The sequence below is a fragment of the Aeromonas sp. 2692-1 genome (genome assembly GCF_013085505.1).
Classification (GTDB): Bacteria; Pseudomonadota; Gammaproteobacteria; order Enterobacterales; family Aeromonadaceae; genus Aeromonas; species Aeromonas hydrophila.
This window is the reverse complement of the sequence record NZ_CP038513.1, coordinates 3,755,305-4,674,329: the sequence shown is the minus strand read 5'-3', so window position 1 is coordinate 4,674,329 and position 919,025 is coordinate 3,755,305. Positions and strand designations below refer to the sequence as shown.

Annotated in this window: 790 protein-coding genes, 23 tRNA genes, 3 other RNA genes, 34 pseudogenes and 2 riboswitches (1 of these 852 running past the window's edge); of the genes and pseudogenes, 382 read left to right on the top strand and 468 right to left on the bottom strand. The window is 61.0% G+C overall.

Annotation, left to right across the window (positions count from 1 at the left end):
- Positions 1-635 carry the 5' portion of a glycerophosphodiester phosphodiesterase gene (locus tag E5E97_RS21765; protein ID WP_171281075.1) on the bottom strand. 85 nt of this gene lie to the left of the window's left edge, so the window shows 635 of its 720 coding nt (coding positions 1-635); it begins with the start codon at positions 633-635; its stop codon lies beyond the left edge, outside the window.
- Positions 636-657: 22 nt separating this feature from the next.
- On the bottom strand, positions 658-3,936 hold the full coding sequence (gene mscM / locus E5E97_RS21760; protein WP_017409215.1) for a miniconductance mechanosensitive channel MscM: 3,279 nt from the start codon (positions 3,934-3,936) through the stop codon (positions 658-660).
- 155 nt (positions 3,937-4,091) lie between these two features.
- Here mscM and E5E97_RS21755 point away from each other — a divergent pair, with 155 nt between their 5' ends.
- On the top strand, positions 4,092-5,423 hold the full coding sequence (locus E5E97_RS21755; protein ID WP_041213679.1) for an MATE family efflux transporter: 1,332 nt from the start codon (positions 4,092-4,094) through the stop codon (positions 5,421-5,423).
- 76 nt (positions 5,424-5,499) lie between these two features.
- On the opposite strand, the gene E5E97_RS21750 is transcribed toward E5E97_RS21755, so the two are convergent.
- Together E5E97_RS21750 and E5E97_RS21745 are read right to left on the bottom strand one after the other, a co-directional pair.
- Entirely contained in the window at positions 5,500-6,324 is an 825-nt protein-coding gene (locus E5E97_RS21750) for a M23 family metallopeptidase (protein ID WP_171281074.1), read from the bottom strand.
- A 43-nt stretch (positions 6,325-6,367) separates the two neighbouring features.
- Positions 6,368-7,222: a hypothetical protein gene (locus E5E97_RS21745; protein WP_171281073.1), complete on the bottom strand. Its 855-nt coding sequence runs from the start codon at positions 7,220-7,222 to the stop codon at positions 6,368-6,370.
- 176 nt (positions 7,223-7,398) lie between these two features.
- Between E5E97_RS21745 and E5E97_RS21740 the strand changes: the two genes are divergently transcribed.
- On the top strand, positions 7,399-8,175 hold the full coding sequence (locus E5E97_RS21740) for a BPSS1780 family membrane protein (protein ID WP_171281072.1): 777 nt from the start codon (positions 7,399-7,401) through the stop codon (positions 8,173-8,175).
- A gap of 82 nt (positions 8,176-8,257) precedes the next feature.
- On the opposite strand, the gene E5E97_RS21735 is transcribed toward E5E97_RS21740, so the two are convergent.
- The gene (locus tag E5E97_RS21735) at positions 8,258-9,157 is read right to left on the bottom strand and encodes a LysR family transcriptional regulator (protein WP_016351639.1); all 900 of its coding nucleotides are present in this window, start codon (positions 9,155-9,157) and stop codon (positions 8,258-8,260) included.
- 126 nt (positions 9,158-9,283) lie between these two features.
- Between E5E97_RS21735 and E5E97_RS21730 the strand changes: the two genes are divergently transcribed.
- The 4 genes from E5E97_RS21730 to oxyR all read left to right on the top strand — a co-directional run bounded on the left by E5E97_RS21730 (position 9,284) and on the right by oxyR (position 13,775).
- Positions 9,284-10,144 (top strand): Vmh family MBL fold metallo-hydrolase, encoded by an 861-nt coding sequence (locus E5E97_RS21730; protein WP_171281071.1) that lies wholly within the window; start codon positions 9,284-9,286, stop codon positions 10,142-10,144.
- An 80-nt stretch (positions 10,145-10,224) separates the two neighbouring features.
- Complete coding sequence (locus tag E5E97_RS21725) at positions 10,225-10,860, top strand: DsbA family protein (RefSeq protein WP_171281070.1); 636 nt, start codon at positions 10,225-10,227, stop codon at positions 10,858-10,860.
- A gap of 222 nt (positions 10,861-11,082) precedes the next feature.
- Entirely contained in the window at positions 11,083-12,723 is a 1,641-nt protein-coding gene (locus E5E97_RS21720; RefSeq protein ID WP_171281069.1) for a methyl-accepting chemotaxis protein, read from the top strand.
- Between the two features lie 155 nt (positions 12,724-12,878).
- Positions 12,879-13,775: a DNA-binding transcriptional regulator OxyR gene (gene oxyR / locus E5E97_RS21715; RefSeq protein WP_029299361.1), complete on the top strand. Its 897-nt coding sequence runs from the start codon at positions 12,879-12,881 to the stop codon at positions 13,773-13,775.
- A gap of 75 nt (positions 13,776-13,850) precedes the next feature.
- Here the strand turns inward: oxyR and E5E97_RS21710 are convergent, their stop codons facing one another.
- Positions 13,851-16,340 carry a penicillin-binding protein 1A gene (locus tag E5E97_RS21710; RefSeq protein ID WP_077095994.1) on the bottom strand — a complete coding sequence of 830 codons (2,490 nt, stop codon included), beginning with the start codon at positions 16,338-16,340 and terminating at the stop codon, positions 13,851-13,853.
- Positions 16,341-16,626: 286 nt separating this feature from the next.
- On the opposite strand from E5E97_RS21710, the gene tapM reads away from it, so the two are divergent.
- From tapM to E5E97_RS21580, 26 genes and pseudogenes are all read left to right on the top strand, one after another.
- Positions 16,627-17,697, top strand: coding sequence for a PilM family type IVa pilus assembly protein TapM (gene tapM / locus E5E97_RS21705; RefSeq protein ID WP_216368130.1), 1,071 nt, complete (start codon positions 16,627-16,629; stop codon positions 17,695-17,697).
- Complete coding sequence (gene tapN, locus E5E97_RS21700) at positions 17,685-18,263, top strand: PilN family type IV pilus biogenesis protein TapN (protein ID WP_011706969.1); 579 nt, start codon at positions 17,685-17,687, stop codon at positions 18,261-18,263. The genes tapM and tapN overlap by 13 nt, the downstream gene beginning before the upstream one ends.
- Positions 18,260-18,859: a PilO family type IV pilus biogenesis protein TapO gene (gene tapO / locus E5E97_RS21695; protein ID WP_171281067.1), complete on the top strand. Its 600-nt coding sequence runs from the start codon at positions 18,260-18,262 to the stop codon at positions 18,857-18,859. The genes tapN and tapO overlap by 4 nt, the downstream gene beginning before the upstream one ends.
- Entirely contained in the window at positions 18,856-19,386 is a 531-nt protein-coding gene (locus tag E5E97_RS21690; RefSeq protein ID WP_011706967.1) for a pilus assembly protein PilP, read from the top strand. Before tapO ends, E5E97_RS21690 begins: the two co-directional genes overlap by 4 nt.
- 14 nt (positions 19,387-19,400) lie before the next feature.
- A pseudogene (locus E5E97_RS21685) lies at positions 19,401-21,602 on the top strand (type IV pilus secretin PilQ).
- Between the two features lie 191 nt (positions 21,603-21,793).
- The gene (gene aroK, locus E5E97_RS21680) at positions 21,794-22,312 is read left to right on the top strand and encodes a shikimate kinase AroK (protein ID WP_005298388.1); all 519 of its coding nucleotides are present in this window, start codon (positions 21,794-21,796) and stop codon (positions 22,310-22,312) included.
- Positions 22,313-22,326: 14 nt separating this feature from the next.
- Complete coding sequence (gene aroB, locus E5E97_RS21675) at positions 22,327-23,409, top strand: 3-dehydroquinate synthase (protein WP_171281066.1); 1,083 nt, start codon at positions 22,327-22,329, stop codon at positions 23,407-23,409.
- Positions 23,399-25,006 (top strand): SPOR domain-containing protein, encoded by a 1,608-nt coding sequence (locus E5E97_RS21670; RefSeq protein ID WP_171281065.1) that lies wholly within the window; start codon positions 23,399-23,401, stop codon positions 25,004-25,006. The genes aroB and E5E97_RS21670 overlap by 11 nt, the downstream gene beginning before the upstream one ends.
- Before the next feature lie 70 nt (positions 25,007-25,076).
- Positions 25,077-25,949: a Dam family site-specific DNA-(adenine-N6)-methyltransferase gene (locus E5E97_RS21665; protein ID WP_011706963.1), complete on the top strand. Its 873-nt coding sequence runs from the start codon at positions 25,077-25,079 to the stop codon at positions 25,947-25,949.
- Positions 25,942-26,340, top strand: coding sequence for a hypothetical protein (locus E5E97_RS21660; protein WP_171281064.1), 399 nt, complete (start codon positions 25,942-25,944; stop codon positions 26,338-26,340). Before E5E97_RS21665 ends, E5E97_RS21660 begins: the two co-directional genes overlap by 8 nt.
- Before the next feature lie 119 nt (positions 26,341-26,459).
- On the top strand, positions 26,460-27,134 hold the full coding sequence (gene rpe / locus E5E97_RS21655) for a ribulose-phosphate 3-epimerase (RefSeq protein ID WP_016351625.1): 675 nt from the start codon (positions 26,460-26,462) through the stop codon (positions 27,132-27,134).
- Positions 27,121-27,789, top strand: a complete 669-nt coding sequence (locus tag E5E97_RS21650) for a phosphoglycolate phosphatase (RefSeq protein ID WP_045789226.1) — start codon at positions 27,121-27,123, stop codon at positions 27,787-27,789. Before rpe ends, E5E97_RS21650 begins: the two co-directional genes overlap by 14 nt.
- A gap of 39 nt (positions 27,790-27,828) precedes the next feature.
- Entirely contained in the window at positions 27,829-28,833 is a 1,005-nt protein-coding gene (trpS, locus tag E5E97_RS21645) for a tryptophan--tRNA ligase (RefSeq protein WP_005298400.1), read from the top strand.
- A 123-nt stretch (positions 28,834-28,956) separates the two neighbouring features.
- On the top strand, positions 28,957-29,172 hold the full coding sequence (locus tag E5E97_RS21640) for a hypothetical protein (protein WP_011706959.1): 216 nt from the start codon (positions 28,957-28,959) through the stop codon (positions 29,170-29,172).
- A 20-nt stretch (positions 29,173-29,192) separates the two neighbouring features.
- Positions 29,193-29,774 carry an aminodeoxychorismate synthase component II gene (locus E5E97_RS21635; RefSeq protein WP_171281063.1) on the top strand — a complete coding sequence of 194 codons (582 nt, stop codon included), beginning with the start codon at positions 29,193-29,195 and terminating at the stop codon, positions 29,772-29,774.
- A gap of 277 nt (positions 29,775-30,051) precedes the next feature.
- Positions 30,052-31,269 carry an aspartate aminotransferase family protein gene (locus E5E97_RS21630; protein ID WP_011706957.1) on the top strand — a complete coding sequence of 406 codons (1,218 nt, stop codon included), beginning with the start codon at positions 30,052-30,054 and terminating at the stop codon, positions 31,267-31,269.
- Between the two features lie 75 nt (positions 31,270-31,344).
- Positions 31,345-32,364 carry an arginine N-succinyltransferase gene (gene astA, locus E5E97_RS21625; protein WP_011706956.1) on the top strand — a complete coding sequence of 340 codons (1,020 nt, stop codon included), beginning with the start codon at positions 31,345-31,347 and terminating at the stop codon, positions 32,362-32,364.
- A 70-nt stretch (positions 32,365-32,434) separates the two neighbouring features.
- Positions 32,435-33,904 carry a succinylglutamate-semialdehyde dehydrogenase gene (astD, locus tag E5E97_RS21620; protein ID WP_171281062.1) on the top strand — a complete coding sequence of 490 codons (1,470 nt, stop codon included), beginning with the start codon at positions 32,435-32,437 and terminating at the stop codon, positions 33,902-33,904.
- Positions 33,905-34,013: 109 nt separating this feature from the next.
- Complete coding sequence (locus tag E5E97_RS21615; protein ID WP_011706954.1) at positions 34,014-34,811, top strand: DUF1338 domain-containing protein; 798 nt, start codon at positions 34,014-34,016, stop codon at positions 34,809-34,811.
- A gap of 230 nt (positions 34,812-35,041) precedes the next feature.
- Positions 35,042-35,464 carry an ABC transporter ATP-binding protein gene (locus E5E97_RS21610; protein ID WP_171281061.1) on the top strand — a complete coding sequence of 141 codons (423 nt, stop codon included), beginning with the start codon at positions 35,042-35,044 and terminating at the stop codon, positions 35,462-35,464.
- A gap of 231 nt (positions 35,465-35,695) precedes the next feature.
- Entirely contained in the window at positions 35,696-36,562 is an 867-nt protein-coding gene (locus E5E97_RS21605) for a hypothetical protein (protein ID WP_171281060.1), read from the top strand.
- 547 nt (positions 36,563-37,109) lie between these two features.
- Positions 37,110-37,769 carry a hypothetical protein gene (locus E5E97_RS21600; RefSeq protein WP_171281059.1) on the top strand — a complete coding sequence of 220 codons (660 nt, stop codon included), beginning with the start codon at positions 37,110-37,112 and terminating at the stop codon, positions 37,767-37,769.
- Positions 37,770-38,382: 613 nt separating this feature from the next.
- Positions 38,383-38,628 (top strand): hypothetical protein, encoded by a 246-nt coding sequence (locus E5E97_RS21595; protein WP_139737944.1) that lies wholly within the window; start codon positions 38,383-38,385, stop codon positions 38,626-38,628.
- A 412-nt stretch (positions 38,629-39,040) separates the two neighbouring features.
- Positions 39,041-39,340 (top strand): hypothetical protein, encoded by a 300-nt coding sequence (locus tag E5E97_RS21590; RefSeq protein ID WP_171281058.1) that lies wholly within the window; start codon positions 39,041-39,043, stop codon positions 39,338-39,340.
- A gap of 60 nt (positions 39,341-39,400) precedes the next feature.
- Positions 39,401-39,688, top strand: coding sequence for a hypothetical protein (locus tag E5E97_RS21585; RefSeq protein WP_171281057.1), 288 nt, complete (start codon positions 39,401-39,403; stop codon positions 39,686-39,688).
- Positions 39,689-39,986: 298 nt separating this feature from the next.
- The gene (locus E5E97_RS21580; protein ID WP_171281056.1) at positions 39,987-40,337 is read left to right on the top strand and encodes a hypothetical protein; all 351 of its coding nucleotides are present in this window, start codon (positions 39,987-39,989) and stop codon (positions 40,335-40,337) included.
- Between the two features lie 412 nt (positions 40,338-40,749).
- On the opposite strand, the gene E5E97_RS21575 is transcribed toward E5E97_RS21580, so the two are convergent.
- A protein-coding gene (locus tag E5E97_RS21575; RefSeq protein ID WP_099368947.1) for an IS3-like element ISKpn10 family transposase occupies positions 40,750-41,837 on the bottom strand; the annotation gives its coding sequence in 2 pieces (ribosomal slippage) (positions 40,750-41,585 and positions 41,585-41,837; 1,089 coding nt in all).
- Positions 41,838-42,016: 179 nt separating this feature from the next.
- The gene (locus tag E5E97_RS21570; protein WP_171281055.1) at positions 42,017-42,613 is read right to left on the bottom strand and encodes an HAD family phosphatase; all 597 of its coding nucleotides are present in this window, start codon (positions 42,611-42,613) and stop codon (positions 42,017-42,019) included.
- A 177-nt stretch (positions 42,614-42,790) separates the two neighbouring features.
- Here E5E97_RS21570 and E5E97_RS21565 point away from each other — a divergent pair.
- A pseudogene (locus E5E97_RS21565) lies at positions 42,791-44,154 on the top strand (MDR family MFS transporter).
- A gap of 153 nt (positions 44,155-44,307) precedes the next feature.
- Here the strand turns inward: E5E97_RS21565 and E5E97_RS21560 are convergent.
- The 54 genes from E5E97_RS21560 to E5E97_RS21300 all read right to left on the bottom strand — a co-directional run bounded on the left by E5E97_RS21560 (position 44,308) and on the right by E5E97_RS21300 (position 78,863).
- The gene (locus E5E97_RS21560; protein WP_171281054.1) at positions 44,308-46,674 is read right to left on the bottom strand and encodes a GDSL-type esterase/lipase family protein; all 2,367 of its coding nucleotides are present in this window, start codon (positions 46,672-46,674) and stop codon (positions 44,308-44,310) included.
- A 372-nt stretch (positions 46,675-47,046) separates the two neighbouring features.
- The gene (locus E5E97_RS21555) at positions 47,047-47,628 is read right to left on the bottom strand and encodes a YmfQ family protein (RefSeq protein ID WP_171281053.1); all 582 of its coding nucleotides are present in this window, start codon (positions 47,626-47,628) and stop codon (positions 47,047-47,049) included.
- Entirely contained in the window at positions 47,613-48,680 is a 1,068-nt protein-coding gene (locus tag E5E97_RS21550; protein ID WP_171281052.1) for a baseplate J/gp47 family protein, read from the bottom strand. Before E5E97_RS21550 ends, E5E97_RS21555 begins: the two co-directional genes overlap by 16 nt.
- Positions 48,670-49,122 carry a phage GP46 family protein gene (locus E5E97_RS21545; RefSeq protein WP_171281051.1) on the bottom strand — a complete coding sequence of 151 codons (453 nt, stop codon included), beginning with the start codon at positions 49,120-49,122 and terminating at the stop codon, positions 48,670-48,672. The genes E5E97_RS21550 and E5E97_RS21545 overlap by 11 nt, the downstream gene beginning before the upstream one ends.
- Positions 49,123-49,128: 6 nt before the next feature.
- Positions 49,129-49,671 carry a phage baseplate assembly protein V gene (locus E5E97_RS21540; RefSeq protein WP_171281050.1) on the bottom strand — a complete coding sequence of 181 codons (543 nt, stop codon included), beginning with the start codon at positions 49,669-49,671 and terminating at the stop codon, positions 49,129-49,131.
- Entirely contained in the window at positions 49,665-50,744 is a 1,080-nt protein-coding gene (locus E5E97_RS21535) for a phage baseplate assembly protein (protein WP_171281049.1), read from the bottom strand. Before E5E97_RS21535 ends, E5E97_RS21540 begins: the two co-directional genes overlap by 7 nt.
- Positions 50,737-52,143, bottom strand: a complete 1,407-nt coding sequence (locus E5E97_RS21530) for a DNA circularization protein (RefSeq protein ID WP_171281048.1) — start codon at positions 52,141-52,143, stop codon at positions 50,737-50,739. Before E5E97_RS21530 ends, E5E97_RS21535 begins: the two co-directional genes overlap by 8 nt.
- Before the next feature lie 11 nt (positions 52,144-52,154).
- On the bottom strand, positions 52,155-53,819 hold the full coding sequence (locus E5E97_RS21525; protein ID WP_171281047.1) for a tape measure protein: 1,665 nt from the start codon (positions 53,817-53,819) through the stop codon (positions 52,155-52,157).
- Between the two features lie 153 nt (positions 53,820-53,972).
- Positions 53,973-54,335, bottom strand: coding sequence for a phage tail assembly protein (locus E5E97_RS21520; protein ID WP_171281046.1), 363 nt, complete (start codon positions 54,333-54,335; stop codon positions 53,973-53,975).
- 2 nt (positions 54,336-54,337) lie between these two features.
- Positions 54,338-54,694: a phage tail tube protein gene (locus tag E5E97_RS21515; protein WP_171281045.1), complete on the bottom strand. Its 357-nt coding sequence runs from the start codon at positions 54,692-54,694 to the stop codon at positions 54,338-54,340.
- A 10-nt stretch (positions 54,695-54,704) separates the two neighbouring features.
- A complete protein-coding gene (locus E5E97_RS21510; RefSeq protein ID WP_171281044.1) occupies positions 54,705-56,195 on the bottom strand; it encodes a phage tail sheath subtilisin-like domain-containing protein in 1,491 nt (496 codons plus the stop codon).
- Between the two features lie 2 nt (positions 56,196-56,197).
- A complete protein-coding gene (locus E5E97_RS21505; RefSeq protein ID WP_171281043.1) occupies positions 56,198-56,377 on the bottom strand; it encodes a DUF2635 domain-containing protein in 180 nt (59 codons plus the stop codon).
- Between the two features lie 8 nt (positions 56,378-56,385).
- Positions 56,386-57,003: a hypothetical protein gene (locus E5E97_RS21500; RefSeq protein ID WP_171281042.1), complete on the bottom strand. Its 618-nt coding sequence runs from the start codon at positions 57,001-57,003 to the stop codon at positions 56,386-56,388.
- A complete protein-coding gene (locus tag E5E97_RS21495) occupies positions 57,000-57,557 on the bottom strand; it encodes a phage virion morphogenesis protein (protein ID WP_171281041.1) in 558 nt (185 codons plus the stop codon). Before E5E97_RS21495 ends, E5E97_RS21500 begins: the two co-directional genes overlap by 4 nt.
- Positions 57,557-57,991 carry a gp436 family protein gene (locus E5E97_RS21490; protein ID WP_171281040.1) on the bottom strand — a complete coding sequence of 145 codons (435 nt, stop codon included), beginning with the start codon at positions 57,989-57,991 and terminating at the stop codon, positions 57,557-57,559. Before E5E97_RS21490 ends, E5E97_RS21495 begins: the two co-directional genes overlap by 1 nt.
- A 3-nt stretch (positions 57,992-57,994) precedes the next feature.
- Positions 57,995-58,483: a hypothetical protein gene (locus E5E97_RS21485; protein ID WP_171281039.1), complete on the bottom strand. Its 489-nt coding sequence runs from the start codon at positions 58,481-58,483 to the stop codon at positions 57,995-57,997.
- Positions 58,484-58,517: 34 nt separating this feature from the next.
- Entirely contained in the window at positions 58,518-59,030 is a 513-nt protein-coding gene (locus E5E97_RS21480; protein WP_171281038.1) for a tail needle knob protein, read from the bottom strand.
- 3 nt (positions 59,031-59,033) lie between these two features.
- Positions 59,034-59,288 (bottom strand): hypothetical protein, encoded by a 255-nt coding sequence (locus tag E5E97_RS21475; RefSeq protein ID WP_171281037.1) that lies wholly within the window; start codon positions 59,286-59,288, stop codon positions 59,034-59,036.
- Between the two features lie 91 nt (positions 59,289-59,379).
- The gene (locus tag E5E97_RS21470) at positions 59,380-60,279 is read right to left on the bottom strand and encodes a Mu-like prophage major head subunit gpT family protein (protein ID WP_171281036.1); all 900 of its coding nucleotides are present in this window, start codon (positions 60,277-60,279) and stop codon (positions 59,380-59,382) included.
- 6 nt (positions 60,280-60,285) lie between these two features.
- Positions 60,286-61,245 carry a phage protease gene (locus tag E5E97_RS21465; protein WP_171281035.1) on the bottom strand — a complete coding sequence of 320 codons (960 nt, stop codon included), beginning with the start codon at positions 61,243-61,245 and terminating at the stop codon, positions 60,286-60,288.
- Positions 61,246-61,613: 368 nt separating this feature from the next.
- A complete protein-coding gene (locus E5E97_RS21460; protein WP_171281034.1) occupies positions 61,614-62,405 on the bottom strand; it encodes a phage minor head protein in 792 nt (263 codons plus the stop codon).
- The gene (locus tag E5E97_RS21455; RefSeq protein WP_171281033.1) at positions 62,398-63,963 is read right to left on the bottom strand and encodes a DUF935 domain-containing protein; all 1,566 of its coding nucleotides are present in this window, start codon (positions 63,961-63,963) and stop codon (positions 62,398-62,400) included. The genes E5E97_RS21460 and E5E97_RS21455 overlap by 8 nt, the downstream gene beginning before the upstream one ends.
- On the bottom strand, positions 63,960-65,561 hold the full coding sequence (locus E5E97_RS21450) for a terminase family protein (RefSeq protein WP_171281032.1): 1,602 nt from the start codon (positions 65,559-65,561) through the stop codon (positions 63,960-63,962). The genes E5E97_RS21455 and E5E97_RS21450 overlap by 4 nt, the downstream gene beginning before the upstream one ends.
- On the bottom strand, positions 65,561-66,145 hold the full coding sequence (locus tag E5E97_RS21445; protein WP_171281031.1) for a DUF3486 family protein: 585 nt from the start codon (positions 66,143-66,145) through the stop codon (positions 65,561-65,563). The genes E5E97_RS21450 and E5E97_RS21445 overlap by 1 nt, the downstream gene beginning before the upstream one ends.
- A gap of 2 nt (positions 66,146-66,147) precedes the next feature.
- A complete protein-coding gene (locus E5E97_RS23730; RefSeq protein ID WP_301270963.1) occupies positions 66,148-66,279 on the bottom strand; it encodes a hypothetical protein in 132 nt (43 codons plus the stop codon).
- Positions 66,276-66,509, bottom strand: coding sequence for a hypothetical protein (locus E5E97_RS21440; protein WP_171281030.1), 234 nt, complete (start codon positions 66,507-66,509; stop codon positions 66,276-66,278). Before E5E97_RS21440 ends, E5E97_RS23730 begins: the two co-directional genes overlap by 4 nt.
- A 17-nt stretch (positions 66,510-66,526) precedes the next feature.
- Positions 66,527-66,823, bottom strand: coding sequence for an ArsR family transcriptional regulator (locus E5E97_RS21435; RefSeq protein WP_171281029.1), 297 nt, complete (start codon positions 66,821-66,823; stop codon positions 66,527-66,529).
- An 11-nt stretch (positions 66,824-66,834) separates the two neighbouring features.
- Complete coding sequence (locus E5E97_RS21430; RefSeq protein ID WP_005301745.1) at positions 66,835-67,158, bottom strand: DUF2730 family protein; 324 nt, start codon at positions 67,156-67,158, stop codon at positions 66,835-66,837.
- Positions 67,148-67,390, bottom strand: a complete 243-nt coding sequence (locus E5E97_RS21425; RefSeq protein WP_042007613.1) for a TraR/DksA family transcriptional regulator — start codon at positions 67,388-67,390, stop codon at positions 67,148-67,150. Before E5E97_RS21425 ends, E5E97_RS21430 begins: the two co-directional genes overlap by 11 nt.
- On the bottom strand, positions 67,387-67,998 hold the full coding sequence (locus tag E5E97_RS21420; RefSeq protein WP_171281028.1) for a hypothetical protein: 612 nt from the start codon (positions 67,996-67,998) through the stop codon (positions 67,387-67,389). The genes E5E97_RS21425 and E5E97_RS21420 overlap by 4 nt, the downstream gene beginning before the upstream one ends.
- Positions 67,983-68,291 (bottom strand): hypothetical protein, encoded by a 309-nt coding sequence (locus tag E5E97_RS21415; RefSeq protein WP_042007617.1) that lies wholly within the window; start codon positions 68,289-68,291, stop codon positions 67,983-67,985. The genes E5E97_RS21420 and E5E97_RS21415 overlap by 16 nt, the downstream gene beginning before the upstream one ends.
- 1 nt (position 68,292) lies before the next feature.
- The gene (locus E5E97_RS21410; RefSeq protein ID WP_231555552.1) at positions 68,293-68,811 is read right to left on the bottom strand and encodes a glycoside hydrolase family 108 protein; all 519 of its coding nucleotides are present in this window, start codon (positions 68,809-68,811) and stop codon (positions 68,293-68,295) included.
- 183 nt (positions 68,812-68,994) lie between these two features.
- Entirely contained in the window at positions 68,995-69,468 is a 474-nt protein-coding gene (locus E5E97_RS21405; RefSeq protein WP_171281027.1) for a Mor transcription activator family protein, read from the bottom strand.
- A gap of 91 nt (positions 69,469-69,559) precedes the next feature.
- The gene (locus E5E97_RS21400; protein WP_171281026.1) at positions 69,560-70,030 is read right to left on the bottom strand and encodes a hypothetical protein; all 471 of its coding nucleotides are present in this window, start codon (positions 70,028-70,030) and stop codon (positions 69,560-69,562) included.
- Between the two features lie 23 nt (positions 70,031-70,053).
- Positions 70,054-70,686, bottom strand: coding sequence for a gp16 family protein (locus E5E97_RS21395; protein ID WP_171281025.1), 633 nt, complete (start codon positions 70,684-70,686; stop codon positions 70,054-70,056).
- Positions 70,676-71,203, bottom strand: coding sequence for a hypothetical protein (locus tag E5E97_RS21390; RefSeq protein WP_171281024.1), 528 nt, complete (start codon positions 71,201-71,203; stop codon positions 70,676-70,678). Before E5E97_RS21390 ends, E5E97_RS21395 begins: the two co-directional genes overlap by 11 nt.
- Positions 71,193-71,450 (bottom strand): hypothetical protein, encoded by a 258-nt coding sequence (locus tag E5E97_RS21385; protein WP_171281023.1) that lies wholly within the window; start codon positions 71,448-71,450, stop codon positions 71,193-71,195. Before E5E97_RS21385 ends, E5E97_RS21390 begins: the two co-directional genes overlap by 11 nt.
- Positions 71,447-71,695 carry a hypothetical protein gene (locus E5E97_RS21380; RefSeq protein ID WP_171281022.1) on the bottom strand — a complete coding sequence of 83 codons (249 nt, stop codon included), beginning with the start codon at positions 71,693-71,695 and terminating at the stop codon, positions 71,447-71,449. The genes E5E97_RS21385 and E5E97_RS21380 overlap by 4 nt, the downstream gene beginning before the upstream one ends.
- Positions 71,671-71,922: a hypothetical protein gene (locus E5E97_RS21375; RefSeq protein WP_171281021.1), complete on the bottom strand. Its 252-nt coding sequence runs from the start codon at positions 71,920-71,922 to the stop codon at positions 71,671-71,673. The genes E5E97_RS21380 and E5E97_RS21375 overlap by 25 nt, the downstream gene beginning before the upstream one ends.
- A 39-nt stretch (positions 71,923-71,961) precedes the next feature.
- Positions 71,962-72,026: hammerhead ribozyme type II (locus E5E97_RS21370), an RNA gene on the bottom strand.
- Positions 72,027-72,203, bottom strand: coding sequence for a hypothetical protein (locus E5E97_RS21365; RefSeq protein ID WP_171281020.1), 177 nt, complete (start codon positions 72,201-72,203; stop codon positions 72,027-72,029). It lies immediately after the preceding RNA gene.
- Positions 72,204-72,219: 16 nt separating this feature from the next.
- Positions 72,220-72,284, bottom strand: an RNA gene (locus E5E97_RS21360) — hammerhead ribozyme type II.
- The gene (locus E5E97_RS21355) at positions 72,283-72,495 is read right to left on the bottom strand and encodes a hypothetical protein (protein ID WP_171281019.1); all 213 of its coding nucleotides are present in this window, start codon (positions 72,493-72,495) and stop codon (positions 72,283-72,285) included. Before E5E97_RS21355 ends, E5E97_RS21360 begins: the two co-directional genes overlap by 2 nt.
- A gap of 108 nt (positions 72,496-72,603) precedes the next feature.
- Positions 72,604-73,299 carry a DUF2786 domain-containing protein gene (locus tag E5E97_RS21350; protein ID WP_171281018.1) on the bottom strand — a complete coding sequence of 232 codons (696 nt, stop codon included), beginning with the start codon at positions 73,297-73,299 and terminating at the stop codon, positions 72,604-72,606.
- Positions 73,299-73,529, bottom strand: a complete 231-nt coding sequence (locus E5E97_RS21345; protein ID WP_171281017.1) for an ANR family transcriptional regulator — start codon at positions 73,527-73,529, stop codon at positions 73,299-73,301. Before E5E97_RS21345 ends, E5E97_RS21350 begins: the two co-directional genes overlap by 1 nt.
- Positions 73,522-73,806 (bottom strand): hypothetical protein, encoded by a 285-nt coding sequence (locus tag E5E97_RS21340; RefSeq protein WP_171281016.1) that lies wholly within the window; start codon positions 73,804-73,806, stop codon positions 73,522-73,524. Before E5E97_RS21340 ends, E5E97_RS21345 begins: the two co-directional genes overlap by 8 nt.
- Positions 73,796-74,158: a hypothetical protein gene (locus E5E97_RS21335; RefSeq protein WP_042007636.1), complete on the bottom strand. Its 363-nt coding sequence runs from the start codon at positions 74,156-74,158 to the stop codon at positions 73,796-73,798. The genes E5E97_RS21340 and E5E97_RS21335 overlap by 11 nt, the downstream gene beginning before the upstream one ends.
- A gap of 8 nt (positions 74,159-74,166) precedes the next feature.
- Positions 74,167-74,787: a DUF3164 family protein gene (locus tag E5E97_RS21330; RefSeq protein WP_171281015.1), complete on the bottom strand. Its 621-nt coding sequence runs from the start codon at positions 74,785-74,787 to the stop codon at positions 74,167-74,169.
- A gap of 15 nt (positions 74,788-74,802) precedes the next feature.
- On the bottom strand, positions 74,803-75,126 hold the full coding sequence (locus E5E97_RS21325) for a hypothetical protein (RefSeq protein WP_171281014.1): 324 nt from the start codon (positions 75,124-75,126) through the stop codon (positions 74,803-74,805).
- Positions 75,123-75,338 carry a hypothetical protein gene (locus E5E97_RS21320; protein WP_171280854.1) on the bottom strand — a complete coding sequence of 72 codons (216 nt, stop codon included), beginning with the start codon at positions 75,336-75,338 and terminating at the stop codon, positions 75,123-75,125. Before E5E97_RS21320 ends, E5E97_RS21325 begins: the two co-directional genes overlap by 4 nt.
- Positions 75,338-75,610, bottom strand: a complete 273-nt coding sequence (locus E5E97_RS21315; RefSeq protein WP_171281013.1) for a hypothetical protein — start codon at positions 75,608-75,610, stop codon at positions 75,338-75,340. The genes E5E97_RS21320 and E5E97_RS21315 overlap by 1 nt, the downstream gene beginning before the upstream one ends.
- 3 nt (positions 75,611-75,613) lie before the next feature.
- Positions 75,614-76,546, bottom strand: a complete 933-nt coding sequence (locus E5E97_RS21310; RefSeq protein WP_171281012.1) for an AAA family ATPase — start codon at positions 76,544-76,546, stop codon at positions 75,614-75,616.
- A 59-nt stretch (positions 76,547-76,605) separates the two neighbouring features.
- A complete protein-coding gene (locus E5E97_RS21305) occupies positions 76,606-78,627 on the bottom strand; it encodes a transposase domain-containing protein (RefSeq protein WP_171281011.1) in 2,022 nt (673 codons plus the stop codon).
- 11 nt (positions 78,628-78,638) lie between these two features.
- Positions 78,639-78,863 carry a helix-turn-helix domain-containing protein gene (locus E5E97_RS21300; RefSeq protein ID WP_103259275.1) on the bottom strand — a complete coding sequence of 75 codons (225 nt, stop codon included), beginning with the start codon at positions 78,861-78,863 and terminating at the stop codon, positions 78,639-78,641.
- Between the two features lie 149 nt (positions 78,864-79,012).
- On the opposite strand from E5E97_RS21300, the gene E5E97_RS21295 reads away from it, so the two are divergent.
- Positions 79,013-79,753, top strand: coding sequence for an XRE family transcriptional regulator (locus E5E97_RS21295; RefSeq protein ID WP_171281010.1), 741 nt, complete (start codon positions 79,013-79,015; stop codon positions 79,751-79,753).
- Positions 79,754-80,015: 262 nt separating this feature from the next.
- On the opposite strand, the gene nifJ is transcribed toward E5E97_RS21295, so the two are convergent.
- The 8 genes and pseudogenes from nifJ to pnuC form a co-directional block, all read right to left on the bottom strand.
- Complete coding sequence (gene nifJ, locus E5E97_RS21290) at positions 80,016-83,561, bottom strand: pyruvate:ferredoxin (flavodoxin) oxidoreductase (protein ID WP_171281009.1); 3,546 nt, start codon at positions 83,559-83,561, stop codon at positions 80,016-80,018.
- Between the two features lie 487 nt (positions 83,562-84,048).
- A pseudogene (locus tag E5E97_RS23790) lies at positions 84,049-85,837 on the bottom strand (hypothetical protein).
- A gap of 409 nt (positions 85,838-86,246) precedes the next feature.
- Positions 86,247-87,887: an alpha-glucosidase gene (locus E5E97_RS21280; RefSeq protein WP_171281008.1), complete on the bottom strand. Its 1,641-nt coding sequence runs from the start codon at positions 87,885-87,887 to the stop codon at positions 86,247-86,249.
- Between the two features lie 200 nt (positions 87,888-88,087).
- Positions 88,088-88,489 (bottom strand): DUF1622 domain-containing protein, encoded by a 402-nt coding sequence (locus E5E97_RS21275; RefSeq protein WP_016351614.1) that lies wholly within the window; start codon positions 88,487-88,489, stop codon positions 88,088-88,090.
- A 67-nt stretch (positions 88,490-88,556) separates the two neighbouring features.
- A complete protein-coding gene (gene yqfB / locus E5E97_RS21270; protein ID WP_101150250.1) occupies positions 88,557-88,874 on the bottom strand; it encodes a N(4)-acetylcytidine aminohydrolase in 318 nt (105 codons plus the stop codon).
- A gap of 43 nt (positions 88,875-88,917) precedes the next feature.
- Positions 88,918-89,589 (bottom strand): Crp/Fnr family transcriptional regulator, encoded by a 672-nt coding sequence (locus tag E5E97_RS21265; RefSeq protein ID WP_162518647.1) that lies wholly within the window; start codon positions 89,587-89,589, stop codon positions 88,918-88,920.
- Between the two features lie 127 nt (positions 89,590-89,716).
- Positions 89,717-90,442: a nucleoside phosphorylase gene (locus E5E97_RS21260; protein ID WP_171281007.1), complete on the bottom strand. Its 726-nt coding sequence runs from the start codon at positions 90,440-90,442 to the stop codon at positions 89,717-89,719.
- Positions 90,439-91,161: a nicotinamide riboside transporter PnuC gene (gene pnuC, locus E5E97_RS21255; protein WP_011706944.1), complete on the bottom strand. Its 723-nt coding sequence runs from the start codon at positions 91,159-91,161 to the stop codon at positions 90,439-90,441. The genes E5E97_RS21260 and pnuC overlap by 4 nt, the downstream gene beginning before the upstream one ends.
- Positions 91,162-91,423: 262 nt before the next feature.
- Here pnuC and E5E97_RS21250 point away from each other — a divergent pair, with 262 nt between their 5' ends.
- The gene (locus E5E97_RS21250) at positions 91,424-93,256 is read left to right on the top strand and encodes an SLC13 family permease (RefSeq protein ID WP_041218664.1); all 1,833 of its coding nucleotides are present in this window, start codon (positions 91,424-91,426) and stop codon (positions 93,254-93,256) included.
- Positions 93,257-93,498: 242 nt separating this feature from the next.
- On the opposite strand, the gene E5E97_RS21245 is transcribed toward E5E97_RS21250, so the two are convergent.
- From E5E97_RS21245 to lolB, 15 genes are all read right to left on the bottom strand, one after another.
- Positions 93,499-93,582: transfer RNA gene (locus E5E97_RS21245), tRNA-Leu, on the bottom strand.
- Positions 93,583-93,590: 8 nt separating this feature from the next.
- A tRNA-Met gene (locus E5E97_RS21240) sits at positions 93,591-93,667 on the bottom strand.
- A gap of 36 nt (positions 93,668-93,703) precedes the next feature.
- Positions 93,704-93,778: transfer RNA gene (locus E5E97_RS21235), tRNA-Gln, on the bottom strand.
- A 45-nt stretch (positions 93,779-93,823) separates the two neighbouring features.
- Positions 93,824-93,900: transfer RNA gene (locus tag E5E97_RS21230), tRNA-Met, on the bottom strand.
- 38 nt (positions 93,901-93,938) lie between these two features.
- Positions 93,939-94,013 (bottom strand) — tRNA-Gln (locus E5E97_RS21225).
- A gap of 41 nt (positions 94,014-94,054) precedes the next feature.
- Positions 94,055-94,129, bottom strand: a tRNA-Gln gene (locus E5E97_RS21220).
- Positions 94,130-94,275: 146 nt separating this feature from the next.
- Positions 94,276-94,350 (bottom strand) — tRNA-Gln (locus E5E97_RS21215).
- 8 nt (positions 94,351-94,358) lie between these two features.
- Positions 94,359-94,435, bottom strand: a tRNA-Met gene (locus E5E97_RS21210).
- Between the two features lie 235 nt (positions 94,436-94,670).
- On the bottom strand, positions 94,671-95,762 hold the full coding sequence (gene ychF / locus E5E97_RS21205; RefSeq protein WP_016351608.1) for a redox-regulated ATPase YchF: 1,092 nt from the start codon (positions 95,760-95,762) through the stop codon (positions 94,671-94,673).
- Between the two features lie 234 nt (positions 95,763-95,996).
- A complete protein-coding gene (gene pth, locus E5E97_RS21200; RefSeq protein WP_005298460.1) occupies positions 95,997-96,593 on the bottom strand; it encodes an aminoacyl-tRNA hydrolase in 597 nt (198 codons plus the stop codon).
- 197 nt (positions 96,594-96,790) lie between these two features.
- On the bottom strand, positions 96,791-98,782 hold the full coding sequence (locus tag E5E97_RS21195) for a bifunctional UDP-sugar hydrolase/5'-nucleotidase (RefSeq protein WP_171281006.1): 1,992 nt from the start codon (positions 98,780-98,782) through the stop codon (positions 96,791-96,793).
- A 102-nt stretch (positions 98,783-98,884) separates the two neighbouring features.
- Positions 98,885-99,832, bottom strand: a complete 948-nt coding sequence (locus tag E5E97_RS21190; RefSeq protein WP_005298464.1) for a ribose-phosphate pyrophosphokinase — start codon at positions 99,830-99,832, stop codon at positions 98,885-98,887.
- A 309-nt stretch (positions 99,833-100,141) separates the two neighbouring features.
- A tRNA-Gln gene (locus E5E97_RS21185) sits at positions 100,142-100,216 on the bottom strand.
- Positions 100,196-101,065 (bottom strand): 4-(cytidine 5'-diphospho)-2-C-methyl-D-erythritol kinase, encoded by an 870-nt coding sequence (gene ispE, locus E5E97_RS21180; protein ID WP_101150292.1) that lies wholly within the window; start codon positions 101,063-101,065, stop codon positions 100,196-100,198. Before ispE ends, E5E97_RS21185 begins: the two co-directional genes overlap by 21 nt.
- A 26-nt stretch (positions 101,066-101,091) precedes the next feature.
- On the bottom strand, positions 101,092-101,676 hold the full coding sequence (gene lolB, locus E5E97_RS21175) for a lipoprotein insertase outer membrane protein LolB (RefSeq protein WP_011706937.1): 585 nt from the start codon (positions 101,674-101,676) through the stop codon (positions 101,092-101,094).
- 121 nt (positions 101,677-101,797) lie between these two features.
- On the opposite strand from lolB, the gene hemA reads away from it, so the two are divergent.
- The 7 genes and pseudogenes from hemA (at position 101,798) to E5E97_RS21140 (ending at position 108,900) form a co-directional block, all read left to right on the top strand.
- Positions 101,798-103,057 carry a glutamyl-tRNA reductase gene (gene hemA, locus E5E97_RS21170; protein ID WP_016351604.1) on the top strand — a complete coding sequence of 420 codons (1,260 nt, stop codon included), beginning with the start codon at positions 101,798-101,800 and terminating at the stop codon, positions 103,055-103,057.
- A 51-nt stretch (positions 103,058-103,108) separates the two neighbouring features.
- Positions 103,109-104,197: a peptide chain release factor 1 gene (prfA, locus tag E5E97_RS21165; protein WP_011706935.1), complete on the top strand. Its 1,089-nt coding sequence runs from the start codon at positions 103,109-103,111 to the stop codon at positions 104,195-104,197.
- A pseudogene (gene prmC, locus E5E97_RS21160) lies at positions 104,197-105,044 on the top strand (peptide chain release factor N(5)-glutamine methyltransferase). The gene prfA and the pseudogene prmC overlap by 1 nt, the downstream one beginning before the upstream one ends.
- A 43-nt stretch (positions 105,045-105,087) precedes the next feature.
- On the top strand, positions 105,088-105,471 hold the full coding sequence (locus E5E97_RS21155) for a SirB2 family protein (RefSeq protein WP_017409175.1): 384 nt from the start codon (positions 105,088-105,090) through the stop codon (positions 105,469-105,471).
- An 11-nt stretch (positions 105,472-105,482) separates the two neighbouring features.
- Entirely contained in the window at positions 105,483-106,283 is an 801-nt protein-coding gene (locus E5E97_RS21150) for a SirB1 family protein (protein ID WP_010633228.1), read from the top strand.
- Between the two features lie 175 nt (positions 106,284-106,458).
- Positions 106,459-107,313, top strand: a complete 855-nt coding sequence (kdsA, locus tag E5E97_RS21145) for a 3-deoxy-8-phosphooctulonate synthase (RefSeq protein WP_106553115.1) — start codon at positions 106,459-106,461, stop codon at positions 107,311-107,313.
- Positions 107,314-107,619: 306 nt separating this feature from the next.
- On the top strand, positions 107,620-108,900 hold the full coding sequence (locus E5E97_RS21140; RefSeq protein WP_171281005.1) for a dicarboxylate/amino acid:cation symporter: 1,281 nt from the start codon (positions 107,620-107,622) through the stop codon (positions 108,898-108,900).
- 131 nt (positions 108,901-109,031) lie between these two features.
- Here the strand turns inward: E5E97_RS21140 and grcA are convergent, their stop codons facing one another.
- Complete coding sequence (gene grcA / locus E5E97_RS21135; protein ID WP_011706929.1) at positions 109,032-109,412, bottom strand: autonomous glycyl radical cofactor GrcA; 381 nt, start codon at positions 109,410-109,412, stop codon at positions 109,032-109,034.
- Positions 109,413-110,267: 855 nt separating this feature from the next.
- Here grcA and ung point away from each other — a divergent pair.
- Both ung and E5E97_RS21125 read left to right on the top strand, forming a co-directional pair.
- Positions 110,268-110,936: a uracil-DNA glycosylase gene (ung, locus tag E5E97_RS21130; protein ID WP_011706928.1), complete on the top strand. Its 669-nt coding sequence runs from the start codon at positions 110,268-110,270 to the stop codon at positions 110,934-110,936.
- Between the two features lie 158 nt (positions 110,937-111,094).
- Positions 111,095-111,643, top strand: a complete 549-nt coding sequence (locus E5E97_RS21125; RefSeq protein WP_011706927.1) for a hemerythrin domain-containing protein — start codon at positions 111,095-111,097, stop codon at positions 111,641-111,643.
- 51 nt (positions 111,644-111,694) lie between these two features.
- Here the strand turns inward: E5E97_RS21125 and E5E97_RS21120 are convergent, their stop codons facing one another.
- Positions 111,695-111,877, bottom strand: coding sequence for a DUF3545 family protein (locus E5E97_RS21120; RefSeq protein WP_016351599.1), 183 nt, complete (start codon positions 111,875-111,877; stop codon positions 111,695-111,697).
- Positions 111,878-112,037: 160 nt separating this feature from the next.
- Complete coding sequence (tal, locus tag E5E97_RS21115; RefSeq protein WP_016351598.1) at positions 112,038-112,988, bottom strand: transaldolase; 951 nt, start codon at positions 112,986-112,988, stop codon at positions 112,038-112,040.
- Between the two features lie 744 nt (positions 112,989-113,732).
- Between tal and E5E97_RS21110 the strand changes: the two genes are divergently transcribed.
- Positions 113,733-115,175: a sodium:alanine symporter family protein gene (locus tag E5E97_RS21110; RefSeq protein WP_171281004.1), complete on the top strand. Its 1,443-nt coding sequence runs from the start codon at positions 113,733-113,735 to the stop codon at positions 115,173-115,175.
- Positions 115,176-115,417: 242 nt separating this feature from the next.
- On the opposite strand, the pseudogene E5E97_RS21105 reads toward E5E97_RS21110, so the two are convergent.
- The 3 genes and pseudogenes from E5E97_RS21105 to E5E97_RS21095 form a co-directional block, all read right to left on the bottom strand.
- Positions 115,418-117,390 (bottom strand): annotated as a pseudogene (locus E5E97_RS21105) (DUF3488 and DUF4129 domain-containing transglutaminase family protein).
- Positions 117,377-118,363, bottom strand: a complete 987-nt coding sequence (locus E5E97_RS21100) for a DUF58 domain-containing protein (RefSeq protein ID WP_171281003.1) — start codon at positions 118,361-118,363, stop codon at positions 117,377-117,379. The pseudogene E5E97_RS21105 and the gene E5E97_RS21100 overlap by 14 nt, the downstream one beginning before the upstream one ends.
- Positions 118,363-119,283 carry a MoxR family ATPase gene (locus E5E97_RS21095; protein ID WP_171281002.1) on the bottom strand — a complete coding sequence of 307 codons (921 nt, stop codon included), beginning with the start codon at positions 119,281-119,283 and terminating at the stop codon, positions 118,363-118,365. The genes E5E97_RS21100 and E5E97_RS21095 overlap by 1 nt, the downstream gene beginning before the upstream one ends.
- A gap of 191 nt (positions 119,284-119,474) precedes the next feature.
- On the opposite strand from E5E97_RS21095, the gene ampC reads away from it, so the two are divergent.
- From ampC to yidZ, 4 genes are all read left to right on the top strand, one after another.
- Entirely contained in the window at positions 119,475-120,623 is a 1,149-nt protein-coding gene (ampC, locus tag E5E97_RS21090) for an FOX/MOX family class C beta-lactamase (protein WP_171281001.1), read from the top strand.
- A 721-nt stretch (positions 120,624-121,344) separates the two neighbouring features.
- The gene (locus E5E97_RS21085) at positions 121,345-121,668 is read left to right on the top strand and encodes a Bor family protein (RefSeq protein ID WP_102988206.1); all 324 of its coding nucleotides are present in this window, start codon (positions 121,345-121,347) and stop codon (positions 121,666-121,668) included.
- Positions 121,669-121,698: 30 nt separating this feature from the next.
- Entirely contained in the window at positions 121,699-122,652 is a 954-nt protein-coding gene (locus E5E97_RS21080) for a hypothetical protein (RefSeq protein WP_171281000.1), read from the top strand.
- A 176-nt stretch (positions 122,653-122,828) separates the two neighbouring features.
- Positions 122,829-123,800 (top strand): HTH-type transcriptional regulator YidZ, encoded by a 972-nt coding sequence (yidZ, locus tag E5E97_RS21075; RefSeq protein ID WP_044800523.1) that lies wholly within the window; start codon positions 122,829-122,831, stop codon positions 123,798-123,800.
- A 265-nt stretch (positions 123,801-124,065) separates the two neighbouring features.
- Here yidZ and E5E97_RS21070 read toward each other — a convergent pair whose 3' ends face one another.
- Positions 124,066-124,257: a hypothetical protein gene (locus E5E97_RS21070; RefSeq protein WP_171280999.1), complete on the bottom strand. Its 192-nt coding sequence runs from the start codon at positions 124,255-124,257 to the stop codon at positions 124,066-124,068.
- 94 nt (positions 124,258-124,351) lie between these two features.
- Here E5E97_RS21070 and dtpB point away from each other — a divergent pair.
- Positions 124,352-125,856: pseudogene (gene dtpB / locus E5E97_RS21065) on the top strand (dipeptide/tripeptide permease DtpB).
- 46 nt (positions 125,857-125,902) lie between these two features.
- On the opposite strand, the gene ruvX reads toward dtpB, so the two are convergent.
- Together ruvX and E5E97_RS21055 are read right to left on the bottom strand one after the other, a co-directional pair.
- A complete protein-coding gene (gene ruvX / locus E5E97_RS21060) occupies positions 125,903-126,325 on the bottom strand; it encodes a Holliday junction resolvase RuvX (protein ID WP_011706917.1) in 423 nt (140 codons plus the stop codon).
- A gap of 46 nt (positions 126,326-126,371) precedes the next feature.
- Entirely contained in the window at positions 126,372-126,926 is a 555-nt protein-coding gene (locus E5E97_RS21055; protein WP_016351591.1) for a YqgE/AlgH family protein, read from the bottom strand.
- Positions 126,927-127,044: 118 nt separating this feature from the next.
- On the opposite strand from E5E97_RS21055, the gene E5E97_RS21050 reads away from it, so the two are divergent.
- Positions 127,045-128,670, top strand: coding sequence for a methyl-accepting chemotaxis protein (locus tag E5E97_RS21050; protein ID WP_171280998.1), 1,626 nt, complete (start codon positions 127,045-127,047; stop codon positions 128,668-128,670).
- Positions 128,671-128,781: 111 nt separating this feature from the next.
- On the opposite strand, the pseudogene gshB reads toward E5E97_RS21050, so the two are convergent.
- The 5 genes and pseudogenes from gshB to metK all read right to left on the bottom strand — a co-directional run bounded on the left by gshB (position 128,782) and on the right by metK (position 133,159).
- Positions 128,782-129,734 (bottom strand): annotated as a pseudogene (gene gshB / locus E5E97_RS21045) (glutathione synthase).
- A 114-nt stretch (positions 129,735-129,848) separates the two neighbouring features.
- Positions 129,849-130,579 (bottom strand): annotated as a pseudogene (gene rsmE, locus E5E97_RS21040) (16S rRNA (uracil(1498)-N(3))-methyltransferase).
- Between the two features lie 63 nt (positions 130,580-130,642).
- The gene (locus E5E97_RS21035) at positions 130,643-131,326 is read right to left on the bottom strand and encodes an endonuclease (protein ID WP_139707011.1); all 684 of its coding nucleotides are present in this window, start codon (positions 131,324-131,326) and stop codon (positions 130,643-130,645) included.
- 78 nt (positions 131,327-131,404) lie between these two features.
- Positions 131,405-131,938: a SprT family zinc-dependent metalloprotease gene (locus E5E97_RS21030; RefSeq protein ID WP_171280997.1), complete on the bottom strand. Its 534-nt coding sequence runs from the start codon at positions 131,936-131,938 to the stop codon at positions 131,405-131,407.
- Positions 131,939-132,007: 69 nt separating this feature from the next.
- On the bottom strand, positions 132,008-133,159 hold the full coding sequence (gene metK, locus E5E97_RS21025) for a methionine adenosyltransferase (protein ID WP_011706910.1): 1,152 nt from the start codon (positions 133,157-133,159) through the stop codon (positions 132,008-132,010).
- A gap of 342 nt (positions 133,160-133,501) precedes the next feature.
- On the opposite strand from metK, the gene tkt reads away from it, so the two are divergent.
- Together tkt and E5E97_RS21015 are read left to right on the top strand one after the other, a co-directional pair.
- Positions 133,502-135,493, top strand: a complete 1,992-nt coding sequence (gene tkt / locus E5E97_RS21020) for a transketolase (RefSeq protein ID WP_016351585.1) — start codon at positions 133,502-133,504, stop codon at positions 135,491-135,493.
- 410 nt (positions 135,494-135,903) lie between these two features.
- Positions 135,904-136,305: a hypothetical protein gene (locus tag E5E97_RS21015; RefSeq protein WP_171280996.1), complete on the top strand. Its 402-nt coding sequence runs from the start codon at positions 135,904-135,906 to the stop codon at positions 136,303-136,305.
- Positions 136,306-136,449: 144 nt separating this feature from the next.
- Here E5E97_RS21015 and E5E97_RS21010 read toward each other — a convergent pair whose 3' ends face one another.
- Complete coding sequence (locus E5E97_RS21010; protein WP_171280995.1) at positions 136,450-137,715, bottom strand: RidA family protein; 1,266 nt, start codon at positions 137,713-137,715, stop codon at positions 136,450-136,452.
- 825 nt (positions 137,716-138,540) lie between these two features.
- Between E5E97_RS21010 and hchA the strand changes: the two genes are divergently transcribed.
- Entirely contained in the window at positions 138,541-139,404 is an 864-nt protein-coding gene (gene hchA, locus E5E97_RS21005) for a glyoxalase III HchA (RefSeq protein ID WP_171280994.1), read from the top strand.
- 130 nt (positions 139,405-139,534) lie between these two features.
- On the opposite strand, the gene E5E97_RS21000 is transcribed toward hchA, so the two are convergent.
- Together E5E97_RS21000 and E5E97_RS20995 are read right to left on the bottom strand one after the other, a co-directional pair.
- Positions 139,535-140,638: an anhydro-N-acetylmuramic acid kinase gene (locus tag E5E97_RS21000; RefSeq protein WP_171280993.1), complete on the bottom strand. Its 1,104-nt coding sequence runs from the start codon at positions 140,636-140,638 to the stop codon at positions 139,535-139,537.
- A gap of 340 nt (positions 140,639-140,978) precedes the next feature.
- Complete coding sequence (locus tag E5E97_RS20995; RefSeq protein ID WP_065478772.1) at positions 140,979-142,289, bottom strand: peptidoglycan DD-metalloendopeptidase family protein; 1,311 nt, start codon at positions 142,287-142,289, stop codon at positions 140,979-140,981.
- Between the two features lie 114 nt (positions 142,290-142,403).
- Between E5E97_RS20995 and tyrS the strand changes: the two genes are divergently transcribed.
- The gene (gene tyrS, locus E5E97_RS20990) at positions 142,404-143,603 is read left to right on the top strand and encodes a tyrosine--tRNA ligase (RefSeq protein WP_005303305.1); all 1,200 of its coding nucleotides are present in this window, start codon (positions 142,404-142,406) and stop codon (positions 143,601-143,603) included.
- Positions 143,604-143,681: 78 nt separating this feature from the next.
- On the opposite strand, the gene ygjK is transcribed toward tyrS, so the two are convergent.
- The 4 genes from ygjK to E5E97_RS20970 all read right to left on the bottom strand — a co-directional run bounded on the left by ygjK (position 143,682) and on the right by E5E97_RS20970 (position 149,178).
- A complete protein-coding gene (gene ygjK, locus E5E97_RS20985) occupies positions 143,682-146,162 on the bottom strand; it encodes an alpha-glucosidase (protein ID WP_171280992.1) in 2,481 nt (826 codons plus the stop codon).
- A 184-nt stretch (positions 146,163-146,346) separates the two neighbouring features.
- Positions 146,347-147,159: an AraC family transcriptional regulator gene (locus tag E5E97_RS20980; protein ID WP_171280991.1), complete on the bottom strand. Its 813-nt coding sequence runs from the start codon at positions 147,157-147,159 to the stop codon at positions 146,347-146,349.
- 11 nt (positions 147,160-147,170) lie between these two features.
- Positions 147,171-147,707, bottom strand: coding sequence for a YbhB/YbcL family Raf kinase inhibitor-like protein (locus E5E97_RS20975; RefSeq protein ID WP_171280990.1), 537 nt, complete (start codon positions 147,705-147,707; stop codon positions 147,171-147,173).
- 214 nt (positions 147,708-147,921) lie between these two features.
- Positions 147,922-149,178, bottom strand: coding sequence for an adenylosuccinate synthetase (locus E5E97_RS20970; RefSeq protein ID WP_005303296.1), 1,257 nt, complete (start codon positions 149,176-149,178; stop codon positions 147,922-147,924).
- Positions 149,179-149,365: 187 nt separating this feature from the next.
- Here E5E97_RS20970 and E5E97_RS20965 point away from each other — a divergent pair, with 187 nt between their 5' ends.
- Positions 149,366-150,274, top strand: coding sequence for a LysR family transcriptional regulator (locus tag E5E97_RS20965; protein WP_011706900.1), 909 nt, complete (start codon positions 149,366-149,368; stop codon positions 150,272-150,274).
- Between the two features lie 70 nt (positions 150,275-150,344).
- Here the strand turns inward: E5E97_RS20965 and E5E97_RS20960 are convergent, their stop codons facing one another.
- Both E5E97_RS20960 and E5E97_RS20955 read right to left on the bottom strand, forming a co-directional pair.
- The gene (locus tag E5E97_RS20960) at positions 150,345-151,733 is read right to left on the bottom strand and encodes a TAXI family TRAP transporter solute-binding subunit (protein ID WP_171280989.1); all 1,389 of its coding nucleotides are present in this window, start codon (positions 151,731-151,733) and stop codon (positions 150,345-150,347) included.
- A gap of 262 nt (positions 151,734-151,995) precedes the next feature.
- The gene (locus E5E97_RS20955; RefSeq protein ID WP_171280988.1) at positions 151,996-153,132 is read right to left on the bottom strand and encodes a MalY/PatB family protein; all 1,137 of its coding nucleotides are present in this window, start codon (positions 153,130-153,132) and stop codon (positions 151,996-151,998) included.
- Between the two features lie 161 nt (positions 153,133-153,293).
- On the opposite strand from E5E97_RS20955, the gene E5E97_RS20950 reads away from it, so the two are divergent.
- Positions 153,294-154,466 carry an MFS transporter gene (locus E5E97_RS20950; RefSeq protein ID WP_005303290.1) on the top strand — a complete coding sequence of 391 codons (1,173 nt, stop codon included), beginning with the start codon at positions 153,294-153,296 and terminating at the stop codon, positions 154,464-154,466.
- 68 nt (positions 154,467-154,534) lie between these two features.
- On the opposite strand, the gene E5E97_RS20945 is transcribed toward E5E97_RS20950, so the two are convergent.
- Together E5E97_RS20945 and E5E97_RS20940 are read right to left on the bottom strand one after the other, a co-directional pair.
- Positions 154,535-155,419, bottom strand: a complete 885-nt coding sequence (locus E5E97_RS20945) for a LysR family transcriptional regulator (RefSeq protein ID WP_171280987.1) — start codon at positions 155,417-155,419, stop codon at positions 154,535-154,537.
- A gap of 99 nt (positions 155,420-155,518) precedes the next feature.
- The gene (locus E5E97_RS20940; RefSeq protein ID WP_171281254.1) at positions 155,519-156,292 is read right to left on the bottom strand and encodes a YciK family oxidoreductase; all 774 of its coding nucleotides are present in this window, start codon (positions 156,290-156,292) and stop codon (positions 155,519-155,521) included.
- A gap of 214 nt (positions 156,293-156,506) precedes the next feature.
- Here E5E97_RS20940 and sohB point away from each other — a divergent pair, with 214 nt between their 5' ends.
- Entirely contained in the window at positions 156,507-157,514 is a 1,008-nt protein-coding gene (sohB, locus tag E5E97_RS20935; protein WP_171280986.1) for a protease SohB, read from the top strand.
- An 86-nt stretch (positions 157,515-157,600) separates the two neighbouring features.
- Here the strand turns inward: sohB and astB are convergent, their stop codons facing one another.
- On the bottom strand, positions 157,601-158,938 hold the full coding sequence (astB, locus tag E5E97_RS20930) for an N-succinylarginine dihydrolase (RefSeq protein ID WP_049047435.1): 1,338 nt from the start codon (positions 158,936-158,938) through the stop codon (positions 157,601-157,603).
- Positions 158,939-159,299: 361 nt separating this feature from the next.
- On the opposite strand from astB, the gene topA reads away from it, so the two are divergent.
- Together topA and E5E97_RS20920 are read left to right on the top strand one after the other, a co-directional pair.
- On the top strand, positions 159,300-161,921 hold the full coding sequence (topA, locus tag E5E97_RS20925; RefSeq protein ID WP_171280985.1) for a type I DNA topoisomerase: 2,622 nt from the start codon (positions 159,300-159,302) through the stop codon (positions 161,919-161,921).
- Positions 161,922-162,035: 114 nt separating this feature from the next.
- On the top strand, positions 162,036-162,203 hold the full coding sequence (locus tag E5E97_RS20920; RefSeq protein WP_005303277.1) for a hypothetical protein: 168 nt from the start codon (positions 162,036-162,038) through the stop codon (positions 162,201-162,203).
- Between the two features lie 15 nt (positions 162,204-162,218).
- Here the strand turns inward: E5E97_RS20920 and E5E97_RS20915 are convergent, their stop codons facing one another.
- From E5E97_RS20915 to E5E97_RS20865, 11 genes and pseudogenes are all read right to left on the bottom strand, one after another.
- Positions 162,219-162,575, bottom strand: a complete 357-nt coding sequence (locus E5E97_RS20915; RefSeq protein ID WP_171280984.1) for an MGMT family protein — start codon at positions 162,573-162,575, stop codon at positions 162,219-162,221.
- Positions 162,576-162,642: 67 nt separating this feature from the next.
- Positions 162,643-164,196, bottom strand: a complete 1,554-nt coding sequence (locus E5E97_RS20910; protein WP_171280983.1) for a PAS domain-containing methyl-accepting chemotaxis protein — start codon at positions 164,194-164,196, stop codon at positions 162,643-162,645.
- 216 nt (positions 164,197-164,412) lie between these two features.
- Positions 164,413-166,280, bottom strand: a pseudogene (locus E5E97_RS20905) (beta-N-acetylhexosaminidase).
- A 159-nt stretch (positions 166,281-166,439) separates the two neighbouring features.
- The gene (locus E5E97_RS20900) at positions 166,440-167,312 is read right to left on the bottom strand and encodes a BadF/BadG/BcrA/BcrD ATPase family protein (protein WP_171280982.1); all 873 of its coding nucleotides are present in this window, start codon (positions 167,310-167,312) and stop codon (positions 166,440-166,442) included.
- A complete protein-coding gene (locus E5E97_RS20895) occupies positions 167,305-169,038 on the bottom strand; it encodes a glycoside hydrolase family 9 protein (RefSeq protein ID WP_171280981.1) in 1,734 nt (577 codons plus the stop codon). The genes E5E97_RS20900 and E5E97_RS20895 overlap by 8 nt, the downstream gene beginning before the upstream one ends.
- 102 nt (positions 169,039-169,140) lie before the next feature.
- A complete protein-coding gene (locus E5E97_RS20890; RefSeq protein WP_016351558.1) occupies positions 169,141-170,133 on the bottom strand; it encodes an ABC transporter ATP-binding protein in 993 nt (330 codons plus the stop codon).
- 11 nt (positions 170,134-170,144) lie between these two features.
- A complete protein-coding gene (locus E5E97_RS20885) occupies positions 170,145-171,167 on the bottom strand; it encodes an ABC transporter ATP-binding protein (protein WP_011706885.1) in 1,023 nt (340 codons plus the stop codon).
- Positions 171,164-172,084: an ABC transporter permease gene (locus tag E5E97_RS20880; protein ID WP_016351557.1), complete on the bottom strand. Its 921-nt coding sequence runs from the start codon at positions 172,082-172,084 to the stop codon at positions 171,164-171,166. Before E5E97_RS20880 ends, E5E97_RS20885 begins: the two co-directional genes overlap by 4 nt.
- Before the next feature lies 1 nt (position 172,085).
- Entirely contained in the window at positions 172,086-173,069 is a 984-nt protein-coding gene (locus tag E5E97_RS20875) for an ABC transporter permease (RefSeq protein WP_011706883.1), read from the bottom strand.
- Positions 173,070-173,188: 119 nt separating this feature from the next.
- A complete protein-coding gene (locus E5E97_RS20870; protein ID WP_076360291.1) occupies positions 173,189-174,874 on the bottom strand; it encodes an ABC transporter substrate-binding protein in 1,686 nt (561 codons plus the stop codon).
- Positions 174,875-175,277: 403 nt separating this feature from the next.
- Positions 175,278-178,715: an ATP-binding protein gene (locus tag E5E97_RS20865; protein ID WP_171280980.1), complete on the bottom strand. Its 3,438-nt coding sequence runs from the start codon at positions 178,713-178,715 to the stop codon at positions 175,278-175,280.
- Between the two features lie 249 nt (positions 178,716-178,964).
- Here E5E97_RS20865 and E5E97_RS20860 point away from each other — a divergent pair.
- Together E5E97_RS20860 and E5E97_RS20855 are read left to right on the top strand one after the other, a co-directional pair.
- Positions 178,965-179,040 (top strand) — tRNA-Gly (locus E5E97_RS20860).
- Between the two features lie 55 nt (positions 179,041-179,095).
- Positions 179,096-179,169, top strand: a tRNA-Cys gene (locus tag E5E97_RS20855).
- 62 nt (positions 179,170-179,231) lie between these two features.
- Here the strand turns inward: E5E97_RS20855 and E5E97_RS20850 are convergent.
- Positions 179,232-179,525, bottom strand: a complete 294-nt coding sequence (locus tag E5E97_RS20850; RefSeq protein WP_011706880.1) for a hypothetical protein — start codon at positions 179,523-179,525, stop codon at positions 179,232-179,234.
- Positions 179,526-179,739: 214 nt separating this feature from the next.
- Here E5E97_RS20850 and E5E97_RS20845 point away from each other — a divergent pair, with 214 nt between their 5' ends.
- The 10 genes from E5E97_RS20845 (at position 179,740) to E5E97_RS20800 (ending at position 187,832) form a co-directional block, all read left to right on the top strand.
- Entirely contained in the window at positions 179,740-179,940 is a 201-nt protein-coding gene (locus tag E5E97_RS20845; RefSeq protein WP_011706879.1) for a YbfA family protein, read from the top strand.
- A 187-nt stretch (positions 179,941-180,127) separates the two neighbouring features.
- Complete coding sequence (locus tag E5E97_RS20840; RefSeq protein ID WP_171280261.1) at positions 180,128-181,090, top strand: IS1595 family transposase; 963 nt, start codon at positions 180,128-180,130, stop codon at positions 181,088-181,090.
- Positions 181,091-181,338: 248 nt separating this feature from the next.
- The gene (locus E5E97_RS20835) at positions 181,339-181,602 is read left to right on the top strand and encodes a DUF2282 domain-containing protein (RefSeq protein WP_011706878.1); all 264 of its coding nucleotides are present in this window, start codon (positions 181,339-181,341) and stop codon (positions 181,600-181,602) included.
- A gap of 71 nt (positions 181,603-181,673) precedes the next feature.
- Positions 181,674-182,522: a DUF692 domain-containing protein gene (locus tag E5E97_RS20830; RefSeq protein ID WP_171280979.1), complete on the top strand. Its 849-nt coding sequence runs from the start codon at positions 181,674-181,676 to the stop codon at positions 182,520-182,522.
- A complete protein-coding gene (locus E5E97_RS20825) occupies positions 182,515-183,270 on the top strand; it encodes a DNA-binding domain-containing protein (protein WP_171280978.1) in 756 nt (251 codons plus the stop codon). Before E5E97_RS20830 ends, E5E97_RS20825 begins: the two co-directional genes overlap by 8 nt.
- Before the next feature lie 5 nt (positions 183,271-183,275).
- On the top strand, positions 183,276-183,719 hold the full coding sequence (locus E5E97_RS20820; RefSeq protein ID WP_171280977.1) for a DoxX family protein: 444 nt from the start codon (positions 183,276-183,278) through the stop codon (positions 183,717-183,719).
- Positions 183,720-183,798: 79 nt separating this feature from the next.
- Positions 183,799-184,263, top strand: a complete 465-nt coding sequence (locus tag E5E97_RS20815) for a GNAT family N-acetyltransferase (protein ID WP_171280976.1) — start codon at positions 183,799-183,801, stop codon at positions 184,261-184,263.
- A 90-nt stretch (positions 184,264-184,353) separates the two neighbouring features.
- Positions 184,354-185,655 carry a PAS domain-containing methyl-accepting chemotaxis protein gene (locus E5E97_RS20810; protein WP_171280975.1) on the top strand — a complete coding sequence of 434 codons (1,302 nt, stop codon included), beginning with the start codon at positions 184,354-184,356 and terminating at the stop codon, positions 185,653-185,655.
- A 95-nt stretch (positions 185,656-185,750) separates the two neighbouring features.
- The gene (locus E5E97_RS20805; protein WP_171280974.1) at positions 185,751-186,371 is read left to right on the top strand and encodes a DUF3332 domain-containing protein; all 621 of its coding nucleotides are present in this window, start codon (positions 185,751-185,753) and stop codon (positions 186,369-186,371) included.
- Positions 186,372-186,458: 87 nt separating this feature from the next.
- Positions 186,459-187,832 carry an HD-GYP domain-containing protein gene (locus E5E97_RS20800; protein WP_011706871.1) on the top strand — a complete coding sequence of 458 codons (1,374 nt, stop codon included), beginning with the start codon at positions 186,459-186,461 and terminating at the stop codon, positions 187,830-187,832.
- Positions 187,833-187,902: 70 nt separating this feature from the next.
- On the opposite strand, the gene E5E97_RS20795 is transcribed toward E5E97_RS20800, so the two are convergent.
- The 6 genes from E5E97_RS20795 to E5E97_RS20770 form a co-directional block, all read right to left on the bottom strand.
- A complete protein-coding gene (locus E5E97_RS20795; RefSeq protein WP_017409127.1) occupies positions 187,903-188,961 on the bottom strand; it encodes an FUSC family protein in 1,059 nt (352 codons plus the stop codon).
- Positions 188,962-189,024: 63 nt separating this feature from the next.
- Complete coding sequence (locus E5E97_RS20790) at positions 189,025-190,770, bottom strand: bifunctional molybdopterin-guanine dinucleotide biosynthesis adaptor protein MobB/molybdopterin molybdotransferase MoeA (RefSeq protein WP_171280973.1); 1,746 nt, start codon at positions 190,768-190,770, stop codon at positions 189,025-189,027.
- Positions 190,767-191,405, bottom strand: a complete 639-nt coding sequence (mobA, locus tag E5E97_RS20785; RefSeq protein ID WP_171280972.1) for a molybdenum cofactor guanylyltransferase MobA — start codon at positions 191,403-191,405, stop codon at positions 190,767-190,769. The genes E5E97_RS20790 and mobA overlap by 4 nt, the downstream gene beginning before the upstream one ends.
- The gene (locus E5E97_RS20780) at positions 191,377-192,072 is read right to left on the bottom strand and encodes an energy-coupling factor ABC transporter ATP-binding protein (RefSeq protein WP_005303221.1); all 696 of its coding nucleotides are present in this window, start codon (positions 192,070-192,072) and stop codon (positions 191,377-191,379) included. Before E5E97_RS20780 ends, mobA begins: the two co-directional genes overlap by 29 nt.
- A gap of 115 nt (positions 192,073-192,187) precedes the next feature.
- Positions 192,188-192,889 (bottom strand): ABC transporter permease, encoded by a 702-nt coding sequence (locus tag E5E97_RS20775; RefSeq protein ID WP_016351543.1) that lies wholly within the window; start codon positions 192,887-192,889, stop codon positions 192,188-192,190.
- 67 nt (positions 192,890-192,956) lie between these two features.
- Positions 192,957-193,799, bottom strand: coding sequence for a substrate-binding domain-containing protein (locus E5E97_RS20770; RefSeq protein ID WP_171280971.1), 843 nt, complete (start codon positions 193,797-193,799; stop codon positions 192,957-192,959).
- Positions 193,800-194,047: 248 nt separating this feature from the next.
- Between E5E97_RS20770 and E5E97_RS20765 the strand changes: the two genes are divergently transcribed.
- Both E5E97_RS20765 and E5E97_RS20760 read left to right on the top strand, forming a co-directional pair.
- A complete protein-coding gene (locus E5E97_RS20765) occupies positions 194,048-195,403 on the top strand; it encodes a sigma-54 dependent transcriptional regulator (RefSeq protein WP_029299487.1) in 1,356 nt (451 codons plus the stop codon).
- A gap of 31 nt (positions 195,404-195,434) precedes the next feature.
- Positions 195,435-197,528, top strand: coding sequence for a cache domain-containing protein (locus E5E97_RS20760; RefSeq protein ID WP_171280970.1), 2,094 nt, complete (start codon positions 195,435-195,437; stop codon positions 197,526-197,528).
- Positions 197,529-197,662: 134 nt separating this feature from the next.
- On the opposite strand, the gene E5E97_RS20755 is transcribed toward E5E97_RS20760, so the two are convergent.
- Positions 197,663-198,529, bottom strand: a complete 867-nt coding sequence (locus E5E97_RS20755) for a helix-turn-helix transcriptional regulator (RefSeq protein WP_171281253.1) — start codon at positions 198,527-198,529, stop codon at positions 197,663-197,665.
- 15 nt (positions 198,530-198,544) lie between these two features.
- Complete coding sequence (locus E5E97_RS20750; RefSeq protein ID WP_171280969.1) at positions 198,545-199,402, bottom strand: formate dehydrogenase accessory sulfurtransferase FdhD; 858 nt, start codon at positions 199,400-199,402, stop codon at positions 198,545-198,547.
- 241 nt (positions 199,403-199,643) lie between these two features.
- Between E5E97_RS20750 and E5E97_RS20745 the strand changes: the two genes are divergently transcribed.
- From E5E97_RS20745 to E5E97_RS20705, 9 genes and pseudogenes are all read left to right on the top strand, one after another.
- Entirely contained in the window at positions 199,644-200,966 is a 1,323-nt protein-coding gene (locus E5E97_RS20745; protein WP_171280968.1) for a HEPN domain-containing protein, read from the top strand.
- Between the two features lie 413 nt (positions 200,967-201,379).
- Positions 201,380-201,958, top strand: a complete 579-nt coding sequence (locus tag E5E97_RS20740) for a DUF3305 domain-containing protein (RefSeq protein ID WP_171280967.1) — start codon at positions 201,380-201,382, stop codon at positions 201,956-201,958.
- On the top strand, positions 201,951-202,553 hold the full coding sequence (locus E5E97_RS20735) for a DUF3306 domain-containing protein (protein WP_171280966.1): 603 nt from the start codon (positions 201,951-201,953) through the stop codon (positions 202,551-202,553). The genes E5E97_RS20740 and E5E97_RS20735 overlap by 8 nt, the downstream gene beginning before the upstream one ends.
- Positions 202,554-202,657: 104 nt before the next feature.
- Positions 202,658-204,400 (top strand): 4Fe-4S binding protein, encoded by a 1,743-nt coding sequence (locus E5E97_RS20730; RefSeq protein WP_171280965.1) that lies wholly within the window; start codon positions 202,658-202,660, stop codon positions 204,398-204,400.
- A 10-nt stretch (positions 204,401-204,410) separates the two neighbouring features.
- Positions 204,411-205,031, top strand: a complete 621-nt coding sequence (locus E5E97_RS20725) for a molecular chaperone (RefSeq protein ID WP_171280964.1) — start codon at positions 204,411-204,413, stop codon at positions 205,029-205,031.
- A 69-nt stretch (positions 205,032-205,100) separates the two neighbouring features.
- A pseudogene (locus tag E5E97_RS20720) lies at positions 205,101-205,303 on the top strand (transcriptional initiation protein Tat).
- A gap of 23 nt (positions 205,304-205,326) precedes the next feature.
- A complete protein-coding gene (locus E5E97_RS20715) occupies positions 205,327-208,218 on the top strand; it encodes a formate dehydrogenase subunit alpha (RefSeq protein WP_216368129.1) in 2,892 nt (963 codons plus the stop codon).
- A 4-nt stretch (positions 208,219-208,222) separates the two neighbouring features.
- The gene (gene fdh3B / locus E5E97_RS20710; RefSeq protein WP_011706855.1) at positions 208,223-208,846 is read left to right on the top strand and encodes a formate dehydrogenase FDH3 subunit beta; all 624 of its coding nucleotides are present in this window, start codon (positions 208,223-208,225) and stop codon (positions 208,844-208,846) included.
- Positions 208,843-209,814 carry a formate dehydrogenase subunit gamma gene (locus E5E97_RS20705; protein ID WP_043163617.1) on the top strand — a complete coding sequence of 324 codons (972 nt, stop codon included), beginning with the start codon at positions 208,843-208,845 and terminating at the stop codon, positions 209,812-209,814. The genes fdh3B and E5E97_RS20705 overlap by 4 nt, the downstream gene beginning before the upstream one ends.
- A gap of 65 nt (positions 209,815-209,879) precedes the next feature.
- On the opposite strand, the gene E5E97_RS20700 is transcribed toward E5E97_RS20705, so the two are convergent.
- Positions 209,880-210,860 (bottom strand): HAMP domain-containing sensor histidine kinase, encoded by a 981-nt coding sequence (locus E5E97_RS20700; RefSeq protein ID WP_253265117.1) that lies wholly within the window; start codon positions 210,858-210,860, stop codon positions 209,880-209,882.
- Complete coding sequence (locus E5E97_RS23620) at positions 210,860-211,009, bottom strand: response regulator (RefSeq protein WP_253265116.1); 150 nt, start codon at positions 211,007-211,009, stop codon at positions 210,860-210,862. The genes E5E97_RS20700 and E5E97_RS23620 overlap by 1 nt, the downstream gene beginning before the upstream one ends.
- 240 nt (positions 211,010-211,249) lie before the next feature.
- On the opposite strand from E5E97_RS23620, the gene E5E97_RS20695 reads away from it, so the two are divergent.
- Entirely contained in the window at positions 211,250-212,965 is a 1,716-nt protein-coding gene (locus E5E97_RS20695) for an NAD-dependent malic enzyme (protein ID WP_011706852.1), read from the top strand.
- 69 nt (positions 212,966-213,034) lie between these two features.
- On the opposite strand, the gene E5E97_RS20690 is transcribed toward E5E97_RS20695, so the two are convergent.
- Together E5E97_RS20690 and E5E97_RS20685 are read right to left on the bottom strand one after the other, a co-directional pair.
- Positions 213,035-213,376, bottom strand: a complete 342-nt coding sequence (locus E5E97_RS20690; RefSeq protein WP_042065701.1) for an RT0821/Lpp0805 family surface protein — start codon at positions 213,374-213,376, stop codon at positions 213,035-213,037.
- A complete protein-coding gene (locus E5E97_RS20685; RefSeq protein WP_171280963.1) occupies positions 213,373-214,599 on the bottom strand; it encodes a hypothetical protein in 1,227 nt (408 codons plus the stop codon). Before E5E97_RS20685 ends, E5E97_RS20690 begins: the two co-directional genes overlap by 4 nt.
- Before the next feature lie 305 nt (positions 214,600-214,904).
- Between E5E97_RS20685 and E5E97_RS20680 the strand changes: the two genes are divergently transcribed.
- A complete protein-coding gene (locus tag E5E97_RS20680) occupies positions 214,905-216,143 on the top strand; it encodes a uracil-xanthine permease family protein (RefSeq protein WP_016351527.1) in 1,239 nt (412 codons plus the stop codon).
- 86 nt (positions 216,144-216,229) lie between these two features.
- On the opposite strand, the gene E5E97_RS20675 is transcribed toward E5E97_RS20680, so the two are convergent.
- The 4 genes from E5E97_RS20675 to pykF form a co-directional block, all read right to left on the bottom strand.
- The gene (locus E5E97_RS20675; RefSeq protein ID WP_171280962.1) at positions 216,230-217,237 is read right to left on the bottom strand and encodes a beta-propeller fold lactonase family protein; all 1,008 of its coding nucleotides are present in this window, start codon (positions 217,235-217,237) and stop codon (positions 216,230-216,232) included.
- A 64-nt stretch (positions 217,238-217,301) separates the two neighbouring features.
- Positions 217,302-218,135, bottom strand: a complete 834-nt coding sequence (locus E5E97_RS20670) for a hypothetical protein (protein ID WP_171280961.1) — start codon at positions 218,133-218,135, stop codon at positions 217,302-217,304.
- Between the two features lie 212 nt (positions 218,136-218,347).
- Positions 218,348-221,671 carry a mechanosensitive channel MscK gene (mscK, locus tag E5E97_RS20665; RefSeq protein WP_171280960.1) on the bottom strand — a complete coding sequence of 1,108 codons (3,324 nt, stop codon included), beginning with the start codon at positions 221,669-221,671 and terminating at the stop codon, positions 218,348-218,350.
- A 149-nt stretch (positions 221,672-221,820) separates the two neighbouring features.
- A complete protein-coding gene (pykF, locus tag E5E97_RS20660; protein WP_010633307.1) occupies positions 221,821-223,233 on the bottom strand; it encodes a pyruvate kinase PykF in 1,413 nt (470 codons plus the stop codon).
- A 304-nt stretch (positions 223,234-223,537) separates the two neighbouring features.
- Between pykF and E5E97_RS23615 the strand changes: the two are divergent.
- Positions 223,538-223,749 (top strand): annotated as a pseudogene (locus E5E97_RS23615) (hypothetical protein).
- Between the two features lie 74 nt (positions 223,750-223,823).
- Here E5E97_RS23615 and E5E97_RS20655 read toward each other — a convergent pair.
- From E5E97_RS20655 to rdgC, 5 genes are all read right to left on the bottom strand, one after another.
- A complete protein-coding gene (locus E5E97_RS20655; protein ID WP_171280959.1) occupies positions 223,824-225,005 on the bottom strand; it encodes a M28 family metallopeptidase in 1,182 nt (393 codons plus the stop codon).
- 400 nt (positions 225,006-225,405) lie between these two features.
- Positions 225,406-227,049, bottom strand: a complete 1,644-nt coding sequence (gene ybaL / locus E5E97_RS20650; RefSeq protein ID WP_017409102.1) for a YbaL family putative K(+) efflux transporter — start codon at positions 227,047-227,049, stop codon at positions 225,406-225,408.
- 386 nt (positions 227,050-227,435) lie between these two features.
- Positions 227,436-229,214, bottom strand: coding sequence for a gamma-glutamyltransferase (gene ggt / locus E5E97_RS20645; RefSeq protein WP_171280958.1), 1,779 nt, complete (start codon positions 229,212-229,214; stop codon positions 227,436-227,438).
- A gap of 137 nt (positions 229,215-229,351) precedes the next feature.
- Positions 229,352-230,314 (bottom strand): IS1595 family transposase, encoded by a 963-nt coding sequence (locus E5E97_RS20640; RefSeq protein ID WP_171280261.1) that lies wholly within the window; start codon positions 230,312-230,314, stop codon positions 229,352-229,354.
- A 119-nt stretch (positions 230,315-230,433) separates the two neighbouring features.
- Positions 230,434-231,345: a recombination-associated protein RdgC gene (rdgC, locus tag E5E97_RS20635; protein WP_011706841.1), complete on the bottom strand. Its 912-nt coding sequence runs from the start codon at positions 231,343-231,345 to the stop codon at positions 230,434-230,436.
- Between the two features lie 180 nt (positions 231,346-231,525).
- On the opposite strand from rdgC, the gene E5E97_RS20630 reads away from it, so the two are divergent.
- From E5E97_RS20630 to E5E97_RS20610, 5 genes are all read left to right on the top strand, one after another.
- Positions 231,526-231,954: a GNAT family N-acetyltransferase gene (locus E5E97_RS20630; protein ID WP_171280957.1), complete on the top strand. Its 429-nt coding sequence runs from the start codon at positions 231,526-231,528 to the stop codon at positions 231,952-231,954.
- A gap of 101 nt (positions 231,955-232,055) precedes the next feature.
- Entirely contained in the window at positions 232,056-233,282 is a 1,227-nt protein-coding gene (locus E5E97_RS20625; protein WP_171280956.1) for an exonuclease SbcCD subunit D C-terminal domain-containing protein, read from the top strand.
- An 82-nt stretch (positions 233,283-233,364) separates the two neighbouring features.
- Complete coding sequence (locus E5E97_RS20620) at positions 233,365-233,547, top strand: exonuclease SbcC (RefSeq protein ID WP_171280955.1); 183 nt, start codon at positions 233,365-233,367, stop codon at positions 233,545-233,547.
- Positions 233,544-237,296 carry an AAA family ATPase gene (locus E5E97_RS20615; protein WP_171280954.1) on the top strand — a complete coding sequence of 1,251 codons (3,753 nt, stop codon included), beginning with the start codon at positions 233,544-233,546 and terminating at the stop codon, positions 237,294-237,296. Before E5E97_RS20620 ends, E5E97_RS20615 begins: the two co-directional genes overlap by 4 nt.
- 174 nt (positions 237,297-237,470) lie before the next feature.
- A complete protein-coding gene (locus E5E97_RS20610; RefSeq protein ID WP_139704852.1) occupies positions 237,471-238,112 on the top strand; it encodes a polymer-forming cytoskeletal protein in 642 nt (213 codons plus the stop codon).
- 41 nt (positions 238,113-238,153) lie between these two features.
- Here E5E97_RS20610 and E5E97_RS20605 read toward each other — a convergent pair whose 3' ends face one another.
- The gene (locus E5E97_RS20605) at positions 238,154-238,702 is read right to left on the bottom strand and encodes a cytochrome b (RefSeq protein ID WP_029299539.1); all 549 of its coding nucleotides are present in this window, start codon (positions 238,700-238,702) and stop codon (positions 238,154-238,156) included.
- Between the two features lie 219 nt (positions 238,703-238,921).
- Between E5E97_RS20605 and E5E97_RS20600 the strand changes: the two genes are divergently transcribed.
- Entirely contained in the window at positions 238,922-239,740 is an 819-nt protein-coding gene (locus tag E5E97_RS20600) for an ABC transporter substrate-binding protein (protein ID WP_171280953.1), read from the top strand.
- A gap of 61 nt (positions 239,741-239,801) precedes the next feature.
- On the top strand, positions 239,802-240,764 hold the full coding sequence (locus E5E97_RS20595; protein WP_171280952.1) for a GGDEF domain-containing protein: 963 nt from the start codon (positions 239,802-239,804) through the stop codon (positions 240,762-240,764).
- A 78-nt stretch (positions 240,765-240,842) separates the two neighbouring features.
- On the opposite strand, the gene crr is transcribed toward E5E97_RS20595, so the two are convergent.
- The 4 genes from crr to cysK form a co-directional block, all read right to left on the bottom strand.
- Positions 240,843-241,352: a PTS glucose transporter subunit IIA gene (gene crr / locus E5E97_RS20590; protein ID WP_005303134.1), complete on the bottom strand. Its 510-nt coding sequence runs from the start codon at positions 241,350-241,352 to the stop codon at positions 240,843-240,845.
- 43 nt (positions 241,353-241,395) lie between these two features.
- Positions 241,396-243,123, bottom strand: coding sequence for a phosphoenolpyruvate-protein phosphotransferase PtsI (gene ptsI, locus E5E97_RS20585; RefSeq protein ID WP_011706834.1), 1,728 nt, complete (start codon positions 243,121-243,123; stop codon positions 241,396-241,398).
- A 44-nt stretch (positions 243,124-243,167) separates the two neighbouring features.
- Positions 243,168-243,425 carry an HPr family phosphocarrier protein gene (locus E5E97_RS20580; protein ID WP_005303128.1) on the bottom strand — a complete coding sequence of 86 codons (258 nt, stop codon included), beginning with the start codon at positions 243,423-243,425 and terminating at the stop codon, positions 243,168-243,170.
- 442 nt (positions 243,426-243,867) lie between these two features.
- Positions 243,868-244,836 carry a cysteine synthase A gene (cysK, locus tag E5E97_RS20575; RefSeq protein ID WP_011706833.1) on the bottom strand — a complete coding sequence of 323 codons (969 nt, stop codon included), beginning with the start codon at positions 244,834-244,836 and terminating at the stop codon, positions 243,868-243,870.
- Between the two features lie 167 nt (positions 244,837-245,003).
- Between cysK and E5E97_RS20570 the strand changes: the two genes are divergently transcribed.
- From E5E97_RS20570 to E5E97_RS20560, 3 genes are read left to right on the top strand one after another with little or no spacing between them, the layout of a single operon-like run.
- Complete coding sequence (locus tag E5E97_RS20570) at positions 245,004-245,846, top strand: MoxR family ATPase (RefSeq protein WP_171280951.1); 843 nt, start codon at positions 245,004-245,006, stop codon at positions 245,844-245,846.
- 3 nt (positions 245,847-245,849) lie between these two features.
- Positions 245,850-247,013 (top strand): VWA domain-containing protein, encoded by a 1,164-nt coding sequence (locus E5E97_RS20565; RefSeq protein WP_171280950.1) that lies wholly within the window; start codon positions 245,850-245,852, stop codon positions 247,011-247,013.
- Positions 247,014-247,068: 55 nt separating this feature from the next.
- On the top strand, positions 247,069-248,190 hold the full coding sequence (locus E5E97_RS20560; RefSeq protein ID WP_106553054.1) for a beta-ketoacyl-ACP synthase III: 1,122 nt from the start codon (positions 247,069-247,071) through the stop codon (positions 248,188-248,190).
- 63 nt (positions 248,191-248,253) lie between these two features.
- Here E5E97_RS20560 and tsaA read toward each other — a convergent pair whose 3' ends face one another.
- Positions 248,254-248,961, bottom strand: a complete 708-nt coding sequence (gene tsaA, locus E5E97_RS20555; RefSeq protein WP_065476496.1) for a tRNA (N6-threonylcarbamoyladenosine(37)-N6)-methyltransferase TrmO — start codon at positions 248,959-248,961, stop codon at positions 248,254-248,256.
- Between the two features lie 247 nt (positions 248,962-249,208).
- Here tsaA and E5E97_RS20550 point away from each other — a divergent pair, with 247 nt between their 5' ends.
- Positions 249,209-250,189 carry an NAD-dependent epimerase/dehydratase family protein gene (locus E5E97_RS20550; RefSeq protein WP_171280949.1) on the top strand — a complete coding sequence of 327 codons (981 nt, stop codon included), beginning with the start codon at positions 249,209-249,211 and terminating at the stop codon, positions 250,187-250,189.
- Between the two features lie 70 nt (positions 250,190-250,259).
- Here E5E97_RS20550 and E5E97_RS20545 read toward each other — a convergent pair whose 3' ends face one another.
- From E5E97_RS20545 to cydD, 4 genes are all read right to left on the bottom strand, one after another.
- A complete protein-coding gene (locus E5E97_RS20545) occupies positions 250,260-250,652 on the bottom strand; it encodes a DUF488 domain-containing protein (protein WP_171280948.1) in 393 nt (130 codons plus the stop codon).
- A 22-nt stretch (positions 250,653-250,674) separates the two neighbouring features.
- Positions 250,675-251,046 carry an Rcs stress response system protein RcsF gene (rcsF, locus tag E5E97_RS20540; RefSeq protein WP_010633326.1) on the bottom strand — a complete coding sequence of 124 codons (372 nt, stop codon included), beginning with the start codon at positions 251,044-251,046 and terminating at the stop codon, positions 250,675-250,677.
- 253 nt (positions 251,047-251,299) lie between these two features.
- The gene (cydC, locus tag E5E97_RS20535; protein WP_171280947.1) at positions 251,300-253,045 is read right to left on the bottom strand and encodes a cysteine/glutathione ABC transporter ATP-binding protein/permease CydC; all 1,746 of its coding nucleotides are present in this window, start codon (positions 253,043-253,045) and stop codon (positions 251,300-251,302) included.
- Entirely contained in the window at positions 253,038-254,807 is a 1,770-nt protein-coding gene (gene cydD, locus E5E97_RS20530; protein ID WP_171280946.1) for a cysteine/glutathione ABC transporter permease/ATP-binding protein CydD, read from the bottom strand. The genes cydC and cydD overlap by 8 nt, the downstream gene beginning before the upstream one ends.
- Before the next feature lie 201 nt (positions 254,808-255,008).
- Between cydD and E5E97_RS20525 the strand changes: the two genes are divergently transcribed.
- Both E5E97_RS20525 and E5E97_RS20520 read left to right on the top strand, forming a co-directional pair.
- Positions 255,009-255,082: transfer RNA gene (locus tag E5E97_RS20525), tRNA-Gly, on the top strand.
- Positions 255,083-255,176: 94 nt separating this feature from the next.
- Positions 255,177-255,251, top strand: a tRNA-Gly gene (locus E5E97_RS20520).
- 146 nt (positions 255,252-255,397) lie between these two features.
- Here E5E97_RS20520 and arcA read toward each other — a convergent pair.
- Complete coding sequence (arcA, locus tag E5E97_RS20515; protein WP_011706824.1) at positions 255,398-256,117, bottom strand: two-component system response regulator ArcA; 720 nt, start codon at positions 256,115-256,117, stop codon at positions 255,398-255,400.
- Between the two features lie 376 nt (positions 256,118-256,493).
- Between arcA and E5E97_RS20510 the strand changes: the two genes are divergently transcribed.
- Positions 256,494-256,910 carry a DUF3293 domain-containing protein gene (locus E5E97_RS20510; RefSeq protein WP_060390062.1) on the top strand — a complete coding sequence of 139 codons (417 nt, stop codon included), beginning with the start codon at positions 256,494-256,496 and terminating at the stop codon, positions 256,908-256,910.
- Between the two features lie 42 nt (positions 256,911-256,952).
- Positions 256,953-257,432, top strand: coding sequence for a putative 4-hydroxy-4-methyl-2-oxoglutarate aldolase (locus E5E97_RS20505; protein ID WP_043127489.1), 480 nt, complete (start codon positions 256,953-256,955; stop codon positions 257,430-257,432).
- Positions 257,433-257,437: 5 nt separating this feature from the next.
- Here E5E97_RS20505 and E5E97_RS20500 read toward each other — a convergent pair whose 3' ends face one another.
- On the bottom strand, positions 257,438-257,914 hold the full coding sequence (locus E5E97_RS20500; RefSeq protein ID WP_024943683.1) for a hypothetical protein: 477 nt from the start codon (positions 257,912-257,914) through the stop codon (positions 257,438-257,440).
- Positions 257,915-258,086: 172 nt separating this feature from the next.
- Here E5E97_RS20500 and E5E97_RS20495 point away from each other — a divergent pair, with 172 nt between their 5' ends.
- Positions 258,087-258,485 (top strand): META domain-containing protein, encoded by a 399-nt coding sequence (locus E5E97_RS20495; protein WP_171280945.1) that lies wholly within the window; start codon positions 258,087-258,089, stop codon positions 258,483-258,485.
- Between the two features lie 96 nt (positions 258,486-258,581).
- On the opposite strand, the gene aceK is transcribed toward E5E97_RS20495, so the two are convergent.
- Positions 258,582-260,309, bottom strand: coding sequence for a bifunctional isocitrate dehydrogenase kinase/phosphatase (gene aceK / locus E5E97_RS20490; RefSeq protein WP_171280944.1), 1,728 nt, complete (start codon positions 260,307-260,309; stop codon positions 258,582-258,584).
- Positions 260,310-260,504: 195 nt separating this feature from the next.
- Between aceK and E5E97_RS20485 the strand changes: the two genes are divergently transcribed.
- From E5E97_RS20485 to E5E97_RS20460, 6 genes are all read left to right on the top strand, one after another.
- Positions 260,505-261,197 carry a tRNA/rRNA methyltransferase gene (locus tag E5E97_RS20485; protein ID WP_171280943.1) on the top strand — a complete coding sequence of 231 codons (693 nt, stop codon included), beginning with the start codon at positions 260,505-260,507 and terminating at the stop codon, positions 261,195-261,197.
- Positions 261,198-261,457: 260 nt separating this feature from the next.
- Positions 261,458-263,917 carry a bifunctional aspartate kinase/homoserine dehydrogenase I gene (thrA, locus tag E5E97_RS20480; protein ID WP_171280942.1) on the top strand — a complete coding sequence of 820 codons (2,460 nt, stop codon included), beginning with the start codon at positions 261,458-261,460 and terminating at the stop codon, positions 263,915-263,917.
- Positions 263,918-263,919: 2 nt separating this feature from the next.
- A complete protein-coding gene (gene thrB / locus E5E97_RS20475) occupies positions 263,920-264,900 on the top strand; it encodes a homoserine kinase (protein ID WP_171280941.1) in 981 nt (326 codons plus the stop codon).
- Positions 264,897-266,171: a threonine synthase gene (thrC, locus tag E5E97_RS20470; RefSeq protein ID WP_171280940.1), complete on the top strand. Its 1,275-nt coding sequence runs from the start codon at positions 264,897-264,899 to the stop codon at positions 266,169-266,171. The genes thrB and thrC overlap by 4 nt, the downstream gene beginning before the upstream one ends.
- A gap of 92 nt (positions 266,172-266,263) precedes the next feature.
- Positions 266,264-266,689 (top strand): SgcJ/EcaC family oxidoreductase, encoded by a 426-nt coding sequence (locus E5E97_RS20465; RefSeq protein WP_171280939.1) that lies wholly within the window; start codon positions 266,264-266,266, stop codon positions 266,687-266,689.
- 380 nt (positions 266,690-267,069) lie between these two features.
- Positions 267,070-268,641 carry an ATP-binding cassette domain-containing protein gene (locus tag E5E97_RS20460; RefSeq protein WP_171280938.1) on the top strand — a complete coding sequence of 524 codons (1,572 nt, stop codon included), beginning with the start codon at positions 267,070-267,072 and terminating at the stop codon, positions 268,639-268,641.
- Positions 268,642-268,703: 62 nt separating this feature from the next.
- Here E5E97_RS20460 and E5E97_RS23430 read toward each other — a convergent pair whose 3' ends face one another.
- The 3 genes from E5E97_RS23430 to E5E97_RS20450 are packed head-to-tail and all read right to left on the bottom strand — an operon-like array spanning position 268,704 to position 271,718.
- The gene (locus E5E97_RS23430; RefSeq protein WP_216368128.1) at positions 268,704-269,567 is read right to left on the bottom strand and encodes a hypothetical protein; all 864 of its coding nucleotides are present in this window, start codon (positions 269,565-269,567) and stop codon (positions 268,704-268,706) included.
- Positions 269,549-270,796, bottom strand: a complete 1,248-nt coding sequence (locus E5E97_RS23425) for a DEAD/DEAH box helicase (protein ID WP_253265163.1) — start codon at positions 270,794-270,796, stop codon at positions 269,549-269,551. Before E5E97_RS23425 ends, E5E97_RS23430 begins: the two co-directional genes overlap by 19 nt.
- Positions 270,789-271,718 (bottom strand): DUF1837 domain-containing protein, encoded by a 930-nt coding sequence (locus E5E97_RS20450; protein WP_080688898.1) that lies wholly within the window; start codon positions 271,716-271,718, stop codon positions 270,789-270,791. The genes E5E97_RS23425 and E5E97_RS20450 overlap by 8 nt, the downstream gene beginning before the upstream one ends.
- Before the next feature lie 543 nt (positions 271,719-272,261).
- On the opposite strand from E5E97_RS20450, the gene E5E97_RS20445 reads away from it, so the two are divergent.
- From E5E97_RS20445 to tsgA, 3 genes are all read left to right on the top strand, one after another.
- Entirely contained in the window at positions 272,262-272,642 is a 381-nt protein-coding gene (locus E5E97_RS20445) for a hypothetical protein (RefSeq protein WP_171280937.1), read from the top strand.
- A gap of 285 nt (positions 272,643-272,927) precedes the next feature.
- The gene (deoD, locus tag E5E97_RS20440) at positions 272,928-273,629 is read left to right on the top strand and encodes a purine-nucleoside phosphorylase (protein WP_005303072.1); all 702 of its coding nucleotides are present in this window, start codon (positions 272,928-272,930) and stop codon (positions 273,627-273,629) included.
- Positions 273,630-273,682: 53 nt separating this feature from the next.
- Positions 273,683-274,846, top strand: a complete 1,164-nt coding sequence (gene tsgA, locus E5E97_RS20435) for an MFS transporter TsgA (RefSeq protein WP_124243595.1) — start codon at positions 273,683-273,685, stop codon at positions 274,844-274,846.
- 78 nt (positions 274,847-274,924) lie between these two features.
- Here the strand turns inward: tsgA and E5E97_RS20430 are convergent, their stop codons facing one another.
- The 5 genes from E5E97_RS20430 to E5E97_RS20410 form a co-directional block, all read right to left on the bottom strand.
- Complete coding sequence (locus E5E97_RS20430) at positions 274,925-275,602, bottom strand: Crp/Fnr family transcriptional regulator (RefSeq protein WP_171280936.1); 678 nt, start codon at positions 275,600-275,602, stop codon at positions 274,925-274,927.
- A gap of 190 nt (positions 275,603-275,792) precedes the next feature.
- On the bottom strand, positions 275,793-279,062 hold the full coding sequence (locus E5E97_RS20425; protein ID WP_171280935.1) for a transporter substrate-binding domain-containing protein: 3,270 nt from the start codon (positions 279,060-279,062) through the stop codon (positions 275,793-275,795).
- A 163-nt stretch (positions 279,063-279,225) separates the two neighbouring features.
- Entirely contained in the window at positions 279,226-279,993 is a 768-nt protein-coding gene (locus E5E97_RS20420; RefSeq protein ID WP_011706806.1) for a class III extradiol ring-cleavage dioxygenase, read from the bottom strand.
- Positions 279,994-280,378: 385 nt separating this feature from the next.
- Complete coding sequence (locus E5E97_RS20415; protein ID WP_044800446.1) at positions 280,379-280,849, bottom strand: FKBP-type peptidyl-prolyl cis-trans isomerase; 471 nt, start codon at positions 280,847-280,849, stop codon at positions 280,379-280,381.
- 157 nt (positions 280,850-281,006) lie between these two features.
- On the bottom strand, positions 281,007-282,161 hold the full coding sequence (locus tag E5E97_RS20410; RefSeq protein ID WP_171280934.1) for a Na/Pi cotransporter family protein: 1,155 nt from the start codon (positions 282,159-282,161) through the stop codon (positions 281,007-281,009).
- Between the two features lie 248 nt (positions 282,162-282,409).
- Between E5E97_RS20410 and E5E97_RS20405 the strand changes: the two genes are divergently transcribed.
- Complete coding sequence (locus E5E97_RS20405) at positions 282,410-282,790, top strand: hypothetical protein (RefSeq protein ID WP_171280933.1); 381 nt, start codon at positions 282,410-282,412, stop codon at positions 282,788-282,790.
- A 98-nt stretch (positions 282,791-282,888) separates the two neighbouring features.
- Here E5E97_RS20405 and E5E97_RS20400 read toward each other — a convergent pair whose 3' ends face one another.
- The 6 genes from E5E97_RS20400 to E5E97_RS20380 form a co-directional block, all read right to left on the bottom strand.
- The gene (locus tag E5E97_RS20400; RefSeq protein ID WP_044800444.1) at positions 282,889-284,232 is read right to left on the bottom strand and encodes an APC family permease; all 1,344 of its coding nucleotides are present in this window, start codon (positions 284,230-284,232) and stop codon (positions 282,889-282,891) included.
- A complete protein-coding gene (locus E5E97_RS20395; RefSeq protein WP_162837661.1) occupies positions 284,232-284,381 on the bottom strand; it encodes a hypothetical protein in 150 nt (49 codons plus the stop codon). Before E5E97_RS20395 ends, E5E97_RS20400 begins: the two co-directional genes overlap by 1 nt.
- Before the next feature lie 358 nt (positions 284,382-284,739).
- A complete protein-coding gene (locus E5E97_RS20390) occupies positions 284,740-286,083 on the bottom strand; it encodes an APC family permease (protein WP_171280932.1) in 1,344 nt (447 codons plus the stop codon).
- On the bottom strand, positions 286,080-286,205 hold the full coding sequence (locus tag E5E97_RS23725) for a hypothetical protein (protein ID WP_254902341.1): 126 nt from the start codon (positions 286,203-286,205) through the stop codon (positions 286,080-286,082). The genes E5E97_RS20390 and E5E97_RS23725 overlap by 4 nt, the downstream gene beginning before the upstream one ends.
- Before the next feature lie 235 nt (positions 286,206-286,440).
- Positions 286,441-287,730: a 4-aminobutyrate--2-oxoglutarate transaminase gene (gene gabT, locus E5E97_RS20385; RefSeq protein WP_171280931.1), complete on the bottom strand. Its 1,290-nt coding sequence runs from the start codon at positions 287,728-287,730 to the stop codon at positions 286,441-286,443.
- A gap of 149 nt (positions 287,731-287,879) precedes the next feature.
- Positions 287,880-289,343 (bottom strand): NAD-dependent succinate-semialdehyde dehydrogenase, encoded by a 1,464-nt coding sequence (locus E5E97_RS20380; protein WP_017410731.1) that lies wholly within the window; start codon positions 289,341-289,343, stop codon positions 287,880-287,882.
- A gap of 310 nt (positions 289,344-289,653) precedes the next feature.
- On the opposite strand from E5E97_RS20380, the gene puuR reads away from it, so the two are divergent.
- On the top strand, positions 289,654-290,265 hold the full coding sequence (gene puuR, locus E5E97_RS20375) for an HTH-type transcriptional regulator PuuR (RefSeq protein WP_171280930.1): 612 nt from the start codon (positions 289,654-289,656) through the stop codon (positions 290,263-290,265).
- Between the two features lie 51 nt (positions 290,266-290,316).
- Positions 290,317-291,594: an FAD-binding oxidoreductase gene (locus tag E5E97_RS20370; RefSeq protein ID WP_135319287.1), complete on the top strand. Its 1,278-nt coding sequence runs from the start codon at positions 290,317-290,319 to the stop codon at positions 291,592-291,594.
- A gap of 95 nt (positions 291,595-291,689) precedes the next feature.
- Here the strand turns inward: E5E97_RS20370 and E5E97_RS20365 are convergent, their stop codons facing one another.
- From E5E97_RS20365 to E5E97_RS20355, 3 genes are all read right to left on the bottom strand, one after another.
- Positions 291,690-292,169 carry a hypothetical protein gene (locus E5E97_RS20365; protein WP_171280929.1) on the bottom strand — a complete coding sequence of 160 codons (480 nt, stop codon included), beginning with the start codon at positions 292,167-292,169 and terminating at the stop codon, positions 291,690-291,692.
- Positions 292,166-292,414 (bottom strand): hypothetical protein, encoded by a 249-nt coding sequence (locus tag E5E97_RS20360; protein WP_171280928.1) that lies wholly within the window; start codon positions 292,412-292,414, stop codon positions 292,166-292,168. The genes E5E97_RS20365 and E5E97_RS20360 overlap by 4 nt, the downstream gene beginning before the upstream one ends.
- An 83-nt stretch (positions 292,415-292,497) precedes the next feature.
- The gene (locus E5E97_RS20355) at positions 292,498-292,872 is read right to left on the bottom strand and encodes a winged helix-turn-helix domain-containing protein (protein ID WP_171280927.1); all 375 of its coding nucleotides are present in this window, start codon (positions 292,870-292,872) and stop codon (positions 292,498-292,500) included.
- A 969-nt stretch (positions 292,873-293,841) separates the two neighbouring features.
- Here E5E97_RS20355 and E5E97_RS20350 point away from each other — a divergent pair.
- Positions 293,842-294,183 carry a DUF805 domain-containing protein gene (locus tag E5E97_RS20350; RefSeq protein ID WP_011706795.1) on the top strand — a complete coding sequence of 114 codons (342 nt, stop codon included), beginning with the start codon at positions 293,842-293,844 and terminating at the stop codon, positions 294,181-294,183.
- A gap of 69 nt (positions 294,184-294,252) precedes the next feature.
- Here the strand turns inward: E5E97_RS20350 and E5E97_RS20345 are convergent, their stop codons facing one another.
- On the bottom strand, positions 294,253-294,753 hold the full coding sequence (locus E5E97_RS20345) for an SRPBCC domain-containing protein (protein WP_011706794.1): 501 nt from the start codon (positions 294,751-294,753) through the stop codon (positions 294,253-294,255).
- 186 nt (positions 294,754-294,939) lie between these two features.
- Between E5E97_RS20345 and E5E97_RS20340 the strand changes: the two genes are divergently transcribed.
- Both E5E97_RS20340 and E5E97_RS20335 read left to right on the top strand, forming a co-directional pair.
- A complete protein-coding gene (locus E5E97_RS20340; protein ID WP_171280926.1) occupies positions 294,940-295,362 on the top strand; it encodes a GNAT family N-acetyltransferase in 423 nt (140 codons plus the stop codon).
- A gap of 416 nt (positions 295,363-295,778) precedes the next feature.
- Positions 295,779-296,189 carry an H-NS family nucleoid-associated regulatory protein gene (locus tag E5E97_RS20335; protein ID WP_017410727.1) on the top strand — a complete coding sequence of 137 codons (411 nt, stop codon included), beginning with the start codon at positions 295,779-295,781 and terminating at the stop codon, positions 296,187-296,189.
- A 580-nt stretch (positions 296,190-296,769) separates the two neighbouring features.
- Here E5E97_RS20335 and E5E97_RS20330 read toward each other — a convergent pair.
- The 9 genes and pseudogenes from E5E97_RS20330 to nadK all read right to left on the bottom strand — a co-directional run bounded on the left by E5E97_RS20330 (position 296,770) and on the right by nadK (position 308,743).
- Entirely contained in the window at positions 296,770-297,876 is a 1,107-nt protein-coding gene (locus E5E97_RS20330) for a 3-deoxy-7-phosphoheptulonate synthase (protein ID WP_171280925.1), read from the bottom strand.
- A gap of 260 nt (positions 297,877-298,136) precedes the next feature.
- Positions 298,137-298,943, bottom strand: a complete 807-nt coding sequence (locus tag E5E97_RS20325) for a siderophore-interacting protein (protein ID WP_042065747.1) — start codon at positions 298,941-298,943, stop codon at positions 298,137-298,139.
- A 171-nt stretch (positions 298,944-299,114) separates the two neighbouring features.
- A complete protein-coding gene (locus tag E5E97_RS20320; RefSeq protein ID WP_171280924.1) occupies positions 299,115-300,488 on the bottom strand; it encodes an efflux transporter outer membrane subunit in 1,374 nt (457 codons plus the stop codon).
- Positions 300,485-302,428, bottom strand: a complete 1,944-nt coding sequence (locus E5E97_RS20315) for a MacB family efflux pump subunit (protein ID WP_171280923.1) — start codon at positions 302,426-302,428, stop codon at positions 300,485-300,487. The genes E5E97_RS20320 and E5E97_RS20315 overlap by 4 nt, the downstream gene beginning before the upstream one ends.
- A complete protein-coding gene (gene macA / locus E5E97_RS20310; RefSeq protein WP_171280922.1) occupies positions 302,425-303,588 on the bottom strand; it encodes a macrolide transporter subunit MacA in 1,164 nt (387 codons plus the stop codon). The genes E5E97_RS20315 and macA overlap by 4 nt, the downstream gene beginning before the upstream one ends.
- Before the next feature lie 214 nt (positions 303,589-303,802).
- Positions 303,803-304,243 (bottom strand): universal stress protein, encoded by a 441-nt coding sequence (locus E5E97_RS20305; protein WP_171280921.1) that lies wholly within the window; start codon positions 304,241-304,243, stop codon positions 303,803-303,805.
- 360 nt (positions 304,244-304,603) lie between these two features.
- Positions 304,604-305,496: pseudogene (locus tag E5E97_RS20300) on the bottom strand (DHHA2 domain-containing protein).
- A gap of 586 nt (positions 305,497-306,082) precedes the next feature.
- Positions 306,083-307,747, bottom strand: coding sequence for a DNA repair protein RecN (recN, locus tag E5E97_RS20295; RefSeq protein WP_011706784.1), 1,665 nt, complete (start codon positions 307,745-307,747; stop codon positions 306,083-306,085).
- A gap of 111 nt (positions 307,748-307,858) precedes the next feature.
- Positions 307,859-308,743 carry an NAD(+) kinase gene (gene nadK / locus E5E97_RS20290; RefSeq protein ID WP_005303013.1) on the bottom strand — a complete coding sequence of 295 codons (885 nt, stop codon included), beginning with the start codon at positions 308,741-308,743 and terminating at the stop codon, positions 307,859-307,861.
- Positions 308,744-309,012: 269 nt separating this feature from the next.
- Here nadK and grpE point away from each other — a divergent pair, with 269 nt between their 5' ends.
- The 8 genes from grpE to E5E97_RS20250 all read left to right on the top strand — a co-directional run bounded on the left by grpE (position 309,013) and on the right by E5E97_RS20250 (position 319,959).
- The gene (gene grpE / locus E5E97_RS20285; protein WP_011706782.1) at positions 309,013-309,588 is read left to right on the top strand and encodes a nucleotide exchange factor GrpE; all 576 of its coding nucleotides are present in this window, start codon (positions 309,013-309,015) and stop codon (positions 309,586-309,588) included.
- Positions 309,589-309,891: 303 nt separating this feature from the next.
- On the top strand, positions 309,892-311,820 hold the full coding sequence (dnaK, locus tag E5E97_RS20280) for a molecular chaperone DnaK (protein WP_011706781.1): 1,929 nt from the start codon (positions 309,892-309,894) through the stop codon (positions 311,818-311,820).
- 254 nt (positions 311,821-312,074) lie between these two features.
- Positions 312,075-313,217 (top strand): molecular chaperone DnaJ, encoded by a 1,143-nt coding sequence (gene dnaJ, locus E5E97_RS20275; protein ID WP_011706780.1) that lies wholly within the window; start codon positions 312,075-312,077, stop codon positions 313,215-313,217.
- 263 nt (positions 313,218-313,480) lie between these two features.
- Positions 313,481-314,971 carry a carbohydrate porin gene (locus E5E97_RS20270; protein WP_139388930.1) on the top strand — a complete coding sequence of 497 codons (1,491 nt, stop codon included), beginning with the start codon at positions 313,481-313,483 and terminating at the stop codon, positions 314,969-314,971.
- 115 nt (positions 314,972-315,086) lie between these two features.
- Positions 315,087-316,043: an aminoimidazole riboside kinase gene (locus E5E97_RS20265; RefSeq protein ID WP_171281251.1), complete on the top strand. Its 957-nt coding sequence runs from the start codon at positions 315,087-315,089 to the stop codon at positions 316,041-316,043.
- Between the two features lie 83 nt (positions 316,044-316,126).
- Positions 316,127-317,491 carry a sucrose-specific PTS transporter subunit IIBC gene (locus E5E97_RS20260; RefSeq protein WP_171280920.1) on the top strand — a complete coding sequence of 455 codons (1,365 nt, stop codon included), beginning with the start codon at positions 316,127-316,129 and terminating at the stop codon, positions 317,489-317,491.
- Entirely contained in the window at positions 317,491-318,906 is a 1,416-nt protein-coding gene (locus tag E5E97_RS20255) for a sucrose-6-phosphate hydrolase (RefSeq protein WP_171280919.1), read from the top strand. The genes E5E97_RS20260 and E5E97_RS20255 overlap by 1 nt, the downstream gene beginning before the upstream one ends.
- A gap of 27 nt (positions 318,907-318,933) precedes the next feature.
- Positions 318,934-319,959, top strand: a complete 1,026-nt coding sequence (locus tag E5E97_RS20250) for a LacI family DNA-binding transcriptional regulator (RefSeq protein WP_171280918.1) — start codon at positions 318,934-318,936, stop codon at positions 319,957-319,959.
- 76 nt (positions 319,960-320,035) lie between these two features.
- Here the strand turns inward: E5E97_RS20250 and E5E97_RS20245 are convergent, their stop codons facing one another.
- The 3 genes from E5E97_RS20245 to E5E97_RS20235 all read right to left on the bottom strand — a co-directional run bounded on the left by E5E97_RS20245 (position 320,036) and on the right by E5E97_RS20235 (position 321,945).
- The gene (locus E5E97_RS20245) at positions 320,036-320,764 is read right to left on the bottom strand and encodes an MgtC/SapB family protein (RefSeq protein ID WP_024945078.1); all 729 of its coding nucleotides are present in this window, start codon (positions 320,762-320,764) and stop codon (positions 320,036-320,038) included.
- A 204-nt stretch (positions 320,765-320,968) separates the two neighbouring features.
- Positions 320,969-321,343 carry a hypothetical protein gene (locus tag E5E97_RS20240; RefSeq protein ID WP_017410711.1) on the bottom strand — a complete coding sequence of 125 codons (375 nt, stop codon included), beginning with the start codon at positions 321,341-321,343 and terminating at the stop codon, positions 320,969-320,971.
- A gap of 416 nt (positions 321,344-321,759) precedes the next feature.
- A complete protein-coding gene (locus E5E97_RS20235) occupies positions 321,760-321,945 on the bottom strand; it encodes a DUF2892 domain-containing protein (RefSeq protein ID WP_045789347.1) in 186 nt (61 codons plus the stop codon).
- Between the two features lie 88 nt (positions 321,946-322,033).
- Between E5E97_RS20235 and E5E97_RS20230 the strand changes: the two genes are divergently transcribed.
- From E5E97_RS20230 to E5E97_RS20210, 5 genes are read left to right on the top strand one after another with little or no spacing between them, the layout of a single operon-like run.
- A complete protein-coding gene (locus E5E97_RS20230) occupies positions 322,034-322,351 on the top strand; it encodes a helix-turn-helix transcriptional regulator (RefSeq protein WP_171280917.1) in 318 nt (105 codons plus the stop codon).
- A complete protein-coding gene (locus E5E97_RS20225; RefSeq protein ID WP_171280916.1) occupies positions 322,348-322,761 on the top strand; it encodes a YeeE/YedE family protein in 414 nt (137 codons plus the stop codon). The genes E5E97_RS20230 and E5E97_RS20225 overlap by 4 nt, the downstream gene beginning before the upstream one ends.
- A gap of 13 nt (positions 322,762-322,774) precedes the next feature.
- A complete protein-coding gene (locus E5E97_RS20220; protein WP_171280915.1) occupies positions 322,775-323,221 on the top strand; it encodes a YeeE/YedE family protein in 447 nt (148 codons plus the stop codon).
- Positions 323,222-323,257: 36 nt separating this feature from the next.
- Positions 323,258-324,295 carry an efflux RND transporter periplasmic adaptor subunit gene (locus E5E97_RS20215; protein ID WP_171280914.1) on the top strand — a complete coding sequence of 346 codons (1,038 nt, stop codon included), beginning with the start codon at positions 323,258-323,260 and terminating at the stop codon, positions 324,293-324,295.
- On the top strand, positions 324,288-327,485 hold the full coding sequence (locus E5E97_RS20210; protein WP_171280913.1) for an efflux RND transporter permease subunit: 3,198 nt from the start codon (positions 324,288-324,290) through the stop codon (positions 327,483-327,485). Before E5E97_RS20215 ends, E5E97_RS20210 begins: the two co-directional genes overlap by 8 nt.
- 60 nt (positions 327,486-327,545) lie before the next feature.
- Here the strand turns inward: E5E97_RS20210 and E5E97_RS20205 are convergent, their stop codons facing one another.
- Complete coding sequence (locus E5E97_RS20205; protein ID WP_171280912.1) at positions 327,546-329,975, bottom strand: diguanylate cyclase; 2,430 nt, start codon at positions 329,973-329,975, stop codon at positions 327,546-327,548.
- Between the two features lie 444 nt (positions 329,976-330,419).
- Between E5E97_RS20205 and E5E97_RS20200 the strand changes: the two genes are divergently transcribed.
- From E5E97_RS20200 to E5E97_RS20190, 3 genes and pseudogenes are all read left to right on the top strand, one after another.
- Positions 330,420-331,436 carry a lipoate--protein ligase A gene (locus E5E97_RS20200; protein ID WP_171280911.1) on the top strand — a complete coding sequence of 339 codons (1,017 nt, stop codon included), beginning with the start codon at positions 330,420-330,422 and terminating at the stop codon, positions 331,434-331,436.
- A gap of 188 nt (positions 331,437-331,624) precedes the next feature.
- A pseudogene (locus tag E5E97_RS20195) lies at positions 331,625-333,318 on the top strand (aspartate aminotransferase family protein).
- A gap of 228 nt (positions 333,319-333,546) precedes the next feature.
- Positions 333,547-334,335 carry a hypothetical protein gene (locus E5E97_RS20190; protein ID WP_171280910.1) on the top strand — a complete coding sequence of 263 codons (789 nt, stop codon included), beginning with the start codon at positions 333,547-333,549 and terminating at the stop codon, positions 334,333-334,335.
- A gap of 106 nt (positions 334,336-334,441) precedes the next feature.
- Here E5E97_RS20190 and E5E97_RS20185 read toward each other — a convergent pair whose 3' ends face one another.
- The 9 genes from E5E97_RS20185 to E5E97_RS20145 form a co-directional block, all read right to left on the bottom strand.
- Positions 334,442-334,804 (bottom strand): copper-binding protein, encoded by a 363-nt coding sequence (locus E5E97_RS20185; protein WP_171280909.1) that lies wholly within the window; start codon positions 334,802-334,804, stop codon positions 334,442-334,444.
- A 58-nt stretch (positions 334,805-334,862) separates the two neighbouring features.
- On the bottom strand, positions 334,863-337,991 hold the full coding sequence (locus tag E5E97_RS20180) for an efflux RND transporter permease subunit (protein WP_171280908.1): 3,129 nt from the start codon (positions 337,989-337,991) through the stop codon (positions 334,863-334,865).
- Between the two features lie 73 nt (positions 337,992-338,064).
- Positions 338,065-339,582, bottom strand: a complete 1,518-nt coding sequence (locus E5E97_RS20175) for an efflux RND transporter periplasmic adaptor subunit (RefSeq protein ID WP_171280907.1) — start codon at positions 339,580-339,582, stop codon at positions 338,065-338,067.
- A 283-nt stretch (positions 339,583-339,865) separates the two neighbouring features.
- On the bottom strand, positions 339,866-340,303 hold the full coding sequence (locus E5E97_RS20170) for a hypothetical protein (RefSeq protein ID WP_171280906.1): 438 nt from the start codon (positions 340,301-340,303) through the stop codon (positions 339,866-339,868).
- A gap of 180 nt (positions 340,304-340,483) precedes the next feature.
- Complete coding sequence (locus tag E5E97_RS20165) at positions 340,484-343,612, bottom strand: efflux RND transporter permease subunit (RefSeq protein WP_171280905.1); 3,129 nt, start codon at positions 343,610-343,612, stop codon at positions 340,484-340,486.
- Between the two features lie 9 nt (positions 343,613-343,621).
- Positions 343,622-344,821 (bottom strand): efflux RND transporter periplasmic adaptor subunit, encoded by a 1,200-nt coding sequence (locus tag E5E97_RS20160; protein ID WP_043166963.1) that lies wholly within the window; start codon positions 344,819-344,821, stop codon positions 343,622-343,624.
- Positions 344,822-345,159: 338 nt separating this feature from the next.
- Complete coding sequence (gene xthA / locus E5E97_RS20155) at positions 345,160-345,966, bottom strand: exodeoxyribonuclease III (protein WP_044800416.1); 807 nt, start codon at positions 345,964-345,966, stop codon at positions 345,160-345,162.
- A 111-nt stretch (positions 345,967-346,077) separates the two neighbouring features.
- Positions 346,078-347,040, bottom strand: a complete 963-nt coding sequence (locus tag E5E97_RS20150) for an ion channel (RefSeq protein ID WP_171280904.1) — start codon at positions 347,038-347,040, stop codon at positions 346,078-346,080.
- A 54-nt stretch (positions 347,041-347,094) separates the two neighbouring features.
- On the bottom strand, positions 347,095-348,741 hold the full coding sequence (locus E5E97_RS20145) for a tetratricopeptide repeat-containing response regulator (protein WP_016351441.1): 1,647 nt from the start codon (positions 348,739-348,741) through the stop codon (positions 347,095-347,097).
- Positions 348,742-349,066: 325 nt separating this feature from the next.
- Here E5E97_RS20145 and E5E97_RS20140 point away from each other — a divergent pair, with 325 nt between their 5' ends.
- Positions 349,067-350,272 carry an MFS transporter gene (locus E5E97_RS20140; RefSeq protein ID WP_171280903.1) on the top strand — a complete coding sequence of 402 codons (1,206 nt, stop codon included), beginning with the start codon at positions 349,067-349,069 and terminating at the stop codon, positions 350,270-350,272.
- A gap of 155 nt (positions 350,273-350,427) precedes the next feature.
- Here E5E97_RS20140 and E5E97_RS20135 read toward each other — a convergent pair whose 3' ends face one another.
- Positions 350,428-351,468, bottom strand: coding sequence for an FAD:protein FMN transferase (locus tag E5E97_RS20135; RefSeq protein ID WP_171280902.1), 1,041 nt, complete (start codon positions 351,466-351,468; stop codon positions 350,428-350,430).
- Positions 351,469-351,797: 329 nt separating this feature from the next.
- On the opposite strand from E5E97_RS20135, the gene azu reads away from it, so the two are divergent.
- Together azu and E5E97_RS20125 are read left to right on the top strand one after the other, a co-directional pair.
- A complete protein-coding gene (gene azu / locus E5E97_RS20130) occupies positions 351,798-352,238 on the top strand; it encodes an azurin (RefSeq protein ID WP_016351438.1) in 441 nt (146 codons plus the stop codon).
- Positions 352,239-352,438: 200 nt separating this feature from the next.
- Positions 352,439-352,642 (top strand): hypothetical protein, encoded by a 204-nt coding sequence (locus E5E97_RS20125; protein WP_011706750.1) that lies wholly within the window; start codon positions 352,439-352,441, stop codon positions 352,640-352,642.
- 16 nt (positions 352,643-352,658) lie between these two features.
- Here E5E97_RS20125 and E5E97_RS20120 read toward each other — a convergent pair whose 3' ends face one another.
- On the bottom strand, positions 352,659-353,114 hold the full coding sequence (locus E5E97_RS20120) for a PD-(D/E)XK nuclease superfamily protein (RefSeq protein WP_124252374.1): 456 nt from the start codon (positions 353,112-353,114) through the stop codon (positions 352,659-352,661).
- A 108-nt stretch (positions 353,115-353,222) separates the two neighbouring features.
- Complete coding sequence (locus tag E5E97_RS20115) at positions 353,223-353,783, bottom strand: HutD family protein (protein WP_124252373.1); 561 nt, start codon at positions 353,781-353,783, stop codon at positions 353,223-353,225.
- A 282-nt stretch (positions 353,784-354,065) separates the two neighbouring features.
- On the opposite strand from E5E97_RS20115, the gene E5E97_RS20110 reads away from it, so the two are divergent.
- Together E5E97_RS20110 and E5E97_RS20105 are read left to right on the top strand one after the other, a co-directional pair.
- The gene (locus E5E97_RS20110) at positions 354,066-355,034 is read left to right on the top strand and encodes a nucleoside hydrolase (protein ID WP_039213403.1); all 969 of its coding nucleotides are present in this window, start codon (positions 354,066-354,068) and stop codon (positions 355,032-355,034) included.
- 122 nt (positions 355,035-355,156) lie between these two features.
- Complete coding sequence (locus E5E97_RS20105; RefSeq protein WP_171280901.1) at positions 355,157-355,492, top strand: DUF3634 family protein; 336 nt, start codon at positions 355,157-355,159, stop codon at positions 355,490-355,492.
- A 62-nt stretch (positions 355,493-355,554) separates the two neighbouring features.
- Here the strand turns inward: E5E97_RS20105 and E5E97_RS20100 are convergent, their stop codons facing one another.
- Both E5E97_RS20100 and E5E97_RS20095 read right to left on the bottom strand, forming a co-directional pair.
- The gene (locus tag E5E97_RS20100; RefSeq protein WP_171280900.1) at positions 355,555-356,754 is read right to left on the bottom strand and encodes a cytochrome c; all 1,200 of its coding nucleotides are present in this window, start codon (positions 356,752-356,754) and stop codon (positions 355,555-355,557) included.
- Positions 356,751-358,676 carry an FAD/NAD(P)-binding protein gene (locus E5E97_RS20095; RefSeq protein WP_171280899.1) on the bottom strand — a complete coding sequence of 642 codons (1,926 nt, stop codon included), beginning with the start codon at positions 358,674-358,676 and terminating at the stop codon, positions 356,751-356,753. Before E5E97_RS20095 ends, E5E97_RS20100 begins: the two co-directional genes overlap by 4 nt.
- 608 nt (positions 358,677-359,284) lie before the next feature.
- On the opposite strand from E5E97_RS20095, the gene cyoA reads away from it, so the two are divergent.
- From cyoA to E5E97_RS20065, 6 genes are all read left to right on the top strand, one after another.
- Positions 359,285-360,355, top strand: coding sequence for a cytochrome o ubiquinol oxidase subunit II (gene cyoA / locus E5E97_RS20090; RefSeq protein ID WP_171280898.1), 1,071 nt, complete (start codon positions 359,285-359,287; stop codon positions 360,353-360,355).
- On the top strand, positions 360,355-362,331 hold the full coding sequence (gene cyoB, locus E5E97_RS20085; RefSeq protein ID WP_005302935.1) for a cytochrome o ubiquinol oxidase subunit I: 1,977 nt from the start codon (positions 360,355-360,357) through the stop codon (positions 362,329-362,331). The genes cyoA and cyoB overlap by 1 nt, the downstream gene beginning before the upstream one ends.
- Positions 362,332-362,335: 4 nt before the next feature.
- On the top strand, positions 362,336-362,947 hold the full coding sequence (locus E5E97_RS20080) for a cytochrome o ubiquinol oxidase subunit III (protein ID WP_005302934.1): 612 nt from the start codon (positions 362,336-362,338) through the stop codon (positions 362,945-362,947).
- Positions 362,947-363,276, top strand: coding sequence for a cytochrome o ubiquinol oxidase subunit IV (locus tag E5E97_RS20075; RefSeq protein ID WP_005302933.1), 330 nt, complete (start codon positions 362,947-362,949; stop codon positions 363,274-363,276). Before E5E97_RS20080 ends, E5E97_RS20075 begins: the two co-directional genes overlap by 1 nt.
- An 11-nt stretch (positions 363,277-363,287) precedes the next feature.
- Positions 363,288-364,184, top strand: coding sequence for a heme o synthase (gene cyoE, locus E5E97_RS20070; RefSeq protein ID WP_005302932.1), 897 nt, complete (start codon positions 363,288-363,290; stop codon positions 364,182-364,184).
- Between the two features lie 167 nt (positions 364,185-364,351).
- On the top strand, positions 364,352-365,713 hold the full coding sequence (locus E5E97_RS20065) for an MFS transporter (protein WP_171280897.1): 1,362 nt from the start codon (positions 364,352-364,354) through the stop codon (positions 365,711-365,713).
- A gap of 98 nt (positions 365,714-365,811) precedes the next feature.
- Here E5E97_RS20065 and E5E97_RS20060 read toward each other — a convergent pair whose 3' ends face one another.
- The 7 genes from E5E97_RS20060 to E5E97_RS20030 form a co-directional block, all read right to left on the bottom strand.
- Complete coding sequence (locus E5E97_RS20060; protein ID WP_171280896.1) at positions 365,812-367,491, bottom strand: alpha/beta hydrolase; 1,680 nt, start codon at positions 367,489-367,491, stop codon at positions 365,812-365,814.
- 232 nt (positions 367,492-367,723) lie between these two features.
- Positions 367,724-368,578: a taurine dioxygenase gene (gene tauD, locus E5E97_RS20055; RefSeq protein WP_171280895.1), complete on the bottom strand. Its 855-nt coding sequence runs from the start codon at positions 368,576-368,578 to the stop codon at positions 367,724-367,726.
- Positions 368,575-369,405 (bottom strand): taurine ABC transporter permease TauC, encoded by an 831-nt coding sequence (gene tauC, locus E5E97_RS20050; protein WP_017765674.1) that lies wholly within the window; start codon positions 369,403-369,405, stop codon positions 368,575-368,577. The genes tauD and tauC overlap by 4 nt, the downstream gene beginning before the upstream one ends.
- Positions 369,402-370,169: a taurine ABC transporter ATP-binding subunit gene (gene tauB / locus E5E97_RS20045; protein WP_017765673.1), complete on the bottom strand. Its 768-nt coding sequence runs from the start codon at positions 370,167-370,169 to the stop codon at positions 369,402-369,404. Before tauB ends, tauC begins: the two co-directional genes overlap by 4 nt.
- A gap of 23 nt (positions 370,170-370,192) precedes the next feature.
- A complete protein-coding gene (tauA, locus tag E5E97_RS20040; protein WP_171280894.1) occupies positions 370,193-371,167 on the bottom strand; it encodes a taurine ABC transporter substrate-binding protein in 975 nt (324 codons plus the stop codon).
- Positions 371,168-371,535: 368 nt separating this feature from the next.
- Positions 371,536-372,690, bottom strand: coding sequence for a YdcF family protein (locus E5E97_RS20035; protein ID WP_171280893.1), 1,155 nt, complete (start codon positions 372,688-372,690; stop codon positions 371,536-371,538).
- 191 nt (positions 372,691-372,881) lie between these two features.
- Positions 372,882-373,286, bottom strand: a complete 405-nt coding sequence (locus E5E97_RS20030) for a hypothetical protein (RefSeq protein WP_171280892.1) — start codon at positions 373,284-373,286, stop codon at positions 372,882-372,884.
- A 40-nt stretch (positions 373,287-373,326) separates the two neighbouring features.
- Between E5E97_RS20030 and E5E97_RS20025 the strand changes: the two genes are divergently transcribed.
- Positions 373,327-374,414, top strand: a protein-coding gene (locus tag E5E97_RS20025; RefSeq protein WP_099368947.1) for an IS3-like element ISKpn10 family transposase whose coding sequence is annotated in 2 segments (ribosomal slippage) — positions 373,327-373,579 and positions 373,579-374,414 — 1,089 coding nt in all. Because the reading frame shifts where the segments join, the coding sequence is not laid out codon by codon here.
- Between the two features lie 38 nt (positions 374,415-374,452).
- Here the strand turns inward: E5E97_RS20025 and E5E97_RS20020 are convergent.
- From E5E97_RS20020 to E5E97_RS19770, 52 genes are all read right to left on the bottom strand, one after another.
- The gene (locus E5E97_RS20020) at positions 374,453-376,573 is read right to left on the bottom strand and encodes a hypothetical protein (RefSeq protein WP_171280891.1); all 2,121 of its coding nucleotides are present in this window, start codon (positions 376,571-376,573) and stop codon (positions 374,453-374,455) included.
- A 2-nt stretch (positions 376,574-376,575) separates the two neighbouring features.
- The gene (locus E5E97_RS20015) at positions 376,576-377,157 is read right to left on the bottom strand and encodes a YmfQ family protein (protein ID WP_171280890.1); all 582 of its coding nucleotides are present in this window, start codon (positions 377,155-377,157) and stop codon (positions 376,576-376,578) included.
- Positions 377,142-378,209, bottom strand: coding sequence for a baseplate J/gp47 family protein (locus E5E97_RS20010; protein WP_171280889.1), 1,068 nt, complete (start codon positions 378,207-378,209; stop codon positions 377,142-377,144). The genes E5E97_RS20015 and E5E97_RS20010 overlap by 16 nt, the downstream gene beginning before the upstream one ends.
- Positions 378,199-378,651: a phage GP46 family protein gene (locus E5E97_RS20005; RefSeq protein ID WP_171280888.1), complete on the bottom strand. Its 453-nt coding sequence runs from the start codon at positions 378,649-378,651 to the stop codon at positions 378,199-378,201. The genes E5E97_RS20010 and E5E97_RS20005 overlap by 11 nt, the downstream gene beginning before the upstream one ends.
- Before the next feature lie 6 nt (positions 378,652-378,657).
- A complete protein-coding gene (locus tag E5E97_RS20000; RefSeq protein WP_171280887.1) occupies positions 378,658-379,212 on the bottom strand; it encodes a phage baseplate assembly protein V in 555 nt (184 codons plus the stop codon).
- Entirely contained in the window at positions 379,206-380,285 is a 1,080-nt protein-coding gene (locus E5E97_RS19995; protein WP_171280886.1) for a phage baseplate assembly protein, read from the bottom strand. Before E5E97_RS19995 ends, E5E97_RS20000 begins: the two co-directional genes overlap by 7 nt.
- Complete coding sequence (locus E5E97_RS19990; RefSeq protein ID WP_171280885.1) at positions 380,278-381,684, bottom strand: DNA circularization protein; 1,407 nt, start codon at positions 381,682-381,684, stop codon at positions 380,278-380,280. The genes E5E97_RS19995 and E5E97_RS19990 overlap by 8 nt, the downstream gene beginning before the upstream one ends.
- 11 nt (positions 381,685-381,695) lie before the next feature.
- Positions 381,696-383,447 carry a hypothetical protein gene (locus tag E5E97_RS19985; protein WP_171280884.1) on the bottom strand — a complete coding sequence of 584 codons (1,752 nt, stop codon included), beginning with the start codon at positions 383,445-383,447 and terminating at the stop codon, positions 381,696-381,698.
- 139 nt (positions 383,448-383,586) lie between these two features.
- On the bottom strand, positions 383,587-383,958 hold the full coding sequence (locus tag E5E97_RS19980) for a phage tail assembly protein (RefSeq protein ID WP_171280883.1): 372 nt from the start codon (positions 383,956-383,958) through the stop codon (positions 383,587-383,589).
- Between the two features lie 2 nt (positions 383,959-383,960).
- Positions 383,961-384,317 (bottom strand): phage tail tube protein, encoded by a 357-nt coding sequence (locus tag E5E97_RS19975; protein WP_171280882.1) that lies wholly within the window; start codon positions 384,315-384,317, stop codon positions 383,961-383,963.
- A gap of 10 nt (positions 384,318-384,327) precedes the next feature.
- A complete protein-coding gene (locus E5E97_RS19970) occupies positions 384,328-385,818 on the bottom strand; it encodes a phage tail sheath subtilisin-like domain-containing protein (protein WP_171280881.1) in 1,491 nt (496 codons plus the stop codon).
- A 2-nt stretch (positions 385,819-385,820) separates the two neighbouring features.
- Entirely contained in the window at positions 385,821-386,030 is a 210-nt protein-coding gene (locus E5E97_RS19965; RefSeq protein ID WP_042007585.1) for a DUF2635 domain-containing protein, read from the bottom strand.
- Between the two features lie 8 nt (positions 386,031-386,038).
- A complete protein-coding gene (locus E5E97_RS19960; RefSeq protein WP_171280880.1) occupies positions 386,039-386,656 on the bottom strand; it encodes a hypothetical protein in 618 nt (205 codons plus the stop codon).
- Entirely contained in the window at positions 386,653-387,210 is a 558-nt protein-coding gene (locus E5E97_RS19955) for a phage virion morphogenesis protein (protein WP_042007589.1), read from the bottom strand. Before E5E97_RS19955 ends, E5E97_RS19960 begins: the two co-directional genes overlap by 4 nt.
- Positions 387,210-387,644 carry a gp436 family protein gene (locus E5E97_RS19950; protein ID WP_171280879.1) on the bottom strand — a complete coding sequence of 145 codons (435 nt, stop codon included), beginning with the start codon at positions 387,642-387,644 and terminating at the stop codon, positions 387,210-387,212. Before E5E97_RS19950 ends, E5E97_RS19955 begins: the two co-directional genes overlap by 1 nt.
- A gap of 3 nt (positions 387,645-387,647) precedes the next feature.
- Entirely contained in the window at positions 387,648-388,184 is a 537-nt protein-coding gene (locus E5E97_RS19945) for a hypothetical protein (protein ID WP_171280878.1), read from the bottom strand.
- A gap of 34 nt (positions 388,185-388,218) precedes the next feature.
- The gene (locus E5E97_RS19940; RefSeq protein ID WP_171280877.1) at positions 388,219-388,731 is read right to left on the bottom strand and encodes a tail needle knob protein; all 513 of its coding nucleotides are present in this window, start codon (positions 388,729-388,731) and stop codon (positions 388,219-388,221) included.
- 3 nt (positions 388,732-388,734) lie between these two features.
- Positions 388,735-388,989 carry a hypothetical protein gene (locus E5E97_RS19935; protein WP_171280876.1) on the bottom strand — a complete coding sequence of 85 codons (255 nt, stop codon included), beginning with the start codon at positions 388,987-388,989 and terminating at the stop codon, positions 388,735-388,737.
- 90 nt (positions 388,990-389,079) lie between these two features.
- Positions 389,080-389,979: a Mu-like prophage major head subunit gpT family protein gene (locus E5E97_RS19930; RefSeq protein ID WP_171280875.1), complete on the bottom strand. Its 900-nt coding sequence runs from the start codon at positions 389,977-389,979 to the stop codon at positions 389,080-389,082.
- Between the two features lie 6 nt (positions 389,980-389,985).
- A complete protein-coding gene (locus E5E97_RS19925) occupies positions 389,986-390,942 on the bottom strand; it encodes a phage protease (RefSeq protein ID WP_171280874.1) in 957 nt (318 codons plus the stop codon).
- 369 nt (positions 390,943-391,311) lie between these two features.
- Positions 391,312-392,103 carry a phage minor head protein gene (locus tag E5E97_RS19920; RefSeq protein ID WP_171280873.1) on the bottom strand — a complete coding sequence of 264 codons (792 nt, stop codon included), beginning with the start codon at positions 392,101-392,103 and terminating at the stop codon, positions 391,312-391,314.
- Positions 392,096-393,661 carry a DUF935 domain-containing protein gene (locus tag E5E97_RS19915; RefSeq protein WP_171280872.1) on the bottom strand — a complete coding sequence of 522 codons (1,566 nt, stop codon included), beginning with the start codon at positions 393,659-393,661 and terminating at the stop codon, positions 392,096-392,098. Before E5E97_RS19915 ends, E5E97_RS19920 begins: the two co-directional genes overlap by 8 nt.
- Positions 393,658-395,247 (bottom strand): terminase family protein, encoded by a 1,590-nt coding sequence (locus E5E97_RS19910; protein ID WP_171280871.1) that lies wholly within the window; start codon positions 395,245-395,247, stop codon positions 393,658-393,660. The genes E5E97_RS19915 and E5E97_RS19910 overlap by 4 nt, the downstream gene beginning before the upstream one ends.
- Positions 395,247-395,825 (bottom strand): DUF3486 family protein, encoded by a 579-nt coding sequence (locus tag E5E97_RS19905; RefSeq protein WP_171280870.1) that lies wholly within the window; start codon positions 395,823-395,825, stop codon positions 395,247-395,249. The genes E5E97_RS19910 and E5E97_RS19905 overlap by 1 nt, the downstream gene beginning before the upstream one ends.
- A 144-nt stretch (positions 395,826-395,969) precedes the next feature.
- The gene (locus E5E97_RS23720) at positions 395,970-396,101 is read right to left on the bottom strand and encodes a hypothetical protein (RefSeq protein ID WP_301270962.1); all 132 of its coding nucleotides are present in this window, start codon (positions 396,099-396,101) and stop codon (positions 395,970-395,972) included.
- Entirely contained in the window at positions 396,098-396,331 is a 234-nt protein-coding gene (locus tag E5E97_RS19900; RefSeq protein WP_171280869.1) for a hypothetical protein, read from the bottom strand. The genes E5E97_RS23720 and E5E97_RS19900 overlap by 4 nt, the downstream gene beginning before the upstream one ends.
- Positions 396,332-396,348: 17 nt before the next feature.
- Entirely contained in the window at positions 396,349-396,645 is a 297-nt protein-coding gene (locus E5E97_RS19895) for a hypothetical protein (RefSeq protein WP_005301742.1), read from the bottom strand.
- An 11-nt stretch (positions 396,646-396,656) separates the two neighbouring features.
- Positions 396,657-396,980 carry a DUF2730 family protein gene (locus tag E5E97_RS19890; RefSeq protein WP_005301745.1) on the bottom strand — a complete coding sequence of 108 codons (324 nt, stop codon included), beginning with the start codon at positions 396,978-396,980 and terminating at the stop codon, positions 396,657-396,659.
- Entirely contained in the window at positions 396,970-397,212 is a 243-nt protein-coding gene (locus tag E5E97_RS19885; RefSeq protein WP_042007613.1) for a TraR/DksA family transcriptional regulator, read from the bottom strand. Before E5E97_RS19885 ends, E5E97_RS19890 begins: the two co-directional genes overlap by 11 nt.
- Positions 397,209-397,820: a hypothetical protein gene (locus E5E97_RS19880; protein ID WP_171280868.1), complete on the bottom strand. Its 612-nt coding sequence runs from the start codon at positions 397,818-397,820 to the stop codon at positions 397,209-397,211. The genes E5E97_RS19885 and E5E97_RS19880 overlap by 4 nt, the downstream gene beginning before the upstream one ends.
- Entirely contained in the window at positions 397,805-398,113 is a 309-nt protein-coding gene (locus E5E97_RS19875) for a hypothetical protein (RefSeq protein ID WP_171280867.1), read from the bottom strand. Before E5E97_RS19875 ends, E5E97_RS19880 begins: the two co-directional genes overlap by 16 nt.
- Before the next feature lies 1 nt (position 398,114).
- Complete coding sequence (locus E5E97_RS19870) at positions 398,115-398,633, bottom strand: glycoside hydrolase family 108 protein (protein ID WP_231555552.1); 519 nt, start codon at positions 398,631-398,633, stop codon at positions 398,115-398,117.
- A gap of 178 nt (positions 398,634-398,811) precedes the next feature.
- Entirely contained in the window at positions 398,812-399,216 is a 405-nt protein-coding gene (locus E5E97_RS19865) for a hypothetical protein (RefSeq protein WP_171280866.1), read from the bottom strand.
- Positions 399,216-399,635 carry a Mor transcription activator family protein gene (locus E5E97_RS19860; RefSeq protein WP_005301765.1) on the bottom strand — a complete coding sequence of 140 codons (420 nt, stop codon included), beginning with the start codon at positions 399,633-399,635 and terminating at the stop codon, positions 399,216-399,218. The genes E5E97_RS19865 and E5E97_RS19860 overlap by 1 nt, the downstream gene beginning before the upstream one ends.
- 94 nt (positions 399,636-399,729) lie before the next feature.
- On the bottom strand, positions 399,730-400,362 hold the full coding sequence (locus E5E97_RS19855; RefSeq protein WP_171280865.1) for a gp16 family protein: 633 nt from the start codon (positions 400,360-400,362) through the stop codon (positions 399,730-399,732).
- On the bottom strand, positions 400,352-400,870 hold the full coding sequence (locus E5E97_RS19850) for a hypothetical protein (protein WP_171280864.1): 519 nt from the start codon (positions 400,868-400,870) through the stop codon (positions 400,352-400,354). Before E5E97_RS19850 ends, E5E97_RS19855 begins: the two co-directional genes overlap by 11 nt.
- The gene (locus tag E5E97_RS19845) at positions 400,860-401,105 is read right to left on the bottom strand and encodes a hypothetical protein (protein WP_171280863.1); all 246 of its coding nucleotides are present in this window, start codon (positions 401,103-401,105) and stop codon (positions 400,860-400,862) included. Before E5E97_RS19845 ends, E5E97_RS19850 begins: the two co-directional genes overlap by 11 nt.
- Positions 401,102-401,350 carry a hypothetical protein gene (locus E5E97_RS19840; RefSeq protein ID WP_171280862.1) on the bottom strand — a complete coding sequence of 83 codons (249 nt, stop codon included), beginning with the start codon at positions 401,348-401,350 and terminating at the stop codon, positions 401,102-401,104. Before E5E97_RS19840 ends, E5E97_RS19845 begins: the two co-directional genes overlap by 4 nt.
- Entirely contained in the window at positions 401,326-401,577 is a 252-nt protein-coding gene (locus tag E5E97_RS19835; protein WP_017410079.1) for a hypothetical protein, read from the bottom strand. The genes E5E97_RS19840 and E5E97_RS19835 overlap by 25 nt, the downstream gene beginning before the upstream one ends.
- Before the next feature lie 39 nt (positions 401,578-401,616).
- An RNA gene (locus E5E97_RS19830) (hammerhead ribozyme type II) lies at positions 401,617-401,682 on the bottom strand.
- A complete protein-coding gene (locus E5E97_RS19825; RefSeq protein WP_171280861.1) occupies positions 401,681-401,977 on the bottom strand; it encodes a hypothetical protein in 297 nt (98 codons plus the stop codon). The genes E5E97_RS19830 and E5E97_RS19825 overlap by 2 nt, the downstream gene beginning before the upstream one ends.
- 1 nt (position 401,978) lies before the next feature.
- Positions 401,979-402,200 carry a hypothetical protein gene (locus E5E97_RS19820; protein WP_171280860.1) on the bottom strand — a complete coding sequence of 74 codons (222 nt, stop codon included), beginning with the start codon at positions 402,198-402,200 and terminating at the stop codon, positions 401,979-401,981.
- Positions 402,201-402,308: 108 nt separating this feature from the next.
- On the bottom strand, positions 402,309-402,773 hold the full coding sequence (locus E5E97_RS19815) for a hypothetical protein (protein WP_171280859.1): 465 nt from the start codon (positions 402,771-402,773) through the stop codon (positions 402,309-402,311).
- On the bottom strand, positions 402,773-403,003 hold the full coding sequence (locus E5E97_RS19810) for an ANR family transcriptional regulator (protein ID WP_171280858.1): 231 nt from the start codon (positions 403,001-403,003) through the stop codon (positions 402,773-402,775). Before E5E97_RS19810 ends, E5E97_RS19815 begins: the two co-directional genes overlap by 1 nt.
- Positions 402,996-403,289, bottom strand: coding sequence for a hypothetical protein (locus E5E97_RS19805; protein WP_171280857.1), 294 nt, complete (start codon positions 403,287-403,289; stop codon positions 402,996-402,998). The genes E5E97_RS19810 and E5E97_RS19805 overlap by 8 nt, the downstream gene beginning before the upstream one ends.
- Positions 403,279-403,614: a hypothetical protein gene (locus tag E5E97_RS19800; RefSeq protein WP_171280856.1), complete on the bottom strand. Its 336-nt coding sequence runs from the start codon at positions 403,612-403,614 to the stop codon at positions 403,279-403,281. The genes E5E97_RS19805 and E5E97_RS19800 overlap by 11 nt, the downstream gene beginning before the upstream one ends.
- A gap of 8 nt (positions 403,615-403,622) precedes the next feature.
- Positions 403,623-404,243, bottom strand: a complete 621-nt coding sequence (locus tag E5E97_RS19795) for a DUF3164 family protein (RefSeq protein WP_171280855.1) — start codon at positions 404,241-404,243, stop codon at positions 403,623-403,625.
- A 15-nt stretch (positions 404,244-404,258) separates the two neighbouring features.
- Positions 404,259-404,582 (bottom strand): hypothetical protein, encoded by a 324-nt coding sequence (locus E5E97_RS19790; RefSeq protein WP_005301790.1) that lies wholly within the window; start codon positions 404,580-404,582, stop codon positions 404,259-404,261.
- Complete coding sequence (locus tag E5E97_RS19785) at positions 404,579-404,794, bottom strand: hypothetical protein (RefSeq protein ID WP_171280854.1); 216 nt, start codon at positions 404,792-404,794, stop codon at positions 404,579-404,581. The genes E5E97_RS19790 and E5E97_RS19785 overlap by 4 nt, the downstream gene beginning before the upstream one ends.
- Positions 404,794-405,726, bottom strand: a complete 933-nt coding sequence (locus tag E5E97_RS19780; protein WP_171280853.1) for an AAA family ATPase — start codon at positions 405,724-405,726, stop codon at positions 404,794-404,796. Before E5E97_RS19780 ends, E5E97_RS19785 begins: the two co-directional genes overlap by 1 nt.
- Positions 405,727-405,785: 59 nt before the next feature.
- Positions 405,786-407,765 carry a transposase domain-containing protein gene (locus tag E5E97_RS19775; protein WP_253265113.1) on the bottom strand — a complete coding sequence of 660 codons (1,980 nt, stop codon included), beginning with the start codon at positions 407,763-407,765 and terminating at the stop codon, positions 405,786-405,788.
- Positions 407,766-407,817: 52 nt separating this feature from the next.
- Positions 407,818-408,078 carry a helix-turn-helix transcriptional regulator gene (locus tag E5E97_RS19770; RefSeq protein WP_080602740.1) on the bottom strand — a complete coding sequence of 87 codons (261 nt, stop codon included), beginning with the start codon at positions 408,076-408,078 and terminating at the stop codon, positions 407,818-407,820.
- Positions 408,079-408,222: 144 nt separating this feature from the next.
- Between E5E97_RS19770 and E5E97_RS19765 the strand changes: the two genes are divergently transcribed.
- The 3 genes from E5E97_RS19765 (at position 408,223) to E5E97_RS19755 (ending at position 411,556) form a co-directional block, all read left to right on the top strand.
- Entirely contained in the window at positions 408,223-409,038 is an 816-nt protein-coding gene (locus tag E5E97_RS19765; protein ID WP_216368126.1) for a S24 family peptidase, read from the top strand.
- Positions 409,039-409,719: 681 nt separating this feature from the next.
- Positions 409,720-410,931, top strand: a complete 1,212-nt coding sequence (locus E5E97_RS19760) for a NupC/NupG family nucleoside CNT transporter (protein WP_171280851.1) — start codon at positions 409,720-409,722, stop codon at positions 410,929-410,931.
- Between the two features lie 181 nt (positions 410,932-411,112).
- Positions 411,113-411,556, top strand: a complete 444-nt coding sequence (locus tag E5E97_RS19755; protein WP_171280850.1) for an inhibitor of vertebrate lysozyme family protein — start codon at positions 411,113-411,115, stop codon at positions 411,554-411,556.
- Between the two features lie 69 nt (positions 411,557-411,625).
- Here the strand turns inward: E5E97_RS19755 and E5E97_RS19750 are convergent, their stop codons facing one another.
- From E5E97_RS19750 to E5E97_RS19735, 4 genes are all read right to left on the bottom strand, one after another.
- Entirely contained in the window at positions 411,626-412,168 is a 543-nt protein-coding gene (locus tag E5E97_RS19750) for a beta/gamma crystallin-related protein (RefSeq protein ID WP_171280849.1), read from the bottom strand.
- 197 nt (positions 412,169-412,365) lie between these two features.
- Positions 412,366-412,608 (bottom strand): DUF3297 family protein, encoded by a 243-nt coding sequence (locus E5E97_RS19745; RefSeq protein ID WP_005302916.1) that lies wholly within the window; start codon positions 412,606-412,608, stop codon positions 412,366-412,368.
- 102 nt (positions 412,609-412,710) lie between these two features.
- Complete coding sequence (locus tag E5E97_RS19740) at positions 412,711-412,890, bottom strand: hypothetical protein (protein WP_171280848.1); 180 nt, start codon at positions 412,888-412,890, stop codon at positions 412,711-412,713.
- Positions 412,891-413,068: 178 nt separating this feature from the next.
- Positions 413,069-413,356: a hypothetical protein gene (locus E5E97_RS19735; protein ID WP_171280847.1), complete on the bottom strand. Its 288-nt coding sequence runs from the start codon at positions 413,354-413,356 to the stop codon at positions 413,069-413,071.
- 181 nt (positions 413,357-413,537) lie between these two features.
- Between E5E97_RS19735 and E5E97_RS23610 the strand changes: the two are divergent.
- Positions 413,538-413,699 (top strand): annotated as a pseudogene (locus E5E97_RS23610) (metal-dependent hydrolase); the annotation flags it as partial.
- Between the two features lie 160 nt (positions 413,700-413,859).
- On the opposite strand, the gene E5E97_RS19730 reads toward E5E97_RS23610, so the two are convergent.
- The 10 genes from E5E97_RS19730 to E5E97_RS19685 form a co-directional block, all read right to left on the bottom strand.
- Positions 413,860-414,222: a hypothetical protein gene (locus tag E5E97_RS19730; protein ID WP_171280846.1), complete on the bottom strand. Its 363-nt coding sequence runs from the start codon at positions 414,220-414,222 to the stop codon at positions 413,860-413,862.
- Between the two features lie 59 nt (positions 414,223-414,281).
- A complete protein-coding gene (locus tag E5E97_RS19725) occupies positions 414,282-415,112 on the bottom strand; it encodes a hypothetical protein (protein WP_171280845.1) in 831 nt (276 codons plus the stop codon).
- A 162-nt stretch (positions 415,113-415,274) separates the two neighbouring features.
- A complete protein-coding gene (locus E5E97_RS19720) occupies positions 415,275-415,973 on the bottom strand; it encodes a hypothetical protein (RefSeq protein ID WP_171280844.1) in 699 nt (232 codons plus the stop codon).
- Positions 415,974-416,842: 869 nt separating this feature from the next.
- Entirely contained in the window at positions 416,843-417,151 is a 309-nt protein-coding gene (locus tag E5E97_RS19715; RefSeq protein ID WP_133164095.1) for a hypothetical protein, read from the bottom strand.
- A gap of 519 nt (positions 417,152-417,670) precedes the next feature.
- Positions 417,671-418,477: a tryptophan synthase subunit alpha gene (trpA, locus tag E5E97_RS19710; RefSeq protein WP_171280843.1), complete on the bottom strand. Its 807-nt coding sequence runs from the start codon at positions 418,475-418,477 to the stop codon at positions 417,671-417,673.
- Complete coding sequence (gene trpB, locus E5E97_RS19705) at positions 418,474-419,682, bottom strand: tryptophan synthase subunit beta (RefSeq protein ID WP_171280842.1); 1,209 nt, start codon at positions 419,680-419,682, stop codon at positions 418,474-418,476. The genes trpA and trpB overlap by 4 nt, the downstream gene beginning before the upstream one ends.
- 47 nt (positions 419,683-419,729) lie before the next feature.
- Positions 419,730-421,226: a bifunctional indole-3-glycerol-phosphate synthase TrpC/phosphoribosylanthranilate isomerase TrpF gene (trpCF, locus tag E5E97_RS19700; protein WP_171280841.1), complete on the bottom strand. Its 1,497-nt coding sequence runs from the start codon at positions 421,224-421,226 to the stop codon at positions 419,730-419,732.
- Positions 421,226-422,239, bottom strand: coding sequence for an anthranilate phosphoribosyltransferase (trpD, locus tag E5E97_RS19695; RefSeq protein WP_171280840.1), 1,014 nt, complete (start codon positions 422,237-422,239; stop codon positions 421,226-421,228). Before trpD ends, trpCF begins: the two co-directional genes overlap by 1 nt.
- A gap of 10 nt (positions 422,240-422,249) precedes the next feature.
- Entirely contained in the window at positions 422,250-422,849 is a 600-nt protein-coding gene (locus tag E5E97_RS19690) for an aminodeoxychorismate/anthranilate synthase component II (protein WP_171280839.1), read from the bottom strand.
- The gene (locus E5E97_RS19685) at positions 422,842-424,476 is read right to left on the bottom strand and encodes an anthranilate synthase component 1 (protein WP_171280838.1); all 1,635 of its coding nucleotides are present in this window, start codon (positions 424,474-424,476) and stop codon (positions 422,842-422,844) included. Before E5E97_RS19685 ends, E5E97_RS19690 begins: the two co-directional genes overlap by 8 nt.
- A 437-nt stretch (positions 424,477-424,913) precedes the next feature.
- On the opposite strand from E5E97_RS19685, the gene E5E97_RS19680 reads away from it, so the two are divergent.
- The 7 genes from E5E97_RS19680 (at position 424,914) to E5E97_RS19650 (ending at position 430,525) form a co-directional block, all read left to right on the top strand.
- Complete coding sequence (locus tag E5E97_RS19680; protein WP_171280837.1) at positions 424,914-425,795, top strand: PHP domain-containing protein; 882 nt, start codon at positions 424,914-424,916, stop codon at positions 425,793-425,795.
- A gap of 102 nt (positions 425,796-425,897) precedes the next feature.
- Positions 425,898-426,518, top strand: coding sequence for an L-threonylcarbamoyladenylate synthase (locus E5E97_RS19675; protein WP_016351379.1), 621 nt, complete (start codon positions 425,898-425,900; stop codon positions 426,516-426,518).
- A gap of 34 nt (positions 426,519-426,552) precedes the next feature.
- Positions 426,553-427,422 (top strand): ScpA family protein, encoded by an 870-nt coding sequence (locus E5E97_RS19670; RefSeq protein WP_253265162.1) that lies wholly within the window; start codon positions 426,553-426,555, stop codon positions 427,420-427,422.
- Between the two features lie 35 nt (positions 427,423-427,457).
- Entirely contained in the window at positions 427,458-428,054 is a 597-nt protein-coding gene (gene scpB, locus E5E97_RS19665; RefSeq protein ID WP_171280835.1) for an SMC-Scp complex subunit ScpB, read from the top strand.
- Positions 428,047-428,970: a 23S rRNA pseudouridine(2605) synthase RluB gene (gene rluB, locus E5E97_RS19660; protein WP_026458107.1), complete on the top strand. Its 924-nt coding sequence runs from the start codon at positions 428,047-428,049 to the stop codon at positions 428,968-428,970. The genes scpB and rluB overlap by 8 nt, the downstream gene beginning before the upstream one ends.
- Positions 428,971-429,170: 200 nt before the next feature.
- Positions 429,171-430,043: an acyl-CoA thioesterase II gene (tesB, locus tag E5E97_RS19655; protein WP_011706717.1), complete on the top strand. Its 873-nt coding sequence runs from the start codon at positions 429,171-429,173 to the stop codon at positions 430,041-430,043.
- Positions 430,044-430,156: 113 nt separating this feature from the next.
- A complete protein-coding gene (locus E5E97_RS19650) occupies positions 430,157-430,525 on the top strand; it encodes a glyoxalase superfamily protein (RefSeq protein ID WP_171280834.1) in 369 nt (122 codons plus the stop codon).
- Positions 430,526-430,573: 48 nt separating this feature from the next.
- On the opposite strand, the gene E5E97_RS19645 is transcribed toward E5E97_RS19650, so the two are convergent.
- The 3 genes from E5E97_RS19645 to E5E97_RS19635 all read right to left on the bottom strand — a co-directional run bounded on the left by E5E97_RS19645 (position 430,574) and on the right by E5E97_RS19635 (position 433,345).
- Positions 430,574-431,752 carry a dicarboxylate/amino acid:cation symporter gene (locus tag E5E97_RS19645; protein ID WP_049048841.1) on the bottom strand — a complete coding sequence of 393 codons (1,179 nt, stop codon included), beginning with the start codon at positions 431,750-431,752 and terminating at the stop codon, positions 430,574-430,576.
- A 195-nt stretch (positions 431,753-431,947) separates the two neighbouring features.
- Positions 431,948-432,541: a bifunctional 2-polyprenyl-6-hydroxyphenol methylase/3-demethylubiquinol 3-O-methyltransferase UbiG gene (locus E5E97_RS19640; RefSeq protein ID WP_253265112.1), complete on the bottom strand. Its 594-nt coding sequence runs from the start codon at positions 432,539-432,541 to the stop codon at positions 431,948-431,950.
- Positions 432,542-432,703: 162 nt separating this feature from the next.
- Positions 432,704-433,345, bottom strand: a complete 642-nt coding sequence (locus E5E97_RS19635) for a TetR family transcriptional regulator (protein WP_171280833.1) — start codon at positions 433,343-433,345, stop codon at positions 432,704-432,706.
- A gap of 143 nt (positions 433,346-433,488) precedes the next feature.
- On the opposite strand from E5E97_RS19635, the gene E5E97_RS19630 reads away from it, so the two are divergent.
- From E5E97_RS19630 to E5E97_RS19520, 23 genes and pseudogenes are all read left to right on the top strand, one after another.
- Complete coding sequence (locus E5E97_RS19630) at positions 433,489-434,682, top strand: efflux RND transporter periplasmic adaptor subunit (RefSeq protein WP_043160773.1); 1,194 nt, start codon at positions 433,489-433,491, stop codon at positions 434,680-434,682.
- 17 nt (positions 434,683-434,699) lie between these two features.
- Positions 434,700-437,849, top strand: coding sequence for an efflux RND transporter permease subunit (locus E5E97_RS19625; protein WP_029299709.1), 3,150 nt, complete (start codon positions 434,700-434,702; stop codon positions 437,847-437,849).
- Positions 437,842-439,251 carry an efflux transporter outer membrane subunit gene (locus E5E97_RS19620; RefSeq protein WP_171280832.1) on the top strand — a complete coding sequence of 470 codons (1,410 nt, stop codon included), beginning with the start codon at positions 437,842-437,844 and terminating at the stop codon, positions 439,249-439,251. Before E5E97_RS19625 ends, E5E97_RS19620 begins: the two co-directional genes overlap by 8 nt.
- 779 nt (positions 439,252-440,030) lie before the next feature.
- Positions 440,031-441,115 (top strand): annotated as a pseudogene (rfbB, locus tag E5E97_RS19615) (dTDP-glucose 4,6-dehydratase).
- Positions 441,115-441,978 carry a glucose-1-phosphate thymidylyltransferase RfbA gene (gene rfbA, locus E5E97_RS19610; protein ID WP_118880828.1) on the top strand — a complete coding sequence of 288 codons (864 nt, stop codon included), beginning with the start codon at positions 441,115-441,117 and terminating at the stop codon, positions 441,976-441,978. Before rfbB ends, rfbA begins: the two are co-directional and overlap by 1 nt.
- A gap of 11 nt (positions 441,979-441,989) precedes the next feature.
- The gene (gene rfbC / locus E5E97_RS19605; RefSeq protein WP_017410382.1) at positions 441,990-442,541 is read left to right on the top strand and encodes a dTDP-4-dehydrorhamnose 3,5-epimerase; all 552 of its coding nucleotides are present in this window, start codon (positions 441,990-441,992) and stop codon (positions 442,539-442,541) included.
- A gap of 2 nt (positions 442,542-442,543) precedes the next feature.
- Positions 442,544-443,371, top strand: a complete 828-nt coding sequence (locus E5E97_RS19600) for an NAD(P)-dependent oxidoreductase (RefSeq protein ID WP_171280831.1) — start codon at positions 442,544-442,546, stop codon at positions 443,369-443,371.
- Positions 443,371-444,858 carry a lipopolysaccharide biosynthesis protein gene (locus E5E97_RS19595; RefSeq protein WP_171280830.1) on the top strand — a complete coding sequence of 496 codons (1,488 nt, stop codon included), beginning with the start codon at positions 443,371-443,373 and terminating at the stop codon, positions 444,856-444,858. Before E5E97_RS19600 ends, E5E97_RS19595 begins: the two co-directional genes overlap by 1 nt.
- A 3-nt stretch (positions 444,859-444,861) precedes the next feature.
- Positions 444,862-445,368 (top strand): DapH/DapD/GlmU-related protein, encoded by a 507-nt coding sequence (locus E5E97_RS23715; RefSeq protein ID WP_171280829.1) that lies wholly within the window; start codon positions 444,862-444,864, stop codon positions 445,366-445,368.
- A gap of 2 nt (positions 445,369-445,370) precedes the next feature.
- On the top strand, positions 445,371-445,952 hold the full coding sequence (locus E5E97_RS19585) for a DapH/DapD/GlmU-related protein (protein ID WP_253265111.1): 582 nt from the start codon (positions 445,371-445,373) through the stop codon (positions 445,950-445,952).
- Complete coding sequence (locus E5E97_RS19580) at positions 445,952-446,833, top strand: glycosyltransferase family 2 protein (protein ID WP_171280828.1); 882 nt, start codon at positions 445,952-445,954, stop codon at positions 446,831-446,833. Before E5E97_RS19585 ends, E5E97_RS19580 begins: the two co-directional genes overlap by 1 nt.
- A 9-nt stretch (positions 446,834-446,842) precedes the next feature.
- The gene (locus E5E97_RS19575; RefSeq protein WP_253265110.1) at positions 446,843-447,820 is read left to right on the top strand and encodes an EpsG family protein; all 978 of its coding nucleotides are present in this window, start codon (positions 446,843-446,845) and stop codon (positions 447,818-447,820) included.
- Entirely contained in the window at positions 447,804-448,886 is a 1,083-nt protein-coding gene (locus E5E97_RS19570; RefSeq protein ID WP_242522858.1) for a glycosyltransferase, read from the top strand. The genes E5E97_RS19575 and E5E97_RS19570 overlap by 17 nt, the downstream gene beginning before the upstream one ends.
- A gap of 3 nt (positions 448,887-448,889) precedes the next feature.
- Positions 448,890-449,489 carry a DapH/DapD/GlmU-related protein gene (locus E5E97_RS19565; protein ID WP_171280827.1) on the top strand — a complete coding sequence of 200 codons (600 nt, stop codon included), beginning with the start codon at positions 448,890-448,892 and terminating at the stop codon, positions 449,487-449,489.
- Complete coding sequence (locus E5E97_RS19560; RefSeq protein ID WP_171280826.1) at positions 449,479-450,477, top strand: hypothetical protein; 999 nt, start codon at positions 449,479-449,481, stop codon at positions 450,475-450,477. The genes E5E97_RS19565 and E5E97_RS19560 overlap by 11 nt, the downstream gene beginning before the upstream one ends.
- Position 450,478: 1 nt before the next feature.
- Positions 450,479-451,927, top strand: a complete 1,449-nt coding sequence (locus E5E97_RS19555) for a mannose-1-phosphate guanylyltransferase/mannose-6-phosphate isomerase (protein ID WP_171280825.1) — start codon at positions 450,479-450,481, stop codon at positions 451,925-451,927.
- The gene (locus tag E5E97_RS19550; RefSeq protein WP_171280824.1) at positions 451,927-453,354 is read left to right on the top strand and encodes a phosphomannomutase; all 1,428 of its coding nucleotides are present in this window, start codon (positions 451,927-451,929) and stop codon (positions 453,352-453,354) included. Before E5E97_RS19555 ends, E5E97_RS19550 begins: the two co-directional genes overlap by 1 nt.
- 58 nt (positions 453,355-453,412) lie before the next feature.
- A complete protein-coding gene (locus E5E97_RS19545) occupies positions 453,413-454,684 on the top strand; it encodes a sugar transferase (protein WP_242522859.1) in 1,272 nt (423 codons plus the stop codon).
- A gap of 6 nt (positions 454,685-454,690) precedes the next feature.
- Positions 454,691-455,593: a dTDP-4-dehydrorhamnose reductase gene (rfbD, locus tag E5E97_RS19540; RefSeq protein WP_171280823.1), complete on the top strand. Its 903-nt coding sequence runs from the start codon at positions 454,691-454,693 to the stop codon at positions 455,591-455,593.
- A gap of 261 nt (positions 455,594-455,854) precedes the next feature.
- Complete coding sequence (locus E5E97_RS19535) at positions 455,855-456,937, top strand: LPS O-antigen chain length determinant protein WzzB (RefSeq protein WP_253265109.1); 1,083 nt, start codon at positions 455,855-455,857, stop codon at positions 456,935-456,937.
- A gap of 97 nt (positions 456,938-457,034) precedes the next feature.
- Positions 457,035-458,750, top strand: a complete 1,716-nt coding sequence (locus tag E5E97_RS19530) for a PglL family O-oligosaccharyltransferase (RefSeq protein WP_171281243.1) — start codon at positions 457,035-457,037, stop codon at positions 458,748-458,750.
- Positions 458,751-458,901: 151 nt separating this feature from the next.
- Positions 458,902-459,555, top strand: coding sequence for a YceH family protein (locus E5E97_RS19525; RefSeq protein WP_171280822.1), 654 nt, complete (start codon positions 458,902-458,904; stop codon positions 459,553-459,555).
- A gap of 215 nt (positions 459,556-459,770) precedes the next feature.
- Positions 459,771-463,613 carry a DEAD/DEAH box helicase gene (locus E5E97_RS19520; protein ID WP_171280821.1) on the top strand — a complete coding sequence of 1,281 codons (3,843 nt, stop codon included), beginning with the start codon at positions 459,771-459,773 and terminating at the stop codon, positions 463,611-463,613.
- A gap of 133 nt (positions 463,614-463,746) precedes the next feature.
- On the opposite strand, the gene E5E97_RS19515 is transcribed toward E5E97_RS19520, so the two are convergent.
- Positions 463,747-464,640, bottom strand: a complete 894-nt coding sequence (locus E5E97_RS19515; RefSeq protein WP_171280820.1) for a DNA replication terminus site-binding protein — start codon at positions 464,638-464,640, stop codon at positions 463,747-463,749.
- 520 nt (positions 464,641-465,160) lie between these two features.
- On the opposite strand from E5E97_RS19515, the gene E5E97_RS19510 reads away from it, so the two are divergent.
- From E5E97_RS19510 to E5E97_RS19480, 7 genes are all read left to right on the top strand, one after another.
- Positions 465,161-465,370 carry a DUF1127 domain-containing protein gene (locus E5E97_RS19510; RefSeq protein WP_171280819.1) on the top strand — a complete coding sequence of 70 codons (210 nt, stop codon included), beginning with the start codon at positions 465,161-465,163 and terminating at the stop codon, positions 465,368-465,370.
- A 275-nt stretch (positions 465,371-465,645) separates the two neighbouring features.
- Complete coding sequence (gene astE / locus E5E97_RS19505) at positions 465,646-466,671, top strand: succinylglutamate desuccinylase (RefSeq protein WP_146061371.1); 1,026 nt, start codon at positions 465,646-465,648, stop codon at positions 466,669-466,671.
- Positions 466,672-466,952: 281 nt separating this feature from the next.
- Positions 466,953-468,044, top strand: coding sequence for a pyruvate dehydrogenase (acetyl-transferring) E1 component subunit alpha (gene pdhA / locus E5E97_RS19500; protein WP_016351338.1), 1,092 nt, complete (start codon positions 466,953-466,955; stop codon positions 468,042-468,044).
- Positions 468,041-469,027, top strand: coding sequence for an alpha-ketoacid dehydrogenase subunit beta (locus E5E97_RS19495; RefSeq protein ID WP_043158947.1), 987 nt, complete (start codon positions 468,041-468,043; stop codon positions 469,025-469,027). Before pdhA ends, E5E97_RS19495 begins: the two co-directional genes overlap by 4 nt.
- Complete coding sequence (locus E5E97_RS19490; protein ID WP_171280818.1) at positions 469,024-470,124, top strand: dihydrolipoamide acetyltransferase family protein; 1,101 nt, start codon at positions 469,024-469,026, stop codon at positions 470,122-470,124. The genes E5E97_RS19495 and E5E97_RS19490 overlap by 4 nt, the downstream gene beginning before the upstream one ends.
- A gap of 204 nt (positions 470,125-470,328) precedes the next feature.
- Positions 470,329-470,538: a cold-shock protein gene (locus tag E5E97_RS19485; protein ID WP_005331438.1), complete on the top strand. Its 210-nt coding sequence runs from the start codon at positions 470,329-470,331 to the stop codon at positions 470,536-470,538.
- 121 nt (positions 470,539-470,659) lie between these two features.
- Positions 470,660-470,965 (top strand): hypothetical protein, encoded by a 306-nt coding sequence (locus E5E97_RS19480; RefSeq protein ID WP_171280817.1) that lies wholly within the window; start codon positions 470,660-470,662, stop codon positions 470,963-470,965.
- Here E5E97_RS19480 and E5E97_RS19475 read toward each other — a convergent pair.
- Positions 470,952-471,200: a TIGR02647 family protein gene (locus E5E97_RS19475; protein ID WP_039213759.1), complete on the bottom strand. Its 249-nt coding sequence runs from the start codon at positions 471,198-471,200 to the stop codon at positions 470,952-470,954. The two genes, E5E97_RS19480 and E5E97_RS19475, sit on opposite strands and share 14 nt — an antisense overlap.
- 250 nt (positions 471,201-471,450) lie before the next feature.
- On the opposite strand from E5E97_RS19475, the gene E5E97_RS19470 reads away from it, so the two are divergent.
- Both E5E97_RS19470 and E5E97_RS19465 read left to right on the top strand, forming a co-directional pair.
- On the top strand, positions 471,451-472,008 hold the full coding sequence (locus E5E97_RS19470) for a hypothetical protein (protein WP_171280816.1): 558 nt from the start codon (positions 471,451-471,453) through the stop codon (positions 472,006-472,008).
- Positions 472,009-472,101: 93 nt separating this feature from the next.
- The gene (locus E5E97_RS19465) at positions 472,102-472,494 is read left to right on the top strand and encodes a DUF2750 domain-containing protein (protein WP_005302792.1); all 393 of its coding nucleotides are present in this window, start codon (positions 472,102-472,104) and stop codon (positions 472,492-472,494) included.
- Between the two features lie 114 nt (positions 472,495-472,608).
- On the opposite strand, the pseudogene E5E97_RS23785 reads toward E5E97_RS19465, so the two are convergent.
- The 5 genes and pseudogenes from E5E97_RS23785 to E5E97_RS19440 form a co-directional block, all read right to left on the bottom strand.
- Positions 472,609-474,617, bottom strand: a pseudogene (locus tag E5E97_RS23785) (extracellular solute-binding protein).
- Positions 474,580-475,469: pseudogene (locus tag E5E97_RS19455) on the bottom strand (EamA family transporter). Before E5E97_RS19455 ends, E5E97_RS23785 begins: the two co-directional pseudogenes overlap by 38 nt.
- Before the next feature lie 127 nt (positions 475,470-475,596).
- Positions 475,597-476,343, bottom strand: coding sequence for a DNA-binding transcriptional regulator YciT (locus tag E5E97_RS19450; RefSeq protein WP_011706659.1), 747 nt, complete (start codon positions 476,341-476,343; stop codon positions 475,597-475,599).
- Between the two features lie 92 nt (positions 476,344-476,435).
- Positions 476,436-478,868 carry a formate C-acetyltransferase/glycerol dehydratase family glycyl radical enzyme gene (locus E5E97_RS19445; RefSeq protein WP_171280815.1) on the bottom strand — a complete coding sequence of 811 codons (2,433 nt, stop codon included), beginning with the start codon at positions 478,866-478,868 and terminating at the stop codon, positions 476,436-476,438.
- A gap of 52 nt (positions 478,869-478,920) precedes the next feature.
- Positions 478,921-479,817 carry a glycyl-radical enzyme activating protein gene (locus E5E97_RS19440; RefSeq protein ID WP_171280814.1) on the bottom strand — a complete coding sequence of 299 codons (897 nt, stop codon included), beginning with the start codon at positions 479,815-479,817 and terminating at the stop codon, positions 478,921-478,923.
- 128 nt (positions 479,818-479,945) lie between these two features.
- Between E5E97_RS19440 and fsa the strand changes: the two genes are divergently transcribed.
- Together fsa and E5E97_RS19430 are read left to right on the top strand one after the other, a co-directional pair.
- On the top strand, positions 479,946-480,596 hold the full coding sequence (gene fsa, locus E5E97_RS19435) for a fructose-6-phosphate aldolase (RefSeq protein ID WP_024944821.1): 651 nt from the start codon (positions 479,946-479,948) through the stop codon (positions 480,594-480,596).
- A 99-nt stretch (positions 480,597-480,695) separates the two neighbouring features.
- The gene (locus tag E5E97_RS19430) at positions 480,696-480,884 is read left to right on the top strand and encodes a hypothetical protein (protein WP_024942451.1); all 189 of its coding nucleotides are present in this window, start codon (positions 480,696-480,698) and stop codon (positions 480,882-480,884) included.
- Here E5E97_RS19430 and E5E97_RS19425 read toward each other — a convergent pair.
- Entirely contained in the window at positions 480,881-482,077 is a 1,197-nt protein-coding gene (locus E5E97_RS19425; protein WP_139390641.1) for an HD-GYP domain-containing protein, read from the bottom strand. The genes E5E97_RS19430 and E5E97_RS19425 overlap by 4 nt on opposite strands.
- A 174-nt stretch (positions 482,078-482,251) precedes the next feature.
- On the opposite strand from E5E97_RS19425, the gene rsuA reads away from it, so the two are divergent.
- Positions 482,252-482,944, top strand: a complete 693-nt coding sequence (gene rsuA, locus E5E97_RS19420) for a 16S rRNA pseudouridine(516) synthase RsuA (protein WP_016351327.1) — start codon at positions 482,252-482,254, stop codon at positions 482,942-482,944.
- An 11-nt stretch (positions 482,945-482,955) separates the two neighbouring features.
- Here rsuA and E5E97_RS19415 read toward each other — a convergent pair whose 3' ends face one another.
- Positions 482,956-483,861 carry a DMT family transporter gene (locus E5E97_RS19415; protein ID WP_139390640.1) on the bottom strand — a complete coding sequence of 302 codons (906 nt, stop codon included), beginning with the start codon at positions 483,859-483,861 and terminating at the stop codon, positions 482,956-482,958.
- A gap of 225 nt (positions 483,862-484,086) precedes the next feature.
- On the opposite strand from E5E97_RS19415, the gene E5E97_RS19410 reads away from it, so the two are divergent.
- Positions 484,087-485,724 carry a peptide ABC transporter substrate-binding protein gene (locus tag E5E97_RS19410; protein ID WP_171280813.1) on the top strand — a complete coding sequence of 546 codons (1,638 nt, stop codon included), beginning with the start codon at positions 484,087-484,089 and terminating at the stop codon, positions 485,722-485,724.
- Positions 485,725-485,734: 10 nt separating this feature from the next.
- Positions 485,735-486,277, top strand: coding sequence for a phosphodiesterase (gene yfcE, locus E5E97_RS19405; RefSeq protein WP_118880854.1), 543 nt, complete (start codon positions 485,735-485,737; stop codon positions 486,275-486,277).
- Positions 486,278-486,334: 57 nt separating this feature from the next.
- Here yfcE and E5E97_RS19400 read toward each other — a convergent pair whose 3' ends face one another.
- The 3 genes from E5E97_RS19400 to flgA form a co-directional block, all read right to left on the bottom strand.
- Entirely contained in the window at positions 486,335-486,748 is a 414-nt protein-coding gene (locus E5E97_RS19400; RefSeq protein WP_044800363.1) for a flagella synthesis protein FlgN, read from the bottom strand.
- Complete coding sequence (gene flgM / locus E5E97_RS19395; protein WP_011706648.1) at positions 486,748-487,068, bottom strand: flagellar biosynthesis anti-sigma factor FlgM; 321 nt, start codon at positions 487,066-487,068, stop codon at positions 486,748-486,750. The genes E5E97_RS19400 and flgM overlap by 1 nt, the downstream gene beginning before the upstream one ends.
- 90 nt (positions 487,069-487,158) lie before the next feature.
- Positions 487,159-487,764: a flagellar basal body P-ring formation chaperone FlgA gene (flgA, locus tag E5E97_RS19390; protein WP_339354941.1), complete on the bottom strand. Its 606-nt coding sequence runs from the start codon at positions 487,762-487,764 to the stop codon at positions 487,159-487,161.
- 222 nt (positions 487,765-487,986) lie between these two features.
- On the opposite strand from flgA, the gene E5E97_RS19385 reads away from it, so the two are divergent.
- The 14 genes and pseudogenes from E5E97_RS19385 to mgtE all read left to right on the top strand — a co-directional run bounded on the left by E5E97_RS19385 (position 487,987) and on the right by mgtE (position 502,388).
- On the top strand, positions 487,987-488,898 hold the full coding sequence (locus tag E5E97_RS19385) for a chemotaxis protein CheV (protein ID WP_011706646.1): 912 nt from the start codon (positions 487,987-487,989) through the stop codon (positions 488,896-488,898).
- An 18-nt stretch (positions 488,899-488,916) separates the two neighbouring features.
- Positions 488,917-489,741, top strand: coding sequence for a protein-glutamate O-methyltransferase CheR (locus E5E97_RS19380; protein WP_011706645.1), 825 nt, complete (start codon positions 488,917-488,919; stop codon positions 489,739-489,741).
- A gap of 63 nt (positions 489,742-489,804) precedes the next feature.
- Entirely contained in the window at positions 489,805-490,203 is a 399-nt protein-coding gene (gene flgB / locus E5E97_RS19375) for a flagellar basal body rod protein FlgB (RefSeq protein ID WP_011706644.1), read from the top strand.
- Positions 490,203-490,622, top strand: coding sequence for a flagellar basal body rod protein FlgC (gene flgC / locus E5E97_RS19370; protein ID WP_011706643.1), 420 nt, complete (start codon positions 490,203-490,205; stop codon positions 490,620-490,622). The genes flgB and flgC overlap by 1 nt, the downstream gene beginning before the upstream one ends.
- A 15-nt stretch (positions 490,623-490,637) precedes the next feature.
- Complete coding sequence (locus tag E5E97_RS19365) at positions 490,638-491,366, top strand: flagellar hook assembly protein FlgD (RefSeq protein ID WP_011706642.1); 729 nt, start codon at positions 490,638-490,640, stop codon at positions 491,364-491,366.
- A gap of 10 nt (positions 491,367-491,376) precedes the next feature.
- A complete protein-coding gene (gene flgE, locus E5E97_RS19360; protein WP_011706641.1) occupies positions 491,377-492,711 on the top strand; it encodes a flagellar hook protein FlgE in 1,335 nt (444 codons plus the stop codon).
- A gap of 135 nt (positions 492,712-492,846) precedes the next feature.
- The gene (flgF, locus tag E5E97_RS19355) at positions 492,847-493,593 is read left to right on the top strand and encodes a flagellar basal-body rod protein FlgF (RefSeq protein ID WP_011706640.1); all 747 of its coding nucleotides are present in this window, start codon (positions 492,847-492,849) and stop codon (positions 493,591-493,593) included.
- 14 nt (positions 493,594-493,607) lie between these two features.
- Complete coding sequence (gene flgG, locus E5E97_RS19350; protein ID WP_011706639.1) at positions 493,608-494,396, top strand: flagellar basal-body rod protein FlgG; 789 nt, start codon at positions 493,608-493,610, stop codon at positions 494,394-494,396.
- Positions 494,397-494,410: 14 nt separating this feature from the next.
- Positions 494,411-495,082 (top strand): flagellar basal body L-ring protein FlgH, encoded by a 672-nt coding sequence (gene flgH, locus E5E97_RS19345; RefSeq protein WP_011706638.1) that lies wholly within the window; start codon positions 494,411-494,413, stop codon positions 495,080-495,082.
- An 8-nt stretch (positions 495,083-495,090) separates the two neighbouring features.
- Positions 495,091-496,188, top strand: a complete 1,098-nt coding sequence (locus E5E97_RS19340; RefSeq protein ID WP_011706637.1) for a flagellar basal body P-ring protein FlgI — start codon at positions 495,091-495,093, stop codon at positions 496,186-496,188.
- A gap of 44 nt (positions 496,189-496,232) precedes the next feature.
- Positions 496,233-497,324, top strand: coding sequence for a flagellar assembly peptidoglycan hydrolase FlgJ (gene flgJ / locus E5E97_RS19335; protein ID WP_024944830.1), 1,092 nt, complete (start codon positions 496,233-496,235; stop codon positions 497,322-497,324).
- Between the two features lie 3 nt (positions 497,325-497,327).
- Positions 497,328-499,327 (top strand): annotated as a pseudogene (locus E5E97_RS19330) (flagellar basal body rod C-terminal domain-containing protein).
- Positions 499,328-499,331: 4 nt separating this feature from the next.
- Positions 499,332-500,540 (top strand): flagellar hook-associated protein FlgL, encoded by a 1,209-nt coding sequence (flgL, locus tag E5E97_RS19325; RefSeq protein WP_011706634.1) that lies wholly within the window; start codon positions 499,332-499,334, stop codon positions 500,538-500,540.
- Between the two features lie 214 nt (positions 500,541-500,754).
- Positions 500,755-500,924: riboswitch (M-box (ykoK) riboswitch) on the top strand.
- Positions 500,925-501,044: 120 nt separating this feature from the next.
- On the top strand, positions 501,045-502,388 hold the full coding sequence (gene mgtE / locus E5E97_RS19320) for a magnesium transporter (RefSeq protein ID WP_043167491.1): 1,344 nt from the start codon (positions 501,045-501,047) through the stop codon (positions 502,386-502,388).
- Between the two features lie 64 nt (positions 502,389-502,452).
- Here mgtE and ppx read toward each other — a convergent pair whose 3' ends face one another.
- The 3 genes from ppx to E5E97_RS19305 form a co-directional block, all read right to left on the bottom strand.
- Positions 502,453-503,943: an exopolyphosphatase gene (ppx, locus tag E5E97_RS19315; RefSeq protein WP_029299818.1), complete on the bottom strand. Its 1,491-nt coding sequence runs from the start codon at positions 503,941-503,943 to the stop codon at positions 502,453-502,455.
- A complete protein-coding gene (gene ppk1, locus E5E97_RS19310; protein ID WP_016351316.1) occupies positions 503,933-506,002 on the bottom strand; it encodes a polyphosphate kinase 1 in 2,070 nt (689 codons plus the stop codon). The genes ppx and ppk1 overlap by 11 nt, the downstream gene beginning before the upstream one ends.
- A gap of 75 nt (positions 506,003-506,077) precedes the next feature.
- The gene (locus E5E97_RS19305) at positions 506,078-506,590 is read right to left on the bottom strand and encodes a glycine cleavage system protein R (protein ID WP_016351315.1); all 513 of its coding nucleotides are present in this window, start codon (positions 506,588-506,590) and stop codon (positions 506,078-506,080) included.
- A 211-nt stretch (positions 506,591-506,801) separates the two neighbouring features.
- Here E5E97_RS19305 and E5E97_RS19300 point away from each other — a divergent pair, with 211 nt between their 5' ends.
- The 5 genes and pseudogenes from E5E97_RS19300 to E5E97_RS19280 all read left to right on the top strand — a co-directional run bounded on the left by E5E97_RS19300 (position 506,802) and on the right by E5E97_RS19280 (position 512,826).
- Positions 506,802-507,674 (top strand): DUF2726 domain-containing protein, encoded by an 873-nt coding sequence (locus tag E5E97_RS19300; protein ID WP_171280812.1) that lies wholly within the window; start codon positions 506,802-506,804, stop codon positions 507,672-507,674.
- Between the two features lie 278 nt (positions 507,675-507,952).
- Positions 507,953-509,373, top strand: a pseudogene (locus tag E5E97_RS19295) (sigma-54 dependent transcriptional regulator).
- Positions 509,374-509,479: 106 nt separating this feature from the next.
- Entirely contained in the window at positions 509,480-510,514 is a 1,035-nt protein-coding gene (locus E5E97_RS19290; RefSeq protein ID WP_011706627.1) for a sensor histidine kinase, read from the top strand.
- Positions 510,515-510,575: 61 nt separating this feature from the next.
- Positions 510,576-511,918: pseudogene (locus tag E5E97_RS19285) on the top strand (sigma-54-dependent transcriptional regulator).
- Between the two features lie 146 nt (positions 511,919-512,064).
- Complete coding sequence (locus tag E5E97_RS19280) at positions 512,065-512,826, top strand: Nif3-like dinuclear metal center hexameric protein (protein WP_171280811.1); 762 nt, start codon at positions 512,065-512,067, stop codon at positions 512,824-512,826.
- Between the two features lie 118 nt (positions 512,827-512,944).
- On the opposite strand, the gene purN is transcribed toward E5E97_RS19280, so the two are convergent.
- Together purN and purM are read right to left on the bottom strand one after the other, a co-directional pair.
- Positions 512,945-513,583, bottom strand: a complete 639-nt coding sequence (gene purN, locus E5E97_RS19275; protein WP_171280810.1) for a phosphoribosylglycinamide formyltransferase — start codon at positions 513,581-513,583, stop codon at positions 512,945-512,947.
- A gap of 32 nt (positions 513,584-513,615) precedes the next feature.
- Positions 513,616-514,653 carry a phosphoribosylformylglycinamidine cyclo-ligase gene (purM, locus tag E5E97_RS19270; RefSeq protein WP_171280809.1) on the bottom strand — a complete coding sequence of 346 codons (1,038 nt, stop codon included), beginning with the start codon at positions 514,651-514,653 and terminating at the stop codon, positions 513,616-513,618.
- Between the two features lie 175 nt (positions 514,654-514,828).
- On the opposite strand from purM, the gene upp reads away from it, so the two are divergent.
- The 3 genes from upp to hda all read left to right on the top strand — a co-directional run bounded on the left by upp (position 514,829) and on the right by hda (position 517,544).
- Complete coding sequence (upp, locus tag E5E97_RS19265; protein ID WP_005302745.1) at positions 514,829-515,455, top strand: uracil phosphoribosyltransferase; 627 nt, start codon at positions 514,829-514,831, stop codon at positions 515,453-515,455.
- Between the two features lie 143 nt (positions 515,456-515,598).
- Positions 515,599-516,627, top strand: a complete 1,029-nt coding sequence (locus tag E5E97_RS19260) for a DUF2066 domain-containing protein (RefSeq protein ID WP_171280808.1) — start codon at positions 515,599-515,601, stop codon at positions 516,625-516,627.
- Between the two features lie 215 nt (positions 516,628-516,842).
- Positions 516,843-517,544, top strand: coding sequence for a DnaA inactivator Hda (gene hda, locus E5E97_RS19255; RefSeq protein WP_016351307.1), 702 nt, complete (start codon positions 516,843-516,845; stop codon positions 517,542-517,544).
- A gap of 112 nt (positions 517,545-517,656) precedes the next feature.
- Here hda and aceA read toward each other — a convergent pair whose 3' ends face one another.
- From aceA to E5E97_RS19240, 3 genes are all read right to left on the bottom strand, one after another.
- On the bottom strand, positions 517,657-518,970 hold the full coding sequence (gene aceA, locus E5E97_RS19250) for an isocitrate lyase (protein ID WP_011706620.1): 1,314 nt from the start codon (positions 518,968-518,970) through the stop codon (positions 517,657-517,659).
- 73 nt (positions 518,971-519,043) lie between these two features.
- Positions 519,044-520,651: a malate synthase A gene (gene aceB, locus E5E97_RS19245; protein ID WP_171280807.1), complete on the bottom strand. Its 1,608-nt coding sequence runs from the start codon at positions 520,649-520,651 to the stop codon at positions 519,044-519,046.
- Positions 520,652-521,366: 715 nt separating this feature from the next.
- Positions 521,367-521,513, bottom strand: coding sequence for a hypothetical protein (locus E5E97_RS19240; RefSeq protein WP_162837656.1), 147 nt, complete (start codon positions 521,511-521,513; stop codon positions 521,367-521,369).
- Positions 521,514-521,831: 318 nt separating this feature from the next.
- Here E5E97_RS19240 and E5E97_RS19235 point away from each other — a divergent pair.
- Positions 521,832-522,808 (top strand): annotated as a pseudogene (locus tag E5E97_RS19235) (IS1595 family transposase).
- Positions 522,809-522,854: 46 nt separating this feature from the next.
- Here the strand turns inward: E5E97_RS19235 and E5E97_RS19230 are convergent.
- Positions 522,855-522,931, bottom strand: a tRNA-Pro gene (locus E5E97_RS19230).
- A 273-nt stretch (positions 522,932-523,204) separates the two neighbouring features.
- Here E5E97_RS19230 and tadA point away from each other — a divergent pair.
- The 9 genes from tadA to E5E97_RS19185 all read left to right on the top strand — a co-directional run bounded on the left by tadA (position 523,205) and on the right by E5E97_RS19185 (position 534,264).
- Entirely contained in the window at positions 523,205-523,744 is a 540-nt protein-coding gene (gene tadA, locus E5E97_RS19225; RefSeq protein ID WP_158196973.1) for a tRNA adenosine(34) deaminase TadA, read from the top strand.
- A 206-nt stretch (positions 523,745-523,950) separates the two neighbouring features.
- Positions 523,951-526,188, top strand: coding sequence for an ABC transporter permease subunit (locus E5E97_RS19220; protein ID WP_073350862.1), 2,238 nt, complete (start codon positions 523,951-523,953; stop codon positions 526,186-526,188).
- A gap of 32 nt (positions 526,189-526,220) precedes the next feature.
- Positions 526,221-527,870, top strand: coding sequence for a phosphate ABC transporter permease PstA (pstA, locus tag E5E97_RS19215; RefSeq protein ID WP_011706616.1), 1,650 nt, complete (start codon positions 526,221-526,223; stop codon positions 527,868-527,870).
- Positions 527,871-527,979: 109 nt separating this feature from the next.
- A complete protein-coding gene (pstB, locus tag E5E97_RS19210; protein ID WP_011706615.1) occupies positions 527,980-528,798 on the top strand; it encodes a phosphate ABC transporter ATP-binding protein PstB in 819 nt (272 codons plus the stop codon).
- A gap of 99 nt (positions 528,799-528,897) precedes the next feature.
- Positions 528,898-529,608 carry a phosphate signaling complex protein PhoU gene (gene phoU, locus E5E97_RS19205; protein WP_005334097.1) on the top strand — a complete coding sequence of 237 codons (711 nt, stop codon included), beginning with the start codon at positions 528,898-528,900 and terminating at the stop codon, positions 529,606-529,608.
- A gap of 192 nt (positions 529,609-529,800) precedes the next feature.
- Positions 529,801-531,120, top strand: coding sequence for a hemolysin family protein (locus tag E5E97_RS19200; protein ID WP_011706614.1), 1,320 nt, complete (start codon positions 529,801-529,803; stop codon positions 531,118-531,120).
- A gap of 19 nt (positions 531,121-531,139) precedes the next feature.
- Positions 531,140-531,682: a hypothetical protein gene (locus tag E5E97_RS19195; protein WP_024944846.1), complete on the top strand. Its 543-nt coding sequence runs from the start codon at positions 531,140-531,142 to the stop codon at positions 531,680-531,682.
- A 269-nt stretch (positions 531,683-531,951) separates the two neighbouring features.
- Positions 531,952-532,854 carry a homocysteine S-methyltransferase family protein gene (locus E5E97_RS19190; RefSeq protein WP_011706612.1) on the top strand — a complete coding sequence of 301 codons (903 nt, stop codon included), beginning with the start codon at positions 531,952-531,954 and terminating at the stop codon, positions 532,852-532,854.
- A gap of 9 nt (positions 532,855-532,863) precedes the next feature.
- Complete coding sequence (locus E5E97_RS19185) at positions 532,864-534,264, top strand: basic amino acid/polyamine antiporter (protein ID WP_171280806.1); 1,401 nt, start codon at positions 532,864-532,866, stop codon at positions 534,262-534,264.
- Between the two features lie 84 nt (positions 534,265-534,348).
- Here the strand turns inward: E5E97_RS19185 and E5E97_RS19180 are convergent, their stop codons facing one another.
- Positions 534,349-535,188, bottom strand: a complete 840-nt coding sequence (locus E5E97_RS19180; protein WP_045527431.1) for a sterol desaturase family protein — start codon at positions 535,186-535,188, stop codon at positions 534,349-534,351.
- A gap of 229 nt (positions 535,189-535,417) precedes the next feature.
- On the opposite strand from E5E97_RS19180, the gene E5E97_RS19175 reads away from it, so the two are divergent.
- Both E5E97_RS19175 and E5E97_RS19170 read left to right on the top strand, forming a co-directional pair.
- Positions 535,418-536,185 (top strand): ABC transporter substrate-binding protein, encoded by a 768-nt coding sequence (locus E5E97_RS19175; protein WP_043119166.1) that lies wholly within the window; start codon positions 535,418-535,420, stop codon positions 536,183-536,185.
- A 250-nt stretch (positions 536,186-536,435) separates the two neighbouring features.
- On the top strand, positions 536,436-536,897 hold the full coding sequence (locus E5E97_RS19170) for a DUF2059 domain-containing protein (protein WP_029299858.1): 462 nt from the start codon (positions 536,436-536,438) through the stop codon (positions 536,895-536,897).
- A gap of 60 nt (positions 536,898-536,957) precedes the next feature.
- Here the strand turns inward: E5E97_RS19170 and E5E97_RS19165 are convergent.
- The 3 genes and pseudogenes from E5E97_RS19165 to E5E97_RS19155 all read right to left on the bottom strand — a co-directional run bounded on the left by E5E97_RS19165 (position 536,958) and on the right by E5E97_RS19155 (position 539,522).
- Positions 536,958-537,700, bottom strand: a pseudogene (locus E5E97_RS19165) (amino acid ABC transporter ATP-binding protein).
- Positions 537,684-538,643 (bottom strand): amino acid ABC transporter permease, encoded by a 960-nt coding sequence (locus E5E97_RS19160; protein ID WP_041213497.1) that lies wholly within the window; start codon positions 538,641-538,643, stop codon positions 537,684-537,686. The pseudogene E5E97_RS19165 and the gene E5E97_RS19160 overlap by 17 nt, the downstream one beginning before the upstream one ends.
- A 90-nt stretch (positions 538,644-538,733) precedes the next feature.
- A complete protein-coding gene (locus tag E5E97_RS19155) occupies positions 538,734-539,522 on the bottom strand; it encodes a transporter substrate-binding domain-containing protein (protein ID WP_016351298.1) in 789 nt (262 codons plus the stop codon).
- A gap of 501 nt (positions 539,523-540,023) precedes the next feature.
- On the opposite strand from E5E97_RS19155, the pseudogene E5E97_RS19150 reads away from it, so the two are divergent.
- Positions 540,024-541,162: pseudogene (locus E5E97_RS19150) on the top strand (diguanylate cyclase).
- A 4-nt stretch (positions 541,163-541,166) separates the two neighbouring features.
- Here E5E97_RS19150 and E5E97_RS19145 read toward each other — a convergent pair.
- The 8 genes from E5E97_RS19145 to E5E97_RS19110 all read right to left on the bottom strand — a co-directional run bounded on the left by E5E97_RS19145 (position 541,167) and on the right by E5E97_RS19110 (position 549,802).
- On the bottom strand, positions 541,167-542,495 hold the full coding sequence (locus tag E5E97_RS19145; protein ID WP_011706603.1) for an MFS transporter: 1,329 nt from the start codon (positions 542,493-542,495) through the stop codon (positions 541,167-541,169).
- A 27-nt stretch (positions 542,496-542,522) separates the two neighbouring features.
- Complete coding sequence (gene uhpB / locus E5E97_RS19140) at positions 542,523-544,043, bottom strand: signal transduction histidine-protein kinase/phosphatase UhpB (protein WP_171280805.1); 1,521 nt, start codon at positions 544,041-544,043, stop codon at positions 542,523-542,525.
- Positions 544,040-544,630 (bottom strand): transcriptional regulator UhpA, encoded by a 591-nt coding sequence (uhpA, locus tag E5E97_RS19135; protein ID WP_011706601.1) that lies wholly within the window; start codon positions 544,628-544,630, stop codon positions 544,040-544,042. The genes uhpB and uhpA overlap by 4 nt, the downstream gene beginning before the upstream one ends.
- A 189-nt stretch (positions 544,631-544,819) precedes the next feature.
- Complete coding sequence (rnk, locus tag E5E97_RS19130) at positions 544,820-545,215, bottom strand: nucleoside diphosphate kinase regulator (RefSeq protein ID WP_011706600.1); 396 nt, start codon at positions 545,213-545,215, stop codon at positions 544,820-544,822.
- A 231-nt stretch (positions 545,216-545,446) separates the two neighbouring features.
- A complete protein-coding gene (locus tag E5E97_RS19125; RefSeq protein ID WP_171280804.1) occupies positions 545,447-546,178 on the bottom strand; it encodes an ABC transporter substrate-binding protein in 732 nt (243 codons plus the stop codon).
- An 80-nt stretch (positions 546,179-546,258) separates the two neighbouring features.
- The gene (locus E5E97_RS19120; RefSeq protein ID WP_171280803.1) at positions 546,259-546,942 is read right to left on the bottom strand and encodes a hypothetical protein; all 684 of its coding nucleotides are present in this window, start codon (positions 546,940-546,942) and stop codon (positions 546,259-546,261) included.
- A 50-nt stretch (positions 546,943-546,992) separates the two neighbouring features.
- Positions 546,993-548,387 (bottom strand): alkaline phosphatase, encoded by a 1,395-nt coding sequence (locus E5E97_RS19115; RefSeq protein ID WP_171281241.1) that lies wholly within the window; start codon positions 548,385-548,387, stop codon positions 546,993-546,995.
- A gap of 23 nt (positions 548,388-548,410) precedes the next feature.
- Positions 548,411-549,802: an alkaline phosphatase gene (locus tag E5E97_RS19110; RefSeq protein WP_171280802.1), complete on the bottom strand. Its 1,392-nt coding sequence runs from the start codon at positions 549,800-549,802 to the stop codon at positions 548,411-548,413.
- 332 nt (positions 549,803-550,134) lie between these two features.
- On the opposite strand from E5E97_RS19110, the gene ylqF reads away from it, so the two are divergent.
- Both ylqF and E5E97_RS19100 read left to right on the top strand, forming a co-directional pair.
- Positions 550,135-551,085, top strand: coding sequence for a ribosome biogenesis GTPase YlqF (gene ylqF / locus E5E97_RS19105; RefSeq protein ID WP_171280801.1), 951 nt, complete (start codon positions 550,135-550,137; stop codon positions 551,083-551,085).
- Between the two features lie 371 nt (positions 551,086-551,456).
- Positions 551,457-552,605 carry an MFS transporter gene (locus E5E97_RS19100; RefSeq protein ID WP_017409872.1) on the top strand — a complete coding sequence of 383 codons (1,149 nt, stop codon included), beginning with the start codon at positions 551,457-551,459 and terminating at the stop codon, positions 552,603-552,605.
- 179 nt (positions 552,606-552,784) lie between these two features.
- Here the strand turns inward: E5E97_RS19100 and E5E97_RS19095 are convergent, their stop codons facing one another.
- From E5E97_RS19095 to dinG, 3 genes are all read right to left on the bottom strand, one after another.
- Positions 552,785-553,681 carry a histone deacetylase gene (locus tag E5E97_RS19095; protein ID WP_171280800.1) on the bottom strand — a complete coding sequence of 299 codons (897 nt, stop codon included), beginning with the start codon at positions 553,679-553,681 and terminating at the stop codon, positions 552,785-552,787.
- 84 nt (positions 553,682-553,765) lie between these two features.
- Positions 553,766-554,425 (bottom strand): DUF2057 domain-containing protein, encoded by a 660-nt coding sequence (locus E5E97_RS19090; RefSeq protein ID WP_065478240.1) that lies wholly within the window; start codon positions 554,423-554,425, stop codon positions 553,766-553,768.
- A gap of 173 nt (positions 554,426-554,598) precedes the next feature.
- On the bottom strand, positions 554,599-556,671 hold the full coding sequence (dinG, locus tag E5E97_RS19085; RefSeq protein WP_171280799.1) for an ATP-dependent DNA helicase DinG: 2,073 nt from the start codon (positions 556,669-556,671) through the stop codon (positions 554,599-554,601).
- Between the two features lie 381 nt (positions 556,672-557,052).
- Between dinG and E5E97_RS19080 the strand changes: the two genes are divergently transcribed.
- The 3 genes from E5E97_RS19080 to E5E97_RS19070 all read left to right on the top strand — a co-directional run bounded on the left by E5E97_RS19080 (position 557,053) and on the right by E5E97_RS19070 (position 560,646).
- Positions 557,053-558,108, top strand: a complete 1,056-nt coding sequence (locus E5E97_RS19080) for a porin (RefSeq protein ID WP_039215927.1) — start codon at positions 557,053-557,055, stop codon at positions 558,106-558,108.
- A gap of 230 nt (positions 558,109-558,338) precedes the next feature.
- Positions 558,339-559,280 carry a hypothetical protein gene (locus E5E97_RS19075; protein WP_171280798.1) on the top strand — a complete coding sequence of 314 codons (942 nt, stop codon included), beginning with the start codon at positions 558,339-558,341 and terminating at the stop codon, positions 559,278-559,280.
- A 175-nt stretch (positions 559,281-559,455) separates the two neighbouring features.
- Entirely contained in the window at positions 559,456-560,646 is a 1,191-nt protein-coding gene (locus tag E5E97_RS19070; protein WP_106552881.1) for an amino acid aminotransferase, read from the top strand.
- A 77-nt stretch (positions 560,647-560,723) separates the two neighbouring features.
- Here the strand turns inward: E5E97_RS19070 and E5E97_RS19065 are convergent, their stop codons facing one another.
- The 3 genes from E5E97_RS19065 to E5E97_RS19055 all read right to left on the bottom strand — a co-directional run bounded on the left by E5E97_RS19065 (position 560,724) and on the right by E5E97_RS19055 (position 563,355).
- On the bottom strand, positions 560,724-562,232 hold the full coding sequence (locus E5E97_RS19065) for a helicase HerA-like domain-containing protein (RefSeq protein WP_171280797.1): 1,509 nt from the start codon (positions 562,230-562,232) through the stop codon (positions 560,724-560,726).
- Between the two features lie 116 nt (positions 562,233-562,348).
- Positions 562,349-562,843, bottom strand: a complete 495-nt coding sequence (locus E5E97_RS19060; protein ID WP_171280796.1) for a DUF2062 domain-containing protein — start codon at positions 562,841-562,843, stop codon at positions 562,349-562,351.
- Positions 562,837-563,355, bottom strand: a complete 519-nt coding sequence (locus E5E97_RS19055) for a DUF2062 domain-containing protein (RefSeq protein WP_011706585.1) — start codon at positions 563,353-563,355, stop codon at positions 562,837-562,839. The genes E5E97_RS19060 and E5E97_RS19055 overlap by 7 nt, the downstream gene beginning before the upstream one ends.
- Here E5E97_RS19055 and E5E97_RS19050 point away from each other — a divergent pair.
- The 12 genes and pseudogenes from E5E97_RS19050 (at position 563,293) to E5E97_RS18995 (ending at position 574,317) form a co-directional block, all read left to right on the top strand.
- The gene (locus E5E97_RS19050; RefSeq protein WP_171280795.1) at positions 563,293-565,584 is read left to right on the top strand and encodes a DNA internalization-related competence protein ComEC/Rec2; all 2,292 of its coding nucleotides are present in this window, start codon (positions 563,293-563,295) and stop codon (positions 565,582-565,584) included. The two genes, E5E97_RS19055 and E5E97_RS19050, sit on opposite strands and share 63 nt — an antisense overlap.
- Positions 565,585-565,782: 198 nt before the next feature.
- Positions 565,783-567,552, top strand: a complete 1,770-nt coding sequence (gene msbA, locus E5E97_RS19045) for a lipid A ABC transporter ATP-binding protein/permease MsbA (protein WP_011706583.1) — start codon at positions 565,783-565,785, stop codon at positions 567,550-567,552.
- The gene (gene lpxK / locus E5E97_RS19040; RefSeq protein WP_171280794.1) at positions 567,552-568,553 is read left to right on the top strand and encodes a tetraacyldisaccharide 4'-kinase; all 1,002 of its coding nucleotides are present in this window, start codon (positions 567,552-567,554) and stop codon (positions 568,551-568,553) included. The genes msbA and lpxK overlap by 1 nt, the downstream gene beginning before the upstream one ends.
- A 121-nt stretch (positions 568,554-568,674) precedes the next feature.
- Positions 568,675-568,863, top strand: a complete 189-nt coding sequence (locus tag E5E97_RS19035; protein WP_171280793.1) for a Trm112 family protein — start codon at positions 568,675-568,677, stop codon at positions 568,861-568,863.
- Positions 568,860-569,621 carry a 3-deoxy-manno-octulosonate cytidylyltransferase gene (kdsB, locus tag E5E97_RS19030; RefSeq protein ID WP_039213717.1) on the top strand — a complete coding sequence of 254 codons (762 nt, stop codon included), beginning with the start codon at positions 568,860-568,862 and terminating at the stop codon, positions 569,619-569,621. The genes E5E97_RS19035 and kdsB overlap by 4 nt, the downstream gene beginning before the upstream one ends.
- 212 nt (positions 569,622-569,833) lie before the next feature.
- Positions 569,834-570,478 carry a UvrY/SirA/GacA family response regulator transcription factor gene (gene uvrY, locus E5E97_RS19025; RefSeq protein ID WP_011706579.1) on the top strand — a complete coding sequence of 215 codons (645 nt, stop codon included), beginning with the start codon at positions 569,834-569,836 and terminating at the stop codon, positions 570,476-570,478.
- Between the two features lie 188 nt (positions 570,479-570,666).
- Positions 570,667-572,516, top strand: a pseudogene (gene uvrC, locus E5E97_RS19020) (excinuclease ABC subunit UvrC).
- A 304-nt stretch (positions 572,517-572,820) separates the two neighbouring features.
- Positions 572,821-573,375, top strand: coding sequence for a CDP-diacylglycerol--glycerol-3-phosphate 3-phosphatidyltransferase (gene pgsA / locus E5E97_RS19015; RefSeq protein WP_011706577.1), 555 nt, complete (start codon positions 572,821-572,823; stop codon positions 573,373-573,375).
- A 181-nt stretch (positions 573,376-573,556) separates the two neighbouring features.
- A tRNA-Gly gene (locus tag E5E97_RS19010) sits at positions 573,557-573,632 on the top strand.
- Positions 573,633-573,666: 34 nt separating this feature from the next.
- Positions 573,667-573,740, top strand: a tRNA-Cys gene (locus E5E97_RS19005).
- 41 nt (positions 573,741-573,781) lie between these two features.
- A tRNA-Leu gene (locus tag E5E97_RS19000) sits at positions 573,782-573,868 on the top strand.
- A gap of 89 nt (positions 573,869-573,957) precedes the next feature.
- Positions 573,958-574,317, top strand: coding sequence for a hypothetical protein (locus tag E5E97_RS18995; protein WP_171280792.1), 360 nt, complete (start codon positions 573,958-573,960; stop codon positions 574,315-574,317).
- Here E5E97_RS18995 and E5E97_RS18990 read toward each other — a convergent pair.
- Positions 574,281-575,368, bottom strand: a protein-coding gene (locus E5E97_RS18990; protein WP_099368947.1) for an IS3-like element ISKpn10 family transposase whose coding sequence is annotated in 2 segments (ribosomal slippage) — positions 574,281-575,116 and positions 575,116-575,368 — 1,089 coding nt in all. Because the reading frame shifts where the segments join, the coding sequence is not laid out codon by codon here. The genes E5E97_RS18995 and E5E97_RS18990 overlap by 37 nt on opposite strands.
- Positions 575,369-575,649: 281 nt before the next feature.
- On the opposite strand from E5E97_RS18990, the gene E5E97_RS18985 reads away from it, so the two are divergent.
- A complete protein-coding gene (locus E5E97_RS18985) occupies positions 575,650-576,018 on the top strand; it encodes a hypothetical protein (RefSeq protein ID WP_171280791.1) in 369 nt (122 codons plus the stop codon).
- A 121-nt stretch (positions 576,019-576,139) separates the two neighbouring features.
- On the opposite strand, the gene E5E97_RS18980 is transcribed toward E5E97_RS18985, so the two are convergent.
- Entirely contained in the window at positions 576,140-577,429 is a 1,290-nt protein-coding gene (locus tag E5E97_RS18980) for a PAS domain-containing methyl-accepting chemotaxis protein (protein ID WP_171280790.1), read from the bottom strand.
- A gap of 554 nt (positions 577,430-577,983) precedes the next feature.
- Here E5E97_RS18980 and E5E97_RS18975 point away from each other — a divergent pair.
- Positions 577,984-580,065 carry a methyl-accepting chemotaxis protein gene (locus E5E97_RS18975; RefSeq protein ID WP_253265103.1) on the top strand — a complete coding sequence of 694 codons (2,082 nt, stop codon included), beginning with the start codon at positions 577,984-577,986 and terminating at the stop codon, positions 580,063-580,065.
- 176 nt (positions 580,066-580,241) lie between these two features.
- Here E5E97_RS18975 and E5E97_RS18970 read toward each other — a convergent pair whose 3' ends face one another.
- The 3 genes from E5E97_RS18970 to E5E97_RS18960 are packed head-to-tail and all read right to left on the bottom strand — an operon-like array spanning position 580,242 to position 585,387.
- Positions 580,242-582,233, bottom strand: a complete 1,992-nt coding sequence (locus tag E5E97_RS18970; protein ID WP_171280789.1) for an MtrB/PioB family decaheme-associated outer membrane protein — start codon at positions 582,231-582,233, stop codon at positions 580,242-580,244.
- Between the two features lie 11 nt (positions 582,234-582,244).
- On the bottom strand, positions 582,245-583,216 hold the full coding sequence (locus E5E97_RS18965; protein ID WP_016351216.1) for a DmsE family decaheme c-type cytochrome: 972 nt from the start codon (positions 583,214-583,216) through the stop codon (positions 582,245-582,247).
- Positions 583,217-583,272: 56 nt separating this feature from the next.
- Positions 583,273-585,387, bottom strand: coding sequence for an OmcA/MtrC family decaheme c-type cytochrome (locus E5E97_RS18960; RefSeq protein WP_171280788.1), 2,115 nt, complete (start codon positions 585,385-585,387; stop codon positions 583,273-583,275).
- A 247-nt stretch (positions 585,388-585,634) separates the two neighbouring features.
- On the opposite strand from E5E97_RS18960, the gene E5E97_RS18955 reads away from it, so the two are divergent.
- The 4 genes from E5E97_RS18955 (at position 585,635) to nrfD (ending at position 588,692) form a co-directional block, all read left to right on the top strand.
- On the top strand, positions 585,635-586,246 hold the full coding sequence (locus E5E97_RS18955) for a c-type cytochrome (protein WP_021469996.1): 612 nt from the start codon (positions 585,635-585,637) through the stop codon (positions 586,244-586,246).
- Positions 586,247-586,395: 149 nt separating this feature from the next.
- Positions 586,396-587,025 (top strand): cytochrome c nitrite reductase pentaheme subunit, encoded by a 630-nt coding sequence (nrfB, locus tag E5E97_RS18950; RefSeq protein ID WP_171280787.1) that lies wholly within the window; start codon positions 586,396-586,398, stop codon positions 587,023-587,025.
- Entirely contained in the window at positions 587,022-587,690 is a 669-nt protein-coding gene (locus E5E97_RS18945) for a 4Fe-4S dicluster domain-containing protein (RefSeq protein ID WP_171280786.1), read from the top strand. Before nrfB ends, E5E97_RS18945 begins: the two co-directional genes overlap by 4 nt.
- 48 nt (positions 587,691-587,738) lie before the next feature.
- Positions 587,739-588,692, top strand: coding sequence for a cytochrome c nitrite reductase subunit NrfD (gene nrfD, locus E5E97_RS18940; protein ID WP_171280785.1), 954 nt, complete (start codon positions 587,739-587,741; stop codon positions 588,690-588,692).
- A 75-nt stretch (positions 588,693-588,767) separates the two neighbouring features.
- Here nrfD and lpxH read toward each other — a convergent pair whose 3' ends face one another.
- Genes lpxH through E5E97_RS18925 form a run of 3 tightly spaced genes read right to left on the bottom strand, consistent with a single transcriptional unit; the run spans position 588,768 to position 590,690 of the window.
- Positions 588,768-589,493: a UDP-2,3-diacylglucosamine diphosphatase gene (gene lpxH / locus E5E97_RS18935; RefSeq protein WP_171280784.1), complete on the bottom strand. Its 726-nt coding sequence runs from the start codon at positions 589,491-589,493 to the stop codon at positions 588,768-588,770.
- Positions 589,490-590,203 (bottom strand): DUF4269 domain-containing protein, encoded by a 714-nt coding sequence (locus E5E97_RS18930; protein ID WP_171280783.1) that lies wholly within the window; start codon positions 590,201-590,203, stop codon positions 589,490-589,492. The genes lpxH and E5E97_RS18930 overlap by 4 nt, the downstream gene beginning before the upstream one ends.
- Complete coding sequence (locus E5E97_RS18925; RefSeq protein WP_005302674.1) at positions 590,193-590,690, bottom strand: peptidylprolyl isomerase; 498 nt, start codon at positions 590,688-590,690, stop codon at positions 590,193-590,195. Before E5E97_RS18925 ends, E5E97_RS18930 begins: the two co-directional genes overlap by 11 nt.
- A gap of 190 nt (positions 590,691-590,880) precedes the next feature.
- Between E5E97_RS18925 and cysS the strand changes: the two genes are divergently transcribed.
- Entirely contained in the window at positions 590,881-592,257 is a 1,377-nt protein-coding gene (gene cysS, locus E5E97_RS18920; RefSeq protein ID WP_171280782.1) for a cysteine--tRNA ligase, read from the top strand.
- 554 nt (positions 592,258-592,811) lie between these two features.
- On the opposite strand, the gene E5E97_RS18915 is transcribed toward cysS, so the two are convergent.
- From E5E97_RS18915 to E5E97_RS18905, 3 genes are all read right to left on the bottom strand, one after another.
- Entirely contained in the window at positions 592,812-593,348 is a 537-nt protein-coding gene (locus tag E5E97_RS18915) for a hypothetical protein (RefSeq protein WP_171280781.1), read from the bottom strand.
- Positions 593,349-593,553: 205 nt separating this feature from the next.
- A complete protein-coding gene (locus E5E97_RS18910; protein ID WP_171280780.1) occupies positions 593,554-595,359 on the bottom strand; it encodes an ATP-dependent endonuclease in 1,806 nt (601 codons plus the stop codon).
- A gap of 495 nt (positions 595,360-595,854) precedes the next feature.
- Positions 595,855-596,385: a hypothetical protein gene (locus tag E5E97_RS18905; protein WP_171280779.1), complete on the bottom strand. Its 531-nt coding sequence runs from the start codon at positions 596,383-596,385 to the stop codon at positions 595,855-595,857.
- Between the two features lie 1,301 nt (positions 596,386-597,686).
- Between E5E97_RS18905 and E5E97_RS18900 the strand changes: the two genes are divergently transcribed.
- The 3 genes from E5E97_RS18900 to E5E97_RS18895 all read left to right on the top strand — a co-directional run bounded on the left by E5E97_RS18900 (position 597,687) and on the right by E5E97_RS18895 (position 599,688).
- The gene (locus E5E97_RS18900; protein WP_171280778.1) at positions 597,687-597,995 is read left to right on the top strand and encodes a hypothetical protein; all 309 of its coding nucleotides are present in this window, start codon (positions 597,687-597,689) and stop codon (positions 597,993-597,995) included.
- Between the two features lie 208 nt (positions 597,996-598,203).
- A complete protein-coding gene (locus tag E5E97_RS23710) occupies positions 598,204-598,329 on the top strand; it encodes a hypothetical protein (protein WP_301270961.1) in 126 nt (41 codons plus the stop codon).
- 345 nt (positions 598,330-598,674) lie between these two features.
- Positions 598,675-599,688, top strand: a complete 1,014-nt coding sequence (locus E5E97_RS18895; protein WP_042862974.1) for a sensor domain-containing diguanylate cyclase — start codon at positions 598,675-598,677, stop codon at positions 599,686-599,688.
- A 62-nt stretch (positions 599,689-599,750) separates the two neighbouring features.
- On the opposite strand, the gene E5E97_RS18890 is transcribed toward E5E97_RS18895, so the two are convergent.
- The 7 genes from E5E97_RS18890 to E5E97_RS18860 form a co-directional block, all read right to left on the bottom strand.
- Positions 599,751-600,497 (bottom strand): ABC transporter substrate-binding protein, encoded by a 747-nt coding sequence (locus E5E97_RS18890; protein ID WP_011706560.1) that lies wholly within the window; start codon positions 600,495-600,497, stop codon positions 599,751-599,753.
- 100 nt (positions 600,498-600,597) lie between these two features.
- Positions 600,598-601,344 carry an ABC transporter substrate-binding protein gene (locus E5E97_RS18885; RefSeq protein ID WP_171280777.1) on the bottom strand — a complete coding sequence of 249 codons (747 nt, stop codon included), beginning with the start codon at positions 601,342-601,344 and terminating at the stop codon, positions 600,598-600,600.
- Between the two features lie 73 nt (positions 601,345-601,417).
- Positions 601,418-601,915: a GDYXXLXY domain-containing protein gene (locus E5E97_RS18880; protein ID WP_171280776.1), complete on the bottom strand. Its 498-nt coding sequence runs from the start codon at positions 601,913-601,915 to the stop codon at positions 601,418-601,420.
- On the bottom strand, positions 601,912-602,919 hold the full coding sequence (locus tag E5E97_RS18875) for a DUF4401 domain-containing protein (protein WP_171280775.1): 1,008 nt from the start codon (positions 602,917-602,919) through the stop codon (positions 601,912-601,914). Before E5E97_RS18875 ends, E5E97_RS18880 begins: the two co-directional genes overlap by 4 nt.
- Positions 602,912-603,850 (bottom strand): DUF2157 domain-containing protein, encoded by a 939-nt coding sequence (locus tag E5E97_RS18870; protein ID WP_162516490.1) that lies wholly within the window; start codon positions 603,848-603,850, stop codon positions 602,912-602,914. The genes E5E97_RS18875 and E5E97_RS18870 overlap by 8 nt, the downstream gene beginning before the upstream one ends.
- A 202-nt stretch (positions 603,851-604,052) precedes the next feature.
- Positions 604,053-604,610 carry a TMEM165/GDT1 family protein gene (locus E5E97_RS18865; RefSeq protein WP_010633534.1) on the bottom strand — a complete coding sequence of 186 codons (558 nt, stop codon included), beginning with the start codon at positions 604,608-604,610 and terminating at the stop codon, positions 604,053-604,055.
- A gap of 256 nt (positions 604,611-604,866) precedes the next feature.
- A complete protein-coding gene (locus E5E97_RS18860; RefSeq protein WP_005302642.1) occupies positions 604,867-605,196 on the bottom strand; it encodes a translation initiation factor in 330 nt (109 codons plus the stop codon).
- 119 nt (positions 605,197-605,315) lie between these two features.
- On the opposite strand from E5E97_RS18860, the gene E5E97_RS18855 reads away from it, so the two are divergent.
- From E5E97_RS18855 to E5E97_RS18845, 3 genes are read left to right on the top strand one after another with little or no spacing between them, the layout of a single operon-like run.
- On the top strand, positions 605,316-605,543 hold the full coding sequence (locus E5E97_RS18855) for a FeoA family protein (protein ID WP_005302641.1): 228 nt from the start codon (positions 605,316-605,318) through the stop codon (positions 605,541-605,543).
- 55 nt (positions 605,544-605,598) lie between these two features.
- On the top strand, positions 605,599-607,872 hold the full coding sequence (gene feoB / locus E5E97_RS18850) for a Fe(2+) transporter permease subunit FeoB (RefSeq protein ID WP_171280774.1): 2,274 nt from the start codon (positions 605,599-605,601) through the stop codon (positions 607,870-607,872).
- Positions 607,869-608,111, top strand: a complete 243-nt coding sequence (locus E5E97_RS18845) for a FeoC-like transcriptional regulator (RefSeq protein WP_011706553.1) — start codon at positions 607,869-607,871, stop codon at positions 608,109-608,111. The genes feoB and E5E97_RS18845 overlap by 4 nt, the downstream gene beginning before the upstream one ends.
- A gap of 119 nt (positions 608,112-608,230) precedes the next feature.
- Here E5E97_RS18845 and E5E97_RS18840 read toward each other — a convergent pair whose 3' ends face one another.
- From E5E97_RS18840 to E5E97_RS18825, 4 genes are all read right to left on the bottom strand, one after another.
- Positions 608,231-608,710 carry a WbuC family cupin fold metalloprotein gene (locus E5E97_RS18840; protein ID WP_171280773.1) on the bottom strand — a complete coding sequence of 160 codons (480 nt, stop codon included), beginning with the start codon at positions 608,708-608,710 and terminating at the stop codon, positions 608,231-608,233.
- A 135-nt stretch (positions 608,711-608,845) separates the two neighbouring features.
- Positions 608,846-610,117, bottom strand: a complete 1,272-nt coding sequence (gene glgC, locus E5E97_RS18835; protein WP_011706551.1) for a glucose-1-phosphate adenylyltransferase — start codon at positions 610,115-610,117, stop codon at positions 608,846-608,848.
- Between the two features lie 282 nt (positions 610,118-610,399).
- Positions 610,400-611,539 carry a type IVa pilus ATPase TapW gene (tapW, locus tag E5E97_RS18830; protein WP_011706550.1) on the bottom strand — a complete coding sequence of 380 codons (1,140 nt, stop codon included), beginning with the start codon at positions 611,537-611,539 and terminating at the stop codon, positions 610,400-610,402.
- 60 nt (positions 611,540-611,599) lie between these two features.
- Entirely contained in the window at positions 611,600-611,956 is a 357-nt protein-coding gene (locus tag E5E97_RS18825; protein WP_005302630.1) for a DMT family protein, read from the bottom strand.
- Between the two features lie 113 nt (positions 611,957-612,069).
- Here E5E97_RS18825 and E5E97_RS18820 point away from each other — a divergent pair, with 113 nt between their 5' ends.
- The 3 genes from E5E97_RS18820 to E5E97_RS18810 all read left to right on the top strand — a co-directional run bounded on the left by E5E97_RS18820 (position 612,070) and on the right by E5E97_RS18810 (position 614,681).
- Positions 612,070-612,801, top strand: a complete 732-nt coding sequence (locus E5E97_RS18820) for an ABC transporter substrate-binding protein (RefSeq protein WP_043119150.1) — start codon at positions 612,070-612,072, stop codon at positions 612,799-612,801.
- A 100-nt stretch (positions 612,802-612,901) separates the two neighbouring features.
- Positions 612,902-613,909, top strand: coding sequence for a vitamin B12 ABC transporter permease BtuC (gene btuC / locus E5E97_RS18815; protein WP_171280772.1), 1,008 nt, complete (start codon positions 612,902-612,904; stop codon positions 613,907-613,909).
- The gene (locus tag E5E97_RS18810; protein ID WP_171280771.1) at positions 613,896-614,681 is read left to right on the top strand and encodes an ATP-binding cassette domain-containing protein; all 786 of its coding nucleotides are present in this window, start codon (positions 613,896-613,898) and stop codon (positions 614,679-614,681) included. Before btuC ends, E5E97_RS18810 begins: the two co-directional genes overlap by 14 nt.
- 21 nt (positions 614,682-614,702) lie before the next feature.
- On the opposite strand, the gene aac(6') is transcribed toward E5E97_RS18810, so the two are convergent.
- Together aac(6') and E5E97_RS18800 are read right to left on the bottom strand one after the other, a co-directional pair.
- Positions 614,703-615,161 carry an aminoglycoside 6'-N-acetyltransferase gene (gene aac(6'), locus E5E97_RS18805; RefSeq protein WP_171280770.1) on the bottom strand — a complete coding sequence of 153 codons (459 nt, stop codon included), beginning with the start codon at positions 615,159-615,161 and terminating at the stop codon, positions 614,703-614,705.
- A 6-nt stretch (positions 615,162-615,167) separates the two neighbouring features.
- On the bottom strand, positions 615,168-616,232 hold the full coding sequence (locus tag E5E97_RS18800; RefSeq protein WP_042067836.1) for a 3-deoxy-7-phosphoheptulonate synthase: 1,065 nt from the start codon (positions 616,230-616,232) through the stop codon (positions 615,168-615,170).
- Positions 616,233-616,387: 155 nt separating this feature from the next.
- On the opposite strand from E5E97_RS18800, the gene E5E97_RS18795 reads away from it, so the two are divergent.
- The gene (locus E5E97_RS18795) at positions 616,388-616,768 is read left to right on the top strand and encodes a diacylglycerol kinase (RefSeq protein ID WP_011706544.1); all 381 of its coding nucleotides are present in this window, start codon (positions 616,388-616,390) and stop codon (positions 616,766-616,768) included.
- A 203-nt stretch (positions 616,769-616,971) separates the two neighbouring features.
- On the opposite strand, the gene serA is transcribed toward E5E97_RS18795, so the two are convergent.
- The 4 genes from serA to E5E97_RS18775 form a co-directional block, all read right to left on the bottom strand.
- Positions 616,972-618,204, bottom strand: a complete 1,233-nt coding sequence (gene serA, locus E5E97_RS18790) for a phosphoglycerate dehydrogenase (protein ID WP_024946386.1) — start codon at positions 618,202-618,204, stop codon at positions 616,972-616,974.
- Between the two features lie 236 nt (positions 618,205-618,440).
- Positions 618,441-619,094, bottom strand: coding sequence for a ribose-5-phosphate isomerase RpiA (gene rpiA, locus E5E97_RS18785; protein ID WP_139388065.1), 654 nt, complete (start codon positions 619,092-619,094; stop codon positions 618,441-618,443).
- Positions 619,095-619,278: 184 nt separating this feature from the next.
- Positions 619,279-619,878 (bottom strand): 5-formyltetrahydrofolate cyclo-ligase, encoded by a 600-nt coding sequence (locus E5E97_RS18780; protein ID WP_011706539.1) that lies wholly within the window; start codon positions 619,876-619,878, stop codon positions 619,279-619,281.
- 132 nt (positions 619,879-620,010) lie between these two features.
- On the bottom strand, positions 620,011-621,345 hold the full coding sequence (locus E5E97_RS18775) for a Na+/H+ antiporter NhaC family protein (RefSeq protein ID WP_171280769.1): 1,335 nt from the start codon (positions 621,343-621,345) through the stop codon (positions 620,011-620,013).
- Between the two features lie 312 nt (positions 621,346-621,657).
- On the opposite strand from E5E97_RS18775, the gene dapB reads away from it, so the two are divergent.
- The 5 genes from dapB to E5E97_RS18750 all read left to right on the top strand — a co-directional run bounded on the left by dapB (position 621,658) and on the right by E5E97_RS18750 (position 631,036).
- On the top strand, positions 621,658-622,470 hold the full coding sequence (dapB, locus tag E5E97_RS18770) for a 4-hydroxy-tetrahydrodipicolinate reductase (RefSeq protein WP_011706537.1): 813 nt from the start codon (positions 621,658-621,660) through the stop codon (positions 622,468-622,470).
- Between the two features lie 688 nt (positions 622,471-623,158).
- Complete coding sequence (gene carA / locus E5E97_RS18765; RefSeq protein WP_073350785.1) at positions 623,159-624,295, top strand: glutamine-hydrolyzing carbamoyl-phosphate synthase small subunit; 1,137 nt, start codon at positions 623,159-623,161, stop codon at positions 624,293-624,295.
- A gap of 16 nt (positions 624,296-624,311) precedes the next feature.
- The gene (gene carB / locus E5E97_RS18760) at positions 624,312-627,548 is read left to right on the top strand and encodes a carbamoyl-phosphate synthase large subunit (protein WP_103828716.1); all 3,237 of its coding nucleotides are present in this window, start codon (positions 624,312-624,314) and stop codon (positions 627,546-627,548) included.
- Positions 627,549-628,031: 483 nt separating this feature from the next.
- Positions 628,032-629,690 (top strand): 2-isopropylmalate synthase, encoded by a 1,659-nt coding sequence (gene leuA, locus E5E97_RS18755; RefSeq protein ID WP_171280768.1) that lies wholly within the window; start codon positions 628,032-628,034, stop codon positions 629,688-629,690.
- Positions 629,691-629,851: 161 nt separating this feature from the next.
- The gene (locus tag E5E97_RS18750) at positions 629,852-631,036 is read left to right on the top strand and encodes a DUF1615 domain-containing protein (protein ID WP_162852060.1); all 1,185 of its coding nucleotides are present in this window, start codon (positions 629,852-629,854) and stop codon (positions 631,034-631,036) included.
- 56 nt (positions 631,037-631,092) lie between these two features.
- Here E5E97_RS18750 and E5E97_RS18745 read toward each other — a convergent pair whose 3' ends face one another.
- The 3 genes from E5E97_RS18745 to E5E97_RS18735 form a co-directional block, all read right to left on the bottom strand.
- Complete coding sequence (locus E5E97_RS18745; RefSeq protein WP_168756321.1) at positions 631,093-631,656, bottom strand: hypothetical protein; 564 nt, start codon at positions 631,654-631,656, stop codon at positions 631,093-631,095.
- Positions 631,657-631,798: 142 nt separating this feature from the next.
- Positions 631,799-632,665, bottom strand: a complete 867-nt coding sequence (locus E5E97_RS18740; protein ID WP_171280767.1) for a nuclease-related domain-containing protein — start codon at positions 632,663-632,665, stop codon at positions 631,799-631,801.
- Positions 632,666-632,888: 223 nt separating this feature from the next.
- A complete protein-coding gene (locus E5E97_RS18735) occupies positions 632,889-633,845 on the bottom strand; it encodes an autotransporter domain-containing protein (protein ID WP_171280766.1) in 957 nt (318 codons plus the stop codon).
- A 221-nt stretch (positions 633,846-634,066) separates the two neighbouring features.
- Here E5E97_RS18735 and E5E97_RS18730 point away from each other — a divergent pair, with 221 nt between their 5' ends.
- From E5E97_RS18730 to E5E97_RS18700, 7 genes are all read left to right on the top strand, one after another.
- Positions 634,067-635,650 (top strand): CHASE4 domain-containing protein, encoded by a 1,584-nt coding sequence (locus E5E97_RS18730; RefSeq protein WP_171280765.1) that lies wholly within the window; start codon positions 634,067-634,069, stop codon positions 635,648-635,650.
- A gap of 230 nt (positions 635,651-635,880) precedes the next feature.
- Entirely contained in the window at positions 635,881-636,531 is a 651-nt protein-coding gene (locus E5E97_RS18725; RefSeq protein WP_011706529.1) for a DedA family protein, read from the top strand.
- A 99-nt stretch (positions 636,532-636,630) separates the two neighbouring features.
- Complete coding sequence (speG, locus tag E5E97_RS18720) at positions 636,631-637,164, top strand: spermidine N1-acetyltransferase (RefSeq protein ID WP_016351180.1); 534 nt, start codon at positions 636,631-636,633, stop codon at positions 637,162-637,164.
- A 251-nt stretch (positions 637,165-637,415) separates the two neighbouring features.
- Entirely contained in the window at positions 637,416-638,711 is a 1,296-nt protein-coding gene (locus tag E5E97_RS18715) for a DEAD/DEAH box helicase (protein ID WP_171280764.1), read from the top strand.
- A gap of 99 nt (positions 638,712-638,810) precedes the next feature.
- Positions 638,811-639,449: a DUF2913 family protein gene (locus E5E97_RS18710; protein WP_171280763.1), complete on the top strand. Its 639-nt coding sequence runs from the start codon at positions 638,811-638,813 to the stop codon at positions 639,447-639,449.
- 270 nt (positions 639,450-639,719) lie between these two features.
- A complete protein-coding gene (locus E5E97_RS18705; RefSeq protein WP_171280762.1) occupies positions 639,720-640,763 on the top strand; it encodes a M35 family metallo-endopeptidase in 1,044 nt (347 codons plus the stop codon).
- 64 nt (positions 640,764-640,827) lie between these two features.
- Complete coding sequence (locus E5E97_RS18700; protein WP_041217824.1) at positions 640,828-641,262, top strand: hypothetical protein; 435 nt, start codon at positions 640,828-640,830, stop codon at positions 641,260-641,262.
- 19 nt (positions 641,263-641,281) lie between these two features.
- Here E5E97_RS18700 and E5E97_RS18695 read toward each other — a convergent pair whose 3' ends face one another.
- Positions 641,282-642,277 carry a questin oxidase family protein gene (locus tag E5E97_RS18695; protein ID WP_171280761.1) on the bottom strand — a complete coding sequence of 332 codons (996 nt, stop codon included), beginning with the start codon at positions 642,275-642,277 and terminating at the stop codon, positions 641,282-641,284.
- A gap of 66 nt (positions 642,278-642,343) precedes the next feature.
- On the opposite strand from E5E97_RS18695, the pseudogene soxR reads away from it, so the two are divergent.
- From soxR to E5E97_RS18665, 6 genes and pseudogenes are all read left to right on the top strand, one after another.
- Positions 642,344-642,810 (top strand): annotated as a pseudogene (gene soxR / locus E5E97_RS18690) (redox-sensitive transcriptional activator SoxR).
- A gap of 68 nt (positions 642,811-642,878) precedes the next feature.
- Entirely contained in the window at positions 642,879-643,457 is a 579-nt protein-coding gene (locus E5E97_RS18685; protein ID WP_171280760.1) for an O-methyltransferase, read from the top strand.
- Between the two features lie 9 nt (positions 643,458-643,466).
- A complete protein-coding gene (locus E5E97_RS18680) occupies positions 643,467-643,877 on the top strand; it encodes a nuclear transport factor 2 family protein (RefSeq protein ID WP_017410892.1) in 411 nt (136 codons plus the stop codon).
- 267 nt (positions 643,878-644,144) lie between these two features.
- Positions 644,145-644,918, top strand: coding sequence for an amino acid ABC transporter substrate-binding protein (locus E5E97_RS18675; RefSeq protein ID WP_171280759.1), 774 nt, complete (start codon positions 644,145-644,147; stop codon positions 644,916-644,918).
- Positions 644,919-644,975: 57 nt separating this feature from the next.
- Positions 644,976-645,632 (top strand): amino acid ABC transporter permease, encoded by a 657-nt coding sequence (locus E5E97_RS18670; protein ID WP_017410894.1) that lies wholly within the window; start codon positions 644,976-644,978, stop codon positions 645,630-645,632.
- The gene (locus E5E97_RS18665; protein WP_171280758.1) at positions 645,629-646,390 is read left to right on the top strand and encodes an amino acid ABC transporter ATP-binding protein; all 762 of its coding nucleotides are present in this window, start codon (positions 645,629-645,631) and stop codon (positions 646,388-646,390) included. The genes E5E97_RS18670 and E5E97_RS18665 overlap by 4 nt, the downstream gene beginning before the upstream one ends.
- Positions 646,391-646,476: 86 nt before the next feature.
- Here E5E97_RS18665 and E5E97_RS18660 read toward each other — a convergent pair whose 3' ends face one another.
- Together E5E97_RS18660 and gltB are read right to left on the bottom strand one after the other, a co-directional pair.
- Entirely contained in the window at positions 646,477-647,892 is a 1,416-nt protein-coding gene (locus tag E5E97_RS18660) for an FAD-dependent oxidoreductase (RefSeq protein ID WP_029300081.1), read from the bottom strand.
- 12 nt (positions 647,893-647,904) lie between these two features.
- Entirely contained in the window at positions 647,905-652,362 is a 4,458-nt protein-coding gene (gltB, locus tag E5E97_RS18655; RefSeq protein ID WP_171280757.1) for a glutamate synthase large subunit, read from the bottom strand.
- 613 nt (positions 652,363-652,975) lie between these two features.
- Between gltB and E5E97_RS18650 the strand changes: the two genes are divergently transcribed.
- From E5E97_RS18650 to E5E97_RS18600, 10 genes are all read left to right on the top strand, one after another.
- Positions 652,976-653,911: a TIGR01212 family radical SAM protein gene (locus E5E97_RS18650; protein ID WP_171280756.1), complete on the top strand. Its 936-nt coding sequence runs from the start codon at positions 652,976-652,978 to the stop codon at positions 653,909-653,911.
- 403 nt (positions 653,912-654,314) lie between these two features.
- On the top strand, positions 654,315-656,459 hold the full coding sequence (locus E5E97_RS18645) for a type I secretion system permease/ATPase (protein WP_017410900.1): 2,145 nt from the start codon (positions 654,315-654,317) through the stop codon (positions 656,457-656,459).
- On the top strand, positions 656,452-657,870 hold the full coding sequence (locus E5E97_RS18640; protein ID WP_011706512.1) for an HlyD family type I secretion periplasmic adaptor subunit: 1,419 nt from the start codon (positions 656,452-656,454) through the stop codon (positions 657,868-657,870). The genes E5E97_RS18645 and E5E97_RS18640 overlap by 8 nt, the downstream gene beginning before the upstream one ends.
- Positions 657,871-657,905: 35 nt before the next feature.
- Entirely contained in the window at positions 657,906-659,234 is a 1,329-nt protein-coding gene (locus tag E5E97_RS18635) for a TolC family outer membrane protein (RefSeq protein WP_011706511.1), read from the top strand.
- Between the two features lie 158 nt (positions 659,235-659,392).
- Positions 659,393-660,115: a transglutaminase-like cysteine peptidase gene (locus E5E97_RS18630; protein ID WP_024945793.1), complete on the top strand. Its 723-nt coding sequence runs from the start codon at positions 659,393-659,395 to the stop codon at positions 660,113-660,115.
- 3 nt (positions 660,116-660,118) lie between these two features.
- Entirely contained in the window at positions 660,119-662,044 is a 1,926-nt protein-coding gene (locus E5E97_RS18625; protein WP_076361422.1) for an EAL domain-containing protein, read from the top strand.
- A gap of 264 nt (positions 662,045-662,308) precedes the next feature.
- Positions 662,309-673,168: a retention module-containing protein gene (locus E5E97_RS18615; RefSeq protein ID WP_301270959.1), complete on the top strand. Its 10,860-nt coding sequence runs from the start codon at positions 662,309-662,311 to the stop codon at positions 673,166-673,168.
- Positions 673,141-674,448 carry a calcium-binding protein gene (locus tag E5E97_RS18610; RefSeq protein ID WP_171279648.1) on the top strand — a complete coding sequence of 436 codons (1,308 nt, stop codon included), beginning with the start codon at positions 673,141-673,143 and terminating at the stop codon, positions 674,446-674,448. The genes E5E97_RS18615 and E5E97_RS18610 overlap by 28 nt, the downstream gene beginning before the upstream one ends.
- A gap of 87 nt (positions 674,449-674,535) precedes the next feature.
- Positions 674,536-675,093, top strand: a complete 558-nt coding sequence (locus E5E97_RS18605; protein ID WP_171280755.1) for a hypothetical protein — start codon at positions 674,536-674,538, stop codon at positions 675,091-675,093.
- 56 nt (positions 675,094-675,149) lie between these two features.
- Positions 675,150-675,854 carry an SIMPL domain-containing protein gene (locus tag E5E97_RS18600; RefSeq protein WP_171280754.1) on the top strand — a complete coding sequence of 235 codons (705 nt, stop codon included), beginning with the start codon at positions 675,150-675,152 and terminating at the stop codon, positions 675,852-675,854.
- A 157-nt stretch (positions 675,855-676,011) separates the two neighbouring features.
- On the opposite strand, the gene E5E97_RS18595 is transcribed toward E5E97_RS18600, so the two are convergent.
- Together E5E97_RS18595 and E5E97_RS18590 are read right to left on the bottom strand one after the other, a co-directional pair.
- Positions 676,012-677,099, bottom strand: a protein-coding gene (locus E5E97_RS18595; RefSeq protein WP_099368947.1) for an IS3-like element ISKpn10 family transposase whose coding sequence is annotated in 2 segments (ribosomal slippage) — positions 676,012-676,847 and positions 676,847-677,099 — 1,089 coding nt in all. Because the reading frame shifts where the segments join, the coding sequence is not laid out codon by codon here.
- Positions 677,100-677,301: 202 nt separating this feature from the next.
- Positions 677,302-678,678 carry an amino acid permease gene (locus tag E5E97_RS18590; protein ID WP_171280753.1) on the bottom strand — a complete coding sequence of 459 codons (1,377 nt, stop codon included), beginning with the start codon at positions 678,676-678,678 and terminating at the stop codon, positions 677,302-677,304.
- Positions 678,679-679,040: 362 nt separating this feature from the next.
- Here E5E97_RS18590 and E5E97_RS18585 point away from each other — a divergent pair, with 362 nt between their 5' ends.
- On the top strand, positions 679,041-679,328 hold the full coding sequence (locus E5E97_RS18585) for a hypothetical protein (protein ID WP_017407966.1): 288 nt from the start codon (positions 679,041-679,043) through the stop codon (positions 679,326-679,328).
- 90 nt (positions 679,329-679,418) lie between these two features.
- Here the strand turns inward: E5E97_RS18585 and E5E97_RS18580 are convergent, their stop codons facing one another.
- Positions 679,419-680,231, bottom strand: a complete 813-nt coding sequence (locus tag E5E97_RS18580; RefSeq protein ID WP_005302533.1) for a pyruvate, water dikinase regulatory protein — start codon at positions 680,229-680,231, stop codon at positions 679,419-679,421.
- 308 nt (positions 680,232-680,539) lie between these two features.
- On the opposite strand from E5E97_RS18580, the gene ppsA reads away from it, so the two are divergent.
- Together ppsA and E5E97_RS18570 are read left to right on the top strand one after the other, a co-directional pair.
- Positions 680,540-682,918, top strand: coding sequence for a phosphoenolpyruvate synthase (gene ppsA / locus E5E97_RS18575; RefSeq protein ID WP_171280752.1), 2,379 nt, complete (start codon positions 680,540-680,542; stop codon positions 682,916-682,918).
- A gap of 304 nt (positions 682,919-683,222) precedes the next feature.
- Complete coding sequence (locus tag E5E97_RS18570; RefSeq protein ID WP_171281239.1) at positions 683,223-684,200, top strand: AraC family transcriptional regulator; 978 nt, start codon at positions 683,223-683,225, stop codon at positions 684,198-684,200.
- A gap of 95 nt (positions 684,201-684,295) precedes the next feature.
- On the opposite strand, the gene E5E97_RS18565 is transcribed toward E5E97_RS18570, so the two are convergent.
- From E5E97_RS18565 to E5E97_RS18540, 6 genes are all read right to left on the bottom strand, one after another.
- Positions 684,296-686,677: a glycoside hydrolase family 3 protein gene (locus E5E97_RS18565; protein ID WP_171280751.1), complete on the bottom strand. Its 2,382-nt coding sequence runs from the start codon at positions 686,675-686,677 to the stop codon at positions 684,296-684,298.
- 422 nt (positions 686,678-687,099) lie between these two features.
- The gene (locus tag E5E97_RS18560) at positions 687,100-687,558 is read right to left on the bottom strand and encodes a hypothetical protein (RefSeq protein WP_011706502.1); all 459 of its coding nucleotides are present in this window, start codon (positions 687,556-687,558) and stop codon (positions 687,100-687,102) included.
- Positions 687,559-687,575: 17 nt separating this feature from the next.
- Positions 687,576-689,450: a S8 family serine peptidase gene (locus E5E97_RS18555; RefSeq protein ID WP_171280750.1), complete on the bottom strand. Its 1,875-nt coding sequence runs from the start codon at positions 689,448-689,450 to the stop codon at positions 687,576-687,578.
- A gap of 477 nt (positions 689,451-689,927) precedes the next feature.
- On the bottom strand, positions 689,928-690,467 hold the full coding sequence (locus E5E97_RS18550; RefSeq protein ID WP_171280749.1) for an isochorismatase family protein: 540 nt from the start codon (positions 690,465-690,467) through the stop codon (positions 689,928-689,930).
- 15 nt (positions 690,468-690,482) lie between these two features.
- Positions 690,483-690,857 (bottom strand): hypothetical protein, encoded by a 375-nt coding sequence (locus tag E5E97_RS18545; protein WP_171280748.1) that lies wholly within the window; start codon positions 690,855-690,857, stop codon positions 690,483-690,485.
- Between the two features lie 199 nt (positions 690,858-691,056).
- Positions 691,057-691,806 (bottom strand): NYN domain-containing protein, encoded by a 750-nt coding sequence (locus E5E97_RS18540; protein WP_253265102.1) that lies wholly within the window; start codon positions 691,804-691,806, stop codon positions 691,057-691,059.
- Between the two features lie 469 nt (positions 691,807-692,275).
- Between E5E97_RS18540 and E5E97_RS18535 the strand changes: the two genes are divergently transcribed.
- The gene (locus E5E97_RS18535) at positions 692,276-693,106 is read left to right on the top strand and encodes a MetQ/NlpA family ABC transporter substrate-binding protein (RefSeq protein WP_171280747.1); all 831 of its coding nucleotides are present in this window, start codon (positions 692,276-692,278) and stop codon (positions 693,104-693,106) included.
- 70 nt (positions 693,107-693,176) lie between these two features.
- Here the strand turns inward: E5E97_RS18535 and E5E97_RS18530 are convergent, their stop codons facing one another.
- The gene (locus E5E97_RS18530) at positions 693,177-693,923 is read right to left on the bottom strand and encodes a phosphatase PAP2 family protein (protein WP_011706498.1); all 747 of its coding nucleotides are present in this window, start codon (positions 693,921-693,923) and stop codon (positions 693,177-693,179) included.
- A gap of 322 nt (positions 693,924-694,245) precedes the next feature.
- Here E5E97_RS18530 and E5E97_RS18525 point away from each other — a divergent pair, with 322 nt between their 5' ends.
- From E5E97_RS18525 to dedD, 7 genes are all read left to right on the top strand, one after another.
- On the top strand, positions 694,246-695,376 hold the full coding sequence (locus tag E5E97_RS18525) for a 4-phosphoerythronate dehydrogenase (protein ID WP_139748793.1): 1,131 nt from the start codon (positions 694,246-694,248) through the stop codon (positions 695,374-695,376).
- Positions 695,377-695,518: 142 nt separating this feature from the next.
- On the top strand, positions 695,519-696,535 hold the full coding sequence (locus E5E97_RS18520) for an aspartate-semialdehyde dehydrogenase (protein ID WP_016351142.1): 1,017 nt from the start codon (positions 695,519-695,521) through the stop codon (positions 696,533-696,535).
- A 275-nt stretch (positions 696,536-696,810) separates the two neighbouring features.
- On the top strand, positions 696,811-699,009 hold the full coding sequence (locus tag E5E97_RS18515; protein WP_171280746.1) for a FimV/HubP family polar landmark protein: 2,199 nt from the start codon (positions 696,811-696,813) through the stop codon (positions 699,007-699,009).
- A gap of 179 nt (positions 699,010-699,188) precedes the next feature.
- Positions 699,189-699,998: a tRNA pseudouridine(38-40) synthase TruA gene (gene truA, locus E5E97_RS18510; RefSeq protein ID WP_024944513.1), complete on the top strand. Its 810-nt coding sequence runs from the start codon at positions 699,189-699,191 to the stop codon at positions 699,996-699,998.
- Positions 699,999-700,117: 119 nt separating this feature from the next.
- Positions 700,118-700,981, top strand: a complete 864-nt coding sequence (gene accD, locus E5E97_RS18505; RefSeq protein WP_011706493.1) for an acetyl-CoA carboxylase, carboxyltransferase subunit beta — start codon at positions 700,118-700,120, stop codon at positions 700,979-700,981.
- Between the two features lie 2 nt (positions 700,982-700,983).
- Positions 700,984-702,243 (top strand): bifunctional tetrahydrofolate synthase/dihydrofolate synthase, encoded by a 1,260-nt coding sequence (gene folC, locus E5E97_RS18500; protein ID WP_171280745.1) that lies wholly within the window; start codon positions 700,984-700,986, stop codon positions 702,241-702,243.
- Between the two features lie 74 nt (positions 702,244-702,317).
- The gene (gene dedD, locus E5E97_RS18495; RefSeq protein WP_171280744.1) at positions 702,318-703,118 is read left to right on the top strand and encodes a cell division protein DedD; all 801 of its coding nucleotides are present in this window, start codon (positions 702,318-702,320) and stop codon (positions 703,116-703,118) included.
- A 57-nt stretch (positions 703,119-703,175) separates the two neighbouring features.
- Here dedD and E5E97_RS18490 read toward each other — a convergent pair whose 3' ends face one another.
- The 3 genes from E5E97_RS18490 to E5E97_RS18480 all read right to left on the bottom strand — a co-directional run bounded on the left by E5E97_RS18490 (position 703,176) and on the right by E5E97_RS18480 (position 706,514).
- Positions 703,176-703,520, bottom strand: a complete 345-nt coding sequence (locus E5E97_RS18490) for a TusE/DsrC/DsvC family sulfur relay protein (RefSeq protein WP_011706490.1) — start codon at positions 703,518-703,520, stop codon at positions 703,176-703,178.
- Positions 703,521-703,540: 20 nt separating this feature from the next.
- Complete coding sequence (yccS, locus tag E5E97_RS18485) at positions 703,541-705,694, bottom strand: YccS family putative transporter (RefSeq protein ID WP_171280743.1); 2,154 nt, start codon at positions 705,692-705,694, stop codon at positions 703,541-703,543.
- A gap of 163 nt (positions 705,695-705,857) precedes the next feature.
- The gene (locus tag E5E97_RS18480; protein WP_016351136.1) at positions 705,858-706,514 is read right to left on the bottom strand and encodes a Bax inhibitor-1/YccA family protein; all 657 of its coding nucleotides are present in this window, start codon (positions 706,512-706,514) and stop codon (positions 705,858-705,860) included.
- Positions 706,515-706,697: 183 nt separating this feature from the next.
- Here E5E97_RS18480 and E5E97_RS18475 point away from each other — a divergent pair.
- Positions 706,698-706,785: transfer RNA gene (locus tag E5E97_RS18475), tRNA-Ser, on the top strand.
- A gap of 69 nt (positions 706,786-706,854) precedes the next feature.
- Here E5E97_RS18475 and E5E97_RS18470 read toward each other — a convergent pair.
- Together E5E97_RS18470 and E5E97_RS18465 are read right to left on the bottom strand one after the other, a co-directional pair.
- Entirely contained in the window at positions 706,855-708,069 is a 1,215-nt protein-coding gene (locus E5E97_RS18470; protein ID WP_171280742.1) for an MFS transporter, read from the bottom strand.
- A gap of 84 nt (positions 708,070-708,153) precedes the next feature.
- On the bottom strand, positions 708,154-708,933 hold the full coding sequence (locus E5E97_RS18465) for a membrane protein (RefSeq protein WP_011706486.1): 780 nt from the start codon (positions 708,931-708,933) through the stop codon (positions 708,154-708,156).
- 380 nt (positions 708,934-709,313) lie between these two features.
- Between E5E97_RS18465 and E5E97_RS18460 the strand changes: the two genes are divergently transcribed.
- The 4 genes from E5E97_RS18460 (at position 709,314) to E5E97_RS18445 (ending at position 716,373) form a co-directional block, all read left to right on the top strand.
- A complete protein-coding gene (locus E5E97_RS18460; RefSeq protein ID WP_101150900.1) occupies positions 709,314-710,939 on the top strand; it encodes an MCR-3-related phosphoethanolamine--lipid A transferase in 1,626 nt (541 codons plus the stop codon).
- Between the two features lie 477 nt (positions 710,940-711,416).
- Entirely contained in the window at positions 711,417-713,966 is a 2,550-nt protein-coding gene (gene mprF / locus E5E97_RS18455) for a bifunctional lysylphosphatidylglycerol flippase/synthetase MprF (RefSeq protein WP_171280741.1), read from the top strand.
- A 9-nt stretch (positions 713,967-713,975) separates the two neighbouring features.
- Entirely contained in the window at positions 713,976-714,662 is a 687-nt protein-coding gene (locus E5E97_RS18450; protein WP_101150897.1) for an AcvB/VirJ family lysyl-phosphatidylglycerol hydrolase, read from the top strand.
- Positions 714,663-714,819: 157 nt separating this feature from the next.
- Positions 714,820-716,373, top strand: coding sequence for a PAS domain-containing methyl-accepting chemotaxis protein (locus tag E5E97_RS18445; RefSeq protein ID WP_171280740.1), 1,554 nt, complete (start codon positions 714,820-714,822; stop codon positions 716,371-716,373).
- Between the two features lie 65 nt (positions 716,374-716,438).
- Here E5E97_RS18445 and E5E97_RS18440 read toward each other — a convergent pair whose 3' ends face one another.
- The gene (locus tag E5E97_RS18440; RefSeq protein WP_171280739.1) at positions 716,439-718,022 is read right to left on the bottom strand and encodes a GGDEF domain-containing protein; all 1,584 of its coding nucleotides are present in this window, start codon (positions 718,020-718,022) and stop codon (positions 716,439-716,441) included.
- Between the two features lie 86 nt (positions 718,023-718,108).
- Between E5E97_RS18440 and E5E97_RS18435 the strand changes: the two genes are divergently transcribed.
- The 6 genes from E5E97_RS18435 (at position 718,109) to maiA (ending at position 723,697) form a co-directional block, all read left to right on the top strand.
- Positions 718,109-718,768 carry a TIGR01621 family pseudouridine synthase gene (locus E5E97_RS18435; protein ID WP_171280738.1) on the top strand — a complete coding sequence of 220 codons (660 nt, stop codon included), beginning with the start codon at positions 718,109-718,111 and terminating at the stop codon, positions 718,766-718,768.
- Positions 718,765-719,433 carry an HAD family hydrolase gene (locus E5E97_RS18430; protein ID WP_171280737.1) on the top strand — a complete coding sequence of 223 codons (669 nt, stop codon included), beginning with the start codon at positions 718,765-718,767 and terminating at the stop codon, positions 719,431-719,433. The genes E5E97_RS18435 and E5E97_RS18430 overlap by 4 nt, the downstream gene beginning before the upstream one ends.
- A 237-nt stretch (positions 719,434-719,670) precedes the next feature.
- Positions 719,671-720,768, top strand: coding sequence for a 4-hydroxyphenylpyruvate dioxygenase (gene hppD / locus E5E97_RS18425; RefSeq protein ID WP_171280736.1), 1,098 nt, complete (start codon positions 719,671-719,673; stop codon positions 720,766-720,768).
- Between the two features lie 47 nt (positions 720,769-720,815).
- Positions 720,816-721,976: a homogentisate 1,2-dioxygenase gene (locus tag E5E97_RS18420; RefSeq protein WP_171280735.1), complete on the top strand. Its 1,161-nt coding sequence runs from the start codon at positions 720,816-720,818 to the stop codon at positions 721,974-721,976.
- A gap of 11 nt (positions 721,977-721,987) precedes the next feature.
- The gene (locus E5E97_RS18415; RefSeq protein WP_171280734.1) at positions 721,988-722,986 is read left to right on the top strand and encodes a fumarylacetoacetate hydrolase family protein; all 999 of its coding nucleotides are present in this window, start codon (positions 721,988-721,990) and stop codon (positions 722,984-722,986) included.
- A gap of 72 nt (positions 722,987-723,058) precedes the next feature.
- Entirely contained in the window at positions 723,059-723,697 is a 639-nt protein-coding gene (gene maiA, locus E5E97_RS18410) for a maleylacetoacetate isomerase (protein WP_043119137.1), read from the top strand.
- Positions 723,698-723,775: 78 nt separating this feature from the next.
- Here maiA and E5E97_RS18405 read toward each other — a convergent pair whose 3' ends face one another.
- The 6 genes from E5E97_RS18405 to E5E97_RS18380 all read right to left on the bottom strand — a co-directional run bounded on the left by E5E97_RS18405 (position 723,776) and on the right by E5E97_RS18380 (position 729,947).
- The gene (locus tag E5E97_RS18405) at positions 723,776-724,399 is read right to left on the bottom strand and encodes a glutathione S-transferase family protein (protein ID WP_171280733.1); all 624 of its coding nucleotides are present in this window, start codon (positions 724,397-724,399) and stop codon (positions 723,776-723,778) included.
- Positions 724,400-724,520: 121 nt separating this feature from the next.
- Complete coding sequence (locus E5E97_RS18400; protein ID WP_011706473.1) at positions 724,521-725,021, bottom strand: thioredoxin family protein; 501 nt, start codon at positions 725,019-725,021, stop codon at positions 724,521-724,523.
- 179 nt (positions 725,022-725,200) lie between these two features.
- A complete protein-coding gene (gene asnB, locus E5E97_RS18395) occupies positions 725,201-726,865 on the bottom strand; it encodes an asparagine synthase B (RefSeq protein ID WP_171280732.1) in 1,665 nt (554 codons plus the stop codon).
- A 193-nt stretch (positions 726,866-727,058) separates the two neighbouring features.
- The gene (locus E5E97_RS18390; RefSeq protein WP_171280731.1) at positions 727,059-727,427 is read right to left on the bottom strand and encodes a cupin domain-containing protein; all 369 of its coding nucleotides are present in this window, start codon (positions 727,425-727,427) and stop codon (positions 727,059-727,061) included.
- Positions 727,428-727,553: 126 nt separating this feature from the next.
- Complete coding sequence (locus tag E5E97_RS18385) at positions 727,554-729,128, bottom strand: cation:proton antiporter family protein (protein WP_171280730.1); 1,575 nt, start codon at positions 729,126-729,128, stop codon at positions 727,554-727,556.
- Positions 729,129-729,197: 69 nt separating this feature from the next.
- Positions 729,198-729,947 carry an HAD-IIA family hydrolase gene (locus tag E5E97_RS18380; protein ID WP_011706469.1) on the bottom strand — a complete coding sequence of 250 codons (750 nt, stop codon included), beginning with the start codon at positions 729,945-729,947 and terminating at the stop codon, positions 729,198-729,200.
- 214 nt (positions 729,948-730,161) lie between these two features.
- On the opposite strand from E5E97_RS18380, the gene E5E97_RS18375 reads away from it, so the two are divergent.
- Positions 730,162-731,181, top strand: a complete 1,020-nt coding sequence (locus E5E97_RS18375; protein WP_171280729.1) for an adenosine deaminase — start codon at positions 730,162-730,164, stop codon at positions 731,179-731,181.
- 86 nt (positions 731,182-731,267) lie between these two features.
- Here the strand turns inward: E5E97_RS18375 and E5E97_RS18370 are convergent, their stop codons facing one another.
- From E5E97_RS18370 to E5E97_RS18360, 3 genes are all read right to left on the bottom strand, one after another.
- Positions 731,268-732,389 carry an alkene reductase gene (locus E5E97_RS18370; RefSeq protein ID WP_076361013.1) on the bottom strand — a complete coding sequence of 374 codons (1,122 nt, stop codon included), beginning with the start codon at positions 732,387-732,389 and terminating at the stop codon, positions 731,268-731,270.
- 188 nt (positions 732,390-732,577) lie between these two features.
- Complete coding sequence (locus E5E97_RS18365; protein WP_011706466.1) at positions 732,578-734,113, bottom strand: TerC family protein; 1,536 nt, start codon at positions 734,111-734,113, stop codon at positions 732,578-732,580.
- Between the two features lie 313 nt (positions 734,114-734,426).
- Complete coding sequence (locus tag E5E97_RS18360) at positions 734,427-735,353, bottom strand: cation diffusion facilitator family transporter (protein WP_011706465.1); 927 nt, start codon at positions 735,351-735,353, stop codon at positions 734,427-734,429.
- Between the two features lie 169 nt (positions 735,354-735,522).
- Here E5E97_RS18360 and E5E97_RS18355 point away from each other — a divergent pair, with 169 nt between their 5' ends.
- The 4 genes from E5E97_RS18355 (at position 735,523) to E5E97_RS18340 (ending at position 741,734) form a co-directional block, all read left to right on the top strand.
- Positions 735,523-738,582, top strand: a complete 3,060-nt coding sequence (locus tag E5E97_RS18355) for an FAD-binding and (Fe-S)-binding domain-containing protein (RefSeq protein ID WP_171280728.1) — start codon at positions 735,523-735,525, stop codon at positions 738,580-738,582.
- A complete protein-coding gene (locus tag E5E97_RS18350) occupies positions 738,582-739,070 on the top strand; it encodes a hypothetical protein (RefSeq protein WP_166463908.1) in 489 nt (162 codons plus the stop codon). The genes E5E97_RS18355 and E5E97_RS18350 overlap by 1 nt, the downstream gene beginning before the upstream one ends.
- 126 nt (positions 739,071-739,196) lie before the next feature.
- Entirely contained in the window at positions 739,197-739,658 is a 462-nt protein-coding gene (locus E5E97_RS18345) for a hotdog fold thioesterase (protein ID WP_073350701.1), read from the top strand.
- Positions 739,659-739,838: 180 nt separating this feature from the next.
- Positions 739,839-741,734, top strand: coding sequence for a DEAD/DEAH box helicase (locus tag E5E97_RS18340; protein ID WP_171280727.1), 1,896 nt, complete (start codon positions 739,839-739,841; stop codon positions 741,732-741,734).
- 372 nt (positions 741,735-742,106) lie between these two features.
- Here E5E97_RS18340 and E5E97_RS18335 read toward each other — a convergent pair whose 3' ends face one another.
- On the bottom strand, positions 742,107-743,429 hold the full coding sequence (locus E5E97_RS18335) for a Na+/H+ antiporter family protein (RefSeq protein ID WP_024944876.1): 1,323 nt from the start codon (positions 743,427-743,429) through the stop codon (positions 742,107-742,109).
- Between the two features lie 259 nt (positions 743,430-743,688).
- Positions 743,689-744,348 carry a ribonuclease T gene (gene rnt / locus E5E97_RS18330; protein ID WP_171280726.1) on the bottom strand — a complete coding sequence of 220 codons (660 nt, stop codon included), beginning with the start codon at positions 744,346-744,348 and terminating at the stop codon, positions 743,689-743,691.
- Between the two features lie 148 nt (positions 744,349-744,496).
- On the opposite strand from rnt, the gene E5E97_RS18325 reads away from it, so the two are divergent.
- The gene (locus tag E5E97_RS18325) at positions 744,497-746,470 is read left to right on the top strand and encodes a methyl-accepting chemotaxis protein (protein WP_171280725.1); all 1,974 of its coding nucleotides are present in this window, start codon (positions 744,497-744,499) and stop codon (positions 746,468-746,470) included.
- A 68-nt stretch (positions 746,471-746,538) separates the two neighbouring features.
- On the top strand, positions 746,539-747,414 hold the full coding sequence (locus E5E97_RS18320) for an OmpA family protein (RefSeq protein ID WP_024944879.1): 876 nt from the start codon (positions 746,539-746,541) through the stop codon (positions 747,412-747,414).
- 65 nt (positions 747,415-747,479) lie between these two features.
- On the opposite strand, the gene gloA is transcribed toward E5E97_RS18320, so the two are convergent.
- From gloA to rsxA, 8 genes are all read right to left on the bottom strand, one after another.
- Entirely contained in the window at positions 747,480-747,893 is a 414-nt protein-coding gene (gene gloA, locus E5E97_RS18315; protein WP_011706456.1) for a lactoylglutathione lyase, read from the bottom strand.
- A gap of 132 nt (positions 747,894-748,025) precedes the next feature.
- Positions 748,026-748,667, bottom strand: a complete 642-nt coding sequence (gene nth, locus E5E97_RS18310) for an endonuclease III (protein WP_017408071.1) — start codon at positions 748,665-748,667, stop codon at positions 748,026-748,028.
- A 14-nt stretch (positions 748,668-748,681) separates the two neighbouring features.
- Complete coding sequence (locus E5E97_RS18305; RefSeq protein ID WP_024944880.1) at positions 748,682-749,440, bottom strand: electron transport complex subunit E; 759 nt, start codon at positions 749,438-749,440, stop codon at positions 748,682-748,684.
- A gap of 16 nt (positions 749,441-749,456) precedes the next feature.
- Positions 749,457-750,089, bottom strand: a complete 633-nt coding sequence (rsxG, locus tag E5E97_RS18300) for an electron transport complex subunit RsxG (protein WP_016351104.1) — start codon at positions 750,087-750,089, stop codon at positions 749,457-749,459.
- Between the two features lie 34 nt (positions 750,090-750,123).
- Positions 750,124-751,176, bottom strand: coding sequence for an electron transport complex subunit RsxD (gene rsxD / locus E5E97_RS18295; protein ID WP_029302759.1), 1,053 nt, complete (start codon positions 751,174-751,176; stop codon positions 750,124-750,126).
- Positions 751,177-751,179: 3 nt separating this feature from the next.
- A complete protein-coding gene (gene rsxC / locus E5E97_RS18290; RefSeq protein WP_171280724.1) occupies positions 751,180-753,738 on the bottom strand; it encodes an electron transport complex subunit RsxC in 2,559 nt (852 codons plus the stop codon).
- Positions 753,739-753,744: 6 nt separating this feature from the next.
- Positions 753,745-754,308 carry an electron transport complex subunit RsxB gene (gene rsxB, locus E5E97_RS18285; RefSeq protein ID WP_011706450.1) on the bottom strand — a complete coding sequence of 188 codons (564 nt, stop codon included), beginning with the start codon at positions 754,306-754,308 and terminating at the stop codon, positions 753,745-753,747.
- 4 nt (positions 754,309-754,312) lie between these two features.
- Positions 754,313-754,894, bottom strand: coding sequence for an electron transport complex subunit RsxA (rsxA, locus tag E5E97_RS18280; protein WP_005302262.1), 582 nt, complete (start codon positions 754,892-754,894; stop codon positions 754,313-754,315).
- Between the two features lie 112 nt (positions 754,895-755,006).
- Here rsxA and E5E97_RS18275 point away from each other — a divergent pair, with 112 nt between their 5' ends.
- Together E5E97_RS18275 and E5E97_RS18270 are read left to right on the top strand one after the other, a co-directional pair.
- Positions 755,007-755,903, top strand: a complete 897-nt coding sequence (locus E5E97_RS18275) for a DMT family transporter (protein WP_043123731.1) — start codon at positions 755,007-755,009, stop codon at positions 755,901-755,903.
- Between the two features lie 50 nt (positions 755,904-755,953).
- Positions 755,954-756,151 carry a hypothetical protein gene (locus E5E97_RS18270; RefSeq protein ID WP_016351100.1) on the top strand — a complete coding sequence of 66 codons (198 nt, stop codon included), beginning with the start codon at positions 755,954-755,956 and terminating at the stop codon, positions 756,149-756,151.
- 57 nt (positions 756,152-756,208) lie between these two features.
- Here the strand turns inward: E5E97_RS18270 and E5E97_RS23700 are convergent, their stop codons facing one another.
- Entirely contained in the window at positions 756,209-757,507 is a 1,299-nt protein-coding gene (locus tag E5E97_RS23700) for a PAS domain-containing methyl-accepting chemotaxis protein (protein WP_171280723.1), read from the bottom strand.
- Between the two features lie 326 nt (positions 757,508-757,833).
- Here E5E97_RS23700 and fabV point away from each other — a divergent pair, with 326 nt between their 5' ends.
- Both fabV and E5E97_RS18255 read left to right on the top strand, forming a co-directional pair.
- Positions 757,834-759,027, top strand: coding sequence for an enoyl-ACP reductase FabV (fabV, locus tag E5E97_RS18260; protein ID WP_171280722.1), 1,194 nt, complete (start codon positions 757,834-757,836; stop codon positions 759,025-759,027).
- A gap of 163 nt (positions 759,028-759,190) precedes the next feature.
- Positions 759,191-760,666: a YfcC family protein gene (locus tag E5E97_RS18255; protein WP_171280721.1), complete on the top strand. Its 1,476-nt coding sequence runs from the start codon at positions 759,191-759,193 to the stop codon at positions 760,664-760,666.
- A 65-nt stretch (positions 760,667-760,731) separates the two neighbouring features.
- Here the strand turns inward: E5E97_RS18255 and E5E97_RS18250 are convergent, their stop codons facing one another.
- On the bottom strand, positions 760,732-761,946 hold the full coding sequence (locus E5E97_RS18250; protein WP_011706443.1) for a pyridoxal phosphate-dependent aminotransferase: 1,215 nt from the start codon (positions 761,944-761,946) through the stop codon (positions 760,732-760,734).
- A 379-nt stretch (positions 761,947-762,325) separates the two neighbouring features.
- Here E5E97_RS18250 and E5E97_RS18245 point away from each other — a divergent pair, with 379 nt between their 5' ends.
- A complete protein-coding gene (locus tag E5E97_RS18245; RefSeq protein ID WP_017408079.1) occupies positions 762,326-762,538 on the top strand; it encodes a DUF1653 domain-containing protein in 213 nt (70 codons plus the stop codon).
- 56 nt (positions 762,539-762,594) lie between these two features.
- Here the strand turns inward: E5E97_RS18245 and E5E97_RS18240 are convergent, their stop codons facing one another.
- The 11 genes from E5E97_RS18240 to E5E97_RS18190 all read right to left on the bottom strand — a co-directional run bounded on the left by E5E97_RS18240 (position 762,595) and on the right by E5E97_RS18190 (position 777,397).
- Positions 762,595-762,858, bottom strand: coding sequence for a GrxA family glutaredoxin (locus tag E5E97_RS18240; protein ID WP_010633640.1), 264 nt, complete (start codon positions 762,856-762,858; stop codon positions 762,595-762,597).
- Positions 762,859-763,000: 142 nt separating this feature from the next.
- Positions 763,001-764,437, bottom strand: coding sequence for a D-alanyl-D-alanine carboxypeptidase/D-alanyl-D-alanine-endopeptidase (gene dacB / locus E5E97_RS18235; protein ID WP_039214542.1), 1,437 nt, complete (start codon positions 764,435-764,437; stop codon positions 763,001-763,003).
- Positions 764,438-764,568: 131 nt separating this feature from the next.
- A complete protein-coding gene (locus tag E5E97_RS18230; protein WP_171280720.1) occupies positions 764,569-766,329 on the bottom strand; it encodes a DEAD/DEAH box helicase in 1,761 nt (586 codons plus the stop codon).
- Between the two features lie 114 nt (positions 766,330-766,443).
- Positions 766,444-767,481 carry an HlyD family secretion protein gene (locus tag E5E97_RS18225; RefSeq protein ID WP_171280719.1) on the bottom strand — a complete coding sequence of 346 codons (1,038 nt, stop codon included), beginning with the start codon at positions 767,479-767,481 and terminating at the stop codon, positions 766,444-766,446.
- A gap of 3 nt (positions 767,482-767,484) precedes the next feature.
- On the bottom strand, positions 767,485-767,823 hold the full coding sequence (locus E5E97_RS18220) for a DUF3302 domain-containing protein (protein ID WP_011706438.1): 339 nt from the start codon (positions 767,821-767,823) through the stop codon (positions 767,485-767,487).
- Between the two features lie 289 nt (positions 767,824-768,112).
- Positions 768,113-769,534, bottom strand: a complete 1,422-nt coding sequence (locus E5E97_RS18215) for a carbon starvation protein A (protein WP_029300373.1) — start codon at positions 769,532-769,534, stop codon at positions 768,113-768,115.
- Between the two features lie 140 nt (positions 769,535-769,674).
- Positions 769,675-770,379, bottom strand: coding sequence for a two-component system response regulator BtsR (gene btsR / locus E5E97_RS18210; protein WP_171280718.1), 705 nt, complete (start codon positions 770,377-770,379; stop codon positions 769,675-769,677).
- 57 nt (positions 770,380-770,436) lie between these two features.
- A complete protein-coding gene (locus E5E97_RS18205) occupies positions 770,437-772,107 on the bottom strand; it encodes a sensor histidine kinase (RefSeq protein ID WP_171280717.1) in 1,671 nt (556 codons plus the stop codon).
- Positions 772,108-772,460: 353 nt separating this feature from the next.
- Positions 772,461-773,696 (bottom strand): HD-GYP domain-containing protein, encoded by a 1,236-nt coding sequence (locus tag E5E97_RS18200; protein ID WP_011706434.1) that lies wholly within the window; start codon positions 773,694-773,696, stop codon positions 772,461-772,463.
- A 109-nt stretch (positions 773,697-773,805) separates the two neighbouring features.
- Positions 773,806-776,469, bottom strand: coding sequence for a bifunctional acetaldehyde-CoA/alcohol dehydrogenase (gene adhE / locus E5E97_RS18195; RefSeq protein WP_016351087.1), 2,664 nt, complete (start codon positions 776,467-776,469; stop codon positions 773,806-773,808).
- A gap of 295 nt (positions 776,470-776,764) precedes the next feature.
- Positions 776,765-777,397 carry a 2OG-Fe dioxygenase family protein gene (locus E5E97_RS18190; RefSeq protein ID WP_029302770.1) on the bottom strand — a complete coding sequence of 211 codons (633 nt, stop codon included), beginning with the start codon at positions 777,395-777,397 and terminating at the stop codon, positions 776,765-776,767.
- A gap of 269 nt (positions 777,398-777,666) precedes the next feature.
- On the opposite strand from E5E97_RS18190, the gene E5E97_RS18185 reads away from it, so the two are divergent.
- From E5E97_RS18185 to E5E97_RS18155, 7 genes are all read left to right on the top strand, one after another.
- Positions 777,667-778,302 (top strand): YchE family NAAT transporter, encoded by a 636-nt coding sequence (locus tag E5E97_RS18185; protein WP_016351085.1) that lies wholly within the window; start codon positions 777,667-777,669, stop codon positions 778,300-778,302.
- Between the two features lie 279 nt (positions 778,303-778,581).
- Complete coding sequence (locus E5E97_RS18180; protein ID WP_011706430.1) at positions 778,582-780,201, top strand: ABC transporter substrate-binding protein; 1,620 nt, start codon at positions 778,582-778,584, stop codon at positions 780,199-780,201.
- Between the two features lie 97 nt (positions 780,202-780,298).
- A complete protein-coding gene (gene oppB / locus E5E97_RS18175) occupies positions 780,299-781,219 on the top strand; it encodes an oligopeptide ABC transporter permease OppB (RefSeq protein ID WP_011706429.1) in 921 nt (306 codons plus the stop codon).
- Positions 781,220-781,233: 14 nt separating this feature from the next.
- Positions 781,234-782,145, top strand: coding sequence for an oligopeptide ABC transporter permease OppC (gene oppC / locus E5E97_RS18170; protein ID WP_011706428.1), 912 nt, complete (start codon positions 781,234-781,236; stop codon positions 782,143-782,145).
- Between the two features lie 141 nt (positions 782,146-782,286).
- Positions 782,287-783,267 carry an ABC transporter ATP-binding protein gene (locus tag E5E97_RS18165; protein ID WP_017408089.1) on the top strand — a complete coding sequence of 327 codons (981 nt, stop codon included), beginning with the start codon at positions 782,287-782,289 and terminating at the stop codon, positions 783,265-783,267.
- On the top strand, positions 783,268-784,263 hold the full coding sequence (oppF, locus tag E5E97_RS18160) for a murein tripeptide/oligopeptide ABC transporter ATP binding protein OppF (protein WP_011706426.1): 996 nt from the start codon (positions 783,268-783,270) through the stop codon (positions 784,261-784,263).
- 294 nt (positions 784,264-784,557) lie between these two features.
- Positions 784,558-785,502 (top strand): TerC family protein, encoded by a 945-nt coding sequence (locus E5E97_RS18155; RefSeq protein WP_171280716.1) that lies wholly within the window; start codon positions 784,558-784,560, stop codon positions 785,500-785,502.
- Positions 785,503-785,571: 69 nt separating this feature from the next.
- Here the strand turns inward: E5E97_RS18155 and alr (E5E97_RS18150) are convergent, their stop codons facing one another.
- On the bottom strand, positions 785,572-786,798 hold the full coding sequence (gene alr, locus E5E97_RS18150; protein ID WP_011706424.1) for an alanine racemase: 1,227 nt from the start codon (positions 786,796-786,798) through the stop codon (positions 785,572-785,574).
- Between the two features lie 189 nt (positions 786,799-786,987).
- Here alr (E5E97_RS18150) and E5E97_RS18145 point away from each other — a divergent pair.
- A pseudogene (locus E5E97_RS18145) lies at positions 786,988-787,442 on the top strand (isoprenylcysteine carboxylmethyltransferase family protein).
- A gap of 75 nt (positions 787,443-787,517) precedes the next feature.
- On the opposite strand, the gene E5E97_RS18140 reads toward E5E97_RS18145, so the two are convergent.
- From E5E97_RS18140 to E5E97_RS18125, 4 genes are all read right to left on the bottom strand, one after another.
- On the bottom strand, positions 787,518-788,777 hold the full coding sequence (locus E5E97_RS18140; RefSeq protein WP_024944897.1) for a dicarboxylate/amino acid:cation symporter: 1,260 nt from the start codon (positions 788,775-788,777) through the stop codon (positions 787,518-787,520).
- A 205-nt stretch (positions 788,778-788,982) separates the two neighbouring features.
- The gene (locus tag E5E97_RS18135) at positions 788,983-789,459 is read right to left on the bottom strand and encodes a hypothetical protein (protein WP_171280715.1); all 477 of its coding nucleotides are present in this window, start codon (positions 789,457-789,459) and stop codon (positions 788,983-788,985) included.
- 133 nt (positions 789,460-789,592) lie between these two features.
- Positions 789,593-789,669: transfer RNA gene (locus E5E97_RS18130), tRNA-Pro, on the bottom strand.
- A 232-nt stretch (positions 789,670-789,901) separates the two neighbouring features.
- On the bottom strand, positions 789,902-791,245 hold the full coding sequence (locus E5E97_RS18125; RefSeq protein ID WP_005302169.1) for a dihydroorotase: 1,344 nt from the start codon (positions 791,243-791,245) through the stop codon (positions 789,902-789,904).
- Positions 791,246-791,324: 79 nt separating this feature from the next.
- On the opposite strand from E5E97_RS18125, the gene E5E97_RS18120 reads away from it, so the two are divergent.
- A complete protein-coding gene (locus E5E97_RS18120; RefSeq protein WP_029302773.1) occupies positions 791,325-792,209 on the top strand; it encodes a 6-carboxytetrahydropterin synthase in 885 nt (294 codons plus the stop codon).
- Between the two features lie 75 nt (positions 792,210-792,284).
- On the opposite strand, the gene E5E97_RS18115 is transcribed toward E5E97_RS18120, so the two are convergent.
- On the bottom strand, positions 792,285-794,285 hold the full coding sequence (locus E5E97_RS18115) for a methyl-accepting chemotaxis protein (protein ID WP_227656830.1): 2,001 nt from the start codon (positions 794,283-794,285) through the stop codon (positions 792,285-792,287).
- A gap of 262 nt (positions 794,286-794,547) precedes the next feature.
- On the opposite strand from E5E97_RS18115, the gene hinT reads away from it, so the two are divergent.
- The 9 genes from hinT to secF all read left to right on the top strand — a co-directional run bounded on the left by hinT (position 794,548) and on the right by secF (position 802,681).
- Entirely contained in the window at positions 794,548-794,898 is a 351-nt protein-coding gene (gene hinT, locus E5E97_RS18110) for a purine nucleoside phosphoramidase (RefSeq protein ID WP_010633658.1), read from the top strand.
- Positions 794,898-796,319: a COG3014 family protein gene (locus E5E97_RS18105; protein WP_171280714.1), complete on the top strand. Its 1,422-nt coding sequence runs from the start codon at positions 794,898-794,900 to the stop codon at positions 796,317-796,319. Before hinT ends, E5E97_RS18105 begins: the two co-directional genes overlap by 1 nt.
- A 68-nt stretch (positions 796,320-796,387) precedes the next feature.
- Positions 796,388-796,786, top strand: coding sequence for a YcfL family protein (locus E5E97_RS18100; protein WP_010633660.1), 399 nt, complete (start codon positions 796,388-796,390; stop codon positions 796,784-796,786).
- Positions 796,786-797,382, top strand: a complete 597-nt coding sequence (lpoB, locus tag E5E97_RS18095) for a penicillin-binding protein activator LpoB (RefSeq protein WP_005302153.1) — start codon at positions 796,786-796,788, stop codon at positions 797,380-797,382. The genes E5E97_RS18100 and lpoB overlap by 1 nt, the downstream gene beginning before the upstream one ends.
- Positions 797,372-798,226, top strand: coding sequence for a phosphotransferase (locus tag E5E97_RS18090; protein ID WP_171280713.1), 855 nt, complete (start codon positions 797,372-797,374; stop codon positions 798,224-798,226). Before lpoB ends, E5E97_RS18090 begins: the two co-directional genes overlap by 11 nt.
- Before the next feature lie 61 nt (positions 798,227-798,287).
- Positions 798,288-799,145, top strand: coding sequence for a DUF6279 family lipoprotein (locus E5E97_RS18085; RefSeq protein ID WP_043123699.1), 858 nt, complete (start codon positions 798,288-798,290; stop codon positions 799,143-799,145).
- A gap of 52 nt (positions 799,146-799,197) precedes the next feature.
- Complete coding sequence (locus tag E5E97_RS18080; protein ID WP_253265101.1) at positions 799,198-799,704, top strand: hypothetical protein; 507 nt, start codon at positions 799,198-799,200, stop codon at positions 799,702-799,704.
- Between the two features lie 147 nt (positions 799,705-799,851).
- Positions 799,852-801,654, top strand: coding sequence for a protein translocase subunit SecD (gene secD / locus E5E97_RS18075; RefSeq protein ID WP_171280711.1), 1,803 nt, complete (start codon positions 799,852-799,854; stop codon positions 801,652-801,654).
- Between the two features lie 112 nt (positions 801,655-801,766).
- Positions 801,767-802,681, top strand: a complete 915-nt coding sequence (gene secF, locus E5E97_RS18070; RefSeq protein WP_024944906.1) for a protein translocase subunit SecF — start codon at positions 801,767-801,769, stop codon at positions 802,679-802,681.
- Between the two features lie 64 nt (positions 802,682-802,745).
- Here secF and E5E97_RS18065 read toward each other — a convergent pair whose 3' ends face one another.
- On the bottom strand, positions 802,746-803,348 hold the full coding sequence (locus E5E97_RS18065) for a DUF924 family protein (protein ID WP_171280710.1): 603 nt from the start codon (positions 803,346-803,348) through the stop codon (positions 802,746-802,748).
- Positions 803,349-803,606: 258 nt separating this feature from the next.
- On the opposite strand from E5E97_RS18065, the gene E5E97_RS18060 reads away from it, so the two are divergent.
- From E5E97_RS18060 to E5E97_RS18050, 3 genes are all read left to right on the top strand, one after another.
- Complete coding sequence (locus E5E97_RS18060; protein ID WP_016351068.1) at positions 803,607-804,524, top strand: DUF808 domain-containing protein; 918 nt, start codon at positions 803,607-803,609, stop codon at positions 804,522-804,524.
- Between the two features lie 180 nt (positions 804,525-804,704).
- Entirely contained in the window at positions 804,705-806,483 is a 1,779-nt protein-coding gene (locus E5E97_RS18055) for a M3 family oligoendopeptidase (RefSeq protein ID WP_171280709.1), read from the top strand.
- 93 nt (positions 806,484-806,576) lie between these two features.
- Positions 806,577-808,385, top strand: a complete 1,809-nt coding sequence (locus E5E97_RS18050) for a M3 family oligoendopeptidase (RefSeq protein WP_171280708.1) — start codon at positions 806,577-806,579, stop codon at positions 808,383-808,385.
- Positions 808,386-808,437: 52 nt separating this feature from the next.
- Here E5E97_RS18050 and E5E97_RS18045 read toward each other — a convergent pair.
- A pseudogene (locus tag E5E97_RS18045) lies at positions 808,438-809,852 on the bottom strand (nucleobase:cation symporter-2 family protein).
- 469 nt (positions 809,853-810,321) lie between these two features.
- On the opposite strand from E5E97_RS18045, the gene ycfP reads away from it, so the two are divergent.
- Positions 810,322-810,861 carry an alpha/beta hydrolase YcfP gene (gene ycfP, locus E5E97_RS18040; RefSeq protein WP_016351064.1) on the top strand — a complete coding sequence of 180 codons (540 nt, stop codon included), beginning with the start codon at positions 810,322-810,324 and terminating at the stop codon, positions 810,859-810,861.
- 78 nt (positions 810,862-810,939) lie between these two features.
- Complete coding sequence (locus E5E97_RS18035) at positions 810,940-812,232, top strand: NAD(P)/FAD-dependent oxidoreductase (protein ID WP_039213461.1); 1,293 nt, start codon at positions 810,940-810,942, stop codon at positions 812,230-812,232.
- Positions 812,233-812,337: 105 nt separating this feature from the next.
- Here E5E97_RS18035 and E5E97_RS18030 read toward each other — a convergent pair whose 3' ends face one another.
- The 3 genes from E5E97_RS18030 to E5E97_RS18020 are packed head-to-tail and all read right to left on the bottom strand — an operon-like array spanning position 812,338 to position 815,406.
- Complete coding sequence (locus E5E97_RS18030) at positions 812,338-813,138, bottom strand: hypothetical protein (RefSeq protein ID WP_171280707.1); 801 nt, start codon at positions 813,136-813,138, stop codon at positions 812,338-812,340.
- A gap of 45 nt (positions 813,139-813,183) precedes the next feature.
- Complete coding sequence (locus tag E5E97_RS18025) at positions 813,184-814,263, bottom strand: HBL/NHE enterotoxin family protein (RefSeq protein WP_016351061.1); 1,080 nt, start codon at positions 814,261-814,263, stop codon at positions 813,184-813,186.
- Positions 814,264-814,287: 24 nt separating this feature from the next.
- Positions 814,288-815,406: a hypothetical protein gene (locus E5E97_RS18020; protein WP_171280706.1), complete on the bottom strand. Its 1,119-nt coding sequence runs from the start codon at positions 815,404-815,406 to the stop codon at positions 814,288-814,290.
- A gap of 438 nt (positions 815,407-815,844) precedes the next feature.
- Between E5E97_RS18020 and E5E97_RS18015 the strand changes: the two genes are divergently transcribed.
- A complete protein-coding gene (locus E5E97_RS18015; protein ID WP_011706400.1) occupies positions 815,845-816,162 on the top strand; it encodes a heavy metal-binding domain-containing protein in 318 nt (105 codons plus the stop codon).
- Between the two features lie 100 nt (positions 816,163-816,262).
- Here the strand turns inward: E5E97_RS18015 and E5E97_RS18010 are convergent, their stop codons facing one another.
- Positions 816,263-816,400, bottom strand: coding sequence for a hypothetical protein (locus tag E5E97_RS18010; protein ID WP_171280705.1), 138 nt, complete (start codon positions 816,398-816,400; stop codon positions 816,263-816,265).
- Positions 816,401-816,433: 33 nt separating this feature from the next.
- Between E5E97_RS18010 and E5E97_RS18005 the strand changes: the two genes are divergently transcribed.
- The gene (locus E5E97_RS18005; protein WP_171280704.1) at positions 816,434-817,036 is read left to right on the top strand and encodes a hypothetical protein; all 603 of its coding nucleotides are present in this window, start codon (positions 816,434-816,436) and stop codon (positions 817,034-817,036) included.
- A 217-nt stretch (positions 817,037-817,253) separates the two neighbouring features.
- On the opposite strand, the pseudogene E5E97_RS18000 reads toward E5E97_RS18005, so the two are convergent.
- Positions 817,254-818,095, bottom strand: a pseudogene (locus E5E97_RS18000) (patatin family protein).
- A gap of 265 nt (positions 818,096-818,360) precedes the next feature.
- Here E5E97_RS18000 and E5E97_RS17995 point away from each other — a divergent pair.
- A complete protein-coding gene (locus E5E97_RS17995; RefSeq protein WP_171280703.1) occupies positions 818,361-819,374 on the top strand; it encodes a S66 peptidase family protein in 1,014 nt (337 codons plus the stop codon).
- Positions 819,375-819,463: 89 nt separating this feature from the next.
- Here E5E97_RS17995 and E5E97_RS17990 read toward each other — a convergent pair whose 3' ends face one another.
- Entirely contained in the window at positions 819,464-821,725 is a 2,262-nt protein-coding gene (locus E5E97_RS17990; protein ID WP_171280702.1) for an LTA synthase family protein, read from the bottom strand.
- Positions 821,726-821,979: 254 nt separating this feature from the next.
- On the opposite strand from E5E97_RS17990, the gene E5E97_RS17985 reads away from it, so the two are divergent.
- Entirely contained in the window at positions 821,980-823,068 is a 1,089-nt protein-coding gene (locus tag E5E97_RS17985; RefSeq protein ID WP_171280701.1) for a hypothetical protein, read from the top strand.
- 93 nt (positions 823,069-823,161) lie between these two features.
- Here the strand turns inward: E5E97_RS17985 and lysC are convergent, their stop codons facing one another.
- Both lysC and argA read right to left on the bottom strand, forming a co-directional pair.
- Positions 823,162-824,514: a lysine-sensitive aspartokinase 3 gene (lysC, locus tag E5E97_RS17980; protein WP_171280700.1), complete on the bottom strand. Its 1,353-nt coding sequence runs from the start codon at positions 824,512-824,514 to the stop codon at positions 823,162-823,164.
- An 89-nt stretch (positions 824,515-824,603) separates the two neighbouring features.
- Positions 824,604-824,828: riboswitch (Lysine riboswitch) on the bottom strand.
- Between the two features lie 107 nt (positions 824,829-824,935).
- Positions 824,936-826,263: pseudogene (gene argA, locus E5E97_RS17975) on the bottom strand (amino-acid N-acetyltransferase).
- A gap of 259 nt (positions 826,264-826,522) precedes the next feature.
- Between argA and msrA the strand changes: the two are divergent.
- On the top strand, positions 826,523-827,155 hold the full coding sequence (msrA, locus tag E5E97_RS17970) for a peptide-methionine (S)-S-oxide reductase MsrA (protein ID WP_171280699.1): 633 nt from the start codon (positions 826,523-826,525) through the stop codon (positions 827,153-827,155).
- A gap of 340 nt (positions 827,156-827,495) precedes the next feature.
- Here msrA and E5E97_RS17965 read toward each other — a convergent pair whose 3' ends face one another.
- Genes E5E97_RS17965 through E5E97_RS17955 form a run of 3 tightly spaced genes read right to left on the bottom strand, consistent with a single transcriptional unit; the run spans position 827,496 to position 828,728 of the window.
- A complete protein-coding gene (locus E5E97_RS17965) occupies positions 827,496-827,831 on the bottom strand; it encodes a DUF3802 family protein (RefSeq protein ID WP_024944925.1) in 336 nt (111 codons plus the stop codon).
- 55 nt (positions 827,832-827,886) lie between these two features.
- Complete coding sequence (locus E5E97_RS17960) at positions 827,887-828,375, bottom strand: GNAT family N-acetyltransferase (protein WP_171280698.1); 489 nt, start codon at positions 828,373-828,375, stop codon at positions 827,887-827,889.
- Positions 828,372-828,728, bottom strand: coding sequence for an MmcQ/YjbR family DNA-binding protein (locus E5E97_RS17955; protein ID WP_016351046.1), 357 nt, complete (start codon positions 828,726-828,728; stop codon positions 828,372-828,374). The genes E5E97_RS17960 and E5E97_RS17955 overlap by 4 nt, the downstream gene beginning before the upstream one ends.
- 106 nt (positions 828,729-828,834) lie before the next feature.
- Between E5E97_RS17955 and E5E97_RS17950 the strand changes: the two genes are divergently transcribed.
- Together E5E97_RS17950 and E5E97_RS17945 are read left to right on the top strand one after the other, a co-directional pair.
- Complete coding sequence (locus E5E97_RS17950; protein WP_171280697.1) at positions 828,835-829,617, top strand: alpha/beta fold hydrolase; 783 nt, start codon at positions 828,835-828,837, stop codon at positions 829,615-829,617.
- Between the two features lie 153 nt (positions 829,618-829,770).
- Positions 829,771-830,166: a VOC family protein gene (locus tag E5E97_RS17945; protein WP_171280696.1), complete on the top strand. Its 396-nt coding sequence runs from the start codon at positions 829,771-829,773 to the stop codon at positions 830,164-830,166.
- Between the two features lie 74 nt (positions 830,167-830,240).
- On the opposite strand, the gene E5E97_RS17940 is transcribed toward E5E97_RS17945, so the two are convergent.
- On the bottom strand, positions 830,241-830,555 hold the full coding sequence (locus tag E5E97_RS17940; RefSeq protein WP_080761621.1) for a ribbon-helix-helix domain-containing protein: 315 nt from the start codon (positions 830,553-830,555) through the stop codon (positions 830,241-830,243).
- A gap of 66 nt (positions 830,556-830,621) precedes the next feature.
- Complete coding sequence (locus E5E97_RS17935; protein ID WP_075384208.1) at positions 830,622-831,599, bottom strand: LysR family transcriptional regulator; 978 nt, start codon at positions 831,597-831,599, stop codon at positions 830,622-830,624.
- A gap of 60 nt (positions 831,600-831,659) precedes the next feature.
- Here E5E97_RS17935 and E5E97_RS17930 point away from each other — a divergent pair, with 60 nt between their 5' ends.
- From E5E97_RS17930 to E5E97_RS17910, 5 genes and pseudogenes are all read left to right on the top strand, one after another.
- A complete protein-coding gene (locus E5E97_RS17930) occupies positions 831,660-833,357 on the top strand; it encodes an L-lactate permease (RefSeq protein WP_171280695.1) in 1,698 nt (565 codons plus the stop codon).
- A gap of 13 nt (positions 833,358-833,370) precedes the next feature.
- Positions 833,371-834,162, top strand: coding sequence for a (Fe-S)-binding protein (locus E5E97_RS17925; protein WP_171281238.1), 792 nt, complete (start codon positions 833,371-833,373; stop codon positions 834,160-834,162).
- On the top strand, positions 834,155-835,591 hold the full coding sequence (locus tag E5E97_RS17920) for a LutB/LldF family L-lactate oxidation iron-sulfur protein (RefSeq protein ID WP_171280694.1): 1,437 nt from the start codon (positions 834,155-834,157) through the stop codon (positions 835,589-835,591). The genes E5E97_RS17925 and E5E97_RS17920 overlap by 8 nt, the downstream gene beginning before the upstream one ends.
- Position 835,592: 1 nt before the next feature.
- Positions 835,593-836,236: pseudogene (locus E5E97_RS17915) on the top strand (lactate utilization protein C).
- Positions 836,236-839,028 (top strand): FAD-binding and (Fe-S)-binding domain-containing protein, encoded by a 2,793-nt coding sequence (locus E5E97_RS17910; RefSeq protein ID WP_171280693.1) that lies wholly within the window; start codon positions 836,236-836,238, stop codon positions 839,026-839,028. Before E5E97_RS17915 ends, E5E97_RS17910 begins: the two are co-directional and overlap by 1 nt.
- Before the next feature lie 145 nt (positions 839,029-839,173).
- Here the strand turns inward: E5E97_RS17910 and E5E97_RS17905 are convergent, their stop codons facing one another.
- From E5E97_RS17905 to E5E97_RS17890, 4 genes are all read right to left on the bottom strand, one after another.
- Positions 839,174-840,505, bottom strand: a complete 1,332-nt coding sequence (locus E5E97_RS17905) for a YaaC family protein (protein ID WP_171280692.1) — start codon at positions 840,503-840,505, stop codon at positions 839,174-839,176.
- A gap of 297 nt (positions 840,506-840,802) precedes the next feature.
- Positions 840,803-841,870 carry a lipocalin-like domain-containing protein gene (locus tag E5E97_RS17900; protein ID WP_171280691.1) on the bottom strand — a complete coding sequence of 356 codons (1,068 nt, stop codon included), beginning with the start codon at positions 841,868-841,870 and terminating at the stop codon, positions 840,803-840,805.
- Entirely contained in the window at positions 841,867-844,314 is a 2,448-nt protein-coding gene (locus E5E97_RS17895; RefSeq protein ID WP_171280690.1) for an FtsX-like permease family protein, read from the bottom strand. Before E5E97_RS17895 ends, E5E97_RS17900 begins: the two co-directional genes overlap by 4 nt.
- Before the next feature lie 21 nt (positions 844,315-844,335).
- Positions 844,336-845,016 carry an ABC transporter ATP-binding protein gene (locus E5E97_RS17890; RefSeq protein ID WP_101617691.1) on the bottom strand — a complete coding sequence of 227 codons (681 nt, stop codon included), beginning with the start codon at positions 845,014-845,016 and terminating at the stop codon, positions 844,336-844,338.
- 197 nt (positions 845,017-845,213) lie between these two features.
- Between E5E97_RS17890 and E5E97_RS17885 the strand changes: the two genes are divergently transcribed.
- On the top strand, positions 845,214-845,681 hold the full coding sequence (locus E5E97_RS17885) for a DUF4357 domain-containing protein (protein WP_016351033.1): 468 nt from the start codon (positions 845,214-845,216) through the stop codon (positions 845,679-845,681).
- Between the two features lie 124 nt (positions 845,682-845,805).
- Here the strand turns inward: E5E97_RS17885 and E5E97_RS17880 are convergent, their stop codons facing one another.
- The 10 genes from E5E97_RS17880 to E5E97_RS17835 all read right to left on the bottom strand — a co-directional run bounded on the left by E5E97_RS17880 (position 845,806) and on the right by E5E97_RS17835 (position 855,797).
- Positions 845,806-846,993, bottom strand: a complete 1,188-nt coding sequence (locus E5E97_RS17880; protein WP_016351032.1) for a Bcr/CflA family multidrug efflux MFS transporter — start codon at positions 846,991-846,993, stop codon at positions 845,806-845,808.
- A 51-nt stretch (positions 846,994-847,044) separates the two neighbouring features.
- Positions 847,045-848,328, bottom strand: a complete 1,284-nt coding sequence (locus tag E5E97_RS17875; RefSeq protein WP_171280689.1) for a hypothetical protein — start codon at positions 848,326-848,328, stop codon at positions 847,045-847,047.
- A 179-nt stretch (positions 848,329-848,507) separates the two neighbouring features.
- The gene (locus tag E5E97_RS17870; protein WP_171280688.1) at positions 848,508-849,068 is read right to left on the bottom strand and encodes a hypothetical protein; all 561 of its coding nucleotides are present in this window, start codon (positions 849,066-849,068) and stop codon (positions 848,508-848,510) included.
- Positions 849,069-849,115: 47 nt separating this feature from the next.
- The gene (locus E5E97_RS17865; protein WP_171280687.1) at positions 849,116-850,540 is read right to left on the bottom strand and encodes an NAD(P)/FAD-dependent oxidoreductase; all 1,425 of its coding nucleotides are present in this window, start codon (positions 850,538-850,540) and stop codon (positions 849,116-849,118) included.
- Between the two features lie 97 nt (positions 850,541-850,637).
- Entirely contained in the window at positions 850,638-851,462 is an 825-nt protein-coding gene (locus tag E5E97_RS17860; protein WP_171280686.1) for an FTR1 family protein, read from the bottom strand.
- Positions 851,462-854,443 carry a YncE family protein gene (locus E5E97_RS17855; protein WP_171280685.1) on the bottom strand — a complete coding sequence of 994 codons (2,982 nt, stop codon included), beginning with the start codon at positions 854,441-854,443 and terminating at the stop codon, positions 851,462-851,464. Before E5E97_RS17855 ends, E5E97_RS17860 begins: the two co-directional genes overlap by 1 nt.
- A gap of 4 nt (positions 854,444-854,447) precedes the next feature.
- A complete protein-coding gene (locus tag E5E97_RS17850; RefSeq protein WP_171280684.1) occupies positions 854,448-854,897 on the bottom strand; it encodes a hypothetical protein in 450 nt (149 codons plus the stop codon).
- Positions 854,898-855,014: 117 nt separating this feature from the next.
- Positions 855,015-855,500: a YqhA family protein gene (locus tag E5E97_RS17845; protein WP_011706364.1), complete on the bottom strand. Its 486-nt coding sequence runs from the start codon at positions 855,498-855,500 to the stop codon at positions 855,015-855,017.
- 143 nt (positions 855,501-855,643) lie between these two features.
- A tRNA-Asn gene (locus E5E97_RS17840) sits at positions 855,644-855,719 on the bottom strand.
- 2 nt (positions 855,720-855,721) lie between these two features.
- Positions 855,722-855,797 (bottom strand) — tRNA-Asn (locus tag E5E97_RS17835).
- A gap of 495 nt (positions 855,798-856,292) precedes the next feature.
- On the opposite strand from E5E97_RS17835, the gene dauA reads away from it, so the two are divergent.
- The 7 genes from dauA to E5E97_RS17800 all read left to right on the top strand — a co-directional run bounded on the left by dauA (position 856,293) and on the right by E5E97_RS17800 (position 865,043).
- Positions 856,293-858,089 carry a C4-dicarboxylic acid transporter DauA gene (gene dauA / locus E5E97_RS17830; protein ID WP_171280683.1) on the top strand — a complete coding sequence of 599 codons (1,797 nt, stop codon included), beginning with the start codon at positions 856,293-856,295 and terminating at the stop codon, positions 858,087-858,089.
- Positions 858,090-858,272: 183 nt separating this feature from the next.
- Positions 858,273-858,360 (top strand) — tRNA-Ser (locus E5E97_RS17825).
- An 83-nt stretch (positions 858,361-858,443) separates the two neighbouring features.
- Positions 858,444-859,754, top strand: a complete 1,311-nt coding sequence (locus E5E97_RS17820) for a site-specific integrase (protein ID WP_148140660.1) — start codon at positions 858,444-858,446, stop codon at positions 859,752-859,754.
- Between the two features lie 291 nt (positions 859,755-860,045).
- Entirely contained in the window at positions 860,046-861,206 is a 1,161-nt protein-coding gene (locus E5E97_RS17815; RefSeq protein WP_005346570.1) for a site-specific integrase, read from the top strand.
- Positions 861,207-861,498: 292 nt separating this feature from the next.
- Positions 861,499-862,197: a hypothetical protein gene (locus tag E5E97_RS17810; protein ID WP_005346571.1), complete on the top strand. Its 699-nt coding sequence runs from the start codon at positions 861,499-861,501 to the stop codon at positions 862,195-862,197.
- A complete protein-coding gene (locus tag E5E97_RS17805) occupies positions 862,188-863,897 on the top strand; it encodes a relaxase/mobilization nuclease domain-containing protein (RefSeq protein WP_241658066.1) in 1,710 nt (569 codons plus the stop codon). The genes E5E97_RS17810 and E5E97_RS17805 overlap by 10 nt, the downstream gene beginning before the upstream one ends.
- A 153-nt stretch (positions 863,898-864,050) precedes the next feature.
- Entirely contained in the window at positions 864,051-865,043 is a 993-nt protein-coding gene (locus E5E97_RS17800) for an AAA family ATPase (protein WP_113740743.1), read from the top strand.
- A 563-nt stretch (positions 865,044-865,606) separates the two neighbouring features.
- Here the strand turns inward: E5E97_RS17800 and E5E97_RS17795 are convergent.
- The 4 genes from E5E97_RS17795 to E5E97_RS17780 all read right to left on the bottom strand — a co-directional run bounded on the left by E5E97_RS17795 (position 865,607) and on the right by E5E97_RS17780 (position 871,223).
- The gene (locus E5E97_RS17795) at positions 865,607-867,253 is read right to left on the bottom strand and encodes a hypothetical protein (protein WP_216368125.1); all 1,647 of its coding nucleotides are present in this window, start codon (positions 867,251-867,253) and stop codon (positions 865,607-865,609) included.
- A gap of 129 nt (positions 867,254-867,382) precedes the next feature.
- Positions 867,383-868,873, bottom strand: a complete 1,491-nt coding sequence (locus E5E97_RS17790) for a peptidoglycan-binding protein (protein WP_171280682.1) — start codon at positions 868,871-868,873, stop codon at positions 867,383-867,385.
- A gap of 16 nt (positions 868,874-868,889) precedes the next feature.
- Positions 868,890-870,320: an ATP-binding protein gene (locus tag E5E97_RS17785; RefSeq protein WP_171280681.1), complete on the bottom strand. Its 1,431-nt coding sequence runs from the start codon at positions 870,318-870,320 to the stop codon at positions 868,890-868,892.
- A 6-nt stretch (positions 870,321-870,326) separates the two neighbouring features.
- Complete coding sequence (locus E5E97_RS17780) at positions 870,327-871,223, bottom strand: hypothetical protein (RefSeq protein ID WP_216368124.1); 897 nt, start codon at positions 871,221-871,223, stop codon at positions 870,327-870,329.
- A 40-nt stretch (positions 871,224-871,263) separates the two neighbouring features.
- On the opposite strand from E5E97_RS17780, the gene E5E97_RS17775 reads away from it, so the two are divergent.
- Positions 871,264-872,351, top strand: a protein-coding gene (locus E5E97_RS17775) for an IS3-like element ISKpn10 family transposase (RefSeq protein ID WP_099368947.1) whose coding sequence is annotated in 2 segments (ribosomal slippage) — positions 871,264-871,516 and positions 871,516-872,351 — 1,089 coding nt in all. Because the reading frame shifts where the segments join, the coding sequence is not laid out codon by codon here.
- Here E5E97_RS17775 and E5E97_RS17770 read toward each other — a convergent pair.
- From E5E97_RS17770 to E5E97_RS17760, 3 genes are all read right to left on the bottom strand, one after another.
- Complete coding sequence (locus tag E5E97_RS17770) at positions 872,315-874,018, bottom strand: Hsp70 family protein (protein ID WP_253265099.1); 1,704 nt, start codon at positions 874,016-874,018, stop codon at positions 872,315-872,317. The genes E5E97_RS17775 and E5E97_RS17770 overlap by 37 nt on opposite strands.
- Entirely contained in the window at positions 874,015-874,386 is a 372-nt protein-coding gene (locus tag E5E97_RS17765) for a hypothetical protein (RefSeq protein ID WP_171281236.1), read from the bottom strand. The genes E5E97_RS17770 and E5E97_RS17765 overlap by 4 nt, the downstream gene beginning before the upstream one ends.
- Before the next feature lie 991 nt (positions 874,387-875,377).
- Entirely contained in the window at positions 875,378-875,980 is a 603-nt protein-coding gene (locus E5E97_RS17760; RefSeq protein WP_171280680.1) for a helix-turn-helix domain-containing protein, read from the bottom strand.
- Positions 875,981-876,023: 43 nt separating this feature from the next.
- Between E5E97_RS17760 and E5E97_RS17755 the strand changes: the two genes are divergently transcribed.
- Positions 876,024-876,719 carry a B3/4 domain-containing protein gene (locus E5E97_RS17755; protein WP_171280679.1) on the top strand — a complete coding sequence of 232 codons (696 nt, stop codon included), beginning with the start codon at positions 876,024-876,026 and terminating at the stop codon, positions 876,717-876,719.
- Between the two features lie 150 nt (positions 876,720-876,869).
- On the opposite strand, the pseudogene alr (E5E97_RS17750) reads toward E5E97_RS17755, so the two are convergent.
- The 10 genes and pseudogenes from alr (E5E97_RS17750) to E5E97_RS17705 form a co-directional block, all read right to left on the bottom strand.
- Positions 876,870-877,981: pseudogene (gene alr / locus E5E97_RS17750) on the bottom strand (alanine racemase).
- Positions 877,982-878,455: 474 nt separating this feature from the next.
- The gene (locus E5E97_RS17745) at positions 878,456-880,087 is read right to left on the bottom strand and encodes a methyl-accepting chemotaxis protein (RefSeq protein ID WP_171280678.1); all 1,632 of its coding nucleotides are present in this window, start codon (positions 880,085-880,087) and stop codon (positions 878,456-878,458) included.
- Between the two features lie 111 nt (positions 880,088-880,198).
- Positions 880,199-881,407 (bottom strand): EAL domain-containing response regulator, encoded by a 1,209-nt coding sequence (locus E5E97_RS17740; protein ID WP_101149539.1) that lies wholly within the window; start codon positions 881,405-881,407, stop codon positions 880,199-880,201.
- Positions 881,408-881,409: 2 nt separating this feature from the next.
- Entirely contained in the window at positions 881,410-882,486 is a 1,077-nt protein-coding gene (locus E5E97_RS17735) for a chemotaxis response regulator protein-glutamate methylesterase (RefSeq protein WP_130632193.1), read from the bottom strand.
- On the bottom strand, positions 882,483-883,346 hold the full coding sequence (locus tag E5E97_RS17730) for a protein-glutamate O-methyltransferase CheR (protein ID WP_171280677.1): 864 nt from the start codon (positions 883,344-883,346) through the stop codon (positions 882,483-882,485). The genes E5E97_RS17735 and E5E97_RS17730 overlap by 4 nt, the downstream gene beginning before the upstream one ends.
- 2 nt (positions 883,347-883,348) lie before the next feature.
- Positions 883,349-883,876: a chemotaxis protein CheW gene (locus E5E97_RS17725; protein WP_011706355.1), complete on the bottom strand. Its 528-nt coding sequence runs from the start codon at positions 883,874-883,876 to the stop codon at positions 883,349-883,351.
- Between the two features lie 9 nt (positions 883,877-883,885).
- Positions 883,886-885,562, bottom strand: coding sequence for a methyl-accepting chemotaxis protein (locus tag E5E97_RS17720; protein WP_101615428.1), 1,677 nt, complete (start codon positions 885,560-885,562; stop codon positions 883,886-883,888).
- A 43-nt stretch (positions 885,563-885,605) separates the two neighbouring features.
- Entirely contained in the window at positions 885,606-887,762 is a 2,157-nt protein-coding gene (locus E5E97_RS17715) for a chemotaxis protein CheA (protein WP_171280676.1), read from the bottom strand.
- Positions 887,749-888,069: an STAS domain-containing protein gene (locus E5E97_RS17710; RefSeq protein WP_171280675.1), complete on the bottom strand. Its 321-nt coding sequence runs from the start codon at positions 888,067-888,069 to the stop codon at positions 887,749-887,751. The genes E5E97_RS17715 and E5E97_RS17710 overlap by 14 nt, the downstream gene beginning before the upstream one ends.
- Positions 888,066-888,434: a response regulator gene (locus E5E97_RS17705; RefSeq protein WP_024941904.1), complete on the bottom strand. Its 369-nt coding sequence runs from the start codon at positions 888,432-888,434 to the stop codon at positions 888,066-888,068. Before E5E97_RS17705 ends, E5E97_RS17710 begins: the two co-directional genes overlap by 4 nt.
- Before the next feature lie 731 nt (positions 888,435-889,165).
- Here E5E97_RS17705 and hybO point away from each other — a divergent pair.
- The 11 genes from hybO (at position 889,166) to E5E97_RS17650 (ending at position 900,327) form a co-directional block, all read left to right on the top strand.
- A complete protein-coding gene (hybO, locus tag E5E97_RS17700) occupies positions 889,166-890,299 on the top strand; it encodes a hydrogenase 2 small subunit (protein WP_011706350.1) in 1,134 nt (377 codons plus the stop codon).
- Positions 890,300-890,301: 2 nt separating this feature from the next.
- The gene (hybA, locus tag E5E97_RS17695; RefSeq protein ID WP_171280674.1) at positions 890,302-891,327 is read left to right on the top strand and encodes a hydrogenase 2 operon protein HybA; all 1,026 of its coding nucleotides are present in this window, start codon (positions 890,302-890,304) and stop codon (positions 891,325-891,327) included.
- Positions 891,320-892,507, top strand: coding sequence for a Ni/Fe-hydrogenase cytochrome b subunit (gene hybB / locus E5E97_RS17690; protein ID WP_011706348.1), 1,188 nt, complete (start codon positions 891,320-891,322; stop codon positions 892,505-892,507). Before hybA ends, hybB begins: the two co-directional genes overlap by 8 nt.
- Positions 892,504-894,207 (top strand): hydrogenase 2 large subunit, encoded by a 1,704-nt coding sequence (hybC, locus tag E5E97_RS17685; protein ID WP_171280673.1) that lies wholly within the window; start codon positions 892,504-892,506, stop codon positions 894,205-894,207. Before hybB ends, hybC begins: the two co-directional genes overlap by 4 nt.
- A complete protein-coding gene (locus tag E5E97_RS17680; protein ID WP_171280672.1) occupies positions 894,207-894,737 on the top strand; it encodes a HyaD/HybD family hydrogenase maturation endopeptidase in 531 nt (176 codons plus the stop codon). The genes hybC and E5E97_RS17680 overlap by 1 nt, the downstream gene beginning before the upstream one ends.
- On the top strand, positions 894,719-895,267 hold the full coding sequence (gene hybE / locus E5E97_RS17675) for a hydrogenase-2 assembly chaperone (protein ID WP_171280671.1): 549 nt from the start codon (positions 894,719-894,721) through the stop codon (positions 895,265-895,267). The genes E5E97_RS17680 and hybE overlap by 19 nt, the downstream gene beginning before the upstream one ends.
- Positions 895,268-895,374: 107 nt before the next feature.
- Entirely contained in the window at positions 895,375-897,006 is a 1,632-nt protein-coding gene (locus E5E97_RS17670; protein ID WP_171280670.1) for an ABC transporter substrate-binding protein, read from the top strand.
- 11 nt (positions 897,007-897,017) lie between these two features.
- On the top strand, positions 897,018-897,995 hold the full coding sequence (locus E5E97_RS17665) for an ABC transporter permease (RefSeq protein WP_171281235.1): 978 nt from the start codon (positions 897,018-897,020) through the stop codon (positions 897,993-897,995).
- Positions 897,985-898,797 (top strand): ABC transporter permease, encoded by an 813-nt coding sequence (locus tag E5E97_RS17660; RefSeq protein WP_171280669.1) that lies wholly within the window; start codon positions 897,985-897,987, stop codon positions 898,795-898,797. Before E5E97_RS17665 ends, E5E97_RS17660 begins: the two co-directional genes overlap by 11 nt.
- 100 nt (positions 898,798-898,897) lie before the next feature.
- Positions 898,898-899,686 (top strand): ATP-binding cassette domain-containing protein, encoded by a 789-nt coding sequence (locus E5E97_RS17655; RefSeq protein WP_171280668.1) that lies wholly within the window; start codon positions 898,898-898,900, stop codon positions 899,684-899,686.
- Complete coding sequence (locus E5E97_RS17650) at positions 899,686-900,327, top strand: ATP-binding cassette domain-containing protein (protein ID WP_171280667.1); 642 nt, start codon at positions 899,686-899,688, stop codon at positions 900,325-900,327. Before E5E97_RS17655 ends, E5E97_RS17650 begins: the two co-directional genes overlap by 1 nt.
- A 406-nt stretch (positions 900,328-900,733) precedes the next feature.
- Here E5E97_RS17650 and hypB read toward each other — a convergent pair whose 3' ends face one another.
- A complete protein-coding gene (gene hypB / locus E5E97_RS17645; RefSeq protein ID WP_216368146.1) occupies positions 900,734-901,558 on the bottom strand; it encodes a hydrogenase nickel incorporation protein HypB in 825 nt (274 codons plus the stop codon).
- Here hypB and E5E97_RS23570 point away from each other — a divergent pair.
- Complete coding sequence (locus E5E97_RS23570) at positions 901,439-901,816, top strand: hypothetical protein (RefSeq protein ID WP_339354938.1); 378 nt, start codon at positions 901,439-901,441, stop codon at positions 901,814-901,816. The genes hypB and E5E97_RS23570 overlap by 120 nt on opposite strands.
- On the opposite strand, the gene hypA is transcribed toward E5E97_RS23570, so the two are convergent.
- From hypA to E5E97_RS17580, 13 genes and pseudogenes are all read right to left on the bottom strand, one after another.
- Positions 901,794-902,135 (bottom strand): hydrogenase maturation nickel metallochaperone HypA, encoded by a 342-nt coding sequence (gene hypA, locus E5E97_RS17640; RefSeq protein WP_029300530.1) that lies wholly within the window; start codon positions 902,133-902,135, stop codon positions 901,794-901,796. The genes E5E97_RS23570 and hypA overlap by 23 nt on opposite strands.
- A 69-nt stretch (positions 902,136-902,204) precedes the next feature.
- On the bottom strand, positions 902,205-903,209 hold the full coding sequence (gene hypE, locus E5E97_RS17635; RefSeq protein ID WP_171280665.1) for a hydrogenase expression/formation protein HypE: 1,005 nt from the start codon (positions 903,207-903,209) through the stop codon (positions 902,205-902,207).
- Positions 903,206-904,318, bottom strand: a complete 1,113-nt coding sequence (hypD, locus tag E5E97_RS17630) for a hydrogenase formation protein HypD (RefSeq protein WP_171280664.1) — start codon at positions 904,316-904,318, stop codon at positions 903,206-903,208. Before hypD ends, hypE begins: the two co-directional genes overlap by 4 nt.
- A complete protein-coding gene (locus tag E5E97_RS17625) occupies positions 904,312-904,563 on the bottom strand; it encodes a HypC/HybG/HupF family hydrogenase formation chaperone (protein ID WP_043133618.1) in 252 nt (83 codons plus the stop codon). The genes hypD and E5E97_RS17625 overlap by 7 nt, the downstream gene beginning before the upstream one ends.
- A 5-nt stretch (positions 904,564-904,568) precedes the next feature.
- Positions 904,569-907,007 carry a carbamoyltransferase HypF gene (gene hypF / locus E5E97_RS17620; RefSeq protein ID WP_171280663.1) on the bottom strand — a complete coding sequence of 813 codons (2,439 nt, stop codon included), beginning with the start codon at positions 907,005-907,007 and terminating at the stop codon, positions 904,569-904,571.
- Positions 907,004-908,901 (bottom strand): annotated as a pseudogene (gene selB / locus E5E97_RS17615) (selenocysteine-specific translation elongation factor). Before selB ends, hypF begins: the two are co-directional and overlap by 4 nt.
- Before the next feature lie 4 nt (positions 908,902-908,905).
- Positions 908,906-910,342: an L-seryl-tRNA(Sec) selenium transferase gene (gene selA, locus E5E97_RS17610; protein WP_171280662.1), complete on the bottom strand. Its 1,437-nt coding sequence runs from the start codon at positions 910,340-910,342 to the stop codon at positions 908,906-908,908.
- Between the two features lie 269 nt (positions 910,343-910,611).
- Positions 910,612-910,703: transfer RNA gene (locus tag E5E97_RS17605), tRNA-Sec, on the bottom strand.
- Between the two features lie 193 nt (positions 910,704-910,896).
- Positions 910,897-911,405 (bottom strand): annotated as a pseudogene (gene hycI, locus E5E97_RS17600) (hydrogenase maturation peptidase HycI).
- Positions 911,405-911,818: a formate hydrogenlyase maturation HycH family protein gene (locus E5E97_RS17595; RefSeq protein ID WP_011706331.1), complete on the bottom strand. Its 414-nt coding sequence runs from the start codon at positions 911,816-911,818 to the stop codon at positions 911,405-911,407. Before E5E97_RS17595 ends, hycI begins: the two are co-directional and overlap by 1 nt.
- Positions 911,811-912,626 carry an NADH-quinone oxidoreductase subunit B family protein gene (locus tag E5E97_RS17590; RefSeq protein ID WP_108572525.1) on the bottom strand — a complete coding sequence of 272 codons (816 nt, stop codon included), beginning with the start codon at positions 912,624-912,626 and terminating at the stop codon, positions 911,811-911,813. Before E5E97_RS17590 ends, E5E97_RS17595 begins: the two co-directional genes overlap by 8 nt.
- On the bottom strand, positions 912,626-913,183 hold the full coding sequence (locus E5E97_RS17585) for a formate hydrogenlyase complex iron-sulfur subunit (RefSeq protein ID WP_005351513.1): 558 nt from the start codon (positions 913,181-913,183) through the stop codon (positions 912,626-912,628). The genes E5E97_RS17590 and E5E97_RS17585 overlap by 1 nt, the downstream gene beginning before the upstream one ends.
- A gap of 9 nt (positions 913,184-913,192) precedes the next feature.
- Positions 913,193-914,862, bottom strand: a pseudogene (locus E5E97_RS17580) (NADH-quinone oxidoreductase subunit C).
- Here E5E97_RS17580 and E5E97_RS23565 point away from each other — a divergent pair.
- Positions 914,749-915,009 (top strand): hypothetical protein, encoded by a 261-nt coding sequence (locus E5E97_RS23565; protein ID WP_253265166.1) that lies wholly within the window; start codon positions 914,749-914,751, stop codon positions 915,007-915,009. The pseudogene E5E97_RS17580 and the gene E5E97_RS23565 sit on opposite strands and share 114 nt — an antisense overlap.
- Here the strand turns inward: E5E97_RS23565 and E5E97_RS17575 are convergent.
- From E5E97_RS17575 to E5E97_RS17565, 3 genes are read right to left on the bottom strand one after another with little or no spacing between them, the layout of a single operon-like run.
- Positions 914,991-915,944 carry a respiratory chain complex I subunit 1 family protein gene (locus E5E97_RS17575; protein ID WP_171280661.1) on the bottom strand — a complete coding sequence of 318 codons (954 nt, stop codon included), beginning with the start codon at positions 915,942-915,944 and terminating at the stop codon, positions 914,991-914,993. The two genes, E5E97_RS23565 and E5E97_RS17575, sit on opposite strands and share 19 nt — an antisense overlap.
- Before the next feature lies 1 nt (position 915,945).
- Positions 915,946-917,817 (bottom strand): hydrogenase 4 subunit B, encoded by a 1,872-nt coding sequence (gene hyfB / locus E5E97_RS17570; RefSeq protein ID WP_171280660.1) that lies wholly within the window; start codon positions 917,815-917,817, stop codon positions 915,946-915,948.
- Positions 917,817-918,482: a 4Fe-4S dicluster domain-containing protein gene (locus E5E97_RS17565; protein WP_171280659.1), complete on the bottom strand. Its 666-nt coding sequence runs from the start codon at positions 918,480-918,482 to the stop codon at positions 917,817-917,819. Before E5E97_RS17565 ends, hyfB begins: the two co-directional genes overlap by 1 nt.
- Positions 918,483-919,025 lie beyond the last annotated feature (543 nt).

The following is a 919,025-nucleotide window of genomic DNA, read 5'->3' as shown; positions in this document are numbered from 1 at the left end:
CCGATGGCGGCCAGCATCGCCTGATCGGCGGGTTCATCGACCGTATAGACCAGCACCTTGAGCCCGCGGTCGTGGGCATCCTGCACCAGCGACTGATCGACAAAATCTACGTCGCAGTTGAGCGACCAGGCCCCCAGCTCGGCTGCAAACTTGGCGAGGGTGAGGGGAATGGTGGAAGTCAGTGCCCCCAACCGGATGTCGGGGCGCAGGGCGGCAAAGCGGGCGAGCTCCGGGTGGTGGAAGGAGGAGACGACCCACTGCGTGGGCGCGAAGCCAAGCTCTGCCTCGGCACGTCGGGTCAGTCGGGCCACCTCGTCGGCTGTTTGTGCTCCTTTCAGCTCGATGTGCAGCTCGGCCTGGCCGGCAATCGCCTCCATCACCTGCCACAGGGTCGGGATCCCTTCTCCCTCACCGGCATCCAGGCTCGCCAGATAGGCGCGCGACTGGGCCGTCAACACGCCGCTGCCGTCGGTGCAGCGCTCCAGCCGCCGGTCATGGAACACCCACAGCTCGCCGTCGGCCAGCTGCACGTCGATCTCGATGGCCCCGGCGCCCAGCGCCAGTGCCAACCGGATGGCCTTGAGGGTATTTTCCGGCGCCAGTCCGCTGGCACCGCGATGGGCAATGATCTGCATGATGTACTCCTGTGGTGCCTGCTCAGGCCCGGCTCAGACGAATGTCGATCTGCTGGTGCGGCAGCCCCAGCCCCTGTTGCTGCAATTTCTCCAGCACCAGCGAGTGAACCTCGTGGGTGATGGGCATGCGGTGGTCCATGCTGTTCACGTAGAGCCGGATCTCGTAGATCAGCGCCGAGTCGGTGAATTCGATCAGGAACACCTCGGGGGAGGGGGTCTCCAGCACCAGGGTGGAGGCTCGGATCGACTCTTCCAGAATGGTCTGTATCTTTCTGGGCTCCTGGGTCAGGCCGATGCGGATGCGCAGCCGTACCCGGGTGATGGCGTCTGACAGCGACCAGTTGATGAACTGTTCGGTGATGAAGGCCTTGTTGGGGACGATGATCTCCTTCCTGTCCCAATCCACTATGGTGGTGGCGCGGGTCTTGATCTTGGTGACGGTGCCGGTCAGCTCGCGAATGGTGACGGTGTCGCCGAGCCGGATCGGTTTTTCGAACAGGATGATGAGACCCGACACGAAGTTGGCGAAGATCTCCTGCAGCCCGAAACCCAGACCCAGGGAGAGGGCCGCCACCATCCACTGCGCCTTGGACCAGTCGATGCCGAGGATGGAGAAGCCGGTCAGCGCCCCCACTACCAGCACTATGTACTTGGTCACCGTGGTGATGGCAAAGCCGGTGCCGGGGGAGAGGCTCAGGTGCTGGAGCAGAGTCAGCTCCATCAGGCCCGGCAGGTTGCGGGCGGTGACCACGGTCAGGATGAAGGTAAACACCGTCAGCATCAGATCCTGCAAGGTGATGGCGGAGAGCTGTTCGATGCCGCCAATCTTGCTGCTCACCTGCCACACCTCGATGCTGCGCAGGAAGCTGAACGCCGAGTTGAGTTCAGACCACTGCACCACCACCAGCATGGTGAAACCCAGCATCAGCAGGGTGCGCACCAGCCCGAGCGACTGGGCGCTGATGGTATCCAGATCCAGCTCGGTGTCTTCCACCACGTCCGGGATCTCGGAGCTGAGCTCGTCATGCCCCTCTTCCCGGCCTCGTTGGGCCAGGATCTCGGCCCGCTTGCTCTTGGCCCGCTCGAAGGCGAGGCGGCGGCGCTGGATCAGCATCCAGCGGTGCGCCAGATAGTAGACGAGCAGGCAACCCAGCCCCATCAGCAGACTCAGCTCCAGCTGGCGCAGCAGGATGCGGGAGGTATAGAAGTAGCCGAGTAGGGAGCCGATCACCGCCAGCAGCGGGGCCAGCATCAGGCTGTTCCAGATGAAATGGTGCAGCAGGTGCGGCTTGGTCATGTCGGCCTGGCCCCAGGTGAGCGGCAGCCGCTCCCGGTTGAGGCGGGCGAAGAACAGCAGCAGCCAGAGGGCGCCGACGATGAAGGCCAGCCGGCCGAGGGAGTCGTAGAAGGCGTGCTCCTGATAGCTGTTGGCCATGCCCTGCACGAAGAAGCTCGGGATGATCACCAGCAAGAGGGTGCGAAACTGGCTCCACACCTTCTGCACCCGCTCTTTCTGCCAGCGGAAATGGAGGATCAGGATCCCCTTCTCCAGCGTCAGGTGACGTGCCATCAAGAGTGCCAGCAGCAGGAACCAGATCTCGCCAAGGCCGCGGGCCACCGCCACCGCGAACGGATATTGCCAGGCGCCGTCGAGCAGGCCGCGCACCATCAGCACCATGGCGGGCAGCGGCAGGGAGGCGAGCAGGGAGCGCATCAGCAGCCGGCTGGTGAGGCTGAACTTGTCCTGGGTTACCTTGCCGATGCGGGGCGCTATGTGCTGGCTGTAGTGAGTCAGGTGGCGAGCCAGTTTGAACCAGCACCAGGCCAGCACCAGGATGCCGATGCCGGCGAAGGTGAGGGTGATGGGGTTGTTCTCGGCGATGGCCTGGGGCAGTTGCAGCCAGTTGACCGGGTTGAGGGCGAGGCCGAGGGCCGCCGGCACCCCGAGCAGCACGGCCGGGGTGAGCGGGCGCACGTCCGGCATCCAGAACAGGTGGCTGGCGCTGAGCTCGCGGATCTCGTCGATCTTGCTGTTCTGGCGGCTGTAGAGCAGCTTGAGCCGGGTCTGCTCCTGAATGAGGCTGTCAGAGGCGTCGTTGAGCCGGGTCAGCAGCTGGCGACGGGCCTTGAGTAGATTGTCGAGCACCGCCTGCTGGGCGCGATCGAGGGCCACTTCGTCGGTGGCCAGCAGCTGATCGCGCATCTGGCGCGGATCCTTGAGCGCGTCCTGCTCGGTCTCGTACTGGTACTTGGCCATGCGGGCGTTGACGATGGCTGACTCCAGCTTGTCGAGGGGGAAGTAGGCGGGCAGATCCGAGAGCTTGCTGCGCAGGTTCTCGCCGTAGGCGTTGCTGATCTGCAGCCACTCCAGTTGCTCGCGCACCGAGTTGACCAAGTCGTTCAGGCTCGAGAGGTTCTTGTCGATCACCCGCTGCTCATCCTGCACCCGCTCTATCTGATCCTCCAGCGCGCCGAGCTGGATGGAGAGCGCCTGGTTCTGCTGTTGCTGCTCCAGCAGCAGCGGCATGTCGGAGGTGAGCTGCTTGCGCAGCCGCTCGCTCTCCGCCAGCGCCTGCTCTGTCTTGTCGCGGCGCAGCTGGTTCTGCTGGTTGAGCAGGCTGGTCTGCCACTCATCCTCGTCGGTGATGGCGAGGTTGAGCTCCTGCAGCCTGAGCTTGCCGAGATCGTTGCGTTGCTGGGCGGAGAGCTGCTCCAGCTCCAGCATCTGGATCCGGTCGGAGAGGCTCTGCTCCTTGAGGCGGGTGACCAGCTGCTGGGCATCCTGCAGGCGATCCGATTCGCTGCTGAAGCTGAGCCGGTCGAGCAGGGCGCGGGTCTGCTGCAACTGCTTGCGCAGTTCGTCGACCCGCAGGTGATACTCCTGGCCGGTGCTCTCCAGCTGGTTGAGGCTGTCCATCACCCCCTGGCGCTCCTTGCGCAGGTTGAGCTGGCGGTTGCTGCTCAGGCCGATGGCCTGGCGCAGCGCCTCCTCCTTCAGGGAGGAGAGGGCCGGGCGAGGCTGGGGCTGGTAGTTGTGCAGGCTCTCCTTGAGGCGGGCCGACTCCTTGGGATAGTCGATGAGGATCTGCTGATAGGCCTTGCCCTGCTCGCGATAACGCTGGGCCTCCCGGGCAAACTGCAGTGCCTGCTGGTAACTTTCCCGCAACTTCTGGTTTTCCGGGGTGTCGGTCTTGGGCACGCTCTGCAGCAGCTCTTCCACCTGGGTGATGGCGTCATCGGCCTGGGCAAGGGGAGTGAGGAGAGTGAGAGAGAGCAGCAGGCAGAGCAGGCGTTGCAACATGGCGCACGTTTCCGTTCAGGTGAGGTCGCCCTAGCCTAAAGCAGGGGCCGGAGCGGGTAAAGTTTTCCATATTAATGATTTGTAACATAAATAACGGGCGTTCCCGGCCCGCTTTGGCTATCATTCTGGCCGTTTTTCCCTCCGTTGAGCATTTTATGTCCGCAGTCGATCTGGGCACGGCCCCTCTTTCCCGCCTGTTCTGGCGCTACGTCACCCCGACCGTGGCCGCCATGCTGGTCACCGGCATCTATGTCACCATAGACGGCATCTTCGTCGGCCATATTCTGGGTCAGGACGGGCTGGCCGGCATGATGCTGGCGTACCCCATCTGCGCCGTGCTCTATGCGGTGGGGGCGCTGATCGGCATGGGCTCCTCGGCGCTCGCCTCGTTTTATCTGGGCAAGGGGGAGCAGGCGAGGGCCCGCCACATCGTCGGCAACGCGCTGGTGATGGTGCTCATCGCCTCTGGGCTGCTCGCCTTCATCGGCATCCGTTACGGCGAGGCCATGCTGATCTGGATGGGGGCGGAGGGAGTCATCTTTGACGCCGGTTTCGCCTATTTGCAGTGGTATGCCTGGCTCGGAGTGTTTGCGGTGCTCTCCATGGCGTTTACCGCCCTGCTGCGCAACGACGGGCGACCCGGCCTCACCACCTGGATCCTGGTGGGGGGCGGCGTGCTCAACGTGCTGCTCGATTACCTGCTGATGGCGGTGATCCCCTGGGGGCTGGCGGGGGCCGCCATTGCGACCATGCTCTCCCAGGCGGTGACCGGCGGCCTCTGTCTGTGGCACTTCTTCACCCCGCGCAGCCAGCTGCGCATTGGCTGGGACACCCTGCGACCCGACTGGCGGTTGATGGGGGAGACGCTGCGACTCGGGGTGTCGAGCTTTCTGATGTACCTCTACCTGTCGGTGGTGCTGGCGCTGCACAACAAGGCGCTGCTGGCGGTGGGCACCTCGCTGCACGTGGCGGCCTACGGCGTCATCAGCTACAGCGAGGCCTTCTTCTATCTCATCTTCGAGGGGATCGCCATGGGCATCCAGCCCATCGCCAGCTTCAACGCCGGGGCGGGCAACTGGGCACGGGTGCTGCGGGTGCGCAACCTGGCGCTGGGGGTGACCCTGCTGGTGGCCCTGTGCGGCATGCTGCCGCTCTATCTGTGGCCAGAGGGGGTGGTCTACCTGTTTGCCGGGGACAACGCGGCCCTCTTGCCGGTGGCCAGCCTCGGCATCTGGCTCTACTTCTGGGGCTTGCCGATGGAAGGCCTGCTGCTGGTGGGAGCCACCTACTTCCAGGCCATCAACCGGGCCCGTATCGCCTCCCTGCTTACCGGCGGCAAGCTGGTGCTGATCGGCGGCTTCCTGTGGGGCTTCTCCTCCCTGTGGGGGGTATCCGGCGTCTGGCTGGCGCTGCCCACCTGCAGCACCCTGCTGGTACTGGTGATGTGGCGAGCCATGGGCAAGGAGGCGCGCCAGCACGCCGCCTGACATGTGGTCAGTCGGCCATCAAAAAGGCAGCCCAGGCTGCCTTTTTCGTTTTGAGCGCCCCTGACAGGCCAGCGGTTCAGGGCTTGAAGGCGCCGATGAAGATGGCGGGATCGATGCGGGCGTCGTTGAGGCTGACATTCCAGTGCATGTGGGGACCGGTGGCACGGCCGGTGGCGCCGACCCGGCCGACGATGCCGCCGCGGGGCAGGCTCTGGCCCAGCTTCACGTCGACCTTCGACATGTGGCAGAACATGCTGATGAGGCCCTGACCGTGATCGACGAACACCGTATTGCCGTTGAAGAAGTAGTTGCCGATCAGGATCACCTTGCCCGCCGCCGGCGACTTGATGGGGGTGCCGGCACCGACCGCGAAGTCGAGGCCGGAGTGGGGGTTGCGCTCCTCGCCGTTGAAGAAGCGGCGCAGTCCGAACGGGCTGGAGAGCGGGCCCTCTACCGGCTTGTCGAACAGCAGATTGCTCGGCTGGGCCGGGCTGAAGGTCTGGTAGGCGCGGGTCTGCTCCGCCAGTTCGCGGTTGATGCGGGTCATGTCTTCGGCCAGCGGGTTGACCTGGCGGCTGTTCTTGAGCTTGATGTGTTGCTCCCGGTAGTGCTTGGTGCCGACCGTGAAGCCGAGGGTGCGGCCATCGCTCACCTGCAGCTGGTGGGGGCCGGGCTGGCTCTTGAGGGGGATGCCGACGATGGCAATCCAGCGTTTGCCCTCTTCACGCACCACCAGCACCGGCTTGCCCTGATAGCGGGCGGTCGGGGCCTGCGCCTCGCTGCCGAGCGCCACCACGGCGACGCCCCCCGGCACCGGGTGGTTGAGCAGGCGACTGATGAAGCCCTCGGCGAGGGCGGACTGGCTGGCCAGCAGCAACAATAGACAACAAACGACTCTCATGATGATTCCTGACTGGGTTGACTAAAACGAAACGGTAACGAAATCAGGACGCTGGCTGGAAGCGCTGGTAGATGGCCTCCATCTGGACCGACACCTCCTGGCGCACCAGGTCCAGCTCCAGCATGTCTTGTACCACCTTGAGCTGATCCGGATTGAGGAAGCTGCGGCTGCTCTCCAGCACCCGCTGGGTATAGGCGCGCTGGTTCTCCAGATAGGTGCCGGCATCGCCGCTCTCCTGCTGGGCCAGCTGCTGGTTCGCCTCGCTCAGCAGACGCGTCAGGGATTGGCGCTGGGCCGGTGCCAGCAGCTCGCCGTGCTCCGCCAGGCGACCCTGGATCTCCAGCAGGCGGTTGGTATCGCCCGAGTAGATCTCCTGTTCGAGCCGGGTGCGGGTATCCTCCCCCAGCAGGTTGCTGAGGTTGCCCCAGATGCGCTGGCTCTCCTGCTCATAGGCATCGGGATGGTCGAAGCCGAGGCGATAGAGCTCGCGCAGTTGCTCCTGGACCTGGCCGCGCACGTCTTCCACTATGTCGAGCCGGTCGAAGACGGTGGTGAGCTGGCTGCCCTGTTCGGCGTCATAGAGCCGCTCGATCAGCACGGAGCCTTCGCTCGACTGGCTCCACTGGCTGATGGCGGCTTCCAGCTCGGGGTTGGGAGGCAGCACCTCCTGGGCGGGGGCGGGCTCGTTCTGGCTGCCCTTGCCGGGCAGCTTGGCCAGCAGGCTCTGCCCGGTGCTCTGGCCGCTGTTCTGGCTGGTGGCCGAATCGCATTGTGACGGGCTGTTGGTGGGGCTGGCGGTGTCGGATCCCGGCTGAGGTTTGACAGGGTCGGCCTGCCACTGCCAGAGGTTGAGCAACAGGGAGGCCAGCAGAATTGGCGCCAGGTGAGATGTACGCATCTTGGATTCTCTTGAATAAGTGAATGCCCCTTGCAAAGGGGTCTCTTATGATAACCGTAACGTCTGATACAAGCAGCCATGACGTGCAAAACCGGCCTCGGCGGTGACCCGCCATTGAGTCGGTCGGCCCATGGCTCTAGAATCGGCAACCAGCCGTTTTGAACCGAGGAAATGTTATGAATGGATTGTCCCCCCTGCGCGCAGAACCTGCTCGTCACCCCATTGGGCGTGGCTGGGTCTGGGTGCGATCCGGTTTCGATGTCTTCAACAAGGGGATGGGGGTCAGTGTCGCCATGGTCCTCATCTGGTTTGCGGTCGGTCTGCTGCTGGAGCGTCTGCCGGCGGGCAGCCTCATCTCCCAGCTGCTTTACATGGTCTGGGGGGCCGGCTGGGTGGCGGTGGCCCGTCACGGTTATGAAGGCAATCCGCTGCGCTTCGCCGATTTCTTCTCCGGCTTTCGCCACAAGCTGACCCCGCTGATGCTGGGAGGCCTGCTGGTGCTGGCCCTGTTCAGCCTGATCGGTCTCATCTGCCTGGGGCTGCTCTCCATGTGGGGGCTCACCTCCCTGCTGACCCAGGATCCGGAATCTCTGGTGGTCACTGCAGCCCAGGCCCAGGGCCTGCTGCTCTGTCTGCTGCTGGGGCTGGCACTGCTGATCCCGGTGCTGATGGCCATCACCTTCGCCCCCGCCCTCATCTTTTTCCACGATGTGGGGATCCTGCAGGCCGCCAAACTGAGTTTCAAAGGCTGCCTGACCAACATGTGGCCCTTCCTCTGGTGGGGACTGATCGCCGCCATCCTGATGCTGTTTGGCGCGGCGCTGATGCTGGTGGGTCTGCTGGTGGTGATCCCGGCGCTCAACTACTCCATCTATGTGGCCTACCGGGATATCTATCTGGACGTGACGCAGGATACGCCTGCCGAAGCCCCGCTGACCGGCTTCGAAGCCTGACGCCAGCGGATTGGTGTGACATATGCGCGAAAGGGGCCTGCTGGCCCCTTTCGCATGTTTGCGTTGTTTCTTGTTCCCGCCACTACTCTCGCCACATGGGGTCGACGGCCATGCGTTCCACCAGAAAGTCGAGGAAGCTGCGTAGCAGCGGTGACATCTGCTTGCGGGTGCCGTAGACGGCGTAGACGCCGAGTCGCTTGGGTTGCCACTGCGCCAGCAGCGGCACCAGGGTGCCGGTGTCGAGGTGGGGTTGGACCGAGTAGCGGGGCTGCAGGCTGATGCCGGCCCCCTCCAGGGTCGCCTCCAGCAGCAGGTTGGAGATGTTGGCGCTGAGGTTGCCGCTTACCGGCACCGATTCGGGTCCGTCCGGTCCCTGAAACTCCCACAGGCTCTTGCCGAAATAGGTGTAGGTGAGGCAGTTGTGCAGGGCGAGATCCTGCACCTTGTGCGGGGTCGGGTGTCTGGCCAGATAGGCCGGGCTGGCGCAGACCACCGAGTGACAGGTACCGAGCCGGCGGGCCACCAGGTTGGGGTCGAGGTCATTGGTGATGCGAACGGCGAGATCGATCCGCTCCTCCACCAGATTGACGGTGCGGTCCAGCAGCAGGATGTCGATGGCGGTGCCCGCATAGCGCGCCAGGTAGTCGTTGGCGGCGCCCACCAGCAGGGCTTCCGAGAGTGAGTAGCTGCTGGTGATGCGCAGTTGCCCCTTGGGGGCCTCGTCGCCGCGCACGGCGATCTGCTCCATCTCTTCCCCCAGTGCCAGCATGGCCCGGGCCCGGTTCAGCGCCTCTTCCCCAGGGCCGGTCAGACTGAGCCGGCGAGTGGTGCGGTGCAGCAGCCGTGCCCCCATCCACTGCTCCAGCTCCGCTAGGTAGCGCGTCACCATGGCGCGCGACATCTCCAGTTTCTCCCCGGCGCCGCTCAGGCTGCCCTGTTCGACTACGCTGACAAAGACCCGCAATGCGGTCAGTCGATCCATTTCAGGCTCTCTATATGCTCGATTAATGCAACAGTTATGCGCTTATTATGCTGTATTTGTACCGTAACTGATCCAATAAACTGTGTCCATCTGATGAACCCCTGATGACTTGATGAGGAATACCCGATGAACAACACCCTGATCCGCAACCTGACCCTGGCCACCACCCTGCTGAGTGGTGCCGCCATGGCCGCCCCGCTCACCGTGACCGTCTACAACCCGGGCGAGAAGGCAATCTTCCCGGTCTCCTCCTCCCTGGTGACCGGTGACAAAGAAGCGATCCTGATCGATGCCCAGTTCGACGTGCAAAACGGCCAGGCGCTGGTGGACATGATCAAGAAGAGCGGCAAGAAGCTGACCACCGTCTATATCAGTGCCGGTGACCCCGACTTCTACTTCGGTCTGGAGCCCATCAAGGCAGCCTTCCCGGACGTCAAGGTACTGGCAGACCAGCATGTGGTCGACCATATCAACCAGACCAAGGACGCCAAGCTGAGCTACTGGAGCCCCATCCTCGGCAAGGGTGCACCGAAGAGCCTGACCGTGCCGCAAGTGATGACGGCCAGCCATCTGACACTGGATGGCGAGAAGATCGAGATCAAAGAGATTAACACCCCGAATGCCTACCTGTGGGCACCGTCCATCAAGACGGCGTTTGGTGGCGTACCGGTCTACAGCGGCGTGCACGTGTGGATGGCTGACAGCCAGACCAAAGCGGCTCGCAGCAACTGGGTCAAGGCGCTGAACAATCTGCTGGCGCTGAAGCCCGAGCGCGTGGTGCCGGGTCACTTCCTGGGGACTGCTCCCAAAGGCAGCACCGCCGTGACCTTTACCCGTGACTACGTAGAGCGCTTTGAGCAGGAGCTGGCCAAAGCCAAGAACTCCGGCCAGCTGATTGAAGCACTGAAGAAGGCTTACCCGTCCCTGCCGGTCGACGACGGTCTGGCCATCGGTGCCAAGGTCAACACCGGCGAAATGAAGTGGTAAACCCCTGACGCCTACTTCCCTGTGTTTTTTTACCGGGCCCAAGGGCCCGGTTTTTTTAGCCGAATGAACGAGTGAATCACATGAACGAAACGACTCTGCATTATGTATACGATCCCCTCTGCGGCTGGTGCTACGGCGCTGCCCCGCTGTTGAAGGCTGCGGCTGCCATCCCGGAACTGCGCATCGAGCTGCATGCCGGTGGTCTCTGGCTTGGCGGGCGCAGGCAGGCGATGGGCCAGGCCCTGCGCGATTACGTCCGTCCCCATGACGAGCGGATCCAGGCGCTGACCGGCCAGCCTTTCGGCGAGCGCTATTTCAACGAGCTGCTGCTGCGCGATGGTCTGCTGCTCGATTCGGAGCAGCCCATCCGCGCCATCCTGGCGGTGACGGCCCTGGGTGGCAACGGTCTGAGCCTGCTGCACCGCATCCAGCAATCCCACTATCGCGATGGCATCTGGATCGGTTCTCTCGAGCATCTGACCAGCCTGGCGGCGGAGCAGAACATTGGCGCGGATGATTTTGTGAAGGCCTATCAGCAGGCCGATTTGGCGAGTCATCTGGCCGACAGCCAGCGTTGGATGCGCCATCTCGGCGGGCAGGGCTACCCGACCCTGGGGCTGGTGCAGGGCGACAAAGTGACCCCCTTGTCCGCCTCCTCCTTCCTGGGTGAACCAGAGGCGTTTGTTCGCCAGATCCAGCTCATGATGAATTGTTGAGCGAACAGCAGGTCGTATCCGGTGGCGGATGTGCAGCGCCCGAGGTGCTCGTTGCAGATTTTTCCTACCTGTCTGGCACTCATGCTATCCCCAGGCGAGACGATATATTCAGTAGCGGACAGTTTGAAAATCATCCGCTTGCGATCATCGCGCTATGCTCTATGGGGATAGCCCGGGCGTTTGAGGCCACGGGCTTGCGTCTAGCCGCCAAGGATACCAATCATGTTCAAAAATATGTCTATAGGTCAGAAGTTGAGCGCCGGTTTTGCCGTATTGGCCCTGCTAGTGGTGGGGCTGGCGTGGTTCTCCATCACTCAGCTGTCCCATCTTTATGCCGATACCGCCACCATCTCGGGCAACCTGTTGCCATCGACCCGTTATGCCAGCCAGATGCATGTGGCCATTCTCGATGCCCGTCGTTCCGAACTGGCGCAGGTGATTGGTGGCCTCAACAAGGATGCCCAGGAGGTGAGCGAACGTACCGTCACCTTCAACAAGGCCAAGCAGGAGTTTGACGCGGCGGCGCAGAAGTATGGCTCGTTGCCCTTCAGCACCGATGAGGAGAAGCAGACTTATGAACAGCTGGTGGCCGCTGGTGCGAAGTACTTCTCGGTACACGAGCAGCTGATTGCGGCTTTTGCTAGCGGCGATCTGGAAAAAGTGAAGAGCCTGCGCAAGAACGAGACTCGTGCCGCACTGGAAGAGGCGGGGGCCAAATCCTACCGTCTGCGCGAGATCAACAACGAGCTGGCTGACAACATGGTGAAGTCGGTGGCCGACCTTTACAGCAGCTCGCGCACCATGAGCATCGTGGTGAGCCTCATCACAGTGCTGTTCGTGGTGGTGGTGGCCTGGCTGCTGACCGGTCAGGTCCGCAATCCGGTGATGGCGCTGCTGGAGCAGACCCGCAAGGTAGCCGCTGGCGATCTGGCGGCTCATCTTGACGCCAGCCAGTTCAACAACGACGAGCTGGGGCAACTGGCCAAGGGCTTTGGCGAGATGCAAAAGAACCTGCGTACCCTGGTCAGCGAAGTCTCCGGCTCCGTGGTGCAACTGAGCTCGGCGGCCGAAGAGATCAGTGCGGTGGCGCGTCAGTCCGCCAACAACATGAACAGCCAGCAGCACGAGCTGAATCAGCTGGCCACCGCCATGAACGAGATGCAGGCCACGGTGCAGGAGGTGTCCCGCAACACCAGCGATGCCGCCAGTGCCGCCAGCGCCGCCAGCAGTACCGCCGAACTGGGGGCTCGCACCGTCAACGACTCCATCAAGCGTATTGAGCAGGTGGCCGGTGCCATCGAGAGCACCGCCGTGGTAATCCGTCAGCTTGGCGACGACAGCCGCAACATCGGCATGGTGCTGGAGGTGATCCGCGGGATCGCCGAGCAGACCAACCTGCTGGCGCTCAACGCCGCCATCGAGGCGGCCCGGGCCGGCGAGCAGGGCCGCGGCTTTGCGGTGGTGGCCGACGAGGTGCGTACCCTGGCGAAGCGGACTCAGGATTCCACCTCCCAGATCAACACCATCATCGCTGAACTGCAGCAGCGGGCCGAGCAGGCCGGCACCACCATGCAGCAAAGCCAGGACATGATGAATTCCACCGTGAGCACGGCGCGGGAGGCCGGGGCCTCCATCTCCGAGATCAGCGGCTCGGTGGAGAGCATCTCCCACATGAATATCCAGATCGCGACCGCCACCGAAGAGCAGGGGGCGGTGAGTGAAGAGCTCAACCGCAATGTGGTCAATATCAGTCATGCCTCCGAGGAAGTGGCCGCCGGTGCAACCCAGATGGCACAGGCTTGTAACGACCTCAATCACCTGGCGACCCAGTTGCAGGAGATGGTGCGCCGCTTCCGGGTGTAAGGCGGGTTGGATGCTCGCTGCTGCGGGCCCGGATCCTGGATCCGGGCCCGCCTTGTTTTATCGGTCTGTCGACTTTCCCTCTTGCACCATCCCTTGTTCGCTCCGCCGTTCTTGGGCATGCTAATGGACCCATTGGTTGGCAGGATTCTGGATGTATGAACCTTCGCGATCTCGAGTATTTGGTGGCGCTGGAAGAGGAGAAGCACTTTCGCAAGGCGGCGGAGCGCTGCTTCGTCAGTCAGCCCACCCTGAGCGGCCAGCTGCGCAAGCTGGAGGATGAACTCGGGGTGATCCTGATCGAGCGTACCTCGCGCAAGGTGCTGTTTACCCCAGCTGGCGATGCCATGGCTCAGCAGGCCCGCAAGGTGCTCAAAGAGGTGCGCGAGCTCAAGAGCATAGGCCAGCACTTTGCCGAGCCCATGTCCGGTGAAATCCACATCGGCTTCATTCCTACCGTCGGCCCCTATCTGCTGCCTCACATCATTCAGGATCTGCGCGAGCACTTTCCCAAGCTGGAGTTCTACCTGTATGAAGAGCAGACCCAGGTGTTGCTCAAGCGGCTGGAAGAGGGGGAGCTGGATTGCCTGATCCTGGCCGAATTGGAGGGGATGGAGGGGTTTGGTTCGATCCCGCTCTATCAGGAGCCCATGTGGCTGGCGGTGCCCCAGCAGCATCCGGAGGCCAAGGCCAAGGCTGTGCCGCTCAGCAATCTCAAGGGCAAGAAGTTGCTGATGCTGGCCGATGGTCACTGTCTGCGGGATCAGGCGATGGGATTCTGCTTCGCCGCCGGTATCGGCGAGGATCAGCGCTTCAAGGGCACCAGTTTGGAGACGCTGCGCAACATGGTGGCTGCCGGCAGCGGCATGACGCTGGTACCCAGGCTCGCCGTGCCCGCCAACGCCGAAGAGGGCGGCGTCAGCTATCGACCTGTGATAGACCCCGTGCCTGGGCGCACCATAGCGCTGCTCTATCGCCACTACTCGGTGCGCCGTCCCTGCTTCAACGAGCTGGCCGCTCGTATCTCGCGCTTGATGCAGAGCCTGCTTGGCTAACTGAGCATCTTCACTGCAGGGCCACAAAAAAGAAAACCGGCGCATTGCGCCGGTTTTTTTATCTTCTGCTGTGGTTTAGAAGATATCGTCGGTGGAGACGGGGCCATCGGTGGGCGAGCCCTCACCGCCGTACACCTGATTGCCATCCGAGCTCTGTGTCGCGTAGCGGGTCGGCTCGGTGCCTTCCTTGAAGAACTCTTCCATGCTGCTGCCGTCGGTCCGGTTGGTCAGCAGGCCGGTCTCACGATCGATCCGCACCGTGATGATCCCTTCCGGTACCGGCATCTTGCGCTCAGGCACCTGCTTGAGCGCCGTCTTCATGAAGTCGATCCAGATGGGCTGCGCGGCACCGCCGCCAAATTCTGCCCGGCCCAGACCACGCTGGTGGTTGTCAAAACCGATCCAGGAGGTGGCGACCAGATTCGGGGTATAGCCGGAGAACCAGGCATCACGGGATTCGTTGGTGGTCCCGGTCTTACCGGAGATATCGTGGCGCTTGAGGTCGCGCGCCGCCCGCCAGCCGGTACCGCGCCAGCCATTGCCACCCCAGATGGCCGTGGTCAGGGTGTCGGTCACCAGGAAGGTGCTCTGGGCACTGATGGTCTGCGGTGCCATGTTGCCGGGAACGACCGGATCGATGGGGCACTGGGCTTTCCAGTCCGGCGCCGTATTGGCATAGGCATCCGCACTGTCGAGACCGGCGGCAGCCAGCACGCCACAATCACGGCAGGCGGCTGCCGGGTTGGCCTGATAAAGAGGTGCGCCGAAGCTGTCGGTGACTTCGGTGATGAAGTAGGGGGTGACCTGGAAGCCGCCGTTGGCCATGACCGAGTAGCCGCGCACCACTTCCAGCGGGGTAAACTCGGCAGCACCCAGGGCCAGCGATTCGTTGGGCGAGATGGTATCACGCGCAAAGCCGAAGCGGGTCAGGCCGTCGATGTAGGTATCCAGCCCGATGGCGCGCATCAGGCGCACCGACATCACGTTCTTCGACTTGGCGAGGCCAAGGCGCAGGGAGGTGGGGCCTTCATAGATGGCCGGGGAGTTTTTGGGCTGCCACATGGGGCCCTTGGAGGGGTCCCACTGGTTGATCGGCGCATCGTTGATGAGGGAGGCCAGGGTGTAGCCCTGTTCCAGCGCGGTGGCATAGAGGAAGGGCTTGATGTTGGAGCCTATCTGGCGGCGTGCCTGATCGACCCGGTTGAACTTGGAGAGCTCAAAGCTGAAACCGCCGACCAGCGCCTCGATGGCACCATCCTGCGGGTTCATGGCCACCAGGGCGGCGTTGACCTCAGGGATCTGGGAGAGCAGCAGCTCTTCACCTTTTTCCCGAACCCAGATCTGGGCGCCCACTTTCAGCATGTCGCGGGCCGAGCGGGGCGCAAAGCCCTGGCGATCGTCGGTGATGAAGGCACGTGCCCACTTGATGCCGTTCCAGCCAAGCTCAGCCTGTTTGCCGTTCTTCAGCACTATGGTCGCACTCTTGTCAGCCAGTTTGGTGACGACGGCGGCCATCAGCGGCTCATAGGTGGGCTGCTTGGCCAGATGGGCCATGATCTTGTCATAATCCCAATCGGCTTCGCCCGCTTTCCACAGCTGGGCGGTCACGCCCTTGTAGCCATGGCGGGTGTCATAGTCGAATACGCCGTCGAGCAAGGCCAGCCGGGCGGCGCGCTGGCGCTTGGCGGTGACTGTGGTGTAGACGTGCAGACCCATGGTGTAGGCATCTTCACCAAACTGCTCCACCATCTTCTGGCGCACCATCTCCCCCAGATAAGGGGCATTCAAGGTGATCTCGGCACCGTGATAGCGGGCCTTGACCGGCATCTTGGACGCTTCGTCAAACTGGGCCTGGGTGATCTTGCCGGTTTCCAGCATGCGGCCAAGTACCACGTTGCGACGGGCAAAGGCACGTTCCGGCGAGCGGATCGGGTTCAGCATGGACGGCGCCTTGGGCAGACCGGCGATGATGGCGATCTCGTCCAGCGTCAGGTCCTTGACCTCCTTGCCAAAGTAAACCTGGGCGGCGGCACCGACCCCGAATGCCCGGTAGCCGAGCGGGATCTTGTTGAGATAGAGTTGCAGGATCTCGTCCTTGGAGAGATTCTGCTCGATGCGCCAGGCCAGGAAGACCTCTTTTATCTTGCGCACCAGCGTCTTTTCATTGCTCAGGAAGAAGTTGCGGGCGACCTGCTGGGTGATGGTACTGGCGCCCTGGCGGGCCTGACCGGAGACGGCCCAAACGGTGGCGGCGCGAATGATGCCGATGGGGTCGATCCCCGGGTGCTCATAGAAACGGGCATCTTCGGTCGCCAGGACCGCATCGATCATGGACTGGGGAATTTCATCCAGATGCAGCGGGATGCGACGAATTTCGCCAAATTGGGAGATCAATTCCCCATCCCGGCTGTACACCTTCATCGGGGTGGCCAGCTTGACGTCGCGCAGCGCGGTCACATCCGGCAACTGGGGCTTGATGTAGAAGTAGATACCGATGAGGCTGGCAACACCCAGCACAGCACCCAGCATCATGACAATAAACAGGCGTACGAGCCATTTCAGCATGGAAGAACTACCAATCGTCTTAAAATTAGCCAACGGGCGCAGAGTATAGCCCTTTTGCCTCCGGAAATTCGAGGTTTTCCTGACGGCTGCCCGGCTCCTCGAGAAGAGGCGGGAGGTTAGCATTCTGCGGCTCAATAACCAAGGGGAGGCGAGGGGCGGCCGGAAAGCGAGTTGTATCACTTTTCGGCATAAACTTTATGACATTGATAGATAGAGCATTTAGGATGAGTTAAGTCATCATCTTCTGATTAGCTGTCCTACAATCAATCCTAAAACCCAATAACGCATGGATGTGTATATGTTTGGGCTATTCAACAAAGGTTCTCTGCTTCCTCTGGCGGGTATTGATTTTGGCAGCCAGACCATCAAGGCCGTGACCATTACCGGTCGTCCCGGCAAGCTGCATCTCGAATCGGTGGCCGAAGTCGCCACTCCCAAAGGCACTCTGGTCGATTATCAGCTGCAGGATATCGAGCGGGTCAGCCAGTCTCTGAAGGCCCTCAAGCGCCTCATCTCGGGCAGCAGCCAGTATGTTGCGACGGCCGTCACCGGTTCCAACGTGATCACCAAAGTCATTCAAGTGGATGCCGCACTGGGTGAAAAGGAGCTGGAGAACCAGGTTCAGCTCGAGGCCGAACAACTCATTCCCTTTCCCCTAGATGAAGTGAGCCTGGATTTTGAAATTCTGGGCAAGGTCAATGATCAGGAGCGCCGCGAAGTGTTGCTGAGTGCGGCCCGCACCGAGAGCGTGAGCGGGCGGGTGACCGCGCTGGCGGAAGCCGACATGACCACCAAGGTGGTGGATGTGGGCGCCCACGCACTGGGCCGCGCCGTGCTTGCCTGCCTGCCGGAGCTGCAGGAGTGGGAGAAACCGGTCGGTGTGATCGATATCGGAGCGAGTGCCATGACCTTTGCCGCACAGGTAAAAGGAGAGGTTATCTACTCACGCCTGCAAAACTTCGGTGGCGATCAATATAGTCAGGCGCTGGCCTCTTTCTACAACCTGTCGCTGGATGATGCCGAGCAGGCCAAGTTGCAAGGCAAGCTGCCAGTTGATCACGAACTGGATGTGTTGCTACCCCATATGAATGCCCTGCTGCAGCAAGTCAGGCGGAACGTGCAGCTGTTTTGCAGCTCTTCCGGGCACAGGGAGCTTTCCAGACTGGTGCTCACCGGTGGTGGCAGCCTGCTGCCCGGGCTGGCGGCCCAGGTCGGCAGCGAGTTGAACTGTGAGGTATTGCATCCTGATCCCTTTGCCCTGTTCGGCAAGCCGAAAGGGGAGGGGGCGGTCCACGGTGCCAAGTTCATGACGGCGCTGGGTCTGGCATTGAGGAGCTTCACGCCATGTCAAATATAAACCTCCTGCCCTGGCGCGAGGCCAGAGCCCAGCGGCAGAAGAAGCAATTCGGGGTCATGCTGGGAATCTTCATGGCCATCACGGCTTCACTTGGCTTTGCCGCCGACTGGCTGGTGGAGCAGCAGATAGGCCATCAGCAGCAGCGCAACCAGCGTTTGCAGCAGGAGATGACCATCCTTGATGCCCAGCTTGGCGAGATCCGCCTGCTCAAGGAGCGACGCAAGGAGTTGATCGATCGCATGCAATTGATCGAACACCTGCAGATGCGCCGCAATCTGCCGGTTCGCCTGTTCAACCAGTTGCCTTCGCTGGTTCCCAACGGGGTTTACCTCAATACGCTTGCCTTGCAGAACAACCAAATAGATGTGAATGGCAAGACCGAGGCCTATGGCAGGGTAGCCAGCATGATGCGTCGTATCGATGGCTCCGGCTGGCTGGGGCAGTCGCAGATCAGCACGATTTTTGCGGCCGATGTGGCGCCAGTTTCGCTCAGCCAGTTCTCCATGATGTTCCAGGTCGCGGGTGCGGCAGGTGCCACGGTCGATGTGGCTAAGGGGCAACAATGAATCTACAACAGTTCAACGAACTGGATCTCAACAATATAGCCAGCTGGCCCAAGTTGGCGAAGGGGATTTTCATCCTGTTCTTCTGTGCCTTGCTGGGGGGGGCCATCTATTACTACGTGATTGCCAACTCACTGACCCTGTTGACCCAGGAGATCAACAAGGAAGCCGAGCTCAAGGCGCAGTTCGAGAGCAAGGCGATGCTGGCTGCCAACCTCGGTGCATACAAGACTCAGATGGTGCAGCTCGAACAGCTGGTGGATACCCAGCTCAAGCAGTTGCCGAATACTCACGAAGTGGCCGGATTGCTGGATGACATCAGTTTCATTGCTACCGACAATGGGCTCAAATTGAATCGCATCAATTGGGAGCCCGAGATCAAACACGAGTTCTCCACCGAGCTGCCCATGCGAATCGAAGTGGTGGGTACTTATCATGAGATAGGCAAGTTCACGGCCGACATGGCGGCCTTGCCGCGTATCGTCATCCTGGAATCGTTCACGCTGGGACAGGGCAAGGAGCAGGGTGACATGATTGCCATGTCGATGCTGGCCAAAACCTACAAATACAATGGCAAAACCGTGGGGCAGACCAAATGAAGCTACTCTGCGTGCTGTTGCCTGCCCTGTTGTTGACCGCCTGCGGTGGGCAGGACGACATGGACAACTATGTGGCCGCAACCAAGGCCAGAAAACCAGTACCCATCGAGCCTCTTCCCGAAATCAAGCCCTTTTCCCCCATGGCTTATCACCTCAGCGATCAGCGCAGCCCCTTCATCGCCCCCCAGCCTGAAACCAGCAGTGCCAAGGTGGATGCCAAGGTGAAGCCGGATTGCGCCCAGATCGTTGCCAACAGGGAGAAAGAAGTACTGGAGCGCTATTCATTGGCCAGCCTGAGTATGCAGGGCTCACTTGGCAAGCAGGGACAGTTGTGGGCCTTGATCAGGACTCCTGATGGTCAATCCATCCGGGTGGGTCTCAATCAACACATGGGACTGGATCAGGGACGGGTGATCAGGATCACTGACACCTATGTGGATTTGATTGAGACTATACCGGATGGCAAAGGATGCTGGGTGACCCGAGAAACTCAGCTGGGCATGGCCAATCTTGAAGCAAAACGATAATCAGGGATGATGCGATGAAAACAACAATAGGTATGGTAGCCCGAGTTACCCTGCTGTTTTGCGCCGGAGCATGGAGCCAGGCCTGGGCCGTGGCAACCCTGCAGGAGGTCAAGGTCAATCCGCTGATGGCGGACCAGCTGTTGCTGGAGTTGAGTTTCAGTGAACCGGTCAGCGGATTTACCGATCGTCTCTCCTATGAACCCAACCAACTGCTGCTGCATGTGCCGGGGGCGGTGGGTGCGCTCAACGTGAACCCGTTGCCCATCAAGCAGCAAGGGGTGGACAACCTCAAGGTTGAGGGCAAGGGAGCAGGTCTCGATATCAAGATCGCCCTCGATCAACTGACCCCCTATCAGGTGCATCAGCAGGGCAACAAGTTGTTGGTGGCACTGGGAGAAAAAGCAGCCATGCCGCTGCCAGCCACCACAGCATCCTCCGGGCTGGTGGCCCCCCAGCCGACCTCGTCTGCACTTATCAATACCCAGCCGGCAGCCTCGTCCGCCCTGATCAACAGTCAGCTGCTTGCTCGCCAGAGCGCTCCAGTGGCAGCGCCCGTGGCCAGCAAGCCTGTCTTGCCATCACCACAGACGGCGGCCAGCGGTGCCTACTTCAATTCCGTGAAGGGGGTCGACTTCAGGCGTGGCAAGGACGGGCAGGGAGAATTTCTGGTGACGCTGGACAACAGCTCCGCCGCCGTTGACGTCAGCAGCCGTGGTCAGACGGTGCTTGCCAAGTTTCACGGTACCCGGGTACCGGACGATTTGCTTAATCTGATCAACGTGTAGGATTTTGCGACCCCTGTCTCTCAGGTTGAGGTGTTCCGCCAGGGTAACGACACCCTGTTCGAACTCTCGGTCAACGGCCAGTTTGACTACCGTTATGATCAGGCGGACAAGATGTTCATCGTCGAGGTGAAAAAGCGCACCGCGGCGACTGCCGGCAAGCAGTATCAGGGCAAACCCATCTCTCTCAACTTCCAGGATATCCCGGTGAGAACCGTGCTGCAGCTCATCGCGGATTTCAACAACCTCAATCTGGTGACCACGGATTCGGTGTCGGGCAACATCACCCTGCGGCTGGACGGGGTGCCCTGGGAGCAGGCACTCGACATCATCTTGAAGGTGCGGGGGCTCGACAAGCGGCTGGACAACAACATCCTGCTGGTCGCGCCGGCCGAAGAGATTGCCGCCCGCGAGAAACAGCAGCTGGAGAGCCGCAACCAGGTCGCCGATCTGGCCCCGCTTTATACCGAGTATCTGCAGATCAACTATGCCAAGGCATCCGAAGTGGCGGCGCTGCTCTCGTCCGAGAGCACCAAGCTGCTCTCTTCCAAGGGGGCGGTGAGCGTCGATGAGCGGACCAACGTGCTGGTGGTCAAGGACACTGCCGACGTCATCAGCAACATCAAGCGGATGCTGGATATCCTGGATATTCCGGTCAAGCAGGTGGTGATCGAGGCGCGCATGGTGACCATTGATGACGGTTTTGACGAGGCGCTCGGGGTGCGTTGGGGGGTAACCAAGAATGACGGTCACGGCAACAGTACCTCGGGCACCATCGAGGGCAATGACGGTTCCGGCAACAACAATGGCGGCTCGACCATCACCCGACCAGGGGTTGACGATCGGCTGAACGTCAATCTGCCGGTGACCAATGCGGCCGGTACCCTGGCCTTCCAGGTGGCGCGGCTGGCGGATGGTACCTTGCTGGATCTCGAGCTGTCGGCATTGGAGAAAGAGAGCAAAGCCGAGATCATCGCCAGTCCCCGGGTCACCACGGCCAACCAGAAACCGGCGCTGATCGAGCAGGGTACCGAGATCCCCTATGTGGAGTCCTCTTCCAGCGGGGCAACCTCGGTCACCTTCAAGAAGGCGGTGCTGAGCCTCAAAGTGACGCCGCAGATCACCCCCGACAACAGGGTGATCCTGGATTTGACCGTGACCCAGGATACCAAGGGTGAAACCGTGCCGACCGGTACCGGTGATGCCGTCTCCATCAACGCCCAGTCCATCACCACCCAGGTGCTGGTCAACAATGGCGAGACCCTGGTGCTTGGTGGCATCTATCAACAGACCATTAAGAGCGACGTCAGCAAGGTGCCCCTGCTGGGCGATATCCCGGGTCTGGGGGTGTTGTTTCGCAAGACAACCAGCGAGAACAAAAAGCGTGAGCTGCTGATTTTCGTGACGCCGAAGATAGTCACCGACGCCTTCTGAAGACTTTACATGTGAAGGTAAAACACATATAACCTTACGCCCCAATGAGGCTGGGGCGTAAGGGCTGCGGTTGCCAGTCCTGATTTCTATTGAGATAATCCCCCTTCTGATCCATCGCAAGATAAGGTTCATAGGTACCCCGGTCGAGAGTTTGTCGGGGTCGTACAGTTTGTAATTACTAACGAAAAGACATGGCTGAGAAACGCAATATTTTCCTGATAGGTCCCATGGGTGCGGGCAAGAGCACCATAGGTAGACATCTGGCAGAACAACTGCATATGGAGTTTTTCGACTCAGATCATGAGATTGAGCGCCGCAGTGGTGCCGATATCGGCTGGGTGTTCGATGTTGAAGGCGAAGAGGGTTTCCGGATCCGCGAAGAGAAGGTCATCGGTGACCTTTCCGAACAGCAGGGTATCGTGCTGGCGACGGGTGGCGGTGCCATCAAAAGCCGTGAAACACGCAACAAGCTCTCTGCTCGCGGCATCGTGGTGTACCTCGAAACCACCATTGAGAAGCAACTGGCTCGTACGCAAAGAGACAAGCGTCGCCCCTTGCTGCAAACCGAAGAGCCGCCGCGCGAAGTACTCGAGCGTCTGGCACAAGAACGCAACGCCCTGTATGAAGAAGTGGCTGACTTTGTCATCCAGACTGATGACCAGAGCGCTAAAGTTGTTGCCAATCAAATCGTTAAGTTGATCGGCATGTAATATAGAGGACGTCCATGGAAAGGTTGAAGGTCGAACTGGGTGAACGCAGCTATCCCATCGAGATAGCCGCAGGTCTGTTGCAGCACGCAGAGGTGCTGACGCAAACCATCAAGGGTAAGCGGGTCATGATTGTGACCAACACAGTGGTTGCGCCCTTGTATCTTGAGCGGATTGTCCAGTTGCTGTCGGGCTATCAGGTTGAACACCTGATCCTGCCTGATGGCGAGGCCTACAAGACCCTGGCTACCTTTGAGCGGATCATGTCCGCTCTGCTGGAAACCAACCATGGTCGTGATACCACTCTGATTGCCCTGGGTGGCGGTGTGATAGGGGACGTTGTCGGCTTCGCTGCTGCAAGCTATCAACGTGGCATTCCGTTCATTCAAGTGCCTACCACACTGCTCTCCCAGGTTGATTCCTCCGTTGGTGGCAAGACTGCCGTCAACCACCCCCTCGGCAAGAACATGATCGGGGCCTTCTATCAGCCCAGGCACGTCGTGATCGATACCGAGTGCCTCCAGACCCTGCCTGCCCGCGAATTTGCCGCCGGCATGGCCGAGGTGATCAAATACGGCATCATCTGGGATGTCGAATTCTTCTGCTGGCTCGAAGCCAACATGTCCCGTCTGCAGGCGCAGGAGCCGGCTGCGCTGGCCTATGCCATCCGCCGCTGCTGCGAGATCAAGGCCGATGTGGTTGGCCAGGACGAGACCGAACACGGTGTGCGTGCCCTGCTTAATCTGGGCCACACCTTTGGCCATGCCATTGAAGCCGAGAAGGGCTATGGCAACTGGCTGCACGGCGAAGCCGTGGCGGCAGGCACCATGCTGGCCGCCAATACCGCCCTGGCCCGTGGGGACGTGACCGAGCAACAGGTAGACCGTATCCGGGCCTTGCTGCTGGCAGCCAATCTGCCGGTGACGGCGCCGCCAGAGATGGATTTTTCGGCCTTCATTCGCCACATGCGCCGCGACAAGAAGGTGCTGGAAGGCAAATTGCGTCTGGTACTGCCGGTCGGCATTGGTCATGCCCAGGTGGTGGCCGATGTCTCCGATGCTGAACTGCTGGCGGTGATCGAGTCTGGTCGTGACGAATAAACTGCTGAAATTTCCCTCCCAGCGGCAGCTGGTTGACCGGCTGCTGCATCTGATTGAATTCAATCATCCTTTTATCTTTCTCTCCGGCAAACCCGGCAGTGGTCGCGGCACGCTGTGCGAATCCCTGCTGGGAGCGCTGCCGGAAAAAGTGCGGGTCGTCAGCCTGATCGGCAGCCCCGCCATGAAGATGGTGGACGTGCGCCAGCTGCTGCTGCCCCAGGTGGTGGCCCGGCCGTTGTTCAACCCGCAGGATGCGCTGGCAGACAGCTTTTTCCGCATGCTGGAAGGCAAACCCGCCACCCTGTTGCTGCTGATCGAGCGGGCCGATGAGCTGCCTGCCGAGCTGGTCGGCGAGTTGTGGAGCCTGTGTCGTCACAACGATACTCTGAAGATCCCCCATCAGTTGGCCATCGTGCTCTCCGGCAGTGACGTCTGGTGTCGCAATCAGAAGGCGCAGCTGAAAGGGCGGTCGATGCCCGCGCTGGAGCTGGAAGTCGCGCCGCTTGGCGCGCCCGAACAACGCATCTTCTTGTATGAGAAGGCCAAAGAGCTCAAGATCCCGACAGCCCTCTTGCCCAAGCCGAAAGTGGAAGAGATCCTGAAAGTGGCAAATGGACATCCGTCCACCATCATGCAGTTACTGGAGGATATCATGACCGACAGAAGGCCCAAGAAACGTCAGGCCGAGTTGCCCGTCAAGAAGATTGCGACCCTGCTGGCCCTGTTGGCCGGCGGTCTGCTGGCGCTGAGTTATCTGCTGCCCGCCCTGTTTGGCGGCGACAGCAAGAGTACCGCCCCCGAGCCCACCCAAACCACGGCATTGCCCATCCCCGTCTCGGGTGGCGATCCGCTGACCATCGGCGGCAGCAATACCAGCCAGAACGGTAGCCAGAGTACGGCCAGTGATGGTGCCGCCAGCAATCCCGGCGGTGTGGTCCGCGACTGGCAGCCGGATGCCAAGGTATTGCCCAAGGCGGTGGAGAGCGACACCGTGACCACCGAATCGACCAACTACGAAGGACGCCGGGTGGTGATCTCCGACGAGGTGGTCGAGAAGCTGATGAAGCAGCCCAACGTCAGCGGCGCCCTGCCGACTGCGGTGGTGGATGAGCTGACCGGCGCCGATTCGCAAGCGGCGGCCACTCAGGGGACCTCTGCCGAGCAGGCTGTTACACCCAATGCCACTGCTCAGACTGCCCAGCCGGCAAACACCGCCAAGGCCCAACCCACGCCAGCGGCCAGCAAGCCGGTGGCCAAGCCAGTCGCGGTTGAACCGGTGGCGGCACCAGCTCCCAAGGTGGCGCTGACCCCCGCTGCCACTCTGAACAAGAAGCCAAGAAACCACTACAGCATCCAGCTGATGGGCGCGAGCAACACCAAGGCGGTGGACAAGTTCGTGGCCGAAAATGGTCTGGCTGGCAAGATCTGGGTCTATCAGACCAAGTTCCGCGGCAGCCCCTGGTACGTGGTGCTGCAGGGGGACTACGCCAGCAGCAACCAGGCCAAGGCCGCCATTCGCAAGCTGTCGCCCGCCTTGCTGAAGGGTCAACCCTGGCCCAAGTCGTTTGCGCAGGTACAAAAAGAGTTGAAGCAATAGCCATTTTGGCCGGGAAGGGGGTAGAATCGTCCCCCTTTTTTGGTCGATGCCTTCTTAACACCGGATTTCCATGAAAAAAACACGCGCTTTTTTAAAATGGGCCGGGGGAAAATACTCCCTGGTTGAAGAGATTGCCGAGCGTTTGCCGGCCGGGCGTGTGTTGCTGGAGCCCTTCGTCGGGGCCGGGTCCGTGTTTCTCAACACCGACTACGACGCCTATGTGCTCAACGACATCAATCCGGATCTGATCGGTCTTTACAATCATCTCAAGTTGACGCCGGATCGGTTCATCGCTGAGTCGCGCAAGCTGTTCGTGACCGAGCACAACCACAAGGCGGCCTACTACCGGCTGCGTACCCAGTTCAACCAGACCGACACCAGCTTCGAGCGCGCCCTGCTGTTCCTGTTTCTGAATCGACATGGTTTCAACGGCCTGTGCCGGTACAACAAGAAGGGGGGCTTCAACGTCCCGTTCGGTTCTTACAAGAAGCCCTATTTCCCGGAAAAAGAGCTGTGGGCCTTCGCCGAGAAGGCGCAGAAGGCGACCTTCATCTGTGAAAGCTATGCCGATGCCATCCAGCGTGCGGAAGAGGATTGGGTGATCTATTGCGATCCCCCCTATGCTCCGCTTTCCACTACCGCGAGCTTCACCACCTATTCGGCTGGTGGTTTCACCCTGGACGATCAGGCCGTGCTGGCCAGGCTGGCCCGCCACACCGCGGCGCGCAAAGGGGTGCCCGTGCTCATCAGCAACCACGACATCGAGCTGACCCGCGAGCTCTATCGCGGCGCCCGCCTCGACGAAATCCTGGTCAAGCGCACCATCAGCCGCAACGGCGGCACCCGCAACAAGGTGGCCGAGTTGCTGGCGCTCTATCCGCCCGGCATCGAGCCGGAGCAGGGCTACTACCCGAGCGACGCCGAACTGGCGCCACTTGGCTGACACAGACGGCACCTCGGGGTGCCGTTTTTTATATCTGCTGCGGCCAATGGTGGCGTTCGCTTTTTCCGTACCGCGTGTGGGCCGTTTTCAGTGCCTGTGTGCGGTGATGATGGCGTCCGCTTTTTCCGTACCATGTGCGGGTCGTTTTCAGCATCCGTTTGTGGTGATGATGGTGTTCGCTTTTTCCGTACCGTGTGCGAGTCGTTTTCAGCATCCGTTTGCGGTGATGAAGGTGTTCGCTTTTTCCGTACTGCGTGTGGGGCGTTTTCAGTGTCTGTTTGCGGTGATGGTGGTGTTCGCTTTTTCCGTACCGTGTGCGGGTCGTTTTCAGCGTCCGTTTGCGGTGATGATGGTGTTCGCTTTTTCCGTACCGTGTGCGGGCCGTTTTTAGTGCCTGTTTGCGGTGATGATGGCGTTCGCTTTTTCCGTACCGTGTGCGGGTCGTTTTCAGCGTCCGTTTGCGGTAAAATTGCGCCGCTTTTTCTGCCACGCTGCCAATGGATGACGCTGATGAAAGACTTTCTGATTGCCCCCTCGATCCTCTCCGCCGACTTTGCCCGTCTGGGGGACGATGTCGCCAAGGTGCTGGCCGCCGGTGCCGACGTGGTCCATTTCGACGTGATGGACAACCATTATGTGCCCAACCTGACCATAGGCCCCATGGTCTGCCAGGCCCTGCGTGACTACGGTATCGAAGCCCCCATCGACGTGCACCTGATGGTCAAGCCGGTGGATCGCATCATTCCCGACTTTGCCAAGGCGGGTGCTTCCCTCATCACCTTCCACCCGGAAGCGTCCGACCACGTCGACCGCTCCCTGGGCCTCATCAAGGAGCAGGGCTGCCAGGCCGGCCTGGTACTGAACCCGGCCACGCCGCTCACCTGCCTGGAGTACGTGATGGACAAGCTGGATGTGATCCTGCTGATGTCGGTCAACCCGGGCTTTGGTGGCCAAAGCTTTATTCCAGGCACCCTCGACAAGCTGCGCCAGGTGCGTCGCCTCATCGACGAGAGCGGCCGCGACATTCGCCTCGAGATCGACGGTGGGGTCAAGGTCGACAACATTCGTGAAATTGCCCAGGCTGGCGCCGACATGTTCGTGGCCGGCTCGGCCATCTTCAGTCGTCCGGACTACAAGGCGGTGATCGACGAGATGCGGGCGGAGCTCTCTCATGTCAAACGCTGAACGTGATTTTGACTTGGTGCTGTTCGATCTGGACGGCACCCTGATCGACAGCGCCCCGCAACTGGCGCTGGCGGTCAACCGTACGCTGACCGAACTCGGGCTGACCGAGGCCGACGAGGCCGTGGTGCGGACCTGGGTCGGCAACGGTGCCGACAAGCTGATCCAGCGCGCGCTGGACTATCGCGCAGCGCCCGAGCTGTTTGCCAGCGCCCGTCCGCTGTTTGACCGTCACTATCAGGCTTGCCTGCTGGAAGGGCTGGCCATGTATGACGGGGTCGAGCAGAGCCTGCGCCGCCTGCAGGCGCTGGGTTACCAGCAGGGGATCGTGACCAACAAGCCGAGTCACTTTGTGCAGCCGATCCTCGATGCCCTCGGCATCGGCGACTGTTTCGCACTCTGGCTGGGGGGCAACTGCGTGCCCGTCAAGAAACCGAGCCCGGAGCCGCTGCTGCTGGCCTGCCACGAGCTGGGCGTCAGCCCGTCGCGCACCCTGATGGTGGGCGACTCCGAAAATGACGTGCTGGCTGCTCAGGCTGCCGGCATGAAGGTGGTGGGACTGACCTATGGCTACAACTACGGCCGTCCCATCGCAGATTCCCGCCCGGACTGGGTATGCGAACAGTTTGCCCAGCTCGACGCGCTGCTGGCCGAATAAGCTGGCCAGGCAGGCCGAATAACAAGGATCAACACTCTGATGACTAAACCTATCGTATTGAGCGGGGCCCAACCATCGGGCCAGCTGACCATCGGCAACTACATGGGGGCCCTGCGTCAGTGGGTCAACATGCAGGATGACTTCGACTGCCTCTACTGCATCGTCGATCTGCACGCCATCACCACCCGCCAGGATCCGGCCGCCCTGCGCAAGGCCTGTCTGGACGCCGCCGCCCTCTATCTGGCGGTCGGCATCGACCCGGCCAAGAGCACCGTCTTCATCCAGTCCCACGTGCCGCAGCACGCCGAGCTTGGCTGGATCCTGAACTGCTACACCCAGATGGGCGAGCTGTCGCGTATGACCCAGTTCAAGGACAAATCCGCCCGTTTCGAGAACAACGTCAACGTCGGCCTGTTCGGTTATCCGGTGCTGATGGCTGCCGACATCCTGCTCTATCAGGCCAATCAGGTGCCGGTGGGCAACGATCAGAAGCAGCATCTGGAGCTGACCCGCGACATCTGCACCCGCTTCAACAACCTCTACGGCGAGGTGTTCACCCTGCCGGAGCCCTTCATTCCGACCGAAGGCGCCCGGGTGATGAGCCTGCAGGATCCGACCAAGAAGATGTCCAAGTCGGATGACAACGAGGCCAACTTCATCGGCCTGCTGGAAGATCCCAAGCAGATCGTCAAGAAGATCAAGCGCGCGGTGACCGACTCCGACGAGCCGGCGGTGGTGCGTTTCGATCCGGAAAACAAGCCGGGGGTCTCCAACCTGCTGACCCTGATGTCCGGGGTGACCGGTCGCTCCATCCCCGAGCTGGAACAGCATTTCGAAGGCAAGATGTACGGTCACCTCAAGACCGAAACCGCCGAGGCCGTGGTTGCCCTGCTGGAGCCGATTCAGGCCCGCTTCCACGAGCTGCGTCAGGATGAGGCTCATCTGCAGGCCATTTTGGCGGCCGGTGCACAAAAGGCGCGGGAAAGGGCTGAAAAAACCCTGGCCAGCGTATATGATGTAGTCGGCTTCGTTCCTCGAGCCTGACATACTGGGAAGGTGTAGTTGAAGAGAGCTGGGTATTTGCCTGGCTTTCTTTGTTTTACCCGACCTGCTATTCGTTATTTCATCTTCCAATTTCAAACGCGGGCGTCTGCCCCAAGAGTTAGCATGTCTGTCGAATCAAATACCACGATTGAAGAGTTGGGTGACAAGGGTCACTGGCTGCGCAAGTTTCGCAAGGCCAAAAACCTCAATACCCTGCAACTGATGGTCTCCAATGCCATCGACAAGCACCACAAAACCCCTGCCATCGCCGCCGCCATCTACCTGGCCGAGTGCCAGCGCGAGCGTGAAATGGAACAGGGTCGCTATCTGGATCGTTAATTCTCTGCCCTGGTTGACCCATGCTGTTGTTGATCGATAACTACGACTCCTTTACCTGGAATCTGGTGCAATATTTTGGCGCCCTGGGACAGGAGGTAGTGGTGAAGCGCAATGACGAGCTGACGCTGGACGCCATTGCCCGGCTCTCTCCCCGTTATCTGGTGATCTCTCCCGGTCCCTGCACCCCCAATGAGGCGGGTATTTCGTTGGCGGCCATCTCCCGTTTTGCCGGCCAGCTCCCCATTCTCGGCGTCTGCCTCGGTCACCAGTCGCTGGCGCAGGCCTTCGGTGCCAGTGTGGTGCGCGCCCGTCAGGTGATGCACGGCAAGACCTCGCTCATTCGCCATCGCGGCGAGGGGGTATTCAAGGGGCTCAACGATCCGCTGCGGGTCACTCGTTATCATTCGCTCATCGTGGAGCGCGACACCTTGCCCGATTGCCTCGAGATCACCGCCTGGAGCGAACATGCCGATGGCAGCCAGGACGAGATCATGGGCCTGCGCCATAAGCAGTTGAATATAGAGGGTGTTCAGTTCCATCCGGAGAGCATTCTGAGCGAGCAGGGTCATCAGTTGCTGGCCAATTTTTTGGCTAATCCCTGAATAGTTGTGATCGGCCTCCCAGAATTGAAAGGAGGCCAAAAATATTTTCCCTGACACTTTATTCACCTCCCTCCCTGTCCAAATTATCTCTTGCCAACACCCCCTGAGCCGTTATGCAATGCGGTTGCCTAAAATCTCACGGGCAGTCGAACATTGTTCCCTGTAACGCGCTTTGTTGCAGACTTTTAGCTTTTTTTCTGTGACAATGCCGATGTGTTTACATGGATTTAACTTTTGGGCGGTGGATTATTCTGTCGCCAGATCGAAGGAGAGCAATATGTCAGAGTTGTTGGCAGTGACACGTGAAGTGTTTGATGAAGTGATGGTTCCCAACTATGCGCCCGCCAAGATCATCCCGGTGCGTGGTGAAGGGTCACGTGTCTGGGATCAGGAAGGCCGTGAGTATGTGGATTTCGCCGGCGGGATCGCCGTCAATGGCCTGGGCCATTGCCATCCCAAGCTGGTCGAGGCCCTGAAAACCCAGGGCGAGAAGCTGTGGCACCTCTCCAACGTGATGACCAACGAGCCTGCCCTGCGCCTGGCCAAGAAGCTGGTCGCCGCTACCTTCGCCGACAAGGTTTATTTCTGCAACTCCGGTGCCGAAGCCAACGAAGCCGCCCTCAAGCTGGCCCGTCGCTACGCCATCGAGAAGTTCGGTGCCCACAAGACCCAGATCATCGCCTTCCACCAGGGCTTCCACGGTCGTACCTTCTTTACCGTCAGCGTCGGCGGCCAGGCTGCCTACTCCGATGGTTTCGGTCCCAAGCCCGCAGACATCACCCACGTGGCCTACAACGATCTGGCGGAGCTGGCTGCCGTCATCTCCGACAATACCTGCGCCGTGGTGATGGAGCCGCTGCAGGGCGAGGGCGGCATCATTCGTCCCACCGACGAGTTTGCCAAAGGAGTGCGCGAGCTGTGCGACAAGCACAACGCCCTGCTGATCTATGACGAAGTGCAATCCGGCGTCGGTCGTACCGGCGATCTGTTTGCCTACATGGGTCTGGGCGTCACGCCGGATATCCTCACCAGCGCCAAGGCACTGGGCGGCGGCTTCCCCATCGGTGCCATGCTGACCACCACCGACATCGCCTCCCACCTGAAAGTGGGCACTCACGGCTCCACCTACGGTGGCAACCCGCTGGCCTGCGCGGTGGCCGAGGCGGTGATCGACGTGGTCAACACCCCGGAAGTGCTCAATGGCATCAAGCAGCGCGAACAGCTGTTCCGCGAAGGGATCGAGGCCATCAATGCCAAGTACCACTGCTTCAGTGAAGTGCGCGGCAAGGGTCTGCTGCTGGGCGCCGTGCTTAACGACGACTACAAGGGCCGCTCGCGCGACTTCCTGCTGGCCTCCATCGACCAGGGTCTGATGGCGCTGGTCGCCGGCACCAACGTGGTGCGTTTTGCGCCGTCCCTGGTTATTCCGGAAGCGGACATCAAGGAAGGGCTGGTACGGTTCGAAAAAGCGGTTGCCCAGGTGGTTAACGCCTGATCCAAATTGAGGTGGGGAGCCCTCCCGGCAGGAGCCGGGACCCCACCTGTCGTCAATGAAAGGGAGTTGTCATTTATGTTGGTTATCCGTCCCATCGAGCAAAAAGATTTTGCCGGTCTCAAGACCTGTGCCATTGAATCCGGCACCGGCATGACCTCGTTGCCCGTCAACGATGAACTGCTGCAGCGCAAGATAGACGCTTCCACCCAGACCTTTTCGGACAAGCCTGCGGGCAAGGGTGACTGCCTCTATTTCTTCGTCGCCGAGGATCTGGAGACCGGCGAAATGGTCGGTACCTGCGCCATCGATGCGGCCGTGGGCCTGTCCCAGCCGTTCTACAACTATCACATCGGCAAGGTGGTGCACTCTTCCCCCAAGCTCGGCATCTACAACGTCGTGGAAACCCTCACCCTCTCCAACGACTACACCGGCAATTCCGAGCTCTGCACCCTGTTTCTGCGCGAATGCGCCCGCGAGGGGCTCAACGGCCGTCTGCTCTCCAAGCACCGCTTTCTGTTCATGGCCGAACACCCCGAGCTGTTTGACGAGACCGTCTTCGCCGAGATGCGTGGCGTCTCCGATGCCGATGGTCACAGCCCCTTTTACGAGTGGCTGCAAAAGCATTTCTTCTCGATGGATTTTCCCACCGTCGATTATCTCACCGGCATCGGCAAGAAGCGCTTCATCGCCGAGCTGATGCCCAAGTACCCCATCTATGTCAATCTGCTGAGCAACGAGGCGCGCGCCGTCATCGGTCAGACCCACGAGAAGACCCGCCCGGCCATCAAGATGCTGCAGGACGAAGGGTTCGTGAATCGCGGCTATGTCGACATCTTCGATGCTGGCCCCACCGTCGAGTGCGACGTGAAGAACATTCGCAGCGTGCGCCGCAGCCAGAAGCTGCGGGTGCTGGTGGGTGAGCCCATCGGCGGCAAGACCCATCTGGTCTGCAATACCCGCTACGAGCACTACCGCGCCTGCTACGGCAATATCCGGGTCGATCTGGACAAGCACGAAGCCATCATCCCGCCCAAGATGGCGGCCGCACTCAAGGTGCAGGATGGCGACATGGTGCGCGCCGTCGATCTCGATTGAGCCATATCAGCAGTAAAACCGCATATGAAACAGGCAGCCAAGGCTGCCTGCGAACCACAGGGAGTGAAGGATGAGCCAGTTAGTTCAGTTTATTGACGGTCAGTGGCTGGCCGGTGCAGGCAAGCCGTTCGAGTCAAAGGACCCGGCCAAGAATCAGGTGATCTGGCAAGGGGAGGCCGCCAGCGCCGCCCAGGTAGAGGCCGCCGTCAAGGCCGCCCGCCATGCCTTCTATCATTGGTCCGATCTGGCCCTCGGCGATCGTCTGGCCATCGTGCGCCGCTATGCCGACCTGCTCGGCGAGCACAAGGAGGCGCTGGCGCTGACCATCGCCCGCGAAACCGGCAAACCGCTGTGGGAGACCCGCACCGAAGTGGCCGCCATGCAGGGCAAGATCGCCATCTCCATCCGCGCCCATGACGAGCGTACCGGCACGGTGGAGAACCCCATGCCGGGCGCCAAGGCGTTCGTGCGCCACAAGCCCCACGGCGTCGTGGCCGTGTTTGGCCCCTACAACTTCCCGGGCCACCTGCCCAACGGCCATATCGTGCCGGCGCTGATCGCCGGCAATACCGTGGTGTTCAAGCCTTCCGAGCTGACCCCCATGGTGGCCGAGGCCATGCTGAAGATCTGGCAGGAGGCGGGGCTGCCCAAGGGCGTGCTCAACCTGGTGCAGGGCGAGGTCGACACCGGCAAGGCGCTGGCCGGCAATCCGGACATCGACGGTCTCTTCTTCACCGGTTCGTCCCGTACCGGCCACTTCCTGCACCAGCAGTTTGCCGGCCAGCCGGGCAAGATCCTGGCCCTGGAGATGGGTGGCAACAACCCGCTGATCGTGAAAGACGTGAGCGACATCGACGGCGCCGTCCATGCCATCGTGCAGTCCGCCTTCATCACCTCCGGCCAGCGCTGCACCTGCTCGCGCCGCCTGTTTGTCGAGCGCGGCGAGCGGGGTGATGCCCTGGTCAAGCGCCTGGTAGAGGTGGTTGGCCAGATCAAGGTCGGCCTCTATGACGCCGCCGAGCAGCCGTTCATGGGCGCCATGATAAGCGAGCGAGCAGCGCTCGGCATGGTCGAGGCCCAAGCCAACCTGCAGCGCCTCGGTGGCGAGAGCCTGCTCATCCTCACGCACCTGGACGCGGGCACCGGCTTCGTTTCCCCGGGCATCATAGACGTGACCGCGGTCAGCGCGCTGCCGGACGAAGAGTACTTCGGCCCGCTGCTGCAGCTCATTCGTTACGACGACTTTGATGCCGCCATCGATCAGGGCAACGCCACCAGCTTCGGCCTCTCGGCCGGCCTGCTCGGTGACAACGAGGCGGACTGGAACCACTTCTTCAAACGCATTCGCGCCGGCATCGTCAACTGGAACAAGCCCATCACCGGCGCCTCCAGTGCCGCGCCGTTCGGTGGCATCGGCGCCTCCGGCAACCACAGGGCGAGCGCCTACTACGCCGCCGACTACTGTGCGTACCCGGTGGCTTCCGTCGAAGACAGCAAGGCCGCCATGCCGGATCAGCTGTCTCCCGGCCTGACGTTCTAAGCAAGGCAAAGGCGGGCGCTCTCTGCGTTGGAGCCAGCGCCTGACCACGACAATAAAAGGGGCACTGAACTGGTGCCCTTGTCTGTACCCGCAATCAAAGGAAAGAGAGATGCAAAAGGATATCGACACCCTGTTCGGTCATTTGTGGGATAACTACATTCAAGTCACCCCGAGTGCCCACAAGGTTCATCAACTGCTGGGTGGCGGCGAGCCCATCGTCAACGACCACGTGGCGTTTCGCACCTATAACCTGCCCAAGCTGGGGTTGGAGAAGCTGGCCGCCCACTTCCTGGCGCTCGGCTACGAGCAGAAGGGCGAGTACGTGTTCAAGGCCAAGAAGCTCTACGCCAAGCACTTCGAGCATAAAGACCCGGATGCGCCCAAGGTGTTCATCAGCGAGTTGAAGGTGGAAGAGCTCTCCGACGCGGCCCAGGCCATCATCCACAAGCTGGCGGCTCAGGTGCCCGATCACCTGACCGACACCCAGGCCTTTCTCTATGCCGGTGCCCCCTGGCAGGTCTCCTGGGCCGATTACCAGACCCTGCTGGCGGAGAGCGAGTATGCGGCCTGGATGGCGGCCTGGGGTTATCGCGCCAACCACTTCACCGTCAACATCAACCGCCTGAAGGACTTTGACACCATCCAGCAAGTCAATGCCGCCCTCAAGGCCGCGGGCTTCGTGCTCAATGGCGTGGGTGGCGAGGTAAAAGGGGATCCGCAGGTGATGCTGGAGCAGTCGTCCACCATGGCCGACAAGGCGGACGTGGCCTTCACCGACGGCGTGCGCACCATCCCGAGCTGCTTCTACGAATTCGCCCTGCGCTACCCGCAGGCCGACGGCGTGCTCTACCCGGGCTTCGTCGAAGCCTCGGCCGACAAGATCTTCGAATCCACCAACGCCATGTAATGGCCGCCATGAAAACAACGCCCCGCCTGGGGCGTTTTTATTTTGGGTTAAATACGGTCAAATTATTGCTGTTGTGTGGTGCCCTGTCGGGCTAAGCGCTTGCCCAAAGGAACAAATAGAGGCATTTTGTATGCATTATTGAAAACGATATTCCATTAAACAGATGATGCCAAACTTAAATGCTGAACTGTGTCTATAGCCTATGACTGATTTTTAACTGAGGGTATTTTATGAGATTTTTAATCATCCCCTTTATGGGGGCAGGAAAAATCAAGTTTGGCATGACTCCTGAACAAGTGAGATTATTATTAGGGGGAGTGTTTAATTCTTTTAAAAGAACGGAGGATTCAGTGTTTCCATGTGATTACTTTGAGAATTTAGGCGTGTTCGCATATTACAACTCCTCCGGAGTTTTGGAGGCGATAGAGTTTACTGAACCAGCGGTTCCAGAGTTTGAAGAAATGGACTTGCTAAAAATTCATTTCAAGGATTTGATAAAGTATCTTTCAGATAAAGACAAAGGCCTAGAAGTAGAGTCTGAATCGCTAACATCCCATGTGTTGGGTATAGGTGCATACGCTCCTGATGCAGATGACAATACGTCATCATCTACTGAAAGTATTATTGTCTTTGAAAATGGCTATTATGATTGATTAGAGTCAATTGATATTTCGATAAGAATTTGTTTCCTGTGGCTATTAAGATGAGTGTAAAAGTTAGCCAGGCTGTAATCAATATGTTCATGTTACAGATTTTTACTTGGAGGATAGATGAAGAGTAGGCGAAGGAACATCGAATTAAGAACCATGAGTAGTATGCTTGCCCATTTCTCTAAAACGTATCAAACAACATTTCCCTCATTGGCATAAACAGGAACTAATTCCTTGGTAAATAATGAAAAATATTTCATCGATGAGGTTGAAAATGGAATGGGACGTTGCCTTGTGTTGACAGCTCCTTGGTCGGATAGTTTTAAATCAATAATCGATAAAGAAAACATTTCAGTACTCCGTTTAAGTCAATCCGCTGGCTGGAGTGGAAATGACATTTCATTTATTAGTGATTTGACGTGTCTTTCTGGTGTTGAAATTTATTCTTGGGGTGTCAAGGATATCACTCCATTAGAGTCTATCAGTAATCTTGAATATTTAGGGTTACAGTGTGAGTTTACGAAGGCCCCAGACTTTTCCAAGCTAAAAAAATTAAAAGTATTTAAGGCGTTGTGGAGGCCTAAAGCGAAGACGATTTTCTCTTGTGATGAATTGAATCTGCTAAATATTGTTAACTATCCGTCAGAAAACTTGACAGAGCTTAATAGGATGCCTTTATTAAGACGTCTACAACTAACCTCCAAAAAAATCAAATCATTGTCAGGAATAGAAGAACTTAGCTCGTTATCTATTCTAGATTTGGCCTATTGTCCCAGGTTAGAAGATCTTTCTGGCATAGATAAGTGTCAGCAGATAGAGATTGTAGAAATTGAAAACTGTAAAAGAGTTTATGATATAGCTATTCTGAGTGAGCTAAAAAACCTCAAAGAGATTGTATTAATTGACTGTGGGAAAGTTAAATCTTTGAGGCCACTTGCATACAGCCAATCATTGGAGAGTATCACCTTTATAGGGGACACAACCATTGAAGATGGAGATCTGACTTCCTTATTGGATATTCCAACGCTAAAGAAAATGTGGTTTGCTAATAAACGTCACTACACCCATACCCGAGAACAGGTGATGGAAGTGTTATCTTGAGTTATCAATCATGAATGATATTTATGCATTTTTTTAAGGGTGGCCTACAACCCGGCAGAAAAGTTATGTATGTCAAGATTGCTCACAATTTTATCTTGCCGATTATCTGCTGAGCATGTTGCCAGCACTCGAACTGGTATCAGATACCTTGTCAATGACGTTGTTCGGAAAATAAGAATAACCGTGATTATGCAAGGTGCCTTCGTATCAGCTTGCTGGGGAGGAGCTACTAGTGTTGCAGTCAAGGAAGAGAAACCAGCTGAGTTGAAAAGAAGTACACTGAGATGCGACTATGAGTACTTAAAATAAGTTTCTCTATCTGATTCAGGATACGGACACCGATAGTGAAAAGAAAGACATCAGCGGTCAGTGACTTAATGAAAGTAGTGCTTCCCATGGAGTCAATTCTCAACTTGAAGATGATGGCTCATCAACTGAATTTGGAGCAATATCCAGGGAAGGAAAAATCCACTTTGAAGAAGACATACGCCAACCCGGGTATGAACTGCCAGATCAAAAAGGCCAAACAATATAGGTTTGTATGAATATGAAACTGACAGAATTTAGTTTGTGGGCATTTAAACTTGAACTTGGTTTGGCACGAAAATTCACGCTGTTTAGCAGATGTGTTTGTGCCCATTTTGAGCGCCACTTTGTTCCTATAGAAACAGATGGTATTTATAGGGTTGTTGTAAAACTTTGTGGGCCAGATGAAAGAGTTGGTACCACTGAGTCAAGTAGTTCAGTGATTAAGTATTATAAGACGTTCGATTTTGACTATTTTGAGGGGTTGAATATAATCGCCAAGAAAAGGTTTCTTCTTGATGCACTATATAGCTCACTTATTTCATTGTGCGATATGGAAGGATGGCCGAAGAGCTCCTTTCATGAAGCGTACGAGAGAGTTATTCGAGAAAATTTCGTCAATATATATACCATTAAAAGTAAATTGAGTCGGAATAAAAACATGTCAGCTGAGTTGGTGGGAAGTCATGATGAAGAAATATTTAATTGCTTCATTGTGATAAAAGATAAGGATGGTAGAGCACTTATTAAGGAACATCTCTTCTCTGAAGAGCCGGATGAATTTATATTTAATGCTCGTATTGGTGATATTAGATGGGTTGACAAAACGACCGTTCGGTATCAATCAAAGGATAAAAAAGAATTAGGTCTGTTTGATGTTGGATATGTAACCTCCGATTAAATGACATTGCAAAGAGTTGCGATGATTGTGTAGATATAGTTATCAATGAAGTAGTTCACGAAAAGAAAGATCACTGTGATAATGGCAAGATGTCTCCATTCCCCATTGCTGGGAGCTGTAGTCGAGTTGGTTGGGTGTTGTTGAAAATCTGGTTGATGCCTGACTGTATAGCATTCAGCGTGATGTATGAGGCACTGCCCTTGAGTAGTATCGGCAGAGCTTCCCTCTCCTAGGGCTGGATTCAGGAGCCAAGATCCTTCATATTGGTTCCATCAACACCAAGGCTACCGAATCAACGGCCAGTGCTGTTAAAGTTACCACCAAGGCAGAGGAGGCTCTGGGGGTTGTAAGGGGGGAAGACAAAATTGGAACAATCTCCACTCGCACCACAAAAATACAACTCGATTAGGTGGTCAACCAGGTGAGCCTGGAGTTAAGATTACATACAAAGATGGCACTGAGTTCGATGTGACAATAACTCGTTAAAGAAACGGAAGTAAATTCCTACAAACCAGATCGTACGAGACCTAAACGGAATGAAGATGTTTTAGTACGAAAAGAGCCCCAACCCAGGAAGAACTAGGTTGGTTTAGGAGTGTTGACGGGTAAGGCTATGATTGATTCAAAAACAGGTGAGCGAATAGTTGTATTGATCAACGATGATTCAGGTCCATACATCAGAGTATCAACTTGGAATGATGCCGATGGGTTGGAGGATTTATTGTCAGGAAAATATGATGTCCTTTATGAAATGAAAACTCCTGAAGAATTTAAAGCTGACGGAGGAAAAGAGTATTATTTTGGCAATGCTGCTGATCCCGATAAGCTTCAAAGAATTCTTGATGATATTAACCTGTAGTTATTCAAGCCCATATCTTTGATATTTTAATATACAGCTTGCTGAATCACTCTTTCTCACACTTCACTGAAAACCCTGTTGTAAAGGGAATAGGTGGAAAAATACAAGTAATCCCTGATAGTGAATCTCATATCCATACAGGCAGAGTTTCCCTCTCCCAAGGCTGGATTCAGGAGCCAAGATCCTTCATATTGGCTCCATCAACACCAAGGCTACCGAATAAACGGCGAGTGTAGCTAACGTTGCCAGCAATACATAGAGGCGATGGGGGTTGCAAAGAAGGTGCGTTGCAACATGAGATATTGGGCCTGGGATAAATATCAGAACGGTAAAATCAGTGATAATACTGGGGGTCATGAACAGGCCCCATGGCGATCATGACAATAGATGGCCCACTTGAATGACGAGGCTGGTGAATACATTGATTACTAATATTAATGTTGTAAACACGATGGATGTTTCAAAAGAAAACGAAACGTACAATCTCAGTGAAAATTCTCAAATGGTTAATTTGAAGGTAGCTGCTGTTCGATGGCAGCTACCTTCTCGAAATCGCCTTGAAGCGCGAATTATAGTTTTAAGATTTATTTTTAGTATTATTGTAAAGAAAATACCTGTATTTAAATTGTGGTGTGTTGTTGGTGACTCAGTTTGGCAAAGTGATACACGGATTATAAGACACAAGAAACTTTTTAAGAGATTAAAGGAATGAGGGGGAGAGATAAGCCACGCCGCTCACTTTTTGGAAGAACTAGTAGAATCAGACAGAAAGTTGAAGTTATTTGGTGCTGCTCAATTATCTGAGTTGTCAATTGAATCAGTGGTGAGTTTGATGGAGGAGGAATCATGTTCCTATCTTATTGCTGTGCCAGAAGAATTTGAAATTCATGCGTTAATATGCCGAGGGTGGAATACTAGTGAATTGATAGATACAAGGTTATTGCACGAGATTGTTGAAAGTAATGGTCTAGTTCTTAAAATGGTTGGTGCTTTTGATGATCCAAAGTCAGGGTTCGTCGGAATAGGGAAGCCAGAGCTGGTGAAGGTGTTAGTTGCGTAATGTTATAAAGAAGGCAAGGAAGACAGCAGGAAGCTTATATAATAAATAAGAAAGGTATGGTGACGAATTTCGCCTTTGTGGGTATTTGATGTGCAAATTTTTATACAGACATGGGTAGATCTAAAATCTTGACTGTGTGGGTAGTCGAGATTTTTGAAGAGAGTATGCAGAAGTGCATTGATTTATAGTTTTATTTTTAATATGTTCATAAGCATAGATAATGATCTTGGAAAAATTAGAACTCTTCTTAAATGTGATGTCAGGATGTTTTGGGTGGTGTCGAAATTAGGGATTGATTATGTCTTATCGTGATGCACTGAATGAGGCTATTCAGCATTGGAACTCAGATTCCATAGAGGATGAGTGGTTTTTTGAAAAGTTTAGAGATGATACCATCGGTAAAATGAGTCCATCTGAAGCATTTTGTTTTATAAATGAAACTATCGACTTTTTAATCAGGGAAGATAATGAGTCTACCGCTTGCGAAATATTGCAAACAATTATTGGTCTTGCAAGAAAAAGCCAAACAACTGAAGTGCCGAACGCTCTTGTCGAGAATAGGGAGGTAATTGAAAGTCAGTTTTGTCAGAGAGGTGAGTACTCAAAAGGTAAGCTTGCAGAGCTGTTTAGGTATTATAGAATTTCGTGATAGAATGATGAAGCGTCAACCTTTCATAACGAGAGCAGCTTTCCGACTAGCTGACGAAAATGTAAGGGAACGTTCTGAGGTCATCTGGTTTTATGAACATGAAAATACTCATTATTTCCCAGAGATTTAGACGCATTTTATAGTGCGTGTAGTAGTGTGAAGTTATTTTTTAGTCGTGACTATGTCATGGATAAAGTTAGTCTGGATAGGTTTGTTTTATCTAATCCACTAATACTGCCAGAAGGATGGGAGCAAGACTTACCTGGACATGACAGTTCAGATGCATGGTATATCATCGCGAAAGCGGAGCCTAAATAAAAATGTCGATTGACCTATATAAAAGTTGTATTGGTACAATGAGCACAGGCCTAGGGGTAATCCCCCCATTTTTAGGGGCATTCAAAAGTAGAGGTCATGCGGCCTGTGCCAGACGCTGTTTCGGCGTGTAGCCACCCAGCGCCATATTGGGCCGCTCATGGTTATAAACCCACAGCCAGTTCGTGGCAAACTCCTGTAGTTCATTCAGTGACTCAAACAGGTAATGGCCCAGCCAGTCGTAGCGCACCGTGCGGTTAAACCGTTCGATGTAGGCATTCTGCTGCGGATTTCCTGGCTGGATATAGCCCAGGGTTATCCCCTCCTGTTTCGCCCATCGCTTGAGCTCTTCGCTGATGTATTCCGGGCCATTGTCACATCGGATAATGGCGGGCTTACCTCGCCACGTGATCACCTGCTCCAGCGCCCGTTTGACTCGTGAGGCGGGTAAGGAGAAATCCACCTCGATGCACAGCGCTTCACGATTGAAGTCATCGATCACATTAAACAGCCGCACCGAGCGGCCATCGCTGAGCTGGTCATGCATAAAGTCCATCGACCAGCACTGATTAGGCTGGTCGGGAACCGCCAACGGCTCTGGCTTAGCCCGAACCAACCGTTTCCTGGGTTTTATCCGCAGATTGAGCTCCAGCGCCCGATAGATCCGGTATACCCGTTTGTGATTCCAGCCAAAGCCTTGGACGTTGCGCAGGTACAAAAAGCATAACCCGAAGCCCCAGTTGCGCTGGCTGGCCGTGATACGTAGCAGCCAATCGGCAATTTCCTGGTTTTCATCGACCAGCACGGGCTGATAGCGATAGCAGCTTTCACTGACCTTGAAGATCCGGCAAGCCAGACGGATGGATATGGCGTAGTGAGTCACGGCTTTGGTCGCCATCTCCCGGCGGGCAGATGGCGTTACCACTTTTTTGCCATGGCCTCGGTGATGATCTCTGCCTTGAGGCGCTCCTCGGCGTACATCTTCTTGAGGCGGCGGTTTTCGTCCTCCAGCTCCTTGAGTCGAGCCATGAGGGAGGCATCCATCCCCCCGAATTTGGAACGCCACTTGTAGAAGGTGGTCGTGCTGATGCCATGCTCGCGGCAGAGCTCCGGGACGGGAGCTCCAGCCTCAGCTTGTTTGAGGATGGCGATGATCTGGGTATCGCTAAAGCGTGATGTTTTCATGTAGAACCTCCTGCGTTCAAGGTACGGGAAAATTCTACTTATGAGCACCCTGGTTTTTCGGGGGGATTACCTAGGTATCATCCGCATCACATGGCCTTGAGAACATCCAGCCAATGGTTCGAGATATAGAAGCGCCTCCTTTGCGGAGGCGTTTTCATTGGTGGCAGGGGCAGTGTGGCCTAGCGCAGGTAGAGCTCTCCCTCCAGTGCCAGCACCGTCTCCATCCCGGCGGCGCGGCCGGCCTGCAGGCCAATCTGGGTATCTTCGAACACCAGGCAGTTGGCGGGGTTGGCGCCGAGCAGCTCGGCCACTTTCAGGAAGGTGTCGGGATGGGGCTTGTGGTTGTCGATGTCATCGGCACTGACCAGCACGGGAATATAGGCATCCAGACCGGTGTTTTTCAGGATGTGCAGGGCATGCTCGCGCGATGAACCCGTGCCTATGCCCATCGGAACCTTGCCGTGGCAGCGCTTGACCAGCTCCCACATGGCGGGAAACACGCTGACCTTGTCGATATGCTCCAGATAGAGCGCCACCTTGCGCCGGGTGAAGGCGTCCACATCGATATCCAGCCCATGCTGCTCGGCCAGGATGGCGACTATCTTGCGGGTGGGAATACCGCCGAATTCATTGAGCTGGGCACGATCGAAGGGCAGACCGAACTCGGCGCTGGTCTCCTCCCAGGCATCCAGATGCAGGGGCATGGAGTCGACCAGGGTGCCGTCCATATCGAAAATCAGGGCATCGTATTGCTCAAACCGGAACTGCTCGGACATGGGGCTGCTTCCTCTTGGGGGGTGAACAGCCAGCCTACCAGAATGCAGGAGGCAATGCCGCGACCGGGGTCATGCTTGCCGCTCAGGGGCGGTTTTGGCCATCGGCTGATGATTTATGAGACAATAATAAGTTCTGCGTTGCAGATCCCGGCATTTTCAAATGAGCGAGCCCGTCATATGTCCCCAAAAACCATCTTCTCGAGCGTGGCCCTGGTGATCGCCCTGGGTTCACTGGAAAAGAGCATAGTCACCACCCCCTTGCCCATCATCGGGGCCGAGCTGAACGCCGGCGCCGCCCTCACCTGGGTGGTCACCGCCTACCTGCTGGCGGCCACCGCCGCCCTGCCCATCTACGGCAAGCTGAGCGACATGTTCGGCCGGGTGCGCATGCTCAACATCGGCATCGGCCTGTTTCTGGCCGGCTCCGTGGCCTGCGGCCTGGCTCAGGATCTGCCGACCCTGCTGGCTGCCCGCGTGCTGCAAGGCTTGGGGGGGGCGGCCTGATCGCGCTCGCCTTCACCGTCATCGCCGACAGCATACCGCCGCGGGAGGTGGGCAAGTATCAGGGCTACATCTCGGCGGTCTATGCGGTCTCCAGCATCGCCGGGCCCCTGCTCGGCGGCTACTTTACCGAGCAGCTCAGCTGGCGCTGGATCTTCTGGATCAACCTGCCGCTCGGGGCGCTCGCGCTCTGGCTGGTGAACCGCAACCTGGGCCACCTCAATGTGCGCCGCCACAGTCGCTTCGACTGGAAGGGAGCGGCGCTGCTGATCACCGTCACCACCCTGAGCCTGCTGTTGCTCTCGCCGGAGACGGCCCTGCCCGCCATCTGGCTGGCGGCGGGACTGGCGCTGGCCCTGCTGCTGCTCATTCTGGTGGAGCGGCGCGCCCACGATCCCATACTGCCGGCCCATTTGGCCCGGCTGCCCGGTTATCTGGTGAGCGTGCTGCTGGCGCTGGTCTCACAGTTGCTGATGTTCGCCGTGCTGGTCTATCTGCCGCTGCAGATGCAGTGGCAGAAGGGAATGGGGGCCAGCGAGAGTGGCCTCTACATGGTGATCTTCATGGTTTGCATCACGGCGGGGGCCTTCGTCGGCGGCAAGCTGATCGGCCGCACCGGTTACTACCGGCGCTTCGTGGTGGTGGGCTTCGCCCTGTCGGCGCTGGCGCTCTGGCAAATCCACTTCGACGTCTGGGCCAGGCTGGGACTGGGGTTTGCCGGATTGGGGCTGGGGCTGGTGCTGCCGGCGCTGTCGGTGGTGGTGCAAAACGCCCTGCCACGGGAAGATCGCGGCATCGGCATGTCGCTGTTCAACTTCGGTCGCGAGCTGGGGGGGGCGGTCGGGGTGGCCATCTGCTCCGTGCTGTTTCACTCCGCTCTGCCGGCGGGCAGCAGCCACAACCTGGCCAGCTTGAGCCCGGCCGAGCTGGCACCCGGTTTCAGCGCCACCTATATCGGCATGGCGCTGATCGCCACCGCCGCGCTGCTCATCACCCTGCTGGCGTTGAAACGCCACGAGCTGGCCAGCATCCACGCCTGATGGCGTCACGGCGTCACGGCGTCACGGCGACATGGCAACAGGGCTCCCCATGGGGAGCCCTGTTTGTTGGTTGTAGCCGCGCGGGCAAAATGATCACTGGGGGCTAGAGGATTGATCAACTACTTCAGTGATCAATCCTCTAGCGTTTGGGGGTTACTTGGTGATGTATACGCCATCAAAAGGGATGCGTACCGTACTGGCGGGGACGGCGTAGATAGTCACCTGACCATTGGGGTCAATGGCCAAGTTGCAGAACCCAACAGGGCCTGCAGCGCTCTGCGCTGGCAGCGAGAAGAATTGATACCGTCCGTTCGATAGCTCCTTGTCGATATTGAACAGCACGGTACCGTTGGCCGGGATAGAGGTGATAGCCAGCCCACCAGAGAACGACAAGCAGCCATTCTCAATAGAGATCGAGGGGAACTCTGTTGCGCCAGTGGCAAACGCCGCAGCCCATCGGGCAGGAAGCGTAGTAGCGCCAGACTGACGCATAGACACAGGATTGATCGCCCCCATCACAGCCATGGCAGTCCCCATCCCCATCATCATGCGGCCATATGCAGTGGGATGAATATTGTCCATCAGGACGGAATCAGCCCCTGCAATAGAAAGCCACTTGGCAGAGATAACGCCCTGCATCTTTGGCGGAGAAGAGGTAATCATGGCCCCCTTTGCCGCCATGCTGCGTATCAAAGATGCCTTGTAAGGGGCTGCTGATGCGTCATTGTGGGCATCAAAACCAGTCTGACCATAAGGGGCTGCTTCTGCGGCTGAATACCAGGTAGTGGGTAGGCCAACAATCAACTTCACCCCATTTGCATTACAACGATCGGCAATGGCCTCCATATTGGCGATAAAGGTAGCCACCGGAATGGCCCCCTGGATATCGTTGATACCGAGCTGGGCAATACAGATATCGTAACCAGAGATTCCCACCGCCTCGAAACGGGCACGCTGAGCAGTAGAAGTATCGCCACTCTCGGCCAGATTATTCAGTTCATACACCTGGCAGCCTGCCGTGGCCAGGAACTGTTTCATATAGTCAAGCTGACTGCAGGGAACATCCGCATCAGAGGTGGAATCCCCCAATGCGATAAGACGCAAGGGTCGAGCCCCAGACATGCGGCTGTTTGTCAGCTTGAAAAGCCCCCCAAATGTCACTGCAGAGGTGCGATTATCCGCCCCAAAACAGATAGCGGAAATGGGTTCACCTGCATCGAAAACCCCCAGAGATACCTCGTTGACATGCACCGAGAATTTGCGATTAGTGATCATGCGAACGGACATCAAAGCCGAGTTAAACTGGCTTCGAGTGTTCTGGTAAGGGGTCGGCAGATTGATGGTAGACAAGGCCCCATTTTTATCGAGCACGGTGACTTGGTCTGCCAGATTCTGGATGACAACGCTGCGCCCATTTGGCGTCAGCACACCAAACATCAACCGGCCAGTCGTCGCTGCACAGTAGCAGCCAATTTCATCACCAATCTTGCAGGGTATGGCGGCCACACCGACTTGCGAGGTAGCAGAGAGCGGAACGGTCACCGTATCAACGGTGGAAGAGAGTGACAGAGCAGCTCGGCCGGCTTCAAGGCGATAGCCTGTGAAGTACGATCCCTGAATGGTCTCAGGGATTTCGACTGAACCATCCGTTTGCAGCAAGGAAGGCATCACTTCTGACGGCTTACGGTACTGGTGCATGCCGTGATAGAAGGTGTATTGCTGGCTACCAATGCGGAGCGGCAATTCACGATTTACCTTCAGGCCTTTGGTGATCAGTTCAGTCCATGTGCCTGCGATATGAAAAGACACCCCCTCATCAACGACCATCTCGATGCCAGAGAGATCCACGGCCTCAGAAAAGCCGTCGATGAAGTAAACCCCTGTTCCTGTTTTCGGGAAACGGGCGGCACCACCAACCGCACGGAGGTGGGTCATGTAGGCAGAGACAGCGTTAAAGTTATTGGTACCAGTGGCGCCGTCATAATCATCAGCCCCCTTGAAGGTGTAGATGTTCATCTCTTGCCTGGTGCCGAGACCGACACTCAGCCAGTTGCCAGCAGGACTGATCCCGCCAGTATCTTCAGGAGTGCTGTTCGGCGGGATAACAAGGCCACCAGAAGGGATAGTGCCGAGCCAGGTGTAACACTGACCCTCCGTCTCGAACCAAATGGCCTGAGTTGAGGATGTGATGGTGGCGCCTTCTTCGAAGGATCCAGCAACCAGAGTTAACCCCTGATCAAAGATGCTGCGTTCCCAAATGTGACGCAGGTTGACGTTCTTGGAGACCATCCATTCAGACAAAGCCGTGGCAATCTGATCGTCATCGGCCTTGTCAGGGGAAACCCCCATCATCTCCAGAATAGCGATCAACTCATTGGTCACCGTATTAAACCAATCACCACCAGGAACGGTGGGAACTTGACCTAACCCGCCTTCAGTGAAGTATTGCCTGATAGCTGACACTACAGGCTTTCGGGTAGGTTGAACATCAACACCAGTTCCAGTATCAGGCCAGTACATAATAGTTACACCTTTAGTTAACAATGCGGTAATGGGTAGAGGGTATGGGTCTACATCTACTAGGAATTCTTTTTATTAATTTTGATGCCACATCTAAGTGGTGATGCGACATTGCTTAGTACTGAAAAATGGTCCCCATCAGATAGTTGGCTTGTAGTTAAATGGACTTCCGCATAAGCAGCTTTCACTCTCAAGGTTTCTGTAGAAAAAACACTGAAAGCCATTATTTTCAAAAATTTCCGTCGATCAATTTTCACTTTCCACACCGTCAATCCATGCAAGCAATCAGTATCAAAAGAGTTTTTATGCTTACCGATAGCAATTCGAAAGACGGATGATAGTGTAATAGCCTTACTACCCTCAAGTTTTCTGCTAAGAGGTATAGTTGAAGTAATAGTAAAACCCTGCAAGCTTCAGTCTGTTCAATACACACTCCAGCACCAGCGAGGCATTACCCCGCAGAGGGGTCAGCACATCATCCAGAACGGTAAAGCGGTCCTCTGGTATGCCGTACACATCCACCCTCAGTACGAAGCGAGCAGATGATGGGTAAAGTGGGTAATTGACGTCCCTGAGTACGTGGTGAGGCCACTGCTCATGCACCTTGATGGTGAAACCTAGCGCTGCCGCTATCTGCTCGATCATCCAAATCTGCAAACCACCCTTGCGGTGATACTTCTCGACGACGGCAGCACGACGTCGTTCGAAAGACTGTTCCGTGGCTTCACATTCCGGCAGGCCCAGATACTCTTCCCACTCAGGCAGTAGTTGAACGGTGGTCTCTGGCCTCATTTCAAGCAGCAACTGGTCAGCGCTTAACTCCAGCTCGGCCAGACGTCTGGCAAATGCCTGCACATACTTCGGCAGCGCAGCATCAGGATCACGCGGCCATGCTCGGCCACGCGGAATTTGTTGAAGAAGCGCATCACCCCATTGCTCTACAGAGTGGGCCATGTCACTACCCCAACTGTATTGAGCTCATCCACTGCTGCAGGAACGTCTGCAGTCAGATCGAGGGTGTAGTCCTTTACTCCAGATGCCGAACCGATAGCCGTTCTTACCTTCGACAACAGCAAAGGCTGACCAGGCTGCAGGGTGCGCCCATAGCCACGCAGGTTGCTGACAATGGCAGCTCGAATATCAGCGTTATCCGGGATCGGCGTGATAGTCAGATTGGTTTCTTTCAACTGCAGATCGAGCGGGATTGGCTCGATACCACCAGGCCGGCCAACAGGCACACCCGTGGCTGGATCGGAATGCCGGAACAAGTAGCCCATCATGGATAAGCGATCGGTCGGTGTTGGCAAGATATCTAACCGGTCATCGTAAACCCAGCTGATACCTACCGTGCCACCGCCCTGCCAAACGTCATAGGCCCACGCTCTGGTTACGCCAGGCACTTCACGCATCCAAGCCACATAATCGGCGACAGCGCCCCCCATTGGCGGGTTGCGCTTGCGGAACAACAAGCGCTCCAGCAGTTCTGAAATGGGCTCGATATCGGCCCCACCGCTGATATCGCCACTGACACCATTGGACTGCAGACCGGCCACTGGCGTGACCAAGGTCAGCACTTCTCCTGATACCAGGTTACCGGCGGCACCGGCAGCAGACGCTTGCACTTGAACATTGACTGTTCCGCTGCTGGGGCTGGCACTGGTAGTCACCACATATTGCCGACCGTCCTTGTGTTGCAGCACGGTACCGACAGGGGCGGGTACATTGCCAGACAGCACGGCTGGGCCAGCTGCATAGGTAGCCTGTTTGCGGATGACCCCTTCGAACTGGGCCGTCTCGATGATGGTCTGATCATCAGATTCCGTCGTCGGGATGATCTGGCGCACGATCCACATCTGGTGATCGTAGACATCGCGAAGGCCTGCACTGACAGCGGTATTCAGCGCCTGCTCGATGCCGAACTTTGGCAGCACGGTATCTAGGCTGGATTCGATATCCAACAGACCACTGGCATTGATTTGGCGCAGGGTGGGAACGCTATATGGCATTGGCTTGCGCCTCCCAACGCTGTTTGATGCTAAGGCTCATCTTGCTGTCATCCGGACGGGTGATGGCGATATCGAGCTGCAGCATCTGGAATTGTGGAATAGACCCGGTAACGGTGACGAGCTTGGCATAATCGGGTTTTAAATGGCGATCGAGGGCTGTTTGCGCATAGGTCACAGCCAGATTGCGCACATCAGTGGTGAGTTTTGATCTGTCGAGCAGCCAGAGCTTGCTGCCCCATGGCTCGTCGGAAAAGGTATCACCTGGCCAGCCACGGCGATCGTTGGTTCCATCAGGCAGCACGTCAGATTCTTCGGCACGGGCATCAGTGAAGAGGACCTGCAGCACCATGGTTTCGAGGCCATCATCCTGACGCAAACCGGCCGAGGTTATTTCGATATCGCCTCGGCCGGTCTCATTGTTCCAAATGATGGCTGTTGTCATTGCCCCTCACACGGGGGCGCCAACCCCCTCTTCATGGTCATGGTCCTTGAGCGATATGCTTCCTACCTTCACATCGGTATCAGATGTGATAGGTCCAGTCGCATGTAATGGCCCTTGGACTTCGGTATCAGGGGATATAATGGTGAGTTTTTCAGTGGCGTGAATAATGACGGTTTTCGCTGTTAACTCAGCGAGCCCATCCTTATGTAAGGTGAGGTTGTGACCCTCTAGATGGTATAGGCAAGAGTCTCCTTCCTCCAAGTCTTTTGGCCGCTTTCCCTTGTGCTCTACCGCAATAGCCACCAATCCAGCACGGGCGCCACCAACACCCAATACGATGGCCTCAGACCCGACCGGTGGCACGCTGGTGTGGCCATAGTTCTGGAAGCGCTCGATATCATCTGCGGTCTCATCAGCCAATACCTTGAGCTGCAGCCCCTGCCGCTGTAGGGCATCATTGACCATGGTCACGATGGCACGATCGGCAATCAGGCGAAGGCGACGCTGTAACGGGGCCAGCAGCTTTTGCACATCACGAAGACTTACCATGTGGTCACCTCTTTGGTCTGCTGTTTGACTACCTCGGCAGGGATCAACATGGCCTCACGCGGGGTGAGATTGATGATGGACTCTCTGCCTGCCTGGTCGTCTTCTATCAGCGTGATGGAGACGATAAGCCAGCTTTCATTCAGCCCTTGTATATCGTCCTTGATGGGGCACATCCGGTTGATGCGCCAGAGTGGGCCCTGGTCGCCTTCCATGCCTTTGGTGCGCCACCCGGCGACGGTGATCTCGGTCTGGGTACCCTCTCCGATACTGCGCTGTTTTTGCCACTGGCCGCGTTTACTGGCGCCAGCCACGGTAGTGACATCCTCGGCGATAATGATGCGCGGGCGATAGCGTGGAACTGCTGGGTCAGTAATGACGGCCTTCTGACCGCCGATAGTAGCGGGGGCAAGATTGTCCCAGGTTGCACCACCTGCATAACTGCTGCCCTTGACGATCCATTCTGATGCCCGGTCGCGCATGCTGAAATTACCACGCGCAGCCAGGATGTTCCCCCCCAGGATGAGGCTGGCCCCCATCGCCAGATCGCTGGCCTGAGTCAACACCAGCTGCCCACGTTCATTGGTAGTGAGCAGCACAGCACGCTGCTTGGCCAAGCGGTCAAGCAGCTCGAAACAGGTTTCGCCCTGCTCGATAGTGACCTTGGCAAACACGTCACCCAGATCGCATTCGACCACCACCTCGATTCCGAATGGGGCACTGATGTCACGGGCAACCTTGTCCAGCTTGATGTTGGTCCATGATCCCGCCTTGTAGATTGCCGAGCAGTCCACCAGGTCGCTGGTCTTGCTACGCCCACTGACCACCCACTCCACCTCTTTGGCATCGTAACTGGGAGTGAAGTCGTCCACATAACCGGTCAGCACCAGGTCAGGGCCGATGGCCACGGTGCAAGCACTGCCCTCGCGGATCACCATGGCCTTGGCATCATCCCATTTACGGGTCAGCCTCAGCTCAAAATCACCGGCAATGTCGCGCAGGCTGCGGGTGATGCGCACCTTCTGCCAGCCGTCATAGAGCTGGCCATCTACGCGCAAGGTAATGGGTTCAGCCATTGCTCACCTCGTCGATCACCTGAATGGTGGTGCTCGGCGTAATGAAGGCCGGGTCACGCAGCTTGTTACCCAATACCAGCTGATCTCGGTACTCAATATTGCCATACTGCTGCCATGCCAGCAGCGCTGATGCAGTAGTGGATGACAAGGCTATCTCGCGACGACGTGGCAACTTGGCCCCGCGTTCTCGGCTGTCATTGAGCAGTGCAAGACGAAGATCCCGCAGGGCGCGCCAGATATTGCGCTGCTCATCTTCGACAGCCTCCATAGCCAGTTCTGCCAACCGATTGGCCCAGTAGTTGGCCAGTTGCTCCAGATCATCGGCAGTGAGCAACAGGTTGCGATCTGCCCCGACTACGCCATTCATCACCATTGGCCTGCTCAGTTGGTTACCCACCTGATCACCTGTCAATGACTGGCCTATGGTGACAGTCCCATCAGCGGGCGCCGTGAAATCCCGCTCGCTTCCAAAATTGGCGCTGGCAATGGCACTGGCAGCCGCTGTTGCAGCTGCACGCTCGATCAAGGCAGTAAAGGCTTCACCATTGGCCATGGCGGCGTCGCGCTCTGAGGGAGTATCGATAGTGGATACGGATGATGCAGAGCCGGCGACGGCATCAGTCAGGATCCCTGTCGGCAGTCCACCAGTGATGGCCAGTTCTGCGCGCATACCTTCCCAGCGACGGCTGACCAGGTCATAGACAGAGAGCGCGCGGATAGGGTCGGTGACGACACCCTTGATATCTTCAACGATCCCGGTCACCTCTCGGGCTAGTTCGCCAGGGTAGGCCAGCAAGGAACCCACACTATCCTTGGCCCGCATCAGGCGATCGGTCCACTCGCGGAACTGGTCAGGCAGGGATGGCAAGCCACGGGTCAACTCATCCAGATCATCCAGGAAGGTATCGACCATGGGGCCCATGTTATCGATACCCGCCAAGAAGCGGTCCAGAAAGGATTGCTCGGTAGCGCCCTGAGCAGCATCAGCTGCATTGCCCAGAGTGGCCGCGGTATCGATGGCGGCAGAAGGGAATAACCTGGTGCCGGCTTCCCATACAGTGAAGGTGACATAGGCGACGCCATCTTCTTCGTTGTCCAGGCGGTGGCTGACTTCGCCTACCTGCACCGTGCGCACGCCCCACCAGGGATGGATCATCTCTCCGGGGCCGGGTTGGTTCAGGGCATCCAGCAAGCTGCGCAGCTGTGCCAGATAATCCTTTCCGACCAGCTTGCCGGTGATCTGCTCGTTGGTCAGCACGGCGCCATTGTCTTCGGTCCAGCCACTTTCACGCTTTGGGTATTCGCGGGGGATGGCGCGGCGGCCACCCTTTCCATCCACGGTGTTCAGCAGGAACTCCACGCCCCGAATGGAGGCGGTCAAACGCTCTTCAAAGCTCATGCAAAGCCTCCTTATGGCATCAGTGACGGGCCGTTATCCACGCGCACCTGGAGGCCTGGGGCAGTATCACGGGTACGGACGGTAATGCGATCATCCCTGACGTTGATATCAAGGGTGCCAGACAAATTATCCGGGCGCGGGCTGGCGCTTATGTCCCTGGTAAAAAAGGCCTTCATTTCATCAAACACATCGAGAATACCTGGTGCAGGAGAAATGCCATCTGCATTCAGGTTAAACAAGCCATTACCCTTATTAGCCAGCTCCTTTGCTCGCTCCTCCTGACGACTCCACGATGGCAACCCGCCAAGTTCAGGAATAAGCGAGACACCGTACAGCGCTGTTCCTCCAGCGATCAGCTTCTGAACGTTAAGAACACTCTTATTGCCAGCCTGATTACCTGCTGGAGTCAAAGATCCATCTCCAAATCCAGAACCCGGCATATTGACCACATAGACCGGAGTTGCTCCCAGATCGGCCATGGCATCACCGATACCACCTGCACCGCCCTTTCCTTTCTTGAAAATGGCACCTGCAGCCCAACCACCGGCAGCCATGGCACCTTTGGCAACCGGCGCCAGCAATCGACCGCCTTTGTTGAGCAGATAGATGCTGCCCAGGATCTTGGCCAGATTCTCATACCCTCCAACCATGTCAGCGATGCCATTGGCTGTCTCACCAACAGACTTGAGAACAGGGATCAGCTCGGCGCCAAGTTCCTTGGCATCACGGATTGCCTCAGCAGCGGCCTTAAATGAATCAACCAGATTTCCACCAATCTTTTCTACCAGTTCATCGTATTCTCCGGTCTTCTTCATCTCGTCAAGCTGCTTGAGCAGCGACCCAAGCTCCTGCTTGAGCACGGTAAAGGCGCCACTATCCATCACATCGGTTTTGAACATGGTCCAGCTGTCGCCCATATTGGAGATCATGCCGTTCCAGCTCTCCATCTGGGTTTTCGCTGCCCCCTTCGATGCCAGACCCATCTGGTCGATAAGATCCTTGATCGCTTTCCTGGTCAACTGACCTTTACTGGCCATGTCCTGCAATTGCTGGTTGGTGTAACCAAGGCCGTTATTCTTGCCAAGCTCCTTGCTGGCCTTCTGCAGGTAGTCCCAAACTGGCACGCCACGTTCCAGCAGTTGCAGCGCCTCTTCGCCCTGCAGCTTTCCTTTCGTCCATGCCTGACCAAGCGCCAATGAAATGCCATCCATCGTTTCGGCTGTTCCGCCCATCATGGCGGCCTGATCGGCAATGGCCTGCATGGTGCCATCCATCGGATCGAGGCCAAACGCCTTCAATCTGACGAATGATTGGGTCACCTCGTTGACGGCATAGGGGGTGTCTTGGGCGAACTGCTTGACCCAACTCATTGCCTTGGCGCCACCTTCCGGCCCCCCTTGCAATTTATTGAGCATGATCTGATACCGCTCGAACTCGGCAGCGGTCTTAATAAAGGTACGCTCAAAGGCGATCGCAGAGGCAGCACCAGCCAATACCAACCGATTGCCAAAGGTATCAATGCCCTGACTGGTAGCGGCCATGGTCGAGTTCATCATCGCCAGTGCACTCTTGCTTTGGGCGGCAAACTGACTCATTGACTGACCATATTGACGGGCCTTGGCGGCCATATTGCCAGCCAGATTGATGACGATATCGGTGACAAGTTTATTGGCCATGATGACCTCTATTTACGACGTGGTGGTGATGGCGGGCGGCTAAGTTGCTCATGGATCTTTAGCAAGCGACGGATGGAGTAACATTTCAGCTCGCTGATAGGGAGGCGATTCCCCATGAAAAAGAGAAACGCCTCCAATGGTTCAGCCAGCTGCTTAAACTCGCCCCCGCTTGGCAATCTCCTCCAGCACCAGTCGATCAAGCTCTGCTGCTTTGTTTTGCAGCAATGTCAGATCATCACGATGAAGATTGCGCAGCTGTTTCATATTCAACGGGCCTTGAATTTCGCCAATATATTCAACTTGGCGGCACAGCATATTAAGGCCCATGCGAACATCAGATGTATAAGCGGCAACTTTACCGCTCGCCAATTCAACAACCTGCTCAGCTTCAAGTTGCGAATCAATAATGTCACTGGCTGTTAATTCGCGCAGGCCAACTTCTTTTTCATAAGTAGCCTCACCATCAGCATCAGTGACTTTATAACCATGTTCAAGATTGAAGGTCATTACAGCCATAATTAAACCCTTACAATCTTGCGACCCATAAAGCTGGTTTTAATATCGCCAGACTCTTCATTAAGCGTTGCCTGACCGCATACGCAACCTGTCATCATATAGCTGACACCGTTATCACCATCCCAAACCAATTGGGCATTTCTGATGGATTTGATATCGATGATATCGACATCTTCATCAGCGGCGATGGACAGGTTCTCAATCTTTGGCGGCAAATACTTTTTTGATTCACCCCATACCACACCTGGGCCGACATGCTGAGTCCAGTCGTTACCGCCCGGATCCAGAGTAGAACCGCCTTTGGTCTTGATTTGCTTGCCATTCACACGAATGGTCACTTCACCCAGGATTTGTCCCATGGTGGTCTCCTTACAGTTTGAACTGGATCAGGGCTGCGAAGACGCGCAGCTGGTTGACAACGTCCGGGTGGCAGACGCAGTTGAGGCGGTTGCGATCGCTGGTGTCGCGGGTGACATCCAGGGTCTCTTTGAACAGATCAAAGTTTTCCATCAGGCCCGCACTCACCCAGCCGAGCGCCACTTCCAGAATGGCCTCCTTCATCAGCTTCGGTGTCACCACCGGCTGCGCCGGGTCGAGCAGCGGCAGTACGTCATCAGCGGCCAGCTTATGGCGCGGGTAGCGGTTGGTGACCATCACCTTGATGTCGTAACGCATCTTGCCCAGGGTGGCCGGCGTGGTGATGTCCAGGTAGCTGGGGTCAGGATCGCCATAGCTGTTGAGCTGATACATCGAGATCTCGCGCTCGATGGCCACCACCTCGCCGGGCTGGATCTGATGGGTGGCGATGCCGGACTTGAGCAGGTTGTTGCGCTCGTCGAACGCAAAGCGGTCGGCCTTGGCCGGGGCTAGGATGCCGGGCAGCACCAGGGTCTGTAGCGGCCGCGCCGGATCGATGGCCAGGTGATAGGCCGCGATGCCGCAATAGCTGGCCGCCCACTCCCAGACCGGGCTCGGCGACTTGCTGGTACCCATGCAGGAGATCAGGAAGTCGTTGCGGGCCTCGCCGAAGGTGATGGTTTCGCCGTAGGTACCACGGAACGCGGTATAGGCGATGGCCTCGCTCATCTTGAGCGGGCCCCAACGTTCGAGCAGCTCGTCACGCAAGGTGTTGAGGCTGGTCGTGTCGTTGAACGGCATCATGATGTGGTTGTACCACTCATCTGGCATCGCGCTGATGACGGCGGCCATGTCGGGGGCGCCAGATCCACCGGTCATGTCCACGGTGGTGATGGTCACTCCTGGCGGCAGCTGCTCGCCGGCGTTGTAGTTGTAACGCAGGTCGATGCTGTTGCCGGTCAGCCCCTTCCACTTCGCAGTGATGTTGACCTTGGCAGTGTCGGTGCCATCCACGGCGGCGGTCACCGGTAGGTTCTTGGCGGCGGTGATGGCGGCGGCCACGTTGGTGGCGATGGTGGCAGCAGTGGCGGCAGCAGCCACACCCACCTGCAGCAGCTGGCCGGCGATCAACAGATAGATGGTGCCGGCCTGAGTGGCGGGGCCGGTTAACTTGAACGAGCCGGCAGCCGCCGCGCCGGCGCTGATATCGCCGATTGGCAAGGCGAAGGTGCGGGTGTAGCTGTTGGCCTTGCGATAGCGCTTGGCGGCCAGCGCCATCATGGAGCCGACGCCGAACAGAGCATCAATGGCTGACTCGCTGACCGGCACCTCGACTACCTGCAGCGGCGTGGCGGTACCGGCGTCGCCGCCAGCATCGATCATCTGGCCGAACAGCATCACGTTCTGATCCTGGGCAATGTTGCCGCTCAGGGCCTGGCTGTTGTCGATATCGATATAGACGAGCGGCACGCGCACGTCATTGGGAATAGTTCCGAGAGCCATGGTCACTTCTCCGCTTTCTTGTTGGTGGCCTTGGCGGCCGGTTTCATGTTGACGACATCGCCGTCGGCGAGCCTTTTCAGCCAGAAGCTGGTGCGCGGTACCCGCTCACCCTCTGCGGCCAGCTTGCTGCCATCCGGCTTGCGAATGATCAGCCCTTCTTTCGGTTTCAGGTACAGTTCCACGATTGCTCCTAAGCAGTGGGGCCAGGCAGGTTGATCATTGCCTCGCAGACAGGGGCGCCATTGGCCAACTCGGCCTTGAAATTGAAGCGCAGAAAGTCGTCCAGGGTTGCTTCGTCGATGGGTTCATCCAGTGGCCATTCCTGGCGCCAGGTCACCGACCAGATGGCCAGCCCGAGCTTGTCGATGGCGGTGGTGTAGAGGTTGTCAGCCCGCACCGATTCTGGTGCCGAGCTGGCGCCGGTACCGACCCAGCCGCCCTTTAGCATCAGCGCCTTGGCCAAGCGGCAGGCGATCACCTCTGCCCGCTGATCTTTGGCATAGGCAAACTGTTCTGCGCAGAAGACGAAGGCGACGAACTCGACGATGCCGATCAAGCGGCTGCCCTGGTTCTGCATGGCCACTACGCGCTGGGCGCAGATGCGGATGCCACCTTCCTTGCCACTCATCCAGCGCTTAATATCGTCCGCCTCGTTGAAGCGGCCGATGTGGCGCTCCACAGTCTGAACCCGGTCAATCAGACGATTGGCGCCGGCGCCGGTCGCCTCCAGGTAAGGCTTGAGGTACTGCACCACCGCCTCGCAGGCACTGACAGTGCTGCCGATGGTGCCAAAATCCGGGCGGCTCATAGGCCTGCCTCCTTCATCACGTCTTGCCAGAAGTCGCCGATGACGGCGAGCAGCTCGGTCTGGTTGTCACTGGAGAGCCCCAGAAACTCGCGCTGGGGGATCTCCATCTGGCGGGTGAACGATCCCACCGACTGATACACCGGGAAGGCCAGCGCCTTGCCGAACGCCTGGGTGATACGGCGCAGATGCGCTGGCACCTGCACGGCACCGCTGAACCCATCTTGATGCACCCCGGAATAGGCCAGCGCAGAGCCAACCCGCACGCTGTTGCGCTGCACTTGGTACTCGATGCTGTCGAGTAGATCGCCATCGCCCTGCAGCAGGCTCTGGTTGCCGTGGCGGGTCTTGGCATAGTCCGTTGACCAGGGTTCCCAGGGTGTGCCATCCGGCGCGGTCTTCTCGTCGCTGATGCGGCGGCGGGTCTGGCTCTCGACCACGGCACCGATGCTTTCGAGCAGCTCGGCCTTGTGGTCGCTGCGGCCCAGGGTATCGAGCAGGTGCTGATAACGGGCCAGCTCTTCGCCCCTGGTTGAGACCTCAACCGAGATCGCCATCACAGCACCCCTTTCAGGCTGTTGCGGGTAAACAGGCGCTCGTTGTCCTGAACCAGCTCCACCTTGCCGACCGCGCCCTCGGGCGGCATGTCAGGGGTGGGCAGGCCCAGATCCACCTTGCCGGCCGCAATCTCTTTGATCTTGGCGATAGCCCGGTCGTAGCGATCCTGCAGCAGGTCAGTGACCTGGTTATCCCGATCGCCCAACCAGTAGAAGGAGATGACCACGGCCTGACGCTTGAGCAGGTCCGGCACGGTCGGCAGCGGCAGCACAAAGCGACGAGACAGGTAGCCGTTGATCTCGTCATCGGCGGTGGCCAGCGCCTCATCGATCCAGGTGTCGTTGAGGGTGTCGGTCGAGCGGTCGAGGGCGAAGTTGTAGAGCATGCCCTCGTCACGGTCGATCAAGTCCTGCTTCGTCGCGTAGATGGCCATGGGTTAGTCCTTGGTCACTTCGCTGTCGGGTACCACGGTCAGCCAGGATTCCTGGTGAACGCGCTGGGCATCTTCCGGGGTCAGGTAGCAGCACGGGATCTCGCAGTCGTGGTCGTGCGGCACATCGGCCTTGGCAGTCACCACAAACACGCGGGTCACACCGGAATGCAGGAAATGGATGCCGCAGCGCCAGAAGCCTGCCGGCGACTTGGCCTTGACGTCGAACTGGCCGAGCAGCCAGTCAGGCAGATCGCTGGCCATGGCAGCGCTCAGATTCGCCCCCGGCGAGCTGGAGGCGCCGATGGCGTTGGTGCCACCCTGGTCACCGGTGTTCTGGGTGGTCGCTGCTGCAGCGGCGGCCTCGGCGGCCTGGCCTACCGGCCCAGCACCTTGTTTCTGTTCGGTTTGCGCTTGCACCAGCTCGGTACCCGCGCCCACTGCTGCCGCTGCCAGCGGCAGGCTTTTGTCGTCTGCTTTCTTGCGAGGTGCCATTTCAATGCTCCTGTAAAGGGTCAATACAGGCGGGTTACACCGCCGATATCACTGTTTCAGTGGTGATTTGCTCGGCGATCAACAGCACGCCGGTCAGGTTGAAGGTGCCACCATTGCTGCGGATCACCGGCTTAGTGCCGCTCAGCGCGATAAAGCCGTTCTTGTCGATAGAGAAGAAGGTCGCCAGGGTGATGACATCACTGGTGACGGCGACATCACGACTGGCCACCAGGCGGTTGCCATTGGTGCCGACAAAATCGAGCTGCATGGATCGGTTGGTACTGCCGCCGGTCCAGCTGCCTTCCAGGTTGAGCTTAAAAGCCACACTGGCGTTGTCGTTGTAGACGTTCAGCTTGTCGCTGGTCGTGTTGAAAAACGGGGCCAGCGTGCCAGCAGCAGGCGCCGGCAAGGCTTTGAGCAAGGCAACCAGATCGCGGTTGGTATCACCAGGGATAGAGACACCGGTCAAGCCAGACCAACGCACTTCGCTTTTCTTGCGCGCCGGCAACGGTGTGCTGGGGCCCTTGAGGAAGCTGTCGCCAAACATGGGTTATCCCTCCACCACAACCAGCGGGCCGCCAGGCTGTTCCAGCGCACGGGCATAGATATTCTGGGCCGGGTCAAAGCTCCAGCTTTCACGCTTTTCGCGTTCCAGCGTCAGGCCAACCATTTCAGTGGGCGCCGGCAGGGTATTGCCAGTGCGGAAAATCACCAGCTGGCCGGTCTTGTTTTCCATGGTGCCGCTGACAGCACTGGAGACCAGCACCCAGGCGGTCGTGCTCAGCGTCTTGGTGGTCGTGGCCATGGGGTTCTCCTGGTTGAGTAAACAGTCGGGGCTTCAACGCTATGGTGTTGCCAGCTCCACCCCGACTGAGTTGGTTACATCAGATGACCGGTCACACCAGATACGGGCTGACCACGATCTCGACGTTGTTGAAGTAGATGTTGCTCTGACCGTTATCGAGGAACTCACGCTTGATCAGCTTGCGGGCTGCCGCTTCGTTGCTCGGGCCGACGACCAGCACACGGGCCATGGTGCCGATGGGGGTGCCATTGGACTTCTTCATGCTGGCCAGCTTGGTCTTGGCCGCTTCGAAGTTCGCTTCATCCAGCGCTGCCTTGGAGCCGATGGCGGTCTGCGGGAAGCCGAAGCCATAGCCATGGCGACCGTCAACACCCGCCGCGAACTTGTTGTTGAACCAGGTGTATTCGCTGGTTGCATTCATGGTCTGGAAGTCGAAGGCACGACGTTCCTGGAACACAATGGGCTTGACCACCTGCATGTCATCGATGACGAACCACGGGGAACCGGTATCAGTACCAGGGTTACCCACCACGTTGGAGAAGGTGGTGGCTTGGGTGGTATCCAGCGGGTGGTCGGTGTCGAAGAAATATTGGCCGTCATAGCAGAGGGTAGTGAAACCCGCCGCCAGCAGGGCATAGACGTTCTTGTCGGGGAACAGCGCCGCTTCACGGCCGAAGTTTTCGGAGATGACCGAATACTTGCCGATCTGGTCGTCTTCCACGTCTTCACGCTTGATGACGATGGAGGATTCGAAGGTCTTGTTGAGGATCTGATAGCCATGGCTGCCGACTTCAACCAGTTGGCGAGTGGTCAGCCATTCCTGGATCGCGGGCAAGTCTTTCAGCCAACCATAGAAATTGGAACTGCCAGCGCTCGGCACCTGAGTGGCCACGCGATTCCATTGCGGGGTAATCGCACCCAGACCACGGGTATAAGAGGCGGACATGGAGACGGTCAGCGCCTCCAGAATTTGCGCTTCGGTAAATGCCATGATGGATTACTCCCCTTGTTTGGCTTTCATGGCTTGCTTGGCAGCCAGGAATTCTTCGGGCTTTTGGCCCATCTTGCGGCACAGAGCCAATTCGTCGGTACTCAGGGCCCCGTTGTTTTGCTGGGTGGTAGTGGTCACCTGGCTGGCATCGGCGATGACCGGCGCGGCCTCGACGAACTTCTTGAACTGCTCGATCCCACCTTCCTGGCGGCACATGCCCAGGAACATCTCTTTGTTGGCCGGGGCGATCTTGCCGGCGGCGATGGCGTCATCGACCATGGCGCCCAGCTTGGCGTCGTCAGCTTCTTTCACCTTGTCCTCGGCGGTGGTGGCGCGGTTCAGGGCCAGCTCGTAGGTCTCTTTCGGGACGAACTTGTTCAGGTCAGGGCCGGCAGCTGCACGGTTCAGGGCCAGCTGATGATCGGCCTTGAGGGTATTGATGGCGGTGAGCGCGGACGCGGTATCCGCATCAGCACCCAGACCCAGGGCCTGGGTCAGTTCAACGGGCAAGGGCATTGGAGTTTCCTCACGGTTCAGGGCAGGGAGTTGATCGAGGTTTGGCTCGTTGGTCAGGCCAACGCTGGCGATGCTCAGCACGGTGCCGGCGTCGTCGAAGGTGAAGGCCGGGGAGTAGAAGGCGTATTCCTTCTTCTCCAGCATCTCGCGCCCTTCGCTGTTCCAGTCCACCATGCCCCACACTTCGCCGCCGATGTTCTGCAGGGCGAGGATCCAGCCAACGGCCGGGGCTTTCTCGCCCTTGGGGCCTTTGATGTGGGTGGCGTGCTCAACGTCGAACGGACGCTTCTTGGTGAACGAGGCCACCACGGCATCCGGGTTGCTGTTGTTCCAGGTACGCCCATCATTGCCGCCGAACACCCCAGGGGGGATCAATGGCAGCCAGACCTTTTCTTCACGCACGGTTTGGCGAGAGAGGTCAAAGCAGAGGGCAAGATAGGTCTTGGACATGATCGCTCCGTCACATAACAACCTCCCGCCAGGTGGCTGAGTGGGTTGAATGAACAAGTTGTGTAGACGAATCGATGATGCGGGAGTGAGCCCCGGCGAGTGTAATGACGGTTTTCGCTGTGAATGGATGGGACGGGATGGCAGAGGGAGGCAGTTCACCAGCAGGGAGAGGAAGCGCTGGCAGAGACGTCAGGATGATGACCGGACATCAACAGGGTACACAGGATCGCGAACGGGGAGAAGCGTCACATTGGATGATGAAGCGAAATTGCAGGTTCGACACCCACTACAACCATCTTTAAACACCCTTTAAATCGCGTCAGATTGAGCGGTGGACTTCACAGTCATGCGCTGGTAGCCAAAAACGCTCACAGCGGCGCTGAGAGCGTTTGACGAAGGGTTTGTTCTTTGGCTGCCAAGTCTGCTTTCAGGGCTTGCTGTCGGGCCTTGCCTGGATTGTAGTTCCACCCCGGCTCGATACCGCTCGGGAGCACCTCCACTTCCCCAGTGCGCTTGTTCACCCATTCCCGGTTGCCATCGTTCGGGGCGGCGAACTGATAGCCCTGGGTGCCTTCGAGCTTGGCGTATTCGAACTTGCTGATCTGGCGCACCCAGCAGTGACATCCCCAACCGTTCGGCGGCATATGGGTTTGCCACCAGGGATCGTCCACCGGCAGGGTGATGCCGTTCCAGCTCACATGCAGGGCGCGGTGCTCGCGGGCGGGGCCAAGCTGATAAACCAGGTAGGGCATGGCCCGCTTGGTGCGCTCGATGCGCTGCCACTGGCCAGCAGCGCGGGCGGTGCGCATGTTGGTGCGGTAGATGGTCTTGATGCGCCCCTCGCTGCCGAGCTGCACCTGCTTGGTTTCGCCGGTTGCAGGGTCGTCCATCTGCTGGATGCCCCACCACCCGGATTTGACCAGCAGCGGCTTGATGGCGGCGGCGAACTGCTGATAGGTCTGCCCCTGCTCCAGCGCCTGCTCGACCAGGGCCCGCACTTCGACCAGCAGATCGGCGTTGAGCATCTTGGCCACGGTGAAGGCGTTGGCATGCTCTTCCTTCCACACGTCGCGATAGTCAAAGCCGGGCTGCAGCCCCTTTTTCTTGAACCAGTCCAGCGCCTCTTTGGGCGGAAAGGCCGAGGCCTTGGGCTCAGGCATCTTGCACATCCCCCATGCCACGCAGGCGGAAGGTGTAGTCGGCCAGCTGCTGGGTGAACTGCTCGGCGCTCAGGGTCTCCTGCAGAGTCAGCAGGCCCGCGTTGAACTCCTCAAAACTGGTCGCAGTCTTGGCCAGCTCGATGATCGGGTTCATGAAGTCCTCGCCGCCCACCTCGACCCAATCGCTCATCCCCTCCTCGGTCAGCTGGTCGATGACCTGCTCGCTTGGCTGCTGGATCCGGTTGATGGCCAGACGTTGTTGCTGTCTGTTCATGGCCAGCGGCTGCACGGCCTGCACCTGCATGGCACTCAGCGGTTGCAAGGTGACTTCATTCGGCTTGGGCGCCCCCAGGCCGAACTTGTCTTGCATGGCGCTCTCGCTCACCTTCATGCCACGGTCAATCAGCGGCATCAGGCTATCGACCATCATCTTGAGGTCTTCCGGCTCCGGCACCCGGATGCAGACGCGCGGGTATACCGTCTGCACGCCCCAGTTCAGCACGATGAACGGCTTGACCAGGTACTCGTTGATGGTGGATTCCAGCTGACGGGCATCCCACTTGGCGATGTCCAGCCGCACCTCGTTATGCACCGTGGCCTGGGCGCGGCTGCTGCCATCGTCGGTGGTCATGGTCTGACCCAGCACCGCCTTGCTGGTCTGCTCGTCTGCCCAGCGGGCCATGTTCTCGAACAGGGTATCGCCGCCGTTGCCCTTCGCCGTTTCGACCAGCTCGACCATCATGCTGTCGGGGATCACCGCACCAGCGTCGCTGGCGATGGTGGCGATGGCGTTCTTGAGGGTGGCGATTTGCTCATGGGTCGCGTTGGCCCCGTACTTGCCCACCCGAATGGGGATGCCAAACACCTCGGCAAACGCCCACCAGTCCCGCACCGTGAAGCTTTTCAGCATGTACATCACGGCGCAAAGGCGGGTCAGGCCGTTGCGCCAGATGCTGCCAGACTTGGTGCGCGGCAAGTGCACGATGAACTTGTATGGCTCCAGCGGCTTGCCCTGGGGGGCATCGTCACTGATAAGCAGGATCTTGCTCAGGGTCTCGGCATCTGGCCGCAGATAGCGGGGGTCGACCCACTTGTAATCCTTCGGCACCCAGGGGGTGACGCTGGTGTCCCACAGGATCTGGCACACCCCCATACCCTTGCCAAGGCCATCGAGCAGGTCGAAGAACAGCTCTGGGATCTGGTCGCTCTCCATCAGCAGGCGCACTTCGTCGGCCAGCTTCTTGTCGAAGGCATCATCACTGGCGGCTTCGACCGTGGGTGGCAAGGCCGCCACGGCCAGCTTGCGGGTACGCAGCACGGATGCGTAATGGAGATCCCGCTCTTCAATCTCTTCGGCCAGGGTCATGTAATCCTGGGGGTTGTTGCCATCGACCACCGAGCGCAGCAGGCCAGCCAGACGCTGGGGGGTTATGGTGCTGGCCACGCTGTTGGGGCGCGGGTTGCGCACGCTGGTGGTGTGGGCCAGCGCGATATCTTCACCGAGCGCCGGCTTGTCGGGTTTGATGGGGTTGCCCCGGCTATCAACAATCGTGGTCACAGTAATCCGCCTCCGTTACGCAGGCCACGGGTCAGGGCCATCTGCCGCTGTCCGTCCTGGTCTTTCTGGGGGGCACCCACCTTGGCGATGCGGTGCAGTTCGTAGATATGGTTCTCTGCCAGGCTGGCCAGATAGGCCAGGAAGATGGCCACCGCCGAGTCTCCGTGGCGCTTGTTGCCATCACTGCCCTGGGTGCGGCTGTCGTCGATGCCGGGGGTGCCCCGGTAGATCTGGATCTGTCCCAGGTCGGTGATGATGTCTTCGTGGCGCGGTAGCTCCAGCTCGTCATCTTCAAACGCTGCCTTGAAGCGCGGCATGTTCTCGCGGTAGAAGCCGACCGACAGCATCACCTGCACCACCTCTTGGCCGTAGCGATAGGCGGCCTGTTCGGCCAGGTACTGGCCGTTGCCACGGGCATCGAGCCAGACGCCATCCCGGCGCGGCAGGCGATCGCAGATGAAATAGAGCGCCTGCTCCTGCTGTTTGAACGGGGTGTTCTTGAGCTCGACGGTGAACGGTACCCGGCGGCGGGTATCCGGCATCACCTCAATGGGGGCGAACACCGTCAGGTCACCCGAGCGGGCGAAGTCTTCTCCCAGGGCGTGGCGATGACTGCGATCCAGCTTCATCAGCTCGGGGAAGACTTCGGCCTCCAGCCACTCCTTCATCTCGGCGTTGCGCTCCGATTCACCGGCACGGTTGAAGGCGTCCGAGCCGGTAAAACGCAGCACAGGCCCATCTACCCGGCAGGCCCGTTCCCGCAGTCCACGGGGCAGGTAGGCACCACCGCCGCTCTTGGGCTCGCAGTAGTATTCCTCCCGCGCGTCCTCTTCGGTGGCGCAGTCTGAAAGCAGCTCTTGCAGCCACTTGCGCTCGCCCTCTTCGCTCCACTCTTCCTTCTTCTTGACCTGACAGATCCGCTTGTAAAGTCCTTCCTTACAGGCGGTTCCGATATCAATACGGTGGATGGAGTAGCTTGGCCGTTTGCCTGCACGGGTTTCGGTGATCAGGGTATTGAAGAGGTTCTCGATGCCATTATGGGTCGAGATCATCCGCACCTTGCTGCCCCACATGGTCAAGGCGTTGGCGGCTTTCTGGATGGCGGCGAGGTCTTTATGGAAGGCTGCCTCATCGATCACCACGTTGCCCTGCATCCCCCGCAAGTTGCTGGGGTTCGAGCTGAGCGCCTTGATCTTGAAGCCGCTGGCGAAGTTGATGACATAGACCAGGATGTCTTTGTCTTCATCGACCAGTACCTCTTCGCCAATCTCGCTGGCCGCATAGTCATAGGCCTTGGCCCACATCGAACAAGCATCGATAAACTCGCGGGCCATATCCTTGGTGGTGCCGACATAGAAGGTATCGCAACCGCCAGCGGCGGTAGACATGGAGCCATTGAGCGCGGCATCAGCCGCCTCTGCCCAGGTAAGGCCAGTTCGCCGTGACTTCTCGGCAATCTTGATTTTTGCCTCATCAGCAATCCAGCGTTTCTGATAGGGCAGCAGCACTTCACCTGGATCGAACTGGCCGCCGATAATGGCGGCCGCTGACTGGTTAACGAGCTGATTTTCTGATTGGGTAAGGTGCTTGTAGTCCATCACGCAATCCCCAAAATCTGGCGCCGGATCTCGGCAGCGGTCTCTGCGGTCAGCCCTGCCGACTTCACAATCTTCTCTGCAGCGGTGGCGGCCTCGGCGGCGAACGCGGCGCGGATCTCCTTCTCGACCTTGTGGCTGGTCATGGCGGCGGCTTCGACGCGCTGGATCACCAGGGCGAGTTGCCCCAGCGATTTTGGGTCGATCATCTTGCCGTCTTCGCCTTCGCTGGCGTCCATCATCTTCATGGAGGTTTCGAATGCCATGGTGCGCACGAACTCCTGCAGCATCTTGCCCAGCTCGGAGGTGGGGGCCTGACCGAGCCTGGCCGTCCACACCTCGGCCACTTCGCGGGCCTGTGCCATGCGGCTGCCGGCCTCTTCCATCCGCTTGAAGTAACGGTTCAACCCGGTGCGGCTGATCTGCTCTTCCGGCGGCAGGCCAGCTTCCAGGATGAGCTGGTTCACCTCTTCCAGGATGGCCTTCTGTGACATGGAGCCAGAGCGCAGCATGGCCGCCAGTTGGCTGCGGATATCCTCCGGCAGCTGCTGGATCTTGCTCTTGGTGTTCTTGGTCTTAGTGGTCATGGTTACCCCAGCAGCTTGTCAACGAGCGGGGCTGTGCAACCCCAGAGCGCAGAGACGGGATCACCGAGCATGACCAGCGTCAGCAGATAGCCGGTCACCATCATGGCGGCGATATCCAGCAGGCGGCCTTTCATGCGTGGCCCAACCGGCGAGCGCGGCGGGTTGCCCGCTTAGCCTTGGCCAGACGTTGGGCCCGCTTGACGGACGGCAGCCCACCGTTGAAGGCGGGGCGGTAGCGGCTGGCGCGTTCCACCTGCCGGATGAGGGTCTCGATAGACGGGGATACCAGCGTGGGCCAGTCACGGATCGTCATGGCGCTCAGGCCACCCAGCATCAGCCCCACCAGGGCGCTTTTCATCTTCATCAGTAGCTCCCTCATGGTCACACCGGACGCGGTTTCTTGACGCCATCGACCACGGTCTGGCCAGTGGCCACGTCGTCACCCCGGCCGGTCAGCTTGGCCACCAGGGTCTTGCCCACTTCATCCACCGTCAGCAGGCCCTGCTCCTCCAGCCAGCGGATATGGTTACGCACCACATCGCGGCTGCAGCTGTGGCCATACTCTTCCAGGCACGAATCCAGGATCGATTCGTTGGCCGAGTAGCCGGCCATTTCCCGCAAGCTGCGCAGGATCAGCAGGCGCTGATCCGACACCACAAATTCTCTCATCGACGTCATATAACCCCCGTTTATTTCTCGTTTAAACGCTGTTCGAGCAGCAGGTTGATCTGGTGATTGGTGGGCTTGAGCTGGGCGGTGAGGGCCTTGATGTCACCCCGCAACCCTTCGAGCTGAATGCCCAGCTCATAGAACTGCTCCTGGGTCGGCAGATTGTCGACGCGACTTTCGAGGCTGGTAACGCGGGTGGTCAGCTCGTCCATGGCAGTGCTCACTTCTTTCAGTTCTTCGCGGCGGGCAAAGGTCTTGCTTAGCCACAACATGACGATGGTGGCCAGTATCGCCACCCCGGTGGTGATGACTCCCCACCACTTCGGGATCCAGTCAAACTCCATGGCGATGCCTCCCCATGCTTTCGCTCCAGCTCTGACAGGGGACGCAGCGCACGGCGTCTGGCGCTGCCTCCAGCCGCTCACTGGCAATCTGCTCCCCACAGCTCAGGCAGAAGCGGTTGCCGGCAGCGTCCTGGTCTGGGGTTTCGGTACCGCGTCTGGCCAGCTGGTTGGCGATGGCTCTGTCGCGACTCTCTTGTTCTTGTTGTTGGGCACGGTCAAACAGGTCGGTCATTTGGCCCTCGTCAGCAGGTTGGAGACGGTGCTGGTGATGACGGCGCCAACCTTCTGGCCGCTGGCCTTGGGATGGGGGGCGAAGCCGTCGAGGGTGCGCAGGCCGAGATAGGCCCAGGCCGGGGTCAGCAGCAACAGCACCATGTCAAAATCAGGGCCATCGCCATAACCAAACGCTTTGAGCACGCTGAACAGCACCACGTAAATGGCCGATACCTGCCAGCTCTGACGCGCCATCAGCGGGCGGGTGTGGCGCACGTACTCATCCTTGTTGCCATCCCCTTCCCGGATGGTCTGCTGGGTAGTGGCCTGCTCGGCCTGGCTGTCTGCCAGCTGCAGCTCCTGGCGGCGGGTCTGCTCTTTCTCCAACTCGTTCTTGAGCTTTTGCAGCTCGACCAGCGCAGTCGGATCGGTGATGCGGCCGAGCTGTTCTTCGATGCTGGCTTGCTGCTGGGCGGCGGTCAGGCCGATGCCGGAGACCTGCTCGACCATGTCGGCCACCTTGTTGGCGGTATCGCTGCCGCCAAACAGGCCGGAAACACCCCTGATCAAGGCGGGCCCCTGCTGCACCGCCAACGCGGCCAGGGCGGGGATTAACGGGAATGGCATGAGGATTCATCCTTTTTGAAGAGGGCCCGCAAATTGGCGCAGTGCACCGCCACCTTGTCGTTGCAGGTCGTGAGTATTTTGAAACGGTGACGATTCCGGGCGGCGTAGATCTCGGCGGGGGTCACGGAGCACCAGCCCTTGGCGAACTGGCTTTGCATGGTGCCATCGCGGCTATGCAGCGGGACGGTACGATCGATGTCGCACTCGGCCACGCCCTGTTCTGCCATGGCCCGCTCCAGTTCCAGCCGCTTGTTGCGGCCATGGTCAAAACTCCACTGCCAGTTGCGGCCCATATCAGGCCACCTTGCGATAGTCAGGATTGGCGCTACCTTCAACCACCTGCCAGCAGGCATCGGATAGATGCGCCAGGCGGTTATGCCAGCCTTCGAAGAAGCGGCCTTGAGACGGGTTCTTGAGCAGGATCCGGCCATAGAAGCGGGCTCGGCGCAGCAGCAGGCGGGCCAGTACCCACTCGGGGTCCATCGCAACGATGGCCGCCTTGGTCTTGGGACCGATGATGCCGTCATCCTTCACGCCCATGACTTCCTGCAGCATCTTCACCGAGCTGAGCCAGCCGTGCTGAACTGCGCCATCGAACACGGCCAGGGAGATGCCGGCCGGCAGTTCGGCACAATAGGCTTGCCGCCAGTAATCGCGGTGGTAGAGGAAGATGGCCCGATCGAGGGTCAGGTTCTTGATATCTTCGTTGGGATAGGCTCGCTTGCTGATGCCGGCTTTGGTTTCACCGCCCCTGTCTTTGGGGTCGTTGACATACCCCATATCCGGGCGCAGGCCACCTTCTTTATCCAGCACGAATTGGATCGCGTGCTGAAATGCCAAGCTATATGGCTGTGAGAATTGAATGACGTTCGACATATCCACCTCGCGGTTAATATGTCGAGTGTGCTTTTTATTAAATCCGTCATTGTAGAGACGGACTTCTCTATAAAACAAAGCGGCCACTTGGGCCGCTTACTTCGTGATTATTATTACTGATTAATAGGCTCTGCCATTTCTGCGGCCATGTCCATCAGCTACCGCATCCAGACCTGCAAACATATCTCCCTGTATTTTCCGCATTTCAGATCGGCGCATCCTGGCCAATACGAATTGAATCTCACGGGTTGAAACACCGAATTTACGCGACAGCTCGAACACGTTGTTACCGGTGAATTCCTTCCATATCTGGATCGAGCGCAGCACGGTCGCCAGCGTCTTGCCATTCGGTACATAGAAGGGGGCTCCGCCAAAGGTACGGCAGAACTCGGAGAGCATGATGAAAGGCAGCATCTTGTCATCGCGATGCTTGTCTACCACTGATTCAATGGTATCGAACATGCCGCGCAATTGTTCGCTCCATCCTGGTGCGGTCTCGTCACTCAGCATGCGATAGGTTTCTGGATCGATGGCATTCAGGTCAACGCCGATGCCAAACAGGTCAATGGTCTGCTTGTCGTGTGTCTCTTTCATATCGCCTCCGAGCGCCAGATAAAACAACACCCAGCTTGGCTGGGTGTCATCATGATAACGCAGTGGATCTGGTCGCCCAATTGTAGGGCTACTACTCCAGGTTGACGATAAACTGCACCCTGTCATCGCTGTACCAGGTAATGCGGTAAGGCAAGATTCTCTCTGATACCGTGGCATGGCATAGCCGCATAGCACCATAGTCTGCACTTTCAGGCCGTTGGGCAGGGTTAGCGACTGCCGCGCCATTCAGCAATTTGCCAAGTACCTGCATGACCTCCGGCGCATCACATGCAGGCAAAGCCTCTTGTCGCATTGAGTTAAAAGTCATGCCACCGACCAATACTACGACTACAGCCAAGCCAATCCAGCGATTGCTCGGTGCCGGCGCTTGGGCAGCAGGCTCCAACTTGTTGCGCTTGTAGAGGTAGAAAGGGAAAGCGATGATCCAGATAACCGCCACGAACACTGCCCATCCAGCAGGATTACGCGCCCCCTTGTTGTGTGAATCGAACAGCACCCAGACCGCACAGGCCAGCACCACCAAACCGATCAATAACGTCATAACACCTCCAAAATAAAGACCCATTATTGGGCCTTGTTGTTCAATTCGTCTATGGTCTTGTTTCCATCTAGAACCATTATCCTCGGCGGCCGTTGGCCGGGGTTCTCATAGGCATCGCGGATCAGGTCATACCCCGGCATGGCATCTTGCCGGTGGCTCAGGGTTTCCGGTACCGATTCACCTCGGGCGAGGATGGCATCGGTCATCAGGCGAATATGCCACTTCTTCAACGCCTCCAGCACCCGCTCGGCCTGCGCCGAGGTAAGCCATTCAGCCCGACTGATGCCCACGCCGCCGTTGGCGCTGGCCGTCATGCGGCGGATAAAGCTGCCAAGAGCATCTTCAGAACCGTCATGCAGCAGGCCGTCCTGCTTCATGGTGATCCAGATGGCCCTCAGCTTGCGCACCTCCGGCGCTTGCACCTTGGCCGAACTGGGCGGGGAGCGACGCCCGGCAACCTGAGCGCCCCCCTTGACCTTGAACCCCAGCCCCTTCATGGCGGTGATGACGGCTTCCAGCTTGCTGGCGCTCATGCCCTTGGCAGAGCGGGCGCCGGTGACCTGCTCCAGCAGGGCGCGATATTCCTCTTCATCCAGCCCCAGCTCACGGCGGCCGACTTGCACCAGTTTCAGCAGACGTTTGGTATCAGGCTGCATGGGATACCTCCTGACGTGGCTTGAGGTGATACCATGACTGCATCAGTGCAATCCAGGCATGGCGGTGATCGGCATCGATATCAGCCATGCTCACAAAACGGGGCTTACCCTCTACCTCTCGGCGCTTGACCCGCAGCTGTTTGGGGATGGTCTCACTACTGATGCGCGAGACATCCAGCTCGAAGCCCTCTGCCACGGCCTTTTCAATAAGCCAGCGCAACCATGAGTAGTTGTTGCCGGCGCCATATACCTCTTTCGCCAGCATCCCGATATAAACGGTGCCTTGGTTCTGCTCCAGATAACGCTGAATGCGGCGAACCGTCATCAGCCCGTCATACGTTATCAGAGAACGTGGCTCGATCAGCCCTTTATCAATCAAGGTTCGGATCCACCTCAGCATCTGCCGTTCAGAACACTCTCCCAATGCCTCGGCCAGCATGGCCGCGCTCTTGTGGCGGTAATCAGGAACCTGCTTAATCTTCTGTGCCATTGCTTCCAAGCTGTGTTTATTCGTCATTGTCTTGCTCCTCATCCGCATCGCTCACTGAGAGCGCGGCGACGTAAATTTTGTTGGTCTTTGGCGGTTTTCCCTCGCGCCAGCGGGGCACAGTGCGATCAAGCCAGGTCATGGCGGCCACATCGGCTTGACGCTCCAGCTCGGCCAGATCCCGCTTTTTCATCCCCTTGGTCTTTCTCTTGGAGTAGCAAGGGTGGTTCGCTTTTACGTAATCCACCTGGCGGCGTTGGTAGGCGGTCAGCTTCATGCGGCTTTCCTCTGTTTGCGCTGAGCGGCTTTTTCCGCTTCACAGGCTTTGCAGTAGTGCTGCAGGCCGTCTAGTGAGTAGACGTGGTTCCACACTGACCAGAAGGCGGTATCTTGCGGCCAGTATTCGTTGCAACCGCTGCAGAGCTTTTCCAACCCCATCTCGGGGTCCAGCCTCGCCTTGCCAGAGGCCAGCCGCTTGGCCAGTGCACCAGGCTTCATCAGTGGCGTGTATTCACCGTGCATACGGCCCCCTTGCCATCCCACTGCAGGCGATCGGCCTCCAGCTCTGCCAGCAACTGCTCGGCGCCGCGCAGGGCATCAACGGCAATGTCGTTGGCGTGGTACTTCCTTGCGCCCCGTGACAGGGCAGTAAACCGGCGCTGCAGCACCAGCTTCTCTTTCCATTCCAGCGCGATGGCCATCTCGCCATAGAGCCGGTTTAACAGGTTGTTCAGCACATTTCGGGTCATAGCGTCCTCGCGTATCGTGAGTGGGTTATGACCGGGCCCGGTCGGCTGCTCATCAGTGCCCAGCCACCACGCTGGGCAGACGGGGGCGAGCCCCCGTTTCGCTATTACTCCACTGCCAGGTCCTTTGCTGTCTGCTCAATTTTCTGGCTAAGTTCCTCCAGGAAAGCTCTATTGCATTCATCCTCATCAATCCAAAAATCTGACATTTCCATAACCTTTTTCTGCATTGCCTTCAGGCTTCTGCGATGGTGCTGAACCATCTGTTTCATTGATGCACTCATATATCCTCCGTCACTAAATTGGCTGCTCATCAGTGCCCAGCCACCACGCTGAGCAGACGGGGGAAGGCCCCCGTTTCGCTTACTTTCTCAGCGCCTTACGCGCCTTGTTGACGATGGTGGTCAGCATGGCCAGGCGGGAGCGGTGCTTCGCGGCTTGGCCGTACTGGTTGATGAAGTCGATGGCCAGTTGTGCATCGGTCAGCGCCTGCTGCGGGTTGCTGCGCAGCTGGCATTCAAGGGTGCTTTTGCCATCGTCCACGCTGGTATTGAGCAGGTATTTCACGTTCGACATATCGGGTACCTCAGTTGACCAGGAACAGGCCGGTGAACAGACCGGCGACAAAGGCCCCATAGGACAGGGCCATCACATTGACCAGCACCCAGAAGGCGGCTTCGCCGTTCATGCGGCCCCCAGCTTGGCTTGTTCCTGGCCGCCGACACCGGCATTCAGCTCCACCTGCTTCGCGGCAATCCAGCCATGCAGCGACGCGGACTGATCGCGCTTAGTCGCCTTGGCAGCGCGGCTCTCACCTGCGCTAAGGTTCGGGTGATGCTTCTCGATGTACTGGGCAACCAGCTGGCTTTCCTGCTCGGTCGGCACCAGGGCGGTGATCTTGTGATACACCCCGTTGCACCAGCCCTCGCAGAACAGATCGGCGCGGGCCGTCTTGGTGCTGGTCTTCATGCGCTTGCTCAGGCTGCTGATGTACTCGGCTCTGGCTGCCTTGAGCTGGCTAGCCAGCACGGTGTAGACGTAGCCTGCGATCTCAACCCGCTCCGCTGGGCCGATGAACATCACCTCGGCGGTGTTGCGCCCCCATGTCAGTTGCTCATGGCACATGATCGCTTCGACCCCGAACGCTTGGCGCACCAGACTGACCAGCAAGAGACTCCATTTCGGCTGGCGTTCGCTGTTGTTGGCAGCCTTCACCTTGTTGGCGTCGATGCCACTCAGGGCAACGTCTTCGCTGGAGAGCTGATGCTCGGCCATCAGTGCCTGCACCTTCTTCATCGCGTTGGCGGATTCGTGCTGGTTGCCCCGCTCCACCATGGCCATCAGCTTCTTTATCTTGGCCAGAATGCGTTTGTCGCTCATCACGCCTCCCGCTTGCCGAAACGGTGGATGCAGGTCATGCACAGGTCTATGCGGGACTGGGCCCAGTGCTGGTTGGTGATGTTCTTGGCCGCCTTCTTTGCCATCACCCACAGATCCAGGGCGATGATATAGCGCCCCTCACGCTCGAACTCGGCGGCGCGGGTAGCCAGCGCCAGATAACCGTTCGGATTGCGGGCGATCTCGTCGCCCTTCAACACTGCATTAGCCATGGTGTAACTCCTGTTCAAATCGGGTTTGTTGCTTGTCGTACACGGTGACGATGGAGCCGTTCTTCAAGATGAAGTAGGCATCGTCACATTCGAGGTTCCGGCGCGGGCTCCATCCCGCCTCGCGCTGCCGGATCCGCCGCAGCTGGCGTTTGCTTGGGCGCCAAGCCCGTGACAGGGCGCCCAGCATCTCCAGTTCGCTGCGGCCGGTACGTTGCACCCAGCGCTCGATGGCGTGGCGGGTGACGTACAGCGGGCCATAGCGGGTTTCAAACTCCATCGTCTAAGGCGCTTTCAACGGTGCGCATCAGTTGAGCCACAGGGTTGTTGGGGTCAACAATCTTGCGGTCACTGGGCATGTTCACTTCGGTCCATACCCGCAGCAGCTCCATGCCGCCACGGTCGGCCAGATACTCTTCTGCAGCGGCAAGCGGCATGGACAGGTCTTTGTATTCGTCCGCGTTGTGCGGCGTGGCATCCATCAGTCCTGCCACCCACTGCAGGGCATCACGCACGCCATGCTCGTAGGTGGATTCCTCATAGTCGGTGCCGTTCTCGTCGCAGCGGTCAGCCAGCAGGGTGGCCAGCATCAGCTGCTGCAGAAACTCTGGGGTCATGGTGGTCATCTTCATGGCGGGCCTCACAGCTTCGACCAGTCGATGACGATGGCCTTGTAGGCCCCGGTACCGGTCTTCTCGTAGAACCGGATGTACTCGGCCTTGCCTACCACGGTGATGGCGTCGGCGATGGCCTGCATGGCCTCCTTCCATTTGGCATCCTGAATGTCCAGCTTGCGCAGGGAGAGCACTTGGTTGACGTCAACATGGCCGCCCTTGTTGACGCGGAAGGCATGATCCACCAGGGCGCGGATCTCGTTGCTGCTGCCCTCGCTCCAGCGGCCGATGCAGCCGTCGATCAGGGTCTTGGCGGTCTGCAGGCGCTCGTCAAACTTGCGGTGTTCGCCGATGGCCCGCACCACCTGGAAGCGGCCATCAAAACTGGTGAGGGTGACGTTGCCCTTGGTGCCACCGTACTGCACGCCGTATTCGGCGGCAGACAGATCCATGAAGGATTCAATCTCCTGGGCGATGCTGGCCTTGCGGGCCAGCAGGCGCAGCTTCTCTTCGTGCGCGTCGGTGCACAGGCGAGTCACCAGATCATCGCGCAGCAGATCGAGCGGGGCGATCAGGGACTCCGGTACGAAGTGGCCAAGGGCGTTTTTGCGCAGGTTTTCGGTCTTGTTATCAGTGGCGATAGTCATTGCTGTTTGCTCCTATTAAGCGGGGAAACCGGCAGCGCGGTGGTGCAGGTACTCGACGGCGGTCATGTTGCCGGTCAGTTCGAAGTCGTCGCGGCTCGGCTCGTCATGCCAGTGGACGATGCAACCGCCGAGGCGGGCGGCGTAGGCACGGCGGCGCAGCCCGTTGACCTGCTCGTTCAGCTCGATAGCCCCCTGTTTCAGCTCGTCGGTGGGGTAAGCGATCTCGATCATCGGGCGTACCTGGGCTGCCTTCACGGCCAACACTTGGCAGCCGTTCTTGCGCAGTGTGGCGATGACACGCTGGGCGATGACGCCGATGCTGTTGGTGCGAATGTTCATGCGTTCTCTCCTTGTGAATCACGGTTCAGCGGCGCCCAGGTGAGGTGCAGCCGGTCTTGCTCAAAAATCTCCTGACGGCCGGTGTTGTCTTGCATGGTCACCTCACCGTTATTGCTATCCACCATCACCCCATAGCGGCCGCTCAGCAGATGGATGTGGGTCCAGTTGTTGACGACGACATAGCAGGTATCTGGTTGCGGCTTGGCATTCATCACACGCTCTCCATGTGGTGCTTCACGCGGCAGTTGAACTTGATGAGCGCGTCATAGGCTGCGTTCATGTCTTCCGCTTCCGGGATGCCGGGGACCAGCAAGGTTTTGTTGTCGTATGCATGGCGGGCCAGCACCCCGACGCTCTCCTTGAGGCGCTCCACTTCGGCAGTTGAGGCATCCACCACGCAGTAGATAGGCAGGGCATCATCCGGAGTTTCATCACCGAACCCGATATGGCCGCTGGCATAGGCAAAGCTGTGGAAGTTCTTCATGGCTTACTCCCCCTCCAGCTTGTTGAAGGTGTGCAGCAGGATCTGCTCGGTCAGCGGTTCACCGCCCGAGTACATCACCGCGAGTTTCAGGTTCTTGCTGACCAGGCGCAGGGCCCCAGGGCGTTCGCTGATGCGCAGCAGCAGATCCAGCTCGGCCGCGCCGGTGATGTTCCAGGCACTGGCAAAGGCGAGCACATCGGCCTTCTTGGCCTTGGTAAGGGCGCGCTTCATGGCGATGCGGGAAAACAGGCGGGCGAAGTCTTCCGAGCGTGGTCCTCCAGTGAGCTGGGTGTACACCCGGCTGTTGCCGACCAGCACCAGGCCCACTTCGACCTCTTCAGCCAGGATGCGCAGCTCTTCCAGGGTGGGGCGGTCTACGTGGTCCGCTTCGTCCACCACGATCAGCCCCTTGGTGTTGCGCAGGCGACGGCGCAGGGCGCGGGCCAGGGGGCCACGCAGGCGCGGGGCGTTGTCCATACCCAGCTCCATAGCCAACTCGTAGAGGCATTCGGTCATGGTGGCGCGACTCGGACTGGTGGTGATCACCCAGACGTTGTTGTTGTTGCGCTGGAACTCGCGCAGGGCGGTGGTCTTGCCCACGCCAGATATGCCGTGAATGATGACGATGCTCTGGGTGGTCAGCGCATATCCCATGTCGGCCATGATCTGCTTGGCTGTTTCGGTCATCACAAAGCCGGGATCGCGGGGGGCATCGGCGCGCTGTTCACGGGCGGTCAGCCAGTTGGCCAGCTTCTGGATCATGGCGGTCGGATCGGCCTTGTAGTTGCCGTTCAGCAGCTGGTTGACGGTCGAGCCGGAGACGCCGATCTCTTTGGCGATCTGCGCCTGGGTCACCACGCTCTGTTCCAGCAGGGCCTTGACCCGTGCCACCACTTCCTGGTTGCTGTTTTGTTCGAGAGTGACTACGTTTGACATGTTGAACTACTCCTTTCAGGCGGCCCCAAAAGGCCGCTTTTTTCTTGGTTAAATGCCGGTTAAAGGCTGTTTTTCTTCATCTGTTCGGCCATCTTCGCGACGCTCGCTTGATAGCGGGCCTCGTAGTCGATGACTGGTGCAGCTTCTGACTGTTGTTGGGTGGCCATGGCCGGCGCTGGCTGGACTGCGAGCGCGGCATTGCCGAGGGAAACGGGGCGCACCATTTCGACCACCTTGGTCTCGGGAGCCGGTTCGTCGCTGACGCTGGGCAGCAGGGCGGCGGCCTCCAGCGCAGACATGCTTTGCTGGGCCAGCGCGGCAGCCTTGACGGCCTTGGTGTGCTGGGTGCGTTTGCGCTTGTGCTCGCGGGCCTGCTGGGTATCGCCAAAGGCCACTTTCTCCAGGCACTCCGCTTCGCAGATATGCAGGCCGTTGAGGGTGGTGACGATCACCGCTTCATGCAGGCGCTGCGGGTCGAACCGTGCCACTACTTTCTGCCCGGCGTACTCGGCCAGATCGGCGTGGTAATAACGGTTGCTGCGGCTGGCGATGGCGCCGCCGGCTTCGAGCCGGATGGTGCCGTGCTGGCTGACGCGGGTTGCCTCTGCCTGCAGCAGCAGCATGGTGAGCTGTTCGCTGCTGGCCTTGCGGATGGTGGCCTGGGCATAGCTCTGCTCGAAGGCCTGATCAAAGCTCATCACGCCCCGGCAGGCTTCGGTCTGGCGACCCAGCTTGCCGTTGTAGATAGCCACGCCTTCGGCCACTACGCGCAGGAACTCGGCTGCATCTACCGCCCGTTCACCATAATTGTCTGGCTTGGCCATGGGGTTTGGGCCGGTGTAGCAACCTGCCAGCGCGGGATGCTTGTCGATGATTTCGTCTAGGCCGCCCACACCGAAGGCGCGTTCAATCGGCTTGGCCTGACCGTGCCCCTTGCCCAGCAGCACGCTGGACCAGTGCAGCTTGATGCCAAGCATGGGGATCATGCCCATGGGCTCATCCGGCTTGACCTTGAAGCGGTAGCGGTTCGGCACACCACCGGTCATCCATTTGTTGGCGGCGGCGCGGGTGTTATCGATGGTGATCTCGCGCGGGATGCCGTATTGGCTGCACACGTCCATCAGGGACAGGCGAATGCTGTCTGTGTTCTCGCTGATGTCGGTGCGCCAGCCCACGATCTTGCGGCTGTAGATGTCTTGCCAGAACCAGGTCTTGGGGCGGATCACTTCGCCGTTGAACCACTTCACGAAGACGTTGTGCAGGTAGCCGTCGCCGTTGATCCACTCCATGGCATCCAGCCCTTCGATGGTGCGCTCCTGCGGTGGGTAGAGCTGCATCAGCGCATGCTCACCTTCGCGCAGCATCACCTGCTGGGCGTGGGGCACTTCCATATCCATGCGGCGCATCAGGCTGTCGAGGCTCGGCACGACCAGATCACGCTCACGGGCTGTCAATTTCAGACGTTCGTAACAGGCGGCGGCAGTTGGCCGTTCGCGGCGCAGGTAGTCTGCCTTGAATACCTCCCAGGCCAGGGCGCTTACCGGTGCCAGTTTCCCTGCACGATTTTCAGTCGCTGATTGCTGGTGTTTTGGCAGCAACACAGCCAGCCAGTCGCTGTCGTCGAAGCCTTTTACCATGGCGCAATAGCGGCGCAGGGTCGGCAGCGCGATGTCGAACTCATCAGAAATATGCTGGTAGGCCTGCATCAAGGTGCTGCCACTGGCAACCAGCGCATGCACCGCCTTAACGGCAGCAGCACGGGCCATGGCCTTGGCGTGGGCCTTGTCGTTGGCCTTCTTCCAGTTGGCCCACAGCTGCTCTTTGCAGTAGCGCGGCGCTTGTGGCTTTGGCAGATCCAGCGTCATGCCGCCGACCACCACCTTGCCGGCCTTGCGCAGCAGGGCGGCTTGAACGACCGGCGGCAGGATGCTGATGTGGTACTCGAACGCTTTGGAACCAGCCTTCTTGCGCTTCTTGTCCAGGTCGCCTGAACAAAGCCGATCCAGCTTGGCTCTTGATTTGTGAACATCTGTCGGCATCACGGCGAGACCGACGCAGTCTTTTGCGGTTACCCATTCCATAGCGATCTCCTTTACGCGCACTTGCTTTCGTAACGGGATGGCCAGATTTGGTCAGGGGTGGTGCCTATAGCCGAAGCGACAATGCGCTCGTATTTCGGGCATCTGAAGCGGAAGACATTTCGGAGAGTGGAAGGTGCAAGGTCATGCTCTCTGGCCAACTTCGCCAGATTCGTACCTGCTTTTGCCAGAGCGCATTTCACATCAGCGCTATGCCAGTCTGTATTGCCGTTGATCATTTTGATACCCTCAGAAAACTACACCATCGCGCAACTTTCTAGCGCTACGTGGACGTGTAACACATCATTGATCAGAAAAATTCGCAAATCAAGTAGGGTGCGAATTTTTACAAAGTTAATTGCGCAGATAAGCAGGCACGAGATTCAAAATGAAATCAGATACTTACGAAGAAAAATCCCAGTGGGGTGAGAAAAATGCGCAAGGAATTTTTGATGAGGCGCGAATAATTCTTTTCAGAGACAGGTTGAAAGAGGCCATCGGAGAGGAAACGGTGCGCAGTTTTTCGCGCAAATGTGGATTATCTGAGGCCACCTTGAGGGATTATTTGAAGGGATCCAGCTATCCGACCCTGGACAGGCTCAACAAGATAGCGATTACCTCAGATCGCAAGATGGCGTGGCTCATTGGTGAAGAGTCAGGGGTACAAGAGAGCGTTGCAAAGTACGTTGTCTCTGATGTGTTTCTGGATGAGTTTGCATTGATACCTGGCTATCGGGTGCAGGTGTCAGCAGGCCACGGCGCATTGTCTCAGGGAGAGACAGAGCCATATCGTCACTTGGCCTTTCGCAGGAAATGGCTGAAATGGCGTGGATTTAATGAGAAGGAGCTGGTGATCGTCTGGAGCAAGGGCGACAGCATGGAGCCTACCATCAGTAACAACGATACTCTGGTAGTCCACCTGGGTAGAACGCGCCCAGTTGATGGCCACATCTACGTAGTGCGCAATGATGACCAGCTCTGGGTCAAGCGCCTGCAGGTGCTGCCGCACGCTTGGCTGCTCATCAGCGATAACTCGCTGTACAAAGAGATCGAGGTTCCGAAGGACGAGCAGCACACCTTCGAAGTGATCGGGCAGGTCGTCCATATCTCCCACGACGTTGGAGAGTGATGAAGCAGATTTAAAGCCGGTTTAAACGGCGCGTTATCAAATCTACATTGATCAATTCAATCGCGATTTTTCGCCGCTTTCGGATCCGTTGATCATTTTGTGGATCAGTACCAACGAAAACGGCCTGCAGAGTTTTGATCGCTCTACAGGCCGCGTCTCTTCTGGTTTCTCGATCCCATCTATTCCCTCAAGATCCCATTTATTCCCTAACCATTCCCAGTGATCAATTCACTAGAGTCCATACATTGGTGGATTTGCGTTGCTACTCCTGGGCTGGCGCCTCCTTGCCGGCCAGCTGGCTCAGCCAGGCGAAGCGGCGGTTGGCGTCCAGCTCCGCCTCCCGATAGAGCTGGCTGGCGATTTCCGGCAACTGGCGTTCCAGTCGCTTGAAGCGGGGCTCCTGCTGCAGGGTCTCGGCCAGCGATGCGCTGGGGGCCCGGGAGTCCAGCGCCAGCGGCGCCTTGCCCTCCTCGCTGCGGCGCGGATCGTAGCGGTAGAGCGGCCAGAAGCCGGTGGCGGTTAGCTGCTTCATCTGCTCGTGGCTCTGGGCCAGATCGTAGCCGTGCTCCTCGCAGGGGCTGTAGGCGATGATGAGCGACGGGCCCGGGTAGGCTTCGGCCTCCTGAATCGCCTTCACCGTCTGGTTCATCTGGGCGCCAAGGGAGATCTGCGCCACGTAGACGTGACCGTACATCATCACGTTGGCGCCAAGATCCTTGCGCCCCTTGCGCTTGCCCTGCTCGCCAAACTTGGTGATGGCGCCGAGCGGGGTGGCCTTGGACTGCTGGCCGCCGGTGTTGGAGTAGCACTGGGTATCGAGCACCAGCACGTTGATGTTCTCCCCCAGGCTCAGCACGTGATCCAGCCCGCCGTAGCCGATGTCGTAGGCCCAGCCGTCGCCGCCGATGAGCCAGACCGATTTCTCCACCAGGTAGTCCGCATCACGGGCCAGCTCCTGGGCCGCGGCATCGGTGCGCCCCTGCAGCAGGTCGCGCAGCTGCTCGATATGGGCGCGCTGCTCGGAGACCGGCAGGCTGGCATCTTGCAGCCCTTGTTGCAGTTCGGCCGGGACGGCGTCCCCCAGGCTCGCCAGCAGGCGGCGTACCCGCTCGCGATGCTGATCCACGGTGAGCCGAAAGCCCAAGCCAAACTCGGCGTTGTCCTCGAACAAGGAGTTGGCCCAGGCCGGTCCGCGCCCGTCCGCATTGGTGGTGTAGGGGGTGCTGGGCAGGTTGCCGCCATAGATGGAGGAGCAACCGGTGGCGTTGGCGATGAGTAGTCTGTCCCCGTAGAGCTGGGTCAGCAGCTTGATGTAGGGGGTCTCGCCGCAGCCGGAGCAGGCGCCCGAGTATTCGAACAGCGGCGAGATGAGCTGGGAGGTGCGGATGTCGATGCGCTCCAGCTGCTCGGCAGTGCGCTCTGGCAAGTCCAGGAAGAAGTCGTAGTTGGCCTTCTGGGCCTCGAGGTGATCCAGCCTGGACTCCATGTTGATCGCCTTGCGGCTCGGCTCGGTGCGATCCTTGGCAGGGCACACCTCGACGCAGAGGTTGCAGCCGGTGCAATCCTCAGGCGCTACCTGCAGTACGTATTGCTGGCCGCGCATGTCGCGGGCCTTCACATCCAGTGCATCCAGGGTGGCGGGGGCCCCTTCCAGCGACGCTTTGTCCACTACCTTGGCACGGATGGCGGAGTGGGGGCAGGCCGCCACGCAGTAGTTGCACTGGGTGCAGAGGTCTGCCTGCCAGATGGGCACCTCCTTGGCGATGTTGCGCTTCTCCCAGCGGGTGGTGCCCACCGGCCAGGTGCCGTCCGGCGGGAAGGCGGAGACCGGCAGGCTGTCACCCAGCCCCGCCAGCATGGCGGCGGTGACGGTCTGCACGAAGTCGGGGGCCTTGGCCGATACCACGGGCGGGCGCTGGTGGCTGGCGGGGTCAAGTGCCTGCAGCGGCACCTGCACGAGGGCCTCGCAGGTAGCGGCCAGGGCCTGCCAGTTGCGCTCCACCAGTGTCTGCCCCTTGCTGCCATAGCTCGATGCGATGGTCTGGCGCAGCAGCTCGGTCGCCTCTGCCGGCGGTATGATGGCGGTGAGCTGGAAGAAGGCCATCTGCATCACGGTATTGATGCGATTGCCTAGCTGGCACTCGCGGGCAATTTTGGCGGCGTTGATGGTATAGAGGCGCGCACGCTTCTGGAGCAGGGCCTGTTGCACCTCCTGGGGCAGCCGCTGCCAGATCTGCCCGGCGTCGTAGGGGCTGTTGAGCAGGAAGATGCCGTCGGTCCTCAGCCGCTCGGCCATCTGGTACATGTCGATGAACTGCCACTGGTGGCAGCCGATGAAGTCCGCCTCGTCCACCAGGTAGGCCGACTGCAGCGGCCGCTCGCCGACCCGCAGGTGGGAGACGGTGAGCCCACCCGCCTTCTTGGAGTCGTAGACGAAGTAGCCCTGGGGGTAGAGGTCGGTGTGGTTGCCGAGGATCTTGATGCTGTTCTTGGCCGCCGATACTGTGCCGTCGCTGCCAAGGCCGTAGAACAGTGCCTCCAGCTTGTGCTGGTTGCCAAGGCCTGGGCTCGAATAATCGAGGGCCGGCAGCGGCAGGGAGAGGCCGGTGACGTCGTCGAAGATGCCGACGGTGAAGCGCGGCCGTGGGTTATCCAGCGCCAGCTCATCGAAGATGGCCTGCACGCAGGCCGGGTTGAACTCCTTGGAGGAGAGGCCGTAGCGCCCGCCAATGACCCGCGGCAGGCTGGCGCGATCCCCACGGCTGACCGCCTCGGCCAGCGCGCTCATCACGTCCAGATAGAGGGGCTCGGCCAGGGCGCCCGGTTCCTTGGTGCGATCCAGCACCGCTATCTTGCGGGCGCTCTGCGGAATGACCGCCAGCAGGTGCGCGGCCGAGAAGGGGCGGTAGAGCCGTACCTTCACCAGCCCCACCTTCTCGCCCTGTGCAATCAGCCGCGTGATCACCTCCTCGCAGGTGCCGATGGCGGAACCCATCAGCACCAATACCCGCTCGGCCTCTGGGTGACCCACATATTCGAATGGCCGGTAGTGGCGGCCGGTGCGTTCACCGAAGGCGTCCATCGCCTCGCTCACATGGCGATACGCATCGTCATACCAGGGGTTGGTGGCCTCCCGGCACTGGAAATAGGTGTCCGGGTTGGCGGCGGTGCCGCGAATGACCGGTTTGTCGGGGGTCAGCGCCCGCTCCCGATGGGCACGGATCGCCTCGGCCGGCAGCAGGGCGCGCAGGATGTCGTCATCGAGCGGCACTATCTTGGTGATCTCATGGGAGGTGCGAAAGCCGTCGAAGAAGTGGATGAAGGGCAGTCGGCTGTTGAGGCTGGCTACCTGAGCGATCAGGGAGAAGTCCTGGGCCTCTTGCACATTGCTGGCGCAGAGCAGGGCGCAACCGGTCTGGCGCACCGCCATCACGTCGGAGTGATCGCCGAAAATCGACAGGGCATGGGTCGCCACGGTGCGCGCCGCCACGTGCAGCACGAAGGGGATGAGCTGGCCCGCCAACTTGTAGAGGTTGGGGATCATCAGCAGCAGTCCCTGGGACGAGGTAAACGAGGTCGCCAGCGCCCCGGTCTGCAGCGCGCCGTGGACGGCGGCGATGGCGCCCCCTTCCGACTGCATCTCGACCACGCGCGGCACGTCGCCCCACAGGTTCAGGCCCCGCTCGCTCGACCAGGCCGATGCCTGCTCCGCCATGCTGGAGCTGGGGGTGATGGGATAGATGGCGATGACTTCGCTGGTGCGGTAGGCCACCGAGGCGACCGCGTTGTTTCCGTCTGTGGTGATCATGAATTGCCCACTTGCTATGCCAGTTTGAATGACGGCTGCGATCAGCCGGCCATGGATAGGTCGTCGCCATAGTAAGAGTGGAAATAAACGCGGAACAAACGGGATAAATAATCAGGCCGAAGGCAGCGGCGGCGCGGGATGGCGGCCCACCGCCGGTGATGGGAGCAAGCCGAAAGATGGTCGGGCGGGATGGTTGTTGAGGGTAATTCGATTAACTGGATCGGCCGCAAAACGGGTCGATCCGGCCCCGTCAATAAATAATCAAGCGGCAAATTAATTTGCGCCGTCGGGCGACACGAGAGTGTTTCATGGCCGGGATGACAGGGTCATGGTGCGGGAGGGCCTTTCACATCAGCCATAAAAAGGGCTCCCAAAGGAGCCCTTTTGAATCGCCTTGGCGGCTCTCTGCCACCACTATTTCCCTTGCACCTGGCCTCGGGGAATGGGCCAGTCAGATGCATTGCCGGCCCGTGCGAGGGGGGTAGCCCTACTCGTGGTGCTGGGTGATGCAATCCAGCCCGCCGCTGCCGCGCAGCAGGGCTTCTGCCTGGTTGAACTCCTCCCGTTTGTTGCTGGCAGCCTGACCCACGAAATAGGGGGTGAGCCCGGCCACCTCGCGTTGCAGCCAGGCGGCGAATGCCTGATTGAGGGGGACGATGCTGGCGGCATTGGTGATGTAGAAGGGCTGCTGGCGGGTACCCATGATGCCGTTCATCCAGTTCACCGGCCGCTTGCCCACGCTGAACACGCCGGGGGTGGCGATGGGGGTCAGGCCGGCATCGCTCAACTGCTGGCGGATGAGGGCGTGGATCTTGTGCCAGCGTTCGCTCTGCTGGCGCAGGTCGGTCACGCTCTGGCGAAGTGCTTGCCGCTCGCTCTCGCTCAGGCTGCCGGCCTCGGCCAGCACCTGTTCGATCAGCGCTGCGCTGGCTGCATGATCGTTCAGCAAGATGCGACCGTCGGCCAGCGGGCGCATGGCCATGTCGAGGTGGAAACCGGGCTGGGCCAGGATCACCAGATCCCGTTCGGCCACCTTGAGATCCTGCGCCATCAGGCGCTGGCTGATGGCCATCATGGCGAGGAAGCGGCGGGTCTGGTGATCTTGTCGGCGCCAGCCAGCGCTGTTCGCTGGTAGCCGCCTGCCTGCAACATGTGACCCAGCCGGGCCAGAGTGGCGGCATCGGCCGCCAGCGTCGGCAGCGCCTGGGCTATCTGCTCATCGCCGAACTCGGAGTGAAGCTCGGCGGTCACCACCAGGCTGGCGTACTCCTGCTTGAGGCGGGTCAGCAGATCGAAGGAGGCCGGCAGCGGTTGGCCATGGATGGCGCGATAGCGCTCGGCAATCCGTTCCCCTTGCTGCGGGCTCAGAAACATCCGCTGCCCCGCCGCCTCCCGGGTTGACCCATCCACTTCGTACTTGGCGAGCTCGGCCTTGGCGCGCGCGGTCCTGGCAAAGGCGTGACGCTGTGGCTCATTCAGCCCCTGCGGCAGCAGGTTGGCGGCCTCCAGCAGGATGAGGTCCACCTCGGTGTCATGGCCCTTCTGGAAGGTATAGGGGCTGCCCAGCCACTCCTCTTCGTTCAGGTGCAGCCGAAACTCGCCGTCGCGCTCCATCTTCTCCTGCAGGGCGGCGATGCGCTCACTGTCCAGCCGGCTGTGGTGCAGGGTGGTCTGCAGCAGGGCATCGCGGCCGATCAGGGCATAGGGGGTGCCGTCGGCCCGCTGGCCGGTCAGCATGTTGCCGCCATCGATGATGGAGAAGGTGGGGATGAGCTCGCGCCCCTGCGCCTCGGCGAAGGTGTTGGCCTGGGAGAGCATGTAATCATCCAGCCCCTGGGAATCCTGGCTGCCGAGGCTGTGATGGCCCTCCTGCTCGGCCTCCGGGCTCTGCCCGGTCAGGGCGGTGACGAAGGCGTGGTAGCTATCCTTGTCGGCCAGCGGCGCCCGGGGCGGAAGATGAGGGCGCCATCGCGCGACAGCCACATGTTGTCCTCGGTCCAGGTGTACATGTCAGCGTGGGTGCTGACCGAAAAGCCCTGCTCCCTGCCGATCTGCTCCAGCTCCGCCACCAGTTCCGGTTCGGTCTGGAGGGGCAGGTGGAGCTGGTGGATCCGGTTGCCCAGATCGTCCTGGGCCAGCTGGAAACTGCGATCGAGGGCAGGGGAGTGCTGGCCGTCGGTGAGGGTCGGATCGTCCGGGAAGATCAGAGGGGCCGCCATGGCCGAGTGGAACCAGAAGAGGGTGGAGAGGGCGAGTGCCACGCCGGTTTTGCGCATGATGATTTCCTGTTGTTATGGCGGGAGAGTGCCCGCGAGCCTGAACGTCGGCGTGCGGCGTTGTGCCGCACGCTTCGGATGGAAACCATAAGGAGCCGGCGAAGAACCACAAGGGCGCAAATCTGAATTGACTTTTAACCCTGACTAAACAGCGTTTAATATCGCCGATTGATGATAAAAACGTCGTTTTTGATGGCGGTTATTGCCAATAAAAACAGGATGTTGAACTATTTCAATTGTCGATAGCGAGCCGTGGTTGGATACCGCCTGGCAAGGCGGTGCGGGCCTGAAAACGCGAAGTTTTTAAGTGAGTAAATCGCCGGGGCGTATTGACCGCCGAGGGGAGGGAAATCATCAGGGGGCAGGGGCCCCCCGTGGCGGAGGATGGCGCGAGGGATAGCGTTGCCCGTTACTCCCGTGCTGGCAGCAGCCAGGCGGCCGCCTGATAGGGGGCGAAGGTGGCGGTGGGCTGCCCCGGGTAGTTGCTCATCAGCAGGGTGGCACCTGCTTCCACCTGGTCAAGGTGCGGCATGACCAGGGGGCGCTCGGTGAGGTTGGCGAGCAGCAGCAGGGTGTGCCGCTCCGCGCTTGCCGGATCCTGCCAGCGGCGGCGATAGCCGATGCGATCGGGGTCATCCCCATCCAGCAGTTCGAAATTGCCGTGGCGAACGACAGGGTGGGCCTTGCGCAGGGCGATGAGCTGGCGATAGCAGTGAAACGGCGAGTCGGGACGGGCCAGCTGCTCGGCGGCGTTGATTTCAATGTGGTTGGCGTTGAGGGCAATCCAGGGCGTGGCCGTGCTGAATCCGGCGTGGGGGCCTGCGTCCCACTGCATCGGGGTGCGGGCGTTGTCGCGGCCGATGGTATCGAGTCGCCGACTCAGCTCGGCAGGCTCCAGCTCCGCCTGGCTGGCGCAGTAGTTGATGGCCTCCACGTCGCGCAGCTCGTCCGGCTGCCAGTGACGGTTGGTCATGGCGAGCTCCTCCCCCTGATAGATGAAGGGGGTGCCCTGCATCAGGTGCAGCACCATGGCCCACAGCTTGGCGCTGATTTCACGCCATTCGGGTCTGTCATCGCCAAAGCGGGAGACGGCGCGGGGCAGGTCGTGGTTGCCGAGAAACAGGCTGTTCCAGCCTCGGCCGTGCAGCCCCTGCTGGTGGCGGGCCATGGCCCGTTTGAAGGCGAGCGGGTCGAAGCGGGAGGTCCACTTGTCACTGCCGAGCCCCAGATGTTCGAAGTTGAACACCATGCTGAACTCGCTGCCATCAGGGGCTGAGTAGCACTGCATATGGGCGAGATCCGCTCCCCAGGTCTCCCCCACCGTGATGATCCCCTGGCCGCCGAAGCTCTCGGCATTGAGCTCGCGAATATAGTCGTGCAGGCGGGGACCGTTGCTCATGGCAAGTCGGTCCCACTCCTTGCTCACCATGTCGATCACATCGAAGCGAAATCCCTTGATTCCCTTGCCCAGCCAGAAGTTGATCACCTCTGCCATTTCGGCCCGCACAGCCGGGTTGTCCCAGTCCAGATCGGCCTGACTCGCATCGAAGTTGTGCAGGTAGTAGCGATCAAGCGCCGGCACATACTGCCAGCCGCTGCCGCCAAAAATTGAGGTAATGGGGTGAGCATCGACAAAGGCTTGATCCCGGAATACGTAATAGCCCTGATAGTGGGGATCGCCGGCCAGCGCCTGCACAAACCACTCGTGCTCGGTGGAGGTGTGGTTGGCGACGATATCCATCATGATGCCGATACCGTGAGCGGCTGCCTCGGCTACCAGCTGCTCCATCTCGGCCAGGGTGCCGAAGGCGGGGTCGATGGCGCGGTAGTCCGCCACGTCATAACCGTTGTCCCGCTTGGGGGAGCGATAGAGGGGGGTGAGCCACAGCATATCGACCCCCAGGGTGGCCAGATAACCGAGGCGCTGACGAATGCCGTTGATGTCGCCCATGCCGTCGCCATCGCTGTCCTGAAAGCTCATGGGATAGATCTGGTAGATAACGCAACTATCGAGGTCGATGTCGGGTGTGTGGAGAGGTTGCGGGTTCATCAGCGTGGCCGGTTGGGGGAAGCGATGGTTTATCTTACGCAGATGCGCGGGCCCTCGACAGGGCGGAGAAAGGCTTGAAAAGGGTTCCATAGTTGGCTGATTGCCAAAAGTGAGGGGAGGGTCACAACTGGGCCATCCCGAACCATGGTGGTGGTCGGGATGGCACGACACTCAGCGATGATGCTGTGCAAAGAAACGGGTTATTGAGCCGCCTTGGCCTGCTCGCTGCGCTGCTCCTGCTGGCGCTCTGCCTTGTCTTGCTGGCGTTCCGCTTGGGCTTCCAGCTCCTTGCCGAGGAAGTAGTTCAGGAAGGTGCGGATCACCGCGATGATGGCGAGGCGGATCAGCTCCTCCTTGCTCGGCGCCACCGTGGTGGCCAGGATGTCGGCGGCGAGCTGGAACTCCAGCGCCAGAATGAGCCAGCTGCCGAAACAGAGCCGGATATGGGGAAAGCCGGGCTCGTGATCCCGTACCCGCGCCGCCAGCCAGAGGGTCTTGCCCAGCCCAATCACCACGCAGGCAATGGAGATGATCTCCAGCAGCAGCTGGAACAGCTCGACCCCGTGCATCATGCCTTCTCGCAGGCTCGCTATCTCAAACACTCGGGTCACCTCCCTGATTCAAAAGAGGACACTATTAACACATCACTCGGCAAAGACCAAATCCGGCTCAATCAAGCAGTTTGAATTCAATGACATAGAGCGGCGGCAGGGCGGGGTAGATGTTGCGGATGACCTGTTTGAGCTCGGGGAGGGTCATGTTCTCCTGGCGGGCGTGTTCGTCGTTCAGTTCATCGAAGGCGACTGCCTTGACCGAGAGCACCTCTATGGTGCCAAAGGGCTGGTGCTCCGGGTTGGTAAACAGCGCCAGCCGCTGGCCGGGTTGCCAGTTGGCCTCGCTCTCGTCGCGGATGGTGATGGTCTTGCGGCCGGCCTGGATGTCGGCGACGAAGCGGCTGAAGAAGGTGAACTCGGGATGGGTAGACATGGCACTCTCCTGACAGGGTGAATCGAAATGGGATGAAGGGAAATCAAAGGTCGAGATAGGCGCGCAGCCTGGCCAGATCGGCGATGACCGGGCCGTCGCTGCCGTCGGCGACTATGCCCTGTTCGATCAGCTCCTTGAGGGCGCGCCGATAGACCCGCTCGGTGGTACCGAAGCGCGCCGCCTCGTGGGCCCGCTTGCGCGAACCCAGCATGGGGGTGCGCTGGCGCTCGCGCCACAGCTCGAAGGCGATGTTGTAGGCGATGGGGTGCAGCAGCCGGCTGGTGGTGATGTCCAGGGTATCCAGATAGTCGCTGGCGAGCGCCGCGGCGAAGAAGAGGGTCAGCTCGGGCTCGGCCAGCAGCCGTTTGGCCAGCTTGTCGGCGCAGATGACGGCGGCGTCCAGCTCGGTCTCGGCCACCACGCTCCACTGCACCGGGGTGGCGCTGAAGAACTCCATCTCTCCGAAGATCTGCTGGTGGCACTCAATCTCGCCGAGTTGAAACAACCGCCCTGAGTGGACCGCGCTGTTGAGGGAAATCCGCCCCTGCGCCACCAGATAGAGCTGCTCGCACCGCTCCCCTTGGCGCATGATGGGCTCACCGGGCAGATAGCGGCGCGAAAACAGGGTGCAGTCTGCCAGCGCCGCGGCAAAGCGCGGTTCGAGTGCGGCAAGCTCGGCGTGAAAGCGACCGAGCGGATAGGGTTGTTGCTGCATGGTGAAGGCCCGGCTTGACGAGGGCCATGAGGCTAGCAAGAGCGCAGGCGGGATGCCAGCTTTGGCGCCTCTGAATGTGCCGGGCTTAACGTTTTGCCGGGGCCGTTGCGGCCCCGGCAGACCCGGTCTATTGCGTCAGGGCGTGGAGGGCGGCGGCGATAGCCAGCCGCTCGCCGGTCATCATGGCGGCTTCGCTGGCCGCGTAGTCGCTCACCCCCGCTTGCACGTCCTGCTCGAAGGCCACCACGTTGCAGAGCACGGCGGCCACCCGCACCTTGCGCAGGCGCCCCACGGCGAGCAGGGAGGCGGTCTCCATGTCCGCCCCGAGCACGCCACGGGCGTGCCAGTAGCGACAGACGTCCTGCTCGTCATCCCGATAGAAGCTGTCGTGGGAGCGTACCAACCCGTGCCAGTGAGGCTGGCTGCTGGCGCCGAGATGGGCGAGCAAGGCAGCTTGCAGGCGGATGTCGGCGCAGGCGGGGTACTCGGGGGGCAGGTAGGCCAGCGAGGCGCCTTCGCTGCGCACCGCGCCCTCCACCACGATGAGATCCCCCAGCGCGATCTCATGCTGCAGGGCGCCGGCAGATCCGACCCGGATGAGCGAGCGGGCGCCCGCCTGCACCAGCTCCTCCAGCGCGATGACGGCGGAGGCGCCGCCGATGCCGGTGCTGCATACCGTGACGGGCAGCCCCCGGTAGCGGCCGTTGATCAGGCGAAACTCCCGGTGCTGGCCCAGCACGTCACACTCGTCGAGCTGGCCGGCGATACGGTCGACCCGGGCCGGGTCGCCGCACAGCACCACCCGTTCGGCGATCTGGTCCGGGCGACATTGCAGATGGGGCAGCAGGCTCATGCGATCGCTTCCTGTTGCGGGCGCTTGGCGCTGACCATCCACAGGCGAGTGCCGTTGGCGGCGATAAACAGCAGGATCAGGTACTCAAGGGACATGGCATAGACCCCCTGGGCGGCATAGACGCCGATGCTGATGATGTTGATGACCACCCAGAGGATCCAGTTCTCCACGTACTTGCGGGTCATCAGGATCTGGGCCACCACGGAGAGTACCGTCATGCTGGCATCCCAGAAGGGGAAGGCATCGGGGGAGGGCTCAGGAGTGGCGAGATTGGCGCCAAACAGGTTGAGCAGGGCGACCGAGGTGCGGGCCAGGGCGGCGAACACCGGGTCGATGTAGAGGGTCAGCAGGGCGATGGCCAGCACGCTCACGGCGGCGGTGGCGATGAGCTTGGACTTGCTGAGCCAGCGGATCTGCAGGGTGTCCCCCTGGGCGTTGGCCGGGCGGGTCCAGGCGTACCAGCCATAGAGGTTGGCGCAGAAGAAGAACAGCTGCAGCAGCAACAGGCCGTAGAGCTGGATCTGGAAGAAGATGATGGCGAACAGGCTGACGTTGATGAGCCCGAACAGGTAGTTGATGGTCTTCTCCTGGCTGGCGCACCAGATGCAGGCCAGCCCGAACAGGGTGCCGACGGCTTCAATCCACGACATGGCGTAACCACCGCCCAGCGGTATGGTCACCAGGGTGTGATTGATGCTGAACCACTCGAATATGCTCATTTTCGTTTCCTTTGAAAATTGGGGGCGTTAACCGGGCCTATTCTAGGGGCGATGGGGGGAGGCTGGCAGGACTTTTGTCCGACCCGGGCCGAGCCACCTCAAAGAATGGACAAACAGCAGGGGCAACTTTAGGCCCCCGATGGCGCCCTGATATGCGATGATGCCCTGCCCCTTTATTGATATGTAACAAATCGGGGAGAAATGAGCTGTGGTCTGATGGAATCCGCTCCGGCCGGGGTGGAGCTGAACAAAAGGAGCAAGTGTGAATTCCGAGTTGGTCTGGGTCCTCTGCATGCTGGTGGGCGCCATTTATCTGTTTGTGAGCAACAAGGTCCGCATGGACGTGGTTGCCTTGCTGATCATCATATTGTTCGTACTGAGCGGCACCCTGACCCTGCCGGAGGCGCTGGCGGGGTTCAGCGATCCCAACGTCATCCTGATTGCCGCCCTGTTCGTGGTGGGGGAGGGGCTGGTGCGCACCGGCATTGCCTATCAGGTGGGGGATGCGTTGGTGAAGGTGGCTGGCAGCAGCGAGACCCGATTGCTGGTACTGCTGATGGTGGCGGTCGCCCTGCTGGGGGCCGTGATGAGCAGCACCGGGGTGGTGGCCATCTTCATCCCGGTGGTGCTGAGCGTGGCGAACCGGATGGGGATCCCGGCCGGCCGGCTGATGATGCCGCTCGGCTTTGCCGGCCTCATCAGCGGCATGATGACGCTGGTGGCGACGCCGCCCAACATGGTGGTCAACAGCGAGCTGATGCGCCACAACATCCATGGCTTCGGCTTCTTCGGCTTCACCCCCATGGGGGTCATCATCCTGGGGATGGGGATCCTCTACATGCTGCTGATGCGCACCTCCCTGGTGCGTGAAGGGGAGGAGGGCAAGAGCAAGCAGATCGGCCGTAGCACCATGCGCGATCTCATTCGCGACTACCGGCTGGCCGGCCGGGCGCGCCGGCTGGCGATCCGGCCCGATTCACCGCTGATCGGCCAGACTCTGGACGAGCTGCAACTGCGGGCCCGCTACGGGGCCAACGTCATCGGGGTGGAGCGCTGGCGCAAATTCCGGCGGGTGATGGTCACCGTCTCCGGAGTGACCGAGTTCCAGGCCAAGGATGTGCTGCTCATCGACATGTCCGACCCCGAGGTGGACGTGCGCGAGTTCTGCAGCGAGGCGCGGCTCGAGCCCATGATCCTGCGCGGCGAATATTTTTCTGATCAGGCGCGGGAGGTGGGCATGGCGGAGGTGTCGCTCATCCCGGAATCCCGCCTGCTTGGCAAGAGCATCCGCGAGGTGGCGTTTCGCTCCCACTATGGCCTCAACGTGGTGGGGATCCGCCGCGCCGGTGAGGCGCTTGGCGGCAAGCTGGTGGACGAGGCGCTGCAGTTGGGGGATACCCTGCTGGTGGTGGGCAACTGGAGCCTGATCCGGCTGCTGCAGACCCACAGCCGCGACTTCCTGCTGCTGGGGCTGCCGGCCGAGGTGGACGAGATGGCGCCGGCCCGCAGCCAGGCCATTCACGCCCTCATCTGCCTCGGGGTGATGATCGCCCTGATGGTGACCGATCCGGTGCCCAACGTGATCGCGGCGCTGATCGCCTGCCTGCTGATGGGCAAATTCCGCTGCATCGACATGGAGAGCGCCTACAAGTCCATCCACTGGCCGACCCTGATCCTCATCGTCGGTATGCTGCCCTTCGCGCTGGCGCTGCAAAAGACCGGCGGGGTGGATCTCATCGTCGGCGCGCTGATCTCGGCGGTAGGGGAGATGGGGCCGCGGGTGATGCTGGCCAGTCTGTTTGCCCTGTGCGCCATCATAGGGCTGTTCATCTCCAACACCGCGACGGCGGTGCTGATGGCGCCCATTGCGCTGGGCACGGCGCAGCAGATGGGGATCTCGCCCTATCCGTTCGCCATGACCATCGCCATCGCCGCTTCGGCGGCCTTCATGACGCCCGTCTCCTCGCCGGTCAACACCCTGGTGCTGGGCCCCGGCAACTACCGGTTCGTGGATTTCGTGCGCATCGGCGTGCCCTTCACCCTGCTGGTGATGGTGGTGAGCGTCATCGCCATTCCCTGGTTCTTCCCGTTCTGACGACAGCAAACGACATGGCGGCCTGTGGGCCGCCTTTTTATTGCCCGCAATGCTCTGACATGAAAAGGGATGTATAAACCGGGAGCCGGGCATCAGCGCCGTCGTAGAGGAGAGCACAAGGCGCAGCCGTTGATACATGGGCGGTATTGCAGACGTGCGATGGCATGGAGAGGGGAAGAAGAGTGGCAAACGCCAGATACAAAAAAACCAGCCTGAGCTGGTCTGTTTGGTACTGCTTTTGATGGTGCGGAAGGAGAGACTCGAACTCTCACGCCTAGGGCGCCAGAACCTAAATCTGGTGCGTCTACCAATTTCGCCACTTCCGCAGGAGTAATGGTGGCTATGACGGGATTCGAACCTGTGACCCCCGCATTATGAGTGCGATGCTCTAACCAACTGAGCTACATAGCCGTCTTGTGCACGACTCGCGTCGAATACAAGCAAAAATGGCTGGGGCACTAGGATTCGAACCTAGGTATGGCGAGATCAAAACCCGCTGCCTTACCGCTTGGCGATGCCCCAACAGTGTTCTTTGCAATCAGATGATTGAAGGAACGTTTTCAAAAATGGTGGCTATGACGGGATTCGAACCTGTGACCCCCGCATTATGAGTGCGATGCTCTAACCAACTGAGCTACATAGCCGTTTGTTGTCAACCACGGTGTGGAAGAGAACAGAATAATGGCTGGGGTACTAGGATTCGAACCTAGGGATGGCGAGATCAAAACCCGCTGCCTTACCGCTTGGCGATACCCCAACAGCGATGCCTGACAGAGACTATCAAACATCTTTTAAAAATGGCTGGGGCACTAGGATTCGAACCTAGGTATGGCGAGATCAAAACCCGCTGCCTTACCGCTTGGCGATGCCCCAACAGCGATGCCTGACAGAGTCTATCAAACATCTTTTAACAGTGGCCGGGATACCAGGATTTGAACCTGGGCACATTGACGAGTTCAACACCCATCACTGCTTCCCTTGACCTGTCACCGACACTTGAATGTCGACAACTGAAATAATGGCTGGGGTACTAGGATTCGAACCTAGGGATGGCGAGATCAAAACCCGCTGCCTTACCGCTTGGCGATACCCCAACTAGAGATGGTGGCTATGACGGGATTCGAACCTGTGACCCCCGCATTATGAGTGCGATGCTCTAACCAACTGAGCTACATAGCCAACCTTGCTTCCAGTGCCTCGTTGCCTCGTCACTGTGCGGGCCGAATTATGCGTATCTGGCTCTGGGGCGTCAACCCTTTTTTTGTTTGAAAAACCGAATTTGGGTGCGTTTGGCGAGTTATTGGTCGCTGTCGTGCAAAAGCCCAACAATCTGGTTTTTTTTACGACATTTGCCAGCAGATACGAGCCTTGGCCAGTTAAAAAAGAGGCCAGCAAATGCTGGCCTCTCATGGGATTAGACGTTGAACAGGAAGTTCATGATATCGCCGTCTTTGACGATGTACTCTTTCCCTTCGGCGCGCATCTTGCCCGCTTCCTTGGCACCTTGCTCACCCTTGTAGGTGATAAAGTCTTCGAAGGCGATGGTTTGGGCACGAATAAAGCCTTTTTCGAAGTCGGTGTGGATCTTGCCGGCCGCCTGCGGAGCGGTGGCGCCGACCGGGATGGTCCAGGCACGCACCTCTTTCACACCGGCGGTGAAGTAGGTTTGCAGCTTGAGCAGCTCGTAACCGGAGCGGATCACCCGGTTCAGGCCCGGCTCTTCGATGCCAAGGTCAGCCATGAACTCGGCGCGGTCGGCATCGTCCAGCTCGGCGATGTCAGCCTCGATGGCGCAGCAGACGACCACCACAACCGCGTTCTCGGCGGCGGCGATTTCGCGCACCTTGTCGAGGTAGGGATTGTTCTCGAAGCCATCTTCCGCCACGTTGGCGATGTACATGGTGGGTTTGAGGGTCAGGAAGTTGAGGTGGCTGACGGCGGCCAGCTCATCCTTGTCCAGCTTCATGCCGCGGATCATCTGGCCGTTTTCCAGTGCCACCTTGATCTTCTCCAGCACTTCCACTTCCAGCTTGGCATCCTTGTCGCCGCCCTTGGCGCGCTTGGACTGGCGGTTGATGGCGCGCTCGCAGGCATCCAGGTCGGAGAGAGCCAGCTCGGTGTTGATCACCTCGATGTCGTCGGCCGGGGAGACCTTGCCGGCGACGTGGACGATGTTCTCGTCGTCAAAGCAGCGCACCACGTGACCGATGGCCTCGGTTTCACGGATGTTGGCCAGGAACTGGTTGCCGAGGCCCTCGCCCTTGGAGGCACCGGCCACCAGGCCGGCGATGTCCACGAATTCCATGGTGGTCGGCACAACGCGCTGCGGATTGATGATGGCCGCCAGCTGATCGAGGCGGGGATCCGGCATCGGTACCACGCCGGTGTTCGGCTCGATGGTGCAGAACGGGAAGTTGGCGGCTTCGATGCCGGCCTTGGTCAGCGCGTTGAACAGGGTGGATTTGCCTACATTGGGCAGGCCCACGATACCGCATTTAAAACCCATGGATTGTTACCTTACGTGATGGATGCTGTGTGAGGGCCGCAGAACCTGTCCACGCTCTTGCTGCGAGGCTGTGATCAAGGCTCATGTGCTGCTCGGAATCCTCACGTATGACTATACGCTCCGGTTCCTGCGCTGCGCTTTACCTTGCTGACAACCTCTCGTTACAGAGCGTGAACAGGTTCTTGGGCGACCCCGTCATATTGTGCGAGCCTGACCCAGGTCAGGCATCTGTATTCAGACTTTCTCGGCCTTGAAGCTGTGCAGCCGGTTCATGGCCTTGGTCATGTCCTGCTTGAACAGAATGTCGGTGGCGCGCAGGGACTCGTCCAGTGCGGCGTCGATCAGGCTCTGTTCACTGCTGGGGGCCTTGGTCAGCACGAAACCGGCGACCAGCTCCTTGGCGCCCGGGTGACCTATCCCCAGCCGCAGCCGGAAGAAATTATTGTTGTTGCCCATCCTGGCAATGATGTCCTTGAGGCCGTTGTGGCCACCGTGGCCGCCGCCCTGCTTGAATTTGGCGATGCCGGGGGGCAGGTCCAGCTCATCGTGGGCCACCAGCATGGCTTCCGGTTCGATCTGGTAGAAGCGGGCCAGCGCGGCCACTGCCTTGCCGGAGAGGTTCATGTAGGTGTTCGGGATGAGCAGGCGCACATCCTGGCCATCCACCTGGATGCGGGCGGTGTGGCCGAAGAACTTGGGCTCTTCGCGCAGGCTGACGTTGTGCCAGCGTGCCAGTTGCTCCACATACCAGGCCCCGGCGTTGTGGCGGGTCTTGGCATATTCCGGGCCGGGATTGCCCAGACCCACGATCAGTTTGATTTGGCTTGTCACGCTTGATTTCTTCACTCGCTGCTTGCAATGGGCCGACTGCCCAGGGCAATGGGACGCAATATTCTAGCCGCCGACTGGCGATCACTCAACCAAAGCTCGGCCAGCACCGGGGAAAAGCGGGAGAACCGGCGGCCAACGGCAGCAAAACGGGCCCCTGCGTGGGGCCCGTGGTGTGGCTTGCCGGTGGCAGAGTCGACTTATTGGGCGGCACGCACCAGGGTGACCGTCTCTTCCGCCAGCGCCGTCAGGGTCGGGCGCTGCTCGCGCACATACTGCACGAAGGAGGCGGCGTCGGTGCCGCAATCCATGCCGCTTGCCTTGCAGTCAAGCTGATGGCCGGCGGTGTAGCGGGCGCTGAGCTGATCGCCGCTCTGCTCCACCCGCTCGACCGGGAACGCCGTCAATTTGCCATCCTGCCAGGCGAGATCCTGGCGCTCGGCATGCTGGGCCTGGGCGCGGGCCAGCGCCTGCCAGCCGTCGTTGCCGTTGGCGCTGTAGGCATTCATCACCACCCGGTAGCGCGTCGCATCCACCAGATCCTGCCACTGGCCGTCAGCGTCCTGCCACTGTAGCTGGGTCAGCGTGCCGCGCTTGCCCGGCGTGGTCTCGGTGAAGGTGTAGCGCAGGTGACCACCGTAGGGGAACTTGCCGGCGTGGGCGCTGGCGGGCAGGGTGGCGGTGATGGTCTCGGTCAAGAGGGCGCGCACGTCGGCGCCGGTCAGGGTGAGCACCGAGAGCTGGTTCTTGAACGGCAGCAGGGTGAGCGCCGCATCCCCTTCGCGCAGCTCGCCGGCCGGCAGATCGGCGCGCACGCCGCCCACCGCCAGCAGGGCGAAGTGGACCGGGCCGCCGGTCAGCGCCTGCACCGTCGGGGTATTGGCCCAGTAGTACTGACCCTCGGCCACCAGCGGGGCGACGTCGGAGCCGTGGCTGTCGCTGCCGTTGTCGCCGGGGCGACGGGCATTTTGCAGGGCGGTCGGCAGGGTGGCGATGACGGGGCCGAAGGCCTGCTCGAGGGCGGGCTTGTAGTGGCTGTCGATGATGCCGCGCAGGCGGGGATCCTCATCCACTGTCACCAGGTTGGGCTGGGCGTCGATGAACTTGGCTGCCTGCTTGCTGCGGGGCTCGTCCAGTGCCTGCTTGCGAGCGGGATCGGCGAAGAAATCGCGACTGGCCAGCAGCTGGTTCTGGCCCTTGCAGGCGATGACCCGGCCCTGGGCATCGAAGCTCACCTGGGCCAGTCCGATGGCCTGGGCATAGGAGCCGGCCTGTACCACGCAGGTCATGCCGACCCCGTCCGGGTTGGTGACAAGCGCCGCGTATTCGCCGGTGTTGCCCCAGCCGATGTTGCGAAAATCGCCGAGCAGGCTGTGGGAGTGCCCACCGACGATGGCGTCGATGCCGTTCACCTTGGCGGCCAGCGCCAGATCCCGCTGGTTGCCGATGTGGGTGAGCGCCACGATCTGGTTGATGCCGTGCTGGCGCAGCAGGTCCACCGTGGCCTGGGCCGAGGTGATTTCGTTGCCGAAACGCAGCTTGCCAACGTTGGGGGAGATGTTGGCCATGTCCTCCAGCACCAGTCCCATCACGGCGACCAGCTGCTTGCCCTGGGGCAGGTTGTTGAGATCGCTGACCGGGCTCTTCTGGTTGCCGTCGAAGGCGTAGATGACGAACGGCTTGAGATTGGCGGCGTGGCGCAGATCCGGATCGTCGCGGGTATCCAGGTTGGCGGCCAGCACCGGGAAGTTGACTCCCTGGATGAAGCGGGCGAGTTTCTGGTTGTCGAGATCGAACTCGTGGTTGCCAAGGGCCATGGCGTCGAGGCCGAACTGGCTCAGCAGCTCGGCGTTGGCCATCCCCTCGTTGAGCTTGAAGTAGCCGCTGCCCTGCCAGGCATCGCCGCCGTGCAGCAGCAGGATCGGCTGGTTCTTGGCTAGCGCATCGGCCTGGAAGGATTTCGCCATGGTGAGCAGGCGCGGATAGCCGCCGAAGCGGGTGTAGAGGGTGTCGGTCTCCCCCTGCTTGCCAAAGATGGGCCCCTTCAGCTCGGCGTTGACCGGGTCAAACTGGGAGTGAGTGTCGTTCATGTGAGCCAGGGTCAGCACGAAGGGCTGGCCTTCATTGCCGGGCTGACAGGCGAACAGGAAGCTGCAGAAGGCAAGGAGCAGCAGCGGGCGCAAGCGATTCATGGAACAATCCTTAACCTGCGACGGGGCAGGGCAGTACCGGGTGTAACTGGGACTAAAAAGACAAAAACCGCCAGCTGGCGGTTTTTGTCACAACAGGGTCTATCAATGCTCAAACATGGCAGAGATGGACTCTTCGTTGCTGATGCGGCGAATGGCTTCGGCCAGCACGGAAGAGAGCGTCAGCTGCTTGACCTTGTCGACCGCCTTCATCTCCGCGGTGAGCGGGATGGAGTCGGTGATGATCAGCTCGTCGATCACGGAGTTCTTGATGTTCTCCACGGCGGAACCGGAGAAGACCGGGTGAGTGGCGTAGGCGAATACACGCTTGGCGCCGCGCTCCTTGAGGGCTTCTGCGGCTTTGCACAGGGTGCCGCCGGTGTCGATCATGTCGTCGACAATGATGCAGTCGCGGCCGGCCACGTCACCGATCAGGTGCATGACCTGGGAGACGTTCGGGCGGGGACGACGCTTGTCGATGATGGCGATGTCGGTATCGTCCAGCAGCTTGGCGATGGCACGGGCACGTACCACGCCGCCGATGTCCGGCGACACGACCACGGGGGATTCGAGGTTCTTGGACTTCATGTCTTCCAGCAGCACCGGGCTGCCGAACACGTTGTCGACCGGGACGTCGAAGAAGCCCTGGATTTGTTCGGCATGCAGGTCAACGGTCAGCACGCGATCCACACCGACGCTGGAGAGGAAGTCGGCGACGACCTTGGCGGTGATGGGAACACGGGCGGAGCGGACGCGGCGGTCCTGACGGGCATAACCAAAGTAGGGAATAACGGCAGTAATACGGCCAGCTGAAGCACGACGCAGAGCATCCACCATCACGATCAATTCCATCAAATTGTCGTTGGTCGGGGCACAGGTGGATTGAATGATGAAGATATCGCCACCACGTACATTCTCGTTGATCTGTACGCTGATCTCGCCGTCGCTAAAGCGACCTACGGCAGCATTGCCGAGTTTGATAAACAGGCGATCTGCGATCTTCTGGGCTAGTTCCGGCGTTGCGTTACCAGCAAACAGCTTCATGTCAGGCACGGTTTGAAACCTCGGGGTTGCATCCAGTATGTGGGGAGTCTTATTCAGACCCTTATCGTTTTGGGGCAAACGATTTATCAAGTTGACGGGTCAGACCACTATAGGCTGCTTTCAGGCCAGGTGCCCACGTTGCATGCGGCAAGTCGGTTGAGCGTCGTGCTGGTCGACGCCCCGTCATCCATGATGACCAGTGACCTCCCGACAACGAGAGGGTAACGATGGGTGCTGCAACCGGCGAGGGGGAGTGTGCACTCCCGGCAAGACTGCTGCGGCAGGTGAATCGATATACCCTGTTCGATGTTCAGGAGATGGCTGGGGTACTAGGATTCGAACCTAGGAATGGCGAGATCAAAACCCGCTGCCTTACCGCTTGGCGATACCCCAATCACTGACTTGTTGCAATGCAGCAAAGAGTGGTGATATGTTCTCGCCCTTGGCGACAAACCCATCCCATCCTTTCGGCACTTTTGCCAACACTTCCCGAGCAGCCACTTCGTCTTCAAACTGAGCAAAGACGCAGGCTCCTGTGCCCGTCATTCTTGACGGCGCGTATTCTAGCAACCAGCCGAGCGCATTGGCAACCTCGGGGTGGCGCTTTTTCACCAGCAATTCGCAATCGTTTTTCCACTCCCCTTCCAGCAGATTGTGCAATGCCATTTTCGGGGTATCTCTGGGCAGGTCCGGATCCTGGAACACGGCGGCGGTCGCCACATGGCAATCGGGCTTGAGCACCAGATACCAGGCACTCGGCAGCTCGACCGGCTGCAACCGCTCACCGACCCCTTCGGCAAAGGCCGCCTTGCCGCGCACGAACACCGGCACGTCGGCGCCCAGCTGGACGCCGAGCTCGGCCAGCTCGTCTTCACTCAAGCCGGCCTGCCACAGGTGGTTGAGGGCGACCAGGGTAGTGGCGGCGTCCGACGAACCGCCGCCGATGCCGCCGCCCATGGGCAGCACCTTCTCCAGCCGGATATGGGCTCCCTGCGGGCTTGGCAGCCTGGCCTGCAGCAGGCGGGCGGCGCGGATGATCAGGTTCTGCTCATCGGGCACGCCGGGAATGGCCGGGCTCAGGGTGAGCAAGTCGGTATCGGTGAGCGGCTCGAACTCGAGCCAGTCGCCGTGGTTGAGGAAGATGAACAGGGTCTGCAACTCGTGGTAGCCGTCCGGGCGACGGCCGTTGACGTGCAAAAAGAGATTCAGTTTGGCCGGAGCCGGCCAGCGCATGGCGCTCATGGGGGAGTCCTTGTCGATGGCCGCCATCAGCGGGTGATGGTCCACTGGTTGATCTGCAGCTTGAGGCGGCTGCCCTGGCCGGTCATGGTGAGCAGGTGCGGCAGGCGGTAGCCGTCCTGATCCCGGTAATCGCCATAGACGATCTGCCACTGACCGTCCCGCACGCTGGCCAGACTGCGGTCGGGGTTGAGCTCGAATTCGGCCTGACCCGGCAGGCCCTTGATCCACTCCGGCAGCCCGGCCACCGGAATGTTCCAGCCGGTGAGCTGATAGATGAGCGCCTCGGCATCCTGGCTCTGGTGCGGGTTGCCCTCGTTGTCGATCAGGGTGATCTCGCCCTTGCTGCGGGAGAGCTCGAGGATGTGAGTGCCGATCAGGCTGGTGAGGTTGAGGCGGTAGTCGTCGCCATCCTGCTGCCAGTTGACCCGGGCGCTGCCCTTCTGCTGGGCGGTGATGATGGCCATCTTGCCCGACAGCTGCCAGTGGCTGAGCTGCTCGAGGCGGGTACGTTCCTGCTGCCAGTTGACCTGATCACGCTGGGGTTGGGTAGTGGCGCAACCGGCCAGCAACAGCAGGCAGCCAAGGGTGAAAAGACGCAACAACAAGGTCATGCTCCGGAAAAGGTGATTTGCCACAGTATACGGGGCGGCCGTATCGCTTTTAAAGACTTACCCTTTCTCGTACAATTGGCAGCCTTTACTCCCAGCGCACAGATACGATCCACGCCCACTCATGAGTTTGCTTGCCCTCGGAATCAACCACAACACCGCCAGTGTCGCCTTGCGGGAGCGGGTCGCCTTCGGCCCGGACTGCATCGATCGCGCCTTGCGTGAGCTGGTCGCCCAACCCGGTGTAAGCGAGGCGGTGATCGTCTCGACCTGCAACCGCACCGAGCTTTACTGCAGCCTGGCGCAGGGGCAGGGCGAGCAGGTGTTGCAGTGGCTGCAGCGTTTCCACGGTCTGGATGCGGCCGAGGTGGTCTCCGCCATCTACCAGCATCAGGACGAGGAGGCGGTCCGCCACCTGATGCGGGTGGCCTGCGGGCTCGACTCCCTGGTGCTGGGGGAGCCGCAGATCCTGGGGCAGATCAAGCAATCCTACGCCCATGCCCAGCAGTCCGAGGCGGTGAAGGGATCGCTGGAGCGGCTGTTCCAGAAATCCTTCTCGGTGGCCAAGCGGGTGCGTACCGATACCGAGATTGGCGCCAGCGCCGTGTCGGTGGCCTTTGCCGCAGTGAGCTTGGGGCGGCGGATCTTCTCCGATCTCTCCCAGACCAAGGTGCTGCTGGTCGGTGCCGGCGAGACCATCGAACTGGTGGCCCGCCACCTGCGCGAGCAGAACGTCACCCAGATGATGGTGGCCAACCGCACCCTGCAGCGGGCCCAGTTGCTGGCCGAGGAGTTCGGTGCCCAGGTGATGACGCTCGAAGAGATCCCGGATTACCTGCACGAGGCGGACATCGTCATCAGCTCCACCGCGAGCCCGCTGCCCATTATCGGCAAGGGCATGGTGGAGCGCGCGCTCAAGGCTCGCCGCTTCAAGCCCATGTTCCTGGTGGACATCGCCGTGCCCCGCGACATCGAGGCGGAGGTGGACGAGCTCTCGGACGCCTATCTCTACACGGTGGACGACCTGCAGGGCATCATCGAGCAGAATCTCGAGACCCGCAAACGGGCCGCCGCCGAGGCCGAGCTCATCGTGCAGGAAGAGCGCGACGACTTCATGGGCTGGTATCGCAGCCAGCACTCGGTGGATCTCATCCGCGATTACCGCCACCAGTCCCAACAGGTGGCCGACGAAGAGCTGCAGCGCGCCCTGCTGGCCCTGCAGCAGGGCGAGAATGCCGAGCAGGCGCTCAAGGCGCTGGCCCACCGCCTCACCAACAAGTTGATCCACGCACCGACCCAGGCCCTGCGCCATGCCGCGGCCCAGGGGGATCACCACCAGCTGGCCCAGTTGCGCCAGGTGCTGGGGTTGTCACAAGAGTCATAGTTTTGGGGCGACCAGCCGGTCGTCCCGTCCTCCATCGAGAACACAAGATTTATGAACCCGTCACTGATCAGAAAGCTGGAAGGCCTCATCGAGCGCCACGAAGAAGTACAGGCCATGCTCGGCGAGCCGGACGTGGCCGCGGATCAGGATCGCTACCGCGCCCTGACCCGGGAATATGCCCAGCTGGAAGATATCGTTCACGCTTTCCAGCAATTCCGCCAGGCCGAAGAGAACCTGGACGCCACCCGCCAGATGCTGGAAGAGGATGATGCCGACCTGCGCGAGATGGCGCAGGAGGAGCTGCCGCTGGCCAAGGCGACCTTCGAGGAGCAGGAGCAGGCGCTGCAGGTGATGCTGCTGCCGCGCGACCCCAAGGATGACAACAACTGCTATTTGGAGATCCGCGCCGGTGCCGGTGGTGACGAGGCGGCGATCTTTGCGGGCGATCTGTTTCGCATGTATTCGCGCTACGCCGAGCGCCAGGGCTGGCGGGTTTCCATCGTCAGCTGCAACGACGGCGAGCATGGCGGCTACAAGGAGGTAATTGCCAAGGTGGAGGGCGAGCACGTCTACGGCCGCCTCAAGTTTGAATCCGGCGGTCACCGGGTGCAGCGGGTGCCGGAAACCGAATCCCAGGGCCGGGTGCACACCTCCGCCTGTACCGTCGCCGTGTTGCCGGAAGTGCCGGAAGCCGAGCAGATCGAGATCAACCCCTCGGAGCTGAAGATCGACACCTTCCGCGCTTCCGGGGCCGGCGGTCAGCACGTCAACAAGACCGACTCCGCCATCCGCATCACCCACCTGCCCACCGGGCTGGTGGTGGAGTGCCAGGATGAACGCTCCCAGCACAAGAACCGCGCCAAGGCGATGTCGGTGCTCTCCGCCCGTCTGCAGGCGGCCGAGGATGAGCGCCACCGCGCCGCCGAGCAGAGCACCCGCCGCAACCTGGTGGGGTCGGGGGATCGCTCCGAGCGTATCCGCACCTACAACTACCCGCAGGGGCGCCTCTCCGAGCACCGCATCAACCTCACCCTCTATCGTCTCGGCGAGATCATGGAGGGGGATCTGGACTGCGTCATCAGCCCGATGATCCAGGAGTACCAGGCCGATCAGCTCGCCTCCCTGGCCGAGAGCAACTGATGCAGATCCAGCAGGCTCGCGCCCACATCATGGCGACCCTGGCAGGGGGGAATCCCCCCGCGCCGATGCCGATGCGCTGCTCTGCCATCTGCTGGAGTGCCGGCGCAGCTACCTGATGACCTGGCCGGAGCGCGAGCTCGATGCCGCCCAGCAAGCGACCCTGCAGGGCTGGCTCGAACGCCGTCTCAATGGCGAACCCATCGCCCACCTGATCGGCGAGCGGGAGTTCTGGTCGCTGCCGCTCAAGGTGAGCCCGGCCACCCTGATCCCGCGCCCCGATACCGAGGTGCTGGTCGAGCAGGCGCTGGCGCGGCTGCCAGCAGGCCCCTGCGCCGTACTGGATCTGGGCACCGGCACCGGCGCCATTGCACTGGCGCTCAAGTCGGAGCGACCGGATGCCGATGTATGGGCGGTGGACAGGATGCCGGCAGCCGCCGACCTGGCCCGGGCCAACAGCGCCGCCCTCGGTCTGCCCATCGAGGTGCGCGATGGCAGCTGGTTTGAGCCGCTGGTCGCGCCCTCGTCAAGCAAGGCGCCGCGCTTTGCCATGATCGTCTCCAACCCGCCCTACATCGACGGGGCGGATCCCCATCTCGATGAGGGGGACGTGCGCTTCGAGCCCCGCTCCGCCCTGGTGGCGGATGAGCAGGGACTGGCCGACATCCGGCTGATCGTGGCGGGCGCGCCGGCCCATCTGCTGCCGGGCGGCTGGCTGTTGCTGGAGCATGGCTGGCAGCAGGGGGAGGCGGTGCGTCAACTCCTGCTGCAACAGGGCTACCTTCAGGTGGAAACCGTGCGTGATTACGGCGATAACGAGCGGGTGACCCTGGGGCGGCTGGCTCAGTGATGATGACGGGCAGGCCGGACCTGCCTTTGTTCAAGGACACGTTATGTATTTTGCTATCAAACATCTGCACCTGCTGCTGATAGGCCTGGCGGTGCTGATGTTCATGTTGCGCTTCTATTGGCTGCAGACCGGCTCGAGCCGCGCCGCCAGCGCCCGTACCCTCAGGTTGAGCGGCTGGCTCAACGGCCTGGTGGTGCTCTCCGGCGTGCTGCTATGCATGGTGCTGGATCTCAACCCGCTCAACAACGCCACCCCCTGGCTCAGCGAAAAGCTGACCGCCATCCTGGTGGTGGCCTTTCTGGCCATGATGGCACTGCGCCTGGCCCGCAGTAACGGCATCCGCTGGTTTGCGTTTCTGGGAGCCCTCGGCTGGGTCTTCTTCATCGCCAAGCTGGCCGTCTACAAGCAGGCCAGCCTGTTCGGTTAAGGATGATGACGATGATACGCGTAGACGAATGGACCGATTTCGAAGCCCATGACATCGCCGAGCTGGCGCTGTCGGTGAGCGACGAGATCCATGGCATCAGCGGCCGCGGGACGGCGGAGCTGGCCCGGCTCGACGCCTGGCTGGACGAGGCCATCGAGGAAGGGGATTGCGACCAAGTGCGCCGCCAGCTGCTGCAGGGCTTCTATCAGACTCTGGGCTTTCACGGCGACTGGCAGGACTACTTCTCGGTGGCCAACTGCGATCTAGCCCAGGTCCTGGCCCGCAAGCAGGGCATTCCGGTCAGCCTTGGCATCCTCATCATTCAGCTGGGGCGCAAGCTCGGGCTGGATGTGGAGGGGATCTGCTTCCCCGGCCACTTCCTGGTGAGCTTCGCCGGCAGCGAGGGGGAGGTTTATGTAGACCCCTTCACCGGCGACGAGCTGAGCCTGCACCACATCGAGCTGCTGCTGCGCGGGGCCCTCGGCAACCTGGCCACCCTCAGCTCGGATCACCTGCAGCCTGCCGGCCAGTGGGAGATCATCGAGCGGCTGCTCAACGTCAGCAAGGGCGCTTTGCTGCGGGAAGACCGGATGACAGAGGCGCTGCGCTGCAGCGAACTGCTGCTGCGGATGAAGCCCGGCGACCCGCTGGAGACGCGGGATCGCGGCTTCATCTACGAGCAGCTCGACTGCCCGCGCTTTGCCGCCGACGATTTTGAATACTTTATTGAACAGTGCCCGGACGATCCGGTGGCCGACGTGCTCAAGGCCCAGCTGGCCGCACTGGATCTGAGCCCCAAGCCCCTCCACTGAGAGGCGGGTAACGGCCTCGCTGCATGGCGAGGTCCTGGCCGAATGAAGAGTCCCATGCCGTTGCATGCAAGGCCTGGGAGATGCAACCGACGAGTATCGAGGCCATGCTGCCCTGGGCAGCGCGGCCGGATGTGAATTCAAGCCCTGCAAGCCCTTTTACCTAAGGAAGCCTGAGATGGAACAGAAGAATATCAAGGTCAATGGCATCGACGTCGCCAACGACAAACCGTTCGTGTTGTTCGGCGGCATGAACGTGCTGGAATCGCGCGACATGGCGATGGCGGTGTGCGAGAAGTACGTGGAAGTGACCTCCAAGCTGGGTATCCCGTTCGTGTTCAAGGCGAGCTGGGACAAGGCCAACCGCTCCTCCATCCACTCCTACCGCGGTCCGGGTCTGGAAGAGGGGATGAAGATCTTCCAGGAGCTGAAAGCGACCTTCGGCATGCCGGTCATCTCCGATCTGCACGAGCCCCATCAGGCCAAACCGGTGGCCGAGGTGGTCGACGTCATCCAGCTGCCCGCCTTCCTGGCGCGCCAGACCGATCTGGTGGAGGCCATGGCCCGCACCGGCAACGTCATCAACATCAAGAAGCCGCAGTTCCTGAGCCCAAGCCAGATGAAGAACATCACCGACAAGTTCGAGGAGTGCGGCAACGACCGTCTGATCCTGTGTGAACGCGGTGCCAACTTCGGTTATGACAACCTGGTGGTGGACATGCTGGGGCTGGGGGTGATGAAGAAGAGCACCGGCGGCTACCCGGTCATCTTCGACGTGACCCACTCCCTGCAGTGCCGCGATCCCATGGGCGCTGCCTCCGGTGGTCGCCGCGAGCAGGTGACCGAGCTGGCCCGTGCCGGCATGGCGGTCGGTCTGGCCGGTCTGTTCATTGAGTCCCACCCGGACCCCAAGATTGCCCGTTGCGACGGTCCGAGCGCGTTGCCGCTGGAGAAGCTGGAAGGCTTCCTCAAGCAGATGAAGGCCATCGACGATCTCATCAAGGGTTTCGAGCCGCTCGATACTTCCAACTAAGTCCGGCTTTGCTTGCCCAATAAAAATGCCCCGCACTGCGGGGCATTTTTGTTTGCGGTCTGTTTTTATTTCTCTGGCCAGCATAAATCAATCACAGAGTAAATACAGCCAGGTTTCCGTGGTGTTAATGTTGTTAAATCTGTTGTGTGATTGATGTCTATTAATTGCTTTTTTTAACATGGGAAAGTAGCCCCTGTTGTGATGAGGGAACGGCACGAACCGGGCGAAATAACACTATTTCGTCACGGATTGCTGCATGCGTATTTCTGCCATGACACATCTCATTAAATTGACAGGACGTTAAGAATGCAGAAAAGAATAGTCAGCAGCCTGTATTTTCAGGTGTTGTTAGCGATCACCCTCGGGGTCATTCTGGGACATATATATCCCGACCTCGGTGCGGACATGAAACCGCTGGGGGATGGTTTCGTTAAATTAATCAAAATGATCATCGCCCCGGTTATATTCTGCACGGTGGTGACCGGTATTGCCGGCATGGAGAGCATGAAAGCGGTGGGTAAAACCGGCGCCATCGCGCTGCTCTATTTTGAAGTGGTCAGCACCATCGCCCTCATCATCGGGCTGTGCGTGGTCAACCTGCTGCAACCGGGGGCGGGCATGAACGTCGACCCCGTCACGCTGGACGCCAGCGCCATCTCCGCCTACGCCGAGCAGGCCAAGGCACAGGGCATCATCCCCTTCCTGCTGGACGTGATCCCGGGCAGCGTGGTCGGCGCCTTCGCCAGCGGCAACATTCTGCAAGTGCTGTTATTTGCGGTGCTGTTTGGCTTCTCCCTGCACCATATCGGCGAGAAGGGCAAAGTGATATTCAATGTCATCGACAGCTTCTCCCAGGTTATTTTCGGGATCATCAACATGATCATGCGGCTGGCACCGGTTGGGGCATTTGGCGCGATGGCCTTTACCATCGGAAAATATGGTATCGGCTCGCTGGTTCAGCTCGGACAATTAATTGCCTGTTTCTACATGACCTGCCTGTTGTTCATTTTCCTGGTGCTGGGCAGTATTGCCAGAGCGAATGGTTTCAGCATCCTGCGCTTTATTTCCTATATCCGGGAAGAGCTGCTGATCGTGCTGGGAACTTCCTCTTCTGAATCCGTATTGCCGCGCATGCTGGTGAAGATGGAGGCGCTCGGCTGCAAGAAGTCGGTGGTGGGGCTGGTGATCCCGACCGGTTACTCCTTCAACCTGGATGGCACCTCCATCTATCTGACCATGGCGGCCATCTTCATCGCCCAGGCCACCAACACCCCGCTCGATCTGTTCCAGCAGATCACCCTGCTGGTGGTGCTGCTCATCTCCTCGAAGGGGGCCGCCGGGGTGACCGGTAGCGGCTTCATCGTGCTGGCGGCCACCATCTCGGCGGTGGGCCACCTGCCGCTGGCCGGGCTGGCGCTGATCCTCGGCATTGATCGCTTCATGTCGGAGGCCCGCGCCCTGACCAACCTCATCGGCAACGGGGTGGCCACCCTGGTGGTGGCCCGTTACTGCGATCAGCTTGATGAGCAGCAGATGCACGAGGCGCTGAGCAACCCGCCGCAAGCCGTCAAGCTGGATCAGCATTGAGCCGCCGATCCCCGCACCGTGCGCTGCCAGTCTGTCGTTCAAGGGCGGCGAGCGCGGGTGGGTGAATTCAAACCATAAAAAAAACGGCCCGTTTGGGCCGTTTTTCATGATACCGGTTGCTGCAGAGCGACTTACAGGCTCTGGGTGAAGGTGCGGGTCACCACGTCACGCTGCTGTTCCGGGGTCAGTGCGTTGAAGCGCACGGCGTAGCCGGAGACACGGATGGTCAGCTGCGGGTACTTTTCCGGGTTGGCGATGGCGTCTTCCAGGGTCTCGCGACGCAGGACGTTGACGTTCAGGTGCTGGCCACCTTCGACAGCCGGCTCGGCTTGTACCGGCAGTTCACGGTATTCGAACTGGCCCAGGTCAGAGACGCTGACTTCCTGATCGGCGGCGAAGGTGTCGCCTTTGGCGCAGATGCAACGAGCCTGTTGCTTCTCTTCGTCCAGCAGCCAGAACGAGTTCAGCAGAGCGGCGTTGGCAGACTGGGTGATTTGGATGCCCTTGATCATGGTATGACTCCTCATAGGAAAGCGGATTCAACTGTAAGGAAATTACCCTGATGTATTTAAACCACCGGGATGATTTAAAGGGCCCTTGCCTTACACCTTTACTTTGTTGGGTCATATATACCACGATGGTAATATTACGAAAATTGATCCAAATCAAAAAATACGCAGTTTGCGCGAGCTGGAAGGGATTAAATTATTGAGATTAATCAAAAAGAGGTCATTTTTCTGATTATGTAAGATATCTGAATTATGCATCTTCTATTAATTAAATCTAGTAATTTAACTACATGTTTTAAGGTTTGTGTCATGCATGAGCCGATCTCATCTCCCCTGTGGGGGCATCGGGGCCAAGCCTGCGGTGAAGGTGGCGGGGCCAGGTTTGCCCTCCCTCTGCTGCTCAGACATCTATATAAGGTTGCCTTGGCATAAGGCTGTCTCAGCCGAGCCGCCGATTGCCACGGTCAAGGTGACCCCGCGGCCCACAGTGGCCGGGAGAGCTGGGTGCGCGGAAGGTTGTCATACCGTTGCCATGCAGTTGCCATTCGGGGGCGAGGGGACTCGGTAGAGGGTGCCAAGGTTGCGTCCCGGGGGCTGGCCCCCTATCCTGAGCGCCTTGCCGCATTAATGAGGGCATGGTGACGCCAGCACTGGGCCCAGCACCATGTCCTGCCGCATTCAGCGAGGATGGCGGCGTGCTGGCTCGCATGGCTCGCATGGCCCGGCATGGGCCAAGCCGCATGCCGCAAAACCCGCCGTATTCATCGAGGATGGTGGCGCGCCGACCCGCATCAGGCGGTGTGACCCTGCACGGGGTAACAGGGCGTCCATCCGGACAGATTCAATGAGGAGATTGGGGTGCAGACCTGGACTGATGTAATTGGCTCCGAGAAGGAGCAGGACTATTTCAAGGCGACCCTGGCGACCGTCAGGAGTGAGCGGGAGGCGGGCAAGGTGATCTATCCGCCGGCGACCGACGTGTTCAATGCCTTCAAGCTGACCGAGCTGGATCAGGTCAAGGTGGTGATCCTGGGTCAGGATCCCTATCACGGCCCCAATCAGGCACACGGCCTCTGCTTCTCGGTATTGCCCGGGGTGCGCACGCCCCCCTCGCTGGTCAACATCTACAAGGAGATGCAGCGGGATCTGCCGGGTTTTGTCACACCCAGTCACGGCTTTCTGGAGTCCTGGGCCAAGCAGGGAGTGCTGCTGCTCAATACCGTGCTGACGGTCCAGGCGGGCCAGGCTCACTCCCATGCCCATCTGGGCTGGGAGACCTTCACCGACCGGGTCATCGAGCAGATCAATGCCAGCTGTCAGGGGGTGGTCTTCCTGCTGTGGGGGGCCCATGCCCAGAAGAAGGGTCGCTTCATCGACAGGCAGCGTCATCACGTGCTGAGCGCGCCGCATCCCAGCCCGCTCTCTGCTCATCGCGGCTTCATCGGCTGCGGCCACTTCTCCGAAACCAACCGGTTGCTGAGTCAACAGGGGATGAGCCCCATCAACTGGCACTCGGTCTGCGAGTGAGGGACCCAGCGGCTGGCGAGCGGGGGCATGAACAGGGGGGCGGCATTGTGCGTTACCCGCTGTTTTGTCTGCAGATGACTTGATTGAGTGCAAAGTTGGCGCGATAAATGACCGTATACTCGAAACAGGATCGTCTCATTTCAGCGCAAGGAGTGCCCATGCTAGCCAGTCTGCACAAGGACCATCTCAACATCGCCAGGTTGCTGGATCTGCTCAAACACAAGCTCGCCGCCATTCGCGACGAACAGCGGGTCAGCTATTTCCTGATCCGCGATGTGGTGGATTACCTGAGGGAGGTGTCGGACAAGTATCACCATCCGAAGGAAGACATCATTTATGACTACTACCTCAAGTACCGGGTAGTGGAGGGGGACGTCGCCAACCGGCTGCAGGCCGAGCATGCCAAGTTGCTGGAAGCCGGTGCCGAACTCAAGGAGATGGTGGAGATGATCCTGATGGATGCGGTGATCCCGCTCGATCAGTTCACCGCCAAGCTGGAGCAGTTCGTGGCGCTGCAGGAGGCGCACATGAACTACGAGGAGGGGGTCATCTTCCCTCATCTGCGCGATTCGCTGACCGAGGATGACTGGCGTCACCTCGAACAGATCTGGCAGAACCGCGCCATCGGGGATCCGCTGTTCGGGCCCGAGATCAGCCAGCACTTTCAGGCTCTGGCCAAGCGTCTGTCGTTGCCGCTCTCTTCCTGAGGGGCGACACGCTCTTAAAAAACAAGGCCCCGGTTAACCGGGGCCTTGTTTTTACAGTTCGATCTCGTCTGAGAGACCTTCGTAGGCGATGTCGATGGATTGCAGCTCCTTCTGCAGGCGGTGCTTGTCTTTCAACGCCTCAATCTCACGCCATTTACGTTTCTTTCCCGTTGTCCCGCGGCTACGTGAACCGAGCTCAACTACATCGTCATATTCGAAGTTGAACATTTCCATGGCTCCCTCCTTGGTTATTCTCGTTTTCACCATCCGTATAACATAACGGCATTGAAAATAAAACGTTTTCGTGACGAACACATGACAAGGGTCCAGCGCCCATAAAAAAACCGGGTTCCCTTGCGGGAACCCGGTTTTCATCGGCTCATGACGGCTCTCATCAGAGGCGGCTGGCCAGCATGGTTTCCAGCTTGCCCTGGTCGATGGCAAACATGCGGATGCCTTCGCCCAGCTTCTCGTGGGCCATGGCGTCCTGGTTCAGTTCCCAGCGGAATTCGGCTTCGGTCATCGGAGCCGGTTTGGCTTTGCGCTCGCCGGTGTAGTTCAGCTTGCGAACCACGGCGCCTTCGGTCTTGCTCAGCTCTTCCAGCAGGGCCGGGCCAATGGTCAGACGGTCGCAGCCGGCCAGTTCCAGGATCTCGCCGGTGTTGCGGAAGCTGGCGCCCATGACCACAGTCGGGTAGTCGTGCTGCTTGTAGTAGTCGTAGATGGAGGTGACGGAAACCACGCCCGGATCTTCGCTGGCGGTGTAGTCACGGTTGTGCTTGGCCTTGTACCAGTCGAGGATGCGACCGACGAACGGGGAGATCAGGAAGGCGCCGGCTTCGGCACAGGCACGGGCCTGGGCGAAGGAGAACAGCAGGGTCAGGTTGCACTGGATACCCTCTTTCTCCAGCACCTCGGCGGCACGGATGCCTTCCCAGGTGGAAGCCAGCTTGATCAGGATGCGATCGTTGCTGATACCGGCTTCGTTGTAGAGACGGATCAGTTTGCGGGCCTTGGCGATGCTGGCCTGGGTATCGAAGGAGAGACGGGCATCCACTTCGGTGGAGATGCGGCCCGGGACGATTTTCAGCACTTCCAGGCCGATGTTGACTGCCAGCTTGTCGCCCGCGTCGATGATTTGCTGTGCCTTGTCCTGGCTCTGGGCTTTGGCCCAGTTGATGGCGTCTTCGATCAGCGCCGCGTATTCGGGGATCTCGGATGCCTTCAACACCAGAGAGGGGTTGGTGGTGGCATCGATGGGCTGGTAGCGCTTGATGGCTTCGATATCACCGGTGTCGGCGACAACTGTGGTCAGGGCTTTCAGCTGGGTTAATTTATCGGCCATGGTAAATATCATCTCTTTATGAGGGCGCACTCTTCTTGCAAAGGGTGCTGGCTCGGGGGTGGCGGGCGTGAGACGACAGTTCTGAAATAAAATTACAAAATCCCGGCGGCTCAGGCTCAGAAAAGCGCGATGGGTGTGTCCCATCGTCATTGCCTGCCTAATTAATACGGATGTGGCTCATCCTGCAATAGGGGGGGCTGTATGCTTATCAGCCACTCCCTGGCCGCGGTGGGAAAGAGTGGCTAAAAGTATTTGATAAAAAACGACTTTTATCCTTTTTGCCGGAGTGAATTTAGCGGCCGCCAAAAACAACTTTTTTGGTTGATTATCGGTTTTGTGGCATCGATCACACAAATTGTCCGATCAGCCTCTTGAAATTTTATTACGTGTAAAACGTTTGGCGAAACAAAGGGGTTTTGGCTGCCCGGATGGGTAAACGCTTGCGTAATGGTTTGCCCCCTTCTCTGCTTGCTCTACCTCTATGTAGATAATTGCCAAAAAGTGCTCTTTTGGGTCTAATTTGTCGGCTGATTGATTGGATTCTCAGTTTTGTTGAAATTTTGCGAGTTAAATGAAGCTTTAATGCACTGGATCGCTCGTTTTTTGTTTCCGCAGTGATCCCGATCACTATTCTGAACTCCCTCGCTATGCTAGATTCCGCCCCTTTAGTGAACCGCAAATTCAGAAACAGACAGCAAGGGGTCAGCGCAGACTGACCATGGATGTGATAACAACGAGAGAAATATGGACACCTTGATCGCAATGATTAACGACCTGATGTGGGGAGCCGTGCTCATCTACCTGCTCATCGGCGTCGGCATCTTCTTCACCTTCCGCCTGGGTTTTATCCAGATCCGCCACTTCGGCCACATGTTCTCCGTCTTGCGCAACAGCCGCAAATCAGACAACGCCGGCATCTCCTCCTTCCAGGCCCTCTGTACCAGCCTTGCCGCCCGCGTGGGTACCGGCAATCTGGCCGGGGTGGCGGTGGCCATCTATCTGGGTGGCCCGGGTGCCATCTTCTGGATGTGGCTGATCGCTTTCATCGGCATGGCGACCGCCTTCGTCGAGAGCACCCTGGCCCAGCTCTACAAGGTCAAGGATGAGGACGGCAACTACCGTGGCGGCCCCGCCTACTACATGGAGAAGGGGCTCGGCATGCGCTGGATGGGGGTGTTGTTCTCGCTCTGCCTGATCCTGGCGTTCGGTCTGGTGTTCAACGCGGTACAAGCCAACTCCATCAGCCTGGCGATGAACGTGGCCTTCGGCATCCCCGACTGGGTCAGCGGTCTGGCACTGGTGGTGCTCTCCGGTCTCATCATCTTCGGCGGCATTCGCGGCATCGCCCGTTTCGCCGAGCTGGTCGTGCCCTTCATGGCGCTGGCCTACATCCTGATGGCGCTGTTCGTGGTCGCCATGAACACCAGCGAGCTGCCGGGGGTGTTCAGCCTGATCATCAAGTCCGCCTTCGGTCTTGAGCAGGCCGGCTCCGGTGCGCTGGGCTACGCCATCTCCCAGGCGATGATCAACGGCATCAAGCGCGGTCTCTTCTCCAACGAAGCCGGTATGGGCTCCGCTCCCAACGCCGCCGCGACCGCAACCCCCTATCCGCCGCACCCGGCCTCCCAGGGTTATGTGCAGATGCTGGGGGTGTTCCTCGATACCATCGTCATCTGTACCTGTACTGCCGCCATCATCCTGATGTCCGGCCAGTTTGAACCGGGCTCCGGCATCACCGGGGTGGAGCTGACCCAGCGGGCGCTCTCCTCCCAGATCGGTGGCGGTGGCAACATCTTCATCGCCGCGGCCATCTTCTTCTTCGCCTTCACCTCCATCGTGGCGAACTACTCCTACGCCGAGACCAACCTGGTGTTCCTCGAGCACAACCACAAGGGCGGTCTGATGCTGTTCCGGATGTTCGTGCTGGGCATGGTGATGTTCGGCTCGGTGGGCGAGCTGCCGACCGTGTGGGCCATGGCGGACGTCTCCATGGGGCTGATGGCCATCGTCAACCTGGTGGCGATTCTGCTGCTCTCCGGGGTGGCCATCAAGCTGGCGCGGGACTACAACGACCAGCTCAAGCTGGGCAAGGTGCCCACCTTCGACGCCAACAAGTACCCCGAGATCCGCAGCCAGCTGGAAGAGGGGATCTGGGACAATCCGGCGCAAAACAGCAAGCAGGCATAAGCCTCGCAGTCGCCGTTGTCTGACAACAAGGGGAGCCACTGGCTCCCCTTTTGTTTGGGCGCCGTTTTCACCGCCGTCAGCTGTGGGTATCCCAGCGCCGGCAGATCTGGCGCAACCGTCGCCGCATCTTGTGCAAGGTGTGTTGACGCTGCACTGCCGTCAGTGGCGGGCATCCCAGCGCCGACATATCTGGCGCAGTCGTCGCCGCATCTTGTGCAAGGTGGGTTGACGCTGCACTGCCGTCAGTGGTGGGTATCCCAGAGCCGGCAGATCTGGCGCAGTCGTCGCTGTAGCTGGCGCAAGGTACGGTGACGCTGCACCGCCGACAAGGGGGCATAACGCCATCGCCGGTAGAGCCAGGCCCCCTGTTGCAGCGGCCGCGCCAAGGCAGGTCTGAGGCCGGCGAGGCGCTCGCACCAGCTGGCCAGGCTCTCCCCCGCCAAGGGCTGCCAGCCATGGCGGGCGGCGCGCCGGCGCAGGGGTTGCCATAGCCGCAGGGGCAGCGGAGCCGGGCCGTGCCAGATCAGCAGGCCGCCTACGAGGCTGGCCACCCCCAGCAGGGCGGCCAGGATCAGCCAGTGGGTATGGCCGGCCAGCACCGGCCAGCGTTGCCCCAGCTGCTGCCACAGGCTGGCGGCATCATAGTTGAGCACCCAGCGGGTCCATTGGTAATCGAGATTGGCCCCCCACCAGCGCAACTGGTTGAGCAGGGCCCAGTTGCGATAGCGCTGCAAGGAGAGCGGGTCGGCGGCGGCGAACTCGCCGCCAAGGGCCGCCGGCATGCCCCCCTCGATGCGCTGGGGGGCCACTGCGGCGGTGGGATCGAGCCGCTGCCAGCGGTTCTGCTTATCCAGATACTCCACCCAGGCGTGGGCATCGAACTGGTGCACCTCCAGGTAGTTGCCCCTCGGATTCCACTCGCCACCGAGGTAGCCGGTCACCAGCCGGGCCGGGATGCCGGCCGCCCGCAGCACGAAGGCGGTAGCCGTGGCGTAGTGACCGCAAAAGCCGCGCCGGCTCTCGAACAGAAAGTCATCCACCCCGTCTTGCCCCAGCCGCGGCGGCTGCAGGGTGTAGTAGAAGTCGCCCTGGTGAAACTCGCCCAGCAGGGCGGCGGCCAGCGCCTCTGGCGCCGGATGGCGGGCCTTGAGCGCCAGGGCGTGGGCCCGGGCCTTGGGGTTGCCGCCGGCGGGCAACTGCAGGTTGAGGTGACGGGCAGCGTCATCGGCTGGTGGTGCCATGGCGGCCGTGCTGACCCGGTAACTGACGCGGCCATCCCCCGATCCTGGCGATAGAGGGTGGCGAGGGGGCTCAAGATGACCGGGCCGCTCAACACCTCGGGGTTGGCCTGGGCCAGGGTCCAGCGCAGGCGCTGGGGCTCGGCGATCACCTGATAGCTGCCGGCCGGCAGCGGGGTCGTCGGGTTGGCCGCCGGCAGCATCTGCACGGATTGGGATTGTTGCCAGCGGCGCACCTGCTCGCTGAGCAACCAGCGCCGGCCATCGAACAGCTCCTGGCGCATCAGCGGGAAGTAGCGCTCCTTCGGCGGGGGCGGCGCAGCGGCGAAGGTGATGCGAAAGGCCAGCTCGGAGGAGTTGACCAGCTCGCTGATGTCGCCGGGGGCCACCTCCTCCGAGAGGCCGGAGAGGGCGCGGCTGCTGCTCGGCATCTGCCACAGTGGCGCCAGCCTTGGCAGCAGCAGAAACAGGGTGAGCAGCAGGGGGATGGCCAGCAGCAGGATGAGCCCGGCACGGCGCCACAGCCGCTGGCCGAGGGGCTGCACCGCCGCCAGCAAGGTGGTGACCGCCAGCCAGAGCGCCCCCGTCATCGCCAGGGCCCACCCCATGCTTTGCCGTTGCACCAGCGCCAGCGCGACGAGAAAGAAGGCGAGCAGCAGCACCTGCTCCACATCCCGCTCTCGCCGGACCTCGATGAGCTTGAGGCCGTAGCCGAGCCAGAGCAGGTTGATGAGGGCCGGCAAGGTGCCGAGCTGGCGCCACTGCCAGCCAAGCAGCGCCACGCCCAGCATGGCCAACAGTGCCAGCGCGGTAGCGGGCGGCGGGCGCCAGCCCCGCCACAGCATCATGGCCCGCACGCCCAAGGTGAGCAGTGAAACGGCCACCACCCAGAGTTGCAACTGGGGCCAGAGTGCGGGGATCAGCAGCAGTTGCAGCAGGGCGAGCAGCGGCAGCAGGCGCCGGTTATCGAGCAGCATCGAGGTCGACCTCCTGCTGCGACTCCACGGCATCGACGCGGGCCAGCGCCAGCCGGCAGCGCTGCAAAAAGTTAGCCCCGCTGTCCGGCCCGAGCGTCCGGCCCGCCAGCGTCAGGCTGAAGGGTATGCCCCGCTTGGCGTAGTCATCACACCACCAGGCGAGCACCGCCAGCCGCTGCTCCAGATCCCGGCCGCCGACCCGCTGCAGGCTGAGGTGAGTATCATCCTGTCCCGGCTCGCAGAACTGCTTCACCAGCAGGCCGCGTCCCTGGGCGAGCTGCTTCCAGGCGACCCGGCTCAGCGGCTCCCCGCTCTGGTGGGCCCGCAGCATGTCGAAGTCCCCCATCGAGGCCGGGGTGGGCTGTCCCCGATTGCCCGCCGCATCGGCTGTTGCCTCCCCGCGCAAGGGGCCATACTCGGGGGCCGGCGCGAGCCAGCCCTCCAGCTGCAGGTCCAGCAGCGTCCAGCAGCGAAACAGGCCGAGGGGGTAGCGGCTCTCCACCCGTAGCCTCTCCAGCGGCAGGCGTCCGCGCCGGGGACCCAGCACCGGCAGGAGCAGGGGTTGCGGCACCGCATCCACCTGCGCCAGCCAGAGCCGCCCTTCATTAAGGGAAAATTGCAGAGCCTGCAGCGGCCGTTCGCTGCGCACCGTGATGGGCATGGGCAGGGGGCTGCCCGCCTCTCCCAGTACGGCGGGCCCCCCCAGCAGAGACAGCCCCAGCAGGTTGCGGTGGGTGAGCCACATGGTGACCATGAACAGGCTGCCGAGGCCGTAGGCCACCAGCAACACCAGGTTGTTCTGGTAGTTGGTGCCGAGCAGATAGATGGCCAGCATCACCAGTAGATACCAGAGACCGAGCCGGGTGGGCAGGATGAACAGGCAGCGCCCCTGCAGGGTGATCTGGCGGGTTGGCGGGATGCGCCGGGCCAGCCAGCCTTGCTGCCACCTGGTCCTGCGCTGGCGCCAGTTCATCAGGGGCGATCCGGATCGACCCGGGCCAGCAGGCGCTGGCTCAGCGGGCAGGCTTCGCCACGCTGCACCCCGAAGCTGCCCCTGAGCCTGTGTTCGGCCACGTAGGGGAAGACCGCCTGCACATCCTCCACGCTGACGAAGCGGCGGCCCGCCACCAGCGCCCAGGCCCGGCTCACCGCCAGCAGGGTCTGGGCGGCGCGGGGTGAGAGAGGTTGTGGCAGGTCGGCGTCGAAGCGGCTCTGCTGCACCAGTGCCAGCAGGTAGTCGAGGCTGGCATCTGAGAGGTGGATCTGCGCCGCCTCGGCCTGCAGGGCGGTCAGCTCGGCGGCGCTCAGCTGCCGCTCGAGGGGCGCGCTCTGGCTGGCCCCGCGCAGCAGTCGACGCTCTGCTTCCGGGGTGGGAAAACCGAGGGAGAGGCGCACCGCGAAGCGATCGAGCTGGGATTCCGGCAGGGGATAGGTGCCCGCCTGATCCGCAGGGTTCTGGGTGGCGATGACGAAGAAGGGGGAGGGCAGCGGGTGGCTCTCTCCCTCTATGCTCACCTTGCCTTCGGCCATGGCCTCCAGCAGGGCGCTCTGTACCTTGGGGCTGGCGCGGTTGATCTCGTCCGCCAACAGTACCTGGGTGAAGACGGGGCCCGGGTGAAAGCGAAACTGCTGCTGGTGGGGATCAAAAATCTGCAGCCCCAGCAGGTCGGCCGGCAGCAGATCGGCGGTGAACTGCACCCGCCGGCAGTCGAGCCCCAGCACCTGCGCCAAGGCGTGGGCCAGGGTGGTCTTGCCCATGCCGGGCAGATCCTCGATCAGCAGGTGGCCGCGGGCCAGCAGGGTCACCAGCGCTATCTTGAGCTGCAACGGCTTGCCGAGGATCACCTGCTCCAGTGCCGTCAGCAGCCGGGTTATCTGTGGTTGTGTCTGCACGTGCGCCTCCCTGTGTGATGCCGCCCCTACAGCTTATACGCCCGTTGTCGGGCAGGGGAGGACAAGTCATGGATAACCCATTGAATCTGGATGATTTGGTGGGCGACTTCACACAGACTTCACCCCGGTTCATGCTTGGCACACGTTGGCCGGTTAGGCTGGCAGCTCCTGAACATACTGAGATTCTTGCTATGAAACAGACCAGAGCCCTGCCACTGCTGGCCCTCGGCACCCTGCTGCTTGCCCCGCTCTCCCTGGCGGCCCCCGTCGATCCGCTGAAGGCTGTGGTGGATGACGCCATCCGTCCCGTGCTCAAGCAGCACAGGATCCCTGGCATGGCGGTCGCCGTGCTGAAAGGGGGGCAGGCCCACTACTTCAACTACGGGCTGGCCGATGTGGCGACCGGGACCAAGGTCAATGAGCAGACCCTGTTCGAGATTGGCTCGGTCAGCAAGACCTATACCGCCACTCTTGGCGCCTACGCCGTGGTCAAGGGGGGCTTCAAGCTCGATGACCAGGTGAGCGGGCACGCGCCCTGGCTCAAGGGCTCCGCCTTCGATGGCATCACCATGGCGGAACTTGCCACCTACAGCGGCGGGGGGTTGCCGCTGCAATTCCCCGACGAGGTTGATTCGAGCGATACCATGCGGGCCTATTACCGGCACTGGACCCCGGCCTATCAGCCGGGCAGCCATCGTCAGTACTCCAATCCCAGCATCGGCCTGTTCGGCCATCTGGCGGCGAGCAGCCTGCAGCAGCCGTTTGCCCAGTTGATGGAGCAGACCCTGCTGCCAACACTCGGGTTGGAGCACACCTATCTGCAGGTGCCCGAGGCCGCCATGGCTCGCTACGCCTTCGGCTACTCGAAAGAGGACAAGCCCATCAGGGTCAACCCTGGCATGCTGGCGGACGAGGCCTACGGCATCAAGACCGGCTCGGCGGATCTGCTCGCCTTCGTGAAGGCCAACATCAGCGGGGTGGATGACAAGGCGTTGCAACAGGCGATCGCCCTGACCCACACCGGTCTTTACCGGGTAGGGGAGATGACCCAGGGGCTGGGCTGGGAGAGCTACGCCTACCCGGTCAGCGAGCAGACGCTGCTGGCGGGCAACTCCCCGGCGGTGAGCCTCAAGGCCAATCCGATCGCGCAGTTCGATGCGCCAGTAGCGCCCGGGGCTATGCGCCTCTACAACAAGACCGGTTCGACCGGTGGCTTTGGTGCCTACGTGGCCTTCGTGCCCGCCAAAGGGATTGGCATCGTCATGCTGGCCAATCGCAACTACCCCATCGAGGCCAGAGTCAGCGCGGCCCATGCCATTTTGAGCCAGCTGGCGCCCTGAGCTGGGGCTGTGAAGGGCAACCGGTTCGATTGGTGCTGGGGATGGATACTGAACAACGCCGGGCGGGTCCCGGCGTTGTTGCCTTATGGCCGCACCCTGTCGGGGCACCTTGAACCTGCTTTTCCGGTTTGCCCGCCCTCCTTGAAGCGCATTTCCATCACGAGATGAGCCCGATTTTATTGTTGCGCCATTCGGTGCGATATTTGTTGCGCAACAATATGGTGCATCAACATATTCACGCAGTCTGATAAATGGCATGCAAGAATATGTTCCAAATGAAGCAATGTGACGATTCGCCTATTCAATAAATATAAAGATGCCACCTCGCAGCCAGTGATCTGGTGGTGGCTGTCGCCGCAGTATTTGTCACACAAACGTGCAACATCATGTCTGAAATGGAATGTTTTGACTTCTCTTTTTGTTATAGACGGCGACAGGGCACAACGACATACTTGTCGCCATCATAAAAATATATTTTGCCGCGTGTGGATATATACCGGCATACAGGCTGAACCGCTATTCTCTTACATCTCTTTTTTAATAATGGTCACATGCCGACAGCATGCTGATGGCCAGTGTCGTCTGTATCTGAAAAACAGCTATTTGATAATTAACTTGATTGTATTGTGCGATGCTATCGCATCTATTGGTGTACCTGTCACCGGGTATCTATCTGTAAAGCTTGGTATCTCCTCCTGACCTCACATGAAAGGTTGTATGAATGTTTGTTGGCAAATATTCCGTTGTCCTGTTTCTGGCGCTCCTGAGTGGTGGCTGTGCCAAGCAGGTCATTGATGTGAATGCCTCGCAGCGGTTCGAGCTTGGCGCTGCCAGGCCGGTCAATTCCACCGAGATAACCAGCCACTTTTTCTTTTCCGATATCGACCTTGGCTTGAATGAAAAAGTGGATGCGGCAGCTATTTGTCATGGTGTCGAAAATATCATCAGCATTGAGACAAACGTTAGCTTTCTGGATTCCATGCTCAGTGGCATTACTTACGGTTTTTATACTCCACGATCGGCCAGGATCTATTGCGCCGCGTGATGACGATATAACAAAAAAGGAGAAAGGCTTGTGAAGAAGATCAACGGTCTGCTGCTGGCCGGCATCTGTGCCGGTTCACTTTATGGATGCGGCGGGAGTGACGATAAAGGGGCTGATCCAGCCAATTCGGTACCGCCGGGCAAATCATTCGAGGTGGAACATGTGACTGTGCCCAACGCCGTGCTCTATCAGGCGAATTACATGAGCGCCGATGGTAAGGCCGGTCCGAGCGGTTATGCCTTGCAGTATGAAAAACGAGATGGCGGGACTTACCCGCGCTGGAGTGCCTGGGCCAATAACGGCGTGGTCGCCAGTTGGTGGTGGTTGAACGACGGGGATGAGACAACGACCAGCAAGCCGGCCAGCGCTCGGCTTCATCGTACGAGTTACCTGGAGAGAGACAATGGCATTGCGGCAGCCCAGGCTATCCGGCAGGCCGATGTCGTTTACGAGCGTACCGTGCATGCGCAACCACAGATTGTCACTGAACATCCGGTGGTCGGGGTGGCCAGCAATATCGAGCTCAATCTCGCCGCAACCGGGACCGATAGCTATCCCGCCTGGTCGGGCAAGGTCGCGCTGACCGAGCTCAAGACCCGGGGGGGCAATACGGGCAGCTGGCATGCAAACAACGGATATGGCACCGAGTTGCTGGGTAATGTGGAGAGCACGCGCAATGGCGACAAGGTGACCATCACGATGGAGCTGCTGGCCGCCGGATGCACGCTGACGGGGGAGGGGATCTCATCCGGCCATACTCGCTTCGATCGTCTGCAGTTTACCGGTTTTGAGCGGTGCCGATTTGATTCCGCCAAGGGGGCGGATTGGACGGCCGTGGATTATCACCATAACGCCGCGCTGGCCAAGGCTAAAGAGAGTGCCCTCGGTTATGTCGCCACTTTCAAAAGTGACCATGGCTCCCGGCTGCTGGTGGTGGGCTTTCCCGAGCTGGATGGCCTGGTATGGCTGGTCAATCCGCGCTGACTGGGCGTAAAACTGCCGATTGTTGAGGGTTGGAGGTGGGCGCTATCGCATCGCGATGATCGGCCATGTACCCTGTGAAGGGAGCCTCCGGCATATTTGGTGCGCCGCAAGCTGCGGCGCGGCGCACGCAGCCCGGATGAGCGGTGCAGTGACAGGAGGCCTTGAGGAGGGGAAGCATGCGAACACTGAGTGAGCTCGACTTGAATCTGCTGGTGGTGTTCAAATACCTGATGGCGGAGCGCAGCGTGGCGGGCACGGCCAAACAGCTCAGTGTGACGCCTTCCACGGTGAGCAAGGCGCTCGCCAAGCTGCGGGAGTGGTTTGCCGACCCGCTGTTCGTGCGTGGGCGCAAGGGGTTGCAGCCCACCAACCTGGCGTTGACCCTGGAAGAGGAGCTGACGGTCTGGTTCCAGCTCACGGAGCGGATCGCCGCCCTCAACAGCGAAGCGATCCCCGATGGCGCCCGCTTCAATCTGGTGATGCAGTCCCCCTTCTACAACAGCCTGTTGAGCGATCTGCCCATGACCATTCATGGGACCTATCCCAACTCCGTGGTCAAGATGCTGGGCTGGAATCGCAACTCGCTGGATGACATCGTCAACGGCGATGCGGATCTCGGCGTCTGCGTGCGGGAGAGCTACAGCCGCTCCCAGCTCAAACTTCGCAATCTGCCTTATTACATCGACCATGAGGTGCTGTTCTGCGACAGGCCCGTGGTTTTCCTGCGCAAGGATCACCCGCTGTTGCAGCAGGAGTGGTCACTGGAGCACTTTCTGGATTGCCCTCACAGCAGCGTGGTGCTGGAGGTACTGGAGACCTGGGGGCTGGATCTGCTGCTGGAAGACGAGGGGCTGGCACGCCGAGTGCCGGTGATGGTCTCCAGCTTCGAGCAATCCCTGCACATTGCCTCCCAGGCCGACAATGACCTGATCGCCGTGGCTCCCTCCTATTGCGCCGGTTATGCGGCCAAATATCACCCCAATCTGATGACCATGCCGCTCCCTCTGCCAGAGGCGCTCTATCAGCAACTGGAGTTGACCTTCATCCTGCTCTGGCACAAGCGCCACAACCAGGATGCCAAGGTGATGTGGCTGCTCAACGAGATCCGGCGGCTCTACCACCGGGAATCGAGCCCCCTGGCGCCCTGAACCTGGCGGCGTCTCGGACGCCACACGGTTTTCCCCCAGGCGCCATAGCAAGGCTCACACGCCCATGCCGTGAGCCATCTGAAGACACCTCATGCACACAACGGCAGCGAATGCACGTCTCGAGTGAACCTCTTTTCACGAGAAAAACTTATTCCCGCGCATTAGAAAATGTCACATAAACCATAGTTACAAGTGTGATCTGTGGTTAATTTGCTTAAATTGCGGTGGATTATCATAAATAGTGACGGTAGCTCGGCTTTTTAATTTAAAGCGAAAATGCCGGGCCATTTTGATGAAAGCGTGTCGCGACAGGAAAGAAAGGTCCGTTCGATGCCCGGTTGTGTGTCTGCCCGCCGACGATCAGGCAGGCAGTCATGGCGGCGCCGATGACCTGGCCGGAGAGATGGACTGTGTTGAAGCTGGTTGTCCACCCTGGCGCAACATGCACCTTGTTCACGTCGCTCGATCCACAGCAACAAGTTTGTGACCCAGGCCGGGTAGGCTGCGGGCCCTTGATAAATAACAAAATACATACAGACAGGTAGGTTAGCATGCGTCCATCGGCCCCGACCGGGTTGTTGCAACAGCCCAAACCCTTTTTCATGATCTTCTTCGTCGAACTCTGGGAGCGCTTCGGTTATTACGGCGTCCAGGGGATCCTGGCGGTGTTCTTCGTCCAGCAACTGGGATTTTCACAGGAGCAGTCGTTCATCACCTTCGGTGCCTTCTCGGCGCTGGTATATGGCCTCATCTCGGTGGGCGGCTATGTGGGTGACCATGTGCTGGGCACCAAGCGCACCATGGTGCTGGGGGCCATAGTGCTGGTCATCGGCTATTTCATGACCGGCATGTCCATCTACAATCCCGACCTCATCTTCTATGCACTGGGCACCATCGCGGTCGGCAACTGCCTGTTCAAGGCCAACCCCGCCAGCCTGCTCGCCAAGTGCTATGAGCGCGGTGATCCCCGGCTGGATGGGGCCTTCACCCTGTTCTACATGTCGATCAACATCGGCTCGCTCATCTCGCTGTCGCTGGCGCCGGTCATCGCGGATCACTATGGCTATACGGTGACCTACAACCTGTGCGGGGTGGGCCTGGTCATCGCGCTGCTGACCTTCTTCGCCTGTCGTCACATGGTCAAGGACATCGGCTCCGAGCCCGACCATCTGCCGCTCGATTACGGCAAGCTGCTGCTGGTCTTGCTGGGGTCGGTGGCGCTGGTCTTCTTCTGCGCCTGGCTGATGCACCACGTGGTGATCGCCAACATGGTGCTGATGACGGTGACCCTGGCCGTGGTGATCTTCTTCTTTCGCGAAGCCTTCAAGCTCGATGCGGTGGCCCGCAACAAGATGTACGTGGCCTTCGTGCTGATGCTGGAAGCCGTGGTGTTCTACGTGCTCTACGCCCAGATGCCGACCTCGCTCAACTTCTTTGCCATCAACAACATGCATCACGAGATGCTGGGGATGAGCGTCAACCCCATCAGCTTCCAGGCGCTCAACCCCTTCTGGGTGGTGGTGGGCAGCCCGGTGCTGGCGATGATCTATACCCGGCTGGGCAGCAAGGGGCGGGATCTCACCATGCCCCTCAAGTTCACCCTGGGCATGCTGTTCTGCTCCCTCGGCTTTCTCACTGCGGCGGCGTCCGGCATCTGGTTTGCCGATGCACAGGGGCTCACCTCACCCTGGTTCATGGTGCTCATTTATCTGTTCCAGAGTCTGGGAGAGCTGATGATCAGCGCCTTAGGGCTGGCGATGGTGGCGGCATTGGTGCCGCAGCGGCTGATGGGGTTCATCCTCGGGATGTGGTTCCTGACCCAGGCGATGGCCTCTTTGCTGGGGGGATATGTGGCGACCTTTACCGCCGTGCCGCAAGGGGTCACCGATCCGCTGCAGACCCTGCCCATCTACACGGACGTGTTTGGCAAGATTGGGCTGGTGACGCTGCTGGTGGCGGTGGTGATGGCGCTGATGGTGCCCTGGCTCAACCGCATGATGCATGCCGGTCAGGGTGAAGAAGGGGGGATCTGCTCGCGCAACAGGCCAAGGCCTGATGCAGGCATGGGGAGGGGCAGGATTGACCTGCCTCTTCCCCGTCGGTCAACCGTACTGCTCTTCCATCCAGGCTTCCAGAATGAGCTGGGCGGAGACTCCGTCCACGCTGCCTTTCTCCAGCGCCCGATAGCCTCCCCGCTCGAACAGACGTGCCCGCGCATCCGTGGTGGTGAGCCGCTCGTCCTTGAACTCCACCTGCTTGCCGAAGCGGCCGTGCAGCCGGTTGCCGAATTTGCGGGCCCGCACCGTGATCTCCTGCTCGGTGCCGTCCATGTTGAGCGGCAGGCCGACAACCAGCAGGTCCGGTTGCCACTCCTTGAGCAGCTTGTCGATGTCATCCCAGTTGGGGATGCCGTCGTTGGCCTTGATGGCGCGCAGGGGCTGGGCCGTGCCGGTAAGCTCCTGACCGATGGCCACCCCTATGCTTTTGGTGCCGTAGTCAAAGCCCATGATACTGCGTGATGACATTGCATTGATTCCTCAAAATGCCTCGCGAAATGCGTGGCAAACGGCATCAGCTGTGGCCGATGTCGCTGGATAGATGGATGGGATTGACCCCTATGCTGGCGGCGGCCTGCTGCCAGCGCTGATGGATCGGGGTCTTGAACACCAGATCCGGATTGGGCGGTATCACCAGCCAGGCACCGTCGACCAGCTCCTGTTCCAGCTGGCCGGCGCTCCAGCCGGCATACCCGAGCGCCACCAGCCAGTGGGCGGGGGCCTCCTCGGTGCCCAGGGTTTCCAATATATCCTTGGAAGTGGTGACCATGAGCTCATCCCCCACCTGCAGGGTGGAGTTGAAGCCGGGTCGGAAGCTGTGCAGCACGAAGCCGCGGTCGGCGTGCACCGGCCCTCCCTGCAGCACCGGCTGCTTGAGCTCGGGGCTGGGGGGCGGCGCCAGTTTGAGCTGGGTCAGCATGGCATCCAGCGACATGTCCACCGGGATGTTGACCACCAGCCCCATGGCACCCTCTTCGCTGTGTTCGCACAGGTAGACCAGCGAACGCTCGAAATAGGGATCGGAGAGGCTCGGCATGGCGAGCAGGAAGTGATTTTGCAGTGTTTGCATATGGGCCAAATATTGCAAAGGTATTTGGGTCAATTATGGCAGTTCGCCGAGGCGGGCAAAACCGCTTTTTACCGCTTGCGGGCCGGTTCCCCGCCAGAGTCAGGATGGAGATAACACCATGGAAGGTATTTCGATCAGACAGAAGTTGATCCTGGGCTGTGTGGTACCCCTGCTGGCACTGGTGCTGCTGGTGATCGGGGCTGTCCAGGCGATGTCCCAGCTGATGGCTGGCATGAACAGCATGTATCAGGGGGAGGTGGTGCAGCTCAAGGAACTCAAGCAGATCGCCGATCTCTACGCGGTCAAGGTGATCGATGCGGCCAACAAGGCCAATGTGGGGGGCTTTGACCCCGCCAGATCGCGTGCGGACATGAGCGCCGCCCAGCAGGAGATCAAGCGCATCTGGCAGGGCTACCGCAGCCAGCCGATGAGCCAGGCGGAGCAGCGGGAAGCCGACCAGATGCAGGGGCTGTTTGCGGCGGCAGACCAGGAAATTGAGGCGGTGATGCAGATCCTGGCGGACATGCAGGGGAGCAATCAGGGTCAGCTGGCCGCCCATATCATGCCGCTCTATCGGGTGATCGACCCGGTCAGCGACGGGATCAGCGCCCTGGTGGAGTATCAGCTGAAGGAGGCCGAGAAGAGCATGACCGAGCTCAACGGGCTCAGGGTGCAGCTCAACCGGTTGTTTGTCTTGCTGCTGGTGGTCGGCGGCGCCTGCATCCTGTTCTTCGGGGTGTGGGCCGGGCGCAGCGTCAGCCAGCCCCTGGCTGCCATGGGCGGGATCTTGCGCGGCATGCAGACGGATCTCGATCTGAGCAAGCTGGCACCGGTGCTGCGCAAGGACGAGATGGGCGGGCTGGCCCACTCCCTCAACGACGTGATCTGCCATTTTCGCGAGCTCATCACCCAGATCAACGGCATGGCGGAGCAGCTTGCCAGGGAGTCGGCCCAGCTGGCCCATATCGGCGTCGAGAGCCGCCAGCGCTTCGCCCAGCAGCAGGCCGAGACCGATCAGACCGCGACGGCCATGAACCAGATGAGCGCGACCGTGGCAGAAGTGGCCAACAGCTCCAACAACGCTGCCGATGCGGCGCACCATGCCGACGGGAGTGCCCGGTACGGTCACCAGATAGTGGCGGACGCCATCCAGTGCATGTCCGGGTTGTCGTCCCAGATCCAAAACACCGCCGCCATGATCACCCAGCTGGCCGATGACAGCCGCAATATCAGCAGCGTGATGGATGCCATTCGCGGCATCGCCGAGCAGACCAACCTGCTGGCGCTCAATGCCGCCATCGAGGCGGCGCGGGCCGGTGATCAGGGGCGGGGGTTTGCGGTGGTGGCCGACGAGGTGCGCACCCTGGCCCAGCGTACCCAGCGCTCCACCGAGGAGATCGGCAAGACCATCGTCAAGTTGCAGCAGGGGGCCACCCAGGCGGCGTCCAGCATGGAGCTGGGACTGGATCAGGTGGAGCAGTCCAACCGCACCGTGCTGGCCTGCGGTCAGGCGCTCGGTGAGATAGTCAGTTCGGTCAACGTGATCAACGAGATGAATACCCACATCGCCACGGCGGCGGAGGAGCAGAGCAAGGTGGCCGAGGACATCAGCCGCAACGTGGTCAATATCGCCCACATCGCCAGCGAATCGACACAGGCCGCCTCCCAGTTGAACCAGAGTTGCCACGAGCTGGAACAGCTATCCTGCGAACTCAAGGTGAAGGTGGGGCAGTTCCGCTGCTGACGGGAAGAGGCAGGAAAGAGCAAAGGCAGGATGGAAAAGAGGCGGCCCGGGGCCGCCTCTTTTTATTACCGTTCGCTCACTAGAGCGGGCAGCAATTTAACTGTGGCTGGCTCAGGCCTTGGCCAGCCGACGCTCGATGGCATCCATCAACATGCCGGTGATGTGCACGTCGAAGGCCGCTTCAATCTCGCGGATGCAGGTCGGGCTGGTGACGTTAATCTCGGTCAGCCGATCGCCGATGATGTCGAGGCCGACGAAGATGAGCCCCTTCTCTTTCAGCGTCGGACCCACCGCGCGGGCGATGGCCCAGTCGACTTCGCTCAGGGGGCGTGCCTCGCCACGGCCGCCGGCCGCCAGGTTGCCACGGGTCTCCCCTTGCGCCGGGATGCGGGCCAGGCAGTAGGGCACCGGCTCACCGTCCACCACCAGCACCCGCTTGTCGCCATCCTTGATGGCGGGCAGATAGGTCTGCGCCATGCAGTACTGGCTGCCGTGCTCGGTGAGGGTCTCGATGATGACGCCGACGTTGGCGTCATCTTCCTTCATGCGGAAGATGGAGGCGCCGCCCATGCCGTCCAGCGGCTTGAGGATCACGTCCTTGTGCTTCGCGTGGAAGGCGCGCAGCTTGTCGGCACGGCGAGTGACGAGCGTGGTCGGGGTGTGCTCGGCAAACCAGGCGGTGTAGAGCTTCTCGTTGGCGTCGCGCAGGCTCTGCGGCTTGTTGACGATGAGGCAGCCTTCATCCTCGGCCCGCTCCAGCATGTAGGTGGCGTAGATGAACTCGGTGTCGAAGGGGGATCCTTGCGCATCAGGATCACGTCCAGGCTGGAGAGCGGCTGATCCACCACCTCGCCCAGGCTGTACCAGTCGGCATAGTCATATTTGACGGTGAGCGGGCGCATGGTACCGAAGGCGCGACCGGCCTCCATGTAGAGGTCTTTCATCTCCAGATAGAACAGCTCGTAGCCGCGCTTTTGCGCCTCTTCGAGCATGGCGAAGCTGGAGTCCTTCTTGATGTTGATGGCCGAGATGGGGTCCATCACGATGCCGAGTTTAATGGTCATCCGCTGTTCCTTCTTAATGGCTCGATAGGGTTGTAGGGTCGATTAGCGCAGCGTAATCAGCCGCTTGAGGCTGCATCGAGGTTGCCATGGGGCTGCTCGATGCGGTCTATGGTATCAAGCGAGATCACCGAAGCGGCACTGCAGCGCAGTAATCGCCGTCAGGGCGGCGGTTTCGGTGCGCAGCACCCGCGGCCCCAGCAGCATCTCTTTGAAATCTTCCTGCACGGTACGGGCGATCTCGTCGCTCGACAAGCCCCTTCCGGGCCGATCAGCAGGCGCACGCCGTGCTCAGGGATGGGCAGGGTGTTGATGCTGTAGGGCGCGCGCGGGTGCAGGTTGAGCTTGAGCTCCTGAGTCTCTTCCGCCAGCCAGGCGTCGAGCTCCATCGGCATGCGCACCTCGGGCACGGTATTGCGGCCGCACTGCTCGCAGGCGCTGATCACCACCTTCTGCCACTGCTCGCGTTTTTTCTCCAGCCGATCGGCCGGCAGCTTGACGCCGCAGCGCTCGGAGAAGAGCGGGGTGATGCAAGTGACGCCCAGCTCCACCGATTTCTGGATGGTGAAGTCCATCTTGTCGCCGCGGCTGATCACCTGACCGAGGTGGATAGCCAGCGGGGATTCCACCGAGCGGGTGTCGCAACTGTCGATGGTCACTTCCACCGACTTCTTGCCCACATTGGCGATGGTGGCGGGGTACTGGTTGCCGTCGCCGTTGAACAGCTCGAGCTGCTGACCCGGCTGCATGCGCAGCACCCGGCCGATGTGGTTGGCACCGTCTTCCGACAGGGCGAGGGTCTGGCCCACCTGCAGGGCGGCCGGTTCATAGATACGTGGAATGCGCATGGCTCAGTGTCAGTCTCTGGTTCAAGAAGAGGGAGTTTAAATCCCTTGTGTCCATAGATGGGGTTATCGGCACTGCTTTTCAATAAAGGGGTTGGTATTGCCCTGCAGCTTGCCGATGCGGCGGTTGCGCTCGCACTCCCAGCCGTCGGCCGGGTACTGCCTGTCCCAGGCTTCGAACAGTTTACGCTGTTGCGCCGCGAGACGCAGCCCATACTGCTGGCTCATGTAGAGGTAGGCGCGGGCGATCTGGCCGCGTACCGGCCCCTTGGGCGGCTGCACCTGGCGATTTTTGAAGTCCACCAGCATCCGGCACTGGCCGTACTGATCCGGGGTGCCATTCCAGTCGGAGAAGCGGAAGTTGGCCCGATCACCGTTCACCTCGCCGATGGCGGGGAAGAGGTTGTGCATGTCCCCCTCCATCTGGTTGAACTCGTCGCTCTTGCCGCAATTCTTGCGACCGCCCTGCTGCCAGCACTGCAGCTGGTGGCCGAACTCCCAGGCCGGCACCACGTGCTCCCACTCGATGCGGGCGGCGCGCTTGGGCTGCTTGCGCGGCTCATAGCCGCAACTGGCCAGATCCGGGCTCATTTTCTTGCCCTGATAGTCAATCTTGCAGCCGCAATAGAAGGTGACCGGGTGATCCTGATAGAGGCGGTTCAGATCCTGTTTGGCGGCGCGAAAAGTCTGGGCATGCAGGGGCAGACTGACCAGCAGGGTCAGGACGAGAGAGAGCAGGGGACGAAACATGGTGATCCTTGGCAAATGAGATTGTTGGCGGAAAAAAGCAGAGAGGCACCCTAGCACAGGGACGCGACACCGGCTGGCTTACTGCGACGAGCCAACTCGTTCCAGCGGCTGCTTGCAGCGGCGGCAGTGATAGCGGGCTTCGCCGCGCACCACCTTGTTGTGGCGGCGTACCGACAGCTGATGCTGCTGGCAGAGGCAGCGATAGGGGATGGTGCGCTGGGCCAATACCGCCAGATCGAAGCTGTGGGTAGTTCTGGGCTCAAGGCCGAACACCTCCCGCATCACCGATTGCCACTGGCGGCCGTGGGGCAGCACCCGCGATCTGCCACGGCCTTCGCCCCACAGCGCATAGACCAGCAGGTGGGCCACCTCGTGGGGCACCACCTCGGCCAGAAACGCCTGCTGGTTGGCCTGATAGAGTGCCGGGTTGAAGCGCAGCTCCCAGGTTTGCAGCCGCGCCGACCCTGCCGCCCGACCGCGCATGTTGCAATGGACTTGCGGGCGGGGAAAGGGGCGGCCAAGGCGTGCTTCGGCCTGCACAAAACAGGCGTCGACACGGGCGAGCAACTGCTGGTGCAGGGCGAGATCGAGGCGGGTAGCGGTGACGGACATCGGGTTCTCGGCAAATGGCGGACAAGCAAAAGGGGAGCCAGGCTCCCCTTTATACCACAAGCGTGACGCTTACAGACCGGCGGCGGAACGCAGCAGTTCGGCCTTGTCGGTCTGCTCCCACGGGAACTCGTTGCGACCGAAGTGACCGTAGGCGGCAGTGGCCTGGTAGATCGGGCGCTTCAGATCCAGCATCTGGATCAGGCCGTACGGACGCAGTTCGAAGTGCTCGCGTACCAGCTTGACCAGCAGATCCTCGGCGACCTTGGCAGTGCCGAAGGTTTCGACGCTGATGGAGGTCGGCTCGGCCACGCCGATGGCGTAGGAGATCTGGATTTCACAGCGATCGGCCAGACCGGCGGCGACGATGTTCTTGGCCACGTAGCGGGCGGCGTAGGCAGCGGAGCGGTCAACCTTGGACGGATCCTTGCCGGAGAAGGCGCCACCACCGTGACGGGCCATGCCGCCGTAGGTGTCGACGATGATCTTGCGACCGGTCAGACCGCAGTCACCCATCGGGCCGCCGATGACGAAACGGCCGGTCGGGTTGATGAAGTATTTGGTGTCCTTGTTGACCCACTCGGCCGGCAGCACCGGCTTGATGATCTCTTCGCGTACCGCTTCCACCAGATCCTTGTGGCTGATGGATTCGGCGTGCTGGGTAGACAGCACCACGGCATCCACACCGATGATCTTGCCGGCGTCGTCGTAGGCGAAGGTCAGCTGGCTCTTGGCATCCGGACGCAGCCACGGCAGGGTGCCGTTCTTGCGCACTTCAGCCTGACGCTTCACCAGCAGGTGAGAGTAGGTGATGGGGGCTGGCATCAGCACGTCGGTTTCGTTGGTGGCGTAGCCGAACATCAGGCCCTGGTCGCCCGCGCCCTGCTCCAGCGGATCGCTGCGATCAACGCCCTGGTTGATGTCCGGGGACTGCTTGCCGATGGCGTTCAGCACGGCGCAGGAGTCGGCGTCGAAGCCCATGTCGGAGTGGGTGTAGCCGATGTCGCGCACGGTGTCGCGCACGATCTGCTCGATGTCTACCCAGGCGGTGGTGGTTACTTCACCGGCCACCATGACCATGCCGGTCTTGACCAGGGTCTCGCAGGCGACACGGGCCTTGGTGTCTTGCTTGAGGATGGCGTCCAGGACCGCATCGGAGATCTGGTCCGCAATCTTGTCGGGATGGCCTTCGGAGACCGACTCGGAAGTAAACAGCTTTGCCATGATGGGATTCTCAGCTTGTCTGGGGTTATCGCCGCAGCAATAACCGGGTGATGATAGGATGATTGTAGAGGTATCTACATCTGGACGTCCATTTTAGTTAGCGCCCCCCTCGATTGCCAGCACTATTTTGGTTTTACCGCCCCCCGGCCGAACAAGATCCGCGCTTTACCCCATTTGGGGTGTAAAGCGGTTACGACTCAATCGTTTGCCCCGTCAAGAAAAGCGATTGAGCTCCCAAAGCCACTTTATTCGCCCAGATAATATTTGCACGCCGCGTCCCCTGCTGGGACAATAACGCGCCTTAATCTTGGCCATCAAATGAAGCAATCGCAGGAGATACAGATGCCTTCTCGTAAAGAGCTTGCCAATGCCATTCGCGCATTGAGTATGGATGCCGTTCAAAAAGCCAACTCCGGTCACCCGGGCGCCCCCATGGGAATGGCGGATATCGCCGAAGTGTTGTGGCGCAGCCACCTCAAACATAACCCGAACAACCCCAAGTGGGCCGACCGCGACCGTTTCATTCTCTCCAACGGCCACGGCTCCATGCTGCTGTACTCCCTGCTGCACCTCTCCGGTTATGACCTCTCCATCGACGATCTGAAAAACTTCCGCCAGCTGCACTCTCGCACCCCGGGTCACCCGGAGTACGGTTACGCGCCGGGCGTTGAAACCACGACCGGTCCGCTGGGTCAGGGCATCACCAATGCCGTCGGCATGGCGATCGCCGAGAAGGCCATGGCCGAGCAGTTCAACCAGCCGGGTCACGACATCGTCGACCACTACACCTACGCCTTCATGGGCGACGGCTGCCTGATGGAAGGTATCTCCCACGAAGCCTGCTCCCTGGCCGGTACCCTGCAACTGGGCAAATTGATCGCGTTCTGGGATGACAACGGCATCTCCATCGACGGTCACGTGGAAGGCTGGTTCACCGACGACACCGTCAAGCGCTTCGAAGCTTACGGCTGGCACGTGATTGCCGCCGTTGACGGCCACAGCCCGGAAGCGATCAACGCTGCCATCGAAGCCGCCAAGGCCGAGACCGGCAAGCCGACCCTGATCTGCTGCCGCACCATCATCGGTTACGGTTCCCCGAACAAGTCCGGTTCCCACGACTGCCACGGCTCACCGCTGGGCAACGACGAGATCGCCGCCGCCCGTGCCTTCCTGAAGTGGGACCACGCGCCGTTCGTTATCCCGTCCGACATCGCTGCCGAGTGGAACGGTCAGGAGAAGGGCGCCAAACTGGAAGCCGACTGGGCTGCCAAGTTCGCCGCCTATGAAGCTGCTCACCCGACCCTGGCTGCCGAATTCAAGCGCCGTACCGCTGGCGAGCTGCCGGCCAACTGGGCCGCTGAATCTGCCAAGATCATCGAAACCCTGCAAGCCAACCCGGCCAAGATCGCGACCCGCAAAGCCTCCCAGAACTCGCTGGAAGCCTTCGGCAAGCTGCTGCCGGAGTTCATGGGCGGTTCTGCCGACCTGGCTCCGTCCAACCTGACCATGTGGTCCGGCTCCAAGTCCCTGACCAACGACGATGCCTCCGGCAACTACATCCACTATGGTGTACGCGAGTTCGGCATGTCCGCCATCATGAACGGTATCGCCCTGCACGGTGGTTTCATCCCCTACGGCGCCACCTTCCTGATGTTCATGGAATACGCCCGCAACGCCCTGCGCATGGCCGCCCTGATGAAGCAGCGTGCCATCTTCGTTTATACCCACGACTCCATCGGTCTGGGTGAAGATGGCCCGACTCACCAGCCGGTCGAGCAGATCGCCTCCCTGCGTCTGACCCCGAACATGAGCACCTGGCGTCCGTGTGACCAGGTTGAATCCGCCATCGCCTGGAAGCACGCCATCGAGCGTACCGACGGCCCGACTGCGCTGATCTTCTCTCGTCAGAACCTGGCCCAGATGGACCGCAGCGCCCAGCAACTGGCCGATACCGCCAAGGGTGGCTACGTGCTGAAGGATTGCGCTGGCAAGCCTGAGCTGATCCTGATCGCCACCGGTTCCGAAGTGGAACTGGCCGTTGCCGCCTATGAGCAGCTGACTGCCAAGGGCCGTGCCGTGCGCGTGGTCTCCATGCCGGCCACCGACGTGTTCGATGCCCAGTCTGCCGAGTACAAAGAGTCCGTCCTGCCGGCCTCCGTCACCAAGCGTGTGGCCATCGAAGCCGGCATCGCCGACTACTGGTACAAGTACGTCGGTTTCGGCGGCAAGATCATCGGCATGACCACCTTCGGTGAGTCCGCACCGGCCGAGCTGCTGTTCAAGGAATTCGGCTTTACCGTGGAAAACGTGGTTGCGACTGCTGAATCCCTGTAATCGCTGAATATTGGGTCAAGCTGACTCAATAGCCGGAACGGTAAAACGCCCTCCATCGCAAGATGGGGGGCGTTTTTTATGGCTGCTTGGGGATGGCGAAATAGCGTGTGAGCCGATACGGGAGGTATTCAGATCGATTACTTGATCAATCTCGCTTTTTCTTTTGAATTTGCTTTCAAGTTTGGCGTCATACGATACCATGCTGGGCGGCTTACCCCCGTCATTACAAGGCATAAACCAATATTCGGTAGCGTCCATTGAACAAGCCTGGTGGGCAACGTTCGGGCTATTTGATGGTTGCTGGCTGCTTGGTGTCATGCAGCAGGGTTGTCGGGATGGCGGTCAGTTTTTCATGAAGAGTTCTTGATTATAAAAATGTCATGTGACGTATATCTGAAATGGAGTTTCCCATGTCTTGTTCCATTGTCATCAATCAGTCAGCACAGAAACTACAAGTCAATAAGGACAGCTACGATCTGGGAAGAATATCGAACGTACAGGTTCAGGTCCTTTCCTGGAAAGACAAAATACTCAATATGATGATATTGGGGGCCATTGCTTCCAGTTTACTTTTCATATTCGTGCCAACGGATGCACAAGGTCAGGTTATTACATGGATTCTTCCTGCTATTGCATTTTTGATTGGTGCATGTCTGGCACTGGTGATAAGTACCAAGTATGAGTTCAGGTTGGAATTCAGACATTCTGATGAGGTAGGGGTGCAATGGTTCACGGCAGCCAAGAGTCGAGCCGAGGGTGACTTTACATTGTTCAAACAGTGGGAAGCTGAACTCAAGCACCATATTCGATAGCGTGTTATTGGCCCGCAGGTTCGATTAGCGAAGCGTCATCGAACGTTCGCGCATCTGTGTCGATGCCATAAAAATAATATCCTTCCTGTTACCAAAAAAGAGACCGGCATATAGCCGGTCTCTTTTTATTATTCAGGGCATGTCTTATGCCTGCGGCGGGGTGCTTTCCGCGTTGGACATCACCGCATCAATCTGCACCAGGGCGCCGGCGGGCAGCTCGCTCACGCCAATCACGGTGCGGGCGGGCAGATAGGCCGGGAAGTATTTGGTGTAGATGGCATCTACCTCCGCCAGATCCGCGATGTTCTTCACCTGGATATTGACCTTGACGATATCGTCCATCACGTGGCCGATGCTCTCGACGATGGTCTTGATATGGCCGAGGCATTGGGCGGTCTGCTCCTTGACACAACCAGTCAGGATCTTGCCGGTGGCCAGGTCAACCGGCAGCTGGCCGGCGATGTGGTTGTAGTGGGAGAAGGCGACGGTCTGGGTGTGCAGCGGGCTTCTCGGCGCCTTGTCGGTATTGCGGGCGCTGATCACCAGATTGTGTCTGTCTTCCACCAGCTGTGGCGGGGTGCCGTCACCGTGGGAGATGACCGCATCCATCTGCACCCGGGCGCCCAGCGGCAGGGCGGAGGCCACGATCACGCTGCGGGCCGGCAGATAGGCGACGGCACGGGCAATGGCGGAGTCCGGGAAGAAGGTGGTGTAGACCTCGTTGACGGCGTCCAGATCGGCCAGGCTGGTCAGATAGACGGTGACCTTGACGATATCGTCAAACGGCACATCGATGCTCTCCAGCACGTGCTTGATGTTGCGCAGGCACTGGCCAGCCTGCTGCTGGATACCACCGGCGACCAGCTGGCCCGACGCGGCATCGACCGGCAGCTGGGCACCGATATTGTTGTAGTGGGAGAAGGCGACGGTATGGGTCGAGAGCGGATCCTGCAGCGCCTTGTCGCTGTTGCGGGAGAGCTTCAGCAGCGGGCAGGGGGCTTGCGGGAAGGTGCCTTCACCGTTGGAGATGAGCGCGTCCATCTGCACGGCGGCGCCGAGCGGCAGACCGGCCACCGCCAGCACGGTGCGGGTCGGCAGCAGGTGGGGGAAGAACTCGCCATAGACGGCGTTGACCGCGTCGAGATCGGCCATCTCTTTGAGAAATACCGTGATCTTGACCACGTCATCCATCACATGATCGATGCTCTCGACGATGGCCTTGATGTTGGTGAGACACTGTCTGGCCTGCGCCTTGATATCCCCTGCGACCAGCGCGCCCGTTTTCGGGTCGACCGGCAGTTGGGCAGAGATATTGTTGTAGTGGGAGAACGCCACGCTCTGGGTACTGGGGCTCAGATCCTGCGGTGCATTGGCGGTATTTCTGGCTGACTTGATGATGGTACCACTCATGGCGATACTCCTTTTTCGTTTTTGATGTAGGGTCAGGCCGCGTTGATCTTCCCTGGCCGAATGCGTCACGCAGGGCGATACCCATGATGGCGGCAACAGTTGCCCGTTCCCGCCGCAGGGCGACGGGGCAGGGGACCATGGTCATCACTGTGTAAAGCCTTGTGCCGGTGCCGCCGGCGCGTGCAAACGGATAAGGGAGAAATAAATCGGCTTGATGATTCAGACGGGAGGATTCTAGGGGGCGTTCGCCAGCGGATGCAAACCGGGATCCGGTTTCTATGAGGTGGCTCAACAGAGTGAAATATATTCACTTTGCTATTCAATGCATGACCAGAAAGAGCAATAAAGGTGATGGGGCTCCCACTTTTTGCCATGCAGGCGGCTGATGGCGCCTTTATTTGCGCCGATTCAGGTTACCAGCTGTAAATCCCAGGTTAATGATTCTGACCAACTTGCAGGATATTATCCCGGTTTTGCATAGCTATTTATTTTTCGGCTTGGTGAAGGGCTTTTCATAAGGCCAAAAATATGCCTGAAGTGAGCCGCAAGAGAGCCATTGAAATAACATTCAGCCCATCTGCATGGCAATAAGCTGGGGTGGCAAGAGCGGATGGAAATGAGGGGCGCCGTTCACTGCCGGATGCGGCAACCAGGCGGGCAGGACGCCCCCCTGTATATGCCATATATTTTCAGCGCTGCGAACAGGGCCTGGCAGCGTGAGCGCCGTGCGTCAGCGCCCTGTCAGAGGGAAGGGCACAGCTCATTTACCCGGCCCCTGACAGTCAATATTGTGAGAGCGAGTCAACCCATGATGGAGAGCGTGCCATGACCGAGAAGCTGATTGACGACAAGCAACCGACCCCGGATCCGGCGGAGCAGAATGCCTTTTTCCCTTCCCCCTATTCATTGAGCCAGTTCACTTCGCGCAAGTCGGATCTGGCGGGGGCTGATTATCCCGCCCCCTATCGCGGTGGCCGCTGGAAGATCCTGCTGATCGGGGCCGATGAGCGCTATCTGCCCACCGACAACGGCACCCTGTTCTCTACCGGCAACCATCCGGTGGAAACCCTGCTGCCCATGTATCACCTCGACAAGGCGGGCTTTGCCTTTGAGGTGGCCACCCTGTCGGGCAATCCGGTCAAGTTCGAGTGGTGGGCCATGCCGACGGAGGATGAGGCGGTGGTGGGGCTCTATGGCAAATACCAGGGGCAGTTCCGCCAGCCCGCCAAACTGGCGGATCTGCTGGCGCGGGTGCAGGCTCCCGATTCGGACTACCTCGGCGTGTTCATTCCCGGCGGGCACGGCGCCCTGATGGGGCTGCCCGAGAGCGCTGAGGTCAAGGTGTTGCTGGAGTGGGCGATGGCCCACGAGCGTTTCATCATCACCCTCTGCCACGGGCCGGCGGCCTTGCTGGCGGTGGCCAATCCGCACACCTTCGCCGGCTACCGGATCTGCGCCTTCCCCGATGCGCTGGATGAGCAGACGCCGGCGATCGGCTACATGCTGGGTCGGCTCACCTGGAAGTTTGGCGAGCGGCTCAAGGGGATGGGGTTTGAAATCGTCAACAGCGGCATCTCGGGGGCGGTGTGTCGGGATCGCAATCTGCTGACCGGTGACAGCCCGCTGGCCGGCAATCCGCTCGGCAAGCTGGCCGCCACCACCCTGCTGGAGGCGGTGAGCCGCCGATAGCGTCACGCCCTGGCAAGAGGGGCTGGCAGAGCAGAACAGGCAGGAAATCAGGCAAGAAATAAAACCGCAGGGCCGTCGCGTGACGGCCCTGCTTTATTGGGTCTGGACCAGGCTTGGTTTCAGGCCTGGCTCAGGCGGGATAGAGGGCACCCAGCACGGCGGGGCGGCTGGCACCGGTGACGGCCGGCAGGTTGCCGGGTTGGCGGTGAATAAAGCGCTGCGCCAGCCAGGCAAACGCCGCGCCTTCCATCCAGTCGGGGGCGATTCCCAGCTCGGCGGTGTTGGCAATGCGCCAGCCGGGCAGCAGGCTGGCCAGCTCCGCCAGCAGCGGGGCGTTATGGGCGCCGCCGCCGCAGACATAGAGCTCGGGTCGGCTCTGCGCATCCGCCAGTGCGGGCAGCTGGCGGGCGATGCTGTGGCAGGTAAGCGCCTGCAGGGTGCGCTGCACATCCGCCGGGGCGTATGCGCTGCCTGCCAGCTCGCCATCGAGCCAGTCGAGGGTAAACATCTCTCGCCCGGTGCTCTTGGGGTGGGAGGCAGCAAAGTAGGGGTGAGCCAGCAGTTGCTCCAGCAGCTCGGGGATAAGCCTGCCGCTGGCCGCCCACTGGCCGCCGGCATCGTAACCGGCACCCTGGGGGTGATGGCGGCGATACCAGCCGTCGAGCAGGGTGTTGGCCGGGCCGGTATCGAAGCCATAGACGCCGTCCGCCTGGCCCGGCAGCACCGAGATATTGGCGATGCCGCCGAGGTTGAGCACCACCCGCAGGGCGCCGGGGCGCGCAAAGAAGGCCTGATGGAAGGCGGGCACCAGCGGCGCCCCCTGGCCGCCGAGGGCCATGTCCATGGTGCGAAAGTCGGCCACCACATCGATGCCGGTCAGCGCCGCCAGCAGGGCCGCGTTGCCGATCTGCAGGGTAAAGCCGAGCTGAGGGCGGTGGCGGATGGTCTGGCCGTGGCTGCCGAGGGCGCGAATATCCTTGGGCTCAAGCCCCGCCTTGGCCAGCAGGGCGTGGGTGGCGGCGGCAAACTCGCGGGCGACCAGGTTGTCGGCCACCCCCATGCGGTCGATCTCGTTGTCGCCCGGGGTGCAGAGGGCGTGCAGCTCGTGCGCAGTGGGCCAGGGGTGGCTGAGGGCCGCCTCGACCCGCAGTTCATCCCCCTCGATCAGCACCAGCACGGCGTCGATACCATCCATGCTGGTACCGGACATCAAGCCTATATAGCGTTCAGTCATGGGGTTTCCTTACTTGCAGGTCGGGAAAAAGTACGTGAGAGAGGAAGCGGCCCCAATCCCATGCCGTATTCTGGTACCTGACATCAAGCCTATATAGCGTTCAGTCATCAGGTTTCCTTACTTGCAGGGCGGGAAAACGTACGTGAGAGAGGGAGCGGCCTCGATCCCATGCCGTATTCTGGTACCGGACATCAAGCCTATATAGCGTTCAGTCATGGGGCATCCTTACTTGCAGGTCGGGAAAAAGTACGTGAGAGAGGGAGCGGCCTCGATTCCATGCCGTATTCTGGTACCCGGCATCAAGCCGATATAACGCTCGCTCATGACTGCTCCTTGTGGGTCAATTGCCGCCGTTGGCCCGCTTGTTCTGGGCCAACTGCAGCTCCGGGCTGTCCAGCTTGGCCAGCTGGGGCATGGCCTGCGCCTTGAAGTTGGCCAGCGCCCGTCCGCTCAGCGTCTCCGCCTGTGGCAGGTTGAGGGTGCGCGGGTTCTTGTGCACGCCGCCCACCACGAATTCATAGTGCAGGTGCGGCCCGGTGACCCGTCCGGTCCCCCCCAGATTGCCGATGGTCTGGCCCTGCTTCACGCGCTGCCCCTTGTTGACGGTGCGCTTGGAGAGGTGCAGGTACTTGGTCACGTAGTTGCCGGCGTGCTTGATGAAGACGTAGTTGCCGTTGAACTGGTTGTAGCCGGCGGCCACCACGCTGCCTGAGCCCGCCGCCATGATGGGGGTGCCCACCGGCGCCACGTAGTCGATGCCGTTGTGGGGGCGTACCTTGCCGGTGACCGGGTGCAGCCGGCGCGGATTGAAGTTGGAGCTGATGTATTTGAAGTTGACCGGCGCGCGCAGGAAGCTCTTGCGCATCGCCTTGCCATCCGGGGTGTAGTAGTTGCCGTCCTCGTTCAGCACGGCGCGATAGGTGGCACCCTGGTTGACGAACTCGGCGGCCAGGATGTCGCCGGAGGCAACCCGCTCGTCATCCTGATACTTCTCTTCGTAGACCACCCGGAAGCTGTCGCCCGGCTGCAGGTCCTGGGCGAAGTCGATGTCCCAGCCGAAGATGGCGGCCAAGTCCATGATCTGATCCTCGGTCATGCCGGCGTCGACGGCGGCGCCCCAGAAGCTGGAGCGGATCTCGCCCTTGGCCACCTGTTCGCGGGTGTCGAGTTCGAGCTTGACCGGTCTGGCCACGAAGCTGTCGGCCTTGCGGCTTACTTTCAGCGCTTGCTCCAGGCTGTGGGGGTAGTAGAGGCTGTGCAGCTCGCCGCCCTTGGTGAGCTTGAAGGTGAGCTCCTGGCCCGGCTTGAGCAGGCGCAGGGTATCCGTGCCCTCGAGCTGATCGATGAGGTGCAGATCCGTGGTGCTGAGGCCGAGGCGCTGGAAGATGACCCCCATGTTGTCACCGCTGCGTACCTTCACCTGCTTGGTGATGTAGCTCGGCTTGGGCGGGGCGACGGGCTTGGCTTCGGCCAGCAGCGCCTCCTCGTCGACCTGCTGCTCCATGGCCAGCTCGTTGCCGTTGTCATCGACCCGGGTGGCGACCGCCTGTTCGCTGGGCCAGGCCGCCAGCATCATCACCATGATGCTCAGGATCAGCACCATCTTGCGGTGCCAGTGAGGGAGAGAGTTGAAGGCGTGCCAAATGACCATGAGAAGCAGACGAAGTTGAGCCGGGAAGAATGTCGGAGTTTACCGCCTTTCCAATTGGCCCGCCATTCCAGTAATATGTCTGGCCCTGTGGAATCGTGATTGGAGAGTCAAAAAATGTCCCAGCTCGAGGTGGCGCTAGCCGAGATCAAGCGCGGAGCGGAAGAAATTCTGGTGGAAGAAGAACTGGTCGCCAAGTTGAAGGAAGGGCGCCCGCTGCGCATCAAGTTGGGGATGGACCCGACGGCTCCCGACATTCATCTGGGTCATACCGTGATCCTCAACAAGCTGAAGACCTTCCAGGATCTGGGCCATGAAGTGATCCTGCTGATCGGTGACTTCACCGCCATGGTGGGTGACCCCTCCGGCAAGAACGCCACCCGTCCGCCGCTCTCCGAAGAGGCCATCAAGCACAACGCCCTCACCTATGCCGAGCAGGCGTTCAAGATCCTCGATCCCGCCAAGACCCGCATCGAGTACAACTCGACCTGGCTGAGCGAGCTGGGCGCGACCGGCATGATCAAGCTGGCGGCCAAGCAGACCGTGGCCCGCATGATGGAGCGCGACGACTTCAAGAAGCGCTACAGCAACGGCCAGTCCATCGCCATTCACGAATTCCTCTATCCGCTGCTGCAAGGCTATGACTCGGTCGCGCTGAAGGCGGACGTTGAGCTCGGCGGTACCGATCAGAAGTTCAACCTGCTGATGGGTCGCGAGCTGCAAAAAGATGCCGGCATGGCGACCCAGTGCGTGCTGATGATGCCGCTCTTGGTGGGCCTGGACGGCGTCAAGAAGATGTCCAAGTCCGCTGCCAACTACATCGGCGTACACGACGCCCCGGGCGAGATGTTCGGCAAGATCATGTCCATCACCGACGATCTGATGTGGAACTACTACGAGCTGCTCTCCTTCCGTCCGCTGGCTGAAATTGAAGAGTTCAAGGCGGGCATTGCCGCCGGCACCCTCAACCCGCGTGACGTGAAGATCTGGCTGGCCAAAGAGATCATCGCCCGTTATCACGACGAGGCGGCGGCTGAAGCGGCCCACGAAGATTTCACCCAGCGCTTCTCCAAGAACGCCATTCCGGACGAAATGCCGGAAGTCGAGCTGGCACTGGAAGGCGAAGGGCTGGCCATTGCCAACCTGCTCAAAGACGCCGATCTGGTGGCCACCACCTCCGAAGCGCTGCGGATGATCAAGCAGGGCGCGGTGAAGGTTGATGGCGAGAAGCTGGACGATGGCAAGGCACTCATCGGTGCCGGTACCGCCGTCTACCAGGTCGGCAAGCGCAAGTTTGCCCGGGTGACCGTCAAGTAAGTCGCCACCTTTGGCGCCGCCATAAGAAAGGCCTCCCTTGCGGAGGCCTTTTTGTTGGCTCATTTCTGCTGATAGGGATCAGCCCTCTGTTTTCAGAAAGTTGCGATAGAGCATGTAGAGGTGGGCCGAGCTCCAGCTGAAGTTGCTGGCCCCCTGCATGGCGCCGGTCTCCGGGTTGTAGTTCTCGCGGATGGGGCCGCTGCCCGCCAGCCCCTCGGCGTTGGCAAACAGCTTGTTGACGAGCTGTTGGGCATCGCTGCGATAGCCGTAGTTCTCCAGCCCCTTCACCTCGAAGTAGAACTGATCCAGCCAGACCCGGCCGCGCCAGTAGATGTCGGGATCATAGGCCGGGTTGGTCAGCGCCGCCGTGCCGAGCGGCACCTTGGTGTTGAACTCCTTGGCATTGAGCATCACCTCGCGCACCCGCGCCGCTTTTTCTTTGTCCGCCACCTCGGCCCAGAGCGGGCTCCACCCTTCCGGGCCACGGCCGCGGGCGGTCAACAGCTTGCCTACGCAGCCGTTGGCGTCCGGCAGATCCCCCTGGGCTATCTGGCGGTCGTAATAGAAGCCGGAGGCCTCATCGAACAGGCAGCTGTTGATATAGCCGGCCAGCTGGGTCGCCCCTTCGCGATAGCGGCTCGCCTCGTCCGGCTTGCCGAGCAGTTCGGCCATGTCGGCCAGGATGCGTTTCTCCTTGGCGAGGAAGGCGTTGAGCTCCACCGACTCCTGATCGATGGAGAAGCCGATGAGGCTGCCGTCGTCCTGATGGTTTTCGAAGAAGAAGACGTTCCAGTCCTGGCGCGCCTTGGCCATGTCGCCGCCATAGGTCTTGTCGGCATAGCGCTTGAGCTGGTCCGGCTCGATAAAGCCGAAGCGGGCGGCGTTGTCCATGCCGGACTCCCAGCCGGCCCCGTGCTGGGCGCCGATATCCATGTCGGCGTAGCCGCCAACGCTCAATACCTGCTGATAGAGCGCCATGCCGGCGCAGCCATACCAGCCATCTCCCTCATCGGTACAGCTCGACAGCTCCAGCCCGACCGGTGCCCCCGTCGGGTACTGCACCTTGAAGGTGATGTTGCCGAATTCGTCGTTGTGCTCGACGTGGCGGGTGGCGCCATATTCGATGATGCCGTTGCGGTTGTTGTCCCGCGCCCGATACCACCAATCGTGATAGGCCTGGATCTTCGGATACATCTCGGCGATGAAGGCCTTGTCCTGGGTGGCGCTGTAGATCTCCCAGATGGCCCAGGCGGAGAGGGGCGGCTTGGTATCGCGCTCGTTCCAGTTGCCACCGTCGCCACCGCGATCGGCGAGCTTGTTGTAGAAGACGGCGTCGATCACCATGCCGGCATCCTGCGGCCGGACCGGGTCATCGGCCTGGATCTGGTAGTCATACATGGCGCGCACGTTGTTCTTGGCTACCTCGGGGTTGAAGTGGGCCATGGCGTAGGCGTGCTTCCAGCTGTCCCAGGCCCAGACCCCGTCGAACCAGCGGGCGGTGTTGGAGGGGGTCACCCCGTCGTGCAGGATGGCGCCGGCGGGGGAGCGCCAGTTGCCATTGAGGGTCTCCATCGCCTTGACCGCGATGCGCCGCTCCGATTCCGGGATCCCCTGATTGGAGAGGCCGCGCGCCAGGTAATCCTCCCAGCGGCGGATGGAGTTGTCGAAATGGCTGGCGGGATCGGCCAGCAGCGCCTGGCGGCTCTGCTCGAAACGACTCGCTTCAGCACTGCTGTGGACATAGCTCTGCAGGGTGTAGATATCCTGCTGGCCCTTGGCGGCCAGGGTGAGGCTGGCCTCGCTCACGTAGCCGAGCCCCTGCTCGTCGAGGGTGGTGCGACTGGGCAGGGTGCGATCGATGCGGTAGCTGGCGCTGCCGCTCTGCATGATGTTCCAGGTGCTGCGCAGTTTGCCGAACTGGAATGCCACGCCGCGCTCGGTCTGGCTGATGGTGCGGGTCCAGGCGGGGTACTGCTCGGCGACCGTCTTGTTGGCATCCCACTGGTTGAGCAGCTCCCCCTGCCAGTTGAGCTTGAGGGTGAGGGGGGCGTCAGTGTGGTTGATGAGGCGGGTGCGAACCAGCGCAGTGCGGGCATCGCCATAGCGCAGCTCCAGCTCCAGGGTGAAGGGGTCAAATTCGAAGCGCTGCACCAGCGCCCCCGGGATGGCGTACAGCGCCTGCTTGCTGGCGCTGGTGAGCGGGAAGGCGCGGCCGCTCTCGTCGCTCAGGGTCAGCTTGTCCAATTCGCTGGCGAAGAACAGGCTGTACTCCTCGGCGATGACCATGGGGCCGGTAAAGCCACCCCACTCGCAGTCGCTGGCGGGCAGCAGGAAGCCGTGCCAGGCGCCGAGATCGAGCAGCGGGTTGTATTTGAGGTTGGCGTAGCTGTCAAAGTCACGGAACTGGAGCGGGGTGCCGCTGCGGTCGATCACGTTCTGATACTGGTTCGCCAGGGTGGCGCTGGGGGTGGCCGGGCTGCTGGAGTCATTGCCGTTGCAGGCAGTGAGGCCGAACAGGGCGACGCTCAGGGTGACGGGTAGTAAACTTTTACGAAACATCTCTCGCTCCAATGACAGTTTTTGTAGGTTAAGGAAGGTGTTTTTTAGTGTTTGTTTTAGTGAAAGCGTTTGCGAGAGCCATTATAGGGTGATTTTGACGGGATTATTGGCGCTGCGTCACAGTGCCGGAGGGGCTGGTGTGAGCCGGATCACCCGGTTACACGAGGTTACATAGTTCGATATTTTAGTAACTGTTTACTTGTCTGGCGGCAGTCAGCGAGAGGGAGGAGGGGCAGGTACGCAGGTATTGATAGGGGGTCAGGCCGAACTCCTGCTTGAAGCGGGCGGCAAAGCGGCTGGGGGAGTCGTAGCCACAGGCGAGGGCCGTCTCCAGCGGCGCCAGCCCCTGCTGTAGCAGGGTGAGGGCGTGGCTCATGCGCACCTGGGTTAGCAGCTGGCGAAAGCTGCGCCCCTCGGCGGCCAGCTTGCGCGCCATGGAGGCGCGGCTCATGGCGAAGTGCGGTGCGACCCCCTCCAGTGTGTGATCGGCGCCCGGCTCCACCCCAAGGTAGCGGGCCAGCCGCTCGCCGAGGGTCATGGTGTGGGCGGGAAACAGCAGGTCGAGCCCGCCGGCGGCCTGCAGCTCGGCATAGAAGCCCTGCAGCAGCTGGGCCTGGGTGGCCTCATGGAGTCGCCGATCCGCCATGGAGCAGACCAGCTCGAAACAGAAGGCCAGCGCCGGACTGACTGTCAGGCGCGGCTCCCTGAGCGGGCCGGCCTGGGCGGCGCTGAGCCATTCGACGGGGGGCGGGGTCAGCAGGGTCAGCGCGCGGGAGCGAAACTTGCCCTGCTCCGGCTGGTTGACGAAGGTGAGCTGGTGACCGGCCGGGATCAGCAGCCAGCTCGCCTGATCGAACGCCAGGCGCTTCTCCTGCCACCACAACTGCTTGTGACCCTGCTCCACCCAGATGATGGTGGGGGCGTAGATGAGCACCCGGTGCAGCGGCTGCTGGCGGATCCCGAGATAGTGGTGCAGTTGCAGCAGCGGCGTGCTCATCCGGCTGGCTCCTAGGGGGTGACGAAGGTGGCGGTCAGGGTGGCCTTGCCAAGGACCATGCTGTTGAGCATGTAGCCTACCATGGCGGGCGGGGTGTCTGCCTTCACCTCCAGGGGCTGGGGCAGGGCCCAGGCGGTGAACTGGTAGCGGTGCATGCCGTGGCCGGCGGGCGGGCAGGGGCCGCCGTAGCCCTGGCTGCCGAAGTCGGTCTTGAGCTCCAGCCCCTGCTTGAGCTTGCCGGAGGCATTGCTCGGCAGCTCGCTCTGACTGGCCGGCAGGTTCACTACCAGCCAGTGCCACCAGCCGCTGCCGGTGGGCGCGTCGGGGTCATAGGCGGTGATGGCGACGCTCTTGGTGCCGGCCGGCAGGTCCTTCCAGCTCAGCTGGGGCGAGCGGTTGTCACCGCTGCAGCCAAAGCCGTTGAAGCTGAAGGCCTTGTCCATCAGCTGGCCTTCGTGGATGTCGCTGCTCTTTAGGGTCATGGCACTGGCGGGCAGGGCCGCCACGCACAGCAGGGAGAGCAGGGTGGTACGCTTGGCAATCTTCATGGTGAGGCTCCTCGGTGGATGATGGGATCAGTCTAGCGAAGAGGGGGAGAAGGTGAGTGACTCAACCGCTCAAAGTGGCCGTCTTGCTGCCATGATATGAGTCTTTACGTTGATCTTTAATGAGGGCGGTGAAAGAGATGTGGTGCGCCCGGGCATAAAAAAACCGGCATCCTGGATGCCGGTTTTTTACTGTGCTGACAGCTGATCGCGCGACTTAGCGCAGGATCATCTCGTCACGGCCCGGGCCGACGGAGACCATCGGCACCGGTACGCCCAGCAGCTCTTCGATGCGCAGTACGTACTGCTGAGCCGCTTTGGGCAGCTCGGCGAAGGTACGGCAGCCGGTGATGTCTTCGCTCCAGCTTTCCATCACTTCGTAAACCGGCTTCAGACCGGCAGTTTGCGGCCAGATCGGGTTCTCGGTGTGGGCACCTTCGTAGGCGACGCAGATCTTCAGATCCGGCAGACCGGTCAGGCAGTCCAGCTTGGTCAGCGCCACTTCGTTGGCAGCCTGCAGCTCGACACCGTTCTTGGTGGCGACGGCATCGAAGTAGCCGACATCGCGGGGACGGCCGGTGGTGGCGCCGAACTCGTTGGCGATCTTGCGGAACTCGTCCTGGTTCTCCATGGCGGTCAGCAGGGTGCCGGTACCGACGGAGGTGCTGAACGCCTTGGCGACGGCGATGACGCGCTCGGGACGCAGACCCGGCAGGCCGCCACCGATGCCGGCATAGGCGCCGGACACGTGGGAGGAGGTCACCCAGGGGTATTCGCCGTAGATCAGGTCACGGCCGGCGCCCAGCTGGGCTTCGAACAGCAGGGTCTTGCCTTCGGCCTGCAGCGCTTTGAGCGGCATGCTGACGTTGCAGACGGAGTCGATCCAGGGGGCGGACACTTCCAGCAGCCAGTCGGCCATCTCCTGAGCGGTCTGGTTGAATTCGAAGGTCGGGTAGAGCGCTTTGAGCTGCGGCAGTTTCCAGTCGAGGAAGAATTGAATGCGCTCGACCAGTACTTCCGGCTGCTTCAGCCAGCCCACCAGGATCGCTTTCTTCATGACGCGATCGCCATAGGCGGGAGCGATGCCCTGACGGGTGGAGCCGTAGGCACCGTCGCCCAGGCGCTGCTCTTCCAGGGTATCTTCCATGGCGTGCAGCGGCAGGCAAAGGGTGGCGCGATCAGAGATGGCCAGCTTGGGAGTGACGCCGGAGGCTTTCACTTCGTCCAGCTCGACGGTCAGTTTCTCGGGGCTGATCACCATGCCAGGGCCGAGCACGACCAGGCAATCCGGGTTGAACACACCGCTCGGAACCTGGTGCAGCTTGAAGGTGCCAAGGTCGTTGACGACGGTATGGCCGGCGTTGTTGCCGCCCTGGAAGCGAATGCTGGCGCCTGCTTGGCCTGCCAGATAATCCACGATGCGGCCTTTGCCTTCATCACCCCAGTTGGCACCTACGACTACGATAGACGACATGACTCTTTCTCCTAAGACGTTAGGCGATCATCCTAGGAGGCTCAGGAGGATTAGAAAAATTAATTATCTTTATAATTCCGATAAGAGAGTCATATAATTGCGGTGAATTTATCGGCAAACCGCCCCGCCGCCGTGCCAACATCCCCCTTAGGGGCCCGTGCGGCCGTGGCGGTACAAGAGGATCCCCATGCTGGATATTCACTGGCTGCACACCTTCGTCACCCTGGCCCGGCTGCAGCACTTCGGCCAGACCGCCACCGAACTGCACATGACCCAGCCCAATGTGAGCCTGCACCTCAAGAATCTGGAGCAGGCGACCCGGGTCAAACTCATCGAGCGCAGCCCGTTTCGGCTGACCCAGGCCGGCGAGCGGCTGCTGCAAAGTGCCGAACGCGCCATCGCCGAGCTGCAGCTCTGCCAGTCCGATCTCAACGCCCTCAACCAGTTGAGTCAGGGAACGCTGGCCATCGCCGCCAGCGACATCATCTCGCGCCTGTTGCTCATTCAGCCCTTTCAGCGCTTCAAGCAGGAGTTCCCCGGCATCGACCTCACCCTGTTCAACACCACCTCGGATCAGGCGGCTGAGCTGGTCAAGGCGGGCAAGGCGGATCTGGGCTTCGTGATGGCGCAAAAGCGCAGCGAGCCGTTGTTCTACACCGAGTTGCAGCAGGTGACCTGGTGCGCGCTGGGCCACGGTCTCGCTCGCTGGCAGGCGCGGGCAAAGGCGGGGGAGAGCGATCCCCTCGACGAGCCGACCCTGATCCTGCTGGGCCACGACACCCGTACCCGGGCGCTCATTGACCCCTCTTTGCCGCTGCTCGGTCTGCCCAGCTGCCGCATCATGGAAGTAGGCAGCGTGGACGCCCAGCTCGACTGGGCCGAGGCGGGTTTCGGGGTGGCCATAGTGCCGGACTTTTCCATTCACCCGCGGCTCAAGCTGACCGCCCCGGTGACCCGGCTCACCGATTTCCCCGGCACCAGCTTAGGGTACGTGGTGCGCCAGAACCAGGTGCTGTCGCGCGCCATCAAGCAACTGCTGCACTGGGTGGAGCAGGAGATCCAGCGCCCGCAGCCGTTGCCGGACGCCAGGGCTTGAGCCCACCCAATATCGAAACAAAAAGAGGCCACCCTTGGGTGGCCTCTGTCGTTGTGGCTGTTTGGCGGCCTTACTTGGCTGGCACGCCGTCCCCGGTCGGTGAGGCGGCGCTTGGTGTGGCCGGTGCCGGTGCTGTTGATGCCGGTTCGGCGGGGGCCGGCGAGGCGGGTTGTTCCCCGCTCATCACGGCAGAGGGGCTGGGTGCGGCCGTGCCCGTCAGCGTGCCGCCCTGCTCCACGGCGGCCCCTTCGAGCACGCTACTCGCACTCGGCTCAGTGGCGACGGCTGCCGAGGGGGTCGGCAGCAGGGCGCCAGGGGTCTGCCCGGACGAGGTGGCGGGCGTACCTTCCGGGGAGGGGGCGCCCGTCTCGCCGGCGGGTTGTGCCGCGTCCTCACCGGCGGGGTGTTCCACTTCGGTGGGCTGCGCCGCTGAGGTTGCCAGGGCTTCCGAGGCCGCCGGAGCCGGGTTCAGGGCTTCGGGCAGCAGGGCGGGCGGGGCATCCGCCATGCCGGCGTGGCGCGGTACTTCCGCCTCGCCCTGCATCCCCTCCAGGGTGAGGGCGGTGAGAGCCGGATGGAGGCGGGTGAACTGCTTGAGTCGCCCGCTCAGCACGTCGCGCACGGTGCGCACCTCGCCCTCCGGCAGGCTGGCCAGCGCCACCAGCTCGGCGGTGACGGCGAAGGTGTTGACGCCGCTGGGCTGGCCCGGGTAGAGGTTGGCGCCGATGCGGCTGCGCTGATAGTAGGGATGCTGTTTGAGCAGCGCGTCGACCTGCTCCCCTTCGATGGGGATGAGGCGCGCCTTGCAGCGACCGGTGAGATCGCCAATGGCCTGGTTGGGGTGGCCCGCCACCACGAAGGCGGCGTCCAGGGTGCCGTCACAGAGCCCCTCCAGCCGGTTGTTGGCCGCGGCGGGGATGACGGGGGCAAAGCTCTTGGCCTGCCAGCCCATGGCATCGAGCAGGGCCTGGCTGGTGATGTGCTCGCCGGAGCCCGGGTTGCCCAGATCGACCCGTTTGCCCTCGATGTCGGCCAGGGTGTTGATGTTGCTGTTGGCGCTGGCGAGCAGGGTCAGCGACTCCTGATGAAGCCGATAGAGGCTGCGCAGCTGGTCGTCGGGCGCCTGACCCATGAAGGGGCCGGTGCTGTGGGCGGCGTGGTGCACCACATCGGACTGCACCAGCGCCAGCTGCACTTTCCCTTGATGCAGGGCCTTCAGGTTGGCAAGGGAGCCGGAGGTGCTCTGCACCGAGCAGTGCAGGCCATGGCTGGCCGTCTCTTCATTGAGCAGCCGGCAAATGGCGCCACCGGTCGGGTAGTAGACGCCGTTGAGCGGCCCAGTACCGATGGTGAGATAGGCAGGCGTGGCTGCCTGCAGGGGCAGCGCCAGGGCCGCTGCCAGCCAGGGCAGGGTGCGGCGAAGCAGAGTCGGCAGAGGGTGCAAGGCTGGTTGGGGCATAGTGAACCGGATCAATGGCTGATAAAAGGGATGGGCTGGCCCATCCCGGTTGGCATTCGGCCGCGCCAGCTGCTGGCGGCGGCACTGCACCGTATTCGGCGCCATCGACATCCCGGGTTGCGGGGCCGTGGCGGCATGTTGCGAAAATATACCCTATTGCGATCGGATACGGATCTGGCTGACTTCAATATATTGCGGGGCCGGCTGCTGCCGGCCCCGCCACTGCCCATATGGTGAGGCCATGGAGGGAGAAAACGCGTGATCAGCGCGCCAGAATGGCCTTCTCCATGCGGGCCAGCGCCTCGACGAGGCGGGCCCGGGTGCAGCCGAAGTTGAGCCGCACGAACTGGCCGTCACCAAACTGGGCACCGGGGGAGAGCCCCACCCCGGCCTGCTCGAAGAAGGCGATGGGGTCGTCCAGCCCGAGTGCGCTCATGTCGATCCAGGCCAGGTAGGTGGCCTGGTGGCGCGCCAGCTTGATGCCGGGCCAGCGGGCGACCGCCTGCTCGATCAGGGCCAGGTTGGCGGCCAGGTAGTCGAGCTGTTCGCTGAGCCACTGCTCGCCGCCTTCGTAGGCCGCCTCTGCCGCCACGAAGCCCAGCAGGTTGACGTCGGCACTGATGCCGCGCATCGCCTGCTGCAGCTTGAGGCGCAGACGGGCATTGGGCACCACCGCGAAGGAGCAGCAGAGCCCGGCGATGTTGAAGGTCTTGCTCGGGGCCATCATCACTGCCGAGCGCTCGGCCGCCGCCGGGCTGATGGCGCCGTAGGGGATGTGGCGGGCGTCCTTGTCCAGCAGCAGGTCGCAGTGAATTTCATCGGAGCAGATCACCAGATTGTGGCGCTCGGCGATGGCGTCGATGGCCAGCAGCTCCTCGCGGGTGAACACGGTGCCGCCCGGGTTGTGCGGGTTGCACAGCAGCAGTAGATCCGCCGCCGGCGCCTGGCGCTCCAGCTCCTCGATATCCAGTACCCAGCGACCGGCCTCTTCCACCATGGGCACGGTGAGCAGCGGCCGGTCGTTGAAGCCCGGCGCCTGCAGGAAGGGGTAGTAGACTGGCTTGGGGGTGATGATGCCACGGCCGTGCTGGCTCCAGGCCTTGCAGGCGAGGTTGAGACCGGGCACCACTCCGGGCAGGAAGACGATCCACTCGGGCTGGATGGTCCAGCCATAGCGGCTGGCCAGCCGCGCGATGATGAGTTCGATCAGCCGGGGAGAGGGACGCGAGTAGCCGAAGATGCCGTGGGCGACCCGCGCAGTGAGGGCCTCGATGACGGCAGGGGGGGAGACGAAGTCAGTGTCGGCAACCCACATGGGCAGCACGTCCTGTTCCTTGTACTTGTCCCATTTCAGGCTCATGGTGCCGCTGCGATCTATTTCCCGGTCAAAATCAAACATGTGAAATCCTTATGCTGGCCAGTGGGCTTTCACTGTACGGGGTCGGGGACGGGGTCGCAAGCCTTGAGGTGGCTCTTGATAATGACATAAAATAAGCGACGCCATTTCATGCACTTGCCGAATTTTGGCCAGTTTTCTTCCCTCCAATCAGTGGTAATTCTATGCGCTTGCTGACCGCCGCTCGCAACAGGACGGACCCCGTCTCTCTCTCTTTTCTGGCCGTGACCTTTATGACCGGGGTGGCGGTGGCACTGCAGGTGCCCACCTTGAGCCTGTTCCTGGCCGAGGAGGTGCAGGTGCGTCCCTTCCTGGTGGGGCTCTTCTATACCGTCAACGCGGTGATCGGCATCCTGATCAGCCAGTGGCTCGGCCATCGCTCCGACAACAAGGGGGATCGCAAGCGGCTGATCCTGCGCTGCTGCTTCGCCGGCGTGGTGCTCTCCCTGCTGTTTGCCTGGAACCGGCAGTACTGGCTGCTGGTGAGCCTGGGGGTGTTGCTGGCAAGCCTGGCGGCGACCGCCAGCCCCCAGCTGTTCGCGCTGGCGCGGGAATACGCCGACAGCCGCAACAAGCGGGCCGACATGTTCAGCTCGGTGCTGCGGGCCCAGTTCTCGCTGGCCTGGGTGATCGGGCCGCCCATCGCCTTTGCGCTGGCCATCGGTTATGGCTTCGAGGTGATGTACCTCGCTTCCGCAGTGGCCTATCTGCTCTGCGCCTTCGTGGTGTGGCGCTGGCTGCCCTCGTTGCCGCTGCCGGTGATGGATAGCGAGGTGGAGCGGGTCAGCAGCTGGCGGGATCCGTCGGTGCGGGCGCTCTTCATCGCCTCCACCCTGATGTGGACCTGCAACAGCATGTACCTCATCAACATGCCGCTCTACATTACCCGCGAACTGGGGCTGGAGGAGAAGCTGGCCGGGGTGCTGATGGGCACGGCGGCGGCCCTCGAGATCCCCTTCATGCTGCTGGCGGGCCACTACACCCAGCGTTTTGGCAAGCGCCCCATGATGCTGCTGGCTGTGCTGGCCGGGGTCGGCTTCTACGTGGGGCTGGTGACCCTGTCGAGCCAGCATGCCCTGATTGCGCTGCAACTGCTCAACGCCATCTTCATCGGCATCGTCGCCGGCATCGGCATGTCCTATTTCCAGGACCTGATGCCGGGTCGCGCCGGGGTGGCGACCACCCTGTTCGCCAACAGCATCCGCACCGGCTCCATCATGGCGGGGGCGATAGCGGGGACTGTGGCGGAGATCTGGAGTTTCCACGGGGTCTTCATGGTGGCCATGGGCCTGGCGCTACTGGCATTGGCCGCCTGCTGGCGGGTGCCGAACGTCTGAAACTGGAGGGGTTGAGCGGGCGAGCCGGTCGGCCCCGCCTCAATGTCTGATGGCGGCGGGGAGGCGCTCTAGCGGTCGTTGTCGTTCTGGTATTCGTTGCGCAGGCAGCGCAGCAGCAGCTCGGTGGCCGGGCCCAGCGCATCGGCCGACGGAGTCAGCAGATAGGTATAGAGATGGCGCTCGTTGCCGCTCGCCAGATCCAGCGGTACCAGGGAGCCGCTTGTCAGCTCTTCCTGCACCAGGTGGCGCGGCAGCCAGGCGTAGCCGAGGCCGAGCTTGAGCATGGCGATCACCTCGTGGTAGTGGGTTGCCTTCCAGCCGGTGTCGTCCGCGTCGTTCCAGTCCACCGAGCGGTGAATGGGGGGATGCAGGCTGATCTGGTTGTGGCTGGCCAGCTCCTCGGCGGCGATGGCGCCGCCCTGGGTGGCGAGCGGGTGCTCGGCCGAGCAGAGCGGCAGCAGGCACACCTCGTCCAGCGGCAGGCCGGTGCGATCGTGAGGCAGATGCTCGGAGAGCATCAGATCCCCCACCTGCAGGGCGTTGAAGTGGCAGTGGATGCGCTCGTGCAGATTGACCCGGCAACCCCGGCTGCGGGGATAGAAGTGGGCCAGCGCCCGATAGAGTCGCTCGCGCGGTTGCAGTACCGACACATAGAGGTTGATCTGCGGCTCCCACTGCCGCTCCAGGTTGTTGGCCAGGTTCTCCAGCTCTTCCACCTGCTGGCTGAGCTGACGGGCCCGCTTGAGGAAGATCTCCCCCGCCGGCGTCAATACCGCCTTGCGCCCTCTCACCTCCAGCAGAGCCACACCCAGACTCTGCTGCAGCTTGGCTACCGCATGATTGAGAGAGGATTGGCTCTTGTTCAGCGCCTCGGCGGCCTGGGCGTAGCCGCCACAGTCCACCACGGCCTGAAAGATCCGCCATTGCTCAAACGTGCTCTTGGGACGAAACATATCTCAACCTGATAAGGGAGCGGATGTTGCAACAGGGTGCCGACGGCACCCTATTGAATGTAACCCCATGCGGCGCAGGGTTGCGGTTATTTTGTTGATTTATTTGGGCTGGGCCACAAAGGTCTGGCCGGTTTTGCCCCGGCTGTCCGCGCCCATCAGATAGAGATAGAGCGGCATCAGGTCGGCGGGGGTCTTGAGGTTCATCGGATCTTCGGCCGGGAAGGCGCTGGCCCGCATCTTGGTGCGGGTGCCGCCCGGGTTGAGGGTGTTGACCCGCACGCCGGTATTTTCAAGTTCGTCCGCCAGCACTTCCATCATCCCTTCGATGGCGAACTTGGAGATGGCATAGGTACCCCAGTAGGCGCGGCCCTTGCGGCCCACACTGGAGGAGGTGTAGACGATGGAGGCATCGCCCTGCTCCTTGGCGGTCTGACGGATGAGCGGCAGCAGCGCCTGGGTCAGCAGGAATTCCGATTTGACGTTGACCTGCATCACCTCGTCCCACTCCTGCTCCTGGATGTGTTCGAACGGTGACAGGGTGCCGAGCAGGCCGGCGTTGAACAGCACGCCGTCGAGGCGGCCGAACTGCTGGGCGAAGGTCTCGGCCATGCCAAGGTAGTGGCTCTTGGTCGCCCCTTTCAGATCCACCGGCACGATGGCGGGCAGCGGGTGGCCGGCGGCCTCGATCTGGTCGTAGACCGCCTCCAGCTTGGCGCTGGTGCGGCCGAGCAGGATCACGGTGGCGCCGTGGGCCGCATAGGTGAGCGCCGCTTCGCGGCCGATGCCGTCACCGGCACCCGTGACCAGAATGACCTTGTCCTTGAGCAGATCCCGGGGGCCTGATAGTTGAACATGACAACTCCTGTTAACAATTCGTGGCAGATGCGCGCGGCAAATAGAGGGGCAAGTGTACTGATCCCGCACGGCGTTTGACCAGTATGAGATGGCAAAAATGTGAATAAATCAGAGGGGTTGTGATTGTCGATTGGCATTTTTGACGGGTTGACGCAGAGTTTTTGCGCACACCGGGCAAACTCCCTAGAATGTGAAAAAATCGTCCCCCCGGGGCACACCAGTGGAGCATCAAGTGGCATTTTTGACCGAATACGGCCTGTTCCTGGCCAAGACCCTCACCCTACTGCTCGCCATCGGCGCCGTCATCCTGATGGTGGTGAGCAGCCGTCAGCCCAAATCCCGCAAGGGGGAGCTGGTGGTGACCGATCTCTCCAGCGAGCTGGAGCAGGGACGTCACCAGTTGCAGGCTGCGCTGGCCGGCAAGGCGGAGCGCAAGCAGCTGGAGAAGGCGCGCAAGGCCGAGCACAAGGTGCGGGCCAAGAGCGAAGATGCGCGCAGCCGGCTGTTCGTCATCGATTTTCACGGCAGCATGGATGCCAAGGAGGTGGCCTCCTTGCGTGAAGAGGTGAGCGCCGTGATAGGGGTGGCCCAGCCGGGGGACGAAGTGCTGCTGCGGCTCGAATCCGGCGGCGGCGTGGTGCACGGCTACGGCCTAGCTGCCTCCCAGCTGCAGCGGCTGCGGGATCGTGACATCAAGCTGACGGTGGCCATCGACAAGGTGGCAGCGAGCGGCGGCTACATGATGGCGTGCGTGGCGGATCAGATCCTGGCGGCGCCGTTCGCCATCGTCGGCTCCATCGGGGTGATCGCCCAGCTGCCGAACTTCAACAAGCTGCTCAAAAAGCACGACATCGAGTTCGAGATGCACACCGCCGGTCAGTACAAGCGCACCATCACCATGTTCGGCGAGAACGACGAGCAGGGGCGCGAGAAGTTTCGCGAAGAGCTGGGCGCCATCCACGAGCGCTTCAAGGCATTCGTGGCCGAGCACAGACCCAACCTCGACATCGCCAGCGTCACTACCGGCGAACACTGGCTGGCGAGCCAGGCCAAGCAGCTCGGGCTGGTGGACAGCCTCTGCACCAGCGATGACTATCTGCTGGCCCAGGCCAGCCAGCACAAGGTGGTCGGCATTCGCTACAGCAAGCCAAAAAGCCTGACCCAGAAGCTCGGCCAGCAGGCCGCCGTGGCGCTGGAGTCCGGTCTTGGTCGGCTGTGGCAGCAGAGCCCCTGGCGCTGAGTCACGGCAACGTAAAACCCAATAAAAAAAGCCGGGCACTTGCCCGGCTTTTTCATTGCATCGGCGCTGCAGGCCGATGGTGCGTCTCAGCGCTGGAACGGGTAGACGGAGCCGAGTTTGAGGATCTGGGTCAGCTCGTCCAGCGCGGTGCGGGACTCCATGACCAGCGCCGGATCCCGCAGGTCGTCCAGTGCCAGGCTGTCGCGGTAGTGACGATCGACCCAGCCATCGAGGCGGGCAAACTGGCTGTCGCTGATGAGGCAGGCCGGGTTGACCGCGGCGAGCTCGGTGTCGTTCATCGCCACTCTCAGCCGCAGACAGGCGGGGCCGCCGCCGTTGCGCATGCTCTGCTTAACATCCATGTAGTGCACCCCCTTGATCGGGGTCCCCAGGGTCACCAGCTTGGCCAGATAGGCCGATACCGCCGGGTTGTCGCGACATTCGGTGGGGGCGATGATCGCCATCTCGCCGGAAGGCAGGGTGAGGATCTGGGTGTTGAACAGATAGGACTTCACCGCATCCTGCACCGACACCTCGGCAGTCGGCACCTCGATAAAGTGCAGCTCGCCGTCGCCGAACTTGGTGCGCACCTCGGCCAGCGCCGAGGCGGTGTTGAGGAACGCCTGCTGGTGGAAGAACAGCACGTTCTGGTTGCCCACCGCGATCACGTCGTTGTGGAACACCCCCTGATCGATGACGTCCGGGTTCTGCTGGATGAACACCGCGCTCTCATCCCCCAGGCCGTGCAGGCGGGCGATGGCCTGGCTCGCTTCCAGGGTCTGGCGGGCCGGGTAGCGTTTGGGGGCGGGCTGGGAGACGTCGAAGGCGCTGCGGCCATAGACGAACAACTCGACCCCGGATTCGCCATAGGCACGGCACAGCCGGGTGTGGTTGGCGGCCCCTTCGTCACCGAAGTGGTCGTTCTCCGGCAAGTGCTGGTGGTGATAGAAGTGGCGGTCGTTGTTGAACACGGCGCGCAGGATGCGGCCGGTCACCTCGGGTTCGAGGGAGCGGTGAAACTTGTTGGTCAGGTTGGCGGGGGTGAAGTGGATGCGGCCATCCTGGGTATCGGCACTCGGGGAGACGGTGGCGGCGTTGGCGGTCCACATGCTGGAGGCCGAATAGCAGGCGGCCAGCACGGCGGGTGCCTGCTTGGCGGCCTGGGCCAGCACGCTGGCATCGTTGCCGGTGAAGCCCAGGCGGCGCAGGGTGGCGAGATCCGGTCGCTCCTGCGGGGCCAGCACTCCCTGGGTCATGCCGAGCTCGGTCAGTGCCTTCATCTTGCGCAGACCCTGCTTGGCCGCCTCCTTCGGATTGGACGCCTCCTTGGCATTGTTCTGGGAGGCGACGTTGCCATAGGACAAGCCGGCATAGTTGTGAGTCGGGCCGACCAGGCCGTCGAAGTTGACCTCGAAGTGCTTCATTGAGTACATCCTTTCGATTTTTATATGGGTAGCGGTTCCTTCCGCGCACAATGCTGCGGGATGCAGCCATTATAAGGAGATTTTGTCTTTTGTAACAAGCTGATAACGAAACTGGTTTGTTATGTTACAAGAGCGGTTGGTTATGTCGTTTCAAATATAAAAAGAGGGTGGATATAGCATAAAAATAAAAAAGCGGTTGCTTCCCGCGGCTCGGCTTCGCATTAATAAATAAAGAAACAAAGTGGTTCGGGCTGCCGGGCAAATTTGCTCACAAGATTGCTTTTTCCCGTCAAATCTCTTATACAGCCCCACAAAACCGCACACCAACCCCGTCGGGTGCAATGAGGATAATAGTTACAGCATGGGCAAATCACTGGTCATAGTGGAGTCTCCGGCCAAGGCCAAGACCATCAACAAATATTTGGGCAAGGACTACGTGGTGAAATCCAGCGTCGGTCACGTGCGCGATCTGCCCACCAGCGGCAGCGCCAGCAACGAGCCCAAAAAACCTGTCATTCGCGGCATCAAGCTGAGCGAAGCAGAGAAGGCTGCCAAGGATCGCAATGCCCTGTTCTCACGGATGGGGATCAATCCGACCGCAGGCTGGCAGGCCAACTACCAGATTTTGCCCGGCAAGGAAAAAGTGGTCAGCGAGTTGCAGAGTCTGGCCGAGAAGGCCGACACCATCTATCTCGCAACCGACTTGGATAGAGAGGGAGAAGCGATCGCCTGGCACCTGCGCGAGATCATCGGCGGCGACGACAGCCGCTACAAGCGCGTGGTGTTCAACGAGATCACCAAGACCGCCATCCAGGAGGCGTTTGCCCAGCCATCCGAGCTGAACATTCACCGCGTCAATGCCCAGCAGGCCCGTCGTTTCCTCGACCGGGTGGTGGGCTACATGGTCTCCCCGCTGCTGTGGAAGAAGCTGGCCCGCGGCCTCTCCGCCGGTCGGGTACAGTCCGTCGCGGTGCGTCTCATCGTCGATAAAGAGCGCGAGATCAAGGCGTTCGTGCCGGTCGAGTTCTGGGATCTCAACGCCGATCTGCTGACCGCCGAGAAGAGCGATCTGCGGATGGAAGTGGTCAGCCGCAACGGTGCCGACTTCAAGCCGGTGACCCAGGCCGAGACCTTCGCCGCCGTGGCCGCCCTGGAAGGGGTCGACTACAAGGTGGTGAACCGGGAAGACAAGCCGACCGGCTCCAAGCCGTCCGCCCCCTTCATCACTTCTACCCTGCAGCAGGCGGCCTCCACCCGGCTGAGCTTCGGGGTCAAGAAGACCATGATGATGGCCCAGCGTCTCTATGAAGCGGGTTACATCACCTATATGCGTACCGACTCCACCAACCTCAGCAAAGAGGCGGTCGAGGCGGTGCGGGAATACATCGGCGAGCAGTATGGCGCCGCCTACCTGCCGAGCGATCCAAACCTGTACGGTGCCAAGGCCAATGCCCAAGAGGCCCACGAGGCGATCCGTCCCTCCAGCGTGCTGGTGACCGCCGAGATGCTGGAAGGGATGGAGCCGGACGCCATGCGGCTCTATGACCTCATCTGGCGTCAGTTTGTCGCCTGTCAGATGACGCCGGCCCAGTACGACTCCTCCACCCTGACCGTCAAGGCGGGCGAGTTCGAGCTCAAGGCGCGCGGTCGCACCCTGCGCTTCGCCGGTTGGACCAAGGCGCTGCCGCCCATGGGCCGCAAGGGCGAAGACAGCCAGTTGCCGGCGGTGACCGTCGGCGAGATCCTCAAACTCGTCAAGCTGGATCCGCGCCAGCACTTCACCAAGCCGCCCGCCCGCTTCACCGAAGCGGCGCTGGTACGCGAGCTGGAGAAGCGCGGCATCGGCCGTCCGTCTACCTACGCTTCCATCATCTCCACCATCGTCGATCGTGGCTATGTGCGGGTCGAGAGCCGTCGTTTCTTCGCCGAGAAGATGGGTGAGATCGTCACCGACCGTCTGGTCGAGAACTTCGTCGAGCTGATGAACTACGAGTTCACCGCCAAGATGGAAGACAAGCTCGATGGCATCGCCGAAGGGAGCCTGGAGTGGAAGAAAGTGCTGGACGCCTTCTACGCCGAGTTCACCCAGGAGCTGGAGAAAGCGGACAAGGCGCCGGAAGAGGGGGGCATGCGTGCCAACCAGATGGTGCTGACCGACATCGACTGCCCGGATTGCGGCCGCAAGATGGGCATCCGTACCGCCACCACCGGGGTGTTCCTCGGCTGTTCCGGCTACGCCCTGCCGCCCAAAGAGCGCTGCAAGAAGACCATCAACCTGGTCTCCGCCGACGAGTTCGTTTCTGCCACCGACGGTGAAGAGGCCGAGACCGAGGCGCTGCGTGCCAAGCACCGCTGCACCATTTGTGGCACCGCCATGGATGCCTACATCATCGACGACAGCCGCAAGCTGCACGTCTGTGGTCGCAACCCGGATTGCGATGGCTACGAAATCGAAAAAGGCCAGTTCAAGCTCAAGGGCTACGAAGGGCCGAGCATCGAGTGTGACCGCTGCGGCTCCGAGATGCAGCTCAAGAACGGCCGCTTCGGCAAGTACATGGGTTGCACCAACGACACCTGCAAGAACACCCGCAAGATCCTGAAAAACGGTGATATCGCGCCGCCGAAGGAAGACCCGGTCCCGCTGCCGGAGCTCAAGTGCACCCAGTCCGACGCCCACTTCGTGCTGCGTGACGGGGCGGCCGGCCTGTTCCTGGCTGCCAGCAACTTCCCGAAATCCCGCGAGACTCGTGCGCCACTGGTGGAAGAGCTCAAGCGCTTCAAGGAGCGTCTGTCGCCCAAGCACCAGTATCTGGCCGATGCCCCGGCGTCAGATCCTGACGGAAACCCCGCCATCGTGCGCTTCAGTCGCAAGACCAAGGAGCAGTACGTGATGACCGAGGTCAACGGCAAGGCGACCGGCTGGACGGCGCACTACGACAACGGCAAGTGGCAGGAGAGCCTGGCCAAGTCGAAGAAGGCGTGATTGCGCGCAGTTCACACTCTGATGAAAGAGGCCCCTTGCAGGGGCCTTTTTGTTTTCGGATGGCGGTATACTGAAACCGCTGCAAGGATGGCAGCGCTGGACACGGAGGTTGTGATGGAGATTAACGAGATCCGGCCGGGAATGACCTGTCTGACCCGGGAAGGAACCGCCTATGTGCTGGAAGTAGACAAGCAGAGTCTGCTGGTGCTGTTGCAGCGGGAGTACGAAACCATCCCGGTGCAGGTGCGCAGCGACGAGATCCTGGCCCCCATCACCCGGTGAGGCGGGCCGCCATCGTCAAAAGGGCAGGAGAAACAGCAGCTCGGCGAGGTCGGGCTGCCACTGCCACTCCCGCATCCTGACCCGCCCGCCAATCACGGGCACCCCCTCTTCCTGCAGCAATCCCGCCTGTCTGTCAAAGCCTGCCGACCCCTTGGGCAGTGAAATGGTGCCCGCCGCGCCCAGTACCCGGTGCCAGGGCAGCACCTTGTCGGTCTCCCGCAGTACCTTGCCCACCAGCCTGGCCCGACCGGGCAACCCTGCCAGATCGGCCACCTGGCCGTAACTCACCACGCGACCGGCCGGGATCAGGGCAAGGATCGCCTCGATGTGGGCAACCTTGTTCAGCGGGGCAGGGGTCGATTCCATTCTCATCCGGATCACTCGTCAATAACGACAGAAGCGCCATTGTGGCGCTTCTGTCGGGTGGCTGGCAAATGGGTTAGCCGAAGGTCTGGCTGAGCCCTTTGAGCTGCTTGGCCCGCTCCAGCAGCTCCTGACTGGAGTCGTCGACCTCCTGCATCTTCTGGCTGTTGGCGTGGGAGTACTCGGAGATCTGGTTGATGCTGCGGCTGATGTCCTCCACCACCGTCTGCTGCTGCTCGGCGGCGGCGGCGATCTGGGTGGAGAACTCGGTGACCAGCTCGATCTCCTGCAGCACGGTATGCAGGCTGCTGGAACCCTGGCGGGTCATCTCGGCGCATTCGCGGGTCTGCTGCAGGTTCTCCTGCATCATCCCCTTCCAGCGGCCCAGGGTGTGCTGGATCTGCTGGATGCTGCCCTGGATCTGCTCGGTCGCCTTGTGGGTGCGGGTCGACAGGGTACGCACCTCGTCGGCCACCACCGCAAAGCCGCGCCCCTGCTCGCCGGCCCGGGCCGCCTCGATGGCGGCGTTGAGCGCCAGCAGGTTGGTCTGGTCGGCGATGCCCTGGATCTCCCCCATCACGCTGCCGATCCGCTCCGACTCGCTGGCCAGCTCCACCGCCGAGTGGAAGGCCTGCTCCGCCTGTCTGGCGAGTTGCTCGATACGCTGCTCGGTCTGGGCCAGCTGCTTGTCCGTGTGCTGGCAGCGGCTGCGGGCCTCGCTGACCTGGCCGTTGGAGTCCTGGATGTTGCGGGCAATCTCGTGGGCCGTGCTGGCCATCTGGGTCATGGCGGCGGCCATCTGCTGGGTCTGGGCATCCTGCTCGTTGATGTCGAGGCAGGCCTGATGGGAGGCCTGTTTCAGGTTGGTAGCCAGGGTCTGCAAGGGATTGGTCGCATCGTTGACCCGACCCAGCACGGTGCGGATGCGGGCCTGCAGCATCTTGATGTGAAAATCGGCGATGGCGCCGGGGCCGTCACCGGAGTAGACCAGCCGGGTCAGACTGTCGTATTCGCGGCCCAGCTGCTGCAGATAGAGCGGCAGGGCGAAGAGCTCGCGCCAGTAGGCGCCGCCGATGAGCAGCAGGGGCAGCAGCATCAGCAGGGCGGCCATCGGGCCCTGACTGCTGGCGGCCCAGCCCAGCAGGCCGAGCAGCAACAGCGCGAGCAGCGGCAGACGGGCGCGGGCGAGGGAGGGGAGGCGGCTGCTGGTGCCGCGCTCCGCCTTGAGCAGGGCCTGGTAGGTCTGGCTGGCGATGCGCTTGAGCTGGGGATCCGGCTTGCAGCGTACCGACTGGTAGCCGCTGATCCGGTTGCCCTCGTAGATGGGGGTCACATAGGCATCGACCCAGTAGTAGCGGCCATCCTTGCAGCGGTTCTTCACCATGCCGCGCCAGGGTTTGCCCTCCTTGAGGCGGGCCCAGAGATCGGCGAAGGCGGCCTTGGGCATGTCGGGGTGGCGTACCAGGTTGTGATTGTGGCCGACCAGCTCCTCGACGGGGTAGCCGGCGATGCGGCAGAAGGCGGGGTTGGCGTAGGTGATCACCCCGCGCAGATCCGTGGTGGAAACCAGTTGTTCGTCGGCAGGAAACTCCACTTCGCTGTCCAGGGTATGGACGTCTCTGCGGGCCATAGGAATACGCTCCGATGTTCTTGTTGATAACTTTGTCGTTGTTATTGTGGCAGATCTGGAGGTGGCTGCAGGCTCGCGCCAGCAGGCGGCAGACCGGCTTCATAGGGGGCTGAATTTTGCCAACAATGGCGGATGAATGGTAGGGGCAAGTTGATGTTTTGTTGGCGAATCGTAAAAAAAAGGCGGCCATCGGGCCGCCAAGGAAAAAAGATAACACTACCTCTGTGGTACCCGGTAACGCACCTGAAGCTGGTCGAGGATCTGCAGCTGGCCCGGCAGACGGGCGGCGAAGTGCTCCCACGCCTTGCGGGCGGGGTCGCTCCAGGCCACCTCGGCGGTCGCCAGCATGCGCGGGAACAACATATAGTCGAGGCGATCGCGAGAGGTGATCAGCTCCGACCATAAGGGGCTCAGCACCCCCAGGATGTTATCGTTGGCATGGAAATCGGCTGGGGCCGGGTCACATGCGTAGACCTGCGCCAGATTGAGGGTGCCCGCCCAGTAGAGGCCGGGTTCATGGATGTCCTGGCTCCAGGCGAGATCCAGATAGAGGTGCTGGGCCGGTGCCATCACCACCGGATAGCCCGCCGTCGCCGCATCGAGTCCGGCCTGGAAGCTGGTCCAGGCGAAGATGGTGGCGTCCCGGCTCACCTTGTCGCCGTGCAATATCTCCTCCCAACCCAGCATCCGCTTGCCCTTGCCGGCCAGGTACTGCTGGCAGTGGCGCAGCAGGTGGCCCTGCAGCTCGCGGCAATCCTGATACCCCTGCTGCTTCATCAGCTGCTGGCAGGCGGGGCTGTCGGTCCAGACCCCGGCGGGTACCTCGTCCCCCCCATGTGCACCAGCGGCCCCGGGAACAGTTCGCACACCTCGTCCATCACGGCTTCCAGGAAGCGGTAGGTGCCGGGCAGCGCCGGGTTGAGCACGTTGTCGTCAAAATATTGCACCGACAGGTAGCGGGAGCGGTCGGCCTCCTCCACCAGCAGCTCGGGCAGCGCCTTGATGGCGGCGTGGCAGTGACCCGGGATGTCTATTTCCGGAATGATGGTGATGCCGAGCCCGGCGCCGTAGGCCACCAGCTCGCGCACCTCGCTCTGGGTGTAGTAGCCGCCGTAGGGCTCGGGGCCACCGCTCAGCTGGGGCCCCACCGGCAGGGCGTGGCCGCGCCAGGCGGCCAGCTCGGTCAGCTGGGGGAAGGCCTTGATCTCGAGTCGCCACCCCTCGTCATCGGTCAGGTGCCAGTGGAAGCGGTTGAACTTGTAGAGGCTCATCAGCTTGAGCAGGCGCTTGAGGGTGGCGAGGGAGTGAAAGTGGCGGGCACAGTCGAGAAAAATGCCGCGAAAACCGAAGCGCGGTGCATCGCTGAGCTCGATGCAGGGCAAGCTCTCGCCGTGCTGCAGATACCACTGGGCCAGGCTGACGAGGCCGTGGCGCCAGCCTGCCTCGCCGCTGGCGGCAATCACTATCTCCTCCGGGGTGATGGTCAGCCGGTAGGCCTCCGGGCCCAGCCCGCTTTCAACCAGCCGGATCTCGGCGTCGTGATCCTGCGCCAGCGCGAGCCCGGTCAGTTCGTTGAAGTGGGCCAGCAGCGGGCCGAGCAGGGGGCTCGGGCCGCTGACGTGGGCGCGCTCCGCCAGCCGGAAGTTGCCCTCTAGCAGCAACAGCCGATCCGGCTGGGGCACGATGCCGGCGAGGGGCTCCACCTCGGGCAGATCCGGCGCCGCAGCGGCGGATTGCGGCAGGCCCAGCTCCTCGCCGGTCAGCGCCACCGGCATCAGCTGGGGGCCGCCGCTGGCCTGGGGCAGGCTCAGAAAGAAGCCGCGCGGCATGTCGGAGAGGCGCTTGATGGGGGTGTTGCGACAGCAGAAGCACAGCTCGCTGGCCCCCGTTTGCGGGATCAAGACCTTGTAGCTGCCGCTCTGGCGCTCCAGCTCCCCCCCCTCTACCGAGCCGGGGTCGATGTGGCGGGCCAGGCAGAAGTGGAGTTTCCAGGGGGCATCCGGCAGCTGGCTCAGGCTGAAACGAAACCAGACGTCATCGCCGTCGCGTCGGTCGACCTGGGTGTGGATCAGGGGTGCAGACATGAAAATTCCTCTGATGGAGTGAAGGGGACGAACAGCCAGACAGCGTCCTTGTGGTATTGGTCAACCCCGGCCGGGAGCCGCAGGGCTGACATGGGCACCCCCGCAGCGGGCAGACCGGGGTCAGGCCCGCACTTTGGGGTGGGGTGGATGGGGACAGATTCAGGGATGCAGACACGGGTAGGCCTCCGATCGGGCAAACAGGATGGCCCCCTCCAGCGCGTCGGCAGCGGGACTGACCAGCGGCAGGTGCGCCAGGCGGGGGGCGAGGCGCATGCCGATGCCGCCGAGCAGCGCTATCCGGTCGGCACCCAGCTGGCGCATCCCCTCCAGCAGGGTGGCCAGCTGCTGGCAGGTCTCATCCAGCAGCTGGCAGGCGAGCTCGTCGCCGTCGCTGGCGGCATCGAACACCCAGGGGGCGAAGCGGCCGTAGTCGGCGGGAATGGCGTGGGCGGCCCAGCGCACCACCTCGGCCTGATCCCGCTTGAAGTGATCGAGCAAGCGGATGGCCAGCGTGCTGGGGGGCAGGATGCCGTCGTGGCAGAGCAGGGATTGCTGGATGGCGCGCAGCCCCAGCCAGGCGCCGCTACCCAGATCCGAGATGGGAAAACCGCGGCCGGAGCAGGTGTGCAGCTGGCCGTGGCGATAGATGAGCCCGGCCGAGCCGGTGCCGGCGATGAGGATGGCCCCCTCTTCACCGCCAAAAGCGCCCAGGCAGGCACCGAAGGCGTCGGAGGTGAGCCGCACGCTCGCAAAGGGGAAGGGCATGGTCAGCATGGCGTGATAGCAGTCGGCCAGCTCGGCGGAGGCGAGCGCCAGCCCGATCCCCATCCATTGCTGGGCATCCTCAGCCAGGCCGGCCTCGATACGGGCCTGCTCGATGGCGGCCAGCACGTTGCCGTGGGCGAGCGCGATGCCGAGCTCCAGATTGGAGCCGGCGGCGCGCCCCTCGCCGAGCAGCTTGCCGGCCCGATCCCGAATGCGGGCACGGGTGTGGGTGCCGCCGCCATCGACCCCGACCCAGTACTCAATCATGTCGACCTCCATTTCCCTGCGCATTCTGCCAAGTGATGGCCAGAGCAAACCAGGCTGCATGCGGGATCCACTGCTCGCCCCAGCGCCAGTTCTGATCCAGCCGATCCTTGTACGCCGCTGGAATGAATGCGATCTCCGCCTCGTCATCGAAGCCGGCGGTGATGCCGTTGCAGATCCCCCCCAGCGCGTTGGGATAACCGGCGGTGTAGGCGGGGTTGTTGCTGCCATGGCCCGCCAGCATGCAGGCATTGAAGGGATTCTGCCCCAGGATCCAGTCGAGCTGGTGCTGGCCGAAGGTGAGCAGCGGCTTGCGCTGACGCGGCAGCTGGGCAGCGGCGGCAAACGCCATGGCGGCCAGCGACGCGAGACGAGCGTTCTCCCCCTGCCACCAGTAACCCGACTCGTTGTGATGGGGCATGAAAAAGCTCACCCGGGGCGTCTCATCGACCCCCTTCACATACTGGCGGGCGAGGGTGAAGGGGTTGCCGGGGCGGGCGCAAAGCGCCAGCTCGGCGGCCAGCGTCTGCTCGATGACGCGCTGGGCCGTCCCCTGGCGCGCCGGGTCCGGCTCGATGGCGAGATACTCCAGCAGCGCCAGCACCGGCAGGCCCGCCTCGGCGGCGTGGTAGTAGGGGCGTGAGCCATCCTCGTTGGCCGACCAGTAGTGACCGAGATCAGGATGAGGGCGCTGGCGGGCGCACAGCTTGTCGGCTCGCACTCTGGCCTCTGCCAGCCATTCGGGGCCCAAGGTGCGGGTCAGTTCGATGGCGGCCAGCAGGGCGCAGTAGTCGTCGATGATGTTCTCGACCCCGTCATCCAGATAGGCGAGGTTGTGCTCACGCAGATGCAGGTAGCCGCGGCGGGCCGCCTCGGCGTAACGGCTGGCATCAAAGTCGCCGCTGACGCTCTCGCGGGCGGCGCGGGCCAGCGCCGCGATGGCCATGCCGCCCCCTTGTCGAAAACCGGCCTGCCAGCTGGCTGATTTGATCCCCTGTTGGGTGGCGTAGGCGCACAGCTCGCGCTGGGCGGGATCCTTGCTCCACTTGTCGAACAGGGTCATGTAGAAGAAGCCCGACTGATCCTGCATCCGGCAGAGAAAATCCGCGCCGTGCAGCGCCTCGTCGTTGAGCCGTTTGCAGAGGTTGACCCCGTCGATGTCCTGGCGCGGGGCCAAGAGCTCCCGGCACTTGAGCAGGGCCCAGATCACCATGGGGGTCTGCTGGGGGTTGAGGTAGTTGGCGTAGGAGAGGTGGCTCAGGTACTTGCTCACATCCCCGCTGGCGTCATACCAGCCGCCGTGCACGTCTTTACGCTGGTCGCTGCCAAACAGGCGGGCGCTGCGGTCGGCCCGATCGAAGGCGCCGCTGGCGCGCTGCCCCTTGAAGTAGTGAATGACGTCGGAGAGGCAGCGGCTGGCCAGCAGATCCTGGCCGATGGTGAAGGGGGCGGTGTGCACGATGCGCTCCTTGGCGCCCGTCTGGATGAGGGCCTCCAGCCGGTAGTGGCCGGGCTCTTTGACGGCGGAGAAGTCGGCGCGCCAGTAGTGGCGCCCCTGCCAGCCCTCGACCTGGCCGGCCGGCTGCAGCGGGACTTCCAGCAGGATGCGCTCGTCATCCTGGCGCAGCAGCCTGAGGTGGCCGCGGATATCGAGGTCGGTGTCGCTCTGCAACAGGGCGATCTTCTCCCCGTCGCACTGGTAACCCACCTGATTGATCAAGAGTTCCATCAACGTCTTACTCCTGTGGCTCGCCTGGCGTGGCGAGGCACATTGCGGGGCCCTGACGGCCCCGTTGCGAGGCGTGGTCAGACGCCGTGTCCGGCCGGTCTGTCATTGGTAGAGGTAGCAGCGCACGAAGTGGTTGTCGGCGAGCTTGCTGACGGGGGGCAGGGTCTCCTTGCAGCGGGGCATCGCCTGATTGCAGCGCCCGGCAAAGGGGCAGCCGCAGGACTCCGGCGTCCAGAGCGGGATCTCCCCCTTGCGGCCCCCCTCCAGCTCTGCGTGGATGCTCTTCTCGGGGTCGGGTACCGCCGAGATGAGCAGCTGGGTGTAGGGGTGCTGGGGGTGGTGCAGGATCTCGTCCACCTCGCCCCACTCCACCATGTGGCCCACGTACATCACCGCCAGATCTTCGGCCACGTAGCGGGCGGTGGCGATGTCGTGGGTGATGTAGAGCATGGAGACCCCGAGCTCATCCTTCATCTGCTCCATCAGGTTGAGGATGCCGATGCGAATGGAGACGTCGAGCATGGAAGTGGGCTCGTCCGCCAGCACCACTTCGGCCTCCACCGCCAGGTTGCGGGCGATGTTGACCCGCTGGCGCTGGCCGCCGGAGAGCTGGTGCGGGTACTTGGCTGCGGTGGCCTTGGCGGGGGTGAGCCCCACCTTCTCCAGCAGGCCATAGACCATGTCGGGCAGATCTTTCTTGTCGATCACCTTGCTGTGCAGCAGCAGGGGGCGGGCGATGTGGTGGTAGATGGTATGGGTCGGGTTCAGCGAACCGAACGGATCCTGCCACACCATCTGCACGCTCTGGCGGTAGTCGAGCAGGGCGGTGCCCTTGTTGAACTCCTCGAGGTCGCGGCCGCGATAGAGGATGCGGCCGCCGGAGAGCTTGTACATCTTGGCGATGATCTTGGCGATGGTGCTCTTGCCGGAGCCGGACTCCCCCACCACCGCCAGGGCGCGGCCCCGGTGCAGGTTGAAGGTGATGTCCGAGAGGGCCCGCATCTTGCCGCTCTTGATGGCGTTGGAGTTGACGGGGAAGTCCTTGTAGAGGTGCTGGACTTCGATGATGGGGGCGTCGGTTTGGGCGATTTGCATGACAGACATCCTTAACAGCCAGCGGCCTTGTCCAGATAGATCAGGGGATCTTGTTGCTCATCCTGCGCCTCATAGAGGTGGCAGGCGGTTTGTTGGCCGGGGCGGATCTCGGCCAGTTTGGTGTACTGCTGGCGGCAGCGCTCGTGCACCCTGGCGCAGCGGGCCTGAAAGCGGCAGCCCACCGGCACCTCCAGCAGGTTGAGCGGGGTGCCCGGGATCCCTTCCAGCACCGTCTTGGGCCCGTGCAGGGGCGGGAAGGAGTTGCCAAGCCCCTTGGTATAGGGGTGCAGCGGCGCGGTCAGGATTGCCTTGGCCGGCGCCACCTCCACCAGTTCACCGGCATACATGATGCCGATGCGATCGCAGAACTCGACCATCAAGGAGAGGTCGTGGGTGATGAACAGAATGGAGAAGTTGAACTTCTCTTTGAGCGCATAGACCTTCTGCAGGATCTCCCGCTGCACCACCACGTCGAGCGCCGTGGTCGGCTCGTCCATGATGAGCAGCTCAGGGTTGAGCGCCATGGCGATGGCGATCACCAGCCGCTGGCGCATGCCGCCGGAGAACTGGTGCGGGTAGTCCTTGAGCCGGCTCGGGTGGATGTCGACGATGGCGAGCAGCTCCTGGGCGCGCTTGATCGCCTCGTAGCGGGTCAGCCCCGGGTTGTGGGCCAGCAGCACGTCGCAGAACTGCTCCTCCATGCGCAGCACGGGGTTGAGCGCATTCATGGCGGACTGGAACACCACGGATACCTGCTGCCAGCGGTAGGATCGCAGCCGTTCGTCGCCGTAGTGGAGTATGTTCTCCCCCTTGAACAGGATCTCGCCGCCGCTGATGTAGGCTGGCGGCTTGTGCAGCCGCGCCACCGAGAAGGCGACGGTGGACTTGCCGCAGCCCGACTCGCCGGCCAGGCCGAACACTTCACCGGGGGCGATGTCGAAGCTGACCGAGTTGACGGCGCGCACGTCGCCGTTCTCGGTGATGTAGTCGACGCAGAGGTTGCGTACCGACAGCAGGGGTTGTTGCGATCTCATGCTGTCTTCTCCTGTACGGCCGGCACCGGCGTGGTGACGGGGGCGGCGAGTTTCTTCCAGCGATTGAGCCCCTTGTGGGAGCGCAGCTGCGGGTTGGCGATTTCATCGATGGCGAAGTTGAGCAGGGCCAGGCCGGCACCGAGCGTTGCGATGGCGAAGCAGGGGGCCAGGATCTCCCACCAGGCGCCGACCAGGATGGCGCTGGAGGTCTGGGCGTTGTAGAGCATGATGCCCCAGCTCACTACGGTGGGGTCGCCCAGGCCCAGGAACTCCAGGGTCGCCTCGGTAACGATGGCGTAGATGATGGAGCCGATGAAGCTCACCCCGATGATGGAGATGAGGTTCGGCAGAATTTCCACCAGGATGATGCGCCAAGCCGGCTCGCCCAGCACCTCGGCGGCGATGACGAACTCTTTTTCGCGCAGCGCCAGAGTCTGGGCCCGGATGACGCGAGCGCCATAGGCCCAGGAGGTAAAGCCTATGATGAGCGCGATCACCGTCGGTGACGCCTCCCCGATAAAGCTTGCCAGCACCAGTAGCAAGGGGAGGTTGGGGATCACCAGCACCACGTTCATCAGGAAGGTGAGGCACTCGTCTATGACGCCGCCGAAGTAGCCGGCGGTGATGCCGACCGTGATGGCGAGAGCGCACACCAGAATGCCGGCACCGAACCCCACCATCAGGGAGATGCGGGCGCCGTTGGTGAACTGGGCCCAGATGTCGTGACCCATGCGGGTGGTGCCCATCACGTACTCGGTACTGGGCGGCTGGTGCGGGCGGGAGACCCGCTTGGTCGGCTCGTAACTGGCCAGCAGCGGGGCGAACAGCGCCATCAGCACGAAGCTGACCACGATGAAGAGGCCGCAGGCGGCCTTCTTGTTGCCCAGCAGGATTTTCAGAATAGTCGGCATGCGCATCTTATTTGCCTCCGGTACGCAGACGGGGATCCAGGAAGACGTAGAGCACGTCGGCCAGGAAGTTGAAGCTGAGCATGGTGATGGTCATGATGAGCAGCTGCCCCTGAATGAGCGGGTAGTCGCGGGCCAGAATGCCCTGATAGAGGGTCAGACCCAGTCCCGGGTAGTTGAAGATCACCTCGGTGATGAGGGATCCGCCGATGACGAAGCCCAGCGCCATGGAGAGGGCGGTGACGCTCGGCAAGATGGCGTTGCGGGCGCCGTAGTTGAAGATCACCCGGTTGCTGGAGAGCCCCTTGGCCTTGGCCATGGTGATGTAGTCCTCGCCCAGCAGGTTGATCATGTTGTTGCGCATAGTGATGAGAAAGCCCCCCACCTGCACCATGGCCAGGGTGCCCACCGGCATGATGGCGTGGGTCAGGATGCTCTTGATGTGCTCCCAGCCCCAGTCAGGCTTGATCTCCGGGCTGTAGGCGTAGCCAATCGGCAGCCATTCCAGACTCACCCCGAACAGGAAGAGCGCCAGCAGCGAGATGACCACCGGCGGAATGGCCTGCATCACCAGGGTGAGCGGGGAGAGGAAGCTGTCCATGCGCCCACCCCGGTGCCAGGCGGCGAAGATGCCGACGATGGAACCGATGGAGAAGCTCAGAATGGTGGAGGTGCCCACCAGGAACAGGGTCCAGCCGATGGCGCGGCCGAGCACGTCGGCGACCGGTTGGGGGTAGTAGCGCACCGAGGTGCCGAGATCCCAGGTGAAGACACTCTTCACATAGGTGAGAAATTGGGTGCCGATGGGGCCGTCCACGAACCCGAAGGTAGCCTTGAGGGCTTCCAGGGCGGCGGGTTCCATCATGGCGCCGGCCCGGGCAAACATGACGGAGACGGGATCCCCCGGCATGGCTCTGGGTAGCAGGAAGTTGATGGTGGCGGCCACCAGAAAGGCGACCAGATAGAAGGAAAAGCGTCTCAGTATGAATCCCATGATGATACCTTTTACTGCTGGTCCGCCCCGCGCCGGGCATAGTTACCCCAACCCCGGCAGAGCCGGGAAAAAAGGGGGATGGGCGGGGAAGAGGGCCCCCCGCAGGGGGCCGGGATTGATTAGCTGTTCGGCTTGAGTGACAACACGTGCAGCAGACGCTCCGGGGTGTCCGGGTGAACCTGCGGCTTGGCGACCGGGTTGTCGGCACTGAACCAGCCGTGGAAACGCTTGGTGCTGTATTCGTACCAGGTCGGGTTGTTGAATACCGGGATGATGGTCTGGTTGGCACCGACCTTGTCCTGGATCTCGAACATGATCTCCTTCTGCTTGGCGGCATCGGCGGTCTGGGTAAAGTCGTCGATCAGCTTGTCCAGCGCCGGATCCTTGTAGCGGGGCGCCGCAAAGCGGTTGCCGCGCTCACCCATGTTGCGGGAGTGGAAGGCCGTCTCGAAGTACTTGTGCGGGTTGGCGCCGGCAAAGTAACCCTGCAGGGCGACGTCGAAGTCACCGGTGATGAGGTTTTCAGTCCAGACGGTGGCTTCCGGGGTGGCGGTCTTGGCGTTCAGGCCCAGTGCCTGCAGCCCTTCCACGCCGATCTGGGCGGTGTTGACCCAGTCGGTCCAGCCGTTCGGTACCAGCACCTTGAACTCGATCTTCTGGCAGGTGGGGGTGTCGAGGAACTTGTCGCCGTCACAATCCTTGTAGCCGGCCTGTTTCAGCAGGGCCTTGGCGCCTTCCAGATCGAACTTGTTGTACTTGCCGTACTTCTTGTCCACTTCCGGGTTGTTCCAGGAGTCAAAGGCTTTGCCGAGCCCTGACGGGTACTCGTTGACGGTGGGGTAGCCGTAGCCAGCGATATCCACCATGGACTGGCGATCCATCGCCATGGAGAAGGCGCGACGGAAGTTGATGTCGTTGAAGGCTTCGTGGTTGCCCGGTTTCTTGGCCTGGAAGTTGACGTTGAACGCCACCGTGCCGGAGGCCGGGAACCAGTACTTGTTGTTCTTCGGATCGTTGCCGACGTAGAGGCGCTCGATGTCCGGCACGAAGGAACCGAACCAGTCCACGTCACCCTTCATCACAGCGGCCAGTACCTGGTCGTTGGTGGCCATCTGCGGCATGCGCAGGCAGTCGATGGAGAGGTTGGCGTTGTCCCAGTAGTGCGGGTTGCGGCACTGGGTGTAGAGCTGGGCGGAGAAGTTGTCCACTTCGGTGAAGGGACCGGTGCCGACCGGCTTGTCGTTGGTGAAGGCGACCGGATCTTTCACCGATTTCCACTGGTGCTCAGGCACGATGGGTACCAGTACCAGATCGTTCACCACGTTGGTGTTGACGTCGGTCAGCTCGAACTTGACCTTGTTGGGTGCCAGCTTCTCGACGCTCTTGATCTGGGTCCAGATTGAGCGCTCGTCCAGCGCCTTGTTGGCCTTGACCAGATTGAAGGAGAACAGGATGTCATCGGCGGTAAAGGGCTGACCGTCCGACCACTTCACGCCGTCACGCAGATCGAAGGTGACGGACTTGAGGTCCTTGCTGAACTCGTAGTGGGTGGCCAGACGATAGACGGGTTTGCCACCCTGCATATCGTTGAAGATCACCAGCGGTTCATAGATGAAGTGACGAGTGGTGTGCAACAGACCCGCTTGCAGGAAGGGGTTGAAGTTCTTGACCCACGCGGTCTCCTGTTGTGCGACCAGGGTCAGCACCGTCTTGTTGTCGGCCGCCATGGCGTTGCCGGCAGCGCCGGCAAGCATCATGGTGCCCAGCATTACAGCAGTAGAGATTTTGGATACTTTGGCAAGCATATTATTTCCTTTCTTATTTATATTCCTTGTTTGGATTTGAGCACCGACTTCGCATGCTGGGGAGGTCGGCCCTCAATGTTGGCCAGGTTTTGCACCCTTGTAGTTGTGTCATCCAACGTCCCTAGCAAAGCAGAGTTAACAGGAAAACAACAACTGTTCAGATCGTCGATATCGTAAAAATCGACGCCTTCACGTCAATTTCGTCAAAACAGCTTTTAACTCGATTTAAATCATCAGGTTATGTTAATTGCTTTGGCGTAATAAGTCCCTGTCAATCGACCTTCCATGACAATTGTGTGAATTGGATCGGCTCTCGTTTTGACGTATGGCAGAAGGCTTAATTCTGCACAAAAAAAAACCGCCCCGACAAGTGTGAGCCAGGGCGCAGATTGGGCGGTGGATATCAGGGCTTGCGGTTGGCGAGCTGACGCAGGGTCTGGGCGCTGTGGTGCAGCTGCTGGCGCTGGGCCTCGTTGAGCGGCGCGTGGCTCAGCACATACTCGGCGGTGGCGACCACCGTCTTCCAGCGCGGCGCCTTGGGCAGGGTATCCAGGCTCAGGTACTTGTCGAGGGTGCGGGTCTGCGGGCTGGAGCGGTCCATGTAGACCCGCCACAGCTTGCTCTTCTCGGCCAGCACTATCTTGCCCTTGCCGGTGCTCTGCTGCCAGGCATCCAGGGTGAGCCGCATGGTGTCCACCAGGGCGCGGCGCAGGGGCTCGTCATCCTGCTGGCGGATGAGGTCGTCGGCCAGCGAGCGGAACTCCCCGCCCAGCCGGCTCAGCTCGCCCAGCAGCTGGCCATCCTCGATGATGGCCTGGCGTGACAGGCTCTTGAGGGCGTTCTCCAGCGCCATCACCCGGTTCTCGTCCTGCCGCAGCTCGGTGCTGAGGGTGAGGGCGAAGGCGGCCTGGCCCCCCAGGCTGATGGGCAGGGCGCGGGCATTGAGTTCGTCTTTCTGGCCGGCCACCAGAAACGCCAGCTGCTGCTCCCCCCGATCGTGCAGATCGGGCCACTGGCTGGTCAGCGGGCTGGCCAGCCAGTCGTCCAGCGGTTGCCCCTCCATGGCTTCCGGCTCCTGGCCCAGCAGGCGGGCCAGCGCCCGAGAGGCGAACAGCACTGTGCCCTGACCATCGATGAACACCATGGGGTCGGCCCCTTCGCCGAGCAGGGCCAGCAGCCGCTCCTGATCCTGATGCAACTGCTCTTGCAGCAGCAGACGGTGCTCTATCTCCTGCTTGAGCAAGCGGTTCTCCACCAGCGAGGCGCGCCCGGCGCTCGCTTCCAGCAGGGCCCTGACCCGGGCGAACAGCTCCTCCTTGCAGAAGGGCTTCACCAGATAGTCGTTGGCGCCGGCGTTGAAGCCCTCCTCGATGTCCTTGGGCTGGTTGAGGGCGGTGAGCAGCAGTACCGGCAGCTTCTCCTTCGGGTGCTGCTGGCGCAGCCGGCGGCAGACGTCGAAACCGGAGAGGGTGGGCATCATCACGTCCAGCAGGATGAGGTCGACCGGCTCCTGAGCCAGCTTGGCCAGCGCATCGTGGCCGTCGCTGCTGGGTAGGATGCGATAACCGCAGGGCTGCAGCAGGTGGCGCAGTATGTGCAAATTGATGGGCTCGTCGTCCACCACCAGGATGAGGGGGGCATCCTCGGGGGGAGGCGGGAGGTCATCGCTCTCCCAGTCCGGCAGGATCAGCGGCTGCTGGCGCACCAGCTGGTGTTCGATCTGGCGGCTGTCGAGGGTCAGGCTGCCCGCCTTGCCGCTGGCGAGCGGCAGGGTGAAGGCGAAGGTGGAGCCGACGCTCGGCTCGCTCTCCACGAACAGCTCGCCCCCCATCAGGTGCACCAGCTGGCGGGTGATGGAGAGGCCGAGGCCGGCCCCCTGCTTGCTGACCTCCGGGCTCATCTGCACCAGCGGTTCGAAGATGTGCTCCAGGTGATCCGGGGCTATGCCGATGCCGGTGTCGGTCACCTTGATACGCAGGAAATTGCCCTCCACCAGGGCGCTCAGTACCACCTTGCCCTGCGGCGTGTATTTGATGGCGTTGCCCACCAGGTTGTAGAGCACCTGTTCGAGCCGCTGCTCGTCGGCCAGCACCGGCGGCAGCTCCACCGGGCTGATGTCCACCAGGGTGAGCGGCTTGGCCTGCACCAGGTGCTGGCAGAGATCCAGCACCAGCCTGATGACTCCCTTGGAGGAGACCGGCTGGGGGTGGATCTCCAGCTGGCCGTAACGCATCTGGTGGTAGTCGAGCAGATCGTCCACCAGTCGGGCCAGGCCGTCGGCGCTCTTGATGATGAGCCCCAGCTGTTTTTGCTGCCCTTCGGTCAAGTCCTGCTGGCTGGCAAGCATCGACTCGGCCATCCCCTTGATGCCGTGAATGGGGGTGCGCAGCTCGTGGGAGGTGTTGGCCAGCAGCTCATCCTTGAGTTTGTCCGCCTGCTGCAGACTGAGGTTCTGCTTGTGGGTCAGCTTGACCTGCTGCTGCAGCTCCTGGGTCTGGCGCTCGATGAGTTCGATCTTGTCCTTCACCGAGCGCTGCATGTGGCGAAACGCCTGGGCGAGCCGGTCGATGTCGTCGTCGGTGCGTTCGATGGCGATGGGGTGATCCAGCGCACCGTCGGCCACCTGTTCGGCGGCGGCGGTGAGGGAGCGCAGCGGCGCCGTGATGGAGTGGGAGAGCCAGCGGGAGAAGAGGATCAGCAGCAGCAGGGAGCCGGCCCCCAGCAGGATCACCAGCGTCTCCAGCTGGCGGATGGGGCGATAGGCCTCGCTGGTGGAGATCTCGGCGATGAAGGCCCACTCGGTGTCGAATACTTTCACCTGGGTGTAGGCGGCCAGCACCTCGTCATCGTGGTAGGAGCGAAACAGCCCGACCCCCTGCTCGCCGGAGAGCGCCTTGACCACCAGCGGGGTCTGCAGCGGCCGGAAGTTGGGGCGAAAGCTGTTCTCCACGCTGAATTCAGGCGCCAGCCAGGCGTTGGCGCGCATCCGCTTGTCCGGGCCGATGAGGATGGTCTCGCCGGTCTCGCCCAGCCCTTCCCGCTCCGCCATGATCTGGTTGAGCTTGTCAGGCAGCAGCTCGAAGATCACCACGCCGCGCACATAGTCGTATTGCATCACGGGGGCGGCCATGTAGGCGACCACCTGGCCGGTCAGCTCGTTGCGGCCAAAATCGGTGAACTCGAAGATCTGCTGTGGCTTCTGGCCGCCGTCGAGGCGCCGCTTGATCTTGGCGAAGGTACTGCCAAGGCCGCTCGACTGGTAGGGGCCGGAGAGCAGGTTGGTGGCGAAGTTGGCGTGCTTGGTGACCGAATAGACCACGTCGCCGTTGAGATCGATGAGAAAGATGTCGCTGTAGTTGGACTTGCGCACCATGTCGGCGTAGCCGCGGTGAAAGCGCTGGTGCACCCGGCCGTACATCTCGTCCGCCAGGATCAGGGCGCTGATGGAGGGTTCGATGTCGCTGGTGCTGTCGGGTTTTTGCAGCTGATCCCAGGAGCCCGGCACATAGCGGGCCTGGGCACGGGCGCGGGCCTCCTGCGGTGTGGTGCCGAGTTTCTCGAAGGCACCGGTGAAGCCATAGAAGCGACCGATACTGTTGCCGGCAAAATCCTGCTGGGAGAAGTTGATGATCTGCTCTTTGAGGTTGCCGAAATAGTCTTCCAGCTGGTTCTTCTTGATGTTGCGAACGGAAACCAGATGGTTGGAAGTCTGGGTGGTGAGATCCTTGCCGTGGCTATAGAGGAAAAACAGGGTGACGACCAGGAAGGGCACCATGGCTAGCATGAAAAATGCCAGCATCAGCTGCGGCCTGAGCCCACGGGGCTTGAAGATCCATTTCATCGGGTGATTTTCAATTGAGAATCCGGTTACTAACCGCAGCAAGTCTCTGACTAAAGGCTAATCATTTCAATGACTTTATCTCAAATTCGCCTGTGGGGTCACAGCCTGGTGCGGATTTTTTGGGCAAGCCGTCTAAACCCTGAGCAAACAGCACGGGAAAGGGGCCAAAGTGCGAAAAAAGGGTTGTGCCCGCGCTCGGGGTACGTATAATGCGCCTCGTTGTCAGGCAACTGGCAGCAAGCAGTACAGGCGGGAATAGCTCAGTTGGTAGAGCACGACCTTGCCAAGGTCGGGGTCGCGAGTTCGAGTCTCGTTTCCCGCTCCAATCTTCCATGGCACCAATCATGGATATCACTTTCAAGGCAATGCCTTGTCAGCATGGCGCGTTAGCAAAGCGGTTATGCAGCGGATTGCAAATCCGTTTAGTCCGGTTCGACTCCGGAACGTGCCTCCATCTTCTCTTCGTTTCATTTCTTAAAGCATTTCATCACACCAGCCCGGTGTGGATCACTCTGATCAATATCCTTGCTGCAACAACAGCTGCTCACAGCCCTGTTGCTGCCACTCCCGTTCCAGATAGCGGTTGACCTGCGTCAGGTCCTGTCCCCGGTATTGAAACTGCACTTCGGCCGAGTGTTCGGTCACATCCATCATCTTCTGTTTCAACTGGCCGCATTGCCACATGCTGACGGTCGGTGCTCCCTTGTAGGCCAGCGTGATGCTGTCGGCCTGGTTGAGCTGCCAATCCTGCCATTCCGACCAGAGCAGCAGACCCAGTATCCCTATGATCGCCATTTCTGCGGGTTTCATCGCACCGACTCCATCTTGAGTGCCAACTCATTAAATCTGGTCGACGGGAGCTGCTTTGCCAGCTTTTGTTGCTTGTAAGTTAATGGATGTAACCCAATTTCACTTTAAGGCTTTTAAGGGATCTTTTTGCAAAAAAATGGGAATCTTGGTGTAGTAATCCTACAAATTGTGGAGTAATCTTTGCTCAGTGGTCTTACCAGTAAGGAGTTCTATCATGTTTCATCCCTATTCCCTGACTCAGATAATTCTTCGTCGCATCTATGTGCTGCTGGTGGGTATGCTGGCTTTCCCCGTGATGCTGTTTCGCAGTGATCGGGCCCGTTTCTACAGCTATCTGCACCGGATCTGGAACAAGACCAGCACCAAGCCGGTATGGCTCAAGATGAGCGAGCGTGGCGAGCGGATCTTCTACTAAGTCAGGTTTCAATTGAAAAAGACAGCTGCGGCTGTCTTTTTTGTCATTAAGTATCGGCCGCCGATGCCCGCACGGTTGTATCGTGCCAATCAGACCCCGCCCTGTGGCGGGGTTTTTTATGGCTCAGTCCCAGTTATGTGTTGAAAGGCTAACCTTGAAGTAGGTCATCACCTTGAGGGCCGCCATCATGGATACCCAAGCCTTTCAACATCTACTGTCCCTCTTCCCATTGCTCACTTTGCGTCAGCGTCGTCTCGCGCAACAGGAACTCACCACCCCTCACCCCATCACCTCGTTGGCCGCTCAACTTCCCGCATGCCAATGCTGCCCTCACTGTCAGGCCGAGGCCACACTGCTGGCCCCCTGGGGCTGGTCTCGAGGGCTGCGCCGTTATCGCTGCAAGCAGTGTTTGCGCACCAGTTCCGTGCTCACGAACACGCCTCTCGCCCGACTTCGCAAGCCACAATGCTGGGAAGATTATGCACAGGCCCTCATCGACGGTCTGACCGTCCGGCAGGCGGCGCTCCGCTGTGGGGTCGGTAAAAACACCGCCTTTTTGTGGCGTCACCGCTTCCTGAAGGCCATGGCTAGCCACCAGGCGGTACGGGAAGAGGGTATTGTCGAGGTCGATGAGACCTTCTTCCTGGAATCCTTCAAAGGCCAGCGCGGATTGCCCCGCCCGGCCCGCCATCGTGGAGGTAAAGGCCGTACCCGAGGCACAGGACCGGATTACATCCCGGTGATGGTGGTGCAAGACAGAGCAGGCCACCTGGCTGACTTCCAGTTGGAACGGCTGAATGCCAGGGCGGTGAAGGCAGTGCTTCAACCGCTTATCGCCCCGGATGCCGTCCTGTGCAGCGATGGTGCCGGGGTGTATGCGAGTTTCAGCAAGGGGCAAGGGATAACACACCAAGTGGTGCGCAATCGAGCGGGAGAGCGGGTGGTGGGTGCATATCACATCCAACATGTGAACGGGTACCACAGGCGATTGAAGGAGTGGATGGAGCGGTTCCATGGGGTCGCGACCCACTATCTGAGGAATTATCTGGGTTGGCGAAGGATGTTGGAGCGCTATGGGCGGGAAGTGAATATCTCACGTTGCTTGCATGAGGCGCTGGGGCGCCCCATGCAACACGTAATTGGGACATAGCCTTTTTTATTGTCTGCATCCCTGGGATTGGCGGCGGCAGGGTGGCGCAGTGCACATTTTCATGGCGAAAGTTCATTTGAAAGGAGAATGGAATAACCCTTTTAAAACAATCTTTTGCCAATTGTGTTTTTTATAGATGTGCCGATTTTGCATTTTTTTTGAAATCAATTCGCCGGCGCTCCGGTTCTATGGAGGGCATCCGGTCGTGACCGATCGGGCACATCACACACAATCAGAAGGAACAGAGAATGAACGTCAAAAAGAGCACTGCCATCGCCTCCGCCATGACCGGTCTGCTGGCCCTCGGCGCCCAGTTTATCGCCGCACCGGCCATGGCGGCCGATGAGAAGGAGAAGTGCTACGGAGTGGTGAAGGCGAGCAAGAACGACTGCGCGACCAAGACCAGTTCCTGCGCCGGTACCGCCAAGATGGATGCCCAGGGTGACGCCTTCGTGGTGGTGCCCAAGGGGCTGTGCGAGAAGCTGGCGGGCGGTTCGCTGCAACCCAAGTAAGGCTGGGTGCCACGGTGTTACCCCAGGGGCACCGTGGCCTTCTTTTGGCTGGTTTGCAGCGAGGCTTTGCGATGAACCCCTTGATTGGTATTGGATTGCGCACGCCCCATTACGACGAGATATTGCGCACCCTGCCGGCGGTTGGCTGGCTGGAGGTGCACAGCGAAAATTACTTTGAACGTCACAGCCGGGGTTTTCAGGTATTGAGCGAGCTGGCTAGGCACTATCCTGTCAGCCTGCACGGCGTCGGTATGTCGCTGGGCTCGGCCGATGCACTCGACCTTGAACACCTCGCCAGCCTCTCGGCCTTGGCCCGCGCCATCAAACCGGTGCGCATTTCGGAACACCTCAGCTGGGGCTGCATTGGGGGGCGCCACTTCAACGATCTGCTGCCGGTCCCCTATACCCGGGAGGCCTTGCTCACCATGAGCGACAAGATCATGCAGGTGCAGGATGCACTCGGCTGCCGGCTGCTGATCGAGAACCCCTCTTCATACCTGCAACTGGCGGGAGAGATGCCGGAGTGGGAGTTTCTGGCGGAACTGCAGCGACGCAGCGACTGCGCCATCCTGCTCGATCTCAACAACCTCTACGTCAGTGCCTTCAACCACGGCTTTGCATGCAGCGACTATCTGGCTGCCATCGACATCGCTACGGTGGGCGAAATTCACCTGGCCGGTTTTACCGATCAGTCTCTGCCACAGGGGCATCTTTACATCGATACCCACAGCGCGCCGGTGAGCGAGCCGGTGTGGGCCCTCTATGAGGAGATCTGCCACAAGCGCGCCATTCCCACCCTGATCGAGTGGGACCTCGAGATCCCGCCGCTCCCCGTGCTGTTGGCAGAGGCCGAGCGCGCGAGCGCCATGCTGGACGCCGCCATGGCCACCCATCTTGTGCCGGAGGCCGCCCATGTCTGAGCTGGCTTGCCGGCAGCAGGAGTTTGCCGAGGGGCTGCTTGGCCAGAGCGAGGCCATCCTGCCCCATATCCACTCCCGTCTCTTTGCGGCGGATGCCGTGCTGCAGGTCTATCGCAACCACTTCATCCTGAGCCTTGGCGAGGTGCTGGTGGGCAGCTATCCAGCCGTCAAAGCCATGGTGGGGGAGGCGTTTTTCGACGCCGCGGCGCGCGGCTTCGTGCTGGCAGAGGCCCTCTGCGAAGGGAGCGTGATGCACTACGGCGCCGGCTTTGGCGACTGGCTTGCCCGGCTGCCGACCACCGCTGAACTGCCCTGGCTGGGGGAGCTGGCCCGCTTCGAGTGGGCACTGGAGCGCACCAGTCTACTGGCTGCCGAGAAGCGCCGCTGGCCGGCGGAACGGGTGGCCGCCCTGCCACCAGCAGCCTGGCAGACGCTGGTGCTGATCCCGGCCTGCGATCTGTCTCTGTTCGACAGTCCGCGCCCGGTTGATGCCCTCTGGCAGATGGCCCTGCACGAGGGCGAGACAGTGCAGGATCTGGCGGCTCCCACCTGGCTCGCCCTCAAGAAACAGCCCGATTGCCGGGTATTGCCGCTGAGCCTGAGCGAAGGAGAGTGGCGCCTGCTGGATGGCTGCCGCCGGGGCATTGCTCTTTCTGCCCTGCTGGCGCAGGACTCGCAGGCTGCAGAGTCTCTGACCCGCCTAGTCACCCTGGGCCTGCTGGTCGATGTGACCTCAACGCTGGAGTAAATTCGATGACAAATCACAAGTGGACACTGATGCAACCGGTGGGCCCCGCCGTTCCCTGGTGGCTGAGCGGCGCCCTGTTGCTGCTGGCCAGGTGCTGGGTGGCGGTGGCCTTCTTTCGTTCCGGCTGGCTCAAGCTGAGCGCCTGGGACAGCACCCTCTATCTGTTCGAGTTCGAGTATCAGGTGCCCCTGCTGCCCTGGCAGTGGGCGGCCTGGCTTGGCACGGCCACCGAACTGCTGCTGCCGGTGCTGCTGCTGGTCGGGCTCTTTACCCGGTCGGTCGCCGCCCTGTTGTTTGCCTTCAACATGGTGGCGGTGATCTCCTATCCCACCCTCTGGGCCGGCGGTTTTTACGATCACCAGCTGTGGGGCTGGATGCTGCTGACCCTGGTCGTCTGGGGCGCGGGGCCGCTGGCCTGGGACCAGTGGCGCCTTGCCAGGCGGGCGTGAAGTCCCCACACTGGCGCTTTGATCAGGTGCCCGCGGGGGGGCCTGTTCACCTCAACGAGTGTCACAAGGAGAAGCGCCGATGATCATTCGTCAGGCAACGCAGGCAGACATTCCCGCGCTGGTGACCCTGCGCATGGCACTGTTTTGCGAGGTGGGGGAGCTGAGCGAACCGCTGGCCGACCTCGATCTCTGGCAGGCGACCAGCCGCTACTTCAGCACGTCGCAGGCAGAGGAGAGCGCCCGCTCCTGGGTGGCGGAAGTGGATGGCGAGGTGGTGGCGAGTGCGACCCTGGCCCTCTTCGTGCGCCCGCCCTATCCCGGCAACCTGGCGGGGAGGGAGGGCTATCTGCTCAACATGTATACCCTGCCGCCCTACCGCCGACAGGGGCTGGCCGGCGCCCTGCTGGGTCAGATGGCGGACTATGCCAGGGCGCAGCAGCTGGGCCGGGTCTGGCTGCATGCCAGCGACGAGGGACGCCCGCTCTATGAACGGATCGGTTTTGTGGCCAATCCGGCTTATCTGGAGTGGCCCGTTACCGGCTAGCCCATTGCGATTCAGACGCTGAAACGCTAGAAACCTTGACTAAGATCAATTCAGGCGGGGCGCGTACCCTGATGACGAGGTAAAGACAAGATGTTCAATCTTAAACTCAAAGCCGAACTTCAGGCTTGTCAGGAGCAGTTGGCGCAGGCACAGACCTTCATTGATGCGGTCAAGGGCGGGGTGGCGGTGATCACCTTCACGCCCGAGGGGCAGATCCTGGAGGCCAATCCCCTGTTTCTCGGGGTGGTTGGTTACAGTGAGTCTGAGGTCGTGGGTCAGCCACACCGGATCTTCTGTGACGGTCTGTATGCCCAGTCAAATGCCTATCAGCAATTCTGGGAACAGCTGCGGCAGGGACGCAGCCACAGTGGTGTCTTTCGGCGGTTGAACAAGCAGGGTCGCACGCTGTGGCTGGATGCGACCTACTTTCCGGTCAGACAAGATGGGCGGGTAGTACGGGTGATCAAGGTCGCTTCCGACATCACCCACAGCCATGAGCAACTGCTGAGCCAGGAGGCGACCTCGAGCGCTCTCGATCGTTCTCAAGCCATCATAGAGTTCACCCCCAGAGGGGAGATTGTCGGCGCCAACCAGAATTTTCTCTCCTGCATGGGCTATTCGCTGTCGCAGATAAAGGGCCAGCATCACAAGATCTTCTGCGATGAGAGCTTCTATCGGGAGCAGCCGCACTTCTGGGAGGATCTGGCCAGGGGCCAGGTAAAGTCCGGACTGTTCCTGCGCCGTACCAGCCATGGCAACGACATCTGGCTGGAGGCGAGCTACAACCCCATCAAGGATGAAGAGGGCAAGGTCATCAAGGTGATCAAGTTTGCCAGCGATGTGACCGAGCGAATCCTGCGGGCACAAGCGGTGAGCGATGCCGCCCGGGTGGCACACTCCATCTCGCAGGATACGACTCGGGCGGCGGCAACCGGTACCGCCTTGCTCAACTCATCGGTGACGCTCTCCACCGCCATTTCGGAGCAGGTGGGCAGGATGGCAGAGCTCATCGGGCTGCTCAACGAGCAGTCAAAGAGTATCCAGTCCATCGTTTCCACCATCAGCAGCATTGCCGAGCAGACCAATCTGCTGGCCCTCAATGCCGCCATCGAGGCGGCTCGGGCCGGGGATCAGGGACGCGGTTTCGCGGTGGTGGCCGACGAGGTGCGCCAGCTGGCGGCACGCACCACCCTCTCTACCAGCGAGATTGACGGCGTGGTGCAGAAAAACCGTGAACTGACGGCGCAGATCACCAACAACATCAATGAGGTTGCCCTGAGTGCTCAGCGCGGCAAGGAACAGATTGTCGAGGCGAGCAGCGTGATGACCCAGATCGAACAGGGGGCGAGCAATGTGACTGAAACCGTCTCCGGTCTGGCCATCGGTGCCTGAGTCTGTTCCAGGCAGCCGCCCGTGGGTGGCTGCCTGATATTTGTGCGAACGACTCGTCAATCTGAACCCCCGCTGTATCGCTCCCTGCTTGTGAATTGCCCGCTGGCGGCGGCCTGTTTAGGCTTGCCGCCTCATTATTTCTGGAGCAAGCGAAGACGATGGCAACGAGAAGAAAGGGCAGGGCACTGGCGCTGCTGGCGGGCATGGTGGCAAGCGTGGGGCTGAGCGGCTGCATGGGGCAGATGGGGCTCTCCTCCATGGTGACCAAGGGCAACCTCAGCGTGGTGGACAACCGTTACGGCCGGGCCGGGGTCTTCGTCCTGCTCTCGCCGGTCTACGGCCTGGCGGCCACCGCCGATCTGTTCGTGTTCAACACCATCGAATTCTGGTCTGGCAAGAACCCCATCACCGGCAAGTCGCCGGCGCTGGTGGATCAGAAACTGGACGCCCTGATCAAGGTCAACCAGCACCTGGATCCGTCCCTCAACAAGGTGCCGCTGGCCATGCTGCCGCAAGGGGTGCGCGAGGTGGAGGTGAGCTACCCAGACGAGCGCACCGCCCAGATGGAGGTGCACTACCTGGACGGGCGCAGCAGCCTGATGCGTGGCGAGAAGCGCGGCGAGCTGCTGGACATCTACTTCGACGGCCGGCTGGTGTCGACCCTGACCCCGGCCCAGCTGGAGGAAAAAGCCCGGACTGGCAGTGCCGAGGCGTAAATTCATCTGAATCCAGATCTATTCCTCTCTGGATAAGGTATATCTAGTCAGCAGGCAAGATCGCCATGATGTCCAAGGGAGCAGGCTATGACGGTGAATGGATTGCGGTTGGCAGAGTTGATTGGTTCCCTCAGTCATGCACTCGACATGACCGAGGGGCAACCAAGAGGGCACTGCATTCGCTGTTGCTGGATAGGTTCCCGACTGGCCGAGCGGTTGGCGCTGGATGCCCGGCAGCGCCATGATCTCTATTACATGCTGCTGCTCAAGGATCTGGGGTGCAGCAGCAATGCGGCCCGTATCTGCGAGCTCTATCTCACCGACGATCTTCACTTCAAACGCGACTTCAAGCTGGTGGATGGCTCCCTCTCCGAGGTGGTCAACTTCGTGCTGGGCCACACCGGCTTGCAGGCGGATCTGCTGGGGCGTTTTCGCAGCCTGTTCCATATCTTTCGCAACGGCGATCAGATTGCCAACGAACTGATCCAGACCCGTTGTCATCGGGGGGCGGACATTGCTCGCCAGTTGCGGTTCAGTGAAGAGGTTGCCGCCGGCATCCTCTCTCTGGACGAGCACTGGAACGGCAAAGGTCGACCGTTGCAACTGGCCGGTGACGCGATTCCGCTCTTCTCCCGTATTGCCCTGCTCTGCCAGGTGGTGGATGTGTTTCACGCCGCAGCTGGTCCAGATGCAGCCCTCAAAGAGCTGCGTGAGCGCAGCGGCAGCTGGTTTGATCCTCAATTGGTTAGCGAGTTTGAAGCGTTGGCGGATGACGACTTCTGGCAAGGACTGGCGGACCCCGGTTTGGCCGAGTGGGTGTTCGTTCACCCGGCCGGGCAGGGTGAAGTCGCTCTGGATGAAGATTATCTGGACGAGATCGCGGCGGCGTTCGGCCAGGTGGTGGACTCCAAAAGTCCCTACACCGCCGGTCATAGTGGCCGGGTGGCGCTCTATACCGACATCCTCGCCACCCAGATGGGCCTGTCCGAGCAGCGAAGACGCTGGCTCAAGCGCGGCGCTTTGCTCCACGACGTGGGCAAGTTGGGGGTAAGCAACGCCATTCTCGACAAGCCGGGCAAGCTGGATGCGCAGGAGTGGGCCGCCGTGCAGATGCATGCTGCCTATACCGAGGAGATCCTGAGTCGCATCGGGGCGTTCGAGGAGCTGGCGCAAGTGGCGGGTGCCCATCATGAGCGACTCGATGGCAAGGGTTACCCCAAAGGATTGAAAGGGGACGAGATAGCCTTGGAGACCCGCATCATCACCACGGCCGACATTTTTGATGCCATCACTGCCAAAAGGCCCTATCGCGGTGCTATCCCGGTGCCCCAGGCGCTGGAGATGATGGCCGAGACGTTGGGGTCAGCGATTGATCCGGACTGCTTTGCTGCCCTGCAGGCGGGGATCCAGGATTTTTCCCTCTACCTCCCGCTTGAGCAGCCGCTGGCAAACGCCAGTTAATGGCGGCGCCATATCAGGCCTCAAGTCATTGGCCTTTTAACGACAACGCCCCGCTTTGCGGGGCGTTTTGCTATGGGTGGCTCTGGCTGCGGGGCGGGTGCATCACTAGGCCCAGCAGCCGGCGCAGGTGGGTGAGCTGCTCGGTGAGCTGCAGGTTGAGCCACAGATAGCCGCTGATGGCGGCCTCGCCGCCGGCGTCGATCCGCACTCTACCGGCCGCCTCCTGCAGACGGCTGATGGCCAGCTCCGAGCCCTGCAGTTCGCCGCTTTTGAGCATCAGCGCCAGCTCGCTCATCAGCGCCTCGGTCGCCTGCTGGCAGGCGCGCAGCTCCGGGGTGCTCTGCATCAGAAAGTGGCTCTGGCGATCGCGCCAGTAGGTGTTGGCCAGCATCTCCAGGGTGCAGAGGGTGTTGCGCATGGTGGTCTGGATCGCTTCGAACAGGGCGCTGCCAAGGCGGGTCTCCTTGACGGCCGGGGTCAGCAGGGGGCGCAGACTCACCATCTTGGAGAGCAGTCTGGCGTGGCTGTGGGCGAGGCGCGGCCGCTCCAGCACGTTGGGGGAGAGGTGGGTGTGATAGAGCCGCTGGGCCTGCTGCAGGGTGTCGTGCATCTGCAGTCGCCAGTGGCTGTAGGCGCGCTGGGGATAGATGCTGCAAAACAGCAGCGCCAGCAGGGAACCTAGGATCACGTCGGCACTGCGCCACAGGGCGGTTTCGATGTCGCCGGGCATGGCCCCCATGGTGACGCCGAGGGTGATGCCGATGAGCAGCCCCACGTAGGGGCGCTTGCCGAGTGCCAGATAGCCGCACAGAAACATGATGCAGCCGCACCACAGCAGCATCAGCGGCAGGGAGTAGAGCTCGAGATAGAGCGCCACCACCCCGCAGCTGGCGCCGAAGATGGTGCCGACCACCCGCTGCAGGGCGCGCGACAGTACATTGCCCCAGAACGAGATGGGGCCCATCACCACCACCAGGGTGATGAGGGGCCAGGTGCTTTCCGGCAGCTTGAGCTCGCGGGTCAGCAGAAAGGTGAGCATGAAGGCGAGCGCGATGCGCAGGCCGTGGACGATGCGGTAGTGACCGTAGATCAGCAGATCGAGCCGGGAGAGGGGGGCATTCAGGCGCAAGGGACAAGCCTCGGATTCATGGGGGCAACCACCCCGCCACGCCCGGCGGGGTGGAGACCGGTATCAGGCCACTCGTCCCTGGAGTGGGTGGATCCAGACCCGCTCGCCGACCGCGATGGCCGGCTGGGCGGGGACGATTTCAATCAGGCAGTTGGCATCGCTCATGGAGCTGAGGATGCCGGAACCCTGCGGCCCGGTGGTGCGCACCCGCAGCACGCCGCTGGCGTCCTGATGGAAGATGCCGCGCAGGAACTCGGTGCGCCCGGGTCGGCTCTTCATCTGCTGCTCGGCCAGTGCCGACAGGCGCAGCGGTTGCCACACCCGGCCCTGCAGGCGGGCGATGGCGGGCTCGACGAATTGCAGGAAGCAGATCATGGCGGCCACCGGGTTGCCGGGCAGGCCGAAGAAGGGGGTCTGCCCCAGCTTGCCGAAGGCGAGCGGACGGCCCGGCCGCATCTGGATGCGCCAGAAGGCGATCTGGCCAAGCTCGGCGAGCACCTGCTTGATGAAGTCGGCATTGCCCACCGACACCCCGCCCGAGCTCAGCACCAGGTCGGCATCGACCGCGGCCTGTGCCAGCTGTTGGCGCAGGATGACTGGATCATCGGGGATGATGCCAAGGTCCATCACCTCGCAGCCAGCCCCGGCGATGAGCGCCATCAGGGTGAAGCGGTTGCTGTCGAAGATGTGGCCGGGGGCGAGCGTCTCGCCCGGTGCCTGCACCTCGTCGCCGGTGCTGAACAGCGCCACCTTGAGCGGTGCGCGCACGCTGAGCCGGGCTTGACCAAGGGATGCTGCAAGCCCGAGCTGAGGGGCACCGAGGCGGGTGCCGGCCGGGATGGCGACCGCCCCCAGCGCCAGATCTTCGCCGGCCTGACGCACGTTCTGCCCCGCCTTGATGGGGGCGCTGACGCTGACCCATTCACCATCAAGCTCGGTCTCTTCGCGCATCACCACGGTGTCGACGCCGGGGGGCAGCGGGGCGCCGGTCATGATCTGCACCGCCTGTCCGGCCAGTACCGGCTCGCTGCGCGGCTGGCCCGCCAGCACTTCTCCCACCAGTTGCCAGCGGCCGGCGGCGAGATCGTCGCTGCGCAGGCCCATGCCGTCCATCGCCGAGTTGGCGTGGGGCGGCACATTGATGGGGCTGACGAGATCCCCCGCCAGCACGGCGCCGTGGCAGCGGGCGAGCGGCAGGTCGATGCTGCGGGTAGAGGGGGCGAGTGCATCAAGAATGGCCTGACGCGCCCCCTCGACCGACAGAAAGCCGTTGCCAGCCTCCTGTTCCCGCGTCTGACTCTCTTTGAGCCAGTGGCAGACGAAGTCGGCGATGGCGTCCAGATCATTGATGTCGAGCCGGGGCAGGGCGGTCTCTGCGGGCTGGTCACTGGCCACGGCGATGATGTCGCGATCACTCGGGAACAGCAGCGGCTTGCCGATGGCGGCGCGGTGCAGCTCGATTTTCGGGAAGTGCTCGTGCTTGAACCCTTCCACCAGCAGCAGGTCGAGGCTGCGCTGATCGAAGCTGGCCAGCAGCTCGCGAAAATCGGCCTCACCCAGATCGGTCTCAACGATGCGGGCGTGACGGCGGCGGGAGGCCACCATCATCTGGCTGGCGCCGGCCTGGCGCAGGCGGTGGCTGTCTTTGCCCGGCTGGTCGATGTCAAAGTCGTGGTGGGCGTGCTTGAGCACCCCGAGGCGCAGACCGCGTCTCACCAGCAGGGGGATGAGCTGCTCGAGCAAGGTGGTCTTGCCGGTGCCGCTCCAGGCGGCAAAGCCGAGCAGGGGCAGGGTGGGGGCCGGGGTCATGAGGTGGCTCCTTGTTCGGTCGCGGAGTCTGGCAGGCGCGCCTCGTAGGCGGCCAGCTCGTCCGGGCTGTTGAGATTGATGAAGGCATCCGGCTGGTCGGCAAAGCTCACCACCGCCATCTGGTGGCGGGCAAACCAGATATCGATTTTGCGCTCTCCCTCGGCCAGCGCGGCGGACAGGGAGGGGAGCAGGGATTTGTGCAGCAGGGCCACCACGGGTTGCAGCCAGTCGCCGTCATGGGCCACCACCAGTTCGGTCGCCGGGGTGAGGGCGGCGCGAAAGCGCGCCATCAGATCGCGGGGCAGGGCGGGGCCGTCGCAGGGCACGAACAGCACCCAGTCGTGACGGGCGGCGGCAAGGCCCGCCTGCATGCCTGCCAGCGGGCCGAGATAGTCGGGGTTGTCGTCGCCGATGACCGGGGCCAGCGCCTGGTAGCGGGCCTGGCTGCGGTTGGCGTTGATCAGGATCTGGTCCACCTGGGGGCGCAGTCGGTCAAGCACGTGGTCGATGAGCGGGCGGCCCGCCAACTCGACCCAGCCCTTGTCGGCGCCCCCCATGCGGGTGGCGCGGCCGCCGGCCAGCACCACGGCGGAGACGGGAAAGCGGTCAGTACGAGGTTCGCTGTTTGAGGTCATGTCGCTCGATGATTTTCAAAGGAGTGGGTTCGTGCAGCCGGCCCCGGGCGAGGGTCCATTGCCGCTCGCACAGGTCGGTCAGATCGTTGCTCTGGTGGCTGATGATGACCAGGCCGCTGCCCTGTTCCCGCAGATCTTGCGCCATGGCGGCCATCAGGGCAACCGAATGTGCATCCAGATTGGCGGTGGGCTCGTCCATCAGCAAAAAGGCGGGCTGCAGCGCCCAGGCGCGGGCCATGGCCAGACGCTGACGCTCGCCGCCAGACAAAATGCTGATGTGCTCCCGTGCCAGGCTCTCCAGTTCGACCCGGCGCAGCGCCTCGAACACCCGCACCTCGTCGGCGGCGCGATGGCCGAGGGCCCAGGCCACGTTGTCGTGCACGCTGCGATCAAACAGGTAGGGGGTCTGGTGCAGGTAGGTGACCCGGCCCGGCCCCGGATCGCGCTTGAGCCACTGGCCGAGCTTGCCGCGCCAGCCAGAGGGGAGGTTGGTGTGGCCCCGGGTCGGGGTGAGCAGGCCGGCCAGGATCTTGAGCAATGTGGTCTTGCCCACCCCGTTCGCGCCGCGCAGCCAGATGGCGTCGCCGGCCGCGATGGAGAGCTGCTCAATCTGGAACAGGTCGCGCTCGCCAAAGCGCATCATCAGCTGGTGGGCGGTCAGGGCCATGGCGTACTCCGGTGGAGGGACGGTGGGGGCATGGTCGGTTCTTCACATAACCGTGACCGCGACAGCGGTGGGGTCAGCAGCATTTGGTTATGGATGACAGTGCGCTGCGCCATGGTCAGTTCTTCAGATAGCTGTGACCACGGCACGCGGTCAGCAACAGGTTGAGCAGCAGGGCCAGGGCCAGCAGCACTATGCCGAGCGCCACCCCCTGGGTGAAGGCCCCTTTCTGGGTCTCCAGCGCGATGGCGGTGGGAATGTTGCGGGTGAAGTGCAAAATGTTGCCCCCCACCATCATGGAGCAGCCCACCTCGGTGACGATGCGGCTGAAAGCGCCGATCACTGCCGCCAGCAGGCCGAAGCGGCACTCGCGCATCAGCCCGAGCAGCGCCCTGGGCCAGGAGAGCCCCAGGGTGCGGGCGGTCTCCCAGGCGCGCCGATCGCTCTGCACGAACGCGGCGTGGGCCATGGTGGCGATCACCGGAAAGGCGATCAGCATCTGCCCCACCACCATGGCCTGCTGGGTGAACAGCATCTTCCAGTCGCCGAAGGGGCCGGCCCGCGACAGCAGCATGTAGAGCAAGAGGCCAATCACCACGGTCGGTACCGATTGCAGGGTATTGATGCAGGAGAGCCAGAGCCAGCGGGCCGGGATCGGCAGATAGGCCAGCGCGAAGCCGAGCAGCAGGGCCGGCAGCAGCACCAGCCCGAGCGCCAGGCCCGACACCGAAAAGGAGACCCCCACCACCTGCCACAGTTCGGCGTCACCGCTGAACAGCAGCGCCAGCGCCGCCAGTGTGGTCTCGATCAGAGTCGGCACCGGGCGCCTCCGTCACTCAGGGGGGCGAGGGGCGCCAGGGGCAGATCGAACAGGGTCGGGCTTGGCATCACTGCGGCTTGGCGTCGGCCACGAACAGCGGCTGGCCGGCCACCTTGAAGTCACCGATAAGCTGCTGGCCGTGCTGGGAGACCAGCCAGTTCTTCAGGGTGCGGGCCCCTTCGGTGTTGAGATCCGGGTAGCGCTTGGGGTTGACCAGGATCACCTGGTAGGGGTTGAACAGGCGCTTGTCCCCCTCCAGCAGCACGGCGAGATCCAGCTTGCTCTGGTAGGCGAGCCAGGTGCCGCGGTCGGTCAGGGTGTAGGCACCCAGCTCGGAGGCCATGGTCAGGGTCGGCCCCATGCCCTGGCCGATGGACTTGTAGCCGGCGAACTCGGGCTTGACGTCGGCCGCCTGCCACAGGGTCTTCTCCTTGATGTGGGTGCCGGACTCGTCCCCGCGGGAGATAAAGGTTTGCCCCTTGTCCTTGATGGCCTCCAGCGCCTTGGCGGCATCGTGCAGCTTGGCCAGACCCGCCGGGTCTTTGGCCGGGCCGACGATGACGAAGTCGTTGTACATCAGGTGCTCCGGCTCGATGCCAAAGCCAGCCTCGACGAAGGCCTTCTCGGCAGAGGGGGCGTGGGTCATCACCAGATCCGCGTCGCCGTTCTCGCCCATCTTCAGGCTCTGGCCGGTACCGGCCGCCATCACCTGCACCGGGTAGCCGGTCTCCTTGGTGAACTGGGGCAGCAGCCAGCCCAGCAGGCCGGACTGTTCGGTGCTGGTGGTGGTGGCGAGGCGGATGGGCGCCTTGGTCTCGGCATGGCTGGCAGCGCTCCAGAGCGGCAGGCTGAGCAGCAGGGCGGAGGAGAGGGCAAGGGCGAGGCGTTTGCGCACTGTGGCTGTGATCATGATGTCAGGGTACCCGGTGATGGAGAGAGGGCAGGACTAAGCAAGCAGGGTGCCAAGCTGGTCGTATGCCTTGTTCGGCGGGGTTTTTAATGTGAAAACAGTCGGTTAAGCGCACTAATTGCGTGATGGCACCGTCGCTTTTAATAAACGGAGTTGGCACTTGGGGCCGGTTAGCGACAAAATGTCCCACAGTTTATAAGGTCGGTGGGACAATCCCGGAACCTTGTCGAATCTGAGGTACTTTTTTCATGACTGCACCCGCCAGCCGCTGGTCCGCCCTCTCCTTGCTCATCGTCGATGACGAACCCGGCATGCGCAGCTTCCTCGCCAAGGCGCTGGCTCGCCGCTTCGCCCAGATAGAGACGGCCGCCAGCGTGGAGGAGGCCGAAGCCCTGCGCTGCCGCCTGCATTTTGATCTCATCATCGCCGACATCCGCCTGCCGGGGCGCTCCGGCATCGAGTGGCACGAGGCCATCGACCCCGCCACCCGGCGCAGCGACATCATCTTCATGACCGGTTTCGGCGACATGGAGACCGCCCTCAAGGCGCTGCGGCTCGGCGCCAGCGACTTCATTCTCAAACCCTTCAACCTGGATCAGATGGTGCAGGCGGTGGACCGGGTCATCGAGCGCCGCCAGATGGAGCGGGAAAACCTGCTGCTGCGCCGGGAGGTGAGCAAGCTGTTCCCGCCCACCCTGATCGGCGACAGCGCTAAGACCCGCGAGCTCAAGACCCTGATCGCCCGGGTCGCCCCCTCCAACGCCGCCGTGCTGGTGGAGGGGGAGTCCGGCACCGGCAAGGAGCTGGTGGCCCGCGCCCTGCACCAGCTCTCTGGCAGGATGGGGGCCTTCGTGCCGCTCAACTGCGCCTCCATCGCCCCCGAGCTGCTCGAAAGCGAGCTGTTCGGCCACGTGCAGGGGGCCTTTACCGGCGCCCGCAAGGGGCGCGACGGCCTGTTCCGGGTCGCCCACCAGGGCACCCTCTTTCTGGACGAGATCGGCGAGATGCCGCTCGCCATGCAGGCCTCCCTGCTGCGGGCGCTGGAGCAGAAAGCTATCCGCCCGGTCGGCGCCGAGCGGGAGCTTTCGGTGGACGTTCGCATCGTCGCCGCCACCAACCGCAACCTGAAGGCGGAGGTGGAGGCGGGCCGTTTTCGTGAAGACCTCTTCTATCGCCTCAACGTGGTGGCGCTGCCGGTGGCCCCCCTGCGCGAGCGCATCGACGACATCCCCGCCCTGGTGCACCACTTCACCCGCCAGCTCACCGCCGAGATGGGCATGGGCGCCCTGCACTGGACCCACGAGGACGTGGTGGCCATGCAGGCCTACCCCTGGCCCGGCAACGTGCGCGAGCTGCGCAACCTCATCGAGCGCTGCCTGCTGCTGGGCAAGCCGCCCGCCGAATACTGGCAGAGCGCCAAGCCGGCCGAGTCGGCGCGGGGTGAGGAGGGCTATCCGCTGGAGTGGGCGCTGGCCGAGGTGGAGAAGGCGCACATCCTGCAGGTGGTGGCGAGCCATGATGGCAACAAGTCGGCCGCCTCCCGGGTGCTCGGGGTGGCGCGCAAGACCCTGGAACGCAAGTTCAAGGAGTGGGCCATCGAATGAGCCGGCTCGCCCGTTGCCACCGGAGTGAGTCATGAAGCTGGCGCAGATCCCGGGGTTGCTCAGAACCAAGGTACGCTGGCGTCTGCTGCTGCTCACCTCGGTGCCCATCATGCTGACCCTGGCCGGCATGATAGGACTGACCCTCTACTGGACCCTCACCTACAGCTGGCAGAACCTGCTCACCACGGTGCGCAGCGACCTGGGCGTGGCCCACCATGCGGTGAGCGTGCAGCAGCAGCGCCAGGCCGAGCACCTCGAGCACCTGCGCGATGCCTGGGCCTTCCAGCTGCAGTTGCGTGAATCCCCCGCCCGTTTGCGCCAATGGGTGATGCCGCTTGCCGCCAACTACGGCCTCGATTTTTTGCGTCTGCGCAGCGGCAGCGAGCTGGATCTGCTGCCAGCGCAGGATCGCGCGGCCCTCGCCGCCGGGCGCAGCATCAGCCACTTCGTGGTCTGGTCGCGGGAGCAACTGCTGACGCTCTCGCCGGCACTGGCCAGCCGCGCCGTGCTGGAGCGGGAGTATGATCCGGTGGCGGGGCAGGAGACCCGCGGCCTGGTCAGCCTCTCGCTGACCCCGGTGATGGGGCGGGACGGCAACCTCTGGGGCGTGCTGGAGGGGGGCGAGCTCATCAACGGCAGCACCCGGCTGGTGGACGAGCTCAAGGGCCAGGTGTTCGCCAAGAACACCCTGCCGGCCGGCAGCATCGGCACCGTCACCCTGTTTCTCGGCGATCTGCGGGTGAGCACCAACGTGCCCGCCAGCAGCAGTCGCCAGCTGGGGCGGGCGGTGGGCACCCGGGTGTCGGCACCGGTGCGCGAGCAGGTGCTGGGACGCGGTGAGCCCTGGATTGATCGCGCCTTCGTGCACGACGCCTGGTATGTGTCGGGCTACGAGCCGCTCTTGGGCGCCAATGGCGAGCGCATCGGCATGCTCTATGTCGGTTTTCTCGAGTGGCCCATCATCCGCACCTACCTCACCAACCTGCTGGAGCTGGGCTCCGGCGTGGTGGTGTTGCTGCTGCTCTCCGGCCTGCTGGTCTATCGCGGCGCGCGGGACTTGTTCACCCCCATCGAGCGGATGCACAAGGTGGTGCGCCAGGTGCAGGCGGGTCAGCCGGCCCGCATCGGCGTGCTGGCCCTCGACCCCGACCACGAGCTGGCCCAGCTCGGTCGCCAGTTCGACGCCATGCTGGATCAGCAGGCGGCGCACCAGCAGCAGCTGGCCCGCAGCGCCGACCAGCTGGAGCAGAAGGTGGCCGAACGTACCCAGAGCCTTGAGCAGAAGACCGCCGAGCTCGAGCACCACATCCACATGCTGACCCAGGCCCGCCAGCAGTTGCTCATCAGCGAGAAGCTGGCGGCCCTCGGCGAGCTCTGTGCCGGGGTGGCCCACGAGATCAACAACCCGCTGGCGGTGATCCTCGGCAATGTGGAGCTGATGAAACTGGAGCTGGGGGAGGCGGCCGCGCCGGTGAGCGAGGAGCTGGCGCTGGTGCTGGCCCAGATCGAGCGAATTCGCGCCATCACCCGCAGCCTGCTGCAATATTCCCGCCCCGGAGATTACGAGACGGCGCCGGTGTGGCAGCACCTCACCCCCATCATCGAGGAGAGCCTGACCCTGGTGCGCTCTGCCCTGCGCCAGCAGCAGGTGAACCTGGTGGCCGCTCTCAGGGCCCAGCAGCCCATCGAGGCGGATCGCCAGCAGCTGCTGCAGGTGCTAATCAACTTGCTGGTCAACGCCAGCCATGCGCTGGGGGAGCAGGGGGAGATCCGGGTCGAGAGCCGCGACTGGCTGGATGACGCCGGGGCCCTGCAGGGGGCCGAAGTACGGGTCATCGACAACGGCAGCGGCATCGAGGCGGCCATCATCGACAAGATCTTCGACCCCTTCTTCACCACCCGCGCCACCGGCACCGGGCTGGGGCTGGCCCTGAGTCACCGCATCATCAGCCGCTGGGGCGGGGAGCTGTTGGTGGATTCCACCCCGGGGCAGGGCAGCTGCTTTACCATCCGCCTGCGCAGCCACGCCCGGCTGGCCAGTGGCTGCGAGCGCGCCCGACTGGAGGGGTGGCGCATCGCCCTCAACGCAGAGGGGCGTGATGTCGGTGGCGACCACCCGTCTTAACCACGCCAGCCACAAAAAAGCCCGCCGAACTTGAAGGGCGCGTATTGTCCTCAATGGGGTGCCGCAATTCAGAGTGAGGCACAAAAAAGCCCGCCAATACTGGCGGGCTTTTTTGCAGGTAGGTGAGGGGATACTTACTGTGGGCTCCACACCAGCTTGCCGCTCTGGGTCAGGTCATAGCCGCCGAGGCGGGCTGCCAGCTCGCGCCCCTCGGGGGATTGCAGCCAGCCGATCAGCTGCTGCAGCAGGGTGCGAAAGAAGACCCCCTGCGGCATCACCAGATCGAAGCACTCTTGGGAGAGCGGCATGAAATCGAGGCCGAATTCGGTGGCGGTGCTCTGGGCGCCGGGCCCGACATCGGCATCGCCGCGGCTGATGGCGGCGGCCAGCTCCCGCTCGCTGTTGACCTCGAGGGTGCGCTCCAGCCGGGTCAGCGACTCGCCCTGGGTTTGCAGCCACTCCTGCAGGGCGCGCTGGCTGCCGGCCCCCTCCTGGCGCATGGCCCAGCGCCAGTCGAGCGCCTGTCTCGCCTCTTTCGGTTGCAAGCCCCGGCGCAGCACCAGCCCCTGCACCCGCCGAAATCCATGAACGATCACCCATTGCCGGTGGCCCTGATACTGCTGCACCAGCGCGGGATGGCGCAGGTGCGCCTCCTCGGCCTGCCCCCAGTGGATGGCGCAGAGATCCACATGGCCGCGGGCCAGCATCGCCAGCCCCTGCCGGGTGCCGCACGGGGTGTAGCCCACCAGTGCCTGGGTGCCGAGCTGCCGGGCCAAGCGGCTGCTGGCATAGTGCAGCAGCACGTCGTCGGAGCCCGCCAGCAGCAGCCGGTCGTTCATCACCCCCTCGTGGCAGCTGCCAAGCAGCCAGCGATCGAGCAGGGATCGCGGAAACAGCCACTTGCCGGTCGCCTTGGTGGCGGGGATGCGCGCCTCGTTGGCGAGCTGGTAGACCTTCTTCTCGTTGAGATCGAGGTACTCGGCCACCTGCTTCACATTCATAAATTCGTTCATGGCTTAATCTCGCATCCCGCGACCGGCTGAACCGGGCGCCAGCACCGGCGGCTTCTCGTCCAGCACCATATGGTCGTGGCCGCTAAAGACCTCGAAATGGCGCCCCTTGGCGCGGGCAATCATGGTGATGCCGAGCTGGCGGGCCAGATCCAGCCCCATCTGGGTGACGCCGGAGCGCGACAGCAGCACCGGAATGCCCATCTGCGCCACCTTGATCACCATCTCCGAGGTGAGCCGCCCGGTGGTGTAGAAGATCTTGTCGTGGCCACTCTCGCCGCGCATCCAGAGCTCGCCCGCCAGCGTATCCACCGCATTGTGGCGCCCTACATCCTCGACAAAGGAGAGGATTTCGCTGCCGCGACAGATGGCGCAACCATGGACGGCACCGGCCATCTTGTAGGTTTCGTTATGGGCCGACAGCGCCTTGAGCAGGGCGTAGAGGGTGCTCTGTTTAAGCTCGGGCGCCGCCAAGACCACCCCTTCGAGCTTCTTCATCACGCTGCCATACATGGTGCCCTGACCGCAGCCGGAGGTGACCGTCTTCTTCTCCAAGGATTTGTCGAGATCGGCGGCCTGCTGGCTGCTCACCACAGCGGCGGCCTCGCTCTCCCAGTCGACAATCACCGACTCGATGGCTGCAATATCCTCGATAAAGCCCTGATTTTTCAGATAACCCAGCACCAGCGCCTCGGGGCGGGCCCCCAGCGTCATCAGGGTGACTATCTCCTTCCAGTTGAGGTAGACCGTCAGTGGCCGCTCACAGGCGATTTGGCGGGTTTGCAACTGCCCCTGCTCATCCATCACCTCGACGGCCATGGTGAGCTGGGCGGCAGCATTGCTTTTGATAAAGGTCGGTGTCATGGGCCCCTCGCGACCGGTTGCCGGGATCTAAGGGGAGGGATACAGCAAGTTTTGTTCCAGATTATTTGGATAGGGGGAATAAGGTTTTGTGTTACATAACAGAATATGGATATCGTGCTTGTAAATTGGCTGGACAAATGGTGGTCAGCGAAAGAATATATGCTCCAAAAATTCAATTAATACTTTAAATGTCACTTGAGGTTTTGCAACCTAAATTTAAGTGAAAATAGAGGTGGCTTTGATGAGTGAAAAATATTGTGCTTTCGACAATTACGAGTTTTTTGGTGAGTTTTTTATGCAAGAAAATACGGAGGACATGAGGTTTCCTGCAAAAATAAGATATTCTCCACAGAATGGTTTGCAATTAGAGTACAGTCTTTCAAATAGTAGTTTTCCTAGTGCGTGCGACCGATTGTTTGGGGTTTTAAGTAATGGTAAGAAATGTACTCTAGTAGGAAATTTTGATTTTGAAAGCGGAATGCACTACATGGGCTCTGTTTTTGTAAAATCAGGAGTGCATGGATTCTTATACTTAATGATTGGAGATTTCGTTGACTCATGGCAAACGTTTGAATGCGCGCTGTTTACATTTAATGGTATGCAGGAGTTTATTCATCCACAAGGATTTGTTACGCAACTAAAGTATCAAGAGGAACCTATTGTAGAAGTCGATGGTGATGGGTGGAATATCAAGGTTGAAAATACTGCCACTTACTCTATGGTCGGTAATCAGATAATAAATCTTATCTATTCTCGAGATGAAGAAGCAACAGAAAAACTGGCGGCTGCATTAGATAAAATAAAAGAGGAGCATCCTACCTCGTACTTTAATTTGAGAAAAACGCTTAAATATTATGTTCGTTACACAACAGATATTCAACAAGCAGCCGACAGACTTATAAGTGACATAACGAAAATATCCTCTTTATTTTCTATTCTAATGTCTCGCCCGGTATTTCCTGATGAGATAACGTTGAAATTGACAGGGAAGGACTACACACTAAATGTACTTAATAGCTTGGTATTGGAAGGCCGTACAGTTGAGTTAGCTACGAAAGAGATTAATCATAGATTTATCCCTATCAATTGGAAGCAGATTGATATGAAAATCGTGCTTTCAAACTGGCTTGATGTTTATGATGATTTTCAAGTGCTGTCTGTGTCACATCAATATGAAACTGGCTTTAGAACTCTTCATTATGCTCAAAGCGATATAATTCTTTATTCAACTCAATTAGAAGCTATAAATGTTGATTTGGGTGGTGGCTCATCTGAAAAATATGTAAAACCGTTTAATGTATATGCATCATCGGAACTAAAATCTCAATTGGTTAAACTTTTTGAGAAAACTGGGGAGACGGACTTGGGACGTGCAATTGCCTCTTTACGTAATGAATTAGCTCATGTTGGGCGCCCGAAAGTAATGATGAAGAAATTAAATATTGACGATTATGTTGATATTGGCCAAATTCTTAGACTTGTAGTTATTTCACACTTATTTGCAAAGTTGGGTATTCACCAAGAACAAATACACCAGTATCAGGGACGTTTGAGTCATAGCTGAAAATGGAAAAAGTTATATATTGAGATGTATATTCTTCGTTTGGATAAATCGTAAATAACAGTTCCTAATATCTCGTATTTCGAGCTAAATAGTAGGTTGGTGCTGAACGAAGTGAAGCCCAACGTTTACCGCGTGATCTTGTTGATATAGGCAATTATCTGACCACTCGGTTTTTGCCAACACCAAGCTGGATTGGGATGTAGGAAAATTGGTTTTGCTTTACATGTTGAGTTTCGCTGCGCTCAGCGCCAACCTACATCTCGCACAACGCCCCATCAACCAGCAAACCTGCCTTGGCCCCACTCTTGCTATGTCTTATCCCATTGATGGCCGTGGCCGCCATGAATCTCCTGCCGTGATCCGCCCCGAACAGGGTGGATCACGGGGGAGGGCGGCCCGGCAGAGACCTTCTGATGGGAGCCGCGAAAGTGCAAGACACAACCAATATTTTCTCCCCGCAGCGCTGGCTGCAGCTGGAGTTGAATGCCATCGACAGCCAGGTGGGCCGCTGGCAGAGCCGCCGTTTCGAAATTGCGGCGCTCCATCCCGCCGAGCCTGAGGCTGCTGGCGCCTTGCCCCTCACCCTGTTTCGCGATGAGCGGGGGGATTATCGCTTCAATCTGAGCTCCGGCTCGCCCCGCCTCTTTGTCACCGGAAGCCGCGTGGACAATGGCTTTGTGGCCGATGGCCTCACCCTGAGTCAGACCGTGGCCGCCGCCTATATGGATGGCGAGCGGCAGGTGCTCTCCTGCCCGCTGCCCGAGGCGCTGCAAGCCTGGGTGGAGGCCTTTATCGGCCGTCACGGCGAGCTGCTGGAGGCCCGTCGCAAGGGCAAGAAGGGCAAGGGGCGGGCGCAGGATCAGCTCGGTGTCGATAGCCAGGATCAAGCCAGCTGCGGCGCCGTCAAGGCCACCGGCCCCGATGGTCGCGAGCGTGGCAGCGACGCCGGAGCCTGTGCCGGAAACAAGGCCGGAAACAGCGCCCATGAGTGAGTTCCTCAAGCGCTGGTCGTCTCGCAAGAGCGAGGCGCGCAAGCATCAGGCATTGCAGCCACGAGAAGAGGTCACTCCTGAGGCGCTTGCGACCCCCATCGAAGGCAGTGGTGAAGGTGAAATCCCAGATACTGCGCCTGATAGCCCCGTAGTCAGCACTGACAAGGGGAGAGATGTTCCTCTCCACCTCGAAGGGGACAAGCCGCGTGGATCAGAGCTCAAGACGGCCCCTTCAGAGAAGCCGGCACTCCCCGACAAGGAGGCGCTGCGCGCCATGTTTCGCAGCCACAAGCCGGATGGGCTCGACGACTACACCCAGGATTTCAGCCAGCCCGAATTGCTGCCCGCGGCCCTGACCGCCGGCCTGCGCAACTGGCTGGTGGAGCAGGCGACGGCGCCGGATGGGGAAGCGCCTCACTCAACCGCTGCCGCACCCGAACCGGCGACGGTGGCCGTCACGGCCATACCCGGCGAGCCGCAAGGGTTGGCTGATAACCATTCTCAAAACCCCACCGACGATCGGGACATTTTGGTTGACCATGATGGACAAAATGTCCCAGTAAAGGGTGGGGGAATGGAGCATTTGGGATCCTGACTCCCTGCCAGTCACTTTTTTCCTGGGGGAGTTGGCTCGGCTCTTGCTCTCCCAGCTGACCAACAAGCACGCCATCCCACGAGGTGGCGCGCACAGGAGTGCATGTGAGCATCGAACAACCCATAACAACATCCGTCGCAACTCTGACCGCCGATGGCGTGGCCGCGCGCAACGAACGTGCCCGCGCCCATGCCCTGCAGCATACGGTCAAGACCGACAACCTGATCCCAACCACCGTCTCCTACCAGAGTCAGGGGCGCTTGCTACTGGTCGGCCCGGAAGATCGTATTCGCCGCGCCGCCAGCCTGCTGCCCCCAGGCGTGATGCCGACCCTGCTGGTGACCGAATCCGTTTTTGACGCCGAGGCGGCGGATCTCGAGGCCATCTTCGAGGCTACCGCCACCCTGGATGCCCTGACCCTGCGCGAGCCGAGCCTGACAGGGTATCTCGGTCAGTTCCAGCTCACCGGCCTCAATGGTCAGGGTGAGCGTATTTCTCTGGCTGCACTCTGTTTTCCACAACAAGCGGCTGCTGCTAGTGAACAGCCACGCGTACCGCGCTTTGATCTGGTGGCCGATCTGGGCCGCGTCCCGCTGTTTGCGCTGGAGCGCCCGCCGGTGGGTTATCTGCATCTGGCAGATGATGTTGGCTTGGCCGAGCGGCTTGCCGAGATCTGTGCGCTGACCGGTATCTTCGACAAGCCGCGCTATTTTCGCCTCGACCCCGAGGCCTGCGCCTTTACCGCCCGTGGCGTGCCCGGTTGCAGCCGCTGCCTCGATGTCTGCCCGACCGATGCCCTCAAGCCCATCAATGGTCGCATCCAGATCGATCCCCATCTCTGTCAGGGCTTTGGCAGCTGTGCCACGGCCTGTCCGACCGGGGCGATTGCCTATCACCAGCCCGATGCCAATACCAGCGGCGACTATCTGCTGCGATTGCTTAAGCACTACCGGGAGGCGGGGGGCGACGCGCCGCAACTGCTGATCGCCGGTGAAAACGAGCGCGAATGGGTGGAGGCCGAACTTACCCGCCTGCCTGCCAACTGGCTGCCGATCTGGGTGGAGGAGAGCGCGAGTTTAGGTGTCGAGAGCTGGTTTGCCGCCCTCGCCTATGGCGCCAGCGCGGTGCGCATTGCGCTCGGTGACGATGCTCCCGAGAGCGTTTGCGTGCTGGTTGAGCGGGAGCTGGCGAGCGCCGCTGTGCTCTTGACCGGCGCCGGTCTTGCTGCCGATCGCATCGGCCTGTTTAACCCGGATGTCGAACTAGGTAAGCCGATTTCCGGCCAGCCAGCCGCAGCCCTGCTGGACAAGCCGCTCAAAGGAGATAAACGGGAGAACCTGTTCGCCGCCTTCGATGCCCTCTGGCAAGCCAATGAGGGGAGCCGCGAGCCGCTGGCGGTGCCCCACGGCGCTCCTTACGGCAGCGTGGAGCTCAAAGACGCTGACTGCACCCTCTGCATGGGCTGCGTGGCGGTCTGCCCGAGCCGCGCCCTGCATGCGGTGGGGCACACACCCGGCCTCAACTTTATCGAGCAGGACTGCATCCAGTGCGGCATGTGCGAAAAGGCGTGCCCCGAGCAGGCCATCGTGCTGATGCCCCGTCTGCAACCGGTGCCCGAGGCGCGCCGCGCCGTGCAGAGCCTCAAAGCCGAAGAGGCGGCCTGCTGCATTCGCTGTGGCAAGCCGTTCGCGCCGGCCTCCCTTATCCGCCGCATCCAGCAAAAGCTGGCCGGTCACTCCCACTTTCAGAACGAGGCCGCCCAGCGGCTGCTGATGTGCGAGGAGTGCCGGGTCAAGGATGTGTTTGCGGCGCTGGCGGCGGATCCCGTCTCCCAGCTCAAGGTGTGAGGGGGCTCTGATGACTGAACAACGCAATGACTACCCGGAGGCGCCGGCAATGACCGACCTGGATCGCAATAGCGCCGACATGTACGCCCTGCTGGCGAGCCTCTGGCGCGCCGCCCCCCGTGGCGAACAGCTCGCCTGGCTGCAAGGCCTGCAGGCCATGCCGGGCCCCTTTGCCAGAGGGCTGGGGCTGGTGCAACTGGCGGCCAGCAGCCACCACGAGCACGAGCTTGCCGAGGAGTATCAGGATCTCTTTATCGGGCTGGGGCGCGGGGAAATCGTGCCGTTTGCCTCCTGGTATCTCACCGGCTCGCTGATGGAGCTGCCGCTGGCGGTGCTGCGCGCCGATCTCCAGTCGCTCGGTTTCGAGCGCCAGAGCGGAGTGTGCGAGCCGGAAGATCACCTGGCCGCCCTCTGCGAGGTGATGGCGGTGTTGATTGCCGAGCAGCACCCGGAGCGTAACCGCTTCTATGAGCGCCACCTTGCCCCCTGGGTACTGGCCTGCTGCCGCGATCAGCAACAGGCGAAAGGGGGCAGCTTCTACCGGGCGGTCGGGGCGCTTGCCGAAGACTTTTTCAAACTGGAACAGGAACTGCGCCTGCCCTTTGGCAGCCCGGTGGTGACGCAGCCATGACGCTGCGTCACCCACTCATAGCAAAACCGGCTCACCGCAGCCGACCATAACAACAGAGGTCACAGAAAGATGAGCGATGAACAGCTGAAAGACCCGTCCCGCCGCAATCTGATCAAGGGGTGGGGGTGGTTGCCACCATCGGCGTGCTGGCCGGTGCCACTGGCCGGGTGGTGGGCAAGGAGGTACTGACCCACGACACCGAACCCGACAAGGGCTATCGGGAGACCCCCCACGTTCACGACTTTTATCGCACCCTGCGCGGCACCGACTGAGCCGACTCAGTGAAGGAGAACTCATGAAACTGACGAAACGTGCCGAGCAGCCCCAGGCGGGCGAGCAGGTCAGCTTGCAAAGCAATGCCGCCGCATCTCGCGGCCAGGGGCTGACCCGTCGCGCCTTTATGGTCAATTCCGGTCTGGTGGCCGGCGGTGCCGTGGCCGCCGGCTGGCTGGCGCCGGCCATGATGCAACGGGCCGAGGCCAAAACCGTGGCGGCTGACGTGCCGGTCGAGGTAAAGCGCACCATCTGCTCCCACTGCTCGGTGGGCTGCGGCGTCTATGCCGAGGTGCAAAATGGCGTCTGGACCGGTCAGGAGCCCGCTTTCGATCACCCCTTCAACTTGGGCGGTCACTGCGCCAAGGGGGCGGCCCTGCGCGAGCACGGCCACGGCGAGCGTCGCCTCAAGTACCCGATGAAGCTGGTGGGCGGCAAGTGGCAGCGCCTGAGCTGGGAGCAGGCCATCGAAGAGGTGGGCAATGAAGTGCTGCGTCTTCGCAAGGAGTCCGGCCCCGACAGCGTCTACTGGCTCGGCTCCGCCAAGCACTCCAACGAGCAGGCCTACCTGTTTCGCAAGATGGCGTCCCTGTGGGGCACCAACAACGTGGATCACCAGGCGCGCATCTGCCACTCCACCACGGTGGCCGGGGTCGCCAACACCTGGGGCTACGGCGCCATGACCAACAGCCTGAACGACATGCACAACAGCAAGTCGATCATGTTTATCGGCTCCAACCCGGCGGAGGCCCACCCGGTCGCCATGCAGCACATCCTGCTGGCGAAAGAGCGCAACGGCTGCAAGATTTTGGTGGTTGACCCGCGCCGCACCCGCACCGCCGCCAAGGCGGACATGTATCTCTCCCTGCGTCCGGGCACCGACGTCGCCTTTATCTGGGGCATGCTCTGGCACATCTTCAAGAACGGCTGGGAAGACAAGGAGTTCATCCGCACCCGCGTCTACGGCATGGACGAGGTGCAAAAAGAGGTGGCGCGCTGGACCCCGGCGGAAGTGGAGCGGGTGACCGGTCTCAACGAACAGCAGGTTCATGGCGCGGCCAAACTGCTGGCCGACAACCGCCCCGGCTGCGTGGTCTGGTGCATGGGCGGTACCCAGCACACCACCGGCAACAACAACACCCGCGCTTACTGCATCCTCGAACTGGCCCTCGGCAACGTGGGCAAGAGCGGGGCGGGCACCAACATCTTCCGCGGTCACGACAACGTGCAGGGTGCCACCGACTTTGGCGTCACTTCCGACTCCCTGCCCGGTTACTACGGGCTGGAAGAGGGCTCCTGGAAGCACTGGGCCCGGGTGTGGGACGTCGATTACGAGTGGATCAAGGCCCGTTTTGACAACAAGGCCTACAACGGCAAGCTGCCGATGAACAACAACGGCATCCCGGTTTCCCGCTGGGTGGATGGGGTGCTGGAGAACGCCGATCTCATCGAGCAGGGCTCCAACATCCGCGCCATGTTCTACTGGGGCCATGCGGTCAACTCCCAGACCCGCGGCCCCGAGATGAAGAAGGCGATGCAAAAGCTCGACATGATGGTGATTGTCGACCCGTATCCCACTGTCGCCGCCGTCATGAACGATCGCACCGACGGCGTCTACCTGCTGCCGGCCACCACCCAGTTCGAGACCTATGGTTCCGTCACCGCCACCAACCGCTCCATGCAGTGGCGCGACAAGGTGGTCGAGCCGCTGTTCGAATCCAAGGTGGACCACGAGATCATGTATCTCTTGAGCAAGAAGCTCGGCTTTGCCGATGAGCTGTTCAAACACATCAAGGTGGAGAACAACGAGCCGCTCTTGGAAGACATCACCCGCGAATATAACCGCGGCATGTGGAGCGTGGGCTACACCGGCCAGAGCCCGGAGCGGCTCAAGGCGCACCAGCAGAACTGGCACACCTTCCACAAGACCAATCTCAAGGCCGAGGGCGGCCCGGTCAGTGGCGAAGTGTACGGTCTGCCCTGGCCCTGCTGGGGCACCCCGGAGATGAAGCACCCCGGCAGCCACATCCTCTACGACACCAGCATTCCGGTCTCGGAAGGGGGCGGCGGTTTCCGCGCCCGCTTCGGCATCGAGTATCAGGGCGTCTCGCTGCTGGCCGAAGACTCCTGGCCGAAGGGAAGCGAAGTGGAAGACGGCTATCCCGAGATCACTGCCGACCTGATGAAGCAGCTTGGCTGGTGGGATGAGCTGACCGAGGCCGAGAAGAAAGAGGCCGAGGGCAAGAACTGGAAGACCGATCTCTCCGGCGGCATCCAGCGGGTGGCCATCAAGCACGGCTTCGTCCCTTACGGCAACGCCAAGGCGCGCTGCGTGGTGTGGACCTTCCCGGATCAGGTGCCCAAGCACCGCGAGCCGCTCTACACCCCGCGCCGGGATCTGCTGGCCGACTACGCCACCTGGCCCGATGCCAAGAGCCTGTGGCGCCTGCCGACCCAGTACGCCTCGGTGCAGGAGAAGGACGTGAGCAAGGAATTCCCCATCATCCTCACCTCCGGCCGTCTGGTGGAGTACGAGGGGGGCGGTGACGAGACCCGCTCCAACCCTTGGCTGGCCGAGTTGCAGCAGGAGATGTTCGTCGAGATGAACCCGGCGGATGCCAACGACGTCGGCGTGCGCGACGGTCAGGATGTATGGGTCGAGGGACCGGAAGGGGGCCGGGTCAAGGTGAAGGCGCTGGTGACCCCGCGGGTCAAACCGGGGCTCGCCTTTATGCCATTCCACTTCGGCGGCCACTTCGAGGGCAAGGATCTGCGATCCAAATATCCGGAAGGGTCTGACCCCTATGTGCTGGGGGAATCGGTCAACATAGTCACCACCTATGGTTATGACCCGGTCACCCAGATGCAGGAGACCAAGGTCACCCTGTGCCGTTTTCGCCAAGTAGGAGCCTGATCTCATGGCCAGAATGAAATTCATGTGTGACACCAAGCGCTGCATCGAGTGCAACGGCTGTGTGACGGCGTGCAAGAACGAGAACGACGATGCCCTCGAGTGGGGCATCCAGCGCCGCCGGGTGGTAACCCTCAACGACGGTCTGCCGGGGGAGACCTCCATCTCGGTCGCCTGCATGCACTGCACCGACGCCCCCTGCATGGCGGTCTGCCCGGCCGACTGCTTCTATCACACCGACGACGGCATCGTGCTGCACAACAAGGATCTCTGCATCGGTTGCGGCTACTGCCTGTTTGCCTGCCCGTTCGGTGCCCCCCAGTTCCCGAAAACCGCCGCCTTCGGCGATCGGGGCAAGATGGACAAGTGCACCTTCTGCGCCGGTGGCCCGGAAGAGGATCACAGCGAGGCGGAGCGCCAGAAGTACGGTGCCAACCGCATCGCCGAGGGCAAGCTGCCGATGTGTGCCGAGCTCTGCTCCACCAAGGCGCTGCTGGCGGGGGATGCGCAGGTTATCTCCGATATCTTCCGCGAGCGGGTCGCCTATCGCGGCGCCAAGGAAGCAGGCTGGGGCAGCGGTGAAGAGCTGTTTTACGACGCCAGCAAGGCGGGCAAGGGAGGGGCGGCATGAAAACCTGGCTAATGGCCCTGTTTGCTGCCCTGCTGCTGGTGAGTACCGCCAGCTTCGCCGACGCCGAGAAAGAGGCGGTCGGCTTTGCCGGCGCCGACTACTGGCGGGCGGTGAAGGATGGGCAGGAGGGGGTGACCACCTCCCGCTCGCCGGAGCACGGGGTGCTCATCTCGGTGCCGGGCCAGCTCTGGTTCGAGGTGAAGACCAAGTGGGTGTCGCCGCTCGGTGCCATCGCCATCTTCGGCTCCTTGGCCATGTGCGGCCTGATGTACTGGGCGGTGGGGCCGACCAAGCTCTCCAAACCGCGCACCGGGCGCAAGCTCAAGCGCTGGAGCCGGCTGGATCGGGCGCTGCACTGGAGCACGGCGGGCATGTTCCTGACCCTGTCCGGGTCGGGGCTGGCCATCATCTACGGCAAGCACTTCATCAAGCCGGTGGTGAGCATCGGGGTGTGGGAGAACTGGATCTGGTTCGCCAAGGTGTTCCACAACTACGTGGGGCCGCTCTTCTTCCTCTGCCTGATGGGAGTGCTCATCAAGTGGTTTCGCCACAACATCGTCAACATGGTGGACGTGCGCTGGTTCATGAAGGCGGGCGGCATGCTGGGGCCCCACAAGGGGAGTCACCCCTCGGCGGGCTTCTCCAACGGTGGCGAGAAGGCCATTTTCTGGCTGCTGATCTGGTTTGGCGGCATCGTGGTGGCGACCGGGCTGTTTCTGGACTTCCCCATCTTCGGCCAGCTGCGTCGCCAGATGGAGTGGGCCAGTTTCATCCACATCGTCGGCGCCCTCATCCTCATCTGCGGCTTCATCTTCCATATCTACATGGGCCTGTTCCAGCTGGAAGGGGCGCTGGAGGGGATGATCAGCGGCGAGGTGGACGAAACCTGGGCCAAGGAGCACCACGATCTCTGGTATGAAGAGGTGAAGCACCAGCTCGACGAGCCCAAGGCAGGCAAGTCAGGCTGAGGCTGACCGCGACATCAGGATGAAAGAGAAGGGGCGCTGCGGCGCCCCTTTGTTGTGTCTGCCGCTCAGAGCGGCGGCTGCAGCGGCAGCCGGATGCGGTAGCAGAGTCCCTCGCCGGGCGGGCTGGTGACGGCAAGCTGACCGTGCAGGTTGTTCTCCACCAGGTTGTGGATGCGACAGGCGCTCAGCCCGCAGTGGCGGGCGTCACCGCGCAGGGTGGTGAAGAAGGGCTCGAACAGGTGGGCCAGCTGTTCGGCCGCCATGCCGGGGCCGTTGTCCCGGTAGATCAGCAGCAGCTCGCTGCCGGCGCGTTCCACCTGCAGGGAGAGGCGGTGCTCCCCCGGCCCCTTGAAGGCGTGCTCCATGCTGTTCTTGATGAGCTCCTGCACCAGGTCGAGAAACAGCGACTCGGGGGCGGTCAGGGTGACCTCCTCGCCACCCAGATCGGCGTTGACCCTGGCGATGAGAAACTCGGGGGTGAAGGCCTGCAGCAGCTTGCGCAGGCTCTTCTGCACGGCGAAAGGGGTAGCGGGCAGCTCGGTCTGATCCCGGGTCAGCTCCTTGAAGCGGGTCACCAGCAGGGCGACCCGGCGCAGGCTGGACTCCACCAGCTCGGTGCCCTCCTTGATGTCGGTGAGCTGCTGCTGGAGCAGGCGCTGCCCCAGCATGCCGTTTTGCACCGCGCTGGCCAGCAGATCGCCGGCGCCGTGAATGAGGCTGGAAGCGGTGATGCCGATGCCGATGGGGGTGTTGATCTCGTGGGCAATGCCGGCGGTGAGCTGAAACAGGCTCTGGTAGAGCTGCACCTTGGCCTGCTGACGCCCCAGCTCCTTGAGGCGCAGCTGGTTTTGCACCCGGGCCAGCACCTCGAGCTGGTGGAACGGCTTGGAGACATAGTCGCAGCCGCCGGCCTGAAAGGCCTGCTCGAGCGCCCCGATCCCGCTGTTGGTGCTGATGAAGAGCACCGGCAGGCACCACTGGCCCGGCAGCTGCTTGATGCGGCGGCACGCCTCATAACCGTCCATCACCGGCATGTTGATGTCCATCAGCACCAGATCGGGGGGAACTCGGTAGCGGCATCCACCGCCTGCAGGCCGTCGGTGGCCTCCCGCACCCGGTAACCCGCCTCTTCCAGCAGACTGCGCAAGATGTAGCGGTTGGATGCCATGTCATCGACGATCAGGATTTCACTCATCTGTTTGTTCTCTCCTGCCCCCGGGAACCTCTCCCTGCCGGTGGCCTGCTGTTGAGCATAGTTGGCCGCTCTCTGTGGCGCGTGGCCGGTATGAGACCATCATCCGCCTCGGCGCGGATTTTGGCCGCAGGGTATGCCCAAGCTCACAAAACTAAACAGGCAAACGTCATATGATTGATTTCATTATGAGTCTTGCTCTCCTGCCGAACGGCAATTTCACGTAAATCAAAGAGAATGACTATGGCTACCGGACAATATCTGCTGTGGAAAGATGCACAGGGACAAGATTTTCGCCCCGTTGCACTGACTGGCACCGATCTGCTCAACGATCGCAATCTCAACAAGGGCACCGCCTTTACCGAACAGGAGCGCGCCGACTTCGAGCTCGACGGCCTGTTGCCTCCCCAGGTGCAAACCTTCGAAGCCCAGCTGGATCGGGTCTATCAGGGCTTTCTGAGCGCCTGCAGCGACATCGAGAAGTATCAGAACCTGCGGGCATTGCAGGATCGCAACGAGACCCTGTTCTATGCCCTGCTGGCGCGCCATGTGGAGGAGATGACCCCCATCATCTATACCCCGACCGTGGGCAAGGCGTGTCAGGAGTTCAGCCACCGCTACCAGAAGGCGCGCGGTCTCTACATCACCCCGAAGAACGTCGATGACATGGGCTCCCTGGCCCGTCAGCTGGATGCCAAATCGGTGCGCATCATCGTCGTGACCGACAGCCAGGGGATCCTGGGGATCGGTGACCAGGGGGTGGGCGGCATGGGCATTCCCATCGGCAAGCTCTCCCTCTATACCCTGGCCGCCGGCATTCACCCCGCCTGCTGCCTGCCCATCGCACTCGACGTGGGCACCGACAATCAGGCGCTGCTGGATGATCCCATGTATCTGGGTCAGCCCCACAAGCGCATTCGCGGCAAGGAGTACGACGACTTCATCGACAAGTTCGTGGCCGGGGTCAAGCGCCACTTCCCGAACGCCGTGCTGCAGTGGGAGGACTTCAGCAAGTCCAACGCCTTCAACAACCTCTCCCGCTATCAGCAGTCGCTGCCGTCGTTCAACGACGACATCCAGGGTACCGGGGCCGTGGTGCTGGCGGGCATCATAGGGGCGGTCAAGGTCAAGGGAGAGACCCTGGGCCAGCAGAATTACCTGGTCTATGGCGCCGGTGCCGGCGGGGTCGGGGTGGCGGATCAGATCTGCGCGGGCATGATCCGCGAAGGGCTGGATCCGCAGGCGGCCCGCGATCGCATCTATATCCTGGATACCCAGGGGCTGGTGTGTGACAACCGCGAGGGGCTCGACGAGTACAAGCGCCGCTACGCCAAGCCGGGCCTGCTGCTGGCCGGCTGGGACACCGAGGTGCCCGGCAAGGCCAACCTGACCGACGTGCTGCGTCACGTGCCGATCACCGTGCTGCTCGGCACCAGCGGCTCGGGCGGCGCCTTCAAGGAGGAGCACGTGCAGCTGATGCAAAAACACTGCGCGCGCCCCATGGTGTTCCCGCTCTCCAACCCGACCGCCAACTGCGAGGCGCTGCCGGACGACATCTATCGCTGGAGCAAGGGCAAGGCTATCGTCGCCACCGGCAGTCCGTTCAAGGATGTGCACTACGAGGGTCAGGAGTTCCGGGTCGGCCAGGGCAACAACGTCTTCATCTTCCCGGGGGTGGGTCTGGCGGCCATCGTCAGCCAGATCCGCGAGATCACGCCGGACATCTTCACCACCGCCGCCTTTGCGCTGGCGGAGTGCGTGAGCGAGGTGGACCTGGCCAAGGGGGCCGTCTATCCGCGCATTCGCGAGCTGCGCAACATCTCGGTGCACGTGGCGACGGCGGTGCTCAAGGACATAGTGCGGCGGGATCCTTCCCACCCGCTGATCGGTCAGGATCTGCAGCAGCACATCCTCAACCACATGTGGGAGCCGGTCTACCTGCCCTATCGCCGGGTATGATGGCTGCAAGCTTGCACTTGCAATAGAAGAGGGGTGGCCATGGCCACCCCTTTTTTGTTACCTGAGCTGTCAGCTGCGCAGCGGCAGCCAGTGCCCCGCCTTGCTGCGGCAGGCGGTGTCCTGCCACTGCTGGCTGGTCTGGCCTATATAGAGCTGCTCACGGTAGTCGCGGCACCAGAGGCCGTTGGAGTGGCGAAAGGTACGCAGCGGCGTGACGCTGCCTGAGTGGCGGTTGGCGGAGTTGAACCAGGTGAGGCTCTGGCCCTTGGGGCGGGTTTGCAGCGCCTCGGCCAGCGCCTGATTGGCGAGCGTCACATCCTGCTTGTCCATCTGGTGATAGAGCGGGGTGGCTGGCTGGGTGGCACAGGCGGACAACCACAGCGCCAGGCAGATCAGCAGATAACGGCTCATGGTTGCACCTTGCTGTTGAACCCTTGCTGGATCAGCGCTTGCTCCTGCGCATCGGTCAGTGTCTGGCCGCGATCGTCTATCGTGCCGTCGCCCCGGATCTCGTTGCCGCTGGCATCCACGGCATCTACCCCATTGTCGTCGACCGTACCATCACCCCGGATCTCGTTGCCATTGGCGTCGACGGCGTCTACCCCGTTGTCGTCGACCGTGCCGTCGCCCCGGATCTCGTTGCCATTGGCATCGACGGCGTCTACCCCGTTGTCATCGAGGCCGTTGCCGAGGCCACGCCCGCCACCATGACGATCTCCGCCGGCGTGGCGGTCCCCTCCGCCATGCTGCTCACCACCGGCATGCCGATCGCCCCCTGCATGCTGCTCGCCGCCGGCATGTTCCCCACCGTCGTGGTCGTCATCGCCATGGCTGCTGTCGCTGCCGCCATCGTGACTGCTTCCACCACTGCTGCCGCCGCCATCGTGACTGCTTCCACCGCTGCTGCTGCTTCCGCCACTGCTGCCGCCGCCATCGCTGTCGCTGCCTCCACCGCTGTCACTGCCTCCACTACTGCTACCGCCTCCGCCGCTGCTTCCTCCACCACCGTTTCCACTGCCATCGCCATCCTTGTTGTGAACGATCAGCCCATTGGCGACATAGCTGTGGCTGCCATCCAGGATCAGATTGAACAGTGCGGTGGTGGGCGGGGCGTCAAGCCAGCAGAGGGACTCCACCAGTAGCGGGGTGGAGTGAGGGGCCAGCGCCAGGTTGCCTGCGCTGCCGTGCTCCGACCAACCCAGCAGATGCATGCCGGTAAAGAGCGGCAACACGGCGAGGGTAGGGTTTTCGGTGCGGGTCATGGCCGGGGCGATGGCCGCCCAGCCGCGGGTGGTCAGCAAGGGGTGTTCGGCGGTGAAGAAGGGGGCCAGCCGGTTGAGCCCGTATAGTCTGCGCGCTCCCAGCGGTACCCGCTCGATCGCCAGGATCCGGTTGCTGCGGCCATATTGATCCCGCACCCGTTCACCGACCCGCAGGGTCTCGATGGGACGCTCCTCCCCATCGGCCATCAGGATGCGGGTGCCGGCCACGAAACAGGACTTGGCATAGGCCTGATTCAGCTGCCATTGATGGTGGCTGAAGTCATAGCTCAGCGGGGTGGCAAACAGGGCCAGGGCGATGGCCGAGCCTACCAGCAGTCGACGCTGGCTGGGCTTGAAAGCGGGCAGTGACATGGGGGACTCCTTGTCCGGCTGGGTTCACGCCATCAAGTATAGAGGGGGCCGGTGGCGGGGCAGGGGCAACACCTGACAACAAAACAGCGTGGAAAAACGATTGGCGTCGGCCATAAAAGTGCGTAAAATCGCTTCCTCGATGCTTGTAGCAACGAATCCCGCCTAAAAAGCCAGTTTCATGCCATCCCCAAGCAGTAAGAGGCAACAAATGAAGCCGAATGGCTCATTCAGTGCCTTGAAAAAGTCTTGTGATAACTGAAAAGTGTCAAATATCCCTGTCAGTTATCAAAAAATTAAGGACATCCATGTTTTCCTTAGTCAAGCAAAGTGTCGCCGGGCTGCAAATCCTGTTTGTCGCCTTCGGTGCCATGGTTCTGGTGCCCCTGCTCACCGGACTGAACCCCTCCATGGCCCTGCTTGGCGCCGGTGTGGGCACCCTGCTGTTCCAGCTCTGCACCCGCCGCCAGGTCCCGATTTTCCTCGGTTCCAGCTTTGCCTTCATCGCCCCCATCATTTACGCCACCCAGACCTGGGGCCTGCCCTCCACCATGTTCGGTCTGTTTGCCGCCGGTTTCATGTACTTCATCCTGGCCGCGCTCATTCGTGTGCGTGGGATGGGTTTCGTGCACAAGCTGCTGCCGCCGGTGGTGATTGGTCCGGTGATCATGGTGATCGGTCTGTCGGTCGCCCAGGTGGCCTGCAACATGGCGATGGGCCGTGCCGGCGGTGAGCAGGTCGTGCCAGCCTCGGTTGCGCTGACCCTGGCCGGCATCTCGCTGGCGGTCACCCTGATTGCGGCGGTGTTCTGCAAGGGCTGGATCAAGCTCATCCCCATCCTCTCCGGCGTCATCGCCGGTTATGTGGCCGCAGTGCTGATGGGGCAGGTGAGCTTCGATGGCATGGTGAACGCCCCCTGGTTGGCGCTGCCCCACTTCGTGACCCCCGAGATCAACTGGGCCGCGGCGCTGTTCATGCTGCCGGTGGCCATCGCCCCCTGTATCGAACACATCGGCGGCGTGCTGGCCATCGGTGGTGTGACAGGCAAGGATTACACCAAGAACCCGGGTCTGCACCGTACCCTGGCCGGTGACGGCATCGGCGTCTGCTTCGCCGGTTTCATCGGTGGTCCCCCCGTCACCACCTATGCCGAAGTGACCGGCGCCGTGATGATCACTCGCAACTTCAACCCGGTCACCATGACCTGGGCCGCGGTGTTCGCCATCATTCTGGCCTTCTTCGGCAAGTTCAACGCCCTGCTCACCTCCATCCCGATGCCGGTGATGGGCGGTATCATGCTGCTGCTGTTCGGATCCATCGCCGCCATCGGTCTCAAGACCCTGGTGGAGTCCAAGGTGGATCTGGGGCTGTCGCGCAACATCGCCATCGTGGCCGTGACCCTGACCGTGGGTGTCGGTGCGCTGGAAATGAAGATCGGTGACTTCGCCCTGGCTGGCGTGGGCCTGGCCTCGGTGGCCGCCATCCTGCTCAACCTCATCCTGCCCCAGCACTCCGAAGAGGGTGCCATGGAGAGCGCCAAGGATTAAATCCCTGCGTTGACTTGCATTGAGATGATGAAAAAGAGGCCACCCCAGGGTGGCCTCTCTGTTTTGCCGGTGCGAGTGCTAAGGGCTTAGGGCGCCAGCGTCAATACCCGCACCCACATGGCCCCTTCGCCCACCGGCTGGCGTGACTGCAGGGTCAGGGCGCCGCTGGCCGGATCGATGCGGTGCAGCGCCAGCTGGTGGGAGGCTTGCCCTGCCGCCAGCAGCCAGCAGCCCTGCCCGTCGATGGCAAAGCCGCGCGGCATGGTTTCGGTGGGGAAGTGGCCGACCACCCCGAGCTCGCCATCCGGCGCAATGGCAAACTGGGTCAGCAGGCTGCTGGCCCGCTCGCTGCTGTAGAGAAAGCGTCCATCCGGCGTCACGTGCAGATCCGCGCCCCAGTACTCCCCCTGATAACCGGCGGGGAGCATCTCCAGGCTCTGGCACAGTGTGATTTCGCCATCGGCGCTGCGCCGGTAGCGATTGATGGTGCAGTCGAGTTCGTTCAGGCAATAGAGGTCGCCATTGCTTGGGTGCAGCGCCAGATGGCGCGGGCCGGCGCCGCTGGCGGTCTGCAGATCTCCCCGCGGATGGGGGCGCAGCCGACCCTCCCGACAGAGCACAAAGCGGCGGATACGGTCCTCCTTGAGGCAGGCGACCAGCACCTCCTGCTCGCCCTGGTTATCGGTGGCCAGCAGGGTGACCGAGTGGGCGGCCTGCAAGCCGTCGAGCTGCTGGTGGGGCGGCGCTGCCCGACCGGTGCTTCCGATGGCAGAGACGGTGACATGATCGAAGGCATAGGAGGCCGCCAGCAGGAAGCGGCCGTCGGCCGAGATGACGGTGTGGGAGGCGCTGCCCGCGAGCGGCGTCGAGCTCGGCTCGCTGAGCCGGCCATCCACGCCAATCCGGTAGCTGATGAGCGCAAAATCGGGCCGCACGGCGGCATGGAGCCAGTGCCCGTCCGGGCTGATCACCAGCGGCTGGACCTGGCCCGGGGTGTCGACAACCTGCAATAACGCGAGCTCCCCGCTCCCGGCCAGGGCGAACACATGGATCTGCTGGCTGGCGGGGCTCGCCACATAAACGACCTGCTGCATCTGCTCTCTACTCCTTGTCATGGGCAACGGCGGTCATCTTATCCTCTTTCGGGCCCGTTCTGGCCTACTCTTTTGCCCGCCCCGGGCAGACCACCTGACGGGCCTTGAGGTGGTAGAGCTCCACCTGCGGGTGGCTGAAGAAGCCCACTTCCCACGGATTCTTCTGCACGAAGGCGGCGCGGATGGGCTCGAACAGCGGGTGATCCTGCGGGATCTGGTAGGCATCGGCGGCGATGATGGTGTAGTTCCATTCGATGGCGCGGGTGTAGGTAAACACCGCCCGTGAGTCGATGGCGAAGTGGCAGCGCCCGTCGCGCTTGAGCAACTGCGACTTGAAGGTCTCGGGGAAGGTGATGAAGAAGATGTCGTCCTCATCGGAGGAGAGAAACGCCAGCACTGTGGTGTGCGGCTGGGACTGGGCCCGGGTCACCAGCACCCCGATCTTGTTCTCCACTTCGCGCAGGTCAGGCACCGGCAGGCCTGTGAGCGGGGTGACCGGCAGCTCGCGAGCGGGGCGTTCATCGGCCGGATGCTGATAGTCCGGCCGGGCGAAGCCATAGACCACCCGGTTGCCGTACCAGAGCTCGAACTGCCGCGGGGTGACCTGCACCTTGTCCGGGGCGGTGCGTGTTATCACCCCCTTGTAGGAGACGCGGTAGACGCTCAAGGAGGCATCGTACTCGTCGACCCCGGTGCGGTTGTCCAGATGCAGGGTGATCTTCTCCCCCACCGCCAGCTGATGCCCCTTGGGGAAGCTCAGCAACAGCTCGTCGCCGGCCTGGATCTCGACCCCGCAGATGTAGACGCCGGTCTCCTTGCTGGCGGGGTCGACATAGGTGGCAGCCACCCCGAGCAGGGGAGAGCCGAGAAAAGAGAGCAGAGAGGATTGGGAACTCATTGGCGCACCTTGGCAAATGTGGGGGTTTGCCCCTCAGTGTATCGCGGCCGGCCCGGATTGGCAGACCCCCTCACTGGGGGAGGTAAGCGCTTCAGGCTAGCGGCAAACGGCGTCCCATTCTGGCCGGCCCGTCACAAAGCCAGCTTGGGCGGCCGGCGGCCGACCATAAAAAAGGCCCCTTGCGGGGCCTTCGAGTGGGATGGCGTGCAGCCTTAGACGGGCTGGGCACCCGGCAGGGCGGGAGGCTGGGCGGAGTCTGACTCCACCTTCTGCTCTTCGCCCTTCATGTTCTTGATGTAGACGTCCATCTGGTTGAACGCGATTTCGATGCCGTTGGCCTTGAACAGGGCGTCGATCTTGCGGTTCAGCTCGTCCACCGCCGGGTTGCGATCGCCGAGCTCGCTCACGAAGAAGCGCAGCTCGTGATCCAGGGTACTGGGGCCGAAGGTGAGGAAGTAGACGATGGGGGCCGGGTCTTTCAAGACGCGGCTGTTGTCGTCCGCCGCCTGTTTCAGCAGGGTACGGGTCAGCTCCAGATCCGAACCGTAGGCCACCCCTACCCGCACGATGACCCGGGTGACGGTGTCGCTCAGCGACCAGTTAATCAGCCGTTCGGTCATCAGCACCTTGTTGGGGATGATCACCTCCTTGCGGTCGAAGTCGGTGATGGTGGTGGCGCGGATGCGGATCTTGGAGACGGTACCGGAGAAGGTGCCGATGGTGACGGTGTCGCCGATCCGTACCGGACGCTCGAACAGGATGATGATGCCGGAGACGAAGTTGCCGACCACCTCCTGCAGACCGAAGCCGATACCGACCGTCAGACCGGCGGCGAGCCACTGCAGCTTGTCCCACTGCATGCCCATCAGGGAGAGGGCGGTGAGGGTTCCGACCCCGATCAGCACATAGTTGAGCATGGTGGTGATGGCGTAGGCCGTGCCCTGAGCCAGGCGCAGCTTGGAGAGCACCAGCACCTCCAGCAGACCCGGCAGGTTGCGAGCCAGCGACCAGGCCGCCCCCAGCATGAAGATGGCGGTCAGCACATCGCTCAGACTGACGGGGTAAAGCACCGCATTGGCACCGGAACCCACGCTCTTGTGCCACAGCACCATGCTGTCGAGGTAGGAGAAGACCGCCACCAGATCGGACCAGAGCCAGTAGAAGGCGACGCCGAACACCAGCAGCAGCACGGTGCGGGTCAGACGCAGGGACTGCTGGCTGACATCCTCCAGATCCATGGGCTGCTCTTCGATGGACTCACCCCCTTCCGCATCTTCCGAGGACTTGTGCTCGCGCTTGGCCACCGCACGGCGATAGGCCAGACGGCGGGCCGCCAGCTCCAGCCCGCGCAGGGCGGTGCGGTAGACCAGGCTCCAGATGATGATGAGGTAGAAGGATTCGATCAGCCGGCCGGTCAGCTTGAGGGCGGTGTAGTAGTAGCCCAGTCCCACCAGCACCATCAGCGCCACCGGTGCCAGCGCCAGGGCGATGGCGGTGATGGACTGCTGCATGCTTGCCTCGCCCTTGATGCGGGCGCGGGAGATGGGGAACACCAGATAGGCGGCCAGCCCCAGCAGGGCCAGGGTCAGCGCCTGACCCACCACGTCGTTGCCCAGCGATGAGGGTTCTACCACCGCCTTGGTCGACAGCATGATGAGCGGCAGCAAGGGCACCCACAGGTAGCGCATGCTGGTGCGCTTGGCCTGCAGTTCGGCTCTGGCAATGCGGAAATGGGTCTCGGCAATGCCGCCCGGCCGCATCACCGCCAGATAGACGCTGAACACCAGGTAGCCGAGCGCCAGGTTGAGGGTGATCTGGAAAATCAGCTTGGGACTGAGCAGGCCGCAGTAAGTGAGCCAAAGACCGGCGGCCAGAATGAACAGGCTGCCCGGCAGGCGCTGCAGCACGGTAAACAGCAGGGCACGCGGGGTGTGCCACTGGCTGTCCTGGCGAAAACGCCCCAGATCCTTGGTGATCTTCTTCTGCCGCTCCACCAGCGCCGGGCGCTTCCAGATCAGCAGACCGCCCACCAGCAGCAGCGGGAAGGCGAGCAGGGAGACCGGCAGCAGCATCTCGCCCCAGCCGCTCCAGTCCGGTTTCAGCACCCAGTCGGAGGCCTGCTTGTAGGCCTGGGCCGGCCAGCTGATGAACCACTTGCCATCGATGGGCTTGTTGCTGCTCACCCAGAAGATGTGCTGCTGCAGGGTAAATTCGATGGAGGAGTAGATCCGCGCCAGCTGCTGCTGGGTCAGCTGCAGGCTGATGGCGTTGGTCAGCTGGGCATCCAGCTGGCGGTTGAGCTGGTCGAGCAGGCTGATGCGGGTATCGAGCAGCTTGGAGAGGCTGGTTCTGTCCTCCTCGCTTACCGGCTCGCTGCTGTTGGCGATCAGGTTGTCCAGATACTGGGTCTTCTGGAACAGCTGGTCGCGCTGCTGGCTCAGCTCGAACTGGGCCAGGTGCAGGTCGGCGATCTGCTCTTCCAGGTTCTTCACCAGCGTGGAAGGCGACGACTCCAGCTGTTGATAGAGCTGGTAGAGAATGCGTGACAGCAGCAGGTTGCCCTTGAGCATCTGCACCTGTTCGTTGAGGTTGCGCTCGGTCTGGGTGCCGCGCTCCAGCCAGCTCTTGGCCTGCAGGTTCTTCTGCACCAGCGAGTTGAGGTTGGTGGTGGCGCTGACCAGCTGCTGGCTGAGCTGATGGTTGAGCTCCTGCTCTTTTTGTACCAGCGGGTTGTCATCTGCGGCGACCAGCTCGCCGGTCTGCTCGGCGGTCTTTTCGGTGTCACCGAGGCGCTTGGCACTGCTCTGCTCTTGCAGCAGTTGCAGTTTCTGCTCTTCGCTCGCGAGGCGGGCGCTCTGGTAGTCGCGCTGCTTGACCGCCAGATCCTGCATGCTGGTGCGGTTGTCCAGCTGCTGTTGCAGGTTGGCCAGTTGCAGCTCCTGGAGGGCCAGCTCGGCGCCCAGCTTCATCTTCTCGGCACCGCTCACCCCGTCACCGGCATTGAGGCGGGTACGGATCTCCTGGCTGCGCTGATAGGCGCGGCTCATCAGGGCCTGGGCCCGTTCCGGCAGGGTTTGCAGGCTGGTGATCTGGCTGCCGATGGTGCCGAGGGCTTCCTGGGCATCCTGCATGTTGGCCATGACATCGGGCTGGCGACTCTCCAGCTCGCTCAGGCTCATGCTGGCGTATTCACTCTTGATCTGCTCGGCACTCTTGTTCTGGGTCAGGGCATCGAGCTTGGCGCTGATGTCCCTGAGCTCGGCCGGCAGGGAGCGGATACGCTCGCTCTGGCTCTTAGCCTTGCTCTTCTCCTTCTCGATGCTGTCGAGCAGGGTGAGGGTGTCGGTCAGGAATTTCTGGTCGGCCTGCTGGCTGACGGTGAGGGTATCAGACTTGCCAAGGGCATCGAGTGCCCGCTGCACACTGGCACGTGAGGGCACATCCTGCGCCATGACCTGCGGGGCGCAGAGGCTGACGAGTAAGCAGAGCAGCGGCAACAGGGTGGCCGAGGCTCTTTTGAAGCGTGTTGAGAGCATAAAACTTCCGGGTTATTACGCGATATTTGGGAGATTTCCCACTTGGATTAAATCCGCGTGGATTCTAACACCGGGCAGGAATGGGCAGCAGGGGGGCAGATAAAAAAAACGGCGCCCGCAGGCGCCGTTTTCAGCTTGTTCAGTTCCGATTAAAGAACGTGAACAGAAGCGGTGTTGGTGGTGCCGCTCGGTACCAGAGCACCGGAGACCATGACAACCACGTCACCTTTCAGACCCATGCCGCTGGCCAGCGCCGCTTCTTTACCGATGCGATAGAAATCGTCGGTGGAGGCGATGCTGTCAACCACGTGAGCAACCACACCCTTGGTCAGTACCAATTGGGCAGCGGTCTTCTTGTTGGTGGTGATGGCCAGGATCCAGGCTTTCGGGAAGTACTTGCGGATGGCCTTGGCAGACTTGCCGCCTTCGGTGGCAACCACGATCAGCGGGGCGTCCAGCTTCTCGGAGGTCTCTACCGCGCCTTTACATACCGCTTCGGTGATGCGCAGCTTGTTGCTGTCGTTGGCAGCAGACAGGTTGGACGGCATCACGGCATCGGTACGCTCGCAGATGGTGGCCATGATGGTCACGGCTTCCAGCGGGTATTTGCCCTTGGCGGACTCACCGGACAGCATGACTGCGTCGGTACCGTCCAGGATGGCGTTGGCCACGTCGCCGGCTTCGGCGCGGGTCGGACGCGGGTTCTTGATCATGGAGTCCAGCATCTGGGTGGCGGTGATGACCACTTTGCGGGCTTTGTTGCACTTCTCGATGATCATCTTCTGGGCGAAGATAACTTCTTCAACCGGGATTTCGACACCCATGTCGCCGCGGGCAACCATGATGCCGTCGGAAACAGCCAGGATCTCGTCGAAGTTGTCCAGGCCTTCCTGGTTTTCGATCTTGGAGATGATCTGGATGTTTTCGCCACCGTGGGCTTTCAGGTGCTCACGGATTTCCAGCACGTCTTCTTTCTTGCGAATGAAGGAGGCGGCAACGAAATCAACGCCTTGCTCGCAACCGAAGATCAGGTCGCGCTTGTCTTTCTCGGCCAGGGCCGGCAGCTTGATGGAGACGCCCGGCAGGTTGATGCCCTTGTTCTCGCCCAGATCGCCGTTGTTCAGTACTTTACAGATGACTTCGCGCTCGGTGATCTCGATGACGTCCAGACCGATCAGGCCATCGTCAACCAGGATGCGGTTGCCGACGCGCAGGTCGTTGGCGAAACCGGCATAGGTCACGGCTACTTTGTCTTTGTTGCCAACCACGGTCTGGTCGGTGGTGAAGGTGAAGGTCTGGCCAGCGACCAGGGCAACGTCGTTGCCGCCTTCCAGCTTGATGGTACGGATTTCCGGACCCTTGGTGTCCAGCAGAATGGCTGCGTGCTTGCCGGTTTCGGCCATGACAGCGCGCAGGTTGCTGATGCGACCACCGTGCTCGGCGTAGTCGCCGTGGGAGAAGTTCAGGCGCATGACGTTCATGCCGGCGTCCAGCATCTTGGCCAGCATTTCTTTGGATTCGGTCTTGGGACCGATGGTGCAGACGATTTTGGTCTTTTTCATGTCAGTCTTCATGGTTAAGGAGTTTCCGCCGTGCAATATACACCAGTTTTTGGATACTTTTTATGATCCAGAAACAACGTTTTGACCAGATAACGTTTTCTTTTCAGGGATAACGTTTTCCTCTTGGCTACTTTTTAGGGCATAAATTAACTGGTCCGCGCAGATTTGGCATAAATGTCGCCATATGTATCTCGGCGCCGGCCCGCCTCGTCAGATGTTGTAAAATGACGATCCCGTCCCGTCATCAAGCCGTCATCGGTCCTCGACAAGAATAGACACTCTGCTGCCACCGGAGTGCTGCAAGATGGCCCCTTATCTGTTGCTGTTGTCCGTTGCTCTGCTGGGGGTGCAGGCGCTGCCCGCCAGCTGCTGGCCGGCGGATCCCGCTCCCCGCGATGGCGCGCTGCGCACCTTCGAGCGCCTTGAAATGCACCAGGCCCAGGCCGCCACGGCCCGCGCACAGCAAGGCTTGCCGCACCCCACCCCCCGCTTGATGGGGCGTATCGACAGCCCTGAGCGGCAGACGCAGAGACGCAAGAGGGAGGCCTGGCCTCCCTCTTGTTTTGGGTGCGTCACCTCGCCTTGGCGGCTCAGTTTATCTTGCCCATCTCGATGGCGAAGCTGGTGGCCAGCTGGGCGAACTTGAGGGCGTGGGCAGCCGAGGGATCAGAGTTCTGCAAGGTGTCCTGGGCGGTGTGGATGTTGGGGTTGTAGTCGTTGAAGCGCGACTCGAACGGCATGGCGGCCGGGTAGCCCTGATTGTGCCAGGAGGCGTGATCCGAGCAGCCGTAGCCGCAACTGTCATAGCCGTAGCGGATCTGGGGCAGATAGGCGTCGAGCAGCTGGGCCAGATAGCCGGTCAGCCCCTTGTCGGTGTAGTCGGTCATGAAGACGATATCTTCCGCCGAGCCCTGGTAGTTGGTCATGTCCAGCTGCAGCGCCGCCAGCACCTTGGTGTTGGCCGCCTTGTAGCGGGTGGCGATGTCCTTGGAGCCGCGCAGCCCCACCTCTTCTGCCGCATAGCCGATGAACTGCAGGGTGCGCTCCGGCTGGCGGCCCTGCTCGGCGATGACTCGCAGCACCTCGGTCAGGGTGGCGATGCCGGAGGCATCGTCATCGGCGCCGGGGGCCAGGGTGCGGCTGTTGGGGGCCGAGCCCGCGGTGGAGTCGAGGTGACCGCCGAGCACCACCACTTCGTCCGGGTAGCGGCTGCCCTTGAGGGTCAGCACCACGGATTGCTGCGGATAGCCGCTGTGCTTGACCCGGCTGACGCTGGCCCAGGGCAGGGTGGCGCTCAGGGTCTGCCACTGGCCGGCTACCCAGTCCGCCGACTGCACCCCTGTGGTGGTGGTGTAGTAGCGGTTGCGCCAGCTGGCGAGCTGGCTGATGGTGCCGACTATGTTGCCCTGATCCAGATAGGGCAGCAGCCGGTTGACGCTGGCCCCCTGGGTCAGCGGCGGGGCGCTGAACAGGTTCTGGCTGATGGGTTGGGCCATGCTCTGCAGGGCGTCGGCCAGGGTGCTGTGCACCACATAGCCGCCGCAGCGCTGGTGCCCTTCGTGCATCAGGTGGGAGAGGGTGCCAAGCTCGCTCGCCTCGACCTGGGCCAGCTGGACCGGGGCGCCGCTGGCGCTGAACAGGGGGGCCAGCCTGGCCTTGACCTGTTTGAGTTCGACGCCGCTGTCGGCACCGACCGTGATCCAGACGGGCTCGGCGGCCTGCACGGCGAGGGGCAGCAGGGGAAGCAAGAGGGCGGTCAACAAGGGTTTCATAGCGGATCCTTCCAGGGTGAGTTGCAGGCATGTGTGCCAAGTGGGTGTCATAAGACGACTGGCCCAGTCTAGCCAAAGGGAGAAACCGGCGAATTTGCCCATCTGGCGCGACCCTACCCCCGTCCGGTGGGGGCCGCTGCAGGATCTGCTGTCTACTGCGCCCCGCTGGGGGTAACCGCTGGAGCTTTGTGCTGGCGAGGGGAAGCTGCGTAGCGTGCCTGCCGCAGAGGCGGCGTGTGGCCCTGACCTGGGGGGCTGACAAAGGGAGTCAAATTGTGCCATATCGGCGCGAAATGCCGGTGGTTATGGGTGGGGAGGGGCCTGGGTACCCAGAAGCGCGGGTGGACAAAGGGGCATAAAAAAGAGGGGCCAAGGCCCCTCTGGTTCACTGGATGGCGGTTTATGCGGTGGCCTGTGCCAGCATGCCGAGGGCTATCTCCCGCTCGCCCATGATCACCTTGTCCGCTCCCTGCTTGGTGAGGAAGCTCACCTCATCGTCGCTGTGGGCGCGGGCGATCACCCGGATCGCCGGGTTGATGAGCTTGGCCTGGGCGATGGCTTCGCCGGCTTCGAAGCTGTTGGGGATGGCCACCAGCAGCCAGCTGGCGTCGGTGATGGCGGCGCGGCACAGCACCTCGTCATCGGCCACGTTGCCGTTGACGTGGGGAATGTCGGCCTGACGCAGGCTCTCCAGCCGGTGCGGATCCTGCTCGATCACCACCAGCTCGCGTCCGGCCTGCTGCAGGCCGCTCACCAGCAGGCGGCCGACCCGGCCATAGCCCACCAGTATGGTGTGGGCCTTCATCTCCACCGCCGGGCATTTGCACTCGGCCAGCACCTTGGCGTTGTCGGCGTCCGGGTGTTTCTCCAGGTAGCGCTCGACGGCGTTGAACACCAGCGGGTTGAGCATGATGGAGAGGCTGGCACCCACCAGGATCAGGTCGCGGGCCCCTTCCGGCACCAGCTTGAGCACGATGGCCAGCCCGATGAGGATGAAGGAGAACTCGCCGATCTGGGCCAGGCTGGCGGAGATGGTGAGGGCGGTGCGCCGGCTGTAGCGGAACAGTCGCACGATGGCGTAGGCCGCCGCCGACTTGCCGAACATGATGATGAATAGGGTGGCCAGCACCGCCAGCGGCTCGGTCAGCAGCACCGCCGGGTTGAACAGCATGCCCACCGAGACGAAGAACAGCACGGCGAAGGCGTCCTGCAGCGGCAGGGTGTTGTTGGCGGCGCGGTGGCTCAGCTCGGAGCGGTTCATGACGATGCCGGTGAAGAAGGCGCCGAGGGCGAAGGAGACGCCGAACAGCTTGACCGCGCCGAAGGCGATGCCGAGCGAGCAGGTCAGCACCGCCAGGGTGAACAGCTCGCGCGAGCCGGTGCTGGCGGTGTGGGCCAGCAGCCAGGGGATGAAGCGGCTGCCCACCACCATCATCAGCGCCACGAACAGGCTCACCTTGCCGAGGGTCCAGCCCAGATCCAGCGCTATGCTCTGCCAGCTCAGGGTCTGTTCGCCGAACTGGATGTCGGCGATGATCGGCAGCATCACCAGCGCCAGCACCATCACCAGATCCTCGACGATGAGCCAGCCGATAGCGATGCGCCCCTGCAGGGTTTCCAGATTCTGGCGGCTCTCCAGCGCCCGCAGCAGTACCACGGTACTGGCGGTGGAGAGGGCGAGGCCGAACATCAGGCCGGCGACCGGATCCCAGCCCAGCAGGGAGGAGAGCCCCATGCCGAGCAGGGTGGCGACGGCGATCTGGGCAATGGCGCCAGGGATGGCAATCCGTTTCACCGACATCAGGTCACGGAAGGAGAAGTGCAGCCCCACCCCGAACATCAGCAGGATCACCCCCAGCTCCGCCAGCTCGGGCACCAGCTTCATGTCGGCCACATAACCCGGGGTGAAGGGGCCCGAGATCACCCCGGCCGCCAGATAACCCACCATGGGGGAGATCTTGAGGCGCTGGGCAAACATGCCGAGGATGTAGGCCAGCACGAAGCCGCCGACCAGAGTGGTAATCAGGGGAAGGGAGTGGTCCATGTCGTCACCTCGCTAATGGCAGTCAGGGGGCTACCAGATCACCGCGCGGGCGAAGAGGGCAGCTGTCAATGAGCAGGGGGCGAAAGAGACAGATGCTGGCCGCATGCACAGAGGGTGTGTCTGGGGGACAACAGTTGCCGTTTCTGTTGAAAAATAATACGTTTTTGGTAGAAAAACAATATTTATCCACATTTAAGACTTAATTTGCGATTAAAACTGTATAAGTGGCTGTTTTGAGGTGAAAGCGCGCTTCTCTGGCGGTCAGGCTGGCAACAGTAATCAATCGACGATGGTTTTCTCCGGCACAACTGGGGGAGGGAGAGCACAAAAAAGCGGCCGACTGGCCGCTTCGCTGCGTGGGGTTCCGAGTGCAGATGTAGCCGAGCTCACTGGCCCTTGGCGATCCCCTCCCGGCGCGGATCGGCGGCGCCCAGCCAGCCGCTTGCGTTGCGCTGCACGCCCTGCAGGCCCGAGGTCTGCTCGCTCAGCACCACCTCGTGTCCCTTCGCCTTGAGCGCCTCGATCACCGCGGCCGGGGTGTGACCCGCCTCCAGCTCGGTGGGGCCGTTGCGACTGCCAAAGTTGGGCAGATTGATCGCCTGCTGCAGGTTGAGCCCCCAATCCTGGGTGCCCAGCAACGTCTTGCCCACGTAGTTGATGATGGCGGAGCCCCCCGGCGAGCCCAGGCTCATCTCCAGCTCGCCGCTGTCCTTGTCAAACACCAGCAGAGGGGACATGGAGGATCGCGGCCGCTTGCCCGGCTCCACCCGGTTGGCCACCGGCAGTCCGGCGGCGTCCAGCGAGGTGAAGGAGAAGTCGGTGAGCTGGTTGTTGAGCAGGTAGCCGTTGACCATCAGCCGCGAGCCGAAGCCGTCTTCGATGGAGCTGGTCATGGAGACCGCCATCCCCGCCTTGTCGACGATGGAGACGTGGCTGGTGGAGGGGAGCTCAGGGGTGGCATCCAGGCCGCGAGCCGGCGCCAGCGGTGGGGTGCCCGCTTTGGCCAGGCCCATGGAGCGCTCGCCGATGAGGGCGCCGCGGCGGGCCAGATAGTGCTTGTCGAGCAGGCCGCTGACGGGGACCGCCACATAATCGCTGTCCGCCACGTACTGGTTGCGATCCGCAAAGGCGAGCCGCGCCGCCTCGCTGTAGAGGTGGATCGCCTCGGCGGAAGCGGCCGGCTGGCCCTGCTCCCCTGGCACCGGTTTGAGGGCCGCCATGTCGCGGCTCTCCAGCATGCCGAAGATCTGGCCGAGTGCAATGGTGCCGGACGAAGGGGCTGGGAAGCCGCACACCCGGCTCTGGCGATAGTCAAAGCAGAGGCCGTCGCGCAGCTTGGCGCGGTAGCTGGCAAGATCGACCGCGCTCAGCACCCCGGGGTTGGTCGGGTGGGCGTGCACCTTGGCCACCATGGCCTCGGCCAGCGGGCCGCGATAGAAGGCGTCCGCCCCCTGGCTTGCCAGGGTTCGCAGCACCTTGGCCAGCGCCGGGTTGGTCAGTCGGGTTCCCGCCGGTTTGGGGCTGCCGTCGGCCTGATAGAAGTAGGCCCGCGCGTCCGGGTCCTTGGCAAGGTAGGGGTCCTTGGCCAGCAATGCGGCCAGCCGCGGGCTTATCACGAATCCCTGCTCCGCGAGGGTGATGGCGGGCTCGAACAGTGCAGCCCAGGGCAGCTTGCCGTAACGCTGGTGGGCCAGCGCCAGTGCCCGCACCGTGCCGGGGGCACCCACCGAGCGCCCGCCCACCACGCCGTCGTAGAAGGCCATCGGCTTGCCATCCTTCATGAACAGCTGATCGGTGGCGGCGGCGGGGGCTGTCTCGCGGCCATCCACCGCCGCAACTTTCTGGCCATCCCACACCAGCATGAGGGAGCCGCCGCCGATGCCGGAGGATTGCGGCTCCACCAGGGTCAACACCAGTTGCACCGCGATGGCGGCATCCACTGCGCTGCCACCGGCCTGGATCATCTGGTAGCCCGCTTCCACCGCCAGCGGGTTGGCGGCGGCCACCATGAAGTCGCGGCCTTGCCAGCCCTGCTTGTCCTGCCAGCCGCTGGCGGCCTCAGGCGCGATCAAGGCGTGGGTGGGGGGCGCTTGCAGGCTCTGCTGAGCGGCGCAGCCGGCCAGCAGAGCGAGGGCGATGGCCAGGCCCAGTGGTTTGCGCAACATGACACTCTCCTTGTCTGTTTTATGAGCATGAGTGGGAACTATGTCACGATTGGCGCTAATGACTCAAGTTGTTGAATCAGATCAACAAGTTACTCATCTATCAACAAGACGCATCGGGCGAGCGCCCATAAAAAAGGCTATGTCCCAATTACGTGTTGCATGGGGCGCCCCAGCGCCTCATGCAAGCAACGTGAGATATTCACTTCCCGCCCATAGCGCTCCAACATCCTTCGCCAACCCAGATAATTCCTCAGATAGTGGGTCGCGACCCCATGGAACCGCTCCATCCACTCCTTCAATCGCCTGTGGTACCCGTTCACATGTTGGATGTGATATGCACCCACCACCCGCTCTCCCGCTCGATTGCGCACCACTTGGTGTGTTATCCCTTGCCCCTTGCTGAAACTCGCATACACCCCGGCACCATCGCTGCACAGGACGGCATCCGGGGCGATAAGCGGTTGAAGCACTGCCTTCACCGCCCTGGCATTCAGCCGTTCCAACTGGAAGTCAGCCAGGTGGCCTGCTCTGTCTTGCACCACCATCACCGGGATGTAATCCGGTCCTGTGCCTCGGGTACGGCCTTTACCTCCACGATGGCGGGCCGGGCGGGGCAATCCGCGCTGGCCTTTGAAGGATTCCAGGAAGAAGGTCTCATCGACCTCGACAATACCCTCTTCCCGTACCGCCTGGTGGCTAGCCATGGCCTTCAGGAAGCGGTGACGCCACAAAAAGGCGGTGTTTTTACCGACCCCACAGCGGAGCGCCGCCTGCCGGACGGTCAGACCGTCGATGAGGGCCTGTGCATAATCTTCCCAGCATTGTGGCTTGCGAAGTCGGGCGAGAGGCGTGTTCGTGAGCACGGAACTGGTGCGCAAACACTGCTTGCAGCGATAACGGCGCAGCCCTCGAGACCAGCCCCAGGGGGCCAGCAGTGTGGCCTCGGCCTGACAGTGAGGGCAGCATTGGCATGCGGGAAGTTGAGCGGCCAACGAGGTGATGGGGTGAGGGGTGGTGAGTTCCTGTTGCGCGAGACGACGCTGACGCAAAGTGAGCAATGGGAAGAGGGACAGTAGATGTTGAAAGGCTTGGGTATCCATGATGGCGGCCCTCAAGGTGATGACCTACTTCAAGGTTAGCCTTTCAACACATAACTGGGACTGAGCCATAAAAAAACCGCCCGGAGGCGGTTTTTTGCAATCAGGCTGAGCCAGTTCGCTTAGATGGACTGCTCTTCACCGCCCAGGGCGGCAAACAGGGCCGGGATGAACTGGGCCAGCTCGGCGGTGACCAGGGCGAAGTCGGCATCCAGACGGGCGGCCGGATCTTCGCTGGTGACGTCGTCGTTCTGCTCGCGCAGCTCTTCGCTGAATTTCAGGCGCTTGATGGAGAGATCGTCCCCCAGCACGAAGCTCAGGGTTTCGCCCCAGTTGAGGGCCAGCTTGGTGACCAGCTTGTCGTTGGCCAGGTGGTTCTTGATCTCGTCCGTCATCAGATCCTGCTGCTTGCAGCGGATGATGCCGCCGTGCTCCATGGCGCTGCGCAGCTCGGCCTCGTCCTCCAGGGTGAAGGAGGCGGGCAGGTTGCCCTCGTTCAGCCACTCGGTCATGGTGATCTCGGGCGGGTTCTTGAGGGCCACCGGCACCACCGGCAGGGTGCCGATGGATTTGCGCAGCAGGGCCAGCAGGTCATCCGCCTTCTTGGCGGATCCCGCGTCCACCACCATCAGGTTGTCGGCCGGATTGATCCAGGCGAAGGTCTGGCTGGTGCGGCTGAAGGCACGCGGCAGCAGGGTATGGAGGATCTCCTCTTTCAGTGCTTCCTTCTCTTTCTTCTTGAGGGCGCGGCCCTGCTCGAACTCGATCGCTTCTACCTTCTCCGCCAGCATCTCCTTGACCACGGTGCCGGGCAGCATCTTCTCTTCCTTGCGGGCACAGATGAGGATGTGGCCGGCGGCGGAGTGGGTCAGGGTGGAGCCGAATTTGCCAAGGGGCTTGACCCACCCGAACCGGGAGATGTCCTGGCTGCCGCACGGGGTGAAGGCACAGGCTTCCAGCTGGGTTTCCAGCTGCTCGACGGTCAGCTCGAAGGGGCGGGTAAAGCGATAAATCTGCAGGTTTTTAAACCACATGGCGTCCTCGGTCTCATAGATTGTCCGGCGGGCATTGTACTAGAGAGGCGCTTTGTGATCAGCCAATCATTCTTGTTAAATAAAGGGCGATCGACTTCACAGGGAGTCATATTCGTCCCCAAAGCCGTCATCAAACTCCCCTAGACTGCGGATGTTCAGGTTGTTAACAAGGATACCAATATGCTGAGGGCGAGTCGGTCCGACGACATGGACGAGATCGTCGAAATCTGGTTGCTGGCCTCCCTGCAGGCCCACGACTTTGTCGATGCCTCCTGCTGGTGGCAGGCTCAGGAAGATCTGCGCACCCGCTATCTCGATCATGCCAGCATCTGGGTGTTCGAGGAGCGCGGCGAGCTACTCGGTTTTATGGCGCTGGTGGATGACTATCTGGCGGCCCTGTTCGTGCGCCCCGACCGCCAGGGGCGGGGGGTGGGCCATGCCCTGCTGCAGGAGGCCAAATCCAAGGGGGCCCGACTGCATGCGCGGGTGTTCGTGGAAAACGATCTGGCGGTGCGCTTTTATCGTCGCCACGGTTTCGTGATCGAGGGGGAGGTGGCCGATCCCCTCACCGGTCATCCCCAGTACCAGATGTGCTGCGAGCCCGCCTGAATCTGCCGGCCGCGCCGGGTATGGCTTGAAAAAGGGAAGGCATATCCTCATCTTGTCTGCATCGGGTGCCGCTGACACCTCCTCCATACGAGCCGTTTTTCATGAAGATCCTGCATACCGCCGACTGGCATCTTGGCCATCAACTCCATGGTCACGATCGCCGTTTTGAACACGATGCCTTTCTCGACTGGCTGGCCGACACCATCAAGCGCCGCGACATTGACGCCCTGCTGGTGGCGGGCGACCTGTTCGATACCGCCAATCCTCCCGCCAGCGCCTGGCAGCAGCTCTACCGTTTTCTGGCGCGGCTGCGCGCCGAGCACCCGGCACTGGAGATGGTGCTGATCGGCGGCAACCACGACTCTCCCTCCAAGCTGGATGCCCCCCACGAGCTGCTGCGCGCCTTCGACCTGCATCTGGTGGGCAGCATCAGCCGGGACGACGAGGGGCGCCTCGAGACCGAGCGTCTGCTGGTGCCGCTGCGAGGCAAGGATGGCGAAGTGGCCGCCTGGTGCGCCGCCGTGCCGTTTCTGCGCAGCAGCGATCTGCGCCCCGACGGGCTCAGCGAGGGACAGGACAGACTGATCGAAGGGGTACGCCAGGTCTATGAGGCGGTGCTGAGCGAGGGGCGTGCGCGCTGCCATCCGGATCAGGCCCTTATCGCCATGGGCCACGCCTATCTGGCGGCGGGCCAGCTCTCCGAGCTCTCCGAGCGGCGGGTGCTCGGCGGCAACCAGCATGCCCTGCCTGCCGAACTGTTTGCCGCCGCCGACTACACGGCGCTGGGTCACCTGCACCTGGCCCAGAGCCCGGCCGAGGGGGTGCACTACAGCGGCTCGCCGCTGCCGCTCTCGCTGGCCGAGGCGAACTACAACCATCAGGTGCTGGAGGTGACGTTTGAGGGGGGCAAGCTGGCCCGCCTTGAGCGGATCCCGGTGCCCCGCGCGGTGGAGATGATCCGGCTGCCCCAGAGCGGCCTCGACGAGGCGCTCCAGGCCATCGAGGCGCTGACGCTGCCCGCTTGCCCGCAGCAGGCGCAGCCCTTCCTCGAGGTGCGGCTGCTATTGCCCAAACCCGAGGCCCGCATCCGCGAGCGCGTGCTGGCCGCCATCGGCGACAAGCCGGTGCGCCTTGCCCGCATCACGACCAGCTATCAGGGCTCGGGCCAGGGGCTGGCGGATGGTGCCGGCCAGTGCCGGCTGGATGAGCTCTCCCCCACCGAGGTGTTTCGCCTCTGCTATCAGCGTCAGTTTGACGGGGAGCCGGAGGCCGAGCTGGTGGCGTCGTTTGAAGAGATCCTGGAGCAGGTGAAGGAGTCCAGCCAATGAAAATCTTGACCCCATCCGATGAGAATCTGGTCAGAGCCAACCTGTCAGCGCAGCAAGCGGCACGGATGAAGGAGTGCAACGCATGAAAATCTTGTCGCTGTCAGGGGAGAATCTGGCCAGCCTGACCGGCCCCTTTACCATCGATTTTGCCGGTGGTGCCCTGGGGGCCGCCGGCCTGTTTGCCATCACCGGCAATACCCGGGCTGATGTGGGCAAGAGCACGCGCGATATCGGGTCGGTATGGATGGAGGTGTGTGGCGTATGAAGATCCTCTCTTTGAGTGGTGAGAACCTCGCCAGCCTGACCGGTCAATTCACCATCGATTTTGCCGGTGGCGCCCTGGGGGCTGCCGGCCTGTTTGCCATCACCGGCAATACCGGCGCCGGCAAGAGTACTCTGCTCGATGCCATCTGTCTGGCGCTCTACGACGAGATGCCGCGCTTTATCGCCAATCGCAAGAACGTGGCCGAAGTGGGTCGCCTGGATGACGAGGAGAAGCTCAAGGCCAACGACGTGCGCGGCATCCTCAGCCGCGGCCATGCTAGCGGTTTTGCCGAGGTGCAGTTTCGCGGCTGTGACGGCCGCATCTGGCTGGCCCGCTGGGCGGTGCGCCGGGCCCGCAACCGCGCCGAGGGGCGCTTTCAGGCCCAGGAGCGCAGCCTGACCGACGTGGCGTCTGGCCAGGTGTTCAGTGGCAGCAAGCGGGAGCTGCAGGATCGCATCGACGAGCTGGTGGGGCTCTCCTGGGAGCAGTTTCGCCGCGCCGTCATCCTGCCGCAGGGGGAGTTTGCCACCTTCCTCAAATCGAGCGCCGACGAGCGTTCAGCCCTGCTCGAACGGATGACCGGCACCGAGCTCTACTCCGCCATTTCGGTCCAGACCCATGAGCGGGCGCGGGAGGAGCAGCAGAAACTGGCCGCCATCAGCCAGCGGCTCGGCGACGTGGCGCTGATGGACGAGGCGACCCGCGAGCAGTGGGTGAGCCAGCAGGTCAGCCTCGCCACCAGCCTCAAGCACGAGCAGCAACAGCAGCAACTGATGCAGGACTTGCGCGATCTCAACGGCCGCATCGCCGCCCAGTTGCAGGCCTGTCAGGAGGGAGAGGCGGCCCTTGCCGCGGCGGAGGCGGCCCATGGTGCGGCCGCCCCCGAGCGGGAGGAGTTCGCCCGCGCCGAGCAGGCCCAGGTGGCCCGCGCCGATCACGACGAGCTGGCTCGCCTCACCCTGGAGGTGCAGCAGCAGGAGAAGGCGCTGGCCGAGCTTGGTCCCGAACTTGGCAAGCTGGAGGAGCAGACCCAGCAGAGCGCCCTCACCGAACAGCAACTGCTGGCGGAGAAGATCGCCGCCGAGCGCGAGTGGGGCGCCCTGCAACCCGAACTCAAACGGGCGCAGGAGCTCGACACCCGCATTCGGGAAAAGCAGCAGCAATTGCAGAAGATCCAGCAGGAGGGGGCGCAGGAGCGGGAGGTGCAGCTCACTCTGGAACAGGGCTGGCGCCAGCAGCGTCAGCAGGTGGAGCAGCTCAAGGCCCAGCACCTGCAGTGGGGCGCCTGGCTTGAGGAGCACAAGGAGCTGGCGCCGGTGGCCCGCCAGTGGCAGCCCCTGCTCACCGCCATGCAGGATTGGGCCGAGGATGCCGACAGGCTGCAACAACTGCTCACCTTGCGCGAACACAAGCTGCGCGCCCTCAGGCAGTTGCAGCACCAGCTGGAGCAGGGGCAGCAGGAGCGCGACTACAGGCAGCGCGAGCAGGAGCGGCTGCAGCAGCAACAGCACGAGCTGCAGGAGCAGCAGTGGGAGGGGCGTCTGGCCAAGGCGCAGGAGCAGTGGCAAGGGCAGACCGAGCAGCTGGGCCAGCTGCGCCAACTGCTGGAGCTGGCCGACTATGGCCGCAATCACGGCGAGCAGCATGGTCGCCTGCAGCAGGAGATTGCCCAGCTGGAGCAGGCGCTCGGCAAGCTGGCCATCCTCGGCGACGAGCTGACGCCAGCCCGCGAGCGGCTCGCCCTGCAACGGGACGAGGCGCGCCACGCGCTGGAGCAGTCCCGTGCCATCGCCAGTTTCGAGCAGCATCGCCACATCCTGCGCGACGGTGAACCTTGCCCGCTTTGCGGCGCCGAGGAGCACCCCTATCACCAGAGTCAGCCACAGGTGGCGGGTATTCTGGGGCAGTTGGCGGAGCGCGTCCGCAGCCTCGAGCTCGAGTGGGATCGGCTCAATCACCAATACATTCAGTGCGAGAGCGAACGCCAGGAGCTGGCTCGCCAGCTGGCGGTGCGCCAGCAGCATCTGCCTGAGCTGGAGACGCGCGCCGAACAGCTGACCCAGCGCTGGCAACAGCTCGGCGGTGCCGAACTGCTGGGCCATCCGTTGCCGCTGCGTCAGAGCCCGATCGAGTGGAACGAATTGATGAGTACCCTGCTCGGCCGCGGCCAGAGTCTGGAGCAGGGGCTGGCCCGCAGCCAGCAGCAACTGCGCGAGGCCCAGCTCGGCCAGCAGCAGTTGCAGGCCGTGCGCCAGCAGCTGAGCCAGCTGGCTAGCCAGCACCAGCAGTTCGAGCAGCAGTGGCAGGAGGCCGATCGCCAGCGCATCGCCCTGGAAGGGGAGATGAAGGCGATGGGCGAGCAGGAAACGACCCTGCGCCAGCGCCTCGAGCAGGGGGGCAGCCGGCTCGACGAGCAGATGGGAGGCCAGCCCTGGCGTCAGTGGCTGGGCAGCCAGCAGTGGCACGAGTGGCAGCGGGCCTGCGAGGCCTGGCTGCACGGCCAGAGCGAGTGGGAGCGGCTGACCGGCGAGATTGCCAGCCTCACCCCGGCCCTGAGCGCCCAGGAGGCGCGTCTGCAGACCCAGCGTGAGCTGCTGCACAAGCTCGAACGCGACTACAAGGAGCATGAACAGCAACGACAGGGGCTGGTTACCAGCCGTGCCACCTGTCTGGGGGGTGAGGAGATTGCCCTGGTCGAGAGCCGCTGGCAGCAGCGGCTGCAGCAACTGGCGAGCGAGCTGGAGACGATGCAGGGGGCGGCCCGCGCCCTGCGCGAGCGCCAGACTGAGCTCAAGACCCGTCTCAGCCATCTGGAGCAGGAGAAGCAGGTGAGCAGCCGGCGGCGACGGGAGGTGCTGGGGCGCTGGGCTGCCCACGCCAGCAGCCTCGGCATCGCCGAGTATGACCTGCGCCGCCTGCTGGCCATGAGCCCGGATGAGCTCAAGGCGCGCCGCGCCGCCTTGCAGGCGCTGGAGGATGCCCGCGCCGAGGCGCGTACCCGTTTGACCGAGCGGCAGCGGGCGCTGGCGCTGGAGGAGAGCAAGCGGGATCGTTACCGCGAGCATCACCCCGAGCTGGCCGCGTTGGCGCCACAGGAGCTAGCCAGCCGGCTGACGGCGCTGGAGGCGCACTGCCGCGCCCTCGACGAGCAGCTGTTCCAGTGCAAGAGCACGCTGGCCCAGGCCGAGGCGGCAGCCCTTAAAGCGGGCACCTTGCAGGAGGAGCTGGCCGCCCAGCAGGCGGTGGCGGATCACTGGCAGCGCCTCTCCGATCTTATCGGTTCGGCCAGCGGCGCCAAGCTGCGCACCTTCGCCCAGAGCCTCACGCTGGAGCGGCTGCTGCTGGAGGCCAACGCCCAGCTCGCCGAGCTCTCCCCCCGCTATCGACTGGAGCGGGTGCCTGGCACCGATCTGGCGCTGCAGGTGGTGGATCTCGACATGGGGGACGAGGTGCGCTCGGTGGACTCCCTCTCCGGCGGTGAAAGCTTCCTGGTGTCGCTGGCGCTGGCGCTGGCCCTCTCCAGCCTGTCGTCGCGCCAGACCCAGGTCGAATCGCTGTTCATCGACGAGGGCTTCGGCACCCTCGATCCCGACAGCCTGGATCTGGCGCTCTCAAGCCTTGACTCCCTGCAGGCGGCCGGCCGCCAGATCGGGGTCATCTCCCACGTGCAGACCCTGGTGGAGCGGATCGGCGTGCAGGTGCGGGTGGAGGCCCTCGGCGGCGGCGAAAGCCGGGTGGTACTGCCCTGAGTCCTGCTTCGGTTTGCTGATGAATCACGGCCCCGCCTTCTGGCGGGGCTTTTTTGTTTCAGAGTTTCGGCAATCTGGTCGCTTGAGCTAGGTCCATGCCCGCGTATTGCGGGAAACGAGAGTGAGGGGTTGACCCCGGTCTTGCATCCATCTGCCCGCAAGAGGGAATGGTCAATGACATTGATGCCTGAAAGGATCCTGGCTCGCATCGCGATGCGGCCACGCAGTGACGCGCTGTATCTCATTTGGTTCTGCTGGGGCTTGGCGTTGCTGCTCTATGTAGCGGGATCTGCATATTACAAATTACCCATAGTGCCGTTGCTACTGATGGTGCTGCTGTTGATGGTGGAGAAAACCAAGATGTTTGGACGAAAGCGCAATGAGTCTGAGGTGGTCGGGGCGGGGAGCACGACCACGGTGATCGCCAAGGGGGCCCGTTTCAAGGGCGAGTTGCAGGTGGAGGGCAATCTGGATGTGTATGGCCAGTTCGTCGGGACGCTGCAGCTGAACGGCGGGACAGTACGCATCATGGAAGGTGGCCGGATTGAAGGGGATGTCAGCGCCGCCCACGTGATCATCAATGGCACCCTGGATGGCACCTGTGCCTCGAGCGAGGTGGAGATCCTCGAAAACGGCAAGATGAAAGGGTTGTTCAAGGGTGGGAGCCTCTCCATCCGCAAGGGAGGCCAGTTTGTCGGCCAGTCCCAGTCTCAAGAGGAGCAGAAGGGCGAGAGCAAGGGCAACGTCAAGCAACTGCAGCCTGAAGGTAAAAGCAAGGCTGCCGATGCTGCCGAAGTCGTGGCCAAACAGGCCTGATCCAAAGAGGGGCGAGTACGCCCCTCTTTGCTGGCAAGGGATTAACTGCGCCGCTCGGGCAGCATATTGGTCAGGGTGTTGTCCTTGAGCACATGGTGATGGTAGATGGCTGCCGCCGCGTGCAGGGCAATCAGGGCATAGCCAATGTTGGCCAGCGTCTCGTGCAGCTCCTTGATGGTGCCCTTCAGGCCGTCGTCGGGGGCGATGAGGGCGGGGAGCTCCAGGCCGAAGAAAGGAATGGGCTTGCCGCCCGCGCTCAGCAGCAGCCAGCCCAGCAGCGGGGTGAGGATCAGGAAGCCATAGAGCGCCAGGTGGGCGAGCTTGGCCAGCGTGAGCATCAGGGGGGAGAGCTCGGGCACGATACGCGGTGAGGGGCTACCCACGCGCACCAGCAGGCGCACCACCACCAGCGCCAGGATCAGCAGGCCTACCATGAAGTGAAACTCTTTCATCAGGTCGCGACCGGCCGACCCTTTGGGGAAGATGTCCCTGAACTCCATCAGCGCATAGACGGCGATCATCAGCAGCAGGGTCAACCAGTGCAGCCCTATGCTCAGGCTGCCATAACGTTGTTCGGTATTTTTCAACATGCTCATATCCTTCTCGGGGCTCGCATTGCATCAAGGGTGGTCGCAGCGGGCATCCTGCCCCCGCACCATTCCTTTTCATGTTACCGCGCAGATGTGTCAAAACCTTGATCTCGGGGTGTTTTTTAACATCTTATTTGCAACTCGCCCGACACGTTCTGTGCCGAGTCTATGCTTCTGATCAACGGGGCCATGCCGGCCAGGGTGGTGAGGGGTTGCATCATGAAGCATCTGAGAGTGGGCGTGCTGGCAGGCTTGATGCTGCTGGCCATGCTGCTGGGGATGACGGGGGTCGGCGAGGAACGGCTGGCTGCGGCAGAGCCTGGCCGACCGACCCATTTTTCGGCCTATCTTGGTTTGTTGCCAGGGCTCATCGATTCCAACGGCACCGGTCCCTTCGTCGACCTGGTCAAGGCCATCGCCGGGCTGGATGACGGGGTGGAAGTGAGCGTGATGGTCTACCCCATGTCCCGTGCCACTCGCAGCGTGGTGGTGGGGGAGGCGGACTTCAACCTGCCGGCGCTGCGAAATCCTTACATCGACGAGTCCATGCTGCCCTATCGCTTCAGCTCGGTGACCTTTGGCAAGGTGACCCACGTGCTCTACAGCAACAGTGCGGCGCCCATTACTCCCGCCATGGTGCTGGGTTACGAGTACACCAAGCGGGATCTGCTCATCGAGGGGGTGACCGACTTCTGGCCCTTCTCGGTCAAGCGCTCCCTCTCGCTCGAGCAATCCCTCGGCAAGTTGAGCCGGGGCCGCATTGATGCTTTTCTGTGGGCGCAGGAGGAGGCGGATTTCACCCTGCGCAAGATGGGGCTGACCAATATCCATCGGGTCTATTTCGGCGAGTTTGACGATGTGTTCATCATCCCCAAGGGGCCGAAAGGGGATGCGGTGGACCGCTTCCTGACCCAGTCCATCGAGCGGCTCAGGGCCTCCGGTCAGCTCGACAAGATCTACTCCGCCATTCACGGCCCCTATCAGGAGTGGCAACCGGGAGAAAATGCTGCGACCAAGGAGGTCAGAGCCGCGCAATGAGCGCTTTACCCGCGATCAGCGCTCACTTACCTTTGAACGATACCTTGGTAAGGGAGTTACCTTGAACATCACCGATCCTGTGATCCTGACCGAGCTGCAGCAGATCCTGTTTCGCTCCTTCGACGTGATCCCGTTTCCGATCCTGATATCGGAATCCGCCTGCAGCGAGACGCTGGGCAGCATACCCACCCGACTGTCGGAGATCCCGGCCCGCCATCACAGGTTCGTGAACCGGGCCTTCGTGACTCAGCTGGGCTACGACCTGACGGATCTGCCCGACATGGCCAGCTGGTTTGCCACCGTCTATCGCGATGAAGAGAGCAGGGCCCAGGCGATTGAGCGCTGGAACCAGGCGGTGATGACCAGCCTGGCCAACGGCGCGGCGGTGGCCGAGATGAACGCCAGTCTCTACTGCAAGAGCGGCCAGCAGCGCTGGTTTACCATCACGGCCCAGCTGACGGCGGATGCCATGCCGGGTTGGCACATAGTGACGCTGCGCGACATCCACGACCTGCACTGCATGATAGAGGAGGTGAGCCGGCTCTCCTGCACCGATCCGCTGACCGAGCTCGGCAACCGGCGTGCCGCCGGCCAGCAGTTGCAGGCGCTATGGCTGCAGGGGGAGCCCTTCTCGGTGATCCTGTGCGATATCGACCACTTCAAGCAGATCAATGATCGCTACGGCCATCCCGCCGGGGATGCGGCGTTGTGCGAGGTGGCCCGCATCATGACGCGTCAGCTGCAGCCCGCAGAGCATCTGGCCCGCTGGGGTGGGGAGGAGTTTCTGTTGATCCTGCCAGGGGTGGATGCCGAACAGGTGGTCGAGCGAGCCGAGCAGTTGCGCCGGCAGTTTGTCGGCCATGTGGTCGCGTGGGAGGGGCAGAGTTTTTCCCTGACGATGAGTCTGGGTTGTGCCACCCAGGAGGAGGGACAGGGCATCGACAGCCTGCTACAAGTGGCGGACAAGGCGCTCTACCAGGCCAAGAGCAATGGCCGCAACCGGGTGGTATTTGGCAGGGCCTAGCCGGAAAACGCCCATAAAAAAACCGAAGCCAGGGCTTCGGTTTTTTGTTGCGGCGACGGGCGCTGGGCCCATGCGGCATTATTTCTTGATGCGGATCACCGGGGTCTCGCCCACGGTCACGGCACCCGTCATCTTCACCAGCTCTTTGATCTCGTCCATGTTGGAGATGACCACCGGAGTCAGGGTAGATTTGGCTTTGGCTTCCAGAACGGCCAGATCGAACTCGATGATGGTGTCACCGCGTTTGACCTGTTGACCTTCCTGGGCAATACGCTTGAAGCCTTCGCCTTTCAGTTCAACGGTGTCGATACCGAAGTGAACGAACAGCTCGATACCAGAGTCGGATTCCAGCGAGAACGCGTGGTTGGTCTCGAAGATCTTGCCGATGGTGCCGTCGCACGGCGCAACCATCTTGTTGCCAGCCGGCTTGATGGCGATGCCGTCGCCGACGATCTTCTCGGCGAAGACTACGTCGGGCACATCTTCGATCGGTACGATTTCGCCTGACAGCGGGGCAAAAATTTCGATGCCGCCGGTATCAGAACTGTCATCGGAAACCAGTTTCTTCAGTTTATCAAACAGACCCATAGTAAAAGCTCCTAGAGATGATTGTCGCTGTTTGCAGCCGATCTTAGCAGACTGCCTTCTGCTTAATAAAGTTATCTACACAGGCTTCGATTTCGGCGGCGGTGGCAAAGCTCAGCGCTTGATCAGCCATGGCCTTCACATCTTCGAAGTTGGTGTTGCGGATAAGCTTCTTGATACGCGGTACAGAGATGGCGCTCATGGAGAACTCATCCAGACCCATACCCAGCAGCAGCAGGGTGGCACGCTCGTCACCAGCCAGTTCACCACACATACCGGTCCACTTGCCTTCGGCGTGGGATGCATCGATAACCATCTTGATCAGCGTCAGGACGGAGGGTGACAGCGGGTTGTACATGGCGGAAATCATCTCGTTACCACGGTCGACAGCCAGGGTGTACTGGGTCAGGTCGTTGGTACCGATACTGAAGAAATCCACTTCCTTGGCCAGATGATGAGCCATCACGGCAGCGGCCGGGGTCTCGATCATGATACCCACTTCGATGGATTCATCAAAGGCTTTGCCTTCGGCACGCAGTTCGGCTTTCAGCGTCTCTACGGTAGCCTTCAGGCTGCGGAACTCTTCGACAGAGATGATCATCGGGAACATGATGCGCAGTTTGCCGAAGGCAGACGCACGCAGGATGGCCCGCAGCTGAGCGTGCATGATGTCGGCGCGATCGAAGAAGATCCGCACGGCACGCCAGCCCAGGAAGGGGTTCATCTCTTTCGGGAAATTCATGTAGGGCAGTTCTTTGTCGCCGCCGATGTCCATGGTGCGCACGATGATCGGCTGATCCGGCATCGCTTCGGCCACTTCTTTGTAGGCTTTGAACTGCTCGTCTTCGGTCGGCAGCGCGTCACGGTCCATGAACAGGAACTCGGTACGGTACAGACCCACGCCTTCGGCACCATTACGGATGGCACCTTCGGTATCCTTGACGGTACCGATGTTGGCGCACACTTCGACCTGATGGCCATCGAGGGTGATGGCAGGCAGATCTTTGAGCTTGGCCAGTTCATCTTTCTCGGCCTGGAACTGGGCCTGGAATTGCTTGGCTTCGTTCAGCTGTTCGGCAGTCGGATTGATGATGATCTGGTTGTTGATCGCGTCCAGCACCAGCACGTCACCATTCTTGACGCGCTCGGTGATGTCGTTGGTACCCACGATGGCCGGCAGCTCCAGGGAGCGGGCCATGATGGAGGTGTGGGAAGTACGGCCACCGATGTCGGTGACGAAACCCAGCACGTATTTCAGGTTGATCTGAGCGGTTTCGGACGGGGTCAGGTCTTTGGCGACCAGGATCACCTCTTCGTCGATGGTGCTCAGGTTGACAACGGCGATGCCCAGTACGTTCTTGACCAGACGGGTACCGATGTCACGGAAGTCGGTGGCGCGCTCGCGCAGATAGGGGTCATCCAGCTCGGCCATCATCTTCGCGTACTGCTCGATGACCTCGTAGATGGCCTTGTCAGCGGTGGCCTTGTTGTCTTTGATGAAGGATCTGATATCCCCTTCCAGCTCTTCATCTTCGAGCAGCATGATGTGGCCTTCGAAGATGGCCTCTTTTTCTTCACCGAAGGTGCGACCGGCCATCTCTTTGATGGCTTCCAGCTGTGCGGCTGACTTGGTGCGGGCTTCGAGGAAGCGGTTGATTTCGGCATCAATCTGTTCGGCAGCGATTTTGCCCTGATTGATAACGATTTCATCTTCTTTCAGAAGAAGCGCCTTGCCGAATGCGATACCGGGGGACGCAAGAATGCCAGATATCATAATCCTTCCTATTAAAACGACTGTGGGGGAGGAATAAAGCTGGATTACTCCAGCTCGTCCATCAGGGCAACCAGCTTCTCAACGGCTTTCTGAGCGTCCGGGCCGTCGGCCTGGATGGTCACGTTGGTGCCTTTGGTCAGGCCCAGGGTCTGCAGCTTGAACAGGCTCTTGGCGCTGGCGGATTTGCCACCGGAGACCACAGTGATCTCGCTTTGGAATTCTTTGGCTTCTTTCACGAACTGAGCTGCCGGACGGGTGTGCAGGCCGTTTTCAGCAGTAATAACAACAGACTTCTCGTACATGGTTTCACCCCATATTATTGATATTTTTTGGTGTGAGGGATGCTTTTGACGCTTCCTTCTCGCACCGTGTCAGTATGGATATGTTGTAAAGTAACGAAATCAGACCTGCAATGGTTTAATCCAGGTCAATTTTCTGTGCAGTATTCGGTGTCTGCCTCAACTCTTTTCCGTTATCGCTCTACAAGCCGCGTCAATGCTGGCTTGAAATTATTTTATAACGAAAAATAACACTTTGTTACTTTGTGATACCTAGTCGGCAAACACCTCGTGACGCGGCACAGGATATGAGATTTATCACAGAATGTCTGCTTTTTTTGTCGCTGGGTTGCTTGTTATTTTACCCCGAAAAATAAGGGGTCGACTGGCGCTGCCAAGTGCTCAGTCTAGCTCATAAAGAAACGGCGCTCCTGGGAGCGCCGTTGTTTTGAAATAATCCGATCACTTATTGCTGCAGTTCCTGCTCGCTGAACACCCCGGCAAACAGGGCGCTGGAGAGGTAACGCTCGGCGGCGCTCGGCAGAATGACGACGATGGTCTTGTCGGCAAACTCCGGGAGCTCGGCGAGGCGGGCTGCGGCCACCACGGCGGCGCCTGAGCTGATCCCGGCCAGGATCCCTTCCTCTTCCATCAGGCGGCGAGCCATCTCGATGGCGTCATCGCTGTTCACCTGCTCGACGCGGTCCAGCAGAGTCAGGTCCAGGTTGCCCGGGATGAAGCCGGCACCGATACCCTGGATCTTGTGGGGGCCCGGTTTGATTTCAAGACCGGCCAGACGCTGGCTGATCACCGGCGATTCGCTCGGCTCGACGGCGACGGAGACCACCGCCTTGCCCTTGGTCTGTTTCAGGTAGCGGGAGACACCCGTGATGGTGCCGCCGGTACCGACCCCAGCCACGAACACATCCACCTGACCATCGGTGGCATCCCAGATCTCGGGGCCAGTGGTCTTCTCGTGGATTTCCGGGTTGGCGGGGTTTTCAAACTGTTGCAGCAGCACGTATTTGCCCGGCTCGGATTCGAGGATCTCGTTGGCCTTGGCAATGGCGCCCTTCATGCCCAGCGGCCCTTCGGTCAGCACCAGATTGGCGCCGAGTGCCTTGAGCAGCTTGCGGCGCTCCAGGCTCATGGTGGCCGGCATGGTCAATGTGATGGGATAGCCACGGGCGGCGGCCACGAAGGCCAGAGCAATACCCGTGTTACCGCTGGTGGGTTCGATGATCTCCTTACCCTTGGTCAGGACGCCGCGTTTCTCGGCATCCCAGATCAGGTTGGCGCCGATGCGGCACTTGACGCTGAAGCTCGGGTTACGGCTCTCAATCTTGGCCAGCACGCGGCCCTTGGTAACACGGTTGAGACGAACCAGCGGGGTGTGACCTATGGTCTGGCTGTTGTCCTCAAAAATTTTGCTCATGGTGCTATCCCTGTTTGTTACGGCGATGAAACAAGATTACCCTGTGGTTTCTGAATGAGAAGTGACGATTTGTTATAACAATATGTTATTACAAGATATAGAGCTTATTCTTTCTTATTGAGGCCTCGATCTCAAAAAGGTCTCTCATCGTCAAAGGAATAGACGTTATGGGATTTGCAGGAAGCGATCGCTATCTCGCCTCTGAATCGCTCAAGATGGCGGTCAATGCCGCCATCGTGCTGGAAAAACCCTTGCTTATCAAAGGGGAACCCGGCACAGGCAAGACCGAGCTGGCCGAAGCGGTGGCCCGCCATCTGGGCACCGAGCTGATTGCCTGGCACATCAAATCCACTACCAAGGCCCAGCAGGGGCTCTATGAGTACGATGCGGTGGCCAGGCTGCGCGACTCCCAGCTCGGCGACCCCAGGGTAGGGGAGATCAGCCACTACATCCGTCGTGGCAAGCTGTGGCAGGCCTTCACCGCCGACCAGCGCCCGGTGCTGCTCATCGATGAAATCGACAAGGCGGACATCGAGTTCCCCAACGATCTGCTGCAGGAGCTCGATCGGATGGAATTTGACGTCTACGAGACCGGCGAGCGAGTCAAGGCCCAGCAGCGGCCGGTGGTCATCATCACCTCCAACAACGAGAAGGAGCTGCCGGACGCCTTCCTGCGCCGCTGCTTCTTCCACTACATCCGCTTCCCCGACAAGGCCGAGATGCAGGCCATCGTCAAGCTCCACTACCCAAACCTCAAGGAGAGCCTGCTCGGCGAGGCGATGGATCTCTTCTTCGAGCTGCGCGAGGTAGAGGGGCTGCGCAAGAAGCCCTCCACCTCGGAGCTGCTGGACTGGATCCGGCTGCTCTTGGCCGACGACATCGCCCCCGAGGCGATGCGCACCCGCGAGCCCGGCAAGCTGGTGCCCGCCCTCTACGGCGCCCTGCTCAAGACCGAGCAGGACCTGCATCTGTTCGAGAAGCTTGCCTTTCTGGCCAGACGCGGCAGCTGACTCATGCTGATCGACTTTTTTACCCACCTGCGCCGCCACAAGCTCCCCTGCAGTCTGCGTGAACTGCTGGACTTGCACGCGGCGCTGGCAGCCCGGCTGGCCAGCCTCGACATGGACGAGTTCTACCAGCTCTCCCGCTGCCTGCTGGTAAAAGACGAGGCTCACTACGATCGCTTCGATCGTGCCTTCGCCGAGTACTACGAGGGTCTGGACGCCATTCCCCTGCTGCCGGAGAGCCTGCCCGAGGAGTGGCTGCGCAAGGAGTTCGAACGACTGTTGAGCGCCGAGGAGAAGGCGTTGCTCAAATCCCTCGGCGGACTCGACAAGCTGCTGGAGACCGTCAACCAGCGGTTAAGCGAGCAGAAGGAGCGTCACGCCGGCGGCAACAAGTGGGTCGGTACCGGCGGCAGCAGCCCGTTCGGTCACGGCGGTTTTCACCCGGAAGGAGTGCGCATGGGGGGAGAGGGCCAGCATGGCAAGGCCGTCAAGGTGTGGGAGGCAAGGCATTACCGCAACTTCAGCGACGATTCACCGCTTGGGCAACGGGCCATCCAGCTGGCGCTGCGCAAGCTCAGGCGCTGGGTGCGCAAGGGCAACCCCGACGAGCTGGATCTCGACGACACCATCCAGAGCACGGCCAGACAGGGCTGGCTCGATGTGAAGCTCAAACCCGAGCGCCACAACGGGGTCAAACTGCTGGTCTTCTTCGATGTGGGGGGCTCCATGGATGCCCACGTGGCCGAGGTGCAGCGGCTCTTCTCGGCCTTGCGCCACGAGTTCAAGCATCTGGAGTACTTCTATTTTCACAACTGTCTCTACGACTTCGTCTGGCAGGACAACGCCCGCCGGCACGAGGAGCGCTTCGATACCCTGCGCCTGCTGCGCACCTACGGCAGCGACTACAAGGTGATCCTGGTGGGGGATGCCACCATGGGCCCCTATGAGATCACCTGGCCCGGCGGCAGCGTCGAGTATTGGAACGAGGAGGCCGGCCAGGTGTGGCTGGCCCGCCTGCAGCAGTACTTTCCCAAGCTGGTGTGGATCAATCCCACCCCGCGCCGGGAGTGGCTCTGGCACCCCTCCATCAAGCTGATGAACGAATTGATCGGTGGGCGCATGCACCCTCTGACCCTGGCGGGTCTGGCTGCGGCCATCGACCAGCTGTGACCCTCTCTACCCGAACAGACCAACAAGCCGGGAGTGAACCCGGCGAGGAGCAAAGATGACCTCTATCGTGATCAGTGGCTCAGGCCTCTATACCCCTCCCTTTGCCGTCAGCAATGAAGCACTGGTGGCCGCCTTCAACCAGTATGTGGATCTCTACAACGAGGAGAACGCCTCCGCCATCGACGCCGGCCAGCTCCCCGCCAAGCAGCACTCGAGCAGCGAGTTCATCGAGAAGGCCTCCGGCATCAAGAGCCGTTATCTGGTGAGCAAGGAGGGGGTGCTGGATCCCGACATCATGCAGCCGCTGCTGCCCGAGCGACCCGATGACAAGCCCTCCATCATGGTGGAGATGGCGGTGGCCGCCGCCGAGCAGGCACTGATCGCCGCCGGTCGCGAGCCCGGCGAGATCGATCTGGTCATCGTCGCTGCCTCCAACATGCCGCGCCCCTATCCGGCCCTCTCCATCGAGCTGCAGCACTATCTGGGTGCGGGCGGCATGGCGTTTGACATGAACGTGGCCTGCTCCTCCGCCACCTTCGGCATCAAGACCGCCGCAGACATGCTGGCGGCCGGTAGCGCCAAACTGGCGCTGGTGGTCAATCCGGAGATCTGCTCTGGGCACCTCAACTTCCGCGATCGGGACAGTCACTTCATCTTCGGCGACGCCTGTACCGCCGTGCTGCTGGAGCGGGAGGCCGATTGCAAGGTGGCCAACCCCTGGCAACTGGTGGCCAGCAAGCTGGTGACCCAGTACTCCAACAACATCCGCAACAACTTCGGCTTCCTGAACCGGCTCAGCCCGCGCACCCGCTACGGCGACGACAAGCTGTTCCGCCAGCAGGGGCGCAAGGTGTTCAAGGAGGTGCTGCCGCTGGTGTGTGACCAGATTGCCGGCCAGCTTGACGAGCAGGGCTGGGCAGCAGATTCCCTCAGCCGGCTCTGGCTCCATCAGGCCAACCTCACCATGAACCAGTTCATCGCCCGCAAGCTGCTTGGCCACGATGCCAGCCAGCAGGAGGCGCCGGTCATTCTCGACAGCTACGGCAACACCAGCTCTGCGGGCTCCATCATTGCGTTCCACCTTCACAACGGCGACCTTCCCGCCGGGGCGCGCGGCGTGCTCTGCTCGTTTGGGGCCGGTTACTCCATCGGCAGCCTGTTGCTCACCCGTTTGTAAGGGTGGCCTAGCCGCGGCAAGCAACAAAAAACCACCCGGGCGGGTGGTTTTTTTATGGCTGGCTCACTGGGTCGGTTCGATGGCGAGCACCAGGCAACTGGGCTCGCTGATACGAAAACGCACGTTGCAGTCAAACAGCCTGACGCCGTACTCCTTGTCATCCGGCTTGCCCTTCTTGTAGGCGGGGCGGGGATCCTGGGCCAGCACTTCGCTCACCAGCAGGCGCAGCTCGGGGTGGGCCTTGAGCCAGGGTTGCAGCTGCTGCTCCGCCTCGGGGCTGAAACTCACCGCCAGCGGCGGGGTGGGGGCATCGGGGGCGAAACCGCCGCGGGCATCCGGCAGGCTGTCGGCATAGGGGATATAGGGCTTGATGTCGACGATGGGGGTGCCATCGAGCAGGTCCACCGCCCCCAGTTCGAGCCAGAGTTTGCCGCGCTCACGGCCGACCCCGTGCAGTTCGACCACCGAGAGGCCGAGCGGGTTGGGGCGAAAGGTAGAGCGGGTGGCAAACACCCCGACCCGCTCGTTGCCGCCCAGGCGCGGTGGGCGCACCGTCGGGTGCCAGCCCTGCGCCATGGTCTGGTGAAACACGAAGCTGAGCCAGAGGTGGGAGAACTGCTCGATGCCGCGCAGCACGTCCGGCTGATCGTAGGGGGGCAGCAGCTCGAGGCGGGCGCGGGCCGATTTGACCAGACCGGGCTGGCGCGGGATGGCGAACTTCTCCTTGTAGGGAGAGCGGATGATACCCAGGGTGTCGATTTCGAACTTCATGGCGGATCCTGACTGAAAACCCCGGCAATGTAGCACAGCGGCCCTCAAAACGCAGGCTTGCCCGCCAGCCGGTGGCCGCCTGCTTGCCGTGATCCCGCTCCCATCCCGGCCGCTTCGGGGCTGTATCGCGCCGCCAAGTTGCGTAGGGTGGGCGCAGGATGAGTGAAAGGCGCGTCCGCCAGCAGGGCGGCTCGCTACAACCGGCGTGACCGCAGGAGAGGGGCCGCGCCGCACAGGAGAGACAGGGATGAAACTGCTGATCATCGGCGGCACCGGATTTCTGGGGCGCCATCTCACTGCGCTGGCGCTGGACTGGGGCCACGAGGTGACCTTGTTCAATCGCGGCCGACGCCAGCATCCGGACTGGCGCGAGCTCAGCCAGCTACAGGGGGACCGGGATCAGGACCTGACCCCGCTGCATCGCTATCAGGGAAGCTGGGATCTGGCCATCGACACCTGCTGCTATCGTCCCGAACAGGCGGTTAGCCTCTCGGCCGCCCTGCTCGGGCGCTGCGAGCGGTTGATCTTCATCTCCACCATCAGCGTCTATCGCGACTTCGCCCAGCCCGGGCAGGACGAGTCGGCGCCGCTGCACGCGATTGCCGAGGGGGAGATGCCGGAAGATTACGGCCCCCTCAAGGTGCTGTGCGAGGCCACGTATCGGGCCCGTTGGAGCGAGCGACTCTGCGTTTTGCGCCCAGGCGTCTTGTGCGGCCCTCATGACCCCACCGGCCGGCTGGCCTGGTGGGTGAAACGGGTGCAACAGGGCGGCCCCTGGCTGCTGCCGGGGCAGGGGGAAGACCATCTGCAATATCTGGACGTGCGCGACTGCGCCGAGTTTGTGCTGCGGGCCGCCGAGCAGCAATTGAGCGGCATCTTCAATCTGGTCAAGCCCGGTATCGCACTGAACGACTGGGTGGATCGTCTGGCCGCCAGGCTGGCTCCCGCCACTGCGATCGTGCCCGAATGGGCACCCTGGCCCGCACTGCTGGCCGCCGGGGTGGAGCCCTGGCAGAGCTATCCGACCCTGTTGCCCAATGAGCAGCCCGAGTATGCCGGTTATGGCCGCATCAGCGCCGAGGCGGCCATCGTGCAGGGCCTCAACTTTCGGCCGCTGGAGGAGACGGTGGCGGATGTGGCCGAGTGGCTGGCCGGCGCGCCGGACGCCGCGGTGGCCGCTGGCATCACGGCCGAGCAGGAGACGCGGCTGCGTCAGCTTGTCCGCTAGAGGCCGGCAAATGCGGCTTCAAAGCAAAAGGGCATCGAGAGATGCCCTTTTCTTTTCGGCGTGAGCGCAGCTACTCGGTGCGCATGGCGGCGCCGGCGGCGGTCAGTTGCTCGCGCAAGATGGCGCGATGACAGCGGGACTCCTGCTCGCAGTAACAGCCCACCGACAGGTTGGTGGTGTGGGAGAGGGCGGCCAGCAGCGCCAGATCGTGCCTGGCGGCCGGGGTCGCCAGCTCGGCCTTGTACTGTTTGCAGAAGGCGCTCCACTGGGCGGGCGTCTGGGCAGCCTGGCCCAGCTTCATGGTGTCGTTGCTGGGGGCGAGATTGGGGAACCAGACGTCGTACCAATCCTGGCTGGCAAACTCGGTTTTGGGCACGCCGCGGGGCGGGCGGCGCACGGTGCCGATCCGCAGCCCCTCGTCGGGCAGGCGGGGCGTGCCGAGGCGAACGATGGCCAGTGCCATGCAGGCTCCTTGCAGTTGACGCTTATTTCTCGGTGGCGACTTTCAGCGCCTGGCCGTAGCAGATCACCTGCTTCAGGCAGCCCGGGGTGTCGCTGAATTCGGCGCACTTGTCGAAGGTGACGCCGTTGCCGCCCATGTCGGCCACGCGGCGGCGGGCCAGGGTTCGGGCCTCGCCGGCGTTGGGGATCGGCTGCTTGGCATCGCTCTGGCAGGACTCCCCTTCGACGGTGCCGAGATAGAGGTAGTTGAGATCGGCCAGCTGGCCCTGTTCATAGATCTGAACGCTGCCCGGCTTGAAGTACTCGTCGAAGTTCTCTTTGTCCAGATTGCTGTTGAAGGCAAAGTCGGCGCAGCCGGAGGCAATCAGGGGCATCATCAGGATCAGGCGTTTCATCGTCTCGTATCTTGTGTCGGTGATGAGGACAGTAGCAAGGCGCAGGCGCTCCATGTCGGCATCTTGTGGAATAACGAAGGGGCCATTATAGGGGCCAGTCGACGGTGTCGACCAGCCCCATTTTTAGCCGTATGGGCGGGGTGTGACCAGGATACGGCCGTGTGTTGTCCGTGCAGCTTCACGCTGCCGGCAAAGATGACTGGCCTGGTGTCATGAGAGAGGGGAGCAGCGGGCGCCCCTCTCTCGTTGCTCATCAGGCCGGTGCCAGCCGCTGATGCAGGCTGCGGTAGTAGTCGTCCGCCAGCAGCGTCTGATGGGGGGCGCAGAGGCGGATCTGCCCCTCTTCCATCAGGGCGATCCGGTCCATCTGCTCCAGCCCCAGCAAACGGTGGGAGATGAGCAGCAGGGTGCGATCTGCCCCCAACCGGAACAACAGATCCATGATCTCCCGCTCGGTCTGGCTGTCGAGCCCCTCGGTCGGCTCATCCAGCAGCCAGAGCGGCGCGTCGTGCAGCAGGGCGCGGGCGATGCCGATGCGGCGGCGCTCGCCACCGGAGAGCGGCCGGCCGCCATCCCCCAGCCAGGCATCGAGCCCGCTGTCGCTGTGGCCGTTGTCATCTTCCAGCAGATTGGCAAGGCCGACCTGGGTCAGCACCTGCACCAGCTGCTCGTCACTGGCATGGGGGGTGGCCAGCTTGAGGTTGCCGCGCAGGGTATCGGCAAACAGGTGCACCCGCTGGCTCACCACCGAGAGGGAGGCGCGCAGCGCCCCTTCGTTGTAGTCGGTGAGCGGCTTGCCATCGAGCAGGATCTTGCCGGCCTGCGGGTTCCATTCGCGGGTCAGCAGTCCCATCAGGGTGGATTTGCCGCAGCCGGTCTGGCCCAGCAGCGCCAGCTTTTCACCGGCCTGCAACTGCAGGGTGCAGCCGCGCAGCACCGGCTGCGGGTTGCCTGGGTAGCTGAAATAGAGGTCGCTTATCTGCAGCGCACCCTGTGGCGCGTGTCGCTCTTCGTGGCCCCACTCGGGGGCCTTGGCCTCCTGCAGGATCTCGTTGAGGCGGCGGGCCGAGGTGAGGCTGGTGGAGAGGTGCTGGAAGGCACCGGCCAGCGGCATCAGCGCCTCGAAGCTGGCCAGGGTGGCGAACACCATCAGCGCCGTGATGGGATCCGGCGCGGCGCCTGCTACCCCGTGACCGGCCAGCCACAGCATCAGGGTGAGGGTCCAGCCGCTCAGCAGTTGCACCGAGCAGTTGGCCAGCCCGCTCACCCGGGCCATGCGGGCCTGGGCCTGGATCAGCGCTTGCTCGGCCTGCTGCAGCTCGTCGCGCGCCTGGGGGGCGGCGGCAAACATCTGCAGTTCGGCCTGACCATCCAGATAGTCCACCAGACGGGTACGCAGGTTGGACTTTTCGGCGATCAGCTGGCGACCGGGCTGGCGGCCGAGGAAGTAGAACACCAGCGGCAGGGCCAGCATGCCGAACAGCAGGATGGCGCCCAGTATCAGCGCCAGGTCGGCATCGAACAGCGAGAGGAAGAACACCAGGCCGGCGGTGCTGAGCAGGGCCGCACCGATGGGGGTGACCAGCCGCAGGTAGACGTGGTCCATGGCGTCGATGTCGGCCACCAGCCGGTTGAGCAGGTCCGCCTGGCGAAAGCCCGCCAGGGCGCCGGTGGAGAGCGGCGAGAGCTTTTGCCAGAACCAGACCCGCAGCCGGGTCAGCACCCGGAAGGTGGCGTCGTGGCTCACCACCCGCTCACCCCAGCGGCCGGCGGTGCGGATGATGGAGAAGAAGCGTACCCCGCCAGCCGGCGTCATGTAGTTGAAGGTGTCGCGACTGGCGACCGCCATCCCCGCCACGGCGGCGGCGGAGAGGAACCAGCCGGAGAGCGACAGCAGCCCCATCCCGGCGACCAGGGTCACCAGGGCCAGCAGCAGGCCGAGGGAGAGGCTCAGCCAGTGTTGGCGATAGAGGCGCAGAAACGGCAAGAGATCAGTCATCGAGAGAACCCTCGTTACGTTGGGAGAGCAGGCGGGCGAACGGCCCCTGCGCGGAACTCAGTTGCTGGAAGCTGCCTTGCTCCACCAGCTTGCCACGCTCTAGCACCAGGATCTGATCCATCTTGGTGAGCTGGTCGATGCGGTGGGTGATCATCAGCAGGGTCTGGCCTGCTGCGGCTTGTTCGAGCGTGGTCATGATGGCTCGCTCGGAGTGGCGATCCAGGCTGGCGGTCGGCTCGTCCAGCACCATCAGCTGGGTGGATTTGAGCAGGGTTCGAGCCAGGGCGAGGCGCTGGGCCTGGCCGACCGAGAGGCCGCCGGCCTGATCCCCCACCGCATAATCGAGCCCCTTCTCCATGGCAAACTCCCACGCCTGAGCCCGTTTCAGGGCCTCCTCCAGTTCGCTGTCACTGGCGGAGGGGTTGGCCAGCAACAGGTTGTCGCGCAGCGAGGCATGGAACAGCTGCGGGTTCTGGGAGAGCCAGCCCAGTTGGCGGCGCCACTGGCTCATGTCGAGGCTGGCCAGCTCCTGGCCGTTGACCTTGAGCTCGCCGCGATAGGGGGCAAAGCCGAGCAGGGCATTGACCAGCGAGCTCTTGCCGGCGCCGCTGATGCCGATGAGGGCGGTGCGCGAGCCGGACGCCAGGGTGAAGTCGATGGGGCCGACCAGCACCTTGCCCTCGGCGCTCAGCACTTCAAGGCCTTTGGCTTCTACCTTGATGGGTGCGTCGGCATGGAACGGCGCATGGCCTGAGGCGGGTTCCGTCACCTCGGCTTCGAGGAACTCCAGCAGCTGTTCGGCGGCGCCGATGGCCTGCGCCTTGGCGTGGTAATGGGCGCCGAGTTCCCGCAGCGGGGCATAGAACTCGGGGGCCAGAAACAGCACGAACAGGCCGGTAAAGAGGGTGACTTTGGTGCCATAGTGGCCGAAGTTCAGGTGATCGATATAGGAGAAGCCGAAGTAGACGGCCACCAGCGCTACCGAGAGGGCGGCGAAGAACTCCAGCACGGCGGTGCTGAGGAAGGCAAGGCGCAGCACCTCCATGGTGCGTTCGCGAAAATCTTCCGACGCATCGCGAATGGCATCCCCTTCCGCCTGGGTGCGCATGAAGAGCTGCAGGGTGCGCAGCCCCTTCAAGCGATCGAGGAAGTGGCCGGAGAGGCGGGCCAGCGCCTGGAAGTTGCGGCGGTTGGCATCGGCGGCGCCGACCCCCACCAGGATCATGAAGAGGGGAATGAGGGGCGCCGTGCCCAGCAGGATAAGGCCAGCGGCCCAGTTGACCGGGAACACGGCCACCAGGATCACCACCGGAATGAACACGGCAATCGCCATCTGCGGCAGGTAGCGGGAGAAGAAATCCTGCATGTTTTCAATCTGCTCCAGCAGTAGGCTGGCCCAGCTGCCGGCCGGTCGACGCTGGATGTAGGCCGGCCCCAACCGGCCGAGGCGGGTGAGCACCAGCTCGCGGATGGCCTGGCGCACCGCGCTGCCGGCCTTGAAGCTGGCCACCTCGCGACCATAAGCCAGTGCGGCCTTGGTCAGGGTCACCAGCAGCAGGGTGATGAAGAGGGGAATGGATTGCGCCGGCGTGGTGCCTTCGATGATGAAACCGTGCAGCAGGGTGGCCAGCAGCCAGGCCTGCGCCACCATCAGGATGCCCTGACCCAGGCCAAAGCCGATGGAGAGGCCGATCCAGCGCCGGCCGTGGCTCGATTGATTGCGCAACCAGCCATAGAGTCGTTTTTGCGTTTTTTTATCCATTACCACCATCCTCGCGTCGAGTGGCGCAAGACTATCCTCGCCCCCCAGGCTTGGCAACCTTGTAAATTCCGGCTTGTGAAAACGGTTGATTGAAAAATCGGCTTGCTGCTCATTAGTTGGTCGAACAGATTGATTTACGGTAAAAAACCGTATCGAGGTGATTGCGCTCGGCGGCAAAATGCATATAGTAGAGGCCCTGACGCGGGTGTAGTTCAATGGTAGAACGGTAGCTTCCCAAGCTGCATACGTGGGTTCGATTCCCATCACCCGCTCCAAATTCCAGATAACGGTCAAGGCCGTTGTCACCTCAGCCGAAACGGCTGTCTGTCGTGGGGTTTCCCCATCACACCAAGCAAGTTTTGATGCCAGGCGGGCATCGTATAATGGCTATTACCTCAGCCTTCCAAGCTGATGATGCGGGTTCGATTCCCGCTGCCCGCTCCAGCCTTCATGCAAAAAGCCCACTCCTGCGAGTGGGCTTTTTGTTGTCTGTTTTTTGATGCCGGCGAGAGTGCCAGATCTGCCAAGCTGAAAGGTGCAGAAATGGAAAAGGCGCCATCGGCGCCTTTTCAACTCGGGGAGAGGGAGGATTACTCCTGCTCCAGCTCGCCGCAGAAGCGATAGCCTTCGCCGTGGATGGTGGCGATGATCTCGGGGGTGTCGTTGACGCTCTCGAAGTGCTTGCGGATGCGGCGGATGGTGACATCCACGGTACGGTCGTGGGGCTTGAGCTCACGGCCGGTCATCTTCTTGAGCAGCTCGGCACGGGTCTGGATCTGGCCCGGGTTTTCGCAGAAGTGCAGCATGGCGCGGAACTCGGAGCGCGGCAGCTTGAACATGTCGCCAGCCGGGCTGACCAGGGCGCGGCTGTTGATGTCCAGAGCCCAGCCGTTGAACAGGTAACGCTCCACCAGCTTCTTCTCTTCACCACCGGCGGCCACGTTCATGGTGCGGCTCAGCAGGTTGCGGGCACGGATGGTCAGCTCACGGGGGTTGAACGGCTTGGTGATGTAATCGTCGGCACCGATCTCCAGACCCAGGATCTTGTCCACTTCGTTGTCACGACCGGTCAGGAACATCAGGGCGATGTTGTCGTCCTCACGCAGCTCGCGTGCCAGCAGCAGGCCATTCTTGCCCGGCAGGTTGATGTCCATGATCACCAGATTGATGGTGTGGGAAGTCAGAGCCTGATGCATCTCGTCGCCATTGTTGGCTTCGAGCACGATATAGCCCTCTGCCTCGAAGATGCTTTTCAGGGTATTGCGAGTGACCAGTTCGTCTTCGACGATCAGAATGTGTGGTGTTTGCATGAGTATTCCCAGATTCTTATCAGTTAGTTATCTAAATTTTAACACTCTTTGGCGTTACCCGACCGGTCCTGAAAATTTATTACGTCATCCTGGGTATGAATGTCAGGTCGGATTATCGCGAATTTGGCATCAGCGTTGGCAAACATCCCTGTGCCACACATAGGCTCTCAATAAGTCTGATCGAGAGAAGCCTGGAAAGGTAGTCCATTACAAAAGTGGCTGCATTTTATCAGTTAACAGGCGCATAACAACACTCTTTGCCGTCAGATAGCAACTTTTTAACTCTGGTTTGATATAGGTCAAACCCTGAGTTCACAGCATGATACTTGGGGTTGCCCCCATTTTCGCCCCTATAAAATGTAATGGAATGTAACATGTGGTTGACATGAATTTGTGGGAAAACTACAGAAAAATCTGCTTTATTGCACCCTTTTCGGCGCCGAAATGGCCTGCCTACGCCATTGTGACGGCCTGGAATCCTGCCAGCCGCCAGCTGGGAATGCGTCGCAATACCCGCCGTCAGCGGGCCCTGTGGCGGGCCATTGCGGCGGTTCCTCGCTGGCTGGTGATGGGGCCCTGCCGGGGCAGTTCGCTGGATGAAAGCTGGCAGGAGTCGTCGCTGCTGCTGGCCTCCACGCGCAGCGAGGCCATCCGGCTGGCGGCCCGCTTTGGCCAGAATGCCATCTACTGGGTGGAACAGGGGGAACTGTGGCTGCTGCCGGTGTTGCTGGCGGGAGAGCCACACCATCTGGGCAGAATTGAATCCCACTGGATTGTCAGGGACTCTGCTTGATGAAAGAATGAGCGAATTCATGTCCATGGAAGGAGACTTATGATGCTGGATCTACTGCCCGATCTCTGTGACGAGTACGGTGATGCCCTGCAGGTGGCGGAGCCGCTGTTTCAAAATTTTGGTGGCAAGGCGCTGTTTCACGGCCAGGCGGTCACCCTCTCCTGTTATGAGGACAACAGCCTGGTGCGGGAGCTGGTCAACCGGCCGGGGCAGGGGCGGGTGATGGTGATCGATGGCGGTGGCTCCCTGCGTCGCGCCCTGCTCGGTGATCAGCTGGCGATCAAGGCGGCGGAGCAGGGCTGGGAAGGCATCGTGATCTACGGCGCCGTGCGCGACGTGGGCACGCTGGCGACACTGGCGCTGGGGGTCAAGGCATTGGGGCCCTGTCCGGTCAAAACCGAGAAGCGGGGACAAGGGGAACTGGATGCCGTGGTGTCGTTTGCCGGGGTGACCATACATCCGGGTGACTACGTCTACGCCGATCTCAACGGCGTGCTGGTGAGCGCCACCCGGTTGATCTGATCCCGCTAGAAGTTGAAGCCGACCCCGACGCTGAGGGATTGTTCGGTGCTAAAGGCGCTGACGCCGTAGTTGGCGGTGATGGCCAGTTGCGGGGTCAGCAGCAGGCTGGTGTTGAGCTCCAGCAGGGTGCTGGGCTTGTTCACTTCCAGCTGTTTGAGCTGGCTGCCGATGTTGAGCATGGGGGAGAGCTGATAGCGCACCCCCGAGCTCAGGTTGTAGCCGGATTGCTCGCTGCTGGGGCCGATGGCCGGGCCTGCTTCCATGTAGAGGCTGACGCCATCGTGCAGCGGATACTGATAGCCGGTATTGATGAGCCAGAGATCGAAACTGTCGTTGTGATGAGTCTGATTGCCGAGCAGCACGCCGGAGTAACTCTTGACGTAGAGCTGGCTGTTGGCGTCGTTCTTGAGGAAATCCCAGTCGGCGGCCTGGGCGGTAAGGCTGAGGCATGAGACGAGTGCGATGACGGATGATTTGACCATTCTTTTCCCCTCCCTGGGTCCGGAACAGGAATACAAGCATGGCACATGCCAGCTGGTAGTAAAGGGAACCCCGATCACAATAAAACAGTTTTGATTTGCTCCGCTCTCATGATACACAGGCCCCCATCACCATGTTTCTTCCCCTATTTTGCTGATATCAAGAGGTGAACCCATGAACAAAAAACTGACTCTGCTGGCCGTACTGGCCCTGGGAGGCTGCGCCATGGCAACTGGTTCCAAGCTGACTCAACTGCAAGCTTCCACCTGGCAACTGCAAGGGGCGAGCGGCGACACCTTTACCCTGCAAGTCGCCGGTGACAAGGTTGCGGGCAAGGGCGGCTGCAACCGCTATTTCGGCGCCATCACCGAGCAGGGTGACGGTGTGCTGGCGCTGGGCCCCATGGGTTCGACTCGCATGATGTGCATGGGCGATCTGGCCGGCAAGGAGATGCTCTATCTGCAGAAGCTGGAGAAAGTGGCGAGCTTCCAGATCAGCGGTCAGCAGCTGGTATTGAGCGACGCCAACAAGGCGGCGCTGCTCACCTTCGACGCCATGCCTGCCGCCAAGTAACTGACGTTTTTGTCAGGGGCTGTCGTAGCGCGAGCTGACGGCCCAACGCAAAAGGGACGCCACGGCGTCCCTTTTGCAACTGGGCTCCCGGATGGGCTAGCCCCCACGCTGAAACTTGAAGCGTTTCTTGCGCCGGTAGGGATAGACATCCTCGAACACCCCCTCCTTGATGTTGCTCTGCAGCATCTTCCAGTAGTTGGCATCGAACAGCTCCTTGTGCAGCTGCATCATGATTTCGCGCACCTGGGGTTTTTGCAGCAAGAAGGTGGCGAACTCTTCGGGGAAAATGTCGTTGGGGGCCACCGAGTACCAGGGTTCTGCGCTCCACTCATCCTCGGGGTAGCGCGGCGGCGGGATCTGGCGGAAGTTGCACTCCGTCATGTAGCAGATCTCGTCGTAGTCGTAGAACACCACCCGACCGTGACGGGTGACCCCGAAGTTCTTGAACAGCATGTCGCCCGGGAAGATGTTGGCCGCCGCCAGCTGCTTGATTGCGTTGCCGTACTCCTCCAGCGCGAGCCGGGTCTGCTGCTCGTCCGCCTTGTCCAGATAGAGGTTGAGCGGGATCATCTTGCGCTCGGTGTAGAGGTGCTTGATCACCAGCTTGTCGTCGGTGAGGGTCAGCGCAGACGGGGCCACCGTCTTGAGCTCGGCCAACAGCTCCGGCGAGATGCGATCGAGGGGAAACTCGAAGTTGGTGAACTCCTGGGTATCGGCCATGCGGCCCACCCGGTCGTGCTGTTTTACCAGCCGGTACTTCGCCTTCACCTGCTCGTGGCTCACATCCTTGGGGGGCGTGAACTCGTCCTTGATCACCTTGAACACCACGTCATAGGAGGGGAGGGTAAACACGCTCATCACCATCCCCTTGATGCCGGGGGCGATGACGAACTGCTCCCGGCTCTGGGCCAGGTGCTGCTGATAGTGGCGATAGAGCTCGGTCTTGCCGTGCTTCTGGCAACCGATGGCGTTGTAGATTTCATAATCGGGCTTGTGGGGCATGATCTGGCGCAGAAACAGCACGAACAGCGCCGGCACGGGGGCATAGACCATGAAGTAGGCGCGGGCGAAGCCGAACACGATGGAGGCCAGCTCCGGCTCGAAGATGACGGTGTCCACATAGATGCTCTGGCCGGTACTGAGCAGCGGCAGGATGAAGGGAAACACCTGCCCCTTGACCCGGATCAGCCCCACCAGATAGGCCCCCTTGTTGCGGTAGAACACCTCCTTGAGCAGCTCGATGGCGAACGGTTCATCGTGCAGGATGGCCGGCCCGTTCTCGGCAAGATGGCGCTGGATGTCGACAATATCCCGCTGTTTGTCCTCATAGGGCAGGGTGAAGCTGTAATCCCCCAGCAGCTGGCTCAGGGTCTGCGGCAGGTGGGCGAGATCGGTGCGATAGATGCGCAGCAGGGCGCTCAGGTCGGGGTGTTCTCCCCGGCTGCGAAATGGATGGATATAGAGGTTCTCGTCGCGGATGTTGCGATGGCGGAAGATGCGGCGATAGACGGAGTTGAAGAAGGACTCCGCCACCTCGAAGTTTTCGCACTTGGGCAGCAGATCGCTGAACGCCCCCTTCACCTGCTTGAGCAGTGCCTGGCTTGGCAGGGTCGCCCCCATCATCTGCTTGATCAGCGCCGTGGTGGCGCCGACGTGATGATCGTAGAGGCGAATGCGCTCGCGCCCGGCGAGCTGCACCCCCAGCCAGTCGCTGTTCTCGAAGCGACTCTTGCTGCCCTGGGTTATCTCGAGAAACCGGCTGTAAAACGACTCGAAGCGTTGCAGAATCGTCTCGGCGACGGCCTGTTCCAATGGCTGCTGCATCTCTCTCTTCCTTGTGATCTGTCGGGCCGATGGTGCCTGGGATTGGCTGCAATTTGTTCACATTCCCGGCCACTATGGCAACATTCAAACGTCTGTTCAAGTGGCAATTTTCGGGTGAAAACGGTAGATTGCGCCCCTGTTTTGCCGATGATCCGCTGCCGTTTGCGCGTTCGGCCCTGCCCAGGAGAAAACCCGATGAAACTCTATTTTGTGCTGGTGGCCCCCGCCCGCCCGGCCAACGTGGGTGCTGCCGCCCGCGCCATGAAAACCATGGGCTTTGATGCCATGCGACTGGTGGCAAGCCGGGTGCACGAAGAGGAGGAGGCGAGCTGGGTGGCCCATGGTGCACAGGAGGTCCTGACCCAGGCCGAGGCGTTCGACACCCTGGAAGAGGCGCTGGCCGACATGGATCTGGTGGTGGCCACCACCGCCCGCCAGCGCGGCCGTTATCAGCACTACCTCACTCCGGCCGAGATCCGTGACCAGATCAAGGCCAAGCCGTCGCTGGACAAGGTCGCCATCGTGTTTGGCTGCGAGGAGTCTGGGCTCTCAAACGATCAGCTGGCCCAGGTCGACCTCATCAGCTATCTGCCGCTCAAGGTGAGCTACCCGTCCCTGAACCTGGGGCAGGCGATCATGCTGTATGCCTACGAGCTGAGCCAGTTGCTCGATGAACCCGAGGTGCTAGCAGAAAATGTTGATAACGCCGGCCAGGTTCGGGTGCTGAAAAGCAAAACAGCAGAAATTCTCGGTGATCTCGGTGTATCGCAGGATGAAAAACTGCATCAATGGGTGATGGACCGAGTGCCCATGCTGCCGCAGCGGGATTTGAATATGCTCCATCTGCTCTGCAAAGACCTTGCCCGCAAACTTGGCAAAGAGGTTTAGGTTGACAGCCCTGCGCCCGGCGCGGTATTGCTAAAAGCCAGCTTCGTTCAAGAGTGTTCGTCATGCAGTTATTCACCAACGTCATCACCACCACCATTATTACCGGTACCACCACAGGTGGCACTGGGGCCGGTTGATGCGCTGACGAACAAGCACAGAAATCAGAAAAGGCCCGTACCCACCCAGTACGGGCCTTTTTGTTGGATGATTTTCAGAGCCATTTTCGGGCAAATTTGCAAGGATCACAGGGAGAGAAAGCGATGAGAGTGTTGAAGTTTGGCGGGTCGTCACTGGCCGATGCAGAGCGTTTTTTACGGGTCGCCGATATCGCGGTGAATACCCACGGCCAATCCCAGGTTGCCCTGGTGCTGTCGGCACCGGCCAAGGTGACCAACCACCTGGTGGCGCTGGTGGAGCAGACCAGCCGCGGCATGGATGCCAGCAGCACATTGTTCGAGATCAACGGCATCTTCTCCCGCCTGCTGGCAGGTTTGAAGGCGGCCTATCCTGCGCTGGATGACAAAGCGCTGCAGGCTCGTCTGACCAGCGAACTGGATCAGGTGGAGCGGCTGATGCAAGGCATCCGCCTGCTGGGGCTCTGCCCGGACAACGTGCAGGCCCGCATCCTGAGCCGGGGCGAGAACCTCTCCATCGCCTTCATGCACGAGCTGCTGCGAGTGCGCGGCCTCGAGCTGGACGTCATAGTGCCGGAGCAGCTGCTGGTGACCGACGGCGGCTATCTGGAGGCTCACGTCGACATCGAGGCCTCCCGCCTGCGCTTCGCAGCCAAGGGGTTGCGTAGCGACTGCCTTTACCTGATGCCGGGCTTCACCGGCGGCAGCGACAAGGGCGAAACCGTACTGCTCGGTCGTAACGGGTCGGATTACTCCGCCGCCGTGCTGGCCGCCTGTGTCGATGCCGAGTGCTGCGAGATCTGGACCGACGTCGAGGGCTGTTACAACTGTGACCCGCGCCTGGTGCCGGATGCCTATCTGCTGAAAACCCTCTCCTACAAGGAGGCGATGGAGCTCTCCTACTTCGGTGCCAAGGTACTGCACCCGAAAACCATCGCGCCGGTGGCCCAGTTCCACATTCCCTGCCTCATCAAGAACAGCTTCAACCCGCAGGGGCCGGGCACCTTGATTGGTGTCGAGCAGGGGGATGACGACCTGAAAGTGAAGGCCATCTCGGATCTCTCCGGCATGTACATGTTCAACGTCTCCGGCCCCGGCATGAAGGGCATGGTCGGCATGGCCGGCCGCATCTTCTCCGCCGTCTCCCGCACCGGGGTCAGCATCGTCCTCATCACCCAGTCATCCTCCGAGTACAGCGTCAGCTTCTGTATCCACAGCTATGACTGCGACAAGACCCGCAAGGTGCTGGAGCGCGAGTTCGAGCTGGAGTTCAAGAACCAGCTGCTGGATCCGCTCGAGATCATGCAGGATCTGGCGATCATCTCCCTCATCGGTGACGGCATGCGCACCTCCAAGGGGATGGCGGCCCGCTTCTTCACCTCGCTGGCGCAGGCCTCCATCAACATCGTCGCCATCGCCCAGGGCTCGAGCGAGCGCTCCATCTCGGCGGTAGTGCGGGATCGCAAGGTGGCGGAAGCCATCAAGGCCTGCCACCAGAACTTCTTCGGCAGCCAGCAGTTCATCGATCTCTTCGTGGTTGGTGTCGGCGGTGTCGGCGCGGCCCTGGTGGATCAGATTGCCCGCCAGCAGCCGGTATTGGCCGAGCAGGGCACCGGCCTGCGGGTGGTGGGCATCGCCAACAGCCGCCAAATGGCGGTCAACAAGGATGGGCTGAACCTCGCCAACTGGCGTGAACAGCTGGTGGAAGCCCGTGACAGCTTCAGCCTGGAAGCGGTGCAAAAGCTGGTGGAAGAGAGCCACCTCATCAACCCGGTGATCGTCGATTGCACCTCCAGCGAGGCCGTCGCCGTCCAGTACGCCGACTTCCTCGCCGCTGGTTTCCACGTGGTCACCCCGAACAAGAAGGCCAATACCGGGTCGCTGGATTACTACAAGGCGCTGCGCCGCACCGCCCGCCAGACCCGCCGCAAGTTCCTGTACGAGACCAACGTGGGCGCCGGCCTGCCGGTCATCGAGAACCTGCAAAACCTGATCAAGGCAGGCGACAAGCTGCGTGCCTTCGACGGCGTGCTGTCCGGTTCGCTCTCCTTTATCTTCGGCAAGCTGGACGAAGGGATGGCCTTCTCCGACGCCACCAAGATTGCCCGTGGCAACGGCTTCACCGAGCCGGATCCGCGCGACGATCTCAACGGCATGGACGTGGCCCGCAAGCTGCTGATCTTGGCCCGCGAGGCCGGCATGGCGCTGGAGCTCTCCGATGTAGAAGTGGAGCAGGCGCTGCCGCCGGGCTTTGATGTGAGCGGCGATGTGGAAGCCTTTATGGCCCGCCTGCCGGAGGCTGACGGCTGGTTCCGCGACCAGTTTGCGGCCGCCCAAGCTCAGGGCAAGGTGCTGCGCTACGTGGGTTCCATCGAGGGTGGCAAGTGCAAGGTCGCCATCAAGGCGGTCGGCGCCGACGAACCGCTGTTCAAGGTCAAAGACGGGGAGAACGCGCTCGCCTTCTTCTCTACCTACTACCAGCCGATCCCGCTGGTGCTGCGCGGCTATGGCGCCGGTACCGAAGTGACCGCTGCGGGCGTCTTTGCCGACGTGCTGCGCACCCAGAACTGGAAGCAGGAGTTGTAAGCATGAGTTCAGACATGTACCAGGGCAGCAGCGTGGTGGCCTATGCCCCCGCCTCCAGCGCCAACCTGAGCGTGGGATTCGATGTATTGGGGGCGGCGCTCGCCCCCGTGGATGGCTCTCTGCTCGGGGATCGCGTCCAGGTCAAGGCGGCCGATGTACCGTTTGCCCTCTCCTCCGTGGGCCGCTACGCCCACAAGTTGCCGGCTGACCCGAAAAAGAACATCCTCCATGACTGCTGGCTCGCCTATGGTGAGGCGCTGGAGAAGCGGGGCCTTGGTCTCAAGCCGCTCGAAATGGTGCTGGAGAAGAACCTGCCGGTGGGCTCGGGTCTGGGTTCCAGCGCCTGCAGCGTGGTGGCGGCACTGGAAGGCCTCAACGCCTTTCACGGCGCGCCCCTCAATGAACACGACCTGCTGCTGCTGATGGGGGAGATGGAAGGCAAGATCTCCGGCTCCGTTCATTACGACAACGTCGCCCCCTGCTATCTGGGCGGCATGCAGCTGGTGCTGGAAGAGCACGGCGTCATCAGCCAGGGTATTCCGGTGTTTGAGCAGTGGTACTGGGTGGTCTGCTACCCGGGCACTGTGGTTTCGACCGCAGCCGCCCGCGCCATTCTGCCGGCCCAGTATCGCCGGCAGGATTGCCTCACCTATGGCCGCCGGCTGGCCGCTTTCGTGCACGCCAGCTACACCGGGCAGGAGGGGCTGGCGGCGAGCGTATTGAAAGACGTGATTGCCGAGCCCTACCGCGCGACGCTGATCGAAGGTTTCAACGAGGTGCGGGCCCAGGCCGCCCAGAACGGGGCGCTGGCCACCGGCATCTCGGGCTCCGGCCCCAGCGTCTTCGTGGTGATGAAGGATCTGGCCCAGGCCGAGCGGATGAAAGATTGGATGGATGCACATTTCGTGCAGAACGAAGATGGATTTGCCCGGGTTTGCAAACTCGACATGGCCGGGGCACGGGTAACAGGAAGCGAGCTATGAATCTTTACAATATCAAGGACAAGAGTGAACAGGTGAGCTTCGCCCAGGCGGTGCGTCAGGGTTTGGGCCGCGAACAGGGTCTGTTCTTCCCCGAGCAGCTCGAGCCGCTGGCCGATGTGGATGCTCTGCTGGATCTGCCGCTGGTGGAGCGCTCCGCCCGCATCCTCAGCCACCTGCTGGGGGACGAAGTGCCCGCGCCTCAGGTGCATGAGCTGGTGAAGGCTGCTTTCACCTTCCCGGCGCCGCTAGTGAAACTCAAAGATGGCACCTATGCCCTCGAACTGTTCCACGGCCCGACCCTGGCGTTCAAGGACTTTGGTGGCCGCTTTATGGCTCAGTGCCTCGCGGCCTTTAGAACCAACGACAAGATCACCATACTCACTGCCACCTCTGGCGACACCGGCGCCGCCGTGGCCCACGCCTTCTACGGGCTGGAGGGGATCGAGGTGGTGATCCTCTACCCCAAGGGCAAGATAAGCCCGCTGCAGGAGGCGCTGTTCTGCACCCTGGGGGGCAACATCCGCACCATCGCCATCGACGGCGACTTCGATGCCTGCCAGGCGCTGGTGAAGCAGTCCTTCGATGATGAGGCGCTGAAAAAGGCGATTGGTCTGAACTCCGCCAACTCCATCAACATCAGCCGCTTGCTGGCCCAGGTTTGCTACTACTTCGAAGCCGTGGCCCAGCTGCCGAAAGCCGATCGTGCCAAGGCGGTCATCAGCGTGCCGTCCGGCAACTTTGGCAACCTCACCGCGGGCCTTATCGCCAAGGCGCTGGGGCTGCCGGTGAAGCGCTTTATCGCCGCCACCAACGCCAACGATACCGTGCCGCGCTACCTGAAAACCGGCCAGTGGGAGCCGCACCAGACAGTGGCGACCCTGTCGAATGCCATGGATGTGAGCCGCCCCAACAACTGGCCTAGGGTGGAAGAGCTGTGCCGTCGCAACGGCTGGGCGCTGGAGACCCTGGGTTCTGGCATGCGCAGTGATGCCGAAACTCGAGACTCACTCAAGCGCCTGCACCAGCTGGACTATCTGTGCGAACCCCACGGGGCGATTGCCTGGGATCTGCTGGGCGAACAGCTGGCTGAGGACGAAGTGGGGGTGTTCCTCTGCACCGCTCATCCGGCCAAGTTCAAGGAGTCGGTGGACGAGATCCTGGGGCTGGACGTGCCGCTGCCCGGTCCGCTCGCCAAGCACGCCGTGCTGCCGCTCCTGTCCCACAACCTGCCGGCGGAGTTTGCCCCGCTAAGATCCTTCCTGCTCGGTTAAGTTGATTGCCAATCCCCCGAGCTCGGGGGATTTTTCTATCCGTTGCTTTTTATCCGTGACAGGGCGGGCAGGCCGCCCCATAAGGAGTGAAGATGAATCAGCATCCCCTTCGAACCCTCATCGAGACCTGCGACGCCGCCATCTCCCGGCGCGATTTCGACGCCCTGATGGCCTTCTACGCCGAGGACGCCGCCCTGGTGGTCAAGCCCGGCATGATGGTGCGCGGCATTCCCGCCATCCGCCGCGCCTTCACCGCGATCTCGGATTACTTTCAGGGGCAGCTCAAGGTGGAGCAGGGCGCCATGGAGGTGATCGAGGGAGCCGACAATGCGCTGGTAATCATGGAGACCCGGCTCAATTACCCCGATGGCCAGGGGGGCCTGACTGATGAAACCCGCCGCGCCACCTATGTGTTTCGCAAAGAAGCCGATGGACAGTGGCGCTGCACCATAGACAACTCCTATGGCACTGCGTTGCTGACAGCGGTGGGGGTCGACGTCCGGCCTTCTACTGATTAGATCCGTGGCAACTCATCTCGGACGGGATGTTTTTTATTTCCGATCATCCTGAACTGCGGCCCAATTGCGGCCCGATGATCGCGATAGTCCTCGAACGGCTGGTTGCGATAACAGGATTGGCGGTCCGGTTAAGTGGTTGACCAACCAGCATTCGTCGGGTTAGCCTCTTGGCTCCTTTGATATATGAGTACGTCCTCCGATGCGCATTTAACCTGTCCGCACCCCGCTTTTGATTCCTCTCCCGCCAGGGAGATCGGGTGCGTCTTACCGTGACAGGTTGATGCTGATTCCTTGTTTGTTTTCCCGTTTGTGGACACGTGTCCCTGTCATTTGGCTTGGCTCTTGGCCTGCGGCTCCCGCATTGGCCCACAGGAGTTCAGATGACCCATATCGCATGTCATATCAACGCCTTGCAGCTGCCCTTCGGCGCCTGCAGTGTTCCCCTTACCTTCACTTTGCCCGCAGCGGGCTGCACCCTGATCGGCCGTAACGGCATCGGCAAGAGCCTGCTGCTGGAACTGCTGGCAGGCCAGCGCCGCGCGGTTTCTGGCACGATCGAGTGGCTGACCCCCATCAACTGGTTGTCCCAGTTTGCGCCCGCGCAGGCTCATGACGGCGCAGCCAGCGTGGCCGACCTTATCGGTTGGGGCGAGCCGCTGCGGGCCCTTGAGCGCATCGAGCAGGGGAGCTGCGCCTTGGACGATTTCGAGCGGCTGGCTGATCGCTGGAACCTGCGCAGCGATCTTGCCGACCTGCTGGCAGAGGCTGGGCTCAGACTCGATGCCCATGCCCCGGTCAGTACCCTGAGCGGCGGCCAGCTCACCCGTTTGCGCCTGCTGGCGCTGTTTGCGAGATCTGCTCACTTTCTGCTGCTCGATGAGCCGGACAACCACCTGGATGCCAGTGGCATCGCGTGGCTGAGCCAGCGATTGGCCAGCCACAGCGGTGGCTATCTGCTGGTAAGTCACGACCGGCGGCTGCTCAATCAGGGGAGCCAGCTACTGGAGCTGGGGGAGCAGGGGCTGCAGAGTGCCAGCCTCTCGTTTGAGGTGTTTTTGGCGCAGCAGACCGAGTTGCAGGCTGCCCGCAGCGCCCGGCTGGCGCAGGCGGAGCGCCGTGAAAAAGCGGCGGCGCGCAGCGTGCAGAAGGTGCGCGAGCAGGCGGCCAGACGAGCCAGTCAGGGGCGGCGCGAGCGCGGCTCCCAGGCCAAGATCCTGCTCGATTTCAAAGCGGAACAGGCGGGTAAATCCCTTGGCAAGGTGCTGGATCGCCACGAGCGGGGCCACAGTGCCCAGGTGGAGGCACGCGCCGAGGCTGCGGCCGCGCTGGCGGCGGTGCAGCCGCTTGTCATGCAGTGGCCGGCGGAAAGCGATCGCAAGGGGGCGGCCCAGCCGCTGGTGATCACGGCGGCGCGCCACACACGCTGGCATGATCAGCAGGTAGATCTGGTGCTGCAACGGGGGGCTCGCTGTCTCTTGGCCGGTGGCAACGGCAGCGGCAAGTCGAGCCTGCTGCAGATGCTGCGCGGTGAGCTGGTGCCCGAGGCGGGCAGCTTTCGCATCAATGGTCGGCTGGCGTGTCTTGATCAGGGGCTCAGCCTGATTGCGCGAGATCTCAGCCCGCTGGCCAACCTGCTGGCAGTGGCGCCGACACTCTCTGAAAGCGACGCAAGAACCCGGCTGGCGGGCATCGCACTGCGCGGCGATCGCGCCTTGATGCCCTGCCATGGTCTGAGCGGTGGCGAGCGGCTAAAACTGGGCCTCTTGATGGTGCTGGTGCAACTGCCCGACCTGTTGCTGCTGGACGAGCCGGACAACCATCTGGATCATGCCTCGCGCCAGCTGCTCACGCAGGTGCTGGCCGACTACCCGGGCACCCTGCTGCTGGTCTCCCACGATCCCGACTTTGTGGCCGGGGTGGGAATTGAAAGGGAGTATTGGTTGGAGGGATAGGGGGCTAAATCGTGAGCCAGCCACCTAATGGCTGGCTCAGAAAGAAAAATACTTAAAGTTTGTTATTTAGGATGAGATATTCCATCAAAAAAGTGCCTTAATATATACAGGTCAAATGAGTCTAGATTTTGTGTTTTACTTGAAATGTTTTCTAAGCCTATAGAATTTAGTTTATCTAGCACATCGTGTATAGGTGTATTTATATCTTCCAAATCAACAATTCCAGAATAATGAATCTTCTTCGATATCATCCTAGGTAGCCCATACTCTTCCAGAATATATACATTTGGGGGAAGGAATGCATGCGAAACATTGGCTACAAATGAAGATATATCAACCCCATGTTTAGGGTATAGCTCTTGATATATTATATTCACTTCATTCAGTAAAGATGATAGTTTAAAACTGGCTTTCCGCTCATAATCAAAAAATTCATCAATACTTATGTCATGGTCACTTAATTCATCTAAGAGTTTGTGAAAGTCAAAAGACCAGTTATTTGCAATAACTTTGATGAATTCTACGAACTTTTTATATGGAGCACCTATATAGCCAGGAATGATCTCAAGAACCTTGTATAAAGACCAATCCCATTGTTCAGGATTCTTACTATTAAGATATCCTAAGCCATTAAAATTTTGTGGTGAATCAGAGAGCGCTCTCGTCACGCTCAATACAACAGATGTATCACTATCAGTAAAAACATTATTACTTTGTATTCTTTGAAATGACTCCTCGCCTAATATGTCAGCCATTTCCTCTCTATATTCAATTATTTTAGCAATTTGTTCAGGGGTTAACTTTTGTGATATTGAATCATCTAAGCTTGCTGCTAATTCATTTGAGTATTCAAGCTCTAAAATATTTTCTTGTTCCTTTGGTGGCTCTTCTAATAGATATATATTACCTATAAAATGGCGAAACATCCTCCCCCTCGACCTATTATATTTTTATACGTAAAGTCGGTTAATTTAGGCTGGCCATTTTTATTTTTCCATAAAACGACATTCTCGGCAGATGTGTTTACTCCTTCTATTATTGAAGATGTTGAAAGTAGCATGTCTAAACCATTGTCTTCTTCGAATAGTTTAACTTGTATCTGGCTAAGAGATCTATGCAGTTGACCATTGTGAACACCGCAACCTCTCTTTACTAAGCTGGTTAGACTCCAGTTTCTACTATAGTTTTTGGTAAGCCAGGATGAAAAATCGCTTAACAGCTTACTGCATGAATTATCAATTGAATCAATAATGAGATTTGATACTTCGCCTATACTTGAATAAGTGCCAGCATAAATTAGAGTTTTCCCAGATGATTCAGATATTATTTTTAAAAGGGCATCACTTTTTGAAAACTTACAATCTTTAATATCTTTATATAGCTCATGTTTTTCAAGAAAAACAGTGTTGAAATCTAAACTAATAAAATCCATCCCATCGGTAAAAATATTATCCCTTAAATGTTTAATGTTTGGTGCTAAAAAATAGCGTTGCTTCGCTATTTTACTTAGGTTGATAATCGCTCTAAGCAATGATGGTGAACGTTCCTTGTCATGCTTTTTACTAGCTTTGTAAAACTCATCTATTATCAATATGTCAATATTTTCAATTGTATTGATGTAGCTGAAAACTCTTTCTTGTGGAAATATAAATATATTTTTATCTGCAAGTTGAACATCTGTTGTTGTAATTATTTTATATTCTCTAGAAAACTTCCGATGCATCCTTCTTCGAGTTTCATCAGTTAATGCAATTGTTGGTACAATGACAACAACATTTTTGGGTTTTCTTATTGCAATAAATGAGTCGACTACAAAGCTTTTACCAAAACTAGTTGGTGCGCTTACAGCGATACTATTGCCATTTATTAGTTTCTTAAGTAATAGTGATTGTTCTCTATGTAAAGTTGCACTTGAGCCACCTATATCTACTTTGAATGATTCGTAAATGAACTTCTCTTGCCAAGATGCGTGTTCTAATTGCAGGTAGGGGTATAGGCCTACACTTCTAATAAAGTGATTTAATGGTGCAGGGAACGTCCCATTTGTTCTTTTTAATTCTGCAAGGAATTTTATTACTTGATTTCTTGCTTCATCAATATCTCCAGCATTGATTAGGTCATTGATTTTATGCAGTGCATCAAAATTATCAATCATCACTGGCAGCCTCCTTGTACCGAATTACGTCACCTACAAATCTATCGACTATTTTAGCTTTGTTTGGTACGGGAAATAATATTAAGTGAAAAGTTACCGACTCGTATAGGTGAATGGATGATAATTGTTTTATATGTTTTTTAAAGTATGAGGTTGCTCGTTCTATATGATAGTTAACTATGTTTTTTTTATATTCATGGTTTAAAGATGAACAAGAGGAGGTTATTTCGCACTCGTGAAGCAATAAAATTGGCACATGAAGTCTTGGCTTTATATTATCAATCGAAGCTCTATTGCTTAGCGCGAGTTTTATCTCATGACATAACGCATCATCTGTAACCAACTTATTGATGTCGCTTACATTAGTGATTATAGAGTTTTCTCGTTTTAGTTTATCAGTATTCAAGGAATTCCCAACTGATTTTACAATTTCACCTAGCCTTGAGTCATTAATGTCATTGAAAAATTTGGCCTCACCAAACCAAATAGTAAAGTCATTGTTGCTGTCAATAACTAGATGAACACTATCTGCACCTTTAGCATTATCCTGAGAGTTTTGTTTGTAAAATATTTTTGGTACTACTGGTAATGCACCATAATAATGTTTCATGATACCATATAGTACAATTTCTGCTAATTCGCTCCCTTTGCCAATATCATTTTCAGAGTCGGTAAGTCGTAGGCTTCGAGCCGCTTCAACCAGTTTAGTATGAGATTGATCTACCAAGCACTCTCTTTCAGAAAAAGACAATGATGTCTCAGCAATATTGTCCCAAATAAAACTATGAAATTTACTATGTCGCCATTTACCATCTTGGTAGTCATTAATCAAAGATAAAACTTTTTTGTTTTTAATTGGCTCCAAGTCGTCATCTAAGCATAAATTTATAAAGTCATCTTCAATGACAACATCAAATTCCATAGCAGCTCTCTTCATGTTACGGTTTAATTATAAAATTAATGTATATTTATCTCTATATAGGATTAGCATCAACTTATATAGACGCTACCGCCCGTGGATTACAGCTTCCAATATGCTCCATTGACCAGCGAGGGCTGAGGCCCATCACTGATGAATAGGCACCGGATGGATATGTTAAGCCAATCGAATCTGGTCTCACCAGTCAAAAATTGACGTAACTATCAGGAATATCTGCGTTTTATGCGCCAGCTCAAAAAATGGCAGAGACAGATAGCGGGATTCCTATGGCCCTTGATTTGATTGGGGTCGGCGAGCATCGCGGGGCCGATGGGGTTGGCTTGCTGTTGAGGCGGAGCTGGCCGGGGAGGATCCCGCTTAGCCAATCGGCGCTATAGTGCGGCTATGGTGCCCTGTGCTCCGTGGCCCTGGCTGGCGAGGCGGGGGATCTGCGGCAACAATCAGCTGTTGTCATAACAGTTACTTGCAATCAGATCATCATGCAAACGGGTCACCATGCCAACACATCACAATAAGGAACGTCATATGAAGCGTATTGCTATCCTGTTCGGTCTGCTCTGCGGCAGCGTGCTGCTGGCCAATCCGGTCTTTGCCAACGACACCGCCCAGTTGCAGTGCGAGGCGCAGGCTGCAGCCAAAAAGCTTAATGGCGCCGCCAAGACCAGCTTTGTCGGCAAGTGTGTGAAAGATGCCGCTGGCGCCGCAACCGGCGAGTGCGAGAAGGCGGCCGCCGACAAGAAACTGGCCGGAGCGGCCAAGAACAGCTTTATCCAGAAGTGCGTGAAGACGGGCGCGGCAGTGGATCCGGCGGCCAAGTGCGAGAAGGCGGCGGCCGACAAGAAGCTGGCTGGCGCGGCCAAGAACAGCTTTGTCCAGAAGTGCGTGAAGGATAGCGCCGCCAAGTAAGGCATTTTCTCATCCGGTGTGTTTGCGGGGGGCCATCAGGCCCCCCGCGCTTTTTGGGACGCAGGGGCGTTATCGCTGGGTGGGTGACGCAGCGCTTGCCGCAGGGGCCGGGTTGGGTTGTGCGGGGGCAGATAAGTGGCGGCCAAGGGGGGCTAGCGGGGGTGGCCTTGGAGAAGTTGCCGGAACTGGGATCTCGATCGGGGCAACAGGACTTTTGTCCTGCAAGGGGCGAGGGGGCGGGGGCTAGGATGCCCTCATCCACACGAGTCAAACTGGAGCACAACAATGACCGCTCATATCAATGCCAACCCGGGCGATTTCGCCGAGACCGTCATCATGCCGGGGGACCCGCTGCGGGCCCGCTATATCGCCGAGACCTTTCTGACCGATGCGCGCGAGGTGACCAATGTGCGCAATATGCTGGGCTACACCGGCTACTACAACGGCCAGCGTATCTCGGTGATGGGCCACGGCATGGGGATCCCCTCCATGGTGCTCTACGCCCACGAGCTGGTGAACGACTTCGGGGTCAAGCGGATCATCCGCATCGGCAGTCTGGGGGCGACCCAGCGCCACGTGCAGATGCGTGACGTCATTCTGGCGCAGGCGGCGGGCACCGACTCCCCGACCAACGCCAAGCGCAGCGCCGGTTACCAGATGGCCACCTCGGCCGACTTCGCCCTGCTGCACAAGGCGTTCACCAAGGCGCAGGAGAAGGCCATTCCGGTCAAGGTGGGCAATATCTTCACCGGCGATCTCTATTACGATCCGGACGAAAACCTCATTCCGGCGCTGGAGAAGTTCGGCGTGCTCGGCATCGACATGGAGGTGGCCGGTCTCTACGGGCTGGCCCATCAGCAGGGGATCGAGGCGCTCGCCATCCTGACTGTCTCCGACCACTGCCTGACCGGTGAAGAGACCACCGCCGAGGAGCGGCAACTCTCCTTCAACCAGATGATCGAGCTGGCGCTGCACACCGCGCTGTAAGCGCCGCGGCCCGCCCAACCCTGCACGCACCCTGACCCCAAGAGAGATCCAATATGAACAATAAGCTCTCCCTCACTGCCATCAGCTTCCTGGCCAACTTCGTGATGGCCGGTTTTGCGACCCAGTTCGGCATGCTGATCGACCCCATCGCCGCCAAGTTTGGCGCCGACGTCAATCAGGTGGCCTCCATCTTCTCCCTGCTCAACGGCGGGGCGCTGGCGGGCACCATTGCCGCCTTCTTCCTTATCGAGAAGGTGGGCCTCAAGCGGATGACGCTGATCTGCTACGGCCTGATCGCGCTGGCGGCGGCCTCGCTCCATCTGACCGGCTCGCTCTATGTAGTGATGGCGGCCATGACGGTGATCGGCCTGTGTGGCGGGGTGGGGCTCTGCATTGCGGGGACTCTGGTGGTGAGCGTCTGGCAGGCGCGGATGCAGAGCACCATGCTGGTGGTGCAGGATGCCACCTTCAACGTGGCCGGGGTGGTATTCCCGCTTATCACTACCTACACCCTGACTCACGCCATGGCGTGGAGCTGGAGCTATCTGGCGGTGGGCGTGGTGGCGCTGGCGACCATGCTGGTGGCGGTGCTGACCAACTTCCGCAGTTGCGAGGCGGGCGGCGAGAGCGCTGGCAACGAGCACTCGGAGTGGAACCTTGGCATCATCAGCGGCGGGCTGGGGCTATTTCTCGGCATGCTGGCGCTCTACACCTTCCTCACCTGGGCGCCCATGTTCGTGAAGAACAAGTTCGGCATCCCCTTCGAGGAGGCGGGCAACATCATCACCCAGTACTGGACGGCGGCCCTGCTTGGCGCGCTGGTCTCCACCGCCATCGTGACCCGCGTTGCGATCCGCACCTTCCTCCTGGTGATCATCACGCTGGCGATGGGGATGACGGCGCTTATCGTCACCACCGACAACCTGAGCCAGCTGCCCTACCTCACCTATGGTTACGGCTTTGTCTGCGCGGCCCTCTACAACGCCTTTATCGCCTACGGGGTGTCGTTTGTGCGGCAGGCATCGAGCAAGAACGTCTCCTACATCCTTATCAGCGGCAGCGCGGGGGCCATGTTCAGTCCGGCCATCAGCGCCCTGTTCGAGCAGGTGATCGGCTTGCAGGCGGTGATGTACGCTATCCCGCTTATTTATGGCGTGATCCTCGCCATGCTGGTCGCGTCTCTGCGCATGGCCCGGCCGCAGCCTTGTCTGGCCTGAGCGGGGGAGTAAACAGCAAGAGGGGCGGTATAAACCGCCCCTCTTTTTTGTCTTTAACCGACAACTGATGCCTGCGACTTATGGCTGCTCCAGAAAGGCCCTGAGCCCCGCCAGATCGCGGATCTGCAACCCCTCCTCGCCACGCTCCACCAGTCCCTTATCCATCAGCTCTTTCACCGCCCGCCGGTAGACCCTGTCCGTGGTGCCGAAGCGTTCCGCCTCCTGATACCCCTTGCGAAATCCGTTCACCGGGTTGTCGTGGCAGTGGCTGTGATAGAGGTCGAGGGCGATGTTGTAGCTGATGGGGTAGAGCATCCGGCAGGTGAAAATATCCACCGTGTCCTGATAGTCGATGGCAATGGCGGTGGCAAAGAAGAGCGCCACCTTGGGGTGGGCGACCAGCGCCTGCTCCAGCTGCTCGCCGTCGATGCGGGCCACTTCCAGCGACTCCTCGGCGATGATGTCGAGCTGGCAGCGGTAGCCGGTGAAGAACTCCATCTCGCCAAACAGCTGGTGGTCGCACTCCAGGGTGCCGAGCTGAAAGCGGCGGCCATTCATGGCGGTGTGGCCCATGGCGATGCGGCCGCTCTTGACCAGCACCAGATCCCGCAGCGGTTCGCCCTGGCGCATCAGGGGCTCCCCCTCGGGGATGAGACGCCGCTCCGTGATGCAGGAGCTGACCACCTGTTCGATGAGATCGTGGCCGGCTTGCCAGTGGGGCTGAAAGCGCCCCTTGAGAAGGGGTTTGAGTTGCATGGGGTTCCGGGTCGTCGCCAAACACAAACGGCTATTACACACCCTGCCGCAGGCTAACTCCAGCCCGAAGGCGCTGAGGGCCGGCGCGAGCATGCGAGGGTGTGACGGGGATCGGGCTGGCAGGAGTGGGGTGGATACGGCTGGAGCGGATAGGGTTGGAGCACTGCCCCGCGCCATCCGGCCCAGATAATCAGACCGGGCTCAGGGCGCCGGCGCCGCTCTGCTCAAGGCTGGCCAGAGCCGTGCGCAGCCGGGCCAGGCCGATGGGCTTGTAGAGGCACTCGTCCATGCCGGCGGCCAGGCAGCGCTCCCGCTCGCGCGCGGTGGCGTGGGCGGTAAAGCCCCAGATGGGCAGGGTGTGGCCGCGGGCGCGCAGGCGGCGGGTCAGCTCGAAGCCATCCATCAGCGGCATCTGGCAGTCGGTGATGATGAGAGAGAAGTCCTGATTCTGGATGGCCCGCAGCGCCTCGGCGCCGTTGCCGCGCACGCTCACCTCGTGGCCCAGGTGTTTGAGCTGCTGGCGCAGCAGCACCTGGTTGGCGTGGTTGTCGTCCACCACCAGCACCCGCAGCCGGCCGGCGGCGGCCGGGGGTGAGGGGCGCTTGGGTGAGGGCACCATGGCCGATTCGGCATCGAGCGGCGCAGGCAAGGGTTCGCACTCTAGTGCTGGCGCCAGCGGGGTGAGCGGCAGCCGGATCCTGAGTTCGGTGCCGGCGCCAAGCTCGCTGCTGACCGCTATCTTGCCCCCCATCAGCTGGCACAGCATGCGGGCGATGTTGAGACCCAGACCCGTGCCGGCGAACTGGTAGGGGTCGTGGGCGCGGTAGAAAGGGTTGAACAGCCCGGGCAGCTTGTCGGGGGCGATGCCCACCCCGCTGTCGCGAATAAGCAGGTGCAACTGGGGTTGCTCCGCGCTCCCCACTAGGCTGGCCTGCAGGCTCACTTCCCCCCGCTCGGTGAACTTGATGGCGTTGCCGAGCAGGTTGAAGACGATCTGGCGCAGGCGCGGCCCGTCGATCAGCACCCGTGGCAGGGGATCCAGCTCGACCCGGTAGTTGAGCCCCTTCTGTTCGGCCATGCCCGCAAAGGCGCGGGCCACCGATTGCAGCAGCGGCGCCAGCTCGCACGGCTCGGGGGCCAGGGTCAGCTGGCCCGACTCGATGCTGGAGATGTCCAGCACGTCGCCGATGAGATCCAGCAGGCCGTTGGCGGATTCGGAGGCGATGCGCAGTTGCTCGCCGGTGTAGGTGGCGAGGGCGGGATCCTGGCTTGCCAGCTCCAGCATGCCGAGGATGGCGTTCATGGGGGTGCGGATCTCGTGGCTCATGGTGGCCAGAAAGTCGCTCTTGGCGCGGCTGGCGCGGTCGGCCTGCTCCTTGGCGCGGCGCAGCGCCTCCTCCATGGTCTTGCGCTCGGTGATGTCGATCCAGCCGTTGATCACCCCGCTGATGGCGCCGCGGTAGTCAAAGTAGGGCACCATCCAGTGGTAGACGAACTGGCGCGGGCCGCGCTGGCTGAAGATGCGATCCGACAAGATGGGGCTGCCGCTTTGCAGCACCTGCTGAAAATCCTGCTCCAAAGTGGTGATGGCCTCGGCGCCCAGCAGCCCCTTGAGCCCCTCGGCAAACGAGGTGCCGAGCACCCGCTCGATGGGGGCGTTGAGGATGGCCAGGTACTTGCTGTTGCAGAGGATCACCTTGCCGCGCTTGTCGCGCACCACGATGGGGTGGGGCAGACTCTCGCCGAGCGCCTCGATGAAGCGCACGTGCTCCTCCAGCTGGCGGCGGGAGGCCTGCTCCGAGCGGGCCAGCCGGTTGAGCATGCGGTTGCGGTAGAGCAGCAGCAGGGCGACGGCGAACAGCCCGGCCAGCAGCAGGTAGAAGTAGGGGGCGTTGCGCTCCATGAAGGTGGGGGCCGGCAGTTTGCGGTTGCGCCACTGGTAGCTCATGGTGGCCAGCTCGTTGGGGGCGATGGAGAGGATGGTCTTGTCGATGACATCCATCAGCATCCGGTTGCCCGGCAGGCTGGCAAAGCCCATCCGGATGGGCTGGTTGTCGGCGGGGCCGGCGATGCGGATCTGGCTGAGCCGGCCGCACTCCACCGCATGCTGGGCAAAATAGAGCGGCACGATGGCGGCGTCGAGCCGGCCGTCGTCGACCGCCGCCATCGCCTCGTCGGCGCTCTCCAGATAGCTGACCCGGCTGTTGTCGAGCCGCCGGGCGATGGGGTTGTAGTGGGTGCTGCCCACCCGCTTGCCGGCGAGCTGCGCCAGATCGCCGCTCAAGGCATCCCCCTTGCGGGCCACCAGCACATAGATGTCGTCGGTGGCATAGGGCAGGGAGGGGCGCAGCCGGTAGCTCTCGGCCACCGGGCGGGAGATGGCGCCGATGAGATCCAGCTCGCCCCTGAGCAGGGCCTCGTTGCGCGCCAGCTCCGAGCCATAACTGACGAACTCGAAGCGCAGGCCGGAGCGCCGGCTGATCTTCTCCAGCATCTCCACCGACATGCCGGTGAGCTGGTTGTCGTAGTCGCGCACCCCGTAGGGATAGAGATCGTCCATCAACCACACCCTGACCGGGCCGGCCGTCGCCAGCCAGGCGAGCTCCTCTGCGCTGTAGAGCTCGCTGGGGCGCTCGACGATGTCGCGGATGGGGCCGTTCCACTGGCTGAAGATGAGGCTGTGGGTGATGTCGCTCACCCCCGCCAGGGCGTGATTGAGCAGCGCCAGCAGCCGGGGGCTGTCGGCGGAGACCGCAAATCGAAAGCCGTCCGCCGCGATGGCGGGCTGCGCCTGGCTACGCTGCCGGATCTTGTCGAAGCGCTCGCTGTTGAGGTAGTGCAGGGAGTGGGGATCGCTTAGCAGCAGTGGCTCGCGACCGAAGAAGACCGCATCGAAGGCCGCCACGTTGGAGGGGTAGTTGACCAGCACCAGATCCGGGTAGTAGCGCTTGAAGGCGGCCTCGTCCACATACCCCTGCACGGTGGCGACCCGCTGGCCCGGCAGCAGCAGCGGGCCCTGTTCGGCGGCGAGCGCCGAGAAGACGGGGGCACTGCTGAAATAGCGCTGGCTGAGGGCGATGCCCGCCTGGTCGGGGCCGCTCAGGCTGAGGTTGCCGAGATTGACGAGGTCAAGCTCCCCCGCCCGCAGCGCCGCCAGTGCGCTGCGCTTGTCGTCGAACACCCGCAGTTCGACCGGCTTTTGCAGGGTCTTGGCGACGATGTCGAGATAGTCGGCGGAGATCCCCTCAAAGTGCTCGTCCGGCCCGATCATGGCGAACGGGCGGTAGTCGTGGCGCAGCACACCGACGCGCAGCAGCTGGTGCCGGGCCAGCCACTGCTGTTCGGCCGCCTGCGTGGGGGCCGGGCTGCTCTGCAGGTAGTGACGGCTGTGCAGGGTGAGCGCCTGGGCGCAGAGGGGAAACAGCAGGCAGAGCAGCAGCAGGGGTCGAATAAGGTTCATTGCCGGCTTGTGCCCCTCCCGCTGGTCAGATGGTGATCGAAAGCGGCGATTCTACCGAAGAGCGGCGGACAATGAACCTTTATTCAGCAGTTTGTCAGTGCCGGCGCCATAAAAAATGGCGGGAAGCGACCCGCCATCTTGCGTTGTCTGGCACTGCCAGGGCTCAACCGAAGCGGTAGGAGCCCATGTAGAGGCTGCCGCCATCCCAGCTGTCGTGCAGCTTGACCGGCTTGTCTTGGCCGGCGGCGCCGAGCGCCACGAACAGCGGGCGCAGGTGATCGTCGTGGGGATGGGATTCCACCGCCCCCGGCGCCCGTGCCCGGTAATCTTCCAGCGCGGTCCGGTCACCCTCGCTCATGGTCAGCTCCAGCCAGTTGACGAAGCTGCGGGCCCAGCCCGGCACCGGCGAGTTTTCCGGCCCCAGCGCCCGCAGGTTGTGGGTGATGGCGCCGGAGGCCAGGATGCCGATCCCCTGGGCGCGCAGCTGTTGCAGCGCTTCCCCCAGTTGCCACAGCTGGCGCGGGGTGAAGCTGGCCGGGATGGAGAGCTGCACCAGCGGGACGCTGCTGGCGGGATCCATCAGCGAGAGCGGTGACCAGACCCCGTGATCCAGTTCGCGGCGCACCGGCTCGGCGGGCAGCCCCGCCAGCAGCAACTGATCGCTCACCGCCTCCTGCAGCCAGAGCGGGCTGCTGGCCGGCCAGCGGATGTGGTAGAGCGGCTCGGGGAAGCCGTAGAAGTCGTACATCAAGGCCGGATTGGGCTCGACGTTGATCTGCAGCTCGCTGCGGGTAAACCAGTGGGCCGAGATGACCACCAGCCCCTTGAGATCGCCAAGGCGCAGATTTTTGAGGAAATGGGTCGCCGGCTGGTCGCGCAGAACCAGATCCGGGGCGCCATGGGAGATGAACCAGACGGGGGCGATAGACATGACAGACTCCATATGCGTTGTGCCGGTGCGCGGCGCACCGAAAACTGTGGGTCAGGGCGACATGCCACTGACGATATGGTCATTATCTGCCCCGATAATGAAGTTAACAATCCAGCTTTATGAATAAGCACTGTTCACTATTGGTTGATAGTGATAGGTGGGAAGGAGGGGATCACCAATAACAAGGCCGGCGTAGTGGCCGGCCTTGAGAAAGGCTGAAAGCGTCTTGCCCCACAGCCATCAGTTCATCTTGATGCGGATTTTATCCCTAACAGCGCCACCTCGCAGGTCAGCACGGGTGCTGGGTGGGATCTGACCGGTTTATTGAATACCCAGCAGTTCCACGTCGAAGATCAGCACGGGCGCTGGGTGGGATCTGACCGGTTTACTGAATACCCAGCAGTTCCACATCGAAGATCAGCACGGATCCCGGCGGGATCTTGCCGGCGGCGCGATCGCCGTAGGCCAGGTTGGCAGGGATGTAGAAGCGGGTCTTCTCCCCTTCCACCATCAGCTGTACCCCTTCTGTCCAGCCGGCGATCACCTGATTGAGGCCAAACTCGATGGGCTCGCCGCGGGCGACCGAGCTGTCGAAGACGGTGCCGTCCAGCAGCTTGCCTTCATAGTGCACCTTCACCTTGCTGCTGGCGGTGGGGTGAACGGTGCCGGTGCCCGGGGTCAGCACCTCATACTGCAGGCCGGAGGCGGTGGTGGTCACCAGGGGTTTTTCCTTGTTGGCGGCGAGGAACTCGGCGCCCTTGCGCACGTTTTCCACGGCTTGCTTCTTGTTGTTGCTGCTCGAGTAGAAGTAGTAGGCGACGCCGGCAACCAGCAGCGCGATCAAAACGAATTTCATCGGGTATCCCTATGTCGTGAAATGCCGAGAGGGCAGTGAGAGCGGCATCTTATCCCAGCCGGGGGGCGAGGGCGAGCCGGCGGGCGGCAAGATGTGACTGGACGGGCAAAGCTAGAGCCGGGGCCGAGGGACGCAGCGCATCCCCCGGCCCCCGTCGTTACTTGGCGGCCACCATCATCAGGGCGGGCAGGGCGAAGAAGAGGCCCGCCACGTAACCGAGCGCCAGCAGCTTGTTCTCGCTGCCGACCCGGGCAAGCCCCTCGGCCGCCTTGACCGGCAGCTCGCGCAGGAAGGGCACCCCGTAGATGAGCACCACGGCGAACAGGTTGAACAGCACGTGCACCAGGGCGATGGTCAGCGCCAGCTTGGCTCCGGCGCCGCTGATGGCGGTGGCGGCCAGCAGGGCAGTGATGGTGGTGCCGATGTTGGCGCCCAGGGTGAAGGGGTAGAGCTGACGGGTGCTGAACACGCCGCCGCCGGCCAGCGGGATCATCAGGCTGGTGGTGGTGGAAGAGGACTGCACCATCACGGTGACCAGGGTGCCGGAGGCGATGCCGGTCAGCGGACCGCGGCCCAGCGCACGGTGCAGCAGATCCCTGGCACGGCCCACCAGCACCCGCTGCAGCACCTTGCCGAGCCAGGTGACGCAGCCGAGGATCAGCAGGATGCCGATGCAGATGGTGGCGATGGCGGGCCCTTTGCCCGGCAGGAAGGCCACCAGGCCGTCGATGAAGGTGAGGGCCGGGGAGAGCAGCGGTTTCATGAAGTCCATCCCCTGCATCGACATGTCGGCGGAGCCCGCCAGCAGGTCGGCCAGCGCCTCGGCGCTCTTTTGCAGCAGGCCGAACATCAGCTCCAGCGGCAGGAAGATGAACACCGCCAGCAGGTTGAAGAAGTCGTGCACGGTGGCGGCGGCAAAGGCGCGGCGAAACTCGCCCCGATCCCGGATATGGCCGAGGGAGACGATGGTGTTGGTGATGGTGGTGCCAAGGTTGGCGCCCATCACCATGGGGATGGCCATGCCGATGGGCAGGCCGCCGGCCACCAGGCCGACGATGACCGAGGTGACCGTGCTGGAGGATTGCACCAGGGCGGTGGCCAGGATGCCGAGCAGCAGGGCGACGAAGGGGTTATTGGCGAAGGCGAAGATCTGGGCCGCGCCATCGGCACCGCCGGAGAAGCCCTTGAAGCCGTGGGAGACGGCGCCGACAGCAACCAGGATCAGGTAGATCAGAGTGATGACAGCGAGCCAGTTGAACAGTGGGCCGGTACGACGGGTCTGCTGTTGTGCGAAAGATGGGGTGCTGTGCATGAAGCCTCTTGGGACAGTCTGCGTGAAAATGGACGGGCGCATTAGACCAAGGCTCCATGACAGAAATATGACAAAGTGACACTTTTGTGATGCTTTGATGACATGAAAGGCGGGGCCCATTGGACAGGAGATGTCGGAGCAGGCCGGGATCCCGGCCGGTTTGGCCGCAGATCCCCCGCGCGGCTTGCAGCCGGGAGTCAGGGCGCTATGCTGCCCCCTTTCCTTCCCTCAACGAGAGTGATGTTGTTATGCGTGCATGGGTGCTGTGTCTGTCCCTGGGTCTGCTGTCTGCCGGTGCGCAGGCGAGCGTGTTCAAATCCGAGTGCAACCTCGACAAGGCGGTGAAGAACGAGGCGCTCAACGCGACCCTGGGGGTCAAGGGCAACTGCGATACCGACAAGCTGGTGCGCCAGCAGAAAGAGAAGGCCAAGGCCGAGGTGAAGAAGAACACCACGGACGTGCTGGACCAGAAAACCGCTGGCCTCAAAGAGGGCAAGAGCCAGCTGCAGGGGACCCAGCAGAAGGTCAATCAGGCCGGTCAGCAGCTCAAGCGGACCCAGCAGGATGTGAAGGCGGTGGCCAAGGATCCGCTCAAGGCGGCCGCCACTGCGGTGATCAATCAGGGCTGATCAGCCTGCCTGCTTTGGGCGGGGCCGCGAGCGCGGCGTGCGCAGCAAGAAGGGGAGCCATGGCTCCCCTTCTGCATTTGTGCTTATTCTTGCCGCCCTTACTGGGTATCGGCCGCCTCTTCGTACTGACGGAAGGGGATGCGGAACACCGCGAGGCGCAGGAACAGATAAGTGACCCCGAGGCCGGCCCAGATAAGGCCCAGCTCCAGCGAGCTTTGCTCCAGGTTGATCCAGAGCGCGCCTATGGTGGCGGCGCCCAGCAGCGGCAGCACCAGGAACAGCAGGTGCTCCTTGAGGCTCTTGTTGCGCTTCTCGCGCACCCAGAACTGGCCGATGACCGACAGGTTGACGAAGGTGAAGGCCACCAGGGCACCGAAGTTCACCAGCGCCAGCGCCATGTCCAGATCGAACGACACTGCGGAGAGCGCCAGGGCGCCCACCATCAGCACGTTGATGGCCGGGGTGCGGAATTTCGGGTGGATGTAGCCGAACACCCGCTCCGGGATCATCCGATCGCGCCCCATCACGTAGAGGATGCGCGACACGCCAGCGTGGGCAGCCATGCCGGAGGCCAGCACCGCGACCGTGGTGCACACCAGTACCACGCTCTGGAACAGGGTGCCGCCGACGTAGAGGGCGATCTCCGGCAGCACGGCGTCCGGCTCCTTGAAGCGGGCCAGATCCGGGAAGTAGAGCTGCAGGAAGTAGGAGACGGCCACGAAGATGATGCCGCCGATCAGCGCGGTGAGCACGATGGCGCGCGGGATCACCTTGCCGGCGTTGGGGGTCTCTTCGGAGAGCGAGCTCAAGCCGTCAAAGCCCAGGAACGAGAAGCAGAGGATGGTCGCGCCGGTAAACAGCGGCACCATGCCGGCCGACTCGAAGTGGAACGGCCGGCTGCTCAGCAGGGTCGCCGCCCCTTCACCGTGATAGATGCCCCAGCCCATCAGACCGAGGAAGACGGTGATGATGGCGAGCTGGATGAAGACGATGACGCCGTTGAAGTTGGCCACCAGATTGATGCCGCGCAGGTTGAGGAGGGTCATCACGGTCACCAGACCGAAGATGAAGATCCAGGGTTCGACGCCGGGGAACATGGCGGTCAGGTAGATCTTGGCCAGCAGGATGTTGATCATCGGCATGAACATGTAGTCGAGCAGGGAGGACCAGCCGACCATGAAACCGATGTAGGGGTTGAACACCTTCTGGGCATAGGTATAAGCCGAGCCCGCCGAGGGGAAGCGGCGCACCAGATGGCCGTAGCTGAAGGCGGTCAGCAGGATGCCGCCGAGCGCCAGCAGATAGGCGGTGGCGACGCGGCCTTCGGTAATGTCACCGACGATGGCAAAGGTATCGAATACCGCCATGGGTGTGAGGTAAGCCAGACCCATCACCACTACCTGGAAGAGGGTGAGCGTCTTGAGCAGCTTGGCACCGGCCATCACGCTTTCTCCTCTGCGATCGCCAGGTCGGCGAAGGGGGACGGGATCAGGGACGCAGCGCGTCGCTGGACACAGGGGACGCCGGTCTGCGGCACAGACGGGTGGCGTACGCCGGCGGGCACCGGCAGGAAAGCAGTGAAATGCCCCATGTTTTTCCTCACAACGTCGGGAGATTGCCTGGCAATCTCGATATCAATTCCGGTACAAAGTCCGGCCTCTTGGTGAATGTGGTTTTCCCCTAAAAAACGAAGAACCGATGCTGCAAAAAACATCGGCTCTCAGGGGCGGCGTATTGTGCCCTCAGGGGGGGGAGGACACAAGCAAAAAAGCCCCGGTCGGGGGATTTTGTTGGCCTGGGTCAGGTCGGGCTGCGGCACCGGGCTGGCAGCCAGTGTTGACGGGGGCTGCAGCGACGCAGGTCACGCGCGAAAAAGGCTGTTGCGCAGGGCTGACAGGGGTAAAAAAAAAGCGCCCGCAGAGGGCGGGCGCTATGAACACAAAGAAGGCTTAAGAGGCGTCGGTTTCGGGCCGGCGAAGCTGGACCCGGAACACGGTGAGGCGCAGCAGCAGATAGAGGGCGCCGAGTGCGGCCCAAATCAGCCCCAGTTCGAAGGAGGCCGGCTCCAGGTTGAGCCAGAGCACGCCGATGCAGGCGGCTCCGCACAGGGGCAGCAGCAGGAACACCAGATGGTCCCGCAGCGTCTTGTTGTGACCGAGCTTGAGGTAGAAGTGGGCGATCACCGCCAGGTTGACAAAGGTGAAGGCCACCAGGGCGCCGAAGTTGATCAGCGCCAGCGCCATCTCCAGGTCGAACGACACCGCCGAGAGGGCCAGTACCCCCACCAGCAGCACGTTCAGGGCCGGGGTCTGCCAGGTCGGGTGAACGTAGGCGAAGAAGCGGCTCGGCAGGGCGCGATCCCGTCCCATCACGTAGAGCAGGCGCGACACGCCGGCGTGGGAGGCGAGCCCCGAGGCCAGCACCGCCACCGTGGTGCAGACCAGCACCACCGCCTGGAACAGCTTGCCGCCCACATAGAGGGCGATCTCCGGCAGCACCGCATCCGGCTGCTGGAAGCGGGAGATGTCCGGGAAGAACAGCTGCAGGAAGTAGGAGACGGAGATGAACAGCACACCGCCGATCAGCGCCGTCAGCACGATGGCGCGGGGGATCACCCGGGAGGCGTCCGGGGTCTCTTCGCTCAATGTGGTAATGGCGTCAAAACCGAGGAACGACAGGCAGAGAATGGAGGCGCCGGTCAGCAGGGGGGCCACATTCATGTGCTCGGAGAAGAAGGGACGGCTGCTCGCCACCGTGCCGAGCCCCTCGCCATGGTAGACACCCCAGGCGATGAGGCCGATGAAGACGGCGATGATGCTGAACTGCATGATGACGATCAGGCTGTTGAAGTTGGCCACCAGCTTGATGCCGCGCAGGTTGAGCAGGGTCATGACGGTGGCCAGACCGAGAATGTAGGTCCAGGGTTCCACGCTCGGGAACAGGGCCTCCATGTAGATCTTGGCCAACAGCATGTTGATCATTGGCATGAACATGTAGTCGAGCAGGGAGACCCAGCCCACCATGAATCCCACGTAAGGGTGAAACACCTTCTGGGCATAGGTATAGGCGGAGCCTGCCGAGGGAAACTTGCGTACCAGGTGGCCGTAGCTCATGGCGGTGAACAGCATACCGATGAGGGCGAACAGGTAGGCGGTGGGCACATGGCCTTCGGTGATCTCGGTGACGATGCCGAAGGTGTCGAACACGGCCATGGGGGTCAGGTAAGCCAGCCCCATGATGACCACGTGCCACAGTTTGAGGCTTTTTTTCAGGCCGACGGGTTGGGCATTCATTGTGCTTTCCCCTCAATCCGGGCCGAAGGGATCAGGCTGACGGTATCAACCTGGGCATAGGGGGCGCCAGAGACGCGGCGCAGACCGGCGTGGGCCGGCAGGAAAGCAGTGAAATACCCCATGGTGTTCCTCACTAGAGAAGCGGGTGTCGTGAGATGGCAACCCATCTCGCTATCATTTCCGGTCGGTTCCGGCCTCGTTGTGGATTTGTTTGCCGCAAAAAAAGAACCTGACTCAGCAAGTGGTCGGTCCTTTGTTGCGGCGGCGCATTGTGCATTCGTGTTGCCCCCTTGACAAGCATATCAAGGGGGCAAAAACGCATTTTTTTGCACTGATGAGCGGATGTTACGGTTCTGATCAGCCCTGGGCTGCCAGCAGGGCCTGTTCGAGCAGATCCAGCCCCTCGTCGATGAGGGCCGGCGAGGCCGTCAGCGGCGCCAGGAAGCGGATGACGTTGGCGCGCACACCGCAGGCCAGCAGCACCAGCCCACGCTTGCCCGCCTCGGCCACCAGCCGCTTGGTGAGGTCGGCATCCGGTCTGGCCGCATCGCGCTGCTTGACCAGCTCCATGGCCACCATGGCGCCGGGGCCACGGATGTCGCCGATGCAGTCAAAGCGCTCCGCCAGCTGTTGCAGGCGGGCCTTGATCTGCTCGCCCTGAGCCTGGGCACGTTGGTTGAGTTGCTCCTCTTCGATCACCTCCAGCACCGCCAGGGCGGCGGCGCAGGCGATGGGAGAGCCGGCATAGGTGCCGCCCAGACCACCCGGCTTGGCGGCGTTCATCACCTCCGCCTTGCCCACCACGGCGGAGAGCGGGAAGCCGCCGGCCAGGCTCTTGGCCAGGGTCATTATGTCCGGCTCGATGCCGGCATATTCGGTGGCGAAGGTCTTGCCGGTGCGACAGAAACCGCTCTGGATCTCGTCACAGATGAGCAGGATGCCGTGCTGATCGCAGATGCTGCGCAGGCGCTGCATGAAGCTGGCGGAGGCGGGGTAGAAGCCCCCTTCACCCTGCACCGGCTCGATGATGATGGCGGCCACCCGGGTCGGCTCGATATCCGAGCTGAAGCAGAGATCCAGCGCAGCCAGCGCATCGGCCTCGCTCACCCCCAGATAGTCGCTCGGGAAGGGCAGGTGATAGACCTCTCCCGGGAAGGGGCCGAAGCCGGTCTTGTAGGGCACCACCTTGCCGGTGAGCGCCATCCCCATCATGGTGCGGCCGTGAAAGCCCCCCTTGAAGGCGATGGTGCCGCTGCGGCCGGTGTGGGCGCGGGCGATCTTGATGGCGTTCTCCACCGCCTCGGCGCCGGTAGAGAGAAACAGGGTGCGCTTCGGGGTGGGGCCGGGCACCAGGGCATTCAATTTCTCCGCCAGCTCGATATAGCCGGGGTAGGGGGTGACCTGGAAGCAGGTGTGGCTGAATTTTTCCAGCTGCGCGCGCACCGCCGCCACCACTTTCGGGTGGTTGTGGCCGGTGTTGAGCACGGCGATGCCGGAAGCAAAATCGATGTAGCGGTTGCCCTCCACATCCCACAGCTCGGCGTTTTGCGCCCGCTCGATAAACACCGGCAGCAGGGTACCGACGCCGTTGACCACGGCCGCTTCGCGGCGCGCTTGCCACGCCTTGTTTGATGCTGACTGACTCATCTTTCCTCCCTGAGGGGCCGGGGGCCCCTGTCTCAATGTGGCGAGGCCCCCTTGGGAGCACTCACTTCGTCCTTGTGAATTGATATGGCTGCGCCGACGGGGGACGGGCCCCTGTTGCAGGCCCGGCCGCCGGCGCAAGATGTGACTGCCTAGCGGATGCCGCCGAAGCAGAGGTATTTGGTCTCGAGGTACTCCTCCAGCCCCTCGGCTGCCCCTTCACGACCCAGGCCCGACTCCTTGATGCCGCCAAAGGGGGCCAATTCGGTGGAGATGATCCCCTCGTTGATGCCGACCATGCCGTATTCGAGCTGCTCGGCTACCCGCCAGACGCGGGCGATGTCGCGGCCATAGAAGTAGGCGGCGAGGCCATAAGGGGTGTCGTTGGCCAGGGCGATGGCCTCGGCTTCGGTCTCGAAACGCACCAGCGGCGCCACCGGGCCGAAGATCTCCTCCTGCAGGATGGGGTTGGCTTTATCGACCTTGCCCAGAATGGTGGGCTGGTAGAAGAGCGGGCCGGCGGGGTGGGCTTCGCCCCCCAGCAACAGCTCGGCGCCGGCGGCGGTGGCCTGTTTGACCAGCTCGGCCACCTTGCTGGCGGCGGCCGGGTTGATGAGCGGGCCTATCTGGGTGCCCTCGCTCATGCCGTCGCCCACCTTGAAGGCCTTGACTGCGGCGGTGAGCTTCTCGGCGAAGGCGTCGTAGATGCCGGCCTGCACCAGGATGCGGTTGGCGCAGACGCAGGTCTGGCCGGCGTTGCGGTATTTGGAGGCGAGCGCGCCGGCGATGGCGGCGTCGAGATCAGCGTCGTCAAACACGATGAAGGGGGCGTTGCCACCAAGCTCCAGCGACAGCTTCTTCATGGTGTCGGCGCATTGGCGCATCAACAGCTTGCCGATGCGGGTGGAGCCGGTGAAGGAGAGCTTGCGCACCGTCTTGTTGTTGCACAGCTCGTTGCCCACTGCCGCAGCCTGATGGCTGGTGACGATGTTGATGACCCCGGCCGGGATGCCTGCCTGCTCCGCCAGTGCCGCCAGCGCCAGCGCGCACAGTGGGGTCTCGGCAGCCGGCTTGATGACGATGGTGCAACCGGCGGCCAGCGCCGGACCCGCCTTGCGGGTGATCATGGCGATGGGGAAGTTCCAGGGGGTGATGGCGGCGACCACCCCGACCGGCTGCTTGATGGTGGCCAGCCGGCGGTCGCTGGAGAAGCCCGGAATGGTGCGGCCGTAGGCGCGTTTGCCCTCTTCCGCGAACCACTGGATGAAGCTGGCGCCATAGGCCACTTCCCCCTTGGCCTCGGCCAGCGGCTTGCCCTGCTCGCAGGTCATGATGCGGGCCAGCTCTTCCTGGTTGGCCATGATGAGCTCGAACCAGGCGTAGAGTCGGTTGCTGCGCTCCTTGGCGGTGAGCGCGGCCCAGCCGGGCTGGGCCGCGTGGGCGGCGGCGATGGCGCGGCGGGTATCGCCCTCGTCCATGTCGGGCACCTGGGTAATGACCTGACCGGTGGCCGGGTTGTGCACCTCGAACCGGCGTCCGCCGCCGGCTTCACACCAGCGGCCATCTATATAGGCAAGGGATTTTATCAGGGAGAGTGCGGGTTGTGATGCTGACATAGATAGCAAGCCTCGATTGTGGGTCAGGGGGCCGGCTCATCCTGTGCCGCCACCGTATAGAATAATAAGCACAGGAAGACCATAAATTGAGCTGAAATGTTTTTCAAGTGTTAAATATATTTGAGTAAACTGTGTCTCGCGTGCTAGAAATGGAGCTGTTGGAGCGATTTTACCGGTTTTTGCGGTGCAGGGTGTGCAAAATAATGAACGGCATGCACTGTGCAGGATAACAAACAGGCCGGTTGGATTGACTCGCTATTTTAACCGGGTGCCCAGCTGGCATCTGACAGGCACACAGGGAGGTGGCCGAATGCAGCAACCACAGGGCGAGACGCGCTGGCAGTCCATGACCGACAACCCCATGACGGACAAGGGGGGCGCGCAGAGCATGGGCGAGCGTCTGGCGGCCACCCGCCGGCGGCTCGGGCTCTCCCAGCGGCGGGTCGCCGAGCTGAGCGGGCTGACCCATGGCGCCATCTGCATGATAGAGCAGGACAAGGTGAGCCCCTCGGTGGCCTCTTTGCAAAAACTGCTCAGCGTCTATGAACTGCCGCTGTCGCGCTTCTTCGCGGAAGAGGAGGGCGGTACGCCGAGCGTGGTGATCAAGGCCGAGCAGCTGATCGAGCTGGGCAGCCAGGGGGTCTCCATGAAGCTGGTGCACAACGGCAACAACCGCCGCCAGCTCGGCTTCATGCTGGAGACTTACGCCCCCGGTACCGACACCGGCGGCCAGGTCACGCATCTGGGGGAGGAGGTGGGTACCGTGCTGGAGGGATCTGTGGTCCTGACGGTGGCGGGCCAGGCCTATCCGCTCAGCGCCGGGGACAGCTACGTGATCGACACGGGCGAGCCCCACAGTTTCAGCAATCCGTCGGGGCAGGTGTGCCGCATCGTCAGCGCCCACACCCCGGCCAACTTCTAGTGCCGAGACATCGTCTCGTTTGGGAAAAGAACCGGTAAGGAAACAGGGATCATGACCGAACATGTAAACAGTTACTACGCAGCCAGTGCCAACAAACACGCGCCCTATCCGACGTTGACCGAACAGCTGGAGTGTGACGTCTGCGTCATCGGGGCGGGTTATACCGGCCTCTCCAGCGCGCTGCACCTGGTGGAAAAGGGTTATTCGGTGGTGGTGCTGGAGGCGGCCCGGGTAGGTTTTGGCGCCAGCGGTCGCAACGGCGGCCAGATCGTCAACTCCTACAGCCGTGACATCGACACCATAGAAGCGAACTGCCCGCCGGATCAGGCCAGGCTGCTCGGTTCCATGCTGTTTGAAGGGGGCCAGATCATCCGCGAGCGGATCAAGCGCTACAACATCCAGTGTGATCTGCAGGAGGGCGGGGTGTTCGCCGCTGAGACCGAGAAGCAGCTGCACGAGCTCAAGGCGCAGCAGGCGCGCTGGGAGAAGTGGGGCAACGACAAGCTGGAGCTGCTCGATGCCGACGGCGTGCGCGAGGTGGTGGCGAGCGATCGCTACGTCGGCGCCCTGCTCGACAAGAGCGGCGGCCACATCCACCCTCTCAACCTGGCGCTGGGGGAGGCGGAGGCCATCCGCTTGCAGGGGGGCAAGATCTTTGAGCAGTCCGCCGTCATCAGCATCACCCCGGGCACGCCTGCGCTGGTCAAGACCGCCAAGGGGGCGGTAAAGGCGCGCTTCGTGGTGGTGGCCGGCAACGCCTATCTCGGCAATCTGGTGCCCGAGCTCGCCGGCAAGAGCATGCCCTGCGGCACTCAGGTGATCGCCACCGAGGTGCTGGGAGAGGAGCGGGCCCGCTCGCTGCTGCCGCAAAACTACTGCCTGGAAGATTGCAACTATCTGCTCGACTACTACCGTACCTCCGGTGATCACCGGCTGATCTATGGCGGTGGCGTGGTTTATGGGGCGCGAGATCCGGCGGACATCGAGCGGCTGATCATCCCCAAGATGCTGAAAACCTTCCCGCAACTGGCGGACGTCAAGGTGGAGTACACCTGGACCGGCAACTTCCTGCTCACCCTGTCGCGCCTGCCGCAGTTTGGTCGCATCGGCCCCAACATCTACTACATGCAGGGTTATAGCGGCCACGGTGTTACCTGCACCCATCTGGCGGGCAAGTTGCTCTCCGAGGTGTTGAGCGGCCAGGCGGAGCGCTTCGATGCGTTCGCCAAACTGCCGCACTACCCCTTCCCGGGTGGCCGCCTGTTCCGGATCCCCTTCACCGCCGCCGGTGCCGCCTGGTACACCCTGCGCGACCGGCTGGGGGTGTGATTGCCAGGCAGTCCATAGCAGCAACAAGGCCACCCCGGGGTGGCCTTGTTGTTTGGCAACTGAGAGATTTGTGAGCCCTGGCGGCGAGTCAGTGGTTACTGCGCTCGCAGCGGGGTGGCCGGCCAGAACTTGTGGTAGAAGTCGAGCCAGCCCTCGAAGTGGCCCTGCAATAGCTCGGGGTGGGGCGAGTGCTGGAAGATGGCGATCTGCTCTGGCGTGATCATCTGCCAGCCGTAGTTGAGGGGCATGCTGAAGGTGCCCTCCACCTGATTGATGTCGCTCAGCGCCGATTGCTTGTCGGGCCGCTCGATGAGGGTGCGATCCGTCACCAGGAAGATGAGCTGGTTGCCGAGCACCGCCTGATAGGCGCTCACCATCCACTTCGCCTTGGTGTAGCGGTCGCGCTCGATGACGGTGAACTTCCCCGCCCGGCAGACGGCGTAGTAATCCGCCTCCTTGGAGGAGAGGTGCATCTCGTAGTTGCAGCCCAGGCTGTTGATGAGCACCAGGCCCACCAGCACCATGCCGGTGGCGCTGAGCCCGAAGAGCAGGCGGATCAGAGCGGCGCGTCTCATGGCTTCTTCTCCTCGAATTTGGCCTGATCTTCCCCGACCATCAGCCAGATCTCGCCGGCAGCCGGAGTGGGCAGACGGGATGCCGCTTTCTGGGTTCGGCAGAGCGTGCCCTGACCGACCGGTTCGCAGCGCACCGAGACCCAGGTCGCGCTCAGGTAGAGACCGGTGAGCAGCAGCAAGGCGAGAAACAGCCCCATCACCCCGAGCAGCAGCCGTTGTTGCCAGCGTGGCAAAGGGATGGGCACGGCATCCCGGGAAGCGGCAGCGGGCACGGCGGCGACAGGCTCGCCCGCCTCCGGCAACGGCGCTGGGTCGGCAGCAGGTTCGCTCAGGGAGGGGGGCTGGTCGTGGGGATAGCCTCCTGCATGGCGGCGGGCGACAACATCAACAGATAGCCCTGGCGGGGCAAGGTGCGGATCACCGCCTCCTGCTCCGGGGTATCCAGATAGCGGCGCAAGTTGGCAATGGCCACGGGGAGAGAGCTGGCGCTCACCGGTCGTCCGTCCCAACCGATGGCGAGCAGGGTCTCCTTGCTGTGCAGGCTGCCGGCATGGGTCAGGAAGAAGTGCAGCAGTCGTGCCTCCGCGGCAGACACACGCACGCTGGTTGGGTTCCCATCATGGGAGCGGGTCAGGGTGAGCTGTTTCGAATCCAGAACAAAGCGACCGAAGGCATGCAGGTGAGGGGCGTGATCCGGATCCATGGCGCGGTGATCGTCTCGCAGATGATGTTGCTTATTAACAGGTAGAGAGTGAAATCTGACGGGGGCGCCACCCCTTGTCAAGGGATAGATGGGAGTCGCAGAGGCTGGCTCCCCACGAGTGTGAGAGGCAGGGGGCAGGCACCGGATGAACAGCTGCTCGCTCCGCGGCTGGATGGTGCCGCTCAATGGACTACATACATGCCGAGCAAGGTGCCAGCACCACTGAAGTGACACGCGAAGAAGGTGTCGTCGCTATGCCAGACGCTTAAAAAGGCGTGCTTGCCATGCTCATTTTGCCAACCATCGACCAGCTGAAATACATATTCAGCCGGTGTGGCAGTAGTTTCAGTTTATCGTTCACCATTTAATTCATTGCGATTGAATGGATTGTTGCTGTCATCATTTCTTTTATTTTTATGATGATGATCAGAGTAATAACCGAGGGCGCCGGCAGCCTCGAATCAGTGGCGCCAACAAGCGCATGATGGCTCTTTATATTCTGGCAGCGGGTGCTGGGAAGGCTTGATGAGATCATCAATGCCAAACGTGTACGCATATTTAAACCCTGTGAGCCTGAAGGGGTTATAACCTGATGTTGTGGCCTGCAGAGTAACAGCCCGGTCCAGTCGAACGCCAACGAAAGATCATTATTAAAAACCATTAAAGTGCATAAAATCAATCAGTTATGTGAATTCCGCTCCATTGCAGTACCAAGTCTGGCGGTGCTGCCGTGTCAGGCGTTGCTGGCCAGCCGGCTGCGGGAAGTGGAGGGCTGGTGCAGTATTGGTAACCAGTGTGCAATGCGAGGTCGCCCGTTAATAGTTTTTAATAATGTTTATTGTATTGCCGGATAGCAGCTCATCAATATATTTTCAAGTTGACTCGATTTGACTCGAATGTTGAAAAATAACGGCAAGAGCAGATTGCCCTTCAACCCATCAGCTATCTGGCAATGCCAAGAGGTAAATAATGAACTGGTATTTCAATGCGTTTAAAAACTATTTCAATTTCAGCGGGCGGGCATCCCGCCAGGAATATTTCATGTTCCTGCTGATCAATACCGTGATATGTGTTGCCCTGTCGCTGGCGTTCAACGCCCCTGAGCAGCTCAATTATCCCTTGGGTGTATATGGCTTGCTGACGCTGATCCCGACCGTGGCGCTGGGGGTGCGCCGCTTGCACGACACCAATCGCACCGGCTGGTATCTGCTGGTGGGGGCCATTCCGGTGTTGGGTTTCCTGATCCTGCTCTTCTTCAAGCTGCAAAAAGGCTCGACTCTGCCCAACCGCTACGGGGCCGCCCTGCTGTAAGCCCGTCTGCACCGACCTTGCATAAAGAAGAACACCGCCAGCTGGCGGTGTTCTTCTTTATATGGGCTCTTATTGAGCCAGGGATTTCAGTTGCTGCTTGTCCGGCGGGTTGTTCCAGTCGATGGGGCCGTGGGTGAAGCGGTATTGCAGGCGGGGCAGGCTGGTTTCCAGCCACTCTTCGCGAAAGTAGGCGTAGCCCTGATCCCAGTCCGGGTCGTTGGCCCAGCCGGTTTGCAGGAAGTAGAGCCGGGTGCCCTGGCCTTCCGGCACGAACCGCAGGCTGACCTGGGTCTTCTGCAGGCGAATGTGGGGCAGGGAGGGCGGGAAATTCCAGCTGAAGCTGAGCAGGTCGTGGGGCATGACGGCCATCACCCGGCAACCTTCGCTGCCACGTTCACCCAGCGGGGCATCGGGTCTGAAATAGATTTCGAAGGGACCATTTGGTTCGGGCACCATCAGGCACTCCGGCGCCAGAAAACTGCGCAGGCCACTCTCGGTTGTCCAGGCGCGCCAGACATCGTCGATATGGGCCGGAACAAAGATGTTGCCTTCTATCTGCTTGTTATCCATAAATCAGCGAGCCTCAAACCATCCATACATGGGACTCAGGCAGTATAGTCCCATGGCTTATGAAATGGACAGAGGTGTGTCACACCCCTGCCATTGCCGAGAGACTATTATGCCCGTGCGATTTGACATGGTGCCTGTGTTCCATTGAGAGTGGGGTCAGGCAGTCACAATGACAAGGACGCTTTGATGATCAGAGTCATGCAAGAGACGGATATTCCCCAGCTGGCGCTGCTGTTTCTCAAAGGGCGGCGGCAAACTTTTCACTGGGTCGATCCCGCTCATTTTAGGCTGGAAGATTTTGACGAGCAGACCCGGGGCGAGCAGATCTGGGTAGCCGAGCAGGGGGGAGCGCCTTGCGGGTTTGTCTCCATCTGGGGAGATGAAAGCTTCGTTCACCACCTCTATGTCTCGGCCGACTGGCATGGGCAGGGGGTGGGGCGGGCCCTGCTGAGTCACGGGTTGGCCTCTTTTCAAAAGCCCGCCTCGCTCAAGGTGGCGACCCACAATACGGCGGCGCTGGCCTTTTATCATCGATTGGGATGGCAGAATACGGCAGAAACCGGTCACTGCGAGATCACCGGCCCCTGGCGGCGGTTGATCCTGGAATAGGGCGCCAGCGCCCTGCGACTGATCAGATCATGGTTGCAGAGCTGTATTGCCGGCAGTAACGAGCGGATGCTGCCGGTAATATATAGTGTCAATCGTCTACCTTGAGTCTCATGTGGGTGAGTCAGGTTTTAACAACCGTGGCCAATTGTAAAAATAGCGGTCGCAACTGTGATGGAAAATATAGCGAGGCACATCTGCGCTATTTGCCATACCCGGTATGGGGAATTGCATGGCAAAAGATGAGCTGGTGTGACGTAATGGGTAATGGCTGAATAAAGTCAGCGGTATATTCAGCCGCTCTTTTTTGTTAAGAAAGTGACAGCGGCTATAAAATCATTATGTTGTCATCAAACAGCCGTGCTATTCTCAAGCTGTGTTATCCCTGTGACAAACAAAAATAATTCTGTGAGGAAGTAATGAACGAGTTTCTGAAAGTTCTGCTGAACATTCGCAGCCTGCGCGCTGCCATCCGTGAATTGCCGTTTGAACAGCTGCAAGAAGCAAAAGAAAAGTTCGAGCTGGTATATAACGAGCGTGCCGAGTCTGTTGAACAAGAGCGTGCCGAACAGGAAGAGCGTCAGCGCAAGCTGAGCGAGTTCACTGAAATGCTGCAGCAGGCCGGTATCGATCCCCGTGAGCTGCTGAACAGCGCCGCCGCCCCGGCTGCCGCTGCTGGTGCGACTAAGAGCAAGCGCGCCCCGCGTCCTGCCAAGTACAAGTACCAGGAAGATGGCCAGGAGAAAACCTGGACTGGTCAAGGCCGCATGCCGAAAGCCATTGCCGAACAAGTGGCACTGGGCAAGGATCTGAATGATTTCCTGATCTGATCCACGGGATCAGTCATGAATGATGCCGCCCATGAGGCGGCATTATTATTTGTGTTCACCAAAAATATCTTCTGTCAATTCCCCAACTCCCCTGATACGACCTTCTTGTGTCGCATTCAGACCAACACTCTGCACGTCAATTGGTCGCCCCATGATTGAATGATTAATTGGATATGGTCGTACTGATGGCTCCCGTGCGCGCTTTTGTTGTCACGTGATCATCGGAATGCCAGCCATATCTGGACTCATATAGCCCGTCAGGTATTAGCTGGCTGGCGATGCGGCAATGGAAAAAGCATTAAGTCAGTCGCAAGGCGTGCCTCTTTTTTGCTCCGCAACTCGCCGGATTTTACGGCGTGGTTATCCACCCTGACCGGGGGAGACTGCTGGTCTGTGGCCAGCAGTGGGTAATAACTGAGCCAATATATTATTAATGTCAGCCGGATCCGAATGTCAGCGTACTTTGCATGGAAAAAGAGTGAGCGGGTCATTTAATCGGTAGACCAGAGCGGTCGACAGGGCAGGAATATCGGCAAAATAATAAGGCTCCCGTTGTGGGAGCCTTATTGCTGATGGTCGTTCAACTGGCCAGCTGGGCATGCCAGTGGGCGGTGTCGGGTTGTGCCCGATCAGGGTGCTGGCGCCGTGTCTCGACGGCCTCTGCCAGCATGGCGAGCAGGGTCTGGGTATCGTCCCAGCACAGGCAGGCGTCGGTGACCGACTGGCCATACATCAGCTCGGCCAGCGGCGCCGGTTTCTGGCTGCCCCCCTGCAGGAAGCTCTCGACCATGACGGCGGCGATGGCGTCGCTGCCTTCCCCCAGCTGGCGGCAGAGCTCTCCTGCCACCCGGATCTGGTTCTTGTGCAGTTTCTGGCTGTTGCCGTGGCTGCAATCCACCATCAGTCGGGGCGTGAGCCCCTGCCGTGCCAGGCGCTCGGCCGCCTCTTCCACATCGCTCTGGTGATAATTGGGGCGGGTTCCGCCGCGCAAGATGATGTGGCCGGCCGGGTTGCCCTCACTCTTGATCACCACCATGCCGCCCTGGCTGCCGGGGGCGGTAAACAGGTGGGATGCTTCGCTGGCCTGGATGGCATCGATGGCTACCCGGATGTTGCCATCGGTACCATTCTTGAAGCCGATGGGACAGGGCAGGGCCGAGGCCAGCTGCCGGTGCACCTGTGATTCCGTGGTCCGTGCGCCGATCGCTCCCCAGCTGATGAGATCGGCCAGGTAGAGGAAGCTGGTGGTATCGAGAAACTCGGTGGCGGTAGCCAGCCCCAGTTGATTGATGTCGAGCAGCAGTTGGCGTGCCAGTTGCAGGCCATGGCCTATGTCGTTGCTGCCGTCCAGATGAGGATCGAACACCAGCCCCTTCCAGCCCACCGTGGTGCGGGGCTTCTCGAAATAGGTGCGCATCACTATCTGCAGCCGATCCCGATAGTCGTGGGCCAGCACTGCCAGCCGCCGGGCGTAATCGAGGGCGGCGAGGGGATCGTGAATGGAGCAGGGACCGATGACCACCAGCAGGCGATCGTCATCCCCGCTCAGGATCTGGCGAACCAGTTGACGGTGCTGAGCGATCCGGGTTGCCAGGTCGGCGGGACAGGGGTGAAGTGCCAACAGGTCGGCAGGAGTGGGGAGAGCCTCCACCGCGAAGGCGCGCATTACCGAGTTCAAGACTGCCATCTGGATTACCTTGCTGTGCAAATGGAGTGAATGACGTGCACTCCACACCGGGACCCGGGCGAGGGAGCTGCAATGGGGCGTCATCACCTGTTATTGTTGAGAGTGATTGTCATTATCTTGTTGTCGGCCACAAATGCAAGCACAACCGAGCGGCATACCAGAATGGGGGGGAGAACAGGTAGGGTGGCATCGCACCAATGGCAATCAAGCCCATGGCCGGCAGACCATGAGCTTGATATTTCAGGACAAAATCAGCTGATTCAGCTGTCCATCACGTCGTGACGAGCGTGGTGATAGGCCTCTTCATCCTTGCCGTGGCGCCAGTAGGGCACGGCGTAGACCCGGGTGCGATCCACCTCGAGTGTACGCCGAACGTGGCGGCGCATGGGGACCACCAATCCCTCTTCCCCGCCGAACCAGAAGTAGCTCTGTTGCTCTTCCAGCGGCAGGGCGGTGAAGTACTCCACCAGCGGCGCCGTCTCTTCGGGGGAACCGACAAACCAGCGCAGGGTCACCCCGGCGGGCAGCGACAGATCCTGCACATCTTCCTGATAGGGCACCAGCAGGGCGATGTGGCCGCGGGCATCGGCGGGCATTACCTCGGCCATGGCGCTGATGGCGGGCAGGGCGGTGAGATCTCCCACCATGTAGTAGTGGCTGGCAGGCTGCAACATGGGGTCCGGACCACCTGGGCCTGAGATGGCCAGCAGGTCGCCTGGCTTGACCTCGTTGGCAAAGCGGCTGGCGGGGCCGCCATCGCCGTGCAGGGCGAAGTCGATATCCAGCTCCAGCGCCTCGCGGCGAAACGCGCGAATGGTGAAGGTACGCATGATGGGGCGCTGGCTCGGATCTTCCCAGCGCGGCCCCTGCGGGGTGGGGGTGGGCAATACGGCATGGGCCTGGCCCGGCTGGGGCAGCATGATCTTGATATGGGCGCCGCCACAGGTGAAGGGGTAGTCAGCGAGCTCCGGGCTGGTCAGGCAGATCCGGCGCAGGTGCGGGCTCACATCCTGAATGTGCTTGACCGTGAGCAGACGGGGACGATTGACCGGGGCGGACTGGGACATGGGCATACTCCTGACTGATAATGGCGCCCATTTTTCATTAAATGAAAATTATTATCAATTGCTTTGTGCGCCAGCAGCCAGACCCTGGCCGAGGGGAAAAGGCACACAAGGGGAGAAGTAAGGGGGATGCCTCATGCCCTCGCACGGTACGAGGGCATGAGACAAGGCAGGTCAGCTGCGATCGCTGCCCCCCAGCGCCTTGTAGATCCTGGCCATGGTGTTGAGCTGCTCCTTCTGCTGGCCGAGCAGGGCGAGCTCGGCATCCCACAACCGGTTCTGCTCATCCAGCCAGGGTTGCACCCCGGTGGCGCCGGCCTGGTAGCGGGCTCTGGCCAGCCGCTCCGCCTCTTTGGCAAAGTCCAGCTGCTCAGCCAGGTAGTTCAGACGCTGCTCGCCGTGGTGGCGGGCGGCCAGACCATCCTCCACCTCCACCAGCGCGCTGTAGAGCTGCTTGCGAAACTCCGCTTCGGCTATCTGGTAATCGAGGCTGGAGCCCGCGATGGCGAGCCGGGTCTTGTTGTACTCGAGGAAGGGCAGCGCCAGCGTGGCGCCCAGGGTACCCACCGGGTTTTGCAGCACCTGGGTCAGGGTGTCCGAGCTGCTGCTGGCCCCGCCGGTCAGGCTAAAGGTGGGGTAGAAACCGGTGCGGATCTCGTCCCCCTTCGCCAGGGTCTTGCGCAGGCGCAGCTCGGCGGAGCGCACGTCGGGCCGCCGCGCCAGCACATCGGCCGGAATGCCGACCGCCAGCGTGGGGATGGGGGCCGTCGGCAGCGCCTTGGGTTCGAACGCCAGCGAGCCGCTGCTGCGACCGAGCAACAGCCGCAGGGCATTGCGGGCCTGCTCCTGCTGCATCAGGAGCGAGCTGAGCTCCGCCTGCTTGCCGGCTTTCTGCTGGCTGGCCTGCACCAGATCGAGCCGGGTCACGGCGCCGGCCCGGTACTTGGCCTGGGTCAGCTGCTCGGCGCGCTCATAGTTGGCGAGCTGCTGCTGGCCGAGGGTGATGGCCGAGCCGAGATAGGCCAGCTGCCAGTACTGCTCCAGCGCCTTGCCGATCAGCATCAGGCGGGTGGCCGCCAGATCCTGGGCGGAGGCCTCGGCCTCCCAGCTCGCCTGATCCCGCACCGAGGCGAGCCGGCCCCACAGATCCACCTCGTAGCCGAGGGTGAGGGTGGGGCCCATGCTGCCGCTGGCCTTGCCGCTCTTCAGATCCTTGGTGCCATTGCCGCTGATGCCGGCATTGACCGAGGGAGTCAGGTTGGTGTCGGCCAGATCGGCGCCGAGCAGGGCACTGCGCAGGCGCAGGCCGGCTACCTGCATGTCCGGGTTGGCGGCCAGCACGGCCTCGATCAGCCGATCCAGCTCGGGGTCGTGGAAGCCTTGCCACCAGGGTCCGGCCTGCTGCCGGGTGAGGCCGTCGTCCGGCTGTTGCCAGTGGTCGGCCAACGCCAACTCTTGCCGCTGATAGCTGCTCTGCTGGCTGCAGGCGCCGAGACCGAGCGCCAGGGTGAGGCAGAGCCCCAGTTTGGATAAGTGGTACATCGTCATTCCCTCGCCAGCGCCTCGACCGGGTCGAGCCGGGCGGCATTGCGGGCGGGCAGGTAGCCAAACAGGATCCCGATGAGCGAGGAACAGCCAAACGCCATCAGGATGGAAAAGAGCGAGAAGTGCATCTGGATGCTCTCCACGAACAGGGAGAAGAGCAGGCCGATGAAGAGGGAGACGCCGACCCCGAGCATGCCGCCCAGCAGGCTCACCATCACCGCCTCGATCAGAAACTGCTGCAGTATGTCCGACTGGCGGGCGCCGACCGCGATGCGAATGCCGATCTCGCGGGTTCGCTCCACCACCGACACCAGCATGATGTTCATCACCCCGACGCCGCCGACGATGAGGGAGATCACCGCGATGGCGGAGACCAAGAGCGTCATGGTGGCGGTGGTCTTCTCCACCGACTTGATGATGCTGTCGCTGCTGAAGGTGAAGAAGTCCTTCACCCCGTGGCGCTGGGTCAGCAGCTCGATGGCGGCCTGTTCGGCCAGCGCCGGTTGCACTCCGTCCTTGACCCGGATGGTGAGCTGGCTGAAGTGGTTCTGGGAGATGAGACGGCTCATCACGGCGCTGTAGGGCAGCCAGACGTTCACCGACTGGCTGCTGCGGCCAAACCCGGTCTCCTCTTCCACCACACCGATGATGCGCACCGGCAGGGTGCCGACCAGTACCACCTGGCCGACGGGATCCTGCTTGCCGAGCAGACTCTCGATGGTCTTGCCGGCCACCACCGCCACCGCCGCCCGGTTCTGGATGTCGCGCTCGTCGAACAACCGGCCGTTGGTGAGCTTCATCCCCTTGACCCGGAAGAAGTCGTTGCCGACCCCCACTATGCTGCCGCTGCTGGTCTTGTTGCGATAACGCAACTGGCCGGGAGCGGCTATCTGGGGACTGGCCCCTTCCAGATAGGGCTGACCGAGCAGGGCGTCGAGATCCCGCTTGTTGAGGGTCTGGATGCTGGCCGCCTTCTCGTCCCCCCAATCCTTGCCGGGGAAGATGTCGATGGTGTTGGTGCCCATGGCGTTGATCTGATCGATCACCTTGGCGCGGGCCCCCTGGCCGAGCGCCACCACGCTCACCACGGCGGCGATGCCGATGATGATGCCAAGCATGGTGAGGAAGGTGCGCATGCGGTGGGCCAGCATGGCGTGCAGCGCCATGCGCGCCGCTTCCCGGTAGCGATCCCAGTCGTGGCCTGCCCCTTCCTTGCCGGCAGGGGCGGCGGTCGGGGTCACGGGGACGGCCGCCGGCTTGCGGCCGCTGTCCTCCTGCACCCGGCCATCTTTCAGGGTGATGATCCGGTCGGCGTGGCTGGCCACCTCCATGTCGTGGGTCACCAATATGATGGTGTGGCCCTGGGCGTGGAGCTCCTTGAGGATGGCCATCACCTCTTTGCCGCTCTGGCTGTCGAGGGCCCCGGTCGGTTCGTCCGCCAGGATCACCTCGCCGCCGTTGGCCAGCGCCCGGGCGATACTGACCCGCTGCTGCTGGCCGCCGGAGAGCTGGCTCGGGGTGTGATGGCTGCGATCGCTGAGCCCCAGCCGGGTGAGCAGCGTCTGGGAGCGGGCCTGGCGCTCGGCCCGCGGCGTACCGGCGTAGACGGCCGGGATCTCCACATTGGCGGCGGCATTGAGGTGCGGCAGCAGATGGTAGCGCTGAAAGATGAAGCCGAAGTGGTGGCAGCGCAGCCGGGCGAGGGAGAGGGCATCCAGGGTCGCGGTATCCTGGCCGCGGAACAGGTACTGGCCGCTGCTCGGTCGATCGAGGCAGCCCAGCAGGTTCATCAGGGTCGACTTGCCGGAGCCGGAGGCACCGACGATGGCGATCATCTCCCCCGCCTCGATGGTGAGGTCGAGCGGATGGAGCACGGTCACTTCCTGCTCCCCGCTCTGGTAGCGGCGCTCGATCCCCTTGAGCTGGATCAGCGGCTCGCTCACAGCATGATCTCCACGTCATTGTTGCTGGCCGGCTTGCCCTGGCCCAGGGTGACCTTCTCCTGCTCGCTCAGGCCGCTGACCACTTCGATCTTGATGTCGTCCTTCATGCCGGTCTTGATGCGGCGGGTCTCCTTCTGATCGTCTTCCTTGAGCAGGGTGACTTCGTACTCGTTTTCACCGAGCTTCTTGCCAAGGGCGGTCTGCGGAATGGTCAGCACCTGCTTGCGCTCGCCGAGCACGATAGTGACCTGGGTAGTCATGGCGACCCGCAGGGTGTGATCCGGGTTGGGCACGTCGAACAGGGCGTAGTAGTAGACGGCGGCGTTGCTGGTGGCCGTGGTGCTGGTGGCCTGCTCGTTGATGTTGGTGGGGGCGAGCTCGACGGTGCGCAGGGTGTCGTGGTAGCGGGTATCCGGGTCCCCCATCAGGGTGAAGTAGACCGGCATGCCGGCCTTGACCCGAGTGACGTCCGCTTCCGAGATCTGCGCCTTGACCGTCATGGTCTCCAGGTTGGCGAGCTTGAGCAGGGTTGGCACCGTCTGGCTGGCAGCCAGGGTCTGACCCTGACGGGTCACAATGCTGACGACGGTGCCATCCATGGGTGCCTGAATGCGGTTGTAGCCGAGCTCGGTCTTGGTGCGCTCCACCTTGATCTGGGCATTCTCGACCTCGGCCTGAGCGCTTTGCAGCTCGGCTTTGGTCACGGCCAGGAGGGCTTCGGCGCTCTCCAGATCGGCGCGCGAGCTTGCCTCCTGCCTGAACATCTGTTGCTGACGGCGCCAGCTCAGCTCGTTCTGCTTGAGCTGGGCCTGCTTGATCTTGAGCTGGGCGCGGCGACTGGCGAGATCCGCCTCGGCGGTCTTGAGGTTGTTCTGGGCGATCAGCGGGTCTATCTCGGCCAGCAAATCCCCCTGCTTGACCTTCTGGCCCGCCTCCACCGCGAGATAGGTGACCTGGCCGGAGACCTGGGCACCGACGTCCACCTGCTCGATGGCCTGCAGTACCCCGCTGGCCAGCACGGTCTGTTCCACATCCTGACGGGTCACCTGGGCGGTCAGCACCGGCTCGGGCGCCTTGCTCGGCCAGAGCAGCCAGCCGATGGCGAGCAAGAGGACGAGGGCGAGCAGGGCAATTTTTCTCTGCTGGGGAGTTATGTTCATGTTTCACCTGAAAGAAGCGAACGAAGGCGTGCAAGGGCAATATCCTGCAGCAAACGAGGCTTAAAAAACAGCGATGAATATGTAAGGAAACATGTAGATAGCCTTGTCATTAGGCCGGGGAATGAGGAGGGCAAGCAGGGGATGGCGGGGTAAAAAGGACCCCGAAAGAGAGGTGGCAACAGGGTGCCCACCTCGCGGGTGGGCACCCCGGTCATCAACCGACGGCTTTGAGCTGCTCGCTGTAGGGCTCGTGGCAGATCTGGATGTCGATCGGCAGCTTGTAGATGAGCAGGCGGGCCAGGGAGCCTTCCATCCAGTGGTGGCGGCTGCCGATCAGCAGCAGATCGGTCGGGTGGGCGGCCAGCCAGCGTTTCAGGTCGGGCACCACGTCATCGACCACCAGACACTGGTAATCCACCGGGTGCTGCAGGGTGGTGATGAGTTCGCTGATGATGGCCTTGGCATCCAGCGTGCCCTGGGCGCTGCGCTCCTCTTCCGACAGCGACAGGCTCTTGCGGCGCATCTTGCTGCTGTGGGTCAGGTGCAACAGGGTCAGCTCGCCCCCCATGGCTTGTGCCAATTGACTCGCTTTGGCCAGCGTCTCCTGCTCGTAATCCTTGCCTTCCAGCAACAGCACAATATTGGTTGAGGTCATAAGCAGTTCTCCCTTGGCATGGCGCGGGTCACCCGGGACAAACGGCCTGTCCCATACCACTGTGTGCCCGCTATGTGTCGCATAGCACGAACCTGGCTCTCTGTGCGGCAGGCGTCACCTCGTGTCGGTGATGCATCGCCAGGCCATGTTCGTTTACATCATCATAACAGACTGAGTTGAATGGAAAATGAAGGAAAACCGGGTTTTGGCGGGAAAATGGGGGACGGGGCGGTAAAAGTGTGAGCAAAGCATGAGTTGCCTGGCCGGGAAGCGCCGTGAATGGGCCAGTGAGGCAGGTGGTGAAGGGGCTGAAAAGAGGAGAGGGCGGCGAGCCGGCAGAGGCCGACCCGCCGGCTGGGGTCAGAGCTGCTCGCCGGAGAGATAGCGGGTCAGCCAGGGTAGCCCCTCCTTCTTGCGGCTGACGGCGCCAACCAGATGCGTCGGCTGCTCGGGCAGAATGCCGTTGCTGGCGAAGTAGAGCTGGCTGCCCCCTTGGCCAGATCGGTCAGCATCAACACATAGGCATCCAGCTCGTCCTGCATCAGGCGCTCTTGCATGGCTTGTTCCAGCTCGGCCTGGCGGCTGTGCAGCTGGGTGGGATCCATCACGCAGATCTGGCTGACATAGAGCTGGTAGCCGGCGATCTGGTAGGCCTTCTCGTCGGCGGCAAGCAGCTCGGTCATGGGGGCGTCACCGAGCTGGGTGCGCCGTTCCAGCAGGGTCTGGGCAAAGGGCTCCAGCGCCAGATCGGCCAGCGGCAGCAGGGCATGAACGGCGGCGCGGTCGCGTGCCGTGGTGGTGGGCGAGGTGAGGCTGAAGGTATCGCTGATGATGGCCCCCAGCAGCAGGCGAGCCTGGGCGCGGGAGAGGGTGTCATAGCCCATCAGCTCCAGCAGCACGGTGGCGCTGCACCCGACGGCCCGGATCCAGGCATCGAGCGGGCCCCGGGTGATGAGGGTACCGATGCGATGGTGATCGATGAGGCCCTGCACGTCCGCCTCGGCCAGCCCTTCGGGGCCCTGCTCCAGCTCGCTGAAATCCACCAGGAACACCTCCTTGTTGGCCACGCTGCCCTGCAGCAGAGGCGGGGCGGCAACGCCGGCGGTTTCCAGAATGAAGCGGGTTTCCGCAATGGGTTCACCGAGGGCATAGGCCTGGGCCGCCCGACCTTGACGATTGAGCCAGTCGGCGGCAACCAGAGCGGTACAGATACTGTCGCTGTCGGGATTCTTGTGACCAAAGACGTGGAGCATGGTGCCATTCCTGCGGTTGATGACGTACCTGAGGCAAGATCAGGTATGCGGGGCAAATGGGAAAACAGGGGCTGGCCCCCGCTCTGGTTTCACTCTATGCGCCGTCCCCTCTGATGGCAACCGGCGCAGGCCGCTCTACGGCAGGCGAAACCCTGTGGTCAAAGGGGCGCACACTCCTGCTGCTGAATCGTCTGGGGGCAGGACTGGGAGACAGACCAGGGCGGCAGATTAGGGCAGGGAGGCAAACCCGGACAGGGAGACAAGCTGGAGGAGATGGCCGCGTGGCAAGCGCCGGCGGGCTCGCCCATGGCCGCAAGGTTCACGCCGCAGGAGTTGGAGAGGAGAAGGCGGGCAAGCAAAGAGATGAGACTGTGGCTCGGGTTGGTTAGCGACAAGGATGCTCCAACCCCAGCCCAACCAGGCAGGCCGTGACCATCCAAACCGCCGGGGTGACCCTTCAGGATGCAGCAACGGCGGCATGGTGATGATGCTCCAGTAGCCGCAAACCGCCGTCACCAGCAGGCGAGGTGACACGAGGTACCCGATGCTCACCGTGGACCCCGCATGCAGATGGCTGACCTGTATCTTAGCAGGCCAGCAATTCGCGGGCGTTGGCCAGGGTATTGTCGGTGATCTGGTCTCCCCCCAGCAGGCGGGCCAGCTCGTTGAGACGGGCCCCTTGATCGAGCGCCTGCATCTGGGTTTCCGTGGTCTTGCCGTCGGTGTGCTTGCTGACCACCATGTGCTGATGGCCCTTGCCTGCCACCTGTGGCAGGTGGGTGACCACCATCACCTGGGTGGATTCACCCAGCTGGCGCAGCAGGCGCCCCACCACGGCAGCAGTCGGGCCGCTGATCCCCACGTCCACCTCGTCGAAGATCAGGGTGGGGGTGGAGACCTTGCGGGCGCTGATGACCACGATGGCCAGGCTGATGCGCGACAGCTCACCGCCGGAGGCCACCTTGCCGAGCGGCTGGATGGGCTGGCCCGGGTTGGTGGTGACCATGAACTCCACCCGATCGATGCCAAGGGGCGAGAGGCTGCTCTGGGCATCGGGGCGTACCTCGATGGCAAAGCGGCCATCCGGCATCGCCAGCTCGTGCATGCTGGCACTCACCTTGGCGCCGAGCTCCTCGGCGTAGCGCTGGCGACTCTGGCTCAGGGCCTCGGCGGCTTGCACAAAGGCCAGGCGGGCCTCGGCCAGCTCGTCTTCCATCCCCTCCAGGCGCTCCTCATCGGAGTTGAGGCGTGCCAGATCGGCGGCCAGCTCCTGGTGGTGCAGAGCCAGCTCGGCCGGTTTGACGTGGTGCTTGCGGGCGAGATTGATGGCCTTGGAGAGGCGGGCTTCCAGCTCGTTGAAACGCTCGGGATCCAGCTCCAGCCGGTCCAGATAATTGCGCAGCTCGCTGTGGCTCTCCTGTACCCCGATCAGCGCCTCGTTGAGCATGCCGAGCACGTCGCCAAGCCGACTATCCATGGCGACCAGGCTCTCGGCCCGATCGACGACGGTCTGCAGCAGGCCGGCGATGGTGGTCTCCTCGTTGTCATAGAGCAGGTCGAGACAGGCGCCGCACTCCTGCATCAGTTCGGTGCCGTTGGCCAGGCGCTGGTGCTCCTCTTCAATCTCTTCAAACTCCCCCGGCTGCAGGGCGAACTCGTCCAGCTCCTGCACCTGATATTCGATAAGCTGGCGACGGGCCTCCCGCTGCTGCTGCTCGGCTTTGAGCCGGTTGAGTTCGTTCTGCAACTGGCGCCACTGCTGGTAGTGGCGGCGCACCTCATCGAGCAGCAGATGGTGGCCGGCGTAGCCATCGAGCAGGGCGAGCTGGTAGTCGGGTTTGAGCAACATCTGGTGGGCATGCTGACCGTGCACGTTGACCAGCAGCTGGCCCAGGTTCTTGAGCTGGGTGAGGGGGACGGGCACGCCGTTGATGTAGCTGCGCGAGCGCCCCTCGGCGGAGATGACCCGCCGCACGATACACTCCCCTTCGTTTTCCAGCTCGTTGGTGGCGAGCCAGGCGCGGGCGGCCGGGTTGCCGTCCAGCAGGAAGCGGGCGCTGACCTCGCTCTTGTCGCTGTCCGGTCGCACCATGCCGGCCTCGGCCCTTTCCCCCAGGCACAGGCCCAGGGCGTCGATGGCGATGGATTTACCGGCCCCGGTCTCACCCGTGATGCAGGTCATGCCCGGTTGCAGATCGAGTTCGAGAAACTTGACGATGGCGAAGTTGTTGACGGTCAGCTGGGTCAGCATGGTTTCATCCTGTATGGGCCAACATTACTGTGTATGCATCCAGTATATACTGGTTTTCCATACAGTAAAGAGTCGACCAGCAACAGGATGCGCAGGAACGTAAAGCGAGCGTCAGAACAGCTTGCTGCCCCAGCCAAGCTTGTTGCGCAGCACGTGGAAGTAGCTGTAGTCGAGCGGATGCACCAGATGCAGCTTGTGGCTGCTCTTCTTGATGAGGATCTCGTCCCCCGGGTGGACCGCCAGGGTCACCTGACCGTCGCAGCTCACCTGCATGGCGTCGTCCTGATTGTCCGGTGAGACCAGCAGCCGCACTTCGCTGTCGGCGTCCAGCACGATGGGGCGGCTGCTCAGGGTGTGCGGGAACATGGGCACCAGCGTGATGGCGTTGAGTTTGGGGGTGAGGATGGCACCCCCCGCCGACAGGGAGTAGGCGGTGGAGCCGGTGGGGGTGGCCACTATGATGCCGTCCGAGCGCTGGCTGTACATGAAGCTGCCGTCGATGTAGACCTCGAACTCGATCATGTGGGCAATCTTGCCCGGGTGCAGCACCGCCTCGTTGACCGCCAGGTTGTTGGACTTGCGCTCGCCATGGCGATAGACCGCCGCCTCCAGCAGGAAGCGGTGCTCGCTCTTGTAGTGGCCGCACAGCACCTGCTCCAGCGGCAGCAGGTAATCCTGCGGCGAGAGATCGGTGAGAAAACCGAGGTTGCCCCGGTTCACCCCGATCACCGCCACGTCAAAGCGCGACAGTACCCGCGCGGCCCCCAGCATGTTGCCGTCGCCGCCGACCACGATGGCGAGATCCGCCTGCTGGCCCAGCTGCACCAGGTCCATCACGTTCTCGTCCATGATGCCGAGGGCATGGGCCACCCGGCTCTCCACCAGTACCCGAAAGCCGCGGGTGGTCAGGTATTGATGCAGGCCGGTCAGGGTCTGGTTGGCCCCTTCGTGGTGGGGTTTGCCAATCAGGGCGATGGTTTTGAACGGAGAATCCATAGTCTGTCGGGTCTGGGATGAGTATTGGGGGGAGTATACCGCGCTTTGGGGGGGATTTGTCTGCCACCGGCTGGTCCGGCCGCAGCGGATGCGGGGAAAAAGCCCCAAATTGCCCGCCGCTGCACGCTCTTGGCGATAATGGCGCCCTTTTCCCCTTGAAAGCCGGGGATCCATCCCCATAATAGCGCCAACATAGTCGGCCCATTGCCGCCCGGTCGCTCAACCGGGTGGTCGGGCCCTCAATAAGTAACCCCGGAATTGGAGATGTCATGAACCACGAAGAACAAAAGGTTGAAGCGATGGAGCAAGTGGAAGCCCAGCCAGTCGAGCCGACCGATGTAGACAGTGAAGTGACAGCCGAGCAGGCCCGCATTGCCGAGCTTGAGGCACAACTGGATGCCGCCCAGCAAGCCTCCCTCGAGGAGCGCGAGCGTGCCATTCGTGCCGTCGCCGAGATGGAAAACCTGCGTCGCCGTGCGGCCCAGGACGTGGAGAAGGCCCACAAGTTCGCGCTGGAGAAGTTCGCCGCCGAGCTGCTGCCGGTACTGGACAACCTGGAGCGTGCCATCGAGCTGGCCGACAAGGAAAACGAGGCGCTCAAGCCGATGATCGAAGGGGTCGAGCTGACCCTGAAGTCCATGCAGAGCTCGGTCGGCAAGTTCGGCCTCAATCCGCTGGACCCGCTCAATCAGCCGTTCGATCCCAATGCCCATCAGGCGATGAGCATGATCGAGAACGCCGAGCTTGCCCCCAACACCGTCATTGCGGTGATGCAGAAGGGTTACGAGCTCAACGGCCGCGTCATTCGTCCGGCCATGGTGATGGTTTCCAAGGCCCCGGCCTGAGCCTCATCGCTGTGCTGAGCCCGCCGCTCGGCGGGCTTTTTATTGGCAAGTGCCCCGGCCGCGTGGTCGCCGGGTGCACTGATAGCCGGTCTTCATCCTGCCAACGGTAATGAATGAAGGCAGGTTTTTTCAGGGCGGGGCTTGAAGCAGCGGCTTGCGACCCCATATAGGATGCAAGGCCACGGCGGCACAAAAAATTTGATGCCGGGAGCTTGAAAGCCAGATTGGCAGCCCCCACCTAGCCGTTAACGCATTAAGGCGAGCCCCTCGCCAGTTTATTCAAAGTATTTGGAGATTCGTCAAATGGGTAAAATCATCGGTATTGACCTGGGTACTACCAACTCCTGCGTCGCTATTCTGGATGGCGACCATGCTCGCGTGATCGAGAACGCGGAAGGCGACCGTACTACTCCGTCCATCATTGCCTATGCCGATGACGGCGAAATCCTGGTTGGTCAGCCGGCCAAGCGCCAAGCCATCACCAACCCGAAGAACACGCTGTTCGCTATCAAGCGTCTGATCGGCCGTCGTTTCGAAGATGACGAAGTACAGCGCGATCTGGAGATCATGCCGTACGCCATCGCCAAGGCTGACAACGGTGACGCCTGGGTAGAAGTCAAAGGCAAGAAAATGGCACCGCCGCAGATCTCTGCTGAAGTGCTGAAGAAAATGAAGAAGACCGCCGAAGATTATCTGGGCGAGCCGGTGACCGAAGCGGTCATCACAGTGCCGGCCTACTTCAACGATGCCCAGCGTCAGGCTACCAAGGATGCCGGTCGCATCGCCGGTCTGGATGTAAAACGCATCATCAACGAACCGACTGCCGCGGCTTTCGCCTACGGCGTGAACAAGGTCAAGGGTGAGCGCAAGGTTGCCGTCTATGACCTGGGTGGCGGTACTTTCGACATCTCCATCATCGAGATCGACGAAGTCGAAGGCGAGACCACCTTCGAAGTACTGGCGACCAACGGTAACACCCACCTGGGTGGTGAAGACTTCGACAACCGCGTCATCAACTACCTGGTTGAAGAGTTCAAGCGCGAGCAGGGCATCGACCTGCGCAAGGATCAGCTGGCTCTGCAACGTCTGAAAGACGCCGCCGAGAAAGCCAAGATCGAGCTCTCTTCCGCTCAGCAGACCGACGTGAACCTGCCGTACATCACTGCAGATGCCACCGGTCCGAAGCACATGAACATCAAGGTGACCCGCGCCAAGCTGGAATCCCTGGTGGAAGACATGGTGAAAGACTCCCTGGAGCCGGTCCGTGTCGCTCTGAAAGACTCCGGTCTGGCCGTTGGCGAGATCGACGACGTCATCCTGGTAGGCGGTCAGACCCGCATGCCGATGGTGCAGAAGGCCGTTGCCGACTTCTTCGGCAAAGAGCCGCGCAAAGACGTCAACCCGGACGAAGCCGTGGCCATGGGTGCTGCCATCCAGGGTGCCGTACTGTCCGGTGACAAGACCGACGTACTGCTGCTGGACGTGACCCCGCTCTCCCTGGGTATCGAAACCATGGGTAGCGTGATGACTGCGTTGATCGAGAAGAACACCACCATCCCGACCAAGAAGTCCCAGGTGTTCTCCACTGCCGAAGACAACCAGTCTGCCGTGACCATTCACGTGCTGCAGGGTGAGCGCAAGCGCGCCAGCGACAACAAGTCTCTGGGTCAGTTCAACCTGGAAGGCATCCGTCCGGCACCGCGTGGTCTGCCGCAGATCGAAGTGACCTTCGACATCGACGCCAACGGCATCCTGCACGTCTCCGCCAAAGACAAGGAGACCAACAAGGAGCAGAAGATCACCATCCAGGCCTCCTCTGGTCTGTCTGATGACGAGATCGAACGCATGGTACGCGAAGCCGAAGCCAACGCGGCCGAGGACAAGAAGTTCGAAGAGCTGGTGCAGACCCGCAACCAGGCTGATGGTCTGGTCCACTCCGTCCGCAAGCAGATCACCGAAGCCGGTGAAGCCCTGCCTGCCGACGACAAGACCAAGATCGAAGCCGCGCTGAGCGAGCTGGAAAGCGCCATCAAGGGTGACGACAAGGCTGCCATCGAAGCCAAACAGCAGGCACTGCTGGAAGCGTCCCAGAAGCTGATGGAAATTGCCCAGCAGCAGGCTCAGGCGCAAGGCGCCGCCGGTGCTGATGCCGGTCAGTCTTCTTCTTCCGCCAAGGCTGACGACGACGTGGTCGACGCCGAGTTCGAAGAAGTGAAAGACGACAAGAAGTAAGCCCGACCCAGATGGGCGAAGCAGGCTTCGCCCATCGGCTCAGAATCTGTTCACGGCCTGTCGCGAGAGGCCGTCAGCAAGGTAAAGAGCAGCGCAAGAACCGGAGTGTATGTGAATACATGAGGATTCTGAGCAGCACATGAGCCTTGATCACGGCTTCGTAGTAAGAGTGTGAGCAGATTCGTCAATGAATTTACGGGCGTTGGGTGACCAACGCCCGTCTGCGTAACTGCTGATATAGCAACAGGATGAGTATGTCGAAGCGCGATTTCTACGAAGTGCTCGGGGTATCCAAGGATGCCGACGAACGCGAGATCAAGAAGGCGTACAAGCGTCTGGCCATGAAGTATCACCCTGACCGCAACCAGGGTGATGCCGGGGCCGAAGAGAAGTTCAAAGAGGTCAAGGAAGCCTACGAGATCCTGACCGATGCCAATCTGCGTGCCCGCTATGACCAGTACGGTCACGCCGGTGTGGATCAGAGCCAGGGTGGCGGTGGCCACGGCGGCTTTGGCGGCGGCGCCGATTTCGGCGACATCTTCGGCGACGTGTTTGGCGATATTTTTGGTGGCAGCCGTGGCGGCGGCCGTCGTGGCCCGGCCCGTGGCTCCGACCTGCGCTACACCATGGAGCTGACGCTGGAAGAGGCGGTACGCGGGGTCTCCAAGGAGATCAAGGTGCCGACCCTGGTCCACTGTGAAGTCTGTAACGGCTCCGGTGCCCACACCGGCAGCTCGGCCCAGACCTGCCCGACCTGCCACGGCTCCGGCCAGGTGCAGATGCGTCAGGGCTTCTTCGCGGTGCAGCAGGCCTGTCCGCACTGCCATGGTCGCGGCAAGATCATCAAGGATCCGTGCCGCAAGTGTCATGGCGAGGGTCGCTACCAGAAGACCAAGACCCTGTCGGTCAAGATCCCGGCTGGTGTCGACACCGGCGATCGCATCCGTCTCTCCGGCGAAGGGGAAGCGGGGGAAGCCGGTGCACCGGCGGGCGATCTGTACGTACAGGTACACGTCAAGGAGCACGAAATCTTCGTGCGTGACGGCAACAACCTTTACTGTGAAGTACCCATCAGCTTTACTGCGGCAGCCCTGGGCGGCGAGATCGAAGTGCCGACCCTGGATGGCCGGGTCAAGCTCAAGGTCACCCCGGAGACCCAGACCGGCAAGATGTTCCGCATGCGGGGCAAGGGCGTTAAGTCAGTGCGCTCCGGCCAGGTGGGGGATCTGATGTGCAAGGTGGTGGTGGAGACCCCGGTCAAGCTGACCGAGTCCCAGAAAGAGCTGCTGCGCCAGCTGGACGAGTCCTTCAGCGGCGCCGCTGCCAAGACCCACAAGCCGAAATCGGAAGGCTTCTTCGAAGGGGTGAAACGCTTCTTCGACGATCTGACCAGCTGATTTTCGCGACCCAGATATAAGGAGCCGGCCCTGCGCCGGCTCTTTTTTTGCCTCTGTTTTAGCAAGATCCCCGCTTATTGAGTGGATCCCGATGAGGGATCTTCCTCACAACTTCCGCCAATTCCTGCTGTACGAATGTTACCCCGCTCACATTGCAGCTGAAACGGTTTAGCTGGCGTATTGAGTTAGCTAAATTGGTTTAGCTATGCTCTCGTCGTCGATAACAACAGGCCCGACCGGGCAACAGATGACAGGTGAGGACGATGACGATGTGCAAGAACAAGTTGGCGCTGGCGGTAGCGCTGGGATTGGGGATGAGCAGCCCGCTGTGGGCGGCGGATGGCGGTATCGAGGCCCGTCTGGCGGCGCTGGAGGCGCGGGTGCAGGCAGCCGAGGCGCGCGCCACCGCCGCCGAAGCTCGGGCCGATGAGGCCCAGAGCAAGGCAAACGAAGCCCGCGAGACGGCCGTGGTGGCCAAGGCCCAGAGCGAGAAGGTGGACAAGCAGACCGCCGGGGCCCAGGGCTTCGAGTTCCACGGCTATGCCCGCTCGGGCCTCTTGGTCAACGGCAATGGCAACGGGGGCCGCGGCGGCCCCTATATCACCCCGGCCGGCTCGGTGGGAGGCGCCGTGGGTCGCCTTGGCAACGAGGATGACACCTACATGGAGGCCAATCTGCTGAAGACCCAGACCTTCGCCGATGGCAGCTGGGCCCGCTACAAGCTGATGCTGGCGGACGGGGTGGAGACCAGCAACGACTGGACCGCCAGCGATTCGAGCCTCAACACTCGTCAGGTGTTTGCCGAGATCGGCAATCTGGCGAGCTTCGACGGCCCCTTCAAGAATGCGGTGCTGTGGGCGGGCAAGCGCTTTGACCGGGACAACTTCGACATCCACTGGCTCGACTCGGACGTGGTGTTCCTGGCCGGTACCGGCGGTGGCGTCTACGACGTGCAGCTGGCCGACAGCTGGAAGGCCAACTTCTCTCTCTACGGGCGCGACTACGGCGACATCAGCGCCAGCGGCCTCTCCGATATCGAGAGCTACATCCTCACCATGAACAACCGCGTTGGCAACTGGCAGTGGATGGTGAACGGCCTCTCCGCCAAGGACAACGAGACCCGCATCAACGATGGCGGCGCGGGCAGTGAAGCGGCGAACAAGGGGGCGCACACCCTGCTGGCCTACCACGCCGACAGCTTCTTTGGCATCAACCCCGGCTTCTCCAAGGCGGCGGTGCTGTATGGCCATGGCCTGGGGGCCGAGCTCAAGGGGCTGGGCTCCGACAGCGAGCTGCTGCCGGACGCCGATGCGGTGCGGGTTGCCGTGTTTGGCGCCACCGATCTCGCTCCGCGCTGGCGTATCGCCCCGGCCCTGCTGGCCGAGCAGAGCAAGGATCGCTACGTGAAGGGGGACGAATACCGCTGGGTGACCCTCAATGGCCGGCTGGCCCAGGTGCTGAGCCAGAACGTCGAGCTGGTCTACGAGGCCACCTGGCAGTACATGGATCTGGATCCCAAAGGCTACAAGGGTCGCCAGGCGGTGAGCGGCGACTTTACCAAGCTCACCTTCGCCCCCACCTTCAAGGCGCAGACCGCCGGTTTCTTCGAGCGGCCCGAGCTGCGGGTGTTCGCCACCTGGATGGACTGGTCCTCCGAGCTCGACCACTACGCCAGCAACGATGCCATGGGCCAGAGCAACTTCACCGCCGGCGGTGAGTGGAACTTTGGCGTGCAGATGGAAACCTGGTTCTAGTTCGTTATCCCGATCACAAAAATGGCAGCCGGTGCCGGGATCTGTTGGTTGGCTAAAACGGTTTAGCTGATAATGCCAGCCAACAGAACAGAGTCCGGGTTTGGCAGTCGATCCGATGCAGCAGTGGAGTAGCAAGGTGACGAATCGTGTGTGGGTAATGGGGGATGCAGTGGTGGACTTGATCCCGGAAGGGGAGAGGCACTACCTCCAGTGTCCGGGTGGCGCGCCCGCCAATGTGGCGGTTGGCGTGGCGCGGCTTGGTGGTGAGGCGGCCTTTATCGGCCGGGTCGGCGCCGATCCCTTTGGCCGCTTTATGGCCGGGACCCTGAAAAGGGAGGGTGTCGACATTCGCCACCTGAACCAGGATCCGGCCCATAACACCTCGACCGTGCTGGTGGAACTGGATGAAGAGGGGGAGCGCAGCTTCACCTTCATGGTGCGCCCCAGTGCCGACCAGTTCCTCGAACCGGCTGACTTGCCCCGCTTCGAGGCAGGTCAGTGGCTGCTCACCTGCTCCATTGCGCTCGCCAACGAGCCGGTGCGCAGCAGTTGCCTGCAGGCCATGGCGACCATCAAGGCGGCCGGGGGGCGGGTCTGCTTCGACCCGAACCTGAGGCCCGAGGTGTGGGGCAATTCGGCCGAGATGCTGCCCGTGGTGCGCGAGGCCATGGCCCTCGCGGATGTGGTCAAGCTCTCGGTGGAGGAGCTGCAACTGCTGAGTGGCCTGGACGATCTGGCCGCGGGGCTCGCCACCATAGCGGGGCCGGCCCTGGTGCTGGTGACCCGGGGGGCGGCCGGTGTGGTGGCCCGTCTGGGTGGCGAGTTGCTGGAGTGGGTGGGGCCGAAAGTGACCCCGCTCGACACCACGGGGGCGGGGGACGCCTTCGTCGCTGGTCTGCTGGCGGCCCTGGCTGGGCGTTCGTCGCTGCCGACGCTGGCCGAGCTGCCTGCCATCCTGGCTCAGGCCCACGGCTGTGGGGCGCTCGCCACCACCGCCAAGGGGGCGATGACGGCACTACCGACCCGCACCGAACTGGATGCCTTTTTGCGATCAGGCGCAAGCGGCTGTTGATCCGCGGCTAGAAGCCCGGCTCGACAGCCCCTACTCTCATGTGACAAGGGCCCGCCAGCGCGGCGGGTCATAAGAGGAAGAATATGAATATCAGTGCGATAGCCAAGGATCTGGTGCCCCTGCTCGGGGGCAGGGAGAACATCGTCAGCGCCGCTCACTGCGCCACCCGGCTGCGGCTGGTGCTGGCGGACGACAGCAAGGTGAACAAGGCCGCCATCGACAAGCTGGAGGGAGTCAAGGGGTGCTTCAGCAACGCGGGCCAGATCCAGGTGATCTTCGGCACCGGCCTGGTCAACAAGGTCTATGCGGAGTTCGTGGCGCTGACCGGTACCGGCGCCGCCAGCAAGGCGGAGCTGACCGACATGGCGGCGGCCAAACTCAACGTGGCCCAGCGGCTGGCGCGAACCCTCTCCAACATCTTCGTGCCGATCATTCCGGCCATCGTCGCCTCGGGCCTGCTGATGGGGCTACTCGGCATGGTGCGCACCTACGGCTGGGTCAATGCCGACAGCGCCCTGTTTGTGATGCTCGACATGTTCAGCTCGGCGGCCTTTATCATTTTGCCGATCCTGATCGGCTTTACGGCGGCGCGGGAATTTGGCGGCAATCCGTACCTCGGGGCGACCCTCGGCGGCATCCTCACCCACCCGGCGCTGACCAACGCCTGGGGGGTCGCCGGTGGCTTCAAGACCATGGACTTCTTCGGGCTGGACGTGGCGATGATCGGCTACCAGGGCACCGTCTTCCCAGTGCTGTTGGCGGTCTGGTTCATGTCTCACCTGGAGAAGCAGCTGCGCAAGCGCATCCCCGATGCACTCGATCTCATCCTCACCCCGTTTTTGACCGTCATCATCACCGGCTTCGTGGCGCTGCTCTTCATCGGCCCCGCCGGGCGGGTGCTGGGGGATGGCATCTCGTTCGGCTTGAGCGCCCTCTATGAGCAGGCGGGCTGGCTGGCGGGGCTGGTATTTGGCGGCACCTATTCGCTGATCGTCATCACCGGCATCCACCACAGCTTCCACGCCATCGAGGCGGGGCTGCTGGCCAATCCGCAAATTGGCGTCAACTTCCTGCTGCCCATCTGGGCCATGGCCAACGTGGCGCAGGGCGGGGCTTGCCTCGCGGTCTACTTCAAGACTCGGGATGTGAAGATCAAGGCCATCACGGTGCCGGCTGCCATGTCCTGCCTGCTCGGTATCACCGAAGCGGCCATCTTCGGCGTCAACCTGCGCTATATCAAGCCCTTCCTGGCCGGTCTGTTTGGCGGGGCCTGCGGCGGCGCCTACGTGGTGGCGGCCAAGGTGGGCATGACGGCGGTGGGGCTGACCGGTATTCCCGGCATGGCCATCGTCCAGCCCATGAGCCTCATTCACTACATCATCGGGCTGGTGATCGCCTTTGGCGCCGCTTTCGTCGCCTCTTACCTGCTCAAGTACAAGGTGGAGTGATGAAGGACGTTGCACTGCTCAACCAGATTGTCCGGTCGCTGCTGGCCGGACAGCTCAAGGCGGCGGCCGATCCCCATCGGCCGCGCTGGCACCTGGCAGCCCCGGTGGGGCTGCTCAACGACCCCAACGGCTTTATCGAGCACGGCGGGCGCTACCACCTCTTCTACCAGTGGAATCCGCTCGGCTGCGAGCACCGCAACAAGGGCTGGGGGCACGTCACCTCCACCGATCTGCTGCACTGGCAGCACGAGCCGGTGGCGCTGCTGCCAACCGAGGCCTATGAGAGCCACGGCTGCTACTCGGGCTCGGCGGTGAGCGACGAGCAGGGGCGCCTGACCCTCATCTATACCGGCAACGTCAAATACCCGGATGGCAGCCGCACCGCCTATCAGTGTCTGGCCCGCGCCGACGGTGAGGGGGGCTTTGCCAAGCTGGGCCCCGTGCTGGATCTGCCCGAAGGCTACAGCGGCCATGTGCGCGACCCCAAGGTGTGGCACGACGGCCAGCAGTGGCTGATGGTGCTGGGGGCCCGCACCCTGGATGACAAGGGTGAAGTGCTGCTCTATCGCGGCGACGCGCTGGATGCCTGGACGCCGGTGGGCCCCATCGCCGGCAGCGGGCGCGGAGGGCTCGATGAGTTTGGCTATATGTGGGAGTGTCCGGACCTCTTCCCCCTGGCAGATCGTCATGTGCTGATCAGCTGCCCACAGGGGATTGCCCCCCGGGGAGAGGATTATCGCAACCTCTACCAGTGCGGCTGGCTGGCGGGTGACTTCGACGGCGAGCACTTCGCGCACGGGGATTTCCACGAGCTGGACCGAGGCTTCGAGTTCTATGCCCCCCAGACCACCCAGGACAGCCAGGGGAGGCGCCTCTTGTTCGGCTGGCTGGGACTGCCGGAAGAGAACGAGATGAGCCAGCCCACCATCCCCTATGGCTGGCTGCACCAGATGAGCTGCCCGCGGGAGCTGTTCTGGCAAGGCGACTGGCTCTGCCAGCGGCCGGTGGCAGAGCTGGCGGCACTGAAGGGGGAGCAGACCCGCTTCGAGGGGACGCTCGGCGAATTTCCGGGGCTGGCCATCGACTCGGCCTGGCTCGATCTGGCGCTGTGCGCCGAGGGGAGCCTCTGGTTTGGCGCCGTGGCCGAGCTGTGCTGGCAGCCAGGGCGCCTGGTGCTGCGCCGTCTGAATTGGCAGAGCGGGGCGTGGGAGGAGCGATGCTGCCCCTGGCAGGGCGGCGGCATCACCGTCTTGTGCGATCGCTCCAGCCTCGAGTGTTTCGTCGATGGCGGCCGCCATACCCTGTCGGCGCGCTACTTCCCGGGACCGGGGCCGCAACTTGCGCCGGGCAAACCGGTCGCGGGCGGCAAAATTTGCCTCGATCACTGGCCGCTGGCGGCCTGCCTAGTACAATAGCCCGGTGTCAGTTTGCCGGGAGGCCAGGTGGAGAAGAAGAAACGGATCACGATTGCCCAGATAGCCGAGTTGGCGGGGGTGTCCAAGGCGACCGCCAGTCTGGTGCTCAACGGCAAGAGTGCGGAGTACCGCATCGCCGATGACACCCGCAAGCGGATCCAGGCGGTGGCGGACGAGTGCCACTACCAGCCGAGCTTTCATGCCCGCGCCTTGCGCGAGACCCGCAGTTACACCTGGGGGCTGGTGATCCCCGACCTCACCAACTTCGGCTTTGCCAGCATCGCCCGTGCCCTCGAGGTGCACTGCCGGGAGGTCGGGATCCAGCTGCTCATCGCCTGCTCCGAGGATGATCCCACTCTGGAGCAGCGGGTGGTGGACAACCTCATCAGCCGCCAGGTGGACGGTCTCATCGTCGCCTCCAGCGGCCACAGCGACGATATCTATGCCCGCATTCACGACCGGCTGCCGGTGGTGCAGCTCGACCGTCACATCGGCGAGTCACGCCTGCCCATGGTGATCTCCGATGCCTGCAAGGCCACCGCCGAGCTGGTGCAGGAGATGGCCGGCCAGTGCGGCGAGGAGATCTACTACTTCGGCGGCCTGCTGGATCTCTCCCCCAGCCGCCACCGGCTGGCGGGCTATGAGCTTGGGCTGCACCGCGCCGGGCTGGAGGCGGACCCGACCCGGGTGCGCCACCGCGACTACCAGCCAAGCTCGGGCTATCAGTTGATGGCCGAGCTGGTGGCCGAGCTCGGCGCGCCCCCCAAGGGGCTCTTCACCGCCTCCTTCACCCTGCTGGAGGGGGTGCTGCGCTACCTCAACGAGGCGGGGCTGATGGAGACGGGCATGCGGCTGTGTACCTTCGATGATCACGACCTGCTCGACTGCATCCCCATGCACATCGACTCGGTGGCTCAGGATTGTCCGGCCCTGGCGCGGGCGACCTTCGAGCTAATGCAAAAGCTTATTGCGGGCAACCCGCCGCCCCAGACCGCCCAGGTGATCAATCCGCGCATCCGCTGGCGCAGTCAGCGGGCTGCCCGGGTCGCCTGATCTCCCCGCATCCTGAAATGCAAAAGCCCCGCCGGCAGTGGCGGGGCTTTTGCGTTTTCAATGGCGGAGTCTGGTGTCAGTCGGTGGTACTGGCGCGCCAGAACACCTGCTTGATGTGGGGGTGAATGCCGAGCTTCACCATCAGGGCGTCGAGCTCGTCGCCATCGATGGAGGTGGCCAGCAGCACCGCCGAAATTTCCAGATCCCGCTCGCCGAAGGGCTCGATGTCGAGCTCGCTCAACGGGTAGTTGGCCTGCTCCAGCATCTCTTCCAGCCAGTGCAGCACCTCCTTCTGGTACTCGCGCTGGGTGAGGGCGGTGACCCGGTAGGTCACCTCGGTGTCGGTGTTGTCCACCGGACGGCGGTTGATCTGGTTGACCAGCGGGCGCAGCAGGGTGTTGGCGGCCAGCACGAACAGGGCGCCGAGGATCGCCTCCATGGCCAGTCCGGCCCCGCTGGCAGCGCCAACCGCCGCCACGCCCCACAGGGTGGCAGCGGTGTTGATGCCGCGGATGTTGCCGGATTCACGCATGATGACGCCGGCGCCGAGAAAGCCGATACCGGAGACGATGTAGGCCACCACGTGCACCACCCCATAGGTGCCGCCGTGCAGGTCATAGATGCGCTGGGCCAGGTTGACGAACAGGGCCGCGCCCACCGCTACCAGCACGTTGGTGCGCAGGCCCGCGGTGCGCTGGCGATACTGGCGCTCCAGCCCCACCAGGCTGCCCAGCACGAAGGCCAGCAGCAGGCTGGCCAGGGTGTCGAGCAGAGAGATCATGTCGAATTGCTGCCACATTCTCATGGCGTACTCCTTCTGTTGCAGATGGCCTTTCTGAAGGCGGGCGAGGGGACGGTACCCCCCGCCAACGGCCCCGTGCGTGCAGGCCATGAGTTGACGAGAAACACGCACGAGGCGCCCGGCCCGTCCATCCAGGATGGCGGGCAGGGCGGTGAAACGGATTGAAAGGGGCCAGCATGGCTGGCCCCGGATATCAGTCGTGCACGATCAATTGAGCACGAGTTCGGGGTCGCGGCGGGGATGCAGCTCCCAGCGAACCGGGTGATGTACCCCCACCTGATGCACGAACTGCACCAGATAGCGACGCTGGGGCGGGGTACAGTGCAGGTTGAGCACCAGCTCCCGCCCGCCGCTGCGACCGGGTCGCAGGGACTGCAAGGGTTGCAGGCCCGCCGGTTGCAGGGTGTGGTTCACCAGATCCAGCACCTGCTCCATGTCGGCCCGATCCTCGCAACGGATCTGCAGCCGGTAGTGGTGCTGGCGTCGTTTGCCGCGCAGCCAGAGCGGCAGCAAGCCGCGGCCCAGTCTGCTCAGCAGGGGGTGAGTCCGGTTGGATACGGACAGAGTTGAAACAAAACGCATAGCAGCCTCCTTGTGGGAAGCAGAAACTATGCAGGCAAGGTGTCATGGCAAAGCCAGGTCACCTGACGTCAAGTGTAAAAAAGAGAAGAGGGGAGTGGATTTCCGCTTCTCGCAGGGCTGCGAGCATGCGGCAGAGGAAGACCTGCGGCTAGCTCGCGACCCGGGTACCGACGACGAGGGTCGGTCTACAACTGTCACTTGATGAGTTGCCCACTGATGGTCTCCGCTGTTGATTGACGGCCTGATGGTACTCATCCAGAGCGGTGAGGTAAAGCCTCATCACTCTTTCAGCAACATTTAGATACAAGTTTGTCAATAATCGGGGCCGGCTGGCTACCACCAGGACGCTGAAAGCGCGGTGAGCACTCTCACCGCTCTCGTTCCACCTTCTGCTTTCCCCATCGTTACTCGTTACGCTATTTCAGCCCCAGCCGCTTGAGGAGCATCGCGGCCGGACAGAAACCGGTGAAGGCGCTCTGGATCAGATTGACCCCGACAAAGACGCTCAGCCAGACAAAGCCCGGGTGTACCCAGGTGGTGAGCAGCAGCGAGAGCAGCAACATGCAGCCCGCGACGACTCTGACTCCGTTATCTACCGTCATGACCTTCTCCTTAGTTAATTTAGATATTGCTAATTTAGTGTCACTTTATACAATAGAACCAAATATCAGCAATTGCTAATTTACTCCCATGAGCCAATTCGACGAGATGAACAGACACGCGACAGCCGCCGCCTCCCTGCTCAAGGCGTTGGCTCATCCCGAGCGGCTGCTGGTGCTCTGCCAGTTGGTGGAGGGGGAGAAGGGGGTCGGGGAGCTGCTGGCCCACAGCCAGCTCGGCCAGTCGGCCTTCTCCCAGCAACTGTCGGTATTGAAGCGCCAGGGCCTTATCCGCTCGCGCAAGGTCTCCCAGCAGATCTACTACTCGCTGGTGAGCGAGGCCGCCGTCGATGTGCTGGCGGCGCTGCAAACCCATTTTTGTCCCTCAGAACATAAGGAATCTCGATGATGGAAAGCCAATGGTTGCTCTCTCTGGGCGGTGGCATGCTGGTGGGGCTCGCGGCCCTGATCCTGATGCTGTTCAACGGCCGCGTTGCCGGGATCAGCGGCATTCTGGCCGGTGCGCTGCAACACAGGGCGCCCTGGCGGCTGCTGTTCTTGCTGGGACTGGGGGCGGGCGCCTGGCTGGCGCTGAGCCTGGGTTGGGCCAGCATGCCCGCATTCAGCACCTTGCCCGGCTGGCCGCTGGTGTTGCTGGCCGGGCTGCTGGTCGGCATCGGCACCCGCCTTGGCAATGGCTGCACCAGCGGCCACGGTATCTGCGGCATGGGGCGGCTCTCCCTGCGCTCCGTCGTCGCCACTCTCACCTTCATGGCGGCCGGCTTCATCACCGTCTTTCTCACCCACCATTTTTTATAACAGGTTGATCATCATGGCATTGTTGACAAGTTTGCTCGCGGGTCTGCTGTTTGGTCTGGGTCTTGCCATCTCCGGCATGATAGATCCGGCCCGGGTCATCGGGTTTCTCGACCTGGCGGGCCACTGGGATCCCAGCCTGGCGTTCGTGATGGGCGGGGCATTGCTGGCGTTCATGCCGGGTTACTTCCTGCAGGTCAAACCGCTCAAGCGTAGTTTGCTGGGGGAACCCATGGCCAGCGTGCCGGCTCCCAAACTGGATCGCCGCCTCATCGGGGGCTCTGCCCTGTTCGGTATTGGCTGGGGTCTGGCGGGGATCTGCCCGGGGCCAGGCTTGAGTCTCATTTCCAGCGGCCAGCCCATGGTACTGTTGTTCGTTGCCGCCATGGTGGCCGGGATTTTGCTTGTTGATCGGGTTTGGGTGAAGGTGCGGGAGAAGCGCTGCCACCCCCGCTCTGTCTGAACGGATTGCCCCTGCTGTCGGGGAAGGAGAAATATCATGGAACAGATCCGCGTGCTGGGGGCCACTATGCTGGCCGTGGTCTCCGTTCTTGTCTCTCCGATAACATCGTCTGCAGAGGTGAATGGTGATGCAACCCTGACCCTTGCCCCTCTTCAGGTGACCGACTGGCTCACCCTGGATGGCACTGTCAGTGCCATCCATCAGGGGACGGTGGCGGCCCAGACCAGCGGCCGGGTCTCCCGCATGCTGGTGGATGTGAACGATGAGGTCGCCGCCGGGCAACCCCTGCTCGAGATCAGCGGCAAGGAGCAGTTTGCCGCCGTCACGGGGGCGCAGGCGCGACTGGCGCGGGCGCAGGCCCAGCAGGTGGAGGCAGAGCGCCAGCTTGCCCGCTTTCAGGCGCTGATCGCCAAAGGGGTGATCACCCGCGCCCAGCTCGACAGTGCCCAGGCGACTGACCGGGCCGCCCGCGCCGAGGTGAACGCCGCCGATGCTGCCCTCACCCAGGCCCGCGAGGCCTACGGCTATACCCGCATTCTGGCCCCTTACGCCGGAGTGGTGACCAAGCGACTGGTGGAGCTGGGGGAGACGGTGGCTCCCGGTACCCCGCTGCTCTCCGGCTTCTCCCTTGATGCGCTGCGGGTGGAGGTAGAGCTGCCCCAATCTGCGCTCGCCCTCGCCAGTCAGCCAGCGGATGTGCAGGTGCTGCTGCCCGATGGCAACACCGTTACCCCCCTCAAACTGACCCGCTTCAACTATGCCGACAGCCAGAGCCACGCCTTCAGGCTGCGCCTCGACCTGCCGCCGCAAACCGCCGGGGTATTGCCCGGCATGTGGCTCAAGGTGCAGCTCAAGCAGGGTGAGCGCCAGCAGTTGCAGGTACCGGAGCAGGCCCTGCTCAGGCAGGGGGAGTTCAGCGGTCTCTACCTCAAACAGGGGGATGGCTGGGCGCTGACGCCGGTGCGGGTGGGTCACTGTCAGGGGGCGCAGTGCGACATTCTGGCTGGCGTCCAGAGTGGCGATCAGGTAGCGGCGGATGGCTGGGCTCGCCAGCAGGCGGTGGCCCATGAGTAACGATATTGACGGCAACAAAGGCAAGCTGGGGCCAGCGGGCCGACTGGCGGCGCTGTTTCAGGGCTCGGCCATCACCCCGCTGCTGGCGCTGGTGGGGCTGTTGCTCGGTCTGTTTGCGGTGCTGGTGACCCCCAAGGAGGAGGAGCCGCAGATCGATGTCACCTTTGCCGATGTCTACATCCCCTTCCCGGGCGCCACGCCGGCAGAGGTGGAGTCTCTCGTCACCACCCCTGCCGAGCAGGTGGTCTCCCAAATCAAGGGGGGCGATACCCTCTACTCCTTCTCTCGCCCTGATGGTGCCCTGCTGGTAGTGGTGTTCAAGGTAGGGGTGAGCCGCGAACAGGCCATCGTCGATCTCAACAACCAGCTCGACTCCAACCGCGACTGGCTGCCACAGGGGATCGGGGTCGGGCAACCACTGGTAAAACCGAGAGGGATCGACGATGTCCCCATCGTCAGCCTCACCCTGTGGAGCAAGGAGTGGCAAAAACAGCTGGGCGCCGCCGAACTGACCCGGGTCGCCCACGAGCTGGAGACCGAACTCAAGCGACTGCCCGGCACCCGCGATATCTACAGTCTGGGCAGCCAGCGTGCCGTGCTGCGGGTGATGCCGGATCCGGCGGCTCTCAGCGCCCATGGCATCAGCTGGGGCGAGCTGAACCAGCGGCTTGCCGCCGCCAATCAGGTAGGCACGACACAGGCCATCGAGCAAGACAACCGGGAGATCAAGGTGCAGGTGGGGCAGTTCCTGCAAAGTGAGCAGGAGGCCCGCGAGCTGGTGGTGGGGCTGCAGGGCGACAAGCCGGTCTATCTCGGTGATGTGGCGAGCGTGTCGCTCGGGGAGGAGACCCCGGTACAGCGCAGCTGGATGGGGCTGGGGCAGGCCAGTTATCCGGCGGTGACGCTGGCCATCGGCAAGCAGCCCGGCCAGAACGCGGTCGAGGTGGCCAAACGAGTTGAGGCGCGGGTCGAGAGCCTCAAGAATCGACTCATCCCTGCTGGCGTCGAGGTGACGGTGACCCGTGACTACGGCGTCACCGCCGAGACCAAATCCAACACCCTGATCGGCAAGCTGATTTTTGCCACCACGGCGGTGGTGCTGCTGGTGCTGGTGAGCATGGGCTGGCGCGAGGCGCTGGTGGTGGGGGTTGCCATCGTCATCACCCTGGCGCTGACCCTGTTTGCCAGCTGGGCCTGGGGTTTTACCCTCAACCGGGTGTCGTTGTTTGCGCTGATCTTCTCCATCGGCATTCTGGTGGATGACGCCATCGTGGTGGTGGAGAACATCCACCGCCATCGTGGGCTGGGCAAGGGTTCCCTCAAGGAGCTCATTCCGGGGGCGGTGGACGAGGTGGGCGGGCCGACCATACTGGCGACCCTGACCGTCATCGCGGCCCTGCTGCCGATGGCCTTTGTCAGCGGCCTGATGGGCCCTTACATGAGCCCCATCCCCATCAATGCCAGCATGGGGATGCTCATCTCCCTGCTGGTGGCCTTTATCTTCTCCCCCTGGCTAGCGAGCCACCTGCTCAGGAGCGAGGGACATGTCGCCCACGGTGAGGCCAAGGCCGGCCTCTTCCAGCGGCTGATGACCCCCTTCCTGATCGGTGACGGTGCCAAGAAATCCAGACGCAAACTCTGGCTGGCCATCCTGCTGCTGGTTGCGGGCGCCGCCGTCATGCCCATGGTGCAGTGGGTGGTGCTCAAGATGCTTCCCTTCGACAACAAGTCGGAATTCCAGCTGGTGCTCGATATGCCGGAGGGGGCGACCCTGGAGCAGACCGAGCGCACCCTGCTGGCGGTCGGGCGAGAGCTTGCCAACGTGGAGGAGGTGAAGGATTACCAGGTCTACGCCGGTACCGCCGCACCCATCAACTTCAACGGGCTGGTGCGCCACTACTTTATCCGCAGCGGCGCCAACGTGGGGGATATTCAGGTCAATCTGGTGGACAAGCATGAGCGTCATCGCAGCAGCCACCAGATTGCCCAGTCGGTGCGGGCACCGCTGCAAGCTATCGCCAGCGCGGCGGGGGGCAACCTGAAAGTCGTCGAGGTGCCGCCCGGTCCGCCGGTCTGGTCCCCCATCGTCGCGGAAGTGTATGGCCCGACTCAGGCCACCCGCGAAGCGGCTGTGCGCGCCGTACAGGCCCGTTTTGTGGCCACGGCGGATCTGGTGGACGTGGATATCTATCTGACCGACCCGCAGCCCAAGTGGCGGCTGGTGGTGGATCGCAGCAAGGCGGCCCTGCTCGGTGTCGATCTCGGGGATCTGGTGAACACCCTCAATGGCGGGGTGGGTTATCAGGATGCCAGCTGGCTGCAGGGGCACGGCGCCAAGTATCCGGTGCCAATCCGCATCGAACTGGCTCCCGGCGACAAGCGTGATCTGGCCGGTGTTCTGGCGCTCAAGGTGCGCAACCAGAGCGGCCAGCTCATCAGGGTATCCGAGCTGGTGAGCCGCCGCGATGAGGTGGCTCCCGGCTACATCATGCACAAAAATATGCGCCCCATGGTGATGGTGGTGGCCGACATGGGCGGCCATACCGACAGCCCGCTCTACGGCATGTTTAGCGCTGGCGCCGATATCGATCTGCCCCAGTATTACGTGCAGCAGCCCGACAAGCTGGGAGAGGTAGCGCTGTTGTGGGACGGGGAGTGGAAGATCACCTACGAGACCTTCCGCGACATGGGGCTAGCCTACGGGGTGGGGATGATCCTCATCTACCTGCTGGTGGTGGCCCAGTTCCGCTCCTATCTGGTGCCGCTCATCATCATGGCCCCCATTCCGCTCACCCTTATCGGGGTGATGCCGGGCCACGCCCTGCTGGGGGCCCAGTTTACCGCCACCTCGATGATCGGGATGATCGCGCTCGCCGGGATCATCGTACGCAACAGCATCCTGCTGGTGGACTTTATCGAACAGCAGCGGGCGAGTGGCGTGGTGTTCGAGCAGGCAGTGATTGCGGCGGCGCAGGTGCGGGCCAAACCCATTATGCTGACCGCGTTGGCGGCGATGATCGGGGCCCTGTTCATCCTCGATGATCCCATCTTCAACGGGCTGGCCATCAGCCTGATTTTCGGGATCCTGGTCTCCACCTTGCTTACTCTGGTGGTGATCCCGCTGCTCTACTACAGCCTGATGTCGCGCCGTGAGGGCGCGATCGCGGCAGACCAGCCGGGCGCACAATGACAGAAGGGCCACTTCGGTGGCCCTTCTCGTTTCACACGTTCAGGTGGCTGGGGCGCTGGGTCAGCGTCCTTTCATCAGCGGGAAGTAGCGCCGGTCGGCCTGGCTCATGTGGCCGACGACCAGCTCCTGAATGATGAAGTTGAGCAACTCGTCGTTGCCCAGGGTACCCGCCCTGGCGGCGGTCATCAGCTGGCTGGCTTTTTGCAGCAGTAGCTGGTGGTCTTGCTGGTGGCTGGCCAGCTCCGGATAGCCGAGTTCGGCCAGCATCTGCTCTTCAAAGGCGAAGTGGTGGCGGGCCACGTCGAACAGGCTCTCCATGCACTCCAGGAACAGGGCCGGGTGCTCCTGGTGATCCTTCATGTGTTCCAGCAGCCGGTTGGTCAGCACGAACAGCTGACGATGCTCGGCATCGATACGGGGGTGGCCGCATTCGTGGCTGCTCTGCCACACCAGCGAGCCCTGCTCCGGATCCAGTCCGGCGGTGAACAGACAGACCCGGCCCCGCCCTCTGCCCTTGGCCTGATACATGGCCTGATCGGCGTGGTGCATCAGGGTCTTGGGATCGGTGCCGTGCTCCGGATAGAGCGCCACCCCTATGCTGCTGGAGATGCGCAGCTCCTGCTCCTCGTCGATGCGAAACGGATGGCGCAGGCTCTGGTGCAGATGGTCGGCCACCGCCAGCGCCTCGTCCCCGGTGTCGGGCAGCAGGATCACGAATTCGTCCCCTCCCAGCCGTGCCACCAGATCCCGCTCCCGCACGCAGTGGCGCATCCGTTCCGCCACCATGTTGAGCAGCACGTCACCGGTCTCGTGGCCGAAGGTGTCGTTGATCGGCTTGAAGTGGTCGAGATCGATGAACAGCAGAGCCAGCTGCGCTTCGCCCTCCATGGCCTCCTTCAACCGCTGCTGCAGCAGCCGGCGGTTGGGCAGGTTGGTGAGGGGATCGTAGAAGGCGAGCCGGCGCATCATCTCCTCGCGGGCGGCCCGCTCGGTGATGTCACGGGTTACCCCCAGAATCGCCTCCGGCTCTCCCTGCTCGTTGCCGTGCAGGGTGGTGACCGTTTCGGTAGCCACCAGATGTCCCTCTTTGTGACGCAGCTGGGTACGAATGACGCAGCGGGTCTGCTCGTGGTCGCCGCGTTGCCAGGCGGCGAGGGAACCGCTCAGCTCGGCGCGCAGCTGCTTTCTGGATGTCTCCGGAATAAGCTGCCTGATGGGGAGGGTCAGCACGTCGATCGCCTCGTAACCGCTGAGCGGCAAGATGGCCGGGCTGACGTAGCGAAAGCGCAGGGTGGCGGTGTCCATGGTCCAGATGACGTCAGCGCTGTTCTCCGCCACGAAGCGGTAGTGCTGCTCGCTCTGGGCCAGCTCGCGGGTGAGCCGCTGGCGGTCGCGCGCCTCCTGGCGCAGGCGCAGGTAGAGGTAGCAGAAGATGCCGAGCAGGGTCAGCAGGGAGAAGGTCACCAGCATGGCCACCGCCACGCTCTTGTCGAGCAGTTGGCGCTGCTGGCGGATCCGCTCCCGATCCGGGTTGTAGAGGAAGTGTTCCAGATCGGGTAAGGCCGAGAGCAGGCCAGCCTCGAGGTAGCTTCTGGCGATCTGCTGCCAGCGCTCCGGCTGCATGTAACCGGGCTCGACCAGATCTGGCTGCATCAGTTCCCGGGTGGCACTGGCTTCGAACTCCAGCTGCTCGCGGCCATAACCGCTCGGGTACTGCTCCATGATCCAGTTGATGATCTCTGCCGGATTTTCCATGGCATAGCGCCACCCCTTGAGGCTCGCCTGCTGAAAGGCGTAGACCCGCTCCGGCCGGTTGTTCAGCTCACGCTCCGAGGTGAACAGGTTGTCACCGTAGAAATCGAAGTCGATGCTGCGGGGGGAGAAGACCCGATAGGGGATCCCCATCCTAGTCAGATAGAAGGGCTCGGTGGTGCTGTAGGCACTGATGGCGTCCACCTGGCCGGCGAGCAGCGCCTTCAGCCCCTGTTCATAAGGCAGCTTGCTCCAGCTGCCCGGCGGGGCATGGCGATTGAGGTAGATCTGCAGCTCCTGGGAGCCGGGCTCCAGCATCAGCCGTTTGCCCGCCAGATCCGCCGGTTGGCGAATGTCGGGCCGCTCCAGGGTGAGCAGCACCAGCGGGGAATGCTGCAGCATGGAGGCCAGCACCACAACTTGCTGGCCACTGGCGCGTGCCAGCAGCAGATCGCTGCCGCTGACCCCGTACTGGGCATTGCCCGACATCACCTCGTTGACCACATTGGTGCCGGTGACGGCGGGTCGCAAGGTGACATCCAGCCCGGCATCTCGATAGAAGCCTCTGGCCTGGGCCGCGTAATAACCGGCAAACTGGAACTGATGTTGCCAGGGCAGTTGCACCACTATCTTGTCCACCGCCTTGGATGGCAGGGAGAAAAGGGTGCAAAACATCGCTGAACCAAGCATTGGCAGATACCAGCGCAGGCGATGAAGGGAGGAATTTACGACACTCATACTCATTCCTCTCGGGAGACGGGGGTCAGTCCTAGAGTCAAACAATTCCTTGTTGCCCGCAAGGGGGCGAAAGGGCGCTGGAATGGGGCATACATGACAGAAAAAAAGATTTCTGTGTCACTCATCACATTTGGCTTTCCTGCTCGGTATTTTTGGCAATTATGCGAATAATTACGGAGCCATATGACCAATAAAAACGGTCGCATTTTAATCGTATTTGCCAGTCGTTTACCTCAATATCAGTAAGTGATTACTTAATTTTCAGCGCAATGCGTCAGCCTGTGTCGCCGTATCAACGGATACATTCATGTTGCTGTCAGATTGTGTCGATCTTTTATTTGTTACGTTATCAGTCAGTAACAGGCCAAAACAGGCAGAAGGGGGCCGGATCCTGTCGACCCCGGTGTTATGATAGCGACTCTTCCATCCCGATGAGGCCTTCTCATGTCCCGATTGCGTCTGTTGCTGTCCGACTCTCACGACCCCCTGTTCAACCTGGCGGTGGAGGAGTGCATCTTCCGTCAGATGGATCCGAACCAGCGGGTGCTGTTCCTGTGGCGCAACGCCAATACCGTGGTGATCGGCCGGGCTCAGAATCCCTGGAAGGAGTGCAACACCCGCCGCATGGAGGAGGACGGGGTGACGCTGGCCAGGCGCAGCAGCGGCGGCGGCGCCGTGTTTCACGACCTTGGCAACAGCTGCTTCACCTTCATGGCGGGCAAGCCGGAGTACGACAAGAGTATCTCCACCGCCATCGTGCTGGACGCGCTCACGCGGCTCGGAGTCGAGGCCTTCGCCTCCGGGCGCAACGATCTGCTGGTGGCGACCCCGGACGGGGAGCGCAAGGTGTCGGGCTCGGCCTATCGGGAGACCCATGATCGCGGTTTTCACCACGGTACCCTGCTGCTGGACGCAGACCTCGGCCGGCTCGCCAACTACCTCAATCCCGACCCCAAGAAGCTGGCGGCCAAGGGCATCAGCTCGGTACGCAGCCGGGTGGCCAACCTCTGCGAGCTGCTGCCGGGCATCGATCACCAACAGGTAAGCGAGGCGCTGCAGGAGGCCTTCTTCAGCCACTATGGCGAGCGGGTACAGCCCGAGCATATCTCCCCTGAGCAGATGCCCGATCTGCCCGGCTTTGCCGATACCTTCGCCCGCCAGCGCAGCTGGGAGTGGAACTTCGGCCATGCCCCCGCCTTCAGCCATCAGCTGGACGAGCGCTTCGGCTGGGGCGGGGTGGAGCTGCATTTTGACGTGGAGAAGGGGGTGATAGGGCGGGCGCAGATCTTCAGCGACAGCCTGGATCCGGCGCCGCTCGATGCGCTGGCCGCAAGGCTGCCCGGCACGGCCTACCGCGCCGATGCCCTCGATGACTTGCTGCGCCAGTGGCGCAGCAAGTTTGCGGCCCGCCAGACCGAGCTGGAGGAGCTCTCTCGCTGGTTGCTGGCGGCGCTGCGCTGACGTTTTTCTCGCCGATGGGGCGGGTGGATCACAAAATCAAAAGAGGCGCCCGAAAGGCGCCTTTTTGCCAGCCACCGTCCGCCCTCATGCATGACAAAAAGTAGGGGAGGCCATTAGATATTGTCGCTGTTTCAAACGGCGACCCGGGGGTATAAGGACTGCACATTTGCTGTACTAATGGTATAAAAATGAGTGACTTGGTCTATTTGAAAGATGAAGGCGTCAACGCCATCCACCCCGAATTCGAACGTCGTTTTGCCACAGTCAAAGCCAACTTCTTCTCGCGCAACCCCGATCTCTGGCCGGTCTTTCGTGAACCCGGTTTTGCCACCCTCAACGAGTTCCGCGCCCGTGGCCTGGCCCCGGCGGCGCGGCTCAATGCCTGGCCCGATGGCCGCGCCCGCCTCGCCGACTTGTGCGAGACCATGCCGGTGCCGGCCACCATGCGCATCCCGGGCGAGCCGATGGCCGAGCTGCTGTTTGCCGGCGCCCTGTCCAAAGACTGGGAGAACCCCTCCAGCGTCGAGAACGTCATCACCATGTCGGCGGATCCCGCCATCTACGGCGCCCAGATGGGGATCCTCGCCAACCCAAACCTGGTCTACTCCGAGTATGCCGGGGTGGCCGAGGAGCTGGAGAAGAAGGTGGTGCGCCAGATAGCACTGCTGGCGGGTTACGATCCAGCCCGCGCCACCGGCATCTTCACCCAGGGGGGACCTTCTGTAACCTCTACGGCTACCTGCTCGGCATCCGCAAGAGCCTGCCGGAGGCCAAGCACAAGGGGCTCGGTCACTATCAGGACTACCGCATCATCAACTCTCAGGGCGGCCACTACTCCAACATCACCAACCTCTCCCTGCTCGGGGTCGACATCGAGAACAAGACCATCCGCATCCAGGTCGGCGAGAACAACGACATCGATCTCGACCACCTGGAACGCACCCTGACCGCCTGCTTTGCCCTGAAACACGTGGTGCCCACCATCATGCTCACCATGGGCACCACCGACACCTTCGGGGTGGACCAGGTGAAACCCGTGGTCGAGCTGCGAGATCGCCTCTGCGAGCGGTTCGAGGTGACGGTCAAGCCGCACATCCACGTCGATGCCGCCATCGGCTGGTCGATGATCTTCTTCCTCGATTACGACTTTGCTGCCAATCCGCTCGCCATCAACAGCGCCACCCTGGCGGGGATCGAGCGCAACGTGGCGCGCTTTGCCGAGCTGAAATATGCCGACTCCTTCACCGTCGACTTCCAGAAGTGGGGCTATGTGCCCTACACCTCCAGCCTGGTGATGATCAAGGAGCAGGACGACCTCAAGGCGATGGAGAACGACCCGGAGAACTTCTCCTACTTTGAGCGGGACATTCAGGGGCAGACCCACCTGCAGTCCACCATCGAGTGCTCCCGCGGGGCGAGCGGCCTGTTTGGTGCCTATGCGGCGCTCAACTACCTGGGGGTGGAGGGGTATCGCACCGTGCTGGCCCACTGCCTGCAAAACGCCAACTACTTCCGCTTCCGGTTAAGCCAGCTCGGCAACGTCAAGCTGGTGGCCCAGGAGAACCAGGGGCCGAGCGTGGGCTTCAAGATCTACAACCCCGAGTGGGTGCAGGACCCCGACGCCGAGTTCGCCTTCGAGCTGGCGCGCAGCCCAGATGCGGCCTACAAGGCGCGCTTGCAGCGCAACACCGACTACCACCGCAGCCTGTTTACCGGGCGCGGCAAGGTGGGTCTCTACACCAACTGGGTGGAGGCCATCGCTCACTCCGACTATGACGCTCGCGGCAAGTACTCCTACATCGCCGGGGAGAAGGCGGTGTTCATGAACCCGGCCTGCGGCCGCGAACAGATCGACGCCTTTATCGATCATATCCGCGGTTGATGATGCAGCAGTGACGGGGCGCAGGCGGGTTTCCCCCTGCACCCTGTTTTTTTGATACGCCAACCAATTGAATCAAAAGGGCTTGCTTGCGAATGCCCTGGGAAGTGTGAGGCGCTGCACGTTGTGCCCCTCTGTCTCCCTTTCTGACTTTTATCCCCCTGTTTTTTCCGTACGGTATGGACTCCAACGGGTTGATTTTCAGCCGTGGACATCAACAAAGGAGTCGTTATGGACAAGCACAGACGCAGAGTCACCCTGGGGCTGTTGAGTGCCCCCCTGGTCGCCACCCTCGCCGGCTGCAACAGCAGCAATGACAGCCAGGGGAGTGCGGCGGATTTTCGCACCACCCTGACCGACCGGCTGAGCGCCGAGCTGCACGACGAGCAGACGGCCCGCCAGCTGGCCCCCTTCATCGAGGAGGCCTGCTTCAACATGACCCCGTCCCGGGTCGCCATCGACCAGGCCCATTGCGTCATCGCCTTTGCCTTTGGCAATCGCCCCAACGCCTCGGGCAACCCGAATGAGCTGGCCGAGCCCGGCCCCATGAACGAGGTGCTGGCCGCCTGCTGCGCGGCCCTCTATCGGCAAAAGCCGGTGCCCATGTACGTGCAGTGGGAGATCGCCCGCTTCCTCGACTCGGCCCGTTATCCGGACATTCCAGCCCGGGATGTCATCTCCATCGAGCCTTACTGGGATGATGAGGGCAAGCTGGTCTACCTCAGCACGGACGGGGTGGTGGAGGCCATCGTCAGGGATTATGCCGGCGGAGAGGCCGCCGCCCTCGGCACGGCGGCCGTCATCGGTCACCGCGACCACGTCAAACGCTGCATCATCACCTGCCGTGCCCGCAAGGTGACGAGCCATGCCCCGGAGGGGATCGAACTGCCCGTCTGGTATGACGAGCAATCCGATCAACCCTGGACCCGTCGCCGCGACCTCTATGTATTGCAGGACATGTCTGTTCAGTTGCTCGGGATAGCTCAGGCGAATATCGCTCAGGCTTATCCGAACGGCTGAAGACGCCGCTCGGCGGATAGTGCAGTAGCGGATAGTGCAGTAGCGGATGGCGCAGTAAACGAAAACGGCGGGATGATCCCGCCGTCTTTTATTGAAATGGCTCCGCTTACTGTTTCTGGATGGCGGTCACGGTGAGTTTGCCGGCCGGGTTCTCGGCGTGAAAACGCACCGCATCCCCCACCTTCAGATCCTTGAGCTGGGCCGGATCGGCCACTCGAAAGACCATGGTCATGGCGGGCATCTTGAGGTTGTCGATCGCCTCGTGTTTGATGCCGATCTTGCCGTTGGATTCATCGATGCGGGTGATGACCCCCTGGGTCATCGCCATGTCGCCCATCTCGTTCATGCCTTCCATCTGGCTCATCTGGCCCATGTCGTGGCCGGCATGGGTCATCATCTCCTCGGCCTGCAGGCCGGTGTGGGTGGCAAGGCCAAGCAGCAGGGTCAGGGTCAGCGTCTTGTAGTTCATGGTGTTTCCTCGTCGTTGATTCAGATTCTGGGTTGTCAAAAAGGGCGCTGCCACCGGGTTAGCCGGCGGGTTGGGGTTCAGTCGCGCCCAGGTGCCGGCTGCGCCACAGGTAGTAGGCGGCGGGCAGCACCAAGAGGGTCAGCACCAGTGCGCTCACCATGCCGCCGATCATGGGGGCGGCGATGCGCTGCATCACCTCTGAGCCGGTGCCGTGGCTCCACATGATGGGCAACAGGCCGGCGATGATGGTGACCACCGTCATCATCTTGGGGCGCAGGCGCAGGGCGGCGCCGTGGATCACCGCCCGGTGCAGGCCCGCCTGGTCTGGTTTGCCGCAGGCCACGAGGTCATCCCAGGCGTGGTTGAGGTAGACCAGCATCAAGACGCCGGTCTCTACCGCCACCCCGGCCAGGGCGATAAAGCCCACCCCGACTGCCACCGAGAGGTTGAAGTCGAGCAGCCAGAGGGTCCAGATCCCGCCCACCACCGCCAGCGGCAAGGTGGTGAGAATGAGCAGCACCTCCTGGAAGCGGCGAAACGCCAGATAGAGCAACAGCACTATGATGGCGACCGTGAGCGGCACCACGTAGGCGAGGCGCGCCTTGGCCCGCTCCATGTATTCGAACTGACCGGACCAGGTGAGGGCATAGCCCGCCGGCAGCACCAGCTGCTTGTCTACCTCGGCCTTGGCCTGTGCCACAAAAGAGCCGATGTCGCGGCCGCGAATATCGACGTAGACCCAGCCGTTGAGGCGCGCATTTTCACTGCGCAGCATGGGCGCCTCGTCGCTGATGTAGACCCGCGCCACGTCCGCCAGCGCGATGCGCGTACCGCTCGGGGTCACCAGCGGCAGCAGCTCCAGGCTGGCTACCGAATCGCGATAGCTCTGGGGATAGCGCAGGTTGATGGGGTAACGCTCGCGCCCCTCGATGGTCTGCCCCACCTCCATGCCGCCCACCGCAGTGGCGAGCACCGCCTGCACGTCGGCGATGTTGAGGCCGTAGCGGGCAGCCTTGAGTCGGTCGATGTCCACCTTCACATAGCGGCCACCGGCCACCCGCTCGGCGTAGACCGATGAGGCGCCCTCCACCTTGCCGACAATCTGCTCCAGTTGCTGGCCGAGCTGCTGGATCACCTTGAGATCGGGCCCCGCTATCTTGATGCCGACCGGGGTCTTGATGCCGGTGGCCAGCATGTCGATGCGGGTCTTGATGGGGGGCACCCAGGCGTTGGTGAGGCCGGGGAAGCGGATGAGGGAGTCGAGCTCCTCTTTCAGCTTCTCCGGGGTCATGCCGGGGCGCCACTGCTCGCGGGGCTTGAGCTGGATGCTGGTCTCCATCATCACCAGATCGGCGGGGTCGGTGGCCGACTCGGCGCGTCCCGCCTTGCCGAACACGTTCTGCACCTCGGGCACGGTGCGAATGAGCTTGTCGGTTTGCTGCAAAATCTCCCGCGCCTTGCCCACCGAGATATTGGCCGCTGTGGTGGGCATATACATGATGTCCCCCTCATCGAGCGGTGGAATAAACTCGGAACCCAGGTTCTTGAGCGGCCAGAAGCCCGCCACCGTCACCACGGCGGCGATAGCCAGAGTGGTTTTCGGACGGGCCAAGACGGCTTTCAGCAGTGGTACATAGCCCTGGCTTAGCCAGCGGTTGAGCGGATTGGCCTGCTCGGCCAGCACCTTGCCACGGATGAAGTAGCCCATGATCACCGGCACCAGCGTGATGGCGAGCCCGGCCGCCGCCGCCATGGCGTAGGTCTTGGTGTAGGCGAGCGGGTGGAACATCCGCCCCTCCTGCGCCTCCAGCGCGAACACCGGCAGGAAGCTGATGGTGATGATGAGCAGGGAGAAGAAGATGGCGGGGCCTACCTCGATGCTCGCCTCGGTGATGATGCGCCAGCGGTTCTTGTCAGTGAGCGCCTCCCTCTCCATGTGTTTGTGGACGTTCTCGATCATCACGATGGCGCCATCCACCATGGCGCCGATGGCGATGGCGATGCCGCCGAGCGACATGATGTTGGCGTTAATCCCCTGCAGGTGCATCACGATAAAGGCGGTCAAAATCGCAATAGGGAGGGAGATGACCACCACCAGGGATGAGCGCAGGTGGAACAGGAAGGCGATGCAGACCAGCACCACCACTGCGAACTCCTCCACCAGCTTGCCGGAGAGGTTGTCGATGGCGCGCTGGATAAGGTCGGAGCGATCGTAGACGGTGACGACCTCGACCCCCTCCGGCAGGCTGCTCTTCAGCTGGGCGAGCCGCGCCTTGACCCCGTCGATGGTGTGCTGGGCATTCTCGCCATAGCGCATCACGATAATGCCGCCCACCACTTCCCCTTCGCCATTGAGCTCGGCCAGACCGCGCCGGCTCTGGGGCCCGGTGACCACATCCGCCACGTCACCCAGCAGCAGCGGGGCGCCGCGCACAGTGGTACCGAGCGGGATCTGCTTCAGATCCTCCACGCTTTTCAGATAGCCATTGGAGCGCACCATGTACTCCGCTTCCGCCATCTCGATGACGGAAGCGCCGGTCTCCTGATTGCCCTGCTTGATGGCGGTCTCGATAAGGGAGAGCGGGATGCCGTAGGCGCGCAGCTTGTCCGGGTCGACCCGCACCTGATACTGGCGCACCATGCCGCCGACGGTGGCGACCTCGGAGACCCCCTCCACCGTCTGCAACTCGTACTTGAGGAACCAGTTCTGCAGCGAGGTGAGCTCGCTCAGGTCATGCTTGCCGGTTTTGTCCACCAGTGCGTACTGATAGACCCAGCCCACCCCGGTGGCATCGGGGCCGAGCTGGGGACGGGCGGAGGCGGGCAGGTTGGGGGCGACCTGACTCAAATACTCCAGCACCCGGGCACGGGCCCAGTAGAGGTCGGTGTTGTCGTCAAACAGCACATAGACGAAGGAGTCGCCGAAGAAAGAGTAGCCGCGCACCGTGGTCGCCCCCGGCACCGCCAGCATGGCGGTGGTGAGCGGGTAGGTGACCTGATCCTCCACCACCTGGGGCGCTTGGCCCGGATAAGAGGTCTTGATGATCACCTGTACGTCGGAGAGATCCGGCAGGGCGTCCACCGGGGTCTGCTTCACCGACCAGAGCCCCCAGGCGGTGAGCATGAGGGTCAATAGCAGCACCAGAAAGCGGTTGCCGATGGACCAGCGAATAATCGACGGGATCATGATTGGGCTCCTTGCTCATTTGGTGCAGAGAGCTGAGCCTGTTTGTTGGCAACGTAGCGAATGATAGCAGGGATCATGATTTGGCTCCCATATCGTGCTGGCTATGGTCCATGCCTTCCATCTTCTCCATCTCATCCGCTGCAGGCTTGGTGGTGTCGCCGCTTGCCGGCGCTTGCTGCTGATGGATGCTGGTGATGCGGTACTCATCCCCCTCCTGCATCACTTGCAGATGCAGGGTCTGCCCTTCGGTGAGCTTGCTCATATCGACCCCGTCGGTGACGGTGAACTCCATCTCCATGGCGGGCCACTGCCACTCGGGGATGGGCTGGTGGGAGACCATCAGGGTACGGTTGGCCAGATCGATGCTTTCAACCTCGCCCTGGGTCCACACCTGGGCGGGGCGCACCGCTGTCATGCGCTGGAAGTCCGAATCGATGGCCGATTCGGAGTCGAGCAGGAACTGGGCCGAGCTGACGATGTTATCTCCAGCCTTTACCCCCGCCTTGATGGCGACCTTGTCGCCAAACTGGGGTCCCAGAGTGACGGCCACCGACTTGAAGCTGCCATCCCCCAGTGCCAGCACCAGCCGGTCCTGGCTGCCGGTGCGGATCACCGCTTCGCTCGGCACGACCAATTGCGGCTCTCCCTTGCCCGCCTGAATGGTCACCTTGGCGAACATGTTGGGTTTCAGGAACTCGTCCGGGTTGGCTAAGCGCAGCCGTACCTTGAGGGTGCGGGTGGCGGCATCCAGAGTCGGGTAGAGGTAATCGACCCGGCCCTGCCAGCTGCGACCGGGGGCATAGTCGAGGGTCATGGTGACCGGATCGCCCACCTTCAGCTGGGCGGCCTGGCGCTCGAACACCTCGGCGCTCACCCACACCTGCTTGAGGGTGCTGATGTTAAAGAGCGCCGCGGCGGGCTCCACATACTGGCCCTCGCGCACCTTCAGCTCGGAGACATAACCGCTGCTCGGGGCATAGATGCGCACCGTCTCCTGCACCTGTCGGCTGCGCTTGAGGGCTGCTATCTGATCCGCCGGCACCTGCAGAGATTTGAGCTTGCCCTCGGCGGCGCGCAGCAGCAGCGGATTGGCGGTGTTGAGCGCCAGCAGATACTCGTGCTGGGCATTGACCAGATCCGGGGCATAAAGCTCGTAGATCAGGCTGCCTTTGCTCACCTGCTGCCCCTCGCTCTTGATGGCGAGGGTGCGGATCCAGCCCGCCATGCGGGCGTTGACCGCCTCCAGCCGGTCCTCGTCATAGCCGACGTAGCCCACCGTCTCGATCTGCTGGTGGATGGGGAGCTTCTCCACCTTGGCGAGCCGTACCCCCAGGTTCTGCTGGATCTCGGGGCTGATGGTGACGGTGCCGGGTGAGCCGCCCTGTTTTTCCTCATAGACGGGGATGAAGTCCATCCCCATGTTGTCCTTGGCGGGGGCGTCGCGCTTGTCGCGCGGATCCATGGGGTTGACCCAGTAGAGCGGCGTCTTCTCCTTGGCTGCAGTGCCAGTGGTGGTCTGTTTGGCGGCCCAGTAGCCGCCACCGGCGCCGAGGGCCAGCAGCAGGGCGGACATCAACAACGTCTTGTTCATGACAAGCCTCCGGCGCGCGGGAGGCGAAGGGGGGGCTGGCACGGCCGCGCGCAGGCAGACCGGGTAACGGGGGTGGATGACATGATATCTCTTCTCTTCTGTCAGGCCGCCGGTGTGATGGTGTGCGCGGGCTGGGCATCACCACGAGGCGGCAAACGGGGCGCAGCTGTGTCAGCGCGCACGGCTCCCTGCGAGCGGGCCGGGTTGGCCTGGGCGCAGGGTCAGGCAAGGCGGCAGAAAACGGGCAAGCCGAGGCTTGCTGTTGCCGCGAGAGAAGATCTTTCTAGTGGCGCAGCACCGACAACATCAGGTGTCGGCGCGGCCAGGAGGGTGGGTGGGTGCCGCGGGATCGCAGGAAGGGATCCCGCAACCAGTTGTCCAGCCCGTTGCTCGCCGTCCCGAGGGGCAGCAGCAACAGTGGCAGCGCGAGCAGGGTCAGCAGGGCGGCCAGCAGCGGCAGGCCGGGAGTGCCGGTCGAGGTGAGCCCGCCATGCATCTGGCACTCCTGGCTGGCGGCATCTTGCGCTCCCGCATCCGGGCTTGCCCCGTGGCAGGAGAGCCCCTGCATGGCGCTGTCGCTCATGGTCTGATTGCCGTGAGTCATGGCGGCGTTGAGGGCATCCACCCCGTGCCAGCCGATGCAGAGGGTGAGATTGCAGACGAGCATCAGCCCCAGCAACAGCCGGGCAATGCGTTCGATGGGCAATCTCGCTACGAGCATGGGGAAATCCTGACAATGACTGGGGGCACTGTAAACCTTACCTTGAGAGCAAGGTCAAGGTATGTGGGTAACGGGATGCCGGCCGCGTGATCTCGCTCGCGGCTCGGGCCCGGCTGCGAGGTGTTGCCCCCTCTGGCGGATAAAAAAAGCCCCCGCATGGCGGGGGCTGTGACACACGACTTACGACTTGGGTTGCGCCGCCTTGCCGCCGGCGCGTTCCGAGCGCCGCATGATGAGGCGGAAGAACAGCGGGATGAAGAAGATGGCGATGAAGGTCGCCGCCAGCATGCCGCCGATGACCGGCCAGCCGAGGGCATGACGGCTCGCCGCCCCGGCACCGCTGGAGGTGACCAGCGGCACACAGCCGAGGATGAAGGCGAGGGAGGTCATGACGATGGGGCGAAAACGCAGCCGCGCCGCCTCCAGTGCCGACTCGATGAGGCTCATCCCCTCCTCGTGCTTCATCACCGCGAACTCCACGATCAGGATGGCGTTCTTGGCCGCCAGGCCCACCAGGGTCACCAATCCTATCTGGAAGTAGACGTTGTTGGTCAGACCCACCAGCCAGGTGGCAAGCAGGGCGCCAAACAGGGCGAATGGGACGGCGGTGATCACCGCAAACGGCAGGCTCCAGCGTTCGTACTGGGCCGCCAGGATGAGGAAGATCATCACGATGCCGAAGCCGAACGCGGTGCCCGCACTACCGGCGGCAGCTTTTTCCTGATAGGCGGAGCCGGTCCACTCCAGCTTGGCGTCGTTGCCGAGGGACTCGTCGGCCACGGCTTCCAGCGCGGCGATGGCCTGGCCGGAGCTGTAACCCGGTGCTGGCTGCGCCATTATTTTGGCCGCCTGGAAGATGTTGAAGCGCTCCACCAGTTCGGGGCCGGTGGCATCACGCACCGTCACCAGGCTGCTGAGCGGGATCATCTCCCCCTTGTCGGAGCGCACATAGACGTTGCGGATGTCGTTCTTCTTGGCGCGGTAGTCCGCCTCGGACTGCAACTGCACCCGATAGGTGCGGCCGAACTGGTTGAAGTCGTTGACATAGACCTGGCCGAAGGTGGCCTGCATGGTGTCGAACACGGCGTTGATGGGCAGCCCCAGCGCCTTGGCTTTCTCGCGATCCAGATCGAGATAGACCTGGGGCACGTTGGCGCGGTAGGTGCTGGTCACGCTGGCGAACTCGGGGCGCAGCTTGGCCGCCTCGAGGAAGCGCTGCACCTCGGCCGAGAAGGACTGGGCATTGCCGGTGCTGCGGTTTTGCAGGTAGGCCTCCAGTCCGCCGGTGGTGGACATGCCAGTGATGGGGGGCGGGTTGAAGGAGGCGACGAAGCCGTCCGCCAGCCCCATCAGGCTCATGCCCTGGAAGGTCTTGGCCAGGGAGAAGGAGTCCTGCCCGGTACCTTGCCGCTCGCTCCAGTCCTTGAGGGTGATGAAGCTGATGCCGCTGTTGCTGATGATGGCGTTTGAGAGAATGTCAAAGCCCGAGAAGGTGATGACGTCCTTCACGTTGGGGTTGGCCATCGCCATCTGGTCGAAGTCGTTCGCCACCGCCTGGGTGCGGGTGAGGGAGGCCGCATCCGGCAGCATGACTGCGGAGAGCAGGTAGCCCTGATCTTCGTTCGGCACCAGTTCGCCCGGCACCTTCATCAGCAGGCCGTAGATGGAGACCAGGATGAAGGCGATGATGGTGAACGCCACCCCGACCCGGCGGTTGAGGAAGGCCACACCGCGCACGTAACGGCGGGTCAGGCCGTCGAAGGCGTTGTTGAACCAGACGAAGAAGCGGGCCGGCTTGTGGTGGCCCTCTTTCAGCAACACGGCGCAGAGGGCCGGCGACAGGGTCAGCGCCACCAGACCGGAGATGGCCACCGACACCGCCACCGTGATGGCGAATTGCTTGTACATGACCCCGGTCATGCCGCCCATGAAGGCGACCGGCAGGAACACGGCGCACAGCACCAGCACGATGGCGACCACCGGGCCGGAGACCTCCTGCATGGCGAGGATGGCCGCCTCTTTGGGCGAGCACTTCTTCTCCTGCATGATCCGCTCGACGTTCTCCAGCACCACGATGGCGTCATCCACCACGATACCGATGGCGAGCACCATGCCGAACAGGGTCAGCAGGTTGATGGAGAAGCCCAGCACCAGCATGCCGGCGAAGGTCCCGATCAGCGACACCGGCACCGCGATACAGGGGATCAGGGTGGCGCGCAAATTCTGCAGGAACAGGTAGACCACCACGAACACCAGCACGATCGCCTCGAACAGGGTGTGTACGACCTCCTCGATGGAGATCTTCACGAACTCGGTGGTGTCGTAGGGGATCTGGTACTCGATGTCCTGCGGGAAGCGCTCCTTGAGGCGCAGCATGGTGGCGTGCACCTGATCGGCCACCGCCACGGCGTTGGCGCCCGGTTGCAGATAGGTGGCGATGCCGATGGCCGGCTTGCCGTTGGCCTTGGCCAGCAGGTCGTAGTCCTTGCCGCCGAGCTCGACCCTGGCCACGTCCTTGACCCGGATCTTCGAGCCATCCGGCATGGAGCGGATGATGATGTTCTGGAACTCGCGCACATCCTCCAGCCGTCCCTTGGTCTGCACCGTGTAGGTGAAGTCGATGGGGGCCGTGGTGGGCTGGGCGCCGATCTTGCCGGCCGCAAACTGGGTGTTCTGCTCGCGGATGGCGCCGATCACGTCGCTCGGGGTGAGCTCGAGCTGGGCCAGTCGATCCGGCCGCAGCCAGATGCGCATGGCGTAGTCGGTGCCGCCGAACAGGGTGGTGTCACCGACCCCGGGAATCCGCTTGAGCTCGTCGATGATGTTGAGCAGGGCGTAGTTCGACAGGTAGGTGGTGTCGAAGGTGCCGTCAGGCGATTGCAGGGTGACCACCTGCAGGATCGAGGTCGATTTCTTCTTGACCGTCACCCCCTGCTTCTTCACCTCTTCCGGCAGCTGGGCCATGGCGGCCGAGACCCGGTTGTTGACGTTGATGGTGGCCTGATCCGGATCGGTGCCGATCTCGAAGTAGACGTTGAGGTTCATCTGGCCGTTGGAGGCCGAACCAGACTGCATGTAGAGCATCCGCTCCACGCCGTTGATCTGCTGCTCGAGCGGCGCGGCCACCGTCTGGGAGATCACCTCGGGGGTGGCGCCCGGATAGAAGGCGGTCACCGACACCACCGGCGGGGTGATCTGCGGGTACTGCTCGATGGGGAGCGATCGCATCGCCGCCAACCCGCCCAGCACTATGATGATCGAAATCACGCTGGCGAAGATGGGGCGTTCGATGAAGAACTTGGAAAACATACGAACTCCTTACTTGGCCGCGTTCTGGCCGACCATCTTGGTGGTGATCGCCTTCATCTCGGAGGCCGTGACGGGCTTGACCACGGCGCCGGGACGGGCCTTCATCAGCCCCTCGACGATGTAGCGCTCACCGGGCTCGAGGCCGCTGTCGATCAGCACGCCGCTGTCGACCACGGAGCCCAGCTTGACCGGACGGGGCACTACCTTGTTCTCTTTGTCCACCACCATCACCATGCGGTCGGCCTGGGACTGGACGATGGCGCGCGGCGGCACCAGGATGGCATTTTTGCGGGTGCCCAGATCGATGGTCATGCGCACGAACTGGCCTGGCAGCAGCACGCCGTCCTTGTTGTCGAAGATGGCGCGGGCTCGGATGGTGCCGGTTTGCGGGTCGACCCGGCTGTCGGAGAAGTTGAGCTTGCCCGCCTCGGGATAGACGGATCCGTCCGCCAGCCGGATGTGGGTGCGCCAGTTGGTGGCATCCTTGGCCTCAATCAATCCCTTTTTCACCGAGTTCTCGAAGTTGAGGCGATCCTGCTCCGAGTAGGAGAAGTTGACGTAGAGGGGATCGAACTGGGTGATGGTGGTGAGCAGGCCGTTTTCGCCGCTGGTGGAGATGAGGCTGCCCTCGGACTGGGAGCTCTTGCTCGCCATGCCGTTGATGGGGGCGGTGACCTGGGTGTAGCTGAGGTTGAGCTCGGCCTCTTTCACCTTGGCCTGGGCGGCCTGATGGCTGGCGATGGCCGCCTCGTAGTTGGCGATGGTGTCGTCATAGTCCTTGCGGCTCACCACCTGGCGCTTGAACAGCGGGATGATGCGATCACGGTCGGCGCGGGCCTTGTTGAGGCGGGCCTGCTCCTGGGCCAGGGTGCCCTTGGCCTGCTCCAGCGCCACCTTGTAGGGCTCGGGGTCGATCAGGAACAGCGCCTGACCGGCGGTGACCGGCTGCCCCTCGATGTAGGTGCGCTTGAGCAGGATGCCGCTCACCCGGGAACGCACGTCAATTTCGCGAAAGCCGGCGGTCTCGCCCACCATTTCGGTGGTCATCGGCACGTCGGTCAGCTTGACCTCGGCCACCACCACGGGCACCGGCGGCAGTGCCTGGGCTCCGGTGGCCGGTTCATCGCCACAGGCGGTCAGTGCGCTGGCCAGTGCCAGGGCGATACAGCCGCGCTTGAACATCTCTTCCCTGACGTATTGCACCTTCATCATCACACTCCTGTGGGATGGTGCGCGATTGCCGCGCCCAGCCTTTTTCTTCATGAACATGGTTAACTGCATGGTTACAAATTTAACTCATTGGATTACTGACAGTTTTCTAATGATAGAGCACGAATATTGAACCCAGGCTGCTCGACACTGAAAGTTGTCGGTGTCGATCGCGCAGTGGCGGAGGGGGCCGCGACAATTTGTGTCAGTCTGGCAGACCCTGCATCGTGACCTTGCTGGGGAGCTGGAGACCCGGAGGGAATTATAAGAAGGAAAAAGCGGGGGAAGTGGGGGCTTGGTCACAGAGGGGGCTTCAGATGCCCCCTCTGTTGCCGTTATCAGGCGAAGCAGGCCCAGATGGGGGCGTGATCCGAAGGCTTGTCGATGCCGCGCAGCTCATAGTCGATGCCGGTCTCGGTCACGGTGTCCTTGAGGGCGTCGGAGGCCATGATGAGGTCGATACGCAGGCCACGGTTCTCGTCAAAGCCCCTGGAGCGGTAGTCAAACCAGGAGAAGCGCTCGCACTCGGTGGGGTTGGCGGCGCGGAAGGTGTCGGTCAGGCCAAACCCTTTCAGCCGCTCCATCCACTCCCGTTCGATGGGCAGGAAGGAGCATTTGCCATCTCGCAGCCAGCGCTTGCGGTTCGCCTCGCCGATGCCGATGTCGAGATCGGTGGGGGAGATATTCATATCCCCGATCAGCACCAGCTGGTCATCCGGCGTGTGGTTGGTCTCCAGATAGTGCTGCAGATCCTCGTAGAACTTCTGCTTGGCCGGGAACTTGGTCTCGTGATCCTGACTTTCACCCTGCGGGAAGTAGCCGTTCATCACCTTGATGAGGGAGCCGTCTTCGCGCTCGAAGGTGGCCATGATCATCCTGCGCTGGGCCTCTTCATCGTCGGTGGGGAAGCCTTTCTCCACCTTGACCGGCTTCTGCTTGCTCATGATGGCCACCCCGTAGTGGGCCTTCTGGCCGTGAAACTCTACGTGATAGCCCATGGCCTCCACGTCGGCCAGCGGGAAGGCCTCGTCGTGGACCTTGATCTCCTGCAGGCCGATCACATCCGGCTGATGCTTGTCGATGATGGCTTGCAACTGGTGCAGGCGGGCGCGCAGGCCATTGATATTGAAAGAGATGATCTTCATGTCCGGGATGCTCATGTCATTTTTATAAGTGGCTATTGGACTAGGAATCCGCCGTGGATGCAAGTGAAGGCGAGGGGCCACATCCGGGGCGGGCCGCCCGCCGCAGCGGGCTCAGCGGGTCATCTTCTTGACAAACACCACCACAAACAGCGCCAGCGTGAAGCTGCCGGTGAAGGCCTCGAAGGCGGCGAAGAGCCTTGAGAGGCCGATGGGGGTGAAGTCGCCATAGCCCAGGGTGGTGAAGGTCACCACGCTGTAGTAGAGGCATTCGAGCAGGAAGATGGCGTTCTGCTGAAAAGGGGCGCCGGGCCGGTAGATGAGGTGGTTGCCGTTGAAGCTCAGGCCAAAGAAGAAGTAGAAGATGCTGCAGATGAAGATGAGCAGCAGGGAGAAGAGCACCACCCGCATGGGGGCCTCGCCGTAGCCGCAGAACAGATCGACGATCCAGGAGGTGAAGCGCTGGGTCGACCAGAACGGCAGCTGCAGCCGGCGCATGGTGAGCTCCTGCTGGATGTAGCGGCCGGACATGGTGAAGATGCCCTGCGCCTCTGAGGCCTTGCGCAGATCCCGGTAGGTCTCTTCGGCTTCCTTCAGCCAGATACGGGCCTGCACCGGGTCGCGCTCCTTGCGGCCGCGCCGCTCCTGCATCAGCCGCTTGCCGGTATCCAGGTTGTCGAGGCGAGTGTTGTGCCAGCGAATGCCGAGCAGATTGACGTCGTCGAGGGTGGCGCAGTGCAGGTTCGCTTCGCTGAGGTCCGCCTTCATCAGGCTGCCGCCCTTGATGCGAATACCGTAGAGATGAGCCCCCTGCAGATTGGCACGGTAGAGGTTGCACTGCTCCAGCAGGAACCCCTGCGGGGCCCCTTTTTTCACCAGGTTGAGACCCGCCAGATTGGCGCGGGCCAGTTGCAGGCCGTGGCACAGCCCGCCCTGCTGGATGTAGTGCTCCAGCTCGCGGGCGGTGTGGGGATCCTGATGATTGGCATGGGGATCGTGCCAGCGGCACAGATCATGGTCTCCCGCCTCTTCGCTGCAGTGGCGGCCGTCCGCCACCAGATATCGACACATGGCCATCGCCACTCTCCTCCCTTTGCCGAGTCAGTATCAGCATAGGCGAGCGGGCCCTGGTCAGCTGAGCTGGGTAAACTCCTGACGCAGCTTGCGAAAACGATCCTGCTGGGCCGGATTGAGGGGGATGCCGTCCAGCACCTCCAGGGTCTCCTTGCACTCGGCGCCAAACTCCGGGCTCTTGCGGTTTTTCTGCATCAGCTGCAGCAGCACCTGGATCTTGTTGAGGGCGGCGCCGGTATTGGCCGGGGCCCGGCGCAGCGCTTCGCGAAAGTGGCCGAGCGCCTGCTCCAGCTCGCCGCTCTGATAGGCCTTGATGCCCAGTTCGTTGAGCTGCTGGTAGCGCTGGCGACGCTCGAGCACCGTCTTGTCGTCGCGGGTGGCCTGGATGCAGGTGGTGAGCAGCCGATCCTCGTCTTCGGCCAGCAGCGCCTGCAGGCTCTCGGCATATTCGAATTCGCCGAGCTGATAGAGGGCGAGGATGGTCTCGCCCAGCAGGCTGGGGGGCATGGTGGCCGGCTGATCGAGCCAGTTCTGGTTGGCGCGGTAGAGCATCTTCTTGCCCTTGAGCAGCTCGCCGAGGGCGATCTGCACCCGGGCCTGGCAGATCTGCTCGAACACCGGGTAGTTGAACTCCGACATCATCAGCGAATCGCGGATGCGCGACAGGGCCGAGTTGACCTGCTTTTGCAGGTTGGCGATGTGGTAGATGTCGTTGCTGTTGAGGGCGTAGAGGGTCAGCGACTGGATATAGGCCCCCAGGTAGTGGGGGGTGCGATGAATGGAGTTGCGCGACAGGTCGATGAGCGACAGCAGCACGTCCTTGGCCTGGGCGTAGTCGTGGCGCAGCAGGCACACCTCCGCCAGCCGGCGGGAGAGCTGCACCGACTGGGGCGAGATGTCGACCGCCCGCTTGAGTTCCTGCTGGGCCTGTTCGTCGTTGCCAAGCGCGAGCTGGGACTCTGCCAGCCAGAGGTGGGCCTCCACCATCAGCGGGGTGTTCTTGAGGGTGGCCTGCAGGTGGCTCACCGCCTCTTCGTTCAGCCCCAGGGTGTGGCACGCCTTGCCGAGGGTGAGCCGGGCCCAGCTGTTCTCCTGGCCGGCCAGCAGCTGGCGCATCAGGCTACGGGCCTCCTTGGCCTGGCCCAGCTTGAGCTGGGTGTCAGCCTGCAGGCAGCGGCAGAAGTTGGCAAAGCGCGGCACCGCGTCGGCCCGCTCGGCGCAGGCGGCGAGCAGGGTGGGCAAGTCCTCTTTGGCAAGGGCGCTGAACACGCTCTCCAGCGCCTGACGGCGGGCGAGGGCACGTTTGAGGCGAAACGAGAACTGCTCCTGGGAGAAGGGCTTCATCAGGTATTCGTCGGGCTCGGCCTCCAGCGCGCTCAGCACCATGGCGCGGGAGCTGTCGCCGCTCACCATGATCACCACGCTCTGGGGCGGAATGAGCTTCTGATCCCGCAGGCTCTCCAGCAGCTGGCGCCCGTTCTCGCCGACCCCCAGCTCGTAATCGAGCAGGTAGATGTCAAAGGTCTCTTTCTGGCAACGCCGTCTCGCCTCTTCGGCCGAGTTGACATAGGTGATGCGGCTGATGCCGATGTTGATCAGCATCGCCTTCATCATCACCTGAAAGGAGCGCTGTTCGTTGACCAGCAGGATGCGCTTCGGTTTGGGTGGGGCTTTTTTCTCTGGCTCGGATTCCGGTGTCTGCATCTGTCTGGTCAGGGCGCTACGGGCGGATAACAGAAGTGTGCCACCAAAGCGCGCAGACAGGCAATTGAACATGGGGCGCTGCCGCGGTTTTTCCGCCAAGCCCCGCCATTCATGGCTTTTGCCGGACCAAATAGGGGGTTAACTGGGAAAGGGCAGACGGTGGACGCCTGCTTGACCTGAGCGATGAAGCCGCCCATCGATGGCCGCTGAGCTGGTCCCTTCGGGTGGTTTTTTTCCGGGCGGGGATTGTGCGCTCAGGTGTCTTTTGATACCACTGAATGCTTTCCCCTGCGGATCAGCTGCCATTGCGCGACAAGGAGTTCCCATGCGCCTGCCCCCCTTTCCTCCGCTGGTCTGGATCGTGATCCTGGGTACCTTCATGGTGCGCACCAGTTTTTTCATGGTCTGGCCCTTTCTCTCGATCCTGCTCTACCGGGAGTATGACCTGTCGGCGTCCGGCATCGGGATGCTGCTGGGCGGCGCGGCCGTGCTCTCCTGCCTCATCGGCTTCTACGTCGGCTGGCTCTCCGACCGGCTCGGCCGGCGCACCATACTGCTGCTCGGCTGCGCCCTGTCGTGCGGCGCCTACCTGCTGCTCGGGTTTGGCCACTCCCTCTGGCTCATCGCCCTCGGGGTGTTTGGCTCGGGTCTCTCCTACGCCTTCATCGACACGCCGGGCAAGGCGCTGATGGGGGATCTACTGCCCGAAAAGGCGCAGCGGGAGCTGGCTCAGCACCTGCGCTACTTCCTGCTCAACGTGGGGGCGGGGGTGGGGCCCCTCATCGGCGTCATGGTGGGGCTGGGGGCGCGCCAGGAGACCTTCGTGGTGACGGCCGCCAGCTATGGCCTGCTCGGCATCGCCTTCCTGCTCGGTTTTCGCCGCGAGTGCGCTGGCCGGCCGGATGCGGGCCTCACCCTGGGGGCCATGCTGAGGGTGGTGGGGCGGGATCGGGCCTTCATGCTGTTTATCCTCGCCAACCTGCTGATGATGCTGGTCTACGCCCAGGTGGAGTCGCCGCTGATCCAGTACCTGACCCGCGCCGGCGCCCCCGAGGTGGAGACCCTGGTGGCCCTGCTGGTAGCCACCAATGCGCTGACCATCATCACCCTGCAGTTTCCGCTGCTGCACCTGACCCGGCGCTGGCGGGTGAGCCTGCGGCTGCAGTTCTCCATCCTGCTGATGGCGTCCGCCCAGGTGCTGTTCGCCCTGTCGAGCCCGGCCCTGCTGTGGCCCTGGCTGGTGGCGGTGTTCTTGCTGAGCGTGGGGGAGGCGGTGCTGTTCCCGCTCTTCAACGTGCTAATCGACGAGATGGCGCCGGCCCACCTCAAGGGGAGCTACTTCGGGGCCAGCGCCCTGGCCGGGCTTGGCTGGGCACTCTCGCCCCTGGTGGGGGGCTGGCTGTTGCAGGTGTGGGGCGGCCCGGCCCTGTTCGCCGTGATGACCGCAATTTGCGTGCTGGTGTTTCTCCTCTACGGGGCGGGCAACCGGGTGGCGCGCCCGTCCGCCGACTCGGCCGGCTGTGGGGAGTAGCATGAAAGCATCCGGTCGGTGGTCACTGGCCTGATACCAAGCCACCGGTGGCCCCGGCGCCTCGGCGCACTCCCATCGACTAGTGCCGACGTGAAGACAAGGAGGCCCCGCAGTGCGGGGCCTCTTTTTATGACGGCTGGGTTATGGCAGCGGATTTACGGTTGTTTGGCCACCAGGTAGGGGGCGAACTGGGGGGTATGGCTGGCGGCGAAGCCCTGCTCGGTCTTGACGATGAGATAGACCGCAAGACCGTGCGCCTTGGCAAAGGCCATCGCCTGCTCCGGCCCCATCACCATGAGGGCGGTGTCGAGGGCGTCGGCCTCGAGCGCGGTCGGGGTGATGACGCTGGCGGAGACCAGCTTGTGGGTGATGGGCTGGCCGGTGGCGGGGTCGATGATGTGGGAGTAGCGCTTGCCGTCGAGCTCGTAGTAGTTGCGATAGCTGCCGGCGGTGCTGAGGGCCATGCCGTTGGGGATCACCACGTCCGAGAAGGCGCCGGGCTGGTCGGACGGCTCGACGATGGCCACCCGCCAGGGCTTGCCCTTGGCGTTGTTGCCCTTGCTGCGCACGGCGCCGGCCACCTCGATGAGGTAGTTGTGCACCCCTTTTTGCTCCAGCAGGCCGGCAATCTCGTCAGAGGCAGCCCCTTCGCCCAGGGTGGAGAGATCGAGGTAGAGGTCGGGGATGCGCTTGCCGAGCAGGAAGTGATCCCCCTCGGGCACCAATGTCAGCCGGTCGATGCCCACCTTGTGGCGGGCGCTGGCGATCTGCTCGGCGCTGGGCCGTTTGACGGGCCGCTTGTCCGGCCCGAATCCCCACAGGTTGACCAGCGGGCCCACGGTGACGTCGAGCTTGCCTGCGGTGAGATGGCCGGCGTCGATGCCCTGCTGCACGATGTTGGCCATGGTGGCGGGAATGGCCATGGGAGGCTGGCCGCTGCCCTGATTGAAGCGGGAGATGAGGGAGTTGGGGTCGTAGGTGGAGATCTCGTGATTCATCCGCACCAGCAGGGCATCGACCTCTTGCCGCAGCGCCGGCTCGCCGCCCGGGAAGGGGTCGCTCAGGGTCACCGCGTAAAAGGTGCCCATGGTCTTGCCCTGAATGCGGGTCTGGGTCGGGGCCGGCTGACAGGCGGTCAGCATCAGCAGCAGGGTCAACAACAGGCCACGGTGGGCCGGGCGAGCAAGAAGCGACATGACGGATCTCTTTGGCTGAAACGGATGGCACGGGACGCAAGCGTGCCGGGGGCGCCAGCTTAGCCAAGGGGGCGACGGCGGGCGAGTCGTGGCTGGACAAAAATGCGGGGGATAATTAAACAAAGAGTGGTTAGTGGGTGGCGCGGCCGGTTCGTCCAGACAAAAAAGGGGGGCAATCTGGTGACCTGACCCGCAGCTTTGCGCTAAAGACATAGCCGAATGACGACAGTTGAGTAGAATAAGGTCGATTTTGACAGCATGTTTGCCAGCCATGGTGCGAGCCCGCAGGCAATTGTGTTGCCATCTATTGCCAATCAAAGGAGAGGATGATGAAAAAGGCGATTACCCTGCTGTTTCTGAGCACCCTGGCGGCCCCGGCTCTGGCCGATGAGTGCGCGTTGGTCATCGAAGGCAATGATGCCATGCAGTACAACCTCAAGGAGATGAGCGTCCCGGCCACCTGCAAAGAGGTCACCGTGACCCTGAACCATACCGGCAAGATGCCGGTGACCGCCATGGGCCACAACTGGGCGCTGGCCAACACCGCCGACTATCAGGCCGTGGCCACCGCGGGCATGAGCGCCGGTGCCGACAACAACTACCTGCCCAAGGATGACCCGCGCGTGCTGGCCCACACCAAACTGGTGGGCGGCGGCGAGAGCACCAGCGTCACCTTCAAGACCGACGGCCTGGCCGGCAAAGATCTCACCTTCTTCTGCTCCTTCCCCGGCCACTTCGCCATGATGAAGGGCACCTTCAAGGTCGGCTAAGCACTGCTTGTCGACCCAGAAGCCGGGCACTGCCCGGCTTTTTTGTGCCCGCTTGTGGCGATTGCGGCATCGGTTGGATGCCTGTGATGGTGCTATCGCACGCCGTTTTATGATCCGGCTCCAGGTGAGCGGGGGAGTGAGAGGGTAAGATGGGCGCCTTTCGGGCCTGCTGGGCCCGCTCGAGAGGAAGCAAGGTCGTCATGAAAGCCATGAAATGGGTGATCAGCGGTTGCCTGCTGCTGGTATGCGCCATCGCGCTGGCAGCTGAGCCGCCGGTCAAGAAGAGCAGAAACGGTATCTGCCATCCCCAGGGCGGCACCTATTACAGCCGCACCAAGCACTACACCCCCTACGACTCCATGCAGGCCTGCCTCGACAGCGGCGGACGGGCACCCAAACGCTGATTACTACACCGAGATATCAAATCCAAAGTGTGAAATCGGCCAAGTCAAAACATCGGATGTTTTTAGTTGTGCATTTGGCTGACTCAGTCTTTAACCATTCAAAGGCTGCTTTTTTATGTCCTTGTCCTTCTATCAAAATAATGACATTAGGTTCAGGCGCCTTATAGGCACTTTGTAGGAAGAAAGGGAACTTACGGTCAACAGAGCCAGATACCTGTTGTTGGTGGGGCTCAATTCGAGTGAGGCCATATAGAGGATGGTTAATTACAAAAGCGCTAATGGCTTTAAGACCGTATAAATCTTCATAAGGAACACGGCATTTGAATGTTTTTGGCGCAGACATTTTACTGTCTTCAACATACTGAAATTCAATAAGAATTTCTCTTATTTTGGTCTGTAGTTGTTGATTGCTTTTTTCTTCTTCCGAGGTCAGTTCTGGTGGCGCCTCGAATCCTTCAAGAGTGTATTGCATAGGGCCTCTCATTACATGAAAGCAATGAGACCCATACTACCCTCCAATATTGATGATATTCAATATTGGAGGGTGTTTTTTGAGCATGGCTAATATAGGAAAGTTTCTTCAAATAATGGGCTGCAGGGTAAAGAAGGCGATGGCGCTCTTCTTCTGGCAGTCGAAGTGGATGCTCTGCTCGCCGCTGATCAGCAGGGTCTCGTTGACCGCCATGGGGTGGCCCGCCGCCGCGAGCTGGCCGCTCAACAGGTAACAGAGATAGGTCTTGTCCGCTTCCAGGGTGAGGGTGAGTGGGAAGGGCAGATTGAGCACCCGCACGTTGGCGCTGAGGCGGGCCGGATCATAGATGAGCCCCAGATCCGTCACCTCTTTTTTCAGCAGTTCGCAGTGGGTGTCGTCATCCCCGCTGAAGTGGGCCGCCTCGAAGGTGGCGTAGGGGTGGCCGTTGAGCACGAAGCCGGCCCCGCTGATGGGCAGCAGGATGCGCTGATAGCCGGGAAATTTCGAGAAGGGGCCAGCGCCTTTGATGGGCGCCGAGCTCAGCCGGTAGGCAAAATCGAGCCTGTCGAGGCTGGTGCCGGCAGGGGAGATGAGGATCTGGGCTGTGGTGCCCTGCTTGTTCTTCCAGGGCATCTTCAACTGGTCGGACTCTTTTATCAGGGTGATCAATGGCGCCTCGGCAGGTGGTGAGCGGGGTGAATCGTGTGGCCAGTGATACCACCCTGCCCGCCGCTCCACAAGGCTGCGGCACTCACCGGCCATCCGCTTGCCCACTATTTCGCCGGCGCCACCCACTTCGCCACTACTTGTCCCCTGCCGCGTCGTCATCCCTGTATGAAATGCCGCCACTTGGGCAAGGCGGGCAAGGGCAAAGCCTCAGGCTGTGATCCCGGCGCTGTTAAAGCGGCGGCGGCTCGCTACACTGGCTGCTCTGTTGCCCAAGGAGGCCCCATGACTCACAAGATCATTCTGGATACCGATCCTGGTATCGATGACGCCATGGCAATTCTGTTTGCCGAAGCCCACCCCGCCATCGAGCTGCTCGCCATCACCACCGTATTTGGCAATGCCACCATCGAGAACGGCACCCGCAACGCCCTCTGGCTCAAGCAGCAATACGGCATGAAGGCGGACGTTGCACAGGGGGCTGCCGCCCCGCTGCGGCGCGAACCGGTGGGCCCGACCACCGTGGTGCACGGGCCGAGCGGGTTTGGTGACGTGACGGCGGGGGAGGTGACCCTGGCGCCGGATCCCCGGCCGGCCTGGCAGTATATCGTCGAGGCGGTGAAGGCCGCTCCCGGCGAGATCACCCTGGTCACCATAGGCCCGCTCACCAACCTGGCGCTGGCGCTGCAAGAGGCCCCCGAGATCACCGGTCTGGTGAAGCAGGTGGTGGTGATGGGGGGCGCCTTTGGCGTCAACGGTCATCGCGGCAACGTGACTCCCTATGCCGAGGCCAACATCCACGACGATCCGGATGCTGCCGATCGGGTGTTCACCGCCGACTGGCCGGTGGTGATCATCGGGCTGGATGTGACCCAGCAGAGTTTCTTCAGCAGCGCCTATCTGGATGCGCTGCGCGACGACGCGGGGGAGCCGGGGCGCTTCCTGTGGGATGTCAGCCGCTTCTATCTGCGCTTCTACTCGGAGCGGATCGGGCTCGACGGCTGCCACGTGCACGATCCGTCCGCCATCGCCTACGTGATCGATCCGACCCTGTTCACCCTGCGCGAGGGGCCGGTGCGGGTCATCAACGAGGGGCCTGCCATCGGTCACACCCTGCAGAAATTTGACGGCATGTCTCACCCCCACGACGGCTGGGCCGATTACCGCGCCCAGCAGGTCGGGGTGGCGGTGCGGGATCAGGCGCTGCTGGCGCTCTATCGGGAGACGCTGGTGGCCTGGGGCCGCAGCCGCTAGGGGCGCTTGGCGAGCAGGGGGGCCTGCGGCCGGGCTTGAGGCGCGGCTGTGATCCGTGCCAAACAATCGGGGGCCAGTTGCGGCTTATACTGTCCGCAACCGTGTGAAGAAGGAGAAACAGGATGGCCTGGTTGTCGTTGCTGGTGGCGATCGCCCTCATCTGGTGGTTGATGAAGCTGGGGCGTGGCGCCCTGTTCGAGATCCGGCTTGCGCCAGGCAAGGTGCAGGTCAAGCGGGGCAAGGTGTCGCCGGCGTTCATCGAGCAGGCCAGGCAGATCCTGCGCCACGAGACGGTGCGCGGGCGCATCCTGGGTCAGCGCGATGGCGACGGGGTCAAGCTGGTCTTCTCCCGCTCCATTCCCGAGCCGGTGGCCCAGCGCTTTCGCAATATCTTCCCCTATGGTGATTACCGGTTGGGGACGGTGCCGCTCTCCGGCTCCAAGCCGCGCAAGGGGTGAGTCGTCACTCACATAGCAAACGGGCCTCCAGTGGAGGCCCGTTTCGTTATGGTCGGCGCGAGTTATTGGTGCAGGGCGCGCTGGGCCTTGACCGCCTCCGGCTTGATGGCCACCCCTTCATTGCCCCAGGAGGCGCGCAGGGTGTTGACCAGCTCGGCGATCTGCTGATCGTTGAGGGTCCAGCCATAACCCGGCATGTGGTAGCCGATGTTGCCCTGGGTGACCGGGGTCTCGGCGCCGTGCAGCAGCACGTTGAGCAGGCTGCTCGGGTCCTCGGCCAGCACGGTCTGGTTGCCCACCAGCGAGGGGATCACGTGGTCATTGCCCTTGCCATTGACTCCGTGGCAGGTGGAGCAGTACATGGCGTAGTCCGCCTTGCCGCCGGCGCTGGCGTAGGCCCGGTTGCCCTTGCTGGCCGCCGCGTCGTCGCCGAGTTCGGTCAGGTAGGTGGCGATGCTGGCCAGGTCGGCGTCACTGAAGTACTGGCTGCTGTGCGTGATCACTTCCGCCATGGGGCCGCTGACGGCCTGATGCTGGCTGCGGCCGGTTTTCAGCAGGTCGATCAGCGCCTGCTTGTCGTAGCGGGTGCCGCGAATGTTGGGGGCATACCAGCCATCCAGGGTGGCGCCGCTCAGATAGAGGGGATCTGCCTCGGTCAGGGCCTTTTCCTGCATGCCGAGCCCGCGCGGGGTGTGGCAGCTGCCGCAGTGGCCCGCCCCCTGCACCAGATAGGCGCCGCGATTCCACTCCTCGCTCTTGCCGGCCACCGGGGTAAAGCGACTGTCATCGTGATAGACCCAGTTCCAGCCGTTGAGCGGCCAGCGCATGTTGAGCGGCCAGGGGATGTCGCTCTCCTTGTTGGCAACAGCCTGCGGCTGCACATCCTGCATCAGGTAGTGGTAGAGGGCGGTGAGATCCTCGTCGCTCATCTTGGCGTAGGCGGTGTAGGGCATGGCTGGGTAGAGGGGATCGCCGCTGCGGGTGATCCCTTCACGCATCACTTTGATGAACTCGGGCAGGCTGTAGTTGCCGATGCCGTGGGTCTTGTCGGGGGTGATGTTGGTGGCAAACACGGTACCGATGGGGGTGGGGAAGCCCTTGCCGCCGGCCAGTGGCTTGCTCGCCTCGCTGGTATGGCAGGCGGCGCAGTCACCCAGCTTGGCCACGTATTCGCCGGCCGACATGGCAGGTGCGGCCTGCAGGGTGAAGGCGGGCAGGGCCAGCAGCACGGCGCTGGCTGTCAGGGTCAGGGAACGGATCATTTGGCACCTCCCTTGTGCATGGCAACCAGCTCGTTGACGGCGCGCCAGGCCTGATCGATGGCGGAGTGGGCGTAGGGGCTCCAGTCCGAGTCGGAGTTGGCGATGGTGATGTTGCCGACCGGCTGGCGGCCCAGCTCGATCCACTTGTCGCATTGCTCCTCGTCATCGAACAGGGTGTTGGTGATGTAGGAGTAGCCGTGGGACCAGCGGTTGACCGTGATGGCGAGGATATCCTGCTCATGGTTGAAACCGGCGCCGCCCAGCATCCCCTGCAACTGTTCGCGGATCACCTGCTCGTGCTGCTCGAACGGCATGCCGAGGATCATGGCGCGCCCCTTGCGGGACTGCTCGCGGGCCGAGAGGCCGCTGCCCGGCAAGGTCGGCACGTAGACCATGTGCAGGCACATGGGCTGATCCGGGTTCTTGGGATGCTCGTAGCCGCCGAGGTTGACCGGGTAGTCGAGCTTGACCCGGCTGTAGGGGGCGGCGGGGGAGTAGACCTCGTGCACCCCCAGCTTGACGAAGGATTGCCAGTTCTTGATCACCACCTTGGTGTAGACCAGCGGCGCCTTGACGTTCTGGCGCAGCGCCTCCTTCTGGGGCTCCGCCATCTCGGGCACCATGTAGGGGATCATCATGTTGTAGCCGGCCATGATGGACTGCTTGGCCCGCACCCGGTGCAGTTTCCCCTCCTTGATGTAGGTGACATCCACTCCCTGTTTGCCGTCTTTGAGCGGCACGTTTTTGGCCTGCAGTGCCGTGCTGCCAAGGCGCAGCTGCACCTTGTGCTCGGGCAGGTCGAGCTTGCTGTAGTCAAACTTGGCCAGCACCACGTCCTGCATGGTGTGGCCGGGGGCCACCTGCGGGATGAGCTTGCGCACCATCAAGCGGGTCAGGCCGGCGTTGCCGTCCGGGAAGTGGAAGATGTAGGGATCGTCCAACTCCGCCTGCTCCTCGGCATCGAGCGGGGTCAGGTTCATGCCACCGAAACCGGGCAGGGCGCACAGACGTGCATCGGCGCAGGCGGTGGCGTCGATGCCGACCGCCTGGAAGTCGTTGGTGCGTTGCTGGAAGTAGGTGATGGCCCGCTCGCTCAGGCCCACCTTGTCGCGCAGGAAGGTGGTGTAGCTGTTGCGGGTCATCCAGAGGTCTTTTTCCGCCTGGGTCATGCCGCTCAGGTAGTCGGTCTTCTCCTCATGCAGTGCCAGCAGGGCGGCCTTGTCGCTCTCATCGAGCGGGAAGTCGCCGATAAACTCTGCCAGCGGTCGGCCGTTCAGGCGATCGCGCGGGATGTCGTCGGCCACGTTGTGGCCCGGGTCGCCGCTCACCACCTTGTTGACGCCAAAGTGCTTCTCGTCGAAGTAGACGCCGCGGCTCAGGCCCAGATCCGGGTAGAAGGTCTGCTGGAAGCCTTTGGCCAGCTCGTCGATGTTGACCTCGAGCGCCTTGAGCAGCCCCAGCGCCACCGGGCTGTAGACGGAGCGCGGTGATTGCAGGGATTCGCTGCCGCCGTAACCCAGCCGCAGGCCATCGGGGGTGGTGAACTCGTTGCGCTTGGCGTGGCCGCCGAAGTCGTCGTGGTTGTCGAGCAGCAGGATCTTTTTGTCCGCGCCGAGCAGTTGCTGATAGAAACAGGCGGCCGCCAGACCGCTGATGCCGGCGCCGACGATCACCAGATCGTATTCGCCCTCGAGGGGAATGTTGGCGAAGTCATACTGTTTGCCGTCGCGGGCGATGCTGTGGGCCGGTTCGAAGGAGCCCGGGTGGTTGCCGCGCAGCCCGGTGAGGGCGGGCGGGTAGACCAGCGTTTTTTCAGCCAGCACAGTGCCGCCCTCGGCCGCTTGCAGCAGCTTGATGGGGGCAACTCCGGCTGCAATGGTGATGGCGACGCCGTTGAGAAAGTCTCTGCGTGTGATGCTCATGGCAATCCCTGTGTATGAAGAGTCGAGTGAGAAATGGGATAAGGTTGAATTCGTGACTGGCGAGTAACGAAGGGGCGCAACCTACCGCCATATCCGGATGGAGTCCATGGGTTTGATAATAACTTATTAAACAAAATGATGGACCCTGTGATCGGCGAGACCTCATGAGATGCATGCGGCGTGCATGTTTGCGGGTAAAGCCGCACCAACCTCATGGAATTAATTGAAATTTAATTTGATTAATTATGGTTAATTTCGAGTCCCTTTGTTGTTCGGCCCTGAGCGACCAAATGTGCACGGATTTCAGCCCGGAATTTCGCCAGCTAGCCACAAAGGGGTGTCATTTGTCCTTGTTAAGTAAAAGGTTAAATCGCGGAGTGTCTGTTTAATAAACAGATGCAGGGTGAAATGGCACCAGCTGGCGATGAAAGGGGGTCGAGGTGGTTTTGATAATTTTCATGACGTCAAGGCATTAACATGCAACACACAGAAATCGCAATCCACACACAAGTGAAAGATTAATTTTTCATGTTGTTCACATCCCCCCGGGTGAAATAGAATGCTGCGTTTTTCTTACAACTTTAGCCCTGCGAAGATGAGGACATTGCATGAGACCTTTTGATGTAAAGAGGGGCTTGGGCGCTTTGCTGTTGCTCGCGACTGCCGGCTTGCTGAGCGGCTGCGACATGGCTCTGATGAGCCCCAAGGGACAAGTTGGTCTGGAGCAGAAGTCACTGATACTGACCGCACTCGGCTTGATGCTGATTGTGGTGGTGCCGGTGATTGTGATGGCGGTGGCGTTCGCTTACAAATACCGAGCGTCCAACACCAAGGCCACCTATGCACCGGACTGGGCCCACTCCAACAAGATTGAAGCGGTCGTCTGGACCGTACCCGTCATCATTATCGCCATCCTGGCGGTGATCACCTGGAAAACCTCCCATTCTCTGGATCCCTACAAACCGTTGGAATCCGAGGTGAAACCGATCCAGGTCGATGTCATCTCCCTTGACTGGAAATGGTTGTTTGTCTATCCGGAACTGGGCATCGCCTCGGTCAACGAGCTGGCATTCCCGGTCAACACCCCGGTCAATTTCCGGGTGACGTCCGACACCGTGATGAACTCCTTCTTCATTCCCCAGCTGGGCGGCCAGATCTACGCCATGGCGGGCATGCAGACCAAGCTGCACCTGATCGCCAACGAGGCAGGCCAGTACAAGGGCATCTCGGGTGGCTACAGCGGTGCCGGTTTCTCCGGCATGAAGTTCAACGCCATCGCCACGCAGGATCAGGCCGGTTTCGACGCCTGGGTCGCCAAGGTGAAAGCCTCTTCCAAGGCGCTCAACACCATGGATGAGTTCAATACCCTGGCCAAGAAGAGCGAAAACCACCCGGTGGAGTACTTCGCCAGCGCCGATCCCAAGCTGTTCGTCAACATCATCAACAAGTTCATGGGCGACATGAAGCACGGCGAACACGCCGCCATGCAGCACGGCGAAGCGCAGGCCGCGATGCCGCATGATGCCTCCATGAGCCACGAAGGCATGGAGCATGACGCCTCCATGAGCCATGAAGGCATGGAGCACGGCAACGCCATGCACCATGAGGCCCAGGGCGAGCAGATGGACCACGCCGGTCACATGCCGGCCGACAAGACAGTGAAAGCGGGTACTAACTGATGTTTGGAAAATTAACACTCGATGCCATTCCGTACCATGAACCCATCATCATGGTCACGATCGCCGGCATCATTCTGGGTGGGCTGGGTATCGCCGGTCTCATCACCTATTTCGGCAAGTGGCAATATCTGTGGAAAGAGTGGCTGACCTCGGTCGACCACAAACGCCTCGGTATCATGTATCTCATCCTCGGCATGGTCATGCTGCTGCGCGGCTTTGCCGATGCTGTGATGATGCGTACCCAGCAGGTCATGGCCTCGGCCGGGGGCGAGGGCATACTGCCACCGCACCACTACGACCAGATCTTCACCGCCCACGGCGTCATCATGATCTTCTTCGTGGCCATGCCGCTGGTGATCGGTCTGATGAACATCGTGGTGCCGCTGCAGATCGGTGCCCGTGACGTCGCCTTCCCCTTCCTGAACAACCTGAGCTTCTGGTTCACCGCCGCGGCCGTGGTGCTGATCAACGTCTCCCTCGGGGTCGGTGAATTCGCCCAGACCGGCTGGCTGGCCTATCCGCCCTTGTCGGGGCTGGAGTTCAGTCCGGGGGTCGGGGTCGACTACTGGATCTGGAGTCTGCAGATCTCGGGTCTGGGGACCCTGCTGACCGGCGTGAACTTCTTCGCCACCATCATCAAGATGCGCGCCCCTGGCATGACCATGATGCGCCTGCCGGTGTTCACCTGGACCGCCCTGTGCGCCAACGTGCTGATCATCGCCTCCTTCCCGATCCTGACCGTCACCATCGCCCTGCTGACCGCAGACCGCTACCTGGGTACCCATTTCTTTACCAATGACATGGGTGGCAACATGATGATGTATATCAACCTGATCTGGGCCTGGGGTCACCCCGAGGTGTACATCCTGGTACTGCCGGTGTTCGGGATCTTCTCCGAAGTGGTGGCGACCTTCTGCAAGAAGAAGCTGTTCGGTTACACCTCGCTGGTGTGGGCGACCATCGCCATTACCGTGCTCTCCTTCATCGTCTGGCTGCACCACTTCTTCACCATGGGCTCCGGCGCCAACGTGAATGCCTTCTTCGGCATCACCACCATGATCATCTCCATCCCGACCGGGGTGAAGATCTTCAACTGGCTGTTCACCATGTACCGCGGTCGCATCGAGTTCACCTCACCCATGCTGTGGACCGTCGGCTTCATCATCACCTTCACCGTGGGTGGCATGACCGGGGTACTGCTCTCCGTGCCGGCCGCCAACTTCGTGTTGCACAACAGCCTGTTCCTGATCGCCCACTTCCACAACGTCATCATCGGCGGCGTGGTGTTCGGTTGCTTCGCCGGTATCACCTACTGGTTCCCGAAAGCGTTCGGCTTCAAGCTGGATGACGTCTGGGGCAAGCGTGCCTTCTGGTGCTGGATCACCGGCTTCTTCGTGGCCTTCATGCCGCTCTACGTGCTGGGCTTCATGGGCATGACCCGTCGTGTCAGCCAGAACATCGATCCCGAGTTCCACGGCTGGCTGGTGGTGGCTGCCTGCGGCGCCGGTCTGATTGCGCTGGGTGTACTGTGCCAGGTGATCCAGATCGTGGTCAGCATCCGCGACCGCGAGAAGAACCGCGACCTGACCGGCGATCCCTGGGGTGGCCGTACCCTGGAGTGGTCCACTTCCTCGCCGCCCCCCTTCTACAACTTCGCCATCGAGCCGAAGATCAAAGGGCTGGATGCGTTCTGGGAAGCCAAGCAGGACGGTTCTGCCTATCAGCAGCCCAAGCACTATGACCCGATCCACATGCCGAAAAACTCCGGTGCCGGCGTCATCATCGCCGCCTTCAGCACCCTGTTCGGCTTTGCCATGATCTGGCACATCTGGTGGATGGCCATCGCCGGCTTCGTCGGCATGATCGCCACCTGGATCATCCACAGCTTCAATGACGACGTGGACTACTACGTGCAGGTTGACGAGATCGAGCGGATCGAGCGTCAGCATTTTGAAAATCTCAACAAGGTGGCTTAATTCCATGGCGACTGACGTTCTACATCACACTCACGGTGCCCATGAGGATGGGCACCATGATGCCGGCGCCAACAAGGTATTCGGCTTCTGGATCTACCTGATGAGTGACTGCATCCTGTTCGCGACCCTGTTCGCGACCTATGCGGTCCTGGTCAACGGCACCGCCGGCGGCCCGAGCGGCAAGGACATCTTCGAACTGCCGTTCGTGTTTGCCGAAACCATGCTGCTGCTGCTGAGCTCCATCACCTTTGGCTTTGGCATGCTGGCCATGAACAAGAACAAGGTGGCGGCGGTCAATACCTGGCTGTTCATCACCTTCCTGTTCGGTGCCGGCTTCATCGCGATGGAGATCTACGAGTTCCATCACCTGATTGCCGAGGGCTACGGTCCGGATCGCAGCGGTTTCCTCTCCGCCTTCTTCACCCTGGTGGGGACCCACGGTATCCACGTGACCAGCGGTCTTGTCTGGATCATCGTGATGATGGTGCTGGTAGCCAAGAAGGGGCTGACCGATCGCAACCGCACCCGTCTGATGTGCCTGAGCCTGTTCTGGCACTTCCTCGACGTGGTGTGGATCTGCGTCTTCACCGTGGTCTATCTGATGGGGGTCATGTAATGAGTCATTCCGTTGACAATCACGGCGCCAGCCACGGCAGCGCCAAGAGCTACCTGATCGGCTTCGTACTGTCCCTGATCCTGACCGCGGTGCCGTTCTGGATGGTGATGGACGGTTCTGCCTCCCACACTACCGTGCTGGCCACCGTGGTCGGCATGGCGGTGGTGCAGATCTTCGTGCACCTGGTCTACTTCCTGCACATGAACACCTCGTCCGAGGAGCGCTGGAACCTGGTGGCACTGATCTTTACCGTGCTCATCATCGCCATCGTGGTCGTGGGTTCCCTGTGGATCATGTACAACCTCAACATCAACATGATGGTTCACTGAGCAGGTTGGCAATGATGATGAAGCAATACCTGCAAGTGACCAAGCCGGGCATCATCTTCGGTAACCTCATCTCGGTTATCGGAGGGTTCCTGCTGGCCTCCAAGGGGAGCCTGGATGTGCCCCTCTTCATTCTGACCATGGCTGGTGTATCACTGGTGGTCGCCTCCGGTTGCGTGTTCAACAACTACATCGACCGGGACATCGACTGCATCATGGAGCGCACCAAGAACCGTGCTCTGGTGAAGGGTCTGATCGCCCCCGGCGTATCGCTCTGGTACGCCACCGCGCTCGGCATTGCGGGCATTGCACTGCTCTACTTTGCGGCCAATCCGTTGGCCGCCCTGCTGGCGGTGCTGGGCTTCATTGTCTATGTGGGGGTCTACAGCCTCTACATGAAGCGTCACTCGGTCTACGGCACCCTGGTTGGCAGCCTCTCCGGCGCCGCGCCGCCGGTCATCGGCTACTGCGCGGTGAGCGGTCAGTTCGACTCAGGCGCGCTGATCCTGCTGGCGATCTTCAGCCTCTGGCAGATGCCGCACTCCTATGCGATCGCCATCTTCCGCTTCAAGGATTACCAGGCGGCCAACATCCCGGTACTGCCGGTGGTGAAGGGGATCCCGGTGGCCAAGCTCCACATCACCCTCTACATCCTGGCCTTCATGGTGCCGACCCTGATGCTGTTCCTCGGCGGTTATGCCGGTTACAAGTATCTAGTGGTGGCCACCGCGGTCAGCGTCTGGTGGCTGGGGATGGCGCTGTCTGGCTACAAGGCGGCAGTGGATGACTCCCTCTGGGCGCGCAAGCTGTTCATGTTCTCCATCGTCACCATTACCTGCCTGAGCGTGATGATGTCGGTGGACTTCCAGCCGGAGGCCGAGCCTGCGGTACTGGTGAGCATGCTGCCCTGATAGTGTGACTTGCCCCCCTAAAATGCATGAAATCCAGAGCCGGGAACCTTCCCGGCTCTGTTATTATGGGGCCGCCCCGTCGGGCACTTTTCCCTTGTGTCGGGTGTGGCAAGCCCAGTGTCGGCCACCCCTTGAGTCTTCCTTTTTCCTGACCTATCGAGGCCATCATGAATGATTTCACCATGACGAGGGGCGAGCGCCGTGCCACCTGGGCGCTCGGCTCCGTCTTCTCGTTGCGCATGCTCGGCATGTTTATGGTGCTGCCGGTGCTGACCACCTACGGCATGTCGCTGGCTGGTGCCTCCGAGGCGCTCATCGGCCTGGCCATCGGCATCTACGGCATGACCCAGGCGCTGTTCCAGATCCCGTTCGGCCTGCTCTCCGACAAGGTGGGCCGCAAGCCTCTCATCGTCGGCGGCCTGCTGATGTTTGCCCTCGGCAGCGTGATTGCGGCGTTGACCCACTCCATCTGGGGCGTGATCCTCGGTCGCGCCTTGCAGGGCAGCGGCGCCATCTCGGCTGCCGTGATGGCGCTCTTGTCGGATCTCACCCGCGAGCAGAACCGCACCAAGGCGATGGCCTTCATCGGGGTGAGCTTTGGCATCACCTTCGCCATCGCCATGGTGACTGGCCCCCTCATCACCCATGCGCTGGGGCTCAGTGGCCTCTTCTGGCTGATCGCCCTGCTGGCGCTGGCGGGCATCGCCGTCACCCTCTGGCTGGTGCCGATCCCGAGCGGTCACCTGCTCAATCGCGAGTCAGGCATGGTGAAGGGGGGGATGCGCACCGTGCTGACCAACCCGCGCCTGCTCAAGCTCAACTTCGGTATCCTCTGCGTGCACACCCTGCTGATGTCGAGCTTTGTGGCGCTGCCGCCGCTGCTGGAGCGCGCTGGCCTGCCCCGCGACAGCCAGTGGCAGGCTTATCTGGTCACCATGCTGATCGCCTTCGTCAGCGTGGTGCCGTTCATCATCTATGCCGAGAAGCGCAGAAAAATGAAGCGGGTGTTCCAGATCTGCGTGCTGGTGATGCTTGTCGCCGAGCTGGTGCTCTGGCAAAGCGGCCTGCAGCTGTGGGGCCTGCTCGCCGGCCTGCAGATCTTCTTCATCGGTTTCAACGTGATGGAGGCGCTGCTGCCCTCTCTTATCAGTAAGGAGTCGCCCCCCGGCTACAAGGGCACCGCCATGGGGATCTACTCCACCAGCCAGTTTATCGGGGTGGCCATCGGCGGCAGCCTCGGCGGCCTGCTCTACAGCCTGGGCGGCGGTGTCCTGGTGTTTGGCGGCTGCGCCGCGCTGGCCCTGGTCTGGCTCGGGGTCAGCCTCACCATGGCCGAGCCCCCCTACGTGAGCAGCCTGCGCATCGTGCTGCCGGAAGGGGTGGAGGCCGACGCGGCGCTGGAGCAGAAGATCCGCGCCTGCGAGGGGGTGAGAGACGTGCTGCTGGCCGCTGCGGAGCGCTCCGTCTATGTGAAGGTGGACAGCAAGCGCCTGAGCCGGCGCGATCTGGAGTCGCTGGTCGCCGCCTGAGGACACCGACCAGCATGAAAAAGCCCGCCAATCCGGCGGGCTTTTTATTGGGCTTCATTCAGCTGGATTGTGCCCAGCTGTGCTTGGTAGGGCTGGGCTCAGTCGGCCAGGCAGCGCTGCTCGGCGGGCAGGCTCGCGGCATCCCCCAACAGCAGGGTGCTGAGAGCCGCCCGGGCGCAGCGGGAGCTGTTTAGCTGGCCATGCTGATTGCTCTGCTCTACCTGCACCAGGCGGGCGGCGCTGCCAAAGGCGGCCTGCATCTGGCGGGCACCGGCGAAGGGGGTATTGGGGTCGTACTCGGCGCCGAGCACCAGGGCCTTGGCATCATCCGGCAGCTTTATCTCGCCGGCGCCGTAGCTGGTGATGGGCTGGCGCGGATAAGGCCAGTCGGCGCAAGTGTTGAAGCTTTTGGCCAGCAGCAGGGCGCCGGCCCCCTGGAAGGCGGCATCTTCCGGATCCAGCCCCTGCCAACCATAGGGTTCGCTGTTGTCGGTGCAGTGGATGGCGCTGAAGAAGGGCATCTCCTGCAGTTCCTGATAGGGGTTGTCATCGTCCTGCCCGGCGAGGCGGGCCAGCAGGGGGCCGGCGTCGTCCTGCTGCCAGAAAGCGAGCTGATCGTCGCGCTGGCTGCCGCTGATGGCATCGCCCAGCACCGCCACCCAGTTGGCGCGGTCGAGCACATTGCCCTGATTGTCCACATAGCGGCCGTTGTCGCGCACCTGGCGGGTCACCGCCATGCTGCGCTGCAGCGCCTGATCCCCGAAGCGCCAGGCCAGGATGCGGTTGGCATTCTCGGCATCGCGGCGAAAGATGGCCGGGTAGCGGCTCTCGGCGGGAGACATCGGCGAGTCGACCACCAGATTGGCCACGTGGCTCGGATAGCGGGCGGCATAGAGGGCGGCCAGACGAGTGCCGTAGGAGAAGGTGATGGGGGTGATCCGCTCGCGCCCCAGGTGCTGGCGCAGGCGCTCCATGTCCTCGACCACGGCCCGCGAGCCCAGGTGCGGCGCATGCAGCCGCAACGGCTCGTCGCAGCGCTCGCGCAGGGTGGTGCCGAAGGCCTTGCCCTGATCCGCCCCGCTCTCGAGTGCCGGCAGGGCGCCCTTGTCCCGGCTGGCAAAGAGCTGGGCGAGCTGCGCCGGGGTCATGTCTGGCCGCACCCCCTGCTTGTCGGTCAGCAGGCAGCTGCGCAGCTCGTGGCCGAGGGCGCTGTAACCAGCCCCGCGGGGATCCAGGGTGACGATGTCGTAGTGCTCAAGGATGGCGGGGTTGGCGCTGCGCAGCAGGTCGAGCAAAAGGCCGAGATCCGGGGTGGCCGAAGTGGGGCCGCCCGGGTTGTAGAACAGGGTGCCGCGATAGTCGCCGCTGGCGCGATAGTGCAGATAGAAGATATCCAGGGTGTCGCCCTTGACCGTGCGGGTCTCCTGCTTGATCTGGGTGCGGCTGGGCTGGTTCGACCAGGAGGAGAAACGGCTGCTGTCGCCGGAGAAAAAGCTACTGCTGGAGCGCGAGGTGGAGCTTTTCTCCCACTTGCTCTCCTTGATCTGGACCCACTCCTTGTCGTAATCGAGCGGCACCGTCAGATAGTGGCAACTGACCTGACTGGCGGGAATGGCGATGCCGTCCTCCTGCCAGCCCTGGCGCAGCTGTTGGCAGACCTGGCCGGCGTCATAGCCGGCGCGAATATGGCGGGCCTGGAAGGGCTCATCTTTCTTTTCCAGATTGCAGCCTGCCAGCAATGCCGGTGCCAGCAGGGTCATGAGCAGCGTGTATTTCATTGTCTATTTCCATTTATCTAGCCTGAACCCAGAAATAGTACGGGGAGGGGCCGACCGGATGGCAGCCGGAAGTTGTATGGAAATATTGCAAGGTGTGTCGATTTACATATTTCTGGTGATATTTGGCGGCCTCATTGATCTATTTGAAAATAATGACCGGCAACGCGCACCGTTATTTTATGCGGGATCAATAACAGCGACGCAACCGGTCGGTGCTGGGCAGATGTTGGCGTTACGCGGGCGCGCGCCAGAACGGCTTGTCCCCCAGCACGGTGGCCCTGTGCATCACTCGCCGGGCCGGCAGATAGTCGGCGTTGGCGTAATGCTGGGTGACCCGGTTGTCCCAGATGGCGATGTCGTGCTCCCGCCAGCGCCAGCGCACCTGATACTCGGGCTTGGTGACATGGCGAAACAGGAAGGCGAGCAGTGCCTCGCTCTCTTGCGCCGGCAAGTCGGGCAGGCGGGTGGTGAAGCCTTCATTGACGAAAAGTGCCTGCCGACCGCTCAAGGGGTGGGTGCGAACCACAGGGTGGCGCAGCGGCGGGTTGCGGGCCGCCGCCTCCTGCCAGCGCTGGTATTCGGCCGGGCTGGCGTTGTGACGATGGGCCGGGAACGACTTGGTGAAGTCGTGCTCGGCCTCCAGCCCTGCCAGCAACTGCTGCAGGCGGGGGGAGAGCCCCTCGAAGGCGGCGATGCCGCTGGCCCACAGGGTATCGCCCCCCACCGGCGGCAGCTGCTTGGCGGCCAGAATGGCCAGCGCCGGCGGCGTCTCGATGAAGGTGACGTCGGTGTGCCAGTTGTCGTTGTCCGGTGGGTTGTCGTCGTGGGTGTCGAGCACGATGATCTCCTCGGCCTCCGGCGCGTGGGGATAGACAGGGTGAATGTGCAGATCGCCGAAGCGGTTGGCCAGCGCCCGCTGCTGGCGGGGGTTGATGGGCTGATCCCGAAAGAACAGCACCTGATGGGTCAGCAGGGCCTGCTGCAACTGCGCGAACTGGCCCTCATCGAGCGGCCCGGCCAGGCTGATGCCGCTGATCTCGGCGCCGATGTGGGGGCCGAGGGGGGTGATATACAGGGAATTGCTCATAGTCCTTCTCCATGCCACGGCGTCAGGCGACGCTGCAGCGCACGTAAACCAAGTTCCAGAGTGAAGGCGATCAGGGCGATCACCAGAATGCCCGCCAGCACCACGTCGGTGGCGAGAAACTCGCCGGCGGCTTGCACCATGAAGCCCACACCGCGGGTGGCGGCGATGAGCTCGGCCGCCACCAGGGTGGACCAGCCGACCCCGAGCCCGATACGCAGCCCGGTGAGCATGTCCGGCAGGGCGCCGGGCACGATGACATACCAGAGCACCTGCCAGCGGTTGGCGCCGAGCGCCCGGGCGGCCCGCAGCCGCACCTGCCTGGCGCCCTGCACTCCGGCCAGGGTGGCCATGGCGACCGGCGCGAAGATGGCCAGATAGATGAGCAGTACCTTCGATGTCTCGCCGATGCCGAACCAGATCACCATCAGCGGCAGGTAGGCAAGGGGGGGCACCGGTCGGTAGAGCTCGATCAGCGGGTCGAGCATGCCGCGCAGGGTGGGGCTGAGCCCCATGGCCAGACCCACCGTCACGCCGCACAGGGTGGCTGCCGCGAGGGCGATGAGGATGCGCTGCAAACTGGCCGCGAGGTGTTGCCAGAGGGTGGCGTCCATGAAGCCCTGCGGCCCGGCGAGGGTGAGCAGCTGTTGCAGCACCTGGGCGGGTGGCGGCAGGAACAGCGGGCTTATCAGCTCGAGCCTGGCCACCAGCCACCAGAGCGCCAGCAGGGCACCCAGGGTCAGCAGACTTATCCCAAGCCGGCGTGGCAGCGGCCAGCGCAGGCGTATCCGGCGGGCAGGGTCGAGCGGGCGGGAGAGGGTTAGGCTCATGCAAACACCTCCCGCTCGGCAAAGACCCGCTCCAGCACATACTCGCGCCGGGCGATGAAGGCGGGATCCGACTTGATGCTGCGGCAGGGCTCGCCGGCGGCGAAGCGGCGGCCAAAATCCAGGGTGAGCCGCTCCATGACTCTCCCAGGCGCCGGGGAGAGCAGCACCAGCTCGGTGGCCATGAACACCGCCTCCTCGATATCGTGGGTGATGAGCAGTACCTGCCGGCGCTGCTCGTGCCACAGGCGCAGCAGCAGGGTCTGCATCTGCTCGCGGGTAAAGGCGTCGAGGGCGCCGAAGGGTTCGTCGAGCAGTAGCAGTTGCGGCTGGGTGGCCAGCGCCCGGGCGATGCCGACCCGCTGGCGTTGGCCGCCGGAGAGCTGCCAGACCGGCTTGGCGTGGGCTTCTTCCAGCCCCACCTTGCGCAGCATGGCCAGCGCGCTGGCCTCGCGTTCGCGGCGCGGCACGCCGGCCAGCTGCAGGCCGAAGGCGACGTTGTCCAGCACGTTGCGCCAGGGCAGCAGCCCCTCGTTCTGGAAGACCACCCCCCGCTCGGCGCCGGGGCCGCGCACCGGTTGCCCCTGCAGGCTGATGGTGCCCTGTTGGGCGGGTTGAAAACCGGCGATGAGGTTGAGCAAGGTGGTCTTGCCGCAGCCGGAGGGGCCGAGCACCACCATCAGCTCGCCCGCATCCAGGGTCAGGTTGATGTTGTCGAGGACTCTGCGCCCGGCGTAATCGGCGCAAAGGTGGGTGAGCTGCAGCATGCATGCCTCCTTGTTTTGCGGGGTTAGCGGGCGTGAGCCTTGACGAAGCGGTCGGTCACGTAGTCGCGATAATCGTTGCCAGCGCTTCGTACCTTGCCTTGCTCCTTGAGAAAGCGGCTGGTGTCCACCAGGGTCTGGTTCACCAGATCCCCCAGCTCGGCACCCTGCTGGCTGGCGCTCAGGTAGGTGTTGCCCCTGACCAGCGCGGGCACATCGCTGGCCGGTACACCGCTCAGGCTGGCCAGCTTGGCGAGGTTGTCCGGCTTGGCGAGCCAGCCGTCGGGGTTGGCCAGGTAGTCGCGCTGGGCCGCCAGGGTGCTGTCGACGAAGGCCTGCACCAGATCGGGATGGGCCTTGGCGAACGCCTTGCGCACTACCCAGACATCCAGGGTGGGGGCTCCCCACTCGCCCACCTGGGCCGAGTCGGTCAGCACCTTGCCGCCCTTGGTCAGCTCGTTGAGGGCCGGAGCCCAGACATAGGCGCCATCGATGTCGCCCCGCTGCCAGGCGGCGATGATGGCCGGTGGCTGCAGGTTGACGATCTGCAGGCTGGCCGGATCCACTCCCCAGTGCCGCAGCGCGGCCAGCAGGCTGTAGTGGGTGGTGGAGGTAAAGGGCACGGCGATGCGCTTGCCGGCCAGGGCCGCAGGGGAGTTGAGCCCGGGCTTGACCACCAGCGCTTCCGAGTTGCCGAGCTTGGAGGCGAGCAGGAACACCTCGATGGGCACCTGCTGGTTGACGGCCACCGCCAGCGGGCTGGAGCCGATGTTGCCGATCTGCACGTCGCCGGAGGCGAGCGCCCGCACCACGCTGGCGCCGCTGTCGAACTTGAGCCACTTCACCGTGGCGCCGCTGGTGCGGGCAAAGGTGTCGTCGGCCTGAGCCACCTTGGCCGGTTCGGCCGAGGTCTGGTAGGCCACAGTAACGTCCACGGCCCTGGCTTGCAGGCTGAGCAGGGTGAGCGCCGCCAGCCAGAGGGAATGTCCTTTTCCTGTCATGATATTGCTCCATCGGGGGAATGAAGCGGCAGTTTTCCCATTTATCGGGAGATTGAGGAAAGACCGAAAATATATGGCTGATGAAATATGGTTCTTAGAAAAAGAACAGCAATTAAATCCGTTTATTCATATATCTCAATATGGCAAGTCGATATTTGGTGGCTGGCAATGAGTGTTGAAAAAATGCTGAAAATATCGGCAAGCCATATTCAGATATGGCAATGCTTGCCCATTTATTGAATATCGAACCGGCTGGCTGGGCGGATAAAATAAAACCCGCCGGTTGGGCGGGTTGGTATGGTGCAGGGGATACCGCTGAGGCAAGACGCGCGCAAGCAACGGGCCGGGCGAGCAAGGCCCGCCCGGAATCAGCGCTCCAGCAGGGGGGCGGAGCGGTAGCTCCAGAGCCCGTAGGTGCGCAGGGCATCGCGGTAGATGCCGAGCAGCTCGCTGTCGCTCACCTTGGCAAGCTCGGAGAGCGGCTTGTCGGGATAGCTGACGCTGTCTATCCGGATCCCGGCCGGCCCGCTCTGCCAGCAGGCGATCTCCAGCAATGTCTGGCCCCGGCGCACATGGCTGGCGGAGCTCACCAGGGTGGCGTACTCGATCTGGTGGCGGGCGAGGGCATAGCCGCTGTAGAGGGCGTTCTCCACCGTGCTGGTGGCGTAGTTCTCCTCGATGATGCGGGAGCGGTCGATCCCCTTTTTCACCAGCCAGTCGGCCATCAGCTTGCCCTCGGTCTGACGGTTCTGGGGCACGCCGCCGGTCAGGATGATGAGGGCCGCCGGGTTGGCCTTGGCCAGCGCCCGGGTGGTTTCCAGCCGGCCCAGCAGGATGTCGTGCATGGACCCGTCGGGATTGAGGGCATAACCCAGGGTGACGATGGCCCGGTTGCCCGGCTTGGGTGAGCGCTCCCCCTGCTCCTTGAGCGGGGTGGCGACGACGCGATCGACCGTATCGAAGATGCGCTGCAGATCGGCGGCACGGCCGGGATTGAGGGTCGCCAGCTTGCTCTGATACCCCTTGGCGGCAGCCTCGTTGTGCTTGAAGGTCTGCCAGGTGGCGAGGTAGCTCAGCAGGTCGATGTCATCGGGCGCCGTGCTGAGGGCCTGCTCGAACAGGCCGATGGCCTTGTCCACGTTGCCGTTGTAGATCTGGGCATTGGCCGCCGAGATGAGCAGGTCGGTGCGATAGGGCTCGAGCTGGTAGGCCTGCAGCAGCAGTTCGGTCACCTGCTCCATGTTGCTCGGCATCTTGGCGGTGAAGCCGGCGGTGGAGATGCGGGCGGGGGATTTGAAGATCTGCCAGGCGTCCGCCAGCAGCTGATCCACCACCTGGCGCTTGCTGATGTACTGGTCGTAATTCTGCTCCTTTTGCAGAGAGCGTACCGGGGTAGCCCAGGCTTCGGAAGGGAGCACGGCAGGCAGTGTCAGCAGGCCGGCCAGCGTCAGGGCAATCGCGGTTCTTTTCATCATGATGGCGTTCCACCGAAGGTTGATGGCACCAGGCCATTCCAGGGCCATGGGGCTTTTTCAATAAAAACATAAACTTGGTGATTGGTCAGTGTACCGCGTTGTAGCCGCGCGAGTGTATTGAGCACTGATGGCGAGTGTATTGAGCACTAAGGATAGTGATCAAAATGATAGCGAAATACTGGTAGAGATAACACTTAATGAAAGTTTAAGGCCCCATTGTTGGGGCCTTAAACTTTGGGCTAAACAGCTGGTGGCGAAAGTTTGTCAAGGCGTTCTGTAATGGCCTTGATAGTTTCAGCATGCTGGCAGACTACTTGCTCGAGCGCACGTAGTTCAGCCTTGCGGCGCTGTACATAGGCAGTAAGCGGGGGGATAAACTCATCGTAACCGAGTGTCATCACATCGCATCCATCGTTGATGGAATGATCTTGTAGACCCGCGAAATCAACGCCTATATCGTCGCAAAGCGCCTTGATTTTTTGAGCCACAAACCACTGGTGCCGACGATTGCGCTTTTTGCTGCCATCTTTCGGTATTGGCCTAATTCTAGTCTCGAACACAGGTTGCGCTTCTTCATCGATACCGATCTGCACCTGATATTCTTCAAAGTAATGGTAATCCCCCCGAAAAACCAGGGTGCTCATAAGTAGAATTTTCCCGTACCTTGAACGCAGGAGGTTCTACATGAAAACATCACGCTTTAGCGATACCCAGATCATCGCCATCCTCAAACAAGCTGAGGCTGGAGCTCCCGTCCCGGAGCTCTGCCGCGAGCATGGCATCAGCACGACCACCTTCTACAAGTGGCGTTCCAAATTCGGGGGGATGGATGCCTCCCTCATGGCTCGACTCAAGGAGCTGGAGGACGAAAACCGCCGCCTCAAGAAGATGTACGCCGAGGAGCGCCTCAAGGCAGAGATCATCACCGAGGCCATGGCAAAAAAGTGGTAACGCCATCTGCCCGCCGGGAGATGGCGACCAAAGCCGTGACTCACTACGCCATATCCATCCGTCTGGCTTGCCGGATCTTCAAGGTCAGTGAAAGCTGCTATCGCTATCAGCCCGTGCTGGTCGATGAAAACCAGGAAATTGCCGATTGGCTGCTACGTATCACGGCCAGCCAGCGCAACTGGGGCTTCGGGTTATGCTTTTTGTACCTGCGCAACGTCCAAGGCTTTGGCTGGAATCACAAACGGGTATACCGGATCTATCGGGCGCTGGAGCTCAATCTGCGGATAAAACCCAGGAAACGGTTGGTTCGGGCTAAGCCAGAGCCGTTGGCGGTTCCCGACCAGCCTAATCAGTGCTGGTCGATGGACTTTATGCATGACCAGCTCAGCGATGGCCGCTCGGTGCGGCTGTTTAATGTGATCGATGACTTCAATCGTGAAGCGCTGTGCATCGAGGTGGATTTCTCCTTACCCGCCTCACGAGTCAAACGGGCGCTGGAGCAGGTGATCACGTGGCGAGGTAAGCCCGCCATTATCCGATGTGACAATGGCCCGGAATACATCAGCGAAGAGCTCAAGCGATGGGCGAAACAGGAGGGGATAACCCTGGGCTATATCCAGCCAGGAAATCCGCAGCAGAATGCCTACATCGAACGGTTTAACCGCACGGTGCGCTACGACTGGCTGGGCCATTACCTGTTTGAGTCACTGAATGAACTACAGGAGTTTGCCACGAACTGGCTGTGGGTTTATAACCATGAGCGGCCCAATATGGCGCTGGGTGGCTACACGCCGAAACAGCGTCTGGCACAGGCCGCATGACCTCTACTTTTGAATGCCCCTAAAAATGGGGGGATTACCTAATCATCACGCATATCCCAGAAGCCTTCTTCAGCTTCCAAGCCATCAATGAATTCATCAAGCAGTGTAGTGGGGCGCAGATCTGCCTTGTCACGCGCATCAGATCGGTTCTGTACGGTTCCATAAACGTAGGTTGTAGTCGCGGAATCACCAAGCTGCACTTGGTTGTCACCAGAAACTCGAGTGTTAGCACCGAACCCTGATGAGTTTGTCAGGGCAGTAGCAACACTACCATCTTGCATGAATCTAAGAGACTGATGCCCGTTACCAGTGATCTTGGTTCCGCTTAACAGCCCAAACCCACTGCCCCACCCAGTAAGGGTGGCAGCAGTGCCGTTGAACGCCTTACCGGTGCTGTATCCATTGAATGAGCATTCTTGCATCGAGGTAGCAAGCTCACCGGATCGTGCGCCGCAAAGAGAGTTCCAGCGACTCGGCGTTCGCGTGGTGGATGTCTCTACCTGGGTAATCTCGATGTTGCCAGCTCCAGAGAATGCAACTGGGCAGGTAAATGTGAACTGGTCGGAGGTAGGGGCGGTAACAACCACAACATCAACCGCTTCTGATAGCACCATAGGGCCAGTAGTTGCCTGCAACCGCACACGATTACCAACAACTGCGGAAACTCCAATTACGTTGACAGTTACAGCGGTATCGCTCGCCGTGTATGTCCCAGTGCGAACCGTGAGGTCTAATACCTTATTTGCATTAGACAGATCAGAATCGAGCAATCTCCCGGCGCCCGCCCCGCCGAAATAGTTGCCGTCACCTTTTTTGATGTTCTGGCCAGCGCTAACGCCGATAGCAGTATCCTCTGCGCCATCACAAAGAGATAGAGTGTCTGCGCCATATGCCGTAATGCCATCGGCTGTTACAGGTGTCGGGTTGGTTATCTCCCCTGTCCAATCAATCGGGCAGTATGACGATACCGAGTTAGCGCCAGTCGCAGTTACCTTAATTGATGTGGTAACTGCCTGAGCTGTGTTTCTACCAAGTCCTACACCACGGTTTGCCGTTGTGGCGAACCGGAATGAATTGCTCATAATCGCCAGCATTCTCGTGCCTGGGAAAGGTCCATAGTCTGGGCTTTCTGACTCGATGAACTTGAGGGTATCCTCACCTATGCCGATATTGTCCCTCAGTATTAGCCCCTCTGACATCGACCCAGGTCCCCATGCCATAGCCTTTTTAACTTGGGTTGCGCTACCCATCGCACCAGGGCCAATAGCTACCACAAGACCGGACTCGCCGATGTCATAGTCATCAGGCAGCGATGCTAAAGCACCCTCACCGCTAACCACCCGACCAGATCCGAACTTAGGGGCTGTGTCGAATACTGCTTTGAAAGTGCTGGAACCAACCTTGAAGTAGCCGTTAGCGTAACGGTTTCCAGTCGGGATGGACGTGACCAGATATGTCTTGCTCATCAGGTCAACTACCTGACCTGAGAAGGAAGCTTCAAGAGCATCGAAAGCGGCTTGATCGTTTGTCACCCCATCCCCTACCGCGCCTTTGTCTTGTGGGGTGATGCGTTCGCGTAACTTATCCTGCGCAGTACGAGCCTCGGAATCTGCTCCAGATTGCTCAAAACCAATACTCTCAGCACCACCAGGAAGAGCAAGATCGCCACGCAGGGTAGCACCAGCATTATCCAGCCAAAGGCCTGGGCCGACACCTCCGGTAGAAGCTGGAGTGGAACCTTGAGGAACGACCTTTCCTCCGCCTGGGAAAGCTCCATCCCAGTTGTAGGCATGGCCATCCGCTTCATAGAGCAACACATCAGTGGCCGTGGTCACGGTACCGCCAAGTTCGAAACTACCAGGTACCAGAGTGAACCCGGCTTCGGCGTAAGTACGGCGCAGGGCCTCACGGGCACTCATGGCCTTGGAGATGCGCTGAATGGCCAGCAACAGCTGGTCATCATCCGTCTTGCTCGGGTTAATGCCGGCAGCAGCCAGCACGTTCAGCATCTCGTTGGTTATCTGGTTGAACCAGTCACCACCAGGAACGGTGGGATGAACACCCTCACCACCCTCAGTAAAATATTGGCGAACTGCGGACGCAACCGGTCTGCGGGCAGGTTCTGCAGGTACACCACTACCACGGTCAGGCCAAAACATAGTTACACCTCGTAGTTAAAGTCGTAGTAAAAACCAGCCAGTTTCAGGCGATTGAGCACGCATTCGAGCACCAAAGGTGCATTACCACGGAGCGGCGTCAGCACGTTATCCAGGACCGTGAAACGGTCTTCTGGCATGCCGATAACATCAACGCGCAATATGAAACGAGTTTCTGCTGGGTAGAGTGGATAGATGACACTTCTGAGCACATGGTGAGGCCACTGCTCATAGACCTTGACGGTGAAGCCGAGCGCCGCTGCGATCTGCTCAATCATCCAGGTCTGCAGGCCGCCTTTGCGGTGGTACTTCTCAACCACGGCCGCACGCCGGCGCTCGAATGACTGTTCTGTCGCCTCGCACTCAGGCAATTCCAGATAGGCTTCCCATTCAGGCAGCAGCAGATTGGTGGTCTCAGGGCGCATTTCCAGCAGCAGCTGATCGGCACTGAGCTCCAGCGCGGCCAGCCGCCTGGCAAAACCCAAGACGTATTTCGGCAAATTGGCATCAGGATCACGCGGCCAGGCACGACCACGCGGCATCTGCTGCTGCAGGGCATCGCCCCATTGCGCTACAGAGTGGGCCATGTGATCACTCCGATGACGTTCAACTCATCGATATTCGCCGGCACATCGGCAGCCAGATCCAGAATGTAATTTTTGACGCCTGCAGCAGTACCGATGGCGGTACGGATCTTGGAAAGCAGCAGGGTGTCACCGGGTTGCAGAGTCCGCTCATAGCCGTCCAAGTTGCGCTGGATGGCCGCGCGGATCTCGGCACTGTCTGGGGTTGGCGTGATGGCCAGATCGGTGGTCTTGAGCAAGGGACCGATAAAGACGGGCTCGATACCGCCTGGGCGGCCAACTAGCACTCCTGTCGCCGGATCTGGATGGCGAAAGAGATACTCCATCATGTATTGCTGGTCGGTAGGGGTCGGCAAGATATCAGCCCGGTCATCAAAAACCCAGCCAATGCCGACCGTTCCGCCGCCCTGCCAAACGTCATAGGCCCACGCCCTGGTCACACCGGGGACCTCACGCATCCAGGCAACATAATCGGCGACCGCGCCCCCCATGGGCGGGTTACGCTTGCGGAACAACAGGCGCTCCAGCAGTTCAGAAATGGGCTCGATATCGGCGCCACCGCTGATGTCACCGCTGACGCCATTTGACTGCAGACCAGCCACTGGCGTGACCAATGTCAGCGTTTCTCCTGAGACCAGGTTACCGGCGGCACCGGCAGCAGACGCTTGCACCTGAACATTGACCGCTCCACTGCTGGGGCTGGCACTGGTGGTCACCACATATTGCCGACCGTCCTTGTGTTGCAGCACGGTACCGACCGGCGCTGGCACTGTGCCATTGAGGGTGGCTGGGCCTGCAGCATAGGTGGCCTGCTTGCGGATGACCCCTTCAAACTGCGCCGTTTCGATGATGGTCTGATCATCAGATTCAGTCGTCGGGATGATCTGACGAACAATCCATGACTGATGATCATACGCATCGCGGATGCCGGCACTGACGGCGATATTGAGCGCCTGTTCAATGCCGAACTTGGGCAACACAGAGCCCAGGCTTGACTCCAGATCCAGCTCGCCACTGGCAATAATCTGGCGCAGGGTTGGCACGCTATACGGCATTGGCTTGCTCCTCCCAACGTTGTTTGATGCTCAGGCTCAGCTCGCTGTCATCAAGGCGGGTGATGGCGATATCGAGCTGCAGCATCTGAAATTGAGGAATGGCGCCAGTGACGGTAACGAGCTTGGCGTAATCAGGCTTTAAATGGCGATCGAGGGCAGTTTGCGCATAGGTCACTGCCAGATTGCGCACATCAGTGGTGAGCTTTGACCTGTCGAGCAGCCATAGCTTGCTGCCCCATGACTCGTCGGAAAAGGTATCGCCGATCCAGCCACGGCGGTCGTTGGTACCATCCGGTAATACATCAGAGGGATCGGCGCGGGCATCGGTGAACAGGATCTGCAGGACAATGGTTTCAAGGCCATCATCCTGACGCAAACCGGCCGAGGTGATGTCGATATCGCCTCGGCCGGTTTCGTTGTTCCAGGTGATTGCTGTGGTCATCGCCCCTCACACAGGGGGAGATGTTTGCCCTCCACCCGGTAGATCATGCTTATGATCCAGGAACGACTTGCCATTGATAATCACATCGGCATCAGTACTGATATTCAATGTGACGTGCAGAACGCCCTGAATCTCGTTATCAGGGCTCATCGTGACGGTTTTCTCGCTGGCTTCTGTAATGACGGTTTTCGCTGTTATCGTGGCGGTTTCATCCTTGCCAAGAACAATACGATGCCCCTTCAGATGGTATAGGCAAGAGTCTCCTTCCTCCAAGTCTTTGGGCCGTACTGACTTGTCTTCGACCGCGATAGCTACCAAGCCAGCACGGGCACCACCGACACCCAGCACAATGGCCTCAGACCCGACCGGCGGCACACTGCTGTGGCCATAGTTCTGAAAGCGCTCGACATCATCAGCGGTCTCGTCAGCCAATACCTTGAGCTGCAGACCCTGCCGCTGCAGAGCATCATTGACCAGGGTGACGAGCGCGCGATCGGCCATCAGGCGTAGGCGGCGATTCAGCGGGGCTAACAGCTTCTGTACATCACGAAGGGTTACCATGTGGTGACCTCTTTAGTCTGTTTCTTCACGACTTCGGCCGGGATCAACATGGCCTCGCGCGGGGTCAGGTTGATGATGGCTTCCCGGCCGTTCTTGTCGTCTTCCATCAGGGTCACGGTGACAATCAGCCAGCTCTCATCCAGCCCCTGGATCTCATCTTTGATGGGGCACATCCGGTTGATGCGCCAGAGTGGGCCCCGGTCGCCTTCCCTGCCCTGGGTGCGCCAACCCGCAACGGTGATCTCGGTCTGGGTACCTTCACCTATGCTGCGCTGCTTTTGCCATTGGCCACGCTTGCTGGCGCCGGCCACGGTGGTGACATCCTCGGCGATGATGATGCGTGGGCGATAGCGCGGAACGGCTGGGTCAGTAATGACAGCCTTCTGACCGCCGATGGTGGCGGGGGCAAGATTGTCCCAGGTTGCACCACCGGCATAGCTGCTGCCTTTGACGATCCATTCTGATGCCCGGTCGCGCATGCTGAAATTGCCACGAGCCGCCAGGATATTCCCGCTAAGGATGAGACTGGCCCCCATCGCCAGCTCGCTGGCCTGAGTCAACACCAGTTGCCCCCGTTCATTGGTGGTGAGCAGCACAGCCCGCTGTTTGGCCAAGCGGTCAAGCAGCTCAAAACAGGTTTCGCCCTGCTCGATAGTGACTTTGGCAAACACGTCACCCAGATCGCATTCGACCACTACCTCGATGCCAAACGGGGCACTGATGTCACGGGCCACACGGTCAAGTTTGACGCTGGACCATGATCCAGCCTTGTAGATGGCGGAGCAGTCCACCAGGTCGCTGGTCTTGCTGCGCCCACTGACAACCCACTCAACCTCTTTCGCATCGTAACTGGGGGTGAAGTCGTCCACGTAACCGGTCAGTACCAGGTCAGGCCCAATGGCCACGGTGCAAGCACTGCCTTCACGGATCACCATGGCCTTGGCATCATCCCATTTACGAGTCAGTCTCAGCTCAAAATCGCCGGCGATATCGCGCAGGCTGCGGGTGATGCGTACTTTCTGCCATCCGCTATAGAGCTGGCCATCCACGCGCAAGGTAATGGGTTCAGCCATTGCTCACCTCGTCGATCACCTGAATGGTGGTGCTCGGCATAATGAAGGCCGGATCACGCAGATTGTTTCCCATCACTAGCCGATCGCGGTACTCGGCATTGCCATACTGCTGCCAGGCCAGCAACGCAGAAGCGGTAGTAGTCGACAAGATGATCTGGCGGCGACGTGGCAACTGGGCACCTCGCTCGCGGCTATCATTCAACAGCGCCAAACGCAGATCGCGAAGGGCACGCCAAACATCGCTCTGTTCAGCTTCAACAGCCTCCATGGCCAGCTCGGCCAGGCGGTTGGCCCAATAGTTGGCCAGCTGTTCCAGATCATCTGCAGTCAACAGCAGGTTGCGCTCTGCACCAACTACGCCATCCATCACCACCGGCCTGCTCAGTTGGCTGCCCGCCTGGTCTCCCGTCAGAGATTGCCCGATGGTGACCGTCCCCTCAGCGGCCGCCGTGAAGTCGCGTTCGCTGCCAAAATTGGCGCTCGCGATGGCGCTGGCAGCCGCAGTTGCCGCTGCGCGTTCGATCAAAGCGGTAAAGGCCTCGCCGTTAGCCATAGCGGCGTCACGTTCTGATGGGGTATCGATGGTAGGAACGGATGATGCCGTGCCGGCGATAGCATCAATCGAAATGCCCGTTGGCAGGCCACCAGTGATGGCCAGCTCGGCCCGCATCCCTTCCCAGCGACGGCTGACCAGGTCATAAACAGAAAGCGCCCTGATGGGGTCGGTGACGATTCCCTTGATGTCTTCGACGATGCCGGTTACCTCGCGGGCCAACTCGCCAGGGTAGGCCAGCAAGGAACCCACACTATCCTTGGTCCGCATCAGGCGATCGGTCCACTCGCGGAACTGATCAGGCAGTGATGGCAAGCCACGGGTCAACTCATCCAGATCATCCAGGAAGGTGTCTACCATGGGGCCCATGTTATCGATGCCTGCCAAAAAGCTGTCCAGGAAGGATTGCTCGGTCGCCCCCTGGGCAGCATCAGCCGCATTGCCAAGGGTGGCGGCGGTATCGATGGCTGCGGCAGGAAACAAGCGCTTGCCTGCCTCCCACACGGTAAAGGTGACGTAAGCAACGTCATCCTCTTCGTTATCCAGGCGGTGGCTGACTTCGCCGACCTGCACAGTGCGCACGCCCCACCAGGGGTGGATCATCTCTCCGGGGCCGGGTTGGTTCAGGGCATCCAGCAAGCTGCGCAACTGGGACAGATAATCTTTGCCGACCAGCTTGCCGGTGATCTGCTCGTTGGTCAGCACGGCGCCGTTGTCTTCTGTCCAGCCACTTTCACGCTTGGGGTATTCGCGGGGGATGGCGCGACGGCCGCCCTTGCCATCAACGGTGTTCAGCAAGAACTCCACCCCACGGATAGAGGCGGTCAAACGGTCTTCAAAGCTCATGCAAAGCCTCCTTACGGCATCAGTGATGGGCCGTTATCCACGCGCACCTGCATGCCGGGGGCGACGTCGCGGGAACGGACGGTAACGCGATCATCACTGACGCGAATATCTAGGGAGGCAGCCATGTTCCCTGGTCGAGGGCTAGGGGTAACCCCCTCTCGACTCAGCATGTTCCAGGCCGATGTGCCTACATCGCCCAAGGTGGTACTTTTTGCCCACTTGGCAAAGGCGGTATCACCGATGGCCAGCTCGGCGGCATAATCCACTGCGGGATATAGCAGAGAGCCGGCCAGCACGTTGGCAAAGACTGATTTCACCTTGCTGCCTTTCCCACCCTTGCCGGGTTCAGTGCCAGGCATGTCGCCAGATCCCATGCCGCCCATACCACCGCCTGGCATGTTGACCACATAGACAGGCGTCGCGCCCAAGTCAGCCATGGCACCACCCAAGCCGCCTGCGCCGCCCTTACCCGGCTTGGCGGCATCCCAGACCCCCTTGGTCCATTTGACCGCATCAATTCCCTTCTTGACGGCCACCAGGCCGCCGACCACCAGGGCGATGTTCTTGCCTGTCTCCAGCCAGTTCTGCACGGCATCCGGTTCCAGGCTATTGATGGCATCGGCCAGCTCGGCAATGGGCACGGCCAGCTGCTGGTTGGCGAACTGGCTCCAGCTGTTGCTGACCAGTTGCAAGCTGGCGGCAAAGTCGCCCGCTGCCACGGCGGCATCGTTCAGGGTGGTTTGCCCATCGCCAGAGAGTTTCAGGAACTCGTCAAACGCCTTGACGTCACCGGTCTGGACGAACTCGGCGATCACCGGTTTCAGTGCCCGCTTGGCTTCATCGGTCAGATTTAGCATGGAGAGCTTGCTGGAGAGACCGCCAGACTTGGTGACGATCTCTTCAATCAGCGCCGGTAGGGAGCGCATGACCTCTTTTCCCTGCTTGAGCTGCTCTGGGTCGAACACATCGATATTGCCCAACTGCTTGAGCTTCTTGACGGTATCAGGGCGGGTCAGGTCACGGATGATGGACTCGAAGGCCGTCACGGCCTCGGCGTCAGATCCCACGCCCTGACGGATCACCTGCAGGGCGGCGCCCAGCTCTGTCACAGCAGCGGCACCCTGGCGGCCTGTTGCAGCATAGGCGGCGAAGATCTTGGGGCCCTCTTTGGCCATGTTGCCCAGGGTAAAGGCCCCGCTCTTGCCCTGCAGGTTGAGGGTGTCGATGGCGCGCATGGCCATTTCATTGTTGGTGATGGCCAGCTTCTTGAACTCGGTGAAGATGCCGCCCACCTCCAGGCCGCCAGCACCGGTGGCCTGGATCACCGCCGCGATGTTGGGAAGGTTGGCCATGGCATATTCCAGGTCACCGGTCTTGGTCAGGATCTCTTCAATGGCGGAGGTTGCTTCGTTCGGGTCAATACGGATGCCCTTGGTGTTACTGACCGCGTTGATCTCGTCCTTCAGCTCTTTGGCCTTGTCTCGGCTGATCTCGGCTGCGATGGCGATGCGGGAGATCCGGCGATCAAGTTCGGCATACCCCCGCACTGTGGCGCCGCCGACGAGCGCGGCCCCCAGGGCGACATAACGGTTGCCCAATGAGTCAATGCCACGGCTTGCGGCATCGGTGGACATACGCAACAAGCCCATGGCGCGCTGATTGTTGGCAGCAAACTGGCTCATGCTTTGGGAATATTGCCGTGACTTAGTGGCCAAGTTCCCCGCGAGGTTGATGACAATATCGGTGACGAGTTGCTTGCCCATGGCTATTCCTATTTATTTTCTTGGTGTGATGGCTTGCTTTAATTGGTCAAAGCGGCGCAGCAAGTGGCGTAGTGGCAAATATTTCAGCTCGGCTGTGGGAATATATTTGCTCATGGCAAACATGATCCCCATGACCGGGTCAGCCAGCTGAATTTTGTCGCCCCCGCTTGGCTAATTCATCTGTCAATGCCATATCCAACTCCTGGGCTTTGCTTTGCAACATCGCGAAATCATCGATATGTAATTTCTTGATCATATTGATGGTGAGCGGACCAGGTAATTCGCCGATATATTCAACCTGACGGCAAAGCAGGTTCAGGCCATATAGCACATCGCTGGTATACGCCACCGCTTTGCCGTTTTGCACCACGACTTTTTCGGCATCAATCTGGGCATCAATCAGATCAGCGGCAGTCAGTTCGCGCAGGCCGACTTCACGATAAAGGAGCGGCTCGTCGCCGCTCCCTATCGCCTTCAGCCCATGCTCGAGTTGGAAGGTGATCAAGGCCATGGTCAGATCCTTACTACCTTGTCGCCGAAGAAGGTGGCATCGATATCGCCGCTATCTTCCCGCAGGGTGGCTGGGTCATTGGTGCTCGATTTGGTCATCATGTAGCTGACACCGTTATCACCTTCCCAGGTGAGGGTCGCGTCTTCGATGGCGTTGATCTCCATCACATCGACATCATCATCGGCCGCAATGACCATTTGAATGCTGGGGCCAACATACTTGCGGCTCTTTCCCCACGACTTGCCTGGGCCATTGTGTTGGGTGCGGGTGTAACCGCCAGGATTGAGCACGGCACCCGCCTTGGTCTTGAGCTGTTTGCCGTTGGCACGGATGGTCACTTCACCCAGGATTTGTCCCATGGTGGTCTCCTTACAGTTTGAACTGGATCAGGGCTGCGAAGACGCGCAGCTGGTTGACAACGTCCGGGTGGCAGACGCAGTTGAGGCGGTTGCGATCGCTAGTGTCGCGGGTCACATCCAGGGTCTCTTTGAACAGGTCAAAGTTTTCCATCAGTCCTGCACTCACCCAGCCAAGCGCCACTTCCAGAATGGCCTGCTTCATCAGTTTCGGCGTCACTACCGGCTGCGCCGGGTCGAGCTGCGGCAGCTCGTTGTCATCGGCCAGCTTGTGGCGCGGGTAACGGTTGGTGACCATCACCTTGATGTCGTAACGCATCTTGCCCAGGGTGGCCGGCGTGGTGATGTCCAGGTAGCTGGGGTCAGGATCGCCATAGCTGTTGAGCTGGTACATCGAGATCTCGCGCTCGATGGCCACCACCTCGTCGGGCTGGATCTGGTGGGTGGCAATGCCGGACTTGAGCAGGTTGTTGCGCTCGTCGAACGCGAAGCGGTCGGCCTTGGCCGGGGCCAGGATGCCGGGCAGCACCAGGGTCTGCAGCGGCCGCGCCGGATCGATGGCTAGGTGATAGGCCGCGATGCCGCAATAGCTGGCCGCCCACTCCCAGACCGGGCTCGGCGACTTGCTGGTGCCCATGCAAGAGATCAGGAAGTCGTTGCTGGCCTCGCCGAACGTGATGGTCTCGCCGTAGGTACCACGGAATGCGGTATAGGCGATGGCCTCGCTCATCTTGAGCGGGCCCCAACGAGTCAGCAGCTCGTCACGCAGGGTGTTGAGGCTGGCCGTATCGTTGAACGGCATCATGATGTGGTTGTACCACTCATCTGGCATCGCACCGATGACGGCGGCCATGTCGGGCGCGCCGGATCCGCCGGTCATGGCCACGGTGGTGATGGTCACCCCTGGCGGCAGCTGCTCGCCGGCATTGTAGTTGTAACGCAGGTCGATGCTGTTACCGGTCAGGCCCTTCCACTTCGCAGTGATGTTGACCTTGGCGGTATCGGTGCCATCCACGGCGGCGGTCACGGGCAGATTCTTGGCGGCGGTGATGGCGGTGGCCACGTTGGTGGCGATGGTGGCAGCGGTGGCGGCAGCGGCCACACCCACCTGCAGCAGCTGGCCGGCGATCAACAGATAGAGGGTGCCCGCTTGGGTAGCGGGGCCGGTGAACTTGAACGACCCGGCAGCGGCCGCGCCGGCGCTGATATCGCCGATGGGCAGGGCGAAGGTGCGTGTGTAGCTGTTGGCCTTGCGATAGCGCTTGGCGGCCAGCGCCATCATGGAGCCGACGCCGAACAGGGCATCAATGGCCGACTCGCTGACCGGCACCTCGACCACCTGCAGCGGCGTGGCGGTACCGGCATCGCCGCCAGCGTCGGTCATCTGGCCGAACAGCATCACGTTCTGATCCTGGGCGATATTGCCGCTCAGGGCCTGGCTGTTGTCGATCTCGATATAGACGAGCGGCACGCGCACGTCATTGGGGATGGTTCCGAGAGCCATGGTCACTTCTCCGCTTTCTTGTTGGTGGCCTTGGCGGCCGGTTTCACGTCTTCTTTGTCGGCCTGCGCTTCCTCTACGGTAAGCACATCGCCATCGGCAAGCCGCTTGAGCCAGAAGCTGGTGCGCGGTACCCGCTCACCCTCTGCGGCCAACTTGCTGCCATCCGGCTTGCGGATGGTCAGCCCTTCTTTCGGTTTCAGGTGCAGTTCCACGGGTGCTCCTATGGGGTGGGGCCAGGCAGGTTGATCGTTGCCTCGCAAACGGGGGCGCCATCGGCCAGCTCGGCCTTGAAGTTGAAGCGCAGGAAGTCGTCCAGGGTGGCTTCGTCGATGGGTTCATCCAGCGGCCAGTCCTGGCGCCAGGTGACCGACCAGATCGCCAGCCCCAGCTTGTCGATGGCGGTGGTGTAGAGGTTGTCAGCCCGCACCGATTCTGGTGCCGAGCTGGCGCCGGTACCGACCCAGCCCCCCTTGAGCATCAGCGCCTTAGCCAAGCGACAGGTGATCACTTCGGCCCGCTGGTCTTTGGCGTAGGCGAATTGCTCCGCGCAGAAGACGAAGGCGGCGAACTCGACGGTGCCGATCAACCGGCTGCCCTGGTTCTGCATGGCCACTACGCGCTGGGCGCAGATGCGGATGCCGCCCTCCTTGCCACTCATCCAGCGCTTGATGTCGTCCGCCTCGTTGAAGCGGCCGATGTGGCGCTCCACGGTCTGGACCCGGTCAATCAGACGATTGGCGCCGGCGCCGGTCGCTTCCAGGTAAGGCTTGAGGTACTGCACCACCGCTTCGCAGGCGCTGACGGTACTGCCAATGGTGCCAAAATCCGGGCGGCTCATAGGCCTGCCTCCTTCATCACGTCTTGCCAGAAGTCGCCGATCACGGCGAGCAGCTCGGTCTGGTTGTCACTGGACAGACCCAGAAACTCGCGCTGGGGGATCTCCATCTGGCGGGTGAACGACCCCACCGACTGATACACCGGGAAGGCTAGCGCTTTGCCAAACGCCTGGGTGATGCGGCGGATGTGGGCCGGAACCTGCACGGCTCCGCTGAACCCGTCTTGATGCACTCCGGCATAGGCCAGCGCCGAGCCCACCCGCACGCTGTTGCGTTGCACCTGGTACTCGATGCTGTCGAGCAGATCACCATCGCCCTGCAGCAGGCTCTGGTTGCCGTGGCGGGTCTTGGCGTAATCGGCCGACCAGGGCGCCCAGGGCGTGCCGTCCGGCGCGGTCTTCTCGTCGCTGATGCGGCGGCGGGTCTGGCTCTCGACCACGGCGCCGATGCTTTCCAGCAGCTCGGCCTTGTGGTCGCTGCGGCCCAGGGTATCGAGTAGGCGCTGATAACGCGCCAGCTCTTCACCACGGGTCGAGACCTCAACCGAGATCGCCATCACAGCACCCCTTTCAGGCTGTTGCGGGTAAACAGGCGCTCGTTGTCCTGCACCAGCTCCACCTTGCCGATCGCGCCCTCTGGCGGCATGTCAGGGGTGGGCAGGCCTAGATCCACCTTGCCGGCCGCAATCTCTTTCACCTTGGCGATGGCCCGGTCGTAGCGGTCTTGCAGCAGGTTGGTGACCTGGGGATCGCGATCACCCAGCCAGTAGAAGGCGATGACGATGGCCTGGCGCTTGAGCAGATCCGGCACGGTCGGCAGCGGCAGCACAAAGCGACGGGACAGGTAGCCGTTGATTTCGTCATCAGCGGCCGTCAGCGCCTCATCGATCCAGGTGTCGTTGAGGGTGTCGGTCGACCGGTCGAGGGCGAAGTTGTAGAGCATTCCTTCGTCACGGTCGATCAGGTCCTGCTTCGTCGCGTAGATGGCCATGGGTTAGTCCTTGGTCACTTCGCTGCCGGGTACCACGGTCAGCCAGGATTCCTGGTGAACACGTTGTGCCTCGGCCGGGGTCAGGTAGCAGCACGGGATCTCGCAATCGTGGTCGTGCGGCACATCGGCCTTGGCAGCCACCACAAACACGCGGGTGGGGCTGGAGTGCAGGAAGTGGATGCCACAGCGCCAGAAGCCGGCCGGCGACTTGGCCTTGGCGTCGAACTGGCCGAGCAGCCAGTCGGGCAGATCGCTGGCCATTGCATCGCTCAGGTTCGCCCCCGGCTCGCTGGAGGCTCCGATGGCGTTGGTGCCACCCTGGTCACCGGCGTTCTGGGTGGTCGCTGCTGCCGCGGCTGCCAATCGCGCCTCTTCGGCGGCTTGCTGCTCTGCTGCCAGACTGGCGGCCTCGGCGTTCGGGTCTACCAACACAGCATCTTTTTTCTGTTCGGTTTGCGCTTGCACCAGCTCGGTACCCGCGCCCACTGCTGCCGCTCCCAGCGGCTGGCTTTTGTCGTCTGCTTTCTTGCGAGGTGCCATTTCAATGCTCCTGTAAAGGGTCAATACAGGCGGATTACACCGCCGATATCACGGTTTCAGTGGTGATCTGCTCGGCAATCAACAGCACGCCGGTCAGGTTGAAGGTGCCACCATTGCTGCGGATCACCGGCTTGGTGCCGCTCAGCGCGATAAAGCCGTTCTTGTCGATAGAGAAGAAGGTTGCCAGGGTGATGACATCACTGGTGACGGCGACATCACGACTGGCCACCAGGCGGTTGCCATTGGTACCGGCAAAGTCGAGCTGCATGGAACGGTTGGTACTGCCGCCGGTCCAGCTGCCTTCCAGGTTGAGCTTGAAAGCCACACTGGCGTTGTCGTTGTAGACGTTCAGCTTGTCGCTGGTCGCGTTGAAAAACGGGGCCAGCGTGCCAGCTGCAGGCGCCGGCAAAGCCTTGAGCAAGGCAACCAGATCGCGGTTGGTATCACCGGGGATAGAAACACCGGTCAAGCCAGACCAACGCACTTCGCTTTTCTTGCGCGCCGGCAACGGTGTGCTCGGGCCCTTGAGGAAGCTGTCGCCAAACATGGGTTATCCCTCCACCACAACCAGCGGGCCGCCAGGCTGTTGCAGCGCACGGGCATAGATATTCTGGGCCGGGTCAAAGCTCCAGCTTTCACGCTTTCCGCGCTCCAGCGTCAGGCCAACCATTTCAGTGGGCGCCGGTAGGGTATTGCCAGTGCGGAAAATCACCAGCTGGCCGGTCTGGTTTTCCATGGTGCCGCTGACAGCACTGGATACCAGCACCCAGGCGGTCGTGCTCAGCGTCTTGGTAGTCGTGGCCATGGGGTTCTCCTGGTTGGGTAAACAGTCGGGGCTTCAACGCTATGGTGTTGCCAGCTCCACCCCGACTGAGTGGGAGACGTCGGATGTCGTTTACGGCAGGTATTCGCTAACCACGATGTCGACGTTGTTGTAGTAGATATTGCTTTCCCCATTTTCGAGGAACTCGCGCTTGATCAGCTTGCGGGCAGCAGATTCGTTACTCACGCCGACGACCAGGACACGGGCTTTGATACCGATGGGGGTGCCGTTGGACTTCTTCATGCTGGCCAGCTTGTTTTTGGCCGCTTCGAAGTTGGCTTCATTCAGCGCAGCCTTGGAGCCGATAGCAGTCTGCGGCAGGCCAAAGCCATAGCCATGGCGACCGTCAACACCCGCCGCGAACTTGTTGTTGAACCAGGTGTATTCGCTGGTTGCGTTCATGGTCTGGAAGTCAAACGGGCGGCGTTCCTGGAACACGATGGGCTTGACCACCTGCATATCGTCGATAAGGAACCATGCTGGACCGGTATCGGTAGCCGGATCGCCAACTACGTTGGAGAAGGTAGTGGCCGGAGTGGTATCGAGCGGGTGATCAGTGTCGAAGAAGTTCTGACCGTCATAGCAGAGGGTACTGAAACCCGCTGCCAGCAAGCCGTAGCTGTTCTGGTCGGGGAAAACAGCCGCTTCACGCCCGAAATTTTCGGCGTTCATGGCGTACTTGCCGATCTGGTCGTCTTCCACGTCTTCGCGCTTGATGACGATGGATGCTTCAAAGGTCTTGTTGAGGATCTGATAGCCATGGCTACCAAGCTCAACCAGCTGACGGTTGCCAATCCACTCCTTGATTGCCGGCAGATCTTTGAGCCAGCCGTAGAAGTTGGAGCTACCAGCGCTTGGCACCTTGGTAGCGACACGGGACCACTGCGGGGAAATGGTGCCCAGACCACGGGTGTAGGCGGCGGACATGGAGACGGTCAGCGCCTCCAGAATTTGAGCTTCGGTAAAGGCCATGATGGATTACTCCCCTTGTTTGGCTTTCATGGCTTGCTTGGCAGCCAGGAACTCTTCGGGCGTGTGGCCCATCTTGCGGCACAGAGCCAGTTCGTCAGCGCTCAGCGCACCACCCTGCTGCGGTTTGTTGGCGGGGGCATTGGCATCGGCGATCACCGGGGCGGTCTGCACAAATGCCTGGAACTTCTCCACACCACCTTCAGCGCGGCACATGCCCAGGAACATCTCTTTGTTGGCCGGGGCGATTTTGCCGGCGGCGATAGCATCATCGACCAGGGCACCCAGCTTGGCCTCTTCGGTCTGCTTGACCTTGTCCTCGGCGGTGGTGGCGCGGTTCAGGGCCAGCTCGTAGGTCTCTTTCGGGACGAACTTGGTCAGGTCAGGGCCGGCATTGGCACGGTTCAGGGCCAGCTGATGATCGGCCTTGAGGGTATTGATGGCGGTGAGCGCGGACGCGGTATCCGCATCAGCACCCAGACCCAGGGCCTGGGTCAGTTCAACGGGCAAGGGCATTGGAGTTTCCTCACGGTTCAGGGCAGGGAGTTGATCGAGGTTGGGCTCGTTGGTCAGGCCAACGCTGGCGATGCTCAGCACGGTGCCGGCGTCGTCGAAGGTGAAGGCCGGGGAGTAGAAGGCGTATTCCTTCTTCTCCAGCATCTCACGCCCTTCGCTGTTCCAGTCCACCATGCCCCACACTTCGCCGCCGATGTTCTGCAGGGCGAGGATCCAGCCAACGGCCGGGGCTTTCTCGCCCTTGGGGCCTTTGATGTGGGTGGCGTGCTCAACGTCGAACGGACGCTTCTTGGTGAACGAGGCCACCACGGCATCCGGGTTGCTGTTGTTCCAGGTACGGCCATCATTGCCGCCGAATACCCCCGGTGGGATCAATGGCAGCCAGACCTTTTCGTCACGCACAGTCTGGCGAGACAGGTCAAAGCAGAGGGCAAGATAGGTCTTGGGCATGATCGCTCCGTCACATAACAACCTCCCGCCAGGTGGCTGAGTGGGTTGAATGAACAAGTTGTGTAGACGAATCGATGATGCGGGAGTTGGCCACGGCGAGTGTAATGACGGTTTTCGCTGTGAATGGATGGGGCGGTATGGCAGAGGGAGGGCAAGTCACCAGCAGGGAGAGGAAGCGCTGGCAGAGACGTCAGGATGATGACCGGACATCAACAGGGTACACAGGATCGCGAACGGGGAGAAGTGTCACATTGGGTGATGAAGCGAAATCGCAGGTTCGACACCCACTACAACCATCTTTAAACACCATTTAAACGGCGCCAGAATCAATTCCACCCCGTTCACTAATACGCTGGCAGCTAAAAACGTTCACAGAGGCGCTGATAGCGTTTGACGCATGGTTTGTTCTTTGGCCGCCAAGTCGGTTTTCAGGGCTTGCTGTCGGGCTTTACCTGGATTGTAGTTCCACCCCGGTTCGATACCGCTGGGCAGCACCTCCACTTCCCCGGTGCGCTTGTTCACCCACTCCTGGTTGCCATCGTTCGGGGCGGCGAACTGATAGCCCTGGGTGCCTTCGAGCTTGGCGTATTCGAACTTGCTGATCTGGCGCACCCAGCAGTGACAGCCCCAGCCGTTTGGCGGCATGTGGGTTTGCCACCAGGGATGGTCCACTGGCAGGGTGATGCCGTTCCAGCTCACATGCAGGGCGCGGTGCTCGCGGGCAGGCCCCAGCTGATAGACCAGGTATGGCATGGCCCGCTTGGTGCGCTCGATGCGCTGCCACTGGCCAGCGGCGCGGGCGGTGCGCATGTTGGTGCGGTAGATGGTCTTGATACGCCCCTCGCTGCCGAGCTGCACCTGCTTGGTTTCGCCGGTGGCAGGGTCGTCCATCTGCTGGATTCCCCACCACCCGGATTTGACCAGCAGCGGCTTGATGGCGGCGGCGAACTGCTGATAGGTCTGGCCCTGCGCCAGCGCCTGCTCGACCAGGGCCCGCACTTCGACCAGCAGATCGGCGTTGAGCATCTTGGCCACGGTGAAGGCGTTGGCGTGCTCTTCCTTCCACACGTCGCGATAGTCAAAGCCGGGCTGCAGCCCCTTTTTCTTGAACCAGTCCAGCGCCTCTTTAGGCGGAAAGGCGAACGCCTTGGGCTCAGGCATCTTGCACATCCCCCATGCCGCGCAAGCGGAAGGTGTAGTCGGCCAGCTGCCTGGTGAACTGCTCGGCGCTCAGTGACTCCTGCAGGGCAAGTAGGCCCGCATTGAACTCGTCGAAGCTGGCGGCCGTGGCGGCCAGTTCGATGATCGGGTTCATGAAGTCCTCGCCGCCCACCTCGACCCAGTCGCTCATCGCCTCCTCGGTAAGCTGGTCGATGGTCTGTTCGCTCGGCTGCTGGATCCGGTTGATGGCCAGGCGCTGTTGCTGCCTGTTCATAGCCAGCGGCTGCACGGCTTGCAGCTGCATGGCGCTCAGCGGTTGCAGGGTGACTTCATCCGGCTTGGGCGCAGCCAGGCCAAACTTGTCTTGCATGGCGCTCTCGCTCACCTTCATGCCACGGTCAATCAGCGGCATCAGGCTATCGACCATCATCTTGAGGTCTTCCGGCTCAGGCACCCGGATGCAGACGCGCGGGTATACCTTCTGCACGCCCCAGTTCAGCGCGATGAACGGCTTGACCAGGTACTCGTTGATGGTGGCTTCGAGCTGGCGGGCGTCCCACTTGGCGATGTCCAACCGCACCTCGTTGTGCACCGTGGCCTGGGCGCGGCTGCTGCCATCGTCGGTGGTCATGGTCTGACCGAGTACCGCTTTGCTGGTCTGCTCGTCCGCCCAGCGGGCCATGTTCTCGAACAGGGTATCGCCGCCATTCCCCTTTGCCGTTTCGACCAGCTCAACCATCATGCTTTCGGGGATCACCGCGCCGGCATCGCTGGCGATGGTGGCGATGGCCATCTTGAGGGTAGCGATCTGCTCGGGGGTAGCGTTGGCCCCGTACTTGCCAACCCGGATGGGGATGCCGAACACTTCGGCGAATGCCCACCAGTCCCGCACCGTGAAGCTTTTCAGCATGTACATCACGGCGCAAAGGCGGGTCAGGCCGTTGCGCCAGATGCTGCCAGACTTGGTGCGCGGCAGGTGAACGATGAACTTGTAGGGTTCCAGCGGTTTACCCTGGGGGGCATCGTCGCTGATGAGCAGGATCTTGCTCAGGGTCTCGGCATCTGGCCGCAGATAGCGGGGATCAACCCACTTGTAATCCTTTGGTACCCAGGGGTTGACGGTGGTATCCCACAGGATCTGGCATACCCCCATACCCTTGCCAAGGCCATCGAGCAGGTCGAAGAACAGCTCTGGGATCTGGTCGCTCTCCATCAGCAGGCGCACTTCGTCGGCAAGCTTCTTGTCGAAGGCATCATCACTGGCGGCTTCGACCGTGGGTGGCAAGGCCGCCACGGCCAGCTTGCGGGTACGCAGCACGGATGCGTAGTGCAGATCCCGCTCTTCAATCTCTTCGGCCAGGGTCATGTAATCCTGGGGGTTATTGCCATCGACCACCGAGCGCAGCAGGCCAGCCAGACGCTGGGGGGTGATGGTGCTGGCCACGCTGTTGGGGCGCGGGTTGCGCACGCTGGTGGTGTGGGCCAGCGCGATATCTTCACCGAGCGCCGGCTTGTCGGGTTTGATGGGGTTGCCCCGGCTATCAACAATCTTGGTCACAGTAATCCGCCTCCGTTACGCAGGCCACGGGTCAGGGCCATCTGCCGCTGTCCGTCCTGGTCTTTCTTGGGGGCACCCACCTTGGCGATGCGGTGCAGTTCGTAGATATGGTTCTCTGCCCGGCTGGCCAGATAGGCCAGGAAGATGGCCACCGCCGAGTCGCCGTGACGCTTGTTGCCATCACTACCCTGGGTGCGGCTGTCGTCGATGCCGGGGGTGCCCCGGTAGATCTGGATCTGTCCCAGGTCGGTGATGATGTCTTCGTGGCGCGGTAGCTCCAGCTCGTCATCTTCAAACGCTGCCTTGAAGCGCGGCATGTTCTCGCGGTAGAAACCGACCGATAGCATCACCTGCACCACCTCTTGGCCGTAGCGATAGGCGGCCTGTTCGGCCAGGTATTGGCCATTGCCACGGGCATCGAGCCAGATGCCATCGCGGCGCGGCAGGCGATCGCAGATGAAGTAAAGGGCCTGCTCCTGCTGTTTGAACGGGGTGTTCTTGAGCTCGACGGTGAACGGCACGCGGCGGCGTGTATCCGGCAGCACCTGGATCGGGGCAAACACCGTCAGGTCACCGGAACGGGCGAAGTCTTCGCCCAGGGCGTGGCGATGGCTGCGATCCAGCTTCATCAGTTCGGGGAAGGCCTCGGCCTCCAGCCACTCCTGCATCTCGGCGTTGCGCTCCGATTCGCTGGAGCTGTTGAAGGTAGCCGACCCGGTAAAGCGCAGCACCGGCCCATCTACCCTGCAAGCCCGTTCGCGCAGGCCACGGGGCAGATAGGCACCGCCGCCGCTCTTGGGCTCGCAGTAGTATTCTTCCCTGGCATCTTCTTCGGTGGCGGTGTCGCGCAGCAGGTTGCGCAGCCACTCGTCCTGCAGCTCTTGGGTCCACGTCTTCTTGGTGACCTGGCAAATGCGCTGATAGAGCCCCTCATTGATGGCCGTCTCGATATCGATGCGATGCACGCTGAACCGCTTCTTGCCGGCGCGGCTATCCATGATCAGGGTGTTGAACAGGTTCTCGATGCCGTTGTGGGTCGAGATGATCCGCACCTTGCTGCCCCACATGGTCAGCGCCAGCGCGGCCTTAAGGATGGCGGCCAGGTCTTTGTGGAAGGCACCCTCGTCGATCACCACGTTGCCCTGCATCCCCCGCAGGTTGCTGGGGTTGGATGACAGCGCCTTGATCTTGAAGCCGCTGGCGAAGTTGATGACATAGACCAGGATGTCTTTGTCTTCGTTCCCAAGCGCCTCTTCGCCCACTTCGCTGGCGGCGCAGTTGTAGGCGCGGGCCCACATGGCGCAGGCATCGATAAACTCGCGGGCCATGTCTTTGGTGGTGCCGACATAGAAGGTGTCGCAGCCGCCGGCGCTGGCTGCCATGGAGCCATTGAGCGCGGCATCGGCCGCCTCTGCCCAGGTGAGGCCGGTTCGCCGGCTCTTCTCGGCGATCTTGAGCGGCGAGGTATCGGCAATCCAGCGCTTCTGATAGGTCAGCAGCACTTCGTTGGGATCGAACTGGCCGCCAATGATGGCGGCCGCGGACTGGTTGCGAAGGGCATTTTCAGCCGGTGTCAGATGGTTCATCACGCTATCCCCAGGATCTTGTTGCGGATGTCGGCGGCCGTCTCTGCAGAGACCCCGGCTTGAGTCACAATCTTCTCGGCAGCGGTAGCGGCCTCGGCGGCAAACGCGGCGCGGATCTCCTTCTCCAGCCTCTGGTTCAGAATGGAAGATTGAGAGATGCGCTGATAGGCAAGGGCCAGCTGGTTGAACTGCTTGATGTCGATCATCTCGCCGTCTTCCGTGGCTTCCATCAATGCCATGGAGGTTTCCCATGCCATGGTTTTCATGTTCTCGGCCATCAGGTTGCCGATCTGACTGGTCGGGGCATCCCCCAGTTTTGATGTCAGCACTTCGGCCATTTCTCTTGCCTTGGCGATACGGCTGCCTGCGGCCTCTACCTGCTTTGAATAACGGTTCAGGCCGGTGCGGCTGATCTGCTCTTCCGGCGGCAGGCCGGCTTCCAGGATCAGCTGATTGACCTCGGCCAGAATGGCTTTCTGTGACATGTCGCCAGAGCGCAGCATCGCCGCCAGCTGGCTGCGGATATCGGCTGGCAGCTGCTGGATCTTGCTCTTGGTATTCTTGGTCTTGGTGGTCATGGTTACCCCAGCATCAAGGCTTCTTTGGTGGCGGATTACCCGGCTTTTTTGGCTCTGCCTTTTCACATGGGGCTAGCCCATGTTTTTTTGCTCCCCATGTACCACGCTTCAAACGGCAGTTTTCACAGTCACATGCTTTCATGGTTACCCCAGCAGCTTGTCAACAAGCGGGGCCGTGCAGCCCCATAGCGCAGAGACGGGATCGCCGACGATGGGCAGGGCCAGCAGATAGCCGGTCACCATCATGGCGGCGATATCCAGCAGGCGGCCTTTCATGCGTGGCCCAACCGGCGAGCGCGGCGGGTTGCCCGCTTAGCCTTGGCCAGACGTTGGGCCCGCTTGACGGACGGCAGCCCGCCGTTGAAGGCGGTGCGGGAGTGCTTGGCTTGCTCCCCTTTCCGAATGATGGTGTCGATGGGCGTGATGCCTGGGTCGGCGTTGGTGTTTCTCAACATGGCGCTCAGGCCACCAAGCACCAGCCCCACCAGGGCGCTTTTCATCTTCATCAGCAGCTCCCTCATAGTCACACCGGACGCGGTTTCTTGACGCCATCTACCACGGCCTGGCCAGTGGCCACGTCGTCCCCCCGGCCGGTCAGCTTGGCCACCAGGGTCTTGCCCACCTCATCCACCGTCAGCAGGCCCTGTTCCTCCAACCAGCGGATATGGTTTCGCACCACATCGCGGCTGCAGCTGTGGCCATACTCTTCCAGGCACGAATCCAGGATAGATTCGTTGGCCGAGTAGCCGGCCATTTCCCGCAAGCTGCGCAGGATCAGCAGGCGCTGATCCGACACCACAAATTCTCTCATCGACGTCATATAACCCCCGTTTATTTCTCGTTTAAACGCTGTTCGAGCAGCAGGTTGATCTGGTGATTGGTGGGCTTGAGCTGGGCGGTGAGGGCCTTGATGTCCCCCCGCAACCCTTCGAGCTGAATGCCCAGCTCATAGAACTGCTCCTGGGTCGGCAGGTTGTCGACGCGACTTTCGAGGCTGGTAACGCGGGTGGTCAGCTCGTCCATGGCAGTGCTCACTTCTTTCAGTTCTTCGCGGCGGGCAAAGGTCTTGCTCAGCCACAACATGACGATGGTGGCCAGTATCGCCACCCCCGTGGTGATGACGCCCCACCACTTCGGGATCCAGTCAAACTCCATGGCGATGCCTCCCCATGCTCTCGCTCCAGCTCTGGCATGGGACGCAGCGCACGGCGTCTGGCGCTGCCTCCAGCCGCTCACTGGCAATCTGCTCCCCACAGCTCAGGCAGAAGCGGTTGCCGGCGGCGTCCTGGTCTGGGGTTTCGGTACCGCGTCTGGCCAGCTGGTTGGCGATGGCTCTGTCGCGACTCTCTTGTTCTTGTTGTTGGGCACGGTCAAACAGGTCGGTCATTTGGCCCTCGTCAGCAGGTTGGAGACGGTGCTGGTGATGGCGGCGCCAACCTTCTGGCCGCTGGCCTTGGGGTGGGGGGCGAAGCCGTCGAGGGTGCGCAGGCCGAGATAGGCCCAGGCCGGGGTCAGCAGCAACAGCACCATGTCAAAATCAGGGCCATCGCCATAACCAAACGCCTTGAGCACGCTGAACAGCACCACGTAAATGGCCGACATCTGCCAGCTCTGGCGCGCCATCAGTGGGCGGGTGTGGCGCACGTATTCATCCTTGGCACCATCCCCTTCACGGATGGTCTGCTGGGTGGTGGCCTGCTCGGCCTGGCTGTCGGCCAGCTGCAGCTCCTGGCGGCGGGTCTGCTCTTTCTCCAGCTCGACCTTGAGCTTTTGCAGCTCGACCAGCACTGCCGGATCGGTGATGCGGCCGAGCTGTTCTTCGATGCTGGCTTGCTGCTGGGCGGCGGTCAGGCCTATGCCGGATACCTGCTCGACCATGTCTGCTACCTTGTTGGCGGTATCGCTGCCGCCAAACAGGCCGGCGACCCCACGGATCAAGGCGGGCCCCTGCTGCACCGCCAACGCGGCCAGGGCGGGGATTAACGGGAATGGCATGAGGATTCATCCTTTTTGAAGAGGGCCCGCAAATTGGCGCAGTGCATCGCCACCTTGTCGTTGCAGGTCGTGAGTATTTTGAAACGGTGACGATTCCGGTCGGCATAGATCTCGGCGGTGGTCACGGAGCACCAGCCCTTGGCGAACTGGCTTTGCATGGTGCCATCACGGCTATGCAGCGGGACGGTGCGATCGATGTCGCACTCGGCCACGCCCTGTTCTGCCATGGCCCGTTCCAGTTCCAGCCGCTTGTTGCGGCCATGGTCAAAACTCCACTGCCAGTTGCGGCCCATATCAGGCCACCTTGCGATAGTCAGGGTTGGCGCTACCTTCAACCACCTGCCAGCAGGCATCGGAGAGATGCGCCAGGCGGTTATGCCAACCTTCGAAGAAGCGGCCTTGAGACGGGTTCTTGAGCAGGATCCGGCCATAGAATCTGGCTCGGCGCAGCAGCAGGCGGGCCAGTACCCACTCTGGGTCCATTGCAACGATGGCCGCCTTGGTCTTGGGACCGATGATGCCGTCATCCTTCACGCCCATGACTTCCTGCAGCATCTTCACTGAACTGAGCCAGCCGTGCTGAACTGCGCCATCGAACACGGCCAGGGAGATGCCGGCCGGCAGTTCGGCACAATAGGCTTGCCGCCAGTAATCGCGGTGGTAGAGGAAGATGGCCCGATCGAGGGTCAGGTTCTTGATATCTTCGTTGGGATAGGCTCGCTTGCTGATGCCGGCTTTGGTTTCACCGCCCCGGTCTTTGGGGTCGTTGACATACCCCATATCCGGGCGCAGGCCACCTTCTTTATCCAGCACGAATTGGATCGCGTGCTGAAATGCCAAGCTATATGGCTGTGAGAATTGAATGACGTTCGACATATCCACCTCGCGGTTAATATGTCGAGTGTGCTACTACACAAAAATATTCCGGGCTGACAAAAAACATCCAATAAAAAGAGGCCTACTAAGAGGCCCCTTTATTCAATTTGGTTTATTATTTCACCAAATAATGCCCTGACATATTGCCTTTTATTCCGCAAAAGTCCAACGATGCTTGCTTGGCATTCACGATAACGCCTTTGTTATTTCCAGTGGCGACATAGAACTGATGTGTTTCGGTATGCTGGTCATGCACATTGAAGACAACGTCTTCGGTCCAGCCGTATTGTTCAAAACGCCAGCCGGTGAAATGATCGCCCGGTTCCATCTCACCCTGTTCATAACGGGCCTCTACCTTATCTACCCCCCAGCCATCGCGCACCGTGGGGCAGGCCTTCACCAGTTCGGCATAGGCCTGCTCGATGATGGCGCGGTTGCCCTGGTCACGTTCGGCGATCGTGAGGGGAGCAGCAGCCAGCGAGCTGCTGAGCAGCAAGGCGGAAAGAACAAGGGATTTCATCAGTTTTCTCCAAACAAGTCAGGTTGACGGCGCTTCATCTCGAACTTGCGCATGCGAGCGGTGATGCGCCAGATCTCGCGCTGAGTCACCTTGTATTTCTGCGCCAGTTCAAAGGTGTTGTCGCCCTTGAATTCGGACCATACCCGCAGATCGCGGATGGTGTTTTGCAGCAGCTTACCCCGTGGCAGGTAGAATTGCAGCCCGCCATAGACCCGGCACAGTTCCGCCAGCAGGATGATAGCCAGATCCGGCGAGTCGCCATGCTTTTTCACCGTGCTGAAAAACAGGGTGTACAGTTCGCGCATGGTCTCTGGCCAGCGGGCCGTTTTTTCATCTTCGATGATGTTGATGGTGTCGCTCAGCAGGGCCGCGTCCAGCTGTTCACCGAACATATCGATGGTCTGTTCGTCTCTGTCCATCACATCCTCCTGGTGGCAGATAAAGCAATACCCAGCGACGGCTGGGTATTGGGATCATAACGCACTGGATCTGGCCCACCAATTCAAAGGCCCCTTACGGGGCCTTGTTGTGTATCTCGCTCACTGGCTTGCTGCCATCGATCACCATTATCCTCGGCGGCCGCTGGCCGGGGTTCTCATAGGCATCGCGGATCAGGTCATACCCAGGCATGGCATCTTGCCGGTGGCTCAGGGTATCCGGTACCGATTCGCCACGGGCTAGGATGGCATCTTTCATCAGGCGAATATGCCACTTCTTCAACGCCTCCAGCACCCGCTCGGCCTGCGCCGAGGTAAGCCACTCCGCCCGGCTGATGCCAACGCCGCCGTTGGCGCTGGCGGTCATGCGGCGGATAAAGCTGCCCAGGGCATCCTCAGAACCGTCGTGCAGCAGGCCGTCCTGCTTCATGGTGATCCAGATGGCCCGCAGCTTGCGCACCTCCGGCGCCTGCACCTTAGCCGAACTGGGCGGAGAGCGACGCCCGGTCACCTTGTCGCTCCCCTTGACCTTGAACCCCAGCCCCTTCATGGCGGTGATGACGGCGTCCAACTTGCTGGCGCTCATGCCCTTGGCAGAGCGGACACCGGTGACCTGCTCTAGCAGGGCGCGATATTCCTCTTCATCCAGCCCCAGCTCGCGGCGGCCGACTTGCACCAGCTTCAGCAGGCGCTTGGCATCAGGCTGCATGGCGGCCCCCATTCAATTTGCAGAGGTAGATGAAATGCGCCAGATGCTCGCGATTGACCTGCGCGAACGGGATAAAGCTCATCGGGCGCACTGCTTTCAGAGGCCGGTTGTGGATCCGCTTTTCATGTGGCACGGAAAATCCGGCTTTCTTGCATTCGTTGATCAGTTCGCGCAGGCGGTTGCGGCGGTGCTTCTCCGGTGAGCTGCTCTCGGTGCCATAGATCTGGCGCACCAGGTTGTCGATGTGGTGATTGCCATGTTCGTTGGCCAGCAAGGTATTCAGCTTGTGGTACCGGCGGATCTTGAGCAGGGTAACCGGGCTGGCAGCGGCCAGTTCGCCACGGGCGCGCAGGGTAGCAATCGCCCCATACAGATAACGACTGGAGTAGCCCAACTCGGTAGCCAACTCTTCGGCGCTCATGTGCTGCCACAATGGCACCTCCATGATCTCGCACTTCATGCTGGCCAGCCGGGTTTCGCTCATTTTGCAGTGGGTCTTACTGGTCATCGTCTTCTTCCTCATCTTTTTTCGTGATGGTCACGTAAATCTGGTTGGTAGTAGGTGGGTTTCCTTCACGCCACCTGGGCATCCATTCGTCCAGCCATGCCATGGCGTTGGCATCGGCCTGCTGTTCAAGTTCGGCCAGCTCTTGATCATCCATTCCTGCATGCTTGCGCCTTGGGTAGCAGGGATGATTGGCCTTGACGTAGTTCATCATTCGGCGCTGGTACTCACCGTTCATGCGGCTTTCCTCTGTTTGCGCTGCGCGGCTTTCTCCGCTTCACAGGCTTTGCAGTAGTGCTGCAGGCCGTCTAGTGAGTAGACGTGGTTCCACACTGACCAGAAGGCGGTATCTTGCGGCCAGTATTCGTTGCAACCGCTGCAGAGCTTTTCCAGCCCCATCTCGGGGTCCAGCCTCGCCTTGCCAGAGGCCAGTCGCTTGGCCAGTGCACCAAGCTTCATCAGTGGCGTGTATTCACCGTGCATACGGCCCCCTTGCCATCCCACTGCAGGCGATCGGCCTCCAGCTCTGCCAGCAACTGCTCGGCGCCGCGCAGGGCATCACCGGCAATGTCGTTGGCGTGGTACTTCCTTGCGCCCCGTGACAGGGCAGTAAACCGGCGCTGCAGCACCAGCTTCTCTTTCCATTCCAGCGCGATGGCCATCTCGCCATAGAGCCGGTTTAACAGGTTGTTCAGCACATTTCGGGTCATAGCGTCCTCGCGTATCGTGAGTGGGTTATGACCGGGCCCGGTCGGCTGCTCATCAGTGCCCAGCCACCACGCTGGGCAGACGGGGGAAGCCCCCCCGTTTCGCTTATTGTCCTGGCGCCGAGTAATCGACAGTGACGCTGGCGATCGGCGTCTTGTTCAGGGTGATGGTTGAAGTGACCTCGGCTTTACCGTCATCAATCCAGACCATCTCTTCACGCAATGCATCGATCATCTGCTGGCGGCCTTCTTCACCAAGAAGAGCGGCCGTGGTATTCATCACTGCTTGCTGCTGGCCAATGGCTGCCCGCAGATCGATGAAGAATGCATCGAGCTTTTCAGCCGGGATTTTGACCGCGATATCCTTGATGGTGCTGATGATGTAGTTCTTCTGGTCTGCCATTTCAGGCCCCTTGTTTAGCCAGGCACTTACGCGCCTTGTTGACGATGGTGGTCAGCATGGCCAGGCGGGAGCGGTGCTTCGCGGCTTGGCCGTACTGGTTGATGAAGTCGATGGCCAGTTGTGCATCGATCAGCGCCTGTTGCGGATTGCTGCGCAGCTGGCATTCCAGGGTGCTTTTGCCATCGTCCACGCTGGTATTGAGCAGGTATTTCACGTTCGACATATCGGGTACCTCAGTTGACCATGAACAGGCCGGTGAACAGACCGGCTACAAAGGCCCCATAGAACAGGGCCATCACATTGACCAGGATCCAGAAGGCGGCTTCACCGTTCATGCGGCCCCCTCTTTCAGCTCGCTGACCAGCTCCAACCCCTCGATCTTCTTGAACTGGCGCACCAGCGCCGTGCTGCTGCCGAAGGCGGGGAACAGGTAGGTAGTTCCCTGCTTTTCCGGATCCTTGCCATACAGTTCATTGGCAAACTTGGCACCACACTGCCGCTTAGCCTTGGCGTAGTTCTCCAGATCTTTCTTGCCATAGCGCTTGTGGAACTTGTGGCAGAAAACCTGCTTGACCACCTTGTTCATAAACTCGTCTGCAGGGTCGATATCTTCGAGCACCTTCATCCATGTTCCTTTGATAGCGCCATCGATATAGACGGCCAGCACGGTAGTGCTTTCGGTCTTGCGCTCGCGGGTTACGCTGATTTTGTGGCCGTTGAGATCGAAGAGCATGTGCACCCATGCCCCCTGCAGTTCTGCCTCGATCGCTTTCCACTGCTCCTTGCTGATGCTCATCACGCCTCCCGCTTGCCGAAACGGTGGATGCAGGTCATGCACAGGTCGACGCGGGACTGGGCCCAGTGCTGGTTGGTGATGTTCTTGGCCGCCTTCTTTGCCATCACCCACAGATCCAGGGCGGTGATATAACGCCCCTCGCGCTCGAACTCGGCGGCGCGGGTGGCCAGCGCCAGATAACCGTTAGGATTGCGGGCGATCTCGTCTCCCTTCAACACTGCATTAGCCATGGTGTAACTCCTGTTCAAATCGGGTTGTTTGACATTGATGCTTGTCGTACACGGTGACGATGGAGCCGTTCTTCAAGATGAAGTAGGCATCGTCACATTCGAGGATCCGGCGCGGGCTCCATCCCGCCTCGCGCTGCCGGATCCGCCGCAGCTGGCGTTTGCTTGGGCGCCAAGCCCGTGACAGGGCGCCCAGCATCTCCAGTTCGCTGCGGCCGGTACGTTGCACCCAGCGCTCGATGGCGTGGCGGGTGACGTACAGCGGGCCATAGCGGGTTTCAAACTCCACTACAAAAACCACATGGGCGGTGGCCATTGACACCAAACTCAACGCGAGTGCCAAGGCAGTGTTTACATGCAGCATACCGATCCACTTCGGTCTGCCCGACAAGCCCAAGGCCTTCGGTCATGATGGCCAGTTCTTGTTCGGTGACGGGCCACTCGTCTGGGTTGTAGGGCGGGTTGTCGAGCAGCCCGCACATCCAACCCATGGCATCCCGCACGCCTTGCTCATAGGAGCCATCTTCAAACTCGGTGCCCTGGTCTTCGCTCTGGTCAGCCAACAGCTGAGCCAGCGCCAACTGCTTGATCACTTCGGGGGTCAGGTTCTTCATGGCGGGCCTCACAGCTTCGACCAGTCGATGACGATGGCCTTGTAGGCCCCGGTACCGGTCTTCTCGTAGAACCGGATGTACTCGGCCTTGCCCACCACGGTGATGGCGTCGGCAATGGCCTGCATGGCCTCCTTCCACTCGGCACCCTTAATGTCCAGCTTGCGCAGTGAGAGCACCTGGTTGACGTCTACATGGCCGCCCTTGTTGACGCGGAAGGCGTGATCCACCAGGGCGCGGATCTCGTTGCTGCTGCCCTCGCTCCAGCGGACGATACAGCCGTCGATCAGGGTCTTGGCGGTCTGCAGGCGCTCGTCGAACTTGCGGTGTTCGCCAATAGCCCGCACCACCTGGAAGCGGCCATCAAAACTGGTGAGGGTGACGTTGCCCTTGGTGCCGCCGTACTGCACTCCGTACTCGGCGGCCGACAGATCCATGAAGGCCTCGATCTCCTGGGCGATACTGGCCTTGCGGGCCAGCAGGCGCAGCTTCTCTTCGTGCGCGTCGGTGCACAGGCGAGTCACCAGATCATCGCGAAGCAGGTCGAGCGGGGCGATCAGGGACTCTGGCACGAAGTGGCCCAGGGCGTTCTTGCGCAGGTTGTCGGTCTTGTTCTCAGTGGCGATAGTCATTGCTGTTTGCTCCTATTAAGCGGGGAAACCGGCGGCACGGTGGTGCAGGTACTCGACGGCGGTCATGTTGCCGGTCAGTTCGAAGTCGTCACGGCTCGGCTCGTCATGCCAGTGGATGATGCAGCCGCCGAGGCGGGCGGCGTAGGCGCGGCGGCGCAGACCGTTGACCTGCTCGTTCAGCTCGATAGCCCCCTGTTTCAGCTCGTCGGTGGGGTAAGCGATCTCGATCATCGGGCGTACCTGGGCTGCCTTCACTGCCAACACTTGGCAGCCATTCTTGCGCAGGGTGGCGATGACACGCTGGGCGATGACGCCGAGGCTATTGGTGCGAATGTTCATGCGTTCTCTCCTTGTGAATCACGGTTCAGCGGCGCCCAGGTGAGGTGCAGCCGGTCTTGCTCAAAAATCTCCTGACGGCCGGTGTTGTCTTGCATGGTCACCTCACCGTTGTTGCTATCCACCATCACCCCATAGCGGCCGCTCAGCAGGTGGATGTGGGTCCAGTTGTTGACGACGACATAGCAGGTGTCTGGTTGCGGCTTGGCGTTCATCACTCTCCCTCCAGCTCGTTGAAGGCCACCCGCAGTACCTGCTCGTTGAGCGGTTCGCCGCCGGAGTACATCACCGCCAGCTTGAGCACCTTGCTAACCAGACGCAGGGCGCCGGGGCGCTCGCTGATCTGCAGCAGCAGGGCGCGTTCGGCATCGCCGGTCACGTTCCAGGCATCGGCCACCGCCATCACGTCAGCCTTCTTGGCCTTGGTCAGGGCGCGTTTTTTGGCGACGCGGGAGTAAAGGCGGGCGAAATCTTCGGAGCGGTGGCCGCCGGTCAGCTGGGTGTACACCCGGCTGTTGCCGACCAGCACCATGCCCACCTCCACCTCTTCCACCAGGATGCGCAGCTCTTCGAGCACGTCGCGGCCAAGGTGGTCCGCTTCATCCACCACGATCAGGCCTTTGGTGGAGAGCAGGCGGCGGCGCAGGGCGCGGGCCAGGGAGCCACGCTGGCGCGGGGCGTTCTCCATCCCCAGCTCCATGGCCAGCTCGTAGAGGCATTCGGTCAGGGTGCTGCGGGTCGGGCTGGCGGTAACCATCCAGACGTTGTTGTTGTTGCGCTGGAAGTGGCGCAGGGCAGTCGTCTTGCCCACGCCAGAGGCGCCGTGGTTAATGACGATGCTCTGGGTCATCTGGGCGTAGGTCATGTCTGCGATGATCTGCTTGGCTGTTTCGGTCATCACAAAGCCGGGATCGCGGGGGGCATCGGCCCGCTGTTCACGGGCGGTCAGCCAGTTGGCCAGCTTCTGCAGCATGGCAGTCGGGTCGGCCTTGTAGTTGCCGTTCAGCAGCTGGTTGACGGTCGAGCCGGAGACGCCGATCTCTTTGGCGATCTGAGCCTGGGTCACCACGCTCTGCTCCAGCAGCGCCTTGACCCTTGCCACCACTTCCTGGTTGCTGTTTTGTTCGAGAGTGACTACGTTTGACATGTTGAACTACTCCTTTCAGGCGGCCCCACAAGGCCGCTTTTTTCTTGGTTAAATGCCGGTTAAAGGCTGTTTTTCTTCATCTGTTCGGCCATCTTCGCGACGCTCGCTTGATAGCGGGCCTCGTAGTCGATGACTGGTGCAGCTTCTGACTGTTGTTGGGTGGCCATGGCCGGCGCTGGCTGGACTGCGAGCGCGGCATTGCCGAGGGAAACGGGGCGCACCATTTCGACCACCTTGGTCTCGGGAGCCGGTTCGTCGCTGACGCTGGGCAGCAGGGCGGCGGCCTCCATCGCAGACATGCTTTGCTGGGCCAGCGCGGCAGCCTTGACGGCCTTGGTGTGCTGGGTGCGTTTGCGCTTGTGCTCGCGGGCTTGCTGGGTATCGCCAAAGGCCACTTTTTCCAGGCACTCCGCTTCGCAGATGTGCAGGCCGTTGAGGGTGGTGACGATCACTGCTTCATGCAGGCGCTGCGGGTCGAACCGTGCCACCACTTTCTGCCCGGCGTACTCGGCCAGATCGGCGTGGTAATAACGGTTGCTGCGGTTGGCGATGGCGCCGCCGGCTTCGAGCCGGATGGTGCCGTGCTGGCTGACGCGGGTTGCCTCTGCCTGCAGCAGCAGCATGGTGAGCTGTTCGCTGCTGGCCTTGCGAATGGTGGCCTGGGCATAGCTCTGCTCGAAGGCCTGATCAAAGCTCATCACGCCCCGGCAGGCTTCGGTCTGGCGACCCAGCTTGCCGTTGTAGATGGCCACGCCTTCGGCCACGACGCGCAGGAACTCCTCGGCATCCACCGCCCGTTCACCATAATTGTCTGGCTTGGCCATGGGGTTGGGGCCGGTATAGCAACCTGCCAGCGCAGGGTGCTTGTCGATGATTTCGTCCAGCCCACCCACACCAAAGGCACGTTCGATCGGCTTGGCCTGACCGTGCCCCTTGCCCAGCAGCACGCTGGACCAGTGCAGCTTGATGCCAAGCATGGGGATCATGCCCATGGGCTCATCCGATTTGACCTTGAAGCGGTAGCGGTTCGGCACACCACCGGTCATCCATTTATTGGCGGCGGCGCGGGTGTTATCGATGGTGATCTCGCGCGGGATGCCGTATTGGCTGCATACGTCCATCAGGGACAGGCGGATGCTGTCGGTGTTCTCGCTGATATCAGTGCGCCAGCCCACGATCTTGCGGCTGTAGATGTCTTGCCAGAACCAGGTCTTGGGGCGGATCACTTCGCCGTTGAACCACTTCACGAAGACGTTGTGCAGGTAGCCGTCGCCGTTGATCCACTCCATGGCATCCAGCCCTTCGATGGTGCGTTCCTGCGGCGGGTATAGCTGCATCAGTGCATGCTCACCTTCGCGCAGCATCACCTGCTGGGCGTGGGGAACTTCCATATCCATGCGGCGCATCAGGCTGTCGAGGCTCGGCACCACCCAGTCATTGTCGCGGGCAGCCAGCTTCACCCGCTCATAGCAGCTGGCGGCGTTCGGCCGTTCACGGCGCAGGTAATCGGCTTTGAAGAACTCCCAGGCTTGATCGCTGACGGGGGCCAGACGGGTGGCGCGGGTTTCAGTAGCCGCTTGTTGCTGCTTGGGTACCAGTACGGCAAGCCAGTCGCTGTCGTCGAAGCCTTTGACCATTGCGCAATAGCGGCGCAGGGTCGGCAGCGCGATGTCGAACTCATCAGAAATATGCTGGTAGGCCTGCATCAAGGTGCTGCCACTGGCAACCAGCGCATGCACCGCCTTAACGGCAGCAGCACGGGCCATGGCCTTGGCGTGGGCCTTGTCGTTGGCCTTCTTCCAGTTGGCCCACAGCTGCTCTTTGCAGTAGCGCGGAGCTTGTGGCTTTGGCAGATCCAGAGTCATGCCACCGACCACCACCTTGCCGGCCTTGCGCAGCAGGGCGGCTTGGACGGTGGGTGGCAATATGCTGATGTGGTATTCGGTGGCCTTGCTCCCTTCGCGCTGGCGGGCCTTCTCTGGAGAAAGCTCTACCAGTCGATTCAGTTGATCTCTGGAGCGTCTTTCTGATGTTGGCATTCCTGCCACACCAGCGATTTCATTTGCGGTGACCCATTCCATATCAGCCCCCTCAGCTTGCTTTCTTCAAAAGGGGTTGATAGCGGCTAGGCCATATATCTTCTGGGGCAAGCCCAAGGGCATCAGCGATGATGCGCTCACCTTTTGGCCATGGGGCCCGAAAGGTGTTCTGCAATGTAGAACTGGAAAGCCCTGCATCGCGTGACAATTGAGAAACTGACATCCCTACCTTTTTCAAGGCGGCGACTACATCCGCACGATGCCAATCACTCCCATTTTCCGTCCGTTTCTGCGACACTCTGCAATTACTCATCTTAGTAACTCAACTTGGTTAACTGACTAAGTTAACGAGAGTATAGAGACGATTCGGACGAAAGAGCAATACAAACGGACGAATTTATTTTTTGATCGTCCGTTTAGGCATTTGCCAACGACATCACTAAAACAGGTTAATAGGATGGAAAACAATAAGTTAGGTAAAACGGACGCTTGCGAACATGAAACGGACGCTGCGTCCGAATCTCACATGTGGAAACGGACGCCATGGGTTATTGCGTCCGAAGTGGCCGGGCTTGATGGGATGCCAACAACGGACAGAAGAGCAAGAGATGAGCTGGAGCGCTTGAGCGCGGGCAAGGAAGGGGTTAAACGCAAACGGTCAGGCACGAAGGCTTTTGAGTATCACGCATCGATACTTCCTCCGTATGTTATTGAAGAATTAGAAAAAACTGGGTTGTTTCCTGGTGGCGTCCAGGTTGAGCACCAAGCACCGTCCAGCTCGCCATACGAACAGCCCAAGATCACGCTGACCGGCGTCAACGAACATGCTATGGGCTACTCCTCTTTCATGGAGGAGTTTGCCTTGATTCCAGGATACAGAGTGCAGGTATCAGCAGGGCATGGCGCATTGGCCCAGGCAGATGAGGCACCATGCAGGCATCTGGCATTTCGTCGCAAATGGCTTAAATGGCGCGGCTTCGCAGAGAAGGAGCTGGCGATCGTCTGGAGCAAGGGCGACAGCATGGAGCCCACCATCAGCAACAACGATACCCTGGTGGTGCATCTTGGCCGAACGCGGCCGGTGGATGGCCATATCTACGTGGTGCGTAACGATGACCAGCTCTGGGTCAAGCGCCTGCAGGTGCTGCCCAGCGCCTGGCTGCTCTTGAGCGACAACAAACACTACCAGCCGATCGAGGTACCGAAGGACGAGCAGCATACCTTCGAAGTGATCGGACAGGTCGTCCATATCTCCCACGACGTTGGAGAGTGATGAAGCAGATTTAAAGCCGGTTTAAACGGCGCGTTCTCAAATCGACATTGATCAATTCAATCGCGATTTTTCGCCGCTTTCGGATCCTTTGATCATTTTGTGGATCCGCACCAACGAAAACGGCCTGCAGAGTTTTGATCGCTCTACAGGCCGCGTCTCTTCTGGTTTCTCGATCCCATCTATTCCCTCAAGATCCCACTTATTCCCTAACCATTCCCAGTGATCAATCCACTAGAGTCTATACACGCGTCGTGGCGTGAAAAAACGTGAACCGCTTCGGTTATCCGGGGAAGGGGGCAGTGTTTGCCCTATTCGGGGGGAGCGAGGTGTGGTTTTCCTGTGAAATGACTCAGTTGTAGCGCAATCCTGCCGCGTTTTCGGCGAAAGGGACCTTGGCCGTGAAAAAGTTGACGTTGCCAATCGTTTTACCGCTTTTTCTGTGACGGCGATCACTGTACCATCGCCGCCCGACCTGCCACCCGGCGCGCGGCTCCCTGCGTTCTGGTTGGCGTCACCCGATACTCGCTGTCACCCGGAATGTGAATGACCCCAGGATGGGACCCGCCACTAACCTGTAGGTTTGTGGTCTGCGTGTCGCGGGGTCGGCACCTCTCCCGCCCGCTCCCTGCGATGCCTGTCTGCAGACTTGCCGTATGAAACTTCTCTCTTCATAGGTGCAAGATGACGCTGTTATTGAGTCTGGTCGGTATGCTGGCCCTGATGTTTATCGCCTGGCTGGCCAGTGAAAACCGCCGTGCCATCCGCTGGCGGACCGTGCTCGGGGCCCTCGCCCTGCAAACCGGCTTTGCCGCCCTGGTGCTCTACTTCCCCCCCGGTCAAATCATGCTCGGCGCCATGAGCAACGGCGTCTCGGCCCTGCTCGGCTTTGCCGACAGCGGCATCCGCTTCGTGTTTGGCGATCTGGCCAGCAACGGCTTCATCTTCGCCGTGCGGGTGCTGCCGCTGGTGATCTTCATCAGCGCGCTGATTGCGGTGCTCTATCACTTCGGCATCATGCAGTGGGTGATCCGGGTGCTGGGGGGCGGCATTCACCGCCTGCTCGGCACCAGCCGCGCCGAATCCCTGGTGGCCACCGGCAACATCTTCCTCTCCCAGGGTGAATCGCCGCTGCTTATTCGCCCCTTCCTGGCCGGCATGACCCGCTCCGAGCTGTTTGCGGTGATGACCTGCGGCATGGCCTCGGTAGCCGGCTCTGTGCTGGGCGGCTACGCCGGTCTTGGCGTGGATCTGAAATACCTTATCGCTGCCTCCTTTATGGCGGCGCCGGGGGGCCTCTTGATGGCGAAGCTCCTGGTGCCCGAGCAGGAGCGGGTGCGCGAGCAGGACGAGATCACCCTCGACAAGAGCGACTACAGCAACGCCATCGATGCCCTGGCGGGCGGTGCCATGAACGGCATGAAGATCGCCGTGGCCATCGGCACCATCTTGCTGGCCTTCGTCAGCGTCATCACCATGATCAATGCCGGCCTCACCATGGTCGGCGAGTGGTTCGGCTGGAGCGCACTTACCCTGCAGCAGCTGTTGGGCTACCTGTTTGCCCCGGTGGCCTGGCTGATTGGTGTGCCGGCTGACGAGATGATGGCGGCAGGATCCCTGATTGGCCAGAAGGTGATCATGAACGAGTTCGTCGCCTACCTGGACTTTGCCAACATCAAGCAGGATCTCAGCGCCCATACCCAGATCATCATCACCTTCGCGCTGTGCGGTTTTGCCAACCTGGGCTCCATTGCGGTGCAGCTTGGCTCCATCGGCACCATGGCGCCGGAGCGCCGCCACGACGTGGCGAGCCTCGGCTTCAAGGCGGTGCTGGCGGCGACCCTGGCCAACCTGATGAGCGCCACCCTGGCGGGGCTGTTCGCCTCCCTCGGCTAAGCGACCCTTGCCCCATGCACACCCCGTCTCGCCACTGGCGCGGCGGGGTGTCGTTCATCTGGCGCCAGCCACTGACGCCTCGGCACGGCATGGACTCGACAGGGGCGGGCGCAGGCGTTAGCGTGATGGCGCGCGGCCAGTCCGTGCCCGTTCAGGCATTCATATAACAAGGAATCACACCATGACCCGTTTCTCTCGCGCATTGGCGCTCTCCCTGCTGCTGGTTGGCGCCACGCCGGCGTTTGCCGCCGCCACCTATACCTCTGATCTGCTGCTGTCGGCGGACTTCAAGGCCCCCTGGGCCAAGGCGACCCAGGGCATCAAGAACCTGCCCAAGTGGGTGCGCAGCGGCAACGGCACCAGCTCCCCGCTCGAAGCCGTGGCCGGCACCCCGTATCAGAGCGGTTCGGTCTGCAAACCTCACGACTGCGCCAGCCACTACATGCAGCTGCTGGTGGATGCCAAGGCCAAGCGGGTGTGGGGCGTGCTGATCGACCTGCCGGATAGCGACGCCGCTCGCGAAACCCCGTCCAAGTTTGCCCGCTACACCTGGCTCGGTCAGCCGGACAAGGAGATGCAGGCCGCCCTGATGAAGCAGGTTGAGGCCGACCCCAACTGGCAGTAAGCATCAAAAAGCAAAAACCTCTGCCTAGGCAGAGGTTTTTTTATGGCGAAGACGTGATGGGGCCAGGCGCTAGCGGCTCAGAATCCGCACCGAGCGGATGCGATTGTTGAAGTCGGTCGCCTCCTGCTCGCCGCCCTTGCGGGTGTAGTAGCCACCGCGAAAGTCGGTCTCCTCGAAGAAGCGCACCACCCAGCCAGCCGGCACGGTGAAGGAGGAGATGCGGTTGGCAAAGCCGTAGCGGCCGAGATCCGCAATATCCCGGTCGATGCGCAGGGCGTCGCCGCTCTGGTGGGCACCGTCAAATACCAGCAGGGTGCTGGCATCGTCGCTCTCATCGAGTGTGGTGGTGATGCAGCTTGCCTTGGCCGCCTCGCAGAACAGGCTGTTGTTGCCTTGGCCCTGCTGGCAGCGGCGGCTCACCTTCTGGCGCGCCAGCCATTCGCTGCGCCCCGCATCGGCATAGACGCTGTTGAAGGGGGTCAGGGTACAGACGTGGATACGCCCGCCACCCTGGCTATGGCCGTTCACCAGGATCTGGGGATTGATAAGGATATCGGCGCGGGCCGCTGTGCTCAGGGTCAACAGCGCCAGCAGGACAAACAGCTTGTTCATGGATGAGATCTTGCCAGTTCAAGGGGCGGCAAGAATTGCCGAGACGCCGCCCCGATGCAAGAGAGAGCGGCACCCGCTGCGACACTCCTTGCCCGCCATCGACACAAAGATGCAGGGCCCAAAGCAGAACACCGGCGCAAGGCCGGTGTTCTGAACAGCATGGCAGCGGGCCCGGCTGGGCGCGCGGTCAGGGCGGCTTAGGCGTAGAAGGCCTCGACGGTGCCCTTGACGGTGATCAGCATGGGGTTGCCGTAGCGATCCTTGGCCTTGGGGGAGGGGATCTTCACCCAACCTTCGCTGATGCAGTACTCCTCGACATTGGTGCGCTCCTTGCCGTTCACGCGAATGCCGATCTCGTGCTGGAAGCACTCAGCCACGTGGTGCGGGCTGCGCGGGTTGGCCGCCAGGCGGTCGGGCAGGGCCGGTTTGTTGTCGCTCATGGTCATTACCTGTTGTGGATGCAAAGTGCGCCATTGTAGACAATGGCCCCGCTGGGCTCAAGGCAGCGTCTGCGCAGCCTTGAGAATCTGTGATGAGGTCGGTCAGGAGGTGCGCCAAGCCTTGATCCTGCCATAGGCGGTGCCAGCCAGAGTGACAAGAAACATGACGACATAGCTCCAGAGCGGCGGGTCGAAATAGAGATCCTCCGGCAGGCTGCAAAGATAGAGGAAGGCAACCGCCAGAAGCGGTGTCAACAGAAGCTGGATAAGTGTTCTTATCATGGGGCGATTCACTTATTGGATGCGAAATATGGAGGATCAGGCGCTTGTCGCTAGCCTTTCACTGCGTTAATCAACCATGCCAGTTGGTGTGATTCAACGATGGGTCATTTTCTTCCGGCACTCTACTCTGTCACGAGCGTGCTATTTTGCGATTCCGGCCTGACGGGGAGTTGCCTTGTCACTCCGGTAGTTGAGATAACCATGCGACAAACCATTCAGCAGGCATGGAGGCAGACTCTTTATTCAACGCAACGTGGATATCCCAGTTCGTTTCTACCTCCGCGAGTATGGGCATCACGGCATCAATCTCTGCGGGGGCATCTATATCAGCGTATTTGTTCCAGAAAGCCTCACACCAGTGAGCAATGGACTCATGATGGTGAGGTGCACTTTCTGGATGGGCGCCCCATGTCAAAACCTGTTTTACATTGTCTGGCGTAAATGCCAGCTGTATTTCTTCGGGCATATTGCTTTACCTGCAACGTCAGGTGTGGTGACGATGGTTTATATTTCTAGTGACACAACGTGGCGTGGGGAATTCATTTGCACCAAGACATTCTTTTCTCCATTAGAGCTGGGACACCCATCCTTTTAATGTTGGCGTATGCTACGCCAGGCTCAGAAAGATGGGTGTCCAAAATTAGTGGTGGCGTGACAAGCGTTTCTTCGCCCCCTGGCAGGTGATCCGGGTCGCCCCCTTCAAGCTGGAGGCCTATCTCACCGCCCGAGGTGAGGCGGTGATCCTCTCCGAGCTCTACTGGGTCTGGCTGCCGTGGGTTGTATTGATGCTGGTGTTGATGGGGTGGCGGGGAAGGGGAGGTAGTGGCAGGATTGAAAAGGGTTGTCGTTATATTGCGGCTGAGCAAAAAATAAAAACTTGGACACCTATTTCTTGTGCTCTGGGTGTGTAAAGTCTTGCTCAAAACTGTGGGCATTCCAATTTGGCGCTCTCGATGGATAGGGTGGACCCTATGGCAGCGTGGTGGGCCATTTATATTTTCCTATTGCCGCAACGATGAGGCTCCACTCAGTAAGGCGCTCAATGTCTTTCTTTGGTCGATGTGGAACATTAGGCGCACAGCCCCAAAAACCATTACCTGGCTCTTTTGTTTCCTGCAGAACAACGAGAGCTGATAATGCCGGAGCACCAACAGGAGCCAATAAGTTGTTAAGCTCACCAAGAGGCGCATCCCAGTTTCCATGCGGCTCATACCATTCGCCAGTTAGTGCGTGGTAGTCGTGTGACAACTGTGTATAGGTTTGTGGTCTTGCCTTTCCCGCTGTTGCCCAGTTGCGCAATACTGTATAGACATGCGAAATATCAGGTTTCATTTCTTCCTTCCTCGCATAGTAAAAACACCAAGCATTGCAAATCACACTTAAACAGATTGTTAGACATTTATTTTAAACAACTTTCCAGCCAAATCAGCAACAATGAATTCACTTGTAAGTTTTGAAGGTTTCACTTTTTTTGGTAATGACATTGCCGCGACTCGCTTGTTTGAAATTGTCACTCTTTTAGGAATCGTCATCTGAGCTTTTAACTTTGAATAATAGAATGTAGCCTGTTGCGCATAATTATTTGCAGTAAATTGCTCCTCCGTGTTGACACTTCTTTTGAAGAAGTGTTCCAAAAGCTCTCGATGTTTTCCATCATCATTTAGCATCTGTCTTTTTACCAATCCAAAATCATTTAAAATCACAGTTAAAAGTTGCTTGTCATTCATAATGATCGTTATAATATTGTAAGGATAACCTATACTGCTTAATGCAAATGACGGCTCTATATAATCCGGTAGATCAGTAATGATAACTGAACCAAATGGAGCAGGATAAAGGCTAAAGCCTGGGTTTCCAAAGTTCGCTAAAATAGATCTTGCAAATTCTATCCCCTTAAAGACCTCTTCATAAGTTAACACCATGCCTTTTGACTTATCTTTCCTATCTTCAGGGAATTGTGAGTCCTTTAAATTCAAGCCAACATAAATTTTTAAAGCCCAGACGAATAATTCTTGCTCTGTTGCATCACCATTTTTTATTCTCTCTTCTATTTGAGAGAATCTTATTCCATTACACGACTTACAAGCCGGCAAGACCTCGTTGATGTACTTAACTTCAGAGTCATTTCTGATTTTCAGTTTTGAATGCTTAATATCATATTTACGATGCATCCACTGAGGTATTACATGCTCTTTTGTATCTGGATAATTACCACAAAACATACAACCATTCATTAATGTTCAATTCCTCTAAATGCCTAACGCCCGCTTAAGTGGTGAGCCACAGCCACGATACTAAGTTATTGCACCGTAAACAAAAAAGCAAAATAAAACCAAAAGCACCGAGCATTTCGAATCCGTCTTAAAGCGTTTGTTAAGTGTGTTTTATGACCACTTTGTCAATTCACCGAGAAAAGCACAGTGTAAATCATTAATACATTCCATTGCATCCGACAGTGCCGAGCGAACGTCCTCAAGTACCTCAGGAGCCAAATCAAAACTATTAACTATATTGTCATTAGCATCAAGGAGGATGGCACATTTAATCGGTTTACCTTGTCCTGATTGTGCATTTTTAAGAGCAGATTCAATATCCATTGGTTGAACTGTGGATTTTTTATGGTCTTGATTTTCATTTGTGGCTTGAGGGTAGCGAAAATATGTACTTTTAGGATCGTAACCACTTATTAGTTTTATTTTATTTTCGAGGCTAGATTCCAATGTCCAATCAGTTCTTTTGGGAAGACGTTCAAAATTTGATTCATAGATAGACTTAAAATAGCTATATAAGTCATTTAAATTATGAGTATTGGACATGGGGCGCCACTTCCCATTAACTAAAATGGCAGGGTTATCTAAACTAAAATTATCCCCAAAACAAATGTTGTACTTTTTATGAAGTATGTAAATCAGTGACTTTAGATAAAGTTCAATTGCATGACGTTGTAAATAGCCTATGGGAGATAAAAGATCTCGATTATTTTCTGAGTTAATCAGAACCTTGGCTGCATCTCTGAAATGCCATGCTGATATACCAAGTCCCCTGTCGAAGTGCATCTCAGGAGGTGTAATCAATATGTTCATTCTCTAATATTTCTCCGAACTCAAAAATACACTTAACGCCGCCAGCAGGGGTAGACAAAGCGCATCGCGGTTTGGCTGTCCCTCTAGCTGTCCTTGTTAACTGTGGGATTGAATAAGCTCATCGACCCACGCTTTAAGTTTTTGGATTACCTCATTGATTTCAGATTTAAAGCCCTCTTCGTTTAGGAACTCTCAGTTTCAATTTTGTACTGTCAATCTTTACCTTGCTAATGAACTGAATAGAGCATCCCCTTGAGGGCCTCGAATGACTCATAAATCTTTGTGAAAAAGCATCATGGTCATTACGATTTCTATCGTATTTCTCTATTGCTTTTAAACGTCTTTCTAATACGGTTTTATTCGACATTGCCAACTCGATGCTTTCGTAGAGTTAACGGCGATTAGAACGAAGGTGATACTAATTCAATAGCAGAGCCTTCCGTATAACTCGGCTCTGCCCTGATAGTTGCCACGAGAAATAAAATTAAATAAAAATATTACCAGTCTTACTCTGATACTTGAATATATTCGCTTGACCTCCTCTTTTTACTCTACCATTACCACGGTGTAAAAGAACAGTTTAGGAGTCAGCTATGGAGAGCACCGCTAAATCCCGCCTGCGTGAACAAGTCAGGACAGTGATGCGTTTGCATCACTACACCTCGTATATAGGGCTAAAAATCGTAGGTTGGTGCTGAACGAAGTGACGCCCAACGTTTAACATATAATCTATTTAGAAATAGACTTTAACCACACAACAACCTCCACGCTGCTCCTTGTTTAGATACATAACAAAAAACGGTGAGTGTCCCAATCCCACTATCCTTTAAAAGTTCTTTTTGAGGGGGGATCCGTAATAACTCATGTTTTTATTTAAACTTGTCTTTTTCATTGTACTTAAGGCATGTTCTCATCCAGCTTCCAGTCGCGTTTTCGATAAATTGTTTTTTTTCCTCATCAGTTTTAGCGATATCCCACTCGTAGATCTCCAAAATCATATTCTGGTATTTCGGTTCCTCTCTTTCCAGAACGTCACGTATGGGAACGCCATCGTGACGAGACTTTGTGATCGAACCTGCCAATTCTCCAACCTTTAAACAGTGCTCAAGGATCGGGTCTTTGACAATAGCGGCGGCAGGGAGAGTGAGCATAATTAGTGAAAGTGCAGCAAATTTCATAAAATGTCTTCTGGCTATTATATCGTCGGGGAATGGGACAGTCATAATTTGCGTTATGTGCTCTTGAGACATTAGTTAACTATTTCGTATGTTGGGCTTCGCTACGCTCGGCGCCAACCTACAAAAACCACGCTACCGCCCCTGAGTGACAGCCCCCAGTCCGCTGCTGTTAACCTGCGAGATAGCAACAATCGCAGCCATGGTGCGCACCCGAGAGAGGGATTGTCGTTTGGCTATCTTAAGGGCGAGGGTGGAGTTTTGAGAAGCGGGTTTTGGCGGGAATCTGTGTTGGATCAATAAATTAGTCATCGGTTGTGCTTTGGGTGAGCCGCTGGTTTGGCTGGCAATGTGTCAGGCCCCTCACCCTAACCCTCTCCCAGAGGGAGAGTGGAGCAACATGCCGGGGGTACAAGCGAGATAAAAAGAAAGGGAGCCGCTCAGGCTCCCTTTCTCATAGTTATGGCGTGGTTATGCGAACTGGCATATCAAGGCCACAGACAGCAGATCCCATACCCGACTTTAGCGGTTTGTCGCGGCCTTCATCCCTTCCACAAACTCTTTCAGACGAGTGAGCATATGTTCCGGGTTCTGGTGGTGGGTCTCGATGATCTTCACCACGGCGGAGCCGGAGATGGCACCGGCGGCGCCGGCGGCAATGGCTTCACGCACCTGAGCCGGTTCGCTGATGCCAAAGCCGAGCAGGGCGGGGGGCGCCTTGAACTCGCGCAGGGTGTTGATGAGACCTTCCACCGGCATGCCGGCCTTGGTTTCGGCACCGGTCACGCCGGCGCGGCTCACCAGATAGGTGTAACCATTGCCGAGCTCCGCCACCTGTTTCAGGGTCTCGGTGTCGCCATTGGGCGGGGCGATAAAGATGCTGTCGATGCCGAACTTGTCGGCGGCCGCCTTGTAGGGGGCGCACATCTGTACCGGCACGTCGGCGACCAGCACCGAATCCACGCCCGCTTGCTGGCACTTCTCGTAGAAGCCGTCAATTTTGCGCACATAGACCAGGTTGGCGTAGACCAAGAGGCCAATGGGCAGTTGCGGGTACTTGGTGCGGATGCGGCCAAGCAGCTCGAAGCAGTCGTCCGGGGTGGTGTGGCTGGCAAAGGCGCGCAGGGCGGCGCCCTGAATGGTGGGGCCGTCCGCCACCGGATCGGAGAAGGGAATGCCGAGTTCGAGGGCATCGGCGCCCCCTGCGACCAGCGCATCGACGATGGCCAGCGACAATTCAGGAGTGGGGTCACCCAGCATCACGAACGGCACAAAAGCGCCCTGATTGGCTTCGTCCAGACGGGAGAAGAGTTGTGCGTAACGGTTCATTTGCAGGTTCCTTCTTTCTCAAAGCTTTCTGTTTCCAAGATATCGGCAACGGTGAAGATATCTTTGTCGCCACGGCCGGAGAGGTTGACGATGAGCACCTGCTCTTTTTCCGGTTCACTGCGGGCCATCTTGAGGGCATGGGCCAGCGCGTGGGAGGACTCCAGCGCCGGGATGATGCCTTCGGATTTGGCCAGCTCCTGGAAGGCGTCCAGCGCCTCCTTGTCGGTCACCGAGGGGTACTCGGCGCGGCCGATGGCGGCCAGGTGGGCGTGCTGCGGGCCGACGGAGGGGAAGTCGAGCCCCGCCGAGACGGAGTAGGACTCCTGAATTTGGCCCTGGGTGTCCTGCATCAGGTAGGAGTGCATGCCAAAGAAGACCCCCTTGCTGCCGTGACCGAGCGGCGCGCCGTGCTCGCCACTCTCGATACCGTGACCACCCGGCTCGACGCCGATGAGGCGCACCGACGGCTCATCGATAAAGTCGGCAAACATGCCGATGGCATTCGAGCCGCCGCCGACGCAGGCGATCACCGCATCGGGCAGCCGCTCTTCTTTCTCGAAGCACTGGGCCTTGGCCTCTTCGCCGATCATCTTCTGGAACTCCCGCACGATAGTGGGGAAGGGGTGCGGGCCGGCGGCGGTACCCAGCAGGTAGTGGGCCGACTCGTAGTTGGCAGCCCAGTCGCGCAGCGCCTCGTTGCAGGCATCTTTCAGAGTGCTGGAGCCCGAATGCACCGGAATGACGGTAGCGCCCATCAGCTTCATACGAAAGACGTTGGGCTTCTGGCGCTCGCAGTCCTTAGCACCCATGTAGACCCGGCACTTGAGGCCGAGCAGGGCGCAGGCCAGCGCAGTAGCGACGCCATGCTGACCGGCGCCGGTCTCGGCGATGATCTCTTTCTTGCCCATCCGCTTGGCCAGCAGCGCCTGACCCAGTACCTGGTTGGTCTTGTGGGCGCCGCCGTGCAGCAGATCTTCACGCTTCAGATAGAGGCGGGTCTTGGTGCCCTTAGTCAGATTGCGGGTCAGGGTGAGCGGGGTCGGGCGACCGGCATATTCGGTCAGCAGGGTCTGAAATTCGGCGATAAAGGCCGGATCATCCTTGGCATCGACGAAGGCCTTCTCCAGCTGGAGCAGGGCGGGGATGAGGATCTGGGGCACGTACATGCCGCCAAATTCACCAAAAAACGGGTTGAGCAGGGTCATGGTTTCTTCCTTGTATTAGCTAAATCGAAACATCGAAAAGGGTTGCGTTACAGGTTGCGCAGGGCGGCAAACGCGGCCGTCAGCTTGTGCGTATCCTTCTGGCCCGGGGCACTCTCTACCCCGGAGTTGAAATCAAGGCCGAGGCAGCCCACTTGCGCGGCTTGCAGGGCGTTGTCGGGGTTAAGGCCACCCGCTAGCATCAGCTTGGCTTTATCGAGATTGGCCAGCATGGCCCAGTCGAATGCCTGACCGGTGCCGCCGCTCTGGCTGCCTACTTTGGTATCCAGCAGCAGGCGATCGGCCGGATAGTCGAGGGCAGGCAGTGGCTCACCACTTGTGACTCCAACGGCTTTCCAGATCTGGCAGCCAGCGGGCAGCAGCGGCCGCAGTTCCTCGATATAGGCGGCATCTTCATCCCCATGCAGCTGCATCGCAGCGAGCCCCAGCGCCTCCACCGTCTTGACGATGGTGGCGGGCTGGGCGTTGCGAAATACTCCCACATAGGAGAGCGGTGCGCCCGCCATCACGGCGCGGGCGGCGGGAATGTCCACATAGCGCGGGCTTTTGGAAACAAAGATAAGGCCACCGAATACCGCGCCCGCCTGATGGGCGGCGGCGGCATCCTCGGCGCGGGTCAGGCCACACACCTTGTTCTGGCCGAGTACCAGCTTGCGCACCGCAGCCTCCAGATCCGGCTCGGCCATCAGGGACGAGCCCACCAGAAAGCCCTTGGCGTGGTGGCGCAGATCCGCCACCTGGGCGCGGTGGTTGATGCCGGATTCGCTGATCACTACCCGATCGCTTGGAATGTCTTTGGCCAGCTGTTTGGTGCGGTTCAGATCCACGCTCAGGTCGCGCAGATCCCGGTTGTTGATACCGATCACCGGCGCACCAAGGGCGATGGCGCGGGTCAGCTCCTCCTCGTTGCTCACCTCGGTGAGCACGCCAAGGCCCAGCTCCTTGGCGACCGCGAACAGGGCGCGATAGCCCTCGTCGGTGAGCACCGAGAGCATCAGCAGGATGGCGTCCGCCTGATAGTGGCGGGCCAGATAGACCTGATAGGGGTCAATCATGAAATCCTTGCAGAGCACCGGCTGCTGAACACGGCTGCGAACCCGCGGCAGGAAGGCGAAATCCCCCTGAAAGAACTTCTCGTCGGTCAGCACCGAGATGGCGGTGGCGTATTTGCCATAGATGTCGGCGATGGCCTCCGGGCTGAAGTCGTCGCGGATCAAGCCCTTGGAGGGAGAGGCCTTCTTGCACTCCAGAATAAAGCGGGTGGAGCCCGCCTTGAGCGCCCCGACGAAATCCCGATCGCTGGGGGTCAGCGCGCTCTGGAAGCTCGCCAGCGGCTGGGCCTGCTTGCGGGCGGCAACCCACTCCTGCTTGGCCGCCACGATTTTGCCGAGAATGGTCTGGCTGATGGAGGCCATGTTCAGAAAAGCATGGGGGGCAATAAGGTCTGACATCTCGTTATCCTTGCGAAGCTGGTTATTGCCGGTTGGGCGTTCTGAATGACTGCTGTGCAGAGTCGTGGCTGACATCATGCCTCCTGATGGCTCAAGGTGGCGAGGCGAGCTGCGAGCTCCGCCGTCTTGCCGCTTGCCAGCACCGCCAGCACCTGGGCCGCCGCGCTCTTGAGATCGGTCGCCTTGCCCGCCATCAGCAGCAGGGGGGCCACGTTGGCGGCGATGGCGGCGTTGTGGGCCGGGGTACCACGCCCTTCCAGAATGGCGGCGGTGATGGCGCGGTTCTCTTCCGGCTCACCGCCCTGAATGGCGCTGACCGGGTAGGTCTCCAGGCCAAAGTCAGCCGGGGTTAACAGAAACTCGCGGATCTCGCCGTCACGGATCTGGGCTACTTGGGTCGGGCCGTGGATGGCAATCTCATCCAGCCCGGCGCCGTGCACCACCATACCGGTTTTCAGCCCCAGTGCCAGCAGGGTTTCGGCGATGGGGCGCACCAGCTCGGGTGCATAGACCCCCATCAGCTGATAGGTGGGGCGAGCTGGGTTGATAAGCGGCCCCAGCACGTTGAACAGGGTGCGGGTCTTGAGGGCTTGGCGCACCGGCATGGCGTGGCGCACCCCGGCGTGATACTGGGGGGCGAACAGGAAGCAGATGCCGAGCTCGTCCAGGCAGCGGCGTGCCTGCGCCGGGCTCATGTCGAGCTTGATCCCCATCTTGTCGAGCAGATCGCTCGAACCCGACTTGCTCGAGACCGAGCGGTTGCCGTGCTTGGCCACTTTCAGGCCGCAGGCGGCGGCGACCAGCGCCGAGGTGGTGGAGACGTTGATGGTGTTGAGACCATCGCCACCGGTGCCGACGATATCGCAGAACTCATAGTCTGGACGCGGGAAGTCGCGCGCTTCCGCCAGCAGGGCCTCGGCGGCGCCGGCGATCTCCTCCGGGGTCTCCCCCTTGATCTTGAGGGCGGTCAAGAGACTGGCGAGAACTATGGGATCCACTTCGCCACGTACCACCTGGCCGAAGGCGTCGCGGGTACTTTCACGGCTCAGAGACTGACCCTGATAGAGGGTGTTGAGATGATGATGCATGTTGGTCTCCTTACCGCACACTGCTTTCTGGACGGGTGATATGGGCGAGCGCCTGGGTCAGCAGGCGGGCCCCTTCCGAAGTCATGATGGATTCCGGGTGGAACTGGAAGCCCAGTACCCGCTCATCCTGCTGCTCGATGGCCATGGGCATGCCCTGATAGTGGGCAATCACCGTCAGCTCTTCCGGTACATAGGTAGCGACCAGCGAGTGGTAGCGGGCCACCGGCAGCGGGCTTGGCAGGCCGGCGAAGGCGCCGTGGCCGTTGTGCTCAATCAGGGAACGCTTGCCGTGGACGATCTCGCCCGCCGCGCCGACGGTGCCGCCGTAGGCTTCGCACAGGGCCTGATGACCGAGGCAGATGCCGAGGATGGGCACCTGACCACGAGCCAGCTTGATAAGGTCGATGAGGCAACCCGCTTCGTGGGGGGCGCCCGGGCCCGGCGAGAGCACCAGCACGGCATCCCCTTCGCAGGCGGTGATCTCGCTCATGATGCGGCTGGCCGGCAGGCTGTTGCGGTAGATCCGCACCGGATAACCGAGGGCGCGGAACTGGTCGACGAGGTTGTAGGTAAACGAATCGAAGTTGTCGAGCAGGAAGATGTTAGTCATGGCTCACGTCCTTATGTTGCTCCTGCTGGGCGCTCAGGGCTTGCAGGGAGGTGCCATGGCTGGCGGCGATGGCGGCCAGTACGGCGGCTGCCTTGGCGCGGGTTTCGTCCGCTTCGGCCTGGGGTTTGGAGTCATAGACCACCCCGGCGCCGGCCTGCACATGGGCCACGCCATCTTTGACAAAGGCGGAGCGAATGACGATGCAGGTATCCATCTCGCCGGCACCGTTGATGTAGCCGACCGCACCGCCGTAGCTGCCGCGGCGCTTGCCTTCCACCATGCGAATCAGCTCGCTGGCGCGGATCTTGGGGGCGCCGGTGAGAGTGCCCATGTTCATGCAGGCCTGATAGGCGTGCAGGGCGTCAAGGTCGGCGCGCAAGGTGCCGACCACCTTGGAGACCAGGTGCATCACGTGGCTGTAGCGATCCACTTTCAGCAGCTCCTTGACGTAGCGGGTGCCCGGCTCCGAGATGCGGGCGATGTCGTTGCGGCCCAGATCCACCAGCATCAGGTGCTCGGCCACCTCTTTCTCGTCCTGACGCAGTTCCAGCTCGATACGGCCGTCGAGATCCCGGTTGATGCTGCCATCCGGGTTGAAGCCGCGGCGGCGGGTGCCGGCGATGGGGTACATCTCCACGTCGCGGCTGGTGGCGCAGAATTTCACTGCGCTCTCCGGCGAGGCGCCAAACAGGGTGAAGCCCTCATCCTGCACGTAGAACATGTAGGGGCTGGGGTTGGTCTGCTTGAGGCGGCGATAGGCAGCGACAGGGCTGGGGCAGGGCAGGGAGAAGCAGCGGGACGGCACCACCTGGAAGATGTCACCGCGGCGAATGAAGCCCTTGAGCTTCTCCACCTCGGCGCAGAACTGCTTGTCGCTCTTGTCCACGCTCATGCCGCCGGCGAGGGGCGGGGTGGCCGGTGCCTGCGCAGGGGCTTGCTGGCAGGCATGCTTGAACTGGGCGAGGCGCTCGCTCAGGCGGTGGTATCTGTCTTCCACCCGGCTCTCGTCGCTGTCACCGCCAAAGATGCAGGCAAGCAGCGCAGTGGAGCGCGCGATGTGGTCGATGGTGATCAGGGTCTCGGCCACGTAGAAGCAGTAGTCGGGGCAGTCGTTGCTCCCCTGTGGCACGTCGGGCAGATCTTCAAAGGAGGCGATGAGGTCGTAGGCGAAGCTGCCGGCCATAAACAGGGCTTCTTTGCCGAGCTGGCAATCAAGCTCCCGTTGCAGGGTGCGCAGCACGTCCAGCACGCTGATCCCCTTGAGGCGGCTGTCTTCATCCTGCTCCCGATCGGAGGCCGGGAAGTCTAGCTGCAGCTCGCCGGCCACCAGGCTCTGGGCAACGGCGGCGGGCAGGCGCTCGGCCAGCAGGCTCTGCAACTGGGCACCGTTGTCGTTCAGGCTGCGCACCCGCACGGTGCGGCCCCGGCACTCGATGCGCAGGCAGGCGTCCACCAGCAGCAGACTCTGTTTGCCGGCCTTGGAGTCGATCTCCACCGATTCCAGCAGCAGGTTGTTGGGGCGACCCTGGCAGAGCTCGCTGTAGAGTGCCAGCGGATCGGCCACATAGGGGGCGTTGAGGGTGAGGGTATCGAATTCACCCAGAGGAAGGCGATGGCTGGCTGTCATAGTGCGTTCCCTTGCGTGTGATGCTGTTTACCGATGTTCATGACGTTGAATTCCTTGAAAATTTAATGGGTCCGGGGTGGCTGGTTCAGGGGCGCCATCGCCAGGTCAGCTTGCTTGTCTGAATTCTCGGTTTCATCACAGGTCCATTTGCCGGATAATAAAAAAGCCCGCTGGGGTCAGCGGGCTTTTTCTTTGGGTTCTTTATTTGCTGTCAGATTTACAGGTACAGCAACGACCACACGCCCGCATGTCAGGGAGTGTGCCACCACCAGATGGTCAGGATGGAAGTCGTTTGCATGATAAAGTCCTGTAAAAAGATGTTTGCAATGAAGTGCCTACAGAAAACGATAAAGCCGCGGCCAAGTCAAGTCGCTTTTTAGCCTTCTTTCACCGAATGTGTACCCATGGTGACCTGACCACGAGAGCGGAATAATCTGATGAGATTCGATCTACACTGCCATACCACGGCCTCGGATGGCGTGCTGAGCCCCGCCGAGCTGGTGCGCCGCGCCGCCGCCCAAGGGGTCGAAGTGTTAGCAGTCACTGACCACGACACCCTTGCCGGGCTTGATGAGGTGCGCCGCACCATCGACGCAGAGCAACTGCCGCTGCGGCTGGTGAGCGGGGTCGAGATCTCCACCGGCTGGGAGCATCACGAAATTCATATCGTGGCGCTGGGGGTGGATGAAAAAAATCCGCAGCTGGTGGCGTTTCTGGCCGGCCAGCTGACCCGTCGTGAGGCGCGCGCCCAGGAAATTGGGCGTCGTCTGGAGAAGTGCCAGCTCCCCGGCACCTATGAAGAGGCCAAGCAGCTGGCTGGCGACGCCGCCGTGACCCGGGCCCACTTTGCCCGGGTGCTGATGGCGCGCGGGGTGGCCGATACCATGCAGAAGGTCTTCAAAAAGTACCTGAGCCGGGGCAACAAGGGCTATGCTCCGGCCGAGTGGCCCGAGATGGGCGAGGCGATCAACGCCATTCACGCCGCTGGCGGGCTGGCGGTGCTGGCCCACCCGAGCCGTTACGACCTCACCGCCAAGTGGATCAAGCGGCTGCTGGTGGCCTTCAAGGCTGCGGGTGGCGATGCCATGGAGGTTTCGCTGCCCCAGCAGAGCCCGCAGGAGCGGGCGAATCTCGGCCAGTGGGCCAAGGAGCACGACCTCTACATCTCGGTGGGATCGGATTTTCACTTCCCCTCCAACTGGACCGAGCTGGGGCGCCACCTCTGGTTGCCCAAGGAGGGCACGCCGCTCTGGCTGGCCCGTCCCGGCCACTTCGGCCTGAGCGCCGAGCAGCACGCCGCCCTGCTGGCCAGCCGTTGAGGGGCGCCGGCGGGCGTCAAACAGATTAAGGTAGTGTCGTGGAGCCTGGCTCCACGGCCATCAAGCGGGCAGGCATTGCCGCCCCCATTGCGAGAACGAGTCATGAGTCAGCACTTTTACGTACATCCGGAAAACCCCCAGGCCCGTCTGATCAGCCAGGCGGTACAGATCATTCAGAACGGCGGCGTCATCGTCTATCCCACCGACTCGGGCTATGCGCTGGGTTGCCAGATGGGTGACAAGGGCGCGCTGGAGCGCATCTGCCGTATCCGCCGCATCGATCCCAACCACGACTTCACCCTGGTGTGCCGCGATCTCTCCGAGATCTCCACCTATGCCAAGGTGGACAACACGGCGTTTCGCCTGATCAAGAACAACACCCCCGGCCCCTACACCTTCATCTTCAAGGCCACCAAGGAAGTACCACGTCGCCTGATGAACGAGAAGAAGAAGACCATCGGCATTCGGGTGCCGGACAACAAGATTGCCCAGGCGCTGCTGGAAGCGCTCGGCGAGCCGCTGCTCTCCACCACCCTGATCCTGCCGGAATCGGACATGGCGGAGTTCGACCCGGAGGAGATCTTCGACAAGCTGGGCAAACAGCTGGATCTGGTAGTCAACGGCGGTTATCTGGGCGAGCAGCCCACTACCGTGGTGGACTTCTCCGACGACGAGCCGGTGCTGCGCCGGCGTGGTGCCGGGGACCCGACTCCGTTTGAGTGATACTGCCGATCCTGTGCCGGTGACGACCACGCCCATGGCGGGCGAGAGGGTAGCGAACCCGGCGGGGGAGGCTATTCCCCCTCAGGCCGTCCCGTCTCCCATCGCCCGGGTGCTGGGGCAGCCCTATCACGAGCTGCCCCAGGATTTGTTCATCCCGCCCGATGCGCTGGAGGTGTTTCTCGATACCTTCGAGGGGCCGCTCGATCTGTTGCTCTACCTCATCCGGCGCCAGCAACTGGACATCCTCAACCTGCCGATCCTGCAGATCACCGCCCAGTACATGGAGTACGTGGAGCTGATGCAGGGCCTCAATCTGGAGCTGGCGGCCGAATACCTGCTGATGGCGGCCTGGCTGGCGGAGATAAAATCCCGTCTGCTGCTGCCCAAGGCGCCGGAGCTGGAGGACGAAGAGGAGGGGGAAGATCCCCGCGTTACCCTCATCCGCCGGCTGCAGGAGTACGAGCGCTACAAGGTGGGGGCGGAGCGGGTCAACGAGCTGCCGCGGCTGGAGCGGGAGATCTTCATCGCCACCGCGCTGCCGCCGGATTTTGGCGATCTCAAACCATTGACGCCCGATGTTTCGCTGGTTGAGCTCGCCCTTTACATGCAAAGTGTGGTAAAACGCGCGACTCATTTTGAACATCACCAGATCCACCGTGAGCAGATCCCGACCCGGGTGCGCATGGCGGAGATCCTTGCCATGCTCTCGCTGGGCCAGACCCTGCGCCTTGATCGGGTGCTGCGCGCCGAAGAGGGGCGCATGGGGGTGCTGGTGACGTTTCTGGCACTGCTGGAGCTGTGCAAGGAGCAGCTGATCTGGATCCTGCAGGCGGAACCGCTGGGGCCGATCCATTTTGCCCTGGCCGGCCAGCATGAGGAGAGCGAGCGTGGCGCTGCCCACTGAACGGTTGAAGAGGCCGATGTTGCGAGGAGCGGACCATGGCGCTGCCGGCTGAACGACTCAAGACGCTGATCGAGGCGGCACTGTTCGTCGCCGGACGCCCGCTCAATGTCAGCGAGCTCAAGAGCAGCATACTGGCGGACTACCCGGTCACCAGCCGCTACATCCAGCTGTTGCTGGCGGAGCTCAGACAGGACTACAGCGAACGGGGGGTGGAGCTCAAGGAGGTCGCCTCCGGCTGGCGCTTTCAGGCCCGCCAGGAGTACGCCGAGGAGCTCTCCAGGCTCTGGAGCGAGCGGGCCCCCCGTTATTCGCGTGCCGTGATGGAGACGCTGACGCTGATCGCCTATCGTCAGCCCATCACCCGGGCCGAGATCGAAGCCATCCGCGGGGTGGCGGTCTCGAGCCAGATAGTGAATACCCTGAAAGAACGTGGCTGGGTGCGCAGCATCGGTCACAAGGAGGTGGTGGGCCGCCCGGAGCTGCTTGCCACCACCCGAGAATTTCTGGATTATTTTAATCTGCAGAGTCTGGAGCAGCTCCCCGAGCTGGATCCGGAACTGCAACCCTCGTTGTCCACGCTGACATTGGCAGCTGCGGGCAGCGATCAACAATCAGGTAACCCCGATGAGTGAAAAACTGCAAAAAGTGTTGGCCCGCGCGGGTCACGGCTCCCGTCGTGAGATGGAGGCCCTGATCACCGCAGGTCGGGTCAGTGTGGATGGCAAGGTCGCCACACTGGGGGATCGCGTCGAAGTGAACGCCGTGATCCGGGTAGATGGTCACCAGGTCAAGACCCGTGCCGCAGAGGAAGTGATCTGCCGCGTGCTGGCTTACCACAAGCCGGAAGGGGAGATGTGTACCCGTCACGATCCGGAAGGTCGTCCTACCGTGTTTGATCGCCTGCCCAAGATGGAAGGGGCCCGCTGGATAGCGGTCGGCCGCCTCGACGTCAACACCTCAGGTCTCTTGCTGTTCACCACCGACGGTGAGCTGGCCAACCGCCTGATGCACCCGAGCCACGAAGTGGAGCGCGAATACGCGGTGCGTGTCTTTGGCGAAATCACCGAAGCCATGCTGCAGCGCCTGCGCAAGGGCGTGCAGCTGGAAGATGGCATGGCCAAGTTCAACAAGATCAAGCCGGCTGGCGGCGAGGGTCTGAACCAGTGGTTCAACGTTACCCTGACCGAAGGTCGCAACCGTGAAGTGCGCCGCCTGTGGGAATCCCAGGAAGTGCAGGTGAGCCGCCTGATGCGGATCCGCTACGGCGACGTCAAGCTGGATCGCGCCATCCCGCGCGGCGGCTGGCAAGAGCTGAAACTGCCGGAAGTGAACTACCTGCGCGGTCTGGTCAACCTGCCGCCGGAGACCGAATCCAAGGTCGATCTGCAGCAGGATGGCAAGAGCAGCCGCCACAAGCAGGCCGCCCAGATCCGTCGCGCCGTCAAGCGCCACAAGGAGATGCAGGGCAAGGAGCCGCGCGCCCGAGCCACCACGGCCCGTCGCAAGCCGACCTCCTCCACCCGCAACTCGGGTACCGGCAGCAAGTAAGCGCTGCGTGGCCGCAAGGCCGCACTGCAAAAGGCCCGCCGCTTCGGTGGGCCTTTTCGTTGGTGCCTTTTGAGTTCGTTATTGTTCAAATTCGCATGAAGCTGAATTAATGGGGCCGGGCAGGCGACTGGCAGGGGCGGGGGTGGTTGCTCGGCACGGGCGGGCTTGTTAGCCTTCCCGCACTGACACAGGAGATAATAATGAGCAAGGTACTTGATGAGCTGCTGGCGTTGCTGGCGCTCGAAAAAATCGAGGAGGGCCTGTTTCGGGGCCAGAGCCAGGATCTTGGTCTGCGGGCCGTGTTTGGCGGACAGGTAATGGGGCAGGCCTTGTCAGCCGCCAAGCAGACGGTGGCAAGCGATCGCCAGGTGCACAGCTTCCACTCCTACTTCCTGCGCCCCGGCGATGCCAACCGTCCCATCGTCTACGACGTGGAGAACATCCGCGACGGCCAGACCGTCTCCACCCGCCGGGTCAAGGCCATTCAGGGCGGCAAGCCCATCTTCTATCTCAACGCCTCCTTCCAGGTCGAGGCGGACGGCTTTGAACACCAGATCGCCATGCCAGCGGGGATCACGCCGCCCGAGCAGCTCAAGAGCGAGCTGGAGCTGGTACGCCCCTACGAGCAGCAGATCCCGCCCGCCCTGCGCGACAAGATCATGTGCGAGAAGCCCATCGAAATTCGCCCGGTGACCCTGGTCGACCCGATCCGCCCCGACGTGCACGAACCGCTGCGCCACGTCTGGTTCAAGGCCAATGGCCAGATGCCGGACGATCAGCGGGTGCACAAATACCTGCTGGCCTATGCCTCCGACTTTCACTTCCTGTTCACCGCCCTGCAGCCCCACGGCGTGTCGTACTGGGAGCCGGACATGCAGGTGGCCACCATCGATCACTCCATGTGGTTCCACCGGGACTTCCGGCTGGACGACTGGCTGCTCTACGTGGTGGACAGCCCGAGCGCCAGCGCCGGTCGCGGCCTGGTGCGCGGCCAGTTCTTTACCCGCGACGGTGTGCTGGTGGCGAGCACGGCGCAGGAAGGGGTGATCCGCCGTCGCGGCAGTAACCCATGAGCAGGCAACATGGCGGAAGAGGGACGCCATGATGGTGTCTGACCTGCGCAGTTTTGCGCAGGTCAGACTTTGGGGCTTTACCCCGACTACCCAAACGGTAGAGAAGAGACATCATGATCATACCCATCCTGCGCAGTTTCGATGAAGGCAAGTTGCGCGCTTTCTACCTCGATTACCTGGGATTTGTCATCGACTGGGAGCACAGGTTTGGCCCGGATATGCCGCTCTACTTGCAGGTCTCACGGGGGGACTGGATCATCCACCTTTCCGAGCATCATGGGGATGCCTGCCCGGGAGCGGCTCTGCGGCTCTCGACCGGCAAGCTCGATGCGTTGCTGGCCGAGTGGCGGACTAAGGGTTATGCCTATGCGAACCCCGCCATTGAGACCATGCCCTGGGGCTGCCGCGAGCTGCAGGTGCGGGATCCCTTCGGTAACCGGCTGGTGTTTACCGAGCCGCTGCCACCGGAAGAAAACGCCTAATAAAAAAACGGGAGCCGATGGCTCCCGTTTTTTTATCTGCTTGCTCTATCAGGCCGCATCTTGCTCGGCGCCGAGCGCTGGCTCGTCGCTCTGGGCGAAACGGTCGGCCCACAGGGCGATGACGCCGTCGCCGGTGACGTTACAGGCGGTGCCGAAGCTGTCCTGGGCCAGGTAGAGGGCGATCATCAGGGCGATGGAGGCCTCACCGAACCCCAGCATGGAGGTGAGCAGACCCAGCGCGGACATGACGCCGCCACCCGGGGCACCCGGCGCGGCGATCATGATGACACCCAGCATCATGATGAAGGGCAGCATGGTGTCGATGCCTGGAATGGCCAGATGCTCGGAGAGGAACATTACCGCGGTGGCGCAGGTCACTAGCGTGATGGTGGAGCCACACAGGTGAATGGTGGCGCACAGCGGCACGGTGAAGTTGGCGATGCCGTCGCTCACGCCGTTGTTCTTGCTGGCCTGCAGGGCGACCGGGATGGTGGCGGCGCTGGACATGGTGCCGAGCGCGGTGAAGTAGGCCGGCAGCATGTTCTTGATGAGCTGGGCCGGGGAGCGGCCCAGGGCCAGACCGGTGCCGACGAACAGCACGGAGAGCCAGAGCCAGTGCATGACGATGGCCATCACCAGCACCACGCCGAAGGTCTTCAGGGTGGCGAATACGGTGCCTTCCACCGTCATCTCGACGAAGACGCCGGCGATGTAGAACGGCAACAGCGGGATGATCACCTTGGCCAGCAGGCGGTCGATGATGTCGCGGCCCTGATCGGCGACCCGGCGCAGATCGGTGGCCTGGGTGGCGCTGATGCCGATGCCGAACACGAAGGCGGCGGCCAGCGCCGACATCACCCCGAACAGTGGCGGGATCTCCAGGTTGATGTAGGAGGCGAGCTTGATGGCGCTCTCGGCGGTGGGCTCGGCGGCGGTGGTCAGGCGCGGGATCAGGTTGCTGGCCACGGTAAAGGCGAACAGACCCGCCAGTATGGTGGAGCAGTAGGAGAGGGCGACCGTCTTGCCCAGCAGCTTGCCGGAGTTCTTCGGCAGGCTGGCGATGCCGCTCATGATGAAGAACAGGATGATGAGCGGAATGGTGAAGGTGATCAGCTGACCTATGACTGTCTTGGCCGTAAACAGCACGCGTGCGACCCATTCCGGGGCGTAGAGACCGAGCAAGAGACCGGCGAGGATGCCGGCAACCAGTTTGAGGACAAGTTTCATAAGTAAATCCAGGTGTTAGTGTCTGATTTGTTATTTAATTTTGATTTTAATGCCGCTTTTTAACACAAAATCCGCATCATGTCTGTCATGTGTGCGTTAATGTCGAGTTAAATATTGTTAAATGTGATCATGGTGGTGATAGCCACTGGCGAGGTGAGCGCGAGGTGCGGTGGGTGATTAATTTGGCGCGCCCTTTCAGGCGCGGATCAGCAGGGCGTGCAGCCAGCGGCCATCTGCCTGCTCGCTCTCCCAGCACTGCTGCAGTTGCAGCGGCAGCGGGGCGATGAGCTGGCGCAGACCGTCCTCATCGAGCAGGGTCTGGCAGAGGTGCACTTCGGTTGCGGGAGCACCAGGTGTGTTGCCGGCGGCAACGATCTGGCCACTGGGGTGGGGAAAGGTGCAGTAGAGCACTCCGGCGGGCTTGAGCAGGCCGGCCAGATGGGCCAGTGCGTCGCTGAGCTCGTCTGGCGCGATCGCCGGCAAGGCCCCGCGCGCCCAGATGCCGTCATAGGGCACCACGCTGTGCAACTGCTCGATGCGGCAGACCCGCACCGGCTGGCCGCTGCGCCGCGAGGCGATCCTGGCCTGTGCCAAGCGGGCATCGAAGGCCGTCACCACCAGCCCCTGCTGGCGAAAAAAGCAGAGATCGTCGCCTTCGCCGCAGCCTGCCTCCAGCAGGTGGGCGCCCGCTGGCAGCAGCGCCAGAAACGATTGGCGTGCCGCTGACCATGGGTCGGCTGAGGGCGTAGCAATGGAGGAGGGAGGGCAAGAGGAGGATGAACGGGACATGGCGGGCACCTTGGTTCGGGGGGCGCAACTCAATTTCGGGGGCGTGACTATAGCAAACTTGAGCCAATTTGGCGCCGGGGCGCCAAAGTGATGGACGGAGATGGAAGGAAGTGAGGGGTTGTCTGCGCCTGGCCAGGGCCGCCAGTGTTCGGCCTTGCTGGCTCAGGGGCGGCGGGCGGCCGGGCCGCTTGGCAGGGCGATCAGGGCGAACAGGCTGTCCAGCAGGAAGTCGGCCTCCTGGCGCAGATCGATGCGCTCCGGGAAGTGCAGCCAGTTGATGATGTAGCCATCCAGGGTGCAGTGCAGCAGGGTGGCGGCCCGCTGCAGATCCAGCCCCTGCGGCAGCTGGCCGAGGCGCACTGCATTGCCCAGGGTGGTTTCCAGATCCCGGAAGAAGTTGCTGGACTGGCTGCGCATGTGTTCGCGCAAGGAGATGGCCTCTCCCTCCAGCGACTCCAGGTTGAACATGATGGTGAACATCTGCTGATGGGCGGGCTCGGTGCTTATCTTGATGATCACTCCCTTGAGGAAGGTGCGCAGCTTGCCGAGGGGGTCGGGCTCCAGCTCGGAGACGCAGGCATCGAGCTGGTGGGAGAGGGGTTGGCACAGCTCCTCCCAGAGGGATACGAACAGCTCTTCCTTGTTCTTGAAATGCCAGTAAATGGCGCCACGGGTCAGCTCGGCGGCCCTGGCGATGTCGGTCAGGCTGGTCTTGGCCAGGCCGTGTGAGCAGAACAGATCCAGGGCCGTACTCATGATGTGGCAGCGGGTCTGCTGCGCCTCTTCTTTGGTTCTTCTGGCCATCTCTGCGCGCACCTTGTAAAAGTAAAAAAAGTCACTTACATACATTTATGAATGTATGTATATTGCCTCATCTTTCCGATTTTACCAACCGGGTCCTATAAACCCTGTGGTTATTCATTGATAGACAGAGGCTCAGGTTCTCCATGCATAAACATATTCTCGCACGTTCAGTCGGCCTTGCGCTGCTGGCGAGCGGTCTGCTGACCGCTTGCGGCGAACAGGGCAGTGCCCAGCAGGGGCCCGGTGCGATGCCGCCGGCCGCGGTGGATGTCGTCACCCTGCACACGGCGCCGCTGCAGCTCACCACCGAGCTGACCGGTCGCAGCGCCCCGCTGCGGGTCGCCGAGGTGCGTCCCCAGGTGAGCGGCATCATTCTCAAGCGTCTCTTTACCGAGGGCAGTGACGTCAAGGCCGGCCAACTGCTGTACCAGATCGACCCCGCCGTCTATCAGGCCGCGGTGGCCAGTGCCAAGGCCAACCTGGCCAAGGCGCAGGCCAACGAGCAGAGCGCCCGCCTCAAGGCCAAGCGCTATGCCGAGCTGGTGAAGGTGAAGGCCATCAGCAGCCAGGAGTATGACGACGCCGACGCGGCCTGGAAGCAGCAGCTGGCCGAAATCGGTGCCGCCAAGGCGGCGCTGCAGACCGCCAACATCAACCTGGCCTACACCCGCATCACGGCCCCCATCAGCGGTCGTATCGGCAAGTCTGCGGTGACCGAGGGGGCACTGGTGACGGCCCAGCAGGCCGACAGCCTCACCTCCATCCAGCAGCTCGATCCCATGTATGTGGACGTGCGCCAGTCCACCGCCGATCTGCTGCGCCTCAAGCGACAGGTGGCGGCTGGCAAGCTGACCCAGGACGAGCAGAAAGGCGCCCGGGTGAGCTTCCAGCTGGAAGATGGCTCCACCTACGGCGAAGAGGGCTCGCTGCAGTTTTCCGACGTGACCGTGGATGAGACCACCGGCATGGTGACCCTGCGGGTGATCGTCCCCAACCCTCATCAGCTGCTGCTGCCGGGCATGTTCATGCGTGCCACCCTGCAGGAGGGCGAGCGCGCCGAGGGGCTGTTGGTGCCGCAGACCGCGGTGACCCGTACCCCGAAAGGCGGCGCCACCGTGATGGTGGTGACGGCGGACAACAAGGTGGCGCTGCGTGAAGTGCAGCTGGGCCGCATCGTTGGCAGTGACTGGGTGGTGGAATCCGGTCTCAAGGCGGGCGAACGGGTGATCGTCGCCGGCCTGCAAAAGGTAAAACCCGGGGTCGTCGTGGCACCTGCTGAACAGAGTGCCGCTGCGCAGTCTGCCCAGGCGCCGGCCAATGCCCCGGCCAACAAGTAGGATGGAGTAGTCGCCTCATGGCACGATTTTTCATAGACAGACCCATTTTCGCCTGGGTGATCGCCCTGGTGATCATGCTGGCGGGGAGCCTGGCCATCATCAAGCTGCCGGTCGCCCAGTACCCGAGCATTGCGCCGCCGGCGGTGGGCATTTCTGCCAGCTACCCGGGGGCCTCCGCCAAGACGGTGGAAGACTCGGTGACCCAGATCATTGAGCAGAACATGACCGGGCTGGATCACCTGCTCTACATGTCCTCCCAGTCGGACTCCTCCGGCCGGGTATCGGTGACCCTCACCTTCCAGCCGGGGACCGACCCCGACATCGCCCAGGTGCAGGTGCAGAACAAGCTGCAGCAAGCCATGTCGCTGTTGCCGCAAGAGGTGCAGCAGCAGGGGATCCGGGTCCAGAAGACCTCCAGCAGCTTCCTGATGGTGGCCGCCTTCATCTCCAAAGATGGCGCCATGACCAACGATGATCTGGCCGACTACGTGGTGGCCAACATCAAGGAGCCGCTCAGTCGTCTGGACGGGGTAGGGGACATCACCCTGTTCGGCAGCCAGTACTCCATGCGGGTCTGGCTCGATCCCAACAAGCTCAACCGGGTGCAGATGACCCCGGGTGACGTGCAGGCCGCCATCAAGGCGCAGAATACCCAGGTGGCCTTCGGCAAGCTGGGGGGCACCCCGGCGGTGACCGATCAGCAGTTCACTGCCACCATCATGGGGCAGACCCGGCTCTCCACCGTGGAGGAGTTCAACGACATCCTGCTGCGGGTGAACCAGGACGGCTCCAAGGTGCGGCTCAAAGACGTGGCCCGGGTCGAACTGGCCGGTGAAAGCTACGATGCCGAGGCGCTCTACAACGGTCAGTCCACCGCGGCGGTGGCCATCAAGCTGGCGACCGGTGCCAACGCGCTGGATACCGCCGAGAAGGTGCGTGGCAAGCTGAATGAGCTCTCCACCTACTTCCCGGCCAACATGGAGATCGTCTATCCGTACGACACCACGCCGTTCGTGAAGATCTCCATCGAGGAGGTGGTACAGACCCTGGTGGAGGCGATCTTCCTGGTGTTCTGCGTGATGTATCTGTTCCTGCAGAACTTCCGCGCCACCCTGATCCCGACCATTGCGGTGCCCGTGGTGCTGCTGGGGACCTTCGGCGTCATGTCGGCGTTCGGCTTCTCCATCAACACCCTGACCATGTTCGGTCTGGTGCTGGCCATCGGCCTGTTGGTGGATGACGCCATCGTGGTGGTGGAGAACGTGGAGCGTCTGATGAGTGAGGAGGATCTCTCTCCGCTCGAGGCGACCCGCAAGTCCATGACCCAGATCACCGGCGCCCTGGTGGGGATTGCCCTGGTGCTCTCGGCGGTGTTCGTGCCGATGGCCTTCTTCGGCGGCTCGACCGGTGCCATCTATCGCCAGTTCTCCCTCACCATCGTCTCGGCCATGGTGCTGTCGGTGCTGGTGGCGCTGATCCTGACTCCGGCCCTGTGCGCTACCCTGCTCAAGCCCATCAAGCATGGCGAGTTCGGTGCCAAGCGCGGCTTCTTCGGCTGGTTCAACCGGGCCTTCGACGCCAGCGCCAACCGCTACCAGAGCGGCGTGCGCAAGGTGGTCAAGCAAGGGGTGCGCTACGGCATCATCTATGCGGCCATGCTGGCGGTACTGGCCATCCTGTTCATGCGCATGCCCACCTCCTTCCTGCCGGAAGAGGATCAGGGGGTCATCATGTCCATGGTGCAGCTGCCGGTCGGGGCGACCAAGCAGCGCACCGAGGTGGTGCTGGCCGACATGCGCGACTACTTCATGAAAAACGAGAAGGATAACGTCGACTCCGTGCTGACGGTGGCGGGCTTCAGCTTTGCCGGTAGCGGTCAGAACAGTGGCATGGCGTTCATCAAGCTGAAAGACTGGAAGGAGCGCAACACGCCGGATCGCAGTGCCAATGCCATCATCGGCCGTGCCATGGGCTACCTGTTCAGCATCAAGGAAGCCCAGGTATTCGCCTTCAACCTGCCTCCGATCCCGGAGCTGGGGACGGCGACCGGCTTTGACTTCTTCTTGCAGGATCGGGCCGGCGTGGGCCACGACAAGCTGATGGCAGCACGCAACCAGCTGCTCGGCATGGCGGCGCAGGATCCCAACCTGGTGCGGGTGCGCCCGAACGGGATGGAAGACACCCCCCAGCTCGACATCAAGATCGACTACGAGAAGGCGTTGGCGCAGGGGCTCTCCATCAGCGACATCAACAGCACGCTCTCCAGTGCCTGGGGCTCTGCTTATGTGAACGACTTTGTCGACAGAGGCCGGGTCAAGAAGGTCTACCTGCAGGCGGATGCCCCCTTCCGGATGAACCCGGAAGATCTCAAGCTCTGGTACGTGCGCAACAGTGCCGGTCAGATGGTGCCCTTCTCTGCCTTTGCCAGCACCGACTGGAGCTTCGGCTCGCCACGGCTGGAGCGTTACAACGGCGTACCGGCGATGGAGATCGTCGGGGAAGCGGCGCCGGGCAAGAGTACCGGTGATGCCATGGCCGCCATCGAGCAGATGGTGAAGCAGCTGCCGGAAGGCATCGGCATCGAGTGGACCGGTCTCTCCTATCAGGAGCGGCAGGCAGGCTCTCAGGCACCGGCCCTGTACGCCATCTCCCTGCTGGTGGTGTTCCTCTGTCTGGCCGCCCTCTACGAGAGCTGGAGCATTCCGTTCTCGGTGATGCTGGTGGTGCCGCTCGGGGTGCTGGGGGCCATTGTGGCCGCCACCCTGCGCGGGTTGGAGAACGACGTCTACTTCCAGGTAGGCCTGCTCACCACCATCGGTTTGTCGGCCAAGAACGCCATCCTCATCGTCGAGTTCGCCAAGGAGCTCTATGACAGGGGCATGGGGCTGAGCGAAGCCGTGGTGGAGGCGGCGCGCCTGCGTCTGCGTCCGATCCTGATGACCTCGCTCGCCTTCATCCTCGGCGTATTGCCGCTGGTGATCAGTACCGGGGCCGGCGCCAGCAGCCGTAACGCCATCGGTACCGGCGTGATGGGAGGGATGATCAGTGCCACCGTGCTGGCCATCTTCTTCGTGCCGCTGTTCTTCGTGCTGGTGATGCGCTATTTCACCAAGCACAGCACCAAGCAAGCGCGTCTGGCCCATGCCGAGGAGATCAAACATGACTAAGACCCTGATCGCCCTGAGCGTGACGCTGCTGCTGGGGGGCTGTTCCATGGCCCCCGATTACCAGCGCCCGGCGCTGCCGCAAGGTGCCACCTGGCAGAACAACCAGGCAGGGGAGGCGGCCGTCTCCCCCTGGCGCCAGCAGTTCCTCGATCCTGCCCTGCAGCAGCTGATCGCCACGGCTCTTGAGAACAACCGGGATCTGCGCATCGCGGCCCTCAATGTGGAGGCCTACGAGGCCAGATACCGGATCCAGCGGGCGGCCCAGCTGCCGACCCTGGCGGCCGATGGCTCGGGTACCCGCCAGCAGGGATCGGACGATCTCAGCAGCACGGGGCAGGGCACCATCAGCAGCCAGTACGGCGCCAACATCGGCATCACCTCCTACGAGCTGGACCTGTTCGGCCGGATCCAGAGCCTCAAAGATCAGGCGTTGGAAAACTATCTGGCGCAGGTGGAGACCCAGCGCAGCGCCCAGATCGCGCTGATCGCCTCGGTGGCCAATGCCTATCTCACCCTGCTGGCGGATCAGGAGTTGCAGGCGCTGAGCGAGGCGACCCTGGCCACCGAGCTGGAGAGCTATGGTCTGACCGAGCACAAGTACCAGCTGGGGGCCGCCTCCGAAATGGAGCTGGCCCAGAGCCGTACCGCGCTGGAGAGTGCCAAGGTGAGCCTGGCCCAGTACCAACGGCAGGTGAAGCAGGATCGCAACGGCCTGGCGCTGCTGCTCGGGACCGGCGTCCCCGCGCTGATGACCGAGCCGGCGACCCTGGCCGAGGTGCAACTGGCGGCCATCCCGGTAGGTGCCCCATCCAGCCTGCTGCAACAGCGCCCGGACATCCTGGCGGCCGAGCACAGCCTGAAGGCGGCCAATGCCAATATCGGCGCCGCCCGTGCGGCCTTCTTCCCGACCATCTCGCTGACCGCGACGGCGGGCACCGCCAGCAACCAGTTGAGCGGACTGTTTGACGGCGGCACCGGCACCTGGACCTTCATGCCGCAGATCAACCTGCCGATTTTTGACGGCGGCAAGCGCATCGCGGATCTGGACGTGGCCGAGGTGAGCACCAGGCAGGCGGTGGCGAGCTACGAGAAGAGCATCCAGACCGCGTTCAAGGAAGTGGCGGATACGCTCGGCGCCCAGGCTGACTATCAGCAACAACTGCAGGCGCAGCAGGCACTGGTGGAGGCAAACCAGACCTACTTCAAGCTGGCGGAGGTGCGCTACGAGAAAGGGGTGGACAGTTATCTCACCCGACTCGATGCCCAGCGCTCGCTGTTCAGTGCCAAGCAGGGACTGATCAGCACCCGTCTGGCGCAGCTCAGCAATCAGGTTGCGCTCTACAAGGCCGTCGGCGGCGGTTGGCAAGCCGCCGATGCCGAGGGTGACAAAGGAAAAAGCTGACAGTAGCCACAGATCTCTCCTTGCGTTATCTTACCGTCACAGGGCGAACCATCAGGTTCGCCCTGTTTGTTTTCAGCAAAAACATATACATATGAAACCCAAGTGACATAATACGTCGTGCAGACAGCGTGTCGGCAGGCTGCAAAACTTGGCTGAGCAGTGGAGATTTTGCGCATTTATAGACGGGCAATTGTAAGAAAGTGTTACGTGTTTCCATGCGAATTGGCAAAAAGTGGCGTTCTTGTGATCAAGCTCCACACTGATGCGTCGCTTGTCACTATTTTTACTTTTGAACTCGGCTGGTAACGATCTGCTTGGTCTCGATAGAGGCCTTTCTAGAGGTTGGAAGATCATCTTTTCTGCTTGAAGAGCAGAGAACCTCTACGGGAGAGAGCGTAAATCGCTTACTTTAGAAAGGGTTGTTATGGCTGTTCAAGCGGCCAGGAAAGGCGCTAAAATCCGGACTTTGCCTTTGGGGCATGGCAACGATTAGCTGCAGTTTTTTTGGAAACTGGCATGTTCAATGTGCAAAAGAAATCGCACTTTGTCATCAGGGAGCGATGACAGAATTTTCCCAAGCTGGAGGGCACTATGGCCAACAGCACACACAATCCGGTCAAAAGCAGTAATCTGGGGGCTGTAACCCAGGGGCGGTAGCTATTGTCTTTTTCGTGGTTGGTGTCAGAAATCCGCCATTTTAGCGAGTATTTTCACCACCATGAACAATGGTAACTGGTTCAAAAAGAACCGAATTTCTATTACTTTTCAAGAGCATAACTATGAAGATTCTTGTCACTGGTGGCGCAGGCTTTATCGGCTCGGCGGTTGTTCGTCATATCATTCGGGATACCAAAGATTCAGTTATCAACCTCGACAAACTCACCTATGCGGGCAACCTGGAATCCTTGGCCAGTGTCGCAAACAGTGAACGTTATGCCTTTGAACAGGTGGATATCTGCAACCGCGCCGAACTGGATCGGGTGTTTGCCCAGCATCAACCGGATGCCGTAATGCACCTGGCGGCCGAGAGCCATGTTGACCGCTCCATTACCGGCCCCGCCGACTTCATCGAGACCAACATCGTCGGCACCTATATGTTGCTGGAAGCGGCTCGCGCTTACTGGAACGGTCTGGATGAGGTACGCAAGGCTGCTTTCCGTTTCCACCATATCTCCACCGACGAGGTGTATGGCGATCTGCCCCATCCGGATGAAGTAGCCGCTGGTGTTGCACTGCCGCTCTTCACCGAAACTACCCCTTATGCCCCAGCAGCCCCTATTCTGCCTCCAAGGCTTCAAGTGACCATCTGGTGCGCGCCTGGCGTCGTACTTACGGCCTGCCGACCGTCGTCACCAACTGCTCCAACAACTACGGCCCGTACCACTTCCCCGAGAAGCTGATCCCGCTGGTGATCCTCAACGCCCTGGATGGCAAACCGCTGCCGGTATACGGCAAGGGTGACCAGATCCGTGACTGGCTCTATGTGGAAGATCACGCCCGGGCGCTTTATACCGTGGTTACCACAGGTGTCATCGGCGAGACTTACAACATCGGCGGTCATAACGAGAAACAGAATCTGGAAGTCGTGCATACCATCTGCGATCTGCTGGATGAAATGGTGCCCAAGGCCGGCTCCTACCGCGATCAAATCACCTATGTGGCCGACCGCCCTGGCCATGACCGCCGTTATGCCATTGATGCCAGCAAGATGAGCGCCGAGCTCGCCTGGCAACCGCAAGAAACCTTTGAATCCGGTATCCGCAAGACAGTGCAGTGGTATCTGGATAACCAGCAGTGGGTCAACAACGTGAAGAGTGGATCCTATCAGTCCTGGATCGATCAGCAGTACGGGGAGAAGAAGTAATGAAAGGTATTATTCTGGCAGGTGGTTCAGGCTCTCGTCTTCACCCCATCACGCGTGGCATTTCCAAGCAACTGCTGCCGATTTATGACAAGCCGATGATTTACTATCCCCTCTCGGTGCTCATGTTGGCAGGTATCAAGGATATCTTGATCATCACGACGCCCGAGGATTCGGAAAGTTTCCAGCGCCTGCTTGGCAACGGTGAGCAGTTCGGCATCAATCTGCAATACACGGTTCAACCGTCACCGGACGGACTGGCCCAGGCCTTTATTCTGGGTGAGGAGTTCATCGGCCAGGACAGCGTTTGCCTGGTGCTTGGCGACAATATCTTTTTTGGTCAGGCCTTTGGCAAGCAGTTGCAAAAGGCGATAGCCAATCAGGAAGGGGCCACCGTCTTCGGTTACAAGGTTATGGATCCCGAGCGTTTTGGCGTCGTTGAATTCGATGAAGAATTCCGTGCCAAGTCCATCGAGGAAAAACCGGTAAAACCGAAATCGAACTGGGCTGTCACCGGTTTGTATTTCTATGACAACTCCGTCATCGAGATCGCCAAGAGCATCAAGCCATCCGAGCGTGGTGAGCTCGAAATCACCAGCGTCAACCAGGCATATCTGGAGCGTGGCCAGCTGAAGGTAGAACAACTGGGCCGTGGCTTCGCATGGCTTGATACCGGTACCCATGACTCTCTGATTGAAGCTTCTCAGTTCGTGCAAACCGTTGAAAAGCGTCAGGGATTCAAGATCGCATGTCTTGAAGAGATTGCGCTCAACAATGGCTGGTTGAACCGTGATCAAATCAAGGCTATTGGCAGCAGCATGGTGAAAACTGGTTATGGCAAGTATTTGTTGAGTCTGATCAAATAAGAGATGTCGACATGAATGTAATCAAAACAAAAATTGCAGACCTGCTGATTATTGAGCCGAAAGTGTTTGGCGATGAGCGAGGTTTCTTTTATGAAACTTACCAGGAAGCGCGTTACAAGGCCGCCGGAATCACGGCGGATTTTGTCCAGGACAACCGCTCGCGTTCTACACAAAATGTACTGCGTGGTCTGCATTTCCAGAAAACCAAGCCACAGGGAAAACTGGTCACTGTGACCCAGGGCCGTGTATTTGATGTTGCCGTCGATTTAAGGCCAGACTCTCCTACCTTTGGTCAGCATGAATCTGTCTTGCTGACAGGAGAAAACAAGGTTCAGTTTTACATTCCGCCTGGATTTGCCCATGGTTTCTGCGTACTGAGTGAAACGGCCGATTTCCAATACAAATGTACCGATTACTATGACCCGACCGATGAAAGCGGGTTGCTGTGGAATGATCCCGCCCTGGGGATAGAGTGGCCGTTGACGGCGCCGCTGTTGTCACCGAAAGACAGTGTGCAACCCACGCTGGCCCAGATCCGTGACAACCTAGTGAATGGGTGGTGAGCATGAAACGTTACACAGTGTTTGGCGGGCGGGGCTTTATCGGCAGCGAGATCGTCAGCATGCTGGAAGCTGCTGGCCAGAATGTCTGGGTGCCGCCGCGCGATGATGAAAGTGTATTCGACACCGATCTGGGGACTGTGATCTATAGTGCGGGACAGGGTGACTGCAAGAATGCTCCGCTGGGGGTGTTTGATGCCAATTGTCGTTTGCTGGCCGATCTGCTGGCACGAGGCAAATTTGAGCGTCTCCTTTATGTCTCTTCCACCCGTGTATACATGAATCAGGACTCGGCGGCAGAAGGAGACGACCTGAAAGTATGTTCCGATGATCAGCGCCGCTTGTTCAACCTGACCAAGCTGGTATCAGAAGAACTGTGCCTGAAAAGTGGGCGCGATATCACTATTGTCAGACCAAGCAATGTCTATGGTGTTGCTCTGCACAGTCCGCTTTTCCTGCCGGCGATCACCCGTAATGCAATCAATCACGGCAAGGTGGATATGTATATTGACCAGGATTATGCAAAAGATTACGTTTCGGTAACGGATGTTGCCCGCGCCTGTATAACCTTGGCCACTCATCCTGAGAGTGTGGGACAAATCATCAATATCGCTGCAGGATATAATATTACGGCTAAGCAAATAGCGGATGTCTTACATAAATTCACAGAATGTGAAATCGTGTGGCATAAGATTGCTTTCCCGAATGAAAACTTCCCTCAGACAGCTATCACTAAGATCATGTCTCTCATCCCTGATTATCAACCAAGGAATGTACTCGAAGATATTGAGCTGATGATAGCAGAATTTAAAACTCATTTGGCTGTACACTGATGAGTGGGTTTAATAGACTGCTGAAGAACTCAGTAGCAAATATAATTAATGGTTTTTCAAATGTAATATTGGGGATAGTTATATCCCCTTTCTTATTGCAACGTTTACCAATTGATAGTTTCTCGATATGGAATTTGAGTATTCAAGTTGGAGCGTTCTTTGCTCTCATTGGTTTTGGATGTCAGTTAACTGTTGCGAGAAACATTACAATTGCGAGAGAGAAAAAAGACTCCATAATGGAGCTCCACATAATAAAAAATGGTATTTTTTTAAGTTCTCTAGGGATTATTCTTAGTTGTCTATTATTAACTTTAATTTATAACAACTTTTATTTTTTATTTAGTAAAGTGGAAGGGATTGAAGCATCTGAGGATAAGGTAACTTTTTTTGTTGTAGCTATATCATTTGTTATTGGTCTAATATCATCTGTATTTAGTGGTTTTTTCACTGGGATAGAGAGGAATGACATCCCAGCAATGATAAATTTATTGTCGAGAGTTATATTAGGTATCCTCATTGTAATGTCGGCGCAATATGGCATTAAAGTAATGTCATATGTTTATCTAGTAGTTAATATTCTATCTTACTTGACGATATATATATCATATTCATTTTTCAGAAACCCTCTAGATAATCAACCATCAAAAGATGGTTCTGAGTATAAATTTGGAAAATTTTTTTCATATTTCATTGGTATAAGCGTTTTCAATTTAGCCTCTTTTATGTTGGTTGGATTAAATGGGATACTAGTAGGTAAATATGCTTTTGATGAGTTTGCATATTATTCACTGGGAATGAGTTTGGTAACAGCTGCTGTAGGGTTTATTAATGCCGCCATGTCACCAATAATACAGCCGTTGGTGAAGCTCTCCAATAGAAATGACTCTTCAGAAAATTTAAATAAATTATTATACAACTTAACTTTTATTGTCATGTTGTTGTCTATCATTTCTATAATAATAGCATTTTATGTTGGACCATACATTTTGAGTTTATGGATAGGAGATTCGATTTCTACTCATGTAGAGAATATATTTGTATCTCTGATGGCTGTCAATCTTGTTAGGTTAGTCGGCGCTCCACTTGGTCTATTATATATTGCTCAAGCTAAGCAGAATAAAATAATGCATTATCCGTTAATGGAAAGTGTCATTAGCGTTGTATTGACAATTATTCTGATTCATTCCTATGGAATGTATGCGGTACCTATAGGGCTAGCTATTTCAGCTTTTCTAATACTATTTATATATTCATTTAAATTATTAAATATACTAGATGATCATAGTTATTTTATCAGATATAAATTGATTTTCTTAATATATCCACTATCAATGTTTATTTTTATTATCGGTTTAGTAGAAGCGAGAAAAGAAAACATAGATATCGTAAGTTATATGCTAAATGTTTTATCAATTCTAGCTCTAACAATCGGTGGATATTTGGTGTTTAGAAAAACAAAAAATATTAAAAAAATACTCGAGGTGTGATTCATGATCGGACGATTGATCAACTTTATATATAAAATAAAATATAGATTCTTCCTTGATAAGAGAGTTGAGATTTCACCTGATAATGTTTTCATCCATAATGCTGCGACATTTATAGTTACTGGTAATTCAAACTCTAAGATAAAAATAAATAAAGATGTGTATGTGGGGAGATATGCAAATATACATACTGGCTCTCAAATTATAATTGGAGAGGGCGCTGTTTTAAGTGACTATGTGTATTTAAGCACTCTCTCACATGGCCTGGATCCGCAATTAGGACCAATAATGCAGCAAGAGTCTTATGATAAAGGACCAATAATTTTAGGTGAAAATGTATTCATTGGCTTTGGCTGTAAAATTATGCCTAATGTCACACTAGGAGACTGGTGTATTGTTGGTGCTGGTGCGGTTGTGACAAAATCGTTTCCTAATTATGTAATGATTGCAGGAAATCCAGCTAAAATAATTAAAAAATATGATTCCCAATCTAATAAATGGGTGAGTTAATTATGATTTTTGGAAAAATCATCAATGGCATATTTTTGATATACAGTCAGCTAAAGTACAAGATTCTTATGCATAGTTTTGGCCATAAGAGTAGAATTATAAAACCTATGCTAATCTCTAACCATAAGCATATTTCTGTAGGCTATAATGTTATTATAAGAAATGGAGTGAGGTTAGAGGTTGTTGACCCACAGAATGAGATTGTAATAAAAATTGGGAATAATGTTAATATAGAGCAATATGTTCATATTGTTGCTCGATGCAATATATCGATAGGTGATAATGTATCTATTACTGGCGGATGTTCTATTGTAGACGTTGTCCATCCATATAATGATGTGTTCGCAGCCAATAAAATAGGTGATCGAATAGAAGATACATGTATGCCAGTTCTGATAGGTGATGGAAGTTTTATTGGCTTCGGTTCACATATAAATCCTGGCGTGACAATAGGCCGGAACTGCATTGTAGGAGCTAGATCTGTTGTCACCAAAAATGTAGATGATTACAGTGTAGTCGCAGGAAATCCTGCAAGAACAATTAAAAAATATAATTTTGATAAGAATGTGTGGGAGAAAATATAGTGTATTCACCAAAGTTAGGTCTTGTTACTGTCCTTTATAATACACCTGAAGTTTTACCCGATTTTTTTAAAAGCATTGTATGTCAAAAATATAAAAATTTTATCCTCTATGTAATAGATAACAGCTCTAAACCCGAGTCACTTCGTCTGGCACGAGAGCTGGCCTCTCAGTACGGTATTGAAACTACTTTCATCGACAACCAGGGCAACAATGTCGGCGTGGCGGCCGGTAATAATCAGGGAATTAAAGCCGCTTTGGTGGATGGGTGCGAATATATTTTGATCATCAACAATGATCTTCTTTTTGAGGCGCCAGATGTCTTTGACAAGTTGATGCAGGTGGCCATCAATGGGGAAAGCCTCGTCAGCCCGTTGATATTGAATTATCCGGAAGGCAAGCTTTGGTATGCCGGCGGACATTTCGATGAGTATCGGGCGTTGGCTCCTCATGATTACGCAGGGATGGATAGAGCCGCAGTAGCAAAATTTGATGAATATCATGCTTATGCACCCACCTGCTTTCTGATCGTAAATAGTGATGTGTTCAAGCAAGTCGGCATGATGGATGAACGCTATTTTGCTTATTATGATGATACCGACTTCCTTTATCGTGCTTATATTGCAGGTTATAAAGTAAAGCTCGAGCAGGATGTAGTGATATCACATAAAGTCAGCGTATCAACAGGGGGGGATTTGAGTTTCTTCGGCGCGTATCATCTGACCCGAAACAGAATTTATTTTTCTAAAAAGAATCTGCCTTTCCCAAAAAGAGAAATAAGTATTTCCTATACCGCTATCACTCGGTTGGGACGTATATTGATTTCTGCTGGCGCAGTAAGACAGGGATTCATCAAGGGGCTGGTTGACGGCTTCAAAATGTAGTATGCATGTATGACACTATATCTGGTTCTGCTACTTTATATTCCTCTGATACTTCTCTCTATCTGCTCTGAAAAAGATGAAAGAATATTAAAAGGAGCTTTTTTATATATTCTCCTGTTCTTCATCTTTTTCCATATAGATGCTGGGCCGGATCATCATGTATATCAATGGGCCTATTATGAGCCACCATTCTCCATTCCCTTTGAGCCAGTCTTTGGTTTGCTGTTGGCTACTGCCAAGCTGTTTGGGTTCGACTACATAGAATTTTTAGTAGCTCTGAGACTGATTAGTTTTATTTTGTTGGCGTATGCGTGCCTCAAACTGGACAAAACAAAATTCATATTTCTGATGGGACTGTACATTCCGATTTCGTTCATCACGTTTGAATTGAATTTGTTGCGCCAATCTTTATCTTTGCACTTTGGTCTGGTAGCCGTCTGTTTTTATCTCAAGAACAGAGATAAAACCTCTTATACGTTCATGATACTGGCTGTCATGTCACACCTCTCTGCAATCGTAATGACCTTGATTTATTTGAACAAGATAAAGGCCAAAGTACTGGTTTTATTAGGTATGGCGGGATTGATGATATTTATGCTTGCCTTGCCGGCGATCATAAACAAAGTCAATGATTACCAGGCATTGGGCGCGTTGAATCTCCGTCTGGACGTGGCGATGTTGCAGTTGATAGTACTCATGATCTTGCCGTTCGTGTTCTTCAAAACTCAAGGTGGCTTGCTCCCGACCCTGCTCTATGTGGCTCTTTGCTTAATGACATTTATCCCTGTTTTGATCAGGCTATATCCGATTGCTTTGTTGATCCTGTTGCCATCAATTGCCATGGCAAAAGGAAACAAGAAGATGACAACACTCTGTTTATTCGTTTGTATTTCTTTCTTCATGACTATAGGAAAGACATATTTACTGTTGCAAGCCGACCAGCATGCCATTCAGGAGGGCACCTATCAGCATGGTTACACAAAATAAAAAAGTCATATTTGTTTCCATGTCGGGCCGCGACTCTGCCATGTGGTTTTCGTTTACCGGGCTGGCCCATGCGCTTGAAGAATACGATGTTTCTTTTGCATTTCCATCGTCTAATCCAGCAGCAGAAACTGAATATACAGAGCATCTTTTTTATTACAACTTGCGGAGTCCTATCAAGACCGCTCGTTCAGTATTAGCGTTGGCGAGAGTGATCAATGAAAAATATGATCGTGTGGTCATCTTCTCACAAGGTATTTTCTCTGCCTATCTGACCATGTTGCTGAATAGGAGGATTGAAGTCGTCGCTTGGGGTCATGAACTCATAAAGCATGTCGAGAGAGCTGGCTTTTTGCGGGGCATGAATTACTTTCTGTCAGATCGAGTCATGGCATTGAGAACTGCCAGAATGATAGTCGCTTCTGATGAGCTGGAATCGATAGCGGTTGCTTGCTACCCAAAGAAGAAAATAACCAAAACCTGTTTACCCATGTCGGGAGATTTTGCGTGCCTGGTTAACAAAGCCAACACTAAAGGTGAGCGCACTCATGCCAAGTTGGAGATACTTTTCTTTGGTGCCATCACATCCTACAAGGGGTTGGACATTTTGGGGCGGGTTCTCGATAAATTCAACGATGATGATGTTCACTTGACCATCATGGGTAGAGGGGCGCTGGAAAAATATTCTGAGGGTCTTTATCTACGGGCCACACAGGGGCGAAATGTCACCTGGATTAATAAATTTGTTGATGCTGAAGAGGTCGTGGCTCAGTTGCATGTATCTGACTACATGTATTCGATGTATAGTTCCGTTACGGCGACATCACAAATAGACATCGCAAATGCATTTGGTGTTCCTGTACTGGTGACGGATCTTCCATTTTTTAACAAAAAAATAAAACATGGCTGTAATGGGTATATTCTCAATGAACAGTCCCTGTATGTGCTGCTGCAAGAGAGAGTGGCTGGAAAACTGACCGGATCTCGGGAAGAGGTTATTGCGCATTATAATCAGGCCGGTATCAACAAGTATTGTGTAGAAAATATAATAAAAGACGGGATTGTCTAGATCATGAAAAAATATATCCAGCACTATGGTCTCTGGGGATGTATTCGATTGATGGTAGAATACATCATCACCAGAGTGTGTTTTCGAAATGCTCGTCTGATCCGGCGGCCTTTTGAGATCAGGGGAGCATCAAGGATCCGCTTGGGGAGAGGATTTACCACCGGAAGATATTGCCGGCTGGAGGCTCATGGCTCAGATGGTATCAACCTGGACATAGGGTTGAATTGCCAGCTCAATGATGCGGTTCATATTGCTGCAGCCGACAGTATTGTGATCGGTGATGATGTGTTGATCGCTAGCCGGGTGTTTATCACGGACCTCAATCATGGTAACTACAGCGGGGAAGAACACTCTCATCCTGATTCCATCAGCAGGCAGCGGACGCTGCATACCAAACCGGTTGTGATTGAGTCAAATGTGTGGCTTGGCGAGGGGGTCGTCGTGTTGCCTGGCGTCACAATTGGCAAGTCCTCCATCATCGGTGCAAATTCAGTAGTGTCCAGAGACATACCGGCAAATTCCATTGCGGTAGGTAATCCGGCAAGAGTGATTAAGCAGTTTGATTTCCAACGTGGGCAATGGGTGGCTGTTGATGCGAAGTAATGCTGGTGCCGTGTTGATATGCCCGGATTTTTTTGATTATAAAAATTTGCTTACGGCAGAGCTTGAACACCGTTACACATCGGTGCTCTCTTTTTCTGACCGTCCTAAATGCACCTCTTTAGCAAAAGCATTGATAAAATTCAATATTCTTGGATATGCCCATTTTGCTGCCAAAAAATATAGTGATGAAATTTTAGACTCTATTGCTGACAAGCTTTCTGGCATCGCTGAAGTTATTATTGTCAAGGGGACTTGTGTCTCTCCTTGTCTGATCGAGACAATTAAAAAAATCAATCCAAAAACAAGAGTGATTTGTTACAGCTGGGATTCCATTTCAAATATAAAGACGTTTCCTTTATTGGCAGTCAAAGCCGATGCGGCATATACATTTGATATCGCCGATTGCAAAAAGTACGGCTATGGCTATTTGCCATTGTTCTATTCGGATAAAAAATCCCACACTCATACTGTTGCCAAGAAATATAAATATAGTTTCATCGGCAGTTATCATGGTGATCGTGTAGCCGTCTTGCAACGCATCTTCTCCCATGAACATGATGCCTGTGTATATGTAAAAATATTTTTCCAGAGCAAATTGCAATTTGCATTTTACTATCTTCTCGATCCTGCCTTGCGCACTGCACCCAAAGAGTGGCTCACATTCAAGCCACTGACAAGGGCAGCAATTACTGATGTGGCTGAGCACAGTAAATATGTCATCGACATACATAATGCCAATCAAACCGGCCTCACCATGCGTACCTGGGAAACCTTGGGCGATGGTCATCAATTAGTAACGACGAATGCAGCAGTGCTCTGTCATGCAGACATGAGAGAGATTGTTGTCATTGACAGGAATACAGGAAAACGATGGTCTGATTCACAGTGTGCTCGGTACCTGGATGCGATGTCGAATTCCGCGCTGAGTGTAGATGCGTTGTCCATATCTACATGGCTTGATAACTTGTTGGCAAGAAGTGAAAATTAATATGGCTGTTATTCCCGTAATCATGGCTGGGGGCTCTGGCTCCAGGCTTTGGCCCATGTCTCGTGAGCATTTCCCAAAACAGTTCCTTAATTTGTATGGAAATAATTCAATGCTGCAAGAGACAGTAAACAGGCTTGCTGATATTGAATGTACTGCTCCCCTGATCCTGTGTAATGAAAAGCATCGCTTTATCGTGGCTGAGCAACTTCGTCAGCTCGATATCCTTGCCAATAACATCATTCTGGAGCCGGCAGGACGAAATACTGCTCCGGCAATCGCGTTGGCTGCAATACAAAGCCTGAGAAATGTGGATGATGCGCATGACCCGATATTGCTGGTGTTGGCTGCAGATCACTTGATCAAGGATCAACAGGCATTTACCAATGCAATCAACAGTGCCGTTCCGTTTGCCACGTCGGGTAAGCTCGTCACGTTCGGAATTGTTCCGAACGCACCGGAGACGGGGTACGGTTACATTCATCGCGGTAGTGAACTGGATCCCTCTCGGGATGAAGCAAAGGCATATTGTGTCAATCAATTCGTCGAAAAGCCCAATCTGGATGTTGCCAAGAGCTATCTGGCGAGTGGAGAGTATTACTGGAACAGTGGCATGTTTATGTTCAGTGCTCGCCGTTATCTTGCCGAGTTGAAACAGTCACGTCCTGATATATACGATGCATGCGTGGCTTCGATGAATGATGTCAGAAGTGATCTTGATTTTATCCGGATCAATAACGATGAATTCAAGCAATGTCCCAGTGACTCTATTGATTATGCCATTATGGAGAAAACCTCTGATGCGGTTGTCATCCCAATGGATGCTGGCTGGAATGATGTAGGTTCATGGTCATCCTTGTGGGAAATATCGGATAAAGATGCATGCGGTAATGTTAGCCGTGGCGATGTTATGTTGACCGAAAGCCATAATAACTATGTTTCTGCTGAGTCCATCCTCGTCTCCACTATTGGCGTGGATAATCTGGTCATCATTCAAACAAAGGATGCCATCCTCGTTTCAAGCAAGGACAAGGTGCAGGACGTCAAGTCGATAGTCGAAGAATTGAAACGCTGTGACCGCAAGGAATATAGCACTCATCGCGAGGTATATAGACCATGGGGTCAGTACGACTCAATTGATGACGGCAATGGCTATCAGGTCAAAAAAATATTGATCAGACCCGGCGAGCGTCTATCAACACAAATGCATCACCACAGAGCAGAGCACTGGATCGTGGTTTCAGGTACTGCGAAGGTGACCAATGCTGAACGTGAGTTTCTGATCACCGAAAACGAATCCACATTTATTCCAATAGGTGCAATACACTCCCTTGAAAACCCGGGCAAGGTTGACCTGGAGTTGATCGAGATCCGCTCCGGAAAATATCTCGATGAGGATGATATCATTCGCTTTAGTGATAAATATGGCCGAGTTGATGGGGGAGAAAAATGATGAAGCAAGACTACCTTTTGAGCCGTGACGTGATCAAGCACAGTGGTATTGAATTTGGTACCAGTGGTGCACGAGGTCTTGTGACCGATTTTACAGTACCCGTGTGTTTTGCATTTACCTGTGCCTTCGTTGCCGTGATGAGGACTTCTTATCGCTTCAATCAGGTCGCGCTCGCCATCGATAACAGACCAAGCAGTTATGATATGGCAATGGCCTGTGCAACGGCCCTCGAGGCAATGGGATTGGAACCTGTCTATTACGGCGTTGTCCCGACACCTGCATTGGCTTACAAAGCCATGAATGACGGTATCCCCTGCATCATGGTGACCGGTAGCCATATTCCATTTGATCGCAACGGGCTTAAATTTTATCGTCCCGATGGCGAGATAACCAAGGGCGACGAACTGGCCATTATCTCGGCAGAAGAAACCTTTTGCGTTGCAGACAATCTGGTTAGCCTGGGTGCAAATAATGATGCAGCCGAAGCCTACATCGCGCGCTATACATCGCTGTTCCAGCATGCACCACTCACTGGTATGCGCCTTGGTATCTATGAGCACTCGAGTGCGGGGCGTGACCTCTATGCCGTGCTCTTTGCAGCATTGGGGGCCGAGGTCATTTCTCTTGAGCGAACCGAGACTTTTGTTCCCATCGATACAGAAGCCGTTTCCGAAGCTGATCAAGAGAAGGCCAGAAAATGGTCCCATGAATATAATCTCGATGCGATTTTCTCGACAGATGGTGATGGTGACAGGCCCTTGGTGGCTGACGAGTCAGGCAACTGGTTGAGAGGTGACATATTGGGTCTGCTCTGTGCCGCCAATCTGGGTATTGAAGCAGTTGCTATTCCTGTCAGTTGCAATACTGCCGTCAGTGAATCCGGAAAATTTGCCAATGTGACCCATACCAAAATTGGTTCACCCTATGTTCTGGAAGCGTTTCCAATATTGAATGCTCAATATGGATCCGTGGCTGGTTTTGAAGCCAATGGTGGATTCCTGCTTGGTAGTCAGGTGACGTTCAATGGGCAAACCTTGGCTCCTTTGCCAACGCGGGATGCAGTATTGCCAGCCTTGATATTGTTTGTCAGTTCACGGATTTCCAGAATATCAGCATTGGTTGAGGCGCTGCCCAACAGATTTACCTGCTCTGACCGGCTCAAAGATTTTCCCAGAGAGAAAAGCAGAGAAATAATAGAGCTGGGGCAAAATGATATTGCCAGACTCATGCTGAAATTGCATTTTGATGAGTTTGAAATAATGTCGGTTGATCAAACCGATGGCTTGCGAATTTTATTTGTCGGAGGAGATGTATTGCATCTTCGACCTTCAGGCAATGCACCAGAGCTTCGCTGTTATGCCGAGTCTGATAGTGTGGAAGGAGCGAAGTCTATTGTGAATCAGTGTCTTGGTTATTTGCAAAAATAGATTTAAAATCGCTTTTGGAAAGCAATGTGCACAAACATTAAGCTCATGGGGTAATACATTGAGTTATCAACGCCGTCACTCACGCTGGTATGAGCGTGTATTGTTCAGTCCTCCTTCTCTGTTTTTCTTGGGAGCCTTGCTTGCTGTGTGTTTGCCCGCCCTTGAGCGTTGGGGGTGGGGATTTTGGGAGTATCTCGATGCCGTCAGGGTCAATACCTTGGGTGGGGCTTTCATCGCCTTCCTGTTGACCGGAATCGTACTTTATCGGTTCCTGCGTTATCCCGGAGCAAGCCCCGTTGCCTATATGATCCCGACGGTGACAACTCTTTATGGGGCGCTCGTAGGAGTCCTCTTCTTCCTGCGCCTGCCTTATAGCAGACAGGTTCTTTTCGAATCTTATGTCGTTGCACTGCTCTGCTGCTGGGTGGTCTACTTTATCGGCCGTCGTTACCGTACTCCCAAATATGCATTGCTCCCGTTTGGTGACTACCAGGCGCTCATGCATCACACCGGGGTTGAGTGGCGTTTGTTGGACAAACCGGATCTGGGGGCCATACGTTACGATGCCGTTGTGGCTGATTTGCGCGATGACAACCTGGCAGGTGAATGGGAACGTTTCCTGGCCCGTTGTGCATTGGCCCACATTCCTGTTTACCACATCAAGCAGATCAGTGAGACCCTGACGGGCAGGGTGAAGATTGATCATCTGCATGAAAACCAGCTCGGCTCTCTGCTGCCTTCTCCGGTCTATGCCTGTGTCAAACGGGGCCTTGACATACTGGCTGCCGTAATTGCCATACCACTGTTTTCACCATTGATGCTGGTCACTGCCGTGTTGATCAAGCTTGAAAGTCCGGGGCCGGTGATGTTTTTGCAAAACCGAGTAGGCAAGGGCAACCGGGATTTCAGGATTTATAAATTCCGCAGCATGTGTCAGAACTCCGAGCAGCACGGCGCTCAATTTGCACAAGATGGGGACATGCGCGTCACCCGGGTGGGCAAGGTGATCCGCAAGTTGCGCATTGATGAACTACCTCAGTTCTTCAATGTGCTCAAGGGAGACATGAGCCTGATAGGTCCGAGACCGGAGCAGCGTACTTTCGTGGATCAATTTGATCGGGAAATCCCCTTCTACATGTATCGTCATATCGTACGACCCGGGATCAGTGGTTGGGCTCAGGTCGTGCATGGCTATGCAGCTGATGCTGATGATACCCGTATCAAGATCGAACACGATTTTTACTACATCAAGCACTTCTCCCTCTGGCTGGATGTTCTCATCGTGTTCAAAACCATTCGGACTATCCTGACTGGTTTTGGGGCCCGGTGATCCCGGATGAAGATCTTGTTGTTGGGGGCTCGTGGCCAGCTGGGACGAGCCCTTTTTTCTGCACTGCACCAGATGTTTCCTAATTGGCAAGTTAATGCACTTGGAAGGGAAGAGTGTGACATCACGATTCCAGATGTCTTGTGTGGCTGGATTGATGCTCGCAGTCCCGATGTCATCATCAATTGTGCTGCCTACACGGCTGTCGATGAGGCTGAAAAGGAGCAGGAACTGGCTGACATGGCAAATCACCAGGCCTTGTTGTGTATGGCGAGGGAAGCCAGTAATGCGGGGGCGTTGCTGGTACACTTTTCGACGGATTATGTGTTTGATGGGACAGGGACTCGGCCCTGGCTTGAAACGGATCAACCCAGACCTCTGAATGTCTATGGAATGAGCAAGTATGCTGGTGAACTCGCCATACAGCGCCTGTGCCCACACCATCTGATTATTCGTACTGGCTGGTTGTACGGTGGGGAAGGCAGGCATTTTGCTCGTACCATTTTGGCACGTGCCAAGCAGGGACAGGCACTTGCTGTGGTTGATGATCAGTGGGGGGCTCCGACTCGGGTTGATTGGTTGGCGAGCGCATCTGTATTTGCGCTGTCGCAAGTGTTGAATTCACCTAATAAGGCTGGGCTATACCATCTGGTGTGCCGCGGCGAGACAAGCTGGCATGGTTTTGCCTCTGCTCTGGTAAATGAAGCGTTTCGGTTAGGTATGTTGAAAGAACAGATAAATGTTCGCACGATTCATTCGGATGAATGGCCGCAACAGGCGCGCCGACCTTTGAACTCGAGGTTGGATTGCCATCATTTTTCCGATCTCTTTGGAACTGAGCAGCCACACTGGCAGGAACAGATGAAAGATTGGCTGCTTAATCTTAACAAATCAGAGGTGAAAGTAATATGAGGCTTTCATTAGAGCAGTCCAAGTAAACAAATACTTATTAAGATGATTTGATACATCGTTGAAATAGTGAAAATTTTATTTATTTAATGAAGGTTATCTTTTGTTCAATTAGGTTATTTAAATTTTAAATCACATTTTTATTGGTTTTTTAATATAAAACTGCGGCTGAAAGCTATTAATTAATAACGTTTATACTATGCCTTGTGAAGGCTGTTGGTGTGGTATATATTTGTTGGAGCTTTTTCATTTTTAGAGATGAATATGAACAAACAACAATTAGATAATTTGGATAATAAGTTGCCACAAGGTTGGCAGGCGACTTCAGGTAATGAGATTGACTTGTATGAATTATTTTTAGTACTGTGGCGTCAGAAAATACAAATCCTGATAATCACGGTCCTGTTTGCTATTGCTGGTATCGGTTATGCCCTGTTGGCGCCACAGGTTTGGGTTAGCCAGTCTCAGATAAAACCACCGTCATTGCAGGAAGTAGAATCACTCGAGCTCAGAGTTAACCAGCTGATTAACGCTCAGATACCAGCCGCCATTTTTGATTCGTTTAAAAAAGGCGCTCTTTATGGCGACTTTGTGAGCAGCTTCAACAGTTTCAATAACAAACGGCAGTTTCTGATAGAACAGGGTTATCTGGATATGGATGCAGAGGTAGCCGGGATAACGGATGATAAAGGGAAACGCACCCTGCTGAGGAAAATGGCTGATGGGATCAGCGCAGTTGCTTTTGATGCTCCGAGTGACAACATTACCCTCTCTTTTGGAGCGGCCACTGCAACTGAAGCTCAGCAGCGGCTTAAACAATACATAGCTTTCATCCAGCAACAGGAGATTGCGTCGAAGAGCAAGGAACTGGAGACAATCTGGCAAAACCGGATAAAAGTTCTGCTGTCCCAGTATGACAGTATCAAGGCTGATACTCTTACCCAGCTGAAGGATGATGTTTCGCGTACAGAATACAGCCTGCGTATCAGCCGTGCGGCAGGTATCGAGACCCCGGTCGAGAACCTCAATGTTCGTGATGGATTTAATATCGAGTGGGGGGCTAAAGCGCTTGCTGAGAAGCTTAAAGTATTAAAAGAATTGAAAAATCTTGAGCTTCTAAATCCAGCCCTGAGCGATCTACGCTTACAGCTGAGTAGTCTAAGGGCTATCAAACTGGAGCAACAATCGTTCCAGTCTTTTTCCTATTTGGCTTCTCCAAGCGAGCCCCTTAGCCGCGACAAACCCAAGCGTCCTCTGGTGGTCGTGCTGGCCACCTTGCTCGGTGGCATGCTGGGGGTAGGGATAGTTCTGGTACGCCATGCGTTTCGCAGACCGGAACAGGTATAGTATTAATTCATAAGCAAGAGGGGGCATATGCCCCCTTTTCTTTTTCAGGCACGGCAGAGGGATTGATCGACATGAACGGAAGGGACGGCGAAAGATGATGGCAACGACGAGGAGCATGGCGATAGTCAGCCCCCTTTACTGGCTGCTGGGCATGCATTTTTTCATGCACAACCCCGGTGGAGCCGGGCTCTATCTGCCGTTCAACGCCTGGGGCTGGATCTTCGCCAGCCTGGTCATCGGTCTGGGGCTGTGGCAGGTGACGCTGCAGCAGCGGCTGGTGTTCTCCTCTTTGCAGGGCTGGCTCTGGTTGGGGGCGCTGCTGCTGCTGCTGCCCATGGCCTATCCCGGCTTTGAACTGAAAGACTACGCCATTCCCCGTTTGCTGGGGCTGTTTGCCGGTCTGCTGTTTCTGTTCTGTCTCTACCAGTGGCAGCTGGTGCGGGCGTCTCGTGACCGGCTGCTCTATCTGCTGCTGGGCGCGGTGGCCATCGAAGCGCTGCTCGGTTTGGTGCAGTACTACCTGCTGATCCCGGGTAACTGGCTGGGGTATGACACCCGCGCCAATCGCCCCTACGGCATCTTTCAACAACCCAATGTGATGGCGACCTTCATGGCGACCGGGCTTGTGCTGGCCAGCTGGCAGGAGCTGCGCGGTAATACCAACCCCTGGCTCAAGGGGTTGCGCTATGGGGTGATCCTAGCGGCCAGCCTGCTGCTGGTGGCGCTGCAATCCCGGGTGGGGCAGTTGGGGGGGCTGCTGGCGCTGCTCCTGCTCGTGCCCGCATTGCATCGTCAGCGGCGGCTGGCGCAGGTACTGGGACTGGTTGCACTCGGTGTCGGGCTGGGGATCGCCTCCCAGTACGGGATCAGCGGTGTCAAACGCGGGCTGGAGGCCTATCAGTCCGGCGGCATGCGTTCCATCTACTGGCCCTATGCCGCCAAGCTGATTGCCCAGTCGCCCTGGGTTGGCTGGGGTTACGGCAGCTTTGAAACCACCTTTTTGCACCACTACATGGCCGACAAGGCGCTAAACCCGGCCATGGTACAGATTGAATACAACCTCGATCACCCCCACAACGAGTTCCTCTACTGGGCGGTGGAAGGGGGGCTGGCCCCGATGATCGGCATGGTACTGATGGGCGGCGCTCTGTTGTGGCGCGTGCTCAAGGCTGGTTGGGTCAAAGGGGCGGCGCTGCTGGCCCTGGTGACCCCCATCCTGCTGCACACCCAGACCGAGTATCCGCTTTATCACGCCATCGCCCTGTGGTGGGCCCTGCTGCTGCTGGTGTATGTGCTGGATGCGGAAGTGGAGGAGGGGTTGCAAGCCTCGGGCCGTGCCAGCTGGTCCGAGTATGTCTATCGCCCCTGGTTGTTGTTGCGCTTCGTGGCAATCATCATTCCCCTGTTGGTGGTGCCCTTCATGCTGACCGCCATTCATACCGCCTGGGTGGTCACCAAGTACGAGCGCGGCGGCTACAAGGAGCCGACCCTGCTGCTCGACGTCGTCAATCCCATGGCCTGGTTGACCCGGGTCGAGTTTGACGTCAACTCGGTGCGGCTGATGGTGGGCTTGCAGGCCAACAATCACGCAGAGCTGGAGGCGTATTTAGAGTGGGGTCAGGCGTTTGTGCGCCACACGCCGAGAGCCAACATCTACGCCAACATGGTGATCGCGCTGGATGCGCTGGGACGCAAAGAGGAAGCCCGGGCACTGCGCCGCGAGGCGCTGGCGCTCTACCCGGGAGATCCCTTGCTGACCGGCTCGGCCGCCACCTCCGTGGCCACGGCGCTGGAGCGCAAACCCTCGGCCTGATAGCGGCTGTCGAGGCCATGTGGGGCCGGCAGGCTGCGCGATGTTTCATCAACTGCCCCATCGCCTCGCAAAAATGGCGGCCGCTGCTGGACGGCAGAGGCGCCATGGCTAAGATGGTGGCCTCAACGTCTTGTTTAGTAGGGAGTATGAAATGGAGTTAGTGCTTGGCCCGTTGGAGGCCCGCGTGATCGGCTGTCTGATCGAAAAGGAGATCTGCACCCCGGATCAATACCCCCTCTCTCTCAATGCGCTGGTCAATGCCTGCAACCAGAAGAGCAACCGCGAGCCGGTGCTGGAGTTGTCCGAGCTGGACATCCGGGCTGTGGTGGATGAGCTGATCCGCAAGCGACTGGTGGTCAATACCGCCGGCTTCAATGCCCGGGTTCCCCGTTACCAACACCGCTTCTGCAACACCGAGTTCGGCGAGCTGAAGTTCACGGCCCAGGAGCTCGGCATTATCTGCGAACTCTTGCTGCGAGGTCCGCAGACGCCGGGGGAGCTGCGTTCGCGCACCAACCGCCTGTGCAGCTTCGACGACGTGACCCAGGTCGATGCGGTATTGGCCAAGCTCGCCGAACAGGGGCCCTACGTGGTCAAGCTGCCGCGCGAGCCGGGCAAGCGCGAGTCCCGGTATGCCCACCTGTTCAGTGGCGAGGTGGATCTGCAGGCGCTGGCCGAGGCGGCCCCCGCCAGCAGTTATGCCTCGCCCGCAGCGGATCGACTGACGGCGCTGGAGGAGGAGGTCGAGAGCCTCAAGGCGCAGCTGCAGCTGCTGGCCGAGCGCCTGGCGCGGCTGGAAGGCTGACTCGCTGGCAATATTGTCCATCAAGAGGCGCCGAGGCGCCTTTTTTTGTGCGCCTTTTCTGTCATCTCCATCCGGTGAACCCCATGGCCCCACCTTGCCCCAAGCTCGCCTCTGACGGGGATGCCGCAGCTTTTTTGCGTTATTTCGTCGTTAAGGGTCGAGCCGCCGTCGCTTTCCCGTTAAAATTCCGCTTTTGCACCTGCCCGTGAGTCTCGATGTCTGCGTCCACTCTCTCTTCAGATTGTTATGCCCTGCTCGGTGAGCTGCAGTTGCAGCGCACCGCCAGTACCCGCTATTTGCAAGAACAGCTGCCGCTTGGGCAGGCCCTGCTCGACAAGTTGAGTCAGTTGCAACTGCTGGGGTTGGTGCGGCTGCGTGGGGAACAACAGTGGAGTCTGACGGCAGAGGGAACCCTGGCGTTGATCCTGGCGGTGCGCCGCGGCGATTGTCCCATGCCCAACTGGGCGCGGGTGCCGTCGGTCACCGGTCAGGAGATGGCGCAGGCGCTGGTGCGTGAGCTCTGTCTGGGGGAGGCCGGGCAAGTGCCTGCTTACTATCTGGCGGCCGATCTGCTGAGCCTGCTCGATCTGCCCGATGCCCACCGGTTGCTGGCAGGCTCGAGCCCTCAGTGGCAGCGGCTGCTGCTGCAGCACTTCGCCCTGCAAACGCTATTGGATGCCGAGCCCCATGAGCAGTGGCCGCTGGCCCAGGCAGCCGGCGAGTGTGTCGCCGAGCTGGCCAGGCTGAGCGATGGCTTTGCTGCCGAGTGGCAGTGGCTCTGTGGCGAGCTGAGCGGGAAAGCAAACACTCACTGGCCCGCCCTGCAACAATTGGCGGAGCAGGGGGGAGAGCAGCCCCTGGCCGAGCGCCTGCTGGCAGCGCTTGGGGCTTGGCAGGCGCAGGAAGGGCAAGAGGATGGGCAGGGTAAGTGGCCACTGACCTTCAGTGCCTTGCTCTGGCTAGGCTGGTTGCAGCAGGCCGATCCCGTACTCGCCAGCGAGCAGCGCAAGAAGTGGCAGCGCAGCCTGGCCAACCAATTTCCGCTGCTGGCGGATCTGCTGGGGCAGTGGGCGGGTGATCGCCACGGCCAGGCGGTCGGGCTGTTCGATACCCTGCAATTGCCACCGGAAGAGCTGCACTGGGGCTACCTCTGGCTCGATCTCTGCGCCCTTGCCCGGCACGGAGAGCAGAGCCCCCAGGTGGCCATCCTGCACAAATGGGATCTCTCCCACGTACTGGATGCCGCGCCCCGCCACCGGTTGATGGCCTTCTGCCAGGATCTGCTGCGGCTGTTGCTGGGGCAGGGGGCGCAGCAGCCGCCGCTGCAGCAACTGCGCGCCGCCAGCGGCGAGCAGGAGGCCGACGAGCAGGACGGGGAGGACAAGACACCCGCCTCCGCCAGCTGGCTCAACTGGCTGCAGGGGTTGGGGCGCGCCAGCGGCGTGCGCAAGCCGCAGGAGCGACTGGTCTGGCTGCTGCATGTGGAAGGGCCCGAGCTCGAGTGCAAGATCCAGAAACAGAGCACCAAGGGGGAGTGGACTGCCGGTCGCCGGGTCGATCCCACCCTGCTCTCCACCCAGTACGCCAACCTGCTCGACGAGGAGGACTGGGCGCTGGTCCGCACGCTGCCGCGCACGCTGGGGCGGTTGCCGCGCGAGGTGTGGGCCCCGCTTGCCAACCATTCCCGCCTGTTCAATGCCAGAGGGCAGAAGCTGCAGCTGGCCATCACGGCACCCTTGCTGCAGATAGTGGCCACCGAGCAGGGCATGAGCGCCGTGCTGAGCCCGGCTGCCGCGGCGCGAGGAGCCCACATACTGCCGCTGGCGCAGGATCTGTGGCAACTCATCCTCACCCCGCAGCCGCTGCTCGACCGGCTGCCCGCGCTGGAAGCCATTCCGCTGCTGCCGGTCGAGGGGCTGGCGGAACTGCAGCATACCCTGGACGCCATTGCGGGACTGCCCTGGCACAGCCAGGTGGCGGGCCTGCACGGCAATGCCGAGCTGGCTCCCTGGCCCGGCGTGGCCTCGGTTCAGCTCGACTGGCAGGATGGCCAGCTGGCGGTCCGGCTGGTGACCCGGTTCGACGACTTGCCACCGCAGCCCCTTGGCAAGGGCGAGGCCATCGTGCGTCAGGGGATCAAGGATTATCACTACTGGCAGCGGGACTTGGCGGCCGAGAAGGGCGAGGCCCAGCGGCTGCGCAATCAGTTGCCCATCGAGTTGCCCGGCAGCGAGTGGCGCCTCGAGGGAGAGCAGGCACTGGCGCTGGTCAACGCCCTGCCGGAGCTGGTGGATGCCGGCGTGGTCATTCACTGGCATCAGGACAGCGCACGGTTGAAGAGCCTCGATGAAGCCGCCCTGAGCCTGCGGATCGAGCGGCGCCAGGATTGGTTCCAGGTGGAGGGGGCGCTCTCTCTCGATGAGCACCAGATCCTCGATTTGCGCCTCATCCTGCGCCAGCTGACCCCGGGCCAACGCACCGTTCAGCTGGACGAGAAGACCAGCCTGATGTTGAGCGACAAGCTGGTGGAGCGGCTCACCATGCTGGGCGCCATGCTCGACGAAGAGCAGCGCATCAATCACAAGCTGGCCTACCCGCTGACCCGCCTGCTCTCCGTCATCACCACCGAGGGGGATGCCGCCTGGCACTCCCTGCAACAGGAGTGGCAGCAGGAGGTGGAGTGTCCGGCCGAGCTGCTGGGGCCGCTGCGAGATTATCAGAAGGAGGGGGTTCGCTGGCTGGCGACCCTGGCCCACCACGGCTTTGGCGCCTGTCTGGCCGATGACATGGGCCTTGGCAAGACGCTGCAGGCGCTCATCGTGCTGCGCATGCGCCAGCATCTGGGCCCGGCGCTGGTGGTGGTACCCAAGTCAGTGGTCACCAACTGGCAGGAGGAGGTCGCGCGCTTTGCTCCCGAGCTGGAGGTGGTGGTGTTCGACAACCCCTCCGAGCGGGAAGGGATGATCCGCGAAGCCAAGGCGGGCCAGATCATCCTGCTCAACTACGGCATGCTTGGCAGTCTGGCGGAGGCGCTCAAAGCCCGTCGCTGGTCCTCCATGGTGCTGGATGAGGCGCAGCAGATCAAAAATGCCGGCACTCAGCGGGCCAAGCTGCTGTTCCAGCTGGACGGCGATTTTCGGCTCGCCCTCTCCGGTACGCCCATCGAGAACCACCTGGGGGAGCTGTGGAGCCTGTTCACCTTCATCAACCCCGGCCTGCTCGGCAGCCTCGGCGAGTTCAAGCGCCGCTTCGGCAAGGCGGTGAAGGATCCCCAGCACATGGCGCTGCTGCGGGCGGTGATCAGCCCCTTCATCCTGCGCCGGCTCAAGCAGCAGGTGCTGACCGAACTGCCGGACAAGACCGAGATCATTCATCACATCAGCCTTTCCCCCGAAGAGCGCCAGCTCTACGAGGCAACCCGGCGCGAAGTGGTGCAGCAGGTACAAAGTGCCGACGGCCGCGCCCTGATGCACGTGCTGAGCGGGCTGACCCGGCTGCGCCGGCTCTGCTGCTCGCCCCAGCTGGTGATGCCCGAGTGGTCCCAGGCCAGCAGCAAGCTGGACGAGGCGATGGCGCTGCTGGAGGAGGCCATCGGCAATGGTCATCGGGTGCTGGTGTTCAGCCAGTTCGTCGATCTGCTGAGCCTGTTGCGGGCCCGCATCGAGCAGCAGCAGTGGGACTACTGCTATCTGGACGGCGGCTGTTCGGCCAAGTCACGGCAGGAGTCCATCCTACGTTTTCGCCACGAGGCGGTACCGCTGTTTCTGATCAGCCTCAAGGCGGGGGGCACGGGTCTTAACCTGACCCAGGCCGATACCGTGTTGCACCTGGATCCCTGGTGGAATCCGGCGGTGGAAGATCAGGCGAGCGATCGGGCCCACCGCATGGGGCAGACCCAGCCGGTGACCGTCTATCGCCTGGTGTGCGAGCAGACGGTGGAGGAGAAGATCGTCGCCCTGCACGATGAGAAGCGGGCGCTGGCCGACGGCCTGCTGAGCGGCCAGTCGGAAGTGCGTGGGCTGGATGTGGAGAGCCTGCGAGCCCTGCTGATGAGCTGACTGCGATCAGCTGACTCGGGCAACAGACAAGGGGAGCATCCAATGATGCTCCCCTTGTTGTTTGGTACGTGTTGTTTGGTTTGTCGTTTGGCGCACGTGACGCCTGGATGGGGTGCACAGCCGCTCGGGCCGGTCATCCTTGATAAAGGTAGAGATGCAGCCGCTCTATGATGGGCTCGCCGCCAATCTTGCGATCCCGCCGGGCCTGGCGCAGCTTGGGCGGGTAGTGGCCAAGGTGGGTGACGGCGGGCTGGGTGTCCGAGCAGAGCAGCAGGGGCAGGCTCGCCTTGAGCTGCTGCTTGCGAGGCTCCCGGTCCTGCCAGAGCAGGTTGATCATCGGGTGGGTCTTGACCGGCCGGCGGATCCTGAGCTCTGCGTCCGCAGGCAGACGGCGGATGTCGTACACCTCCTGATCCACCATCTTGCTCCACTCCTCATTGTTCGACAGCGCCGGAATATAACGGCGGCTGCGCTCCAGCATCTCCAGCACCTGCTCCCGGCTGAGCCGACTGATGCTCTGCTTGTCAGCCCAGGTGAAGCCGAGCGAGTGCAGCTCTCCCTCAAGCCAAGTCAGCTTGCGATAGACCTGCAGGGTAATGACCCCGGGCAGCGCCCTGTGCACCAGCTCGAACTTCTCATCCCGCCCGCCCGCCTGCTGCACCAGTGCCTTGAAGGCGAGCTTGCACCCGTTGACCTCGTCGATCAGCGGTCGTAGCAGGGGCGCACAGGCGGCAGGAAAGCGCAGCCAGCCCGGCAGGCGGTGGGTGGCCTTGGTGGAGCAACCGGGGCGGGCGCTGTGATCCCGATAGGCGCTGAGGGTAGCGGCCAGTGCGGCCTCCTCGCCTAGATAACCCACCTCGATCTGCTCGATGGGTTCATGCTCCTGCCCTTGCGGTACGGCGGGCAGGGGATAGACGTGGGCCTCCAGCAACTCAAGCTGTTCCAGCTGCACGGCCAGGCTGTCCAGCGCCTGTTCAAGCCGCTCCATCTGCTGGCGCAAGGCGGCTGTGGGGGTAAATGTCTCCATCGGCATGTCCTGTATTTGCCTCTGTCAGACCTGGTGAATGGGCTGAACATAGGGCAGTGAAAGTACTGTATAAATAACCATATCAGCCTGCGGCATGGGTGCCAAGTGCCTGCGTTCCAGGGGGATGAAGAGGGGCAAAAGATCGGAGCCATTCGAAGGTGACACCTTTGTATCTGACTGTTAATAAAGGATCAATAAAAGATCGCTTGGTTAACAACTGAATGTAAAGGTCAGGTTGCCCACCTTGCTTGTGCCCACAGTGAATGCATAGCCAGTAGAGGAAACTGCATAGTTAGAAGGGATCCATGCAGGAGAATATGCTGCAGGGTATCCAGCACAGACGGAAAGATGATTAAGTCGTTATTAATCAATGCGTTAGTTTTATACTTATGACGACATCAACCATTAGTTTTAATAATGTCTGCTATCAAAATTCGTCAATTGAGTCGGCTACCCCCCTGACTAAGCTTTGCGCAACAAATTCGCACCCCGCGCAGACATCGTAAAGAGGAGCCACATCATGGCCAACATGACTTATACCGAAGCCGGTTACCAGCATTCCAGCCAACTGAATCTGGCTACTCGCGTCAAAATGACCGTACTGACTTGGCTGGAACGCAGCCGCAGCCGTCGCCAGCTCTCCGAGCTGCCCGAGTACCTGCTCAAGGACATCGGTCTGAACGAAGCCGATCGTTATCAAGAGACCACCAAGCCGTTCTGGCGTGGTTGATCTGCCGGGCAAGGATGCCTCGTTTTACTGCTGACTCACTGTTGCCAGCCAGTGCCGCCATGGCGTGACAGACAGCCCCATTGCCTGGGCCCGTTCTCTTCGTTGTACCCGTTTCCCTCTCTCACGGCCTGTAGCCGACCCCTTTTGTTCCCCCGTGCTGTTCCTCCCTTTCACACTTGTAACATTACTGTTTGAATTTGTTTAAAAATTGATTTTAAGCCCGAGGGCCTTGCGTATAATCCGGCCAAGCGTTCCTGACAATAAGGGTGAGATGGATGATTCCCCAGCATGACTTTTTGGCCCTGACTCGCCGCCACGAGTGGCAGCTTGAGCCATTCTCGTTTGATCTGCCGGATGGTGCTCGCGCGAGTGTGTGGGATACGGGGGTGCTCTGCCTGGAGCCTGCCAGCGGTGCCGGCGACCTGCCGGGCGGGCGCAAGGATATCGTGCTCTCCTGCGGCATCCACGGCAACGAGACGGCCCCCATCGAGATCTGCAACCAGCTGCTGAGCCGTCTGCTCAGTGGCGAGCTCAGGGCCCGTCACCGGGTGCTGTTCCTGTTCGGCAACCCGGCGGCCATGAACCTGGGCGTGCGCGAAGTGGAGGAGAACATGAACCGGCTCTTCTCCGGCGCTCACAGCAAGGGGGAGGGGCTGTGCAACCAGGAGCGGATCCGTGCCATGCGCCTCGAGCAGTATGTGAGCCGCTTCTTTGCCGACCCGGCCAGACCGCGCTACCACTACGACCTGCACACCGCCATTCGCGGCTCGCGCCACGAGAAGTTTGCCGTCTATCCCTTCCCCCACGAGCGGCCTCATTGCAAGGAGCAGGTGCAGTTTCTCGGCGCCTGCGGCGTGCGCACCATTCTGCTCTCCAGCGGCCCCACCACCACCTTCAGCTATTACAGCTCCCAACGCCACGGAGCTCACGCCTTCACGGTGGAGCTGGGCAAGGTGCGCCCGTTTGGCGAGAACGACATGACTCGTTTCATCGAAACCCGGCAGGCGCTGCAGGATCTGGTGACCCGGGACGAGGTGGTGCTGGAGCCCTGGCGGGCGGATGATTTCACCATCTTTGCCATCGACCGGGTGATCAACAAGCGCTCGGAGCAGTTTCGTTTCCTGTTTGCCAGCGATGTGGACAATTTCACCGAATTTCCCCAGGGTTTCGTGCTGGCCGAGGATGGCGAGCTGCGCTACACGGTAGAGAAACCGCGGGAGGCGGTGGTGTTCCCCAACGCCAACGTGGCCATCGGCCAGCGTACCGTGTTGCTGGTGGTGCCGACCCGGCTGTGGGAGTAACCCGGCGCCACCTCTGATGGCAATGGCAGGCTGCCACCGGCATTGCCGGGCGTGCAGCCCTTTTCGGGAGCCTTGAGCGATCCCGCCCCCGGCCTGACAGGGAGCCCGATGCGGCTCCCTGTTTCATTTCCTCTTAGCCGAAAAATCCAGCTTCTTTCTGAAATTAAAGAAGTTTCTACTGGTCTTACCTGGCTAAATCCCATTGCCCTTTGATTAACAATCTATTTACATTCAAAGGGTCACCTCATGGTGGTGACGTTGACAACGGCAAGGAGCCAGTTATGACCCATGTCGACATCCCTTTCCTTCGTTACCTCGATGAGGAAGGGCGCCCGGTCGCTACACTACCGACCTGGCTGGACAAGGCGATACTGCACACCTTCTACCGCAACATGGTGATGGTGCGCAGCTATGACAAGAAAGCGATCGCGCTGCAGCGAACCGGCAAGCTTGGTACGTTTCCCTCCCACCTGGGCGCCGAGGCGGTCGGGATTGGGGTCGGGCTCGCCATGCAGCCGCAGGATGTCTACGTGCCCTACTACCGGGATATGCCCACCCTCTATGTACGGGGCGTGCCCATGGAGAAAAACCTGCAGTACTGGGGCGGGGACGAGCGTGGCAGCGTCTTTTACAAGGCGGATGGCGAACTCTCCGAGGACCTGCCCATCTGCGTACCCATCGCCACCCAGATCACCCATGCCGCCGGTATCGCCGCGGCCTTCAAACTGCGCAATCAAGCCAGGGTCGCCGTGGTGACCATCGGCGATGGCGGCACCTCCAAGGGTGACTTTCTGGAGGGGCTCAACTGTGCAGGCGTCTGGCATCTACCCATGGTGATGATCATCAACAACAACCAGTGGGCCATTTCGGTACCGCGCAAGCTGCAGTCGAGCGCGCCCACCCTGGCCCAGAAAGGGATAGGGGCCGGCGTGCGCAGCATTCAGGTGGATGGCAACGACGTGGTCGCCGTCTATGAGGCCACCCGCAGCGCCGTCGAGCGCGCCCGCAGCGGCAAGGGGCCGACCCTGATCGAGGCGGTCAGCTATCGGCTGGGGGATCACACCACGGCCGATGATGCGACCCGTTATCGGGAAGCGGCCGAGGTGGAAGCCGCCTGGGCCAAGGAGCCGGTCAAGCGGCTGCGCCAGTTCATGTTTGAGCAGGGCTGGTGGGACGAGCAGCAGGAGCAGGCATTGCTGGCCGAGGCGGCCCGCGAGGTCGAGCGCGCCGTGGCCGTGTATGAAAACACGGCGGCGCAGGCCCCGGAAACCCTGCTCGACTATCAGTTTGCCGAGTTGCCGAAGGATTACCGCACGCAGCGCCAGCGCATCATCGCCAAGGGCATGCAGCAGCACAGCGGGGAGGAAGCATGAGTGATATGACGTTGCTCGAGGCCGTCAATCTGGCGTTGCATCACGAGATGGAGCGGGACCCGGACGTGGTGGTACTCGGCGAGGATGTGGGAGTCAACGGCGGGGTGTTTCGCGCCACCGTGGGCCTGCGCGACAAGTTCGGCTTCAAGCGGGTGATCGATACCCCGCTGGCCGAGGGGCTGATCGCCGGGGTGGCGGTCGGGATGGCCACCCAGGGGCTCAAGCCCGTGGCTGAATTCCAGTTTCAGGGTTTCATCTTCCCAGGCATGGAGCAGATCATCTGCCAGGCGGCGCGGATGCGCAATCGCACCCGGGGCCGCATCACCTGCCCCATCGTCTACCGCTCCCCCTACGGCGCCGGCATTCACTCCCCCGAACACCACAGCGAGAGCGTGGAAGCCCTGTTCGCCCACATTCCCGGACTGCGGGTGGTGATCCCCTCCAGCCCGAAGCGGGCATATGGCCTGCTGTTGTCGGCCATTCGCGACCCGGATCCCGTGATGTTCTTCGAGCCAGATCGCATCTATCGCTCGATGAAATCCGACGTAGTGGATGACGGCATCGGTCTGCCGCTGGATGTCTGCTTTACCCTGCGTCCTGGCCGCGACATCACGGTCGTTGCTTGGGGAGCCTGCATCCAGGAGGTAATGCGGGCAGCGAACCTGTTGGCGGAGCAGGACATTCAATGCGAAGTGCTGGATCTCGCCACCATCAAGCCGCTGGACATGGAGAGCATTCTGGCGTCGGTTCGCAAGACCGGTCGCCTGTTGGTAGTGCACGAAGCGTGCGGCAGCTTCGGGGTCGGCGCCGAGATCGTGGCGCGGGTCACCGAGGAGGCGCTGACCTCCCTCAAGGCACCGCCCAAGCGGCTCACCGGCGTGGATGCCGCCGTCCCCTATTACCGCAACGAAGAGTACTACCTCATCACCGAGCAGGACATTGCCGATGCGGCTCATCAGCTGATGGAGAACCAGTGGCTATGAAATTTTTCAAATTACCGGATCTGGGTGAAGGCTTGGCCGAAGCCGAGATCGTCGAATGGAAGGTCAGCGCCGGCGATACCGTGAGCGTCGACCAGGTGTTGTTGTCAGTAGAGACGGCCAAGGCGCTGGTGGATGTACCTTCGCCAGTGGCGGGGGTCATTGCCAGGCTGTGCGGGCAGGAGGGGGACATTCTGCACATCGGCGCACCGCTGGTGGAGTTTGAAGGCGGCGAGGATGACGGCACCGTCGTCGGCAAGGTCAATGCCCATCAGCAGCACATCGAGGATCACTTCGTGGTGGGAGTCATTGCTCCCGGCGGTGCTCTGGTGCAGGCCATGCCGGCCGTGCGCCTGCTGGCCCAGAAACTGGGGCTGGATATCGAGCGGCTCAAGGGGAGCGGCAGTGCCGGCATGGTGACCGAGCAGGACGTGCAGCAGGCATTCGAGGCCCAGCAGAGCAGTGGCAACGAGTTCCTCAAGGGCTCGCGCCGGGCCATGGCCAAGGCGATGGAGCTGTCCCATAAAACGGTAGTGCCGGTCAGCATCACCGATGAGGTGGACTTGCGTCACTGGCGCCCTGATGAGGACGTCACAGTGCGCCTCATCAAGGCCATCGGCGTGGCTTGTCGGGCGGAACCCTCCATGAACGCCTGGTTTGACGGCGACACCTTGTCAAGGCGGCTGTTCAGAGAGGTCAACGTGGCCATTGCGGTGGATTCCAAGCATGGGCTCTACGTGCCGGTCATGGAAAACGTGGCCGAGCGGGAAGGGGCCGATCTGCGCCAAGGGCTGGATCGCATGATTGCCGACGTGAAGGCGCGCGCCGTGCCGCGCGAGATGTTGCAGGGGGCGACTATCACTCTCACCAACTTCGGCGCCATCGCGGGGCGTTATGCCAGCCCGATCGTGACGCCGCCTCAGGTGGCCATCATAGGGGCGGGCAAATTGTTCGAGAAAGTCGTGTTCATTCATGGGGAGGCACGCCCGGTCAGAGCACTGCCGTTGTCGATGACGTTTGACCACAGAGCCTGCACCGGCGGTGAAGCGGCACGCTTCCTCAAGGCTCTGGTAAAGGCGCTGGAAGCCCCCGCATTGTGACAGGTGTGCCCTGCCGTGGCAGGGCACAAATTGTTTGCGTAATCCCCAAAGCCACGTATAATCTAAACCAGCTTGAAAGGGCGATAGTTATGTCAATGAATATGATGTTTTACATCTTTTCCTGTTGTTCATAAGTTAATCCCGTTTTTTGAGCTTTATCCGCTGAAAAGCATAAGTAATTATTTTGAATACAGGTTTAAAGATATGTCTAACATGATCACCGGTACCGTTAAGTTTTTCAACGAAACCAAAGGTTTTGGCTTCATCCAGCAAGAAAACGGCCCGGACGTTTTCGTTCACTTCAGCGCTATCAGCGGTAACGGTTTCCGTACCCTGGCTGAAGGTCAGCGCGTACAGTTCTCTGTGACCCAAGGTCAGAAAGGCCCGCAGGCTGAGAACGTAACTGCTCTGTAATTCTTACAGAATTTAAGAAAGCCGTGGTGCCTCTGGTTCCACGGCTTTTTGTTTATGGACGTTTCACTCCCATCTACAGAGAGTGAACGGTGCTACTTCCTACTCTCTCGTTGCCTCCACGATGCTGCCATCTCTTCTGTTTGCCGCCACGCTGATTACCTCTGCTGATGTACAGGGGCAAGATATCTTCGAGGTCGAAGCAAAAGCCGTATGCCAGCAGTTTGTCGAGGTGCGTGTGGGCGGTGGCTCCCTGCCCGACGAGATCAAGGCTCAACCATTGCCAAAACGGGTGGGGGAGTGGATGGTCGATGGCAAAGTAAAAGGACCCGAAGGTCCTTTGTTGTTTGCCTGTCTGCTGCGTCAGGGGAAACGCTGGGAGCTGCTCAACTTTTCGCTGTGGGCTCCCAAAGCGATCAAAGCGGTTTGAGTGCGACCAGCAGGTGCTGCAGGTGCTCTACCATGGTCATGCCGAATGGCGTCAGATAGCCACCATCTTCCGCGCTGATGAGCCCCTGTTGATGCAGGCGTGACGCTGCCTGGCAGAGTTCATCGGACATGTCGCTGCGCAACTTGATCCCCAGGCTCATGTTGGCCGGATCAAAACATGCCAGTATTTTCAAATCGTTTACAAAATCGTTAGAAACCTGGTCGATCCCGATCATGAATGCACTCCTTACGCTAAAGATGTATGCAAACTAGCATTCCCGGATCCACTTTAGTGGGCGCTGGCTCAAACTATTGGGCTTTCTCCTTTCCATGCGTGCTCAAACGCTGCTTTTTTGGTCGTCCTGCCAGTGCTTTTTGGAGGCGTAGTTGAGTCCGCCCCTGCCATGCCAAACATGATAGGATAGGAGCCTCCTTTGTCTTTCTGGCCGAACGCTGCGTATCGGCCTCCGGTTCAAGGCGTATTCCATGGTCAAGATCACACTGGTATCACTGCTGCACACACTGGGGACGCGTTTCCCCGTCTATCCCGCCTCCCTGTTGTTGCCCCTACTCGAGCAGCATCAGGGCGATGTCTGGCTGCCAGCCTGCAAGGGAGCGGATGTCGCCGCCCTGCGTCAGCATGGCAAGGGGGCAGCCGCCCAAACCTTGGCTCCGCTGACGGTGGCCTGGTGTGATTTTGCTACCGGTGAAGAGGGGACGACACCCGAGCTGGATGCACTGGCCAATTACGACAGCGAGATGATGGACAATTTGCTGATGTACTGGCACAGCCCGGCCAAGATCAACAGCCCGATCACCGATAATCTGTTCGAGTTGCGCCGCGAGGTGGTGGATGAGGCCCATGGCGGCAAGCTGGCCGCCGCCTGGCAAGCGCAGCAACAGGCCCGTTTCGAGCAGATCATGGCCGCTGCCTTGGCCGGACGAGAGCAGCTCTGCTTCGTCGAGGTGGAGTCCGCCTACTGGCTGCGCCAGCGTTTCAGCGAGATGGCGGAGATCACCCTGGTGACCCCCGAGCTGGGATGAGATCGCGAAAAATCGGTGACCGATCTCTCATACTGGACAAGGCGCCGGCAAGATGTGAACATGGCGCCCTTTATTGCACAAGAGACTTGACCGATGAGCTATGAACTGAGCGACACCGAGCGCAATGCAGCGCTGCAACTGAACGCGGACTACCGCTTTGATCACTTCATCAGCAAGCTGGTCGAGCACGAAGAGCTGTTCGTTCTGACCGACGAGCACGGCGTCATGATGCTGACCACGGACGATGAAGACTGCATCCCGGTATGGCCGCACCCGGAATACGCCAAGGCGTGGGCCGAAGGGGAGTGGGCTGACTGCAAGCCGCAGTCCATCACCCTCAAGGTGTGGCTGGAGCGCTGGATCGACGGCATGGAGCAGGATGAACTGTGCGTTGCCGTGTTCCCGACCCCGGATCAGGAAGGTATCGTGCTGGAGCCGGCCGACGTGGCCGACGCCATCGCCCAGAAGCAGGCCAAGCGCGGTTAATCGCTGCTGCTTCCAGCTGGCAACCCCGGTTGCAAAAAAGACCCCGCCAATGTGCGGGGTCTTTTTGTTGGTGGCCTAGGCCAACCTTGGCAAAGAGGCAGGCTGCGCAGGCCCCTATTTCTGCTGATAGGTGGTATCAACCCGGGTGACGGCCGGAAAGGTCTGATCCGCCTTGATGGCAGCCTGGGTCTGCGTCTTGGCCTCTTCATCAATCCAGAACAGGCCACCGTAGCTGTAGCCGCTGTTGCTGCCGTCCAGCGGCCAATAGATCAACTCGCTCTTGGGCGTCGCCGGCAGCTTGGGTAGTTTTATCCAGCGCCAGGCCCCTTCCCGGGTGTAGGGCACCTGGTAGGCGGGTACGAAGCTGGCCAGCTCATAGAGTCGCTGCTGGATCTGGCGCGACAGCGCCGCTTTTTTGGCGAAGTCGAACTCCTTGTCGTACTGCTCCACCAGGGCCGTGATGGCGTCGTCATCGATGTTCATGATGTTGTTGGTCTGCGGCTTGTTGGCGTTGATCTTGTGGAAGAACTCCCAATAGGCGGGATAACGGCTGCCTGACCAGGCCATCCAGGCGCTCTGGTGTTTTTTCTCCAGCATCGACTTGAAGCCGGCCGAGGCATCCATCAGGTTGAGCTCGAGGTTGAGCCCCGCCTTCTTGGCCTCTTCGCGCAGCAGGGTGAGGCGCTGGGCGTGCTCCGCCGTGGTGTAGGTGATGGCCAGGGTCAGCGGCTGGCCCTGGTTGTTTTGCAGGGTACCGTCGGGACCGGGCTTGGTGAAGCCGGCCTTGGCGAAGTAGTGGCGCGCCAGCTCGGGATCAAACGGGCGGGCCTTGAGCTCCGTATTGGTGAACTCCCCCTGGCCGGAGCCGTAGCTGTTGAGGCGCTGGTAATCCCCCCGCAGCAGGGTGGTGAGCATCTTGTCGAGATTGAGGGCGTGCTGGATGCCGAGCCGCACATTGAGATCGCGCAGCAGCGGATCGGCGGTATTGAGATAGAGCCCAGTTGGGGGCTGGGGGTCTGGTTGTAGAACCAGAGGCGTTCTATATAACCCTTGGCGAACTCCGGCGTTTTGCTCTTGTCGTGCCACCAGTTGGGCATCACCAGCGGGAAGGTATCGAGCTCGCCGCGCAGGAAGTGCTGCCAGGCGATGTTCTGATCCCTGAGCACCTTGAGCTCGATCCGATCCGGGTTGAAGCGGTGCTGGAAGTAGCGCTCGTCATTGCCCCACCAATCCTTGACCCGCTCGAAGGTGACCGACTTGCCCTTCTTCACCTCGCCAAGCTGATAGGGGCCGGTCACTGGCAGCAGCTTCCAGTTGTACGCCTTGACCCAGTCGGCGCTGATCTTGATGGCGTGGCTGGGGGCCGGGCTGAAGGGCAGGGATTCCAGCAGATCCTGGCGACTCTTGGCCGTGCCGCTGGAGATGGCCAGGGTGTGGTCATCAAACTTGGTCACCTCGCTTATCTGGGTGCTGTAGTAGTTGTTGTACCAGGGGTCGTTGATCTCCTTGCTGCGCAGCAGCTTGAGGGTGAACAGCCAGTCATCGGCGGTGACCGGTTGACCGTCCGACCAGCGTGCCTTGGGATTGATGCGCAGATAGAGGGTCTTGTGGTCAGGCCCGAAGGCCCATTCGTTGGCCAGCATCGGCATGGGATTGCCGGTGACGGGATGGGTACTCAAGAGCGGCAGATTGGTCTCCCGCATATAGCCGGCGAAGCCGCCGTTGGAGTCCGGGCCGTACACCCGCAGGGTCAGCGGAAAACTGGTCATGAAGCCGCGAAAGGTGCCGCCCCGCTTGGCGGCCGGATCCGCGAAAGCCGGATCCGCGTTGTTGCTCTCCCAGGTCAGATCGGCCGGCAGGGTGGCGCTCCAGCCGTAGTGGCTCAGGCAGAGGGTCAGGGCAATGGCACTGGTGCGCAGAAGGCGCGGGATGATGCGGGGGTTTGCAGTGAAGGTCGATGGCATGTCCTTGCTCTCCTGATGGCTGCGTCCTGCAGGCCACTCGCTGGTGGCTCCAGCCCCGATGGGGGCTGGCTCATCATGGAAAGTTTCCCCGCCCTGGTCAATGGCGACGGGCAAATAAGGATCAGGTGGCCTGTGGCTTGAACCAGCGCAGCCGGCCACCCAGCAGATGCACCACGAATCCCAGCAGTACCAGGGCCGAGCCCAGCCACTGCAAGGGGGGGGGTGCTCGTCCAGCAGCAGGGCCGCGGCTACCATGCCGACGCAGGGCACCAGCAGGGAGAGAGGGGCCACCTGCGCCACCGGGTAGCGCATCAGCAGCCGGCCCCACAGGCCGTAGCCAAGCCAGGTGGCGACAAAGGAGAGATAGAGCACGCATAGGAACCCCTGCCAGCTGATGTTGAGCAGGCTGCTGGCCATCAGCTCGGGCCCCTCGAACAACCAAGAGAGCGCGAGGAAGGGAAGGATGGGCACCAGTCCGCCCCAGGCGATAAGGCTGGGCAGCGTGGTCTGGTAGCGCAGCCCGATCTGGCGATTGATGACGTTGCCAAGCCCCCAGCAGGCGGCCGCGCAGAGGGTCAGCACGAAGCCGAGCAGGGTCAGGTTGCCTTCGCCATGGGTGGCGATGAGATAGAGGCCGGCTCCCGCCAGCGGCAGGGCCACCCAGTGGTGGGGTTGCCAGCGCTCACCCAGCCAGATCATGGCGAACAGCAGGGTGAACACCACCTGGGATTGCAGCACCAGCGAGGCCATGCCCGCCGGCATGCCGAACTTCATGGCGCAAAACAGAAAGGAGAACTGCCCCAGACTGATGGCTCCGCCATAGGCCAGCAGCCAGCGCCACGGCATGGCGGGTCTGGGAACCAGCAAGATGGCGGGAAAGACCACCCCGACGAAGCGCAGCGCCCCCAGCAGCAGCGGGGGAATCCCCTCCAGCCCCCACTTGATGGCGACGAAGTTGAGCCCCCAGCAGAGGATGACCAGAGCGGCCAGAAATTTGTCCTTGGTGTGCATGCGGCGTCCTTCGGTCTGTGGCCTCTGGCAGGAGAGGCCAAAAGAGGACGAGCATACCCCAGCCTCGGTGGGCGCCGTCAAGCCGCCAGGCGGGGGAGCAACCCGGCAACGGGGGGCAAGGTGCGATTCAGGCGGCGACGCAGTGCACTGTGATGCCGCGTGCGGCCAGGGTGGCCCGCATGGGGGCGGGCAGGGCATCGTCGGTGACCAGCACGCCGATCTGGCCTGGCGTGCCGAGCGGGCTCGGGTGGATGGCACCGAACTTGCTGCTGTCGGTGATGACCACATTGGTCACCCCCTTGGCCAGCACGCTGTTGACCACGTCGGCCCGCATCATGTCGCGGCCGGTGAAGCCCATCTCGGGATGAAAACCGTCTACCCCGATGAAGGCCTTTGAGAAGTGTACCTGCTCGATGCACAGTCGGGTCAGCGGCCCCACCACGCTCTCGCTCTGATGCTGGAACAGGCCGCCGAGCAGCACTACCTGGGCCTGGGTGTCGCGCAGCAGGTGGGCGATGTAGCTGCTGATGGTGATGATGGTGACCCGCTTGTGCAGGGCCAGATGGCGGGCCAGCAGGGCGTTGGCGCTGCCCCCCTCGATAAAGACCGTCTCGCCATCCTCCACCAGCTGGGCGGCTCGCTCGGCGAGGCGCTCCTTGAGCAGGTAGTTGATGTTCATCCGGGCGTCGGGGTCGTCGCTCTCCAGCGCCATGGCCGAGCCGTGCACGCGCTTGAGCAGTCCCTGTTTTTCGAGGGCGGTCAGGTCGTTGCGCACCGTCACCTCCGAGACCCCGGTACGTTGGGAGAGCTCGCTCACGCTCATCTTGCGGGCCTGATGGACCAGGGTGAGGATCAGTTGGTGGCGTGGGTTCATGGGGCCTCGCTGGCTGGCAGTGGATAGCGGCAAGCCACCGCGCGGGTGGCTTGCTGGTCATAAAGGGGCACAGCTGCCCCTGGTGGGGCCCGTCAGAGACTGTGCTCGGTGCGGGCGATGATATCATCTTGCGCATCGGGGGATAAGGCGGTGAAGAAGGCCGAATAGCCCGCCACCCGCACCACCAGATCCCGATACTGGTCGGGATGGGCCTTGGCGGCCAGCAGGGTTTCGCGCGAGACGATGTTGTACTGCACGTGCCACCCCTTGTGTACCTCGAAGAAGGTGCGCAGCAGGCTCATCAGCTTGGCCTTGTCCCGCTCGTTTTCAAGGCTGGTCGGGCTCAGCTTCTGGTTGAGCAGCACGCCGCCAAGGATGGCCGCCGTGGGCAGTTTGCCAAGCGAGTTGAACACCGCCGTGGGGCCCAGGCGATCCGACCCCGACGAGGGGCTGGCCCCTTCCGCCAGCGGGGTGCGGGCGTGACGGCCATCCGGGGTGGCCATGGTGGCCGCACCAAACGGCACGTTGGCCGAGATGGAGGAGGTGCCCGCATAGTAGGTGCCGCCGATGGGGCCACGACCGAAGCGGGTGTTGTGCAGCCCTTTGAGCTCGTCGATGTAGCTCTGGTAGGCCTGTACCAGCAGCAGGTCGACCTCGTCCAGATCGTTGCCGTATTTGGGGGCCGCGTGGGTGAGGCGCTGGCGCAGCTGTTCGCCCTCGAGCCCGGCAAAATCCTGCTCGAGCGCCTCGGCCAGCTCGCGCTGATCCACCACGCCCTGCTCGAACACCAGTTTCTTCAGCGCCGCCAAGCTGTTGCCCAGGTTGGCGATCCCTACCTGCAAGCCGGAGACCCAGTCATAGACGGCGCCCCCCTGCTTGATGGTCTTGCCGCGTTCGATGCAGTCATCCACCAGGGCGCTGCAGAGGATGTCGTGGGCCTGGGCCTCCAGCACGCTGTCGACCACGCAGTCGATCTCGATGGATTTGCGGGTGAAGTAGCGCACCTGCTCGTCCCAGCGCGCCATCACCTCGTCGAAGTGGCCGAACGAGCCTTGCCGCAGTGACTGGGGCTGGGGCAAGAAGACCTTGCCGGTGGTGGCGTCACGGCCGCCATCGAGCGCCGCCAGCAGGATGCGGGCGAAGTTGATGAAGCTCATGCCGGTGCAGCGATAGCCCCACTTGCCGGGTACCGCGGTTTCGATGCAGCCGATGGCGGCGTAGTGGTGGGCATCCTCCTCGCTCACCCCGAGCTTGATGAATTCGGGGATCACCACCTCGTCGTTGTTGAAGGCGGGCATGCCGAAGCCGCAGCGGATCACCTGGATGCAGGCGTCGAGGAAATCCTCGCTCATTCGTGCGTGGTAGCGCACCGAGAGGTTGGGCTGGGTGGAGCGCAACTGGCCGCAGGACTCCAGAATCGCGTAGGAGAGGCCGTTGACCGCGTCATGGGCCTTGCCATCCCGCCAGTTCTGGCCGCCGATGGTGACGTTTTGATAGAGCGGGCTGCCGGCGGAGGCCTTGGAGTGGGTGCCGGAGCGGATCTTGTTCACCTCCAGCAACTTGAGCCAGCACCCTTGCAGCAGCTCGATGGCGCGTGTGCGCGGCAGGGATTCCGACAGTTCCACCTCGCGGCGATACCAGGGGTAGAGGTACTGGTCCATCCGGCCAAACGACACCGAGTGGCCGTTGGACTCGATCTGCAGGATGAGCTGGATGAAGTAGCAGAGCTGTAGCGCCTGCCAGAAGGTCTCGGGGGGCCGGTGGGCGATGTGGGCGCAGTTGAGGGCGATGGTCTCAAGCTCGCAGCGGCGCTCTGGGCGCGGCTCCTGCAGCGCCAGTTCACGGGCCAGCGCGGCGTAACGCTCGATGTGCAGGCTGACGGCATCAAAAGTGATGGCGACGGCCTGCAGGAACTGCTCGCGCTGCAGATCGGCCCAGTCCGCCAGATCGAGCCGGCCGCGCCGCTCGGCTACCTTGGCCTTGAGGCCGTCGAGACCGAGAGCAAGCAGCTGCTCATAGTTGACCGCGAGGTGCGCATCCCCCGAGGTCATGTTGCCTTCGGCCTTGATGATGCCGCTCTCCAGCAGCCCCTTCTGCTCGTCGGTAAAGAGGCCGTAGCAGCGATCCTGCACCGTCTGGCCGCGCCAGAAGGGGGTGAGGGCATGGATGGCCAGCTTGTCTGCCTCGCTCACCGCAAAGCCGGCGCCGGGGCGGTCGGCCAGCTCGTCGATCTCCTTCTCGATCCAGCCCACCGTGTATTCGGGAAAGAGCGGCGCCGCCCGCACCTGGCTGGCCTGGTTGCCGACGATGAGCTCGTCGTGCTTGATCCAGATGGTGCGCTCCTTGAGGTGGTGGGCAAGTGCCAGGGCGCGGCGTATTGGCAGCGGCCGGGCCAGGTGGGCCTGATAGGCCTCTGTATAGTGGCGGGCCCGCTCGGTGCAGACCGGCGGCTGGACGATGTGGATCAGACTCTCCTTGTGGGCACGGATCCGCGGGGGCAGGGTAGTGAGGTCGAGCTGGGTCATGGTCTTATCCTCTGGTCATTGGGCTGTGAGTGGCTGATGTCATGGGGTGTTGCTAGCCCCGGGTGAGCGGGGTCAGCCCCTGCGCACGGGCACACTCATGGGCAAAGGCGAGCAGTGCCGGGTCATCGAGCGGTTGCGGTGGTGCCTGATAGGGTTGGTCGAGCAGGGCGTACTTGCCCGCGCCCAGAGTATGGTAGGGGAGAAAGTGGATCTCCTGTACGGTGCCGAGGTTGGCGGCGGCCCGGGTGATGGCCTCGATGGAGGCGCGGTCGGCATTGAAACCGGGGATGAGCGGCACCCGGATCTGCATGGCCACGCCGCGCTCGGCCAGACGCCTGAGGTTGGCCAGGGGCAGGGCGACCTTGCCGCGGGTCCAGTCGAAGAAGCGCTCCTCATCCACATGCTTGAGATCCGCAAGTAGCAGGTCGAGATGGGGGAGGCTCGGTTCAATCTGGTGCCAGGGCACGTGCAGACAAGTTTCCACCGCGGTATGCAGCCCCTCGGCCTTGCAGCGGGCCAGCAGGCTGGCGGCAAATTCGGGCTGCATGAAGGGCTCGCCGCCGGAGAGGGTGACCCCGCCGCCACTGCGCTCGAAGAAGGGGCGATCCCGCAGGATGGTGGCCATCAGGGTGTCCAGGCTCTCCTCCCGGCCGCACACCTGCAGCGCTTCGCTGGGGCAGAGGCCGCGCAGCCGTTCCACATCTTGATTGCCGAGGTCTGAGCGGGCGAGCTGGACACCCTGGCTGTCACGCAAGATTGCCGGGCAGGCGTCGCTGCATAGCCGGCATCCCTCGATGCATTGGCGCCGGTCGAGTAGTATGTCCGGCTTGGGAGAGCGGCTTTCCGGGTTTTGACACCAGCGACAGGCCAGCGAGCACCCCTTGAGAAACACCAGGGTGCGAATGCCGGGGCCATCGTGGGTTGAATAGCGTTGCAGGTCGAAAATCATACCGCCTCCTTTTGTTTTTGCATTCTATTTTCTTTCGTTCGAAAGTTGATTTGATTTTAATCAAACAATGTGCGGATGTTATCTCGCTAGAATGGCGACAGATTGAACATCCCATTAAGGAGTCAGAGATGGAGCTTTATCTCGATACTGCCGATGTGGCTGCGGTGCGCCGCTGGTCACGGATCCTGCCGCTGGCCGGCGTCACTACCAACCCGTCCATTACTGCGGCAGGCGGCATGCCGTTGACCGAGCTGCTGCCCGCCTTGCGGGAGGTACTGGGTCCCAAGGCGCGGCTGTTTGCCCAGGTGATGGCCAAAACCGAGACCGAGATGGTGCGCGAGGCGTTTGCCTTGCGTGAGCTGGACCGGGACCTGGTGATCAAGATCCCGGTATGTGAAGAGGGGCTGGCAGCCATCAAGACCCTGACGGCCAACGGGGTGCCGACTCTGGGCACGGCGGTCTATACCCCGCTGCAGGGCTGGCTGGCGGCGGTGGCGGGGGCCGAATACGTGGCGCCCTACGTTAACCGGCTGGATGCCCAGGGGGGCGATGGCATCGCCACCGTACAGGAGCTGCAACAGCTGCTGGCACTGCATGCGCCGCACAGCAAGGTGCTGGCTGCCTCGTTTCGCACCCCGCGCCAGGCGCTTGACTGCCTGCTGGCAGGTTGCCAGTCCATCACATTGCCGCTCGACGTGGCCGAACAGCTGCTGCGGGTGCCGGCGGTGGACGCGGCGCTGGCGAAGTTTGACGAGGATTGGCAGCGGGCGTTTGCCTGAGGCTGCTTGAAGGCAGGATGAAGGGGCGGCAGGCGGGCTAAGCTAGAAGAGAGGGCCCGCTGTGACGGGCCGGTATCGATGGCTGATCGGAGGTGCCCCATGAGCGACCATACCCTGCTGCCCCATGGTGAAGATCTGCGCCGCGCCGTGCGCTGGCTCAGCGAGCACCATCAACACGACATCCGGGCCATCGAAGAGGCCTGCATTCGCTTTGATCTGTCGCCGCTGGATGAGGAGTTTCTCATCCAGCACTGCGCCGAGCGGTTGCGGGAGGGAGATGCCGACTAGACGAAGTTGGCGAGGTTGATGCCGAACTCCTTGGGATCGACCGTGCTCTCGATGGTCTCCTGCACCCCGTTCTTGGCCAGATCCAGCCACTGCACCTCGAGGTAGTGGCGCTGGGTCCCGTGATAGATTACCTTCACCACCGGTTTGAGCGGCTCATGGGGATTGCGCTGCATGACGATGGCCAGCCGCTGGTTGGAGAGCTGCACCAGCGTCCCCACCGGATAGACCCCCATGCACTTGATGAACTTGGTGACCAGTTCGGCATCGAAGTGGTGGTTGATCCCCTTGAGCAGAATGCGAAAGGCCTGGGTCGGCTGCATCCCCTGCTTGTAGACCCGATCCGCGGTGACGGCGTCATAGACATCGACGATGCCGCTCATGCGGGTATAGAGCGAGAGCTGCTCGCCTTTGAGCCGCTGCGGGTAACCGGTGCCGTCTAGCCGTTCGTGGTGGTTGGCGGCCACCTCCAGCATGGTGGCGGTGATGCCGGGGGTGCTGCTCAGGATCTCGTAGCTGTGCACCACGTGCTGGCGCATGACGGCGAACTCCTCGTCGGTGAGCTTGCCCGGCTTGTTGAGCACCTCGTCCGGGGTCATGATCTTGCCCACGTCGTGCAGCAGGCCGCCCAGGGTCAGCTCCTTGAGCACGCTGCGATCCAGGTCCAGATAGCGGCCGAAGTTCGCCAGCAGGATGGCGACGTTCATCGAGTGCTCCATCAGGTAGGCATCCTTGGCGCGAATGCGGGCCAGGCAGAGCATGGCGTCACCGTGGGTGAACATGGTGTCCACCATCTCTTCGGCGACCGCCGCCAGCGGCGTGATATCGATGGGCTCCCCCGCCTTGAGGTGGCGGATGAACTTGCCCTGCAGCTCGCGGGCCTCTTGATAAAGCCGGCGGATCTTGAGCTCTCGCCCCTCGCCGTTGCCACTGCCGGAGGAACGCTGGGTGCTGGCCGGGGAGATGGCCGGGTCGGGGGAGATGACCTGCTCGATGCCGGGCAGCTTGCTGCGGGCAAGATCGACCCGCACCGTGAGTACGCCGCGTTTGACCAGATCGTTGATCTGCTGGCGGGTGGTCACCAGCCCCATCTGGGCAATCTCCATGCCGCCGGTCTGGCTGATGATGGCGATCACGTACATGCCGGGTTGCAGCTGGTTGACGGGAATAACGGGATGAGGTGTTTGCGACTTCATACGGCTTCCTGAACTTTATTATTATGCGTAACGTTAGGCCCTCTGTTGGCAGTCTAACACCGGCGCCCCGGTTCGTCATGGCGACATGCGTGGCGGCTGCGGCGCTTAGTGCTGGAGTTGTCGGCCCCGGCCGATATAATGACGCCCCTTTCTTGATGGACTCTGAGGTTGTGCATGCGGCTCGATAAATTTCTTTGCGATTGTTCCGACTTGACCCGCTCGCTGGCGGGCAAACTGATCCGGCAGGGAGAGGTGATGGTGGACGGCATCGTGGTCAAGCAGCCCGCCTTCCACATCAACGAGCAGAGCCAGGTGGAATTTGACGGTGTCACTCTGACCCTGGATCAGCGCAATCGCTACTTCATGCTGCACAAGCCGGAAGGGTATGTCTGCTCCAACGAAGACCCGGATCACCCCACCGTGTTCTTCCTGATGGATGAGCCGGCCATGGGCAAGCTGCACGTGGTGGGGCGGCTCGATCTCGACACCACCGGTCTGGTGCTGGTGACCGATGACGGCCAGTGGTCCCATCGCATCACCTCTCCCCGCCACGAGTGTGCCAAGACCTACCACGTCTGGCTGGCCGACCCGGTCAGCCCGGATGCCATCGCGCTGTTTGCCGAAGGGGTGCTGCTGCGCAGCGAGACCGAGAAGACCCGGCCGGCCCAGCTGGAGATCCTGGGAGAGTGCGAGGCGCGTCTGACCATCCACGAGGGCAAGTACCATCAGGTGAAGCGGATGTTTGCCGCCATCGGCAACAAGGTGGTGGGACTGCACCGGGAGCGGGTGGGTGACCTGACGCTGGATGAAGAGCTGGCACCGGGCGAATATCGCGAGCTGACTGCCGACGAGATCGCCCGGTTCTGACCCTTCGGAAGTCAGTGCCCGCTGGCTCCCAGCACCAGCGTGGTGCCCAGGGTCGCCAGCAGGGCGCCGGCCCAGGCTGCCAGGGAAGGGCGCTGACCCGAGTGCCACCACAGCAGTGGCAACAGGATGACCGGTGTGGTGGAGGAGAGGATCGCCACCATGCCGACGTCCCCCTGGCGCAAGGCGACCAGGATCAGCGTCATGCCCATGGCCATCGCCAGAAAGCCGTTGATGCCGATCATCCCCAATACCTGGCGGTTGATGGAGTTGTGCGGCAATGACAGCGGCACTCTCAGCGCCCGCAGGGTGCAGTGGGCCAGCAGGGCGCTGCCCATGCGGATGCCGGAGGCGCTGATCGCATCCACGGTGCCACTCATCATCACCGGTTTGGCGATGATGGCACCCAGGCTCTGGCAGAAGGCGGCGGTCAGGCCCAGACCGATGCCGATGACGAGATGGCCGCGCACCTGTTCCCATTCACTCTGCTGAGCATTGCCACGGCGACCGAACAGGATGGCCAGCATGACACCGGCAAAGACCAGCATGGCCCCCACCAGTCGCCAGCCACCGAGCTGCTCGCCAAACAGCCAGAGGCCGAGCAGGGCGGAGAAGAGGGCATGGCAGGAGAACAGCAGGCCGCTGCGTCTTGGTCCCAGCCGGTTCATGCAGGCAAACAGGGCGGTGTCGCCAACGAAGATGCCGATCAACCCCGACAGTGCCAGCAGGGGCAGGGCGCTCTGGGTCAGGGTCTGCCAGCCGCCGGTGGCCAGACTGGCCGACCCCAGCATCAGGCTGACCAGCAACATGCGCCAGCGGCTGTAGGCAAATGCCCCCAGGTGGCGCGCCGGTTTGACGGAGATGAGGGCAGCTACCGCCCATAAACTGGCTGCTGCCAGTGCCAGCCACTCGTACCCCATAAAAACTCCTGAAAATGTAGCCAGATGCAGGACACAGGCGACAGCCGCTCGCACCTCATAAAAAACTACGGAAAAAAATAGCCCGAGAGACTCCATCTCTTGGGCAAGCCCGATACAATACGGGGCGTCTTCGGGGATAACAAGCGCGGCATCATGCATTCGTATTCAGGCGCGCCGCCGGCCTTCCCCCTTCTTGAAATAAGTGTTTTGAACGAGGTTTATGTCATGGTTTTGTGCCCCGCTTCCCGGCCAGCCCGTCGCTGGCTCTCTCCCTTGCTGCTGGGTCTGCTGCTGGCGCCGCCGCTGCAGGCGACCACGGTATCCCAGGAGCCTGCGCTGTCTGATCGCCAGACTCTGGTCAAGGGCAATGGCGCCGAACCCGAGTCCCTCGATCCGGCCCAGATCCGCTCCGGTTTCCCCGGTGAAGTGGTGCTGGTGGACTTGTTCGAGGGGCTGGTGAGCGAAGATGGGCAGGGGCGGATCGTACCGGCCCAGGCCCAGCGCTGGGAGACCAGCGAGGACGGGCTGGTCTGGCGTTTCTTCCTGCGTCCCCAGCTCAAGTGGTCCAACGGTGATGCGCTCACTGCCGCCGATTTCGTCTATGCCTGGCGCCGTCTGCTGGATCCGGCCCAGGCCTCGCCCTCGGCCGGCCTGCTGCTGGCGACCGGCATCAACAATGCCCAGTCCATCTACGCCGGTGCGCTCGATCTCAACACCCTGGGGGTGGAGGCGGAAAGCGACCAGATCCTCAAAGTGACGCTGGAGCGGCCGGTGCCCTACTTCCTGCAGCTGATAAGCCAGCGCCCCTTCGTGCCGGTCAACCAGAAAGCGGTCAGCCAGTTTGGCAAGCAGTGGACCCAGCCTGGCAAGCTTGTCAGCAACGGTGCCTACAAGCTGGTGAACTGGGTGCCCAATGAGCGCATCGAGGCCGAGCGCAACGTCCAGTACTGGGATGATGCCCACACCCGGATCCAGCGGGTGACCTACCTGCCGCTCGCTTCCCAGCATGCCGAGCGGCTGCGCTACGAGGCGGGGGAGATCCAGCTCACCAACAAGGTGGCGCTGGAGTATTACCAGAAGACCAAGGAAGCGACCCCCGAGCGGATCTGGGGACTGCCGCTATTGGGCACCTACCTCTACACCTTCAACCTGCGCCGCCCCGAGCTGCAGGATGTGCGGGTGCGCCAGGCGCTGGCCATGACCATCGATCGGCACCTGTTGACCGAAAAGGTCAGCGGGCAGGGAGAGCAGGCCGCCTGGTCGCTGCTGCCCGGCATGCCGGGCTACGAGGCGCTGAGCTCCCCCCTGGCCCTGCAGGATCAACCGACCCGGTTGGCCAAGGCGGCGGCGCTGCTGGCCCAGGCCGGCTATGACAGTCAGCATCCTCTCAAACTGACGCTCACCTACAACACCTCGGAGAATCACAAGAAGCTGGCGCTGGCGGTCGCGTCCATGTGGAAGCCGCTGGGGGTCGAGGTGACGCTCAACAACATGGAGTGGAATGCCTATCAGGTGGCCAAAGACAGCGGCGATTTCATGCTGGCCCGCTCCTTCCTGTTCGGGGATTACGTGGAGCCCTCCGCCATGCTCAACAGCTTCCGCTGCCAGGATCCCCAGAACGAGAGCGGTTACTGCAACCCGACCTTCGACGGCCTGCTGCAACAGGCGGCTGATACCCTGGATGGCAATGCGCGGACCGGGCTCTACCACCAGGCCGAGCAACTGCTGATGGACGAGATGCCGGCCATTCCCGTCTATCACTACAACCAGATGCGGCTGGTGGATCCCACCCTGCGCGGCCTGCCGGTGCAGAACCTCAAGGGGGCGATCGCCACCAAGGATCTCTACTTCAGCCAGCAGTAAGGAGCTTGCCATGAAAATTGCCATTCTTTCCGACCTGCACGGCAGCCTGAGTGCGCTGGAGCGGGTGCTGGAGCAGCTTGCCCCCTGGCAGCCGGATCACTACCTGCTGCTCGGCGATCTGCTCAACCACGGCCCGCGCAACCCGGTGCCGCCGGGCTATGCCCCTGCGGCCGTGGCCGAGCGACTCAACACGCTGGCTTCCCGCATCCTGGCGGTACGGGGCAACTGTGATTCGGAAGTGGATCAGATGCTGCTGGATTTCCCCATCACCGCCCCTTACAACCAGATGCTGGTGGATGGTCGGCGCTGGTTCGTCAGCCACGGCCATCTCTATCGGCCTGCCGAGGTGCCGCTGCCTGCCGGCAGCCTGTTCATCAGCGGTCACACCCATTTGCCCGTGCTGCAACGCGAAGGGGAGCTGGTGCTGATGAACCCGGGATCCATCTGTTTTCCGCGCGGCAACCTGGCGGCAAGTTATGGCCGCTACGAGGATGGGGTGCTCGGTATTCACGCCTGTGCGGACAGCGAAGAGTTGTTGCGGCTGGAACTGTAAAAGAGAACGAGTTGGGAGGGGAGTGCTGCGGAGCAGCCAGCCGTCATAACGGGGAGATCAGGCCTTGATGCCGATGGAGCGGGTACCGGAGCGGGTATTGCCCTTGGCGTCATAGGTCAGGGAGTTGCGATCCCGCAGCTTGCTCAGGTAGCTGGCCAGCCGGCGGTTGGAGACGATGCTGAGCTCGAGCAGGCGCCCGTTCAGATCGTTCTGTTCCTGGCAGGCATCGAGTTTCTCACGCAGGGTGCGCATCTGCTCGGGGTGGGCATTCAGTTGCTGTTTCAGGTCTGGCAGCAGCGCCATGGCCTTGTCCAGCTCTTCAATATCGGCAAGCAGCTTCTGCTTGCGCTCTGCCAGCTCGGGCAGCGCCAGCGCCTGGTGCTGCTTGAGCAGGTTGAACTCCTCCTCCAGCAAGCCTTGCATCTGGGAGAGGTAGTCGTCTTGAGTGTGCAGCAGCGAAGGTAAATCCATTATCCCAGCAACTTGTCGAGGTTGGATTCGAAGCTGAACATCTTTTTGGCCACAGCTTCGCTGTTGACCTGATATTCACCATTGGCCACGGCTTTCTTCAGGCTCTCGACCCGGCTTTCATTGCCGGTGGAAGCTGAGTTGAGGTTCTTCTGCATCTGTTGCAATTGCTGCGCCTCACTGGTCAAGGAGACGGAGTCAGTCTTGACGGTCGCCGCACGGTTATCGGGGGACGAGGTCGCTGGTTTGGTATTGGCACCCTGGCTGCTCCCGGTATTTTGCAACCGGTTGTTCGCCAAGTTGTTGATATTGTTAATAGCCATAGTGTTTACCTTCGTCTGCTTTGCTGTTCGCTTACCTGTTTATCGGTGGTCATCGCCATAACTTTAGAAAAAAAGTGATCTGAAAAACACTCAGAAGGTGACCACCACGGAGCCAACAGCGTTGACTTTACCCTGCACCGTTTTGCCTGAGCGGATATTGACGAGCCTGATCATGTCTCCGAAGCTGCCATCTTGCAAGGCTCGGGCCATGGTTTTGATTTGCATGCTGCTATTTTCTGCGCTGAGGGTCACCTGATCGCCCTTGCAGACCACGCAGACCTGACTGAGCCGGATAGGCTGGCCTGGCTTGAGTTCGCGCTTGCTGCGCACGCCAATGAGCGCTGTGGTATCGCTGAGATAGTCGCCACGGATCAGCGTCTGATCCTGATAGGCCTGCGTCAGCACGCCTTCGCTGAGGATATCGCCCTTGGCCACCGGGGTGGAGACGGTCACATAAGGCTTCTGTATGCTGACCCGCACCGGCAGGTAGAGATCCCAGGGCTGCTCTTCCTCACATTTGAGGTAGACGGTGGTATTGCGGCGGATCTCCATCTTGGCGGGCAGCGTGATGGCAAGATGTTCGTCGCAGCGACTCAAAGGCAGGCGCTCATCGATGGAGGCTGCCTGCACCTGTACCTGGGCATCGAGCGGGACATCGAGCTGTCCGAGCACAAAATCCTGCGCCTTTTCTTGCAAGTAACTGGTCACCTCGGATGCCGTGGCGTGAGAAATGCCGCAAAACAGCAGTAAGGTGAGGAAAAGTCTACTAATCATTTTCGCTCGCTGGCCGATAAGTTGTTCACGTATATCACCATATTTAACTATGCTTGCTTCAGAATTCGTTCGCAGTGACATCGATAGTCTGACGCAAGCCAACACGCATGCATGATTAATGCCAAGCGTTTTTAGGGAGTGTTTATGGCCAGTATCCTGGACTCGGTCAACCAACGTACCCAGCTAGTTGGGCAAAACCGGCTGGAGTTATTGTTGTTTCGTCTCAACGGACGTCAAAGATTTGGCATCAACGTATTCAAGGTACGTGAAGTGTTGCAGTGTCCTCCCTTGACTGTCATGCCCAAGCTGAACTCCTGCATTCGCGGGGTGGCCCATATCCGCGGCCAGACCATCTCGGTGATTGACCTCAGCATGGCGATGGGCAAGCGTCCGATCGAAGATCTGACCAAGTGCTTCATCATCATCTCTGAATACAACCGCTCCATTCAGGGCTTCCTGGTGCACTCGGTCGAGCGCATCATCAACATGAACTGGGAATCCATCCTGCCGCCGCCGAAAGGGGCCGGGCGCATCAACTACATGACGGCAGTGACCGAGGTCGACGGTGAGTTGGTCGAGATCCTGGACGTGGAACGCATTCTCAACGAAATCTCGCCGGTATCGACCGAGGTCAGCAAAGAGTTGGTGGAGGCCAGCGTGGAGCATCCGACCCTGGGACGCCCGGTGTTGGTGGCTGATGACTCCTCCGTGGCTCGCAAGCAGGTACAGCGTGCGCTCGAAGCCATCGGGGTACAGTGCGTACTGGCGAAGGATGGGCGTGAAGCGCTCAACATGTTGCTGGAAATGTCCAAAAACGGTCCCATCAAGGATCAGATCGCCTTGGTGATTTCGGATATCGAGATGCCGGAAATGGATGGTTATACTTTTACCGCCGAGATCCGCAACAATCCCAATCTCAAGGACTTACATGTTATTCTGCACACATCCCTCAGTGGGGTGTTCAATCAGGCCATGGTGCAGAAAGTTGGTGCGAACAATTTCATTGCCAAATTCCAGCCGGATGAATTGGCCAAAGCCGTACAAGGCGCACTCTAATCAAGAAGAACAAACTGCATGAAGACACTTTCGGACGACTTATACAAACAATTCAGCAATTTTCTGGCGGTACAGAGCGGAATCGTGCTGGGTGACAACAAACAGTATCTGGTCAAGAGTCGGCTTTCACCCTTGATGACTCAGTTTGGTATTGAGAGTCTGTCTGATCTGGTTACTCGAGCGATGAGTGTGCGTGAGCGTGACCTGAAAATGGCAGTGGTTGATGCCATGACTACCAACGAAACCCTGTGGTTTCGCGATACCTACCCCTTCCAGCTGCTGACGGACAAGATATTTCCCGAGCTCGGCAAGAGTGGCCGACCGATCAAGATCTGGTCCGCGGCCTCCTCTTCTGGGCAGGAGCCCTACTCCATTGCCATGACGGCCCTGGAACAGCAGGTCAAGAAACCAGGCACCTTGCCAGGTGGGGTACAGATCGTGGGAACTGATATTTCCAGCACCATGCTCAATCAGTGCAAGGAAGGGGTGTATGACAGTCTGGCGCTGGCTCGCGGTCTGTCGCCCGAGCGCAAGAAGCTGTTCTTCGAACCTTACGGTGACAACAAGATGCGGGTGGTGGAGCGTGTCAGAAAATTGACCACCTTCCGGCCATTGAACCTGCTGGAAAGCTACAGCCTGCTTGGCAAGTTCGACATCATCTTCTGTCGCAACGTGCTCATCTATTTTGCACCGGAAGTGAAGTCCAAGATCCTCAACCAGTTTGCTGCCAGCCTCAATCCCGGCGGCTATCTGATGCTGGGGGCTTCCGAGTCGCTGGCCGGGTTGACCGACAGGTTCGAGATGATCCGGTGCAACCCCGGCATCGTCTACAAGGTTAAATGATCCCCGCTTAAATCCCTCTTTGGCACACCTCTTGCTAACAATTTATCAAGCAGGAGGTGTGCTATGGCAATTTCATTCGACAAGGCATTTGGTATTCATCAATACACGCTGAGCGTTCGCTCCAAGCGTGCAGAGGTGTTGTCCAGCAACATTGCCAACGCGGACACGCCGGGCTTCAAGGCTCGGGATATCAACTTCTCGCAAGCATTGGAAGAGGCCCAGCAACAACAGGGCTTTGGCCTTGCCACGACCAGTGAGAAGCATTTCGCCCTGCAGATGGATGCGCCAGGCGTTACGCAATATCGCAATCCCCTGCAGCCCGATACCGGTGATGGCAACACGGTCGACGTGCAGCAGGAGCGTAGCGAGTTTTTGCGCAACAGCCTTGAATACCAGACCTCCCTTGAATTTATGAACAGCAAGATCAGCGGCCTGCTGAAGGCCTTGAAAGGAGAACAGTGATGAGTTTGTTCAAGGTCTTTGACATTGCAGGATCGGCCATGAGTGCACAGTCTGTTCGCCTCAACACGGTAGCCAGCAACATGGCCAACGCCGACAGCGTCAGCTCCAGCGTGGAAAAAACTTACCATGCCAGGCGGCCAATTTTTGCCGCCCAGCTGGATCAGGCCATGTCGGACAAGCAGGCGTCGGCCGGGGTTGAAGTAAAGGGGATTGTCGAGAGCGAGGCACCCTTGCTCAAGGAGTACAACCCCAATCACCCCATGGCGGATAAAGATGGCTTCATCTTCAAACCCAACGTCAACATGGTGGAAGAGATGGCGGACATGATCAATGCCTCGCGCAGCTATCAAACCAATGTGCAGGTTGCAGACTCTGCCAAGAAGATGCTGCAGCAGACGCTCAACCTCGGCAAGTCCTGACAGGGGGACGCATAGATGGCAGATACAACCAGTGGCGTGAACGGCATCGGCCGCACGACCACCCAGACCACGGGCACGACATCGACGCCCAAGAAGGAGCTGGATCAGGAGTCGTTCCTGAAGCTGCTGACCATGCAGCTCTCCTATCAGGATCCGTTCAAGCCGGTGGACAACGCCCAGATGCTTTCCCAGATGACCTCCATGTCGACGTCACAGGGGATCAGCAGCCTCTCTAACCAGATTGGTAGCCTCAATAGCCTGATGACCTCCAGCCAGGCGCTGCAAGCCTCGGCGCTGGTGGGACAAAACGTCTTGCTGCAGAGCAATGTGGGTTACCTGGAAAAAGACGGCTCTTTGCCAGGCGTGGTCGCTGTGGGCACAGAAAACAAGTATTCGAACGTGAAGATCACCATCGAAGACGAGAGCGGGCAGGTCATCAAGGAGTTTCCGCTGGAAGGTGACCAGAAGGGCAACGTCGAAATCGTCTGGGATGGCAAGGACAAGGACGGCAACCCGGCCAAAGAGGGCAAATACACCCTCAAGGCAAACGGTACCGTGGACGGGAAGTCGGAGAGTGTCCCGATCTTTGCCTATGGCAAGGTCGACAGCGTGATCCTGGGTACGGCAAGCAATCCGACTCAGCTGAATTTGAAAGGCCTCGGTACAACAAGCCTGAACAGTATCTTGCAGATTGCAGGTACGGTGAAAACACCATCAACCCCTACGCCAACAGCATCGATCTAAGGAGCTGGATATGTCATTTAACAATGCCTTGAGCGGTGTCAACGCGGCACAAAAAGATCTGAACGTTACCGCCAACAACATTGCCAACGTCAATACCACGGGCTTTAAAGAGTCTCGTGCCGAGTTTGCGGACGTCTACGCCAACTCCATCTTCGTCAATGCCAAGACCCAGGTCGGCAATGGTGTGGCAACGGGGGCGGTGGCACAGCAGTTTCACCAGGGGGCGCTGCAGTTCACCAACAACGCCCTTGATTTGTCCATTCAGGGCAACGGTTTCTTCGTGACATCGGACGGTCTGACCAACCTGGATCGTACCTTTACCCGGGCCGGCGCCTTCAAGCTGAATGAAAACAGCTATATGGTCAACAATCAGGGCAACTATCTGCAAGGTTATGAAATCAACACGGATGGGACGCCCAAGGCGGTCAGCATCAACGCCACCAAACCGATTCAAATACCGGATCGGGCGGGTGAGCCAAAAATGACCGAGCTGGTGGAAGCCAGTTTCAACCTGAGTATCGAGTCGAAAACCAAACCAACGTCACCGACTGCGTTTGATCCGACCAACTCGGCTACCTTTGCCCACTCAACCTCGGTGACGATATATGATTCGCTTGGTGCTCCCCATGTGATCACCAAATATTTTGTCCGCCACGAGGATCCGGCTGCCCCGGGAACGCCGCTGACGCCGGGTACCTGGAGCATGTACATGTATGAAGGGAACAAGCCCATTGATATCGCCGGTGGTTCACCCAGCCCAGCGACAGGCGTCCCCACAGGCGTAAAGATGGAGTTTACTTCCGGCGGCAAATTGGATCCAACTAAAACCGTTCCAGCTGATCCGATCAAAACCGTCGCCCTTGGCACGACGGCCGGGATTATTACCAACGGTGCCGATCCCGCTCAGACATTGGAGATCCGTCTCGGTGATGTGACGCAATACAGCTCACCTTTCAACGTCACCAAACTGACCCAGGATGGTGCCACTGTTGGTAATCTGACCAAGGTCGAGATTACGCCGGACGGTATTGTGTCGGCGACCTACAGCAATGCGACGACGTTGAAGGTTGCCATGGTGGCACTTGCCAAATTCGCCAACTCGCAAGGATTGACCCAGGTTGGCGATACCTCCTGGCGCCAGTCTCTGCTCTCTGGTGATGCGCTGCCCGGCACCCCCAACTCGGGCACCTTGGGTAGCATCAAGTCCTCTGCGCTGGAGCAATCCAACGTGGATTTGACCTCCCAGCTGGTCAACCTCATCACCGCGCAGCGCAACTTCCAGGCCAACTCCCGTTCGCTGGAAGTGAACAGCTCCCTGCAGCAGACCATACTGCAGATCCGCTAATCACCCTCTTGTTAACAAAGGGCGCTTCGGCGCCCTTTTTCATGGGTATTTGCCGCCTTGGTGACCCGAGGTAATGGGGATTGGCATTCAAATTGCAGTTCCTCTGTCAGAGTCATCAGTTTGACGGAGGATCCCATGGATCACCTGCTATACATCGCCATGTCGGGCGCCAAGGAGAGCATGAACAGCCTGGCTGTTCGAAGCAACAACCTGGCCAACGCCAATACCACCGGCTTCAAGTCCGACTTCGAGCAGGCGCGCAGCATGCAGGCGTTTGGCGAGGGGCTGCCCACCCGGGTGTTCGCCATGGCCGAGCGGCCAGGCCAGAACCTGCAGCATGGCATGCTGATGACCACGGGTCGGGATCTTGACGTTGCCGTCGACGGCCAGGGCTGGATTGCGGTGCAGGATCCCAAGGGCGGTGAAGCCTATACCCGCATGGGCAATCTGCAGCTGAGCGCGACCGGCAACCTGCAAACCTCCACCGGGTTGAACGTGGTGGATGACGGCGGTCAGCCCATCGTGCTGCCGCTGCCGATGGAGAAAATTGAAATCAACCGGGACGGCACCATCAGTGGCCGTCCGGAAGGGGCTGCCGCCAACCTGCCGGAGAATTTCCAGCGCATCAAGCTGGTCAATCCGGCGGTGGATGCGGTGGAGAAGGGGCAGGACGGCCTGTTCCGTCGCAAGGATGGCCAGAATGAAGCGGCATCGGCCACTGTCGGCCTTATCGCCGGCTCCCTCGAGGGGAGCAACGTCAACGTGGTCGATGAAATGACCAACCTTATTCGGTTGCAACGTCAGTTTGAAACCCAGGTCAAAATAATGAAGACCGCGGAAGAGAATGACGAGGCTCAAACCCAGCTGCTGCGTATCAGCTAACCAAGGAGTTTTACATGAACCCTGCACTCTGGATCAGCAAGACCGGCTTGGATGCACAGCAGACCAACATCTCGGTTACCTCAAACAACCTGGCGAACGCCAGCACCGTGGGTTACAAAAAATCCCGGGCCATCTTCGAGGATCTGCTCTATCAAAACATCAACCAGCCCGGTGGCCGTTCATCGGCCGACACCGAACGCCCTTCCGGTCTGATGCTGGGGGCCGGTGCCAAGGTGGTGGCCACCCAGAAGAACCACAGCCAGGGCAACGTGCAAACCACGGACAACTCGCTGGACCTGATGATAAGCGGCCGCGGCTACTTCGAGATCCAGCTGCCCGATGGCAGCGCGGCCTATACCCGTAACGGCCAGTTCACCCTCAACAGCGAAGGGACCATAGTCACACCGGGCAACGGTTATCCGTTGCAGCCGGAGATCCAGATCCCGGAGAACGCCCAGAGCGTGACGATTGGAGAGGATGGCCAGGTGTCGGTGCAGCTCAAAGGGGATGGCGCCTCCCAGGTTGTGGGCCAGATCAATACCACTGATTTCGTCAACGCCTCGGGCCTGCAGCCCATGGGCGAAAACATGTTTGTCGAGACCCAGTCCAGCGGTGCGCCGGTGCAGGGTGTTGCCGGGACGGACGGACTGGGGGTGATCAAGCAGGGCATGCTGGAGACCTCCAACGTCAACGTGACCGAAGAGCTGGTGAACCTGATCCAGGCCCAGCGGGTGTACGAGATGAACTCCAAGGTTCTCTCGGCGGTGGATGGCATGATGTCCTTCCTGATCCAGCGCACATAAGTAGGAGGCGCACCATGAAAGCCATATGGATGCTGGGGCTGCTGGCGTTGGGGGGCTGCAGCAGCACACCCAATACCGCCAAGCCCGATGATCCCGAGTTTGCCCCCGTCTACGGGGAGTCGGAGCCGGTCTCGGTCAGACCGACCGGAGCCATCTTCCAGCCCGATCAGGTCAACGGCATCTATTCGGACATCAAGGCGCACAAGGTGGGCGACATCATCACCATCGAGCTGGCCGAGTCCACTTCCGCCTCCAAGAAGGCCAATACCCAGAGCGGCAAGGATAATAAATTCACCATGAATCCGGCTGTGTTGGGCGGTGTGCCAGTGACGGCCGGTCCCTACGATCTGTCGGCCTCCCTCAGCCAGAACGGTGCCTTCAAGGGGCAGGCCAAGGCGGATCAGAGCAACAGCCTGCAGGGCAACATCTCCGTCAGCGTGGCCAAGGTCCTGCCCAACGGCAACCTGCTGGTGCGCGGCGAGAAGTGGATCATGCTCAACAACGGCAACGAATATATCCGGATCACCGGCATGATCCGCCCAGAGGATGTGACCACTGACAACAGCGTTTCATCCCAAAAGGTGGCCAATGCGCGCATCCATTACGGTGGCACCGGCGATCTGGCCAATACCCAGGAACAGGGGTGGCTCACCAGCTTTTTCAATGGTCCCTGGTGGCCGCTCTAGGAGGTGTTATGAAGTCGCTCCGTCTTGTTGCCCTGTTCTGCTGCCTGTTGCCCCTGGGGATGGCCCATGCCTCCCGGATCAAGGACATCAGCTCGGTGGAAGGGGTTCGTAGCAACCAGCTGATCGGCTACGGTCTGGTGGTCGGTCTGCCGGGCACGGGTGAGAAGAGCAACGCCTTCACCGAGCAGACCTTTCGCACCATGCTGAACAATTTCGGCATCAAGGTGCCGGACAACATCAAGCCCAAGATCAAGGACGTGGCGCCGGTGGCCATTCATGCGGATCTGCCGCCGTTTGCCAAGCCGGGCCAGACCATAGACGTGACGGTGTCGGCCATCGGCGAGGCCAAGAGCCTGCGTGGCGGCACCCTGCTGCAAAGCTTCCTCAAGGGGCTGGATGGCCGGGTCTATGCGGTGGCGCAGGGCAGTCTGGTGGTTGGCGGGCTGGGTGCCGAGGGCGCTGACGGCTCCAAGGTGGTGATCAATACCCCGACCGTGGGCCGTATCGCCAACGGGGCGACCGTAGAGCGGGAAGTCCCGAACTCCTTCAGCCAGGGGGATACCATCACCTTCAACCTCAACCGCCCCGATTTCACCACGGCACGCCGGCTGGCTGACGTGGTCAACGATCTGGTCGGCCCCAATACGGCGCAGGCGCTCGATGCTACCTCGGTCAAGGTCTATGCACCGCGGGACCCGGGCCAGCGCGTCTCCTACCTCGCCACCATCGAGAACCTGGAGGTGGACCCGGCCAGCGAGGCAGCCAAGATCATCGTCAACTCCCGTACCGGCACCATCGTCATCGGCAGCCAGGTGCGGCTCAAGCCGGCGGCCATCAGTCACGGCGGCTTGACGGTCACCATCGCGGAAAATCAGCAGGTGTCCCAGCCCAATCCGCTCTCCGGCGGGCAGACGGCGGTCACCAACAACTCCACCATCAACGTGCAGCAGGAGCAGGGACGCATGTTCAAGCTGGATACCGGGGCCACCCTGGATGATCTGGTGCGGGCAGTGAATCAGGTCGGGGTGGCGCCCGGCGATCTGATGGCGATCCTGGAGGCGCTGCAACAGGCCGGCGCCATCGAAGGCCAGCTGGTCATACTGTAATAAAGCGGCAAGGGGTTGCCACGGGCGGCAATGAGGTAAGCAAAATGGCAGAGTTAGATACCAACAGCGGCGTGAATCTGGGCATGGTGCAGGATATCCAGAACCTGGATCGCCTGCGCCAGCTGAGCCAGAGCAAGGAGGGCAAGGCGGATGCGCTCATGGCGGCTTCTCGCCAGTTTGAGTCCATTTTTACCCAGACCCTGTTTCAAAGCATGCGCCAGGCCAACCAGGTATTGACCCAGGACAGCCCCTTCAACAGCAGCTACACCCAGTTCTACGAGGGGATGCTGGACGAGCAGCGGGTCGCCGACATGTCGAGCAAGGGTGGCATCGGCCTGGCTGCCATGGTGGCCAAGCAGCTCTCGCCGGAGACCTTTACCCATCACGACGGGCGGGTGCTCAAGATGCCGCAGCGTACCGAGCGGGTCTATAAACCCTATCAACCCCCCACCTCGGCCGCCAACGATCTCATCTCAGCCTCAAAAGTTGGCAAAGATTTTGCTGACAAGGAGATGAGTGGCGATGTGCAGCCTTTGGCAACGGCTCACCGCAGTCGCCGCACCATACCGCCGATGGGGCCTGCGCAAGTGGGACACGGCATTCGCGGCGCCAAGGCGCTTGATGAAACGACACAGGTGTTTGACACCCCTGAAGAGTTTGTCAACCGGCTGATGCCGCTGGCCAAGAAGGCGGCCGACAAGCTGGGATTGAGCCCGGCAGTGCTGGTAGCCCAGGCGGCGCTGGAAAGCGGCTGGGGCAAGCGGGTGATCAAGAACGGGGAGGGGCAGGTGACCCACAACCTGTTCGGCATCAAGGCCGATCCGCGCTGGGAAGGGCCCAAGACGGTGGTCAGCACCCTGGAATACGAGAAAGGAGTGGCATCGCGCCAGAAGGCGGCGTTTCGCTCCTACGAGTCGTTCGAGGAGAGCTTCAACGACTATGTGGATTTCCTGACCTCGGGTTCCCGTTACAAGGGCGCCCTGGCCAAGGTGGACAGTCCGGACCGTTATTTCGAAGCCTTGCAACAGGCTGGATACGCCACGGACCCGCACTACGCCAGGAAACTGAAACAGGTATTGCGCAGTGATGCCATTGCCGGCTACTCCGCGACCAACAATACAGAAATGGAGCTGTAAGTCATGGCAAGCGATCTGCTTGGAATTGGTACCTCGGGTGTGATGGCCCAGCAGCGACTGCTGCAGACCACCAGTAACAACATCGTCAACGTCAATAGCCAGGGCTATGTGCGTGAACGGACCCTGATTTATACCAATGCCAACGGACTTGGTACCGGCGACATGCTGACCGAGCGGGTCATCAACGCCTATGCCCAGGGAGAGGTCAGACGCGACACGTCCGCCTTCTATGCCTCCTCCACCCGTTATCAGCAACTCGCCAACACCGACAGCCTGCTGGGTGACACCAGCAACAGCGTCGGCGCCGCCATCAGCTCCTATTTCGAGGGCTTCCATACCGCCAACGAAGCCCCTGCCGATATCTCCGGCCGCAAGACCACCCTGAGCCAGCTCAGTGGCATGGTAAACCGCTTTCACACCCTGTCGGCCCAGCTGGACAAGCAGACCGACACCATCAACACCACCATCGGCGATGAGGCCAAGCGGGTGAACAGCCTGATCAACAGCATCAACGATCTGAACCAGGCCATCATTCGCACCCAGGGCACGCCGGAAGAGAACCTGATGCTGTTCGACCAGCGCGACGAGGCCATCCGCCAGCTCTCCGAGAAGATGGAGATCCGCACCGTGCCGCAGGACAACGGCAGCATGCTGGTCAACATGAGCACCGGCCACTCCCTGGTACTCAATGGCAGCGTTGCCCAGCTCAGCGTGGTGCCGGGCAATCCCGATGCCCGTGAGCCCGAGTTGCAGCTGAACATGGACCCCAACAAGATCACCCTGAACAACAAGGACATTGGTGGCGGTCTCGGCGGTCTCTTCTCCGCCCGCAACGATCTGGAACCGTCCAAGCGCGAGCTGGGCCAGCTGGCCGCCGCCATGGCCGATGCCATGAACCAGCAAAACCGGTTGGGGATGGATCTGGACAACGAGCTGGGGGGGATCTCTTCTCCCTCGGCTCGAGCGATGGTCTGGCCTACAGCCAGAACACCGGTAGTGGCGCCGCCAAGGTGAGCTTCGTGCCCGGCAAGGGCACGGAAGTGACCACCTTTGATTACGAAGTGCAGTTCAGCAGCGCCACCGGTTACGAGGTGTTTTCGGTGGACAAGGATGGCAACCGCACTTCGCTGACCACAGGTACCACGCCACCCGCCACGGTGCAGGTGGCGGGTCACGGCATCCAGATCGATCTCTCCGGCACCCCGGCGGCGGGGGATAAGATCCTGTTGCAACCGACCAAGCGGGCGGCAGCCGGCCTGGGTCAGCTGGCAACCCGGGCCGAAGATCTGGCGCTGGCATCGCCGCTCAAGGCCGACAAAGGCAAGAACAACTTCGGTGCGGGCGAGATCAAGCTCAACGGCATCACCAATACCGGTGCCGGCTCCGGCTTTGGCACCAACAGCCTGGATCCGGCCTCACCCCAGGTGGTGAAGATAGACGGCAGCGGCAACTACGAGGTCTATGCGGCGGACGGCACCACGCTGATTGGGGTAGCCCCCGCTTCCAGCAAGGGGCAGAACCTGATGGCCGCCCTCGAGAATCCGCTGGGTGGGCCCAAGGTCTACGCCACCCCGGCCCAGACTCCGGGGTACGAGTTCAGCATTACCGGCAAGGTGGAGGCCAAGGACAGCTTTACCCTGAGCTATAACACCGACGGCTTTGCCGACAACGCCAACGGGCTGGCACTGGCGGATCTGCAGAACAAGGATCTGGTGCGCAAGAGCAGCAACGCCGGCACCAGCAACGACAAGATGACCTTCAACGAGGCTTACTCCAGCCTGGTGACCGGGGTGGGCAACACCGCCAGCCAGGCCAAGAGCCAGCTCAAGGCAGACGAAACGAAATTGACCCAGAGCAGGGGGATTTTCGAGAGTGTCTCCGGCGTCAGCCTGGAAGAGGAAGCGGCCAACCTGATCCGTTATCAGCAGTCCTATGCCGCCTCCGCCCAGATCGTCAGCACCGCCAAGACCATTTTCGATACCCTGTTGTCATCAGTGAGGTAAATCGATGCGTATCACCACCAACATGGTCTATGACCGCAATATCTCCTCGCTGAACGGCGCCAACGAACGGCTGAGCACGGCTTATGAGCAGCTGATGACCGGCAACAAGTTCAAGACGGCGGGGGAAGATCCTTCCGGCATGAGCCAGAAGCTGGCGCTGACCAAGGAGATCGACCTGTTCAAGCAGTACGGAGTCAACGGCAGCCTGCTGGAAAACAGCCTGGGCCACGAGGAGACGGTGCTGACCGCCCTCAATACCGCCATGACCAGTGCCCAGACCCTGATCCAGAAGGCGAACGACTCGGCGGTGGGGTACGAGGATCGTCAGGCGATTGCCAGCGAGCTGGAAGGGCTGCAAAAGCAGATGTTCGACCTGATGAACAGCAAGAACTCCCAGGGCGAATATATCTTCGGCGGCAACCAGAGCAAGACCCAGCCCTTCATTCAGGATGCCAGCGGCAATTATGTGTTTCAGGGGGATACCGGCCAGCGCAACATTCAGGTGTCGCCGACGGTGCAGATTGCCGCCAATGATTCCGGCTTCAACCTGTTCGAGATAGTGCCTACCCGCAGAACCAGCAGCGCGGGGAGCGCCAATATTCAGGTCGGGGTGGCCGATCAGGGCCACTTCGACAGCTTCTATCGCAACAACTACGACCCTTCGCTCGCCAGCAACCAGTATACGGTGAACACCATTGCCGGCACGCCGGATACCTATGAGATCAGGGATGGCGGCGGTGCCTTGCTGCAAAGCGGCGACTATGTGGCGGGCAACAAGATCCCCTTCAACGGGCTGGAGCTGACCTTGTCGTTGCCGGCGGGGGGAGCAGCGCAAAACTTCGTGCTGGATCCGCCCCAAAACAACAACATCCTCGATGGCATGTCCGATTTCATCACGGCGCTGCGGGATCCCAACATCACGCCGGATACCTTCCAGCTGAAGGTGGCAGATGCCACCGCCCACATGAAGAATGCCCGGCTGAACGTGGATCAGGGGCTGGGGGAAATTGGCGGCAGAATGAACGGGCTGGAGCAGGTGATGGGCTCGAACGAAGGGCTGAGCACCTTGAACCAGCAGGCGAGGGCCAAGGTCTCCGAGGCGGATCTTTATGAGGTGATTGCCACCTTGTCAAAAGAGGATGCGGCACTGAGCGCCACCCAGCTCTCCTTCAGCAAGATCAGCAAGCTGACCCTGTTCGACTACATTCGTTGACCGGTGACCCATCGTTCGCGGCCCTGATGGCTGCGAGCGATGGTTACCCGCTTGGCCCCTGTTTTTCCCGTTCGTTTATCCTCATTCAACTCCCCATGCCGGCCAATTGTAACAAGCTGTTGCCACAGGCTATTTAGCGCATTGTGACGGGTTGACTCCTATTGAGCATTCGATAATCATGCAGCCCGCACAACAGAGGGTTGTGCGCATATTTGCAGCATCTCGTTAGGCGAGGCTCCTGTATAAACACAGGCCACTGATCTCACGACGTCCAGAGACGCCCAAGATCAGGACAGTTTTCATCGGATTAAGGTGTAAACCCAAGTGGCTTCCGGCATGCCGGATACGTTATGCAGTGCTAAAGCTGGTACGTGGGGATGATGACACGCCGGACGGCGTCATTTCCTGCCTATTACTCGTCAATCAAATTGCTGTTTTCTTTCAGACGGCGACGGATCACCGTTCGCGCTCAGGCTTGCCTGAAATCACATGAGGTCATTTGTGATGAAGAAAACACAGACTCTACTCAATCGTCATCAACTGCTCGATCTGGCTGCCCTGCAGGGCTGGCTGGAGCACAACCTGGATCCGGTTCAGCGTGCCGATCAGCTGCTGACCCTGCGTCCGGAAGAGCTCAACTGCATCTTCGATACCCTGCCGACTGCCGAGGGGGCGGCGCTGCTCAGTTCGCTGTCTGCTGACTGTGCCGGGCGTCTGCTGATGCGGCTGCATGCCAGCATCGTCAGCGTGTTGCAGGGGGCCATGCCCCGCCGCGACATGCTGGCCATTCTGCGCCGGTTGGGCAGCAGTGATCGTACCATGCTGCTTGCCCGCTTCCCGGAGCAGGTGCAGTCCACCTTCTACTCCCTGCTCGACTGGCCGACCGAATCGGTGGGCGCCAACATGCGCCACGAATTCCTGGCCATCGGCGATCAGGAGACGGTGGGCAGCGCCAAGCAGCTGATCCACGATGCCTGGGACAACGCCCAGCTGTTCCAGAACCTCTATGTGGTCAACAACGACCACCGCCTGCTTGGCAGCATCTCGCTCAAATCCCTGCTGATTGCCGACCCGCAACTGCCGGTGAGCGAGTTGATGGACCGGGAGACGGTGCGCATCAACGCTCGGGCGGATCAGGAACTGGCCGCCCGCCTGCTGATTGACCGCGACATCTCGACCCTGCCGGTCGAGGATCAGGGCAAGCTGGTGGGTATCTTCCACGTGGACGATGCCGCCGACATCCTGGAGCTCGAATCCACCGAGGATGCGGAGATGCAGGGTGGCTCCTCGCCGCTCGACACTCCCTATCTGCAGGCGACCCCCTGGCAACTGTGGCGCAAGCGGGTGGGCTGGCTGCTGATCCTGTTCGTGGCCGAAGCCTATACCGGTACCGTGCTGCGGGCGTTTGAAGAGCAGCTGGAAGCCGCCATCGCGCTGGCCTTCTTCATTCCGCTCCTGATCGGCACCGGCGGCAACAGTGGTACCCAGATCACCACCACCATAGTGCGTGCCATGGCGGTCGGGGAGGTGAGCCTGCGCAACCTCGGCACCGTGCTGAAAAAGGAGATCTCTACCGGTCTGCTCATCTCGGCCGCCATCGCGCTGGCCGCCTGGGTACGGGCCTGGAGCCTGGGGGTTGGTCCCCAGATCGGCATGGTCGTCACCCTGACCATCATCGCCATCGTGCTGTGGAGCGCCACCGTCGCGTCTGTGATCCCCATGGTGCTGCGTCGCTTCCGCATCGACCCGGCCGTGGTATCCGCCCCCTTCATCGCCACCCTGGTGGATGGTACCGGTCTCATCATTTACTTCGAAATTGCCAAGCTGCTGCTGCCCGAACTGCAGTAAGTCGCAATCCCGAAAATGTAAAAGGCAGCCCGTGGGCTGCCTTTTTTGTCTCGCCGAGCCGGCGTCAGCCGAGCTGGAACAGCAGTGGCCAGCCCTGCTCCTGACAGTAGCGGTGCTCCTTCTCCAGATTTTGCATCAGCAATTTGTTCTCGTCGCACCAGTCCAGTGGCAGGGTGACCACCAGCTGATCGCCGGCGGCCTGCACATGCCAATCGGGCAGCAGGTTGTCCTGGCGCCTGTGGTGGGCGGCGACCGCGAGGCGCAGGATGCGGATGCAGCGCAGCACCGTCTGTTCATCGTGGTTGGGCAGAGAAGGGAGCTCGGAGAGCTTGAGCCCCTTGCGGTGAAAGCGCACCAGCGCGGCCAGCAGGGCCTGATCGTCCTGGTTGAAGCCGGGCAGGTCGGTGTGCTGCAGGATATAGGCGGAGTGGCGGTGAATGCCGCTGTAGTTGATGGCAAGGCCGATCTCGTGCAGCCGCGCCGCCCAGCCGAGGATGGCGCGATAGGGCTCCTCCGGCATCTCCCAGGGGCCGCTGAGCAGATCGAACAGGGTCAGCACGCTCTGTTCGACCCGGCCAGCCTGACGCTTGTCGATGCGATAGTGGGTGGAGAGTGCCAGGGCGGTGCGCTCGCGAATGTCGTGGTGCTGCAGGCGCTCCTCGAACTCGTACAGTAACCCCTCGCGCAGGGCGCCATCGGAATAGTCCATCCGCTCGATGGGCAGCGAGGTGAAGAGGCCGAGCAGGATGGCCACTGCGGCGGCAAATACCTCCTGACGCTCCTCGGTGAGGCCGGCCAGCTTGAGATCGCCGACCCGCTTGTGCCTGATCATCTCCTGCTTGAGCCGCTCCAGCCCGGCCAGGGTGATGGCGCCATCGGTCCACTCTTCCCCCTGCAACACATCGCGCACGGTGCGGATCGAGCCGGAGCTGCCGAGGCAGCTCTGCCAACCCAGCTTGCGGTACTGGTTGATGATGGGGGCGAGCTGGTGCTGGGCTTCCAGCACGGCATTGTTGAAGGCCTTCTCGCTCAGCTTGCCGTTGGCAAAGAAGCTCTGGGTGAAGCTGACGCAGCCCATCTTGCGGCTGGTGAGCGCTTTGTGATCGAAGCCCTCGCCGATGATGAGCTCGGTGCTGCCGCCGCCGATGTCCACCACCAGTACCTGGCCTTCAATGTGCTGGGTATGGGCGACCCCCTGATAGATGAGGCGCGCCTCTTCCTGGCCACTGATGATCTCGATGGGGTGGTTGAGCACCTTGGCCGCCTCGCTCACGAACTCACGGGCGTTGCTGGCACGGCGCAGGGTATAGGTGCCGGCGATGCGGATCTGATCCGGCTTGATGTTGGTCAGCCGCTCGGCAAACAGGGCGAGGCAGTCGAGGCCCCGGGTCATGGCTTCGGCAGACATGCGGCGCTGGCCGTCCATCCCCTCTGCCAGCCGGACCCGTTCTTTTATCCGATCGACGATCTGCAGCCGTCCTTCGGTGAGGCGGGCGATGACCATGTGAAAGCTGTTCGAGCCCAGATCGACGGCGGCGTACAGGCTATTGTCCATTGTTTGACTCTATGCGTTTGAGGTAGTCGTAAATCGCGACCTGGGAACGGATCTTGCGGCGATTGCCCCGCTTCACGTATTCGTTCTTCTGGTCGGCATCGATGACCCGCGCCTTGCAGGTGTCACTCAGTTGTAGCTCGAGAATGTCGAGGATGCGCTGCTTGAGCCGCTCGTCATAGATGGGGGTACCCACCTCGATGCGGCCGTCGATGTTGCGGCTCATCCAGTCGGCGCTGGAGATATAGAGCTGGGGATTGCCCTTGTTGTGGAACACCATCACCCGCGGGTGCTCGAGGAAGCGGTCGATGATGCTGATCACCCTGATGTTGTCACTGAGGCCCGGCACGCCCGGACGCAGGGCACACATGCCCCGGATGATCATCTGGATGGGCACCCCGGCCTGACCGGCGGCATAGAGCCGGTTGATGAGGTCTCTGTCCACCAGGTTGTTGATCTTGAGGGTGATGCCGCTCGGTTGCCCCGCCTTGGCGTTGGCCAGTTCGTTGTCGATGAGCCGGTAGAGCTGGCGGCGGCTGTTGATGGGGGAGACCAGCAGGTGGTTGAACTTGTAGCGCCGATAGGGATATTCGATGTACTCGAACACCCCCTCCACCTCGGCGGTGATGTCCGGGTGGCGGGTCAGCAGAGAGAAGTCGGTGTAGATCTTGGCGGTCTTCTCGTTGAAGTTGCCGGTGCCGATGTGGGCGTAGCGCACCGCCTCACCCTGCTCGTGGCGGGTGATGAGGCAGAGTTTTGAGTGGATCTTGAGGCTCGGCACCCCGAACACCACCTTGACGCCGGCATCGGTCAGGATGTTGGCCCAGTCGATGTTGGCCGCCTCGTCGAAGCGGGCGCGCAGCTCCACCACCACGGTCACTTTCTTGCCGTTGTTGGCGGCGTCGATCAGGGAGTGGATGATGCGCGACTTCTTGGCCACCCGGTAGATATTGATGCGAATGGCGCTGACCGCCGGATCGAATGCCGCCTGGCGCACCAGCTCGGTGAAGTGGTGGAACTTGTGGTACGGGTAGTAGAGCAGTATGTCCTGCTTGGTGATGGCGTCGAAGGCGTTGACGAAGCCGTCAAAATCGCGGCAATCCAGCGCCGGCAGCTTGGGGTTTTCCAGATAGTCCCGGCCCACGTTGGGGAAGCCGATGAAATCCTTGAAGTTGTGATAACGGCCGCCCGGCATGATGGCGTCGTAGGAGCTGATCTGCAGCTTGAGCTTCAGGAAGCTTATCATGGCCGCCGGCATTTCCCGCTCGTAGACGAAGCGCACCGGCATGGCGGTGAGGCGCTGCTTCAAGCCGTCACTCATCTTGTCCACCAGGCTCAGATCCAGCTGGTCGGAGAGATCGTATTCGGCATCCCGGGTCAGCTTGACCGCGTAGGCGGCTATCTCGTCGTAGTCGAAGAAGCCCTTGAAGATCTCGTCGAGACAGAAGCGGATGACGTTGTCGAGGATGATGATCTGCTTCTTGCGACGGGTGCCCTCCGGCGGCAGCTGGAAGAAGCGGGGCAGATCGTCGGTCGGCACCTCCACCAGTGCGTACTGGATCACCTGGCCGTTCTTCTTCATCTCGATGGCCAGATAGGTGTACTCGTCTTTCAGGAACTTGACCGGGTTGACCTCTTTGTTGAGCAGGATCGGGATGATGTGGCGCAGCACCTTCTCCTTGAAGAAGACCCGCAACCACTGCTGGATGGACTCGGAGAGCTGGTATTCGTTGACCAGGAAAATGTTGTGGCGGGCCAGCGCTATCAACAGCTCCTTGTAGGTGTTGTCGAACGCCTCGCCGAGCGCCATCACCTTCTGCTGGATGGCGCGCAGCAGCACCTTGGCCTCGTCGTCGCCGCCGTGCACTTCGTTGATCAGGATGCGGCGCTTGACGTCCGACACCCGCACTTTAAAGAACTCATCCTGGTTGGAGGAGAAGATCCCGAGGAAGCGGACCCGCTCGATGAGCGGGACCGTCTTGTCCATTGCCTCTTGCAACACCCGTTCATTGAATGAGAGCCAACTCAGCTCCTTCTCTTCATACTGCTTGTCGGTGCTCATGTGATGCCTCTGTGGTCAGGTCGCGTCTGCGCGGCAGTTATGGCGTGGAAATATGACAGATGGATGACCATTCGCTCAGTCGATGATGGCCTGATCGATATCGACCACCAGATCGTCCGACAGCGACTCCAATGCACTGATGAGATCCCCCAGTTCGAGTCGGGGCGGCAGCGCCACCAGGGCGTGAGCGTAGAAGAGCGGGGCGCCGGAGTGGGGGGCCGGTTCGCAGCCGGTGGTGAGGTCGGCCACGTTGATGTTGAGCTGACGCAGGATGCTGGCCACCTCGTGGACGATGCCGGCCCGGTCGTTGCCGGTGACACTGACCATCACCTGCCGTTCCGGTTCCTGGCTGAGCTGGCCTTCGGCGAAGCTGACGGTGAGACCGGGCAGCATCACCAGCGCCTCGCACAGGCTGCGGTAGTGCTCGTCAGGCACGCTGACGTGCAGGATGCCGGCAAATTGTCCCGCCAGCTCGCTCATGGAGCTGGCCAGCCAGTTGCCCTGCTGGTGGGTGATGACGTCCGCCAGACTCTCGACGATACCGGGCTTGTCAGCGCCTATCACGGTCACGACCAATTGCTTTTGCATCCTGCTCTCCTTGGAAAATGGGTACTCCCTAGCATTGTGCCTGCTGTCACAGGCCATATGAAGCCCCGCCCACCGCAAATATGGCGAAAAATCGCCGCCGGGAGGGGGTTGGCGCCATTTCTGCACTGCCTGCGCCCGCTGCACCGTGGTAGAGTGATGCCCCTGTTTTGTATTGTGAACCGGATAGCTCTTGTGAACGGGATGTGCGCGTATGAATAGCCTTGTCGTATCGGGATTGGTGTTGTTGGTGTTGCTGCTGCTGGCGATTTTCTGGAGCAGAGGCAAGAAGGGCAAGGCGCTGCCCTATGATCTGCAGGAGACCCTGTTCAGTCCCGCCGAGCGCTCCTTCCTCGGCGTGCTGGATCTGGCGGTCGGCGACCAGGCCCGGGTCTTTGCCAAGGTGCGGGTGGCCGATGTGCTGACGCCGGAGGCGGGCATGGGCAAGAGCAAGTGGCAGCAGGCGTTCAACAAGATCAGCGCCAAGCACGTGGACTATCTGCTCTGTCACCCCTCCGATCTCTCCTTCATCTGTGCCATCGAGCTCGATGACAGCTCCCATCGCCACCAGAAGCGCAAGGTGCGCGACAGTTTCCTCAAGGCGGCCTTTGACAGCGCTGGTCTGCCGCTGTTGCAGATCCCGGCAAGCAGCCATTATCAGGTCGAAGAGCTGCGCGAACAGATCCTGCCGTTGCTAAGTGGCCCCCGCCGTGCTCCGGATGAGGATCTGCTGCCAGGGGATCGCCGCGAGCCCACCTTCAGCCCCCTGCAGCTGGATCGGGTCGAGGTGGAAGAGCCTCGCCATGGCGGTCGTGCCCCGGCCGTGGCCCCCATCAAGGCGATCGTATCACCGCGCAGTGCGCCGCTGCCGGCGGCCGACGCCGAGCTGGTGGACAATCTGTTTGCCGAGGTGGAGGAGGAAGAAGACGACGAGTATCCCCATCAGGTGCCGCACTGCCCGCGCTGTGATGCGCCGCTGGTGGAACGGGAAGCCAAGAAGGGCCCCCATGCCGGCCGGTTGTTCCTGGCCTGCAGCCGCTTCCCCGAGTGCCGCTACGCCGCACCCCATACTCACGCCCGCCATTGATCCTCACCGCCTGTTTGCGGCCTGCTATTGGCCGCAAACAGGCGCACCTGCTCGTGTTCCTGCCTCTCTTGCTTGCCCGCTGCCTGCCCACCGTATCCAAAAAAGAGGCGACAAAATTTATCTTGTTGCGCCGTTGGGTCGATAAACTTAGGTGAAATGCGACAAATTTTGACAATGCGTCGGAATTTTGGCACTTTGTGCATCCTGCATAAAGTGCGTGGTTTGACCACATAAGCACAATAAAACAATAAGTTACGTCGAGAATAAGAGGGATGGATATGATGGCAATGGGAGTGTTGATTGTTGACGCCGATGCGCAGCGGCGCCAGCAGTTGGGGACAGTTCTCTCGTTCATGGGGATCCCCTGGCAGGACGTTGCCGAGGGCGATCTGGATGTGGCCATCGAGTCATCCGGCCCGCTGCAGGGGGTGCTGACCGGTTCCCTCAACGGCCGCCCGCTGGGCGAGCTGCTGACCGGATTCCCCCGGGTGCCTTTCCTGTCGCTGGTGGAGGCCGACTTCCCCAACAGCAACTTCATCGGAGTGGCCGAGGCGCCCTTCACCTACGAATCCCTGACCCGCCATCTGCACTTTTGCCAGGCCTTCGTCTCCCTCCATCCTCGCCAGCAAACCCACGACAAGGGACAGGCGCTGCTGCGCCTGCTGGTGGGCAAGGGCAAGGGGATCCAGGAGGTGCGTCGGCTCATCAGCCAGGTGGCCGAGACCGATGCCAACGTGCTGATCCTCGGCGAATCGGGTACCGGCAAGGAGGTCGTGGCCCGCGCCATCCATGAACTGTCCGGCCGAAGCCAGGGCCCCTTCGTGCCCATCAACTGCGGCGCCATTCCGGCTGAGCTGCTCGAAAGCGAGCTGTTCGGCCATGAGAAGGGGGCCTTCACCGGCGCCATCGCGGCCCGGCGCGGCCGCTTCGAGCTGGCACAGGGGGCACCTTGTTTCTCGACGAAATCGGCGACATGCCGCTGCCGATGCAGGTCAAGCTGCTGCGGGTGCTGCAGGAGCGGTTGTTCGATCGGGTCGGCGGCGGCAAGCCCATCCAAGCGGATGTGCGCATCATCGCGGCCACCCACCGGGATCTGGAAGCCATGATCCGTACCCAGGGTTTTCGTGAAGATCTCTACTATCGCCTCAACGTCTTCCCCATCGAGACACCGCCGCTGCGGGAGCGGGCCGACGACATCCCGCTGCTGCTGCAGGAGCTGCTCAACCGCCATGCCGAGCTGCATCAGGGGATGATCCGCCTGACCCAGCGCGCCATGGAGTCCCTGATGCAGTACCCCTGGCCCGGCAACGTGCGTGAGCTCTCCAACCTGCTGGAGCGGCTGCTCATCCTCTACCCGCAGCAGATCGTCGACGTGGCTGACTTGCCGAGCCGCTATCGGTTGCTGCCGTGCGAGCCGCGGGACGAGCGGCTGACCGAGATGGACGAGCGCGATGCGCTGGCCGCCGTGTTCCAGGATCCGCCCGAGCTGGATCTGCCCGTCAGCCACGCCCGCGCCATGCAGCTGCCAGAGGAGGGGGTCAACCTCAAGGAGATGCTGGCCGACCTGGAGGTGGAACTGATCCGCCAGGCGCTGGAGTCCCAGGACGGGGTAGTGGCCCGCGCCGCCGACCTGCTCGGCATGCGCCGTACCACCCTGGTGGAGAAGATGAAAAAATACGGGATGAGCAAGGAAGCATAAGGGTCAAAGCCTTGACGCCTAGCTTCAAGGCTTTGATTTTATATGTGAATTTTAGTGGCATGGAAATTGAATAAGCTGACTCAGTCGCCAGTTTGAGGTCAGCTTTATGACAGCCCAGCCGCAGGATACCCCGCTCCAGTCTCACGAGGTGAGCCAGCTTTACGCCATCTTCACGGCGCTGCCCACCGGTGTCTTGCTGCTCGACGGCGAGGGCCGGATCACCCGCGCCAACCCGGCCGCCAAGGCGCTGCTGGGGGAGCCGCTGGAAGGCCAGGCCTGGCGCCAGATCATCGACCGCTGTTTCCAGCCCCGCGAGGATGATGGCCACGAGATTTCCCTGCGCGATGGGCGTAGGGTTCAGCTCTCGACCCAGCCGCTGCCGGATCAGCCGGGCCAGCTGGTGTTCATCAACGATCTGACCGAAACCCGCCAGCTGCAAGACCGCATCAACCACATGAAGCGGTTGTCCGCCCTTGGCAACATGGCCGCCTCGCTGGCCCACCAGATCCGCACGCCGCTCTCCGCCGCCATGCTCTATGCCGCCAACCTGGCCAACCGCACCCTCAAACCCGAATCCCGCAGCCAGTTCCAGCAAAAGCTGATGGCACGCCTGCAGGATCTCGAAAAGCAGATCAGCGACATCCTGCTGTTTGCCCGCAACGGCGACAACCAGGTGGTGACCCCGACGTCGGTGCAGGGGTTGCTGGCCGAGGTGCAGGCCGGCGCCGAGGCGTTTTGCAGCCAGCAGGGCTGTGAGCTGCACATGGAGGCGCCGGAGCCCGATCTCTGCCTGCTGGCCAACAGCAGCGCATTGGCGGGTGCGGTCAACAACCTCATCGCCAATGCCCAGCAGGCCGGCGCCACCTCGCTTCTGGTGAGCGCCGTGCGCAGCGGCGCCCGGGTGGAGCTGCGCATTCTCGACAACGGCAAGGGGATGCCCGCTCACCTGCTGAGCCAGATTTTCGAACCCTTCTTCACCACCCGCTCCCAGGGCACCGGCCTTGGGCTGGCGGTGGTGCAATCCGTGGTCCGTGCCCATCAAGGCGAGGTCAGTGTGGCCTCGGTACCCGGCGAGGGGACCTGTTTTACCCTGTCGTTCCCCCTGCACCAGCAAGCGGTGCAGCTGGGGGGTGTAGCATGAGCGTCAGGCTCGTGGAAATGAATATTGCAGCGGCCAGGTTGGCTGTGGTGGGAGGTGTAGCATGACTCAGGCCCGGATCCTGGTAGTGGAAGATGACAATGGCCTGCGCGAAGCGCTGGTGGATACCCTGTTGCTCGGCGGCTATGAGTGCCGCGAGGTGGACAGTGGCGAGCGCGCTTTGCTGGCCCTGTCGCGCCAGAGTTTCGACATGGTGATCTCGGATATCCAGATGGGGGGCATGGATGGCCTGACCCTGCTGGCCAACATTCGTCAGCAATATCCCCAGGTGCCGGTGCTGTTGATGACCGCCTACGCCAACATCGACGGTGCGGTGCGCGCCATGCGCGAAGGCGCCATCGATTATCTGGCCAAGCCCTTCTCGCCCGAGGTGCTGCTCAACCAGGTCAGCCGTTATGTGCCTGCCCAGAAGGTGGAGAAGCGGGCCGTGGTCTATGGCGATCCCAAGACCGCCGAGCTGTTCCAGCTGGCGACCCGGGTGGCCAGAAGCGAGGCCACCGTGATGGTGACCGGTCCGAGCGGGACGGGCAAAGAGGTGCTGGCCCGCTACATCCACGACAACTCCAGCCGTGCCGAGCAGACGTTCGTCGCCATCAACTGCGCCGCCATTCCGGAAAACATGCTGGAGGCGACCCTGTTCGGCTACGAGAAGGGGGCCTTTACCGGCGCGGTACAGGGCTGCCCCGGCAAGTTCGAGCAGGCGCAGGGGGGACCCTGCTGCTCGACGAGATCACCGAGATGGATCTGGGACTGCAGGCCAAGCTGCTGCGGGTATTGCAGGAGAAAGAGGTGGAGCGGCTCGGCAGTCGCAAGATGATCCCGCTCGATGTGCGGGTCATCGCCACCAGCAACCGGGACTTGAAGAAAGCGGTGCAGGACGGCCTGTTTCGCGAGGATCTCTACTACCGCCTCAATGTCTTCCCGCTGCGCTGGACGGCGCTGTGGGAGCGTCCCGGCGACATACTGCCGCTGGCGGAGCACCTGCTGGCGCTGCATGCCGCTCAGCAGGGACTGCCGACGCCGCAGCTAACCGAGCCCGCGCGCGAGCGGCTGCTGGCTCACCCCTGGCCCGGCAACGTGCGCGAGCTCGACAACGTGGTGCAGCGCGCCCTGATCCTGAGCCCCGACGGCCTCATCGGCTGCGAGCACCTGATCCTGGAAGAGGTGGAGGAAGAAGAGATCCGCCTTGTCGGCAGTGAGCGCAGCAGCGGCAGCGAACACCTGGGCAGCGAGCTCAAGCAGCAGGAGCACCAGATCATTCTCGACACCCTGCAGGATTGCAACGGCAGCCGCAAGGCGGTGGCCGACCGGCTCGGCATCAGCCCGCGTACCCTGCGCTACAAGCTGGCCCAGATGCGCGAGGCGGGGATCGACCTGCCGGCCTGATGTCACTCCGGCCCGGCCAAGGGCCACAGTGCGGGAGGCATCATGGTCTTGGTGGCCAGCCTCGATTATCATGGGGCCTCGGCGTTATGAGCCCGATTCCTGTCTGCATCGCAGCACAGGGGTCGGCGCCTTTATAAGGGACCCCTATGATCTCTCATCGAAAACTCGAAACCGTACTCAACCATCTGCTCGAACCGCATGCCATCAAGGATTACTGCCCCAATGGCCTGCAGGTGGAGGGGCGTGAGCGCATTCGCAAGGTGGTGACCGGCGTCACCGCCAGCCAGGCCCTGATCGATGCGGCCGTGGCCGCCGATGCTGACGCCATCCTGGTTCATCACGGCTACTTCTGGAGCGGTGAACCGGCCCAGATCACCGGCATGAAACAGCGCCGCATCAAGACCTTGCTGACTCACGACATCAACCTGTTTGCCTACCACCTGCCGCTGGACGTGCACCCCGAGGTGGGCAACAACGCCCAGCTCGCCAAGCTGCTCGACATCAAGGTGCGCCGCGGCCTCGAGCCCTGGAACAGCAAGAGCGTCGCCATGGTGGGCAAGCTGGAAGAGCCCATGAGCGGCAGCGATTTTGCCAAGCTGATTGCCGAGCGACTCGGCCGTGAGCCGCTCCATTGCGGCGACAGTGGCCCCGAGCTTATCCGCTCCGTGGCCTGGTGCACCGGCGGCGGCCAGAGCTACATCAATCTGGCGGCGGAGCAGGGCATCGATGCCTTCATCTCCGGCGAAGCCTCCGAGCAGACCATCCACACCGCCCGCGAGATGGGGATGCACTTCTACGCCGCCGGTCACCACGCCACCGAGCGTTACGGCGTCAAGGCGCTGGGGGAGTGGCTGACGACGGTGCACGGGCTGGATGTGACCTTTATCGATATCGACAATCCGGTGTAGGTTCGATTAGCCGCGCAGCGGCGTAATCGGACGTGATGACAGCAATTGCGCTGGTAGATAAAAATGACAAGGGAGGCCTGGGCCTCCCTTGTTCTATTTTGCATGCTGTTGTTAGCGATTACTCGCAGGCATAGCCTGCCGGGCCAAGCTGCTTGCTATCGAGCAAGGCAGACCCTGCTCGCATCTGCAAGCGCCCTTCACAGAACCACTGCACCACCAGCGGGTAGATGCTGTGCTCCTGCACCTGTACCCGGGCCGCCACCTCGTCGGTATCATCCCCTTCGAAGATGGGGACGCGGGCCTGCAGGATCACCGGGCCGCCGTCCAGCTCTTCGGTGACGAAGTGGACGCTGGCGCCATGCTCGTCGTCACCGGCGTCGATGGCGCGCTGGTGGGTGTGCAACCCCTGGTACTTGGGCAGCAGGGAGGGGTGGATGTTGATCATCCGCCCGGCAAAGTGCCGCACCAGGTCGGCACTCAGGATCCGCATAAACCCGGCCAGTACCACCAGATCGGGCTGATAGTCCGCCATCAGCGCCAACAGGGCCGCGTCATACTCCTCCCGGCTGGCAAACTGCTGCTGGGCGAGGATGGCGGTGGCCACCCCCGCCTCTTTGGCACGCACCAGACCATAGGCATCGGCCTTGTTGCTGATGACGCCGACCACCTGACCGGCAATCTTGCCGTCGGCACAACTGTCGAGGATGGTCTGCAGGTTGCTGCCGTTGCCGGAGATCAGCACCAGGATGCGTTTCATGGGGGAGGTCATTTGGCTGTTGATCCGGTCATTCATTGAATGATGACCTGCTCCTCACCATCGGCCGCCTTGGCGATATGGCCGATATGCCAGGCGTTTTCGCCTTCGGCCTTGAGCAGGGTCAGCGCTTTTTCCAGCTGATCCGCCGGCAGGGCGATGATCATGCCGACGCCGCAGTTGAAGGTGCGGTACATCTCGTGGCGGGTGACGTTGCCGGCCTGCTGCAGCCAGCTGAACACCGCCGGCCACTGCCAGCTCTGCTCATCGATCACCGCCTGGGTGTTGGCGGGCAGCACGCGCGGGATGTTCTCCCAGAAGCCGCCACCTGTGATGTGGGACAGGGCGTGGATCTCGCACTCCTTGATGAGCTTGAGCACGGGTTTCACGTAGATGCGGGTCGGCTCCAGCAGGGCGTTGGCCAGGGTGGTGTCACCCAGCGGCTGCTGCACATCGGCCTTGGAAACTTCCAGGATCTTGCGTACCAGCGAGAAACCGTTGGAGTGGGGGCCGCTGGCGGCCAGGGCGATCAGGGCATCCCCTTCGCCGACCTTGCTGCCGTCGATGATCTCGCTCTTCTCCACCACACCGACGCAGAAGCCGGCGATGTCGTAGTCTTCCCCTTCATACATGCCCGGCATCTCGGCGGTTTCGCCGCCCACCAGGGCGCAACCGGACTGCTCGCAGCCGGCACCGATGCCGGTGACCACCGCCGCGGCGATATCGACGTCCAGTTTGCCGGTGGCATAGTAGTCGAGGAAGAAGAGGGGCTCGGCGCCCTGCACGATCAGGTCATTGACGCACATGGCCACCAGATCGATGCCGACGGTGTCGTGCTTCTTCAGGTCGATGGCGAGGCGCAGCTTGGTGCCCACCCCGTCGGTGCCTGAGACCAGCACCGGCTCCTTGTAGCCCGCAGGGATTTGACACAAGGCCCCAAAGCCGCCAAGACCACCAAGGACTTCAGGACGACGAGTGCGCTTTGACACGCCCTTGATACGTTCAACCAGTGCATTGCCGGCATCGATATCCACGCCAGCATCCTTGTAGCTCAGTGAGGTTTTGTCAGTCACGCGTATTCCCCGTCATATAAAGAAGTGGAGGGTAAAATTCGGGGCGTATTCTAACAGTGGCGGTGAAAAACCAGAAAGGAAATCGTTTGCGCGTTTTTGCGCGGAAATGCTCTACAAGCGGCAGCTTTTGTTGTATGATTCCGCGATTTTTTTGCGGCAGTTAGAGGAGATAATAATGAAAGTCGTTGAAGTCAAACACCCCCTGGTCAAGCACAAGATCGGTCTGATGCGTGAAGGCGATATCAGCACCAAGCGTTTCCGTGAACTGGCCAAGGAAGTGGGCAGTTTGTTGACCTACGAAGCGACCTCTGACTTCGAAACCGAGAAGGTTACCATCGATGGCTGGAATGGGCCAGTGGAAGTTGACCAGATCAAGGGCAAGAAGGTCACCGTGGTGCCCATCCTGCGTGCTGGTCTGGGCATGATGGATGGCGTGCTGGAGCATATGCCGAGCGCCCGCGTCAGCGTGGTCGGCATCTACCGCGACGAAGAGACCCTGCAGCCGGTTCCCTACTTCGAGAAGATCGTCAGCAACATCGAAGAGCGTCTGGCACTGGTCATCGACCCCATGCTGGCTACCGGCGGCTCCATGATCGCCACCATCGACCTGCTCAAGAAGAAGGGCTGCCAGTCCATCAAGGTGCTGGTGCTGGTTGCCGCGCCGGAAGGCATCAAGGCGCTGGAAGCCGCTCACCCGGACGTGGAGCTGTTCTGCGCCTCCATCGACCAGGGCCTGAACGAGAAAGGCTACATTGTCCCGGGTCTGGGCGATGCCGGCGACAAGATCTTCGGCACCAAGTAAGCCTCGATCGCCTCATCGCGCGCCAGCAGGCGCGCAAACGGAGCCGGCACCCCGCCGGCTCCGCTGTTTCTCCCGCCCCGGCTTGCTGCCATGCGCGCCTTGCCGCTACCATAAGCACCATCTCCCATTTCGAGACTCCTCTCATGCTCAAACGTGTTGTGACCGCCCTCTGCTGCGGCTTGTCATTCATGGTGTCGGCCGCCCAGGTGACCGATCTCTATCAGGGCAAGGCCCCTACCAGCGGCGACATGGCGGCAGCCCAGTCCCAAGCCCTGGGCGAGGTGCTGATCAAGGTGACCGGCAAGCGCGACATCCTGACCCAGCCGGCGGTGGTCAAGGCACTGACGGCCCCCGGCGAGTTCGTGCAGCACTACGGTTATCAGGATGTGGGGCCGGTGAAGTTTCTCAAGGCCGATTTCGATGTGGCCAAGGTCAATGCCCTGGTGGCCGAGAGCAAGTTCGCCCTGCTGGGTCCGGCCCGGCCGCAGGTCGCCATCTGGCTGGTGATCAATGAAGGGGAGCGGCGCATTCTGCCGGATCAGTCCAGCGATGGCTGGGCCGCCGCGCTGCGAACCCAGAGCCAGGCCATGGGCCTGCCGGTCAGCATTCCCTTGATGGATCTCGATGACAACATGGCGGTCAATGCCACCGACGTCTGGGGCCGCTTCGCCGATCCCATCCTCAAGGCGAGCCAGCGTTACGGCGCCGAGATGGTGGTGCTGGGCAAGCTGACGCCCGATGGCAAGGAGGAGGGCAAGTGGAACATTGACTGGGGACTCTACGGCCCCAAAGCGGGCGGTGAGCTGAGCGAACTGACCAAGGGCGAGGGCGCCGGTACCCAGGCCGAGGTGGCGCAGACGTTCGCCGATGCCCTGGCAGGCTGGCTGGTGCAGAACTACGGGGCGCGCATTTCGGGGGTGGCCTCCAGCCAGACACTGGTGGTGGAGGGGTTGTCCGGCATCGACGGCATGATCACGGTGCAGAAGATGCTGCAGGGGATGGCCAGCGTCACCAAGGTGGAGATTGGCAAACTGGAGGGGGACAAGGTGACCTTCAACCTGAGCCTGCAAGGGGACAAGGCCGAGCTCATCCGCGGGCTGCAGCTGGAGAGCCGGTTGCGCCAGCTGGCGGATACCCCAGAGGGGTTGAGCTATCAATGGTCGCAGCCCTGATCCTGGCAAGGATCCTGACCGGCTGGCCGGGCATAACCAGCGTGGGCCCAGGGTGCGGTTTTTCGCGCCGGCCAAGGAGTAGCCGCTTTCGTTAGCAATGGTCGCAGCCTGGATCCTTTATGAGGATCCACACCGCCCGGCATCGTCCGGGCGGTTCTCTATCCGCCTTCGCGATGATACACTTGCCCGCAAATGTCACAGTCAAAGCCCAACGAGTGAAGCAACCGGCCCAACTGTCTTTAGCCGTACAACTACCGGATGATGAAACCTTCGTCAGTTTTTATCCCGGCAACAATGCTCATCTGATCACCGCCCTCAAAAATGCGGCCATTGGTCAGGGCTCACCTTTCCTCTATTTCTGGGGGGCTAAGGGATCGGGCCGCTCCCACCTGCTGCACGCCACCTGCGCCGAGGTCAATGCCCGCGACGCCGCAGCCGCTTATCTCTCCCTCGATCAGTTCGAACAGCTCGACCCCAGCATGCTCGACGCCCTCGAAAGCCTGCCGCTGGTCTGCCTCGACAGCCTGGAGGCGATCGCCGGCAATGCGCTGTGGGAGCGGGCCCTGTTCGATTTTTACAACCGCTGGCAGGAGAAGGGTGAGGGTACCCTGGTGGTGACCGGCTGCAGTGCGCCGCGCAAACTGGGGCTGCAACTGCCGGATCTCGCCTCACGGCTGGACTGGGGAGTGAGCTTCCACCTCGACGAGCTGGACGATGAAGGCAAGCTCAGTGCCCTGCAGCTGCGTGCCGAGCTGCGGGGCTTCAAATTGCCCATCGACGTGGGCCGCTTCCTGCTAAACCGTCTCTCGCGCGACATGCGCACCCTGCTCACCACTCTCAATCAGCTCGACAACGCCTCCTTCCGTGCCAAGCGCAAGCTGACCATCCCCTTTGTCAAAGAGATCCTCGAGCTCTGAGCCCTTCGGGTGTGCTTGAGCGCGAGCGGCGCCGAGGCAATCAATAAAAAGAAACCCCGGCCAGTGGCCGGGGTTTTGCTATCTCAAGGACTTTCTCAAAGAGTTCTGCCTATCAGTGGAACTGATCTTCTTCGGTGGAACCGGTCAGCGCGGTCACCGAGGATTGGCCGCCCTGAATGACGGTGGTTACCTTGTCGAAGTAACCGGTCCCCACTTCCTGTTGGTGTGCCACGAAGGTGTAACCCCGCTCGGCAGCGGCGAATTCAGGCTGCTGCACCATCTCGACATAGTGCTTCATCCCTTCGCCACGGGCGTACTGGTAGGCCAGCTCGTACATGTGGAACCACATGTTGTGGATACCCGCCAGGGTGATGAACTGGTACTTGTAGCCCATGTCGGACAGCTCCTGCTGGAAGCGGGCGATGGTGGCATCGTCCAGGTTCTTCTTCCAGTTGAAGCTCGGCGAGCAGTTGTAGGCCAGGATCTTGTCCGGGTACTGGGCCTTGATGGCTTCGGCAAACTTGCGCGCCTCGTCCAGATCCGGCTTGGCGGTTTCGCACCACACCATGTCGGCGTAAGGGGCATAGGCCAGACCGCGGGAGATGGCTTGCTCGATACCGGCCTGCACCTTGTAGAAGCCTTCTGAGGTGCGCTCACCGGTCAGGAAGCCGGCATCGTACGGATCGGCGTCCGTGGTCAGCAGGTCGGCGGCGTTGGCGTCGGTACGGGCGATCACCAGGGTGGTGGTGCCGCAGACGTCCGCTGCCAGACGGGCTGCGATGAGCTTCTGCACCGCTTCCTGGCTCGGCACCAGCACCTTGCCGCCCATATGGCCGCACTTCTTGACGGAAGCGAGCTGATCTTCGAAGTGCACGCCGGCGGCGCCCGCTTCAATCATCCCCTTCATCAGCTCGAAGGCGTTCAGCACGCCGCCGAAACCGGCTTCGGCATCCGCCACGATAGGCAGGAAGTAGTCGATGAAGCCCTTGTCCTGCGGGCCCACCTTGTTGGCCCACTGGATCTGGTCGGCACGGGCGAAGGAGTTGTTGATGCGCTCCACCACCGATGGCACCGAGTTGGCCGGGTAGAGGGACTGATCCGGGTACATGGTGGAGGAGAGGTTGTTGTCCGCCGCCACCTGCCAGCCGGAGAGGTAAATTGCCTCGATGCCCGCCTTGGCCTGTTGCACCGCCTGACCGCCGGTCAGGGCGCCGAGGCAGTTTACATAGCCTTTCTTGGCGCCGCCGTGGATCAGTTCCCACAGCTTGTCGGCACCGCGCTGGGCCAGGGTGTGCACCGGTTGCAGGCTGCCACGCAGGTTTACCACGTCTTCGGCGCTGTAGCCGCGCTTGATCCCTTTCCAGCGGGGGTTTTCCGCCCAGTCTTTCTCGATAGCCTGGATCTGTTGCTCACGGGTCAGTGCCATATCAGTTCCCTCTTTCATTGATTTCACGTTTCCATTGACTTGTTATTGGCGAGCCCCGCCCGGGGCCCGTAGTTCAGAGCCGCTCGTAACCGGGCAGCGTCAGAAAATCGATCAGCGTATCGGCGCAGGTGATCTGTTCCATCAGCTCGCTCGCCTCGGCGAAGCGGCCTGCCTGCCAGCGCTCGGCCCCCACTTCGGCTTTGACCACCTCCTGCTCCTCGGCCAGCATCTGGCGGAACAGCTCCTTGGTCACCACCTTGCCGTTCGACAGGCTCTTGCCGTGGCGGATCCACTGCCAGATGGAGGTGCGGGAGATTTCGGCGGTGGCGGCATCTTCCATCAGACCGTAGATGGGCACGCAGCCGTTGCCGTTGATCCAGGCTTCCAGATACTGCAACGCCACCCGGATGTTGGTGCGCATGCCCGCCTCGGTGCGCTCACCCTCGCAGGGGGCCAGCAGCTCGGCGGCCGTGATGGGGGCATCCTGCTCGCGCAGCACGCCTATCTGGTTGCTGGCGCCAGCCGGGATGGCGGCGTTGAACACCGCCATGGCGGTATCGGCGAGGCCGGGGTGGGCCACCCAGGTACCGTCGTGGCCGTTGCTGGCTTCACGCTCTTTATCCGCCTTCACCTTGGCAAATACCTGTTCATTCACGGCAGGATCTTTCGCCGGGATAAAGGCTGCCATGCCACCCATGGCCAGCGCGCCGCGTTTGTGGCAGGTCTTGATCAGCAGCCGCGAATAGGCGGACAGGAACGGTTTGTCCATGGTCACCACCTGGCGGTCCGGCAGGACGCGATCAGGGTGGTTCTTCAAGGTCTTGATGTAGCTGAAGATGTAATCCCAGCGGCCGCAGTTGAGAGCGACGATGTGATCCTTCATCTGATAGAGCAGCTCATCCATCTCGAACACCGCTGGCAGGGTTTCGATGAGTACGGTGGCCTTGATGGTGCCGCGGGGCAGGCCGAACTTGTCCTCGGTCCAGGCGAACACTTCACTCCACCAGCGCCCTTCCAGATGGCTCTGCAGCTTGGGTACGTAGAAGTAGGGGCCGGAGCCCTTGGCCAGCAGCGCCTGATAGTTGTGCAGGAAGTAGAGGGCGAAGTCGAACAAGCCGCCGGGAATGGGAGCGCCATCGAAGGTGACATGTTTTTCCGGCAGATGCAGACCGCGCACCCGGCAGATAAGCACGGCCGGATCGGCGTTCAGGGTATAAGCCTTCCCTTCCGGGCTGGTGTAGGAGACGGTGCCGTTGACCGCATCGCGCAGGTTGATCTGACCCTCGATCACCTTGTTCCAGGCCGGTGCCAGCGAATCCTCGAAGTCCGCCATGAACACCTTGACGTTGGCGTTGAGGGCGTTGATCACCATCTTGCGCTCGACCGGGCCGGTGATCTCCACGCGGCGATCTTGCAGGTCGGCGGGAATGCCGCGCACCGTCCAGTCTCCGGCGCGGATGTGGGCGGTTTCAGGCAGAAAATCGGGCAGCTCGCCGCCGTCGATGCGGGCCTGACGCGCCACTCGTTGTTTCAACAATTCGTCCCGTTGGGGAGCAAAGCGTTCCACCAGTTCGGATACCAGGGCCACCGCATCCGGCGTCAGAATTTGCGCGTAATCGGGATGCGTCTCGCCCTGGATGCGCAGACGAGCGCTGCAGTGGGTCTGGGCCGGTGCCGACATAGGGTTCACTCCTTTGAGAATTACATTTTGAACTAATTAACTACGACTAAAGTCGATCCCTGTTTTTTCAAACTTCCCGTAACAACGGGGTAACACGATTCATAAGGTGCGAAATATTGCTCTATTCGTCAACAGGTTTTTTAAAACACACGTTTTGGTGATGATGTTAAGTTTATGTTTATAAAGAATTTATGTGATTAGCGTAAAAACTCTATGCAGATGGTTATGCTCTTGTTTTTCATCCCCTGCCGGTGGCGGATGGTGAGGGGGATAGGGATGCTGGTATGTAAGTTATTACGTAATAAAATTACAAATGCAAAAACAAATCCCGACCTAACTCCAAGCTTCTAAAAAACACACGTATGAAATGAAAGATGTAAACCCAGTAGGCATATAACTCCTGCTGGCGTTAAGGAGAGAACGTTTGTTTAAAACAAGCTAGGCTAAAAGGGGTCGAATGGGATCTGGTCGGCAGAAGAGGAGAAAGTGAGGCGCAATAACGTAGGTTTGTATCGCTTGGGTTGATGAGGTGCCTGGGGGCAGGGAGGGGATGTGGCAGTGGATATGACTACTGTTGTTTAGTTGTGTAGCATTTTATTGTTATTTGTGTCAGCGGGCCATCCTGGCCCTCAAAGGAGGTAAAACGGGGCGCCATTTCCAGTGCCACTGCCATTTTCTCCCGGTAGTTCAAGAGTGGCATGTCTGCGCCGTCGGCTCAGTAATCATCGTCCGGGGCCGCCAGATCGACGACATCGAGCCGCACCACCGGGCCGTGTTCGGTGGCATACTGATTGGTTGCGGACTCGGTAGCCGGTTGGGGCAGAGGGGCGTACTCGGGCTGTGTTTCAACTGCTTTGGTCATGGGTGCTTGCCTCATTGATTGCAAGCCGGTCGGTGACTCCATCACCCGCGCTCCCACCTCCCTGTTTGAACTGCCGGCGGAAAAGTTGCGTATCCTAGCGGGACTCTTGAAAGGTTTCAAGCGGTTCTGAATGAAATTTGTACCACAACTGTGTGGTGACTCTGCGACAGGCTCACCCAGGAAGAGCATTTAGACGGTTAGCTGATGCGCTACAACAGGTGTGGCGGAAATATAAAAGCAGGCAAAAAAATGGCTCAGTCCCAGTTATGTGTTGAAAGGCTAACCTTGAAGTAGGTCATCACCTTGAGGGCCGCCATCATGGATACCCAAGCTTTTCAACATCTACTGTCCCTCTTCCCATTGCTCACTTTGCGTCAGCGTCGTCTCGCGCAACAGGAACTCACCACCCCTCACCCCTCACCCCTCACCCCATCACCTCGTTGGCCACTCAACTTCCCGCATGCCAATGCTGCCCTCACTGCCAGGCCGAGGCCACACAACTAGCTCCCTGGGGCTGGTCTCGAGGGCTGCGCCGTTATCGCTGCAAGCAGTGTCTGCGCACCAGTTCCGTTCTCACCAACACGCCTCTCGCTCGACTTCGCAAGCCACAATGCTGGGAAGACTATGCACAGGCCCTCATCGACGGTCTGACCGTCCGACAAGCCGCCCTCCGCTGCGGAGTCTGCAAAAACACCGCCTTTTTGTGGCGTCACCGCTTCCTGAAGGCCATGGCTAGCCACCAGGCGGTACGGGAAGAGGGTATTGTCGAGGTCGATGAGACCTTCTTCCTGGAGTCGTTCAAAGGACAGCGCGAATTGCCCCGCCCGGCCCGCCATCGTGGAGGTAAAGGCCGTACCCGAGGCACAGGACCGGATTACATCCCGGTGATGGTGGTGCAAGACAGAGCAGGCCACCTGGCTGATTTCCAGTTGGAACGGCTGAATGCCAGGGCGGTGAAGGCGGTGCTTGAGCCACTTATCGCCCCGGATGCCGTCCTGTGCAGCGATGGTGCCGGGGTGTATGCGAGTTTCAGCGAGGGACTGGGGATAACACACCAAGTGGTGCGCAATCGAGCGGGAGAGCGGGTGGTGGGTGCATATCACATCCAACATGTGAACGGGTACCACAGGCGATTGAAGGAGTGGATGGAGCGGTTCCATGGGGTCGCGACCCACTATCTGAGGAATTATCTAGGTTGGCGAAGGATGTTGGAGCGCTATGGGAGGGAAGTGAATATCTCACGTTGCTTGCATGAGGCGCTGGGGCGCCCCATGCAACACGTAATTGGGACATAGCCAAAAAAATAGCCCAGTCGCGAGACTGGGCTATTTTCGGGGAAATTGGTCGGTGTGAGAGGATTCGAACCTCCGACCCTCTACACCCCATGCAGATGCGCTACCTGGCTGCGCTACACACCGACGAGGTCAGTTCGAGCTGACGGAGGGAAGTCTAATGATCTGAGCAAATGGGTGCAACTCCTTTTTTATCAGGGAGATGCTGACTGCTTCTTTATTGTGCAGGCAAGATGCGACTTGGGGCTGTGACGCAGATTTGGCATAATCGCCGCCCCGTATTGCCGGGGATCCCGCCATCATGCTGCTTGGTGGCGTTACCCGGTTGCGGCCAATGGTCGGCAGGCAATCAAGCTGCAAGTGCATCGCCGGCAACCCGTCACAGAGAGGAACCAGGGTGTGAAACCATCAGACGTCACAGAATCAGTGAGCCAGCGCGAGCAGGATGAACGCTGGATGCGCCATGCCATGGCGTTGGCCGAAAGGGCGGAGGGGATCGGCGAGATCCCGGTCGGGGCCGTGCTGGTACTGGGTGACGAGATCGTGGGGGAGGGGTGGAACCGCTCCATCAGCGAGCACGATGCCTGTGCCCATGCCGAAGTGATGGCGATCCGGGCCGCCGGCGTTCGGCTGCAAAATTACCGTCTGCTCGATACCACCCTCTATGTCACTCTGGAGCCCTGCTGCATGTGCGCCGGTGCCCTCATCCACAGCCGAGTCAAGCGGGTGGTCTACGGTGCCCGTGACCTCAAGACCGGCGCGGCGGGTTCGGTGTTCGAGATCTTGCAGGACCCGCGCCATAACCATGGGGTTGAACTGACTGGCGGTGTGCTGGCCGATGCCTGCTCGGCCCAGCTGTCGGATTTCTTTCGGCGGCGGCGCGCCGAGAAAAAGGCCGCCAGATTGGCACTGCAACAAAGCGGCGGCTCCGCCGACTGAGAACGGCGCAGTCGGCGAGGCCGCCTTCGCGCTTTATACTTTCCTGTATCTTCTTATAAAACAGATGGTTGGCAATGCTGTTTACCAGCGAACTCTGGTCTGAATTCCCCTTCAAAATAACCTCTTCCCAGAGGGCCTTGATGTAACAAAACTGTCATGCAACCGCCATATAATGCCGCCAAGCCTAGCTCACATTGAGGTTTTGCATGTCATCGGAATCGATAAACTTAGGTATGGCGGGCAGCAGAAAGCGCCGTATCAAGGATAAGTTGGCCAAGTACGGGGTCACCACGGGTGGTGCTCTGGTATTGGTTGCCCTGTTGCTCATTTTCTTCTATCTGCTCTATGTGGTGAAACCCATCTTCAATGGCGCCACGATGGAGCCGACCGCGTCATTTACCTTGCCCGTGGCGGGCAAGACCGCCTGGCTGGGGGTGGAAGAGCAGAACGAGATTGGCTATCGCTTCAGCGACAAAGGCCAGGTCAACTTCTTCGCCGTCCAGGGGGATGGCAAGGTCAAGGTGGGCCAGGTGCTGGGTCAGGCGCAGGTGAAGGGTGACATCACCGCCGTCGCCCCGCCCGCGCCAGGCCAGAAGCTCATCGCCTATGGTTTTGCCGATGGCAAGGCCCAGGTGGTGCAGCCCTATTTCAAGGTCTCCTATCCCAACGATGTGCGGGTCATCGAGCCCAGCCTGCAGTCCCCCTTCGGCGAAGCGCCGGTAGTGGTTGACCCCCAGGGCAAGGCGCTGACGCTCATGGTGTTTGAAGCCACCAAGGACAAGATGGCCACCGCCGCCGTGACCGCCGATGGTCGTGGCGTGATGGCGGTGATGAGCGGCGAGGAGAACTTCCTCTCCGGTGACATCGAGTGGAGCGCCCAGAACTACAGCATCCCGTCCCTGCCGCGTCATGTGGATCAGATGCTGCTGACCCCCAACCTGCGCATTCTGTTCGTGCGCGAAGGCAACCGCCTCTCCGTCTACGACATTCACAACCTCAATGACATCTCCCTGCGCGATGTCATGGAGATCAACGCTCCCAACGCCAACGTGACCCGGGTCGAGCTGCTCTCCGGCGCCTCCTCCCTGCTGGTGGGCAACGACAACGGCGTCATCTCCCAGTGGTTCGAAGTGGCTCGGGATGGCAAGCGCCAGTTCACCCAGATCCGTGACTTCAAGGGCGATGGTGCCGTGGCGCAGCTGACCCCGGAGCATTTTCGCAAGGGCTTCATCAGTGCCGACAAAGAGGGCACAGTCAGCTTCTTCCACGCCACCGGCGAGACCAAGCTGCTGAGCGAGAAAGTAGAGGGCGGCGCCCTGTCGGCCCTGGCCATCTCCCCCCGTCACAACGTGCTGCTGATGCAGCAGGGGGATGCCTTCAAGCTGTTCGCGGTGGAGAACGAGCACCCCGAGGTGACCTGGTCGGCCCTCTGGCAACAGGTGTGGTATGAAGGCTATCCCGAGCCCCAGTACGTGTGGCAGTCCACCTCCGCCAGCAACGACTTCGAAGCCAAGCTGAGCCTGGTGCCGCTGGTGTTCGGTACCTTGAAAGCCTCCTTCTATGCCATGGTGTTTGCGGTGCCGCTCGGCGTCGCCGGCGCCATCTACACCGCCTACTTCATGTCGGCGGGGCTGCGCAAATACGTCAAGCCGACGGTGGAGATCATGGCGGCGCTGCCGACCGTTATCCTCGGCTTTCTGGCCGGTCTGTGGCTCGCACCCATCATCGAGGGGGCGCTGCCCGGCGTGGTGCTGCTGTTGATCCTGCTGCCGATGGGAATGCTGCTGACCGCCTTGATCTGGAACTACCTGCCAGAGCGCGGCAAATCCTGGTTGCCGGAAGGGTGGCACGCCATCTTGCTGATCCCGGTGCTGCTGCTGATTGGCTGGGGCGCCTTCGCGGTGAGCCCGCTCATCGAGAACGCCTTCATGCACGGGGATTCGCGCATCTGGCTGACCCACGAAATGGGCATCAAGTTCGACCAGCGCAACTCGCTGGTGGTGGGCATCGCCATGGGCTTCGCGGTCATTCCGACCATCTTCTCCATCGCCGAAGACGCGGTCTTCTCGGTGCCCAAGCACCTCACCCAGGGCTCGCTGGCGCTGGGGGCGACCCCGTGGCAGACCCTGAGCCGGGTGGTGATCCTCACCGCGAGCCCGGGCATCTTCTCCGCGGTGATGATGGGCCTTGGCCGCGCGGTGGGCGAGACCATGATAGTGCTGATGGCCACCGGCAACACGCCCATCATGGACTTCTCCATGTTCCAGGGGCTGCGTACCCTGGCCGCCAACATCGCGGTGGAGATGCCGGAATCGGAAGTGGGCAGCTCGCACTATCGGGTGCTGTTCCTCGCTGCCTTCGTGCTGTTCGTGTTCACCTTCTTGTTCAATACCCTGGCCGAGTTCATCCGTCAGCGGTTGCGTGAAAAATACAGCTCTCTGTGATGGGCTGCTCTGAAAGGACCGAGGAATCGACAATGGGTAAGTGGTTTAAATCGGGGGCCCCCTGGATCTGGATGACCGGCGGCGCCGTCAGCCTGAGTCTGGTAGCGGTACTGGGTCTGCTGCTGCTGATCGGCTGGCGTGGTCTGGTCTACTTCTGGCCCCATCCCATCTATGAGTGGCAACTGGAAGACGCCCAGGGCAACAAGAGCGTGCTGATCGGCGAAATCAACGACCGCGAGCTGGTACCGGTAGAGCGGCTGCGGGCCGCCGGCCTGCCGCTGGAGGGGGAAGAGCGCGAGCTGCTGACCCGCTATCTGGTCAAGACCGGCAACCGCGAGTTCGTCGACCTGGATTTTCGCTGGGTGCTGGAGACCGACATCAAGTCCCAGAGCCTGCCGACCGAGCTGGCCATGGTGGAGCGTGCCACCAACGGCAACTTCTACGGCTACATCGTCGGGGTGAAAGAGGATGGCAAGGCGCTGACCGAGAACCTGCATCCTGCCCTGCAGCGCGTGCTGGCGCGGGCCAACGGTCTCTCGGAGCAGGCCGACGATCTGCAAAAAGGGGACATCGGCAGCATCAACTATCAGCTGGAGCGGCTGCGCCTGAAAGAGCGCAAGGCCGAGCTGGACGACAAGCTGACCGATCAGCTTAAAGCCGAGCTGGCGAGCGAGCGTCAGGCCCTCAACGACCGTTATCAGGTGCTGGAAAAAGAGCTGTTCTCCCTGCGTGCCCAGGCGGACAGAGACAGCATCACGGTCAAGGACATGCGCGGCGAACTAGTGACCATGCCCATGTCCAAGGTGCTGGACGTGGTGTGGCCCAACGACATGAGTCTGCCGGCCAAGGTGGGCTACTGGTTCCACCAGATCGGCAAGTTCGTCTCCGACGATCCGCGCGAGGCCAACACCGAGGGCGGGGTGTTTCCGGCCATCTTCGGCACCGTGTTCATGGTGTTCCTGATGGCGATCATCGTGACCCCGCTAGGCGTGGTGGCGGCGGTCTATCTGCACGAATACGCAGGCAAGAACAGCCTGACCAAGATCATCCGCATCGCGGTGATCAACCTGGCGGGTGTGCCCTCCATCGTGTACGGCGTGTTCGGCCTGGGCTTCTTCGTCTACACCCTCGGTGGTTCGCTGGATCAGCTGTTCTATCCGGAAGCGCTGCCGAGCCCGACCTTTGGCTCCCCTGGCGTCATCTGGTCGGCGCTGACCCTGGCCATCCTGACCCTGCCGGTGGTGATCGTCTCCACCGAAGAGGGGCTGGCCCGGATCCCGAGCACCATCCGCCAGGGCTCGCTGGCACTGGGAGCCACCCAGGCCGAGACCCTGTGGCGCATCGTGCTGCCGATGGCGAGCCCGGCCATCATGACCGGCCTCATCCTGGCCATCGCCCGTGCGGCCGGTGAAGTGGCGCCGCTGATGCTGGTGGGGGTGGTGAAACTGGCGCCGACCCTGCCGATGGACGGCAACTTCCCGTACCTGCACGTGGAGCGCAAGTTCATGCACCTGGGCTTCCACATCTATGACGTCGGCTTCCAGAGCCCCAACGTCGAGGCTGCGCGCCCCTTGGTCTACGCCACCTCCTTCCTGCTGGTGACGGTGATCGTCGGCCTCAACCTGACGGCCATCGGGATCCGCAACCACTTGCGCGAGAAATTCCGGTCGCTGGAACATTGATAGACCAGCACCACAGAGACGGGCAGGGAACGGGGTTCCCTGTCAGCCAAGCGTTCCGGCCGCGGGCAATAAGAGTGCCCGCCGCCACCGACAGATTTTGAGGTAACAGATGATCAACGTAACGACCGCGTCCAGCCAGCACACCGCGACCGACCTGCTCAACCTGAGCCCGGAGCAGACCGCGCTGGAAGTGAAGGATCTCAACCTGTACTACGGCAACAAGCAGGCGCTGTTCAACGTCAACATGAAGATCCCCAAGGGCCAGGTGACCGCCTTTATCGGCCCCTCCGGCTGTGGCAAGTCCACTCTGCTGCGCTGCATCAACCGGATGAACGATCTGGTGGAGATCTGCCGCATCGAGGGCGAAATCCAGCTGCACGGTCACAACATCTACGACAAGAGCGTGGATGTTTCCGCCCTGCGCCGTCAGGTGGGCATGGTGTTCCAGCGTCCCAACCCTTTCCCCAAGTCCATCTATGAGAACGTGGTCTATGGCCTGCGCCTGCAAGGGATCAACGACCGCCGTACCCTGGACGAGGCAGCCGAGCGCTCCCTGCGCGGCGCGGCCCTGTGGGACGAGGTGAAGGATCGCCTGCACGACAACGCCTTCGGCCTCTCCGGCGGTCAGCAGCAGCGACTGGTGATTGCCCGTGCCATCGCCATCGAACCGGAAGTGCTGCTGCTCGATGAACCGACCTCGGCGCTCGACCCCATTTCCACCCTCACCATTGAGGAGCTGATCAACGAGCTCAAGAGCCAGTTCACCGTGGTGATAGTCACCCACAACATGCAGCAGGCGGCGCGGGTCTCGGATCAGACCGCCTTCATGTACATGGGCGAGCTCATCGAGTACTCGGACACCAACACCATCTTCACCACCCCGGCCAAGAAGAAGACCGAAGACTACATCACCGGTCGTTACGGCTAAGGGATGTTGGTGATGGAGATGAGCAAGATGGGCAACAACAAACAGATTACCGGTCAGTTCAACGACTAAGGCATACTCGGAGCATCAAGGATTATTTGTATGGACAATATGAACCTCAACAAACACATCTCCGGTCAGTTCAATGCCGAGCTCGAGAGCGTGCGCAACCAGGTGCTGGTGATGGGCGGGCTGGTAGAGCAGCAGCTGACCGACGCCATCGCGGCGATCCACGATCAGGATCTGGACGCGGCGCGCAAGATCGTCGCCAACGACCACAAGGTGAACGCCATGGAAGTGGCGATCGACGAGGAGTGCACTCGCATCATCGCCAAGCGCCAGCCCACCGCCTCCGACCTGCGGTTGGTGATGGCCATCATCAAGACCATAACCGATCTCGAGCGCATCGGCGATGTGGCAGACAAGATTGCCCGCATGCTGACCGACAACGCCAACAAGCCGCAGCCGCCGCTGGTGTCGCTGGAGAACATGGGCCGCCGCACTATCAAGATGCTGCACGACGTGCTGGACGCCTTCGCCCGCATGGATCTGGACGCGGCGCTGGCGGTCTACAAGGAAGATGACAAGGTGGACCGGGAGTACGAGTCCATCATCCGCGAGCTGATGACCTACATGATGGAAGATCCGCGTACCATACCGCAGGTGCTCAACGTGCTGTGGGCGGCGCGGGCCATCGAGCGAGTGGGGGATCGCTGCCAGCACATCTGCGAGTACATCGTCTACTACGTCAAGGGCAAGGACGTGCGCCACACCAAGGCGGACGATCTGGGCACCCTGCTGGGGAAAGGATGAGTCTGAGATGCATAAAAAGGCGCTTTGAGCGCCTTTTTTGTTGCCTTTTCAGTCAGTGCAAGATATCGCCACCCGCTTGGCGCTTTTCTGCTAGAATATGCCCCCTGTGTGAGTCCCGGATTGACTCACGGTCCGGCCCCCCGGACCCAGTTTGCCGTCTTGTGCTAAGGCGGCTGTTGCAATAGGTTAATCATGAGTTTTGCCGATAGTTTATTTTTCCTGATGCTGCTGGTCGCCGGCAGCGTGTTCTTCTCTCTCTCCGAGATCTCCCTCGCCGCCTCCCGCAAGATCAAGTTGCAGGTGATGGCCGATGAGGGCAACCGCCATGCCGAAAAGGTACTGGCACTGCAGGCCCAGCCGGGCAACTTCTTTACCGTGGTGCAGATCGGGCTCAACACCGTCGCCATCCTGGGCGGTATCCTGGGCGAGTCTGCCCTGAACCCGGCCATCAAGGAGTTCATCTCCGAGTTCTATCAGGGGCCCTGGCTGGGCGAGATCAGCTCGGCAGCCTCCTTCGTGTTCGTCACCGGCATGTTCATCCTGATCGCCGATCTGATGCCCAAGCGCCTCGCCATGACCATGCCGGAGCGGATTGCCGTGGTGGTGGTGCGCCCCATGCTGCTGTGCGTCACCCTGCTGATGCCGCTGGTGTGGCTGTTCAACGGCATGGCCAACGGCCTATTCCGCCTGCTGCGCATCTCCATGGTGCGCAACGACGAGATCACCTCCGACGATATCTATGCGGTGATGGATGCAGGCGCCGAAGCGGGCGTCATCCAGCGCGAGGAGCACCAGCTCATCGAGAACGTGTTCGAGCTGCAATCCCTCGGCGTCACCTCCGCCATGACCGCGCGCGAGAGCCTCATCTACTTCACCCTGCAGGAGGGCGAGGAGAGCATCAAGGCCAAGATTGCCGAACACCCCCACAACAAGTTCCTGGTGTGTGATCACAACCTCGACAGCATCAAGGGCTTCGTCGACTCCAAGGAGCTGCTGATCCGGGTCATCAGCGGCCAGAGCATCGATCTCAACAGCGGCTCGCTGGTGCAGAACGTCATCATCATCCCCGACACCCTCAACCTCTACGAAGCGATGGAGTACTTCAAGAACCATCGTGGCGACTTTGCCGTGGTGATGAACGAGTATGCCCTGGTGGTGGGGATCGTCACCATGAACGACCTGATGAGTACCGTGATGGGCGAGTGGGCTACCCACGTGGTGGAGGAGCAGATCGTGCAGCGGGACGAGAACTCCTGGCTGGTGGACGGGGTGACCCCCATCTCCGACGTGATGCGCGCCTTCGACATCGAGGAGTTCCCGGAAAACCAGAATTATGAAACCATCGCCGGCTTCATCATGTACATGCTGCGCAAGATCCCCAAGCGAACCGACTCGGTCAAATACGCCGGTTACAAGTTCGAAGTGGTGGACATCGACAGCTACAAGATTGACCAGCTGCTGGTCACCCGGGTCGAGCCCACGCCGGCCGAGAAACCCGCTCAGGAATCGTAAAAGGAGCTAGTTAGCAATCATGAAGATGCAGTCTCATTCCCGTGCGCTGGCCTGTGTGGCGCTCGCCCTGGCACTCGGTGCCTGCAGCCAGAGCGCGCCGCGCAAGGCCACCACAGTCGCCAAACCGGCAGCCCCCAAGGCGGCCGTGGTGGTGCCGCAGCAGGACCCGGATGCGGTGGTGCAAAGCGCCGTGGCGGAGCCGAGTCCGGTGTTCGACGAGGAGTATCACGGCCCGGATCAAGGATCGCTCGAGTCGGTGACCGCCCTGTTTGCCCGCGGCTACATCGAATCGGCCATGCGCGAGACCATGTTGGCGGCGGTGCACAGCGACTACCCGCTGCTGGGCATGCGGGACGTGCGCCTGACCGATCCGGTGGCCAAGTTCCTCACCTCCGCCCAGGCTCGCACCACGGCTCACGACTACCTCTATGCCGGGGTGCAACGCCGGTTGGGTCGCCCGCTCAGCCCCGCCCAATGGGAGCAGATCTGGCAGGGGTATCCCCAGCAGGGTCGGGTGTCCGACTGGGTCAAACAGACCAAGCGGGTACTGGCCGGACGTTGAGCCGCCAGTGCACTTGTCGCCACAAGAGGCCACCTTCGGGTGGCCTCTTGTCGTTTCTCATCCTGGTGTTGAGCCTTCAACAGCCATACCTCCCTTCCTTTGCCGTTATCTCCCTGAGCTTGTTCAGATTTGTTCGTAGCACCCGATTGCCTCTTGTTCTACTTTGGGTCATGATGAAAAGGCATTCTAGCCGTCTAGATGTTTTGATGGCTTATTTTGACTCAACACAATAAATACCCGTCACGACGGGGACACGCAGAGAGACAGAGATGGATACAAAGGATTTGTGGGTACTGGATGGCGGCATGGGACGCGAGCTGGCACGGCGGGGCGCGCCGTTTCGCCAGCCGGAGTGGTCGGCGCTGGCCCTGATGGAGGCCCCCGAGACGGTGCGCGAGGTGCATCAGGCCTATGTGGCGAGCGGGGCCCGGGTCATCACCACCAACAGCTATGCGCTGGTGCCGTTTCATATCGGTGACGCGCGCTTTGTGGCAGAGGGGGAGGGGTTGGCGGCGCTGGCCGGTCAGCTGGCCCGCGAGGTGGCCGAGGAGCAGCCGGGTCGCGTGCAGGTGGCCGGCTCCTTGCCGCCGCTGTTTGGTTCCTACCGCGCCGACTTGTTCGACGCAGGCCGGGTGAGCGAGCTGGCGACCCCGCTTATTCGGGCGCTCTCCCCCCACGTGGATCTCTGGCTGGCGGAGACCATGAGCCTGATTGCCGAGCCGCTGGCCATCCGGGCCCTGCTGCCCGAGGATGGCAAACCGTTCTGGGTCTCCTTCACCCTGGAGGACGAGGCGCCGGGCGGCGAGCCAACCCTGCGCTCCGGCGAGCGAGTGGCCGATGCGGTTACCGCGCTGGCATCGGCCGGGGTGGACGCCATCCTGTTCAACTGCTGTCAGCCCGAGGTGATCGAAGGGGCGCTCAAGGTGGCCGGCGCCGCGTTGCAGACGCTGGACCGCAGCGACATCCGGCTCGGCGCCTATGCCAACGCCTTCCCGCCCCAGCCCAAGGAAGCGACCGCCAACGACGGGCTGGACGAGATCCGCACCGATCTGGGGCCGCTGGATTACCTTGGCTGGGCCGAGCGCTGGCGCGGGGTCGGAGCAAACCTCATCGGCGGCTGCTGCGGCATCGGGCCGGAACACATTCAGGCACTGAGCAGTCGGTTGCGCTAAGGAGAGCCCATGAAAGAGAGCAAGATCGGCCTCTGGTCCCTCACCGCGCTGGTGTTCAGCTCCATGGTGGGGGCGGGGATCTTCAGCCTGCCACAGAACATGGCCGAGGTGGCTGGCGCCCGCGCCGTACTGATCGGCTGGGGCGTCACCGGGGTGGGCATCCTGGCGCTCGCCATGAGTTTTCTGTATCTGTCGCGGTTAAGGCCGGATCTTGACGGTGGCATCTACAGCTATGCCCGCGCCGGTTTTGGCGATCTGGTGGGCTTCTTCTCCGCCTGGGGCTATTGGCTCTGCGCCACCATCGGTGTGGTGGGTTATCTGGTGATTGCCTTCGCGGCTCTGGGCAGCTTCGTCGACACCCCGCAGCAGGTCTGGTTTGGCGAGGGCAACACCCTGGTGGCCTTCATCGGCGAGTCCTGCATTCTCTGGGCGGTGCACCTGCTGGTGGCCCGGGGCGTGCAGCAGGCGGCCCTGTTCAACCTGGTGGCGACCCTGGCCAAGAGCCTGCCGTTGCTGCTGTTCATCCTGTTCGCCTGCTACTGGTTTGACCCGGTCACCTTTGCGGCGGATCAGCAGGGCAGTACCCTGGCAACGCCGGTCTCCGAGCAGGTGCGCAACACCATGCTCATCACCCTCTGGGTCTTCACCGGCATCGAGGGGGCGGCGGTGCTGTCGGCCCGGGCCAGAAACAAGCGGGACGTGGGCACGGCCACCGTGCTCGGGGTGGTGCTGGCGCTGCTGCTCTATGTGCTCATCTCGGTGCTGGCGCTCGGGATCCTGAGCCGCCCCGAGCTCGCGGCCCTGCCCAACCCTTCCATGGCCGGGCTGATGGCCCAGATGACCGGCTCCTGGGGCAAGCTGCTCATCAGCGTCGGCCTCATCGTCTCGGTGCTCGCCTCCTACGTGAGCTGGACCCTGTTCTCGGCCGAGGTGCCGTTCAGCGCGGCCCGCCACGGCGCTTTCCCGTCCATCTTCCGACGCCAGAACCGCAACGGCACCCCCATCGCCTCGCTGTGGCTCACCAGCCTGACGGTGCAGGGCTGTCTGCTGCTGGTGTGGCTGCTCGGCAAGGGTTACACCAACCTGCTGCTCATCTCCACCTCGATGATCCTGGTGCCCTACCTGTTGATCGGTCTGTTCCTGCTCAAGCTCTCCTTGCGTAGGGAGGGCAATGGCCTGATGCGGGCGGTGGCGCTGGTATCGAGCGGTTACGGCCTGTGGCTGCTCTATGCCGCCGGGGTGGAGTACCTGCTGCTCTCCTTGCTGCTCTATGGGCCGGGTTTGCTGCTGTTTCTCTACAGCCGCCGCCAGCTGGGGGCCGAACTGCGGCTCAGCGGGCGAGAGCGGCTGCTGGCCGGGGTGACGCTGCTGAGCCTGATCCCCGCCATCTGGTCTTTTGCCCACGTCTGACCAGGTTGTGACCCAATGCAAGAGAGCGCCCAGGGGCGCTCTCTTTTTGTCTGCGGCGCGCACTTGTTTTGCTGCGGCAAGGACTTAGCGGCTGGCGGGGCCAGCCGGTTTGCCAAACAGCACCGCGAGCTTTTGCCGCCAGGGTAGGCCGCGGGCCTCTTGCAGCATGTCGCGCCACTCGTGGAAGGTGAGGGTGAGCGGGTTGAAGCTGTGGATCGGCTTGGTGATGCCGAAGCGACACGGCTCGGCGGGGTCCTCTTCCACGAAGGTGCCGAACAGCCTGTCCCAGATAATGAGCACGCCGGCGAAGTTGCGATCTATGTATTTGGCGTTGCTGGCGTGGTGCACCCTGTGGTGGGAGGGGGTGTTAAAAACCCACTCCAGCCTGCCAAGCTTGCCCACCACCTGGGTGTGGACGAAGAACTGAAAACCCAGGCTCAAGAGCACGGTGGCCACCACCGCCTCGGGCGGGAAGCCGATGAGGATCATCGGGATCCAGAACAGCCACATGCCGGAGACCGGGTACATCAGGCTCTGGCGAAAGGCGGTGGAGAGGTTGAGCCGCTCCGAGCTGTGGTGCACCACGTGGGAGGCCCACAACCAGCGCACGTGGTGGCTGGCGAAGTGGAACAGCCAATAGCAGAGATCCTGCAACAAAAAGAGCAGCAGCAGGCTCCAGAGGTTGAGATCGATATCCAGCAGCCGCCAGCCCCAGAGGGCGTCGTAGAGGTAGGCGATGGCGATGGCCGTCAGCGCGTCGCCCCCCTGATGCATCAGCGCCAGGGTGGCGTTGGCGAAGAGATCCTTCCACTGGTAGCCGGCGGTGGGATAGGCGGCGCCATGTTTGCGCAGATAAAGCATCTCCCAGCCGATGAAGGCCAGAAAGAGCGGCGAGAGGTAGAGCAGGATCAGTTGCACATCCATGTCGGGTATCCAGTCAGAGCAATTGCTCTCCAGCATAAAGGATGAATTTAATCTTTCATTAACAATTTTTACCCGATGGCCGTCGCCATCTGACGCGGGCGGCGGGAGTCCGCAAACGCATTGCCATGAAAGGGCGTGATGGCCCTCTGAGCCATGGTGCAGTGACTATGCTTGATGAGGTTTTCTACCTCTGGAGTGGCAGATGATGCGGCTGTGGTGTTGTTTGTTGATGGGGGTCTGCCTGCTGGCGCAGGCCAAGACCCGGGTCGAGATCCTGGCCGATGCCAACTATCCACCCTATTCCTGGCAGGAGGGGGAGGAGGTGAAGGGGATCTATGCCGACATAGTGCGCAGCGTGACGGCCTCCATGGATGAGTACGAGGTGGTGCTCAAGGCCATGCCCTGGCGACGGGGTCTCAGCATGGTGGAGCAGGGCAGTGCCTTCGCCATCTTTCCACCCTACTATCAGCCCGACAGCCGCCCCTGGATGTGGCCCTACTCCCAACCCCTGCTCGACGAGGAGCTGGTGGTGATGTGCGGCGCCGGGGTGGCGGTCAATACCCCGCAGGCGCAGTTCCCGGTCGACTACTACGGGCTGCGCTTTGGCATGAATGCCGGTTTCACCATAGGTGGTGCCCCCTTCTGGCAGGCCGTCCAGCAGCAGAAGATCGGGTTGGAGGAGGTGAAAAGCAATCGGGAGAACCTGCTCAAGATAGTGCGCGGCCGGGTGGACTGTACCGTCAACGACCGCCTCTCCCTGCTCTATGAGCTGCTCAACATGATCAAGGGCAACCAGCTGGCGGTGGCCGACATGTCCCAGCTCAAGCAGGGGCCAGTGCTCAGCAAGGAGCAGGGGTTCCTCGGCTACAGCCGCAAGGGGGAGTTCGACTTCAAGGAGGACTTTGCCGAGCAGTTCGACAAGCGGCTCTACGAGCTCAAGAAGCGGGACGGGATCCGAACCATAGTGGAGCGTTATCTGGGAAAGTCCCCGCGCTGAACTGATAAGGGTGCCAGTCAGATTCAGCCGATAAAGACAGGGTTTCGGCCAATAGCAGAGGGACTGAGAGTCCCTCTGCTGTTTTTGGTGGGTCACCGGTGACGGCGGCGGGAAAGGCTGCACCACAGGGGGTCGCCGGCACAGATCCGGGTGACCATCATAGACCTTGCACGCATCACCACCATCTGGCGACTGGTCTGTTTGATAAATCAATGTAACCTGTTGTTTTTATATGATTAGTGAGGTGGTTATGCAGTGGGTGAAAAGAGGGGTTGTCATCGCTCTGGTGTGGAGTGGCAGTGTGTGGGCCGATCCCGCTCAGGAACTGGTCAACCTGCTCAACAGCGAGCAGCAGGCGGAGCAGCTGCAGGCCCAGATGCAGGCACAGATGATCCCGCTGATCATTCGGGGTGCCGGTGAACATGCACAGGAGTTGGCCCAGCACCGCGATGTACTGGAGGCCTGGGTGAGCCGTTACCTCTCTTGGGGGGCCATGAGTACCGAAGTGGCCGCTATCTACCGCAAGCATTTCACCGAGGCTGAGCTCAAGCAACTGATCGCCTTTTATCAGAGCCCGGTCGGGAAGAAATCCCTGGATACGATGCCGGCGATCTTTCAGGAGAGCTCGCTGGTGGGCCAATCTCTGGCCGAGCGCAACATGCCGGCACTGCAAGCCATGCTGGATGAAGCAAAACGCAAAGCGACAAAATAGATACTTCAACGAAAAGAGGGAGCCATGGGCTCCCTCTTCTGCTTTTTATCGCCGGTGCGATTACAGCACCTGGCTCAGGAACTGGCGCAGGCGCGGGGAGGGGGATTGTCGAAAAAGTCCGTCGGCTTTTCGTCTACCAGCAGTTCGCCGCTCTCCATAAAGAGCACGCGATCTGCCACCTCACGGGCAAAGCCCATCTCGTGGGTCACTACCACCATGGTCATCCCCTCGCGGGCCAGCCCCTTCATCACGTCCAGCACCTCGCCCACCATCTCGGGGTCGAGCGCACTGGTGGGCTCGTCAAACAGCATGATGCGCGGCTGCATGGCGAGCGCCCGGGCGATGGCCACCCGCTGTTGCTGACCGCCGGAGAGCTGGGAGGGATAGCTCTCAGCCTTGGCCGACAGACCGACTTTGAGCAGCAGGGCCTTGGCTCTGTCTTCGGCATCGCGACGCGACAGCCCGCGCACCTTCTGCGGGGCGAGGCAGATGTTGTCCAGCACATTCAGATGGGGGAAGAGGTTGAAAGACTGGAACACCATGCCCACCTCTTCCCGCAATTTGTTGACGTCACCGGGTTCGGTCAGGCTAATGCCATCCACCACGATATTGCCGTCGTTGATGGTCTCCAGCTGGTTGAGGGTGCGCAGGAAGGTGGACTTGCCGGAGCCGCTGGGGCCGACGATCACCACCACTTCCCCCTCGGCGACCTGGGTACTGACGTTCTTGAGGGCGTGCACCTCGGTGCCGTAGAACTTCTCTACACCGCTGGCCTTGATAATGGGATCAGTTGCTGCGCGCATATTTCACCTCCAGACGACGCACCAGGAAGGAGAGAGTGCCAGTCAGCACCAGATAGAGCAGGGCCACGGTGAACCACACCTCGAACGGGCTGAAGGTGGAACTCACCACCTCGCGCCCCGCCTTGGTGAGATCGGTGATGGAGATGACAGAGACCAGCGAGGAGTCCTTGATAAGGTTGATGAACTGGCCCGCCAACGGCGGCAGCACCCGCTTGAACGCCTGCGGCAGGATGACGTAGCGCATGGTCTGGGCCGAGGTCATGCCGAGGCTTCTGCCCGCTTCCATCTGCCCCTTGTGGATGGAGCTGATGCCGGCACGGACGATTTCCGCCACGTAGGCGCCGGTAAAGACTGCCAGTGCCGCCACCCCGGCGGTGAATCGGTCGAGGTTCAGCACGGTGCCGATGAAGAAGTAGACGATGAAGATCTGCACCAGCAGCGGGGTGCCGCGGATGAGCTCCACGTAGGTAACCGCCAGGTTGCGCAGGGCGGGATTGGGGGAGAGTCTGGCCAGCCCGGCCAGGGTGCCGAGCAGGATGGCGAAGATGCCCGCCACTAGCGAGAGTTTGACCGTGACCCAGACGCCCCAGGCGATGGGGCCGGCAGTCCAGCTCAGCTGGGTGTCGAGGGTGTCGCCACGAAAGACGGTGTCCCCTTCCGCTACCTGGCCGCCGCTGATGGCGATGGCTTGGCGCTGGTTGGGATCGAGGTCGTTTTGCAAAAACAGCTTGCCCTTGTCGGCTTCGGTGGTGCCGGCGACCACGGTACCGTCAAATTCGGCGTAGTTTTTCTGTTCCGCCTGATAGGCGATGTACTGGGGGATCCGCTCCCAGCGCCAGGTGTAATCCACCGATTGCACGGCCTTGTAGATGCCAAAGATGGCGGCCAGCACGATCAGCAGGAAGATCCCGTGCCAGAGCAGTTGATTGGGTTGTTTTTCCATCTGTCTTGTTGGGTTGTGCACTGTCGCAACCTCGTTGTAGTTATTGTGTGGGGATCTGCGTGAAGGGGCGGCGGGCCGCCCCTTGCGAGGTTACTTGAGCTGGTTCAGCCAGGCGGTGGATTCGAACCACTTCTGGTAGAGGCGGTCGTAGCTGCCGTCGCCCTTGATTTGGCGCAGGTAGTTGTTGAACCAGTTGAGGGTGTCCTGGTCGCCCTTGCGGATGGCCCAGGCCAGCGGTTCGAAGGTGAACGGCTTGTCGAGGTGCACCACGGCGCCCTTGTTCTGGGTGGCGAAGATGGCGTTGTAGGGCAGGTCGTAGACGAAGGCGTCGACCTTACCGTTGATGACTTCCAGCTTGGCGTCATCCTGGGTTTCAAACTGCAGCAGGGTGGCTTTCGGGATCAGACGCTTGACCGCCTGCTCGCCGGTGGTGCCGAGCTTGACCGCGATCTTGTATTTCGGGTCGTTGAGGTCGGTGAAGGATTTGATCTCGCCGGCCTTGTCCTTGCGCAGGACGATGGTCTGCCCGACCACGATGTAGGGGTCGGCAAAGTTGACGCGCAGGTTGCGCTGGGGGGTGACGGTCATGCCGCCCATGATGACGTCGAACTTGTCGGTCAAAAGGGCCGGAATGATGCCATCCCAGGCGGTGTTGACGAACTCGACCTTCACGCCCATCTCCTTGGCGACCATCTTGGCCAGATCCACGTCAAAGCCGATGTACTGGCCCTGCTTGTTGGTCATTTCGAAGGGTTGATAGCCGGCGTCGAAACCGACCCGCAGCACGCCGCGCTCCAGCACGGCATCCAGGGTGGAAGTGGGCGCCGCGTTGGCCAGCCCGCACAGCAGCAGGGTAGAAAGAATGAGTTTTTTGATCATAAGTGACGTCTCTGTCAAAAGTGTGTTCGGCCTTGAACCTGATCCCGTGCGACTCCGTGGCACAAGAGACTGCTGCATCCGGCAACAGGGCAAGACAGGATTATTGTCTTGATTGAGGCAAAAGCCCCATATGAGATTCTATTTGTCGCGAGTTGAGTGAAAAATGTACCAAATTCCGATTGTGCCAGATGACTCAATAGGTTAGTGGCGCTTTTTCCCCGTGGCGACACTCATAAAATCACACGAAAACAACATATCTATCTAATGAGGCGGGTTCAAGCCAAAAATGTATTCAGCACATTTTGTTACAGGCCAGCCCGCCATCAGCAGTGTCAATTGTTGCTCACCTGGCCGCCAAGTGCCAAAAAACAGATTCGAATGAATTTAGAGAGTGCGATTGCCACCCACCAAATGATTTTTAATTGAGGATTTAGTCAGACACCGCTGGGTCTTGTTTTGCGCTTCCAATATACTCAGTTACCTTCGTTTAGTGGCACTGGTATGGACGCCTCAATACTGCTCAAGCTGGATGTATTCACCCTGATGATCATGGCGCTGGGTGGCTACAGCCTCGGCTTCATCACCCTCTCCATCATCTGGTCGACCCACAGGGAGATCCCCGGACTCGGATACTGGTGGTGGTCCAGTCTGTTCGCACTGGCGGCCCAGAGCCTCTTTACCCTGCAGGCCTTCATGCCGAGTCTGGCGGGGATCTGGCTGGCCAATCTGCTGATCACCGTCTGCATCGCCCTGATGCCGCTGGCGTTGCAGCGTTTCTTCGGCCAGCCCCTCAGCTGGTCTGCCAGCGACTGGTTCATGCTGATCTATGTGCTGATCCTGAGCTGGAGCATTGCCTTCAACGATCAGATGGCCCCCGGGTGCTGCTGGCTTGCCTTAGCTACATGGTGCTGGGAGCGGTGATCGTCTTTCTCATCTGGCGGTACGGCTATCCCGCCTATCTGCCCGCCGTACTGGTGTTCACCGTGGTCAACATCCTGCTCTATGGCTTCAATCTGCTGCGCATGGCATTTCTGCTGCAGGGGGACGCCAGAGTTTTGATGGATCAGAGCGGTGTCAACGTGCTGCCCTTCCTCTCCATGCTGATGGGCAGCTACCTCTCCACCTTCGGTGTGCTGCTGCTCTGCACCCAGTATCGGGCACTGGCCCTGCGCCAGCAGGCGAGCCACGATCCGCTCACCGGCCTGCTCAACCGGCGCGGCTTCATGGAGCTGATGGCCCGGCGCCGAATGACCGAGTTCGGCGCCCTGGCGGTGCTGGATCTCGATGACTTCAAGCAGATCAACGATCGCCATGGTCATGAGATGGGGGACAAGGTGCTGGCCGCGGTGGGGGCCTATCTCGGCGCTCAGCAAGAGCTGGTGGCCAGTCGCTTTGGCGGCGAGGAGTTCGTGTTGCTGTTGCCGCAGGAGGATGAAACGGCGCAGCAGCAGCGCTGCGAGCAGATCATCCGCTCTCTGGCGGCGCAGGACATGCACGGGATCGGCATCACCGTCAGCATGGGGCTGGTGCGCTGCCAGCACAGCTGGCACTTCGACACCCTGTTCAGTCAGGCGGATCGCGCCCTCTATCAGGCCAAGCGGGAGGGCAAGAACCGGGTCTGCCGGCTGGCGCAAGCCTAGCCGGTCAACCGGCGTCGCGGGGACGCGGCGCCTGCGCCTTGAGGAAGGGGAGCAGCAGCAGGGCGGAGACGCCGGCGGCCACCGAGATCACCACGAAGAAGCCCTGCCAGTGCCAGATCTCCAGCACCCTCGCCAGCGGATAGCCAGAGAGCGCCGCTCCCATGTAGGCAAACAGGCCGACGAAGCCGGTGGCGGCCCCCGCCGAATTCTTGTGGGAGCACTCGGCCGCCGCCATGCCGATCAGCATCTGGGGGCCGAACACGAAGAAGCCGATGGTGAAGAAACAGGCCGCCTGCATCACGTAGCTGAAGAAGGGCATCAGCCAGAGCGATCCCACCGCCAGCAATATTCCCACCGCGAAGATGAGGTTCATCGGCCCGCGGTTGCCGTTGAACAGCTTGTCCGATCCCCAGCCCGCCACCAGGGCACCGATAAAGCCCCCCACCTCGAACATGGAGATGGCCGAGTTGGCGCTCATCAGATTGAAGCCGCGCTGCTCGGTCATGTAGAGATTGCCCCAGTCATTGATGGCGGTGCGCACCACGTAGACCAGTACGTAGCAGCAGGCGAGCAACCAGATATAGGGGTTGCCGAGCACGTATTTGCGCAGGATCTGGCGATGGGAGAGGCCGGCATCCTGGGTCTGCTGGGCCAGCTCCATGGCATCGTTTCGCCACTCGCCCACCGTGGGCAGTCCCATGGCGGCCGGGGTATCGCGCAGCCGCCAGCAGAGGAACAACCCCGCAAGGATGGCGATAAGGCCGGGCACTATCATGCCGTAGCGCCAGCCGTGCTGCAGGGCGAGGGTGCTGACGATAAGAGGAATGAGCGCGCCACCCACGTTGTGGGCCGTGTTCCAGGCTGACCACCAGAAGCCACGCTCGCTGCGCGAGTACCAGCTGGTGAGCAGCTTGGAGCAGGGGGGCCAGCCCCAGCCCTGGAAGAAGGCGTTGGCCACCCAGAGGGCAGCGAACAGCCACAGCGACGATGAGAGCCCGAACAGTATGTTGATGACCCCGGTCGCCATCAGCCCGAGGCCCATGAAGTAGCGCGGGTTGGCGCGGTCGCTGATGATGCCGGAGAAGAACTTGGAGCAGCCGTAGGTGATGTAGAACAGGGTCCACAGCATGCCGATGTCGGCCTTGTTCAGCATGCCGCTGGCCAGCATGTCCGGCATGGCGAAGTTGAAGCTCTTGCGGGTGAAGTAGAACACCGCGTAGCCCAGATACATGGTCAGCAGGATGTGCAGCCGCCAGTGGCGATAACAGGCGTCGATCTCGGCCTGATCGCGGATGAGGGGCTGGGGCGGTGCGCTTCTCATGAAGCTGAGCATCAGGCGGTCCTCCCCTGTGGCAGGCTGTTACTCATGACTCTCCTCCCGTTTGCGGCCGGGCAGGGTCACGGTCAGCTGGGTGCCGTGCACGCAGGAGAGCTGTAATGCGCCTCCCAGCGCCTGCACTCGCTCACGAATGCCGAGCAGGCCGTAGCCCTGGGGTGTGCGGTGTTCCGGCAGGCCGCAGCCATCGTCTTCCAGCAGCAGGGTCAGTCGCTCGCCCTGGCGGTGGGCCCGGATGGTGACCGAGCTGGCGTTGGCGTGTTTCACCACGTTGTTGAGCCCCTCCTGACAGACCCGAAAAAGGGTGACCCGCTGGGCATCGGAGAGGCCGGCGTCCGCCAGTTGCCACTCGAGCCGGGTGACGATGCCGCGGCGCTCCAGCTCCAGCTCCCGCAGCAGGCCGCGTACCGCCTGCTCCAGGCTCATGTCGTCGAGCTGGCGGGGGCGCAACCGGCCGAGCAGGCCGCGCACCGCGTCGTAGATGCCCAGCGACAGCGTCTCGATGAGGGCGCTGCTCTGGCCGACCCCGGCATTGTCCGGGGCGAGCCGGCGCACGATGCCGGCCTGGGTGCGGATGGCGGTGATGGTCTGGCCGATGTCGTCGTGCAGCTCGCGCGCCACCTCCTTGCGGATGCTCTCTTCGGTCTCCAGCAGCCGCTCGGTGAGCTGGCGATTGTGGGCGAGCTGGCGGGTCAGCGCCTGGTTGAGCTCGCGCTGGCGCTGGATGCCGGCGCCGAGCAGCAGGCCGGTGAGGCTCTGGGCCAGCAGGGAGAGCAGCAGATCGAGTGGATGATCGTGCCAGGCCTGGCCGGCCATCAGCGCCACCGTGTTCATCAGGGTGGCGAGCAGGGCCCCCTGCCAGCCATAGCGCCAGGCCATGGCCATGATGGGGATGGCCAGACAAAACGGGGTGAAGCGCACCAGCGAGTCGGGCAGGCCTAGCTGCAGCCAGAGGCTCAGCACGAACAGCAGCAGATACCAGACCAGATGGCGAAAACGCCAGTCCACCGGTTGATCCACCAGGGTCGGTCCGAGCGGCACCCAGGTGGCGCGGGTGAGGTAGTGCCAGATCAGCATGCAGGTGGAGGTCAGCGTCAGCCCGCCGGTGAGGGTGAGCAGCAGCGCGGTGAGGCCATCCTCGCCAGCCAGATGCCAGAGTAGGGATTGCAGCCCCGCCGCCACCGTGACGGTGGCCAGCAGCACCAGCAGCTGTTGCCAGTCGTTGCGCACCGGCTGGCGGCGGGCGATCAGCAGCGGCAGCAGGGTGAGCAGGCTGCCCGCCTGAATGAGCAGCCACAGCGGCAGCCCCACCTCCTGGTTGAGCCAGTAGAGCAGCAGGGATTCGCACAGCAGCAGCGGTGGCCAGTAGGAGAGCGGGCTTTGCAGCAGCAGCCCCAGACGCAGGCCGAAGGGGAACAGCAGGGCTGCCAGCATGGGCGAGCCCGCCAGGTGCAGGCCGATGCTCCACAGGCAGAACCAGCCGGCGGCAAAGATGAAGCAAGCCGCCAGCGAGATGGCGACATAGCTGGCAAGACGGGGGATCACCAGCTGTCCAGCATGCGGTGGGCCAGCTCCACGTTGTTGCTGACCTTGAGTTTGTCCATCAGGTTGGCGCGGTGCACGTGCACCGTCTTGGGGGAGAGACCGAGCTGCTCGGCGATGGCCTTCACTTCCAGCCCCCGCGCCAGCAGCTGGGCCACCTCCCGCTCCCGGTTGGTGAGCGGATCCTGGCTGTTGCAGGCCAGCTTGTGGGCGATGTCCGGAGTGAGGTAGCAGCCGCCATGGGCGGCGGTGCGCACCGCGGCGATCAGCTCGTCCGGGCTGCAGCGCTTGGAGAGAAACCCCTTGGCGCCGGCCTGCAGCGCCTGCTCGATCAACGCCGGGCTGTCGTGCACCGACAGCATCACCACGGCGAGGCCGGAAGGGAGGCGCTTGAGCAGATCCAGCCCGGACTGGTCCGGCATGGAGATGTCGCACACGCACAGCTGCACGCCGCTGCCGGGCAGGCCCGCCAGCGCCTCGGCGGCGGAGCCGAATTCGGCCACCACCCGCAGATCGGGTTCGAGATTGAGCAGTTGGGCAAAGCCGGAGCGGACGATCTGGTGATCGTCGATGAGGGCAATCTTTATCATGATGTCAGCCTGAAATCTGCGGCCAGGGTGCTGGCGCGGCCAACAAGATACCTGCCACCTCGTCCGGGCTCAAGAGAAAGCAGGGCATGTGAACGGGATCGGCGGCGCTTCTGTGGCAAAGCTTGATCGGGATCAGGGGCGGGCACGTGCACAGGCCTGCGGCAGCGGCTTGGCACGTACCCGGGAGGATTAGCGGTGTAGCTCGCCGGCACGCTCCGGCTGATAGACCACTTCCAGGATCTCCACCTCGATGGTGCGACCGGCCGGGCCGGGCCAGGCGATGCTGTCGCCTACCTTCAGGCCGAGCAGGGCGCTGCCGACCGGGGCCAGCACGGAGATCTTCGACTCGTCACCCTGCACGTCCTTGGGGTAGACCAGGGTCAGGCAGAACTCGTTGCCGCTGCTCGGCATCTTGAAGCGCACCGTGCTGTTCATGGTGACCACGTCCGGCGGCATGTCAGCCGGCTCGCGCATCTCGGCGCGATCCAGCTCCTCCTGCAGGGCCAGGTGCTGGGGATGGTTGCCGAGCAGTTGCTCGATGCGGTCGAGATCCAGGCTGGAGATCACGAGATGAGGCTGTTTCATAAGATATTCCTTATCAATGGGTTAAAGGACCAGGATGACGGGCAAGCTGGTCGAAAAAGAGTGTGCGATACGAAAAAACAGATCGGGAATGCGATGCCCCCGAACGACTCGCTGTCGGAGGCGAGGGCGGGGGCTCAACGGGGTGTGAGCTGGCTTGATAAAATAATGAGCGCTTTCATGGGGATACCATAACCATTCTGGACTGCTTTGGCAATTATCCTGACAAGCTTGTCAGGGGGCCTGGTAATCGTACTGCTTGATGATGCGCGCCAGGCTGCCATCGTCGCGCATGGTAGCGATGATCTTGCGCCAGCGGGTCGCCTCGGCGGCCGGGAAACGAGGGCTGGCGGCCAGATAGAGCGAGGCCCGCTGCAGGGTGTCGCCGCGCACCAGATCCGCCAGCGGCAGGCCGGCCTGCTGCTGGTTGTAGCGGGCGCTGTTCCAGGCCACCGCCCAGCCCTGGATGCGGCCCAGCGCCAGCTTGCTGGCGTTGTGGATCTCCTCGGCCACCAGCGCCTGTTTCACTTGCGGGTAGGGCTGCAGCAGGCTTTGGCCATAGGAACCGCGCATCACGCCGACGGTGAGGCCGGGCAGCTCTTTGCTGGTGATGGGGACCGGGTGGTAGTGGCGATGGCTGACCAGCACGAAGGCCTCGTCCAGCAGCGGTGCAATCCACAGGAACTGCGGCTCGCGCTGGGGGCTGCGCACCGGCGGCACCAGCAGCACGTCCTGGCGGTGGCGGGTCTGGCTGAGGGCGCGGGCCAGCGGCATCAGCTCGATGGTCAGCGGCTCCTTGAGGCGGCGGGCCGCCTCCTCCAGCACCTCGATGGCCATGCCGCTCGGGGCGCCCTGATAGGAGCGAATGACATAGGGGGGGATCTCGGCGGCGATGACCACCACGGCCTTAGCCTGGGTGGCGGGGAAGAGCAGGGCGCAAAGCAGCAAGAGCAGGGAAGTACGCATGGCAGGCCGGATCCGGGATGAGTACACAGAGTGTAACATCCCGTCAGCACAAATCAGCTCACCCCATTCGGGGCGTCCCGTCAGTCGAAGAAATCCCGCAGATCCAGGGTCTGGTAGCCCTCCAGCTGCTGCCAGGGCAGGCTCTTTGGCAGGGGCTTGAGGGTCACCTCCATCCGGTAGCTGCGATAACCGTCGAGGCTTGCCGACTCCACTACCAGCGGCAGCTGCCAGCGGTTCGACCAGAGGATGCGGGTGCGCTGCCTGCCCTCGCGTTTTTCATACCAGCGCGCCTGTTCGGGGGCCGCCTCGTCGAGGGGGGTCATCTCCTGCAACAGGGCCGGGTTGATGAGATGGCGGATCCGCGGCCAGTCGGGTTTGAAAGCCACCTGACCGTACTCCTCTTCAGGTACCTCCACCAGCTGGTTGTGCCAGTTGTCGGCGTAGCGCAGTTGCAGCATCCCCTGCTGGTCGCGGGTCACCCAGCGTGCCGCCATCTGATGGGTAAAGTGCTTGTGGCCCGGGGTGGCATCGTGGGTGGCGTGATAGGCGCGGGCAAGCGGCAGCGGGATGAGTCGCTGGCTCCACACCTGATCGCCGACCCGCAGCCACTTCTCCTGCCACTGGCTCTCCTTGCTGATGCCGTCGCTGCTGGTCACCCGGTCCTGATAGCGGATGCGGGCGGCCAGATCGGGGACTTCATCGGCCAGGAGGGGAAAAGCGAGGCTGCTGGCGAGCAGCCACAACGGAAGTAAATATCGCATCATGGGTGATCGCTCGAACGAGCAGGGCCCGGCACCGCGCCGGGCCCTGCCGTTTACAGGCCGAGCGCCTCCTTCAGCTTGCCGAACACCCGGGTGTTGTCCAGCGTCCCCTTGAAGCGGCTGCTGCCGGCACCGTCGGCGAACAGCATCACGTCGCCGCCGCCGTGGGTCTCGGAGCCGAGCTTGACCCCGGTCTCCTGCAGGTAGTCGTCCGCCATCACCTGATCGCTGGTGAGGGTGGGGCGCACGTCGGGGCGGTTGGGGCCGTTGCCGAACACCAGGGTGGTGAACGGCTTGCCATCCACGTCGTTCTGGGTCGAGCCATCGCCATTTTTTACCAGATCCAGCACCTTGTTGCCCTTGGCGGAGTAGCCGTTGATGGTCATGGTGTGGTCATGGTCGGCGGTGACCACGATCAGGGTATCTTTCAGATCCACCTTGCCGAGCGCCGTCTTGACTGCGTCGTCCAGCGCCACCGCGTCGGTGAGCGAGCGCTTGGCATTGGTGCCGTGCAGGGCGTGGTCGATCCGGCCCCCTTCTACCATCAGGAAATAACCCTGGCTGTTCTGGCTGAGCAGATCGATCGCCTTGGCGGTCATCTCGGAGAGCGACGGCTGGGTATTGGCCGCCCCCTTGGCGACGCGGTCCAGCTCGTAGTCGAGGTGGGACTTGGCGCTGAACAGCCCAAGTACCTTGCCCGAGTTGACGCCAGCCAGCTCATCTTTGGTGGTGACGTAGCGATAGCCCTGAGCGGTCAGCTCGGCGGTGAGATCTCGCCCGTCGGCGCGGCCACCCTTGTTGCTGGTGCTGTTGTAAGGCGTCCAGTGGTTGGCGCCGCCCCCCATCAGCACGTCGACCCCGTCCCCCAGCGCCTGGTTGAAGCCGGCGCCGCCCGGTACCGCCTGCGCGGCGATGGCGTAGGCGGCATCGCGGTGGCAGATGTGGGAGTAGGTGGCGGCCGGGGTGGCATGGGTCAGCTCGGTGGTGGTGACGGCCCCCACCGACTTGCCCGCCGCCTTGGCCAGCTCGAGAAGGGTGGGTACCGGCTTGCCGTTGTCGCTGGTGCAGTTGTTGACGCCCTTGTTGCCGTTGGCGTCCTTGCCGGGGGCGACGGCTTTGGTGTCGCTGCTCATGGCGATCACCTCGTTGTTCATCTTGACCCCGGTGGTGTAGGCCGCCATGGAGGGGGCCGAGTCGGTGGTCTGGGCATCGTTGGAGAAGGTCTTGATGCGGGCGCTGCGGGCCAGCTTCATCATCTCCAGATTGCCCTCTTCTCCCACCTTGTAGAGGCGGGTGGCGGTGAGCACGGTGGGGCCCATGCCGTCGCCGATGAACAGGATGACGTTCTTGGCATCGCTGGCCTGTGCCTGGGCCGCGCCGCCGAGGGCGGCCAGCAGGGCCGTGCTGACCAGGGTTTTATGCAGGTTCTGCTTCATGGATTGGTTGATGGCTCTTTTCATGGGAATGCTCCTTACAGCCCGGCCGCAGCCTTGACCTTGCCGAACACGGCGGTGTTGTCGAGTGAGCCGTGGAAGCTGTCCGCTCCCTGGCCGATGGCGCCGAGGAAGACGTCGGTGCCGCCGTGGGTCTCGTTGCCGATTTCGCCCACCTTGACCACCACCTCCTGGTGATAGTCGTTGGCGGAGACGGTGGCGTCATCCAGCGGCGCCACGCTGCTGCGCGGCCCGTCCACCCGGTTGTAGCCGTTGCCAAAGCCGATGATGGTGTAGGGCATGCCATCACTATCCTTGCTCGGCTCGCCGGTTTCGTAGTTCTTCACCAGCCCGAGCACGCCCGGGTTGTCGGCCGTGGTCTTGCCGGTGCGCTTGGCATAACCATTCAGGACTAGCGTGTGGTCATGGTCGGCGGTGACCACGATCAGGGTGTTTTTCAGCTCGGGATCGGTTTTCTTTACCTCGTCGAGGGTCGCCTTGATGGCGTTGTCGAAGGCGAGGGTGTCCTGCAGGGCACGCTTGGCGTTGGTGTCGTGCAGGGCGTGGTCGATGCGGCCCCCTTCCACCATCAGGAAGTAGCCCTGTTTCTGGTCTTTGAGCTGCTTGATGGCGGCCAGGGTCATCTGGGCCAGGGAAGGCTCGCTGGCGGGTCGGTCCAGGTCATATTTCATGTGACTTGAGCCAAACAGCCCCAGCAGCGGCTTGCCCGCCTCGGCCTTGTTCAGCTCGTCCAGATTGCCGGCAAACTGGTAGCCCTTGGCCTTCATCTCATCGATGAGATTGCGGCCATCCTCGCGCTTGCCTTTGTCTGCCTTGGGCAGGAAAAAGCTGCTGCCACCGCCGAGCACCACGTCCACCCCCTCTTTGAGGGCACTGTTGTAACCCGCGCCGCCGGGCACCAGCTGGGCGGCGATGTCGGCTTCCAGATCCCGGTTGCAGAGGTGGGCATAGGTGGCGGCCGGGGTGGCGTGAGTCACCCGGGTGGTGGTGACCACCCCGGTACCGCGGCCGGCGGCCTTGGCCAGCTCCAGCAAGGTGGTGACCGGCTTGCCGCCGCTCTTGCTGCAGTTGCTCTCCTGGGTGGCGTCGCTGTCCATGCTGATGACGCCGTTGTTGCTCTTGACCCCGGTCATGTAGGCGGACATGGAGGGGGCCGAGTCGGTCACCTGGGCGTCGTGGGAGAAGGTCTTGATGAAGGCCGTCTCCGGCAGGGTATCGATGGTGAGGCTGCCCTCTTCACCGACGCCGTAGATGCGGGCGGCGGTCAGGGTATTGAGACCCATGCCGTCGCCGAGGAAGAAGATCACGTTCTTGGCGCCGGGGGCGGGCGCACTGCTGTCGTTGTTGGAGTTGCAGCCGGCAGCCAGGGCGGCGCCGATCATCAATGCAAGTCCTGCCATCTTTCTCATTGGGGTTCGCTCCTTGTAAAACCTGAGCGCAGCCTAGAGGTCGCAGATGACACTTTTAGTGAAACGGGATGACAATCCGATGAAGGTGTTGCGTGAATGTTATGTTGTATCAATAGCTTATATTAATGCAGCCGGAGCACGGGACGCCGGTGGGCGAGGGGGCCGGGTGGGGGAGAATCTGGCCGGATTGCGGGCTGGCGGCTAGAATGGCCTGTCAAATCAGGGCGTGTGCAGGTAAAATGCGCCCCCTTGCGACGCCCTGCGTCCGCCACCGCTCGCCGCTCGCACCACCGCAAGCCAGCGCCCGCAGTCCCTAGATGAGAGTAACGGATATGTCCATCAACTGGTTCCCCGGTCACATGCACAAGGCCCGCAAAGAGATTGCCGAGGTCATGCCCCAGGTCGATGTCATCATCGAAATGCTCGACGCCCGCATCCCCTTCTCCAGCGAAAACCCGCTGGTGCCCGAGCTGCGCGGCGATACTCCGGTGATCAAGGTGCTCAACAAGGCGGATCTCGCCGACCCCGAGATCACCGAGTTGTGGGTGGCCCACATGGAAAAGGAGAAGGGGATCAAGGCGTTGCCCCTGACCCAGCAGGAGCCCGAGAAGATCAAGCAACTGCTGACCCTCTGTCACGAGATGCTGCCGGAGCGCAATCTGGAGCTGCGCGGCGTGCGCGCCATGATCATGGGTATTCCCAACGTGGGCAAATCTACCCTGATCAACACCCTGGCCGGGCGCATTATAGCCCGCACCGGCAACGAGGCGGGGGTAACCAAGTCCCAGCAGCGGATCAAGCTCGACAACCACGTCATCCTGACCGATACCCCGGGCTTTTTGTGGCCCAAGCTCAACCCGCCCTCCTGCGGTTATCGGCTGGCCATCACCGCCGCCATCAAGGACACGGTGTTTGATTACGCCGACATCGCCATGTTTGCCGCCGATTACTTCATCAAGGCCTACCCGGAGCGGATCCAGGCGCGCTATCAGCTGAGCGAGCTGCCGGAAACCGAGATCGAGCTGCTGGAGCTCATCGCCCGCCAGCGCGGCTTCATGCGCAAGGGCGGCCTGGCCGATCTGCACAAGGCCTCCGAGATCCTGGTCAACGAGTTCCGCTCAGGCTTGTTGGGCCGCATCTCGCTGGAGACCCCGGCGATGGTGAGCGTCGAGATTGTGGAAGCCGAGGCGGAGGCCGAACAGAAGGCCAAGGAGAAGGCCGAGCGGGAAGAGGAGCGTCAGGCGCGGGCACGTCGCAAGTACGCCAAGAAGCGTCAGCGCTAACCGGCATTGAGCCTGGTACTCACGAAGAGGCGACCCTGGGGTCGCCTCTTCGTTTTTGGGCTGATTGAGCATCAATGACGGGGCGGCTTGGCCACTGTGGTGGCGCGCTTTTGTGTGCGTGCTCCGCGGCCCTGTTCATAGCGCCGCGCAAGGTCGATGGGGATGAACGACCGGTCATGCCCCAGCAAGACCGCCAAACTACCCGTTAATCAAGGGGATAAGCCGGCTGCCGAGCAAGTGCAGGTCTGTGCCAAATGAGGATTTGTTGCCAGCGTGAAAAAAACATCCCCTGCGCCAATTAACGCCGATTGACAATGGCATTGGCGGTGGCATGATGCGCTCGCATTTTGACTCTCCGCACGGTATTACCCATGACCACCTACACCCGGCCAGTGCTGTTGTTGCTCTGCGGCCTGCTGCTGCTCACGCTGGCCATCGCGGTGTTGAACACCCTGGTTCCACTCTGGCTGGCCCATGACAATCTGCCGACCTGGCAGGTGGGCATGGTCAGCTCCTCCTATTTCAGCGGCAACCTGCTGGGCACCCTGCTGGCGGGGGCGCTGATCAAACGCTACGGGTTCAACCGCAGCTACTACCTGGCCTCCGCCCTCTTTGCCGCTGGCTGTGTCGGGCTCGGCATTACCCTTGGTTTCTGGAGCTGGCTCGGCTGGCGGTTCCTCGCCGGCATCGGCTGCGCCATGATCTGGGTGGTGGTGGAGAGCGCGTTGATGTGCAGTGGCAACGCGCGCAATCGAGGGCGCCTGCTGGCCGCCTACATGATGGTCTATTACCTGGGGACCGTGCTCGGGCAGCTGCTGGTCAGCAAGCTGCCGACCGGCCTGATGGAGGTACTGCCCTGGGCGACCGGGCTGGTATTGGCGGCTATCCTGCCGCTGTTGTTCACCCGCATCGTCAGTGAGCGCAATGAGCAGCAAGGGAGTACCCGGGTGTGGCCTATGCTGCGACTGCGGCAGGCGCGGCTCGGGGTCGATGGTTGCATCATCTCCGGTATGGTATTGGGGTCGCTGTACGGCCTGATGCCGCTTTATCTGAACCACCGAGGGGTGAGCGATGCCGGCATTGGCTACTGGATGGCGGTGATGGTGAGCGCGGGCATCCTGGGGCAGTGGCCGGTGGGCCGTCTGGCGGATCGGTTCGGGCGCCTGCCGGTGCTGCGGGTACAGGTACTGGTGGTGATCCTGGGGTGCGGGGCCATGCTCGGCGGCGTGGCGATGGGCCCGGCGCTGTTTGTGCTGGGCGCCGCCGGTTTCACCCTCTACCCGGTGGCCATGGCGTGGGCCTGCGAGAAGGTCGAGCACCATCAGCTGGTGGCGATGAATCAGGCGCTGCTGCTGAGCTACACCATCGGCAGCCTGCTGGGCCCGGCCTGTACCGCGCTGTTGATGCAGCACTACTCGGACAATCAGCTGTTCATCGTGATCGCCGGCGTGTCGTGCGTGTATCTGCTGATGTTGCTGCGCAAGCTGGGTGAACACCCGACGCCGGTGGCCCACGCCTGAATGGGGGCTGCAAGACGCCAGCCTCGCTTCCCGATAAGGGGTGCAAGGCGGAGCTAGGGTGCCCGCTATCAATAGGGTACCCGGTATATAGAAGAGGCGGCCCCAGGGCCGCCTTGTTGTTTGCAACGGTTGCCAGTTAGAGATTCATGGAGATGAGAGATTGACGAAGAGATAAACGGCTAGCCGTAGCGCTTTTTCGCCTCTTCAAACAAGGACATATGCAGCGGGAGCAGTTGCTGCCAGTCGCGCCGGTAGCCGCCGCCCGGCACGGCGGCGATGGGCAGCCCGTGCCGCAGTGCGCAGTCAAAGACCATGGCATCGCGCTGGCGGACCCCCTCATCGCTCAAGGCGAGATAGCCAAGCTCGTCGTCCCGGTGCACATCGACCCCGGCCTGATAGAGGATGAGGTCGGGGGTGTAGAGCCGCAGCGCCAGGTTGAGCGCCTCTGCCAGCGTGGTGAGATAGGCATCGTCCGCCATGCCGCTTGGCAGGGGAAAATCCATGTGGGAGGCGGGCTTGTGGCGAGGGAAGTTGTGCTCCCCGTGCAGGGAGAGGGTGATGATGTCGCGCCGCCCCTCGCACAGTGCTGCGCTGCCATCCCCTTGATGGACATCGAGATCGATGATCAATACCTGCTCGCAGCGCCCTTCGTCCAGGCACATCTGGGCGGCGATCACCAGATCGTTGAAGAGGCAAAAGCCGCTGCCAACATCCCGGTGGGCGTGGTGATAGCCGCCGGAGATCTGCAAGCCACAACCCTGCTCCAAGGCGTGGCGGCTGGCGGCCAGGGTGGCCCCCACCGAGCGCAGGGTGCGCTCCATCAACAGGGGCGACCAGGGGAAACCGAGCTGGCGAATGGCGCCTGCATCAAGGGTGCCGGCGAGGGCTGCCTCCACATAGGCGGCATCGTGCACCCGCTTTATCTGCTCAGGAGTGGCGGGGGCGGCCTCTGCCAGCGGATAGCCGAGGCTGCCGAGTCGCTCGAACAGCGCCTGGTACTTGGCCAGCGGGAAGCGATGACGCGCGGGCAGGGCCAGGGCGGAGTAGAGGGGGTGATAGAAGATGCGCAGTGACATGACGGCAGGGCCTTGGTGGAGAGGCAGATATGAAAAAGGGGAGCCAGGCTCCCCTTGTCGCACGAAACGAGTGCTCGCGCGCCATTACTGCTGCTGGATCACCCAGATCTGGAAGGCTTTGCGGGTCTCCGCATCGGCCTTGTTGTACCAGTTTTGCAGCTGGGTCAGGGCTTCCGGGTTGCTCTGAGCCTTGCTCGGGGCCACTTGTACCGGGGCGCTGTTGGCGGCCATGACGGCGGCGGTGGAGACGGCAACCGTGGCCGGCTGGTTGAAGGCTTTGCCCATGTTCAGCAGCTCTTGCTGATAGTCACGGGTCAGCTGGAAGCCTTCGACTTTCGGCAGCACGAACTGCTCGCTGGCGACGACCTGGTTGCTGCTCTTGTCTTTCAGCGCGACTTTCTGCTCTTTGACGAACAGCTTGGCTTCAGCTTCGTTGCGCGGCTTCTTGTAGTCCAGCACCAGCTTCTGGTTGTCGGCGGCGGTGAAGTTGATCACCAGCGGTTCGGCGGTCACCAGCTTGATGTCACTGCGGCTGGAGAAGTTGCCTTCGAAGGCGACGACCAGCTGGTGCTTGCCGGCCTTGAGGGGAAAGGTGTTGGTCTTGTCGAGCAGCTTGGGATTGATGGATTGGCCATCGATCAGCTGTACGACGTAGGGGTTGGTCACTTCCAATTGGGCATCGGCCAGGGCACTACCTGCCCACAACAGACCAGCCAGGGCCGGCACCAGAACAGTCAGTTTCATTTCATCTCCTTGAACAGTCGGCGAGTGCCCACTGAAAAACAGGGGCTCATTTTTACAGGTTTGCCCAAGGGCAGCAATAGGCGTTTATGGCGCCTGGGTTGCCTCTCGGCCTCGCTGTTTAAAGCGAACGCGAGCCACGGCACGGGTTCTGACCGAGGCAATCGACCCTTGTCTTACTCAATCCGACGGCTGAAGGGGGGCAGCGCGTCGAGCAGCCCCTTGCCATAACGCTTGGTCAATAGACGTCGGTCGAGGATGGTGACCCGGCCCCTGTCCGCCTCCTTGCGGATGAGACGACCGCAGGCCTGAATGAGCTTGCGCGACGCCTCAGGTACTGTCAGCTGCAGGAAGGGGTTGCCGCCCCGCTTCTCGACCCACTCGGCGGTGGCCTCTTCCACCGGCGAGTTGGGCACCGCGAATGGCAGCTTGGTGATCACCAGGTTGGTGAGGTAGTGGCCGGGCAGATCCAGCCCTTCCGAAAAGCTGCCGGTGCCGAACAGGATGCTGGCCTGGCCGCCATCGCACTTTTGCTTGTGCAGGGTGAGCAGGGCATTGCGGGAGGCTTCGCCCTGCACCAGCAGGGAGAGCCCCTTGGCCCGCAGCCCCACCGCCACCTCGTTCATCTGCCGGTAAGAGGAGAACAGCACCAGGCTCGCCTCCTTGCCTGCCAGCAGGCGGGGCAAGGTGCTGATGAGCTCCTGAGTGAAGGCGGGGGCGCTGGGCTCGTGCTCCATTTTGGGCAGATAGAGCTCGGCCTTCTGGTAATCGAAGGGGGAGCGCAGCCGCAGATAGCGGGTGCCGTCGTGCTCTTTGAGCCCCACCTGATGGCGAAAATAGCTGAACGAGGAGAGGGCGGTCAGGGTCGCGGACACCAGCACGGCGCCAAGACACCTGGACCAGAGCCACTCTTCCAGCAGATAGCCAACCTCGATGGGGGAGGCATGCAGCCAGATGTCGCCGTCATCGCTCTTGACCATCCAGCGAGCCAACGGCGTTTTGCCTTGTGCCACGTGCCGCCCCAGCATCTCCCACAGGGCGCAGAACCCCTCCAGCCGCTGCAGATAGAAGCCGCTCTCCGCCAGCAGGGGTTCGGCCTCCTTGCGGCGGATCTCGCCATCCTTCAACGCCTCACCAATGGCGCCCTGCATTCTGTCCAGCGCCCGCAGTGCCTTCTTGCTCGCCTCCTTGAGGTTTTCCGCCAGCATCGGCAGAGGGGCGGGCAGGACGCCATCGGCGAAGCGATAGTGTTTTTCCTCATTGAACAGCCGGTCGTTGGCGGCGAGCCACTGCTCCAGCGCCTTCAGATCCGGCTGCAGGGAGGCCAGTGCATCCTGCAGCTTGAGCTGGGGATCGAGCAGGCTCTCCTTGTTGAGGGTTCTGGCCAGCTTGCCGGCACCCTGCGCCAGCTTCTCCAGCCAGCGGCGCGAACCCTTGACACTGGCCGAGGCGGCGCCGTGATCGCGGGCGATGGTGGGCAGGTGGTGGGCCTCATCCAGCACATAGATACACTCGTCCGGCGGCGGCAATATGATGCCGCCCCCCATGGTGAGGTCGGAGAGCAGCAGGGCGTGGTTGACTACCAGCACATCGGCCGCATCCATGTCGTTGCGGGCGCGGTGGAAGGGGCAGTGCTGATGATGACTGAGAGCCTTGTTGCAGGTGTGGCGGTCGGCGGCGATGCGATCCCAGCAGAGATCGGTGATGGGTTTGGGCCAGTTGTCCCGATCGCCATCCCATTTGCCGTCGGTGTAGGCCTGCCACAGCGCCTGATAGCAGCTCTTGTCGGCGTCTGACGGCTTGTGCTTGCTGAGGCTGCCGAAGTCGAACTCGAAGTTGGCCATCTCGCTGCCGCTTGCGGCCTGTTCCAGCAGGTGCTCGCAGCAGTAGCGCTGGCGCCCCTTGACCAACATGAAGCGAAACGGCAGCTCGCTGTGGCGGTGGTAGAAGGGGAGGTCCTTGTGGATCAGCTGCTCCTGCAGCGCCACGGTGGCGGTGGAGATCACCAGCTTCTTCTGGGTGAGCCGTGCCACCGGGATGGCCCCCTGGGCATAGGAGAGAGACTTGCCGATGCCGGTACCGGCTTCGGCCACCAGGATGCGACGCTGTTTGTCATATTCCCCGGTCAGTGTCTTGGCTATCTCGGCCACCAGAAAATTCTGCTCCTTGCGCGGCACAAAACCGGGTAAGCCATCGGCAATTTGTCGATAGGTATTGCGAATGGTGGTTTTGAGACGGGTAGACAGCATGAAAAAAATGACCGTTGCACAGGGTGAAGGGGAACAGGATACCTGCAACTGGCAACCCGGGTCGAGGCATGTGGCAACGCACAGATCCGACCTCCTCTTCTTTATATAGGGCGTGGCACCGCTATTGTGTGATAAATCACCAATCTGACCGAATAATACCAGCGGTTATCACTGTAAACGTTTTCCCATGACGTGCAAACAATGTGGGATTCAGGTCACAATTTTTCCGCTATGACTATGCTTTTCGTAAAAAGTTCCAAGTTTTTTCATTGCGGATTGGAAAACCCGGTGCTAGTCTCGGCGCCATAGTGATGCAAAGTACATCGCTAACACAGGGAATAACAACGACTTAGTGTTTAATTACAGTAGGCATTGGAAACTATGAAAAAGACAATTCTGGCTATTGCTATCCCGGCTCTGTTTGCATCTGCCGCTAACGCTGCAGTGGTTTATGACAAAGACGGTACCACTTTTGACGTATACGGCCGTGTTCAGGCTAACTACTACGGTGACACCAACGAAGCTGACTCTACCGCTGCTTCCGGTTACAAAGATGTTGATGGCGAGCTGAAAGGTTCCTCCCGTCTGGGCTGGTCCGGCAAGATTGCTCTGAACAACACCTGGTCCGGTATCGCCAAGACCGAGTGGCAAGTTTCTGCTGAAAACTCCGCCAACAAGTTTGACTCCCGTCACATCTACGTTGGTTTCGACGGCACCCAGTACGGCAAGATCATCTTCGGTCAGACCGATACCGCGTTCTACGACGTGCTGGAACCGACCGATATCTTCAACGAGTGGGGCAGCGAAGGTAACTTCTATGACGGTCGTCAAGAAGGTCAGGTGATCTACTCCAACGCCATCGGTGGCTTCAAGGGCAAAGTGTCCTACCAGACCAACGATGACCAGGCTGTGAAAGTGGCTGACGTTGCTGGTGGCATCAAGACTACCGTTTTCCCGGACGTGAAGCGTAAGTATGCCTACGCTGCTGCCGTTGGTTATGACTTCGACTTCGGTCTGGGCTTCAACGGTGGTTATGCTTACTCCGACCTGGAAGGCAAAACCACTGACGCTACCGGTAAGAAATCCGAGTGGGCTCTGGGCGCACACTACGCCATCAACGGCTTCAACTTCGCCGGTGTTTACACCCAGGCTGACGTGAAGAACGACACCACTGGCTACAAAGATGAAGGCCGTGGTTACGAACTGGCTGCTACCTACAACGTTGATGCCTGGACCTTCCTGGCCGGCTACAACTTCAAAGAAGGTAAAGAGAATGCCAACCTGAGCGGTTCTTCCTACAAGGACCTGATGGATGCCACTCTGCTGGGCGTGCAGTACTCCTTCACCTCCAAGCTGAAAGCCTACACCGAGTACAAGATCAACGGTGTTAGCGGCAAGGACGACGACTTCACTGTTGCCCTGCAATACAACTTCTAATCCAGCCTCTGCGCTGATTTAGTTGATAAACGGCCAAGCTTGCTTGGCCGTTTTGTTTTATCTGCTTCCCACCTGATTGTCTCTGTTCCCCTCTGTTGATCATCCTCTCCTTCTCCTGTTTGGCTTGCGCCAGTTCACGTTGTCTCTTTTCTGTACTTGGCTCCCGGTCAGCGAATCGCTAGATTACTCAGCTCGTTGCAGGATGTTCGGCAGACAGGGAAGGATGACGCTTGATTGACTTTAGTCACCCGCAGTGGCGGGAGCTGGCCCGCCAGCTGCTGGACAACCCCACCTCGGTGGTCCGCGCCCGTCAGTGGCAACCCCTGCTGGGTCTGCTCAAGGACAACCAGCTGCTGCTGGCGCTGGGCAATCACCACTATGAGCTGACACCTGCCGGCCGCCGCTACCTGACCCGTGAACTGACGCTGGCCGAGATCGCCACGGCACCACCGACCCCGGAGGAGTGGCTTCATGGGCAGGGGTGGCAGCTGGCGGAGCAGGTCAACGAGCGGGTGCTCGCCGCGCTCTATCGCAAGAGCGAGGTGAGCTTTTCCCCCAACGAGCAGATCGATTTTGAAGACAAGGGGATCAGGCTTTGCGCCGATCAGCTGCTGCGCCTGCGTGCCCCCCAGCCGTTCAGCCTCTTTTTCAGCGGCGGCACCCTGCTTGATGCCGCCCCCTGGTTGCAGGCGCTCGGCGAGGTGGCGCTGCCCGAGCGCAACCTGGCCGGCCTCGGCAAGATCCTGTGGGGGGAGGGGGAGCTGCTGCGGGTGATCACCACCGACAGCGTCGGTGCCTTTGCCGAGCTGGTGCTGCCAGCGGGGACCCTGCTGGTCTGGGCTCCCGCCCCGGCACAGCAGGCGCTGCAGCAAGTGATCGCCGCTCTGCCACCCCAGGTGCAGTGGAGTCATCTTACCTCTCTCGATCCGAGCGGGGTGGATCGGGTGCTGACCCTGGCCCAGCGTCTGGGTCGTCCGGCCAGCTGGTGGCTGCCCACTGCGCTGGCTCCCATCATGGCGGCCTATGCCCTGCCGCTGACCGACTCCCGCCCCTGGGAGCCGAGCCGGATCCCCAAGTCATTGTTAGCAGTTTGTAGCGGTTTGGTTGAGTCCAATGGTGGCTTGTCTGCCGAGGTGTGCGCGTTGGCGCCGCAGTGGCATGCCATCGGTTGAGATTGCCGCAGATCCGGCCGAAAAAGCGGTTTGCCCCCACTCTGCACGGTGATATAAATAGTTGACGAAGCGCTCGCCAGATGGGCGCTTTTGTTTGCCACGTGTTTTGCGTGTCACGGACGGTGTGCCAACACGCTTTGCCAGCCAACGAACTCAACGGAATACAGGGAATACCATGTTTGAAAAGGTTGTTGCCGCCCCAGCGGATCCGATCCTGGGCCTGACCGAAGCCTTCCGTGCTGACTCTCGCAGCCACAAGATCAACCTGGGGGTCGGGATCTACAAGGATGAGACCGGTGCCACCCCCATTCTCCACTGCGTCAAGAAAGCCGAGCAGAAGCTCTTGACCGACGAGAAGACCAAGAATTACCTCGGTATCGAAGGCAATATCGAATATGGCCGCATCGTGCAGCAACTGCTGTTCGGGCAAGATTCTGCGCTGGTCGCCAGCGGCCGCGCCAAGACTGCTCAGGCGCCGGGCGGTACCGGTGCCCTGCGCATCGCCGCCGAGTTCGTGGTGCGCAACGGTCTGGCCAAGACTATCTGGATCTCCGATCCCACCTGGGCCAACCACGTCAGCGTGTTCCAGGCTGCCGGCCTTTCCGTCAAGTGGTACAAATACTACGATGCGGCCAGCAAGGGACTCGACTTTGCCGCCATGCAGGCCTCGCTGGCTGAAGTGCAGGCTGGCGATCTGGTGCTGTTGCACGGCTGCTGCCACAACCCGACCGGTATCGACCCCACTGCTGATCAGTGGCGTGCACTGGCCAAGCAGAGTGCTGCCGCCGGCTGGCTGCCGCTGTTTGACTTCGCCTATCAGGGCTTTGCCCGCGGTATCGAAGAGGATGCCGAAGGTCTGCGCATCTTCGCCGAGTGCCACGACGAGCTGCTGGTGGCGAGCTCCTTCTCCAAGAACTTCGGCCTCTACAACGAGCGGGTCGGCGCCTTCACCCTGGTCAGTGCGACCAAGGAGATCGCCGACGTGGCCTTCACCCAGGTCAAGACCGTCATTCGCGCCAACTACTCCAACCCGCCGTCACACGGTGCCGCCGTCGTCACTGCCGTGGTGAGCGATCCGGCCCTCTATGCCGAGTGGGTGGAAGAAGTGGCGGCGATGCGGGTGCGTATTCGCGAGATGCGTGAGCTGCTGGTGGAAAAACTGGCGGCGCGCGGCGTGAACCAGGACTTCAGCTTTATCCGCGAGCAGAACGGCATGTTCTCCTTCTCAGGCCTCTCCAAGGATCAGGTGGAGCGCCTCAAGAGCGAGTTTGCCATCTACATCGTCGGCTCGGGCCGGATCAGCGTGGCCGGTATCACCCGTGCCAACATAGATCCCCTGTGCGATGCGATTGCCAAGGTGTTGTAAGCACCGCCATCTGCATCTGTTCAGTAAAAAGCCCGCCGGGGAGACCCGGCGGGCTTTTTTATTTCCAAGTGCTGGTCTCAGCGGCGACGCTTGCCGTCCCCCAGCAGGGAGCCGAGCACCCCCCGTACCAGCTGCCGCCCCACCTCGTTGCCCAGGGTGCGGGCCACGCTCTTGGCGGCGGTCTGCACCACGCCGTCGTGCTGGCCACCGCGCGGGCCGGTGCGACCGAACAGGATGCCGTTGAGGGCATCGAGCAGACCGCCTTCCCCGTTGGATGGCTGCTCGCTGCCTTGCTCGCTTGTGGGGGTCACCCTGCCACCATTGAGCCGCTCGAAGGCGGACTCCCTATCTTCCGGCGTCTCGTAGCGGCCGTAGAGCAATGAGCCCTGGATCAGGGCTTGCCGTTCGGGGTCGCTCAGGGGACCGATGCGGCTGGCCGGGGGGGCGATGAAGGCGCGCTCCACCACGCCGGGGCGCCCCTTCTCGTCGAGCAGGGAGACCAGGGCTTCCCCGACCCCCAGCTCGGTGATGACGCCGGCGGCATCGAAGGCCGGGTTGGTGCGCAGGGTGTTGGCGGCGATGCGCACCGCCTTCTGATCGCTCGGGGTAAAGGCGCGCAGGGCGTGCTGGATCCGGTTGCCGAGCTGCCCCAGCACGCTGTCGGGGATGTCGGCCGGGCTCTGGGTCACGAAGTAGACACCCACCCCTTTCGAGCGGATGAGCCGCACCACCAGCTCTATCTTCTCCAGCAGCGCCTTGGGCGCGTCGTTGAACAGGAGGTGCGCCTCGTCGAAGAAGAAGACCAGCACGGGTTTCTCCGGATCCCCCACCTCGGGCAACTGTTCGAACAGCTCGGAGAGCAGCCAGAGCAGGAAGCAGGCATAGAGCCGGCTGGACTGGGTCAGCTTGCTCGCGGCCAGCACGTTGATATGGCCGTGACCGGCCTCGTCGGTCTGCAGCAGGTCCTGAATGTCCAGCATGGGCTCGCCGAAGAAGTGATCGCCCCCCGCGCTCTCCAGGGTGAGCAGGTTGCGCAGGATGGCGCCGATGGAGGCGGTGGACACGTTGCCGTAGCGGGTGGTGAGGGTCTTGGCGTTGTCCCCCGCGAACTGCACCATGGCGCGCAGGTCTTTCAGATCGAGCAGCAGCAGCCCCTCGTCGTCCGCCACCTTGAACACCAGCTCCAACACGCCGCTCTGGGTGTCGTTGAGGCCGAGCAGGCGGGCGAGCAGCAGGGGCCCCATGTCGGAGACGGTGGCCCGCACCGGATGGCCTTGCAGGGCAAAGAGATCCCAGAACAGGGTGGGGCTGGCGGCAAAGGCGGGGGCGGGGATGCCGAGCTGGGTCAGGCGGGCGTCCAGCTTGGGGGATGGCATGCCGGCGGCGCCCAGGCCGCTCAGATCCCCTTTCACGTCCGCCAGAAAGACGGGAACCCCGAGGCGGGAAAAGCCCTCCGCCAGCACCTGCAGGGTGACCGTCTTGCCGGTTCCGGTGGCGCCCGTGATGAGGCCGTGGCGATTGGCCATGGCGGGCAGCAGGGAGAGGGGGTGGCCATTGGCATGGGCCAGCGTGAGCGGTTCGGCCATGGGGGGCTCCTTGTCTCGCATGAGGGACGAAAAACAACGGGTTACAAGGAGTGTGGTGGCAGAGCCAAACGATGGCAAGCCGCGCCCGGTGGACGCGGCGTGACGGCGGGGGCCCCTCAGGAGGCGCGGATCCGTCTGCCCAGTTGCAGTGTCAGCAGGGTGAGCAGGGCGCCTGTGGTGGCGGTCAATATCGCCAGCAGCAGGCTGCCCAGCAGGAAGGGGGGCACCAGGGTGGCGGCCTCGTGCTCCAACCAGTGCAGGGACCAGGTGAGGTGAAAGGGCTCCGGCGTCTCATGCAGCACCAGGCAGCCGGTGCGATAGGCATAGAGATACATGAAGGGGAGCGTCAGCGGGTTGTTGAACCAGACCGCCAGCAGTGCCAGCGGCAGGTTGAGGCTGAACGCCAGCGCCAGCCCGACCGCGATGAGTGAATGCATGGGGATGGGAAACCAGCAGGCGAAAATGCCGGCCGCCACCGCCCCGCTCAGGGCGCGCGGCCCCCCTTGCCAGAGGGCGGGTGCGAGCAGACGCTCGCCAAACAGGGAGAACCACTTCTGCTGGCGCAGGGTATCGGGGTCAATCTTGAAGCGGGCAAACCAGCGATTCAGCATGCGCGGGCCACCTTGCGTTTTTGCCACTGGCGCACGGTGCTGATGCGCCAGCAGGTACGAATGAGGGCGTAGCCGATAAGGGAGCTGAGCAGGGCGAGCACCAGCGAACCCAGCAGCAGTGGCGGGGCCACGGTCTCGAACACCGACACCAGCCAGGCCCAGGTGAACTCGATCTCGATGTGCTGGGAGGATTGCCCCAGCAGCTGGCAGCCGGTCAGATAGGCACCGTAGAACAGCGGCGGCATGGTGAAGGGGTTGGAGAGCCAGACCAGGGCCACCGAGAGCGGCAGGTTGACCCGGCAGGCGATGGCGCCGCCGGCCGCCAGCAACATCTGGCAGGGGAGCGGCACCCAGGCCATGAACAGCCCTACCGCGAAGGCACCGGCCGCCGAGCGCCGATTGAGGTGCCACAGATTGGCATCCAGCAGCAGCTTGCCAAACAGCCGCAAGTGCTTGTGTTCCTTGAGTGTCGCCGGATCAGGCAGCCAGCGTTGTATGAGTCGTTTGGGCATATTGAAACCTTGCTAAATACTTGCACCATGGATCTGCGTCTGTTGTCGTTTGCCCTCGGGGCAAGCTCCTCACTGCTTTGGCCATGGTTGCCTTCATGGGAATGGGGTGGCCTGATGCTGCTGCTCGCGTTCCCCCTGGCCGGTTACCGCTGCTGGCGGCTGCTGTTTTTGCTGTGCGGCATCCTCTGGATGCAGGGGAGTTTGCACTACCGGCTTGCCTGGCTGGATCAGCTCGGCAAAAAAACGAGCCACATCATAACCGCACAGCTGCAAAGTGCAGAACCCGAGGGCGATAAATTTATCCGACTGGTGCTGCGAGTGAACAGGCTCGACGAGCAGACGCTCACCCCGGCGCCGCTGGTGCGCATCAATGCCTACCAGGCGCTGCCCGCCATGACGGCAGGCAGTCGCCTCACTCTGGTGGTCTCTCTCAAACCGGCCCACGGCCTGGCCAACGAGGCGGGGATGGATGGGCGGCGCCTGCTGCTCGGCAAGGGGATCACCGCCACCGGCAACCTGCGCCGGGTGATCCAAATTGAGCCGGCGCAGACGGGGCTGCGCGAGCGCTGGCTGGCCCGCGCTGCCGCCAGCTGGCAGGATCTGAGCCAGGGCCCGCTGCTGGCGGCGCTCACCTTCGGCGAGCAGGGCGGCATCACGGATGAGCAGTGGAGCCTGTTTCGCGGCAGCGGGCTGACCCATATCATCGCCATCTCGGGGCAGCACATCGCGCTGGTAGCGGTGCTCGGCTGGTGGCTGGGGCGACTGTTCGGGCTGCGGGGGGCGATTCTGGTCGCCCTGTTGTTTGCCGCCCTCTACAGCTGGCTGGCCGGTTTTGCGGTGGCCACCGAACGGGCCCTCATCATGGTGCTGGTGTGGAGCCTGCTGCGCTGGCGACGGCGGGAGTGGCCGGCCCATCGCATCTGGTTGTGGGCCTTCGTGGTGCTCACGCTCTGGGATCCCTTTGCCCTCTATTCGGCCGGATTCTGGCTCTCCTTCCTGGCGGTGGCTCTGCTGCTGGTGGCGAGCCTGCTGGAGGCCAAACCCGGGCTCATTCGTCTGCAGGGCTTGTTGCTGCTGGGGCTGCTGCCGCTGCAACTGGCGCTGTTCGAGGGGATTGCCCCGCTGTCGTTGCTGCTCAATCTGCTGGCATTGCCGCTCTTTTGCATCGGCATCATACCGCTGGCGCTCATCGGGGTGCTGCTGGCGCCGCTTTCGGCGGAGCTGGCCCACCTGCTGTTCTGGCTGGCCGATGTCGGTCTGCAGTGGGTGTTGTGGGCGTTGGCCAGCCTGGCCAGCCAGTGGCAGCTCTGGTGGCCGGTGCCTGGCTGGGTATTGCCGTTCACGGCGCTGCTGACCCTGCTCTGGTGCGCCTGGCATGTGCCGGGTGGTCGTCCGCTGCTGTTGCCAGGGGGCGTGGCCCTGCTGCTGGCGGCCTGGCCGGCGCCGACCCATTGGCAACTGAGGGTGCTGGACGTGGGGCAGGGGCTGGCGGTGCTGATCACCCGGGGCGAGCGCGGCATCCTCTTCGACACCGGCGATCGCTACCCGGGCGGCTACAACATGGCGGATGCCGTGATCTTGCCCTTGCTCAACCGGCTCGATGTGCGGGTGCTGGATTATTTGATCATCAGTCACAAGGACAGGGATCACGCCGGCAATCGGCGCGCCATCCTGCAGGCTCTGCCGGTACGCCACGAGCTCTCTTCATTCGATTTTGGCCGCTTCACGGCCCTGTGCCGGCGCGGCCAGCAGTGGCGCTGGCAGGGGCTCGAGATGGCGGTGCTCTGGCCTCAGCAACCGGGGCCTGGTCACAACAACGACGGCTGTGTGCTGCAGATCCGCGACGGGGAACGGCGCATACTGCTCAGTGCCGACATCGAGCGACAGGCAGAGCAGCGGTTGCTGGCGCTGGAAGGGGAGGGGCTTGCCAGCACCCTGCTGGTGAGCCCTCACCACGGCAGTCGCACCTCCTCCACGGCGCCCTTCGTGGCGGCGGTGGCCCCCCGCTATGTGGTGCACAGCGCCGGCTTCATGAACCAGTGGGGATTCCCCCGCCCCGAGGTGGTGGCCCGCTACCAGGAGGCGCAGCAATGGGTCACCGGGCTGGACGGAGAAATTCTGGTGGAGCCTGCGCCGGGCGGGCTGCGGATCCGGGCCGAACGGGAGCAGGGCCCCTGGTTTCGCCGCAAGGGCGACTGGTGGCGGCCTGCATTCTGGCCTGATCGCTGAGCGTAAACCCGGCTTTGGCTGGGATAACGACTGTGATTTCCTGTCTTGGCGAGGGACATGCGCTGGCGATGCTTGGTGTAATCCTGCGCTTTGGCTGGGATAACGACCGTCATTTCCCGCCTTGGTGATGGGCACCGCTTGGTGTAATCCTGCGCTTTGGCTAGAATAGCCCGTCATTTCCCTTATGAACGGCTATTCATGCAACAAGAAACCTCACAAGACAGCTGGCCTGTCTTCAAGCGTCTGCTCGGCTATGTCCGTGACCGCAAGCTTGGCCTGATCGGCGGCATCATCGGCATGCTGGGCTACGCCGCCGTGGATACCACCTTCGTCTATTCCATCAAGCCGCTGATCGACCAGGGGATCAACGGCAACGATCCGACCGTGCTCAAGTGGATGCCCTTCTTCGTACTGGGCATCGTGGCCCTGCGTGGCGTCGCCAACTTCCTCTCCAACTACTGCATGGCCTGGGTCGGCAACCACGTGGTGATGCGCCTGCAGCAGCAGGTGTTCAATCACATGGTGGCGATGCCGATGAGCTTCTTCGACCGCCAGAACACCGGCCACCTGCTCTCCAAGGTGACCTATGACGCCAGCCAAGTCTCCTCGGCCGCCAGTACCACCCTGGTCACCCTGGTGCGGGAAGGGGCGACCGTGATCGGCCTGCTCGGCCTGATGTTCTGGCACTCCTGGCAGCTGTCGGTGATCTTCCTGGTGGTGGGGCCCGTGGTGGGCATCATCATCGGCCTTATCAGCCGCCGTTTCCGTCAGATCAGCCGCCACATCCAGCAGGCGGTGGGTGACATCACCACCTCCACCGAGCAGATGCTCAAGGGGCACAAAGAGGTGCTGATGTTCGGCGGCCAGAAGGTGGAAGAGAAGCGCTTCTTCAAGGTCAGCAACAACATGCGCCAGCAGACCATGAAGATGGTCGCGGCCGATGCCATCGGCAGCCCGGTGGTGCAGATGGTTGCCTCCATCGCGCTGGCGGCCTTCCTCTATGTGGCCACCATCGACAGCGTGCGCAGCGAGCTGACTGCCGGTACCTTCACCGTCATGATCACCTCCATGATGATGCTGCTCAAGCCGCTGAAGAGCCTGACCGACGTCAACAACCAGTTCCAGCGCGCCATCACTGCGTGCCACAGCCTGTTCGGTCTGCTCGACACCGAGCCGGAGCAGGATACCGGTACCCGTACCCTGGAGCGTGCCCGCGGCGAGATCGAGTTTCGCAACGTCACCTTCACCTACCCGACCAAGGACACCCCGGCGCTGCACAACGTCAGCTTCAAGGTGGAGGCGGGTAAATCGGTGGCGCTGGTGGGGCGTTCCGGCTCCGGCAAGAGTACCATCGCCAGCCTGTTGACCCGTTTCTACGACATCGAACAGGGGGAGATCCTGCTGGACGGCGTCAATATCCGCGATTACCGCCTGAGCGAGCTGCGCAAGCAGTACGCCCTGGTCTCCCAGCATGTCCACCTGTTCAACGACACGGTGGCGAGCAACATCGCCTACGCCGCGGAAGAAAAATACAGCCTCGACGAGATCAAGCAGGCGGCCCGCATCGCCCACGCCGACGAGTTCGTCAGCAAGATGAGCAACGGTTATGACACCGTGGTCGGCGAGAACGGCGCATCGCTCTCCGGCGGTCAGCGTCAGCGTATCGCCATCGCCCGCGCCCTGCTGCGCGATGCGCCGGTTCTGCTGCTGGACGAGGCCACCTCGGCGCTGGATACCGAGTCCGAGCGCCACATCCAGGCGGCCATCGACGAGCTGTGCAAGGCGCGCACCTCGCTGGTGATCGCTCACCGTCTCTCCACCATCGAGAAGGCGGACGAGATCCTGGTGATCGATGAAGGCCATATCGTCGAGCGCGGCAACCACGCGGCGCTGATGGCCCAGCAGGGCACCTATGCCCAGCTGCGCGCCATCCAGTTCGGCCATGCCACCGCAGGTGGCAACGCCTGATGCTGGAGCGGCTCTGGTATGCAAAGAGTGGCTGGCGCTGGTTGCTGGCCCCCTTTGCCCTGCTGTTTGCTATCATCAGCGGCACTCGCCGTTACGCCTATCGTCACGGCTGGCGCAAGGGCTATCGTGCCTCTTTGCCGGTCATCGTCGTGGGCAATATCTCGGTGGGGGGCAACGGCAAGACCCCGGTAGTGGTCTGGCTGGTGGAGCAGTTGCAGGCCCGCGGCTATCGCCCAGGGGTGGTGAGCCGCGGCTATGGTGGCAAGGCGCCCCATTACCCCTACCGGCTCGATGCCGCCAGCACCACGGCGCAGGCGGGGGATGAACCGGTACTGATTGCCCGGCGCTGTGGCTGCCCGGTGGTGGTGGCACCCAGGCGGGCCGATGCGGTGCGTCTGTTGGAGCAGAGCGGCGAAGTGGACATCATCATCACCGACGACGGCCTGCAGCACTATGCGCTGGCCCGTGACATCGAGCTGGTGGTAGTGGACGGGGCACGCCGCTTCGGCAACGCCTGCCTGCTGCCCATGGGGCCGCTGCGCGAGCCGGTCACCCGGCTCAAGCGGGTGGACGCCATCATCTGCAACGGCGGCGAGCCGGGGCGGGGAGAGTATCCTATGAGGCTGGTGGCCGACGTCCCCCGCCGGGTGCGCGACGAGGCCCCGCTGGCCACGCCGCTGGCCGGTCCGGTCGACGCGCTGGCGGGGATTGGTCATCCGCCCCGTTTCTTCGCCACCCTTGAGGGGCTCGGTTACCAGCTGGATCAGCGGGTGGCCTACGGCGATCACCACCCCTTCGATCGGGACGAGCTGGTGGGCCGTTTTGCCGGCAAGCCGCTGCTGATGACCGAGAAGGATGCGGTCAAGTGCCGCTCCTTTGCCCTCGATAACTGGTGGTATCTGCCGGTCAGCGCCGAGTTGCCCGCCTCCCTGCTCGATACCCTGCTGCACAAGCTGGGGGCAAACGGGAAGGGGCAAGGCGCAACCAAGGCACAAGGTTAATCTCTCTCGCCCGCGTGGGAGGGAAGGGGCTTATCATGCCCCGCATGAAATATCTGGTTGCTCGACATCCATCGCCGGCGTAATGAACCCGCCGGCGCGACATCGTTGAAGGAGTATCGTTTTGGCTTTGGACATCAAGTTGCTCGACATCATTGCCTGCCCGGTCTGCAAGGGCAAGCTGCACTACAGCAAGGCCGTGCATGAGCTGGTCTGCCGCTTCGACAAGCTGGCCTATCCGCTGGAGGAGGGGATCCCGGTGTTGCTGGAGAACCGTGCCCGTCCGCTCAGCAGCGACGAGCTGTCGTCATGAGCTTCGTCGTCGTCATTCCGGCCCGCTACGCCTCCACCCGGCTGCCGGGCAAGCCGCTGGCCGACATCCACGGCAAGCCCATGGTGCAGCACGTGGTGGAAAAGGCTCTGCAGTCGGGCGCCGATCGGGTGATCGTCGCCACCGATGACGAGCGGGTGCAGCAGGCGCTGGCCGCCTGCGCCGGGCAGGCCGGTTTCGAGGTGTGCATGACCTCGAAGGATCATCAGTCCGGTACCGAGCGGCTGGCCGAGGTGTGCCGTCACTACGGCTTTGCCGCCGACACCATAGTGGTCAACGTGCAGGGGGACGAGCCGCTCATTCCGCCGGTCATCATCCGTCAGGTGGCGGACAACCTGGCCGCCGCCACGGCGCCCATGGCGACCCTGTCGGTGCCGATCCAGGACGCCGAAGAGGTGTTCAACCCGAACGCCGTCAAGGTGGTGACCGACCAGGAGGGCTACGCGCTCTACTTCAGTCGCGCCTCCATTCCGTGGGATCGGGATCGCTTTGCCGCGAATCGCGAGCAGATTGGCGATCACTACCAGCGCCACATCGGCATCTACGCCTATCGCGCCGGCTTCATCCAGCGTTATGTGGACTGGGCGCCGAGCGCGCTCGAGCAGATCGAGGCGCTGGAACAGCTGCGGGTGCTCTGGTACGGGGAGAAGATCCACGTGGCCCAGGCGCTCGAGGCGCCGCCGGTCGGGGTGGATACCCAGGCCGATCTGGACAAGGTGCGCGCGCTGCTGGCGAACTAATGCCGACAACAGCAAAAATGACTCTGAACGGTGCCTGCGGGCGCCGTTTTTTGTGTTTAATCTTTATATAATTATTTGATTCAAAACACCATTTATGAGCACTTTCAAACTTTTCCCGGCCATGGTTTGCCAAATCAGCGAGTTTGGTTATGATGCAAGACGCCGTGTTAACCCTAACTGGCATATAACGAGATAAAAAACGGGGTGTTTGGGTGATTAATGTATTCCTGGTCGATGATCATGAGTTGGTGCGTACAGGGATAAGACGCATTCTGGAAGATGTCCGCGGGATCAAGGTGGTGGGCGAGGCGCAGAGCGGGGAAACCGCAGTCACTTTCTGTCGTCAGCACCATCCCGATGTGATCCTGATGGACATGAACATGCCGGGCATCGGCGGCCTGGAGGCGACCCGCAAGATCCTGCGGATCCGGCCCGATGTGCGCATCATAGTGCTGACCATTCATTCAGAAAATCCGTTCCCGACCAAGGTGATGCAGGCGGGTGCCGCCGGCTATCTCACCAAGGGGGCCGCGCCGGACGAGATGATCCACGCCATTCGCCTGGTCCACTCCGGTCAGCGTTACATCTCCCCGGAGATCGCCCAGCAGATGGCCCTGAGCCAGTTTGCCTCGGCCGACGAGAACCCCTTCAAGTCCCTCTCCGAGCGCGAGCTGCAGATCATGATGATGATTACCAAGGGGCAGAAGGTGACCGATATTTCCGAACAGCTCAACCTGAGCCCGAAGACGGTCAACAGCTACCGCTACCGGCTGTTCAGTAAGCTCAACATCAATGGCGATGTGGAGCTGACCCATCTGGCCATTCGCTATGGCATGCTGGATGCCGACACCCTGTAACGGGCGGCGTGTAGCCATCAAAGGCGGCCTGTGCCGCCTTTTTGCTTTTTGCCGGTCTGGCGCAGTATGCTCTGTGCCGTCTTCTGCTTTCATCCGTTGAGCCGAGTTGCCGATGAGCCTCTCTTTCAATCTTCCGTTTGCCGCGATCCCCCAGATCCAGCACCTCGATCCCCCTTGCCGGAGCCAGCATGACCTCGTCTGAACCTCTCTTCGACAGCAAGGCGTTTCTCAGTGCCGTCACCCACCAGAGCGGCGTCTACCGCATGTATGACAGCGGCGGCACCGTCATCTACGTGGGCAAGGCCAAGGATCTGAAAAAACGGCTCGCTTCCTATTTTCGGGCCAACGTCGACAGCATCAAGACCCGCACCCTGGTGCGCCAGATCGCCGACGTGCAGGTGACGGTCACCCACACCGAGACCGAGGCGCTGATCCTCGAGCACAACCTCATCAAGCAGTACCAGCCTCGCTACAACGTGCTGCTGCGCGACGACAAGTCCTACCCCTGGATCATCATCACCGCGCACCAGCACCCGCGCATCGGCGTCCATCGCGGTGCCCGCAAGGTGAAGGGGGAGTACTTCGGCCCGTACCCCTCCGGCGGTGCGGTGCGCGAGAGCCTGCACCTGATGCAGAAGATCTTCCCGGTGCGCCAGTGCGAGGATGCGGTCTATGCCAACCGCAGCCGCCCCTGCCTGCTCTACCAGCTCAAGCGCTGCGCCGGCCCCTGCGTGGCCGGGCTGGTGAGCGAGGCCGAATATGCCCAGCAGGTGGAGCTGGCCAAGCTGTTTCTGGCGGGCAAGAACCAGCAGGTGATAGGCGAGCTGGTGGGCAAGATGGAGTCCGCCAGCGGCGATCTGCGCTTCGAGGAGGCGGCCCGTTACCGGGATCAGATCCAGGCGCTGCGCCGGGTCACCGAGCAGCAGTCGGTGAGCGGCAACGTGCTGGACGAGCTCGACGTGGTGGGGGTGGCCTTCGAGCAGGGGACCGCCTGCATCCACGTGCTCTTCATCCGCCAGGGCAAGGTGCTGGGCTCGCGCAGCTACTTCCCGAAAGTGCCGGCCGATACCCAGCTCGACGAGGTGGTGCAATCCTTCCTGCTGCAGTTCTATCTGTCGGGGCAGGGGGGCGGCAGATCCCGAGCGAAGTGCTGCTCGATGTGGCACTCGAAGACGAGAACGTCATCGCTGAGACCTTGAGCCAGACCGCCGGTTACAAGGTGCGGGTGGTGAGCCGTACCCGCGCCGAGCGGGCCCGTTTCATCAAGCTCGCCTCCATCAATGCCCAGACCGCGCTGCGCTCGCGGCTCGCCCACAAGAGCACCACCACCGCCCGCTACGACCAGCTGGAGGAGCTGCTGGAGCTGGAGCGCCCCATCGCCCGCATGGAGTGCTTCGATATCTCCCACACCATGGGGGAGCGCACCGTGGCCTCCTGCGTGGTGTTCAACCGGGAGGGACCGCTTTCATCGGAATATCGCCGCTTCAACATCGACGGCATCACCGGCGGCGATGACTACGCCGCCATGGAGCAGGCGCTGGAACGGCGCTTTGGCAAGCAGCAGGAGCCGGACAAGGTGCCGGACGTGCTGTTTATCGATGGCGGTCTTGGCCAGTTGCGCCGCGCCGAGGAGATCCTGGCCCGCCAGCTGGAGTTTCTGGGGGGCAAATATCCGCTCTTGGTAGGCATCGCCAAGGGGGTGACCCGCAAGGCGGGGCTGGAGACCCTGATCCTGGGGGAGAGTCACGAAGAGCTGCATTTGCCGGCAGATATGCCCGCCTTGCACCTGATTCAGCACATTCGCGATGAATCCCACCGTTTTGCCATCACCGGCCACCGCGCCAGACGGGCGAAAGCCCGCACCACCAGTACCCTGGAGGACATTCCGGGGGTGGGGCCGAAACGGCGGCAGGCGCTGCTCAAGTACCTGGGTGGGTTGCAGGAGGTGAAAAAAGCCGGGGTGGAGGAGCTCGCCAAGGTGCCCGGCATCAGCCTGGAGCTGGCCCAGTCCATCCACGACGCCCTGCACTCGCTCTAGCCATTCGTACCTGAGAATGGGTGAATGCACCTCCATGTTGCCCCTGTTTGCCCTGACGGCAAACAGGGGCTGTCGCCCAAGGTATTGGCAAGGGGCGAGTTGAGTCACATCATTCACTCTGGGTTCATTCACTTCGGGGATCCCGGCACACAAGAGCCGTGACGCAGGGGGCCCGTAAATGCCATAATGGCCCGCATCCTGAGGTTGTTGATGGATTCATAGACCAAGGCGGGCGCCTGTCCGGTTGCATCCGTGATCGGCTTGGGGCTACCATGTAGCGGCATACAAGAAGTGGCTGAAAATAATGACAAATATTCCTAATCTGCTGACGTTTTTTCGGATCTTGCTCATCCCCGTCTTCGTCATCCTGTTCTACCTTCCCTATCAGTGGTCCTATCTGGCGGCGGCCATCGTCTTCATCCTGGCGGCGGCGACCGACTGGTTTGACGGCTACCTTGCCCGCAAGCTGAACCAGTCCACAGCCTTCGGCGCTTTCCTCGATCCGGTGGCCGACAAGATCATGGTGGCGGCGGCGCTGGTGGTGATCGTCGAGCACTACAACACCATCTGGGTGACCATTCCCGCCATGACCATGATTGGCCGCGAGATCATCATCTCCGCCCTGCGCGAGTGGATGGCTGAGCTTGGCAAGCGCTCCTCGGTGGCGGTCAGCTGGATTGGCAAATGGAAGACCATGATCCAGATGGTGTCGCTCACCGGTCTCATCTGGCAGTACGACATCTGGATGGTGTGGCTGGCCTATGTGCTGCTCTATGTGGCCACCGTGCTCACCTTCTGGTCCATGTTCCAGTACATGAAGGCCGCCTGGGGCGATCTGACCTACCACTCCCGCTTCTAGTCTGCGTTTGTACTAAGCACCGTTTCCCCGCACTTGGGGCTGGGAAACGGTCGTGAACGTTGAAAATGCAGGAAAAGGGCAAAAAACACCCGAACGATCAGGGTATTAAACATTTTTGGTTGACTGGGCGAGGAACATCGCTAGAATGCGTCCTCGTAGTCAGGCAGTCAGCCAGACCATTGCGGGAATAGCTCAGTTGGTAGAGCACGACCTTGCCAAGGTCGGGGTCGCGAGTTCGAGTCTCGTTTCCCGCTCCAAATTCAGACAATAGAGAGTTTCTCTCTTTTGCATGGCGCGTTAGCAAAGCGGTTATGCAGCGGATTGCAAATCCGTTTAGTCCGGTTCGACTCCGGAACGTGCCTCCATATTGACAAGCCCGCGGCGCGAGCTTGATACCGATTACGGTGCCCGAGTGGTGAAATCGGTAGACACAAGGGATTTAAAATCCCTCGACGTTCGCGTCGTGCCGGTTCGATTCCGGCCTCGGGCACCATTAAGTTGATGATTTTAAAAGAAAAGTTCTAACTCTGTCAGTGCGAGTCAACATCCCATTAGGCGCAATCAGGCGTAAGGATGTTGAAAATGGCAAAAGTACAAGAACGACAAGGCGCAAAAGGTAAAACCTACCGTGTGGAATTCATGCGGGAGGGTTCTCGTGTATCTAAAACATTTCGCCTTAAAAAAGAGGCGGAAAAATTCGCCGCTTTAATCACCCTCAATGCTGACTTGGCTGGAACACTGGCTAACGTTACGCTCAATACTCTATCCCTCCAAAGTGCTATAGCTGAGTACCTCGACCAGCACACCGGCAAAGACCCCAACGTGAAAGGGCGTCTCAACTGGTGGGCCTGTGCGCTTGGTGCAGAGGTAATCCCCCCATTTTTAGGGGCATTCAAAAGTAGAGGTCATGCGGCCTGTGCCAGACGCTGTTTCGGCGTGTAGCCACCCAGCGCCATATTGGGCCGCTCATGGTTATAAACCCACAGCCAGTTCGTGGCAAACTCCTGTAGTTCATTCAGTGACTCAAACAGGTAATGGCCCAGCCAGTCGTAGCGCACCGTGCGGTTAAACCGTTCGATGTAGGCATTCTGCTGCGGATTTCCTGGCTGGATATAGCCCAGGGTTATCCCCTCCTGTTTCGCCCATCGCTTGAGCTCTTCGCTGATGTATTCCGGGCCATTGTCACATCGGATAATGGCGGGCTTACCTCGCCACGTGATCACCTGCTCCAGCGCCCGTTTGACTCGTGAGGCGGGTAAGGAGAAATCCACCTCGATGCACAGCGCTTCACGATTGAAGTCATCGATCACATTAAACAGCCGCACCGAGCGGCCATCGCTGAGCTGGTCATGCATAAAGTCCATCGACCAGCACTGATTAGGCTGGTCGGGAACCGCCAACGGCTCTGGCTTAGCCCGAACCAACCGTTTCCTGGGTTTTATCCGCAGATTGAGCTCCAGCGCCCGATAGATCCGGTATACCCGTTTGTGATTCCAGCCAAAGCCTTGGACGTTGCGCAGGTACAAAAAGCATAACCCGAAGCCCCAGTTGCGCTGGCTGGCCGTGATACGTAGCAGCCAATCGGCAATTTCCTGGTTTTCATCGACCAGCACGGGCTGATAGCGATAGCAGCTTTCACTGACCTTGAAGATCCGGCAAGCCAGACGGATGGATATGGCGTAGTGAGTCACGGCTTTGGTCGCCATCTCCCGGCGGGCAGATGGCGTTACCACTTTTTTGCCATGGCCTCGGTGATGATCTCTGCCTTGAGGCGCTCCTCGGCGTACATCTTCTTGAGGCGGCGGTTTTCGTCCTCCAGCTCCTTGAGTCGAGCCATGAGGGAGGCATCCATCCCCCCGAATTTGGAACGCCACTTGTAGAAGGTGGTCGTGCTGATGCCATGCTCGCGGCAGAGCTCCGGGACGGGAGCTCCAGCCTCAGCTTGTTTGAGGATGGCGATGATCTGGGTATCGCTAAAGCGTGATGTTTTCATGTAGAACCTCCTGCGTTCAAGGTACGGGAAAATTCTACTTATGAGCACCCTGGTTTTTCGGGGGGATTACCGTGTCGTAGCTCGCCGGCAACCGCCCGGTGCTGTTGGCCCATTATCTGGACCGAGTCTCTCGCTGTGGTCTGGTCATGTTACTCAGACTCGCAAGGGGGAGAGCGTCACCGGCTAAGGGGAGGTGGGTGGCCGGGGGTATCGATTAGCTTGAACCTGCTTGGTGTTTGTGGTGTAACTTGACTCTATACCGTCTTGGGAGGCGTTGGCGAGTGGCCCAGCCATTGTCAGATATCGACCTGTGTGAAGCGCTGTCCGATCTCTTTGTCGATAATGAGGTCGATTTCGAGTTGATCGCTCAGGTGGCACAGGGCTTTCCCGTTGCCCACGTCGAGATGGTCTTGTTCGAATGGGTGGCGCCGGTTTGTTACACCAACACCCTGGCACCCGTGCCGCCGATCTGGACCGGCTTTGAACGTGACTCACTTTGGGTAGAGGTCCAGCGCTTGCGGGCAAGAGAGGCCAAGGCCGGGTTTGCCAAGAAACTGTCCATCATGCTCAGGCAGTTTTATCTGAGGCTGCGGTTTGCCGAAGAGTGGCACAGGCTGTCGGTTCTGCTGGCTGAGAAGGGATGTAAGTGACAACTGCAAGTCGACTATTCAGGTGACCTTTTACCAACTTCAAACCCGTGGATATTCTTGCCTCAAAATCAAAGAGCCTGCTCGATGACAGGCCCTCTACCGTAGTATTTCTCTGATTGCTCTAGAGTTCCGAGATGATGGTCGACACTTCTTCGGCGCCATTCCTTATCTCTTGCATCACTTTCGCGACATCGTCGATCTGCCTTTGTCCATGGATGGCGCCATTAGCTGCGGACTGAATCTGTTCGCTGACCTGATGGGTGAGCTGCTGGTTCTGGCTGACCACGCTCGCTATCTCGTTGGTGGATTGAGAGGTTCTTGCCGCCAGTTGACGAACTTCATCAGCCACGACGGCAAAGCCTCTGCCTTGTTCACCGGCTCGTGCGGCTTCGATGGCTGCGTTGAGTGCAAGCAGGTTGGTCTGATCTGCAATGCTGCTGATGGTTGACACGATGGCGGTGATATTTTGGGATTGGGCATGCAGCTTGTTCATCAGCGTACTGGCATTTTCCATCTGGGTGACGATGTTGTCAGAGGTGGAGACGACGGTGGTCAGCATGTCCTCACCCTTGATGGCGGAAGCCTTGGTGGTTACGGAGGTTTCGTTGGCTACTTTGGCCACATTTTGCACGGCCTGATCTTTTTTGATTTGCGAGGTGATGTTGGAGGCGAACTTGATGACCTTGATCACCTTGCCATGGCTGCCCCGCACTGCGTTGTAGGTCGCTTCCAGCCAGATTTCATGACCTTGCTTGTCAAAGCGCTGAAAGCGCCCTGATTTGAAGGTTCCCTGAGCCAGTTCCTGCCAGAAATCGGGGTGTTCCCGATAAAACAACTCATCACAGAACATGCGATGCTGACGACCTTTTATCTCATCGAGTCGATAGCCCATGGTGTCGAGAAAATTGCGGTTGGCGTTGATGATGACGCCGCTTGGCTCAAACTCGATGACCGCAAGGGAGCGATCCAGCGCTTCGAATATCGCTTTCTGCGTCATGAGCTGATCATGTTGCAAGGTCACGTCGGAGGCGATTTTAACGACTTTGCTGACCTTGCCATCCTGGCTGACCGGGAAGTAGGTTGCTTCCAGCCAGATTTCCTGGCCGTGTTTGCCGACCCTTTGAAACGTGCCGTGCTGGTTGTGGCCATTGGCCAGCTTCCTCCAGAATTCCCGGTAGGAGGGGGAGTCTGAGTCCTCTTTTCGACAGAAGATGGCATGGTGCTGCCCCACGATCTCCTTGAGGCTGTAGCCGACGGTACTCAGAAACAGCGGGCTGGCATCGAGGATATGGCCCTCGGGAGTGAATTCTATCATGGGGAGATGGGCATGCATGGCGTGGTTCAGCGCCTCGCTCTGCAAGGCTCTTGCTCTCTCTGCAACCAGCTCTTGTTTCAGTTTCGTGTTGAACATAAGCACTCCCCAGCCAGGTCGAAATTGTGCAATGAGCCTATTTAACTTTATCCACTCTTTTTGTGTGGTTTAGACTCTGCTTATGAGTGTAATGCATGCCGACTACTTAACTCAGATTCCCTCCATACAAAAACCAGGCCTAATACGCCATGGTGCGCCAACGGATGGTCTTGACCCCTGAGCTGGGTACCTGCCAATAGTGTGTTGATCATCAATATGGCCGGGCGTTGGCGGTGGCTCACCCCAGACCGGGAAGCCGCGTCCGTGAGCCGGGCATGGTAAAGGGAGTTGGGTCGATCAGGGCAAGGCGTAATGGTCCGAGGGGGTGGCTCGGGCAGAAAATACCGCTTTTATTGCAGTTTGCATCGCATTTTGCGCGCCTTGAGCGGACCTTGTGGCAAGTTGCTCGCTTTGGAGGGCGGGAAAGGGGGAAAACCAGGCCGTTTTTCCTGGCTTGGGTTTTGCTTGGGTCGACAAAACGGATCGGCTCTTTGCAGCTGAATGCCTTGCTGCGATGGCCCAATGACGCTCTGCTACCAGGATGAGGTGATGCCATGGCTACTGCACAAGGACTCTTGCAGGACACCGCCTTCGACCATACCGAGGCACATGCGGTGTCGCATGCGCCCCGAGGAAGGCATTCGGTCAAACGGATGATGATCCTGGGGGGGATCCTGGTGGCGGTGCCGCTGATCGTGGCATCCATCGTCTCCTTGTGGAGCAGCCAGGCCCAGCTGCGTGCACAGGAGAAGGTCGAGCGCTTCAATCAGGCTCACCTCATCTTCAAGGAGACGCGCTATGACCTGGTGCAGATCCAGCAGTTCATCACAGATGCGGCGGTGACCGGCAACACGGAAGAGGGCCTCGCCGAGGCGGCCACGTTCCGCGATACCGCCTTGCAGAATCTCGATACCCTGATGCGCAGCTTGCCGGACTTGAGCGACGAACTGCTGCCGATGCAGGAGACGGTCAAGGGGCTGTATGAGAAAGGGGCGACCATGGTGGATACCTACAGTCGCCAGGGTCAGGCGGCGGGCAACCTGATGATGAGCAGCCAGGGTGGCTTTGATCACATGGTGATAAGCATCAACGAGCGGCTTGAGCGCATCAATCATCAGCTGGACAGCCAGGTCACCCGTGCCGTCGCCAGCCGCGACGAGGCCAAGGCGCTGGCCCTGCTGATGGGGCTGGTGGCCGGACTGGTCTCCCTGCTGTTCGTGGTGCTGGCCTATTTCATCCAGTACCGTCACCTGATGCGCACCCTGGGCGGCGAGCCGGATTATGCCGCGCGGGTGGCGGCCGAGATTGCGGCGGGCAACCTCACCGTCACCATCCAGACCCGTTCGGCAGACAATCACAGCGTGCTCGGAGCCATGCGGCTGATGGCGGCGCAGCTCAGTCGCCACATGCGCCAGATAGACCTGCGGACCCGGCAGCTGGCCCAGTCCTCCTATCAGATCTCCGATATCTCGAGAACCATCACCGACGCTTCCCAGCTGGAACAGCACCACTCGACGGAAGTGACCCGCGCCAGCAATGACCTCTCCTGCGCGGCCGAGGCGGTTTCCGGCCTGGCAAGCCAGGTGGGGCAGCAGGCGGAGCTGGCCTATCAGAGCGCCCATCGCAGCACCCGGGTGATGAGTGAAAACATCGAAGAGATGCGCCACGCCGTGACCGAGGCGCAGCAGGCGGAGCAGAAGACCCGCCAGCTGAGCGAGGCGAGCCAGCGCATTCAGGTGATCACCCAGTCCATCACCGCGATCACCGAGCAGACCAACCTGCTGGCCCTCAACGCCGCCATTGAGGCAGCCCGGGCCGGTGAGTATGGCCGCGGCTTTGCGGTGGTGGCCGACGAGGTGCGCAAGCTGGCCAACAATGCCGGTCAGGCCACCAAGGAGATCAACGAGATCGTCACGACCCTGAGCCGGCTCATCGGCGAGAACGAGTCCTCGGTGAAGAGCGTCATCGCCCGCACTCACCTGACCATGGACAAGGCGCACGAGGCGAGCCAGTCCATCAACGGCCTGATGACGGAGATCGAGCGCAGCGTCGGCGCGGCGGATCAAATCCGCGGCACCAGCGACGAGCAGATGGGCAAGCTCTCCTCGCTCAATGCCCATCTGCACGATCTGCTGCATGCGCTCGCGGAAAACACCGAGAAGGTGCAGACCACCGGGATCATCAGCCGCACCCTCTATCAGGAGTCGAGCCAGCTGCGCGACATCATGGAGCAGTTCCGCTTCGAGGCCGAGAGCGGGGCAGATCGCAGCGAGCACGAGCTGCGCCGGGCGCCGCGTATGTACCAGCACATGATGGTGAAGGTACAGGCCGGGGGCGGGTTCCACGAGTCGATCACCGAGGATTTCAGCGTCACCGGCCTGCGACTGCGCACGGTGCAGCCCCTGGCTCTGGACAAGCGCGCCGAGGTGGAGCTCAAGATCTACACCCCCAAGCCCTCCATCGATCTGTATCGCAACCAGACTCCGCTGGCGATCAAGGCCAGGGTGATGTGGTCCCGTCAGGCGGAAGAGGGGGAGGTATATGGGCTGGAGTTCATCGAAGTGGCACCGCAGGCGCGCAGCCAGCTGGAGGCCTGCTTCAAGCACTATGCGCTGGAGCCGACCTATACCGGCTGATGCCGTGTCGAGCCCGACAGGTGGATGGCCGCCATGCGGGAGCCTGCTTGACCGACAGAGTGAAGAGGCAATCAAGAGCACAAAGACGAGATGATGAAAGAGGGGAGCCTGGGCTCCCCTCTTTATTGGGCTGACAATACGGCCTGTCTGCCCTTATACGGCACGCAATCGTGCCTTTAGAACTTGTAGAGCCAGGAGACGGCGGTGAAGTAGCCGTTGTAGTCCTGGTTCAGGTTGCCGAGGTTGCGCTCTTCGCCGGTGTAGAGGTAATCCACGTCCTGGAAGTATTCGTAGCGCACATCCCAGCGCAGCGAATGCTGCTTGGTCAGCTGATAGAGGGCGTAGCCTTCCAGCCGGTGCTGCTTGCTGGTCAGATCCGGGTAGTCATAGCCCTTGCTGGTGTCGGTCTTGCCGCGGCCATAGGCGAAGCTGTAATCGAGCCCAAGCTCGAGATCCCGGTCAAACGCCTTCTTCTGGGTGAGCCCGAGCCCGAGGGTGGTGATCTCGTCGCGCACCGCCGTGCTGTAGGGATCCCAGTCCGGTGCGCCTGTGTAGGCGTGGTTCTGGCTGGAGGTGATCCACTGCAGGTTGCTGAACAGGTGGCCGCTCAGGTTGTCGTCGAACTGCTGGTTGAGGGTCAGGTCGATGCCATAATCCTTGCCCTCGCTGCGCCCTATGTCCGGCTCCTTGTAGTCATCCCTGGCCCACCACCCTTCGAGGCGGGCATCCATCCCTTCGCTGAACTGATAGCCGAGATCCCCCCTGAGTTCGACCCTGTCCCTGTCGGCCAGATAGAACTGGCGCAGGGTCGGGCTGCCGTTGCCACCGGCGCTGTCGTGGCGCCAGTCCGAGCCATCGCGGGTGCTCCAGGCGAGCTTGCCGCCCAGTTGCAGCGCCCCGGCCGGGCGGTAACGCCCCTTGAGGAACAGGGTGTGCTCGTCGGTGTCCTGCCGGTCGGCCTGCTCGCGCTGGTCGGCCTTGTATTGGTAGCCGGTGGTGAGCTTGACCGAGCGGCTGAGCCGGTAGTCGGCCGCCAGATCCGCCTTGCTGCGGGTGCGATCGCTCTTGCCGCGCTGCTTGCCGACCACAGCGTATTCATCGGACTTGTCCTTGCGGTCCCGATACTCGCCGCCAGCGCGCAGGGTGAGATCCCGGCCAAAGCGACCCACCCACTTGGCGTCGGCCTGCAGGGTGCTTACCTCGCCGTGGAAGTCATCCTGGCTGATGGGGGCGTTGCGAAATGCGGTCAGGCTGCCGTTGGAGGTGGCCTGGCTGGTAAGCACGCGACCGGTCAGGCTCTGCCGGTCCCAGTTGTACTGGCCGGATAGGCTCAGCTGGTGGAAGTTGTTGTCCGGCTCGTAGGCGCGCTCGTTGGCGTAAGGGTCGGCGACGCTGCCATAGTAGAGCGCCGTGTCATCGGTACGGTAGAGGGAGCCGTTGTAGGCGAGATCGACCAGCCAGCCTTCTCCCAGGTAACTGACGCCGCTCTTGACCAGGGTGGTCGAGCTGCCGTCGACGGGCTTGGGCAAGAGGCCTGGCCCGCTGCCGATGCCGGGCACGCTCGACTGGTAGTAGGCGAGGGTGGCCTCTTTTTTCTCATGAGAAAAGTCGGCGTAGGGGCGCCACGGGCTCTTCGGGGTGTAGGCGAGCCCGGCGGTCAGCTTCTTGCGCACCACCTCCTTGTCGAACTCGGCCAGCGACCCCTGGGTCAGCGGGCTCTCGCCCGGCTGATAGACGCTGCGGCCGTGGCTGTTCCAGTAGAAGGGGGACTCCGAGTAGCCCAGCCGGGCGCGCATGCCGTCGTAGTGGCCCTGTTCGGTCGCCAGGCTGAAGCGCTCCATGCCGAGGTTCTTCACCTCCAGGCTGCCGTAGCGGGAGCCTTCTCCCCGGTATTGCAGGTCGGCGTTGAAGATGCCGAGCATGCCGCTGTCCTGCTGGCTGGGAACCCAGTTGCGAAAGCGGGTGGCGCCATCGTCGTTGGCATAGCCGGCACCCAGTCCCACCTCGCCAAACCAGCCCTCATCGCGCTCGCAGGACTTGCAGCTCCAGCGTTCGGTCTTGGCCGGTTTGCTCTGCTGCAGGGCGTAATCCCCGACTGCCAGCGGCTCCTCGGCCGCCTGGGCCGAGCAGACCGCCAGCAGGGAGAGCCAAAGTGTTGAGTATTTCATGACTTCTCTCCTCAGCGCCGCAGTGATTGACCGTTGGGATGGTTGGTCCCGTGGATCTGGTTATGACAGTTCAGGCAACTGCCGCCACGCACCTTGAGATCCCCCTCGGGGATGGAGACGTTGGCATGGGGCACGCTGTGGCACTCCTGGCACAGTTGGGGCACCCGCTTGTTGAGCAGCGCCTGGTTGATGGAGCCGTGCGGGCTGTGGCAGAGGGAGCAATCCTCGGTCACCGGTTCGTGTTCCCACAGGAAGGGGCCCCGTTTCTCGGCGTGGCACTCGTAGCAGCTCTCGTTGAGGCTGGGCTGCTTGAGGCTGGCCTCGTTCTGCGACTGGTGCGGGTTGTGACAGCTGGAGCAGGGCAGCTCGCCATTGAGAATGGGGTGGCTGGTGCGCTTGTGCAGATCGGCCTTTTGCTGGGCGTGGCAGCTGGTACAGGTCTCCACCTGCAGCTTGCTGTCCATCACCGGATCCTTGGCCTGGTGCAGGCTGTGGCAGCTGGTGCAGGAGACATCCTCCACCGCGTGAGCACTGGCATGCCAGCCCATTCGCTGGGTATCGGTGTGGCAGGAGAGGCAGACGCTGTTCTGCTTCTCTACCGGGACCGGCGAGTCGGGGCCGAAGGTGATCATGGGTTCCCGCTTCTGCCCCTTGCGGGGATTGCGCGGGTGGTTGCCGGCGGGGCCGTGGCAGGCTTCACATTGCTTGTCGGCCATCGGTCCGTTCTGGTTGCCGAGGTTGCCGTGCACATTGTGGAAGATGCCGGTGGCGGGCTTGCGCGAGTCGGCATCGTGGCACTTGAGGCAGGTATCGGCCCCCTTGGGGGAGTATTTGCCCTGGTCGAATTTCTGGTCGAGGGTGGCCTCGACCTGCAGGCGTGGATCGGCATCGGCCGCCGGCTGGGCATCGCTCTTGGCCCAGACCGGCAGGCAACCGAGTGCCAGCAAACCCGCCAGGAGCCACTGCGGGGTGATTCTTTTCATATCTTGTCCTTCAACGGCAAAGGGCCGGGGGGAGGCATCCCCCCGGCCTGGTGGTCTCAACGGAAGTCATACACCTTGTGAACCTTGTCGACGCCCTGCTCCTGCCCGACGGCATGGCAGGACGCGCACTGTTCAACCCCGGTGGCGGCCTCTATCGTCTCTGCACCAAAGATGGCGCCGTTGTTCTTCATGTGGGTGGCCCACTCATCCCCGGCGACCGGGTTGTCCGGCTTGACCAGCCCCAGCGGCGACTTGAGGTGGCAGCTGGCGCAGACCACCAGGGTCGGACTGAAGAACTTGGGCTGCTTGTTGTCCGCCGTGGTCGCCACCAGCGAGGGTCGTTCGTTCTGCTGGTTGGGCAGGTTGTACTGACCCTTGGTGTGGCAGGACTCGCAGTTGTTCAGCTTGCCCGGGAAGGTGGCATCACCGCTGCGATGGGAGCCGAAGGCGTGGAAGGAGTGCACGTGGTACTTCAGATCCCCCGGCACACCCGCGTAGAAGGAGGTGCGGGTGGCGTTGTGACAGCTGGTGCACTGGGCGAAGTCCTTGGAGGCGTGAGCGGAGCCCGCGTTGCCCTCGGTGTGGACAGCCAGGTCCTTGTGACAGCCGTTGCAGGAAGCCAGATCCGCGCCTGCCTTGAGCACATAGCTGCCGTCGACTCCGCCTTCGACCCGGAAATAGGCCTTGACCGGGTTGATGGCCACGTAGGAGAGGGCGCTGGCGGTGCTGCTGCAGGGGAGCAGATCCCCGGCGGCGAAGGCACCGTTGCGATCCGCCTTGCGGGCCACGCACACCTGCAGTTCGGCGACCGTGGCCGCCAGGGTGCCGGTCACCTCGTTACCCACCTCTTTGCGGCACAGGAAGCTGCCGCCGCCCTGGCTTTCGCACTTGGTGAAGTCGATCTTGTTGCCGGCGACGAAGGTCTGCGGGTTGGTGTAGCCCAGCTCGAAGCCGCTGCCCTGATCCCAGTTGACCAGCACGTAGGGAGCCTTGGCCAGATCGCCGTACTTGATGTACTTGAGCACCCCGTCCATGGTCTCGACCGGCGTGCCGTTGGCGGTCACGGTCAGCTCGACCTCGATGTTGGGCGCGGCGTAGCGTACGTCGTCAAACTTGAACACCAGCTTGTCGCGACCGGCAGCCTCGTTGGCGAGGTAGCCCATGTGCACGCTGCTGGGGGACTTGGTGTTGCCGGGGGTCTCGGCGTGGCACTGGGTACAGAGGGTACCGCTGTTGATCTTGCCGTTGATGTGGCTGACGTAGCCGGTCGCCGTGGTGGAGTCCGCGTGGCAGGCGCCGCAGGGTTTCTCCTGGGCGTGCTGCCAGTTGTTGGCATCCGGGGTGGTCGGGGTGACGCCCTTGTGGCAGGTGTCGCAGTTGCGCGGATCCTGCGGGAAGTGGCTCACCAGCTTGGTGGCGGTGGCATCCAGGTTGCCGTGCAGCTTGTGCACCAGGGTGGTCAGATCGCCCCGTCCGCTGCCGGGCACGCTCTCGTTGTGGCAGGTGACGCAGAGCTTGGGATCGGCCCGGTTGCTGTGGTGAATAGGCTGCTTCATGTGGCAGCTGTCGCAGCTCTGCTGTTCCAGGATGTCGCGGGTCAGCAGCGGTGGCGTGCCGGCCGGTACCCAGTCCAGCACGTAGTCGGTGACCGGAATGCCGTTGCTGCCGCCAAAGTAGATGCCGAGGCGGTGGGTCGCTGCCTCATCCCAGCGGATCAAGCCGTTGTTGTCCTGCGAATCGCTCGGATAAGGATCGCGCACCGTGGTGGCATTGAAGGAGAAGGTGTAGCGGTACTGGCCATTGCCAAGGGCTTCCAGCTTGCCGCCGTTCTCGCCGGTGGGCCGGTTGTTCTTGGTGCTGTAGATGAAGCTCTTCCAGATGACAGGGTCTTCCCGTTTGGCGTCGCGGCCGGGGATCACCTTGGCCAGGGTGAAGGAGGGAAGGGTGGTTCCCAGCTCATAACCCTTGCCTTGCTTGTCGGTTACCTTGAATTGCACCGAGAGCTGACCGCTCTCGCCAAGTTGTGGGGTGGAGGCCGAGATCACCAGCGAATCTGGGGTTCCCGGAGGAGGGGGAGGTGGATCCGTCTGGTCATTGCCATCACCGCCGCCCCCACAGGAGGAGAGGGTGAACACCATTGCTGCAGCCACCAATACTTTCCAGTATTTCATTGTTTTATCCTTTTTTATCGGACTTATTGTTCCATATATGAGCCAGCTCAAAAAATTCCCAAAAAGATACCACTTAAGGGTCAAAAGAGGACTAAATACGGTATAAATCATTTCCATCTTAATTGTAAGGTTTATATATTAGACGGCGTTGATCTAAGTCTCAAAAACGGATCGAAAATCAACCTTGAGTATAAAAATGTCTGTTTTTACTGGGGTTTATAGACCTTTTCTGGAAGAGGGATAAGAAATGAAACGCAGTGTGAAGCTGGAAATACTGGGACTGTCGTTGCTTTTGGGCTCTATTGGAACTGCGCATGCCAGCCTGGACTCATTGGTGGATACATGTAACTCATGTCATGGAAATCAGGGGATCAGCACCCAGAACGATATTCCGACTATTGCAGGGCTGGCAGAATCAAATCTTGCCGAGCAGATGCGCACCTACCTGGACGGCCGGCCGGCCAAGACCGTTAATCATGTCACCGGTGACACCAGCAAGAAGGGGAACATGACCGACATTGTTAAGGGCCTTAGCGACGAGCAGATCGACGAGTTGGCGGCGCACTATGCCGAGCTGCCCTACAAGCCAATGAAGCAGCCGTTCGATGCGGCGCTGGCCAAGGCGGGGCAGAAACTGCACGACGACTCCGGCTGCAAGAAGTGCCACTCCGAAGGGGGCTCGGTGGCTGAAGACGAGGCCTCCATCCTCGCCGGCCAGCCCAAGGGCTACCTGCTGACCTCCCTGCAGGAGTTCAAGGCCGGCAAGCGCAGCAACGACGAGAAGATGAACAAGGCCATCATCGCCATGAGCGATGCCGACCTCAAGGCGCTGGCCGAGTACTACGCAAGCCAGCAGTAACGTCGCTGCCCCTCCCGTTGACGCAGCCGCCCCGCTTCTGGCGGGGTGTGGTCTCGTGTTCATGACCGTCAAAGGAGCTGTCACCAGCTCCTTTTTGTTGCCAGGCGGGCAGACGGCACCCGGCGGGTGCCACCGTTTCGGAGTTTCCTATGAAAAAGATCATCAAGTGGCTGCTGCTCGCCTCCCTCGCCCTGGGGGCGGGTCAGCTGGCGCTGGCCAGCGCGCAGGCAGCCGATGCCACGCCAGCTGCGCCGAGTGCCACATCCAGTGCCGATCAGGCAGAGCAACCCACCCTGGCCGAACGGCAGGCCAAGGCGGAAAAGAAGAAAGCCGCCGCCAAAAAAGCCGCGGCCCGTTTCGCCAAGTGCGAGAAGTGCCACGACGGGGAGGAGGGGATGCACGGCAAGCATGGCCAGGTCACCAACCCCAACACGGGGGAGCAGGTCACCTGCACCAACTGCCACGGCAATGCGTCGGCCGATCACCGTAAACAGCGCGGTGGCATGGTCGATGTGATGCGCTTTGGCAACGACGCCTTCCCGCTGAGCCAGCAGAACGGCGTCTGCATGAGCTGCCATGAGCCGGATGACTTGCGCAAGGCCCTGTGGGCCCACGACGTGCACGCCACCCGGGTCAGCTGCACCAGCTGTCACCAGTTGCACCCGGCCAAGGAGCCCATGGTGGGGATCCCCGAGAAGTCGCGCATCAAGCTGTGCGTCGACTGTCACCGCAAGCAGCACGAGGCCGGCCTCGGCAGCGCCGTCAAGGAGGGCGCATGAGCACGACCCGCCGCGACTTCATGGTGGGCATGAGCGCCGGCGCCCTGATCCTGCTGACGGGGGCCCCGCGCGCCCTGGCCAACAGTATGACCATCAAGGGCGTGCGCTACGGCATGATCCACGACGAGACGGCCTGCATCGGCTGCACCGCCTGCATGGATGCCTGCCGCGAGGTGAACCAGGTGCCGGTAGGGGTGGCCCGCCTGCAGATCCTGCGCAGCGGCCCGGTGGGGGAGTATCCGGCGCAGGAGTACCGCTTCTTTCGCAAATCCTGCCAGCACTGCGACAATGCCCCCTGCGTGCACGTCTGCCCGACCGGTGCCTCCCACATCCGGGCGGAGGATGGCATCGTCGACATCAACCCCGACCTCTGCGTCGGCTGTCGCTATTGCCTGGCCGCCTGCCCCTATCAGGTGCGCTTCATCAACCCGGTTACCCGGGTTGCCGACAAGTGCGACTTCTGCCGCAAGACCAATCTGGCGGCGGGCAAGCAGCCGGCCTGTGTCGAAGCCTGCCCGACCAAGGCGCTGGTGTTTGGCAATCTGGACGATCCCAACAGTCCCATCAGCCAGCGGCTGGTGCAGGAGACCACCTATCGCTACAAGCAGTTCCTCGGTACTTCGCCCAAGATGTACCGGGTGCCAAAAGGGGAGGTGAAGTCATGATCCCATCTCATCTGTATGACACAGACCGGCTGACGGGAGGGAAGCACCATGTGGCATGATGCGTTTCACTTCGACTCGCTGGTGTGGGATGGCCCCATCGCCATCTACCTGTTCCTGCTCGGTATCTCGGCAGGCTCGGCCACCCTCTCGGTGCTGCTGCGCCGGCAGGGGGCCGGCAGCGAAAGCGGCATCATCAAGGCGACCGCCATTCTGGCGCCGGTGAGCGTTGTGTTGGGGCTGCTTATCCTCATCTTTCACCTGGCCCGTCCCTGGACCTTCTGGAAGCTGATGTTCCACTACCAGTTCGACTCCGTGATGTCGATGGGGGTCATGCTGTTCCAGGTCTACATGGCGGTGCTGTTTGCCTGGCTGGCGGTGGTGTTCAGAGCCGAGATCGAGGCCCTGCGCCGACGGCTGCTGGTGGACAAGCTCGCCTTTGTAGACGGCCTCATCGGCTGGCTCGCCCGCCTCGAGCGGCTGCTGGCGCCGCTGCTGTTGCTGCTGGCCGTGCTGCTGGGGGCCTACACCGGCTTTCTGCTCTCCGCCCTCAAGACCTACCCCATGCTCAACAACCCGATCCTGCCGGCGCTGTTTCTGGTCTCCGGCATCAGCTCGGGGGTGGCCTCCACCATCTTGCTGGCGGTCACCCTGTTTCGGGAGGATGGCCACAGCCGCGGGGTGAGCTTCGTGCACCGCTTCGAGCGGCCCATCGTCGCCATCGAGCTGTTCCTGCTGCTCTGCTTCTTCACCGGCTTCTACTTTGGTGGCGGCCAGCGGGAAGCGGCCATGTGGGCGGCCATCGGCGGCGGTTTCTGGTCCCAGGTGTTCTGGTTCGGGGTCATCGGGCTGGGGATCCTGCTGCCCCAGCTGCTGGGGCGGGTGGGCAGTCCGGCCAAGGCTCATCAACCGGCCCGGCTGGCGCTTATCTGCAGCCTGAGCCTGGTGGGGATATTGCTGCTGCGCTACTTCATCCTCTACGCGGGGCAGATGACGGTGATGTAGCCGTTATAGAGGTAGATCGCAGGCAAACAAAAGGCGGGATCTTCCCGCCTTTTTTATTGCCGCCAGCCGGCTGGATCAGATCAGCGCCCGCTGCTCGAGGCGCTGCTCGCCGGGGCGGCAGACCAGTACCGAGCCCTGCTCGAACCAGTCCCCCAGCACGATGCGCCGCGCCGGTTGGCCGTCGAGGTTGAAGTCGTGGATGGCCGGTCTGTGGGTGTGGCCGTGGATCATCATCCGGCAGTCGTGCTGGCGCAGCATCTCGTCCACCGCCGCCGGGGTCACGTCCATGATGGTCTGGCTCTTGTGGGCATTTTCCATCTGGCTCTGGCCACGCATCTTGTGGGCGATGGCCTGGCGGCGCGCGAGCGGCAGTCGCAAGAACAGCCAACGCAGCCACTTGAGCTGGGTGATGCGGCGAAACTTCTGGTAGCCCTCATCCAGGGTGCAGAGCAGATCGCCGTGGCTCAGCACCACCCGCTCGCCGTAGAGCTCGATGACGCACGGATCCCCCAGCAGGGTCATGCCGGCGCGCTTGGCAAAGGCCTGGCCCAGCAAGAAGTCGCGGTTGCCGTGAATGAAGTAGAGGGGCACCCCCTGCTGGCTCAGGGCCGCAAAGGCGTCGGCCACCTCGCCGTGGAGGGGATTGGGATCGTCGTCGCCAATCCAGAATTCAAACAGATCGCCCAACACATAGAGGGCATCGGCGCCGGGGGCGTCGTGCGCCAGAAAGCGCACCAGGGCGGCGGTCATGTCGGGCCGCTGGGCACACAGGTGAATGTCGCTGATAAAGAGGGTGCTCATGAGAAAGTGCGCTGGGCCCTGTTGAGGTGGCTGGAAGTGGAACTGGTATTGGAGTTAGCAGTGCAGTGGGGGCCTATCGCCCTCGGCTGCCACACCAATGGGGCAAGCTCGCCGCCCTCCAGGGTGAGCAGCGCGGCATACGGGTCGCCGGCAAGGCCGAGCAAGTGGCACATGGCCGCTTCCCCTTTGAGCCCTTCATCCAAGCGCAGGCGCAGCACTTGGTGATAAAACGCCGCGCCGAAGCGCTCAAGCAGGGCAGCCATCAGGCTGAGGTGGCGCCAGCCGTTGAGGCGCTCGAGGGGATCCGGGGTGAGGTAGAGCTCAAGGGGCCAAGGGTGGCCATCGGCGCCGGTGACGGTCTGCTCGGCGAGCCAGATGTCAGCGCCTTTTTGCGCAACCTGCCAGCCTTGGGCGGCCAGCGTCGCGGCAAACGTGGCTGGGTCCGGATGCTGGCAGACGATGTCGAGATCGCTGCCGGGGCGGTCGAGCCCGATGGTGACCGTGCTCACCAGCGCCAGATCGCTGCACTGCGCTGCCAGCGCACCCCACACCCCGGCTGTGAGCAGGGCATGGGCCGAGCGTTGGCGCGGGTTGCCGTGGGCCAGGTAGTCGAGACGGCGCCAGTCGATGGGGCCGGCCTTCGCAGATGGAAAAACTGCGGCCGGGGCCGCAGTCAATTCATCTCGCAGAAGGCAGAGATCACTCGGCAAGGGTCACCTTGGTGATCACGACGTCTTCGGTCGGCACGTCCTGGTGGATGCGACCGTAGTTGCCGGTCTTGACGCCCTTGATCTTGTTGACCACGTCCATGCCGGCGGTCACTTCACCAAACACGCAGTAGCCGAAGCCCTGGGTGGTGGCGGATTTGAAGTCGAGGAAGTCGTTGTTGTTCACGTTGATGAAGAACTGGGCGCTGGCAGAGTGCGGCTCCATGGTGCGGGCCATGGCGATGGTGCCGACCTTGTTGGACAAACCGTTGGCCGCTTCGTTCTTGATGGGGGCGCGGGTGTCTTTCTCTTCGAAGCCCGGCGCATAGCCGCCGCCCTGGATCATGAAGCCGTCGATGACGCGGTGGAAGATGGTGTTGTCGTAGTGACCGTCACGGCAGTATTGCAGGAAGTTGGCCACGGTTTCCGGGGCTTTTTCAGCGTTCAGGGTGAGGGTGATGTCGCCGTGATTGGTGTGCAGAGTGACCATGATATGTCCTTTCATTTGATGCGGGCGACCAGGTGCCCGCAGGTGTATGGCATAAAGTGGTGGCAATTCTAGCCCATCAGGGCCCTGCGGCATAGATGGTGCGCCTGATCCGGCACGTTTTCTGCCTCGTTTTCTACGCGCGATGCGGGTAGAATGGCAGGCCATTTTACTCACAGGCAGTGGTCATAAGATGCTGAAGATATACAACACACTCACTCGTCAAAAAGAAGAATTCAAACCTATCCACCCGGGCAAGGTGGGCATGTATGTGTGTGGCGTCACTATCTACGATCACTGTCATATCGGCCACGGCCGCACCTTCGTCGCCTTCGACGTCGTGGCCCGTTACCTGCGCTACAGCGGCTATCAGCTCAACTACGTGCGCAACGTCACCGACGTGGACGACAAGATCATCAAGCGCGCCGCCGAAACCGGCGTCACCTGTGACGATCTGACCGAGCGCCTGATCGGCGACATGCACGCCGACTTCGATGCCCTCGGCATGGTGCGCCCGGACATCGAGCCGCGCGCCACCCAGCACATCGGCGAGATCATCGAGCTGGTGCAATCCCTGCTGGATAAAGAGCACGCCTACGTGGCCGACAACGGCGATGTGATGTTCATCGTCGACTCCTACGCCGACTACGGCAAGCTCTCCGGCCAGGATCTGGAGCAACTGCAGGCCGGTGCCCGGGTCGACGTGGTGGATGCCAAGCGCAACCCCCTCGACTTCGTGCTGTGGAAGATGTCCAAGCCCGGCGAGCCGACCTGGGACAGCCCCTGGGGCCCGGGCCGTCCTGGCTGGCACATCGAGTGCTCCGCCATGAACTCCAAGCACCTTGGCAACCACTTCGACATCCACGGCGGCGGCTCCGATCTGCAGTTCCCGCACCACGAGAACGAGATCGCCCAGTCCTGCTGCGCCCACGGTGGCGACTACGTCAACACCTGGATGCACAGCGGCATGGTGATGGTGGATAAAGAGAAGATGTCCAAATCCCTTGGCAACTTCTTCACCATCCGCGACGTCTTAGCCCACTATGACGCCGAAACCGTCCGTTACTTCCTGATGTCTGGCCACTACCGCAGCCAGCTCAACTACTCGGAAGACAACCTGAAGCAAGCCCGCGCCGCGCTGGAGCGCATGTACACCGCCCTGCGCGATCTGCCGGTGGCCGCTGCGGCCGGTGGCGACGAGCAGGTGGCTCGTTTCAAGGAGGCGATGGACGATGACTTCAACACACCGGAAGCCTACTCCGCCCTGTTCGATCTGGTGCGCGAGATCAACCGCCAGAAGGGTGAAGATATGGCCGTTGCCGCCGCGCTGGGCGCCCGCCTGCGCGAGCTGGGTGCCGTGCTCGGCATCCTGCAGCAGGATCCGGATGCCTTCTTGAAGGGTGATGAAGCGGACGAAGAGGTCGCCGAAATCGAGCAACTGATCGCCCAGCGCAATCAGGCGCGCGCCGACAAGAACTGGGCCGCGGCGGATGCCGCCCGCAACCGTCTCACCGAGATGGGCATCGTGCTGGAAGACAGCGCCGGCAAGACCAGCTGGCGCCGTGCCTAAGGCCGGTGGCCCTGTTGGCGCCAAGTGCCAACAGGTTGAGCCAATAAAAAAACCGCAGCCCTAGGGCTGCGGTTTTTTTATTGGTCTGCCGGAGGGCTGACACGTTCCCTCTCTCCTTATTGGCATGGCTTCGCCATGCAGGACGCGAGGGCGCTGCCCTCGACAGGATTTCGCCCGCCCTTCGGGCTGGGGCGAGTGACTTTTGAAAGACCAAAAGTCACCAAAAGTCTTTTCCCCCGGCAAACCGCCCGCTTCGCGGGTTCCCTCGTCTCGTCCAACGGGTCGGACGGAGCGCCGCAGACGGCACATCCCTGTGCCGGCTGCGGCTGCGCCATCATCCCTGATGGCGCTCCTGACCCGTTGAACTCGACTCGGCGGTTTGCAGGGGGAACCAATACCGTGCCCGCCCGTGGCTTTAGCGTGCATGTTGACCGCTTTTTTCGCTGAAAGGGGAGAGCTGTGCAAGGGGGGAAATAAGGTTTTAGCTTGAGTGAAAAAGTGTTTGGGGAATAGAAATAAAAACCGCAGCTCAAGGCTGCGGTTTTTTAGAAGATTTAATTTATGAATGAGTTTTGTAACTCATATTTTGATTCCATTCTGGATGCGTAATTTTTCAGCTCTTCAATATAACCTATGATGTTCTTAGATAATTTGTCATTTGCTATATGTTCTATGTTTGTTTCATCAATTGTAAGAACGAAATTTGGTTGGAATTCAGACTGGTAAGTAACTTGTGTAGTAATTTTTATATGTGCATTTTTGTTCCATGAAGCATTATCATGTGAAAGCTCTTCCTTTTTCTCTCTTTTACGCTCTTCATTCACTTGTTCAAGTGTTTGTGTAAAGTCATCATACACTCTGTTGTATAGATCTGTAGTTTTTGCATTTATAGAAATTATAGGCTCTTTAGAACCATCCAATGTGACTTCATATGTGGAGGTTACATTTTCTCTATAAACCTTTCCCAGTCTGACCTTACCAGACACCAACGGGAGAATATTCTTGGAGTCAATATAGTTATTTATCTTGTCAATGCTAAAAATTGATGCGGACAGAATAATGCTAACGCTTAATATTAAAGTGCGGTTCATATAGTGCTCTTTTTATGATTTATAGTTTCGGTGGATTTTTAATATATAGAACATCAATCGCGGGAAGGTGTTAAACGTACCCTGTGATGCCTAATAAACTAAGTGTATGTATGGTGATAAATAATGATATATTTATTTTTAAATGTGCTATTAATTCAAGCTTGACTTGTTATTAGAGGGGTGAGGTGTTAAATTATTGATTTCACTATGAGAATTCTCGGTTAATCTCGTCAATAAAGTCAAAAATAGGTTTGAATGATATGAAATCCTCTGCCGGCAATGTGGAAACCACATCGTCTGCAAATTTGTTTTTTCCAGATCTTATTTTTTTAAAACAACCAAAATCATAATCTATGACATCCGTGCCAATGTTTAATCTTCGTCCGCCTATATTTAAATATGGGGTCATGACTTCAATTTCTAATTTTTTACCATTGTTAAGTTTTCTATTTAAGACATGTTCGTTAAACATAAACTCAATACATAAGCATCCGGCATCTGAAAAACCGGCTCTGTATTCAAGCTCAGGCAATAGCAACGCCCATGCATAGCCGTTATTGTGTTTTTTTGTCTGTAGATGTTTATTATCAAGTTTGAAATTTTTGCTTAGTTTTTCAAACTCTCTTTGTCCTTCATCGTCATTATCAAAAATGGCAATTACAGGTCTTTTATCTTCTGGATGGATTGATTCAATTAATTTGGCTAGAGCACTAGCACCACCTAGCGAATGGCTCTCATCGCTAGTATTGTCACAAGAACGAATGATGGCATCACACGAGTAATGTTTCCTTGCGTGCTCGAGAATTTTGGCATCAGTTTTACCCTCAGTGACAACGAGTAACTTCTTTTGCAAAGAGATTTCACGTTCTAATGAAGAAACAAGTTCGAGGCGCAAATTGTGTTCAATGATTTGCTTTGAATAAAAGTCATGTACTTCTCGTTGTATAGCAACTATTCCTAATTCGTTTTTTAGCTCATCAGATATGTTTTGAGATGAATTCACATCATTCACCATTGAACATCCACTTAACTGAGTTACTCTAAAGCATCTTGCTTTTTCACCTTTTAGACTAATAAATGCGGGGGAATGTGTTGTTAAAAATATTTGAGTGTTAACTGCATACTTGTTTATAAAGTCATCAGCCATCTGTGCCGCATGACTATATTCCAAGGCTAATTCTGGTTCTTCATATCCCCATATGTAAAATTTTTGAGAATTGACAGATATGTAATGTAGCACAGAAGCAATATATCTAGATTGAAGTCCATCGCCCCTATATTTAAGAGGGATGTCACCATCTTCAGCATTTGTAGAAACTAAAAATGATTGAAATAATGAAGAGACTTGAGCTGGTGGCATGATCGCTGTTTGAATATTAGTCGCTTCTTTGAAGTCACTTTGGAGTACACCTATTTGTCCTTCAATATGACTTGCTAACTTGGTAGCAGTTTCCAGTAAATCAGCATTTTGACTAACAGTCATATCTAATAGTGAATGCTGTAATCGTGAAAGTAACTCACGAATGTAAGCCCTATCTTTTATTGCAGGAACATACTCAAAATGTATTTTATTTAGAAATGTGGATAAACTTCTCTGAGCTGTAACTAAAGATGATGGTAATTTATTCGCTTCACCGAGACGGGACAAATTATGTGACTCTTCATATATTCTGCTATCTCGATACCATTTACGCTCTACAGTAAACCGAGGTGGGAGGCTACCTTTATAGTTATCAGGCCTTATAAAGTCAATTTTTATGCTTATGAACTGTTTCCCTTTTACGCTTTCTTTTCTAACCTCTTCAAGTCTTTTGGTTGAGAAATTATCATAGAACTCATAATTTTCATCCCAATCGACCTTTCCATTAAAAAATAGATTTAATGACTTTATTAGGTTGGACTTTCCAACATCATTTCTACCAGAAAAAACGTTAACACTAGAACAGTTTTTTACTTCAATAGTGTGAAGTGAACGAAAGTATTTTACTGTTATTTTTTCTATTAATTTCACTCTCAGTATCCTATGAATAGGTCAGTCATTCGAGCCGTAGGTTCGATTAGCGAAGCGTAATCGGACATTCGAGAAATATGGCTTTATTACGGTGGAATGCTCTCTGTCGGGTCTTCAATATAAAGCCATTTCCCGATAGGGATGTATGCCACTTGTTGTTGCATTCACTATTATTTTTCAACCTGTGAAACCATGCCGATAATGTTTATTGCATAGGCGCGACATCTGGCCATCACCATTGGATGGATGAGGGGCCCGATCAGAGATAACAACTATCCCGATCATTGCTCGGAATAGACCACCGGGTGTTGTTAACTGCCCTCGGAGTTTCGGGTTGGGTGTTGCCCCCTGTTGTTCGCCGAGGTGAGGGCACAAAGTCAGGACGGCGGTTATTTCTTGTTCAAGGTTAGTGGCAGCAAGCTTGTCCCAAAATCCTGGTTATCAGAAATGGCATTGAATTAAGTTAATGACTATAAATACGTGCTGTCTGATGGTCTATTTCTTAAGCTTTCTATTTTTCCTTTCAGCTAGTTCATTAAGTTCATGTTCGATCAATTCAAACCAGGTTTTATCTACGCGCTCAAAGGTATTCTCTTCATGCAAATACTTTACTAGTCTGCCCTCTTCATTATAGCAATACACATTAGCATCAGCCCAAACCTTGAAAACAGGGATTGCCTTGTGACCCTGGTCTTTGAATTTTTCAGCTGCTATAGATATTTTCATCCATTCAGGAGCATCCTCGCTATAAGCGTAAGAGTACACACCTCGCAAAAACTCCCAAAATGGGGCCACAGACAGTTCTTCTGCATAGGGCCATAATTCTTCTTTTACTTCTATAAAGAATCCACCCAAGTCTCCCATAGCATGGGAAATATAGTCTTCTGGGAAATTTACACCATACTTTTCTCCAAGGTTTATCACCTCGTTTTTTGTTGGCGCCTGATCTCCTGCTGCAACAATGTAATAATCATCATCCCAGATATCAAGTATCAGTTCTCTAGTTTTATCTGTTACGTTAACCATTATAGATTGTCATCCTATTTGTATTGCTGATTATATATTGAGGGTGATTTACTTTGGGGCAGCCCACGTATTCTGTATGGTGTTATTATTCCAATCTGGTTGACCACCTTCACCCTAATAATTTCCCGCAAGGAGGGGACTGTTGTCTCAGGTGATTACGCCTTGCTAAGCGCCCCTGTAGTCTATCACCTAAAATAGAGGGACAAATACATTGGTGAAAAAATAGCAACAGTACAGAGCAATGTATTTATGGAAAAATACTTCCATCGCATGGTGATTAATAAAGCCAAGGCGACTGTAATATTTATCAATGGCCAGAGTATAACAAAAAGATAGTTAAGAATATGCATGTGAGTGCTGTATGTAAATATGACGTAAAATAGATATGCATGACCAAATAAAAAGACAGGTGTGGTTTTTTTGATAAGTAGATCGAATTTTGATTCCGGTTTAACTTCAGTGCTGCTCATCGACGACTGCCTTGTATATAGAGATAATTTATGAACAATTTTATAGTTATCAAGATTTCAATAGATGGCTATTTCCCGAATACATAGGGATCAGCTAACTGGCCTCTGGGCTGCGGGTTGGGTGTTGCCCCCTGTTGTTCGCCGAGGCGAAGGCACAAGGTCAGGAGCGCCGTCATGGATGACGGCGCAGACGCAGGCGGTACAGGGATGTACCGTCTGCGTCGTTCCGCCAGACCTTTTGCCTGAACCGAGGGCACCCGACCGCAGGAGGGCGAACAAGTGGGGGAGAAGACTTTTGGTGACTTTGGGTCTTTCCAAAGTCACTCGCCAAGCCGCGCAGCGGCGGCGAAACCCCGTCGAGGGCAGCGCCCTCGTGTCCTGCATGGCGAAGCCATGCCAAAAGAGGCGAGCAACCCCTCACCCTAACCCTCTCCCGCAAGGGGAGAGGAAATTGTTACCGTGGTGCAATGCGCTTCGCTTATTGGCACCCTACTTGTCTCCCACAAGGGGAGAGGGGACGGTTACCGCGGACGATTACGCTCCGCTAATCGACCCTACTCGACTCCACCATTGATCCCAAGCCCTATCCCCAAGGGGCGAGGGGATCATTTACCCCGGAGCAATGCGCTCCGCTTATTGGCACCCTACCTGTCTCCCGCCGGGGGAGAGGGGATGGTTGCCGCGGACGATTACGCTGCGCTAATCGACCCTACGGGCTTATTGCACCCTGCGCCTCATCCCGTGGTGGGAGAGGCAACTCTCCCGCTGCTTGGTGTCTATCCTCTGGAATGCTAGGATGCCGAACCGTCCTTTATCCAACCCTTATCAGTTATGGCAAACCGGCTCGTAGGCAGTAAAAACAGGATCACTCGGGCAGGGCGCTGGCTGGCAACCCGTGGCGCCGCGCTCTTTGCCGAACTCTCGGAGTTTCAGCAGCGCATCTGGGTGGTCAGCATAGTGAACGACACCTACACGGATACCTTTATCGTCAACGAAGGCAGCTTCGCGGAGCCCATGCAGTGGATGCGGCGCAAGCAGTACAGCGCCGATATGCTGCAGCGGGTCGATGCCATGCAGCGCTCCCAGGTGATCCAGGTCGAGCTGGGTGACGTCCACCATCGCCTGATGCGGGTCAAGTAGCCCGGATCGCGCCGAGCCGCATTGGACGTTGGGCCAAACAGGGCGGCTGGCTCACAGTCCGTGCCTATCTGCCAAAGACGCTGCCGCCCCTGACTGTCGCCGCCACCTTGCGCCCTTGACCATCCATGAATACTCGGGGCCAACAGGGGCCGATGGTCATCTTACGGAACCCGCTTCGGCGGGGCCATCCAAATCCATGAAATTAGTGATGCAACTATCAGAATTAAATGGTTTTTCTCCTTTGCTGCAAAGTGGCAACCGGCGGTTGACCCGCGGCGGGGGTGTGATGGAAGATGAGCGCCGCGTCTGGCTGATCAGCAGACAAGCAGGATAAGCAGAGCGCCGGGCAGAGTGAGGGGCTGAGCGGGACTGCGCCACCGACAAAGGCGATGAGCGCCAGGGGTCCCCAGCCCTCGACGGCATTCACAGCCAAGCCGCCGCAGCCAAGAACGTCCACGACAGGTGCCGCTTCCCTCAATAGAGGCGGTCACCATGGCTCAGATCGGGCCGGCGTCGCGTTGGCTGCAAACGGAGCGCGTTGCCGGACAATCGAGGGTCGTTCGACGACAAAGGCTGCCAAAACCGCAAAAATTGTGCCACGGCGGGTGCGCGCGGCTTGTGAAGGGCCCCCGGGGTTGGCTATCGTTTCAGGAATAGACATGCAAGCAGGGAGGTGTGCATGGACAGAATATTGCAGGCGTTGTCGCTGCAAGTGACCGGGGCGCGGGATCTGGAGAGCCTGACCCGCCCGCTGCTGGAGATGCTCGAGACGGTCACCGGGCTTGAATCCACCTATCTGACCGAAATCGACCTTGGTCACGACACCCAACATATCCGCTTTGCCCGCAACGCCGCCACCTTGCAGATCCCCGAGGGGGGCTCGGTGCAGTGGGGCGATGCCCTCTGCCGGCGGGCCCTCGACGAAGGGCGCTTCTACACCGAGGATGTGGCGAGTTGCTGGGGGGATTCCCAGGCGGCGCGGGCCCTCGGCATTCGCACCTACCTGAGCTGCCCGGTGCAGACCCCTTCCGGCTCCCTCTATGGCACCCTGTGCGCCGCCAGTGCCGAACAAAAGCCGCTGACGGCGGGCTCGGATCACCTGATCGCCTTCTTTGCCCGCTTGATCGCCGAGCAGGTGGAGCGCGAACAACTGCTGCAGCAGTTGCAGCAGGCCAACCACGAGCTGTCGCGCCAGGCGCTGAGCGACCCGCTGACCGGGCTGCCCAACCGACGGGCGCTGATGCACGAGCTCAACCGCCTGTTTTCACTGGCTGAGCGGGTCGAGCATCCGCTGCTGCTCGGCTTCATCGATCTCGACGGCTTCAAGGCCATCAACGATACTCATGGCCACGACACCGGCGACCTGCTGCTGCAACGGGTCGCCGGGGCGCTGTCAACCGTGCTGCGCGGCAGCGATCTGCTGGCGCGAGTGGGGGGCGATGAGTTTGTGGCGGTGGGGATGGGGCCACAGTGCGGCGAAGAGACGCGGGAGGCGGCAGTGCAGGGCTTTCAGCGCCGACTGTTCGAGGCGAGCCTGGTGCAGCTCGAGGTGCCCGCCGGCCTGCTGCACTACCCCGGTGCCAGCGTGGGGGTGGTGGCCATCGATCCGGCCAGCAGCACGGTGGACGAGGCGTTGAGGCTGGCCGATGCCTGCATGTACGAGGTCAAGCGCCAGCGTCGTCGGCCGAGCTGACTGCGCAGGCGAAAACAGGCAAACAAAAGGGGCCCCGGTGGGCCCCTTTTTCATGCCGCCCCTCAGCGGGCGGGGAAGTACTTGGCCTGGATCTGCTGGAACTCGCTGCTGGCCAGCACCTGGGTCAGGCCGCTCTGGAACTCCTTGACCAGCTCGTCGCTCACCGGGTGGCTGAAGGCGAAGCAGAACTGCTCCGAGCTCAGCATCCAGAACACCTTGAACTGGGCGGGATCCAGCTGCTGGGAGGCGATCAGATCCAGCATGGTGGTCTTGTTGGTGGAGATAAGATCGACCCGGCCCGAGGTGAGCATCTTGAGCGCCTGGGGCAGGCGGTTGGCGGTCATGATCTTCTGCTCGTCAAAGCCGTTGTTGAGCAGCAGCTGCTCCCCCACGTCGGCCCGCACCGCCCCTATGTTGTACTTTTCGGCATCTTCCAGCTTGGCGATGTTGACCGGGCTCTTGGCCAGCCCCATCAGCACGATCTCGGCATAGCCGATGGGACAGGCCCACTTGAACAGCGGATCCCGCGCCTCGGTGCGGGCGGTGGAGAAGAGCACCACGTTGGGTTTCTGGGTCAGCAAGTAATAACCCCGTGCCCAGGGCATGATGGTGATGGGCTGCTGCGGGGTGTTGGTCTTCTGCCAGACCTGCTGCAGCAGCTCGACGGCGAGCCCGGTGGGGGCGCCGGATTCGTTGGAGAAGTTGTAGGGTTTGTACTCTTCGGTGAGGTAGTGCAGCTTGCCAAGCTCCGGGCTGGCCTGGGCGAGGGTGACAAACGCGAGTGCGGCGAATCCAATCCATTTTTTCATGTTGGCCATCCTGGTGGGGTGTAGCGTCATTCTCAAGTGTTATCAAAGCCCGCCAAATCGCCACTCGCCGCGCACTGGCGACGAGAGGTCGCGGGCCTTCTCAGGGGGCGGGCAGGTATTTGAGCCGCAGCCCTTGATATTCCGAAGAGGCGAGCGCCTGGGTGAGGGCGCGCTGGAACTGCTTGATGACGCTGTCATCTACCTGGCGACTGAAGGCGTAGCAGAGCTCCTCGGCATCCAGCACGAAGGCCACCGTGAAGTCATTGGCATCGAGCTGCAGCGCCTTGATGGCGTCATAGCCCGCCAGCTTGCCGGTGGCCAGCAGATCGGCGCGGCCAGATACCAGCATCTTCAGCGCCTGGCTCAGCCGGTTGGCGGAGATGATGCGGCTCTCGTCCATGCCGCGGTTGAGCAGCAGCTGTTCGGAGGCATCGGCGCGCACGGCGCTGATACGGTAGTCGTTGATCTGCTCGACGGCGTTGAGGGTGAGCGGGCGGCGCTTGTGGGCCAGTAGCACGTACTCGGAGTAGCCGATGGGGCACACCCACTTGAACAGGGGGTCGCGGGTGTCGGTGCGGGCGGTGGAGAAGAGCACCACGTTGGGTTTTTGGGTCAGCAGGTAGTAACCCCGCGCCCAGGGCAGGATGCGAATGGGCTGGGCGGGGGTCTGGGTGCGCTGCCAGATCAGTTGCAGCAGCTCCACCGCCAGCCCGCCGGGCTGACCGCTCTGGTCGGTGAAGTTGTAGGGGGGATACTCCTCGGTCAGGTACTCCAGCTTGCCGAGCTCGGCCTGCGCCGTGCCAAGGCATGACAACAGCAGCAGGCAACCGCAAAACCTTATCCTCATGGGCATTCCTTGGCGTAGCGCGGGCGATCCATCTTGCCCTAGTGTGGGCAAAAAAGCCTGATATTGCCAGTAGTTACCAGCGCGCTCTGGTATTTCCCACCGGTTTCAACTGCTCATCGCGAAGCCCCACCAAGAGCGCCTTGCCGCTCTCCTGCAGGCGAAATTCGCCGTAGCGCGCCGCCTCGTACTGCTCGCCGGTGCCCTCTTCGAAGAAGTAGGCGTCGGGGCCGATGAGCCACTGGCCGTCGCTGCGGCGCACCTGCAGCCGCCGTTCATCGCGGGCCAGCTGATCCGGCTTGCCCCCTTCCACCCAGCTGGCGACCTGCTGCTCGTCGAGGCGGATCACCAGGGTGTCGGCGAGGGCCTCATCTTGCTGCCGGTTGCCAAGCTGTCGGGCCAGCTCGTAGTTGAGGCGCATGTAATCCCCCTGCATCAGGGAGCGGGGGTCGACCGGGGCGAGGCGCAACAGCACCACCTCGCCGCTGCTCATGGCGCGCTCGTAGCGCCAGACGGTGACGTTGATGGCCGCCAGGATGGCGAGGCCGGTCAGCAGCAGGGCGAGTCGTCTCATGAGGGGCTCCGCAGGCTCAGCCGTTTGAGCAGCTGGCGGGCGCCGAGCAGCAGGGCGCCCGAGCCCAGCAGCAGCCAGGATTTGGTCATCAGGGTCAGCCCCAGATCGTAGTAATAGAGGGAGCCGAAGCCGACCAGCAGCAGGCCGGCCAGGGTCATCAGGCCGACGCTGCCGGCATAGAAGCCGAGCACCAGTACCAGGGCGCCGGCCCCCATGCCGGGGATGAGGGCGCTGATCAGCACCAGCGGCAGCCCGTACAGCAGCGGCAGTTTCAGCCTGACCATCAGCCCCAACAACAGGGCGGCGCAGAGCAGCGGGTTGAGCCAGAGCGGCAGGCGGGAGTGGCCCAGTTCGTCGAGCATGCTGGTGCCGCCGTCCCACAGCGGGTGGTGCAGGCGCCCCAGCACCAGCAGGGAGAGCGCTAGCCCCAGGGTGAGGGATTCATAGAGCTGATGGCGCAGTGGATCGCGCTCGGCCTGCAGCCAGCAGAGGGCTACCGCCGTCATCACCAGCGGCAGGGCCAGCAGTTGCAGGCCGAGGCAGGCGAGGCCAAGGGTGAGCAGGATGGCGGCGGCGAAGCTGTGGAACAGCCGGATCAGCCAGTGCTCGAACAGGGCGGCGATGGCCAGCGACAGCAGGGCGAGGCCGAACCAGAGCGGAGCCGAGTGCAGATCCAGCCGATCGAGCAGGCCGTAGAGCAGCCAGGCGTCGCCGGCCAGCGCCAGTGCCAGCACGAACTGATCCCACAGATCGCTGCGGGTGGCGAAGCGGTTGAGGCAAAAGGCGATGACCATCAGCACGACGCCCATCAGCAGGGCGCTGTCGGCATCCCGGGTGAGCTGGGAGAACGACATGAACAGGAAGAACAGCAGGAACAGGGCGGCAATCCAGCCCACCATGCCGAGCAGAAAGCGGCTCGACCAGTGGGGCTGGTCGTCACGGGGGGCATCCCCTTCCACCAGCTGGGCCCGTTGCAGTCGCTGCCAGGGGGTCAGATCACTCATGGGGCCTCCGTTGTTGTTGCAGCCAGCGGCTGGCCGCCACCGACAGGCCGATGGCGATGAGGCAGAGCAGCAGGAAGCCGTCCACGTCCGGCTCCATCCATTTGCCGAGCGCGGTCAGCAGCACCACGATGAGGCTCAGGCAGCCCATGGCGAGCCCGGCGATGAATCTGTGATGCCAGCGCAGGTAGGCGGCCGCCAGCCAGCCGATCCAGGCCGGCCAGACCCAGGGGGAGGCGACATCGAACAGCGCCAGCAGGGTGAGCAGGGTGACGCCGAACCCGGCGGCCAGCCCCGCCAGCCAGGAGGGCATCAGCCGGTAGTGAGCAGGCACCAGCAGCAGTATGCCCCAGAGGGCGGCATTGAACAGGGTCAGGCACCAGCCGAGGGCCTCCTCGTTGAAGGCGAAGAAGAAGTTGAACAGGCCGAGCCGCCAGTAGAGCACCAGCGCCAGCTGGCCGAGCAGCCAGCTCAAGGTCCACAGCAGCGGGCTCTGGCCGAGCGCCGCCAGCGGCAGCAGCATCAGCGCCCAGGTGGCAAACAGCTGCCAGGGATCGGCACCGGTCTGGTAGGTCTGCCCCACCAGCGCCAGCAGGGCGCCGATGTTGAGGGCGATGGCGAGCAGCAGCGCCTGGCGCTGGCTGTCGGCGAGGGGCTTGCGCCACAGCAACAGCAGCATGGCGAGCAGCGGCAGCTCCAGCAGCGCGAGGCGCGAGAGGCGGCCCAGCTCCTGCCAGTTGAAGGCGACGAAGAACACCAGACCGGCGCCCAGACACAGGCTGCCAAGCCAGAGCAGCAGCCGATCGAACAGCCACTGCCAGCGGGCAGGGCCGGGGGGCAGCTCGCACAGGGCGAGGGCGGCGGGCAGACTGGCCCGCGCGAGGCGTCCACGCCTGACCCAGTCGAGCAGCGTCTGTCTTGAAGTGAAGTGCATGGGATGCTCCATCAGGTTTGCCGCATTATGCCACGGGCATGGCGCCGATTGGCAGCCCCCGTCTGCGGGCGCGACCAGCCCGGCAAGCGGGTGCAAAAAGCCCCGCCAAAGGGCGGGGCTTGCTTGCAAAGACACGACATGGGCGCGGGAGTGGCGTCGGCAAGTGCTCACCCTTGCCTCGCCACCTTCTGATCCGGCCGGGTCAGGCGAACAGCAGGGTGCTCACCCCGAGGCCCACGAACAGGATGGCGCAGGCGATGCGGATCCCCTTGAGTGGCAGGCGATCGGCCCCCAGCTTGCCAAGCAGCACCACCGGCACATTGGCCAGCATCATGCCGAGGGTGGTGCCGGTGATGACCTGGGTCAGCGAGTCGTACTTGGCCGCCAGCAGCACGGTGGCGATCTGGGTCTTGTCGCCGATCTCGGCGATGAAGAACAGCACGAAGGTGGCCATGAAGGGGCCGTATTTGTCGAGCGGGCTCTCCTCGTCGTCCATCTTGTCCGGCACCAGGATCCAGGCGGCCATGGCGATGAAGGCACCGGCCACCAGGTAGGTCATCACCTTGGGATCGAGCCAGCGGCTGATGAACTCGCCAAGCCAGGCAGCGCCAGCGTGGTTGAGCAGGGTGGCAGCCAGCATGCCGGCGATGATGGGCCAGGGCTTGCGAAAACGACAGATGAGCAACAGCGCCAGCAGCTGGGTCTTGTCGCCGATTTCGGCGATGGCCACGCTGAGGGTTGAGGTTAACAAGGCTTCCATAAAAATGACCGGGGGACGGAATTGTTATACCTGAGACAAGCCCGCGCCATCCGTCCCCGGTATTGGCACTGGCCCGTCAAAGGTCTTGTCAAATCCGCGGCTGGCGTGGATCACCCTGACCATGGTGAGTTGGCACCAAGTATGTTGATCAGGGTCGCGAACCGGTTTGGGGCCGGCTGGCGAGACTACTCCCCCTCGATGGGAGCGGGCATTCTAGGGAAAAAGCGAAAGTGACGCAAGCCGGGCGGCGCGGGGATCAGCCACCCACCAGCTTGACGCTGAAACCGGCCTTCTCGAGCTCTGCCTTGATCAGATCCCGTTTGTCCCCCTGGATCTCGATCACTCCCTCTTTCAGGCCGCCGCCGGTGCCGCACTTTTTCTTGAGCAAGGTGGCGATGCTCTTTTGCTGTTCGGCCGGGACGCCGTGGATGGTGATGACCCCGGCGCCCTTGCGCCCCTTGGTTTCGCGGCGGATGCGCACCACCCCGTCGGTGGGGAAGGGGGAGGCAGATTGCGGCTGGCTCTGTTCTTTGATGATGCCGCCGTCCGTGCTGTAAACCAGGCGGCTGTTGTTGTCGTGACTCATGGCAGTTATTTGTGGGTTAGCTAAGCGGAGTTTGATTTTACTCAAATAAGCGTTGAAAACACGGATTATAATGCCCCAAGTAAAAGAGAATTATTATTGTTTAACTTCAGGAGTCAGTCATGGTACTCGCGCAGTTGTCACCGGGACAGAGTGCTCGCATCAAGAACATGAATCAATTGACCCGTCCCCTGCGGCGCAAGCTGATGGTGATGGGCTTGTTGCCCCAGACTGAAGTCATCTATTTGCGCGCGGCCCCGCTCGGGGATCCGCTGCAGATCCAGTGTCAGGGGATCTGCCTCTCCATGCAAAAAAGTCTGGCCCAGCAAATCGAGGTCGAGCCGGTATGAAACACACCTCACAAAACAATCGTCTTGGTCAAAGCACTATCGAGGTTGAACCGGTATGAACTACTCCCTGGTAACCGTCGGCAATCCCAATAGCGGCAAGACCTCCCTGTTCAACGCCCTGACCGGGGCCCGCCAGCAGGTGGGCAACTGGAGCGGCGTCACCGTCGACAAGAAGATGGGCGAATTCACTGCCCAGGGCCACGACTACAAACTGATGGACCTGCCCGGCATCTACAGCCTGGCCAACCAGGAGGGGAGCCTGGACGAGCAGATCGCCAGCCGCTTCGTGGAAGGCCAGCAGCCGGATCTGCTGCTCAACGTCATCGACGCCGCCAACCTGGAGCGCTCCCTCTACCTCACGCTGCAACTGCGCGAGCTGGGGCTGCCCATGGTGGTGGTGCTCAACAAGATGGACATCCTGCAAAAGCGGCGCATCACCATCGACGAGAGCAAGCTCGCCAGCACCCTCGGCTGCCCGGTGGTGGCCCTCTCGGCCCACAATCGCCAGCAGGTTGCCGCCTTCAAGAACCAGATCCAGCAGTTCATCGGCCAGCCGCAGCCGGCGTTGTTGCTGGACTACGGCCATGAGCTTGAAAAAGATCTGGCGGAGCTCGAGACCTTGCTCGCCCCGCATCACCTCACCGCCCGTGGCCGCGCCTTGCGCCTGCTGGAAGAGGATGCGGTGATGCAGGAGACCCTGCTGCCCGGCCAGCAGGCCGCCGCCGCCAACGTGGTGGCTCGCGCTCACCACGGGCAGGACGTCGACCTGCAACTGGCAGACATCCGCTACGGCCACATCCACCAGTGGGCCGCCCAGGCGTGCCAGCAGAAGGGCAAGCTCACCGCAGCCCAGAGCGAGCGGCTCGATCGGGTGCTGCTCAACCGCTGGTTCGGCATCCCCTTCTTCCTGCTGGTGATGTACCTGATGTTCATGTTCGCCATCAAGGTGGGCAGCGCCTTCATCGACTTCTTCGACATCATGGGCGGCGCCCTGTTCGTCGATGGCGTCCACCACCTGCTGGGGCTGATCCATGCGCCAGACTGGCTGGGGGCCATCCTGGCGGACGGCTTCGGGGTGGGCTTGCAGACCGTCGCCACCTTCATCCCGGTGATCGGCTGCCTCTACCTGTTCCTGGCGGTGCTGGAGAGCTCCGGCTACCTGGCCCGCGCCGCCTTCGTGGTGGATGCCCTGATGCGCCGTCTCGGCCTGCCGGGCAAGGCGTTCGTCCCCATGCTGATGGGCTTTGGCTGCACCGTGCCCTCGGTGATGGCGACCCGCACCCTCAACTCCGAGCGTGAGCGGCTGATGACCTCGGCCATGGCTCCCTTCATGTCGTGCGGTGCCCGCCTGCCGGTCTACGCCCTGTTCGCGGTGGCTTTCTTCCCCGAATCCGGCCAGAACCTGGTGTTCGGTCTCTACCTCATCGGCATCCTGGTGGCGGTGCTCACCGGCCTGTTGCTGCGCAGCACCCTGCTGCCGGGCAAGAGCGACTCCATGCTGATGGAGATGCCGGACTACGAGTGGCCGCGCCCGGTCAACGTCGGCATCAAGACCTGGCAGAAGCTCAAATCCTTCGTCTTTGGCGCCGGTAAAACCATAGTGCTGGTGGTCGCCGTGCTGAGCGTGCTCAACTCGCTCGGCACCGACGGCAGCTTCGGCCACCAGGATCAAGAGAGCTCGGTGCTGAGCAAAATCAGCCAGGCGGTGACTCCGGTGCTGCACCCCATCGGCGTGCGCGATGACAACTGGCAGGCCACGGTCGGCATCGTCACCGGCATCTTCGCCAAAGAGGCGGTGGTCGGTACCCTCAACAGCCTCTACGCCGGCAGCGGTGACGGGGAAGAGGAGGTGAGCGAGTTCTCCCTGGTGAACAGCTTCCAGGAGGCGATCGCCGCGGTCGCCACCAATCTGGCCGACATCGACCCGACCGACCCCATGGGGCTGGCGGTGGGCAACCTGGATGACCAGAAAGCTGCCGCCGAGGCGCAGGAGGTGGACGTCTCCACCTACGGCAACATGCAGAGCCACTTCGACGGGGCGGCCGGTGCCTTCGCCTATCTGTTGTTCGTGCTGCTCTACATGCCCTGCGCCGCCGCCATGGGCGCACTGGTGCGGGAAACCGGTCGCCAGTGGGCCCTGCTGACCGCCGCCTGGTGCAACTACATGGCCTTCATGTGCGCCACCGTCTTCTATCAGCTGGCCACCTTTGCCGCGCACCCCGAGCAGAGCCTGTTCTGGGTGGCGAGCTACGGCGGCTCCCTGCTGCTGCTCTGGTGGGCCGGTCGTCGCCATGGCGACATCGTCGCCCGCAAGGTGGTGACTCTATGATCCTGCGCGAGCTGGGGGAGTACCTCGCCGCGCAGCAGAAGGTGAGCCGGCGCGAGCTGGCCCGCCACTTCCACACCTCGGAAGATGCGGTGGAGGCCATGCTCGGCGTCTGGATGCGCAAGGGGCGGGTCGCCAAGCGGGAGACCCAGGTGTGCGGCGGCTCCTGCTGCGGCAAGAGCCAGGAGGTGATGTTCGAGTGGTGCGAGCCGGGCCAGATTGGTCTGGTGCAGAAGGGCTGAGCTCACGCCCGAACCCCCGCATTCAGATATAAAAAGACCCGCCACTGGCGGGTCTTTTTTATTGGTGCGTGTTCGCCGTGTTCGCCGTGTTCGCTGGGTTGGCGTAGAAGGGGGACAGATCAGCGCCCCGGCCAGCGCTGGCCCACTTCGGCGTGGCGATACCAGGCCATCAGCGCCTGCTGGCCGGCGACGTCGTCCACCGCCGGTGACCAGGGGGCGAAGTCCTCTTCCCGGAAAGGAGCGTAGGGACCGTGTTTCACCTCGAAGATGACGGCGCCAGGATCCAGAGAGAGCACCGCATGCCAGCCGGCGACGGGGGTCTCCAGCACCGAGGTCGTCTCCCCCAGCACGGCGCGGGCAATGACGGTGCCCTCGTCATCGAAGTTGAGCACCACGAAGCGGCCTTGCAGCGCGGTGAGCAGTTCCCAGGTCTGCAGGTGGCGATGGGGGCGGATATAGGTGCCCGGCTCCATGGCGATGGCCAGGCGCTGGATGGGGTCGGCCAGCTCCTGATGCAGGTTGTGGTTCATGCGCAGGCGCGGGGAGTGGGCGGCCTCGTCGGCGAGGCTGGCAAGGCGGGCAACATCCAGTTTTTTCATATGCGATTCCATGGTGAGACGAAGGCAGGGCCGAGCGCAGAGTAGCATGCCCGGCAACCTGTCAGGCAAGGGGCGAGCGGTAAGCAAATGTAAAAAGGGAGCCTCTATGACTCCCTCTGCTATGACTGTTCGGCATCACAATCTGGCCAGCATCTCCTTGGTGACCAGCACTATGCCCTGCTCGGAGCGGTAGAAGCGGCGGGCATCCTCGCAGGCGTTTTCCCCCACCACCAGCCCTTCCGGCAGCTTGCAGCCCTTGTCGATCACCACCCGGCGCAGCCGGCAGCCCGGGCCTATCTCGACCCCGGGGAAGATCACCGCCTGATCCAGGGTGCAGAAGGAGTCGACCCGCACATTGGTAAACAGCACCGAGCTCACGATGAAGGAGCCGCTGACGATGGTGCCGCCGGCAAACATGGAGTTGATGGTCATGCCGTGCTGGCCGTTTCTGTCCTGTACGAACTTGGCGGGCGGGGTCATGTTCTGGCTGGTCCAGATGGGCCAGTCCTGATCGTAGATGTCGAGCTCCGGGGTGACGGAGGCGAGATCCATGTTGGCTTCCCAGAACGAATCCACCGTGCCCACGTCGCGCCAGTAGGGGCGCTTTTGCGGGCAGCAGCCGACGCAGGACATGCTGAACGGGTGGGCGTAGGCGGTGCCCTCTTGCACCACCCGCGGGATCACGTCCATGCCGAAATCGTGGTGGGAGGCCGGGTTGGCGAGATCCTCTTCCAGCAACTGGTAGAGATAGTCAGCCTCGAAGATGTAGACCCCCATGGAGGCCAGCGCGGTGTCCGGTTTGCCCGGCATGGCGGGCGGGTTGGCGGGCTTCTCGACGAAGGCGTTGATCTTGCGATCCCCATCCACCGCCATCACCCCGAAGGCGCTCGCCTCATCCCGCGGCACCTCGATGCAGGCCACCGTGACCCTGGCCCCCATGTTGACGTGATCGAGCAGCATGGCGGCGTAATCCATCTTGTAGATGTGATCCCCTGCCAGCACTACCACATACTTGGGGCCGTGATCGCGAATGATGTCCAGATTCTGGTAGACCGCATCGGCGGTGCCGCGATACCAGTTGACCTCGTCCACCCGTTGCTGGGCGGGCAGCAGGTCGATGAACTCGTTCATCTGGTAGCGCAGAAAGGACCAGCCGGACTGCAGGTGGCGCAGCAGGCTGTGGGATTTGTACTGGGTCACCACCCCGACCCGGCGAATGCCGGAGTTGATGCAGTTGGAGAGTACGAAGTCGATGATGCGGAACTTGCCGCCGAAATGCACTGCCGGTTTCGCCCTGTTGTCCGTCAACTGTTTGAGGCGACTGCCCCGCCCTCCTGCGAGAACCAAGGCCATGGTCTCGTTCAGCAACTGTCTGGACTGTGCTGTATTGGCAGGTTGTAACAACATTGAATACCCCTTTATTGATAGAATCCCTTGATACTGCCTCCTTTGAAGCCAGTATGAAAGTGCTTTCACTCACACTTCTCACACGGTTTTTTGGTGAAGTGATGGTTTTGTCATTTGTGATGACAAAATCTGTCGCAGATGGCGCGATAGTTCACCAGATGTCACGGCGGCGCTGGGCTGGCGGGGAAGGCGGTGGCCTTGAAGGACGGCCAGATGCGGGCGTTTCTTGTGCAAACACCCGCCGAAGCGGGTGTTTGCAGGCGCCGTCAGGGGAGGGCGAGGTCAGAACAGATCGTCTTTTTCATCCTTGGTGGGCTCGAGGCTCCAGCCGGTGGCATCGCTGCTGCTGGCGATCTGGCCCTTCTCCTTCCACAGCTTGATCTTGAGGCGCAGGTTGTTGGCCGAGTCGGCGTTCTTCACCGCCTCCTCTTCGTCGATCACCCCCTCTACCACCAGATCGAACAGGGCACTGTCGAAGGTGACCATGCCGAGGGCCTTGGATTTCTCCATCACCTCCTTGAGGCCGCCAAATTCGCCGCGTTTGATCATGTCGCGAATGGTGTGGGTGCCCAGCATGATCTCCACCGCCGCCCGGCGACCACCATCGCTGGTTTTGACCAGCCGCTGGGAGACAAACGCCTTGAGGTTGTTGCCCAGGTCGTTGAGCAGCTGGGGGCGGCGCTCTTCCGGGAAGAAGTTGATGATGCGGTCCAGCGCCTGGTTGGCGTTGTTGGCGTGCAGGGTGGAAATCGCCAGGTGGCCGGTCTCGGAGAAGGCCAGCGCATGCTCCATGGTCTCGCGGTCGCGAATTTCACCGATGAGGATCACGTCCGGCGCCTGGCGCAGGGTGTTCTTGAGGGCAGCGTGGAAGCTGCGGGTATCCACCCCCACCTCGCGCTGGTTGATGATGCTCTTGCGGTGGCGATGCACGAACTCCACCGGATCTTCGATGGTGATGATGTGGCCGCCGCTGTTGCGGTTGCGATGGTCGATGAGGGCCGCCAGCGAGGTGGATTTGCCCGAGCCGGTACCGCCGACGAACAGCACCAGGCCGCGCTTCTCCATGATGGTGTCGAGCAGCACGGGGGGCAGTTTCAGATCCTCGAAGCGGGGGATCTCGGTCTTGATGTTGCGCGCCACCAGCGACACTTCGTTGCGCTGCTTGAAGATGTTGATCCGAAAGCGGCCGATCTGGGGCAGCGAGATGGCGAGGTTCATCTCCAGCTCCCGCTCGAACTGCTGCTTTTGCTCGCCGTCCATGATGGCGTCGGCTATTCTGGCCACCTCGCCGGGCTCGAGCGGCGTTTCACTGAGCGGACGCAGGCCGCCGTTGAACTTGGCGCAAGGGGGGGCGCCGGTCGACAGATAGAGGTCGGAGCCATCCTGCTTGGCCAGGATCTGTAGCATGTCTCGCAATTCCATTGGTTTTGCCTCGTCTATCAAGCAGATGCAATTACATCGAATGTCATTGAGTGTACAGCGTCAGGCGCCGGTGAGTTTCTCGCGAAAGACAAAAAACACCGCGCCCAGGATGCACAGGCCGGCCCACAGGTAATCCCATTTCAGATCCTCTTTCAGATAGAAGATGGAGAAGGGAACGAACACGGTGAGGGTGATCACCTCCTGCAGGATCTTGAGCTGGCCGACGGAGAGCACGGTGTGGCCGATGCGGTTGGCAGGCACCTGCAGCAGGTATTCGAACAACGCTATGCCCCAGCTCACCAGAGCGGCGATGATCCAGGGTTTGTGATTCATGCTCTTGAGGTGGGCATACCAGGCGAAGGTCATGAAGACGTTGCTGCACAGCAGCAGGCCGATGCTGGTAAAGATAGGGTTCATTAGGTTCTCCTTTAAAATCAATCGCATTTTATCTCCGAACCACGGGTTTTCATAAGTGGGGCGACAGGGTATTTTTAATCCATCAAGGATGAAGTCACAGAGGGTTGTACGGGATGGGCAAGACAAGCTGGGGTGTGCTTGGTCTGCTGTTTGCCTGCCTGGTGCATGGGGCGCCGACCCTGACGGTGGCCACCGATGTCTGGCCGCCGTTTCGGATCGTGCAGCCGGACGGCCGCTTCGGCGGACTGGACATGGACATCTTGCAGCAGTTGCAGCGCCGCAGCGGCATCCGCTTCGAGGTGAAACGGGTGCCCTGGGGGCGGGCGCTCAAGCAGATGCAGACCGGCCAGGTCGACCTCATGATAGGCTTGGCGATGACGGCAGAGCGGGCGGCCTTCATCGATTATCTGCAGCCGGCCTACTATCAGTGTCGGCCGGCCTTCTACGGCAAGGCGGCGGCGGTATCGACCCTGCGCACCTACGCCGACCTGCAGGGGAAGAAGGTGGGCTATGTGCTCAATTCGGCCTATTTTGCCCCCTTTGATGCCGACAACCGACTCGACAAGCACGGGGTGCCCACCGAGGATCAGCTGCTGCGCATGGTGCAGCGCGGCCACCTGCCGCTGATGATCGGCACCGACTGCCAGGTGGACTACGCCCTGAGCCAGGACAACGAGGCCGGCCTGCTCAAGGCGGCCTATCAGCCACCGCAACCTGTGGTGCTCTATCTGGGCATGAGCAAGCACTCACCCCATCAGGCGCTGCAGCAACCGCTGGCACTGGCCCTGCAGGAGCTGGTGGCAAGCGGCGAAATTGCCGTCCTCGCCAAGCCTTACCAGCCTTGACCTCGGGTAGTAACACGCTGTTATCATGCGTTTTTCATGACTCGCGCCAGCTGCTCGACAGGCTCTGGTGCCGGCTCCTTCTCACCTTCGGAGAGCCTCTGTGTATCTCTCTTTGCTCGCCCGCCAGCAGCGCTGGCAGCGGCGCTGGTTGCTCGGCCTGCTGCTGCTGACCCTGGCGCTGTTCTTCTGCTCCCTCGCCTGGGGCGAATTCGTCTTGCTGCCCTGGCAGCCGCTGGGGGATCTCGAGCAGCGCATCCTGCTGGAGCTGCGCCTGCCGCGCGCCCTGCTGGCCCTGCTGGCGGGGGCGGCGCTCGCCTGTGGCGGCGCCGTGCTGCAGGTGATGCTGCACAACCCGGTGGCCGAACCCGGCCTGCTCGGCGTCTCGAGCGGGGCGGGATTGGCCGCCATGGTGGCGATGGCGGTGGCCAAGGCCCTCGGCGTCTATCTGCCGGGCTGGGGGTTGTCGCTGGCAGCCTTTGGCGGCGCCCTGCTGGTGACCATGCTGCTCATTCGGCTGGCGCGCCGGGCCCGGCTCGGCCATGCCCGGCTGCTGCTGTTCGGGGTCGCCATCGGCATCCTCACCAACGCCGCCATGACCTGGCTGATGTACTTTGCCGATGACGGCTCCCTGCGTGAATTCATGTTCTGGATGATGGGCAGCCTGGCCTACGGCAGCCAGCAACTGGCCTGGTGGTGGCTGCTGTTCCCGCTCGCCCTCGGCTGGCTCGGTTGGCAGGGCAAGGCGCTGCAGCAACTGCTGCTGGGAGAGACTCAGGCCCGCCTGATGGGGCTCGATGTGGACAAGATGCGGGTGCGGCTGGTGCTGGCGGTGTGCCTGCTCACCGGCATGGCGGTATCACTGTGCGGCGTCATCGGCTTCGTCGGGCTGGTGGTACCCCATCTGCTGCGGCTCTGTGGCGGCAGCGATCAGCGCTTCCTGCTGCCCGCCTCGGCGCTGGGGGGCGGCGCCCTGCTGCTGGCGGCCGATCTCATCGCCCGCTCCGCCCTGCGGGCGGGGGAGCTGCCCATCGGGGTCATCACCGCCTCGGTCGGCGCCCCGCTCTTCATCTATCTGTTGTTGAGGCAAGATGCCCATGCCAGCACCTGATCACCTCGGGGGTCAGCCCCCCTTGCTGGCGGCCCGCGCCCTGGCCGTCGCCAACCGGCTCGCGCCCCTCGACCTTGCCTGGCAGGGGGGCCAGCTGGTGGCTCTGCTCGGCCCCAACGGCAGCGGCAAGTCGACCCTGCTCGGCGCCCTGGCCGGCCTCTTGCCGGGGCAAGGGGAGGTGCGCATCGGCGGGGAGTCGCTGGCGGACTTGAGCTGGCCGGCGCTGGCGCAGCGGCGCGCCATGTTGCCCCAGCGCCAGCCCCAGCTGTTCCATATCCCGGTGTTTCAGGTGCTGAGTCTGGGGCTCGATGAGGCTCAACCTGCGGCCAGACAGAACGAAGCTATTCAGGCGCTGTGCCAGGCGCTGGAGCTGGAAGCCTTGCTGGCGCGGGACTTCAGCCGGCTGTCTGGGGGGGAGCAGCAGCGGGTGCTGATCGCCCGCACCCTGCTGCAGGTGTGGCCGAGCCTCAACCCGGGCGGGCGGGTATTGCTGCTGGACGAACCGCTGGCGGGGCTGGATCTGCATCATCAGCTGGCGCTGCTGCGGCTGCTCAAGCAGCTGGCCGGGCAGGGGTTGCTGGTGGTGCTCGCCATCCACGACATCAACCTGGCCATCGACTGGGCCGATCGCCTGCTCTGTCTGCAACAGGGGCGGGTGGTGCGGGAGGGGGGCGTCGAGCTGGTGGACGAGGCGCTGCTGGCGCAGGTGTTTCAGATAAAGACCGATCGCATCGAGGCGGGCGGCCGGGTCTGGTTTATGCCGAGCCTGTGAGAAACAAACAAGGCCCTGGCGTCAGCCGAGGGCCTTTTTGAAGAAGACGACCCGCTCCGTTTCGGCAAAGCCGAGTCGCTGGTGCAGTTGCTGGGAGGCGAGGTTGTCGATGGCGGCATCGGAGGCAAGCTCGCGACAACCGAGCTCGCGGCCCCACTGGGCCACCCGGGCAATCAAGGCCTGGGCCAACCCGCGCCGGCGCGAAGTCGGCTGCACATAGACCCCTTCCAGATAGACCACCGGGCTGCTCTCGCAGCCGTTCACGTAATCATGGCGCAGGGACGCATCGGCAAAGGCTACCGCCTGGTTCTGCGCATCCAGCACCAGAAAGGCGTTGAGATGGGCTGCGGCCAGCAGTTCGGCCCCTTCCTGCAGATGTGCCGAGAGTGCGTGGTGCGGCCACAGCTGCTGGCGCAGGGTTGCCCACTGCACCAGCCGCGTCTCGTCGAGGGGCACTATCCGCCAGTCGGCGTTCGTCATCCGCACTCAGCCCAGCTGCTTGGCAAGGCGCACCTGGGCGGCCTCGGCCAGCATGGCCAGCAGGGTTTCGGTGTCGCTCCAGGAGAGGCAGGCATCGGTGATGCTCTGGCCGAAGGTGACGGCGCAGCCGTTCTCCACATCCTGCCGCCCTTCCACCAGGAAGCTCTCGGCCATGATGCCGGCGATGCCGGTGCGGCCGCGGCGCAGCTGATCGCAGATGTCCTGCGCCACCAGCAGCTGGCGACGGTGATCCTTCATGCTGTTGCCGTGGCTGAAATCCACCACCAGCCGTTCGGGCAGGCCGACGTCGGCCAGTGCTTCGCAGGCTTCATCGATGCTGGCGGTGTCGTAGTTGGGCCTGTGACCGCCGCGCAGGATCACGTGACCATAGGGGTTGCCGGCGGTGCGGTAGATGGTCATCTTGCCGTCCTTGTCCGGGGAGTAGAAGATGTGGCTGTGACGGGCGGCACGCACCGCGTCGATGGCGATGCGGGTGTTGCCGTCGGTGCCGTTCTTGAAGCCGACCGGGCAGGAGAGGGCGGAGGCCATCTCTCGGTGTACCTGGGATTCGGTGGTGCGCGCACCGATGGCACCCCAGGTGATGAGGTCGCTGATGTACTGGCCGGTCACCATGTCGAGGAACTCGGTGGCGGTGGGCATGCCGAGGGCGTTGATGTCCACCAGCAGCTTGCGGGCCAGTTTCAGCCCTTCGTTGACGTCGAAGCTGCCATCGAGGCGCGGATCATTGATGAGGCCTTTCCAGCCGACGATGGTGCGCGGCTTCTCGAAGTAGGTGCGCATCACGATGCACAGGCTCTCTTTATACTGCTCGCGCAGGGCATTGAGGCGCAGGGCATACTCGTGGGCGGCGGCCGGATCGTGAATGGAGCAGGGACCGACGATGACCAGCAGGCGCTGATCCTCACCGGCCAGGATCGCTTCCACTTCGCGGCGGGCATCCAGCAGATTCTGGGCAACGGTGTCGCTTAACGGGAAGGCGTGCGCCAGTTCGCTGGGAGTGATCAGGGACTCCAGGCGACGGGTGCGCAATTCATCGGTGTGAATGGACATACGACTCGATTCTCGAAATGGGTGGCGTGGGCAGTAGCAATGACTGAGTGCCGAAGAGGCAAAGGGATAAAATAAAGCAAAAAACCCCTGATGGAAACCTCGAGGGGCTCTGATAGGATGTGAGCCCCAAAACGATTCCAAATGAGGTAGATAGCGTGGCAAAGCCAGGGGCAACCGGGGTCACCCGCATCATCAATGCAACCGGTTACAGCATGAAGGGGCTCAAGTCAGCCTGGATCAATGAGGCGGCCTTCCGGCAGGAGCTGATGCTGATCCTGCTGCTGATGCCGCTGGCATTCTGGATCGGCGATACCCTCGAGCAAATCCTGCTGCTGGTCTGCATCAGCTGGCTGGTGGTGATCGTCGAGGTGCTCAACTCCGCCGTCGAGGCGGTGGTGGATCGCATCGGCTCCGAACATCATGAGCTCTCCGGTCGCGCCAAGGATCTGGGCTCCGCCGCCGTCTTTATCGCGCTGGCCCTGAACGCCCTGGTGTGGGGCGCTTTGGTTGGCCGCAACCTGCTGGGTTGGTGGTAAGTCAGGCCTCGTTTTCTATCGCGTCATTGCTCTTTCCTTTGGGAGATGACTGGGTGAGGGAGGCCTCTTCTCCCCCTCATCCCCACCCCTTCTCCCGCGAGGGAGGGGGCAAAGGAGCAACGACTCGGATGTGCGCTTAGCATCGCAGCATAAAAAAGCCCGTCATCACGACGGGCTTTTTGCTGGGCGGCTCTGCAGGCCAATCAGTGCAGGATACGGGCACGGATGGTGCCGCCGATCTCCTTGAGCTTGGCCAGCGCCTTCTCGCTGTGCTCGGTCTCCACGTCGATCACCACGTAGCCGATGTGGCTGCTGGTCTGCAGGTATTGACCGGCGATGTTGATCCCCTCGTCGGCGAAGATCTGGTTGATCTGGTTCATCACGCCGGGCTGGTTGCGGTGAATGTGCAGCAGGCGGCTGGAGCCCTTGTGGCCGGGCAGGGAGACCTCGGGGAAGTTGACGGCGGAGAGGGTGGAGCCGTTGTCCGAGTATTTGACCAGCTTGTTGGCCACTTCCAGCCCGATGTTCTCCTGGGCTTCCTGGGTGGATCCGCCGATGTGCGGGGTCAGGATCACGTTGTCCAGCCCGCGCAGCGGGGTGAGGAACTCCTCGTCATTGGACTTGGGCTCGCTGGGGAAGACGTCGATGGCGGCGCCGGAGATGTGGCCGCTCTTGATGACGTCGGCCAGGGCATCGATATCCACCACGGTACCGCGGGAGGCGTTGATGAAGATGGCGCCCGGTTTCATCATGCGCAGCTGCTCGGCACCGATCAGATCCTTGGTGGAGGCGGTCTCAGGCACATGCAGGCTGATGACGTCGGACATGTTGAGCAGCTCGACCATGCTCGGCACCTGGATGGCGTTGCCGAGCGAGAGCTTGTTCTCGATGTCGTAGTAGTAGACCTTCATGCCGATGCTCTCGGCGATGATGCCGAGCTGGGTGCCGATGTGGCCGTAGCCGATGATGCCGAGCTTCTTGCCACGGGCCTCCACCGAGCGGTTGGCCAGCTTTTCCCACACACCGCGATGGCACTTGGCGTTCTTCTCCGGGATGCCGCGCAGCAGCAGCAGGATCTCGCCCAGCACCAGTTCGGCCACCGAGCGGGTGTTGGAGAAGGGGGCGTTGAACACCGGGATGCCGCGCAGATGGGCGGCGTCGAGCTCGACCTGGTTGGTGCCGATGCAGAAGCAGCCGATGGCCACCAGCTTGTTGGCGGCATCCAGCACCTTCTCGGTGATCTGGGTGCGCGAGCGCAGCCCCACGAAATGCACGTCACGAATGCGCTCGATCAGATCTTCTTCGGAGAGAGAGGTCTTCAGATACTCCACACTGGTGTAACCTGCGGCACGAAAGGTTTCCACCGTGTTGGGGTGAACCCCCTCCAGCAGCAGTACCTTGATTTTATCCTTGTCCAGTGAAAACTTGGCAGTCATGACGATCCCTCTATGTTTGCAAAAGTGAGTGCAGATATGGTGTGTGAAGAAAACCGTAAAGTAGCAAAAACGTTTGGGAGAGGGAATATTTGTGACGAAAGTCAAATTCTTTGAAGTTTTCAACGATAGTTGTAAACGAGGGTTTGCAACTCATTGAGCAACCAATAAAAACGGCGCCATGGGGCGCCGTCTTGCATTGCGGGGCTATGGTCGGGGACCACGTCCGTTAAGCGGAGTCAGTTGATGACCACGCCGTCCGGGGTGCCGATCACCACCACGTCCGCACCGCGGTGGGCGAACAGACCGTTGGTGACGGTGCCGACGATGGCATTGAGCTGCACTTCCAGCCCCTTGGCATCGGTGATGGCCATGCCTTTCACGTCCAGGATGTGGTTGCCGTTGTCGGTGACCACCCCTTCACGCCAGACCGGGTTGCCGCCGAGCTTTCTGATCTCGCGGGCCACGTATTCGCGAGCCATGGGGATCACTTCCACCGGCAGCGGGAAGGTACCGAGCACGTCGACCGTCTTGGTGTTGTCGATGATGCAGATGAACTTGTCGGCCACGGCGGCGACGATCTTCTCGCGGGTGAGGGCTGCGCCGCCGCCCTTGATCATGTCGCGGGTGCCGTTGATCTCGTCGGCACCGTCCACGTAGACGGAGAGGGCGTCGATCTCGTTGAGGTCATACACTGTGATGCCGAAGCCCTTGAGGCGTTCGGTGGAGGCCACGGAGCTGGATACCGCCCCCTTGATCTCGTCCTTCATGGTCGCCAGTGCATCGATGAAGTGGTTGACGGTAGAGCCGGTGCCTACCCCGACGATGGTGCCGGGAACCACATACTTGAGCGCAGCCCAACCGGCCGCCTTCTTCATTTCATCTTGAGTCATGATCGATCCTTTGGAAAAAAGCGGCCGCATTATATCCAAGCCGCCCCCCAGAGCGACCACCCAGCTCACGTTCCGGGCCAAAAACTCGCAAGATGTAAATCGTTTGCCTGTTTATTGTGCCATGTCATCGCACCATGGCTGTGGCAGCCGGGCGTGACGATCGCGGCAGAGGGGGCGGATGGTCCTAGCCGGGAAAGTGCCAGCAGCGGCTGGGGGTGATGATCTGGGGCAGCGGCACGTCCCACTCCTCCTGCGGCACCGCGTCCACCTGCTGGCAGTCGTGGGCGAGCCCCAGCGGTTTGGGGCCGAGCCTGTGTTCATGCCAGCAGGCGAGGGTGCGATCGTAGTAGCCGCCGCCCATGCCGAGCCGGTTGCCCGCCGCATCGAACGCCACCAGCGGGGTGCAAATCAGATCGAGGGTGCTGTGGGGCACCACCTGCTGCATGTCGAGCTCCGGCTCGGCGATGCCGTAACGGTTGCGGGTCATGGGGCTGGTGGCGGTGTAGCGCAAGAAGAGCAGGTGACCCGGGGTGAAGGGGTGCAGTACCGGCAGGTAGACCTCTTTTTGCTGGGCCCACAGCCAGTGGATGGCGGGCAGGGGGTTGAGCTCGCCGTCGTTGGCCAGATAGAGGGCGATGCGTTTGGCCGCCAGGATCTCGGGATGCTGCTTGAACTGGGCAACCAGCTGCTGGGCCGCCTGCTGCTGCTCGGCCTGGGTCAGGCTCTTTCTGCGCTGGCGGATGAGCTGGCGCAGGGATTGTCTTTCAGGCTGGGTATCCGGCATGGGGGCTCCTCTGATGAACGGGCGGGGGGCGACGAGCGGATCGCGCTGACAGGCGATCACCTTAACAAGGCCGCGCCGGGTTGAACAGCGCGGCTCGGCCGCCGGATCCTCGGGGACCCGGCGGCCGCACTATCAGGCGTGGGCGGCTTTGCGCATCTGGTGCTTGACGAACACCGCCACCAGGGCGGCCAGTGCCAGCGCCATGGGGTAGAAGCTCATGCTCACCACCGCCAGCGGCGAGAGGGCGAAGATGGAGCCCAGCAGCAGCGCCTGGGCGCCCCAGGGGATGAGCCCCTGCACCACGCAGGAGAAGATATCCAGCATGGAGGCGGCGCGGCGCGGGGTGACCCCGTGATGATCCGCCAGCTCCTTGGCCACCTTGCTGGCGACTATGATGGCCACCGTGTTGTTGGCGGTGCAGAGGTTGGTGAGGCTCACCACCCCGGCGATGCCGAGCTCGGCCGCCTTCTCGTTCTGCTCGCCGTCGTGCTGACGGGTGAAGCGGGCGATGAGGGCGCTGATGCGGCAGCTTATCCAGGCCAGCCCCCCCTGGCGCTCCATCAGGGCGCCGAGGCCGCCGATCAGCATGGAGAGCAGGAAGATCTCCTGCATGCCGGTGAAGCCCTGATAGATATCCTTGCTGAACTGGCCGAGGGGGTAATCCCCCAGCAGGCCGACTCCACCGGCCGCCAGAATGCCGAGCCCCAGCACCATGAAGACGTTCATGCCGGAGAGGGCCAACACCAGGATCAGCAGGTAGGGCATCACCTTGAACAGCTCGACATGGGCCTCGGTGGCGGGGGCATCCCCGACCGACCCCAGGGTCAGATAGAGCAGGATCACCCCGATGGCGGCCGGGGCGGCAATCTTGAAGTTCTCGCGAAACTTGTCTTTCATCTCGCAGCCCTGGCTGCGGGTGGCTGCAATGGTGGTGTCGGAGATGATGGAGAGGTTGTCACCAAACATGGCGCCGGAGAGGATGGTGCCCGCCATCAGCACCGGATCGATGCCGGCGGCCTGGGCCACGCCAAGCGCCACCGGTGCCACGGCGCCGATGGTGCCCATGGAGGTGCCCATGGCGGTGGCGATGAAGGCGGAGATGAGGAACAGCCCCGGCAGCAGGAACCAGCCGGGGATGAGGGAGAGGCCGAGCGCGACCGTGGCATCCACCCCGCCGGTGGCCTTGGCCACGGTTGCGAAGGCACCCGCCAGCAGATAGATGAGGCACATCGCCATGATGTTGCTGTCACCGACCCCCTTGAAGAAGGTCTCGAGGTTCTTGTTGAACCCCTCCTTGCCCAGCACCAGCGCCAGCATGACGGCGGGGAGGGCGGCGACGGGGGCGGGCAGCTGATAGAAGGCGAACTCAACCCCCTGCAGGGTCAGCCAGGTGCCGGTACCGATAAAGAGAGCAAGAAAGACCAGCAGAGGCAGCAGGGCTCTGGCGCTGGGTTGGGTCTGGATCATGTGTTCCTCGATGGTTGAACATGACCTCCCTGTCTCAGCCAGCCCGCAGTGGGGTGAGAGCGTGGCGGGCATCCTGCCGCTATGGGGCGTCTACAGTAGTGAGTCGCGCCCGCCCGGTCAAGATAGCCGTCCAGATGGATACTGCTTTTTGTCTGGTGATTTTGCTTAATTGATTAAATCCGTCAAATATTCGGATTTAAATAAATATGTCGTTGATTTTTCGGGAGACTAACGGCGGCCACGGCGGGCTTTTCAAAGCGGGCGCAGGCTGGTAAAACGGTCTCTTTCCTTAATAGAGATGAGAGGGTGGAGATGGACAATCCGATCCGTGTGGCCGTGATGGGCTGTAATGGTCGTATGGGCAAGGTGCTGCTGGAGGCGATCAGCCATGCCGAGGGCGTGGTGGTCGGGGCGGCGCTGGAGCGACCGGGCTCCGCCGTGATCGGGCTGGATGCCGGCGAACTCAACGGGCTGGGTCGGCTCGGCGTCATCATCAGCGACAGCCTGGACAAGGTACGGGACGAGTTTGATCTCATCATCGACTTCACCCGCCCCGAGGTGACCCTGGCCAACCTGGCCTTCGCCCGGGCTCACCACAAGCAGATGGTGATCGGCACCACCGGCTTTGACGACGCGGGCAAGGCGGCGCTCAAGGCCGCCGCCGGCGAGATCGGCATCGTCTTCGCCTCCAACTACTCGGTCGGCGTCAACCTGGTGTTCAAGCTGCTGGAGCAGGCCGCCAAGGTGATGGGGGATTACACCGACATCGAGATCATCGAGGGGCACCACAGACACAAGGTGGATGCACCGTCCGGTACCGCGCTCTCCATGGGCGAGGTGGTGGCCAAGACGCTCGGACGTGACTTGAAAGAGTGCGCCGTTTACGGCCGCGAGGGGATCACCGGCGAGCGGGATCGCAACACCATCGGCTTTGCCACCATTCGCGCCGGCGATCTGGTGGGGGAGCACACCGTCATGTTCGCCGACATCGGCGAGCGGGTGGAGATCAGCCACAAGGCCTCCAGCCGCCTCACCTTCGCCAACGGTGCGGTGCGCGCCGGCAAATGGCTCAAGGGGCAGGGCGCCGGCCTCTATGACATGCAGGACGTGCTCGGCCTCAAGTAATCACATCAGCTGACACCAGGGGCCCCGTGGTGCGCACGAAGGGGCTGCCCGGCCCGTTCGTCTGCTAGAAACCCCGCTCATGCGGGGTTTTTTATTGGTGATTTTGTATAAATGCCGCTTACGTAGCGATTTTCATGCGAAACGGCATAAACCCTTCCTCTCTGCTGCCGCGCCGGATCTGCCATTGCACAAATGTCATCGGCTGGTAACGAAATTGGGCCTCAATAGCCCCCGTCAGGGCATTTTTTTACATCCATCAAAACAGACTAAAAATTCAAACGAAGAAAAACGTTTTCCATTTTCCAAGGACACTCATCCTCCCTAAAAAAGCTGTTTGCAGGCATTGAGATTTTTTATATGAAACTTCATTGTATTGTTTTTTAAGGATTAAAAATTGGTTTCTGTATCAATCTTGGTCTCTTGGTCTGGATTAGAAGCAACTTTTGCCTTTTCTTTTCAGGGTGGGGGTTGCAAAGCGATTGAGTGCATAGATAATGGGTAATGTTGCTTGTTTATTGAATTTAGATGCATTTCAGATGAGAAAAGACGTTGAAATGCGATCGTTTTTAAGTAGAATGCGCCCAATTTGCCAGAAATCTGCCGGGTTCGAGTCCTGTCCAAGGCCGGAACCGAGCCCGCAACACCCAGGTAAATTGCTGAATTTAAAGCTAAATAACTGGAGGTTGTCTTGAATCACACTGCATTGCTAGTGCTGGAAGATGGAACTGTGTTCAAAGGCGTGTCGATAGGCGCCGAGGGATGTTCCGTTGGTGAAGTGGTTTTCAATACGTCGATGACGGGCTATCAGGAAATCCTCACCGATCCCTCTTATTCCCGTCAGATAGTCACCCTCACTTACCCCCATATAGGCAACACCGGCACCAACAGCGAAGATGAAGAGTCCAGTCAAATCCACGCGCAGGGATTGATCATCCGGGACCTTCCGATACTTGCCTCCAATTTCCGCAATCAGCAATCCCTCTCCGAATACCTCAAGTCTCACAACATCGTTGGCATCGCCGACATCGACACCCGCAAACTGACCCGCATCCTGCGCGAGAAAGGCGCCCAGGCCGGCTGCATTCTGGCGGGCAAGCAGATAGATGAAGGGTTTGCCCTCGAACAGGCCCGCGCCTTCCCCGGCCTGAAGGGGATGGACCTGGCCAAAGAGGTCACGGTTGGCGAGGCGTACAACTGGACCGAAGGCAGCTGGCAGCTCGGCAAGGGGCACGTCACCCCGGCTGCCGACCAGCTCAAATACCACGTGGTGGCCTATGACTTTGGCGTCAAGCGCAACATCCTGCGCATGCTGGTGGACCGCGGCTGCCGCCTGACCGTGGTGCCGGCCAAGACCCCGGCTGCCGAGGTACTGGCGCTGAACCCGGATGGCATCTTCCTCTCCAACGGCCCCGGTGACCCCGAGCCGTGCGACTACGCCATCGAGGCCATCGAGGCCTTCCTCAAGACCAATATCCCGGTGTTCGGCATCTGCCTGGGTCACCAGTTGCTGGGTCTGGCCTCCGGCGCCAAGACCATCAAGATGAAGTTCGGCCACCACGGTGCCAACCACCCGGTGAAGAGCCTGGACGACAACACCGTCATGATTACCGCCCAGAACCACGGCTTTGCGGTGGACGAGCAGACCCTGCCGGATTGCCTGCGCGCGACCCACGTCTCCCTGTTCGACGGGTCACTGCAGGGCATCCATCGCACCGACCGGCCGGCCTTCAGCTTCCAGGGTCACCCCGAAGCGAGCCCGGGCCCGCACGACTGTGCCGGTCTGTTCGACCACTTTATTGAATTGATCAAGCAGTATCGCGCTTAAGAGGAAAAGAGAAGCCATGCCAAAACGTAACGACCTACAGAGCATCCTGATCCTCGGCGCCGGCCCCATCGTCATCGGCCAGGCCTGCGAATTCGACTACTCCGGCGCCCAGGCCTGCAAGGCCCTGCGCGAGGAGGGCTACCGCGTCATTCTGGTGAACTCCAACCCGGCCACCATCATGACCGACCCGGAGATGGCCGACGCCACCTACATCGAGCCCATCACCTGGGAAGTGGTGCGCGAGATCATCAAGAAAGAGCGCCCGGACGCCATCCTGCCCACCATGGGTGGCCAGACCGCACTCAACTGCGCGCTGGATCTGGAAAAGCACGGCGTGCTGGCCGAGTTCGGCGTGGAGATGATCGGCGCCACCGCCGATGCCATCGACAAGGCAGAAGACCGCTCCCGCTTTGACAAGGCGATGCGCAGCATTGGCCTGGAGTGCCCGCGCGCCGGCATTGCCCACAACATGGAAGAGGCCTGGGGCGTGCAACAGATGGTGGGCTTCCCCTGCATCATCCGTCCCTCCTTCACCATGGGTGGCTCCGGTGGCGGCATCGCCTACAACCCGGAAGAGTTCGTCGAGATCTGCGAGCGCGGTCTGGACTTGTCGCCGACCAAGGAGCTGCTCATCGACGAGTCGCTGATCGGCTGGAAAGAGTACGAGATGGAGGTGGTACGGGATCGCAACGACAACTGCATCATCGTCTGCGCCATCGAGAACTTCGACCCCATGGGCATTCACACCGGTGACTCCATCACGGTCGCGCCAGCCCAGACGCTGACCGACAAGGAGTACCAGCTGATGCGCAACGCCTCCATGGCGGTGCTGCGCGAGATCGGCGTCGAGACCGGTGGCTCCAACGTCCAGTTCGGCATCAACCCGAAAGATGGCCGCATGGTCATCATCGAGATGAACCCGCGGGTGTCGCGCTCCTCTGCGCTCGCCTCCAAGGCGACCGGCTTCCCCATCGCCAAGATTGCCGCCAAGCTCGCCATCGGTTACACCCTGGACGAGCTGATGAACGACATCACCGGCGGTCGCACCCCGGCCTCCTTCGAGCCGGCCATCGACTACGTGGTCACCAAGGTGCCGCGCTTCAACTTCGAGAAGTTCGCCGGCGCCAACGACCGTCTGACCACCCAGATGAAGTCCGTCGGCGAAGTGATGGCCATCGGCCGCAACTTCCAGGAGTCCCTGCACAAGGCGCTGCGCGGCCTCGAGACCGGCAAGACCGGCTTCGACCCCATGGTTGACCTGAACGCTCCTGACTCCCTGACCCGCATCCGCCACGAGCTGCAGGATGCCGGTGCCGAGCGTATCTTCTACATCGCCGACGCCTTCCGCGCCGGTCTCTCCATGGACGGCGTGTTCAAGCTGACCAAGATTGACCCCTGGTTCCTGGTGCAGATTGAAGAGCTGGTCAAACTCGAAGAGCAGGTGAAAGAGCGCGGCATGGCTGGCCTCGATGCCGACTTCCTGCGCGCCCTCAAGCGCAAGGGCTTTGCCGACGCCCGTCTGGCCAAGATCCTCGGCGTGGCCGAAGGGGAGGTGCGCAAGCTGCGTGCCCGCCACAACATCTTCCCGGTCTACAAGCGGGTCGATACCTGCGCCGCCGAGTTCGCCACCAACACCGCCTACATGTATTCGAGCTATGACGAGGAGTGCGAGGCCAACCCCACCAACCGCGACAAGATCATGGTCATCGGTGGTGGCCCGAACCGTATCGGTCAGGGCATCGAGTTTGACTACTGCTGCGTACACGCGGCGCTGGCCCTGCGCGAAGACGGTTACGAGACCATCATGGTCAACTGCAACCCGGAGACCGTCTCCACCGATTACGACACCTCCGATCGCCTCTACTTCGAGCCGGTCACCCTGGAAGACGTACTGGAAATCGTGCGGGTCGAAAACCCCAAAGGCGTCATCGTCCAGTACGGCGGCCAGACTCCGCTCAAGCTGGCCCGCGCCCTGGAAGCGAACGGCGTGCCTGTCATCGGCACCAGCCCGGACGCCATCGACCGCGCCGAAGACCGCGAGCGCTTCCAGTCTGCCGTCGAGCGCCTCGGCCTCAAGCAGCCGGAAAACGGCACCGTCACCGCGCTGGAGCAAGCGGTGCTGACCGCCGAGCGCATCACCTACCCGCTGGTGGTCCGTCCCTCCTACGTGCTGGGTGGCCGCGCCATGGAGATCGTCTACGACGAGCAGGACCTGCGTCGCTACTTCGCCGAGGCGGTGAGCGTCTCCAACGAGTCGCCAGTACTGCTGGACCGCTTCCTGGACGACGCCACCGAGGTGGACGTGGACGCCATCTGCGACGGCGTGGATGTGGTCATCGGCGGCATCATGGAGCACATCGAACAGGCCGGTATCCACTCCGGTGACTCCGCCTGCTCCCTGCCGCCCTACACCTTGTCCAAGGCCATTCAGGACGAGATGCGCGAGCAGGTGCGCAAACTGGCGCTGGAGCTTGGCGTGGTCGGTCTGATGAACGTGCAGTTCGCGGTGAAAGACAACGAGATCTACCTCATCGAGGTGAACCCCCGTGCCGCCCGTACCGTGCCGTTCGTCTCCAAGGCCACCGGTGCACCGCTGGCCAAGATCGCTGCCCGCGTGATGGCCGGCCAGAGCCTGAAGGAACAGGGCTTTACCCAGGAGATCATCCCGCCCTACTACTCGGTGAAGGAAGTGGTACTGCCGTTCGCCAAGTTCCCGGGTGTCGACCCGCTGCTGGGGCCGGAAATGCGCTCCACTGGTGAAGTGATGGGGGTGGGCAGCAGCTTTGCCGAGGCCTATGCCAAGGCGCAGCTGGGTGCCGGTCACCAGGTGCCGCGCGAAGGGCGTGCCCTGCTCTCCGTTCGCCACAGCGACAAGGAGCGGGTGGTGAACCTGGCCGCCAAGCTGCTGGAGCTGGGCTATGACCTCGACGCCACCCACGGCACCGCGGTGACCTTGGGCGAGGCGAGCATCAACCCGCGCCTGGTCAACAAGGTGCACGAGGGCCGTCCGCACATTCTGGATCGCATCAAGAATGGCGAGTACACCTACATCGTCAACACCGCCGAGGGTCGTCAGGCCATTCAGGATTCCAAGCAGCTGCGTCGCGGTGCCCTGCAGCACAAGGTGGCCTACACCACCACGCTGCACGCCGCCTTTGCCACCTGCATGGCCATCAGCGTGGATGCCACCGCCAACGTCAACTCGGTGCAGGAGCTGCACCAGAAGGTCGAAAGCCAGCTGAAAAGCCGCTAAGACAACGTGATGAAGGAGGGACGCCTCCTTCGTGACCCGATAAAACCCCGCCAGCGATGGCGGGGTTTTTTATTGGCAAAGAGATTGGGCTGTCATGGTCACGGGCGTCACCGAGCAACAGGCTCTGGGTGATATTCGCCACCGTGCAGCAGAAAGTGTCGCAATGATTGCGCAATAGATGTATTTGACAGCGTTCTTTGCAATCTCTCGCCCGCGTCGCCTCTCTATACTGGTTTCTCGTCACAGGATTTATCGACCCAGGTCGTCTGCGCCTGCCAACGCAGGGGCGAGCAGATCGGGCCCGCAGCCTTATCGGGTTGTGCGGCCGGCCCCCTTACCGGAAGGGGCCACAGGAAACCGGACGTGGGGCTACCGCCGCACGACCGGCCAGGGCCAGCGTTACCGCGCCAACCCGCTTCCCCTCCTTGTCCCCGTCAATCAGCCCAGCCGTACCACCAGGACATCTGCCAAGGGAATCAGAATATGAGCTTCGATCATCGCAAATACCGCCGTGCCCCCGTCATCAATCTGGCTGATCGCCAGTGGCCCAACCGGGTGCTGGAGCGGGCGCCGCTCTGGTGCGCCGTGGATCTGCGTGACGGCAACCAGGCGCTGGTCGAGCCGATGACGGTGGCCCAGAAGCTGCAGATGTGGGCGCTGATGGTGCACATCGGCTTCAAGCACATCGAGGTGGGCTTTCCGGCAGCCTCCCAGCCCGATTTCGACTTCGTGCGCGAGCTTATCGACCGCAATCTCATTCCAGACGACGTCACCATCCAGGTGCTGGTGCAGGCGCGCGAAGATCTGATTGCCCGCACCTTCGAGGCCCTCAAGGGGGCGAAGCGGGCCATCGTCCATGTCTACAACTCGGTCAACCCGACCCAGCGCAACTATGTGTTCAACTCGGGGCGCGAAGGGGTCAAGGCCATCGCCGTGCAGGGGGCGCGCTGGGTGCGGGAGTACGCGGTCCGCAATCCGGGCACCGAGTGGAGTTTTCAGTACTCGCCGGAGAGTTTCAGCAGCACCGAGGTGGAGTTCGCCGTCGAGGTGTGTGACGCGGTGATCGACCAGTGGCGCCCGGCGGCCCGCCCGATGATCCTGAACCTGCCCGCCACCGTGGAGGTGAGCACCCCCAACGTGTTTGCCGATCAGGTGGAGTGGTTCTGCCGCCACCTCAAGGCGCGCCCCGAGGTGAGTATCTCCATCCATACCCACAACGATCGGGGCTGCGGGGTGGCCGCCGCCGAGTTGGCGGTGTTGGCGGGGGCGGATCGCATCGAGGGCACCCTGCTCGGCAACGGCGAGCGGACCGGCAACATGGACATCGTCACCATGGCCATGAACCTCTACAGCCAGGGGATCGACCCCGAGCTCAACCTGGCGGACATGGATGCCATCGTCGCCACCGTGGGAGCCTGCACCCAGATTGCCCTGCACCCGCGCCACCCCTATGCCGGCGAGCTGGTCTACACGGCGTTTTCCGGCAGCCACCAGGACGCCATCCGCAAATCGCTGGCGGCGGAGAAGCCGGATCACTACTGGGACGTGGCTTATCTGCCCATCGACCCTGCCGATCTCGGTCGCAGCTACGAGGCAGTGATCCGCATCAACAGCCAGTCCGGCAAGGGTGGCGTCACCTACCTGCTGGAGCGCGACCTTGGCCTGCAACTGCCGCGCTGGCTGCAAATTGACTTCAGCCGCCGGGTCCAGGCCGAGGCTGAGGCAAGCAGCAGCGAGGTAAGCCCGGAGCAGATCCGAGCCCTGTTCGAGCGCCACTATCTCGAACCTGCCCACGGCTATCGCATCGGTCGCTTCCAGCTCGGTCGCGACAGCCAGGAGAGCCTGCGCCTCGAGCTGCAGACCCCGACCGGCTCGCTGCAGCTGAGTGGTGAAGGGGAAGGAGCCATCACGGCGCTGGTCAACGGCTGGCAGCGCCAGACCGGGATGCACATCGACGTGCTGGATTACTCCGAGCATGCCTTAAGCGCCGGCACCGAGTCCCGCGCCGCCGCCTACGTGCTGCTGAGTGTCGACGGGACCCGCACCTGCGGGGTGGCCATCGGCCGCGATGTGGTCAGCGCCTCCCTGCAGGCGGTGATCAATGGCGCCGCCCAGATAGAGGCGCTGCGCCAGAGCGCCTGATCCCGGCGCTGTATCGACCCTTGGGGGCCCTCGCCACACAGGCGGGGGCCCTTGTCATTGATGGCTTCTGCTCCCCGTCCCAATCCTCTACAATGCCCTGCCTGTCTGCGTCCGGATACCCTCTGCGGGTGCCAGGACGCCTCATCCACCGGGAAGCATTCATGTCTCATCTCATCGTCTGTCGTCATTATCTGGCCCCGCTGCTGGCCACCTTGCTGCTGGCCGCCTGTGCCAGTGAACCCGTCAGTCAGGGCGATGCCAGCAAGCCTGGCAGCGCCGCCGTCACCGGGCCGGCCATCGCCAGGCCCGCCCCGCTGCCCAAGGCCCAGGTCCCCCGGGCGCCCGCCAGCATGCAGTCGCGCATCGTGCGGCTGCTGCCGGCCCGCACCGTGGATCGCAACGGCTGGGCCCAGGATATCGTCACCGCTCTCGCCAAACAGGATCTGGCGGTGACCGACGAGAACGTCTGCTCCGTGCTGGCGGTGGCGGAGCAGGAGTCCACCTTTCAGGCCGACCCCGTGGTGCCGGGCCTTGGCAAGATCGCCTGGAAGGAGATCAACGCCCGCGCCGGCAAGCTGCTGATCCCCGAGTTCGTGGTGCGCACCGCGCTCTCCATCAACTCGCCCACCGGCAAAACTTACGCCGAGCGCATCGACAAGTTGCGCACCGAGCGGGAGATGAGCGAGATCTTCGAGGACATGATAGGGGAGGTGCCCATGGGCAAGACCCTGTTCGGCAACATGAACCCGGTCCGCACCGGCGGCCCCATGCAGGTGAGCATCGCCTTTGCCGAGGCCAACACCGATGGCTATCCCTATCCGATCAAGGAGTCCATTCGCCACGAGGTGTTCAGTCGCCGGGGTGGCATCTGGTTCGGCACCCGCCACCTGCTCAACTACCCGGCCCAGTATCCGGATCATCTCTATCGCTATGCCGACTTCAATGCCGGCTGGTATGCGAGCCGCAACGCCGCCTTCCAGGCGGCGGTGAGCCGATTGAGCGGCAAGCCGCTGGCGCTGGATGGGGATCTCATTCGCTACGACTCCGAGCTGCCGGGCAAGACTGAGCTCGCGGTTCATACCATCGCCGGCCAGCTCAGTATGAGCCAGCAGGCCATCCACCAGAGCCTGAAGCTCGGCGATACCAGCGAGTTTGCCCAAAGCGATCTCTACCACAGAGTTTTCGTGCTGGCCGATCGCAAGGCGGGCAGCCGGCTGCCCCGCGCCGTGCTGCCTGGCATCTCTCTCAAGAGCCCCAAGATCACCCGCAACCTCACTACCGCCTGGTTTGCCAAGCGGGTGCAGTGGCGCCAGCAAACCTGCCTGAAGCGGCTGGGGTCGCTGTAACTGCAATAACAAAGGCGGCCAATGGGCCGCCTTTGTTTTATGTAGATATCATGGCGTCAAGTTAACTGTTTAACCGCAACCAGTATCTTGTAATTGTTTTTCCACTCTCCTTCGACAGGAAGATCAGAAAACTCCAGTGTTTTACTATATAGAAATGGACCGCTATTTAGGCAGTCTGGCCAAGTATCAAAGATATCCTGTTTGCCTTTAGTTTCTGTCCAGACATCAGCCAGCACTACGGCATAACGCTGGCGCTGCATTGGGTTAATCAGCCCCTTTTCAAGCAACAGGAGTGCTTCATTGGACTGCATTCGTTCAATATCATTCCTGACGCTATTGGTTTTTGATTGAGGTGCCGTAAAGCGCTTAGCCTCAATAAGAAATAGCTCCGTTTCCGTGAAAACTACGGCGTCCATATGTTTCTTTTCCGTGAGGCTTATTGGAGCCTCAAACCATGAGAAGCATGAGCCGGGATAGAGGCTTTCAAGCGCAGAAACAAAGTTGTTGGTGAGATTTCGTTCGGTGAAGCCGGTAGAGCCATGTGCAGGGTAGTAGTGAGAAAAAATAGTTGTGTATCGGTTGTGCAAACGAGCCATTAGTTTATCTAGAGATACTTGCATGTTATTGCTCCATAAATGTGCTGATGTATCTAGACCAAGGGGTTTTAAAGCGGCGATAGGGTGTAAACATAAAATGAATCCCCTGCACAGCACAGCTTCAATGACTCTGGTCCGTTTAATGATTCGAGATAGTGTTCTCCGATTAAGGGGACTGACTGTGTAACAAAGTAACGCCCCTGCATTTTGGGAATCCGCTGCATCCCCAAAACTGATTGCCCTTGTTTTCCCCCCGAGTTGCGGTGCGCAATACCATGGTGCTGCCACATCTGGGGCAGAGTGGGGGTGGATTGTCCGGTGGCGATACGCTCTGTGAAGGTGGGTTTGCAACGGATTGCCTGACAGGGGCGCGGGTGGAAGCATGGTTGGCGGATGCGCTGGCATGACGAGCCTTGAGCTGGGTGACATGCTGCCGGTGGGTTTGCCAACTGGCGGTCAAGCGGCCTTGCTGAATGGTATCGACAATCCGATTAACCTCGGCGGTGCTCAAGACGGGAGTGGTCTTTCTTTTGATATAGCTGACCAGTCCGCGACGCATGACGTTCTCCGGCATGGGGGTCTTGAAGGTGCAGTCGCCAATAAAATAGACGATGGAATGCAACTGGTGATCCGCCAGCCCCAGCAGGGATTTGAGGGTCATCAGGTGCAGATAGTTTTGATGCAACGGGTTTTGAAAGCCGTGCCGGCGTCGAAACAGCTGCTGGGTCCAGCGCTTGTGTCTGGGATCGCCGAAGATCCACCCCTTCATGTTTTTGGTTTCTATCACGAATACGCCGAAGCGGGAGACGAGCACCTGATCGATCTGGGTGCTGCCCTGCTCGAGCGGCAAGGTGACATTGCTCAGCAGATGATATTCCTGCCGATCGAGAAAAAGCCGGATGCTGAGATTGAGCAGCCACTCCCCGATCATGCCCTTGAACCAGGGGCTCTTGGCGATGGTGGCCAGCAACAACAGTGGCAGCAGAAACCAGAGCTGGTTCAGCAGAACGGCCATCAGGGCGGTAACGTCCATGTCATCTCTCCTCGCTCCCGATACCTCTCCCTGGCGACGGGGCACTCTGATTGGGGTGAGCCTGGTGTGGCACCACAGATTGGCGCCATCCGGAAAATGGGGGGCCGAAGTGAGCTACTGTAGCGAGTTGACTGAGGTGAATGTGTGACCGCTTGCACCAACTGAGCGGCGCATCACTTTTTTTGTGCCAACGCCAGAGAGGGAAGCAGCCGCAGGGATTGGCCTAGAAGCTCATCGCCAGCCCGACGCCGTAGCCGCTGGTGTTGTGGCTGAACATATAGCGGGCTACCAGCCGGGTGCGGGTGACGAAGATATCGTACTTGCTGCTGTCGAGCTCCACCCCGAGGCCGAGGGAGTTGAGGGAGTTGAAGCCGAGCAGGCCGCGCTGCTCGCCCAGGTACTCGGTGCGGGCTCCCTCCATCACGTAGCGCACGGGTTTGCCCAGTAGCGTCAGATTGCCGATGGGGGCGCGCCGGCGCAGATAGAGGCCGAGGTTCTCGGCATTGGCCTGGCCGGTCACGCTGGCGGCGGTGCCGCCAAAGCTCTGCAGGTGCTGATAGGAGTAACGCAGCTCGGCGTCGATGTCCTGGCCGGGGGAAAACAGCTCGTAGTCGAGCATCATGGCGCCACCAAGGCCGTAAACGTCGAGCCGGCCGCCATCGAGAAAATCGAGGTTCTTGCAGGTGTACTGGCCCAGCAGCCAGTTGCCGATGCGCAGATCGCTCGCCACCGTGCCGAGGGTGACGTTGCCGATGGGACGCAGCACCCAGTTGCCGCCGTGGCTGTCCCGGTGCAGCCCTATGTCCCAGCCGATCCCGCCGGTGGCCGTCAGGCTGTTCCACTTGGTGGGAACGGTGCGGCTCTCGCTGCCGTTGCTGACCACGAACTGGGGATCGTAGCGGCTGAATCCCAGGGTTCCTTCCAGATAAATCGGCACGCTCTCGCTCATGGTGGCGCCGCCACCGATCTGGGTCATGTTGAGGGCCGAGGATTGATTGGTGCCGCTGCCGATGTTGATGTTGCTGGCGGTGATGTCGGGCACCACGGTAAAGGTCATCAGGGAGACCACGGCGTTGGCGCGCTGTTGCACCCGCGAGTCGTCGTCGGCCATGGCCTGGCAGCTGCACAGCAGGCCAAGCAGCAGGGCGGGGCGCAGTGGAAGGGAGAGAGGTGTGAACATGCCGGGATCCCGTGAAGCCTCTTCCGATGAGGCACGGTTACACTGTAGCGATTATTTGCTCGCTTGGCAGCCCCGCCGTGAGCCGGATGACGCCATTTGTGCCCATTCGTTCCCCGGCATCGCAGGTTGGTCACCCTGGCGAGCTTTTTCGCGCAAGGGAGAGGCGCAGAGGCAAAATCCATTAAACTCAATGGGTCACCTGTCCGGGAGTGTGGGTAAAGATGAAGATCAGCCGCAAGATTACGCTGACCATAGTGCTGACGCTGCTGCTGTTGCTGGGGGTCGGCTATGTCGGCCTTCATTATGTGGTCGGCAACAAATTTGGCGAGCTGGAGCGCATGAGCGTGGAGCGCAACCGCGAGCGGGTCTGGGCCGTGGTGCAGGCCGAACTTGGCCAGCTAACCATGCTGGGGCAGGACTGGTCCGAATGGGACGAGACCTACGCCTACATGGTGAGTCGCGATCCCGCCTATTTGGCGGCGAATCTCAACGTGCGCACCTTCGAGACCCTGGGGGTGGATCTGGTGGCCCTCTATGATGCGGACAAGCAGCCGCAGGCGGCGTTTGCCTATCATGGCGGCCAGCTGGTGACGCAGACGCCGGCCCAGCTGGCGCCCCTCACCGATTATCTGGTGCGCTACGGCAGCCTCAAGCCCAATGCCGGCATCTGGTTTGACGGCGAGCGCTACTACCTGCTGGCCGCCACCCAGATCCTGACCAGCGAGGGGGAGGGGCCGAGTCGCGGCACCCTGCTGCTGCTCAAGGCCTTCACCACCCGGTTGGTCCATCAGTTGCAAAAGCGCACCAATCTCTCGCTCTCCTTTTTGAGCCCGCAGCAGCTGGCCACCAGCCTGGGGGTCACCACCCTGGCCCGGCTCAGGGCCAACGACAGCCTGATCCTGCCGCAGGAGGAGCGGCTGCTCACCCTGGCCCAAATAGATACCCTGCAGGAGGACTCCCCCCTCATCTTTCGCTTCACCCTGCCACGGGATCTGATGCTGGAGGGCAAGGCCATCGAGCGCCACATCTTCTGGCTGCTGAGCCTGGGAACCTTGCTGTTCGGGGCTCTGGTGCTGCTGATCCTCAACGGCTATATCGCCGCCCGTCTGCAGCGGCTGAGCGCCAATCTGCGGCTCATCGGCGACGACGGCGCGGTGCGCCGGCTGCTGGTGGAGGGCAACGACGAGATCTCCCAGGTGGCGATTGACTGCAATCGGATGCTCGATCATCTGGACAGCCTGCGTCAGCGCCAGCTCGACAGCGAAGCCCGCCAGAAACTGCAGCACGGTGCCCTCATTCATCTGGCCAAGAGCGATCTGCTGAGCGGCGAGGATCCGGGCCAGGCGGCGCGCCACATCAACGAGGCGATCTGCTCCGGCACCGGCGCGGCGCGGGCCAGCGTCTGGTTCAGTGCCGAAGACAAGCAGAGCATGTACTGCCAGGATCTGTTCTTTTTGCCCAAGCTCCATCACCAGCAGGGCTTTCACCTGCCCTATGCCTTGATCCAGGGGCGCTACGAGGTCTCCAAACCCGAGCATGAGCCCTGCCTCATCCTGCGCGAGCCCTACGATCTGACGCGCTTTGGCGCCATGCTGGCCCAGCTTGGGCTGGAGGGGCTCTCCGGCACCATCCTGATGGCTCCCCTCAAGCAGGGAGATGAGCTGCTCGGCTTCATCATCGCCGAGCGGGCCAGACTGAGCGAGGTATGGCATCTCGACGAACTGGCCTTCGTGCTGTCGGTGTGCGATCTCTCGGCCCAGACCCTGCTCACCCTCACCAAGCTGCAGCGCCTCAAGCGCAGTTGACGCCGTTTTGCTGTCTGGGCCCCTCCAGCCGGAGCGGGCCCGTTTTTTTTGATGGCCCTGGCCGATTATCTCCCCTATCCATGACCTGTATTAATTTCTTGTTCACTTGGCCGGGTGTATAACGGGCCACCCTCAGGGAGAAAAGGGGTTGGCGACAGGGAGGGTCTGCCGCACCGGAGGCCGTCAGGCCGCCCAGGATGGATGCTCACGAAGTTGATGGGAGTCACCAGATGCAGGACATGCTGCTTGCCATATGGCAACAGGACTTTGACCAATTGATCCAGATGCAGGCGGTGGGCCTGCTCGTCACCTGCCTGGTGGTGATCCTTTTTCTCGAATCGAGTTTCGTGTTTCTGCCCCTGCCCGGCGACAGCCTGGTGCTGCTGGCCGGCGGGCTGGTGGGGATGGGGGTGCTCGGCCCCGAGGTGACGCTGCTCTACATGCCGCTGGCGGCGGGGCTGGGCAGCCTGATCGCCTATGTGCAGGGGCAGGCGCTGCACGGCACCGCCTTCATGGGCCACGTGGAGCGGATGATCCCGGATGGCAGCCTGCCGCGGGCCTCCCGCCTGCTGCACAACTACGGCTTCTGGGCCATGTTCTCCTCCCGTTTCGTGCCCTTCGTGCGGGTGCTGACCCCCATGCTGATGGGAGTCTCGCGGCTGCACCTGCCGCGGGTGATGATCGCCAGTTTTGCCAGCGCCTTCCTCTGGGCCCTGGTGCTGAGCCTGGTGGGCAAGGCCGTGATGGCGGCCCCGGTGTTTGCCCAGTATCACGAGCTGCTGACCAAGTGCCTGCTGGTAACCTCCCTCGGTCTGTTCGTCATCGCCATGGCCGCCATCGCCATCCGGCTGCTCAAGCGCCCGACCAACCGCATTCGCTGACCGGCCGGGGCAGGGGCCCTGCCATCTGTTGCTCTCACTCTTCATGGCGCCGCCGCCCCTGGCTGGCCGGCGCCCATTCACTCTGCAAGCAGGTACCTTATGTCATCCCACGACACCTTGACCCTTCGCCCCCTCGAGCGTGAGGATCTCAAGTTCGTCCATCAACTCAACAACAACGCCAGCATCATGCGCTACTGGTTCGAGGAGCCTTACGAGGCGTACATGGAGCTGGCCCAGCTCTATGACAAGCACATCCACGATCAGCATGAGCGCCGCTTCATCCTCGAGGTAGCGGGGGACAACGTGGGGCTGGTGGAGCTGGTAGACATCCGCAGCATCCATCGCCGCGCCGAATTCCAGATCATCATCGCCCCCGCCCATCAGGGGAAGGGCTATGCCAAGACCGCCACCTTGAAGGCGATGAAGTACGGCTTCAACGTGCTCAACCTGCACAAGCTCTATCTCATCGTCGATCGGGACAACGCCCGGGCGATCCACATCTATCAGGAGCTGGGTTTCGAGCCGGAAGGGGAGCTCAAAGAGGAGTTCTTCATCGATGGCCAATACCGCACCGCCATTCGCATGTGCCTGTTCCAAAGAGACTTCCTGGCCCAGAATGGTCGAGGTGGCTGAGCTCCCGTCTGGACGTGAAGGGCTGCTGGCGGGGCGTGTTCCCCTTGCCAGCAAGGCGGCCCTGGCCCCATGAAAAGGGCGCGTATTTGAGGCAGAATTTGCGCCATCTATCTGTTACACTTCGCGCCCGCCATTTTCCGGCCACTCTCTGACTTGATGTCAGGCACAGCCGTCGGTGGTCTGCACCGACTTTTCGCTCATGCCGAGCTAACCAAGCCAGCCACAGTCCAGCTGGAACACAGGAACCCATTATGAGATTTGAATCGTTCGATTTTGCCCCCGAGATTTTGCGCGCCATCTCAGAGTGCGGTTATCAGGAGATGACCCCTGTGCAGCAGCAGGCGATCCCGGCCATCCGCCGCGGTCGCGACGTGCTGGCCAGCGCCCAGACCGGTACCGGCAAGACCGCCGCCTTTGCCCTGCCCATCCTGCAGCGGCTGGTGGACAATCCGGCGCCGGTGCAGCCGTCCAACGCCCGGGTGCTGATCCTGACCCCGACCCGCGAGCTGGCGGCCCAGGTGGCGAGCAACATCAATGACTTCGCCAAGCATCTGGATATCACCACCCTCACCATCTACGGCGGTGGCAAGCAGGATGTGCAAGCCAGAAAACTGAAAGCGGGCGCTCACATCATAGTGGCGACCCCGGGCCGGTTGCTGGAGCACCTCACCGCCTGCAACCTGAGCCTCTCCGGTGTCGAGTGCCTGGTGCTGGATGAAGCGGACCGCATTCTCGACATGGGCTTCAGTGCCGATGTGCAGCAGATCCTGCAAGCGGTCAACAAGACCCGTCAGAACCTGCTGTTCTCCGCCACCTTCTCCGAGGCGGTGAGGAAGCTGGCCAACCTGATGCTGGACAAGCCCCAGATAGTGAGCGTCAACAAGCAGAACTCCACCGCCGATACCGTCAGCCACACCGTCTATCCGGTGGAGCAGAAGCGCAAGCGCGAGCTGCTCTCCGAGCTCATCGGCAAGCAGAACTGGCCGCAGGTGCTGGTGTTTGCCAGTACCCGCGAGAGCTGCGACGAGCTGGTGGCCGAGCTGAACCTCGACGGCATCAAGTCGGCCGTGGTGCACGGCGACAAGGCGCAGGGCAGCCGTCGCCGCGCCCTGCGCGAGTTCACCGAAGGCAAGCTGCGAGTGCTGGTGGCCACCGAAGTGGCCGCCCGTGGCCTGGACATCCCGGATCTCGAGTACGTGGTCAACTATGATCTGCCGTTCCTGGCGGAAGACTACGTGCACCGCATCGGCCGTACCGGCCGCGCCGGCAAGAGCGGCATGGCCATCTCCTTCGTCAGCCGTGAAGAAGAGCGCACCCTGCTGGAGATCGAAGCGCTGATCGGCCAGAAGATCCGCCGCATCATGGTGCCGGGCTACGAGGTGAGCAGCCGCGACGAGCTGATCAAGCAGTTGCAGGAGCGTCGCCGCTTCGGCAAGCGCCCGCAGCGGGAAGACAACGCCGCCGCCCAGGCCATGGCCGAGGCCAAGCTGCAGGGCCAGCGCCTCAAGCGCCTGGCTGCCGCCAAGAAGCCGCGCCAGCCGAAATAAGGCGCGCAGGCCGCTCTATTGAACCGCAAAGGCGCCACTGGCGCCTTTGCCATCTCTGTCATCGGTGTTGACCCCTGGTGGTCAACTCAAGGATTGCTTATGACCGCTCCTACCTACAATCAGGCCCTGTTCGAGATGGCCAGCCAGAGTCTGGCCGAACTGGCCCGCACCGCCGAACAGAAGGCTGGCAAGCGTACCCCGGCGCAAGAGAGCCACTTTCTCTGCACCTGGATGGCCGACTCCCTCAAGGAGAAGCGCTTCTCCCGGCTGGTGATGGAGGATTTGAAGGATTGGGTGCAGCTTGGCCGCACCCTGGGGGCCGGCGCCGATCTCAAGGGGCTGCTTGAGCGGATCATGGGTCAGTATGAGCGGGCCATGGCCGAGCCGACCGGGCTCGGCAGCCGGCTGGCCGCCCTGCTGGCCGAGCTCGCGGCCGAGGGTTGGTTAGTGATTACCGACAGCGAGGTGAGCGCCAAACTGCGCCTGCAATCGGGCGGTCAGCCGAGCCTCATCATCAGCGCCAGCGTGTATCAGGGCCACATCGAGGCGGGCGAGCTGGTGAAGCCGCTCACCCTCTACGTGCGCGGTGACGAGGCCCGGCTGGCACGGGCGGCCTTTGCCCACCGCCTGCTGCTGAGCCAGGGCAACAAGAAAACCACCCTGGTCAAGCACCACAAGGCTTACCGGCTGGTGCCGGGCAACGCGCAGCCAGCGCTGGCGCTGCTGGTAGGCCCCTGAGCTGGGTCTGCTTCATCTGTCTGATACCCCGGCCCGGTGCCGGGGTTTTTTATGAGCGTGGGGCGGGGTGGCAGGCAGGGGAAAGGGGGGAGAACACCGCGACTCTTGTCGCAGCAAGCGGGGACATTGGGCATTCCCCCTATCCTGGGGGGCGTCCCCCATATGGTGGGATGGTCGCGGAAAAAAACTGCTCTAGGGTGAGTGGGCCCCAAAGAGGGCCTTGAAGGAAGCAAACCGCCTGACAAGGCGACACTCAATGAATGAGGAAACATGATGAAAGCGACTCCCATTGCCCTGTTGCTGGCCGGCGTGCTGGCCTCCCCGCTCTGCGCCGCAGGGCTCGACGCCCAGCTCACCCTGGTGGATGGCAACAGTGACGACGTGCGCGTCAACCTGACCCTGACCAACAGCGGGGACAAGCCGGTTCGCCTGCTCAAATGGCAACTGCCGGGCAGCGAAGATGCCCCCCTGTTCCTGGTGGAGCGGGACGGCCAGCCGGTCAGCTACGAGGGGGCCCTGATCAAGCGGGCAGCCCCGACCGACAAGGACTTCCAGCTGCTCAAGGCCGGCCAGAGCCTGACGGTGCAGGCCGAGGTCTCCGGTCTCTACGACATGAGCGCCCAGGGCCAGTACAGCATCCGCTACCTGCTGCCGACGTTACCGCAAGAGGCGAAAGCCGCCAAGGCCAAGCAGGCCCAGACGAGCGAATCCAATGTGGTGACCCTGTGGGTGGACGGGGTGAGTGATGAGCGGGTGCTGGCCAAGGCAGCCCCCCTGGCCGAACCGCAGGCGGTGACCGCCTCGGTCAGCTTCAGCGGCCGCTGCACCAACACCCAGAAGAGCGACATCCTGGCGGCGCTCGATGCGGCCAGCGGCATCACCAACAACTCCAGCAGCTACCTGGCGGTGGACAAGCCGGAAGGCCAGCGTTATCGCAGCTGGTTTGGCGCCTATGATGCATCGCGCTGGGATCAGGCCGAGACCCACTTCAGCAAGATCAAGGATGCCATCGACAACAAGCCGCTCACCTTCGACTGCGGTTGCAAGCAGAGCTACTTTGCCTATGTCTATCCGGATCAGCCCTACAAGGTCTACCTCTGCAAGAGCTTCTGGACTGCACCGGTCAGCGGGACCGACTCCCGTGCCGGCACCATCGTCCACGAGCTGAGCCACTTCAACGTGGTGGCGGGCACCGACGATCTGGGTTACGGTCAGGCCAATGCCCGCAACCTGGCGAAGACGGATCCGGTCAAGGCGCTCAACAACGCCGACAACCACGAGTACTTCGCCGAGAATACGCCGAGCGAAAACTGATTTGCCGACCGGGGGCCGCAAGGCCCCTTCTTGTCCATGTTGTTTGTCACAGGAAGGAGCGACCATGATGACACTCTTGCTCACCACCCTGGCGCTGGCCCCCCTGCAGTGCGACCTGTCGGTCAAGGCACAAAGCCGGGTCAACGAGCCGCTGCCGCTGGTGATGACCCTGACCAACCGGGGGGAGGGACCGCTCGAGGTGCTGAGCTGGTTCACGCCGTTCGAAGGCTGGTTTGCCGATGCCATCGAACTCACCCTCGATGATCGGCCGATACCCTACAAGGGCCCGCTGGCCAAGCGCGGCAACCCGGGCGCCGAGGATTTCTTCTTGCTGGGGGCCGGTCAACAGAGCCAGGCCGACGCGGATCTGACTCTGGTCTACGATCTTTCCCACCCCGGCCGCTACCAACTGAGCTACCGCGCCCAGCCGCTGACCCTGACCCGGGGCGTGGCTCCCCGCTGCCCCGTCATTCACTTCACCCGGCTGCCCGCCTCCTAGGGCTGCCCCTGCGTACTACCTAGATGGCATCCGGCCCGGTGAGAGGCGCCAGCAGCCCCGCCGCGCGGGCGGCCACCGCCAGATAACGGTCTGCCAGCAAAGGCCTGGCGAGCCCCTCTCGCCAGCAGCAATGCACCAGCTTGATCACATGATCGTCAAGGCTCGCCACTGCCCGGGCCAGCACGTTTTGCCACGACAGCTTGCCGGTATCGGGCCAGACCGGCGTCTGCAGTGACGGCGCGCCGACCGTGACATAGGCGGCCGCCACCGCCTGCCACATCAGGGTCTGCCAGCGCGCTTGCCATGGCGCGGGCAGATAGCTGGCGATGATGGCGGCGGCGCGGCTGCCGGTCACCATGTGCAGTACGGTAAAATTGCCGGTCTGCCAGTAGAGGGCGAGGGCTGCGTCGGCCAGCTGCACCAGCAGATCCGATGATGCTACCTCGCTCGGCAACCCGCTCGCCCAGGTCGGCGCATCCGTCACCTGCCGCAGTCGCTCGGTGATCCACTCCCCCTGCCAGCATGCGCCTTCCCACTGCCGGGCCAGCGCGCTCAGCAGAGCGTCGATATCCTGCACCGGCGCCCGCTGCCCGGCCGGCACCCGCAAGGGTCTGCACTGCCAGGCGGCCAATGCGGCGGCCTGCTCTCCCTGATGGCCATTTTCCAGCGCGCAGGCAAGGCGGATCAGCGGATGGAAGGCGCCGCCGGCCGGTGAAAGACCCTGCTCCAACAGGCTGGCAAAGGTGGGCAGCCACCCCTCGTCGCCCAGCCGTGTTGCCAACTGCTGACGCAGCCGGACAAACTGCAGCTCCTCCTCATCCCCCTGCTGTTGTTCACCCCCCGGCAGGGCATAGTTGGCCTGCCAGTGTTCGAAGAACTGCTGCAGCTGGCGGGGATTGGCGCCCATCTCGTGCAGGGCGTGCAATGCCATCGGGCAGTGGTTGGTGGTGCCGCGTCCGTTGAGAGCAAAGGCTCGATTGGCATCGAGCAGATGATGAAGATCATGCATAATCATTTGACTCCTTTCATAAGGGGAGACAGGATTGTGCAAGTTAAAGCTAACTTGAGGTCAAGCGTGGCGATGGAACGCAAATGGCTGGCCATCGGCCAGATAGCCAAACGCTCGGGCGTCAAGGCCAGCGCCCTGCGCTTCTACGAGCAGAAGGGGCTGATTGGCAGTGTGCGCAGCGAGGGGGGCCGCGGCTCTATCCGCAGGATGTGCTGCGCCGCATCGCCTTCATCCGGGTGGCGCAGGGTATGGGGTTGAGTCTGGGCGAGATAGGGGAGGCTCTGGCCGGTCTGCCCGAGGGGCGCACCCCGGATCGCCGCGACTGGGACGGCATTGCCGGCCAGTGGCAGAGCCTGCTCGATCGGCGCATCACGGCGCTGCAGCAGCTCAAGGAGAAGCTTGGCGCCTGCATTGGTTGTGGTTGCCTCTCGCTGGAGCACTGCGCACTTTACAATCCGGATGATCAGGCCGCCGGGCAGGGCGAGGGGCCCCGCTACCTGCTGGGGGATACGCCACCGAGCGGGCCGGCAGCAAAATGATGAACATGAGGGGCGGTCCAACCATGCCATGCACCGGGCCGACTCGTTTACACCGTCAAGGAGGAGACATGGCACTGGAACAACTGAAACGGGAGTTGGAGCTGTTTGGCGAGCAGAATGACGGCGCGCAACAGTCCCGTGGCAGCAAGATGCTCAACATTACCCGCGATACCGGCGAGCTGCTGGCGGTGCTGGTACAGGCGAGGGGGGCCGATGCGGTGCTGGAGATCGGCACCTCCAACGGTTACTCCACCCTCTGGCTGGCCGAGGCAGTAAAACGGCTGGGGGGCCGGGTCACCACCATCGAGCTGGACGAGGGCAAACGGGCCATGGCGGCCGCCAACTTTCAGCGGGCCGGGCTCGACCCCTGGATTGAGCAGTTGGCGGGCGAAGCTGGCACGCTGCTACCCACCCTGCCGACGGCCGCTTACCCGCTCATCTTCCTCGACTCCGATCGCCAGCACTACCAGGCCTGGTGGCCCGAGATCCAGCGCCTGCTGGCCCCCCGCGGTCTGCTGGTGGTGGACAATGCCATCTCCCATCGGGAGGAGCTGGCCGGGTGGATGGCAGAGGTGGAGCAGGATCCGGCCTTCGCGACCTCGTTGGTGCCGGTGGGCAAGGGGGAGTGGTTGGTGGTGCGGTTGTAGGGGAGAGACATGGAAAACAAGACCATGGAACCAAAAGCAGTGGTGGAGGCCTACTGGCAGGCCATGCAGAGCAACGATTTCGTCAAGGCCTCCAGGTGGCTGAGCGATGACTTCCTCTGTGACTGGCCCCAGTCGGGGGAGCGGATCGAGGGGCGGGCCAACTTCGTCGAGATCAATCGGCGCTACCCGGCGGCCGGGCCTTGGAATTTCGATGTCGTCCGCCTGCTTGAGCAGGGGCGGGAGGTGGTGACCGAAGTGGTGATCACCGACGGTGAAGTCGAGGCGCGCGCCATCACCTTCCACACGGTGCGTGGCAATACCATCTGCCATCAGACCGAATTCTGGCCCGATCTCTACGAGGCGCCGCACTGGCGTCGTCACTGGGTCACCGCCATCCCGCGGGAGTCGCAACCCGCCTGACATGGTTTCCGCTGGCGGAGCGCCGCCAGCGGGGCCATTTCTCGGCCAGCCCGGTCACTATTTTTTCGTTATCCATTATTTCGCTAAATATCCCCGTATTTCATGGTTGGGTCATGCCATGAGCCACGTTATGTTTCATCCATACCGCCAGCAAGTATTATGAAACTTATTTCTGCCGATAATTAATTTAAACATGATAACCGGCTGTTTTTATTTTGTGGTGGTGGGCAAGTGTTCTGGATGTTCATAAATATAACGAGGTGAATAATGAAAAAACGGCACTCCCTGTTTTTAATTGCGGCACTTCCGCTGGCACTGATGACATCGGTACAGGCACAGTCAAGCCTGGCCGAGATCCAGCGGGCCGGGGTGATCAAGATCGGCACCGAAGGGGCCTATCCTCCCTTCACCTACCACGACAAGAGCGGCAAGCTGGTGGGCTTTGACGTGGAGATCGGCGAGCTCATCGCAAGCGGTCTCGGCGTGAAGCCGCAGTTCGTCGAGGGCAAGTGGGACGGGCTCATCGCCGGGGTGGACGCCAAGCGCTACGACCTGGTGCTCAACGAAGTGGCCATCACCCCCGAGCGGCTGAAAAAGTATGACTTTTCAGATCCCTACATCACCTCCAAGGCGGTGATCGTGGTGCACAGCGACAACCACAGCATCAAGAGTTTTGCCGATCTGAAGGGCAAGAAATCCTCCCAGTCGCTGACCAGCAACTTTGCCCAGCTGGCGAAAGCATCGGGCGCCGAGGTGGTGGCCACCGAGGGATTCAACCAGTCCCTCGAACTGGTGCTGACCGGGCGGGTGGATGCCACCCTCAACGACAGCCTCTCCTTCCTCGACTTCAAGAAACAGAAGCCGGACGCCAAGTTGAAGGTGGCGGCCATCGAGGCCAAGGGGGATCAATCGGGAGCCCTGCTCGCCAAGGGACAACCCGAGTTGCTGGCCGCCATCAATCAGGCGCTGCGCAATGCCAAGCAGGATGGCGCATATCAGAAAATATCGCAGAAATATTTCGGCACCGACGTCTCGCAATAATATCGCGGCAACATAATAACAACTGAGGATATTAACGTGCCGGCTTGGTTGCAGTTAATGATCGACTCTTTTTGGCCCCTGCTCAGTGCGGGGCTTATTTTTACCGTGCCACTCACCCTGATTACCTTCGTGCTGGGAATTGTGCTCGGCTTGTCGGTGGCGCTGGCCAGATTATATGGTCCGGCCCCGCTGGTGATGCTGGTCCGCTTCTATGTCTGGCTTATTCGGGGCACCCCGCTGCTGGTGCAGCTGTTTCTGATCTTTTACGGTTTGCCGAGCGCCGGCATCGTGCTGGATGCCTTCACCGCCGCCGTCATCGGTTTCACCCTCAACATCGGTGCCTACAGCTCGGAGATCATCCGTGCCACCCTGGCGGCGATCCCCAAGGGGCAGTGGGAGGCGGCCTATTCCATTGGCATGAACTGGCCCCAGGTGATGTGGCGGGTGATCCTGCCGCAGGCGGCGCGCATCGCGGTGCCGCCGCTCTCCAACACCTTTATCTCCTTGGTCAAGGACACTTCGCTGGCGGCGGCGGTGACCGTGCCCGAGTTGTTTCAGGCGGCTCAGCGACTTGCCTCCGTCACCTATGAGCCGCTCATCCTCTATGTCGAGACGGCCCTCATCTACCTGTTGTTCAGCTCGGTACTCTCCACCCTGCAAGACAAGCTGGAGCAGCGGTTGGCTTACAAAGAGACCCGGGAGGTCGCCCTATGATCCGCTTGAGTGGCATCGAGAAACAGTTTGCGGGGCAGCGAGTGTTGAAAGGGGTAGGGCTGGCGATGGCCGCGGGCAGCGTCACCGCCCTGATCGGCCCCTCCGGCAGCGGCAAGAGTACTTTGCTGCGCTGCGTGAACCTGCTGGAGCGACCCGATGCGGGCCAGCTGGTGCTGGGGGGCAGCGAGCTCGACTTTACCCGGCATCTGTCACGGCAAAGCGTGCTGGCCCTGCGCCAGCAGACCGGCATGGTGTTCCAGAACTTCCAGCTGTTCCCGCACATGACGGTGCTGGAGAACGTGATGGAGGGGTTGGTGACCGTGTTGAAGTGGCCCAGGGAGAGGGCGGCGGCGCGCGCCCTGCAACTACTCGACAAGGTGGGGCTCAGGCACAAGGTGGAGGCGGTGCCTGCCACCCTCTCCGGCGGTCAGCAGCAGCGGGTGGCCATTGCCCGGGCGCTGGCGCCGGCCCCCAAGGTGCTGCTCTGCGACGAGCCCACCTCGGCGCTGGATCCCGAGCTTGCCCAGGAGGTGGTGGCCGTGCTGCGCCAGCTGGCCAGTGAGGGCACTACCATGCTGATCGCCACCCATGACTTGCGCCTGGCGGCCCAGATCGCCCAGCAGGTGATCTTCCTGGAGGCCGGGGAGGTGGTGGAGGCGGGCAGTGCGCGCCAGATGTTCACCACCCCCAAGCGGGCACGTACCTTCGAATACATCTCCACCCTCACCGAGCGGCTACCGGAGAGCTGGAGCATCTAGCCGATTTTGGCTGATCGAGAACGATATAAAAAAACAGCCCCGCATGAGCAGGGCTGTTTGCATGATGGCTTGGTTGCGACGGCAGATCACACGGCCAGATAGTCCATGATCCCTTCGGCCGCCTTGCGGCCCTCATAGATGGCGGTCACCACCAGATCGGAGCCGCGCACCGCGTCGCCACCGGCGAACACCTTGGGGTTGCTGGTCTGGAAGGCATGCTCGGCCTGCTCCGAGGCCTTGATGCGATCCCGGCCGTCAAGCTCGATGCCGTGTTCCGCCATCCAGGGCTGGGGGTTGGGCTGGAAGCCGAACGCCATCACCACCGCATCGGCAGCCAGCACCTGCTCGGAGCCGGCGATCACCACCGGGTTGCGGCGGCCATTGGCATCGGGGGCGCCGAGCTCGGTGCTCACCACCTTGATGCCGCAGGTGCGGCCCTGGGCGTCCAGCTCGACGCCGACCGGCTGCAGGTTGAACATGAACTCAACCCCCTCTTCGCGGGCATTCTTCACCTCCCGCTTGGAGCCCGGCATGTTCTCCTCGTCGCGGCGATAGGCGCAGATCACCTTGTCGGCCCCCTGACGGATGGCGGTACGCACGCAGTCCATGGCGGTATCGCCACCGCCGAGCACCACTACCTGCTTGCCGGCGAAGTCGATGTAGTCGGCTTGCGCCTTCTCAAAGCCCAGCAGCCGGTTGGCATTGGCGATGAGGTAGGGCAGGGCGTCGTAGACTCCCGGTGCCTCCTCGTTGGCAAAGCCGCCCTTCATGTACTTGTAGGTGCCGACCCCGAGGAAGACCGCATCGAACTCGCCGAGCAGGTCGGCGAAGGTGACATCGCGACCCACCTCGGTCTCGAGACGAAACTCCACCCCCATCCCCTCGAAGATCTCGCGGCGACGCTGCATCACCTCTTTTTCCAGCTTGAAGGAGGGAATGCCGAAGGTGAGCAGACCGCCGATCTCCGGATACTTGTCGAACACCACCGGGGTGACGCCGCCCCGTGCCAGCACGTCGGCACAGGCGAGGCCCGCCGGGCCGGCGCCGATGACGGCGACCCGCTTGCCGGTCTTGACCACTTTGGAGAGATCGGGCTTCCAGCCCATCTCGAACGCCTTGTCGGTGATGTATTTTTCGATGTTGCCGATGGTGACGGCGCCGAAGCGATCGTTGAGGGTGCAGGCACCCTCACACAGTCTGTCTTGCGGACAGACCCGGCCACACACCTCCGGCAGGCTGTTGGTCTGGTGGGAGAGCTCCACCGCCTCCAGAATGCGCCCCTCGTTGGCCAGCTTCAGCCAGTTGGGGATGTAGTTGTGCACCGGGCACTTCCACTCGCAGTAAGGGTTGCCGCAGTCGAGGCAGCGATCCGCCTGCATGCCGACCTGGGCCTGGTTGAAGGACTCGTAGATCTCCACGAACTGGATCTTGCGGATCTTGAGCGGCTTCTTGGGCGGGTCGACCCGCTGCACGTCGATAAACTGAAATACGTTCTGGCTCATAGGGTTCCCTCCTTATTGCGCCTGGATTCTGAGTTCTGCACTGGAACGGCTGGTGTGGCCAAGCAGCGATTTGACGTCGCTGGACTTGGGTTTGATCAGCCTGAACTTGGGCACATAGGAGTCGAAGTTGGCCAGGATCTCCTCGGCACGCGAGCTGCCGGTTTCATTGAGGTGCGCCGTGATGATGCCGCGCAGGTGCTCCTGATGGATGGCAAGATCCGCCACGTCCAGCAGTTCTACCAGCTCGGGGTTGGTGCGCTTGGCGAAGTTACCGCACTCGTCGAGCACGTAGGCGAAGCCGCCGGTCATGCCCGCCGCGAAGTTGACGCCGGTGGTACCGAGCACGGTGACGATGCCGCCGGTCATGTATTCACAACCGTTGTCGCCAATTCCCTCGACTACCGCCAGCGCCCCTGAGTTGCGCACCGCGAAGCGCTCGCCGGCGGTACCCGCAGCGTAAAGTTTGCCGCCGGTGGCGCCGTAGAGGCAGGTGTTGCCGATGATGGCTGCCTCGTGAGATTTGAACGCCACGCCGACGTGGGGCTTGATCACCAGCTTGCCGCCGGTCATCCCCTTGCCCACGTAGTCGTTGGCGTCCCCGGTGAGGATCATCTCAAGGCCACCCGCGTTCCAGACGCCGAAGCTCTGGCCAGCGGTGCCATTGAAGTGAACCCGCACCGGATCGGCCGCCATGCCCTGGTTGCCATGGCGCTTGACGATCTCGCCGGACAGACGCGCCCCCACCGAGCGGTCGGTGTTGCGGATGTCGTAGCGAAACTCGCCGCCGCTCATGTTTTCCACCGCCTCCAGCAGATCTTCCACCATCTTGAGGTTCAAAGGCCCCTTGTCGAAGGTGGGGTTGTGCTGCTGGCTGAACAGACTGGAGCCTGCCGGTGCCACCGGGCTGGCCAGAATGCCGGAGAGATCCAGCTTGGCCTGACGGGCGGTGAGGCCGGGCAGCGCTTCCAGCAGGTCGGTACGACCGATAAGGTCGGTCAGCTGGGTGACGCCAAGTTGGGCCATCAGCTCGCGGGTCTCCTCGGCGATGAACTTGAAGTAGTTCATCACCATCTCTGGCAGGCCGGTAAAGTGCTCGCGACGCAGCTTCTCATCCTGGGTGGCGACGCCGGTGGCGCAGTTGTTCAGGTGGCAGATACGCAGGTATTTGCAGCCAAGCGCCACCATGGGGCCGGTACCGAAACCGAAGCTCTCGGCGCCGAGAATGGCCGCCTTGATGATGTCGAGACCGGTCTTGAGACCGCCGTCCACCTGCAGCCGCACCTTGTGACGCAGGCCGTTGGCGACCAGCGCCTGCTGGGTCTCGGCCAGGCCCAGCTCCCAGGGGGAGCCGGCGTATTTGACCGAGGTGAGCGGGCTCGCCCCCGTGCCGCCGTCGTAGCCGGAGACGGTGATGAAGTCCGCATAGGCCTTGGCCACGCCGCAGGCGATGGTACCGACGCCGGGCTCGGAGACCAGCTTCACCGACACCAGGCAGTTCGGGTTGATCTGCTTGATGTCGAAGATGAGCTGGGCCAGATCCTCGATGGAGTAGATATCGTGGTGGGGCGGCGGCGAGATCAGGGTCACGCCGGGCACGGAGTAACGCAGCTTGGCGATCTGGGCCGTCACCTTGTCACCGGGCAGCTGGCCCCCTTCGCCGGGCTTGGCGCCCTGGGCCACCTTGATCTGCACCACGTCGGCGTTCATCAGGTAGTGGGGGGTGACGCCAAAGCGCCCCGAGGCCACCTGCTTGATGCGCGAATTCTTCTCGGTGCCAAAGCGCTTGGGATCCTCGCCGCCTTCACCCGAGTTGCTCTGGCCGCCGAGCCGGTTCATGGCCACCGCCAGCGCCTCGTGGGCTTCCGGGCCCAGCGCGCCGATGGACATGGCGGCGGAGTCGAAGCGGGGGAACAGCTTGTCGGCCGGCTCCACCTGCTCCAGCGCCACCGGGTTGTCGACCTTCTTCAGGGTGAGCAGATCGCGCAGGGTGGCGACCGGCCGCTCGTTCACCAGGCGGGCGTACTCCTTGTAATCGGCGTAGTTGCCGGAGCGCACCGCCACTTGCAGGGTCTGCACCACGTCCGGGTTGTAGGTGTGGTACTCGCCACCGTGGACGAATTTGAGCAGGCCGCCCTGAGTGAGGGCCTTGCGGGCCAGCCAGGCCTGACGGGCCAGATTGAACTGATCCTGCTGGATGTCGGCAAAATCGGCGCCCTGGATGCGGCTCGATACGCCGCGAAAACACATCTCGACCACGGCTTTGGAGAGGCCCACCGCTTCGAACAGCTGGGAGCAGCGGTAGCTGGCCACCGTGCTGATGCCCATCTTGGACATCACCTTGTAGAGCCCCTTGTTGATGCCGTTGCGGTAGTTGAGCATGGCCTGGCGCAGGCTCATCTTGAGCACGCCCTCTTCTACCTGCTTGGCGAGCGTCTCGTAAGCGAGGTAGGGGTAGATGGCGGTGGCGCCAAAGCCCAGCAACACCGAGAAGTGGTGCGGGTCGCGCACGCTGGCGGTCTCCACCAGGATGTTGGCGTCGCAACGCAGGTTGTTGTCCACCAGGGTGCGCTGCACTGCTCCCACCGCCATGGCGGCCGGGATGGGCAGGGTGTCGGCACTGACGTCCCGATCCGAGAGGATCAGCAGCACGGTACCGGCCTTGGCGGCAGCCTTGGCCTCTTCACAGATGCGCAGGATGGCCGCTTCCAGGCCCTCTTCGGGTTTGAAGTTGAGGCTGATCACCTGATGGCGATAGTGCTCCCCTTCCAGCGCCAGCAGCTGGTGGAAGTCGGAGTAGAGCAGTATCGGTGACTGGAACAGCACCCGGTGGGCGTGGCCGAAGGTCTCGTTGAACACGTTCTGCTCGCGGCCGATACAGGTGGCCAGCGACATGACGTGGTTTTCCCGCAGCGGATCGATGGGCGGGTTGGTGACCTGGGCGAACATCTGGCGGAAGTAGTCGTACAGGGTGCGCTGGCTGGAGGAGAGCACCGCCATCGGGGTGTCATCCCCCATGGAGCCCACCGCTTCCTGGCCGTTTTCACCCAGTACCCGGATGATCTGATCCAGCTCCTCATAGGAGTAGCCGAACAGCTTCTGATAGGTTTTCAGCTGATCGTCGGAGAACTCGCGGGCGCCGGTGCTGGCGTCATCCATCTGCTCGAACGGCACCAGCCGCTTGCAGTGCTTGTCCATCCACTGCTTGTAGGTGTGACGGCTCTTGAGATCGTCATCGATCTCGAAGCTAGTCCAGATCTTGCCGTTGCTGGTGTCGACCACGAACAGCTCGCCCGGGCCGACCCGGCCCTTCTCCAGCACCTCGTCCGGGGTGTAGTCCCAGGTGCCCACTTCAGAGGCCAGCGTGATGAACTTGTCCTTGGTGATGACGTAGCGGGCCGGACGCAGGCCATTGCGATCGAGTGCGCAGGTGGCGTAGCGACCGTCGGTCATGACTATGCCGGCGGGGCCATCCCACGGCTCCATGTGCATGGAGTTGAAGTCATAGAAGGCGCGCAGGTCGTCATCCATGTTCGGGTGTTTCTGCCACGCAGGCGGGATCAACAGGCGCATGGCACGGAACAGGTCCATGCCACCGGCCAGGAACAGATCCAGCATGTTATCGAGGCTGGATGAGTCCGACCCCGTGGTGTTGACGAAGGGGGCGGCCTCTTGCAGATCGGGGATCAAGGGTGTGGCGAACTTGTAGCTGCGCGCCTTGGCCCACTGGCGGTTGCCGGCGATGGTGTTGATCTCGCCGTTGTGGGCCAGGTAGCGGAACGGCTGCGCCAGCGGCCAGCGCGGGCTGGTGTTGGTGGAGAAACGCTGGTGGAACACGCAGATGGCCGCCTGCATGCGAATGTCGGCCAAATCCAGATAAAAACGCGGCAAGTCCACCGGCATGCACAGCCCTTTATAGACGGTGACCAGGTTGGAGAGGCTGACCACGTAGAAGTAGTCGTCGCTGATACGCTTCTCGATGCGGCGGCGCACGATATAGAGGCGGCGCTCGAGATCCTTGTCGACCCAGCCGGGGGGGGCGTTGACAAAGACCTGTTCGATGCTGGGCAGGGAGGCCTTGGCGATAGGGCCGAGTACATTGGCATCGATAGGCACCTTGCGCCAACCGACCAGACTCAGGGTCTCCTTCTCCAGCTCTTCGTCGATGATATCGCGAGTGGCTTGCGCCAAGACGGGATCGGGGTTGAGAAACAGCATGCCGACCGCGTAGTTGCGGCCCAGGTGCCATCCCTTCTCTTCGGCGACAGCTCTGAAGAAGCTGTCGGGTTTTTGCAGCAACAGACCGCAGCCGTCGCCGGTCTTGCCGTCGGCGGAGATGCCGCCACGGTGCTGCATGCGAGCCAATGCTGACATCGCGAGACGGACAAGCTTGTGGCTGGCTTCACCTTCCATGTGGGCCAACAGGCCGAAGCCACAGTTATCCCTCTCCAGCTTTGGATCATATAGTGACATTGCATTTCTCCCTTGCTCGGCCTTGCATCGCACTGTCATCAACAGACTGCATAAATTGCGATTGGCTCTTGTGGTTCCGTCCGCCTGAGGTGGCGAATCTCCAAACTAATGGGATTTTTCGGCAAGGTCAATTGGACATCCCGGCTGTTTTCATTATCACAAACTCATAACAAAATGTCGGGGTGCGGGTCTATATGGGGTATTAACTGGCGATTGCTCTGGTTATTTTTGTTTTTGTGGAATTTTGTATTGTCATATTGGGCTTTACTGGTTGACTCAATGGGGGCAAGGATTTGTAGTAATTTTACCAATCCACTCGACAAGTGAATGGCCGAGATCACAATAACGAAGCAGATGGCTTGCATTTGCAAAACCACCGTCTATGAGGAAATTTTCATTATTCAACAAACTGTTAGAAGATGGTGTTGTGGTGGTGTTGAGCCTTCGTCAAATTGGGGATGAGTCTCGAAAGCGTCGATAACTACCCATTTGCTGATATTTATCCAGCTATTGGTGAATATTTATATGTTTTCCCGACTCTATCCTCTCTTGATCCAGCGCAGCGCTGCGCGCGGCCAAGCTCGTACAATGACGCCCCTTTACTGGAGGTGTCATGCAGTTACACGAACTCGTCAATACATTCGGCCAGGATCTCAAGCAGCGCCATGGCCAGAAGATCCACAAGCTCTCCATTCACGGTGCCTTCACCTGCCCGAACCGGGACGGCACGCTGGGCCGTGGCGGCTGCACTTTCTGCAATGTTTCCTCCTTTGCCGACGAGTCGGCCCAGCAGCTTTCGGTGGTGCAGCAACTGCTGGCTCGCCGGGATGAAGTGACCCGGGCCAAACGTTATCTCGCCTACTTTCAGGCCTATACCAGCACCTATGCCGAGGTGGAGTACCTGCAGCGCATGTATGAAGAGGCGCTGTCAGTGAGCGACATGGTGGGCTTGTGTGTGGGGACGCGTCCAGATTGCGTACCGGATGCGGTACTGGACCTGCTGGCCGGTTATCAGGCCCGAGGTTACGAGGTGTGGCTGGAGCTCGGGCTGCAGAGCGCCAACGACAGGACGCTGCAGCGCATCAACCGGGGCCATGGCTATGCCGCCTATGTTGACGCTGTGACCAGGGCTCATCAGCGCGGCATCAAGGTGTGCGCCCACCTGATCGTCGGTCTGCCCGGTGAAGTCGCCATGGACAGCCTGAATACGCTGCAGCGCATCGTGGAGACGGGGGTGGAGGGGATAAAGTTGCACCCGCTGCACGTGGTAGAGGGAAGCACCCTTGGCAAGGCGTGGCAGGCGGGTCGACTGGAGGTGCCGAGCCTGGCGCAGTATGTGGAAGCGGCGGTTGCCATGATCCAGCACACGCCGCCCGAGGTGGTATACCACCGCATCTCGGCATCGGCACGCCGTCCGACTCTGTTGGCGCCGGCCTGGTGCGAGAATCGCTGGACAGCCATGGCTGACATTGCTAGTGAACTGGCCCGCTCCGGCGCCCAGGGCCATGTGCTGGGGCACCCTTTTTCGCTTTCTGGCAATATCGGCTAGGTAATCAGATTTCATCAAAAAAACAGTGAGTTATTAGATGAAATTCAGTCTTTGCGGTATAGTTTCGGTAAAATTGTCTTGATATAGTACTTGGCTTGAAAAAGATATCATTATCAATAAGCTTGTATTATTTCCAATTTGGACGGGATATATCGGATATGGCGCCATCTTGTGTCGCGATCCGCAACCAAACTGCCCGTCTTGCCTTTGGGTGTAATGCCTATCAGGTCTGCCAATGACATTCAGTGTCATGTACCTGTGCTTAATGTGTATCAGGCTGTTGATCCCTTCTCGGGGAGCTCTGTTCTTTATGTCACGGGATCGTCTGCGCCAAACTGCGCCCGTGAAGCTTGAATATCGGTGTGGCGATAGAGCCGGCCCAATCATGCAGTGACAGGATGCTATGCAAGCAGAAACTAACCGTATTGACGAGTTGTTGGAGTGCCTGGTCTTTCTGACCCGCTTTTATGGGGTGCCCAACAGCAAGGATGCCCTGACGACCGGTTTGCCACTGGTGTCCGGCCTGCTGACACCCAACCTGTTTGGCCGTGCCGCCGAGCGGGGCGGACTGTCGGCCCGGGAAGTGATCCAGCCGCTTGCCGAAATCTCTCCCTTGTTGCTGCCTTGCGTGTTGCAGATGCGCAATGGCGGTGCCTGCATTCTGCTGGAGTGGAATGAAGACAGAAGCCAGGGCAAGGTCATCTTTCCTCAGGCGGGAGATGCGGCCCAGTGGCTCAATGCAGCCCAGCTGGGTGATGAGTATCTGGGAAGACTGTTTTTTGTCAAAAAGCAGTTCAAATTTGATGAGCGCTCCCCCAAGGTGCTGGAGACCCGTGACGGGCACTGGTTCTGGAGCACTCTGTTTGAATCCCGTGGCATCTATCGGGACGTACTGATCGCGTCCATCCTCATCAACCTGTTTGCCATCGCCAGCCCGCTGTTCACCATGAACGTCTACGACAAGATAGTGCCCAATCTGGCATTTGATTCCCTTTGGGTGCTTGCCGTCGGGGCCATGGTGGTGTTCACCTTTGATTTCGTGATGCGCCAGCTGCGCAGCTACTTCATCGACATCGCCGGTAAAAAATCGGATGTGCTGTTGTCGGCCAAGATCTTCGCCAAGGTGATGGGCATGCGGATGGAGTCGCGGCCGGCCTCGACCGGTGCGTTTGCCAAACATCTGCAGGAGTTCGAATCGGTACGGGAATTTTTTACCTCCGCCACCGTCTCTACCCTCATCGACCTGCCGTTCGCGGTCTTCTTCCTGTTCATCATCTGGATTTTTGCCGGGGTCATGGTCGTAGTGCCGATCGTCGCCATGCTGATCCTCATCATTTACAGCTTCTATATTCAGGCGCCGCTCAAGCAGTCCATCGAAGAGGGATCGCGGCTTGCTTCCCAGAAGAATGCCAACCTGATCGAGAGTATTTCAGGTCTTGAGACCGTCAAGATTTTCGGGGCCGAAAGCATGTTCCAGCATCGCTGGGAACAGGCTGTCTCCCATATCTCGACCTGGGGCGTGCAGACTCGCCGCATCACCAACTCCATGTCCTCGCTGGCCAGTTACATCCAGCAGGTGGTGACGGTGGCACTGGTGATTGTCGGCGTTTATCAGATTTCGGAAGGGCTGGTCACCATGGGGGGCATGATTGCCGCCGTCATGCTGTCAAGCCGCGCCATTGCGCCCATGGTGCAGTTGTCGGTGCTCTCCACCCGCTACAACCAGGCCAAGTCCGCATTGGAAATCCTGGAAAAAATCATGGTGACACCGGGTGAGCAGGAAGAGGGCAAACAGTACATCCACCATCCCGTGATCTCCGGTCGGATCGAATTTGACAATGTCTCGTTCAAGTACCCGGGAATGGAAACCAGCACGCTGCACAACATCAATCTGCGGATCGAGCCGGGCGAGAAGGTGGCCATCATAGGCCGGATCGGGGCGGGTAAAACCACGCTCGAGAAGATCTTGATGGGCTTGTATCGGCCTACCGATGGCTCGGTACGACTCGATGGGTTCGAGCTGGATCAGCTGCCGGCCTCGGTTATCCGGCGCAACATAGGTTGTGTCCCGCAGGACGTGACCCTGTTTTTTGGCTCGGTACGCGACAACATCATGCTGGGCAATCCGCTGGTGGACGATGTGCGGGTCATGCGGGCCGCCAAACGGGCCGGCGTCACCAACTTTACCAATCGGGATCCCAACGGACTGGATCGGCAGATCGGCGAGGGGGGCCGCCAGCTCTCGGGTGGTCAGCGCCAGGCTATTCTGCTGGCGCGAGCCTTGCTCAACGACCCCCCCATTCTGGTGATGGACGAACCCACGTCCAACATGGATAACCAGTCCGAGATGCAGGTCAAGCATGAGTTGGCACGATTGGGGCCGGAAACGACCCTGATCCTGATCACTCACAAAACCTCCATGCTCGATGTCGCTTCACGAGTCATCGTGGTTGAGCAGGGGCAGGTGGTGGCCGATGGGCCCAAAGAGGCTGTGCTGCAACAGTTGAAAGAGGGCAAGGTGCGTGTGCAGGAGGCGTCCAATGGCTAAATTTGGCCTGTTCAAGAAGGCGCCATCCGATACCGTACTGCCGGCACCGGAGCACCTCGAATTCGTCGATGACGGTGCGGCTGCGGTACTGCTGAGTACTCCGACTCGAGCCAGGGCATTGCTGTGGGCCTGCTTCCTGTTTTTCATGAGCGCCATCGTCTGGGCCGCCTGGGCCGAGCTCGATGAGGTCACCGTCGGACAGGGCAAGGTCATCCCTTCCCGTCAGTTGCAGGTGATCCAGAATTTGGAGGGGGGGATCGTCAAGGAGATCTTCGTCAAAGAGGGTGACATCGTTGAAAAAGGGCAGCCGCTCTTGCGTATCGATGATACTCGCTTCCGCTCCGATTTTCGTGAACGGGAGCAGGAGCTGGTGACCCTCAAGGGGGATATTGCCAGGCTGCGCTCCGAAATCCAGAGCGTGGTGGTCAAGACCGGCCCCAATCTGGGGTGGCGCGAGCAGGTCGTGGTCGACAAGCAACCCATCGATTTCCCGGATGGTTTCGAAAACGTCTTTGCCGAATATGCGGCTCGAGAAAAATCAGTTCAGGATGAGCGCCTCAACAACTTGAACAACCAGCTCTATATTCTGGGGCAGCAGATTGAACAGAAAGAGCAGGAGACCATAGAGCTCAACGCCAAGATCAGGACGGTGGCGCGTAGTGTGGATCTGGCGCGGCAGGAACTCAATATCAGCCGCCCCTTGGCCAAGGAGGGGATAGTACCTCAGGTCGAACTGATCAAGCTGGAACGGCAGGTCAACGAGATGCAGGGGGAATTGGAGAGCAACCGGCTGCTTATTCCCAAGCTCGATTCCGTGTTGCGGGAGACCATCTCCAAGCGCAACGACATTGCCTTGAAATTCCGGGCCGATTCACAGACCGAGCTCAATGAACGGCAAGGCAAATTGAGCCAGCTGTCCGAAGGCCAGGTTGGGCTGCGGGATCGGGTGGATCGCACCAGCGTTATTGCGCCGCTCAAGGGCACCATCAAGAAGCTCAAGATCAACACGCTGGGGGGGGTGGTGCAACCCGGCATGGATCTGATGGAAATTGTTCCGCTGGAAGACACTCTACTGGTCGAGGCCAAAGTGTCGCCCAAAGATATCGCGTTCTTGCGGCCAGGGCTGGAGGCCGTGGTCAAGATTACTGCCTATGACTTCACAATTTATGGAGGATTACATGGCAAGGTTGAACAGATAAGTGCTGACTCGATCCAGGATGAAGATGGCAACTCCTTTTACCTGGTACGAGTACGCACCGAGAAAAGTTACTTGGGCGATGAGCTTAACGCACTTCCCATCATCCCCGGTATGTTAGCCAGTGCAGATATTATTACTGGTAAAAAAAGTGTCCTAGACTATTTGCTTAAGCCGATTTTACGGGCAAAGCAGTCGGCACTGAGAGAACGATAAGCCAACAATCTAAAAACAACATGACTGGAGATACCATGAAGAAGACGATTGTTGCCATGTTAGTAAGTGGCGCCGTGCTGTTCCCGGGCCTTACCCAGGCCCAAACACTGGAACAGTCAGTGGCACAGTCACTGGCTACCCATCCCAAAATCAAGGAAGCTTTTGATCTCTATCAGGCGCGATTGTATCAGCATGATGGGGCCAAAGGTGGTTACTATCCCACCATCGATCTGCGCGGCGGTGTCGGCTATGAGAAGACTGACAGCCCGTCAACTCGTGCGGCTGGCGCGAACTCGACCACCATCGATGACTCCATGACCCGTAAAGAGGCCGGTATCAGCCTGCGCCAGATGCTGTTTGATGGTTTCAACGTCAGCAGCAACGTGGCTCGTACCGATGCCGAAGCCAATGCTCAGCGTTTGGCCATGATCTCCGAGGCGGAGAATACGGCCCTGCGCGTGGCTGAGGTGTACCTCAACATGCTGCGTCAGCAGGAGATCCTCGAGCTGTCCAAACAGAACCTGGAAACTCACGAGCAGATCCGCAGCGACATCAGCAAGCGGACCGATTCAGGCTTGGGATCCACGGCAGACCAGACCCAAATTGATGGTCGTGTCGCCAGAGCTTATGCCAATCAGGCGGCTGCCGAAAACAACTACCGGGATGCCGAGAGCGAATTCATCCGGGTAGTCAACGAGATGCCAAAAGATTTGGTTCAGCCGGTGCCGGATGCTCAGCTCATTCCGAGCAGCTTGGATGCCGCATTGAAGACGGCGACCGAAGTGCATCCGACCTTGCTGTCATCCTTGCAGGATATCGAAGCCGCCAAGTATCAGCATGAAGGCTCCAAGTCCGGTTTTTATCCCAACGTCACGTTTGAAGTGGATCAGAACTGGAACGAGGACATTGATGCAGTCAAGGGACGCAATGACGATCTGACCGCCATGGTACGCATGCGTTACAACCTGTTCCGTGGTGGTTCCGATCTGGCGCAGAGCAAGGCGACGTCGGCCCTCTATTCCCAGGCGAAAGATATTCATATGAATGCTTTCCGTCAGGTTGAAGAGGGAACTCGCCTGGCTTGGAACGCCAAAGAGTCTTTGACTAAGCAGAAGACCTTCCTGAAAGAGCACGTGGATGCCAGCTATGACACCGTACAGGCGTACAAGAAGCAGTTCGGGTTGGGCCAGCGAACCTTGCTGGACGTACTAAACACCGAGAACGAACTGTTTGAGGCCCGTCGCAGCTACATCACGGCCGAGTATGACTCCTTGCTGGCGGATTATCGGATCCTCAATGCCACTGGCAGTTTGCTCAATGCGTTTAATGTGAAGCAGCCAGCCGATTGGCAAGCTAAACAGTAATGAAGTGCGCATCAGGTTTGATGCGAGTAAAAGGGATGGCTGCAGCCGGGCTGCCGCCATCCCTTGTCTCTGACGGCCACTTCTGGCCAGCGTTGTAACAGCCAGTGGATCTTTTGAAGATGCATGTGACTGAGCAGTATCGGGCAGGCAGTGTCGGCATGGCGTCAAGCTTCGGTTTGGCTCCGTTTTTGCGCGCGCGCTGGTTGCGCTGGTCACTCTGGCTGCTGTTGGTTTCTCTACCTTTACTGCTTTCTGCCAGCCAGCCTCTTACCCCCGAAGATCTCAAACTGGTACAGCGGGCACAGGAAACGTATGGTGTCAGAGCCGGTAAACGGGTCACGACTTGGCGTACGCTGGTCATGCAAAATCGTGCCGCCGGTCTGACAGACCGTCAGAAACTGGAGAAGGTAAACCAGTTTTTCAACCAGATGCGTTTTATTGACGACATCAAGTTGTGGCGCAAAAAAGACTATTGGGCGACCCCGTTGGAATTTTTAGGCGCGGCGGGTGGTGATTGTGAAGACTTCAGCATTTCAAAGTACTTTACCCTGCTGGAATTGGGGGTGCCGGATGAAAAAATGCGGATGGTCTATGTCAAGGCACTGGATTACAACCAGTTTCATATGGTGGTTGCTTACTATGACACGCCATCCTCAGTCCCCGTGATTTTGGATAACTTGATTGGGTCGATCCGGCCAGCCAGCCAGCGCCGGGATCTGATGCCGATATACAGCTTTAATGGTAGTCACTTGTGGTTGATGAAGGCGCGTGGTCAAGGGGAACTGGCTGGACAGTCCTCACGCCTGGGATTATGGAATGATTTACGCAATCGCATGACTTCGGGGCGATTGGCTCAGCCTGTGTTGAATTTGGATGATTAACCTATGACGCTCTACAGACAATTACTGGCCACCATGTTGATCCTGTTCGGGTTGTTGTTTGCAGCCACCTATTGGGTGCAATTCAACTCGACTCGTACCTATCTGGCGCAGCAGCAGGAAACCACAGTCATCAACACCGCCACATCCCTGGGATTGGCGTTGACACCTTATCTGGAAAATGGTGACAAGGTGGGGGCTGAATCCGTCATCCAGGCGATATTTGATGGGGGATATTATCGCTTGGTCCGTCTGGACTTGTTGGCTTCCAAGGATGTCATTGAGCAGGAAAATACTAACAATATTCAGGGGGTGCCGCAGTGGTTCATTAATTTGGGTCTGTTTCCGGAAGTATCCAACGAATCGATTCTGACCTCTGGCTGGCTGCAACTGGGAAAATTGAAGGTTGTTGGTCACCCCGGGCAAGCCTACTACGAGCTGTGGCGTGGTATGAGCGAACTGGCGAGCTGGTTTCTGATAGGTTTCCTCATCACCACCATTTTGTTGATGCGTGCGCTCAACTATTTGCTCAAGCCGCTCAAGCAGATCTGCGAGCAGGCGGTGGAGATCGAGCTGCATCACTTTGGCCATGCCATTCCTGAACCCAAGACCCATGAATTGAAACAGGTGGTACAAGCCATCAATACGCTTTCCAGCAAGCTGGCCCTGCAGTTCAAGGAACAGGCTGATGAAGCTGAAAAATTGCGGGAGCGGGTTTATGTGGATGCCGTATCCGGCTTGGGCAACCGGGCTTATTTCGTGGGTCAGGTAAATGCATGGATTGCCGAGGCGGGACAAGGCGGCGTCATGCTGGTCGCTGTCGATATGCTGGATGACCTGTACCGTGAGGAGGGGTTTGCTGCTCGTGACAACATGGTCAAGTCGATAGCACAGGCTCTGAAGGAGCAGCTGAAAGGCTGGGATGGGTCGGCACTGGCGCGGATTTCGGCCACGGAGTATGCCTTGCTGTGTCCTACCGATGATCTGGCCCAGCTGAAAGATTTGGCGGAGGTGATAAATAGTCGCATTGCCGACCTGGTTGTAAACCCCATGGGTGAGGGTGGTGCACTCTCCGTTATCGGTATTGCAGGGCGCGATGGTAATGACGATTTGTCAGCGTTGCTGACCAAGGCCGACAACGCCTTGGGCAAAGCGCGTAATGAACGTCGTGGCGCAGTAGTCATGGAGGGGGGGGTTGATCAAGGACTGATGGGACGTCTGGCTTGGCGCGATCTGGTACAAGATGCCATCGCTCGGCACTTGTGGCGCTTCAAGGCGCAACCTGCCTGCCGATTTGATAACGGCGAGCGTTTGCATGCCGAATTGTTTGCCTCTATTTCTCGTGATGGCACCGATTATTTTGCCGGTCAATTCTTGCCGGCCATCGAACAGTTCAAATTGGGCGGCGAATTCGATCAGGCGATACTTGAAGCTTCTATTCCATTGCTCCAACAACAGGCGGATCTGGTCTTGGCGGTCAATATTACAGCTGGCTCGCTGTGTTCCGATGAGTTCAGAGCGTGGTTGACCGGTTATCTGACGGATCATGTCGAGCTGCAAGAGCGGCTGCTGTTTGAAATCCCGGAAGCTGCCATCATGAAGCATAAAGATCATGTCACCGCCTTGGTGAAGGCCTTGCAAGAACATGGATTCCAGTGGGGGGTGGATCATTATGGACGTCACTTCCAGTCACTGGGATATCTGGAAGAGCTGGCTCCAGCCTATGTCAAGGTTGATCATGGCTATACCAGTCAGGTGATGGAGCCGGGGGCGGATACCTCCTTCCTGGCAGCAGTGTGCCGCGCCGCTCACAATGCCGGAGTCACAACCATTGCGACCCGGGTTGAAGATCAACATCAGGTTGAGCTGCTTGCCAAATTGCATATCGATGGTTATCAGGGTTTTGTTCATCCCGCATTCCCACTGGCTTGAACGTTATCAAATCAAAAGGGGCCCATAAGGGCCCTTTTTTATTCTAAAGATGAATAAGAATAGGTATTTTTAGGGCACCGCTCTGTTTTGGGCTCGCTTGAGACACTATCAAGTGATTGATTTGACATTATAAAAAAGACCCTTCGATTTAATACATTGCATCCCCCCAAGACGGAACAAATCCAATACATTTTTGCAACGGATGCGAAGCGTACAGACATCTATGGTGTAGACATCGAGATCTGTCACGTTGGAGCAAAGGATATGCGCACTCAAATCATCGACAAAACGGTTGTGGTTTCTTCCATTGAAGGCAGTGTTCAAATTGTGCTGGCTGATGGAAGCAGTCGCCCATTGCAAAAAGGCGAGATCCTCCAGCCGGGAGCCAAGCTTAATATCGCAGATGACGCCAAACTGGAATTAGCTCCCTATGATGATTCTCCTGCCGCTGCTACTCCAGATGCTCCCGCTCATGACGCACCAGCCCCTGGTCAACCTCAAGCCCCTGATGCGGGTACTGCGGCTTCTCCTGATATCGCTGCATTGCAAAAATCAATTCTGCAAGGGGTAGACCCGACACAAAACTTTGAAGCTTCTGCGGCCGGTGGGGCACCTGCCGCCGGTGGTGGTGGCGGGATCGGTGGTGTGGCCGGTGCCAGTGGCAATGGTGGCTTTGTCACCATTGACCGTATTGGTGATGCAACCATTGCTGCCGCAGGCTTTGACACCACATATCAGACAGACCCGGTTGTAGATACACAACAAGTAGTAGAGCCCTTGCTGGTCAATGAACTGACGGATCAGGGGGAGCAGCTGGTTGTTGCGGAAGACGGTGTATTGAATGGCAATTTGCTGGATAACACGGTCAATACCGATGGGCCGTCAGCTGCGTCGGTTCTGCTCTTCAGCTGGGGAGGCAACGCCAATGTGGCTGTCGGAACCAGTGTGACAATCGACGGGATCGGTACGCTTGTCGTCAATGGCGATGGCAGCTTCACATTCACCCCGGCTCCCAATTACGACGGTGCTGTTCCCCCTGTCGTGTACACGGTTACCGATGGCACGGATACGGTCCAATCCACCTTGGAACTCACTATCACGCCAGTCAATGATCTTGCTGATCAGGGCGAGAACGTCGTGGTGACGGAGGATGCGGCGGTATCGGGCAATTTGCTTGACAACACAGTCGATAATGATGGGCCTCAGGCTGCTACTGTCACCGGGTTTAGCTGGGGTGGGCTTGCCAACACGACTTTGGGTACCCCCGTCACTCTGGCCGGGGTTGGTACCCTGCTGGTCAATGCAGATGGCAGTTATCAGTTTACGCCAGCTACCAATTATGACGGCCCTGTCCCAGCGGTCAGTTATACCGTCACAGATGGTACAGATTCAGTACAGTCCATACTGACTATCACGATCACTCCTGTTGATGAGCCGGTTGAGCTTGCCGGTCTGCAGCTGGAGGGCGGAGAACTGACATTAAATGAAGCCTCATTGGCAGGAGGAAGTAATCCAAATGCAGCTGCTGTGACTCAGAGCGGTATTTTTACCTTCAGTGCAGCCGATGGTGTGCAGAGTCTGACGCTGGGAGGCGTCGCCTTGGTCACCAATGGGCAAGCTGTTACAGCCTTCCCGCAAACCATTACCAGCCCACTTGGTAATCAATTGATCGTTACCGGCATTAATTACAATCCCGTTACCGGCACGGGTAGCGTGAACTACAGCTACACCTTGGGGGGGAGTGAAACCCACACCCAGCCTGCCAATGACAATTCGCTTAGCGAGAGTTTCAGCGTCGTACTGGTTGATACAGATGGTGACAATACCAGCGGCAGCCTGGATGTGGTCATTCTGGATGATGTTCCCAGCGTTACCCTTACTACCAATTCTGAAGGATTGGGCTCTGTGTCCGTGGATGAAAGCCTGGTCAGCCTGGGTGGCGTTGGCACTGACGGGGTGGCCAGTGCCACCCTGAGTGCGGCCGACGTGCAGGCCCAGTTCAACCCGGCCTTCGGGGCCGATGGGGCGGGCAGCATTGGCTACAGCCTGGCGCTGACCGGTACCAACGTGGTGAGCGGCCTGTATGCGGTCGATCCGGCCGCGGCCAACGGCCAGGGCGCGGCCATCGTGCTCAATCAGGTGGGCAACGTCATCACTGGCAGCGCCGGTGGGGTGGACTACTTCACCCTGACCATCAACCCGAGCACCGGGGAAGTGACCCTGGCCCTGCTGGACAACGTCTGGCACGGCGATACCACCAATGCGGATGACAGCGTGGCACTGACGCTGGGTCAGGGCGTGCTGACCCTGGTGCAGACCGTGACCGACGCCGATGGCGACAGTGCCAGTGCGGCGGTGGATCTGGGCGCCAACGGCGTGTTCCGCTTCGAGGATGACGGCCCGCGGGCCGGGCTGGCGGTGGAAGCGCCGAGCCTGGGGGCGACCGTGGATGAAAGCCTGGTCAGCCTGGGCGGTGTCGGCACTGACGGGGTGGCCAGTGCCACCCTGAGCGCCGCCAATGTGCAGGCCCAGTTCAACCCGGCCTTCGGGGCCGACGGGGCGGGCAGCATTGGCTACAGCCTGGCGCTGACCGGTACCAACGTGGTGAGCGGCCTGTATGCGGTCGATCCGGCCGCAGCCAACGGCCAGGGCGCGGCCATCGTGCTCAATCAGGTGGGCAACGTCATCACTGGCAGCGCCGGTGGGGTGGACTACTTCACCCTGACCATCAACCCGAGCACCGGGGAAGTGACCCTGGCCCTGCTGGACAACGTCTGGCACGGCGATACCACCAATGCGGATGACAGCGTGGCACTGACGCTGGGTCAGGGCGTGCTGACCCTGGTGCAGACCGTGACCGACGCCGATGGCGACAGTGCCAGTGCGGCGGTGGATCTGGGCGCCAACGGCGTGTTCCGCTTCGAGGATGACGGCCCGCGGGCCGGGCTGGCGGTGGAAGCGCCGAGCCTGGGGGCGACCGTGGATGAAAGCCTGGTCAGCCTGGGCGGTGTCGGCACTGACGGGGTGGCCAGTGCCACCCTGAGCGCCGCCAATGTGCAGGCCCAGTTCAACCCGGCCTTCGGGGCCGACGGGGCGGGCAGCATTGGCTACAGCCTGGCGCTGACCGGTACCAACGTGGTGAGCGGCCTGTATGCGGTCGATCCGGCCGCGGCCAACGGCCAGGGCGCGGCCATCGTGCTCAATCAGGTGGGCAACGTCATCACTGGCAGCGCCGGTGGGGTGGACTACTTCACCCTGACCATCAACCCGAGCACCGGGGAAGTGACCCTGGCCCTGCTGGACAACGTCTGGCACGGCGATACCACCAATGCGGATGACAGCGTGGCACTGACGCTGGGTCAGGGCGTGCTGACCCTGGTGCAGACCGTGACCGACGCCGATGGCGACAGTGCCAGTGCGGCGGTGGATCTGGGCGCCAACGGCGTGTTCCGCTTCGAGGATGACGGCCCGCGGGCCGGGCTGGCGGTGGAAGCGCCGAGCCTGGGGGCGACCGTGGATGAAAGCCTGGTCAGCCTGGGCGGTGTCGGCACTGACGGGGTGGCCAGTGCCACCCTGAGCGCCGCCAATGTGCAGGCCCAGTTCAACCCGGCCTTCGGGGCCGACGGGGCGGGCAGCATTGGCTACAGCCTGGCGCTGACCGGTACCAACGTGGTGAGCGGCCTGTATGCGGTCGATCCGGCCGCGGCCAACGGCCAGGGCGCGGCCATCGTGCTCAATCAGGTGGGCAACGTCATCACTGGCAGCGCCGGTGGGGTGGACTACTTCACCCTGACCATCAACCCGAGCACCGGGGAAGTGACCCTGGCCCTGCTGGACAACGTCTGGCACGGCGATACCACCAATGCGGATGACAGCGTGGCACTGACGCTGGGTCAGGGCGTGCTGACCCTGGTGCAGACCGTGACCGACGCCGATGGCGACAGTGCCAGTGCGGCGGTGGATCTGGGCGCCAACGGCGTGTTCCGCTTCGAGGATGACGGCCCGCGGGCCGGGCTGGCGGTGGAAGCGCCGAGCCTGGGGGCGACCGTGGATGAAAGCCTGGTCAGCCTGGGCGGTGTCGGCACTGACGGGGTGGCCAGTGCCACCCTGAGCGCCGCCAATGTGCAGGCCCAGTTCAACCCGGCCTTCGGGGCCGACGGGGCGGGCAGCATCGGCTACAGCCTGGCGCTGACCGGCAGCAACGTGGCGAGCGGCCTGTATGCGGTCGATCCGGCCGCGGCCAACGGCCAGGGCGCGGCCATCGTGCTCAATCAGGTGGGCAACGTCATCACTGGCAGCGCGGGTGGGGTGGACTACTTCACCCTGACCATCAACCCGACCACCGGTGAAGTGACCCTGGCCCTGCTGGACAACGTCTGGCATGGCGACACCACCAATGCGGATGACAGCGTGGCGCTGACGCTGGGGCAGGGCGTGCTGACCCTGGTGCAGACCGTGACCGACGCCGATGGCGACAGTGCCAGTGCGGCGGTGGATCTGGGCGCCAATGGCGTGTTCCGCTTCGAGGATGACGGCCCGCGGGCCGGGCTGGCGGTGGAAGCGCCGAGCCTGGGGGCGACCGTGGATGAAAGCCTGGTCAGCCTGGGCGGTGTCGGCACTGACGGGATGGCCAGTGCCACCCTGAGCGCCGCCAATGTGCAGGCCCAGTTCAACCCGGCCTTCGGGGCCGACGGGGCGGGCAGCATCGGCTACAGCCTGGCGCTGACCGGCAGCAACGTGGCGAGCGGCCTGTATGCGGTCGATCCGGCCGCGGCCAACGGCCAGGGTGCGGCCATCGTGCTCAATCAGGTGGGCAACGTCATCACTGGCAGCGCGGGTGGGGTGGACTACTTCACCCTGACCATCAACCCGACCACCGGTGAAGTGACCCTGGCCCTGCTGGACAACGTCTGGCACGGCGATACCACCAATGCGGATGACAGCGTGGCACTGACGCTGGGTCAGGGCGTGCTGACCCTGGTGCAGACCGTGACCGACGCCGATGGCGACAGTGCCAGTGCGGCGGTAGATCTGGGTGCCAACGGCGTGTTCCGCTTCGAGGATGACGGCCCCAGCGTGACCATCAACGCGGTGGTAGACGGTGGCATCACCCTGACCACCCAGGATGCACAGACCATCGGGTCGGCCAGTGACACGGCGACCGGTAGCTTTGCGGCGGCGTTCCTGGCGGCGGCGGTGCCGAGCTATGGCGCGGACGGTCCGGGCACCACCACGGTGAGTGGCTACAGCCTGAGCGTGACTGACAGCAACAGCGGGCTGACCAGCAACGGGCTGGCCATCACCCTGACCAAGGTGGGCAGCGACATTGTTGGCTCGACCACGGCCGGGGAGGTGTTCCGCATCAGCGTGGCGAGCAATGGCACGGTGACGCTGACGCAGTCGGCGGAGCTGGACCATCTGCCGGAGGACGTGGACAACAGCAACGACAACAACCTCATCAGTCTGGCCAATGGCAAGGTGCTGCTGAGTGCGACGGTGACGGTGGTAGATGGCGACAACGACACCGCGACCGGGACGGTGAGTGCGGATCTTGGCGGCAACATCAGCTTCGAGGACGACGTACCGAGCGTGACCATCAACGCGGTGGTGGACGGTGGCATCACCCTGACCACCCAGGATGCACAGACCATCGGGTCGGCCAGTGACACGGCGACCGGCAGCTTTGCGGCGGCGTTCCTGGCGGCGGCGGTGCCGAGCTATGGCGCGGACGGTCCGGGCACCACCACGGTGAGTGGCTACAGCCTGAGCGTGACTGACAGCAACAGCGGGCTGACCAGCAATGGGCTGGCCATCACCCTGACCAAGGTGGGCAGCGACATTGTTGGCTCGACCACGGCCGGGGAGGTGTTCCGCATCAGCGTGGCGAGCAATGGCACGGTGACGCTGACCCAGTCGGCGGAGCTGGACCATCTGCCGGAGGACGTGGACAACAGCAACGACAACAACCTCATCAGTCTGGCCAATGGCAAGGTGCTGCTGAGTGCGACCGTGACGGTGGTGGATGGCGACAACGACACCGCGACCGGGACGGTGAGTGCGGACCTTGGTGGCAACATCAGCTTCGAGGACGACGTACCGAGCGTGGCCATCAACGCGGTGGTGGATAGTGGCATCACCCTGACCACCCAGGATGCGCAGACCATCGGGTCGGCCAGTGACACGGCGACCGGCAGCTTTGCGGCGGCATTCCTGGCGGCGGCGGTGCCGAGCTATGGCGCGGACGGTCCGGGCACCACCACGGTGAGCGGTTACAGCCTGAGCGTGACTGACAGCAACAGCGGGCTGACCAGCAATGGGCTGGCCATCACCCTGACCAAGGTGGGCAGCGACATTGTTGGCTCGACCACGGCCGGGGAGGTGTTCCGCATCAGCGTGGCGAGCAATGGCACGGTGACGCTGACGCAGTCGGCGGAGCTGGACCATCTGCCGGAGGACGTGGACAACAGCAACGACAACAACCTCATCAGTCTGGCCAATGGCAAGGTGCTGCTGAGTGCGACCGTGACGGTGGTGGATGGCGACAACGACACCGCGACCGGGACGGTGAGTGCGGACCTTGGTGGCAACATCAGCTTCGAGGACGACGTACCGAGCGTGACCATCAACGCGGTGGTGGACGGTGGCATCACCCTGACCACTCAGGATGCGCAGACCATCGGGTCGGCCAGTGACACGGCGACCGGCAGCTTTGCGGCGGCATTCCTGGCGGCGGCGGTGCCGAGCTATGGCGCGGACGGTCCGGGCACCACCACGGTGAGCGGTTACAGCCTGAGCGTGACCGACAGCAACAGCGGACTGACCAGCAACGGGCTGGCCATCACCCTGACCAAGGTAGGCAGCGACATCGTTGGCTCGACCACGGACGGGGAGGTGTTCCGTATCAGTGTGGTGAGCAATGGCACGGTGACGCTGACCCAGTCGGCGGAGCTGGACCATCTGCCGGAGGACGTGGACAACAGCAACGACAACAACCTCATCAGCCTGGCCAATGGCAAGGTGCTGCTGAGTGCGACGGTGACGGTGGTAGATGGCGACAACGACACCGCGACCGGGACGGTGAGTGCAGACCTTGGCGGCAACATCAGCTTCGAGGACGACGTACCGAGCGTGACCATCAACGCGGTGGTAGACGGTGGCATCACCCTGACCACCCAGGATGCACAGACCATCGGGTCGGCCAGTGACACGGCGACCGGCAGCTTTGCGGCGGCGTTCCTGGCGGCGGCGGTACCGAGCTATGGCGCGGACGGTCCGGGCACCACCACGGTGAGTGGTTACAGCCTGAGCGTGACTGACAGCAACAGCGGGCTGACCAGCAATGGGCTGGCCATCACCCTGACCAAGGTGGGCAGCGACATTGTTGGCTCGACCACGGCCGGGGAGGTGTTCCGCATCAGCGTGGCGAGCAATGGCACGGTGACGCTGACGCAGTCGGCGGAGCTGGACCATCTGCCGGAGGACGTGGACAACAGCAACGACAACAACCTCATCAGTCTGGCCAATGGCAAGGTGCTGCTGAGTGCGACCGTGACGGTGGTGGATGGCGACAACGACACCGCGACCGGGACGGTGAGTGCGGACCTTGGTGGCAACATCAGCTTCGAGGACGACGTACCGAGCGTGACCATCAACGCGGTGGTGGACGGTGGCATCACCCTGACCACCCAGGATGCACAGACCATCGGGTCGGCCAGTGACACGGCGACCGGCAGCTTTGCGGCGGCGTTCCTGGCGGCGGCGGTGCCGAGCTATGGCGCGGACGGTCCGGGCACCACCACGGTGAGTGGCTACAGCCTGAGCGTGACTGACAGCAACAGCGGGCTGACCAGCAATGGGCTGGCCATCACCCTGACCAAGGTGGGCAGCGACATTGTTGGCTCGACCACGGCCGGGGAGGTGTTCCGCATCAGCGTGGCGAGCAATGGCACGGTGACGCTGACGCAGTCGGCGGAGCTGGACCATCTGCCGGAGGACGTGGACAACAGCAACGACAACAACCTCATCAGTCTGGCCAATGGCAAGGTGCTGCTGAGTGCGACCGTGACGGTGGTGGATGGCGACAACGACACCGCGACCGGGACGGTGAGTGCGGACCTTGGTGGCAACATCAGCTTCGAGGACGACGTACCGAGCGTGACCATCAACGCGGTGGTGGACGGTGGCATCACCCTGACCACTCAGGATGCGCAGACCATCGGGTCGGCCAGTGACACGGCGACCGGCAGCTTTGCGGCGGCATTCCTGGCGGCGGCGGTGCCGAGCTATGGCGCGGACGGTCCGGGCACCACCACGGTGAGCGGTTACAGCCTGAGCGTGACCGACAGCAACAGCGGGCTGACCAGCAATGGGCTGGCCATCACCCTGACCAAGGTGGGCAGCGACATTGTTGGCTCGACCACGGCCGGGGAGGTGTTCCGCATCAGCGTGGCGAGCAATGGCACGGTGACGCTGACGCAGTCGGCGGAGCTGGACCATCTGCCGGAGGACGTGGACAACAGCAACGACAACAACCTCATCAGTCTGGCCAATGGCAAGGTGCTGCTGAGTGCGACCGTGACGGTGGTGGATGGCGACAACGACACCGCGACCGGGACGGTGAGTGCGGACCTTGGTGGCAACATCAGCTTCGAGGACGACGTACCGAGCGTGACCATCAACGCGGTAGTGGACGGTGGCATCACCCTGACCACTCAGGATGCGCAGACCATCGGGTCGGCCAGTGACACGGCGACCGGCAGCTTTGCGGCGGCATTCCTGGCGGCGGCGGTGCCGAGCTATGGCGCGGACGGTCCGGGCACCACCACGGTGAGCGGTTACAGCCTGAGCGTGACCGACAGCAACAGCGGGCTGACCAGCAATGGGCTGGCCATCACCCTGACCAAGGTGGGCAGCGACATTGTTGGCTCGACCACGGCCGGGGAGGTGTTCCGCATCAGCGTGGCGAGCAATGGCACGGTGACGCTGACGCAGTCGGCGGAGCTGGACCATCTGCCGGAGGACGTGGACAACAGCAACGACAACAACCTCATCAGTCTGGCCAATGGCAAGGTGCTGCTGAGTGCGACCGTGACGGTGGTGGATGGCGACAACGACACCGCGACCGGGACGGTGAGTGCGGACCTTGGTGGCAACATCCGGTTCGAAGATGATGTACCGACAGCTAAAGACAACAGCGTCGTCATCACTGAAGCAGGGTTGCCACCCTTCAACCTGGTGATGGTCATCGATACATCAGGCAGCATGTTGTGGCAGATCGGTACGTCGACAAATGGTTCGCCAAATCGCCTGGAGCTGGCGAAGGATGCACTAAACCACATGATTGACTCCTATGTGGCGCTGGGTGTGCCGCTGGTCTTCACGGTCATTGATTTTGCCAGTGGAGCTGTATTGATCCCGCAAACCAGTGATCCTGATGTGGCCAAGGCCAGTATTTCCGGTTTGCCGACAGATGGTGGCGGTACCAACTACAACGCACCACTCGTATTGGCGCAGAATCAACTGACGGCGGATCTGGCGAACCCCGCTTTGGCTGGGTATGAAACCAAGGTCTATTTCCTGTCGGATGGCGCTCCCAACGAGGGGAATGTCCCGGCCGGCTGGACCAGCTTTGTGAACAGCAACAATGTTGAGGTTTACGCGGTGGGGTTGAACGTCAGTGGCAATGCGACGGCGATCGCTCAGCTTGGTCTGGTGGAGGACCATGGGGATGCCGTCACGTTGGTCAACAACATCTATGACCTGGACGCCACACTCCAGGCCACCGTACCGCCACCAGCTACCGGCAATGTGATCACGGATGTGGATGCCAGTGCCGGTGTGGACAGTGCCGGTGCCGATACCCCCGTGACCGTATTGCAGGTCAGCTTTACCGTCAGCAATCCGGCCGCTTATGTCGGGGTCGCCGACAGTGTGAATGGCAATGTGGTGACCTTCCTGGTGCAAGGAGGAACGACCGGCCCCATGACCACACCTCTGGGTGGGCATCTGACCGTGAATGCGGACGGTTCCTACTCCTACACTCCGCCCAATGATGTGGCCGTCGATACACAGGAGACCTTTACCTACACCATTGTGGATGCCGATGGTGACACCTCCAGCGCTCTGTTGAAGATACTGGTACTGGACACCACTCCGATCACGGCTTCCGTGTTCGAAGATGGCCTGCCTGCCGGTCTGCCTGGCAACAACCCAGCCCTGACCACGGTTGCAGGCTCTCTGGCCCATATGGTGGTCGACAGTATCGGCGTCAACTTCGGCGTCGGCAGTACAGCCGGTTTGCCTGCGTTGACCTCAGGTGGTGTGGCGATTACCTACAGCATCATCCACGGTGTCGGAGTCGATACCCTGGTTGCAGTGGCAGGCAGCAAACCCATCTTCACGCTGGCTGTCGAGGCTGATGGCGATTACACCTTTACCCTGCAGGGCCCGATTGATCATGCCCTGGCTGATGGCAACGACCTGGAACTGAAGGCGTTGAATCTGTCCAGTGCGATCACGGCCCACGAAGGGGTGGATAACGTGACGCTGGTTCGCGACTTCATCGTACAGGTTGAAGACGATGTGCCGGTTATCATGACTCCGGCCATGGGGGTCATGCTGAATCAGTCCGGGGTGACTGGCATCTTCCTGCTGGATGGTGATGGCACTTTGTCCAACAACTACGGGGGGGATGGTGGTTCAATCCGGTTCGACAGCAGTTTGAATGGCAGCAGCAGTGGCATGACCTCGGGCGGTTTACCTGTCACCTATACCCTGTCTTCGGATGGCATTACGCTGACTGCCGCAACGGCGGCGGGTACTGTGTTCATTGCCACCCTGCAACCTGCATCCGGGACCTATCAGGTTCAGATGATTGGTGAGGTCGATGGCGGACAGACCACGATCGACTTCAATGGTGGTGATTACAACTTCGTCGGTGGTAATGCTTCCTGGGCCGGCTTTAATACGATTGCGAATGACAACAGCAAGGATCTGCTGTTGACGGCGATGACCAATGGTGCTGATGGTGGCACCGTCAACACTTCTGCTAATACGGGGGGATTAGCAGTGGAGCATCGGTTGGATCTGGTGAGGCGATGCGGATCGACTTTGTCATCGACTTGACAGGTAATCCGGTCAGTGGTGGATCTTACGGCAACCTGGCCAACCAGACCCATGCCTTTGAAGCCCACTACGATGTGAATGGCGCTTCCGCCCTGTTCACATCAATCAGCAGCGGTGGCTCCAGTGTGAAAGTGGTTGCCCGTCAGGATGTCGATAGTGACAACGATATTGGCGATGGCAACAAGGAGTCGCTGACCGCCGTTGCAATCAGCTACAACGGTTCGACCAGGATCGTCAGCATCGGTGCTGGCATGTCCCAGACTGTGGCGGTGGGAGGCCGCAGTTTTACAGTCAACTTTACTGACGATGATCCCACCTCTGGCGTTGCATATGCCGCGACTGTGGTAGGGGTTGTGTCCAATACCAAGCTGGCGGCCTACACCGCGGATGGCTATAACAGCCTGGAATTCCATTATGCGGCCGGGAGTGACTTCAAGATTGGGGACTTCGGTTCCAGTGTTGCCACTCCTGGGATCCCGGTCAGTTTGCAGCTGCCGGTCACGCTGACGGATGGAGATGGTGATGCAGTCCACAGCAACATTGGTCTTAGCCTGCTGCCGGAAGCACCGTTTACTCTGGACTACGACAGTTCTGCCAGCGGTGTGAATGTGACCTTCAACAGCACGCAAGGGCACGCCATCGGGTCTGATTTCGGTGACAGCATCACGGGCAACAGTCTGGACAACATCTTGTCCGGCGGCGATGGTGATGACTTGCTGTACGGAATGGGTGGCAAGGATACCCTGGTTGGTGGCAAGGGCAACGACGTACTGGATGGTGGCAGTGGCAACGACACTCTCTACGGGGAGGCTGGTGACGATACTCTGATCGGCGGGATTGGCAACGACATACTGCAAGGAGGCGATGGCAAGGATCTGCTGATCGGTGGTCTGGGTAGCGATACCATGACGGGTGGTGCCGGTAGCGATACCTTCAAGTGGCTTGCTGGCGATGCGGATAGCAGTACCGACAAGATTACCGACTTTACGTTGGGCAATCCGACTAACGGTGGTGATGTACTGGATCTGTCGGATCTGCTGGTTGGTGTTCCCTCGGCAGCCAACAACAACGATCTGGCGACGGCGCTGGACAACTACTTGAAGTTTGATACTGCAACCAACAAGCTAACCATTGATACAAATGGGCTTACCAGTGGTGGTTCACAACTGACGGTACAGTTCCAGGGTAGCCTGGATCTGGATCACAGCGGTGGGCTGACGACCAACCACGACATCATCAAGCAACTGTTGGATGACGGCAACCTCAAGGTTGATCCGTAACCAGCCTAAGGGGGCCGGGTAATACCTGGCCCCTGTTTTTTGACTGAGGGGGCGGCTAAGATAGCGGCAGTACAGGAGAGGGTCACCATGCAGTCATTTAATTGGGTCGATATCGATGGCATTCGCTATAGCTGGGATGGGCAGGGCAGTATTACCTGTACCGGCCAGTTTGGCTATCACGCCACGATGGCGGGTGATCGGATTGATGCGCTGGATCTGGAGAGCGATGATGGCGAGGTTGCTGGTTCACTGAATGTGGACTTTGCGGCGGCCACTATCTCATTCACGCCAGCCGTGGATGCAGCGCCACCCCACATGATGGTGCTGGTCGGTCATGAACAGGGGCAGCAGGAGTATACATTGCAGAGTTTGAGCGATGTCTGCCTGCAGGATCTGCTCGGCCACTCCGACAACATCGACTGTGCTCCTCTGGTGACCAACACGATGACGGAGCCGGTAGCTCCGCTGGCCGGACATGTTCTGTCGTGGGACTCCTTCCATTTTGATGATGATGTGCTGCTGGGGTCCCGCGGCGCCACGCCACTGGCGGCTGCTCATCAGGGGCTGCCGGGTAGCGAGATCAGCATCAATATCGATATGACCAATCAGGTACTGGATCAGATCCCGCCGTTGCACGATATATGAATCCCATTCGACGACGGGCATAATGACCTCACTCCAATAGATTGAGGTCTTTTTTTATGTGGCGTCCCCTGCTTACCCTGTCTGCCCTGGTTATCAGTGCACCCCTGTTTGCCCTTGAAGTGCCGCAAGCCCCCCATCTGCTGGTGAGCGGTTATGCCGAGCAAAAAGCCGAGCCCGACATGCTGACGCTGAATGTCTCTGTGACGGCGCTGGAAAAACAGGGCATCAAGGCCAAGCAGCAGGTGGATGGCAAGGTTGCCGCCTTCTTTGGCCAGCTGGAAGGGTTGGGCATCAAGCGCAGCGACGTTGAGGCGGGCAATCTGGTGATCTCTCCGGAATACCAGTATCCGCAGAACAAGAAGCCGGAACTGGTGGGCTACCGTGCCCAGCGCCAGCTTGCGGTCAAACTCTATCAACTCGACAAGCTGAGCGAGCTGATGGACACCGCACTCAAGGCCGGGCTGGAATCCGTGTCACAGATTGAGTACGGGCTCAAGGCGCCGCAAACCATCAAGGAACAGGCTCGTCTCGGAGCGGTTGAAGATGCCAAAATCAAGGCTGAGTCTCTGGCCAAGGCGTTTGGCATGAAACTCGGCAAGGTTTACAGCGTCGAGTACCGCAACAATAGCCCCATGCCGATCTACAGCCGGGCCCTCAAGGCTGCCGCCATGGCACCTGCCGCCGACATGATGGAAAACAGCTACCAACAGCAGCAGATCACCATCACGGACAACGTGGAAGCTGTCTTCCTGCTGGAATAATCCCGCATTTTTCTACCTGCCTTTCTGCAACAAGCCCGAGCACTCTGTCTCGGGCTTGTTGTTTTTAGACGAGCAGGATGCTTGTCAAAAAGAGAGGGCTGGCGATGGCCGCTTGCTGGGTAATCCCCCCATTTTTAGGGGCATTCAAAAGTAGAGGTCATGCGGCCTGTGCCAGACGCTGTTTCGGCGTGTAGCCACCCAGCGCCATATTGGGCCGCTCATGGTTATAAACCCACAGCCAGTTCGTGGCAAACTCCTGTAGTTCATTCAGTGACTCAAACAGGTAATGGCCCAGCCAGTCGTAGCGCACCGTGCGGTTAAACCGTTCGATGTAGGCATTCTGCTGCGGATTTCCTGGCTGGATATAGCCCAGGGTTATCCCCTCCTGTTTCGCCCATCGCTTGAGCTCTTCGCTGATGTATTCCGGGCCATTGTCACATCGGATAATGGCGGGCTTACCTCGCCACGTGATCACCTGCTCCAGCGCCCGTTTGACTCGTGAGGCGGGTAAGGAGAAATCCACCTCGATGCACAGCGCTTCACGATTGAAGTCATCGATCACATTAAACAGCCGCACCGAGCGGCCATCGCTGAGCTGGTCATGCATAAAGTCCATCGACCAGCACTGATTAGGCTGGTCGGGAACCGCCAACGGCTCTGGCTTAGCCCGAACCAACCGTTTCCTGGGTTTTATCCGCAGATTGAGCTCCAGCGCCCGATAGATCCGGTATACCCGTTTGTGATTCCAGCCAAAGCCTTGGACGTTGCGCAGGTACAAAAAGCATAACCCGAAGCCCCAGTTGCGCTGGCTGGCCGTGATACGTAGCAGCCAATCGGCAATTTCCTGGTTTTCATCGACCAGCACGGGCTGATAGCGATAGCAGCTTTCACTGACCTTGAAGATCCGGCAAGCCAGACGGATGGATATGGCGTAGTGAGTCACGGCTTTGGTCGCCATCTCCCGGCGGGCAGATGGCGTTACCACTTTTTTGCCATGGCCTCGGTGATGATCTCTGCCTTGAGGCGCTCCTCGGCGTACATCTTCTTGAGGCGGCGGTTTTCGTCCTCCAGCTCCTTGAGTCGAGCCATGAGGGAGGCATCCATCCCCCCGAATTTGGAACGCCACTTGTAGAAGGTGGTCGTGCTGATGCCATGCTCGCGGCAGAGCTCCGGGACGGGAGCTCCAGCCTCAGCTTGTTTGAGGATGGCGATGATCTGGGTATCGCTAAAGCGTGATGTTTTCATGTAGAACCTCCTGCGTTCAAGGTACGGGAAAATTCTACTTATGAGCACCCTGGTTTTTCGGGGGGATTACCGCTGAGCGCGTGATCACAGGGTCATGGTGGACTGGAGAGGGAGGTGGGTAATGCCTACTTGCGGGGGGAATATCCGGGTCGAAAAAAGCCGGTCAGTGACCGGCTTTTGAGGGACGATGAGGCTGACGCCATCAGCCCAGGTTGGCCGCGATGCGAGCCTGGCGCTTCTGCTTGAACTGATAGCCGATGGCCAGCACGATGATCCAGACCGGGATGAGCAGTACCGAGATCTGGATGCCCGGGGTCAGGTACATGATGACCAGGATGCCGGCCATGAAGGCGAGGCAGAGGTAATTGCCGAACGGGTACCAGAACGCCTTGAACTTGGGAACCACGCCTTCGGCTTGCTTGCTCTTGCGAAACTTCAGGTGCGCCAGGCTTATCATGGCCCAGTTGATGACCAGGGCGGAGACCACCAGCGCCATCAACAGCTCGAACGCCTTGCCCGGCATCAGGTAGTTGATGAGTACGCACAGCAGGGTTGCCGCGGCGGAGACGGAGATGGCCACCACCGGCACACCGCTCTTGTTGGTCTTGAGCAGGCTGCGCGGGCCGTTGCCCTGCTTGGCCAGACCAAACAGCATGCGGCTGTTGCAGTAGACACAGCTGTTGTAAACCGACAGGGCCGCGGTCAGTACCACCATGTTGAGCACGGTGGCCACCAGATTGCTGTCCAGTGCGTGGAAGATCATGACGAAGGGACTGCCACCTTCTACCACTTTGCCCCAGGGGTAGAGGGACATCAGCACGGCCAGGGCGCCGATGTAGAAGATGAGGATCCGGTAGATCACCTGATTGGTGGCCTTGGGGATGCTCTTCTCGGGATTGTCGGCTTCGGCAGCCGTGATGCCGACCAGCTCGAGCCCGCCGAACGAGAACATGATCACCGCCATCGCCATCACCAGACCGCTGATGCCGTTGGGGAAGAAACCGCCCTGGGCCCACAGGTTGCTGACGCTGGCGTCCGGGCCGCCGTTGCCGCTGGCCAGCAGGTAGCCGCCAAAGCCGATCATGCCGATGATGGCCACCACCTTGATGATGGCGAACCAGAACTCCATCTCGCCGAACGCCTTGACGTTGGAGAGGTTGATGGCGTTGATCAGTACGAAAAAGAAGGCCGCCGACATCCAGGTCGGGATCTCGGGCCACCAGTACTGGACATAAATGCCCACCGCGGTCAGCTCGGCCATGCTCACCAGCACGTAGAGCACCCAGTAGTTCCAGCCGGAGGCAAAGCCGGCGAAGTCACCCCAGTATTTGTAGGCGAAGTGGCTGAAGGAGCCGGCTACCGGCTCTTCCACCACCATCTCGCCCAGCTGGCGCATGATCAGGAAGGCGATAAAACCACCGATGGCATAGCCAAGCAGCACGGAGGGGCCCGCCATCTTGATGGTCTGGGCAATGCCGAGAAACAGGCCGGTACCGATGGCGCCGCCCAGTGCTATGAGCTGGATATGGCGGTTTTTCAAACCGCGTTTCAGCTCCTCGCCGTTTTGTTGAAGATCCATTCTTCCTTCCTTACGTCTTCTGAAGTCATTCGTCTGTCATCTCGTCCGTCGGGTCACTCCATGTGACCGTGCACGGCAAAGCGTGCCTGAAACGTGACGAAATCCGTATTTATTTCGTTACAGTGGGTCGCTTTCTGTTTTTTATGGCGACTACCAACGGAAGCAGAATAGTGATAATCCATCGCGGATGCACCTGTTTTCCTCATCATTCGCTGGTTTTTTCGGCGAAAGGCAGGTTTTTAGGGAGTGGTGAAGCTGGTAGGGAAGTGATTGGTTGCATTGTGAGCAGTTGGGCGCGGTTTGGTTGACACTATCGGCAATTCCTGTTTTATGAAGCCTCCTTTGCAACAAGGATGCACTTCATGCAACGTATTATTGGCAGTTTGCTGGCCGTCGCGCTGTGGCTCACCGTGTGGCTTTCGCCCCTGCTGCTGACCATGGCGGCGGGGTGTCTGCTGGTGTGGGCCGTGCAGGGTGATGATTATCTGGTGATGCACTTGCGAACGGTCTTGTTGATCGCCGGTGCCATCGGCCTGCTGCCGGCCCTCTGGCTGACCGAGCGGGTACGCCGGCGTCACGGTGTGCTCAACTTCTACGCCATGCTGATGAACAACAGAGAGCTGAACCGCCCGGGCTCCCAGCCCCGCTGAGGTCCAGCCGACAAGCGCCGGATACGGTTGTATTCGGCGCTTTTTTATTGGCGTTTGCCGTGTCGTCAGCTTGCCGGCGGGCAGCGCTGCTCAATAAAGCTGACGGCGCAGGCCGGTGGCCTCGAGGATCTTGGCGCTGATCTCCTCCACCGAGTGGGAACTGGTGTCGAGGAAGCGGATCGCCTCCTGGCGAAACAGCCGCTCGACGCAGGCCAGCTCCTGTTCGCACTGCTCCAGCGAGGAGTAGCGGCTGTTGGCGCGGCGCTGGTTGCGGATCTCGTGCAGCCGCTGGGGAGCGATGGTAAGGCCGAACAGCTTGTGGCGATTGGCCTTGAGGGCAGCCGGCAGATCCAGGACTCCCATGTCCTGCTCGATGAAGGGGTAGTTGGCGGCGCGAATGCCGAACTGCAGCGCCAGATAGAGGCTGGTCGGCGTCTTGCCGCAGCGGGAGACCCCGATCAGGATGATGTCGGCCTCCTCGTACTCCTTGGTGGTGATGCCATCGTCGTTGGCCAGCGCGAAGTTGACCGCCTCGATACGATCGTCATAGAGCTTGCGGTTCTCCATGCCGTGGGTGCGGTGCAGCCTGGGTTCGGCCTTCACTCCGAGCTCGTGCTCCAGCGGGCTGACGAAGGTGTTGAGAAAGTCGTGGCTGCTGGCCTGGGCCTTGAGCACCTCCTCGCGCACCTGATGATCGACGATGGTGTGGAACAAAATGGGGCGTACCCCGGTCTGGCGGAACTGCTCGTCGATGCGCATCCGTACCTGGCGCGCCTTCTCCAGGGTTTCGACAAAGGGGATGGTGATCTGCTCGAAGGCCAGCGGAAACTGGCTCAACACGGCGTGGCCGAACACTTCAGCGGTGATGGCGGTGCCGTCTGAAACATAGAATACGGTGTGCACTGGGGGCTCCTGTGAGGGGGTCGGCGAGCTGGCAAGCAAGAAGTATCTCTCGAAACCATATCGTTTTTGTCAACCGGTCTGCCGTGCCCAAGTTGTGAAGTGGCTTGCAAACCTGAGTCGTTACCTTTTTGTGTTGGCATTGTAGAATGTCTGTGTCATTCGACCATCCCCAAATCTTGCTCGGGGATTTTTTTGACAATAAGTAGAAAACGTTTTCATGGTCGTTGGCAACAGTAGAAACAGACAATAACGCACATAAACTGGCGCACAAGGTGCCATGGCGGCACAGTGCCCACCAACCTGGAGACATGCAAGTGCAACAGTACGTACTCTGGTACGAGCAACTCGGAATGCAGGATGTAGAACGAGTTGGCGGCAAAAATGCATCCCTTGGCGAGATGATCAGCAACCTCTCTGGTGCCGGAGTGTCGGTGCCGGGCGGGTTTGCCACCACCGCCTTTGCGTTTAACGAGTTTCTGGAGTCAAGCGGCCTCAACGGCAAGATCCACGATCTGCTCGACAGCCTGGATGTGGACGACATCGCGGCCCTCAACCGGGCTGGCCAGCAGATCCGTGACTGGGTGATCGAAGCCCCGTTCCAGAGCGCGCTGGAACAGGCGATCCGGGTTGCCTACGACAAGCTCAGCGGTGGGCTTGACGCGTCCTTTGCGGTACGCTCCTCCGCCACTGCCGAGGACATGCCGGATGCCTCCTTTGCCGGCCAGCAGGAGACTTTCCTCAACGTGCGCGGCATCGACGCCGTCATGATTGCCGTCAAGCATGTGTTTGCTTCACTGTTCAACGATCGCGCCATCTCCTATCGGGTGCATCAGGGCTATGACCACAAGGGTGTCGCCCTGTCGGCCGGGATCCAGCGCATGGTGCGCTCCGATCTCGCCGCCTCCGGCGTCATGTTCACCCTGGATACCGAGTCGGGCTTCAACGACGTGGTGTTCATCACCGGCGCTCAAGGCCTTGGCGAGATGGTGGTGCAGGGTGCGGTCAACCCCGACGAGTTCTACGTGCACAAGCCGACCCTCAAGGCAGGACGCCCGGCGGTGGTGCGCAAAACTCTCGGCTCCAAGCTGATCAAGATGACCTATTCCGGCGATGCCAGCCACGGCCGTCAGGTGCAGATCGTCGACACCGATGAGGCCGAGCGCAGCCGTTTCTGCATCACGGATGCCGAGGTGATGGAGCTGGCCAAGCAGGCCCTCATCATCGAGCAGCACTATGGCCGGCCGATGGACATCGAGTGGGCCAAGGACGGGCAGGATGGCAAGCTCTACATCGTGCAGGCACGCCCGGAAACCGTGCGCAGCCGCCAGGAGGCCAACACCCTCGAGCGTTTCGCCCTCAAGCAAGCGGGCAAGGTGCTGATCGAGGGGCGCGCCATCGGCCACAAGATCGGCGCGGGCCCGGCGCGGGTCATCTCCTCCATCAGCCAGATGGACGAAGTGCAGCCCGGCGACGTGCTGGTCACCGACATGACCGACCCGGACTGGGAGCCCATCATGAAACGGGCCTCCGCCATCGTCACCAACCGGGGCGGCCGTACCTGTCACGCCGCCATCATCGCCCGCGAACTGGGCATTCCGGCGGTGGTGGGTTGTGGTGATGCCACCAAACGCATCGAACCGGGTCAACTCATTACCGTCTCCTGTGCGGAAGGGGACACCGGTTTCATCTACGACGGCGAACTCGACTTCGACGTGGCGGTGACCGAGGTGGGCAACATGCCGCGCCTGCCCATCAAGATCATGATGAACGTCGGCAACCCGGACAGGGCATTCGACTTCGCCCAGCTGCCGAATGCCGGTGTCGGTCTGGCCCGCCTCGAGTTCATCATCAACCGGATGATCGGGGTGCACCCCAAAGCGCTGCTGGAGTTTGACAGCCAGAGTCCCGAGCTCAAGGCCACCATCGGCAAGATGATCGCCGGCTACGAGAGCCCGCGCGAGTTCTACGTCGCCAAGCTGACCGAGGGCATCGCCACCCTGGCCGCCGCCTTCTGGCCGGAGCGGGTGATCGTGCGGATGTCGGACTTCAAGTCCAACGAGTACGCCAACCTGGTGGGCGGCCGTGGCTACGAGCCTCACGAAGAGAACCCGATGATCGGTTTCCGCGGTGCGTCGCGCTACATCGCCGACAGCTTCCGCCCCTGTTTTGCCCTCGAGTGCGAGGCGATCAAGCGGGTGCGTGACGTCATGGGGCTGACCAACGTCGAGGTGATGATCCCCTTCGTGCGCACCGTAGGCGAGGCTGAGCAGGTGATCGACATCCTGGCCGAGAACGGTCTGCGCCGTGGCGAGCGGGGGCTCAAGGTGATCATGATGTGCGAGATCCCGAGCAACGCTCTGCTGGCAGACAAGTTCCTCGAGCACGTGGACGGCTTCTCCATCGGCTCCAACGACATGACCCAGCTCACGCTTGGACTTGATAGGGACTCGGGGCTTATCGCCCACCTGTTCGACGAGCGCAACGAGGCGGTCAAGGCGCTGCTGGCGATAGCCATTGCCGCCGCCCGCAAGGCGGGCAAGTACGTGGGGATCTGCGGCCAGGGGCCATCCGATCACCCGGACTTCGCCGCCTGGCTGGTCGAGCAGGGGATCGACTCGGTGTCGCTCAACCCGGATACCGTGGTCGACACCTGGCTCTATCTGGCCGAGCAGCACAAGGCGAACTGACGCAGGCAGGCTGCACCGCTCCCACCCAAATGGCGCCCACGGGCGCCATTTTTCATGGCTGAACCTGACGCAACTGGTCCGATATGGCGGCCAGATGTGCCCAAAATGGCGCGCTGGCGCGTGCTTTTACACTCCGTTACATCTGCTCGCTTTGCAACCGCCCCATAATGGTCGCGCCAGCCCGCTGCACGGGGTGGCAGGCCTGCCGCCAGTGGCGGGCCGGGGGATCACGAGCAGTTTCCTGTCAGCACGGAGGCCAGGACGGCAGATGTCACAGAGCGTATCAAACCAGGTGATCAGACGAATGCTGGGAGCCTGCCAGCAGCAGGGAGGCGATCCCGATGCCATTCTCATGGCGGGCGGCCTCACGTCGTTCGACATCGAGCGGGAACAGGGCCGGCTGCCGGCCCACAGCCACTACCGGATGCTGCAACTGATGCAGCCCTATCTGGCCAGTTTTCACGAAACCATCCTCTCCTACGACATCGGCCAGCTCTACCAGCACTATCCGCCCCTCATCAGCCTGTGCCTGAACCAGCCATCGCCGCGGGCGGCGCTCGAGGTGCTGCTGGCCTATCGCCCCATCATCGGCAGTTGTGACGAGCTGCGGGTACGGCGGGGGGCGCAGGCCAGCCAATACCTGTATGTCAATCAGGGGCCTGCCAGCCTGGGGGCGAGTCAAGCCATCCCCAACTTCATCATGCTCTACCGGATTTTGCGGGTCTATCTGGCGGATCCCCGGGTCTCGGTGGGCTTCACGGGGCGGCCGCCACCGCGCCATCAGCTGCTGGACCAGTTCTTTGGAGCCCGCTGCCGCTGGGAGCAGGGGGAAAACACCCTGACCATCGACAACGCCCAACTCGACTGTCCCAGCCACTGCTACAACGAGCCGCTGGGTCATCTGCAACTGGCCCAGCTGGCGCAGATCTGCGCCGACATCGCCGAGCGGGCCCCCTTTGCCTATCTGGTGGGGGAGCGGATCCGCCACAAGATCCGGGAAGGGGAGCTGGAGAGCGACGAGAGCCTGCTCAAGGAGGTGTGCGCGGCCATGAATGTCAGCCGCTGGACCCTCAATCGCAAATTGCAGGGGGAGGGGAGCAGCTTCTCCACCCTGCTGAGGGAAGCGAGGGTGAGCGAAGCCTGCCGCTTGCTGGGCGAGGGGGATCAACCGCTGCAGAACATCAGCGATCGGGTCGGTTTCTCGTCCCAGAGCGCCTTCAACCGCTTCTTCAAGGCCAACACCCGGATGACGCCGCTGGCCTATCGCAACGCCCGCCAATAAGAACGGGACCGGCGCAAGGCCGGTCCCGTGGTCGGGTCATTGCTGGGCAACTGTCGGGCAAGGCCAGGCTGGGAGCTCGGCCGTGCCTGCCTCTGTTAGCGGGTGATTGTGGTGACGCTGGCGGGATCCACCCCGGCCGGCAGTGCCAGTGCCCCCGGCGTGGTGTTGCTCACTACTATCTCCTTGCTCACCGTGAAGCTGACCGGCGTGCTGGCGGAGACATCCGACGAGGGGCTGATGTAGGCGCTGTAGCGACCCGGCTCCACGATCCACTGGTTGCTGGCCTCATCGAAGCTGGCGAGGATACTGGCCGGAATGGTGAAGCTCAGCTGTTCGCTGGCCCCCGGTGCCAGCTGCGCCGTCTTGGCAAAGGCCTTGAGCTCGATGAGCGGTTTCTTCAGCTTGACCTCGGGGGCGGTCACATAGACCTGGGCCGCCTCCTTGCCTGCCACGGCGCCGGTGTTGGTGATGGTGGCGGTCAGCACCAGGCTGCCGGCGTTGCCACCCTCCAGGGTATTGTTGGCGATGGCGGGGCTGGTGTAGCTGAAGCTGGTGTAGGAGAGACCGAAGCCGAACGGGTAGGAGACCGCCTGCTCGAAGGTGCTGTAGTAGCGATAGCCCACGTAGATCCCCTCGTTGTAGTAGAGATCGTCCGGTTCGCCGTCCCCGTCGGTGTCCTCACCCGGGAAGGTGCCGGCGGAGGGAACGCTGGCGTAGCTGTGCGGGAAACTCTGGGCCAGCTTGCCGCTCGGGTTGACCGCGCCGGAGAGCACGTCCGCCACCGCGTGGCCGGTCTCCTGGCCAGCCATGTAGGCCAGCAGGATGCCATCCACCTTGTCGCTCCACTGGGCGGTGTCGATGACGCCGTTGACGTTGAGTACCACCACCACCTTCTTGCCCTGGGTGTGGAAGGCGCTGCTCACCGCGTCGATGAGGGCGCGCTCGTCATCACCGAGCAGATAGTCCCCCTTGCCGCTGCTGCGATCCGCCCCTTCCCCGGCCTGGCGGCCGATGCTGATGACGGCGGCTTGCTGGGTGGTGGCCGCATTGGCGATCAGGGCCGCCAGATCGCCGCTGATTGGCGCCTCGGCGCAGGTGTAATAACCCTTGGCACCAAATTGCCCCTCGTGATAGACCTTGTTGTTCTCGTAAAAATCGCGGTAGTAGCTCTGCAACGCCTCGTTGACCGGGAAGCGTGCCGCCAGTCCCTGCGCGATGGTGGTGGTGCTGGCGGCGTTCACATCCCCGCTGCCGGTGCCGCCCTTGTAGGTGTTGATCTGGTTGATGCCAAAACTGGCCAGGGTGCTGCTTGCCGCCAGCGGCAAGGCCGCGGCGTCGTTGCGCAGCAGCACCATGCTCTCGGCACCGGCCTGACGGGCCAGTTTGGCGTGGGCGGTCAGGTCCGGGCTGTTGCTGATGGCCAGCTGGTTGTAGGAGGGGCTCTTCATCACCTGGGTCAGGATGTGGATGGCGGCCTCGTTCACCTTGGCCTCGTCGAGATCGCCGTGCTCGATGGATTGTTGCAACTGTTCCTTGACGTTGCCCGGCTCGATCAAATCCTGTCCCGCCAGCACCTGCTTGTAGGCGTTGTTGGCCACATCGCCGGCAAACCAGTCAGACATGACCAGACCGTCGAACTTCCACTCGCCGCGCAGCAGGTCGGTCACCGCATCCCTGCGCTCGTTGACATAGGTGCCGTTGACCTTGTTGTAGGAGGTCATCATCGCCCAGGGCTGGGCCTCGTCCACCGCTATCTGGAAGCCGCGCAGGTAGATCTCGCGGAAGGTTCTCGGTTCGCCGATGTCGTTGATCTGGTTGCGGTTGGTCTCGGAGTTGTTACCGAAGTAGTGCTTGATGGTGGTGCCTACCCCGTTGCTTTCCACCCCGTTGACCATGGCGGCGCCGATTTTGCCGGTCAGCAGGGGGTCTTCCGAGTAGTACTCGAAGTTGCGGCCATTGAGCGGGTTGCGCTGGATGTTCATGCCCGGGGCCAGCAGGATGTCGACCCCGTACTGGCGCACCTCGTCCCCCATGGCTTCGCCGACGGCCTTGACCAGCTTGACGTCCCAGCTGGAGGCGAGCAGCGAGCCGATGGGCCAGGCGGTGGCGTAGTAGCTGGCGCTGTCACCGTCGCGGTTGGCGTTGATCCGCACCCCGGCCGGCCCGTCGGCCAGTTTGAGGGCCGGAATGTCGATGCCGTCTGCGCTGCGCAGCACGCCGTTGATGTAACCCGCCACGCCGGGCACGTCCTGCTTGATGTTGATGGCGCCGTTGGCACTGCCGTAACCGGGGCCGGAGAGCAGGTCCAGCTTCTCGCCGAGGGTCAGCTTGGCCACCATGGCCTCGGCCTGGCCGCGGTAATAGGCATCGTCCTTGACCAGGGGATCCGAGTCATTCTGGTTGCAACCGACCAGCAGGCCGGCTAGCGCGAGGCTGACGCCCAGTGAAACCGCTTTCAATTTTGTGGTGATAGGCATGAAGACGTCCTCGTAACTGTCTGAATAAAAATAAAAAGGAGATATCGACACCGGGTGGAAGGCATCCGCCCGGGCTGGGCCGCTCTGCTGGCGGCTGCCATTGGATATCGCATGGAAGGCCGAACGGGCCCGTGGGCCGGCGTTTGGCTGCAGGCAGGTTAACAAGCCGGGCGAAGGCCGCCTTGCCCCGGGGGAGCGAGAAATGTGCCGGCGGGAGCAAAGGGGCCGAGTTGTGAGCAAGGTCGCATCGAAAGGCGGTGCCAAACCAAGGGCTGAAAGTGACAAGAGGGGAGAAGGGCAGGGGCGATGCGGAAAAAACGGGTAGCCTGATGGCCACTGAGGATGGCTGCGAGCAACACGCGAGGGGGCCGGCGGCCCCCTCGAAGATCAGCTGATATGCCCGGGCAATGGTCCGGGACGGCTCACTTGGGCTGTTTGAGGGCCCCGGCGAGCTCAATCTGCACCTTGACCCCCTCCTGCTTGAGCGCCGTGGCGACGGCGTTCAGATCGGTGCCCGGCTTGGCTTCCAGCAGGGCGATGCCACCGCTGCTCTGCTTGAAGCGCAGGCCGTGACGGCTGGCCAGCGCGCTGGCCTGGTTGTCATCGGCTTCCACCAGCAGGGTGCCGCTGGCGGTGAGCTGCGGGCTGGCCACCCCTTGCAGCAACACGTCGCCGCTGCGCAGGGTTTGCCGGGGCGCCTTGCCGTCTGCGCTGCGGGCGACCCGCTGCTTGCTGCCGTTGTCCGGGGTGAGGTAGGTCTGACCGTTCACCTCGATGGTGCGGTACTGCTTGCCGTCGATCACCACCGATTCATCGGCGGCGTGCACGCCGGCCGAAGCCAGGAGGCCGGCCAGGGCCAGGCCGAGTAAGCTGTGTTTCATCTTGTGACTCCTTGTGATCATGAGCGGGCGGCATCGTGGCCGATCACCCGCAGGGACCAGTTGAGCAGTTGACCCGGCTGGCTGTTGTTGCGCTCGGTCAGGGTGCTGCGGCGGTTGGTGTTGAGGTCAACCAGCGTCAGCTGGCGGCTGCTGTTGGAGACGTCGGTCACCTCCAGTCGCCACTCGCCCTGGGCCGCTTCGCCATAGAACTTGTGGGAGAGCATGCGCATGTCGCGCAGCCCCTTGGTGCGCACGTAACCCAACTGCTGCCGGTCGAGGGATTGCCCCACCAGGCTGTTGTTGGGGTTGAGCAGCACGCTGCGGGTGCCGGACGGGGAGACCAGCTCGATCAGCAGGTCGGGCAGGCGCTGATGATCCAGGCTCACCGTGACCTGGACCGCTTCCACGGTCAAGGCTTGCACCACCTGGGTGCTGGAGCGGGTGGCACTGCTGCCCACATCCGCGATGCTCCCTTCACTGCGCGGCACCGTGATCTTCTGAGCCGGCAATTGCACCAGTGGCGGCAGCGGGGTGTGGTTGGCGGCGGCCGTCAGGGTCTTGTTCACGTCGATGAGGCCAAAGCCGTAGGTGGGGCTGTACCAGAGGCCGGCGGCGTTGCGCTCCCACCCTTCCAGGCCGGTGACCTGACGGGGTTGGCCGTTGGCGGCGGTATAGCTGACCTGGACCGGCTGCTGGCCGGCATCGATGCGGGTGGCGTTGCGGGCCAGCAGATCGCGCAGATCCCGCACCGACAGATCCGGGTAGGCGGACATCAGCAGCGCCATGGCGCCCGAGGTGTTGGGGGTGGCCGACGAGGTGCCGTTCATCACGCCGTTGTAGTCACAGGTGGCATCCAGCTGCGGGTTGTTGTGCAGCCGGTTGGTGCTGGGATCGTCGGTGCGGTTGTAGCCCATGTCGCAGCCGGGCAGATCCGTGGTCACCATGGCCGGCGCATCGGTACCGTACTCCCCGCCGGGGGCGCTCAGGAAGACGTTGCTGCCGACGCTGGAGTAGGAGGAACGCACTCCATCGGCGTTGATGGCGCTCACCACCAGGTTCCAGAAGTTGCTGTTGGAGGGGTCTATGTTGCTGTTCTCGAACGGCAGCTTGGGCAGGACGCCGGTGCGGCTGAACATGTAGTCACCCGCGGCGATGCGGTTGAAGCCGTTGCCTGCCGCCTTGATGTAGGCCGCACCCTGTGCCTGCTGGGTCTGTTGCTCGAACAGGCGATCGAGCTGAACCTGATCCAGCCCGCTGGCGCTTTGCGGATCCACCAGGCTCATGCCGTAGCTCTGGTTGAAGACTCGGTTGTCGGCGGTGGCAGTGCTGCCGCCCAGCGCATAGATCCAGTCTTTCTGCAGCTGCTTGCTGCGCTCATCCAGCAGGTTGAACCCCTGCAGCTGGACGCGGGGCGCCACCCCCAGGGTGCCGATGCTGTTGTCGGCCGCCCCGATCAGGCCAGAGACCGAGGTGCCGTGGGCACTGTCCGGATCGGTCGGGGTGGGGTCGCTGCTGCCGGTCACCACGTTCTTTGAGCCGGGGCGCACATTGTCGGCCAAGTCCGGGTGGGCGATGGCCAGGCCGTCATCCACCACGGCTACGTTGATGCCCTGACCCTGTACGCCGGTACGGTGTGCCCACCAGAGGTTGAGGTCGTTGCCTGCCACGCCGCCGCGGGGGCTGAAGGCATTCTGGCCGCTGTTGAGCAGGTGCCACTGCTGATCCTGCAGCGGGTTGATGCCGGGCAGGCAGCGCGCTGCGCTGCTGCGGCCGGTATCGAGGCCGGCTTCCTTGCCGGTCAATGGGGTGCAACTCTCACTCGCCTGAACTGAAGCGATGGGCAGGGCCGAGAGCAGGGCCGAGATTGCCAACGCTAACGATGTTTTTCTCATTCATAAACTCCATCTTATATCGCACCGTCCTGGGTGCGACTGGCATCTATACACGGGAAAAACAGAGTCAAAAAGCACTCGTTTTGATTCTGAGATAAGGCTCAAAAAAATCCCACAACAAATATTTTACAGACCATCTGGGGGTTCCTGTGAATCCTTTTGTGTGGTGTATTGAGAACTTTTCTCAGCTGGCTGGTGTTGATATTTATCTTTGTAGATCAACCTGTTATTAACCATTCGTTAACGTTTGGTGGTGGGGCCGCTGCGAAAGGGGGCGGGCGGAGCGGCGCGAAATGGGAGGCGCCCCGTGCTGGCGGGGGCTGCCGAGATCGAAAGGAGAGTGAGGGTGAATACAGGCAAGCCACACGGCGCCAATGGCGCCGTGTCGGATGAAGTCGCTGGTCGGCAGGGGGAGGCTATTTGATCAGCGCTAGTAATGGCGCCGTGTCGAATGGAGTAGCTGGTCGGCAGGGACGGCTATTTGATCAACCCCAGAATGGATCGAAACGCCGGATGGCGGCAATCGCCCAGCAGCTCGTAGAGGCATATCTCCACCGAGGTGAGTTCGGCCCCGTGTGCCGCCAGCTTGTGGATGGCGAGCTCCCGGTTGGCGGTGCTGCGCGACGACACCGCATCCACCACCAGCGACACCTGGCTGCCCGCGTCCAGCAATCCCTGCACCGTCTGGTAGACGCAGATATGGGCCTCGATGCCGCACACCAGCCAGTGGCTGACGCCCTGGCGGGCGAGGGCGTCGGCCAGCGCCGGTTCCCCCAGGGCGCCGAAGCTGTGCTTGGGCAGCACAAGATCGCCTGCCTGCATCAACTGCAGCTCGGGCACGGTGGCCCCGAGCTTGTCCGGGTTCTGCTCCAGCCAGACAACCGGCAGGCCCAGCAGTCTGGCCCCCGCCACCAGTCTGGCGGTGTTGGCGATCAGGACGTCGCTCTCCTCGACCAGACGGGCCAGTTTGCCCTGAATATCGACGACCAGCAGGCCGGTGTTCGTGGTGGTCAGCATGGATACTCTCCCGGATCAGAGTGAGACAGTGGCGCCGAGTGGGCGGGCGAGGGGTGCGCGCGACTGGTTCCACAGATAGATAAGGGTCAGCGCGATGACGGTACCGATCGGAAAGGCGAACAACTGCAGGGCGACGAAGCACCAGAAGACCACCTTGAAGGCCGTCACCTGTTCGGTGAGCCCGCGGTAGGCCACATAGTTGAAGGCGAGCACAAACAGGGCGATGGCGGTTGCCAGGCCAAGGCTGAGACTCTGCGATGGTGCTATGTCAGCCGGGTGGAGCGGGCTGACCGTGACGACGGCCCAGGCAACGAACGCAATCATGGCGAGGGAGAGCATGGTCGCAACGATAAAGATGGCCTTGGCGAGCAGATGTTGTTTGGGGGTCATGGTTACTCCTGAAGGTGGTAACTGTTACGTTTCGGGTGGCTATGCGAATCACTTCCGCAAACTACCGGCAGGGCTGGAACAGGTCAAAAATAAAGTAATGCAAAATGTAAATTTAGTTGCAGCCTGGCCATACAATGAAAGCCTGAGGTAAGGCGTTTTCCTTATGTCAGCCTGCCAATCGAAAAAAACGACCATCGTTTCATTTGGATTTGGTTAATTGGGATGCCCGCTTTTTATCTCTTACCCATAGTACCGAGTTGTCAGTTTTCTTCATTTCGAACAGATCAATTGCCATGAACAGATCACTGAGTTTTTTAAATCCATAATTTCGTTGATCGAATGAGGCATGGTTTGAGATATGGCTGCCAATTGGACTTAATCTTGCCCAGCCACCGCCTTCCTCTACTGCTTCAATGGCTTGCCTGAGTAAATTGATGAGGCGTGTATCACTCTTGAGGTTCTTGGCTTGTTTGGCAATTGGCTGCTCTTCTTGAATATCCTGCAACTCGGCATCCAGATAGAGAAAACGAGAGCAGCTATTGACGAAAGGCATCGGGGCTTTCCGTTCGCCAAACCCGATCACAAACTTGCCATCAGCCAGACATCGAGTAACAAGTGGGGTGAAATCACAGTCAGAAGAGACGAGACAAATAACGTCGACATCCTTGGTATAGAGAACATCCATGACATCAATCACCAGTGCCATATCGGTGGCATTTTTCCCCTTGGTCAAGTCGAATTGCTGGATTGGTTGAATTGCAAACTCGTGCAGTATTTCCTCCCATGACTTGAGGGTTGGGTTTTTCCAGTTACCATATGCCTTACGAATATTGACTACACCATAACGAGCCAGTTCTGACAATACCCTGTCCATCTTGCCGGCTGGCGCATTATCTGCATCGATAAAGACCGCAATTTTCTCTTTATCCTTCAAGTGACCACCTGTCATTACAATAAATCCAGTTGTAAAAGACGTATCACGATCTAGAAACTATCCCTGTTTGGAATAATAACTGTGCGGCAGTCTGCTGCATGTATGAAATATGCTCAGCCTGCAAAATGTGAGCATTGACTCCCAGATATGTGTCCACTGCAATTCCTTTGCTGATTGAATAACAAGGTTAATCAAATACAACAGCCATCAAGTGACCACAATAAGTCACTTAAGGCCGGCTTGGGGAGGGGGTCAAGCAATAACTGTGTGGTTTATCAAAGATTTCTTGTCATGGGTACCCGGCAGAGCTGAGTGCCGGGCTTCACTGCCATCCGGTAAAGCTTGCCCGGTTTTGTTGCTTGGCGAAGAGAAACGGCTCTGTTATGGTGTGCTTAATTAGCCGTTTGGATGGCTAGATGGTTGCGGTGGTTCAAGCACGACTCTGTCATCGCGCCAGCCGTTGAAATGTTTACAGGGAGTTTTTATGCAGCGTCGTTCCTTCTTTGCCCTTTCCGCCCTGGCCCTGCTGGCCGGTACTCTGCCATTGGCCGCGCTGGCTGCCGATCCGGCCAAACAGGAGATCGTCATCGGCACCACGGTAGGGGATTTTGCCGACATGGTGACCGATTCCATCAAGCCGCAGCTCGAAGCCAAGGGCTACCAGGTCAAACTGGTGGAGTTCACCGACTACGTGACCCCCAATATCGCGCTGGCCGACGGCTCGCTCGACGTGAACTGCTTCCAGCACAAGCCCTACCTGGAGAGCTTTGCCAAGGATCGGGGGCTGTCGCTTGCCCCCATCACCCAGGTACCGACCGGCCCCATGGGCCTCTATGCCGGCAAACTGGGAGAGCTGAAGGCGGTGAAGGAGGGGAGCACGGTGGCCATTCCGAACGACCCCACCAATCAGGCGCGGGCGCTGCTGATGCTGCAGGACCTGGGCTGGCTGACTCTGAAGGAGGGGATCAACCCGCTCAAGGCGAGCGAGTTCGACGTGGTGGAAAACCCGCACAACCTCAAGCTGGTGCTGCTGGAGGCGGCCCAGTTGCCCCGCTCGCGCGAAGACGTGGACTTCTCGGTCATCAACGGCAACTTTGCCGCCTCAAGCGGCATTCCCTTCAGCTCAGGCCTGTTCCTTGAGCGCAGCTACGACTTCATCAACTGGGTGGTGGTAAAAAGTGCCGATGCGGACAAGCCCTTTGCCAAGGATGTGGCTGCGGCCTACAACTCGGCCGCCTTCAAGGCTTATGCCGCCAAGCGCTTCGTTGGTTACAAGTACCCCGAAGGGTGGCAAGGCGCGAGCGCCAGCAACTGAGTGGCCAGCATCAAAGGCTTGCAACAAAACGGGCCCCCGCAGGTGCCCGTTTTTTTGTGTCGTGCAGATGTCAGTAATGGCGCAGCCACCAGCGGGCGGCGAACAGTGCGGTGAGGCTGCCGAGCAGGGCGCTCGCCAGCACATCCAGCGGCCAGTGCATGCCGATCAGCATGCGCGAGAGGCCGACACCGATGGCCCACAGTGGCAGCAGCCAGGCGCCGGCAGGGGCGCGCGCCAGCCAGATCAGACCGAAGAACTGGGCCAGGCTCATGGCGGCGATGCTGTGGCCGGAGGGGAAGGCGTAGTTCACCTCCGCCTGCCAGTGGTTGGCGAGCCACTCGGGCAGTGCCAGCAGCTGGCTGGCGGCATGGACCTGCTCGCTGCGCACCTCCACCTTGCCGGCGTAGAACTGCTGGATGGCGGGGATCAGCTGTTGGCTCTCCAGCCAGAGCAGGTAGGGGCGGGGCTCCTCGGTCAGATGCTTGATCAGGCTCTTGATGAGCCAGTCGCCGGCCAGCACGGCAAACAGGGCGCCGCCGAGGGCCAGCAGCGCCGGCAGGCTCAGCGTCAGCTTGTGTCGGGTCAGCAGCAGCAGGGCCAGGATGCTGACGGCGATACCGGGCACATCCACCATGCGGGTGAGGGCGTAGGGCCACCAGAGCCAGTCCGAGTGCAGGGCCTGGCTCATGAACGGCTGCCAGGGCAGGCAGGCCAGCAGGAGCAGCGGCAGGATCAGGGCGGCACTGAAACACAGCACCTGGCGGCGCGGCAGGGAAGAGGCGTGAGTCGGCATAACGGGGCTCGGCAAGGTGCCCATTCCTGGGCAGCAAAAAAAGAGGCGCCATTGTGCCAGCCCAGTCCGGTCGGTCAAGTCGCGCCCGCTCGCTGTAACACGGGGTTACAAATGAGTGTGGTGATGGCTGACCCGCCGAGTGCAATCCGGCTGGTGGCGAGGGGGAGCATCCGAGGTTGCTTGTACAGGCCGCGCCACTCGGTTGAGCAGAGATGAGTCAGCAGCGCGCAGGCTCCCGCCAGAAAGTCGCGGCGGCGGCCGCTCATGGATGAATAAGCATCTGAAACTTCGGTCTGTTTGGGCTAGAATGGCGCGCTTGTGGCCGCTAGCGAAGTGAGAGAGCCCGATGAAGATCGTCGTTGATGAAAATATGCCCCACGCCCGTGAGCTGTTTGCCGAATTTGGCGAGGTCATCCCGTTGCCCGGCAGGCAGATGCAGGCGGCGGATCTGCAAGAGGCCGACGTGCTGCTGGTGCGCTCCGTCACCCGGGTGGACGCCGCACTGCTGGCCAGCTGCCCACGACTGAGCTTCGTCGGCACAGCCACCATCGGCACCGATCACGTGGACAAGGGGCTGCTGGCCGAGCGGGGCATTCCCTTCTTCAGCGCCCCCGGCTGCAACAAATATTCGGTCGGCGACTATGTGCTCTCCGCCCTGCTGGTGCTGGCCGAGCGCCATGAGCTCAACTTGAGCGAGATGAGCCTAGCGGTCATCGGCGCCGGCAACACCGGCGAGTGTGTGGCAGGCAAGGCCGAGGCCCTCGGCATGCGGGTGCTGCGCTGCGATCCGCCCCGTGCCCGCGCCGCCGAGGCCAACGAGGCGGCGCAGTTTGTCGACTACCAGCAGGCCCTCGGCGCCGACATCGTCAGCTTCCACGTTCCCATCACCCACCAGGGGCCGGACGCCACCTTCCACCTGCTGGATGCGGCGCAGATTGCCGCCCGCCCGGCCGGGCAGATCCTCATCAACGCCTCCCGTGGCGAGGTGTGGGACAACCGGGCCTTGCTGGCGCGCCAGCAGAGTCAGGCGCCGCTGCGGCTGGTGATGGACGTGTGGGAAGGGGAGCCGGAGCCGCTGCAGGCCCTGGTGCCCCACACTGAGCTCGCAACCCCGCACATCGCGGGTTACAGCCTGGAAGGCAAGGCCCGCGGTACCTGGATGCTCTATGAGGCTCTGTGCCGGCAGCTGGGGCGCACACCGCGCCAGGATCTGCAGAGCTTGCTGCCGACCCCCGAGGTGCGCGAGGTGACGCCGGGCCAGCCGGCGGATCAGGCATTGATCAAGCAACTGGTCCACCTTATTTATGACGTGCGCCGCGATGACGCCCGTTTTCGCAACCGACTCGGTGTGGCGGGCAGCTTCGATGAGCAGCGCAAACACTATCCGGAGCGGCGCGAGCTCTCTTCCCTGCAGCTGAAAGGGCCGTTTGCCGGCGCTGCCCTGGCCCGGCTCGGGTTTGTCTGTCAGCCAGACTGAACACTTTACATACTTGAAGGAGCGGGAGCCTTGTCCCACCCATACCCGGTCTGGCCCGACGCCAGACCCGCTATCAGGCAGGTCCGCCTGCCAGCGGTGATGCCAGCGCGCGTCACCGGCACCATCATAGGAGAGAACAGCAGTGAGTCAGCAATTCAACGTAGCGGTATTGGGCGCCAGCGGCGCCGTGGGCGAGGCGATGATCGAGATCCTGGAAGAGCGTGCCTTCCCGATCGCCACCCTCTATCCGCTGGCCTCCAGCCGCAGCGCCGGCGACACGGTGCGTTTTGCCGGCAAGAACGTCGAGATCCTGGATGTGGAGGAGTTTGACTGGAGCCAGGTGCAGATCGCCCTCTTCTCCGCCGGGGCCGAGGTCTCTGCCAAGTGGGCGCCGATTGCAGCCGAGCACGGCTGCATCGTCATCGACAACACCTCCTGCTTCCGTTACGACGAAGACATCCCGCTGGTCATTCCGGAAGTGAACCCGGATGCGCTGGCCGATTTTCGCAACCGCAACATCATCGCCAACCCCAACTGCTCCACCATCCAGATGCTGGTGGCGCTCAAGCCGCTGCACGATGAAGTAGGTATCGCCCGCATCAACGTGGCGACCTATCAGTCCGTCTCCGGCTCCGGCAAGGAGGGGGTGAGCGAGCTGGCGGGCCAGACCGCCCACCTGCTCAACGGTCGTCCAGTGGAGCCGAGCCTCTACCCGCAGCAGATCGCCTTCAACCTGATCCCGCAGATCGACAGCTTCACCGACAACGGCTACACCCGGGAAGAGATGAAGATGGTGTGGGAGACCCAGAAGATCCTGGGGGATGCCAGCATCGCCGTGAACCCCACCTGCGTGCGGGTACCGGTGTTCTATGGTCATGCCGAGGCGGTCCATGTCGAGCTGCACCAGCCACTGGACGCCGAACAGGTAAAAGAGCTGCTGCGCAATGCGCCGGGCGTCACCCTGTTTGACGACGAGAACGACTATCCGACCCCGGTGCGCGACGCAACCGGCAAGGACGAGGTGCTGGTGGGCCGGGTTCGCCAGGATATTTCTCACCCCTGCGGTATAAATATGTGGATCGTGGCCGATAACGTTCGTAAGGGCGCGGCGACCAACAGCGTGCAGATTGCCGAACTGCTGGTGCGCGATTACCTCTGATCGTCGGGTCCATTGGCCTGGCGGGGAGGGAAATCCGCCAGGCTGCCAGCCTGTGCACCCATGGGGTGGATGTGACCGGGGGCGCACTCTGCAGCCCCGAGAATTTTTCGCGATATCAACTGATTAAGTTTTTTCCTACACTCAGGGGCAAGTTGGGTGCTAAATGTGTCGGACTGCTGGCTTGCAACCTGAGCCTGATTTATATTGAACCGACTGTTTTGGGGTAACTATCCAGATTTTTCAATGTGATAGGGCCGTCATACGAAGGAACGAATATGGGACATTCCCGCATAACATTGGCAACGCTACTCGCATTGGGTCTGCTGGGCACGGCCCAGGCCGAAGACTCGGCGCGGGAGCCTTTTTTTGTTGAGCTCAAAGGCCCGGACGAGCCGGCTCCGCCCGCCGTCAATTCCCAGCCGCTGGCACAACCCGTCGCCGCTCCCCGCGCCACGTCTCAACCCAGCCGAGCCACGGCCCAGCCGATCGTGCGGCAGGTCGCGAGCAATGCCGGCAGTTATGGCCCCATTCGTCCCACCGACACCCTCTGGAGCCTGGCGAGCAAGTACCGCCCCTCCAGCAGTGTCAGCGTCTACCAGACCATGGTGGCGATCTACGAGAAGAACCCCCGCAGTTTCGCCGACGGCAACATCAACCACATTCTGGTGGGTTCGCGCATCCAGCTGCCCACCACCGCCGAGGCCAGCGTCATCACCGATGCCGAGGCCCGCGCCAAATTCCGCAGTGACAACGCCAGCTGGAAAGGGCTGAGCCCGAAATACCTGGCGAGCAAACATACCCAGCCGGCCAAGCCGGTGACCACCAAAGCGGTCCCGACCAAGGCGGCCGAGCCGGCCAAACCCGAGGTAGCCAAGGTCGCGCCCGCCAAGGCGGCGCCCATTCCTGCCCCGGCACCCAAGGTGGAGACGCCCCAGCCGGCCACCGAGGTGAAGGCGGTCGCCAAGGCTCCCGAGCCGGTAGCCAGCCAGGCGGCTGCCACCAGCGCCGCCACGGCCAGCGCACCGGCGCCGTTGCCGGCCGATGTCAATCAACCGGTCGGCAAGCCCTCCACCGAGATGGCACTGGCACTGGAAGATGCCAACGCCCAGCTCGGCCAGGTCACCGAGATGAACCACAGGCTCAAGCTGCGGCTGCAATCCCTGACCGAAGAGGTGGAGACCCTCAAGGCCCAGCTGCAGGATCAGACCGCGCTGCAAAAAGAGATTGCCGAGCTCAAGGCCAAACCGGTTCCGCCGGTGGCACCGGCCCCCGAGCCCAAGCAGAACTGGCTGATGGACCTGCTCTCCTCGCCGCTCAACCTGGCCATGATCATCCTGTTGCCGGTGCTGCTGGTGCTGGCGCTGGTGACCCTGTGGCTGCGGGCGCGTGCTCGCCGGGAGCTGGAAGAGCAGGAGAAGAGCCTGTCCGAATCCACCGCCATGGTGATGGATCAGGAGAGCAGCGAATTTGACGAGCTGATGACGGTCGGCATCACCGACGATGAGCCGGTACGACCGCGCCCGGATCTCAACACGCCGGATGGCTACATGGCGGTGGAAGAGCCTGCCGCGCCGGCCGATCTGGTGTTCAGCGACGATGGCGAGATGGACCTGGCCAGCTTCGATGCCGAGCCGGCCCCGCCTGCCAAGGCCGCCATCCGGGATCCGGATCTAGTGCCCGAGCTGGATCTGGCCCACAACGAGTCCATCACCCTCGACTCCGAGCCGGATCTGGATCTTGCCAGCGAATTCAATCCCAAGCCCAAGGCTGGCAACGAGATCATGAGCGAAGAGGAGCTGCAGGCAGCCCTGTTCGCCGAGCTGGATGCGGATCTGGAAGCCGATCTGGCGCTGGACGGCAGCGATGACGGTCAACCCGATGCCGACCCCATGGTCAGCGACGAGGATCTCGCCTCCTTCGATTTGAGCGACTTCGAGACCGCCTTTGCCGAGCCGGGCGCCGACAAGGCAGCCAGTGCCACGGCCGACGCCAGCGCCGATGAGCTGCTGGCGGAGCTGGGGCTAGAGCCCGAGCCCACCAAGGGGAAACAGGAGGCCGCGGCAGATCTGGAGTGGGATCCCAACGAGCTGGCCCTGGCCGATTTTGAGGATGCCTTCGCCGAGGTGGAGTCCCATCCGGGCGAAGTGAAGCCACGGGAGCAGGCACAGGAGAGCGGTTATGTCGAGATCGACAAGCTGCTGGCCGAGGCCGACGCCACCACCACCGAACAGGAACCCTATCAGGGCTTCTCGCTGGATGTGGGGCTGGATGGCTTCCCCGAGGTGCTGCCGGAGTCCACCGGGTTTGACGTGGATGCCGACGATGGCGGGGTGGGTGCCAAGCTGGATCTGGCCCGGGCTTACCTCGAGATCGACGACAAGGATAGCGCCCGCGAACTGCTGCAAGAAGCGGCGGAGCAGGGCACCGAGCATCAACGGGCCGAGGCCGAGAAGCTGCTCAAGCGCCTTGGCTAGAGAGCCAGAGCATAGTGGTGAAAGCAGGGGCAGCCGATGGGCTGCCCCTTGTTTTTGGCATCGGTGTTTCTGGCGCCTGGTCTGGCCTGGACGCTGCTATTTGGGATTTTTGAGGCGAGGCGCGTATAATCCGCCCCGTTTCGTTCACCGCCCCTTTTCATCAGAAGACAAGTTTATCCATGCGAATTGCCCTAGGTATTGAATACGACGGCAGCCGGTATTTCGGCTGGCAGCGTCAGCGCGAAGTGATCAGCGTACAGGAGGAGCTGGAAAAGGCCCTCAGCCGGATCGCCAATCACCCCGTCTCCATCCAGTGCGCAGGGCGCACCGATGCCGGTGTCCACGCTACCGGCCAGGTGATCCACTTCGATACCGATGCGAATCGCGCCGAAGGGGCCTGGACCCTGGGTCTCAACTCCAACCTGCCGCCGGACATCGCCGTGCGCTGGGTCAAGCAGGTAGACGAGGGGTTTCATGCCCGCTTCAGCGCCACCGCCCGTCGCTACCGCTACGTCATCTACAACCACAACTTCAGGCCGGCCATCCTCGGCAGTGGCGTCAGTCACTACCACGAAACCATCGATGCCGATCTGATGCACCAGGCGGGCCAGAGCCTGCTCGGGGAGCACGACTTCAGCACCTTCCGGGCCGTCGCCTGCCAGTCCAACACCCCGTGGCGCAATGTGACGCACCTGTGTGTCAGCCGCTCCGGCCCTTACATCGTGCTCGACATCAAGGCCAACGCCTTCCTGCACCACATGGTGCGCAACATCACCGGCTCCCTGCTGCTGGTGGGGCAGGGGCTCCAGCCGGTGGAGTGGATTGCCGAGGTGCTGGCCGCCCGGGATCGCAACCTGGCGGGCCCGACTGCCAAGGCGGGGGGACTCTATCTGGTGGACGTGGATTACCCGGCGGAGCTGGGGTTGCCGCGGATGCCGCTGGGCCCGTTGTGGCTGCCGGACTCGGCACCGGGTACGACCAGTTTTTAGTAACTGGCCCCGAAAATTTGTGGTTTAATGATCCGTCATTTATTGCCATCGAGCTATTAAGTCATTGAACAATCTAGGCTCGATGCGTTTTGTCAGGCACAAAAGCATTAAGGAATTCCATGAGCTGGCTTGAGAAGATCCTTCCCAAGAGCAAGATCACTACACCTCGTCGTCACAACATTCCGGAAGGGGTGTGGACCAAGTGCAGTGCTTGTGAACAGGTGCTCTACCGGGCAGAGTTGGAGCGCAATCTCGAAGTGTGCCCCAAGTGTGATCATCATATGCGCATCAGCGCCCGTGCCCGCCTCGAGAGTTTTCTCGACGAGCAGGGCCGCACCGAGATCGGTGCCGAGCTGGAGCCGCAGGATGTCTTGAAATTCAAGGATTCCAAGCGCTACAAGGATCGTTTGTCTGCCGCCCAGAAAGAGACGGGAGAAAAAGATGCGCTGGTGGTGATGAAGGGGACCCTCAAGGGGGTGCCGGTCGTCGCCTGTTCATTCGAGTTCTCCTTCATCGGTGGCTCCATGTCCTCCGTGGTGGGTGCCCGTTTCGTGCGCGCCGTCGAGGAGAGCATCAAGGAAGGTCGCGGTCTGGTCTGTTTCTCCACCTCGGGTGGTGCCCGCATGCAGGAGGCGCTGTTCTCCCTGATGCAGATGGCCAAGACCAGTGCGGCGCTGGACCGCCTCTCCAAGGCCGGCCTGCCCTATATCTCCGTGCTGACCGACCCCACCATGGGTGGCGTCTCCGCCAGTCTGGCCATGCTGGGTGACATCAACGTGGGTGAGCCCAAGGCACTGATCGGCTTTGCCGGTCCGCGCGTCATCGAGCAGACCGTGCGCGAGAAGCTGCCGGAAGGCTTCCAGCGCTCCGAGTTCCTGCTGGAGAAGGGCGCCATCGACCTCATCATCGATCGCCGCGAGATGCGCAACCGTCTGGCCAGCCTGCTCGCCAAAATGCTGAATACTCACGTCATCGAAGAGTGAAGATGAGTTCCAACATGCAACAATCCCAAAGCCGGTCGCTGGTCGACTGGCTTTCTTATTTGGAGCAGATCCACCCGGTCAACATCGACATGGGGCTGGATCGGGTCGGCGCTGTCGCCCGCCGCATGGGTCTTACCCAACTGCCGTTCAAGGTGATCACGGTGGCGGGCACCAACGGCAAGGGCTCCAGCTGTGCCATGGCGGCCAGCATACTGATGGAAGCCGGCTATCAGGTCGGCGTCTACTCCTCTCCCCATCTGCTGCGCTTCACCGAGCGGGTGCGGATCAACAGGGCCGAACTGGCCGACAGCGATCACTGCACCGCCTTTGCCGAGGTGGAAGCGGCCCGCGGCGAGATTGCCCTTACCTTCTTCGAGTTCGCCACCCTGGCCGGCTTGTGGCTGTTCCGCCGTGCCGCGCCGGACGTGCTGCTGCTGGAAGTGGGGCTGGGCGGTCGGCTCGATGCCACCAATGTGGTGGAATCCGATGTCGCCATGATCACCTCCATTGCGCTCGATCACTGCGACTGGCTGGGGGATACCCGCGAGGCGGTGGCGGTGGAGAAGGCGGGGGTGTATCGCGCCGGCAAACCCGCCATCAGCGGTGAGCCCAATCCGCCCGTCACCATCGCCAGCGAGGCTGCCCGCCTCGGCGCCTGCCTGCGTCAGGTCGGCATCGATTTTCGTGGTGATGAGCACGCCACCGGCTGGGATTATCACGGCCTTCATCAGTGGCGCGACCTGCCCAAACCGGCCCTGCCGTTGATGAATGCGGTAACCGTGCTGGCAGCGCTGGAGTCCCTTGGTCTGCCGCTACCGGAAGAGGCTATTCGGCAAGGGCTGGCCAATGCCCGACTGGCTGGCCGGATGCAGCAGTTGCAAACCTCGCCGCTGGTTATCGTCGATGTGGCCCACAACCCCCATTCGGCGGCTTATCTGGCGGCTCAACTGCACAAAATGCCCAGCACCGGCGTGCGCCGTGCCGTGGTTGGCATGCTCAAAGACAAGGACATGGCGGGGTCGCTCGCCGAGCTCGATGGTCTCATCGGTGAATGGTATCTGGCCAGCTTGACTGGACCGCGGGCGGCGAGCGCGGCCCAGCTGGCGGCCGCCCTTGGCAGCGAGCGGGGGCCGGCGACCACCTTTGACAGCGTGGGGCAGGCCTATGCTGCCGCATTGGCCGCATCGAGTCCTGATGATATGGTCATTGTGTTTGGTTCGTTTTACACTGTTGCCGACATTCTGGCGGGTGTCGCCGTCTAGGCCACACCCCGGCTCCCCGGCCCTCTGGCGGGGAGCCGAATCGCATATTGAGTTACGTAAAGGTAGGATTCAACTTGGCCTCTAAGTTTCAAAACCGTCTGGTGGGCACCGTCATCCTGGTGGCCCTGGTTGTCATTTTTCTGCCGGATTTGATGGACGGCCACAAGCTGGAGCAGAAGGAAGAGGCGTTTGCCAAGATCCCGCTGCGCCCGGAGCTGGAGCCCGCCAAGCCCGCCTTGCAGGTATCGGCCGCCAGCACCCTGCCGGCGGAGCACCTGGCCAGCCAGCAGCAGGCCTCTGCCGCCGAGCAGTGGCAGGTGGAAGAGGTGCCCGAGCCGGTAACCCTGGGGGCCAAGCAGGGCCAGCCTCCGGTGCAACAACCGGCCGCCAAGCCGGTGACCCAGCCCGTAACTGCGCCTGTGGTCAAGCCCCAGCCCAAGCCTGAAATGATCGCCAAGAAGCCGGTGGAGCAGCCCAAGCCCAAGGTGGTGCCGCCCAAGCCGGTCGAGGTGCAAAAACCGGTTGAGAACAAGCCGCAGGCGGGCCAGATCAAGTCGATGGACGATCTCATCGCCAGCAAGATGGGACAACCGACCACGACGACAGCCTCGGCGCCTGCCGCTACTGCGCCGGCCCAGGGCAGCTGGATCCTGCAGCTCGGCGCCTTCAAGAACGTCGACAGCGTCAATGCGCTGGTGGGCAAGCTGCGGGCTGCGGGCTACTCGGCGCACACCTCGCCGCGTACTCCGGTCCAGGGTCAGCTCAACCGGGTCTTCATCGGGCCGGATGTCTCCAAGGCCAAGCTGCAGGGCATGCAGAGCCGCATCGGCCAGATGACCGGCTTGAGTGGTTCCGTGGTGGCTTACAACCCCTAACAGGGTCGACAAGGTAAAAAAATACCGCGCTGCATCTTGGATGGGCGCGGTATTTTTTTAGATGCATTTCACCGGTTTGGGCAGGCCGCCAATCTTGGTGGCCTGCTTGGCGGGGCCTTCCGGGAACAGCTTGTAGAGGTAGCGGCTGTTGCCCTTCTCGGGGCCGTACTGCTTCTCCATCGCCTTGACCAGGGCGCGGATGGCGGGGGAGGTGTTGAACTCCAGATAGAAGGCGCGCACGAAGCGCACCACTTCCCAGTGCGGCTCCTCCAGCACGATACCTTCCTGCTCGGCCAGTACCAGTGCCAGCGCCTCGCTCCAGTCGTTGCTGTTGAGCAGATAACCCTTGGCATCGGTTTCGATGAGTTGGCCGTTGAATTCCAGCTGGTGATGCTCGGACATGGTGGGCTCCTTGTGGCCTGTCAGGATTGGGCGGGCATGGTAGCGCCTTGTTCCCGGGTGAGCAACCGGCTCTCGTTGGCCAGGGTGAGCAACTCATCCGCCAGCTGGCTGATGAGGTTGAGCTGCTGGGTCAGCATCAGCTGCTCCTCGCTGCTGTCGGGGGTGATGACCGGGCACTGCCCCTCGATCTGCTCCGGCATCTCTCCCGCCAGGTGACCGGCAGCCCGCTCCAGGGTGTGGCTGAGGTGACGGCTGATCTCGTCCAGCTCGCCGATGGCCTCCAGCTTGTCGCGATGTGCCCCCAGCGCCGAGATGTAGGAGAGCAGGGCGTGGTTGCGCCAAGTGAGGGTGAAGCAGAGGTCGAGGAAGCGACGGCGCTTCTGCGGCTCCACCAGCATGCTCTGCCAGGCCATGGCCAGCTCGCTGTCCGCCAGATGGGCGCTCTTGCGCGCCACCCGGTAGTCGATGGACTCATCCCGCTGCTGCTGCAGGCTGGCGAGCACCGCCGAGAGATAGCGGGCGTTGGCCGAGAGCGAATTGGCGATCAGGGTCGGCAGCCGCTTGTATTGCCAGTCCGGCCACAGCCAGGCCACCAGGGCGTAGGAGAGCAGGCAGCCGAGGAGGGTATCGAGCATGCGCGGCCCCAGGATGGCGAAGCCGATGCCATCCAGCAGGTTGAACGCCATCAACACGTAGAGGGTGATGAAGCAGACCGCGGCGCTGTAGTTGCTGCGCACCTGGGTGAAGAACAGGAAGGCGGCCAGCCCCATCACCACCAGCTGTACGTGCAATTCCGGGAACAGCCAGAGCACCGGGATCCCCACCAGCAGGCCGGCGAAGGTGCCGAGCATGCGCTGCACCAGCCGGCGGCGGGTGGCGCTGTAGCTCGGCTGACAGACGAACAGCACGGTCAGCAGGATCCAGTAGCCCTTGTCCAGGTGAAACGCCTGCAGGATGCCATAGCCCACCACCAGCCCGAGGGACAGGCGCAGGGCATGGCGAAACACCATGGAGTTGGGGGTCAGGTGCTGTTTGAGCTGGGTCAGCAGCGGCAGGCGGGCGGGCCGGGCCAGGGGCGGCAGGCTTTGCGGGGCCTGCTCGGGATTTTGCAGCTCCTCGGCACTGGCCAGCAGCTGGTTGATGCTGGCCAGATTGCGGCGCAGAAACTTCATCGGTGTCAGCAGGGTTTTCGGGTAGTGCTGCTTGAGGTGGGTGAACTCCAGCTGATCGCCGAGGGCCTCCAGCGTCCAGTGGATGCGCTTGTTGTGGGCATAGGGTTTGTGCACCAGGATGGCGTAGCCGAGCCGCTGACACGCCTCGGAGAGCTGCAGGAACACCTCCTGGAAGCCGTCAAGCACGATGCCCTGCTTGAGCTCGGCCTCCAGCTTGCTGTAGGGGTAGTGGCTGGACGTGGCCCGCTCGTGGAGCTCCAGCGCCAGCAGGTAGAGGCGCAGCAGGCTGGCCAGCTCGGGGGAGGCCCGGTGACGGGTGCTGAGACGGGCGTTGAGCGCCGACTTGGTGAGCGTCAGGGCGTTGACCAGGTTGATGTTGAGCTGGGCCAGGTTGTGACGAATGGCCTGGGCGCCGTGCTCGTCGGCCGGAAAGAAGCGGGATTTTTCCAGCAGATAGCGGGAGAGGGCAAAGTAGCTCTGGGCCAGCTGTTCGTGCAGGGTCTTGTAGGGCAGCAGCCAGAGCCAGACCAGCGACACCAGGCCATACCAGAGTGCCCCGGCGCCGAGGGCCAGCGGCTGATAGAAGAGATCCGGCGCCTTGGCGGCCCCCAGCATGGTGTAGATGGCGATGAGCAGGGAGCCGAAGCTGATGGTGGCGTAGCGCTGACCGAGCGCCCCCACCATCACGAAGATAAAGGTGGAGCCCGCCAGCCCCAGGGCAAACAGCCAGGGCGTGGGGAAGAGGTACTGCACGCACAGGGAGGCGAACAGGAAGCAGAGCAGGGTCATGGCGAGGTTCTTGACCCGGCCCCACAGACTGTCGTCGGTCTCGGCGATGGCGCCGGCCACCACCCCGAGGGAGAGCAGCACGGTGAGCTGGATGTCGCCGGTCGCCAGGGTGAAGGCAAGCAGCCCCATGATGGCCAGCAGTACCTTGAGGGCGAAATAGATATGACTGTCAGTCAGCAAACGGCGCAACAGGCCAGAGAAATCCATGGGCATGGGAGAGCGCAACCCTTGAGCGAAACGAAAACCAGAGCATAACCGGTCAACAACGAAACGGCCCTGATTTGGATCAGGGCCACTTCGCTTCATATCCTTGATTTACAACTTATCCTGACAGAAACAGGTGCCAATAAAAACCCCGCCGAAGCGGGGTGTTTGATTAGTTGCGGTTGCCGCCAAGCAGACTCAACAGGCTCAGGAAGATGTTGTAGATGGAGACGTACAGGGTGACGGTGGCGGAGATGTAGTTGGTCTCGCCGCCGCGCACGATCTGCTGGGTGGTCAGCAGGATGGCGCCGGAGGAGAACAGCATGAACATGGCGGACAGGGCCAGGCTCAGGGCGCTCATCTGCAGGAAGATGTTGGCGATCATGGCCACCAGCAGTACCCAGAAACCGACGAACAGCATGCCGCCGATGAAGGAGAGGTCACGCTTGGTGGTCAGGGCATAGGCCGACAGACCGAAGAAGGTGAGCGCGGTGCCGCCGAGCGCGGTCATCACGATCTCGCCGCCGCCATTGTTCATGTACATGTTGATGATGGGGCCGAGGCTGTAGCCCAGCAGACCGGTCAGGGCGAAGGTGAACACCAGCCCCATGCCGTTTTCGCGATTCTTCTCGGTCAGGAACATCAGACCGTAGACGCCGATGAGGAAGATGGCCCAGTGCAGGGGCGGCATGTTCATCACGGTGGCTACCCCGGCCACCACGGCAGAGAAGCCAAGAGTGAGGGAGAGCAGCATATAGGTGTTGCGCAGTACCTTGTTGGTATCGCGCGCGGCACTCTGGGTGCCGGTATAGATAGAACGGGTATCCATCTTGGGTGTCCTCTTGATTTCCGGGGTGAGGCGGCAATCCGCCTCGTTAACGCATTGTATGCACTGAATGTCGGGATGACGAGCGCTGATTTCAAGCCCCGCCCCAGCCTGTTGCCCCCTACTATCCCAAATCAAATATGTATTGCATATGAACAAGGGCCTGACGTAGTATGCACGCCGTTCGGAGGGGTGGCAGAGCGGCTGAATGCACCGGTCTTGAAAACCGGCGATGGGCGACCATCCGTGGGTTCAAATCCCACCTCCTCCGCCATCTTCAGAAAAGCCCCCGGCAACCTGGTTGCCGGGGGCTTTTTGCTATCCAGCCGCCGGTGTTTTCGGGTCATGGTGCCGTGCTGGATGTTGGCGGCTTGTACCAGCAGAGGATCAGCAGGGTGAGTAGGCAGCAGGCGGCGCCGGCGTAAAAGGTGAAGGCGGGGCCCAGATGGTCCCACAGCAGGCCGGCCAGCAGGCTGGCCAGCAACATGGCGAGGCCGCAGATGAGGTTGAAGAAGCCAAACGCGCTGCCGCGCAGATCCGCCGGGGCCGTGGCGGCCACCATGGCGGCCAGCAGTCCCTGGGTCATTCCCATGTGAATGCCCCACAGCATCACCCCTGCCAGCAACACGCCCCAGTGGGTGCTGGCCGCCAGCACCAGGTCGGCAGCAATCAGCACCAGCAATCCCCAGATCAGCAGGGTGCGGTGACTCATGCGATCCGAGAGGCGGCCGAACGGGTAGGCGCTGAGGGCATAGATCAGATTCATCGCCACCATGACCAACGGCACCAGTGCCAGCGCCATGCCGCTTTGCTGGGCACGCAGCACCAGAAAGGCTTCGCTGAAGCGGGCCAGGGTAAACAGGGCGCCGATCAGCAGCACCCAGCGATAGGGTTTACCCAGCCGGCGCAGGTTGTCGCGCCGCAGGGGGTTGTGGCGCTCGCGCCCATCGCTCTCTTTGGGTTCACGTGGGCCGATGGCAAGCAGGGCGACCGAGGCCAGTCCAGGAATGACCGCCAGCCAGAAGATGGCGCGAAAATCATCGTGCCAGAGCAGCATCAATCCGACGGCCAGCAGTGGCCCCAGCAGGGCGCCGACCGTGTCGAGGGACTGGCGCAGGCCAAAGGCGGCGCCGCGCAGCTCAAGGGGGGTGAGGTCGGCCACCAGCGCATCGCGGGGGGCGCCCCGAATGCCTTTGCCAATTCTGTCCAGCAGGCGAGCGGTCAGTATCAACCCGCTGCCAGTGGCGATGGCGAACAGCGGTTTGGTCAAGGCTCCCAGCCCGTAACCCAGCAAAGCCAACCCCTTTCGTCTCCCCAGATAGTCGCTCAAGGTGCCGGAGAAGACCTTGACCATCAGTGCCGTGGCCTCCGCCATCCCTTCGATGAGCCCGATGGTGAGGGCGCTGCTGCCGAGCACGGTCACCATGAACAGGGGCAGCAGGCTGTGGATCATCTCGGACGAGATGTCCATCAGCAGGCTGACGAAGCCCAGCACCCAGACCCCGCGCGGGATCCGGTGGGAGGGTGGGGCCGGGTCTTGTCTGTTGCCTGTCGTCATCGGGGGGGCCTTGCCTCGCATCAATTCCCACAGAGCATAGCCAGCCCGGCGACCCAGAGGCGACCGGGCTGGCTTGCTGCGTGATTACTGTTCGATATCGAGCTCAGCCCGAACCGGTTGCCGGTTGCGCAGGGTCGAGATCAGCACCAGCGCGGCGATGGCGGCCAGCAGGGTGAAGGAGGCGGAGTAACGGCTCAACTCCAGCCCGCCCTTGCTGAGCGGCTTGTCCAGAAAATCCCCCACCACGGCTCCCAGCGGCCTGGTCAGAATGAAGGCGGCCCAGAACAGCAGGGTCCGCGACACCCGGGTCAGGTAGTAGGTTGCCACGATGGCGGCCAGCATGCCGCCGAACAGCACGGCACTGCCTGCATAACCAAAGCCGGCCTCGTCTGCGGTCCAGTCACCCAGTGCGGTGCCCAGTGTCTGGGAGAACATGATGGTGACCCAGTAGAACAGCTCGGTGCGCGGCGTGGTAATGCTGCCGGTGGAGATGCTGCCCTGCAACCGATACCAGAGCAGGAAGGAGCCCATCAGCAAGGCCAGCAGCAGGGTGGAACCCCCGGCGTAGCCCAGCCCGAGCGAGCGATCGGCAAAGTCTGCCAGAGTGGTGCCGACCGTGGTGGTGGCGATGATGGTGGTCCAGTAAAGGAGGGGGTTATAGGAGGTTGCCGCGATCTGCGCGCTGACCGACACGAAGAAAATCACGGCAAAGATGGCCGTGCTCACCAGATAACCGAGTTCCATCGACATGGAGACGGCGTCACCCCCCGTCTCCCCCAGGGTGGTCGCCAGAATCTTGATGACCCAGAATGCCAGGGTGATCTCTGGCACCTTGCTGATTGCTGCGCTGTTGCTGTTGTGCATGTTAACCCTCTCTCGCATCTGTCGTGTGACGAGGACTCGTCAGGGAACAGCCTCGCCGAGCAGTCTTAAGCAAAACTTAAGGGCGAGCGGCCGTCTTGAAAAAGAGTGATGCGAGCGCCAGGCGGGAAGGTGAGTCGTATATTGATGACTGTTTTTTGAGCGACTGCATAACACGGGTATCTTAATTTTTCCTTAAGTATCGTCGGCTAGGCTGTCAGTTTGCTGATGCTTGTTGATATGCATCACATTATTGAAGATATTTGAAAATAGTATATTTGGTGTTTTCAGCACGCTGTTACTATCCGGCGCCAAATATCGGCGTGTCGACTCTGGTTCGGCTATTTCGACGTGTAATAAAGAAGCGTAACAGGGAGATATGCATGCCTTCTTTTCTTAGAATAAGAATTGTTCCATTTATTTTGTTGTTGGCATTTATCTTTGCCTTCTTGCTCAACTGGCCAGTCCTGCTGCATTTTTATGAGATATTGACGCAGCTTGAGCATTTTAAAATCGGGTTTGCCATCTCCATTCCCATCGTATTGGTAGCGGCATTGAACTTTGTATTCATGCCATTCTCTGTGCGTTATTTCATCAAGCCTTTCTTTGCCTTTCTGTTTATCACCGGTGCCATTGCCAGTTACACCATGATGAAATACAAGGTGCTGTTTGATGGCGACATGATCCAGAACATCTTTGAGACCAACCAGAGCGAGGCTTACTCCTACCTGAGCGTGCCCATCGTGGTCTGGGTATTGCTGGCCGGAGTGCTGCCGGCGGTACTGCTGTTCTTCGTCAAGATAGAGTATCCGGCCAAATGGTATCAGGGCCTGTTGCAGCGCGGCCTCTCCATGCTGGCCTCGCTGGTGGTATTGGGGCTCATCGCCGCAGCCTACTATCAGGACTATGCCTCGGTCGGGCGCAACAACCAGACCCTGAACCGGGAGATCACGCCGGCCAACTACATGTACAGCACCACCAAGTATCTCTACAAACGGTATCTGGCGGAGCCGGTGCCGTTCCAGCGCATGGGCGACGACGCCAAGCGGGTGGCCGGCAAGGAGAAGCCGACCATGATGTTCCTGGTGGTAGGGGAGACGGCGCGCGGCAAGAACTTCTCCATGAACGGCTATCACAAGGAGACCAACCCCTTCACCAGCAAGCAGGCGGGGATCATCTCCTTCAACGACGTGCGCTCCTGCGGTACGGCGACGGCGGTCTCGGTACCCTGCATGTTCTCCAACATGGGGCGCAACCAGTTCGACGGCAACCAGGCCCGCAACAGCGAAGGGCTGCTGGATGTGCTGCAAAAGAGCGGTATCTCCATCTTCTGGAAGGAGAATGACGGCGGCTGCAAGGGCGTGTGCGATCGGGTGCCGAACATGGTGGTCAAGCCCAAGGATCACCCCAAGTTCTGCGACAAGAACACCTGCTATGACGAGGTGGTGCTGGAAGGGCTGGACGACGAGCTGGCCGGCATGAAGGGGGACAAGCTGGTGGGCTTTCACCTCATCGGCAGCCATGGCCCGACCTATTACAAGCGTTATCCGGGGTCGCATCGCCATTTCCTGCCGGATTGCCAGCGCAGCGATATCGAAAACTGCACCGATCAGGAGCTGGAGAATACCTACGACAACACCATTCGCTACACCGATTTTGTGATTGCCAGCATGATCGAACGGCTGAAAAAATATGAAGACAAATACAACACGGCGCTGATCTATATTTCCGACCATGGTGAGTCACTGGGGGCATTGGGGCTCTATCTGCACGGTACCCCTTACAAGTTTGCGCCGGATGATCAGACCCGGGTGCCCATGCAGGTGTGGATGTCGCCCGGTTTCTCCAAAGAGAAGGGAATGAACCTCGATTGTCTGCAGCAGAAGGCAGCCAATACCCGTTATTCCCACGACAACCTGTTCTCGTCCATGCTGGGGATCTGGGATGTGAATACGGCGGTATATGACCAGCAGCTGGATATCTTCAGCCAGTGTCGCAGCGTGCAGTAACGCCATATTGAGATAAAGGGGAGCCTGGCTCCCCTTTTTATTTTGGCGCAGCCTGATGATGACCCGTGAGCGGCTTGCCAACCTGACCAGATGGGTCGGGTAACGCGCGTTGTCTGGTGTATGATGTTACTGCTCATTAATTGTTCTGCGTGCCAACGGGATGTGGCGGGGCTGACCGCCAGGATAAGCGGCGAATTAATCTGCCGGCAGCTGAGTAATTTTATTTCGAGGGCAAGACTCGTCTTTTGCAAAAAAGTCGATATAAAGTGGGATGCCATGCTGGGCGGGGGCATTTTCCAGGCAGCCAGGGCCAAACTGGCCATGTCATCCGTGCCGATCGTTCGCCGCCCACGGCCCATAACATATCTATTTGAAGGCCAAGGCGCGAAGGAGTGCAGTCTGTGCTTCCCGCTGCGGGTGGCCATGTTCAGCAACGTGACGCGCATGGCCATGGCCTCGCGTCGGTAGGGATCGGCAATGCGGCGTCATCTGTTTATCTGGTTAGGCCCGTTATGTAGCTTGTTGTTGTTGGGGGCGGCGCTGGCCGTGCTCTATCGTTTGACTCACCTCTGGCACTGGCACGACATCCGGCTGGCCATCTGGTCTTTGCCGCTGCCGCTGCTGGGTGGTGCCCTGTTGCTGACCCTGTTCAGCTATGCCTGCCTCTGCTGCTACGACATGCTGGCGGTGCACGCCCTCGGCAAGAGGCTGCCCTGGCAGCAAGTGGGGGTCACCTCGTTCATCGCCTACACCTTCTCCAACACCCTGGGTTTTGCCCTGCTGACCGGCTCGTCGGTGCGCTATCGCATCTACTCGTCGCTGGGGCTCGGCACCGGGGAGGTGGCCAGGATCATCGTCTTCTGCTCGGTGACCTTCTTCCTCGGCCTGCTGGCCTGGGGGGGCACGGCCCTGCTGGTGGGGCAGGCCACCACCTTGCTGCCGGACTGGCCGCTGTGGGCCGATCAGCTGCTCAACGTGGCGGGTGGGCTGGCACTCTTGGCGGTGCTTGGCTACCTGTTCTGGCCAAAACCTGCACTGGTCTGGCGCGGCCACGAGCTGGTGTTGCCGGTATTCAGAACCCGGCTGCTGCAACTGCTGGTGGCGCTGCTGGACTGGATGGCCGCCGCCGCCGTGCTCTATGTGCTGCTGCCGGCGGACAGCGTCTCCTATCCGGTGCTGCTCAGTGCCTTCGTGCTGGCCAGCTTCCTCGGGGTGCTGGCCCATGTGCCCGGCGGGATCGGGGTGTTCGAGGCGAGCATGAGCCTGCTGCTGGCCAAGTACCTGCCGGTGGACAAGCTCTTGGCCTCCCTGCTGCTCTATCGCTGCATCTACTATGTGCTGCCTTTCCTGTGCGCCCTGCTGCTGTTCACCAGCCAGGAGCTGTTGCAGCAGAAGGCGCGCTGGAGCCGGTTGCAGGGCATCATGACCGCGGTACGCGAGTTCCTGCCGGCGCTGATCAGCCTGGGGGCGTTCGCGGCGGGCAGCCTGCTGCTCTGTTCGGGGATGATCCCCACCATGCGCGGACGCATCGAGATGTTCCTGCAGGTATTGCCACTGCACCTGCTGGAGCTCTCCCATGTGCTTGGCAGCGTCAGCGGCGTGCTGCTGATCCTGCTGGCCCGCAGCCTCTACCGGCGCCACGATGCGGCGTTTCGCATCACCCAGCTGCTGCTGGGGTTGGGGATGATCTTCTCCCTGCTCAAGGGGTTCGACTGGGAGTCGGCCCTGCTGCTCGGGCTGTTCCTGCTCATCATCACTCCCTGCCGCTCACTGTTCTATCGCAAGGGCTCCCTGCTGCACGCCCAGTTCACTCCGGGCTGGCTCATCTCGGTGGGGGCCGTGCTGCTGGGGGCGCTCTGGCTGCTGCTCTTCTCCTACCGCCAGGTGGAGTATGACCACGCCCTCTGGTTCCACTTCTCGCCCCATGGCGCCGCCTCCCGCGGCTTGCGAGCCATGGGCAGCGTGGTGGCCGTGCTGGCCGTGGTCGGGGTGGCCCAGCTGCTGGCGCCGCTGCGGGTCTCCGGGCGCAAGCCGGAGCCGGACGAGCTGGCCCGCGCCCATGCCCTGGTGCTGCGGGAGGGGGGCGGTCATGGCTACCTGGCCCAGCTTGGCGACAAGTCGCTGCTGTTTCATCCCGGCGGCGAGGCGTTTTTGATGTACGGCGTCGAGGGCAATGGCTGGATCGTGATGGGGGATCCCATCGGTCAGCCTGAGCTTATCGAGGAGCTGCTCTGGCAGTTTCGCGAGCTGTGCGATCAGCACGATGCCAGCCCGGTGTTCTATCAGGTGTCGGCCCGCTACCTGCCGCTCTATCTGGAGTTGGGCCTGATCCCGTTCAAGCTGGGGGAGGAGGCCATTGTCGATCTGGCGGCCTTCGAGCTGGCTGGCAGCCGGCTGCGCAACCTGCGCCAGAGCCATGCCAAGGGCAAGCGGGAGGGGCTGTCGTTCGAGGTGGTGGCGCCTGAATATGTGCCTGCACTGTTGCCGCGCCTCAAGGAGGTGTCGGACACCTGGCTGCAGAGCAAGCAGGGCAAGGAGAAGGGCTTCTCGGTGGGCAGCTTTGAGCCCGCCTACCTCAGCCTGAGCCCGGCCGCGCTGGTGCGTCACGAGGGGCAGATCGTCGGTTTTGCCAACCTCTGGGTCAGCGACAACAAGGAGAGCCTCTCCATCGATCTGATGCGCTACAGCCTGGACACGGGCACGGCGCCCATCATGGACTTCCTGTTCGTCGAGCTGCTGTTGTGGGGCAAGGCCGAGGGCTACGCCAGCTTCAACCTCGGCATGGCGCCCATGTCCGGTTTCAACGATCACCCCCTGAGCGGCTACTGGACCCGGCTTGGCAACACCATCTTCACCCGGGGCAGCCGTTTCTACAATTTCCAGGGGCTCAGACGCTACAAGGAGAAGTTCTCGCCGGACTGGGAGCCGCGCTACCTGCTCTGTACCAGCAAGCTGGTGCTGCCGAGGGTGCTGACCAACCTGATATCCCTGATCAGCCGAGGCCCGTTCGGGCTCATCAAAAAATAGGAGTCGGCCATGAAAATCCTGTTATTGCTGCTGGCGTGCTGCGCCTTTTCGCTCTCTGCCGCGCCGGTGAAAGAGGAGTTGGGGCTGGTGGAGCTGCCGGTGGCGCAAGCCTCAAGTGCCCCCATGGTGGTGTTCATGAGCGGTGACGGCGGCTGGGCGGCGCTGGACAAGGGCCTCAGCGCCCAGTTGCAGCAGCACGGCATGCCGGTGGTGGGCTGGAGCTCACTCACCTACTACTGGAAGAAGAAGGATCCAGAGCAGGTCACCGCCGATCTGGTGCGGATCCTGGACGATTACCAGTCCCGCTGGGGGCGCCAGCGCTGGCTGTTGGTGGGCTTCTCCTTCGGTGCCGAGATAGTGCCCTTCGTGATCAACCGGTTGCCCGAGCCTTATCGCAAGAGCCTGATCGGGGCCGTGATGCTCTCACCCTCGACCGCCTCCGACTTCGAGATCCACGTCAGCGACATGGTGACCCACGACAAGGCGGGCAGCTATCCCACCCAGCCCGAGGTCAATGCCATCCACACCCTGCCGATGCTCTGCGTGCAGGGGGCGGATGACGACTCGCCGGTGCGGCTCTGTCCCCGTCTGCAGCAGCCCAACGTGACCACGGTGACCCTGCCCGGTTCGCACCATTTCGAGGATGACTACCCGGTGCTGTTCAAGACCATTGCCAGCCATCTTTCACTGCAATAAATATCGCGCGCCGGCAGGAAATATTGATTTAAATCAATGATTATTTCCTGCCGGCCCGATCCGTTCTCGCCCCGTCAGAATCTTTTTGCATTGACCTTTACAGGTGCTGATTGCTTCCCAACACTCTACTGAGCAACAACGTAAGAGTGGGGGCTACATGCGCGAACAAAAAGGCCATCTTGTTGATCAGGAAGTGGATTTCGCAGCTGATGAACAGCTGGTGTCCACCACGGATCTGCGGGGCGTGATCACCTACGCCAATGACAACTTCTGCCGGGTCGCCGGTTACAGCCGGGCCGAGCTGGTGGGGCAGCACCACAACATGGTGCGCCATCCTGACATGCCCAAGGCGGCATTTGCCGACTTGTGGGGCAAACTCAAGCAGGGCCAGCCATGGCGCGGCATGGTGAAGAACCGCTGCCAGGATGGTCGCTATTACTGGGTGGATGCCTACGTCACCCCCATCTTCGAGCAGGGCAAGATCAGCGGCTATCAGTCGGTGCGCTGCCGCGCCGATCCGCAGATGAAGCAGATCGCAGCCCGCACCTATGCGCGGCTGCGAGCGGCGGAGCAGGGCGGCGGCAAGCCCAGGATTTCGCTGGCGCGGCTGCGCCACGGGGTCGCGGTGGCCGGGTTGCTGGCACTGGGCTGGCTCGGCACCGTGCAACTGGGCGGCTGGGCTGCGCTTTACATGGCGCTGCCGCTGATCTTGCTGGGGCTGCTCTATCGCCACGAACTCATCACCACCCCCCGTTACCTGCAGCAATTGGCCGGCGAGTACGACAGCCTGACCCGGCTCATCTACTCGGGCCAAGAGCCAAGCGCCATCGCCGACTTTCACATCAAGCTGCTGCAGGCCCGTATTCGCACCGTGCTCGGCCGGGTGGATGATGCCACTCACGCCCTGCAGGATCTGGCGGTGCATCTGAAGAGTGCTTCCAGCGAGGCCAGCTCGGACATCGCAGAGCAGGATGCCCAGACCCAGCAGATGGCGGCCGCCATCACCGAGATGGCGAGCACGGCCCAGGAGATCGCCCGCAACATCCAGGACACCAACAGTCAGATTGCCGAGGCCAAGGCTCACTGCCAGCACACGGATCAGCAGTTGATCGAGACCGAGCACAAGATCACCGATCTGGCGAAGGAGGCGGAGCACGCCTTTGCCTCGGCGGTGGCGCTGGCCAGTGAGTCGGATCGCATCGGGGTGCTGATGGGAGAGATCCAGGGCATTGCCGATCAGACCAACCTGCTGGCGCTCAACGCCGCCATCGAGGCGGCCCGGGCCGGCGAACAGGGGCGCGGCTTTGCGGTGGTGGCGGACGAGGTGCGCACCCTGTCTACCCGCACCCACAAGGCGACCGAACAGATCCAGAGCAGCATCGGCCAGATCCAGCGCACCCTGAACGGCTGGAAGGGAATGATGCAGAACAACCTGCAACAGACCCAGGCTTGCGTAGAGATGACCCGGATGGGGTCGGACAGCCTGCATCAGGTACTGACGGAGATCGAGCTGGTGATGGACTTCTCGGCCCAGATCTCGGCGGCGGCGGAGGAGCAGCAGGCGGTGGTGGAGAACATCAGCCAGAACGTCAACCTCATCTCCCAGCACTCCCATGCCAACAGCAGCAAGATGCAGGATGTCGACGAGTCGAGCGAGATCCTGCTGACCAAGGCCAGACAGCTCAAGTCCCTGGGGCAGACCTTCGGCTAGTCGCCGCTGCCATCCATACAACAACAAGGCCACCCGCGGGTGGCCTTGTGCTGTCGGGGTTTGGATCAGCCTGGGGGCTCCGCCAGCGGAGCCCCCTTGTCGTGGTACATGGCGCGGTCGGCCTGGATCAGCCACTGCTCGGCGCGCCAGCCCGGCTGGTACTGGCTGATGCCGACGCTGATGCCGACCGTCAGCGGGACCCCTTCCACCTCGAATGGCGACTGCATGACGGCCCTGATCTGCTCGGCGATGGCATCGGCCTGCGCCTGATCGTGGCCCGGCAACAGCAGCACGAACTCGTCGCCGGCCAGTCTGGCGAAGAAGTGCTGTGGCCCGAGGCTGCGGCTGATCCGCTCCGCCAGCTGGCAGAGGAGGGCATCGCCGTGGCTGTGGCCGAAGTTGTCGTTGACCTGCTTGAAGTCGTCGAGGTCGCAAAACAGCAGGCAGCCGGGGGCCGGACCCTTGACCTGGGCATCGAGCTGCTCCATCAGGCTCAGCCGGTTGGGCAGGCCGGTGAGAGGGTCGCGGCGGGCCAGTTGCCAGATCTCCTCCTCCCGCTGGCGGCGCAGGGCGATTTCGCGATTGAGCCGCTGGTTGCACAGTAGCAGATAGAGGGCCAGCAGCAGGATCAGCACGCTGGCCGCCAGGCTCAGCAGGAACCAGGGACGCCAGAAGATCCACTGCTCGGAAGGGGCCTGATAGAGAAATTCGTGCAAGGAGACCGGCTTGGACACCAGCCCGATCTCGACCAGCTGCTGCATGATGTGGGTCATGCGATCGGGATTCATATACCCGATCTCCACATAGAGCGGCTGGATCATCTCCTTGCTCACCTGCAGCTCGTACTCCATGTGGGCCTGACTGCGGTTGACGCCATACTCCTTGCGCAGCAGGGCGATGGCCTCCTGCGGGTGGGCGAGGGCGTAGCGCCAGCCCGCCAGGCTTGCGGCCCGAAACCGGGCTACCCGATCCGGATGGGCGCGCTCCTGCGCCTGGGTGGTGAACAGGATGTCGCTGTAGAAATCGATGCCGTAGTTGCGCGGATTGATGACGGAGACGGGGATGCCGCGCTCCTCCAGATAGAAGGGCTCGTTGCTGAGGTAAGCGTTGAAGATGTCGACCCGGCCCTCGATGAGATCCTCGATGTTTACCGAGGTGGGCAGCGGGATGAGCTGGTGCTCATTGAGCCCCTGATAGAAGAGGGTGGCCAGCAGTTCGGCGTCCTGATGGGCCGAAAACATCATGATCCGTTTGCCACGCATGTCGTCAACGGTGAGAATGCCGCTGTCACGGCGAGCCAGAAAGATGGACGGGGAGTGCTGATAGACGCTGGCCAGCGCCAACAGCGGCTGGCCGCTGGCGTAGCTGGTGAGCACCTCTGTGTTGCCGACCCCGAAGTCGGCCCGCCCGCTCAGCACCTCTTCTACCGGGCTGATGTCCTTGCCGCCAGGCCGTATCTCGACGTCCAGCCCGGCACTGGCATAAAAGCCCTTGGCCTTGGCCATGTGATAGCCAACGAACTGGGGCTGATGCAGCCAGCGCAGCTGGAGTACGACCCGCTCCGGCGCTTCAAGGGTGGATTCGCTGGCCCGCAGGGGAACAGCGTGACTGATGCCAATCAGCAGCAGCCAAAGCAGGTATCTCTTCATCCGTGCGAGTCTTGTTCTGAGTGTTCATGGGGTGCGACCCCGCAGGGTCATGTTCTTGTAATTAAAAACATTCTAAAGGGTTATTGATGTACCGGATACTAGCGCAGCACAAAGATTTCATGGTTATCAACAAGGGGCCCGGGCTCGGTATGCATGACGAGACCGACGAGGCCGGCCTGCTCCATCCGGGGCTGGTCAGTCGGGTCAAGGCCGACACCGGTCTGCTGCTCTACCCGGTGCATCGGCTCGACAAGATGACCTCCGGGCTGGTGCTCTTGGCGCGCACCACCGAGGCCAATCGGGCCCTCAGCATGGCCTTTGCCGCGCGGGAAGTGAGCAAGCAGTATCTGGCCCTCTCCGATCGCAAGCCCAAGAAGAAGCAAGGCTGGGTGAAGGGGGACATGCAGAAGGGGCGGGGCGGCAGCTGGATGCTGGCGCGCAGCCAGGACAACCCGGCCATCAGCTGGTTCGACTCCGTCTCGGTGCGCGAGGGCTTGCGGCTCTACCGGATCAAGCCCAGAACCGGCAAGACCCACCAGATCCGGGTGGCCTTGAAGAGCGTGGGGGCGCCGATCCTCGGCGATGAGCGCTACGGCGGCACGGCGGCCGATCGCGGCTATCTGCACGCCTGGCGTCTCGCGTTCACTCTGGGGGGGGAGGCGTTCGACTTCGTCTGCCCGCCCGATGAAGGCACGCTGTTTGTGCTGCCCGAGCTGCATACCGCCATCGCGGGGCTGGCCGAATGAAGGGGGCAACAGTACCAGGAGTGCCGGATCTGCCCGTCAGCGGCTGGATCCTGGCGGATTTTGACGACACCCTGGCGCCGGATGACAGCCATGCCGGACTGCTGCGTTTCATCCTGCGCCGCCGTATCTGGCCGCTGCTGCTGTGGCCGGTGATGGCGCTGGGCGGGCTGGTCTATCTGCTGCCAAGCCAGCGTCGGCGCGGCATTTCACTGATCTGGTGGGCCATCACCCTCGGGCTGTCGCCGCTGGGGTGGCGACGCCTGGTGCGGGCCTATTGCCGTACCCGGCCTGGACTGTTTCGTGAGGCGCGCGCCCTGCTGCTGGCCGAAGGGCAGCGCTGCTGGGTGCTCTCCGCCAGCCCTCGCGCCCTGGTGCGGGGCCAGCTGCATCAGCAACTGCCCGGCCATCTGCCCCATCGCATTCTGGGGTCGCGGATGCACTATCGCCTCGGCGGCCTGATGCCGCGTTTTTACTGCCACGGCCGCCACAAGATCCTGCCCGGGATCCACGCCCTCGGCGCCACCCTGGCCCTGAGCGACAGCCTGCACGACTTGCCGCTGCTGGCAGAGGGGCAGGCGGCCTGGCTCATCAATCCCACCCCGGCGCGGCTGCAACAGGCGCGGCAGGCATTGCCCCATATCGAGCCCAGATACTGGTCCCTGTAAGGCAAAGCTGACAGCCTTGCGGGGCGCCACCGAGCGTGCCACAAGGCTGCGGCCTTAATGTCACAATCTATTTACATCTTTTGGCGGTAGCCCCCGTCAAACTATCTGAACGCCGCCTCTTCTCTTCCGCCGCGCCGCCACCTCTAATGAAACAAGTTGTTAACAATGCCGGTGGCGGCTGCCCGCAGCGCCCCGGTGTTACCCTCTTCGTTATCAGTCAATCGCAAGGAGCGCATCATGACGACCACTTCTTCTGCCCGTACTCACACCATCAATCCGCTCGGCACCGATGGTTTTGAATTCGTCGAGTACACGGCGCCGGATGCCAAAGGGATTGCTGCCCTCAAGGCGCTGTTCGTCTCGCTGGGCTTTGCCGAGGTGGCGCAGCACAAGCACAAGCAGTGCTGGCTCTACCGCCAGGGGGGCATCAACTTCGTGGTCAATGCCGAGCCCCACTCCCAGGCCGAGCAGTTTGCCAGCCTGCACGGGCCGAGCGTCTGCGGCATGGCGTTTCGGGTGAGCGATGCAGGCAAGGCCCAGCAGTACGCCATCGGCAAGGGTGCCAAGCCCTTCGTCGGCAAGATTGGCCCCATGGAGCTCAACATCCCCGCCATCTACGGCATCGGCGAGAGCACCCTCTCTTTCGTCGACCGCTACGCTGACAAGGGCTCCATCTATGATGTGGACTTCGTCTTCTATCCCGACTGGCAGGCGCGCATGGCCGAGGTGGATGCCGGGTTGTACGAGATTGACCACCTGACCCACAACGTGCAGCGCGGCAACATGGACGTCTGGTCCAATTTCTACGAGCGGATCGGCAACTTCCGGGAGATCCGCTACTTCGACATCGAGGGCAAGCTGACCGGCCTGCATTCCCGCGCCATGACCGCCCCCTGCGGCAAAATTCGCATCCCCATCAATGAATCTTCCGACGACAAGTCCCAGATCGAGGAGTACCTGCGTCAGTACAAGGGGGAGGGGATCCAGCACATCGCCATGGCGTCGAGCGACATCTACCACACCATCCGCACCCTGCGCGGCCGTGGCACCGGCTTTATGCCGACCCCGGACACCTACTACGAGAAGGTGGACAGCCGGGTGGAGGGGCACCAGGAGGATCTGGCGGCGCTCAAAGAGCTGCGTATCCTGATCGACGGCTCTCCCACCAAGGACGGCATCCTGCTGCAGATCTTCACCGACACCGTGATCGGCCCGGTGTTCTTCGAGATCATCCAGCGCAAGGGCAACGAAGGCTTTGGCGAGGGCAACTTCCAGGCACTGTTCGAATCCATCGAGCTGGATCAGATCCGCCGCGGGGTGCTCAATGATGCGTAACGGGAACCGCCACGGGCGGGTTGGTTGTCAAGCAAGGGAGGTTGGCGATGCGCAACTGGATTAACTTTCCCCACCGGGAGGGGACACACTCCCGCCAGGCTCATGCCGACCTGCCCGAGCAGGCCATCTATGAGCGCGAACTGGGCCGCTCCGGCTTTTTCGGGCCGGCCACCCACATGCACCACAAGCATGCCCCCACCGACTGGGTCAACTGGGAGGGGCCGCTGCGCCCGCGCCTGTTTGATCTCAATGCCCTCGGCGAGGAGGTGAGTTCCCTCTCCCCCTGGGTGATGCCGGATATTCTCAGCAACCCCCACTGCCGTTACCGCATCTGGCGCCTGCATGAGCCCATGCCGTTTCTGGTGCGCAACGCCGATGGCGACGAGCTCCTGTTCATCCATGAGGGGAGCGGCGAGTTCTATTGCGACTACGGTCACCTGACCCTGCGCGATGGCGACTACCTGGTGATCCCCCGCGGCACCATGTGGCGCATCGAGCCGACGGCGCCCCTGTTCATCCTGATGATCGAGGCGACCAACGACAGCTACCAGCTGCCGGACAAGGGGCTGGTGGGCAATCACGCCATCTTCGATCCGGCGGCGCTGGACGTGCCGGCCATCAACGAGCGCTTCCTGGCCCAGCAGGATGAGAACCCCTGGTCGCTGCAGGTCAAGCGTCACAACCAGGTCTCGGTCATCACCTGGCCGTTCAACCCGCTGGATGCGCAGGGTTGGCACGGAGATCTCTGCGTGGTGCGCCTCAACTGGCGGGACATCCGCCCGCTGATGAGCCATCGCTACCACCTGCCGCCCTCGGCTCATTCCACCTTCGTGGCGAGCCGGTTCGTGGTCTGCACCTTCGTGCCGCGCCCCATCGAGAGCGATCCCGGTGCCCTCAAGGTGCCCTTCTTCCACAGCAACGACGACTACGACGAGGTGCTCTTCTACCACGCCGGGAATTTCTTCAGCCGGGACAACATCGAGCGGGGCATGGTCACCTTCCACCCCGCAGGGTTCACCCACGGCCCCCATCCCAAGGCGTTTGCGGCGGGTCAGGCCTATACCAAGAAGTTCACCGACGAGGTGGCGGTGATGCTCGATACCCGCGATGCGCTCAACGTCGGCAGCCTGTGTGACGGGGTGGAGAACCCGCGTTACGTCACCAGCTGGTTGCGCCCGGAACTCACGCCAGCCACGAACGGCAAATAAAAGGAATCCCTATGAAACTGGCAACCCTGAACAATGGCAAACGGGACGGCGCCCTGGTGGTGGTGAGTCGCGATCTGAGCCGCGCTGTGCGCGTGCCGCAGCTGGCCGCCACCCTGCAGGCGGCCCTCGACGAGTGGGCCGAACTGGCGCCCAAACTGACTGCCGTCTATCAGCAGCTCAACGATGGCGCCTGCGCCGACGCCTTCCCGTTCGACGAGACGGCCTGTCTCTCCCCGTTGCCGCGCGCCTACCAGTGGGCCGACGGCAGCGCCTACGTCAACCATGTGGAGCTGGTGCGCAAGGCCCGCGGCGCCGAGATGCCAGAAAGCTTCTGGCATGATCCCCTGATGTATCAGGGGGGCTCGGACAGCTTCCTGCCACCCCGTGGTTCCATCCCGATGGGGTCGGAGGAATGGGGCATCGATTTCGAGTCGGAGATCGCCGTCATCACCGACGACGTGCCGATGGGCACCAGCCCGCAGGCGGCCGCCGGCCACATCAAGCTGCTGATGCTGGTCAACGACGTGAGCCTGCGCAACCTCATCCCGGGGGAGCTGGCCAAGGGCTTTGGCTTCTTCCAGTCCAAGCCCTCCAGCAGCTTCTCGCCGCTGGCCATCACTCCGGACGAGCTGGGGGATGACTGGCGCGACGGCAAGGTGCATCTGCCCCTCGAAACCCACCTCAACGGCGCCCTGTTCGGTGCCCCGGACGCCGGGGTGGACATGACCTTCAACTTTTATGAGCTGATCGCCCACGCCGCCAAGACCCGGCCGCTCGGGGCGGGCTGCATCATCGGCTCGGGTACCGTCTCCAACTACGACCGAAGCCGCGGCTCATCCTGCCTCGCCGAACTGCGAATGCTGGAAATTATCGAGTCAGGTCAAGCCACTACACCCTTTCTGCGCTTTGGTGATACAGTGTCCATCGCGATGCAGGATCGCAACGGGATGAGTCTGTTTGGCACCATTTTGCAGCGGGTCACGCCGGCGGGGGCCAGTCAGACGAAGTGAGGGGCCAGCATGGATACGAGGCCGGCTGGTGAACGGCAGGTGCCCTTGCACCTGCCAACACAGGGACAGATTATGTTGCAGTTGTTTGGATATTGGCGTTCATCAGCAAGTTATCGGGTACGGATCGTGATGCAGCTCAAGGGGCTCGATTATGAGCAACATCCGGTCAATCTGCGGCAGGGCGAGCAGCGCGAGAAGGCCTATCGCCGGCTCAACCCCCAGGGGCTGGTGCCGTTTCTGGTGGATGGCGAGGTGCAGGTAGGTCAGTCGGTGGCCATCATGGAGTACCTCGACGAAACCTATCCCGCCCACCCGCTGATGCCCTCGGCCCCGCAGGAGCGCGCCCGGGTACGCCAGATCGTCAACATGATCGCCTGCGACATCCACCCCCTCAACAACCTGCGGGTGCTCAACTATCTGGAGCAGTCGCTGGGGCAGGGCAAGGCACACCGCGACGAATGGTATCGCCACTGGATTGACGAGACCTTCGCCGCGCTGGAGCAGTTGCTGATGACCACCGCCGGCATCTATTGCGTCGGCAACGAGGTGACCCTGGCGGACTGCATGCTGGTGCCCCAGGTCTACAACGCCCGCCGCTACGACATGTCGCTGGAAGACTACCCCACCATCAATCGCATCGTCGCCAACTGCGAGCAGCTGCAGGCCTTTATCAAGGCCGCGCCAGAGCAGCAGCCGGATGCCCAGCCCTGACATACGGCAGGCCGGGCCTGGTCATCCCGGCCCGGCCTGCCGTGTTCACTCTGCCAACACCCTCCCTTCCCGTTCGCCTCAGGGCGTTCCGTTGCAGCCATAGCGCCGAAAGCCGGGCCGCTCGCCCAGTCGCTGGTAGTAGTCGTTCACGGCCGGCAGTTGCGGACGATCATAGGGCGTCTCCAGCCAGCGGTTGACCGACAGCCCGATGGGAATGTCCGCCAGCGAGAAGTGGGGGCCGGCCACATATCCCCCCGCTGCTTGAAGCTGTCTCTCCAGGATCCCCATGCAGTGAGACCACTGCAGGCAAGCTGCGTGACGGGCCTGATGGTCTTGATGCTGGGGGGAGCGCCGCACCAGCGACAGGAAGGCGTAGCGCCAGGCGCTGTTCAAGTCTGATGCCTGCCAGTCAATCCATTGATCGACCCGGGCCCTTGCTCTCGCCTCGACGGGATAGAGCGCGTTGTCGCCGTAGCGCGCCGCCAGGTAGCGGATGATGGTGTTCGACTCCCACAGGGTGAAGTCGTCATCCTGAATGACCGGCACCATGGCATTGGGGTTGAGTGCCAGAAACGCCGGGGTATCCGTCGGCTTGAAGCCGGACCCCCACTCCTCCAGCTCGAACGGGAGATCCAGCTCGGCGCAGGTCCACAGCACCTTGCGCACATTGATGGAGGAGGCTTTGCCCAGTATCCGTAACATCTTTTCGTCCTTGTCGGGGGGATGGCCGGCTTGCCGCAGGCCTACAACCCCTGCTTGCATGGCCATCGAGGCCCAGCACAGTCACCGACCGTGCAGGGCCCTGATTGCATCGATTGGCGAGTCAGCCGTGGGTGGTCTTGGGCTGGAAGAAGGCGATGAACTTGCCGAATTTCTCCCCGTCGTAGCTGTCACCCTTCTCCAGCAGCCCGGTGTTGAAGGATTCCAGCAGCTTGCCCTTGGCATCCAGCACGTAGAAGTGGGGCACCCCCAGATACTCGGGATACCCTTTGAGGAAGGATTCGTTCTTGTTCTGCTTGCTGACGTTTACCTTGACCACCACGAAGGTGCGGTTGAGCTGGCTGGCAAGATCGGGTTGTTGGTCCAGAAAGTGGTTCATCTCCTGGCACCAGCTGCACCACTCGCCGCCCACCAGCAGCAGGACTTTCTTGCCCTCGGCGCTGGCCTTGGCGGTGGCGGCGGCGAGATCGCGGGCCGGGTCCCGCTGCTCGTCATAGCCCTGGCTGTAATCGGGCAGGCTCTGGCTCCAGAGGTGGCCGGCGCTGTACGCCTCGCCATGAAACAGGGCGGTGCCAAGCACCAGCGGCAATAGCAGTCGGTTCATCACGTGCTCCTTGTGTTGTTGTGGTTGCTTCCAAGCCGCAACAATGTGACACGAGCGAGCCCGGCCGCCAAGGGGGAGATGGGCGCTTGTTATGCAGAAAGCGGGAATGGGTCGGCGGGAAAAAACAAAGCCCCTCGCAGGAGGGGCTTGGCATTGAGGCAAAGGAGGTCGCCGGCAGATCAGTAACCCTGCTGGTGGACGTCCATCACGGCGCGACCGGACGGGTCGGCCATCTCCTTGAACTTGGCATCCCACTCCAGCGCGGTCGGGGTGGAGCAGGCGACCGACTTGCCGTAGGGCACGGTGCGGGCGGCGGATTCCAGCGGGAAGTGCTCGTCAAAGATGGCGCGGTAGAAGTAGGCCTCCTTGGTCAGCGGGGTGTTGACGGGGAAGCGGAAGGCCGCCGCCTCGAACATCTGATCCGTCACCTCTTCCTCGACCATGGCTTTGAGGCTGTCGATCCACGAATAGCCCACGCCGTCGGAGAACTGCTCCTTCTGGCGCCACGCCACTGCGTGGGGCAGCAGATCCTCGAACGCTTCGCGCAGGATGTGCTTCTCGATCTTGCCCTTGCCGCACATCTTGTCGGCAGGCTGCAGGCGCATCGCCACGTCCATGAACTCCTTGTCGAGGAAGGGCACGCGACCCTCCACACCCCAGGCGGCCATCGACTTGTTGGCGCGCAGGCAGTCATAGAGGTGCAAAGAGGCGAGCTTGCGCACGTTCTCTTCGTGGAACTCGCGGGCGTTGGGTGCCTTGTGGAAGTAGAGGTAGCCGCCGAACAGCTCGTCGGAGCCTTCACCGGAGAGCACCATCTTGATCCCCATCGCCTTGATGTAGCGGGCCATCAGGTACATAGGCGTGGAGGCGCGGATGGTGGTGACGTCATAGGTCTCGAGGTGATAGATGACGTCGCGCAAGGCATCCAGACCTTCCTGCACGGTGAAGTGGATCTGGTGGTGGATGGTGCCGAGGTGATCAGCCACCTTGCGGGCGGCGGCGAGATCCGGCGAGCCTTCCAGGCCGACGGCGAAGGAGTGCAGCTGGGGCCACCAGGCTTCGCTCTTGCCATCATCTTCAACCCGACGGGCGGCATAGAGCTTGGTGATGGCGGAGATGACGGACGAATCCAGCCCGCCGGAGAGCAGCACGCCGTAGGGCACGTCGCACATCAGCTGGCGTTTGACCGCCGCTTCCAGCGCGGCTTTTAGCTCGGCCTTGTCACTGACATTGTGCTCGACCGCGGCGTACTCCATCCAGTCGCGCTTGTACCAAGTTTTAAGCTCGCCATCCTTGCTCCACAGGTAGTGTCCCGGCGGGAAGGTTTCGACGCTCTTGCAGACCGGTACCAGCGCCTTCATCTCGGAGGCGACGTAGAAGTTGCCGTGCTCGTCGCGACCGGTGTAGAGGGGGATGATCCCCATGTGGTCGCGACCAATCAGGTAGGCATCCTGCTCGGCGTCATAGAGGATGAAGGCGAAGATGCCGTTGAGATCGTCCAAAAAGGCCGGGCCCTTCTCCTTGTAGAGGGCCAGCAGCACCTCGCAGTCGGAGTGGGTCTGGAACTGGAAGTCGACCTTGAGGTTCTTCTCCAGCTCCTTGTGGTTGTAGATCTCGCCGTTGACGGCCAGCACGTGGGTGCGCTCGGGGTTGTAGAGCGGCTGGGCGCCGTTGCCCGGATCGACGATGGCCAGGCGCTCGTGCACCAGAATGGCTTTATCGGAGCTGTAGACGCCGGACCAGTCAGGACCGCGGTGGCGCAATCGCTTGGACATCTCCAGCGCCGATTTGCGCAGCGCGGCCGCATCGGATTTGATGTCCAGAATGCCGAAAATAGAACACATTGGCGGTAATCCTCTTGATTTTTATAGGAGCCCCCCACGAACGGGCTCGAAATTCCATTTACATTCCTCGCCAATCACAATGCCTAGCGCAAAAACCTTTTGCAAGCGGGAAAACCGCACAAAATCATGCCGCAAACGTCAAGCCGACGGGGGCATCAAGCGGCGGGTACCTAGGGGCGACTTGACGCGCGCGTCAAGCGGTGGCGGGCTCGAAGATCACATAGAGCTTGCGACAGGGGGTGAGGGTCTCCCACTCCCCGACAAAGCCTGCCGGGATGACGAACTGATCGCCGGGCTTGAGGGGCAGTCTGCCGCCCTGGCCGTCGTGGATCACTGCCTCGCCCTCCAGCAGCTGGCAATATTCGTGCTCGGTGTAGTGGATGGCCCAGCGGCCGGGCTCACAAGCCCAGAAGCCCACGTGAAACTGCTGGCTCGGGTCTGAGTAGTGGTTCCATACCGTCTGGCGCGGATTGCCGGCGCGCAGGCGCTCGGGGGCGGGCATCAGCGGGGTGGGGGCCGCCTCGTGGCGGTCGAGCAGGATCCAGTCGTTGAGGGTCTTCATGCTGCCTCCTTGGCAAGGGATAAAAAACGGGGCCATCCAGGCCCCGTGGTTGTTCGTTTTATTAAACGAGGTTGCGCATAACGTAAACGATAGCGCCTCCCTTGCCAAGGGGGCCGCAGTCCCCCGTCAGCGTGGCTGCAGCCGTTTGATGACGTGACGGGCAAAGCCGCTGCCCGCTTCGTCGTAGACGTTGAACACCGCATCTACCCCTTGTTCTTTCAGGGAGGCGATGTCGTCCTCGAAGCGGACGATGGCGGCAATCTTGCCGGCAAAGCCGTGGCTGCGCAGTTTCTCGATGGCGTAGAGGTTGCCCGAGTGGTGAGGCATGGCCAGTAGCACCAGGTTGACCTGGTTGGAGAGCAGCACCTTGTCCCAGAAGTCGGTATCGGTGGCATCCCCCTCGATGACGTTCATGCCCTGGGCGCGCAGGGTGGGCAGCTTCTCGCTGTCGTTCTCCACCCCGAGGATCACGGTGCCGTACTTGTTCTCCAGCTCGAAGTAGGCGCCCTGACCGATCCGCCCCATGCCGAGGATGATCACCTCGGCATCGCCGAGCTCGATGGGCCTGTCCTCCGGGTGCAGGGTGGTGGCCTGCATGCCGCGCAGCCAGTTGCCGAGCCGATGGTAAATGCGCTCGCTCTGGCCGTTGAGGGGGGCCGAGATCATGAAGCTGGCTGCCAGCGCCAGAGAAAGCGCGACCAGCCACTCGTGGGAGATCCATCCCGCCTTGGCGGCGATGGCCGCGACGATCAGGCCGAACTCCGAGAAGTTGGTGAGCGCCAGGGTGGAGAGCAGGGCGGTACGCACCCGCAGGTGGGCGCCGCTGTAGACCAGATAGTAGAGAGCGCTTTTGAGCGGCAGGGCCAGCACCAGCGCCAGCGCCAGCAACATGGTGTCGTGGGTCGGCAGGCCGTTGAGGCCGATGGTGAGAAAGAAGCAGATGAGAAACAGATCTTTGAGGTTGAACAGCGACTTGGCCAGCCCCGCGGAGGCGGGGTGGGAGGCGATCAGCATGCCGATGACCAGTGCCCCGAGATCGGGCTTGAGCCCCACCACCTCGAAGCCGGCAGCCCCCACCACCAGCGCCAGGAAGATCCCGAACAGCACCTGCAGCTCGCCGTGGCCGGCCCGCTCCAGCAATTTCAGCAGCAAGGGGCGCAGCAGCGGCAGACCCAGGATCCAGAGCGCCCAGATGCTGGGCCACTGGCCGCTGGAGACCGCCAGGAAGGCCACCGCGAACAGATCCTGCATCACCAGCACGCCGACGGCGAGACGGGCATAGAGGGCGTTCATGTCGCTGCGCTCCTCCAGCACCTTGACCGCAAACACGGTACTGGAGAAGGAGAGGGCAAAGCCCAGCAGCAGTGCCAGCCGCCAGTCCAGCGACATGGCCAGCGCCAGCCCGAGCCCCTTGCACACCAGCAGCACCACGGTGAACAGCAGGGTGGAGAGCAGCAGGTGCAGGCTGGTGGTGCCCCAGACGTCGCGCCGCATCAGGATCTTGACGTTGAGCTTGAGGCCGATGGTGAACAGCAGCAGCGTGACGCCCAGATCGGCGATTTCGTTCAGGGCCGGGGTGTTCTGATAGCCCATGCCGTTGAGCAGAAAACCGGCCGCCAGAAAGCCCAGCAGGGACGGCAGGCCGATGAGGTTGACCAGCATGCCGCAGCCAAAGGCCACGGCGATCATGACAGGTTCCATTGCGCGTCCTTCAGGGGTAACGAGGCCGACCTGGGCCTTGCGCCAGGCCGGCCCGTCAGCCGGCAGGGATCAGACGATGTCGATATCCACCACTGAATCGAAGATGTGGTTCGGCCGAAACGGCATGCGGTCGATGTCGGCCACCTTGCTCACCCCGGAGAGTACCAGCACCGTCTCGAGGCCGGCCTGGAAGCCCGCCAGAATGTCGGTACGCAGGTTGTCGCCGATGATGATGGTGTCGTCGGAGTGGGCCTCCATCCGGTTGAGCGCCGCGCGGATGATCCAGGCGCTCGGCTTGCCGACGTAGAACGGCTTCTTGCCGGTCATCCGCTCGATGGGGGCGCACAGGGCGCCGCAGGCCGGGTGCATCATGGGGCCGTGGGTATCCGGGTTGGTGGCGATGAAGCGGGCCCCCTGATCGACGAACTTGGCTCCCAGCTGCATCATGGTCCAGTTGTAGTTGCGGGTCTCGCCCACCACCACGAAGTCGGGGTCGATGTCGGTGATGGTGAAGCCGGCCTTGTAGAGCTCGTGGGTCAGCGCCCCTTCGCCGATCACATAGGCCTTCTTGCCGTCCTGGCGCTTGAGAAAGTCGGCGGTGCCCATGGCGGAGGTGTAGAAGCACTCCTCCGGCACCTCGATCCCGGCGGAGCGGAAGCGGTTTTGCAGATCTTTCTGGGTCTGGGCCGGGTAGTTGGTCAGAAACAGCAGCTTGCTGCCCTGCTCCAGCAGGCGGTGGACGAAGCGGTCGGCACCGGGCACCAGATCGTTGTTGTGCAGGATGACGCCGTCGATGTCGCAGATGACGTTTTTCTTCATGGGGACTCCTTGTGTACGCGCAAGAGGCGGCGGAAAGTTGCGCCAACTCTCAAGATCTTCAAATAGTTATGTTGTTTTTGTGACGCCATTATAAGTCTGTTTGATGACAAGTCTCCCCCATAAACAGAGATAGGTGCACAATGAACGACAGAGGGGAGGGATCCGCTCTGCCACTGGCTGGTCCCGCTGTCTGTGAACCGATGGAGCCGTCATCATGGATAACTTTATTGCCGGTCTGCCCAAGCTGGAGCTGCACCTCCATATCGAAGGCTCGCTCGAGCCGGAACTGATGTTTGCCCTGGGCCAGCGCAACGGCGTGGCCCTGCCCTGGCCTGACGTGGCCAGCGTGCGCGCCGCCTACGAGTTCGACTGTCTGCAATCCTTCCTCGATCTCTACTACCTGGGGGCCAGCGTGCTCATCACCGAGCAGGATTTCTTCGACCTCACCTGGGCCTATCTGGAACGCTGCGCCGCCGACAAGGTGGTGCACGTGGAGATCTTCTTCGACCCCCAGACCCACACCGCCCGTGGCGTGCCCTTCGCCACCGTGCTGGGCGGCATCGAGCGGGCGCTGCAGAGCGGGGAAAAAGCGTTTGGCATCAGCTGGCGGCTCATCATGAGCTTCTTGCGCCACCTGAGCGAGGAGGATGCCTTTGCCACGTTGGCGCAGGCTACTCCCTTCCTGTCGCGCATTCACGGCATCGGCCTCGACTCGGGGGAGCGGGGCAACCCGCCCAGCAAGTTTGCCCGGGTCTTTGCCCGCTGCCGCGAGCTGGGGTTGCCGGTGGTGGCCCACGCCGGCGAAGAGGGGCCGGCGCAGTATATCTGGCAGGCCATCCGGGAGCTTGAAGTGCGGCGCATCGATCACGGGGTCCGCTGCGTCGACGATCCCGATCTGCTGCGCTATCTGGCCGATACCCGGCTGCCGCTCACCGTCTGCCCCCTCTCCAACACCCGTCTCAAGGTGTTTGACAAGATGGCCCACCACAACGTGCTGACGCTGCTGGAGCAGGGGCTGTGCGTCACCATCAACTCCGACGATCCCGCCTATTTTGGCGGCTACATGAATGCCAACTTCCACGCCCTGGCCCATGAGCTGGGGGCCAGCATGAACCAGCTCTGCCGCTTGTCACTGAACGCGGTGGAGGCGAGCTGGCTGAGCCTGGCCGACAAGGCGCGGCTGACCCGGGAGATCAGAAGCTACGCCGCCTGCTACGGGGTCAGCCTCCATTAGCCTGCGGCGCCGGCAAGCATGACAGGCATAAAAAACGCGCCCACCATCTCTGGTGGGCGCGTTTTTTATGCCTGGGCGGGTGTGACTCAGGCCGTGTGGGGCTGGGCGGCCGCCTGATAGGCCGGGTAGTCAATCAAGCCCTTTTCGCCGCCGCCGAACAGGGTGGCCGGATCGTGAGGGGCCAGCGGATAACCGTGGCGCAGCCGCTCGGGCAGGTCGGGGTTGGCCACGAAGGGGCGACCGAAGCCTATCATGTCGGCCCAGCCCGCCTCGAGTGCCGCCCGGGCACGCTCGCCATCATATTTGCCGGCATAGATGAGGGTGTTGGGGAAGGCGTCGCGCAGCCCCTGCTTGAAGCCTTCCGCCATCAGCGGGGCATCGTCCCAGTCCGCCTCGGCGATGTGCAGGTAGACCACGTCGAGCCGGCCCAGCAGGCGGGCGGCGGCCAGGTAGGTCTCCTGCGGGTTGGCATCCACGGTGCCGTTGAGGGTGGTGAGTGGCGCGAGGCGCACCCCGACCCGGTCGGCCCCGATCTCGCTGCAGACCGCCTCGGTCACCTCTTTCAAGAAACGCAGCCGGTTCTCCAGCGAACCGCCGTAGCCGTCGGTGCGGGTGTTGGACTCGGAGTCGAGGAACTGGTTGATGAGGTAGCCGTTGGCGGCGTGCAGCTCGATGCCGTCAAAACCGGCCAGCATGGCGTTGCGAGCCGCCTGACGGAACTGGCCCACTACCGCGTCGATATCGGCCTGGGTCATGGCGCGCGGGGTGACGGTTTCGACAAAACCGGGGGCATCGCTGCCGTTGTCGACGAACACCCGCACCCCTTTCGCCTGAATGGCGGAGGAGGAGATGGGCTGGGCACCGCCGAGGTTGTCAGGGTGAGTGACCCGGCCCACGTGCCAGAGCTGGGCGAACATGGTGCCGCCCTTGGCGTGGACTGCGTCGGTCACCTGCTTCCAGCCGGCCACCTGTTCGGCGCTGTGGATCCCCGGCGTCCAGGCGTAGCCCTTGCCCATGGGGTCAATCTGGGTGCCTTCGCTGATGATGAGGCCGGCCCCGGCGCGCTGAGCGTAGTAGGTGGCCATCATGGCATTGGCCACGTCACCGGGCTGGCTGGCGCGGGAGCGGGTCATGGGGGGCATGACGATGCGATTGTTGAGGTGCAGCTGGCCGAGACGCAGGGGGCAGAACAGGTGATCGTGGTGCATGGTGAATTCCTCATGGTGATGATGGGCTCACTCTAGTGCCGGCATCCCTTGCGAAAAAGAGGGGTAATTGCAGAAAAGAATTGCGCTGATGGCAACAATGGTGAAAAGAGGAAGGGCAGGGGGAGGCACCTGAATAAAAAAGGGGGCCAGCAAGGCCCCCCTTTCTCAGCATGGTTCACGCAATGGCGTCAGGCCTCCAGCGGCATGACGCGCACCCGCTCGATGCGCCGCTCGCTCACCTCGACCACTTCGAAGCCGAGCTGCTGCAGTTGCAACTGCTGGCCGGGGGCGGGCAGGGTGCCGAAGTGGGAGAGCAGCATGCCGGCCAGGGTGACGTACTCGTCGCTCTCGCTCACCAGCCCTTCGTGTTCCAGCACCTGCTCCACGTGGTGGATGTTGGTGCTGCCGTTGATGAGCCAGCCTTCCCCATCGCGGACGATGTCCGGCGTTTCATCTTCATCGGGCAGTTCGCCGACGATGGCCTCCAGCAGGTCGTGGGTGGTCACCAGCCCCTGGATCACGCCGAACTCGTCGGCCACCAGGATGAGGCTGCCCTTGGCCTGGCGCAGCTCCGCCAGCAGCTTAATCACGTTGATGGTCTGCGGCACTATGATGGGGTCGTTCTGCTTGGCCAGCTCGCTCAAGGATTGCCCTTCGTTGAGGGCAAACAGCAGGTCGCGCGCCTTGACCACCCCGATCACCTCGTCCAGATCGCCGTCACAGACCGGGAACAGGCTGTGGGGCTCCTGCTGCAGCAGGGCGCGGATCTCGTCGTTGGAGTCGTTGACGTCGATCCAGGCCATCTCGGAGCGCGGGGTCATGATGGTGCGGATGGAGCGTTCGGCCAGCGACAGCACCCCGGTCACCATGTAGCGCTCCTCTTCGCCAAAGCTCACCGGCTCGGCGGCGGGGGCGTCCAGATCGTCATCCGGCCGGTCCTGATACGCCTTGCTGCCCATCAGCTTGAAGATGGCGGCGGTGGTGCGCTCCCGCAGGGGCTGCTTGGCCTCGTGGCGCTCGGCACTGCGCTGGGAGAGCTGGTTGAAGAATTCGATCAGCACCGAGAAGCCGATGGCCGCGTAGAGGTAACCTTTCGGAATATGGAAGCCAAACCCTTCCGCCACCAGGCTGAAGCCGATCATCAGCAGGAAGCTCAGACAGAGCACCACGACTGTGGGGTGGGCGTTGACGAAGCGGGTCAGCGGCTTGGAGGCGAGCACCATCACCAGCATGGCGATGGTGACGGCCGCCATCATGACGCCCAAGTGTTCCACCATGCCGACGGCGGTGATGATGGAGTCCAGCGAGAAGATGGCATCCAGCACCAGGATCTGGGTGATCACCACGCCGAAGCTGGCATAGACGCCGACCGGCCCGTCTTCGGGCGGCTTGGCCTCCAGCCGCTCATGCAGCTCGGAGGTGGCCTTGAACAGCAGGAACAGGCCGCCCCCCATCAGGATCAGGTCCCGACCGGAGAAGGGGTGATCCCACAGGTGCAAAATGGGGGTGGTCAGGGTGACCAGCCAGGACATCACGCTCAAGAGCCCCAGGCGCATCAGCAGCGCCAGCGACAGGCCGATGACGCGGGCCTTGTCCCGCTGAGCGGGGGGCAGTTTTTTCACCAGGATGGCGATGAAGACCAGGTTGTCGATCCCGAGCACGATTTCCAGGACGATCAGGGTAAACAGACCGATCCAGATGTGGGGATCCAGCAGCAATTCCATGTAGTGACCTCAATAAAAAACAGACAGAGCAGAGAGTGAGCACGGCGTACGATGGCCGCAGTGACAGCAAGGCAATGGCGTTATTCAGAGGCGCTGATTAAGCAGATAAAGATAGGCTTTGACGGGAAGAAACGAAGGGCAACTTCGGGGATTGTCCATGATGGGCAATAAAACCTCGGGTTAAAAGTGAGCCCTGATGATAACGGGAATCCCGTATTTGGCAAGAGGGGGGCGGGAAGCACCGGGGGAGACGCGCTCGCCCAGCGGGCGACAAAGGCGGGCGGAGCTTGCCAGGCAAGCCCCGCCGTGCGGCTTACAGCCAGCGTTTCTCGCGGGTGAAGCAGACCGACAGCCAGGCGTCCCCCAGGGTATCGCCGAGGCGGGACCAGAGCTCCTGGCGCAGGGCATCCTGGCGCTCGACGGGCCACTCCTGGCCGGGGGCTACCAGAATGTTGAGTTCGAGATCGAAGCGGCGGCCACTTTTCGCCAGATGGCTGTAGCACTCGATGCCATGGCGCAGGCGCAGGGCCTCGACTTCGCTTGCCACCAGCCGGGAGACATCCCCCTTGGGGGCGATCTTCAGCACTTCCCGCAGGTTGCGACCGAGCACCTTGATGGGGATGAGGGTGGCGCACAGGGCCAGCAGCGAGACCAGCACCGGGTCTATGTAGCGGTTGTAGTGGCCGTAGCCGATGGCATCGAGGCCGATGGCGACCACGAAGCCGATGAGCAGGGTGGTGCTGAGCAGGGTGTCGACCAGCCACTCCTTGGAGTCCACCCGCACCAGCTCGGAGTTGACCCGCTCGGCCACGTCGGCCTCGACCCGGTAGATGATGCCGCAGAAGAAGGTGGAGACAACGGCATAGATGAGGGCATGGCCGAGATCGATCTCCCGTCCGCCCGCCAGCAGGGTGGTGAGGCCGTTGTAGAGGGCCGCCAGGCAGAGCAGCAGAATGATGGTGCCGTTGATGACGTTGGCGATGGGCTCGAAGTGGGCGTAGCCGTATTGAAAACGGGCGTCGGAGGGGCGGGTAACCAGGTAGGCGGTGATGAGTCCGAGCCCCGTCATGCCCATGCTGAACAGGGTGAAGATGCCGTCCAGCATGATGGCGTTGGAACCGACGAACAGGCCATAGCCGATCCCGAAAATGGCAAAGGTGATGCAACCAAACAGCGACAGGGTCAGCGCCTGTTTTTCGGTGCGAATAAGCGTACTGATAACATGGCTGTAATGAGCCATAAAAGTCCTCCTTTCAAATGGTGAAGATTGCGCGCGCAAGCGGTTTTCTAGCTGATATACTGCCCGCTCACATGTGAGCGGACTGGTTCGGGGGCCCGCGAAGAGGCTGGCCCGAACGGTCGTTGTCGCCGGAGTTCCGGCATCAAGCAAAGGAAGGGAACAAGGATTCATGATCCCGAGACTCGATTACCAGGACAGTTTGTCACCTACAACCCTGCAGTTTCTTGAGTTGCTGGCGCGATCAGCATTTCGTGGTGATATCGAAAAGTCTTATGCAAGCCGGTTGGCGATGGCGACGGATAACAGCGTCTATCAGGTAGTACCTCAGGCGGTTCTCTATCCGCGCAGTGCGGACGATATTGCGGTGATGCTCAAGCTGGCCCAGGGGCCCGAGTACGCGACCTTGAGTTTCTTCCCTCGCGGCGGCGGTACCGGCACCAATGGTCAATCCTTGGGCGGCGGCATTATCGTCGATCTCTCGCGCCATATGAACCAGATCATGGAAATTAATCTGGAAGAGGGCTGGGTACGGGCCCAGGCCGGGGTGGTCAAAGATCAGCTCAACGCCTATTTGAAGCCCCACGGCTACTTCTTCTCGCCGGATCTCTCCACCTCCAACCGCGCCACCTTGGGCGGCATGGTCAACACCGACGCCTCGGGGCAGGGCTCCTTGGTGTACGGCAAGACCTCGGATCACGTGCTCGGCCTCAAAGCCGTGCTGGAAAACGGCGATCTTATGGCCACCGAGCCGGTGACCGGCCCGCGTCTGGCGGACAAGCTGGCGCTGGAGAGTCGGGAGGGGGAGATCTATCGCACCCTCTATCGCATCGGCCGCGAGCGGCGCGCCGACATAGAGGCCACCTTCCCCAAGCTCAACCGCTTTCTGACCGGTTACGATCTCAAGCACCTCTATCAGCCCGACAGCGACACCCTGGACGTCAGCCGGGTGCTGTGTGGCTCGGAAGGCTCCTTGGGCTTTATCACCGAAGCCAGGCTCAACATCACCCCCATCCCGCGTTACCGCACCCTGGTCAACGTCAAGTACGACAGCTTCCCGTCGGCCCTGCGCAATGCCCCCTTTATGGTCGAGGCCCAGGCGCTGTCGGTGGAGACGGTGGACTCCCGGGTGCTGGGACTGGCCCGCGCCGACATCATCTGGCACTCGGTCAAAGAGTTCATTCAGGAGGTGCCGGGCAAGGATCTGCAGGGGCTCAACATCGTCGAGTTTGCCGACACTGACGAGAATGAGCACAAGGCCAAGGTGGCCGAGCTGTGCCGGCGCATCGATGCCCTGCTGGCCAAGGGGGAGGCGGGGATCATCGGCTATCAGGTGTGCAACCACCTGGCCAGCATCGAGACCATCTACGCCATGCGCAAGAAGTCGGTGGGGCTGCTCGGCAACGCCGAAGGGCGCAAGAAGCCGGTGGCCTTTACCGAAGACACCGCCGTGCCGCCGGAGTCGCTGGCGGACTTCATCATGGAGTTTCGTGCCCTGCTGGATGGCCATGGCCTTGACTACGGCATGTTCGGCCACGTCGATGCCGGGGTGCTGCACGTGCGTCCGGCGCTGGACTTGTGCGATCCCGAGCAGGAGGTGCTGCTGCGGCGCATCTCCGATCAGGTGGTGGCGCTCACCGCCAAATACGGCGGCCTGATGTGGGGCGAGCACGGCAAGGGCTTTCGCTCCGAATACAGCCCGGCCTTCTTCGGCGAGCTGTGGGAGGAGCTGCAACGGGTCAAGGGGGCGTTCGACCCGGCCAACCGCATCAACCCGGGCAAGATCTGCATGCCTTATGGCAGCGGCGCCGAGCTGGTGTCGGTGGATGGGCCCAAGCGCGGCAAGTTCGACCGCCAGATCCCGCTGGCGGTGCGCACCAGCTATACCCGGGCGCTGGATTGCAACGGCAATGGTCTCTGTTTCACCTTCGAGACCGACTCCCCCATGTGCCCCTCGGTCAAGATCAGCCGCGACCGCCGTCACTCTCCCAAGGGGCGGGCCGGCCTGATGCGCGAATGGCTGCGCCAGCTGGCGGAGCAGGGCTTCGATCCGCTGAGTGAGGAGGTGGCGCTGCAAAGCGGTGGTCTGCGCTTCAAGCAGATTGTCGACAAGTTTCGCAACACAGTGGCCCGCGCCCGCGGCGAGTATGACTTCTCCCACGAGGTGATGGAGGCGATGGAGGGGTGCCTGGCGTGCAAAGCCTGCACCAGCCAGTGCCCCATCAAGGTGGATGTGCCCACCTTCCGCGCCCGCTTCATGCAGCTCTATCACAGCCGCTATCTGCGCGGCCCCAAGGATTACTTCGTCGGCACGGTGGAGAGCTATGCCCCCCTGCTGGCCAAGGCGCCGAAACTGGTCAACTTCTTCCTCGAGAAGGAGTGGGCCCAGAAGGCGACCGAGAAGAGCATCGGCATGGTGGACGTGCCGTTATTGAGCGTGCCGACCCTGGCCGAGGAGCTGCGCGACCATCGCGCCCGCTATTTCGACCTGCCGGGGCTGGAGGCCATGAGCCCCGAGCAGCGTCAAAAAGTGGTGCTCATCGTGCAGGATCCCTTCACCAGCTACTACGACGCCCCCGTGGTGCGTGACCTGGTAAAGCTCGCCAGCAAGCTCGGCCTGCAGCCCTATCTGCTGCCGTTCAAGCCCAACGGCAAGCCCCAGCACGTGAAGGGTTTCCTGCGCGCCTTTGCCCGTACTGCGGCCAGCAGCGCCCAGTTCCTCAACAAGGTGGCGGCGCTCGGCATCCCCATGGTGGGGGTCGATCCCTCCCTGGTGCTCTGCTATCGGGACGAATACGTGAAGGCGCTCGGCCCCGCCCGTGGCGACTTCCAGGTGCTGCTGCCCCAGGAGTGGCTGCTCTCCTTGCCGGCCGAGGCGTTGCCGGTGCGAGAAGCGGACGCCAGCGCCGAGCCCTGGTATCTGTTTGCCCACTGCACCGAGAAGACCGCCAAGCCGTCGACCCACGGTGACTGGAGCACCCTGTTCCGCCGCTTTGGTGCCACGCTGCAACCGGTGTCGGTGGGCTGCTGCGGCATGGCCGGTACCTATGGCCACGATGCCAAACAGGTGGAGAACTCCAAGGGCATCTATGGCCTGAGCTGGGCCGAGCCCCTGGCTCGCCTGCCGCAAGCCCGTTGTCTGGCCACCGGATATTCGTGCCGCAGCCAGGTCAAGCGGATGGAGGGGGAGAAACTCAAGCACCCGTTGCAGGCCCTGCTGGAACTGCTCTGATGCTGACCCTGCCCAAGCGGTTTCGGGTGCCGCAAGCCTACCGGCACCCGCACTTCCTGCTGCTGCCGGTCAATCCGACCCAGGCGGTGGTGGAGTTCGTCGCCATGCTGCGCGAGCGCGAGCAGCTTCATCAGCTGTTTCGCCCGGACGATATGTGGCCCTCCGCCAATTTCAGCCTGAGTCAGCACGAGGCCGATCTGGAGTGGCAGCACTCCGAGTTTCTGGCCAAACGCTCCTTTGCCTATGGCCTCTGGAGCCCGGCGCGGGAGCCCGAGTTCTGGGGCGGGGTTTACCTCTACCCCTCGGTGCTGCCGGAGGTGACGGTGGAGCTCTTCTTCTGGAAGGTGGCCGAGGCGCCGCTCACCGATGCCGAACTGGAGGCCGAACTGCGCGCCTGGCTGGGCAAGGTATGGCAGTGGCCCGAGCCGCGCCTGCCGGGGCGGGACCAGCCCTGGGCCGACTGGCCAGGGGTGACCTATCCCTGGTGAGGGTCAACCTCGATGCAAGATGCCCCGGCGTGGGCATCTTTTTTTTTGCTCCTTTTTCGCCGACACTGCTGGTTTGCCGCTACGGCGCAGCGATAACCCGTTGATCACGCAAGGAGTCCGTTCACCATGAGTCAAGAAAGCAGCACCATCTGGCGCAAGCCCATGAGCCTTGAAGGGCTCAACGCCAGCTCTCGCAACACCCTGATGGCTCACCTCGACATCGTCTATACCGCCTTTGGTCCCGACTGGCTGGAGGCCACCATGCCGGTGGATCACCGTACCCATCAGCCGCTCGGCATGCTGCACGGCGGCGCCTCTGTGGTGCTGGCGGAGACGCTGGGATCGCTCGCGGCCAACATGGCGGTCGGGCCTGATAGTTATTGTGTCGGGCTGGAGGTCAATGCCAACCACCTGAGGGCCAAGCGGGAAGGGGTGGTGACGGGGCGCTGCACGCCACTGCATCTGGGGGCGACGACTCAGGTGTGGCAGATAGAAATTCGCGATGAACGTGGTCGTTTATTGTGCACCAGCCGGTTGACCATGGCGGTGCTCAAACACAAGCGGGACAAGGACTCTGGCGAAGCGTGATCTGCAATAACGCACCATGAGTGAAAAATAAGCAAGCCATAGTCGCAAGATCCCTCTATAATTGCCAACGTCTTGAGAGGCTTATCACATTTTTCAAGACAGCAGAACAAAGTGGCGCTATAATCGCCGCCTTTTTGCTATTCCGCGGTGTTAGCCGCCTGCCTTAATCTGGAAGAATCTATGTCTGATACCGAACAACTGCCCCTTTTTAGTGAGCTTGGACTGGCCGCGCCTGTACTGAAAGCGCTGCAGGACGTGGGCTATGAGCGCCCGTCCCCCATCCAGGCCGCAGCAATTCCCCACCTGATGGCGGGCCACGATCTGCTGGGGCAGGCGCAAACCGGTACAGGGAAGACCGCTGCTTTTGCCTTGCCTCTGTTGTCTCGTCTGGAAGCTGGTAACCGCAACACCCAGATCCTGGTGCTGGCACCGACTCGTGAACTGGCCCTGCAGGTGGCTGAAGCGTGCCAACGCTATGCCCACCACATGCCTGATTTCCACGTGCTGCCCATTTACGGCGGCGCCTCCTACGAAACCCAGACCCGCGCACTGCGCCGTGGTGCTCAGGTTGTCGTGGGTACCCCGGGCCGCGTGATGGACCTGATCCGTCGCAAGAACCTGGACCTCTCCGGCCTGAAAGCCCTGGTGCTGGACGAAGCGGACGAGATGCTGCGCATGGGCTTCATCGACGACGTGGACTGGATCATGGAACAGTGCCCGGCCGGTCGTCAGGTTGCCCTGTTCTCCGCCACCATGCCGGAGCAGATCCGTCGTGTGGCCCAGAAGCACCTGAAGCAGCCCAAAGAGATCAAGATCGCCTCCAAAACTGCGACCGCTACCACTATCCGCCAGCGTTACTGGCAGGTGACCGGTCTGCACAAGCTGGACGCCATGACCCGTCTGCTGGAAGTCGAACCCTACGAAGCCCTGCTGGTGTTCGTACGCACCAAGAACGCCGCCGAAGAACTGGCTGGCAAGTTGGCCGCCCGTGGTCACGCCTGTGAAGCGCTGCACGGTGACATCCCGCAGAAGCTGCGTGAGCGTACCGTTGACAAGCTGCGTCAGGGCCAGCTGGACATCCTGATCGCCACCGACGTGGTTGCCCGTGGTCTGGACGTTGAGCGCATCACCCACGTGGTGAACTACGACATCCCCTACGACACCGAATCCTACGTTCACCGTATCGGCCGTACCGGCCGTGCCGGTCGCAAGGGTGAAGCCATCCTGTTCGTGGCACCGCGCGAGCGTCGCATGCTGCGCGCCATCGAGCACGCAACCCGTCAGGCCATCGAGCCGATGAAGATGCCGAGCACCGAGGACATCAACCAGCACCGTCTGACCAAGTTCAAGGAGCGCATCCGCGAAACCATGATGGGCGAAGAGCTCGAGATCTACGTGAACCTGGTGAACGAGCTGATCGAAGAAGACTCTGCCGATCCGCTGGAGCTGGCCGCCGCACTGGCCAAGCTGGTACAGGGCGACCAACCGCTGCTGCTGGATGACTCCATTCCGGATCCGGTGTTCAACGCCGGCAACGATCGCGGTGGTTTCGAGCGTCGTGACTTCAACGACCGTGGTGGCCGTGATTTCGCCGACCGTGGCGATCGCCCGGCTCGTCGCATGCCGTCCCTGGAGCCGCGTCCGCTCAAAGACAACCCAGACGTGGAGATGGAGCGCTACCGCGTAGACGTGGGTGCCCATCACGGCGTCAAGCCGGGCCAGATCGTGGGTGCCATCGCCAACGAAGCGAACATCGAGAGCCGCTTCATCGGCAACATCGACATCGCCGATGACTTCTCCACCGTCGATCTGCCCAAGGGCATGAGCGCCGACGTGCTGGAAGTGATCAAGAAAGCCCGTGTCTGCCAGCGTCCGCTGCAGATCAGCCGCTACACCGAAGTGCCGGCCGGCAGCAACACTGCTCCCCGTCCGCCCCGTGGTGATCGTCCGTTCCGTGGCGACCGTCCTTTCAACAAGGATCGCCGTCCGCAGGGTGACCGTCCCTTCAACAAGGATCGCCGTGAAGGCGGTTTCGACAAGGGTCGCAAATTCGGTGGCAAGCGCCGCGACAGCTAAACCCTGACTGCTAGCTAAAAAGGCCGCTCATCGAGCGGCCTTTTTGTTGCCCCTCGTTAACCCAGGCGACGCCGCAGCGCCGCATGGGGGGATGTGAAAGGGTCAGTCAATGGCACACCGTGGATATCGTCGATGAGCTGCCTGACGTCGTCATGGCTGTATGGGGATGGGGCAGAAAGGAAGAGGCGGGCAAGTGCAGGGTCGTCGCAGGTTGGGGCGAGCCACGCCAGCATAAAAGGAAAGGGGGTAGCAGCAAGAGCAGGCTGAGAGGGGCGCCCGGGCTGGTTTGTCCGGGCCTATGCCATCGCGATGAAGACAGCAAAAAGGCGACCCTGGGGTCGCCTTTTATGTTTATGCATCTATCTTGGGGGCTTAGAGCACCATGGCGGCAATCCAGCCGAAGATGATGAGCGGGATGTTGTAGTGGATGAAGGTGGGCACCACGCTGTCCCAGATATGGTCGTGCTGGCCGTCGGCGTTGAGGCCCGAGGTGGGGCCCAGGGTCGAGTCGGAGGCGGGAGAGCCCGCATCCCCCAGGGCGCCGGCGGTGCCGACCAGAGAGATGGTCGCCAGGGGGGAGAAGCCGAGGTGCAGGCACAGCGGCACATAGATGGTGGCGATGATGGGCACGGTGGAGAAGGAGGAGCCGATCCCCATGGTGATGAGCAGGCCTACCAGCAGCATCAGGAAGGCGGCCAGCCCCTTGTGGCCCGCCATCATGCCGGAGACGGCCTGTACCAGGCTCTCCACCCCGTGGGTCTCTTTCATCACGGCGGCGAAGCCGGCGGCGGAGATCATGATGAAGCCGATGAGAGACATCATGCGCACCCCCTGGGTGAAGGCATCCTGGCTCTCGCGGAACTTGATGACGCCGCCACAGGTGAAGATGACGAAGCCGGCCAGTGCCCCCAGCACGATACTGTTGGTCATCAGCTGCAGCCCCAGCGCCACGGCGATGGCCAGCAGGGCGACCCAGATGTGGTTGAGGTTGAGATCGACCGTCTCCGGCTCGGCGGCCAGGATCTTCTCCAGATCATACTGGCGCGGCTTGCGGTAGCTGAAGAAGACGGCGATCAGCAGGCCGACGAACATGCCCAGCACCGGAATGGCCATCGCCAGCGGCAGCTGGCTGTGCTCGACCGGCACACCGTTGTCGATCAGGTTCTTGGCCAGGATGTTGTTGAGAAAGATGCCGCCAAAGCCCACCGGCAGCAGCATATAGGTCGCGGTCAGGCCAAAGGTGATGACGCAGGCCACCTGACGGCGGTCGATCTGCATCTGGGCCATGACGTGCAACAGCGGTGGGATCAGGATGGGAATGAAGGCGATATGGACGGGGATCAGGTTCTGGGAGGAGATGGAGACCCCCAGCACCGAGCTGAGCAGCAGGGCCTTGACCCAGAGGATGCGGGAACTGCTGGCATCCTTGCCGAGTTGGCTGATCACTTTGCGCGCCAGCAGATCCGTGATGCCGGAGCGGGAGATGGCGACTGCGAAGGCCCCCAGCATGGCGTAGGAGAGGGCGATCTCGGCGCCGCCACCCAGGCCACCGCTGAAGGTGCTGAGGGTCTGCTCGAGGGAGAGACCGCCGATCAGACCGCCGACGATGGCGCCGATGGCGAGAGAGACCACCACATTGATCCGCAGCAGGCTGAGCACCAGCATCAGCGCCACCGCGATAACAACAGGATTCATTTGCTTTCCTTATAGTTTGTGTTGCTGTCTGTCGTGTGAAAGGCAGTTAGTTTGCGAAAAATGTGACAAATGTCGAGTAAAAAATCAGGTGAATGGCCTATCTACAGCATTCCCGGCGGTTCAACCCAGGTAATGAGTCGGGAGAGGTAAAAAACGGTGCTGGATGGGCCTTTCTTCGACATTCTGGTCAAACCAGATGGCCTGCCAAATGGTGCAAGAAAAGAGGCTGCCGTGGCAGCCTCTTGGGAAGGGGGCGTCGTTACTCGCTGGCGTCGTCGGCCACCTCGTCCGGGTGGGCCGGGGGCCAGCCACCCAGGCTCTTCCAGCGGTTGACGATATGACAGAACAGCTCGGTGGTGCGCTCGGTGTCGTAGAGGGCGGAGTGCGCCTCTTTATTGTCAAACGGAATGCGCGCGCTCTGGCACGCCTTGGCCAGCACCGTCTGGCCCAGCGCCAGGCCGGAGAGGGCGGCGGTGTCGAAGGTGGCAAACGGATGGAATGGGTTGCGCTTGAGGCTGGCCCGCTCGGCGGCGGCCATGACGAAGCCGTGATCGAAGGTGGCGTTGTGGGCCACTATGATGGCGCGGCCGCAATCCTGCTCCTTCATCCCCTTGCGGATGCCCTTGAAGATCTCGGTCAGCGCCTCTTTCTCGCTGACAGCGCCGCGCAGCGGATTGAAGGGGTCGATGCCGGTGAACTCCAGTGCCGCTTTTTCCAGATTGGCCCCTTCAAACGGCTCGACATGAAAATGGAAGATCTGGTCGGGCACGAGCCAGCCTTGCTCGTCCATCTTGAGGGTATAGGCGGCGATTTCCAGCAAGGCATCGGTTCTGGCATTGAACCCGGCGGTTTCAACATCGATGACGACGGGGTAAAAGCCACGAAAACGGCCCTTGAGGGTGTGAACAGCGTCGGTCATGGTATCTCGGTCGGCGTGAAATGAGGCGGCATTATGGCAAAAAAGCCGGCCTTTGTCCCTCATCGGCCGCCATCGGCGCGCTGGCCGATTCTATTATCGACACGCGGGCTTATAATTGACCACTTCAACAATGGAATGGGGAGCAACGATGAAGAAGCTGGGATTGGCGCACAAGATGTTGCTGGTGGTCTGCCTGCCACTGCTGGCCTTGCTGTTCTTCTCCGGCCGATACGTCTATGAGCGTTATCGGGTCGAGCAGGAGATGAGTGAGGCTCAGGCCGCACTGGCGGTGGTGCGGGAAGCAGCGCAGCTGGCCCACGAGCTGCAAAAGGAGCGCGGCATGTCGGCCGGCTTCCTGGGTTCTGGCGGCAACAAGTTCCGCGATGCCCTGCCGGTGCAGCGCAAGCAGGTCGATACCCTGCTGCAGCGCTTTCGTGAGGATCCCGCCCTGCTGGCGCTCAAAGAGGTGCAGCAGGAGCTGGCCGGGCTCACCGCCATGCGCGAGCGGGTCAGTGCGCTGGGGGTCGAGGTGGCGGAGCAGGTCAGCTTCTATACCCGGATGATCACCCAGTTGCTGGCGGTGGTGGATCAGATCAGCATCAATAGCCGGGATGCCACCATAGCGCTGCAGACCAATGCCTATGCCGCCTTCTTGCAGAGCAAGGAGCGGATGGGGCTGGAGCGGGCAACCTTGAGCAACGTGTTCGGCCGTGACAGCTTCACGCCGGCGCTGTTGCAGCAGTTCATCTCCCTGTTGGCGGCCCAGAATACCTATCTTGAGCGTTTCCAGGCGGTGGCGAGCTCCTCCCAGCGCCAGCTGCTGGCCGACAGCCTGGCCTCGCCGGTGGTGAGCAAGGTGGCTGCCATGGAGAAGCTGGCGCTGGACAAGGCGGCCAGCGACGGCTTCGGGGTGGATGCCGAGGCCTGGTTTGCCTTGAGCACCGACAAGATCAGCCTGCTCAAGGAGAGTGAAGACCGCCTCTATCAGCAGCTGTCCGAGCGGGTGGATCAGATGCGGGCGAAGAGTGCCAGCGACTTCTGGTGGGCCGCCACCGGAGTCCTGCTGTGCGTGCTGCTCACCAGCTTCGTCTGCTGGCGGGTAGTGCGGGATCTGCATCTGGGCTTCATGGCCCTGCACCATACCTTCAAGCGGCTGGTGCAGGAGAACGATCTGACGGTGCGGGTCAACTGGCGATCCGGTGACGAACTGGGGGCACTGTCGCGGGATCTGAACCACTTCCTCGAACATCTGGAAGGGCTGATGCTGGCGGTGCGCCGCTCCTGCGAGGTGCTGGCCCGCAGCGCCGCCGCCTCGGCCAACGTCATTGCCGAAGTCAACGCCGGGGTGGCCAAGGGGTTTGGCCAGGTGGATCTGGTGGCGACGGCGGCCACCGAGATGGCCTCGACGGTGGCCGAGATCGCGCGCAATGCGACCCAGACCTCGTTGGCGACCCAGCAGGCCATCGGCCGGGCCCGGCAGGGTGATAAGGAGGTGGATCAGACCATCGATGCCATCCAGCAGGTCGCGGGTACCTTGAGTGATACCCAGCAGCTGGTGGACAGCCTGCATCAGGACACCGAATCGGTGGGCGAGGCGCTCAACCTCATCAAGCAGATCTCGGATCGCACCAACCTGCTGGCCCTCAACGCCGCCATCGAGGCGGCCCGTGCCGGCGAATCCGGCCGTGGTTTTGCGGTGGTGGCGGAAGAGGTGCGGGCGCTGGCGTCGCGCACCCAGCAGGCCGCCGACGACATAGAGCGGATGCTGGTGCGGCTGCGGCAGGGGGCCAATCAGGCGGTCACCGCCATGCACCTGGGGACCGAGCAGGCGGGGCTGAGCGTGACCGAGGCCAAGCGGGCGGGCAGCGAGCTGACCGACATCGTTAACGAGGTGCGCAAGGTGAGCGACATGACCGCCCAGGTGGCCACCGCCACCGAGGAGCAGCGCTATGTCACCGACGACATCCAGCACAACGTGATGACTATCCGCGAGGTGTACGAGGCGCATCGCCAGCACTCGGAAACCCTGCAGCAAAACAGCGCCGAGCTGGATCAGCTGGCGCGGGAGCTGGCGGGGCGCATCGCTCGCTTCAAACTGATGGACGCCGCCTCGACCCACTGATCGGTTTGCCCTAAAGCTTGTCCTGCCCCTGCCGATATCTAACCTGAGATCGTGTGGAGGGCAGGCAGTTGAACGCTTGGATGTTGGGGTTGGTCAGCATATCCGTGAGTATGCAGTTACAGGCGGGAGTCACCGAATTCGGTGCCGGCCTGGATCAATCCGTCTGGCGTTTGACCTCCGACACCCAGGTGGAGTGCCGGCTCGAGCACCCCATCCCCAACTGGGGCACGGGGGCATTCGTCAGCCGTGCCGGCCGCAAGATCAATCTGGATTTCGAGCTCAAGGGGCTGCGCCAGCAGGCCCAGACCCAGACGGTCAGCCTGGGCATCATGCCGCCGGTCTGGCGCCCCGGCATCGCCGGGCGTGAAGTGAGCCAGCTGCGCTTTTACCAGCAGTTTGACGGGCTGGTGGAGGGGCAGACCGCCTGGACCATGCTGGACGAGCTGGAAGGGGGGCGCATGCCGACCTTCCAGTACCGCGACTGGTATCGGCAGAATCGACCGGTGCGGGTCTCGCTCTCCTCGGTCAACTTCCGGGTCAAGTATCAGGCCTTCGTGGATTGCCTCAATGGCCTGCTGCCCTACAGTTTCAACGACATCGCCTTCAGCGTGCTCACCTATGACAAGAACAGTGACGAGCTGTCGCTGGCCTCCAAGCGGCGGCTGGCGATGATCGGCGAGTATGTGAAGGTGGACAAGAGCATCGACGTGGTGGTGATCGATGCCTACAGCGACAGCTATGGCGGCCGTTGGCCGAACCAGAAGCTCTCCGAGAAACGGGCCGATGCCATCAAGAAGGTGTTTGTGGATCTGGGCATCGAACCCGGCAAGATCTCGGTGGAGGGGCACGGCGAGAAGCAGCACGTCGCCTCCAACGAAACCGAAGATGGTCGTGCCAAGAACCGGCGGGTGGTGATCAACATGGGCCGCAACGGAGCCATCTGAGGAAAACGAATCCATAAAAAAGAGCGCCTTGGCGCTCTTTTTTGTTTTTCGGGGCTCAGTCTGGATCAGAAACTGTCGCCGAGGCCGCTGCCGGCATCCTTCTTGGCGATCAGCTCAATCTTGTAACCGTCCGGATCTTCCACGAAGGCGATGACGGTGGTGCCGCCCTTGACCGGGCCCGGCTCGCGGGTGATCTTGGCACCAGCGGCGCGCAGCGCCTCGCAGGTGGCATAGATGTCGTCCGCTTCCAGCGCGATGTGACCGTAGGCCGAGCCCAGCTCGTACTCGCTGACACCCCAGTTGTAGGTGAGCTCGATCACCGCTTCATCTTTCTCGTCACCGTAGCCGACGAAGGCCAGGGTGTACTTGTATTCGCTGTTCTCGCTCTTGCGCAGCAGTTTCATCCCCAGCACTCGGGTATAGAAGTCGATGGAGCGTTGCAGATCGCCGACGCGCAACATGGTATGCAGGATTCTCATTGCTCAATTCTCCGGGTAGTGGTTCTTGTGGTATGGGTGCCGCTCAGAGAAGCGGATACCGGCGCTTGGCTCAAGCCCGTGCTCGCCAGGAGCTGCGCCATGGCTGCACCGTTTGCGAGCCGGCAGCCGTGTTCAGCTCTCCGGGTAGACCTTTTCCTTGTACTCGCACAAGTCCTCGATGATACAGGAACCGCAGCGCGGTTTGCGAGCCAGACAGGTGTAGCGCCCGTGCAGGATCAGCCAGTGGTGCACGTCCAGCTTGAACTCGGCGGGAACCACCTTGAGCAGCTTCTCCTCCACCTGATCGACGTTCTTGCCCACCGCAAAGCCGGTGCGGTTGGAGACCCGGAAGATATGGGTATCGACGGCGATGGTGGGCCAACCGAAGGCGGTGTTGAGCACCACGTTGGCGGTCTTGCGGCCGACCCCGGGCAGGGCTTCGAGGGCTTCGCGGTTCTCCGGCACTTCACCGCCGTGGCGCTCCAGCAGGATGGCGCAGGTCTTGATGACGTTCTCGGCCTTGGTGTTGAAGAGGCCAATGGTCTTGATGTACTCCTTGACCCCGTCTACCCCCAGTTCCAGCATGGCCTGGGGGGTGTTGGCCACCGGGTAGAGCTTGTCGGTGGCCTTGTTGACGCTGACATCGGTGGCCTGTGCCGACAGCAGCACGGCGATCAGCAGCTCGAACGGCGTCTTGAAGTTGAGCTCGGTGGTGGGGTGGGGGTTGTCGTCCCGCAGTCGCTCCAGTATCTGCCTACGTTTCTGATTGTTCATGGCTCTCTCTTGGCTTAGAGCTGGGTCGCGCGGGCACCCGCGGCCGGCACGCTGCAGTGGGCCTTTTCGGCGCTTTGCTTGCGACCCATCCAGTCGTTGATGGCGTTCTTGCCGGCGATCATCAGGCCGAGACCGATGAAGCCGCCAGGGGGCAGGATTGCCAGCAGCAGGCTGGCATCGGCGTGGAACAGCTCGATGCGCAGTGACTTGGCCCACTCTCCCAGCAGCAGGTCGGCACCGTCGAACAGGGTGCCCATGCCGATGATCTCGCGCAGCCCGCCCAGCACCAGCAGCACCAGAGTAAAGCCGAGCCCCATCATGAAGCCGTCGAGGGCCGCCAGCAGCGGCGGGTTCTTGGAGGCATACGCCTCGGCCCGGCCGATGATGACGCAGTTGGTGACGATGAGGGCGATGAAGATGCCGAGCGCCTGATAGAGGCCGTAGGTGTAGGCGTTCATCAGCAACTGCACGCTGGTCACCAGCGCCGCGATGATCATCACGTAGACCGGAATGCGGATATCCTTGGGCACCAGGTTGCGCACCAGCGAGATGGCGAGGTTGGAGCTGACCAGCACCGCCATGGTGGCGAGGCCGAGTCCCAGCGCATTGGTGAAGGTGGAAGAGACCGCCAGGGTGGGGCACAGACCCAGCACCTGCACCAGGGAGGGGTTGTTCTTCCATAGCCCCTGCAGCATCAGCTCCTTGAGTTCTTCGCGGCGGCCATTGCTCTCGCTGAGCGGGCTCTGCCCGTCAATCACATCGACTTGTTCCATAGCTTGTGCTCCGGCGTTAGGGGGTGGCGTCACAGGCGGGGGCGTCGCGCAGCAACTCTGGGTGCTCCTGTTGCAGCAGCAACAGGTTTTTCACCGCCTTGACCACGGCCCGGGGGGTGATGGTGGCACCGGTGAAGGCGTCGAACTCGCCGCCGTCTTTCTTCACGGCCCAGCTGGCTTCATTGTCGTGGCTGAGAAACTTGCCGACGAAGCTGTTGATCCAGTCCGACTTCTTCAGCTCGATCTTGTCGCCAAGGCCGGGGGTTTCCTTGTGGGCCAATACCCGCACCGCGCTCACGGCGCCCTTGGCATCGGTGCCCACGATGAGGCGAATGGCCCCACTGTAGCCGTCGGGGGCGACGGTTTCCAGCGCATAGCCGGTGATTTCGCCCTGCTTGGTCGCGGTGTAGAGCGGCATGGACTGATCGCTGCCCAGATAGCGTCGGCTCTGCACCAGCTTGCAGCTGGCGACCAGATCGTTGTCATAGCTCCCCTCCGGCAGCAGGGCGGAGAGGGTGCGCAGCTTCTCCAGCTGCTGCTGATGGGCGATCCGCCCCTGGGTCAGCTCGTTGGTCAGCACCACCACGGCGGTGCAGGCGAGGGCAAACAGGGCGAGAGTGACGCCGTTTTTGCGCATGCTCTTTAACATTGCATCATTCCTGAGGGTGAGGTGTGCGCCAGGTTCATTTGCGACGAGCCCCATAGACCTTGGGACGCGTCAGGCTGTCGATCAGCGGTACGCACAGGTTGGCCAGCAGCACGGCAAAGGCGAAAGCATCCGGGTAGCCACCAAAGCGGCGGATGACATAGACCAGCACGCCGATGAGCACGCCATAGACCAGGCGGCCGCGCGGGGTGGTGCTGGCACTCACCGGGTCGGTGGCGATGAAGAAGGCCCCCAGCATGGTGGCGCCGCTGAACAGGTGGAACATGGGAGTGGCGGTGGCATCCGGGGTCATCAGATAACCCAGGGTGGCCGCCAGCAGCAAGGCGCCGAGGATGGCCCCCGGAATGCGCCAGTTGATCACCTTCTGCTGCAGCAGGAACAGGCCGCCCAGCAGGTAGCCGAGGTTGACCCAGCTCCAGCCGATGCCGCCCCAGCCTTCGAATACGGTGTGGGTCATCACCTCGCCGGCGGTGAGGCCCTGAGTCAGCCCGGTTTTCAGAGTGTCGAGCGGCGTGGCCATGGTCAGCCCATCCACCCCCTGCTTGAGCTGCGCCATGCTGTAACCGTCGAGGCTGAAGCCGGTGAAGATCACCGAGGCCGCATCGCCAAAGCCGATGTCATAGGCGGCGATGCTGGAGGGTGGCAGCCAGCTGGTCATCTGCACCGGGAAGGAGACCAGCAGCAGCACATAGGCCACCATGGCGGGGTTGAACAGGTTTTGGCCGAGCCCGCCATAGAGGTGTTTGGCGATGATGATGGCAAACGCCGTGCCCAGCACCAGCATCCACCAGGGCAGCAGTGGCGGCAGGGAGAGGCCGATCAGCACGGCGGTCAGGGCCGCGCTGCCATCCAGCAGGGCCGGTTTGACGGGGCGTCCGCGCAGGCGCAGCACCAGCGCCTCCGAGCCCAGCGCCGTGACCAGCGCCAGCAGGATCTGGATCAGGGTGCCCCAGCCAAAGAACCAGCTCTGCGCCAGAAAACCGGGCAGGCAGGCCAGGATCACCAGCAACATCAGGGTTTGGGTCTGTTTGCGGTTGTGGGCAAACGGCGCACTCGCGATATTGAACATGGATCAGTGGCTCTTGTCGGTCGATGGAGAAGGAGAGGCCTGGGCTGCTGCCTCGGCCGCCAGTTTGCGGGCCTTGGCACGGGCCACGGCGGCGGCAATGGCCGCTTTCTTGGGATCCGCATCGGCGGCTGGCTGCAACGCATCGGCAGCCGGTGCCGCCACGGTGGTCACCTCGGGCTTGGCTGTGGCCTCCTCGTCTTGCACCTCTGCGGGCTTGGCAACGGCCTCCTCACCTTGCGCCTGAGCGGCCTTCTTGGCCTTGGCACGGGCGATGGCGGCAGCAATGGCTGCCTTCTTGGGATCCGCGTCGGCGGCTGAGTCAGGCTGCGGCGCTGCGGCAGGGGCTGCCACGGCGGCCTCTTCACCTTCGGTCACTGCTGCGTCCCCTTGCGCCTGAGCGGCCTTCTTGGCTTTGGCTCGGGCAATGGCTGCCGTGATGGCCGCCTTCTTGGGATCCGCGTCGGCGGCTGAGTCAGGCTGCGGCGCCGTTGCAGGGACTGCCACGGCGGCCTCTTCACCTTCGGTCACGGCTGCGTCCCCTTGCGCCTGAGCGGCCTTCTTGGCCTTGGCACGGGCAATGGCAGCAGCGATAGCCGCCTTCTTGGGATCCGTGTCGGCGGCGGTGTCAGACTGGGGCGCGCCTACAGGGCTATCCGCAGCCGCTTCATCACCTTGCGTGCTGACGGCTTTTTTGGCCTTGGCGCGGGCGATGGCGGCAGCAATGGCGGCCTTCTTGGGATCCGTGTCGGCAGCTGAGTCAGGCTGAGGCGCAGCAGCAGGGGTATCCGCCACCACTGCTTCGCCTGGCTCCTGAGCCGCTTTTTTGGCCTTGGCACGTGCCAGTGCCGCCGCAATCGCCGCTTTCTTGGCATCCTGCCCGTCCGCTGCCGGTGCATCGGCCTGGTCCGAACCGGGCTCGCTGGCGGCCGCCTTGGCGGCGCGGCGGGCGATGGCCTCCTGTTTGCGCGCCTCGCGGGCGGCAATCATGGCGCTGTTGTCCGGCGCGAGTTCGCTGGCACCAACGGGTGCTGCGTCCTGTTTGGCCTTGATGCGGGCCAGTGCCGCGGCCACCGGATCTTCTCCGCCGGCCGCCGTCATGGCCTGGCGACGCTGGGCGGCAGCCTCGGCATGACGGGCTTCGCGGGCGGCTTTTTCCCGCTCGAAGCGGGCCTGCTTGGCCTCGAAGCGCTGCTTGGCGCGCTCGGCCTTCTCGGCCTCGGCGCGCGCCTCGCGGATGTCATCCTTGGCAATCTTGTAGTACTGCACCAGCGGGATCTCGCTCGGGCAGACCCAGGCACAGGCGCCGCACTCGATGCAGTCGAACAGGTTGAGCCCCTCGGCCTTGTCGTACTCCTTGGCCCGGCTGTACCAGTAGAGCTCTTGCGGCAGCAGGTTGGCCGGACAGGCGTCGGCACAGGCGCTGCAGCGAATGCAGGCCTGCTCCGGACCGGGCGGCGGCAGCTCGGCCCGGGTGGGGGAGAGCAGGCAGTTGGTGGCCTTGACCACCGGCACCATGGCGTGGGGCAGGGTGAAGCCCATCATGGGGCCGCCCATGATCACCCGCTGATCCGCCTCGGGTTGCAGCTCGAAACGCTGCAGCAGCCAGCGCACCGGGGTGCCCAGCAGTACCCAGGCATTGCCCGGTTTCTTGAAGGTGTCGCCGGTGAGGGTGACGATGCGGGAGATGAGCGGTTCGCCGTCGATGATGGCGCGCTTGATGGCAAACACGGTGGCCACGTTGAGCACCATGATGCCCATGTCCACGGCGCGGCCCCCCTTGGGAACCTGGCGGCCGGTGAGCAGCTCGATGGTCTGCTTGGCGCCGCCCGAGGGATACTTGGTGGGCACCGTCTTGACCAGTACGTCTTCGTCTGTGGCATGACGGGTCAGCTCACCGATGGCGGCCGGCTTGTTGTCTTCCACCCCGATCAGGGTCAGCTTGGGTTTGAGCAGGTGCTTGAGTACCCGGATGCCGTCCATGATCTCGTCGGCATACTCCTGCATCAGCCGGTCATCGGTGGTGATGTAGGGTTCGCACTCCAGCCCGTTGACGATCAGGATCTCGGTGAGCTGACCGCGGCCATCGAGCTTGCTGTGGGTCGGAAACACGGCGCCGCCGAGGCCCGCGATACCGGCCTGCTGGATGCGCTCGAGCAGCTCGCCCCGCTCCAGATTCCAGTAGTCGCTGCGGCCCTGACGCTCGCCCCAGGCATCTTCGCCATCCGGGGTGAGGGTGATACAGAGATCGTCGAGACCGGAGGGGTGGGCCACCGTGTGGTGACCGATGGCGGTGATGGTGCCGGAGGTGGAGGCGTGCACCGGCACGAAACGCCCCTTGTCATGGCGAGTGAGCGGCTGGCCTTTCTTGACCTTGTCGCCGACCCGCACCAGCAGGTCGCCGGCCGGGCCCGCGTGCTGGCGCACCGGGATGATGAGCTGGGGCGGTAGACCCGCGTCCACCACCGGGGTGAGACTGGATTGGTCTTTGTTCTCGGGAGGGTGAATGCCGCCGTGAAAATCCCACAGAGTGCCGGCTTTGATGCGTTCGAGTAAGGACTGCATGGTTACTTATTCCACTATCTTGACCGGAATGGCGACGTTGGCCAGATCCCACTTCCAGTTGTCGACCGTGGTCGGCACCGGGATCATTTCGATACAGTCGGTCGGGCAGGGATCGACACAGAGATCGCAGCCGGTGCACTCGTCGGCAATGACGGTGTGCATCGCCTTGGTGGCGCCGACGATGGCATCGACCGGACAGGCCTGGATGCACTTGGTGCAGCCGATGCATTGATCTTCATGAATGAAGGCGACTTTCTTGATGGGGGCGGCGGCCTCGGCGCCACCCAGCGGCTGGGGTTCGACCCCCATCAGGTCGGCAATCTTGCGCATGGTGGCATCGCCACCTGGCACGCACTTGTTGATCTGGTCGCCATTGGCCAGCGCCTCGGCGTAGGGCTTGCAGCCCGGGTAGCCGCACTGGCCGCACTGGGTTTGCGGCAGCAGGGCGTCGAGCTGATCGACGATGGGATCGGCTTCCACATGAAATTTGACGGCGGCAAAGCCCAGGATGATGCCGAAGGCCAGAGCCAGCAGCGCCAACACCAGAACGGCAAAGAGTATGTGAGTCATAGCGCTATATCTTGATGAGGCCGGTAAAGCCCATAAAGGCCAGCGACATCAGGCCGGCGGTGATCATGGCGATGGAGACGCCGCGAAACGGGGTTGGGACGTCGGCGGCCACCAGACGTTCACGCATGGCGGCAAACAGGATCAGCACCAGCGAGAAACCGGTGGCGGCGCCGAAGCCGTAGATGATGCTCTGGATGAAGTTGTGGTGCTCGTTGATGCTGAGCAGGGCCACCCCCAGCACGGCGCAGTTGGTGGTGATGAGCGGCAGGAAAATGCCCAGCAGACGATAGAGGGTAGGGCTGCTTTTGCGGATAACCATCTCGGTAAACTGAACCACGACGGCGATCACAAGAATGAAGGCGAGCGTGCGCAGGTAGGCGATGTTCAACGGGATCAGGATATAGTGTTCCATCAGATAGGAACAGGCGCTGGCCAGGGTCATCACGAAGGTGGTCGCCAGCCCCATGCCGATGGCGGTTTCCAGCTTGCCTGAGACGCCCATGAAGGGGCACAGGCCGAGGAATTTCACCAGCACGAAGTTGTTAATCAGCACAGTGCCGACCAATAAAAGCAGGTACTCAGTCATTGCAGGTTGGTTATCCGGTGTGAAGGCGGCGGTATTATCTGATTTTAGGTGCCTTTTAACAACCGCAAGGCCGCATGGTTATTATTCAAATAGCCAATTTCATGGAGGAAACGTGCGCCCTTTACCCATTTTTACCCTGACCCTGGCGATGCTGCTCTGGTCCAGCTCCTTCATCGCGCTCAAGCACGTGCTGGGGGTCTGGGGCTTCGGTCAGGTGCTGTTCATGCGCATGAGCGTGGCGGCGCTCTGCTGGCTGTGCTGCTACCGCTATCTCGGCAATTTCCGCTATCAGAAAGGGGACTGGCGCTGGCTGGCGTTGATGGGGGCATTGGAGCCCTGTCTCTATTTCCTGCTGGAGGTCAACGCCCTGCGCTACACCAGTGCCGGTCAGGCCGGCATGGTCTGTGCCCTGTTGCCGCTCATCGTGGCGCTGGTGGCCTTCGTGCTGATCCGCGAGCGGGTGAGCCGCCGTCAGTTGCTCGGCTTTGCCATCGCCATCTTCGGCATCGCGCTGCTCGGCTTTGGCAGCGGGGCGGATGAATTTGCCCCCAATGCCCTGCTTGGCAACAGCCTGGAGATGGCGGCCATGTTCTGCGCCGCCACCTACTCGGTGGTGTTCAAGAAGCTCTGCAGCCGCTACAGCGTGTTGACCCTGACTGCGTTGCAGGCCTTCGTCGGCACCCTCTTCTTCGCCCCCTTTGCCTTTGGCGAACCCTGGCCGACGGCCTGGGTCTGGCAGGACATGGCGGTCATCGTCTTTCTCGGCGCCTGCGTGACCCTGGGGGCCTACCTGCTCTACAACTGGTCGGTGACCCAGGTGAAGGTGACGCTGGCGGCGGCCTACGTCAATCTCATCCCGGTGTTCACCCTGCTGCTGGCCTATCTGCTGCTGGGAGAGACCCTCAACGCCTTGCAATGGGTGGCCTGTGGCGCCGTGCTGCTGGGGATCGCGGTGGGACAGCTGCCGGCTAGGCGTGTGCGAATGCCGGCGGCCACCACAGGCCCGTGACGGCCACAAATTGACTACAGTCAGGGCAAGTAGCAGCGAGGAGCGTGATCATGAGTGACATGAGGTTATTGGCGCAGGCGCGACTGCTGCTTGGCCACCATCCCTTCACCCTGGCCGATGCACGGGCACTGGAGGCGCTGGAAGAGGAAGCGGTGGGCGAGGAGGGGCTCTGCATCGCCGAGCTGTGGGAGTGCGCCCTGCAGCAGGCCGACGAGGAGGCCAGGCACTATCTGTCGGGGCGGGATTGACGCTTTGATCGGAAGAAAAATACGGGGCCTGGCCCCGTGTGTTGTGATGGCGAGGCCCTAGATGGAGAGGCCTTTGACGGTGTCCGACACCGAGTTGGCGTCCTCGATGATCTCCTGAATGACGCCGGCGATGATGTCGGCCTGGGCCTGGCCCGCCATCGCCTTGTCCGATACCACCGAGACGGTCTGGGTGATCCTGGAGGTGATGTCGGAGTTGAGCCGGATGACGGAGACTATCTCGCCGGTGGAGGTGGAGGTTCGCGCCGCCAGCTGGCGCACTTCATCGGCCACCACCGCAAACCCGCGGCCCTGCTCGCCGGCGCGGGCCGCCTCGATGGCGGCGTTGAGCGCCAGCAGGTTGGTCTGATCCGCGATGCTGCTGATGGTCGAGATGATGGATTCTATGCTTCTGGATTGCTGGTTGAGGTTCTCTATCTGCCGGCTGACTTCACTGACCGAGCTGTTGATGTGGGCCGAGGTTTCCAGCACCTTGTCGATCACCTCCCGTCCCCTGGCGGCGCTCAGCACCGTCTCTCCGGCGATGGCGCAGGCCTTCTGGGCCGCTTCGCGCACCGAGATTGACTTTTCCACCCGCTCGCTGATGTTGCTCGCCAGCTTGATGATTTTGATCACCTTGCCCTCATGGTTGAAGATGGGGTTGTAGGTGGCCTCCAGCCAGATCTTCTCGCCATGGCGGCCACGGCGCATGAAGAGCCCCGACTGGATGGAGCCCGTCCCCAGATCCCGCCAGAAGTTGGGATTCTGCTGATAGAAGGCCTCGTCACAGAACATGCGGTGGGACTGGCCCACCACCTCGTCCAGCCGGTAGCCGAAGCAGTGCAGGAAATTCTGGTTGGCGGTGATGACGGTGCCATCGGGCTGGAAGTCGATGACGGCCAGGGATTTGTCCAGTGCCGCCAGCAGCGCCTGAGTGCGCTCCAGGGTGGATTGCTGTTCGGTGACGTTGGAGGCCACCTTGGCCACCTTGATCACCTTGCCATCGAGGAGGATCGGGAAGTAGCTGGCTTCGAGCCAGACCGCCTTGCCCGATTTGGCCTGCCGGATGAAACGGCCGTTACGCGACTCTCCCCTGCGCAGATCTTGCCACAGCAGCTCATATTCGCGGGTTTTCACGTCCTCGGGAAAGCAGAGGGCGCTGTGGTGCTTGCCGATCACCTCCTCCCGGGCGTAACCCACGATGGCGAGAAAACGATCGTTGACGAAGGTGACCACCCCCTCCGGGGTGAACTCGATATAGGGAACCTGTGACTGGATGGCCTGCTCAAAGGCGCCAAGTTCTGCGATCTGTGCCGCTTGTTCACTCTGTTCACTTTTACCCGTGCGATTCCAAAACATGGCGGAGCTCCTTGTTAAGACCCTGGTGAGGCCTTTCATGACAATACCCGACCGGCTGAATACTAGTACAGGTTGTTTGGTCGTCGCCTCAGCCATCAGGGTTAATTGTTTGTTTTGTCATTATTGATCTTGTCATGTTGGCAAGCCGTGCAGAGGGGTGGGAAGGTCGGTCCTGCTCCGGCGGGCTGACGGCAGGCCCCTTGGGCGGCATTTGTCCCACGCTCTGTTCATTTTCCCTGCGATTCAACACATCAGAGCACCTTATCGCGGCAAGATGAGGTATCTTATGCCCCGATTTCATCCATTAAACGGATCCGAGACCCCATATGATCATCAAACCCAAGGTTCGCGGCTTTATCTGCACCACCACTCACCCGGTCGGTTGTGAAGCCAATGTTCGTCGCCAGATCGCTTATACAAAGGCCAAGGGCACCATCGAAAATGGTCCCAAGAAGGTGCTGGTGATCGGCGCTTCCACCGGTTATGGCCTGGCTTCCCGCATTGCCGCCGCCTTTGGCTCCGGCGCTGCCACCCTCGGTGTCTTCTTCGAAAAAGCCGGCAGCGAGACCAAGACTGCCACCGCCGGCTGGTACAACTCTGCTGCCTTCGACAAGGCCGCCAAAGAGGCGGGTCTCTACGCCAAGAGCATCAACGGCGATGCCTTCTCCAACGAATGCCGCGCCAAGGTGATCGAGCTCATCAAGCAGGATCTGGGTCAGATTGATCTGGTGGTCTACTCCCTGGCCTCGCCGGTGCGCAAACTGCCGGATACCGGCGAAGTGGTGCGCTCTGCTCTGAAACCCATCGGTGAGGTCTACACCACCACCGCCATCGACACCAACAAGGATCAGATCATCACCGCCACCGTCGAGCCGGCGAATGAGGAAGAGATCCAGAACACCATCACCGTCATGGGCGGTCAGGACTGGGAGCTGTGGATGGCTGCCCTGCGCGATGCCGGCGTACTGGCCGACGGCGCCAAGTCGGTGGCTTACTCCTACATCGGCACCGATCTGACCTGGCCAATCTACTGGCACGGTACCCTGGGCCGCGCCAAGGAAGATCTGGACCGCGCCGCCGCCGCCATCCGTGGCGATCTGGCTGCCAAGGGCGGCACCGCCCACGTGGCCGTGCTCAAATCCGTGGTGACCCAGGCCTCCTCCGCCATTCCGGTGATGCCGCTCTATATCTCCATGGCCTTCAAGATCATGAAGGAGAAGGGCATTCACGAGGGCTGCATGGAGCAGGTGGACCGCATGATGCGCACCCGTCTCTACGCTGCCGACATGGCGCTGGACGATCAGGCTCGCATCCGCATGGATGACTGGGAGCTGCGTGAAGACGTGCAGCAGACCTGCCGCGACCTGTGGCCGTCCATCACCAGCGAGAACCTCTCCGAACTGACCGACTACACCGGTTACAAGCAGGAGTTCCTGCGCCTGTTCGGTTTCGGGCTGGACGAGGTCAATTACGATGCGGATGTGAATCCGGACGTGAAATTCGATGTGGTCGAGCTCTGAGTCTGACCCAAGTGAAAACAGGGCCCCGCGGGGCCCTGTTTTTTTGGCAAAAATCCCGCTAAGTTGCGGAATTTTATTATCCGCGATCACCTTTTTCCCATATCAAACCCGCTAGTCTGGCGGTGATCGGATCACATGACGGCATTGCCGAGGTACGGAAGCTATGACCACTCCACATGAAGCGCCCAAAAAGCGCCAACTCCCCACTGTCTATACCCTGCTTTTCATCATCATCGCTCTGATGGCGGCCCTGACCTGGGTGCTGCCGGCGGGCAAATACAACTACGTGACGGCCAAGACCCAGCAGCCGATTGCGGCGGCGGCCGTGGCCAACTACAGCGGCGACGAGCGGCTATTGCCGGTGCCCGGCAGCTACACCGAGCTCCCCTCCCAACCGCAGGGGGTATTCGATGTGCTCAAGGCGCCCATCCAGGGCTTTCACAAGGCAGCCGACGTGGCGCTGTTCGTGCTCATCATCGGTGGTTTCCTGGCGGTGACCATGCAGAGCGGGGCACTGGATGCCGGTGTCGGCGCCATTGTGCGTGGCTTTGCCGGGCGCGAGCGGCTGCTGATCCCTGTGCTGATCGCCCTGTTTGCCCTGGGCGGCTCCACCTTCGGCATGGCGGAGGAGACGGTGGCCTTCTGGGCACTGATCGTGCCGGTGATGATGGCTGCGGGCTTCGATCGTATGGTGGCGGCGGGGATCATCCTGCTCGGCTCCGGGGTCGGGGTGCTCGCCTCCACCGTCAACCCGTTTGCCACCGGCATCGCCTCCGGTTTTGCCGGCATTCCCATCGGTGAGGGGATTGGCCTTAGGGTTGTGCAGTGGCTGCTGCTGGTGATCTTCGCCTCCTGGTTCGTGATGCGCTACGCCAAGCAGGTGCAGCAGGACAAATCCCGCTCCGTGCTGGCCGACATCACCTATGACGACGAGTTCTCCCAGATGAAGAGCGGCAACCTCGCCTTCAGCGGCAAGCAGAAGCTCACCATGCTGGTCTTCTTCGGCACCTTCCTGCTGATGATCTATGCGGTGGTGCCCTGGTCGGATCTGGGCATCGACCTGCTGCCCACCCTGGGCTGGTGGTTTGACGAGCTCTCCACCCTGTTCTTCAGCGCCTCCATCCTGATCGCGCTGATCAACCGGATGCCGGAGTCCAACTATGTGGCGACCTTCCTGAGCGGCGCTCGGGACCTCATCGGGGTGGCGCTGGTGGTGGCGGTGGCGCGCGGCATCTATGTGGTGATGGAGCATGGGGTCATCATCGACACCATACTGCACTGGGCCGAGGGGCTGGTGAGCGGGCTGTCATCGTCGGTGTTCATCCTGATGGCCTATCTGGTGCACATCATCCTGAGCTTCTTCATCCCCTCCACCTCGGGGCTGGCGACCGTCTCCATGCCGCTGATGGGGCCGCTGGCAGACTTCTCCGGCATCTCCCGGGATCTGGTGATCACCGCCTATCAGTCCGCCTCCGGCTGGATCAACCTGTTCGCCCCCACCGCCGCCCATCTGGTGGCGGGGCTGGCGCTCGCCAAGATCCCCTACGATCGCTTCGTGCGCTGGGTGCTGCCCTTCATCATCGGGGTGGCTCTCATCACCATGGCGGTGCTGGTGGCCGGTGCCTTGCTGCACGGCTGATGGCGCGGCTAGAAAACGACAGACAACAAAAAGGCTCCCGCGGGAGCCTTTTTCATGAGTCTTGCTTACTGCTTGTAGCCCTTGAGGAAGCGGGCGAGACGGCCGATGGCTTCTTCCAGCTCCTCTTCCCGGGGCAGGAACACTAGCCGGAAGTGATCCGGCGCCGGCCAGTTGAAGCCGGTGCCCTGCACCAGCAGCAATTTTTCCTGCTGCAGCAGATCGAACACCATCTTCTGGTCGTCGCGGATGTCGTACACCTTGGGGTCAAGGCGCGGGAACATGTAGAGCGCCCCCTTGGGCTTGACGCAGGAGACGCCCGGAATGTCGTTGAGCAGTTCCCACGCCTTGTCGCGCTGGCGGCGCAGGCGGCCGCCCGGCAGGATCAGCTCGTTGATGCTCTGATAGCCACCCAGAGCGGTCTGGATGGCGTGCTGCATCGGCACGTTGGCACAGAGCCGCATGGAGGCCAGCATCTCCAGCCCCTCGATATAGCCCTTGGCACGGCCCTTGGGACCGGTAATGACCATCCAGCCCTGACGGAAGCCGCAGGCACGGTAGGCCTTGGAGAGGCCGTTGAAGGTCACCACCATCACATCGTCGCACAGGGTGCAGACGCTGGTGTGGGAGATGTCGTCGTAGAGGATCTTGTCGTAGATCTCGTCGGCGAAGATGATGAGGTTGTGCTGGCGGGCGATCTCGATCACTTCCAGCAGGAACTCGCTGCCGTAGACGGCGCCAGTCGGATTGTTGGGGTTGATCAGCACCAGGCCGCGGGTGCGCGGGGTGATGCGGGCGCGGATGTCGTCGAGGTCCGGATACCAGTCGGCCCCTTCGTCGCAGCGGTAGTGCACCGCATGGCCGCCGGAGAGGGTCACTGCCGCAGTCCACAGCGGATAGTCGGGGGAGGGCACCAGCATCTCGTCGCCGTTGTTGAGCAGCGCCTGCATCGCCATCACGATGAGCTCGCTGGCGCCGTTACCGATGTAGATGTCGTCGATGTCGACCTTGCGCATCCCTTTCTGCTGGTAGTACTGCATCACCGCCTTGCGGGCCGAGAACAGCCCCTTGGAGTCGCAGTAGCCCTGGCTGAGCGGCATGTTGAGGATCACATCCTTGATGATCTCTTCCGGTGCATCGAAACCGAACGGGGCCGGGTTGCCGATGTTGAGCTTGATGATGCGGTGGCCTTCGTCTTCGAGACGGCGAGCTTCTTTATGCACCGGGCCGCGGATGTCATAGCAGACATCGTCGAGCTTGTGCGACTTGTCGATAGTGAACATGGTGACTGTGATTCCTTCCCCTGGGGGCGCGTTGGCGAAAAAGGCGTTTTTTAGTATCAAATTTCTTTTCCCCTATTCTTCACAGAATTGAATGCTAGAACAATCCTCTTTTTAGTAGAATTCCCTGATTTTTAGCCCTAAAACAGGGTTGCCAAAACGTTAAATTCAGCACGATCGTTTGTGGTAACCGAGTTTCACCAGTGAAAGATGAGGGGCTGATTAACAAAGCTACCCGACTGTGTTGAAATATTCACTCTCGCTGGCACGATTGGCTTGCGTGAAAAATGTCATTATTTTTGTCGGCGCCGGCCCAAAAAGCAGAGCATGTGGTCTGTGCGCCATGCTGGCGCCGCCCGGCGTCGATATCGAAGGAGTTCCCATGCAAGCCCCCGCAGTTGGTCGCTACCGCCATTTCAAGGGTGGGTATTATCAGGTGTTGACCCTGGCCCTGCACACCGAAACCGGGGAGCAGCTGGTGATCTACCAGAGCGAGCAGGATGGCGCCGTCTACGCCCGCCCGGTGGCCATGTTCATGGAGTGGATCGAGCATCAGGGAGACGTGGTGAGCCGTTTCACCCCGGTTGCCGGCTGAGGCTGACCATTGACCATAAAAAAAGGCGCCTGACGGCGCCTTTTCACAACGTGAGCTTACTGGTAGAGACCCAGGTTCTCTTTGGCATAGGCTTCGAAATCGGTGCAGCCACCGATGTGCTGCTCGTCCAGGAAGATTTGCGGCACGGTATTGACCGGCTTGCCGGCGCTCTTGGCCAGATCTTCCTTGGTGATGCCTTCGGCGTGGATGTCCACGTAGCGGAATTTGAAATCGTCACGCTGTTCAACCAGCTGCTCGGCAATCTGCTTGGCACGGACACAATAGGGGCAACCGGGACGACCAAAAATCACTGCAAACATGTTCTCTCTCCATTCATATGAGGCTGGGGACAGGATAGCCCCGCCTCGTGACTAGTCAAAGTGGAAATTGTCGATACGGCCGTTCGCCATCTTCGATAAGGCGCGCGTCGCCGGCCGTCATCATCAATCACCTTGCGGCAGCTCAACCCTGATCGGCGATCTGGATCGGCTGCTGCTGATAGATGCTCTCCAGCACTCCCTTCTCGAACACGGTCCAGGGCCAGGCGGCCTTGCTGGCGCGGTAGCGCTCGTGGGTCGCCGGATCCTGCGACAGGCCGCGCTGGAACATCACGAAGGCCTTGCGCTGGCCGCCAGCGGTGTCGATGAAGCCCACCAGGTTGGAGGTGCCGGTGATGGTGCCGGTCTTGGCGTGCACCTTGTTCTTCATCATGGGGGCGGTGACGCTGCGCCGCCAGGCCAGGGTGCCGTCCACCTGGGAGCTCGGCAGCAGCTTGATGAGACCAAGCTCCGCGTCATTTTTCTGGATGAAGTTCAGCACCGACAGCATCTGGCGGGCGCTGATGAGGTTGTGGGCGGAGAGGCCGGAGCCGTCGGCTAGAGTGGCGTTGCCCAGATCGATGCCATTCTTGGTCAGGATGGCGCGCACCGCCATGGTGCCGCTGCGATAGCTGCCCGGCTTGTTGTAGTAATGGCGACCGACGGTCTTCAGGAAAGTATCGGCATAGAGGTTGTCGGATTTTTTCAGCATCTTGGCCAGCATCACCGGCAATGAGACCGAGTAGTGGGTGCCCAGCGTCTCGGCATTGTCCGGCGACTTGTGGGTCACCCGCAGCAGGCCGTCATGCTTGATGCCGGCACGGTCCATGGCCCAGCGGATGTTGTCCCAACCCCAGGCCTCCACATCGTGGATGGCGAAGCGCAGCCCCTGTGGCTCCTTGTTCGGGGTGATGCAGCCCTTGAGCTCGTAGAAGTTGCCCTTGGCCATGTCCACTTCCAGTGCGCAGAACTGGCGCGCCATGTCGCCATAGCTCATTACCTCCACGTTGTCGGCACCGATGCCGATGGGCACGCCGGTGGCCACGTTGCCGGTGGCCGGTTTGCCAATCTGGGTGGCGGTGATGGTGCCGTAGGCGCAGTTCTTGTCGATGATGACCGAGGAGACCGGGGCGGCGAAACAGAGGGTCTGATCCCCCCACGACCATCCGTTGCCGCGCTCGTAACCGTTGTAGGCGCCGGTGTTGACGTAGACGTTGCCCTTGATGCGGTTCACGCCGAGCTGCTTGAACAGGGCCAGCAGGTCCATGCGGGAGAGGGTGGGGTCGCCGACGAAGTTGATCCAGATGTCGCCATTGATGGCATCACCCTGCTTGGCGCCGGGCTGAGCCTGAATGTCGGTGGCAAAGCGGAAGTCGGCACCGAGCTCGAGACGGGCCGCCAGCGCGGTGAGTACCTTCATGGTGGAGGCGGGGGCGATCATCTGATCCGCATGGCGGGCAAATTCAACCCCGTTGTTGCCCTGCACTATGATGGCGTACTGGCCACCCTCAGGGGGCGTCAGCGGGGCGGCCTGGGCCGCCAGGGAAAAGAGAGCACAAAAACCAATCAACAGCCGCTGCATAACATCCTCTAAACGTGACGAAGGGCCCGGCAGTGGTGCCGGCCCTGACAATTCAACCTTGTCTCACCCGCCGATGCGGGATCGACCGTGGCAAAGCAATTCATACGATTTATGCCGGTCGCCACTGGCCATCACGCCATCGAGTTGGCGGTGCGATAGCGACCCTCATAATCAAAAATCTTCTCTTTTATCTGCCAGAACCGCCCCGCTTTGCGGGCGATGACGAAATCGGGATGGCGGAACTGGCTTTGCGCCGCCAGCACACTCGCCAGGGTGGCAAATTCGGGTTCCAGACCCGGGGCGGGCCAATGATGACGCACAAAGACCTGTTGAAACAAGCGCCGTGCACCCTGGGAGTGAAATCCGAAGTACTCATTGAGGGTGAGACCATCCTCATCGTGATAGACCACCTCCAGCCGCTCCCCCTGTTTGCCACGCCCGGCACTCAGCGTCAAACCGGCGCAGCGAATGACCATGCAGTCCTTGAGATTGAGCGCCTCCTTGAGCTTGTCGTCAGGGTCCACCAGCAGCTGATCGCAGCTCTGGCAGCGGCGGGCGGCGATGTCGTTTTCGCTGCCGCAGGCGGGGCAGATCTTGGCGCGAAAGCGGTAGTCGCACTCCTCGCGATGGCCCTCGTCATCTTCAAACAGCCCCTGACAGCGGCGGCCGTAGTGCTCGATCACCTTGCCATCCTCGTCGGTCTTGCCCCAGAAGGTGTTGGCAAAGCCGCAGGCGGGGCAGGGCACCTGCACCGGCTCGGTACCGGCGTGGGGGCGCGGCTCCCCCACTTCGGGGGCGAACAGGTTGAAGTTGTTGCCCGCATAGTCGAGCACCAGACAATCCTCCTTGCCCGGTGAGAGGCGCAGGCCCCGACCCACGATCTGCTGGTAGAGCGACACCGACTCGGTGGGGCGCAGCATCACGATGAGATCCACGTGGGGGGCGTCGAAGCCGGTGGTGAGCACCGCCACGTTGACCAGAAACTTGAGCTCGCGCGCCTTGAAGGCGTTGATGAGGGCATCGCGCTCCGGCCCCGGCGTCTCGCCGGTGATAAGGGCTGCCTGCTGGCCTCTGGCGCCCAGCAGGCCGTGAATTTCGCTGGCATGTTCGACAGTGGCGGCGAAGATCATCACCCCCTGCCGGTCGGCGGCATACTCCAGCACCTGGCTCAGGATATGGGGGGTGACCCGCTGCTGGCGCTTGAGCTCGCCGTTGAGATCCGCCTCGCTGAACAGGCCATTCTCCCGCGCCACCAGCTTGCTGAAGTCATAGTGGACGATGGGGGCATCCACCAGCCTGGGCGGCGTCAGATAGCCGTTTTTGACCATGAAGCGCAGCGGCAGCTCGAACACGCAGTCACCGAACAGCCGCTCGCCGTGGCTCTTGACCATGCCGTGGTAGTGGCGCCGGTAGATCCAGCCCAGCCCCAGCCGATAGGGGGTAGCGGTGAGGCCGAGGATCTTGAGGGCCGGATTGGCAGCCTTGAGATGCTCGATCACCTGATGGTATTGGCTGTCGTCATCGAGCGAGACCCGGTGGCACTCATCGATGATGAGCAGCGAAAACGCCCCGTCGAAGGCAGCCAGATTGCGCGCCACCGACTGCACCGAACCAAACACCACCTGGGCACTCGCCTCTTTGCGATCGAGCCCGGCGGCGAAGATATCGGCCTTGAGCCCCCACGCCTCGTACTTGGCGTGGTTCTGCTCCACCAGCTCCTTGACGTGGGCCAGCACCAGCACCCGGCCGCGCGCCTTGCGGGCCAGCTCGGCGATCACCAGACTCTTGCCGGCCCCGGTGGGCAGCACCACCACGGCGGGATCCGAGTGCTGACGAAAGTGGCTGATCACGGCGTTGACGGCGTCGGTCTGATAGGGTCTGAGAACGAACATGCAGGCTTGGGGGTATCGATATGGGGTGGTGCAGGATGGCGCCATTATAGGGATCTTGGCGCCAAAAAACAGCGGGCCGGCATGGTGCCGGCCCGCTGGCGATGACGTCTTCGCTTAGTGGAAGGGGAAGACGTAGTTCATCCAGCTGGCCATGCGCAGCAGCACCTTGCGCATCACCGAGACATGGTGGAAGTGCTTGGTGTAGATGGCGGCCTGACCGCTGGCCCCGGCGATCACCTGATACTTGGGCCATTCGGGGTCGGTGATGGAGATGAGCACCGGCAGGCGGCCCGGCTGAACGGCACTGGCCTGATCCAGCAGGCCGGCGTTGGCCTGCACATTGCCGGCGGCGATGGCCGGGATCACGGCGGTCACCTGGCCCTGGAAGATCTTGCCGGGGATGCCGTCGATCACCACTTCGGCCTCATCGCCCACCGCCAGACGCTGCATGCTGTTCTGCCAGAACCAGCCCACGTAAGCGTTCTCATTCTTGTGAATGAAGGTCATCACCGGGCGGTACATGAAGGGGGTGGCTATCATGCCGGGGCGCAGGGCCAGCTGCACCACGTGGCCGTCGCTCGGGGCATAGACCACGGTCTGCGCGACCTGATACCTGGCCTCGTCAAGCTGGGCCTGCAGATCTTCCAGCGTCGCCTGTTGTTGCTCGATCTGGGCCACGATGTCATCCACGTTGGCCTGGGTGACGTCGAGGTCGCGCTGCTTGCCGACACCGCGACGCATCAGGTCGCTGGCGCGATCCCGGTCGAGCTTGGCGGAGCGCAGCCTGGCCTCGATGGATTTGAGGTGGTTGCGGTTGGATTCAACCCGCGCCGTCAGGCTGTCCGCCCTCAACTGGAAGGGGGCGGCATCCAGGCGAAACAGCACATCGCCCTTCTTCACCGGCTGGTTGGCCTGTACCGGCACCTCGATGACCCGGCCCTTGACCAGCGGCACGATCGGGGTGGAGACATAGTAGTTGCGCGCCATCTCGGAGTAGGGATGGTTGTAGTTCATCAGCATGATCAGGGTGCCGATGAGCAGCACGCCGCCCAGCGCAGCGGTAGGCACGGTCCACTTGTTGAGCGGAATGCGGAAAATTTTGAAGATGGCCACGCAGACGGCCGTGTAGGTCAGGATCAGTAGCAGGTCCATGATTTATCCCTGTTGCTCGGTCTGTTCGATGGTATTGAGGCGGGCCTTGAGGTCGGCCAGCTCCTGTTTGAGCTGCTGGATATCATCTTCATCCTGCTGCAGCCGCTGGTTGAAGCCCCAGCCCCGCTCGGGACGATAGAGGGTGGCCCAGATCCAGAGGAAGGGCCACAGCACGTGCAGGGTGAACAGACTGACCCAGCCGGCCACGTGAATGGCGTCCTGATGGGGGTGTTGACGATGTTTGGCTATTTCATAGGGAATGTCGTGAATGACGATGACCCCATAAAAAATGACCAAACCCACAAAAAAAAGCAGACCAAGAGCAAAATAATCGAGTGCCATTTACGCCTCCGCTGGCTTGACGCACCGCATTGTCATTGGGATCAGGGCTCTGCAAGGCAGTCAGCCACCTGATTTCCCTCCTGTCGGGCCCGAAATCTTAAGTTGTTTTGTTGTACTGAAGCTTAAGTGGTTTCCAAGTTGTCAAAACAGACGCTGATGTTGTTGGGGGCAAGTCCGTAAAGTCGTATCCATGACAAGGACTTACGCTGGGAGTATGGCATTGCTGAAGGGAAATGTTCAGCAAAAAAAGGAGCCCTGACGGCTCCTTTTTTGACATGGTTGGCGTGGATCAACTTTCGCTGGGCTTGTTGATCAGCGCGGGCCTGAATTTCACCAGGAAGGCCACCGTGACGATCAGGGTGCTGGCCAGTCCAATCATGGTGGAGACGCCCATCTCCAGCCCGAACCCGATGGGGGCGTTGGCCAGGTAGGTGAACACCACGGCGGTCATGAACATGGCGGGAATGGTGCAGACCCAGTGCAGCTTGCCCTCTTTGGCGAGGTAGGCCGCCGCCGCCCACAGCATCATCACCGCGGTGGTCTGGTTGGCCCAGCCGAAGTAGCGCCAGATCACCCCGAATTCGGCCTTGGAGATGATGAAACCGAGGATAAACATGGGGATGGCGATGAGCAGTCGCTTGGCCATGGGCTTCTGGGTCAGTTTCAGAAAGTCCGCGACGATGAGGCGGGCACTGCGAAACGCGGTGTCACCGGAGGTGATGGGCAGGATCACCACGCCGAGGATGGCCAGGATGCCGCCGACGGTGCCGAGCAGGCTGGTGGAGACCTCGTGCACCACGGCAGAGGGGCCGCCGCTGGCCAGGGTGGCGTTGAGCGCCTCGGTGCTGTCGTAGAAGGAGAGACCCAGGGTGCACCAGATGAGGGCGATGATCCCTTCACCAATCATGGCGCCGTAGAAGATGAAGCGGCCGGAGCTCTCGTTTTGCATGCAGCGCGCCATCAGCGGTGACTGGGTGGCGTGGAAGCCCGACACGGCGCCGCAGGCGATGGTGATAAAGAGCAGCGGCCAGAGCGGCAGCTCGGTCGGGTGCAGGTTGGAGAAATCCATCCCGGTGTTGTAGAAGCCTTTGCCGGAGACGATGAGGCCGATGATGAGGCCGACCGACATGAACACCAGCAGCGCACCGAAGATGGGGTAGAAACGGCCGATGATCTTGTCGATGGGGACGATGGTCGCCAGGATGTAGTAGGCGAAGATGGCCGCAATCCAGTAGACCAGATCGGTGGAGGTGAGGTTGGCCAGAAGGCCTGCCGGGCTCAGCACGAACACCACGCCCACCAGCATCAACAGCACCACGGCGAACAGGTTCATGAAGTGCTTGGCGGTGGTGCCGAGGTGTTCACCGACCACGGTCGGTACCGAGGCGCCCTTGGCGCGTACCGACAGCATGCCGGAGAAGTAGTCGTGCACCGCACCGGCGAAGATGCAGCCGAACACGATCCAGAGCATGGCGACCGGACCGTAGAGGGCGCCCAGGATGGGGCCGAAAATGGGGCCGACGCCGGCGATGTTGAGCAGCTGAACCAGATAGACCTTCTTGTCCGACATGGGGACATAGTCCACCCCGTCCGCCATGGTGATGGCGGGGGTTTTCAGCTCCGGCTTGGGGCCGAATATCCGTTCGATGAATTTGCCGTATACGAAATAGCCGGCCACAAGTAAGCCGACACAGAGGAAGAACCAGATCATTGCTACGCTCCTGCTTTGTTATTGTTGGGTGTGCGCGGCCAGTGTAGGGGCTTGCTCTGTTGACGGCAGGTGAAACGGCATGAGCGGTCATATGGCGGACCGAGCGGTCGGCGCTCGTGATCCGGCTCACATCGTGGGGCTTACTCCAGCCCCAGCATCTCCTTCAACTCCTTCAGGTAACGGCGGCTGACCGGCACCTGGGCGCCGCTCGGCGTCACTATCTCCGCCAGCTGGTTCTCCAGCAGCCGGATCTCGAAGATGGCGGCCGGGGCCACCAGGTACTGGCGGTGGCAGCGCAGCAGCGGGGTCTTCTCCTCCAGCGATTTGAGGGTGAGCTGGGTATGAAACAGCTCGCCCTGGCTCGCCACGTGCACCCCGCCGAGATCGGAGAAGGCGTACTCCACCTGTTCGATGGGCAGCAGCCGTACCCGGTTGTGCAGGTAGCCAGGGATGTGGCGAATGGCGGGGGCGATCGCCGTCATGGGCTGGGGGCTGAGATCTTGCCTGAGTCGCGCCAGCGTCTTGGCGAGGCGGGCCGGCTCCACCGGTTTGAGCAGGTAGTCGAAGGCGTTCTCCTCGAACGCCTGGATGGCGTACTCATCAAAGGCGGTGACAAAGACGATGCGGGGCAGGGGATCGAGCATGGCCACCAGCGCCATGCCGCTGAGCTTGGGCATCTGGATGTCAAGAAACACCACGTCGGGTTTGAGCCGCTGAATAAGCGGCAGCGCCTCGATGGCGTTGGCAGCCGCCCCCAGCAGTTCGATATCGGGCTCGGCGGCCAGGTGCTGCATCAGCTCCTCGCGGGCGTAAAGCTCGTCATCGACGATGAGGGTGCGGATCATGGGGTTCTCCTGCGTGGTTGGGGTAGTGCGTGAAGATGGTGTGGGACGGCGGCCGGATCATGGCAATTCCCTTGGCAGGGTGACGGAGACCCGGGTCCAGCAGTCTGGCTCGCAACTGACGCTCAGGCCATAGCGGTTGCCGAAGGCGCTCTTGAGGCGCCGGTCCACCAGGGTCATGCCGAGCCCGTCGCCGGCCGGTTTCTCCTGCCAGGTGCCGGCATTGTCCTCCACGTGAATGGTGACCCGCTCTGCCGTCTGCTCGGTGTAGAGGCGAATGTGCCCCTGCTCCAGCAGGGTGGAGATGCCGTGCTTGATGGCGTTCTCGATGAGGGGCTGCAGGGTGAAGCTCGGCAGCTTGAGGTCGGCGAGGGCCAGCGAGATCTCGTTTTGCACCGTCAGCCGGTCGCCAAAGCGGGCCAGTTCGATCTCCAGATAGGATTGGCAGTGCTCCTGCTCCTCCTGCAGGGTGGCCAGGCCGCTCTGACGCTTGAGGTTCTTGCGAAAGAACAGGGAGAGGTGCAGCAGCAGCTGGCGCGCCCGCTCCGGTTCGCGCCGGGTGATGGCGCTGATGGTGTTGAGGGTGTTGAACAGAAAATGGGGATTGATCTGGGCCTGCACCAGCTTGAGTTCGGATTGCACCAGCAGTCGCTGCTGCTGCTCCAGCCGGCCGGTCAGCAACTGCTGGGAGAGCAGGTTGGCAATCCCTTCTCCCAGGGTATGGTTGATCTTGAGAAACAGCCGTTTCTTGGGCTCATAGAGCTTGATGGTGCCGATCACCCCCTCGTCGCCGTGCAGCGGGATCACCAGCACGGAGCCGAGCTGGCACTGGGGCGAGATGCTGCAGCGGTAGGGCTGGCTGTTGCCGTCGGCAAACAGCACCTTGTTGCGGGCGATGGCCTGCATGGTGATGGCCGAGGTTATGGGGGTGCCAGGCTGGTGGTGATCCTCGCCGATGCCGATGAAGGCGAGGATCTTGTCGGTATCCGTGATGGCGACGGCGCCGACCCCGGTCTCCTCCTGGATGATGCGGGCAATCTTGTGGCTGGCCTCTGGGGTGAAGCCTTGGCTCATGATGCCGACGGTGCGGTTGGCGATATTGAGCGCCTTGGCGGAGAAGACCCGGGAGAACTTCTCGTACATCTGCTGCTGGTCGCGGATCATGCTGATGAAGAGCGCGGCGCCACAGGAGTTGGCCAGGATCATCGGGGTGGCGATGGTACGCACCAGCAGCAGGGATTTATCGAATGGCGTGGCCACCAAGAGGATGATCACCATCTGCATGATCTCGGCGTAGAGGGTGGTGAAGAAGGCGATGCGTGGCTCGAACAGGGCGTCCATCTTGCCCGCCCGCATCAGCCGCCAGTGCACCAGCCCGCCCAGCAGCCCCTCGCAGGTGGTGGAGATGGCGCAGGCGAGATCGGTGAAGCCGCCCAGGGTATAGCGGTGCAGGCCGCCGGTCAGCCCCACCAGAAAGCCCACCAGTGGGCCTCCCAGCAGCCCGCCCAGCACGGCGCCGACGGCGCGGGTATTGGCGATGGCGTCGTCGATGTCCAGCCCCACATAGGTGCCGAGAATGCAGAAGCAGGAGAAGGTAATGTAGATGAGCACCTTGTGAGGCAGCCTGACCGAATAGTTGGCCAGCGGACGCAGCAGCGGACTCTTGGAAAAGAGGTAGGCGATGACCAGGCTGACGCTCATCTGTTGAAGCAGGGAGAGGACCAACTGCATAAAAAACGTTCCTCAGAGTCCGTGCCGAAAAAAGCGGCAACCTTGAATAAATGTGATCAGGATCTTGTTCTGCGGGGCGCCAGGGCGGGATTGCGGCCGCAGTGTGCCAGAAACGTGAAATAAAACCATATTAAATCAGCATGTTAAATTGATATTTGTGTAATCGCCCAAGGGTTGATATTGCTGGATGGAGCATGAATGTATCCGCTGGATACGCCACACGGAGGTGGCATGCTCCGCCCGGCCCCTTGGCTGGGCGTTTTTTATCCATGGTGGATGGCGAACAATTTTGCGGGCAATCGAGTGATTATTCAGGTTTGTCCAATGAGTTATCCCCAGCTTCTGGGGATAACTCAGAAGGCAAAATAGTAACAGAAGCGTCGGGTCAGGTTGAAAAACAGCCGTTGCCCCTCATCCAGCTCTTCCTGCTTGATAAATGATTTGATGGTGCGCTCATCTTCCCGCAGGTCGATCATCGCCACCCCTTCCGGCCGCTGTGCCTTGATGTAGGGCAGCACCTTGGGCTTGAGCGGCATGGTGGGCTCGGTGGAGAGCACCAGCGCCACCGAGTCGTCGGAGAGCATCACCAGTGAGCCGGGCGGATAGACCCCCAGCACCTTGATCAACAGCTTGACCAGATCCTGGTCGAATTTCTTCTGCGACAGCTTGTAGAGCTGGCTGATGGCCTGGCTAGGCGCCGCCGGCGTGGCGCTGTTGCGCGGGTGCAGCAGCTCGTCATAGTAATCCACCAGCCCGATGATCCGCGCCAGCGGCGGGATCTCGCCCCCCTTGATGCCAAGGGGAAAGCCGCTGCCGTCAAGGCGCTCATGATGCAGATGGGCCACCTGGCGGATCTTGGGCTCGAAGGCCTGCAACTGGGTCAGCATCTCCAGCCCGTACTGGGGGTGCATGTTGAGAAAGTTTTGCTCTGACTTGTTGAGCTCCCCCCGTTTCTGGGTGATCTGGGTCGGGATCTTCAGCTCGCCGATGTCGTGCACCAGGCCGGCCAGCCCGGTCTCTTCGATTTCAATGGGGTTCATGCCGAGCTCGCGGGCCATCAGCATGGCGATGAAGGCCACGTTCAGGCTGTGCTGCAGCAGGATGTCGGTGTGCGGGCTGCGAATGAGGTGCAGGCCGAGCGGCCCTTCGTGGGCACTGATGCGGGCGGCGGCGTTGCGCACTATCTGCGCCGTGTTGGCGAGCCCTTCGTCCGGCTTGAGGTTGAGTGCCCCCAGCGCATCGCGCAGCTCGGACATGGATTGGCCGAAGGCCTTGTCGGCGGCGCGCAGGGATCGGCGAAAGGCTTTCTCATCAAACGGGGCAGGGCCGCTCTCCACCAGCTCTTCAATGATCGAGAGGTCAGGCCCGGCGGAAGGAATGTCACCGCGCAAGATGGGTTCGATAGGCAGGTCGCTCTTGTCAGGGTCTACCATCAGCAGGCTGAGATCGAGATGGCGAATGATGTCGAGTTGCTGCTGATCCTTGATCTTGAATGCATTGAACATAAAAGGGTGGTTGGTCCATCCCGTGGGGAGATGGATGTAGTGGCCTACCCGCAACTGCTCGATGGAGGCTTGTATCAGCGCCATACGCTAGCTCGCATTTCATGAATGCCTATGAACAAGCTAGCAAAATTAAGCAGATAGACAAACAAAAAAGCCCGCGCATGTGCGCGGGCTCTCGAGTCGGTTCAGCTTATCAGGCTTTGGACTTCTTCTTGCCTTCAACCTTGGCTTCAACCTTGGCCGCTACCTGAGCGTCTTCGGTGAAGGGACGGCCGTAGTAGGTGTCCAGCAGGATGGCTTTCAGCTCGCTGATCAGCGGGTAGCGCGGGTTGGCGCCGGTGCACTGGTCATCGAAGGCTTCCACGGCCAGCTGGTCAACCTTGGCCAGGAAGTCAGCTTCAGACACGCCGGCTTCACGGATGGAGGCCGGGATGCCCAGAGTGGCTTTCAGCTCGTCCAGCCATACCAGCAGCTTCTCGATCTTGGCGGCGGTACGGTCACCGGCGGCAGTCAGACCCAGGTGGTCGGCCACTTCGGCGTAGCGACGGCGAGCCTGCGGACGGTCGTACTGGGAGAACGCAGTCTGCTTGGTCGGGTTGTCGTTGGCGTTGTAGCGGATCACGTTGCTGATCAGCAGGGCGTTGGCCAGGCCGTGCGGAATGTGGAACTCGGCACCCAGTTTGTGGGCCATGGAGTGGCACACACCCAGGAAGGCGTTGGCGAACGCGATACCGGCGATGGTGGCGGCGTTGTGCACTTTCTCGCGAGCAACCGGGTCGTTGGCACCGTTCTGGTAGCTGGACGGCAGGTACTCTTTGAGCAGTTTCAGGGCTTGCAGCGCCTGACCGTCGGAGTACTCGTTGGCCAGTACGGAAACGTAGGCTTCCATGGCGTGAGTCACGGCATCGATACCGCCGAAGGCACACAGGGATTTGGGCATCCCCATGACCAGGTTGGCGTCGACGATGGCCATGTTCGGGGTCAGCTCGTAGTCGGCCAGCGGGTATTTCATGCCGGTGGCGTCATCGGTCACGACCGCAAACGGGGTCACTTCAGAACCGGTACCGGAAGTGGTGGTGATACAGACCAGTTCGGCCTTCACGCCCATTTTCGGGAACTTGTAGATACGCTTGCGGATGTCCATGAAGCGCATGGCCAAGTCTTCGAACGCGGTTTCCGGGTGCTCGTACATCACCCACATGATCTTGGCCGCATCCATCGGTGAACCACCGCCCAGCGCGACGATCACGTCCGGCTTGAATGAGTGGGCCATCTCGGCGCCTTTGCGTACTACAGACAGGGTCGGGTCGGCTTCTACTTCGTAGAACACTTCCACTTCCATCTTCAGGCCCTTGAGCAGACGAACCACTTCGTCGGCGTAGCCGTTGTTGAACAGGAAGCGGTCGGTCACGACCAATGCGCGCTTTTTACCTTCCAGGTCGCCCAGGGCGATCGGCAGGGAACCACGACGGAAGTAGATGGATTTCGGAAGTTTGTGCCACAGCATATTTTCTGCCCGTTTTGCGACTGTCTTCTTGTTGATCAGGTGCTTGGGACCCACGTTTTCGGAGATGGAGTTACCACCCCAGGAACCGCAACCCAGCGTCAAGGACGGTGCGATGGCAAAGTTGTACAGGTCACCGATACCACCCTGGGTGGTCGGGGTGTTGATCAGGATACGGGCGGTCTTCATCTTGTCGCCGAAGTACTTGATGCGGTCGGCGTTGCGATCCTGGTCGGTGTACAGACCGGAGGTGTGGCCGATACCACCCAGGTTGACCATGGTGCAGGCCATTTCGACGGCTTCTTCAAAGTTCTTGGCACGGAACATACCCAGGGTCGGGGAGAGCTTCTCGTGAGCGAACTCTTCCTCTTCACACACTTCCAGACCTTCACCGATGAGGATCTTGGTGGTGGGGGGCACGGTCACGCCGGACATTTCGGCGATCTTGGTAGCAGGCTGGCCCACGATGTTGGCGTTCATGGCACCGTTGATCAGGATGACCTTGCGGACCTTGTCAGCTTCTTCTTTGGTCAGCACATAACCGTTGTGAGTCGCGAAACGCTCTTTCACCTGGTCATAGATGGAGTCAACCACGATGACGGCTTGCTCGGAGGCACAAACCACGCCGTTGTCGAAGGTTTTGGACATCAGGATGGAGGCGACGGCGCGCTTCACATCGGCAGTTTCGTCGATGACAACGGGCACGTTACCCGCACCCACACCGATGGCAGGCTTGCCAGAGGAGTAGGCGGCTTTCACCATGCCCGGGCCACCGGTGGCCAGGATCAGGTTGATGTCGTTGTGCTTCATCAGGGCGTTGGAGAGTTCAACGGTCGGTTGATCGATCCAGCCGATGATGTCTTTCGGTGCACCGGCGGCAATGGCTGCATCCAGTACCAGCTTGGCAGCGGTATTGGTGGAGTTCTTGGCACGGGGGTGCGGGGAGAAGATGATGGCGTTGCGGGTCTTCAGGGAGATCAGAGATTTGAAGATCGCAGTGGAGGTCGGGTTGGTGGTCGGTACGATACCGCAGATGATACCTACCGGCTCGGCGATGGTGATGGTGCCCATCTCGTCATCTTCACTGAGGATGCCGCAGGTCTTCTCTTCTTTGTACTTGTTGTAGATGTATTCGGAGGCGAAGTGGTTCTTGATAACCTTGTCTTCGATGATACCCATACCGGACTCTTCCACGGCCATCTGGGCCAGGGGGATACGGGCATTGCTGGCGGCCAGGGCGGCGGCACGGAAGATCTTGTCTACCTGCTCTTGCGAGAAGCTGGCGAATTCACGCTGTGCTTCTTTGACGCGGGCGACCAGTGCATCCAGTTCAGCCATATTGGTTACTGCCATGTTTATCTCCTGATGATTTGAAAACTGTTTAGTAAGACGTTGGCAATGCCCGGCAATTATAGATGCCCTGTCAAGAACAGAATCACCACAACGGGGTATTTACATGCCTTACTAAATCGCTTTCTGAGTCGATTATAGAGCGGGGCTGACTCAGAAAAACTTGATCTGGATCATGTGTAACAAAAGAACAAAAGAAATTTTGTTTCACAATACATGTTTGCCAGATGTTGCGCAGTTGTTGAGTGGGCCAGAAGCGGGATGAATGGGGCGTGAACAGGGGCTCACGCACCATTTTTCAAGCAGTTAGCACGATTACGTCCCAGTGTCCCCGGTGCGGACCCTGGGGCAGTATGGGGGCGGCATTGTGATAGAAACGGCGATCATCCAGGATCAGATACTCGCCAGCGTTTAATTGTTGTTGAAAAAATGGTTGTTCTTTTAATCCATGATAGAGCTGCAAGGCGCCGCCGCTGACCCCGTCACTGCCACAAAAGAATACCCCGATGAAATCAAAGCCGTCCTGATGCACGCCTTCCGGGGCGGGCGGCACGCTTTCACCTTCGCCGGTGACGATGCGCATCTGGTGAATACCGATGGCCTGGCCATCCGCCAGCCGGGTGTGGCGGGCAAAGCGGGTCAGCATCAGCTGGAAGGTGGGGTGGGCGACGAAGGCGGGATCCAGCTCGGCATAGGTTCTGGGCACGTCCCCCAGAAACTTGTTGATGGCGGCCGCCTGAAAGAAGACGCCGTTGTCGAGGGGGTAAAAGCGGCTGCCCTCTTTTTCAACCCGGCCGTAACGGCGTTCGCGAAAGCGGCCCTGGATATAGGGATCAACCGGCAGCCGGTCGAAGAAGCCCTGCAGGGGGGCGACACTGCCTGCGGGCAGTGAATCCAGATGCCATTGCAACTTGATGTCCGTATCAATCATTACAAAATCCTTTTTTACGAAGATGAAATGTTGCGCCAAAACTCCGTGGCCGCATAAAACTCGAAGTGATTTTATCAGAGTGTTAAATGGCGACAATCTTTATTAGCAACTCGATATGTTGAATTTCGTCGTTACATTAGAGGAACTAACTGAAAAGCCACGGAAAGGGTGAGATTATTTGATTGGTGAAGGTTTCGGCCATGGTGTAAATTTACGCACGGTTTATCGGGGTGGCCCGCAGGGCCTCGTTCTACTTCTGGATGGCGCCTATGGCAGCAATTGACGTCTCTTTATATCTGAAGTTTTTCATCGGTTTGTTTGCGATCATCAACCCGCTCGGCCTGTTGCCGGTGTTTGTCAGCCTGACCAGCCATCAAACGCCGGAAGAGCGGATGAAGACCAACACCACCGCCAACATTGCGGTGATGATCATCCTGCTGGTTTCCATGTACATGGGGCAGCTGATCCTCGATGGTTTCGGCATCTCGCTGGCGTCGTTTCGCATTGCCGGCGGCTCGCTCATCACCCTGATCGCCTGGTCCATGCTGCAGGGCAAGCTGGGGGAGGTGAAGCACAACAAGCAGGAGAAAGGGGAGCTCGCCGCGCGGGAATCTGTCGCTGTGGTGCCGCTGGCACTGCCGCTGATGGCCGGCCCCGGTGCCATCTCCTCCTCTATTGTCTATGCCAGCCAGAGCACCTGGTCCCAGATGCTGGGGATGTCGGTGGTAGTGATGGTGTTTGCCTTCTGCTCCTGGCTCATATTCCGCGCCGCCCCCCTGCTGTTCAAGGTGATGGGCAACACCGGCATCAACGTGGTCACCCGGATCATGGGTCTCATCATGATGTCGCTTGGCATCGAGATCATGGTGGCGGGGATCAAGGGGGTCTTCCCCGGATTGATGTGATTCAGGTCTGTTTTGTTGGAGCCGGTCCTCGTGACCGGCTTTTTATTGTTTCTTTTTTGTTGGTCATTTCCTAGAATCGAGCGGGTTTGTATAAAAAACGTCCATCACGCGATATTTAAATTCTGAATAATTGGTTAAAAGCTGCTTTTTTGACCATGAAGTCCAGTCCTGCCTGACAATATCTATTGCATTATCAGAAATGTCAGGGAATTATGCTGGCAGCGGGGTACTTATCCCGTTGATGGAAAATTGCATGGAATGTTCTTGTGGAGTATGGAAATGACTCATAAAAAAACAATGATTAATACCCTCTTGGTGGCAGCACTGTTCGGCGGTGTCAACGCGGCACAAGCCGCCGATGTTCCCGCAGGTACCAAACTGGCTGACGTTCAGCAGCTGGTAAAAGGCAATGGCTCCGAGCCTGCCACTCTCGACCCGCATAAAACCGAAGGAACGGTTGAATCCAACATTCTGCGTGACCTGTTCGAAGGTCTCGTTGCCTCCGGCCCCAAAGGGGAAGTGCTTCCCGCCATGGCCGAGTCCTGGGAAACCAAGGACAACAAACACTTCGTGTTCCACCTGCGCAAAGATGCCAAGTGGTCCAACGGGGATCCCGTGACAGCCCACGATTTCGAGTTCGCCTTCAAGCGGGCCGTGGATCCCAAGACGGCGTCTCCCTACTCCTGGTATCTGGAGATCCCGACCATCGTCAATGCCAGCGAGATCATCGCCGGCAAGAAAGCGGCCGACACCCTGGGCGTGAAGGCAGTGGACGACTACACCTTCGAGGTGCAGCTGGAGAAGGCGGTGCCTTATTTCGTCAGCATGCTCTCCCACACCACCACCTACCCGGTGCCGAAGAAGGTGATCGAGAAGTTCGGTGACAAGTGGACCCAGCCCGGCAACATGGTATCCAACGGTGCCTATGTGCTGAAGGATTGGGTGGTCAACGAGCGCGTCGACGTAGAGCGCAACCCGAACTACTGGAACAACGCCAAGACCGTCATCAACAAGGTGACCTATCTGCCGATCCAGTCCACCAACGCCGAGCTGAACCGCTATCTGGCCGGCGAAGTGGATCTCACCTACAACATGCCCATCGAGCGCTTCAAGCAGATGAAGAAAGAGCTGCCGAACGAGGTGAAGGTGAGCGGCTATGTCGGTACCTACTACTACCAGTACAACTTCAAGCACAAGCCGTTTGATGACGTGCGAGTGCGTACCGCCCTCTCTTATGCCATCGACCGCAACGTGATCGCCGACAAGGTGATGGGCAAGGGCGAGACTCCGGGCTACACCCTGGTGCCTGATTTCGTGGACGGCTTCAAGCCGGTGGCGCCGGCCTGGTCCAAGCTGACCCAAGCAGAGCGTGATGCCAAGGCGAAAGAGCTGCTGACCGAAGCCGGTTTCGGCCCGGGCAAACCGCTCAAGTTCGAGCTGCTCTACAACACCGACGACAACCACAAGAAAGTGGCGGTTGCCGTGGCTTCCATGTGGAAGAAGCTGGGCGTGCAGGTGAGCCTGGTCAACCAGGAATGGAAGACCTACCTGGAAACCAAGAAGCAGGGGCAGTTTGATGTGGGCCGTGCCGGCTGGATCGCCGACTACAACGAAGCCTCTTCCATGCTGGATCTGATGCAGACCACTCACGGCAACAACGACGGCAAATACTCCAACCCGGCGTTTGACAAGCTGATGAACGAGTCGCGCAATCAGGTGGATGCCGATGCCCGCAACAAGCTCTATGTGCAGGCTGAAGAGATCCTGGCCAAGGACATGCCGATCGCTCCCATCTATCAGTACGTGACCTCCCGCATGGTCAAGTCCTATGTGGGCGGCTACCCGGCCAACCCGCTGGACAACCTCTACAGCAAAGACATGTACATCATTGCTCACTGAGTAAAGTAACACGTCGCATAACAAAGCAGGCCCGCCGGATGGCGGGCCTTTATTACAACCGCGACCCTTTGGAAGCAGTACAGGACAGGAATTGTCTATGTTGAAATTCATTTTTAAACGTCTACTGGAAGCGATCCCGACTCTGCTGGTCTTGATCACCGTCTCCTTCTTCATGATGCGTTTCGCGCCGGGAAACCCCTTCACCAGCGAACGCTCCCTGCCGCCGGAAGTACTGGCCAACATCGAAGCCAAATATGGCCTCGACAAGCCCATCGGCGTGCAATACCTCACCTATCTGGGCAACCTGGTGCAGGGCGACCTCGGTCCCTCCTTCAAATACAAGGACTTCACCGTCAACGATCTGGTGAGCCAGGCACTGCCGGTATCGGCCAAGATTGGCTCCTTCGCCTTTCTGTTCGCGGTGACGCTGGGGGTCACCTTCGGCACCATTGCCGCCTTGAAACAGAATACCGTCATCGACTACCTGTTGATGTCGTCGGCCATGGCGGGGGTGGTGATCCCGGGCTTTGTGCTGGCTCCCTTGCTGGTGTTGCTGTTCAGTATTCATCTCGGCTGGTTCCCGGCCGGTGGCTGGCAGGGCGGCGGGGTGCAATTCATGGTGCTGCCGGTGTTCGGCATGATGATGTACTACATCTCTGCCATCTCGCGGATCATGCGGGGCAGCATGATCGAGACCATGAACTCCAACTTCATCCGCACTGCCCGCGCCAAGGGCTTGCCGCTGCGCCATATCATTCTCAAGCACGCACTGCGTCCGGCCATGCTGCCGGTGGTCTCCTATCTGGGGCCGGCATTCGTGGGCATCATCACGGGTTCCGTGGTGATCGAGACCATCTTCGGCCTGCCGGGGATTGGCCAGCTGTTCGTCAACGGTGCCCTCAACCGTGATTACTCCATGGTGCTCGGTCTGACCATTCTGGTCGGCGCCCTCACCATCACCTTTAACGCCGTGGTCGATATTCTCTATGCCTTTATCGATCCCAAGATCCGTTACTAAGTCGGGAGTACATCATGGTTGTCACAACTGAAAAACGCGAAGCCGTCGAGGCGTTCGCCCAGCAAGTGGAAGTGGTGGAAGGACGCTCCCTGTGGAAGGATGCCCGTCGCCGTTTCTTGCGCAACAAGGCCGCGCTCACCAGCCTGATCATCCTGACCATCATAGGTCTGGCGGTGATCGTGGGACCGCATCTGTCCCAATACACCTTCGACGATCCTGACTGGGGCGCTATGCAGGCGGCACCGGACATGGAAACCGGCCACTGGTTCGGCACCGACAGCCTGGGGCGCGATCTGTTCGTGCGCACCCTGCTCGGCGGGCGAATCTCGCTGATGGTCGGCATCATGGGGGCCATGGTGGCCGTCATCATCGGCACCCTCTACGGCGCGGCCTCCGGCTTCATCGGCGGTCGGGTCGACAGCCTGATGATGCGGGTGCTTGAGATCCTCAACGCCTTCCCCTTCATGTTCTTCGTGATCATGCTGGTGACCTTCTTCGGCCGCAACCTGGCGCTCATCTTCATCGCCATCGGCGCGGTGAGCTGGCTCGACATGGCGCGGATCGTGCGAGGCCAGACCCTGAGCCTCAAGAGCAAGGAGTTCATCGAGGCGGCTCATGTCTGCGGCGTCTCCAAGTGGAAGATCATCACCCGTCACATCGTGCCAAACGTGCTGGGTATCGTGGCGGTTTACGCCACCTTGCTGGTGCCGGGCATGATCATGTTCGAATCCTTCCTGAGCTTCCTTGGGCTGGGCGTACAAGAGCCCATGACCAGCTGGGGCGCTCTGCTGGATGAAGGCTCCAAGTCGATGGAAGTGGCCATCTGGCAACTCCTGTTCCCCGCCGGTTTCATGGTGGTGACCCTGTTTTGCTTCAACTTCCTCGGGGATGGTCTGCGTGACGCCCTCGATCCGAAGGATCGCTGAGAAAGCGGCGAAAGATCGCTGATAGAACGGCGAAGGAGCGCTGAAACAACGCGCCGAGGAGCCGCACAGTGCGGCTCAATCGGGCGGATAGCGCATCGGATCGACAGGAAAACGTCACGAAAGATCGATAAGGAGTTTTTTATGAAATTACTGGATGTAAAAGATCTGCGGGTCGAGTTCAAGACCCCGGACGGCAATGTGGTGGCGGTCAACGACCTCAACTTCTCCCTCGCTGCGGGCGAGACCCTGGGGATCGTCGGTGAGTCCGGTTCGGGCAAATCCCAGACCGCGTTCGCCATCATGGGGCTGCTGGCCAAGAACGGTGTCATCACCGGTTCGGCCAAATTTCAGGGCGACGAGATCCTGAACCTGCCCGAGCACAAGCTCAACAAGATCCGCTCCGAAAAGATCGCCATGATCTTCCAGGACCCCATGACCTCGCTCAACCCCTACATGAAGGTGAAGGATCAGCTGATGGAAGTGCTGATGCTGCACAAGGGCGTCAGCAAGGCCGAAGCGTTCGAAGAATCGGTGCGCATGCTGGATGCGGTCAAGATCCCGGAAGCGCGCAAGCGGATGGGGATGTATCCTCACGAATTTTCCGGTGGCATGCGCCAGCGGGTGATGATCGCCATGGCGCTGTTGTGCCGGCCGCAGCTGCTGATCGCCGACGAGCCGACCACCGCGCTGGACGTGACCGTGCAGGCCCAGATCATGACCCTGATGAACGAGCTCAAGCGCGAGTTCAACACCGCCATCATCATGATCACCCACGATCTGGGCGTGGTGGCGGGGATCTGCGACAAGGTGCTGGTGATGTATGCCGGTCGTACCATGGAGTACGGCAAGGTCAACGATATCTTCTATCGCCCGAGCCACCCCTATACCGAGGGCCTGTTGCGCGCCATTCCCCGCCTCGACACCGAAGGGGAAGAGCTGCCCACCATCCCGGGCAATCCGCCCAACCTGCTGCGTCTGCCCACCGGCTGCCCCTTCCAGGAGCGCTGCCACCGGGTGAGCGAGATTTGCGGCAAGCAGTCGCCGATACTGACGCCGTTCAACGACGGCCGGGAGCGGGCCTGCCACTGGGTATCGGATGCCATGATCAAGGGAGTGAACTAAATGGGGACTGACAAGAAACTGCTGCTGGAAGTGTCCGACCTCAAGGTCCACTTCAGCATCAAGAGTGACAAGGCCTGGCCCTGGGCCAAACCCTCCGCCCTGAAGGCGGTGGACGGGGTGACCCTGCGCCTGTATGAAGGGGAGACCCTTGGCGTGGTGGGGGAGTCGGGTTGCGGCAAATCCACCTTTGCCCGGGCGCTGATCGGCCTGGTGCCGGCCACCGACGGCAAGGTAGTGTGGCTGGGCAACGATCTGACCAAGCTCGACCAGAAGGCGCTGCGCGAGAAGCGCAAAGAGATCCAGATGATTTTCCAGGATCCGCTGGCCTCCCTCAACCCGCGCATGACCATCGGCGACATCATCGCCGAGCCGCTCATCACCTTCTATCCCGACCTCTCCCGAGATCAGGTGAAGGAGAAGGTGCGGGCCATGATGAGCAAAGTGGGGCTCTTGCCCAACCTGGTCAACCGCTATCCCCATGAGTTCTCCGGCGGTCAGTGCCAGCGCATCGGCATCGCCCGGGCGCTGATCCTCGAGCCCAAGATGATCATCTGTGACGAGCCGGTGTCGGCGCTGGATGTCTCCATCCAGGCGCAGGTGGTCAACCTGCTCAAGGCTATTCAGAAGGAGATGGGGCTGTCGCTCATCTTCATCGCCCACGACTTGTCGGTGGTCAAACACATCTCGGATCGGGTGCTGGTGATGTATCTGGGCAATGCGGTGGAGCTGGGGACCCGCAAGGAGATCTTCGCCAACCCCTTGCACCCCTATACCAAGGCGCTGATGTCGGCCGTGCCCATTCCGGATCCGGATCTGGAGCGCAGCAAGACCATCCAGATCCTGGAAGGGGATTTGCCATCGCCGATGAACCCGCCGTCAGGCTGCGTGTTCCGTACCCGCTGCCCGGTGGCCGGTCCTGAGTGTGCCAAGACCCGGCCCCAGCTCGAGGGCAACTTCGACCATGCGGTCTCCTGCCTCAAGGCGGATCCGCTCTGAGGATGAGCAGGCAGAACAGGGCGCCCGGGTGGCGCCCTGTTTTTTTGCAGCCGGCATGAAGATGCCTCTTGGCGTTATCTTTTTCCGCTGTTACTATCCGCGCAACAAGGGGAGTAACTTCTCGCCGGTTTGTCGTCATTACGGTGCACCCATATCCTGCAGTGCACCCGGCAGCCGGGCAGTTGACGCAAGTCGGCTGTAAGTGAGACCTTGCCGAGAGGCAAGGTGTATCTGCTCCAAACGCAAACCCACGCCTCTCGGTCGTGGGTTTTGTCGTTTTTGGGAGAAGTGAACATGGGTGAATGGTGGATGTGGGCCGGTTTCTTCAGCATAGTACTGGTCCTGTTATGGATTGATATCCGCTTTGTCGGGGGTGGCAAGGCACACAAGGTGTCGCTCAAAGAGGCAGGGATCTGGTCCCTCATCTGGATCAGCGTGGCGCTCTTGTTCAACCTGGCCATCTGGTTCTGGCTGGATCACAGCGCAGGCCGTGAAATTGCCAACCAGAAGGGGCTGGAGTTCCTCACCGGCTACCTCATCGAGAAGGCGCTGGCGGTGGACAACGTCTTCGTCTGGCTGATGCTGTTCGGCTACTTTGTCATTCCGGCCGAGCTGCAGCGCCGGGTCCTGCTGTACGGGGTACTGGGTGCCATCGTGATGCGGGCCGGCATGGTGTTCGCCGGCAGCTGGCTAATCGAGCAGTTCCACTGGATCCTCTACCTGTTCGGCGCCTTCCTGCTGCTGACCGGGGTCAAGATGCTGTGGGCGGCCGACAAGGAGCCTGATCTGGCCAACAACCCGCTGCTGGGCTGGATGCGTCGCCGCTTCAAGGTGACGGAGACGCTGGAGGGGGAGAACTTCTTCGTCTGGCGCGATGGCGTGCGTTACGCCACGCCGCTGCTGCTCATTCTGGTGCTGGTGGAGGTGAGCGATCTCATCTTCGCGGTGGACAGCATCCCGGCCATCTTCGCGGTGACCACGGATCCCTTCATCGTGCTGACCTCCAACATCTTCGCCATCATGGGTCTGCGTGCCATGTACTTCCTGCTGGCCGGCGTGGCTGAGCGTTTCGCTCTGCTCAAGTACGGCCTGGCGCTGATCCTGATGTTCATCGGGGTCAAGATGCTGCTGCTGGATATCTTCAAGATCCCCACCGGCATTGCATTGGGAGTAGTCGCACTGATCTTGCTGGCCTCCATGGGGTTGAGCCTCTGGGTGACCCGCAAAAAAGCCGCTTGAACGCGGCAGACTATAAAGCATTAACAACAAGGGCTCCCGCGGGAGCCCTTTTTTATGGCAAAGACTGGCTTAGCGCTTGATCTTCTTGGGGTTGGTGTAGCCCCAGATGGTGTACATGTCCGCCAGCAGGGCGCCGTTGTACTCTTCCAGATCCGCCTGTTTCACCTCAGCCTCACCCTGGCGGCCGAACAGCACCACCTCGTCACCGGGTTTGACCCCTTTCAGATCGGTCACGTCCACCATGATGGTGTTCATGGAGGTCTTGCCCACCACCGGCACTTTCTGGCCTTGGATCAGCACATAGGCCTTGTTGCTCAGCGCCCGGCGATAGCCGTCGGAGTAGCCCAGCGGCAGGTTGGCGAGCCAGGAGTCGCGCTTGAGGGTGAAGGTGCGGTCATAACCGACGGTGTTGCCGGCCGGGTAGTGGTTGACGGAGGCAACCTGGGTCTTGAACGCCATCACCCGCTTGTACTCGGTGTAGGAGGGGATGGAGTCGCCGTACAGCAGGCCGCCCGGGCGCACCATGTCGAAGTAGGCGTCCGGCACTTCCAGGGTGGCGAAGGAGTTGGCGGCGTGGATGGTGATCTTGCTGCGATCCAGCTTGCCCGCTTCCAGCAGCCACTGGGAGTCCAGTTTGAACTGGGCCAGCCCCATCTTGACGTCCTCTTTCTCCTCCACCGGGAAGTGGGTCATGATGCCGACCGGGGTGATCCCCTTGAGCTTGAGCATGGCCAGCGCGTCTTCCTTGGAGTCAGCCAGGCGCAGATCGATGCCGTTGCGGCTCATGCCGGCGGAGTTGAGCGCGATGTGCACCGGGATATTGGTGTGGTGGCGCTGGGCGATGTCGGCGATGCCCTGAGCACTCACCAGGCTGCCGATGAGCTCTTCCATCTTGTAGGGCAGGGCCTGTTCCACTTCGGCCGGGGTGGCGGCACGTACCCGCATCAGGCGGCCGGTGAAGCCCTTCTCACGGGCCACGCGGGCCTCTTCGTTGCTGGCGATGCCGATGCAGGGGATGCCGGCCTTGACCACCGAGGGCACCAGCAGGTCGATGCCGTGGCCGTAGGCGTCGGCCTTCATGATGGCGCAGATCTTCGGCCCTTTGTCACCGAGGCGATCCTTGAGGGTCTGGATGTTGTGCTCGAAGGCGCCGAGATCGACTTCCAGCCAGGCATTGCTGGCGGTCTGCACTTCGCCGTTGCGATGATCGCTGGCCAGCGGCAGGTAAGGGGCCGCGACGGCCTGACCGGCCAGCAGGCCCAGGATCAGCGTGGCCAGCAGTGTCTTCTTGTGCATGGGGTGGTTCCTTTTTTATTGTTTGGGTTGAGGTGCATGACGGTCGCTAGGGGCCGTTTTCACGCAGATGGGATAAAGTGTAGCCAAGGCATTGTTATTGTTATGAACTTTGACAATTTTCCAGGGCGCTATTCCCGTCGGGAAGTGTAACGCAAGGTGCCGATCGTGGCACCCTCCAGGAGTCAATAGATGATGAGTCTTGAGTGTCGGGTGCCACCGCTGCTGCTGTTTGGTCTGATCGTGGCGGCCATGCTGGGATGGGGGGGCGCTGCCGAGAGCGGCAGTGGCGCTAGTTGGCGGCTGGCTGCTCTGTTGCTGGCGGTGCTGGGCACTGTGTTTGGCTTGGGGGGCGTGCTGCGCTTTCGCCGCCAGGGCACCACGGTGACGCCGCTGCACCCGGAGCAGGCCAGTGCGCTGGTGACGGGGGGCTCTATCGCCTCAGCCGCAATCCCATGTACCTGGGGCTGCTCTGCTGGACGATGGCGCTGGCCTGTTATCTGGGCGGGCTGCTGGTGTGGCTCGGTCCGTTGCTGCTGTGGGGCTGGCTCAGCCGCTGGCAGATAATGCCGGAGGAGCGGGCGCTGCAGGCCCGCTTTGGCGATGCCTATGCCGATTATTGCCGGCGGGTGAGGCGTTGGTGCTGAGCCTTGCCGTGTCGCCATGAGACATAAGAAAACGGCCCGCATCTGCGGGCCGTTTGTATGTGAATGATGTGGGGATCACGCCTTGGCGGTATCCACCTCACCCAGGGGTTCGGTTTCACCCAGGCTGTCTTCGCTCTTGGCGACCACGCTGGCGGCGATGGCGTTGCCCAGCACGTTGGTGGCGGAGCGACCCATGTCGAGGAAGTGGTCGATGCCGAGCAGCAGCAGGATGCCCGCTTCCGGAATGTGGAACTGGTTGAGGGTGGCGGCAATCACCACCAGGGAGGCGCGCGGTACGCCGGCCATCCCCTTGGAGGTGACCATCAGCAGCAGCAGCATGGTGATCTGCTGGGCCATGGAGAGCTCGATGCCGTAGGCCTGGGCGATGAACATCACCGCGAAGGTGCAGTACATCATGGAGCCATCCAGGTTGAAGGAGTAGCCCATCGGCAGCACGAAGCTGGCGATGCGTTTGTCACAACCGAACTTCTCCAGACGATCCAGGGTTTTCGGATAGGCCGCTTCGGAGCTGGCGGTGGAGAAGGCCAGCAGGATCGGCTCGCGGATCATTGCCAGCAGGGTCACGATGCGGCGGCGGATAAACAGGCTGCCCATGGCGATCAGCAGCAGCCAGAGGCAACCCAGAGCCAGGTAGAACTGCGCCATGAAGGTGCCGTAGGTGGCGAGGATGCCGAGCCCTTCCTTAGCGACCATGGCGGCAATGGCGCCAAACACCGCAAACGGAGCGAAGTTCATCACGTAGCCGGTCACTTTGAGCATGATCTCGGCGGCGCTGGCCATCAGCATCACCACCGGTTTGGCGGCATCACCCAGTGCGGCGGCAGCCAGCCCGAAGAACAGGGAGAACACCACGATCTGCAGGATCTCGTTGGTGGCCATCGCCTCGATCACGCTTTTGGGAATGGCGTGGGTGACGAAATCCTTGAGGGAGATGGCGCTGGCAACCACGCCGGAGCTGGCGGTGTCGTCAGGCAGGGAGAGGGAGAGCCCCACGCCCGGTTGCATCAGGGTGACCATCACCAGACCCAGGGTCAGCGACAGCAGGGAGGCCAGCATGAACCAGCCCAGGGTTTTGGCGCCGATACGGCCCACGGTGCGGGTATCGCCCATCTTGGCGATGCCGACCACCAGGGTGGTGAACACCAGGGGGGCGATGATCATCTTGATCAGCCGCAGGAAGATATCGGTCAACAGGGTGATGTCGCTGGCAAAGCCGGCGGCCTGGTCAGGGGCAAACATGCGATAGCCCTGGCCAGTCAGGATACCAACCAGCATCGCGATGAGGATGGCAACCGTCAATTTGTTCATTTTCATGGGGTGGGTCCCAGTTTTGATAAGTGCAGAGCGTTTCAAGCGGCAAGGGTGCCACTTCAGTCCGTTTTTGTGATCCGAGCCGTAGATTCCTGACAGCCGGTGTGCTGGCAGCATGCCTAATCCGGGGGGGTAAATCCAGCGCCTTGTGGCAGAATTTTATCTTGTCATTAGTTGTATGTGATATGGATCTTGCAATTTGGCTATATTAATCGCTGTTTATTTTAATGTTTGCAAGATAATCGGCTTTCATGGTTTGGTCGTTTTTCGCGCTGCGAGTGAGGGTGAAGATGAGCAACGCCGAGATGCGGTGTTCCACGGTGCGCTGATCCAGAAAGGGATCTGGCTCGTCGTCATCGAACCCGAACAGGGGGCGACTCGGCGTCACCCTGACCGCGTCCCGTTGCAGGGTCAATTCATTGACCTCAAGCCACTGATAACCTTCGGCTTGTGCCACTTCGCCCGCCCGTTTCAGCACATACTTGCGAGCGGTTTCCCGGCTCACCAGATCGTTGCCGACAAATTCCAGCTGCCACTTGTCAGGCCCGAGCTTAGTCTGGGAGAAACCGGTCTGGCCGTTCCAGAACGATGGCTGGCTCTGATAAGGGGTGGCGCAGCCGAGTAGCAGGAGAGCGCAGAGGCCGAGCCACAGCAGACGCTGGCAAAAGGGGCGGGGAGAGGGCATCTCGAACACCGGTTGGCAACACAGGGCATCACTACAGCACAAACCGATCGGCGGCACAATGCAGGCTGCGTGGTGGCGCGCCGCGCCAAAAAGAAAAGGCCTTGTCATCTGACAAGGCCTTTCTCGGGGAATTTGGTCGGTGTGAGAGGATTCGAACCTCCGACCCTCTACACCCCATGCAGATGCGCTACCTGGCTGCGCTACACACCGACGGAGTCAGCTCGGCTGACGGGGGCTGAGTTTATGGAGATGGACCCTGCCTGTCAACAGTGGAAATTCCACTCCGGGATCGTTCGCCTGCTTTGTGAGCAATCTGCGCTTAAAGTGCCGCCAATCGCCGAAAAACCGCGCATGACAGGGCCGTGCGTTGCCTCAAACAAACAGGCCGCCCGGGTGGGCGGCCTGTGATGGTGCTGTGGTGACGGCGCACATAGAAGAGGGATCAGCGGGTGAAGGTGAGCCGCTTGCCCAGCACCTCGTTGGTGACCTGGCCGTTTTGCCAGGCGATCTGGCCGTTGACCAGGGTCATCTCCACCGTGCTGTGGAAACGGTAGCCGTTGAAGGGCGACCAGCCGCACAGATAGAGCAGGTTGCTGTCGTTGACCACGTAGGGCTTGCCCAGATCCAGCAGCACCAGATCGGCGAAGTAACCCTCGCGGATGTAGCCGCGATCCTGCACCTGGAAGCGCTCGGCCACCGCGTGGGAGGTCTTCTTGACGATGGTCTCCAGCGAGAATACCCCGTTGTGATAGAGCTCCAGCAGGGCCAGCAGGGAGTGCTGCACCAGCGGCACGCCGGACGGCGCCTTGAAGTAGCTGTTCTGCTTCTCTTCCCAGGTGTGGGGGGCGTGGTCGGTGGCGATGATGTCGAGCACGTCATTGCGCACCGCATCCAGCAGGGCGTGCTGGTCGGCGGCGCTCTTCACCGCCGGGTTGCACTTGATCTGGCTGCCAAGGGTGTCGTAGTCCGCCTCGTTGAAGAACAGATGGTGAACGCACACCTCGGCGGTGATGTTCTTGTCCTTGAGATCCTTCAGGTCCGGGGTGGCAGTGAACAGGGAGAGCTCCTTGGCGGTGGTCAGGTGCAGCACGTGCAGCTTGGCGCCGTACTGCTTGGCCAGGGAGACCGCCAGGCTGGAAGATTTGTAGCAGGCGTCGGCGCTGCGGATGCGGCCGTGCTCGCGCATCGGCACATCCTCGCCCCACTTGGCGCGGGCTTCGTCTTCCAGCACCTTGATGGTGGGGGTGTCCTCGCAGTGGGTGACGATCATCACCGGGCTCTCGCGGAAGATGGCGGCCAGGGTCTCCTGATTGTCCACCAGCATGTTGCCGGTAGAGGCACCCATGAAGATCTTGATGCCGCAGGACTGTTTCGGATCGAGCTTCTTGATCTCTTCCAGGTTGTCGTTGGTGGCGCCGAGGTAGAAGCTGTAGTTGGCGGCGGAGGAGTTGGCGGCTATCTGGTATTTGGCTTCGAGGGCATCGAGGGTGGTGGTCTGGGGATTGACGTTGGGCATTTCCATGAAGCTGGTGGTGCCACCGGCCACGGCGGCCCGGGATTCACTGGCGATGGTCCCCTTGTGGGTCAGCCCTGGCTCCCGGAAGTGGACCTGATCATCGATCATTCCGGGGATGAGGTGACGGCCCGCGGCATCGATCACCACTGCATCGGGGGCGCTGATATCCGGGGCGATGCGTGCGATCCGTTCCCCCTCGATCAGCACGTCGGAGGCATAGATGCGGCCTTCGTTGACCAGGGTGGCATTCTTGATAAGCAATTTGTTCATGGGGGGTTCCAGTTCCTTTGCCGATAATCGCGGGTCATAATAGCGCAAACCGCCCTTTCTCTGTAGCAAGGCCTGACTGATGAAGTTATTTGTAAAAGATTTGACCGTGATCGACTCCAGCTACCTGTGCGAACGCCGCGGTATGGTGGGGGAGAGCTGGCTGGTGGACATCGAAATGAGCGGCGAGCTCAACGAGATGAGCATGTTGCTGGACTTCGGCCGGGTCAAGAAACTGATCAAGTCGATCATCGACGACGAGGTGGATCACAAGCTGCTGGTGCCGACCGAGTGCCCCCTGGTGCAGGTGGCTCAGCTGGACGGTGACGAGAGCACCGTCGATCTGCTGCGGCCGGGTCGCTCCATTCACCTGCGCTGTCCGAGCCAGGGCTTCGCCTTCATTCCGGCTCCTCAGGTGGACAAGGAGTCCGTCACTCGCTATCTGCTGGCGGTGCTGGCCAAACGGCTGCCGGGCAACATCAAGGATCTGTCGCTGACCCTGCGCCAGGAGGCCATCGACGGCGCCTTCTACCACTACAGCCACGGCCTCAAGAAGCACGACGGCAACTGCCAGCGCATAGCCCACGGCCACCGCTCTCCCATCGAGATCCACGTGGACGGCGAGCGCGACCAGGAGCTTGAGCTCAACTGGGCCGAGCGCTGGGCCGACATCTACCTGGGGACCGACGAGGATCGGGTGGCCCTCGGCGATCTCGCGTTGAGCGAGCAGGCCAAGGCCATCCTGCAAGAGGCTGGCGAGCACTATGTCGGCTTCAAGTATGTGGCGCCGCAAGGGCTGTTCCAGCTGGCCATGCCGGCGGCGGAGGTGGAGATGATCGACACCGACACCACCATCGAGCTGCTGGCCCACTACATCGCCCGCGAGGTGAAGAAGAGCGTGGGCGACAAGTTCATCAAGATTGTCGCCTATGAAGGGGTGGGCAAGGGCGCCATCGCCTACGCCTGATCCCGCGCCGCTTGCCAGTAAAAAACAAGGCCCCGCATCTGCGGGGCCTTGTCGTTGCCGGGGCTGGCGTGGGCGTCAGGCGCTGAGCCTAAAGCGCTTGACCAGGCTCTCCTGCTGCTCGGCCAGCGAGTCGAGCTGCTGGCTGGTTTCGGCCACCCGCTCTATGCCCTGATAGTTGAGATCCGAGATGTCGGAGATGCGGTTGAGGTTGGTGGCGATGTCGGCGCTGGTGGCCTGCTGCTGCTCGGCGGCGGAGGCTATCTGGCTCGACATGTCGCTGATGAGCACCACTATGCCCTGCACCTCCTCCATGGCGTTGTTGGCGTGGGAGCTCTGATCCATGCAACTGTCCATCTCGCGGGAGCACTCCTGCATCACGGTGACCGCCTTGGCGACCCCTTGCTGCAGATTCTCGATCATGGTCTGGATTTCGCTGGTGGACTGGGCGGTGCGCCCGGCCAGGCTGCGCACTTCGTCGGCCACCACCGCAAAGCCACGTCCCTGCTCGCCGGCCCGCGCCGCTTCGATGGCGGCATTGAGGGCCAGCAGGTTGGTCTGCTCGGCGATGCCGCGAATGACGTCGAGGATGTTGCCGATCTGGCCGCTCATGGCACTCACGTCGCCAATCACCTTGCCGGTCTGCTGCAGCTTGCCCGCCAGCTGGTGGGTGGTGGTGATGTTGCCGGCCATCACCTTGCGACCGGTCTCGGAGGCTTTCTCCACGTCCATCACCCGCTCCAGGGTCTGGTTGGCGGCCTGCGCCACCTCGCGCACCGAGGCCTCCATCTGGGTCATGGCGGCGGCGACCGAGGCGGTCTCCTGGCGCTGTTTCTCCAGATCCGCCCGCACCGATTCGGTGGTGTGGCGGTTGTCGTGGGCGGCGTTGTTGAGCTGGGCCGACGCCTGGGAGAGCTGGCTCAGCACCTCGCCCATCTGCTCGATCAGCAGGTTGACCTGGCTGCCGAGCCGGCCGAATTCGTTGTTGCTGCGAAAACCGATGCGCTGGGTCATGTCGCCCTGGGTCACCTCGGTCAGCACTCGCAGCAGCTCCTTGAGCGGACGACGAATAGCCTTGCCGAGGGTGTAGGCGACCAGGATGGCGATGGTGATGGCGATGACCAGCGCCACCCCCTGGGTGAGGGTGCTCTGGGTCTGCACCTTGCCGGAGGCACGGATGCTGTTGTTCATCAGCTGTTGGCTCTGGGCGGTGATCTGCTCGAGCTTGCTCTGGATGTTGACGATGAGCTTGCTGGCCTGCTTGCTCTGCTCGCGCATCCGCTCCTGCTGCTGCATCAGCGCCAGGTACTGGGCCAGCACGCCGTCGCTGGCGGTGGTGTCACGCACGAAGCCGTGCACGTAGTGGCCCATGTTGTTGTCAAAATCCTTGAGCTCCCCCTGCAGATCCTTGATGGTGCTGTTGAAGCCCTCGATCTGCATCTTGTTGCGCTTGAGCGCCGCCTCGATGGGGGCGGGGATGCTCTGGTTGAGGGCATCCATGGTGGAGAGTTCAATGGCGGAGAGCTTGGTGGTCAAGGTCTCGGAGAGCATCTTGATGAAGCTGTCGTCGATGGTGATCATCATGTCGCCGAGGTTCTTCTTGAACTGGGGCAGGCTGACCTGGAACTGGCCCTTGGCCTGGTTCACCTTGTAGAGCCGGGTGAGCAGGGCCTGGTGTTCGGTGGGCAGGGTGTCGGTCAGCTGCAGGTAGTCCTTGACCAGCTGGTTGAGCGCGCCGAGCTCCCCCTGCAGCTCCGGGTGTTCCGCCGCCTGCCGGGCGAGGGTGGCGAGAGTCTGGTCGACCAGTGCCTTGGCCTGCTGCAGCTCGGCCACTTCGGCCGGGATCTGCTTGAGATCCTGCTCGGTCAGCACGTCGGTGAGCCACTTGTTGGCACTGAGCAGGCTGATCTGGGTCTGGCTGCTGGCGATCACCAGCGGCATGGTCTGCCGGGTGACCTGATCCAGCGCCTGATTGAGCTCGCTCTGGCTGCGGAAGGTGAGTACCGAGGTGGCCGCCATCACGGCCACCAGGATGGCAAAGCCAAGATAGACCCTCTGCAAGATGGAGAGGTCTGACATTGTTTGTTTCATTATTGTCCCGCTGTATATGCAAAAGTCCCTTGCCTGAATACCCCGTCCATTTGATACCCTGCTACCACTGTGGGCGAGCAACGTCGGCAGACGTCTTCCGGCTATCGGTATTTTTAACAATAACTGAAGAGAATGGGACAACGGCTGTGTCAAATATCGGCTTGTGTCACACTTGCCGGGCCTTGATGACGGGCGTTGGAACCGCTTGAGACAGGCATTGAATTTTCTTTTTCATATAAAGGAGTTATCCATGGCGCAAGAAACCATTTTCAGCAAAATCATCCGCAAAGAGATCCCCGCCGACATCCTTTATCAAGACGACCTGGTGACCGCCTTTCGCGACATCCAGCCCAAGGCCAAGACCCATATCCTGATCATCCCCAACGTGCTGATCCCCACCGTCAACGACGTGGAGCCGGATCACGAGCTGGCGCTGGGCCGGATGTTCACCGTGGCTCGCAAGCTGGCCAGCGAGGCGGGCATTGCCGAGGATGGCTATCGCCTCATCATGAACTGCAACCGCCACGGCGGGCAGGAGGTCTACCACATCCACCTGCATCTGGTCGGCGGTCAGCCGCTGGGACCCCTGCTCAGCCTGTGATGCCGCGTCTTCCTCTGGCCGGCCTGCTGCTGGCCGGTTCCCTGCTGGGGGGCTGTGCCTCCCACTGGCAAGACATGTTCGTCTCCTATTCCGATCAGATGGTGCCGCTGCGCAACCAGCTGTTGTTGGGTCATGCCGCCGAGGCGCTGCCCGAGGTGCGCGACTCCACGCCGGGGGACGATACCTATGTGCTGGACCGGCTCGAGCAGGGGCGCATCGCCTGGCTGGCGAGTCAGGACGCCGCCAGCAAGCAGGCCTTTGCCGCGGCCGACAGCCGGTTGGCGTGGGAAGACAATCAGGCGGAGTACCGGGTCAGCCAGGGGCTGGCCCAGGCGGGCAGCCTGCTGACCAATGACCAGACCATGGCCTATCGGGCGCCCGATTACGAGCGTACCATGCTGCACCACTATCTGGCTCTCAACTACCTGCAGCGCGGGGATGCCGAGGGCGCCCTGGTGGAGGTGCGCCGCGCCAACCAGGTGCAGGAGCAGGCCCTCAAACGGCGAGCCGACGAGGTGCGCAAGGCAAAGGATGAGAGCGAAGAGGCCGAAGCAGAAGGGGAGATGCGCCAGCTGATGTCGCGCGGCGCCCCCGAGCTCGACCGGCTGATCGGGCGGGTCAAGAACGGTTTTCAGAACGCCTACACCTTCTACTTTTCCGCCGTGCTCTATGAGGCTGCGGGGGATCTCAACGACGCCTGGGTCGATTACCAGCGCGGCTACCAGATAGCGCCGGACAACCGCAGCCTGCAGGATGCCTTGCTGCGTCTGGCTGTGCTGCGTGGCGCACCGGACGAGATCCGCGCGACCGAGAAAAAGGTGGGTCGCAAAGCACCACCACTCACTAAAAATCAGGGCCAACTGGTGGTGCTGTTTGAAGATGGCCTGATCCCGGCACGGCGCGAGCTGTTCCTGCCGCTGCCTATCGCCACCTCCGGCGGCGATTTTCGCACCTTTACCGTCGCCATCCCCTATTACGATAATCGGGCCAGCGACACCGGGCCGCTCACGGTATCGGTGGGCAAGCGCGTCGAGCAGACCAGCGAGCTGGTCAGGCTGGAGGCGCTGGCAGCCAAGGATCTGCAGGAGCGGCTGCCCGGCATGCTGACCCGCCAGGCGCTGCGGCTGGTGGCCAAGGAGCAGGTGCGGCGCACCGCGGCCAAGGAGGGGGGCGATGTGGGCAACATTCTGGTCGGCATCTTCAATACCCTCTCGGAGCGGGCTGACACCCGCAGCTGGTTGACGCTGCCGGCCCAGGCAGCGAGCTGGCAGGGGATGCTGCCTGCGGGTGACGTGGCCCTCACCCTGGGTGCGGGGGCAGCGCAGCGGCAATTGCCGCTCACCATCCATCAGGGACGCACCACCTTGGTTTGGGTACAGCGCCTCGGCGCCGGGTTGACGACGCGGGTGATGCCGCTGTGACGGCGAACGATGGCAATACACATGAGTGACCGGTCGGGCCCCTCGGGGTCGCCGGCAAGGAGAGCAAGATGAAAGCACATGGGTTGGCTCTGGGCCTGGTTCTGCTGCTGGCAGGCTGCGCCACCAATACCTCCGGCGTGGCGCTCTATGGGGCGGCGGGCGCCGCGCCAGTGGCGGAGCAGCATCAAAACGTCAATGTCACCCTGACCGAGCTCAGCCGGCGCGAACAGAACGGCCTGCTGCAGGTCAATGTAGCGGCGGCCAGCACCCAGCGCGGCGACAACAAGCTGCAATACCTGTTCTATTGGTATGATGAGGCGGGGCAGGAGGTGGCCAGTGATGGCCGCGGCTGGACGCCGCTCAAGCTGCACGGCTATCAGACCCGCACCCTGTCTGCCCTGGCGCCGAGCCCGGCCGCCCGGGGCTACCGGATTTACGTACGCGAAGTGATTGAGGAATCCTACTGATGAAAATGAATCATGCCCTGCTGATCCTGACCGGCGCCCTGCTGCTGGGCGGCTGCTCCAGCACCACCGTCAGCTATGGCGATCCGACCGAAACCGAGACGGTGACCGTCGATTACGGTTCCAGCGATCTGCAGGCCATCGCCGACAAGATGGCGGATTCCATGCTGGCGTCGCCGGCCACCAGCGAGATCACCGCCGGCGGCCGTCCGGTGATGTTCATGGACTCCATCCGCAACAAGACCTCCGAGCATATCGACACCGAGGCCATCACCGACACCATCCGCACCAAGCTGCTGCGCGCCGGCAAGTTCCGCTTCGTCGACATGAGCAAGGTGGCGGCGGTCAAGCAGCAGCTCGAATACCAGCAGAGCAGCGGCATGGTGGATCCTGCCTCCATGGTGCGCCTTGGCAAGCAGACCGGCGCCCGCTACATGGTCTATGGCAACCTCGCCAGCATCGTCAAGGACAACGGCAAGGTGAAGGATGTCTACTACCAGATGACCATGAACCTGATGGATCTGCAAAACGGCGAGCTGCTGTGGGCTGACCAGAAAGAGATCCGCAAGCAGGCCAAGAAGTCCACCTTTGGCTGGTAAGTCGAGCGAGGCCTCTCTGGCGGCTGCCGAGCGCGCCCTGCTGGCCCGCCTGCCGCCACCCTGGCGCTCGGGCCGGCTGGAGCCATTGGCCAGTGGCCTGACCAACTGCAACTATCGACTGCGCCTCCCCTCGGGGCGCAGTCACTTTTTGCGCCAGGGCCACCCCGATCCGGTGCGCCTTGGCATCGATCGGGCCACCGAATGGCAGCTCTATCAGGGGGCCGTGGGGCAGGGGCTGGCTTTGCCCTGCCATCACAGCGATCCCGCCACTGGCCTGATGTTGCTGGACTGGTGCGACGAGCCGAACTGGCTGGCGGCGCCGCCCCCGGCTGCGTTGCAGCCAGTGCTGCTGGCCGGGGTGCTGACGCGGTTGCACCGGTTGCCGGTGCCGAGCGTGGTGATGGCGGTGCGGGCCCACAGCGCCGGCTATCGTGCCAGGCTGGCCCGAGTGCCGACCTGGCTGCCGGCGCTGGAGCGGGGGCTGCTGGCCAGCCGCGAGCCCGCCGATTGCTGGCTCCCTTGCCATCATGATCTCAATCCGGCTAATTTGTTGGGGAGCCGGCCCTGGGTCATTGACTGGGAGTATGGCGCCGCCGGGCATCCCGGTTTCGAGGTGGCCAGCATCCAGCGTACCCACAACTGGCAGGATGCCCAGCGCGAGGCGCTGGAGCAGAGCTATTGCGAGCGGGCAGGGGGGCCGGTCGGCCCACGCGGTTTTCAGAGCCGGGCCTTTTTGCCCTGGGTCGATTACATAGGGCTGCTGTGGGCGCTGCTGATGGCGGAGCAGCAGCCGGGGCCCGACTACCAGGCGCTGATCGATCACAACCGGCAGCGGCTGGAGTAGGCATCAGGCACTATGAATCATCCGTTGCGTCAACCCTGTTTCATCAACATTGGAGCCTTGCATGGTGACCACCTTTTCCTGGCGCAAGCCCAGTAGCTGGAGTCTGCTGCTGCTCTGTCTGCTGCTGGCTGGCTGCTCCACCCGGGTCGTCTATTACTGGCTCGACGTGGCCATCGTCTGGCAGCTGGATGACTACTTCTCGCTGGATCGCAGCCAGAAGCGCTTGCTGGACAACGAAGTGAAAGGGCTGATGGCCTGGCACCGCCAGCGCGAGGTGCCCCGTTATGCCGACGATCTCGATGCGCTGGCCAAGGCGGTGGCGAGCCCCATGACCCCAGCCCAGGTCTCCCGCCATCTGGATGCGGCCCAGCAGAGCCTGACCCGTACCCTGGAGAACACGGTGCCACGGGCGGTGCGGCTGGCACGCACCCTGACCGAGGCGCAGGTGGCCATGTTCATGAAGGACCGGCTCACCCGCCAGGCGGAACGGGAAAAGGAGTTTGCCGACAAGCCCAGGGAGGAGATGCTCAAGGAGTTTCGCGACAAGATGAACGAGCGGCTGGTGTTCTGGATTGGCGAGGTGAAACCGGCCCAGGCGCCGCTGGTGGCCCAGTGGGCCCAGTGGCAGTACGAGCTGCAGGCCCCCTGGCTTGAGTTTCAGACCGCCTGGACCAAGGAGCTGGACCGGCTGATGAAGCAGCGCCAGAGCCAGGACTTCGGCGCCCAGCTCACCGCCCTGCTGCAACAGGGGGACGGCCTGATGGATGGCCGCTTCACCGGCTACACCGATCAGTCGCGCCAGCGTACCGTCAACTGGCTGAGCGATCTCAGCCAGTCGCTGGACATCTCCCAGCGGGCCCACCTCTACAGTCTGCTCAAGGGCTATGCCCGCGATTTCAGGCAGATGTCGGAGGGATAATGGTGCCAAGGGGGCCGGCCGGCCCCCATGCCCTTGTTCTGGCGGGGCCCCTGTGATAGTTTGCCCTTTCTATTATGCGGGAATTAACTTTTTGAGCCTGACCGACAAAGTGAAACTGGCGCTGATGACCCTGCTCATCACCCTCGCTCTGTTGTTCTCTACCCTCTCGGTGGAGGGGTTCAAGCTGCCCGCAGCCCAGCAGTCGAGCCAGCAGGTACAGCTGATGGGGGAGAGTGCGGCGCCGACCGATGGCGCTCCGGTGATCCACAGTGCCAGCGACAGCGACGACGGGGTCGTCAAGTTCGTCAGCTCCCACCAGAATCACCTGCTGCGGCTCGAACACTCCCTGCGCAGCGATCATCAGCCCGGCAACGTGGTGTACCAGCTGATCATGAGCTGGTCCCAGCAGGCGATCCTGCTGCTGCTGTGCGGCCTGCTGTTCTATGCCGCCCTCTTCTATCGCAAACACAGTTTCCGCGATCGGTTTGCCACCATCCATCGGCGCCGGTTGCAACGCCAGCACCTGCAATACCGTTTCTGTCAGAGTTACCTCGCCTGATCCCGATGGGGTCCGGTCTTTTCACACCACCTCATCGCCTCCTGCTGCCTGCTCACCGCGTGTGAACGGGCCGCTGTCTCATTCGTATTTTCTTGCGTGCCGCCTGCGTGGCGAGTGCGCAGCCTTCTCCTGACAGAGGCTGATTTCATGAGAAAAAAGAGTCGTATCACCTTGAACCGCATGAACATGTGGCAGTACGCCCTGCTGCTGCTCATGCTGTTCACCTTTGCGTTTTACTCCCTGCCCACCTTCTTCGGTGAGCAGCCTTCCCTCGGTCTGCACGGCCAGACCAGCCTGACCGAGGCGCAGCGTACCCTGCTGGCCGACAACCGCATCGAGCCACTCAAACAGGTGCAACAGGGCGAGCGGGTCGAGCTGGTGTTTGCCAGCCAGGTCGAACAGCAGCGCGCCAAGCAACTGCTGGAGCAGCAGGGCTATGACAGCTCGGCGCTGACCCTGGAGTTCTACTCCAACGCCCCGGGCTGGATCAGCCAGCTCGGCGCCGCCCCCATCAAGCTCGGACTGGATCTGCGCGGCGGCTCCCAGCTGTTGATCGGGGTCGATCTGAGCTTCGTGGTCGACAACCAGACCAAGAACCTGGTGGACATGCTGCGCACCCAGTTTCGCGAGGCGCGCCTGCGCGGCGCCAACGTGGCCCGGGTGAGCGAAGGGGAGGTGAGGGTGATTTTGCCTGAGGTGGCCGATCAGGCGCCCTGGCTCACCATCATCAAGGATTCCGCCGGCACCCGGCAGGATCAGTGGACCCTCAAGCGCAGCGGCAACGAGCTGCGACTGGTGATGAGCGAGGCCGAGCGCACCCTGCTGGCCAACAACGCGGTGACCCAGAACCTGTCGATCCTGAAAAAGCGGATCAACGAGCTCGGCATCGTCGAGGCCTCGGTACAGCGCCAGGGTCAGGACGGCATCCGCATCGAGCTGCCCGGGGTGCACAATCCCAAGCAGGCGAAAGAGGTGATCGGGGCCACCGCCTCGCTGGCCTTCTACGAGGCCCAGGCCGACAGCCGCTTCTTCATGGCGGATCGCAACGGCCAGGCAGTGGGGCTGGCTCGCAAGCCGGTGCTGACCGGCGAGCACATCGTCGATGCCCGCGCCAACATGGGCGAGATGGGGCAACCCCAGGTCAACATCGTGCTCGACAGCCTGGGCGGCAGCAAGATGAACCAGTTCAGCCGCCAGAACGTGGGCAAGCCGATGGCCACCGTCTTTACCGAGTACAAGACCAATGCCGAAGGCAAGCTGCGGGCCAGGAGCGAGGTGATCAACGTCGCCACCATCCAGACCGCCCTTGGCAACCAGTTCCGCATCACCGGGATCGGCAGCCTGCCGGAAGCCCAGGAGCTGGCCATGCTGCTGCGCGCCGGTGCCCTCACCGCGCCCCTCAAGATCCTGGAAGAGCGCAGCATTGGCCCGACTCTGGGTCTGCAGAACATCGAGGCGGGCTTCACCGCGCTGGCGTTCGGCATGGCCGGCATGATGCTGTTCATGATGGCCTGGTATCGCAAGTTCGGCTGGGTCGCCATCACCGCGCTCATCGCCAACCTGCTGATGCAGGTGGGCATGCTGGCGGTGCTGCCGGGCGCCGTACTGACCCTGCCGGGGATCGCCGGCCTGGTGCTGACCGTCGGCATGGCGGTGGATACCCACGTGCTGATCTTTGAGCGGATCAAGGACCGGCTGCGGGAAGGGGGCTCGTTGGCCAACGCCATCGACTTTGGGTACCGCTCGGCGTTTCGCACCATCTTCGATGCCAACATCACCACGCTCATCTGCGCCGTGGTGCTCTATGCCATCGGTTCCGGGCCGCTGCAGGGCTTCTCCATCACCCTGATCCTGGGCCTCATCTCCAGCATGGTGACCGGCATCTGGGGCACGCGCGCCATCATCAATCCCCTGTGGGGCAAGAGCAGCGCCAAGCTGCTGAGGGTGTGACCATGACTGACCACCACCTGTGTCATCGCGCCGCGCGTTCGAGCCTGCTCCGCGCCCGCGTCACGCGCTTCCCTGCGGGAAGCCAGAGCCATCTGCTGTCGAGGGAACAACAATGCTGAGAATGATCATTGCCATGGGGCTGACCCGCTGGCGTTACATCGGCCTGTGGGCCTCCGTGCTGCTGACCGTGGCGAGCATCGCGGTGCTCGCCATCAACGGCCTCTCCCTTGGTCTCGACTTTACCGGCGGCATCCTGCTGGAGTTTCGCATCCAGACCCTGAAGGAGGCCCACGAGCTCAACGCCCTGTTGACGGCCCCCCTGGCGGGCGTGGTCGAGCTGCACGGTGCCGGCGTGCCCGGCGAGTGGCTGATCAAGCTGCCGCCCCACGAGCTGCCCTGGGCGGCCGAGGAGCTGGCGGTGATGCTGGGTCAGCAGCTCAACCTGCCGGTGGAGCTGCTGCGCACCACCATCGTCGGCCCCCAGGTGGGCGCCGAGCTGTTCCAGCAGGGGATGCTGGCGGTATTGGTAGCCTCGCTCGCCATCTCCGCCTACCTGGCGGTGCGCTTCGAGTGGCGCCAAGCCATCGGCATCCTGGTGTCGGTGCTGCACGACGGTCTGGTGGCGCTGGGGCTGCTGGCGCTGTTCAACATCGAGTTCGACCTCAACGTCATCGCCGGTCTGATGGCGGTGATCGGCTACTCCCTCAACGACAGCATCGTCATCTCCGACCGCTTGCGGGACTTGCTCAGCTCGCGCACCCAGATGGGGATCCACGACTGCTCCGACGTGGCCATCAAGGCCACTTTCAGCCGCACCATGATCACCTCGGGCACCACCCTGTTCACGGTGGGGGCTCTGCTGCTGTTCGGTGGCGACGCCCTCTACGGCTTCTCCTTCACCCTGTTCGCCGGCATCCTGGTGGGCACCATCTCTTCCATCACGGTGGCCTCCACCGTGCAGGAGCTGCTGGGCCTCTCGCCGCAGGCTTACCAGAAAAAAGAAGAGGAGCTGGCGGAGGCGGCATGACCCCGCCATTCCCATGCAAAACGGGCCCTCGGGCCCGTTTTTTTATGCGCAGCTGAAATGAGGCTCAAAAGCCCGAGCCAGGTTGCAGCAAGAAGGCGGCCTCCTCGGCCGTGTCCTGGCGGCCCAGGATGGCGTTGCGGTGGGGGAAGCGGCCAAAACGCTCGACGATCACCTGATGGCGGCGGGCAAAGTCGGCAAAGCCGGCGAAGGTCTCCTGCGCCGGGCCGTCTGCCTGCTCGGCCGCCAGCCCCTCGAACAGGGTCACGCTTCTGGCCTGCTGCTCGCGGGATTCGGCATGCTCCAGCGGGAGGTAGAAAAAGACCCGTCCCAGCGGGGGCAGCGCCAGATCCGCCCCCAGAGAGAGCCCCTTGAGGCAGAGGTCCCGCGCCTTGGCATCCTGGGCAAAGGCGGCGGGAGTTCCACGATGGATGTTGCGCGGCAGCTGGTCCAGCAGCAGGATAAGGGCCAGCCGGCCCTCGGCCGAATCGGCCCAGTGGGCGAGCTCGCCGGCAGCGGCTGCCACCGCCAGGTCACCGAAGCGGCTGGCGAGCAGGGCGTCGGTGTCGCTGTTTTTGCCCCACCAGAGGGGCACTTGGCGTTTGGCGCGGGTGACGTCGTCGGTCTCTTCGCCAAACCAGAATGTGATCAGCGGTTGCCAGGGTTGCATGGAATACTCCTTGGGCCTGCGGGCACCGGATGAATCAAGGCCAAATGACCCTGATGTGGTTGCTGCCGAACGGGCGGCTTCTCGTTACACTGTGCCATCTTTTCCCGCAATAGGGATCCCCCTTCGGCCGGAACCGGTTGGCTGGTCCTGTCGGATGACATGGCCAATGTACTCGATGGTGTGGCGCTGATGATGTGGCCAACAAGGGCGTGGTGTGCTGCGGGAGGCTCTCTTCTACTGACATAAGGATTCTCTGATATGGCCGGAACCAGTTTGTTGGCCCTGCTCGACGATATTGCCAGCGTGCTCGACGACGTGGCGCTGATGACCAAGATGGCGGCGAAGAAGACCGCCGGGGTGCTGGGGGACGATCTGGCCCTCAATGCCGAGCAGGTCTCCGGGGTGCGCGCCGAGCGGGAGCTGCCGGTGGTGTGGGCGGTGGCCAAGGGGTCGTTTCGCAACAAGCTTATTCTGGTGCCTGCCGCCATCGCCATCAGTGCGCTGGTACCCTGGCTCATCACTCCGCTCCTGATGCTGGGGGGCGCCTACCTTTGCTTCGAGGGGGCCGAGAAGCTGGCCCACAAGTTTCTGCCCCATGAGGCGAGCGAGGGGGAGGCGCACACCGCACCCATTCCCGATGATCTGGTGGCGTTTGAACAGCAGAAGATAAAGGGGGCCATTCGCACCGACTTTATTCTGTCGGCCGAGATCATCGTCATCGCCCTTGGTACCGTACAGGGGGCGAGCCTGGCGCTGCAGCTGTCGGTGGTGGCGGGCATCGCCCTGCTGATGACGGTGGGGGTCTACGGCCTGGTGGGGCTCATCGTCAAGCTCGACGACATCGGCCTGCACCTGCTGCAAAAGCCCGATGGCAGTGCCTTGCGCCGGGCGGTGGGGCAGGGGCTGCTGGTGACGGCGCCGCGGCTGATGCACCTGCTGGCACTGGTCGGCACCATCGCCATGTTCATGGTGGGGGGCGGTATCCTGGTGCACGGCTGGCCTTTTGTGCACCACCTGATTGAAGGGGCCGCCACCGCCGTGGCTACCCTGCCTGCGGTCGGCGCCGCCCTCGCGCTGGTGACACCGACCCTGCTCAACGCCGTGGCCGGCGTGGTGGCCGGGCTGGTGCTGGTGCTGGCCATGACCCTGGTGAGCAAGCTCAAGCCCGCCAAATAGTGGCGGCGGGCTGACCCTCGCGGGGCATATCCCTGCGATGGGGGGCTCCCGTCAGATACTGTCTCGTCTGTTGCCTCGGATGGGGGCTAGGCAAGGGCCTGCCCCCTTCGTACTATCCGGCTGACCCCCGCTCACAGAGGCGGGGTCAGCCCACATGGACGCAAACAGACAAGGAAGGTCATGAAACCACCCGTTTGGCTGGATGATCACATCTATGCCGCCCCCGACTGCCCGGCGATCGACGCCGATTTCCAGCGTGCCCGCGAGGCCCTTAACCGCCTGCCACCCCTGCTGGATGAACTACCCAAGACCAACGACATCAATGCCTTGCGCCATCTGCTTCGGGTCATCCGGGCCTGCTGGCGCGAGGTGCGCAGGCTGGAGTGGAACTGCCAGATCTACGGTTACAACCGGCTCAGCCGGGATGGGCGCGACGAGGCGGCCAGGGTGCTGCTCTCCCGTGGCCAGCAGTTGCAGGCGAGCCTGGCCCAGCTTTGCAAGCCGGTGACCCTGTTCTGGGTGCGCGCTCCCGAGGCGCAGGTACGCGCCCTGCTGCAGGATCCCGAGCTGTTCGAGCTCGCCTACGTCATTCGTCACGACCGGCGCCAGCAGGATCAGTGGTTGTCGCTCGAGAGCGAGCAGCTGATTGCGGGGCTGAGCGTGGACGGCCTGCAGGGGTGGGGGGATCTCTACGGCAACCTGGTCGGAAGGCTCAGGCCGGTGGTGGAGGGGCAGCCCATGGGGCTGGCCCAGGCAGACAACCTGCTGGCCCACCCACAGCGGGCGCGGCGCGCCGCCGCCTGGCACGCCATCCAGGCCGCCTGGGGGGCGGAGCAGGAGACAGTGGCCGCCATCCTCAACGCCATCAATGGCTGGCGCAACGAGCTGACCCGCCAGCGTGGCAGGGCACGCAGGTGGGATGCGCTCGACGTTTCCTGCCATCAGGGACACCTGGAGCGGGTCACCCTGGAGACCCTGATGACGGCGGCCGGCGAGCACAAGGAGCTGGGGCAACGTGCCCTGCGCGCCATGGCCTGCGCCCAGCAGATTAGTGATTTCGCCCCCTGGGATCTCTATGCCCCGGCGCCGGCTGCGACGAGCGGCCTGATCAGCTTCGAGCAGGCGCTGGCCCTGGTGGCCGACGCCTTCGCCGGGTTTGACCCCGAGATGGGGGCCTTTGCCCGCATGATGGCGGCCAATGGCTGGATTGACGCCGCCCCGAGCGAACACAGGCGCAGCGGTGCCTACAGCACCGAGTATGCCGATCCGCCCGAGCCACGGGTGTTTCTCACCTTCGAGGGGACCCTGGACAACGTCATCACGCTCGCTCACGAGTTGGGCCACGCCTGGCACAGCTGGCTGCTGCGGGAGTTGCCGCTGGAGCAGCGTGACTACCCCAAGACGCTGGCGGAGACCGCCTCCCTGTTTGCCGAAGCGCTGGTGCGCGATGCCCTGCTGGCGGCCACCGACAACATGGAGCAGCGCCGGGCCATCGCCTGGCTGGACGGGGAGCGCGCCGCCAGCCTGCTGCTCGACGTGCCGGTCCGCTTTACCTTCGAGCGGGCCCTGGTGGCGGCGCGGGAGGAGGGCTACGTGGGGGCCGGCCAGCTGCGGCAGATGATGAAATCGGCGCAGCAGCAGTGGTATGGTGACACCCTGAGTCAATATGACGAGCTGTTCTGGGCCAGCAAGGGCCACTTCTCCATCGCCGAGCTCGGGTTCTACAACTACCCCTATCTGTTTGGCTACCTGTTCAGCCTGGGGCTCTATGCCCAGCAGGCGCGGGCGGGGCGCGAGTTCGTCCACGCCTATCGCGAGCTGCTGCGCGACACCGGCCGCATGAGCACAGAAGAGCTGGTGGAGAAGCACCTGGGGGTCGACATACGCGAGCCCGCCTTCTGGCAGGAGAGCCTCGATTATGTGGAAGAGGCGGTCGCCCGCCTCGAGCGGCTGGTGTAGGCAGCCCGGCGGTTTTTATCCTGGTGGCTGGGCCTGTGGCTCGCCACGCGCATTCAAAGGGGCTCGGCCCCGCAACCTGATGACGAGCATTTGATGCAGCAACGAATCTACCCACAACAGTGGCAAAACCAGCATATCTATCCCGCCCTCGACTGCCCGCAGGTGGCCGCGGATCTCGCCCTGGCGCGCGCCAGTCTGGACGAGCTCGGCCTGTTCCTCGGGGGGCTTGGCGCCGTGCGGGCCAATGCGCAGGCGCTGCAGGATTTTCTGCGCGAGGTGCGGCTGCGGGCCCAGCGCATTCGCAACATCGGCTGGAACCTGGCCGTGCTGGCGGCCTGTCGGGGCAGTCAGGATGCCCGCGACGAGCTGGCCAAGCAGCTTGCCTCCCGCGCCCGCGCCCTCAATGCCGATCTGTTCAAGACTCTGGCCCCGGTCGAGGATCTGATGCTGGCCCTGCCGGAGGCTGAATTCGAGCTGCTGATGGCCGACTCCCTGCTGGGGGAGGAGGCGTACCGGCTGCGTCACGAGCGCCGCTTGCAGGATCAGCGTCTGCCGGTGGAGGCGGAGCAGCTGGTGATCGGCCTTGGCACCGACGGCCTGCACGCCTGGGGCAACCTCTACAACGATCTGGTGGGCAAGATCCGGCTGGTGATCGATGGCCGCGAGATGGGGCTGGCCGAGGCGAGCAACCTGCTCTCCAGCCCGCTGCGCGCCCTGCGCCGGGAAGCGTTCGATGCCATCAGCGCCGGCTGGGAGGGGGAGCAGGAGACGGTGGCCGCCATCCTCAACGCCATCAATGGCTGGCGGCTTGAGCTTTCGCGCCAGCGCGGTCGCAGCCGCCAGCTCGATGCGCTCGATCTCTCCTGCCATCAGAGCCACATTGAGCGGGCGACCCTGGATACCCTGATGCAGGAGACCTGGCGCGCACGCGGGCTCGGTCAGAGGGCGCTGGGGCTGATGGCCGAGCGCCTCGGCATCGAGGAGCTGGGGCCGGAGGATTTGTTTGCCCCGCCGCCGGCCGCGGTGAGCCGCGAGATCCCGTTCGAGGAGGCGATCGAGATCATCGCCGAGGCGTTCTCCCGTTTTGATCCCGAGATGGGCGAGTTTGCCCGCATGATGGCTGAAAAGGGGTGGATCGATGCCGCGCCCACCCCCAACCGGCGCACCGGGGCCTACTGCACCAAGTTTGCCGAGCCGGTGGAGCCGCGGGTCTTCATCACCTATGCCGGCACCATGGACAACGTCATCACCCTGGCCCACGAGCTCGGCCACGCCTGGCACAACTGGCTCATTCGCGATCTGCCCATGAGCCAGCGCAGCTACCCCATGACGCTGGCCGAAACCGCCTCCATCTTCGCCGAGACCCTGGTGCGCAGTGCCCTGTTCGAGCAGGCGCAGACTCCCGAAGAGCAGCAGGCCATCGCCTGGGCGGAAGCCGACGGCGCCGCCACCTTCCTGGTCAATATCCCTGCTCGCTTCGATTTCGAGCGCGCCCTGGTGGCGGAGCGGGCGGCGGGCTATGTCTCGCCGGCGCGGCTCAAGGCGTTGACCGACGAGGCCTGGGGCCGCTGGTACGAACAGAGTCTGTGCCGCTATCACCCCCTGTTCTGGGCGGCCAAGGCGCACTTTTCCATCGCGGGGCTGGGTTTTTACAACTACCCCTACCTGTTCGGCTATCTGTTCAGTCTCGGCGTCTATCAGCAATTGATGAGCCGTCAGGCTGCGGGGGAAACTAACGTGGCCCAGGCCTATCGCGACCTGCTGCGCGATACCGGCCGCATGAGCGCAGAAGAGCTGGTGGCCAAGCACCTGGGCCAGGACATCCGCCAGCCCGTCTTTTGGCAGGGCAGCCTGGCGCTGGTGGAAGCGGCAGTGGAGCGTTTCGCCCAGACCCGCGGCTAACACAGGCTTGCTGAATGAAACCGCCGGGCAGCCATACTGCCCGGCGGTTTTTTTATGGGGCGGTTTTGCCTGGCTGCGGCTGAGCGGGCGGGCGCACCGGCCCCACCAGCAGGGGCCTCGGCTGGTGGCGCAGGTCCGGCTGGTAGCCGTTGAAAAAGAGGTTGAGCAGCACCGAGCTGAGGGTGGCCAGCAGGATGCCGCTGTGAAACAGCGGTTGCAGGGCAGCGGGGAAGTGCTGGAAGAAGTGGCCGGAGACGGTGGGGATCATGCCAATGCCTAGGCTGATGGCGACGATGTAGAGGTTGTGGCGATTGCTGTTGTAGTCGGCCCTGGCCAGGATGCGGATGCCGGTGGCCAGTACCATGCCGAACATCACGATGCCGGCGCCTCCTAGCACGAAGGGGGGAATGGAGGCGACCAGCACCGACATCTTGGGCACCAGCCCGAAGGCGAGTAGGATCCCCCCGACATGACGCAGACCCAGCGGCTGGACACCCCGGTCACGCTCACCAGGCCGATGTTCTGGGAGAAGGAGGTGTGGGGGAAGCTGTTGAAGATGCCGCCGATGATGGTGCCGATGCCATCCACCCGCAGGCCGCGCACTATGTCGCCCCGGCTGGCCGGGTGGCCGACGATGTCGCCGAGCGCCAGAAACATCCCCATCGACTCGATGAAGGTGATCAGCATGATGACGGTGAGGGTGGCGATGGAGATGGGATCGAAGGTGGGCCAGCCGAAGGCGAACGGCACTATGGGGGCGAACCAGGCCGCTTCACTCAGGCCGTCCAGGCTCACTTCCCCCATGGCGATGGCCACCCCGAAGCCGAACAGGATGCCGAGCAGCACCGAGATGTTGCTGAAAAAACCCTTGGTGAAGCGGGTCACCAGCAGGATGAAGGCCAGCACCAGAAAGCTGGTGCCGATGTAGCGCAGGCTGCCGTACTCGGGGTTGCCCTTGCCCCCCGCCATCCAGTCGATGCCCACCTGCATGATGCTGATGCCGATGGAGGTGATGACCACCCCGGTCACCACGGTGGGGAAGAGCGGCATCAAGCGGCCGATGAGTGGCACCATCAGGGTGGAGAGGATGCCGGCGGCGATGGTGGCGCCAAAGATGCCGGTCAGCCCCAGCGCCGGGTTGGCGCCGATGGCCAGCATGGGCATGACGGCGGCGAAGGTGACCGACATGATGACCGGCAGGCGGATCCCGGCGAAGCGGCCGATGCCAAGGCACTGCAGCAGGGTGACGATGCCGCAGCAGAAGAGATCCGAACTGATGAGATACGAGATTTGATCCTTGGGCAGCCCCAGGCTGCCGCCGATGACCAGTGGCACCGCCACGGCGCCGGCATACATCACCAGCACATGCTGCAGGCCGAGGGTAAAGAGCTGGCCGGGGGGGAGCAGGCGCTCCACTTCGTCGATGGCGCGGCCCTTGGCCGCCCCGGGGGGCTGGGTCTGGTTCATGAACAGATCACTCCTTGCGACCCGGCGGCTCTGGCCGGGCAAGATGGGGCAGGCTGGCTGCCCCGTTCATGGATGGGGTCCGGGTCGCCCTGGATCCGGCCGCGCAGGCGAAGGTTGCCTTCACGCGGTATCGCAGGGAGAGTGCAGGAACCGTGCTCAGCCGGCAGGCATGGGTGTCTGTTGGCCCTGTTCATGCGCATTTTTGCAGGCGGGATCACGCTTGCTCGCGCCGACGGCTGACAATCGTTTGCCAGTCGATGGGACCGGGCTTTCAGATTGGTAGCCCGGTTATCATTTCGGTCGGCCGGGCTCTCAGATTGATAGCCGGCAGCGGACGGCGGTGCGCCGTCTGGTTTCATCCGTAACCGAGGGCGTGATCCAAAGCAAGAAAGTAGGATGTTTTGGTGGCGCAGGGCCCCGCCGCTGGGGTAGTTTCGATAAAACCGACACAGATCCTGAGGTCTTATCCATGATCATCTATCTGCATGGCTTCGATGCCACCAGCCCGGGCAATCACGAGAAAGTGCTGCAGTTGCAGTTTATTGATGATGATGTGCGTTTCGTGCACTACAGCACGGTTCACCCCCGTCATGACATGAGCCACCTGCTCAAGGAAGTGAAGAAGCAGCTCGACATGAGCACCGATCCCAAGCCCCTCATCTGCGGGGTGGGGCTGGGTGGGTACTGGAGCGAGCGCATCGGCTTCCTGTGCGGCATCAAGCAGGTGATCTTCAACCCCAACCTGCACCCCGAAATCACCATGCAGGGCAAGATCGACCGACCGGAAGAGTACGAGGATATCGGCACCAAATGTGTGTCTGAATTTCGTAGTAAAAATTCAGGAAATTGCCTCTGCATCCTTTCCGTTCAGGATGAAGTGCGCGATAATGGCGAAACTGAGCGTGAATTGAAGAATTATTACAACATCGTGTGGGATGAGCGAGAGACGCACAAGTTCAAGAACATCTCTCATCACCTGCAACAGATGAAGGCTTTCAAAGAAGCCTGATTGATCGTCACGTCATGGATTCAACTATCAAGGGAGCCGATGGCTCCCTTCGCTTTAATGGAACCGAGGTAATTAACCATGACCAATATTGTTGTCGTCGGCGGTGGTGCAGGCGGTCTGGAGCTGGCCACCAGCCTGGGCCGCAAGCTGGGCAAGAAGAACAAGGCCAAGATCACCCTGGTTGATCGCAACCGTACCCACCTGTGGAAACCCCTGCTGCACGAAGTGGCCACCGGCTCCATGGACGCGGGCATCGATGCCCTGAGCTACCAGTCCCACGCCAAGAACCACGGCTTCGATTTCCAGCTGGGTACCCTCACCGACATCAAGCGCGACGAGAAACGCATCGTGCTGGGGAAGATCGTCGACGATAACGGCGACATCGTGGTCAACGAGCGCGAGCTGCCCTACGACTACCTGGTGATGGCCATCGGTTCCGTCTCCAACGACTTCAACACCAAGGGCATCAAGGATCACTGCATCTTCCTGGACAGCCCCTCCCAGGCGCACCGCTTCCACAACAGCATGATGAACCGCTTCCTGCAGTTCGCCACCGAATACCAGCCGGGCGACAAGGTGAAGATTGCCATCGTCGGCGGCGGCGCCACCGGTGTCGAGCTCTCTGCCGAGCTCTACAACGCGGTCGAGCAGCTCTATGCCTACGGCTTCAAGAACCTGACCACCGACAGCCTGAAGGTGACCCTGGTGGAAGCGGGCCCCCGCATCCTGCCGGCCCTGCCGGAGCGCATCAGCGGCGCTGCCCATCAGGAGCTGGTCAAGCTCGGCGTGGACGTGCGTACCGCCACCATGATCACCGAAGCGACCAGCGACGGTCTGCACACCAAGGATGGCGAGCTGATTGAAGCGGACCTGATGGTGTGGGCGGCCGGTATCAAGGCGCCGGACTTCATGAAGGATATCGCCGGTCTTGAGACCAACCGCATCAACCAGCTGGTGGTGAAAGAGACCCTGCAGACCACCCGTGACGAGAACATCTTCGTCATCGGTGACTGCGCCGCCTGTCCGCAGCCGGACGGCAAGTTCGTGCCGCCGCGCGCCCAGTCCGCCCACCAGATGGCGACCCAGGCGTTCAAGAACATCCTGGCCAAGATGAACGGCGGCGAGCTCAAGCCCTACCTCTACCACGACCACGGTTCGCTGGTATCCCTGAGCCGCTTCTCCACCGTGGGCAGCCTGATGGGCAACCTGATGCGCGGTTCCATGATGGTGGAGGGCTACATCGCCCGTCTGGTCTACATCTCGCTCTACCGGATGCACCAGATTGCCCTGCACGGCTACGTTAAGACCGGCCTCATCATGCTGGTGGGCCGCATCAACCGGGTGCTGCGTCCGACCCTGAAGCTGCACTAAGCCGCTTGGGGCAAACGTGGCGGGGCGGCAATGGTCCCGCGCACCATGAAACGCGCACTATGAAAAAGGAGAGGCCTTGGCCTCTCCTTTTTTGTTGCTGGGGTATCAGGAGGCGTCCACTTGCAGGGTGCGCACCTCGGTGAGGGCGGCGGTGAAGAACAGCCGCGCCAGCTCCGGATCTCCTTGCCCGGCATCGCGGGCGACGTTGGCAATGTCACCGCCGAGCAGGGTGATGGTGTTGCCGACCTTGCTGACCCGATCGATGAGGGAGCCGAACTGCTGGGAGAAGGCCGTCGTCTGGCCGAGGAAGCCTTGCTGACGCTGGATCTGCCCCTCAATCTGGTTCACCTGTCCCTCCAGGCTGCTCACCTTATTCTGGGTCTGTGTCAGGGTGACGGCCAGGGCGATGAGGCCCGGCAGTCCCAGCAATCCCAGCCCCAGCAGGTAGAGTTTTTTCTTGTTGAGGGAGTCCAGCTCCTGCCGGGCGCCGTCCAGATTGGATTGCAGCCCGGCGATGGTAGCTTGCAGCTCCACGCCGATCCGTTGCAACGCGATGTTGTCTTGCGTGATGCGATCGTTGGCGGTCTGGCTGGCGGTCAGGGTCTGGGCGGTCAGGGTCTGGATGGGGGTGATCTCCTGCTGGACCAGATCGACGAACGCCTTGAGCGCATCGGGGTTGAAGGGGCCGGTATTGGCCAGCTGCTGGGTCAGTTGCAGCTCCAGGCGGGCAGCAAATGCCAGGACCTGCTGCTGCATGGTTTGCACCTGGGGCAGCAGGGCGGCAACCACCTCACCGACGTTCTGCTGGATATTGACGGCGTTTTGCGGCAGACCGCTGAAGGACTGAATGGTCGCTTCGGCCTGCTGCATGTTGGCAATGGATTGGGAAAGAATGCCGTTGCTCATGGGGTCTCCTTATGAAAGAGGGCGGCTAGGCCGCCCTCCCGGGGTTTAGGCGGCCAGGCGCGCCACGAAGTTGGCGATGGTGTCGGTCTGCGGCACTTGCAGCGGGCTCACCCCGGCCATCTGGGCCTTGATGGTGGTCACGTCGGTGAGCACCGTCTTGACCGTGGTGTCGGCGGCGGTCAGCCAGAGCTGACGGATGTCGTCGCCGCTGGTGATCCCCTTGTCCAGGTCGGTGATCAGGCTGCCCAGATCGGAGGTGAGGGAGTCCCAGGCGTTGCTCATCTGGGTGGCGGCGGTGACGGCGTTTTGCGCCTGCACCTGCAACCCCTTGTAGCCGTTGCCGATCTGGGTGGCGATCAGCACCTCGCTGTTGAGGCTGCTGCGTTTCTGGTACAGATCCTGGCGGGCGCCCAGCGAGTTGTGCAGCACAATGGCGCCAGCCGTGATACCGCCGGCCCCGGCCACCATCATGGCAACCCCGCCGATGACCACCGGGGTCGAGGTGCCGGCGGTGACGAAGTCAGCCACGGCGCCGATGGCGGTGACGAAGGCGCCACCAATCACCAGCAGCCCCCCGGCGACGATGCCGGCGATGGCGCCGTCGATGGCCGCGTTCACCTTGTCGATGTCGCCGTTGAGCTGGGCGAGCACCCCGTTATCCCCCTGCACCTTGCTGTTGAGGTTCACCACGATACCCTGGAAGTTGCTGGAGTCGGTGATGAGGTTGTTGTTGAGATTGACGATCACCAGGCGGGTGTCGGAGGAGAGCCGCTGATATTCGGTGGCCTGCTCCTTGATGACACTCAGTTGTCTGAGCCACTGCGCCTTGGTGGAGCCGGGCGGCAGCACGGCCGGAATGGCGTTTTGCAGGGCAAAGTAGTTGGAGATGTTGCTGATGTTGGTGATGATCTGCGGCTGGATGGTATTGAGATAGAGATCGGCGTGCCCCTTCGCCAGATCGAGCCCCTGGTTGATCTGGGTCTGGTTGTCCTTGAGGTTCGGGAACTGGCTGAAGTCCACCGGCACCTGCTGCTTGACGCTGTTGCAGTAGGTCTGGATCTGCATGGCTTGGGAAGCCTGGTTGGCCATACCCTGGTCCATGGTGATGGTTGTTGCGTTGGTCATTTGGCGTGTCCTTGCGTGGTGGGATTAAGCGTCGGGCAGGATGCCGTTGCCGGCGTAGGCTGCCTTGATGTCGTCAACCTGGCTCGAGAGCAGCTGCCAGGACTGGGTGTTGAGCGCCACGGTGCGCCGCAGCTGGCGTACGTCGTCGGGGCTGTTGAGGTCAGTGACCACGGGCACGGCCCCTTGGTAGGCGTCGGCCACCTTCTGCCAGCCTGCGGGCAACTGGGTGACGGTGTCGGCAACCCGGTTGTAGCTGTCGACAAACAGCTGGTTTTGCGCCTGCACCGACTTGGCCACGCTCAGCAGGGTGTTGGTGGCGGCCAGCGCCTGGTAGGCCTGGGCCAGCTTGTCGGTGTTGGTCTTGAGCTCGCGGGCCGCCTGGCTGGAGCCAGCGATGCCTGAGGAGAGCGCCTCGAGGCCGGAGATCATGTACTGGGTCTGCTGATCAGTCTCTTTGGCTATCTCCTGCGACGTGGCGGGTTTGGCCCCCTTGTCGGCCGGTTTCTGCTCCAGCGTCAGCGAGGTGACGATGGCCCGCCCTAGCTGGTTGACCCCTTCACCGGCCTTGCCACCCTCATCGACGATCGCCTGGATATTGGCGGCGATAGTCTTGTTGAGGGTGTCAATGATCTCGGTCTGACGCTTGGCGTCGGCCATCAGATCCTGCTCGAGCTGGGTGATGACGCCGTTGAACTGGGTCATCAGGGGGCGCAGGGAACCCCAGGCCACCTGCACGCGGGTATTGAGTGCCTGGGCATTGAGCCGGTAGCTCTGGGCCTGATCGACGAGGGACGTCAGTTGCTGTCCCAGCCGGGCCCCGCCCGCGAGAACGGCGGCGTCGTCTTCCTGACCCAGCAGGCGGTTGAACGCGGCGATCAGGGCGTAGAAGTTGGAGCCATTGCTCAGCAGATGGATAAGGCCGGACAGGTTGGTCTGCTGGTAATAGCGTGCCTGGTTCATCATCTGGGCCTGGTAGGCCTCGATTTTTACCGCGAGGGTGGAGTCGATCTCGCTGTTGGCCAAGGACTGTTGCATCAACAGCAAGTTCGCATAGGTCTGGTTGAGCAGGGCGGGTGAGGTCGCCGACAGGTAGGCGGCCAGCAGACCTTGATCCCCCAGATCCAGGGTGGCGATCGTGGTCATGACATGGCCTCCATCGCGGTGTCGGCGAGCGGACTGGCGGGGGAACATGCCCCCAGTGCGAGGGTGGGGTGAGGTAGTCGGGTATCCTGCTGCATCATGCTGCTCTCCTCGTGACGAAGTGGGTCTGTCCCCGCGCTGGTGCCGGGACAGACTCACCCTAGGGAAAGGCAAAATGGGCCACAACTGATAGTTTTGTCACTTGATGTTTGAGCCGGATCGGCTAATGAAAGGGGCGTCTGCACGGGGCGTGTCGACGGCCCGGCGTTGTCTTTTGCCGATAACGTTTGCCGGTAAACAGGCCTGTCATCGGACACTGGCTGTGGGATATGGGGCACGATCAGCTAGGGTCTGGGCTGGCACGTATCGAGTCTGCCTGCTTGCCTGGTCTCTTGCGCTGCTTTAGGCTGTCTCCCCAGTACACTCCACAAGGAAAGCAAGATGATCCTCTCAACTACTCCCACCCTGGAAGGCAAGACCATTCGCGAGTACCGCGGCATCGTCGTGGGCGAAGCCATTCTCGGCGCCAACGTGTTCAAGGATCTGTTCGCCGGCATCCGCGACATCATCGGCGGCCGCTCCGGCGCCTATGAAAAAGAGCTGGCCCGGGCCCGGGAAATCGCCTTCGACGAGCTCAAGGAGCGCGCCGCGGCACTGGGTGCCAATGCGGTGGTCGGCATCGACATCGACTACGAGGTGGTGGGACAAAGCGGCAGCATGTTGATGGTCAGCATCAGCGGAACCGCCGTGCTGGTTTAAGCCTGCGCTCCCCCTGCTTTGGCAAAGGCCGATAACCTGGTTATCGGCTTTTTTGTGGGTGCTGGCAGTGCCGCTTCCCTGGCCATCAGCGGAAAATGTGTCAATGTATGCTCATAACTTGTTGATTGTTATCTTTAATATTTTTTAATAATGGCCCGCTGCCGATTTCATATTTTTTAACTGGGCGGCGGTAAGCTGTCAGCACTAGAGTGTGCGCCATCAGGACGACATCCAGCATGGATGAATTTCATCTCTCTCAAGGCGTATCAAGATGCACAAGAAATCAGCTCTGTTGACCATCATCACCCTGGCCATCACCGCCCATGCTGGCAGCGTTGCGGCGGCCGTGCCCAACTTCAGCGCCAGCTGCCCCATGAATATCCAGGTCAAGGGAGAAGGGGGCAACGTCTACATCAACGGCAAGAAGGCTACCCTGAAAACCGATGCCCCCAATGCCTATTCGGCCCAGAGCGGCAAGATCATGATCGGCATCACCTCGGATTCCGCCACCAGCGAGCCCAGCATCGACTACGCCATCAAGCACGACAACCGCGCCAATGGCATCTGTACCGTGCAATCCTGGTCGGCAGGCAAGGCGGCCGCGTTACCGATGGCCAAGGGGAACTCTCCCTATCAGGGCAAGTGGACCGCCAAGAACAGCGGTACCGGTCAGACCGTGGCCGAGATCCGGATCGACGGCAAGGAGCAGGTGTGGGTCAACGAGGTCAAGGTGAAGGCGAAGCGCACCGACGGTGCCCTGCAGTTTAGTCAGGGGATGATCCTCTATACCCTGCAGGGCGATCCGCGAGTGCGCAGCGAAAGCAGCTGGCAGGATACGGATGCGGGCTCGACCGGCCCGATCACGCTGGAATAACCGACAGTTCATCTGGGGGTAACAGCGGCGTAGGCGATGGCTTGCGCCGCTTCTTTGTGCGGCTAAGAAAAAAGGGGAAGCGGAGCCACGCGCTGGCCGACGACAGATCCCCACCGGTTGTCGACCTTGATGCTCTGCTTCCCCAAACGAGGTTACGGCTGGGTTGCGATGTTGGACGAGCCGGCCTGTTGCCCGGCTGCGTCACTCTCTGTCGGTGCTAGTTGAGCAGGGCGGCCTGATAGCCGGCGCACTTGCCCATCACGTAACCGAGCTCCAGCTTGTCGGGATCACGGGTAAAGCGGGAGACCGGGAAGTAGTCGGCCGGCGCTATCACCTCTATTTGGCAGTCCGCCGGCGGATGGGCGATGAAATCGAGCGCCCGGTTGTAGCTGCGATCCCGCTGCTCCAGTGCCTGCGCCAGGGCGGGGCGAGTTTTAGCAGGGTGCGGATCATCCAGGGGAAGGGCATCGGTTTGAGCCGATAGCCCAGTGGTTCGGAGAGGATCACCGTCATATGACGGGCGCCGCGCCGGTAGGCCTCGATCACCGGGATGGAGTCGGCCACCCCGCCATCGGTCATCGGCACCCCGTGCACCTCCGGGTATTCACGAGAGGCGAGGGGAATGGCGCAGCTGGCGGGCAGCACCTCGTTCATGTTCTCCGGTTTGACCCGGATGTACTCCGCCTTGCCAGTCAGGGTGTTGGTCACCACCGCGTAGAAGGGAATGCCGCTTTGCCGATAGCTGTGTACGTCCAGCGGGTACTTGCGACAGCTGGTGTGCCATAGCCAGTGGATATCCACCAGATTGCCCCCCTTGGCGAAGCGCAGCGGATCCATGAACTCCTGGCGGCAGGCCAGCTCGGTCAGAATGTCGTGGCTGCGACCATGCTGGCTGGCGAGATAGGCCAGCAGGTTGGTGGCGCCCGCCGAGACGCCGATGGCAAAGTCGAAAGGGTGGTAATCGTGCTCGATGAAGGCATCCAGCACGCCGCTGGCGAAGATGCCGCGCATGGCGCCGCCTTCGACGACCAATGCGTGGGGAGAGATGGTTCTGTTCATATGTGGGCCTCATCGCTGAGCCGGCAGTGCCGAGTCGTGTCGAAAATGCCAGCGCGGGGCTGACGAGCGGAGTGGGGCCATTCTAGGCAGGGGCTGTTGTTCGGGATATCTGTCAATTTCAAATCAGTCGTTTTGTTTTTATGAACAAAAAGACCCAAGGTGACCACTTGTGACGTCCGCTGGAACTGGACTAGGATGGAGACGATTTTTGTCCGTCGGCCCCGGGAGCGGGGCTCCATCATCTTTGTCAGGGAGTACGCAATTCATGGCTCTGCTCAAACCGCCGGGGCTCAGGCCCGGCGATACCATCGGCTTTTTTTCTCCCTCCAGTGCGGCTACCGCCTGGGCGCCAAACCGCTTTGCCCGTGCCGGGGCGTTTCTGGAGGGGCAGGGCTTCAGACTCAAGGCGGGCAGCCTCACCGGCCAGCAGGATCACTGGCGATCCGGCTCCATCGCCGCCCGGGCTGACGAGCTCAATGCCCTCATTCGCGATCCAGAGGTGCGCTGCATCATGTCGGTGATTGGCGGCAACAACTCCAACGCCTTGCTGCCCCACCTCGATTTTGATGCACTCAAGCGCGATCCCAAGATAGTCATCGGTTACTCCGACGTGACGGCCCTGCTGCTCGGCATTCATGCCCGCACTGGCCTCGTCACCTTCTACGGGCCTGCGCTGGTGGCCTCTTTCGGCGAGCTCTCGCCGCTGGTGGACGAGACGCTGGCGGGCTTTCGCCAGATCTGCCAGGCCGGTGGCGCTGCCGTGCCCCACACAGTGCCGACCCCGGCGCAATGGACCGAGGAGCGGCTTGACTGGGAGAACCAGACCCGGGCCAAGCAGTGCCAACCCAACCGACTGATCTCGGTGGGCACCGGTCGGGTGCGTGGCCGGCTTATCGGCGGCAACCTCAATACGATGGCGGGGATCTGGGGCTCCCCCTATATGCCGGCCATCGAGCAGGGGGACATTCTGCTGCTGGAAGACAGCCTCCATTTGGCTGCGACGGTGGAGCGCTCGTTTGCCCATCTCAAGCTGTGCGGGGTGTTTGATCGCATCGGTGCCCTGGTGCTCGGCAAACACGAGCTGTTCGACAGTCAGGGCAGCGGCCGGCGGCCGCTCGACATCCTGCTGGAGGTGGTGGGGGAGCCGACCTTCCCCATTCTGGCGGAGTATGACTGCGCCCATACCCACCCCATGCAGACCCTGCCCCTTGGCATCGAGGCGATGCTGGATCTCGATGCCCAGCATCTCACCCTGTGCGAGCCCTGGCTCGGCGAGTGAGCCCGCTGCGGCTGCCATGGCCGCATTGGCAAATAGACAAAGAGGTCGCCTGGGCGACCTCTTTGTCATCTGTCCCGCGGTAGCGGGGCTCAGGGCAGGGCGTCGGGCCGGAAGCTGGCGCGGATCTGCGGTACCAGGGGCGAGACATCGAATCCCTTCTCTTCTCCCAGCACCGGGTGGAGCAGGGCCAGATCCGGGATGGGGGTCATGTCGCCTGCCAGCAGCTGGCGAGTGGCCTGGCCCATCTGATAGAGCTGGCGTACCGGGGCAAACTGTGTCGCCAGATTGAGGGAGTCATCGGCGCGGGCAAAGGCCATCATGGGGATCTGGTAGCTGGCATCGCGGGGCGGCTTGTCGCCGTGAATGCCCTTGCCGGCGGACATCAGGAACGGCTGGTGATCGCCAAAAGCCACCACCAGGTAGCGTTTGCCTGAGCGATCCAGGCTGGTGAGCAGATGCTCCAGCGACGCCATGGCATCCACCACGCCGGTGTAGTAGGTGTTGAGCAGCTGGCGATCGGCGTCGCTCTGATCCGGGCAGGCTTTGTCGAGCTGCTGGGCCTGGTAGCGATCCCCGTCGAAAGGGCCATGCCCCTGCATGGTGACCGCGTAGGCAAACAACGGCTGCTCATCTTGCTCGCTGCGCTTGAGCAGGTGGTCGATGAGGGCATCGTCCGAGATATAGAGCCCCTTGTGTTCGAGCGTGGAGAAGCGGGTATCGAACCAGCGCTCTTCATAGCCAAGGGCCGGGATCGCCTTGGCACGGCCCCAGAATTTCTCCACATAGGGGTGGGCAAACAGGGTCTGGTAGCCACTTTGCTTCGCACTTTGCGCCAGGCCCGGCACCTGCTCCGAGAGGTAGTAGTAGGGCACCACCCCCTGTTTGAGCAGCCCCACCGGCAGACCGGTGTTCATCTCGAACTCCGCCAGTACCGTCATGCCGCCAGTGGTGGGGGAGTGGATGGTCTTGTGCCACTGCTGCACGCTGGCCGGCAGGCTCAGGGTGGGGGGCGGCGCGCAGATCTTGCCCTGCCAGCCGAGCCAGAGGGATTCATATTGCAGCACGATCACCAGATCGAAACGGGGCGGCTGGCTCAGGCTGACGTGGCTGAGCTGAGGGGTGAACTCGTTGATCTGCAAGGGATAGCGAAACACGCTGCCACTTTGCAGCATCTCGTCCACCAGGTTGAACAGATAGAGGCCGGGCCCCGAGCGGATGATGTCCCTGTGGTAGTTGACCGCTCTGTCCACGTAGCGAATGTTGGGCCCCAGCAGCTTGTTGCCGGTCTGGGTGGCGAACACGCACAGCGCAAAGAAGGCGGCGGTGGCGGCCAGGGTGCGCAGGATCCAGCGCGACAGGGCGAAGCGCCAGCACAAGAAGAGGGCGAGTGCGCCGCCCAGCAGCGGCAGCACCGGGTGCTGCTCCAGCAGGATGCGCAGCAGCGCCACCAGGTTGCCGAGATCGTCCCCCCCGAGCGGCACGCCGTAGATGGCGATCTTCATGAAATTCGCCAGCAGCCCGATGCCGGACAACGCCGTGAACACCAGCCCCATATAGAGGTTGAAGCCCGCCAGCGCGCAGAGGCTCCAGCCCAGCACCATGCTGCCCCAGGCCAGGTAGTAGTGCTCCGGGCGAAAGCCTGACCAGAGCAGAAACTCCCCCAGCTTGAACACCACGAAGCCGTGCAGCAGCACGAAGGTGAGGTTGCCGAGCAGCAGGCTGCCGGCGATGCGCCAGCGCAGATTGCGCCTGAGGGTGGGCAGCACCACCTTCAGCACGGCGGCGCTCAGGGCCAGCACCAGCAGCAGGCTGGTGCAGAGATAGGTGAGGTTGAAACCCCGCTCCGGCAGGGTCTGCAGGATCTGGCTGAATTCACCGCTCTCGGGCCTCTCCTTGAGCAGCAGGCCGATCCGCAGCTGATAGCGGCTGGCCAGGGCGTCGTCGGGGGCGCGCAGGGTGCTGTTGAGATCCAGGGTGCAGCGCCCCTTGCGGCACTGCTGGCGCTTGTCCACCGGCTGGCTCAGCTGATCGATGCGCTCGCCCCTCTCATTGAGCAGCTCCACCCTGACCTTGTCGCCCTCCTGCAGCGGCCCGCGCAACTGCCACTGGCTGCGAACCACCAGATAGAGGCCGCGGCTGTCGCTCTTGTAGAGCAGGGCGTGACGGGTGAGGGTGGCGATGGGGTTGTCCGCCGGCCCCAGCACCAGCGGCTGGGCCCGGCCGAGCCAGCTGGCAGGGTTGATCTGCGGCAGCAACAGGGTCAGCAGCAGCAGCGCGGCCAGCATGGCGAGCAGCACGGAGGGCAGAGCGGGCACCCTGGCTGACAAGCGCGCTGAAGTGGGGGCTTTCATATGGGCTCATCCTTTGAGCGAGTGACGATGAAACATTGCTGCTGCATTTAATTTGACCCGATGGTGATGGGCTTGTTCCTTGTTGTCAATTTAATGACCAAACAATGAACATTGCGTGACCGTGAAACCATGCAAACTGTGATCCCGATCCGGGGGCCGCACTCATTCTGTGATGAAAGCGTCATCATGGCGCTTTGCCGCTGGCCTGCCTCTGCCTTGCTGCTTAGTCTCTCAATATGGATGGAGGTACATGTATGAATCCCAAAGTAGCGGCACGTCAGGCAAGATTGCTCCGCATGCTGGAGAGCAAACAGGAGATCCGGATCGGGCGCGAGCAGGACTGTCCCTTGTCCGTGGCCAAGCTGGTGCGACTCAAGGAGGATCATCCGGCGGTGCTCAAGGTCTATCGTCACGGCCTCACCGCCGAGGTGTTCCACCTCAAGGTGGAGGGACATCACTGGTGCCTGAAGCGGCGCCGGCACGACTCCCTGGTGGCCAACGTGGACGGCAGAACCGCCTTCCTGACCGAGCTGGAGCGCCGCCGCGAGATTGAGGCCCTGCGGGAGTTGCACCCCACCATCCTGGCCAACGTGGTCTGTACCTGTTTTGGCTCGGCCCGCGCCGGTGTGCTGGTCTCCCCCTGGCTGCGGGGCGTGCCGGTGCATGAACTGAACGAGCGCAACCTGGCGCAGATGCTGGCGGTGCAGGCGGAGCTGGCCCATTGGGGCTGGTTCGACTGGGATCCGAGCCCCGGCAACCTGCTCGACGACGGTCAGCAGATCAGCGTGTTCGACTTTGGCTACATGTGGCCCTTTGACCCCCGCCATGAATTCAACTCCAACGGCCTCACCGATCCCGCATTTCACGTGCCGGAGCGGCTGGAGACCCGCACCCTCTCGGGCCTGTGGCTCGACGAACCGGATCCGCTGCCGCAGTTTCGCTACTGGCGCGGCCTGTGCATCAATTGGGCGCAGCGGGAGCTGCAACACCTGACCCGGGAGGGGGCGAGCGCACCGGTGCTGGCCCGCTTGCAGAGCCTGCTGGGGGAGTGGCGCTCGGCGCTGGCCAGCGAGGAAGCGCTGGTTGCCAACTGGTGGCGCGACATGTATCGCAGCCATCGGCTCGACATTGCCGACGATCTCAGCGGCAAGAGCTGCGGCCCGCTCACCCTGCGCCGGCTCGACTGGTTGCAGCAGGCGGTGACCGAACACTTCGCCGAGCTGGTGGACAACCTGGGCCCCGACGAGGCGGGCTTAAGTCAGGCGGCGCTGCTGAGCCGACTGGAAGGGCTGCGCGAGCAGATCCGGGCCAACCTGCTGCCGGTACCGACCCTGGTGGGCTAGGGAGAACCGTACTCATATCGCATCTGTGTATCACCCTATATAAAAAGAGGGGCCAGCCGGCCCCTCTTTTTATTTCCATGCGGTGTCAGTACATCAGTCGAGCAGCTCCTGGTGGAGACGGTTGACGATGTGGCCTGCCTCGTCCTCCTTGACCAGAAAGCAGAGGTTGTGGGCGCTGGCGCCGTAACAGATCATGCGGATGTTGTGCTCGCGAATGGCGTCAAAGACCTGACTGCCCACCCCGGCCGCCTCGCTCATCCGGTTGCCGATGAGCGCCACCAGCGCCAGCCCCGTCTCCACCTGCACCTTGCACAGCTGGCCAAGCTCCGCCAGCACCTTGTCGCCGAGGATGGGCTCGCCGTTGCTCTGGCTGCCGGTGTGATCCAGGGTCAGCGACACGCTCACCTCCGAGGTGGTGATGAGATCCACCGAGATGCGGTGGCGGGCCAGGATGCCGAACACCTCGGCCAGAAAACCGTAGGCGTGGAACATGTTGAGGCTGTGCAGGGTGACCAGCACCTGGTTGCGGCGCAGGGCCACGGCGCGAAACAGCGGATTGGTACGAGTGCTGGCGCGGATCCAGGTGCCGCCGGCGGCCGGATCCTTGCTGGAGCCGACAAACACCGGGATGTCCTGGCGCACCGCTGGCTGTAAGGTGGCCGGGTGCAACACCTTGGCGCCGAAGGTGGCCATCTCGGCCGCCTCCACGAAGCTGATTTCGGGGATGGGGCGGGCCCGGGTGACCAGGCGCGGATCCGTGGTGTAGATGCCAGGCACGTCGGTCCAGATCTCGATGGTTCCTGCGTCGAGCGCCTCGGCCAACAGGGCCGCGCTGTAATCGGAGCCGCCCCGGCCCAGGGTGGTGGTGCGCCCATCACCGTCGGCACCGATAAAGCCCTGGGTGATGATGAGGCTGTCGCCAAGCAGGGGGCCCAGCGCGGCCTGGCAGAGGGCGCGGGTGGCAGCCAGATCCACGCTGGCCTTGCCAAAGCGGCTGTCGGTGCGCAGCAGCTGGCGCGCATCCTGCCAGCAGGCCTTCACGCCACGCTGGCGCAGCAGTTCGGTAAAGAGGCGGGTGGACATCAGCTCGCCGCAGGCGATGAGCCTGTCGGCCAGCTCGGCATCGGTGTGCAGATGGGCCTGGCGCGCCATGGTGCGGATCTCGCCGAGCTGGCCGTGGATGAGGTCACTCAGATCGCCTGGGTCGCCCAGCTCCGTCAGAATGGCCTGCTGGATCTCGGCGAGTCTGGCCAGTTGTGCCTCCTGGCCCGCCTCGTCCAGATCGCCCTGAGCCAGTGCCACCAGCAGGTTGGTGACGCCGGCGCTGGCGCTCAGTACCACCACCCGGGTGGCTGGGTTGGCCAGCACCACATCGGCGCAGTTGTTCATGGCTGCCGCGTTGGCGACGCTGGTTCCGCCAAACTTGGCGACATTGATCGGGCTCATTGCTTACTCCTGTCTTAATATGAAAATCCGGATCCATCGGGCAAAAAGAGAGGAGGAGGCTGAAAATGGCAGGAATGATCGAAGCTATCCCGGCCAGAAGCACTCCACCCGCAGAGCCCATCCCGTACCCGCCCCTGACGGGGCGCGGTGGGGGATGACCACTACCGATGACAACCCGGGGGATTCAGCCCCCGCAGCCGACACTGAGGTATCCAGTTGCCTCAGATGTCTCGGCGCTGCTCCCCCTGACCCAAGTTCACCGGACACTGGTGTCCTCCCTCGGGCTGCCTGGGCAGCGCTCCTCTTCTGGCTCCACCAGGGCGGTGGAGTGCATTTAGAAATACCTTGCGTTGGATTGCACTGTCAATCGAGTTTGTGAAAAAGTTCAAAAAGTCAGCCAAGCCAACGCAAAATCAATGGCTTATACGATTGTCTTTGACAAAACCTTGGAGCGACGCTGCCAGTTGTAGAGGCGCTGGCGCGCCACCGGCAGATCTTCCACCTCCAGCGGATCGAAGCCCCGTTCCCGGAACCAGTGGATGGAGCGGGTGGTGAGCACGAACAGGCGGCGGATCCCGAGCCGTTTCGCCCGCTCGGCCACCTTGGCCACCAGCTGATCCCCCCGGTTGGAGTTGCGGTAGTCGGGGTGGATGGCGACGCACGCCATCTCCGCCATCGCCTCTTCCATAAAGCAGTAGAGCGCCGCGCAGCCGATGATGAGGCCGTCGCGCTCTATGATGGTGAACTTGTCGATCTCCATCTCCAGTTGCTCACGGGAGCGGCGCACCAGAATACCTTCCTCCTCCAGCGGGCGGATGAGATCCAGGATGCCACCGATGTCCTCGATGGTGGCGGCGCGTGCCTGCTCGGCGCTTTCCCGCACTATCTGGGTCCCGAGGCCGTCGCGGCTGAACAGCTCCTGCAGCATGGCGCCATCATCCTGATAGCTCACCAGGTGGGATCGGGGCACGCCGCCGCGGCAGGAGGCGATGGCCGCGCGCAGATAACGGGCGGTGTCGGACATCTCTTCCCCCGCCTGCTCCAGCTCCACCAGCAGCTCTTCGGCCTGTTCGGGGAAGAGCTCGGAGATGGCTTCGCCGTGGCGGTCCATCACCCCCTGGGTGCTGCTGAAGCAGATGAGTTTGTCCGCTTTCAAATCCACCGCCACCCGGCGGGCCACCTCTTCCGAGCTCAGGTTGAAGCTCTCGCCGGTGACCGAGCAGCCGATGGGGGAGATGAGCACCAGGCTCTTCTGATCCAGCTGGCGGGTGATCCCCTCCACGTCGATGCGGCGTACCCGGCCGCTGTGGCAAAAATCGATGCCGTCATCCACCCCGAGCGGCTGGGCGGTGACGAAGTTGCCGCTCACCACGCTGATGCGGGCACCCTGCATGGGAGTGTTCGCGAGCCCCATGGAGAGCTGGGCTGTGATGTCGTACTGCAAGCCGCCGCACACCTGCTTGATGATGGCGAAGCTCTCGTCATCGGTGACCCGGATCCGCTTGTGGTACTGGGCCTCGATGCCGGCACGGGCCAGCGCCTCGTCGTTCTGCGGACGGGAGCCGAATACCAGCACCAGGCGTATCCCTAAGGTTTGCAGCAGGGCGATATCGCTGACGATATTGGCGAAATTGGGGTGACAGAGAGCCTCCCCCCCATCATCAGCACGAAGGTGGCGCCTCTGTGCACATTGACGTAGGGGGTAGACTGCCGAAAGGCATAGACCAGGCTGGGTTCGCGTTCACGCACTTGAGGCTTCTTCCATAAAAAAACAGCAATGGGCTCAATATATGAAAATAAATGCACAAATCAAGATTAAATATTGATTTGGCGCGATTTTGTTATCGGGGCGGCCTGGCGGCCCGAACAGCGGCGACACCAGGCGGGGCAGGGGTGTCAGCGGTGTGAGGGTTCGCCTCAGGTTGATCCCGGCCCATAAACTGTTATCTTCGATATTCCTTTTCGTCAGCTGTGCGATCGCACAGGTTTTTATACAAGGACAGGGTGCATGGAACAGATTATTTCGCCGGCAGACGCGCTGCCGGGACGCCGCGAGGCGATGGTGATTGGCCAGCAGCATGCGGTCAATGGTCACCCGACTCAGGGACCCTGGCCTGAAGGGATGGTGGTGGCCTGGTTCGGGATGGGCTGCTTCTGGGGGGTGGAACGCCTGTTCTGGCAGCAGCCCGGGGTCTACTCCACCGCCGCCGGCTATCAGGGCGGGGTGACCCAGAATCCCACCTACAAGGAGGTGTGCAGCGGATTGACCGGCCATGCCGAGACGGTGCAGGTGGTGTTTGATCCCAAGGTGATCAGCTACGGCGATCTGCTCAAGCTGTTCTGGGAGCAGCACGATCCGGCCCAGGGCATGCGCCAGGGCGGCGACATCGGCACCCAGTACCGCTCCGTCATCTTCTTCGGGGACGACACCCAGGGGGCGATTGCCCAGCAGAGTCTGGCCGCCTACCAGCAGGCGATGACGGCGAGCGGTGACGGGCGTACCATCACCACCCGCATTCTGCCGCTGGCACCCTTCTATTACGCCGAGGATTACCATCAGCAATATCTGGAGAAGAATCCGGACGGGTATTGCGGCCTGGGTGGCATCGGCGTCTGCTTGCCACCGAGCCTCAACCGCTAGGTGAAGATGACGGGTATCTGTGACTTGTCATTGATGGTGAAAAGAAAAAGGCCGCGTTTGCGGCCTTTTTATCGGGCTTTGTCAGGAGAGTGAAAAAAATCATAAAAAAATGTGTCATGAGCGGGAACTAAATTGAACCTGCTTTGCCTAACCTAGTAGCCACCATGGATGGCGGCTAAGACCAGACACATTTCTTGCCTCGAAAATTCATAAAAGTCATTGAAAAGCTTGATGAGTTGAAATGATAGCAAGCAGGGCTGCCCGTTGAAGGCGGCCCTTTTCATGTTTGCGGTGCGGGACATTTGCGGGGGAGTGGCGAACTTGGCGTTCGCCATTGTGATCAGCTGATGGCGCCGTCAAACAGGTTCTTGATGAGGTCGATGAACTCTTCGAGGAAGGCTTTCTGCTCCGGGGTCGGGGCGCGCAGCCAGACGGCGGAGAGCACCTCTTCCAGATCGGCCACCACCGCATCGGCTTCCTGCATGATCACGAAGCGCAACTTGGGATCGAGCTGCGGGTTCTGCTCGCAGATGGCCATCAGGTTGCTGGCCACCCGGCCGCTCACCAGATCTTCGATGGTCTGTTCACCACTGCTCTGTTGCTGGGTTTCAAACAGTCCCAGACTCTCCACCAGATACTCAATCAGGGCGATATAGCCTTCGCTTTCTACAACCATGGCGGCCTCAATCCTCAACAATACGAAAAAACTGTGCGTATTTTAGTGGCTGGACCTAGCTTGGCAAGCAGCAGTGCAGGCGATAACGGATAAAACCGACCCCGCCGCGCTCCACGCTCTCCAATCCGGTCAGCTCAAAGCCATACCGTAAAAATAGCCCATAGCTGAAGGCGCTGGCTTCTGTTGTCAGCTGTGGGAGTCCGAGCCGTTTTGCCTCGGCGAGGGCCGCAGCCAGCAGCAGGCCGCCATAGCCCCGGCGCGGGTGATCGGCGCTCACATAGAGCAGGCTGAGGTGGCCATCCTGGCTCAGGGTGACAAAACCGAGTGGCTCGCCGCCTTGCTCCAACACCCAGCCATGGTGCTCGCGCAGCTGGCCGGCAAAGCCGGGATGATGGGCGCCGAGGGCCCACTGCTCCACCTGCTCCGGGCTGTAGTGCAGCGGGCCAATCCTTCGCACCGACTGCTCGAACAGGGCGCAAAGGGCGGGGATGTGTTGCTCGTTCAGCTGGACGAGCCTGGGCTCTGCCGCCATGGCGGGGCTCATCGCTGTGGCGCCTGCGGGCGCTTGGCCTTGGGCAGACCAGCCACCACCCGCTCGTAGGAGTGATGCACCCAGCCCTGCCAGAGATCGTCGGCCAGGCCGTCGCTGAAGGTGACCGTGTTCCAGTGCTGCTTGTTCATGTGCCAGCCCGGTTTGACCTCGGGGTGGAGTTCGCGCAGCAGCAGGGCCAGCTCGGGCTCGCACTTGAGGTTCAGCCGCAGCGGCTCGGCCTGCCAGTCCAGCAGGGCAAACATCTTGCCGGCGATGCGATAGACCAGGATCTCTGGGCCGAAGGGGGTATCCTCCTGAGCGCCCGGCAGGGTCAGCAGAAAGGATCTCAAACGGGTCAACTCCATGGTCATGCTCCTGGCCGCTTGCGGTGCAAACGTATTAGTCGGGTGAAAAAATCTGCTAAGATGCGCGCCTACTATACCCCAATGCCGTTGATGAGGGAGTCGCAAGATGCTGTATCACAAGACCTTCGAGCTGGGTCCCGAGCGGGATTGGGTAGTATTCGTGCACGGGGCGGGCGGCAGCTCCTCCATCTGGTTCAAGCAGCTGCGCGCCTATCGCGAACACTTCAACGTGCTGCTGCTGGACCTGCGCGGTCACGGCCAGTCCCACAAGTTGCAGCAGGTGATCAAGGGTCACTACAGCTTTCGGGCGGTGACCGAGGATATCCTGCAACTGCTCGATCACCTCAACATTCGCCGTGCCCACTTCGTCGGCATCTCCCTTGGCACCATCCTCATTCGCCATCTGGCGGAGCTCTGTCCCGAGCGGGTCAAGAGCATGGTGCTGGGCGGCGCCATTCTGCGGCTCGACATCCGCTCGCGGGTGCTGGTGCAGCTCGGTCGCCTCGGCCAGCACATCCTGCCTTACATGTGGCTCTACCGGCTGTTTGCCTTCATCATCATGCCCCGTCAGCACCATCAGGAGTCGCGCAACCTGTTCGTGCGCGAGGCGCGCAAATTGTGCCAAAAAGAGTTCAAACGCTGGTTTCGCCTCGCCACCGAGGTGAATCCCCTGATGCGCTATTTCAAGGAGCGGGCCCTGCCCATTCCGACCCTCTATGTGATGGGGGAGGAGGATCACATGTTTCTGGCGTCGGTGCGCGAGCAGGTGGCGCGCGATCCCTACAGCCGGCTCGAGATCATCGACGGCTGTGGCCACGTCTGCAACGTGGAGCAGCCCGAGCACTTCAACCGCCAGTCGCTGGCCTTTCTCACCGCCCAGCCTGGCTGAATCGGCGCCAGCCGCCGATTTGATGCGGCCCTGGTGGCTTGAGTCTGCGAGGTCATGTCAGGTTTTGGCCGCCAATTTCCGGGTGCTAGTCCACTACTACCCGGCCGACTGAGCCCTTGGTTACCCTGTGACTCCCATCACCAAGGAGTCCCTATGACCAAACTCGTCCACACCATGATCCGGGTTCGCGACCTGGATAGATCCGTGCGTTTCTACCGCGAGGCCCTCGAGCTGGCGGTGCGGGATCACTTCCCCTTCGACGGTTTTTCCCTCACCTACCTTGCCAATGACCAGAGTGGTTTCGAACTCGAATTGACGCACAACCACGGCCAGGCCGAGCCCTACAGCCATGGCAACGGCTATGGCCATCTGGCGGTGACGGTGGAAGACATCGAGGCGTCGCATCAGCGTCTGACGGCGCTGGGTCTGGCCCCTGCGCCGGTCAAGGCGATGCACCATGAGGGCACCCTGTTGGCCCGGCTGTTCTTTTTGACCGACCCCGACGGTTACCAGATCGAGTTCATCGAGCGGGCCGACCGCTTCGCCTGAGCTTGAAGAGTGGAATAAGAAGGGGCCGCAGCCTGGTGCTGCGGCCCCTTTTTTCATGAGGAAGCTGCGGCTCCTCAGGCGGCAACGTCCGGCTCCTGTCTTGCTTCCAGATGGACCAGGCAGGAGCAGCGCAGCAGGGAGGCAAAGTTGCTCATCTCCATGCCGTTGCCGAGCGCCTCCTGATAGAGCTCGGAGAGAAACAGCCCCATGGAGCGCCCCTGGGCCTGACAGAGCTGCTCCAGGATGGTCCAGAACTTGTTTTCCAGCCGGATGCTGGTGCTGTGGCCGCAGATCCGCACCGAGCGGGTGGTGCAGGCGTAGTGAGTGGGATCCTGGCCGGAGAAGACGGTGCACATGGGCTGGTCCTGAGCGGTAAAGGGGAGGGCCATGGTAGGCAACTCTGCCGTCCGGGTCAAAAAAGCCCCCCGTTGATACGGGATGAGCGCCATCCCCCGTCAGCCAAAGTAGTGGGCGATGTCGAGGTAGCGCTGGCGGATGTGCTCGATCAGCAGCCGGATCTTGCGCGGTGGCTGGCGGGTAAAGGGGTAGACGGCGTAGATGCCGAGCTTCTTGCCCACCTGATCGGGGAAGAGATCCACCAGCTCGCCGTTCATCAGATCGTGATAGACCAGGCAGCGCGGCACATAGACGATGCCGCGCCCCCCCAGCGCCGCCTTGCGCAGAGCGCCGGCGTTGTCGGTGCAAAAGCTGCCCGACACCGACAGCAGATAGTTGCCCTCTTCCCCCTTGAAGGCCCACTCCGAGGCCCCCGTGCTCTGGTAGGCGTAGCGCAGGCAGTTGTGGGTGAGCAAGTCTGACGGCTCGCGCGGTGCCCCGAAACGGCGCACATAGGCGGGGGCGGCGCAGATCACCCACTGGGAGTCGAGGATGTGGCGGGCAATCAGGCTCGAGTCATCCAGATAGCCGGTGCGAATGACCAGGTCGAACCCCTCTTCCACCAGATTGACGAAGCGGTTGTCCAGCGACATCTCCACCGTGAGCCCAGGGTGCTGCTGGCAAAAATCGGCCACTGCATCGGCCAGCAGCAGCTCGCCGGAGATGGTGGGCACCGACATTCGCACATGGCCGCTCACCTTTTCACCAAAACCCGCCACCGCATCGAAGGCGTCCAGTGCGGCGGCCTTCACATTTTTGGCACCCTGATAGAGCTCCTTGCCCGCCTCGCTCAGAGTGAGCCTGCGGGTAGTGCGATAGAGCAGCTGCACCCCGAGTTCTTCCTCCAGGCGCCCAATCCGTTTACTAACTACCGAATTTGTCAGGGAATTTTGTTCCGCCACCTTGCTGAAGGAGCCGGCCTCCACCACCTGGGCGAAGAGGATGAGGTCGTCAGTACTGGCCATATTGATCAACTTTTGGAACGAATGTTGTTCATTATTTCCATATATCGCGAAAAAGGAACAGGGTAAGGTCACGTCCGCTTAACAAAACAACAACAAGGTGCGCCTCTGCACCGCTCGGACAAGGACGCAATGATGACAGACACCCTGCTGGCCCTGGTGGCCTTCTCGCCGATCCTGGTGGCCGCCGTGCTGCTGGTCGGCCTCAACTGGCCCGCCAAGCGCGCCATGCCCGTCGCCTTTTTGTTGACCGTGTTCATTGCCCTGTGGGGCTGGCAGATGAGCCCGACCCGGGTCTTTGCCTCCACCCTGCAGGGGCTGGTGATCACGGTGACCGTGCTCTGGATCGTGTTCGGCGCCATCCTGATGCTCAACACCCTCAAGCACACCGGCGCCATCAGCGCCATTCGCGGCGGCTTTACCAACATCTCGCCGGACCGGCGCATCCAGGCCATCATCATCGCCTGGTGCTTCGGCGCCTTTATCGAAGGGGCCTCCGGTTTTGGCACTCCGGCCGCCATCGCGGCGCCGCTGCTGGTGGCCATCGGCTTTCCGGCGCTGGCCGCGGTGCTGCTCGGCATGATGATCCAGTCCACCCCGGTCTCATTCGGTGCGGTGGGCACCCCCATTCTGGTGGGGATCAACAAAGGGCTCGACAGCCAGACCATCGGCCAGACCCTGACTGCCGGCGGCAGCAGCTGGGAGGTCTACCTGCAGCAGGTGACCACCAACGTGGCCCTGATTCACGCCGTGGTCGGCACCCTGATGCCGGTGCTGATGGTGATGATGCTGACCCGCTTCTTCGGCCGCCACCGCAGCTGGACCGAGGGGCTCGCCATCCTGCCGTTTGCGATTTTCGCCGGGCTCGCCTTCACCGTGCCCTATGCCCTCACCGGCATGCTGCTTGGCCCCGAGTTCCCGTCCCTCATCGGCGGGCTGGTGGGGCTGGCCCTGGTGGTGACGGCGGCGCGAGCCGGTTTTCTGGTGCCAAAAACCAGCTGGGATTTTACTCCCGAGCAGGAGTGGCCCGCCGAGTGGCTGGGCTCCCTCAAGCTAGATCTCAAAGAGGCTGCCGCCCGCCCCATGTCGCTGCTGCTGGCCTGGCTCCCCTATGTGGCGTTGGCGCTCCTGCTGGTGGCCAGCCGGGTGAGCCCGGCATTCAAGGCCAGCCTGTTGTCGGTGAGCCTTGCCTTCACGGATCTGCTGGGAGAGACGGGGGTCAGCGCCTCCATTGAGCCGCTCTACCTGCCGGGGGGACTGCTGGTGCTCTGCGCCCTGCTCGCCACCTTGTTGCAATCGCGCTCTCTCGCCCCCTTCGGGCGCGCGCTGGGGGAGTCCAGCCGCACCCTGATCGGCGCCGGTTTCGTGCTGATCTTCACCGTGCCCATGGTGCGCATCTTCATCAACTCCGGTGTCAACGGGGCGGATCTCGCCAGCATGCCGGTGACCACCGCGAATTTTGCCGCCGGGCTGGTGGGGGAGTTCTTCCCGGCGCTCAGCGCCACCATCGGTGCGCTGGGGGCCTTTATCGCCGGCTCCAACACGGTGTCGAACATGATGTTCAGCCAGTTCCAGTTTGAGGTGGCGCAGACCCTGGGGGTCTCCACCGCCGCCATGCTGGCGCTGCAGGCCGTGGGCGCCGCCGCCGGCAACATGATTGCCATTCACAACGTGGTGGCGGCGTCGGCCACCGTGGGGCTGCTCGGCCGTGAGGGGGCGACGCTGCGCAAGACCGCGCTGCCGACCCTCTACTACCTGCTGGCCACCGGCTTTATCGGGCTGGCGCTCATGTACAGCTTCCACATCTCGGACGTCCTGCTGCAGTTGAAGTAAAGGAGAGCAAGTGATGAAGGTAATGCGGGTCTATCCGGCCAAGCCGGCCGATGTCTATCTCTATGCCACCTGTCTGGTGGACCTGTTCGACCCGGTGGCGGGGCTCGATGCCATCGCCCTGCTCGAGCGGGAAGGGATAAGGGTGCACTTTGTCGAGAAACAGACCTGCTGCGGGCAGCCGGCCTACACCTCGGGCCATGAAGAGGAGGCGCGCCAGGTGGCGCAAAGCCAGATGGCGCTTTTTCCCGAGCCCTGGCCGGTGGTGGTGCTGTCGGGCTCCTGCGGCGGCATGATGCACCACCACTACCGCCGACTCTTCCCCGAGAGCTCCGAGGTGGCGGTGTTTTGCGAGCGGGTGTTCGAGCTCACCGAGTTTCTGGCCCAGGTCTGCCGGGTGCGCTGGCACGGGGTGGGGAGGGCGAGCATCGTCATGCACACCTCCTGCTCGGCCCGGCGCGAGATGCAGGTGCACAGCCGGGCTCGCGCCCTGCTGGGCCAGCTCGATGGGGTCACCTTGCATGAGCAGGCCTACGAGAGCGAGTGCTGCGGCTTTGGTGGCACCTTCTCGGTGCGCCACCCCCACATCAGCCAGGCCATGGTGGAGGACAAGACCCGCCACCTGCTGGCCACCGGCGCCGACGCCCTGGTGAGCGCGGACTGGGGGTGTCTCTTGAACATCAAGGGATCTCTGGCCTATCAGGGCAAGACACTGCCTACCATTCACCTGGCCAGCTTCCTGCTCGCCCACAGCAAGCCGGTGGCTCAGTGCTTACAAGAGCCAAAACAGGAGGCCCATCATGAGTGAGCATGCCAAGTATTCGCCGCGCCGCTTCCATCCCCAGGCCGAGGCGGCCTTGGCCGACCCGGTGCTGCGCCAGAATTTTCGCGGCGCCATGGATTACCTGCGCGCCAAGCGCCGCGACGCTTTCGCCGACCCCACCGAAGAAGCTGCGGTGCGCGATGCGGCGGAGCACATTCGCCAGCGTTGCCTCTCGCGCCTGCCGGAACTGCTGGAGCAGATCGAAGCCAACTGCGAGCGCAACGGCATCCGGGTGCACTGGGCCCAGACGCCGGCCGAGGCCAACGCCATCATCCTCGGCATTGCCCAGCAACATGGGGTGAGCAGCATCGTCAAGGGCAAGTCCATGGTGAGTGAGGAGGTGGGCTTCAACCACGAGATGGCGCGCCACGGCATCCGCTGCTTGGAGAGCGACATGGGGGAGTTTATCGTCCAGCTCGACGGCGATACCCCGTCCCACATCATCATGCCCGCCATCCACAAGAACAAGCAGGAGGTGAGCGACACTTTCGCCGGCAATCTGGCGGATTTCACCCCCACCACCGACGTGGACGCCCTGATCCAGACCGGGCGGCGAGCCCTGCGCGAAGAGTTTCGCCGCGCCGGCATGGGGCTCTCTGGCGTCAACTTCGCGGTGGCGGAGACTGGCAGCCTGTGTCTCGTCGAGAACGAGGGCAACGGGCGCATGTGCACCACGGTGCCGAAAGTTCATGTGGCCATCACCGGCATCGAGAAGGTGGTGGAGTTTTTATCCGACGTGCCGCCCCTTTACAGCGCCCTGACCCGCTCGGCCACCGGCCAGGCCATCACCACCTACTTCAACGTCATCAGTGGCCCGCGCCGAGCAGGGGAGCTGGACGGCCCGGACGAGGTGCACCTGGTGCTGCTGGACAACGGCCGCAGCCAGGCTTACCGGGATGAGGAGCTGCGCAAGACCCTGCAGTGCATCCGCTGCGGCGCCTGCATGAACCACTGCCCGGTCTACACCCGCATCGGCGGCCACGCCTACGGCACCATCTACCCGGGCCCCATCGGCAAGATCATCTCCCCCCACCTGCTGGGGCTGGAAAGCACGAGCGATCTGGTGACGGCTTCGAGCCTGTGCGGTGCCTGCGGTGAGGTGTGCCCGGTGCGCATCCCCATCCCCGACCTGTTGCAGCGCCTGCGCCGGGAGGCCAAACACGACGCACAGCCCGGCCACGAACCGCTGGCGGGGCAGGGGGCGGCCAGGAGCCGGCTCGAGACGCTTGCCATGCAGGGCTTTGCCTTTGCCGCCACCCACCCGCGCCTCTATCACGCCGCAACCGGGGTGGCCGGTCGCCTGCGGGGGCTGATGCCCAAACATCTGGGCCCCTGGACCCAGTGCCGCGAAGCCCCCAAACCCGCCCCCCAGAGCCTGCACGCCCTGCTGCGCCAGAAGAAGAAGGAGTCCTGAGATGTCGAGCAAAGAGGCCATATTAAGCCGCCTGCGTGGCGCCGCCACCCCCATTGCCCACGCCCCCCATGGCTGGCAGCCCTGGCGCGGGGTCGATGACGGCGCGCGGCGCGAGCGTTTTGTTGCCGGGATCTGCGCCAGCCACGCCGAGATCCTCACCGTCAAGGAGGCGACCCTTGCCAGGGAGCTGACCGCCTGGCTGGATGAAGAAGGTGTGACGAGTCTGGCTTGTGGCCAGGGCGGTCGCTGGCAGGCGGCGGTCGCGGCCGCCTGCGCCGGGCGATCTGTGTTGACCCCAGTGGGGGAGTTTGCCGGCTGGAAAGACGATCTGTTTGACGTTTGTCAGGCGGGCATCACCCACTGCGCGGGCGCCATCGCCGATACCGGCACCCTGGTGTTGCTGCCCGATGGCGGCGAGCCGCGTACTCTCTCGCTGGTGCCCCCTGCCATATCGCCCTGCTGGCGGCCTCCACCATCGCCGACAACCTGACGGGGCTGGTGGAGGGCGGGTGCTGGCAGCAGGCCATGCCCACCAATCTGCTGCTGGTTTCCGGCCCCTCCAAGACCGCCGACATCCAGCAGACCCTGGCCTACGGCGCTCACGGCCCGAGCCGCCTGCTGGTAGTGCTGGTGGAGGATTGCTGATGCGCTGGAACCAGTTTGACGCCGCCGTGCTTGAGCGCATCCCGCCGGAGCGGCTGGTGAGCGACCCGGATCTTCGGCTGGCTCACGGCACGGACGCCAGCTTCTACCGGCTGGTGCCCGAGCGCATCGTGCGCCTCGACTCCCTCGATGAAGTGCGCTTCGTGCTGGGGGTGTGCCACGAATTGCACCTGCCGTGCACCTTTCGCGCTGCGGGCACCAGCCTCTCGGGCCAGGCCCTGAGCGATTCGGTGCTTATCACCCTGACCGACAGCTGGCGCGGCCACCGCATTCTGGACGAGGGGGCGCGCATTGCCCTGCAACCCGGGGTCATCGGCGCCGATGCCAACCGCTATCTGGCGCCTCTGGGCCGCAAGATTGGGCCGGATCCCGCCTCCATCAACGCCTGCAAGCTTGGCGGCATCGCCGCCAACAACGCGAGCGGCATGTGCTGCGGCACCGCCCACAACAGCTATCACACCTTGCACGCCATGACCTTGCTGCTGGCTGATGGCACTGTGCTGGACAGTGGCGATCCCCACAGCCGCGCCGCCTTGGCGGCCAGGCGCCCGGAGCTGCTGACGGGGCTCGCGGCCCTGCGCGCCGAGGTGCTGGCGAACGCCGAGCTTGCCGCCAAGATTCGCCACAAGTACCGGCTCAAGAACACCACCGGCTACGCCATCAATGCCCTGCTCGACCATGAGGATCCCATCGATATCCTCACCCACCTGATGATCGGCTCGGAGGGGACCCTCGGCTTTATCGCCGAGGTGGTGCTCGATACCGTGCCGGAATACCCCCACAAGGCCTCGGCCCTGCTGGTGTTTCGGGACGCCGAGCAGGCGTGTCTGGCCACCTCGCGCCTTAAAGCTGCACCGGTGGCGGCGGTGGAGCTGATGGATGGGCGATCCCTTCGCTCTGTGGCGGGCAAGCCCGGTCTGCCGGACTTTATCAAGGCGCTGGATCTGGCTGCCTGCGCCCTGCTTGTCGAGGTGCATGGGGAATCGAAGGAAGAGCTGGTGGATCGCTGCGAGCAGGTGACGGCCATGGCGGCCAAGTTCGCCCAGGTCGCCTCTGTGCCTTTTACGAGCGACAGTGCCGGGCTCTGGGCCATTCGCAAGGGGCTCTTCCCGGCGGTGGGGGCGGTGCGCACCACGGGCACCACCGTCATCATCGAGGATGTCGCCTTTCCCATCGAACGTTTGGCGGAAGGGGTGGCGGGGCTGCAGCAACTGTTCGATCGCTTCGAATACGGTGAAGCCATCATCTTCGGCCACGCGCTGGAGGGGAACCTGCACTTCGTCTTTACCCAGGGGTTCGACGATCCGGCGCAGGTGGCCCGCTACGGCGCCTTTATGGATGCGGTGGCCGAACTTGTCGCCGTGCGCTTTGGCGGGTCGCTCAAGGCCGAACACGGCACCGGCCGCAACATGGCCCCCTATGTGGAGCTGGAATGGGGGCCGGAGGGGATGGCGCTGATGCGGCGCATCAAGGCGCTGCTGGACCCCGATGGCCTGCTCAATCCCGGCGTCATCATCAACGACGACCCCAACGCCCACCTGGCCCACCTCAAGCCCATGCCGGCGAGCGATGCCATCGTCGATCCGTGCATCGAGTGCGGCTTTTGCGAGGCGGTCTGCCCCTCGCGCACCCTGTCGCTCTCGCCGCGCCAGCGCATCGTGCTCTATCGCGAACTGGCCCGCCGCAATCGTGCCGATGAGCCCTCCAACCAGCTGGCCCGGCTGTTTGACTATCAGGGCATCGACACCTGCGCCGCCACCGGGCTCTGCGCCGATCGCTGCCCGGTCGGCATCAACACCGGCAGCCTTATCAAGAAGCTGCGCACTGACAAATATCGGCGCTTCGTGCCCATCGCCCGCTGGAGCGCCGATCACTTCGCCGGGGTCACCCGCACGGCCCGTGGGGCCCTCGGCCTCAAAGGGATTGCTGGCAAGCTGTTGGGGGAGAAAGCACTGGCAGGATTGGTAAACGGGGTTCGCCATCTGAGCGGCCAGCGAACAACCGCCTGGCTGCCGACCCTGCCGGGGCCGAGCCGCTACCAGTGGCCACAAGGGGAGGGGGGCAATGACGAAGCGAGGGATCGCGCCGTGGTTTATCTGCCGTCCTGCGCCAGCCGGGTATTCGGCCAGCAGGAGGATGCCCCGTCACTGCCGGACGTGGTGTTATCCCTCCTCAAGAAGGCGGGCTGTCGGGTCATAGTGCCGACTGGGGTTGAGGGGCTCTGCTGCGGCATGCCCTATGACAGCAAGGGGATGAGTGAGGTAGCGGAAGCCAAGCGTACTGAGCTGGCCGAGGCCCTGTGGCAGGCAAGCGAGCTGGGGCGCTGGCCCGTGCTGCTCGACACCAGCCCCTGCGTGCAGCGACTGCTCTCGGGGGCGCTCGGCAAGGGTCTTCGGGTGTTCGAGCCCTCCGCTTTTGTGCTGGAACACCTGCTGCCCCGCCTTGAGCTGACCCCCATCGATGAGACTGTGATGCTCCATATCACCTGCAGCAGCCGGCGCATGGGGCTGGGGGATACGATGCTGGCGCTGGCCCGCGCCTGTGCCCGCGAGGTGATCGTGCCTGAGCATATCCAGTGCTGCGGCTTTGCCGGCGACAAGGGGCTGATGACCCCAGAGCTCAACGCCGCGGCGCTTGCCAGCCTGCCTGCCCAGGTGCCCAGCGATTGCCGTCAGGGATTCAGCAATAGCCGCACCTGCGAGATGGGGCTTAGCCAGCACGCCGGCATTCCCTATCACAGCATCCTCTATCTGGTGGATCAGGCGGCGAGATAAAGAAAAATCCCGCCAGAATAAATTCTGGCAGGATGTTTTTGATTATGTACATATACATAAAACTATCACACTAATAATCATCCCACATTGACTACAGCTTTTCAGTTTGGTGGAAATTACAGGGTCTCAATTTTTAATTTCTTGTTTAGCTCTCTACAACATAAGGGTAATATTTTGAAATGGATCTAAGAATGAGTATTGGTAGCTTGTTTTCAAATGCTGAAAGATATTTTCTTATGATCAGCGATTGGTCAGAATTTGTTTCGTTGAGAAGAACGCTACCCCAATGGTCAGGTGAGTAGCGCATTAAATTACTCAATGTACTTGTAAGCATAAAGTGTATGCAGACCTCAGGAAACACAACAGGATGAAATGGGTTCTCTACATACCATAAATTACCACGTGCATCACACGAGATAGATGCTTGTATTTTTGATGCGTCAGAGGCAGGGACTGATACAATATATTTCCCAAAGCGCTCAGATACTTGAAAGCCTTTAAATGAATTTTCGATATCAGCCTGACTTGGTCGCCTTTCACCATCGCCTATTTGAAAGTCCCAAACGACGCTTCTATCGTTTTTTCCCATAGATACTGATAGTGGATGTGTCCTCCCAACTTTTCCAGTTGCAATTCGGTAGTATTCACGTATTTCTGGGATCATGCTTAATAGCGTTCCAACACCTACAGTATGGCGATTATTAAAAAATGTCAGCAATGAAGAGGATGCATCTTGTTGGATAGCGAAATCTATATTTCGTACACTAAATGTTGGGAATGAGCACAGTAAATCGCTAAAGGTTCCTTGCGGCATGTCACCCCCCACTTGGCTTTTCATTCCGTCAGGAATATAGTTTAGGCCGTGAGAGCCGGGGAGGGAATCTAGAGAAAATCGAATTGGATTGTTAAGGATGATAAAAGCGTAGGCATATGCTGTTAGTGAATAGAAAAAGTTAAGCGGTTTTACCATTAGCGAACCAGACTTTCCTGCAAGATATAACTCACGCCCTTGTCTCATACAGTTTCTAACACGTGCAGCTTCATCTGCATTAATGCCAGCGTTCTTTGAATCACCAACAGCACGTTTTCTAAGCCTATAGAGTTCTCTTACATGCTCAGTATTTTCCATGTTTTCAACAAGCTCCAAAATAGATTGCTCAAAATGGAGGTCGTTTATTGGTAGTAAACGAGATGGTTCTTCTGATACTACTCGAGCATCAATTTCTTTTCTAAGGAGATAGAAGTTTTTAGAAGAATAAAATGATGCATCTTGGCCTTCATCAAGAGCCATGGCTTTATAATATTTTTTTATGTCTCCTTTGTATTTGTTGCGCTCTTCTTGGTCGAAAGATTTCCAGCTATCAAGAAGCTCTTGCTTTCTTCTGGTTATGGCTTCATACACACCATTGTTTACAAAGGGGGGGTTGTTTTCTGCTGGTGTTATCTCTAATAATTCTGACAGTAAGTTATCTAACATGAGTAGCTTCTCAATAATTGGTAAATGAATTCTCTTTGTGACTTTTCACTAATTAAGCTGCATCCAGAAAGTCTGAAGAGCCCAAAATTCATTTTATTACTACCTTAAGCAAGACCTAAGTAGGCTAGTAATCGCTCTGGCTACGAGTAAGGTTCGGATGAGAATGTTATCAAGCATAGGTTCGTCTGTAGAGTAAAACATTAATTAATCTACGAGATTTGTATGATTCCATGATGGTTGTCTGATTTTTAGATTGTTAAGTTAGAGAAATAGCATAAGCATCGTCATCATTGGCTATTAGTACCCCGTCATTTCCAGATAGCCAACGCCCTTGGCGTCTCCCGAGACGGACACCGCCCCCTCCCAATAGTCAAAGCGCCCCGTCATGGCCTGATTGGGCTGGCGGGCACGGATGGTGAGTTTCATGTCGGCGGCTGCCAGCTGCCACTCGATGGGGTAGGCTTGCCCCTTGGGGCCGCGCCAGATCTTGCCGGGGGTGAGGCGGATCTGCGCAGGATTCAGCACCCGGCTGCTGCCGTCCCGCTCAATCAGGATGCCGTAGCGGTTCTCTGGCTCGGTGCGTCCTGCCTTGGTGCGCAGGCGAAACAGCATCAGCTCGCGGCCATCTTCAAATTGCAGCGAAAACCAGTCCCAGCCCGATTGCCACTGGGCCAATACCGAGCTGCTCCACTCGTGATCAAACCAGCCCTCACCGCTGACGTTGCGGATCTCCCCATCCAGGGTCAATGTGCCGCTGATGGTCAGGCGCGGGTAGGAGTAGTAGAAGGAGGCGTTGCCCGGGCTCTTCTCGCTGTAACCCTGTTTGCCCTGCAGCACCGCTGGCTTGGCGGCGCTCACCTGCAAATCAAGATCCCCCGCCTTGCTCTGCACCTTGAGGGTGGCGGGAAAGAGCGATTCCCCTTGAGAGGCCAGCACCCACTCTTTGAGCCAATACTGACCACCGCTGGCTCCGGCTAGCCCTGGCCCCTGGCGGCTGGTGCGCTCGTCCTGCTGGTGGCTGCCTTTGCTCAAATCCGTGATGGCGAACTGGGCCAGCCAGAGCTGGGGAGTGAGCCAGGGGTTGTCGGATGTTATTTCCTGCTCGATGCCTTGGCGAAACAGGGTCCACTGCATGCCGTAGCCGCGTCCCTGCTCGTCCTTCAAGTTGCCGGTGAGATACCACCACTCGGAGCGGTAGTCGGGGTGGGCACCGTGATCCGTGGGGAGGTGGATGGACTGGCCCGGCAGGGCCTTTTTGAAGTGATCGTTGCCGCCGCCAAGGATGGCGCCCAGATCGTTGGCACTGATCCCGGTGCCATACAGGGTACAGATCAGTGCCAGCGACCAGATGTTGAATGTTTTCATACCACTCTCCTTGCGGCGTACCAGGAGGCGAGCGCGCCACAGACGGGGGCGAGCAGGAGCGCCGTGACGGCGTGCAGGGGGGCTGCCTCGAAGGCCAGCCGCCAGCCGAAGGCGCGGGGGTTGACCACCTCAATCAGCACCCAGGCAAGGCCATAGCCCACCGGCAGGGCCAACAGCGCGGTGAGCAGCCCCAATCCCGCCCCCTGCCACACCAGCAGTCGGCGGCAGTGGCGCGGGCTCAGGCCAAGGCTTTGCAGGGTCTGCAACTCGCCGCGCCGGGCCAGCCCCAGCACCATGAAGGCCGAGCCGATGCCGACGAAAGCGATCCCCAGGATCAGCAACTTCAATAGCTCGGTCACCACGAAGGTCTGGTCGAACACCCTGAGGGCGGCGGCGTGGATGGCGGGAGCGGGCAGCAGGTTCACCCGCTCGCCAAACTGGGCCCGCAGGCGATCGGCGAGGCGATCAACGTGCGGGCTGAAGAGGGCCAGGGATTGCACCTTGCCCCCCTCGAAGGCGTGCAGTATCTGCCCCTTGTCGCTGCCGTAATCCTGATAGACGCCGGTGACGGTGAAGGTGCGTGGCCCCTGCTCGCCGCTCACTTCGAGGCGCTGCCCCACCTTGACCCCGAGGCGCACCGTCAGCGGTTCGCTCGCCAGCACCTCGTCGGGGGTGGCGGGCCAGCGTCCGGCCAGCAGCGGATAGGCGGCTTTGAGCTCGGGGATAAAGTCCATCTGCGCCCACTCGATGGGCTGCCCCTGCCAGCGGGCCGGGTGCACCGAGCGGCGCGAGGCGGCGTGCACATCCGGTGCGGCGAGGATGGTGTTGAGGGTCTGCTCGCTCAGGGCGCCCTTGCTGCCGGCCACCCCCTTGGGGGCGGTGACGTAGAGATCGGCGGCCAGGCGCTGGCCGAGCCAGATCTCCACGCTCGAGCGAAAGCTCGACACCATGACCCCGATGCCGATGGCCGCGGCGATGGCCAGTTGCAGCGCCATCACCGCGATGGCGGTGCGATCCAGGTGATAGAGGGTTTCGGCCACCCCGAGCCGGGCGCTGAGGGGGCCGCGCTCGCATCGGCGCAGCCGGCCCAGCACGGCGCGCAGCACATCGGGCAGGGCGAGCGCCATGGCCAGCAGCCAGCCGCCGGCCACGAAGAGGGCGCCGCCCAGCCCGGTTTCTGGCCGCCATAGACAGAGCGCACAAAGCAGCAAAATGACGGTGGCGAGCCCCCGACGTTGCCAGGGATGAGCCGGCGGGCGGCTGTTGCCCTCTCGCAGCTCAAGAGGGGATTGGCGCAGCAGTTGCCACCAGCCGGGCAGGTTGGCGGCGAGCGTGCCCAGCAGGCCAATCACCAGCGCCTTGCCAAGGCTCGTCGGGGAGAGGCGCAGCAGATCGATGGGGTTGGGGCCATAGAGATCGGCCAGCGCCTGGGTGAGCTGCCCCATCAGGGCGAGGGCCAGGAGGCTCCCCAGCAGCAGCCCGAGCAGGGTGCCTATGCTGGCGAGGATCAGGATCTCCAGGGTCAGCCAGCGCAGCAGCCGGCGCGGCGGCATGCCGAGGATGATGAGCTGGGCCAGCTGGGGGCGGCGCACGCTCTGCACGAAGCGCTGGGCGTTGAACACCAGAAAGAGCCCCACCGCCATGGCGAGCAGGGAGAGCGCCGTGAGGTTCAGCGCCAGCGCATCGCCGAGCTGGCTGGCATCGAGCGCCGGACTGATGGGCTCAAGCCAGAGGGGCTGATGGGGGGCATAGGATGGCAGGGCCGCCTGCAAGGCTCTTTGCAAGGTATTGGCCTCGCCCTCGCTGAGCTTGAAGACGATGCGATCGAGCCGGCCTTCCTTGCCCAGCAGCGGCTGGGCGAGGCCGATGTCGGTCACCAGCAGCCGCTCCATGGGCACGGCGCCGGGCTCGAAGGTGCCGGCCAGGGTGAGGGTCAGCGGGCGGGGCGGCGCCCCTTCAGCGCCCCCCAGTACGAAGCGCCGGCTCTGGCCTGTTTGCCAGCCAAGGCGCTTGGCCTCGGGGGCAGCCAGCCAGACGCTGTCGGCGCGGGTGAGGGCGAAGGTGGGCTCCTTGTCCGGCGCAGCCCCAAACAGCCGGCGCAGGGGGCCGGGGTTGAACAGATCCATCCCCAGCAGCTGAAAACTGCGCCCCTGTTCATCTTGCAGCCAGCCGTGCAGCTGGGGCATGGCGTCGAGGTTCGGTTGGCTGCGCACCAGCGTCACATAGAGCTGCTCGTCCAGCCCGCCGTCCGGCGCCAGCCGGTAGTTCGCTTCCCCCGCCAGCTGACTGCGGGCGGCGACGAAGTTGGTGCGGGCGCTGTGGTTCAAGAGCTCGATGGCCACCACCAGGGAGACCCCCAGGGTGAGCCCGACCAGGCTCATCAGCAGTAGCCAGGGGTGGGCACGATAGAGGCGCAGCAGCGCCTTGAGCGGCAGCGGCAACATCACAGCCCTCCGTGACGGGCGTCAGTCATGACGGCGCCCCTTGAGCTCGACCAGCTGGCCCCCCTCAAGGCGCAGCACCCGATCCGCCAGGGCGCCATAGGCGGGATTGTGGCTCACCAGCAAGAGGCCGGCGCCGGTGCCCCGTACCGCCGTCATCATCAGCGCCATCACCTGCTCGGCGTTGTGTTCATCAAGACTGCCGGTGGGCTCGTCGGCGAGCAGCCACTGGGGCTGATGAATGAGGGCACGGGCCAGCGCTACCCGCTGGCGCTGGCCGCCGGAGAGCTGCTCCGGCCAGGCATGGCGCTTGTGAGCGAGATCGAGGCGCTCCAGCAGGCTGTCAATGCGTGTCTCATCGCGGGCAAGCTGGTTGATGGCAAGGGGCAGGGCGAGGTTCTCGGCCACGGTCAGGGTCGGCAGCAGGTTGAAGTCCTGATAGACGATGCCGAAATGGCGGCCACGCAGGCGGGCCCGCTCATCCGCCGACTGGTTGTCAAGGCGGGTCTCCCCCAGCCAGATCTCCCCCTCATCCGGGGGGAGGAGGCCGGCGATGAGGTTGAGCAGGGTCGACTTGCCGCAGCCGCTTTGCCCCAGCAGCAGGGTGATCTCGCCGGCCGCCAGGGCCAGATCAAGATGGTGAAACAGCGGCAGTCGTTCGCTGCCGTTATCGAAGCTCTTGCCGAGATTGCGCAGGGTCAGCATGGGATAACCGGTTGATGGTCAATGGCTTTCATCATGCCATGTACGTTGCTCCCCTGCCTAATGATCACGTGGCTTTGCCCTTGCGCGAGAGTGCCAGTTAGTGATCAAGGCTGCAAAAGAGGTGAGGATCCTGGCTGGATCCCGCTCGCCTGTGGTGGTTAGAATAGGGGCCTCCATGGGTCACAGGATGCGCAAGGATGTTACACAAGCAAGTCAGTTTTATCATCGACAGCAAGGGCAACAAGCAGGCTGCCGTGGTCCCCATCGAGATTTACAACGAGCTGATGACCCTGCAAAAGGCGCTCTCCGACAACAAGCCGGGCGAGCGCGAGCTCTACCACTTCAACGGCAAGGGGGCCGAGGCGCACGGTTATCCGGTGGGCAAGCGGCAGAACCCCGGCTTCATGGTGCTGGCAGGCTCCACCGCCAACGGCGAGGATGCGGCTTCCCTGCGCGAGGCGGTGATCGAACTGCGCCAGGAGCTGTTGGGCAAGGGGATCCTGGCCCCGCGCAGCGAAGGGGGCTTCGTTTTTACTGCCGATCAGCTGTTCAACAGCCCGAGCCTGGCCGCCAGCCTGGTGGCGGGCAACAACCGCAGCGGGCTGGACGCCTGGCAAAACAGCGCCGGCTACACCCTCAAGCGCTCGGGGTTTGGCAAGAAATAGGCTGAGCCCTAGCCCCTCTGGGCAGAGGATCCGTTGACAAGGTGCAGATAACACAAGGCCGCCCCCTGCGATGCAGGTGGGCGGCCTTGTTGTTTGTCGCTTGTTGCTTATTGGTGTTCGGGGATTATTTTTTGCCAGTCAACAGCCAGTAGCTCAGGGTCGAGCCGAACCCGCAGCCGGCGATGGCGATGGCCATCGGCAGCGGCGATTCGGGGGGATTGAGGTTGACCAGGATCCCCACCACGGCGCCGATGCCAAAGCGCAAGGTGCCCGCCAGCGCCGAGGCGGTGCCTGCCGATTGCGGGAAGTGACCCATCAGGCCGGTCATGGCGTTGGCCCCCACCAGGCTGATGTGGCCGACGAACAGCACCACCGGAATGACGATGCCCCACAGGCCGCCGGTCTGGCTCCAGGCGTTGTAGATGAGCAGGGCGCCGGCACAGGGCAGCACCAGCAGGCCGTATTGCAGCATCCGCTCGGCGCCCACCCCCTTCACCAGCCGGCTGTTGACGAAGGTAACCACCATCATCAGCAGGATGTTGAGGCCAAACAGCCAGCCATAGTGCTCGGTCGGTACCTTGAAGTACTCGATGTAGACATAGGGGGAGGCGCTCAGGAAGGCGAACATCCCGGAGCTCGACAGGGAGCCGCACAGCACGTAGCCCATGGCGCCGCGATGGGAGAGCACACCCCAGTAGTTCTTCAGGATCTGGCCGAGGTTGAGGGGCTGCTTGTGCTCGGGCTTCAGGGTCTCCTGTATTTTCCACTGCATCATCAGGCAGATGAGCAGGCTGATCCCCACCAGCAGCCAGAAGATCACCCGCCAGTCACTGTGGGCGCTGATGTAGCCGCCCACCACGGGTGCGACAAGAGGGGCGAGCGTCATCACCAGGATCACGAACGACATGGCGCGGGAGAAGGCCTCCTTCTCGAACAGGTCGCGCAGCAGCGCATTGACCACCACCGAGCCGGCCGCCCCGCCGGCTGCCTGCAACATCCGATACGCCAGCAGCTCGGGCAGGGAGTCCGCCATGGCGCAGCCCACCGAGGCGATGGCAAACATCACCAGCCCCGCCAGGATCACCGGCTTGCGGCCATAGCTGTCGGCGAGCGGGCCGTAGAAGAGCTGGCCGATGGCGAAGCCGCCCAGAAAGGCGCTGATGGTGAGCTGGGCGCCGTCGATGCTGGTGGCCAGATCCCGGGCGATGGCCGGAATGGCGGGCAGGTACATGTCGACCGCGAGCGGCGTCAGGCCCGCCAGCGCGCCGAGCAGGATGAACAGGAAACGGGGGGAGAGGGGGGCGTGGGGCATAGGCTATCCAGTCTTGATGAGTGCGAAGTCAGGGAGTGACAAACATCCAGTCTACCAGTTTTGGTGACGGGGGTGATCCTGTATGCCGAGCCAAAGGCCGGGCTCGGCGTGAAAGCGGGGGGCAAACCAGATCCGTTGGCCACCGGCGGGCAGATCCTCCGGGCCGAGGGGACGCCGGCTGAGCCGGCAGGCCCCTTGCGCCAATGCAAGGCGGGCATCCCCCTGATACCAGCCGTCGGTGACGGGCAGGGTCGTGGTTTCGCGCAGCAGCCTCACCCCCCACTGGGTCACCAGCGCCGGGCAGGTCTGTTCTGCCAACCTAGCGGCCCGGGTCATGGCTGGCGCCGCCGGCGGGGTGATGATGCAGAGCAGCAACAACAGGGCTATCAGCATGGCTGGCAGCTCGCCCTGGCGCGGCAGCCAACCTGCCAGCAGCACCAGGCCGAGCAGGGTGATGGGGGCCAGATGGCGGGGATTGTCCGGGTTCTGGCCAAACAGGGTCCACAGCAGCAGGACGAGCCAGTAGAGGGGCCAGAGCACGGAGGGGGCTGGATTGCGATCCTTTGACCGTTGCCAGAGTGGCAGTACCAGCAAGGCTCCCATCAATAGGGGCCAGAGCGGGGTCAGCTGCTCGTGGAAGGTACGGGCCCAGCTCAGCAGCCGATCGCCGTGGGCCGCCGCCGTGTTGCCCCACAGGGTAAAGTGACCGTCGGTAAAGCGGCGCCCCTCGCTGAAATAGGCCCAGCCATCGGCCTGCCAGACAAACAGCAGGCAGGCTAGCCCCACCAGTGCGATGGGGAGCACAAACCTGACGTGCGTTCCCTTTTGCGCCATCCCCAGCCAAAGGGGCAGCAGGGCCAGCACGAAGTAGGAGGGACGCAGCGCCAGCATGAGGCCCAGCAGCAGACCCGCCAGGGCTATTTTGCGCTGCTGCAAAGCCAGGAGCGCGCCGAGCCAGGCGGACAGCGCCGGCCCGTCCGAGAGGCCGGAAAGAGCGAGCGTCGGGGTGAGCGGCAGGGCCAGCACCAGCAGCCAGACCGGCGCCAGCAGGCTTGGCCGTTGCCACAATCTGACCGCGAGGGAGGCGGCGAGCGGCGCCAGCAAACTGCTACCCAAGAGGCTGGCCCACTGCACCGCGCGGGCGGGATTGTCCACCGCCAGATTGATCAGCCGCGCCAGCCAGATAAAGGCGGGGTAGCCCGGAAAGTGGGGGGAGAACTCCAGCACGCTGAAGCGCACCACCCCGTGGGCGAAATTGAGAGCATCGTCGGAATCGAGCGCCACCGGGAAGGTCAGCAACCAGCAGAGCCAGACCAGTTGCAGCAGGGCAAGCAAGTAGGGTCGATTGGCGAAGCGTAATCGGCCGTGGTGACCCCTCCCTTCTCCCGCAAGAGAAGAAGGGGGCAAACTGGCGTCCGGGTGCATCTATCGGCAGGCCGTGCGTAGGGTGGGTAGCGCGCAGCGAAACCCACCGTTTGTCACAGCGAGATGGCGCAATGATTGGCAGATTGCCATCAAAGCGGCGCCAGCACGGCCATCAGCGCTTTTTCAGCCTCGGCGAAGGCGGCGGCATCGGCGGGTTTGGCGCCCACCCCGAACACCCCAGGGTTGCCGATGGCATCCAGCACCTTGGCCAGCGCCTGCTCAGCCGCCTTGCGATCCCCCTCGCTCAGGGAGGGGAGGATCAAATCGAGGAAGCGCTTGCTCTTGACCACCAGCACCTTGGCGGTCTGGTAGTCGCCAAGGTTCTGGCTGGCCCCCTCGAGGCGGCGCTCGATCTCCGCCTTGTAGGCCCGGTTGAGCAGGGCTGCGGTGGCTGCGGCGTCTTTGGCCTTGATGGCGGCCGCGAGCGGTGCTTGCAGCTCGACCTTGTGGTGCTGTTCCAGATAGGTCAGCTCCTCGGCGATCTCGCTCAAGGTGGCGCTGGCATCCTTGCCGTCAGTGGCGGCGCCCAGCAGTGCCTCACGGGCATCGATCAGCGGCTCCTTGCCGGCGGCGGCGTAGGAGTAAGCCTGCGCCTGCCCGCTCAGGGTCAGTAGCAGGGTGAGGGCGAGTAAACCCGGGCGGATGGTCATCCTGTTCTCCTTACATTTGCCAAGAGGTTATGCCAATGGCGCGGCCATCAGGCCACGCTCTGGGTCTCAATCACGGTGTTTTCGTTGCGATGGTTAAAGATGGCGTGGCGTCTGTCCACCCCGTCAATCACCATGTCGGCGGCCATCATCCCCATCTCCATGGCGGTGTCGGTGAAGATGTAGCGGAATGTCCCCTGACGGCCGGTCATGATGAGGTTGCCTATCGGCATCAGCGCCTTGATGGCGTCGTTGCGACGGGCCTGATAGCCCAGATCCATCAGCGGATAGGCGTATTCGCTGCGCGCCTCGAAGGTCTCATCGCCAAGCTTGGCTGTATCGACGCCGAGGCTCGCCAGATCGGCGGTGACCCGGCCGCGCAGATCAGCGAGCGGCGCCTGCCAGGTGGCATCTCCTGGGTTGCAGGGGATCTCCAGCATCACCGAGGTCTGGCCCTGGGGCGCCATAAAGGGGCTGCGGCGGCGCGGCTCCTGCAAGCGGGTGGCCAGAATATGGGGGTCGGAGAGGTACTGCCAGGTGTTGTCCGACAAATTCTCCTGTTTGAGCGGCATATTGACGAAACGCAGGGATCGGTAGTGCAGATCGCACGGCAAGCCCAGATGCTGGCAGGTGAGCGGCAGCGGCAGGGTGGAGATCACCTGATCAAAGCGCTCGCTCTGCTCCACATTATCTTGTGACCAATAAACCCGTTCGATGCGGCCATCGGTCTGCTCAAGACGGGTGATGGTGGCGCCGGTTTTGAGCTCAACTCCTTCGGCCACCAGCCGCTCCCCCAGGGCGGTGAAGATCTGGCCAAAGCCATATTTGGGGTAGCGATATTTGCGGGCATAGGTGCGCACCGACATGCTGCCGTTACGTCTTGGCAGCAGGCGGCGCGCCACGTCTTTGAGATCGATCAGGCTGATGCGCTGGCCGGCCCAGTCGGCGGAGAGCTGGTCCGGGTTGATGCCCCATAGCTTGCCGGTGTAGCCCTCGAAGAACTGGCGATAGAGGGTGCGGCCAAAGTGGCTCTGGATCCACTCGGCAAAGCTCGCCTTGGCAAAATCGGTGGGCTTCTTGGCAAAGGGCAGCAGCAGCAGATCTTTTACCGCCCCGGCCATCAGGGCGAGCGGCGCCGTCTTGAGCAGGTTGGGCAGGTTCAAGGGGTAGTCATAGGTGCGCCCGCCGAAGCGGATCACGCTCTTGCGCTCGGCGTGGAGCAGATCGTCGCCCATCAGCTCGTCGATAAAGGCGAGCAGCTCGGGGTTCTTGGTGATGAAGCGGTGGCCGCCGTAGTCGAAGCGGTATTCACCGTCGCGCCCCTTGAAGGTCTGGGTGGCGCACATGCCGCCCACCACGCTCTCCTGCTCGAACAGGGTGACCGCAAAACCGGCCTGGCGCAGGCGCCAGGCGGCCATCAGACCGGCAGGGCCGGCGCCCAGTACCGCAATGTGTTGTGTGTTGTTGTCGCTCATGACTCTGTTATCCGAAAAGCTGACCAAAAGAGAAGACGTTGAAAAGGCGGCCCCGCTGTGCCGCCTTTGTCATCCGTTGCCGCACCGCGCTGGGCGATCAGCGCTGGGGCTGGGGACGATAGTTGCGATGCCAGACGGTGACGAAGATCCCCAGGTAGCTGGCCCAGGTCAGCAACTGCAGGCCGGCTGGTGAGGCATTGTAGCCAAACAGGGCACGCAGGAAGGTACCAAATACCCCCTGATCGTCGAGAATGTGACTGATGTTGAAGACAGGTGTCGTCCAGAAGGTGATGAGCCCGGCTGCCTGCAGCATGTTGACGGCGGACGACAGCAGCCCGGCGGCGATGATGATGATGAGCAGGCCGGTCCAGCGGAAGAAGGGGGCCAGCGCCACCTTGCGGGTGGAGCGCAGCAGCCCCCACACCAGCACCACCGACAGCAGCAGGCCGCCCAGCGCCCCCATCAGCCCCTCGTGCAGATCCACCCCTTGTCCGGAGTAGACCAGGGCCGAGAAGAACAGCACGGTTTCAAACCCTTCGCGCATCACCGCCAGGAAGGCGAGCAGTACCAGACCAAACAGGTTGCCGCCGTCGATGGCGGCATCGATGCGCGCCGTCATGGCCCCCACCTGGGATTTGGCCTGCTTCTGCATCCAGACCGCCATGTAGGTGAGCACCAGGGTGGCGAAAATCAGGATCCCCGCCATCAGCAAATGGTTGTAGCGCTCGCTCTCGAACTGGCTCACCACCACCTGGAACAGGAAGGCGACGATGAGGGAGGCAAGCAGACCCAGCCCCACTCCCAGATAGACGAACTTGTTGTAGCGGCTCGCCCCCAGCTTGGCGAGGTAGGAGAGGCAGATGCCGACCAGCAGGAAGGCTTCCAGCCCCTCGCGCAGGGTAATGAGAAAACTTGCAAACATCAGGTTTGAGGCTCCGTAGCGGGCGTGACGGGGAGGGGCTGCAGGGTGAGTTGCAGCCGATTGAGTAGCACTATGGGTGGCTCCGGCAAGCTCGGCTCGGCGGCGCGCACCGCATCATTGACCCACTTGGGGTAGGTGCGGAAATTGAGTTTGATATCGGCCTTGAAGGGCCCTTGGGCATCTGCGGGTAGTGGCCAGGCTTCATCGCGCCAGCCATCGGCCGGAATGCGGGTGTCTTCCAGCAGTTTGGCGTAGCGCCAGAACTTGAGCCCCACCGGCTTGCCCTCGGCATCGCCGAACACTTTTCTGAACAGCCGCGCATCTTCAGGGACAGCGCCATCCACCGGCTGGCCGCTGGCAAGCACCCGCTTGCCGCTGGCGTCGGTGACGGTCAGCTCCAGCCAGAGTTCACGGAAATCGGCGACCCCGGTGGGCAGGGCGTGGCCGGCGCCGGTATTGGCGACCCGCACCACCAGCTGCGGGCTAGCGGTCCCCTGCTCGATACGGGCCGAGAGGGTAGCGCTTGAGCGCAGCAGCGCCAGGCTCTCCTGCTCAAGGGTTGCACTTCTCAGCCCCACCAGCTGATGCTGGGCGCCGGTAAAGTTGTGGCGATAGAGTCGTTCTTTCACGGTGCCGTTTTCGGTGGACTGGCCGGGCACCGGCGCGCCGCCGTTGCCCGGTTCGGGGTTCATGTGACAGTCGATGCAGGTGCGCCGCTTGGCGGGATCCTCCGCCTTGGCGAAGCTGGAGTTTTCCCACTCGTCCCAGGTGTTGACGATGTTGGCGCCGGTGCCGGGGGCAAACTCGTTGTGGCACGACTTGCACAGGGCCGCGTCGCGGTAGAAATCCTTCTGGTAAGAGGCCTTGTGCATGGCGGGGCGGGCGTTGATCTGCCGCTCCGCCAGCCAGTGCTGGAGGCTGCCACCGGCGGCATCCTCGAACACATAGCTCTCGCGGTCTTTCAGATTCACGGTAAAGGCGCTGTTGCCGCCGGCATCCTCGAGCCGGGTGATGCGATGGCACAGCACGCAGCCGGTGCCTTCTTCCACCACGGGCTCGCCTTTCTGATGAGCGGCAATGAGCGAGGCGCCGCCCTGCTCGAACATGTGGGATCCCTTGGGCAGATCCTGCTGACCGTTCATTACCTGCTGGGGCATGTGGCAGCCCTGGCACCACTGGCCGAAGGCTTCGCCCTCGGTTTCGCGAGCCAGCGCCTGCACCACCTTGTAGTAGGGGTGGGAGTTGCCCATCAGCCGGTGGTTGCTCTCGCTCCAGTCCGCAAACGCCTGTTGGTGGCAGTTCTGGCAGGAGGCGGAGTTGAGCCACTCCCTGGGATGGGTGGTCGGCGCCTTGGCGGGATCCCTGCGCGGGGCATCGAGCCTGAGCCAGTTGGCAAGATAGGGGAGGTTGCCATCAGCGGTGACGAAGGCGTGCAACTCCTCCATCATCGCCTTCACCTCGGGTTGGGGTTTGGCGGGGTCAACCGGCTCGGCGCCATCGCGGGTATCATGGCCCATGCCACCCTGGGTCTGCTGGGTCATGCGCAGGTATTCGCCGATAAAGTCCCCCGCCACCATGTTGGCAAGATTGGCGTGGCCGTTGATGGCATTGTCGCCGCTCTGCTGGCGATGGGCCGCCATCAGATAGCGGTTGGTGAAGTTGAACCCGTCCAGATGGCAGGAGTTGCAGCTCATCCAGTTGTCCCCCGCCATGGGGAAGCGTGCATTGGCGCCGTTGTTGCCGAGCGTGTTACCAAGATGGAACAGCCGCTCGCCGCGCTGAAGCGCCTCGGGGCGGGGATCCGTCTCCACCAGTTTGGCGAAGTGGGGCACATCCACCGTGACCCGGGCAAACGGGCCGCTGCCACCGCTATTGAGGCGGGTGAGATCCTGCCCCATGACGTTGTGCACCAGGATGTGGTCGCCGTCGACAAACAAGTCCCGCGGATTCTGGCCCGGCAGGTGGCGAAGGAGCTGGGTCGCCTTGGCGCCCCCCTGGAACTTCTTGCGGCGGTGGCGGTTGCTGTTCTGCTTGCCGCTGCGCGACAGGTCGAACACCAGCAGATCTTCCGAGCCCGCCAGGGTCAGGTAGACCCGCTTGCCGTCTGCGGCGAAGCGCGCCGCAAACGGGTTGGAGACGATCTGGCTGCGGTTGCCGACGCTGGGCAGGTTGATCTGCAAAAAGAGCTGTTTGCGCTCGTCCACTAGCTCTTTCTCTTCATCGAGATCGATGATGGAGACGGCCGGGAAGACGGTGCTCTGAAACTGGAAGGGGTGGTCGAAACTCCACAGCACGTGGGGCAGCCAGGCTTCGCTGCCATCGGGGGAGAGGGTGATGCCGTCCAGCAGGCGCGGCAGGCCTTGCGAGTCGCTTGGGGTGTCGCTGTGGGTCTCGGCCAGGGTGATGAGCTTGGGCTTGGGCAGGGCAGAACGCTTCGCGTCCTTCTCAAGCTTGGCGAGATCATAGATGGCAAGCTGGCCGGTCATGGCGTGGGTGAGCAGCAGGCGATCATTGTCGGTCAAGGCCAGTCCGCGCGGGGTCTCGGCAGTGGCCACATCCAGCTGCAGCTTGCCCGCCGTGTCGTAGGCTTGCAGGCGAGCTGATTCGAACAGCGTGACCCAGAACCACTTCCGCTTGGGATCGAAGATGACCCCGTAGGGACGATGGCCAGTGGGGATCGCCTTGTCCAGGGTGAGATCATCATCCAGCAGCAGCAGGCGATCGCCGCGATAATCGCTCACCAGCAGGGTGCCGTCGTCTGCGCGGGCCAACTGGCGCAGATCGCCACCCAGTTGCACCTCTTTCAGCCGCTTGCCGCTATCGCGCTCAAGCAGGGTGACCGAGCCGGCGCTCTGGTTGGCGGTGACCAGGCGCGGAGCGTTCCCCTCGTCATAGGCAATCATGGCGGCGCCCATCTCCTGGGCCGAGGCGACCCCCAGCAGCAGGGTGGCCAACATCAGGGATAACAACAATTTCAACATAAGATCAGGTGCGCCATTTCAAGATGGTCCAGCGCCAGGCGTGGCGCAGCACCAGGGGAGTCAACGCGAGCGCGCTCAGCCAGTGGGCCCAGCTGGCAAGGTTGCCCATGCCATCGCCCGGGGTGCCGTGCAGTACCAGCAGCAGCCCGCTGGCCAGACAGACCAGCAGCAAGGCTTCGATGATGCTGCCGGTGGTGCGCAAGAACGGCTTGCGGCTTTTGCGCAGCAGACTGCGATGGGAGAGCCAGAAGGCGCCGAACAGCAGGGGGAACAGGGTGAGCGAGAGGGCGACGTGCAGGAACAGGTTCCAGCGTGCCAGCGACCAGAGCGGGGTCAGCGGTTCCCACAGCAGCAGGCCTGAGAAGAACATCAGATAGAGGGAGCCCTCGGCGGCCTGATGGTGATAGGCCAGCCACTGCCAGCAGTGTCGTGGTGAGAGGGAAAGGCTTGTCATAGGTGCTCCAACGCCCGGGCAGTGCAGCCCGGGGGAGCAAGTTTACAATGCAGGAAAGGTAATGAAAAGAGTTATCAATTCCGCTCTTGATGAATAAAGGCTGAATGAAAACCGGCGCTATTTGTGGTCCGCCAGCCGCTCGGTCACCGCGTAGATGAGCGCCGCGGTGGAGAAGGCGAGGAACACGATCACCGACCACTTCATCTCCACCTCGTTGCCGACCCCGTCATCCAGGAAGGCCTTGAGCACTTCAATCCCGGCAATGGTGACCAGGGAGTTGATGACGATGAGCTTGAGGGAGGCGAAGTTGATCTTGCTGAGCCAGTTGTTGCCGAGCGCCTCGCGCTGCTCCTGGGTCTGGATGAACTGCACATAGCCGCAGATGGAGACCAGTATCAGCATCTGGGCCACCAGCACGAAGTCCACCAGGGTGAGTACGCCGGTGATGAGATCCATGTAGTGAATGCCCACGATGTCGATGCACAGGGCATAAAGCAGCATGGCGAATTTCACCATCAGCAGGGCCACGCAGACCAGAATGCAGACATAGAAGGGGAACATCATCAACCGGCTGCCATTGAGCATGAAGTTGAAACGGCGCATGAAAACTCCTGAAGAGGGTGAGGTTGCGCTGATTATGGCGCGGATCCGCCATCGAGGGCATCCCTGTTTGCGCACAGAGGGCTGATGGTGGCAGAGAAAGGGGAAACGAAAAAAGCCCAGCCATAAGGCTGGGCTTTCGAATGTGGCTCCCTCGACAGGACTTGAACCTGTGACATACGGATTAACAGTCCGCCGTTCTACCGACTGAACTACGAGGGAATTGGCTCCTCCTACTGGACTTGAACCAGTGACATACGGATTAACAGTCCGCCGTTCTACCGACTGAACTAAGGAGGAATTGCCTGTCTCGTCGAGACGGTGCGGATATTAATGGCCCATCCGCCGGGTGTCAACCCGCGATCCGCTGCAAAAAGGGGATTTTGGCCCGTTTGCCCAAAACTTGGCCGTTGCGGACTATTTTCAGCACAATCAGCAGCTTGGCGTTGACCTCTCGGGCTCAGTGAGACGGCTCAGTGGCATGAAGAGGGGATGGGCGAGGATATGCCGATGCTCGGGATGGCATGGTCCGGGATAGGCAGCTGGCTTATGGCCGAGCAATGGCAGACATAAAGGAGGGAAGGAGCAGGGGCACGCATAAGGGCGGGATAAATTGGTTAGCAGGCGAAGTGAGTGTGCTGCGTAATGGTGAGAAAAGTGGTCGATATGCTGACAATAAACGGTAATTCTGCGTGGTAACGGCCATTCATTGATCCCGCCCATCGAAATATTTCATCGGCTGGGGTATGGTTGGCGAGGATACCATCGCCGTGTCGACAGCTCTGCCGGCCCTTGATGATGATCGGGCGCCGGTTCAATCCGGCCTTTATCTCCCTCTTCTGGTATTACGAATACATGCACAACCAAGCACCTTTGCAAAGCGTGAAGCTGGCTATTGCTTTACGCCAATCCTGTATTGACGAACCCTACAGCGTTCCTCGCTTCGGCCGCGACCTGATCGCCGGCATCACGGTCGGCATCATCGCCATTCCGCTGGCCATGGCGCTGGCCATCGCCAGCGGTGTGCCGCCGCAGCACGGTCTCTATACCGCCATCATCGCCGGTATCGTCATCGCTGTGACCGGTGGCTCCCGCTTCTCCATCTCGGGGCCGACCGCCGCCTTCGTGGTGATCCTCTATCCGGTGGCCCAGCAGTTCGGCGTGGGCGGCCTGTTGATGGCGACCTTGATCTCGGGCTTCTTTCTGGTGGCCATGGGGGTGGCCCGGCTCGGACGCCTCATCGAGTACATTCCGCCTTCGGTGACTCTGGGCTTTACCGGTGGTATCGCCATCGTGATCGCAACCCTGCAGATCAAGGACTTCTTCGGCTTGCACGTACCCGAGATGCCGGAAACCTACCTCGGCAAGGTCGAGGCGCTGGCCCATGCCCTGCCCAGCTGGCAGTGGGGGGATACGCTGGTCGGGATTGCGACCCTGGCGGTGCTGCTGCTCTGGCCGCGCCTGCGGCTGCCGGTACCCGGCCACCTGCCCGCCGTGTTGGTGGGGGTGGGCCTTGGCTTTGGCCTGCATCAGTTCGGGGTGGACGTCGCCACCATCGGCAGCAAGTTCAGCTATACCCTGGCCGACGGCAGCCAGGGCATGGGGATCCCGCCCATCGCGCCGACTCTGGTGATGCCCTGGGCTCTGCCGGGGCCGGATGGCTCGCCGGTGGAGTGGAACCTGGCCGCCATCGAGCGCCTGTTGCCCGCCGCCTTCTCCATGGCGATGCTGGGAGCCATCGAATCCTTGCTCTGCGCCGTGGTGCTGGACGGCATGACGGGTCGCAAGCACAGCTCCAACGCCGAGCTGGTGGGGCAGGGGCTTGGCAACATCGTCGCCCCCTTCTTCGGCGGCATCACCGCCACCGCCGCCATTGCCCGCTCCGCCGCCAACGTGCGGGCCGGGGCAACTTCTCCCATCTCCGGCATCGTGCATGCGCTGGTGGTGCTGGCGGCCATTCTGGTACTGGCGCCCTGGCTCTCCTGGCTGCCGCTTTCGGCCATGGCGGCCCTGCTGCTCATCGTCGCCTGGAACATGAGCGAGGCGCACAAGGTGGTGGAGCTGATCCGGCGTGCACCCAAATCCGACGTGCTGGTGCTGCTGGTCTGTCTGTCGCTGACCGTCATCTTCGACATGGTCATCGCCATCACCTTCGGGGTGATCCTCGCCTCCCTGCTGTTCATGCGCGAGATTGCCAAGATGACCAAGCTGCACGATCTGGCGGATCACAAGCGCTATGCCCATGAGGTGCCGGAGCAGGCGCTGCTCTACAAGATCAACGGCCCGCTGTTCTTTGCCGCTGCCGAGCGGGTGTTCGGCGAGCTGGTGGCCCAGGTCAAGGGCCACAAGCTGCTGGTACTGCAGATGGAGGCGGTCTCCATCCTGGACGCCGGCGGGCTCTCCGCCTTCCTGCAGTTTGAAAAGCAGATGGCCAAGGCGGGAGTGCAACTGCGGGTGGCCGAGTTGCAGTTCCAGCCGCTCAAGACCCTGGCGCGCGCCAAGGTGCGTCCGGTGCCCGGTCAGCTGGAGTTTTACGGCTCGCTGGAAGAGGCGCTCAAAGGCGAGCACTTGCACGAAGCGACTGGAAATTGATGGAAAGGGATACGAAACGGCATGTTTTTAGTCACTTGGTTCGGATAATGAGCAAACGAACGCAAAAAGTGAAAAATTGCATTGACCGCATGCCGTCGTATCCCGTACATTACGCCCCGTTCCAGCGCAACAGCGCAGCGAACATCGTGCTGGCTGAGCACGTTAAACAGCAGACCAAAATTTGGTGAGGTGTCCGAGTGGCTGAAGGAGCACGCCTGGAAAGTGTGTATACGGCAACGTATCGAGGGTTCGAATCCCTCCCTCACCGCCAAATATAACCCGTTGAATTTCAACGGGTTTTTTCATTTCTAGACTTACGTGATTTTTTTCCTGGATCAACTGGGTGGAACAATCATGTATCTGAGCAAAAATGCCTCCGGCACCTACTACACTCGGCTTCCCTTGCCCAAGAATTTGCGTGACCGAGGCTTGCCGTTTGCTATCCGCACTTCCCTCCTTACCAAAGAACGTCAAGTTGCCGTAGACCGTAATCTGGTGCTGGCGGCGCGTGTCCGCACCCTCATTGCGGCGACACCTGCCGATGCCACGACCCATAGTTTTCATGCCTGGATCAGAGCTGAGATCGATGCATTCAAAGCGGCGGGCTTTACCGTACCGCAATATCATGCTCTTTCTGTTGCGCTTTCGTCCGTTCCCCAGACCATCAAGCAACCCGTCGATACCTCTCCACCTACTACAGGGGTCCCCCTCAGACAGGCGCTGACGAAGTTTATTGAGAGTAAGGCCAGTGAGGGGATCCAGCATAAATCCGTCGGACAACTCCAACTGCGGGTTCAGGCGTTCGTCACTTGGGCCAAGGGGCACATGGTCGATGAGATAACGCCTGCCCTAGCTCAAGCCTTCCGTAACACTCTGCTCCGTAACGACAGTATCAGCTTCAAAACCAAATCAGATTACCTTGCCGCCACCAAGCAGTTCTTCCGCTGGTGCATGATCCTGGGCTATTGCAGCCGCAACCCGTTCGACAGCTTAACGGCGGGCAAGAAGCCAGTGAAAAAGCGGGCAGATGAAGCCAGGGTACGCTGGCATCGCCCGCAACTGGACACCCTGTTTGCGAGCCTGCGAGCCAAACAATCCCAAAAAGGCAAAAAACTCAAGCCCCAGGACTTCTGGGTGCCGCTGCTCTGCCTCTACGCCGGACTGCGCCCGTCTGAGGCATGTCAACTCAAGACCCGGAACGTCAAACAGATCGAGGGGATCTGGTGTCTGGTGGTCGAGGCGGGCGAAGAAGATCAGCAGCTCAAGACGGCCAACGCCTACCGTGATGTTCCGCTGCACAGTGCACTGATCAGACATCACTTCCTAGAGTATGTCGGCCACTGCCGTAGCCAGGGCAGCCAGTACCTGTTTGACGATAAACCCTCGGGCCAGGACGCCGACTGGTCACACAACCTGGTGTGTCGGTTCCAGCGCCATCTCACCAATGCAGGCATTGTCGGTAAGGGGCGGCCGACGATCTATGGCATGCGCCACACCTTTGTTGATGAGTTGCAGCAGGCGGATGTGGCAGAGCACATCGTGGCGGAGCTGGTAGGACACAGCAAGGAGGGGCTGACCTTTGGCCGCTACGGCAAACGGGTGAGCATTGCCCTGTTGAAAGCGAAGATCGAGTTGATACCGGCGGATCTAGTGACCGTCATTTGAAGAGAGGCCACCTGAGCTCTGGATATGTCGCTAAGCGCTGTATGTAGCGGTTAGCGCCCCTCCCAGACAGCATGACATCTGGTGCCATAGCCAGGGCGCAGGAGCCAACCCATCTCAATACGGTGGGTCGTTGCAGTACCAATTCATATCATGCGCCCATGTCAATATTAGCCCCTATAAATATTTGTAAATATAAATATTGACATCCATAAAAATGTGTGATCGAAATGTGTTGGCATGGTGCTTGAACGCTCGTAACCTGCTGGCAAGAGTTAGCTGGAATGAGAGCAAATGACCTATGACAAGAACCCGCAGGCCACAGAACTAGATCGAAAAACTGTTGCAGATGCATTGACTGAAAACCTGACGATCAAGAAAAACCAGTACGCCCAATCAACATTTAAGGCCTATTATCGAAAGACAAAGCAACTTCAGACGCTGATTGGAAAAGAGCTATTGGTTACGGTCACCACGACCAAATTAGAGTTAATGATTGCCAAACTCCTTAAGAGGTATAAGGGTAATACCGTTAATCATTACCTCGATATTCTCAGGCAGGTGTTTGCCAGAGCCAAGAGTGATGGCCTGATAGCATTGAGCCCGATGGATAGCATCAAGAAATGCCGGTTTGAGATTGAAGAGCCGCAACCCTTTCTAAAAAAAGAGATAAAACTCTTGCTGCAACGGCAAGAAAGCAATCCGATTGAAGTGGCATTAATCCAATTAGGGCTTGCAACCGGATTGCGGATCAGTGAATTACTGGCTGTGAGCGTTGAAGCATTTGATCTAGACAAACGGATCTTGACGGTAGATCTCGCGTTGGTTGATGGTGCTTATAAGACGCCAAAAACCAAAGGATCGCTGCGGAAGATTGAGCTGACTGAACAGGGAATAATAGCCGCACGTATCTTGATAGCACAGGCTAGCCATCGTAGGCCCAGATCGATCACGGTAACCCAGACAGATAATCGCACTAAAAAGATAATTAGCCGTACCTTGGTAGCCTATAACCGCCCAGCAAGGCGACCCTACGCCTCGGTTGACGAGTACAGGGAAACATTTTTTCAGCCGCATTGTGACCTGGTGGGTGTCAAATACCGTGGACCATCTCAGCTGCGCCACACCTACGCGAGCCAACTGTTGTCTGCTGGCGTGAACGTAGAGTGGATTGCCCGGCAAATGGGGCACAACGGGACTGCGATGATCGAGCGCCACTATGGTCGATGGTTGACCGAGGATGCGGCTGACTTTGGTGCCAAAGCAGAAGTGGCCCTACACGATTGTATTCATGGTGATGATCCCGGACTGGTTGAGGCATCCAAATCCGTGCCAGCCATATTACCACCTGTTGATTTGAATGCACTGATGGCTAACCCACAGATGCACCAGCAATTAATGGCGTGGCTACAACAGGCACTGAGCAATACGGTAGTGACGGGCAACAGAATTTAGCAAAATAAACAGAATTTCCAGCAGCCAGAATATTGGTTGTACGGATAGTTGTAGGCAGAATTTGTACGGCATCGTATCAGGCAAAAGCACATGGATAAAAAGTGTGTTTTTGACAAATCGTTTTTTGGCGAAAAGTAATAAGAGCAAGGTCACTCCTACACCGTACAAATTGCGTTCCGCAATGTACGGTGTACGGAGCCTTGCCATGGCTGTCGCCCTGGACCTACCTGGGCTGCCGCCCAGACCCGCTAAATATATAAATTAGAGCTGTTCAGCAGCCAGGAGACAATACGTGGGAAAAGAAAATAAAAAATTAAGGAATAGCAAAAATAATACTTTACGTGAGGAGCTGACAAGAGATCCTGATCTCATGCTGCTCATTGAAAGGGCCGTTATCAGGTGCATCAATGACGATATCGCTGTCACTATTAACGGTATAGCTAGAGATGTAAATATGGATACAGACATCGTTCGACAAATGCTGCCGAGTTTTACAGAGATCCGTGATCATCGAATCGAGCTACGCTGCACATATGAGGAAAAACGTCGTTGGGAGAAAAAGGCTAAAAATGCAAGCATCACTGTATCGAGGTTAGCATCTCAATCTCTCACAAAATTGAAAATCGTCATTTCTCCAGCAGAAACATTACGCGACACAATAAATAATCTTATTGCGCAACAGACCGGGTTTTATAACAATTTCAATCAGCTAGTAAAATGGTGTAACTCCCATAAGGGCGATGTAAATCTACTTTTTATTTTATACGAACTCAGGGAACTAGAAAAACAACATAAAGAGCAGGTTGATAAAATCAACGAGATGTTATCACCACAATTAACACAGCCATCTCGGGTTATACGCCATGACAAAAGCGATACTGCGACCCCAGACACTACATGGTCACACTCAGGTGAGGATGACGAGGATGCAGTGGAGGTAAATCCAGCATTAATCGAGAGTGAGTATGAGGAGCATGAGCTATGGCGGTGATTAGATTTTTTGCAACCAATGGGCATCGCCAGACTAAATCCAGCGCCCCAATAGATTACCTACTGGGTATCTACAGCGCTCTGACGCCGCAACAAAAAAATGAGCGTAGTACAATCGCTGATGCGATTAGGGTTGCTCGTGATAAAAATGACGCTCCATTGGTTCATCGGTTGAACCAACAACTGAGACTGATCCATGGTGTACAACGGACTCCACCACCTGAGCTGTTGGCTGGAAATCCACGAGACATTACTTATGCAATCGAGATATCGCCACATAAATATAAATACACCAGCGGTGTCATTGCACATGCAATTGAGGACAACCAGGCGCTGAGCTCCAATCCTGATATTGCTCAGGAATTTCGTGCATTGATGGAGGAGCTGGTTTTTGCTGGATTACCCATAGAGGACAGGATGATCTTGTGGGTACAACATACGCATGAACAAAATCTGGAGAATCATTTCTTAATCCCACGGATTAATCTTCGCACTGGAAAATATTTCAACCCTCACCCACCAGGTGCGGAAGGAGATTTTAATGCGATCCGCGATTACCTCAACCTGAAACATAACCTCGCACGTCCAGATGATCCGCAACGCCAGAGGCTGACAGGAACAATACCACGGTACAGTAAAAATGCGGACTTGATTGCAGCGTTATCTGATGCGGTGCAGTTACGGGTAACTCAGGGTCAGTTATGTAACCGACAAGCTGTGATTGATTGGCTGGAGCAACCTCAGACTCGACAAATGTATGGTATTAGCGAAGTCGAGGCTAAAAAGGATTACATACGGATTGTGCCAGAGGGAAAGATCAAGGCTTTTCGGCTGAAAGGACCTTTATTTAGCCGTGCGTTTACCAGTATTGATGTGGTGAGACCGACGTTGACGATAACAACGCCTCCACAACCGTCGTTGGATGCACTCTGGCAGCAGATTGAGGAGCGGATAGCCAAACGCCGGGCCTTCAATCAGAGCCGCTATAACGTCACTGAGACGCTGCACCCAATGCCCTCTCCGAGGCCTGTGAGACGACCGACAGGTATGGCCGCAGTGATAACCCAGAGACATCGCAAACAGCCAACAAATGCTCTTTTTTGGCAACAGCAGATGCAGCTATATGCAGGTTACACACTGACCCCAATTAACCCTGAGGGAACCCTAACAGTAGACACCGAAAAGGCATTAATTCAACTGCTGATGAAAATTTTGAGCGCTATTTTAGCATTACTAGGAGTGAATCATGAATTTAGAGAAACAATTATTAGAGTTGCTCAGTTTTATCAACACCGAGCAGATGAGCTCGATAGCAACACTCAGGGAGCAGGTTCAATCGCAGCATGTCACACAGCAGCAGATAATGAACGACCATCAGGTCTTGCTGACCATGGTGCAGCATTTGAACACGCATACCAGCGACAGCAACGTCTCTGCCGAGAACTCCATTCATCAGATGAGCGTTTCGCTCGAACAGTTGCAGGAGCAGGTTCAGACCTTGAGCGGCTCCGTAGAGAGTACGCAGAGGTCGGTGAGATTGCTACTCGAGGTCTTAGAATCATAATGGATAACCCTATATTAGCAGCCAAAAAAATTGCACGTTTCAGGATGAGGCCTGGAGCGTATGCATTAAAATCTCAGCACGAGCACTCTGGCCAGAGGACTGCACGTCATGAAATGGATTCAGATCTTTCTTTGTAAAATATTCTGAATGGCGTTTGTTTTTTATATTTGCGGAACATCATCAATACAAGATTACTTGCAATGTTTATCTTTATAAATAGCAATAATTAATATCTACCATTGATTTATAAAAACAACAAATAATAATAACTTTTTTTGGGAGGAGTATGTATGCTCCAGAATAGAATGTTAGCTTGGGGGGTTAGTGAGGGGCGGATTGCCAGTGAGCAAAAACCGATTTGGTTGTTGGACGAACTGATTGAGCAGGGTGATCAGTGGATCATCAATGGCGCCCCCAAATCTGGTAAATCGCTGGTCGCAACGCAGCTCGCATTGGCTATCGCCAGTGGAGGACAGTTCCTCAACTGGAGGAATCGAAATCCAGCACGAGTGTTGTATATGGATTTTGAGCTAAAAGATCGGTTGTTTTGGAAACGCTTTTTAACCATGACAGCACATAATAATGTGACTGACCAAACAATTGAGCGGAATTTTTTCCGGTGTGGTGATTTCCAGACAACGGATGTATTGGATCCTGTAGAGGCGAAAAAAATGATCTCCATCGTGAATGAGATCCAGCCTGACCTGATTATTTGGGATGTACTAGCCAGGATGCATACGGCGGCGGAAAATGATAATAGCATGATGGGCCAGGTGATGCGGTCCATCAGAAAAATAAGTCAACCCGCAGCCCACATTGTTGTGCATCATGCAAGAAAATCCTCGCCAGGAGCGGAGGGTTACAACGCAGGCGCTGCTGGTATCAGGGGGGCATCATCCATTCATGGTGAGGCTGATGGCGTTATGTCACTAGCATTACGGGATGGGCAGGGGGCTAGATTCAGCCTCAGGTTTAGTTCGAGAGCGGTTGAAACTCCTGATGAGATTTTATTAAACCGAACAGAACATCTGATATTCGTCAGCGCGAATGATAGTGATAACAACACATTATTAACTTCCCTGAAAAAAGCTCTGAGTGGGCATACCTCAGTATCAGCAGCCGAGTTAGTGAACTCCTTTTGTGCGGAATTTTCCATACAGGAACGGCAGGCAAAAAACTATATCAGAAAATGCGTCGCAAATGCTTGGGTTCGGCGGGAGAGGAGGCCGGATAAAACGTATGAGTATATCGCCACAGATTTACTCACTGATGTGTCAGCCTAAGCACACAATATCTACCATCTGGATGCAAGCATGCAATGAACCTCTATCTATAAATAGATTGCATCCAGAATTACCCCCCTTACATATCCCCCTTTCATGCACAAGAGCGCCTAGTGCTGATTTTAGACATTGCATTTAAAATGCATTATGATGCTAAAATAAACAATTGAGCCTTTGTTTTCAAAATAAAATATGAATCACATTGAAAACAACTAGAACATGTCATTCAAGCATTGATGTCATTCTATATGCAGGAATTCGTCTGTTTATGTTCTGTTTAAGCCTCGTGTCTATTAAATCGAACGGCAAAAATGTTTTTATTTATATTGCTCTGCGAGCATATCATCCACATGTAATGACTACCGCATTAGCTGTACAGATTTAGTTATCATCTGACACCGGGGGCCAGTGACAACTAGATCTGTACATACGGTGACTCCAGATAATACGGTTGGGGTATAAGTTTCGTTATCTGGCTTGAAACCGTATGACCTCGCTCCACTATCTTATACGGGTATTTATTAGCTGACATCCTATCATGCGTACAGAGCAATTTGGCTAAATTACATTAATAAATCGCTTAAACGTCGCATCCCCGGCTTTTTAAAAGCCATCCGAATTGCCTGTTCTAGAATATGTGTGTTAGCTACATTAATGTATGAAATACTAACATAGGCTTTCTTATCTTCTTTTGAACCAATTAAGAATGAACCATCGGCATCCCATATTTGAACTTGGTGCCATTGGCAGTGCACCTTTTCATCGGAGCTCCAAAATTTATGCTTTATCAAGGTTATACCATCATCGTGAATTAATGCATTACCAAAAGCTATAACTTCACCAGCCTTTAATGACTCCAAAAGCTCACCCAGCAAACGAATACAAACCGCTCGCCAAAGCTTTTCAATAAAAGAGCTGTAGGTTGTTTGCTTTTTTAGCTCAATGATGACCTCGGAATGCTTGTCTCCAAATCCTATCGTATAGTTAGTTCCGGTAGGTATTCCATTTACGGAATTACGAACCCCGCCCCAGCGAACTCGAGTAATCGAGTCAAGAGGAACTAATTTTCCTCTCCAAGAAATACCATCAGGAGAAATGCTTAATTTTTCTTTGAAAATCATTCCTACTTCAGCACTATAAGTAATTTCTCGAACAAACTCATTTCTCCGTGTCTCTTTGAGTCTTTCTTCTTGGGCTCGATCTTGGATAAGATCTACAAGCGCATCTGAATCCTGCTTAACACGCTCTGCCACATCTGAAATTTCGGAAAAAAGTTCTTGTATCAAATCGGTAAGCTGTTGGGCCAACCCCAGCATGTCATGATCATTACAAAGGTCAATGGCGAGGCTGCGAATTTCATAGGCCAAACTTCTGCTTGCGTCATGGGCGGTGCCACGTGACATTGCGCTTACTTGGATGGGTTGAGCGACGGCATCCCAATTGCGTGATACAACTTCGAGCTTGTCTATATATGTTTTTAGCACCGTCTCGTCTTCACCACCATTTGCTAAATCGCGAGCGGTAGTGATAAGCATAAGAACATTTTCTGCTTCTTTTTCTAGAAAACTTTGTGTCTCTACCTCATAACTGTCGACTAGTTCATCGATCAACTCCGGTGCATGTTTCATCCCACCAGACGTAACCACACCTACCACTTCAGTCATAATAGATATTAGTGACTTTGGTGGTAACTTGTTAATAGTTTCCTTAATTACATTACGGTAATAGCGCTTTCGCTCTATCAACTCAAATTCAATTTGTTCCAGCGATTTAATCTCAGGAAAACCGGATACAGCTCGATCTTCATTTATGTCACGAAGAACATCTTCCGGTTTAAGGTTTTCTACTAAATAGGCAACTTCTAAAATGAAATTGCTTAAGTCCTCTACATCGTGTTCACCAGTTACAACCTCAAAAGCTGCGGCAAGCAAGTTCAAATGTGCTAATATAGGCAACCCAGACTCCAACCTGATGGCCATCGGGTTTTGCATCAGGTTTTCAACCAATAGAGATGCCTTCCGAGGTGAGATACCAGGAAGCCACGCAACCTCAGCACTTAGCCTATTGCGAGGGCTTGTCAGATCAGAGCGTGCTTTCTGGCAGGCTTCATGGTCCAGTTCTAATGACTTTTCTTCAGCAAGCTCAACGATACGCCTGCGGTCATCGCGGGTGGTCACACCAAGGAATGCGAAAGGTGTTTTCTGTAACATGGTTGACATCAAATTTTATAAACCTATCTTGAAATTGTAACTTGTTGCAAGTTGCAAGTTGCAAGTTGCAAGTTGCAAGTTGCATCATAAAACAATGATATTTAGCCCATTATAAGCATTTATGCACAATCATTTTCCTAATTGGCGAAGCTTGGCAATCAAGCAGCGGTTATAGCTAGCCGCGCCTTCAGATTTTATCAAAATACATGCCATATCAATGGCTGACTTTTCGTTGTAAGGCAGCCCAGACATGTCTGGTTCGCGAGGGGCATTAGCAAGTTCACGGAGTTGCGCACTTAAACATCTATTGTAGCTAGCAGCACCGTCAGATTTGTTCAAAATACAAGCCATATCGATGGCTGACTTTTCGTTGTAAGACAGCCCAGACATATCTGGTTCGCGAGGCGCATTGGCAAGTTCACGGAGTTGCGCACTTAAACATCTATTGTAGCTAGCGGCCCCCTCAGATTTCTTCAAGATACAAGCCATATCGATGGCTGACTTTTCGTTGTAAGACAGCCCGGACATGTCTGGTTTGCGAGGCGCATTGGCAAGTTCACGGAGTTGTGCATTCAAACATCTGTTGTAACTAGCTGCCCCCTCAGATTTCTTCAAGATACAAGCCATATCGATGGCTGACTTTTCGTCATAAGATAGGGAGCCGACACTCGGATTTATATTTGAACTTTGACTCGAATACGTTGAGGGCTTATCTGCTGCCCTGCGCGGGGAAGCTTGTTGCAATTTCAGAATCAGAACTTGGTCTATAGCGCCTGTAGAAGACAAACCACTTTCTTTCTGGAATGAGCTAATTGCTGTTCTGGTAGCTTTTCCCATCAGCCCATCTGCTGAGCCCGCGTTGTAGCCTAGTTCATTCAGTTTCTGCTGAACCGCTCGCACTGTCTCATCCGGCACTACCCTCGGCGTTGCTGATGCGGACTGCTTGTCTGTGGACGAGTCTCTAGCAAATCTGTTCCTGCCCTGAGCCAAAAGTTCATGTCTATATGGCTCAATGTCATTTTTTGCGCTCTCCAGTGAGCCATTTCTGTAACGAAAATTTGAACAGCGCCGGTTGTAATCACCTACTAGTTCGTTGAAATATTCAACGTGAGCGTCACTGTTTGAATGGAGAGCTGCCCTCGCGCCTTCCATTCGGATATCTTCGGCCAAGCAATACCTGATCTGCGCCACAGTGAGTACAAGATTTTGTCCAACTGGTGGCTTTGACTCGTCCGGCCGTGATGGTTCTTGAGGTTGTGACGTAACCAAATTCCTTGTTGCTGTGGTTTGTTCAGGCGATATATAGGCTGGAGCCGAAGAAGAGGGTTGCTTCTCTCCCTGAGCAATTGCCCAGAACAGGATAAAAAGAATAACAGCACCCCATATATACACAGAGAAGCCAGAACCTTGCTGTTGGGGCTCCGCATGAGGCTGATGCTCATTTGGATTTGGCTTGGGCTGAGAGGGCGGTGCATTTACTGGGGGCTCGTTGCCAGGTGAGATACCTTGGCGAACAGTTTCCGTTTTGTCTGGAGACAGGACTGTCCTGTCTATGTCCGACAAGAGCGAAGAAAGACCAGCGAAGCCTTTGGCTTCTTCGTTGTTTTGTTTTTTGTCCACCACTACTTAGTCTCTCTTAGATAAATCCGATTTGTCGTTTGGGCGCGCCATGTCCCCGTACCGGGGTCGAATTCAAAGCTGCAAGTAAATCGGCTTGTTCCAACTGCATATTGCCGGAACGTGCTGCGAGCCGAGCACTTTCCCGTACAACAAAAGCGACATCGGACAATGGTCGTCCAGCCAGTGCTTGTGCCAAGGGCTTTGAGTCCACATCAGATGCCTTCGGCAAGGAGGACAACAACTTGTCCAGTAGAGACTGCACTTCAAACTCACTCGCGAAGTCTACTTTGATAACATGATCAAAGCGTCCCCGTCGTTGGATAGCGGGGTCAATCATGTCGATCCGGTTTGTCATCGCAATGATCAACACCTCATTATTCACGGCTTCTGGAATACGACGCAGAAATTCGGCTACCTCTTCGACACGATGATGACCTGCTCCCATTTCACGATCTGCAAGAAATGCCTCCATCTCATCAATCACCAGAACGGACGGCGCGGTTTCAATCGCTCTCTCAAATATCTGAGAGACCTTTCTGCTAGTCTCGTGGATATAGGGGCTTGCAACGCTGGATGAGTCAATCTGGAAGCTAGGCCACCCAAGGAAATCAACTAGTCGCTCGACGGCAAACGTCTTGCCCGTGCCAGCAGGACCGTACAGGATTACTGCTGATGGAAACTCAATACCGAGTGCCTTGTAGCGATCACGATTCAGGACAATGTCAACGATGTGCTCATTAAAAAAGGCCGCCAGTTCTGACCGCCCTGCCAACTCGAAGGCCTTATTACACGCTGGCTCGATTTGTTTGGTTTTCTCGGTTTGTGCCACACCCAGTGCTGTTTCCGTTTTCACCGAAGAAACGGTTGTGCAGTCTAGCGGGATGAACTCAGAGACATCAAAGCCTGCGGTTTGAACAACATCCTTCAAATGCCTCGCACCTAACCAACTCATGGTATGGTGTAATCTGCGAAAAGATGTAGCTGGAATGCTCGCCCCTCCAGTCAACCAGTAGCCAAGGACCACCTCATCGTCCGTCCTAGAACTGATACTGTAGGTGGTGAGTAATCGTGAAATTTTCTCGACGTAAAGTGCATCCTGAAGCGCCGAGTCCATATCAATTTCACGCGTAGATTTCATCGCAAGGGCGAAGGCAAGCGCCTCGGCCTTATTGTCAGGTGATTTTCCCTCGCTGATAGGACATAACAGATGATCCGGACCCGATGAGAATGACTGGAGTCTTAGGTCTCCGAACTGGAACGGGCTGAATGTATTGCCATCAATCAGCCCGGTTTTCAACCAGGCTTGTACCAATTCATCATGTACGACGAGAGCACGTCCCCCTCCTTGAGTTTCAAGGATTTGCCAAGATGGCCCTTCAAACAATGCTACATGGGTTTTCACATCGTCAGGTAACTTGAATCCGATGGGTAACCAAGCCTCGGGCATCTTAGATTAACTCCGCACTATATTTGAACTAGCTAGCATGTCATCCTCACCAGTAGACCCAATGCGGATGGAGTCGAGATGAACAACCACCGTACGCAACGACTCGATATCGTTGATCTTTAATGCTTCTGTGCCAGCAACTACGAGCTGAGAATGCTCGTGTGCATCAACGTAGAGGTAGTTATCCTCAGCTAACCATTTGAAGCGATCAATCACAAACCAGTCCTGACGCCACAGGATCATGAAGTTGCGGCTACGTAATTCATCTAGATGCTGTTCAAAGTTGTTGCTGTTGTTAGCAATTGCGAGCTGAGCCGTCTTTACCAAGCTGTCAAATGCTGACGATTCTGTAGGCCGGGCATGCTGGCGCACAACGTTGTCAAAGAACTTAGTCACCTTATCCAAGTCGAGTTGACGGATGTCTTTTAGATGTTCTTTGCGAGCCTGCGCTAGCAGTCGCTTGGCCTCTTGAACGTTATCCATTGCTTGCTTGGCTGTCTCAGGGTCAGCCTCTCCAATGTTGATACTTCCTGCCTGTTCCAACTTACCTCGAGCCTGTTCCAACCGCGGGTCATCGACCTTGGCTTCTATTTCATCAAGGCGCTGCAAGGTGTGCTCCGACTGCTCACGTATGATTCTAGCTTGATTGGTGTAGTCAACCTTACCTTCCTGACTGGAGTAGAAATTGCGCTCACTTGGGAACGATCCGCTGATTGAGGGGATTGAGACTTCCAAAACAATATTGCCCGAATCGCGTACTTCATACTCGCATATAAGTTCAGCACCAGCTGCAATAACCCCATCATCGAAATCCGTTCCATTGATCTCGAACATGCCGATGAATCGGTTATCGTTGATGGGATCGGAGATATGGTAATCCCCCCGAAAAACCAGGGTGCTCATAAGTAGAATTTTCCCGTACCTTGAACGCAGGAGGTTCTACATGAAAACATCACGCTTTAGCGATACCCAGATCATCGCCATCCTCAAACAAGCTGAGGCTGGAGCTCCCGTCCCGGAGCTCTGCCGCGAGCATGGCATCAGCACGACCACCTTCTACAAGTGGCGTTCCAAATTCGGGGGGATGGATGCCTCCCTCATGGCTCGACTCAAGGAGCTGGAGGACGAAAACCGCCGCCTCAAGAAGATGTACGCCGAGGAGCGCCTCAAGGCAGAGATCATCACCGAGGCCATGGCAAAAAAGTGGTAACGCCATCTGCCCGCCGGGAGATGGCGACCAAAGCCGTGACTCACTACGCCATATCCATCCGTCTGGCTTGCCGGATCTTCAAGGTCAGTGAAAGCTGCTATCGCTATCAGCCCGTGCTGGTCGATGAAAACCAGGAAATTGCCGATTGGCTGCTACGTATCACGGCCAGCCAGCGCAACTGGGGCTTCGGGTTATGCTTTTTGTACCTGCGCAACGTCCAAGGCTTTGGCTGGAATCACAAACGGGTATACCGGATCTATCGGGCGCTGGAGCTCAATCTGCGGATAAAACCCAGGAAACGGTTGGTTCGGGCTAAGCCAGAGCCGTTGGCGGTTCCCGACCAGCCTAATCAGTGCTGGTCGATGGACTTTATGCATGACCAGCTCAGCGATGGCCGCTCGGTGCGGCTGTTTAATGTGATCGATGACTTCAATCGTGAAGCGCTGTGCATCGAGGTGGATTTCTCCTTACCCGCCTCACGAGTCAAACGGGCGCTGGAGCAGGTGATCACGTGGCGAGGTAAGCCCGCCATTATCCGATGTGACAATGGCCCGGAATACATCAGCGAAGAGCTCAAGCGATGGGCGAAACAGGAGGGGATAACCCTGGGCTATATCCAGCCAGGAAATCCGCAGCAGAATGCCTACATCGAACGGTTTAACCGCACGGTGCGCTACGACTGGCTGGGCCATTACCTGTTTGAGTCACTGAATGAACTACAGGAGTTTGCCACGAACTGGCTGTGGGTTTATAACCATGAGCGGCCCAATATGGCGCTGGGTGGCTACACGCCGAAACAGCGTCTGGCACAGGCCGCATGACCTCTACTTTTGAATGCCCCTAAAAATGGGGGGATTACCATATCACCTTCCCATAACTTGAACTTTAGTGAGCCAGTGCTTCCAGCCTTGAGAGACTCACCTGCCTTGAAGATTTTTTTGCCTTTCTTGGGCAACTGATCGCCTTCTTTAACAAGATAATCAAGACTTACTCGCCCCCCAAGTTTGTCTCGAGCTTCTACACCAATAGAATGTGATGCAGGAATCGCATCAATGCTGACAGCAGTGCGAGCAATGACAATTTTGTCTTCACTCAGGGATATTGGCCCTCCATTTGTGTCAAAAACGAACACCTTGAAAAGATTCTCGCCCGGTTTAGTCAGATGAAGCTCTACACTTGCACCATCCTGCAAAATAATCCGGCCTGATGACCACCCAGTGTCCAAGCTGTCAATCTGGAACTCAACCCCGGCCTGAACAGGGTTACTTAATTTAGCTACAATCTTGGCTTTTGAATCTGGGGTTCGCGCGATGTAGTTGAATGAGAGATTAAGATTTCCAGTGCTAAGCGCCCCCCGGGCACTCTTGCGCCCTCTGCTCTGAGATGCCCAGTCGATAGACTCCGCAAAGACTGCTGCGCCTTCTGCAACGGCGGTCATCGGATTCACATCTGTAGATGGTGCAACGCCGAGTTCGAAGGCAACCTTGTCACGTAATGGCTTGTAATGAGTCGGGCCGCCAACAAAGACAATTCTCTCAACATCGTGCGGACTCAAACCTGCTTTTTCGAGGGTTTCACGGGTTGCTTGGATGGACTCATCCACCTTAGGTGCAATCAGTTCATCGTACTGTTTGCGATCAATGATGATGTCAATGTAGATCTCTTCACCAGCCAGATCGCGGACGCTCAACTCGGTTTCGGGAAGGCTGACTACAGCCTCATCTTTTTGCGACAGTTCAATTTTGGCTTTTTCCGCAGCCCAAGTTGCCATACGCAGTAAAGACTTGAACTGAGGATTGGTGGATAAGTCATCAGGGAGATCAAAGTTCGCAAAAAGCCATGGTTTGACAATTTTATCAAATAAAATCCTATCAAAATCTCGACCGCCACACATGGCAATTCCACCATGAGCGAGCAGTGTCACACGTCCAGAAATACTTTCGGCAATAGCTATGTCAAGTGTGCCGCCACCGAGGTCATAGACAAGAAATATGCCATCGTTTTTCCGCTGTCGCATGACGCTCATGACTGCTGCCACTGGTTCTTGCATTAGTGCTACACGACCAAGCCCGGCTGCTTCAGCGGCGGACATAGTTGCATCCTTCTGCATTTGGTTGAATGCTGCTGGAACGGTAATAACAGTGCCCGTATCGCCATCGTTTCTGATTTCTTCTGGCAGATAGCCATACAATGCGCGGAGCACTTCTGCGGAACACTCTTCCGGTGTCATGGTAAGGTTAACCGCAGATAGTTTCACTGGCGTGCTCGTCCCCATGAGCCGTTTGAACAGTAAAGTTGCATTGTCCGGGTTGCGCGCAGCATTGTTGTATGCACGAGAGCCGACGAACTTGTTGCCTCGCCGATCGATAAAGATGGCTGAGGGGGTTACGTCATGTTGCTCGGGACTTTTGTAGAGACGGATGGACTCGCCATCAAAGGAACAAATGGCACTGTTGGTTGTGCCAAGGTCGATACCAACATACTTCATGTATTCACCTTTCTTAGCATTACTGTGCCTTGTTTACGGAGACCCTCTGGGCCCATGATGATTGGCTCCAGCATCTGATCGACAAGCAACATATCTTCTGGACCAAAGTCAGCCAAATTCAAAGCGGCTACAGCCATACCTGGATCGTAGGATTGGCCTTCAACATTGACTAGTTTGAGACCACTCGAGTCCAAGCTATCTTCAACTTTTTTTTGGAAATAGCGAAGTTGGTTGACATAACGAGTGGACTCACCTACATCAAGCTTGTTGACTACTTTGCCAAAAAGGCGTGAAAAACGCCAACTTTCGACAGCGAGGTCTATCAGAGATTGCTCCATTTGCTCGTTCTCGTCACTTACTTGGGTCATCACAGTCCCTCTAGTTGGCACCACGCGAAATCATATGGTTCCAATGAAAAAAAGTCGTTGTTTAACATCGTGTATTCAGAATGTGGTTGTCAATGTGTTATACGCATCAGATAAGTGCAAAATGATAAACTTATCCCTGTCTAGCCTTAGATTAAATTATGAGCTGTAATTGTTTTATCTATTTTCATAGAGTCGAATGATACAACAATGCTTATGTCTAAAAGTTGAGTTATCTCAAGGTTATATCGTTACAATTGGGCTTTGCGATGACTTTTGCGGCTTGCAATGGGCTGACATTTTCCAAAGCGATGTAGCTTAAACAGAATGCATATAAGTCGCAGAAATGGGATTTACATCATGAACAAGATTAACTTCATTACAGACTGGTCATTGACGGCGTTGTTTCACAAATCGATGTCGCTTGAAGGGAACTTACTGAGGCTGAGGGCGATTAACACAACTCAGTTAATTTTTGTCACAATCTATGCGGTTGACATTTCATTATTTTTCTTTATAAAGGTATGACAGACTGAATAGCAATGACCTGAGACAATCTTGCTGATTTTTAGCTATAAATAGTTTCGTAAGTTATTGAAATTGAAGGTTATATTTGTGCTGTAATGTACGAGAATGAGGGTTCGAATCCCTCCCTCACCGCCAAATAAAGTAAAAGGGCCTGTCGCAAGACAGGCCCTTTTACTTTATCCGGTGACGGGCGGCGTGGTTCGAGCCCTGGTTCGACAAGTGGGCAGGATAGCCCATCTGGACGGCCAGAGGCCGCCCGCAGGGCGAGCGCCAGGGATGGCGCGAGTCAATCCCGACCCATAGCCCATATTGAAAAACCGACCTGATGGTCGGTTTTTTGTTTTGGGCGCAGCCATATCCGTGCTCGCCACCAATTGGCAAAGGCCCCGTCGCAAGACGGGGCCTTTTTGTTTATCAGGAGGCGTTGTTCATCAGGATACGCTTTGTCATCTCGCAGCGACCAGCCTCAGCCGTGCGGCTCCACCACCGTCATGGTAAAGCGCAGCACGCTGTCGCCTGCGTTGCGATAGGCGTGGGGCAGGTCGGTGCGAGCCACGGCCGAACAACCCTGAGTGACAGCAAGCTCGCTCTCTCCCAACTGCAGTTGCAGGGTACCCTGCTCAACGTGAAACAGTTCCACCGTGCCGGGCGGGTGACCGTCAGAGTCAAACTGCTCGCCGGGGTACAGTTGCCAGTGCCACAGCTCTATCATGTCCGGTCCGCGGGTACCGGCCAGCAGGCGGGCCGAACCGCCGAGCGGGCCCTGCCACAGGGTCGGGATGGCTTGCGGCTCGATCAGGTGCAGCGTCGGGGTGCTGGCCACGTCGACGATATCGGCAACCGATACCCCGAGCGCGGCGGCCAGCTTGCACAGGATGGCGATGCTGGGATTGGCCGCTCCCTTTTCGATTTCGACCAGCATCCCCTTGCTCACCCCGGCCCGGCGCGACAGCTCATCGAGCGACAGCCGGCCCTGTTGTCTGTACTCCTTGAGCCGGCGGGAGACGGCGGCGGTGACATGCTCCACGTCGGCGCCGGCATCGGTCGTTATATTGACTCTCTTGGTCATTGGTCATTATCATGAAATAAAATAGTCGATATAAGGATATTCCATGAGATCGGTACAACCGTCAATCGATCCCGCGCTGGCGACGCTGGCTCCGGGATTTCGGGCTATCAGCATTACCCTGCAGACCGACGAGATCGTCAATCCGGCCATCGCCGCCGATGAGCTGGCGCAGGCCTGCCAGCGGGTTCTGCACGACCCTGCGCCCTGGACCGAAGCGCATCTGGCCGCCTGGGCGGAGGTATTCAAGGGGTTTGGCGCCAAACCCCAGCGTACACCCTGTTCGGCGGATGCCCTGCGCAAGCGGGTGCGGCGTGATGGCGCCCTGCCGAGCATCGATCCCGTGGTGGATCTCTACAACGCCATCAGCCTCGCCTACGCCCTCCCGGTCGGCGGGGAAAACCTGGCTGCCTATGTCGGGACGCCCCGGCTGGTCATTGCCGATGGCAGCGAAGCCTTTGACACCATGAAAGAGGGGGCGCCGGCGCAGGAGTGCCCGGAGGCGGGCGAGGTGATCTGGCGCGACGATCTGGGCGTTACCTGCCGGCGCTGGAACTGGCGTCAAGGGGTGAGAACGCGCCTGGATAGCGATGCCAGACAGATGTGGTTCATTTTGGAGAGCCTGCCCGAGATGCCGCTGGCGGCGTTGCGGGAGGCCGCTGCCAGGCTGGTGGACGGGCTGAGGTGCATGATGCCTGATGCCCGCATCGAGCAGAGCCTGGTCGGCTTCGAGCTTCCGTGAACTCGGCAGCAGGGGGCGCCTTTTATCCCAACGCTGGGAGGAAGGGACCCCGCTGTGATGTTGCTGCTCTCGCTATGAGGCTGGGTACAAGGCTTACCTGTTCCTGATGACGGGATGAAAGGCCCATATCACAGGCCCGTACTCGCTTGCTCAGGCCAGCTTCAACATCGGCATCTGTTCGCGTTTGTCGCAGTGCCTGAGATGGACCCGGCTGGTCAGGCGAGTCAGCAGCTCGTAGGGGATGGTGCCTATCTTTTCGGCTACCAGTTCCACCGGCAGCCCTTCCCCCCACAGCGTTACTTCGTCCCCTACCTTGTCGCGGGCCGCCGGCCCCAGATCGACGGTGATCATGTCCATGGAAACCCGGCCCACGATGGGTACCCGGCGGCCATTGATCAGCATGGGGGTCCCTTCGGGCGTCATGCGCGGATAGCCATCCCCGTAGCCCGCCGCCACCACGCCGAGGATGGTATTTCGATCCGCCACCCAGTGTCCCCCATAGCCGACCGCTTCGCCCTGCGCGCAGGCGCGGGTGGCAATGAGCTGGCTCTTGAGGGTCATGACCGGACGCAGGTCATGGTCGGCGGCGAGCTGACCGGCAAACGGGGAGGCGCCGTAGAGCATGAGGCCAGGCCGGATCCAGTCGCTGCGCGATGCCGGCCAGGCGAGGATGCCGGCGGAGTTGGCCATGGCCCGCTCGCCCGGCAGATGAGCAGAGAGGCGGTTGAACTCCTCGATCTGCAACTGAGTGGCCTGGGTATCCTGCTCATCGGACTGGCTGAAGTGCGTCATCAGATGGAACGGCTGCACCACGTTGCGACAATGGCTCAGCCGCTCGATGAAGGCGGGCAACTCCTCGGCGCGCAGCCCGAGCCGGTTCATCCCGGTATCGATCTTGAGCCACACCTTGATGGGGGCGGGCAGACTGGCCTGCTCGAGCAGTGCCAGCTGCTCCCAGGTATGCAAGGTGGTTTGCAGTTCGTGTTTCGCCAGCAGCGGCAGCGCTTCGGCACTGAAGAAGCCTCCCAGCACCAGAATGGGCTTGGTGATGGCGTTGGCGCGCAGCACCAGCGCCTCCTCGACCCTGGCCACCGCATAGGCATCGGCCTGGGCGAGTGCATGGGCGACCGGCAGCAGCCCGTGGCCATAGGCATTGGCCTTGAGTACCGCGATGATTTTGCTGTGGGGGCATGGCGGCGCACCACGGCGAAATTGTGCTGGAGTGCATCGATATCGATGCTGGCCGTAACTGTGTTCATCATGGGGTCGGGTGTCTGCTCGATGAGAAGTTGGCTGCTGGTTTCAATCCTGATCCGGTGATCCTGGCTGCCGCGACGAGCAAACGGGGGGTCACTGAATCATGTTGTTTTATATGCTTTAAAATGTAAAAAGATGTTATCAGTTGTTTTTTGGTTGGTAAATTATGTGGCGAATGGGAATGTGAAAATGCGCAAAATACGGGATATTCCTCTGTATAAATTTGCCTGCCAACGCTTTCTCTGGCTCCCTATGACCCAGTATTTATCACTGGTTTTGTCCCTCCAAACGGGAGGGGAATGAGGCTGTTTTGGACTTTTTTTGATGGATGTTTGAGCGGACTCCGCTCTGATGTCGGCATTCCAGCGCCGGCCGTCGTGAGCCCGTGGCAAAGAGGCGGGGTAAAGATGGGAGCTTGATGGCAGGATAAGGAGGAGAGACCCGCCCGGCCCATGGCCGGGCGGGTCTCGGCGTTTTTATTAGACCTTGAAGAACCCGATGCCCTGGTTGAGCTGCTGGATGATGGTGGTCAGCTGGGAGGCGTCGTGATTGACGCTTTCGGCGGCGGAGACGTTCTCCAGCGACATCTGGGTGATCTCTTCCACCGACTGGGCGATGAGCTGGCTGGCGGCGGCCTGCTCGTGGAGCATGGAGCTTATCTCCTGGATCAGCTCCACCACCTTGCGGGAGCTCTGATCCACCTGGGCCATGGTTTCGCTGGATCCCTCGGTGGTCTCCCGCACCGTGCTCATGCTGTCGGAGCAGGCGTTCATCCCCTTGACCGCGCTGGTGGCCCCTTGCTGGATGGAGGTGAGCATCTCGTTGATCTCCTGGGTGGCCTGGGTGGTGCGCGCCGCCAGGGTCCGCACCTCGTCGGCCACCACGGCGAAACCGCGGCCCATGTCGCCGGCCCGGGCCGCTTCGATGGCGGCGTTGAGCGCCAGCAGGTTGGTCTGATCCGCGACCCCCTGGATCATCACTGAGATCTGGCTGATGCGGGTGATGTCGTCAAACAGTCCCTGCACCTGCTTGGCGGAGTCGTTGACCGCCGTGGTGACCCTGAGCACCTCCTGGGAGGCGTGCTTGACCTGCTTCTCGCCGGCCTGGGCTATCTCCCCGGATTGCATCACCACGCTGTTGGCCTGATTGGCGAACGAGGAGAGCTGGGAGACGGAGGTGGTGAGCTCTTCGACCGAGGCGGCCGTGTTGGCGGTGGCGAGGGACTGCTGCTGGGAGCTGGTATTGACCTGCTCGGCCGCCGCCCCCAGCTGGGAGGCGCTGGCGGTAAGGCTCTCGGCGGCATGCTGCATGGTCGAGACGATGTCACGCAGGCTGCGGCGGGTGCTGATCATCGCCTGCTGCATGCGGGTCAGCTCGTCGTTGCCCTCGGCCTGATCCGGAGCGGTGAGCCGGCCCTGCGCCAGTTGCTGCAGATCCTGCATGATGGCGAGCAGCGGCTGGTTGATGCTGCTGCTGAGCAACCAGCCCAGCAGCAAGGAGAGCAGCACCGAGATGGCGAGTATGGTGTAGGTGGCGGTGGTGATGTCGCTGGCAATCACGTCGCTCTCATCAAAGGCCTGTTTGCCCAGCCCCTGATTGATGTCGACCAGCTTGCTGAGCAGATCGTCCACCACCTGAAACGTGGTGGCGGCCTCGCCCTTCATCAGCTTGATGGCACTGTCGTTGTCGTTGGCTGCACTTGCCGCCATCGCCTTGTGTGCCGCTTCCTTGTAGAGCGGCCAGGTGCGGTCAACGTCGGCCAAGGCGGCTTTCTCCGGCTCGGTCAACTCGGTTGCCCGGTACTTGTCCAGCAGGGCAGCCATCTTCTGCTCGTGCAGATCCATATCCCTGGCAATCTTGTCCATGCCGCTTTGGGTCGGCTCGATGACATAGTCGAACAGCGAGCGGTTGTGATAGATGGCCTGCATGTTGGCGTTGGCGATATCGGTGATGGGCGTCAGATTGTTGAGATACATGCCGTTGAGCATCTCATTGACGGTGTTGGTGTTCTGTTTGCCGTAGAGCCCGACCCCGATCAGGATGAGGTTCAGCAACAGGAAGGAGACGATAAGCCGCGTCTTGATGGAGAGCTGGCGAAGTAGGTTGTTCATGGTAGCCTCATGCTTGTTTCAAGCGTCCATGCAGCGATGTCGATACTGCCGGTGTTGTTGTTATCCCGCCCTGTCAGAGCGGGGTTCCTCAATAGCGCAAAGGGACACGATTCAGGTCGCTCTGGCCTGCCATTCGGCAAACCATTTTTCAATCTGATCGACCGGCAGCGGTCGGCTGATGTAATAGCCTTGCGCCAGCTCGCAGCCGAGCAGTGCCAGCTGCTTCCAGTCCTCTTCGGTCTCCACTCCCTCGGCGACCGTCTTGAGGTTGAGCTTCTGGCTCATGACGATCGCTGAGGTCAATATAGCCAGCTTCTTGGGGCTGCTATGGGCGTCGTGCACGAATTCCTTGTCAATCTTGATCTCGGTGAAAGGACAGCGAGATAGCTGCTTCATGGACGAGTAGCCGGTGCCATAATCATCCATTGCGATGCCAAATCCACGCAGTCTCAAGCGTGCCAGAGTGCCCAGCGACATGGCGAGGTTGGACATGAAGGTGGTCTCGGTGACTTCGATGATGATGGCGCTGCAGGGCAGTTGATGGGCCTGCACGATGGCAATCATGTTCTCGACCAGCTTGTCCGTCAGCAGCAGGCTGACCGGCATGTTGATGGAGCAGGTAGGGTGCTCGGACAGTGCACCCAGGGTGGTGAGTGCCTCGCAGGTGGCGTGCAGAAACTGGTAGAAGAAATCGAGCGCCAGCTGCCCCTCTTCCAGGTGATGAACGAAGCAGATAGGGGGAATGACCCCGTGCTCGGGATGGATCCAGCGCACCAGCGCCTCGAAGCCGTAGAGACTGGCGTCCGCCATCAGCACCTTGGGCTGCAGAAAGGGGATCAGCTGGCGGTTGTTCAGCGCCTGCTGTACATCCTCGGCGGTGAAGGTGAGCTGCATCCACTTCTTGTTTTCCCGGTGTGCCAGCGGATCGCAATGCTGCAGCATGTTGCGCAGATCGCTTTGTCGTAGCGGTTTTGACAGCACGCCGATCACCTCCAGGGTGCTGGCATCGGCGATGGCGTGGATCACGTCCAGCACGTCCCGCTCCACCCCGCTCATCACGGCCACGAACATCCGGTAGTGGGTGTTCTTCTCCAGGTTGCTGATGAGCTCGACTCCGTCCATGCCGGGCATGTTGAGGTCGGTCAGCAGCAGATCGATGCGCTCGAGCTGCTGCAGTTTGTTCAGGGCATCCTGGCCATCATGGGCAACGTGGATCTGGCCGAACCCCAGCTCCTGCAGCAGACAGGTCACTTCGTACTGCTGGGTGCGGGAGTCATCCACCACCATGGCACTGCGGCCTTGCCATTTTTCCAATGACATAATTACACGCCTCGTAGATCCGGACGGCTGAGCGTCTGGGTAATGTGGGTGAGGGACATGACTTCATCCACTCCGCCGTGGGCTATGGCCTCTTTGGGCATGCCGAACACCACGCAACTGGCTTCATCCTGGGCGATGGTGCGTGCGCCCGTGTCGTGCAGCTCCCGCATGCCGCGGGCGCCGTCATCCCCCATGCCGGTCATGATGACGCCGAGGGCGTTGCGCCCCGCACTCACCGCCACCGAGCGAAACAGCACGTCCACCGAGGGGCAGTGACGGGAGACCGGCGGCCCCTCTTTGACTTCCGCCAGATACTGGGTGCCGCTGCGCTGGATCAGCAGGTGCTTGCCCCCCGGCGCTATGATGGCGACCCCAGGCAGCAGGCGATCGCCGGTCTCGGCCTCTTTCACCTCCAGCTGGGAGAGGCCGTTGAGCCGCTCGGCAAAGGAGGCGGTGAAGCGGGCCGGCATGTGCTGGACGATGGCGATCCCCGGGCAGGTGGCGGGCAGGCGGGAGAGCAGGTACTCCAGCGCCTGGGTGCCACCGGTGGAGGTGCCGAGCGCAACTATCTTCTCGGTGGTGCGAAAGGAGATCCGTTCCGCCGGCGGGGAGAGCACCTCGTCGGCATTGTGCCTCGGGGTGACCGGCAGCGGGGCGGCACCGGGCAGCAGATTGCGCAGCTTGGCGCCGACGGCGCCCCGGATCTCCTGGATGAAGTCGTTGGCGGACTGCTGCAGGAAGCTCTTGATGCCGACGCTGGGCTTGGTGACGATGGAGATGGCCCCCGCCGACATCGCCTCCAGGGTGATCATGGCCCCCTCTTCGGTGAGGGAGGAGCAGATGATGACCGGGGTGGGGTGCTCGGCCATGATCTTCTTGAGGAAGGTGAGGCCGTCCATGCGCGGCATCTCGATGTCGAGGATGATGACGTCGGGCCAGCACTTCTTCATCTGTTGCATGGCGAAGATGGGATCGAAGGCGGCGCCGATCACCTCGATATCTTCCGCCTTGCTCAGCATCTGGGTCAGTACCTCTCGTACCAGGGCCGAGTCGTCGACGATAAGCACCCGTATGGTCATGGCAGCTCCTTGGGCTGAAGGGGCAGGCAGCGGTAGCGGGAGGGGGCCTCCTGCACCAGCGGCAGATCCTGCTGGCGGATGATCTCGGAGTGGCCGACCAGCAGGTAGCCGTCCGGGCGCAACAGGTTGCAGAGCTGCGACAGCACCCGGGCCTTGGTCTCGTCATTGAAGTAGATGAGCACGTTGCGCAGGAAGATGACGTCGAAGTTGCGTTCCGGATAGTCGCCGCAGGTCAGCAGGTTGAGGTTGGCAAAGGTGACCTTGCCGGCCAGCTCCGGCTTGACCCGGATCTTGCCGGCGAACTCGTCATGGCCGCGCTGAAAATAGCGCAGCCACAGATGGGGTGGCACGTGCTGGGCCCGCTCGACCGAGTAGACGGCGCGGCGGGCAAAAGGGATGACCCGGGTGTTGATGTCGGTGCCGTGGATGCTCCAGCGATCGTTGATGCCGAGCTGTTCGGCCAGCACCATGGCGGCGGAGTAGGCTTCTTCCCCGGTGGAGCAGGCGGCGGACCAGATCCGCAGCGGCTGGCGGCGAGTGGCAAGCAGCTGTTCGGCATGGTGCTTGAGCCAGCTGAAGTGCTGGGATTCGCGAAAGAAATAGGTCTCGTTGGTGGAGAGCAGGTTGATGGCGAGCTGCCGCTCGTGGGGATCGCTGGATTGATGGATCCGCTCCCAGTAGGAGTGATAGCTGGTGAGGTGCAGCGCCCGCAGCCGCTTGGCGAGTCGGGATTGCACCAGCGCCCGCTTGCAGGGGGCAAGATCGATGCCGGCCGAATTCAGGATGAAGCGGCGAAACAGATCGAACTCGCTCTGGCTGAGAGTCGGGGTGAGTTCGGCGGTGAAGGGGGGCGCCACCATGGTCAGCCGCCCTGTTCCGGGGAGAACTGCTGCTCGGTGGCCGCCTCGGCCATGGCACTCAGTTCGGCGATGGAGAGGGCCCTGTGCATGTCGAGCAGGATGGCAAACTGCTGATCGATGGTGACCACCCCCTGAATGAAGTCACCGCGGATGTGGGTGCCGAAGGTGGGGGCCGGTTCGATGGCGTCGCTGCGGATCTCCAGCACCTCGCAGACCGCATCCAGCAGCATGCCGATCTCCTGCTCCTCGCCGGTGCTGTTGGGCAAGGAGAGGATGGCGACGCAGGTGGTGGGTTGCAGCAGGGTCTGGCCCCGGCCGAAACGGATGGAGAGGTCGATCACCGGCACCACGGCGCCGCGCAGGTTGATGATGCCTCGCACGAAGCGCGGCATCATGGGCACCGGGGTCATTCCCTCGAACTCGATGATTTCGCGAATGCAGCCGATGTCGATGCCGTACAGTTCGCCGCCCAGCATGAAGGTGACGCAGTGAAAGTGGGCGCTGGTATCAGGGGCAAGCTTGTCTCTCATCGCCGGCTCCTAGTAGTTGGTGAACTTGCCATCGTCTATCTCTCGCTCCAGATCCTCTTCATGAAAGGGGTAGGGGCGGGAGAATGCAGACTTCGGTTTGCTGCGCCGGATGACATGGGCGCCGCCGTGCGGGGTATAGGGCTGGCGGGTGTTGCCGCCGCGCAGGGTGAACTGCTGCATCAGCTCCTGCAACTGCAGGGCGGTGGAGCTCAGCTCTTCCGAAGTGGAGCTGAGCTCTTCCGCCGAGGCGGCCGAGGCCTGCATGCCGTCGCTTATCTGGGTCACGGCGATGTTGATCTGGGAGACGCTGGCCCGCTGCTCGCGGGAGGCGGAGGCGATCTCCTGCACCAGAGTGGCGGTCTGATCGATGCCGGGCAGCATTTCACGCAGCAAGGATCCCGCCTGCTCGGCGACGCTGACCGAGCGCCCGGCCAGCTCGCCAATCTCCTTGGCGGCGGTCTGGGAGCGTTCGGCCAGTTTGCGCACCTCGGCGGCGACGGTGGCAAAGCCCTTGCCGTGCTCGCCGGCGCGGGCCGCCTCGATGGCGGCGTTGATGGCCAGCAGGTCGGTCTTGTTGGCGATGTCGTTGATGACGGTGATGCGCGACGCTATCTCCTTCATGGCGTGCACCATCTCGCCGACCGCCTTGCCGCTGTCGGTGGCGCTGCTGGCCGCCCGGGTGGAGATGTTCTCGGTCACCTTGGCATTGTCGGCATTCTGGCTGACGGTGGCGGTCATCTCCTCGACCGAGGCACTGGTCTGCTCGACGCTGGAGGCAAGCTCGGAGGAGGTCTGGGAGAGGGCATTGGCGGTGGCGGCCACCTGCTCGGAGGCCGAGCCGATGGCTTCCGACATGGCGCCCACCTCGTTGAGGGTGTCGGAGAGGCGGTGGGCCATGCTCTTGATTGCATAGAGCAGGCTCGAGGTGTCGTCGGCCTTGAGCAGCACCGGGGTGGAGAGATCCCCCTCGGCGACCCGGGCGACCACCTGCACCGTGTAGGAGGGGTCGCCCCCCAGCTGGCGCAATATACTGCGGGTCACCAGCAGGGCTAGGATGAGGCAGATGAGAAAGGCGGCGCTGGCGATGGCGATGAGGATCTGCAGGTTGTCCTGATAGATGTTCTGGCTCTCATCCATGGATTGGGTGGCGAGCTCGGCATTCACCTTGACCAGATCGCTCAGCAGGGCATCAGCGATGTCGAAGGCGGGGCGCCCCTTGTCACCCATCAGCCGAAAGGCGTTGCGCTCGGGCTCCCCATCCTGGCCCGGTGTCTGAGCCAGCTTCAGGATCTCGCTGGCGTACTGCTTGTAAGTGGCCCAGGCCTGATCGAAGCGGGTCAGCAGGTCCACCTCCCGCTGGGTGAGATAGGTCTTGCGGTAGCTGGCCAGAAAATCCCACATCCCCTTCTCGAACTTGTCGACATTGACCAACGCCTGGGCCTTGAGATCCGGGTCGACCTCGCCGATGTAGCGATAGAGGGCCCGGTTCTGGTAGACCGCATAGATGTTGGCGTTGGCGATGTCCTTGATCGGCAACAGCTGGTTGGCGTGCATGTTGCTGACCAGCTGCACCATGGTCCTGGTGGAGTAGTAGCTGGTGAGCGACAGCACCACCAGCAGCACCATGAGGATGGAGAACGAGAACACCAGCTTTGTTCTGACTTGCAAGTTGTGAAACCAGTCCATGGTCTGACTCCGTCAATTCCGTTGATGTGCTTAAGGTTTGTGGTCAATCTCTGAGGCTGTAGAGGGCATCGGCCTGTTGCCGGAGCGCATGTTGTTCCCGCCGCCAGGCCAGCTGGATGAGCTGGGGGACGTCGAGGATGAGCGCCGGCTGGCCGTTGCCAAGAATGGTGGAACCGCTCACGTAGCGCAGGGACTTGAACAGCTCGCCGAGCGGCTTGATGACGGCCTGTACCTCACCAATCAGGCGATCCACCACGATGCCGGCACGATGGTCGGCATAGTCCACCATCACCACGAATTCGGGTTCGTCGGCAGGGGGCAGGGCAAACAGCTCGCGCAGGACGATGAAGGGCACCCACTCGCCGCGTACGTTGATCTGGCGGGCCGGGGTGCGCAGGGCATCCGGCGGCAGGTCGATGCACTCGACCATCATGTCGAGGGGGATCACCAGGGAGGCGTGATCCACCTCGATGCGAAAACCGTCGATGATGGCCAGGGTGAGCGGCAGTCTCAGCCTGAAGGTGGTGCCCAGCCCCAGCCGGCTGTCGATGGTGGTTTCGCCGCGCAGAAACTCCAGGTTGCGTTTGACCACGTCGAGCCCGACCCCCCGCCCGGAGAGATCGCTGACATCGCTCGCCGTCGAGAAGCCGGGCAGAAACAGCAGTTGAAAGATCTCCTGTTCACTCAATACCTTGCCTTCCGGCAGCAGGCCCTGGCCATGGGCCTTGGCGAGGATCTTGTCGCGGTCGATGCCGCGGCCGTCATCGCTGACCTCCACCACCACGGCGCCGGCGTCGTGATAGGCGTTGAGGGTGATGGTGCCCTGCGCCGGCTTGCCGGCGGCGAGCCGAGCCTGTTGCTCTTCGAGGCCATGATCGGCGGCGTTGCGCACCAGGTGCATCAGGGGGTCGGTCAGCTTCTCGACCATCGACTTGTCGATGTCGGTATCGGCGTTGCGGATCTGCAGCTGGATCTCCTTGCCGGTCTGCTGGGAGAGTTCGTGCACCAGTCGTGGGAAGCGGTTGAAGATCTCGTTGATGGGCACCATGCGCAGGGTGAGCGCGTCGTCGCGGATCCCTTCCACCAGGGTGTTGACGATGGCGACTGATTCGATGAGCTCCGCATCGCCCCTCATCCTCGCCTGCAGGGTGGTGGCCGAGGTGGCGATCACCAGCTCGCCGACCCGATTGATCAGCCGATCGAGCTTGGCCGCCTCGATGCGGATGTAGTGCCCCTCTGCCCGCAGCGGTGCGGGTCTGGTCTGCTGTTGGGGGGCCTCCTGCGGCGGTGGGGCTGAGTGGATGGGGGGCGCCAGGGCAGGTTCGGCGTTTGCCGCGCCGGGCGTCAGTTCGCCCCGCGCGATGCAGGCCGCTTCCTCTTCGCTCAGGGCGCCGGCTTGCACCCAGCGCTGCAGCTGGGCCGCGAGCGGTTCATTGCGCCAGGCCGCCAGCTTTTGCCCCTGTTCTGAAAACTGCGCCAGATCCTGATGGGGGCTGAGCAGGCAGATGAGACTGGCGTGGGCAACGAAGTCAAAGGTGCTCCGGATCCGCTCGGCCGGTTCGGCGCTGAGCAGGCCAATCTCGTAGCCGAGGAAACACTCGGTGGCATCGAGCAGTTGCAGCGGGGGCCACTCCTGCCAGACCGGCTGGATGACGCGGATCTCCCCCAGGTTGCCGAGGTAGCGGATGAAGGCCAGCAGATCAAAACCGTCCTGATAGAGGGCGGGATAGAAGCGCAGAGAGAGGTGCCAGGCGCGCCGATCCTTCTGATTGACCGGTGCGGGAGCCGGCATGCTCAGCGGCTGGCTGGGCAGGGTCTGGTGCCCTTGCAGTTGGGAGAGCAGGGCCAGGATCTGCTGGGTCTCGGTCTGTTGCAGCTCGGGGTTGTGTTCGGCTCCCTGCAGCAGGTCGCGCAGTTGATCGTTGCAGGCCAGCAGCAGGTTGATGAGGTGTTCGTCCAGCGCGATCTCGCCGCTGCGCAGCCGCTCCAGCATGTTCTCCATGGCGTGGGCGAAGCGCACCAGCATGGCCAGCCCCAGCATGCCGGCCGAGCCCTTGATGGTGTGGGCGGTGCGAAACATCAGGTTATAGGTATCGGGGTTGGCCGGATAGGTGTCGCGATCCAGCAGGGCGTGTTCCAGATTGTCGCACTGCTCGTAGGCCTCCTCGAAGAAGAGGGCACGGGCCTTATTGATGTCCATCCACGCGGCCCTCCCCATGGTCGGCTGGCCACAATCCCATCAGGCTCAAGACATGGCGGGCCTGGCTCCCTTCAGCGGCCTCGAGTCGCAGCTGCTTGCCCTGCTGGCCGGCCTCCTGCTGCAGGATGGCGATGAGCTGGGCACCGCAGCCATCGAGCATCTCCAGCGGGGTGAGATCCAGCGTCAGCACCGAGAAATTGAGCAGACCGAACAGTTCATCCTGCAGATCCCCCAGCGTGATGATGCTGAGCTCGCCGCTCAGGGTGGCGGTTACCGGCGTTTGCCGGGTGTCGATCGTCAGGCTCATGGCTGCACCACCTTGCAGACATCGTCCAGCAGTTTGAGCGGTTCGAACGGCTTGGTGAGCCAGACTCGGGCGCCGGCCTCGAATCCTTCCCGCTTGATCTGCTCGGAGTCTTCGGTGGTCAGCATGATGAAGGGGAGGTAGCGGGTAGTCTGCTGGGCCTTGACCCGTCTTAGCAGGGTCATGCCATCCATGCCGGGCATGTTGAGATCGGAGATGATGAGGTGTACCCGCCGCTGATCCAGTTCGATGAGGGCGGCTTCGCCGTCACCGGCCTCAATCACCTCAAAACCGGCGCTGCTGAGCGTCATGGTGATGGCCGCCCTGATCCCCACGGAATCATCCACCACCAGTATGGTTTTGCTCATCGGTCATCCTCATCGACTTCATGGGTTCCTTGCCCTTAGCGCCAAGGGCAGAGCTCGCACAGGGCTCAGTGATAATTGTTGTTCAACAGCTTGATGTTGGAGAGATTTTTATGTCATCACTGACTAATAGAGACAAATGGCGCCAGTTGTACGGGCCAGGTGGCGCAGCCGGGCCGGGAAGGAGGGGGCGGGTCACCCGTTGTAAGCGGGGGGAATAGGGGGAAATGCAGATACCCTGTTGATGACAGTTAATTAATCAGGCAAGGGGAATATTTCTTGAAATAGGCAGAGGAGCCTATTTGAGAAGCTGATAATAAATATCATTCGCGCGTCCATTTCACTTGTTTACATATAATCATACAAATATAAAGGTATATATTATCAGCCACTTTTGGCGAGATAAAATAGCCTATGGCTGGTAACATAAAGACCGGGTCAAATAGTGTGACAACGCTTTCATTCTGATTATTTAACATCACGAATTAACGGGTAATTTAAATGAATTAAATTCATTAACACGTCAAATTACCCCCTAGTGGGTATTTTGAAGGCTCACACCATGCTTTCTAAGTCTATGCTACATATGAAATTTTTAAATCCATGCTGATGGGTTTTCTATTTGAATAATGTTCCGTCACTTGATGGAGATCAACGCGGGGCAGGGGGGGAGTACTTAGCATTTCCGCTATTAAGCATTTATCAAACAAGTGCTCACTACGGGAATAAAAAGAATGGTCGAGGATACTTTTTTATCGGCTCATGGAATTAATCGCCGTGACTTTATGAAACTGTGCGCCGGGATGGCCGCAACCCTTGGATTAAGCCAGCATGCCGTGGCCAAGATGGCCACCGCGCTCACCAGCCCCGAGCGGCCACCGGTGATCTGGATAGGGGCGCAGGAGTGTACCGGTTGCACCGAGTCGCTGCTGCGCGCCACCCACCCCACCATCGAGAACCTGATCCTCAACACCATTTCGCTGGAGTACCACGAGGTGCTCTCGGCGGCCTTCGGCCATCAGGCCGAAGAGAACAAGCACAATGCCATCGAACGCTACAAGGGCAAGTATGTGCTGGTGGTGGATGGCTCCATCCCGCTTAAAGATGGCGGCATCTACTGCATGGTGGCCGGTGAACCCATCGTCGACCATATTCGCCGCGCGGCTGCCGATGCGGCTGCCGTCATCGCCATCGGCTCCTGCGCCGCCTGGGGCGGGGTGCCTGCCAGCGGCGGCAACCCGACCGGTGCCGTCAGCCTGGAGGAGGCCCTCGGCAACCTCGGCACGCCGATTATCAATATCCCGGGCTGCCCGCCCAATCCCCACAACTTCCTCACCACGGTCGCCTACTACATCACCTACGGCAAGCTGCCGGCACTCGATGCCAAGAAGCGGCCGCTGTTTGCCTATGAACGGCTCATCCACGAAAACTGCGAGCGCCGTCCGCACTTCGATGCCGGTCGCTTCGCCAAGGAGTTCGGCGACGAGGGCCACCGTCAGGGCTGGTGTCTCTACCACCTGGGCTGCAAGGGGCCGGAGACCTACGGCAACTGCTCGACCCTGGAGTTCTGCGACGTGGGCGGCGGCATCTGGCCGGTGGGCATCGGCCATCCCTGCTACGGCTGCAACGAGCAGGGAGTGGGTTTCAGCAAGGGGATCTTCCAGCTCGCCAAGGTGGAGAATCCCACCCCGCGGGTGAACAAGCCCGACGTGGCCATCCAGGAGGGAGGACACATGTCGCCCACCGCCACCGGCCTTATCGGTGGGGCGCTCGGGGTGCTGGTCGGGGTGAGTCTGATGACGGTGCGCGAGCTCGGTCGCCAGCAGAAGCGCCATGAAGCCGGGCAGCACACCTCACGGGAGGAGTGACCGTGAACAGACGCAATTTCCTCAAATTCGCCTCCGTCGGTGCGCTGGCGGCGGGCACCACCGTCTCCGGCACTGCCCTGGCGGCGGCCGAGAACAAGCCGCCCATTCCCGGCGCGCTCGGCATGCTCTACGACTCCACCCTCTGCATCGGCTGCCAGGCCTGTGTGGCGGAGTGTCAGCGCCTCAACGGCAACCCGGCCAATCCGGCCGGGGAAGTGACCTGGTCCAACAACGACAAGCTGAGTCCCTACACCAACAACATCATTCAGGTGTGGAAGAGCGGCACGGGCGAGCACAAGGATCAGCTGGTGGATGGCTATGCCTACATCAAGAAGCAGTGCATGCACTGTGTCGATCCCAACTGCGTCTCCGTCTGCCCGGTGCAGGCGCTGACCAAGGATCCCAAGACCGGCATCGTCCACTATGACCCGGACGTCTGCACTGGCTGTCGCTACTGCATGGTGGGCTGCCCGTTCGACGTGCCCAAATATGACTACGACAACCCGTTTGGGGCGATCCACAAGTGCGAGCTCTGCAACCAGAAGGGGCTTGAGCGCATCGATCAGGGCAAGTTGCCCGGCTGCGTCGAGGTGTGCCCGACTGGCGCCGTCATCTTCGGCACCCGCGAGGCGCTGATGGCCGAGGCCAAGCGCCGGCTGCTGGCAACGCCGGGCAGCGAATATGCCTATCCGCGCCAGACCTTCAGCGCCAACGATCCCTACCTGCACGAGGTGCCCAACTATCAGCCTTACGTCTATGGCGAGAAGGAGGGGGGCGGCACCCAGGTGCTGGTGCTGGCCGGGGTGCCCTACACCAAGCTCGACATGCCTGACTTGCCGGAGCTCTCCTCCGGGGCGCGCTCCGAGCACATCCAGCACACCCTCTACAAGGGGATGGTGCTGCCGCTGGTGGTGCTGACCGGGCTGTCGGTGCTCATTCGCCGCAACACCAAGGACCATCAGGATGGCGACGATCATGACTCGCACGCGGGCCATGACAAGCAATCGGGAGGCAAGGATCATGAGTAATCACAAGGCACATCCGCTGGGGGGCAGGCTGGTCAGCTGGCCGGTCATGGTGCTGGCGCCGTTCGTCATCCTGTGCGGCATGCTGATCCTCAAACGCCTCATCTTCGGGCTGGGCTCGGTCACCGATCTGAACGGCGGCTACCCCTGGGGGCTCTGGATCTCGTTCGATCTGCTGATCGGCACCGGTTTCGCCTGCGGCGGCTGGGCGCTGGCCTGGGCGGTCTACGTCTTCAACCGGGGCGAGTATCACCCCCTGGTGCGACCGGCCCTGCTGGCGAGCCTGTTCGGTTATTCGCTGGGCGGCCTTTCCATCACCATCGATGTCGGTCGTTACTGGAACCTGCCTTACTTCTACATTCCGGGTTTCTTCAACACCTCCTCGGTGCTGTTCGAGACGGCGGTCTGTATGACCATCTACATCGGGGTGATGGCGCTGGAGTTTGCCCCCGTGCTGATGGAGAAGTTCGGCTGGAAGGTCTCCCTTGCGCGGATCAACAAGGTCATGTTCTTCATCCTGGCGCTGGGGGCCCTGCTGCCCACCATGCACCAATCCTCCATGGGATCCCTGATGATAGTGGCGGGAGAGAAGATCCATCCGCTCTGGCAAAGCTACGAGCTGCTGCCGGTCTTCTCCTTGCTCACCGCCTTCATCATGGGCTTCTCCATCGTGGTGTTTGAAGGCTCCCTGGTGCAGGCGGGGCTGGCGGGGCGCGGCCCCAACGAGAAGCCGCTCTTTTACAAGCTGACCCAGGTGATCGACATCTTCCTGATCCTGTTCGTGGCGCTGCGCTTTGCCGAGATCGTCATCAACGACAAGTCGGAGTACCTCTCCCAGTGGGATCGCTACGCCTTGATGTTCTGGAGCGAGATCGCGCTGATGATCTTCCCGCTGCTGGTGTTCCACTGGGACAAGAGCCGCCGCGATTCGCGCATGTTGTTCCTGGGGGCCCTCAGCATGCTGCTGGGCGCCGCCCTCTGGCGACTGGACTACTCCCTGCTCGCCTTCAACCCCGGCAATGGCTACCACTACTTCCCCTCCGCGGCGGAAGTGCTGATCTCCTTGGGCTTCGTCGCCATCGAGGTGTGTGCCTATTTGCTGCTGATCCGGCTGTTGCCGGTACTGCCATCACTTGAACGTGTTCACCAAGATTATCAGGCCCGAGGGAAAGCCAACGTATGAGCCAACGTATCACCATAGACCCCATCACCCGCATCGAGGGTCACCTGCGTATCGACTGTGAAATCGAAGGCGGCGTCGTCACCAAGGCCTGGTCGTCTGGCACCATGTGGCGCGGGATGGAGGAGATCGTCAAGGGCAACGACCCGCGCGATGCCTGGATGATAGTGCAGCGCATCTGCGGGGTGTGCACCTCCATTCACGCCATCGCCTCGGTGCGCGCGGTGGAGAATGCCATCGGCGCCAAGGTGCCGGTCAACGCCCAGTACATCCGCAACCTCATCATTGCGGCCCACAACATCCACGATCACATCGTTCACTTCTATCAGCTCTCCGCGCTGGACTGGGTGGACATCACCGCCGCACTGCAGGCCAATCCGCAAAAGGCGGCCGATCTGCTCAAGGGGGTATCGACCTGGTCCCTCAACAGCGCCGACGAGCTGACCAAGGTGCAGGACAAGATCCGCGCCCTGGTGGCGAGCGGTCAGCTCGGCATCTTCGCCAACGGCTACTGGGGTCACAAGGCGATGAAACTGAGCCCGGAGGTGAACCTCATCGCCGTGGCTCACTACCTGCAGGCACTGGAGTGTCAGCGCGATGCCAACCGCATCGTCGCCATCCTCGGCGGCAAGACGCCCCACATCCAGAACCTGGCGGTGGGCGGGGTGGCCAACCCCATCAACCTGGATGCGCCGAGCGTGCTCAACCTGGAGCGGCTGCTCTACGTGAAGAGCTTCATCGATCGGCTCGGCGAGTTTATCGAGCAGGTCTACAAGGTGGATGCCGCCATCATAGCCGCCCACTATCCCGAGTGGCTGAACCTGGGGCAGGGGGCCAAGCACTACCTGAGCGTGCCTGAGCTGCCCACCGACGGTGACGGTGGCAGCTTCCTGATGCCCGGTGGCTACATCGAAAACGGCGATCTGGCTGGCTATCGTCCCATCGAGAGCCATCAGGATGCCTGGCTGATGGATGGCATCGCCGAGAGCAACAAGCACGCCTGGTACAAGGATGACGCCCCCCTCAAGCCCTGGGAGGGCAAGACCGAGCCCGACTACACCGGCTGGCAGGATGACGGCAAATATTCCTGGGTCAAATCTCCCACCTTCTACGGCAAGGTGGTGGAGGTGGGGCCGCTCGCAGATCTGTTGGTGAAGCTGGCGGCCAAGCACCCTGAGACAGTGGCGCACTTCGACCAGTTGAACGGCATTTATAAAGCACTCACCGGTTCGGCCATCAAGACCGAACAGCTGCACTCCACCATGGGCCGCATCATCGGTCGGGCGGTGCGCTGCTGCGTGCTGAAAGATACTCTGGCGCACCAGTGGAAGGCGCTGGTGGACAACATCGGCAAGGGGGATGTCAGCGCCTACATCAAGGCCGAGATCCCGGCGGACAAGGAGTTTCGCGGGGTGGGCTTTGAGGAGGCGCCGCGCGGCATGCTCTCCCACTGGATCGTCATCAAGGGTGGCAAGATCGAGAACTATCAGGCGGTGGTGCCATCGACCTGGAACTCGGGCCCGCGCAACTTCAATGACGAGCCCGGCCCCTACGAGCAGGCGCTGGTGGGCACCCCGGTGGCGGATCCCGCCAAGCCGCTGGAGGTGGTACGCACCATCCACTCGTTTGACCCCTGCATGTCCTGCGCGGTCCACGTGGTGGATACCCAGAATGGCGAAACGACTCAGGTGAAGGTGCTGTGATGAACACCCTAATCCTGGGCGTGGGCAACCTCTTGTTGAGCGATGAGGCGGTGGGCGTGCGCATCGTCGAGACGCTGGGGCGCGAATACCGTTTCGCCCCCGGCATCGAGCTGCTCGACGGCGGTACCGCTGGCATGGAGCTGCTTGAAGCGATGGCCAGTCGCGACCACATCATTCTGGCGGACGCGGTGCGCAGCGGTAATCCGCCGGGCACAGTGGTGACCCTGAAGGATGAGGAGGTCCCGACCCTGTTTGGCCGCAAGATCTCCCCCCATCAGCTGGGGTTGGCGGATGTGCTCTCGGCGCTGCACATGACGGGAGAATCCCCCAGGCGGCTCACCCTGATCGGGGTCGAGCCTGAATCCCTCGAGCCCCGCATCGGCCTCACTCCTGTGGTGGCGGCTGCCATGGGGGAGGCAACGGATCGGATCCTGACCCTGCTGGCCAGCCTGGGGGCACCGGCCATTCCGCTCTCTGAGCAGGAGAAGGCCGAGCGAGCGCGGGAGGGCGTATGGCGCAATCCATTGTGAATGAGGCAGTGAACGAAGCCGCGCAAGAGCCGGTGCAGGAGTTTGCCGGTTTTGCCACCAATCCCGCCTCCCTGCTGGTAGCCCAGTACGAGCGGATCGCGCAGCAAGAGATGCAGGCCCTGCCGTTCTATCACCCGGCCATGCCCATCGTGGCTGAGTGCATCCTGTTTGAAGGGCAGTGGCTCGGCTGCGTGCTCACTCCCTGGATGCTGAGCGTGGTGGTGTTGCCGGGGCCGGATCAGGTTTGGCCGGTGCGCAGCAGCAGCGATCGGCTTGCCCTGCAGCTCCCCTGCGGCAACCTGACCTTTATGGTGGGGGCATTGCCCGAGACGGGGCAGTTGCTGGCCTGCTCGCTCATGTCCCCCATCGACCCGCATCTGGGGGCCGACGAGGGGCGCGCGCTGGTGAGCAGTACCCTCAAGATGCTGCTTTCGCTTCCGGTGCAGCAGGGGGAGGGCGGCGTGAACTTGAGCCGGCGTCGCCTGTTCAGCGGCCGGCGTGGCGACCCTGTGGGCGACACCCAGCGCTAGGCCTCATCTGCAATCAGGTTTAGAATAGGGGCCGTTTTGGCCCCTCACTCGCTTCTGTCGTGCCCCTGTTTTTTGGATAGTGAGTGGTAAAACGAACAAGGGATCTTATGACCATTCAATGCTTTGGCTGCCACTCAGGCAGCAACACCACCCGCCGCAAAGGCCTATCTGCCACGGCGGCCGCCTTGCTGGCCCTGCTCTCGGGCGGTTTCTCTTCCATGGCGCTGGCTGCCCAGCCCGTCCCCGCCGAACTCAAGCTCGCCATCGGCGCCGAGCCCACCGAAGGGTTCGACCCGCTGCTTGGCTGGAGCCACGGCAGCTACCTGCTGCTGCACAGCCCGCTGCTCAAACAAAACGCCGACCTCAGCTGGCAGAACGTGCTTACCCAGGCGGTGACTCCGAACCAGGATGGCAAGGGGTGGCTTATCCGCCTCAAGCCGGATTTGAAATTCTCCAACGGCGCGCCGCTCACCGCCGAAGACGTGGCTTTTACCTACAACAGCGCGGCCCAGGGTGGCGGCAAGATCGACATGGGCAACTTTGTCTCGGCCAAGGTGCTCTCGCCTACCGACGTTGCCATATCTTTAAGCGCCCCCCAGAGTACCTTCGTCAACGTGCTGGGATCGCTCGGGATAGTGTCGAAGCGGGATTACGATCCCAAGCGTTATGCCCAAAAACCGGTCGGTGCCGGCCCTTACCGGCTGGTGAGCTTCCTGCCCGGCCAGCAGCTGGTGGTGGAGGCCAACCCCCATTACGCCGGCGGCAACAATGACTTCAAACGGCTGGTGTTTGTCTTTATCGATGAAGAGAGCGCCTATGCCGCCGCCCAGAGCAGCCAGCTTGACCTGGTGCGCATCGCCCCGTCGCTGGCCCCCACAGTCCCTGCCTCCCTCAAGCTGTGGGTGCGGCCAAGCGTCGAGAACCGCGGCATCGTCTTTCCCATTCCGCCTGCGGGCAGCAAGGATGCCAAGGGTTATCCCATCGGCAACGACGTGACCTCGGACGTGGCGGTGCGCCGCGCCATCAACTACGCCATCGACCGCCAGTTGTTGGCCGACCAGCTGCTGGAAGGGCACGCCATCCCCGCTTACAGCGCGGTAGAAGGCTTGCCCTGGCTAAACAAAGCCACCGCCTTCAAGGATGGCGATGCCGCCCATGCCAATGCCCTGCTCGACGAGGCGGGCTGGAAGATGGATAGCGATGGCATTCGCCACAAGGGCGACCAGCGCGCCGCCTTCACCCTCTGGTACACCAGTGGCGACAGCACCCGCCGGGATCTGGCTGAAGCGGTGCGGGCCATGCTCAAACCCATAGGTCTGGAGGTGAGCCTCAAGTCCGGCAGCTGGGAGCAGGTGGAGCGCGAGATGCACGCCAATCCGGTGCTGATGGGGTGGGGGAGTCTGGATCCCATGGAGCTCTATCACCACTACCAGAGCGGTTCCGCCGGCGTGGAGTTCTACAACCCGGGCTATTACCAGAATCCGGTGGTGGATGCGTACCTCAAGCAGGCGCTGGATGCCCCCGACTGGCAGGCGGCCGTGCCGTTCTGGCAGCAGGTGGAGTGGGATGGCAAGCGTGGTGCCGGGGTGCTGGGGGATGCCGCCTGGGCTTGGCTGCTCAACGTGCAGCACACTTATCTGGCCAACCGCTGTATCGACCTTGGCAAGGGGGCGCCGGAAATTCACGGTAGCTGGTCACTCCTCAACAACCTGCAGGATTGGCGGTGGACGTGCCGTTAAGTTCGTCCACCATGATGACTGCCACTCTGAAAGCCCTGCTGCGTTTGGCAGGGCTGCTCTGTCTGGTTTCTGTTGCCACCTTTGTGCTGCTGAGCTACTCCCCCATCGATCCCATCAAGGCCTATATCGGCAACGATCTGCTCCATGTGCCGCCGGAGCAGTACGCCCGCATCGCCGCTCGCTGGGGGCTGGATCAGCCGCTGTGGCTGCGCTACTGGCACTGGTTCAGCCAGGTGCTGCAGGGTGATTTCGGTTACTCCATGCTCTACAACGCGCCTGTGAGCGAGGTCATTGGCCAGCGCTTTGCCGCCTCCTTCCTGCTGCTGGCGGGGGCCTGGCTGCTCTCCGGCTGTTTCGGCATTCTGCTGGGGCTCTGCGCCGGCCGCTATCTCAACCGCTGGCCCGATCGCCTGATTTGCCGCTTTGCCTATCTGCTCGCCTCCCTGCCCACCTTCTGGGTGGGCCTCTTGCTGCTGGCGCTGTTTGCGGTGCACTGGCCCTTGTTGCCGGTCTGCTGCGCCTGGACACCGGGGCTCGCTGCCGATGAGGCGGATTGGGCCATGCGGTTGCGTCATCTGCTGCTGCCGGTCACAACCCTGGCCCTGCTGGGGCTTGGCAATATCGCCCTGCACACCCGGGCGCGGGTGGCCGAGGTGCTGGCGAGCGATTTTATTCGCTACGCCCGCGCCCAGGGCGATGGCGGTTGGCCCATGCTGCGCTTTCACGTGCTGCGCCATGCCCTGACCCCGGCGCTCTGCCTGCAGTTTGCCTCCCTCGGTGAGCTGATTGGCGGATCACTGTTGGCAGAGAAGGTCTTCTCCTATCCGGGGCTCGGTCAGGCCACCGTGGATGCGGGGCTGCGCGGCGATATCCCCCTGCTGATGGGAATCGTGCTCTTCTGCACCCTGCTGGTCTTTTTGGGCAACACGGCGGCGCGGGTGCTGCTGGCCCGCATCAACCACGGCTGGGAGGGTGTGCATGCTGTTTAATCCGCTCCCCTCCTTGCTGCGTCTTGGCTTTGCACTGACCTGTCTGCTGCTGCTGGCCAGCTATGGCTGGAGCCTCTCTCATCAGGATGTGCCTATGGATCTGCTGGCGCGCCAGCAGCCCCCTTCGCTGGTTCACTGGTTCGGTACCGATCAGATGGGGCGGGATCTCTGGTTGCGCACCTTTCAGGGCACCCTCACCAGTCTGGAGCTGGGCATCAGCACGGCTCTGTGCAGCGGCCTGCTGGCCATGGTGGCGGCAAGCGTGTCGCTCATTCATCCCAGGTGCGATGCGGCGGTGCGGCTGGTGATCGACGCCATGCTGGCGCTGCCCCATATGCTGCTGTTGATCCTGATCTGCTTTACCGCAGGGGGTGGCATGCGCGGGGTGATCCTGGCGGTGGCACTCACCCACTGGCCCAAGCTGGCGCTTATTCTCTGCGCCGAGGCGTGGCGGATCGCCAGCAGCGACTACGTGGTGCTGGCGCGCTGTCAGGGGATGGGGGCGCTGCGCCGCTGGCGTACCCACCTGCTGCCGGGGCTGTTGCCCCAGTGGTTTATCGGCACCTTGCTGATGTTTCCCCATGCGGTGCTGCACAGCGCGGCCTTGAGCTTTCTCGGCTTTGGCTTGGCGGCCCACGAAGCCTCGCTGGGCCTGCTGCTGGCCGATGCCCTGCGTTATCTGGCCGGTGGCGGCTGGTGGCTGGCTCTCTTCCCAGGGCTGATGCTGCTGACATTGGTTTTACTGTTTGATCAGGCTACCCGAGCACTGCAACAACTCTGGTTTGGGGGAGAACCATGCTGAGTTTTGAAAGCGCCATCTGGCGTCAGCACAGTCTGGCTGGCGCCGCTGTTCGATCAGGTGACTCGCGCGCCCTGCAACAACTCTGGTTTGGAGGTGAAGCATGCTGAGCTTCGACCAGGTGACCATAGAGGCTGCCCACTACTCCTGGCTGGGGCGGCGCAGCTGGCGACCGCTGCTGACCGATATCAGCCTGCAACTGGCGCCGGGGGAGATAGTGGCACTGGTGGGGGGGAGCGGCGAGGGCAAGAGCCTGCTGCTGCAAAGTGCCCTGACCCTGCTGCCGGACAACCTGCGCATGCGCGGCACCATCTCCCTCGATGGCGTCCCCCTGTGCGACGCCAGCCGGGCCGGACTGCGTGGCCACACCCTCTGCTATGTGCCGCAGGGGGTGAGCGCCCTCAATCCGTTGCTGACGGTGGAGCGTCAGCTGGGCAGGGCGGCTCGCCTTTGCGGTCAGAGTGGTTCCCGCGAGCGGCTCGGCCAGCAACTGCTGCGCTACCAGCTGCCCGCGACCACCCTGGACAGCTATCCGCGCCAGCTCTCCGGCGGCATGGCCAAGCGCATTCTGGCCTGCACTGCGGCGCTAGGTGGTGCCCGCTACATTTTGGCGGACGAGATCACCGCCTGGCTCGACGAGGGGCTGGCCTGCCAGCTGCTCAGCCAGTTGCGTGAATTGGCCAACCAGGGCAGCGGCATCCTCTGGGTGACCCACGATCTGGCGCTGGCGGCCCGCTTTGCCGATCGCATCGTCGCGCTGCATCAAGGGCAGGTGAGCGATACCTTGAGCTGCCACCATCTGCGCCAGGGGCAGGGGAGCGAGATGCTCCGCGCCCACTGGCAGGCACTGCCGGAATTCAATGCGCTCTTCTCTGTGCCGGAGGTTTCCTGATGTTTGAAGTACGAAATCTCACTATCGCCCAGGGGGAACGTCCCCTCTGGCAGGGGTTATCGCTGACGGTGAAAGCGGGCGAACGGCTCGGCATCTCTGCGCCGAGTGGCCATGGCAAGACTACGCTGGGGCGGGTATTGGCGAGTTGGCAACCGGTTGGAACCAGCGGGCAGATCCTGCTGGATGGGCAGCCAGTACCTGAACAGGTAAAAGGTTATAACCCCATCCAGCTGGTGCCCCAGCACCCGGAACTCACTTTCAATCCCTATCGCACCACCGGGCAGGCGCTCTGGGATGTATGGCGCCCCGATGACGCCATGCTTGCCCGCTTTATGGTCAAGCCTGAATGGCTTGGCCGTAAACCCGGTCAGCTCTCAGGTGGCGAGCTGGCCCGCATCGCGCTGCTGCGCGCCCTCGATCCCCGCACTCGATTGCTGATTGCCGATGAGGTGACCGCCCAGCTGGATCCGCAGATTCAGCGCCAGCTCTGGCGGGAGTTGATGGTTGAGTGCGAGCAGCGCGGTCTTGGCATGCTTGTCTTCAGTCACCAGCAGGCGCTGCTGCGTCAGATCTGTCATCGGGTGCTGCGCTTTGGTGAGGCGCCTACTGAGCAGGAGGCGATGGCCCGCAGCGTGGCCTGAAAATTGGCTTCCCCCTCATCCCCAGCCCTTCTCCCGCAAGGGGAGAAGGGATCGGAAGGTGCCATCTCGCCTGGCTCGGGGTTTGGAAAACAGGGCTGGTTGTTATGCTTGAAGCCACTCCTGAGGGGCCTGAGGGGATCGTATTGTTGCAGCACGCTCATATTGCCTGTATCCACGAATAGGTTCCCTTTTCCCTGTTGAGACGGGAACGGAATGCGGCATCCACTAACCGATTCCCTCTCCCTGGGGAGAGGGTTAGGGTGAGGGGGGCGAGTATGAAACGCTGGCTATTCGTTATAGAGAGAGCGCCTGACAAGGTTCGCAGATTTCGCAGATAAAGAGAGGGACGCATCAGCCTCCCTCTCTTGCTATCCGCCGTTGGTAACGGCATTTAACCGGTTCTGGTTCAGGCCGTAGCCAGCCAGTTGAGCCAGGCATCCATCCCTTCACCCGTGGTGGCGCTGACCTGGATCACCTGGATATAGGGGTTGACCCGTTTGGCGTTCTCGATACAGCGGGCCACGTCAAAGCTGACGTAAGGCAGCAGATCAATCTTGTTGATCACCATCAGCTGGGCGGCGGCGAACATATCCGGGTATTTCAGCGGCTTCTCTTCCCCCTCGGTGACGGAGAGGATCGCCACCTTGTACTTCTCGCCGAGATCGAAGCTGGCGGGGCAGACCAGATTGCCCACGTTCTCGATAAAGAGGATGCCCCCTTCATTGGCGGGTAGCTGGTGGCAGGCGTCGTGAACCATCTTGGCGTCCAGATGGCAGCCCTTGCCGGTGTTGATCTGCACGGCAGGGACGCCAGTAGCACGAATGCGATCCGCATCGGCGCTGGTCTGCTGATCCCCTTCGATCACCGCGCAAGGCCGCTTGTCGGCCAGCTGGCGCAGGGTTTCGCACAGCAGGGTGGTCTTGCCTGAACCCGGGCTCGATACCAGATTGAGTACCAGCTGGGCCGCCTCGTCGAAGTGCTCGCGGTTGTGGGCCGCCAGCTTGTTGTTCTTGGCCAGCACATCCATCTCGATGGCGATCAGCTGGCGCTGCCCCATGCCCGGAACCGACAATCCCGCTTCCCCTTTGCCGTAGTGCAGATCAGCCTGCTGATGGTCATGGTCATGGTCATGGTCATGGTCATGGTCATGAGAGTGGGCATGTTCATGATGATGGTCGTGGGGGTGATCATGGTGGTGATCGTGTGGGTGATCATGCCCCTCATGGCTCAGGGGTGCCCGCACCCCGTGGTAGTGGTGATGGACAGCCCCCTGATGGTGGTAGTGGTGGTGAATGATCAGGGTGTGTTGTGCACTCTGCTCGTGGTCATGATGGTGATGGGCGTCATGAGCATGATGGTCGTGCTCATGACCATGTTCGTGGTGATGTTCATGTTCGTGATGATGCTCATGATCGTGCTCATGGCCGGCGATCCGCGCCTGGCCGCATCCGCATACGCTACACATATCAACTTACCTCGATGTCGGTGATGCGCAGGCTATCGCCCTGCGCGACTCGTAATTTGTATCCGCCACACTCGGGACAGGCTTGCCCGCGTTCGGTGAGGGTGACCGTCTGGTTGCAGTCGTAACACCAGGCCTCTGCCACCTGGTGCTGAAAGTGAAGTTGGGCCCCTTCGACGGCGGTGCCCTTGGCGGCCGCCTCGAAACAGAAGGCAATGGTGTCCGGGTCGACGCAGGAGAAGCTGCCGACCTCGAGCCAGAGGGCGGTCACCTTGGTAAAGCCCCGCTGGGTGGCCTGTTCGGCCGCCAGATCGATGGCGGCCATGGCCAGAGACATTTCGTGCATGGTGGCTCCTTAACCGATATGGGGAGGAGCAGTGACTCCTCCCTGTAATTGACGGAACGGCATGGCCGCTCAACAGATCCGCGGGAGCAGTTCTCCTTGCGGCAGCTCCAGATAACGGCGGCTGCCCCAGGGGTTATTGAGGATCACCTTGTGGCGATCGCTCGCCTGCACCACGCCGATCTGGCTGGCGGCGGGGTTGAATTGCCGCAAGATGCCCAGTGCGTCCTGCGCCTGTTCGGCGGGCAGGGCCAGCACCATGGTCCCCTCGTTGGCGAGATCATGGGGCTCGAAACCGTAGAGCTCGCACAGGCCCCGCACCGGGTCGCACACCGGAATGGCGGACTCCTCCAGCTCGATGGCAACGCCGGAGGCGCTGCTCCACTCGTTGAGCACGGCGGCAAGGCCACCGCGGGTGGCATCGCGCAGGGCGTGAGGGGTAATCCCAGCTTTTAGCAGTGCTTCTACTTGTGGCCAGAGGGTGGTGCAGTCGCTCTTGAGATCAGATCCCAGTTGCAGGGCGTCGCGGGCCATCAGGATGCAGGCGCCGTGGCTGCCGATATCTCGCGACACCAGAATGGCGTCACCGGCCTTGAGGCTCCGTACCGAGATGCCCCGGCTCTGTTCGGGCAGCGGGAAAGTGCCGACCCCGCTGGTGTTGATAAAGATCTTGTCGGCCGCCCCCTTGGGCACCACCTTGGTGTCGCCGCAGACGATGCGGGCACCGCTCTTGGCCAGTTCAGCCGCCATCGACTCGACGATGCGGGCGAGATCGGCGTAGGGGAAGCCCTCCTCGATGATAAAGCTGCAGCTCAGATACTCGGGCTTGGCCCCCATCATGGCCAGATCATTGACCGTGCCGGCGATGGCCAGCTTGCCGATATCCCCCCCCTCGAAGAAGAGCGGTGAGACGGTAAAGCTGTCGGTGGTGAAGGCGACGGGGCCCTCTACCGGCAGCAGGGCGGCATCTTCACCGCGCAGCAGGATCTCGTTGCCAAAGTGGCGAAAGAAGAGCTGATTGATCAGCTGGTTCATTTCGACACCGCCACCGCCGTGGCTTAACTGAATTTCTCTCATTGGATCCCCATATATCGGTAGTAGGCATTGCAGGCCCCCTCGGAGCTGACCATGCAGCTGCCCATGGGCTGGGTCGGGGTGCAGCCCCGGCCAAAGACTTTGCACTGGTTCGGTTTGGCCAGGCCGCGCAGGATATCGGCGCACTGGCACGCCTTGTGGTCATCGATGGGGGTCTCACTGAGTTGAAAGTGGCGCTCTGCATCGCGCTTGGCAAAGGCATCGCGCAGGCGCAGGGCGGAGGCGTTGATATCCCCCAGACCTCGCCAGCGAAAGTGCTCGCGGGTCTCGAAAAAGCGCTCGACCAGCCGCTGGGCGGCTTTATTGCCGCTGGAGGTGACGGCGCGGCTGTACTGCACCTCCAGCGCGTAGCGACCCTCCACCTTCTGGCGCACCATCATCAAGAGGGCCTCCATCACATCCACCGGCTCGAAGCCGCTCACCACCACCGGCACCTGATAGCGATCGACGATGGGCAGGTAGATATCGGCGCCGGTGATGACGCTGACGTGGGAGGGGCCGATAAAGGCGTTCACCTTGGCCACCCCGTCGGCCATCACGGCGTGGATGGCGGGCGGTACCAGCACATGGTTGATATGAAACAGCAGGTTCTCAATCCCCTCAGCTTCAGCGGCAGCCAGCAAGGCGGCGGTCATGGGGGTAGAGGTCTCGAAACCGATGGCGAAGAAGACCACGGTTTTCTCCGGGTTCTCACGGGCGATGCGCAGGGCGTCGAGGGGGTCATAGACGGGGCGGATATCGCTTCCCTTGGCGCGCTGCTGGGCCAGCGTGCCCTTGGAGCCCGGCACCCTGATCATGTCCCCCAGGGTGACCAGAATGACGCTGGGCTGGCTAGCCAGCTCGATGGCCTGATCGATGCGCTCTTTGGGCATGATGCAGACCGGACAGCCGGGGCCGTGGACAAACTCGATGCTGGCTGGCAGCAGCTGGTGCAGGCCGTATTTCATGATGGTGTGGGTATGGCCGCCGCACACCTCCATCACCCGCAGCGGCTCAGGCAGATCTTTGGCGAGTTCGGTGATCTGGGCGGCGAGGGCGCGGATCACCTCGGGCTGACGAAAGCCCTGAAAGAGATCATTCAAGGTCAGCATGGCAAGATATCCTGGTTGGGCATCAGGGCCACCATCTGGCGGAAGCTCTCGAGGCTGGCCTGCGCCTCCTCTTCGTCAATCTTGCTCATCACAAAGCCGATATGGAGCAGCACATAGTCGCCAATGTTGAGAGGCTCTTCGAGCAGCATGCAGCTGACACGCCGCTGCACCCCCAGGGTGTCGACGGTGACGCAGTTATCTTCGGGGTGCAGCTGCACCACCTGAGAGGGAATTGATAGACACATGGATTTCAGGACTCCGACAAGGTGGCACAACCGGTAGTGACAGGCTGGTGCGTGGCAAGATGGTGGATGGCAAACCAGAGCTGACCGGCGGCGATGCCACCGTCATTGAGCGGCAGGGTTTCGCTGGTCAATACCTGCCGGCCGGCCGCTTCGAGAGTGGGCACCAGCTGGTCCATCAGCACCCGGTTTTGAAAGACGCCGCCCCCCAGCGCCACCGGATAGCCGGGGAAGCGCTCGGCCAAGGCAACCACCAGATTGCTGATGGCGCGGATAAAACCGGCGGCCAGGCTGGCGGTGGAGGCGCCTTTGCACCGCTCGTTGACAAGGGTATTGATGAGCTCTGCCCACTCGATATGCAGTGGTCCCTCCGCTGATTGGCTGAGATCAAAGGCGAGGGGGAAGGGCTGTTCATCGGGGGCCAGCTGCAAGGCGGCTGCCTCCAGCAAGAGTCCAGCCTCTCCCTCGTAATCCGGGGTATCGATCACTCCCAAGAGCGCCGCCACTGCGTCGAACAGCCGGCCGATGGAACTGGTGTAGGGGGCGTTGCGACCGAGATGCCAGAGCTGGTGCAGGTTGCGGATCCGCTCAGCGTGCAGTTGCCTGATCGCCGGAATATCGAGGGCGCTGATCTCCTCAGGACTGTGCGATTCAAACAACAGCCCCAGCAACTGACGTACCGGCTCGCGGATGGCCGCCTCGCCGCCAATAAGCTTGAAGGGTTTGAGGTGGGCAACGCGCTCGAAGCCCTGAACGTTTGCGATCAGCAGCTCGCCGCCCCAGAGGGTACCGTCATCGCCAAGGCCGGTGCCATCGAAGGCAACACCCAGCACCGGGCCTGTGATGTCGTGCTCGGCCATCACCCCCAGCAGGTGGGCGTGATGGTGTTGCACCTCGAGATGGGTTGCCCCCTGATCGCGGCAATAGCCCTTGGCCCACTGATGGCTGAGGTAGCCCGGGTGGCGATCCGAGACCAGCAGCTGGGGTTTGAGATCGTAGAGATCGCGAAAGGTCGCCAGGGTTTGCTCGAAGTGCTCCTGCATCGGCAGGCTGTGCAGATCGCCGATATAGGGGCTGTAGATGCGCTGGCGGCCGAAGGCGAGCGCCAGCTGGTTCTTCTGCTGCGCCCCGACAGCCAAGAGCGGCGCCCTGACCGCCTCTTGCAGGCTGGGGGTGCAGGGGGCATAGCCCCGGGCCAGTCGCAACGTCTGGCGTCGCCCGCCGGCCCACTGCACCAGACTGTCGTCGCACGGGTGCAGGATAGGGCGGTTGTGATCCAGGATGCCGTCAATCTCGCTGCCGAGTTCCCTGACCACAGCCTCGCATTCGATGAGGATCGGGCTGCCGCGACCATTGGCGCTGGTGGCTACCAGCGGCATGGCGCACGCGTCCAGCAACAACTGGTGGAGCGGGGTATAGGGGAGCATGACCCCGAGGTAGGGGATGCCGGGGGCGATCCCCTCGGCCAGCGGCGCCGCAGATTGTTGCGATTCGGAGTACCGATCATCGTTAATGCGCTTGCGCAGTAGGGTAATGGGTCTGGCCTGAGAGGCGAGCAGCTTCCACTCCTCCTCGCAGCCGGTGACATGCAGTTTGGCCTCGGCAAGGGAGCCCATCATCACCGCCAGCGGCTTGCGCGCGCGCCGTTTGAGCGTTCGCAATCTGGCCACACTCCGTTCATTGCGGGCATCGCATATCAGGTGATAACCCCCCATCCCCTTGACCGCAATCAGGGCTCCCGCTTGCAGGGCGCGGGCGGCTTCGAGCAGGGCATCCTCGCGCTCGGCCAGGGCATCGCCGTTGCCGCTGCGCCAGCTGAGATGGGGCCCGCACTCGGGGCAGCTCACCGGCTGGGCATGGTAGCGTCTGTCCAGCGGGTCTTCATAGGCCGCTGCGCAGCGCGGGCACATGGCAAAGCCAGCCATGGCGGTATGGGGTCTGTCGTAGGGGAGGCGGCGGATAATGGTGTAGCGCGGGCCGCAGTGGGTGCAGTTGGTAAAGGGGTAGTGGTGGTGGCGATCGTTGGGGTTGGCCACATCCGTGGCGCACGCCTCGCACATCCCCTGATCCGGCGAGATGGCGACAGTAGCCGCGCTCTGCTGCTGGCTGGCTTTAATTCGAAACTGGCTATGAAATTGGCCATCGAAGTCGGGATCATGAGCAAGGGGCAGCTCCCGCTCGCTGAAATGATCGATGCGGCTAAGCGGCGGCGCCAGTTCCCGCAGTTCGCGGGCAAAGGCGGCGAGCTGCTCAGGCGATCCTTCGGCGCCGATAGTGACGCCATTGGCATCGTTCAGCACATAACCGGCAAGGCCGTGGCGCAGCGCCAGCCCATAGACGAAGGGGCGAAAGCCGACCCCCTGGACGATACCGTCGATATGAAATTCGCGGCGCAGCCGGTTGGCCACCGGATTGGAAGAGCCAGAGGGGGCGATGGTGGTGCTCATGCCGGCTCCATCTCATCTTGAGTGGCTGGCAAACGCAGTACCCGGCGCTCGTTATCCTCGCGCCGCACCCAGCCATCCATCTCCATGCGCAGGCAGAACGGAATGGCGTATTTGCGCGATAAGCCGGTGATCTCCTTGAGGGATGCCATGTCGATCAGATCTCCCACCTGCTGGCCCGCCAGCACGGCGGCGACCATCTGGTTGTAAAGCTCGGCGTCGTAGTAGATGGGGCCATCGAGCTGCACCAGATACTTGAGCCTTGCCAGGTTGCGCAGCTGCTTTTGCAACGCGCAGTTTTTTTGTAAACCATTGCGCAGCAAACCCTGCTGCAGGGCCGCGGGCAGCTTGCGGGTGATAAAGGGATCCAGCTCCACGCCGCCGGGGCCCAGTTTACCGGGCTCGTACCCCTCCTTGCCTTGATCTCGCACCACCTTGAGCACCAGCTGTGCCTCTTCCCCCAGATCATCTTCCGACTCGCCGCTGCCCGGTTGCCACTTGTCATGGTGCAGGCGGATCAGCTGCTCGCTCTTGAGCTGCTGGAGCAGGGCTTGCATGACCGGCAGGGCGATGCCAAAGCGGGTCGTGAGCTCAGCGGCGCTCAGCGGTTCGCTGGCCAGCGTGGCGAGCAGCTGGTCGCGGCTCTGGGCCAGCCAGCAGCTATCCAGCAGCCAGTCACCGAGGGGGTGACCTGCTCGGGCCGCTGGTCAAAGCGGCTGGCCAGCACATAGCCATTGAGGCCAAGCTGCAGGGTGGCCGGGTTGTAGCGCTCCAAGTCATCAGGCAGCTCGCCCAGCAGGGCGTGCAGCGTCTTGCGTCTGGCGGGATGGATATCGCCGCACCAGACGATGCGGGCGCCGAGCAGCAGTTCGCTGCTGCCGTGGCGAATGATGGCGAGCGGCTGACCGAAGAAGCAGGGAATAGGGCTGGCAAAGATCAGCCGTGCCAGCCGGGTCTCTTTTATTGGTACAAAGCGCGCCCGACCATGCCAGCTGCCGAGGGCCACTTCCACCTCCTGCGTGCGTAGCGCCTTGCCGCTCGGGCTCTCGGCGTTGAGTCGCACGATAAGGTGGGTTGCCGCCTCGCACTGGCCAGCGGCGCTGGTGAGGCAGTGACCGCGTGCCACCTCCTTGTGGGGCACTTTTTTAAGGCCCACCGCCACCCGACAGATGGCGCCAATCTCGTCGACGCTCTGGTGATAGGCCTGCAGGGAGCGCACCTGCACCTCCCGATCGGCGGGGTAGAGGCGCAGCTTGTCCCCCACCTTGAGGCTGCCCTGCTGCAAGGTGCCGGTAAGCACGGTGCCGGTGCCGTTGGCGGTAAAGACCCTGTCTACATACAGTCGCGGGGCGGCCTGTTCGCGGGGAGCATGATGCTCAGCCATATTCCCCAGCTGGTGCACGATGGCGGCGTGCAGGGCAGCCATATTGGCGCCGGTTTTGGCGCTGACGCTGACGATATCGGGCACCATGCCGCTCTCGTCCATTACCCGCTCCAGCAGGCGCTCTTCCAACAGCAAAAGCTCGTCGGGGGAGACCAGATCGCACTTGTTGATGCAGACCAAGAGACGCGGCACCCCCATCGCCTTGAGCAGGCGCAGGTGATCGCCGGTCATCGGCATCCACCCCTCGTCGGCGGCGATGACCAGCAGCACCAGATCCAGACTCCAGAGCCCCGCCACCATGTTGCGGATATAGCGCTCGTGGCCGGGCACGTCGATGACGCCTATGGTGTTGCCCTGACCGTCGTCGAAGTGGGCAAAGCCGAGATCCTGAGTCATGCCGATGGCCTGCTCGTGGGCGCGGGCGGTGGTGATGCCGGTAAGGGCCTTGATCAGCAGGGTCTTGCCGTGATCCACGTGGCCGGCAAGACCGATAACGGCGCGATAGGGGGTCATGGGATCAGGGCTCCTCGGTTGCATTTGTTGCATTGAACGGGGCGGGCAGCAGCAATTCCCTGAGTTGGGCGATCAACAGCTCCATCTCCGCTGGCAGCAGGGTGGCCATATTGAGCAGTACCTTCTGCTGGCGCACGGTGGCGATGACAGGGACGGGCAGTTCGCGCAAATCATCGAGCAGCTGCTGGGCCGGGCGCGGGTCGGTGCACTCCAGCGCAGGGGCCGGGTAGAACTCGTCCGGCAAGGTGCCACCGCCCACCACCAGCTGGGCTGGGACCGGCACAAAGCAGCCGGGCAGGGCGGCCATCAGCTGGTCGGCTCTCGCCTGCATGGCGGCCGGATTGCTCAGGGTGCGCTGGGCGATACCCTCACCGATGGGGGATTTGTTGAGCTTGTGGATGAGCAGGCGTTCGAGCAGGGAGTAGACGATGCGGCTCGGGCGGAAGGTGCGCATCATGGGATGTTTTTCCAGCCGCTTGATAAGGTCGCTGCGGCCACTGATGATGCCCGATTGCGGGCCCCCCAAGAGCTTGTCGCCTGAGTAGCAGACCAGATCCGCCCCCGCCTTGATGTACTGGCGCACCGAGGTTTCATCCGGTGCAAACTCTTCGGTGGTCAAGCCCGAGCCCTGATCCACCGCCAGCACCACATGTTCGGGCAGGGCGCGGGCCACCTCGCCGATATCGGGGGTCTCGGTAAAGCCGCGAATGGCGAAATTGGATCTGTGCACCATCAGTACCAGCGCGGTCTGATCGGTGATGGCATCGAGGTAATCTTTGGCGGTAGTGATATTGGTAGTGCCCACCTCCACCAGTTTGGCACCGGAGAGGGCCAGAATGTCGGGGATGCGAAAGCCGCCGCCAATCTGGATCTGCTCGCCGCGCGAGACGATCACCTCGCGCCCCTTGGCCACCTCCTGTAGCAGCAAAAAGAGCGAAGCGGCGTTGTTGTTGACCACCAGCGAATCCTCGGCCTGGGTGAGGCAACGGAGCAGGGGGGCGATCAGCCCCTTGCGCCCGCCGCGCTTGCCGGTGGCGAGATCCAGCTCCAGATTGTTGTACCCGGTGTTGAGGTCACGCACCTCGTCCCACAGCTCGTGACTTAATGGCGAGCGCCCCAGATTGGTATGCACCAGGGTGCCGGTGGCGTTGATCACCCGGGTTTGACGTTGGCGCAACTGCTGTCGGCAGCGCTTGGCAATCAGCGCCTCAAGATGCTCGGGGGCAACGCCGTGCTGGCGAAATGTCTCGCTTTGGCGCAGTTCACTCAGAGTGTCGCGCACCGCCTGGGTCACCAGCGGGCGGCTCAGTTCATCAATAAAACCGGCGAGAAAGGGTTGCTGCAGCAGCTGTTCCACTTGTGGCAAGCGACGCTGATTTGCTGGAGTCGCGGCATAAGAGGCGCTGGGGGCGAGGGAGGATACGTCAGACGGAGTTGGCATGGGATGACCCGGGCTGTGCGTGGGAGTGACATGCACGTCGCCTTGCCGGGGGAAGGCCGCTGCGACGCTGCTTATTTGCTGCTTTTCGCCATTCATGAATTAATAAAAAAGGCGAATGGATAAATTAATGTTCGAGCAGGAAAATAAGGGTGTCGGAGCGCATTCAGATTATATTGGCAATGCGACAGGCGCCTTGTTAGAACAATATGTGAAACAGTCGCCAACCAGCCTGAAACATAATTGACGGTTTCTCTCCAATATATGAAATTTGGCGGAAGAGGCAGGAATCGAACCTACCAAAGCCTTCTCGGCTCTCATCGGTTTTGAAGACCGAGGAGGCCACCAGACCCCATCAGCTTCCGCAATGGCCACCATTTTGTGGCAATTTTCTGTGACTGGCAACGCTTTTTTATGTTTAAAAATAGCGAGTTGGCCAATTTTATGAAAAATGTTCGCGCGTTGATTTATATCAATTTCATGGCAATTAGCCCGATGTTTTTAATTTAACATCGGGCGTTTATATATGCCTTTAGAGGGAGCGCAGACTGCTGCCGTTAACAAGCTGGCAAATAATCGGTGGCCGCGTTGGTGATATTCCACTGCGCCAGATGTTTTATTAACAACTCGCTATCTTTGGCCTCTTCCAGGTGATCGTAGAGATAATCCATGGCCCCGCTCACCATCTCGGTCATCGGGAAGGAGAACGCCACGATGGCGGGTTGTACCCCGACAAAGATCACCTCGGGCACAAAGGTCTTGAGCTCGTCGATCAGGAAATTGAGCGGTATATTGTGGGTCGAGAAGATAAACATCTCGGCGATGGTCTCGGGGGGATCACCTGCAGGGTACCCGCCTTCTCGCCGATCTCGGCGGCATCCACCAGCACCACCCGCTCCGGTTGCAGCTCCCGCACCTTATGGACCACATTTTCCGGCGCGATGCCGCCGTCGATATGGAGCCAGCCGGGCAGGGGGGCGGCCTGCAGCTTGTCCGCCAGATAGGGGCCGGCACCGTCGTCCCCCATCATGGCATTGCCCACGGTCAACACGAGATTGCAGCCCATCAGCGGCTCCTTACCATCAGGTACATATGGGGGTCGTTAAAGAGGGCGGTGAGCTGATCCATAAAGGTATTGGTCCAGCCCAGCTCCTGCTCATCGAGCAGATTGTCGGCTTTGCGCAGTCGGTCGAAGGCGCAGGCCAGCATATGGCAGTGCTCGCGATAGATGGTGATCTCGCCAAAGGTGAGAAACCCCTCCATCTTGCGGCGCGCTTCACTCCCCTCTGGCAGCTTTGCTACCCAGTCGCGATAACCGGTCAGCGAGCAGACCAGATCTGCCCGCAGGCAATCGACGATGCCGAGGTGGTGGCCAATGGCGAGGCTGTAGTACATCACCTCCTTGGCTTCCTCGGGGACATCGAACTGCTCGTCGACGAACTTGCGCGACAGGCGATAGAAGAAAACCTCGTCAGCCATGCACCGCCTCTCCCTTGCCGGCCGCCCGGTTGAGGCAGGCGCTCGCCAGGTTGTTGACGATCTCCGCCAGGCGCGGGTCGTCGTGCTGATCGAGGTAGCTCTGGATACGCAGATCCACATCCTGCTGGGTCGCCCCTTCGAGCAGGGCCATGAATTCGTCGGCGATGATCCGCCCCTGACGGTAACCGGCCATGCGGCGCGCTTCGCGTTCGATCATCACCCGGATTTCGTTGGGGATGCCGGTGTGGCGCAGCTCGACCCGCTCACCCGGTTGCACCTCGTGGCTGGTGGCTTTGAGTTTCTGCTCAAGCAGACCGAGCGCCACGGCAAAGCCATAGATGGTGGCTGCCGGAGTGGGGGGGCAGCCGGGGATATAGACATCCACCGGCACGATTTTGTCGGTGCCGCCCCAGACGCAGTAGAGATCGTGGAAGATGCCTCCGTCACAGCCGCAGGCGCCGTAGGCGATGCAGATCTTGGGATCGGGCGCCGCCTCGTAGGCGCGCAGGGCCGGTACCCGCATCGCCCGGGTCACCGCGCCGGTAAAGAGCAGGATGTCGGCGTGACGGGGGGAGGCGACCACCTTGATGCCGAAACGCTCGGCATCGAACAGCGGGGTGATGGTGGCGAAGATCTCGATCTCGCAGGCGTTGCAGCCGCCGCAATCGACCCGGTAGACATAGGCCGAGCGGCGAATGTCTTTGAGCAGCGTTTTTTTAAGTTTGGTGATCTCGGGATCCTGTGCCAGCGGCACGGCGCGGGTATGGGCATGGCCGACAACCGGTTCTATGCCTTTGATCTTGCTCATCACATCCACTCCTTTTGTGCGGCCATCGGTGTGGCTATCGGTGTGATCAGGGCCGAGTCAGGCTGGCTCAGCATGCTCTGTTTTCGTTTGCAGTCGGGGCAGTGGTGCAGCCGCTCCGGGGTGGCCAGCGGCGTGCCCGCCTGCTTGAGGGTGTCCTCCACCAGCGCCACCAGCTTGCTCGGGGCAAAGTAGGTGCCGCACAGGGTGCAGGGGGCCAGCGCGAAGCGAGCCTCCTCATAGAGATCCGCCTTGTTGGTCACCGCCAGCTCGAACTCGGGGGAGAGGGCGATGGCGCGGGTCGGGCAGACCTCCTCGCAGCGGCCGCAGAAGATGCAGCGCGCCATGGAGATCTCCCAGCGCCGTTCGCCGGTCTCCATGTCCACTTCCATCACCAGCGCGTTGGCCGGGCAGGCCTTGGTGCAGGCGGCGCAGGCGATGCACTGATCCGCCTGATATTTGGGTTTGCCGCGAAAATCCCGGTTCACATCAATAGGAGCGAAGGGGTACTTGGCGGTCGGGGTGCCAGCCTTGAGGATGGTCTTGAACAGCTTGATCATGATGACCCCTTATTTCAGCGGAGAGTTTTTGCGATCGATGCCGTAGCGCTCGATCTCCTTGTAGGAGACCACGGTGGATTTGCCCTTCTTGGGGTCGACCAGGGTGACCCGGTCGGTACAGGAGTAGCAGGGATCCAGGCTGCCGATGATGAGCGGCGCATCCGCCACGGTATTGCCGCGCAGCATGTAGCGCAGGGCGGGCCAGTTGGCGTAGGTGGCAGCGCGGCAGCGCCAGCGGAACAGCTTCTGGTTATCTCCCGTCATGCTCCAGTGGACGTTCTCGCCGCGGGGCGCTTCGGTAAAGCCCAGCGCAAACTTGCCCGGCTGGTAGGTGAACCCTTCGGTCAAAAGCGGCCCCTGTGGCAGGTACTCAAGGCCGAACTCAATCATGTCGAGGGAGTCGTAGAGCTCATGGATCCGCACCAGTACCCGGGATTGGACATCGCAACCCGCCTTGGTCTGGATCTCCATCGGCAACTCGCGGTAGCCGGCAAAGTCGTGAACCCGACGCACGTCGCGCTTGAAGCCGCTCGCCCGCACCATGGGGCCGACGCAGCTGAAATCGCGGGCAATCTGCGGCTCGAGCTTGCCGATACCGATGAGGCGGGAGGAGATATTGGCGGTATCCAGCAGCATGGCCACCAGGGGTTTGAGCTCATCACGCAGTTCCCGCACCAGTTGGGCACCCTTGATGCGATCTTCCTTGAAGATGTCGCGGCGTACCCCGCCAATCAGGTTGAGGCCGTAGGTCTTGCGGGCGCCGGTCAGCAGCTCGGCCAGGGTCATGGATTTCTCCCGCACCCGGAAGAACTGCATGAAGCCGGTGTCGAAACCGGTGAAGTGGCTCGACAGGCCGATGTTGAGGATATGGCTGTGCAGGCGCTCCACTTCCAGCAGCACGGCGCGGATCATCTTGGCCCGCTCCGGCACCACAATGCCCATGGCGTTCTCCACCGAGGTGGTGTAGGCGACGCTGTGGGTAAAGCCGCAGATACCGCAGACCCGGTCGGTCAGGAAGGCCACTTCGTTGTAGCCCATGCGGGTTTCCGCCAGCTTCTCCATGCCGCGATGGACATAGAAGAGGCGGTAGTCGGCATCGATGATGTCTTCCCCGTCGACGAACAGACGAAAGTGCCCCGGTTCATCCGAGGTGATGTGCAGCGGGCCGACCGGCACGATGCGGTTGGCATCACTGCCGAGCTCGTTGACGAAGGGGTAGGTCTCGGTGTCGGTGGTGGGCATCGGGCGCTGGCGATAATCCATGGCGTCCTTGCGCAGCGGGTGGATGTCCTCCGGCCAGTCGTCCGGCAGCACCAGACGGCGTTCGTCCGGCAGGCCGATGGCGCGCAGGCCGTACATGTCGCGGATCTCCCGCTCGCCCCACACCGCCGCCGGAATGGTCGGGGTGATGGAGGGGTACTCCTGGGTATCGGCATCCACCAGCACCTTGACGGTGATCCAGCACTTGGTGTCGCCCTCCATGGAGAAGACGTGGTAGACCGCGAAGTGGCCGTTGAGGCTGCGCTCGTCATTGGCAAAGGAGAGCGGAAGCCAGCCCCCAGCTGATGGAAGATCAGGCTGGCGGTTTCGACCAGACTGGTGGGCTTGACGGTGATGGTGGCCTGATCGGCGGTTTGCCACTCCTCGTCGACGATGGCGTGGGGCAGTTGTGCTCGCACCTGCTGGATGTAGTCGCAGCCGATGCGATCCGAAATGGCGATGGTCATGCAGTTCTCACTTTAATGTTCGGGAATGAGCATTCACAAATGATGAAATCGGAAAAAGTTGCTGTGCTGGCGGGCATGGTTCAGATCCCGACCAGATAGGCGAGCAGCGCCAGCAGGGCTAGCCCCAACCCGTAGCGGGTGAGCTTGTGGGTGCGCACGAACTGGGTGCGGGCCATGGCGTTTTCGATGATGCCCGCCAGAAAAAAGGCCACCAGCAGCTTGCAGGCGAGGAGCAGCGCCGCACCGATGAGCGCGGGCAGACTCCAGTTGGCCGCCTTGCCGAAGGGCAGGAAAATGACCAGAAAGAGCTGCACCACCACCAGTTGCTTGAGGCCGATGGAGAGCTTGAGCAGGGCGAGGCCCGCACCGGAATACTCGGTGAGCGGCCCCTCTTGCAGCTCCTGCTCGGCTTCGGCGCAGTCAAAGGGCAGCTTGCCCATCTCGACAAACACCGCGAAGGCGCAGGCGGCACCCGCCAAGAGGGTAGCGATGGGGGCGGCCAGTGGCTGGGTCGCTACATAGCTGCTGATATTGCCCAGATCCGAGCTGCCCACCATCATCGCCATGATGAAGCAGGCGAGCACCAGAATGGGCTCCACCAGAATGCCGAGGGTCAGCTCGCGGCGGGCGCCGATCCCTGCAAACATGCTGCCGCTGTCGAGCCCCGAGAGGGAGAAGAAGAAGCGGAAGATGGCGAACAGATAGATGTCGGTGATGAGATCCCCGGCGATGGGGAAGGGGGACTCGTGAGTCAGGGTCGGCAGCGCCATCCCCACCAGCAAGAGGGCGGCGATGAGCAGCGCAGGCATCAGGTTGAAGATGATGCCGGCAGGCTCGGGGGTCACCTCCTGACGGCGCAGGAGTTTGGCGATATCCCGGTAATCCTGCAGCAGGCCCGGCCCTTGGCGGGAGTGCATCTTGGCCCGCAGCACCCGGTTGAAACCGGTGGCGAGCGGCGCCAGCGCCAGCATGGCGATGGCCTGGGTCAGGGCGAGGGCAACCATGCCCCAGCTCGGCATTTCAAGAACAGGCATATCAGACTCCTACAGCCATCAGGATAAAGAGCGCCAGCACCACGCCGTGCAGCAGCCAGCCGGTCGTCCCGCTGGTATCGCTCACCCCGTGCAGGGCGCTGGCCAGATCGAGCTGCGGTTGCTTGCGATAGAGTGGCACGCAGAGTTGGCGCAAGGTGTGGGTGACACCGCCGGAGGTGAGGCTCATGCGCTCCTCGTAGGCGTAACCACAGGCCCACGGGGTGCCAGCGTGACGACGACCCAGCTTGGGCCCCTTGAAGATGGCCAGTACCAGCAGCGGGATGAGGAACAGCCCCAGCAAGGTGATGGCAATAACGGGCGGGGAGAGGATCGCCTGAGTGCTATCGAGCGGCAGCAGGGTCGCGCCGGTGGCGACGTTCATCTGGCCGCTTACCAAGGCTTGGCCATAGCTGGCGATATGGGGGGCAATCCAGGGGGCGCCAAGACCCAGCACCAGACAGACGGCGGCCAGCAGCAGGGTGCCAGCCACCATGGCGCCCGGCACTTCGCGGGCGTGGCTCGCGTGTTCGCTGCGCGGTGCGCCGCAGAAGCAGATGCCATACACCTTGACGAAACACATCACCGCCATGGCGCCGGTTACCGCCAGCATTACTACCGCGAGCGGCGCGACGACAGAGGTGCCGAGTTTGGTCATGGAGAGCAGCGACTGATAGATAAACCACTCGCTGACAAAGCCGTTGAGCGGCGGCAGCGCCGAGATGGCCATGGCGCCGATGAGGAACGCCAGCGCGGTCCAGGGCATCAGCTTGGCCAGGCCCCCCATCTTGTCCATGTCACGAGTGTGCAGGCGGAACATCACAGAGCCGGTACCCATAAAGAGCAGGCTCTTGAAGATGGCGTGGTTGAGCAGGTGATAAAGCGCGCCGAGTAGCCCCAGCACTACCAGTGCTGGTTGCTGGTTGGCGATGCCGATCATGCCGATCCCCATCCCCATCAGGATGATGCCGATGTTCTCCACCGTGTGGTAGGCGAGCAGCCGCTTGAGGTCGTGCTCGGCCAGCGCAAACAGCACCCCGAGCACTGCCGAACAGGCACCGAAGATCAGCACCACATAGCCCCACCAGAGCTGGCTGGCGCCGAGAAAATCGATGCTGACCCGCAAGATGCCAAAGAGGCCCAGCTTGACCATCACACCGGACATCAGCGCCGAGATATGGGAGGGAGCAACGGGCTCGGCCACCGGCAGCCAGCCGTGCAGCGGCACGAAACCGGCGCGCAGGCCAAAACCGCAGAAGCTGAGCAGGAACACCAGCGAGGCCAATCCGCCCGCCAGATGGTGCTCGCGCAGCGCGGCAAACTCCAGCGAGCCGCTTTCGCGGCAGAGCAGCCAGAAGGCGATCAGCACCAGTGCCATGCCGATATGGTTCATCACCAAGTAAAGCCGGCTCTGTTTGGCAGCATCCGGGTTGGTCTTGACCAGCCAGTAGGTGGTGAGGGTCACCAGCTCGTAGCAGAGCAAGAAACCGAGTGCGTTGTCGGCCAGCACCATGCCCACCATGGCAAAGAGGAAGAGGTTCATCAGCGCGCCGATGGCCACATCCCCCTTGCCCTGATATTCGCGGATATAGGCAAAGGAGTAGAGGGCGACGGCGACGCCGACGGTGCTAATCACCAGCAGCATCAGCGCGGCCAGCATATCGAGGTGAACCGAGCCCAGCAGCCAGAGCTGGCCGTCGACGGGGGCGCCTTGGGCAAAGATCTGGATGGCGGCGATGAGGCCCGCGAGCGAGCCCAGCAGGGCAAGGCCGCTATTGAGGCGGTTGGCCAGTGCGGGCAGCTTTTGCAGGAGCAAACCGGCGGCAGCGCCCAGCAAAAAGAGCAGGAGCGTGGCCATTACAAGGGGGGACAACATCAGCACGCTCCCTCTGTGGTGGATAAATCGGATGCAGGGATCGCCGTGGCAGGCGCCGAGAAGGCAGAGGCCCCTTGCGGGTTGGTGTCGGCCGCTTGCTGGCGACGGATACGTGCGGCGCGTTCGGTGTCGCCGTCATTGACCAGCTTCAGTGCCTGGGAGGGGCAGGCACCGACACAGGCCGGGCCATCGGTGCGAAACTCGCACAGGTCGCACTTGACGGCGATGCTGCGCACCCCTGGCTCCCAGCTCAGCAGATCCTCGCCAAAGCAGCGCAGGCCGGCAGAGGTGGAGGGGTTGCTGGAGCGGATGGAGCTGGGAATATAGGTGTCGTAACTGGTGGCCATGGCCACCGGACGGCTGCCGCCGCTCTGGATGGCGCCAAAGGGACAGGCTACGGCGCAGAGGTTGCAGCCGATGCAGAGCGACTCGTTGAGTTGCACGCAATCGCCGGTCTGGCGAATTGCCTCGACCGGGCACACCTTGCTGCAGGGGGCATCGTCACAGTGACGGCACTGAACCGGCATGGTCGCCTGCTCGTGTCGCATAACGGTTAAACGGGGGGCTTGTTGCAAACCTTGCGCCTTGTGTACCTCGCTGCAGGCCGCCATACAGGTGCCACAGCCGATACAAAGCTTGGGGTCAGCGATAACGAAGCGGTTCATAGCCTACCTTGTCGTGTCGCGAACGGAGAAAGTAGGGGCAGGTTGGCAAGATACGGGCCAGCTTGGTTTTGCCTGGCAGGATGAGTGTAAGTGTTTGTTTTTAAATGACGTTAAAAATCGCGTCGACGGGTGTCGAGGCCTTGCCTCACTGTCGAAGCGTGACGTTCGTCACTTGTGACGAAGGGTAGGAGAGGGTTCGTCACCCCCGCAAAACGGTATCGACACGGCTGAATGCGGGGTCGTGACAAGGGGGGAAAGGGCTCCGGGTCTGCGCCAGGACATCGGTGGTGTGCACCCTTCTCCCCTCGCGGGAGAAGGGTTGGGGATGAGGGGGAAAGTCAGCCATATGGTCGCGGTGCACGGCGCTGCGCTTGTTGCACCCTACGGTGGGATGTCTGTGGGGGTCGCCGTGGTTTTGCTCCCTTCTCCCCTTGCGGGATAAGGGTTGGGGATGAGGGGGCCGGTAATTGGGGTTAGTTGCAAAATGAGAGAGGGAGGCCCATGCCTCCCTCTCTATTTGCTGACGTTTTCTATGCCATTAAG

Excerpts from the sequence above, each read along its gene's own strand:
- mscM (WP_017409215.1), bottom strand. The coding sequence starts at position 3,936 with ATGTTGCAACGCCTGCTCTGCCTGCTGCTCTCTCTCACTCTCCTCACT.
- E5E97_RS21755 (WP_041213679.1), top strand. The coding sequence starts at position 4,092 with ATGTCCGCAGTCGATCTGGGCACGGCCCCTCTTTCCCGCCTGTTCTGG.
- E5E97_RS21750 (WP_171281074.1), bottom strand. The coding sequence starts at position 6,324 with ATGAGAGTCGTTTGTTGTCTATTGTTGCTGCTGGCCAGCCAGTCCGCC.
- E5E97_RS21745 (WP_171281073.1), bottom strand. The coding sequence starts at position 7,222 with ATGCGTACATCTCACCTGGCGCCAATTCTGCTGGCCTCCCTGTTGCTC.
- E5E97_RS21740 (WP_171281072.1), top strand. The coding sequence starts at position 7,399 with ATGAATGGATTGTCCCCCCTGCGCGCAGAACCTGCTCGTCACCCCATT.
- E5E97_RS21735 (WP_016351639.1), bottom strand. The coding sequence starts at position 9,157 with ATGGATCGACTGACCGCATTGCGGGTCTTTGTCAGCGTAGTCGAACAG.
- E5E97_RS21730 (WP_171281071.1), top strand. The coding sequence starts at position 9,284 with ATGAACAACACCCTGATCCGCAACCTGACCCTGGCCACCACCCTGCTG.
- E5E97_RS21725 (WP_171281070.1), top strand. The coding sequence starts at position 10,225 with ATGAACGAAACGACTCTGCATTATGTATACGATCCCCTCTGCGGCTGG.
- E5E97_RS21720 (WP_171281069.1), top strand. The coding sequence starts at position 11,083 with ATGTTCAAAAATATGTCTATAGGTCAGAAGTTGAGCGCCGGTTTTGCC.
- oxyR (WP_029299361.1), top strand. The coding sequence starts at position 12,879 with ATGAACCTTCGCGATCTCGAGTATTTGGTGGCGCTGGAAGAGGAGAAG.
- E5E97_RS21710 (WP_077095994.1), bottom strand. The coding sequence starts at position 16,340 with ATGCTGAAATGGCTCGTACGCCTGTTTATTGTCATGATGCTGGGTGCT.
- tapM (WP_216368130.1), top strand. The coding sequence starts at position 16,627 with ATGGATGTGTATATGTTTGGGCTATTCAACAAAGGTTCTCTGCTTCCT.
- tapN (WP_011706969.1), top strand. The coding sequence starts at position 17,685 with ATGTCAAATATAAACCTCCTGCCCTGGCGCGAGGCCAGAGCCCAGCGG.
- tapO (WP_171281067.1), top strand. The coding sequence starts at position 18,260 with ATGAATCTACAACAGTTCAACGAACTGGATCTCAACAATATAGCCAGC.
- E5E97_RS21690 (WP_011706967.1), top strand. The coding sequence starts at position 18,856 with ATGAAGCTACTCTGCGTGCTGTTGCCTGCCCTGTTGTTGACCGCCTGC.
- aroK (WP_005298388.1), top strand. The coding sequence starts at position 21,794 with ATGGCTGAGAAACGCAATATTTTCCTGATAGGTCCCATGGGTGCGGGC.
- aroB (WP_171281066.1), top strand. The coding sequence starts at position 22,327 with ATGGAAAGGTTGAAGGTCGAACTGGGTGAACGCAGCTATCCCATCGAG.
- E5E97_RS21665 (WP_011706963.1), top strand. The coding sequence starts at position 25,077 with ATGAAAAAAACACGCGCTTTTTTAAAATGGGCCGGGGGAAAATACTCC.
- rpe (WP_016351625.1), top strand. The coding sequence starts at position 26,460 with ATGAAAGACTTTCTGATTGCCCCCTCGATCCTCTCCGCCGACTTTGCC.
- E5E97_RS21650 (WP_045789226.1), top strand. The coding sequence starts at position 27,121 with ATGTCAAACGCTGAACGTGATTTTGACTTGGTGCTGTTCGATCTGGAC.
- trpS (WP_005298400.1), top strand. The coding sequence starts at position 27,829 with ATGACTAAACCTATCGTATTGAGCGGGGCCCAACCATCGGGCCAGCTG.
- E5E97_RS21640 (WP_011706959.1), top strand. The coding sequence starts at position 28,957 with ATGTCTGTCGAATCAAATACCACGATTGAAGAGTTGGGTGACAAGGGT.
- E5E97_RS21635 (WP_171281063.1), top strand. The coding sequence starts at position 29,193 with ATGCTGTTGTTGATCGATAACTACGACTCCTTTACCTGGAATCTGGTG.
- E5E97_RS21630 (WP_011706957.1), top strand. The coding sequence starts at position 30,052 with ATGTCAGAGTTGTTGGCAGTGACACGTGAAGTGTTTGATGAAGTGATG.
- astA (WP_011706956.1), top strand. The coding sequence starts at position 31,345 with ATGTTGGTTATCCGTCCCATCGAGCAAAAAGATTTTGCCGGTCTCAAG.
- astD (WP_171281062.1), top strand. The coding sequence starts at position 32,435 with ATGAGCCAGTTAGTTCAGTTTATTGACGGTCAGTGGCTGGCCGGTGCA.
- E5E97_RS21615 (WP_011706954.1), top strand. The coding sequence starts at position 34,014 with ATGCAAAAGGATATCGACACCCTGTTCGGTCATTTGTGGGATAACTAC.
- E5E97_RS21610 (WP_171281061.1), top strand. The coding sequence starts at position 35,042 with ATGAGATTTTTAATCATCCCCTTTATGGGGGCAGGAAAAATCAAGTTT.
- E5E97_RS21600 (WP_171281059.1), top strand. The coding sequence starts at position 37,110 with ATGAAACTGACAGAATTTAGTTTGTGGGCATTTAAACTTGAACTTGGT.
- E5E97_RS21595 (WP_139737944.1), top strand. The coding sequence starts at position 38,383 with ATGATTGATTCAAAAACAGGTGAGCGAATAGTTGTATTGATCAACGAT.
- E5E97_RS21580 (WP_171281056.1), top strand. The coding sequence starts at position 39,987 with ATGTCTTATCGTGATGCACTGAATGAGGCTATTCAGCATTGGAACTCA.
- E5E97_RS21570 (WP_171281055.1), bottom strand. The coding sequence starts at position 42,613 with ATGTCCGAGCAGTTCCGGTTTGAGCAATACGATGCCCTGATTTTCGAT.
- E5E97_RS21560 (WP_171281054.1), bottom strand. The coding sequence starts at position 46,674 with ATGTACTGGCCTGATACTGGAACTGGTGTTGATGTTCAACCTACCCGA.
- E5E97_RS21555 (WP_171281053.1), bottom strand. The coding sequence starts at position 47,628 with ATGGCCCACTCTGTAGAGCAATGGGGTGATGCGCTTCTTCAACAAATT.
- E5E97_RS21550 (WP_171281052.1), bottom strand. The coding sequence starts at position 48,680 with ATGCCATATAGCGTTCCCACCCTGCGCCAAATCAATGCCAGTGGTCTG.
- E5E97_RS21545 (WP_171281051.1), bottom strand. The coding sequence starts at position 49,122 with ATGACAACAGCCATCATTTGGAACAATGAGACCGGCCGAGGCGATATC.
- E5E97_RS21540 (WP_171281050.1), bottom strand. The coding sequence starts at position 49,671 with ATGGTAAGTCTTCGTGATGTGCAAAAGCTGCTGGCCCCGTTACAGCGT.
- E5E97_RS21535 (WP_171281049.1), bottom strand. The coding sequence starts at position 50,744 with ATGGCTGAACCCATTACCTTGCGCGTAGATGGCCAGCTCTATGACGGC.
- E5E97_RS21530 (WP_171281048.1), bottom strand. The coding sequence starts at position 52,143 with ATGAGCTTTGAAGAGCGTTTGACCGCCTCCATTCGGGGCGTGGAGTTC.
- E5E97_RS21525 (WP_171281047.1), bottom strand. The coding sequence starts at position 53,819 with ATGGCCAATAAACTTGTCACCGATATCGTCATCAATCTGGCTGGCAAT.
- E5E97_RS21520 (WP_171281046.1), bottom strand. The coding sequence starts at position 54,335 with ATGGCTGTAATGACCTTCAATCTTGAACATGGTTATAAAGTCACTGAT.
- E5E97_RS21515 (WP_171281045.1), bottom strand. The coding sequence starts at position 54,694 with ATGGGACAAATCCTGGGTGAAGTGACCATTCGTGTGAATGGCAAGCAA.
- E5E97_RS21510 (WP_171281044.1), bottom strand. The coding sequence starts at position 56,195 with ATGGCTCTCGGAACTATTCCCAATGACGTGCGCGTGCCGCTCGTCTAT.
- E5E97_RS21500 (WP_171281042.1), bottom strand. The coding sequence starts at position 57,003 with ATGAGCCGCCCGGATTTTGGCACCATCGGCAGCACTGTCAGTGCCTGC.
- E5E97_RS21495 (WP_171281041.1), bottom strand. The coding sequence starts at position 57,557 with ATGGCGATCTCGGTTGAGGTCTCAACCAGGGGCGAAGAGCTGGCCCGT.
- E5E97_RS21490 (WP_171281040.1), bottom strand. The coding sequence starts at position 57,991 with ATGGCCATCTACGCGACGAAGCAGGACTTGATCGACCGTGACGAGGGC.
- E5E97_RS21485 (WP_171281039.1), bottom strand. The coding sequence starts at position 58,483 with ATGGCACCTCGCAAGAAAGCAGACGACAAAAGCCTGCCGCTGGCAGCG.
- E5E97_RS21480 (WP_171281038.1), bottom strand. The coding sequence starts at position 59,030 with ATGTTTGGCGACAGCTTCCTCAAGGGCCCCAGCACACCGTTGCCGGCG.
- E5E97_RS21475 (WP_171281037.1), bottom strand. The coding sequence starts at position 59,288 with ATGGCCACGACCACCAAGACGCTGAGCACGACCGCCTGGGTGCTGGTC.
- E5E97_RS21470 (WP_171281036.1), bottom strand. The coding sequence starts at position 60,279 with ATGGCATTTACCGAAGCGCAAATTCTGGAGGCGCTGACCGTCTCCATG.
- E5E97_RS21465 (WP_171281035.1), bottom strand. The coding sequence starts at position 61,245 with ATGTCCAAGACCTATCTTGCCCTCTGCTTTGACCTCTCTCGCCAAACC.
- E5E97_RS21460 (WP_171281034.1), bottom strand. The coding sequence starts at position 62,405 with ATGCCTGAGCCCAAGGCCTCGGCCTTTCCGCCCAAAGAGGCGCTGGAC.
- E5E97_RS21450 (WP_171281032.1), bottom strand. The coding sequence starts at position 65,561 with ATGGACTACAAGCACCTTACCCAATCAGAAAATCAGCTCGTTAACCAG.
- E5E97_RS21445 (WP_171281031.1), bottom strand. The coding sequence starts at position 66,145 with ATGACCACTAAGACCAAGAACACCAAGAGCAAGATCCAGCAGCTGCCG.
- E5E97_RS23730 (WP_301270963.1), bottom strand. The coding sequence starts at position 66,279 with ATGAAAGGCCGCCTGCTGGATATCGCCGCCATGATGGTGACCGGCTAT.
- E5E97_RS21440 (WP_171281030.1), bottom strand. The coding sequence starts at position 66,509 with ATGAAGATGAAAAGCGCCCTGGTGGGGCTGATGCTGGGTGGCCTGAGC.
- E5E97_RS21435 (WP_171281029.1), bottom strand. The coding sequence starts at position 66,823 with ATGACGTCGATGAGAGAATTTGTGGTGTCGGATCAGCGCCTGCTGATC.
- E5E97_RS21430 (WP_005301745.1), bottom strand. The coding sequence starts at position 67,158 with ATGGAGTTTGACTGGATCCCGAAGTGGTGGGGAGTCATCACCACCGGG.
- E5E97_RS21425 (WP_042007613.1), bottom strand. The coding sequence starts at position 67,390 with ATGACCGACCTGTTTGACCGTGCCCAACAACAAGAACAAGAGAGTCGC.
- E5E97_RS21420 (WP_171281028.1), bottom strand. The coding sequence starts at position 67,998 with ATGCCATTCCCGTTAATCCCCGCCCTGGCCGCGTTGGCGGTGCAGCAG.
- E5E97_RS21415 (WP_042007617.1), bottom strand. The coding sequence starts at position 68,291 with ATGGGCCGCAACTGGCAGTGGAGTTTTGACCATGGCCGCAACAAGCGG.
- E5E97_RS21405 (WP_171281027.1), bottom strand. The coding sequence starts at position 69,468 with ATGAAAGAGACACACGACAAGCAGACCATTGACCTGTTTGGCATCGGC.
- E5E97_RS21400 (WP_171281026.1), bottom strand. The coding sequence starts at position 70,030 with ATGACGTTATTGATCGGTTTGGTGGTGCTGGCCTGTGCGGTCTGGGTG.
- E5E97_RS21395 (WP_171281025.1), bottom strand. The coding sequence starts at position 70,686 with ATGCAGCCTGATACCAAACGTCTGCTGAAACTGGTGCAAGTCGGCCGC.
- E5E97_RS21390 (WP_171281024.1), bottom strand. The coding sequence starts at position 71,203 with ATGACGAATAAACACAGCTTGGAAGCAATGGCACAGAAGATTAAGCAG.
- E5E97_RS21385 (WP_171281023.1), bottom strand. The coding sequence starts at position 71,450 with ATGAAGCTGACCGCCTACCAACGCCGCCAGGTGGATTACGTAAAAGCG.
- E5E97_RS21380 (WP_171281022.1), bottom strand. The coding sequence starts at position 71,695 with ATGCACGGTGAATACACGCCACTGATGAAGCCTGGTGCACTGGCCAAG.
- E5E97_RS21375 (WP_171281021.1), bottom strand. The coding sequence starts at position 71,922 with ATGACCCGAAATGTGCTGAACAACCTGTTAAACCGGCTCTATGGCGAG.
- E5E97_RS21365 (WP_171281020.1), bottom strand. The coding sequence starts at position 72,203 with ATGAGTGCATCAATGAAACAGATGGTTCAGCACCATCGCAGAAGCCTG.
- E5E97_RS21355 (WP_171281019.1), bottom strand. The coding sequence starts at position 72,495 with ATGTCGAACGTGAAATACCTGCTCAATACCAGCGTGGACGATGGCAAA.
- E5E97_RS21350 (WP_171281018.1), bottom strand. The coding sequence starts at position 73,299 with ATGAGCGACAAACGCATTCTGGCCAAGATAAAGAAGCTGATGGCCATG.
- E5E97_RS21345 (WP_171281017.1), bottom strand. The coding sequence starts at position 73,529 with ATGGCTAATGCAGTGTTGAAGGGCGACGAGATCGCCCGCAATCCGAAC.
- E5E97_RS21340 (WP_171281016.1), bottom strand. The coding sequence starts at position 73,806 with ATGGAGTTTGAAACCCGCTATGGCCCGCTGTACGTCACCCGCCACGCC.
- E5E97_RS21335 (WP_042007636.1), bottom strand. The coding sequence starts at position 74,158 with ATGAAGATGACCACCATGACCCCAGAGTTTCTGCAGCAGCTGATGCTG.
- E5E97_RS21330 (WP_171281015.1), bottom strand. The coding sequence starts at position 74,787 with ATGACTATCGCCACTGATAACAAGACCGAAAACCTGCGCAAAAACGCC.
- E5E97_RS21325 (WP_171281014.1), bottom strand. The coding sequence starts at position 75,126 with ATGAACATTCGCACCAACAGCATCGGCGTCATCGCCCAGCGTGTCATC.
- E5E97_RS21320 (WP_171280854.1), bottom strand. The coding sequence starts at position 75,338 with ATGAATGCCAAGCCGCAACCAGATACCTGCTATGTCGTCGTCAACAAC.
- E5E97_RS21315 (WP_171281013.1), bottom strand. The coding sequence starts at position 75,610 with ATGAAGAACTTCCACAGCTTTGCCTATGCCAGCGGCCATATCGGGTTC.
- E5E97_RS21310 (WP_171281012.1), bottom strand. The coding sequence starts at position 76,546 with ATGTCAAACGTAGTCACTCTCGAACAAAACAGCAACCAGGAAGTGGTG.
- E5E97_RS21305 (WP_171281011.1), bottom strand. The coding sequence starts at position 78,627 with ATGGAATGGGTAACCGCAAAAGACTGCGTCGGTCTCGCCGTGATGCCG.
- E5E97_RS21300 (WP_103259275.1), bottom strand. The coding sequence starts at position 78,863 with ATGATCAACGGCAATACAGACTGGCATAGCGCTGATGTGAAATGCGCT.
- E5E97_RS21295 (WP_171281010.1), top strand. The coding sequence starts at position 79,013 with ATGAAATCAGATACTTACGAAGAAAAATCCCAGTGGGGTGAGAAAAAT.
- nifJ (WP_171281009.1), bottom strand. The coding sequence starts at position 83,561 with ATGATCACCACAGACGGAAACAACGCGGTCGCCTCGGTGGCCTACCGC.
- E5E97_RS21280 (WP_171281008.1), bottom strand. The coding sequence starts at position 87,887 with ATGAACCCGCAACCTCTCCACACACCCGACATCGACCTCGATAGTTGC.
- yqfB (WP_101150250.1), bottom strand. The coding sequence starts at position 88,874 with ATGTCTACCCATCCCGAGTTCACCTTCTTCAGCCGCTTCGTCGCCGAC.
- E5E97_RS21265 (WP_162518647.1), bottom strand. The coding sequence starts at position 89,589 with ATGCAGCAACAACCCTATCCGCTCGGTCGCTTTCACGCCGAGCTTGCC.
- E5E97_RS21260 (WP_171281007.1), bottom strand. The coding sequence starts at position 90,442 with ATGAGCCTGCTGCCCCATCTGCAATGTCGCCCGGACCAGATCGCCGAA.
- pnuC (WP_011706944.1), bottom strand. The coding sequence starts at position 91,161 with ATGAGCATATTCGAGTGGTTCAGCATCAATCACACCCTGGTGACCATA.
- ychF (WP_016351608.1), bottom strand. The coding sequence starts at position 95,762 with ATGGGTTTTAAATGCGGTATCGTGGGCCTGCCCAATGTAGGCAAATCC.
- E5E97_RS21195 (WP_171281006.1), bottom strand. The coding sequence starts at position 98,782 with ATGAATCGCTTGCGCCCGCTGCTGCTCCTTGCCTTCTGCAGCTTCCTG.
- ispE (WP_101150292.1), bottom strand. The coding sequence starts at position 101,065 with ATGAGCGCCATGCGCTGGCCGGCTCCGGCCAAACTGAATCTCTTTTTG.
- lolB (WP_011706937.1), bottom strand. The coding sequence starts at position 101,676 with ATGACCTTGTTGTTGCGTCTTTTCACCCTTGGCTGCCTGCTGTTGCTG.
- hemA (WP_016351604.1), top strand. The coding sequence starts at position 101,798 with ATGAGTTTGCTTGCCCTCGGAATCAACCACAACACCGCCAGTGTCGCC.
- prfA (WP_011706935.1), top strand. The coding sequence starts at position 103,109 with ATGAACCCGTCACTGATCAGAAAGCTGGAAGGCCTCATCGAGCGCCAC.
- E5E97_RS21155 (WP_017409175.1), top strand. The coding sequence starts at position 105,088 with ATGTATTTTGCTATCAAACATCTGCACCTGCTGCTGATAGGCCTGGCG.
- E5E97_RS21150 (WP_010633228.1), top strand. The coding sequence starts at position 105,483 with ATGATACGCGTAGACGAATGGACCGATTTCGAAGCCCATGACATCGCC.
- kdsA (WP_106553115.1), top strand. The coding sequence starts at position 106,459 with ATGGAACAGAAGAATATCAAGGTCAATGGCATCGACGTCGCCAACGAC.
- E5E97_RS21140 (WP_171281005.1), top strand. The coding sequence starts at position 107,620 with ATGCAGAAAAGAATAGTCAGCAGCCTGTATTTTCAGGTGTTGTTAGCG.
- grcA (WP_011706929.1), bottom strand. The coding sequence starts at position 109,412 with ATGATCAAGGGCATCCAAATCACCCAGTCTGCCAACGCCGCTCTGCTG.
- E5E97_RS21125 (WP_011706927.1), top strand. The coding sequence starts at position 111,095 with ATGCTAGCCAGTCTGCACAAGGACCATCTCAACATCGCCAGGTTGCTG.
- E5E97_RS21120 (WP_016351599.1), bottom strand. The coding sequence starts at position 111,877 with ATGGAAATGTTCAACTTCGAATATGACGATGTAGTTGAGCTCGGTTCA.
- tal (WP_016351598.1), bottom strand. The coding sequence starts at position 112,988 with ATGGCCGATAAATTAACCCAGCTGAAAGCCCTGACCACAGTTGTCGCC.
- E5E97_RS21110 (WP_171281004.1), top strand. The coding sequence starts at position 113,733 with ATGGACACCTTGATCGCAATGATTAACGACCTGATGTGGGGAGCCGTG.
- E5E97_RS21100 (WP_171281003.1), bottom strand. The coding sequence starts at position 118,363 with ATGAACTGGCGCCAGCGCAGGACCAGGTGGCAGCAAGGCTGGCTGGCC.
- ampC (WP_171281001.1), top strand. The coding sequence starts at position 119,475 with ATGAAACAGACCAGAGCCCTGCCACTGCTGGCCCTCGGCACCCTGCTG.
- E5E97_RS21085 (WP_102988206.1), top strand. The coding sequence starts at position 121,345 with ATGTTTGTTGGCAAATATTCCGTTGTCCTGTTTCTGGCGCTCCTGAGT.
- yidZ (WP_044800523.1), top strand. The coding sequence starts at position 122,829 with ATGCGAACACTGAGTGAGCTCGACTTGAATCTGCTGGTGGTGTTCAAA.
- ruvX (WP_011706917.1), bottom strand. The coding sequence starts at position 126,325 with ATGTCATCACGCAGTATCATGGGCTTTGACTACGGCACCAAAAGCATA.
- E5E97_RS21055 (WP_016351591.1), bottom strand. The coding sequence starts at position 126,926 with ATGCAAACACTGCAAAATCACTTCCTGCTCGCCATGCCGAGCCTCTCC.
- E5E97_RS21050 (WP_171280998.1), top strand. The coding sequence starts at position 127,045 with ATGGAAGGTATTTCGATCAGACAGAAGTTGATCCTGGGCTGTGTGGTA.
- E5E97_RS21035 (WP_139707011.1), bottom strand. The coding sequence starts at position 131,326 with ATGTTTCGTCCCCTGCTCTCTCTCGTCCTGACCCTGCTGGTCAGTCTG.
- E5E97_RS21030 (WP_171280997.1), bottom strand. The coding sequence starts at position 131,938 with ATGTCCGTCACCGCTACCCGCCTCGATCTCGCCCTGCACCAGCAGTTG.
- metK (WP_011706910.1), bottom strand. The coding sequence starts at position 133,159 with ATGGCAAAGCTGTTTACTTCCGAGTCGGTCTCCGAAGGCCATCCCGAC.
- tkt (WP_016351585.1), top strand. The coding sequence starts at position 133,502 with ATGCCTTCTCGTAAAGAGCTTGCCAATGCCATTCGCGCATTGAGTATG.
- E5E97_RS21015 (WP_171280996.1), top strand. The coding sequence starts at position 135,904 with ATGTCTTGTTCCATTGTCATCAATCAGTCAGCACAGAAACTACAAGTC.
- E5E97_RS21010 (WP_171280995.1), bottom strand. The coding sequence starts at position 137,715 with ATGAGTGGTACCATCATCAAGTCAGCCAGAAATACCGCCAATGCACCG.
- hchA (WP_171280994.1), top strand. The coding sequence starts at position 138,541 with ATGACCGAGAAGCTGATTGACGACAAGCAACCGACCCCGGATCCGGCG.
- E5E97_RS21000 (WP_171280993.1), bottom strand. The coding sequence starts at position 140,638 with ATGACTGAACGCTATATAGGCTTGATGTCCGGTACCAGCATGGATGGT.
- E5E97_RS20995 (WP_065478772.1), bottom strand. The coding sequence starts at position 142,289 with ATGGTCATTTGGCACGCCTTCAACTCTCTCCCTCACTGGCACCGCAAG.
- tyrS (WP_005303305.1), top strand. The coding sequence starts at position 142,404 with ATGTCCCAGCTCGAGGTGGCGCTAGCCGAGATCAAGCGCGGAGCGGAA.
- ygjK (WP_171280992.1), bottom strand. The coding sequence starts at position 146,162 with ATGTTTCGTAAAAGTTTACTACCCGTCACCCTGAGCGTCGCCCTGTTC.
- E5E97_RS20980 (WP_171280991.1), bottom strand. The coding sequence starts at position 147,159 with ATGAGCACGCCGCTGCTGCAACTGCACCACTATCTCGGGATCCGCCAG.
- E5E97_RS20975 (WP_171280990.1), bottom strand. The coding sequence starts at position 147,707 with ATGAAGATTGCCAAGCGTACCACCCTGCTCTCCCTGCTGTGCGTGGCG.
- E5E97_RS20970 (WP_005303296.1), bottom strand. The coding sequence starts at position 149,178 with ATGTCGTCTATCGTAGTCGTAGGTGCCAACTGGGGTGATGAAGGCAAA.
- E5E97_RS20965 (WP_011706900.1), top strand. The coding sequence starts at position 149,366 with ATGCTGGATATTCACTGGCTGCACACCTTCGTCACCCTGGCCCGGCTG.
- E5E97_RS20960 (WP_171280989.1), bottom strand. The coding sequence starts at position 151,733 with ATGCCCCAACCAGCCTTGCACCCTCTGCCGACTCTGCTTCGCCGCACC.
- E5E97_RS20955 (WP_171280988.1), bottom strand. The coding sequence starts at position 153,132 with ATGTTTGATTTTGACCGGGAAATAGATCGCAGCGGCACCATGAGCCTG.
- E5E97_RS20950 (WP_005303290.1), top strand. The coding sequence starts at position 153,294 with ATGCGCTTGCTGACCGCCGCTCGCAACAGGACGGACCCCGTCTCTCTC.
- E5E97_RS20945 (WP_171280987.1), bottom strand. The coding sequence starts at position 155,419 with ATGTTTCGTCCCAAGAGCACGTTTGAGCAATGGCGGATCTTTCAGGCC.
- astB (WP_049047435.1), bottom strand. The coding sequence starts at position 158,938 with ATGAAGCACTTCGAGGTCAACTTCGACGGCCTGGTCGGCCCGACTCAC.
- topA (WP_171280985.1), top strand. The coding sequence starts at position 159,300 with ATGGGCAAATCACTGGTCATAGTGGAGTCTCCGGCCAAGGCCAAGACC.
- E5E97_RS20920 (WP_005303277.1), top strand. The coding sequence starts at position 162,036 with ATGGAGATTAACGAGATCCGGCCGGGAATGACCTGTCTGACCCGGGAA.
- E5E97_RS20915 (WP_171280984.1), bottom strand. The coding sequence starts at position 162,575 with ATGAGAATGGAATCGACCCCTGCCCCGCTGAACAAGGTTGCCCACATC.
- E5E97_RS20910 (WP_171280983.1), bottom strand. The coding sequence starts at position 164,196 with ATGGCCCGCAGAGACGTCCATACCCTGGACAGCGAAGTGGAGTTTCCT.
- E5E97_RS20900 (WP_171280982.1), bottom strand. The coding sequence starts at position 167,312 with ATGATTGAGTACTGGGTCGGGGTCGATGGCGGCGGCACCCACACCCGT.
- E5E97_RS20895 (WP_171280981.1), bottom strand. The coding sequence starts at position 169,038 with ATGGAACTCTTGATCAATCAGGTGGGTTACCAGTGCGACGGGGAGAAG.
- E5E97_RS20890 (WP_016351558.1), bottom strand. The coding sequence starts at position 170,133 with ATGCAAATCGCCCAAACCGACGCCCCCATCATCGAAGTCCAGCACCTC.
- E5E97_RS20885 (WP_011706885.1), bottom strand. The coding sequence starts at position 171,167 with ATGAGATCGCAACAACCCCTGCTGTCGGTACGCAACCTCTGCGTCGAC.
- E5E97_RS20880 (WP_016351557.1), bottom strand. The coding sequence starts at position 172,084 with ATGCGCATGCCGACTATTCTGAAAATCCTGCTGGGCAACAAGAAGGCC.
- E5E97_RS20875 (WP_011706883.1), bottom strand. The coding sequence starts at position 173,069 with ATGGGATTCATACTGAGACGCTTTTCCTTCTATCTGGTCGCCTTTCTG.
- E5E97_RS20870 (WP_076360291.1), bottom strand. The coding sequence starts at position 174,874 with ATGCTTGCCAAAGTATCCAAAATCTCTACTGCTGTAATGCTGGGCACC.
- E5E97_RS20865 (WP_171280980.1), bottom strand. The coding sequence starts at position 178,715 with ATGAAATGGATCTTCAAGCCCCGTGGGCTCAGGCCGCAGCTGATGCTG.
- E5E97_RS20850 (WP_011706880.1), bottom strand. The coding sequence starts at position 179,525 with ATGAAACCCGCAGAAATGGCGATCATAGGGATACTGGGTCTGCTGCTC.
- E5E97_RS20845 (WP_011706879.1), top strand. The coding sequence starts at position 179,740 with ATGTTTCATCCCTATTCCCTGACTCAGATAATTCTTCGTCGCATCTAT.
- E5E97_RS20840 (WP_171280261.1), top strand. The coding sequence starts at position 180,128 with ATGGATACCCAAGCCTTTCAACATCTACTGTCCCTCTTCCCATTGCTC.
- E5E97_RS20835 (WP_011706878.1), top strand. The coding sequence starts at position 181,339 with ATGAACGTCAAAAAGAGCACTGCCATCGCCTCCGCCATGACCGGTCTG.
- E5E97_RS20830 (WP_171280979.1), top strand. The coding sequence starts at position 181,674 with ATGAACCCCTTGATTGGTATTGGATTGCGCACGCCCCATTACGACGAG.
- E5E97_RS20825 (WP_171280978.1), top strand. The coding sequence starts at position 182,515 with ATGTCTGAGCTGGCTTGCCGGCAGCAGGAGTTTGCCGAGGGGCTGCTT.
- E5E97_RS20820 (WP_171280977.1), top strand. The coding sequence starts at position 183,276 with ATGACAAATCACAAGTGGACACTGATGCAACCGGTGGGCCCCGCCGTT.
- E5E97_RS20815 (WP_171280976.1), top strand. The coding sequence starts at position 183,799 with ATGATCATTCGTCAGGCAACGCAGGCAGACATTCCCGCGCTGGTGACC.
- E5E97_RS20810 (WP_171280975.1), top strand. The coding sequence starts at position 184,354 with ATGTTCAATCTTAAACTCAAAGCCGAACTTCAGGCTTGTCAGGAGCAG.
- E5E97_RS20800 (WP_011706871.1), top strand. The coding sequence starts at position 186,459 with ATGACGGTGAATGGATTGCGGTTGGCAGAGTTGATTGGTTCCCTCAGT.
- E5E97_RS20790 (WP_171280973.1), bottom strand. The coding sequence starts at position 190,770 with ATGACCCCGGCCCCCACCCTGCCCCTGCTCGGCTTTGCCGCCTGGAGC.
- mobA (WP_171280972.1), bottom strand. The coding sequence starts at position 191,405 with ATGACCTCAAACAGCGAACCTCGTACTGACCGCTTTCCCGTCTCCGCC.
- E5E97_RS20780 (WP_005303221.1), bottom strand. The coding sequence starts at position 192,072 with ATGGCCCTGACCGCCCACCAGCTGATGATGCGCTTTGGCGAGCGCGAC.
- E5E97_RS20770 (WP_171280971.1), bottom strand. The coding sequence starts at position 193,799 with ATGATCACAGCCACAGTGCGCAAACGCCTCGCCCTTGCCCTCTCCTCC.
- E5E97_RS20765 (WP_029299487.1), top strand. The coding sequence starts at position 194,048 with ATGACTGCACCCGCCAGCCGCTGGTCCGCCCTCTCCTTGCTCATCGTC.
- E5E97_RS20760 (WP_171280970.1), top strand. The coding sequence starts at position 195,435 with ATGAAGCTGGCGCAGATCCCGGGGTTGCTCAGAACCAAGGTACGCTGG.
- E5E97_RS20755 (WP_171281253.1), bottom strand. The coding sequence starts at position 198,529 with ATGAATGTGAAGCAGGTGGCCGAGTACCTCGATCTCAACGAGAAGAAG.
- E5E97_RS20750 (WP_171280969.1), bottom strand. The coding sequence starts at position 199,402 with ATGACACCGACCTTTATCAAAAGCAATGCTGCCGCCCAGCTCACCATG.
- E5E97_RS20745 (WP_171280968.1), top strand. The coding sequence starts at position 199,644 with ATGAGTGAAAAATATTGTGCTTTCGACAATTACGAGTTTTTTGGTGAG.
- E5E97_RS20740 (WP_171280967.1), top strand. The coding sequence starts at position 201,380 with ATGGGAGCCGCGAAAGTGCAAGACACAACCAATATTTTCTCCCCGCAG.
- E5E97_RS20735 (WP_171280966.1), top strand. The coding sequence starts at position 201,951 with ATGAGTGAGTTCCTCAAGCGCTGGTCGTCTCGCAAGAGCGAGGCGCGC.
- E5E97_RS20725 (WP_171280964.1), top strand. The coding sequence starts at position 204,411 with ATGACTGAACAACGCAATGACTACCCGGAGGCGCCGGCAATGACCGAC.
- E5E97_RS20715 (WP_216368129.1), top strand. The coding sequence starts at position 205,327 with ATGAAACTGACGAAACGTGCCGAGCAGCCCCAGGCGGGCGAGCAGGTC.
- fdh3B (WP_011706855.1), top strand. The coding sequence starts at position 208,223 with ATGGCCAGAATGAAATTCATGTGTGACACCAAGCGCTGCATCGAGTGC.
- E5E97_RS20705 (WP_043163617.1), top strand. The coding sequence starts at position 208,843 with ATGAAAACCTGGCTAATGGCCCTGTTTGCTGCCCTGCTGCTGGTGAGT.
- E5E97_RS20700 (WP_253265117.1), bottom strand. The coding sequence starts at position 210,860 with ATGGACATCAACATGCCGGTGATGGACGGTTATGAGGCGTGCCGCCGC.
- E5E97_RS23620 (WP_253265116.1), bottom strand. The coding sequence starts at position 211,009 with ATGAGTGAAATCCTGATCGTCGATGACATGGCATCCAACCGCTACATC.
- E5E97_RS20695 (WP_011706852.1), top strand. The coding sequence starts at position 211,250 with ATGGCTACCGGACAATATCTGCTGTGGAAAGATGCACAGGGACAAGAT.
- E5E97_RS20690 (WP_042065701.1), bottom strand. The coding sequence starts at position 213,376 with ATGAGCCGTTATCTGCTGATCTGCCTGGCGCTGTGGTTGTCCGCCTGT.
- E5E97_RS20685 (WP_171280963.1), bottom strand. The coding sequence starts at position 214,599 with ATGTCACTGCCCGCTTTCAAGCCCAGCCAGCGTCGACTGCTGGTAGGC.
- E5E97_RS20680 (WP_016351527.1), top strand. The coding sequence starts at position 214,905 with ATGTTTTCCTTAGTCAAGCAAAGTGTCGCCGGGCTGCAAATCCTGTTT.
- E5E97_RS20675 (WP_171280962.1), bottom strand. The coding sequence starts at position 217,237 with ATGCAGCAGGTCGTTTATGTGGCGAGCCCCGCCAGCCAGCAGATCCAT.
- E5E97_RS20670 (WP_171280961.1), bottom strand. The coding sequence starts at position 218,135 with ATGAGTTCCCAATCCTCTCTGCTCTCTTTTCTCGGCTCTCCCCTGCTC.
- mscK (WP_171280960.1), bottom strand. The coding sequence starts at position 221,671 with ATGCTCTCAACACGCTTCAAAAGAGCCTCGGCCACCCTGTTGCCGCTG.
- pykF (WP_010633307.1), bottom strand. The coding sequence starts at position 223,233 with ATGAAAAAGACCAAAATCGTCTGCACCATCGGTCCCAAGACCGAATCC.
- E5E97_RS20655 (WP_171280959.1), bottom strand. The coding sequence starts at position 225,005 with ATGAAACCCTTGTTGACCGCCCTCTTGCTTCCCCTGCTGCCCCTCGCC.
- ybaL (WP_017409102.1), bottom strand. The coding sequence starts at position 227,049 with ATGGACCACTCCCTTCCCCTGATTACCACTCTGGTCGGCGGCTTCGTG.
- ggt (WP_171280958.1), bottom strand. The coding sequence starts at position 229,214 with ATGTTGCGCAAACCACTGGGCCTGGCCATCGCCCTCGCTCTGCTGGCC.
- E5E97_RS20640 (WP_171280261.1), bottom strand. The coding sequence starts at position 230,314 with ATGGATACCCAAGCCTTTCAACATCTACTGTCCCTCTTCCCATTGCTC.
- rdgC (WP_011706841.1), bottom strand. The coding sequence starts at position 231,345 with ATGTGGTTTAAAAACCTGCAGATTTATCGCTTTACCCGCCCCTTCGAG.
- E5E97_RS20630 (WP_171280957.1), top strand. The coding sequence starts at position 231,526 with ATGCTGAGGGCGAGTCGGTCCGACGACATGGACGAGATCGTCGAAATC.
- E5E97_RS20625 (WP_171280956.1), top strand. The coding sequence starts at position 232,056 with ATGAAGATCCTGCATACCGCCGACTGGCATCTTGGCCATCAACTCCAT.
- E5E97_RS20620 (WP_171280955.1), top strand. The coding sequence starts at position 233,365 with ATGAAAATCTTGTCGCTGTCAGGGGAGAATCTGGCCAGCCTGACCGGC.
- E5E97_RS20615 (WP_171280954.1), top strand. The coding sequence starts at position 233,544 with ATGAAGATCCTCTCTTTGAGTGGTGAGAACCTCGCCAGCCTGACCGGT.
- E5E97_RS20610 (WP_139704852.1), top strand. The coding sequence starts at position 237,471 with ATGACATTGATGCCTGAAAGGATCCTGGCTCGCATCGCGATGCGGCCA.
- E5E97_RS20605 (WP_029299539.1), bottom strand. The coding sequence starts at position 238,702 with ATGTTGAAAAATACCGAACAACGTTATGGCAGCCTGAGCATAGGGCTG.
- E5E97_RS20600 (WP_171280953.1), top strand. The coding sequence starts at position 238,922 with ATGAAGCATCTGAGAGTGGGCGTGCTGGCAGGCTTGATGCTGCTGGCC.
- crr (WP_005303134.1), bottom strand. The coding sequence starts at position 241,352 with ATGGGTCTGTTTGATAAACTGAAGAAACTGGTTTCCGATGACAGTTCT.
- ptsI (WP_011706834.1), bottom strand. The coding sequence starts at position 243,123 with ATGATATCTGGCATTCTTGCGTCCCCCGGTATCGCATTCGGCAAGGCG.
- E5E97_RS20580 (WP_005303128.1), bottom strand. The coding sequence starts at position 243,425 with ATGTACGAGAAGTCTGTTGTTATTACTGCTGAAAACGGCCTGCACACC.
- cysK (WP_011706833.1), bottom strand. The coding sequence starts at position 244,836 with ATGAGCAAAATTTTTGAGGACAACAGCCAGACCATAGGTCACACCCCG.
- E5E97_RS20570 (WP_171280951.1), top strand. The coding sequence starts at position 245,004 with ATGGGATTTGCAGGAAGCGATCGCTATCTCGCCTCTGAATCGCTCAAG.
- E5E97_RS20565 (WP_171280950.1), top strand. The coding sequence starts at position 245,850 with ATGCTGATCGACTTTTTTACCCACCTGCGCCGCCACAAGCTCCCCTGC.
- E5E97_RS20560 (WP_106553054.1), top strand. The coding sequence starts at position 247,069 with ATGACCTCTATCGTGATCAGTGGCTCAGGCCTCTATACCCCTCCCTTT.
- tsaA (WP_065476496.1), bottom strand. The coding sequence starts at position 248,961 with ATGAAGTTCGAAATCGACACCCTGGGTATCATCCGCTCTCCCTACAAG.
- E5E97_RS20550 (WP_171280949.1), top strand. The coding sequence starts at position 249,209 with ATGAAACTGCTGATCATCGGCGGCACCGGATTTCTGGGGCGCCATCTC.
- E5E97_RS20545 (WP_171280948.1), bottom strand. The coding sequence starts at position 250,652 with ATGGCACTGGCCATCGTTCGCCTCGGCACGCCCCGCCTGCCCGACGAG.
- rcsF (WP_010633326.1), bottom strand. The coding sequence starts at position 251,046 with ATGAAACGCCTGATCCTGATGATGCCCCTGATTGCCTCCGGCTGCGCC.
- cydC (WP_171280947.1), bottom strand. The coding sequence starts at position 253,045 with ATGACTGATCTCTTGCCGTTTCTGCGCCTCTATCGCCAACACTGGCTG.
- cydD (WP_171280946.1), bottom strand. The coding sequence starts at position 254,807 with ATGGATAAAAAAACGCAAAAACGACTCTATGGCTGGTTGCGCAATCAA.
- arcA (WP_011706824.1), bottom strand. The coding sequence starts at position 256,117 with ATGCAAACACCACACATTCTGATCGTCGAAGACGAACTGGTCACTCGC.
- E5E97_RS20505 (WP_043127489.1), top strand. The coding sequence starts at position 256,953 with ATGCTGGATCTACTGCCCGATCTCTGTGACGAGTACGGTGATGCCCTG.
- E5E97_RS20500 (WP_024943683.1), bottom strand. The coding sequence starts at position 257,914 with ATGGTCAAATCATCCGTCATCGCACTCGTCTCATGCCTCAGCCTTACC.
- E5E97_RS20495 (WP_171280945.1), top strand. The coding sequence starts at position 258,087 with ATGAACAAAAAACTGACTCTGCTGGCCGTACTGGCCCTGGGAGGCTGC.
- aceK (WP_171280944.1), bottom strand. The coding sequence starts at position 260,309 with ATGCAGCAGCCATTGGAACAGGCCGTCGCCGAGACGATTCTGCAACGC.
- E5E97_RS20485 (WP_171280943.1), top strand. The coding sequence starts at position 260,505 with ATGAAACTCTATTTTGTGCTGGTGGCCCCCGCCCGCCCGGCCAACGTG.
- thrA (WP_171280942.1), top strand. The coding sequence starts at position 261,458 with ATGAGAGTGTTGAAGTTTGGCGGGTCGTCACTGGCCGATGCAGAGCGT.
- thrB (WP_171280941.1), top strand. The coding sequence starts at position 263,920 with ATGAGTTCAGACATGTACCAGGGCAGCAGCGTGGTGGCCTATGCCCCC.
- thrC (WP_171280940.1), top strand. The coding sequence starts at position 264,897 with ATGAATCTTTACAATATCAAGGACAAGAGTGAACAGGTGAGCTTCGCC.
- E5E97_RS20465 (WP_171280939.1), top strand. The coding sequence starts at position 266,264 with ATGAATCAGCATCCCCTTCGAACCCTCATCGAGACCTGCGACGCCGCC.
- E5E97_RS20460 (WP_171280938.1), top strand. The coding sequence starts at position 267,070 with ATGACCCATATCGCATGTCATATCAACGCCTTGCAGCTGCCCTTCGGC.
- E5E97_RS23430 (WP_216368128.1), bottom strand. The coding sequence starts at position 269,567 with ATGTTTCGCCATTTTATAGGTAATATATATCTATTAGAAGAGCCACCA.
- E5E97_RS23425 (WP_253265163.1), bottom strand. The coding sequence starts at position 270,796 with ATGATTGATAATTTTGATGCACTGCATAAAATCAATGACCTAATCAAT.
- E5E97_RS20450 (WP_080688898.1), bottom strand. The coding sequence starts at position 271,718 with ATGGAATTTGATGTTGTCATTGAAGATGACTTTATAAATTTATGCTTA.
- E5E97_RS20445 (WP_171280937.1), top strand. The coding sequence starts at position 272,262 with ATGAAGCGTATTGCTATCCTGTTCGGTCTGCTCTGCGGCAGCGTGCTG.
- deoD (WP_005303072.1), top strand. The coding sequence starts at position 272,928 with ATGACCGCTCATATCAATGCCAACCCGGGCGATTTCGCCGAGACCGTC.
- tsgA (WP_124243595.1), top strand. The coding sequence starts at position 273,683 with ATGAACAATAAGCTCTCCCTCACTGCCATCAGCTTCCTGGCCAACTTC.
- E5E97_RS20430 (WP_171280936.1), bottom strand. The coding sequence starts at position 275,602 with ATGCAACTCAAACCCCTTCTCAAGGGGCGCTTTCAGCCCCACTGGCAA.
- E5E97_RS20425 (WP_171280935.1), bottom strand. The coding sequence starts at position 279,062 with ATGAACCTTATTCGACCCCTGCTGCTGCTCTGCCTGCTGTTTCCCCTC.
- E5E97_RS20420 (WP_011706806.1), bottom strand. The coding sequence starts at position 279,993 with ATGTCTATCGCCCCCGTCTGGTTCATCTCCCATGGCGCCCCGGATCTG.
- E5E97_RS20415 (WP_044800446.1), bottom strand. The coding sequence starts at position 280,849 with ATGAAATTCGTTTTGATCGCGCTGCTGGTTGCCGGCGTCGCCTACTAC.
- E5E97_RS20410 (WP_171280934.1), bottom strand. The coding sequence starts at position 282,161 with ATGCACAGCACCCCATCTTTCGCACAACAGCAGACCCGTCGTACCGGC.
- E5E97_RS20405 (WP_171280933.1), top strand. The coding sequence starts at position 282,410 with ATGCGTGCATGGGTGCTGTGTCTGTCCCTGGGTCTGCTGTCTGCCGGT.
- E5E97_RS20400 (WP_044800444.1), bottom strand. The coding sequence starts at position 284,232 with ATGGCCGGTGCCAAGCTGCTCAAGACGCTCACCCTCTTCCAGGTAGTG.
- E5E97_RS20395 (WP_162837661.1), bottom strand. The coding sequence starts at position 284,381 with ATGGGGCATTTCACTGCTTTCCTGCCGGTGCCCGCCGGCGTACGCCAC.
- E5E97_RS20390 (WP_171280932.1), bottom strand. The coding sequence starts at position 286,083 with ATGAATGCCCAACCCGTCGGCCTGAAAAAAAGCCTCAAACTGTGGCAC.
- E5E97_RS23725 (WP_254902341.1), bottom strand. The coding sequence starts at position 286,205 with ATGGGGTATTTCACTGCTTTCCTGCCGGCCCACGCCGGTCTGCGCCGC.
- gabT (WP_171280931.1), bottom strand. The coding sequence starts at position 287,730 with ATGAGTCAGTCAGCATCAAACAAGGCGTGGCAAGCGCGCCGCGAAGCG.
- E5E97_RS20380 (WP_017410731.1), bottom strand. The coding sequence starts at position 289,343 with ATGTCAGCATCACAACCCGCACTCTCCCTGATAAAATCCCTTGCCTAT.
- puuR (WP_171280930.1), top strand. The coding sequence starts at position 289,654 with ATGCAGCAACCACAGGGCGAGACGCGCTGGCAGTCCATGACCGACAAC.
- E5E97_RS20370 (WP_135319287.1), top strand. The coding sequence starts at position 290,317 with ATGACCGAACATGTAAACAGTTACTACGCAGCCAGTGCCAACAAACAC.
- E5E97_RS20365 (WP_171280929.1), bottom strand. The coding sequence starts at position 292,169 with ATGAGACGCGCCGCTCTGATCCGCCTGCTCTTCGGGCTCAGCGCCACC.
- E5E97_RS20355 (WP_171280927.1), bottom strand. The coding sequence starts at position 292,872 with ATGGATCCGGATCACGCCCCTCACCTGCATGCCTTCGGTCGCTTTGTT.
- E5E97_RS20350 (WP_011706795.1), top strand. The coding sequence starts at position 293,842 with ATGAACTGGTATTTCAATGCGTTTAAAAACTATTTCAATTTCAGCGGG.
- E5E97_RS20345 (WP_011706794.1), bottom strand. The coding sequence starts at position 294,753 with ATGGATAACAAGCAGATAGAAGGCAACATCTTTGTTCCGGCCCATATC.
- E5E97_RS20340 (WP_171280926.1), top strand. The coding sequence starts at position 294,940 with ATGATCAGAGTCATGCAAGAGACGGATATTCCCCAGCTGGCGCTGCTG.
- E5E97_RS20335 (WP_017410727.1), top strand. The coding sequence starts at position 295,779 with ATGAACGAGTTTCTGAAAGTTCTGCTGAACATTCGCAGCCTGCGCGCT.
- E5E97_RS20330 (WP_171280925.1), bottom strand. The coding sequence starts at position 297,876 with ATGGCAGTCTTGAACTCGGTAATGCGCGCCTTCGCGGTGGAGGCTCTC.
- E5E97_RS20325 (WP_042065747.1), bottom strand. The coding sequence starts at position 298,943 with ATGTCCCAGTCCGCCCCGGTCAATCGTCCCCGTCTGCTCACGGTCAAG.
- E5E97_RS20320 (WP_171280924.1), bottom strand. The coding sequence starts at position 300,488 with ATGACGATGTACCACTTATCCAAACTGGGGCTCTGCCTCACCCTGGCG.
- macA (WP_171280922.1), bottom strand. The coding sequence starts at position 303,588 with ATGAACATAACTCCCCAGCAGAGAAAAATTGCCCTGCTCGCCCTCGTC.
- E5E97_RS20305 (WP_171280921.1), bottom strand. The coding sequence starts at position 304,243 with ATGACCTCAACCAATATTGTGCTGTTGCTGGAAGGCAAGGATTACGAG.
- recN (WP_011706784.1), bottom strand. The coding sequence starts at position 307,747 with ATGCTGACCCAGCTGACCGTCAACAACTTCGCCATCGTCAAGTTTCTC.
- nadK (WP_005303013.1), bottom strand. The coding sequence starts at position 308,743 with ATGGATTCTCCGTTCAAAACCATCGCCCTGATTGGCAAACCCCACCAC.
- grpE (WP_011706782.1), top strand. The coding sequence starts at position 309,013 with ATGAACCACGAAGAACAAAAGGTTGAAGCGATGGAGCAAGTGGAAGCC.
- dnaK (WP_011706781.1), top strand. The coding sequence starts at position 309,892 with ATGGGTAAAATCATCGGTATTGACCTGGGTACTACCAACTCCTGCGTC.
- dnaJ (WP_011706780.1), top strand. The coding sequence starts at position 312,075 with ATGTCGAAGCGCGATTTCTACGAAGTGCTCGGGGTATCCAAGGATGCC.
- E5E97_RS20270 (WP_139388930.1), top strand. The coding sequence starts at position 313,481 with ATGACGATGTGCAAGAACAAGTTGGCGCTGGCGGTAGCGCTGGGATTG.
- E5E97_RS20265 (WP_171281251.1), top strand. The coding sequence starts at position 315,087 with ATGCAGCAGTGGAGTAGCAAGGTGACGAATCGTGTGTGGGTAATGGGG.
- E5E97_RS20260 (WP_171280920.1), top strand. The coding sequence starts at position 316,127 with ATGAATATCAGTGCGATAGCCAAGGATCTGGTGCCCCTGCTCGGGGGC.
- E5E97_RS20255 (WP_171280919.1), top strand. The coding sequence starts at position 317,491 with ATGAAGGACGTTGCACTGCTCAACCAGATTGTCCGGTCGCTGCTGGCC.
- E5E97_RS20245 (WP_024945078.1), bottom strand. The coding sequence starts at position 320,764 with ATGAGAATGTGGCAGCAATTCGACATGATCTCTCTGCTCGACACCCTG.
- E5E97_RS20240 (WP_017410711.1), bottom strand. The coding sequence starts at position 321,343 with ATGCGTTTTGTTTCAACTCTGTCCGTATCCAACCGGACTCACCCCCTG.
- E5E97_RS20235 (WP_045789347.1), bottom strand. The coding sequence starts at position 321,945 with ATGACGGTAGATAACGGAGTCAGAGTCGTCGCGGGCTGCATGTTGCTG.
- E5E97_RS20230 (WP_171280917.1), top strand. The coding sequence starts at position 322,034 with ATGAGCCAATTCGACGAGATGAACAGACACGCGACAGCCGCCGCCTCC.
- E5E97_RS20225 (WP_171280916.1), top strand. The coding sequence starts at position 322,348 with ATGATGGAAAGCCAATGGTTGCTCTCTCTGGGCGGTGGCATGCTGGTG.
- E5E97_RS20220 (WP_171280915.1), top strand. The coding sequence starts at position 322,775 with ATGGCATTGTTGACAAGTTTGCTCGCGGGTCTGCTGTTTGGTCTGGGT.
- E5E97_RS20215 (WP_171280914.1), top strand. The coding sequence starts at position 323,258 with ATGGAACAGATCCGCGTGCTGGGGGCCACTATGCTGGCCGTGGTCTCC.
- E5E97_RS20210 (WP_171280913.1), top strand. The coding sequence starts at position 324,288 with ATGAGTAACGATATTGACGGCAACAAAGGCAAGCTGGGGCCAGCGGGC.
- E5E97_RS20205 (WP_171280912.1), bottom strand. The coding sequence starts at position 329,975 with ATGAGTGTCGTAAATTCCTCCCTTCATCGCCTGCGCTGGTATCTGCCA.
- E5E97_RS20200 (WP_171280911.1), top strand. The coding sequence starts at position 330,420 with ATGTCCCGATTGCGTCTGTTGCTGTCCGACTCTCACGACCCCCTGTTC.
- E5E97_RS20190 (WP_171280910.1), top strand. The coding sequence starts at position 333,547 with ATGGACAAGCACAGACGCAGAGTCACCCTGGGGCTGTTGAGTGCCCCC.
- E5E97_RS20185 (WP_171280909.1), bottom strand. The coding sequence starts at position 334,804 with ATGAACTACAAGACGCTGACCCTGACCCTGCTGCTTGGCCTTGCCACC.
- E5E97_RS20180 (WP_171280908.1), bottom strand. The coding sequence starts at position 337,991 with ATGATCCCGTCGATTATTCGCTGGTCCATCGGCAACCGCTTTCTGGTG.
- E5E97_RS20175 (WP_171280907.1), bottom strand. The coding sequence starts at position 339,582 with ATGAACAAGACGTTGTTGATGTCCGCCCTGCTGCTGGCCCTCGGCGCC.
- E5E97_RS20170 (WP_171280906.1), bottom strand. The coding sequence starts at position 340,303 with ATGCTCGTAGCGAGATTGCCCATCGAACGCATTGCCCGGCTGTTGCTG.
- E5E97_RS20165 (WP_171280905.1), bottom strand. The coding sequence starts at position 343,612 with ATGTTTTCCAAGTTCTTCATCGAACGCCCCATCTTCGCCAGCGTGATT.
- E5E97_RS20160 (WP_043166963.1), bottom strand. The coding sequence starts at position 344,821 with ATGAAGGTGCAATACGTCAGGGAAGAGATGTTCAAGCGCGGCTGTATC.
- xthA (WP_044800416.1), bottom strand. The coding sequence starts at position 345,966 with ATGAAGATCATCTCTTTCAATATCAATGGCCTGCGCGCCCGCCTGCAC.
- E5E97_RS20150 (WP_171280904.1), bottom strand. The coding sequence starts at position 347,040 with ATGGCCATGTGTCGATATCTGGTGGCGGACGGCCGCCACTGCAGCGAA.
- E5E97_RS20145 (WP_016351441.1), bottom strand. The coding sequence starts at position 348,741 with ATGCAGACACCGGAATCCGAGCCAGAGAAAAAAGCCCCACCCAAACCG.
- E5E97_RS20140 (WP_171280903.1), top strand. The coding sequence starts at position 349,067 with ATGCGCCTGCCCCCCTTTCCTCCGCTGGTCTGGATCGTGATCCTGGGT.
- E5E97_RS20135 (WP_171280902.1), bottom strand. The coding sequence starts at position 351,468 with ATGTCGCTTCTTGCTCGCCCGGCCCACCGTGGCCTGTTGTTGACCCTG.
- azu (WP_016351438.1), top strand. The coding sequence starts at position 351,798 with ATGAAAAAGGCGATTACCCTGCTGTTTCTGAGCACCCTGGCGGCCCCG.
- E5E97_RS20125 (WP_011706750.1), top strand. The coding sequence starts at position 352,439 with ATGAAAGCCATGAAATGGGTGATCAGCGGTTGCCTGCTGCTGGTATGC.
- E5E97_RS20120 (WP_124252374.1), bottom strand. The coding sequence starts at position 353,114 with ATGCAATACACTCTTGAAGGATTCGAGGCGCCACCAGAACTGACCTCG.
- E5E97_RS20110 (WP_039213403.1), top strand. The coding sequence starts at position 354,066 with ATGACTCACAAGATCATTCTGGATACCGATCCTGGTATCGATGACGCC.
- E5E97_RS20105 (WP_171280901.1), top strand. The coding sequence starts at position 355,157 with ATGGCCTGGTTGTCGTTGCTGGTGGCGATCGCCCTCATCTGGTGGTTG.
- E5E97_RS20100 (WP_171280900.1), bottom strand. The coding sequence starts at position 356,754 with ATGATCCGTTCCCTGACCCTGACAGCCAGCGCCGTGCTGCTGGCCCTG.
- E5E97_RS20095 (WP_171280899.1), bottom strand. The coding sequence starts at position 358,676 with ATGAGCATCACACGCAGAGACTTTCTCAACGGCGTCGCCATCACCATT.
- cyoA (WP_171280898.1), top strand. The coding sequence starts at position 359,285 with ATGAGACCTTTTGATGTAAAGAGGGGCTTGGGCGCTTTGCTGTTGCTC.
- cyoB (WP_005302935.1), top strand. The coding sequence starts at position 360,355 with ATGTTTGGAAAATTAACACTCGATGCCATTCCGTACCATGAACCCATC.
- E5E97_RS20080 (WP_005302934.1), top strand. The coding sequence starts at position 362,336 with ATGGCGACTGACGTTCTACATCACACTCACGGTGCCCATGAGGATGGG.
- E5E97_RS20075 (WP_005302933.1), top strand. The coding sequence starts at position 362,947 with ATGAGTCATTCCGTTGACAATCACGGCGCCAGCCACGGCAGCGCCAAG.
- cyoE (WP_005302932.1), top strand. The coding sequence starts at position 363,288 with ATGATGATGAAGCAATACCTGCAAGTGACCAAGCCGGGCATCATCTTC.
- E5E97_RS20065 (WP_171280897.1), top strand. The coding sequence starts at position 364,352 with ATGAATGATTTCACCATGACGAGGGGCGAGCGCCGTGCCACCTGGGCG.
- E5E97_RS20060 (WP_171280896.1), bottom strand. The coding sequence starts at position 367,491 with ATGAAATACACGCTGCTCATGACCCTGCTGGCACCGGCATTGCTGGCA.
- tauD (WP_171280895.1), bottom strand. The coding sequence starts at position 368,578 with ATGAGCAATTCCCTGTATATCACCCCCCTCGGCCCCCACATCGGCGCC.
- tauC (WP_017765674.1), bottom strand. The coding sequence starts at position 369,405 with ATGAGCCTAACCCTCTCCCGCCCGCTCGACCCTGCCCGCCGGATACGC.
- tauB (WP_017765673.1), bottom strand. The coding sequence starts at position 370,169 with ATGCTGCAGCTCACCCACCTTTGCGCCGATTACGCCGGGCGCAGAGTC.
- tauA (WP_171280894.1), bottom strand. The coding sequence starts at position 371,167 with ATGACAGGAAAAGGACATTCCCTCTGGCTGGCGGCGCTCACCCTGCTC.
- E5E97_RS20035 (WP_171280893.1), bottom strand. The coding sequence starts at position 372,690 with ATGGCCCTGGAATGGCCTGGTGCCATCAACCTTCGGTGGAACGCCATC.
- E5E97_RS20030 (WP_171280892.1), bottom strand. The coding sequence starts at position 373,286 with ATGAGCACCCTGGTTTTTCGGGGGGATTACCATTACTTTGAAGAATAT.
- E5E97_RS20020 (WP_171280891.1), bottom strand. The coding sequence starts at position 376,573 with ATGTTTTGGCCTGACCGTGGTAGTGGTGTACCTGCAGAACCTGCCCGC.
- E5E97_RS20015 (WP_171280890.1), bottom strand. The coding sequence starts at position 377,157 with ATGGCCCACTCTGTAGCGCAATGGGGCGATGCCCTGCAGCAGCAGATG.
- E5E97_RS20010 (WP_171280889.1), bottom strand. The coding sequence starts at position 378,209 with ATGCCGTATAGCGTGCCAACCCTGCGCCAGATTATTGCCAGTGGCGAG.
- E5E97_RS20005 (WP_171280888.1), bottom strand. The coding sequence starts at position 378,651 with ATGACCACAGCAATCACCTGGAACAACGAAACCGGCCGAGGCGATATC.
- E5E97_RS20000 (WP_171280887.1), bottom strand. The coding sequence starts at position 379,212 with ATGGTAACCCTTCGTGATGTACAGAAGCTGTTAGCCCCGCTGAATCGC.
- E5E97_RS19995 (WP_171280886.1), bottom strand. The coding sequence starts at position 380,285 with ATGGCTGAACCCATTACCTTGCGCGTGGATGGCCAGCTCTATAGCGGA.
- E5E97_RS19990 (WP_171280885.1), bottom strand. The coding sequence starts at position 381,684 with ATGAGCTTTGAAGACCGTTTGACCGCCTCTATCCGTGGGGTGGAGTTC.
- E5E97_RS19985 (WP_171280884.1), bottom strand. The coding sequence starts at position 383,447 with ATGGGCAAGCAACTCGTCACCGATATTGTCATCAACCTCGCGGGGAAC.
- E5E97_RS19980 (WP_171280883.1), bottom strand. The coding sequence starts at position 383,958 with ATGGCCTTGATCACCTTCCAACTCGAGCATGGGCTGAAGGCGATAGGG.
- E5E97_RS19975 (WP_171280882.1), bottom strand. The coding sequence starts at position 384,317 with ATGGGACAAATCCTGGGTGAAGTGACCATCCGTGCCAACGGCAAACAG.
- E5E97_RS19970 (WP_171280881.1), bottom strand. The coding sequence starts at position 385,818 with ATGGCTCTCGGAACCATCCCCAATGACGTGCGCGTGCCGCTCGTCTAT.
- E5E97_RS19960 (WP_171280880.1), bottom strand. The coding sequence starts at position 386,656 with ATGAGCCGCCCGGATTTTGGCACCATTGGCAGTACCGTCAGCGCCTGC.
- E5E97_RS19955 (WP_042007589.1), bottom strand. The coding sequence starts at position 387,210 with ATGGCGATCTCGGTTGAGGTCTCGACCCGTGGTGAAGAGCTGGCGCGT.
- E5E97_RS19950 (WP_171280879.1), bottom strand. The coding sequence starts at position 387,644 with ATGGCCATCTACGCGACGAAGCAGGACCTGATCGACCGTGACGAAGGA.
- E5E97_RS19945 (WP_171280878.1), bottom strand. The coding sequence starts at position 388,184 with ATGGCACCTCGCAAGAAAGCAGACGACAAAAGCCAGCCGCTGGGAGCG.
- E5E97_RS19940 (WP_171280877.1), bottom strand. The coding sequence starts at position 388,731 with ATGTTTGGCGACAGCTTCCTCAAGGGCCCGAGCACACCGTTGCCGGCG.
- E5E97_RS19935 (WP_171280876.1), bottom strand. The coding sequence starts at position 388,989 with ATGGCCACGACTACCAAGACGCTGAGCACGACCGCCTGGGTGCTGGTA.
- E5E97_RS19930 (WP_171280875.1), bottom strand. The coding sequence starts at position 389,979 with ATGGCCTTTACCGAAGCTCAAATTCTGGAGGCGCTGACCGTCTCCATG.
- E5E97_RS19925 (WP_171280874.1), bottom strand. The coding sequence starts at position 390,942 with ATGCCCAAGACCTATCTTGCCCTCTGCTTTGACCTGTCTCGCCAGACT.
- E5E97_RS19920 (WP_171280873.1), bottom strand. The coding sequence starts at position 392,103 with ATGCCTGAGCCCAAGGCGTTCGCCTTTCCGCCTAAAGAGGCGCTGGAC.
- E5E97_RS19910 (WP_171280871.1), bottom strand. The coding sequence starts at position 395,247 with ATGAACCATCTGACACCGGCTGAAAATGCCCTTCGCAACCAGTCCGCG.
- E5E97_RS19905 (WP_171280870.1), bottom strand. The coding sequence starts at position 395,825 with ATGACCACCAAGACCAAGAATACCAAGAGCAAGATCCAGCAGCTGCCA.
- E5E97_RS23720 (WP_301270962.1), bottom strand. The coding sequence starts at position 396,101 with ATGAAAGGCCGCCTGCTGGATATCGCCGCCATGATGGTGACCGGCTAT.
- E5E97_RS19900 (WP_171280869.1), bottom strand. The coding sequence starts at position 396,331 with ATGAAGATGAAAAGCGCCCTGGTGGGGCTGGTGCTTGGTGGCCTGAGC.
- E5E97_RS19895 (WP_005301742.1), bottom strand. The coding sequence starts at position 396,645 with ATGACGTCGATGAGAGAATTTGTGGTGTCGGATCAGCGCCTGCTGATC.
- E5E97_RS19890 (WP_005301745.1), bottom strand. The coding sequence starts at position 396,980 with ATGGAGTTTGACTGGATCCCGAAGTGGTGGGGCGTCATCACCACGGGG.
- E5E97_RS19885 (WP_042007613.1), bottom strand. The coding sequence starts at position 397,212 with ATGACCGACCTGTTTGACCGTGCCCAACAACAAGAACAAGAGAGTCGC.
- E5E97_RS19880 (WP_171280868.1), bottom strand. The coding sequence starts at position 397,820 with ATGCCATTCCCGTTAATCCCCGCCCTGGCCGCGTTGGCGGTGCAGCAG.
- E5E97_RS19875 (WP_171280867.1), bottom strand. The coding sequence starts at position 398,113 with ATGGGCCGCAACTGGCAGTGGAGTTTTGACCATGGCCGCAACAAGCGG.
- E5E97_RS19865 (WP_171280866.1), bottom strand. The coding sequence starts at position 399,216 with ATGAAATCCCTTGTTCTTTCCGCCTTGCTGCTCAGCAGCTCGCTGGCT.
- E5E97_RS19860 (WP_005301765.1), bottom strand. The coding sequence starts at position 399,635 with ATGGACAGAGACGAACAGACCATCGATATGTTCGGTGAACAGCTGGAC.
- E5E97_RS19855 (WP_171280865.1), bottom strand. The coding sequence starts at position 400,362 with ATGCAGCCTGATGCCAAGCGCCTGCTGAAGCTGGTGCAAGTCGGCCGC.
- E5E97_RS19850 (WP_171280864.1), bottom strand. The coding sequence starts at position 400,870 with ATGACCAGTAAGACCCACTGCAAAATGAGCGAAACCCGGCTGGCCAGC.
- E5E97_RS19845 (WP_171280863.1), bottom strand. The coding sequence starts at position 401,105 with ATGAACGGTGAGTACCAGCGCCGAATGATGAACTACGTCAAGGCCAAT.
- E5E97_RS19840 (WP_171280862.1), bottom strand. The coding sequence starts at position 401,350 with ATGCACGGTGAATACACGCCACTGATGAAGCTTGGTGCACTGGCCAAG.
- E5E97_RS19835 (WP_017410079.1), bottom strand. The coding sequence starts at position 401,577 with ATGACCCGAAATGTGCTGAACAACCTGTTAAACCGGCTCTATGGCGAG.
- E5E97_RS19825 (WP_171280861.1), bottom strand. The coding sequence starts at position 401,977 with ATGGCAGACCAGAAGAACTACATCATCAGCACCATCAAGGATATCGCG.
- E5E97_RS19820 (WP_171280860.1), bottom strand. The coding sequence starts at position 402,200 with ATGTCGAACGTGAAATACCTGCTCAATACCAGCGTGGACGATGGCAAA.
- E5E97_RS19815 (WP_171280859.1), bottom strand. The coding sequence starts at position 402,773 with ATGAGCATCAGCAAGGAGCAGTGGAAAGCGATCGAGGCAGAACTGCAG.
- E5E97_RS19810 (WP_171280858.1), bottom strand. The coding sequence starts at position 403,003 with ATGGCTAATGCAGTGTTGAAGGGAGACGAGATCGCCCGCAATCCTAAC.
- E5E97_RS19800 (WP_171280856.1), bottom strand. The coding sequence starts at position 403,614 with ATGAAGAACCTGACCCCCGAAGTGATCAAGCAGTTGGCGCTGGCTCAG.
- E5E97_RS19795 (WP_171280855.1), bottom strand. The coding sequence starts at position 404,243 with ATGACTATCGCCACTGAGAACAAGACCGACAACCTGCGCAAGAACGCC.
- E5E97_RS19790 (WP_005301790.1), bottom strand. The coding sequence starts at position 404,582 with ATGAACATTCGCACCAATAGCCTCGGCGTCATCGCCCAGCGTGTCATC.
- E5E97_RS19785 (WP_171280854.1), bottom strand. The coding sequence starts at position 404,794 with ATGAACGCCAAGCCGCAACCAGACACCTGCTATGTCGTCGTCAACAAC.
- E5E97_RS19780 (WP_171280853.1), bottom strand. The coding sequence starts at position 405,726 with ATGTCAAACGTAGTCACTCTCGAACAAAACAGCAACCAGGAAGTGGTG.
- E5E97_RS19775 (WP_253265113.1), bottom strand. The coding sequence starts at position 407,765 with ATGCCAACATCAGAAAGACGCTCCAGAGATCAACTGAATCGACTGGTA.
- E5E97_RS19770 (WP_080602740.1), bottom strand. The coding sequence starts at position 408,078 with ATGAGTAATTGCAGAGTGTCGCAGAAACGGACGGAAAATGGGAGTGAT.
- E5E97_RS19765 (WP_216368126.1), top strand. The coding sequence starts at position 408,223 with ATGGAAAACAATAAGTTAGGTAAAACGGACGCTTGCGAACATGAAACG.
- E5E97_RS19760 (WP_171280851.1), top strand. The coding sequence starts at position 409,720 with ATGACGCTGTTATTGAGTCTGGTCGGTATGCTGGCCCTGATGTTTATC.
- E5E97_RS19755 (WP_171280850.1), top strand. The coding sequence starts at position 411,113 with ATGACCCGTTTCTCTCGCGCATTGGCGCTCTCCCTGCTGCTGGTTGGC.
- E5E97_RS19750 (WP_171280849.1), bottom strand. The coding sequence starts at position 412,168 with ATGAACAAGCTGTTTGTCCTGCTGGCGCTGTTGACCCTGAGCACAGCG.
- E5E97_RS19745 (WP_005302916.1), bottom strand. The coding sequence starts at position 412,608 with ATGAGCGACAACAAACCGGCCCTGCCCGACCGCCTGGCGGCCAACCCG.
- E5E97_RS19740 (WP_171280848.1), bottom strand. The coding sequence starts at position 412,890 with ATGATAAGAACACTTATCCAGCTTCTGTTGACACCGCTTCTGGCGGTT.
- E5E97_RS19735 (WP_171280847.1), bottom strand. The coding sequence starts at position 413,356 with ATGCCCGAAGAAATACAGCTGGCATTTACGCCAGACAATGTAAAACAG.
- E5E97_RS19730 (WP_171280846.1), bottom strand. The coding sequence starts at position 414,222 with ATGAAACCTGATATTTCGCATGTCTATACAGTATTGCGCAACTGGGCA.
- E5E97_RS19725 (WP_171280845.1), bottom strand. The coding sequence starts at position 415,112 with ATGTTTTGTGGTAATTATCCAGATACAAAAGAGCATGTAATACCTCAG.
- E5E97_RS19720 (WP_171280844.1), bottom strand. The coding sequence starts at position 415,973 with ATGAACATATTGATTACACCTCCTGAGATGCACTTCGACAGGGGACTT.
- E5E97_RS19715 (WP_133164095.1), bottom strand. The coding sequence starts at position 417,151 with ATGAAATTTGCTGCACTTTCACTAATTATGCTCACTCTCCCTGCCGCC.
- trpA (WP_171280843.1), bottom strand. The coding sequence starts at position 418,477 with ATGAACCGTTACGCACAACTCTTCTCCCGTCTGGACGAAGCCAATCAG.
- trpB (WP_171280842.1), bottom strand. The coding sequence starts at position 419,682 with ATGACCCTGCTCAACCCGTTTTTTGGTGAATTTGGCGGCATGTACGTG.
- trpCF (WP_171280841.1), bottom strand. The coding sequence starts at position 421,226 with ATGTCAGCCACGACTCTGCACAGCAGTCATTCAGAACGCCCAACCGGC.
- trpD (WP_171280840.1), bottom strand. The coding sequence starts at position 422,239 with ATGCATCATCATCTCAACACCCTCTATCAGGGTCAGTCTCTGAGCCGT.
- E5E97_RS19690 (WP_171280839.1), bottom strand. The coding sequence starts at position 422,849 with ATGACTAACATCTTCCTGCTCGACAACTTCGATTCGTTTACCTACAAC.
- E5E97_RS19685 (WP_171280838.1), bottom strand. The coding sequence starts at position 424,476 with ATGACAGCCAGCCATCGCCTTCCTCTGGGTGAATTCGATACCCTCACC.
- E5E97_RS19680 (WP_171280837.1), top strand. The coding sequence starts at position 424,914 with ATGAGATTCGATCTACACTGCCATACCACGGCCTCGGATGGCGTGCTG.
- E5E97_RS19675 (WP_016351379.1), top strand. The coding sequence starts at position 425,898 with ATGAGTCAGCACTTTTACGTACATCCGGAAAACCCCCAGGCCCGTCTG.
- E5E97_RS19670 (WP_253265162.1), top strand. The coding sequence starts at position 426,553 with ATGGCGGGCGAGAGGGTAGCGAACCCGGCGGGGGAGGCTATTCCCCCT.
- scpB (WP_171280835.1), top strand. The coding sequence starts at position 427,458 with ATGGCGCTGCCGGCTGAACGACTCAAGACGCTGATCGAGGCGGCACTG.
- rluB (WP_026458107.1), top strand. The coding sequence starts at position 428,047 with ATGAGTGAAAAACTGCAAAAAGTGTTGGCCCGCGCGGGTCACGGCTCC.
- tesB (WP_011706717.1), top strand. The coding sequence starts at position 429,171 with ATGAGCAAGGTACTTGATGAGCTGCTGGCGTTGCTGGCGCTCGAAAAA.
- E5E97_RS19650 (WP_171280834.1), top strand. The coding sequence starts at position 430,157 with ATGATCATACCCATCCTGCGCAGTTTCGATGAAGGCAAGTTGCGCGCT.
- E5E97_RS19645 (WP_049048841.1), bottom strand. The coding sequence starts at position 431,752 with ATGAAACTTGTCCTCAAACTGGTTGCCGGCATCCTCGCCGGTCTCTTG.
- E5E97_RS19640 (WP_253265112.1), bottom strand. The coding sequence starts at position 432,541 with ATGTCCCGTTCATCCTCCTCTTGCCCTCCCTCCTCCATTGCTACGCCC.
- E5E97_RS19635 (WP_171280833.1), bottom strand. The coding sequence starts at position 433,345 with ATGGCCAGAAGAACCAAAGAAGAGGCGCAGCAGACCCGCTGCCACATC.
- E5E97_RS19630 (WP_043160773.1), top strand. The coding sequence starts at position 433,489 with ATGCATAAACATATTCTCGCACGTTCAGTCGGCCTTGCGCTGCTGGCG.
- E5E97_RS19625 (WP_029299709.1), top strand. The coding sequence starts at position 434,700 with ATGGCACGATTTTTCATAGACAGACCCATTTTCGCCTGGGTGATCGCC.
- E5E97_RS19620 (WP_171280832.1), top strand. The coding sequence starts at position 437,842 with ATGACTAAGACCCTGATCGCCCTGAGCGTGACGCTGCTGCTGGGGGGC.
- rfbA (WP_118880828.1), top strand. The coding sequence starts at position 441,115 with ATGAAAGGTATTATTCTGGCAGGTGGTTCAGGCTCTCGTCTTCACCCC.
- rfbC (WP_017410382.1), top strand. The coding sequence starts at position 441,990 with ATGAATGTAATCAAAACAAAAATTGCAGACCTGCTGATTATTGAGCCG.
- E5E97_RS19600 (WP_171280831.1), top strand. The coding sequence starts at position 442,544 with ATGAAACGTTACACAGTGTTTGGCGGGCGGGGCTTTATCGGCAGCGAG.
- E5E97_RS19595 (WP_171280830.1), top strand. The coding sequence starts at position 443,371 with ATGAGTGGGTTTAATAGACTGCTGAAGAACTCAGTAGCAAATATAATT.
- E5E97_RS23715 (WP_171280829.1), top strand. The coding sequence starts at position 444,862 with ATGATCGGACGATTGATCAACTTTATATATAAAATAAAATATAGATTC.
- E5E97_RS19585 (WP_253265111.1), top strand. The coding sequence starts at position 445,371 with ATGATTTTTGGAAAAATCATCAATGGCATATTTTTGATATACAGTCAG.
- E5E97_RS19575 (WP_253265110.1), top strand. The coding sequence starts at position 446,843 with ATGACACTATATCTGGTTCTGCTACTTTATATTCCTCTGATACTTCTC.
- E5E97_RS19570 (WP_242522858.1), top strand. The coding sequence starts at position 447,804 with ATGGTTACACAAAATAAAAAAGTCATATTTGTTTCCATGTCGGGCCGC.
- E5E97_RS19565 (WP_171280827.1), top strand. The coding sequence starts at position 448,890 with ATGAAAAAATATATCCAGCACTATGGTCTCTGGGGATGTATTCGATTG.
- E5E97_RS19560 (WP_171280826.1), top strand. The coding sequence starts at position 449,479 with ATGCGAAGTAATGCTGGTGCCGTGTTGATATGCCCGGATTTTTTTGAT.
- E5E97_RS19555 (WP_171280825.1), top strand. The coding sequence starts at position 450,479 with ATGGCTGTTATTCCCGTAATCATGGCTGGGGGCTCTGGCTCCAGGCTT.
- E5E97_RS19550 (WP_171280824.1), top strand. The coding sequence starts at position 451,927 with ATGAAGCAAGACTACCTTTTGAGCCGTGACGTGATCAAGCACAGTGGT.
- rfbD (WP_171280823.1), top strand. The coding sequence starts at position 454,691 with ATGAAGATCTTGTTGTTGGGGGCTCGTGGCCAGCTGGGACGAGCCCTT.
- E5E97_RS19535 (WP_253265109.1), top strand. The coding sequence starts at position 455,855 with ATGAACAAACAACAATTAGATAATTTGGATAATAAGTTGCCACAAGGT.
- E5E97_RS19530 (WP_171281243.1), top strand. The coding sequence starts at position 457,035 with ATGGCAACGACGAGGAGCATGGCGATAGTCAGCCCCCTTTACTGGCTG.
- E5E97_RS19525 (WP_171280822.1), top strand. The coding sequence starts at position 458,902 with ATGGAGTTAGTGCTTGGCCCGTTGGAGGCCCGCGTGATCGGCTGTCTG.
- E5E97_RS19520 (WP_171280821.1), top strand. The coding sequence starts at position 459,771 with ATGTCTGCGTCCACTCTCTCTTCAGATTGTTATGCCCTGCTCGGTGAG.
- E5E97_RS19515 (WP_171280820.1), bottom strand. The coding sequence starts at position 464,640 with ATGGAGACATTTACCCCCACAGCCGCCTTGCGCCAGCAGATGGAGCGG.
- E5E97_RS19510 (WP_171280819.1), top strand. The coding sequence starts at position 465,161 with ATGGCCAACATGACTTATACCGAAGCCGGTTACCAGCATTCCAGCCAA.
- astE (WP_146061371.1), top strand. The coding sequence starts at position 465,646 with ATGATTCCCCAGCATGACTTTTTGGCCCTGACTCGCCGCCACGAGTGG.
- pdhA (WP_016351338.1), top strand. The coding sequence starts at position 466,953 with ATGACCCATGTCGACATCCCTTTCCTTCGTTACCTCGATGAGGAAGGG.
- E5E97_RS19495 (WP_043158947.1), top strand. The coding sequence starts at position 468,041 with ATGAGTGATATGACGTTGCTCGAGGCCGTCAATCTGGCGTTGCATCAC.
- E5E97_RS19490 (WP_171280818.1), top strand. The coding sequence starts at position 469,024 with ATGAAATTTTTCAAATTACCGGATCTGGGTGAAGGCTTGGCCGAAGCC.
- E5E97_RS19485 (WP_005331438.1), top strand. The coding sequence starts at position 470,329 with ATGTCTAACATGATCACCGGTACCGTTAAGTTTTTCAACGAAACCAAA.
- E5E97_RS19480 (WP_171280817.1), top strand. The coding sequence starts at position 470,660 with ATGCTGCCATCTCTTCTGTTTGCCGCCACGCTGATTACCTCTGCTGAT.
- E5E97_RS19475 (WP_039213759.1), bottom strand. The coding sequence starts at position 471,200 with ATGATCGGGATCGACCAGGTTTCTAACGATTTTGTAAACGATTTGAAA.
- E5E97_RS19470 (WP_171280816.1), top strand. The coding sequence starts at position 471,451 with ATGGTCAAGATCACACTGGTATCACTGCTGCACACACTGGGGACGCGT.
- E5E97_RS19465 (WP_005302792.1), top strand. The coding sequence starts at position 472,102 with ATGAGCTATGAACTGAGCGACACCGAGCGCAATGCAGCGCTGCAACTG.
- E5E97_RS19450 (WP_011706659.1), bottom strand. The coding sequence starts at position 476,343 with ATGAACCCACGCCACCAACTGATCCTCACCCTGGTCCATCAGGCCCGC.
- E5E97_RS19445 (WP_171280815.1), bottom strand. The coding sequence starts at position 478,868 with ATGACCCAGCTCGACCTCACTACCCTGCCCCCGCGGATCCGTGCCCAC.
- E5E97_RS19440 (WP_171280814.1), bottom strand. The coding sequence starts at position 479,817 with ATGATTTTCGACCTGCAACGCTATTCAACCCACGATGGCCCCGGCATT.
- fsa (WP_024944821.1), top strand. The coding sequence starts at position 479,946 with ATGGAGCTTTATCTCGATACTGCCGATGTGGCTGCGGTGCGCCGCTGG.
- E5E97_RS19430 (WP_024942451.1), top strand. The coding sequence starts at position 480,696 with ATGAGCGACCATACCCTGCTGCCCCATGGTGAAGATCTGCGCCGCGCC.
- E5E97_RS19425 (WP_139390641.1), bottom strand. The coding sequence starts at position 482,077 with ATGAAGTCGCAAACACCTCATCCCGTTATTCCCGTCAACCAGCTGCAA.
- rsuA (WP_016351327.1), top strand. The coding sequence starts at position 482,252 with ATGCGGCTCGATAAATTTCTTTGCGATTGTTCCGACTTGACCCGCTCG.
- E5E97_RS19415 (WP_139390640.1), bottom strand. The coding sequence starts at position 483,861 with ATGGGGTACGAGTGGCTGGCACTGGCAGCAGCCAGTTTATGGGCGGTA.
- E5E97_RS19410 (WP_171280813.1), top strand. The coding sequence starts at position 484,087 with ATGGTTTTGTGCCCCGCTTCCCGGCCAGCCCGTCGCTGGCTCTCTCCC.
- yfcE (WP_118880854.1), top strand. The coding sequence starts at position 485,735 with ATGAAAATTGCCATTCTTTCCGACCTGCACGGCAGCCTGAGTGCGCTG.
- E5E97_RS19400 (WP_044800363.1), bottom strand. The coding sequence starts at position 486,748 with ATGGATTTACCTTCGCTGCTGCACACTCAAGACGACTACCTCTCCCAG.
- flgM (WP_011706648.1), bottom strand. The coding sequence starts at position 487,068 with ATGGCTATTAACAATATCAACAACTTGGCGAACAACCGGTTGCAAAAT.
- E5E97_RS19385 (WP_011706646.1), top strand. The coding sequence starts at position 487,987 with ATGGCCAGTATCCTGGACTCGGTCAACCAACGTACCCAGCTAGTTGGG.
- E5E97_RS19380 (WP_011706645.1), top strand. The coding sequence starts at position 488,917 with ATGAAGACACTTTCGGACGACTTATACAAACAATTCAGCAATTTTCTG.
- flgB (WP_011706644.1), top strand. The coding sequence starts at position 489,805 with ATGGCAATTTCATTCGACAAGGCATTTGGTATTCATCAATACACGCTG.
- flgC (WP_011706643.1), top strand. The coding sequence starts at position 490,203 with ATGAGTTTGTTCAAGGTCTTTGACATTGCAGGATCGGCCATGAGTGCA.
- E5E97_RS19365 (WP_011706642.1), top strand. The coding sequence starts at position 490,638 with ATGGCAGATACAACCAGTGGCGTGAACGGCATCGGCCGCACGACCACC.
- flgE (WP_011706641.1), top strand. The coding sequence starts at position 491,377 with ATGTCATTTAACAATGCCTTGAGCGGTGTCAACGCGGCACAAAAAGAT.
- flgF (WP_011706640.1), top strand. The coding sequence starts at position 492,847 with ATGGATCACCTGCTATACATCGCCATGTCGGGCGCCAAGGAGAGCATG.
- flgG (WP_011706639.1), top strand. The coding sequence starts at position 493,608 with ATGAACCCTGCACTCTGGATCAGCAAGACCGGCTTGGATGCACAGCAG.
- flgH (WP_011706638.1), top strand. The coding sequence starts at position 494,411 with ATGAAAGCCATATGGATGCTGGGGCTGCTGGCGTTGGGGGGCTGCAGC.
- E5E97_RS19340 (WP_011706637.1), top strand. The coding sequence starts at position 495,091 with ATGAAGTCGCTCCGTCTTGTTGCCCTGTTCTGCTGCCTGTTGCCCCTG.
- flgJ (WP_024944830.1), top strand. The coding sequence starts at position 496,233 with ATGGCAGAGTTAGATACCAACAGCGGCGTGAATCTGGGCATGGTGCAG.
- flgL (WP_011706634.1), top strand. The coding sequence starts at position 499,332 with ATGCGTATCACCACCAACATGGTCTATGACCGCAATATCTCCTCGCTG.
- mgtE (WP_043167491.1), top strand. The coding sequence starts at position 501,045 with ATGAAGAAAACACAGACTCTACTCAATCGTCATCAACTGCTCGATCTG.
- ppx (WP_029299818.1), bottom strand. The coding sequence starts at position 503,943 with ATGGACAATAGCCTGTACGCCGCCGTCGATCTGGGCTCGAACAGCTTT.
- ppk1 (WP_016351316.1), bottom strand. The coding sequence starts at position 506,002 with ATGAGCACCGACAAGCAGTATGAAGAGAAGGAGCTGAGTTGGCTCTCA.
- E5E97_RS19305 (WP_016351315.1), bottom strand. The coding sequence starts at position 506,590 with ATGCAAAAGCAATTGGTCGTGACCGTGATAGGCGCTGACAAGCCCGGT.
- E5E97_RS19300 (WP_171280812.1), top strand. The coding sequence starts at position 506,802 with ATGAATAGCCTTGTCGTATCGGGATTGGTGTTGTTGGTGTTGCTGCTG.
- E5E97_RS19290 (WP_011706627.1), top strand. The coding sequence starts at position 509,480 with ATGACAGCCCAGCCGCAGGATACCCCGCTCCAGTCTCACGAGGTGAGC.
- E5E97_RS19280 (WP_171280811.1), top strand. The coding sequence starts at position 512,065 with ATGATCTCTCATCGAAAACTCGAAACCGTACTCAACCATCTGCTCGAA.
- purN (WP_171280810.1), bottom strand. The coding sequence starts at position 513,583 with ATGAAACGCATCCTGGTGCTGATCTCCGGCAACGGCAGCAACCTGCAG.
- upp (WP_005302745.1), top strand. The coding sequence starts at position 514,829 with ATGAAAGTCGTTGAAGTCAAACACCCCCTGGTCAAGCACAAGATCGGT.
- E5E97_RS19260 (WP_171280808.1), top strand. The coding sequence starts at position 515,599 with ATGCTCAAACGTGTTGTGACCGCCCTCTGCTGCGGCTTGTCATTCATG.
- aceA (WP_011706620.1), bottom strand. The coding sequence starts at position 518,970 with ATGGCACTGACCCGTGAGCAACAGATCCAGGCTATCGAGAAAGACTGG.
- aceB (WP_171280807.1), bottom strand. The coding sequence starts at position 520,651 with ATGTCGGCACCGGCCCAGACCCACTGCAGCGCTCGTCTGCGCATCCAG.
- E5E97_RS19240 (WP_162837656.1), bottom strand. The coding sequence starts at position 521,513 with ATGACCAAAGCAGTTGAAACACAGCCCGAGTACGCCCCTCTGCCCCAA.
- E5E97_RS19220 (WP_073350862.1), top strand. The coding sequence starts at position 523,951 with ATGTCATCGGAATCGATAAACTTAGGTATGGCGGGCAGCAGAAAGCGC.
- pstA (WP_011706616.1), top strand. The coding sequence starts at position 526,221 with ATGGGTAAGTGGTTTAAATCGGGGGCCCCCTGGATCTGGATGACCGGC.
- pstB (WP_011706615.1), top strand. The coding sequence starts at position 527,980 with ATGATCAACGTAACGACCGCGTCCAGCCAGCACACCGCGACCGACCTG.
- phoU (WP_005334097.1), top strand. The coding sequence starts at position 528,898 with ATGGACAATATGAACCTCAACAAACACATCTCCGGTCAGTTCAATGCC.
- E5E97_RS19200 (WP_011706614.1), top strand. The coding sequence starts at position 529,801 with ATGAGTTTTGCCGATAGTTTATTTTTCCTGATGCTGCTGGTCGCCGGC.
- E5E97_RS19195 (WP_024944846.1), top strand. The coding sequence starts at position 531,140 with ATGAAGATGCAGTCTCATTCCCGTGCGCTGGCCTGTGTGGCGCTCGCC.
- E5E97_RS19190 (WP_011706612.1), top strand. The coding sequence starts at position 531,952 with ATGGATACAAAGGATTTGTGGGTACTGGATGGCGGCATGGGACGCGAG.
- E5E97_RS19185 (WP_171280806.1), top strand. The coding sequence starts at position 532,864 with ATGAAAGAGAGCAAGATCGGCCTCTGGTCCCTCACCGCGCTGGTGTTC.
- E5E97_RS19180 (WP_045527431.1), bottom strand. The coding sequence starts at position 535,188 with ATGGATGTGCAACTGATCCTGCTCTACCTCTCGCCGCTCTTTCTGGCC.
- E5E97_RS19175 (WP_043119166.1), top strand. The coding sequence starts at position 535,418 with ATGGGGGTCTGCCTGCTGGCGCAGGCCAAGACCCGGGTCGAGATCCTG.
- E5E97_RS19170 (WP_029299858.1), top strand. The coding sequence starts at position 536,436 with ATGCAGTGGGTGAAAAGAGGGGTTGTCATCGCTCTGGTGTGGAGTGGC.
- E5E97_RS19160 (WP_041213497.1), bottom strand. The coding sequence starts at position 538,643 with ATGGAAAAACAACCCAATCAACTGCTCTGGCACGGGATCTTCCTGCTG.
- E5E97_RS19155 (WP_016351298.1), bottom strand. The coding sequence starts at position 539,522 with ATGATCAAAAAACTCATTCTTTCTACCCTGCTGCTGTGCGGGCTGGCC.
- E5E97_RS19145 (WP_011706603.1), bottom strand. The coding sequence starts at position 542,495 with ATGCTCAGCTTCATGAGAAGCGCACCGCCCCAGCCCCTCATCCGCGAT.
- uhpA (WP_011706601.1), bottom strand. The coding sequence starts at position 544,630 with ATGATAAAGATTGCCCTCATCGACGATCACCAGATCGTCCGCTCCGGC.
- rnk (WP_011706600.1), bottom strand. The coding sequence starts at position 545,215 with ATGAAACAGCCTCATCTCGTGATCTCCAGCCTGGATCTCGACCGCATC.
- E5E97_RS19125 (WP_171280804.1), bottom strand. The coding sequence starts at position 546,178 with ATGCGTACTTCCCTGCTCTTGCTGCTTTGCGCCCTGCTCTTCCCCGCC.
- E5E97_RS19120 (WP_171280803.1), bottom strand. The coding sequence starts at position 546,942 with ATGATGCGATATTTACTTCCGTTGTGGCTGCTCGCCAGCAGCCTCGCT.
- E5E97_RS19110 (WP_171280802.1), bottom strand. The coding sequence starts at position 549,802 with ATGAGAAAGATGGCAGGACTTGCATTGATGATCGGCGCCGCCCTGGCT.
- ylqF (WP_171280801.1), top strand. The coding sequence starts at position 550,135 with ATGTCCATCAACTGGTTCCCCGGTCACATGCACAAGGCCCGCAAAGAG.
- E5E97_RS19100 (WP_017409872.1), top strand. The coding sequence starts at position 551,457 with ATGACCACCTACACCCGGCCAGTGCTGTTGTTGCTCTGCGGCCTGCTG.
- E5E97_RS19095 (WP_171280800.1), bottom strand. The coding sequence starts at position 553,681 with ATGTCACTGCGCATCTTCTATCACCCCCTCTACTCCGCCCTGGCCCTG.
- E5E97_RS19090 (WP_065478240.1), bottom strand. The coding sequence starts at position 554,425 with ATGAAACTGACTGTTCTGGTGCCGGCCCTGGCTGGTCTGTTGTGGGCA.
- dinG (WP_171280799.1), bottom strand. The coding sequence starts at position 556,671 with ATGCTGTCTACCCGTCTCAAAACCACCATTCGCAATACCTATCGACAA.
- E5E97_RS19080 (WP_039215927.1), top strand. The coding sequence starts at position 557,053 with ATGAAAAAGACAATTCTGGCTATTGCTATCCCGGCTCTGTTTGCATCT.
- E5E97_RS19070 (WP_106552881.1), top strand. The coding sequence starts at position 559,456 with ATGTTTGAAAAGGTTGTTGCCGCCCCAGCGGATCCGATCCTGGGCCTG.
- E5E97_RS19065 (WP_171280797.1), bottom strand. The coding sequence starts at position 562,232 with ATGGCCGAACCGCTCACGCTGGCCCATGCCAATGGCCACCCCCTCTCC.
- E5E97_RS19060 (WP_171280796.1), bottom strand. The coding sequence starts at position 562,843 with ATGCTGAATCGCTGGTTTGCCCGCTTCAAGATTGACCCCGATACCCTG.
- E5E97_RS19055 (WP_011706585.1), bottom strand. The coding sequence starts at position 563,355 with ATGCCCAAACGACTCATACAACGCTGGCTGCCTGATCCGGCGACACTC.
- msbA (WP_011706583.1), top strand. The coding sequence starts at position 565,783 with ATGCAACAAGAAACCTCACAAGACAGCTGGCCTGTCTTCAAGCGTCTG.
- lpxK (WP_171280794.1), top strand. The coding sequence starts at position 567,552 with ATGCTGGAGCGGCTCTGGTATGCAAAGAGTGGCTGGCGCTGGTTGCTG.
- kdsB (WP_039213717.1), top strand. The coding sequence starts at position 568,860 with ATGAGCTTCGTCGTCGTCATTCCGGCCCGCTACGCCTCCACCCGGCTG.
- pgsA (WP_011706577.1), top strand. The coding sequence starts at position 572,821 with ATGACAAATATTCCTAATCTGCTGACGTTTTTTCGGATCTTGCTCATC.
- E5E97_RS18995 (WP_171280792.1), top strand. The coding sequence starts at position 573,958 with ATGGCAAAAGTACAAGAACGACAAGGCGCAAAAGGTAAAACCTACCGT.
- E5E97_RS18980 (WP_171280790.1), bottom strand. The coding sequence starts at position 577,429 with ATGTTCAACACGAAACTGAAACAAGAGCTGGTTGCAGAGAGAGCAAGA.
- E5E97_RS18975 (WP_253265103.1), top strand. The coding sequence starts at position 577,984 with ATGGCTACTGCACAAGGACTCTTGCAGGACACCGCCTTCGACCATACC.
- E5E97_RS18970 (WP_171280789.1), bottom strand. The coding sequence starts at position 582,233 with ATGAAATACTCAACACTTTGGCTCTCCCTGCTGGCGGTCTGCTCGGCC.
- E5E97_RS18965 (WP_016351216.1), bottom strand. The coding sequence starts at position 583,216 with ATGAAAAGAATCACCCCGCAGTGGCTCCTGGCGGGTTTGCTGGCACTC.
- E5E97_RS18960 (WP_171280788.1), bottom strand. The coding sequence starts at position 585,387 with ATGAAATACTGGAAAGTATTGGTGGCTGCAGCAATGGTGTTCACCCTC.
- E5E97_RS18955 (WP_021469996.1), top strand. The coding sequence starts at position 585,635 with ATGAAACGCAGTGTGAAGCTGGAAATACTGGGACTGTCGTTGCTTTTG.
- nrfB (WP_171280787.1), top strand. The coding sequence starts at position 586,396 with ATGAAAAAGATCATCAAGTGGCTGCTGCTCGCCTCCCTCGCCCTGGGG.
- E5E97_RS18945 (WP_171280786.1), top strand. The coding sequence starts at position 587,022 with ATGAGCACGACCCGCCGCGACTTCATGGTGGGCATGAGCGCCGGCGCC.
- nrfD (WP_171280785.1), top strand. The coding sequence starts at position 587,739 with ATGTGGCATGATGCGTTTCACTTCGACTCGCTGGTGTGGGATGGCCCC.
- lpxH (WP_171280784.1), bottom strand. The coding sequence starts at position 589,493 with ATGAGCACCCTCTTTATCAGCGACATTCACCTGTGTGCCCAGCGGCCC.
- E5E97_RS18925 (WP_005302674.1), bottom strand. The coding sequence starts at position 590,690 with ATGGTCACTCTGCACACCAATCACGGCGACATCACCCTCACCCTGAAC.
- cysS (WP_171280782.1), top strand. The coding sequence starts at position 590,881 with ATGCTGAAGATATACAACACACTCACTCGTCAAAAAGAAGAATTCAAA.
- E5E97_RS18915 (WP_171280781.1), bottom strand. The coding sequence starts at position 593,348 with ATGAACCGCACTTTAATATTAAGCGTTAGCATTATTCTGTCCGCATCA.
- E5E97_RS18905 (WP_171280779.1), bottom strand. The coding sequence starts at position 596,385 with ATGGTTAACGTAACAGATAAAACTAGAGAACTGATACTTGATATCTGG.
- E5E97_RS18900 (WP_171280778.1), top strand. The coding sequence starts at position 597,687 with ATGGCAAACCGGCTCGTAGGCAGTAAAAACAGGATCACTCGGGCAGGG.
- E5E97_RS23710 (WP_301270961.1), top strand. The coding sequence starts at position 598,204 with ATGCAACTATCAGAATTAAATGGTTTTTCTCCTTTGCTGCAAAGTGGC.
- E5E97_RS18895 (WP_042862974.1), top strand. The coding sequence starts at position 598,675 with ATGGACAGAATATTGCAGGCGTTGTCGCTGCAAGTGACCGGGGCGCGG.
- E5E97_RS18890 (WP_011706560.1), bottom strand. The coding sequence starts at position 600,497 with ATGAAAAAATGGATTGGATTCGCCGCACTCGCGTTTGTCACCCTCGCC.
- E5E97_RS18885 (WP_171280777.1), bottom strand. The coding sequence starts at position 601,344 with ATGAGGATAAGGTTTTGCGGTTGCCTGCTGCTGTTGTCATGCCTTGGC.
- E5E97_RS18880 (WP_171280776.1), bottom strand. The coding sequence starts at position 601,915 with ATGAGACGACTCGCCCTGCTGCTGACCGGCCTCGCCATCCTGGCGGCC.
- E5E97_RS18875 (WP_171280775.1), bottom strand. The coding sequence starts at position 602,919 with ATGAGTGATCTGACCCCCTGGCAGCGACTGCAACGGGCCCAGCTGGTG.
- E5E97_RS18870 (WP_162516490.1), bottom strand. The coding sequence starts at position 603,850 with ATGCACTTCACTTCAAGACAGACGCTGCTCGACTGGGTCAGGCGTGGA.
- E5E97_RS18865 (WP_010633534.1), bottom strand. The coding sequence starts at position 604,610 with ATGGAAGCCTTGTTAACCTCAACCCTCAGCGTGGCCATCGCCGAAATC.
- E5E97_RS18860 (WP_005302642.1), bottom strand. The coding sequence starts at position 605,196 with ATGAGTCACGACAACAACAGCCGCCTGGTTTACAGCACGGACGGCGGC.
- E5E97_RS18855 (WP_005302641.1), top strand. The coding sequence starts at position 605,316 with ATGGTACTCGCGCAGTTGTCACCGGGACAGAGTGCTCGCATCAAGAAC.
- feoB (WP_171280774.1), top strand. The coding sequence starts at position 605,599 with ATGAACTACTCCCTGGTAACCGTCGGCAATCCCAATAGCGGCAAGACC.
- E5E97_RS18845 (WP_011706553.1), top strand. The coding sequence starts at position 607,869 with ATGATCCTGCGCGAGCTGGGGGAGTACCTCGCCGCGCAGCAGAAGGTG.
- E5E97_RS18840 (WP_171280773.1), bottom strand. The coding sequence starts at position 608,710 with ATGAAAAAACTGGATGTTGCCCGCCTTGCCAGCCTCGCCGACGAGGCC.
- glgC (WP_011706551.1), bottom strand. The coding sequence starts at position 610,117 with ATGTTGTTACAACCTGCCAATACAGCACAGTCCAGACAGTTGCTGAAC.
- tapW (WP_011706550.1), bottom strand. The coding sequence starts at position 611,539 with ATGGAATTGCGAGACATGCTACAGATCCTGGCCAAGCAGGATGGCTCC.
- E5E97_RS18825 (WP_005302630.1), bottom strand. The coding sequence starts at position 611,956 with ATGAACCCTATCTTTACCAGCATCGGCCTGCTGCTGTGCAGCAACGTC.
- E5E97_RS18820 (WP_043119150.1), top strand. The coding sequence starts at position 612,070 with ATGGGCAAGACAAGCTGGGGTGTGCTTGGTCTGCTGTTTGCCTGCCTG.
- E5E97_RS18810 (WP_171280771.1), top strand. The coding sequence starts at position 613,896 with ATGCCAGCACCTGATCACCTCGGGGGTCAGCCCCCCTTGCTGGCGGCC.
- E5E97_RS18800 (WP_042067836.1), bottom strand. The coding sequence starts at position 616,232 with ATGTCCATTCACACCGATGAATTGCGCACCCGTCGCCTGGAGTCCCTG.
- serA (WP_024946386.1), bottom strand. The coding sequence starts at position 618,204 with ATGACTGCCAAGTTTTCACTGGACAAGGATAAAATCAAGGTACTGCTG.
- rpiA (WP_139388065.1), bottom strand. The coding sequence starts at position 619,094 with ATGACTCAAGATGAAATGAAGAAGGCGGCCGGTTGGGCTGCGCTCAAG.
- E5E97_RS18780 (WP_011706539.1), bottom strand. The coding sequence starts at position 619,878 with ATGCCGGATACCCAGCCTGAAAGACAATCCCTGCGCCAGCTCATCCGC.
- E5E97_RS18775 (WP_171280769.1), bottom strand. The coding sequence starts at position 621,345 with ATGATCCAGACCCAACCCAGCGCCAGAGCCCTGCTGCCTCTGCTGGTC.
- dapB (WP_011706537.1), top strand. The coding sequence starts at position 621,658 with ATGGACAATCCGATCCGTGTGGCCGTGATGGGCTGTAATGGTCGTATG.
- carB (WP_103828716.1), top strand. The coding sequence starts at position 624,312 with ATGCCAAAACGTAACGACCTACAGAGCATCCTGATCCTCGGCGCCGGC.
- leuA (WP_171280768.1), top strand. The coding sequence starts at position 628,032 with ATGAGCTTCGATCATCGCAAATACCGCCGTGCCCCCGTCATCAATCTG.
- E5E97_RS18750 (WP_162852060.1), top strand. The coding sequence starts at position 629,852 with ATGTCTCATCTCATCGTCTGTCGTCATTATCTGGCCCCGCTGCTGGCC.
- E5E97_RS18745 (WP_168756321.1), bottom strand. The coding sequence starts at position 631,656 with ATGCAAGTATCTCTAGATAAACTAATGGCTCGTTTGCACAACCGATAC.
- E5E97_RS18740 (WP_171280767.1), bottom strand. The coding sequence starts at position 632,665 with ATGGACGTTACCGCCCTGATGGCCGTTCTGCTGAACCAGCTCTGGTTT.
- E5E97_RS18735 (WP_171280766.1), bottom strand. The coding sequence starts at position 633,845 with ATGTTCACACCTCTCTCCCTTCCACTGCGCCCCGCCCTGCTGCTTGGC.
- E5E97_RS18730 (WP_171280765.1), top strand. The coding sequence starts at position 634,067 with ATGAAGATCAGCCGCAAGATTACGCTGACCATAGTGCTGACGCTGCTG.
- E5E97_RS18725 (WP_011706529.1), top strand. The coding sequence starts at position 635,881 with ATGCAGGACATGCTGCTTGCCATATGGCAACAGGACTTTGACCAATTG.
- speG (WP_016351180.1), top strand. The coding sequence starts at position 636,631 with ATGTCATCCCACGACACCTTGACCCTTCGCCCCCTCGAGCGTGAGGAT.
- E5E97_RS18715 (WP_171280764.1), top strand. The coding sequence starts at position 637,416 with ATGAGATTTGAATCGTTCGATTTTGCCCCCGAGATTTTGCGCGCCATC.
- E5E97_RS18710 (WP_171280763.1), top strand. The coding sequence starts at position 638,811 with ATGACCGCTCCTACCTACAATCAGGCCCTGTTCGAGATGGCCAGCCAG.
- E5E97_RS18705 (WP_171280762.1), top strand. The coding sequence starts at position 639,720 with ATGATGAAAGCGACTCCCATTGCCCTGTTGCTGGCCGGCGTGCTGGCC.
- E5E97_RS18700 (WP_041217824.1), top strand. The coding sequence starts at position 640,828 with ATGATGACACTCTTGCTCACCACCCTGGCGCTGGCCCCCCTGCAGTGC.
- E5E97_RS18695 (WP_171280761.1), bottom strand. The coding sequence starts at position 642,277 with ATGATTATGCATGATCTTCATCATCTGCTCGATGCCAATCGAGCCTTT.
- E5E97_RS18685 (WP_171280760.1), top strand. The coding sequence starts at position 642,879 with ATGGCACTGGAACAACTGAAACGGGAGTTGGAGCTGTTTGGCGAGCAG.
- E5E97_RS18680 (WP_017410892.1), top strand. The coding sequence starts at position 643,467 with ATGGAAAACAAGACCATGGAACCAAAAGCAGTGGTGGAGGCCTACTGG.
- E5E97_RS18675 (WP_171280759.1), top strand. The coding sequence starts at position 644,145 with ATGAAAAAACGGCACTCCCTGTTTTTAATTGCGGCACTTCCGCTGGCA.
- E5E97_RS18670 (WP_017410894.1), top strand. The coding sequence starts at position 644,976 with ATGATCGACTCTTTTTGGCCCCTGCTCAGTGCGGGGCTTATTTTTACC.
- E5E97_RS18665 (WP_171280758.1), top strand. The coding sequence starts at position 645,629 with ATGATCCGCTTGAGTGGCATCGAGAAACAGTTTGCGGGGCAGCGAGTG.
- E5E97_RS18660 (WP_029300081.1), bottom strand. The coding sequence starts at position 647,892 with ATGAGCCAGAACGTATTTCAGTTTATCGACGTGCAGCGGGTCGACCCG.
- gltB (WP_171280757.1), bottom strand. The coding sequence starts at position 652,362 with ATGTCACTATATGATCCAAAGCTGGAGAGGGATAACTGTGGCTTCGGC.
- E5E97_RS18650 (WP_171280756.1), top strand. The coding sequence starts at position 652,976 with ATGCAGTTACACGAACTCGTCAATACATTCGGCCAGGATCTCAAGCAG.
- E5E97_RS18645 (WP_017410900.1), top strand. The coding sequence starts at position 654,315 with ATGCAAGCAGAAACTAACCGTATTGACGAGTTGTTGGAGTGCCTGGTC.
- E5E97_RS18640 (WP_011706512.1), top strand. The coding sequence starts at position 656,452 with ATGGCTAAATTTGGCCTGTTCAAGAAGGCGCCATCCGATACCGTACTG.
- E5E97_RS18635 (WP_011706511.1), top strand. The coding sequence starts at position 657,906 with ATGAAGAAGACGATTGTTGCCATGTTAGTAAGTGGCGCCGTGCTGTTC.
- E5E97_RS18630 (WP_024945793.1), top strand. The coding sequence starts at position 659,393 with ATGGCGTCAAGCTTCGGTTTGGCTCCGTTTTTGCGCGCGCGCTGGTTG.
- E5E97_RS18625 (WP_076361422.1), top strand. The coding sequence starts at position 660,119 with ATGACGCTCTACAGACAATTACTGGCCACCATGTTGATCCTGTTCGGG.
- E5E97_RS18615 (WP_301270959.1), top strand. The coding sequence starts at position 662,309 with ATGCGCACTCAAATCATCGACAAAACGGTTGTGGTTTCTTCCATTGAA.
- E5E97_RS18610 (WP_171279648.1), top strand. The coding sequence starts at position 673,141 with ATGCGGATCGACTTTGTCATCGACTTGACAGGTAATCCGGTCAGTGGT.
- E5E97_RS18605 (WP_171280755.1), top strand. The coding sequence starts at position 674,536 with ATGCAGTCATTTAATTGGGTCGATATCGATGGCATTCGCTATAGCTGG.
- E5E97_RS18600 (WP_171280754.1), top strand. The coding sequence starts at position 675,150 with ATGTGGCGTCCCCTGCTTACCCTGTCTGCCCTGGTTATCAGTGCACCC.
- E5E97_RS18590 (WP_171280753.1), bottom strand. The coding sequence starts at position 678,678 with ATGGATCTTCAACAAAACGGCGAGGAGCTGAAACGCGGTTTGAAAAAC.
- E5E97_RS18585 (WP_017407966.1), top strand. The coding sequence starts at position 679,041 with ATGCAACGTATTATTGGCAGTTTGCTGGCCGTCGCGCTGTGGCTCACC.
- ppsA (WP_171280752.1), top strand. The coding sequence starts at position 680,540 with ATGCAAGTGCAACAGTACGTACTCTGGTACGAGCAACTCGGAATGCAG.
- E5E97_RS18570 (WP_171281239.1), top strand. The coding sequence starts at position 683,223 with ATGCTGGGAGCCTGCCAGCAGCAGGGAGGCGATCCCGATGCCATTCTC.
- E5E97_RS18565 (WP_171280751.1), bottom strand. The coding sequence starts at position 686,677 with ATGCCTATCACCACAAAATTGAAAGCGGTTTCACTGGGCGTCAGCCTC.
- E5E97_RS18560 (WP_011706502.1), bottom strand. The coding sequence starts at position 687,558 with ATGAAACACAGCTTACTCGGCCTGGCCCTGGCCGGCCTCCTGGCTTCG.
- E5E97_RS18555 (WP_171280750.1), bottom strand. The coding sequence starts at position 689,450 with ATGAGAAAAACATCGTTAGCGTTGGCAATCTCGGCCCTGCTCTCGGCC.
- E5E97_RS18550 (WP_171280749.1), bottom strand. The coding sequence starts at position 690,467 with ATGCTGACCACCACGAACACCGGCCTGCTGGTCGTCGATATTCAGGGC.
- E5E97_RS18545 (WP_171280748.1), bottom strand. The coding sequence starts at position 690,857 with ATGACCCCCAAACAACATCTGCTCGCCAAGGCCATCTTTATCGTTGCG.
- E5E97_RS18540 (WP_253265102.1), bottom strand. The coding sequence starts at position 691,806 with ATGACAGGTGGTCACTTGAAGGATAAAGAGAAAATTGCGGTCTTTATC.
- E5E97_RS18535 (WP_171280747.1), top strand. The coding sequence starts at position 692,276 with ATGCAGCGTCGTTCCTTCTTTGCCCTTTCCGCCCTGGCCCTGCTGGCC.
- E5E97_RS18530 (WP_011706498.1), bottom strand. The coding sequence starts at position 693,923 with ATGGGCACCTTGCCGAGCCCCGTTATGCCGACTCACGCCTCTTCCCTG.
- E5E97_RS18525 (WP_139748793.1), top strand. The coding sequence starts at position 694,246 with ATGAAGATCGTCGTTGATGAAAATATGCCCCACGCCCGTGAGCTGTTT.
- E5E97_RS18515 (WP_171280746.1), top strand. The coding sequence starts at position 696,811 with ATGGGACATTCCCGCATAACATTGGCAACGCTACTCGCATTGGGTCTG.
- truA (WP_024944513.1), top strand. The coding sequence starts at position 699,189 with ATGCGAATTGCCCTAGGTATTGAATACGACGGCAGCCGGTATTTCGGC.
- accD (WP_011706493.1), top strand. The coding sequence starts at position 700,118 with ATGAGCTGGCTTGAGAAGATCCTTCCCAAGAGCAAGATCACTACACCT.
- folC (WP_171280745.1), top strand. The coding sequence starts at position 700,984 with ATGAGTTCCAACATGCAACAATCCCAAAGCCGGTCGCTGGTCGACTGG.
- E5E97_RS18490 (WP_011706490.1), bottom strand. The coding sequence starts at position 703,520 with ATGTCCGAGCATCACCAGCTGGAATTCAACGGCCAACTCATCGAAACC.
- yccS (WP_171280743.1), bottom strand. The coding sequence starts at position 705,694 with ATGCCCATGGATTTCTCTGGCCTGTTGCGCCGTTTGCTGACTGACAGT.
- E5E97_RS18480 (WP_016351136.1), bottom strand. The coding sequence starts at position 706,514 with ATGGATACCCGTTCTATCTATACCGGCACCCAGAGTGCCGCGCGCGAT.
- E5E97_RS18470 (WP_171280742.1), bottom strand. The coding sequence starts at position 708,069 with ATGACGACAGGCAACAGACAAGACCCGGCCCCACCCTCCCACCGGATC.
- E5E97_RS18465 (WP_011706486.1), bottom strand. The coding sequence starts at position 708,933 with ATGCACAACAGCAACAGCGCAGCAATCAGCAAGGTGCCAGAGATCACC.
- E5E97_RS18460 (WP_101150900.1), top strand. The coding sequence starts at position 709,314 with ATGCCTTCTTTTCTTAGAATAAGAATTGTTCCATTTATTTTGTTGTTG.
- mprF (WP_171280741.1), top strand. The coding sequence starts at position 711,417 with ATGCGGCGTCATCTGTTTATCTGGTTAGGCCCGTTATGTAGCTTGTTG.
- E5E97_RS18450 (WP_101150897.1), top strand. The coding sequence starts at position 713,976 with ATGAAAATCCTGTTATTGCTGCTGGCGTGCTGCGCCTTTTCGCTCTCT.
- E5E97_RS18445 (WP_171280740.1), top strand. The coding sequence starts at position 714,820 with ATGCGCGAACAAAAAGGCCATCTTGTTGATCAGGAAGTGGATTTCGCA.
- E5E97_RS18440 (WP_171280739.1), bottom strand. The coding sequence starts at position 718,022 with ATGAAGAGATACCTGCTTTGGCTGCTGCTGATTGGCATCAGTCACGCT.
- E5E97_RS18435 (WP_171280738.1), top strand. The coding sequence starts at position 718,109 with ATGTACCGGATACTAGCGCAGCACAAAGATTTCATGGTTATCAACAAG.
- E5E97_RS18430 (WP_171280737.1), top strand. The coding sequence starts at position 718,765 with ATGAAGGGGGCAACAGTACCAGGAGTGCCGGATCTGCCCGTCAGCGGC.
- hppD (WP_171280736.1), top strand. The coding sequence starts at position 719,671 with ATGACGACCACTTCTTCTGCCCGTACTCACACCATCAATCCGCTCGGC.
- E5E97_RS18420 (WP_171280735.1), top strand. The coding sequence starts at position 720,816 with ATGCGCAACTGGATTAACTTTCCCCACCGGGAGGGGACACACTCCCGC.
- E5E97_RS18415 (WP_171280734.1), top strand. The coding sequence starts at position 721,988 with ATGAAACTGGCAACCCTGAACAATGGCAAACGGGACGGCGCCCTGGTG.
- maiA (WP_043119137.1), top strand. The coding sequence starts at position 723,059 with ATGTTGCAGTTGTTTGGATATTGGCGTTCATCAGCAAGTTATCGGGTA.
- E5E97_RS18405 (WP_171280733.1), bottom strand. The coding sequence starts at position 724,399 with ATGTTACGGATACTGGGCAAAGCCTCCTCCATCAATGTGCGCAAGGTG.
- E5E97_RS18400 (WP_011706473.1), bottom strand. The coding sequence starts at position 725,021 with ATGAACCGACTGCTATTGCCGCTGGTGCTTGGCACCGCCCTGTTTCAT.
- asnB (WP_171280732.1), bottom strand. The coding sequence starts at position 726,865 with ATGTGTTCTATTTTCGGCATTCTGGACATCAAATCCGATGCGGCCGCG.
- E5E97_RS18390 (WP_171280731.1), bottom strand. The coding sequence starts at position 727,427 with ATGAAGACCCTCAACGACTGGATCCTGCTCGACCGCCACGAGGCGGCC.
- E5E97_RS18385 (WP_171280730.1), bottom strand. The coding sequence starts at position 729,128 with ATGGAACCTGTCATGATCGCCGTGGCCTTTGGCTGCGGCATGCTGGTC.
- E5E97_RS18380 (WP_011706469.1), bottom strand. The coding sequence starts at position 729,947 with ATGAAGAAAAACGTCATCTGCGACATCGACGGCGTCATCCTGCACAAC.
- E5E97_RS18375 (WP_171280729.1), top strand. The coding sequence starts at position 730,162 with ATGGATAACTTTATTGCCGGTCTGCCCAAGCTGGAGCTGCACCTCCAT.
- E5E97_RS18370 (WP_076361013.1), bottom strand. The coding sequence starts at position 732,389 with ATGCACCACGATCACCTGTTCTGCCCCCTGCGTCTCGGCCAGCTGCAC.
- E5E97_RS18365 (WP_011706466.1), bottom strand. The coding sequence starts at position 734,113 with ATGGAATTGCTGCTGGATCCCCACATCTGGATCGGTCTGTTTACCCTG.
- E5E97_RS18360 (WP_011706465.1), bottom strand. The coding sequence starts at position 735,353 with ATGGCTCATTACAGCCATGTTATCAGTACGCTTATTCGCACCGAAAAA.
- E5E97_RS18355 (WP_171280728.1), top strand. The coding sequence starts at position 735,523 with ATGATCCCGAGACTCGATTACCAGGACAGTTTGTCACCTACAACCCTG.
- E5E97_RS18350 (WP_166463908.1), top strand. The coding sequence starts at position 738,582 with ATGCTGACCCTGCCCAAGCGGTTTCGGGTGCCGCAAGCCTACCGGCAC.
- E5E97_RS18345 (WP_073350701.1), top strand. The coding sequence starts at position 739,197 with ATGAGTCAAGAAAGCAGCACCATCTGGCGCAAGCCCATGAGCCTTGAA.
- E5E97_RS18340 (WP_171280727.1), top strand. The coding sequence starts at position 739,839 with ATGTCTGATACCGAACAACTGCCCCTTTTTAGTGAGCTTGGACTGGCC.
- E5E97_RS18335 (WP_024944876.1), bottom strand. The coding sequence starts at position 743,429 with ATGAATCCTGTTGTTATCGCGGTGGCGCTGATGCTGGTGCTCAGCCTG.
- rnt (WP_171280726.1), bottom strand. The coding sequence starts at position 744,348 with ATGACCGACGCTGTTCACACCCTCAAGGGCCGTTTTCGTGGCTTTTAC.
- E5E97_RS18325 (WP_171280725.1), top strand. The coding sequence starts at position 744,497 with ATGAAGAAGCTGGGATTGGCGCACAAGATGTTGCTGGTGGTCTGCCTG.
- gloA (WP_011706456.1), bottom strand. The coding sequence starts at position 747,893 with ATGAGAATCCTGCATACCATGTTGCGCGTCGGCGATCTGCAACGCTCC.
- nth (WP_017408071.1), bottom strand. The coding sequence starts at position 748,667 with ATGAACAATCAGAAACGTAGGCAGATACTGGAGCGACTGCGGGACGAC.
- E5E97_RS18305 (WP_024944880.1), bottom strand. The coding sequence starts at position 749,440 with ATGGAACAAGTCGATGTGATTGACGGGCAGAGCCCGCTCAGCGAGAGC.
- rsxG (WP_016351104.1), bottom strand. The coding sequence starts at position 750,089 with ATGTTAAAGAGCATGCGCAAAAACGGCGTCACTCTCGCCCTGTTTGCC.
- rsxD (WP_029302759.1), bottom strand. The coding sequence starts at position 751,176 with ATGTTCAATATCGCGAGTGCGCCGTTTGCCCACAACCGCAAACAGACC.
- rsxC (WP_171280724.1), bottom strand. The coding sequence starts at position 753,738 with ATGCAGTCCTTACTCGAACGCATCAAAGCCGGCACTCTGTGGGATTTT.
- rsxB (WP_011706450.1), bottom strand. The coding sequence starts at position 754,308 with ATGACTCACATACTCTTTGCCGTTCTGGTGTTGGCGCTGCTGGCTCTG.
- rsxA (WP_005302262.1), bottom strand. The coding sequence starts at position 754,894 with ATGACTGAGTACCTGCTTTTATTGGTCGGCACTGTGCTGATTAACAAC.
- E5E97_RS18270 (WP_016351100.1), top strand. The coding sequence starts at position 755,954 with ATGAGTGACATGAGGTTATTGGCGCAGGCGCGACTGCTGCTTGGCCAC.
- E5E97_RS23700 (WP_171280723.1), bottom strand. The coding sequence starts at position 757,507 with ATGTTTTGGAATCGCACGGGTAAAAGTGAACAGAGTGAACAAGCGGCA.
- fabV (WP_171280722.1), top strand. The coding sequence starts at position 757,834 with ATGATCATCAAACCCAAGGTTCGCGGCTTTATCTGCACCACCACTCAC.
- E5E97_RS18255 (WP_171280721.1), top strand. The coding sequence starts at position 759,191 with ATGACCACTCCACATGAAGCGCCCAAAAAGCGCCAACTCCCCACTGTC.
- E5E97_RS18250 (WP_011706443.1), bottom strand. The coding sequence starts at position 761,946 with ATGTTCACTATCGACAAGTCGCACAAGCTCGACGATGTCTGCTATGAC.
- E5E97_RS18245 (WP_017408079.1), top strand. The coding sequence starts at position 762,326 with ATGCAAGCCCCCGCAGTTGGTCGCTACCGCCATTTCAAGGGTGGGTAT.
- E5E97_RS18240 (WP_010633640.1), bottom strand. The coding sequence starts at position 762,858 with ATGTTTGCAGTGATTTTTGGTCGTCCCGGTTGCCCCTATTGTGTCCGT.
- dacB (WP_039214542.1), bottom strand. The coding sequence starts at position 764,437 with ATGCAGCGGCTGTTGATTGGTTTTTGTGCTCTCTTTTCCCTGGCGGCC.
- E5E97_RS18230 (WP_171280720.1), bottom strand. The coding sequence starts at position 766,329 with ATGTTCGTTCTCAGACCCTATCAGACCGACGCCGTCAACGCCGTGATC.
- E5E97_RS18225 (WP_171280719.1), bottom strand. The coding sequence starts at position 767,481 with ATGGACCTGCTACTGATCCTGACCTACACGGCCGTCTGCGTGGCCATC.
- E5E97_RS18220 (WP_011706438.1), bottom strand. The coding sequence starts at position 767,823 with ATGGCACTCGATTATTTTGCTCTTGGTCTGCTTTTTTTTGTGGGTTTG.
- E5E97_RS18215 (WP_029300373.1), bottom strand. The coding sequence starts at position 769,534 with ATGATCTGGTTCTTCCTCTGTGTCGGCTTACTTGTGGCCGGCTATTTC.
- btsR (WP_171280718.1), bottom strand. The coding sequence starts at position 770,379 with ATGATCCGCACCCTCATCGTCGATGACGAGCTTTACGCCCGCGAGGAG.
- E5E97_RS18205 (WP_171280717.1), bottom strand. The coding sequence starts at position 772,107 with ATGCAGTTGGTCCTCTCCCTGCTTCAACAGATGAGCGTCAGCCTGGTC.
- E5E97_RS18200 (WP_011706434.1), bottom strand. The coding sequence starts at position 773,696 with ATGGCGCTGATACAAGCCTCCATCGAGCAGTTGCGGGTAGGCCACTAC.
- adhE (WP_016351087.1), bottom strand. The coding sequence starts at position 776,469 with ATGGCAGTAACCAATATGGCTGAACTGGATGCACTGGTCGCCCGCGTC.
- E5E97_RS18190 (WP_029302770.1), bottom strand. The coding sequence starts at position 777,397 with ATGATTGATACGGACATCAAGTTGCAATGGCATCTGGATTCACTGCCC.
- E5E97_RS18185 (WP_016351085.1), top strand. The coding sequence starts at position 777,667 with ATGGCAGCAATTGACGTCTCTTTATATCTGAAGTTTTTCATCGGTTTG.
- E5E97_RS18180 (WP_011706430.1), top strand. The coding sequence starts at position 778,582 with ATGACTCATAAAAAAACAATGATTAATACCCTCTTGGTGGCAGCACTG.
- oppB (WP_011706429.1), top strand. The coding sequence starts at position 780,299 with ATGTTGAAATTCATTTTTAAACGTCTACTGGAAGCGATCCCGACTCTG.
- oppC (WP_011706428.1), top strand. The coding sequence starts at position 781,234 with ATGGTTGTCACAACTGAAAAACGCGAAGCCGTCGAGGCGTTCGCCCAG.
- E5E97_RS18165 (WP_017408089.1), top strand. The coding sequence starts at position 782,287 with ATGAAATTACTGGATGTAAAAGATCTGCGGGTCGAGTTCAAGACCCCG.
- oppF (WP_011706426.1), top strand. The coding sequence starts at position 783,268 with ATGGGGACTGACAAGAAACTGCTGCTGGAAGTGTCCGACCTCAAGGTC.
- E5E97_RS18155 (WP_171280716.1), top strand. The coding sequence starts at position 784,558 with ATGGGTGAATGGTGGATGTGGGCCGGTTTCTTCAGCATAGTACTGGTC.
- alr (WP_011706424.1), bottom strand. The coding sequence starts at position 786,798 with ATGCACAAGAAGACACTGCTGGCCACGCTGATCCTGGGCCTGCTGGCC.
- E5E97_RS18140 (WP_024944897.1), bottom strand. The coding sequence starts at position 788,777 with ATGAAAATGAACAAATTGACGGTTGCCATCCTCATCGCGATGCTGGTT.
- E5E97_RS18135 (WP_171280715.1), bottom strand. The coding sequence starts at position 789,459 with ATGCCCTCTCCCCGCCCCTTTTGCCAGCGTCTGCTGTGGCTCGGCCTC.
- E5E97_RS18125 (WP_005302169.1), bottom strand. The coding sequence starts at position 791,245 with ATGAACAAATTGCTTATCAAGAATGCCACCCTGGTCAACGAAGGCCGC.
- E5E97_RS18120 (WP_029302773.1), top strand. The coding sequence starts at position 791,325 with ATGAAGTTATTTGTAAAAGATTTGACCGTGATCGACTCCAGCTACCTG.
- E5E97_RS18115 (WP_227656830.1), bottom strand. The coding sequence starts at position 794,285 with ATGTCAGACCTCTCCATCTTGCAGAGGGTCTATCTTGGCTTTGCCATC.
- hinT (WP_010633658.1), top strand. The coding sequence starts at position 794,548 with ATGGCGCAAGAAACCATTTTCAGCAAAATCATCCGCAAAGAGATCCCC.
- E5E97_RS18105 (WP_171280714.1), top strand. The coding sequence starts at position 794,898 with ATGCCGCGTCTTCCTCTGGCCGGCCTGCTGCTGGCCGGTTCCCTGCTG.
- E5E97_RS18100 (WP_010633660.1), top strand. The coding sequence starts at position 796,388 with ATGAAAGCACATGGGTTGGCTCTGGGCCTGGTTCTGCTGCTGGCAGGC.
- lpoB (WP_005302153.1), top strand. The coding sequence starts at position 796,786 with ATGAAAATGAATCATGCCCTGCTGATCCTGACCGGCGCCCTGCTGCTG.
- E5E97_RS18085 (WP_043123699.1), top strand. The coding sequence starts at position 798,288 with ATGGTGACCACCTTTTCCTGGCGCAAGCCCAGTAGCTGGAGTCTGCTG.
- secD (WP_171280711.1), top strand. The coding sequence starts at position 799,852 with ATGAGAAAAAAGAGTCGTATCACCTTGAACCGCATGAACATGTGGCAG.
- secF (WP_024944906.1), top strand. The coding sequence starts at position 801,767 with ATGCTGAGAATGATCATTGCCATGGGGCTGACCCGCTGGCGTTACATC.
- E5E97_RS18065 (WP_171280710.1), bottom strand. The coding sequence starts at position 803,348 with ATGCAACCCTGGCAACCGCTGATCACATTCTGGTTTGGCGAAGAGACC.
- E5E97_RS18060 (WP_016351068.1), top strand. The coding sequence starts at position 803,607 with ATGGCCGGAACCAGTTTGTTGGCCCTGCTCGACGATATTGCCAGCGTG.
- E5E97_RS18055 (WP_171280709.1), top strand. The coding sequence starts at position 804,705 with ATGAAACCACCCGTTTGGCTGGATGATCACATCTATGCCGCCCCCGAC.
- E5E97_RS18050 (WP_171280708.1), top strand. The coding sequence starts at position 806,577 with ATGCAGCAACGAATCTACCCACAACAGTGGCAAAACCAGCATATCTAT.
- ycfP (WP_016351064.1), top strand. The coding sequence starts at position 810,322 with ATGATCATCTATCTGCATGGCTTCGATGCCACCAGCCCGGGCAATCAC.
- E5E97_RS18035 (WP_039213461.1), top strand. The coding sequence starts at position 810,940 with ATGACCAATATTGTTGTCGTCGGCGGTGGTGCAGGCGGTCTGGAGCTG.
- E5E97_RS18030 (WP_171280707.1), bottom strand. The coding sequence starts at position 813,138 with ATGAGCAACGGCATTCTTTCCCAATCCATTGCCAACATGCAGCAGGCC.
- E5E97_RS18025 (WP_016351061.1), bottom strand. The coding sequence starts at position 814,263 with ATGACCAACGCAACAACCATCACCATGGACCAGGGTATGGCCAACCAG.
- E5E97_RS18020 (WP_171280706.1), bottom strand. The coding sequence starts at position 815,406 with ATGACCACGATCGCCACCCTGGATCTGGGGGATCAAGGTCTGCTGGCC.
- E5E97_RS18015 (WP_011706400.1), top strand. The coding sequence starts at position 815,845 with ATGATCCTCTCAACTACTCCCACCCTGGAAGGCAAGACCATTCGCGAG.
- E5E97_RS18010 (WP_171280705.1), bottom strand. The coding sequence starts at position 816,400 with ATGCTGGATGTCGTCCTGATGGCGCACACTCTAGTGCTGACAGCTTAC.
- E5E97_RS18005 (WP_171280704.1), top strand. The coding sequence starts at position 816,434 with ATGCACAAGAAATCAGCTCTGTTGACCATCATCACCCTGGCCATCACC.
- E5E97_RS17995 (WP_171280703.1), top strand. The coding sequence starts at position 818,361 with ATGGCTCTGCTCAAACCGCCGGGGCTCAGGCCCGGCGATACCATCGGC.
- E5E97_RS17990 (WP_171280702.1), bottom strand. The coding sequence starts at position 821,725 with ATGAAAGCCCCCACTTCAGCGCGCTTGTCAGCCAGGGTGCCCGCTCTG.
- E5E97_RS17985 (WP_171280701.1), top strand. The coding sequence starts at position 821,980 with ATGAATCCCAAAGTAGCGGCACGTCAGGCAAGATTGCTCCGCATGCTG.
- lysC (WP_171280700.1), bottom strand. The coding sequence starts at position 824,514 with ATGAGCCCGATCAATGTCGCCAAGTTTGGCGGAACCAGCGTCGCCAAC.
- msrA (WP_171280699.1), top strand. The coding sequence starts at position 826,523 with ATGGAACAGATTATTTCGCCGGCAGACGCGCTGCCGGGACGCCGCGAG.
- E5E97_RS17965 (WP_024944925.1), bottom strand. The coding sequence starts at position 827,831 with ATGGTTGTAGAAAGCGAAGGCTATATCGCCCTGATTGAGTATCTGGTG.
- E5E97_RS17960 (WP_171280698.1), bottom strand. The coding sequence starts at position 828,375 with ATGAGCCCCGCCATGGCGGCAGAGCCCAGGCTCGTCCAGCTGAACGAG.
- E5E97_RS17955 (WP_016351046.1), bottom strand. The coding sequence starts at position 828,728 with ATGGAGTTGACCCGTTTGAGATCCTTTCTGCTGACCCTGCCGGGCGCT.
- E5E97_RS17950 (WP_171280697.1), top strand. The coding sequence starts at position 828,835 with ATGCTGTATCACAAGACCTTCGAGCTGGGTCCCGAGCGGGATTGGGTA.
- E5E97_RS17945 (WP_171280696.1), top strand. The coding sequence starts at position 829,771 with ATGACCAAACTCGTCCACACCATGATCCGGGTTCGCGACCTGGATAGA.
- E5E97_RS17940 (WP_080761621.1), bottom strand. The coding sequence starts at position 830,555 with ATGGCCCTCCCCTTTACCGCTCAGGACCAGCCCATGTGCACCGTCTTC.
- E5E97_RS17930 (WP_171280695.1), top strand. The coding sequence starts at position 831,660 with ATGACAGACACCCTGCTGGCCCTGGTGGCCTTCTCGCCGATCCTGGTG.
- E5E97_RS17925 (WP_171281238.1), top strand. The coding sequence starts at position 833,371 with ATGAAGGTAATGCGGGTCTATCCGGCCAAGCCGGCCGATGTCTATCTC.
- E5E97_RS17920 (WP_171280694.1), top strand. The coding sequence starts at position 834,155 with ATGAGTGAGCATGCCAAGTATTCGCCGCGCCGCTTCCATCCCCAGGCC.
- E5E97_RS17910 (WP_171280693.1), top strand. The coding sequence starts at position 836,236 with ATGCGCTGGAACCAGTTTGACGCCGCCGTGCTTGAGCGCATCCCGCCG.
- E5E97_RS17905 (WP_171280692.1), bottom strand. The coding sequence starts at position 840,505 with ATGTTAGATAACTTACTGTCAGAATTATTAGAGATAACACCAGCAGAA.
- E5E97_RS17900 (WP_171280691.1), bottom strand. The coding sequence starts at position 841,870 with ATGAAAACATTCAACATCTGGTCGCTGGCACTGATCTGTACCCTGTAT.
- E5E97_RS17895 (WP_171280690.1), bottom strand. The coding sequence starts at position 844,314 with ATGTTGCCGCTGCCGCTCAAGGCGCTGCTGCGCCTCTATCGTGCCCAC.
- E5E97_RS17890 (WP_101617691.1), bottom strand. The coding sequence starts at position 845,016 with ATGCTGACCCTGCGCAATCTCGGCAAGAGCTTCGATAACGGCAGCGAA.
- E5E97_RS17885 (WP_016351033.1), top strand. The coding sequence starts at position 845,214 with ATGTTACACAAGCAAGTCAGTTTTATCATCGACAGCAAGGGCAACAAG.
- E5E97_RS17880 (WP_016351032.1), bottom strand. The coding sequence starts at position 846,993 with ATGCCCCACGCCCCCCTCTCCCCCCGTTTCCTGTTCATCCTGCTCGGC.
- E5E97_RS17870 (WP_171280688.1), bottom strand. The coding sequence starts at position 849,068 with ATGACCATCCGCCCGGGTTTACTCGCCCTCACCCTGCTACTGACCCTG.
- E5E97_RS17865 (WP_171280687.1), bottom strand. The coding sequence starts at position 850,540 with ATGAGCGACAACAACACACAACACATTGCGGTACTGGGCGCCGGCCCT.
- E5E97_RS17860 (WP_171280686.1), bottom strand. The coding sequence starts at position 851,462 with ATGTTTGCAAGTTTTCTCATTACCCTGCGCGAGGGGCTGGAAGCCTTC.
- E5E97_RS17855 (WP_171280685.1), bottom strand. The coding sequence starts at position 854,443 with ATGTTGAAATTGTTGTTATCCCTGATGTTGGCCACCCTGCTGCTGGGG.
- E5E97_RS17850 (WP_171280684.1), bottom strand. The coding sequence starts at position 854,897 with ATGACAAGCCTTTCCCTCTCACCACGACACTGCTGGCAGTGGCTGGCC.
- E5E97_RS17845 (WP_011706364.1), bottom strand. The coding sequence starts at position 855,500 with ATGCGCCGTTTCAACTTCATGCTCAATGGCAGCCGGTTGATGATGTTC.
- dauA (WP_171280683.1), top strand. The coding sequence starts at position 856,293 with ATGATGATCGGGCGCCGGTTCAATCCGGCCTTTATCTCCCTCTTCTGG.
- E5E97_RS17820 (WP_148140660.1), top strand. The coding sequence starts at position 858,444 with ATGTATCTGAGCAAAAATGCCTCCGGCACCTACTACACTCGGCTTCCC.
- E5E97_RS17815 (WP_005346570.1), top strand. The coding sequence starts at position 860,046 with ATGACCTATGACAAGAACCCGCAGGCCACAGAACTAGATCGAAAAACT.
- E5E97_RS17805 (WP_241658066.1), top strand. The coding sequence starts at position 862,188 with ATGGCGGTGATTAGATTTTTTGCAACCAATGGGCATCGCCAGACTAAA.
- E5E97_RS17800 (WP_113740743.1), top strand. The coding sequence starts at position 864,051 with ATGCTCCAGAATAGAATGTTAGCTTGGGGGGTTAGTGAGGGGCGGATT.
- E5E97_RS17795 (WP_216368125.1), bottom strand. The coding sequence starts at position 867,253 with ATGTTACAGAAAACACCTTTCGCATTCCTTGGTGTGACCACCCGCGAT.
- E5E97_RS17785 (WP_171280681.1), bottom strand. The coding sequence starts at position 870,320 with ATGCCCGAGGCTTGGTTACCCATCGGATTCAAGTTACCTGACGATGTG.
- E5E97_RS17780 (WP_216368124.1), bottom strand. The coding sequence starts at position 871,223 with ATGAGCACCCTGGTTTTTCGGGGGGATTACCATATCTCCGATCCCATC.
- E5E97_RS17770 (WP_253265099.1), bottom strand. The coding sequence starts at position 874,018 with ATGAAGTATGTTGGTATCGACCTTGGCACAACCAACAGTGCCATTTGT.
- E5E97_RS17765 (WP_171281236.1), bottom strand. The coding sequence starts at position 874,386 with ATGACCCAAGTAAGTGACGAGAACGAGCAAATGGAGCAATCTCTGATA.
- E5E97_RS17760 (WP_171280680.1), bottom strand. The coding sequence starts at position 875,980 with ATGACCAAGAGAGTCAATATAACGACCGATGCCGGCGCCGACGTGGAG.
- E5E97_RS17755 (WP_171280679.1), top strand. The coding sequence starts at position 876,024 with ATGAGATCGGTACAACCGTCAATCGATCCCGCGCTGGCGACGCTGGCT.
- E5E97_RS17745 (WP_171280678.1), bottom strand. The coding sequence starts at position 880,087 with ATGAACAACCTACTTCGCCAGCTCTCCATCAAGACGCGGCTTATCGTC.
- E5E97_RS17740 (WP_101149539.1), bottom strand. The coding sequence starts at position 881,407 with ATGTCATTGGAAAAATGGCAAGGCCGCAGTGCCATGGTGGTGGATGAC.
- E5E97_RS17735 (WP_130632193.1), bottom strand. The coding sequence starts at position 882,486 with ATGACCATACGGGTGCTTATCGTCGACGACTCGGCCCTGGTACGAGAG.
- E5E97_RS17730 (WP_171280677.1), bottom strand. The coding sequence starts at position 883,346 with ATGGTGGCGCCCCCCTTCACCGCCGAACTCACCCCGACTCTCAGCCAG.
- E5E97_RS17725 (WP_011706355.1), bottom strand. The coding sequence starts at position 883,876 with ATGAGAGACAAGCTTGCCCCTGATACCAGCGCCCACTTTCACTGCGTC.
- E5E97_RS17720 (WP_101615428.1), bottom strand. The coding sequence starts at position 885,562 with ATGGACTGGTTTCACAACTTGCAAGTCAGAACAAAGCTGGTGTTCTCG.
- E5E97_RS17715 (WP_171280676.1), bottom strand. The coding sequence starts at position 887,762 with ATGGACATCAATAAGGCCCGTGCCCTCTTCTTCGAGGAGGCCTACGAG.
- E5E97_RS17710 (WP_171280675.1), bottom strand. The coding sequence starts at position 888,069 with ATGAGCCTGACGATCGACACCCGGCAAACGCCGGTAACCGCCACCCTG.
- E5E97_RS17705 (WP_024941904.1), bottom strand. The coding sequence starts at position 888,434 with ATGAGCAAAACCATACTGGTGGTGGATGATTCCGTGGGGATCAGGGCG.
- hybO (WP_011706350.1), top strand. The coding sequence starts at position 889,166 with ATGGTCGAGGATACTTTTTTATCGGCTCATGGAATTAATCGCCGTGAC.
- hybB (WP_011706348.1), top strand. The coding sequence starts at position 891,320 with ATGAGTAATCACAAGGCACATCCGCTGGGGGGCAGGCTGGTCAGCTGG.
- hybC (WP_171280673.1), top strand. The coding sequence starts at position 892,504 with ATGAGCCAACGTATCACCATAGACCCCATCACCCGCATCGAGGGTCAC.
- E5E97_RS17680 (WP_171280672.1), top strand. The coding sequence starts at position 894,207 with ATGAACACCCTAATCCTGGGCGTGGGCAACCTCTTGTTGAGCGATGAG.
- hybE (WP_171280671.1), top strand. The coding sequence starts at position 894,719 with ATGGCGCAATCCATTGTGAATGAGGCAGTGAACGAAGCCGCGCAAGAG.
- E5E97_RS17670 (WP_171280670.1), top strand. The coding sequence starts at position 895,375 with ATGACCATTCAATGCTTTGGCTGCCACTCAGGCAGCAACACCACCCGC.
- E5E97_RS17665 (WP_171281235.1), top strand. The coding sequence starts at position 897,018 with ATGATGACTGCCACTCTGAAAGCCCTGCTGCGTTTGGCAGGGCTGCTC.
- E5E97_RS17660 (WP_171280669.1), top strand. The coding sequence starts at position 897,985 with ATGCTGTTTAATCCGCTCCCCTCCTTGCTGCGTCTTGGCTTTGCACTG.
- E5E97_RS17655 (WP_171280668.1), top strand. The coding sequence starts at position 898,898 with ATGCTGAGCTTCGACCAGGTGACCATAGAGGCTGCCCACTACTCCTGG.
- E5E97_RS17650 (WP_171280667.1), top strand. The coding sequence starts at position 899,686 with ATGTTTGAAGTACGAAATCTCACTATCGCCCAGGGGGAACGTCCCCTC.
- E5E97_RS23570 (WP_339354938.1), top strand. The coding sequence starts at position 901,439 with ATGGTCATGGTCATGGTCATGGTCATGGTCATGGTCATGAGAGTGGGC.
- hypA (WP_029300530.1), bottom strand. The coding sequence starts at position 902,135 with ATGCACGAAATGTCTCTGGCCATGGCCGCCATCGATCTGGCGGCCGAA.
- hypE (WP_171280665.1), bottom strand. The coding sequence starts at position 903,209 with ATGAGAGAAATTCAGTTAAGCCACGGCGGTGGCGGTGTCGAAATGAAC.
- hypD (WP_171280664.1), bottom strand. The coding sequence starts at position 904,318 with ATGCTGACCTTGAATGATCTCTTTCAGGGCTTTCGTCAGCCCGAGGTG.
- E5E97_RS17625 (WP_043133618.1), bottom strand. The coding sequence starts at position 904,563 with ATGTGTCTATCAATTCCCTCTCAGGTGGTGCAGCTGCACCCCGAAGAT.
- hypF (WP_171280663.1), bottom strand. The coding sequence starts at position 907,007 with ATGAGCACCACCATCGCCCCCTCTGGCTCTTCCAATCCGGTGGCCAAC.
- selA (WP_171280662.1), bottom strand. The coding sequence starts at position 910,342 with ATGCCAACTCCGTCTGACGTATCCTCCCTCGCCCCCAGCGCCTCTTAT.
- E5E97_RS17595 (WP_011706331.1), bottom strand. The coding sequence starts at position 911,818 with ATGGCTGACGAGGTTTTCTTCTATCGCCTGTCGCGCAAGTTCGTCGAC.
- E5E97_RS17590 (WP_108572525.1), bottom strand. The coding sequence starts at position 912,626 with ATGAGCAAGATCAAAGGCATAGAACCGGTTGTCGGCCATGCCCATACC.
- E5E97_RS17585 (WP_005351513.1), bottom strand. The coding sequence starts at position 913,183 with ATGATCAAGCTGTTCAAGACCATCCTCAAGGCTGGCACCCCGACCGCC.
- E5E97_RS23565 (WP_253265166.1), top strand. The coding sequence starts at position 914,749 with ATGGAAGATCAGGCTGGCGGTTTCGACCAGACTGGTGGGCTTGACGGT.
- E5E97_RS17575 (WP_171280661.1), bottom strand. The coding sequence starts at position 915,944 with ATGCCTGTTCTTGAAATGCCGAGCTGGGGCATGGTTGCCCTCGCCCTG.
- hyfB (WP_171280660.1), bottom strand. The coding sequence starts at position 917,817 with ATGTTGTCCCCCCTTGTAATGGCCACGCTCCTGCTCTTTTTGCTGGGC.
- E5E97_RS17565 (WP_171280659.1), bottom strand. The coding sequence starts at position 918,482 with ATGAACCGCTTCGTTATCGCTGACCCCAAGCTTTGTATCGGCTGTGGC.